Annotated in this window: 885 protein-coding genes, 18 tRNA genes, 9 rRNA genes, 1 other RNA gene and 3 pseudogenes (2 of these 916 only partly in view); 585 read left to right on the top strand and 331 right to left on the bottom strand. The window is 28.0% G+C overall.

Going from position 1 to position 922,746, the window contains the following annotated elements:
• The 3 genes in view from ACKU4C_RS13010 to ACKU4C_RS13000 are tightly spaced (at most 19 nt apart) and all read right to left on the bottom strand, a layout consistent with a single transcriptional unit that may run on beyond the window.
• On the bottom strand, window positions 1-713 hold the beginning of the coding sequence (locus ACKU4C_RS13010) for an HD domain-containing protein (RefSeq protein WP_321312664.1). 1,822 nt of this gene lie to the left of the window's left edge; the window shows 713 of its 2,535 coding nt (coding positions 1-713); the start codon lies at window positions 711-713; its stop codon lies off the left edge, out of view.
• On the bottom strand, window positions 706-1,464 hold the full coding sequence (locus ACKU4C_RS13005; RefSeq protein WP_321312662.1) for a Fis family transcriptional regulator: 759 nt from the start codon (window positions 1,462-1,464) through the stop codon (window positions 706-708). Before ACKU4C_RS13005 ends, ACKU4C_RS13010 begins: the two co-directional genes overlap by 8 nt.
• Window positions 1,465-1,483: 19 nt before the next feature.
• The gene (locus ACKU4C_RS13000) at window positions 1,484-2,359 is read right to left on the bottom strand and encodes a hypothetical protein (RefSeq protein ID WP_321312661.1); all 876 of its coding nucleotides are present in this window, start codon (window positions 2,357-2,359) and stop codon (window positions 1,484-1,486) included.
• Window positions 2,360-2,642: 283 nt separating this feature from the next.
• Here ACKU4C_RS13000 and amt (ACKU4C_RS12995) point away from each other — a divergent pair, with 283 nt between their 5' ends.
• From amt (ACKU4C_RS12995) to pyrC, 5 genes are all read left to right on the top strand, one after another.
• Window positions 2,643-3,857: an ammonium transporter gene (gene amt, locus ACKU4C_RS12995; RefSeq protein ID WP_321312660.1), complete on the top strand. Its 1,215-nt coding sequence runs from the start codon at window positions 2,643-2,645 to the stop codon at window positions 3,855-3,857.
• Window positions 3,858-3,878: 21 nt separating this feature from the next.
• Window positions 3,879-4,217, top strand: a complete 339-nt coding sequence (locus ACKU4C_RS12990) for a P-II family nitrogen regulator (RefSeq protein WP_320035199.1) — start codon at window positions 3,879-3,881, stop codon at window positions 4,215-4,217.
• A gap of 139 nt (window positions 4,218-4,356) precedes the next feature.
• Entirely contained in the window at window positions 4,357-5,544 is a 1,188-nt protein-coding gene (locus ACKU4C_RS12985; RefSeq protein ID WP_321312657.1) for an ammonium transporter, read from the top strand.
• Window positions 5,545-5,616: 72 nt separating this feature from the next.
• Window positions 5,617-5,955, top strand: coding sequence for a P-II family nitrogen regulator (locus tag ACKU4C_RS12980; protein WP_321312656.1), 339 nt, complete (start codon window positions 5,617-5,619; stop codon window positions 5,953-5,955).
• A gap of 1 nt (window position 5,956) precedes the next feature.
• Window positions 5,957-6,973, top strand: coding sequence for a dihydroorotase (gene pyrC, locus ACKU4C_RS12975; RefSeq protein WP_321312655.1), 1,017 nt, complete (start codon window positions 5,957-5,959; stop codon window positions 6,971-6,973).
• A gap of 10 nt (window positions 6,974-6,983) precedes the next feature.
• On the opposite strand, the gene fliM is transcribed toward pyrC, so the two are convergent.
• Together fliM and ACKU4C_RS12965 are read right to left on the bottom strand one after the other, a co-directional pair.
• A complete protein-coding gene (gene fliM, locus ACKU4C_RS12970) occupies window positions 6,984-8,102 on the bottom strand; it encodes a flagellar motor switch protein FliM (RefSeq protein WP_321312654.1) in 1,119 nt (372 codons plus the stop codon).
• Window position 8,103: 1 nt separating this feature from the next.
• Window positions 8,104-9,156: a flagellar basal body P-ring protein FlgI gene (locus tag ACKU4C_RS12965; RefSeq protein ID WP_321312653.1), complete on the bottom strand. Its 1,053-nt coding sequence runs from the start codon at window positions 9,154-9,156 to the stop codon at window positions 8,104-8,106.
• A gap of 90 nt (window positions 9,157-9,246) precedes the next feature.
• On the opposite strand from ACKU4C_RS12965, the gene ACKU4C_RS12960 reads away from it, so the two are divergent.
• From ACKU4C_RS12960 to ACKU4C_RS12920, 9 genes are all read left to right on the top strand, one after another.
• Window positions 9,247-10,254 (top strand): hypothetical protein, encoded by a 1,008-nt coding sequence (locus tag ACKU4C_RS12960; RefSeq protein ID WP_321312651.1) that lies wholly within the window; start codon window positions 9,247-9,249, stop codon window positions 10,252-10,254.
• Window position 10,255: 1 nt separating this feature from the next.
• Complete coding sequence (locus tag ACKU4C_RS12955) at window positions 10,256-10,516, top strand: flagellar biosynthetic protein FliQ (RefSeq protein WP_321312650.1); 261 nt, start codon at window positions 10,256-10,258, stop codon at window positions 10,514-10,516.
• Between the two features lies 1 nt (window position 10,517).
• The gene (locus ACKU4C_RS12950; RefSeq protein WP_321312649.1) at window positions 10,518-10,922 is read left to right on the top strand and encodes a hypothetical protein; all 405 of its coding nucleotides are present in this window, start codon (window positions 10,518-10,520) and stop codon (window positions 10,920-10,922) included.
• A 4-nt stretch (window positions 10,923-10,926) separates the two neighbouring features.
• Window positions 10,927-11,424: a hypothetical protein gene (locus ACKU4C_RS12945; protein WP_321312647.1), complete on the top strand. Its 498-nt coding sequence runs from the start codon at window positions 10,927-10,929 to the stop codon at window positions 11,422-11,424.
• A gap of 5 nt (window positions 11,425-11,429) precedes the next feature.
• On the top strand, window positions 11,430-11,960 hold the full coding sequence (gene fliL / locus ACKU4C_RS12940) for a flagellar basal body-associated FliL family protein (protein ID WP_321312645.1): 531 nt from the start codon (window positions 11,430-11,432) through the stop codon (window positions 11,958-11,960).
• 4 nt (window positions 11,961-11,964) lie between these two features.
• The gene (locus tag ACKU4C_RS12935; RefSeq protein ID WP_321312644.1) at window positions 11,965-12,393 is read left to right on the top strand and encodes a hypothetical protein; all 429 of its coding nucleotides are present in this window, start codon (window positions 11,965-11,967) and stop codon (window positions 12,391-12,393) included.
• A complete protein-coding gene (locus ACKU4C_RS12930; protein ID WP_321312641.1) occupies window positions 12,383-13,081 on the top strand; it encodes a flagellar basal body L-ring protein FlgH in 699 nt (232 codons plus the stop codon). The genes ACKU4C_RS12935 and ACKU4C_RS12930 overlap by 11 nt, the downstream gene beginning before the upstream one ends.
• Window positions 13,082-13,184: 103 nt before the next feature.
• Window positions 13,185-13,541 carry a flagellar export chaperone FliS gene (gene fliS / locus ACKU4C_RS12925; protein ID WP_320035186.1) on the top strand — a complete coding sequence of 119 codons (357 nt, stop codon included), beginning with the start codon at window positions 13,185-13,187 and terminating at the stop codon, window positions 13,539-13,541.
• The gene (locus ACKU4C_RS12920) at window positions 13,517-13,786 is read left to right on the top strand and encodes a hypothetical protein (protein WP_321312639.1); all 270 of its coding nucleotides are present in this window, start codon (window positions 13,517-13,519) and stop codon (window positions 13,784-13,786) included. Before fliS ends, ACKU4C_RS12920 begins: the two co-directional genes overlap by 25 nt.
• Here the strand turns inward: ACKU4C_RS12920 and tilS are convergent.
• The 4 genes from tilS to ACKU4C_RS12900 all read right to left on the bottom strand — a co-directional run bounded on the left by tilS (window position 13,775) and on the right by ACKU4C_RS12900 (window position 18,018).
• Window positions 13,775-14,758: a tRNA lysidine(34) synthetase TilS gene (gene tilS, locus ACKU4C_RS12915; protein WP_321312637.1), complete on the bottom strand. Its 984-nt coding sequence runs from the start codon at window positions 14,756-14,758 to the stop codon at window positions 13,775-13,777. The two genes, ACKU4C_RS12920 and tilS, sit on opposite strands and share 12 nt — an antisense overlap.
• Before the next feature lies 1 nt (window position 14,759).
• Window positions 14,760-16,109, bottom strand: a complete 1,350-nt coding sequence (gene rimO / locus ACKU4C_RS12910) for a 30S ribosomal protein S12 methylthiotransferase RimO (RefSeq protein ID WP_321312635.1) — start codon at window positions 16,107-16,109, stop codon at window positions 14,760-14,762.
• A 61-nt stretch (window positions 16,110-16,170) separates the two neighbouring features.
• Complete coding sequence (gene panC, locus ACKU4C_RS12905) at window positions 16,171-16,989, bottom strand: pantoate--beta-alanine ligase (RefSeq protein ID WP_321312634.1); 819 nt, start codon at window positions 16,987-16,989, stop codon at window positions 16,171-16,173.
• A 69-nt stretch (window positions 16,990-17,058) separates the two neighbouring features.
• Entirely contained in the window at window positions 17,059-18,018 is a 960-nt protein-coding gene (locus tag ACKU4C_RS12900; RefSeq protein ID WP_321312632.1) for an ABC transporter permease, read from the bottom strand.
• Between the two features lie 30 nt (window positions 18,019-18,048).
• Here ACKU4C_RS12900 and acpS point away from each other — a divergent pair, with 30 nt between their 5' ends.
• The gene (gene acpS, locus ACKU4C_RS12895) at window positions 18,049-18,399 is read left to right on the top strand and encodes a holo-ACP synthase (RefSeq protein ID WP_321312630.1); all 351 of its coding nucleotides are present in this window, start codon (window positions 18,049-18,051) and stop codon (window positions 18,397-18,399) included.
• Here acpS and ruvX read toward each other — a convergent pair whose 3' ends face one another.
• Window positions 18,400-18,777 carry a Holliday junction resolvase RuvX gene (gene ruvX / locus ACKU4C_RS12890; protein ID WP_321312628.1) on the bottom strand — a complete coding sequence of 126 codons (378 nt, stop codon included), beginning with the start codon at window positions 18,775-18,777 and terminating at the stop codon, window positions 18,400-18,402.
• A gap of 67 nt (window positions 18,778-18,844) precedes the next feature.
• Here ruvX and serB point away from each other — a divergent pair, with 67 nt between their 5' ends.
• The 3 genes from serB to ACKU4C_RS12875 all read left to right on the top strand — a co-directional run bounded on the left by serB (window position 18,845) and on the right by ACKU4C_RS12875 (window position 21,924).
• A complete protein-coding gene (serB, locus tag ACKU4C_RS12885; RefSeq protein ID WP_321312626.1) occupies window positions 18,845-19,465 on the top strand; it encodes a phosphoserine phosphatase SerB in 621 nt (206 codons plus the stop codon).
• A 10-nt stretch (window positions 19,466-19,475) separates the two neighbouring features.
• Window positions 19,476-20,471, top strand: coding sequence for a transaldolase (locus tag ACKU4C_RS12880; protein WP_321312624.1), 996 nt, complete (start codon window positions 19,476-19,478; stop codon window positions 20,469-20,471).
• Window positions 20,472-20,571: 100 nt separating this feature from the next.
• The gene (locus tag ACKU4C_RS12875; RefSeq protein WP_321312623.1) at window positions 20,572-21,924 is read left to right on the top strand and encodes a class II 3-deoxy-7-phosphoheptulonate synthase; all 1,353 of its coding nucleotides are present in this window, start codon (window positions 20,572-20,574) and stop codon (window positions 21,922-21,924) included.
• A 37-nt stretch (window positions 21,925-21,961) separates the two neighbouring features.
• On the opposite strand, the gene ACKU4C_RS12870 is transcribed toward ACKU4C_RS12875, so the two are convergent.
• The 3 genes from ACKU4C_RS12870 to tgt form a co-directional block, all read right to left on the bottom strand.
• Complete coding sequence (locus ACKU4C_RS12870; RefSeq protein ID WP_321312621.1) at window positions 21,962-22,306, bottom strand: arsenate reductase family protein; 345 nt, start codon at window positions 22,304-22,306, stop codon at window positions 21,962-21,964.
• Between the two features lie 8 nt (window positions 22,307-22,314).
• Window positions 22,315-22,605 (bottom strand): Asp-tRNA(Asn)/Glu-tRNA(Gln) amidotransferase subunit GatC, encoded by a 291-nt coding sequence (gene gatC, locus ACKU4C_RS12865; RefSeq protein ID WP_321312619.1) that lies wholly within the window; start codon window positions 22,603-22,605, stop codon window positions 22,315-22,317.
• Between the two features lie 137 nt (window positions 22,606-22,742).
• Complete coding sequence (gene tgt, locus ACKU4C_RS12860; RefSeq protein WP_321312618.1) at window positions 22,743-23,882, bottom strand: tRNA guanosine(34) transglycosylase Tgt; 1,140 nt, start codon at window positions 23,880-23,882, stop codon at window positions 22,743-22,745.
• Between the two features lie 130 nt (window positions 23,883-24,012).
• Between tgt and ACKU4C_RS12855 the strand changes: the two genes are divergently transcribed.
• The 10 genes from ACKU4C_RS12855 (at window position 24,013) to nhaA (ending at window position 36,695) form a co-directional block, all read left to right on the top strand.
• Entirely contained in the window at window positions 24,013-25,476 is a 1,464-nt protein-coding gene (locus ACKU4C_RS12855; RefSeq protein ID WP_321312616.1) for a TolC family protein, read from the top strand.
• Window positions 25,457-26,353: a PhnD/SsuA/transferrin family substrate-binding protein gene (locus ACKU4C_RS12850; protein ID WP_321312615.1), complete on the top strand. Its 897-nt coding sequence runs from the start codon at window positions 25,457-25,459 to the stop codon at window positions 26,351-26,353. Before ACKU4C_RS12855 ends, ACKU4C_RS12850 begins: the two co-directional genes overlap by 20 nt.
• Window positions 26,353-27,951 carry an ATP-binding protein gene (locus tag ACKU4C_RS12845; RefSeq protein WP_321312613.1) on the top strand — a complete coding sequence of 533 codons (1,599 nt, stop codon included), beginning with the start codon at window positions 26,353-26,355 and terminating at the stop codon, window positions 27,949-27,951. Before ACKU4C_RS12850 ends, ACKU4C_RS12845 begins: the two co-directional genes overlap by 1 nt.
• Before the next feature lie 8 nt (window positions 27,952-27,959).
• The gene (locus tag ACKU4C_RS12840; RefSeq protein ID WP_321312611.1) at window positions 27,960-28,820 is read left to right on the top strand and encodes a hypothetical protein; all 861 of its coding nucleotides are present in this window, start codon (window positions 27,960-27,962) and stop codon (window positions 28,818-28,820) included.
• A 36-nt stretch (window positions 28,821-28,856) separates the two neighbouring features.
• Complete coding sequence (locus tag ACKU4C_RS12835; RefSeq protein ID WP_321312609.1) at window positions 28,857-30,287, top strand: TrkA C-terminal domain-containing protein; 1,431 nt, start codon at window positions 28,857-28,859, stop codon at window positions 30,285-30,287.
• Window positions 30,288-30,295: 8 nt separating this feature from the next.
• Complete coding sequence (locus ACKU4C_RS12830) at window positions 30,296-31,426, top strand: succinyldiaminopimelate transaminase (protein WP_321312607.1); 1,131 nt, start codon at window positions 30,296-30,298, stop codon at window positions 31,424-31,426.
• On the top strand, window positions 31,419-31,997 hold the full coding sequence (locus tag ACKU4C_RS12825) for a hypothetical protein (protein WP_321312605.1): 579 nt from the start codon (window positions 31,419-31,421) through the stop codon (window positions 31,995-31,997). Before ACKU4C_RS12830 ends, ACKU4C_RS12825 begins: the two co-directional genes overlap by 8 nt.
• The gene (murC, locus tag ACKU4C_RS12820; protein WP_321312603.1) at window positions 31,997-33,298 is read left to right on the top strand and encodes a UDP-N-acetylmuramate--L-alanine ligase; all 1,302 of its coding nucleotides are present in this window, start codon (window positions 31,997-31,999) and stop codon (window positions 33,296-33,298) included. The genes ACKU4C_RS12825 and murC overlap by 1 nt, the downstream gene beginning before the upstream one ends.
• Before the next feature lie 141 nt (window positions 33,299-33,439).
• Window positions 33,440-35,413: a methyl-accepting chemotaxis protein gene (locus ACKU4C_RS12815; protein ID WP_321312601.1), complete on the top strand. Its 1,974-nt coding sequence runs from the start codon at window positions 33,440-33,442 to the stop codon at window positions 35,411-35,413.
• 94 nt (window positions 35,414-35,507) lie between these two features.
• The gene (nhaA, locus tag ACKU4C_RS12810) at window positions 35,508-36,695 is read left to right on the top strand and encodes a Na+/H+ antiporter NhaA (protein WP_321312599.1); all 1,188 of its coding nucleotides are present in this window, start codon (window positions 35,508-35,510) and stop codon (window positions 36,693-36,695) included.
• Here nhaA and ACKU4C_RS12805 read toward each other — a convergent pair.
• On the bottom strand, window positions 36,692-37,462 hold the full coding sequence (locus ACKU4C_RS12805; protein WP_321312598.1) for a DNA-processing protein DprA: 771 nt from the start codon (window positions 37,460-37,462) through the stop codon (window positions 36,692-36,694). The two genes, nhaA and ACKU4C_RS12805, sit on opposite strands and share 4 nt — an antisense overlap.
• A 168-nt stretch (window positions 37,463-37,630) precedes the next feature.
• Between ACKU4C_RS12805 and ACKU4C_RS12800 the strand changes: the two genes are divergently transcribed.
• Together ACKU4C_RS12800 and ACKU4C_RS12795 are read left to right on the top strand one after the other, a co-directional pair.
• Window positions 37,631-37,801 (top strand): hypothetical protein, encoded by a 171-nt coding sequence (locus tag ACKU4C_RS12800; protein ID WP_321312596.1) that lies wholly within the window; start codon window positions 37,631-37,633, stop codon window positions 37,799-37,801.
• 129 nt (window positions 37,802-37,930) lie between these two features.
• On the top strand, window positions 37,931-38,143 hold the full coding sequence (locus tag ACKU4C_RS12795; RefSeq protein WP_321312595.1) for a hypothetical protein: 213 nt from the start codon (window positions 37,931-37,933) through the stop codon (window positions 38,141-38,143).
• Window positions 38,144-38,149: 6 nt separating this feature from the next.
• Here the strand turns inward: ACKU4C_RS12795 and ACKU4C_RS12790 are convergent, their stop codons facing one another.
• Genes ACKU4C_RS12790 through ACKU4C_RS12775 form a run of 4 tightly spaced genes read right to left on the bottom strand, consistent with a single transcriptional unit; the run spans window position 38,150 to window position 43,102 of the window.
• A complete protein-coding gene (locus tag ACKU4C_RS12790) occupies window positions 38,150-39,187 on the bottom strand; it encodes a divergent polysaccharide deacetylase family protein (RefSeq protein WP_321312593.1) in 1,038 nt (345 codons plus the stop codon).
• Window positions 39,188-39,238: 51 nt separating this feature from the next.
• The gene (gene ilvC, locus ACKU4C_RS12785) at window positions 39,239-40,261 is read right to left on the bottom strand and encodes a ketol-acid reductoisomerase (RefSeq protein WP_321312591.1); all 1,023 of its coding nucleotides are present in this window, start codon (window positions 40,259-40,261) and stop codon (window positions 39,239-39,241) included.
• Between the two features lie 45 nt (window positions 40,262-40,306).
• Window positions 40,307-42,337, bottom strand: a complete 2,031-nt coding sequence (locus ACKU4C_RS12780) for an ATP-binding protein (protein WP_321312590.1) — start codon at window positions 42,335-42,337, stop codon at window positions 40,307-40,309.
• A 3-nt stretch (window positions 42,338-42,340) separates the two neighbouring features.
• Complete coding sequence (locus ACKU4C_RS12775) at window positions 42,341-43,102, bottom strand: substrate-binding domain-containing protein (protein ID WP_321312589.1); 762 nt, start codon at window positions 43,100-43,102, stop codon at window positions 42,341-42,343.
• 99 nt (window positions 43,103-43,201) lie between these two features.
• On the opposite strand from ACKU4C_RS12775, the gene ACKU4C_RS12770 reads away from it, so the two are divergent.
• Window positions 43,202-45,052: an RNB domain-containing ribonuclease gene (locus tag ACKU4C_RS12770; protein WP_321312587.1), complete on the top strand. Its 1,851-nt coding sequence runs from the start codon at window positions 43,202-43,204 to the stop codon at window positions 45,050-45,052.
• 4 nt (window positions 45,053-45,056) lie between these two features.
• Here the strand turns inward: ACKU4C_RS12770 and ACKU4C_RS12765 are convergent, their stop codons facing one another.
• Both ACKU4C_RS12765 and ACKU4C_RS12760 read right to left on the bottom strand, forming a co-directional pair.
• Window positions 45,057-45,395 (bottom strand): DsrE family protein, encoded by a 339-nt coding sequence (locus ACKU4C_RS12765; protein ID WP_321312586.1) that lies wholly within the window; start codon window positions 45,393-45,395, stop codon window positions 45,057-45,059.
• A gap of 68 nt (window positions 45,396-45,463) precedes the next feature.
• A complete protein-coding gene (locus ACKU4C_RS12760; RefSeq protein WP_321312585.1) occupies window positions 45,464-45,862 on the bottom strand; it encodes a DUF2721 domain-containing protein in 399 nt (132 codons plus the stop codon).
• An 85-nt stretch (window positions 45,863-45,947) separates the two neighbouring features.
• Between ACKU4C_RS12760 and holA the strand changes: the two genes are divergently transcribed.
• The 8 genes from holA (at window position 45,948) to ACKU4C_RS12720 (ending at window position 53,100) form a co-directional block, all read left to right on the top strand.
• On the top strand, window positions 45,948-46,928 hold the full coding sequence (gene holA, locus ACKU4C_RS12755) for a DNA polymerase III subunit delta (RefSeq protein ID WP_321312584.1): 981 nt from the start codon (window positions 45,948-45,950) through the stop codon (window positions 46,926-46,928).
• Between the two features lie 68 nt (window positions 46,929-46,996).
• Window positions 46,997-47,350, top strand: a complete 354-nt coding sequence (gene rpsF / locus ACKU4C_RS12750) for a 30S ribosomal protein S6 (protein WP_321312583.1) — start codon at window positions 46,997-46,999, stop codon at window positions 47,348-47,350.
• Between the two features lie 22 nt (window positions 47,351-47,372).
• A complete protein-coding gene (locus tag ACKU4C_RS12745; RefSeq protein ID WP_321312581.1) occupies window positions 47,373-47,912 on the top strand; it encodes a single-stranded DNA-binding protein in 540 nt (179 codons plus the stop codon).
• Between the two features lie 16 nt (window positions 47,913-47,928).
• Entirely contained in the window at window positions 47,929-48,186 is a 258-nt protein-coding gene (gene rpsR / locus ACKU4C_RS12740; RefSeq protein WP_321312579.1) for a 30S ribosomal protein S18, read from the top strand.
• 146 nt (window positions 48,187-48,332) lie between these two features.
• Window positions 48,333-49,340, top strand: a complete 1,008-nt coding sequence (locus tag ACKU4C_RS12735) for a Fe(3+) ABC transporter substrate-binding protein (RefSeq protein WP_321312578.1) — start codon at window positions 48,333-48,335, stop codon at window positions 49,338-49,340.
• A 160-nt stretch (window positions 49,341-49,500) separates the two neighbouring features.
• Window positions 49,501-50,508: a Fe(3+) ABC transporter substrate-binding protein gene (locus ACKU4C_RS12730; protein ID WP_321312577.1), complete on the top strand. Its 1,008-nt coding sequence runs from the start codon at window positions 49,501-49,503 to the stop codon at window positions 50,506-50,508.
• Between the two features lie 8 nt (window positions 50,509-50,516).
• Complete coding sequence (locus ACKU4C_RS12725; protein WP_321312575.1) at window positions 50,517-52,097, top strand: iron ABC transporter permease; 1,581 nt, start codon at window positions 50,517-50,519, stop codon at window positions 52,095-52,097.
• A 1-nt stretch (window position 52,098) separates the two neighbouring features.
• Entirely contained in the window at window positions 52,099-53,100 is a 1,002-nt protein-coding gene (locus tag ACKU4C_RS12720; RefSeq protein ID WP_321312573.1) for an ABC transporter ATP-binding protein, read from the top strand.
• On the opposite strand, the gene ACKU4C_RS12715 is transcribed toward ACKU4C_RS12720, so the two are convergent.
• From ACKU4C_RS12715 to nusA, 3 genes are all read right to left on the bottom strand, one after another.
• A complete protein-coding gene (locus ACKU4C_RS12715; RefSeq protein WP_321312571.1) occupies window positions 53,097-54,386 on the bottom strand; it encodes an MFS transporter in 1,290 nt (429 codons plus the stop codon). The two genes, ACKU4C_RS12720 and ACKU4C_RS12715, sit on opposite strands and share 4 nt — an antisense overlap.
• 104 nt (window positions 54,387-54,490) lie before the next feature.
• Entirely contained in the window at window positions 54,491-55,894 is a 1,404-nt protein-coding gene (gene cysS, locus ACKU4C_RS12710; protein ID WP_321312570.1) for a cysteine--tRNA ligase, read from the bottom strand.
• Window positions 55,894-57,063 (bottom strand): transcription termination factor NusA, encoded by a 1,170-nt coding sequence (nusA, locus tag ACKU4C_RS12705; protein WP_321312568.1) that lies wholly within the window; start codon window positions 57,061-57,063, stop codon window positions 55,894-55,896. Before nusA ends, cysS begins: the two co-directional genes overlap by 1 nt.
• 150 nt (window positions 57,064-57,213) lie before the next feature.
• On the opposite strand from nusA, the gene ACKU4C_RS12700 reads away from it, so the two are divergent.
• Genes ACKU4C_RS12700 through ACKU4C_RS12685 form a run of 4 tightly spaced genes read left to right on the top strand, consistent with a single transcriptional unit; the run spans window position 57,214 to window position 60,990 of the window.
• Window positions 57,214-57,456 (top strand): HP0268 family nuclease, encoded by a 243-nt coding sequence (locus ACKU4C_RS12700; RefSeq protein ID WP_320035141.1) that lies wholly within the window; start codon window positions 57,214-57,216, stop codon window positions 57,454-57,456.
• Window positions 57,457-57,479: 23 nt separating this feature from the next.
• A complete protein-coding gene (gene miaB, locus ACKU4C_RS12695) occupies window positions 57,480-58,796 on the top strand; it encodes a tRNA (N6-isopentenyl adenosine(37)-C2)-methylthiotransferase MiaB (RefSeq protein ID WP_321312566.1) in 1,317 nt (438 codons plus the stop codon).
• Window positions 58,797-59,411: a lysophospholipid acyltransferase family protein gene (locus tag ACKU4C_RS12690; RefSeq protein WP_321312565.1), complete on the top strand. Its 615-nt coding sequence runs from the start codon at window positions 58,797-58,799 to the stop codon at window positions 59,409-59,411.
• A gap of 13 nt (window positions 59,412-59,424) precedes the next feature.
• Entirely contained in the window at window positions 59,425-60,990 is a 1,566-nt protein-coding gene (locus ACKU4C_RS12685; RefSeq protein WP_321312563.1) for a hypothetical protein, read from the top strand.
• A 226-nt stretch (window positions 60,991-61,216) separates the two neighbouring features.
• Here the strand turns inward: ACKU4C_RS12685 and mqnE are convergent, their stop codons facing one another.
• The 7 genes from mqnE to ACKU4C_RS12650 form a co-directional block, all read right to left on the bottom strand.
• Window positions 61,217-62,278 carry an aminofutalosine synthase MqnE gene (gene mqnE, locus ACKU4C_RS12680; protein ID WP_321312561.1) on the bottom strand — a complete coding sequence of 354 codons (1,062 nt, stop codon included), beginning with the start codon at window positions 62,276-62,278 and terminating at the stop codon, window positions 61,217-61,219.
• A gap of 11 nt (window positions 62,279-62,289) precedes the next feature.
• A complete protein-coding gene (locus ACKU4C_RS12675) occupies window positions 62,290-62,616 on the bottom strand; it encodes a hypothetical protein (RefSeq protein WP_321312559.1) in 327 nt (108 codons plus the stop codon).
• Window positions 62,597-63,256, bottom strand: coding sequence for a carbonic anhydrase (locus tag ACKU4C_RS12670; protein ID WP_321312557.1), 660 nt, complete (start codon window positions 63,254-63,256; stop codon window positions 62,597-62,599). The genes ACKU4C_RS12675 and ACKU4C_RS12670 overlap by 20 nt, the downstream gene beginning before the upstream one ends.
• Before the next feature lies 1 nt (window position 63,257).
• The gene (locus tag ACKU4C_RS12665) at window positions 63,258-63,497 is read right to left on the bottom strand and encodes a hypothetical protein (protein WP_321312556.1); all 240 of its coding nucleotides are present in this window, start codon (window positions 63,495-63,497) and stop codon (window positions 63,258-63,260) included.
• The gene (locus ACKU4C_RS12660; protein WP_321312554.1) at window positions 63,494-64,588 is read right to left on the bottom strand and encodes a pyridoxal phosphate-dependent aminotransferase family protein; all 1,095 of its coding nucleotides are present in this window, start codon (window positions 64,586-64,588) and stop codon (window positions 63,494-63,496) included. The genes ACKU4C_RS12665 and ACKU4C_RS12660 overlap by 4 nt, the downstream gene beginning before the upstream one ends.
• 146 nt (window positions 64,589-64,734) lie before the next feature.
• Complete coding sequence (locus tag ACKU4C_RS12655; protein WP_321312552.1) at window positions 64,735-66,357, bottom strand: cation:proton antiporter; 1,623 nt, start codon at window positions 66,355-66,357, stop codon at window positions 64,735-64,737.
• 57 nt (window positions 66,358-66,414) lie between these two features.
• On the bottom strand, window positions 66,415-66,783 hold the full coding sequence (locus tag ACKU4C_RS12650; protein WP_321312549.1) for a diacylglycerol kinase: 369 nt from the start codon (window positions 66,781-66,783) through the stop codon (window positions 66,415-66,417).
• Window positions 66,784-66,865: 82 nt separating this feature from the next.
• Here ACKU4C_RS12650 and ACKU4C_RS12645 point away from each other — a divergent pair, with 82 nt between their 5' ends.
• Window positions 66,866-67,573, top strand: coding sequence for a DUF502 domain-containing protein (locus tag ACKU4C_RS12645; protein WP_321312547.1), 708 nt, complete (start codon window positions 66,866-66,868; stop codon window positions 67,571-67,573).
• A gap of 99 nt (window positions 67,574-67,672) precedes the next feature.
• Window positions 67,673-69,085 (top strand): chloride channel protein, encoded by a 1,413-nt coding sequence (locus tag ACKU4C_RS12640; RefSeq protein WP_321312545.1) that lies wholly within the window; start codon window positions 67,673-67,675, stop codon window positions 69,083-69,085.
• Here the strand turns inward: ACKU4C_RS12640 and ACKU4C_RS12635 are convergent.
• Genes ACKU4C_RS12635 through thiS form a run of 3 tightly spaced genes read right to left on the bottom strand, consistent with a single transcriptional unit; the run spans window position 69,075 to window position 71,676 of the window.
• On the bottom strand, window positions 69,075-69,407 hold the full coding sequence (locus tag ACKU4C_RS12635) for a YraN family protein (RefSeq protein ID WP_321312544.1): 333 nt from the start codon (window positions 69,405-69,407) through the stop codon (window positions 69,075-69,077). The genes ACKU4C_RS12640 and ACKU4C_RS12635 overlap by 11 nt on opposite strands.
• Complete coding sequence (locus ACKU4C_RS12630) at window positions 69,388-71,472, bottom strand: molybdopterin-dependent oxidoreductase (RefSeq protein ID WP_321312543.1); 2,085 nt, start codon at window positions 71,470-71,472, stop codon at window positions 69,388-69,390. Before ACKU4C_RS12630 ends, ACKU4C_RS12635 begins: the two co-directional genes overlap by 20 nt.
• Window positions 71,473-71,475: 3 nt before the next feature.
• Complete coding sequence (gene thiS, locus ACKU4C_RS12625; protein ID WP_321312541.1) at window positions 71,476-71,676, bottom strand: sulfur carrier protein ThiS; 201 nt, start codon at window positions 71,674-71,676, stop codon at window positions 71,476-71,478.
• A 150-nt stretch (window positions 71,677-71,826) separates the two neighbouring features.
• Here thiS and ACKU4C_RS12620 point away from each other — a divergent pair, with 150 nt between their 5' ends.
• Window positions 71,827-73,782, top strand: a complete 1,956-nt coding sequence (locus tag ACKU4C_RS12620) for a PAS domain S-box protein (RefSeq protein ID WP_321312539.1) — start codon at window positions 71,827-71,829, stop codon at window positions 73,780-73,782.
• 1 nt (window position 73,783) lies between these two features.
• Here ACKU4C_RS12620 and ACKU4C_RS12615 read toward each other — a convergent pair whose 3' ends face one another.
• The gene (locus ACKU4C_RS12615) at window positions 73,784-74,443 is read right to left on the bottom strand and encodes a response regulator transcription factor (RefSeq protein ID WP_321312538.1); all 660 of its coding nucleotides are present in this window, start codon (window positions 74,441-74,443) and stop codon (window positions 73,784-73,786) included.
• On the bottom strand, window positions 74,424-76,343 hold the full coding sequence (locus tag ACKU4C_RS12610; protein WP_321312536.1) for an FIST N-terminal domain-containing protein: 1,920 nt from the start codon (window positions 76,341-76,343) through the stop codon (window positions 74,424-74,426). Before ACKU4C_RS12610 ends, ACKU4C_RS12615 begins: the two co-directional genes overlap by 20 nt.
• Window positions 76,344-76,565: 222 nt before the next feature.
• On the opposite strand from ACKU4C_RS12610, the gene ACKU4C_RS12605 reads away from it, so the two are divergent.
• Together ACKU4C_RS12605 and ACKU4C_RS12600 are read left to right on the top strand one after the other, a co-directional pair.
• The gene (locus tag ACKU4C_RS12605; RefSeq protein ID WP_321312534.1) at window positions 76,566-78,071 is read left to right on the top strand and encodes an aldehyde dehydrogenase family protein; all 1,506 of its coding nucleotides are present in this window, start codon (window positions 76,566-76,568) and stop codon (window positions 78,069-78,071) included.
• Window positions 78,072-78,119: 48 nt separating this feature from the next.
• Window positions 78,120-78,497: a DUF779 domain-containing protein gene (locus ACKU4C_RS12600; protein ID WP_321312532.1), complete on the top strand. Its 378-nt coding sequence runs from the start codon at window positions 78,120-78,122 to the stop codon at window positions 78,495-78,497.
• Window positions 78,498-78,500: 3 nt separating this feature from the next.
• Here the strand turns inward: ACKU4C_RS12600 and ACKU4C_RS12595 are convergent, their stop codons facing one another.
• A complete protein-coding gene (locus ACKU4C_RS12595; RefSeq protein ID WP_321312530.1) occupies window positions 78,501-79,511 on the bottom strand; it encodes an SAM-dependent methyltransferase in 1,011 nt (336 codons plus the stop codon).
• A 237-nt stretch (window positions 79,512-79,748) separates the two neighbouring features.
• On the bottom strand, window positions 79,749-80,477 hold the full coding sequence (locus ACKU4C_RS12590; RefSeq protein WP_321312527.1) for an OmpA family protein: 729 nt from the start codon (window positions 80,475-80,477) through the stop codon (window positions 79,749-79,751).
• A gap of 134 nt (window positions 80,478-80,611) precedes the next feature.
• Between ACKU4C_RS12590 and pyk the strand changes: the two genes are divergently transcribed.
• Complete coding sequence (gene pyk / locus ACKU4C_RS12585) at window positions 80,612-82,063, top strand: pyruvate kinase (RefSeq protein WP_321312525.1); 1,452 nt, start codon at window positions 80,612-80,614, stop codon at window positions 82,061-82,063.
• Between the two features lie 10 nt (window positions 82,064-82,073).
• Here pyk and ACKU4C_RS12580 read toward each other — a convergent pair whose 3' ends face one another.
• Together ACKU4C_RS12580 and ACKU4C_RS12575 are read right to left on the bottom strand one after the other, a co-directional pair.
• Complete coding sequence (locus ACKU4C_RS12580; protein WP_321312523.1) at window positions 82,074-83,267, bottom strand: TolC family protein; 1,194 nt, start codon at window positions 83,265-83,267, stop codon at window positions 82,074-82,076.
• Window positions 83,245-84,429 carry an aspartate aminotransferase family protein gene (locus tag ACKU4C_RS12575; protein ID WP_321312521.1) on the bottom strand — a complete coding sequence of 395 codons (1,185 nt, stop codon included), beginning with the start codon at window positions 84,427-84,429 and terminating at the stop codon, window positions 83,245-83,247. Before ACKU4C_RS12575 ends, ACKU4C_RS12580 begins: the two co-directional genes overlap by 23 nt.
• Before the next feature lie 105 nt (window positions 84,430-84,534).
• Here ACKU4C_RS12575 and ACKU4C_RS12570 point away from each other — a divergent pair, with 105 nt between their 5' ends.
• A complete protein-coding gene (locus tag ACKU4C_RS12570; RefSeq protein WP_321312519.1) occupies window positions 84,535-85,215 on the top strand; it encodes a response regulator in 681 nt (226 codons plus the stop codon).
• Window positions 85,205-86,524 carry a HAMP domain-containing sensor histidine kinase gene (locus ACKU4C_RS12565; protein WP_321312517.1) on the top strand — a complete coding sequence of 440 codons (1,320 nt, stop codon included), beginning with the start codon at window positions 85,205-85,207 and terminating at the stop codon, window positions 86,522-86,524. Before ACKU4C_RS12570 ends, ACKU4C_RS12565 begins: the two co-directional genes overlap by 11 nt.
• On the opposite strand, the gene ccoG is transcribed toward ACKU4C_RS12565, so the two are convergent.
• Entirely contained in the window at window positions 86,517-87,860 is a 1,344-nt protein-coding gene (gene ccoG / locus ACKU4C_RS12560; RefSeq protein WP_321312515.1) for a cytochrome c oxidase accessory protein CcoG, read from the bottom strand. The genes ACKU4C_RS12565 and ccoG overlap by 8 nt on opposite strands.
• 137 nt (window positions 87,861-87,997) lie before the next feature.
• Between ccoG and ACKU4C_RS12555 the strand changes: the two genes are divergently transcribed.
• The 3 genes from ACKU4C_RS12555 (at window position 87,998) to ACKU4C_RS12545 (ending at window position 90,140) form a co-directional block, all read left to right on the top strand.
• Complete coding sequence (locus ACKU4C_RS12555; protein WP_321312514.1) at window positions 87,998-88,201, top strand: hypothetical protein; 204 nt, start codon at window positions 87,998-88,000, stop codon at window positions 88,199-88,201.
• A gap of 101 nt (window positions 88,202-88,302) precedes the next feature.
• Entirely contained in the window at window positions 88,303-89,184 is an 882-nt protein-coding gene (locus ACKU4C_RS12550; RefSeq protein WP_321312512.1) for an aspartate carbamoyltransferase catalytic subunit, read from the top strand.
• A gap of 2 nt (window positions 89,185-89,186) precedes the next feature.
• Window positions 89,187-90,140: an aminodeoxychorismate synthase component I gene (locus ACKU4C_RS12545; protein ID WP_321312510.1), complete on the top strand. Its 954-nt coding sequence runs from the start codon at window positions 89,187-89,189 to the stop codon at window positions 90,138-90,140.
• Between the two features lie 82 nt (window positions 90,141-90,222).
• On the opposite strand, the gene ACKU4C_RS12540 is transcribed toward ACKU4C_RS12545, so the two are convergent.
• Entirely contained in the window at window positions 90,223-90,363 is a 141-nt protein-coding gene (locus tag ACKU4C_RS12540; RefSeq protein WP_321312509.1) for a hypothetical protein, read from the bottom strand.
• Window positions 90,364-90,461: 98 nt separating this feature from the next.
• Here ACKU4C_RS12540 and ptsP point away from each other — a divergent pair, with 98 nt between their 5' ends.
• The 8 genes from ptsP (at window position 90,462) to ACKU4C_RS12500 (ending at window position 99,013) form a co-directional block, all read left to right on the top strand.
• Entirely contained in the window at window positions 90,462-92,906 is a 2,445-nt protein-coding gene (gene ptsP / locus ACKU4C_RS12535) for a phosphoenolpyruvate--protein phosphotransferase (protein ID WP_321312507.1), read from the top strand.
• A gap of 1 nt (window position 92,907) precedes the next feature.
• Window positions 92,908-93,846 (top strand): 1-phosphofructokinase, encoded by a 939-nt coding sequence (pfkB, locus tag ACKU4C_RS12530; RefSeq protein WP_321312505.1) that lies wholly within the window; start codon window positions 92,908-92,910, stop codon window positions 93,844-93,846.
• A 24-nt stretch (window positions 93,847-93,870) separates the two neighbouring features.
• Window positions 93,871-95,268 carry a fructose-specific PTS transporter subunit EIIC gene (locus ACKU4C_RS12525; RefSeq protein ID WP_321312503.1) on the top strand — a complete coding sequence of 466 codons (1,398 nt, stop codon included), beginning with the start codon at window positions 93,871-93,873 and terminating at the stop codon, window positions 95,266-95,268.
• A gap of 134 nt (window positions 95,269-95,402) precedes the next feature.
• Window positions 95,403-96,446, top strand: coding sequence for a Cj0069 family protein (locus ACKU4C_RS12520; protein ID WP_321312501.1), 1,044 nt, complete (start codon window positions 95,403-95,405; stop codon window positions 96,444-96,446).
• Window positions 96,447-96,534: 88 nt separating this feature from the next.
• Entirely contained in the window at window positions 96,535-97,101 is a 567-nt protein-coding gene (locus ACKU4C_RS12515; RefSeq protein WP_321312499.1) for a cysteine hydrolase family protein, read from the top strand.
• On the top strand, window positions 97,098-97,772 hold the full coding sequence (locus ACKU4C_RS12510; RefSeq protein WP_321312498.1) for a winged helix-turn-helix domain-containing protein: 675 nt from the start codon (window positions 97,098-97,100) through the stop codon (window positions 97,770-97,772). The genes ACKU4C_RS12515 and ACKU4C_RS12510 overlap by 4 nt, the downstream gene beginning before the upstream one ends.
• A 294-nt stretch (window positions 97,773-98,066) precedes the next feature.
• Window positions 98,067-98,381 (top strand): hypothetical protein, encoded by a 315-nt coding sequence (locus ACKU4C_RS12505; protein ID WP_321312497.1) that lies wholly within the window; start codon window positions 98,067-98,069, stop codon window positions 98,379-98,381.
• A gap of 59 nt (window positions 98,382-98,440) precedes the next feature.
• A complete protein-coding gene (locus tag ACKU4C_RS12500; RefSeq protein WP_321312495.1) occupies window positions 98,441-99,013 on the top strand; it encodes an aminotransferase class IV family protein in 573 nt (190 codons plus the stop codon).
• On the opposite strand, the gene ACKU4C_RS12495 is transcribed toward ACKU4C_RS12500, so the two are convergent.
• The gene (locus tag ACKU4C_RS12495) at window positions 98,995-99,636 is read right to left on the bottom strand and encodes a transglutaminase-like cysteine peptidase (protein WP_321312493.1); all 642 of its coding nucleotides are present in this window, start codon (window positions 99,634-99,636) and stop codon (window positions 98,995-98,997) included. The genes ACKU4C_RS12500 and ACKU4C_RS12495 overlap by 19 nt on opposite strands.
• Before the next feature lie 40 nt (window positions 99,637-99,676).
• Between ACKU4C_RS12495 and ACKU4C_RS12490 the strand changes: the two genes are divergently transcribed.
• From ACKU4C_RS12490 to ACKU4C_RS12480, 3 genes are read left to right on the top strand one after another with little or no spacing between them, the layout of a single operon-like run.
• Window positions 99,677-100,114, top strand: coding sequence for a hypothetical protein (locus ACKU4C_RS12490; protein WP_321312491.1), 438 nt, complete (start codon window positions 99,677-99,679; stop codon window positions 100,112-100,114).
• Window positions 100,115-100,121: 7 nt separating this feature from the next.
• Window positions 100,122-100,811 carry an AzlC family ABC transporter permease gene (locus ACKU4C_RS12485; protein ID WP_321312490.1) on the top strand — a complete coding sequence of 230 codons (690 nt, stop codon included), beginning with the start codon at window positions 100,122-100,124 and terminating at the stop codon, window positions 100,809-100,811.
• Window positions 100,804-101,124: an AzlD domain-containing protein gene (locus ACKU4C_RS12480; protein ID WP_321312487.1), complete on the top strand. Its 321-nt coding sequence runs from the start codon at window positions 100,804-100,806 to the stop codon at window positions 101,122-101,124. The genes ACKU4C_RS12485 and ACKU4C_RS12480 overlap by 8 nt, the downstream gene beginning before the upstream one ends.
• A 16-nt stretch (window positions 101,125-101,140) precedes the next feature.
• Here ACKU4C_RS12480 and ACKU4C_RS12475 read toward each other — a convergent pair whose 3' ends face one another.
• The 8 genes from ACKU4C_RS12475 to ACKU4C_RS12440 all read right to left on the bottom strand — a co-directional run bounded on the left by ACKU4C_RS12475 (window position 101,141) and on the right by ACKU4C_RS12440 (window position 107,010).
• Window positions 101,141-101,545: a PAS domain-containing protein gene (locus tag ACKU4C_RS12475; RefSeq protein WP_321312484.1), complete on the bottom strand. Its 405-nt coding sequence runs from the start codon at window positions 101,543-101,545 to the stop codon at window positions 101,141-101,143.
• 9 nt (window positions 101,546-101,554) lie between these two features.
• A complete protein-coding gene (locus ACKU4C_RS12470) occupies window positions 101,555-103,462 on the bottom strand; it encodes a methyl-accepting chemotaxis protein (protein ID WP_321312482.1) in 1,908 nt (635 codons plus the stop codon).
• Between the two features lie 183 nt (window positions 103,463-103,645).
• Window positions 103,646-104,644 carry a beta-ketoacyl-ACP synthase III gene (locus ACKU4C_RS12465; protein ID WP_321312480.1) on the bottom strand — a complete coding sequence of 333 codons (999 nt, stop codon included), beginning with the start codon at window positions 104,642-104,644 and terminating at the stop codon, window positions 103,646-103,648.
• A 25-nt stretch (window positions 104,645-104,669) separates the two neighbouring features.
• A complete protein-coding gene (gene plsX, locus ACKU4C_RS12460; RefSeq protein ID WP_321312478.1) occupies window positions 104,670-105,662 on the bottom strand; it encodes a phosphate acyltransferase PlsX in 993 nt (330 codons plus the stop codon).
• The gene (rpmF, locus tag ACKU4C_RS12455; RefSeq protein WP_130234204.1) at window positions 105,662-105,814 is read right to left on the bottom strand and encodes a 50S ribosomal protein L32; all 153 of its coding nucleotides are present in this window, start codon (window positions 105,812-105,814) and stop codon (window positions 105,662-105,664) included. Before rpmF ends, plsX begins: the two co-directional genes overlap by 1 nt.
• A 14-nt stretch (window positions 105,815-105,828) precedes the next feature.
• Window positions 105,829-106,206 carry a hypothetical protein gene (locus tag ACKU4C_RS12450; protein WP_321312475.1) on the bottom strand — a complete coding sequence of 126 codons (378 nt, stop codon included), beginning with the start codon at window positions 106,204-106,206 and terminating at the stop codon, window positions 105,829-105,831.
• A gap of 18 nt (window positions 106,207-106,224) precedes the next feature.
• Window positions 106,225-106,638, bottom strand: a complete 414-nt coding sequence (ndk, locus tag ACKU4C_RS12445; protein ID WP_321312473.1) for a nucleoside-diphosphate kinase — start codon at window positions 106,636-106,638, stop codon at window positions 106,225-106,227.
• 114 nt (window positions 106,639-106,752) lie between these two features.
• Window positions 106,753-107,010, bottom strand: a complete 258-nt coding sequence (locus ACKU4C_RS12440) for a 4Fe-4S dicluster domain-containing protein (RefSeq protein WP_321312471.1) — start codon at window positions 107,008-107,010, stop codon at window positions 106,753-106,755.
• Between the two features lie 272 nt (window positions 107,011-107,282).
• Here ACKU4C_RS12440 and ACKU4C_RS12435 point away from each other — a divergent pair, with 272 nt between their 5' ends.
• The 6 genes from ACKU4C_RS12435 (at window position 107,283) to ACKU4C_RS12410 (ending at window position 113,069) form a co-directional block, all read left to right on the top strand.
• Window positions 107,283-107,879 (top strand): peroxiredoxin, encoded by a 597-nt coding sequence (locus ACKU4C_RS12435; RefSeq protein WP_321312469.1) that lies wholly within the window; start codon window positions 107,283-107,285, stop codon window positions 107,877-107,879.
• A gap of 183 nt (window positions 107,880-108,062) precedes the next feature.
• Window positions 108,063-109,403, top strand: a complete 1,341-nt coding sequence (gene rho / locus ACKU4C_RS12430; RefSeq protein ID WP_321312467.1) for a transcription termination factor Rho — start codon at window positions 108,063-108,065, stop codon at window positions 109,401-109,403.
• A 336-nt stretch (window positions 109,404-109,739) separates the two neighbouring features.
• Complete coding sequence (locus ACKU4C_RS12425; protein ID WP_321312466.1) at window positions 109,740-110,552, top strand: MetQ/NlpA family ABC transporter substrate-binding protein; 813 nt, start codon at window positions 109,740-109,742, stop codon at window positions 110,550-110,552.
• 88 nt (window positions 110,553-110,640) lie between these two features.
• On the top strand, window positions 110,641-111,597 hold the full coding sequence (locus ACKU4C_RS12420; RefSeq protein WP_321312464.1) for a methionine ABC transporter ATP-binding protein: 957 nt from the start codon (window positions 110,641-110,643) through the stop codon (window positions 111,595-111,597).
• Complete coding sequence (locus tag ACKU4C_RS12415; protein WP_321312463.1) at window positions 111,597-112,235, top strand: methionine ABC transporter permease; 639 nt, start codon at window positions 111,597-111,599, stop codon at window positions 112,233-112,235. The genes ACKU4C_RS12420 and ACKU4C_RS12415 overlap by 1 nt, the downstream gene beginning before the upstream one ends.
• 9 nt (window positions 112,236-112,244) lie before the next feature.
• Entirely contained in the window at window positions 112,245-113,069 is an 825-nt protein-coding gene (locus ACKU4C_RS12410) for a MetQ/NlpA family ABC transporter substrate-binding protein (RefSeq protein WP_321312461.1), read from the top strand.
• Window positions 113,070-113,293: 224 nt separating this feature from the next.
• On the opposite strand, the gene ACKU4C_RS12405 is transcribed toward ACKU4C_RS12410, so the two are convergent.
• Entirely contained in the window at window positions 113,294-113,956 is a 663-nt protein-coding gene (locus tag ACKU4C_RS12405; RefSeq protein WP_321312459.1) for a uracil-DNA glycosylase family protein, read from the bottom strand.
• An 87-nt stretch (window positions 113,957-114,043) separates the two neighbouring features.
• On the opposite strand from ACKU4C_RS12405, the gene murI reads away from it, so the two are divergent.
• From murI to ACKU4C_RS12375, 6 genes are all read left to right on the top strand, one after another.
• Window positions 114,044-114,841, top strand: coding sequence for a glutamate racemase (murI, locus tag ACKU4C_RS12400; RefSeq protein WP_321312457.1), 798 nt, complete (start codon window positions 114,044-114,046; stop codon window positions 114,839-114,841).
• Window positions 114,834-116,942 carry a DNA polymerase III subunit gamma/tau gene (locus ACKU4C_RS12395; protein WP_321312455.1) on the top strand — a complete coding sequence of 703 codons (2,109 nt, stop codon included), beginning with the start codon at window positions 114,834-114,836 and terminating at the stop codon, window positions 116,940-116,942. Before murI ends, ACKU4C_RS12395 begins: the two co-directional genes overlap by 8 nt.
• Before the next feature lie 62 nt (window positions 116,943-117,004).
• Window positions 117,005-117,841 carry a thioredoxin domain-containing protein gene (locus ACKU4C_RS12390; RefSeq protein WP_321312453.1) on the top strand — a complete coding sequence of 279 codons (837 nt, stop codon included), beginning with the start codon at window positions 117,005-117,007 and terminating at the stop codon, window positions 117,839-117,841.
• Between the two features lie 3 nt (window positions 117,842-117,844).
• Complete coding sequence (gene hemC, locus ACKU4C_RS12385) at window positions 117,845-118,783, top strand: hydroxymethylbilane synthase (protein WP_321312452.1); 939 nt, start codon at window positions 117,845-117,847, stop codon at window positions 118,781-118,783.
• Between the two features lie 164 nt (window positions 118,784-118,947).
• Entirely contained in the window at window positions 118,948-119,490 is a 543-nt protein-coding gene (locus tag ACKU4C_RS12380; RefSeq protein ID WP_321312450.1) for a hydrolase, read from the top strand.
• Window positions 119,491-119,567: 77 nt separating this feature from the next.
• Window positions 119,568-120,998 carry a GGDEF domain-containing protein gene (locus ACKU4C_RS12375; protein ID WP_321312448.1) on the top strand — a complete coding sequence of 477 codons (1,431 nt, stop codon included), beginning with the start codon at window positions 119,568-119,570 and terminating at the stop codon, window positions 120,996-120,998.
• A 9-nt stretch (window positions 120,999-121,007) separates the two neighbouring features.
• Here ACKU4C_RS12375 and ACKU4C_RS12370 read toward each other — a convergent pair whose 3' ends face one another.
• The 5 genes from ACKU4C_RS12370 to prpB all read right to left on the bottom strand — a co-directional run bounded on the left by ACKU4C_RS12370 (window position 121,008) and on the right by prpB (window position 128,504).
• Complete coding sequence (locus tag ACKU4C_RS12370; RefSeq protein WP_321312446.1) at window positions 121,008-122,174, bottom strand: NnrS family protein; 1,167 nt, start codon at window positions 122,172-122,174, stop codon at window positions 121,008-121,010.
• Window positions 122,175-122,305: 131 nt separating this feature from the next.
• On the bottom strand, window positions 122,306-123,481 hold the full coding sequence (prpF, locus tag ACKU4C_RS12365) for a 2-methylaconitate cis-trans isomerase PrpF (protein ID WP_321312444.1): 1,176 nt from the start codon (window positions 123,479-123,481) through the stop codon (window positions 122,306-122,308).
• A gap of 214 nt (window positions 123,482-123,695) precedes the next feature.
• Window positions 123,696-126,290 carry a Fe/S-dependent 2-methylisocitrate dehydratase AcnD gene (gene acnD / locus ACKU4C_RS12360; protein ID WP_321312442.1) on the bottom strand — a complete coding sequence of 865 codons (2,595 nt, stop codon included), beginning with the start codon at window positions 126,288-126,290 and terminating at the stop codon, window positions 123,696-123,698.
• A 149-nt stretch (window positions 126,291-126,439) separates the two neighbouring features.
• On the bottom strand, window positions 126,440-127,546 hold the full coding sequence (locus ACKU4C_RS12355; protein WP_320035074.1) for a citrate/2-methylcitrate synthase: 1,107 nt from the start codon (window positions 127,544-127,546) through the stop codon (window positions 126,440-126,442).
• A gap of 73 nt (window positions 127,547-127,619) precedes the next feature.
• Window positions 127,620-128,504, bottom strand: a complete 885-nt coding sequence (gene prpB, locus ACKU4C_RS12350) for a methylisocitrate lyase (protein ID WP_321312439.1) — start codon at window positions 128,502-128,504, stop codon at window positions 127,620-127,622.
• A gap of 174 nt (window positions 128,505-128,678) precedes the next feature.
• On the opposite strand from prpB, the gene ACKU4C_RS12345 reads away from it, so the two are divergent.
• From ACKU4C_RS12345 to ACKU4C_RS12335, 3 genes are all read left to right on the top strand, one after another.
• Window positions 128,679-129,656 carry a hypothetical protein gene (locus ACKU4C_RS12345; protein ID WP_321312437.1) on the top strand — a complete coding sequence of 326 codons (978 nt, stop codon included), beginning with the start codon at window positions 128,679-128,681 and terminating at the stop codon, window positions 129,654-129,656.
• A 69-nt stretch (window positions 129,657-129,725) separates the two neighbouring features.
• The gene (locus tag ACKU4C_RS12340) at window positions 129,726-130,112 is read left to right on the top strand and encodes an EF-hand domain-containing protein (RefSeq protein ID WP_321312435.1); all 387 of its coding nucleotides are present in this window, start codon (window positions 129,726-129,728) and stop codon (window positions 130,110-130,112) included.
• Window positions 130,113-130,180: 68 nt separating this feature from the next.
• A complete protein-coding gene (locus ACKU4C_RS12335) occupies window positions 130,181-131,098 on the top strand; it encodes a bile acid:sodium symporter family protein (protein WP_321312433.1) in 918 nt (305 codons plus the stop codon).
• Window positions 131,099-131,105: 7 nt separating this feature from the next.
• Here ACKU4C_RS12335 and ACKU4C_RS12330 read toward each other — a convergent pair whose 3' ends face one another.
• Window positions 131,106-132,326 (bottom strand): APC family permease, encoded by a 1,221-nt coding sequence (locus tag ACKU4C_RS12330; protein ID WP_321312432.1) that lies wholly within the window; start codon window positions 132,324-132,326, stop codon window positions 131,106-131,108.
• Window positions 132,327-132,475: 149 nt separating this feature from the next.
• Here ACKU4C_RS12330 and ACKU4C_RS12325 point away from each other — a divergent pair, with 149 nt between their 5' ends.
• Window positions 132,476-133,303, top strand: a complete 828-nt coding sequence (locus tag ACKU4C_RS12325; RefSeq protein ID WP_321312429.1) for an AraC family transcriptional regulator — start codon at window positions 132,476-132,478, stop codon at window positions 133,301-133,303.
• A 57-nt stretch (window positions 133,304-133,360) separates the two neighbouring features.
• Here the strand turns inward: ACKU4C_RS12325 and ACKU4C_RS12320 are convergent, their stop codons facing one another.
• On the bottom strand, window positions 133,361-133,525 hold the full coding sequence (locus tag ACKU4C_RS12320; protein ID WP_321312427.1) for a hypothetical protein: 165 nt from the start codon (window positions 133,523-133,525) through the stop codon (window positions 133,361-133,363).
• Between the two features lie 168 nt (window positions 133,526-133,693).
• Between ACKU4C_RS12320 and thyA the strand changes: the two genes are divergently transcribed.
• From thyA to ACKU4C_RS12305, 3 genes are read left to right on the top strand one after another with little or no spacing between them, the layout of a single operon-like run.
• Window positions 133,694-134,557: a thymidylate synthase gene (gene thyA, locus ACKU4C_RS12315; RefSeq protein ID WP_321312425.1), complete on the top strand. Its 864-nt coding sequence runs from the start codon at window positions 133,694-133,696 to the stop codon at window positions 134,555-134,557.
• Window positions 134,554-135,057 carry a dihydrofolate reductase gene (locus ACKU4C_RS12310; RefSeq protein ID WP_321312423.1) on the top strand — a complete coding sequence of 168 codons (504 nt, stop codon included), beginning with the start codon at window positions 134,554-134,556 and terminating at the stop codon, window positions 135,055-135,057. Before thyA ends, ACKU4C_RS12310 begins: the two co-directional genes overlap by 4 nt.
• 55 nt (window positions 135,058-135,112) lie before the next feature.
• Window positions 135,113-135,931, top strand: a complete 819-nt coding sequence (locus ACKU4C_RS12305) for a class I SAM-dependent methyltransferase (protein WP_321312422.1) — start codon at window positions 135,113-135,115, stop codon at window positions 135,929-135,931.
• Here ACKU4C_RS12305 and ACKU4C_RS12300 read toward each other — a convergent pair.
• On the bottom strand, window positions 135,918-136,817 hold the full coding sequence (locus tag ACKU4C_RS12300) for a DMT family transporter (RefSeq protein WP_321312420.1): 900 nt from the start codon (window positions 136,815-136,817) through the stop codon (window positions 135,918-135,920). The two genes, ACKU4C_RS12305 and ACKU4C_RS12300, sit on opposite strands and share 14 nt — an antisense overlap.
• Before the next feature lie 155 nt (window positions 136,818-136,972).
• Entirely contained in the window at window positions 136,973-138,085 is a 1,113-nt protein-coding gene (locus ACKU4C_RS12295; RefSeq protein ID WP_321312417.1) for a glycosyltransferase, read from the bottom strand.
• Between the two features lie 170 nt (window positions 138,086-138,255).
• Here ACKU4C_RS12295 and ACKU4C_RS12290 point away from each other — a divergent pair, with 170 nt between their 5' ends.
• Window positions 138,256-139,422 (top strand): iron-containing alcohol dehydrogenase, encoded by a 1,167-nt coding sequence (locus tag ACKU4C_RS12290; protein ID WP_321312415.1) that lies wholly within the window; start codon window positions 138,256-138,258, stop codon window positions 139,420-139,422.
• Between the two features lie 33 nt (window positions 139,423-139,455).
• Here ACKU4C_RS12290 and ACKU4C_RS12285 read toward each other — a convergent pair whose 3' ends face one another.
• Entirely contained in the window at window positions 139,456-140,334 is an 879-nt protein-coding gene (locus ACKU4C_RS12285) for a DMT family transporter (protein WP_321312412.1), read from the bottom strand.
• A 162-nt stretch (window positions 140,335-140,496) separates the two neighbouring features.
• Between ACKU4C_RS12285 and ACKU4C_RS12280 the strand changes: the two genes are divergently transcribed.
• Genes ACKU4C_RS12280 through ACKU4C_RS12245 form a run of 8 tightly spaced genes read left to right on the top strand, consistent with a single transcriptional unit; the run spans window position 140,497 to window position 146,330 of the window.
• Window positions 140,497-141,225, top strand: a complete 729-nt coding sequence (locus ACKU4C_RS12280) for an amino acid ABC transporter ATP-binding protein (RefSeq protein ID WP_407933770.1) — start codon at window positions 140,497-140,499, stop codon at window positions 141,223-141,225.
• Window positions 141,226-141,251: 26 nt separating this feature from the next.
• Window positions 141,252-142,073: a transporter substrate-binding domain-containing protein gene (locus ACKU4C_RS12275; protein ID WP_321312409.1), complete on the top strand. Its 822-nt coding sequence runs from the start codon at window positions 141,252-141,254 to the stop codon at window positions 142,071-142,073.
• Between the two features lie 26 nt (window positions 142,074-142,099).
• Window positions 142,100-142,915 (top strand): transporter substrate-binding domain-containing protein, encoded by an 816-nt coding sequence (locus tag ACKU4C_RS12270; protein WP_321312407.1) that lies wholly within the window; start codon window positions 142,100-142,102, stop codon window positions 142,913-142,915.
• A gap of 3 nt (window positions 142,916-142,918) precedes the next feature.
• On the top strand, window positions 142,919-143,884 hold the full coding sequence (locus ACKU4C_RS12265; RefSeq protein ID WP_321312405.1) for an amino acid ABC transporter permease: 966 nt from the start codon (window positions 142,919-142,921) through the stop codon (window positions 143,882-143,884).
• A 2-nt stretch (window positions 143,885-143,886) separates the two neighbouring features.
• Window positions 143,887-144,510, top strand: coding sequence for a MarC family protein (locus tag ACKU4C_RS12260; RefSeq protein ID WP_321312403.1), 624 nt, complete (start codon window positions 143,887-143,889; stop codon window positions 144,508-144,510).
• Window positions 144,510-145,127, top strand: a complete 618-nt coding sequence (locus ACKU4C_RS12255; RefSeq protein ID WP_321312401.1) for a LysE/ArgO family amino acid transporter — start codon at window positions 144,510-144,512, stop codon at window positions 145,125-145,127. The genes ACKU4C_RS12260 and ACKU4C_RS12255 overlap by 1 nt, the downstream gene beginning before the upstream one ends.
• 10 nt (window positions 145,128-145,137) lie before the next feature.
• Entirely contained in the window at window positions 145,138-145,896 is a 759-nt protein-coding gene (locus ACKU4C_RS12250) for an NUDIX domain-containing protein (RefSeq protein ID WP_321312398.1), read from the top strand.
• 50 nt (window positions 145,897-145,946) lie between these two features.
• Complete coding sequence (locus ACKU4C_RS12245) at window positions 145,947-146,330, top strand: RidA family protein (RefSeq protein ID WP_321312395.1); 384 nt, start codon at window positions 145,947-145,949, stop codon at window positions 146,328-146,330.
• Window positions 146,331-146,352: 22 nt separating this feature from the next.
• Here the strand turns inward: ACKU4C_RS12245 and ACKU4C_RS12240 are convergent, their stop codons facing one another.
• Genes ACKU4C_RS12240 through peaA form a run of 7 tightly spaced genes read right to left on the bottom strand, consistent with a single transcriptional unit; the run spans window position 146,353 to window position 154,392 of the window.
• Window positions 146,353-147,663, bottom strand: coding sequence for a tryptophan 7-halogenase (locus ACKU4C_RS12240; protein WP_321312393.1), 1,311 nt, complete (start codon window positions 147,661-147,663; stop codon window positions 146,353-146,355).
• Entirely contained in the window at window positions 147,650-148,291 is a 642-nt protein-coding gene (locus tag ACKU4C_RS12235) for a S8 family serine peptidase (protein ID WP_321312392.1), read from the bottom strand. Before ACKU4C_RS12235 ends, ACKU4C_RS12240 begins: the two co-directional genes overlap by 14 nt.
• The gene (locus ACKU4C_RS12230) at window positions 148,284-149,936 is read right to left on the bottom strand and encodes an ABC transporter ATP-binding protein (protein WP_321312390.1); all 1,653 of its coding nucleotides are present in this window, start codon (window positions 149,934-149,936) and stop codon (window positions 148,284-148,286) included. The genes ACKU4C_RS12235 and ACKU4C_RS12230 overlap by 8 nt, the downstream gene beginning before the upstream one ends.
• A gap of 1 nt (window position 149,937) precedes the next feature.
• Entirely contained in the window at window positions 149,938-151,074 is a 1,137-nt protein-coding gene (gene peaD / locus ACKU4C_RS12225; protein WP_321312389.1) for a quinohemoprotein amine dehydrogenase subunit beta, read from the bottom strand.
• 16 nt (window positions 151,075-151,090) lie between these two features.
• Window positions 151,091-151,411, bottom strand: a complete 321-nt coding sequence (gene qhpC, locus ACKU4C_RS12220) for a quinohemoprotein amine dehydrogenase subunit gamma (protein ID WP_321312386.1) — start codon at window positions 151,409-151,411, stop codon at window positions 151,091-151,093.
• Window positions 151,398-152,798, bottom strand: coding sequence for a quinohemoprotein amine dehydrogenase maturation protein (gene peaB / locus ACKU4C_RS12215; protein WP_321312384.1), 1,401 nt, complete (start codon window positions 152,796-152,798; stop codon window positions 151,398-151,400). The genes qhpC and peaB overlap by 14 nt, the downstream gene beginning before the upstream one ends.
• 10 nt (window positions 152,799-152,808) lie before the next feature.
• A complete protein-coding gene (gene peaA / locus ACKU4C_RS12210) occupies window positions 152,809-154,392 on the bottom strand; it encodes a quinohemoprotein amine dehydrogenase subunit alpha (protein ID WP_321312382.1) in 1,584 nt (527 codons plus the stop codon).
• 283 nt (window positions 154,393-154,675) lie between these two features.
• Between peaA and ACKU4C_RS12205 the strand changes: the two genes are divergently transcribed.
• Window positions 154,676-155,515 (top strand): AraC family transcriptional regulator, encoded by an 840-nt coding sequence (locus tag ACKU4C_RS12205; RefSeq protein WP_321312381.1) that lies wholly within the window; start codon window positions 154,676-154,678, stop codon window positions 155,513-155,515.
• 70 nt (window positions 155,516-155,585) lie between these two features.
• Here the strand turns inward: ACKU4C_RS12205 and ACKU4C_RS12200 are convergent, their stop codons facing one another.
• Together ACKU4C_RS12200 and ACKU4C_RS12195 are read right to left on the bottom strand one after the other, a co-directional pair.
• Window positions 155,586-157,700 carry a helix-hairpin-helix domain-containing protein gene (locus tag ACKU4C_RS12200; RefSeq protein ID WP_321312378.1) on the bottom strand — a complete coding sequence of 705 codons (2,115 nt, stop codon included), beginning with the start codon at window positions 157,698-157,700 and terminating at the stop codon, window positions 155,586-155,588.
• Window positions 157,690-158,427, bottom strand: coding sequence for a phytanoyl-CoA dioxygenase family protein (locus tag ACKU4C_RS12195; protein ID WP_321312375.1), 738 nt, complete (start codon window positions 158,425-158,427; stop codon window positions 157,690-157,692). The genes ACKU4C_RS12200 and ACKU4C_RS12195 overlap by 11 nt, the downstream gene beginning before the upstream one ends.
• A gap of 187 nt (window positions 158,428-158,614) precedes the next feature.
• Here ACKU4C_RS12195 and ACKU4C_RS12190 point away from each other — a divergent pair, with 187 nt between their 5' ends.
• Both ACKU4C_RS12190 and ACKU4C_RS12185 read left to right on the top strand, forming a co-directional pair.
• On the top strand, window positions 158,615-159,040 hold the full coding sequence (locus ACKU4C_RS12190) for a hypothetical protein (protein ID WP_321312373.1): 426 nt from the start codon (window positions 158,615-158,617) through the stop codon (window positions 159,038-159,040).
• Window positions 159,041-159,178: 138 nt separating this feature from the next.
• Window positions 159,179-159,775, top strand: a complete 597-nt coding sequence (locus tag ACKU4C_RS12185; RefSeq protein ID WP_321312371.1) for a cupin domain-containing protein — start codon at window positions 159,179-159,181, stop codon at window positions 159,773-159,775.
• A 1-nt stretch (window position 159,776) separates the two neighbouring features.
• Here ACKU4C_RS12185 and sucD read toward each other — a convergent pair whose 3' ends face one another.
• The 13 genes from sucD to ACKU4C_RS12120 all read right to left on the bottom strand — a co-directional run bounded on the left by sucD (window position 159,777) and on the right by ACKU4C_RS12120 (window position 175,007).
• Window positions 159,777-160,646, bottom strand: coding sequence for a succinate--CoA ligase subunit alpha (gene sucD, locus ACKU4C_RS12180; protein ID WP_321312369.1), 870 nt, complete (start codon window positions 160,644-160,646; stop codon window positions 159,777-159,779).
• On the bottom strand, window positions 160,646-161,815 hold the full coding sequence (sucC, locus tag ACKU4C_RS12175) for an ADP-forming succinate--CoA ligase subunit beta (RefSeq protein ID WP_321312367.1): 1,170 nt from the start codon (window positions 161,813-161,815) through the stop codon (window positions 160,646-160,648). The genes sucD and sucC overlap by 1 nt, the downstream gene beginning before the upstream one ends.
• A gap of 135 nt (window positions 161,816-161,950) precedes the next feature.
• Window positions 161,951-163,342 carry an aldehyde dehydrogenase family protein gene (locus ACKU4C_RS12170; RefSeq protein WP_321312346.1) on the bottom strand — a complete coding sequence of 464 codons (1,392 nt, stop codon included), beginning with the start codon at window positions 163,340-163,342 and terminating at the stop codon, window positions 161,951-161,953.
• Window positions 163,343-163,384: 42 nt separating this feature from the next.
• Entirely contained in the window at window positions 163,385-163,897 is a 513-nt protein-coding gene (locus tag ACKU4C_RS12165; RefSeq protein WP_321312366.1) for a GNAT family N-acetyltransferase, read from the bottom strand.
• Between the two features lie 203 nt (window positions 163,898-164,100).
• Window positions 164,101-164,541 (bottom strand): universal stress protein, encoded by a 441-nt coding sequence (locus ACKU4C_RS12160; RefSeq protein ID WP_321312365.1) that lies wholly within the window; start codon window positions 164,539-164,541, stop codon window positions 164,101-164,103.
• A 10-nt stretch (window positions 164,542-164,551) separates the two neighbouring features.
• A complete protein-coding gene (locus tag ACKU4C_RS12155; RefSeq protein WP_321312363.1) occupies window positions 164,552-165,685 on the bottom strand; it encodes an iron-containing alcohol dehydrogenase in 1,134 nt (377 codons plus the stop codon).
• An 88-nt stretch (window positions 165,686-165,773) separates the two neighbouring features.
• Window positions 165,774-167,099: a TRAP transporter large permease subunit gene (locus ACKU4C_RS12150; protein WP_321312361.1), complete on the bottom strand. Its 1,326-nt coding sequence runs from the start codon at window positions 167,097-167,099 to the stop codon at window positions 165,774-165,776.
• Window positions 167,089-167,631 (bottom strand): TRAP transporter small permease, encoded by a 543-nt coding sequence (locus ACKU4C_RS12145; protein ID WP_321312358.1) that lies wholly within the window; start codon window positions 167,629-167,631, stop codon window positions 167,089-167,091. The genes ACKU4C_RS12150 and ACKU4C_RS12145 overlap by 11 nt, the downstream gene beginning before the upstream one ends.
• Before the next feature lie 22 nt (window positions 167,632-167,653).
• Window positions 167,654-168,676: a TRAP transporter substrate-binding protein gene (locus tag ACKU4C_RS12140; protein ID WP_321312357.1), complete on the bottom strand. Its 1,023-nt coding sequence runs from the start codon at window positions 168,674-168,676 to the stop codon at window positions 167,654-167,656.
• Between the two features lie 65 nt (window positions 168,677-168,741).
• Window positions 168,742-170,046, bottom strand: a complete 1,305-nt coding sequence (gene gabT, locus ACKU4C_RS12135) for a 4-aminobutyrate--2-oxoglutarate transaminase (RefSeq protein ID WP_321312356.1) — start codon at window positions 170,044-170,046, stop codon at window positions 168,742-168,744.
• A gap of 25 nt (window positions 170,047-170,071) precedes the next feature.
• Window positions 170,072-171,085 (bottom strand): TRAP transporter substrate-binding protein, encoded by a 1,014-nt coding sequence (locus ACKU4C_RS12130; RefSeq protein WP_321312354.1) that lies wholly within the window; start codon window positions 171,083-171,085, stop codon window positions 170,072-170,074.
• A 228-nt stretch (window positions 171,086-171,313) separates the two neighbouring features.
• Window positions 171,314-173,785, bottom strand: a complete 2,472-nt coding sequence (locus tag ACKU4C_RS12125; RefSeq protein WP_321312352.1) for a transporter substrate-binding domain-containing protein — start codon at window positions 173,783-173,785, stop codon at window positions 171,314-171,316.
• Window positions 173,786-173,816: 31 nt separating this feature from the next.
• Window positions 173,817-175,007, bottom strand: a complete 1,191-nt coding sequence (locus tag ACKU4C_RS12120) for a hybrid sensor histidine kinase/response regulator (RefSeq protein ID WP_321312350.1) — start codon at window positions 175,005-175,007, stop codon at window positions 173,817-173,819.
• Between the two features lie 171 nt (window positions 175,008-175,178).
• Between ACKU4C_RS12120 and ACKU4C_RS12115 the strand changes: the two genes are divergently transcribed.
• On the top strand, window positions 175,179-175,913 hold the full coding sequence (locus ACKU4C_RS12115; protein ID WP_321312348.1) for a response regulator transcription factor: 735 nt from the start codon (window positions 175,179-175,181) through the stop codon (window positions 175,911-175,913).
• Between the two features lie 40 nt (window positions 175,914-175,953).
• Here ACKU4C_RS12115 and ACKU4C_RS12110 read toward each other — a convergent pair whose 3' ends face one another.
• The 23 genes from ACKU4C_RS12110 to ACKU4C_RS12000 all read right to left on the bottom strand — a co-directional run bounded on the left by ACKU4C_RS12110 (window position 175,954) and on the right by ACKU4C_RS12000 (window position 204,418).
• On the bottom strand, window positions 175,954-177,345 hold the full coding sequence (locus ACKU4C_RS12110) for an aldehyde dehydrogenase family protein (protein WP_321312346.1): 1,392 nt from the start codon (window positions 177,343-177,345) through the stop codon (window positions 175,954-175,956).
• Window positions 177,346-177,372: 27 nt separating this feature from the next.
• Complete coding sequence (locus ACKU4C_RS12105; RefSeq protein WP_321312345.1) at window positions 177,373-179,019, bottom strand: acetolactate synthase large subunit; 1,647 nt, start codon at window positions 179,017-179,019, stop codon at window positions 177,373-177,375.
• 214 nt (window positions 179,020-179,233) lie between these two features.
• Window positions 179,234-180,259: a hypothetical protein gene (locus ACKU4C_RS12100; RefSeq protein ID WP_321312344.1), complete on the bottom strand. Its 1,026-nt coding sequence runs from the start codon at window positions 180,257-180,259 to the stop codon at window positions 179,234-179,236.
• A gap of 74 nt (window positions 180,260-180,333) precedes the next feature.
• Window positions 180,334-182,349, bottom strand: coding sequence for a dynamin family protein (locus ACKU4C_RS12095; protein ID WP_321312343.1), 2,016 nt, complete (start codon window positions 182,347-182,349; stop codon window positions 180,334-180,336).
• Window positions 182,346-184,688 (bottom strand): dynamin family protein, encoded by a 2,343-nt coding sequence (locus ACKU4C_RS12090; RefSeq protein ID WP_321312341.1) that lies wholly within the window; start codon window positions 184,686-184,688, stop codon window positions 182,346-182,348. The genes ACKU4C_RS12095 and ACKU4C_RS12090 overlap by 4 nt, the downstream gene beginning before the upstream one ends.
• Window positions 184,689-184,911: 223 nt before the next feature.
• On the bottom strand, window positions 184,912-185,643 hold the full coding sequence (locus tag ACKU4C_RS12085; RefSeq protein WP_321312340.1) for a fumarate reductase iron-sulfur subunit: 732 nt from the start codon (window positions 185,641-185,643) through the stop codon (window positions 184,912-184,914).
• Complete coding sequence (locus tag ACKU4C_RS12080; RefSeq protein WP_321312339.1) at window positions 185,643-187,628, bottom strand: fumarate reductase flavoprotein subunit; 1,986 nt, start codon at window positions 187,626-187,628, stop codon at window positions 185,643-185,645. Before ACKU4C_RS12080 ends, ACKU4C_RS12085 begins: the two co-directional genes overlap by 1 nt.
• On the bottom strand, window positions 187,628-188,419 hold the full coding sequence (locus tag ACKU4C_RS12075; RefSeq protein WP_321312338.1) for a fumarate reductase cytochrome b subunit: 792 nt from the start codon (window positions 188,417-188,419) through the stop codon (window positions 187,628-187,630). Before ACKU4C_RS12075 ends, ACKU4C_RS12080 begins: the two co-directional genes overlap by 1 nt.
• A gap of 222 nt (window positions 188,420-188,641) precedes the next feature.
• Window positions 188,642-190,147: an NADH-quinone oxidoreductase subunit N gene (locus ACKU4C_RS12070; RefSeq protein ID WP_321312336.1), complete on the bottom strand. Its 1,506-nt coding sequence runs from the start codon at window positions 190,145-190,147 to the stop codon at window positions 188,642-188,644.
• On the bottom strand, window positions 190,144-191,628 hold the full coding sequence (locus tag ACKU4C_RS12065) for an NADH-quinone oxidoreductase subunit M (RefSeq protein WP_321312333.1): 1,485 nt from the start codon (window positions 191,626-191,628) through the stop codon (window positions 190,144-190,146). Before ACKU4C_RS12065 ends, ACKU4C_RS12070 begins: the two co-directional genes overlap by 4 nt.
• A 1-nt stretch (window position 191,629) precedes the next feature.
• Window positions 191,630-193,519 carry an NADH-quinone oxidoreductase subunit L gene (nuoL, locus tag ACKU4C_RS12060; RefSeq protein WP_321312331.1) on the bottom strand — a complete coding sequence of 630 codons (1,890 nt, stop codon included), beginning with the start codon at window positions 193,517-193,519 and terminating at the stop codon, window positions 191,630-191,632.
• The gene (gene nuoK, locus ACKU4C_RS12055; protein ID WP_320035013.1) at window positions 193,519-193,830 is read right to left on the bottom strand and encodes an NADH-quinone oxidoreductase subunit NuoK; all 312 of its coding nucleotides are present in this window, start codon (window positions 193,828-193,830) and stop codon (window positions 193,519-193,521) included. Before nuoK ends, nuoL begins: the two co-directional genes overlap by 1 nt.
• On the bottom strand, window positions 193,827-194,342 hold the full coding sequence (locus tag ACKU4C_RS12050) for an NADH-quinone oxidoreductase subunit J (protein ID WP_321312329.1): 516 nt from the start codon (window positions 194,340-194,342) through the stop codon (window positions 193,827-193,829). The genes nuoK and ACKU4C_RS12050 overlap by 4 nt, the downstream gene beginning before the upstream one ends.
• A complete protein-coding gene (locus tag ACKU4C_RS12045) occupies window positions 194,335-194,841 on the bottom strand; it encodes an NADH-quinone oxidoreductase subunit I (RefSeq protein ID WP_321312328.1) in 507 nt (168 codons plus the stop codon). Before ACKU4C_RS12045 ends, ACKU4C_RS12050 begins: the two co-directional genes overlap by 8 nt.
• A gap of 1 nt (window position 194,842) precedes the next feature.
• Complete coding sequence (locus tag ACKU4C_RS12040; RefSeq protein WP_321312325.1) at window positions 194,843-196,126, bottom strand: complex I subunit 1 family protein; 1,284 nt, start codon at window positions 196,124-196,126, stop codon at window positions 194,843-194,845.
• Window positions 196,123-197,559, bottom strand: a complete 1,437-nt coding sequence (locus ACKU4C_RS12035; RefSeq protein WP_321312322.1) for a 2Fe-2S iron-sulfur cluster-binding protein — start codon at window positions 197,557-197,559, stop codon at window positions 196,123-196,125. Before ACKU4C_RS12035 ends, ACKU4C_RS12040 begins: the two co-directional genes overlap by 4 nt.
• Window positions 197,560-197,594: 35 nt before the next feature.
• The gene (locus tag ACKU4C_RS12030) at window positions 197,595-198,881 is read right to left on the bottom strand and encodes a citrate synthase (RefSeq protein WP_321312321.1); all 1,287 of its coding nucleotides are present in this window, start codon (window positions 198,879-198,881) and stop codon (window positions 197,595-197,597) included.
• A gap of 18 nt (window positions 198,882-198,899) precedes the next feature.
• A complete protein-coding gene (gene nuoF / locus ACKU4C_RS12025) occupies window positions 198,900-200,159 on the bottom strand; it encodes an NADH-quinone oxidoreductase subunit NuoF (RefSeq protein WP_321312310.1) in 1,260 nt (419 codons plus the stop codon).
• A complete protein-coding gene (locus ACKU4C_RS12020) occupies window positions 200,159-200,635 on the bottom strand; it encodes an NAD(P)H-dependent oxidoreductase subunit E (protein WP_321312304.1) in 477 nt (158 codons plus the stop codon). Before ACKU4C_RS12020 ends, nuoF begins: the two co-directional genes overlap by 1 nt.
• Window positions 200,635-202,269 carry an NADH-quinone oxidoreductase subunit D gene (locus ACKU4C_RS12015; protein WP_321312302.1) on the bottom strand — a complete coding sequence of 545 codons (1,635 nt, stop codon included), beginning with the start codon at window positions 202,267-202,269 and terminating at the stop codon, window positions 200,635-200,637. The genes ACKU4C_RS12020 and ACKU4C_RS12015 overlap by 1 nt, the downstream gene beginning before the upstream one ends.
• On the bottom strand, window positions 202,262-202,777 hold the full coding sequence (locus tag ACKU4C_RS12010) for an NADH-quinone oxidoreductase subunit NuoB (protein ID WP_321312300.1): 516 nt from the start codon (window positions 202,775-202,777) through the stop codon (window positions 202,262-202,264). Before ACKU4C_RS12010 ends, ACKU4C_RS12015 begins: the two co-directional genes overlap by 8 nt.
• Window positions 202,768-203,130, bottom strand: coding sequence for an NADH-quinone oxidoreductase subunit A (locus tag ACKU4C_RS12005; RefSeq protein WP_321312298.1), 363 nt, complete (start codon window positions 203,128-203,130; stop codon window positions 202,768-202,770). Before ACKU4C_RS12005 ends, ACKU4C_RS12010 begins: the two co-directional genes overlap by 10 nt.
• Window positions 203,131-203,260: 130 nt before the next feature.
• Window positions 203,261-204,418, bottom strand: coding sequence for a PatB family C-S lyase (locus ACKU4C_RS12000; protein ID WP_321312296.1), 1,158 nt, complete (start codon window positions 204,416-204,418; stop codon window positions 203,261-203,263).
• Between the two features lie 84 nt (window positions 204,419-204,502).
• Here ACKU4C_RS12000 and ACKU4C_RS11995 point away from each other — a divergent pair, with 84 nt between their 5' ends.
• On the top strand, window positions 204,503-206,317 hold the full coding sequence (locus ACKU4C_RS11995; protein ID WP_321312294.1) for a menaquinone biosynthesis decarboxylase: 1,815 nt from the start codon (window positions 204,503-204,505) through the stop codon (window positions 206,315-206,317).
• Between the two features lie 11 nt (window positions 206,318-206,328).
• On the opposite strand, the gene ACKU4C_RS11990 is transcribed toward ACKU4C_RS11995, so the two are convergent.
• Entirely contained in the window at window positions 206,329-208,608 is a 2,280-nt protein-coding gene (locus tag ACKU4C_RS11990) for an ABC transporter substrate-binding protein (protein WP_321312292.1), read from the bottom strand.
• A 126-nt stretch (window positions 208,609-208,734) separates the two neighbouring features.
• Here ACKU4C_RS11990 and ACKU4C_RS11985 point away from each other — a divergent pair, with 126 nt between their 5' ends.
• The 9 genes from ACKU4C_RS11985 (at window position 208,735) to ACKU4C_RS11945 (ending at window position 221,923) form a co-directional block, all read left to right on the top strand.
• Window positions 208,735-209,304, top strand: coding sequence for an aminodeoxychorismate/anthranilate synthase component II (locus ACKU4C_RS11985; RefSeq protein ID WP_321312290.1), 570 nt, complete (start codon window positions 208,735-208,737; stop codon window positions 209,302-209,304).
• Window positions 209,301-210,497, top strand: coding sequence for a glycosyltransferase family 39 protein (locus ACKU4C_RS11980; RefSeq protein ID WP_321312288.1), 1,197 nt, complete (start codon window positions 209,301-209,303; stop codon window positions 210,495-210,497). The genes ACKU4C_RS11985 and ACKU4C_RS11980 overlap by 4 nt, the downstream gene beginning before the upstream one ends.
• A complete protein-coding gene (locus ACKU4C_RS11975; protein ID WP_321312285.1) occupies window positions 210,497-211,129 on the top strand; it encodes a type II secretion system protein in 633 nt (210 codons plus the stop codon). Before ACKU4C_RS11980 ends, ACKU4C_RS11975 begins: the two co-directional genes overlap by 1 nt.
• A gap of 371 nt (window positions 211,130-211,500) precedes the next feature.
• Window positions 211,501-213,018, top strand: a 16S ribosomal RNA gene (locus ACKU4C_RS11970).
• 104 nt (window positions 213,019-213,122) lie between these two features.
• Window positions 213,123-213,199 (top strand) — tRNA-Ile (locus ACKU4C_RS11965).
• A 22-nt stretch (window positions 213,200-213,221) separates the two neighbouring features.
• Window positions 213,222-213,297 (top strand) — tRNA-Ala (locus ACKU4C_RS11960).
• 350 nt (window positions 213,298-213,647) lie between these two features.
• A 23S ribosomal RNA gene (locus ACKU4C_RS11955) occupies window positions 213,648-216,527 on the top strand.
• Between the two features lie 129 nt (window positions 216,528-216,656).
• A 5S ribosomal RNA gene (gene rrf, locus ACKU4C_RS11950) occupies window positions 216,657-216,772 on the top strand.
• Together the 16S, 23S and 5S rRNA genes with 2 tRNA genes alongside form the textbook arrangement of a ribosomal RNA operon.
• Window positions 216,773-216,958: 186 nt before the next feature.
• On the top strand, window positions 216,959-221,923 hold the full coding sequence (locus ACKU4C_RS11945; RefSeq protein WP_321312283.1) for a diguanylate cyclase: 4,965 nt from the start codon (window positions 216,959-216,961) through the stop codon (window positions 221,921-221,923).
• Between the two features lie 12 nt (window positions 221,924-221,935).
• Here ACKU4C_RS11945 and ACKU4C_RS11940 read toward each other — a convergent pair whose 3' ends face one another.
• On the bottom strand, window positions 221,936-222,448 hold the full coding sequence (locus ACKU4C_RS11940; protein WP_321312281.1) for a peptidylprolyl isomerase: 513 nt from the start codon (window positions 222,446-222,448) through the stop codon (window positions 221,936-221,938).
• A 10-nt stretch (window positions 222,449-222,458) separates the two neighbouring features.
• Window positions 222,459-224,339 carry a penicillin-binding protein 2 gene (locus tag ACKU4C_RS11935; RefSeq protein WP_321312279.1) on the bottom strand — a complete coding sequence of 627 codons (1,881 nt, stop codon included), beginning with the start codon at window positions 224,337-224,339 and terminating at the stop codon, window positions 222,459-222,461.
• A gap of 28 nt (window positions 224,340-224,367) precedes the next feature.
• Between ACKU4C_RS11935 and ACKU4C_RS11930 the strand changes: the two genes are divergently transcribed.
• Both ACKU4C_RS11930 and ACKU4C_RS11925 read left to right on the top strand, forming a co-directional pair.
• Window positions 224,368-225,606, top strand: coding sequence for an FtsW/RodA/SpoVE family cell cycle protein (locus tag ACKU4C_RS11930; protein ID WP_321312277.1), 1,239 nt, complete (start codon window positions 224,368-224,370; stop codon window positions 225,604-225,606).
• Entirely contained in the window at window positions 225,603-226,622 is a 1,020-nt protein-coding gene (locus ACKU4C_RS11925) for a UDP-N-acetylglucosamine--N-acetylmuramyl-(pentapeptide) pyrophosphoryl-undecaprenol N-acetylglucosamine transferase (protein WP_321312275.1), read from the top strand. Before ACKU4C_RS11930 ends, ACKU4C_RS11925 begins: the two co-directional genes overlap by 4 nt.
• Here the strand turns inward: ACKU4C_RS11925 and ACKU4C_RS11920 are convergent.
• Together ACKU4C_RS11920 and ACKU4C_RS11915 are read right to left on the bottom strand one after the other, a co-directional pair.
• Window positions 226,602-227,372: an undecaprenyl-diphosphate phosphatase gene (locus tag ACKU4C_RS11920; RefSeq protein ID WP_321312274.1), complete on the bottom strand. Its 771-nt coding sequence runs from the start codon at window positions 227,370-227,372 to the stop codon at window positions 226,602-226,604. The genes ACKU4C_RS11925 and ACKU4C_RS11920 overlap by 21 nt on opposite strands.
• Window positions 227,369-228,031 (bottom strand): MqnA/MqnD/SBP family protein, encoded by a 663-nt coding sequence (locus ACKU4C_RS11915; protein WP_321312273.1) that lies wholly within the window; start codon window positions 228,029-228,031, stop codon window positions 227,369-227,371. Before ACKU4C_RS11915 ends, ACKU4C_RS11920 begins: the two co-directional genes overlap by 4 nt.
• Window positions 228,032-228,101: 70 nt before the next feature.
• Between ACKU4C_RS11915 and ACKU4C_RS11910 the strand changes: the two genes are divergently transcribed.
• The 5 genes from ACKU4C_RS11910 (at window position 228,102) to glnA (ending at window position 232,407) form a co-directional block, all read left to right on the top strand.
• Window positions 228,102-228,323: a MoaD/ThiS family protein gene (locus ACKU4C_RS11910; protein WP_321312271.1), complete on the top strand. Its 222-nt coding sequence runs from the start codon at window positions 228,102-228,104 to the stop codon at window positions 228,321-228,323.
• Window positions 228,324-228,344: 21 nt separating this feature from the next.
• Window positions 228,345-228,797 (top strand): molybdenum cofactor biosynthesis protein MoaE, encoded by a 453-nt coding sequence (locus ACKU4C_RS11905; RefSeq protein WP_321312269.1) that lies wholly within the window; start codon window positions 228,345-228,347, stop codon window positions 228,795-228,797.
• Window positions 228,797-230,047 carry a diguanylate cyclase gene (locus tag ACKU4C_RS11900; RefSeq protein WP_321312267.1) on the top strand — a complete coding sequence of 417 codons (1,251 nt, stop codon included), beginning with the start codon at window positions 228,797-228,799 and terminating at the stop codon, window positions 230,045-230,047. The genes ACKU4C_RS11905 and ACKU4C_RS11900 overlap by 1 nt, the downstream gene beginning before the upstream one ends.
• Entirely contained in the window at window positions 230,044-230,844 is an 801-nt protein-coding gene (gene hisJ, locus ACKU4C_RS11895; RefSeq protein WP_321312265.1) for a histidinol-phosphatase HisJ, read from the top strand. The genes ACKU4C_RS11900 and hisJ overlap by 4 nt, the downstream gene beginning before the upstream one ends.
• Before the next feature lie 135 nt (window positions 230,845-230,979).
• Window positions 230,980-232,407 carry a type I glutamate--ammonia ligase gene (glnA, locus tag ACKU4C_RS11890; protein ID WP_321312263.1) on the top strand — a complete coding sequence of 476 codons (1,428 nt, stop codon included), beginning with the start codon at window positions 230,980-230,982 and terminating at the stop codon, window positions 232,405-232,407.
• Between the two features lie 134 nt (window positions 232,408-232,541).
• Here glnA and ACKU4C_RS11885 read toward each other — a convergent pair whose 3' ends face one another.
• From ACKU4C_RS11885 to gpmI, 3 genes are read right to left on the bottom strand one after another with little or no spacing between them, the layout of a single operon-like run.
• Entirely contained in the window at window positions 232,542-234,548 is a 2,007-nt protein-coding gene (locus ACKU4C_RS11885; RefSeq protein WP_321312262.1) for a PBP1A family penicillin-binding protein, read from the bottom strand.
• A gap of 1 nt (window position 234,549) precedes the next feature.
• Window positions 234,550-235,248 (bottom strand): ATP-binding cassette domain-containing protein, encoded by a 699-nt coding sequence (locus tag ACKU4C_RS11880; protein ID WP_321312260.1) that lies wholly within the window; start codon window positions 235,246-235,248, stop codon window positions 234,550-234,552.
• Window positions 235,248-236,723, bottom strand: coding sequence for a 2,3-bisphosphoglycerate-independent phosphoglycerate mutase (gene gpmI, locus ACKU4C_RS11875; protein ID WP_321312258.1), 1,476 nt, complete (start codon window positions 236,721-236,723; stop codon window positions 235,248-235,250). The genes ACKU4C_RS11880 and gpmI overlap by 1 nt, the downstream gene beginning before the upstream one ends.
• 158 nt (window positions 236,724-236,881) lie before the next feature.
• On the opposite strand from gpmI, the gene mraY reads away from it, so the two are divergent.
• From mraY to ACKU4C_RS11770, 21 genes are all read left to right on the top strand, one after another.
• On the top strand, window positions 236,882-237,943 hold the full coding sequence (mraY, locus tag ACKU4C_RS11870) for a phospho-N-acetylmuramoyl-pentapeptide-transferase (protein ID WP_321312256.1): 1,062 nt from the start codon (window positions 236,882-236,884) through the stop codon (window positions 237,941-237,943).
• A gap of 39 nt (window positions 237,944-237,982) precedes the next feature.
• Window positions 237,983-239,143 (top strand): UDP-N-acetylmuramoyl-L-alanine--D-glutamate ligase, encoded by a 1,161-nt coding sequence (gene murD / locus ACKU4C_RS11865; protein WP_321312254.1) that lies wholly within the window; start codon window positions 237,983-237,985, stop codon window positions 239,141-239,143.
• A gap of 57 nt (window positions 239,144-239,200) precedes the next feature.
• Window positions 239,201-239,276 (top strand) — tRNA-Phe (locus ACKU4C_RS11860).
• A gap of 15 nt (window positions 239,277-239,291) precedes the next feature.
• Window positions 239,292-239,368 (top strand) — tRNA-Thr (locus ACKU4C_RS11855).
• A gap of 66 nt (window positions 239,369-239,434) precedes the next feature.
• Window positions 239,435-239,519: transfer RNA gene (locus ACKU4C_RS11850), tRNA-Tyr, on the top strand.
• A gap of 9 nt (window positions 239,520-239,528) precedes the next feature.
• Window positions 239,529-239,605, top strand: a tRNA-Gly gene (locus ACKU4C_RS11845).
• Between the two features lie 240 nt (window positions 239,606-239,845).
• Window positions 239,846-241,054 carry an elongation factor Tu gene (gene tuf, locus ACKU4C_RS11840; RefSeq protein WP_321312252.1) on the top strand — a complete coding sequence of 403 codons (1,209 nt, stop codon included), beginning with the start codon at window positions 239,846-239,848 and terminating at the stop codon, window positions 241,052-241,054.
• A gap of 9 nt (window positions 241,055-241,063) precedes the next feature.
• Window positions 241,064-241,234: a 50S ribosomal protein L33 gene (gene rpmG, locus ACKU4C_RS11835; RefSeq protein WP_320034979.1), complete on the top strand. Its 171-nt coding sequence runs from the start codon at window positions 241,064-241,066 to the stop codon at window positions 241,232-241,234.
• A 30-nt stretch (window positions 241,235-241,264) separates the two neighbouring features.
• Window positions 241,265-241,340 (top strand) — tRNA-Trp (locus ACKU4C_RS11830).
• Window positions 241,341-241,410: 70 nt separating this feature from the next.
• Window positions 241,411-241,593: a preprotein translocase subunit SecE gene (secE, locus tag ACKU4C_RS11825; RefSeq protein ID WP_321312249.1), complete on the top strand. Its 183-nt coding sequence runs from the start codon at window positions 241,411-241,413 to the stop codon at window positions 241,591-241,593.
• A 10-nt stretch (window positions 241,594-241,603) separates the two neighbouring features.
• On the top strand, window positions 241,604-242,131 hold the full coding sequence (gene nusG, locus ACKU4C_RS11820; protein ID WP_321312247.1) for a transcription termination/antitermination protein NusG: 528 nt from the start codon (window positions 241,604-241,606) through the stop codon (window positions 242,129-242,131).
• A 105-nt stretch (window positions 242,132-242,236) separates the two neighbouring features.
• The gene (gene rplK, locus ACKU4C_RS11815; RefSeq protein ID WP_321312245.1) at window positions 242,237-242,662 is read left to right on the top strand and encodes a 50S ribosomal protein L11; all 426 of its coding nucleotides are present in this window, start codon (window positions 242,237-242,239) and stop codon (window positions 242,660-242,662) included.
• A gap of 70 nt (window positions 242,663-242,732) precedes the next feature.
• Window positions 242,733-243,431: a 50S ribosomal protein L1 gene (gene rplA, locus ACKU4C_RS11810; RefSeq protein WP_321312243.1), complete on the top strand. Its 699-nt coding sequence runs from the start codon at window positions 242,733-242,735 to the stop codon at window positions 243,429-243,431.
• Between the two features lie 153 nt (window positions 243,432-243,584).
• Complete coding sequence (rplJ, locus tag ACKU4C_RS11805; RefSeq protein WP_321312241.1) at window positions 243,585-244,073, top strand: 50S ribosomal protein L10; 489 nt, start codon at window positions 243,585-243,587, stop codon at window positions 244,071-244,073.
• A gap of 59 nt (window positions 244,074-244,132) precedes the next feature.
• The gene (rplL, locus tag ACKU4C_RS11800; protein ID WP_321312240.1) at window positions 244,133-244,510 is read left to right on the top strand and encodes a 50S ribosomal protein L7/L12; all 378 of its coding nucleotides are present in this window, start codon (window positions 244,133-244,135) and stop codon (window positions 244,508-244,510) included.
• Window positions 244,511-244,687: 177 nt separating this feature from the next.
• Window positions 244,688-248,833, top strand: coding sequence for a DNA-directed RNA polymerase subunit beta (gene rpoB / locus ACKU4C_RS11795; protein ID WP_321312238.1), 4,146 nt, complete (start codon window positions 244,688-244,690; stop codon window positions 248,831-248,833).
• On the top strand, window positions 248,826-253,358 hold the full coding sequence (gene rpoC / locus ACKU4C_RS11790; RefSeq protein WP_321312236.1) for a DNA-directed RNA polymerase subunit beta': 4,533 nt from the start codon (window positions 248,826-248,828) through the stop codon (window positions 253,356-253,358). The genes rpoB and rpoC overlap by 8 nt, the downstream gene beginning before the upstream one ends.
• A gap of 27 nt (window positions 253,359-253,385) precedes the next feature.
• A complete protein-coding gene (locus ACKU4C_RS11785) occupies window positions 253,386-253,775 on the top strand; it encodes a hypothetical protein (protein ID WP_321312235.1) in 390 nt (129 codons plus the stop codon).
• 50 nt (window positions 253,776-253,825) lie between these two features.
• Window positions 253,826-254,539: an EAL domain-containing protein gene (locus tag ACKU4C_RS11780; protein ID WP_321312233.1), complete on the top strand. Its 714-nt coding sequence runs from the start codon at window positions 253,826-253,828 to the stop codon at window positions 254,537-254,539.
• Window positions 254,540-254,604: 65 nt separating this feature from the next.
• Window positions 254,605-254,889, top strand: a complete 285-nt coding sequence (locus tag ACKU4C_RS11775; RefSeq protein ID WP_321312231.1) for a YciI family protein — start codon at window positions 254,605-254,607, stop codon at window positions 254,887-254,889.
• Window positions 254,890-255,113: 224 nt separating this feature from the next.
• Window positions 255,114-255,956: a prephenate dehydratase gene (locus tag ACKU4C_RS11770; protein WP_321312229.1), complete on the top strand. Its 843-nt coding sequence runs from the start codon at window positions 255,114-255,116 to the stop codon at window positions 255,954-255,956.
• A gap of 66 nt (window positions 255,957-256,022) precedes the next feature.
• On the opposite strand, the gene ACKU4C_RS11765 is transcribed toward ACKU4C_RS11770, so the two are convergent.
• From ACKU4C_RS11765 to ACKU4C_RS11755, 3 genes are read right to left on the bottom strand one after another with little or no spacing between them, the layout of a single operon-like run.
• Window positions 256,023-256,820 carry an SDR family oxidoreductase gene (locus ACKU4C_RS11765; protein WP_321312227.1) on the bottom strand — a complete coding sequence of 266 codons (798 nt, stop codon included), beginning with the start codon at window positions 256,818-256,820 and terminating at the stop codon, window positions 256,023-256,025.
• 57 nt (window positions 256,821-256,877) lie between these two features.
• Window positions 256,878-257,636, bottom strand: a complete 759-nt coding sequence (locus tag ACKU4C_RS11760) for a response regulator (protein WP_321312225.1) — start codon at window positions 257,634-257,636, stop codon at window positions 256,878-256,880.
• A complete protein-coding gene (locus tag ACKU4C_RS11755) occupies window positions 257,636-258,937 on the bottom strand; it encodes a histidine kinase dimerization/phosphoacceptor domain -containing protein (protein ID WP_321312223.1) in 1,302 nt (433 codons plus the stop codon). The genes ACKU4C_RS11760 and ACKU4C_RS11755 overlap by 1 nt, the downstream gene beginning before the upstream one ends.
• A 134-nt stretch (window positions 258,938-259,071) precedes the next feature.
• On the opposite strand from ACKU4C_RS11755, the gene ACKU4C_RS11750 reads away from it, so the two are divergent.
• Genes ACKU4C_RS11750 through ACKU4C_RS11720 form a run of 7 tightly spaced genes read left to right on the top strand, consistent with a single transcriptional unit; the run spans window position 259,072 to window position 264,414 of the window.
• Window positions 259,072-259,329 carry a phenol hydroxylase subunit gene (locus tag ACKU4C_RS11750; protein ID WP_321312221.1) on the top strand — a complete coding sequence of 86 codons (258 nt, stop codon included), beginning with the start codon at window positions 259,072-259,074 and terminating at the stop codon, window positions 259,327-259,329.
• A gap of 20 nt (window positions 259,330-259,349) precedes the next feature.
• Window positions 259,350-260,345, top strand: a complete 996-nt coding sequence (locus ACKU4C_RS11745) for an aromatic/alkene monooxygenase hydroxylase subunit beta (RefSeq protein ID WP_321312219.1) — start codon at window positions 259,350-259,352, stop codon at window positions 260,343-260,345.
• Window positions 260,346-260,353: 8 nt separating this feature from the next.
• Window positions 260,354-260,629, top strand: coding sequence for an MmoB/DmpM family protein (locus tag ACKU4C_RS11740; protein WP_321312217.1), 276 nt, complete (start codon window positions 260,354-260,356; stop codon window positions 260,627-260,629).
• A gap of 9 nt (window positions 260,630-260,638) precedes the next feature.
• The gene (locus ACKU4C_RS11735; protein ID WP_321312215.1) at window positions 260,639-262,159 is read left to right on the top strand and encodes an aromatic/alkene/methane monooxygenase hydroxylase/oxygenase subunit alpha; all 1,521 of its coding nucleotides are present in this window, start codon (window positions 260,639-260,641) and stop codon (window positions 262,157-262,159) included.
• Window positions 262,160-262,168: 9 nt separating this feature from the next.
• A complete protein-coding gene (locus ACKU4C_RS11730; RefSeq protein ID WP_321312214.1) occupies window positions 262,169-262,534 on the top strand; it encodes a phenol hydroxylase subunit P4 in 366 nt (121 codons plus the stop codon).
• A gap of 1 nt (window position 262,535) precedes the next feature.
• Entirely contained in the window at window positions 262,536-263,594 is a 1,059-nt protein-coding gene (locus ACKU4C_RS11725) for a 2Fe-2S iron-sulfur cluster binding domain-containing protein (RefSeq protein ID WP_321312211.1), read from the top strand.
• 16 nt (window positions 263,595-263,610) lie between these two features.
• A complete protein-coding gene (locus tag ACKU4C_RS11720; RefSeq protein WP_321312209.1) occupies window positions 263,611-264,414 on the top strand; it encodes a sulfite exporter TauE/SafE family protein in 804 nt (267 codons plus the stop codon).
• 115 nt (window positions 264,415-264,529) lie between these two features.
• Here ACKU4C_RS11720 and ACKU4C_RS11715 read toward each other — a convergent pair whose 3' ends face one another.
• Together ACKU4C_RS11715 and ACKU4C_RS11710 are read right to left on the bottom strand one after the other, a co-directional pair.
• The gene (locus ACKU4C_RS11715; RefSeq protein ID WP_321312207.1) at window positions 264,530-265,291 is read right to left on the bottom strand and encodes a response regulator; all 762 of its coding nucleotides are present in this window, start codon (window positions 265,289-265,291) and stop codon (window positions 264,530-264,532) included.
• Entirely contained in the window at window positions 265,291-266,583 is a 1,293-nt protein-coding gene (locus ACKU4C_RS11710; RefSeq protein WP_321312204.1) for a histidine kinase dimerization/phosphoacceptor domain -containing protein, read from the bottom strand. The genes ACKU4C_RS11715 and ACKU4C_RS11710 overlap by 1 nt, the downstream gene beginning before the upstream one ends.
• Window positions 266,584-266,696: 113 nt before the next feature.
• Between ACKU4C_RS11710 and ACKU4C_RS11705 the strand changes: the two genes are divergently transcribed.
• The 13 genes from ACKU4C_RS11705 (at window position 266,697) to ACKU4C_RS11645 (ending at window position 277,678) form a co-directional block, all read left to right on the top strand.
• Window positions 266,697-267,632: a malate dehydrogenase gene (locus ACKU4C_RS11705; protein ID WP_321312202.1), complete on the top strand. Its 936-nt coding sequence runs from the start codon at window positions 266,697-266,699 to the stop codon at window positions 267,630-267,632.
• Between the two features lie 115 nt (window positions 267,633-267,747).
• Window positions 267,748-268,077, top strand: a complete 330-nt coding sequence (locus tag ACKU4C_RS11700) for a 2Fe-2S iron-sulfur cluster binding domain-containing protein (RefSeq protein WP_321312200.1) — start codon at window positions 267,748-267,750, stop codon at window positions 268,075-268,077.
• 20 nt (window positions 268,078-268,097) lie between these two features.
• Window positions 268,098-269,045, top strand: coding sequence for a catechol 2,3-dioxygenase (locus ACKU4C_RS11695; RefSeq protein WP_321312198.1), 948 nt, complete (start codon window positions 268,098-268,100; stop codon window positions 269,043-269,045).
• Window positions 269,046-269,054: 9 nt separating this feature from the next.
• Complete coding sequence (locus ACKU4C_RS11690; RefSeq protein WP_321312196.1) at window positions 269,055-269,489, top strand: heme-binding protein; 435 nt, start codon at window positions 269,055-269,057, stop codon at window positions 269,487-269,489.
• Window positions 269,482-270,939, top strand: coding sequence for a 2-hydroxymuconic semialdehyde dehydrogenase (locus ACKU4C_RS11685; RefSeq protein ID WP_321312194.1), 1,458 nt, complete (start codon window positions 269,482-269,484; stop codon window positions 270,937-270,939). Before ACKU4C_RS11690 ends, ACKU4C_RS11685 begins: the two co-directional genes overlap by 8 nt.
• Before the next feature lie 20 nt (window positions 270,940-270,959).
• Entirely contained in the window at window positions 270,960-271,754 is a 795-nt protein-coding gene (gene dmpE, locus ACKU4C_RS11680) for a 2-oxopent-4-enoate hydratase (RefSeq protein WP_321312192.1), read from the top strand.
• Between the two features lie 22 nt (window positions 271,755-271,776).
• Window positions 271,777-272,664 carry an acetaldehyde dehydrogenase (acetylating) gene (locus ACKU4C_RS11675; RefSeq protein ID WP_407933735.1) on the top strand — a complete coding sequence of 296 codons (888 nt, stop codon included), beginning with the start codon at window positions 271,777-271,779 and terminating at the stop codon, window positions 272,662-272,664.
• 1 nt (window position 272,665) lies between these two features.
• Window positions 272,666-273,694 (top strand): 4-hydroxy-2-oxovalerate aldolase, encoded by a 1,029-nt coding sequence (gene dmpG / locus ACKU4C_RS11670; protein WP_321312188.1) that lies wholly within the window; start codon window positions 272,666-272,668, stop codon window positions 273,692-273,694.
• Window positions 273,694-274,482 (top strand): 2-oxo-3-hexenedioate decarboxylase, encoded by a 789-nt coding sequence (gene dmpH, locus ACKU4C_RS11665; protein WP_321312186.1) that lies wholly within the window; start codon window positions 273,694-273,696, stop codon window positions 274,480-274,482. Before dmpG ends, dmpH begins: the two co-directional genes overlap by 1 nt.
• Before the next feature lie 129 nt (window positions 274,483-274,611).
• Window positions 274,612-274,803 carry a 2-hydroxymuconate tautomerase gene (locus ACKU4C_RS11660; protein ID WP_321312184.1) on the top strand — a complete coding sequence of 64 codons (192 nt, stop codon included), beginning with the start codon at window positions 274,612-274,614 and terminating at the stop codon, window positions 274,801-274,803.
• A complete protein-coding gene (locus ACKU4C_RS11655; RefSeq protein WP_321312182.1) occupies window positions 274,804-275,823 on the top strand; it encodes an LLM class flavin-dependent oxidoreductase in 1,020 nt (339 codons plus the stop codon).
• Window positions 275,824-276,645, top strand: a complete 822-nt coding sequence (locus tag ACKU4C_RS11650) for an alpha/beta hydrolase (protein WP_321312180.1) — start codon at window positions 275,824-275,826, stop codon at window positions 276,643-276,645.
• 154 nt (window positions 276,646-276,799) lie between these two features.
• A complete protein-coding gene (locus tag ACKU4C_RS11645; protein WP_321312178.1) occupies window positions 276,800-277,678 on the top strand; it encodes an AEC family transporter in 879 nt (292 codons plus the stop codon).
• 442 nt (window positions 277,679-278,120) lie between these two features.
• On the opposite strand, the gene ACKU4C_RS11640 is transcribed toward ACKU4C_RS11645, so the two are convergent.
• A complete protein-coding gene (locus ACKU4C_RS11640; RefSeq protein WP_321312176.1) occupies window positions 278,121-279,344 on the bottom strand; it encodes a hypothetical protein in 1,224 nt (407 codons plus the stop codon).
• 752 nt (window positions 279,345-280,096) lie between these two features.
• Here ACKU4C_RS11640 and nrfH point away from each other — a divergent pair.
• The 12 genes from nrfH to ACKU4C_RS11580 all read left to right on the top strand — a co-directional run bounded on the left by nrfH (window position 280,097) and on the right by ACKU4C_RS11580 (window position 291,494).
• Window positions 280,097-280,633 (top strand): cytochrome c nitrite reductase small subunit, encoded by a 537-nt coding sequence (gene nrfH, locus ACKU4C_RS11635; RefSeq protein ID WP_321312174.1) that lies wholly within the window; start codon window positions 280,097-280,099, stop codon window positions 280,631-280,633.
• A 14-nt stretch (window positions 280,634-280,647) separates the two neighbouring features.
• Window positions 280,648-282,138: an ammonia-forming cytochrome c nitrite reductase gene (nrfA, locus tag ACKU4C_RS11630; RefSeq protein WP_321312172.1), complete on the top strand. Its 1,491-nt coding sequence runs from the start codon at window positions 280,648-280,650 to the stop codon at window positions 282,136-282,138.
• 129 nt (window positions 282,139-282,267) lie between these two features.
• Window positions 282,268-285,399, top strand: coding sequence for a cytochrome c biogenesis protein CcsA (ccsA, locus tag ACKU4C_RS11625; RefSeq protein WP_321312170.1), 3,132 nt, complete (start codon window positions 282,268-282,270; stop codon window positions 285,397-285,399).
• Between the two features lie 79 nt (window positions 285,400-285,478).
• Window positions 285,479-286,702, top strand: a complete 1,224-nt coding sequence (locus tag ACKU4C_RS11620; RefSeq protein ID WP_321312168.1) for an SO_0444 family Cu/Zn efflux transporter — start codon at window positions 285,479-285,481, stop codon at window positions 286,700-286,702.
• Between the two features lie 12 nt (window positions 286,703-286,714).
• Window positions 286,715-287,074 carry a metalloregulator ArsR/SmtB family transcription factor gene (locus tag ACKU4C_RS11615; RefSeq protein ID WP_321312166.1) on the top strand — a complete coding sequence of 120 codons (360 nt, stop codon included), beginning with the start codon at window positions 286,715-286,717 and terminating at the stop codon, window positions 287,072-287,074.
• Between the two features lie 104 nt (window positions 287,075-287,178).
• Complete coding sequence (locus tag ACKU4C_RS11610) at window positions 287,179-287,901, top strand: DUF4198 domain-containing protein (protein ID WP_321312164.1); 723 nt, start codon at window positions 287,179-287,181, stop codon at window positions 287,899-287,901.
• Between the two features lie 3 nt (window positions 287,902-287,904).
• Complete coding sequence (gene cbiM, locus ACKU4C_RS11605; RefSeq protein ID WP_321312162.1) at window positions 287,905-288,507, top strand: cobalt transporter CbiM; 603 nt, start codon at window positions 287,905-287,907, stop codon at window positions 288,505-288,507.
• Complete coding sequence (locus ACKU4C_RS11600; RefSeq protein WP_321312160.1) at window positions 288,504-288,902, top strand: hypothetical protein; 399 nt, start codon at window positions 288,504-288,506, stop codon at window positions 288,900-288,902. Before cbiM ends, ACKU4C_RS11600 begins: the two co-directional genes overlap by 4 nt.
• Window positions 288,899-289,546 carry an energy-coupling factor transporter transmembrane component T gene (locus ACKU4C_RS11595; protein ID WP_321312159.1) on the top strand — a complete coding sequence of 216 codons (648 nt, stop codon included), beginning with the start codon at window positions 288,899-288,901 and terminating at the stop codon, window positions 289,544-289,546. Before ACKU4C_RS11600 ends, ACKU4C_RS11595 begins: the two co-directional genes overlap by 4 nt.
• Entirely contained in the window at window positions 289,543-290,196 is a 654-nt protein-coding gene (locus ACKU4C_RS11590) for an ABC transporter ATP-binding protein (RefSeq protein WP_321312157.1), read from the top strand. The genes ACKU4C_RS11595 and ACKU4C_RS11590 overlap by 4 nt, the downstream gene beginning before the upstream one ends.
• Before the next feature lie 68 nt (window positions 290,197-290,264).
• Entirely contained in the window at window positions 290,265-290,963 is a 699-nt protein-coding gene (locus tag ACKU4C_RS11585; RefSeq protein ID WP_321312155.1) for an aspartate/glutamate racemase family protein, read from the top strand.
• Between the two features lie 9 nt (window positions 290,964-290,972).
• Window positions 290,973-291,494 (top strand): GDSL-type esterase/lipase family protein, encoded by a 522-nt coding sequence (locus ACKU4C_RS11580; protein ID WP_321312153.1) that lies wholly within the window; start codon window positions 290,973-290,975, stop codon window positions 291,492-291,494.
• Window positions 291,495-291,496: 2 nt separating this feature from the next.
• Here the strand turns inward: ACKU4C_RS11580 and ACKU4C_RS11575 are convergent, their stop codons facing one another.
• The 7 genes from ACKU4C_RS11575 to ACKU4C_RS11545 all read right to left on the bottom strand — a co-directional run bounded on the left by ACKU4C_RS11575 (window position 291,497) and on the right by ACKU4C_RS11545 (window position 298,139).
• The gene (locus ACKU4C_RS11575) at window positions 291,497-292,249 is read right to left on the bottom strand and encodes a Rossmann-like domain-containing protein (RefSeq protein WP_321312151.1); all 753 of its coding nucleotides are present in this window, start codon (window positions 292,247-292,249) and stop codon (window positions 291,497-291,499) included.
• On the bottom strand, window positions 292,246-293,058 hold the full coding sequence (locus ACKU4C_RS11570) for an ABC transporter ATP-binding protein (RefSeq protein WP_321312150.1): 813 nt from the start codon (window positions 293,056-293,058) through the stop codon (window positions 292,246-292,248). Before ACKU4C_RS11570 ends, ACKU4C_RS11575 begins: the two co-directional genes overlap by 4 nt.
• Window positions 293,055-294,071 (bottom strand): iron ABC transporter permease, encoded by a 1,017-nt coding sequence (locus ACKU4C_RS11565; RefSeq protein WP_321312148.1) that lies wholly within the window; start codon window positions 294,069-294,071, stop codon window positions 293,055-293,057. The genes ACKU4C_RS11570 and ACKU4C_RS11565 overlap by 4 nt, the downstream gene beginning before the upstream one ends.
• Before the next feature lie 5 nt (window positions 294,072-294,076).
• Entirely contained in the window at window positions 294,077-295,048 is a 972-nt protein-coding gene (locus ACKU4C_RS11560; RefSeq protein ID WP_321312146.1) for an ABC transporter substrate-binding protein, read from the bottom strand.
• A gap of 101 nt (window positions 295,049-295,149) precedes the next feature.
• Window positions 295,150-296,148, bottom strand: coding sequence for an endonuclease/exonuclease/phosphatase family protein (locus ACKU4C_RS11555; protein WP_321312144.1), 999 nt, complete (start codon window positions 296,146-296,148; stop codon window positions 295,150-295,152).
• Window positions 296,148-297,293: an MFS transporter gene (locus ACKU4C_RS11550; protein WP_321312142.1), complete on the bottom strand. Its 1,146-nt coding sequence runs from the start codon at window positions 297,291-297,293 to the stop codon at window positions 296,148-296,150. Before ACKU4C_RS11550 ends, ACKU4C_RS11555 begins: the two co-directional genes overlap by 1 nt.
• A gap of 93 nt (window positions 297,294-297,386) precedes the next feature.
• Window positions 297,387-298,139, bottom strand: a complete 753-nt coding sequence (locus ACKU4C_RS11545; protein ID WP_321312139.1) for an alpha/beta hydrolase — start codon at window positions 298,137-298,139, stop codon at window positions 297,387-297,389.
• Between the two features lie 166 nt (window positions 298,140-298,305).
• Between ACKU4C_RS11545 and ACKU4C_RS11540 the strand changes: the two genes are divergently transcribed.
• The 13 genes from ACKU4C_RS11540 to ACKU4C_RS11480 all read left to right on the top strand — a co-directional run bounded on the left by ACKU4C_RS11540 (window position 298,306) and on the right by ACKU4C_RS11480 (window position 313,998).
• Window positions 298,306-301,056, top strand: coding sequence for a transporter substrate-binding domain-containing protein (locus ACKU4C_RS11540; protein WP_321312137.1), 2,751 nt, complete (start codon window positions 298,306-298,308; stop codon window positions 301,054-301,056).
• A gap of 190 nt (window positions 301,057-301,246) precedes the next feature.
• The gene (locus tag ACKU4C_RS11535; protein ID WP_321312136.1) at window positions 301,247-303,370 is read left to right on the top strand and encodes a methyl-accepting chemotaxis protein; all 2,124 of its coding nucleotides are present in this window, start codon (window positions 301,247-301,249) and stop codon (window positions 303,368-303,370) included.
• 157 nt (window positions 303,371-303,527) lie between these two features.
• Window positions 303,528-304,187: a class I SAM-dependent methyltransferase gene (locus tag ACKU4C_RS11530; protein ID WP_321312135.1), complete on the top strand. Its 660-nt coding sequence runs from the start codon at window positions 303,528-303,530 to the stop codon at window positions 304,185-304,187.
• A gap of 11 nt (window positions 304,188-304,198) precedes the next feature.
• Entirely contained in the window at window positions 304,199-304,684 is a 486-nt protein-coding gene (locus ACKU4C_RS11525) for a hypothetical protein (protein WP_321312133.1), read from the top strand.
• Entirely contained in the window at window positions 304,677-304,865 is a 189-nt protein-coding gene (locus ACKU4C_RS11520) for a YwbE family protein (protein ID WP_321312131.1), read from the top strand. Before ACKU4C_RS11525 ends, ACKU4C_RS11520 begins: the two co-directional genes overlap by 8 nt.
• Window positions 304,865-305,311: a YaiI/YqxD family protein gene (locus tag ACKU4C_RS11515; RefSeq protein ID WP_321312127.1), complete on the top strand. Its 447-nt coding sequence runs from the start codon at window positions 304,865-304,867 to the stop codon at window positions 305,309-305,311. Before ACKU4C_RS11520 ends, ACKU4C_RS11515 begins: the two co-directional genes overlap by 1 nt.
• Window positions 305,312-305,420: 109 nt before the next feature.
• Window positions 305,421-306,236 carry a DUF234 domain-containing protein gene (locus ACKU4C_RS11510; RefSeq protein WP_321312125.1) on the top strand — a complete coding sequence of 272 codons (816 nt, stop codon included), beginning with the start codon at window positions 305,421-305,423 and terminating at the stop codon, window positions 306,234-306,236.
• Between the two features lie 422 nt (window positions 306,237-306,658).
• Window positions 306,659-307,033, top strand: a complete 375-nt coding sequence (gene rpsL, locus ACKU4C_RS11505; RefSeq protein ID WP_138153294.1) for a 30S ribosomal protein S12 — start codon at window positions 306,659-306,661, stop codon at window positions 307,031-307,033.
• A 16-nt stretch (window positions 307,034-307,049) separates the two neighbouring features.
• Window positions 307,050-307,517 (top strand): 30S ribosomal protein S7, encoded by a 468-nt coding sequence (gene rpsG, locus ACKU4C_RS11500; RefSeq protein ID WP_321312121.1) that lies wholly within the window; start codon window positions 307,050-307,052, stop codon window positions 307,515-307,517.
• Between the two features lie 15 nt (window positions 307,518-307,532).
• Window positions 307,533-309,641 carry an elongation factor G gene (gene fusA, locus ACKU4C_RS11495; RefSeq protein WP_321312119.1) on the top strand — a complete coding sequence of 703 codons (2,109 nt, stop codon included), beginning with the start codon at window positions 307,533-307,535 and terminating at the stop codon, window positions 309,639-309,641.
• 126 nt (window positions 309,642-309,767) lie between these two features.
• Window positions 309,768-311,579 (top strand): hypothetical protein, encoded by a 1,812-nt coding sequence (locus ACKU4C_RS11490; protein ID WP_321312118.1) that lies wholly within the window; start codon window positions 309,768-309,770, stop codon window positions 311,577-311,579.
• Window positions 311,580-311,586: 7 nt separating this feature from the next.
• The gene (locus ACKU4C_RS11485; RefSeq protein ID WP_321312116.1) at window positions 311,587-312,456 is read left to right on the top strand and encodes an NAD(+)/NADH kinase; all 870 of its coding nucleotides are present in this window, start codon (window positions 311,587-311,589) and stop codon (window positions 312,454-312,456) included.
• Window positions 312,457-313,998 carry an AAA family ATPase gene (locus ACKU4C_RS11480; RefSeq protein ID WP_321312113.1) on the top strand — a complete coding sequence of 514 codons (1,542 nt, stop codon included), beginning with the start codon at window positions 312,457-312,459 and terminating at the stop codon, window positions 313,996-313,998.
• Here ACKU4C_RS11480 and ACKU4C_RS11475 read toward each other — a convergent pair.
• A complete protein-coding gene (locus ACKU4C_RS11475; RefSeq protein ID WP_321312111.1) occupies window positions 313,995-315,923 on the bottom strand; it encodes an ankyrin repeat domain-containing protein in 1,929 nt (642 codons plus the stop codon). The two genes, ACKU4C_RS11480 and ACKU4C_RS11475, sit on opposite strands and share 4 nt — an antisense overlap.
• 138 nt (window positions 315,924-316,061) lie before the next feature.
• Between ACKU4C_RS11475 and ACKU4C_RS11470 the strand changes: the two genes are divergently transcribed.
• The 14 genes from ACKU4C_RS11470 (at window position 316,062) to rimM (ending at window position 329,319) form a co-directional block, all read left to right on the top strand.
• Window positions 316,062-318,956, top strand: a complete 2,895-nt coding sequence (locus tag ACKU4C_RS11470) for a cache domain-containing protein (RefSeq protein WP_321312110.1) — start codon at window positions 316,062-316,064, stop codon at window positions 318,954-318,956.
• A 107-nt stretch (window positions 318,957-319,063) separates the two neighbouring features.
• Window positions 319,064-320,371, top strand: a complete 1,308-nt coding sequence (locus ACKU4C_RS11465) for a peptidase U32 family protein (RefSeq protein WP_321312108.1) — start codon at window positions 319,064-319,066, stop codon at window positions 320,369-320,371.
• Complete coding sequence (locus ACKU4C_RS11460) at window positions 320,372-321,676, top strand: hypothetical protein (RefSeq protein WP_321312106.1); 1,305 nt, start codon at window positions 320,372-320,374, stop codon at window positions 321,674-321,676. It begins immediately after the preceding gene.
• A gap of 35 nt (window positions 321,677-321,711) precedes the next feature.
• Window positions 321,712-322,206 (top strand): 5-(carboxyamino)imidazole ribonucleotide mutase, encoded by a 495-nt coding sequence (purE, locus tag ACKU4C_RS11455; protein ID WP_321312103.1) that lies wholly within the window; start codon window positions 321,712-321,714, stop codon window positions 322,204-322,206.
• On the top strand, window positions 322,206-322,439 hold the full coding sequence (locus ACKU4C_RS11450; RefSeq protein WP_321312101.1) for a glutaredoxin domain-containing protein: 234 nt from the start codon (window positions 322,206-322,208) through the stop codon (window positions 322,437-322,439). The genes purE and ACKU4C_RS11450 overlap by 1 nt, the downstream gene beginning before the upstream one ends.
• A 1-nt stretch (window position 322,440) precedes the next feature.
• Window positions 322,441-323,325: a glycine--tRNA ligase subunit alpha gene (gene glyQ / locus ACKU4C_RS11445; RefSeq protein ID WP_321312099.1), complete on the top strand. Its 885-nt coding sequence runs from the start codon at window positions 322,441-322,443 to the stop codon at window positions 323,323-323,325.
• A 4-nt stretch (window positions 323,326-323,329) separates the two neighbouring features.
• Window positions 323,330-324,085 (top strand): Nif3-like dinuclear metal center hexameric protein, encoded by a 756-nt coding sequence (locus ACKU4C_RS11440; RefSeq protein WP_321312097.1) that lies wholly within the window; start codon window positions 323,330-323,332, stop codon window positions 324,083-324,085.
• Complete coding sequence (locus tag ACKU4C_RS11435) at window positions 324,078-324,800, top strand: C4-type zinc ribbon domain-containing protein (RefSeq protein WP_321312095.1); 723 nt, start codon at window positions 324,078-324,080, stop codon at window positions 324,798-324,800. The genes ACKU4C_RS11440 and ACKU4C_RS11435 overlap by 8 nt, the downstream gene beginning before the upstream one ends.
• Window positions 324,800-325,945, top strand: coding sequence for a lipid IV(A) 3-deoxy-D-manno-octulosonic acid transferase (gene waaA / locus ACKU4C_RS11430; RefSeq protein ID WP_321315878.1), 1,146 nt, complete (start codon window positions 324,800-324,802; stop codon window positions 325,943-325,945). Before ACKU4C_RS11435 ends, waaA begins: the two co-directional genes overlap by 1 nt.
• Window positions 325,945-326,691, top strand: coding sequence for an RluA family pseudouridine synthase (locus ACKU4C_RS11425; RefSeq protein ID WP_321312094.1), 747 nt, complete (start codon window positions 325,945-325,947; stop codon window positions 326,689-326,691). Before waaA ends, ACKU4C_RS11425 begins: the two co-directional genes overlap by 1 nt.
• Before the next feature lie 150 nt (window positions 326,692-326,841).
• Complete coding sequence (gene ffh, locus ACKU4C_RS11420; protein WP_321312092.1) at window positions 326,842-328,203, top strand: signal recognition particle protein; 1,362 nt, start codon at window positions 326,842-326,844, stop codon at window positions 328,201-328,203.
• A gap of 82 nt (window positions 328,204-328,285) precedes the next feature.
• Complete coding sequence (gene rpsP, locus ACKU4C_RS11415) at window positions 328,286-328,516, top strand: 30S ribosomal protein S16 (protein WP_320034924.1); 231 nt, start codon at window positions 328,286-328,288, stop codon at window positions 328,514-328,516.
• 20 nt (window positions 328,517-328,536) lie between these two features.
• Complete coding sequence (locus ACKU4C_RS11410) at window positions 328,537-328,776, top strand: KH domain-containing protein (protein ID WP_321312089.1); 240 nt, start codon at window positions 328,537-328,539, stop codon at window positions 328,774-328,776.
• 9 nt (window positions 328,777-328,785) lie between these two features.
• Window positions 328,786-329,319, top strand: a complete 534-nt coding sequence (gene rimM / locus ACKU4C_RS11405; RefSeq protein ID WP_321312087.1) for a ribosome maturation factor RimM — start codon at window positions 328,786-328,788, stop codon at window positions 329,317-329,319.
• Window positions 329,320-329,324: 5 nt separating this feature from the next.
• Here the strand turns inward: rimM and ACKU4C_RS11400 are convergent, their stop codons facing one another.
• The 3 genes from ACKU4C_RS11400 to flgG are packed head-to-tail and all read right to left on the bottom strand — an operon-like array spanning window position 329,325 to window position 331,756.
• Window positions 329,325-330,509: a hypothetical protein gene (locus tag ACKU4C_RS11400; protein WP_321312086.1), complete on the bottom strand. Its 1,185-nt coding sequence runs from the start codon at window positions 330,507-330,509 to the stop codon at window positions 329,325-329,327.
• 3 nt (window positions 330,510-330,512) lie between these two features.
• A complete protein-coding gene (locus ACKU4C_RS11395) occupies window positions 330,513-330,947 on the bottom strand; it encodes a hypothetical protein (protein ID WP_321312084.1) in 435 nt (144 codons plus the stop codon).
• 20 nt (window positions 330,948-330,967) lie between these two features.
• A complete protein-coding gene (gene flgG / locus ACKU4C_RS11390; RefSeq protein WP_321312082.1) occupies window positions 330,968-331,756 on the bottom strand; it encodes a flagellar basal-body rod protein FlgG in 789 nt (262 codons plus the stop codon).
• A gap of 157 nt (window positions 331,757-331,913) precedes the next feature.
• On the opposite strand from flgG, the gene ACKU4C_RS11385 reads away from it, so the two are divergent.
• The 33 genes from ACKU4C_RS11385 (at window position 331,914) to ACKU4C_RS11225 (ending at window position 362,610) form a co-directional block, all read left to right on the top strand.
• Window positions 331,914-332,282: a response regulator gene (locus tag ACKU4C_RS11385; protein ID WP_321312080.1), complete on the top strand. Its 369-nt coding sequence runs from the start codon at window positions 331,914-331,916 to the stop codon at window positions 332,280-332,282.
• Between the two features lie 25 nt (window positions 332,283-332,307).
• Window positions 332,308-333,402 (top strand): hypothetical protein, encoded by a 1,095-nt coding sequence (locus ACKU4C_RS11380; RefSeq protein WP_321312078.1) that lies wholly within the window; start codon window positions 332,308-332,310, stop codon window positions 333,400-333,402.
• A 10-nt stretch (window positions 333,403-333,412) separates the two neighbouring features.
• Window positions 333,413-334,138, top strand: coding sequence for a flagellar hook-basal body protein (locus ACKU4C_RS11375; RefSeq protein WP_321312076.1), 726 nt, complete (start codon window positions 333,413-333,415; stop codon window positions 334,136-334,138).
• Entirely contained in the window at window positions 334,138-334,548 is a 411-nt protein-coding gene (gene flgB / locus ACKU4C_RS11370; RefSeq protein ID WP_321312074.1) for a flagellar basal body rod protein FlgB, read from the top strand. Before ACKU4C_RS11375 ends, flgB begins: the two co-directional genes overlap by 1 nt.
• A gap of 16 nt (window positions 334,549-334,564) precedes the next feature.
• Window positions 334,565-336,298 carry a flagellar basal-body MS-ring/collar protein FliF gene (gene fliF / locus ACKU4C_RS11365; protein WP_321312071.1) on the top strand — a complete coding sequence of 578 codons (1,734 nt, stop codon included), beginning with the start codon at window positions 334,565-334,567 and terminating at the stop codon, window positions 336,296-336,298.
• An 11-nt stretch (window positions 336,299-336,309) separates the two neighbouring features.
• Window positions 336,310-337,314, top strand: a complete 1,005-nt coding sequence (gene fliG / locus ACKU4C_RS11360; protein ID WP_321312069.1) for a flagellar motor switch protein FliG — start codon at window positions 336,310-336,312, stop codon at window positions 337,312-337,314.
• Entirely contained in the window at window positions 337,314-337,979 is a 666-nt protein-coding gene (locus ACKU4C_RS11355; protein WP_321312067.1) for a FliH/SctL family protein, read from the top strand. The genes fliG and ACKU4C_RS11355 overlap by 1 nt, the downstream gene beginning before the upstream one ends.
• Window positions 337,980-338,066: 87 nt before the next feature.
• Window positions 338,067-338,354: a FliM/FliN family flagellar motor switch protein gene (locus ACKU4C_RS11350; RefSeq protein WP_321312065.1), complete on the top strand. Its 288-nt coding sequence runs from the start codon at window positions 338,067-338,069 to the stop codon at window positions 338,352-338,354.
• A 47-nt stretch (window positions 338,355-338,401) separates the two neighbouring features.
• The gene (locus ACKU4C_RS11345; protein ID WP_321312062.1) at window positions 338,402-338,731 is read left to right on the top strand and encodes a hypothetical protein; all 330 of its coding nucleotides are present in this window, start codon (window positions 338,402-338,404) and stop codon (window positions 338,729-338,731) included.
• Complete coding sequence (locus ACKU4C_RS11340) at window positions 338,706-340,739, top strand: tetratricopeptide repeat protein (RefSeq protein ID WP_321312060.1); 2,034 nt, start codon at window positions 338,706-338,708, stop codon at window positions 340,737-340,739. Before ACKU4C_RS11345 ends, ACKU4C_RS11340 begins: the two co-directional genes overlap by 26 nt.
• Window positions 340,740-340,838: 99 nt before the next feature.
• Window positions 340,839-341,162, top strand: a complete 324-nt coding sequence (locus ACKU4C_RS11335) for a flagellin (protein WP_321312059.1) — start codon at window positions 340,839-340,841, stop codon at window positions 341,160-341,162.
• A 26-nt stretch (window positions 341,163-341,188) separates the two neighbouring features.
• Window positions 341,189-342,094, top strand: coding sequence for a FliM/FliN family flagellar motor switch protein (locus ACKU4C_RS11330; protein ID WP_321312056.1), 906 nt, complete (start codon window positions 341,189-341,191; stop codon window positions 342,092-342,094).
• 3 nt (window positions 342,095-342,097) lie between these two features.
• Window positions 342,098-342,853 carry a MotA/TolQ/ExbB proton channel family protein gene (locus ACKU4C_RS11325; RefSeq protein ID WP_321312054.1) on the top strand — a complete coding sequence of 252 codons (756 nt, stop codon included), beginning with the start codon at window positions 342,098-342,100 and terminating at the stop codon, window positions 342,851-342,853.
• Window positions 342,854-342,865: 12 nt separating this feature from the next.
• Window positions 342,866-343,639, top strand: coding sequence for a flagellar motor protein MotB (locus ACKU4C_RS11320; RefSeq protein WP_321312052.1), 774 nt, complete (start codon window positions 342,866-342,868; stop codon window positions 343,637-343,639).
• A 2-nt stretch (window positions 343,640-343,641) separates the two neighbouring features.
• A complete protein-coding gene (locus tag ACKU4C_RS11315; RefSeq protein WP_321312050.1) occupies window positions 343,642-343,944 on the top strand; it encodes a hypothetical protein in 303 nt (100 codons plus the stop codon).
• 9 nt (window positions 343,945-343,953) lie between these two features.
• Window positions 343,954-344,331, top strand: coding sequence for a hypothetical protein (locus ACKU4C_RS11310; protein ID WP_321312048.1), 378 nt, complete (start codon window positions 343,954-343,956; stop codon window positions 344,329-344,331).
• On the top strand, window positions 344,318-344,716 hold the full coding sequence (locus tag ACKU4C_RS11305; protein ID WP_321312046.1) for a hypothetical protein: 399 nt from the start codon (window positions 344,318-344,320) through the stop codon (window positions 344,714-344,716). Before ACKU4C_RS11310 ends, ACKU4C_RS11305 begins: the two co-directional genes overlap by 14 nt.
• Complete coding sequence (gene flhF / locus ACKU4C_RS11300) at window positions 344,713-345,483, top strand: flagellar biosynthesis protein FlhF (protein ID WP_321312044.1); 771 nt, start codon at window positions 344,713-344,715, stop codon at window positions 345,481-345,483. The genes ACKU4C_RS11305 and flhF overlap by 4 nt, the downstream gene beginning before the upstream one ends.
• Window positions 345,480-345,863: a hypothetical protein gene (locus ACKU4C_RS11295; protein ID WP_321315876.1), complete on the top strand. Its 384-nt coding sequence runs from the start codon at window positions 345,480-345,482 to the stop codon at window positions 345,861-345,863. Before flhF ends, ACKU4C_RS11295 begins: the two co-directional genes overlap by 4 nt.
• A 2-nt stretch (window positions 345,864-345,865) precedes the next feature.
• Entirely contained in the window at window positions 345,866-346,681 is an 816-nt protein-coding gene (locus tag ACKU4C_RS11290) for an AAA family ATPase (protein WP_321312042.1), read from the top strand.
• 56 nt (window positions 346,682-346,737) lie between these two features.
• Complete coding sequence (locus ACKU4C_RS11285) at window positions 346,738-347,061, top strand: hypothetical protein (RefSeq protein ID WP_321312040.1); 324 nt, start codon at window positions 346,738-346,740, stop codon at window positions 347,059-347,061.
• Between the two features lie 20 nt (window positions 347,062-347,081).
• Window positions 347,082-347,378 carry a flagellar hook-basal body complex protein FliE gene (gene fliE, locus ACKU4C_RS11280; RefSeq protein WP_321312038.1) on the top strand — a complete coding sequence of 99 codons (297 nt, stop codon included), beginning with the start codon at window positions 347,082-347,084 and terminating at the stop codon, window positions 347,376-347,378.
• A gap of 14 nt (window positions 347,379-347,392) precedes the next feature.
• A complete protein-coding gene (gene flgC, locus ACKU4C_RS11275; protein WP_321312036.1) occupies window positions 347,393-347,851 on the top strand; it encodes a flagellar basal body rod protein FlgC in 459 nt (152 codons plus the stop codon).
• A gap of 3 nt (window positions 347,852-347,854) precedes the next feature.
• A complete protein-coding gene (locus ACKU4C_RS11270; RefSeq protein ID WP_321312034.1) occupies window positions 347,855-350,212 on the top strand; it encodes a hypothetical protein in 2,358 nt (785 codons plus the stop codon).
• A 5-nt stretch (window positions 350,213-350,217) separates the two neighbouring features.
• Entirely contained in the window at window positions 350,218-350,967 is a 750-nt protein-coding gene (locus ACKU4C_RS11265; RefSeq protein WP_321312033.1) for a flagellar biosynthetic protein FliR, read from the top strand.
• Between the two features lie 10 nt (window positions 350,968-350,977).
• Window positions 350,978-352,033 carry a flagellar biosynthesis protein FlhB gene (gene flhB, locus ACKU4C_RS11260; protein WP_321312031.1) on the top strand — a complete coding sequence of 352 codons (1,056 nt, stop codon included), beginning with the start codon at window positions 350,978-350,980 and terminating at the stop codon, window positions 352,031-352,033.
• Window positions 352,034-352,036: 3 nt separating this feature from the next.
• Complete coding sequence (locus tag ACKU4C_RS11255) at window positions 352,037-354,031, top strand: hypothetical protein (protein ID WP_321312029.1); 1,995 nt, start codon at window positions 352,037-352,039, stop codon at window positions 354,029-354,031.
• On the top strand, window positions 354,032-355,336 hold the full coding sequence (gene fliI / locus ACKU4C_RS11250; RefSeq protein WP_321312027.1) for a flagellar protein export ATPase FliI: 1,305 nt from the start codon (window positions 354,032-354,034) through the stop codon (window positions 355,334-355,336). It begins immediately after the preceding gene.
• 111 nt (window positions 355,337-355,447) lie between these two features.
• The gene (flhA, locus tag ACKU4C_RS11245; protein ID WP_321312025.1) at window positions 355,448-357,565 is read left to right on the top strand and encodes a flagellar biosynthesis protein FlhA; all 2,118 of its coding nucleotides are present in this window, start codon (window positions 355,448-355,450) and stop codon (window positions 357,563-357,565) included.
• The gene (locus tag ACKU4C_RS11240) at window positions 357,565-359,034 is read left to right on the top strand and encodes a BatD family protein (RefSeq protein ID WP_321312024.1); all 1,470 of its coding nucleotides are present in this window, start codon (window positions 357,565-357,567) and stop codon (window positions 359,032-359,034) included. The genes flhA and ACKU4C_RS11240 overlap by 1 nt, the downstream gene beginning before the upstream one ends.
• A 10-nt stretch (window positions 359,035-359,044) precedes the next feature.
• Window positions 359,045-359,752 carry a hypothetical protein gene (locus ACKU4C_RS11235; RefSeq protein WP_321312022.1) on the top strand — a complete coding sequence of 236 codons (708 nt, stop codon included), beginning with the start codon at window positions 359,045-359,047 and terminating at the stop codon, window positions 359,750-359,752.
• Window positions 359,739-361,442: a molybdopterin-dependent oxidoreductase gene (locus ACKU4C_RS11230; RefSeq protein ID WP_321312020.1), complete on the top strand. Its 1,704-nt coding sequence runs from the start codon at window positions 359,739-359,741 to the stop codon at window positions 361,440-361,442. The genes ACKU4C_RS11235 and ACKU4C_RS11230 overlap by 14 nt, the downstream gene beginning before the upstream one ends.
• Window positions 361,429-362,610, top strand: a complete 1,182-nt coding sequence (locus tag ACKU4C_RS11225) for an MFS transporter (protein ID WP_321312017.1) — start codon at window positions 361,429-361,431, stop codon at window positions 362,608-362,610. Before ACKU4C_RS11230 ends, ACKU4C_RS11225 begins: the two co-directional genes overlap by 14 nt.
• A gap of 9 nt (window positions 362,611-362,619) precedes the next feature.
• Here ACKU4C_RS11225 and bioD read toward each other — a convergent pair whose 3' ends face one another.
• Window positions 362,620-363,228 carry a dethiobiotin synthase gene (gene bioD, locus ACKU4C_RS11220; protein WP_321312015.1) on the bottom strand — a complete coding sequence of 203 codons (609 nt, stop codon included), beginning with the start codon at window positions 363,226-363,228 and terminating at the stop codon, window positions 362,620-362,622.
• Window positions 363,229-363,364: 136 nt separating this feature from the next.
• On the opposite strand from bioD, the gene clpS reads away from it, so the two are divergent.
• The 3 genes from clpS (at window position 363,365) to ACKU4C_RS11205 (ending at window position 366,605) form a co-directional block, all read left to right on the top strand.
• On the top strand, window positions 363,365-363,664 hold the full coding sequence (gene clpS / locus ACKU4C_RS11215; protein WP_321312013.1) for an ATP-dependent Clp protease adapter ClpS: 300 nt from the start codon (window positions 363,365-363,367) through the stop codon (window positions 363,662-363,664).
• Window positions 363,664-365,886 (top strand): ATP-dependent Clp protease ATP-binding subunit ClpA, encoded by a 2,223-nt coding sequence (gene clpA, locus ACKU4C_RS11210; protein ID WP_321312011.1) that lies wholly within the window; start codon window positions 363,664-363,666, stop codon window positions 365,884-365,886. The genes clpS and clpA overlap by 1 nt, the downstream gene beginning before the upstream one ends.
• Before the next feature lie 83 nt (window positions 365,887-365,969).
• On the top strand, window positions 365,970-366,605 hold the full coding sequence (locus tag ACKU4C_RS11205) for a c-type cytochrome (protein ID WP_321312009.1): 636 nt from the start codon (window positions 365,970-365,972) through the stop codon (window positions 366,603-366,605).
• Window positions 366,606-366,616: 11 nt separating this feature from the next.
• Here the strand turns inward: ACKU4C_RS11205 and ACKU4C_RS11200 are convergent, their stop codons facing one another.
• The 3 genes from ACKU4C_RS11200 to ACKU4C_RS11190 are packed head-to-tail and all read right to left on the bottom strand — an operon-like array spanning window position 366,617 to window position 370,431.
• Window positions 366,617-369,238 (bottom strand): MlaD family protein, encoded by a 2,622-nt coding sequence (locus ACKU4C_RS11200; protein WP_321312007.1) that lies wholly within the window; start codon window positions 369,236-369,238, stop codon window positions 366,617-366,619.
• Window positions 369,222-369,827, bottom strand: a complete 606-nt coding sequence (locus ACKU4C_RS11195; RefSeq protein WP_321312005.1) for a paraquat-inducible protein A — start codon at window positions 369,825-369,827, stop codon at window positions 369,222-369,224. The genes ACKU4C_RS11200 and ACKU4C_RS11195 overlap by 17 nt, the downstream gene beginning before the upstream one ends.
• 1 nt (window position 369,828) lies before the next feature.
• A complete protein-coding gene (locus ACKU4C_RS11190) occupies window positions 369,829-370,431 on the bottom strand; it encodes a paraquat-inducible protein A (RefSeq protein ID WP_321312003.1) in 603 nt (200 codons plus the stop codon).
• A 245-nt stretch (window positions 370,432-370,676) separates the two neighbouring features.
• Here ACKU4C_RS11190 and ACKU4C_RS11185 point away from each other — a divergent pair, with 245 nt between their 5' ends.
• Entirely contained in the window at window positions 370,677-371,420 is a 744-nt protein-coding gene (locus ACKU4C_RS11185) for a ferredoxin-thioredoxin reductase catalytic domain-containing protein (protein WP_321312001.1), read from the top strand.
• Window positions 371,421-371,422: 2 nt separating this feature from the next.
• On the opposite strand, the gene ACKU4C_RS11180 is transcribed toward ACKU4C_RS11185, so the two are convergent.
• From ACKU4C_RS11180 to panB, 3 genes are read right to left on the bottom strand one after another with little or no spacing between them, the layout of a single operon-like run.
• Complete coding sequence (locus ACKU4C_RS11180; protein WP_321312000.1) at window positions 371,423-372,487, bottom strand: AI-2E family transporter; 1,065 nt, start codon at window positions 372,485-372,487, stop codon at window positions 371,423-371,425.
• Window positions 372,484-373,512 carry a Holliday junction branch migration DNA helicase RuvB gene (gene ruvB, locus ACKU4C_RS11175; protein WP_321311998.1) on the bottom strand — a complete coding sequence of 343 codons (1,029 nt, stop codon included), beginning with the start codon at window positions 373,510-373,512 and terminating at the stop codon, window positions 372,484-372,486. The genes ACKU4C_RS11180 and ruvB overlap by 4 nt, the downstream gene beginning before the upstream one ends.
• A 2-nt stretch (window positions 373,513-373,514) precedes the next feature.
• Entirely contained in the window at window positions 373,515-374,324 is an 810-nt protein-coding gene (gene panB, locus ACKU4C_RS11170) for a 3-methyl-2-oxobutanoate hydroxymethyltransferase (RefSeq protein WP_321311996.1), read from the bottom strand.
• A gap of 166 nt (window positions 374,325-374,490) precedes the next feature.
• Between panB and trpA the strand changes: the two genes are divergently transcribed.
• The 3 genes from trpA to ACKU4C_RS11155 are packed head-to-tail and all read left to right on the top strand — an operon-like array spanning window position 374,491 to window position 376,326.
• Window positions 374,491-375,231: a tryptophan synthase subunit alpha gene (gene trpA / locus ACKU4C_RS11165; RefSeq protein ID WP_321311994.1), complete on the top strand. Its 741-nt coding sequence runs from the start codon at window positions 374,491-374,493 to the stop codon at window positions 375,229-375,231.
• A gap of 2 nt (window positions 375,232-375,233) precedes the next feature.
• A complete protein-coding gene (locus ACKU4C_RS11160) occupies window positions 375,234-375,980 on the top strand; it encodes an arginyltransferase (protein ID WP_321311992.1) in 747 nt (248 codons plus the stop codon).
• Window positions 375,961-376,326, top strand: coding sequence for a hypothetical protein (locus ACKU4C_RS11155; protein ID WP_321311990.1), 366 nt, complete (start codon window positions 375,961-375,963; stop codon window positions 376,324-376,326). Before ACKU4C_RS11160 ends, ACKU4C_RS11155 begins: the two co-directional genes overlap by 20 nt.
• Before the next feature lie 7 nt (window positions 376,327-376,333).
• Here ACKU4C_RS11155 and feoB read toward each other — a convergent pair whose 3' ends face one another.
• The gene (feoB, locus tag ACKU4C_RS11150) at window positions 376,334-378,460 is read right to left on the bottom strand and encodes a ferrous iron transport protein B (protein WP_321311988.1); all 2,127 of its coding nucleotides are present in this window, start codon (window positions 378,458-378,460) and stop codon (window positions 376,334-376,336) included.
• Window positions 378,454-378,684: a FeoA family protein gene (locus ACKU4C_RS11145; protein ID WP_321311986.1), complete on the bottom strand. Its 231-nt coding sequence runs from the start codon at window positions 378,682-378,684 to the stop codon at window positions 378,454-378,456. The genes feoB and ACKU4C_RS11145 overlap by 7 nt, the downstream gene beginning before the upstream one ends.
• 194 nt (window positions 378,685-378,878) lie before the next feature.
• On the opposite strand from ACKU4C_RS11145, the gene ACKU4C_RS11140 reads away from it, so the two are divergent.
• The 3 genes from ACKU4C_RS11140 (at window position 378,879) to ACKU4C_RS11130 (ending at window position 383,124) form a co-directional block, all read left to right on the top strand.
• Window positions 378,879-379,322, top strand: a complete 444-nt coding sequence (locus ACKU4C_RS11140) for a Fur family transcriptional regulator (RefSeq protein WP_321311984.1) — start codon at window positions 378,879-378,881, stop codon at window positions 379,320-379,322.
• A 53-nt stretch (window positions 379,323-379,375) separates the two neighbouring features.
• The gene (locus ACKU4C_RS11135; protein ID WP_321311982.1) at window positions 379,376-380,278 is read left to right on the top strand and encodes a cytochrome-c peroxidase; all 903 of its coding nucleotides are present in this window, start codon (window positions 379,376-379,378) and stop codon (window positions 380,276-380,278) included.
• Between the two features lie 98 nt (window positions 380,279-380,376).
• On the top strand, window positions 380,377-383,124 hold the full coding sequence (locus ACKU4C_RS11130) for an EAL domain-containing protein (protein ID WP_321311981.1): 2,748 nt from the start codon (window positions 380,377-380,379) through the stop codon (window positions 383,122-383,124).
• Here the strand turns inward: ACKU4C_RS11130 and ACKU4C_RS11125 are convergent, their stop codons facing one another.
• Entirely contained in the window at window positions 383,125-383,427 is a 303-nt protein-coding gene (locus tag ACKU4C_RS11125) for a hypothetical protein (RefSeq protein WP_321311979.1), read from the bottom strand.
• Window positions 383,428-383,571: 144 nt separating this feature from the next.
• Between ACKU4C_RS11125 and ACKU4C_RS11120 the strand changes: the two genes are divergently transcribed.
• The 11 genes from ACKU4C_RS11120 (at window position 383,572) to ACKU4C_RS11070 (ending at window position 395,518) form a co-directional block, all read left to right on the top strand.
• The gene (locus tag ACKU4C_RS11120; RefSeq protein ID WP_321311977.1) at window positions 383,572-384,366 is read left to right on the top strand and encodes an HAD-IIB family hydrolase; all 795 of its coding nucleotides are present in this window, start codon (window positions 383,572-383,574) and stop codon (window positions 384,364-384,366) included.
• Window positions 384,359-385,522: a DUF4147 domain-containing protein gene (locus ACKU4C_RS11115; RefSeq protein WP_321311976.1), complete on the top strand. Its 1,164-nt coding sequence runs from the start codon at window positions 384,359-384,361 to the stop codon at window positions 385,520-385,522. The genes ACKU4C_RS11120 and ACKU4C_RS11115 overlap by 8 nt, the downstream gene beginning before the upstream one ends.
• Window position 385,523: 1 nt before the next feature.
• The gene (locus tag ACKU4C_RS11110) at window positions 385,524-386,735 is read left to right on the top strand and encodes a glycosyl transferase (RefSeq protein ID WP_321311974.1); all 1,212 of its coding nucleotides are present in this window, start codon (window positions 385,524-385,526) and stop codon (window positions 386,733-386,735) included.
• Window positions 386,736-388,475 carry a sugar phosphorylase gene (locus tag ACKU4C_RS11105; protein ID WP_321311972.1) on the top strand — a complete coding sequence of 580 codons (1,740 nt, stop codon included), beginning with the start codon at window positions 386,736-386,738 and terminating at the stop codon, window positions 388,473-388,475.
• Window positions 388,476-388,494: 19 nt separating this feature from the next.
• Window positions 388,495-389,334, top strand: a complete 840-nt coding sequence (gene galU, locus ACKU4C_RS11100; protein ID WP_321311970.1) for a UTP--glucose-1-phosphate uridylyltransferase GalU — start codon at window positions 388,495-388,497, stop codon at window positions 389,332-389,334.
• 53 nt (window positions 389,335-389,387) lie between these two features.
• Complete coding sequence (gene zwf / locus ACKU4C_RS11095; protein WP_321311968.1) at window positions 389,388-390,851, top strand: glucose-6-phosphate dehydrogenase; 1,464 nt, start codon at window positions 389,388-389,390, stop codon at window positions 390,849-390,851.
• Window positions 390,844-391,533, top strand: a complete 690-nt coding sequence (gene pgl / locus ACKU4C_RS11090) for a 6-phosphogluconolactonase (protein ID WP_321311966.1) — start codon at window positions 390,844-390,846, stop codon at window positions 391,531-391,533. Before zwf ends, pgl begins: the two co-directional genes overlap by 8 nt.
• A complete protein-coding gene (gene edd / locus ACKU4C_RS11085; RefSeq protein ID WP_321311964.1) occupies window positions 391,530-393,350 on the top strand; it encodes a phosphogluconate dehydratase in 1,821 nt (606 codons plus the stop codon). The genes pgl and edd overlap by 4 nt, the downstream gene beginning before the upstream one ends.
• Window positions 393,347-393,976 carry a bifunctional 4-hydroxy-2-oxoglutarate aldolase/2-dehydro-3-deoxy-phosphogluconate aldolase gene (eda, locus tag ACKU4C_RS11080; protein ID WP_321311962.1) on the top strand — a complete coding sequence of 210 codons (630 nt, stop codon included), beginning with the start codon at window positions 393,347-393,349 and terminating at the stop codon, window positions 393,974-393,976. Before edd ends, eda begins: the two co-directional genes overlap by 4 nt.
• Before the next feature lie 14 nt (window positions 393,977-393,990).
• Window positions 393,991-395,256, top strand: coding sequence for a glucose-6-phosphate isomerase (locus tag ACKU4C_RS11075; RefSeq protein WP_321311960.1), 1,266 nt, complete (start codon window positions 393,991-393,993; stop codon window positions 395,254-395,256).
• A gap of 115 nt (window positions 395,257-395,371) precedes the next feature.
• The gene (locus tag ACKU4C_RS11070; RefSeq protein WP_321311958.1) at window positions 395,372-395,518 is read left to right on the top strand and encodes a hypothetical protein; all 147 of its coding nucleotides are present in this window, start codon (window positions 395,372-395,374) and stop codon (window positions 395,516-395,518) included.
• Between the two features lie 87 nt (window positions 395,519-395,605).
• Here the strand turns inward: ACKU4C_RS11070 and ACKU4C_RS11065 are convergent, their stop codons facing one another.
• The 3 genes from ACKU4C_RS11065 to ACKU4C_RS11055 are packed head-to-tail and all read right to left on the bottom strand — an operon-like array spanning window position 395,606 to window position 396,441.
• Entirely contained in the window at window positions 395,606-395,965 is a 360-nt protein-coding gene (locus tag ACKU4C_RS11065) for a HepT-like ribonuclease domain-containing protein (protein WP_321311956.1), read from the bottom strand.
• On the bottom strand, window positions 395,958-396,257 hold the full coding sequence (locus tag ACKU4C_RS11060) for a nucleotidyltransferase domain-containing protein (protein WP_321311955.1): 300 nt from the start codon (window positions 396,255-396,257) through the stop codon (window positions 395,958-395,960). Before ACKU4C_RS11060 ends, ACKU4C_RS11065 begins: the two co-directional genes overlap by 8 nt.
• A gap of 13 nt (window positions 396,258-396,270) precedes the next feature.
• Complete coding sequence (locus ACKU4C_RS11055) at window positions 396,271-396,441, bottom strand: AlpA family phage regulatory protein (RefSeq protein ID WP_321311953.1); 171 nt, start codon at window positions 396,439-396,441, stop codon at window positions 396,271-396,273.
• Between the two features lie 264 nt (window positions 396,442-396,705).
• On the opposite strand from ACKU4C_RS11055, the gene ACKU4C_RS11050 reads away from it, so the two are divergent.
• Window positions 396,706-397,284 carry a hypothetical protein gene (locus tag ACKU4C_RS11050; RefSeq protein ID WP_321311950.1) on the top strand — a complete coding sequence of 193 codons (579 nt, stop codon included), beginning with the start codon at window positions 396,706-396,708 and terminating at the stop codon, window positions 397,282-397,284.
• Window positions 397,285-397,438: 154 nt separating this feature from the next.
• On the opposite strand, the gene ssrA is transcribed toward ACKU4C_RS11050, so the two are convergent.
• Window positions 397,439-397,838: a transfer-messenger RNA gene (gene ssrA / locus ACKU4C_RS11045) on the bottom strand.
• Between the two features lie 180 nt (window positions 397,839-398,018).
• Between ssrA and ACKU4C_RS11040 the strand changes: the two genes are divergently transcribed.
• The 6 genes from ACKU4C_RS11040 (at window position 398,019) to ACKU4C_RS11015 (ending at window position 403,745) form a co-directional block, all read left to right on the top strand.
• On the top strand, window positions 398,019-399,215 hold the full coding sequence (locus ACKU4C_RS11040) for a saccharopine dehydrogenase family protein (protein WP_321311948.1): 1,197 nt from the start codon (window positions 398,019-398,021) through the stop codon (window positions 399,213-399,215).
• A 129-nt stretch (window positions 399,216-399,344) separates the two neighbouring features.
• Window positions 399,345-399,512, top strand: coding sequence for a rubredoxin (gene rd / locus ACKU4C_RS11035; protein ID WP_320034845.1), 168 nt, complete (start codon window positions 399,345-399,347; stop codon window positions 399,510-399,512).
• On the top strand, window positions 399,502-400,644 hold the full coding sequence (gene nspC / locus ACKU4C_RS11030; protein ID WP_321311945.1) for a carboxynorspermidine decarboxylase: 1,143 nt from the start codon (window positions 399,502-399,504) through the stop codon (window positions 400,642-400,644). Before rd ends, nspC begins: the two co-directional genes overlap by 11 nt.
• A 12-nt stretch (window positions 400,645-400,656) precedes the next feature.
• Window positions 400,657-401,580 (top strand): polyphosphate kinase 2, encoded by a 924-nt coding sequence (gene ppk2, locus ACKU4C_RS11025; RefSeq protein WP_321315874.1) that lies wholly within the window; start codon window positions 400,657-400,659, stop codon window positions 401,578-401,580.
• A 6-nt stretch (window positions 401,581-401,586) separates the two neighbouring features.
• Window positions 401,587-402,705 (top strand): polyphosphate kinase 2, encoded by a 1,119-nt coding sequence (gene ppk2, locus ACKU4C_RS11020; RefSeq protein ID WP_321311944.1) that lies wholly within the window; start codon window positions 401,587-401,589, stop codon window positions 402,703-402,705.
• A gap of 32 nt (window positions 402,706-402,737) precedes the next feature.
• Window positions 402,738-403,745, top strand: a complete 1,008-nt coding sequence (locus tag ACKU4C_RS11015; RefSeq protein WP_321311942.1) for an alpha/beta fold hydrolase — start codon at window positions 402,738-402,740, stop codon at window positions 403,743-403,745.
• An 8-nt stretch (window positions 403,746-403,753) separates the two neighbouring features.
• Here ACKU4C_RS11015 and ACKU4C_RS11010 read toward each other — a convergent pair whose 3' ends face one another.
• Window positions 403,754-405,505: a VWA domain-containing protein gene (locus tag ACKU4C_RS11010; protein WP_321311940.1), complete on the bottom strand. Its 1,752-nt coding sequence runs from the start codon at window positions 405,503-405,505 to the stop codon at window positions 403,754-403,756.
• A gap of 90 nt (window positions 405,506-405,595) precedes the next feature.
• Between ACKU4C_RS11010 and tig the strand changes: the two genes are divergently transcribed.
• From tig to folE, 18 genes are all read left to right on the top strand, one after another.
• Window positions 405,596-406,897, top strand: a complete 1,302-nt coding sequence (tig, locus tag ACKU4C_RS11005; RefSeq protein WP_321311938.1) for a trigger factor — start codon at window positions 405,596-405,598, stop codon at window positions 406,895-406,897.
• A gap of 15 nt (window positions 406,898-406,912) precedes the next feature.
• Complete coding sequence (clpP, locus tag ACKU4C_RS11000) at window positions 406,913-407,497, top strand: ATP-dependent Clp endopeptidase proteolytic subunit ClpP (RefSeq protein ID WP_321311936.1); 585 nt, start codon at window positions 406,913-406,915, stop codon at window positions 407,495-407,497.
• Between the two features lie 8 nt (window positions 407,498-407,505).
• Window positions 407,506-408,021, top strand: coding sequence for a peptide deformylase (gene def / locus ACKU4C_RS10995; RefSeq protein WP_321311934.1), 516 nt, complete (start codon window positions 407,506-407,508; stop codon window positions 408,019-408,021).
• Window positions 408,022-408,516: 495 nt separating this feature from the next.
• Window positions 408,517-413,595 (top strand): FG-GAP-like repeat-containing protein, encoded by a 5,079-nt coding sequence (locus tag ACKU4C_RS10990; protein WP_321311932.1) that lies wholly within the window; start codon window positions 408,517-408,519, stop codon window positions 413,593-413,595.
• A 1-nt stretch (window position 413,596) separates the two neighbouring features.
• Window positions 413,597-413,743, top strand: coding sequence for a hypothetical protein (locus tag ACKU4C_RS10985; RefSeq protein WP_321311930.1), 147 nt, complete (start codon window positions 413,597-413,599; stop codon window positions 413,741-413,743).
• Window positions 413,730-413,945: a hypothetical protein gene (locus tag ACKU4C_RS10980; protein ID WP_321311928.1), complete on the top strand. Its 216-nt coding sequence runs from the start codon at window positions 413,730-413,732 to the stop codon at window positions 413,943-413,945. Before ACKU4C_RS10985 ends, ACKU4C_RS10980 begins: the two co-directional genes overlap by 14 nt.
• A 344-nt stretch (window positions 413,946-414,289) precedes the next feature.
• Window positions 414,290-415,198, top strand: coding sequence for a hypothetical protein (locus ACKU4C_RS10975; protein ID WP_321311926.1), 909 nt, complete (start codon window positions 414,290-414,292; stop codon window positions 415,196-415,198).
• Window positions 415,191-415,490, top strand: coding sequence for a hypothetical protein (locus tag ACKU4C_RS10970; RefSeq protein WP_321311924.1), 300 nt, complete (start codon window positions 415,191-415,193; stop codon window positions 415,488-415,490). The genes ACKU4C_RS10975 and ACKU4C_RS10970 overlap by 8 nt, the downstream gene beginning before the upstream one ends.
• A gap of 97 nt (window positions 415,491-415,587) precedes the next feature.
• Window positions 415,588-415,899: a hypothetical protein gene (locus ACKU4C_RS10965; protein WP_321311922.1), complete on the top strand. Its 312-nt coding sequence runs from the start codon at window positions 415,588-415,590 to the stop codon at window positions 415,897-415,899.
• A 192-nt stretch (window positions 415,900-416,091) separates the two neighbouring features.
• Complete coding sequence (locus ACKU4C_RS10960; protein WP_321311920.1) at window positions 416,092-416,685, top strand: hypothetical protein; 594 nt, start codon at window positions 416,092-416,094, stop codon at window positions 416,683-416,685.
• A gap of 219 nt (window positions 416,686-416,904) precedes the next feature.
• Window positions 416,905-417,210, top strand: a complete 306-nt coding sequence (locus ACKU4C_RS10955; RefSeq protein WP_321311918.1) for a hypothetical protein — start codon at window positions 416,905-416,907, stop codon at window positions 417,208-417,210.
• Between the two features lie 157 nt (window positions 417,211-417,367).
• Complete coding sequence (locus tag ACKU4C_RS10950; RefSeq protein WP_321311917.1) at window positions 417,368-418,867, top strand: YifB family Mg chelatase-like AAA ATPase; 1,500 nt, start codon at window positions 417,368-417,370, stop codon at window positions 418,865-418,867.
• 50 nt (window positions 418,868-418,917) lie between these two features.
• Complete coding sequence (gene era / locus ACKU4C_RS10945; RefSeq protein WP_321311916.1) at window positions 418,918-419,802, top strand: GTPase Era; 885 nt, start codon at window positions 418,918-418,920, stop codon at window positions 419,800-419,802.
• An 86-nt stretch (window positions 419,803-419,888) separates the two neighbouring features.
• Window positions 419,889-420,677, top strand: a complete 789-nt coding sequence (locus ACKU4C_RS10940) for a hypothetical protein (protein ID WP_321311914.1) — start codon at window positions 419,889-419,891, stop codon at window positions 420,675-420,677.
• On the top strand, window positions 420,649-421,293 hold the full coding sequence (locus tag ACKU4C_RS10935) for a hypothetical protein (protein WP_321311912.1): 645 nt from the start codon (window positions 420,649-420,651) through the stop codon (window positions 421,291-421,293). The genes ACKU4C_RS10940 and ACKU4C_RS10935 overlap by 29 nt, the downstream gene beginning before the upstream one ends.
• The gene (locus ACKU4C_RS10930) at window positions 421,280-422,626 is read left to right on the top strand and encodes a GspE/PulE family protein (RefSeq protein WP_321311910.1); all 1,347 of its coding nucleotides are present in this window, start codon (window positions 421,280-421,282) and stop codon (window positions 422,624-422,626) included. Before ACKU4C_RS10935 ends, ACKU4C_RS10930 begins: the two co-directional genes overlap by 14 nt.
• Window positions 422,619-423,788 (top strand): type II secretion system F family protein, encoded by a 1,170-nt coding sequence (locus tag ACKU4C_RS10925; RefSeq protein WP_321311908.1) that lies wholly within the window; start codon window positions 422,619-422,621, stop codon window positions 423,786-423,788. The genes ACKU4C_RS10930 and ACKU4C_RS10925 overlap by 8 nt, the downstream gene beginning before the upstream one ends.
• Before the next feature lie 12 nt (window positions 423,789-423,800).
• Window positions 423,801-424,373 (top strand): GTP cyclohydrolase I FolE, encoded by a 573-nt coding sequence (gene folE, locus ACKU4C_RS10920; RefSeq protein ID WP_321311906.1) that lies wholly within the window; start codon window positions 423,801-423,803, stop codon window positions 424,371-424,373.
• Between the two features lie 14 nt (window positions 424,374-424,387).
• On the opposite strand, the gene ACKU4C_RS10915 is transcribed toward folE, so the two are convergent.
• Genes ACKU4C_RS10915 through ACKU4C_RS10905 form a run of 3 tightly spaced genes read right to left on the bottom strand, consistent with a single transcriptional unit; the run spans window position 424,388 to window position 428,282 of the window.
• Entirely contained in the window at window positions 424,388-425,692 is a 1,305-nt protein-coding gene (locus ACKU4C_RS10915; protein ID WP_321311904.1) for a PAS domain-containing sensor histidine kinase, read from the bottom strand.
• 44 nt (window positions 425,693-425,736) lie between these two features.
• Entirely contained in the window at window positions 425,737-427,089 is a 1,353-nt protein-coding gene (gene mgtE / locus ACKU4C_RS10910; protein WP_321311902.1) for a magnesium transporter, read from the bottom strand.
• Window positions 427,089-428,282, bottom strand: a complete 1,194-nt coding sequence (locus ACKU4C_RS10905) for a peptidoglycan DD-metalloendopeptidase family protein (RefSeq protein WP_321311900.1) — start codon at window positions 428,280-428,282, stop codon at window positions 427,089-427,091. The genes mgtE and ACKU4C_RS10905 overlap by 1 nt, the downstream gene beginning before the upstream one ends.
• Before the next feature lie 81 nt (window positions 428,283-428,363).
• On the opposite strand from ACKU4C_RS10905, the gene ACKU4C_RS10900 reads away from it, so the two are divergent.
• Entirely contained in the window at window positions 428,364-429,323 is a 960-nt protein-coding gene (locus ACKU4C_RS10900) for a L,D-transpeptidase family protein (RefSeq protein ID WP_321311898.1), read from the top strand.
• 64 nt (window positions 429,324-429,387) lie between these two features.
• Entirely contained in the window at window positions 429,388-431,601 is a 2,214-nt protein-coding gene (gene purL / locus ACKU4C_RS10895) for a phosphoribosylformylglycinamidine synthase subunit PurL (RefSeq protein WP_321311895.1), read from the top strand.
• Window positions 431,602-431,614: 13 nt separating this feature from the next.
• Here purL and ACKU4C_RS10890 read toward each other — a convergent pair whose 3' ends face one another.
• From ACKU4C_RS10890 to ACKU4C_RS10840, 11 genes are all read right to left on the bottom strand, one after another.
• A complete protein-coding gene (locus ACKU4C_RS10890) occupies window positions 431,615-431,824 on the bottom strand; it encodes a hypothetical protein (protein WP_321311893.1) in 210 nt (69 codons plus the stop codon).
• Window positions 431,814-432,059, bottom strand: a complete 246-nt coding sequence (locus ACKU4C_RS10885) for a hypothetical protein (RefSeq protein ID WP_321311892.1) — start codon at window positions 432,057-432,059, stop codon at window positions 431,814-431,816. Before ACKU4C_RS10885 ends, ACKU4C_RS10890 begins: the two co-directional genes overlap by 11 nt.
• 25 nt (window positions 432,060-432,084) lie before the next feature.
• Window positions 432,085-432,312: a hypothetical protein gene (locus ACKU4C_RS10880; RefSeq protein ID WP_321311890.1), complete on the bottom strand. Its 228-nt coding sequence runs from the start codon at window positions 432,310-432,312 to the stop codon at window positions 432,085-432,087.
• A gap of 376 nt (window positions 432,313-432,688) precedes the next feature.
• Window positions 432,689-433,102, bottom strand: a complete 414-nt coding sequence (locus ACKU4C_RS10875; RefSeq protein ID WP_321311888.1) for an ester cyclase — start codon at window positions 433,100-433,102, stop codon at window positions 432,689-432,691.
• The gene (locus tag ACKU4C_RS10870) at window positions 433,089-434,213 is read right to left on the bottom strand and encodes a peptidase M42 (protein WP_321311887.1); all 1,125 of its coding nucleotides are present in this window, start codon (window positions 434,211-434,213) and stop codon (window positions 433,089-433,091) included. The genes ACKU4C_RS10875 and ACKU4C_RS10870 overlap by 14 nt, the downstream gene beginning before the upstream one ends.
• 40 nt (window positions 434,214-434,253) lie before the next feature.
• Window positions 434,254-434,490 (bottom strand): hypothetical protein, encoded by a 237-nt coding sequence (locus ACKU4C_RS10865; protein WP_321311885.1) that lies wholly within the window; start codon window positions 434,488-434,490, stop codon window positions 434,254-434,256.
• A 296-nt stretch (window positions 434,491-434,786) separates the two neighbouring features.
• Window positions 434,787-435,677: a hypothetical protein gene (locus tag ACKU4C_RS10860; RefSeq protein ID WP_321311883.1), complete on the bottom strand. Its 891-nt coding sequence runs from the start codon at window positions 435,675-435,677 to the stop codon at window positions 434,787-434,789.
• A gap of 74 nt (window positions 435,678-435,751) precedes the next feature.
• Entirely contained in the window at window positions 435,752-436,423 is a 672-nt protein-coding gene (locus tag ACKU4C_RS10855) for an ABC transporter ATP-binding protein (protein WP_321311881.1), read from the bottom strand.
• A complete protein-coding gene (locus ACKU4C_RS10850) occupies window positions 436,423-437,610 on the bottom strand; it encodes an FtsX-like permease family protein (protein ID WP_321311879.1) in 1,188 nt (395 codons plus the stop codon). The genes ACKU4C_RS10855 and ACKU4C_RS10850 overlap by 1 nt, the downstream gene beginning before the upstream one ends.
• Window positions 437,600-437,920 carry a hypothetical protein gene (locus ACKU4C_RS10845; protein WP_321311877.1) on the bottom strand — a complete coding sequence of 107 codons (321 nt, stop codon included), beginning with the start codon at window positions 437,918-437,920 and terminating at the stop codon, window positions 437,600-437,602. The genes ACKU4C_RS10850 and ACKU4C_RS10845 overlap by 11 nt, the downstream gene beginning before the upstream one ends.
• A complete protein-coding gene (locus ACKU4C_RS10840) occupies window positions 437,913-439,043 on the bottom strand; it encodes a nitrous oxide reductase accessory protein NosL (protein WP_321311875.1) in 1,131 nt (376 codons plus the stop codon). Before ACKU4C_RS10840 ends, ACKU4C_RS10845 begins: the two co-directional genes overlap by 8 nt.
• A 130-nt stretch (window positions 439,044-439,173) precedes the next feature.
• On the opposite strand from ACKU4C_RS10840, the gene ACKU4C_RS10835 reads away from it, so the two are divergent.
• Complete coding sequence (locus ACKU4C_RS10835; RefSeq protein ID WP_321311873.1) at window positions 439,174-439,866, top strand: nitrous oxide reductase accessory protein NosL; 693 nt, start codon at window positions 439,174-439,176, stop codon at window positions 439,864-439,866.
• A gap of 19 nt (window positions 439,867-439,885) precedes the next feature.
• Here the strand turns inward: ACKU4C_RS10835 and amt (ACKU4C_RS10830) are convergent, their stop codons facing one another.
• Window positions 439,886-441,700 carry an ammonium transporter gene (gene amt, locus ACKU4C_RS10830; protein ID WP_321311871.1) on the bottom strand — a complete coding sequence of 605 codons (1,815 nt, stop codon included), beginning with the start codon at window positions 441,698-441,700 and terminating at the stop codon, window positions 439,886-439,888.
• A 163-nt stretch (window positions 441,701-441,863) separates the two neighbouring features.
• Between amt (ACKU4C_RS10830) and purH the strand changes: the two genes are divergently transcribed.
• Window positions 441,864-443,396 (top strand): bifunctional phosphoribosylaminoimidazolecarboxamide formyltransferase/IMP cyclohydrolase, encoded by a 1,533-nt coding sequence (gene purH, locus ACKU4C_RS10825; protein WP_321311869.1) that lies wholly within the window; start codon window positions 441,864-441,866, stop codon window positions 443,394-443,396.
• Window positions 443,397-443,611: 215 nt separating this feature from the next.
• Window positions 443,612-446,836: a hypothetical protein gene (locus tag ACKU4C_RS10820; protein WP_321311868.1), complete on the top strand. Its 3,225-nt coding sequence runs from the start codon at window positions 443,612-443,614 to the stop codon at window positions 446,834-446,836.
• 252 nt (window positions 446,837-447,088) lie between these two features.
• Here the strand turns inward: ACKU4C_RS10820 and ACKU4C_RS10815 are convergent, their stop codons facing one another.
• Complete coding sequence (locus ACKU4C_RS10815) at window positions 447,089-448,060, bottom strand: IS110 family transposase (RefSeq protein WP_321311867.1); 972 nt, start codon at window positions 448,058-448,060, stop codon at window positions 447,089-447,091.
• A 500-nt stretch (window positions 448,061-448,560) separates the two neighbouring features.
• Here ACKU4C_RS10815 and ACKU4C_RS10810 point away from each other — a divergent pair, with 500 nt between their 5' ends.
• The 3 genes from ACKU4C_RS10810 to ACKU4C_RS10800 all read left to right on the top strand — a co-directional run bounded on the left by ACKU4C_RS10810 (window position 448,561) and on the right by ACKU4C_RS10800 (window position 450,546).
• Window positions 448,561-449,079, top strand: coding sequence for a DnaJ domain-containing protein (locus ACKU4C_RS10810; RefSeq protein WP_321311866.1), 519 nt, complete (start codon window positions 448,561-448,563; stop codon window positions 449,077-449,079).
• Window positions 449,080-449,177: 98 nt separating this feature from the next.
• On the top strand, window positions 449,178-450,098 hold the full coding sequence (locus ACKU4C_RS10805; RefSeq protein WP_321311865.1) for a glyoxylate/hydroxypyruvate reductase A: 921 nt from the start codon (window positions 449,178-449,180) through the stop codon (window positions 450,096-450,098).
• Window positions 450,099-450,129: 31 nt separating this feature from the next.
• Window positions 450,130-450,546, top strand: a complete 417-nt coding sequence (locus ACKU4C_RS10800; RefSeq protein ID WP_321311863.1) for a methylglyoxal synthase — start codon at window positions 450,130-450,132, stop codon at window positions 450,544-450,546.
• Window positions 450,547-450,549: 3 nt separating this feature from the next.
• Here the strand turns inward: ACKU4C_RS10800 and ACKU4C_RS10795 are convergent, their stop codons facing one another.
• A complete protein-coding gene (locus ACKU4C_RS10795; protein WP_321311861.1) occupies window positions 450,550-450,768 on the bottom strand; it encodes a hypothetical protein in 219 nt (72 codons plus the stop codon).
• 167 nt (window positions 450,769-450,935) lie between these two features.
• Here ACKU4C_RS10795 and bioA point away from each other — a divergent pair, with 167 nt between their 5' ends.
• The 5 genes from bioA to ACKU4C_RS10770 all read left to right on the top strand — a co-directional run bounded on the left by bioA (window position 450,936) and on the right by ACKU4C_RS10770 (window position 457,146).
• The gene (bioA, locus tag ACKU4C_RS10790) at window positions 450,936-452,201 is read left to right on the top strand and encodes an adenosylmethionine--8-amino-7-oxononanoate transaminase (protein ID WP_321311860.1); all 1,266 of its coding nucleotides are present in this window, start codon (window positions 450,936-450,938) and stop codon (window positions 452,199-452,201) included.
• A gap of 57 nt (window positions 452,202-452,258) precedes the next feature.
• The gene (locus tag ACKU4C_RS10785) at window positions 452,259-454,850 is read left to right on the top strand and encodes an ABC transporter substrate-binding protein (protein ID WP_321311858.1); all 2,592 of its coding nucleotides are present in this window, start codon (window positions 452,259-452,261) and stop codon (window positions 454,848-454,850) included.
• A 7-nt stretch (window positions 454,851-454,857) separates the two neighbouring features.
• Window positions 454,858-455,511, top strand: a complete 654-nt coding sequence (locus ACKU4C_RS10780; protein ID WP_321311856.1) for a CoA pyrophosphatase — start codon at window positions 454,858-454,860, stop codon at window positions 455,509-455,511.
• Between the two features lie 63 nt (window positions 455,512-455,574).
• Window positions 455,575-456,189, top strand: coding sequence for a fumarylacetoacetate hydrolase family protein (locus ACKU4C_RS10775; protein ID WP_321311854.1), 615 nt, complete (start codon window positions 455,575-455,577; stop codon window positions 456,187-456,189).
• A gap of 102 nt (window positions 456,190-456,291) precedes the next feature.
• Window positions 456,292-457,146, top strand: a complete 855-nt coding sequence (locus ACKU4C_RS10770; protein WP_321311853.1) for a bifunctional methionine sulfoxide reductase B/A protein — start codon at window positions 456,292-456,294, stop codon at window positions 457,144-457,146.
• Window positions 457,147-457,182: 36 nt separating this feature from the next.
• Here the strand turns inward: ACKU4C_RS10770 and ACKU4C_RS10765 are convergent, their stop codons facing one another.
• On the bottom strand, window positions 457,183-457,524 hold the full coding sequence (locus ACKU4C_RS10765; protein ID WP_321311852.1) for a hypothetical protein: 342 nt from the start codon (window positions 457,522-457,524) through the stop codon (window positions 457,183-457,185).
• A 179-nt stretch (window positions 457,525-457,703) separates the two neighbouring features.
• Here ACKU4C_RS10765 and ACKU4C_RS10760 point away from each other — a divergent pair, with 179 nt between their 5' ends.
• Window positions 457,704-458,018: an MTH1187 family thiamine-binding protein gene (locus ACKU4C_RS10760; protein ID WP_321311851.1), complete on the top strand. Its 315-nt coding sequence runs from the start codon at window positions 457,704-457,706 to the stop codon at window positions 458,016-458,018.
• On the opposite strand, the gene ACKU4C_RS10755 is transcribed toward ACKU4C_RS10760, so the two are convergent.
• The gene (locus ACKU4C_RS10755; RefSeq protein ID WP_321315873.1) at window positions 458,019-458,591 is read right to left on the bottom strand and encodes a ribonuclease HII; all 573 of its coding nucleotides are present in this window, start codon (window positions 458,589-458,591) and stop codon (window positions 458,019-458,021) included. It abuts the gene before it with no gap.
• Window positions 458,592-458,659: 68 nt separating this feature from the next.
• Between ACKU4C_RS10755 and ACKU4C_RS10750 the strand changes: the two genes are divergently transcribed.
• From ACKU4C_RS10750 to mnmE, 9 genes are all read left to right on the top strand, one after another.
• Window positions 458,660-459,769 (top strand): ABC transporter substrate-binding protein, encoded by a 1,110-nt coding sequence (locus tag ACKU4C_RS10750; RefSeq protein WP_321311850.1) that lies wholly within the window; start codon window positions 458,660-458,662, stop codon window positions 459,767-459,769.
• A 1-nt stretch (window position 459,770) separates the two neighbouring features.
• On the top strand, window positions 459,771-461,942 hold the full coding sequence (locus ACKU4C_RS10745; RefSeq protein WP_321311849.1) for an ATP-binding protein: 2,172 nt from the start codon (window positions 459,771-459,773) through the stop codon (window positions 461,940-461,942).
• Between the two features lie 65 nt (window positions 461,943-462,007).
• The gene (locus ACKU4C_RS10740; protein ID WP_321311848.1) at window positions 462,008-464,584 is read left to right on the top strand and encodes an AAA family ATPase; all 2,577 of its coding nucleotides are present in this window, start codon (window positions 462,008-462,010) and stop codon (window positions 464,582-464,584) included.
• 87 nt (window positions 464,585-464,671) lie between these two features.
• On the top strand, window positions 464,672-464,806 hold the full coding sequence (gene rpmH, locus ACKU4C_RS10735; RefSeq protein ID WP_044417745.1) for a 50S ribosomal protein L34: 135 nt from the start codon (window positions 464,672-464,674) through the stop codon (window positions 464,804-464,806).
• Window positions 464,794-465,144 carry a ribonuclease P protein component gene (rnpA, locus tag ACKU4C_RS10730; RefSeq protein ID WP_321315872.1) on the top strand — a complete coding sequence of 117 codons (351 nt, stop codon included), beginning with the start codon at window positions 464,794-464,796 and terminating at the stop codon, window positions 465,142-465,144. The genes rpmH and rnpA overlap by 13 nt, the downstream gene beginning before the upstream one ends.
• Window positions 465,128-465,460 (top strand): membrane protein insertion efficiency factor YidD, encoded by a 333-nt coding sequence (gene yidD / locus ACKU4C_RS10725; RefSeq protein ID WP_321311847.1) that lies wholly within the window; start codon window positions 465,128-465,130, stop codon window positions 465,458-465,460. Before rnpA ends, yidD begins: the two co-directional genes overlap by 17 nt.
• The gene (gene yidC / locus ACKU4C_RS10720; RefSeq protein WP_321311846.1) at window positions 465,453-467,069 is read left to right on the top strand and encodes a membrane protein insertase YidC; all 1,617 of its coding nucleotides are present in this window, start codon (window positions 465,453-465,455) and stop codon (window positions 467,067-467,069) included. Before yidD ends, yidC begins: the two co-directional genes overlap by 8 nt.
• Before the next feature lie 12 nt (window positions 467,070-467,081).
• Entirely contained in the window at window positions 467,082-467,972 is an 891-nt protein-coding gene (locus ACKU4C_RS10715) for a Jag N-terminal domain-containing protein (RefSeq protein ID WP_321311845.1), read from the top strand.
• Between the two features lie 3 nt (window positions 467,973-467,975).
• Window positions 467,976-469,316, top strand: coding sequence for a tRNA uridine-5-carboxymethylaminomethyl(34) synthesis GTPase MnmE (mnmE, locus tag ACKU4C_RS10710; protein ID WP_321311844.1), 1,341 nt, complete (start codon window positions 467,976-467,978; stop codon window positions 469,314-469,316).
• 16 nt (window positions 469,317-469,332) lie between these two features.
• Here the strand turns inward: mnmE and ACKU4C_RS10705 are convergent, their stop codons facing one another.
• On the bottom strand, window positions 469,333-470,361 hold the full coding sequence (locus tag ACKU4C_RS10705) for a hypothetical protein (protein WP_321311843.1): 1,029 nt from the start codon (window positions 470,359-470,361) through the stop codon (window positions 469,333-469,335).
• Window positions 470,362-470,463: 102 nt separating this feature from the next.
• On the opposite strand from ACKU4C_RS10705, the gene ACKU4C_RS10700 reads away from it, so the two are divergent.
• Entirely contained in the window at window positions 470,464-471,690 is a 1,227-nt protein-coding gene (locus ACKU4C_RS10700) for an NAD(P)/FAD-dependent oxidoreductase (RefSeq protein ID WP_321311842.1), read from the top strand.
• On the opposite strand, the gene ACKU4C_RS10695 is transcribed toward ACKU4C_RS10700, so the two are convergent.
• Window positions 471,691-472,167 carry a histidine phosphatase family protein gene (locus tag ACKU4C_RS10695; protein WP_321311841.1) on the bottom strand — a complete coding sequence of 159 codons (477 nt, stop codon included), beginning with the start codon at window positions 472,165-472,167 and terminating at the stop codon, window positions 471,691-471,693. It lies immediately after the preceding gene.
• Between the two features lie 92 nt (window positions 472,168-472,259).
• Complete coding sequence (locus tag ACKU4C_RS10690; RefSeq protein ID WP_321311840.1) at window positions 472,260-472,748, bottom strand: histidine phosphatase family protein; 489 nt, start codon at window positions 472,746-472,748, stop codon at window positions 472,260-472,262.
• A 167-nt stretch (window positions 472,749-472,915) separates the two neighbouring features.
• On the opposite strand from ACKU4C_RS10690, the gene htpX reads away from it, so the two are divergent.
• Entirely contained in the window at window positions 472,916-473,767 is an 852-nt protein-coding gene (htpX, locus tag ACKU4C_RS10685; RefSeq protein WP_321311839.1) for a zinc metalloprotease HtpX, read from the top strand.
• A gap of 20 nt (window positions 473,768-473,787) precedes the next feature.
• On the opposite strand, the gene ACKU4C_RS10680 is transcribed toward htpX, so the two are convergent.
• Complete coding sequence (locus ACKU4C_RS10680) at window positions 473,788-474,378, bottom strand: DUF134 domain-containing protein (RefSeq protein WP_321311838.1); 591 nt, start codon at window positions 474,376-474,378, stop codon at window positions 473,788-473,790.
• Between the two features lie 352 nt (window positions 474,379-474,730).
• Here ACKU4C_RS10680 and ACKU4C_RS10675 point away from each other — a divergent pair, with 352 nt between their 5' ends.
• Window positions 474,731-475,069, top strand: coding sequence for a hypothetical protein (locus ACKU4C_RS10675; protein WP_321311837.1), 339 nt, complete (start codon window positions 474,731-474,733; stop codon window positions 475,067-475,069).
• A gap of 47 nt (window positions 475,070-475,116) precedes the next feature.
• Here ACKU4C_RS10675 and ACKU4C_RS10670 read toward each other — a convergent pair whose 3' ends face one another.
• From ACKU4C_RS10670 to ACKU4C_RS10640, 7 genes are all read right to left on the bottom strand, one after another.
• On the bottom strand, window positions 475,117-476,058 hold the full coding sequence (locus ACKU4C_RS10670) for a cation diffusion facilitator family transporter (protein ID WP_321311836.1): 942 nt from the start codon (window positions 476,056-476,058) through the stop codon (window positions 475,117-475,119).
• A gap of 1 nt (window position 476,059) precedes the next feature.
• On the bottom strand, window positions 476,060-476,359 hold the full coding sequence (locus ACKU4C_RS10665; protein ID WP_321311835.1) for a metal/formaldehyde-sensitive transcriptional repressor: 300 nt from the start codon (window positions 476,357-476,359) through the stop codon (window positions 476,060-476,062).
• Window positions 476,360-476,426: 67 nt separating this feature from the next.
• Window positions 476,427-476,756, bottom strand: a complete 330-nt coding sequence (locus ACKU4C_RS10660) for a YnfA family protein (RefSeq protein WP_321311834.1) — start codon at window positions 476,754-476,756, stop codon at window positions 476,427-476,429.
• Between the two features lie 136 nt (window positions 476,757-476,892).
• Window positions 476,893-477,966 carry a chorismate synthase gene (gene aroC, locus ACKU4C_RS10655; protein ID WP_321311833.1) on the bottom strand — a complete coding sequence of 358 codons (1,074 nt, stop codon included), beginning with the start codon at window positions 477,964-477,966 and terminating at the stop codon, window positions 476,893-476,895.
• Between the two features lie 5 nt (window positions 477,967-477,971).
• Complete coding sequence (rnc, locus tag ACKU4C_RS10650; protein ID WP_321311832.1) at window positions 477,972-478,643, bottom strand: ribonuclease III; 672 nt, start codon at window positions 478,641-478,643, stop codon at window positions 477,972-477,974.
• Between the two features lie 3 nt (window positions 478,644-478,646).
• Window positions 478,647-479,087 (bottom strand): ribonuclease HI, encoded by a 441-nt coding sequence (gene rnhA, locus ACKU4C_RS10645; protein WP_321311831.1) that lies wholly within the window; start codon window positions 479,085-479,087, stop codon window positions 478,647-478,649.
• Window positions 479,062-480,111: a tetratricopeptide repeat protein gene (locus tag ACKU4C_RS10640; protein ID WP_321311830.1), complete on the bottom strand. Its 1,050-nt coding sequence runs from the start codon at window positions 480,109-480,111 to the stop codon at window positions 479,062-479,064. The genes rnhA and ACKU4C_RS10640 overlap by 26 nt, the downstream gene beginning before the upstream one ends.
• Before the next feature lie 115 nt (window positions 480,112-480,226).
• On the opposite strand from ACKU4C_RS10640, the gene dnaG reads away from it, so the two are divergent.
• The 45 genes from dnaG (at window position 480,227) to ACKU4C_RS10415 (ending at window position 521,193) form a co-directional block, all read left to right on the top strand.
• The gene (gene dnaG / locus ACKU4C_RS10635; protein ID WP_321315871.1) at window positions 480,227-481,864 is read left to right on the top strand and encodes a DNA primase; all 1,638 of its coding nucleotides are present in this window, start codon (window positions 480,227-480,229) and stop codon (window positions 481,862-481,864) included.
• Between the two features lie 46 nt (window positions 481,865-481,910).
• The gene (locus ACKU4C_RS10630) at window positions 481,911-482,294 is read left to right on the top strand and encodes a Rid family detoxifying hydrolase (RefSeq protein WP_321311829.1); all 384 of its coding nucleotides are present in this window, start codon (window positions 481,911-481,913) and stop codon (window positions 482,292-482,294) included.
• A gap of 109 nt (window positions 482,295-482,403) precedes the next feature.
• Window positions 482,404-482,721 (top strand): 50S ribosomal protein L21, encoded by a 318-nt coding sequence (rplU, locus tag ACKU4C_RS10625; protein ID WP_321311828.1) that lies wholly within the window; start codon window positions 482,404-482,406, stop codon window positions 482,719-482,721.
• 17 nt (window positions 482,722-482,738) lie between these two features.
• The gene (gene rpmA / locus ACKU4C_RS10620) at window positions 482,739-482,993 is read left to right on the top strand and encodes a 50S ribosomal protein L27 (protein WP_320034713.1); all 255 of its coding nucleotides are present in this window, start codon (window positions 482,739-482,741) and stop codon (window positions 482,991-482,993) included.
• Window positions 482,994-483,181: 188 nt separating this feature from the next.
• Window positions 483,182-484,273 (top strand): GTPase ObgE, encoded by a 1,092-nt coding sequence (obgE, locus tag ACKU4C_RS10615; RefSeq protein ID WP_321311827.1) that lies wholly within the window; start codon window positions 483,182-483,184, stop codon window positions 484,271-484,273.
• Between the two features lie 2 nt (window positions 484,274-484,275).
• Window positions 484,276-485,076 (top strand): glutamate 5-kinase, encoded by an 801-nt coding sequence (proB, locus tag ACKU4C_RS10610; RefSeq protein ID WP_321311826.1) that lies wholly within the window; start codon window positions 484,276-484,278, stop codon window positions 485,074-485,076.
• Window positions 485,077-485,096: 20 nt separating this feature from the next.
• Complete coding sequence (gene fmt / locus ACKU4C_RS10605) at window positions 485,097-486,017, top strand: methionyl-tRNA formyltransferase (RefSeq protein WP_321311825.1); 921 nt, start codon at window positions 485,097-485,099, stop codon at window positions 486,015-486,017.
• 65 nt (window positions 486,018-486,082) lie between these two features.
• Window positions 486,083-486,718 (top strand): biotin--[acetyl-CoA-carboxylase] ligase, encoded by a 636-nt coding sequence (locus ACKU4C_RS10600; protein WP_321311824.1) that lies wholly within the window; start codon window positions 486,083-486,085, stop codon window positions 486,716-486,718.
• The gene (locus ACKU4C_RS10595) at window positions 486,715-487,491 is read left to right on the top strand and encodes an AAA family ATPase (RefSeq protein ID WP_321311823.1); all 777 of its coding nucleotides are present in this window, start codon (window positions 486,715-486,717) and stop codon (window positions 487,489-487,491) included. Before ACKU4C_RS10600 ends, ACKU4C_RS10595 begins: the two co-directional genes overlap by 4 nt.
• A gap of 25 nt (window positions 487,492-487,516) precedes the next feature.
• Window positions 487,517-488,392 (top strand): ParB/RepB/Spo0J family partition protein, encoded by an 876-nt coding sequence (locus ACKU4C_RS10590; RefSeq protein WP_321311822.1) that lies wholly within the window; start codon window positions 487,517-487,519, stop codon window positions 488,390-488,392.
• Between the two features lie 104 nt (window positions 488,393-488,496).
• Complete coding sequence (locus ACKU4C_RS10585) at window positions 488,497-488,919, top strand: F0F1 ATP synthase subunit B' (protein WP_320034706.1); 423 nt, start codon at window positions 488,497-488,499, stop codon at window positions 488,917-488,919.
• Window positions 488,920-488,933: 14 nt separating this feature from the next.
• Entirely contained in the window at window positions 488,934-489,449 is a 516-nt protein-coding gene (locus ACKU4C_RS10580) for a F0F1 ATP synthase subunit B (protein ID WP_321311821.1), read from the top strand.
• On the top strand, window positions 489,449-489,979 hold the full coding sequence (locus ACKU4C_RS10575; protein ID WP_321311820.1) for a F0F1 ATP synthase subunit delta: 531 nt from the start codon (window positions 489,449-489,451) through the stop codon (window positions 489,977-489,979). The genes ACKU4C_RS10580 and ACKU4C_RS10575 overlap by 1 nt, the downstream gene beginning before the upstream one ends.
• A gap of 21 nt (window positions 489,980-490,000) precedes the next feature.
• Window positions 490,001-491,518, top strand: coding sequence for a F0F1 ATP synthase subunit alpha (gene atpA / locus ACKU4C_RS10570; RefSeq protein WP_321311819.1), 1,518 nt, complete (start codon window positions 490,001-490,003; stop codon window positions 491,516-491,518).
• Between the two features lie 9 nt (window positions 491,519-491,527).
• Window positions 491,528-492,415, top strand: a complete 888-nt coding sequence (gene atpG / locus ACKU4C_RS10565) for an ATP synthase F1 subunit gamma (protein WP_321311818.1) — start codon at window positions 491,528-491,530, stop codon at window positions 492,413-492,415.
• An 18-nt stretch (window positions 492,416-492,433) separates the two neighbouring features.
• Window positions 492,434-493,828 carry a F0F1 ATP synthase subunit beta gene (gene atpD / locus ACKU4C_RS10560; RefSeq protein ID WP_321311817.1) on the top strand — a complete coding sequence of 465 codons (1,395 nt, stop codon included), beginning with the start codon at window positions 492,434-492,436 and terminating at the stop codon, window positions 493,826-493,828.
• 14 nt (window positions 493,829-493,842) lie between these two features.
• The gene (gene atpC, locus ACKU4C_RS10555) at window positions 493,843-494,220 is read left to right on the top strand and encodes an ATP synthase F1 subunit epsilon (protein WP_320034700.1); all 378 of its coding nucleotides are present in this window, start codon (window positions 493,843-493,845) and stop codon (window positions 494,218-494,220) included.
• A gap of 11 nt (window positions 494,221-494,231) precedes the next feature.
• A complete protein-coding gene (locus ACKU4C_RS10550; protein ID WP_321311816.1) occupies window positions 494,232-494,792 on the top strand; it encodes a MotA/TolQ/ExbB proton channel family protein in 561 nt (186 codons plus the stop codon).
• 2 nt (window positions 494,793-494,794) lie between these two features.
• The gene (locus ACKU4C_RS10545; protein ID WP_321311815.1) at window positions 494,795-495,184 is read left to right on the top strand and encodes a biopolymer transporter ExbD; all 390 of its coding nucleotides are present in this window, start codon (window positions 494,795-494,797) and stop codon (window positions 495,182-495,184) included.
• Window positions 495,185-495,186: 2 nt separating this feature from the next.
• Window positions 495,187-495,912, top strand: coding sequence for a TonB C-terminal domain-containing protein (locus ACKU4C_RS10540; protein WP_321311814.1), 726 nt, complete (start codon window positions 495,187-495,189; stop codon window positions 495,910-495,912).
• Window positions 495,913-495,916: 4 nt separating this feature from the next.
• On the top strand, window positions 495,917-497,185 hold the full coding sequence (gene tolB / locus ACKU4C_RS10535) for a Tol-Pal system protein TolB (protein ID WP_321311813.1): 1,269 nt from the start codon (window positions 495,917-495,919) through the stop codon (window positions 497,183-497,185).
• 69 nt (window positions 497,186-497,254) lie between these two features.
• The gene (locus ACKU4C_RS10530; RefSeq protein WP_321311812.1) at window positions 497,255-498,208 is read left to right on the top strand and encodes a DUF523 and DUF1722 domain-containing protein; all 954 of its coding nucleotides are present in this window, start codon (window positions 497,255-497,257) and stop codon (window positions 498,206-498,208) included.
• A complete protein-coding gene (locus ACKU4C_RS10525; protein ID WP_321311811.1) occupies window positions 498,205-499,545 on the top strand; it encodes a deoxyribodipyrimidine photo-lyase in 1,341 nt (446 codons plus the stop codon). Before ACKU4C_RS10530 ends, ACKU4C_RS10525 begins: the two co-directional genes overlap by 4 nt.
• A complete protein-coding gene (locus ACKU4C_RS10520) occupies window positions 499,532-500,947 on the top strand; it encodes an NAD(P)-binding protein (RefSeq protein WP_321311810.1) in 1,416 nt (471 codons plus the stop codon). Before ACKU4C_RS10525 ends, ACKU4C_RS10520 begins: the two co-directional genes overlap by 14 nt.
• Window positions 500,940-501,932 (top strand): histidine kinase, encoded by a 993-nt coding sequence (locus tag ACKU4C_RS10515; RefSeq protein ID WP_321311809.1) that lies wholly within the window; start codon window positions 500,940-500,942, stop codon window positions 501,930-501,932. Before ACKU4C_RS10520 ends, ACKU4C_RS10515 begins: the two co-directional genes overlap by 8 nt.
• A 1-nt stretch (window position 501,933) precedes the next feature.
• The gene (locus ACKU4C_RS10510) at window positions 501,934-502,644 is read left to right on the top strand and encodes a LytTR family DNA-binding domain-containing protein (RefSeq protein ID WP_321311808.1); all 711 of its coding nucleotides are present in this window, start codon (window positions 501,934-501,936) and stop codon (window positions 502,642-502,644) included.
• 76 nt (window positions 502,645-502,720) lie between these two features.
• Window positions 502,721-503,575, top strand: coding sequence for a TIGR01777 family oxidoreductase (locus tag ACKU4C_RS10505; RefSeq protein WP_321311807.1), 855 nt, complete (start codon window positions 502,721-502,723; stop codon window positions 503,573-503,575).
• A 3-nt stretch (window positions 503,576-503,578) separates the two neighbouring features.
• Window positions 503,579-504,034 carry an SRPBCC family protein gene (locus ACKU4C_RS10500; protein WP_321311806.1) on the top strand — a complete coding sequence of 152 codons (456 nt, stop codon included), beginning with the start codon at window positions 503,579-503,581 and terminating at the stop codon, window positions 504,032-504,034.
• Between the two features lie 65 nt (window positions 504,035-504,099).
• Window positions 504,100-505,041, top strand: a complete 942-nt coding sequence (hemH, locus tag ACKU4C_RS10495) for a ferrochelatase (RefSeq protein WP_321311805.1) — start codon at window positions 504,100-504,102, stop codon at window positions 505,039-505,041.
• A gap of 64 nt (window positions 505,042-505,105) precedes the next feature.
• The gene (locus ACKU4C_RS10490; RefSeq protein WP_321311804.1) at window positions 505,106-505,657 is read left to right on the top strand and encodes an OmpA family protein; all 552 of its coding nucleotides are present in this window, start codon (window positions 505,106-505,108) and stop codon (window positions 505,655-505,657) included.
• A 6-nt stretch (window positions 505,658-505,663) separates the two neighbouring features.
• Complete coding sequence (locus ACKU4C_RS10485; protein WP_321311803.1) at window positions 505,664-506,635, top strand: tetratricopeptide repeat protein; 972 nt, start codon at window positions 505,664-505,666, stop codon at window positions 506,633-506,635.
• A 19-nt stretch (window positions 506,636-506,654) separates the two neighbouring features.
• Complete coding sequence (locus ACKU4C_RS10480; RefSeq protein WP_321311802.1) at window positions 506,655-507,233, top strand: peptidylprolyl isomerase; 579 nt, start codon at window positions 506,655-506,657, stop codon at window positions 507,231-507,233.
• A 123-nt stretch (window positions 507,234-507,356) separates the two neighbouring features.
• Window positions 507,357-508,289: an ACP S-malonyltransferase gene (fabD, locus tag ACKU4C_RS10475; protein WP_321311801.1), complete on the top strand. Its 933-nt coding sequence runs from the start codon at window positions 507,357-507,359 to the stop codon at window positions 508,287-508,289.
• Window position 508,290: 1 nt separating this feature from the next.
• Complete coding sequence (locus ACKU4C_RS10470; RefSeq protein ID WP_321311800.1) at window positions 508,291-508,986, top strand: 5'-methylthioadenosine/adenosylhomocysteine nucleosidase; 696 nt, start codon at window positions 508,291-508,293, stop codon at window positions 508,984-508,986.
• Window positions 508,987-509,438: 452 nt separating this feature from the next.
• Window positions 509,439-510,956 (top strand): 16S ribosomal RNA (locus tag ACKU4C_RS10465).
• Window positions 510,957-511,060: 104 nt separating this feature from the next.
• Window positions 511,061-511,137: transfer RNA gene (locus tag ACKU4C_RS10460), tRNA-Ile, on the top strand.
• Between the two features lie 22 nt (window positions 511,138-511,159).
• Window positions 511,160-511,235 (top strand) — tRNA-Ala (locus tag ACKU4C_RS10455).
• A 350-nt stretch (window positions 511,236-511,585) separates the two neighbouring features.
• A 23S ribosomal RNA gene (locus tag ACKU4C_RS10450) occupies window positions 511,586-514,465 on the top strand.
• A 129-nt stretch (window positions 514,466-514,594) separates the two neighbouring features.
• Window positions 514,595-514,710, top strand: a 5S ribosomal RNA gene (gene rrf, locus ACKU4C_RS10445).
• Between the two features lie 896 nt (window positions 514,711-515,606).
• Window positions 515,607-517,124, top strand: a 16S ribosomal RNA gene (locus ACKU4C_RS10440).
• A gap of 104 nt (window positions 517,125-517,228) precedes the next feature.
• Window positions 517,229-517,305, top strand: a tRNA-Ile gene (locus ACKU4C_RS10435).
• Between the two features lie 22 nt (window positions 517,306-517,327).
• Window positions 517,328-517,403: transfer RNA gene (locus ACKU4C_RS10430), tRNA-Ala, on the top strand.
• A gap of 350 nt (window positions 517,404-517,753) precedes the next feature.
• Window positions 517,754-520,633 (top strand): 23S ribosomal RNA (locus ACKU4C_RS10425).
• 129 nt (window positions 520,634-520,762) lie between these two features.
• Window positions 520,763-520,878: ribosomal RNA gene (gene rrf, locus ACKU4C_RS10420) — 5S ribosomal RNA — on the top strand.
• 239 nt (window positions 520,879-521,117) lie between these two features.
• A tRNA-Thr gene (locus ACKU4C_RS10415) sits at window positions 521,118-521,193 on the top strand.
• A 31-nt stretch (window positions 521,194-521,224) separates the two neighbouring features.
• Here ACKU4C_RS10415 and ACKU4C_RS10410 read toward each other — a convergent pair.
• The 11 genes and pseudogenes from ACKU4C_RS10410 to ACKU4C_RS10360 form a co-directional block, all read right to left on the bottom strand.
• Window positions 521,225-521,668 carry a PAS domain-containing protein gene (locus ACKU4C_RS10410; RefSeq protein WP_321311799.1) on the bottom strand — a complete coding sequence of 148 codons (444 nt, stop codon included), beginning with the start codon at window positions 521,666-521,668 and terminating at the stop codon, window positions 521,225-521,227.
• Window positions 521,669-522,052 (bottom strand): chaperone NapD, encoded by a 384-nt coding sequence (locus ACKU4C_RS10405; protein WP_321311798.1) that lies wholly within the window; start codon window positions 522,050-522,052, stop codon window positions 521,669-521,671.
• Window positions 522,049-523,005, bottom strand: coding sequence for a WD40 repeat domain-containing protein (locus ACKU4C_RS10400; protein WP_321311797.1), 957 nt, complete (start codon window positions 523,003-523,005; stop codon window positions 522,049-522,051). Before ACKU4C_RS10400 ends, ACKU4C_RS10405 begins: the two co-directional genes overlap by 4 nt.
• A 1-nt stretch (window position 523,006) precedes the next feature.
• The gene (locus ACKU4C_RS10395; RefSeq protein WP_321311796.1) at window positions 523,007-523,294 is read right to left on the bottom strand and encodes a hypothetical protein; all 288 of its coding nucleotides are present in this window, start codon (window positions 523,292-523,294) and stop codon (window positions 523,007-523,009) included.
• 1 nt (window position 523,295) lies between these two features.
• Window positions 523,296-523,784 carry a ferredoxin-type protein NapF gene (locus tag ACKU4C_RS10390; protein ID WP_321311795.1) on the bottom strand — a complete coding sequence of 163 codons (489 nt, stop codon included), beginning with the start codon at window positions 523,782-523,784 and terminating at the stop codon, window positions 523,296-523,298.
• Window positions 523,785-523,786: 2 nt separating this feature from the next.
• A complete protein-coding gene (locus tag ACKU4C_RS10385; protein ID WP_321315869.1) occupies window positions 523,787-524,416 on the bottom strand; it encodes a nitrate reductase cytochrome c-type subunit in 630 nt (209 codons plus the stop codon).
• Between the two features lie 21 nt (window positions 524,417-524,437).
• Window positions 524,438-525,232, bottom strand: a pseudogene (napH, locus tag ACKU4C_RS10380) (quinol dehydrogenase ferredoxin subunit NapH); the annotation flags it as partial.
• Window positions 525,225-526,019, bottom strand: a complete 795-nt coding sequence (gene napG, locus ACKU4C_RS10375; RefSeq protein ID WP_321315866.1) for a ferredoxin-type protein NapG — start codon at window positions 526,017-526,019, stop codon at window positions 525,225-525,227. The gene napG and the pseudogene napH, both read right to left, overlap by 8 nt.
• A 51-nt stretch (window positions 526,020-526,070) precedes the next feature.
• Window positions 526,071-528,881, bottom strand: a complete 2,811-nt coding sequence (gene napA / locus ACKU4C_RS10370; protein WP_321311794.1) for a nitrate reductase catalytic subunit NapA — start codon at window positions 528,879-528,881, stop codon at window positions 526,071-526,073.
• Between the two features lie 184 nt (window positions 528,882-529,065).
• On the bottom strand, window positions 529,066-530,043 hold the full coding sequence (gene moaA, locus ACKU4C_RS10365; RefSeq protein WP_321311793.1) for a GTP 3',8-cyclase MoaA: 978 nt from the start codon (window positions 530,041-530,043) through the stop codon (window positions 529,066-529,068).
• 63 nt (window positions 530,044-530,106) lie between these two features.
• Window positions 530,107-530,442, bottom strand: coding sequence for a nitrous oxide-stimulated promoter family protein (locus ACKU4C_RS10360; RefSeq protein WP_321311792.1), 336 nt, complete (start codon window positions 530,440-530,442; stop codon window positions 530,107-530,109).
• 87 nt (window positions 530,443-530,529) lie between these two features.
• Between ACKU4C_RS10360 and ACKU4C_RS10355 the strand changes: the two genes are divergently transcribed.
• Both ACKU4C_RS10355 and ACKU4C_RS10350 read left to right on the top strand, forming a co-directional pair.
• Window positions 530,530-531,192: a Crp/Fnr family transcriptional regulator gene (locus tag ACKU4C_RS10355; RefSeq protein ID WP_321311791.1), complete on the top strand. Its 663-nt coding sequence runs from the start codon at window positions 530,530-530,532 to the stop codon at window positions 531,190-531,192.
• A 1-nt stretch (window position 531,193) separates the two neighbouring features.
• Window positions 531,194-532,177 (top strand): type IV pili methyl-accepting chemotaxis transducer N-terminal domain-containing protein, encoded by a 984-nt coding sequence (locus ACKU4C_RS10350; RefSeq protein ID WP_321311790.1) that lies wholly within the window; start codon window positions 531,194-531,196, stop codon window positions 532,175-532,177.
• On the opposite strand, the gene ACKU4C_RS10345 is transcribed toward ACKU4C_RS10350, so the two are convergent.
• The 7 genes from ACKU4C_RS10345 to ACKU4C_RS10315 form a co-directional block, all read right to left on the bottom strand.
• Window positions 532,174-532,971 (bottom strand): YihY/virulence factor BrkB family protein, encoded by a 798-nt coding sequence (locus ACKU4C_RS10345; RefSeq protein WP_321311789.1) that lies wholly within the window; start codon window positions 532,969-532,971, stop codon window positions 532,174-532,176. The two genes, ACKU4C_RS10350 and ACKU4C_RS10345, sit on opposite strands and share 4 nt — an antisense overlap.
• Before the next feature lie 4 nt (window positions 532,972-532,975).
• Entirely contained in the window at window positions 532,976-534,364 is a 1,389-nt protein-coding gene (locus ACKU4C_RS10340; RefSeq protein WP_321311788.1) for an FAD-linked oxidase C-terminal domain-containing protein, read from the bottom strand.
• Window positions 534,364-535,443, bottom strand: coding sequence for a plasminogen-binding N-terminal domain-containing protein (locus ACKU4C_RS10335; RefSeq protein ID WP_321311787.1), 1,080 nt, complete (start codon window positions 535,441-535,443; stop codon window positions 534,364-534,366). The genes ACKU4C_RS10340 and ACKU4C_RS10335 overlap by 1 nt, the downstream gene beginning before the upstream one ends.
• The gene (gene bcp, locus ACKU4C_RS10330) at window positions 535,443-535,949 is read right to left on the bottom strand and encodes a thioredoxin-dependent thiol peroxidase (protein WP_321311786.1); all 507 of its coding nucleotides are present in this window, start codon (window positions 535,947-535,949) and stop codon (window positions 535,443-535,445) included. The genes ACKU4C_RS10335 and bcp overlap by 1 nt, the downstream gene beginning before the upstream one ends.
• A 10-nt stretch (window positions 535,950-535,959) precedes the next feature.
• Complete coding sequence (gene cmoA / locus ACKU4C_RS10325; RefSeq protein WP_321311785.1) at window positions 535,960-536,670, bottom strand: carboxy-S-adenosyl-L-methionine synthase CmoA; 711 nt, start codon at window positions 536,668-536,670, stop codon at window positions 535,960-535,962.
• A gap of 124 nt (window positions 536,671-536,794) precedes the next feature.
• Complete coding sequence (locus ACKU4C_RS10320; RefSeq protein ID WP_321311784.1) at window positions 536,795-537,631, bottom strand: bifunctional riboflavin kinase/FAD synthetase; 837 nt, start codon at window positions 537,629-537,631, stop codon at window positions 536,795-536,797.
• Window positions 537,600-538,307 (bottom strand): TlyA family RNA methyltransferase, encoded by a 708-nt coding sequence (locus tag ACKU4C_RS10315; protein ID WP_321311783.1) that lies wholly within the window; start codon window positions 538,305-538,307, stop codon window positions 537,600-537,602. Before ACKU4C_RS10315 ends, ACKU4C_RS10320 begins: the two co-directional genes overlap by 32 nt.
• Window positions 538,308-538,364: 57 nt before the next feature.
• On the opposite strand from ACKU4C_RS10315, the pseudogene ACKU4C_RS10310 reads away from it, so the two are divergent.
• Together ACKU4C_RS10310 and ACKU4C_RS10305 are read left to right on the top strand one after the other, a co-directional pair.
• Window positions 538,365-538,933, top strand: a pseudogene (locus tag ACKU4C_RS10310) (YigZ family protein).
• A 51-nt stretch (window positions 538,934-538,984) separates the two neighbouring features.
• Window positions 538,985-540,427, top strand: coding sequence for a secretin N-terminal domain-containing protein (locus tag ACKU4C_RS10305; RefSeq protein ID WP_321311782.1), 1,443 nt, complete (start codon window positions 538,985-538,987; stop codon window positions 540,425-540,427).
• On the opposite strand, the gene ACKU4C_RS10300 is transcribed toward ACKU4C_RS10305, so the two are convergent.
• The 3 genes from ACKU4C_RS10300 to murA all read right to left on the bottom strand — a co-directional run bounded on the left by ACKU4C_RS10300 (window position 540,428) and on the right by murA (window position 543,484).
• Complete coding sequence (locus ACKU4C_RS10300; protein ID WP_321311781.1) at window positions 540,428-541,048, bottom strand: hypothetical protein; 621 nt, start codon at window positions 541,046-541,048, stop codon at window positions 540,428-540,430.
• A 9-nt stretch (window positions 541,049-541,057) separates the two neighbouring features.
• Window positions 541,058-542,155, bottom strand: a complete 1,098-nt coding sequence (locus ACKU4C_RS10295; protein ID WP_321311780.1) for a DUF5644 domain-containing protein — start codon at window positions 542,153-542,155, stop codon at window positions 541,058-541,060.
• Between the two features lie 63 nt (window positions 542,156-542,218).
• Complete coding sequence (gene murA / locus ACKU4C_RS10290; RefSeq protein ID WP_321311779.1) at window positions 542,219-543,484, bottom strand: UDP-N-acetylglucosamine 1-carboxyvinyltransferase; 1,266 nt, start codon at window positions 543,482-543,484, stop codon at window positions 542,219-542,221.
• Window positions 543,485-543,639: 155 nt separating this feature from the next.
• On the opposite strand from murA, the gene ACKU4C_RS10285 reads away from it, so the two are divergent.
• From ACKU4C_RS10285 to pyrF, 7 genes are all read left to right on the top strand, one after another.
• Window positions 543,640-544,524 carry a DMT family transporter gene (locus ACKU4C_RS10285; RefSeq protein WP_321311778.1) on the top strand — a complete coding sequence of 295 codons (885 nt, stop codon included), beginning with the start codon at window positions 543,640-543,642 and terminating at the stop codon, window positions 544,522-544,524.
• A gap of 143 nt (window positions 544,525-544,667) precedes the next feature.
• On the top strand, window positions 544,668-545,045 hold the full coding sequence (locus ACKU4C_RS10280; protein WP_321311777.1) for a DUF6394 family protein: 378 nt from the start codon (window positions 544,668-544,670) through the stop codon (window positions 545,043-545,045).
• 12 nt (window positions 545,046-545,057) lie between these two features.
• Entirely contained in the window at window positions 545,058-546,749 is a 1,692-nt protein-coding gene (locus ACKU4C_RS10275) for an NAD-binding protein (RefSeq protein WP_321311776.1), read from the top strand.
• Entirely contained in the window at window positions 546,746-547,546 is an 801-nt protein-coding gene (gene kdsA / locus ACKU4C_RS10270) for a 3-deoxy-8-phosphooctulonate synthase (RefSeq protein WP_321311775.1), read from the top strand. Before ACKU4C_RS10275 ends, kdsA begins: the two co-directional genes overlap by 4 nt.
• A 30-nt stretch (window positions 547,547-547,576) precedes the next feature.
• A complete protein-coding gene (gene ribH, locus ACKU4C_RS10265; protein WP_321311774.1) occupies window positions 547,577-548,047 on the top strand; it encodes a 6,7-dimethyl-8-ribityllumazine synthase in 471 nt (156 codons plus the stop codon).
• Window positions 548,048-548,049: 2 nt separating this feature from the next.
• Entirely contained in the window at window positions 548,050-548,448 is a 399-nt protein-coding gene (nusB, locus tag ACKU4C_RS10260; protein ID WP_321311773.1) for a transcription antitermination factor NusB, read from the top strand.
• A gap of 2 nt (window positions 548,449-548,450) precedes the next feature.
• A complete protein-coding gene (pyrF, locus tag ACKU4C_RS10255; RefSeq protein ID WP_321311772.1) occupies window positions 548,451-549,137 on the top strand; it encodes an orotidine-5'-phosphate decarboxylase in 687 nt (228 codons plus the stop codon).
• Here the strand turns inward: pyrF and ACKU4C_RS10250 are convergent.
• On the bottom strand, window positions 549,123-550,598 hold the full coding sequence (locus ACKU4C_RS10250) for a diguanylate cyclase (RefSeq protein ID WP_321311771.1): 1,476 nt from the start codon (window positions 550,596-550,598) through the stop codon (window positions 549,123-549,125). The two genes, pyrF and ACKU4C_RS10250, sit on opposite strands and share 15 nt — an antisense overlap.
• A gap of 147 nt (window positions 550,599-550,745) precedes the next feature.
• On the opposite strand from ACKU4C_RS10250, the gene ACKU4C_RS10245 reads away from it, so the two are divergent.
• From ACKU4C_RS10245 to ACKU4C_RS10235, 3 genes are all read left to right on the top strand, one after another.
• Window positions 550,746-550,836: transfer RNA gene (locus ACKU4C_RS10245), tRNA-Ser, on the top strand.
• A 22-nt stretch (window positions 550,837-550,858) separates the two neighbouring features.
• Window positions 550,859-550,935, top strand: a tRNA-Ile gene (locus tag ACKU4C_RS10240).
• A 20-nt stretch (window positions 550,936-550,955) separates the two neighbouring features.
• Window positions 550,956-551,032: transfer RNA gene (locus tag ACKU4C_RS10235), tRNA-Gly, on the top strand.
• Window positions 551,033-551,237: 205 nt separating this feature from the next.
• On the opposite strand, the gene ACKU4C_RS10230 is transcribed toward ACKU4C_RS10235, so the two are convergent.
• Window positions 551,238-551,678 carry a hemerythrin family protein gene (locus ACKU4C_RS10230; RefSeq protein ID WP_321311770.1) on the bottom strand — a complete coding sequence of 147 codons (441 nt, stop codon included), beginning with the start codon at window positions 551,676-551,678 and terminating at the stop codon, window positions 551,238-551,240.
• Between the two features lie 102 nt (window positions 551,679-551,780).
• Between ACKU4C_RS10230 and ACKU4C_RS10225 the strand changes: the two genes are divergently transcribed.
• Window positions 551,781-553,223, top strand: a complete 1,443-nt coding sequence (locus tag ACKU4C_RS10225; protein ID WP_321311769.1) for a sensor domain-containing diguanylate cyclase — start codon at window positions 551,781-551,783, stop codon at window positions 553,221-553,223.
• 71 nt (window positions 553,224-553,294) lie between these two features.
• Entirely contained in the window at window positions 553,295-554,719 is a 1,425-nt protein-coding gene (locus ACKU4C_RS10220; protein WP_321311768.1) for an ATP-binding protein, read from the top strand.
• Here ACKU4C_RS10220 and ACKU4C_RS10215 read toward each other — a convergent pair.
• The 12 genes from ACKU4C_RS10215 to ACKU4C_RS10160 all read right to left on the bottom strand — a co-directional run bounded on the left by ACKU4C_RS10215 (window position 554,710) and on the right by ACKU4C_RS10160 (window position 570,090).
• The gene (locus ACKU4C_RS10215; protein ID WP_321311767.1) at window positions 554,710-557,439 is read right to left on the bottom strand and encodes an EAL domain-containing protein; all 2,730 of its coding nucleotides are present in this window, start codon (window positions 557,437-557,439) and stop codon (window positions 554,710-554,712) included. The two genes, ACKU4C_RS10220 and ACKU4C_RS10215, sit on opposite strands and share 10 nt — an antisense overlap.
• 87 nt (window positions 557,440-557,526) lie before the next feature.
• A complete protein-coding gene (locus tag ACKU4C_RS10210) occupies window positions 557,527-559,251 on the bottom strand; it encodes an FMN-binding glutamate synthase family protein (RefSeq protein WP_321311766.1) in 1,725 nt (574 codons plus the stop codon).
• A gap of 92 nt (window positions 559,252-559,343) precedes the next feature.
• Window positions 559,344-562,916 (bottom strand): bifunctional proline dehydrogenase/L-glutamate gamma-semialdehyde dehydrogenase, encoded by a 3,573-nt coding sequence (locus tag ACKU4C_RS10205; RefSeq protein WP_321311765.1) that lies wholly within the window; start codon window positions 562,914-562,916, stop codon window positions 559,344-559,346.
• A 136-nt stretch (window positions 562,917-563,052) separates the two neighbouring features.
• Entirely contained in the window at window positions 563,053-563,775 is a 723-nt protein-coding gene (locus ACKU4C_RS10200) for an ABC transporter ATP-binding protein (RefSeq protein WP_321311764.1), read from the bottom strand.
• A complete protein-coding gene (locus ACKU4C_RS10195; protein ID WP_321311763.1) occupies window positions 563,775-564,554 on the bottom strand; it encodes an ABC transporter ATP-binding protein in 780 nt (259 codons plus the stop codon). Before ACKU4C_RS10195 ends, ACKU4C_RS10200 begins: the two co-directional genes overlap by 1 nt.
• Complete coding sequence (locus ACKU4C_RS10190; protein ID WP_321311762.1) at window positions 564,554-565,507, bottom strand: branched-chain amino acid ABC transporter permease; 954 nt, start codon at window positions 565,505-565,507, stop codon at window positions 564,554-564,556. Before ACKU4C_RS10190 ends, ACKU4C_RS10195 begins: the two co-directional genes overlap by 1 nt.
• Window positions 565,507-566,409 (bottom strand): branched-chain amino acid ABC transporter permease, encoded by a 903-nt coding sequence (locus ACKU4C_RS10185; protein WP_321311761.1) that lies wholly within the window; start codon window positions 566,407-566,409, stop codon window positions 565,507-565,509. The genes ACKU4C_RS10190 and ACKU4C_RS10185 overlap by 1 nt, the downstream gene beginning before the upstream one ends.
• Before the next feature lie 23 nt (window positions 566,410-566,432).
• Entirely contained in the window at window positions 566,433-567,551 is a 1,119-nt protein-coding gene (locus ACKU4C_RS10180; RefSeq protein WP_321311760.1) for a branched-chain amino acid ABC transporter substrate-binding protein, read from the bottom strand.
• Between the two features lie 43 nt (window positions 567,552-567,594).
• Window positions 567,595-568,254 carry a hypothetical protein gene (locus ACKU4C_RS10175; protein WP_321311759.1) on the bottom strand — a complete coding sequence of 220 codons (660 nt, stop codon included), beginning with the start codon at window positions 568,252-568,254 and terminating at the stop codon, window positions 567,595-567,597.
• A complete protein-coding gene (locus ACKU4C_RS10170; RefSeq protein ID WP_321311758.1) occupies window positions 568,254-568,487 on the bottom strand; it encodes a hypothetical protein in 234 nt (77 codons plus the stop codon). The genes ACKU4C_RS10175 and ACKU4C_RS10170 overlap by 1 nt, the downstream gene beginning before the upstream one ends.
• 253 nt (window positions 568,488-568,740) lie before the next feature.
• Complete coding sequence (locus ACKU4C_RS10165; RefSeq protein ID WP_321311757.1) at window positions 568,741-569,628, bottom strand: DMT family transporter; 888 nt, start codon at window positions 569,626-569,628, stop codon at window positions 568,741-568,743.
• Window positions 569,629-569,673: 45 nt separating this feature from the next.
• Window positions 569,674-570,090, bottom strand: coding sequence for an NUDIX hydrolase (locus ACKU4C_RS10160; protein WP_321311756.1), 417 nt, complete (start codon window positions 570,088-570,090; stop codon window positions 569,674-569,676).
• Window positions 570,091-570,192: 102 nt separating this feature from the next.
• Here ACKU4C_RS10160 and ACKU4C_RS10155 point away from each other — a divergent pair, with 102 nt between their 5' ends.
• The 4 genes from ACKU4C_RS10155 to ACKU4C_RS10140 are packed head-to-tail and all read left to right on the top strand — an operon-like array spanning window position 570,193 to window position 574,024.
• A complete protein-coding gene (locus tag ACKU4C_RS10155) occupies window positions 570,193-571,785 on the top strand; it encodes a PAS domain S-box protein (protein ID WP_321311755.1) in 1,593 nt (530 codons plus the stop codon).
• The gene (locus tag ACKU4C_RS10150) at window positions 571,778-572,317 is read left to right on the top strand and encodes a hypothetical protein (protein ID WP_321311754.1); all 540 of its coding nucleotides are present in this window, start codon (window positions 571,778-571,780) and stop codon (window positions 572,315-572,317) included. The genes ACKU4C_RS10155 and ACKU4C_RS10150 overlap by 8 nt, the downstream gene beginning before the upstream one ends.
• Window positions 572,314-573,198 (top strand): SPASM domain-containing protein, encoded by an 885-nt coding sequence (locus tag ACKU4C_RS10145; RefSeq protein WP_321315863.1) that lies wholly within the window; start codon window positions 572,314-572,316, stop codon window positions 573,196-573,198. The genes ACKU4C_RS10150 and ACKU4C_RS10145 overlap by 4 nt, the downstream gene beginning before the upstream one ends.
• Window positions 573,191-574,024: an EI24 domain-containing protein gene (locus ACKU4C_RS10140; protein WP_321311753.1), complete on the top strand. Its 834-nt coding sequence runs from the start codon at window positions 573,191-573,193 to the stop codon at window positions 574,022-574,024. Before ACKU4C_RS10145 ends, ACKU4C_RS10140 begins: the two co-directional genes overlap by 8 nt.
• Here ACKU4C_RS10140 and ACKU4C_RS10135 read toward each other — a convergent pair.
• Window positions 574,013-574,696, bottom strand: coding sequence for a response regulator transcription factor (locus ACKU4C_RS10135; RefSeq protein ID WP_320034626.1), 684 nt, complete (start codon window positions 574,694-574,696; stop codon window positions 574,013-574,015). The genes ACKU4C_RS10140 and ACKU4C_RS10135 overlap by 12 nt on opposite strands.
• 61 nt (window positions 574,697-574,757) lie before the next feature.
• On the opposite strand from ACKU4C_RS10135, the gene ACKU4C_RS10130 reads away from it, so the two are divergent.
• Window positions 574,758-576,314, top strand: a complete 1,557-nt coding sequence (locus tag ACKU4C_RS10130; protein WP_321311752.1) for a cache domain-containing protein — start codon at window positions 574,758-574,760, stop codon at window positions 576,312-576,314.
• Between the two features lies 1 nt (window position 576,315).
• On the opposite strand, the gene ACKU4C_RS10125 is transcribed toward ACKU4C_RS10130, so the two are convergent.
• The 3 genes from ACKU4C_RS10125 to ACKU4C_RS10115 are packed head-to-tail and all read right to left on the bottom strand — an operon-like array spanning window position 576,316 to window position 579,043.
• Window positions 576,316-577,590, bottom strand: coding sequence for a response regulator (locus ACKU4C_RS10125; RefSeq protein WP_321311751.1), 1,275 nt, complete (start codon window positions 577,588-577,590; stop codon window positions 576,316-576,318).
• Window positions 577,583-578,317, bottom strand: a complete 735-nt coding sequence (locus ACKU4C_RS10120) for a response regulator transcription factor (RefSeq protein WP_321311750.1) — start codon at window positions 578,315-578,317, stop codon at window positions 577,583-577,585. The genes ACKU4C_RS10125 and ACKU4C_RS10120 overlap by 8 nt, the downstream gene beginning before the upstream one ends.
• 45 nt (window positions 578,318-578,362) lie before the next feature.
• On the bottom strand, window positions 578,363-579,043 hold the full coding sequence (locus tag ACKU4C_RS10115) for a winged helix-turn-helix domain-containing protein (protein ID WP_321311749.1): 681 nt from the start codon (window positions 579,041-579,043) through the stop codon (window positions 578,363-578,365).
• 121 nt (window positions 579,044-579,164) lie between these two features.
• Between ACKU4C_RS10115 and ACKU4C_RS10110 the strand changes: the two genes are divergently transcribed.
• Genes ACKU4C_RS10110 through ACKU4C_RS10095 form a run of 4 tightly spaced genes read left to right on the top strand, consistent with a single transcriptional unit; the run spans window position 579,165 to window position 584,638 of the window.
• Window positions 579,165-580,940, top strand: a complete 1,776-nt coding sequence (locus ACKU4C_RS10110) for an HD domain-containing phosphohydrolase (RefSeq protein WP_321311748.1) — start codon at window positions 579,165-579,167, stop codon at window positions 580,938-580,940.
• 13 nt (window positions 580,941-580,953) lie between these two features.
• Window positions 580,954-582,024: an FIST C-terminal domain-containing protein gene (locus ACKU4C_RS10105; RefSeq protein ID WP_321311747.1), complete on the top strand. Its 1,071-nt coding sequence runs from the start codon at window positions 580,954-580,956 to the stop codon at window positions 582,022-582,024.
• Window positions 582,018-583,517 (top strand): HAMP domain-containing sensor histidine kinase, encoded by a 1,500-nt coding sequence (locus ACKU4C_RS10100; protein WP_321311746.1) that lies wholly within the window; start codon window positions 582,018-582,020, stop codon window positions 583,515-583,517. The genes ACKU4C_RS10105 and ACKU4C_RS10100 overlap by 7 nt, the downstream gene beginning before the upstream one ends.
• Before the next feature lie 2 nt (window positions 583,518-583,519).
• Complete coding sequence (locus ACKU4C_RS10095) at window positions 583,520-584,638, top strand: hybrid sensor histidine kinase/response regulator (protein ID WP_321311745.1); 1,119 nt, start codon at window positions 583,520-583,522, stop codon at window positions 584,636-584,638.
• A 43-nt stretch (window positions 584,639-584,681) separates the two neighbouring features.
• Here ACKU4C_RS10095 and ACKU4C_RS10090 read toward each other — a convergent pair whose 3' ends face one another.
• Both ACKU4C_RS10090 and zupT read right to left on the bottom strand, forming a co-directional pair.
• The gene (locus ACKU4C_RS10090) at window positions 584,682-584,870 is read right to left on the bottom strand and encodes a hypothetical protein (protein ID WP_321311744.1); all 189 of its coding nucleotides are present in this window, start codon (window positions 584,868-584,870) and stop codon (window positions 584,682-584,684) included.
• A 73-nt stretch (window positions 584,871-584,943) separates the two neighbouring features.
• Complete coding sequence (zupT, locus tag ACKU4C_RS10085) at window positions 584,944-585,786, bottom strand: zinc transporter ZupT (protein WP_321311743.1); 843 nt, start codon at window positions 585,784-585,786, stop codon at window positions 584,944-584,946.
• Window positions 585,787-585,869: 83 nt separating this feature from the next.
• On the opposite strand from zupT, the gene ACKU4C_RS10080 reads away from it, so the two are divergent.
• Window positions 585,870-586,424 (top strand): manganese efflux pump MntP family protein, encoded by a 555-nt coding sequence (locus tag ACKU4C_RS10080; protein ID WP_321311742.1) that lies wholly within the window; start codon window positions 585,870-585,872, stop codon window positions 586,422-586,424.
• On the opposite strand, the gene ACKU4C_RS10075 is transcribed toward ACKU4C_RS10080, so the two are convergent.
• From ACKU4C_RS10075 to ACKU4C_RS10055, 5 genes are all read right to left on the bottom strand, one after another.
• Complete coding sequence (locus ACKU4C_RS10075; RefSeq protein WP_321311741.1) at window positions 586,416-587,357, bottom strand: L-lactate dehydrogenase; 942 nt, start codon at window positions 587,355-587,357, stop codon at window positions 586,416-586,418. The two genes, ACKU4C_RS10080 and ACKU4C_RS10075, sit on opposite strands and share 9 nt — an antisense overlap.
• A 566-nt stretch (window positions 587,358-587,923) precedes the next feature.
• A complete protein-coding gene (locus ACKU4C_RS10070) occupies window positions 587,924-589,207 on the bottom strand; it encodes a TRAP transporter large permease subunit (RefSeq protein WP_321311740.1) in 1,284 nt (427 codons plus the stop codon).
• Window positions 589,204-589,830: a TRAP transporter small permease gene (locus tag ACKU4C_RS10065; protein WP_321311739.1), complete on the bottom strand. Its 627-nt coding sequence runs from the start codon at window positions 589,828-589,830 to the stop codon at window positions 589,204-589,206. The genes ACKU4C_RS10070 and ACKU4C_RS10065 overlap by 4 nt, the downstream gene beginning before the upstream one ends.
• 3 nt (window positions 589,831-589,833) lie before the next feature.
• Window positions 589,834-590,892: a TRAP transporter substrate-binding protein gene (locus tag ACKU4C_RS10060; RefSeq protein ID WP_321311738.1), complete on the bottom strand. Its 1,059-nt coding sequence runs from the start codon at window positions 590,890-590,892 to the stop codon at window positions 589,834-589,836.
• 187 nt (window positions 590,893-591,079) lie between these two features.
• Window positions 591,080-592,075 carry a TRAP transporter substrate-binding protein gene (locus ACKU4C_RS10055; RefSeq protein WP_321311737.1) on the bottom strand — a complete coding sequence of 332 codons (996 nt, stop codon included), beginning with the start codon at window positions 592,073-592,075 and terminating at the stop codon, window positions 591,080-591,082.
• Window positions 592,076-592,290: 215 nt separating this feature from the next.
• Between ACKU4C_RS10055 and gltB the strand changes: the two genes are divergently transcribed.
• From gltB to ACKU4C_RS09995, 12 genes are all read left to right on the top strand, one after another.
• Window positions 592,291-596,727: a glutamate synthase large subunit gene (gltB, locus tag ACKU4C_RS10050; RefSeq protein ID WP_321311736.1), complete on the top strand. Its 4,437-nt coding sequence runs from the start codon at window positions 592,291-592,293 to the stop codon at window positions 596,725-596,727.
• Window positions 596,728-596,730: 3 nt separating this feature from the next.
• Window positions 596,731-598,104, top strand: coding sequence for a glutamate synthase subunit beta (locus tag ACKU4C_RS10045; protein ID WP_321311735.1), 1,374 nt, complete (start codon window positions 596,731-596,733; stop codon window positions 598,102-598,104).
• Between the two features lie 208 nt (window positions 598,105-598,312).
• Window positions 598,313-598,567, top strand: a complete 255-nt coding sequence (locus ACKU4C_RS10040) for a YfhL family 4Fe-4S dicluster ferredoxin (RefSeq protein ID WP_320034607.1) — start codon at window positions 598,313-598,315, stop codon at window positions 598,565-598,567.
• Window position 598,568: 1 nt separating this feature from the next.
• On the top strand, window positions 598,569-600,056 hold the full coding sequence (locus tag ACKU4C_RS10035) for a Ppx/GppA phosphatase family protein (protein WP_321311734.1): 1,488 nt from the start codon (window positions 598,569-598,571) through the stop codon (window positions 600,054-600,056).
• A complete protein-coding gene (gene waaC, locus ACKU4C_RS10030) occupies window positions 600,037-601,032 on the top strand; it encodes a lipopolysaccharide heptosyltransferase I (protein WP_321311733.1) in 996 nt (331 codons plus the stop codon). The genes ACKU4C_RS10035 and waaC overlap by 20 nt, the downstream gene beginning before the upstream one ends.
• The gene (locus ACKU4C_RS10025) at window positions 601,029-601,916 is read left to right on the top strand and encodes a lipid A biosynthesis lauroyl acyltransferase (RefSeq protein WP_321311732.1); all 888 of its coding nucleotides are present in this window, start codon (window positions 601,029-601,031) and stop codon (window positions 601,914-601,916) included. Before waaC ends, ACKU4C_RS10025 begins: the two co-directional genes overlap by 4 nt.
• Before the next feature lie 76 nt (window positions 601,917-601,992).
• Window positions 601,993-603,450: an MBOAT family protein gene (locus ACKU4C_RS10020; protein WP_321311731.1), complete on the top strand. Its 1,458-nt coding sequence runs from the start codon at window positions 601,993-601,995 to the stop codon at window positions 603,448-603,450.
• An 8-nt stretch (window positions 603,451-603,458) separates the two neighbouring features.
• The gene (locus ACKU4C_RS10015) at window positions 603,459-604,532 is read left to right on the top strand and encodes a hypothetical protein (RefSeq protein ID WP_321311730.1); all 1,074 of its coding nucleotides are present in this window, start codon (window positions 603,459-603,461) and stop codon (window positions 604,530-604,532) included.
• A gap of 397 nt (window positions 604,533-604,929) precedes the next feature.
• Window positions 604,930-605,826 (top strand): O-antigen ligase family protein, encoded by an 897-nt coding sequence (locus ACKU4C_RS10010; protein ID WP_321311729.1) that lies wholly within the window; start codon window positions 604,930-604,932, stop codon window positions 605,824-605,826.
• A gap of 115 nt (window positions 605,827-605,941) precedes the next feature.
• Window positions 605,942-606,940: an alginate O-acetyltransferase AlgX-related protein gene (locus ACKU4C_RS10005; RefSeq protein ID WP_321311728.1), complete on the top strand. Its 999-nt coding sequence runs from the start codon at window positions 605,942-605,944 to the stop codon at window positions 606,938-606,940.
• Entirely contained in the window at window positions 606,933-608,033 is a 1,101-nt protein-coding gene (locus ACKU4C_RS10000) for a hypothetical protein (protein WP_321311727.1), read from the top strand. The genes ACKU4C_RS10005 and ACKU4C_RS10000 overlap by 8 nt, the downstream gene beginning before the upstream one ends.
• Before the next feature lie 8 nt (window positions 608,034-608,041).
• A complete protein-coding gene (locus ACKU4C_RS09995) occupies window positions 608,042-609,121 on the top strand; it encodes a hypothetical protein (protein WP_321311726.1) in 1,080 nt (359 codons plus the stop codon).
• Here the strand turns inward: ACKU4C_RS09995 and ACKU4C_RS09990 are convergent.
• From ACKU4C_RS09990 to ACKU4C_RS09930, 13 genes are all read right to left on the bottom strand, one after another.
• Window positions 609,118-610,686: a hypothetical protein gene (locus ACKU4C_RS09990; protein WP_321311725.1), complete on the bottom strand. Its 1,569-nt coding sequence runs from the start codon at window positions 610,684-610,686 to the stop codon at window positions 609,118-609,120. The two genes, ACKU4C_RS09995 and ACKU4C_RS09990, sit on opposite strands and share 4 nt — an antisense overlap.
• Complete coding sequence (locus tag ACKU4C_RS09985) at window positions 610,679-611,779, bottom strand: DegT/DnrJ/EryC1/StrS family aminotransferase (RefSeq protein ID WP_321311724.1); 1,101 nt, start codon at window positions 611,777-611,779, stop codon at window positions 610,679-610,681. The genes ACKU4C_RS09990 and ACKU4C_RS09985 overlap by 8 nt, the downstream gene beginning before the upstream one ends.
• 1 nt (window position 611,780) lies before the next feature.
• Complete coding sequence (locus ACKU4C_RS09980) at window positions 611,781-612,272, bottom strand: GNAT family N-acetyltransferase (RefSeq protein ID WP_321311723.1); 492 nt, start codon at window positions 612,270-612,272, stop codon at window positions 611,781-611,783.
• Window positions 612,273-612,383: 111 nt separating this feature from the next.
• Complete coding sequence (locus tag ACKU4C_RS09975) at window positions 612,384-612,785, bottom strand: FdtA/QdtA family cupin domain-containing protein (RefSeq protein ID WP_321311722.1); 402 nt, start codon at window positions 612,783-612,785, stop codon at window positions 612,384-612,386.
• A gap of 77 nt (window positions 612,786-612,862) precedes the next feature.
• Window positions 612,863-613,828: a glycosyltransferase family 2 protein gene (locus ACKU4C_RS09970; RefSeq protein ID WP_321311721.1), complete on the bottom strand. Its 966-nt coding sequence runs from the start codon at window positions 613,826-613,828 to the stop codon at window positions 612,863-612,865.
• Window position 613,829: 1 nt separating this feature from the next.
• Window positions 613,830-615,467 (bottom strand): glycosyltransferase, encoded by a 1,638-nt coding sequence (locus ACKU4C_RS09965; RefSeq protein ID WP_321311720.1) that lies wholly within the window; start codon window positions 615,465-615,467, stop codon window positions 613,830-613,832.
• A gap of 71 nt (window positions 615,468-615,538) precedes the next feature.
• Complete coding sequence (locus ACKU4C_RS09960) at window positions 615,539-616,597, bottom strand: hypothetical protein (RefSeq protein ID WP_321311719.1); 1,059 nt, start codon at window positions 616,595-616,597, stop codon at window positions 615,539-615,541.
• Window positions 616,598-616,601: 4 nt separating this feature from the next.
• Complete coding sequence (rfbB, locus tag ACKU4C_RS09955; protein ID WP_321311718.1) at window positions 616,602-617,618, bottom strand: dTDP-glucose 4,6-dehydratase; 1,017 nt, start codon at window positions 617,616-617,618, stop codon at window positions 616,602-616,604.
• The gene (locus ACKU4C_RS09950) at window positions 617,615-618,406 is read right to left on the bottom strand and encodes a hypothetical protein (protein ID WP_321311717.1); all 792 of its coding nucleotides are present in this window, start codon (window positions 618,404-618,406) and stop codon (window positions 617,615-617,617) included. Before ACKU4C_RS09950 ends, rfbB begins: the two co-directional genes overlap by 4 nt.
• Window positions 618,406-619,272, bottom strand: a complete 867-nt coding sequence (rfbD, locus tag ACKU4C_RS09945; protein WP_321311716.1) for a dTDP-4-dehydrorhamnose reductase — start codon at window positions 619,270-619,272, stop codon at window positions 618,406-618,408. Before rfbD ends, ACKU4C_RS09950 begins: the two co-directional genes overlap by 1 nt.
• A gap of 51 nt (window positions 619,273-619,323) precedes the next feature.
• On the bottom strand, window positions 619,324-619,902 hold the full coding sequence (gene rfbC, locus ACKU4C_RS09940; RefSeq protein WP_321311715.1) for a dTDP-4-dehydrorhamnose 3,5-epimerase: 579 nt from the start codon (window positions 619,900-619,902) through the stop codon (window positions 619,324-619,326).
• On the bottom strand, window positions 619,899-620,789 hold the full coding sequence (gene rfbA / locus ACKU4C_RS09935) for a glucose-1-phosphate thymidylyltransferase RfbA (RefSeq protein WP_321311714.1): 891 nt from the start codon (window positions 620,787-620,789) through the stop codon (window positions 619,899-619,901). The genes rfbC and rfbA overlap by 4 nt, the downstream gene beginning before the upstream one ends.
• Window positions 620,786-621,637 carry a glycosyltransferase gene (locus ACKU4C_RS09930; RefSeq protein ID WP_321311713.1) on the bottom strand — a complete coding sequence of 284 codons (852 nt, stop codon included), beginning with the start codon at window positions 621,635-621,637 and terminating at the stop codon, window positions 620,786-620,788. The genes rfbA and ACKU4C_RS09930 overlap by 4 nt, the downstream gene beginning before the upstream one ends.
• 77 nt (window positions 621,638-621,714) lie before the next feature.
• Here ACKU4C_RS09930 and ACKU4C_RS09925 point away from each other — a divergent pair, with 77 nt between their 5' ends.
• The 57 genes from ACKU4C_RS09925 to ACKU4C_RS09645 all read left to right on the top strand — a co-directional run bounded on the left by ACKU4C_RS09925 (window position 621,715) and on the right by ACKU4C_RS09645 (window position 694,198).
• Window positions 621,715-622,623, top strand: a complete 909-nt coding sequence (locus tag ACKU4C_RS09925) for a glycosyltransferase family 2 protein (RefSeq protein WP_321311712.1) — start codon at window positions 621,715-621,717, stop codon at window positions 622,621-622,623.
• Window positions 622,616-623,350, top strand: a complete 735-nt coding sequence (locus ACKU4C_RS09920) for a hypothetical protein (protein ID WP_321311711.1) — start codon at window positions 622,616-622,618, stop codon at window positions 623,348-623,350. Before ACKU4C_RS09925 ends, ACKU4C_RS09920 begins: the two co-directional genes overlap by 8 nt.
• Window positions 623,343-624,023, top strand: a complete 681-nt coding sequence (locus ACKU4C_RS09915) for a GDSL-type esterase/lipase family protein (RefSeq protein WP_321311710.1) — start codon at window positions 623,343-623,345, stop codon at window positions 624,021-624,023. The genes ACKU4C_RS09920 and ACKU4C_RS09915 overlap by 8 nt, the downstream gene beginning before the upstream one ends.
• A 1-nt stretch (window position 624,024) precedes the next feature.
• Window positions 624,025-624,783: a glycosyltransferase family 2 protein gene (locus ACKU4C_RS09910; protein WP_321311709.1), complete on the top strand. Its 759-nt coding sequence runs from the start codon at window positions 624,025-624,027 to the stop codon at window positions 624,781-624,783.
• A complete protein-coding gene (locus ACKU4C_RS09905; RefSeq protein WP_321311708.1) occupies window positions 624,780-625,700 on the top strand; it encodes a glycosyltransferase family 9 protein in 921 nt (306 codons plus the stop codon). Before ACKU4C_RS09910 ends, ACKU4C_RS09905 begins: the two co-directional genes overlap by 4 nt.
• Entirely contained in the window at window positions 625,693-626,754 is a 1,062-nt protein-coding gene (locus ACKU4C_RS09900; RefSeq protein ID WP_321311707.1) for a hypothetical protein, read from the top strand. The genes ACKU4C_RS09905 and ACKU4C_RS09900 overlap by 8 nt, the downstream gene beginning before the upstream one ends.
• Window positions 626,747-627,706, top strand: a complete 960-nt coding sequence (waaF, locus tag ACKU4C_RS09895; protein WP_321311706.1) for a lipopolysaccharide heptosyltransferase II — start codon at window positions 626,747-626,749, stop codon at window positions 627,704-627,706. Before ACKU4C_RS09900 ends, waaF begins: the two co-directional genes overlap by 8 nt.
• Window positions 627,684-628,901: a nucleotide sugar dehydrogenase gene (locus tag ACKU4C_RS09890; protein WP_321311705.1), complete on the top strand. Its 1,218-nt coding sequence runs from the start codon at window positions 627,684-627,686 to the stop codon at window positions 628,899-628,901. The genes waaF and ACKU4C_RS09890 overlap by 23 nt, the downstream gene beginning before the upstream one ends.
• A 25-nt stretch (window positions 628,902-628,926) precedes the next feature.
• The gene (cysQ, locus tag ACKU4C_RS09885; protein WP_321311704.1) at window positions 628,927-629,697 is read left to right on the top strand and encodes a 3'(2'),5'-bisphosphate nucleotidase CysQ; all 771 of its coding nucleotides are present in this window, start codon (window positions 628,927-628,929) and stop codon (window positions 629,695-629,697) included.
• A 109-nt stretch (window positions 629,698-629,806) separates the two neighbouring features.
• Complete coding sequence (locus tag ACKU4C_RS09880; protein ID WP_321311703.1) at window positions 629,807-631,171, top strand: phosphomannomutase/phosphoglucomutase; 1,365 nt, start codon at window positions 629,807-629,809, stop codon at window positions 631,169-631,171.
• 7 nt (window positions 631,172-631,178) lie between these two features.
• Window positions 631,179-632,549: a mannose-1-phosphate guanylyltransferase/mannose-6-phosphate isomerase gene (locus tag ACKU4C_RS09875; protein ID WP_321311702.1), complete on the top strand. Its 1,371-nt coding sequence runs from the start codon at window positions 631,179-631,181 to the stop codon at window positions 632,547-632,549.
• A gap of 5 nt (window positions 632,550-632,554) precedes the next feature.
• The gene (locus ACKU4C_RS09870) at window positions 632,555-633,328 is read left to right on the top strand and encodes an ABC transporter permease (RefSeq protein ID WP_321311701.1); all 774 of its coding nucleotides are present in this window, start codon (window positions 632,555-632,557) and stop codon (window positions 633,326-633,328) included.
• Window positions 633,328-634,554 (top strand): ABC transporter ATP-binding protein, encoded by a 1,227-nt coding sequence (locus ACKU4C_RS09865; RefSeq protein WP_321311700.1) that lies wholly within the window; start codon window positions 633,328-633,330, stop codon window positions 634,552-634,554. Before ACKU4C_RS09870 ends, ACKU4C_RS09865 begins: the two co-directional genes overlap by 1 nt.
• Window positions 634,538-637,009 carry a DUF4214 domain-containing protein gene (locus ACKU4C_RS09860; protein ID WP_321311699.1) on the top strand — a complete coding sequence of 824 codons (2,472 nt, stop codon included), beginning with the start codon at window positions 634,538-634,540 and terminating at the stop codon, window positions 637,007-637,009. Before ACKU4C_RS09865 ends, ACKU4C_RS09860 begins: the two co-directional genes overlap by 17 nt.
• The gene (locus ACKU4C_RS09855) at window positions 637,006-639,567 is read left to right on the top strand and encodes a glycosyltransferase (protein WP_321311698.1); all 2,562 of its coding nucleotides are present in this window, start codon (window positions 637,006-637,008) and stop codon (window positions 639,565-639,567) included. The genes ACKU4C_RS09860 and ACKU4C_RS09855 overlap by 4 nt, the downstream gene beginning before the upstream one ends.
• The gene (locus tag ACKU4C_RS09850; protein WP_321311697.1) at window positions 639,558-641,180 is read left to right on the top strand and encodes a hypothetical protein; all 1,623 of its coding nucleotides are present in this window, start codon (window positions 639,558-639,560) and stop codon (window positions 641,178-641,180) included. The genes ACKU4C_RS09855 and ACKU4C_RS09850 overlap by 10 nt, the downstream gene beginning before the upstream one ends.
• Window positions 641,181-641,244: 64 nt before the next feature.
• On the top strand, window positions 641,245-643,161 hold the full coding sequence (locus ACKU4C_RS09845) for a hypothetical protein (protein ID WP_321311696.1): 1,917 nt from the start codon (window positions 641,245-641,247) through the stop codon (window positions 643,159-643,161).
• A 16-nt stretch (window positions 643,162-643,177) separates the two neighbouring features.
• The gene (locus ACKU4C_RS09840; RefSeq protein ID WP_321311695.1) at window positions 643,178-645,199 is read left to right on the top strand and encodes a hypothetical protein; all 2,022 of its coding nucleotides are present in this window, start codon (window positions 643,178-643,180) and stop codon (window positions 645,197-645,199) included.
• Window positions 645,196-645,876, top strand: coding sequence for an HAD family hydrolase (locus tag ACKU4C_RS09835; RefSeq protein ID WP_321311694.1), 681 nt, complete (start codon window positions 645,196-645,198; stop codon window positions 645,874-645,876). The genes ACKU4C_RS09840 and ACKU4C_RS09835 overlap by 4 nt, the downstream gene beginning before the upstream one ends.
• Window positions 645,873-646,937, top strand: coding sequence for a class II aldolase/adducin family protein (locus ACKU4C_RS09830; RefSeq protein WP_321311693.1), 1,065 nt, complete (start codon window positions 645,873-645,875; stop codon window positions 646,935-646,937). The genes ACKU4C_RS09835 and ACKU4C_RS09830 overlap by 4 nt, the downstream gene beginning before the upstream one ends.
• Before the next feature lie 8 nt (window positions 646,938-646,945).
• Window positions 646,946-648,592, top strand: coding sequence for a sugar phosphate nucleotidyltransferase (locus tag ACKU4C_RS09825; protein WP_321311692.1), 1,647 nt, complete (start codon window positions 646,946-646,948; stop codon window positions 648,590-648,592).
• The gene (locus ACKU4C_RS09820) at window positions 648,589-648,957 is read left to right on the top strand and encodes a GtrA family protein (protein ID WP_321311691.1); all 369 of its coding nucleotides are present in this window, start codon (window positions 648,589-648,591) and stop codon (window positions 648,955-648,957) included. The genes ACKU4C_RS09825 and ACKU4C_RS09820 overlap by 4 nt, the downstream gene beginning before the upstream one ends.
• A gap of 9 nt (window positions 648,958-648,966) precedes the next feature.
• Complete coding sequence (locus ACKU4C_RS09815) at window positions 648,967-649,668, top strand: glycosyltransferase family 2 protein (protein ID WP_321311690.1); 702 nt, start codon at window positions 648,967-648,969, stop codon at window positions 649,666-649,668.
• A gap of 1 nt (window position 649,669) precedes the next feature.
• Entirely contained in the window at window positions 649,670-650,269 is a 600-nt protein-coding gene (locus ACKU4C_RS09810) for a phosphatidylinositol-specific phospholipase C/glycerophosphodiester phosphodiesterase family protein (RefSeq protein ID WP_321311689.1), read from the top strand.
• Between the two features lie 161 nt (window positions 650,270-650,430).
• The gene (locus ACKU4C_RS09805) at window positions 650,431-652,074 is read left to right on the top strand and encodes an AMP-binding protein (RefSeq protein ID WP_321311688.1); all 1,644 of its coding nucleotides are present in this window, start codon (window positions 650,431-650,433) and stop codon (window positions 652,072-652,074) included.
• Window positions 652,065-653,171 (top strand): cytochrome P450, encoded by a 1,107-nt coding sequence (locus ACKU4C_RS09800; protein WP_321311687.1) that lies wholly within the window; start codon window positions 652,065-652,067, stop codon window positions 653,169-653,171. Before ACKU4C_RS09805 ends, ACKU4C_RS09800 begins: the two co-directional genes overlap by 10 nt.
• 9 nt (window positions 653,172-653,180) lie before the next feature.
• On the top strand, window positions 653,181-654,752 hold the full coding sequence (locus tag ACKU4C_RS09795) for a radical SAM protein (protein ID WP_321311686.1): 1,572 nt from the start codon (window positions 653,181-653,183) through the stop codon (window positions 654,750-654,752).
• 1 nt (window position 654,753) lies between these two features.
• A complete protein-coding gene (locus tag ACKU4C_RS09790) occupies window positions 654,754-655,833 on the top strand; it encodes a hypothetical protein (RefSeq protein ID WP_321311685.1) in 1,080 nt (359 codons plus the stop codon).
• Entirely contained in the window at window positions 655,817-656,074 is a 258-nt protein-coding gene (locus ACKU4C_RS09785) for an acyl carrier protein (RefSeq protein WP_321311684.1), read from the top strand. The genes ACKU4C_RS09790 and ACKU4C_RS09785 overlap by 17 nt, the downstream gene beginning before the upstream one ends.
• Window positions 656,075-657,769, top strand: a complete 1,695-nt coding sequence (locus ACKU4C_RS09780; protein ID WP_321311683.1) for a carbamoyltransferase C-terminal domain-containing protein — start codon at window positions 656,075-656,077, stop codon at window positions 657,767-657,769.
• Window positions 657,770-657,792: 23 nt separating this feature from the next.
• The gene (locus ACKU4C_RS09775) at window positions 657,793-659,358 is read left to right on the top strand and encodes an MBOAT family O-acyltransferase (RefSeq protein WP_321311682.1); all 1,566 of its coding nucleotides are present in this window, start codon (window positions 657,793-657,795) and stop codon (window positions 659,356-659,358) included.
• 21 nt (window positions 659,359-659,379) lie between these two features.
• Window positions 659,380-660,264 carry a hypothetical protein gene (locus ACKU4C_RS09770; protein ID WP_321311681.1) on the top strand — a complete coding sequence of 295 codons (885 nt, stop codon included), beginning with the start codon at window positions 659,380-659,382 and terminating at the stop codon, window positions 660,262-660,264.
• 104 nt (window positions 660,265-660,368) lie between these two features.
• Window positions 660,369-661,403, top strand: a complete 1,035-nt coding sequence (gene gmd, locus ACKU4C_RS09765) for a GDP-mannose 4,6-dehydratase (RefSeq protein WP_321311667.1) — start codon at window positions 660,369-660,371, stop codon at window positions 661,401-661,403.
• Complete coding sequence (locus tag ACKU4C_RS09760) at window positions 661,381-662,268, top strand: decaprenyl-phosphate phosphoribosyltransferase (RefSeq protein WP_321311680.1); 888 nt, start codon at window positions 661,381-661,383, stop codon at window positions 662,266-662,268. Before gmd (ACKU4C_RS09765) ends, ACKU4C_RS09760 begins: the two co-directional genes overlap by 23 nt.
• Window positions 662,269-662,661 (top strand): GtrA family protein, encoded by a 393-nt coding sequence (locus tag ACKU4C_RS09755; RefSeq protein WP_321311679.1) that lies wholly within the window; start codon window positions 662,269-662,271, stop codon window positions 662,659-662,661. It begins immediately after the preceding gene.
• Window position 662,662: 1 nt separating this feature from the next.
• Complete coding sequence (locus ACKU4C_RS09750; RefSeq protein ID WP_321311678.1) at window positions 662,663-663,961, top strand: FAD-binding oxidoreductase; 1,299 nt, start codon at window positions 662,663-662,665, stop codon at window positions 663,959-663,961.
• Window position 663,962: 1 nt separating this feature from the next.
• A complete protein-coding gene (locus ACKU4C_RS09745) occupies window positions 663,963-664,694 on the top strand; it encodes an SDR family oxidoreductase (protein WP_321311677.1) in 732 nt (243 codons plus the stop codon).
• Complete coding sequence (locus tag ACKU4C_RS09740; protein WP_321311676.1) at window positions 664,691-665,284, top strand: HAD family hydrolase; 594 nt, start codon at window positions 664,691-664,693, stop codon at window positions 665,282-665,284. Before ACKU4C_RS09745 ends, ACKU4C_RS09740 begins: the two co-directional genes overlap by 4 nt.
• Before the next feature lie 75 nt (window positions 665,285-665,359).
• Window positions 665,360-669,022, top strand: a complete 3,663-nt coding sequence (locus ACKU4C_RS09735) for a DUF4214 domain-containing protein (RefSeq protein ID WP_321311675.1) — start codon at window positions 665,360-665,362, stop codon at window positions 669,020-669,022.
• A complete protein-coding gene (locus tag ACKU4C_RS09730) occupies window positions 669,019-669,960 on the top strand; it encodes a hypothetical protein (protein ID WP_321311674.1) in 942 nt (313 codons plus the stop codon). The genes ACKU4C_RS09735 and ACKU4C_RS09730 overlap by 4 nt, the downstream gene beginning before the upstream one ends.
• Before the next feature lie 32 nt (window positions 669,961-669,992).
• Window positions 669,993-670,703 (top strand): DUF4214 domain-containing protein, encoded by a 711-nt coding sequence (locus ACKU4C_RS09725; protein WP_321311673.1) that lies wholly within the window; start codon window positions 669,993-669,995, stop codon window positions 670,701-670,703.
• Entirely contained in the window at window positions 670,696-672,999 is a 2,304-nt protein-coding gene (locus tag ACKU4C_RS09720; RefSeq protein ID WP_321311672.1) for a glycosyltransferase, read from the top strand. The genes ACKU4C_RS09725 and ACKU4C_RS09720 overlap by 8 nt, the downstream gene beginning before the upstream one ends.
• A 2-nt stretch (window positions 673,000-673,001) precedes the next feature.
• The gene (locus ACKU4C_RS09715) at window positions 673,002-674,165 is read left to right on the top strand and encodes a glycosyltransferase family 4 protein (protein WP_321311671.1); all 1,164 of its coding nucleotides are present in this window, start codon (window positions 673,002-673,004) and stop codon (window positions 674,163-674,165) included.
• Between the two features lie 317 nt (window positions 674,166-674,482).
• The gene (locus ACKU4C_RS09710) at window positions 674,483-677,449 is read left to right on the top strand and encodes a DUF4214 domain-containing protein (RefSeq protein ID WP_321311670.1); all 2,967 of its coding nucleotides are present in this window, start codon (window positions 674,483-674,485) and stop codon (window positions 677,447-677,449) included.
• Window positions 677,450-677,607: 158 nt separating this feature from the next.
• On the top strand, window positions 677,608-679,716 hold the full coding sequence (locus ACKU4C_RS09705; RefSeq protein ID WP_321311669.1) for a DUF4214 domain-containing protein: 2,109 nt from the start codon (window positions 677,608-677,610) through the stop codon (window positions 679,714-679,716).
• Window positions 679,717-679,910: 194 nt separating this feature from the next.
• Window positions 679,911-683,393, top strand: coding sequence for a DUF4214 domain-containing protein (locus ACKU4C_RS09700; RefSeq protein ID WP_321311668.1), 3,483 nt, complete (start codon window positions 679,911-679,913; stop codon window positions 683,391-683,393).
• Between the two features lie 199 nt (window positions 683,394-683,592).
• Window positions 683,593-683,718, top strand: coding sequence for a DUF4214 domain-containing protein (locus tag ACKU4C_RS09695; protein ID WP_407933769.1), 126 nt, complete (start codon window positions 683,593-683,595; stop codon window positions 683,716-683,718).
• A 216-nt stretch (window positions 683,719-683,934) separates the two neighbouring features.
• The gene (gene gmd, locus ACKU4C_RS09690; RefSeq protein ID WP_321311667.1) at window positions 683,935-684,969 is read left to right on the top strand and encodes a GDP-mannose 4,6-dehydratase; all 1,035 of its coding nucleotides are present in this window, start codon (window positions 683,935-683,937) and stop codon (window positions 684,967-684,969) included.
• Window positions 684,970-684,972: 3 nt separating this feature from the next.
• On the top strand, window positions 684,973-685,743 hold the full coding sequence (locus ACKU4C_RS09685) for a D-hexose-6-phosphate mutarotase (RefSeq protein WP_321311666.1): 771 nt from the start codon (window positions 684,973-684,975) through the stop codon (window positions 685,741-685,743).
• A gap of 7 nt (window positions 685,744-685,750) precedes the next feature.
• Window positions 685,751-686,629 (top strand): GDP-mannose 4,6-dehydratase, encoded by an 879-nt coding sequence (locus ACKU4C_RS09680; RefSeq protein WP_321311665.1) that lies wholly within the window; start codon window positions 685,751-685,753, stop codon window positions 686,627-686,629.
• Entirely contained in the window at window positions 686,619-687,740 is a 1,122-nt protein-coding gene (locus ACKU4C_RS09675; protein ID WP_321311664.1) for a glycosyltransferase family 1 protein, read from the top strand. The genes ACKU4C_RS09680 and ACKU4C_RS09675 overlap by 11 nt, the downstream gene beginning before the upstream one ends.
• Window positions 687,737-688,867, top strand: a complete 1,131-nt coding sequence (locus ACKU4C_RS09670; protein WP_321311663.1) for a glycosyltransferase — start codon at window positions 687,737-687,739, stop codon at window positions 688,865-688,867. The genes ACKU4C_RS09675 and ACKU4C_RS09670 overlap by 4 nt, the downstream gene beginning before the upstream one ends.
• A gap of 11 nt (window positions 688,868-688,878) precedes the next feature.
• Entirely contained in the window at window positions 688,879-690,216 is a 1,338-nt protein-coding gene (locus tag ACKU4C_RS09665) for a sugar transferase (protein ID WP_321311662.1), read from the top strand.
• An 89-nt stretch (window positions 690,217-690,305) separates the two neighbouring features.
• Window positions 690,306-691,319: an ADP-glyceromanno-heptose 6-epimerase gene (rfaD, locus tag ACKU4C_RS09660; RefSeq protein ID WP_321311661.1), complete on the top strand. Its 1,014-nt coding sequence runs from the start codon at window positions 690,306-690,308 to the stop codon at window positions 691,317-691,319.
• 66 nt (window positions 691,320-691,385) lie between these two features.
• Window positions 691,386-692,762 carry a D-glycero-beta-D-manno-heptose-7-phosphate kinase gene (gene rfaE1 / locus ACKU4C_RS09655; protein ID WP_321315862.1) on the top strand — a complete coding sequence of 459 codons (1,377 nt, stop codon included), beginning with the start codon at window positions 691,386-691,388 and terminating at the stop codon, window positions 692,760-692,762.
• The gene (gmhA, locus tag ACKU4C_RS09650; RefSeq protein WP_321311660.1) at window positions 692,763-693,329 is read left to right on the top strand and encodes a D-sedoheptulose 7-phosphate isomerase; all 567 of its coding nucleotides are present in this window, start codon (window positions 692,763-692,765) and stop codon (window positions 693,327-693,329) included.
• Window positions 693,330-693,331: 2 nt separating this feature from the next.
• Window positions 693,332-694,198, top strand: a complete 867-nt coding sequence (locus ACKU4C_RS09645) for a glycosyltransferase family 4 protein (RefSeq protein ID WP_321311659.1) — start codon at window positions 693,332-693,334, stop codon at window positions 694,196-694,198.
• Here ACKU4C_RS09645 and ACKU4C_RS09640 read toward each other — a convergent pair.
• A complete protein-coding gene (locus ACKU4C_RS09640) occupies window positions 694,195-694,995 on the bottom strand; it encodes a DNA ligase (RefSeq protein WP_321311658.1) in 801 nt (266 codons plus the stop codon). The two genes, ACKU4C_RS09645 and ACKU4C_RS09640, sit on opposite strands and share 4 nt — an antisense overlap.
• Before the next feature lie 152 nt (window positions 694,996-695,147).
• Between ACKU4C_RS09640 and rpmB the strand changes: the two genes are divergently transcribed.
• The 13 genes from rpmB to ACKU4C_RS09575 all read left to right on the top strand — a co-directional run bounded on the left by rpmB (window position 695,148) and on the right by ACKU4C_RS09575 (window position 706,894).
• Window positions 695,148-695,336 (top strand): 50S ribosomal protein L28, encoded by a 189-nt coding sequence (rpmB, locus tag ACKU4C_RS09635; protein WP_320034550.1) that lies wholly within the window; start codon window positions 695,148-695,150, stop codon window positions 695,334-695,336.
• 27 nt (window positions 695,337-695,363) lie between these two features.
• On the top strand, window positions 695,364-696,485 hold the full coding sequence (locus ACKU4C_RS09630; protein WP_321311657.1) for a TrkA C-terminal domain-containing protein: 1,122 nt from the start codon (window positions 695,364-695,366) through the stop codon (window positions 696,483-696,485).
• 12 nt (window positions 696,486-696,497) lie between these two features.
• Window positions 696,498-697,679 carry a bifunctional glutamate N-acetyltransferase/amino-acid acetyltransferase ArgJ gene (gene argJ, locus ACKU4C_RS09625; protein ID WP_321311656.1) on the top strand — a complete coding sequence of 394 codons (1,182 nt, stop codon included), beginning with the start codon at window positions 696,498-696,500 and terminating at the stop codon, window positions 697,677-697,679.
• Window positions 697,680-697,824: 145 nt separating this feature from the next.
• On the top strand, window positions 697,825-698,046 hold the full coding sequence (locus ACKU4C_RS09620; RefSeq protein ID WP_321311655.1) for a DUF465 domain-containing protein: 222 nt from the start codon (window positions 697,825-697,827) through the stop codon (window positions 698,044-698,046).
• A 138-nt stretch (window positions 698,047-698,184) separates the two neighbouring features.
• Window positions 698,185-700,764, top strand: a complete 2,580-nt coding sequence (gene gyrA / locus ACKU4C_RS09615) for a DNA gyrase subunit A (protein ID WP_321311654.1) — start codon at window positions 698,185-698,187, stop codon at window positions 700,762-700,764.
• The gene (locus ACKU4C_RS09610; protein ID WP_321311653.1) at window positions 700,764-701,795 is read left to right on the top strand and encodes an aspartate-semialdehyde dehydrogenase; all 1,032 of its coding nucleotides are present in this window, start codon (window positions 700,764-700,766) and stop codon (window positions 701,793-701,795) included. Before gyrA ends, ACKU4C_RS09610 begins: the two co-directional genes overlap by 1 nt.
• Window positions 701,796-701,802: 7 nt before the next feature.
• The gene (locus ACKU4C_RS09605; protein WP_321311652.1) at window positions 701,803-702,315 is read left to right on the top strand and encodes a YqhA family protein; all 513 of its coding nucleotides are present in this window, start codon (window positions 701,803-701,805) and stop codon (window positions 702,313-702,315) included.
• A gap of 19 nt (window positions 702,316-702,334) precedes the next feature.
• Window positions 702,335-703,372 carry a uroporphyrinogen decarboxylase gene (gene hemE / locus ACKU4C_RS09600; protein ID WP_321311651.1) on the top strand — a complete coding sequence of 346 codons (1,038 nt, stop codon included), beginning with the start codon at window positions 702,335-702,337 and terminating at the stop codon, window positions 703,370-703,372.
• Window positions 703,373-704,290, top strand: a complete 918-nt coding sequence (locus ACKU4C_RS09595; RefSeq protein WP_321311650.1) for a radical SAM protein — start codon at window positions 703,373-703,375, stop codon at window positions 704,288-704,290.
• A 74-nt stretch (window positions 704,291-704,364) separates the two neighbouring features.
• Window positions 704,365-704,439: transfer RNA gene (locus tag ACKU4C_RS09590), tRNA-Asn, on the top strand.
• A 38-nt stretch (window positions 704,440-704,477) separates the two neighbouring features.
• Window positions 704,478-704,552, top strand: a tRNA-Asn gene (locus tag ACKU4C_RS09585).
• A 35-nt stretch (window positions 704,553-704,587) separates the two neighbouring features.
• Window positions 704,588-704,662: transfer RNA gene (locus ACKU4C_RS09580), tRNA-Asn, on the top strand.
• 267 nt (window positions 704,663-704,929) lie between these two features.
• Window positions 704,930-706,894, top strand: coding sequence for a hypothetical protein (locus ACKU4C_RS09575; RefSeq protein WP_321311649.1), 1,965 nt, complete (start codon window positions 704,930-704,932; stop codon window positions 706,892-706,894).
• A 326-nt stretch (window positions 706,895-707,220) separates the two neighbouring features.
• Here the strand turns inward: ACKU4C_RS09575 and ACKU4C_RS09570 are convergent, their stop codons facing one another.
• A complete protein-coding gene (locus ACKU4C_RS09570; RefSeq protein ID WP_321311648.1) occupies window positions 707,221-707,379 on the bottom strand; it encodes a histidine kinase dimerization/phosphoacceptor domain -containing protein in 159 nt (52 codons plus the stop codon).
• A 140-nt stretch (window positions 707,380-707,519) separates the two neighbouring features.
• Here ACKU4C_RS09570 and ACKU4C_RS09565 point away from each other — a divergent pair, with 140 nt between their 5' ends.
• The 5 genes from ACKU4C_RS09565 to ACKU4C_RS09545 all read left to right on the top strand — a co-directional run bounded on the left by ACKU4C_RS09565 (window position 707,520) and on the right by ACKU4C_RS09545 (window position 712,697).
• Complete coding sequence (locus tag ACKU4C_RS09565; RefSeq protein WP_321311647.1) at window positions 707,520-708,374, top strand: DMT family transporter; 855 nt, start codon at window positions 707,520-707,522, stop codon at window positions 708,372-708,374.
• A complete protein-coding gene (locus ACKU4C_RS09560; RefSeq protein WP_321311646.1) occupies window positions 708,374-709,198 on the top strand; it encodes a methylated-DNA--[protein]-cysteine S-methyltransferase in 825 nt (274 codons plus the stop codon). The genes ACKU4C_RS09565 and ACKU4C_RS09560 overlap by 1 nt, the downstream gene beginning before the upstream one ends.
• Window positions 709,199-709,620: 422 nt before the next feature.
• On the top strand, window positions 709,621-709,842 hold the full coding sequence (locus ACKU4C_RS09555) for an addiction module protein (protein WP_321311645.1): 222 nt from the start codon (window positions 709,621-709,623) through the stop codon (window positions 709,840-709,842).
• A gap of 1 nt (window position 709,843) precedes the next feature.
• Window positions 709,844-710,140 (top strand): type II toxin-antitoxin system RelE/ParE family toxin, encoded by a 297-nt coding sequence (locus tag ACKU4C_RS09550; protein WP_321311644.1) that lies wholly within the window; start codon window positions 709,844-709,846, stop codon window positions 710,138-710,140.
• Window positions 710,141-710,477: 337 nt separating this feature from the next.
• Window positions 710,478-712,697 carry a hypothetical protein gene (locus ACKU4C_RS09545; protein ID WP_321311643.1) on the top strand — a complete coding sequence of 740 codons (2,220 nt, stop codon included), beginning with the start codon at window positions 710,478-710,480 and terminating at the stop codon, window positions 712,695-712,697.
• A gap of 181 nt (window positions 712,698-712,878) precedes the next feature.
• Here ACKU4C_RS09545 and ACKU4C_RS09540 read toward each other — a convergent pair whose 3' ends face one another.
• The 4 genes from ACKU4C_RS09540 to ACKU4C_RS09525 all read right to left on the bottom strand — a co-directional run bounded on the left by ACKU4C_RS09540 (window position 712,879) and on the right by ACKU4C_RS09525 (window position 717,308).
• Window positions 712,879-713,382, bottom strand: coding sequence for a M48 family metallopeptidase (locus ACKU4C_RS09540; RefSeq protein ID WP_321311642.1), 504 nt, complete (start codon window positions 713,380-713,382; stop codon window positions 712,879-712,881).
• A gap of 9 nt (window positions 713,383-713,391) precedes the next feature.
• Complete coding sequence (locus ACKU4C_RS09535) at window positions 713,392-715,113, bottom strand: ABC-F family ATP-binding cassette domain-containing protein (protein WP_321311641.1); 1,722 nt, start codon at window positions 715,111-715,113, stop codon at window positions 713,392-713,394.
• Between the two features lie 208 nt (window positions 715,114-715,321).
• Window positions 715,322-715,528: a hypothetical protein gene (locus ACKU4C_RS09530; protein WP_321311640.1), complete on the bottom strand. Its 207-nt coding sequence runs from the start codon at window positions 715,526-715,528 to the stop codon at window positions 715,322-715,324.
• Window positions 715,529-715,628: 100 nt separating this feature from the next.
• On the bottom strand, window positions 715,629-717,308 hold the full coding sequence (locus ACKU4C_RS09525; protein WP_321311639.1) for a protein adenylyltransferase SelO family protein: 1,680 nt from the start codon (window positions 717,306-717,308) through the stop codon (window positions 715,629-715,631).
• A gap of 431 nt (window positions 717,309-717,739) precedes the next feature.
• Between ACKU4C_RS09525 and ACKU4C_RS09520 the strand changes: the two genes are divergently transcribed.
• Both ACKU4C_RS09520 and ACKU4C_RS09515 read left to right on the top strand, forming a co-directional pair.
• The gene (locus ACKU4C_RS09520) at window positions 717,740-718,018 is read left to right on the top strand and encodes a hypothetical protein (RefSeq protein WP_321311638.1); all 279 of its coding nucleotides are present in this window, start codon (window positions 717,740-717,742) and stop codon (window positions 718,016-718,018) included.
• Window positions 718,019-718,071: 53 nt separating this feature from the next.
• Complete coding sequence (locus tag ACKU4C_RS09515; protein ID WP_321311637.1) at window positions 718,072-718,464, top strand: hypothetical protein; 393 nt, start codon at window positions 718,072-718,074, stop codon at window positions 718,462-718,464.
• Window positions 718,465-718,486: 22 nt separating this feature from the next.
• Here the strand turns inward: ACKU4C_RS09515 and ACKU4C_RS09510 are convergent, their stop codons facing one another.
• Complete coding sequence (locus ACKU4C_RS09510; RefSeq protein ID WP_321311636.1) at window positions 718,487-718,981, bottom strand: redoxin domain-containing protein; 495 nt, start codon at window positions 718,979-718,981, stop codon at window positions 718,487-718,489.
• Window positions 718,982-719,099: 118 nt separating this feature from the next.
• On the opposite strand from ACKU4C_RS09510, the gene ACKU4C_RS09505 reads away from it, so the two are divergent.
• On the top strand, window positions 719,100-719,402 hold the full coding sequence (locus ACKU4C_RS09505) for a hypothetical protein (protein WP_321311635.1): 303 nt from the start codon (window positions 719,100-719,102) through the stop codon (window positions 719,400-719,402).
• A 658-nt stretch (window positions 719,403-720,060) separates the two neighbouring features.
• Entirely contained in the window at window positions 720,061-721,947 is a 1,887-nt protein-coding gene (locus ACKU4C_RS09500) for an NAD(+) synthase (protein ID WP_321311634.1), read from the top strand.
• A 26-nt stretch (window positions 721,948-721,973) separates the two neighbouring features.
• On the opposite strand, the gene ACKU4C_RS09495 is transcribed toward ACKU4C_RS09500, so the two are convergent.
• The 4 genes from ACKU4C_RS09495 to ACKU4C_RS09480 all read right to left on the bottom strand — a co-directional run bounded on the left by ACKU4C_RS09495 (window position 721,974) and on the right by ACKU4C_RS09480 (window position 726,443).
• Window positions 721,974-724,448 (bottom strand): FtsX-like permease family protein, encoded by a 2,475-nt coding sequence (locus ACKU4C_RS09495; protein ID WP_321311633.1) that lies wholly within the window; start codon window positions 724,446-724,448, stop codon window positions 721,974-721,976.
• Window positions 724,442-725,104, bottom strand: coding sequence for an ABC transporter ATP-binding protein (locus ACKU4C_RS09490; protein ID WP_321311632.1), 663 nt, complete (start codon window positions 725,102-725,104; stop codon window positions 724,442-724,444). Before ACKU4C_RS09490 ends, ACKU4C_RS09495 begins: the two co-directional genes overlap by 7 nt.
• Window positions 725,104-725,700: an arylesterase gene (locus ACKU4C_RS09485; RefSeq protein WP_321311631.1), complete on the bottom strand. Its 597-nt coding sequence runs from the start codon at window positions 725,698-725,700 to the stop codon at window positions 725,104-725,106. Before ACKU4C_RS09485 ends, ACKU4C_RS09490 begins: the two co-directional genes overlap by 1 nt.
• A 71-nt stretch (window positions 725,701-725,771) precedes the next feature.
• Window positions 725,772-726,443 (bottom strand): hypothetical protein, encoded by a 672-nt coding sequence (locus ACKU4C_RS09480; protein ID WP_321311630.1) that lies wholly within the window; start codon window positions 726,441-726,443, stop codon window positions 725,772-725,774.
• A 164-nt stretch (window positions 726,444-726,607) separates the two neighbouring features.
• Here ACKU4C_RS09480 and ACKU4C_RS09475 point away from each other — a divergent pair, with 164 nt between their 5' ends.
• The gene (locus ACKU4C_RS09475) at window positions 726,608-727,414 is read left to right on the top strand and encodes a DnaJ domain-containing protein (RefSeq protein WP_321311629.1); all 807 of its coding nucleotides are present in this window, start codon (window positions 726,608-726,610) and stop codon (window positions 727,412-727,414) included.
• A gap of 9 nt (window positions 727,415-727,423) precedes the next feature.
• On the top strand, window positions 727,424-728,026 hold the full coding sequence (locus tag ACKU4C_RS09470; RefSeq protein ID WP_321311628.1) for an RraA family protein: 603 nt from the start codon (window positions 727,424-727,426) through the stop codon (window positions 728,024-728,026).
• A 17-nt stretch (window positions 728,027-728,043) separates the two neighbouring features.
• Here ACKU4C_RS09470 and ACKU4C_RS09465 read toward each other — a convergent pair whose 3' ends face one another.
• The 5 genes from ACKU4C_RS09465 to ACKU4C_RS09445 form a co-directional block, all read right to left on the bottom strand.
• The gene (locus ACKU4C_RS09465; protein WP_321311627.1) at window positions 728,044-730,473 is read right to left on the bottom strand and encodes an ABC transporter substrate binding protein; all 2,430 of its coding nucleotides are present in this window, start codon (window positions 730,471-730,473) and stop codon (window positions 728,044-728,046) included.
• Window positions 730,474-730,633: 160 nt separating this feature from the next.
• Window positions 730,634-731,503 (bottom strand): DMT family transporter, encoded by an 870-nt coding sequence (locus tag ACKU4C_RS09460; RefSeq protein WP_321311626.1) that lies wholly within the window; start codon window positions 731,501-731,503, stop codon window positions 730,634-730,636.
• 15 nt (window positions 731,504-731,518) lie between these two features.
• Window positions 731,519-731,914, bottom strand: coding sequence for a rhodanese-like domain-containing protein (locus ACKU4C_RS09455; RefSeq protein WP_321311625.1), 396 nt, complete (start codon window positions 731,912-731,914; stop codon window positions 731,519-731,521).
• A 62-nt stretch (window positions 731,915-731,976) separates the two neighbouring features.
• Window positions 731,977-732,306: a hypothetical protein gene (locus ACKU4C_RS09450; RefSeq protein ID WP_321311624.1), complete on the bottom strand. Its 330-nt coding sequence runs from the start codon at window positions 732,304-732,306 to the stop codon at window positions 731,977-731,979.
• A gap of 90 nt (window positions 732,307-732,396) precedes the next feature.
• Window positions 732,397-733,590, bottom strand: coding sequence for a GGDEF domain-containing protein (locus ACKU4C_RS09445; RefSeq protein WP_321315861.1), 1,194 nt, complete (start codon window positions 733,588-733,590; stop codon window positions 732,397-732,399).
• A 265-nt stretch (window positions 733,591-733,855) separates the two neighbouring features.
• Here ACKU4C_RS09445 and ACKU4C_RS09440 point away from each other — a divergent pair, with 265 nt between their 5' ends.
• Window positions 733,856-736,708 carry a transporter substrate-binding domain-containing protein gene (locus ACKU4C_RS09440; RefSeq protein ID WP_321311623.1) on the top strand — a complete coding sequence of 951 codons (2,853 nt, stop codon included), beginning with the start codon at window positions 733,856-733,858 and terminating at the stop codon, window positions 736,706-736,708.
• A 25-nt stretch (window positions 736,709-736,733) separates the two neighbouring features.
• Entirely contained in the window at window positions 736,734-737,270 is a 537-nt protein-coding gene (locus ACKU4C_RS09435; protein ID WP_321311622.1) for a hypothetical protein, read from the top strand.
• Window positions 737,271-737,295: 25 nt separating this feature from the next.
• Here the strand turns inward: ACKU4C_RS09435 and ACKU4C_RS09430 are convergent, their stop codons facing one another.
• Together ACKU4C_RS09430 and ACKU4C_RS09425 are read right to left on the bottom strand one after the other, a co-directional pair.
• Window positions 737,296-739,560, bottom strand: coding sequence for a glutamine--tRNA ligase/YqeY domain fusion protein (locus ACKU4C_RS09430; protein ID WP_321311621.1), 2,265 nt, complete (start codon window positions 739,558-739,560; stop codon window positions 737,296-737,298).
• Window positions 739,561-739,685: 125 nt separating this feature from the next.
• Window positions 739,686-739,916, bottom strand: a complete 231-nt coding sequence (locus ACKU4C_RS09425; protein ID WP_321311620.1) for a hypothetical protein — start codon at window positions 739,914-739,916, stop codon at window positions 739,686-739,688.
• A gap of 241 nt (window positions 739,917-740,157) precedes the next feature.
• Between ACKU4C_RS09425 and ACKU4C_RS09420 the strand changes: the two genes are divergently transcribed.
• Complete coding sequence (locus tag ACKU4C_RS09420) at window positions 740,158-740,418, top strand: high-potential iron-sulfur protein (RefSeq protein ID WP_321311619.1); 261 nt, start codon at window positions 740,158-740,160, stop codon at window positions 740,416-740,418.
• Window positions 740,419-740,460: 42 nt separating this feature from the next.
• On the opposite strand, the gene ACKU4C_RS09415 is transcribed toward ACKU4C_RS09420, so the two are convergent.
• Window positions 740,461-741,297, bottom strand: a complete 837-nt coding sequence (locus ACKU4C_RS09415; protein ID WP_321311618.1) for a hypothetical protein — start codon at window positions 741,295-741,297, stop codon at window positions 740,461-740,463.
• A 116-nt stretch (window positions 741,298-741,413) separates the two neighbouring features.
• Here ACKU4C_RS09415 and ACKU4C_RS09410 point away from each other — a divergent pair, with 116 nt between their 5' ends.
• Window positions 741,414-742,034: a LysE family transporter gene (locus ACKU4C_RS09410; protein WP_321311617.1), complete on the top strand. Its 621-nt coding sequence runs from the start codon at window positions 741,414-741,416 to the stop codon at window positions 742,032-742,034.
• A 2-nt stretch (window positions 742,035-742,036) separates the two neighbouring features.
• On the opposite strand, the gene ACKU4C_RS09405 is transcribed toward ACKU4C_RS09410, so the two are convergent.
• From ACKU4C_RS09405 to ACKU4C_RS09395, 3 genes are all read right to left on the bottom strand, one after another.
• A complete protein-coding gene (locus ACKU4C_RS09405) occupies window positions 742,037-743,284 on the bottom strand; it encodes an HD domain-containing phosphohydrolase (RefSeq protein WP_321311616.1) in 1,248 nt (415 codons plus the stop codon).
• A 138-nt stretch (window positions 743,285-743,422) separates the two neighbouring features.
• A complete protein-coding gene (trxA, locus tag ACKU4C_RS09400; protein ID WP_321311615.1) occupies window positions 743,423-743,740 on the bottom strand; it encodes a thioredoxin in 318 nt (105 codons plus the stop codon).
• Window positions 743,741-743,839: 99 nt separating this feature from the next.
• Complete coding sequence (locus ACKU4C_RS09395) at window positions 743,840-744,436, bottom strand: peroxiredoxin (protein WP_321311614.1); 597 nt, start codon at window positions 744,434-744,436, stop codon at window positions 743,840-743,842.
• 301 nt (window positions 744,437-744,737) lie between these two features.
• On the opposite strand from ACKU4C_RS09395, the gene ACKU4C_RS09390 reads away from it, so the two are divergent.
• The 13 genes from ACKU4C_RS09390 (at window position 744,738) to recQ (ending at window position 756,369) form a co-directional block, all read left to right on the top strand.
• Complete coding sequence (locus tag ACKU4C_RS09390) at window positions 744,738-745,760, top strand: LacI family DNA-binding transcriptional regulator (RefSeq protein WP_321311613.1); 1,023 nt, start codon at window positions 744,738-744,740, stop codon at window positions 745,758-745,760.
• Window positions 745,761-745,926: 166 nt separating this feature from the next.
• Window positions 745,927-747,159, top strand: a complete 1,233-nt coding sequence (locus ACKU4C_RS09385) for an ABC transporter substrate-binding protein (protein WP_321311612.1) — start codon at window positions 745,927-745,929, stop codon at window positions 747,157-747,159.
• Between the two features lie 55 nt (window positions 747,160-747,214).
• Window positions 747,215-748,084 carry a sugar ABC transporter permease gene (locus tag ACKU4C_RS09380; protein ID WP_321311611.1) on the top strand — a complete coding sequence of 290 codons (870 nt, stop codon included), beginning with the start codon at window positions 747,215-747,217 and terminating at the stop codon, window positions 748,082-748,084.
• Window positions 748,081-748,914 carry a carbohydrate ABC transporter permease gene (locus ACKU4C_RS09375; RefSeq protein WP_321311610.1) on the top strand — a complete coding sequence of 278 codons (834 nt, stop codon included), beginning with the start codon at window positions 748,081-748,083 and terminating at the stop codon, window positions 748,912-748,914. The genes ACKU4C_RS09380 and ACKU4C_RS09375 overlap by 4 nt, the downstream gene beginning before the upstream one ends.
• A gap of 4 nt (window positions 748,915-748,918) precedes the next feature.
• Entirely contained in the window at window positions 748,919-750,010 is a 1,092-nt protein-coding gene (locus tag ACKU4C_RS09370) for a sn-glycerol-3-phosphate ABC transporter ATP-binding protein UgpC (protein WP_321311609.1), read from the top strand.
• 1 nt (window position 750,011) lies between these two features.
• A complete protein-coding gene (locus ACKU4C_RS09365; RefSeq protein ID WP_321311608.1) occupies window positions 750,012-750,743 on the top strand; it encodes a ribonuclease Z in 732 nt (243 codons plus the stop codon).
• Between the two features lie 91 nt (window positions 750,744-750,834).
• Window positions 750,835-751,611 (top strand): inositol monophosphatase family protein, encoded by a 777-nt coding sequence (locus ACKU4C_RS09360; RefSeq protein ID WP_321311607.1) that lies wholly within the window; start codon window positions 750,835-750,837, stop codon window positions 751,609-751,611.
• On the top strand, window positions 751,608-751,859 hold the full coding sequence (locus tag ACKU4C_RS09355; protein WP_321311606.1) for a SemiSWEET transporter: 252 nt from the start codon (window positions 751,608-751,610) through the stop codon (window positions 751,857-751,859). The genes ACKU4C_RS09360 and ACKU4C_RS09355 overlap by 4 nt, the downstream gene beginning before the upstream one ends.
• A gap of 150 nt (window positions 751,860-752,009) precedes the next feature.
• Complete coding sequence (locus ACKU4C_RS09350) at window positions 752,010-752,561, top strand: CD3072 family TudS-related putative desulfidase (protein WP_321311605.1); 552 nt, start codon at window positions 752,010-752,012, stop codon at window positions 752,559-752,561.
• Entirely contained in the window at window positions 752,558-753,283 is a 726-nt protein-coding gene (locus ACKU4C_RS09345) for a transporter substrate-binding domain-containing protein (RefSeq protein ID WP_321311604.1), read from the top strand. Before ACKU4C_RS09350 ends, ACKU4C_RS09345 begins: the two co-directional genes overlap by 4 nt.
• Window positions 753,284-753,937: an amino acid ABC transporter permease gene (locus tag ACKU4C_RS09340; RefSeq protein ID WP_321311603.1), complete on the top strand. Its 654-nt coding sequence runs from the start codon at window positions 753,284-753,286 to the stop codon at window positions 753,935-753,937.
• 54 nt (window positions 753,938-753,991) lie between these two features.
• On the top strand, window positions 753,992-754,249 hold the full coding sequence (locus ACKU4C_RS09335) for a hypothetical protein (protein WP_321311602.1): 258 nt from the start codon (window positions 753,992-753,994) through the stop codon (window positions 754,247-754,249).
• Window positions 754,250-754,263: 14 nt separating this feature from the next.
• The gene (gene recQ, locus ACKU4C_RS09330; protein ID WP_321311601.1) at window positions 754,264-756,369 is read left to right on the top strand and encodes a DNA helicase RecQ; all 2,106 of its coding nucleotides are present in this window, start codon (window positions 754,264-754,266) and stop codon (window positions 756,367-756,369) included.
• A gap of 8 nt (window positions 756,370-756,377) precedes the next feature.
• Here the strand turns inward: recQ and ACKU4C_RS09325 are convergent, their stop codons facing one another.
• Complete coding sequence (locus ACKU4C_RS09325; protein WP_321311600.1) at window positions 756,378-756,935, bottom strand: hypothetical protein; 558 nt, start codon at window positions 756,933-756,935, stop codon at window positions 756,378-756,380.
• 131 nt (window positions 756,936-757,066) lie between these two features.
• Between ACKU4C_RS09325 and ACKU4C_RS09320 the strand changes: the two genes are divergently transcribed.
• On the top strand, window positions 757,067-758,002 hold the full coding sequence (locus ACKU4C_RS09320) for a 2-dehydropantoate 2-reductase (protein WP_321311599.1): 936 nt from the start codon (window positions 757,067-757,069) through the stop codon (window positions 758,000-758,002).
• 183 nt (window positions 758,003-758,185) lie between these two features.
• A complete protein-coding gene (locus tag ACKU4C_RS09315; protein ID WP_321311598.1) occupies window positions 758,186-760,447 on the top strand; it encodes a methyl-accepting chemotaxis protein in 2,262 nt (753 codons plus the stop codon).
• 33 nt (window positions 760,448-760,480) lie between these two features.
• Here ACKU4C_RS09315 and ACKU4C_RS09310 read toward each other — a convergent pair whose 3' ends face one another.
• The 6 genes from ACKU4C_RS09310 to ACKU4C_RS09285 all read right to left on the bottom strand — a co-directional run bounded on the left by ACKU4C_RS09310 (window position 760,481) and on the right by ACKU4C_RS09285 (window position 767,026).
• Window positions 760,481-761,053 carry a methyltransferase domain-containing protein gene (locus ACKU4C_RS09310; protein ID WP_321311597.1) on the bottom strand — a complete coding sequence of 191 codons (573 nt, stop codon included), beginning with the start codon at window positions 761,051-761,053 and terminating at the stop codon, window positions 760,481-760,483.
• Window positions 761,054-761,148: 95 nt separating this feature from the next.
• Entirely contained in the window at window positions 761,149-762,432 is a 1,284-nt protein-coding gene (locus ACKU4C_RS09305; RefSeq protein ID WP_321311596.1) for an FCSD flavin-binding domain-containing protein, read from the bottom strand.
• 12 nt (window positions 762,433-762,444) lie between these two features.
• Window positions 762,445-762,741, bottom strand: a complete 297-nt coding sequence (locus tag ACKU4C_RS09300) for a c-type cytochrome (RefSeq protein ID WP_321311595.1) — start codon at window positions 762,739-762,741, stop codon at window positions 762,445-762,447.
• 141 nt (window positions 762,742-762,882) lie between these two features.
• Window positions 762,883-763,542, bottom strand: coding sequence for a leucyl/phenylalanyl-tRNA--protein transferase (aat, locus tag ACKU4C_RS09295; RefSeq protein ID WP_321311594.1), 660 nt, complete (start codon window positions 763,540-763,542; stop codon window positions 762,883-762,885).
• Between the two features lie 13 nt (window positions 763,543-763,555).
• Window positions 763,556-765,913 carry a cache domain-containing protein gene (locus ACKU4C_RS09290; protein ID WP_321311593.1) on the bottom strand — a complete coding sequence of 786 codons (2,358 nt, stop codon included), beginning with the start codon at window positions 765,911-765,913 and terminating at the stop codon, window positions 763,556-763,558.
• 255 nt (window positions 765,914-766,168) lie between these two features.
• Window positions 766,169-767,026 (bottom strand): AraC family transcriptional regulator, encoded by an 858-nt coding sequence (locus ACKU4C_RS09285; protein ID WP_321311592.1) that lies wholly within the window; start codon window positions 767,024-767,026, stop codon window positions 766,169-766,171.
• A 110-nt stretch (window positions 767,027-767,136) separates the two neighbouring features.
• Between ACKU4C_RS09285 and ACKU4C_RS09280 the strand changes: the two genes are divergently transcribed.
• A complete protein-coding gene (locus ACKU4C_RS09280; RefSeq protein ID WP_321311591.1) occupies window positions 767,137-768,261 on the top strand; it encodes a PLP-dependent aminotransferase family protein in 1,125 nt (374 codons plus the stop codon).
• A 1-nt stretch (window position 768,262) separates the two neighbouring features.
• Here the strand turns inward: ACKU4C_RS09280 and ACKU4C_RS09275 are convergent, their stop codons facing one another.
• Window positions 768,263-769,120: an ARMT1-like domain-containing protein gene (locus ACKU4C_RS09275; RefSeq protein WP_321311590.1), complete on the bottom strand. Its 858-nt coding sequence runs from the start codon at window positions 769,118-769,120 to the stop codon at window positions 768,263-768,265.
• Between the two features lie 116 nt (window positions 769,121-769,236).
• Between ACKU4C_RS09275 and ACKU4C_RS09270 the strand changes: the two genes are divergently transcribed.
• The 6 genes from ACKU4C_RS09270 to ACKU4C_RS09245 all read left to right on the top strand — a co-directional run bounded on the left by ACKU4C_RS09270 (window position 769,237) and on the right by ACKU4C_RS09245 (window position 773,428).
• Window positions 769,237-770,523, top strand: a complete 1,287-nt coding sequence (locus ACKU4C_RS09270; RefSeq protein WP_407933734.1) for an NCS2 family permease — start codon at window positions 769,237-769,239, stop codon at window positions 770,521-770,523.
• 9 nt (window positions 770,524-770,532) lie between these two features.
• Window positions 770,533-770,979 carry a phosphoribosyltransferase family protein gene (locus ACKU4C_RS09265; RefSeq protein WP_321311588.1) on the top strand — a complete coding sequence of 149 codons (447 nt, stop codon included), beginning with the start codon at window positions 770,533-770,535 and terminating at the stop codon, window positions 770,977-770,979.
• 133 nt (window positions 770,980-771,112) lie between these two features.
• Window positions 771,113-771,379 (top strand): hypothetical protein, encoded by a 267-nt coding sequence (locus tag ACKU4C_RS09260; RefSeq protein ID WP_321311587.1) that lies wholly within the window; start codon window positions 771,113-771,115, stop codon window positions 771,377-771,379.
• 91 nt (window positions 771,380-771,470) lie between these two features.
• Complete coding sequence (locus ACKU4C_RS09255; RefSeq protein WP_321311586.1) at window positions 771,471-771,857, top strand: DUF423 domain-containing protein; 387 nt, start codon at window positions 771,471-771,473, stop codon at window positions 771,855-771,857.
• A gap of 6 nt (window positions 771,858-771,863) precedes the next feature.
• Window positions 771,864-772,667, top strand: coding sequence for an ion transporter (locus tag ACKU4C_RS09250; protein WP_321311585.1), 804 nt, complete (start codon window positions 771,864-771,866; stop codon window positions 772,665-772,667).
• On the top strand, window positions 772,667-773,428 hold the full coding sequence (locus tag ACKU4C_RS09245; RefSeq protein ID WP_321311584.1) for a hypothetical protein: 762 nt from the start codon (window positions 772,667-772,669) through the stop codon (window positions 773,426-773,428). Before ACKU4C_RS09250 ends, ACKU4C_RS09245 begins: the two co-directional genes overlap by 1 nt.
• Here the strand turns inward: ACKU4C_RS09245 and upp are convergent.
• The gene (upp, locus tag ACKU4C_RS09240; RefSeq protein WP_321311583.1) at window positions 773,425-774,045 is read right to left on the bottom strand and encodes a uracil phosphoribosyltransferase; all 621 of its coding nucleotides are present in this window, start codon (window positions 774,043-774,045) and stop codon (window positions 773,425-773,427) included. The two genes, ACKU4C_RS09245 and upp, sit on opposite strands and share 4 nt — an antisense overlap.
• Before the next feature lie 127 nt (window positions 774,046-774,172).
• Here upp and ACKU4C_RS09235 point away from each other — a divergent pair, with 127 nt between their 5' ends.
• The 5 genes from ACKU4C_RS09235 (at window position 774,173) to ACKU4C_RS09215 (ending at window position 778,552) form a co-directional block, all read left to right on the top strand.
• Window positions 774,173-775,423, top strand: coding sequence for a uracil-xanthine permease family protein (locus tag ACKU4C_RS09235; protein WP_321311582.1), 1,251 nt, complete (start codon window positions 774,173-774,175; stop codon window positions 775,421-775,423).
• An 83-nt stretch (window positions 775,424-775,506) separates the two neighbouring features.
• Window positions 775,507-776,007 (top strand): YajQ family cyclic di-GMP-binding protein, encoded by a 501-nt coding sequence (locus ACKU4C_RS09230; RefSeq protein ID WP_321315859.1) that lies wholly within the window; start codon window positions 775,507-775,509, stop codon window positions 776,005-776,007.
• Window positions 776,008-776,068: 61 nt separating this feature from the next.
• Window positions 776,069-776,665 carry a hypothetical protein gene (locus ACKU4C_RS09225; protein ID WP_321311581.1) on the top strand — a complete coding sequence of 199 codons (597 nt, stop codon included), beginning with the start codon at window positions 776,069-776,071 and terminating at the stop codon, window positions 776,663-776,665.
• Between the two features lie 62 nt (window positions 776,666-776,727).
• Window positions 776,728-777,387, top strand: coding sequence for a response regulator transcription factor (locus ACKU4C_RS09220; RefSeq protein WP_321311580.1), 660 nt, complete (start codon window positions 776,728-776,730; stop codon window positions 777,385-777,387).
• Window positions 777,380-778,552: a HAMP domain-containing sensor histidine kinase gene (locus tag ACKU4C_RS09215; protein ID WP_321311579.1), complete on the top strand. Its 1,173-nt coding sequence runs from the start codon at window positions 777,380-777,382 to the stop codon at window positions 778,550-778,552. Before ACKU4C_RS09220 ends, ACKU4C_RS09215 begins: the two co-directional genes overlap by 8 nt.
• On the opposite strand, the gene ACKU4C_RS09210 is transcribed toward ACKU4C_RS09215, so the two are convergent.
• Window positions 778,539-779,147, bottom strand: coding sequence for a hypothetical protein (locus tag ACKU4C_RS09210; protein WP_321311578.1), 609 nt, complete (start codon window positions 779,145-779,147; stop codon window positions 778,539-778,541). The genes ACKU4C_RS09215 and ACKU4C_RS09210 overlap by 14 nt on opposite strands.
• 80 nt (window positions 779,148-779,227) lie before the next feature.
• On the opposite strand from ACKU4C_RS09210, the gene ACKU4C_RS09205 reads away from it, so the two are divergent.
• Complete coding sequence (locus tag ACKU4C_RS09205) at window positions 779,228-779,800, top strand: NUDIX hydrolase (protein WP_321311577.1); 573 nt, start codon at window positions 779,228-779,230, stop codon at window positions 779,798-779,800.
• Window positions 779,801-779,872: 72 nt separating this feature from the next.
• Window positions 779,873-780,472 (top strand): YkgJ family cysteine cluster protein, encoded by a 600-nt coding sequence (locus tag ACKU4C_RS09200; RefSeq protein ID WP_321311576.1) that lies wholly within the window; start codon window positions 779,873-779,875, stop codon window positions 780,470-780,472.
• A 54-nt stretch (window positions 780,473-780,526) separates the two neighbouring features.
• Here ACKU4C_RS09200 and ACKU4C_RS09195 read toward each other — a convergent pair whose 3' ends face one another.
• Window positions 780,527-781,516 (bottom strand): phospholipase A, encoded by a 990-nt coding sequence (locus ACKU4C_RS09195; RefSeq protein WP_321311575.1) that lies wholly within the window; start codon window positions 781,514-781,516, stop codon window positions 780,527-780,529.
• Between the two features lie 131 nt (window positions 781,517-781,647).
• The gene (locus tag ACKU4C_RS09190; RefSeq protein ID WP_321315858.1) at window positions 781,648-783,060 is read right to left on the bottom strand and encodes a methyl-accepting chemotaxis protein; all 1,413 of its coding nucleotides are present in this window, start codon (window positions 783,058-783,060) and stop codon (window positions 781,648-781,650) included.
• A 290-nt stretch (window positions 783,061-783,350) separates the two neighbouring features.
• Between ACKU4C_RS09190 and rpe the strand changes: the two genes are divergently transcribed.
• Genes rpe through ACKU4C_RS09170 form a run of 4 tightly spaced genes read left to right on the top strand, consistent with a single transcriptional unit; the run spans window position 783,351 to window position 785,946 of the window.
• Window positions 783,351-783,992, top strand: coding sequence for a ribulose-phosphate 3-epimerase (rpe, locus tag ACKU4C_RS09185; protein WP_321311574.1), 642 nt, complete (start codon window positions 783,351-783,353; stop codon window positions 783,990-783,992).
• Between the two features lies 1 nt (window position 783,993).
• Window positions 783,994-784,584 carry a phosphoribosylanthranilate isomerase gene (locus ACKU4C_RS09180; protein ID WP_321311573.1) on the top strand — a complete coding sequence of 197 codons (591 nt, stop codon included), beginning with the start codon at window positions 783,994-783,996 and terminating at the stop codon, window positions 784,582-784,584.
• Complete coding sequence (locus tag ACKU4C_RS09175) at window positions 784,574-785,407, top strand: 3'-5' exonuclease (protein ID WP_321311572.1); 834 nt, start codon at window positions 784,574-784,576, stop codon at window positions 785,405-785,407. Before ACKU4C_RS09180 ends, ACKU4C_RS09175 begins: the two co-directional genes overlap by 11 nt.
• Entirely contained in the window at window positions 785,407-785,946 is a 540-nt protein-coding gene (locus ACKU4C_RS09170; RefSeq protein ID WP_321311571.1) for an HD domain-containing protein, read from the top strand. The genes ACKU4C_RS09175 and ACKU4C_RS09170 overlap by 1 nt, the downstream gene beginning before the upstream one ends.
• A 2-nt stretch (window positions 785,947-785,948) precedes the next feature.
• On the opposite strand, the gene ACKU4C_RS09165 is transcribed toward ACKU4C_RS09170, so the two are convergent.
• From ACKU4C_RS09165 to ACKU4C_RS09140, 6 genes are all read right to left on the bottom strand, one after another.
• Window positions 785,949-787,820 (bottom strand): ATP-binding protein, encoded by a 1,872-nt coding sequence (locus ACKU4C_RS09165; protein ID WP_321311570.1) that lies wholly within the window; start codon window positions 787,818-787,820, stop codon window positions 785,949-785,951.
• The gene (locus ACKU4C_RS09160; RefSeq protein WP_321311569.1) at window positions 787,813-789,264 is read right to left on the bottom strand and encodes an extracellular solute-binding protein; all 1,452 of its coding nucleotides are present in this window, start codon (window positions 789,262-789,264) and stop codon (window positions 787,813-787,815) included. The genes ACKU4C_RS09165 and ACKU4C_RS09160 overlap by 8 nt, the downstream gene beginning before the upstream one ends.
• A gap of 123 nt (window positions 789,265-789,387) precedes the next feature.
• Complete coding sequence (locus tag ACKU4C_RS09155; protein ID WP_321311568.1) at window positions 789,388-789,945, bottom strand: 2-oxoacid:acceptor oxidoreductase family protein; 558 nt, start codon at window positions 789,943-789,945, stop codon at window positions 789,388-789,390.
• A gap of 10 nt (window positions 789,946-789,955) precedes the next feature.
• Window positions 789,956-790,789: a 2-oxoglutarate ferredoxin oxidoreductase subunit beta gene (locus tag ACKU4C_RS09150; protein WP_321311567.1), complete on the bottom strand. Its 834-nt coding sequence runs from the start codon at window positions 790,787-790,789 to the stop codon at window positions 789,956-789,958.
• Window position 790,790: 1 nt separating this feature from the next.
• A complete protein-coding gene (locus tag ACKU4C_RS09145) occupies window positions 790,791-791,921 on the bottom strand; it encodes a 2-oxoglutarate synthase subunit alpha (RefSeq protein WP_321311566.1) in 1,131 nt (376 codons plus the stop codon).
• Between the two features lie 9 nt (window positions 791,922-791,930).
• Window positions 791,931-792,248: a 4Fe-4S dicluster domain-containing protein gene (locus tag ACKU4C_RS09140; protein WP_321311565.1), complete on the bottom strand. Its 318-nt coding sequence runs from the start codon at window positions 792,246-792,248 to the stop codon at window positions 791,931-791,933.
• 288 nt (window positions 792,249-792,536) lie between these two features.
• Between ACKU4C_RS09140 and ACKU4C_RS09135 the strand changes: the two genes are divergently transcribed.
• The 4 genes from ACKU4C_RS09135 (at window position 792,537) to trpC (ending at window position 795,689) form a co-directional block, all read left to right on the top strand.
• Window positions 792,537-793,247, top strand: a complete 711-nt coding sequence (locus tag ACKU4C_RS09135) for a methyltransferase (RefSeq protein ID WP_321311564.1) — start codon at window positions 792,537-792,539, stop codon at window positions 793,245-793,247.
• Complete coding sequence (locus tag ACKU4C_RS09130; RefSeq protein ID WP_321311563.1) at window positions 793,244-793,624, top strand: YkgJ family cysteine cluster protein; 381 nt, start codon at window positions 793,244-793,246, stop codon at window positions 793,622-793,624. Before ACKU4C_RS09135 ends, ACKU4C_RS09130 begins: the two co-directional genes overlap by 4 nt.
• A 116-nt stretch (window positions 793,625-793,740) precedes the next feature.
• Window positions 793,741-794,901, top strand: a complete 1,161-nt coding sequence (locus tag ACKU4C_RS09125; RefSeq protein ID WP_321311562.1) for a hypothetical protein — start codon at window positions 793,741-793,743, stop codon at window positions 794,899-794,901.
• A complete protein-coding gene (trpC, locus tag ACKU4C_RS09120) occupies window positions 794,898-795,689 on the top strand; it encodes an indole-3-glycerol phosphate synthase TrpC (RefSeq protein ID WP_321311561.1) in 792 nt (263 codons plus the stop codon). The genes ACKU4C_RS09125 and trpC overlap by 4 nt, the downstream gene beginning before the upstream one ends.
• On the opposite strand, the gene ACKU4C_RS09115 is transcribed toward trpC, so the two are convergent.
• The 14 genes from ACKU4C_RS09115 to ACKU4C_RS09050 form a co-directional block, all read right to left on the bottom strand.
• On the bottom strand, window positions 795,686-795,922 hold the full coding sequence (locus ACKU4C_RS09115) for a hypothetical protein (protein ID WP_321311560.1): 237 nt from the start codon (window positions 795,920-795,922) through the stop codon (window positions 795,686-795,688). The two genes, trpC and ACKU4C_RS09115, sit on opposite strands and share 4 nt — an antisense overlap.
• Window positions 795,923-795,931: 9 nt before the next feature.
• A complete protein-coding gene (locus tag ACKU4C_RS09110; protein WP_321311559.1) occupies window positions 795,932-797,431 on the bottom strand; it encodes a hypothetical protein in 1,500 nt (499 codons plus the stop codon).
• 91 nt (window positions 797,432-797,522) lie between these two features.
• Window positions 797,523-798,200 carry a YggS family pyridoxal phosphate-dependent enzyme gene (locus tag ACKU4C_RS09105; RefSeq protein ID WP_321311558.1) on the bottom strand — a complete coding sequence of 226 codons (678 nt, stop codon included), beginning with the start codon at window positions 798,198-798,200 and terminating at the stop codon, window positions 797,523-797,525.
• A gap of 2 nt (window positions 798,201-798,202) precedes the next feature.
• Window positions 798,203-799,261, bottom strand: a complete 1,059-nt coding sequence (gene rseP, locus ACKU4C_RS09100) for an RIP metalloprotease RseP (protein ID WP_321311557.1) — start codon at window positions 799,259-799,261, stop codon at window positions 798,203-798,205.
• 9 nt (window positions 799,262-799,270) lie between these two features.
• A complete protein-coding gene (gene pgsA / locus ACKU4C_RS09095; RefSeq protein WP_321311556.1) occupies window positions 799,271-799,813 on the bottom strand; it encodes a CDP-diacylglycerol--glycerol-3-phosphate 3-phosphatidyltransferase in 543 nt (180 codons plus the stop codon).
• Window positions 799,813-800,592: an enoyl-ACP reductase gene (locus ACKU4C_RS09090; protein ID WP_321311555.1), complete on the bottom strand. Its 780-nt coding sequence runs from the start codon at window positions 800,590-800,592 to the stop codon at window positions 799,813-799,815. Before ACKU4C_RS09090 ends, pgsA begins: the two co-directional genes overlap by 1 nt.
• Window positions 800,592-801,479: a 4-hydroxy-tetrahydrodipicolinate synthase gene (gene dapA, locus ACKU4C_RS09085; protein WP_321311554.1), complete on the bottom strand. Its 888-nt coding sequence runs from the start codon at window positions 801,477-801,479 to the stop codon at window positions 800,592-800,594. Before dapA ends, ACKU4C_RS09090 begins: the two co-directional genes overlap by 1 nt.
• A 23-nt stretch (window positions 801,480-801,502) precedes the next feature.
• Window positions 801,503-801,967, bottom strand: a complete 465-nt coding sequence (locus ACKU4C_RS09080) for a globin (RefSeq protein WP_321311553.1) — start codon at window positions 801,965-801,967, stop codon at window positions 801,503-801,505.
• A gap of 3 nt (window positions 801,968-801,970) precedes the next feature.
• Complete coding sequence (locus tag ACKU4C_RS09075; protein WP_321311552.1) at window positions 801,971-803,233, bottom strand: pitrilysin family protein; 1,263 nt, start codon at window positions 803,231-803,233, stop codon at window positions 801,971-801,973.
• An 88-nt stretch (window positions 803,234-803,321) separates the two neighbouring features.
• Window positions 803,322-804,380 carry a quinone-dependent dihydroorotate dehydrogenase gene (locus tag ACKU4C_RS09070; RefSeq protein WP_321311551.1) on the bottom strand — a complete coding sequence of 353 codons (1,059 nt, stop codon included), beginning with the start codon at window positions 804,378-804,380 and terminating at the stop codon, window positions 803,322-803,324.
• Between the two features lie 67 nt (window positions 804,381-804,447).
• Window positions 804,448-806,157, bottom strand: a complete 1,710-nt coding sequence (locus tag ACKU4C_RS09065; protein WP_321311550.1) for an ABC transporter ATP-binding protein — start codon at window positions 806,155-806,157, stop codon at window positions 804,448-804,450.
• A gap of 43 nt (window positions 806,158-806,200) precedes the next feature.
• On the bottom strand, window positions 806,201-807,502 hold the full coding sequence (gene murJ, locus ACKU4C_RS09060; RefSeq protein ID WP_321311549.1) for a murein biosynthesis integral membrane protein MurJ: 1,302 nt from the start codon (window positions 807,500-807,502) through the stop codon (window positions 806,201-806,203).
• Window positions 807,492-809,036 carry an endonuclease/exonuclease/phosphatase family protein gene (locus ACKU4C_RS09055; protein ID WP_321311548.1) on the bottom strand — a complete coding sequence of 515 codons (1,545 nt, stop codon included), beginning with the start codon at window positions 809,034-809,036 and terminating at the stop codon, window positions 807,492-807,494. The genes murJ and ACKU4C_RS09055 overlap by 11 nt, the downstream gene beginning before the upstream one ends.
• A gap of 70 nt (window positions 809,037-809,106) precedes the next feature.
• Window positions 809,107-809,760 carry a ferritin family protein gene (locus ACKU4C_RS09050; protein ID WP_321311547.1) on the bottom strand — a complete coding sequence of 218 codons (654 nt, stop codon included), beginning with the start codon at window positions 809,758-809,760 and terminating at the stop codon, window positions 809,107-809,109.
• 225 nt (window positions 809,761-809,985) lie between these two features.
• Between ACKU4C_RS09050 and ACKU4C_RS09045 the strand changes: the two genes are divergently transcribed.
• Window positions 809,986-810,387, top strand: a complete 402-nt coding sequence (locus ACKU4C_RS09045) for a transcriptional repressor (RefSeq protein WP_321311546.1) — start codon at window positions 809,986-809,988, stop codon at window positions 810,385-810,387.
• Window positions 810,388-810,403: 16 nt separating this feature from the next.
• On the opposite strand, the gene ACKU4C_RS09040 is transcribed toward ACKU4C_RS09045, so the two are convergent.
• Both ACKU4C_RS09040 and ybeY read right to left on the bottom strand, forming a co-directional pair.
• Window positions 810,404-811,321 carry a calcium/sodium antiporter gene (locus ACKU4C_RS09040; protein WP_321311545.1) on the bottom strand — a complete coding sequence of 306 codons (918 nt, stop codon included), beginning with the start codon at window positions 811,319-811,321 and terminating at the stop codon, window positions 810,404-810,406.
• On the bottom strand, window positions 811,322-811,741 hold the full coding sequence (gene ybeY / locus ACKU4C_RS09035) for an rRNA maturation RNase YbeY (protein ID WP_321311544.1): 420 nt from the start codon (window positions 811,739-811,741) through the stop codon (window positions 811,322-811,324).
• A gap of 114 nt (window positions 811,742-811,855) precedes the next feature.
• Between ybeY and ACKU4C_RS09030 the strand changes: the two genes are divergently transcribed.
• Window positions 811,856-812,260 carry a thioesterase family protein gene (locus ACKU4C_RS09030; RefSeq protein WP_321311543.1) on the top strand — a complete coding sequence of 135 codons (405 nt, stop codon included), beginning with the start codon at window positions 811,856-811,858 and terminating at the stop codon, window positions 812,258-812,260.
• 4 nt (window positions 812,261-812,264) lie between these two features.
• On the opposite strand, the gene radA is transcribed toward ACKU4C_RS09030, so the two are convergent.
• Window positions 812,265-813,614, bottom strand: coding sequence for a DNA repair protein RadA (radA, locus tag ACKU4C_RS09025; protein WP_321311542.1), 1,350 nt, complete (start codon window positions 813,612-813,614; stop codon window positions 812,265-812,267).
• 184 nt (window positions 813,615-813,798) lie between these two features.
• Here radA and ACKU4C_RS09020 point away from each other — a divergent pair, with 184 nt between their 5' ends.
• From ACKU4C_RS09020 to ACKU4C_RS09005, 4 genes are all read left to right on the top strand, one after another.
• A complete protein-coding gene (locus tag ACKU4C_RS09020; RefSeq protein WP_321311541.1) occupies window positions 813,799-814,386 on the top strand; it encodes a tRNA-uridine aminocarboxypropyltransferase in 588 nt (195 codons plus the stop codon).
• Window positions 814,383-814,865 (top strand): RNase H family protein, encoded by a 483-nt coding sequence (locus ACKU4C_RS09015; protein ID WP_321311540.1) that lies wholly within the window; start codon window positions 814,383-814,385, stop codon window positions 814,863-814,865. The genes ACKU4C_RS09020 and ACKU4C_RS09015 overlap by 4 nt, the downstream gene beginning before the upstream one ends.
• Window positions 814,862-815,413: a YqiA/YcfP family alpha/beta fold hydrolase gene (locus ACKU4C_RS09010; RefSeq protein ID WP_321311539.1), complete on the top strand. Its 552-nt coding sequence runs from the start codon at window positions 814,862-814,864 to the stop codon at window positions 815,411-815,413. The genes ACKU4C_RS09015 and ACKU4C_RS09010 overlap by 4 nt, the downstream gene beginning before the upstream one ends.
• Window positions 815,414-815,488: 75 nt before the next feature.
• Window positions 815,489-816,127, top strand: a complete 639-nt coding sequence (locus tag ACKU4C_RS09005; RefSeq protein WP_321311538.1) for an alanyl-tRNA editing protein — start codon at window positions 815,489-815,491, stop codon at window positions 816,125-816,127.
• A gap of 21 nt (window positions 816,128-816,148) precedes the next feature.
• Here ACKU4C_RS09005 and ACKU4C_RS09000 read toward each other — a convergent pair whose 3' ends face one another.
• The 7 genes from ACKU4C_RS09000 to ACKU4C_RS08970 form a co-directional block, all read right to left on the bottom strand.
• Window positions 816,149-817,084 (bottom strand): c-type cytochrome, encoded by a 936-nt coding sequence (locus ACKU4C_RS09000; protein WP_321311537.1) that lies wholly within the window; start codon window positions 817,082-817,084, stop codon window positions 816,149-816,151.
• Window positions 817,085-817,167: 83 nt separating this feature from the next.
• Window positions 817,168-818,292, bottom strand: coding sequence for a HAMP domain-containing sensor histidine kinase (locus ACKU4C_RS08995; RefSeq protein ID WP_321311536.1), 1,125 nt, complete (start codon window positions 818,290-818,292; stop codon window positions 817,168-817,170).
• The gene (locus ACKU4C_RS08990; protein ID WP_321311535.1) at window positions 818,276-818,941 is read right to left on the bottom strand and encodes a response regulator transcription factor; all 666 of its coding nucleotides are present in this window, start codon (window positions 818,939-818,941) and stop codon (window positions 818,276-818,278) included. Before ACKU4C_RS08990 ends, ACKU4C_RS08995 begins: the two co-directional genes overlap by 17 nt.
• Window positions 818,938-819,834 (bottom strand): cache domain-containing protein, encoded by an 897-nt coding sequence (locus tag ACKU4C_RS08985; protein WP_321311534.1) that lies wholly within the window; start codon window positions 819,832-819,834, stop codon window positions 818,938-818,940. Before ACKU4C_RS08985 ends, ACKU4C_RS08990 begins: the two co-directional genes overlap by 4 nt.
• Before the next feature lie 17 nt (window positions 819,835-819,851).
• Window positions 819,852-820,643: a hypothetical protein gene (locus tag ACKU4C_RS08980; RefSeq protein ID WP_321311533.1), complete on the bottom strand. Its 792-nt coding sequence runs from the start codon at window positions 820,641-820,643 to the stop codon at window positions 819,852-819,854.
• A gap of 5 nt (window positions 820,644-820,648) precedes the next feature.
• Window positions 820,649-821,611, bottom strand: coding sequence for a signal recognition particle-docking protein FtsY (ftsY, locus tag ACKU4C_RS08975; RefSeq protein WP_321311532.1), 963 nt, complete (start codon window positions 821,609-821,611; stop codon window positions 820,649-820,651).
• A gap of 3 nt (window positions 821,612-821,614) precedes the next feature.
• On the bottom strand, window positions 821,615-822,169 hold the full coding sequence (locus ACKU4C_RS08970; RefSeq protein ID WP_321311531.1) for a TlpA disulfide reductase family protein: 555 nt from the start codon (window positions 822,167-822,169) through the stop codon (window positions 821,615-821,617).
• 60 nt (window positions 822,170-822,229) lie between these two features.
• On the opposite strand from ACKU4C_RS08970, the gene ACKU4C_RS08965 reads away from it, so the two are divergent.
• The 3 genes from ACKU4C_RS08965 to ACKU4C_RS08955 all read left to right on the top strand — a co-directional run bounded on the left by ACKU4C_RS08965 (window position 822,230) and on the right by ACKU4C_RS08955 (window position 824,963).
• Window positions 822,230-822,766, top strand: a complete 537-nt coding sequence (locus ACKU4C_RS08965) for a 5-formyltetrahydrofolate cyclo-ligase (protein WP_321311530.1) — start codon at window positions 822,230-822,232, stop codon at window positions 822,764-822,766.
• 10 nt (window positions 822,767-822,776) lie between these two features.
• On the top strand, window positions 822,777-824,321 hold the full coding sequence (gene rny, locus ACKU4C_RS08960; protein ID WP_321311529.1) for a ribonuclease Y: 1,545 nt from the start codon (window positions 822,777-822,779) through the stop codon (window positions 824,319-824,321).
• Window positions 824,322-824,549: 228 nt separating this feature from the next.
• A complete protein-coding gene (locus ACKU4C_RS08955) occupies window positions 824,550-824,963 on the top strand; it encodes a TOBE domain-containing protein (protein WP_321311528.1) in 414 nt (137 codons plus the stop codon).
• A 25-nt stretch (window positions 824,964-824,988) separates the two neighbouring features.
• Here the strand turns inward: ACKU4C_RS08955 and ACKU4C_RS08950 are convergent, their stop codons facing one another.
• Window positions 824,989-825,483 carry a DUF2062 domain-containing protein gene (locus tag ACKU4C_RS08950; RefSeq protein ID WP_321311527.1) on the bottom strand — a complete coding sequence of 165 codons (495 nt, stop codon included), beginning with the start codon at window positions 825,481-825,483 and terminating at the stop codon, window positions 824,989-824,991.
• A 64-nt stretch (window positions 825,484-825,547) separates the two neighbouring features.
• Window positions 825,548-826,033: a DUF4405 domain-containing protein gene (locus ACKU4C_RS08945; RefSeq protein ID WP_321311526.1), complete on the bottom strand. Its 486-nt coding sequence runs from the start codon at window positions 826,031-826,033 to the stop codon at window positions 825,548-825,550.
• 152 nt (window positions 826,034-826,185) lie between these two features.
• On the opposite strand from ACKU4C_RS08945, the gene rsmD reads away from it, so the two are divergent.
• The 3 genes from rsmD (at window position 826,186) to ACKU4C_RS08930 (ending at window position 829,379) form a co-directional block, all read left to right on the top strand.
• Window positions 826,186-826,776: a 16S rRNA (guanine(966)-N(2))-methyltransferase RsmD gene (gene rsmD / locus ACKU4C_RS08940; RefSeq protein ID WP_321311525.1), complete on the top strand. Its 591-nt coding sequence runs from the start codon at window positions 826,186-826,188 to the stop codon at window positions 826,774-826,776.
• Between the two features lie 4 nt (window positions 826,777-826,780).
• Window positions 826,781-827,578: an ABC transporter permease gene (locus ACKU4C_RS08935; protein WP_321311524.1), complete on the top strand. Its 798-nt coding sequence runs from the start codon at window positions 826,781-826,783 to the stop codon at window positions 827,576-827,578.
• Between the two features lie 124 nt (window positions 827,579-827,702).
• A complete protein-coding gene (locus tag ACKU4C_RS08930; protein WP_321315857.1) occupies window positions 827,703-829,379 on the top strand; it encodes a Na+/H+ antiporter NhaC family protein in 1,677 nt (558 codons plus the stop codon).
• 18 nt (window positions 829,380-829,397) lie between these two features.
• Here ACKU4C_RS08930 and ACKU4C_RS08925 read toward each other — a convergent pair whose 3' ends face one another.
• Together ACKU4C_RS08925 and ACKU4C_RS08920 are read right to left on the bottom strand one after the other, a co-directional pair.
• Window positions 829,398-830,219: an SDR family NAD(P)-dependent oxidoreductase gene (locus ACKU4C_RS08925; protein WP_321311523.1), complete on the bottom strand. Its 822-nt coding sequence runs from the start codon at window positions 830,217-830,219 to the stop codon at window positions 829,398-829,400.
• On the bottom strand, window positions 830,219-830,797 hold the full coding sequence (locus ACKU4C_RS08920; RefSeq protein WP_321311522.1) for a nitroreductase family protein: 579 nt from the start codon (window positions 830,795-830,797) through the stop codon (window positions 830,219-830,221). The genes ACKU4C_RS08925 and ACKU4C_RS08920 overlap by 1 nt, the downstream gene beginning before the upstream one ends.
• Window positions 830,798-830,858: 61 nt before the next feature.
• On the opposite strand from ACKU4C_RS08920, the gene ACKU4C_RS08915 reads away from it, so the two are divergent.
• The 7 genes from ACKU4C_RS08915 (at window position 830,859) to ACKU4C_RS08885 (ending at window position 842,939) form a co-directional block, all read left to right on the top strand.
• Window positions 830,859-831,560, top strand: coding sequence for a Sir2 family NAD-dependent protein deacetylase (locus ACKU4C_RS08915; protein ID WP_321311521.1), 702 nt, complete (start codon window positions 830,859-830,861; stop codon window positions 831,558-831,560).
• Complete coding sequence (locus ACKU4C_RS08910) at window positions 831,560-832,339, top strand: TIGR02757 family protein (protein WP_321311520.1); 780 nt, start codon at window positions 831,560-831,562, stop codon at window positions 832,337-832,339. The genes ACKU4C_RS08915 and ACKU4C_RS08910 overlap by 1 nt, the downstream gene beginning before the upstream one ends.
• 106 nt (window positions 832,340-832,445) lie before the next feature.
• Entirely contained in the window at window positions 832,446-836,975 is a 4,530-nt protein-coding gene (locus tag ACKU4C_RS08905) for a DUF4214 domain-containing protein (RefSeq protein WP_321311519.1), read from the top strand.
• Between the two features lie 240 nt (window positions 836,976-837,215).
• Window positions 837,216-840,326 (top strand): DUF4214 domain-containing protein, encoded by a 3,111-nt coding sequence (locus tag ACKU4C_RS08900; RefSeq protein ID WP_321311518.1) that lies wholly within the window; start codon window positions 837,216-837,218, stop codon window positions 840,324-840,326.
• A gap of 129 nt (window positions 840,327-840,455) precedes the next feature.
• Window positions 840,456-841,277 (top strand): PhnD/SsuA/transferrin family substrate-binding protein, encoded by an 822-nt coding sequence (locus ACKU4C_RS08895; protein WP_321311517.1) that lies wholly within the window; start codon window positions 840,456-840,458, stop codon window positions 841,275-841,277.
• 57 nt (window positions 841,278-841,334) lie between these two features.
• The gene (locus ACKU4C_RS08890; protein ID WP_321311516.1) at window positions 841,335-842,771 is read left to right on the top strand and encodes a HAMP domain-containing sensor histidine kinase; all 1,437 of its coding nucleotides are present in this window, start codon (window positions 841,335-841,337) and stop codon (window positions 842,769-842,771) included.
• A gap of 9 nt (window positions 842,772-842,780) precedes the next feature.
• Complete coding sequence (locus ACKU4C_RS08885; RefSeq protein ID WP_321311515.1) at window positions 842,781-842,939, top strand: hypothetical protein; 159 nt, start codon at window positions 842,781-842,783, stop codon at window positions 842,937-842,939.
• Here the strand turns inward: ACKU4C_RS08885 and ACKU4C_RS08880 are convergent.
• From ACKU4C_RS08880 to ACKU4C_RS08855, 6 genes are all read right to left on the bottom strand, one after another.
• Window positions 842,920-844,008 (bottom strand): glycoside hydrolase family 3 N-terminal domain-containing protein, encoded by a 1,089-nt coding sequence (locus ACKU4C_RS08880; RefSeq protein ID WP_321311514.1) that lies wholly within the window; start codon window positions 844,006-844,008, stop codon window positions 842,920-842,922. The two genes, ACKU4C_RS08885 and ACKU4C_RS08880, sit on opposite strands and share 20 nt — an antisense overlap.
• The gene (locus ACKU4C_RS08875) at window positions 843,992-845,251 is read right to left on the bottom strand and encodes a GGDEF domain-containing protein (protein WP_321311513.1); all 1,260 of its coding nucleotides are present in this window, start codon (window positions 845,249-845,251) and stop codon (window positions 843,992-843,994) included. Before ACKU4C_RS08875 ends, ACKU4C_RS08880 begins: the two co-directional genes overlap by 17 nt.
• Window positions 845,252-845,265: 14 nt before the next feature.
• On the bottom strand, window positions 845,266-845,709 hold the full coding sequence (locus ACKU4C_RS08870) for a GatB/YqeY domain-containing protein (protein ID WP_321311512.1): 444 nt from the start codon (window positions 845,707-845,709) through the stop codon (window positions 845,266-845,268).
• A gap of 41 nt (window positions 845,710-845,750) precedes the next feature.
• Window positions 845,751-847,697, bottom strand: a complete 1,947-nt coding sequence (gene abc-f / locus ACKU4C_RS08865; protein ID WP_321311511.1) for a ribosomal protection-like ABC-F family protein — start codon at window positions 847,695-847,697, stop codon at window positions 845,751-845,753.
• A gap of 108 nt (window positions 847,698-847,805) precedes the next feature.
• On the bottom strand, window positions 847,806-848,708 hold the full coding sequence (locus ACKU4C_RS08860) for a cation diffusion facilitator family transporter (RefSeq protein ID WP_321311510.1): 903 nt from the start codon (window positions 848,706-848,708) through the stop codon (window positions 847,806-847,808).
• Window positions 848,709-848,713: 5 nt separating this feature from the next.
• A complete protein-coding gene (locus tag ACKU4C_RS08855) occupies window positions 848,714-849,880 on the bottom strand; it encodes a pyridoxal phosphate-dependent aminotransferase (protein ID WP_321311509.1) in 1,167 nt (388 codons plus the stop codon).
• 89 nt (window positions 849,881-849,969) lie between these two features.
• On the opposite strand from ACKU4C_RS08855, the gene ACKU4C_RS08850 reads away from it, so the two are divergent.
• A complete protein-coding gene (locus ACKU4C_RS08850; RefSeq protein ID WP_321311508.1) occupies window positions 849,970-850,557 on the top strand; it encodes a M48 family metallopeptidase in 588 nt (195 codons plus the stop codon).
• On the opposite strand, the gene ACKU4C_RS08845 is transcribed toward ACKU4C_RS08850, so the two are convergent.
• The gene (locus ACKU4C_RS08845; protein ID WP_321311507.1) at window positions 850,541-850,774 is read right to left on the bottom strand and encodes a hypothetical protein; all 234 of its coding nucleotides are present in this window, start codon (window positions 850,772-850,774) and stop codon (window positions 850,541-850,543) included. The two genes, ACKU4C_RS08850 and ACKU4C_RS08845, sit on opposite strands and share 17 nt — an antisense overlap.
• A gap of 153 nt (window positions 850,775-850,927) precedes the next feature.
• Between ACKU4C_RS08845 and ACKU4C_RS08840 the strand changes: the two genes are divergently transcribed.
• From ACKU4C_RS08840 to guaA, 4 genes are all read left to right on the top strand, one after another.
• The gene (locus tag ACKU4C_RS08840) at window positions 850,928-851,053 is read left to right on the top strand and encodes a lipoprotein (RefSeq protein ID WP_320034379.1); all 126 of its coding nucleotides are present in this window, start codon (window positions 850,928-850,930) and stop codon (window positions 851,051-851,053) included.
• Entirely contained in the window at window positions 851,053-852,504 is a 1,452-nt protein-coding gene (locus ACKU4C_RS08835; RefSeq protein ID WP_321311506.1) for an FAD-binding protein, read from the top strand. Before ACKU4C_RS08840 ends, ACKU4C_RS08835 begins: the two co-directional genes overlap by 1 nt.
• Before the next feature lie 2 nt (window positions 852,505-852,506).
• Window positions 852,507-853,895, top strand: coding sequence for a sodium:proton antiporter NhaD (gene nhaD / locus ACKU4C_RS08830; RefSeq protein ID WP_321311505.1), 1,389 nt, complete (start codon window positions 852,507-852,509; stop codon window positions 853,893-853,895).
• A 157-nt stretch (window positions 853,896-854,052) separates the two neighbouring features.
• Window positions 854,053-855,588 (top strand): glutamine-hydrolyzing GMP synthase, encoded by a 1,536-nt coding sequence (gene guaA, locus ACKU4C_RS08825; RefSeq protein WP_321311504.1) that lies wholly within the window; start codon window positions 854,053-854,055, stop codon window positions 855,586-855,588.
• Between the two features lie 166 nt (window positions 855,589-855,754).
• Here the strand turns inward: guaA and ACKU4C_RS08820 are convergent.
• Window positions 855,755-856,521: pseudogene (locus ACKU4C_RS08820) on the bottom strand (tyrosine-type recombinase/integrase).
• A gap of 324 nt (window positions 856,522-856,845) precedes the next feature.
• On the opposite strand from ACKU4C_RS08820, the gene ACKU4C_RS08815 reads away from it, so the two are divergent.
• From ACKU4C_RS08815 to ACKU4C_RS08755, 13 genes are all read left to right on the top strand, one after another.
• Entirely contained in the window at window positions 856,846-857,553 is a 708-nt protein-coding gene (locus ACKU4C_RS08815; protein WP_321311503.1) for an HNH endonuclease signature motif containing protein, read from the top strand.
• A gap of 74 nt (window positions 857,554-857,627) precedes the next feature.
• Window positions 857,628-857,933: a hypothetical protein gene (locus ACKU4C_RS08810; RefSeq protein WP_321311502.1), complete on the top strand. Its 306-nt coding sequence runs from the start codon at window positions 857,628-857,630 to the stop codon at window positions 857,931-857,933.
• An 82-nt stretch (window positions 857,934-858,015) separates the two neighbouring features.
• Window positions 858,016-858,486, top strand: a complete 471-nt coding sequence (locus ACKU4C_RS08805) for a hypothetical protein (protein WP_321311501.1) — start codon at window positions 858,016-858,018, stop codon at window positions 858,484-858,486.
• A 91-nt stretch (window positions 858,487-858,577) separates the two neighbouring features.
• Window positions 858,578-859,207 carry a PIN domain-containing protein gene (locus ACKU4C_RS08800; protein WP_321311500.1) on the top strand — a complete coding sequence of 210 codons (630 nt, stop codon included), beginning with the start codon at window positions 858,578-858,580 and terminating at the stop codon, window positions 859,205-859,207.
• Between the two features lie 81 nt (window positions 859,208-859,288).
• Complete coding sequence (locus ACKU4C_RS08795; RefSeq protein WP_321311499.1) at window positions 859,289-859,762, top strand: hypothetical protein; 474 nt, start codon at window positions 859,289-859,291, stop codon at window positions 859,760-859,762.
• A gap of 156 nt (window positions 859,763-859,918) precedes the next feature.
• A complete protein-coding gene (locus ACKU4C_RS08790; protein WP_321311498.1) occupies window positions 859,919-860,485 on the top strand; it encodes a GNAT family N-acetyltransferase in 567 nt (188 codons plus the stop codon).
• The gene (locus ACKU4C_RS08785) at window positions 860,466-860,942 is read left to right on the top strand and encodes a hypothetical protein (RefSeq protein WP_321311497.1); all 477 of its coding nucleotides are present in this window, start codon (window positions 860,466-860,468) and stop codon (window positions 860,940-860,942) included. Before ACKU4C_RS08790 ends, ACKU4C_RS08785 begins: the two co-directional genes overlap by 20 nt.
• A gap of 55 nt (window positions 860,943-860,997) precedes the next feature.
• Window positions 860,998-861,429, top strand: a complete 432-nt coding sequence (locus ACKU4C_RS08780; RefSeq protein ID WP_321311496.1) for a hypothetical protein — start codon at window positions 860,998-861,000, stop codon at window positions 861,427-861,429.
• Window positions 861,430-861,570: 141 nt separating this feature from the next.
• Window positions 861,571-862,389, top strand: coding sequence for an alpha/beta hydrolase (locus ACKU4C_RS08775; protein WP_321311495.1), 819 nt, complete (start codon window positions 861,571-861,573; stop codon window positions 862,387-862,389).
• A 189-nt stretch (window positions 862,390-862,578) separates the two neighbouring features.
• Complete coding sequence (locus tag ACKU4C_RS08770; protein WP_321311494.1) at window positions 862,579-863,103, top strand: hypothetical protein; 525 nt, start codon at window positions 862,579-862,581, stop codon at window positions 863,101-863,103.
• Between the two features lie 37 nt (window positions 863,104-863,140).
• Window positions 863,141-864,154, top strand: coding sequence for a virulence RhuM family protein (locus tag ACKU4C_RS08765; RefSeq protein ID WP_321311493.1), 1,014 nt, complete (start codon window positions 863,141-863,143; stop codon window positions 864,152-864,154).
• Between the two features lie 213 nt (window positions 864,155-864,367).
• Window positions 864,368-865,333: a prolyl oligopeptidase family serine peptidase gene (locus tag ACKU4C_RS08760; RefSeq protein WP_321311492.1), complete on the top strand. Its 966-nt coding sequence runs from the start codon at window positions 864,368-864,370 to the stop codon at window positions 865,331-865,333.
• A 120-nt stretch (window positions 865,334-865,453) separates the two neighbouring features.
• Complete coding sequence (locus ACKU4C_RS08755; protein WP_321311491.1) at window positions 865,454-866,269, top strand: DUF1853 family protein; 816 nt, start codon at window positions 865,454-865,456, stop codon at window positions 866,267-866,269.
• Between the two features lie 19 nt (window positions 866,270-866,288).
• On the opposite strand, the gene ACKU4C_RS08750 is transcribed toward ACKU4C_RS08755, so the two are convergent.
• Window positions 866,289-866,759, bottom strand: a complete 471-nt coding sequence (locus ACKU4C_RS08750) for a hypothetical protein (RefSeq protein ID WP_321311490.1) — start codon at window positions 866,757-866,759, stop codon at window positions 866,289-866,291.
• Window positions 866,760-866,912: 153 nt separating this feature from the next.
• On the opposite strand from ACKU4C_RS08750, the gene ACKU4C_RS08745 reads away from it, so the two are divergent.
• From ACKU4C_RS08745 to ACKU4C_RS08730, 4 genes are all read left to right on the top strand, one after another.
• The gene (locus tag ACKU4C_RS08745; RefSeq protein WP_321311489.1) at window positions 866,913-867,230 is read left to right on the top strand and encodes a hypothetical protein; all 318 of its coding nucleotides are present in this window, start codon (window positions 866,913-866,915) and stop codon (window positions 867,228-867,230) included.
• A 205-nt stretch (window positions 867,231-867,435) separates the two neighbouring features.
• Window positions 867,436-867,603, top strand: coding sequence for a hypothetical protein (locus ACKU4C_RS08740; protein ID WP_321311488.1), 168 nt, complete (start codon window positions 867,436-867,438; stop codon window positions 867,601-867,603).
• A 60-nt stretch (window positions 867,604-867,663) separates the two neighbouring features.
• Window positions 867,664-867,957: a YrhK family protein gene (locus ACKU4C_RS08735; RefSeq protein WP_321311487.1), complete on the top strand. Its 294-nt coding sequence runs from the start codon at window positions 867,664-867,666 to the stop codon at window positions 867,955-867,957.
• Between the two features lie 18 nt (window positions 867,958-867,975).
• Entirely contained in the window at window positions 867,976-869,205 is a 1,230-nt protein-coding gene (locus tag ACKU4C_RS08730) for a DEAD/DEAH box helicase (protein WP_321311486.1), read from the top strand.
• A 15-nt stretch (window positions 869,206-869,220) separates the two neighbouring features.
• On the opposite strand, the gene ACKU4C_RS08725 is transcribed toward ACKU4C_RS08730, so the two are convergent.
• Entirely contained in the window at window positions 869,221-869,829 is a 609-nt protein-coding gene (locus ACKU4C_RS08725; RefSeq protein ID WP_321311485.1) for a TetR/AcrR family transcriptional regulator, read from the bottom strand.
• Window positions 869,830-869,926: 97 nt separating this feature from the next.
• Here ACKU4C_RS08725 and ACKU4C_RS08720 point away from each other — a divergent pair, with 97 nt between their 5' ends.
• The 10 genes from ACKU4C_RS08720 to ACKU4C_RS08675 all read left to right on the top strand — a co-directional run bounded on the left by ACKU4C_RS08720 (window position 869,927) and on the right by ACKU4C_RS08675 (window position 879,447).
• Entirely contained in the window at window positions 869,927-871,234 is a 1,308-nt protein-coding gene (locus ACKU4C_RS08720; protein ID WP_321311484.1) for a cytidylate kinase family protein, read from the top strand.
• A 49-nt stretch (window positions 871,235-871,283) separates the two neighbouring features.
• Complete coding sequence (hrpB, locus tag ACKU4C_RS08715; protein WP_321311483.1) at window positions 871,284-873,803, top strand: ATP-dependent helicase HrpB; 2,520 nt, start codon at window positions 871,284-871,286, stop codon at window positions 873,801-873,803.
• A gap of 17 nt (window positions 873,804-873,820) precedes the next feature.
• Complete coding sequence (locus ACKU4C_RS08710) at window positions 873,821-874,780, top strand: C-terminal binding protein (RefSeq protein ID WP_321311482.1); 960 nt, start codon at window positions 873,821-873,823, stop codon at window positions 874,778-874,780.
• A complete protein-coding gene (locus ACKU4C_RS08705) occupies window positions 874,781-875,641 on the top strand; it encodes a DMT family transporter (RefSeq protein WP_321311481.1) in 861 nt (286 codons plus the stop codon).
• A 111-nt stretch (window positions 875,642-875,752) separates the two neighbouring features.
• The gene (locus ACKU4C_RS08700; protein WP_321311480.1) at window positions 875,753-876,568 is read left to right on the top strand and encodes an alpha/beta hydrolase; all 816 of its coding nucleotides are present in this window, start codon (window positions 875,753-875,755) and stop codon (window positions 876,566-876,568) included.
• An 18-nt stretch (window positions 876,569-876,586) separates the two neighbouring features.
• Complete coding sequence (locus ACKU4C_RS08695; protein WP_321311479.1) at window positions 876,587-877,579, top strand: oxidoreductase family protein; 993 nt, start codon at window positions 876,587-876,589, stop codon at window positions 877,577-877,579.
• On the top strand, window positions 877,576-878,043 hold the full coding sequence (locus tag ACKU4C_RS08690; RefSeq protein WP_321311477.1) for an ATPase P: 468 nt from the start codon (window positions 877,576-877,578) through the stop codon (window positions 878,041-878,043). The genes ACKU4C_RS08695 and ACKU4C_RS08690 overlap by 4 nt, the downstream gene beginning before the upstream one ends.
• Before the next feature lie 5 nt (window positions 878,044-878,048).
• Window positions 878,049-878,618 (top strand): pentapeptide repeat-containing protein, encoded by a 570-nt coding sequence (locus tag ACKU4C_RS08685; protein ID WP_321311476.1) that lies wholly within the window; start codon window positions 878,049-878,051, stop codon window positions 878,616-878,618.
• Between the two features lie 92 nt (window positions 878,619-878,710).
• Window positions 878,711-878,950 carry a GlsB/YeaQ/YmgE family stress response membrane protein gene (locus ACKU4C_RS08680; protein ID WP_321311473.1) on the top strand — a complete coding sequence of 80 codons (240 nt, stop codon included), beginning with the start codon at window positions 878,711-878,713 and terminating at the stop codon, window positions 878,948-878,950.
• 8 nt (window positions 878,951-878,958) lie between these two features.
• Window positions 878,959-879,447: an N-acetyltransferase family protein gene (locus ACKU4C_RS08675; protein WP_321311471.1), complete on the top strand. Its 489-nt coding sequence runs from the start codon at window positions 878,959-878,961 to the stop codon at window positions 879,445-879,447.
• A 34-nt stretch (window positions 879,448-879,481) separates the two neighbouring features.
• On the opposite strand, the gene ACKU4C_RS08670 is transcribed toward ACKU4C_RS08675, so the two are convergent.
• On the bottom strand, window positions 879,482-879,700 hold the full coding sequence (locus ACKU4C_RS08670; protein ID WP_321311467.1) for a cold-shock protein: 219 nt from the start codon (window positions 879,698-879,700) through the stop codon (window positions 879,482-879,484).
• Between the two features lie 313 nt (window positions 879,701-880,013).
• On the opposite strand from ACKU4C_RS08670, the gene ACKU4C_RS08665 reads away from it, so the two are divergent.
• Both ACKU4C_RS08665 and ACKU4C_RS08660 read left to right on the top strand, forming a co-directional pair.
• Window positions 880,014-880,445 carry a globin gene (locus ACKU4C_RS08665; RefSeq protein ID WP_321311466.1) on the top strand — a complete coding sequence of 144 codons (432 nt, stop codon included), beginning with the start codon at window positions 880,014-880,016 and terminating at the stop codon, window positions 880,443-880,445.
• Between the two features lie 49 nt (window positions 880,446-880,494).
• Complete coding sequence (locus ACKU4C_RS08660) at window positions 880,495-881,793, top strand: APC family permease (RefSeq protein ID WP_321311464.1); 1,299 nt, start codon at window positions 880,495-880,497, stop codon at window positions 881,791-881,793.
• 1 nt (window position 881,794) lies between these two features.
• On the opposite strand, the gene ACKU4C_RS08655 is transcribed toward ACKU4C_RS08660, so the two are convergent.
• Complete coding sequence (locus tag ACKU4C_RS08655) at window positions 881,795-882,190, bottom strand: hypothetical protein (protein WP_321311462.1); 396 nt, start codon at window positions 882,188-882,190, stop codon at window positions 881,795-881,797.
• Between the two features lie 100 nt (window positions 882,191-882,290).
• On the opposite strand from ACKU4C_RS08655, the gene ACKU4C_RS08650 reads away from it, so the two are divergent.
• The 6 genes from ACKU4C_RS08650 to ACKU4C_RS08625 all read left to right on the top strand — a co-directional run bounded on the left by ACKU4C_RS08650 (window position 882,291) and on the right by ACKU4C_RS08625 (window position 886,945).
• A complete protein-coding gene (locus ACKU4C_RS08650) occupies window positions 882,291-882,818 on the top strand; it encodes a GrpB family protein (RefSeq protein WP_321311460.1) in 528 nt (175 codons plus the stop codon).
• Between the two features lie 62 nt (window positions 882,819-882,880).
• Window positions 882,881-883,576: an alpha/beta fold hydrolase gene (locus ACKU4C_RS08645; protein ID WP_321311458.1), complete on the top strand. Its 696-nt coding sequence runs from the start codon at window positions 882,881-882,883 to the stop codon at window positions 883,574-883,576.
• Window positions 883,577-883,619: 43 nt separating this feature from the next.
• Window positions 883,620-884,327: an alpha/beta fold hydrolase gene (locus ACKU4C_RS08640; protein WP_321311456.1), complete on the top strand. Its 708-nt coding sequence runs from the start codon at window positions 883,620-883,622 to the stop codon at window positions 884,325-884,327.
• A 96-nt stretch (window positions 884,328-884,423) separates the two neighbouring features.
• The gene (locus ACKU4C_RS08635; protein WP_321311454.1) at window positions 884,424-884,984 is read left to right on the top strand and encodes a DJ-1/PfpI family protein; all 561 of its coding nucleotides are present in this window, start codon (window positions 884,424-884,426) and stop codon (window positions 884,982-884,984) included.
• A 44-nt stretch (window positions 884,985-885,028) separates the two neighbouring features.
• Window positions 885,029-885,763: an IclR family transcriptional regulator gene (locus ACKU4C_RS08630; protein ID WP_321311452.1), complete on the top strand. Its 735-nt coding sequence runs from the start codon at window positions 885,029-885,031 to the stop codon at window positions 885,761-885,763.
• Between the two features lie 75 nt (window positions 885,764-885,838).
• Window positions 885,839-886,945 carry a PQQ-dependent sugar dehydrogenase gene (locus ACKU4C_RS08625; protein WP_321311450.1) on the top strand — a complete coding sequence of 369 codons (1,107 nt, stop codon included), beginning with the start codon at window positions 885,839-885,841 and terminating at the stop codon, window positions 886,943-886,945.
• Here the strand turns inward: ACKU4C_RS08625 and ACKU4C_RS08620 are convergent.
• Both ACKU4C_RS08620 and sfsA read right to left on the bottom strand, forming a co-directional pair.
• On the bottom strand, window positions 886,942-887,142 hold the full coding sequence (locus ACKU4C_RS08620; RefSeq protein WP_321311448.1) for a DUF2892 domain-containing protein: 201 nt from the start codon (window positions 887,140-887,142) through the stop codon (window positions 886,942-886,944). The two genes, ACKU4C_RS08625 and ACKU4C_RS08620, sit on opposite strands and share 4 nt — an antisense overlap.
• Window positions 887,143-887,224: 82 nt before the next feature.
• Window positions 887,225-887,917, bottom strand: coding sequence for a DNA/RNA nuclease SfsA (gene sfsA / locus ACKU4C_RS08615; protein WP_321311446.1), 693 nt, complete (start codon window positions 887,915-887,917; stop codon window positions 887,225-887,227).
• A gap of 132 nt (window positions 887,918-888,049) precedes the next feature.
• On the opposite strand from sfsA, the gene ACKU4C_RS08610 reads away from it, so the two are divergent.
• The 4 genes from ACKU4C_RS08610 to ACKU4C_RS08595 are packed head-to-tail and all read left to right on the top strand — an operon-like array spanning window position 888,050 to window position 891,394.
• Window positions 888,050-888,451 carry a hemerythrin family protein gene (locus tag ACKU4C_RS08610; RefSeq protein WP_321311445.1) on the top strand — a complete coding sequence of 134 codons (402 nt, stop codon included), beginning with the start codon at window positions 888,050-888,052 and terminating at the stop codon, window positions 888,449-888,451.
• 49 nt (window positions 888,452-888,500) lie between these two features.
• On the top strand, window positions 888,501-889,511 hold the full coding sequence (locus tag ACKU4C_RS08605; protein WP_321311443.1) for a MoxR family ATPase: 1,011 nt from the start codon (window positions 888,501-888,503) through the stop codon (window positions 889,509-889,511).
• Window positions 889,495-890,721 (top strand): DUF2201 family putative metallopeptidase, encoded by a 1,227-nt coding sequence (locus tag ACKU4C_RS08600; protein WP_321311429.1) that lies wholly within the window; start codon window positions 889,495-889,497, stop codon window positions 890,719-890,721. The genes ACKU4C_RS08605 and ACKU4C_RS08600 overlap by 17 nt, the downstream gene beginning before the upstream one ends.
• Window positions 890,693-891,394, top strand: a complete 702-nt coding sequence (locus tag ACKU4C_RS08595) for a hypothetical protein (protein WP_321311427.1) — start codon at window positions 890,693-890,695, stop codon at window positions 891,392-891,394. Before ACKU4C_RS08600 ends, ACKU4C_RS08595 begins: the two co-directional genes overlap by 29 nt.
• A 61-nt stretch (window positions 891,395-891,455) precedes the next feature.
• Here the strand turns inward: ACKU4C_RS08595 and ACKU4C_RS08590 are convergent, their stop codons facing one another.
• From ACKU4C_RS08590 to ACKU4C_RS08565, 6 genes are all read right to left on the bottom strand, one after another.
• Complete coding sequence (locus ACKU4C_RS08590) at window positions 891,456-892,100, bottom strand: hypothetical protein (protein ID WP_321311426.1); 645 nt, start codon at window positions 892,098-892,100, stop codon at window positions 891,456-891,458.
• A gap of 338 nt (window positions 892,101-892,438) precedes the next feature.
• A complete protein-coding gene (locus tag ACKU4C_RS08585) occupies window positions 892,439-893,578 on the bottom strand; it encodes an MFS transporter (protein ID WP_321311424.1) in 1,140 nt (379 codons plus the stop codon).
• Window positions 893,579-893,610: 32 nt separating this feature from the next.
• On the bottom strand, window positions 893,611-894,234 hold the full coding sequence (locus ACKU4C_RS08580) for a LysE family translocator (protein ID WP_321311423.1): 624 nt from the start codon (window positions 894,232-894,234) through the stop codon (window positions 893,611-893,613).
• A gap of 74 nt (window positions 894,235-894,308) precedes the next feature.
• Window positions 894,309-895,085, bottom strand: a complete 777-nt coding sequence (locus tag ACKU4C_RS08575; RefSeq protein ID WP_321311422.1) for a hypothetical protein — start codon at window positions 895,083-895,085, stop codon at window positions 894,309-894,311.
• A gap of 104 nt (window positions 895,086-895,189) precedes the next feature.
• A complete protein-coding gene (locus tag ACKU4C_RS08570) occupies window positions 895,190-896,929 on the bottom strand; it encodes an anti-phage dCTP deaminase (RefSeq protein ID WP_321311420.1) in 1,740 nt (579 codons plus the stop codon).
• A gap of 300 nt (window positions 896,930-897,229) precedes the next feature.
• Window positions 897,230-898,417, bottom strand: coding sequence for an aldo/keto reductase (locus ACKU4C_RS08565; RefSeq protein ID WP_321311418.1), 1,188 nt, complete (start codon window positions 898,415-898,417; stop codon window positions 897,230-897,232).
• Window positions 898,418-898,505: 88 nt separating this feature from the next.
• Here ACKU4C_RS08565 and ACKU4C_RS08560 point away from each other — a divergent pair, with 88 nt between their 5' ends.
• The 13 genes from ACKU4C_RS08560 to ACKU4C_RS08500 all read left to right on the top strand — a co-directional run bounded on the left by ACKU4C_RS08560 (window position 898,506) and on the right by ACKU4C_RS08500 (window position 912,029).
• Window positions 898,506-899,069, top strand: coding sequence for a hypothetical protein (locus tag ACKU4C_RS08560; RefSeq protein WP_321311416.1), 564 nt, complete (start codon window positions 898,506-898,508; stop codon window positions 899,067-899,069).
• A 9-nt stretch (window positions 899,070-899,078) separates the two neighbouring features.
• Entirely contained in the window at window positions 899,079-899,504 is a 426-nt protein-coding gene (locus ACKU4C_RS08555) for an ArsC/Spx/MgsR family protein (protein ID WP_321311414.1), read from the top strand.
• A gap of 97 nt (window positions 899,505-899,601) precedes the next feature.
• Window positions 899,602-901,161 carry an FMN-binding glutamate synthase family protein gene (locus ACKU4C_RS08550; protein WP_321311413.1) on the top strand — a complete coding sequence of 520 codons (1,560 nt, stop codon included), beginning with the start codon at window positions 899,602-899,604 and terminating at the stop codon, window positions 901,159-901,161.
• 49 nt (window positions 901,162-901,210) lie between these two features.
• Complete coding sequence (locus tag ACKU4C_RS08545; RefSeq protein WP_321311411.1) at window positions 901,211-901,777, top strand: hypothetical protein; 567 nt, start codon at window positions 901,211-901,213, stop codon at window positions 901,775-901,777.
• 46 nt (window positions 901,778-901,823) lie between these two features.
• Window positions 901,824-902,306, top strand: a complete 483-nt coding sequence (gene greA, locus ACKU4C_RS08540; RefSeq protein WP_321311409.1) for a transcription elongation factor GreA — start codon at window positions 901,824-901,826, stop codon at window positions 902,304-902,306.
• Window positions 902,307-902,382: 76 nt separating this feature from the next.
• The gene (locus tag ACKU4C_RS08535) at window positions 902,383-903,060 is read left to right on the top strand and encodes a response regulator transcription factor (RefSeq protein WP_321311407.1); all 678 of its coding nucleotides are present in this window, start codon (window positions 902,383-902,385) and stop codon (window positions 903,058-903,060) included.
• Complete coding sequence (locus ACKU4C_RS08530; RefSeq protein ID WP_321311405.1) at window positions 903,053-904,684, top strand: ABC transporter substrate-binding protein; 1,632 nt, start codon at window positions 903,053-903,055, stop codon at window positions 904,682-904,684. The genes ACKU4C_RS08535 and ACKU4C_RS08530 overlap by 8 nt, the downstream gene beginning before the upstream one ends.
• Window positions 904,677-906,329 carry a HAMP domain-containing sensor histidine kinase gene (locus ACKU4C_RS08525; RefSeq protein ID WP_321311403.1) on the top strand — a complete coding sequence of 551 codons (1,653 nt, stop codon included), beginning with the start codon at window positions 904,677-904,679 and terminating at the stop codon, window positions 906,327-906,329. The genes ACKU4C_RS08530 and ACKU4C_RS08525 overlap by 8 nt, the downstream gene beginning before the upstream one ends.
• Before the next feature lie 91 nt (window positions 906,330-906,420).
• The gene (locus tag ACKU4C_RS08520) at window positions 906,421-907,008 is read left to right on the top strand and encodes a cytochrome C (RefSeq protein ID WP_321311401.1); all 588 of its coding nucleotides are present in this window, start codon (window positions 906,421-906,423) and stop codon (window positions 907,006-907,008) included.
• Window position 907,009: 1 nt separating this feature from the next.
• Window positions 907,010-909,493 carry a molybdopterin guanine dinucleotide-containing S/N-oxide reductase gene (locus tag ACKU4C_RS08515; RefSeq protein WP_321311399.1) on the top strand — a complete coding sequence of 828 codons (2,484 nt, stop codon included), beginning with the start codon at window positions 907,010-907,012 and terminating at the stop codon, window positions 909,491-909,493.
• 87 nt (window positions 909,494-909,580) lie between these two features.
• Window positions 909,581-910,492 (top strand): class I SAM-dependent methyltransferase, encoded by a 912-nt coding sequence (locus ACKU4C_RS08510; protein ID WP_321311397.1) that lies wholly within the window; start codon window positions 909,581-909,583, stop codon window positions 910,490-910,492.
• Complete coding sequence (locus ACKU4C_RS08505; RefSeq protein ID WP_321311395.1) at window positions 910,485-910,706, top strand: cysteine-rich CWC family protein; 222 nt, start codon at window positions 910,485-910,487, stop codon at window positions 910,704-910,706. The genes ACKU4C_RS08510 and ACKU4C_RS08505 overlap by 8 nt, the downstream gene beginning before the upstream one ends.
• Before the next feature lie 84 nt (window positions 910,707-910,790).
• A complete protein-coding gene (locus tag ACKU4C_RS08500; protein ID WP_321311393.1) occupies window positions 910,791-912,029 on the top strand; it encodes an OFA family MFS transporter in 1,239 nt (412 codons plus the stop codon).
• Window positions 912,030-912,040: 11 nt separating this feature from the next.
• Here ACKU4C_RS08500 and ACKU4C_RS08495 read toward each other — a convergent pair whose 3' ends face one another.
• Complete coding sequence (locus tag ACKU4C_RS08495) at window positions 912,041-912,730, bottom strand: SDR family NAD(P)-dependent oxidoreductase (protein ID WP_321311391.1); 690 nt, start codon at window positions 912,728-912,730, stop codon at window positions 912,041-912,043.
• The gene (locus ACKU4C_RS08490) at window positions 912,730-913,251 is read right to left on the bottom strand and encodes a hypothetical protein (protein ID WP_321311389.1); all 522 of its coding nucleotides are present in this window, start codon (window positions 913,249-913,251) and stop codon (window positions 912,730-912,732) included. The genes ACKU4C_RS08495 and ACKU4C_RS08490 overlap by 1 nt, the downstream gene beginning before the upstream one ends.
• 122 nt (window positions 913,252-913,373) lie before the next feature.
• On the opposite strand from ACKU4C_RS08490, the gene ACKU4C_RS08485 reads away from it, so the two are divergent.
• A complete protein-coding gene (locus ACKU4C_RS08485; protein ID WP_321311387.1) occupies window positions 913,374-914,495 on the top strand; it encodes a hypothetical protein in 1,122 nt (373 codons plus the stop codon).
• On the opposite strand, the gene ACKU4C_RS08480 is transcribed toward ACKU4C_RS08485, so the two are convergent.
• Window positions 914,492-916,288: a L,D-transpeptidase family protein gene (locus ACKU4C_RS08480; RefSeq protein ID WP_321311385.1), complete on the bottom strand. Its 1,797-nt coding sequence runs from the start codon at window positions 916,286-916,288 to the stop codon at window positions 914,492-914,494. The two genes, ACKU4C_RS08485 and ACKU4C_RS08480, sit on opposite strands and share 4 nt — an antisense overlap.
• Before the next feature lie 170 nt (window positions 916,289-916,458).
• On the opposite strand from ACKU4C_RS08480, the gene ACKU4C_RS08475 reads away from it, so the two are divergent.
• The 4 genes from ACKU4C_RS08475 to proX all read left to right on the top strand — a co-directional run bounded on the left by ACKU4C_RS08475 (window position 916,459) and on the right by proX (window position 920,502).
• Complete coding sequence (locus ACKU4C_RS08475; protein WP_321311382.1) at window positions 916,459-917,103, top strand: hydrogenase-4 component G; 645 nt, start codon at window positions 916,459-916,461, stop codon at window positions 917,101-917,103.
• Window positions 917,104-917,295: 192 nt separating this feature from the next.
• Window positions 917,296-918,513 carry a glycine betaine/L-proline ABC transporter ATP-binding protein ProV gene (gene proV, locus ACKU4C_RS08470; protein WP_321311380.1) on the top strand — a complete coding sequence of 406 codons (1,218 nt, stop codon included), beginning with the start codon at window positions 917,296-917,298 and terminating at the stop codon, window positions 918,511-918,513.
• Window positions 918,506-919,528, top strand: coding sequence for a glycine betaine/L-proline ABC transporter permease ProW (gene proW / locus ACKU4C_RS08465; protein WP_321311377.1), 1,023 nt, complete (start codon window positions 918,506-918,508; stop codon window positions 919,526-919,528). The genes proV and proW overlap by 8 nt, the downstream gene beginning before the upstream one ends.
• A gap of 2 nt (window positions 919,529-919,530) precedes the next feature.
• Window positions 919,531-920,502, top strand: a complete 972-nt coding sequence (gene proX / locus ACKU4C_RS08460; RefSeq protein ID WP_321311374.1) for a glycine betaine/L-proline ABC transporter substrate-binding protein ProX — start codon at window positions 919,531-919,533, stop codon at window positions 920,500-920,502.
• Window positions 920,503-920,537: 35 nt separating this feature from the next.
• Here the strand turns inward: proX and ACKU4C_RS08455 are convergent, their stop codons facing one another.
• The 5 genes from ACKU4C_RS08455 to ectB form a co-directional block, all read right to left on the bottom strand.
• The gene (locus tag ACKU4C_RS08455) at window positions 920,538-920,909 is read right to left on the bottom strand and encodes an ACT domain-containing protein (protein WP_321311372.1); all 372 of its coding nucleotides are present in this window, start codon (window positions 920,907-920,909) and stop codon (window positions 920,538-920,540) included.
• Window positions 920,906-921,907 (bottom strand): aspartate kinase, encoded by a 1,002-nt coding sequence (locus tag ACKU4C_RS08450; protein ID WP_321311371.1) that lies wholly within the window; start codon window positions 921,905-921,907, stop codon window positions 920,906-920,908. Before ACKU4C_RS08450 ends, ACKU4C_RS08455 begins: the two co-directional genes overlap by 4 nt.
• A gap of 62 nt (window positions 921,908-921,969) precedes the next feature.
• Window positions 921,970-922,272 carry a hypothetical protein gene (locus ACKU4C_RS08445; protein ID WP_321311369.1) on the bottom strand — a complete coding sequence of 101 codons (303 nt, stop codon included), beginning with the start codon at window positions 922,270-922,272 and terminating at the stop codon, window positions 921,970-921,972.
• 3 nt (window positions 922,273-922,275) lie between these two features.
• Window positions 922,276-922,668, bottom strand: a complete 393-nt coding sequence (locus ACKU4C_RS08440; RefSeq protein WP_321311367.1) for an ectoine synthase — start codon at window positions 922,666-922,668, stop codon at window positions 922,276-922,278.
• A gap of 2 nt (window positions 922,669-922,670) precedes the next feature.
• Window positions 922,671-922,746, bottom strand: the 3' end of a protein-coding gene (ectB, locus tag ACKU4C_RS08435) for a diaminobutyrate--2-oxoglutarate transaminase (RefSeq protein WP_321311365.1). It continues 1,205 nt past the right edge of the window; 76 of the gene's 1,281 nt are visible here — the last part of the coding sequence; its start codon lies beyond the right edge, outside the window; the stop codon is at window positions 922,671-922,673.

Here is a 922,746-nt window from a genome sequence, read left to right as displayed (position 1 = left end):
TCATAAACACCAAAAACTACTGTAGCCATCCAGAAAACCATATTTGATTCTCTCATCCCCCCATATCCATCTTTAATATTTGGTTCCATTTTCAGTGGATATTTTAAAAGTCTTTGTTTATGCTCTTCTAGTTTCTCTTGTATAAACTCTTTTTGATCGGTTTTTCTTATTTTTCTTAGTATATTTTCGTAGGCGTACCAAAGGTGTTTTGAACCATAAATAACTCTTGATTCTAAAATAGAAGTTTTAATTGTAATATCTTCTTTAACACCCTCTTCAATCTCATTTATTTCATGAACTCTTGAACCTAGTTTTAATCCACAATCCCAAGCAAGAGTAACTAACTCTTCCATTAAAGGTCTTAGGTTATACCCTTTTATATCTTTATAAAGAATCATTAAATCCACATCAGAATAAATACATAATTGTTCTCTTCCATAACTGCCAAGAGCTATAAGAGTAACTGGTATTGATGAACTCATTGGCTGATAATCACCAAAATGTTTTCTAAGAATATATTTATAAAGTTGTATTAAAAACTTATCAGTATGTTTTGTATGTTTTACAAAAAAATCTTTTCCACCAGTTGTTTCTAAAGTTGTGTCAATTGATGCAACATAATTTTTATAATAAGTTCTAAAAACCTTTGATATCTCAAAGTCTTGTGCGTTTTTTGATATTAATTCTTCAATCTGAATATTTAATTCAGTCATTTAAATATTCCTTATGAATATCTAATTTTTTTCTAAGAGTAATTCTGTTTAATCCAAGATGTTTAGCCATTTGAACTTGTGACTTATATTTTTTATTTGCTGCTTTTAAAATAGGAACTTCTAAAAGGTAAAGGAAATCTTTATAAGAGTTTTCACCTTTCATATTTGCATACATATAGTTTTCCATAAACATTAGTATTTCATCTTCTCCAATTGTTTCAAAAAGATATGAGAAGTAGATTGATTTTCTTAAGCTATGTGCATTGTTAGAGATATTTATCATTAGTTTTGAAGGTATAATTTGATCTAAATCTAATGTAATGCTAGCTTCTTTTGAAAACTTTTGTGTTAGAGCTTTTACATCTTCTTCCCTATCCCTTAGAGGTGGAAGTTCAATTGTGATTGAAAAAAGTTCTGATAGTTTACTATTAAGTTCATCTTTTAGAGTTGTTGCAATAACTCTAATTCCATTTTCATTTGCCCAGTTAATAAATAGATCTACATTTGTAATATTTTCTATTTTATCAATAATAACTGAACAGTTTTGCAGATTTATTATATTGTCACTAATATCTTGTTGTAAATTTTTTGCTTTGAAAATTGGAGCTTTAGGTACAATATATTGAGATAAAGATTTTTTACCCACTCCTGCTTCTCCTGAAATTAAAGCATTAACTTGCACACTTTGTAAAAGGTGTGCTGAATTTAAAATCTCTTTTGAGTTTTTAGATATTGCTATATAATTTTCCATTTTTTACCTTCTTGATTAATTATATTAAATGTTTATTTTTTTTTGTTAAATATATAAATATAGATAAAGCGATTAAGATTAGCGAGATACCTGTTATTAGATATAAAGCATTAATCATTTTATCATAGTCATTAATTGCTATTTTAAATACAACCATTAATGCTTCTATTGACAAGGCAATAATAATTGAGATTAAAAATTTTGTTATCATTTTTGTTTCTACTTTAGAGTTTTTAGAATAACTTTTAAAGTATACTTCTTGTTCTAATATTGTTTTTGCTAAATCAAATATTGTAACACCCAAAGTTAGTGCAATTATTGGCTTAAATATAGTATCAAGATTAAATATTCCTTTTACCATAAATGAATGGATAAAGTCATACATTGAATAACAAACCATAAAAATTGACAATAAAAACATCGAGTAACCAGCAATAGTATAAAATGTTTTTGTTACAGTATGAAAAGGTTTGTTTAATTCAATTAAATTTAACCTTTCAAGTAAGGATTCAATTTTAAAATCGAAAAATAAAATATAATTACCCTCTTTGACTGAAACTGTTACACAACTATTTCTTGTGGCACTACTAACATATGGAGTACTAAATGCAACTGAACTATTCTCTTTAAAATGTAGTTTTGATATTAAATACTCTCTTGATATATTTTGTGCACTTTTATCAATGCTATTATTTTTATAAAAATTAGGAGAAATTTGTAATTTAGTATCTTTGTTTATAATATATACTAATTCTAATGATGGAAACATTGAAAAAATCTCTTTAAAGTTTTGTTCTCTTAAACGTTTTAGTTCTCCAAGTTTCAAGAGACTTTCTTGTAAAAAATTTTCTATTTTTTCTTGATTCTGAAAATACACTTCTAGGTATTCTTTCATCTATTCTCCTTAATTAATCTTATATTATATCACACTGTATATAAAATATATGTATAAATTTTAAACAATTATCTAAAAAATAAAAATCTGTTCAATAATTAAAAAAACTAATAAACTAATCTACAAAAATGTAATATTTTTAGAAATACCATAAATACGCTACTATTGGTAGAATAATCAATATATTTAATATAATACTGTATAAAATATATACACAATAACTGAAAAAATGATTTATATATCTGATACAATTTCAGCATATTTATTTTGGAAAAGGAAAAATATGGAAAATTTTAACGACTTAAAATACATATTAGATGGTTTTCTATTTGTGTTTTCTGGTGTATTAGTAATGTGGATGGCAGCAGGTTTTGCAATGCTAGAATCAGGTTTAACAAGATCAAAGAATAACGCGACAGTATTAACTAAGAATATCGCATTATTTGCAATATCTTGTATTATGTACTATTTTATTGGTTACAATTTAATGTACGGTGATGGTTCGGCTTTCATGGGAAGCTTCTCAACAATTTCAATGGAAAGTGCAGCTGATGCTTCTTATCCAGCAGCAGCTGACTTCTTCTTCCAAGTTATGTTCGTTGCAACTGCAGCTTCTGTAATCTCAGGAACAATTGCTGAAAGAATGAAGTTATGGCCATTCTTAATTTTTGTTGTTGTTTTAAGTGGTGTAATTTATCCAATCCAAGGTCACTGGACATGGGGTGGAACTGAGTTAGGTGGATTAATCGCAGGATTCTCTGACTTCGCTGGTTCTACAATTGTTCACTCTGTTGGTGGATGGGCAGCATTAGCTGGTGTATTAATCTTAGGTGCTAGAAAAGGTAAATATTCTAAAGATGGTAAAGTAAGACCAATTCCTGGTTCAAACTTAACACTTGCTACATTAGGTACATTTATTTTATGGATGGGATGGTTTGGATTTAATGGTGGTTCTCAATTAGCATTAGGTTCAAAAGCTGATATTGATGGAATAGCTTTAGTTGTTGCCGATACAAATATGGCTGCTGCAGCTGGTGCTGTTATGGCTGCTTTATTAACTCAACTTCTATACAAAAAAGTTGATTTAACTATGGTGTTAAATGGTGCTTTAGCTGGTCTTGTATCTTGTACAGCTGGTCCAGACTTAGGTATGTTAGTTGCATTTATTGAAGGTCTTGTTGGTGGTGCTCTTGTAGTATTTGCTGTACCATTCTTCGATAAGTTAAAAATTGATGATCCAGTTGGTGCATTATCAGTTCACTTAGTAGCTGGTATCTGGGGAACAATCGCAGTTGGTATCTTTAATCCAGATGTAACAATCCTTGCTCAAATCAAAGGTGTTGTTGTTATTGGTGCATTTGTATTCATCGTATCATTTATTGTATGGAAGATTTTAGATGTTATCATGGGATTAAGAGTAGATGAAGAGACTGAAATTACTGGACTTGATATCCACGAAACTGGATTAGAGTGTTACCCAGAGTTCAAAAAAGCTTAATAAGATAGGTAGGATTATATAATGAAGAAAATAGAAGCAATTATTAAACCGTTTAAACTTGAAGATGTTAAAGAAGCATTAGTTGAAAATGGAATCGCAGGTATGACTGTATCTGATGTAAAGGGATATGGTAGACAACAAGGTCACTCTGAATTATACAGAGGGGCTGAGTATGTGGTTGATTTCTTAGCTAAAATTAAAATTGAAGTTATCGTTAATGAAGAAGATGTAGATTCTACAATTAATGTAATTGTTGAAGCTGCAAAAACTGGAAAAATTGGTGATGGTAAAATATTCGTTACTTCAGTTGATGAAGTTGTTAGAATTAGAACAGAACAAAGAGGTTCTGAAGCTGTATAACTTTTTTTAGAAGATGGAGATTTTCTCCACTTCTATACACTCTTTATATATCTGTATATAAAATATACAAAAGACTACTTTTTAAATTCTTAAAAAAAATATATAATACTCGCCAATCAGAGAAAGCGAGGATTTAAATATGGACTTACAATCGATAAGTTATGTTATTGATACTTTTTTTGCAATTTTTGCAATGACACTAATTATCTTTATGGTTCCAGGTTTTGCTATGTTAGAAGCTGGACTTGTTAGAACAAAAAATGTTTCAGCTGTACTAATGGTTAACACTATGATTTATGCAATTGCTTCATTAGCATTTTTATTAGTTGGATATTCAATAGCTTTTGGAGATTTTGGTAGTGATGCAATGTCTAAATGGGCAGCATTTTTATTCCAAATGGCATTTGTAGGAAAAGTTATAAATATAATGTCAGGTGGAGTTAGTGAGAGAGCAAAAGTGATTCCTTTAGCATTATTCACAGTTATAATGGGTGGTTTTATTTACCCTACAGTAGTAAATTGGTCATGGGGAAGTGATATGCTTGAAGGTACATTTTTAGATATAAGTATGTATGACTTAGCAGGTTCAACAGTAATCCATTCGACAGGTGGATGGGCTCTTTTAGCTGCAATATTAATTATTGGTTCTAGACATGGAAGATATACAAAAGAGGGTGGAGTAAGAGTAATTCCCGCTTCAAATATTCCTTTAGTAACATTAGGAGCCTTCCTTTTATGGATTGGGTGGTTTGGCTTTAATGGTGGAAGTGTAGGTTCAATTTCTTCAAAAGAAGCAGCAGATGCTGTTGCATTAACTATAATGAACACAAATACAGCAGGGCTTGCTGGTGCTATTGTTGTTGGTATTTTGATGTATATTTTATATAAAAAACTTGATATTACAATGATTTTAAATGGTGCACTTGGTGGTTTAGTTGCAATTACAGCAGGACCAGATTTATATAATATATATACTCCAATTTTAATAGGTGCAATAGGGGGAGTTATTGTTGTAATTGGTGTATCATTATTTGATAAATTAAGACTTGATGACCCAGTAGGAGCCTTATCTGTACATCTTTTAAATGGTATTTGGGGTACTTTAGCTGTAGGAATTTTCGCAAGCAATGGGGATGATATAACCTTTTTAGGGCAATTAAAAGGTGTCGTTGTTGTCGGTGTATTTGCATTTATTGTTTCTTTTGTTGTTTTATATATTATTAATATTATAATTCCATTACGAGCAGATAGAGATGAAGAGATGCAAGGTCTAGATGTAGATGAATGTGGTTTAGAAGCATATCCAGAATTTAAAAGGGCATTCTAAAACTACTTTTGTAATCAAGAGTTATTTTAAATTTTTTTAGTTAAAATATAAAAATATAAAAAAAGGATTATTATGAAAAAAATTGAAGCAGTAATTAAACCATTTAAATTAGAAGATGTAAAAGATGCATTAACACAAGCAGGGATAACAGGTATGACTGTTTCTGATGTGAAAGGGTATGGTAGACAACAAGGTCACTCTGAATTATATAGAGGGGCAGAATATGTAGTTGATTTTTTACCAAAAATTAAAATTGAATTAATTGTTGCAGAAGATGATGTAGATTCAACTATAGATCTTATTATTAATTCTGCAAAAACTGGAAAAATTGGTGATGGTAAAATTTTTGTATCTGCAATTGAAAAAACTGTAAGAATTAGAACAGGTGAAGAAGACGAGGACGCATTATAATATGCAGACTTTTACTGTAAATACAGCTTTAGATATGCATCTTCATCTAAGAGATGAAGAGATGTTAAAGCTTGTTGCTCCTTTAAGTTCAAAAACATTTGCAGGTGCTTTAGTTATGCCAAACTTAGTACCACCTGTAACTACAAAAGAGGCTTTATTAGCATATAAACAAAGAATTATTGAAGCATGTGGTAAAGATGAATTTGAGCCTAAAATGACTCTATTTTTTAAAAATGATTATTCATATGAATTTTTAGAAGAGATGAAAGATGAGATAATTGCAATCAAACTTTATCCTGCGGGTATTACTACAAACTCTGAAACTGGTGTAGCATCAATGGATGTAGAAGTATTAAGACCAACTTTAGAAACAATGAGTAAATTGGGAATTCCTTTATGTATTCATGGGGAAACAAATGGTTTTGTAATGGATAGAGAAAAAGAGTTCATGCCAATTTATGAATCAATTGCTTCTTCCTTTCCAGAATTAAAAATTATTATGGAACATATTACAACAAAAGATGCAGTAAACTTATTAGATAAATATGATAATTTATATGCAACTGTAACTTTACATCATTTACTTATTACTTTGGATGATGTAGCTGGAGGAATGTTGCAACCACATCTTTTTTGTAAACCAATTGCAAAAAGACCAGAAGATAGAAGTGCTTTATTAGAAGCTGCATTAAATGCTCACCCAAAACTAATGTTTGGAAGCGATTCCGCACCCCATCCAAAACATAAAAAAGAGTGTTGTGGCTGTGCTGCAGGAGTTTTCACTTCGCCAATAGCTTTACAAGTTTTAGCGGATCTTTTTGAAACAAATGGAAAATTAGAAAATTTAAATAGTTTTGTAAGTTTAAATGCTCAAAAAATTTATAATTATAAACCAAAAGAGAAATTAATAAAATTAATAAAAAAAGATTTTTTTGTTCCTGATGCTTATAGATATAACAATGAATTAGTTGTACCTATGTTTGCAGGAGAGAAACTATCTTGGAGTATAGAAGAGTAGTTTTTATCTACTAATTTGAAGGGGATTTAGAAGTTTCTAAATTTCTTTCTCTTAAAAGCCTTTTTATATTTGCATTTGATTCTTCGGCTTTTTTAATTCTTTCTTCTCTCATATTTCTTAGTATCTCTAATGTTTCTTGTTTCTCATGGTCAATATTAGCTTTCATTTGAATAGCTTTTCTGTTACTTGATACTCCAGAAACTCCTAAGAATTTTTCTGTACTATTAATATATATTTTGGAAGAGGATGAAGTTGCATTTTTATTAAAAACAATTATATCGTTAGTTTTTAGTTTTAATAATTCACCTACAGTTAGTTCTGTTTCAGCCATTATTGCTTCAACATTCATCTTAGCACCAGAGATTAAAGTTGTAATATCTGGTTTTCTACTAGCTTTTTTATTTTTACCCTCATTAAACATTTTTTCAACAATTTTATTTAATAACGGCTCAATATATGCGATAGGGTAACAAATAGATAAGAAGCCTGATTCCTCATCAATTGTAATCTCAAGTACAACTAAAAGTACAATTTCATGGTCTGAGATAATTTGGATAGCATTGGCATTTGTATCCCTTGATTCAATTTTAAAATTTAGTGTAGTAATCTCTTGCCAAGCTTTATACATGTGTTTTACAAACATTTTATAAAAGTGTTCAAATATATTAACTTCAATTTCTGTTAATTCTCTATCCAAATTATCGCTTGCAGCAACTGCACCACTACCTAATAGTTCAGCAATAATCTTGTGAGAAATTCCAGGGTTACACTCAACAACAATTCTTCCATCAAGAGGTTTAATTGATAAAGTATTAAGAGAAGTTAATTGAGGAATAGAAAGTATAAACTCTCCGTATGTCATTTGTTCAATAGAGTATAATTTAATATCAACAACTTTTCTAAGCATGGCTGAAAGGTCTGTAATCAAATCTCTTAGCATTTTATCATGTAGGGTTGAAAATGCTTTAAATTGCTCATTTGAGATTCTATTTGGTTTTTTAAAATCATAAATTGAGTAATTTTTTTCTTTAGATATAATTTGCTCATCAGCATTAGTATCAATCTCTTCACCAGCTTCAGCAATATCTAAAAGTGCATCAATCTCATCTTGACTTAAAAATTCAGCCATTTTATCCTCTTATTTCCAATTCAACGTTTAATGCACCTAATTCTTTTATCATTTTAATAGTATCAATAATATCTGTCATAGGAAGTTGCATAACTTTCATTGCTCTAACTAAATCAGATACTGTTGGAGTGCTTTTACTATTTAAAAGAGTATTGTCAATATTAACAGCAACTGGCTTATTATCAAGTTTTACATCATCACCAATATCTCTACCTGGGTTTTGTTGTGGATCATCCCATTCTTTTTCATTTAATGCAGATTTTTTTATTCTAATAGTAAAATTTTCTCTTGCAACAGTTACTGGATCAATCTGAATATCAGCTCCAGCAATTATTGTTTCTCTTTGCATATCTATAATAATTTTCTTTTTAAAATCAGAATCTAATTGGATACTTTGAACATCAGATATAAATTTTACAGTTGAAATATTTCGAGGTTTTTTAACTTCCACAGTTCTTGTATCTGTAGCCATAGCTAGTCTTGCACCAAAAGTTTCATTTATCCTTTTTTCAATCTCATAGGCTTGTTTAGCATCATTTTTTAAGAGACTTAAAGTTATAGAGTTTTCATTTTGTAAAGAGTAATCTACTTCATTTTCTATAGTAGCTCCATCATAAATAAAACCTGTAGTATTGTTTTTTGCATCGGCAACGATAGTTCCCTGAGCTAAAGCATAGACTTGACCATCAACAGCTTTTAATTGAGTTAAAAGTAACTCTCCATGGTCTATTGATTTTGCATCACCAATTGCTGAAACTTTAATTTTTATTTTATCACCTTGTCTTGAAAAAGGAGGTAATTCAGCAGTGACCATAACTGCTGCTATATTTTTTGATTTAATCGATGATGTAGGAATTTTAATATATGAATTTCTAAGTAAATTTTGTAAACTTTGCATTGTAAACTGTGATTTATCACCAGTTCCTGCAAGTCCAACTACAAGTCCATAACCAATAAGTTGGTTATCTCTTATTCCTACAATATTTGATATATCTTTTATTGTTACAGCAAAAACTGAATTAACAATGAAAATTAACGTTATAAGAAATCTCAATTTTGCACCTCAGACATAGTTGTTTAAATTTTATCTAAAATTATATAAAATATAGGTATAATCAAGCAAAAAATAATATTAGGATATCTTTTGATTATTTATATTTACGGTAGTGATGATTTTAAAAAAGATATACATGAACTGTTAGAACATTCTAATATAAAATTTAGATTGGGTGATAATGGGGAAGTAATAGATCTTGATACTCTAGAAGACTTAAAAAATGCAATCGAAGATAATCCAAATAATATTTATTTGATTGATGATTCTAAAATTATTAAGAAAAACTCATTAAATAATAAAATCAAGCTTTTTAAACCTAAGGATGGTATTGAACAAGAATATTTACTAGATCATGGAATTGGTGATATATCAGTAGATTCTTTGGAAGAACTTTCAAACCATATAAAAAATAAATTAGATGCATCAATAGATAATAATGAATCTGAAAGAATTCAAGAATCAATTGTAGAGATTGTTGAAGATGCTTATGATAATGAAGATTCTAATGATTATATTCAATTAGATGATGAACTTAAAGAGTTATTGAGTCCAAGTGAAGAAGAAGCAAAGATTGAACAAATAGATGATATATCTTCTATGATTGAAGAGGATGATATGGGATCATTAATAGAAGATGAAAAAGAAAATCCTTTATTAAATGACCCTTTATTAAACGATTCCTTACTTGATGAGCTAGATGATTTAGTTGAAGAAGATGATAGTTTAGAAGAAGATGAAGCAGCTTTAAAAGATTTGAGTTTTGAAGAAGATTTTGGTAATATAGAAGTTGATAAAAATGAAAATATAAATGATAATAATTTCGAAGAAGAGAATATAAATCAAGGAGTTGAAATGGCAGATGAGTTTTCAGAATTTGATTCATTAAATGAAGCAGATTTATTAGCAGCGTTAGATGGAGTGGATACTGAACCAATGCCAGTAAAAAACACAAGTATTAATACCCCTATAGAAAAAAAAGAAAATGATTCACAGAGTTTAAATTTAGGTAGTTCTAGTGCTGATGATATTGCAAAACTAATTTCTCAACTTCTTAATAATAAAACACTGGAGATAACTATTAAAGTAAAAGATTAGTATGGATTTAATAGGAATTGCAGAAAGCACAGTTAAAATCATTCTAATTTTAGGATTACCTTCATTAATTGTTAGTATGGTAATTGGATTAGTGATTTCAATATTTCAAGCTGTTACACAAGTTTCAGATGCATCTTTATCTTTTGTTCCTAAAATTATATTTGTATCAGTATTTGTTCTTATATCTTTACCTTGGATTGGAGATAACATTGAGACATATACAAAAGATTTATGGGATTTGATTTTGGTTTTTGGACAATAAAATGATAGAAAAACTTTATGAATTAAAAAAAATGCAAACAGACCAAAAAATGATGGAAAAAGGTCAAATTCTTTCTAAAATAAGTCACATCAATGATGAAATTATGTTTACCGAAAATAAAATCAATACTACAAGTGTAGAAAAATATGGGGCAGTTTCAGATTTTGCAATTTTACAAATTCATAAAAATACTATGAAGTTACATATTAAAAAACTTGAAGAAGAGAAAGTTATTTTAAATAAAGAAATGGATATATTAAATAAAGAGATTATTGAGCTTCAAAAAGAGAGTGAACAGTTTAAATATATTTTAGAAGAGCAACAACAAGAACAATTGAGGCAAATCTTAGTTGCAGAAGAGGAAGCATCAAATGAATATATACAGAGTAAATATATTACAGGTTGAGAAAATGAGATTATTTAAAGTTTTACTTTTGTTATTTTTTGTTATTATAAGTGTTAATGCTCAAGAGGTTAGTAGTGCAAGTTTAATTAAACAAAAAATTGAAATAAAAGAACTAAAAAAAGATTTGAATACTTTTTATAATAAAAAAGAAAAAGAGTATCAAGTAAGAAAAAAAGAGTTAGAAACTCTGTTAGCAAAAGTTGAAAAAGAGAAAAAAGATATTCAAGCTTTAAGAGATGAAAATAAAGAATTATTACAAAATATTAAAGGTGAAGTTGATAGTAAAACAGCAAATATTTATAATAAAATGAAACCAAAAATTGCTGCAGAAATTTTTAATCAAATGATTATTGAGGGAAAAATTGAAGATGTTTTTGATATAATCTTAAGATTAAAAGATAAAAATATAACATCTTTGATGAAATATATAAGTCCTAAAAATGCTTCAATATTAACACAAATGTTAAAGGACTATAAAGTAAATAATAATGAAGAAGGATAAATAATATGGCTGATGAAAATGAAGAAGTAAAACAATCTGGTGGAGGAAAAGGTTTAATTATTGTACTTGTTGTATTAGTTGTAATACTTTTAGCAGCAGTTGGTATTGGAGGGTATTTATTAGTTTCTAGTGGTGTGTTAAATGGTCAAAATCAAAATGGTCAAGAACAAGTACAAAAGCAAGAAAGTACTAATTCAAATGAAACTTATAAAACAAGTATAAATGATTTAGTTTTAAATATTACAAACGCAAAAGGTAGAGAAAAATTGATGAAATTATCATTCTCTATAAAAAGTACAGAACCTACAATTGAAGCAATTGTTGAGGAGTATAAACCAGAAATTGTTGATTCAGTTATAGCACAAATTAGTTCTAGAAGTTCAGAAGAACTTTTAACTGTAGGTGGAAAAGCACTTTTAAAAGAAGAATTACTAGATGATATTAATTCAATTATAAATGAAGTTACTTCAAATAATGATGATATCCAAAAGAATAATGTTAAACAAATATTGTTTACTTCATTTGTAATAAAATAGAAAAATGATAGTAGCTGTTAAAACAAATAGTAAGAAAAGAGCTTTAATAAAGCTCCTTTCAATAGGTGCACTAGTTGTAATGCTTATTGCATACTATTTTCACATGAGTGAAGAATACACAAAACGTGAACAGTTAGAAAGTGAAAAAAAATTAAAACAAATAGAGATTAATGAAAAAAATGAAAGTGCTAAAAAATTAGAGCGAGTAATTTATAGAGAGATTGAGACAGCAGTAGACTTGATTGGTCAAAGAAAGGTTATTGATGTAAAGATTGTATCAAATAGGGCATTGATTGTTGTAGACCCAGATACTAACTTAGATGCATTAACTGTAAGATATGGAAGTGCTGCTTTAATCAAAAAAGATTTAAAAGATATAAAAATTGCGATTGATTTAAAATATGTAATTGAAAGTAAATATAATGCAAATTAAATATATATTTTTATCTCTTATCCCTTTTCTTCTAGTTGGGTGTGTATCACAAAACCCAGAAATAGAATTTTCTAAACCCAAAGAACAAGTACCTAAAGCACAACCAGTTGTTAGAAAAAATAAAGGTTCCTTATATTCTATAAAAGGACCATCTTTATTTGCAGATAAAAAAGATTTACAAATTGGAGATATTTTACAAGTTAAGATTGATGAATCTTTATCTTCTAATACAAATAACAAAAGAGAAACTAGTTCAGATAGAAGTAATTCATTTGGTGGAGGAGTTGCTACCGCAGGTACAGAAGGTGGTTTCGCTGAGAGGTTAGCAAACAAAATAAATCCTTTTACTGATTTAGGTTTTGAAACAAATTCTGCAATAGACAATAAAGGTGAAGTAAAAACTAAGCTGAGTGAAGATTTTGCAACGACAGTTTCTGCTATTATTCAAGAAGTATATCAAAATGGAAACTATTTTATTAAAGCTACAAAAGAGATGTTAATAGATGGACAAAAACAATCTTTAATTCTAACAGGAGTAATCAGACCATATGATATTACAGCTGATAATTCTGTTTCATCTTCTCAGATAGCAAATTTAAAAATTCTTTATTCAAAAGATGGACAAGAACAAAATGTTATGCAAATACCTTGGGGATTAAGTATTATTCAAATGTTTTGGCCATTTTAGAAAAATAATTTTTCTAATATAGGATATATTTTTCTAAATATAACTTTTTTTAAGTATTTATATAATATACTTTTTGTTCAATATAAATTTATGGAGTTATCTTATGGGAATTGAAGCATATCAACAGCAAAATGCAGTGTCTGATGATCCATATTTATTAATATTAAAGCTATATGAAGGCTTACTAAAATATCTTTCTTTTGTAAAATCTTCAATGGAAAGTGGCGATATTGAAACAAAGTTTAAATATATAAATAAATCAGTAGCAATTTTTGATGAACTTAGAAATGTACTAGATTTTGAAGGTGGAGATGTATCTTACTATTTAGATGGTTTATATCTTTATCAAATTGAAACTTTATTCGGTGCTGGAATTGACGATAATATTAATTCAGTAAATCAAGTAATGAAAGTTGTACAAGGTTTAATCGACGCATGGAAAGAGGAAACTGGTCTATAAAGGCTCTTGAAGAATTAATATATATTGATTCTTTAGATTCCTACGAGAAGGCTAGTGGTCTTGTTCGATGGAATGAAAAATATCTTACAGAAACAAAAATTACAGATTTTGAACTAAGTAATGAAGACTTTAAAATATTGTATGAACTTTTCTATAAAAATATAAATTTCTTGAAAGAACACAAAGAAAAAACAAGAAAAGATATGGTTGAAAATAGAAAACTAAGAAAATTTTTAAATAATTAACTCAAATACTTCTAATATATTTTCTTTAAAAATATAAGCTCTAATATTTTTTGGTATCTTTGCCAATCTACATTTTTCTTTAAAATTTTTATCCATAGTACAAAGTTCATAAGGTGATATAAAAATATATTTTGGAGTTATACTTATTGAAATTTTGTGGGAAATAACTAATTTTTTTTGTTTTAATATCTCATCTCTTTGAGCTTTACTTAAAAGAATACCTCTTTTTTTTAAACTTAAATCTACAAGCCTTATATTTAGGTTATTGTCATTTAGGTTCTCAAATACTTCTAAGTCTTTTTCTTTATATACAGGAATCTCTTTAATACTTAAAGATTCTATATCATTTTTCAGATATTCAAAACTTCTTTTTATTCCCTCTTGAAATTCATCTAAGAACTTATTTGAAAAGTTTTTTCTAAAATAGTTTCTTTTATATTTTTCATCAAAGTTTGTAATATCTATAAAGTATTGTATATTTTTTTTATCTAGATATTCTTGCAGTTGTATTTTTGTAATATCTAAAAGAGGTCTATATATTTTGTATGAATCTTTTTGTGTTATTTTATCAAAAGCTATAAGTTCAAGAAGTCCTGCTCCACGACTTAACTGCATTAGAAACCATTCAAGTTTATCATTTAATTGATGGGCAGTTATAAGAGTTTCATAATTGTTTTCTTTTATTAATTGTTCAAAAAAATCATATCTAATATCTCTAGCTTTTTTTTCAAAATTTGAAATATTGTTTAGTTTTACATCTTTTATATAAATCTTTTTTTCATATCTATTTGCTAATTCTTTCGCATATTCAACTTCAGCTTTTGATTGCTCTCTTTGATTGTAATTTACAATTGCTATATCAAAAGGGATCTTTTTTTCTAAAAGCAGGAAGAATAGTGCAGTTGAATCAACACCAGCAGAAAATGCTAATAGATTTCTTTTGGTATCGATTTTTTTGAAATTTAGATTCATATTATTTTATAACAGTAGCTAAAAGTTTATCTCCAGCAAGTTCTGTTATTTTTACTCTATAAATTTTTCCAAATTCTAATTGTTTTGGATTTTTTTCATCATACAATTCATTATCATTAATGTAGATTTCTCCATCAATATCTGGTGCCCAAGTTGTTTTTCTTGCACTTAATAGATATTCATGTTCATCACTTTCTCCATCAATGTAAACTTCAAACTCTTTTCCAATTTCATTTTCTAAAGAGTTATTTGTAGTTTCAGAGATAATTTCACCTAATATCTCTGCTCTTGAATCTATAAGTTCTTGTGGAATCTTATCAATTCTATCATAAGCACTAGTCCCCTCTTCATCAGAATAAGAAAATACATTTGCTCTATCAAATTTATACTCTTTTACATATTTACAAAGTTCTTCAAAATCTTCTTGTGTTTCCCCCGGGTGACCAACTATAAAAGTAGTTCTAACAAAACTATTTGGAACTTTTCTCATAGCATCCATTAATTCTTTTAGCTTCTCAACACCTTTACCTCTTTTCATAATTTTAAGAAGATTGGCTGAAATATGTTGTAAAGGCATATCAAAATAGTTTTCAAATATATCTGAATTTTTTATTTTTTCAATCAAACTTAAAGTTGTAGTTGAGGGGTATAAATAAAGTATTCTAGCCGTTTTTACCCCTTCAATTTTTTCAACCTCTTCTATTAGTTTTTCAAGTCCATCTTTTATGTTTAAATCTCTTAAATAAGATGAAGAATCTTGCGAAACAAAAGAAAAATCTGTATAACCATTTTTAACTAGATTTTTAACCTCTTTAACTAAAGATTCAAGTGTTCTTGAATGAAGCTTCCCTTTGAAGCTTGGAATAGCACAAAATGAACAACTTTGATTACACCCTTCGCTTAGTTTTATGTATGCATGATATGAAGATCCTGTAATAACTCTATCATTCTCTTCATTTAATAAAAAAACTTCATCGGTAAAAAAACTTCTTTTTTCTTCTACAAGTTTATCAATTTTGTCATAATCTCCAACACCTGTAAAGATATCAATTTCTGGAAGTTCTTTTTGCAACTCCTCTTTGTATCTCTCACTTAAGCATCCAGCCATAACTAAAACAGATTCTTCTTTTCTTTCATCATGAAGTGTTAAAATTGTATTTATGCTCTCTTCTTTTGCACTATCTATAAATCCACAGGTATTTACAATAATTACATCAGCATTTTCTGGTTCATTAGTAATTTTATACTCTTTTAATTTTCCTAACATTATCTCAGAATCTACAAGATTTTTTGTACAACCAAGACTTACTAAGTGTAGTGATTTTGAAGGTTTATTTTCACTAAATTTCATATATTTTTATCTTTCATTTAAATTTTGCGAATTTTAACATATTCTAAAAGAATTGTAAAATTTATAACCAAATATTGTCAAGAAGTCTAGTATTACCAAATCTTGCCACAACTAAAATGATTGTATTTCCTATCTCTATACTTTTTAACTTATCAAACTCTCTACTTACAATCTCTATATATTCTACATCTAAAGGTTCCATAACTTCATACATTCTATTTTTTATAGTTTCAATATTGGTTTCTTTTTTACCTATTAAGTTTGCTGCTGAGTATAGAGATTTTGAGATAAGTAAAGCATCTTTTCTTTGTTCAGGTGTAAGATAAACATTTCTTGAACTTTTTGCTAAGCCATCACTCTCTCTTACAATAGCACAAGGTACAATATTAATTGGTAAAAATAGATTTTTTACCATTTGTTGAATTAATGAAAGTTGTTGTGCATCTTTTTTCCCAAAGTAGGCATTTGTTGGTTGTACTAATCCAAAGAGTTTAAGAACAACTTGTAAAACACCATCAAAGTGTCCTGGTCTTGCTTTTCCTTCCAACATATAGCTTTTATTTGGAGCCTTAATTAATACCTCTTCTTCTGTATACATAGAGTTGATTTCTGGCATAAAAAGATAATCAACTTTACACATTTCACATATTTTTTTATCTGCTTCTTCACGTCTTGGATAAGCATCTAAATCCTCACCTGGTAAAAACTGAGTGGGATTTACAAAAATAGATACAAATACTGTGTCATTTTCATTTCTAGCTTGTTTTATTAATGAGATATGTCCATCATGTAGAGCTCCCATTGTAGGAACAAAACCAACAGTTCCTAAAATATTTTTTCGAACCTCTTGTAGTTCTTCAATAGTTTTTAAAATCTTCAAAAAAATTCCTTATAATCTTTTTTAACTTCTTTTATACATGGAAATAAATTCCATTTAAAAAAGTAAAGTCTAGTTTTCATCATAATTAGGGTTTAGTTTTAGCAGAATTAAATCTGCTAACATATTTCCTAAAAGTGTTAAAAAAGCACCAATTATTAATATTCCCATAATAACTGGATAATCATGACTTAAAGCACTTTGATAAAATAATAAACCCATTCCATCAATAGAAAAGATAGTTTCTAAAATTACACTACCACCAATAATTCCCGGTAAAGAAAGTCCCAAAAGAGTGATTACCGGTGGATATAAATTTGGCAAAATATAATATCTTAATATTGTTTTTTTACTTAAACCTCTCGATTTTGCAAAAAATATGTAATCAGATTTAAGTATCTCTATAGTTAAAGACCTAATATATAAAATTAAACTTCCAATTCCACCAAATGTTATTATAAAAATAGGTAAAATTAAATGCCAAGCAAAATCTAAATAGTAAGTTAAACTTCCATCATTTGGTACAGAATGTAATCCTGCTATTGGTAAAATTTCAAAATAGATTGAAAATATCATAACTAATAATAGAGCAAGGTAAAAAGATGGCATTGAAAAACTTAAAAGTGATAATTGTCCTACAAACTTATCAAGTTTTGAATCCTTCTTAAGTGCAGCTTGTATTCCTAAATATAGTGATATAACAAAAATTAAAAACATAGAGATAATATTTATGGTAAGTGTAATTGGAATTCTATCTAATATCTCCTCTTTTACCATTTTCCCACTTGCAAAAGATATACCAAAATCTAAATGTAATAAAGCAGTTAGCCATGAAAAAAATTGTATATATAATGGTTTATCAAGTCCATATACTGCTTTTAATTGTTCAATTGATTCAGGCGTAATATTTGGATTCAACTCTCCACTAGCAAAAAAAGAATTAGGTGCTAGATTGATAGCTAAAAATGATATTAAGCTTATTATAAAAAGCATGATAATAAGATATAATAATTTGTTCATAAATAGTTTCATGAGCGTATTATACAAGTAGATAGGTTAAAAATGATAGGTATAGATATAGCTTCAATTCAAAGAATTGAAAAGATGTATGAAAAATTTGGCCAAAAGGCATATGCAAGGTTCTTAGATGAAGAAGAGATTGCACTTGTGAAGTCATCAAGTACTGCTGCTGGATTTTGGGCAGCAAAAGAGGCTGCTAGTAAAGCAATAGGTACAGGTATTGGAAGAGAGTGCTCTTTTCGTGATATTAAAATTAAAAAGAATAAATTAGGTGCTCCAAAACTAAAGTATTCAAAGCAGATTAGAAAAAAGTTTAAAATCAAAAAGTCCCATCTATCTATTACTCATGATGAGGGTATAGCTGTAGCAGTGGTATATAATATTAAAAAATAGCTATTTAGATAAGTATCTTTCAAGAATAATTTTAGCAGCAAGAGAATCAACTCTCCCATCTCTTTTATATTTTATATCGCCTTTAATAAGCTCTTCTGCTTCGATAGAACTCATATTCTCTTCTTGGAACTCATAGGGGATATTTAGTTCTAATAGTTTAGTAAAGTGTTTAACTCTTTTTTGCATATCTTCACTTGCACTTGGAAAGCCGACAATTAGTTTTTCAATTTCCCATTCTTTTAAAACTTTTAAAACATCATTTGAAGCTTGATTTCTATTTTTTCTTAAAACAGCAGGAATAGGGGTTACTATATCATTGTGTAGGGATATTGCCATACCTATTCTTTTAAGTCCAATATCAATAGATGCAAGTTTCAATCAGCTACCTTTAGTTAAATTTAGATAATATTATAGCCTTAAAAAAATAAAACTAGGAAAAATAGGCATGAAATTAGCAGTTTTTGATTTTGATTCAACACTTATGGATGGTGAAACTATTGACTTTTTAGCAAAACCTTTAGGTTTAGAAGAAAAAGTTGCAGCTATTACAGAACAAGCAATGGCTGGAGAGTTAGATTTTTTTGAATCATTAGTTGAAAGAGTATCTTTACTAAAAGGTTTAGAGTATTCAAAGGCTGTAGATATATGTAAAGATTTACCACTTATGCCAGGAGCTTTTGAAACAATTGCGAAATTAAAAGAGAATGGTTATAAAGTAGTTTGTTTTTCAGGTGGTTTTAGAATTGGTACAACACCAGCAAAAGAAAAATTAAAGCTTGATGCAGATTTTTCTAATATTTTACATGAAAAAGATGGAATATTAACAGGTCTTGTTGGTGGAGATATGATGTTTGGATTTTCAAAAGGGGATATGATTCAAAGAGTTCAATCTTTACTAGGAGTATCAAAAGAGAATACACTTGTTGCGGGGGATGGAGCAAATGATGTCTCTATGTTTCCATATGCAGATAAAAGAGTTGCATTTTGTGGAAGAGAGATTTTGAAAAAAGAAGCTAATATTATTGTTGATGAAAAGGATTTGACTAAAATATTAGAATATATTTAAGGATATAAGTATGAGTTTAAAAGAAGATATAAATTTTTCACTTTGGTGTGATTTTATAGAAAGAGATTTTTTAGAGAATAGATTTAAAAAACTAATTGAAGAGAAGATTATTTATGGGGCGACTTCAAACCCTGCAATTTTTGAATCTTCAATCTCTAATTCAGTAGCATATGGTCAGCAACTTCAAATGTTACAAGCTAATGAAGCAAAAACAATTTATGAAGAGTTGGCAATTACAGATATAAAAAGAGCAGCAGAACTTTTAAATGATTTATATATAGAAAATCAAGATGATGGATTTATATCAATAGAAGTTGATCCAGAGCTTTGCGATGATACACAAGGTACTATTGAAGAAGGGATTAGACTTAATTCTTTAATTAGTTCAGAAAATGTTATGATAAAAGTTCCTGCAACTAATGCAGGATATGAAGCAATGAAAGAATTAACTTCTCAAGGAATTAATGTAAATGCTACATTGATTTTTTCTCCTGAACAAGCAATTTCTTGTGCAAAGGCTTTAGATGAAGGGATAAAACTTTCAAATAAAGATACAAAAGCTGTAATCTCTATTTTTGTTTCAAGATTAGATAGACTATGTGATTCAGAACTTTTTGCAAAAGGATTAAAAAAGGGTCAATTAGGTGTTATGAATGCAACTAAGTGTTACCACGAAATAGAAAAGTTTGAAAACACAAATATCAGAACACTATTCGCTAGTACGGGAGTAAAAGGTGATGATTTAGAAGGTAGTTATTATATTGATAAACTTCTTTATCCAAATTCTGTAAATACAGCTCCACTAGCCACTATTGATGAGTGGTTAGAAAATGGACAAACTGAACCAAGTGAAATCCCATCTGAAGAGGTTTGTGATAAATATTTTAAAACTTTAGCTGATAATAAAATTGATATGAAAAGTAATTATGCAAAACTTTTAGAAGATGGATTAGCAGCTTTTAAAGACTCTTTTAAAGACTTACTTAACAAACTACAAAAAGATTAAATTTAAGTGTAACTTGGAAGTAACCTTTCTTGTTACACTTTTAATACTTAAGATAATTTTAGATAAAATCTACAACTATTTAAAAAATAAGGCTTAAAATATGAATAATTGGAATCCAGATAGTTGGAGAAACTTTCCAATAAAACAACAACCAATATATGATGATTTAGAAAAATTAACAAAAGTTGAGAAAGAGTTAGCAACTTATCCTCCATTAATTTTTGCAGAAGAAGCAAGAAGATTAAAAAGTCAATTAGCTGATGTTTCTAGAGGAAAAGCTTTTTTACTTCAAGGTGGAGATTGTGCTGAATCTTTTAATGCTTTTGATGCAAATAATATAAAAGATTTATTTAAAGTTATGATGCAAATGGCAGTTGTATTGACTTTTTCAGGTGGATGTCCTGTCGTAAAAGTTGGAAGGATAGCAGGTCAATTTGCAAAACCTAGAAGTTCAGACTATGAAGAGGTAAATGGAATTGCACTACCATCTTACAGAGGAGATATAATTAATGATGTAGGTTTTTCTCAAAAAGATAGAACTCCAAAGCCAAAAAGACTTCTAAAAGCTTATAATCAAAGTGCTGCTACACTAAATCTTTTAAGGGCTTTTGCAAGAGGTGGTATGGCAGATCTACATAAAGTTCATGCATGGAACTTGGACTTCGTTAAAGATAATGCTTTAGGTGAAAAATATGATCAGTTAGCAAATAAAATCTCTGAGACATTAAAATTTATGGAATCTTGTGGAATAACAAGTGAAAATACAAACCAATTAAGAGAAACAGTACTTTATACTTCACACGAAGCTTTATTACTAAATTATGAAGAAGCATTAACAAGAAAAGATTCATTAACAGATGATTGGTATGATTGTAGTGCACATATGTTATGGATAGGTGATAGAACTAGAGAATTAGATGGTGCCCATCTTGAATATTTCAGAGGTATTAAAAATCCGATAGGTTGTAAAGTTGGTCCATCTATGAAAGAGGATGAACTAATTAAACTTATAGATGCTCTTAATCCTGAAAATGAAGCAGGAAGATTAAATCTTATTGTTAGAATGGGACACGATAAGGTAGCTGATATTTTTCCTAATCTTCTTAAAAAAGTTGAGAGTGAAGGTAAAAATATTGTTTGGTCATGTGACCCAATGCATGGAAATGTTGAAAAAACGGATAATGGTTATAAAACAAGAGATTTTGCTAATATTTTAAGTGAAGTTAAACAGTTCTTCCAAATCCATAAAGCACAAGGAAGTGTAGCAGGTGGTATTCATTTAGAGATGACAGGACAAAATGTAACTGAGTGTACAGGAAGTTCAAGTTCAGCTATTACTGCTGAAGGTCTTTCTAGTAGATATCATACACAGTGTGATCCAAGATTAAATGCTGATCAATCTTTAGAATTGGCATTTATGATAGCTGAGACTTTAAAAGAAGCTAGAGCTTAGATTATATCACTGGATTTTTCCAGTGATATTTTTATTTTTATTTGAAAGTTTCTTTGTAGATATCTTCTTTGAAACCAACTAGTACATTGTTATCAAAAACTACTACAGGTCTTTTTACAAGCATTGGTTCTTTACATAACCATTCAAATTTACCATTATCATCAAGATTTAACTCTTTTAGTTTTAGGTCTCTATATTTTGCACCTTTATTATTAAAAACAGTGTCTATCCCTGCTTTATCAACCCAAAATTTTACTTCTTCAGATGAAGGTGGTTCTTTTCTTAAATCACAAAACTCAACTTCTATATTGTTGTCTTTGAAAAACTTTAGTGCACTTCTTACTGAGTTACAAGTTTTTATTCCATAAATTTTATATGACATTTTATTCCTTACTCAATAATTTTTGGAACTATAAAATACCCATCTTCAGATTGTGGTGCATGTTTTAAAATATGATTTGATAACTCTAAATCTTGTTTAGCTTCATCTTCTCTTAATGGTGTACCACCCTCAACAGTATTAAATGTTGCTTCAATATTTGAAACATCGATCTCATTTAGATTTTCAACAAAGTTGATAATATCTGCAAGTTCAGATTTAAGGTTTTCTTTTTTTGATTCTTCAATCTCTAGGCTTGATAGCTTAGCTAACTTATCTATTAGTTTGTCATCAACAGTCATTTATAATTCCTTTTAAAAGTATCCATATCAAAGATACTTGAAGTTTAATAACTACTTTTTGTTAATAAAAAGTATAAAATTGTAAAAAGAGCAATGAACAGCTCTTATAAATTGTTCGGATTATACCTAAAAAGAGGTTAAGCTTGCTCTTGCGAAACACCTCTTTTAGCATAAAACTCTTTTTTAAATTCTATCCAATTATCAGCTAAAATTGCTTCTCTAGCTTGTTTCATTAGGGTTAAATAGTAGTGGATATTGTGTAATGATGCTAATCTAAAATATGTAATTTCCCCAGCTCTAAAAAGATGGTTCATATATGCTCTTGTAAAGTTTTTACAAGTATAACAATCACATTCGGGGTCAATTGGTGCTTCATCTTCTTTGAAAGTTGCTTTTTTGATATTTACTCTACCAAAACTTGTAAAAAGTGTTCCATTTCTTGCATTTCTTGTTGGCATAACACAATCAAACATATCAACACCTCTTTCGATGTTTTCAATTAAATCTTCAGGTGTACCAACGCCCATAAGATATCTTGGTTTATCTTCTGGCATGAAATTTGTAGTCCACTCAACAGTTTCATACATATCTTGATTTGGTTCTCCAACACTTAATCCACCAATTGCATAACCATCAAAATCTGTAAGTGCACAAAGTTGCTCGGCACTTAATTGCCTAAACTCTTTATCTGTACCACCTTGGATAATTGCAAAAATATTTTGGTTTACACCTATACCACGTGATTGTTGTTCTTTATGGTAAGTTATTGCTTCTTTTGCCCATTTTGTTGTTCTTTCAATAGATTTTTTGATTCTTTCTTTTGTATTTGGTAATGCAACTAAATCATCTAAAATCATCATAATATCACTGCCTAAATCGTATTGTGTATCTAAAACACTTTGTGGAGTAAAGTAGTGTTTACTTCCATCAATATGAGATTTAAAAGTAATTCCATTTTCATCTGGCTTTGAGTTATCACTTAAAGAGAAAGCTTGAAACCCACCACTATCAGTTAAAAAGGAGTTTGGAAACTTTGAAAAACCATGCAGTCCTCCAAACTTTTTAACTAGTTTGCTACCTGGTCTTAAGTATAAATGGTAGGTGTTGCCTAAAATTATTTTTGCACCTAAACTTAACATATCATTTGCATCAAGTGCCTTCACAGTTCCTTGTGTACCAACAGGCATAAAAACAGGAGTTTGAATAGTACTATGTGCTGTTTCAATAGTACAAGCTCTTGCTTTGTGATATGACTTTCCGTCAATTTTAAATTTCATAAAATATCTTCCTTCTGTAAAAAGGAAATTATATCCAATATGTAATTTAAATCTATTTACATAAATTTGCATTATTAAATTTAAAAGGCTTAATGTTATAATTTAATTAATATTAAAAAAAGGTATTAGTTTGAAGAAGATAATTATTTCATCATTGTTATTAATAAATTCACTTATCTCAAAAGAAGTGGAAGTAGATTTAAATAAGGCTATTGATTTAGCTATACAAAATAATGCAATGAATAGAATCTCTAAGTTAAATTTACAAATGGCAGATGCCCAATATCAACAGGCATTAAGTGCAAATTATCCCAGTCTTGATGCAATTTTTTATGCAAATAGAGATAAAAATGACACTATATTTCAACAAAGAGGATATTTTACTTTATCTTCAGAATATTCAAAAATATTTGCATTAGCTAATACTTTAAATATTCCAGCAGGTGCTGCAAGAGATGCTGCACAAGCAACTATATCTGCTATGCCAGCAAATGCTTTTCCTCAAGGTCAAATTAATGCAGACATAGATAGTATTGCAAAAGGTAGAGATACTGTTGTTGGTCAACTTGAAGTAAATTACCCCTTGTACACAGGTGGAAAAATATCTTCTATTATTGAACAAGCTAGGTTAAATAAAGATATTAAAAGAGAAGCAATAAATAGAGATGAAAATAGTGTTGTTTATGATGTAAAAAAATATTTTTATGGATATGTTCTTACTAATGAATTATATAATCTAGTTGATGGTATATACTCAAATATGAAATTTAGTAGAGATTTAACAAAAGATTTTTTAGAAAATGGTACATCTTTAGAGATTAAGAAAACAGATTATTTAAATATTAAGTTACTTACCTCTTTGATTGAATCAACAAGGGCAAAAATTGATTTAAACAGGAAAATGTTAGAGGGTGCAATTGCTAATGTAATGGGACTTAAATATAATGATACTATAAAAATTGTATATGAAGAACAAAAAATACTTAAACAAAACATTGCTTTACAAGAGCTTGTAAAAGAAGCTATGAGGTTAAATCCTGATGTAAAAACTATAAATTTAGCATTAAAAATTAAAGATGAGCAAATAAAAGAAAAAAAAGCAGATTATTATCCTATGGTAAATGTTTTTGGAAATATAAGTCATACTTACAACTCATATGAATATGGTTATTTAAATGAAGATGATGAAAATAGATGGAGTATAGGGCTAGCTGTAAAAATGAATCTATTTAATGGGTTTAAAACAAAAAATGAAGTTATTGAAAAAAGAGTTGATAAAAGTATAATAAATGAAAAGAAGTTGTTTTTAGAAGATGCTGTTGCATTACAACTTAAAAATGAGTTTATAAAAAGTTCAATTGGGTTTAATCAAGTGCAAATACTCAAAGATGCAGTTAAAACTGCAAAAGAGAATAGTAAAATGAATTTTAAAGGTTATCAATATGAAATGGTTGAGGCTAGAGATTTAGTTCAATCTCAACTAATGGAAGTATATGTAAAATCTGATTATTTAAAAAATGTTCATGATTATTTACTATCTTTAGCAACAATAGATAAATTAGTGGGTAGAGAAATTGAAAACCAGACTTATTAGTCTTTTTATTTTATTATCTCTAGTAGCAAACTTTTTAAAAGCTAATGATTATTTAGATAATAATTATAGCTTTGGTGTAATAATAAGTAAATATGATAAAATACGACAAAATAAAATAAAAAGTGTTGTGACGAGAATTTCAAAACAATTTCAAACTCTAAATGAGGATAATTATTTTGTAGATGTTACTTTTTTAGATAATAATAAAAAACTCTTTGATAGTTATATTAATTACTCAAAATATAATTCAATTATTACTTATGCAAGTTTCTATTTAAGAGATAGAAAAAGGCTAAAAGAATCTTCTCAGTATTATTTTACTTTTGATTATAATAAAGAGTTTCAACAATATGTTTTACTTGTAAATAATAAATCTAATATTAAATCTATAAGAGATTTAAAAGGTAAAAACTTTTCTACCTTTGTAGCAAATGATAATTATTCGGATTGGCTTGATTATATAACCCTTAAAGAGTTACATAAACCATACAAGCAGATTGTAAAAAATATTAAAGAAGTGCAAAGTGATTCTACATTAGTTTTGGATCTTTATTTTAATAAATCAGATTTTTCTGTTATAAGAAAAAGTGCTTATAATGATATTGTAGCATTAAATCCTGCAATTAAAAAAAGAGTATCAATTCTAAAAGAATCTAAACCAATATTTCTTTTTGGATTAGGATTAATGCACAAAAATGTAAGTAAAAAGATAATTAATGGATTTGATAAAATAGTAAAAGATGGAACATTTGATAAAGACTATCAATCTTTATTAGAATTATTAGGAAATGTAAAAATTAAAAGAATATATCCAGAAGATTTATTTGAATTAGAAAAATTTTATGATGAATATATAGAACTGAAAAGAAAGTATTAATGGTAAGTATAAATAGAATATCTTTAAAAATTTTTATATCAATGTTTTTATCAATACTATTTTTTTCTGTAATATTTTCAATATATTATGTAAAAAATCAAAAAAAAGAGATTATTGATTCTATGCAATTAGAAGCAAAAAGTATTGCAAAAATGATTGTATATGTTACTTCAGATGCGATTGTTTTAAATGATGGAGCTTATATAGTAGAGTTTAATCATGAATTCCTTTCTCAACATGAATTGTTGAAATCTATTATAATCTCTAAAAATTCTAATGAATACTTTATAATAAAAAAAGATAAATGGTTATTTGAAAAGAGTATTGACAGTAGTTTTACGAAACTTGAGGGTGATACTGCAAGAGCTAAGATTATGAAAAGTAAGGTTTTAGATGAGATGGTCTTTCATTATACTTATCCAATTGTATTCTCTGCAACAAACTGGGGACATATCCATTTAAGTTTTTCATTAGAGCAATATAACAAAAGAATAACAAGTATGTATGTAAGTTTTTCTCTTTTCTTTATTGTCTTATTATTTATTACCTCTTTAGTTTCTTACTTTATAGCAAAAAGTTTTTCAAAACCAATAATTAAATTAAATGAGATTGCAAATGAGATTTCCCATGGCAATTTACAAGTAAGAAGTGACTATAAAAGTAAAGATGAATTTGGACAATTATCAAATAGTTTTAATAAAATGATTTCTAAAATACAAAGTTCTCAAGAACAGTTAAAAGAATCCCATGAAGAGCTTGAAAATAGAGTAGAGATTAGAACATTAGAGTTAAATGAAACAAATAAAAAACTTGAAGAAAAAACAATTGAATTAGAATATTTAAATAAACAATTAGACAAAAAAGTAAAAGATGAAGTGGAAAAAAGAACAGATCAAGAGAGACTACTTATCCAACAATCAAGATTAGCTGCAATGGGTGAGATGATAGGAAATATTGCTCATCAATGGAGACAGCCTTTATCTATTATAACAACAGCTGCATCAGGTATAAAAGTTGAAAAAGAGTTTGGTATCTCTTCAGAAAAAGAAGAGTTAAATAAAGTTGAAACTATTATGAAAACCTCTATATATCTTTCAAATACAATTGAAGATTTTAGTAATTTTTTTAAACCAAATAAAGAAAAAGAGAATTTTAATATTGAGACAATGTTAAAACAATCTTTAGAATTAGTTGGGGCAAGTTTTAAATATTATCATATAAGTGTAAATATAGATGTTGAAAAAGAGATAATTGTAAATGGTTTTGCAAATGAATATGCTCAAGCAATTATGAATATATTAAATAATGCAAAAGATATTTTAGTAGATAGAAGTATCCAAAACCCCACTATAGATTTAAAAATCTATGAAAAAAATGGTTTAGGTGTACTTGCAATAAAAGATAATGCAGGTGGAATTGATAATAATATTATAGATAAAATATTTGAACCATATTTTACAACAAAACATAAGTCTCAAGGTACAGGAATTGGACTTTATATGTCAAAAATGATTATTGAAGAGAATATGCAAGGAGAATTAAAAGTAGAAAATAGTAAGGATGGGGCAGTGTTTACAATATCTGTGCCAAATATATAAGGGGTATTATGAAGTTTTTTAAATTTCTTATTTTAACTTTTTTACTTACTTTAAATTTAAATGCAAAAATGACTATTAATATAGGTATGTATTATGATAGACTTTTTATAAATGATAAAAACATATCTGAAGTTGGTGCAAGACTTTGGGAAAAGTACATAAATAAAGAATATCCAGATATAAAATTAAGTATAAAGTTTTATAAAGATGAAAGAGCTCTTTTAAAAGATTATAAAGATAAAAAACTCTCTGCAATCTTATCAAATGATCTGTTTTATTTAGAAAATAAAAAATATATAAATGATTATTCTGATAAAAAATGGATTGTAAGCAGATCAAGTGAAAAATTTGAAGAGTTATATTTAATCAAAAATCAAAAATCAAAATTTACATTAAATAATCTTGAAACTCAAGAGGTTTTATATATAGATAAATATGCAAAGATATGGTTTGAGTCTTTAATTGATTTAGAATCTATAAATAATATATCTTCAAAAATAAAAAAAGTAAATAAACCCAAAAAACTATTTTATGAACCTTTTTTTAAAGAAAATAGTATTTCGATAATGTCTAAATCTATGTATGATACTATGATAGAATTAAATCCTCAAATAAAAGAAAAAGTCGAGATCATAACTAAATCAGAAAAAATCTTTTTTTTAGGAATGGGTTTTAAAAGAAAAAATATGGATAAAAAAATATCTGAAATAGCTAATAAACTTATTTCAAATATAAATAAAACGGGAGATAATTCCGAAACTACAAACTATATACAAATCCAAAATGTAAGTGAAGTAGAAGAGCATGATTTAGATAAATTAGAACTATTCTATAAAAATTTTTTAGATAAAAATATCAAAAACAAATAAGCATCTAAAATTTAGTACTTTTTGATATAATACCGTATGAAAAAAATATTAATTATTCTTGATGGTATTGTTGCAAAAAAATTAATGCAAAGAATTATAGAAACAAATACAACTGAAAACAGTTATGATGTTGTTTATATGAATGATGCAATAGTCCCGGAGCAAAAAGCATCTAATTTTACTTTTTATAAATTTGATCCAACATCAGAATCTAAGCTAGCTATGGTATTAGATAAAGATGTACACACACAAGTTTTAGTAGCATTAAACTCAAAAGATGAGATGTTAAATGTTATAAAAAATATAAAAGCTAGAAAGAAAAACCTTCCTATGGCTATACTTGATTATTGGGGAATAAATATAAAAGACCCATATGTAAATGTATACAAAGGAATAGAGGTTTTAGCTAATGGAATGGTAGAAAGACTTCCAAATATTCCTGTAATGGCACAAAATATTGGATTAAAACAGGGTGAAATCATGGAGATTAAAATCCCTTTTGGAAGTTCATATGCTTATAGATATATAGGTTCAATAGAACAAAAAGAGTGGAAAATATTTGGCCTATATAGGGGTGAAAAGCTTATAAATATAAAACCATCATTGATTTTGAAACCCAATGATGTAATATTAGTTATTGGTAAACCAGCTGTTTTAATGCAAGTTTATAATGCAATAGGAAAATCACAAGGTCAATTTCCTATGCCTTTTGGACACAACTTATATCTATATTTAGATATGTATTTACAAACAGATGAAAGAATTTTAAATGTAATTGATGAGGTTCAATTTTTACATCAAAGATTAAAAAATGGTAAATTGATTATTAGAATTACAAGGCCAACTACAGTAAGTGTACTAGAAGAGATTAAAAAAACTTTTGCTAATAATGATTCAGTTGAGTTAAAAATGGATTATCATAATTTAGGTATGGAAAAATTATTAAAAAGTGATACTAGGGCTTATGATATTGGAATGTTGATTTTAACTAATGAGATGTTTAATAATAGGAAAAAAAGTAAACATGTATTAGATTTAAAACTTCCAGTATTTAAAATCGGTGAAAACGTTGATGGAACAGGTGTAAAAAGATCAGTTGTTTTAATTAATGATGTAAACTCTTATGAGCAAATCTCACCAGTTGTATTTGATGTATCAAGTCAATTAAAAACAAAAACAAAAATTTTCAATATGGATCCTTTAGGGGAAAATAAAGATAAATCAAATCTATTAGACCATTTTGAAAATTTAGCAAAAATATTTAATGAAAAAATTGAGATTGTTTCAAATGATAAGAATCCAATTAGAGAATTAAAAAAACATACAAATATATTACAAATATTGCCATTAAAACAAAGTATGTTAAAAACAAGGCTTTCATGGCAATTTTTATATACAAACCCAGATTTAATATCTTTTGATATGGGTAATTATAATCAACTGTTAATACCAGTTATTGAAGAGTAAGGAAAAAAATGAATTTTGAGAAATATCCATTTGAAAAATTAAATGAATTATTAGAGGGTATAAAACCAAGTGATAAATATGAGTTAAGTGCCTTAACAATAGGGGAACCAAAATTTGAAACCCCAAGTTTTATTCAAGAAGAGTTAGCAAGAACCACTACTTTGTTACAAAAATATCCAGCAAGTGCAGGCTTACCTGAGTTAAAAGATGCAATGAGAAACTTTGTTAAAAATAGATTTAATGTAGATTTGGAAAATGAACAAATTATTCCTACTTTTGGTACAAGAGAGGTACTTTTCAACTTCCCACAATTTGCACTATTTGATAAAAAAGACCCAACTATAGCATTTACAAACCCTTTTTATCAAATATATGAGGGTGCTGCAATTGCAAGTAGAGCTAAAGTGATACATATTGATTTAACTTTAGAAAATGACTTTAAAGCTCAATTAAGTGATGATGAGTTAAAAAAATGTGATTTGGTAATCTTAAACTATCCAAATAATCCAACTTCTGCTGAGATGACAAAAGATGAATTAGCCCTTTGGGTTAAAAAAGCTTTAGAGTTTAATTTTATATTGGTAAATGATGAGTGTTATTCTGAGATATATTTTGATGAAAGTGATAAACCTGCTTCATTATTAGAAGCTAGTTTAGCAGTTGGAAACACTGAATTTAAAAATGTATTAGTTATGAATTCAATTTCAAAAAGAAGCTCAGCTCCTGGTTTAAGAAGTGGATTTATAGCAGGAGATGCAAAAATATTAAAAGAGTATATGAAGTATAGGACTTATGTAGGGTGTGCTTCACCTGTGCCTTTACAAAAAGCAGCAACTGTAGCTTGGAATGAATCATCACATGTTGATGCATTTAGAAAAATTTATAAGAAAAATTTCCAATTAGCAAAAGAGATTTTAGGAGTTAATCCTCCAAAAGCTACTTTTTATATTTGGTTAAAAGTTGATGATGAGTTGGAGTTTACAAAAAAACTTTTTGAAGAGAAACATATAAAAGTTTTACCAGGAAGTTTTTTAGGAAGAAATGGTATTGGAAAAGGGTATGTAAGAATTGCTCTTGTTGAAAATGAAAATAAAACTAAAGAGGTATTAGAAAGATTGAAGGATTTTATAGATGGATAAAAAGCAACTTCAAGAAGCAAGAACAAATCCAGATTTTCTAAAATATTTAGAAAAAACAAGAGTGGACGCAATAAATACAAAAAATATTTCAGCTTTGTATGAGGTTTTAGATTCATTTTTAATTTTAGATTTAGATGAAGAAAAAATAAATGAGATATATCAAAATATTTTACAAATATCTTTTGAAAATGTAGAAGAGATTATCAAAAAAAGAAAATTAAACCTTGAAGATGATGATTTATATTTTACAAGAGCATTTTATGAGCATGCAATTGAAAGATGGAGCTATGAAAATTTACAAGGTGCAAAGGAATTACTTTTTGTTTTATCAAATATTGTTGATGATGAAAAACTATGTAAAGGGTTACAATCACATATAATTGCACTGTCAAAAGGGATTGATTTAGATACTTTTTATGAAAAAGAAGTTGATTTAAGTAATACAAATGATGAGGAAAAGTATGGGTATTTTATTACAAATTTTATATATAATTTAAACGAACATATAAATAATAATACAGATATTTTAGAAAAAGAATATAAAGAATTAAAACATTTATTAGGAAATTAATGAAAGTACATTTTATAGGAATAGGTGGAATAGGCCTTTCTGCATTAGCTAGATTTTTAAATTATGATGGTCATGAAGTAAGTGGCTCAGATATGAAAAGTTCCCCAATCACTTTAGAATTGGAAAAAGAAGGAATAAAAGTATCATCTCCTCAAGATGCAAAAAATATTTCAGAAGATTTTGATTTAGTTATATATTCAGCAGCAGTTACAGATGAAAATCCAGAATTAATTGAAGCAAGATTAAAACAAATAAGAACTTTGTCAAGAAAAGAGGCTTTACCGATTGTATTAGGTGATAAAAAGAATTTTTGCGTAGCAGGAGCTCATGGAAAATCAACAACAACTGCAATATTAGCTTCAATAATGCAAAGTTCAACTTTAATAGGTGCTATCTCAAAAGATTTTGGTTCAAATTTTAGATATGTAAATGATTTAGTTTGTTTTGAAGCAGATGAGTCGGATGCTTCTTTTCTTTTGTCAAATCCATATTGTTCTATTGTTACTAATGCAGAACCAGAACACATGGAGTATTACCATTATGATTATGAAAAATTTTATGAAGCTTATAGAAAATTTATAGAGTTGGGAACTAAAAGAGTTTTAAACGGTGAAGATGAACATATTCAAAAATTAGATATCAAAGATGCAGATTTTTTATATCCAAGTTGTGATATTAAAAATTTATCATATCTTTTAAAAGATGGAGAGCCTTGTACTAAATTTGATTTAAAAGATTTAGGTTCTTTTGAAGTGTGGGGCTTTGGTTATCATATTGCAGTTGATGCTTCATTGGCAATATTAGCAGCTTTAAATGAACTTGATATTGAAACTATTAGAAAAAATATAACTTACTACAAAGGGATTAAAAAAAGGTTTGATTTAGTTCAAAAAAATGAAAATTTTGCATTAATTGATGATTATGCACATCATCCAACTGAAATTGAGGCTACTATGAAGTCAGTTGAGTTATACGATAACCTTACAAATATAAATAAAAGAGTAGTTATTTGGCAACCACATAAATATTCTAGAACAAATGATAACTTAGAGGGTTTTAAAAGATGTTTTAGAAGATGTGATGAATTGATTATTTTGCCAATTTGGACAATTCCCGGAGAGCAAGTAATAGAGATAGATTTCGAAAAAGAATTTGCTCAATATAAGCCTATATTTGCAGATAAGCTTAAAACTTCAAAAGGAAAAGTTGAATTAATTAAAGATGAAAAAATAATTAAAACAATTGATTCTGGAATAATTTTAGGAGTTGGTGCTGGGGATATAACTTATCAACTTAGATAAGAAATAACATTTTTATGTTATTTCTTATTACTTTTGTTACTTTTTTGTTTAAAATATAATTTTTTTATAATTTTTCGTTAATTAATTTAATATCTAATATGCTATTATTGATATAATAGTCAATGAACCTAGGGGGGACGTATGTTAAAAAATTTTAGTACAAAGATAAAATTAATGCTTGTACCAATTGTTTATGTTTTAATTGTGACAATAGTTACAATCATCTTTACATATTATAATAATCTTGTAAAGTTTAGAATAGAATCAGCAGTACAAACAGAAGTTTTTATTCAACAAGTGTTGAAGGGTAGAATAGCTGTTTATCAGTTTTTGCGTGCACCATCTGATGCAAACGCACAAAATGTTGTTGTAAGTTTTAAAGAACTTGATAAAAATGTATCTGATTTAAGAGAAAATGTTAGTCAAGAATCAAATAAAAAGCTATGTGACAATATCTTAAAAGAGTCGTCAAATTATATAAAATACTTTAATCAATTTTCAAAACAGAGAATAATAGATTATGAAAATGGTATTTTAAAAGAATCTGAAGAGTTAAAACCAATAATTAGTAAGATGGTTAATTCAGGTTTAAAGCTTGAAGAGGAACTAAAAAAGATAAATAATAGTGCTCAAGAGTTAAGAGATGATGCAGAATCTACTATGAATAGTATTCTAATCGGTATTGTTATTGTTTCAGTTCTTATATTTGTTATCTTCTCGATAATGTTATCAAATATTATTATTGGTTCAATTGAAAAATTTAAAGATGGTTTAGCTTCATTTTTTGCATTTATAAATAGAGAGAGTGAAGATAGTAAATTATTAGAGATTGATGGTAAAGATGAATTTGCTTTAATGGCACAATCTGTGAATGAAAGTATAGAAAAAACAAAAAAAGGTTTATTAAAAGATAATGAAACTGTAAAAGAGGTTTTATCTATAGTAGAAAAAGCAAATCAAGGATATTTGAATAATCTTGTTAAAAGTGAGCCAAATAATCCACAATTGGTTCAATTATGTAGTGCTTTAAATACAATGTTAAGTGGTATAAAAGATAAAATTGATTCAATAAATGTTGTTTTATCAGAATTTAGTAATTATAATTTTACAAGAAAAATTGATGCTAAAAATGTTGAAGGTGATATTAAAAAACTTTTAGAGAGTCTAAATTTCTTAACAGATGAGATATCTAATCTGTTAAAACAATCATATACTATAGGGTTAACTCTTGATAATTCATCAGATAAATTAATAGTAAATGTAGATACATTAAATAAAAGTTCAACTGAGGCAGCAGCTTCATTAGAAGAAACAGCAGCAGCTCTTGAAGAGATTACAAGTACAATTGTAAATAATGCTGAAAATGTACAACTTATGAGTGATTATGCAGATAATCTAAGTAACTCTGCACAAACAGGACAAACTTTAGCCCAAAATACTACTAAAGCTATGGAAGATATTACTGATCAAGTAAATTCGATTAATGAAGCAATATCAGTAATTGATCAAATTGCATTCCAAACAAATATTCTTTCATTAAATGCTGCTGTTGAAGCTGCTACAGCTGGTGAAGCTGGAAAAGGTTTTGCTGTTGTTGCTCAAGAGGTTAGAAATTTAGCTTCTAGATCTGCTGAAGCTGCTAAAGAGATTAAAGATTTAGTTGAAAATGCTACAACTAAAGCTTCTCAAGGAAAAGAGATTAGTAATCAAATGATTTCTGGATATGAAGAATTATTAGTAGATATTAGTAAATCAACTGAAAAAATATCAGAGATTGCAAATGCTAGTAAAGAACAAGAACAAGGTATTACTCAAATTAATGATGCTGTTAATCAGTTAGACCAACAAACTCAGCAAAATGCACAAATTGCAACAGAAACGCATGACATTGCAGTTGAAGCTGATACTATAGCAAAAGAGATAGTAGCAGATGCACAATCAAAAGAGTTCTTAGGGAAAAATGAAGTAAAAGCAAGAACTAATACTTCACAAACTAAAAAAGAGTTTACATCATTTGATAAAAAAGTTACACCTAGAAAAGAGGAAACAAAAAAAGTTTCAAATAATGAGATAAAAAGCAATACAAAAGATGATGATGAATGGGAAAGTTTTTAAGATTAAATAAAAAATAATTTCTCATAATTAATACTTCTCTTAGAAATAAAATTGTATTTTGTATTTATAAAATACAATTTTATTAGGAGAAGTTGTGAAAATCTTAGTAAAAAAATATATTAAAAAAGAATCTACTTCAGGTATTATTTTAATTTTTGCAACAATTGCGGCACTTATTTTAAATAATTCTTCTTTTTCTGAATACTATACTTCTATACTTGAAACTCAAATTACATTTAAAGTTGGACATATACTTGATATTGATAAACCACTGATTTTGTGGATAAATGATGGACTTATGGCAGTATTTTTTCTTCTAATTGGTTTAGAAATAAAAAGAGAAGTTATTGCTGGACATTTATCAACTCCAAGTAAAATAGCTCTTCCTGCTATTGCAGCTTTAGGGGGAATGATTGTTCCCGCATTTATATATTTTATTTTTAATTATGGGGATGATTACTCTTTACAAGGATGGGCAATTCCTACTGCAACAGATATTGCATTTGCTTTAGGAATTTTATCTCTTTTAGGTAGAAGAATTCCTGTATCTTTAAAAATATTTTTGATGGCATTGGCAATATTTGATGATTTAGGTGCAATTTTGATTATTGCATTTTTTTATACAAATGATTTATCTTTTCATGCAATCTCTTTAGCTGGAATATGTATATTGATGCTATTTGTTTTAAATAGATTTAAAGTTACAAGATTGGGATTTTATTGGATTTTTGGAATATTACTATGGATATTTGTATTAAAATCAGGTGTACACGCGACACTTGCAGGGATTATAGTTGCATTTTGTATCCCTTTACATGCAGTAAATGAAAAAAGAAAATTGGTATCTCCTGCTAAATCTTTACAGCACCATATACATTATTGGGTTGCATTTTATATTTTACCTTTATTTGCATTTGTTAATGCAGGTGTAGATTTAAGTAATGTATCAATAGATAAAATGTCAAATCCCACTGCATTAGGGATTATTTTTGGTCTATTTATAGGTAAACAGCTTGGAGTTTTTGTTTTTTCTTATTTGGCAATTAAATACAATCTCGCAAAACTTCCTAAGTGTTCAACATTGGCGCAGTTATATGGTGTATCAGTATTAACTGGGATAGGTTTTACTATGAGTTTATTTATTGACAGCCTTGCTTTTGAAAATAGTCATCAGTTTTTTTATACAGATAAATTAGGAATTTTAATAGGTTCTTTTCTTTCTGGAGTTTTAGGATATTTTATCTTACGATTTATAAAGGGAAAAAGAAGATGTTCTATTTAAATAGGTTTAACTAAACCATTTTCTATAACTATTTTACCTTCTAATTCAAGTTGAAATATTTTGTCTTTATATAATCTAAGTGCATCTTGATATGATGGAAAAGTATTTAAAAAACTACTAAGTTTTTCATCTTCACTTTTTTTTATTTTACCAAAGTTATTTACAAAATCTTCTAGATTATATATGGGCTTGATTAGATTTTTTTCAAGCAACTTTTGTGTACCTAGACTATCATCTATCTGGTGAGGTATAGTATAAACCTCTTTCCCCATTTTTAATGCATAATTTATTGATGATAAAGTTCCACTATTTAAATCTGCTTGAGTGACAATTAATATTTCACCTAAGGCAACCACAAGTTCATTTCTTTGTACAAATGTATAATTTCTAGGTTTTTGTGTATCTTGATACATACTTAAAACTAAACCTTCATTTTCAATTGAAGAGATTAGTTTACTGTTAACAGCTGGGTATTTTATATCTAAACCATTTGCCATAACAGCTATTGTGTTATTTGGGGATGCTGCTTTATGGGAAATCGCATCTACGCCTAATGCTGCACCACTTACAATAATTATGTCTCTTTTTGCAAGTTCATTTGCAAGTTTAAAGGTAGTTTTATTTGTGTATGATAAGGGTTTTCTGCTCCCTACTATAGATACTTTTCTTTTTTTTAATAAATTTAGATTTCCTCTATAATAGATATTTTCTGGATATCTACTCATATGTTCTAATTCTTCAATTCTATCATTATATTCTTTTGTCATAATAAACCTTATAATTATAAAAATTATATTTTAAATATCCTTATATATATAATAAATTAAAATGAAAACATAAATTTAATAGTATATTTAATAATTATTATAGATATTATATTGGTTTAAGTTTTATATTGTTATTATTTTGATAATTAATATCAAAAAGGAGAGGGTATGTCTGATTTAATGATTAAAAGGGAAGTAAGAAGATACTTGAAAACTTCAGTATGCGGGGTAGATCCAAAAATGGTTTGCTCAATTGTAAAACTATTTAGAATGAAATATGGTAATGTTGATCAAAAACATATTGCTTCAATTGCAACAAAACTGATTAATGAGTATTAATAATATAATCCATAAAAAGGATAAATATGGAATCTGAAAAAAAGCTAGATATTAAACTTTTACAAAAAAGATTTGATAATCTTAAAAAAGAGATTTTAAAAGATGAGATAAAAAAGGATAAAAATAAAAATGGTATTTGAGAATGATTATAATGCTTTTATGAGATCAATTTATTTAAATGATGCGATTGGTGGTGAAAAAATTATTTCAGCTAGTGATACAAAAAACAATTTTATAGTAGATGCTATAAATGATTTTGGTGAGTTAAGGGTAAAAACATTTATGAGAGATTTTAAAAGTAGTGGACTTAAAATAAGTCTTTCTAAGTATTTAGATATTTAAAATAAATTAGTTCAATAAAGAAGGCAATTGATTTAGATGTATCATATCTAATCCATCTAATAAAAATTTAGATTCTTTTAAAGTTTTTATTGTGATTGAATGGGGATGGCAAATTGCAATTGCAGAACCATTTTTCTTGGCAATATTGATTGCTTTCTTTAATTGTCCTTGAATATACTTAAAATCTTGTTCATTGTCTAAAAAAACATTTCTTGAGATATATGGCATATTATATTTTTTAGCCATTTTTTTAGCCACACTTTTACTGGTTGTACGACTATCTACAAAAATAAAATCATATTTTTTTAAAGCTTTAAATAGATAATCCATAGCTTGTTCATTTGCTGTAAATTTACTTCCTGTATGATTGTTAGTGTATTTTGCATTTGGATACAATTTTCTTATTTGGGCAATTCTTTTTTCTACCTTTTCGTAAGAATCATTTACATGTAGAGTACTAGTTTCTTCATTTTTAAATACTCTAGCTTCAAGAGGAAGGTGAATCATATAAAATGGTAAATCTTTTGTAATTTTTGCAGAATTAGGATGTCTTTTTGTTGGAGGCATTACAGATAAAGTAGTAGTATATCCTATATCCTTGATTTTATTTATTTGATATTCTGTTGTAACATCATCAAAAATAATTGCAAGCTTAGGTTTGTTTGTAGTTATTACTTTAGGTTTTTCTTCAGTTCTTTTGTTGTCTTCTTTTTTCTTTATTGTTTTTATTTCTTCTGTGTCAGAATACTCTTTATAAAAATCTTTTGTATATTCTTCAAATTTATCTTTTTTGATTTTTTCTATTTGTTCAAAATATTTATCAAATTCATCATTTGTTTCTTTTACTTTTTTTTCAATATTTTTTACTACTTTAGGGATCTCTTTTTTAGTCTCTTTTAATTTATTTGTATCAATTGTATATATTAAAAAACCAATTGCTATAAGCAGTAATATAATTATGAATAAAAGAAAGTTTATTAACTTAATATTACTCTTATTAGTTTTTGTATTTTTTCTTCTAGTAGTTTTTTTTCTTTTTGTCATGAAAATTTAGTAGATTTAAAGTAAGGTTTAAACCTTACTTTAAATAAATTTTTAGTTTTTGTCTTGGTCTACAATTTTATTTGAAGCAATCCAAGGCATCATAGCTCTTAGTTTTTCACCAGTTTGCTCAATTCTTGAAGCTCTTGAATTTTTTCTTTCAGCATTCATTCTTGGGTATCCAGCTTGACCTTCTAAGATAAAGTCTTTAGCAAATACACCATTTTGAATCTCTTTTAAGATTTGTTTCATAGCCGCTTTAGACTCATCATTGATAACTCTAGGTCCAGAAACATAATCTCCATATTCAGCAGTATTTGAAATAGAATATCTCATATCTGCAATACCACCTTCATACATTAAGTCAACGATTAATTTTAATTCGTGTAAACACTCAAAGTATGCCATTTCTGGAGCGTATCCAGCGTCAACTAAAGTTTCGAAACCAGCTTCAACTAATGCAGTAGCTCCACCACATAATACAGCTTGCTCTCCAAAAAGGTCAGTCTCTGTTTCGTCTTTGAATGTAGTTTCAATGATACCAGTTCTACCACCACCGATTGCAGAAGCGTAAGCTAAAGCAACATCTTTAGTATCTCCTGATGGATCTTGGTGAATAGCAATAAGGTCAGGAATCCCTCCACCTTTAGTAAACTCAGATCTTACTGTGTGACCTGGAGCTTTAGGCGCAACCATCATTACGTTAATATTTGCTGCTGGAGCAATTCTTCCATAGTGAATATTAAAACCATGTCCAAATGATACATAAGCACCATCTTTTAAATTAGCTTTAATCTCATTTTCATAGATATCAGCTTGATTTTCATCTGGTAATAAAATCACAACAACATCAGCAGCTGCAGTAGCTTCAGCTACAGTTTTAACTTCAAAACCTTTTGCTTCTGCTTTTGCCCATGATGAACCACCTTTTCTAAGACCAACAACAACTTCAACACCTGAATCTCTTAAGTTTTCAGCGTGTGCATGCCCTTGTGATCCGAATCCGATCATAGCAACTTTTTTTGATTTTATTAATTCGATATTACAATCTTTATCGTAGTAAACATTTAATGCCATTTATAGTTCCTCTAGTAAATTTTGTTGGATTATATCTAAATAAAGTTAAATCTTAGGTAATTCTATTTTAAAACAAGCACCATTATAAATTTTATTTTCATATTCAAAACTCTGATTGCTTGCACTTAATAAGCCTTTTACATTTTTTTCAATGATATATTTACTCATATAAAGACCTATTCCTGTTCCTTGAGATTTATGTTTTGTAGTAAAATATGGGTCAAATATTTTTAATAAAACATTATCGTCTATTCCACCTGCACTATCAGTTATCTCAATATTTATATTTTTATCATTTTCATCAATTTTAATTTTTACAATTTTTTCTTTGATTGTTCTTTCTATTAAAATATCTTTTGCATTTGTTAAGATATTTAATAAAGCTTGTGATAATTCATTTGGATAGCCAGTTATCTCATATTTATCTTTTTTTGATTCAAAAACAATATTTATTGAATGGTTTTTGTATACGGCACTTGTTATAGAGGTTGCATTATTTATTACATCAATAATATTGTATTTAACTAATTTTTTATCTTGGTTAAAAAAGCCTCTAAAATCTTCAATTGTTTGATTAAGAAATTTTACATATTTTACAATAGAGTTATGACAATTATCAATATCTTTTTCACTTGCAATTTTAAGTTCCCTTTGCAGTTGTATTGATGTAACAGTTGTTAATATTGCAGATAAAGGTTGTCTCCATTGGTGGGCAATATTTGCAATCATCTCACCTAATGCTGCAAATCTTGATTGTTGGATTAAGGCTCTTTCTTTGTCTCTGTTTTTTTTAACTTCCTCTTCAACTCTCTGTTCAAGATTTTCATTAAGTATTTGTAGTTCTTTTGTTTTTTCATCTACAATCTCTTCAAGATTTTCATTAAGTTTTTTTAACTCTTTTTGTATTCTCATCTCTTCAGTTATGTCATTTAAGGTAACAATAACAATACTATTATCTTTGTCTAATTGTTTCATTGTTGCAGTTATTGAAAAGTAGTGTATTTTATCTTTTTTAGAAATTGCCACTTTATGTAAAATATTTGGATTTTCAATTATATTTTCATACCAAATCATATTTTTGTAAATTCTATCAGTAATAAATTCATCACCTAAGTTTTCATGTTCTTCAAAAAAATCACATATACATAAATGGTTTCTTTTAAAGTCATCAAAGTTATCATAGTTGTCAAAGAAATTGATTAATGCTTCATTTGCATCAATCATCTTTTCTCCATCACTAACAATTACAATACTCTCTTGTGAATCTAGTGTTCCCCTTGTAAACTGTTCTTGTCTTTGTAAAAGATTAGTATTTTTGTTGATTTGAATTGCTATAATTGTTCCTAGAAGAATTGCAAATAATATAAAGTTTATTATTAAGAAAAACTCTAAATTTGTATATTGATTTTTTTGTTCTATAAGTTTTTTTTCTATTTTTTCTAATTCAAGATTTCCTTCAAAAAGTAGTCTATTGGCATTTTCAGTTATTCTTATAAAAAAAGCAGGAGTTCTTTTGTAAAATCTCTTTATTGTTCTGTTTTGAAGCATAAAATTTTCAATGTCATTTGATTCGCTATTATCTATTTGTTCAATTATCAATAAATTAATCTCTTTTATTATTTTTTTTAATTCTTGAATTTTGGGTGCTAATTCTATAACTTCTAAAGATGGAGTGTTATCTATTTTTTTATAAATCACTAGTTTTGTAGAGTTATAGTGCCCTTCAATATTTAATTTGATAACTCTTTCTAGCTTTCCCCCTTTATCTAATACATTTAAACATTTTTCAATAAATTTTATTTTTTCATCTAGTCTTTTATTTACTCCTTCAAGACTTTTTTTGCTAGTTACAGTTGTAGCTAATTCATAAAAATCAGATCTTATTTTATATATATCATTTATAATAAATTCACCAATCTCTATTTTTGCTTTTAAATTTTCAGTTTTTTTATCTAAATCATCTATTAAATGAAGAAAAAAACTATGTAAAGAAACTAAAACAACCATTCCCATCACAAAAATAGCTATTAATAAAATAAGATGCTTTAATGTTTTATTTATTTTTGCTTTAATCAATGTCTACCTAACAAAACCATATTTTTTCATAATTTTTTGACCTTTTTTTGAACTTGCGAAATCAATAAATGCCCTTGCAATTTTTTTATTCTTTGAAAATTTTAAAAGTGAAATAATCAACTTTTTCTTAGATGCTAGCTTTTCAGGTAAAGGAACAATATCTATATATTTTGAATTTTCATTCCAAAATGCTGTAGCTCTCCAATTGATAGTTAAATTAGCTTCATTTTCAATTAGAGCACGATTTAAATTTCTAGAATCAGTCCCTATAAATATAGAGTTATCATAGGCTTTATTTAAAAATGATTTATCTTTATATTTTAAAAATATCTTCTTTGTCTCTCGACCAATACTTCCTGCTTCCGGATTACAAAGAATTGTTTTAATATTTTTATTAACAAAACTATCTAAACTTTTTATATTTAAGGGGTTTCCTTTTCTCACAAAAATTGCAGCTTGATTAAAACCTATCTCTACACCTTCTAGTAGGTATCCATCTTTTAAATTATTTATTCTATAAGATGCACTTCCTGGCAGATATAAATCACCTTTTTGGGAATATTTTAAAGATTCGTACAGGTCTTTTGAACTTCCTTGTGAAACTTTTATTATGCAGTTGTATTTTTCTTCAATTATTTTTGCAATCTCTTTCATTGGTTTAACCATCGTTACACCTGAATATAAAATAAGAATTGGCTTATTTGCATAAAGATTAATAGAAAATATAAATGTTAAGAGTAATGAGAGTATGATTTTATTGAACAAAATACTCCTCCTTCTGTTAGGGTATATTTTGTGATATATAACTATATAATATTAGCAAAAGTTATATTAAAATATATAAATAGTTTAAAGGTTTAAGATTTGTTTAATGAATTATTTCAAAAGATACAACAACATATAAAAGATTTTGATGAACAAGAGATAGAGATATTGAAAGGTTTTATGAAAGATGGTTTTATTATAAAAAATGAAACATATGAAATAAACTCTAAATATAGAGTTGGAATAGTAAAAATAGAAAAGAATAAAGCTATTCTTTGTGATTTACTTAATGAACATAAAAATATAAATTTAGATTTCGAACATTTAAATGGTGCATATGATGGGGATTTAGTCCTTGCAAAAAGGGTCTTTAATCCAAGAAGTAAAATAAAAGCAAAAGTGGAAAAAGTTTTTTCAAATAGTAAAAAAAGTGAAATATTAGTTTATATAAAAGATAGAAATTATTTTACAATAAAAGAGTCAATAAAACTTCAAGCAAAAGTTGATAAAAACTTAGCTGAAGGAGATATTTTATTAATAGATAGTAAAAGTTTTGAAGTATTAAAAAACTTTGGAAATATAAGTGACAATAGAGTTGATGAGATAATATCTCTACATTTGTATTCAGAAGATTATAGGGTTAATACAAAAATTGAAGTTGAAGCTAAGATGGATGATATAAAACAAAGAGTAGATTTAAGAGATTTACCTTTTTGTACAATTGACCCTAATACTGCCAAAGACCATGATGATGCGATATATTTTGATTGGGAAAATGCAGTTTTATATGTAGCGATAGCCGATGTTTCATATTTTGTAAAAGAGGGAAGTGCATTAGATGAATTAGCATATAAAAAATCTATGTCTGCATATTTGCCTTCAAAAGTTTTACCAATGTTGCCAAATGAGTTAAGTGAAGATTTATGCTCTTTAAAAGAGGGTGTTGATAGATACTCATATGTATTTAAAATATATTTAGATTTAGAGAAATCTGAAGTGAAAAAATCAGAACTTTTTGAAGCACTTATAAACTCACACAAGAAATTTTCATATGGTAGAATTGATAGAGTATTAGAAGAGAAGTTTGATACTTTTACTCAAACTGAGAAAAATATCTTTGATTATATTTTACCACTATATGAGGTTACAAAAGCATTTAGAAAAAAAAGGCTTGTAAAGGGATATGATTTTAGAAGTAGTGAGCATAGACTAAAATTAAAAAATGGAGATATTCAAAGTGTAGAGATAGAGAGATCATCTGCTTCACATCAACTAATAGAAGAGTGTATGCTTTTAGCAAATATTGAAGCTAGTAAAAAAGTTAATAGTGTAGGAATTTTTAGAATACACGAAGAGCCACCATTTAAAGCCATATCAAAACTTGTAGATGAAGTAAATGCTTTAGGTGTAAAAGTAAAATTGCAAAACGATGTTCATACTACAATCACACATATACAAGAAAAAGCAAATAAAACGACTTTGCGTGAGGAGATTGATGAACTCATTATTCATTCGCAAACTCAAGCAAAATATAGTTCTAAAAACTTAGGACACTTTGGACTAGGGTTTGCTTCATATTCTCATTTTACAAGTCCAATTAGAAGATACTCTGATTTAGTTTTACATAGAATTTTAAAAACAAAACAAACTCCAAAAGATATAGATGTTATATGTGAATATATCTCTACGCAAGAGAGAAAAATAGATCAAATGGTTTGGGACTATGAAGATAGAAAATATGCAAGATGGGCTTTAAAAAATATAGGAAAAGAAGTAAAAGCAAAAATCACTGATACAGAAAGGGGAATAGCAGTTACTTATTCAGAAATTAGTGGAGCTAAAATATATCTAGATAATTACAAAGGGCAAGTACTTTTTAGTAAAATAAGAGTAATTCTTAAATCAAGTGATTTAATCTCTAAAAAGATAATAGGAAGTGTGAGGTACTAGTGTCTTAGACACTAATTATTGTATCTCCACTTTTTATCCAATCACTTAAAAGCTCACCAGTATAATAGATATCAATATTACAAGCTTCTAAGCCTTCTGCAATCTGCATATTTTCAGCACATTTGAGACAAGCTGTAACTTTTACTCCATCATCAATCATAGCTTTAACTTTTTCTTGAATCTCTTTATCTTCAGCTATTAGTTTTTGACTAGCTCCCCAAACTAAAACAGAAACCTCTTCCATCCAACCTTTAATTTTTGCATTGTGTGCATATAAAAGTACCATATGTAAAGCTGTTTCTTTATTGTCTGTAGTCCATAAAATTTTTACCTCTTTTTGCATAACTAAACCTTTTATGTAATTTAAAAAATTATAACATTGATTGCTTTTACTTTTATAAATATTTAAATTTAATTACATTTGTCTGTTAAATCTTTTAACTCCAAATCAAGAGCATTTGATGAGATATATACTTCCCAAAGAGAAATTCCTAGTGAGATACACATTGTAATAAGACTTAAGCCAAAGATTTTTTTTCCAATATCATAAAAACCTAGAAAAAGACAAAACATAGAAATAGTACATAAAAGTATAGATACCACACCAAAAAACTGCATCCATTTTGTAAGTTCAAGTCTTTTTTTCAAATTTGCAATTTGACCTTTAAACTCTCTAATCCCATCTTTCCTTGCTTGACTACTAAGAGCCCTGATTAATTGTCCTGTTGTTAAAAATCTATTCGTATATGCTAAAAGAAGTAGTGAAATCGCCGGGAAAAGTAGTGCAGGTGTTGATATCTCAATGTCCATTTAAAAAACCTTTTTATTTTTAGGCAATTGTATAAAATTATAAATTAAAAAGTAAAAAAAAGTAAATTTTAGTTAATATTTCATTATGTATAAAAACGAATTCGATAACTTATTAAATCAGAACAAAACTTTTAGTGCTTATATGTTTTATGGGCAATCAACTTTTTTAATTGATTATTATACTAATCTTGTTGCAAACAGATTAGGTAGTCCCGATGAGATAGAAAAGATGTATTTTGATGATTTTGATTTTAAATACGCTAAAGATAAACTTCTTCAATCCTCACTTTTTGCTTCAAACAATATTTTAATTATAAAATTAGAAAAAAAGTTAAATAAAAAAGAGGTTACAACTTTAATAGAAGCTTGTAATACAAACCCTGATTCAAAAGTTATTTTTGCTTGTATGGATGATAGTGAGTTTAAAACTATGGGTGGATATTTTACACAAAAATTAAATGCAGTAAGTGTACGAATGTTTTCACCATTTCCAAATGAGGCGATTAGACTTATTGAAAATCATGCAAAACAGTTAAATATGAAATATGAAATGTCAGCATTAAATAATCTATATTTTATGCATAGACAAGACTTGTCTTTATGTATGAATGATTTAAAAAAACTTGCAATTTTAGATGAAACTATTACTCCTGATTTAGTTTATAAACATTGTTTTGGTATTGGTGCAGTTAATTTTGAAGATTTTTTACATAATCTTATCTCTTCACAAGATATAAGTTTAGATTTGGAAACACTTTTAGAAGAGGGGATAAATGAGATTTATCTTCTAAATCAAGTTACATCTTTTGTGCAACAACTATTTATGATAAGCTCGTATATTAGAGTTTATGGAAGTGCAAATGCAAAAGAGATTTTAGGTTTTGTTCCTCCAAAAAATGTTTGGGAAAAGAAAAGCAGACTAGCTATGAATATAAAGCCTGAAAAGTTTTCAGAGATAATAGATTATCTTTTAGGGATAGAATTAGAACTAAAATCCTCTAAAATATCAAATCAAAATCTTTATTTACAAGCTTGTCTTAGGAAAATTTCAGTTTTAATTAGATAAAATCACAGACTTTACAAAAACCTTGCTGATATTTGTAAAGATACCGGCACAATCTATAAGGAGAATTAATGTCAAGAATCAAACATTATGAAACAATGTTTATTTTAAAGCCAACTCTTACTGAAGAGGAAACTAAGGCTCAAATCGATTTAGTTAAAGCTACAATCGAAAAAAATGGTGGTGAAATTTCATCTTGTGACGACATGGGAACAAGACAACTAGCTTATGAAATTGAAAAAAACAAAAGAGGTTACTATTTCGTAATTTACTTCAAGGGTTCAACTGAAGGAATCTTAGAAATAGAAAGAAACTACAGAATCAACGAAAATATTATGAGATTTATTTTCATTAAATATGAAAGTAAAAAAGAGATCGCTGCATGGACAAAAATGAGCGATGAGGCAGCTAAAAAAGCTAACTAATTAAAATTTTATAGGACATCTTATGTATAATAAAGTAGTAATGGTAGGAAACTTAACAAGAGATATTGAGCTTAGATATATGCCAAATGGATCAGCTTTAGCTAAGTCAGCAATAGCTACAAGTCATAGATATAAGACAAATACTGGAGAGCAAAAAGAAGAAGTTTGTTTTTTAGATTTTAATATTTTTGGAAGAAGTGCTGAAGTTGCTAACCAATACTTAAGAAAAGGTTCGAAAGTTTTATTAGAAGGAAGATTAGTATTTGAACAATGGACTGCTCAAGATGGTTCTAACAGAAGTAAACATGCTCTTAGAGTCGATACTATGAAGATGTTAGATACAAAAGCAGATTCACAAAACATGTCGGATAGCCAAGGTTCTTACAACCAACAAAATAGTTATAACCCTCAAGGTTCACAATACAATAATCAACAACAAGCTCCTCAACAAAATAATATGGGTCAAAATAATTATGGTGGTATGAATAACTCAGGTTCACAACAAATGCCTGAGCAAAGAATACCTGAAATCAATATTGATGATGATGAAATACCTTTCTAGAATATAAGGATTAAAAATGGCAGAAAGAAGAAAATACGGAAAAAAATATTGTAAATATACTGAGATGAAAATTGATTTCATCGATTACAAAAATGTAGATTTACTAAAAATATCTATGAGTGAAAGAGGTAAAATTATGCCTAGAAGACTTACAGGTAACTCTAAAAACTCACAAGAGATGGTAGAAAAAGCAATTAAAAGAGCAAGACATATGGCACTAGTTCCATATATCGTTAATACTCAAAATGTAACTGACGCAGCATACATTAAATAATTTAGTTTTTTTAAAATAGGAAAAAGGGAGATAGTTATCTATCTCCCTTTTTTTATGTAAAATAAAATATATTTAATGATAATCATTATTAAGATTAATTTAATAAATTTAAATTATAATTTCCCCACTTAAAAAAAAGGATATGTATGTTTAAAAAATTAGTTTTATCTAGTTTAGTTTTAACAAGTTCGTTAATAGGTGCAAGTGAGGTTAATATTTATTCTACAAGACATTATGATACTGACAAAAAATTGTTTAAAATGTTTGAAGAGAAAACAGGAATAAAAGTAAATGTTGTTAAAGCAAAAGCTTCTGCTTTAATTAATAGAATAAAAAATGAGGGTGAAAAGTCTCCTGCTGATATATTAATTACGGCAGATGCAGCAAGATTATACAAAGCAAAAAGTGAAGGTCTTTTTCAAACTATTAATTCAGATGTCTTAATGAATAATATTCCAAGTGAATTAAGAGATGAGGATAAGCAATGGTTTGGATTAACAAAAAGATCAAGAGTAACAGTATATAAAATTGGAACGGGCATAGAAAATGAGTTATCAACTTATGAGGATTTAGCAAATCCAAAATTTAATGGTATGATTATGGTTAGATCGTCTAATAATGCTTATAATCAATCTTTATTAGCTGCAATTATTGCTCATCATGGGGAAGAGTATGCATTGAAATGGGCAAAAGGTGTAGTTGCAAATATGGCAATGCAACCAAAAGGTAATGATAGATACCAAGTAAAAGCAATTGCAAATGGAGTAGGGAAAATTGCTATTGCAAACACTTATTATATTGGTAAAATGGTTGATAATAAAGATAAATCAGAAGCTCAAGCTGTAAAGAAAGTAAAAATATTCTTTCCAAAGTTTGAAAATGGTGGTACACATATAAATATTTCTGGTGCTGGTGTTATTAAAACTGCTCCAAATAAAGAAAATGCAATTAAATTTTTAGAATATATGGCATCAGAAGAAGCACAAAAACTTTTTGCAGAAGGAAACTTTGAATATCCAGTATTAAAAGGTGTGAAAACATCTGAATTAGTTTCTTCATGGGGAGATTTCCAAGAAGATAATATCTCAATAAACACATTGGGTAAAAATAATGCAAAAGCAGTAAAAATATTTGATTTAGCAGGATGGAAATAGAAGCATTCTAATTATGAAATTTAGAACTTAAAAGGGAATAGTTTTTCTATTCCCTTTTTTTATATTTATTAATTATTATGATAATCGTTCTTATTATAAGAGGCAATTAAGCTATATTTAATTACAATTTCAATAATTATTATTGATAAAAAGGATATTTATGATAAAGAAGATTTTATTAGCTACAATATTATTATCAACTTCAGTATTACTATCATCAGAAGTTAATGTATATTCCCACAGACATTATGATACAGATAAACAATTATTTAAAATGTTTGAAGAAAAAACTGGGATAGAAGTAAATGTAGTAAAAGCAGATGCAAATGCATTAATTAAAAGATTATCAAGTGAGGGTGAAAAATCTCCAGCAGATGTACTTATTACTGTAGATGCAGGAAGATTATATCAGGCAAAATCAAAAGGATTATTGCAAGCAATTGATTCAAAATATTTAATAGAAAATATTCCAGCAAAACTTAGAGATGAAGATAATCAATGGTTTGCACTTACAAAAAGAGTTAGAGCTTTTGTTATTCCAAAAGATAGCAATTTAGATGAAAATTTAAAAACTTATGAAGATTTAATAAAATCAGAATATAAAAAAATGATTATGGTAAGATCATCAAATCATATATATAACCAATCGATGTTAGCTGCAGTTATAGCACATCATGGGGAAGAGTATGCTTTAAAATGGGCAAAGGGCGTGGTTGAAAATCTAGCTAGAAGACCTAAAGGTAATGATAGATATCAAGTAAAAGCGGTTGCAAATGGTATTGGAAAAATAGGAATTGCAAATACATATTATGTAGGTAAAATGATAGGAAATAAAGATTTGTCAGAATCTGAAGCTGTAAAAAATGTAAAAATCATATTTCCTAAATTTGAAAATGGTGGTACTCACATAAATGTAAGTGGTGCTGGGGTTGCTAAATATGCTCCAAATAAAGAGAATGCAATTAAATTTATAGAGTTTTTAGCAAGCCCTGAAGCCCAAGAGATTTTTGCAAATGGCAATTTTGAATATCCAGTTGTAAAAGGTATGAAAAAGAATCCTGTAGTTGCTTCATGGGGAGAGTTTAAAGATGATACAATCTCTATAAATACACTTGGAAAATATAACGCTAAAGCAGTTAGAATTTTTGATGAAGCAGGGTGGAGATAAAATAAATCTTGAATATATTTAATAAACTAACCATAAGTAGTGTATTGCTTACACTACTTATCTCTATTCCTGGATTAATCTTAATTGCAAATGTTTTCGCACCAAGTGAAAATTGGCAACATCTAGTCGATACAGTACTTTTTGATTATATATTTAACTCTTTATATATAATGCTTGGTGTGGCATTTCTAACTTCAATTTTAGGATTTACAACAGCATATATAACAACTTTTTTTCAATTTACAGGTTCAAAGTTTTTCCATTATGGTTTAATTTTACCTTTTGCTATTCCAACTTATATAATGTCTTATATATATGGGGGAATGTTTGATATTACAGGTACTGTAACAACTTTTATACTTAACCTTTTAGGAAAAACTTTAAATGAGGTTTATTTCTTTGATATTATGTCCATTGAAGGGGCAATACTTGTTATGTCATTAGTTTTATACCCTTATGTATATCTTATCTCAAAAACATATTTAAAATCTGAGTCCTCTTCTATAATTGATGCTTCAAAAACAATGGGCTTAACAAATTTTCAAATTTTTTATAAGGTAATAATTCCTATTTCAAGACCTGCTATTGTGGCTGGAGTTATATTAGCTGTCATGGAAGCAGTTGCCGATTATGGTGTGATGGATTATTATGGAGTTTCAACTTTTGTAACGGGTATTTTTAGAACTTGGCTTGGGATGGGAAGTGTTGAAGATGCTTCAAAATTAGCCTCAATGTTAATGATTTTTATTTTTGTATTGATTTTTTGTGAGCGATTTCAAAGAAGAAATAAAAGATATAAAAGTAGTGGTAAAGATTTTAAACCAATTATAAAAGAGAAACTTACAGGGACAAAAGCTTTTTTAGCTTTTATTGCCTGTTTTATCCCTTTTTTCTTTGGATTCTTATTACCTTTTTCACAGATGAGTTTTTGGTTTTATATCTCATATGAGGAGATAATAGATGAAGATTTTTTAAGAATACTTTTACAAACTTTATCTTTAGGTGTTTTTAGTTCAATTCTTATTACTCTTTTAGCTTTTGTAATTACATATAATGTAAGATTGCATAAAAATAAAATAGCAGAAAACCTACTTCAAATCTCTAAATTGGGTTATTCTATACCAGGTGCTGTTGTTGCAGTTGGGGTATTAAGTTTTTTTAGTATTATAGATAAAAGCTTTGATATTTTAATTAGTGGAAGTGTAATTGCAATTGTATTTGGATATGTAGTAAGATTTATTGCTGTTTCTATTAATAACTATGAATCTGGATTTTCAAAAATTCCACAAACCTATGATGATGCTTGTAAAACAATGCAAATAGGTTCATTTCAAACTTTTTTTAAAGTGATTTTACCCCTTGTAAAAGGTTCAATGATGGCAAGCTTTATTATAGTTTTTATAGAAACAATGAAAGAGTTACCCTTAACAATGATATTAAGACCTTTTAATTTTGATACGTTGCCTGTTTTATCCCATGAACTTGTAACTCAAGCACAAATAATAGAATCAAGTGTACCGGCAATGTTTATTGTTTTATTAGGTATTGTTTCAGTTTTAGTTTTAGCAAAAAAAATGGTCAAGGATTAAGATGATTGGTATAAGTGTAAAGGATTTTTCTATCTCTTTTGGAGATACAAAGATTTTAGAAAATATCTCTTTTGATGTAGTTCAAGGGGAGATAGTTACAATTTTAGGTCCTAGTGGTTGTGGGAAAAGTACAATTTTAAGAAGTATAGCATCTTTACAAGATGAATATAAGGGAGATATTTTTATAAATAATCACTGTCTTATAAAAGATGGGAAAAAACATTGTCACAAAGATATTGGGTATATTTTCCAAGATTATGCATTATTCCCCCATTTAAATGTAAAAGATAATATAGAGTTTGCACTTTATAAACTAGATAATATTGAAAAACAAAAAAGAGTAGATAAACTTTTAAAACAGTTTGATTTGGTTGAGCATAGAAATAAACAAATTCATGAATTAAGTGGGGGACAACAACAAAGGGTATCTATAGCAAGAGTATTAGCTTATGAACCTAAAGTAATCCTACTTGATGAACCCTTTTCAAATCTTGACTCAATTCTTAGAAATAAAACAAAAACATGGTTAAAAAAACTTATTAAAGATATGGGGCTTAGTGCGATTTTAGTTACACACGATCAAAAAGAAGCCTTAAGTATGTCAGATAGAATTGCTATTATTAATGATAAAAAAATAGAACAATTTGGTACTCCTCAAGAGCTTTTTAATAGTCCTAGTTCATTGTATGTTGCTAACTTTTTAAATAAGATTAACAAACTTCCAGAAAGTTTGGTTAAATCATATGGAATAGAAATTGATAAGGAAAATGTTGCAATTATTTCAGTTGATAAAATTGAAGTAAGTTCAAGCCCTTCTAAAATAAAAGCTACTATTCAAGATATATCTTTTTGTGGAGATTATTATGAGATAGAAGTTGTTTTAGAGGAGTTTGAAAATGTAGAACTTTTAGTAAAAACAACTCAAGGAGATTTTGATAATAATCAAAAAGAGTGTTATTTAAATATAAATAAAGAGAATATCAAAGTAGTAAGAAAAAACTAATTCTTACTACTCTCTTCGGTTTTATTCTCTTCCTCTTTTACTTCTTCTTCCCCTATCTCTTCTTCATCAATTCTTGGGTCTAGCATTGTTAACTCAGGACCAGATGTAACAGGAAAATTAACGAATGTACTTCTTTCATCATCTGCAATTCTTTTCTTAGATAAAGCATAAAATGTCAGATAAATACCAATTGCAAAATATAGTACAAACATAGAGTATTCATAATATTTTAGTAGTATACCAATTACAAGAGGTCCTATAAAAGAACCAATACCATAAGTAAATAGTAGTGTTCTGCTGATTTCAAGTAAATCACTATCTTCATCTAAAACGTCATTGGCCCTAGCAACGCTTAAAGGATATATTGTAAAGATTGTTAGACCTAATAAAAATGCACAAATATAGATATATGTGATGTTATCTTGGGTAAATAGAAATAGAATCGAAGTTATTGCAGTTATTGCTGCTACCCATGATATAAGTTTTCTTCTTCCCCATTTATCAGATAATATTCCTACTGGCCATTGAGATATTAATCCACCAAGAATTGCAATTGACATAAAATATGAAACAATCTCAATTGAATTAAATTTTGTAAGGATATAAACTGGTGCCATTGTAAAAAAAGAACCAACTATAAATCCTCCTAGAAAACTAGAAGTTGTAGCAAGAGGTACAACTGAATACACTTTAGGGATTGAGATTCTTTCAAATGGTTTTAGGTCTGGTTCTTTAATTTTTGTTAAGGAAATAAAAAGAATAGAAAAAAGTATAAGTACAGAACCTATTGTAAAAATAGATTGTTTAAAGTTTTCATCAACATTTAAAAATAGTTGTCCTAATGCTGTTGAGAGATAAAAAATAATTGTATAAATAGCTAATACTTTACCTCTTGAATCTTGTGTACTTTTTTCATTTAACCAACTTTCTAAGATAATTAATAAACTATAAAAAGAGAAACCAGAAATTGCCCTTAGTATTGCCCATAAATATTCATTAAAAAAAACAGAATGTAATAAAAATGAGATAACCATAATTGCTGCAAATGTAGCAAAACTTCTGATATGCCCAACACTTGAAATAATACTTTGACTAAATATTGAAGAGCCTACAGCACCTAAAAAGAATGAAGCATTAATTATAGCAATAGCTATATCATTTACTCCCATCTCTTTTAAATATACACCAATAAATGTTAAAATCATACCATAACCAATTGCTAAAAAAGTTATTGCAAAAAATAGGGAAGATATTGTCATAATAGAGAATTTGTTTTGTTCAAACATCTTCTTCTCCTTTAAAAAATTAATAGAATTAAAAAGCCCAATAGTATATGATTTTTGTTGAAATAAAAGTAAAAGTAAGTACTATAAAAAGAAATTCTTTCTTTTTATAGTTTTTCCCAAACAACACCGTTTGGAGTATCCATAATAGATACATCTAAAGATGATATTTCATCTCTAATTTTATCAGCAGTTTCAAAGTCTTTATTTTTTTTAGCTAGAGTTCTTTTTTCTATAAGAGACTCAATTTTTTCAATATCTTCTTTTGAGATACCAAACTGGAAATATTTATAAGCATCATTAAATCCAATACCAATAATCTCATCGATAAACTCAAAGGTAGCTACAAGTTCTTTTTTAAAATTTTTGTTTTTTGGTTCTTTATCTAAAGTCTCATTTGCTTTATTTATATATTCATCAATAATTGATATAGCTTTTGCAGTATTTAAATCATCATTTAAAGCTGTTAAAATATTTTCTTTAAACTCTTTATTTACAGCAGACTTTCCTAAGCCATAAACTCTTTTTTTAACTCTATATAATTTGTCTAATCTTTTTTTAGAAGAGATTAAATCCTCTTCATTAAAGTTAAAGTTTGCTCTATATTGGGCAGTTAGTAGATAAAATCTAACAACCTCTCCACTATATGATTTTAAAATATCTTTTAAGAAAAATGAATTCCCTAAAGATTTACTCATTTTTTCTCCATCAATGGTTACAAAACCATTATGCATCCAATATTTTGCTAAGTGTGCTTTTGTTGAGCATCTTGTTTGTGCAGCTTCATTTTCATGATGAGGGAAAAGTAAGTCTGCTCCACCCCCATGAATATCTATTTGATAAGCTTCATCTTTATATGCTAGATGTTCATTTATCATAGCACTACACTCAATATGCCAACCTGGCCTTCCTTTTCCAAAAGGTGAATTGTAAGCTACATCATTTTGTTTTTCAAATTTCCAAAGTGCAAAATCACTTGGGTTTCTTTTCTCACTATTTGATTCAACTCTAGCAATAGAGTTTTCATCACTTGCTCTATGTGAGATTGAACCATAATTCTCATCTTTTGAAACATCAAAATAAACACCATCTGAGATTTTATAAGCAATATCTTTTTTCATTAAATCTTCAATCATATCAATCATAACTTGAAGATTTTCAGTTGCTTTTGGTTCAAAGCTATTTGGTAAGATATTTAAAGCCTCCATATCACTTTTATATTTAAGTATATATTCACTTGTAATATCTTCTAAACTTCTATTTGATTCATTCATTTTTTTGATGATTTTATCATCTATATCTGTAAAGTTTTTTGTCATAGTTACATTATAACCATTAGCTTTCAAAACTCTATGTAAAAGATCGAAAGCTATAGCGCTTCTTGCATGACCTAAATGGGAATCATCATAAACAGTTGGTCCACAAACATATACTTTTACATCATTGTTTTTTATAGGTTCAAAAAGAACTTTTTCTTTTTTTACCGAATCAAATATTGTTAATTTTGCCATTATTTAAATAGTGCCTCTAAACTTGCTGTATCTGTTGTTTTTTCTTGCTCTTTAGATTCTGAACTTCCTCCAACAGAAGCTCCACCAATCTCTTTTAACTCAATTTCATATTTTGTAAGCATTGAAGCTAGTCTAATATTAAGTCCAGATTTCCCTATTGCTTTTGATTTTTGATCACCAGGAATTGTAACAATAGCTTTACCTTTTTCATTACCTTCTGCATGTTTTTCAATTTTTACACTAGAGATAATTGCTGGGCTTAAAGCTCTTGCTATGAACATCTCTGGTACATTTGAGTATTCAACACAATCAATATTTTCACCGCTTAATTGTCTTGAAACAGCACCAATTCTAACACCTTTTACACCTACAATTGAACCGATAGGATCAACTGTTGCATCAGTTGTTGATAATGCAATTTTAGCTCTACTTCCAGGAATTCTAGCACTAGCTTCTATGGCAATGATTTCATCTTTTAATTCAGGTACTTCAGATTTTAAAAGTGATTCTAAAAATTTAGGACTAGTTCTTGAAATCTCAACAACTAAACCGTTAGTTTTATCAATATTTACACCTCTAACAACTGCTTTTACTGTATCTCCAACTTTAAAAGATTCACCTTTAATTCTACTTTTTCTTGGAAGCATACCTTTTACTTCACCAATCTCAACAAAAGTATTTTCTTGTCTATCAACTCTTGTTACACTTCCACTAATAGTTTTTCCCACTTTATTTTTATATTTACTTAAAAGTGATTCTTCTAAAAATCTTTGTACTCTATATTCGAAATTGTTATGTAAGATAGTAGCTGCATTTCTTCCCATATTTTCAAATTCTAAATCATAATTAACAAAATCTCCAATCTCTAGAGATTCATCAATTTTTTTAGCTTCATCTATTGAGATATAGTTTTCTTTACTTATAATATTTTCATATTGATCTAAACCATCTTCAGTTAATCTTTCATCATCATTTGGAACAACTTCAATTTTTTGAAATAATTCTAGTTTTTTATTTGGTCTATCAATCTCTGCATCGAATCTTAGAGTAGAATCTACCATTTTTTCAGCAGTTTTAATTAATGCTTCTTTTAATGCATTTTCAACATCTTCAATTTTTAAGCCTTTTTCATAGGCGATAGAATCTAAAATATCTATAATTTTGTCCATTGGTTACCTTCTTAATTTTTGACATTGAAATGTAAAGTTTTGATTTTCAATGTAGAGTAGAACAATATTTTAGCTTAAAAGAGCTTTTATTCAAATTAAAGCAATTTTAAGATAAACTATCTAGCTAATTTAATAAAAAGGTTTAATGAGATGGAATTATTATTCGCAAGAAACGAACTAACTGAAAAACCGAAAAAAGTTCAACTTGATAAGATAAAAGAAGAGTTACAAAAAGATGGAGAAAAAATATTTTATTTTGATAGAGATAACTCTCATAAAGATATGATGTCTTTAGTTGACTCATTAGAAGATGAAGGGTACAACGTATACTTTAGAGAAGTAAAATATGGTCTTGCAGATGATGAATATATGTATGAGGTTCATGCGCTGTAATTTTACAAAAGCGAAAAGTATTAATGAGTAAACAAGAAGATAAAAAACTATTTATACAGACTCTTGGCTGTCAGATGAATGATACTGACAGTCAACATATGATTGCTGAACTAAAAGAGCATAAAAACTATAGCACAACAGATAATATCGAAGATGCAGATTTAATTATTATTAACACATGTTCAGTAAGGGAAAAGCCTGTTTCTAAACTTTTTTCAGAAATAGGGCAATTTAATATTAAGAAAAAAGATGGGGCTAAAATTGGAGTATGTGGATGTACTGCAAGTCATTTAGGAAAAGATATTATGAAAAGAGCTCCTTATGTTGACTTTGTTTTAGGGGCTAGAAATATTTCAAAAATCAAAGATGTAGTTGATAAAAAAGGTGCAGTTGAGATTGATATAGATTATGATGATTCTACATATCAATTTGCACAAAATTCACATAATTTATATAAAACTTCAGTAAATATCTCAATTGGATGTGATAAAGAGTGCACCTATTGTATCGTTCCTGCAACAAGAGGTGATGAGATTTCTATTCCACCTGAAATGATTGTTGAACAGATAAAAAAAGATATTGAAAAAGGTGCAAAAGAGGTAACTCTTTTAGGACAAAATGTAAACTCTTATGGTAGAAGGTTTAGTGATAAAAGAGAAAAAACAACTTTTACGAAACTTCTTCAAGAGGTTTCAAAAATTGATGGTTTAGAAAGAATTAGATTTACTTCTCCACATCCTTTACATATGGATGATGAATTTATTGAAGAGTTTGCAAAAAATCCAAAAATATCAAAATGTATCCATATGCCTTTACAAAGTGGTTCAACAACTATTTTAAAAGCTATGAAAAGGGGATATACAAAAAAGTGGTTTTTAAACAGAGCTAAAAAGATTAGAGATTTAGTTCCAAATGTAAGAATCACTACAGATATAATTGTAGCTTTTCCTGGGGAAACTCAAGGGGATTTTGAAGATACAATTGATGTGATAAATCAAGTTAAATTTGATCAAATATTTAATTTCAAATATTCACCTAGACCAAATACACAAGCTTTAAATCTAAAAGATATTGAAGTTGCTGATGAGATTGGGAGTGCAAGACTTATTGAGGTGATTGAACTTCATAAAAAACATCAAAGTGAACTTATGAATAAAAACATAGGTAAAACAGTAAGTGTTTTATTTGAGAGTTTAAAACCAAATGGTGAAGTATCAGGATTTACTGATAATTATTGTCAGGTTTTTGTAAAAGGTAGTGATGAACTTCTTGGAGAAATAGTTGATGTAAAAGTTACAGATGCTACAAGAACAGCATTGAAAGGTGAAGTGGTAAAATAGATGAAGCTTTTTTTAATCACAAGAGTTGTTCCTTTTGTATTACAACTTTTTGTAAGATTTATCTATTTAACAAGTAAAAAAGTTTTTCATCATCCAGAAATTGATCTCAATGAGCCTTTTATTGTTACTTTTTGGCATGGTGAACTTTTGATGCAACCATTTAATTATAAAAAAATTAAGCCTAAAGGCAAAGTTAGTGCTATGATAAGTGAGCACAAAGATGGGGAAGCTATTACAAGAACCGTTGAGTACTTAGGAATTGATTCAATTAGAGGTTCAAGTACTAGAGGGGGAGCAAAAGCTTTAATAGGAGCAATTAAAGAGTTAAAAGCAGGTGATGATATAGCAATTACACCAGATGGACCAAGGGGTCCTAGGCATTCAGTTGCAGATGGAATTGTAGCTATTTCACAGAAAACAAATGCTAGAATACTCATATTTAATTGTAAACCAACTAAATATTGGCAGTTTAATTCTTGGGATAAGTTTATCGTTCCTAAGCCTTTTGGAAAATTAGAGTTTTTTATTCAAGAACCATTTGATTTAAACTCTTTAGAAATAGATGAGGCAAAAGAGTTGATAAAAAAGAAGTTGCTTTTAAATTCAATGGAATAAGGTTTAGTTTAAGATGTTTTCAAAAGAGTATTTATACATAAATGCCATAAAATACAAAACACAGCTTAAAATAAATTATAAAAAATTAAATAATAATGATATTGTAGAGACTAATGCCTCTACATTTTTAGCCTATGATGAAATCATGGGTAGAGATATTGCCACAAAACTTGTATCCAATCAAAGTGAAATAGATAATACATATATCTCTACTCTTTTACTTCAAGATGAAACAAAACTAATTCAAAAAAAATTGCCTACACCTAAAGATTATGCAATAACATCATTAACTGAACAATTCAATATAGCAGTTTCTAAAAATACTTTATTTGAAACAAGAAACTACTTTGATAAATGTGGAATAGATTATATCTTCTCAGCATATCATATTTTAAATCTACATATAGAGAAAAATCCTTGCAATAATAATCTTGTAATTCTACTTTTTAATAATCAAGCCTTTTGTGTAATTTTAAACTCAAACTCTGAAATTGTTTTTAATAAAAAAATAGATTTAACCCCTTTTGAAGAGATTAAAAAAAGTGAATTTTATGAAAATGAACTTTTAGGTCAAAAATTGTTTGATGAGGTTTATGCATTAGAACTTTATGAGACAATTAAAAATACAATTGAAGAGTTTTATTCAATAACAAAAAATATGTTTATAGAGAAAGTTTCTTTACTTTACAACTTAAAACTTGTTTCAGATAGTCAAATAAGTAAGATGTCAGAGGATTTTATGCTTGATATAACTTATCATCCAATCTCTGTTGATGAAGAGTTATTTGAGCTTTCACGAGATTCACATAAAGTAAAGAGTTTTATAAAGCCGAGAAAAAAACCAAATAATAAGTTTAAAAACTTCACATTAATTTCTATTATTTTTATTCTTCTTGTAGCAATTGGATATCTTTTTTATCCTCAAATTAATGAGTTAATAAATAAAAAAGATGAAAATATTGTAGCTAAAAAACCTATAGAGAAAAAAGTAGAATTACCAAACCATATAGAAAAAAATAATCAAATTGAATCAAGTGTTTTAAAAGCTTTAGAGGTGATTCCTTATGATGTAGTTTTAAAAGAGTTAGACTTAGATAAAAACTCACTTTCTATGGAGATTAATCTTTTAAATAAAGACACCTTTATAAAAGTATTACAGCCTGAATTATTAAAATACTATGATATGGCAAATATAGTATTTAAAGAGAGTAAGACACCAGTTTTAGAAGCCCAGCTGAAAGCAGAAGGTGCAAAACAAAAACAGATTGTAAATTTCAAAGACTATAAAGAAGCATATATTGAAAATGAATTTATGCCAATTATTAGAGTTACAGAGCAGATGAAAATACTTTTCCCTGAAGGCTCTAATGTAACTTTTAAAAATAGTTTTAAATCACAAGTTACAACTTTTAACTATTTAGTAACAATTGTTATTCAAAAGCCTTTAGAGTTTTTTACTTTAATTGATAAAATGAATAATGAATTGTATTCAATAAATATAACTTATCCAATAAGTTTTGTTAAAACAGAAGCTGGAATTGAAGTTGAATTTATAGTTCAATTCCATCAACCAAAATAGTTTTAAGACAAAAAAACCTTGACCGTAAGTTATTCCTATTTTTGTTAACTCTTCTACATTCTGAGCAACTGTTTATTGACCTATATTTAATAACTGCTTTATCAACAAGATCTTTATGAATATCTTTTTTTCATTTTTTATCTTTTGCTGATTATAAAAAGTCTAGCATTCTATATAAGAATTGTAAATACTTTATGTAGTAAAAAATAGGAAAATAAAGGTTTGTTTACCAAACCTTTATTTCATTATAAACAGAGTCCCGCTCAACTGGGATAAAACCAGAATTTTTGATTAAATCAACAAAGTTTTCTAAAGCAATTCCATTTGCACTTTTTGCTCCAGCTGCACTTTGAATAGATTCTTTTTCAATTGTTCCATCTAAATCATTTGCACCAAACTCTTGTGCAAGAAGTGCAAGTTTAGTAGTTGAAGTAACCCAATATGCTTTTATATTAGGAATATTATCAAGTAAGATTCTAGCAATTGCCATTGTTTTTAAAATCTCTTGACCTGTTAAAAAATCTTTAACTTTTAAATAGTTATTTTCTTTTTGATAAACAAGTGGTATAAAAGCATTAAATCCACCAGTTTTTTCTTGAAGTTTTCTAAGTCTTAACATATGATCAATTCTATGCTCTCTATTTTCAACATGACCAAAAAGCATTGTTGCATTGCTTTGATGACCTGATTTATGCCATAACTCGTGGATTTTTAACCATTGGTCAGATTTTACTTTCCCACCACAGATTTTTTTTCGCACCTTTTCATCAAAAATTTCAGCTCCACCACCAGGCATCGAATCAACACCACTTTCAATCATTTTTTCAATAACCTCTTCATAACTTAGATTATACTCTTCAGATAAAAAGTGAATCTCTGCTGCTGTTAATGCTTTTACATGAATCTCTGGGTGTTTGTTTTTTATTTTCCTAAATATATCTAAATACCACTCCAAGCCTGTATTTGGATTATGGGCAGAAACAATATGTACCTCTTTTATACCATTTTTAACAGAATTATCAACTGTATTTAAAATCTCTTCATGTGATAGGGTATATTGATTAGGATTTTTTCTTGTTGCACTATAGGCACAGAATTGACATACATCTTTACATACATTTGTTGGATTAATATGTCTATTTATATTAAAATACGTTTTTTTACCATGTTTCTCTTCTCTAATTTTGTTTGCAAGAGTAGCTAATTCAAACAGTTCTAAATCGTATAACTTTAATGCTTCTTCAAATGTATAATCTTCTTTTTTCTCAAATTTTTCTAAAATACTCATATAATATCTCTTTATTTACAATCAATATCTTTACTATATTTCCCGTTGTTACTTCTATGAACGAAACCTATACACTCTTTTTGCAAGTCTTTATCAAAAAAAGTAAGTTTATATACAGTACTTTTAATTCTTGTTTCTTTATCTTCTACGCTCATTTTATTAACAACTTTTATATCAGATATATTTTTATGTCCCATTTTTGCTAATTCTTCTTCCATTTTTAAGTTAATAGTAAAAACTTCAAACATAAAACCAATTATAATTAATATTGCCATTACGGCAATAGTTATAATACTCTTCTTAGGTAATTTTCTTACTTCAATCTCTTCTTGGCTCATAAGTCATCTCGTTTAGTGGTTTAAATTTATCATCTTCTTTATCATAATAATCAATTTGTGCAGTCTCAATATCATAATACCAACCATGCACTTTTAAGTCTCCATCTTCATGTAGCTTTGCTACAACTGGATAAGTTAATAGATTATCTAATTGATGTCGAATAGAGTTTCGCTCAGTTGCTCTATACATCTCCTCTTCTGTGGTAAATTTTTTATTTCTTAGTGTTGTTTCTTTTGCCTTCGCACCCAAAGTTAACCATGTTTTTATATGAATAAAAGAACCATCATCCGGAATATCTTCATATAAACTTTTACATGCGCCACAATGTGAGTGTCCACAAATGATAATATGCTTAACTTTTAAAACAGCAATTGCATATTCAATAGCAGCTGCACTACCATGGAAATCTTCATCATGTTTATATGGAGGAACAAAGTTACCAACATTTCTTAAAATAAACATATCCCCAGGTTTTGTTCCTAGCATCAAATCAGGAGTAACTCTACTATCAGAGCAACCAATAAACATAACTTCAGGCTTTTGTCCGTGTTGAACTAAATTTTTTATCTCTTCTTCAAGATTTAAAAAACCACTTTTTCTAAAGTTTTCGTTACCTTTAATTAACTCAGTTAAAATCATTTTAATTACCCATTGTTTTAATAATTTTTTGATCGTTTACAGTTATTGCTGTAATTTTTTTAATATTGTCTTTCTCTTCATCATCTTGGTATTTATATTCTATTAAATAGTCTACATTATGACAAGATACTAAAGTTGTAAATTTTGAAAGTTTTAGTGATTCACAACTTTTCATATTTATAAATTTATCATTTGCAAAACAAAGAAGAGAGAACATCATTAAAATCAACAGTTTTTTCATTTAAACTCCTTTATTCTTTTACACACCTTTTCTAAAACAAAAGGTTCTATATCTATTTTTGCAATAAGCCTAATTATAGCATTACTTACAGTTGGTTGCCTTATTGCTCCAACTAAAAAGCCTTCATTTTTTAATCTATTTTGTATATCAATGACTTTTTTATTATCACCAATTACAATTGGAATGATTAAACTATTTGAAGTTATACCTAAAATATCATTTATAACTTGTAAATTGGTTGATATTTTGTTTTTAATAGTCTCTTTATTTTTTTGGATATATTTTAAAGACTCTAAACCCAAAGCGGTATCAAAAAGTGATGGTGCAGTTGTGTATATAACAGCTTTTGCTCTATTTAATAAAAACTCAATAATATTAGAGCTAGCTAGGATATAAGCGCCATAACTTCCATAAGCTTTTCCAAGTGTTCCCATTTTTATATGATTCTCTTTTGGATTTATTGAATAAAAATCAAATATACCTGTAAGTTTATCCCCTAAAACACCTGAAGAATGAGCTTCATCAACTATTAGTAAAGCATTTGTTTCATCTGCTATATCAAACATCTCTTTAGGTGCTAAATCTCCACCCATAGAGTAGACTCCTTCTATAGCTATGATTTTTCTGCCTTTTGTATCTGTTTGGTTTATTTTGTTTTTTAAATCAATGCAGTTATTATGTTTAAATATAACAACCTGATTTTTATTTAAAAGTCTTGTTGCGACCATACCACTTGCATGGTATTCTTCATCTATAAATAAAGTATCACCTTTTCTAACTAAAGCTTCAATCATTGATAGGTTTGCTAAAAAACCACTCCCTACAATAAGCGCATCTTCAAAGTTATTTGCTTTTTTTAGTTCATCTTCAAACTCTTGATGAATTTTAGAGTAGCCATTTACCAACATAGACGCTTTTGGACCATGGTATTGTTCTTTTAGTACTCTTTCATAAGCTTTATTAAATATATCTTTATTGGTAGTAAGACCAAGATAGTCGTTTGAAGCTAGGTCAATAAGAGATTTATCAAAAACTTCTCTTTTACGTAGTCTGTTGGATTTTTTTATAGAATTTAGTTCTTTTGAATACAAAAGTGCTCCTAATAATTTAGGTATTTTATATAAAAATCTATTAAAAATTGTTAAATTTCTTTTTAATGCTATTGTTTTGCTACAAACACTTATTATAATTCTTTTACCTACTAATTAAACGTCCTTCATAGTAGAGAAAAGAGCAATTAGTTTTGCTCTTTTTTTTCTTGAAAACTTAAACTCTTTTCAATCATTAAATTAGCAGTTTCTAGTTGTGAGTGTACAAAGTATTTGATATTTAATTCTTTTAATTCTTTTTTTTCATCCAAAGAATCAATTTTAACTATTAAGTTTGCATCACTTTTAAAGTTTAATACAGCTTCACAAATTAGTTTTTTTTCATTTACACTACTTAATGTGATTATTATATCTGAGGCTTCATCAACTTTTAGAGATTCTAAAACAGGCAGTTTTTCTAAATGTCCAAAATATGCTAAATAGCCATTTCTTCTAGCTAAAACAACATGTTTTAGATTATCTGAGATTATTACAAAACTTCTTTTTTTTCTTTTTAGTTGGTGTGCAATTATTCTTCCAAGTATTGAATATCCACAAATAATAGTATGGTTCTTTTTATTAATAGGGGTAATTTTATCTGATTCATAAAATTCAATTACAAAATAAGAAGCTAATTTATAGATATTGTTTATTATAAATGGAGTAATTATCATAGAGATAACAGTTACTAAGATTAAGAAGTTAGATAACTCTTTATCTAGAAGATTATCATTTGAAGCAAGAGCAAATACTGCAAATGAAAATTCTCCAATCTGACAAAGTGCAAGAGCGGATTTTATTGCATCACTCTTATTTGATTTTCTTCTTATTAAAATATAAACAACAAAAGCTTTTATTATAAGTACCATTATAAAAACTAAAAAAACATAATGGATATTTGAAAGAAGAAAAGGTAGATCTATTTTTGTACCAACTGAAAAGAAAAATGCTCCAAGAAGCAAATCTTTATATGAGGCAATATCTGATTCAACTTTTATATGGTATTTGGTCTCAGCAATAATCATACCAGCAATAAATGCTCCTAACGAGTAAGTAAAACCTAAATAATGAGCAAAAATTGAAGTTCCTATAACTATTGATAGGACTGAAGCTAGAAACAACTCTTCTAGTCTTGTTTGTGATGCAAACTTTAAAAGCCATTCAAGAAGTTTTTTACCTATAGTAAACATAAAAAGGATAACTAATAGAGCCGATAAAAAAGTATTAATTAATATTTCGCTTAAGCTTAGGGTATCGTTTGCTAAAAATGAGATTAATAAAAGAATTGGAATTACTGCTAAATCTTGAAAAACTAATATTGCTGTAGATCTTTCTCCATAAGGGGTATGTATATCCTTTGATTGTTTTAAATATGTTAATACAATAGCTGTTGAAGATAAAGAGAAAGCAAGTGCAATTATAATTGAAGAGACAGTATCAATAGAAAAAATAAATCGTGAAGCTAAAAAGATAATAAGAGCACTTACCCCAACTTGAAATACTCCATTTACAAAAAGTATCTCTTTCATTCTTTTTAGTTTGTTAAAGGGCATCTCAAGACCAATAGTAAACATAAGAAAAACTATTCCAAACTCTCCAATCAATTCTAAGATATGAAGATCAGAACTATTTGATAAATCAAAAATAAAAGTTATCAATGTTCCTGTAATTATATATCCAATAATGTGTGACATAGATAGCTTTTTTAAAATTATATTTAGCACTGTAGATATTGCTAATGATAAAAATATTATTAATAGTATTGTTTCCATTTTCGTATTTTATCCAATAAATTTGGATTTTATATTAAGATTTTGTATACAAATAGATCAAATTATATTGAAACTGTTTAATACTATTAAAATCCATGTAGTAAGAGCAATTATTATGGAGATAAAAACTGCTGCACTTCCTGCATCTTTTGCCATTCCTGCCATTTTTTGATGCTCTAGGGTAACTAAGTCTACTGCTCTTTCAATTGCAGAATTCATTGCTTCAGTTAAAAGAACAAGACCTAAAGTGGCAAAAAGTAAAATTTTATTAGTTAATGTTGTATCTAGAAAAAATAATATTGGTATAGAGATAAAAAATAGAGATAATTCTATTTTAAAAGAGTTTTCAGTTTTTATAATATCTTTTAGTCCTTTAAGGGCATATATTGTATTCTTTATGAAGTGATATTTTGGTTGGTTTCTCATTTAATCCCTTTAATTATTATATTTTAGATATATTAATAAAAAAGAGTTACCAATAGGTTATATTCAAAATTTAGGAGCAATAATGCTAGATAAAATAAAAGATTTTTTTGGACATGGTAAAGATCATATTATTACAGTTATATTAAAAGGTCTTTTTTGGTTGGCTCCCATAGCTGCAATTACTATAATAATACTTTGGGTTTATGAAAAATTTAATAGTTTAACAGGGTATCTTTTTACTTTAATAGGATTTGAACCAGATAATTATCCTATCCTTTGGACCTTTATAGGAGTAGGGTTAATAGCTTTTTTTGCTTATATATTAGGAATATTTGTAGAAACAGGTATGATTAATTTTATTCAAAAGTTATACTCAAAAGTACCAGGATATTCCACAATTAAAGAATTAGTAAATATTTTTAATACTTCAAAATCTGGAGAGAAAAAAGTATTGGTTGTACTAATAAGAGGATTTTCAAAAGAGGATTATAATGTTGGGTTAATGTATTCAACAAAAGAATCTGTTATTAAAGATCATTATACAGTTGTTTTATCTATGACTCCTATCCCAAATGGTGGATATATGTTTGAAGTACATAAAGATAAGATTAGAGTTATTAAAGAAGCTACATTTGATAGTAATTTACAATATCTTTTATCAATGGGTGTAAAATCTTTAGCAGAGATTGTAAAAATAGATCCTAAGCCTATAGAAGAGTTTGAAACATTAGAGCAATATTTAAAGCAGTTTGAAGAAAATAAAGAGGAAAAATTTGATATTGTAAAATAAATTTTTAATATTATTAAAATTTAGTCATTTTTACACCATTTTTTATTAATTTTTATGTTACTCTTCTACTATAAAAACTAAATTAGTGCAAGTGGTAAAATGGAAAATAATAATAAAAAAATGGGTAAGCATATTGCTGAGCAAACAGTTATGTTTGCAACAATTACAAAATGGATATTAATCTCCTCTTCAATTGGAGCTTTAATTGGCTTAATAGTTGCTTTTTTTCTAAAGTTTTTGGAGTATTGTGAAAATTCTAGAAGTACTTTACCCTTTGACTATTATTATTTATTACCTTTCGCCTTAGTTGTTACTGTTATTATTGTAAAAAAGTTTGCACCAACAGCAGAGGGACATGGAACTGAAAAAGTTATTGAAGCTGTACATAAAAACTCTGGGGAGATGAAATTATCTGTTATCCCTGTTAAATTAGTTGCTACAGTAATTACAATATTTGCAGGTGGTTCTGTTGGTAAAGAGGGACCGGGTGCTCAAATTGGTGCAGCAGCAGCTTCGTCTATAGCAACTCTTTTTAAATTCTCAAAAAGAGATAGAAAAAAAATGGTAATATGTGGTATTAGTGCCGGTTTTGCCTCAGTATTTGGAACACCTTTAGCTGGAGCTATCTTTGGAGTAGAGATACTTATTGTTGGTGCTTTAATGTATGATATTTTATTACCATCAATTGTAGCTGGATTTTCTGCATTTTTTGTTGCAAAAATGGTTGGGATAAGTTATACATACTTTGATATCGCATATTATGTAACTTTTGATTTTAACTATGTACTTATAGCAAAAGTAATTTTAGCTGGTATCTTCTTTGGATTAGTTGCTGATTTTATTATTACTATTTTAAAAGCTATTCATAATTACGCAAGTTCATTGAAAATGCATTATATTTTAAAAGCATTTTTAGGTGGGGTTGTTATTGTTATTTTAACTTTGATTGTTGGAGATCAATATCTAGGTTTAGGATTTGAAACAATAAAAGAATCTTTATCATCAAGTACTTTAGATCATGAAAATGTTCCTTGGTATTCATTTATACTAAAAACGATTTTTACCTCTTTAACTTTAGGTTTTGGTGGAAGTGGAGGGGTTATTACTCCTGTATTTTACATTGGGGCAACAAGTGGTAACTTTTTTGGTGGTTTAGTTGATGGATATATTCCACTTTTTGCTGCTTTAGGCTTTGTTAGTGTTTTAGCAGGGGCAACAAGTGCACCAATTGCTGCAATGATTATGGCAGTTGAGCTATTTGGAGTAAACGTAGCTCACTATGCCGCTTTATCAATTATAATTGCATTTTTGATGACTGGGCATAGAAGTGTATTCCCTTCACAGGTTTTATCAATGAAAAAATCAGATGCCATAAATGTAAAACTTGGAGAAGAGATTGAGAATGCAGAGGCTACGTATACAACTAGATTTTTTAAGAATATAAGAAGAGTTATAAGAATTATATATGTTAAATCAAGAAGAAGAATTAGAAATAAAAAAGCTAAAAAGTAATGTTTTCTAAAAACTCTATATCTTCATCTACTACAATAATCGCATCTATACAAAAACTAGAGTTAATCTCTTTTTTTTGTAAGTAATACTCAACACTTCTTTTTAGTTTAGAGAGTTTACTTGTTGTAATATTGTTTATGGCACTTTCATATGAGTTTGAGGATTTTACTTCAATAAAATGATAAATATTATCTTTAGTTGCAATAATATCTATCTCTCCTAATTTTTTTGCATAGAAGTTTTTTTCTACTATTTTAAAAGCTTGAGAGTTTAAATACTCACAAGCTTTCTCTTCAGCAATATCACCCTTTAATCGGCTCAATTTCTACTCTAATTGATTTGAATCTTGCAGTTAAAATTAGTTCATCTGCTTCATCTCCAAAGATAAAATTAACTTTTGATTGGGGATGATGAAAAGTTGTATATAAAGTTCCAGGTCTTATATTTTTAGTATATTTAATTGGCATAATTGCAGTTTCACCATATTGGGTTTTCATTATAATATGATTGGCACCAATTTTTTCTTCATCCTCTTTAGAGGCTAAAATAATATCTTTGTCATATCTAGAATTTAGTGCTTCACTTCTTATGGTTTGGGCAGCATTATTATAGTGAACAATAGTTCTTCCAGTAGTTAAATAAAACTCATTATTCTCAAAAACTTCATTATTTACAAGTTTTTTAATCTGTTCTCTTAATTTATATTGGTGGTATTGAAAATATCCTTTTCCATCTTCGGTTCTAAATTGTTCAAGGTGTAAAATAGGAGTATCCTCTTTTTCAATAGGCCATTGCATACCTCTATTTCTATTTTTTGAAAGTTTATGATATGTTGCACCACTAAATCTAGATTTTACTTTTTCTTTAGTTTCATTCCATACATCTTCACTAGTTTCATAAATAAAATTCCCTTTTATTTTGTTTTCTATATCTCTTAATACTTCCCAATCATCTGGCATATCTGCTTCCACAAGAGGTTGAGAAAGGTGAAGTCTTCTCATGGCATTTACATAAACACCAGTTTTTTCATAAGCAGATCTAACACCAAAAATAATATCTGCTTTTTTTGTAATCTCATTCATAAAAAGTTCATTTGAGATAATTAATTCAAGGTTTTCTAAAGCTTTGTGTACTTTGTTTTGATTTGGATGAATATGGGCAATATCTTCTCCCATCACATACATAGCTTTGATTTTACCCTTTAACATCTCATCTATAAGTTGAGGTGTCATAAGTCCAATCTCTTTTGGTTTTGCATAATCAGGATCAAAATATGGAAGACATCCTGTATCACAGGCTCCTTGTACATTATTTTGTCCCCTTAAAGGCATAAGACCAGTTCCTGTTTTACCAATATTTCCTGTTAATAAAGCAAGGTGTACTATTGCCATTACAGCATATGAACCATCTAAATGTTCAGTTATTCCCAAACCCCAAAAAAACATTGATTGTTTTGAGGCATACTCTCTAGCTACTTCAGGAATAGAATCTGCTAAATCTTCATAACCTTTAATTTTTCTCATATATTCAGGATTTGCATAAGGGTCATTTAGAATTGATTTTTTATACTCTTCAAAACCTACACATCTTGAATCTATAAAGTTATTGTCATAAAGTTTTTCAGAAAGAATTACATATGCCATCATGTTAAGTACTAAAAGATTTGCTTCATATGGAATTACTAACTCTTTTCCATATTTACCTATTTGAATATTTCTAACATCAATTACTGTTACATTGGCTGTTTTAGCTTTTGCTGCTTTTATTATTCTATTTGCAACAATAGGATGTGCCTCTGTAGTATTTGAACCCATAATAATTATATTTTCAGTTTTGTAAATATCGTCAAATGGGTTTGTTGCTGCACCTTCTCCAATAAGAGGTTTCATCCCTTTTAAACTAGGACTATGACAAACTCTCGCACAACAATCTACATGGGGAGAATCCATCCCTTCTCTAATGAATTTTTGGAACATATAAGAACTCTCACATGAAGTTCTAGCTCCTCCCATTCCACAAAAACTATGTCTGCCATAGGTGTCTTTTATCTCCATAAGTTTCCAAGCTGCAAGAGATGTTGTAAACTCATATGGGGTTTCAAAATACTTTTCATCAAACTCTTTTAATGTTTTTGCTCTTGCTTTTAACTCTCTTGGTAACTCTTCTAAGTTTTTCTCAATAAAACTTTTTTTAACTCTACTATTTCTTATCCTATCATCAGAATCAACAAAACCGAAACCTTTTGCTCCTTTAATACAAAGCTTACCTTGACTAACATAACCATCATTTTGTGCATAGATTTTTAATATTTTATTATCTTTTACTTGTCCTGTAATATCACAACCAACACCACAGTATGTGCAAACTGAATTTATATCTGCAATCATTTATCAACCACCACCTACAAATTGTAATAATTCTAATTTATCATTCTCATTAAGAACAAAACTATTCCATTCATCTTTTTTAACAATCTCCATATTTACAGCTGCTGCCATAACTTTATCTTCAATTTTAAGTATAGAGATAATTTCTTGTAGTGTAGAGTTTTCATTAAAGTTTTTCTCTTCACCGTTTACTATTAGATTCATAACAAATACCCTTTCTATTTTATAGATTTTAACAAAAATATCATTATATTAAACAATAAATCTTAATATATAAAAAACATTATATTTATAATAGTATTTTTAGTAAATTTTTATATAATGAAAATATTAATAAGATAGCATGGAATTTTTATGATTAAAAAAGAAAGAATTATTTCTCTAATAGTAACTATCATACTAATTTATATAAGCCATAAGCTAATAGAAAGTAATAATTACAATATTGAAAGTAGTATTGATAATTTATCTACAGAAGTTCTTAATTCTCAAGCAAATGTTTTAGAAAGAACTATTTTTCGAAATACAAAAAGTGCAACAATTTTAGGTGAACATATAAAGATAGTAAATGGCAATATGAGTAGTTTTGATACTTTTGCTAAAATGCTTTTATCTGAATTAAAAGGTGTTAGTAATCTACAATTAGCTCCTGATGCAGTAGTTAAAAAAATCTATCCATTAGAAGGAAATGAAAAAGCTATTGGACATGATTTATTTAAAGATGATGCAAGAAAAAAAGAAGCTTTTCTAACAAGAAAAAGTCATAAATTAACTTTAGCTGGCCCTTTTACATTAATACAAGGTGGAGTAGGGATTATTGCAAGAAAGCCTATTTATATCAATGATAAATTTTGGGGTTTTGCGTCAGCTTTGATTATTTTGGATGATTTGATTAAAAATACAAACATCAATGAATTAAAAGAAAAAAATTATATTTTTAGACTAAAAAGAGTTCATCCTGACACAGAAAAAATGGATATTTTTTATGGAAATAAGAATTTTTCTTCTGAGCAAAAAGTTTATACTAAGAGTTTAAAAGTTCCAAATGGTACTTGGTATTTAGATATACAATATACTGGAATCTATTTATCTAACAGTTTAGTTTTTATTTTATATTTTGTTAGTATATTAATCTCATTTTTACTTGGATATCTTTTATTTATTATTTTAAATAGACCAAGAGAATTAGAAAAATTAAATGATTTATTAGAAAAAAAAGTTCAAGAACAAACAAAAAAAATACAAAATAATCTTGATTTAATAGGTACTTATGTTCTTTATTCTAGAACAGATAGTGAAGGGATTATTACTGAAGTTAGTGAAGCATTTTGTAAATTAACAGGTTATTCAAAAGATGAATTGATAGGAAAAACTCATAGTATTTTAAAAGAAACAAACTATTCAAATCAATTTTATGAAAATATGTGGAATACTATCAAATCTGGGAAAACTTGGGCAGGAGAACTTAAAAATAAAGCAAAATCTGGACATAGTTTTTGGGTTTACTCTATGATTTCACCAGAATATGATGAAAATAACTCTTTAGTTGGATTTATAGCTATTAGACAAGATATAACAGCGAAAAAAACTTTTGAAGAGAATCAAGTAGACTATTTTCAAAATGCAAAAATGGTAGCAATGGGAGAGATGATAGGTAATATTGCTCATCAATGGAGACAACCTTTAAGTGCTATTAGTACCTTAGCAAGTGGTTTAATATTTGAGAAAAAAGCAAATATTATTGATGATGAAAATTTATATAAAAAATTAGGCAACATAGTTGAGTATACACTTCATTTGTCAAAAACAATTGATACTTTTAGAGATTTTCTAAGAGTTAGAAAAAGTGTTGAAAAAACAAATTTAGAAGATAGAATTATTGCTGCTAAAATGATTATTGATGCTACATTAAAGGAAAAGAGTATTGATTTGATTGATAATATTGATTATGAAAAAACAACAAAAGTTAATTTAATTATTGGTCAATTAGAGCAAGTTTTATTAAATATTTTTAATAATGCAAAAGATGCTTTGTTGGAAAAGGAAACGATAAATCCATGGATAAAGCTAGAACTATATTCGATTGATGATAGAATTATCATTGCTGTTGAAGATAATGCAGGGGGAATTCCTGAAAAAAATATGCCACATATTTTCGAACCATATTTTACAACAAAACATCAAACATTAGGAACAGGTTTAGGATTAAATATGAGTTATAGAATTATTAATGAAAGTCTAAAAGGTAATATTTATGCTAAAAATACAAAAAATGGAGCTAAATTTTTTATTGAGTTACCTATGATGTAATTTAATTTGGTCTTTCAACCATATATCCAATTCCTCTGATATTTATTATAAAGTCCTCTTTTAATACTTTTTTTACTCTATTAACTTCAGCTCTTATAGTTGCGGTATCTATATCATCTCCATCATAAGCATATTCTCTAAACATATCATAATTTACAACTAAACTTCTATTTTTAGACAATAAAGAGATTATCATAAGTTGTCTTTTGGGTAAAATATGGGGTTCATTATTAAAATAAAGTGTCATATTATCGTGATCAAAACTATATAATTTTGATAATCTTTTATGATTTTGAGGAACAACTGAAGATTTTAAAATCTTATTTATTCGAAGATTTAATTCTTTTAGATGAAAGGGTTTTTTTAAATAATCATGGCAACCAATATCAAAAGCTCTTGATATCTCTTCAATATCTAAAAGTGCAGAGATAAATATAGTAGGAATTGTTCTTTTTTGTTTATGAAGTTCTTCTAAAATAGTAAAACCATCAATATCTGGAAGATTAATATCTAGTATTAACATATCAAACTTTTCATTTTCTAATATTTCAAGGCAAGTTTTTCCATCTTTTGATGATACAATTTGATGTCCTACAGATGTTAAATATTGAGTTATTGCATCATTTAACATCAAATCATCTTCAAGTAATAGAATTTTCATCTTTATCTTCCTTTTTAAAGTAATATGAAAAAGTTGTAAAATAGTTGTTTGATTCTACTTTTATTTTTACATCTTCCTCATCACATATTTTTTTTACTAAATTTAAACCTAAGCCAAAACCCTCTTTTAATTTCTCTTCTCTATAATACTCTTCAAAAATTTTTTGAGGTTCTTGAATTACACTTGAATGGCTTGTAAACTGAAGTTTAAAAAAATCATTTTCTTCATAAAGTACAATATGTATATCTTCGTTTTCAAAAGTATATTTTATCGCATTTGTTAAATTATTGTCTATGATTCTTTGAAGTTTTGTTTCATTAAAATTTATAAAACGAGATTTATTTGAGCTATCAAATATTAATTTAGATTTTGCTTTTAATGCAACTTGAAAGAAAAAATCAATTCTACTTCTAAGGTAATCTGTTAAATCAATTCTTTGAGTAGAATAATTTATTTGATCTCTTTTTACTAGATAACTTAAATCATCATAGATTGAAAAAAGATTTTTCATAGCAACTTCAATGTTTGATAAGTATCTACTTTTTCCTAATTCCATTTCATGTAGTTCAACATTCCACATAATAGAAGATAAAGGTGTGTTTGTTTCATGAATTGTATGTCTTAAAAACTGTTTTTGTGCAGCTAATAGATTATGGGTATATAATTTTTCTTCATTTAATTTTGCAGTTTGTTTATCATAATCTTTTGTTGATTGTTGTATAAGATGAGTTAAAGCTCTTATTGTTCTCGCATGTTCATTCTTTTCTTTTGGTTCTAGATTTAACTCTTTAAAGTCACTTTCAGAAGAATCTTCTGTAAGTGCAACTATTGTCAATGTTTGATTTAAAAGAAGATTATTAGTTCCATTGTGATAAAACTCTGCATAGGTAAAAAAACCAGAAGTGGGTGCAATTTTTGCAAAGGGTTCCACCTCTACTTGGATAAAGCTTGGCATATATCTTCTTCTTGCCATACATGAAAATAGAAAAAAACTTTCAGGTTTCATTGAACTTAAGTTATTTAGGCTTTCTATAGGATTTTGCATAATCATCTCAGCATTTCCAAAACCTAATTTTACCTTATCTCCCTCTTCCAAATTTCCTGCAAAACTTACACTTCCATCGCTATGCTTAGCAATTACTGCTCTTGCCGTAGGAATACCATCTTTCTCAACTATAAGTGGAAATTCTATCCCTGTTGCAGGCAGTGCCATTGCAACATCTTCTCCTAAATATTTTGCATAAAACTCAACAGGGGACATCCCATTTATACTATAAACTCTATTATCTTCAATTTTATCAATTGTATGTTCAATACCAATTGGGGACCAATTAAATCTATAATCGTTATGAACTTTTAATTTATCAGAATTTAAAGAAACACCAACTGCACCACTTTTTAAAATTTTATCTTGGCATGAAATAAATGTTTGTGTAAACTTTCCATTATCTCCTGCCATTCCCCCACATATTGGAGTTGTATTACTAAAAGACTCTACACCTTTTAAAAAGTTTTCTCCATTTGTTGTTGTTCCATCTGTAAATAGTATTAGAAGTTTTGTATTACTAGTAACTAAATTTTTTGCCAGATTAAAACCATTATTAAAAGAGTTTTTATCATCTGCATAAGAGGCTAAAATTTTAGTTTCTTTAAATATTGAGATTGAAATGATGGTATTAGATGTTGTAATAGAGGTATTTTTAATCTCTCCATCAGTTGTTGTACCAATAATAATTGATTGGGGGAGTTCTTTTTTTAGTTTTTCTATAATATCTTTTAAATTACTATATCCTTGACCACAAAAAATTTGTATTAATATATTTTCTTCATTTTTTAATAGTTCTAGATTAATATTGCTATTTTCAATACCATTTTTAATATTATAGTTAAAAGTTTTCATACAAAATTGTATCATAAATATTTTTTTTAAAAAAAATATAATAGATATTTTTATTAAAAAATGGCTAAAAATGGGCTATTTGGAAACAAAAAAATTAACGCTATATTCAGGCTATATTCAGGCTAAATTCAAGCTATATTTATACAGTAAGATTTCATCAAGAAAAGATTAATACACTTTACGTATATGATTTTTTCATTTTAATATATAAAAGGAAATGATATGTCTGCTAAAATTTATGAAAAACCAACTTTTAAGCCTCAATATGAGAATTTTATTGGTGGAGAATGGGTAGCTCCAAAAAGTGGCGAGTATTTTGATAATATTTCACCTGTTGATGGTGATGTTTTAACAAGAATTCCAAGATCAAATGAAGAGGATGTTGAATTAGCTGTACAAGCTGCAAAAACAGCTTTTGAATCTTATAAACACACTTCAGTAATCGAAAGAAGTACAATGTTAAATAGAGTTGCAGATGCAATTGAAGCAAATCTTGAAGCTCTTGCAGTTGTTGAAACTTTAGATAATGGTAAAACTGTTAGAGAAACACTAAATGCTGACTTACCTTTAGTTGTTGATCATTTTAGATATTTTGCATCAGTTATTAGAGCTGAATCAGGTACAGTTGCTGATCTTGATGAAGATACAATTTCACAAGAGGTTTTTGAACCATATGGAGTTGTAGCACAAATTATTCCATGGAATTTTCCATTATTAATGGCAGCATGGAAATTAGCTCCTGCATTAGCAGCTGGAAATTGTGTTGTTATGAAACCAGCATCAGCTACACCAAAATCAATTTTATTATTAATGGAAACAATTCAAAATGTTTTACCAAAAGGTGTTATAAATATTATTAATGGTTCAGGTGGTAAAATAGGTAAATATTTAGCAACTCACCCAGATATTAAAAAAGTAGGATTTACAGGGGAAACTACAACTGGTCAGTTAATTATGCAATATGCAACTGAAAATATTATTCCTTCAACACTGGAACTTGGTGGAAAATCTCCAAATATATTCTTTGAATCAATTATGGATGCAGATGATGAGTTCTTTGACAAAGCTATTGAAGGATTAGTATTATTTGCATTTAACTCAGGTGAGGTTTGTACTTGTCCATCAAGAGCACTTATTCAAGAGTCAATTTATGAGCCATTTATGAAAAGAGTATTAGAAAGAGTGAAAGCTATTAAATTAGGTGATCCTCTTGATGTTGAAAATATGATGGGAGCTCAATGCTCTCTTAACCAAAAAGAGAAAATCTTAGATTATATTAAAATCGGTAAAGAAGAGGGTGCTGAGTGTTTAATTGGTGGTGAAGCTTATGAGTCTGAAAAACATCCAAATGGATTCTATATTAAACCAACAATCTTTAAAGGTCACAATAAAATGAGAATTTTCCAAGAAGAGATTTTTGGACCAGTATTAGCTGTTACTACTTTTAAAGATGAAGAGGAAGCAATTGAAATTGCAAATGATACTGTATATGGATTAGGTTCTGGTGTATGGTCAAGAGATGCACATCAATTACACAAAATGTCAAGAGCAATTCAAGCAGGTAGAGTTTGGGTAAACTGCTACCATATGTATCCTTCTCATGCTTCATTTGGTGGATATAAAAAATCAGGTATAGGTAGAGAAACTCATATGATGATGTTAAATTCATACAGACATACAAAAAATATCTTAACTTCTTACAGCAAAAATGCCTTAGGATTCTTTTAATAGATATTAATAAATATAGGGATTATTCCCTATATTAAAGGATAAATTATGGATACAAGAAGAGTTATCGTAAGTGACGATGCAAAAGAAGTTGTTGAAATGTTAAAAAAAGAGCATGGGGATTTGGTCTTTAATCAAAGTGGTGGATGTTGTGATGGTACAGCTCCTATGTGTTATGAAAAAGGCGATTTTTATGTACCTAGTAGAAATGTAAAATTAGGTGAAATTTGTGGCTGTGAATTTTTTATAGACAAAGATCAATTTGAGTATTTTAGACACTCACAGATAATAATTGATGTAAAAGAGGAAAAAGCAGCTTTTGGAAACTCTTTTTCAATTGAAATCGACCATGGATATCAGTTTATAACTCGTTCAAGAATATTTTCAGATGAAGAGTATGAAGAGATTAAAAAATTAGAATCATAAATGCTACTTTTCAATAAGTAGCATTTTAAATCTATCCCCCATTCCTGTTGGTTCAATTAATGTTTTTATTTTTTGTGATTCTCTTAAATATGAGTTTTCATCTACATTTTTTTTGTAAAGTTCTAAAAGTTCAGTAATCCCAAAATCAATCAAGGCTTGAACTTGTGTTTTAAAAGTTATATTTTTTACATTTAGCTTCTCAAAACAATCACTTAAGTGTTTAAAATATACATCGTAAGTTATATCAGCTTTTAAATAGTAATTTTCAAGTTTTAATTTTTCTTCAAAAATTGGGAAAACTTCATGTTTAAAGTAGATTCTTGTAGAAAAATCATTTCTAGGGATTCTATCTCCATAATCAAAAGTTAAAAAAGAAAAGTTTTTTATGTTTTTGCATATAGTTTGGGCAAAATCTTCATAACCAATTGCAATCTCCCCCTTTTCAATCTTATATTTTTTACAATGATTTATAATCTTTTCATCATTGCAGGGTTCAAAAAATATCTTGTGGTTCTTTACAAATGCCATATTTAATTGTTCATTTTTTGTATATACTAATTCACATGCAAAGGCATCAAATATCTCATTTGCAACTATAAAAGCGTGGGGTAAAACAACTTCACTTATATCTTTATAATGAGTTAATTTTATGGCATCACCAAAAGACTTTTCTAAATAGTTTTTTTGTTGTATTTGTAAGTTTTCAAATCTTTCTACAATGGCAAAATTAAGTGTATCAAGAAGTTTTGGTTCAAGGGTATAGATAAATTGAATAATATCAGCAAGCAAATAACCATGATGCGCACCCACTTCTAAAATAGTTGTATTTTGGGGTAAGGTACCTTTTTTTATAGTATCAACAATTTTTTTACCTATTGAACCACCAAAAAAAGATGAGGTTGAAACAGAAGTGAAAAAATCCCCTTCTTTACCAATTGTTTTATAGTTTGAATAGTATCCGTTGTTACTGTATAGCCACTTGTTGAAGTAATCACTAAATTTTTCTTTTTTCATGATAGAAGTTTATCTAAAAAAGCTATAAAGGTGGCTAACCCTTTATAGCTTAATGATTTAAATTTTTTTAATATTTTTGTTTTATCGTTCAATTAATATCTACTAGATAAACCTCGGGCTTAAAATCTAAAGGATTTAACCTTTAGATAAAAGTAGATTTTGTTAGGGTACAAATCCAAAAGAATTCTAAATAAAAATAGTGTGAAAAAAGTGAAATTATTAAAAATTTTAAAATTTTTAATAATTTTTACAAGGGTCGACTATTTTATTAACATCTTGATATAGATATATTTCTACTCTTCTATTTAAAGCCATATTCTCCAAAGAATCATTTGGAACTATAGGTTTTTCGTAAGAACATCCTTTTGAAAACACTTCATTTGTAATTCCACTTTCATATAATACTTGTCCTACGTTTAAAGCTCTTTTTTTTGATAGTTTAAGATTATATAAATAGCTTCCTCTATTATCTGTAAATCCTACAACTTGCACAGTAGTGTTAGGATAATTTCTTAAAACCTTAGAGATTTTATTAATTCTTTGTGATGCTTCATTAGTAGGATAAGCTGAATCTGTTGCAAATACCATACTCTCTTTTAGTGTGATTTTTACATATTTATCTGTATTTGAAACAATTAAGTCTTTGTTTTCATTTTTAATTGCATCAGAACTATTATCAACTTTTGTATCAAGTTCTTTTGCTACATCTTCTGCTTGCTTCTCAATAGAATAACCAATTGCTCCCCCAACTGATGCTCCAATTACTCCACCAATAAGAGCTCTTTTTGCTTTACTATTGCCTTTTGTGCTTGCACCAATCAATGCTCCTAATATACCTCCAATAATAGCTCCTGTTTGAGTATTTGAACCTGTATATTCATAATCTCGTTTTTGAGCACATCCACTAAGAAGTATAGTTATGATAAAGAATATTAGAAATTGTTTATAAACTGACAAAAATTTCATAGTAAAGACTCCTATTTTTTAGTATTATATAGTAACATTTTCAAGTGGATTTATTGTGTATTTTATACAAAAGAGTGTAACTTGAATGTAAATTAGATTTGATATAATGTCAAAACAAAAACTAGGAGAAGCCCATGTATAAAAAAACAAAAATTTTAGCAACTTTAGGACCAGCAAGTAATAGTGTAGATATGATTGAAGGGCTAATCAAAGCTGGTGCAAATATGTTTAGACTTAACTTTTCTCATGGTGATCATGAGTATCATAGTGAAACATTGAAAAATATTAGAACTGCAATGAATAATTTAAATACAACTATATCAGTACTTCAAGATATTTCTGGACCAAAGGTTAGAATTGGTGAATTAAAAGAACAATTTGAACTTTTTAGAGGTGATGAAATAACATTTTTAAAAGATGAAATAGTTGGCTATAAGCAAGCAGATAAAAAATATATAATGTCAACAAATTATCCTGAACTTCTTGATAAAGTAAAAGTGGATGAGTATATTTATTTGTATGATGGAACAATTAGAGCAAAAGTTATTGAAACAGGTAAAGAAGTAAAAGCAATAGTTGAAAACCAAGGAATATTAAGTTCTAAAAAGGGTATAAATTTTCCAAATACTGTAATTGATATTAATGTAATTACTGAAAAAGATAAAAAAGATATTGCTTGGGGTGTCAAAAATAAGGTTGACTATTTTGCAATCTCATTTGTACAAAATGCAAATGATATGAAGAATGCAAGAAAGCTTTTAGGGGATTATAAAGGTAAATTAGTTGCAAAAATTGAAAAATTTGATGCAGTTGAAAATATAGATGAAATAATTGATCAAAGTGATGGAATCATGGTTGCAAGGGGTGATTTAGGAATTGAAGTACCTTATTATGAGGTTCCAACAATTCAAAAGAGACTTATTAAAAAAGCAAATGAAGCTTGCATCCCTGTAATTACAGCAACACAAATGCTTTTATCAATGACACATAATGAAAGAGCTACTAGAGCAGAAATTTCTGATGTTGCAAATGCTGTTTTAGATGGTACTGATGCTGTTATGCTTAGTGAAGAGAGTGCTGTTGGTATTGACCCAATCAATACAGTTGAAACTATGGCAAATATTATCGCTAAGACTGAAGAGATATATCCATATGATAAACATGATAAATTATCTTACCATGATCAATTTGATGTTATTCAAGCAACAGCTACAAAGCTTGCTGATGATATGGGTGCAAAAGGTATCATAGCACTTACAAGTTCAGGTTTATCTGGTATGAAAATCTCTAGATATAGACCAAGAACAAACATTTATATGTTTACACATAAAAGAAGAGTTTTAAATCCAATGTGTGCTTTATGGGGTGTTGAACCTATTGCAAAAATAAAAGAAGCTGGTGCTTCAAGAATGATACAAGTGATGTTAAAACATCTTGATGAAAAGGGTATGTTAGATAAAAGGTCAACATATATAGCAACATTTGGTTATCCTGTTGGACAACCAGGAAGTACAAATACTATAAAGATTTTAACTCCATCTGAGATGAAATATTATCTTGAACTTCCAGAAGGAAAGAAGAAGTAAAACTTCTTCTCTAACTTATTTTAGAGTATAAATCTAAAAGTTCAATTTGTTTTTCAAGTTCATAGATTTTTAATTCTATGGACTTGATTTTTTGAGAGTTTTGAAGAGTGTCAACATCACTTTGAGTTTTTAACTCGGCATTTTTTTCCTCAATAATAACTTCTAATAAAGAATCATAAAGTTTATAATCATCTTGAGCAATTTTCTTTTTACTCTCTAGCATTTTTAATTTAGATAGTTTTGTTTTATAAAAATTTCTCTCTTCAAGTTCTATATTCTTTAGGTTTAGTTTACTTGTTAAATAGTTGATTCTTTCAGTTTCAATATCATTAAAAGTTCTTACATCAAGTGGCATTGATACAGATAATCCATAACTGTATATATTTTCATTTGAGATGTCATCATCTTTATCCTCATGATATTGTGTATGACTCGCTTCAACGCTTACTGTTGGAAGATATTTTGCAACAATCATATCACTGTAATAATCTTTTTGTTCAACATCAGCTTTTGCTTTTGATAGTTCTAAATTTCTTTTTAAAAATATATCCTCATCTACTAAACTTAAAACTGGTAAATCAAAGCTTGTATACTTACCACTTGCTATATTTGAAAAGTTTAAGATAAGTTCATCTTTTTGGTAATATAAATCTGCTAAGGTATTTTTGATTGAGTTTGCATCTAAAATTGCATTATCTAATGTTGAAGTATCTAAAAATCCATTTAATACTTGCTCTTTTTTCCTATCAACATCAATATTTGCATTTTTTAGAAGAAGTTCATTTTTTTTGATATTTAAATCTAAAATATTAAGATTAAAAAGCATTGTTGTTGCTTCTTTAATTAACTCTTTTTTCTGTAAATCTATATCATAATCTGTATATTTGTAAGTGGCACTTGCATATTTTATTGCACTGTAAATCCCTCCACTTTTAAAAATCGGTTGGTTTATATTTATGGCACTTTTTAGAGTATTTGAAGTATCTGACTTGCTTTTTGTTAGGGATAAATTGATTGGATTAATCCAATCTTTTTTTAACTTGCTACTGCTTTCTTCATTTTTGTCTTTATTGTATTTAAACAAGTTTAGTCTGTCTTCTGAAAGGATTTTTTCATCTACGCTGTTTTTTTCTTGTGCACTTAAAAATAGTGGCACAAGAACTAATGGTATAAAAGAAAATTTAAGCAATTTTTGCAAGTGCATTATCTAACCTTTTAAAACCTTCGTTTACCTCTTCTTTTGAAATGGTAAGAGGTGGTAAAAGTCTTAAAGTATTTCTTCCTGCTTTTAATACTAATACCCCTTCATCAAAAGCATTAGAAATAACAGTTTTTAACATATCAGAATCTTTAACTCTTAATCCTCTCATTAAACCTAAACCAACTTCATCAGTAAAAATATTTTGATATTTCTCATAAATTTCATTTAATTTTGTTCCAAAATATATTATTGTTTCATCAAGCGTTCCTGCATCTTTATATTTTTCTAAAATATCTAAAACTTTATTTGCACTAGCACAACTTAAGTAGTTCCCTCCAAAAGTTGAACCATGGTCTCCTGGTTCAAATATATCTTTGTGTGTAGTTACAACTGCTCCAATTGGAACTCCTCCACCAAGACCTTTTGCAAGTGTTATTACATCTGGTTGTATCTCATAAAGATTTGTAGCTAAAAACTCCCCAGTTCTATAAACACCTGTTTGAACTTCATCAATGATTAAAAGAATATCTCTTTGTTTTAAAAACTTTGCTAACTCTTGAACAGCCTCTTTTTCAAAAGGTTGTACCCCACCTTCACCTTGAACCAATTCAATCATAACTGCAACTGTCTCATCATCAATTGAATTAAAAATATCATCAATAGCAGAATTGAAAGAGAAACCTTCTGGATATGGTGCAAAATTTGGACTATGAAATGAACTTTGTCCAGTTGCTTTAACTGTTGTAATCGTTCTTCCATGGAAAGAGTGTTCTAAAGTTATAACTTTATATCTTTTCCCATCATATTTAGTTTTTCCATATTTTCTTGCAATTTTAATTGCTCCTTCATTTGCTTCTGCTCCACTATTTGCAAAAAAAGTTGCTACATCCATTCCTGAAAGTTTTGCTATCTTTTCACCTAATATCGCTTGTGGTTCAATAGCATAAAGATTTGAGATATGTGTAATATTTTGAACTTGTTTATAAATTGCATCTGCTACTTCTTTATTCCCATGTCCTGCTGATACAACACCTATACCTGAAGTAAAGTCAATATAATCTTTATCTTTTTCATCAAATAAAGTTGCATTTATCCCTTTTTTAAAATTTACATAATTTCTTGCATAAGTGTGTAATACATACTCTTTATCTAATTGTTCTAACATATTTTTGTCCTAATTTTAAGTGATAAAATTATAGCTAATTTATTTAAACCAAATATTAATAATTATTGAAATAACACTATAAAATTATATAAGATATAATATCCTATGAAAAAAAGAATAGATGATAATATAAAAGTATTAATAGTTGAGGATGATGAGATTGCAAGGGAGAATGCAGTTGAATATTTAGAAGAGTATTTTTCAAATATTTATGAATCTTCAAATGCTTTAGATGCTTTGAAAATCTATGAACTAAAAAAACCAGATATTATTATAACTGATATACAAATGCCCAAACTAAATGGCTTAGAGTTTGTAGAAAGAATACGTCAAAAAGATAAAAAGGTACAAGTGATTGTTTTAACTGCTTTTTGTGATAAAGAGTATCTTTTAAAAGCTGTTGAGTTACAACTTGTAAAATATTTGATAAAACCAATAAATGAATATGAATTAGACGCAGCAATAAAAACCTCTATTGAAACTTTGAAAAGTGATGAATCAAATATTGTGAAACTTCCAAATGGTATGGTTTTTGATTTATATAATTTGGTTTTATTAGATGGCAAAGAGATTATAAAATTACGAACAAAAGAGTTAGAGTTTTTAAAACTTCTTATAAAAAATAAAAATAGATATGTAACATATCAGGAGATTGAAAATTTTGTTTGGGATGAACAAGTTATGAGTAAAGATGCTTTAAAAACCTTAGTTAAAAATTTAAAAAATAAATTATCAAAGGATTTGATTTTGAACCTATCTGGTACAGGATATAAAATTGTACTTTGATTATATTATACTTTTTTATGGTATTACTTTTGGAATAGTTTTGATGACTATTGTTTATACTCTTATTAGATATATCTATTCAAAAGAGATATTTTATATAAGTTACTGTTTTATGCAAATCTTTTCTTTAATTTATATTGCTCAATATAGTGGATTTTGGAACATATTAAATACTTGGAAGGATTTGTCTTTAACTTTTGCAAGTCTTAGTGCACTTGTTTTTGCAATTAACTATTTTCAAGGTAAATTTATACCTGTTATGAAAAATTATAAAGAATTATTATTTAATACACTTTTGATAAATATAGTATTATTAAGCTCTTTTTACCATTATATGCTTTTTGAATACCTTCCTTATACAATTATTTATGGGATACTTTTTATCTCTATTGTATTTAATTTTAAAAATAGTTTTAAACCTACACTTATTTATGTATTTGGTTGGTCATTATTTTGTTTTATCCTTTTTATTTTTGATTTTAAAAACTATTATGAACAAAAAGGTTTTATGGATTTAGTTTTATTGGCATTTGCTATTGAAGCTATACTTTTTACAATATCTGTTTCATATAAATATAATGATTTAAAACAAGAAAAAAAAGAGTATGAAAATATGCTTTTGCAACAATCAAAATTAGCAAAATCTGGGGAGATGATAGCTAATATAACTCATCAATTTAGGCAACCCCTTAATAATCTTTCATATATTTTGATAAATCTAAAAAAGAAGTTTATAAAAAATGAGTTGGAAAAAGAGTATTTTGAAAAGAAGATTACTCAAGCAAATCAGCAAATAGAGTTTTTATCTAAAACAATTAATGATTTTAAAGAGTTTTATATCCCTTCAAAAAAAAGGGAACAGTTTCTAGTAAAAGAGGTTATCTCAAATGTACAAACAATTTTTGAAGAGGATTTAAAAAAACATAATATTCTATTAAATATAGATTTTAAAACTAATGATGATATAAAAATATTTGGAATTAAAAATGAATTAGCACAAGTTTTTTTAGCCATTTTATCAAATAGCAGAGATGTTTTAAAAAATATAGAAAAGCCAGAGATTTTAATAGAAGTATCAGCTTCTAGTGCTGAAGTTACAATCTCAATTTTGAATAATGGACCAAAAATAAATCAAAAAGATATAACAAAACTTTTTGATCCATATTTTTCTACAAAAAAAGAGGGAAGTGGTTTGGGCTTGTTTTTAAGTAAGCAGATTATTGAAGAAAGCTTTAATGGTAAAATTGAAGTTTCAAACAATAATGAGAGAGTGTGTTTCTCTCTCATTATAGAAAAAGATATTAATTAAATAAGTCATTTCTTGGATAGATAAAAGATAAATCCCAAGTTTGTTTTTTATTTATATTATTATTTGCAGAAATATCAATTTTTATATCTAAAGGGGTATCTTTTTTATCAGATAAAAATAGTCTTTTTTTAGTTTTTATTATTACAACTTTTTTTACCCTTTGTTTAGGTTTTAGAATAAAAGGTTTAAATCTTTTTATCTCAAAATCTTTTTGATTGTGTAGTGTTAAATCCATAACGACTTTTTTATCTTGCATATTAGAAAAAGTAAAAACATAGTTGTTTGAAACAGTTTTATCTTCATTTATTTTATAAAGTTGTGTTGTTTTATTTATATTTACAATAAAATCTTTTTTCTCTACTATCATAGCTGTTGCAAAGAAAATACAAATAACAATACTTGCTATGTATGCTAAATTTCTTTTTGAGAAAAGATTTGTTTTTATTTTATTGATTACACGATTAGTGCTTCCCCACTCAATTAAAGATTTTTTCCCAAGTTTACCCATTACGGTAGTACAAGCATCTGAACACTCTAGACAATTTATACATTCAACTTGTAAACCCTTTCTTATATCTATATGTGTAGGGCAAACTTTTACGCAAGCTTCACAAGTTGTGCACTCTTCATTTGAACTAAATTGTTTTACATTAAAAATAGATTTTTCTGAATTTTTATAAATATCTCCACCTCTATTTGTATTATAAACAACTTGGACAGTATTGTCATCATATAAAACAGATTGGATTCTTGAATATGGACAGGTATATGTACAAAAGTCTTCTTTCCAAAATACAATATCATAAAAAAGAAATCCCGCAAGAGTAATTATAAATAAAATCATAAAATTATGCTCATCAGGGTTTTGAATATAGTTAAAGAAATCCTCTGGTGGAATAAAATACCACATAAAATTTGATGCAGCAATTAGCGTTAATACTGCCCAAATAAGAAGGGCTATATATTTTTTGATTTGATTAGATTTTTTACTATAATCAATATCTTTTTGTTTATTTTTTAATCTTCTTAATCCTAATAGTTTAGTTTCAATTAAATCTCTAAAAACAACCCTAAAAATTGTTTGAGGACAGGCCCATCCACACCAAACTCTACCAAATATTGTAGTAATAGCAAAAATACCTATAAAAAGTATCATTAATAAAAATGGCATAACATATAGTTCATTTACATCAAATGAAAATCCTAAAAAATGAAACTTTGAGTATTCAAATGATAATAATAACATATGGTTTCCATTTATTTTTATAAATGGTAAAACAAAAATAAACAGCGTAAAAATGGCATAAGTTAGATACCTTTTTTTAGTGTAATTCATATAATCTCCTTTTTCTTTGTAAAAATATATTTTTAAAAAGTGGCACAAAAGTGTCACTCTTAAATTTTTTTATTAGTTTTTATTTATTGATTTTCTTTTACATTTTAGTTGTAAAATTAAATAATAAAGGATTTTTCATGGATGTGTCTATAATTAATTCAAATGATATTGCAGGCTTAGATAAATATATTGGTGATAATATACAAATTATCAATATAAAATTCAGGGATAATTTACACTTTATACAAATGTCTTCTGAAGATGAGGTGTTTAGAGGGTTTTCTAATAGTAGAAAGGGTGCTATTATAAATACTCTTAAAGCTATTAAAAGAGTACATTAATACTCTTTTTTTCTTTCAAAATTTAGATTTTTTTATACTCTTATGTAAATATTTATTAAACACTATTTAGCTAAAATCAAAATCAAAATTAAAGGACAAAAATGCAGCATTTGATTACCACAAGTGACTTTACAAAAGAAGAGATTCTTAAGATTTATGATGATGCTAAAATATTTTTAGATATGGAATCTAGTGAGGTTCTAAAAGGTAAAATTATTGTAAATTTATTTTTTGAAAACTCTACAAGAACAAGAGGTGCCTTTGAAATGGCTGCTAAAAGACTTGGCGCTCAAGTAATCTCTTTAGATGTTGGAACAAGTTCAACAAATAAGGGTGAGACTGTATTTGATACAGTAATGAATATTAAAGCAATGGGTCCAGATGCAATTGTAATAAGACACTCAGATTGTAATTTTCATAGAACACTAGTTGATTATGTAGATTGTCCAATTATAAATGCAGGTGCTGGAAAAACTGCCCATCCTACACAAGCATTATTGGATTTATTTACTATTAGCGAACACTTTGATGGAGAGATTGAAGGTAAGAAGGTTGCTATTGTTGGTGATGTGAAATCTTCAAGGGTTGCTGGTTCAAACAAAGAATTACTTCCAAGATTTGGTATTGATGTATGTTTTGTTGCACCAGATTGTTTTAAATATGAAGATGAAAGTTTAAAACAATACAATTTAATTGACGAAATTATTGATGAAGTTGATGTTGTTATGAGTTTAAGAACTCAACTTGAAAGACATAATGAAGTTTATTTTCAATCATTAAATGAATATGCAAAAGATTATTGTATCACAAAAGAGACTTTTGGAGAAAGAGATATTTTATTACTTCATCCAGGTCCAGTAAATAGAAATGTTGATATCTCTGATGAGATGTTAGTTGATTCTAGAAACAAAGTATTAGAACAAGTGAAAAATGGTGTTGCAGTGAGAATGGCAGTGCTTAAAAAGCTTGTATTAAAACAATAAGTTTGAATAAAAAATTAAAAGAAAAATTAAATAAATATGGCTCTTTAAAGGAGCCATTTTTTTTTGTAGTATCTTATGATTTAGGTAAGTACTATATAAACTCCTTAAAAAATTTACCCTCTACAATTAAGTTTAAAATAGATGAAGATAGTGAAGCTAATATTGATGAAAAAATAGCTTTAAAAAAACACCCAATACTTTTCAGTGAATATGAAAAAAAGTTTAATATCTTACAAGAACATATTAAAGCAGGAAACTCTTATCTTTTAAATTTAACAGCAAAAACAAAAGTTGAAACAAAATATACACTAGATGAGATATATGAAAAAGCTAAATCTAAATACAAATTAAAATTTTTTGATGAATTTGTATGCTTTTCACCAGAAAAGTTTATAGAAATAAATAAAAATAAAATTTTTACTCATCCAATGAAAGGTACTATTGATAGTAGTATTGAAAATGCAAAAGATAAGATTCTATGTGATATTAAAGAGATGGCTGAACATACTATGGTAGTAGACCTTCTAAGGAATGATCTAGGAATAGTTGCAAATAAAATTAGAGTTGATGAGTTTAGATATATAGATAAAATAAATGCAGGAGATAAAGAGTTATTACAAGTAAGTTCAAAAATTAGTGGAGAACTAAAAGATAATTGGAATGAAAATCTTGGAGATATTTTATGTTCTCTTCTTCCTGCTGGTTCTATTACAGGAACACCCAAAAAGAAAACTGTAGAGATTTTAAAAAATATTGAAGGTTATGACAGAGGTTTTTATACTGGGATATTTGGTGTTTATGATGGCGAAAATTTTAATAGTGCTGTTATGATTAGATTTATAGAAAAAGATAAAAACTCAGATTTATATTATAAAAGTGGTGGTGGGATAACTTGTGATTCAAAAGTAAATTTAGAATATGAAGAATTACTTGATAAAGTTTATTTACCTTTTTAGAAGTTTTAAATGGCACATTTTATTTGATTATTTACTAATTCTTTAATTAGTTTTTTTTGCTTTAGAGATAACTCTTTTACTGCTAGTTTTTATGTATGTTACTATTTACTGGAATAAAAGTTTCAAGTTGTCCAATTATTGAGATGGTGTTTATAACTATTCTTTCATCTTCATATGTTTTCTTTAAATCTATATTTTGATAAAAAGCATGAGAATAATTCAAATATTTTTTAAGTTGCTATTAAATATATAGGTGCCATAATTTCTTTAAGAGACTGATAGCAAAATAACAACATTTCTAGGTAGTTAAGGGAGACAATTATGCTTGAACTTGAAGAAAGTGCAGTAAAGCTAGGTTCTAATGTATCAACTAAAGAAGAAGCTATTTTTGAAGTAGGAAAGATTTTAGTTGATGGTGGTTACATACAAGAAAAATATATAGAAAGTATTTTGGGTAGAGAAGAGGTAGCCAATACTTATTTGGGAAATGGAATTTGTATTCCTCATGGATTACAAGAAAATAGAAACTTGATTTTAAAAACTGGAATTGCAGTTTTACAAGTACCTGCTGGAGTAGAGTGGAAAGAAAATGAAAAAGCTACTTTAATTGTTGCAATTGCTGCTAAAACTGATGAACATATCCAAATTTTAGCCCAACTTACAAATCTTTTATCTGATGAAAAAGAAGCAAAAAAACTATCAAAAACAAAAAATATAAATGATATTTTAAAAGCTTTAAATAGTGAAAAAAAAGAAGTAAATGAAAAAAAAGAAGAGTTTGAAACAAAAGAAACATTAACTTTCCCAGGTTATGCAGGTTTTCATGCAAGACCTGCAAGTGCTTTTGTTGATGTGGCAAATGGATATAAAAGTGAAGTTAGATTAAATTTTGAAGAAAAAAGTGCAAATGGTAAATCTATAGCTTCTATTTTAAAACTTGGACTTACAGGTGGAAGTAGTTTTTCAATTTCCACAAAAGGGGAAGATGAAAAACAAGCTTTAAAAGCTTTATGTAAAGCAGTTAGAGATGGATTAAAAGAAGGTGCAGATGAAAATATACAAAAAGCAGTTTCAAAAAGAAATTATTTAGGGAATAAACTAGAAGGGGTGCCAGCTGCTCCTGGAATGGCAATTGGTCCTGTTGTTATATTAAATGAAGATGAAATCCAGTTAAAAAAAGAGGGTCAAGATGCCCATAGTGAAAGGGAAAAACTAAGAAAAGCCTTAGAAAAAGCAATTTTTGAATTAAATCAATGGCTTCATCAAAAACATGAAAAAGTTGATAAAAAAAGGATGGATATTTTTATTGCACATTTAGGACTTTTAAAGGATCCTGAACTTCAAAATAAAGCTTTAAAGGCTATTGAAGATAATATTTCAGCTTCTTATACTTGGTGGCAAATAATCTCTAAAGAAATAGAAGAATTAAGTAGTTTAAGTGATACAAGACTTTCTCAAAGAGCAAATGATATGAAAGATATAGGGAAAAGAGTATTAAAACATCTTGATCCCCAAGCTATAAAATCTACAAAAATTCAATTAAAAATACCTTCTATTTTAGTTTCCCTTGATATGACACCTTCAGAAACTTCTCAGTTAGATAAATCAAAAGTTTTAGCTCTTGTTACAGCAAAAGGGGGAAGTACTTCACATACTGCTATTTTAGCAAGATCTATGGGAATTCCTTCAATTGCAGGAGTTGGAGAAGAAGTTTTAAATATTTCTTCAAAACAAGCTATAGCTGATGGAGATTCAGGAATATTAGTTTATGAACCACAAACAAAAGATTTAGATTTAGCTGAACAACTTCAAAAAGAAGCCCAAGGCCAAAAAGAAGCAGAATATAAAGCAAGATTTAAACCTGCTGTAACATTAGATAAACACAGAGTAGAGGTGGTTGCAAATATAGCAAATGCTGATGCTGCTTTAGAGGCTATTAATGAAGGAGCAGAAGGAGTAGGGCTAGTTAGAACTGAATTTTTGTTTTTAGAAAGAAATTCAGCTCCAAATGAAAATGAACAATTTCAAGCTTATAAGAAAATGGTTCAACATATGAATGGCTTACCTTTGATTATAAGAACTTTGGATATAGGTGGAGATAAAGAGGTACCTTATTTGAACCTGCCAAAAGAAGACAATCCTTTTTTAGGTATAAGAGGTATTAGACTTTGTTTACAAAATATAGAATTATTTAAAGAACAATTAAGAGCTATTTATCAAGCTAGTAAATATGGACCAATTAAAATAATGTTTCCTATGGTTGGTTTGCTTGAAGAGTTTAGGCAAGGAGCTAAGATAGCCGAAGAAGTAAGATTAGAGCTTGGAGTAGAACCTATTGATATAGGGATGATGATAGAAGTTCCTTCTGCTGTAATTATGGCTGAACATTTTGCAAAAGAGGTTGATTTCTTTTCCATAGGAACAAATGATTTAACTCAATATGTTTTATCTATGGATAGGGGCCATCAAGGTTTAGCAAAACAAGCAGATGCTTTACATCCTGCTGTTTTAAATATGATTAAAATGACTTGTGATGTTGCAAAAAAACATGGGAAAATGGTTGGTGTTTGTGGAAATTTAGCTGCAAATCCTTTAGCTGCAAAAATTTTAACAGGTTTAGGTGTTGATGAGTTATCTGTTACAGCAACAGCCGTTGCAAATATAAAAGAAACAATTAGAACATCAAGTTTTAAACAGTGCCAAGAATTAGCAGAAAAAGCTTTAGTTCAAGAAACAGCAGCTGCTGTTAGAGCTTTGGGAGAATAAAATGTTAGATGTTTTAACAATCACTTTAAACCCTGCAATTGACCAAACAGCAAACATTGATAATTTTCAAATTGATAAGGTTAATAGGGTTTCAAATTTTCAAAATGATCCTGGTGGAAAAGGTATAAATGTAGCTGCTTATCTTGCTGTTTCAAAACTAAAAGTTGGAGCAACAGGATTTTTAGGAGTTGATAATCCAAGTTTATTTAAAAAACTTTTTAGGGATTTAGAAATTGAAGACAAGTTTATATATGTTTCAGGTTCAACTAGAACTAATGTAAAAGTTGTTGATGAAAGTAATCAAACTGTTACAGATATAAATCAAAGTGGTTTTGAAATTGATATAAATCGTTTAGAAAAATTAGAAAAAGTATTATTTACTTCGAAACAAGCTTCTTGGTATGTTTTTTCAGGAAGTTTACCTTCTGGTTTAGGTTCAGATATTTATAAAAGATGGATAGAAAAAGCACATGAATTAGGGATAAAAGTAGCTTTAGACGCAAGTTTTGAGGCTTTAAAAGAAGCTATAAGTACTAAACCTGACTTAATAAAACCAAATCATCATGAATTAATGGAATTAGTAAATAAAGAATTATCCTCAATTGAAGAATATATTTTTGAGGCAAAAGAATTAGTAAAAAAAGGTATAGAATTGGTTTGTATCTCTTTGGGTAAAGATGGAGCTTTATTGATAAATAAAGATGAGGTTTATTATTCAAAAGGGAAAAATGTAAAAGTAAAAACTACTGTTGGTGCAGGTGATGCAATGCTTTCAGGTTTAGTTTTAGGACAAATAAAAGAGCTTAGCTTAGAAGAAAGCTTAAAAAAAGGAACAGCATTTTCTATGAATGCAGTAGAAACAGTTGGGCCTTATCTTTCAAATAAGGAGAAGATTAAGAGTTACTATGACGATATAAAGGTAAAAAAAATCACTAATTAAAATATAAAACAAAAGGGGTGAATTATGGCAAAGTTAGTAGCAATTACAGCTTGTCCGACAGGAATAGCACACACTTTCATGGCAGCATCTGCTTTAGAAAAGTTTGCACAAGATAATGGACATGAGATAAAAGTAGAAACGCAAGGTTCAGTGGGTGCAAAAAATAAATTAACACAAAGTGAAATAGAAAATGCAGATGTGGTAATTATAGCAGCTGATACACACGTGGAAATGGAAAGATTTGATGGTAAAAGATTTTTTGAAACTTCAACAGCAGAAGCTATAAAAAATACAACAGAAGTTTTACAAAATGCTTTAAGATCTACAAAAATACATTCAAATAGTGGAAAAAATCATGATGCTTCACTAAAACAAAAAGTTACTGAAATAAAAGAAGATAGAAAAACACAAACAACAGGAGCTTATAAACATCTTTTAACAGGTGTTTCTTATATGTTACCAATTGTTGTTGCTGGTGGTTTATTAATAGCACTTTCTTTTGTTTTTGGTATTGAAGCATTTAAAGAAGAAGGAACTTTAGCAGCAGCATTAATGAATATTGGTGGTGGAGCAGCTTTTCATATAATGGTAGCAGTTCTTTCTGGATATATTGCATTTTCAATTGCAGATAGACCGGGACTTGCTCCAGGTTTAATCGGAGGGATGTTAGCTTCAAATATTGAAGCAGGATTTTTAGGTGGTATTATTTCAGGGTTTTTAGCTGGATATGTGGCAAAATTAATAGTTGAAAATATAAAATTACCTGAAAATTTTGAAGGTTTAATGCCTGTATTAGTTGTTCCTTTACTTGCTACACTTGTAGTTGGTTTGGTTATGATTTATATTGTAGGGGAGCCTGTTTCTTATATTAATGAAGCTTTAAAAAACTTCTTAGAAGGGATGAGTGGTTCAAATGCAATTTTAATAGGACTCATTTTAGGTCTAATGATGGCCTTTGATATGGGGGGACCTGTTAATAAAGCAGCCTATACTGTATCTGTTGGACTTCTTGCAAACGGAGTGACTGCACCAATGGCAGCAGCAATGGCTGCAGGAATGACACCTCCATTAGGAATTTTTATTGCTACAATGATTGCTAAAAATAAATTTGATGCCGCAGAACATCAAGCAGGAAAAGCAGCTGGAGTTTTAGGTATTTGTTTTATTACAGAAGGTGCAATACCTTTTGCTGTAAAAGATCCTTTAAGAGTTATTCCATCTTTAATGTTAGGTTCGGGTTTAACGGGTGCTATGAGTATGGGATTTGGTTGTACTTTAGCCGCTCCACATGGTGGAATCTTTGTATTAGCTATTCCAAATGCAGTTACTAATTTAGGAATGTACGCTTTTTCTATTTTAGCTGGAGCTCTTGTTACAGCTATTGCTTTATCTGTATTAAAAAAACCAATCACTTCAAAATAAAGTTTTGTAGGGATAAAATCCTTACAGAACTTATTAAACTATTTTAAAATTACAAATTAATTACACCTAGGTTTTTGTAACCAAAAAGTACTTTTTATTTTTATAAAATCCTTGAAATTTTTTCAGGAGAAGATATGAAAAACAAGATTTTTATCATTGAGTATCAAAAAGGTAGTGACAAAGGCTTTGATGGCTTTAGGGCAGATACAAAACCAATATTAGATGCTATAGAAAAAGAGACTAATTATAAAACAGAGATAGTGTTTTATAAACCAAATAGAAAGTATGAACTTTTGGATTACTTAAAGGAAAGAGCAAGGGCTGTTATTTCTAGAATAAACCCTGGTAACTTAAAAGAGGTTGATGAATATTTTCAGTTTTTAAAAGCTTTGGGTAATAGTGGGGTTGAAGTTCATACCCATCCTGATGTAATGATAAACTTGGATTTCAAAGATATTCTTGCAAAACTAAAAGGAACAAGATTAGGGGATGATGAAACTTATTTTTATCATACATATACAGATTTTGTAAGAAAATTCCCAGAACACTTGAATAAACATGGAATTAGAGTATTAAAAACTAATTATGGTTCAACAGGTGAGGGTGTTTATTTAGTATCTAAGAAAGATGATGGTTCAGTTTTTTCTGTTGAAGCTGTAAACAATGAAAAATTCTATTATGACAATATTAATGAATTTTTAGAAAAGTTTGAATCAAAGTTTGAAGAAGAATCAGAAAATGCTGCTTATTTTAAAGGTAAAACAGGTTTTGTTGGGTGTAGATATTTACAAAGAATTAGTGAAGGGGAGATTAGAATTTTACTTGTAAATAATAAAGCCATATCAGTTGTTCATAAAAAGCCACAAGAAGGGGAGTTCTCTGCAACACTTTTTAGCGGAGCAAAATATAATTATGAATCTCCTAATGAGGAAAAATGGAAAGATGTGGTAGAACTAACAATGGAAGGTTTAAAAGATATAAAACCTTTTTTAAATGGACAAAACTATCCTCTTCTTTGGACTATGGATTATATTTTAGATTATGATGAGAAGGGAAAAGATAAATATATATTATCTGAGATTAATTGTTCTTGTGTAGGAATAACAACAGAACTTCAATATGCAAAAGATGTTGCAAATGTTTTTGCAAAAAAAGAGAAAAAATTAAAGAAAAAGTAGTCTAATCCTACTTTTCTCCTACTATATCTTTTTATAATTTTTTTAAGAACAAAATAAAAGTCTTTATAGGACTATAAAAAGGATAGATATGGAAAATACAGCACTAATCTTAGTAGACTTTCAAAATGATTATTTCTCAAGTTTTGAAGGTTCAAAATTCCCATTAGTAAATAGTGAAGAAGCTTCTTTAAATGCTTTAAAAATTTTAGAAAAGTTTAGAGATAAATCTATAGATATAATTCATATAAAACATGAAAACCCAAAAGTTGATGCACCTTTTTTCCAAATAGGTTCAAATGGAGCAAATATTCATAAAAATGTAGAACCTCTAGAAAGTGAACTTGTGATAACAAAAAATTATCCAAATTCATTTTTACAAACCAATTTAAAAAATTATTTGGATGAAAAAAATATTGATTCTGTAGTTATTGTGGGAGCAATGACTCATATGTGTGTAGATGCAACCCTAAGAGCTGCAAAAGATTTTGGATATAATTGTACAGTTATAAGTGATGCTTGTGCAACAAAAGATTTAGAGTTTGATGGGAAAATAGTTTCCTCTTTTGATGTTCACAAAAGTTTTATGGCTGCTTTTGAATTTGCTTATGCAAAAGTAGAAAGCACTAATGATTTTTTAAAAGGTTTTGATACTTGAAATTAAATAATTTACTTGTTTTATATGTTTTTGATAAACAATCTTCAAAAAATGAAGTTTTACCTCTTTTAGAAGAAAAGTTAAAAAAAGTATTTACAGCAAATAGTTTAAAACAAGCCCAAAGTTGTTATAGAAAATATTCTCCATGTATTATCCTTGTAGATGACTCTTTTTTGGATAATACAATGGTGAGATTTCTTCAAGAGATAAGACAAAGTGATATAAAAACAGCATTCTTAGTTTTAAGTAATAATAAAGCAAATGAATATCTTTATGAATTAATGGAACTTTATATTACAAAATATATTTTGAAACCATTTAAAATCGAACACTTACTTTTAGGTTTAAACAAGTGTCTTGAAGTTATTGAAAGTAGAATTTACAGTAATGTTGATTTAGGAAATGGTATTTTATTTAATTTTCAAACCCAAAGCCTTACAAAAGATGGGAAAGTTTTTGTATTAAATAAAAAAGAATCTATTTTAGTAAATCTTTTTATACAAAACCCAAATAGAGTAATAACTTATGAGGAGTTGGAATATCATATTTGGGATAATGAGTGTACAAATGCTGCATTGAAATCTTTAATTAGAGATTTTAGAAAAAAAACCTACAAAACAATTTTAGAAAATTTTTCGGGTATTGGATATAAATTAAATATTGAAAATTAGATCTCTTTTATATAAGAGATAAAATTAAAACTTAATAGTAAAAATAATATATAAACTCATAAAGTAAAATAATATTTACATAAATATTTTTAAATTTTAAAACTAATTCTTTATTTAATATAATTTTTATATATAAAAATATAAAATCCTAATTCTTATAATCATATTTAGTTATAAATTAGTTATTTAATTAATATTATTACTAAAGTATGGGAATATCAAAATTATTTTATAATTAATATAAAAATTAAAAGATTATAAAAATTTTATAAAAATTAATTTTGGGAGATAAAAATGGTTTTTTTAAAAACAAAAACTATAGAAGAGAAAATAAGGCTTGCTAAAACTTCAAGTGATAAAAAAATTCAAACTCAATTATCTAGGTCATATCAAATAAATGTAAGAAGAGCTCTTGCTAAAAATCAATCTTTATGTCCAGAACTAGCTAATTCATTATTATATGATCCAAGTACAAATGTTGCATTTCATGCATCAAACAATCCAAACTGTACTAAAAAAAGAGCTTTTTTAGCTGAAGACTTAGCTCATAAATGTGTAAAATGTGATGTAGATGAATTAATAATTGATTGTGATAATTGCCATCTTTAATCTATTGATGCTTTTTTAAAATATTTTTTTGTTATCATTAATAAAAATTTAGGATAATGATGGAAAAAAATATTTTTTTTGAAACTATTAAATGTGAAGATTTTGAAGTTTTTAATTTATCTTTGCATGAAAAACGTATAGCTAGAACAATTGGTTTAAATCTAAACCTTCAAGATTATATCTATCCACCTTCAAATAAACTCCTTAGATGTAAACTTATATATGACGAGAGTGGAGTTTTAAGTGTCGAATTTTTTCCTTATAAAAAAAGAGAAATTAAAACTTTTAAAATAGTAAAAGATGATAATATATCTTATTCAAAAAAATATTTAGATAGAGAAAATTTAGATAAGTTATTTAACAAAAGAGAAGGCGCTGATGAGATTATAATTGTAAAAGAGAATTTTATTACAGATACTTCAATAGCAAATATAGCAATTTTTGATGGGACAAATTGGATAACTTCTAAAAATCCTCTTCTTTTGGGTACAACTAGAGATAGGTTGATACAAGAGAATTTATTGATTGAAAAAGATATTGATATTAATATGTTAAAAGAAGCAAAAAAGATTGCACTAATGAATGCTATGATTGATTTTGATATTTTAGAAGATTATTCATTTTTATTATAAACTCTATCAAGTAATAAGTCCCATTTATTAACCTCTCCCCAATCAATTTTAACTTTTTTGAATATCTTTTTGTTCTTTAATACAAAAGAACCATTTTCATTGAAAATAACTTTTGGCTCAAGTTTTTTTCTTTTGTCAAAAGGAAGAATTTTGAAGCTTAGATTATCAAGTACTAAAGGGATAGTTTTTTTGTTTTCAAAATATAGCAATACCATATGATAATTTGTTTCTGCTTTAACTTTTACAACTGCAAGATAGAGTTTATCTTTTGGAATACCAACTTCTAAGAGTGTAAAATATTTAGCAATTGCATAATCCTCACAATCCCCTTTACCATTAATTAAAAACTCTTTTGGTGTTGCCCAATGGTCATCTACGCTATATTTTTTAGAATCGTCAATAGGAAGAATTCTATTATAAAAGCTGTTTACATAGTTTAGTTTTTTTTCTAATTCAAAATCTTTTACTTTTCTTTTTAGTTTTATATAGCTTTGAAGTCTTAAATAGATTGCTTTTTTATAATAACTATTATCTATATTTTTTATATCGTTTTTAGTTAAGATAATACTTTTTGAATTTAGTAGTAAAGTGGATATTAAAATAAGAAAAATAAACCGTTTCATAAGGTATAATACAAAAACCATAATGAACTTAGGATTAAAAATGATAAATAATATAATTGAAAATAGTGAATATAAAGATTTAGTTAGTAAACAAGTAAAAGAAACAATGGAGTTTCTAATCGAACAAGGTCAAGAATTTGCAATAACTGCAAATATTGATGCAGTAAAATTTGACCCTGAACTACCATCTTTAGTATTTGACCAATTATCTAAATTTTCACTTTTTGTATTAAGTAATTATACTTATTCTACTATAAATATTGATGACAATTATATAACTTTTGAAGCAGGTTTTGGAAGTGAAAACTTTGGTTCAATTGTAAAAGTGCCTTTATTTTCTATTTTTCAAATAATTATAGATGAATCAATTTTATATATAAATTCTGTTGCAACTGTAGATAAATTTAATAAAGATGCAAAAGAGAAATCATTTAATATATTTAAAAACAACCCTAATAACAAAAATCTGATAAAGTAGTTTTATATTGAAATACGAAAGAGAGATAAAAACAGCATTTAAAATATCTATTCCTGTTATGATGGGATACAGTGTTTTAGGTTTTGCCTTTGGTTTACTTTTAGTATCTTTTAATTACCCTTGGTTTTATGCACCAATTATGTCTTTATTTATTTATGCTGGTGCATTACAGTTTGTTGCTATCAATTTTTTTAATGTAAAAGCAGGGCTTATAGATATTGCTATTGCCTCGTGGTTTGTAAATCTAAGACAATCATTTTATGGCTTATCTTTATTAAAAAGATTTAAAAAAGCAGGTAAGTTAAAGCCGTATTTGATATTTGCATTAACTGATGAGACATACGCGTTATTAACTACTATAAAAGATGATGAGCAGTTAAAAAAGAGATGGTATTACTTCTTTTTATGTGCTTTTAATCAAAGTTATTGGTTTATTGGTTCAACACTTGGTGCAATAGTTGGTACAAATATAGATTTTGATACTGCAGGATTAGAGTTTTCTTTGACAGCTTTATTTGTAGTTTTATGTATTGAACAATATAAGAATTTAAAAAATAAAATACCATTTTTAATTGGAGCATTCACATCTATCATCGCTTTTATTTTAGTTCCAACGGATAAGATGCTTATCACCTCTATTATTTTATCTTTAATAGTATTATTTTTATTTAGGGCTAGGTTAGAAAATAATGAGTAATATTGAAATATTTTTAGCAATTGGTGTAATGACAGCAGTTAATATATTTACAAGAGCTTTCCCATTTATATTTTTTAAAAAAGCAGAATTGCCTGCATCTTTAGAGTTTATTGGAAAATATTTCCCTGCAATAATACTTACAATACTAATTTTTTATACTTTAAAAGATATTGATTTTTCTTTATACCCTTATGGAATAAAAGAGTTAGGAGCTATATTTTTTACTATAGTTTTACATCTAATTATGAAAAACTATTTAGTATCAATATTTTTAGGAACAATATTTTATATGGGATTAGTTCAATATTTATAAATAAAACTAGAAGAGCTTATTTCCCCTCTTCTAAATTCCATTGTTTGTAAACTTCCTTAATCGCGTCAATTTCTTCTCTAGAAGGTTTTCTTCTACAAGAAAGATAACCTTTAGAACCATCACAACTTTCAAATGGATATACTGTAGCATATACCCAATAATATCCTCCTGATTTTGTTGCATTTTTTACGTATCCTGTCCAAATCTCACCTTTTTGTACTGTATCCCATAAAGATTTAAAAGCCTTCTTTGGCATCTCAGGATCCCTTACTTTATTATGAGGCTCTCCTATTAACTCTTCTAGGCTATATTCTGCTATTTTACAAAAATCATCATTGGCAAATCTTATTATACCTTTTTCATCTGTCTCACTAACTAAGAATGCATATTCATCTAAAACTGTCTCTTGTCCTGCTGCCATTACTTCTCCTTAGTTAAATCTCTTATTTTTGGCATCTTGCACTAATTCATTTGCCATTGCTGATACTTCTTTTGCTATCTCTTTTACTTGATTAGCTTCATTTGCATTCTCTTGTGTTACTCTATCTAGCATTGTTATTGTATCATTGATTTGTTCTATACCTGTCATCTGTTCTTTTGATGCTACACTTACATCTTCTATGATATGGATTGTTTCACTTATATGTGTATTTAACTCTTTATATCCTTCTATCATATTATCTGATATTACTTTCCCTTCATTTGCTTTTAGGTTTGCATCTTCTACTAATTCTTTTATCTCTTTTGCTGCTTGGGCACTTCTACTTGCTAGGTTTCTTACTTCTTGTGCTACTACTGCAAAACCTTTCCCTGCTTCTCCTGCTGTTGCTGCTTCTACTGCTGCATTTAAAGAAAGTATATTTGTTTGGAAGGCTATTTGATCTATTACATTAATCGCTTCATTTATTGCTGTTACTTTTTCATTTATCTCATCCATTGATAAGGCTGTTTTTGTGGCTAAGTCTTCACCTGTTGTTACTGAATCTCTTACTGTTTTTCCTAGTGTTGCCATTTTTGTAGCATTCTCTGCGTTTCCTCTTGTTATTGAGGTGATCTCTTCTACTGCTGCTGCTGTCTCTTCTAGGCTTGCTGCTTGTTCATTCGCTTTTACTGCTAGGTTTTCCATTGAGTTTGTCATTGTTGTTGAGTTATCCTCTAACGTCTCTCCATTATGCAGGTTACTTTTTGCGTTCTCTCCTAAGGTCTCTCCTAGCTTATTTATTGAGTTCATTACTGCTAGCATGGTATCTTTATATTTTTTATCTATAGGAACTCGTGTTGTATAGTTGTGGCTTTCATAATCTTCTAGTGCCCCTTTAATCCTTTCCATATTTCCATTTAAAACATGAAGCATTTTATTTAAAGATTTTTTTAGGGTCATAATCATTGGATTTTTACTCTCTGAGTGAATATTACATCTAAAAATACCTTGTTCGATTCTATCCGCTGTTAAAACAACTTCTCCCATAACTTTCATATCATCTTTTAATTTCTTATCAAATTCATTTGCTGTATTATTAATCATTATCATCAATTCACCAATTTCATCTTTATTATGAACTTCTGATGGAGTGTATTTATTTGTTTCAAGGGTTATAAACTTCAAAAAGTTATTAAAATAATATTTAAATTCTACTATAGGTTTTTTAATCACATAGTTGAATACAAATATAATAACAAAATAAGAAAACATAATTAAAGCAATGGTTAATAAAGAGATTTTTAGAATAATACTTTTTGTTTGACTAATACTTTCTTTTTGCATTTTACTAACACTCTGCTCTACATCATCAACATATGCTCCTGTACCTATAACCCATCCAAGAGGTTTAAATAAAAAAACATGTGAAAATTTTGCTTTTTGTTTCTCTTCATTTGGTTTTGGAGCATAATATTTTATAATACCATCACCTTTTGATAAAGCAATTTTATTCATTTCTTTAAATATAAATTTTCCATTTTCATCTTTATATTTAGAAATATCCTTCCCTTCTAATTCAGGGTTTAGAGGGTGCATTATCATTTTTAAATCTAAACTGTGTATCCAGAAATAACCATTTTCCCCAAATCTTATACTTCTAATTTGTTCAAGTAGATTGTCTTTTCCCTCTTTGCCATACTTGTTGTAGTCTTTTTTTAGTATATTACTTACTATTTCAATATAACTATTTAGCTCTTTTTCTTTTTGAGAATAAGCTTTATCTTCAAATTGTTTAATTTGAATATTTGTTAAAGCCTTTGTTTCATAAAAAGAGATTAGTAAAACTAATATAGACATTGTAATAATAATACTAATGATTAAAGTAAGAATTTTAAATTTGATAGAGACTGATTTCATGCAAAATCCTATGAGTAGTTTATATATTGTATTGTAAGAAACTTAAATACTTTTTTAATAAAAATTATAAATATAAAGTTTATATATGCAAATATAATTCCCATAAGGATCTATATTTATAAAATAGTATAAAAATTATGAAAGTTAAGCAATATTATAAAAAAGCAAAAGCTTTTCTATAATTTATTTTTTAGGTGAAAATGGGAAAATTGCACTTCCCCATGTAAGTCCAGCTCCAAAAGCGTCAAAAAGGATATTGTCTCCTGCTTTTATTTTCCCCTCTTCAAAGGCATCATTCATTGCCATAGGGATAGAAGCTGCAGATGTATTACCATATTTATGTACAGTTAATACAATTTGTTCTTCTGTTAGATTTAATGAATCTCCAACAGCTTTTATTATTCTATAATTTGCTTGATGTGGTATAAAATGTTTAATATCTTCATTTGTTAAACTATTTTTTTCAAGTAATTCTTTTACATCAGAAGATAGTGTCTTAACTGCAAGTTTGAATGTTTCATTACCTTTCATTCTTATACAAGCCATTTTATTATCTAAAACTTCTTGAGAACAAGGATTTTTACTTCCCCCACCAGGAGTTTTTATAAGGTCATCATAATTACCATCACTAGAACAATTAACATCAATAATAGCTTCCTCTTTATTTTCAGTAGCTGATATTATTGCTGCACCTGCACCATCACCAAATATAAAACAAGTTGCTCTATCTGTATAATCTAAAATAGAACTATATTTTTCAGCTCCAATAATTAGAACATTTTTTTTCATTCCAGATTCAATAAAAGCTTTTGCTATTGATGTTGCGTAAACAAAACCTGTACACGCAGCACTTACATCAAATGCTTGTACCGGTGGTAGTTCAAGTTTTGAAGCTATTAAACATGCTGTTGAAGGCATACATAGGTAATCAGGAGTAACTGTAGCACAGATTACTAAATCTATATCTTCTTTAGCAATACCCGCTCTTTCTATCGCTTGTTTTGCTGCTCTTGCTCCTAAATCTGATGAAGCTTCATTATCTTCAGCTAGTCTTCTTTCTTTTATACCAGTTCTTTTAGTAATCCATTCATCTGAGGTATCAATAATTTTTTCAAAATCAAAGTTTGTCATAATTTTAGGAGGAATGTAAGCTCCAATTGATCTAAATGCTGCATATGCCATTAAAATTCCTTAAAAAACAAAAGTTTTATGAACTATATTTTTCTAATCTCTCTTCAATATCATTATTTAAATTTGAGCTTGCACTATTTATTGCTTGAAAAATAGCGTTTTGAATAGCTTTTGGATTAGATTTTCCATGTGCTATAATTACAGGAGCTTTTACACCTAAAAGTGGTGCTCCGCCATATTCAGCATAGTCAACTCTAACTTTTAAGTTTTTAAATACTTTTCTCATTAATACTGCACCAGTAATTGAGATAAGAGATCTTTTTAAATTTTTCTTAATAATTTTACCAATTGTATCTGCTACACCTTCAGCAGTTTTTAGTAAAATATTACCAATAAATCCATCACAAACAACAACATCAACTGTTCCTTTGAATACGTCACTTCCTTCAACATTTCCTGCGAAGTTTGGTACTTTTGATATTAGTTTAAATGCTTCTTTTGTAACTTCATTTCCTTTACTCTCTTCTTCACCATTACTTAATAGACCAATAAGTGGATCATCAAGTTGTAATACATCTTCTGCATAAACTTGTCCCATTACTGCAAATTCATAAAGATTTTTTGCTTCACAATCTACATTAGCACCAACATCTAATACAAGTGTATTTTGATTTTCACTAGTTGGCATAAGAGTTGCAATTGCAGGTCTACTAACACCTTTGATTCTTCCTATTCTTAATGTTGCTAAAGACATAGAAGCTCCAGAATGACCAGCTGATACTACTGCATCTGCTTCTTCATTTTTTACTAGCTCAATTGCTTTATAAATTGTTGATTCTTTTCTTTTAAGTGCATCTGTTGCAGTGTCTGACATACTAATTACATCTTCTGTATGAAGTATTTCAATTCTATTTGCAAGATAGTTTGGAATTAAAGGTTTTATTTGCTTTTCATCTCCTACTGCAATTGCAGTAAAAGTATTATTATTTCTAAGGGCTAAAACTAAACCCTCTATAATAGGTTCGGGACCAAAGTCCCCACCCATTGCGTCAATAGCTATTTTTAGCATTAGCTTTTATATTCACCAGTATTTGGGTTAACCATATGAGGCATTTTCCAACTACCATCACTATCTTTTACCGGTCTTTTTAAAGTAATTTTATAGTGAGTTCTTCTTTTAGCTGCTCTAGTATGAGATACTCTTCTCTTAGGTACTGCCATTTTTCTCTCCTTATTTAGTATTCTTTTTCAACAAAGTCTGAATTCTCACATTCAGAACAAATGTAATAATCGCTTTGGATAGATGAAATTTCACTTTCGATAATTTCATCAAAATTTATCAGGCTATCTTCTATCTCTATTATTAAGTCATCTTCTTCAGAACTTGACTTATATATACCATCACTTAAAATAAAATTTATATCTTCATCTAAAGTTACAGTTTCATCTTGTCCACATCTTGCACAAGTAATAGAAGTTATTCCTGTTAGTTTACCATCAATTTTAACTAAAGATGGCGACATTTTACAAAAAGTACCTTCAATTTTTACTGAATTGAATTCAGCGCTAAACTCTTTTGGAGTCTGAGGGACTTTTCTAAACTCGATTTTCATTGGGTAATTTAGAAGTTCTTAGCAGATTTCTCTATCTGAAAAGAAAAACTTAATTTCGATTGCTGCATTCTCTAAAGAGTCAGAACCATGAACTGCATTAGCGTCAATAGATTCAGCAAAATCAGCTCTGATTGTACCAGCAGCTGCTTCTTTAGGGTTAGTTGCACCCATTAATTCTCTATTTTTAGCCATTGCATTTTCACCTTCAAGTACTGAAACTACAACTGGTCCAGAAATCATGAAATCAACTAATTCACCGAAGAAAGGTCTTTCTGCATGTACTGCATAAAAAGCTTCTGCATCAGCTTTAGATAATTGAATTTTTTTAGTAGCTGCTATTCTTAATCCATTTGACTCAAATCTGTCTAAGATTTTACCTACAACATTCTTTGCAACTGCATCAGGTTTGATGATTGATAATGTTTGTTCCATATGATCATTTCCTCATTTAATTTTTAAGCCGCGGATTATACCTAAAAAAATAAAAAAAGGCAAGTAGTTTGAAAAATACTACTTGCCTTTTGTAAATATTTAATTTATTTATTATTAGTCTTCTACTACAGGTTGCCCGTCAACTGCACCTTCAGTTGTTGGATTATCCCATACAATACAACCCTCAGTAGGACATGCATCTGCACATGCTGGTGCATCATTGTCTCCAACACACTCTGTACATGTTTCTGCATTTACATAATAAATATCTTCACCTGTTGGGTTTTCATCATTATCAACGATTGACTCAGTTGGACATTCATCTAAACATGCGTCACAGTTGATACAAATATCAGTAATCTTTACTGCCATTTTGACTCCTTGTAAAATTTAATAAACTTTAGCACATTAAAAATTAATTAAACTTTAAATTCTATGATTATAAGTTAAGTTAATATTTATCTTTATCAAAAATTAACATTTTTAGTATTATTAAAGTTTACACTACTCTATTATTGGATAATTTTTTTCCAAAAATAAAACATATCTTAAATTTTAAAACTTAATATTAAATGGTCTTTTTTATTTAAAAATTTTATACTATAATTGCATTTACAAAATTAATTTTAATAAAAGGAAATTACATGTTAGTAACAAAAAAAGCTCCAGATTTTACAGCAACAGCTGTACTTGCAGATGGTCAAATCGTTGAAGATTTTAATTTATATGATAATATTGGTGAAAAAGGTGCGGTATTATTTTTCTATCCACTAGACTTTACTTTCGTTTGTCCATCAGAAATCATTGCATTCTCAAAAAGAATTGAAGAGTTTGAATCAAGAGGAATTTCTGTAATTGGTTGTTCAGTAGATTCTCAATTCTCTCACTTTGCGTGGAGAGAAACTGCAGTTGAAAATGGTGGAATTGGAAGAGTTAAATTCCCATTAGTTGCAGACCTTTCTAAACAAATTTCTAGAGACTATGATGTATTATTTGGTGATTCTGTAGCTTTAAGAGGTTCTTTCCTAATTGATAAAGATGGTACAATAAGACATGCAGTAATCAATGATTTACCACTTGGAAGAAATATTGATGAAATGATTAGAATGGTAGATACTATGTTATTTACTAATGAGCATGGTGAAGTTTGTCCTGCAGGATGGAACAAAGGTGATGAAGGTATGAAAGATACAACTGAAGGTGTAGCTGAATACTTAAGCAAACATGAGGGTGATTTATAATAATTACTTATTATTAAACAATATAAAGGTGTCTATTTTTTAGGCACCTTTTTTATTCTCTATTCATTTTATTGACAAATTTAAAAATAAAGACTAAAATTACACCACTTAAAAAATACTAAACGAAACTACAAAATTTAAACCACAATTAGTATATAAAATCTATAAAGGCAAAACAATCTTATGGAAGAGTCAAAAACTCAAACTAAAAAAACTACAAGAGCCTCTAACGGCAATGGGAAAAAAACTAGAACTCATGTACCTGTAGAAGGTTATAAAATTGAACAATTAAGACAATTACCACTTGAAGAACTTTTAAAAATAGCGAAAGATTTGGAAGTTGAAAATCCACAAGAGCTAAAAAGACAAGACTTAATGTTTAATATCTTAAAGTCACAAATTGACCAAGGCGGATTTATTCTTTTCACTGGAATATTAGAGATAAAAGATGGTGGATTTGGTTTCTTAAGAGCAATAGATGGAAACTTTTCTGATACTTCAAATGATTCTTATGTATCTGCAACACAAATTAGAAAGTTCGCTTTAAGAACTGGGGATATTGTTACTGGACAAGTAAGACCACCAAATAAAGATAGTGAAAAATATAATGCTTTACTTAAAATTGAAGCTATTAATTATCTACCTATAAATGAATCAAAAAACAGACCTCTATTTGACAACTTAACACCTCTTTATTCAACTGAAAGATTCTCATTTGAATATGATCAAACTAGAATGACAGGTAGAATGTTAGATCTATTTGCTCCAATGGGTAAAGGACAAAGGGGTTTAATAGTGGCACCTCCAAAAACAGGTAAAACTGAACTTTTAAAAGAGTTAGCTCATGGTATTACTAGAAATCATCCTGAAACACATTTAATGGTTTTATTAATTGATGAAAGACCTGAAGAGGTTACAGATATGCAAAGAAGTGTTAAGGGTGAAGTTTATTCATCTACATTTGACCTTCCTGCACATAACCATGTTAGAGTTGCAGAGATTGTTATTGAAAAAGCAAAAAGACTTGTTGAGATGAAAAAAGATGTAGTAATTTTACTTGATTCAATAACAAGATTAGCTAGAGCATATAATACAGTAACACCAAGTTCTGGAAAAGTACTTTCAGGTGGGGTTGATGCAAATGCATTACACAAGCCAAAAAGATTTTTTGGTGCTGCAAGAAATATAGAAGAGGGTGGTTCTTTAACTATTATCTCAACTGCACTTATAGAAACTGGTTCAAAAATGGATGAAGTTATTTTTGAAGAGTTTAAAGGTACAGGTAACTCAGAAGTTGTATTATCTAGAAATGCAGCAAATAGAAGAGTTTATCCTGCACTTGATATTATTAAATCTGGTACTAGAAAAGAGGAATTATTACTTACTCCTGAAATATTACAAAAAACTTGGATACTTAGAAATGCAATTGGTTCAATGGATGAAGTTGAAGCACTTAAATTTTTATATTCAAAAATGCAAAAGACAAAAAACAACGAAGAGTTTTTTGCAGGAATGAATGAGTAAAAAAGTTATTCTTTTTTACTCATTATTAAAATTAATCTCTTACAAAAGCACTTACTATTCCACTTACAATCGTAAAAGCAATAAGACCACATACAACAAAAATAGCTATTTCTGTAATAAACATGACATATCCTTATAATAATTTGTTTAGCATATAAAGTATAAGAAACTATTTCTAAATCTATTTTTAAGTAAATTAGTTAATTAATTGCCCATTTAAGATAAATTGTATATTTTTAATACTAATGATTAAGCTTGTTTTATTAAGTTTTTTATATTATAGGTTTAAATATTGTGACTTATGTCATTATTTATATGATATTTAAAAGGAAGCCTGTGCTAAAAACAATTTCAAGTATTTTTTTTATAACTATATTGTCATTGTTTTTTATATCTTGTACTGATAATCAAAAAAATAAGAAATTTGAATTAGAAAAAAATGTTATTAAGGTTGGTGCAACACCCATACCACATGGGGAGATTTTAGAGTTTATTCGACCCTTGTTAAAAGAAAAAGGTTATGATTTAGAGATTAAAAATGTAACAGATTATGTTACTGCTAATATTGCTGTAGATGAAGGTGAATTAGATGCAAACTTCTTTCAGCATGCTCCATATCTATATGAGTTTAATAAAAATAGAAAAACACATTTAGTAAAAACAGTAAGTGTTCATTTAGAACCAATGGGACTTTATTCAAGAAAAATTCATAATATCAAAAATTTAGAAAATGAATCTATAATTGCAATACCTAATGATACTACAAATAAAAGTAGAGCTTTAGATTTACTTGAAAGTATAGGATTATTAACTTTTAAAACTGTTTCTTTTAAAACTGTTTTAGATATAGAAAAAAATCCTAAAAATTTATTTATAAAAGAGCTTGATGCCGCACAACTACCAAGAATATTAAGTGAGATTGATGCAGCTGTTATAAATACAAATTATGCCTTATCTGCAAATTTGAATCCTTTAAAGGATGCAATTGCAATTGAATCAAAAGATTCTAAGTATGCAAATATAATTGCAGTAAAAAGGGGTAATGAAAAAAAGGATTATATAAAAGTATTAAATAATTTATTAAATTCTAAAGAGGTTAAAGAGTTTATTCGAAATAAATATAAAGGCTCAATAGTAGAGGCTTTTTAATTATACATATATTTTATACAATTGTATAACTACTTAACATTTTTTTTATAAAACTTTTAATACTATTCGCGTCTAATAAGGATATTTTATGATTAGTATTAAAAATCTGAATAAGTATTATGGAGATGTAAAAGTATTAAATGACATCTCTATTAGTATTAAAGCAGGTGAAATTTTTGCAATAGTTGGACATAGTGGTGCAGGTAAATCGACACTTCTTAGATGTATAAATGGTCTTGAGGACTATAGTACGGGTTCTTTATTGGTTGATAATAAAGAGATTAAAGATTTAAATAAAGAGCAATTGCGAAGTTTTAGAAAAAAAATCGGAATGATTTTTCAACATTTTTCATTGGTTCAAAGAAAAACTGTATATGAGAATGTTGCTTTACCAATGCAACTTTGGGGTTACACTAAAGAGAATATTAATAAAAAAGTAATTGAACTTTTAACACTTGTTGGATTAGAAAATAAAGCAGATTCTTATCCTAGTCAATTAAGTGGTGGACAAAAACAGCGTGTTGCTATTGCAAGAGCTTTGACTTTAGAGCCTGAGGTTTTGCTTTCAGATGAAGCAACATCAGCCCTTGACCCAAATACAACAACTTCAATTTTAAATCTTTTAAAAGAGATTAATGAAAAATTGAATATTACAATTATTTTGGTTACTCATGAGATGGAAGTTGTAAAACAAATTGCACAAAAAGCACTTTTGTTAGAGCATGGTAACATTATAGGTTTTGATGACACTGAAGAGTTGTTTTTAAAACCAGATGAAAAAATGAAAGAGTTTTTAGGTGAAGTTGAAGTTGTGCCAAATGATGGTGTAAATATTAAACTATATTTTCCAAAAGACAACGCTTATCAATCTTTTATAACTACTATGGCAAGAAAACTTGATATGGATTTTAATATAGTATGGGGAAAACTTGAAGAGGTTAATACTCATATTGTAGGAAATATGGTAATTAATATAAAAGATGATGAAAAACACAGAGTTCTTGAATATATAAAACAACACGATATTGTTTGGGAAATATTATAATGATTAATATTTTATTACCTGCTTTGGGGGAAACAGTTTATATGTCTTTTGTATCTACATTTTTTGCAGTTGTAATTGGATTTTTTTTAGCAATTATTTTGATATTAACTTCAAAAGGTGGTTTAAGAGAAAACTTAAAAATCTACTCTGTATTAGATGTAATTATAAATACTTTAAGGTCTTTCCCTTTTATTATTCTTATGATTGTACTTTTTCCTCTTACAAAGTTTTTAATTGGGAAAAGTATTGGTACAACAGCAGCAATTATTCCACTTACAATTGGAGCTGCTCCTTTTATTGCAAGACTTATAGAAAGTGCTTTAAAAGAGGTTGATTCAGGGGTGATTGAAGCAGCAAAATCGTTTGGAGCAAGTGATTGGCAAATTATCTTTAAAGTGATGTTAGTTGAAGCATTGCCAAGTATTGTTTCAGCAATTACTCTAACACTTATTACTGTAATAGGTTTTTCTGCTATGGCAGGTGCTGTTGGTGGTGGAGGTTTAGGTGATGTAGCTATTAAATATGGGTACTACAGATTTCAAACTGATACTATGTTATATACAGTTGTTATTCTTATTGCACTTGTACAAGTTTGTCAAAGTGCAGGGGATTATATTTACAAGATTACAAAAAAATAAAGGAGATTTATGTTTAAAAATATTTTAAAATTTACAGTTGCAGCTGGACTTGCATTAGGTTTAACTGCTTGTACTAGTGACGAGAAAAAAGAGGATACAACTGCAAAAGTTGAGCCTAAAAAAACAGTTATTAAAGTTGGAGCAACACCAGTTCCACACGCAGAGATTTTAGAAGTTATAAAACCACTTTTAAAAGAAAAAGGTTATGATTTAGAGATTGTTGAATTTACAGATTATGTAACTCCAAATATTGCAGTTGATGAGGGTGAATTAGATGCAAACTTCTTTCAACACACTCCATATTTAACTGAATTTAATGCAAATAAAAATACTGATTTAGTTAAAACTGTTGGTGTTCATTTAGAGCCAATGGGATTATATTCTAAAAAAATTACTTCATTAGATGAGTTAGAAGATGGTGCAACAATTGCAGTTCCAAATGATCCCACAAATGAGAGTAGAGCATTAGATATTTTAGTAAAACAAGGTCTTTTAAAGTTCAAAGATGTAGCACTTAAAACTGCACTTGATGTAACTGAAAATCCAAAAAATATTCAATTAAGAGAGCTTGATGCTCCACAATTACCAAGAGTTTTAGATGAAGTTGATGCAGCAATAATTAATACTAACTATGCTTTAGCAGCTGATTTAAATCCTACAAAAGATGCAATTGTAATTGAATCAAAAGATTCACCTTATGTAAATATTGTTGCAGTAAAAAAAGGTAATGAAAATAAAGATTATATCAAAGCTTTAGATGCAGCTTTAAATTCTGAAGAAGTAAAACAATTTATTAAAGAAAAATACAAAGGTTCTATAGTAGAAGCTTTCTAATTTTTTACTCTACTCAATTTAGGATTGAGTAGAGTATTTCTAACTAATCCTCTTTTACAAAAAAAGTAATAAACCAAGAAGCCAAAGTAAAAAGTGTCAACCCAGCAACTACAAACATCATAATTTCAGTAATATACATAACTAACTCCTACATATCTATAAATGAATACTCATTCAGAATTCTAATAAAAAAATATTAAAAATATTCTTAAGTAAATATTCAGCTATATGCTTTTGAACACTTTTTTATACTGTTCAAGCCTAAAATCAAAGGTAGTATAATTGGGATTTATTTTCTTTTTTTCTTTAAATATTTTTGTAGAGCCAATATATCTATTAGCTGCATTTGAAGGTGAGGTTAGACTAAAGGTTTGAAAAATTCTATTGTCATAGATAAACTGGTGTTTTTTTGGAGTTTGCTCATCAATCTGTTTTAATAAGATATTTTTTTCTTTTAATACTTTTCTAAAGAAATATTCTGGTGAGTTTTTAGATAAACTACCTGTGAAAATTATAGTATTTATGTTCTTGTATTTTTTAATAAATCCAAGTATATCTCTTAAGTTTATATTTTGCATCCCTAAATCACTTGCATCTATTTTTTCTCGTTTGCAAGATTCAACAATATCACAAATTCCTATTCTTTTCTTAAGCAAAAAATCTTTTCTCATTTGTACTGCATTATCTGAGTTATCATATAAAAAGTTTTCTTCAAATATCTCTTCAAAAGCTTTCCATAGTAGATTATCTTTTGAACCATAACAAAATAGTACATCTTCTTTTTTATAATCTTTTGTACAAAATCTAGGAGGAGGTAGTGTACCAACTATAATTGCTTTTGTATCTTCATGTAAAAAAGGTTTGAAGGGATGGTAATGAAAAAACAAAAAAATCCTTTTTTTTAATAATTCAATTTTAACATATTAGTTATAACTTTTTAGATATAATCTTTCCAATTAAAATAAAGGTTTTTATTGAAAGTTGGAGTTTTTGATTCTGGTCTTGGTGGATTAACTATAGTGCAAGCAATTACTAAATCTTTTAAAGGTGCAGAGATTTATTATGTTGCTGATACTTTATTTGCACCTTATGGTGAAAAAACAAAAGATGAAATTTTAGATAGAAGTATCAAAATTACAAAACATCTTTTACAAACTCATAATATAGATGTACTTATAGTAGCTTGTAATACAGCTACTTCAGCTGCTATAACTGAATTAAGAGAGATGTTTTCTAATCTAATTGTAATAGGTACAGAACCTGGATTAAAACCTGCTATTTTAAAAACGCAAAGTAATAATATAGCAGTATTAGCAACACCTGCAACGTTAGATGGTCAAAAATATAAACAATTACTTTCTAGTTTATCAAATGAACATGAAGTAAATATTCATGAAGTTGCTTGTGCTGGTTTAGTAGAGCAAATAGAAAATGGAAATGTAGCCCACCCAGATACACACAAGATGTTGAGCTCTTGGTTAACTCCTATGAAAGAAAAAGAGGTTGATACTATTGTTTTAGGCTGTACTCATTATCCTTTGATATCTGATATTATAAAAGATATAATGGGTGCAAAGATTGAGTTAATTGAAACAGGACAAGCAATTGCTAGAAGACTTGATGATTTATGTTCAAAAAAAGGTCATATAGATAAAAGTGAATTGAAAATTGAAGTATTTTATACAGGTGAGATTAAAAAAGAGATGATAAATATGATTTTAAATAATTGGTATGATAGTGGCAAGATAGTTATAAAGGATGAAAATGAGTGAAAATCAGATTGAAAAAAAAGTTTTAGCTCTTAAATATAGACCAAGAAGATTTGAAGATTTAGTTGGACAAACTACAATCTCTCAAACATTGTCTTTGGCGTTGGATTCAAATAGGTTATCCCATGCATACCTTTTTTCAGGACTTAGAGGTTCAGGGAAAACAAGTACAGCAAGAATTATGGCAAAAGCTTTATTATGTTCTAATGGTCCTACCTCAAAACCTTGTGAAGTTTGTGAAAACTGTAAAAGTGCAAATACAAACAGACACTTAGATATTATAGAAATGGATGCTGCTTCAAACAGAGGTATTGATGATATTAAAGATTTGATTGAACACACAAAATACAAACCAAGTTCTGCTAGATTTAAAGTGTTTATAATCGATGAGGTTCATATGCTTACAACTCAAGCATTTAATGCACTTCTTAAAACTTTAGAAGAACCTCCAGGGTTTGTTAAGTTTATCCTTGCAACAACTGACCCTTTAAAACTTCCTGCAACTATTCTTAGTAGAACACAACATTTTAGATTTAATAAAATTGCACCAAATGATGTATTACATCATCTTTCTCATATATTAAATGAAGAGAATATAGATTTTGAAACTTCTGCTTTAGAGATTTTAACAAGAAGTGGGCAAGGAAGTTTACGGGATACTTTAACTTTACTTGACCAAGCTATAATCTTCTCAAAAGGAAAAGTTACAACTACAGCTGTTGTAGATATGTTAGGTTTAATTGAACCAAAAGTCATGGATAAGCTTTTTGATATTATTCTTAAAAAAGGTGAAATTACAGAGATAGTAAAAGAGTTAGAAAACTACGAGATTTCACAAGTGTGTGATGAGATGACAATCTATTTAAAACAAAAAATGTTAGAAAAAGATGCAAAATTTGATTTACTTTTATTTGATAGGTTTTTTAGAATATTAAGTGATGCTAAACATCTTTTAGCAATAAATTCAGATGGTGGATTTGTACTTATATTAACTTTATCAAAAATGATAGAAGCAACAAATTTAAAAACTATAGATGAGATTATAAGTCAAGTTGAACAAGTAGAGGTTAAACCAATGGTTAAAGAAGCTATCTCTACAGAAAAAGTTATTGAACATTCGCATAATGATATAAATCACGTATATGATGATGAAAATGTTACACTTGATAAACAGTTTTTTGAAAATAAAAAAAATATGGATAATCAAGAGCAAGAAGAAGTTATTTTAACAGAAAATGAAACAACAGTTTCAATTGATACAGTTAATGCTATTCCAACAGTTGAACCTATAGAAGAGATTGAAATAAAAGAGGAACAAGTTATTAATGATTTTGCTACACCTTTTGATGAAGACTTTGATATTGAGCTTACATCTGCATCTTTAAATACAAAAATTGAAGAAGAAAAACCACAAGAGATACAAGAAGTTCAAACACCAACACCCGAAATAGAAGTGCTAGATTCAAAGACTCAAGCACAAACACCAGAAGTTGAGCCTGAATCTCAAGAGATAAGTGAAGAAGATGATGGAATAGAAGATGTTGTTTATGAACCAATCCCAGAGATACCTATAGTTGATGAACCTAAAAAATTAGATAAAAATCAGATGTTATATGAAAATCTTATTGAAAAAGTTTATGAAAGGGATGATGAGTTAGGTGAATTATTTGAAAAGAATTTTGTTTATAAAAATTTTGCAGATAAAAAACTTCAAATAAGTTCATATGCCCAAGGGGAAGAGAGAAAATTTCTTTTAAAACATTATGGAGTTTTAAAAATATTTATTTATGATATTTTTGGAAATGATATAGAAATAGAGTTTATTAAAGAAGAAGCTAAACAGGAGAGTGTTGAAAAAAAGGATGAATTCCAAAGTGAACTAAAAAATAGTGAGCCTGAAACTTTGGAAGATAACAACGAATCGGGCTCAATGATTGAAGATATCGAAATTGGCTCAGGTTGTGTAGCTGATATGCAAAAAACTGCAAATCCTACCCCTTCACAAAAAGAGTTACAGTTAAATGATATTTTAAATTCACCTCAAATGAATGCTGCAAAAGAGCTTTTGAGAGTAAAAAAAATTACAGTAAAAACAAAAACTTAATATTTAAGTCTTTAAACATTATAATAATACCCTATTTTGATATGCGAATTAGAAGGATACTTATGAAATTGATTAGTGTTTTTACCCTTAGTGTTTTATTTATTGGAAGTTTATTAGCAAATGATAGTGTTGATAGTAAAGTATTAGATTTTGAAAAAAATAGATTTTCAAAAAATAAAAGAGTAGAGATAAAAGATATTAGTGTAAATCTAAAAAAACAGATGCCACAAGCTGGTTGGTTTGGATATATTATAGATTTAGATGTTGATTTTGCAGGAAAAAATGTAAAAGCAAAAGATGTAGTGTTCTCAAATGGAGAATTAATAGCACCTGAATTATTTGATATTAAAACAGGTTTAGCTTTAAAAGACTTGATGACACCTAAACTTACAAAAGAGTATTATAAAGATAAAAATTTAATTGCAGGAAATTCTAATGCAAAAGATAAGATTGTAGTATTCTCAGATCCTTTATGCCCTTTTTGTATGGATTACGTACCTGATGTAATCAATTATGTTAAAAAACATGACAAATCTATAGCTTTATATTATTATCATTTTCCACTTCTTAGAATTCATCCTGCTTCAAATGCTTTAACAAAATTAATGGCATTGGGAAAAACTAAGAATATTGAGGATATTGAATTAAAAGTTTATAACATTGATTGGGATAAATACTTTAATTCTAGAGAAACAAATGCTGAAAAAATCTTAAAAGCATTTAATAGTGAATTTAAAACAAATTTTTCACTAGATGATTTGAATAGTAAAGAGATTACAAACGAAGTTGCTGAAGATATAAAAATGGGTGAAGAGGTTTTAGTTCAAGGGACACCTACTATTTTTATTAATGGTGAACAAGATAAATCAAAATTAAAATATGAAAAATTAGGAAAGTAAGAGATGAAGAAAATAGTAATAGCTACAAGAAGAAGTAAATTAGCACTTTGGCAAAGTGAATATATTAAAGCCCAATTACAGAAGCATTATCCAGATTTAGAGGTTGAATTACAAGAATTCTCTACAAAAGCAGATAAAATTCTTGATGTACCTTTAGCTAAAATTGGAGGAAAAGGACTTTTCACAAAAGAGTTAGAGATTGCATTAGAAAATAAAGAAGCGGATATTGCAGTACACTCTTTAAAAGATGTGCCTGTTGAATTTGAAGAGGGATTTGTTCTTGCTGCACTTACTAAAAGGTTTGATCCAAGAGATGCTTTTTTAAGTGAAAAATATGCAAATATAAGTGAACTTCCACAAGGTGCTGTTATTGGTACAACAAGCTTAAGAAGAAGAATGGAATTAAAACTTTTAAGACCTGATATTGAATTAAAAGATTTAAGAGGTAATATAAATACTAGAATTGCTAAGTTAAAAGCAGGAGAGTATGATGCTATCATATTAGCTGCTACAGGAGTTCAAAAACTTCAGATTGAAGATGAAGTTAAACATTTTTTCCCAATCTCAATAGATGATATGATACCTTCAATGGGTCAAGCAACTTTGGGTATTGAGACTTTAGATAATCCTGAACTAGTTGAGATGTTATCAGTATTACACGACAAAGATGCTTTAATTGAATCAACAATTGAAAGAGATTTTGTAAGAACATTAGAGGGTGGTTGTCAAGTTCCAATTGGTGTAAAAGCTACAATTATTGATGAAAATACAATTGATGTTAGAGCAATTGTTGGAATGCCAGATGGTAGTGAATATATCCAAGAAGATCTAGTGGCAAATATTGATGAATATGAAACTATAGGAAAAACTTTAGCTCAAACTTTTATAGACCAAGGAGCTAAAGAGTTATTAGCTCGTGCTGAAAGTGTTGCTTTTAAATAAAACTTTCAATCAAATTGAACTTGGTATTTTGCTAAGTTCAATTTAACCTTACTGTATCTACACAAATTTTTATAATCTTTTTTATTTTTATTCAAATGCTAGACTTATGTTACGAACTTTAAGTATTATATTAAGTCAAATTAACAATATTTTAAGGAGTAATGATGAGAATTAATGCAAAAGATTGTGTTTTTGTTCAAGTTGATGTACAAGAAAGACTTTTCCCTCATATAGCTGATAATGAAGAATTAGAAAAAAATCTTCTTATTTTGGTAAAGGGTTTAAAACTTCATGAAATACCAATTATAGTAAATGAACAGTATAAAAAAGGTATAGGGGAGACAATCCCAAGTTTAAAAGAACTAACAGATGATTATCCACATTTTGAAAAAACAACATTCTCTTGTTGTGGAAATAATGATAGCTTAGCTGCAATAAAAGCTACAGGTAAAAATATCGTTATTTTAGCAGGAATTGAAACTCATGTTTGTGTATTACAAACAGCACTTGATTTATTATCTGAAGGTTTACAACCAGTTCTTGTTACTGATTGTGTAAATTCAAGAAAAGCAAAAGATAAAGATATTGCTATTCAAAGACTTATTCAAGCAGGAGTAATCCCAACTACTTACGAATCACTACTTTTTGAACTAACTGAAAATGCAAAGCATCCAGTATTTAAAGAGATATCTAAATTAGTAAAATAGAGATTCTATTTTACTAATTAAATCTATAAATAAATTATTAAATTTTTAAATATATCATAAATATTGTATAATATTTTATGAAAAAAATATTATTAGTTACTTTTCTTTTACTTTTTCCTAGCTTTCTCTTATCTTATAACGAGAAAGTTTACAAAGTAGTAATAAGAAAAGATTGGAAACCTTATTATTTTATAAACAAGAATGGTAAGCCTGATGGGTTTGCAATTGAACTATTTGAGAAAGTGGCAAAAAAAGCTAAAATAAAATATAAATATATAATTATTGATGATTTAAAAGAAATAATGAGTTTCTTCAAAGATGAAAAAGTAGATATATTACCAAGTATAGGAATAAGTTCAAATAGAAAAGATTTATTTCTATTTACTCAGCCTACAGATAGTTTTTTAGTAAATATCTATAAAAACAAATCTTCTAAAAATATTTCTGATTTAAAAGATATAAAAGGGAAAAGTATTGGTTTAGTTGTTGATAATATTTGTGGGCAATTGATTGATAAAAATTTATATAATAGATATTTTTATCATAATTATAATGATTTAATTACTGCTTTGAATAATGGTCAAATAGATGCTTTTTGTTATCCAAAACCCTTGATAGAAAGAAAATTAGATTTAAATGAAAATATTGTATCTTTAAATAAGTCATTAAAAGAGATAAAAAGAGCAATAGGAATTTCAAAACAAAATTTTCACCTTTTGCCTATATTTAATGATGCTTTAACCGAATTAAAATTAACTGGTGAATTAGATAATCTGACTGAAAAATGGTTTGATAAACACAATTATATAGAGTTGACAAAAAATGAAACAATTTTTTTAATACTTAGTTTTATAGGTATTAGTTTTACAATTTTAGTAGTTATATTTTATATATTAAGTAAAAAAAGATGGTTAGTAACTAAAGATATGTTAGAAGAAGAGATTAGAAAAAAAACTAATGCACTTATGATTCAAAATAAAAGATTAAAAAATATCCATAGAAAATTGAAAGAACAATCAAATATAGATCCTTTAACAAAAGTATACAATAGAAAATTTTATAATGAAAAAATTAAAGAGTTATTATCTTTATATAATAGATATGAAAATACTTTTACATATTTGATGTTTGATATTGATGATTTTAAAAAGATAAATGATATTTATGGTCATATAATTGGTGATGAAGTATTAATTAAGTTATCTAATATAGTAAGTGAAAAGATTAGAATAAACGATTATTTTTTTAGAATTGGTGGTGAAGAATTTGTTATTTTATTGTCCGATACTAGCTTGGAAGAGAGTAAAACTGTAGCTTGTAAAATAAAAGATTCTATTTCAGAAGAGATAAAAATTTTAGACTCTTTAAAAGTTACAATTAGTGTTGGTTTAACTGAAGTAAAAAAAGATGATGTAGAAGAGAGTATTTATAAAAGAGCAGATAAAAATATGTATAAAGCTAAAAATAGTGGGAAAAATAGGGTTATATGTGAAGATGATAGTTTATAACTATCATCTCTAACTTTTTATTCTAATTAATGTTTTTCCATATCTGATAGTCCAAATAATAAACATAACTATCCAAAGTGTTGAACTTAAGTGTAAAAAGATAGTAAAAATATCTAAATGGGCAATAAAACTTATAGAAACTATAACTCTTGAGATTAAAACTATCTGTGTTAAAAAAAACAACGATATAGTAATCTTATCCGCAACCATTGCTTGTGGTGGTACAGCATGTCCCATAACAACTCTACTTCCAAATCCAATTAGCAAGGTTGTAACAAACCCAATTGCAAATATATGAAATGAAAGTTTGAAACTGTAGGCTGTAACAATAGATTCAATAAATAAAGAGATATAAGCAATCTCAAACCAAATTAAACTCACAACTAATACACTGATTAAAGGTGGTGTTTTTTTTAAAAGATTTAATTTATATATTACAAAACCAAAGAATAAAAGAGAGGTAAATGATATGATTTTAAGAATAAAATCAAATTGAAATTGCATTGATATTCCAGTTATACTTAATAATATAAAAGAGATAGGTCTAATATATTCAGGTCTTTGCCAAGGAGTGATTTTTGTATATGCAAAATAAAATGCTGGAATCATTCTAAGAGCGATAATAAATACCATTGATAAAAGATAAGTAAAAAATATTAAAGTTGATAAATTGTAGAAAGTAATAGCTTCAATAAACAACAAAGATGCCCCAATAAATAGTATAAGGTTTATATATTTACTATCTGTTTTAACAAGGGCTTTCCCCTCTTTTATGCTATTGTGAAAAAGTTTCACAAAATAAAACATTACTAGAGAAACTAAAATTTTACCAATTACTATACTTAAAAATAAACTACAGAATATACCTACTTGATATATAATCCATGCTTGTAAATATTTATCTCTTTTTATGACTATAGATGAGTTGTATTTTGGCATTACTGTTATTAAAAAGCCCAAAAATGCATTTGTAAACAATCCATAGTTTAGTCCAAAACCATGAATAAGTGCAAAATCTAAATTTATTTTTCCTAAAAGTGAGAATAGAGTTAATACCATAATAAATATTGCAAAAAATATAGCTGAAGTAAAAAAAAGTTGATGTGGTTGAGAAGTGAATCTTTCCCACCATGTTTGTTTTGAAGTGTTGTCTTGAATAGATGTTGAAAACTGCATATGTCATCCTGATTTTTTTAGAAGTATGACATACTTGATAACTATTATCATTGATTTAAGTCAATAAAAAAGGGGAAGAGTTTTTCTCTTCCCCTTTTTTCTAATAATAGTTATAATAGTTATATTTTAATTTAGTCCATAGTTCCAGCTGGAACATGTACATTTCCATCCATAATAATTCTTGCACTTCTACTCATGCTAGCTTTTTCAACAATATATTTATCACCATTTTTAGATAAAGTTGCTCCAACTTTAATAGCTCCACTTGGATGACCAAAAGTAACAGAATCTTTTTCACCACCACCAGCAGCAATATTTACTAAAGTTCCAGGAATACAAGCTGCAACTCCAATAGCAACTGAAGCTGTACCCATCATAGCATGATGTAATTGTTGCATAGATAATGCTCTTACATGTAAATCCATCTCTGACGCTTTTACCTCTTTACCAGATGATGTAGTAAAATCTTGAGCAGGAGATACAAATGCGATTTTTGGAGTATGTTGTTGTGTTATTGCATCGGAAGCATCCTTCATAACACCCATTTTAAGAGCTCCTGCAATTCTTATTTTTTCAAATCTTTCTAATGCAGCTGTATCAGAATTTATATCACCTTGAAGTTCAGTACCTTTGTATCCAATCTCATCTGCATTTACAAATACAGTTGGAATACCAGCAGTAATCATAGTAGCTTTAAAAGTACCAACACCTTCAACTTCTAAGTCATCTACTAAATTACCAGTTGGAAATAACTCTTCTGATGGATCAACTGGCTCAACAAATTCTAATACAATCTCTTCAGCAGGAAAGGCAACACCATCAATTTCATAATCACCCATCTCTTTAACCATTCCATCTTCCATAGTTACATAACATAGAATAGTTTTTTTAATATTTGCTTGCCAAATTCTTACACAACAAACCCCATTTTCAGGAACATTATCAACTAAACCTTCTTTGATTGCAAAAGGACCAACTGCTGAAGATAGGTTTCCACAGTTTCCACTCATATCAACAAAGTCTTTATCAATTGCAACTTGGCAGAAATAGTAATCTACATCGTGACCTTCAACCTCAGATTTCCCAACTAGGATAGCTTTTGAAGTAGATGAAGTAGCTCCACCCATACCATCGATTTGTTTTTTATATAAATCTGGAGATCCTACGATTCTTTGAAGTAATCTATCTCTTTTTTTTGGATCTTGTTTTGCTTCTTCAGGTAAATCAGCTATATTAAAAAATGTTCCTTTAGAAGTACCACCTCTCATATATGTAGCTTTTACTTTAAATTGTGGTTTATAACCCATATTTATTCCTTAAAAAATGTTCCATTTTTGAAGGGACCTTTAGTGTTTGTCTTCTTTTTATCGATGGGAATAAATCCTATCTAAAAGAAGCAAAATTCTAAAGAGGCTAACGAGTTAGCCTTATGTCTCTCAAGTCTGAATGGTTATTAAAAAAGTTTATTTAACTTCTTTAAAAAACATTCTAGGGCTTAAAGCCCTAAAATTAAAGATATTATTAACCTTCAGCCACAACATCTTTAGCGAATTTTTGTAAAATACCACCGTTTTTATAAACTTCAACTTCAGCAGAAGTATCAAGTCTACATAAAACTGGGAATTTAACAACTTCACCATTTTCTCTAGTCATTACTACAGTTAAATCACATCTTGGAGTGATTTCACCTTCTATATCAAAAGTTTCAGTACCATTGATATTGTAAGTAAATCTAGTATCACCCTCTTTGAATTGTAATGGTAATACACCCATACCAACAAGGTTAGTTCTATGGATTCTTTCAATAGATTCAGCAATAAGTACTTCAACACCAGCAAGTCTAACACCTTTTGCAGCCCAGTCTCTTGATGACCCTTGACCATAGTTAGTACCAGCAATGATAATAAGTGGTTGCTTTCTATTGTTATACTCTTCAATAGCTTCCCACATTCTTGATTCTTTACCTTCTGGCATAATTTTAGTTAAAGAACCTTGTTTAACATCTCCATTTTCATCTTTAACCATTTCGTTAAATAGTTTTGGATTTGCTAAAGTTGCCCTTGAAGCTGTATTGTGATCCCCTCTATGTGTTGCATAAGAGTTTAAATCTTCTATTGGAAGACCTTTTGAGATACAATATTCACCAGAAGCAGACTCAGGTAAAATTGCATTTGACGGAGATAAGTGATCTGTTGTGATATTATCTGGGAATACACCAAGTGGTCTTAAACCTTTTAGTGCTGGCATTTGCATATATTCATCTTCCCAATACGGTGGTTTTTGAATATATGTAGAGTTTGGATTCCATTTATAAAATGGCTCAGCTTTAACTGCTGTTAATCCATCTCTATTGAACATTGGCTCATAGATAGCATTATACATCTCTGGTTTGATGTAGTTTTTCTCAATCTCATCAATTTCTTCATCCGATGGCCATAAATCAGCTAATTTGATATCATTTCCATCTTTATCTTTTCCTAAAGAGTCATTTTCAATATCAAATCTAACAGTTCCTGCTAGGGCATATGCAACAACAAGTGCTGGAGATGCTAAGAATGCCTCTTTTACATATGGATGGATTCTACCATCAAAGTTTCTATTTCCTGAAAGAACAGCTGTTGAGTAGATATCTCTATCAATAACCTCTTGTTGGATTTTTGGATCAAGTGCTCCAGACATACCATTACAAGTAGTACAAGCAAAACCAACTACACCAAATCCTAGTTTTTCCATTTCTGGTAATAATCCTGATTCTTTTAAGTAAACTTCTATCACTTTAGACCCAGGTGCTAAAGATGATTTAACCCATGGTTTTCTTTGCAATCCTAATTCATTTGCTTTTTTAGCAAGTAAACCAGCCGCGATTACGTTTCTTGGGTTTGAAGTGTTTGTACATGAAGTAATAGCAGCAATTAAAATACCACCATCTGGAATAAAGTCTCCCTCTTGAGTCCACTCTTTTACAATACCTTCTTCTCTAAGTGTTGAAGTTGGAACTAATTTATGTGGTTTAGAAGGACCTGCTAAAGATCTTGTAACAGATGATAAATCAAATTTTAAAGTTCTAGCATATGTAGCTTTGTCAAATTGATCTGCCCATAAACCATTTGCTTTAGCGTAAGCTTCTACAAGTTCAACTTGCTTTTGCTCTCTACCTGTTACTTTTAAGTATTTGATTGTTTGTTCATCAATGGCAAACATACCAGCACTTGCTCCATATTCAGGAGTCATATTTGCAATAGTAGCTCTATCACCTAAGTTAAGGTATTTGATACCTGATCCAAAGAACTCTAAGTATGCAGAGATAACATTGTTTTCTCTTAGGAAAGATGTAATTGATAGTGCAATATCCGTTGCAGTGATTCCAGGAGCTCTATCTCCCACTATCTCTACACCAACGATTTCAGGAACTCTCATATAAGATGGATTTCCAAGCATTACATTTTCAGCTTCTAATCCACCAACACCAACAGCAATAACACCAAGTGCATCAACATGTGGAGTATGAGAATCTGTACCAACTAGTGTATCAGGACTAGCAATTCCATCATTTAAATGTACTACTGGAGACATTTTCTCTAGGTTAATTTGGTGCATAATACCATTACCTGGAGGGATAACATCTACGTTGTTAAATGCTTCTTTTGTCCAGTTAATAAAGTGGAATCTATCTGCATTTCTTCTATCTTCAATATCTCTATTTTTTTGGAATGCATCTGGATCATATCCACCACATTCAACTGCTAATGAGTGGTCAACGATTAATTGAGTTGGAACAACTGGATTAACTTTATCAGGGTTCCCACCTTTTGAAGCTACTGCTTCTCTAAGACCAGCTAGGTCAACAAATGCAGTTAGACCTAAGATATCATGACAGATAACTCTACTTGGGTACCAAGGGAAATCTTTATCTGTTCTTTTTTCAATTAATTGAATAAGTGAATCTTTTAAGTCCTCACTTGGACATTTTCTAATTAAGTTCTCTGCTAAAACTCTTGAAGTATAGTTAAGTTTTTCGAATGAACCAGGAGTAATATCTTCTACCGCTGATTTAACATCATAATACTTAACACCATCTATACCATCAAGGTCTTTAAGATATTTTTCGTTTGTCATTATTGTATCCCATATTATCGAATTATTTGATTTATTTTTTGCTATGGCTCTGAAGCTTTTAGCACTAACACCTTTTTCAGCTACCCCACTTTTGAGGCAATTGAAAAGTGTATTGTTTTTAAGTATGTGAAAGAGAAAGAGTTAAACTCTTATCTCTCTTCCATAGGAACGAAATCTCTTGGCTCAACACCAGTATATTCAGAACCTGGTCTGATAATTCTATTATTTGCTCTTTGTTCAAATGCGTGAGCAGCCCATCCAGCAGCTCTTGACATGATGAATAATGGAGTATAATATAATCTTTCAATTTGCATATAGTGATAGATAAGACCACCGAAGAAATCGATATTATCAGGTAAACCTTTATCTGCTTTTACTTTATCTCTTACTGCTGCTGCAATATCATAAAGTTTTGGATCACTTGTTGGAAGCTCTTTAAGTTCTGCTGCTAATTGGTGTCCAATTGGAGATCTTGGGTCAACATTTCTATAAACTCTATGTCCAAATCCCATGATTTTTTCTTTTTTTGCAAATAATTCATCTACAGATTTTAGTGCATCATCAACATCACTAAATCCAAGTACAAATTTAATTGCAACTTCATTTGCTCCACCATGTAATGGACCTTTTAATGTACCAATACCAGTAGTCATACAAGAATAAATATCTGACAATGTAGAAGCTGTGATTCTGTTTGCAAATGTTGATGCATTAAACTCATGCTCAGCATATAAAGTTAACATAGCATCCATTGCTCTTACTTCAACATCAAGTGGTTTTTTCTCTTTTAGTCTTTCTAAAATATATCCAGCAATTGTTGGTTCATCAGATTTTAATTCAATCTCTTTACCATTTACATGCCAGTGATGCCAATATACTAAAAATGATGGAAATGCTCCAAGAAGTCTTAATATTTTGTCCATTTGGTCAGAAAAATCTGTTTGCTCAGGTTCAACACAACCTAATGCTGATGTTGCAGTCTTCATTACATCCATTGGATGAGATGAAGCTGGTAATGCTTTTAAAACATCTTTTACATTTTGAGGTAAATCTCTACCTGCAACAATTTTTGCTGTAAACTCTTCTAATTGAGCTTTGTTTGGTAGTTCTCCCTCTAATAAAAGGTATGCAACCTCTTCAAAATCACATTTTAATGCTAAGTCTGCAATATCATAACCTCTATAGTTAAGACCGTTTCCTAAACCACATGTACAAATTGCTGATTCTCCAGCTATAACACCTGCTAATCCACTCATATTTTCTCCTTTTGTAAATTTTCCCTAGTTTTTACTTTTTTTCTTTTATAAATTATAGTTTGTGTTGGTTAAACTATTTTGCTTTTCCCTTAGAAAATAGTTCATCCATTTTTTGCTCATAATCATGGTACCCTAACATATCGTATAGTTCCATTCTTGTTTGCATAGTATCAAGAACACCTTCTTGTGTACCTTTGTCTTTTAATTCTTGGTATACATTTAATGCAGCTTTGTTCATTGCTCTAAATGCTGATAATGGGTAAAGAACCATATCAATACCAACTTCTGCCAACTCTTCAGTTGTGAACATTGGAGTTGCTCCAAATTCTGTAATATTTGCTAATACAGGTACTGACATTTTTTCTGTAAATTCTTTATACTCTTTTAATGTATGAATTGCTTCAGCGAAAATTGCATCTGCTCCAGCCTCAACATATGCTAATGCTCTAGAAACTGCTGCTTCTTGTCCTTCTGATGCATGTGCATCTGTTCTTGCAATGATATAAAAATCAGGATCTAATTCCATTTTTGCATCAACTGCAGCTCTAATTCTGTCACACATCTCTTCAGTTGAAACTAATTCTTTGTTTGGTCTGTGTCCACATCTTTTTGCAGCAACTTGGTCTTCAATATGTAATCCAGCAGCTCCAGATCTAATGAACTCTTTAACAGTTCTTGCAACATTAAATGCATGTCCCCAACCTGTATCAGCATCTACGATTAATGGAGTATCACAAATAGAAGTAATTCTTCTAATATCAATACATACATCTTCAATCATTGTCATACCTAAATCTGGTAAACCATATGATGCGTTTGCGATACCTCCACCTGAAAGGTAAATTGCTTTGTGTCCTACTTTTGTAGCTTGTAATGCTTGGTAAGCATTAATAGTACCTACAATTTGTAAAGGTTTTTCTTCTGCAAGTGCTTCTCTAAATTTTTTTCCTGCGCTCATATAAATCCTTCTGTAATTATTTCGTTTTTTATTATACATGAGTTTGAATAAAGTGTGATGTATAGTTTCTGCTTTAGAAAAAGCAACTTTTTTTACTTTCTGTATGTTTTGTACAAAATCTGTTCTTATGTATATTAATGGTACAATTATAAAAATCAAATAAGGTTTATTAAAATGACGTTTAAAAATGGAATAGAAAAATTTATAGAAATCTTTAAAAGATCTAACTTAAGTATATCCAAATTTGCATCTCTAATACAAAAAGATAGAAGAACTGTTACATCGTGGATTGATAATATTTCTGACATAGAACCAAACAATGATGTAAAAAATAAAATTTGCCAAGTTTTTAGATATCCTGATTTTATTTGGGATGATGGTTGTACGGGTGAAGAGTTTATTAAATCAATTACTCAAATACCACAAAAAGAGGTAAGGATTATTGATGAAGATTATACAGGTCGACTAAAATATATTATAGATTTAGAAAAAAATAGAAGATTTGTTATCCAAGCACAATTCCCTGGACCTATGTATAGAGATAGTGCTGTTCAAAGGGTTTATAAAACTAAAACAAATTCGGAAATTGAAGAATTAAAACAAAAAAGAATCGATCAGATGTTGAGATATGATTATGATACAACAGAATGGTACTCAATAAAATCTATATTAAGTTTCTGTTTTGCTTCGATTGGTAACTTTTATACAAAAGAGGAAAAATTAAGAGTTTTAGAACTTATGTATGAACTTTTTAACAATAACTATAATAAAAAACTATTTTTATTTGATTCTTATTCAAGAAAGATATATGGAACAGAAACCACATATATATCTATAAATGTAAAACAAAAAGTATTGTTTTTTAAATCACCAATTGAATCGGTTTTTATTGAGATTAGAAATAAAAGTTTAGTTGAGAGAATGCATAAATATTATTCTTCTCCAATTGAAGCGCCAAGTCATGTAAACTTTTTGGAATCAGTAAAGATATTGAAAATTTTACAAGATGCTTTGAAATATAATAATTCAATTGCACAAGCTTATGAAACTATAAACAGAACAACAGATTATGGGGAACTTTTTTATAACAATCTAAGTATTGATTTACAAAAACAAGTAAGTCAACCAAAGCAAGGTCAGAAAAGAAATTAAAAAAATATTTAATTATTTGTTTTAATATTGTTAAGAGTATAATTGTATAACCAAAAGAAGGAGTCTATAATGAAAACTTTAATTAAAGTTAGTGCACTTTTCAGCACGATTTTATGTTCGTTATTGATTTTTTCAAGTTTAAGTATAGCGCAAGATTTACCACAAAGAGGTCCTATACCTTTTGCTACATATGATGTAAATTCAGATGGATTTGTTTCCCAAGAAGAATTTTATAATTTAAGAGCAAAACGTATTCAACAAAAAGTTGACCAAGGAATGCCTATGAGAAATGTAGGGAATTCTCCTGACTTTGAACTTTTTGATACAAATGGTGATGGAAAGTTAACTGAACTTGAACTAATTAAAGGTCAAAATGCTATGATGCAAAATAGAAAACAAAACAAAGGTAATAAATCTAAAGGTTTTGGTGGCAAAGGCATGATGCAACAACAATAGGCTATGAGGTAATATCCTCGTAGCTTCCTTCTATAATATCAAATTTAATATTTTTAATTTGGAGAATCATGATTAATAAAATTTCATCTTTATTTCCCCTTTGGGCAATACTATTTTCAATCTTTACATATTTAAATCCCGAATTGGTAATTGGCTTTAAAAGTTGGATTATCCCACTTTTGATATTGATAATGTTTTGTATGGGTGTGACTTTAAAAATATCAGATTTTAAAAGGGTGTTAAAAAAACCAAAAATTATAACTTTAACAGTTTTATTACAATTTTCAATTATGCCTTTAGTTGCTTTTGTTATTTCGAAGTTTTTTAATTTGTCTGATGAATTATTAGTAGGAATGGTTTTAGTTGGAGCAGTTTCAGGTGGGACAGCATCAAATGTAATAGCCTATTTAGCTAAAGCTGATGTGGCTTTATCTATAACTATGACTGTAGTTTCAACTTTATTATCTATATTAGTTACTCCATATATTACACTTTTATATGTTGGTCAAACGGTTCCTGTCCCTGCATTAGATATGTTATTTAGCATATTTAAACTAGTATTTATGCCTGTTCTTATAGGTTTAATTATAAATCAAATTTTTGATAAATATATTAAAGAAAAACATGATTTCTTTGCCTTATTATCTATAATCTCTATAGTTTTTATAATAGGTATTATAATAGGGATAAATCAAGAAAAAGTCTCAAGTCTTGCACTATCTTTGATGTTAGCTATTGCACTACATAATATTATAGGTTTATTAGGTGGTTTTTATATAACCAAACTATTAGGTTTTGATAAAAAAGAGTGTAAAACAGTGGCAATAGAAGTTGGTATGCAAAACTCTGGTTTAGCTGTTGTCTTAGCTATGAAATATTTTTCTGCTTTGAGCGCGCTTCCAGGAGCCATATTTAGTATTTGGCATAATATTTCAGGGGCAATTCTTGCAGGTATTTGGTCAAAGCAAGAGGAAAATAAAAGTTAATTTCAATCTATATTAAAGAGATAAATTGAATAACTAACATAGAGATATTAATCACTATTCCTATAATGGGAACATAGATAGGATATGAGATAATATTTTCTGGTGTTTTTCTTTGTATTTTGATTTTAATAAGTGCAATATTCATCAAAGTAAATATTACAAAGATTAAAAAGCTTGTTAGATTTGCCAATGTTAAAATAGGTAGCCAAAGTGTGAAAACAAGTATGCTAACAGAAGCAAATATTGTAGAAAAAATTGGTGTTCTTGTTTTTTCATTGACTTTAGAAAATATACTAGGAATCCATTTATTCATACTCATTCCATAAAATATCCTAGATACCATAATAGTTTGTATCAAAGCTCCATTTATAACTGCAAACATTCCAATAAAACTTAATAATATGGGATCTTTTTGTGTTAGTTTTGCATAAACATCTGCAAGGGGAGAAGTACTATTTGCTAAAGTACTGGGTTCTATTGCTAAAATTGATACTAAAGCAACTAAAATATAAATAGATGTAGCAACAAATAAAGTAATTATTATAGCTTTTGGCATAGTTTTTGTAGGTGTTTTGACCTCTTCAGCGATATTTACCATATCTTCAAAACCTATAAAAGCATAAAAAGCTAAAAAAGCTCCTAAAGATATGCTATACCAAATTGAGATTTCGAAAGGTGGAATTAGTTTAGAAAATTCTATTGTCTCAAAAGGAAGTTTATCTACACCTACAAAGATAATATACAAAAGTCCAAATATCTCAACAATAGTTAGGATTGAAGCAACTTTAACTGAGTGACCAATACCTAATATACAAATAATACAAAGAACAGTCATAACAAGAGTTGAAGTGATATAAGGTGGTAGATTTATAAAATGTGAAATATAACCATTAAATCCATTTAAAATAGTTGCACTAGAGAGTATTCCACTTAGTGAAATAATCAATCCAACAGCTATAGATAAAGTTTTAGAATCAAAAGCTTCTTTTGCATATAGAGCTTCCCCCGCACTATACGGAAAACGAGATGAAAGTTCAGCATAACTCAAGGCTGTAAAAAGTACAACAATACAAGCAATTATAAAAGAAAATGGAATATAAATACCTGAAATACCAGCAATCTTTCCAATGAGTACATAAATACCAGCACCTAATATATTTCCAAGTCCATAAAAAACTAAAAGCGTTAAAGAAACATCTCTTTTAAGATCAAACTTTTTTTGCAACATGTGAACCCCTTAAGGTATATCTATAGTATACCATAGTTTATTAAACATATATTTTTAGTTATACTTTCAATTAAAAATAGCAATCTAGGAGTAGTTTTAATTTTCAAATAACATTACAATTTCCAGATAAAGAGTTTGAAAGAGAGCAGATGGGTAAGACCACAAAAGATGATTATATACAAAGTATATGTAGAGTGATTTTGTACATTGAACAAAATTATAATAATGAGCTAAGCCTTGATGAATTATCAAAAATTGCCAGCTTTTCTAAGTATCATTTTCACCGTATCTTTAAATCAATTGTTGGTGAGAGTATGGGTGAATATATTAGAAGAGTAAGGCTTCAAAGCACAACTTTACAGTTTAAAACAAATCAAAAAATTACTCAAATAGCCATGAATAGTGGATATGAAACAAATGCTTCTTTTTCAAAAGCTTTTAAAAAGCATTTTGGAATAACTCCTAAAGAGTTTGCAAAAAATGCAAAATTAAAAAGAGGAAATAAGATGTTAGAGCCAAAAATAGTAGAGCTTGAGGATATGGATATTTTGTATGTAAGAAGAACAGGTGAGTATCAAAAATGTAGTATAGAAGCATGGGAGACTCTTATAAACTATGTAGGGAAAGAGTACTTTATCAAAGAGGATGTAATGATGTTTGGAATAGGGCATGATAATCCTCGTATTACGCAGACAGATAAACTTAGATATGATGCTTGTGTTTCATGGGTGGATAAAAATATTAAACCAGAGGGTGAGATTCAAAGTAAAATAATCGATGGTGGAAAATATGCCATGTTTTTACACAAAGGTTCTTATACAGAACTAATCAATACTTATGATGGAGTATCTGATTGGATTGTAGAAAGTGGAGCCCAGTTGAGAGATTTGCCTATAGTTGAAAAGTATTTGAATAAAAATCCAATTACTTGTAAGCCAGAGGATTTAAGAACAGAGATTTATATTCCTTTGGTGTAGCAAATTAAAAAAGTTTAACTTTTAAATCCCTTGAAGAGGTAAATCTTCAAGGGATTATTATAATAAATCTAACTCTTCACTGATATCTTTTATTAGTTTTGAAAGTGGACGTTTGTGTAGGTCTTCATCTTTTTTATACTCGTACTCAAACCTAGGAGAAAAATTAAATCCCTGTTTCTTTATATTCTTATAATCCTCAACCCACAAATAAACCAATTCCATAAAAACTCTTTAAACATAATATTTTCAAATATATTACAAGAATATTATTTAAAAGTTTACATAAACATCAATGACTTATTAAGAGGTTTTTTATTTGATTCAAGATAAAAACTAGAAAAAAGTATGAATCTGCTAAAATAACAAACTATAAAAAAAGAAGGAATATCATTGAAACAATACTTAGACTTACTGCAACATATTTTAGATAATGGTATTAAAAAAGAGGATAGAACAGGTACTGGTACTACTTCTGTTTTTGGTTATCAAATGAGATTTGATTTAAGTGAAGGTTTCCCTTTAGTTACTACTAAAAAAACCCATCTAAAAGCTATTATCTCTGAGCTTTTATGGTTTATTGAGGGAAGCACAGATGAAAGAAGACTTGCTGAAATACACTTTGGAGACAAAGCAGAAAACCTAATTGATAAAAAAACTGTTTGGACTGCAAATGCAGATGCACAAGGTAAAGACTTAGGTTATACAAATACAGATACTGTAAAACAACTAGGACCTGTATATGGAGCTCAATGGAGGTCTTGGGAAGGTGCAAATGGAAAAAGAGTTGACCAATTAGCTGATATTATAAACCAAATCAAAACAAATCCAGATAGTAGAAGAATTATTCTAAACGCTTGGAATGCAGCTGAGATAGACAATATGGCACTTCCACCTTGTCATACTTTTTTCCAGTTTTATGTAGCAAATGGAAAACTATCTTGTCAACTATACCAAAGAAGTGCAGATGTATTTTTAGGAGTTCCTTTTAACATAGCTTCTTATGCTTTATTAACTATGATGATTGCACAAGTTTGTGATTTAGAGTTAGGGGATTTTGTTCATACTTTTGGAGATGCACATATCTACTCAAACCACATGGAACAAGTAAATTTACAATTAACAAGAACACCATTTAAAAAACCAACAATGAAAATCAATCCAGAGATTAAAGATATAAATGATTTCAAAATGGAAGACTTTGAACTTGTTGATTATGAGTGTCACGAACCAATAAAAGGAGTAATGGCAGTATGATAATATCTATGATTGTAGCATATGGAAAAAATTGGGAGATTGGTTTAAATAACCAAATGTTATGGCATATATCTGAGGATTTTAAAAACTTTAAACAAATAACTTCAGGTCATCATCTTTTAATGGGAAGAAAAACCTTTGAGTCTATAGGAAAACCCCTTCCAAATAGAACTTCACTTGTTTTAAGTAATAGTGGTTTTGAACATGAAGGTGTTCACACTTTTAATGATGTTCAAGAAGCTTTTAATTTTGCAAGAAAAAATGCAGAAGAGGAACTATTTATCATAGGTGGAGCAAATATCTATAATACACTTTTCCCTTATGTTGACAAAATGTATTTAACTGAAGTTGATTTTGAAGGGGAAGCGGATGCTTTTTTAGAAGAGATCGATTTTACAAACTGGGATTTAGTTGAGCAAAAAGATTATGCTGAGGTAAAAGAGGGTGAGAGTGTAAAAAGTCCAGCTTGGAAGTTTAAAGTTTGGGTAAAAAAAGATTAGTAAAAACTTTAAAAGTAAATTTTTGACATTTGCAATTAAATAGAAAAGGTAAAAATTGAGTATAGAATTGACTAATCTTGATAAGATAAATTTTAATCAACTATATATCGAGCAAAAAGAGCAGACAATTTTTAAACCAAAAAGTTCAAGTGATTGGGATAAAAAATCTGTATTTATGAATGAAAAAGTACACAATTCTATTTATAATGAAGAGTTTTTAGAACTTTTAGATCTAAAAGATATAGAAACTTTACTTGATGTAGGATGTGGAGTTGGAAACTTAAGTTTAAAACTTGCACCCAAACTAGAAAAAGTTTATGCTTTAGATTATTCTTCAAAAATGTTAGAGTTATTAGAATCTAATGCAAAGCAAAAAGGTATTGAAAATATTGATTTAGTAAATAAATCTTGGGATGATTCTTGGGATGAGATACCTTCTTGTGATTTAGTAATTGCTTCAAGGTCTTTAGAGGTTGCAGATATGAAAAAAGCTTTAACAAAATTAAACTCTAAAGCAAAGAAAAAAGTTGTTTTATCTTATAAAGTTGGTGGTTCTTTTGTTTCAGAAGAGATATTAGCTGTTCTTAACAAAGATATTATAAAAAAGCCTGATTATATCTACTTAGTTAATATTCTTTATCAAATGGGAATTAATGCAAAAGTTGATTTTATTAGAAGTGAAAACAAACAGAAAAAAATAGATTCTTTTGGAGATTTTGTAGATTCTATAACTTGGAGTATTGGAAGTTTAAATGCAGATGATATTCAAAATTTATGCACTTATTACAATGAGGTTCTTATAAAAAAAGAACCTCAAGAAGAGTATGTTTATTGGGCTATCATCTCTTGGGATAAAAGAGTTAAACACTCTTAGTTTTTTTTATTTTAAATTTTGAAGGTGAAAACTCACTAATAAATACACCTAGAAGAATAATAGCTGAGGCTAGTATCTCTACAAAAGAGATAACTTCATTTAAAATTATATTAGCTAAAATCAAAGTAAAAATAGGAATAAGATAGATAAACACAGCAGCCTTAGAAGCCTCTATTTTTGTCAAAGCATAATTATATAAACCATATCCACCTAGAGTAACTATAATACCTAAATAAAATAAAGAAGCAACAGAATTAAAAGTAAAATTCAACTCTAAATGTGTTAATTCAAAAATGAAAAATGGTAAAAAGAAAATAGCTCCTATAAAAACTTGAAAAGCAGTAATAAACAGTGCTGAAAACTCTTTTGTTAGATATCTAGCAACTATTGTATATCCTGCCCCACAAACCATAGCAAGAAATTCATAGATATTCCCTAATATTGGATTAGGTGCACTGTGTGAAGCTGTTGCTTGTGAGCTTAAAACAATAGCTCCTGTTAGAGCAATAATAGAACCTAGTATTAGTCTTTTTGTGATTTTCTCTTTTAAAAAATATCCAGCTGCTACACCTGCTATTATTGGTAAAAGTGAAGTTATCATACCCGCTTGGGAAACAGTTGTATTTTGTAAAGCTTTGGCCTCAAAAATAAAATAAAGACAAGGCTCAAAAAAAGCTAAAAGTAAAAGCAGTTGAATATTTTTTTTAGTGAAATTAAATTTCATAAAATCTTTTATAAAATATAAAAAACACATAGATGCAATAAGCATTCTAAAAAATATAACAGTAAGTGGTCCTAAATCTACCATTGCAATTTTTAAAGCAATAAAAGAACTACCCCATATAAACATTGCAATTGTAAGTAAAAACATTCCAAAATAATTCATTTTTTTCTCTTGAGTATTAAAATATAAGATTTGATTTTTTAATAAACTTTAAAACTTGTGAGAAAATGTTTTATAATGGTCTATTAAAATGGAATTATATATCTGCTTTACTAAAAATAAGCAAAAATGTAGTTTTTTATAAGAGAAAAATTCTCTTATAAAATATTTAATTGGTGAGCTAAGTCTGCTGCAATTCTTTTGTAGTTCCTAACTGCTAACAGTCTTTCTTGTCCATTTAAACCAACTTGAGCTACTTCATCTTTTGGTAAATCTAAAATATATTCAAGTTTTTCTTTTATAGCTTTTTTTGAAAATTCACAAAACCAAGCATCTTTATCTTCTTCAAAAATCTCACTGTTATTTGCATTATTTGTCATAATACAAGGTACTGCTGAAGCATAATAATCCATTATTTTAACTGGTGTTGAGGTATTAAATAGTGGAATATCAGGTAAAATTGAAACTCCTATATCTGCTTTAGCAATTAGGTTTAGTAATTCCTCTTTTGTTTTTGCATTTTGGATTTTAACTCTTTCTTTTAGATTATCAAAACTATCTATTACCTCTTTTGTATATTTAGGGTCTTTTGTAGAAATAGTTAAAGTCCAATCTTTAGTGTTAAGAGAGTCAAAAGCTTCTAAAACTGTTTCAAATTCTCTAAGCTTGTCAAGTGTCCCTGCATAAAAAAATCTTTTTTCACTCCCTTCATGTTGAATATTATCATGTAATATCTCAGGGTCAAGAGCAGGAGGACAGATATAAGTTTTTATATTTACATCTTTAAAATATTCTTCATGCATTTGTCTTGAAGTTGGAAGAAATAAATCACATTGATTTATAAGTTTTGTTTCTGAATAAGTAGCTAAAGTATTGTTTAAATCTTTAAAAAAGTTTGATTTGTTATTAGCTTTATCAGCTTGTATTTTTGCTCTTCTTTTTGGAAAAGATAGTCTATATCCAACTTTATAATCATAAGCTCTACTATTTGATAACACATCTTTTAATATCTCTGAACTATTTCTAACTACAATGTATGAATATGAACCAATATCAATATTTGCATTTTTTAGTTCTTTGATAACTTTTGTTTTAGCTGCAATAGGAAGAATAAATCTTTTTTCATCTTTTTTTTCAAATTCTGCTTTAAATTCACTAAAATACACTATGTTTACTTCGAAATGATCTTGTAAGTATTTTTCAAATAGAGGCCCAATAAAACTGTGGTCTGTATATTCATCTTGATCTGTAATATATAAAAACTTTTTCATGCATATCTCTCCTAAATTGGAATAATCAAATTATATATCTATAGCGTTGCAATAAAAAAGCATTTTATCTTTTTTTTAATATTTGACTACAAATAAGATAGCTTTTTAAAAAGTTTATTTAAGTTAGATTGGATTAATATAGAAATATTAAATAAATAAAGGAATATATTATGGCTCGTTTTACATTACCAAGAGATATTTATCATGGCGCAGGTTCATTAGAAGAATTAAAAAATTTAAAAGGTAAAAAAGCAATTTTGATTGTTGGTGGAAACTCAATGAAAAAATTTGGTTTTTTAGATAAAGCAATTTCATATTTAAAAGAAGCAGATTTAGAAGTTCAAACTATTGAAGGTATTGAACCAGATCCTGGTGTTGATACTGTTATGGATGGTGCAAAAAAAATGCTTGAGTTTGAACCAGATATTATAATCTCAATGGGTGGAGGTTCAGCAATAGATGCAGCAAAAGCGATGTGGATTTTTTATGAATATCCAGATTTTACTTTTAAAGAAGCAGTTATCCCTTTTAATCTACCTACATTAAGACAAAAAGCTATTTTTGTAGCTATCCCCTCTACAAGTGGTACAGCTACAGAAGTTACGGCTTTTTCAGTTATTACAGATTATAAAGAAAAAATCAAATACCCTATGGCAGATTTTAATATCACTCCAGACATCGCAATTGTAGATCCAAATATTGCAAAAACAATGCCACAAAAATTAGTAGCACATACAGGAATGGATGCTTTAACACATGCAACTGAAGCATATGTAGCTGCACTTCATAGCAACTTTTCAGATCCTTTAGCTTTAAAATCTCTTGAGATGATAAAAGAATCATTGATAGATTCATATAATGGAGACGAAAAAGCAAAAGAGTTGATGCATGAAGCACAATGTTTAGCAGGAATGGCTTTTTCAAATGCATTACTGGGGATTACCCACTCAATGGCTCATAAAGTTGGTGCAGTTTTTGGAATACCTCATGGTTGTGCAAATGCAATATTTTTACCTTATGTTATCTCTTATAATAGAAAAGCTTGTGAGGATAGATATGCTGATATTGCAAAATATTTGAAACTAGAAGGTGAAACTTCAAAACAGTTAGTTGATTCTTATATTGATTTTATTGATGAATTAAATAATAAATTAAATATCCCTCACTCAATGGAAGAGTATGGTATAAATAAAAATGAGTTTGAAGAGCATTTAGATTTTATTTCACATAATGCTGTACTTGATGCTTGTACAGGAGCAAATCCAAGAACTATAGATGATAAAACTATGAAAGAGTTGTTTATATGCACTTTTGAAGGTAAAAAAGTAGACTTTTAAATATTAAACTAAAATAGATTTTTCTATTTTAGTTTATTTCTCTCTTTTTAGTTTTAGTTCTGCTAAAAGTACTGCAAATATAATAAATACTGCACCTAAAATTTGTATTGATGTTAATAATTCATTTCCTACAAAATAACCATAAACACCTGCACTTACAGGTTCCATAGTAAATATAATTGCAGTTTTTGTTGGTGTTGTAAATTGTTGCATATAGGTTTGGATTAAAAAAGCATAAACAGTAGCAAAAACTGAAGTAACTATTACAGCTTTTAAAAATGCACCATCCATACTAACGTTAAATGTTACTTCATCTAATGTAAGTGAAAAAATTAGTGAATAGATTGTAACGGTTAAAAATTGAAATAAAACCAGCATAAATACATTTACTTTTTTTGAATATTTATCGGTAAAAAGAATTTGTAGTGCAAATAATGCAGAGCAAATAAGGGTTAATAATTCTCCAAAACCAAGTGTTAATTCTCCACTCATAGTTAGAAGATATAATCCTATTACAGCTACAATTGAACCAATAAAAACCATCTTTCTAACATGGTCTTTAAATATAACATAAGCAAAAAATGGAACTAAGATTACATTTAAACCAGTGATAAAAGCTACAATTGAACTTTTTGTATAGGCTAATCCAAAAGTTTGTGTAGCAAATGCAGAAAAGAGAAAAGTTCCTAAAACAAATCCATAAAATATTGTTTGTTTATTTATTTTATCGTAAAATTTATAAGCGATTATTGCCATAAGTATTGTTGCAATTAAAAATCTATAAAATAAAAAAGAATACACAGGCACAGTTTCTATAGCTTCTTGAACCATCAAGAAAGTAACTCCCCATGCAATTGCAACTGTTAAAAGTAGAAAATCTGCTCTTAACTCTAAAAGTTTTTTTCTATTCAAATTAATTCTCCTAAAAATAAAGATGAGAATTATACATTTAAGTTTATTAAATTATTAGTTTTTTAAAAATTGTATAATTGTTACACATTTATATTTTAGTTTAAATCTATTTATTATATTATAATCGTTTAGACTAAAAAAAGAGAGAGCATGGCTAGTAATATTATAAGTATGGATAAAATTGATAAGTATTTTGATGATTTTCACGTTTTAAAAGGTATCAATTTTTATGTTAAAAAAGGTGAAATCGTAGTTGTTTGTGGACCATCAGGTTCTGGTAAATCTACGCTTATTAGGTGTATTAATGGTTTAGAAGAGATTGATAGTGGAACAATAATTGTTGATAATATTGATATCAATGAGAGTAGAAAAAATCTACAAGCAATTAGAGGTGAAGTTGGAATGGTATTTCAACACTTTAATCTTTTCCCACACTTAACAATATTAGAAAATATTACATTAGCTCCAGGTTTAGTTAAAAATGTAAAAAAGGATGAAGCTAAAAAAATTGCTATGGAATTACTTGCAAAAGTAAAATTAGAGCATAAAGCTGATTCTTACCCAGGGGATTTAAGTGGGGGACAAAAACAAAGAGTTGCAATAGCTAGATCTTTGGCTATGAAACCAAAAGTTATACTTTTTGATGAACCTACATCAGCATTAGACCCAGAAACAATTGGTGATGTTCTTTCTGTTATGAAAGATTTAGCACTTGAAAATTTTACAATTGTTTGTGTAACTCATGAAATGGGGTTTGCAAAAGAGGTTGGTGATAGAATTGTTTTTATGGATCATGGAGTAATTGTGGAAGAAAACACTCCAAAAGAGTTCTTTGAAAATCCAAAAAGTCAAAGAGCAAAAGATTTTCTAAAAGAGATTTTAACACATTAATTCACATTATATAAGGAATATTTTAAATGCTTAAAAAAATTTTACTTGGATTATTAACTTTTTTTGCAATAAATAGTTTATATGCAGAAGATATAAATTTATGGAAAAAATCAACACTAAATAAAATTTTAGATAAAGGTGTTTTAAAAGTTGGTTTAGAACCAGGTTATATGCCTTTTGAAATGAAAGATAGAAAAGGTAGAATTATTGGTTATGATGTTGACATTGCAAAAGCAATGGCAAAAGCGATGGGAGTTAAACTAGAAATTGTTCCAACAGCATTTGATGGGATAATTGCTGGGTTATTAACTGGGAAATTTGATATTATCATTGCAGGAATGACAATCACACAACAAAGAAATCTTAAAATTAATTTTTCTGATCCATACCTTGTTGTTGGACAAACAGTTTTACTAAATAAAGAATTTGAACAAAAGATTAAATCTGCAAAAGATTTAGATGATAAAAAATATGTTATTACAGCAAAGCTTGGGCAAACAGGTGAAATTGTTGCTAAAAAATTCTTTAAAAATGCGAAAATAAATACTTTTGATACAGAAGCTGAAGCTGTTGCAGAGGTTTTAAATGGTAAAGCTACTGCATTTATAAATGATCAACCTTATAATGCAATTTTTGCAGATGATAAAGGTAAAGGCAAATTAGTACATTTAGATAAACCTTTAACGTATGAGCCACTTGCTTTTGCAATTAGAAAAGGCGACCCAGATTTTCTTAATTGGTTAAATAACTTTTTAAGACAAATAAAAGAAGATAAAGTTGTAAATTTACATGAAATACTTTATCAAAAATGGTTTGTTGATACTAAATGGTTAGACAAACTACAATAATTCAATCTTAAAATATAGGAGTAAAGATGAAAAAAATTATGTTGGCATTAGTTGCCTTTTTAAGTTTATCTGTTTTTGCAGATGATATCAATTTATGGAAAAAGTCTACATTAAATCAGATTTTAGAAAGAGGGGAGTTACAAGTTTGTATGGAACCTGGTTATATGCCTTTTGAAATGAAAGATAAAAAAGGTAGAATTATTGGTTATGATGTGGATTTTGCTAAAAAAATGTCAAAAGAGATGGGAGTTAAACTAAAACTTCTTCCAACAGCATGGGATGGGATTATTGCTGCATTAGTTACTGGTAAATGTGATATTATTATGTCTGGCATGACTATTACTCAACAAAGAAATTTAAAAATTAATTTTGCTAATCCTTATGTTGTTGTTGGTCAAACAATTTTAATGAAAAAAGAATTAAAAGGTAAAGTTAATACTGCAAAAGATTTAGATAAACCTGAATATACTATTGTTACTAAACTTGGTGTTACAGGTGAAGTTGCAACAAGAAAATTTTTCAAAAAAGCTAAAATTGTGACTTTTGAAACTGAAGCAGATGCAGCTGCTGAAGTATTAAATGGTAAAGCAGATGCTTTTGTTTATGACCAACCTTATAACGTATTATTTATGTCAGATAAAGGTAAAGGTAAACTTATTCACTTAGATAAGCCACTTACTTATGAACCACTTGCATGGGCAATTAGAAAAGGTGATCCAGACTTTATTAACTGGTTAAATAACTTTTTAAGACAAATGCAAGAAGATAAAGTTGTTGGATTCTCTGATGAATTATATCAAAAATGGCTAGTTGAAACAGACTGGTTAAAAAGAGTTCAATAGTTTATGGCTAGAAAAGAATCATGGACACAAAATAAAAACCTAGGGCATATTATTGCCGTAGGTTTTTACCTACTTATAGGGTATTTCTTTTATATGGCAGCTTCAAACATGAATTATGTTTGGAAGTGGAATTCTGTTCCTAAATATTTTGCTTATGAAGAGACTATTACAATAGAGGCTCCTGTAGATGGAAAACTACTGTTTGAGAATAATAAGTATATTATTGATGGTGATGAAAGAGTAGAATTAAAAAAATTAGATAGTAGTTTTTCATTTGATTATAAAGTTGGAGAACAAGTTTATGAAGGTGATTATTTAGCTACTAAAACAGAGATGAGAACAGGGCCTATATTAAATGGACTTTGGATAACTTTAAAAATCTCATTTTTTGCAGCAATTTTAACTTTTATAATTGGAGTAGTTGTCGCTTTTATGAAGCTTTCCTCGTATCAGTTTTTAAAAGATATAGCTACTGTGTATATTACAATAGTTAGAGGTACGCCTCTTCTTGTTCAGATATTCTTATTTTATTTTATTGTTGCAAATATTTTTGAATTGGATAGATTTGTAGCTGGGGTATTATCTCTTGGAATTTTCTTTGGTGCTTACATGGCAGAGATTTTAAGAGGTGCAATTCAATCAATTGATAAAGGTCAACAAGAAGCTGCAAGTTCTTTAGGAATTACAAAATTCCAAGCTATGAGATATATTATTCTGCCTCAGGCTTTTAAAAGAGCTTTACCAACTTTAGTTGGAGAGATGATTGCATTAGTAAAAGATTCATCTTTAGTTTCAGTTATTTCAATTACAGATTTAACAAAAGTTGGTAAAGAGATTGTTGCAAACACTTTTTCACCCTTTGAAACATGGATAGTAGTTGCACTTTTATATCTTACTATAACATCTACACTTAGTTTCATTGGACATAGAATAGAAAAAAGAATGGCAGAAAAAGGTGGGATGAGTTAATCTTGGAACTTTTTCAAAATTTTTTACAGCAAACTATTACTTTCTTTGCTATTATGGATCCTATAGGAGTTAGTGCAATAGCACTATCTCTTTTAAGTACTAATATTACAAAAACTCAAATTGCAATTATTGCAAAAAAAACAACTAAAACTATTTTAATAGCATTTTTTGTTGTTTTAACCACTGGAGATTTAGTTTTAAAGCTTTTTGGTATACATGAAGATTCACTAAAAGTTATGGGTGGTATTATACTTCTACTTATGGCAATTACTATGGTTAGAGGAAGTAAAACAGAGAGTAAAAAACAAGATAGTGATAAAAATGATGAAGAATTGGCAATTATTCCAATAGGTATTCCTATTGCGTTTGGTACAGGACTTTTTACTACAATAATCATTTTTAAAAATCAAGTTGAAAATAGTGTTGAACTTTTTTCTTTGGTTGTAGCTTTTTGTATAAATGCTTTGATTTTTTATTTAGTCTTAAAAAATTCTATTTATATAAAAAAATATTTAGGATTAACTGGACAAAATATTATTACTAAATTAATGGGACTTATAGTTGGTGCATTAGCAGTACAGTTTATAATCTCAGGTGTTGTACATCTTTCGCAAAGCTATTTATAATGGAATTTGATACTCTTTTAAGAGGTTTTATTATTACAATCACTTTGATTGTAGCAATAGGAGCTCAAAATGCTTATATTTTAAAACTTGGACTTTTAAGACAACATGTATTAAAAGCTGTATTGTTTTGTATTTTTTCAGATATTCTTCTAATAAGTGCAGGTGTTTTAGGTCTTGGTTTTCTTATAAAAGGGGAACAACTTTTTATAAATGGTATTGCCATATTTGGAATAGCCTTTTTGTGTTTTTATGCTTTTACTTCTTTTAAATCAGCTTTAAAAAATGAGTCTTTAAAAATTGATGATCAAATAAAGACAAATCCATTAAGACAAGTAATAACTTTACTTTTTGTGTTTACTTATCTAAATCCTCATACTTATTTGGATACAGTTCTTTTAATAGGCGGAATCGGTGCGAATATTGATGAAAATATGAAAATCTATTTTATAGTAGGTTGTTCTTTAGCTTCATCTGTTTGGTTTTTATCTTTGGGATTTGGAGCTAGACTTTTAATCCCTTTATTTAAAAAACCAATTACATGGAAAGTTTTGGATATATCAATTGGTTTTTTAATGCTTTATATAGCATATTCATTAAAAGATTTAATAATTTTATAAAAGAGTAAAAATGGTAGAAGATATAGCAGGTTTTAAAACTGTATTAGATCCATATAATGGAATAACAATAGATCACAAAGACTTACCTGATAATTTTAATTTATTTGATAAAAATTTAGATACTTTAATTGAAAAAACAAAAGATATTAGAAATCTTATTTGGATTTATATAAATATAGAAAAATCAGATTTTATATCATGTGCAACAAAAAAAGGGTTCTTTTTTCATTCTTGCGGTGAAGATTATATTTTAGTAGTAAAGAGACAAAAAAAGAATGCGATTATTCCAACAGCTGCAAATCATACTTTGGGAGTAGGTGTCGTTACAATAAATGATAAAAATGAAGTTTTAGTTATTAAAGAAAGAATCTCAAGAGTTGGCTATAAAATACCAGGTGGTCATATAGATGATAAAGAGATGATAACTACAGCAGCTTGTAGAGAGGTTTTTGAAGAAACAGGAATAAAAGTTGAATTTAAATCTGTAATCTCTTTAGGACATTTTTATCCCCATCAATTTCATAAATCAAATCTATATGTCTTATGTTTGGCTAAACCTTTAACTTATGAGATAAATATAAAAGATACTCAAGAGATAGAAGATGCTAAGTGGGTAGGTGTAGAAGAATACTTAAATGATGAGAATGTACTTGATTATTCAAAAGCTATTGTAAAAGCTGCATTAAAAGAAGAGGGCTTTATAAGAGCAAATCAAGAAACATTAACTCACATAAAAAGAGATTTTGAGCTGTTTTTTCCAAGAGATTAAAAGTAAGAAGGCAGTATAATAAATTTTTATAAAATATATAAAGGATTAATATGAAAGAAATAATATCAACACCAAAAGCTCCAGCAGCAATTGGACCATACAACCAAGGAACATCATTTGAAAAATTAGTATTTTTATCAGGACAAATTCCATTAAACCCAGAAACAATGGAAATAGTTGAGGGTGGAATCAAAGAACAAACTGCAAAAGTTATGGAAAACCTTGCTGAAGTACTAAAAGAAGCAAACTCATCTTTTGACAATGTTCTTAAAACAACTTGTTATCTATCTGATATGGATAACTTTGTAGCTTTTAATGAAGTATATGCCCAATATTTTAAAGCCGAAACAGCACCCGCAAGAGCAACTGTAGCAGTTAAAACATTACCAAAAAATGTTTTAGTTGAAGTAGATGTAATTGCATATAAAAACTAGAAGGATTCTTCTAGTTTTTAATTTATATTATACTTTGATTCAGTAACCATTTTTTCAAAAATATCCTACTATCTAAAGATAAACTTTTTTTCTCACAAAAATTATCAAAAAAGTTTAAGGCTTTTTCTACACTATTATTTAAACAATATTTAACCAATTCAACTATTTCAATATTTCCTAAAAAATAAATACCAAGGGGGTTATCTTTTGTTATAACTACCTCTTTAGGTTCTATAAATCCATCTCTTACAATGGCATAATTTTCAATCTTTATACTCTCATCTTGTATTGTATTTAAAGGATAAGTTTGTCTTTTTATCCAAAAATTTGTTTTAAATCTTTTTTCTAAAGAATAAAAATCTTTACCAACCTTTGAAAACTTTTCAAAAATATAATTTACTCTTTTTTTATAAAACTCTATTGCAATCTCTTTATTTTCTTCTCTATTTAAAATAGTATTTATCACATACGGAGCAATACTTGACATACTCAATGATTGAAAAACTCCATTCCCTGAAAGTGGGTCAATACTTGAAGCACTATCTCCAACTAATATCATTTTATCTGTAACAATTGTTTTATGTACTTTACAATAGGAATCTCTTTTTACTAAAGAGCCTTTTAATTTATGATTTTTTAAACTCCATAAATCGATACCTTGATTCTCTAAAAATGGCTTTACATCTTCAAAACTCTCTATTTTTTTTGCAAGTTCTTCATCGCAGGTAAATTGAATATATCCTCTATTTTCTCCCACATAAGCTTGCCAAACCCAACCGTTTTCTACGGTATCAATTGAAGTTTTGCTTTGACTCATACTATCTAATTCTAACTCTTGTAAAATAGAAAAACTTTTAGGTCCATGCTTATATTCACTTTTATATGGAGTAAATCTTCCTCTAGCATCTACAACAAAGTCTGCTATAAAGGTATTTTTAATATTTTCACTTTTATATTTCACACTTACTTTATCTTGAAAATCTATTTTTCCAAGAATATTTCCCCTTATAAGTGAAATATTATGTTCCTTTGCATCTTGTAACAAAGCCATATCAAAGTCATCTCTACAAACTACATATTCATAATTTACTTTACTATTCATCTCTGCCCAATTTGAGTTTCTTACAGATTGGGTATTTAATTGTGAAAAGCAGTTTTTACAATCAAGTAAAGAGAAGCCATCTTTTGTTTTTTGACTAAGTCCCTCATATGCCCTAAAGGGACGGTTTTTATATATAATTGTTACATCAAATCCTAATTTTTTTAATCCAATTGCAGTGGTAACTCCTGCTACGCCAGCACCTAATACCACGATTTTTTTAGTAGGGTTCATTTACTCTCCTTTTTTCAAACTCTTTTAAAATCTGCTCTTTTGTAAATCCTTTTTGTAAGTAAGCACAATACTCACTTGTAAACTTTGCAACTGCTACACTAGAACCTGCAACCTCTTTTTTATTTGAAAAAGGATTGGCTCCAAAAAAGAGTTTTGAAGCCTCTAAAGAAACAACTTTATCATCTTTACACATCCCTTCAGAAGTTACTTTTATAACTTTCTCATAAGAAGCTGGATATGTATGCACTTTTGAACGTCTAGGATATGAAGCAACTATTGTTACTCCTTTTTTAAGAAGTTCATTACAAACTTCTTCTATTTCTTTATAGTTTGTATTAAATCCCAGACTTAAACTTATTACATCTATTTTTTTATCAAGGAGATATTTTAAAGCATAATAAATATGCAAAGGTGTTGTCAAAAGTTTTTCATTAAATATCTGTATATCGTAGATATTTACACCCTTTTGTTTTATAATATTTGCAATAACATCCCCATGCAAAAAATTAATATTTTTTTGCTCTTTAAAAACAGGTTTTTGTTTTTCATCAAAGGAAAGAGAGAACTTTTCATAAGTTTTAAAACTACAACCGCTGTCAAGGATTGCCACATAGACTTCTTTATTCATCTTTTAACTCAACTATTTTTTTATCTTTAATTTTTAGATACTTTGCATTCTTATAACAAAAATGGTGAGAAATAATAATCTTTGTAGACTCTTTAAAGTTTTCATCAATTAAACCATCCATAACTTTTATAAAATCCTTATCCAATGAAGATGTAGGTTCATCCATAATTACTATTGAAGGTTTTTTAAGTATAACTCTTGCAATTGCCAAGCGCTGTTTTTGCCCTCCTGAAAGATTTTGCCCATCCTCACTTAAAACTGTTTGAAACCCTCTTTCTAAACTTTTAAACCAAAATAAAAGCCCTACTTTTTCCAATACATTTAAAAGCTCATCTTCATTGGCATTTTTATTGGCTATAAGTAGATTCTCTTTTAATGTTGTTGATAAAATCACGGGATTTTGCTCTACTAAAGCAATATGATTTTGTAAAGTCTCATTTTTTATCTCTTGTATATTTGTGTTATTTAATAAAATTTCACCTTGCTTTAATAAGTGTTCATTTAAAAGCAGCTCTATTAATGTAGTTTTTCCTATACCGTTTGAACCCATTAAAACAATTTTATCTTTAAAAGCGATTTTCAGGTTTAAATTTCTAAAAATATCGTAATAGTTTTCATAAGCAAAATTTACATTTTTAAACTCTATATCAATACTTTTTGGTAGTTTATCAATTATTGCTAAACTTCTATTTTGAGGTAAAATCTCATCTAATCTATTTATACTAACTTTTAATTTTGGAATATTATTTAAAATTCCCAAAACCGTATGCACAGGAGCTAAAACCATAGAAAAATAACTTAAAAAAGCTATTAACTGCCCTATTGTTATCTCACCGTTTATAACTTTTAATCCACCCAAAAATATCAAAACAACTCTTGCAGTTAAACTTATAAGCAGAGGTATTTGAGTAAAAACTATTTGAAGTTTTTGTTGAAGAAGAATTTTATTTTTATTCTCTTTTTGAAGAGAACTTAAAATATTTTTTCTATCTTTTACTGCATTGAATTTTTTTAGAAAACTTACATATCTTAAAGACTCTATTATAAAACTTCCCATTATGGAACTGCTTTGTCTAACATCTTTTGTTATATTATGCATTTTTGAATACATAGGTTTTAATAAAAAAAATTCAAGGGGAAATAAAATCAAAGCAAATATTGCCAAAGACAAATCATAAAATAGCATAATAACAACAGCACCTATTAATCCTAATAGTGCAGAAAACAGAGCAAACAAAGAATCAATTCCAAATCTTTGAAGTTCACTAATATCCCCTTCAAGTCTTGAAAGCAAATCCCCAACACGATTTTTTTGAAAAAAAAGTTTATTATTAAAAAATATCTTTTCAAAAACATCAAGTCTTAAACTATACAAAACCTTTATAGAGAGTTTTGTATAGTTATATTGTAAAAAAACAGAAAGAGCTACTCCTAAAATAGAAACAAACACAATAAGAAGAACAAAATAATAAAAGCTGTCTATATCTTTTAATATCAATGCGTTATCAATAAAATTTTGCATTAATAAAGGTTGAACAACAGCAATACCGCTTGATATCATAGAGATACCAAGAAGTATAGAAATAGCTCTTTTTTCTTTAGAAAGGTAATATTTTAAACTATCTAAAGCTCTGTTTTTTTTCATCTTATTTAACCCTAAATACCTGCATTGTACCTAAAGCGACATCTCCTTTTGGAAGTTGAATATTATTTAATTTTTTCAATGTTTTTGGATCATATACAGCAATATCATTATATGTACCGCCTAAATATATTTTGGAACCGTCAGTTGAAAAATTTATTTGATAATATGTATGATCTAACCAAACTCTTTTTAATACTTTTTGATTTTTTCTATCAAATTTTGTTAAATCAGTTAAGACACCAAATAAAATATTTGAATCATTAGGATCTGTCATACCTGTAAACATTAAATTTTCTAATGGTGCAAAATCACCTTGTTCTATTTTTCCTGTATTTAAATTAACTCTTGTAGCACCCCACACTTGTTTAGCAGTATCTTCTTTTTGTGTACTATCATCATATTTTGATGCTACATATAGTAATAACATCTCATTTGATATTTGACCAGATGGCCATAAAGCTAAGATATCGGGTACAGAATAATTAGGTCTATCCCAAAATCTTAATTTTGAAGCTATTTCAACCTTGTGTAATGCAGGGTCAATTTTATATAGATTTGGACCTGCCGCATACACTGAGCCATCTTTTGCAGTCATCATTATTGTTATTTGTCTTGGAACTTTAAAACTATCCATTGCCTCTGCATCTAATCCATCATTTGTATTAAAAGTTTTAAAGACTGAATCCATAACTTGATATCTATCTTTTAATATTTTTGTAGGATTTGAAATTGAATATAACTTTTTACCATCATTACTTAATGCTAAAGAAAAAATAGATGGAGCCCTTACTCCATCAGAAGATAATTTTGCACTAAAAAAGTTTTCACAACTATTTAAATCATAACCATAAATTGCTTGCCAAGCATCTTGTAATGCATAAACTTTTGTTCCATCAGGAGAAACAACCATAGCAGCAGTACTAAAAGTTCCCTTTAACTTACAAGTTTTATATAATTTTTCAGTTTTTCCATCTACGATATGAAGTTCATTCTTTTTACTTATAGAGACAATATAATCTCTATCTTTTTTTAATTGTTTATTGTTAACCTTATTATCTGCTATATTAGGTTCATTTATACTGCACCCACTAACTAATAATCCTAACAATACTGTTGTTATCAAATAAATTTTTTTCATATTAAAACCTCCTCTCTTATTTTTCTAATGGATATACAGAAGATAATTTTCTCCAGTCTCTACCTGCCGAAGGAGATTTTGCACTCCACTCTGGATTACTTATAATATCAGGTACTTGCGTAGGCCACCAGCATGGTTCAGAACACCCATAAAGGTCAGCTTCCATTGGTTGGCATAGACCTCCAACCCCGCCAAAGGCATCAACTTCCCATCCAGGATCAAAGGTTGATGAACAACCGACAATGCTCTGCATTGCAACAACTTCTTTTTGTTTTCCCTCTTTTATAGATTTATTTAATAAATCTGCTTTTGGATTTAAAGGTTTAAATAAGCCCATTTGTATCTCCTTTTTCTTCTTTTAAATATTTGTCAAAAAATTCTGGATTGCCGTTTCTTATTTTTGAATAAGATAATAAAGCAAAATCAATCCAGTCTCTCATAATATCGCAGTAGTGAAGTACCGCTTTTGTAGGATCGTTATATCTTATATAACTCTCATGGTAACACCCGCCTGCACACAAGTTTCTAATATGACAAGTTGAACAATCTCCGTCATTTGTATTTAATCTTTTTTCAATAAAGTTTGAAAGTTTCGGTTTATCAAGACCTGTTTGAACATCTCCAAACTGCATAAAATCACTTCCTGTAAATCTGTGGCATAAATCAAACTTTCCTTCATAACTAACCGATAAAAGTCCTACTCCTGCACCACATGGAAGCTTTTTCTTTCTTCCTGCATGAATATCTCCTATTACTCTATGTAGGTTTGAAAAACCGTTATAGTCACCTTTTAATGCTGCCTCAACATATTTCTCACCAAGTTTTTTAAACCCTTTAAAAACTTCTAAAAGCTCTTTTTCACTTAAGTTAAACACAGCATTATCACTTGCAGTTGCAGGTGCGAAGCCTACTTCACTAAAATGTAATTCATTAAATAGATGATTCCAAATTTCATCAACTTGAGTAATACCTCTTGTTAAAGTAACCCTTGCTCCAATTTGTCTCTCTTTGTACATACTTAAAAGCAATTCTACTTTTTTTCTAACCATTTCATAACTACCTGCTCCACTGTTTGTAAGTCTGGTCTTATCATGTATTGCTTTAGGACCATCTATACTAATAGTTATTCCAAACTGATATTTTTTTAAAAAAGAGATTATCTCTTTTGTTAAAAGAGTTGCATTTGTTGTAATTGTGAAATCCACATTTGCACCCCTTTGTTTAAAAAATTGTGTTGCATACATAGTTACGTCTTTTATTAGTTCAAAATTACTTAAAGGCTCACCTCCAAAAAAAGTTACATTATAAAGTTTCTGATTTGGTGCTCCTTCATAAAGATGTTTTATAGCTTGAAGTGCTGTATCAAAGCTCATATTACCACTGTTTTTCAAAGTCTCTAAATCTGCTTTATAACAGTATGTACAACTTAAGTTACAACCAGATGCTATATTTAAAATCAATGTAGTTGCAGGAAAATTTTTAACCTCTATATACTCTGTTGGCTCCTCATCTCCTATAACATTCAATTTTTCCAGCATTTGCAAGTCTTCACTATAAAAATCTTTTTTAGATAAGTTTCTATTTTCAACTTTTTTTAGTAAACTTTGTGCTTCTTTATCTAACTCATAAAGAGCACTTGAAGGTACATGAAAAAGTAGATTTTCTCCTTCATTTTTTATTATTTTATAGTTATGATTATTTACTTTAAACTCATTATCACTCATATTAATCTCCTTAATTAATTGGAGAGTTCACCCATTTTTGAACTGTTACCATTAGATGAGAATCTGCTTTTAGAGTCTCGTTTTCATCTTTATATGTTGCTATAACTTTTAGATTTCCTGCGTTATTTGTTCCAAATCTTCTTAATGGATTCGGTCCTGCAAAAGAGGGAGTAAATCTTCCGCTAAAAGAGTCCATTGTTCCTGCAAATTTAATATCTTGATCCTCTTTAGCTCTTTTATCAAAAGGAGCAACACTCCATTTTGCATCGACTTTTCCTAATGAAATATCATCATTTGTTCCTAGTTTTCCATCGTTTCCTACTAAATATCCAATTGCTTCAAAAATAGCATGCTGCTTTGGCATAACTCCGCCACCGTCACCTACTCTTGCAATAGCATAAGATGGGAATACTTTTAAAGCATCAATTTTTTTATAAACTGTTAATTCTTTATCTAATTTAATTGAACCAACCGATAAATCAACTTGTTTTGAATCATATTTAGAACTTGCCGTTACATCTAATACAATTTTGGAAGCTGTTTTTTCCAAAATTTTATTTATTTTAAGCCCTGAAGAGAGTTTTACTTTTCCGTCAAGATTATTTCCACTTATGGTAATAACTTCACTCTCACCTGCTTTAATTGATTTTGGATAAACTCCTAAAACTACACTTTTGGTATTACTGCTTTTTACCCCTTTGATATAAGAATACTCTTCTGAGTGCAGAGTTTCAAACATACTACCTTTTAACTCTTGGCTTTTAGGATTCATTTTAAATACTTGATTAAAAGCAATCCCATCTAAGTCAAGTTTTGCTCTCCATTCATAACCTGAATATACAACAGCTTCACCTGTAGCATTAAACTCTCTACCATCTAAATAATTACCTTTTAAAGTCAGTTTATAAACATCATTTGAAACTTTTTTAGCACTCATTGTTGCACTGAAATCTCCGTCACCTAATTTATGACCGTATAAACTCCATGTACCTTCATAATTTGCATCAATTTTTTCAAAATTTGTATCATTTCCAAAGCTTTTACTTAAGAGTGGAACAATTTCATCTTTTGCAATACTAAACCAATCTCTGTCTCTAGACAGAGCTTGAAACTCTAATGTAGGAAACTGACCTACATGAAAATCTACTAAGTGACTCCATTCACTAGATGTTCTTCTTTGAACACTAAACCTTGCTTCACTATGACATCTAGCACAAACTTCAGTTAACAGAGAATTTTTATGTGTTTCCTGATAATTAGGTGTCTGTTCTAAAATATATCTATATGGTTCACTCTCATTAGGATTTAAACCTTGTGTATCAGATAAATATTTTACAACTGATTTTATCTCTTCTTCAGAAAGTGATAGTCCATGATTTTTCATTCTATGGACTGTCATATACCACCCTTCAGGTGTTTTTCTCTGATCTGAAATACGACTTAATCCGATATCTGTATTTCCAACATGACATGCTATACATTTAGTGTCAATAATATTTTTGCCTGCATTAAAGTCTGTTCCATAAAGACTTGCAGAAGATATTAAGAACCCAACACTAAATTTCAACATTGAACTTAAATAAGTAGTTTTCAAACTTCTCTCCTTTTTATTTAACTAATCAAATGATTGATAAAATTATAAGAATAAAGAAAAAATATGTATAGAAAAAAAACGACATTTCTGTATATTTTTTATACAATAAACATCTCATCTTAATTTTTTCTTTTCAAAAGAATATTTTTGTAAAAAAACGACATATTTAAATATTTTTTGTTAATTAATTCATTTTATTGATTTTTTTTTACACATTAATCTCTTAAGAAATTGATTTTTAAAAGTTATACTTATAATTTCAATTATTTATTTAGGAGATAAAATGTATTCGTCAAAAATGTTCCTTCCAGATTTAAAATTAAAAGAATGGATAAAAGTATATTGGTTCCTAGAAGGGAATGGGAAAGGAAAGAATCATTTTCATAAAATTTTTATACCTGATGGATGTGCTACCATTTTTATGGTCTTTAATGGAACTATAAATTTTAGTGAAGGTAATGAATATATAGATAGTAGATTAAATAAGGGCATATATATTGTTCCTCCAATTTGTAGCTCATATAAAGTAGCAATGTCTGATGATATAAAAGTCATTGATATACAGTTAAAACCTAGTATTTTTTTTAAGTTATTTAAATTCCCTGTAATTAATTTTTCAAATAAACTATATACGTTCAATGACCTTTCTCTAAAGTTTGATAAATCAATATTGGAAAAGCTTTATGAAAAAAAAGATAATAATATAAAGCTTTATAATGAGTTAAACAATTTTTTTATTGACCTCTTTAATAAAAAAAATTTTTATGCAGATGAGATAATTTATAATATAAGTCAACTTTATAAAGTTGGTAATTTAGATAATTTTTTTTCAGAACAAAATTTATCTATTAGACAATTAGAAAGAAAAGTAAAAAATTATACAGGATTGACCCCAAAAAATATAAGTAGAATAGCTAGATTTTACTCAATTTTAGAGCAAATGAAATTCAGACAGTTTAATATTGAGTTTAGTGAATTGGCTTTTGAATATAATTTTTCAGATCAATCCCATTTTATAAGAGAGTTTAGACACTTTACTAATGATACACCAAATAGATTTGTAAAAGGTTCAAATAATTTCCCACAATTTAAAGGTTTATGTAACCTTACTAAAATAACATGATACTCTTTTTCAATTCAAACTAAACTATACTCAAAAAAAAGTATAAAAAATTAAAATATATATTAAAATTCTAATTTTTTAAACTCAATCCTACCCTTTGTTTCTCCAAATCAATACTAACAACTTTTATATTTTCAAGGTTTTGATTTATACTTAAAACTTCACTTGGATGAGAGATTCTTTTATGGCTTATTTGTGAGATATGAAGTAGGGCATCGTTTTTAAGTCCTATATCTACAAAGGCTCCAAAATCTGTTATATTTCTAACTATTCCTGAAAGGGTAAAGCCTTCTTTTAAATCCTCTATTTTAGTTATATCACTTGCAAATTTTACTTGATTGAAGTTTTCTCTTATATCAAAGCCTGGTTTTTGAAGCTCATTTATTATGTCTTCTATTTTAATTAGTGAAGTGTTTAAACTATTTGCTAACATTTGGTATTGTTGCTTTTCTACAGTTTTTATATCACAAGTTTTCTCTAATCTTTTTACTAAATCATAATCTTCAGGGTGAATAGCTGTGTTATCTAAGATAGAATCACCTTTTTTGATTCTAAGGAACCCAACACTTTGCTCATACGCTTTTGCTCCAACACCTTTCACATCAAGAAGTTGTTTTTTAGATGTAAATATTCCTAGCTTTTTTCTATGTTCAACAATATTTTTTGCTAAAGTTTCCGTAATACCAGAAACAAAAGATAAAAGTTTAAATGAAGCGGAATTTAAATCAACTCCAACTTTATTTACTAAATCTACTGTTATATTTTCAAGTTTTAAACTTAACTCTTTTTGGTTTACATCGTGTTGATATTGTCCTATTCCAAGTGATTTTGGGTCTATTTTAACTAAGGCTGCCATAGGGTCTCTTAATCTACTTGCAATTGAAATAGCACCTCTAATTGTAACATCAAGATTTGGATACTCTTGGGTTGCTATTTTTGAAGCAGAATATACACTTGCTCCTATTTCACTAACTATTGCATAGTTTATAGTAAGGTTGTTTTCTTTTATAAGATTTGAGATGAAGCTTGCAGTTTCCCTAGAAGCTGTACCATTTCCTATTGCTATTGAAGTTATCTTGTGTTTTTTAATAAGCTCCAAAACTATTTTTGATGAGGTTTTTATATCCTCTTTTGGTTTTGTTGGATAGATAACACTTGAATCCAAATACTCCCCATTTTCGTCAATCACTGCAAGCTTACAACCAGTTTTATATCCTGGGTCCATTCCTAAGATTATGTGATTAACTAGTGGTGCTGTTAAAAGTAACTCTTTTAGGTTTTTACCAAAAAGTTCAATGGCTTCTTTTGAGGCTTTCTCTTTTAGGTTTGCTATTGCTTCCCTTTTTAAGCTGGGAAGAAGTAATCTTTTTAACCCATCTTTATAGGCTTCAAAAACAAAAGTGCTAGAGGATTTTGCCCAAGTTGGGATTTTGTATTTTTTTATATTTTCTAAAATATGTTTTTCATCGATATCAACTTTTATTGATAACTCTTTTTCATTTACTGCTCTTAATATGGCTAAAACTCTGTGGGGTTTTATATATTTTATTTTCTCATTTTGCTCTACAAAACTTGTATAAACACCATCTTTTTTAAACTCTTTTGCCTCTTTTATCTCTATTATTCCCCAATTGGAAATAAGGTTTCTTAAAACCTCTTTTGATTTGAAATCATCAGCATATCTTTGGGCAATAATATCTTTTGCCCCCTGTATAGCTTCATCTATAGATTTAACATCTTTATTTGTAAAGTTTTTTGCTTTTTGTAAAACTTCATTTTCATCATATTTCATTGATTGAATAATATTTGCCAAAGGCTCTAATCCATTTTCAATCGCTTGTGAAGTTCTTGAAGATTTTTTATCTTTAAAAGGTGTGTATATATCTTCTAGGGCTTGTAAAGTTGTAGCTTCATTTAAACTTTTTTCAACTCTTTCATTTAAAAAGTTTTTCTCTTTTAGTAGTTCTAAAATCTCATTTTTTCTTTGAAGTAGTTTTTTTGAGTATGAATAAACCTCTTCAAAAACTCTTAAATCTTCATCTGTTGCACTATTTGTAAACTCTTTTCTATATCTAGCGATAAAAGGGATAGTACACCCCTCATCAAGAAGTTTGATTATGTTTTCAATAACTTTTTTTGATAGGGATGTTTTTTGTACTAATAGATTTGTAATATTAGCACTCAAGTATAATTTCCTTGAAATCACTTCTTGTATTTTCTAAAGGTTTATTACTTTTTGCTCTTACTGTGTATACAAAAGAGATTTTAGCTTTATCTGTACTGTTTTTATTTGCGTGGTGAAGTGTTTTACAATGAAATAAAACAATATCACCTTTTTCTAGATTTTGGTGAACTCTATTTTTTATAATCTCTTGATTGTATTCGTTCTCATCAACAAAGTTTGAATCCTCATCAAATGAGCTTTTTTCAAAATTGATTTTATGGGTTCCTGGAATAAACTCTAATAAACCATTGTCTAAAAACTCCTCATCTAAAGCTAACCAAACAGATACTAAATCATCATTTTGAAAATTCCAATATCTTCTATCTTGGTGCCAAAATGTTCTAGTACTTTCATGGGGTAGTTTAGTCATAATAGAGTTGTGATGGGCTAAAGTTAATACAGGAGTATCATTTAAAACTTGTTTTAACATAGGTCTTATCTCAAGATTTGTCATCCATTCTTTAAATATCTCTTCTCTATCATATACTTGTCTTAATCTTCTTACTGTTATTTTGTCCTCATTTAGACTCATATACTCTTGTTCACTCTCTATTGGAGCTTGTTTTTTCTCCAAATGGATTTTTGCTTTTTCTAAAATTTTATCACATAAATCTTTTTGGGCAAAGTTTTTTATGATTAAAAATCCATCTTCATTAAATTTGTTTACTTGTTCTTTTGTAAGTTCCATTTTTATCTCAATACCTATTAAATTTAGATCGGTATTTTACTTTAATTTTGATGTTAGGAAGGTTAAATTTAATATAGTTTTATTCAGATGAAAATATAGATTAAAAATTAAATTTTTATCTAAGTTTTTATTACATATAATCCCTTCATGCATGTAATTGATTAAAACAAATCAAAAAGGAAACTTAATGAAAAAGTTTTTATCAGTTGTAACTTTAGGTTTATTTCTATTCTCTTCAAATGCTTTTGCAGAAGATAATAAGGGATTAAATGTTGTATTAACAGCAAATGACGCACAAACTCAAATGATGGCTATGGTTTTATCTATGATGACGATAAAACAAAAAAAAGCTGTGAATATTACTTTATGTTCAAGTGCAGGTGATTTAGCTGTAAAAGGTAAAGAGAGTCCACTTCTTAAACCTAAAAATAAATCTCCAAAAATGTTGCTACAAGGTCTTATTAAAAGTGGAGCAAAAGTTGAAGTTTGTCCATTATATTTACCAAATGCTAATTTAGATAAATCTGTTTTATTAGATGGTATTACTGTTGCTAACCCACAAAATGTTGCAAAACAATTATTAAATAGTGATTTTACTACTTTAAGTTACTAAAAAATTTAAGAGGAATTTTTCCTCTTAAATTAGATTTTATAATTTTAAGCTTATTAAAATATATAATGATTTTAAAGTCTAAATTTATAATTTCAATTATTTTTAGGTATACTAAAAGAAACATCAAGGTAAATAGAAGTGTTAGAAGAAGAGTTTGAAGTAGGTAAAAAAATTAAGAGTTTAAGAGTAGCAAAAAATATGGCTGCAAAACAACTTGCAGGGGAAGCAGGTATCTCTTTTGGAATGTTATCTCAGCTTGAAAAAGGCTCAACTCAAGGTTCAGTTGAAACACTAAGAAAAATAGCAAAAGTACTAGATGTTACTTTAGCCCATCTATTTACTAATAATACTGATGAACCTACAATAAATACTTTAGAAAATATTGAAAATGAAAAATTCTATGTAGTAAGAAAAGATGAAAGAAAGAAAATCTCTTTTCCTGATCCTTTATATACTTGTGAACTTTTAGTTCCTGATTTGCAAGGAGAAATAGAGTTATTACAAGTAAATATGGAACCAAATAGAATTACGGATGATTTAATACCACATACAAAAGGTGGTGAAGAGTGTGATTATGTTCTTGAAGGAGAGATTGTAGTTACCTTAAATAACAAAGAGTTTGAACTTAAAAAAGGGGACTCAATTAGATTTAATCCTGAAATCCCCCATAAAATTGAAAACAGAAGTTCAAAAAAAGCTTCTTATCTTTCTATTATCACTCCTGTTTCTTTTTAGTTTATGGATGTACCTCTTTTAGTGCATTTGCAATTGAAGTAATAGTTCTAACTGTACATACCCCAGCATTTTCTAAAGCTGAATATTTTTCTTGTGCAGTTCCTTTTCCCCCATCAATAATTGCGCCTGCATGTCCCATTCTTTTTCCTTTTGGTGCAGTAACACCAGCTATATAAGAAACAACAGGTTTTGTAACATGGTGTTTGATAAATTCAGCAGCAGCTTCCTCTTTTGCCCCACCAATTTCACCAATCATAACGATTGCTTTTGTATCTTCATCCTCTTCAAACATTTTTAAAATATCAATAAAGTCTGAACCTGGAACAGGGTCTCCACCAATTCCCACACAAGTACTTTGTCCAAATCCTGCTAAAGTTGATTGGTTTACAGCTTCATAAGTTAAAGTACCCGATCTTGATACAATCCCAACACTTCCTGGCATATGGATTGATTCGGGCATAATACCCATTTTACATTGACCTGGAGTGATTATCCCTGGACAATTAGGTCCTATTAGTCTTGAACCATTTAAATCAACTGCTGCTTTTACATCAAGCATATCAATTGTTGGAATACCTTCTGTTATACAAACAATGGTTTCAATACCATTTTCACTAGCTTCAATAATAGCATCTTTACAAAATGGAGCTGGAACATAGATAATTGAAGCATTTGCTCCTGTTAATCTTTTTGCACATTCAACTGTGTTGTAAATTGGTAAATCTAAGTGTCTTTGACCTCGTTTACCTGGAACTACACCACTTACTACATTTGTTCCGTATGCAATTGCTCTTTTTGTATGGAAACTTGCTTGTGAACCTGTTAAACCTTGAACTAACACTTTAGTATTTTTATCAATTAAAATAGCCATTAGTTAGCTCCTTGTGTTAATTCAATAATTTTTTGTGCTGCTTTGTCTAAGTCAGCTTCTTCATAAACAGATACATCTGATTGTCTAATCAATTCTAATCCCTCTTTTGCATTTGTACCTTCAAGTCTTACTACAATTGGAATAGATAGATTCATTTTTCTTGCTGCTTCAATAATACCTGAAGCTATGATATCACATCTTACAATACCACCAAAAATATTAACTAATATTCCGTTTACCTTTTCATCTGATAAAATTATCTCAAAAGCTTCAATAACTCTTTTTTCATTTACACTCCCACCTACATCTAAAAAGTTAGCTGGCTCTCCACCATGAGTTTTGATTAAATCCATAGTTGCCATTGCTAAACCTGCACCATTTACCATACAAGCGATATTTCCATCTAAAGTAACATAGTTTAAGTCTAGTTTTTCAGCTTTTAACTCTTTTGCATCCTCTTGGGTTTCATCTCTGATTTCATTTATTTTTGCTTGTCTGTAAAGTGCTGAGTTATCTACCACAACTTTTCCATCAAGACATAAAATTGTTCCTTGTTTTGTAACAACAAGTGGGTTTACTTCTATTAATGAAAGGTCATTTTTTACAAACATTTTATAAACTTTTTGCATCAAATCAATCATTTGTGCACTTAAAGTTTTATCTAATCCTAAATCATCACAGATTTGTCTACATTGTGCAGGCATAATACCAACAACAGGATTGATAGGGTTTCTTAATATCTTTTCAGGAGTTTTTGCTGCAACCTCTTCAATCTCTACCCCACCTTCACTTGAAGTGATTATCATAATTCTTTGGGTTGTTCTATCTACAACAAATGCTAAATATATCTCATCAATAATATCGCAAGGTTGTTCAATATATATAGAGTTTACAGGTTGACCCTCTTTAGTTGTTTGGTAAGTTACAAGGTTACTTCCTAAAAGTCTTCTAACCTCTTCATTTGCTTCAGTTTTTGAATCTACTAATACAACTCCTCCAGCTTTTCCTCTTCCTCCAGCGTGAACTTGGGCTTTTATAACCCATCTGTCTCCACCAAGTTTTCTTAATATGTCATCAAGTTGTGAAGGGTGAGTTAGCAGTTTACCTTTAGTAGTTGGTATATCATATTTTCTAAATAAATTTTTTGCTTGATACTCATGTAAGTTCATAGTTTTCCTAAATTATTTAATTGTTAAGTTTTGAATAGATGCTTATACCAAAATAATAATATAAGTGGGCTTAAGTTAAGTATAAGTATTACTAATAGAAGGTAGTAAAAGAGGGGATACCTCTTTTACAAAATATTATAAAACAGGAGACTTGATAACAAGAAGTTTTTCGTTAGTCATTTCTTCCATAGAGTCGTGAATACCACCAACACCAAGACCAGAAGCCTTAGCACCACCAAATGGCATCCAGTCAACTCTAAATGCAGTGTGGTCGTTAACCATTACAGTAGTACCGTTGATTCTCTTAACAGCTCTTAAAGCTTTGTCAAGATTCTTAGTAAATACAGCAGCTTGGAAAGAAACCTCTAAAGAGTTAGCTCTGTCAATAGCCTCTTCCATGTCAGAATATGAATAAACACAAACAACAGGACCAAATACCTCTTTAGTAGAAACTAAAGCATCATCAGCAGGATTTAGTAAAACAGTAGGCTCATAACAAGAATTAGAGATTCTCTTACCACCAGTTAATACCTTAGCACCTTTTTCAACAGCTTCATTAACCCACTCTTCAACTCTGTTAACTTCATTGTTGTTAATAAGTGGACCAACTTCAGTTTTAGGATCAAGTTGATTACCAACAACTAACTTAGAAGCATAATCAGAAAGTTTAGAAGCTACTTCATCAACAATAGATTCGTGTACGTAAACTCTTTGAACAGAAACACAAACTTGACCAGCATGATAGAAACCACCTTTACCTAAATCAGGAATCATAGCATCAATGTCAGCATCAGGCTCAACAATAACAGGAGCAACCCCACCATGCTCTAATGCTACACGTGTACCATTGTTAACTTTAGAATTTAAATACCAACCAACAGCACCAGAACCAATAAAAGTTAAGAAACTAACTTTAGGAGATGTAGCTAATAATTCCCCACCAGTTCTGTCACAAACAACAGCTTGAGCCCAACCTTTAGGAAGACCAGCTTCTTCTAAGATTTCAACAAGTCTAATAGCAGACATAGGAGTTTGAGTTGCAGGTTTAATAACAACAGGACACCCAACAGCAATTGCAGGGATAACTTGGTGAATAGCTAAGTTAAAAGGGTGGTTAAAAGCAGAAATTGCAGCAACAACCCCAATAGGTTCTTTAAATGTATAAGCCATTCTATTAGCAGATGAAGCAGTATGCCCCATAGCAACCTCTTTACCTTCTAAAGAACCTAAAGCTTCAATTGCAAGCTTAACACCATTGATAGCTCTGTAAACTTCAACTTCAGAATCCATCCAAGGTTTACCACCTTCAGAAGCACAAAGTTTAGTTAATTCTTCAACTTGTGAAGACATAATTTCAGCAACTTTTTCTAAGATAGCAACTCTTTTATATTTTGGTAGATGATTTTCATGATCTAAAAAAGTTTCATGTGCTAAATCTATTGCTGCTTGTACTTCTTCATTTGTACTAAATGGAACTGTTCCTACTACGCTGTCATCATATGGTGATGTTACTTCTATTGTACTCATTTGTTTTTTTCCTTATTTAAAAATTTAATTTATATTTATTAATTAGTTTTGTGCAAAATTTTTTGCATTAAAAGATAAATCATCTGGAGATAATCTATATAGTTTCAAGTTATCTATACAATAAGCACCTTGTTTTTCATAAAATTTCATTGCTGATTTATTCCAATCTAAACATGCCCATTCTAAATATTCACACTTTTTATCAATAGAATATTTTGCAAGATATTGAAACATAATTTTCCCTAAACCTTTACCTCTTACATTATCATCTATAAAAAATGCATCAATATATAGTCCTTTTCGACCAGAAAAAGCAGAACTTTTTTGATGAAAATATGCAAAAGAGCATATCTCATTTTTATAAATACCAAAAACTGCTTCTCCCAATCCCTCTTCTAACAATCTTTTTATACGTTTTGGTGTTGCTGTTATAGCATCTTCCATTTTTTGATAACTTCCAAGTTTTTTCATGAAAGTTACAATTAATTGTGAATCTTCAGTTGTTGCCATTCTTAAACTATAATCTGTATTTTTTGTAGATATTAAATTTTCCATTTTGAATATCCTTATATTGTATTAATTTCAATATATTTATAACTTTGTTTTAAAAGAATAAAGTTTTCTTTTTAGCTATTTTGAAATGATAAAAAATAAAGATAATCCATAAAGGAAAACTATTTATATCAAATCGTATCTTAAAAATTTTTATAAAAAGTAAAGGAAAACTCCTTCACTTTTTTAGATATAATATTGGTTATTTATTGATAATCAGTTAATCTTATTACAAATACTGAACATGCAGCATGTCTCATAACACGTTCTGAAGTACTACTTATAAAGTAACTTCCAAGTCCCGGTTTTGTTGCCATCATAACAATAGCATCTGCTTTAATTCTTCTAGCCTCTTCTAGAATCTCCCTATGTGCTGAACCATCTCTAATATTAAAAGTAACTTTATCTTCAGGCAAAGAGTGTTTCTTAGCGATTTTTTTCAACTCAATAAATGCATCATGATTATAATGTTTTTCATTTTCATCATCAAGAATCGGGTAAACAGAGCCATGGGTTCTATTTTCATTAACATATAATAAAGATAATTTTCCATCTTCATTATTTAGTACTTCTAATGCACCTGCAAAAAGTTTTTCGTGATTATCTATATAATCTAAATGCAATGGTACTAAAATATTTTTAAACATTATTTATCCTTTAGATTGATTTATCAAGTATTTTTTCTACAATAGCAGAATTAACTATATTGTTTTCACCAAATTCACTAAAACCATGTTTTTTCAATAAAGGGATAACTTTTTCTTTAATCTCTTTATCATCAGTATATTTTGAGATTTTTAATTCAACACCTAATGATTTATAAAGATTTTCAATTTTATTTATCACTTCATCAGGATTTTGAGTATCCATATTAAATACATTTTTACCCATTTGAAGAAGTTTATCTCTTTTATGCTCTTTTAACACTCTTAATAGGTTAGGTTGAATAATGGCAAGTGTTCTAGCATGGTCAATTCCATAAAGTCCACTAAGTTCATGTCCAATATAGTGTGTTGCCCAATCTTGAGGTACACCTAAACAAATAAGACCATTTAAAGCTTGATTTGCCAACCACATTAAGTTTGCGTACCAAAGGTCATCTTTGTTTTCTATTGTTGAAGCTAATTTAAGTAAAGCTTTTAAAATCCCTTCACTATAATTATCTTGTGCCAACATACCATGTTTATAAGTAAGATATTGTTCACAAGTATGAATAAAAGAATCAATAAGTCCATTTACTATTTGTCTTTCATCTAAACTTTTTAATACATCAGGGTCTAAAATTGCAAACTTTGGAAAAGAGTGTTCAGATCTAAAAAATCTTTTCTCTTTTGTTTCACTTTTAGTGATAACTGAACCTGTATTTGATTCACTTCCTGTTGCAGCCAAAGTTAAAATAGCTCCGATTGGTAAAGCTTGTGTTGAAATGTGTTTACCTTCAAGTATATCCCAACCATCTCCATCATAATAATAAGAATTAGCTACATATTTTGCGCCATCAATTACAGAACCTCCACCTACAGCTAATATATAATCAACATTTTTTTCTTTTGCTAATTTTATTGCATTATCAAGATTTTCTTTTGTAGGGTTTGGTTCTACTCCACTAAATTCATACCAAGTGTATCCTTCTAAAGAGTCTACAACTTGTTGGTAAACACCATTTCTTTTTATACTTCCCCCACCATATATAAATAATACTTTGTAGTTTTTTGGAATAAATGAAGATATAGTGCTAATTTTACCTTGACCAAACTCGATTCGAGTAGGATTTAAATATGAAAATTCCATTTTTTTCCTTCTTTAGAAATTTTTAATTTAATAATTTTTCAGAAAGATTTTATACCTTTCTGAAAGGAATTTAATATATTAAATCCCTTTATCCCATAACTTTATCTGGTAACCAAAGAACAATCTCTGGAAAAAGCATACAAATAATTAGAACTGTTAAATTTACTAAAATAAAAGGTGTAACTGATTTATAAATTTCACCCATACCAACTTCTGGTGGTGCAATACCTTTAAGGTAAAATAATGCAAATCCATAAGGTGGAGTTTGTACCGCAATTAAAATATTAATAATCATTAAAACACCAAACCAAATTGGATCATACCCTAAACTTACAGCAATTGGTGTAAATAGTGGTGCACACATCAATACAATAATAAACTCATCTATAATAAATCCAAGGAAAAGCATAATAAGTTGAAACATAATAATAATCATAATTGGAGGTAAATCTAATCCATGAGTAAAATCTGCAATCATCCCTTGAATCCCCATTAGTAAATGGAAGTTACTAAATACAGAAGCACCTAAAATAATCCACATTGCAACACTTACTAAGATACCTGTTTGTAAACCAACAGTTCTCATCATCTCCAATTTAAATCTTTTAAAGAATATGGCAAGTAAAATTGCTCCTACTACACCTAATGCTCCAGATTCAGTTGGAGTTGCAACACCACTAATAATACTTCCTAGTACAACAAAAATTAATCCAATAGAAAGAAAACCATCTCTAAATACTCTTAATTTCTCTTTACCTTTTAGTTTTGGTAAACCAGGATTGTTTTCACTAAGTAGTGGAGCATTTTCAGGTTTGATTCTTGAACTAATTATAATATATGTAATTAATAAAATAATTGTTACAAGCGCTGGAACCATTGCACCTAAGAACATTCTACCTACTGAGTTTTGAGTTGAAGCTGCAAACATAATCATTGGAATACTTGGTGGAATTAAAATACCTAAAGCTCCACCTGCCATAATTGTACCTAATGCAAGTCTTTTATTATATCCAGCATCAAGCATTGGTTTTAAAGCAATACTTCCTGAACTCATAATCCCTGCACCAATAATTCCAACCATAGCTCCAATCATTGAACAAATAAAAACAACACTTATTGCTAAAGAACCTCTGATTTTTCCAATTAGTAATTGGCTTGCTTTAAACATAGCATCACCTATACCAGATTGGGTTAAGAGTTGTCCCATATAGATATAAAGCGGAATAGCTAATAAAATAAAACTAAAAAATGTTGATTCAACTGTAGTTGGGATTACATTAAAAATTCCATCTCCCCAAGTGAAATATCCTATTAACATAGCAATTCCACCTAAAGCTAAACCAACAGGAGCACCTAATGCAAAGAATATTAAAATACAAAATAATAATACCACTGTTAATAATTCAATACTCATCCTTAGACTCCTTTTCAATTAAAGGTAAACCAGTAAATAAATGGTAAGCCTCTTCAATAATATCTCTAAGTAATTGGATAGCAAAAACTACACTTGCCACACCTAACATTACCCAAAAATGCCACATTACTGGTGCCCATTCACTTTGACGTCTATAATCAAACTCTATAGCTTCATTAAATTTTGTTATGGCCATATAACATACAATTATTAGGAAAAATATCCCCAATGAATAAGAGATTAAATTAAAGATATTTTTAACTTTAGGCGAAACTGATAAATAAAGAATATCAACATTAATATGAGATTTTTTTTGTTGAGCATAAGCTCCCCCTAAAGCAGCAATATATCCAAATAGAAACAGTGATAAATCGTATGCCCAAATTGTTGGTGCATCAAATACATATCTTGCAACTACTTCAAAAGCAACAATAAACGCAAGGACGGGCATCAATAAAGATGTCCCTTTCCCTAACCACATGACAATTGTATCAATTGTCTTGCAAAAAATTTGTAAGAATTTTTTAAACATGGTAATACCTGTCAAATTCTAACTATTTAGCTTGATTTCTTAATACATCAATTAACTGTTTGCTGTATTTATCTTTAGAAGAGTACTCGTCCCATAGACCAGCACCTGCATCATGCCAAGCTTTTTTATCCGCTTCAGAAGGTTCTGGAGACCATTTTAAACCTTTAGCTTCCATTTGAGCAACAGCTTCTTTTTCCCATTTTCTAGACATAGTTAATTGGTTTTTAGCGTGAGCAACTGTAGCATCATAAACACCTTTTTTCTGAGCATCAGTTAATTTATTCCATGCATTTCTATTTACAACGATTGGTAAAACTTGAGCACCAGCTAAAGGAAGTCTATACATATATTTTGCAACTTCAACATGGTTTCCATCTCTGTGGTCAATCATATTAGAACCAATAGAACCATCAATAACACCAGTAGCTAAACTAGTATAAATTTCACTCCAAGCTAATGAAACAGGAGAAGCACCTAAGTTTCTTAAGAATTTACCATATGCACCAGGAGCTCTAATTTTAAGACCTTGGAAATCAGCAACAGATTTAATAGGTTTTTTAGTGATGATATAAACTGGTGGTTGAATGTAAGGCTCTAACCATACTAAACCTTGAGAACCATAAGCTTTTTTAAGAATTTTATCCCAACCATCTTCATGGAAAAGTTTGTATAATTTATCAGTATCAGCAGTACCACCTGGTAAACCAATTTCAACTACACCAGCAGGTAATTCACCAGCATGCATAGATTGAAAAGGAGCAGCCATAGTAATAAGCCCAGATTTAGTAGCACCTAAAAGACCAGAAGTACCTACACCTTCACCTGAAAATAATACTTGAACTTTAATTTCACCATTTGTATTTTTTTCAATATCTTTTGCTAATTGTTGATATAAATCACCAAATGCAGTTCCTCTACCGTATAGATTTGAAAATCTCCAATTTTGAGCAGCTGCTGCTGTTTGCGCAACTGACATTACACCTAATAGTACAACTAATGTAGTCATTACTATATTTCTTTTCATGTTAGTAAATAAATTTAACATAAGTATCCCTTTCTTTTGTTTTATTTCTTTCTCTAGCATTTGTCTTTTTTAGTAAATTCTATATATTAGTTTTTCACTACGTCTTTAAATAATTCTTGGAATTTATCTAGTCCTTCATTTACAATTTCATCACTAATTGTTAAAGCAGGTAAAAATCTAATTACATTGCTGTTAAAACCACAAGATAATAGAATTAATCCATATTCAGTAGCTTTTGCAGTAAGTGCTTTAGTTAACTCTGCATTTGGTTTTTCAAAATCACCATCTTTCATTAATTCTAAAGCAATCATTGCACCTTTATTTCTTACATCACAAATTAAATCTGGGAATTGAGCTTTCAATTCATTTAATCTTTTATTGAAGATATCACCAATTTGATTTGCTCTGTTAATTAAGTCTTCTTCCTCAATTATTTCTAAAACAGCTAATCCTGCTGCACAACCAACAGGTGAACCACCATAAGTTCCACCAAGTCCACCAGGAATAGCAGAATCCATAATTTCAGCTTTTCCAACAACTCCAGATAGTGGGTAACCACCAGCAATACCTTTAGCCATTGTCATTAAATCTGGTTCAATACCAGCATATTCAATATTGAACATTTTACCTGTTCTAGCAAATCCAGTTTGAATCTCATCTATGATTAATACAATTCCATTATCATCACAAATTTTTCTTAGTTCTTGTAATAGTTCTACTGGAGTTTGGTAAAAACCACCTTCACCTTGAATTGGTTCAATGATAATTGCCGCAACATCTTCAGCTAGAATATCTACTTTAAATAGATTTTTTAATGCAGTTAAAGTATCTTTAACGCTAGTTCCATTAAAGCTTGTTGGATATGGTAAGTGATAAATTTCAGCAGGAAATGGACCAAACCCTTTTTTATAAGGCATAGTTTTTCCAGTAAGAGCCATAGTCATATTAGTTCTTCCGTGGAAACCACCATTAAATGCAATAATACCTCTTCTTCCTGTGTGAGCTCTTGCAATTTTTACACAGTTTTCAACAGCTTCAGCACCTGTTGTTACAAACATAGCTTTTTTCTCAGTTTCACCTGGAGCTACTTTAGTTAATTTTTCAGCTAATTCAACACCTACTTCATATGGAGTAACTGTAAAACATGTGTGACTGAAATTTTCAATTTGTGCTTTAACTGCTTCAATAATTTTTGGATGGCTGTGTCCAGTATTACATACAGCAATACCTGTTCCAAAGTCAATTAATCTATTACCTTCAACATCCCAAACTTCAGAGTTTTTAGCCTCTTTAATATATACAGGGTAAGCATTACCTTGACCTCTAGCGAAAACTTTATTTTTTCTTTCTTGAAGGTCATTATTGTTTGTTACTTTTACCTCTTTATTCATTGATTGAATCCTTATATAAATTTAATTATTTAGCTTGATTTCTTAATACATCAATTAACTGTTTGCTGTATTTATCTTTAGAAGAGTACTCGTCCCATAGACCAGCACCTGCATCATGCCAAGCTTTTTTATCCGCTTCAGAAGGTTCTGGAGACCATTTTAAACCTTTAGCTTCCATTTGAGCAACAGCTTCTTTTTCCCATTTTCTAGACATAGTTAATTGGTTTTTAGCGTGAGCAACTGTAGCATCATAAACACCTTTTTTCTGAGCATCAGTTAATTTATTCCATGCATTTCTATTTACAACGATTGGTAAAACTTGAGCACCAGCTAAAGGAAGTCTATACATATATTTTGCAACTTCAACATGGTTTCCATCTCTGTGGTCAATCATATTAGAACCAATAGAACCATCAATAACACCAGTAGCTAAACTAGTATAAATTTCACTCCAAGCTAATGAAACAGGAGAAGCACCTAAGTTTCTTAAGAATTTACCATATGCACCAGGAGCTCTAATTTTAAGACCTTGGAAATCAGCAACAGATTTAATAGGTTTTTTAGTGATGATATAAACTGGTGGTTGAATGTAAGGCTCTAACCATACTAAACCTTGAGAACCATAAGCTTTTTTAAGAATTTTATCCCAACCATCTTCATGGAAAAGTTTGTATAATTTATCAGTATCAGCAGTACCACCTGGTAAACCAATTTCAACTACACCAGCAGGTAATTCACCAGCATGCATAGATTGAAAAGGAGCAGCCATAGTAATAAGCCCAGATTTAGTAGCACCTAAAAGACCAGAAGTACCTACACCTTCACCTGAAAATAATACTTGAACTTTAATTTCACCATTTGTATTTTTTTCAATATCTTTTGCTAATTGTTGATATAAATCACCAAATGCAGTTCCTCTACCGTATAGATTTGAAAATCTCCAATTTTGAGCAGCTGCTGCTGTTTGCGCAACTGACATTACACCTAATAGTACAACTAATGTAGTCATTACTATATTTCTTTTCATGTTAGTAAACATCTTGTTCCCTTCCCTTGTTTTATTTTTTACCATTTGTAAATAGTTTTATCGAAAGTATTCATACCGTACTTATTTGGGAGTTAAAGATTATAATCAAACAAGTAAAATATGAATATTTCAGATAATTTAATTATTGCTGAAAAGAGTAGTGAAAAAGTAACCATTAAAACGTTTTTTTTAGATAACTAAGTATAAAGAATTATTAGGTTTTATAAAGTAACATTTATATTAATTGATAGGAATATAAATAGAAAATTCTACTCCTTGATTAATATTTTTAACACTTAATTGTCCTTTCATATTTTGTTCTATAATTATTTTACTCATATATAAACCAAGACCTGTTCCATTGTAGCTATCTTTTGTTGTAAAATAAGGTTCAAAAACTTTGTTTATAATTGATTCACTAATGCCTCCAGCATTATCTGAAATCATAATTTTAATATGTGTATGGATTCGTTTAGTTCTTATTAAAATGTGGGGATTATCAATGTTTTTTTCTAAAAAAGAATCCTTAGAGTTTGTAATTATATTTAATAAAACTTGAGAAAGTTCACTTTCAAAGCCATAAATTAAAACATCATCAGATATTTTATTTTCAATTTTAATACTGTTACTTTTAAAGCTATCATCTATTAGAAAAATTGTTTGTTGAATAGCATCTTTTACAGAAAAAGATTTTTTTTCTTTATTTGGTTTAAAGAAGTTTCTAAAGTCATCAATAGTTTTTGACATCTTTTCTGTTAAGGCATTACTTAATACTATTTGTTTATCTAAATATTCTTTATTAAGTTTATTTAGTGAGTAACGAAGATGTATATTTTGTATGATTGTGCTTAGGGCACTAAGTGGTTGTCTCCATTGGTGGGCAATCATACTTATCATCTCACCCATTTCTGCTAACTTTGATTGTTGAATTAAAAATTGCTCTTGTTTTTTTCTATTATTAATTTCTTCTTTTATTCTTACATCCAAAGTATTGTTTAGATGTTCTAATTCACGAGTTTTTAATTTCAGTTTTCTATTTGAAAGTTCTAACTCTTGAGTTCTAATTTGTACTTTTTTCTCTAAAGTACTATTTAACATCTCAATCTCTTCTTTCACTTTTGTTAATTTTCTAATATATCTTCGTTGAAGTATATATGTGTATAAAATTAGCAAGAGAATAAAAAATAAAAAAGTTATAATACTCCAAAACAGTTTATAATCGATGCTTTTTTCATATTTAATAGTAACCCATTTATTAATGATTTTTTGTTTTGTTTCATCACTTATTGAGTCTATTATTTTTTCAAAAATACTTAGAAGTATTGGGTCATCATTTCTTACCCCTACAGATAGTTTCCATTGCTCATCAAATTTTCCTGAAATTTGTAAACTTCCATAATACTCCTCTTGAAATGCATAAGCTACATTTAGGTGAGTTGTAACTTGACCAAATATCTCTCCCCTTTCAACTCTTTTTAACCCATCTCTTAAATGGTTTACATCTACAATCTCTAAGTCGGGGTATTTTCGTCTTATTATTTCATTGTATGCAAAGTTTTTTTGAATACCAATTTTTTTATTTTTTAGAGCACTTAAATCACTAATAAAACTCACATTTCTTTTTGTAACTAAAACAAGGGGTGCTTTTACATAAGGTTTTGTGAAATTCATATAACCTTGTCTTGATTTAATATCCATAACAAAAGATAAAATATCACATCTTCTATTTTTCATATATTCTAAAGACTGAGTCCAATCTTTTGTTTCTATTAGTTTTAGTGGGATTCCAATTTTTTTCTCAAAATCTTTCATATAATCAGCAACTATACCAATATGTTTATGGTTTTCTATTTTTTCATATGGCATCCAATCGGGATCTACACATAGATTTATATGGGATTTTTTATCTAAATAATCTATCTCATCTTTTGTGAAAATTATAGGTAAATTTGCTAAATCTTTTAAAAACCATTTATCAAAAAGCTCTTTTTCCTCTTTTATAGAAATTGAATTTAATCCTTTTTCTAAAATTGATTGAAGATATATTTTATTTTTGCTTGTAAAAATAAATAGTTTTGATGGTTGAAAACTTATAGATGGGATAGCTTTTAGATCAATGATTAAATTGTTTTCTAAATATTCTTGAATAATAATTGGTGAAGCAATAAGTGCATCAACTTCTCCTGCTAAAAGTTTTTGAACAGACTCTTTCATATTATTAGTTCTTTCAACTTTTATATTGGATAATTTCTCTTTTAAATTAGGAATTGTACCTAATTGATTTACTACTGCAACTTTTTTATTTATTAAATCACTAAAAGAGTTGATTTTATTATCTTCTTTTCTAACAAATAAAATTCTTTTGATTTGTAAAATTTCTGAAGAATATACTCCTAAATCATTTTCAATACTATCATTATTAATCATTGGTGCTAAATCAATTGTTTCCTCTTTTATTGCTAAAGGAATTTGTTCTTGTTTAACTTTTATAGGTTTTATTTTTATATTATATTTTTTTATTATATTTTTTAGTATATCACTTACAAATCCATCAATTTTATTATCTTTATTTATATAAGTTAAAGGATAAAGTTCAGATACACCTATTTTTATTTCATTATTCTCTAGCCATAGCTTTTCATCTTCAGTAAGTGCAGAAGAATCTGCATATAAAATATTTAAAAAAATAAAAATAAAAAAAACAAACCTCAAATAACGACTCCAAAATATTTTAATAATTATATCACACGCATTCCAAGATTATAGAAAAAGTAACTCCATCTTTGGTATTAGTTACATAGATTTGCCCATGATGATTCTTTTCTATAATTATTTTTGACATATAAAGACCAATACCTGTGCCATTTTTTTCTTTTTTTGTTGAGAAATATGGTTCAAAAATAAAATCGATATTTTTTTCCTCTATTCCTCCACCATTATCATAAATTTCTATTTTAATACCATTATCTATATCTTCAGTTTTCACTTCAATTTTTGAATTTTTTATCTCTTTTTCTAAAAATTTATCTTGTGCATTTTTTAGTAAATTGATGATTACATGAATTATTTCATTCTCATAAATATTGATTTTCTTTTCACTTTTAAAATCAAGGATAACTTCTATATTATTTGTTTGTAAATCTTTTTGAATGATTTTTAAAGCATTTTTTATAGGTTTTTCTATGTTTTCTAAAACTAAAATTTTATCTGTTTTATAAAAGTTTCTAAAATCATCAATTGTTGTAGTTAAATTTTGTACATAAAACTCTATCTCATCAAGTTTGTTAGTAAAAAATTCAGATTGTTCATCTCTTCCTTGTTTTGTTTCTAAATCAAATTTTCCTGATAAGAGTTTATATTTTAGATTAAATGAAGCTGTACCAATAGAAGCTAAAGGTTGTCTCCATTGGTGGGCAATCATACTTATCATTTCACCCATTGCTGCAAATCTTGATTGAGCTTCCATAACTTTTTGTTTTTCTTCATTTTTTTTAATCTCAATCTCAAGTTTTTTATTTTTCTCTATTAATTCTTCTCTTAATACTTTAGGTTCTATAGCTTTTATTAAACACTCTTCTAGTTTGTAAATATCAATAGGTTTTAGTACATAAGAGCTAATGTTTAACTCTATAGATTGCATTAAATATGTAGTTTCTTGATGGGCAGTTGTAACAATTACTGGAATATCTTTATCTATTTCTCTAATCTTTTTAATCATCTCAAGACCATCAAGCTTTGGCATTTTTATATCAGTTAAAATTAGGTCAATTTTTTTTTCACCTGATTTAAAAATAGACAAACCCTCTTGTCCATCTTTCGCACATATTACATCTATTTCAAATAGATTTAGAGTTTCAGTAATACCTTTTTGGATAATTGACTCATCTTCGGCATAAAGTACTGTTATATTTTCTAAAATTTTGTTATTTATCATAATATCTCTTTTGGCGTTTTGAATAGTATATCACTAAATAGTAGTCAAATAATATTACCCATTAGTATATAATAGTATATATGATTATAATATTAATATGCTTTTATTGCATATTTAAAGTCTTAAAATGATAATATAATATTCTCTAAACACCCATGTAAAAGGAACTTAATGGACTATGGTTTATTAAAGAAATATACAAGAGATTTAAATGTACTTTTTGTAGAAGATGATATTGATTTTAGAAAAGAGTTTTCTGAATTACTTCAAGATATTTTTCCTAAAGTTACCACGGCAGTTGATGGGATAGATGCACTTAATAAATATAAAGATTATAATAATAGTACTGGCAAATACTATGATTTAATAATTTCTGATATAAAAATGCCAAATTTTGATGGAGTACAATTAGTAGATTCTGTATATAAAATCAATGATAAACAATTAATAATAATCCTTTCTGCAAGAAATGAATTTGAATATTTATTGCCTTTGGTTAATTTAGGGATACATCAATTCTTTACAAAACCAATTGATTACAATTATTTTTTAAATGATATTTTTAAATTGTGTAATCAAATTTATCATACTAATTTAAATAAAGATGATGGTATTCTAAGAATTAATGAGTCTTTAATTTGGGATAAAAATAAAAAGAAATTGATACAAAATGATAAAGCTATAGACTTAACTAAAAATGAGATACGTTTTGTAGATACAATTTTAAATAATAATGGAAAAATATGTACTGTTGATGAACTTATAAATATTATTTGGTATGAAGAATTTGATTTAAATCCAGATATCTCTCACTTGAAAAGTCTTATTTATAGACTACGAAAAAAAGTTCCAGGTTTACATATTAAAAATATATATGGTATGGGATATACTCACGAAATAAAATAGAATAAAAAATTAGTGAAGAGAAGAACTCTTCACTAAAATATTATAAAACAGGAGACTTGATAACAAGAAGTTTTTCGTTAGTCATTTCTTCCATAGAGTCGTGAATACCACCAACACCAAGACCAGAAGCCTTAGCACCACCAAATGGCATCCAGTCAACTCTAAATGCAGTGTGGTCGTTAACCATCACAGTAGTACCGTTGATTCTCTTAACAGCTCTTAAAGCTTTGTCAAGATTCTTAGTAAATACAGCAGCTTGGAAAGAAACCTCTAAAGAGTTAGCTCTGTCAATAGCCTCTTCCATGTCAGAATATGAATAAACACAAACAACAGGACCAAATACCTCTTTAGTAGAAACTAAAGCATCATCAGCAGGATTTAGTAAAACAGTAGGCTCATAACAAGAATTAGAGATTCTCTTACCACCAGTTAATACCTTAGCACCTTTTTCAACAGCTTCATTAACCCACTCTTCAACTCTGTTAACTTCATTGTTGTTAATAAGTGGACCAACTTCAGTTTTAGGATCAAGTTGATTACCAACAACTAACTTAGAAGCATAATCAGAAAGTTTAGAAGCTACTTCATCAACAATAGATTCGTGTACGTAAACTCTTTGAACAGAAACACAAACTTGACCAGCATGATAGAAACCACCTTTACCTAAATCAGGAATCATAGCATCAATGTCAGCATCAGGCTCAACAATAACAGGAGCAACCCCACCATGCTCTAATGCTACACGTGTACCATTGTTAACTTTAGAATTTAAATACCAACCAACAGCACCAGAACCAATAAAAGTTAAGAAACTAACTTTAGGAGATGTAGCTAATAATTCCCCACCAGTTCTGTCACAAACAACAGCTTGAGCCCAACCTTTAGGAAGACCAGCTTCTTCTAAGATTTCAACAAGTCTAATAGCAGACATAGGAGTTTGAGTTGCAGGTTTAATAACAACAGGACACCCAACAGCAATTGCAGGGATAACTTGGTGAATAGCTAAGTTAAAAGGGTGGTTAAAAGCAGAAATTGCAGCAACAACCCCAATAGGTTCTTTAAATGTATAAGCCATTCTATTAGCAGATGAAGCAGTATGCCCCATAGCAACCTCTTTACCTTCTAAAGAACCTAAAGCTTCAATTGCAAGCTTAACACCATTGATAGCTCTGTAAACTTCAACTTCAGAATCCATCCAAGGTTTACCACCTTCAGAAGCACAAAGTTTAGTTAATTCTTCAACTTGTGAAGACATAATTTCAGCAACTTTTTCTAAGATAGCAACTCTTTTATATTTTGGTAGATGATTTTCATGATCTAAAAAAGTTTCATGTGCTAAATCTATTGCTGCTTGTACTTCTTCATTTGTACTAAATGGAACTGTCCCTACTACGCTGTCATCATATGGTGATGTTACTTCTATTGTACTCATTTGTTTTTTTCTCCTTTTAAATTCTAATTATAATAAACACTCTTTTTTAGCTAGTAACTCATTTAAAATCGAATGATTTAATGAGTAATCTACTGCAAGGTCAATTAAGTGAACACCTTTTCCGTTAACACATTTTTCTAATGTTTCTTCAAACTCTTCACAAGACTGTGGTCTGTGTCCAGTTGCTCCATAAGATTCTGCATATTTAACGAAATCTGGATTATCAAGGTCAAGACCATATGTATCAAATCCCATACCTGTTTGTTTCCATTTAATCATTCCATATGCATTATCATTTAGGATAATTACTGTTAAGTCTAATCCTAATCTAACTGCAGTTTCCATCTCTTGAGAGTTCATCATAAATCCACCATCACCGCAAACGGCAACAACTTTTGAATCTGGATTAACCATTTTTGCTGCCATACCAGATGGTAAACCAGCTCCCATGGTTGCAAGAGCATTATCTAATAATAAAGTATTTGGTTGTGCACATCTATAATTTCTTGCAAACCAGATTTTATATACTCCATTATCAAGTGTTACAATATCTTTATCATCTAACGTTTGTCTAATAGTTCTAACTGCTTTTTGAGGTAAAATTGGGAATCTTGTATCACCAAAGTATTTAGAAAGTCTAGTTCTAATCTCATCTGCTAATCTTATATAATAATCAAAGTCCCAATGTTCTTGTTTAGATATTGCATTAGTCATTTGTTCAACATTTTTAGCAATATCACCAATTAAGTCTAATTGTGGAAAGTATGTATCATCAACTTCAGATGGGAAAAAGTTTACATGTAAAACTTTTGTAGAACCCTCTTCATTTTCCATAAAGAATGGTGGTTTTTCAATTACATCATGTCCTACATTGATAATTAAATCTGCTCTTTCAATTGCGCAGTGGATAAAATCGTCAGCTGATAATGCTGCAGTTGATAAACAAAGTTTGTGATTTTCATCAATTACCCCTTTACCCATTTGAGTAGAGAAGAATGGAATACCAGTTTCGTTTACAAAGTTAGTTAATGCATCACCAATTCTTGTTCTATTTGCACCTGCTGCAATTAAAAGTAGAGGTCTTTCTGCTTTTTCAATCATTTTAACTGCATCTAAAATAGCAGTTTTATCTGCATATGGTCTTTTATAAGGTCTAACTGGATAGATATTTTCTTCAACTTCTTCTTCAGCAATATCTTCAGGAAGTTCAATATGAACTGCACCTGGTCTTTCAGTTGTTGCAATTTTAAATGCTTCTCTAACCATAGATGGAATATTATTTCCATTTACAACTTGTTTTGCATATTTAGTCATTGGTTTCATCATACCAACAATATCAACAATTTGGAATCTTCCTTGTTTAGATTTTTTAATTGGTTTTTGACCAGTAATCATCATCATTGGCATACCACCAAGTTGTGCATATGCTGCAGCTGTCGCAAAGTTTGTTGCACCAGGTCCTAAAGTTGAAATACAAACACCAACTTTTCCTGTTAATCTTCCATAAGTTGCAGCCATAAAACCTGCACCTTGTTCATGTCTTGTTAAAATTAGTTTAATATTTGATTTTCTTAATGATTCTAAAAAGTCTAAGTTTTCTTCACCGGGAATACCAAAAATATATTCAACACCTTCGTTTTCTAACGCTTTTACAAATAAGTCAGATGCTTTCATCTTATCTCCATTTTATTTTATATTAAATTATATGTTTGGATTTTCACACATTTTGTTTTAAATTGATGTTAAGTATCACAATTATGTTACCACTTTATATCTTTTTTGTAACAAATGCGAATATTCGACACAGTCGCTCTTATAATATTATATTTTGTTTAAATTATTTATTTAAAATCAATTTATAATATTAAAAAAATATAAGTAAAATTTACTATTTTTTGAGGATATTTATTCTTGGTATACTACAGTTTTTAGCGATGATTGTATAGATATTTTTGTCATATCTCAATGATAGATAAGACTCTTCATCTTCAGGATTTTTAATTATCCATGCGTTACGTCTATCAAACACAATTTCACAAAAATTAATTTTTTTACATTGTGAATATAATTCATTTTTTAAAGATTCAAATGAAATATTCTTAAAATTTTTTATTTCAATTTTTTGAAAATTTTTATCAGAAGATTCAATAATCTCATTTACTTCTTCATCTTTTTCTTTTTTTATATTATTTAAAGGTATATTATTTATATATTTATAAACACTTGATATAACACTAATTGTAAATATCATAATAAATATATTTAACAAAGAGTAGAAAATTGAAAAGTATTCACTTACAACTTTTACTAAAAAACCTATAGCTAAATTATAGACAAAACTTACACTAAGTGAAAAGATAATAGGAAAAATAATTATCATAACAAAAGTTAGTAGTTTATATTTTTTAGTTATGTTCCAACTTTGTTTAAAACTCATATTGTAATCACATGCAATAGCTGGAAATACAAGTGACAATCGACTACTTAGGATAACTGCAACACCTATAGCAATAAAAATACCTACAGTTGGTATTAGTGAAAGTAAAATAGTTGGTATTGCTATTATGAAACATAATTGTATAGATTTTAATAAAAATTTAAATTCTCTTTTCCCTAATATTGGTGAACCATAATTTGATACAGCATTATTTCCTAATATAGAAACTCTGTGTGTTGTGATTGCTATTGAAATATTAAGCATCATTAGTAGAAAACTTATTAAAAAAATTGTAATAAGTTGATTAAAATTAAAATTCCCCTCTTTTAGAGCAGAAATACTACTTGTATTTAAAGAGTTAATGAAAAAATAATCAATTATAATTATTAATAAAATAGGTATTAAAAGTTTTTGAAATAAGTTGTTAAAATTTTTGAAAATAGAATCAAAAGTTGAAACAAATATTTTTTCATACATAATTTAATCCTTAACCTATAATTCATAAAATTATATAAGATAAAAAATTAAATTTTATTTAAGTAAAGGATATATTAAATATCGTTTTTGATAATTTTTATATCCTCTATTTTTTTAATATATTCAAGTTTTTTTGATTCAACAAATTCAATTCGGTCTTTATTGATATCTAGATATTGTTTTTTCGAATATTGAATGATTTTAAATAAGTAATTTCTTTTTGATGTTAAGAAGTCTTCAATTTTCTCAAAACCAAAATTTGCTTTTAATTTTGTCAATATCTCATCTTCTCTTGGGTGGTATATTGTGAATTTTGTTGGTTCTTTTTCGTATAATGATACTGATTCAGCAATTTGTTGTTCAAAGTGTGCAATTGTTGCTTGTGTTGTTTGTATATATGAATAAGATAAGGCACCATTAAAATAAGCAAACTTTTTTCTTAATGCAGATATATTTTCTAAAATTGCTCGGTGGAAACTTCTTAACACATTTTCATAAACTTTTGCTGCAAAGTGTCTAGTTGATGAAAATTCCATGTCTGATGCAATCTCTCTGTGTTTTTTTATTTGTTCATATGGTTCTTGCCATCTATGAATTCTATGTTTTATATCTCGGTATACATTTCTATACGCTTCATTACTGTCTAATTCAACCTGTTTCAATTCTTTTATTGCTCTTTTAAACATTTTATCAATAGTTTGATCGTCATAAAAAAGATTTTTATATACATTATCTGAATCAATCCAATATGTTTCATATTCAATTTTTTCATAGCTATCTTTATGTAAAAAACCACTTTTTTCTTCATATCTAGAAGCTTTTTGTTTTTTTATACTTTTGTATGTTTCATGAGCCATTTTTTCCATAATCGATTCTAAAGAATTATAAACTGAGAATAGCTCTTTTGAATATGTTTTGTGAATATTTTCAAAAGCCTCTAATATATCATTTTCTGCATTTTTTAATATCTCAATTAAAGAATCATATACTGCAATAATTGTTTCATATTCTTTTACTAAAATATCACAAATACTTTTTAGGTCTTTTTTAATTGCATACTCTTTTGACTCAGCAGCTTGGGGTCTTATTGTATTATCTATAAAATCTAGTACATTTTGTATATTTGATTCTTCTAAAAGTTTTGTATTCCCAGAAGAATCTGTTTCTTTTATTTGTTGAATTTTATTTTTATAATCTTCAAAATCTTTTTCAAAAAAGTTCAAAGAATTAACATCATTTATTTTCAGGTCTTCTTTAAATTTTTTAATAAACTTTTCGTATTCATCATGGATTAAAATATCACTATGTGCTGACCTTGATTCAAGAGCCATTTTAGCCGAAATAGGAACAACTTTAGCAAAATATTTACCAAATTTATCTTTGATATATTTTGTTGTTGTTTCAATTTGCTCTTGGGTAAACTTATCTTTTTGATTTAATACACAAAGTGATTTGTTTTTAAAGTGTTGCATATATTCTTCTAAAACTTGTGCTTCACTTAGTTTTCCTGCATTATCAATAAGAGTTAACCAAATTATTCCTCCAACATCCCTTAAGACTCTTCTTGTAGTATCTGTATCACTTTGTGATTGTGAGTTTAGACCTGGAGTGTCAACAAAAGAGATATCTTTTAAAATATCCATTGGTGCATATAAAGTTAGATATTTTATATCTCTCATATCATGTTTTCTTTGATCTGTAAAATCTGCAATCGCCTCAATTGGTGCATATTCTTGCGCACCAGAATAGTATGTGATTTTAAGTTTATACTCTTCACCATAATTTATAAAATTTACTTTTGAAGTAACAGGAGTAATACCTGTTGGCAAGATATTTTTTGATAGTAGAGCATTTAAAAATGTTGATTTACCTGAAGAAAATTGACCAGTAATTGCAACTTCCATAGGGTATCTTGCCCTTCTAATTTGCTTATCAAGAATATTTTTTAATTGTATAGAGGGTAAAAATTTTTCATCTAATAGTTTTGCTTTTATTCTTTTTATATCTCCAGCTAAACCCTTTTCAAACTCTTCCTCTTTTTTTACAAACTTTTCATTGTATTCTTTTATAAATCCATTTAAGATACTCATGATTTAAGTCCTTTGTTGATTGCTTCTAGTCTTTTTATTTTTTTATGAATCTCTATGGTTACAGTTTCTTTATTAGACTCTTTTTCTTCAAAGTTTTGGATTCTATCTTGTAATATTTTTTCATCTTTTTTTAGTTTGTGTTCAAACACTTTTAGTGGTTCAGCAATCTCTTTAAAGAAGTTATCAATTAAAATTTTTGATACAGCTTTTGCTTTTTCTTTGATTGTTTTTTCAATATAAGAAAACTCTTCTTTTATATAGTTTTCTATTGTCCTATCAAATTCTAGTAGCTTACTCTCTTTAGTTTTACTAACTTCATTAATAATTCTATTTATTAAAACTTCATTTGAAGAGGTTAAGAATCCCGATTTAAAATCATCTTGAAAAAAACCTCTTGCATCAAAGTTGTCATTTTTGTGACCAATAACAAAACCTAAATCTTGATATTTTTGTTCACAAATTTCACCAATACTTTGAGATTTTTTAATAAATTTATATCTATAATCTCTAATAATATCGATAATCCCATCTTTTATAGCTGTTTCTATAATAGTTCTAATCCTTGAACTTTCAGGTCGCTTTTTTGTTTTTTCAAAAGAATACTTTACATCACTAAATACTCTTTGTTTAATAATATTTTGTAAATCAATTAATTCAGTTGAAAGAAAAGTTTCAAGTGTATCAACATATGCTTTAGCATCATTTTTATAAAGATTTATATCTTCATTTAATGAAGCAAAAATTCTTTTGTTTGTGTCTTTCTTTTTGGTGAAATTTTCCAAATCAACAAGTAATTCATCTTTTGTTTTTGATAATAATACAAGCTCATAATTAAAAGATTTTAATTCTTTTATTATTGTTTTTTGGATTTGATTTTGAGCACCTTTTATTATTAATTCTGATTTAGAAGAGTTTACTCCAAATAGTGTTTCATCTAGATATTCTTCAATTTCTAAAATTCCTGTATCTTCTAGTTTATAACCAGCATTTATTGCATCTTCACTTCTGCCTGTTCTATGGTATAGTGCCATTTTACCTGAGATAGGAATAAATTTTATATGTTCTAGTATGTAGTTTAATTTGCTATCTTTATTTTGTAGTTTTAGTTGTTGTTCAATTGATGATTTTGTATAGTTTATTACCTCTTCTAATTGTTCTTTTGAAACAGTATCAGCTCTTGTAATAACTATTAAAAGTTTTGTTATATTTTGATAAAGTAGAGCATCAATAATAAACTCTACATCTTTTAATGTTGCACTTTGGCTTACATTCATTAGATGTATCATTAAATCACAAGCAGATAAATACTCTTTTGTAATCTCTTCTCTTTGTATAACTGGGTCATCTAGTCCGGGAGTATCTACAATTTCTATACCATCACTTAAAAAGTTTAAATCAGATTTTAATTCTACATATTTAACTAAATTACATTTTTTTCCACTAGCTTCAGCTGATGTATATGCAGCTAAATTATTTATATCAACTTTTTCACTTACTGAATCATCTTTTATTAGATTATCTAGTTCATTGCCAAAGATTTTTTTAGTTTCATCTACAAACTCTTTAATAGATTCTATTTGATTTGAACTTTGTTCAATCTTTTTCCATTCTTCTTTATTCCAGTAGAAAACTTTTGCTTCAGGTTTACCGTGTTTTACAATTGTTAAATTAGCTGTCTCCGGTACAACTGCACTTCCCAATATCTCTTGTCCCATTAGGGCATTAAGCATTGTAGATTTACCTGCATTCATTACACCAGTTATACCAATAGAAAATTTTTGATTTTCAAGATAATTTTTAGTATTAGTTAATTCTTCTTTAAAATCTTCAGTTATAAATATTTCTTGTAATTCCGTTATAAGTTCTTCTAGATAAGCTTTTGCTTCTCTAAATGGTCGTTTTTCATCAACTTGAAGTTCATCTTCAACTGCAATTTCATCATCACAAGAAGCTAACTCTTCTGGATCAAAAAGTGAGATTAATTTGTTATATTCAAAATGTCCAATTATATGTTCATTTTTTAAATACTCAAAACTTTCATGCATTTTTTCTATATTACAATTTCTTGTATCATTTTCAATTGAATCTATCAAACAAAATTGGAGTTGATAAAGCTCATCTAAATTATTTACAGTTTTATTAGTGATTTGAGATGTTAAATTTTTAAAACTTTCGAGAGTAATAAACTTTTCATAATCTTTTCTTGTTGCACAAAGTATTAATGATGCTATATCAAAAAATTCATCTTTCTCTTTGTTTTCATTTGTACCATAAGTTGTGGTTTGTTCTATATCACTTATACCATGATATAATAAAAAATAATCACTTGCTAAACTCAAATTATTAACCTCTCTTTCTTATCTTTTTTAATAAAGATGTAATAATATCTTAGTTAAATGACTTTAATTGGGCATTCTTATAAAAGTATAAAAATGATTTTTTAAAGTAAAATTAAGTTTTAAAACTAATTTTTTTTCCTCTTAAATAGAAAAAGCCAATTACTCCTAAGAGTAATTGACTTTTTCTACTTGTATTTTATATGAGAGGAATCCTCTCATATAATTATCTAAGTGAAACTAGTTTTCTTCTTAGATAAGCTATTTTGTTTTGTAATGGTAAGTGTTTTGGACAATGGTCTTCACAAGCCATTAATGACATACAACCAAAAATACCATCATCATCACCGATTAATTCATAGAAATCATCAGCTGTTCTTTTATCATGTGGGTCAATTTCAAATCTTGCTACTCTGTTCATTCCTACTGGACCAACGAAATTTGGTCTCATAAGCATAGTACCACAAGAAGCTACACAAATACCACATTCTATACATCTATCTAATTCAAATGTATCATTTGCAACTTCAGGATCAATTCTCTCTTCAAGTTTAGTAATATCAGTTTCTTCATTTGTTACAACCCATGATTCAACTCTTTTTGACATTGCATCCATCCATTTACCAGTATTTACAGATAAATCTTTGATTAATTCAAATGCTGGCATTGGAAGTAATGTAATAACTCCATCAGGGTAGTTTGCAATCAGTGTTCTACAAGCTAATGCAGGTTTACCATTTACAACCATACCACAAGAACCACAAATACCTGCTCTACAAACAAAGTCAAATGATAAATCTGGGTCTAAATGTTCTCTTATATATGTTAATGCTATAAAAAGAGTCATCCCTGGAGTTTCTTCTAATTTATAGTCTACATAGTGAGGTTTAGAAACCGCACTTCTTGGATTAAATTTAAGTACTTTAATTGTAATTTCTCTACCTTTTTGTGTACTCATTACTTGTCTCCTGCTCTTTCATTTTTCTCTTTATAGTTCATTGGTAATTCAAATGGCATAAGTGCATCTTGGATCTCATGTCTATCTTTACCTTCAGCTTCCATTTTTTCTCTAATTGAATCAACTTCTTCTTGTCTTTTTATAGATAATTCATTTTCTATAATCATTCCCTTAGCACCATAACCTCTAAATGCTGGAGGCATTTCCATTTTCATGATGTCTAAATCTGCATATTCAATTGTTGGTTCTAAATCATCTTTATTTGGCCAAGTACAAAGTGTTCTTTTTAGCCAGTTTGCATCATCTCTTTTTAGGTAATCTTCTCTATAGTGTGCACCTCTTGATTCAGTTCTATCTCTAGCACCTTTAGCTACACATAATGCAACTTTTAACATCTTAGGAACTCTATATGCTTCTTCAAGTTCTGGGTTACCAGCTCTCTCTTTAGATTTAACAGTGATTTGTTTAGTTTTTTGTAATAACTCTTTTAATTCTTCAACTGCTTCAGCTAGAGGTTGCCCAGATCTAAAGATACCAACTTTTTCATCCATAAGTTCTTTCATTCTGTTTTTGATTCTGAAGATATCTTCACTTCCATTGTAAGATAATAATTCATCAAGATAAGCATCTTGTTCATCAACAAATTTTTGTACTGTAGCAGTAGGGATTGTAACATCATTTTCTAAACAGAAATCAGCAAAATAGTTACCAATAATCATACCAGCAACAACTGTTTCAGAAACTGAGTTTCCTCCAAGTCTGTTAAATCCATGCATATCCCAACAAGAAGCTTCACCACAAGCAAATAAACCAGATAATCTAGTTGACTCACCAGTTGGTTTTGTTCTAATACCACCCATAGAGTAGTGTTGCATTGGAAGTACTGGAGCCCAACCTTTTGGACCTTCGTCAGCTGGATCAATACCATTAAAGATTTGACAAATCTCTTGTACATCTCTTAAGTTTCTTTCAATATGCTCTCTACCTAAAATAGAAATATCTAACCATACGTGGAAACCATATGGAGAAGGTACACCTTTACCATTTCTAATATGCTCAATCATTCTTCTTGAAACAACGTCTCTAGATGCAAGTTCTTTTTTCTCTGGTTCGTAATCTGGCATAAATCTATGTCCATCAACATCTCTTAGAACTCCACCATCACCTCTACAACCTTCTGTTAAAAGAATACCTGATGGTACGATTGGAGTAGGGTGGAATTGTACAGCTTCCATATTTGAAAGTGTTGCAACACCAGTCTCAAGAGCAATTGCTGCACCTGTACCTTCACAGATAACTGCATTTGTTGTTTGTTTAAATACTCTACCATATCCACCAGTTGCAATACAAGTTCCTTTAGAAACATAAGCTTCTAATTCACCAGTAATTAAATCTCTTACAACTGCACCATAACATCTACCATCTTCATGGATGATTGAAAGTGCTTCTTTTCTATCTCTAATATCAACATCATGTTTTAAAGCTTCATTTGCAACACCAAATAACATTGTATGACCTGTTGCATCTGCTGTATAACATGTTCTCCATTTTTTAGTACCACCAAAGTCTCTTGAAGTAATAAGACCATGTCTATCTTCTTCTTCAGTAATAGTTGTTTTTTTAGCATTGATAACTGCGTCATGTGGACCAGCTTTAACTCTAGACCAAGGCACACCCCAGCTAGCTAATTCTCTAATTGCTTTAGGTGCAGTAGTAACGAACATTCTAGCTACATCTTGATCACATCCCCAGTCTGAACCTTTTACTGTATCTGCAAAGTGTAAATCTTCATTATCACCATCAGCCATCTTTGCATTACCTAAAGATGCTTGCATACCACCTTGTGCAGCAGCACTGTGAGATCTTTTAACAGGAACTAATGATAAAACAATTGTACTTAATCCTTTTTTCTGTGCAGCAACAGCAGCTCTAAGTCCTGCTAGTCCTCCACCAATAACTAATGCATCACAATAATTAATTTTCATTATGCAACTCTCCCATCATTAATTTTATATTCCATAATTTGAGCAGTTGGAACATATCTTTCACCAACTTTTCCTGCTTGTTTATTTTCATATCCTATTTTCATATAAGCTGCCAATGTAGCAAAACCTAAGATTAAGAAGAACCAAGTTAAGGCTTTTTTATATGTTTTAAGTTTTTTTCTAGTTGCTTTAGGGTCTTTCCCGTCAAACCATCCCCATTTAATAGCAAGTCTATATAGTCCAATTGTACCATGGAATTCTACTGCTAGTAATAATAGAATATATAAAGGCCACATCCAGTTAGACCAAACTCTATCTGAACTTGCATATGGTCCAATTGCATCTGCTTGAGTCATAATGATATATATATGTACTGAACCTAAGAAGAACATAGCAAAACCTGTAAAAGCTTGAATAAACCACAATTTCGTGTCTTCATGTCCCATATTATCTGCATGAGCCTTCATAACTTGATATTGTTTAAAGTTAGCAGGAAGTTTTCTCATCCCCATAGCAGCATGTGTAATAAATATAACAAATACAACGAAGGCAAGTATTGATACTAATAAAGGATTACCTCCATCAAAAATAAAACTTGCTTCAAAGAATTTTGTAACAGCGTACATAAAATCTTTACTAACTAAAATAGAAGACACCATAAACATATGTCCCCACATAAAAAGACCTAGAAATAAACCAGTTGCACTTTGAATATAATCAAGTTTTGCTGGAACTCTACTCTTTTTTCTCTCTACAGTCTTACCTAAATAACCTTCTATTAGGTCACTCATTTGACATCCTTTCTTAATGAATTTTTTCGTCTGTTTAATAGCATTATAATAGCGAAATTCCCCTTATATTGGGGTGCAAAATTATGTAAAACCTATGTACAATTATTGTACGAAGTGTACATTTATAAAATAGATTGTCCCATTTTATGGGGTTTGTTAAAGGTTAAGCATATATGCATAATTTTAAAATATTATGCATATATGTTACCTATCAACACATCACTATTTGATAAATAGTGATTGAATTGAGATTTGAGTTAAATTGATTAATGAATCGATATTAAGTGCTGGTATAAAGAATACTATTACACTACCAATACCACCTACAACAGTTGCAATCGCTAAGAATGCAATTGCATAAGTTGAGATTCTTTTATCATTGAAGTCATTTGATACACATTCCTCTTTTGTAGGGTAGAAGTACATCATTGCAATAAGTTTAAAATAGTAGTAAACAGATACAAATGTAGCAACAATTGCTAAGATAGCTAAAGCAGTGAATCCTGCATTAATTGCTTCAGTGAATACATAAAATTTACCAATAAAACCTATTGTTGAAGGGATACCTGCAAGAGAGAACATAAATACTGTCATCATAGCTGCTAAAAATGGTCTTTCATGAGCTAAACCTTTAAAATCATCATAAGTAACTCTTACTTTTGTTTCTGAAATAATATGAGAAACAAGTCCAAAAGAACCAAGCGCTGATAAAAGATAAGCAATTAGATAAAATACAATAGCATAAGCTGCATCAATATTTTGTCCTATAGCAATAAAAGCTAATAGCATATATCCTGTATGTACAATAGATGAAGCTGCAAGCATTCTTTTTACAATTTTTTGTGTTACTGCTAACCAAGTACCAAATACTAAAGTAAATACAATAATTACATAAATAATAGAATCCCAGAAGTTAATTAATGGTTCAATATCTTGTAAAATAGCTCTTAAGAAGAAAGAGAAAATTGCAATTTTAAAAGTAGATGCCATAAATGCAGTAATAATCATAGGTGCACCTCTATAAACATCTAATACCCATTGTTGGAATGGGAAGGCAGATATTTTAAATAGAAATGTAAATAAGATTAGTGTTAAACCAATATATAATAATGGCATATCGGCAACATTGTTTGTAGTAATAAATGTAGCTATCTCAGTTAAGTTTGTTGTTTGTGTTACACCATAAACTAAAACTACACCTAATAAATAAAATGCTCCAATAAATGAACCAAGTACTAAATATTTGAAAATTGCTTCAACTCTTCTACTATCTTCTGAGTTATATCCAACCATAATATATACAGCAAATGATGCGATTTCTAATGCAATATATGCAGTAACTAATTCATTTGCATTTGCTAATAACATCATTCCAAATAGAGCAAATAATAAAATAGAGAAAAATTCTCCTTTAAAATATGATCTATGTTGGAAATAGTGTTCACCAATTAATAATGTTAAAAGAGTACCACCAATCAATAATACATGGAAGAAGTTTGAAAATGTATCAAAAATAAGTACATCATTAAAAATTGATTCATATGGTCTAATTGAATATGATTCACCAAATGGAATAAATGCCATGATAAGTGTAGCAACTAAAACTACAGATGAAACTGTAATAAAAGTTTTTATTGAAAATTTATTTTCATACATACTCATAAACATTAAAGCAACAGCCGCTATTAGTACAGTTAATACTGGTAATATGTGAATAAGTTGACTCATTTTGCTGCTCCAATATGTAAAATATCATTTAAATAGTGTGTTACTGTTGGCTCAAATTTATCCATAAAAATATCTGGATAAATACCCATTAGGAATACCAATATAACCCAAGGCGTTAAACCAATAATCTCTTTAATTTTTAAATCTCTAAATTTTAAATCTTCACCAGATTCTCTTTTTACCAAGATTGCTCTTTGGAACATCCACAACATATATGAAGCTCCAATAATAACTGTTAATGCTGAGATATAACCTAGTGTATGGTTAAATTCATATATACCAAATATAATTAAAAGTTCTGAAACGAATCCATTTGTTCCAGGAAGTCCAATATTTGCAAAAAGCATAATTGCAAATATTGTTGTAAAGATTGGAGATTGTTTTGCCAGTCCGCCTAAATCTTTAATAGTTTTAAATCCTGTCTCATCATGAATAATTCCAACTAATAAGAATAATGCACCTGTTGCAATAGCATGTGCAATGATTAAATATAAGGCTCCATTGATACCAAACTCATTTAGTGAGAAGATACCAGCAGCAATAAAACTTAAGTGAGATGCAGAAGAGTAAGCGAACATTCTTTTAACATCATCTTGCATAAGCGCTGCTATACCAAAATAAACTAAACCAAATAATCCAATAAATACAAACCAAGTTGAAAACTCAACATAAATATCAGGAAAAATTGGAATCATAAATCTAACAATTGCATAAACCCCAAGTTTAGCCATAATTGAAGATAATAAGAAAACTGCACCAGTTGGAGCATTTTTATACGTTTCCATAATCCATGTATGTAATGGAAAGATTGGAATTTTAATAGCAAATGCTGAAAGGAATGCTAAAAATAACCAAATTTTTTCATTATAGCTTAGTGTAGTAATTTGAGTTAATGAATCATATTGGAAAGACCAGTTCCCAAACTCATTGAAATAACTAACACCTAAGTAAAGAATAGCTACAAACATTAATAAAGAACCAAGCATTGTATAAACTGTAACTTTAATAGTTGTAAATACTTTGTCTCCAAATCCATAAATACCAATCATTAAGAAAACTGGTAATAGCATAACTTCCCAGAAAAAATAAAATAGAATTACATCTAAAGATAATAATGCCCCTGTAACACCTGTTTGTACAAGTAGCATATTTATCCAGTAACCTTTTGTTCTACCTTCCCATAAAAGAAGATATGCTGTAGGGATTAAAATAGCAATCATCATAAGAATTGTTAATGAAAAACCATCAACACCAATGTAATAATTAATACCATAAGATTCAATCCATGGTACATTTGTTACAAACTGCATACCCGCACTTGGTTCAAAATCAACATAAATTTTTAATACAAGTGCTAAAATAACTGTAGTAGTTAAAAATGCAATATTTCTAACTGTATCCACATGTTTTGTTGTAATCATTAAACCAAAGGCAACTACTGCTGGTAAAAAGATAATAAACGATAATATATCTGCACTCATATTATAATCCTAAAGAAAAATATAGATAGATAAATACACAACTCATACCCACTAGCATAAATACTGCATAAAATCTTACATTTGCATTTTGTAATTCTGCAACTTTTTTACCAAAATTGATAAATTGGTTACATCCATTCATAATTAGAGCATCTATGATACTCATGTCAAGCACTTTATCTATAAATGTAGAGATAACTTTTGCAGTTTTAACAAATACTGCATCATAAATCTCATCAACATAGAATTTATTAGCTATTAATCCCTCTTCACTCTCTGGTTTATAAACATCAAAGTTAGCATATTTTTTATATGCTACAAAGATACCAGAAGCTGCAACAAGGACTGAAATAACCATTAAGATATATTCCGTTGTATGTGACATATGAACTTCAATTGAGTTAGTTTGTGCTAACCAAGTATCAACCATATGTTCTCCACCTAATGCTGCTGGTAAATTTAAGAAACCAGCTCCAACTGCACCGATAGCTAATATTAGTAGTGGTAAAGTTATTGTTTTTGATGTATAAACATAATGTTTCGTATGTTTATTAGGTGCAACAAAAAGAATGAAGTACATTCTAAACATATAAAATGCTGTTAAAAATGCTGTAAACATTCCAATTGCCCAAATTCCATATTGTCCCTCTTGGAAAGCTGCTGCAAGGATAGCATCTTTAGAGAAAAAACCTGAAAATGGTGGAATACCTGAAATTGCAATTACACCTATTAAGAATGTAATTCCAATTATTGGAAGTTGCACTCTATGTTGTGCCATTTTAAATATATTTTGTTCGTGGTGTAAAGCTATAATCATACCTCCAGCACCCATGAATAACATAGCCTTAAAGAAAGCATGTGTTAATACATGAAATAATCCTGAACTATAAAAACCAAGACCAACTGCAATAAACATATATCCTAATTGAGACATAGTTGAATAAGCTAGAATCTTTTTAACATCTTGTTGTTTTGTGGCAATAATTGCTGCAAATAAAGCTGAAAATGCACCAATATAAGCTATAAATGTACCAATCTCTTCAATCCCACTATATAAGAAATGGAATCTTGCAACCATATAAACCCCAGCTGTTACCATTGTAGCTGCGTGAATAAGTGCTGAAATTGGAGTTGGTCCTGCCATCGCATCAGGAAGCCATACATATAATGGAATCTGTGCTGATTTACCCATCGCACCAACAAATAGTAAGAAACCTGAAAGTACTAATAACTCAGTTGATGCATTAGAGATATTTGCTTCTAACGAACCAAAACTTAAATTTACTCCACCTAAAGCAAAGAATAAAGTAACTATACCTAAAATAAATCCAAAGTCACCAACTCTATTTGCAATAAATGCTTTGTTACCTGCAAGAACATTTTCTGTGTCTGAATAGTAAAATGCAATAAGTAAATAAGAACAAAGTCCTACCCCTTCCCATCCGATAAATAAAATTACTGGGTTGTCTGCAAGTACAAGAATTAACATTGATGCTAAGAAAAGGTTAAAGTATGCGAAAAACTTACCAAAGCCTTCATCTTTTGTCATATAACCAATTGCATAAATATGAATTAACCAACCAACAAATGTAACAAACATAGACATAAATATAGCTAGTTTATCACCTAAAAATGCCATTGAAATATTTAAAGTGTCAATATTAATCCAAGTAAATAACTCTTGTCTATATGTAATATCGCTATCTACCATATTTAAAAATAGTGATAGTGTAATTAAAAAAGCAATTAAAGGTGTAATTGTACCAATTAATGAAAACACTAATTCAGGGATAGGTTTTCTTTTTATATGATAAAAATAAAAACCTGTATTTAAAATAGCACCAATTAATGGAGCTAAGATAATCCATACAAGAAGCGAAGTATCCATCATTATTTCTCTCCTTGTGTTAGTGTAGTAAAGATATCTGTATCAAGTGATTTTTTCGATCTGTAAAGAAGTATAATAACAGAAAGAAAAATTGCTGCTTCTGCTGCTGCAATTGATATAACCATAATTGTAATAATTTGTGGATCCATATTAAAGTGATATCTAGCAAATGTAATAAGGAATAGATTTACTCCATTTAGCATCAACTCAATAGACATATAGATTACAAATATATTTCTTCTAGCAATTACACCTATAACTCCTATAGAGAAAAGAATCATAGAAACAAATGCATATGATGTTAAACTAATCATGCGTTTTCCTTATTTGTTTTTTTTCTTTTTGCTAAAACAATTGAACCTACTAGTGCAATTAAAAGTAGAATTGAAATCAATTCAAATGCTAAAATCCAATCATCATATAATAAACCACCAATAGGTTTAATATCTCCAAATGAACCCTCTACAATATTCATATTTGCATCAGGCAAGTTTGAAACTGCTTTTAATATAACAACATTAAAAGGGATCATTATAACTGCACCTAAACCAATTAGAAAATATTTTTTAGGCTCTTTAGGAAGATTCTCTTCTTTAATATTAAGAAACATTAATAAAAATAGAATCAGAGTCATAATAGCACCTGCATAAACAATTATTTGAACCATAAAAAGGAAAGTTGCATTTAAAAGTGCAAACATACCTGCAACAGCCATAATTGAAACAAGTAAACCCAATGCAGAATACATAGGATTCTTATAAACTAACATCGCAATTCCACCTGTTATTGCAAAAAAACTAAGTCCTATAAAAATAATATCACTCATCATCAAAATCCTTTGAACGCTCATAAGACATAAGTTGTTTTTTATCTACTACAAAGTCTTCTCTTTTACTTGCAGTGAAACTAAAAATTCCCGTATCCATTCTAATTGCATCACAAGGGCAAGCTTCTACACAATATCCACAGAATACACACTCTAAAAGGTCAATTTTAAACTCTTTTGGTCTCTTCTCAGCTACACCATCAAATCTCTCTTCAGCATCAATAAAGATACATTGAGCAGGACAAGCTGTTGCACACATATAACATGCAACACATTTTTCACTCTCATCTTCCCACTTTGTAAGTCTATGTACCCCTCTGTATCTTTCAGTGATATCAGTAGGTTGTACTTCAGGGTATTGCATCGTTTTTAAGTTAGATACATCACCAAGATTTTTCTTAAAGTGAGTAAAAGTAGTTTTCATACCTGCAGCAATTGCAGGTATATATAATTTATCTTTTAAAGACTTTCCATGTCTTTCTACTATTTTAATTCCCATCTTAACTTCCTGTTGCTACTACAATTATTGCTGTTATAACAATATTTAGTATTGATAATGGAATAAGTACTTTCCATCCTAACATTTGTAGTTGATCATATCTAAATCTAAGAAGTGTCCATCTAATCCAGATAAATACAAAATTCATAAATAAAAATTTAGCTACAAATGTTCCTATTTGAATAACTGCTGTTGCAATGTTTACACCATTCTCACCTAGTCCTGTTGCAATTAGAGCTATTAAAATAGCAGAAATAATAATTGCAATTCCCCAGAATCCTTTTATAAGAATATTTTTTTCTTTTTGTCTTTTATCGTTTTTATCAAGCCAATCATAGTTTTTATTCATCCACTTAGCAAAGAAAAATGCTTTTAATGGAAGTAAAATAATGATTGCAATCATTACATAATTGATATTACTTTGAATAGTTTGTGTATCCATCCAAGGGATTTGATATCCACCTAAAAATAGAGTAACAATGATTGCTGATGAAGCTGACATTGCTGCATATTCACCAACTTGGAATAAACCAAATCTCATCGCAGAATATTCAGTGTGATAACCTGCAACAATTTCAGATTCACCCTCTGCAATATCAAAAGGTGTTCTATTTGTCTCAGCAAAAGCTGTAACTATAAAAATTAGTGCAGCTAATGGTTGCATAAAGATACCCCATGCTGGAATTATTCCCCAGAATGTTCCACCTTGAGCTTGAACCATGTCGTTTAAGTTAATTGAACCATAAGTTAAAAGAATAGAGATAACAGATAATGACATAGCTGCCTCATAAGAGATAACTTGTGCAGAAGCTCTAATCCCACCTAAAAGTCCATATTTATTTTGAGATGAATAACCACCAAGTATAATACCAAATACTGATAAACCAGCAAATGCCAAGAACCACATGATCCCAAGTTGAGTTGGAATAGCTTGCATCATAAAGTTTTCACCATCAACAACTAAGTTATCAGCAAATGGAATAACTGCCATTGTTAAAAATGAACAAATAAATACAATTGCAGGAGCTATTGTATATAAAAATTTATATTTAATATGTGCAGGAGTAAAATCCTCTTTAAATACAAGTTTTAACATATCTGCAATTGCTTGAATAAGACCACCAAGTCTTATTCCCCCAATATCTGCTCTGTTTGGACCAGTTCTATCTTGCATAAAACCAGCAACTCTTCTTTCCCACCATACCATAATTGGAGTTGTTCCAACTGATAGTATTTTAGCAAGAAGTATATTTATTATAATAATAACTATTGCAGCTGTACTCATAGGCTACCTTTATCTATCATAGTTTTAATATATTCTATTATTGAAGTGATAGTCTCTTTTGGATTATCTTTCTTCATTTTTGAAATCACTCTTTGTTTTATTCCCTCAAAGTTAATATATGTACCACTTTTTTCATAGAATGATGCTACAGGTATAGCAATTCCTGATTTCGATACAGTTTCAACTTTATGTGAGAAAAAGCTAATCACTTTTTTATTTGATAATAGATCTAAATGTTTATCAAAATAAGTATTTCCTAAGATAACAATAGTATCTGATTCTTTTACTAATTTATTAAAGTTATCTTCACTTTCATCAATATCTAATTCTTTAAATGAGGCTCTATTTGCTGATTTATCATTTTTCTTTAAATAATCGTCACCAAAAGTTTCATCAATATATTGAGGTGAATAACCAGAAATATTTCCATTTAATGCTTCTGCTAATTTTTTAGTATTTTGCATCTCTTCTAATGAAAGACTTGGATCTAGTAAAAATAAAGTTTTATTTTTTTGTGTTAAGATTTTAAAAGCTTTTGTAATTGCATTGTCAAAAATAGTCTCTTCTCCATCTATTAATGCAGTTTCAAATCTATTTTCAGATTCATTTTTGTATGAAAGTCTTCCTTCATCACACATAAACCAACCATTAACTGCTTTATTAACTCTTGGTTTGAATCTAAATATTTGATCATCTTTATATTTCTCTTTTCTATGATCAACTGTAATATTACATCCTCTAGAACATCCATTACAAATTGCATCAAAAGTCTCTAAAAACCAAACTCTTTGTTTAAATCTAAAATCTTGTGAAGTTAAAGCCCCAACAGGACATAAATCTACCACATTTATTGCATATGGATTAGATAATGGTTTCCCTGGGAAAGTTCCAATAACAGAGTGATCTGCTCTACTAATAACACCAAGTTCATTTGTTCCTGTGATATCTGAACAAAATCTTACACATCTAGTACAAAGAACACATCTTTCTTGGTCAAGCATTACATTGCTTCCAAGTTCAACTCTTTTTCTAGCTGTAACTTTTTGGTTAACATCAACTCTTGAATGATAAAAACCAGACTCCATATAGTAGTCTTGTAGTTTACATTCACCAGCTTGGTCACATGTAGGACAGTCTATAGGGTGATTGATAAGTTCAAGTTCAAGTATATCACGTCTTACTTTTTCAATATTTTCACCTTTAGTTCTTACAATCATCCCCTCTTTTACTGGAGTATCACACGCAATTTGTGGTCTTTTTTGACCCTCGATTTCAACCATACACATCCTACAGTTTCCATCTTTTCCTAAAGCTTGGTGATAACAAAAGTGAGGAATATGGATATCTCTATCTAAAAGGCTGTCTATTAAAAGACTGCCTTTATCTGCTTCTATCTCTTCCCCATCCACCGTAAATTTGACAAGTTCACTCATATTGTGTAATCTCCTTTTAATCGTCCGCTTTTATTTTATTTACCAGTGTATAATTGTCTTGGTCTAGCAATTTTTGCTGCTGGGTCTTGTTTTAATTCTGACCATTGAGAAATCCATCCTGGGATTCTCCCAATAACAAATATTGGAGTAAACATCTCTACTGGAATTTTAAGAGCTGTTAAAATTACTCCTGAATAGAAGTCAATATTTGGATATAAACCTCTTTGGATGAAATAATCATCATTTAATGCTGCTTCTTCAACTGCTGCAGCTACATCTAATAATCTTGAGTCAAGATTTAATTCAATTCTCAATTTATCTTGTAATTTTTTAAGTTCTTGTGCTCTTGGATCTCTATTTTTATAAACTCTATGTCCGAATCCCATAAGTCTAAATGGATCATTTTTGTCTTTTGCTTTTGCAATATAAGTTGGTACATTTTTAACATCACCAATCATTTTTAACTGATCCATAACTCTTTCATTCGCACCACCATGAGCAGAACCCCATAATGCAGCGATACCTGATGCAATTGAAACATAAGGGTGAGCTTCTGTTGAACCAACATTTCTTACTGTTGTTGTAGAAGCATTTTGCTCATGATCAGCATGTAAAGTTAAGATTGCATCAAGAGCATCAACTTCAACTTGTTTAATCTCTTCATTCTTCCCGTCACCAAGGTATTTTAATTTTCCACCTGGATATGCTCTTAACATATATAAGAAGTTTTCAGTGAAGTATCTATTTACATCTGGATAAATCATAGGAACACCAATTGAGTTTCTATAAGCCATTGCTGCAATTGTAGGCATTTTTGCTAAAATTCTTCTTCTCATAACTTTAAATTCTTCATCAGATTTAAGATTTAAATGATCTTTATAAATAGTCGCAAGAGCCATAGTTGCTGCACCCATTGTTGCCATTGGATGTGCATGATCAGGTAATGCATCAAATAATCTTAAGATTCCTTCATCAAGAAAAGATCTATGTCTAATCTCTAAATCAAAGTTTTTAGATGCTTCAGCAGTTGGTAAGTTACCTCTCATTAACAAATAACAAACATCTAGATATGATCTTTTACCTGCTAATTCTTCAATAGGAATACCTCTATATCTTAATTCAGAATTTTCACCATCAATAAATGTAATTTTTGATTCACAAGATGCTGTAGAAGTATATCCAGGATCATAAGTAAACATCCCTGAATCTTTATAAAAAGATCTAATATCTACAACGTCAGGTCCTCTTGTACCACTAATAATATCATACTCAAAAGACCTACCATCTCTATTATCTGTTAATGTAAAAGTATTTTTTCCCATTTTTTCTCCTTATAGTTTTTATTTATTAAAATGTTCTTCAAATTCATGTCTATATTTTTGCACAATACTTTTGATAATATCTTTCACAGCTGGTGCAAAAACACAAATCGTTTTACCATTCATAGTCTCACAAACATCAAGAATTGTCTGGATGTCATCTTGTGAACCAACCCCATCAAGAATCTTTTTGATCGTTTTATCAATCCAACCAGTCCCCTCTCTACAAGGAGTACATTGACCACAAGATTCATGATGATAAAATTCAATTAAATTTTTAGCAACATCTACCATAGATACACCCTCAGGAATAATCATCATCCCCCCTGTACCTAAAGTAGAACCTATATCCCACATTGATTCATAATCTAAGTAAGCTTTTTCAACTTCTTCGGCAGTTAAAATAGGGCAAGATGCCCCACCAGGAATAACAGCTTTAAGTTTTAAGCCATCTTTCATTCCACCACCAATCTCATTAATTACATCAATCATCTTTTCACCATATTGTAACTCATAAACACCTGGATTTTTAACTGGTCCACTCATGGCAAAAAGCATAGTTCCTGGAGCTTTTTCAGTTCCCCATTTAGTATAAGATTCATATCCATTTAATACTATATTTGGAACTGATGAAATTGTTTCAACATTGTTAACTGTTGCTGGCTGTCCATAGAACCACTCACACTCTTTCCCGTGAGGCTTAAGTCTTGGATGTCCTCTTTTCCCCTCAATAGATTCAATTAAAGCAGATTTTTCACCACAAATATAAGCTCCACCACCTCTATGAACTGTTACATTTACTCTAAAGTCATATTTATTCATAACTTTATCCCCAATGATTCCGGCTTCATAAGCTTCATCAATAGCAGCATTTAATCTGTCAATAAACCATTTATATTCACCTCTTATATAAATGTATGCATCATTTGCTTGTAGTGCCCAACAAGAAACAATAATACCTTCAATAAGTAAGTGAGGATCGTATTGGAAAATTTGTCTATCTTTAAAAGTTCCTGGTTCTGATTCATCCCCATTTACAATTAAATATCTAGGTCTATCATCAACTGGTGGCATAAGTTTCCATTTAGGTCCACATGCAGCACCACCACCACCTTTTCCTCTTAGTCCTGATTTTACTACCTCTTCAGTAATATCTTCAGGTTTCATTGAAAATGCTTTATCGACAGATTCATATCTTCCATTTTTTAAAGCAACTTCAAGTTTATGAGAATCTGGAATGTCAAAGTTTTTACTTACAATTTTTACTAATTCAACTGCCATTACTTACACTCCTCTAAGATAGTTTTTAACTTGTCAACAGTTAAATTTTCATGGTATGTATGATTAAGTGCAATCATTGGAGCTCCACCACAAGCACCTTGACATTCAACTTCACTTAAGTGAAATTTACCATCTTCACTAGTTTGTCCTGGTTCAATTCCAATTGTTTCTTTAATAAATTTTTTAAGTTCTGGTGCACCCATTAACATACAAGATAAAGTTTTACATAATTCAATATGGTAAGTTCCAATTGGTTTTAGATTGAACATTGTATAAAATGTTGCAAATTCATAAACTTCAATTGGAGTTTTACCTAATTTATCTGCAACATAAATCATTGCATCAGGACTAACCCAACCCTCTTGTTCTTGAACTAACCAAAGTGCTGGAAGCATCATAGCATCAATTTTTGGATATTTTTTTGCTATTCTTTGGAACTCTTGTTCTTTTTCTTCTGTGTATTTAAATTTACTCATTATCTATCAAACTCCCCAGCAATAAAGTTCATACTTGCCATTGTAACAACAGCATCAGCTAACATACTACCTTCAACAATTCTTGCATATCCTCCAAGAGAATAAAAACAAGGTGGTCTACATTTAACTTTATATGGTATACCTGAGCCATCACTTACAGTGTAAAAACCAAGTTCTCCATTGGCACCTTCAGTTGAACCATAATATTCACCTTTAGGAACTTTAATCCCTTCAAAAGTAAGTTTAAATTGGTTCATTAAACCTTCAATATTTCCATAAACATCTTTTTTAAGTGGTAATAAAACAGCAGGATGGTCTGAGTTTATAGGTCCATCTGGTAACTCTTTCATAGCTTGTTTAATGATTCTAATTGATTGTCTCATCTCTTCAAATCTACACATAATTCTGTCATATACATCTCCATGTGAGCCAACAACAACATCAAAATCAAAATTTTCATAACCATAATAAGGTACATCTTTTCTTAAATCAAAAGGAACACCAGCAGCTCTTAAATTTGGACCTGTAATACCAGCATCAAGGGCAAATTGTGCATCGATTACCCCAACATCTTGTGTTCTATCGTGGAAAATTTTATTGTGTTCAATTAATGATAAAGAATCTTCTATAGCTTTTTCAACATCTTTGATTACATCATCTAAATCTTCTGCAAAGCCATCATATAAGTCAAATTCTAATCCACCAATTCTAGTGTAAGAGTTAGTTAATCTTGCTCCCGTAAGTTTTGAGAATAGATCATATGCTTTATCTCTTGGTGCAAAGATATACCAGAAGTTTGTAAGTCCACCTAAGTCAACCATGTTTGCTGCATTACATACTATATGGTCTGTTAATCTACTAAGCTCTCCAATAATTACTCTAATCATTTTAGCTCTAGGAGTGATCTCAACACCTAACATCTCTTCAATTGCTTTTGCATACCCAATATTATTTAACATTGCTGAACAATAATTAAGTCTATCTGTATAAGGGATAACTTGTGAATAATTGTGTGTTTCACAAGCTTTTTCAAATCCTCTGTGAAGATAACCAATTTCAGTTACGCAAGCTTGTATAGTTTCACCTTCCATTGCAACGAAATTTCTAATTGTACCGTGTGAAGCAGGGTGAGAAGGTCCAACGTTTAACATCATTAGATCTTCCATATCAGATTCACTGTAACCTTTTCTTTTTAATAATGGAAGCATTTCATCCATTAGGTCTTCAGTTTCAGTACAAATTTGACCTTTAGTAATTTCATAATCTTTTCTTAGCGGGTGTCCAACAAATTGATGGTGGTTAAGAACTCTTTTTAAGTTTGGATGCCCTTTAAATCTTACCCCATATTGATCAAAAACTTCTCTTTCTGCCCAATCAGCAGAAAAATAAAGATCTGTAATTGAATCAACTTCTAAAGTGTTATCATCCACATATGCTTTTACAGTTAGTTGTTTTTTAAAGTTACTTGTTCTTAGAATATAAATTACAGCAAATCTTGAAGGTGTTACGTCCGGATATTGCATATAATCTACAGCAGTAACATCTAAAAGAATAGTATAATCTTCTTCATTTTTAAGTCTTGTAATTGTTGATTTGATATCTTTTGCATCAATAAGCATATCTGGTTTAAGCATCTAGAATCCCTTTAAAGTTTCTTTCTCTATCTTTAATAATAGATTCATCATATGATCTTTCTTGTATTCGCATAATTGCATCAAGTACAGCTTCAGGTCTTGGGGGACAACCAGCTACATATTCATCTACAGGAATAACTTCATCTATACCTTGTAAAGTTGTATAGTTGTCATAAAAACCACCAGAACATGCGCATGCACCCATTGATATAACCCATTTAGGTTCACACATTTGGTCCCAAATCTTTTTTAGAACAGGTGCTTGTTTATAAGTAATTGTTCCGGCAACAATAAGTAAGTCTGCTTGTCTTGGAGAAAATCTTACAACCTCTGCACCAAATCTAGATACATCATATTTTGCAGCTGCAACTGACATAAACTCAATACCACAACATGCTGTACCAAATGCCATTGGCCACATTGAGTATGATCTTGCCCAGTTAATAGCTGAGTCTAATTTTGTAGTGATTATTGAATCACCTAAGTTAGCTTCTGCTCCTAATCCCATGATAACGCCTTTTTCTTATACATATATATTAACCCTGCAAATAATAATCCTATAAAGATAAACATCTTAATAATACCTGCATAACCTAGTTCCATTATATTTACTGCCCATGGAAACATAAAGATGATTTCTACATCAAATAGTAGAAAACCAATTGCAACTAAATAGAATTTTACTGAGAATCTTATATTAGTATTCCCAACAGGATTTGTAACTCCACTTTCATATACAGTGTTTTTTAGTTTGTCATCAGTATTGTTTGGTCCAAGATACTTAGTTAGTAGGAATACTCCTACTAATATAAAAGCAATTGCAACAAATATTACTGACGAAAGAATTAAATGTGTTGACATAATCTATCCCATATATTTATATTGTTTAGGAAATTGTACAATATTTTAAGTAACTATTTGGTCATATGGCAAAAATTAGTTACACTTAATTATTTAGTGAGAAGAATGGTAATACTAGGAAAAAAATTACTTAAAATTTTGTAACTATTTTACACAGTGCTTTTTCTAAGCTCTCTTTAGGCAATGCACAATTGAGTCTAAAATAGCCCTTTCCTTCGAGTCCAAAGCTGCTTCCTTCATTTAATGCAACTTTTGATTCTTCAAGTAGCTTTTGTTTCACTTTGTTATAGTCACTAATAGTATTTTTAAAGCTTAACCAAAGTAAATAAGTTGATTCAGGTTCAATTAAATCTATTTTTGAATTATTTTTTTCTAAATAATTTTTAGTAAATAAAATATTATTTTTAAGATAAACTAATAATTCTTCTAACCAGTCTTCGCTATACTCGTATGCAGCTTCTAAAGCTACAAATCCAAAAACATTAACTGAACTTATACCTCTTTTTTCTACTACATTTTTAAATCTATTCATCAGATTCTCATTTTTGCATATTGCATATGCGCAATTTAGCCCAGCTGTGTTGAAAGTTTTACCTGGAGAATTTAACGTAAGTGTATTATTCGCTATCTCTTCTGATATTGATGCTAGTGGTATAAATTTTTTAAACACAATGTCAGCATGGATCTCATCACTAATCATTAATATATTATTTTCAATACATATTTTTGCTAACTCTTCTAACTCTTCTTTATCCCATACTCTGCCAACAGGATTGTGTGGAGAACATAATACAAAAATTTTTGTTTTAGAACTTATTTTAGATTTTAAATCTTCTAAATCCATACGATAATAACCATTTTCTTCTATTAAAGGATTTTTTACAAGTTTTCTATTATTTGATTTTATGTGTTTAAAAAGTGGAAAATAGACTGGCGTTTGGACAATAATTTCATCACCTTCTTCACTAAAAGCTTCAACAGTAGCACTATAAGCTGGTACTACTCCGTTAACAAAATTTATCCAAGATGTATCAATATCCCAGTTATGTCTTTTTTTCATCCAACTTTTAACTAAGTTATATGTTTTTTCTGTTGCAATTGGATATCCAAACAATCCAGCTTCTGCTTTTTCCTTCATCGCATTAATAATTACATCAGGAGTTTTGAAATCCATATCTGCTACCCAAAGTGGTTGTAAATCTTCATATCCAAAATATTTTTTTAGTGCATCATATTTAACACAAGAGGTGTTTTTTCTATCAATTAGTTCATCAAAATTATAAATCATACAAAATATCCCTATTATAAACAATTTTTTATTGATAAAATGATATAAGAATTATTCTAATTATTAGGTTATTTTGAGGATATAATGAAAGAAGCTATAGAAATTTTAAAAAAGAATGACTTGTTAAAAGTTATTGATGAAGAACTGGATATCTATTTAGAGATACCTCATGTTGCATATGTTGAAGTAAAAAAAGAGGATTCAAAAGCAATTTTATTTACTAATGTTGTAGATAAAAAAAACAATAAAAAATTTGATATGCCTGTTCTTATGAATGTATTTTGTAATGAAAAAGCCGTAAAACTTTTTATTGGAGATGGAGATAAAATTGGTTCTGAGATTGAATCTTTACTTAAAATGAAGCCACCAACAACTTTTTCTGAAAAACTATCAACGTTTGGAAAACTGTTTGCATTAAAAAACACTATTCCTAAGAAAAATAAAGGAAAAGGTGAGTGTCAGCAAGTAATCAAGTTGGTAGAAGATGCAAAACTATCTGATTTACCAGTATTAACAACATGGGAACAAGATGGTGGTCCTTTTATTACTATGGGACAAGTTTATACAACTTCTTTAAATGGTGAAATGAAAAATTTAGGTATGTATAGGCTTCAAGTGTATGATGATCATACTCTTGGAATGCATTGGCAAATCCATAAAGATTCAAACCATTTTTTTCATGAATACAAAAAAGCTGGCAAAAAAATGCCAGTATCAATTGGTATTGGTGGAGATCCGATGTATATTTGGTGTGGACAAGCACCTCTTCCAATTGGTGTATTTGAACTAATGCTTTATGGTTTTGTAAAAAATAAAAATGCACAACTTGTTAAATCAATTACAAACGATATTTGGGTACCTAAAGATAATGATTTTATAATTGAGGGATTTGTTGATACTTCAAAAATGAAAATTGAAGGTCCTTTTGGAGATCATACAGGATATTATACTTTAGAAGAAGAGTATCCATTTTTAGAAGTTAGTGCTATAACTTCAAAAAAAGAACCTACATATTTAGCTACAGTTGTTGGAAAACCACCTTTAGAAGATAAATATATGGGACATGCAACTGAAAGAATATTTTTACCTTTATTAAAAACTACAGCACCTGATTTAATTGATTATTATATGCCTGAAAATGGGGTGTTTCATAATCTAATATTAGCAAAAATTAAAACTTTATACCCTGGTCATGCAAGTCAGATGATGCATGCATTTTGGGGAGTAGGGCAGATGAGTTTTGTTAAACATGCTGTATTTGTAGGGGAGGATGCACCTGCATTAACTGATCATGAAGCTATTACAGAATATATCTTAAATAGAATTGATATAGATGATATTCTTATTTCAAAAGGTGTAGTTGATGCACTTGATCATTCAAGTCCTAAATTTGCTGTAGGTGGAAAATTAGGTTTAGATTGTACAGGTGAAGAGATAAAAGAGTTAGGGATAACTATATTATCTGATAAAGAACTTTTAACTAAAATAAATAGTATTACAGATGAAGTTAAAGATTTGAAACAATATTTTACAAATACAAAAAATCCTGTAACGATTATAACCGTAGATAAACAAAGAAATCAAAAACATCTCTTTGAAGATTTGAAACCTTTATATTCAAATATAAAAATATTAGTTATTGTTGATGCAGCTAATCAAAATGATGTAAATAATCCATATATGTTAATATGGAGAGTAGTTAATAATATTGATTCTAACAGAGATATTTATATAGATTCAAATATAATTTGTGTTGATGGTACAAATAAAAACTCACATGATAATTTTAATAGAAGATGGCCAGATGATGTTGATTGTAGCAAGGATGTAATTGATTCATTAAGAGAAAGAGGAATTTTAGATATAAGTGATGAGTTTATAAAAAAATATCAGCTTTAATATAAAAGTGGTTAAACCACTTTTATATCATTTTTACCATGTTTCTTTACATAATACATGGCATGGTCAACCCTTGTTAGTACAGAGTCTTTATTGTCAGTTTCATTAAAACTTGTTATACCGAAACTACAAGTCACAGATCTATTAATATCAAAATCAAATTTAGAAATCTTCTCTTTGAGTAAATTTGCAATAACTCCTGCTTTTTCTTTATCTGTTTCTGGTAATATGATTATAAACTCTTCTCCACCCCATCTACCAAAAAAATCTGTTTTTCTAATAGAGTTTTTTATTAAAGTTGATATACTCTTTAAAACTTTGTCCCCGTGACTATGACTTAGATCATCATTTATCAATTTAAAGTTATCTATATCAAAAAATATAATTGACAATTCTCTTTTATACCTTTTTGATCTATTAATTTCGTTGTCAAAAATTGATGTCATTTTTCTTCTATTGTAAATATTTGTTAAAGAGTCTATATTTGCGACTTTATTTAATTGTAATTCAACCTCTTCTCTTCTTTTTATCTCTTTATTCATTACTCTATTACTTCTAAAGATAAATAGCAAAAGTATTATTAAAGGTATTAATATCTTATAAAGTTCCTTATAGTCTTGATTTTTTTGATAAACAATAGAATAATACTTTGAGGAAATTGACTCTCTATCTTTTTCTGAAATGGTTGCAATAGCTTTATTTAAAAGATTTATTAACATCTTATTTTCCGCATTAACTACAAGTTTCAAATCGTACTTCTCATCAAAAGAACCTATAATCTTTATGTCGTTTAATCCTTTATTTGAAATTGTATAGTTTAAAGCGGGAATTTTATTTACTATAGCATAAACTTTTTTTTCTTTTAAAAGTAATATTCCCTCTTCTGCATTTTTTACTTCTACAAAATTAATTTTTGGATAGTTCTTTTTAATCATTTTATAGTAAGAAGTGTATTTAATAATTGCTATTTTTTTACCATTTAATTCATTTATATCTGAAATATAAGGTGTATCCATAAATGAAGCGAGACCTATTTTTATTTCTGCTATTGAGTCAGTTAACGCAGTTATTTCAGTTTTGTCTCTTTTACTAAAAGCATATTTAACTAGATTAGGATTTTTTTTGATTTTTTCTAATGATTTTTTTGAATTATTTACAATCTCTATTTCACTATTTTTCAAGTTTAGTCTTTTTGCAATAAGTTTCCAATAATCTATCTCTATACCTTGTACCTTATTATCTACCATCATTGTAAAAGGTGGAAAATTGTTATCACTTAAAAGTTTAATTTTTGTTTGTTTTATATATTTTTTCTGATTTAAAGAATATAAAATATTTAAACTATCGTAGACAAAATCTTCAACTTTTGGTATTTTAATATTTTTGTCTCCAAAACCTAAAAGTATATATAATCGTTGCATCTCTTTAATTTTATTTTTATCAAGTTTACCTAATAATCCATCTTCAATTTTGGATAATTTTTTTAAAACTTGACCTTCATAGATTAATGATTCTAAACTTTTATTTTGAGTGTTATATTTCTCATAAATTATTTTTGCTGTTTCTTCAATATTATTAAAGGCATATTCCCAACCTCTCATTGTAGCTCTATATATTTTTCTGACTCTTTTTGAATGATTCATTAATTCATCTTCTGATGTAAAAAATATACCACCATAAAAATCAAAGCCATAATCACTAGGGTTTAAAACATTATACTTAATACCTTTTTTCTCTAATAAATAAGGTTCATTAGAAAGATAACAACCCATAGCGTCAGTTTTGCCATTGATTAAATCATCTAGATTAAAAGAGTGTTTTTGAAAGTTTATATCTTCTAACTTTAAACCTTGAGACATTATCATTGAGTTTATGCTAGCTGCTGACCTTGCATCTGAAGTTAACATAACTTTTTTATTTTTTAGCTCACTAGGTTTTGTAATATTTAAATCTTTTTTAGTAATCAACACCATAGGAGAAGTTTGATAAATAGCATTAAGCAATACTACTTTTTTATTTTCTAATCTATCAATTATCAAAGAAGACTTTCCAACACCATAATCACTTTTTTTCTTTAAAACATCTTCAACTACATTTATATCAGAATTATATTCTTTTATTGAAACATCAAAACCTTGGTTCTTGTAATAACCTTTTTCTTTTGCAATATAGAACCCAGCAAATTGAAATTGATGTAACCAATCTAATTGAATAGATACTTTTTCTAATTTTTGTGCACTAAGTATTGATGAGAATAGGGTAAGAGAGATTATTATTTTAATTAAATTCATGATTAAATTATATATTATTTTTTATTAATTTTATGTTTAAATAGGGTTAATTATAAAATCAAAATATAATTTAAATATAAAACCTGATATAATCAATTCTTTAAATATTATTGAGGAAATATATATATGATTTTAATGATAGATAATTATGACTCTTTTACTTACAATATTGTTCAATATTGTCTAGAATTAGGAGCAGATTTAAAAGTTATTAGAAATGATGAAATGTCAGTACAAGAGATAGAAAAATTAAATCCTGAAAAAATTATTATATCTCCAGGACCAGCTACACCAAATGAAGCAGGTGTTTGTTTAGAAGCAATAGAATATTTTGCAGATAAAAAGCCAATTCTAGGAATTTGTTTAGGTCATCAAAGTATAGCCCAGGTTTTTGGCGGAGAGGTTATTCGTGCAGAAAATATGATGCATGGTAAAACTTCAAAGATGAAAAAAGTTAAAGATACTAAAATTTTTGATGGATTACCAAATGAATTTACACAAACAAGATATCACTCATTAACAGTAAATAAAAATAATCTACCAAAATGTATTATTCCAACTTCATACAGTATGGATGATAATGAAATAATGTCTTTAGAAATTGAAGGTAAAGATATATATGGTGTTCAATTTCACCCAGAATCAATAATGAGTGAACATGGATTTACAATATTAAATAACTTTCTAAAATTATGAGTTTAACAGATAATATTTACAAATACATATTTTATTTAGCACTTTTTGTAGTATTATCAGTTCTTTTTTTTACAGTAGATGGTTTAAGTATCTCTTATAAAGAGGCTTTAAATGTCTATGTAAATAACTCTTTACTATCTATAATAACTAATGGTTCAATTTATATTTTTGGTGAAAACGATTATGCATTAAGGACACCTTTTATAATTACATATTTTTTTAGTGTAATTTTGATGTATAAATTAACAGAGAATCTTTTTAAAAAAAATATAGATAGATTAATCTCTATTCTAATATTTATGTTATTACCTGGTTTGCTTAGTGCAGCATTATTAGTTAATAGTGCAATTATTGTTACTTTTTTAACTATTGTTTATCTATATTATTTAAAGACTACTCAAAAACATTCATATATATTGCTTTTACTCTTCCTTTTTATAGATAACTCTTTTGCAATATTTTTTCTAGCTTTATTTTTTTTCTCATTAAAAGAGGATGATAAAAAACTTTTATTTGTCTCTTTAATACTTTTTGCAGTTTCTATGGCTTTATATGGTTTTGATACAGGTGGAAAGCCAAGAGGATTTCTTGTTGATACTTTTGGTATATATGCTTCAATATTTTCCCCTTTATTGTTTATCTATTTTTTCTATACAATATATAGAGAAGGTGTTAAAGGTGATAGACATATTGTATGGTACATATCTGCAACTTCATTAGCTTTTTCTTTATTATTTTCTTTTAGACAAAGAATATATATTGAGGATTATGCTCCTTTTGTTGTTATTTTTCTGCCTTATATGGTAAAAAACTTTGTACATAGTTTTAGAGTAAGACTTCCACAGTTTAGAACAAAACATATTTATATTACAATTCTTACTTTATTGGTACTTGTCCTTAATGCAACAATAACAATTTTCAATAAACCTTTATATTTGATATTAGATAATCCTAAAAAACATTTTGCTTATAAATATAATATTGCAAAAGAATTAGCATTAAAATTAAAAGAAAACAATATTGACGAAATTGAAAGTGATGAAAAAGAGTTGATTTTAAGATTAAAATTTTACGGAATTAAAGAGGGGCGAAAATATTTTGTATCAACTAGAAAACAATACTATTTTGATAATGAAATACCTATTAATTATTTAGGTAAAACTGTAGCCAATGCTTATATCATAAAAAACTGATGAAAAAGAAGAGTTATTCGTTACTTGAATTAATACTCATAATCTTCATAATCTCTATTATATATTATTCTATATCTTTAAATAAACATGACAATAAATTAGATGAACTAACAAATAGAATAGTTTTGTATCTAAAGCAAACAAGATATCAAGCTCTTATAGATAATAAAAAAGAAAAAAATCAAGAGCTTTGGTATAAAAAAAGATGGACTTTAAAATTTTTTAACTGTAAAGAGAGTGTAGGCGGAATCTACTATGTTATATATAGTGATAACAATATGACAGGTCATCCCAATTTGGATGAATCACTAAAAGATCCATTAACGAAAAAAAGAATATATTCTTCAAATAATTGTGAAATTAGTAAAAACACAAGTAAATATGTTTTGGTAACAAAAGAGTTTGATGTAGAAAATATAAAACTATCATGCAATAGTACTTCAACAATAGGGCAGATATCATATGGAGGAGAAGGGAGAGTATATTCAAGATTAAGTAGTAAAGAAAATGAAGCAAATAGATATGAGATAGAAGAAAGATGTAAAATAGAGATAATAACAAAGAGTAAAGAGAAGAGAGAAATAATAATAGAAGGGAAGAGTGGATATGTATATAAAGGTAAAAGACCTTAAAATGTGGGCTAAAAGAGTAAAAAAAAATAACAAAGAAAAAAAGAGAAGATAAAAAGAGCAAAAACTTTCAAAATTTAAGCCAGGAATAAGAAAAAACCCTTGACAAGCGTTAAAAAATCTATTATAATTCCCGTCCAATTTCAGAGGAACGACACAAAGTTTTGAAGAGATGGATGATCTTTAACAACGAAGGTTTGTAAGAAGAAGTAATTTTTATAAACCGAATATGATAACACAAAAATATAACAACAAGAATATAAGTAAATTATATCCTTGTCTATTTAAGAAACATAAAGCTAAGCTTTACAAATGAGATTTAGTTTTGTTACAAAAGTAATAAAACATAAGTCAGAGAATTAAACATTCATAATATTATGGAGAGTTTGATCCTGGCTCAGAGTGAACGCTGGCGGCGTGCCTAACACATGCAAGTCGAACGAGAACGGACTTAAGCTTGCTTAAGTTGTCAGCTAAGTGGCGCACGGGTGAGTAATGTATAGTTAACCTGCCCTCTAGAAAGGAATAACAGATGGAAACGTCTGCTAATGCCCTATATGCCTTTAATTCATAAGAATGCAAGGGAAACGCTTTAGTGCTAGAGGATGGGACTGTATGGTATCAGATAGTTGGTGAGGTAATGGCTCACCAAGTCAATGACGCCTAACTGGTTTGAGAGGATGATCAGTCACACTGGAACTGAGACACGGTCCAGACTCCTACGGGAGGCAGCAGTGGGGAATATTGCACAATGGAGGAAACTCTGATGCAGCAACGCCGCGTGGAGGATGACACTTTTCGGAGCGTAAACTCCTTTTATATAGGAAGATAATGACGGTACTATATGAATAAGCACCGGCTAACTCCGTGCCAGCAGCCGCGGTAATACGGAGGGTGCAAGCGTTACTCGGAATCACTGGGCGTAAAGAGCGTGTAGGCGGATAGATAAGTCAGAAGTGAAATCCAATAGCTCAACTATTGAACTGCTTTTGAAACTGTCTATCTAGAATATGGGAGAGGTAGATGGAATTTCTGGTGTAGGGGTAAAATCCGTAGAGATCAGAAGGAATACCGATTGCGAAGGCGATCTACTGGAACATTATTGACGCTGAGACGCGAAAGCGTGGGGAGCAAACAGGATTAGATACCCTGGTAGTCCACGCCCTAAACGATGTACACTAGTTGTTGCGATGCTAGACATTGCAGTAATGCAGTTAACACATTAAGTGTACCGCCTGGGGAGTACGGTCGCAAGATTAAAACTCAAAGGAATAGACGGGGACCCGCACAAGCGGTGGAGCATGTGGTTTAATTCGACGATACGCGAAGAACCTTACCTGGACTTGACATTTACAGAATGATTTAGAGATAGATTAGTGTCTGCTTGCAGAAACTGTAGGACAGGTGCTGCACGGCTGTCGTCAGCTCGTGTCGTGAGATGTTGGGTTAAGTCCCGCAACGAGCGCAACCCACGTCGTTAGTTGCTAACAGTTCGGCTGAGAACTCTAACGAGACTGCCTGGGCAACCAGGAGGAAGGTGTGGACGACGTCAAGTCATCATGGCCCTTACGTCCAGGGCTACACACGTGCTACAATGGGGCATACAAAGAGCAGCGATACCGCGAGGTGGAGCAAATCTCAAAAATGCCTCCCAGTTCGGATAGTAGTCTGCAACTCGACTACTTGAAGTTGGAATCGCTAGTAATCGTAGATCAGCAATGCTACGGTGAATACGTTCCCGGGTCTTGTACTCACCGCCCGTCACACCATGGGAGTTGAACTCATTCGAAGCGGGGATGCTAAAGTAGCTACCCTCCACAGTGGATTCAGCGACTGGGGTGAAGTCGTAACAAGGTAACCGTAGGAGAACCTGCGGTTGGATCACCTCCTTTCAGAGAAGAGAAGTTAGATTCGTTTCTAACTTCCAAAGCAATCAAAGAGATTGCAGTTATCATGTTCGGTTTATAAAGATTATTTCAAAGAATAGGTGAAGAATGGGCCTATAGCTCAGCTGGCTAGAGCGCTCGACTGATAATCGTGAGGTCCCAGGTTCAAGTCCTGGTAGGCCCACCATATAATAATCTGATTAGTATGTGGGGATATAGCTCAGCTGGGAGAGCGCCTGCCTTGCACGCAGGAGGTCAGCGGTTCGATCCCGCTTATCTCCACCATCTATTTAAGCAAATCAAGTTAAAAGAGTTAGCTAAATTTTAATATAAATTCTAAAGAGAATAGAATTTATATTAGGATTTATCCTAAACTGTTATGCAAATAACAATGATATTTAAAAACATAATGTTAAAGTCTTTAATTTTTTCGTTTAATGATCTTTCGTATGAAGATTATTAAAAAAAACAAAAAAATTTCATATCTAAAAATGATTATGTTAATAATTAAGATTATTAATATAAAAAGTATAGATAGACACAACTGTTTTATTGAGTTTTAGATTCAATAAGATAGTAGCCAAGGAATAATTATTCAAAAAGGTTAAAGTAAGAAATTACTTTATTCTCAAATAAAATAAGCTATAAAGGGCTAATGGTGGATGCCTAGACTGTAAGAGGCGATGAAGGACGTACTAGACTGCGATAAGCATTGGGGAGCCGTCAAGAGGCTTTGATCCAGTGATTTCCGAATGGGACAACCCAGCATGTTATGCATGTTATCCTTTCGAGGAGGCGAACCTGGTGAAGTGAAACATCTCAGTAACCAGAGGAAAAGAAATCAATTGAGATTCCCAAAGTAGCGGCGAGCGAAATGGGATTAGGGCATTAAGTGATAGCATTTTAAATAGGTGAACAAACTGGAAAGTTTGAGCATAGAAGGTGAAACTCCTGTAACCGAAATTTTTAATGTGGTACTAGGCTTAAGAACGAGTAGGACGGAACACGTGATATTTTGTCTGAATATGGGAGGACCACCTTCCAACCCTAAATACTACTTACAGATCGATAGTGAACAAGTACCGTGAGGGAAAGGTGAAAAGTACCCCAGTGAGGGGAGTGAAATAGAACCTGAAACCATTAGCTTACAATCATTCGGAGCCCTATGATTTATCAGGGTGACGGACTGCCTTTTGCATAATGAGCCTGCGAGTTGTGGTATCTGGCAAGGTTAAGCCAAGTGTGAAGCCGTAGCGAAAGCGAGTCTTAATAGGGCGAATTAGTCAGATGCTGCAGACCCGAAACGAAGTGATCTATCCATGAGCAGGTTGAAGCTGGTGTAAGAGCTAGTGGAGGACCGAACCGGTAGGCGTTGAAAAGTCTTCGGATGACTTGTGGATAGGGGTGAAAGGCCAATCAAACTTCGTGATAGCTGGTTCTCTCCGAAATATATTTAGGTATAGCCTTATGTAGTAACATATAGGGGTAGAGCACTGAATGGGCTAGGGCTGCTTACCGCGGTACCAAACCCTATCAAACTTCGAATACTATATGCGTAATCATAGGAGTCAGGCGTAGGGTGATAAAATCCTATGTCGAGAGGGGAACAACCCAGACTAACAGCTAAGGTCCCTAAGTTACATCTAAGTGGAAAACGATGTGGAGTTACTGTGACAACCAGGAGGTTGGCTTAGAAGCAGCCACCCTTTAAAGAAAGCGTAACAGCTCACTGGTCTAGTGATTCTGCGCGGAAAATATAACGGGGCTAAGATGTACACCGAAGCTTTAGACTTGATTTATCAAGTGGTAGGAGAGCGTTCTATTCAGCGTAGAAGATGTACCGGTAAGGAGCGTTGGAGCGGATAGAAGTGAGCATGCAGGCATGAGTAGCGAGAATTAAGGTGAGAATCCTTAACGCCGAAAACCCAAGGTTTCCTACGCGATGCTCGTCATCGTAGGGTTAGTCGGGTCCTAAGTCGAGTCCGAAAGGGGTAGACGATGGCAAATTGGTTAATATTCCAATACCAACAAATAAGCGCGATGTGGGGACGCATAGAGTTAATCGAGCTCACTGATGGAATAGTGGGTCGAAGGACGTAGGTTGATACTTAGGCAAATCCGGGTATCGTTAGACCGAGATCTTACAGGCTCTTGACACTCTTCGGAGGAGATAGAGAATCGATGATACTGTCGTGCCAAGAAAAGCCACTAAGTATATTATTTGTTGCCCGTACCGTAAACCGACACAGGTGGGTGGGATGAGTATTCTAAGGCGCGTGGAAGAACCCTGGTTAAGGAACTCTGCAAACTAGCACCGTATCTTCGGTATAAGGTGTGCCTACTCCGGTATAGAGACTTGCTCTCGAAAGCTGGAAAGGTTGCAACAAAGAGTCCCTCCCGACTGTTTACCAAAAACACAGCACTTTGCTAACACGTAAGTGGATGTATAAGGTGTGACGCCTGCCCGGTGCTCGAAGGTTAACTGATGATGTTAGCGCAAGCGAAGCATTTGATTGAAGCCCGAGTAAACGGCGGCCGTAACTATAACGGTCCTAAGGTAGCGAAATTCCTTGTCGGTTAAATACCGACCTGCATGAATGGCGTAACGAGATGGGAGCTGTCTCAACCAGGGATCCAGTGAAATTGTAGTGGAGGTGAAAATTCCTCCTACCCGCGGAAAGACGGAAAGACCCCGTGCACCTTTACTACAGCTTGACACTGTAGCTTGGATATTCATGTGCAGGATAGGTGGGAGGCTTTGAAACTTGGACGCTAGTACAAGTGGAGCCAACCTTGAGATACCACCCTTGAATATTTGAGTTACTAACTGCGAGAAGTTATCCTTCTTCAGGACAATGTCTGGTGGGTAGTTTGACTGGGGCGGTCGCCTCCTAAAAAGTAACGGAGGCTTACAAAGGTTAGTTCATGGCGGATGGAAATCGCCAGTTGAGTATAATGGCAAAAACTAGCTTGACTGTGAGACATACAAGTCGAACAGAGACGAAAGTCGGTCATAGTGATCCGGTGGTTCTGTGTGGAAGGGCCATCGCTCAAAGGATAAAAGGTACGCCGGGGATAACAGGCTGATCTCCCCCAAGAGCTCACATCGACGGGGAGGTTTGGCACCTCGATGTCGGCTCATCGCATCCTGGGGCTGGAGCAGGTCCCAAGGGTATGGCTGTTCGCCATTTAAAGCGGTACGCGAGCTGGGTTCAGAACGTCGTGAGACAGTTCGGTCCCTATCTTCCGTGGGCGTAGGAAAGTTGAAGAGATTTGTCCCTAGTACGAGAGGACCGGGATGAACGTACCACTAGTGTACCAATTGTTCTGCCAAGGGCATCGTTGGGTAGCTACGTACGGATGTGATAAGAGCTGAAAGCATCTAAGCTCGAAGCCAACTCTAAGATGAACTTTCCCTGAAGATCCCAGCAAGACTAGCTGGTTGATAGGCTAGATGTGTAAGCGTTGAAAGACGTTTAGCTGACTAGTACTAATAGATCGTTTGGCTTTTTTTAAACTATTTCTTGGTTTACTATCTTATTGAGTTTAACTCAGTATTGTGTCAAAGACTTAACATTATAATTTTTATAACTCATAAATGTGAGTACAGAGCAAACTTTTAAAGTTTGTTTGATACTCATATTGCTGGTGGTTATAGCGAGGTGGAAATACCCGGCTCCATTCCGAACCCGGAAGTCAAGCACCTCTGCGCTGATAATACTGCAGGTTTCACTTGTGGAAACGTAGGCCGCTGCCAGCTCTTGAGTGTTTTTTAAGCTTTTAGTTTATTCATCTCTATTTGATGTTTAAGCTAAGAGCTTTTTTTTTGCTCTTTTTTTTACCCCTTTGCTTTTTATTTTTATATACTAATTATTTTATTTTACTTATTTATAACGTAGATTTAAATATTATATTAAACAAATTTATAAATTAAATTAGGTTAATATTGTTTAGAGATATAAAATTAGAATACTTGGATTTTTCATATAAAAACTTTAATATTTATAGTGCATCTTCTCTTGATGAAGAATCTAAATACATAGTTAAAACTACAAAAGATTTAGATTCAAATTATGAAGCTGAAGTTTTATTAGAAAATGAATACAATATATTAAAAGATTTGTCCCATGAAAATTTATTGAAGCCAATAAAATCAAATAAAATTGGTAATAGATTTTATATATATTATGAATATTTTGATGGCTTTAGTTTAAAACATTTTTTTAATGATTTAAATAAGAATAAACTAGAGAAATTTTTATCTATTGTATTAAAAATACTTGATACACTGAATTATCTTCATAAAAATAGCATAGTACATAATTCTCTTAATCTAGATTCAATTTTAGTAAGTAAAGACTTAAACGATTTGAAAATAGTTAATTTTGAAAATAGTTTTCATTTAAATAAAATAAAGAAAAAAATTGAATTAAATAATTCGTATTATACTGCCCCTGAACAAACTTCAAGAATTAATCAAAATTTAAATGAAAAGGTAGATATATATTCTTTAGGAATAATTTTTTATGAATTATTATCAGGTAATAAACCATATGAAATAGATAATTTAAACACTTATGATATTGTAGCTAGAGAACTACCTAGTATTAATGAATTAAAAAAAGAGATACCTAATATATTATCTAAAGTCATCTCTAAAATGATTAATAAAAATCCGGAAGATAGGTATGATAATATATTATCATTATATTTAGATATAGAAAAAATTAAAAGAGAATTATCAAACAAAAATGATATTGATTTTGAAATAGATACTTTTAAAAAAAATTTCTTAATAAAAAACGAAAATTTATTTTTTGGAAGGGATAAAGAATTTTCCCTTTTTATGAAAAACTTTTTAACTACAAATGACAATAATCAATTACATATAGTTGCCGGCAAGTCTGGAGTAGGTAAAACAACATTTGTTAAAAAAATAATTAATAAATATAAAGAAGACTTTAATTTTATTGATGTGAAATTTGATAATTATAAACAATATATTCCTCATAAGGTTTTAATTAATAGCTTTAGAAAATTTTGTAAAGAGATTTTAGTAAAAGATGAGAGTGAATTGTCATTTTGGAAAACCAAATTTTTAGTAAGTTTAGGTAATGATATTCAAGTACTATATAATTTTATTCCTGAACTAAAAACACTTATTGGTGAAGTGAATGCTATTTCTGAATTAGATTTAGTTGATTCAAAAATAAGATTTAATAACACACTAACTAAGTTCTTGCAATTGTTTTCTTCAAAAAAAGAACCTCTTATTATATTTTTAGATGATATGCAATGGGCAGATAATATAACTTTAGAATGGTTAAGTATTTTTTTACAAAGAGTATCTTTTACAAAAGTAATAATAAGCTATAGAGATAATGAAGTAGATAAAGAATCTATTTTATTAAGAAAAATCTCATTCTTTTCCTATTGCAAAGATTTAGATGTTTTTGAATATAAATTAAATCTACTTACACAAAAAGATATTGAACTTTTAATTAATTCTAATATAACTTTAAAAGATAGTGAAAAATTAGCTAGTGTAGTTTTTAATAAGACAGAAGGTAATGCATTTTTCATAATACAATTTTTAAAAGATATTTTAGATAAAAAAATACTTTTTTATGATGAATCTGAATTTATCTGGAATTATAATTATGATATATTAAAAAAATTGAACGTAAAAAGTGATATTGTAGAATTTTTAGAAAAAAGAATTAATTCTTTAAATAATGATCAAATACGATTATTACAAATTGCATCATGTATAGGAAATACTTTTTCCCATGAGATATTAAAAGAGATATATAATTTAGATCAAATTTTTGACAGCTGTTTAGAGTATTGTATTAATCATGAATGGATATTAGAAACAGGGTTATTAGACTATAAAATATATCAATTTTCTCATGACAAGATACAGCAGGTATTTTATTCATTATTAACTGAACAGAGAATGACAAATTTTCATAAATTAATTGGAGATTATTATTTTAAAAGATTTAATAATAAAAATGATGAATATCTTTTATTATGTGTAAACCATTATAATAAAGCAAAAAAATATTTTGATAAAGAATCTAATATTATAGAGTTAGCAAAACTTAATTACAAAGCATCATTAGTTGCAAGAGATAATGGAGATTTTCAATTGTCAAATGAATATATAGATAATTTATTTGATTTTTATATTGAAATTAAAAAAGATGAAGAGTATTGTGAATATTTAAAAGACTACGCTATTTGCAAACACTTAGCATATAATAAAACAAAAGCAATTAAATCTTATAAAATGGCATTAGTATATTGTAAAGATGATATAAAAAAAGCATATATTTATGAGCAATTAATTAAATTATATAGCGATTTCTCAGACTTTAATGATGCATATCTTACAGGTAAAGAAGCTTTATCCTTATTTAATATTTTTATTCCAAATGGATTTAATCCCATTATTTTTATAAAAGATTTTATTGAGTTAAAAATAAGACTAAAAAATAAAAATATTCATACTTTACTAAATCTAAAAGAATCTACTGATGAAAAAATTATTATTAGTATAAAACTTCTATCTTCTGTTTTAAAAGCGGCATATCAAATTAAACCAGAATTATGTGCTCTTATATCAATGAAACTTGTAAAAATATGTTTAAGATATGGAGATACAAAAGATGCAGTTATTGGTTTTATGGTTTTTGGTGTTATATTTCAAGGAGCAATCTTAGGAAATCATAAAATAGGTTATGACTATGCTCAATTATCTTTAAATATGATAAAGAAATATAAAAATTCAGTTTTAGAACCTGAAGTTAAATTTGTAACTGGATATTTTGGTTTATCTTGGATAGAATCAAGTATATATACTGAACAAAATTGGTTTGAATCTTATAATAATGGAATTTTGAATGGTGATTTATTTCATAGTGCATGTGCAGCTGCTGGAATAATTCAGAGTATGTATATGAGAGGTGAGAAATTTGATAAGATAGATAATCAAATTACAATATTCGTAAAAGAGTTGTCTAAAAGAGGTGAAAGTGAACAATTAGATACTATATTAGGTATTAGACAAGCATTAAAGAATTTAAAAGGTGAGACTTTAAATGTTACTACTTTTGATGATGATACTTTTAATGAAAAACAATATGTAGAAAAACTATCAAAATTTAATTCAAAGCACTTTGCGCATATGTATTATATTAATAAAATGATAAGTTTATATTTTTATGAAAACTATGATTTAGCTTTAGAGTATTTAAATACTAGTAAAAAATATTTAAGTGATTCAAAGGGTACATTACATTATGTAGAGCACTTCTTTTACGAATCACTGATTTTAGAAAAATCTGTTTATAAAGCAGATTTAAGAAGAAAATTTCTATTGATTAAAAAAATAAAAAATAATTTAAAAATATTTGAAAAATTTGCGAAAAATTGTCCTGAAAATTTTATATCAAAAAAAAATATATTAAGCGCAATAGTTGCAAAACTAGATAAAAATTATATTTTATCTCAAAAATATTTTTTAAAGGCAATAGAAGTTTCAAAAGTATATTCTCAACTTAATGTACAATCAATATCAACAAAAGAGTTATATACGTTATTTATATTCTTAGAACAAGAAAAATTAGCAAATTTATATAAAGATGAATATACTAAAGCTTTTGATGAATGGAAATGTGAAGAAAAAAATGAATTTGAATATAAATCTTTAGATATAAGCACTTTAATTAAATCAACAGAGATAATTTTCAAAGAACAGAAGTTATCAAATCTTTTGAAAAGTTTGATGAAAATATTATTAGAAAACTCAGGTGCCCAAAATGCATTTATTATACTAGAAGAGGATTTTGTTTATAAAGTTGAAGCAGCTGCTTTTAATAGTGATAAAAATTCAATAAACGTACTTATAAATAAAAATTACAAAGAGTTTGATAATATTGTCCAAGATATTGTTAAATATGTGATTAGGACAAAAGAATCTATTGTAATAAATGATTATGAAAAAGATCCACTTTTCTTTGGACATAAAAAAGGAAAAAGAGAAGTTTTAAAATCTATTATTTCAATACCTTTAGTTTTACAAAATAGTTTAAAAGGCATTATTTATTTAGAAAATAATCTTTTACCAGGAATATTTACAGATGAAAAAATTGATTTTTTAAAACACCTAAGTTCTCAAATAACTATTTCCGTTGAGAATGCAAAAATATATAAAAGTTTAGAACAAAAGGTACAAAAAAGAACAAAAGATATAGATGAAAAAAATGAAATTTTATTAGAACAAAATACTTTATTACAAAAACAAAATAATCAAATTTCAGAGTTAAATAGAAATTTAACGAAAGAGAATCAAAAAAGAAAATTAGTAGAAGAAAAACTTCAAAATGCTATTAAAGAGTTGGATCTATTAGCTACTACAGATTCCTTAACAAAATTGAAAAATAGAAGAGTTTTTGATCAGGTTTTAGAAAAAGAGTGTTCTAGAGTATCAAGAAACAAAGAATCGTTTTCTCTTATTATGTGTGATATAGATTATTTTAAAGATTATAATGATTTTTATGGCCATCTACAAGGTGATGAATGTTTAAAATTAGTTGCTAAAACTTTAGAAAGAAATATAAAAAGAAATATTGATTTAATAGCAAGATATGGTGGAGAAGAATTTGCAATTATAATGCCAAATACAAAAAAAGAAGAAGCATATATTTTGGCTAATAATATTAAAAAGTCACTTGAAAAAGAGAAAGAACCTCATGAAAAATCGAAAATCTCATCTTTTATAACTTTAAGTATGGGAGTTGCCAGTTCAGATGAAATAGAGTTTTTAACTCCTAAAAATGTAGTTAGATTTGCTGATAATAAACTTTATGAAGCAAAGGGAAATGGTAGAAATCAAGTAAGGTAAGAGAAAAGAGAATTAATCTCTTTGCTCTTTTATTTCAATTGATTCTATAATATCACCTTGTCTGATACTATCAAGTACTTCAAAACTATTTTCATCATCTTGTTCAATTCCACCAAATACAGTATGATGACCATCTAAATGAGGACAATCAACAAAACAAATAAAGAATTGGCTTCCACCTGTGTCTGGTCCTGCATGAGCCATCGATAAACTACCTCTATTGTGTACTTGTTTATCTGCATTTGTTTCACAAGCAATAGCCCATTCTGGACCACCAGCTCCTGTTCCATCTGGACAACCACCTTGTGCCATAAATCCAGCTATAACTCTGTGGAAGTTAAGTCCATCATAAAATTTATCATTTGCTAATGTAGCAAAATTTGCAACAGTATTAGGTGTTTCTTCATTAAATAGTTTTAACCAAATTACACCTTTTGTTGTAGAAACTTTTGCATATTTAAATTTTGATAATTCTTCTTTTGAATATTCATATTGTTTTAATTCTTTTTTTCCAAAACCAAACATTTTTATCCTTTTACTTTTTATTTGAAATTATATCGTTTTTTGGTGTTAGATAGTTTAATCTAACTAGATTATTAATAATCTCTTTAAATACAGGTACAGCAGACCATGAAGCATAATGGTAATACCAATGTTTACCTGTTGAGACTGGATCAATAACTGTAACACCAATAGTGTATGAGTTTTCTCCATCATTTACAAAACCAAAAAAAGATGAAATATACTCTTTTAAATATTTCCCACCTCTTGCTATTTGTGCTGTACCAGTTTTGCCACCAATCTCAAGACCAGGTATTTGAGCCTCTCTACCAGTTCCTTTATCAACTGTTTTTATAAGTAATCTTTTTATCTCTTTTGCAGTTTTTTCTGTAATTATTCTTTCATCTTTTATTTTATCTTCTTTATATTTGTTTCCATCGATTTCAAAGTATGAAACTATTCTTGGAGTTACAGCAATACCATTATTATTAAATGTTGAATATGCTTTTAAAACTTGCATAAAAGTTGCAGTCATACCTTGTCCATACGATACTGTTGCCTTATAAACATTATCTTCATTTTTTTTGTCATTTGCTGCAAATTGCCAAACTTTAGGCATGTCTCCCTTTTTTTCATAAGGAAGGTCTATTCCTGTTTCTCTGGTAAAACCAAATCTTTTCATCCCTTCAAAAAACTCTGGACCACTTAGTCTTTGAGCAAATTGTAGGGTTCCTATATTTGATGAAAAAATAAGTATGTCATCTAGAGTAAGATAGTGTTTTGTAAATCGGTGGTCATCTTTTATTGTGAATCTTCCTAATTTATACCTTCCTCTAGGAAACTCACCTTTTTTATTTGCTTTGCCTTTTGTATTATAAGCAAATAAAAGTTCATTTTTTTTGATTCTTTTTTTATCTAAAACTAGTGCGATTGCAATAGGTTTTATTACAGAACCAGGTTCAAATTGATATTCAATTGCATTCACATTTAATGATGGGATATCTTTTTGATATATTTTTTCTGGATTAAATCTATTTGAGGATGCTAAAGATAAGATTTTACCTGTTTTACTCTCCATTACAGAAACAATAATCTCTTTTGCTTCTAGTTTCTTTTTATATATATCAAGAATCATTTCATTGTTTTTTTGAAGTTTTAAAGGGATATTTAGAACTATATTAGCTCCATCAATTCTTTGTTTAATTGTAGAATTTCTATTAAATGATATATAAGATAAAACATCTCTATTACCACTTAATATTCCATCTTTGCTATTATTTAGGAGTTTATCATATTTTTTTTCTAATCCTTTAATCCCTTTTACTCTTGTTTTATCATTTTTGGTTTCATACTTTCTAATATATCCAACAACAGGAGTTAAAGTAGTATCATAAGAATAAACTCTTTTTTCCCCACTTTCACTAATACTTAATCCTCTTAAAATTTTTCCACCAGGTACTTTTCTTGATTTAAATACATTAAGTCGTCTTAATTTAAATCCTAATTCTTTTAAATTTTTTGCTGTCTTTGAATCAATATTATATGAAAGGACAAGATTCCCAGGGCTGTTTTTTAGTGCATCTTCTAATTTTTTTTCTATTTTTTTGTAAGGAATATTACTATAAATAGAAAATAATCTTATAAAAAGTTCTTTTTTATTTTCATCAAGGTGTCTAGTATCAATTGATGCTTTATATATTTTTTTTGAAGTTGATATTTTAAAGTTATCAGAACTTACAATATCTCCACGCACTGCTAATTCTTTTTTTGACGTCTCTAATGAGGGTAACCTTCGGTAATCTTTCATAGTGTCAAATATAGAGATTAATAAAATAATTAATAAAAAAAGTATAAAGAAAAACAAAAACATAATTTTCTTGATTTTGTTATCTTTTTCCTTAAAGTTTGAAGACATATTTATCCATAATATAATATAATAAAAAATGAATTCTAACAAAAATACAATTAAAAGAAACAATTCCAACAAGAGAATTTACGAAGCTGATTATGTACTATTTCTATTGGTTAGTTCTTTAATTATAATAAGTATTATTTTCTCATACTCTTTATCAATTTATACAGTTGAATATTATGGATATAATCAATTTCATTTTTTTATTAGACAAATGTTTGTTGGAGTTATGGCAATATTAATTATGTGGGGATTTTCATTAATTGATCCAGATAAAATAGTTAATAGGGTTGGTATGGGTTTTTTTATTATATTTTTTATACTTATGGCTCTTATGCCCTTTTTACCTTCATCTATGGTAACTGCTTCTGGTGGAGCAAATAGATGGATTAGACTTCCAGGATTTTCTTTATCTCCTGTAGAATTTTTTAAAATAGGATTTATATATTTTTTATCATGGTCTTTTCATAGAAGGCTTATTGAGGTTCCTAGAAAAATTGGATTAAAGCAAGAGATGCTTCTTTTAGCTCCATATTTTGTTGCTTTTCTTGTTGTTGTGTTTATTATTGCATTCTTACAAAAAGATTTAGGACAAGTTGTACTTTTAGGAGGAATATTATTTATACTTTTAATTTTTGCAAATAGAAGTTATAAAGTTTTTGTCTCTTTAGGAGTTGTGGGGATTATTGCTTTTATAGGATTAATTATAGCAGCACCACATAGGATACAAAGAATTTTTTCGTGGTGGGCAATGGTACAAGATAAGATACTTTCAATTTTACCTTCATGGGCAGATGCTTATTTACGTATTGATGAACTTCCTGAACCCTATCAAGTATCACACTCTTTAAATGCTATGCACAATGGTGGGATATTTGGTGAAGGTATTGGTTTAGGAGATATAAAATTAGGTTTCTTAAGTGAGGTTCACACCGACTTTGTATTGGCTGGTATTACGGAAGAACTAGGCTTATTAGGTTTAACATTTATAACATTGATTATGTTTTTAATTGTGTTTAGAATATTTAGGATAAGTGGAAGGGTAGAAAACAAAATATATCATCTATTTACAATTGGCGTAGCACTTATGATAATAATTGCATTTTTAATAAATTCATATGGTATCTCGGGAATGATTCCAATTAAAGGTATTGCTGTACCACTTTTAAGTTATGGAGGTTCTTCCATGTTGGCAATGTCAATTGCAATAGGTTTAGTTTTATCAATTAGTAAATCTGTAGATTTAAGTAAAAAGGTTAATCAACAATGAGAGTAGTAATAACAGGTGGAGGAACAGGTGGACATCTAAAAGTTGCAGATGCACTTATTGAAGAGTATTCAAAAAGGGGTATAAAACCAATATTTATTGGATCTATAAATGGACAAGATAAAGATTGGTTTGATAAAGATAAAAGATTATATAAATCATATTTCTTAGAAACAAAGGGTGTTGTAAATAAAAAAGGTTTAGGAAAATTAAGTTCATTGTTTCAAATAATTAAAGCTATGAATAAATGTTTTGATATCTTTGATGATAATGAAGTTAAAACAGTGATTTCTGTTGGTGGTTTTTCTGCTGCACCTGCTACATTTGCCGCAATTTTATCTTGGGGATGTAAACTATACATACATGAACAAAACTCTGTAATGGGTAAATTAAATGAATTAACATCTAGATTTGCTACTGAAGTTTTTAGTTCCTTTGATAGTAGATCCCCTATAAAAGATTATCCTGTTTCAGAAGAGTTCTTTGATAATGCAAGAATAAGAGATGAGATTCAAACTATAATATTCTTAGGTGGTTCTCAAGGGGCGACTGCAATAAATAATTTTGCTTTAAAAGTTGCACCTAAATTAGATAGCTTAGGTTTAAAGATTATTCATCAAACTGGGAAAAACGATTTTGGACGTGTTTCTAAAGAGTATGAAAAAATGAAAATTAATGTTGATGTTTTCCCTTTTTCAAGAGAGATAGCAAAAAAAATGAGCATAGCAGATTTTGCTGTAAGTAGGGCAGGGGCTTCAACTCTTTGGGAACTTTGTGCAAACTCTTTACCCACTTTATTTGTACCTTATCCTTACGCAGCAAGAGACCATCAATATACAAATGCTAAATTTTTGGAAGAAAAAGGTTTATGTTATATCTCTAGAGAAAAAGACCTAAGTGAAGAGTTATTAATAGAAACATTGAAAAAAGATAACTTTACTGTAAGTAAAAAACTGGTTGATTCAATCAGCTGTGATGCTGTTGAATCAATTGTTGATTTAATAAGTGATCAGAAGTAAAATTATTCCAAAAAGAATTCTATATATACCAAATGCAACAAAGGTAAACTTCTCTAAGAATTTTAAAAATAGTTTTATTGTTAAAAAAGCAACTATAAATGAGATAATAAATCCAATTAGAAGATTAGTGAAGTTTGTACCTACTAATAGTTCATCATGATGTTTTAATAAATCATACCCTGTTGTTGCACACATCACTGGAAAAGCTAAAAGAAATGAAAATTCAGCACTAGCTTTTCTGTTTAATCCTACTAACATTGCTCCAATAATTGATGAACCTGCTCTTGATGTTCCAGGGATTAAAGCAAAGATTTGTGCAAGACCGATATATAGTGATTGTTTATAAGAGACATCCTCTACATCACTTGTTATATGGTTGGATTCATCATAATATCTCTCTACAATTAAAAATACAACTCCCCCAACTATAAACATAATTGCAACTATTTCAAGTGAAAATAATGCTTTAACTTGTTTTGAAAATAAAAATCCGATAGTTGCAATTGGTAAAAATGCTATAAAAATTTTTGTCCATAAATCTATATGTTTAAAGGTAAATTTACTTGGATAGTTTAATATAACTGCAAGTATAGCTGCAAACTGTATAATAACTTCATAAGCTTTATTAACATTTGTTTGATCTATCCCTAGATATTCACTTGCTACAATTAGGTGTCCAGTTGATGAGATTGGAAGAAATTCAGTAATCCCTTCTATTATGCCAAGAAAAATAGAATCAAGTGCTGTCATTTAAACCCTTTTTGTTTGGTAAGTGTTAAAAATTTCTTTAATGCAATTTTCTCTTTTTTTGTAATATCGTAATCTATTCTTTTTAGATATTCAATTATGTTTTTATTTGATACTTTAGTTCTTTGAGAATATTCATTTAAAATATATTGAGGAATTTTTACTTTTCTTTTATCAAAATTTTTCATTATATTTTTTAGTATTTTTCCATTTTTTCTGTAACAAAGTGTTGCAAAAACAAAAGGCAGATTAAATTTCTTTTTCCATTCCAATGCTAAATCAATAACTTCTACATCTGGGTTTTCATGGAAAAATTTTAGAGCTTTATCTCCAATAAGAACTTCACCATTTAGATTTAAAATTTTTGCTAAAGCATTTGAGGTTTCACTTTGATAATCAGCTTTCTCTTCACCTGGAATTAAAATCACTGATTGAACATCTTTTCTAGCAATAATCCCAAAATTTAGTCTTTTTTCTCCTCTTGAAGCAATAGAAGATATAAAAGCAGAATCAACTTTACTTTTTTTAAATTTTTTATTTATTTTGGCTGGATATGATTTCTTATAATGTATTATTGATTTTATTTGATTTGATTGTATTCTTTTCTTTAGATATACATGAACAGGCAATAAATTAATAAAATCTATTTTTGCAAATATCATTTTATTGTTCCTTCTTTTTATTAAAATTAATTGGATATAATATCTAAAATGAAGTAAATAAGGAGTTAATATGGTGAAAATTGAATTTTTAGGACCTATTAATAAAGAAGCAATAAATCTTGATATAAAAAATTTAAATGAATTAAGTAATATATTGAAAAATGATACAGAAATATCTAATTGGCTTCAAAATTGTGCAGTTGCAATTAATGATACACTTGTAAGTTCAAAAGATGTAGATTTAAAAGATGGAGATAGAGTCTCTTTATTACCTCCCGTTTGTGGTGGGTGATATCTAAATTAAGAGTAGATTATGAGTATAGATAATAGATTACAACTTTTTGATGGTTCTTTACCTGTTGAACAAATAACAAATGAATGGTACAGTGAGTTTAAAGATTCAAATTATGGTGCAGTTATAACATTTATTGGAGTTGTACGAGATGAAAATAAAATTGATGGATTAAGTTTTGATATATATGAGCCAATTTTAAAAAAATGGTTTGAGTCTTGGCAAGAAAAAGCAAAAGAAAAAAATGCAGTAGTTCTAATGGCACATAGTCGTGGTGATGTATTAAATCATGAGAGTTCATATATTGCAGGGGTATGTAGTCCTAAAAGAAGAGTTGCATTAGAGATGATAGATGAATTTGTAGAAGATTTTAAAGCTTCAGCTCCTATCTGGAAATATGATATTTTGAATGGGAAAAGAGTATATGCAGAAGATAGAAGTACTCCAATACAAGGTGCAGGTATATTAAAATAATGTCAAAAAGAGTATTAATAATTGAGGATAGTAAATCGGTTGCAAATACTTTAAGTTTGATGATAAAAGAGGAACTGGGATATCATACAACAATTGGTGTATCAGTTAAAGAGTGCGCAAAACTTTTATTGGAATTTAAAGGTAGATTTGATGTAGCTTTATTAGATTTGGGATTACCTGATTCTAAAGATGGTGAAATTGTAGATTTTGTGACAAAATTTAATATTCCAATTGTAATTTTGACTGGATCAACTTTAGTAGAAGATGAGATTAAAAACAAAAGTAAAAATATTGTTGATTATGTTGTTAAAGATGGAATATATTCTTTTAAATATACAATCTCTGTAATAAGAAGAATAATCAATAATCAAAAAGTAAAAGTTCTTTTAGTTGATGACTCAAGAACTTTTTTAGAAAATACAAAAGAATTAATAGAAAGATATAGATTAACTGTTTTTACTGCAACAAATGGCAAAGAAGCTTTAAATATATTAAAAAATAATAAAGATATTAAGCTAATTTTGACTGATTATTATATGCCATATATGGATGGACTTGAATTAATAAGAAAAGTAAGAAAAGAGTACACAAAAGATGAATTATCTATAATTGTAACTTCAGGTATTAAAAATAAAAATACAGCTTCAAAATTTTTAAAATATGGTGCAAATGATTTTTTATATAAAGGGTTTACTTCTGAAGAATTATTTGCTAGGATAAATGCAAATATAGAAATACTAGAGTTATTTGATGAGTTAAAAAATAGAGCCAATAGAGATTTTTTAAGTAACTTATTTAATAGAAGGTATCTTTTTGAATATGGGAATACTCTTATTAAAGAAGCGATATATAAAAATCAAAAAGTTTTCTTAGCCTTAATAGATATTGATAAGTTTAAATCTATAAATGACAAATATGGACATGATGTAGGAGATGTTGTAATAAAAGAGGTCTCTCAAATCTTACAAAATCAATTTAATCGTGGTGAATTAGTAGTAAGGTTAGGTGGAGAAGAGTTTTGTATACTTTTTATTAATGAAGATGAAAACTCAGTAGTAGATAGATTAGAGATATTAAGAGAAGAGTTTCAAAATAATCAATTTGAAATAGAAAAGAAAAAAATAAACTTTACTATATCTATTGGTTGTTCTTTTAAAGATGATAAAGATTTAGATTTAATGATACAAAACTCTGATAAGCTTCTTTATAAAGCAAAAGAAGATGGAAGAAATAAGGTAGTATATAAATGAGAGTAGATTTACACAATCACACACCTTTGTGCAATCATGCGAATGGAACCATGGAAGAGTTTGTGAAAAAGGCAATTGACTTAAATATTGATGTATTTGGTTTTTCAGATCATGCACCAATGCCCTTTGATCCAAAATATAGAATGGATATTAGTCAAAAAGATGAATATGAAAACAACATAGATCTTTTAAAAGAAAAATATAAAAATAAAATTGAAATTTTAAAAGCTTATGAAGTTGATTTTATGCAAAATAGTTCTCTAATGCTTGATGAGGTATTAAATTCTAAAGTTGATTATCTAATAGGTTCTGTACATTTTATTCAAGAATCAAACAATAATCTATGGGGGTTTGATAATCCTGAATTTATAGGAAAATATAAAGAAAAAAATATTGATGAAATTTGGATTGATTATTTTGAAGCTATAAAACAACTAGCAAAAAGTAAACATTTTGATATAGTAGGACATTTAGATTTGATTAAAGTGTTCAAATATTTACCTAATAAAGATATTAAAGTTTTGGCAAAAGATGCACTAATTGAAATAAAAAAATCAGAAATGGTTATAGAGATAAATGCAGCAGGTTTTAGAAAGCCTATTTGTGAAGCTTATCCATCTAAAGAATTATTAGAATTAGCATTTGAACTTGATATTCCTATTACATTCTCTTCTGACGCACATGAAATTGAGCAAATTGGATTTATGTATGATAAAGTTACAGAAATTGCAAGGAAAATTGGATATAATTATTGCGCAATATTTAAAGAAAGAGATAGGAAACTAGTTAAATTTTAAACAGCTGAATACTACTAATATTTAAGCTATAGTTAATAAAAAATATTTCATTGTATATTTTTTAAACAGAAACTTTATTTATATTTTTCTTTATTTAGATACAATTATGCATAATTATTTTAAGGAGTTAAAAACATGGGAAAATTTGTTAATAATATTGAAGAGTTTTTCAAATATTGTGAAGAGAACGAAGTAAAATTTGTTGATCTTAGATTTTCAGATATGAAAGGTATGTGGCATCATCTAACTTATATGTTAAGTGCGGTAAATGAAGATAACTTAACTAACGGTATGCCATTTGATGGTTCATCAGTTGACGCATGGCAGCCAATTAATAAATCAGATATGATTTTAAAACCAGATGTTGAAACTGCATTTTTAGATCCATTTACAGCTGATTCAACAATTATTTTATTTTGTGATGTATATGATATTTATAAAAATGAATTATATGAAAAATGTCCAAGATCTATTGCAAAAAAAGCATTATCACACTTATCAGAATCAGGATTAGGTGACGTAGCTTATTTTGGACCAGAAAATGAGTTCTTTATTTTTGATGATGTAAAAATTATTGATGATATTAATGAATCTTACTATAAAGTTGATTCTGAAGAGGGTTGTTGGTCTGATGCAACTGATTATGAAATGGGGAATATGGGGCATAGACCTAGAACTAAAGGTGGATACTTCCCAGTACAACCAACAGATTCTATGGTAGATTTAAGAGCAGAAATGATGCAAATTTTAGAGCAAGTAGGTCTAGAAGTTACACTTGGTCACCATGAAGTTGCACAAGCTCAAGGTGAGATTGGTGTTGTATTTGGAGATTTAATTGAAGCTGCTGATAATGTACAAAAATATAAATATGTTTGTAAAATGGTTGCACACTTAAATGGTAAATCTTGTACATTTATGCCAAAACCACTATTTGGTGATAATGGTAATGGTATGCACGTTCACCAATCTATTTGGAAAGAGGGTAAAAACTTATTCTATTCTGAAGGTGAATATGGTAATTTAAGTGAAACTGCTAGACATTATATTGGTGGTATCTTTAAACACGCTCGTGCAGTTGCTGCATTTACTAATGCATCAACTAACTCTTATAAAAGATTAATCCCAGGATTTGAAGCTCCTTCAATCTTAACTTACTCTTCACAAAACAGATCTGCATCTTGTAGAATTCCTTATGGTGCAGGTGAAAAAGCGACTAGAATCGAAATGAGATTCCCAGATTCAACTTCTTGTCCTTATTTAGCATTTGCTGCAATGTTAATGGCTGGTCTTGATGGTATCGCAAATAAATACGAGCCTGTAGGTCCAATGGATGATGACTTATTTGAATTAGAATTAGATGAAATTAGAGAAAGAAAAATTCCTCAAATGCCTCATACTTTAAGAGGATCTTTAGAAGCATTAATTAGAGATAATGATTTCTTAAAACCTGTATTCTCTCAAGAAATGATTGATACATATCAACACTATAAATTTGAAACTCAAGTTTGGCCTGACGAAGCTAGACCAACTGCATTCGAATTTAAATCAACTTATTCTTGTTAGTATCTTGATACAAAAGAAAAAAAGGCTAGTCCAATTTGGGCTAGCCTTTTTTTATGTCTAAAATAATTTGAAAATATGATTATTGGATTTAGATAAAAATAAAAAGTGATTAAATAAAAAATAGAGTTCTTGTATTAGAACTCTATTACCTCTCCTGAAGAAGATTTATTAATAACAGGCATTTGTACTTTAGGTAAAGGAGATGTTTCTGTATAGTATTCTTTGTGACCATTTACATAAGATGTTTTAACATTATCAGGCATTTCAAACTCTCTTTGTATTTCAGGATGTATCTCCAAGTATTTTTTATAAAAATAAGAGAATGAAGGAGCTGCTGTAGTCCCTCCACCTTCGCTTCTTCTCATAGGAGCATTATTGTCTTTCCCAAACCAGACAACTGTTTGGATAGTTGGAGAAAAACCACAAAACCATGCATCAACATTACTATTTGTTGTTCCTGTTTTTCCTGCAAGTTCTAATCCTTTTACTTTTGCACGTCTTCCTGTTCCTCTTTGAACTACATCTTTTAAGATTGTTTTCATAAGATAAATTTGTTCAGGAGAATCTACATATTTAGTTTGAGGTTCAAAACTTATTGTGTCACCTTTACTATTCGTAATAGAGTTAATCATATAAGGTGTAACTTGAATACCATCATTGGAAAATGAACTATAAGCTTTACTTAAATCAAGTGGAGATATAGAAAAAGAACCTAGTGTGATTGATAAATCTCTAGGCATACCTGTAATACCAAAGTTTTCAAGACCTTTATACATCTCCCCGATACCTACATCAGTAACTAAGTTAATTGTAGCTAGATTTCTTGAGTGTATTAGGGATTCTCTTAATGTTATTATCCCTTTAAATTTTCCACCATAATTTTTTGGTTGCCATATTTTTTCTTCCCCATCAATTTCATATTCATAAGTTCTACCAATATCTACAAGCTGAGAAGCTGGTGAATATCCTAAATCTAAAGCTGTTTGATAAAGAAAAGGTTTAGCAGCAGATCCTGGTTGTCTTTTGCTTTGTACGGCTCTATTAAATGATGATTCTGTATAATCAACCCCACCAACTAATGCTAAAATTTTACCTGTATTATTTTCTATTGATACTAATGCACCATTAAGTGAATCTACAAAATATCCTTCTTCGACAGGAATTTTTTCTTCACCTCTTTTTATTACATTGTTAATTGGATTTTTTTGTAATTTGTTATCTCTATCAATAATTCTATTATATCCATATGTCAATGCTTCTCTTGCTATTTTTTGTGCATCTAAATCGATTGTAAGGTTAATTCTATAACCACCTGATCTAATATCATCAATATCGTTGTGCAATAGTTTTATTGCATAATCTACAATATAAGGAGCCTGATTTTTAGTTAAAGTATCATTATAAACTTGAGGGATATAGTTTATTGAATTTTTATATTCTTCCTCATTTATCCAACCTAGTGTATGCATTCTATTTATAACTTGATTTGCTCTTGTTAGGGCAAATTTTAAATTCTTGGTTGGATCATAAAAACTTGGAGCTTTTGGAAGTCCTACTAATATAGCAATCTCTTTTAAATTTAATTCAAATAAATCTTTTCTAAAATAACCTTGTGCTGCAGTACGAATACCATAATAACTATGTCCAAAATATACTTGATTTAAATATCTTTCAAGAATCTCTTCTTTTGTTAATATTGTTTCAAGTCTTATTGCAAGTAAAGCTTCTTTGATTTTTCTCATCAATTTTTTTTCTCTACTTAACACAACACTTTTTATTAATTGTTGTGTTAAAGTACTAGCTCCCTCAACATAACCCATAGCTTTAATATTTTTAATCATTGCTCTACTAATAGCATCTGGATTTACTCCATGGTGTTCGAAAAAATGTGTATCTTCTATTGCTACAAGTGCTTCTACTACTCTAGCTGGAATATCATCATAGTTTACATATAGTCTATGTTCTTTTTTAAATATATTAGCAATTAAATTTCCATCTTTATCAAAAAACTGCGTTGTTTTTGGAGGATTGTAATTAACAACTTTATCTATATCACCTCTAATATCATTATATAAACTTAATAGCCACCCTGTGATTGCAATACCAACTAATAGTATAAATGTAAAAATATATTTAATCATATTATTCCCTAAAATCTTTGTTTTCGAAAGTTGAGTTTATAAGCTCTTTTGTGTAAAAAGATTGTGGATTATTAAGTACTTCATTTGTAGCACCCTCTTCAATAATCACTCCATCTTTTATAATCATGATATTCTCGCAAATATTTTTTATTGAATTTATATCATGAGTTACAAAAAGAGTTAGTATATTTAACTCTTTTTGTAACTTATATATTAATTCTAAAATTGTTTTTTTTGAATTTTCATCTAAAGCTGTTGTTGGTTCATCTAAAAGTAAAAATTTTATTTCATTGCTAAGTGCAATTGCTATAACTACCCGTTGAAGTTGTCCCCCACTAAGTTCACTTGGAAATCTATTTAAAAATTTTGTATCAAGTCCTACAAGTTTAAATAGTTCCTCTTTTTTCTCTTTTTCACAAAAAAATTGATTTTTAATTTTTGTCATAGGAGAAAGTGAAGTAAAAGGGTTTTGTGGAATAAATCCTATATTTTTACTATTTAACTCAAAAGATGAATTATAATCGAATTTCAAATTTAAATTTGATGGAAGAAGGTTTAGTATTGATTTTAAGGTCAAAGACTTTCCACTTCCACTTTGACCTATAAGTGCTGTAGAGTTTTCTATTTTAAAACTTATATCAACTAAATCTTTCTCTTGAGTTGAAATTTTAAGATGTTTTATCTCTACAGTTTCTTGCATTAAACTAAAGCCTCATCCATTTGGGCAGGTTTCTCTACATCCATTAGTTTTAATACTGTTGGTGCAATATTATTTAAGCTTCCCTCTTTAACTTTAGATACATTTTCAGCCATTACAAAACAAAATACATCTCCTACTGTATGATTAGTTAGAGTTTTACCTTCATTGTCTTTCATCATTTCACAGTTTCCATGATCACTTGTTAATATTAAACTATAATCTTTCTCTTTTGCTTTTTCAATAATTAAACCAATCTCTTTATCAACTGCTTCAACTGCTTTTATACCAGCTTCATAAACACCAGTATGTCCTACCATATCTCCATTTGCAAAGTTTACAACAATAAAATCAGTATTTTCATCCATAGCTTTTAAAACTTCAACACCTACTTCAGGCGCACTCATTTCTGGTTTTAAATCATATGTTGCTACTTTGGGAGAAGGGATTAAAACTCTACTTTCATTTAATACAGGTTCTTCAACTCCCCCATTAAAGAAGAATGTTACATGGGCATATTTTTCTGTTTCAGCTGTATGAAGTTGAGTTAGACCTGCATTAGATATCACTTCTGCTAAAGTATTTTTTGGTGTTTCTTTTGGAAAGATTACTGGTAAAGGAAGGTTTTTATCATATTGTGTCATAGTTGCAATATTTAACTTATCTTCAAATCTTTTAAATTCAGTAAAATTGCTATTTGCCATTGCAGTTGATATCTCTCTCATTCTGTCACTTCTAAAGTTACAAAAAATTATTCCATCATTTTCAGATAAGCCTTCATACCCTTCAAAAGCACTTGGTATTAAAAATTCATCAAAAATCTCCTCTTTATATGAATTTTCTATGAAATCTAATGGACTTGTAGAAATTTTGGGTTGTGCAAAAGCTATAGCATCATAACCTTTTTGAACTCTTTCCCATCTTGAATCCCTATCCATAGAATAATATCTTCCAGCAATTGTTGCTAATTTTATATCTTCATCACAAATATCTAAAATTTGTTTAATATATTTTCCTGCACAATTAGGTGCTACATCTCTACCATCAGTTATTGCATGAATAAAAACTTTTTTATTATTTGATTTTGCAATTTTTGCAAGGGCTATTATATGTTCTATATGTGAATGAACTCCACCATCACTTAAAAGTCCAATTAAATGAATATTATTAGAAGTTTTTATTGTTGATTTTATAATTTCATTATCTTTTAATGTATTATTCTCAATAGCCATATTAATTTTCACTAAGTCTTGGTACAATACTCTACCACTACCAATTGTCATATGTCCAACTTCAGAGTTTCCCATTTGTCCATCTGGTAAACCAACATATTTACCATATGTGTGGATTAATGAATAAGGTACATTTTTAAATAGATAATCGTATGTAGGAGTTTCTGCATTTACAAAAGCATTATAACTTTCTGATTCATTAAACCCTATACCATCGGTAATTACTAAGATTGCTTTTTTGCTCATTGTTTAAACCTTTTAAAAAGTATATTGTATTATAATCTTCGCGGATTATACCAAAACTAACTCCTATATTTGCTGAAAATATATATCTTTGTCTAAAGGCAGAGATTGGGGTTTTTTAAAACTCAGGAGTATCCTTTCCTGAAATTGAAGGCTTAAATTTGTTTTATTGGTTTTATAGACATCTAGATATAAATATATTTCAATATATTTCTGTGCGTGCGGGAATTGCATTTTTTATTTCATTTTTTTTAACAATGTATTTACTTCCTAAGTTTGTTAAATGGGCAAGGTCAAAAAAGGCTTCACAACCTATTTATGAATATGCACCTGAATCTCATCAAGAAAAAGCAGGAACTCCAACAATGGGTGGAGTTGTTTTTACCTTTTCTACAATAATTGCAACTTTATTAACAGTAAAATTAAACAATTTTTATGTGGTGGGAGCACTTTTGATTTTGGGTGGATTCTCTTTTATTGGATTTAAAGATGACATCTCTAAGATTTTAAAAAATAGCAATTCTGCTGGATTAACCCCAAAAGGAAAACTAATTTTACAATTTTTAGCTGCTTGCATTGTTTCTATTGTTTTAGTCGTTTATCATCATACAACTACTTTATATACACCATTTTATAAATATCCACTTTTTGACATGAGTTATTTTGCTATTGCATTTTGGATGCTGGTTATTGTGTCAGCTTCAAATGCAGTTAATCTTACAGATGGATTAGATGGTTTAGCTACAGTACCTTCTATAATTGCATTTGTAACTCTTTCTGGTTTAGTGTATGTAAGTGGACATGCTATATTTTCATCATATTTGTTATTACCTAGTATTCAAACCTCAGGGGAGTTAGCAATAATAGGCTCAGCTCTTATAGGCTCTTTGATAGCATTTCTTTGGTATAACTGTCACCCTGCACAAGTATTCATGGGTGACAGTGGTTCTTTACCTTTAGGAGCATTTATGGGTTATATGGCAATTGTAGCAAAATCTGAAATACTACTTGTACTAATAGGACTTGTATTTGTTATAGAGACAGTATCTGTAATATTACAAGTTGGTTCATATAAACTTAGACAAAAAAGGATATTTTTAATGGCTCCAATTCATCACCATTTTGAACAGAAGGGTTGGAAAGAAAATAAAATTATAGTTAGATTTTGGATTGTTTCTTTTATGGCAAATTTAGTTGCTTTATTGAGTCTAAAAATTAGATAATGGTTATATAATAAAAAAGCTGAAAAGCTAGGAGATATTATGATAAGAGTACTTGGTAAGGGATTAACCGCACAAGCTATTAAAAATAAATATGATGATGTTATGTTATATGATGATAGTGATTTTGATAAATATGATTTAGAATCAGATGATATAACTATTGTAAGTCCAGGTATTCCACCTTTTAATGAAATGGTTAAAAAAGCAAAAAATATTCAAAGTGATTATGATTTACTTTTTAACGATATGCCTTTTTCTATTTGGATTAGTGGAACTAATGGAAAAACTACAACTACACAAATGATTCAACATCTATTAGAATCTAAAGGTAGTGTTTGTGGAGGTAATATTGGCACACCAATTACCAGCTTAGATAAAAATGCACCTATATGGATTCTTGAAACCTCTTCTTTCACCTTTCATTATACAAACATAGCAAAACCCAACTTATATGTATTGTTACCCATATCTGAAGATCATATCTCTTGGCATGGAAGTTTTAAAGAATATGAAGAAGCAAAATTAAAACCCTTGTCAATGATGGTTGAGGGTGAAATCGTAATAATACCTGAAGAGTATAAAGATTATCCTACAAGTGCAATGAAGATTACATATAAAGATAGTAATGATTTATGTTCATATTTTAATATAGAAAAAGAAAAAATTGATTTTAAAGAACCTTTTTTATTAGATGCCTTATTAGCTTTAGCTACAAAAAAAATAGTTTTTGATGAAATTGATTATGAAAAGATAAATACTTATAAAGTAGATAAACATAAAGTAGAAGAGTTTTATGATAAACAAAATAGATTGTGGGTGGATGATAGTAAAGCTACAAATATAGATGCGACAATTAATGCACTTCCATCATATAAAGATAAAAAGATATATTTAATTTTAGGTGGAGATGACAAAGGCGCAAATTTAAAACCCCTTTTTGAGTTTTTAAAAGATTATAAAATTGAAATTTATTCAATAGGAACTAATAGTGAAAGAATTTCTAAATATTGTAATGAATATAAATTAAAAAATTTCCAATGTAATCTTCTAGAAAAAGCAGTAGAAGAAATATCAAAAAAACACGACAAAAACGCAGTTTCTATCCTTTCACCAGCTGCTGCATCCCTTGATCAATTTAGTTCTTATAAACAAAGAGGAAAAGAATTTAAAAAATTTGTTTCCAGTTTAAGCTTAAATTAATGTATTACTGTATATAATTTCACTCCAATTTAAGAAGGACGCATTCAAAAAGCGTATGGCTCGGTAGCTCAGTCGGTAGAGCAAAGGACTGAAAATCCTTGTGTCGGCAGTTCGATTCTGCCCCGCGCCACCACTTAAATTATTGGACGCTGGTGTAGCTCAGTTGGCTAGAGCAGCTGATTTGTAATCAGCAGGTCGGGGGTTCGACTCCCTTCACCAGCTCCATTTTTATTAATGTCGTGCGTAATCTTAAAAAGATCAGCGCTTGACCAGAACAATAATTTTTTCAACGGTGAGGTTGGAGAGTGGTCAAATCCAGGAGACTGTAAATCTCCCGCCTATGGCTTCGAAGGTTCAAATCCTTCTCTCACCACCACGTAATGTTGCGGGAATAGCTCAGTTGGCTAGAGCCTCTGCCTTCCAAGCAGATTGTCGCGAGTTCGAGTCTCGTTTCCCGCTCCATTAATTTATTTATTGATTACTGGGAGCTGAGTTATAACGCATTTTTATAACTCCCTTTTTTTATAAAAAATCTCCCATTAAAGTTTTTTTTAGTATTTTTTAAGTAAAATACCAGTCCACAAAAAAAATATTGCTTTTTTTGTAGGCATTTTAATAGTAAACATCCCCTCTGAATAGAGAAGTTATTGGACTTATCTACTCAGAGGGCAATAACAACCAAAATTTTTTAAGGGGAATTTTATGGCAAAAGAAAAATTCGAGCGAAGTAAACCGCACGTAAATATTGGTACTATTGGTCACGTTGACCACGGTAAAACTACATTAACAGCTGCAATCACTATGTGTTTAGGGCTTAAAAATGGTCAAGCAACTATGGATTATGATCAAATTGATAATGCTCCAGAAGAAAGAGAAAGAGGAATTACTATTGCTACTTCTCACGTTGAGTATGAAACTGAAACTAGACACTACGCACACGTAGATTGTCCAGGTCACGCCGATTATGTTAAAAACATGATTACTGGTGCTGCACAAATGGATGGTGCTATCTTAGTTATTGCTTCAACTGATGGACCTATGGCTCAAACTAGAGAGCACATTCTATTATCTAAACAAGTTGGTGTACCATACATCGTTGTATTCTTAAACAAAGAAGATCAACTTGATGATGAAGATAAAGAAGAGATGTTAGAATTAGTTGAAATGGAAGTTAGAGAATTATTATCTGAGTATGATTTCCCAGGTGACGATACTCCAATCGTAGCTGGATCTGCATTCCAAGCTTTAGAAGAAGCTAAATCTGGTACTGCTGGTGAGTGGTCAGAAAAAATCTATGCATTAATGGATGAAGTTGATGCTTATATCCCAACTCCAGAAAGAGATGCTGATCAAGATTTCTTAATGCCTGTAGAAGATGTATTTACTATTCAAGGTAGAGGTACAGTTGTAACTGGTAGAATTGAAAAAGGTACAATCAAACTAAACGAAGAGATTGAAATCGTTGGTATGAGAGATACACAAAAAACTACTGTAACTGGTATTGAAATGTTCAGAAAAGAGATGGACGAAGGTGTTGCTGGTGATAACGCTGGTATTCTTTTAAGAGGTATTAAAAAAGAAGATGTTCAAAGAGGACAAGTTCTTGTTAAGCCAGGTTCAATTACTCCACACACTGAATTTAAAGGTGAGGTATATATCCTTTCTAAAGAGGAAGGTGGTAGACATACTCCATTCTTCTCAGGATACAGACCACAATTTTATGTAAGAACAACAGACGTTACTGGTTCTTGTACTTTACCAGAAGGTACAGAAATGGTTATGCCAGGTGATAACGTTGAGATGACTGTTTCATTAGTTGCTCCAGTTGCTCTAGAAAAAGGTACTAAATTTGCTATTAGAGAAGGTGGTAGAACTGTTGGTGCTGGAGTTGTTGCTGAAATCATCAAGTAAGGATAAAGTATGGCAAACGGAGTAAGTATTAAGATTGGACTAAAATGTGAAGAGTGTGGTGATATCAACTACACTACTTATAAAAATCCAAAAACATACACAGAAAAAATGGCTATTAAAAAATATAGCCCAAGATTAAAAAAACACACAATTCATAAAGAAGTTAAGTTAAAGTCGTAAGACTTTACTTAGCCTTTGTGGTTTGTAACCAGGTCAGTAGCTCCAATGGTAGAGCGCCGGATTCCAAATCCGATGGTTACGGGTTCGAGTCCTGTCTGGCCTGCCACTAAATTTTTTTAAAAGCAGTATTGACTTCTTTTAAAAGAATTTATCAAGCTTAGAAACTGGAGTCAATTGTGAATAAATTAAAAACTTATTATAAAAATGCTAAAGATGAACTTTTAAAAGTTATTTTCCCTATCAAAGAGCAAATTAGATCTGCTTACCTTTCTGTATTTGTAGTTGTAACAGTGATTTCTCTATTTTTAGCATTAATTGATGCAATTATGTCTCTAAGCTTATCTGCTGTAATGAACTAAGGAATATTTGATGGCACAACAATGGTATGCAATACAAACTCACTCAGGTAGTGAATTAACTGTAAAAAGAGCATTAGAAAGATTAGCAGAAGAGATGGCTGATGGTAAAATCTCTGAAGTATTAGTTCCTACAGAAGATTTAATCGAGGTTAAAAAAGGTAATAAAACAATTGTAGAAAGACCTTTATATCCAGCATATGCTTTTGCTAAAATTGATTTAGATACAGCATTATGGCATCGAATCCAATCAATGCCAAAAGTTGGAAGATTTATTGGTGAATCTAAAAAACCAACTCCTTTATCAAAAAAAGATATTGATTCAATTTTAGACAAAGTTCAAAATAGAGCTGCTGCTAAACCAAAAATCTCATTTGATGAGGGTGAAATGGTTAGAATCAATGAAGGTCCATTTGCAAACTTCAATGGTGTAGTTGAAGATTTCGATATGGCTTCAGGACTATTAAAACTAAATGTTTCAATTTTCGGAAGAAATACTCCAGTTGAAATAAATTACACTCAAGTAGAAAGAGTAGTATAAAAACATTTTTAGGCATTAGGCAAAAAAACTTCAGCTTCCTTTGAGTTTTCTTGCCTAATGCCTAAATCATTAAAAACAATAAAAAAAATTTAAAAAGGAAATACGATGGCTAAAAAAGTTGACGGAATATTAAAACTTCAAATTCCAGCTGGTGCTGCTAATCCATCACCACCTGTTGGTCCTGCTCTAGGTCAAAGAGGGATTAACATCATGGAATTTTGTAAAGCATTTAATGAAAAAACAAAAGATAAAGGTGGTTTTACTATTCCAGTTGAAATCACTGTTTACAATGATAAAAGCTTTACTTTTACATTAAAACAACCACCAATGACTGACTTAATTAAAAAAGTTTCTGGTGTTAAAAAAGGTTCTGATAATCCACTTAAAAACAAAGTTGGTAAATTAAATAAAGACCAAATCATGGAAATCGTTGATATGAAAATCGCAGATTTAAATACTGATGATAAAGAACAAGCTGCAAAAATTGTTGCTGGTTCAGCTAGATCAATGGGAATTGATATAGAGTTATAATATAACAAGCCCGACCACTAGGCTTTAAACAGCGGTAGCAAAAAAAAATAAAAAAATTGCGGAGAATAAAATGGCAAAAGTTTCAAAAAGATATAAAGCGTTATTAGAAAAAATTGAAGATAAAGATTATGCATTTGCAGAAGCTTGTGCAAAAATCAAAGAATTAAAATCAGCAAAATTTGATGAGTCAGTTGAAGTTGCATTAAACTTAAACGTTGACCCAAGACATGCTGACCAAATGATTAGAGGTGCTGTTGTACTTCCAAATGGTACTGGTAAGACTGTTAGAGTAGCTGTTTTTGCTAAAGGTGCAAAAATGGATGAAGCTAAAGCTGCTGGTGCTGATATTGTTGGTAATGATGATTTAGTAGAAAGTGTACAAGCTGGGAACATTGATTTTGATGTATTAATTGCAACTCCAGATTGTATGGGACTAGTTGGTAAATTAGGTAGAATCTTAGGACCAAAAGGTTTAATGCCTAATCCTAAAACTGGTACAGTAACTATGGATGTTACTAAAGCAGTTAATGATGCTAAAGGTGGTCAAGTTGCATATAGAGTTGATAAAAAAGGTAATATGCATGCTGCTGTTGGTAAAGTATCATTTTCAGAAGAAGCAATTAAAGAAAATATTGAAGCATTCGTTAGTGCAATTAACAAAGCAAAACCTGCATCTGCAAAAGGTAGATACATTACTAATGCTGCAATTTCATTAACAATGTCACCATCAATCAATCTTGATGTATTAGAATTAATGGATATTAAATAATTAAATTATTTAACATTCAATAGTGGGGATATTATCCCCACGTTTGAGTGTTAATCAAAGCACTACATTAAAAACTGAAGATAGTGGGTTAAATACTACTCCTGTATTTTGTAAAACCTGCCGAAGTTGGATGTTTTGAAAGGAGAAATATAAATGACTAAACAACAAAAAGCTGAAGTAATTGATTTCTTGTCTTCTGAGTTTAAAGAGTCTCAAGCTATCGTAGTTTGTGATTATAACGCAATCTCTCACAAAGAGTTAGAAGGTTTAAGAAAAGACGCTAGAGAAGCTGGTGTTAAAGTTCAAGTTGCTAAAAACACATTAGTTACAGTTGCTGTAAAAAATGCTGAATTAGGTGATATTGAATTATCTGGAAACAACATTTTCTTATGGTCTGAAGATCAAATTTCTGCTTGTAAAGTTGCTGATAAATTTGCTTTAGCAAATAAAGACAAATTTGCAATTAAATCTGGTATCATTGAAGGTGAAATTGCAGATGTTGCTAGAGTTAATGCATTTGCTAAATTACCATCTAGAGAAGAACTTCTTGGTATGCTTGCTGCTACATGGATGGCTCCAGTTACTAACTTTACAATTGGGCTTGATGCTCTTAGAAAGAAAAAAGAAGAAGAGGCTGCGTAATTTAAATACGCATTTATAAAATTAAAAATAAATAAAAAAATAAAACAAGGAAAAATGAAATGGCAATTTCTAAAGAAGACGTATTAGAATACATCTCTGGTTTATCTGTATTAGAATTATCAGAATTAGTTAAAGAATTTGAAGAAAAATTTGGTGTATCTGCACAACCTGTTGCAGTTGCTGGTGGAGCAGTTGCTGGTGGAGCTGCTGAAGCTGCAGAAGAAAAAACTGAATTCAACGTTGTGTTAAAAGACGCTGGAGCTAAGAAAATTAACGTTATTAAAGTAATTAGAGCGTTAACTGGTCTTGGATTAAAAGAAGCAAAAGCTATGGCTGAAGAAGCTGGTGCTGTTGTAAAAGAAGGTGTTTCTAAAGAAGACGCTGAAGCTGCTAAAACTGAATTAGAAGGTGCAGGAGCTACTGTAGAATTAGCATAATTCTTAAGTAAGTATCTTGTATCCTGTTATACAAGGCTTTTTGCCTTGTATAAAGATTAGCATCTTTGAGGGCTAAGGTTAGAATTTCTAAGGAAATTTTAACCCTATCCTTTAAGGATGCTTTTGCGCTTTATATAGAAAGCTAAAAAGTAAACCACATTTTTAATAAGGTCGACAATGTTAAACTCTTTAAAATCTGGTAATAGACTTAGAGTTGATTTTGCAAAAAATCCTCAACAAATCGAAATTCCAAATTTATTACAATTACAACAAAGTTCATACGATAACTTCCTAATGATAGGAAAAGATGAAAGAACTGAAGCAGGTATCGAAAAAGTATTCAAATCAGTTTTTCCAATCCATGATGCTCAAAATAGAATCACTTTAGAGTATATAGGAAGTGAAGTTGGTAAACCAAAATATGATGTAAGAGAATCAATGGTTAGAGGGCTTACATACTCAATCCCTTTAAAAATCAATATTAGACTTACTTTATGGGACCTAGACGAAAAAACTGGTGAGAAAATCGGTGTTAAAGATATGAAAGAACAATCTTTATTCATCAGAGAAATCCCACTAATGACTGATAGAACATCATTTATTGTAAATGGTGTTGAAAGAGTTGTTGTTAATCAATTACATAGATCTCCTGGTGTTATCTTTAAAGAAGAAGAATCAAACACTGCTGGAAATAAATTAATCTATACAGGTCAAATTATTCCAGATAGAGGTTCATGGCTATATTTTGAATATGATGCAAAAGATGTATTATATGTAAGAATTAACAAAAGAAGAAAAGTTCCAGTTACAATTCTTTTTAGAGCATTAGGTTACTCTAAAGAAGATATTATCAAATTATTTTATCCAATTTTAAATATCAAAATTAAAAATAATAAATTTTTAACTGAATTCAATCCTCAAGATTTTACAGGTAGAGTTGAGTTTGATATTAAAGATGATAAAGGTAATTTAGTTATTGCAGCAGGGAAAAGACTTACAGAAAGAAAAGCGAAAGCTCTAGTTGATGGCGGTCTTAAACTTGTTGAGTACCCAGTTGATTTATTAATGGATAGATCTACAGCAAATACAATTTATGATCCAGAATCTGGAGAAGTATTATTTGATGCTTTAACTGCACTTGATGAATTAAAATTAAAAAAACTTCTTGATTTAGGTTTTGATAACTTTGATATTGCAAATGATTTAGCTTCAGGTGTTGATAACTCAATTATCAATGCATTTAAACAAGATGCTGAATCTTTAAAATTATTAAAACAAACTGAGCAAATAGATGATGAAAATGATTTATCAGCTATTAGAATCTATAAAGTTATGAGACCAGGTGAGCCTGTAACTAAAGAAGCTGCTAAAGAATTCGTTAGAAAACTATTCTTTGATCCAGAAAGATATGACTTAACTAAAGTTGGTAGAATGAAAATGAACCACAAGTTAGGTGTAAATGTTCCTGAATATGTAACTGTATTAACTTATGAAGATATTATTAAAACAGTTCAATATCTTGTAAAAGTTAAAGCAGGGCATGGTCATATTGATGATAGAGACCACTTAGGAAATAGAAGAATTAGAGCTATTGGTGAATTACTTGCAAATGAATTACACTCTGGTTTAATTAAAATGCAAAAAGCTATTAGAGATAAAATGACTACTTTATCTGGTACATTAGAAGATATTATGCCACATGATTTAGTTAACTCTAAAATGATTACATCAACTATTACTGAGTTTTTTACATCGGGTCAATTATCACAATTCATGGACCAAACTAATCCATTATCAGAAGTTACTCATAAAAGAAGACTTTCTGCACTTGGTGAAGGGGGTCTTGTAAAAGAGAGAGCTGGATTTGAAGTTAGGGATGTTCACCCAACTCACTACGGTAGAATCTGTCCAGTTGAAACTCCAGAGGGACAAAATATTGGTCTTATTAATACTTTATCAACTTTCTCTAAAGTTAACGATTTAGGATTTATTGAAGCTCCATATAAAAAAGTTGTTGATGGTGTTGTAACTGATGAAATCGAATACTATACTGCAACTCAAGAAGAGGGAAAAATTATTGCTCCAGGTTCAACAAAAGTTGATGACCATGGAAAAATTATTGAGCCTTTAATAGAAGCTAGACAAGATGGTGAAATCTTGCTTGTTGAAAGAAGCAAAGTTACTTTAATCGATATCTCTTCACAAATGGTTATGGGTGTTGCTGCATCTTTAATTCCATTCTTAGAGCACGATGATGCCAACAGAGCACTTATGGGATCGAACATGATGAGACAAGCTGTTCCATTATTAAGACCAAATGCACCTGTTGTTGGTACTGGATTAGAAAAAATTGTAGCAAGAGATGCTTGGGAAGCAATTAAAGCCAAAAGAGGTGGTGTTGTAGAAAAAGCGGATGCTAAAAATGTATATATTAGTGGAGAAGATGAAAGCGGTGCTTTTATTGACCATTATGAAATTAATAAAAATGTAAGAACTAATAACAATACATCATTTGGGCAAAGAACTGCAACAAAAGAGGGTGATGTTGTTGAAGCTGGACAAGTTATTGCTGATGGTCCTTCAATGGATAACGGTGAATTAGCTGTTGGTGTTAATGCAATGGTTGCATTTATGCCTTGGAATGGTTATAACTATGAGGATGCTATTGTTCTTTCACAAAGACTTATTAAAGAGGATGCATTTACTTCTGTACATATTTATGAAAAAGAGGTTGAGTGTAGAGAGCTTAAACATGGTAACGAAGAGATTACTAGAGATTTACCAGGTGTTAAAGAGGAATCTATTACACATCTTGATAACTCAGGTATTATCAAAGTTGGTACATATGTAAAATCAGGAATGATTTTAGTTGGTAAAGTTACTCCAAAAGGTGAAATTAAACCAACTCCAGAAGAAAGATTATTAAGAGCAATTTTCGGTGAAAAAGCAGGTCACGTTATAAATAAATCTTTATACTGTCCAACTTCTATGGAAGGTACAGTTGTTGATGTAAAAGTATTTACTAAAAAAGGTTATGAAAAAGACGAAAGAGCAATTGCTGAGATTGAGGCAGAAAAAGCTGAACTTGACTTAAAACATCACGATAAACTTTTAATGCTAGATAGAGAAGAGATTTTAAAAATTAATGATTTATTATCTAAGTCTCCATTAGTAAAAGATGTTGAAGTTGAAGGTACAACATATAAAGCAGGAGATAATATTCCTGTTGATATTTTAGCTTCTGTTAACAGATTTGCAATGAAAAAAGTTGTATCTTCTTATTCTAAAGATGTTGAAAAAGAATACAATGAAATTAAAGATTACTTTATTAAGCAAAAATCAACTTTAAGAGAAGAGCATGAAGAGAAACTTCAAGTTCTTGAGCATGATGATATTCTACCTAGTGGTGTAATTAAACAAGTAAAAGTTTATGTTGCTACTAAGAGAAAAATCAAAGTTGGGGATAAAATGGCAGGTAGACACGGTAACAAAGGTATCGTTTCTAACATTGTACCTCAAGTTGATATGCCATACTTAGAAGATGGAACTACAGTTGATGTAATTCTTAATCCACTAGGGGTACCTTCAAGGATGAATATTGGTCAGATTCTAGAAGTTCACTTAGGTCTTGCTGGTAAAAAATTAGGTAATCAAATCCAAGAGATGTTTGATGCTAAAAAAGCCGACTTTATTAGTGAACTTAGAGCTAAAATGGCAGAGATTGCTGATGTTGCTAAGTTAATGAATGGTAAAAAATTTATGGAAGAACTTTCAGATGAAGAGCTAATCAAATATGGTCAAGATTGGGCAAAAGGTGTTAGATTTGCTACTCAAGTATTTGATGGTGTAAAAGAAGAAGAGTTTGTTAGATTATTTGAATTAGCAAAAATTGATACAGATGGTAAGTCTACATTATATGATGGTAAGACTGGTGATAAAATGAAAGAAAGAGTAAACGTAGGTTATATGTATATGCTTAAACTTCATCACTTAGTTGATGAAAAAGTTCATGCAAGATCTACTGGTCCTTACTCTTTAGTAACTCAACAACCAGTTGGTGGTAAAGCACTATTTGGTGGACAAAGATTTGGGGAAATGGAAGTTTGGGCACTTGAAGCTTATGGTGCGACAAATGTTCTTAAAGAGATGTTAACAACTAAATCGGATGACGTTGAGGGTAGAACAAGAGCTTATAGAGCTATTGCAAATGGTGAAAATGTTCCAAGTTCTGGTGTTCCAGAAACATTCTTCGTATTAACTAAAGAGCTTAAAGCTTTAGGGTTAGATGTAGAGATTTTCGAAGAGGTAGAAGATAATGAGTAAAACTGAAAAAGTATTAGAACCAATTGAAATAAAAGAATTAGAAAGACCACAAGATTTTGCTGCATTTCAGTTAAGACTTGCAAGCCCTGAAAAGATTTTATCATGGTCTTCAGGTGAGGTTAAAAAACCTGAAACTATTAACTATAGAACATTAAAACCTGAAAGAGATGGTTTATTTTGTGCTAAAATTTTTGGACCAGTAAAAGATTATGAGTGTCTTTGTGGTAAATACAAAAAAATGAGATACAAAGGTGTTGTATGTGAAAAATGTGGTGTTGAAGTAACTTCTTCAAAAGTTAGAAGACACAGAATGGGACACATTGATTTAGTATCTCCTGTAGCACACATCTGGATGGTATCTTCTCTTCCTACAAGAATTGGTACACTTTTAGGTGTAAAACTTAAAGATTTAGAAAGAGTATTATATTATGAAGCATATATTGTAAGTGAGCCAGGTGAAGCTTATTATGATAATGAAAAAACAAAAAAAGTTAATAAATACGATATCTTAAACGAAGAACAATTTAGAACTATTTCTGATTTATTTGATCACACAGGTTTCGAAGCAAACATGGGTGGAGATGTAATTAGAGATTTATTAGAAACTTTAGATTTAATTGAATTATTACATATGCTAAAAGAGGATATGGCTGGAACTAAATCAGAAGCAAAAAGAAAAACAATTGTAAAAAGATTGAAAGTTGTTGAAAACTTTATTAATTCTGGAAATAGACCAGAATGGATGATGTTAACACAACTTCCAGTTCTTCCACCTGATTTAAGACCACTTGTTGCACTTGATGGTGGTAAATTCGCAGTTTCTGATGTAAATGACCTATATAGAAGAGTTATTAACAGAAATAACAGACTTAAGAGATTAACAGAACTTGATGCTCCTGAAATCATTATTAGAAATGAAAAAAGAATGCTTCAAGAAGCTGTTGATGCATTATTTGATAATGGTAAAACTGCAAATGCAGTTAAGGGTGCAAATAAAAGACCACTTAAATCATTATCAGAAATCATTAAAGGTAAACAAGGAAGATTTAGACAAAACTTACTTGGTAAAAGGGTTGACTTTTCAGGTAGATCAGTAATTGTTGTTGGTCCATCTTTAAATATGGATCAGTGTGGTATTCCTAAAAAAATGGCTCTTGAGTTATTTAAACCACACTTAATGGCTAAATTAGAAGAGAAAGGTTATGCAACAACTTTAAAATCTGCTAAGAGATTAATTGAGTCAGAGACAAATGAAGTTTGGGAATGTTTATCAGAGATTGTTGATGAATATCCAATTTTATTAAATAGAGCACCAACTCTTCATAAATTGTCAATTCAAGCTTTCCACCCAGTATTAATTGATGGGAAAGCTATTCAACTTCACCCATTAGTTTGTGCGGCATTCAACGCCGACTTCGATGGTGACCAGATGGCAGTTCACGTACCATTATCACAAGAAGCAGTTGCTGAAGCAAAAATTTTAATGATGTCTTCAATGAATATTCTTTTACCAGCTTCAGGTAGAGCTATTGCTGTACCTTCTCAAGATATGATTTTAGGTATCTACTATCTATCATTAGAAAAAGAGGGTGTAAAAGGACAACATAAACTATTTGCAGATGTTAATGAAGCAAAAATAGCATTAGAGATGGGAAGAGTTGATCTTCATGCAAAAATTAGAACAAAAATTAATGATAAAGTAATTCACTCTACAATTGGTAGATTAATTATTCATGAAATTTTACCTGATTTTGTTCCTGTTGAATTATGGAATAAAATCTTAAAGAAAAAAGATATTGGTGCATTAGTTGATTATATCTACAAACATGGTGGATATGAAGTAACTCCAAGATTCTTAGATAACCTTAAAAATTTAGGTTTTAGATATGCAACAGATGCTGGTATTTCTGTATCGATTGATGATATTAGAGTTCCAGAAACAAAAGCTGATCATATAACTAAATCTAAAAAAGAGGTTATTGAAGTTCAAAAACAATTCTCTCAAGGTTTATTAACTGAGCAAGAAAGATATAATAAAATTATTGATATCTGGACAGAGGTTAACAACACTCTTGGAACTGAGATGATGGAATTAGTTAAAACAGATAAAGATGGATTTAACTCAATTTATATGATGGCCGATTCAGGGGCTAGGGGTTCTGCTGCACAGATTAGACAGTTATCTGGTATGAGGGGACTTATGGCAAAACCTGATGGTTCTATTATTGAAACACCAATTATTTCAAACTTCCGTGAAGGTCTAAACGTACTTGAGTACTTTATTTCTACTCACGGTGCTAGAAAAGGTCTTGCGGATACAGCTCTTAAAACAGCAAATGCGGGATACTTAACAAGAAAACTTATTGACGTATCTCAAAACGTTAGAATCACAGTCGAAGATTGTGGTACTCACGAAGGTATTGAGATTACTGATATTACTTCTGGTAATGAATTAATTGAGTCATTAGAAGAAAGAATTACTGGTAGAGTTATAGCTGAAGATATTATTGACCCAATCTCAAATGAGATTTTATTTACTGAGGGTACTTTAATCACTGAAGAGGATGCAAAAGTTGTTGCAGAAGCTGAAGTTAAATCAGTTGTAATTAGAACTCCATTAACTTGTAAAGTTGAACATGGTTTATGTTCTAAATGTTACGGACTTAACCTTGGTGAACAAAGAAAAGCAACTCCTGGTGAAGCTGTTGGGGTTGTTGCAGCACAATCTATTGGTGAGCCAGGAACACAGCTTACACTTAGAACTTTCCACGTTGGGGGAACTGCATCTGCAACTCAAACTGAAAGAGAGCTAAGAGCTGATAAAGAAGGTTTCATTAGATATTACAATATTAAAACTCATACTGATAAAAATGGGAAAATAGTTGTAGCAAACAGAAGAAATGCTGGTATTCTTTTAGTTGAACCTAAAATTAATGCACCATTTAAAGGTAATGTAACAGTTGAAACAATTCACGAAGAAGTTATTTTAACTATTACAAATGGTAAAGAAGAGAAAAAATACTATCTTAGAAAAAATGATGTTGCAAAAGCAAATGAACTTGCTGGTGTATCAGGAAAAGTTGAAGGTAAATTGTATTTACCATATAAAGATGGTATGGAAGTTGACGTAAATGAATCTATTGTTGAGATGATTAAAGATGGATGGAATGTACCAAACAGAATTCCTTATGCATCTGAACTTAAAGTAAAAGATGGGGCACCTATTACTTCTACTATTGTTTCAGGAGCACAAGGTATTGTTAAATACTATAAACTTCATGGTGATTATTTAGAAAGAAGAGATGATATCAACAAAGGTGAAAAAGTAGATGAAAAAGGTTTATTTGCTGTTATCGTTGATACTGAAGGTAGAGAAGCATTAAGACACTATGTTTCAAGAGGTTCAGTTGTTCAATTAGATAATGACACTGCAGTTGAAAAAGATAGTATAATTGCATTACCAGCATCTTCTGAGCAAGTAGTTATTGCTGAGTGGGATCCATATTCAAATCCTACTATTGCAGAAAGAAAAGGTAAAATCGCATTTGAAGATATTATTCCAGGTGTAACAGTTGCTGAACAATTTGATGAGTTAACTGGTACATCTAAACTTGTTGTAAATGAGTATGTACCTGCTGGTTATAAACCTGCAATTGTTGTTGCTACTGATGATAAAGATTTAATTAGATATACACTTGATCCTAAAACTTCATTATTTGTTGCAGAAGGTCAAGAAGTTCAAATAGCTGATATCTTAGGTAAAACACCAAAAGCAACACAAAAATCAAAAGATATTACTGGAGGTCTTCCAAGAGTATCTGAATTATTTGAAGCAAGAAGACCAAAAAGTATTGCTGTTCTATCATCTTTTGATGGTATGGTTGCATTTGGTAAGCCATTAAGAAATAAACAAAGAATTATAGTAACAGATGAAAATGGTAATAAAGCAGAGTATTTAGTAGAAAAATCTAAACAAATTCTTGTAAGAGAAGGTGAGTTTGTTCACGCAGGTGAAGCATTAACTGATGGTCAAATCTCTCCTCATGATGTATTAAGAATTTTAGGTGAAAAAGCATTACACTACTTTATTGTATCTGAAGTACAACAAGTATATAGATCTCAAGGGGTAAATATTGCTGATAAACATATTGAGGTAATTACATCTCAAATGTTAAGACAAGTTTCTATTATTGATGGTGGAGATACTAAATTTATCATTGGTGATATGATTTCTAAGAAAAGATTTATGCAAGAGAATGAAAAAATTATCAAACTTGGTGGAAAACCAGCAATTGCTGAGCCATTATTACTTGGTATTACAAGAGCGGCTGTAACATCTGACTCTATTATCTCTGCAGCATCATTCCAAGAAACAACAAAAGTTTTAACTGAAGCAGCAATTTCAGCTAAAATGGATATGTTAGAAGACTTAAAAGAAAATGTTGTAATTGGTAGAACAATTCCTGTAGGAACTGGACTATACAAAAACAAAAAAATTAAATTCGAAGATCACGACGAAGAATAAAATTAGGGCTTTGCCCTAATTGATATAATGGATATTATCTCACTATTTCTAATCTTTATTGCCATCGAAATATTTGAATCAAATTGGCAAAAATCTGATACTTTACATGGGGTTATTTATAATAACTACACTATTTATAAAAAAAGTATTTTACTTTTTTTCTTACTAAATTTAAGTTTTATTTATTCTATTTTTTTAGTTATCTATTTACAAAACAATAGCTTTTTGATGTTAAGTATTGTTGGTGTTAAATTTTTAGATATCTCCTTAAAACTTACTATTATGAAAAAAATAGAAGATGAGATAAATATAGAAGATATACTTCCAAATGTAAAAATGACTTTTCTTTCTAGATATATTAATGCACTTATATATCCTCTTACTTTTATTTTGTCAGTAAATTATTTCAATTTATAAAATTGATAATTGTTATCAAATATTAATATTTTTTTTGTTATTATTCATTTATGAATAAAGAAGAATTTAAAAGTATTATAAAAAGAGCTGATTATAAAACAAAATATGAACCAATAATAGATGTTAATAACAACAATGAAGTCTTTGCATATGAGGCATTGTCAAAATTTGCCATAGATGAAAGAATTATATCAACTGAAGAGATATTTAGAAAGTTACACTACCACAATAATCTATTTTTTGAACTTGAAAAAAGAAATAAAATTCATCAGGTAAATAAGTTTGATAAAAATAAAAAGTTGTTTTTGAATTTTGATGCAGATATTGTTAAGACAGAAGAACAAAAAGCGTATTGGGAAAGTTTTTTAAAACAATACAAAAGCAATATTGTTGTTGAAATAACTGAAAATGGAAGTGATGATGAAGTTTCCTCTTCAATTATGAGAAGTTTTGCAAATTGGCTAAAAGACAAAGGTATTAATTCTGCATTAGATGATTTTGCACAAGATGGTTCAATGTTTTCATTTTTTATTATGAATAGATGTAATTATATAAAAATAGATAAATCTTTTTTAAAACAAATTAAATCAAATAAAAACTATATATCATATCTATGTGGATTGTTAGAAACAATAAGAAAAAATGGACAAAAATCAATTATAGAAGGTGTAGAAACAAAAGAGGATTTTGATTTAATAAAAAATGAATTTAGATGTGATTATGTTCAAGGATACTATTTTTCAAATTTAACTTTATTAAGATAAAGATATTAATTTACTTGTAATTATTTAATGATAAAATTAAGTCAACTAAATATAGGAGTTAACCAATGCAATACCTTGTAATAGCTTATGACAATGAAGGTGCTTTAGAAAAAAGACTAGAAGTTAGAGATGCTCATGTTGAGAGTGCTAAAAAAATGATGGCAGAAGGAAAAATTATAAATGCTGGTGCTCTTATTGAAGAAGACCAAATGGTAGGTTCTACACTTTTTGTAGATTTTGAAAATGATGATGAGATTAATGAATGGTTGGAAAATGAACCATATGTACAAAATGGTGTATGGAATATGGAAGAGTTCCAAATCGTACCTGTAAAAATGCTTCCTAGATAGTTTATATCTATTTCCTAGACACTTAAAAAGCCCAATTATTGGGCTTTTAGATTTAAAGCTTCTATTTTTTTTATTTAATTGAAGCGAGTGAGTATTATAAAAATCAGCAATCCAACTTATAATCTCTCAAGATAAAAGATTATAAAAAACTCTCAAAAAAATCGCACTATTTGTTTTTCTAAATATTCAAAAGATATAATTACAAAATTTTAATAAGGTAATAAATGAATAAAACTATAATATACCAAGGTGTCGATGGTGCGTATTCACACTTAGCGTGCCAAAAGTTATTTCCAAATTCTAAACTAATTAGCTCTAATTCTTTTTTTGATTCAATGCAAGCTGTTGAAAAAGGTGAAGCAACATACGCTGTAATACCTATTGAAAACTCTTCTGCAGGTAGAGTTGAAGAGATTTATAGATTAATTCCTAAAATGCAACTAAATATTATTCAAGAACATTTTGAACCTATAAATCATTCTTTAATGGCATTAAAAGGTGTAAAAATTGATGAGTTAGAAACTGTAGCTTCTCATCCACAAGCATTGGCTCAATGTGCTAGAAATATTAAAAAATTAAATTTAAAGCCTGTAGAGAAATTTGATACGGCAGGTTCAGCGAAAGAACTTTTAGAATCGCAAGATAAAACCCAAGGTGCAATAGCGTCAACTTTAGCTGCTAATATTTATAATTTAGATATTTTAGATGAAAACTTCTCAGATTTTAATGGAAATGTAACTAGATTTATAATCCTTTCAAGAGAACAATTTATACCTAAATTTGAAGTTGATAAATTATATATTACATCTTTGGTTTTTAGTGTAAAAAATATTCCAGCTGCATTATATAAAGCTTTAGGTGGTTTTGCGACTAATGGTATAGATTTAATTAAAATTGAAAGCTATTCTGATATTGGAAGTGTTTATTCTACACAGTTTCATATAGACTTATATGGACATATTGAAGAAAAAAGATTGAAATTAGCTCTTGAAGAATTAAAATTTTTCTCAGAAGAATTAAAGATTATTGGAGTATATGAAAGAAATTCACATAGAGATATAATGTAAAAGAGATTTAACTCTCTTTTACATTTGATAATAGGTATATGTTGTTTTTCAATTTATTTATTCTTTTTAACTAAACGCCGAATTTATTATTCCACCATCTGCTCTTAGCATTGCTCCATTTGTCATACTTGATAAAGAACTAGCTATATAAACAATCATATTTGCAGACTCTTCAATCTCTGCAAACTTTTTTACAAGTGAAGTTGGTCTATGTACTTCAAAAAATTCTTTTTCAATCTCTTCAAAAGTTTTGTTTTCTTGTTTTGCTAATTCATTTAAAAAAGTCATTACCCCTTCAGATTTAGTTGGTCCAACTATAATTGAATTTGAAGTCACACTAGTTCCCTCTGTTAATTGAGCAATTCCTCTAGCAATTGAGACTTGAGCAGATTTAGTCATCCCATAATGTATCATCTCTTTTGGAATGTTTAAAGCTGATTCACTTGATATAAAAATTATTCTACCCCAATTATTTTTTAACATTTTTGGCAAGTAATATTGAGAAAGTCTAGCCCCACTCATAACATTTACATTAAACATATGAAGCCATTCATCATTTGTAATATCTTCAAAGTTTCTTGGCTCAAAAATACCTAAATTGTTAATTAAAATATCTACATGAGGTACATCAGAAGTGAGTTTATCACAACCAGCCACATCTTTTAAGTTGGCTTCAACAGCTTTTATATTTGCATTTGGAATTTCACTTTTAATATCTAAAATAGCTTTTTGAAGTTTTTCTTCATCTCTTCCATTTATTATTACGTGAGCACCTTCTTCGCAAAGTTTTTTTGCAGTCATCAATCCTATACCTTGAGCTGCACCTGTAATTAGAACTATTTTATTTTCAATTTTTAAATCCATATCTACTCCTTAAAAGGCTAGATTATATAGAAAAAAAATCGTTAAAAAATCGCACTTTTAAATAGTTTCAATTTTATAGCCAGTGTTATTTTGTGTAGAGATTAAATCTTTATGCAGTTTTGATCTTAATCTAAAAAGAATTGATCTAAAAGCTGCATAACCTGCTGGTTCATCTTGCCAAATTGCATATTCAATTTGTTCTTGAGAAACATAAAAACCGGCACTACGGCAAAGTATCTTGATGATTTCAGTTTCTTTTTTTGTTAATTTAATTGGCTTGTCACCATAATATAATATCTCTTTTTCTTTATCATAAAGATATCCATGCCTTAATCTTACAGTTCTCGATTTTTGTTCTTTCACAATATTTAGTTGATGACTTAATGTTCTGTTGATATTTTCAGCTGCATTTAGTTTTTCATCTTTTTTTGTATCATTTTTAGCTTTTTCCAATGCAACTTCAATAGCGGCGTGAAGATGACTTTTTTTATAAGGTTTTAGTATATATCCATAAGCAAGGGTTTCTGAAGCTTTTTTTATTGTCGATATTTCAGAGTTTGCTGTTAAAAAAACAACTGGTATATTAGGAAGTGTTGTTTTTAGTTCTTTTGCTAACTCAATTCCTGTTGTAGGTCCTTTTAAATAGATATCCATTAAAATTAAATCTGGTTCGATTCCTTTTTCTAGGATTTTTAATGTTTTACATTTATTTGGAGCTATGCCACAAGGTTCGTATCCTAATTCAATTAATGTTTCTTTTAAGTTCATAGCAATAATTGATTCATCTTCAACTATTAAAATTTTTATTTTATTCATTAATCCTCCTTGATTGGAAAGAATATATTACATTCTAACCCTCTATTATTTTTGAACTCAATTGTACCATCTAATTGGTTTTCTACTATTGTATGAACTAATTGCATCCCAATAGAGTCTGTTTTATACAACGAATCAATATTTTCTAAACCATCTCCATTATCTCGTATTTTTAGATGTATTTTATCATTTGATTTTTTTATATGAATACAAAGAAGATTGTCTCTATCCTCTTTAAATGCATATTTTAAAGCATTTACTGATAATTCATGTAAAACCATACCAACTTGAATACATCTATTTGTTGAAAAAATAAGTTGGTCTATATTTAAATCAAAATTTAGATAAGTATTATTTGAAATATATAACTCTTTTATATCCTCAATCAACCTTTTTATATAGTCTTCTAAATTTATATAAGCTAAGTTTTCACCTAAATATAAAAACTCATGAACCAAAGCCATTGTGTTTATTCTACTTCTACTTTGTTTTAATATATATTTAACTTCATTATCCTGAACTCTTCTATATTGCATGGCTAAAAGAGATGAAATAATTTCCATATTATTCTTAACTCTATGATGTATCTCTTTTAATAATATCTCTTTTTCATCAACAGATTTTTGTAGTTCTTGATTCATATTTGTTATTTCGTTTCTATATACTAATCTAGATGTAATATCCCTACCAAAGGCACAAATATAGTCTTTACCACCAAAAATAAAACCATGACCAGAAACTTCGATATTAATAATACTTCCATCTTTTTTCTTTTGGGTAGTTTCAAGTGTCCAGTTTTTTGTATTTTTTATTTCAATCATACATTCTTGGGCACTATTTCTATCAAAATTTGGATCCATCTCTTCTAAAAACATATCTAACATTTCTTCTTTTGTATAGCCTAACATATTACATGCAGCATTATTCGCATATACAACTCTTGCATCAAGGGTAAACCAGTAGATAGCATCTACAGAATTATTTAAAGCAAACTCATAGGGTGCAAGTCTCGCTTTATCTTTTCTTTTTAGGTCTTTATATGATTTGTCAATATTTTTGATTACCTTTTGCATATGATTAACCATAAGGATAAAAATTATAAAGGTAAAAAGAATAAAAATGATATTAAAAGTAAATGTATCATCTGAGGTTAAATTATTATCTTCTGAATAATGCTGTAGAAACTTATTAAATGAAACTACACCTATAATACTAAACAATATATATGTTAAAGAGAATCTTTTTGCAAGTTTATTTTGATTTAAAAATTTTGATTTATATTTTGTAATTTTATTTTCCATTTTTTCACCTTAAAAGAATTATATCAAAAAATTTGATACAAAATTAAAAGTGCGATATTTTTGCGATATTGTTTATTTAAAGTGTCAATAGTCAAAGATGAATCACTCATCTAAACACTAACAAAAGGTTATATATGAAAACAAATAGTTTGAATATTGAAATGGAAAAGTTTGTTCATATCACTAATCAAAACCATAATGATTTGATAGAGTTTGATTTTTCTATTGGTAATCCAATAATGTATGTGGAGTTAGCTTTGCCAATAAAACAGTTTGAGGAGTTTTGTAAAATTAATAAAGTCAAATTTCTTACAAAACAACAATTAATTGATGTAGAAAATGACAAATACAAATGGAAGTATGGTGTTATTGGTACATCAAAAGAGCTTTAATTTAAATAAGGAGAAAAAGTATGAATTTAGACATTAAAAGTGTTGAGATAAAGCCTATTAGGCAAACTTATGCTCATGTAGCTAGAAGAATAGGGGAAAATAAAGCAGCAACAAGATATGAAGAGGCTACTTATGATTTACAAGCAACAACAAATTTTCATTATTTGCCAACATATAATTCTAAGTATGAGATATATGATGAAAATAAAACAGCAATAAAAATGTCTGATTGGTATAAATTTTTAGATCCAAGACAGTATTACTATTCAAACTATGTTATTACAAGGGCAAAACAACAAGAAGTTGCAGAACAAAACTTTTCGTTTATCGAAAGAAGAGACCTTTTAATTACAATGCCACAAGATATAAAAGAACAGATTTTAAAATATGTAGTACCTTTAAGACACTATGAGTGGGGTGCAAACATGAATAATCTACAGATTGTATCTGAATGTTATGGTGCGGCAATGGCTAATGCAGCTACATTTCATTCTGAAGATAGATTAGGTATGGCTCAATATATAACAAAAATTGGTCTATTGTTAGGAGAAAATGAAGCAAAATTTTTAGATGAAGCAAAAGATTTATGGGTAAATGAAACTTCTTGGCAAGGACTAAGAAAAGTTGTTGAAGATTCTTTTGTTGTTGAAGATTGGTTTGAACTTTTTATTTTCCAAAACGTTGTAATGGATGGATTTATTCATCCTTTATTTTTTGATTACTATGAAAGAGAGATTGCTACTAAAGGTGGAAATATTCAAAGTATGATGACAGAATTTATGACTGTTTGGTTTGATGAATCAAATAAATGGGTAGATAAAACTATCAATGTTGCCGTAAGTGAATCAGATGAAAATAAAAAAATTATTACTAAGTGGTGTGAAAAGTACATTAGTGAGTTGGAAAAAGCAACTATATTATTGGCAAAAAATTTAGTAAATGACCCAGAAAATATTGTTAGTGAAATAAAAGAAAATTTAATAAAACGTTTGAATAAAAACGGTTTAGAATTATAGGAGAGAATATGGCAGAGAATAATGTACTTTTAGTTCTTCAAGATGTAGAAGAGGCAAGACCAATAGTTCAAGCAGTGCAAAAAGATAATATAAATGCGATAGTTGAAAACCAACCTGCAATGATTAGAATTACTTGTCCTGACAGATTAGTAATAAATGCTGAAACTATGGAAGAGATTATAGGAAGAGAATGGGATCCTCAAGAGTTACAACTTTGTTTAATCACTCTTGCTGGAAATGTTGATGAAGATTATGATCATTTTATAATTTATTGGGATAATTAGGAGCTTATTATGACTATGGATATTAAAAAAAGAAAAAAAAGATTAAGTATGAAGGATAAGTACAAGCATATGACAAGGCTTGGATGGGAAACTACTTATCAAGATATGGACAAGGTTTTTCCTTATGATAAATATGAGGGTATTAAGATTCATGATTGGGAAGCTTGGGAAGATCCATTTAGAATGACAATGGATGCATATTGGAAATATCAAGGGGAAAAAGATAAAAAACTATATGCAATTATAGATGCATTTGCACAAAACCATGGACAAAAAAATATTTCTGATGCAAGATATGTATCAGCATTGAAACTATTTTTACAAGGTGTAACGCCACTTGAATATCAAGCAAATAGAGGTTTTGCACATGTTGCAAGAAACTTTAGAGGTGATGGTCCAAGAGTTGCTTGTCAAATGCAATCAATTGATGAATTAAGACATGCTCAAACTCAAATACATACATTAAGTCATTATAATAAGTATTTTAATGGATTCTCTGAATTTTCACATTGGCATGATAGAGTATGGTATTTATCTGTTCCTAAATCATTTTTTGATGATGCAAGGTCAGCTGGACCATTTGAATTTATGATTGCTATTGGTTTTTCATTTGAATATGTATTAACTAACCTTCTATTTGTACCATTTATGAGTGGTGCAGCATATAATGGAGATATGGCAACTGTAACCTTTGGTTTTTCAGCACAAAGTGATGAAGCAAGACATATGACTTTAGGTCTTCAAGCTATTAAATTTATGTTAGAACAAGACCCAGATAATGTTCCTATTGTTCAAAAATGGATTGATAAATGGACTTGGAGAGGTTATAGAGTTTTAGCATTAGTTGCAGCTATGATGGATTATATGTTACCTGAATCTCCACAATCATGGAAAGAAGCATGGGAATTATATTTTGAAGAAAATACTGTTGGATTATTTAAAGATTTAGAAAGATACGGTATCAAAGTTCCAGAATGTACAGGTACTGTTGCAGCCGAAAAAGAGCATTTGTCTCATCAAGTGTGGTTAACATTATATACTCATGCTGCACCAGCAGCTATGCATACATGGATTCCTAGTGAGGAAAAAATGGACTGGTTAAGCCAAAAGTATCCAAATACTTTTGATAAATACTATAGACCAATTTATGAACATTGGAAAAAAAGAGAAGAAGAGGGAAATAGATATTATTCTGAGATGCTACCTCAACTTTGTCAAGTATGTCAAGTACCAATGTTATTTACAGAAGTTGAAAAAGATGATCCAATGCAATATGTTCATAAGCAGGGTAAATATAAAGGTGAAAGATATCATTTCTGTTCAGACCACTGTAAAGAAATTTTTGAAAATGAGCCAGAAAAGTATGTATATTCTTGGTTACCAGTACATCAAATTTTCCAAGGAAATTGTGGTGGGGCAACATTACCTGAAGTTTTAGACTGGTATAAAGTTAAATTTGGACAAGACAACTGTGACTTTGTTGGTTCACAAGATGAAGCAGCATTTAAATCTTGGCATGGTCAATCATAAGGAGTAAAAATGGCAACAAAACATATTGGAGATTATAACCCAAAGACAAGGGATGTAGTAGAAAATTTTCATGGTAATATTGTAGTTTATGTAGGATGGGATAAACATAGAATGATAAATTCAGCTATGGCTTTTCCTTTACCACCTGCAATGCCTTTTAATGCATTGTTAAATGATGTACTTCCAAGTTGTTTCAAAGATCACCCAGATTTTGAAAAACTTGATTGGGATACTACGCAGATAAATTGGCAGTTAAATGGTGAACCATTTAACCCACAAAAAGAAAAGTCTTTAGAAGAGAATGGCATTGACCATAAATCATTAATACAGTTTGAAACGCCAACTCTAAAGGGATTAAACGGTTTAGGAATGTAAGATGAGTTATACATTAGAGATTGAACCAACTGGAGATGTTGTTGAGGTGGAAGAGGGACAAACAATCCTTGATGCTGCATTAAGGCAAGGGGTATATCTACCCCATGCATGTAACCATGGTTTATGTGGAACGTGCAAGATTGAACTTTTAGAAGGTGAAATTGACCATGGGGAAGCTTCACCTTTTGCACTAATGGATATGGAAAGAGATGAAGGAAAATGTTTAGCTTGTACTTCAACTTTGAAAGAAGATTGTGCAATTGAAGCTGATATAGATGAAGATGAAGATGCTAGAACAATTCCAGTTAAAGATTTTAAGGGGAAAGTTATTGAAATAAAAGATTTAACCCCTAGAATAAAAGGGATAGTTTTAGAGTTAAATGAAGAGATTGATTTTCAAGCTGGTCAGTATGTGCAATTTTATATGCCAGGATTTGAAGAACCAAGAGCTTTTTCAATAGCTACATCACCAAAAGATACTAAAACAATAGAGTTAAATATCTCTTTAGTTAATGATGGTGAAGTAACACCTTTAATTCACCAAAATTGTAAAATTGGAGATGAATTTAAAATTACAGGTCCATTTGGAAGATTTTTTGTAAAAGAATCAGCTCAAAAACCTATGATGTTTTTCGCTGGTGGTTCAGGACTTTCAAGTCCCAAATCTATGATTGAAGATTTATTGCAAAGGGGATGTGATTTACCAATTACTTTATTTCATGGAGCAAGAAATGAAGATGAATTATATTATTCTTCACTTTTTAAAAAATTAGAAAAAGAGCATGAAAACTTTAGATATATTCCAGTCCTCTCAGGTGATAATTTAGAAAATTGGAGTGGTGAAACTGGTTATTTAAATGATGTAGCAATTAAAACCTATGATAATGACTTTTCTAATCATAAGGCATATTTATGTGGGCCACCTGCTATGCTTGATTCTTGTATTACAGTATTAATGAGAGGGAGATTATATGAAAGAGATATTCATATAGAAAAGTTTTTTTCGAAAGCAGATTTAAGTGGAGATAACCAAAGAAGTCCATTATTTAGATCATTATAATAATAAGGTATAGATTATGTTTGAGATTGAAACTTTGATTTACTTTTTACTTTTAGGCGGTTTCGTAGGTATAATATCAGGACTTTTTGGAATAGGTGGAGGAGGTATTATTGTACCAGTCCTTTCATCTATTTTTTTAAGTAAAGGAATTGATTCAACTATTGTTGTGCATCTAGCACTTGGAACATCTATGTCTATTATAATCATAACTTCTCTTTCTAGTGTGCGAGCTCAACAAAAGAAAAAAGCAATAGAGTGGAGTATTGTAAAACTTATGGTTCCAGGTATATTAATAGGTACTTTTTTAGCTACTTTTATAGCTTCACAATTAGACTCCTTTTATCTATCTATAATCTTTGGGATATTTATGTTTTATTCTGCAATCCAGATGTTTATTGGTAAAAAACCAAAAGCTGAATATAAAATTTTCTCTAAAAAAACACAAGTTTTGTCAGGTAGTATAATAGGTGCTTTGTCTTCACTTGTTTCTATTGGTGGAGGGATTTTAAGTGTTCCTTATTTAGTTATGCAAAATATTGATATAAGAAAAGCTATTGCAACCTCATCAGCTATTGGTGTACCAATTGCTATATCTGGGACATTAGGATATATTGTAAATGGATATGGTACAAGCTCTTTTGATACTTATTCAATAGGGTATGTAAATTTAGTTGCATTTGTTTGTGTATCTGTTGCTAGTTTTTTAACTGCACCAATTGGTGTTTCATTGGTACATAAGATTAATATTGATTTGATGAAAAAGCTGTTTGCAGTTCTACCTTTAATTTTAAGTATTAAGATGATTTATTCTTTAATGTAGAGAATAATGATTTTTCAAATATCAAAATAAGGCTAAAATATTTTATTGTTTTGTAGTTTCTTTTTCTACATTAATATCTAAACATTGACTTTGATTTGACTATCTTTTACTGTATTTAAAGTAACTCTATTTTGTATCCTGTATTGTTTTGATTTATTATTAAATCTTTGTGAATTTTATTTCTAAGTCTAAATAGAAGTGATCTAAAAGCAGCATATCCAGCTGGTTCATCTTGCCAAATCGCATATTCTAATTGCTCTTGAGAAACATTTTGTCCTGGTGTTTGGCATAGAACTTTTATGATTTTTATCTCTTTTGAAGTTAGTTTTACAGGCTCATCCCCGAAATATAAAACCTCTTTCTCTTTATCAAAAAGATAACCATATTTTAGTTTTATAGTTCTAGATTTAGTTTCAATATCAAGGGACAATTTGTGTTCCAAAGTTCTATTTACATTTTTAACTGCATTTAAATCAAACTTATTTTTATTATCCTCTTCTGCCTTTTTTAAGGCAACCTCTATTGCTGCTTGCAGATGACTTTTTTTATATGGTTTAATTAAATATCCATATGCAAAAGATTCAGAGGCTTCTTTAATTGTAGCAAGTTCTGAATTAGCAGTTAAAAAAATTACAGGTACATCTGGAAGTTGATTTTTTCTTAATTCTTTTGCTAATTCTATTCCTGTAGTTGGACCTTGCAAATAGATATCCATAAGAACCAAGTCAGGTTTGATTTTTTCTTCTAAAAGTTTTATTGTATTGCATCTATTATTTGAAATGCCACAAGGTTCATACCCAAGTTCAGTCAATACTTGTTTTAGGTTTAAGGCAATTATTGGTTCATCTTCTATTATTAAAATTTTTGTTTTACTCATTACTTAACCTCCTTTTGTGGAAAGATAATATCACATTCAAGACCATTATTGTTTTTAAAGTTAATTGTTCCATGTAATTGAAAATCAACAATAGAATGGATAAGTTGCATACCAATTGAATCTGCTTTATCTAACTTTGTTAAATCTTTTAATCCTTCTCCATTATCTCTGATTTTCATATGAATTTCATCTTCAACAAGTTTCATATGTACACATAAGAGATTTCTTTTTTCTTCACTAAAAGCGTATTTAAATGCATTTACACAAAGTTCATGTAAAAGCATTCCAACTTGTATACATCTATTTATAGAAAACTCTAATTTGTCAATATTTAAGTCATAATCTATTTGTGTATTACTAAATTCATATAATTCAGTAATATCATCAATCAATCTTTCGATATATTCATTTACATTTATATAAGCTAGATTTTCACCAAGATATAAAAATTCATGAACAAGCGCCATTGCATGAATTTTACTTCTACTCTCTTTCATTGCTTCTTTAAATTTCAAATCATCAGATTTGTTTGCTTGCATATTAAGAAGTGATGAAATTATTTCCATATTGTTTTTAACCCTATGGTGAATCTCTTTTAATAAAATCTCTTTTTCTTTTACAGATTTTTGTAACTCTTCATTCATATTTGTGATTTTTTTTCTACTTTCAATTCTTTTTGTCATATCTCTAGCAAAAGCACAAATATATTTTTTGCCATTGTAAGTAAAAGCATGACCTGAAACCTCCACAGGATAGGTTGACCCATCTTTTCTTTTATGGATTGATTCTAACCTCCAATTTGGCGTTTTTTCTATATCTTTCATACAAGTAATTGCAGTTTCTCTTGTAAAATTTGGGTCAATATCCTCTAAATATAATTCTTCAAATTCTTCTTTTGAATAACCATCCATTTTACATGTAGCCTCATTTACATAAATATATTTTCCATCTAAAGTAAACCAGTGAATAGCATCAACAGAATGATCAAGAGCAAATTCGTAAGGGGCTAATCTATCTTTCTCTTTTTTCTTTAGTTCCTTATATGCTTTATCAATATTTTTTATAACATTTTGCATGTGACTTATCATTAAATAAAGTATTATTCCAGTAAATACTATAAAGAAAACACCATAAATAAATGGGCTTTGAACTTCTAAATTTTTGTTAATAGAGTATGCACTAACTAAACTATCTAAAGAGATTAATCCAACTACTCCAATAACCACATAAATTAAAGAAAATTTACTTGCTATTCTTTTTAAATCAAAAATCTTTTTTCTTACATCTATCATTTCCCCACCTCAATAAAAATTATAACATATAAAAAATTTTTAATTAAATGAAGCGATTATTTCGCGAATATTTTCTTATATACTTAAAAGAATTTAGATTGAAGGAATTTAGATTGAAGAAAAAAAAAGTAGGTATAGTTGGTGTTGGAAATGTTGGTTCAACTTTAGCATTTACACTTGTTATGAAAAACTTGTGTGATTGTATTTTATTAAAAGATATTAGAGATAACTTTACGCAAGCTATGGCATTAGATATCTCTCAAGCAGTAAGTTGTATTAATTCAAAAACAATAGTAAAAGCTATTTCAAATGATGAAGATTTTTGTGATTGCGATATCGTTGTGATCACTGCAGGTATTCCTAGAAAACCTAACATGAGTAGAGATGATTTACTATTTACAAATGCAAAAATCATGACTTCTATTGTAAAAAATGTTATTAAATACAATGAAAATGCAATTATCATAATTGTATCTAACCCTCTTGATGCAATGGTTTACTGGGCATTAAAAGCTTCGAAATGGAAAAGAAATAAAATTCTTGGAATGGCTGGAGTCCTTGATACTTCAAGGCTGTGTCATTTTATAAAAGAAAAAGTAGGCCCTAAAAATATAAAAACATTGGTTTTAGGTGGTCATGGAGATGAAATGATTCCACTTATAAATTCAACTACTGTAGATGACAAACCACTAAAAGATTTTTTAAATGATAAAGAGATATCTGAGATTGTAGAAAAAACAAAGAATGGTGGTATAGAGATAGTTAAACTATTGCAGACAGGTTCTGCTTATTATGCTCCTGCCAATTCTACAGCATTAATGGTGGAGGCTATTTTGAAAGATAAAAAAGAAATTTTTCCATGTGCTATGAAGTTAGATGGAGAGTATGGTCATAAAGATGTTGTGATTGGTGTTCCTGTTGTTTTAGGTAAAAATGGTGCTGAAACAATTATTGAAAAAGAGTTAAATGATATTGAAAAAAGTGAGTTTTCTAAATCAGTTAGTTCAGTTAAAACATTAATTGAAAAGTTAGAAGAAAGTTCTAAGTAAATAATTTTCAATAATTTTCAAATTTTCAAATTTTGCGATTATTCTGCGAATTTTTTAAAGTAAAGTTTTAAAAGTTAAAAAGTGGAAGCTTTTTAAATCAAAAAAAGGATTGTTTTTGAAACACGAAATTCTTGTTAAAAATAAAAACCAAGTTCAAAAATGTTTTGATAACAAAAATTTGATGGATGGTTTGTACGTTTGTGAAGATTTGGTCCCAAAAGCTTGCCATAATGGTGCGTGTGGGTTGTGTAGAATCAAAGTACACAAAGGAGAATTTAGAACTGCAAAGATGAATAGAAAACATATATCTATAAAAGATGAATGGGATAATATTTTCTTAGCATGTCGGGTTTATTCTCTAAGTGATATGGAGATTGAATTTTTACCAAAAGTTATGACAAGTAAGTCAGGTAAACAAGCCTATTTTCTTGGGCAAAAAAACTAATTTTATTAAAAGGGGAAAAAATGAGCAAAATTATGAGAATTGGGCACGTTGATATCAACGTTTTAGATATTAATAAATCTAGAAAATACTATGTTGAAATCATGGGAATGGAAGTTACAAGAGAAGATGCCGATGGAACTTTATATCTAAAATGTTGGGATGAGTGGGATAAATATAGTCTAATTCTTAGACCTAGTGAAGAGGCTACATATAATAAGGTTGGTTATAAAGTTGAAAGTGAAGAAGCTTTAGATGAATTACAAGGAAAAATTGAAGCTTATGGAATTTCAACAGAGATGTTACCTGCTGGTGAAGTAGCTGAGTGTGGAAGAGTATTAAAGTTTTTTACTCCAAGCGGACATGAATTTAATTTATATGCTGAAAAAACTTTTGTTGGTAAAAAAGTTGGACATATTAATCCTGTGCCTTGGCCAATTCATGAAAATGGAATTAAAGCTCATTGGATTGACCATATTTTATTAATGTGTGAAGGTCCAGAAAAAGTAATGGAATCTACTAAATTTATAGAAGAGGTTTTTGATTTTAAATTAGCTGAACAAGTATGCGTTGGACCTGAAGGTTCATTACAAGCTGCAACTTGGTTGAGTGCGGGAAATACACCACATGATTTAGCATTTGTTGCTGGTCCTGAAACTGGAATGCATCATTTTGCATTTTTCTTAGATGGATGGAATGATATTTTAAGAGCTGCTGATGTAATGGCAATGTATAACGTTAAACTTGATATTACTCCACAAAGACATGGTATCACAAGAGGTGAGACTATTTATTTCTTTGACCCATCTGGGCATAGACTTGAGACTTTTGCTGGACTTGGATATATGGTTTGTAAAGATATGCCAACAGTTACTTGGACAGAAGATGAATTATGGAGAGGTATTTTCTATCATACTGGTCAAGAAAATGGTGCATTTACAACTGCATATACCTTGTCCGCGTATAAGTAGGATTATTAAATGAGTTCAGTAACAATAACTGAAAAAACTATTTCTAGACAAGCATCAATGGATGCTTGTCTTTTTGCAATAAAAAAAGCTGAAGAATTAAATATCTCTATTAATGTTTCAGTAGTAGATAATAAAGGTTTAGAAATGGCTTTTTTAAGAATGGAGAATTCATTTATTCATTCAATTGATATTGCAAAGGATAAAGCTTATACAAGTGCTAGTTTTGGTTTTACAACTGACACTTGGACTACAATTTTCAAAAGTATGCCTCATTTGGAACAAGGTTTTTCAAATAGGGATAGATTAATTCCTTTTGGAGGAGGGATGCCGATTTTTGAAAATGGTATTAAAGTAGGAGCAATTGGTGTTTCAGGTGGAACAGAAGAAGAAGATATTATTTGTGCAAAATATGCAATTAATGAAATAGGATTAAGATATGAATAAAGTACAACACTATATTAATGGAAAATTTATTGACTCTGCTTGTGGAGAGTTCTTTGATAATATTAACCCAATGGATGGAAAACTTTTATCAAAAGTTGCCCTTGGTAGAGAAGAAGAAGTAAATGCTGCAGTTGCTGCTGCAAAGGCATCACTTACAGGTGAATGGGGTCAAATGAAATTAAATGACAGAATTGCAATGATGTACGAAATTGCAAATGAAATTGATAGAAGATTTGACGATTTCTTAGAGGCAGAATGTTTAGATACGGGGAAACCTTATAAAATTGCTAGACATATAGATATTCCAAGGGGTGCCGCAAATTTCAAAGTATTTGCTGATACTATGAAATCTCATGCAGAAGAGGCATACAGAGCTGATACTCCAGATGGTAAAAAAATGTTTAACTACAGTGTAAGAAAACCTAAAGGTGTAATTGCAGTTATTTCTCCTTGGAATCTACCATTGTTATTGATGACTTGGAAAGTTGGTCCTGCTTTAGCTTGTGGTAACTCTGTTATTGTTAAACCATCACAAGTTACTCCTACAACTACATCATTACTTGGTGAAGTAATGTCAAAAGTTGGTGTTCCAGCAGGAGCATATAACGTTGTTCAAGGTAAAGGTTCTATTACGGGAAATCTTTTAACAGCTCATAAAGATGTTGATGCAATAACATTTACAGGTGAAACTAAAACTGGTGAGATGATTATGAATGCTTGTTCTAAAGGTGTTAGAGATGTATCTTTAGAACTTGGTGGTAAAAACCCAGCAATTATTTTTGCTGATTGTGATATGGATAAAGCTATTAATGAGACAGCAAGATCGGTATTTGCAAACTCTGGACAAGTATGTTTGGGTACAGAAAGAGTTTATGTTGAAAGATCAATTTTTGATGAGTTTGTCTCAAGACTTAAAGAAGCTGGTTCAAAATTAAAACTTGGTATTCACAATGATGAATCTGTGGATATGGGACCTGTTGTAAGTGCTGCTCATAGAGATAAAGTATTAAAGTATTATGAAATCGCGAAAAAAGAGGGTGCGAATGTGATTCTTGGTGGAGGTGCTCCTAAAATGGAAGGTGATTTAGCAAATGGTTTCTTTGTTGAACCAACTATTTGGACAGGATTACCTGAAACGGCAACAGTAATTAAAGAGGAAGTATTTGGACCTTGTTGTCATGTTACTCCTTTTGATAGTGAAGATGAAGCTATTAGATTAGCAAACGATACAGATTATGGATTGGCATCAACAATATTTACTGAGAACCTTGATAAAGCTCATAGAGTTGCAGCTCAAATTGATTCAGGGATAGTTTGGATTAATTCATGGTTTTTAAGGGATTTAAGAACACCATTTGGTGGAATGAAAGGTTCTGGTATAGGAAGAGAAGGTGGTCATTACTCACTAGAGTTCTATACTGAATTAAAAAATGTTTGTATAAAAATGTAAATAGAAAGAGAGATTATTTTATGGCAATGACTCAAGAAAAAATTGAAAAATACGGAAATGAATTATATGAGGCTTTAAAGGGTAACTACTCAATTGAACCAATCTCAAATAGAGAACCTGATTCTACAATTGAAGATGCATATACAATTCAACATCACTTTTTAAAAAGAAGAATGAATGATGACGAAAGTAAGATTATTGGTAAAAAAATTGGTGTTACTTCAAAAGTTGTAATGGATATGTTAGGTGTTCATCAACCAGATTTTGGATACCTTTTATCTGATATGATTTATTCTGATGGTGATGAAATTGATGTAACAAATGGAATGATTCAACCAAAAGCTGAGGGTGAAATTGCCTTTGTTTTAAAAGAGGATTTACAAGGTCCAGGAGTAACTACTGCTGATGTATTAAAAGCAACAAAATTTGTAATGCCTTGCTTTGAAATTGTAGATTCAAGAATTAAAGATTGGAAAATAAAAATTCAAGATACAGTTGCAGATAATGCTTCTTGTGGATATATAGTATTTGGTGGCAAAGGAGTTGATCCAAGAGAAGTGGATTTAACAACTTGTGGAATTACTCTAGAAAGAAATGGGGAGTTATTACATACAGGAGCAGGAGCTGCAGCTCTTGGAAGTCCAGTAAATGCTGTAGCATGGTTAGCTAATACTTTAGGTGAATTTGGTGTAGGCCTTAAAGCTGGTGAAGTGATTTTATCAGGAGCACTTTGTGCTATGGTAACAATAGAACCAGGGGATAATATGACTATTAATATTGGTGGAATTGGATCTGCTTCTTGTAGATTCGTATAAATATGGACATTTTTTAAGGATAATGATGAAAAAAATTAATTGTGCATTAATTGGTCCAGGTAATATTGGACTTGATTTAATGATTAAAATGAAAAGAAGTGAAATATTAAATCCAATGTGGATGGTTGGAATTAATGAAGGTTCTAGGGGTCTTAAAATGGCCAGAGAAAATGGTTTGAAAACTACATATGAGGGTGTTGATGGATTATTAGAACATATTGAAAAAGATGAAATTAAAATTGCATTTGATGCAACTTCAGCTTATGTTCATGGTGAAAATAATAGAAAACTTGCTGAAAAAGGTGTATTAGTTATTGACTTAACACCTGCTGCTATTGGGCCATTTTGTGTGCCTTCTGTAAATTTGCAAGAGCTATTAGCTAAAAATACACAGAATGTTAACACAGTAACTTGTGGTGGGCAAGCTACTATTCCTATGGTTGCAGCTGTTTCAGGTGTTCAAGAGGTTGAATATGCAGAGATTATTGCAACAGCTGCTTCAAAATCTGCAGGTCCTGGTACTAGAGCAAATATTGATGAGTTTACTGAAACAACTAAACTTGGAATTGAAGTTGTTGGAAAGGCAAAAAAAGGAAAGGCAATTATCATTTTAAATCCTGCTGAGCCACCTTTAATGATGAGAGATACAATTCATTGTTTGACTACAGAGGAACCAGATGTAGAAGCAATTACAAAATCTATTCATGATATGGTTGCAAAAATGCAAAAGATTATACCTGGATATACACTTAAAAATGGTCCAGTTTTTGATGGTAAAAAAATCTCTATTTGGTTAGAGATTGAAGGTTTAGGGGATTATTTACCAAAATATGCTGGTAACTTAGACATTATTACAGCAGCAGCTGTTAATATTGCTGAACAAATGGCAGATAAGATAAAAGGAGAATAAGATGGATTTAAAAGGTAAAAAAATCAAAATTCATGATATGTCATTAAGAGATGGGATGCACTCTATTAGACATCAGTTCTCACTTGAAGAGATGACAAATATGTCAACTGCTATGGATAATGCAGGAGTTCCATTTATTGAGGTTACTCATGGAGATGGTTTAGGTGGTAGTTCTTTAAATTATGGTTTTGGAAGACATACAAATGAAGAGTGGTTAGACGCAGTTGTACCACATATGAAAAATGCAAAGATTTCAGTTTTAATGCTTCCAGGAATTGGGATAGTAAAAGATTTAGAAAGTGCTGTAGAACATGGTGCTTCAATGGTTAGAGTAGCAACTCATTGTACAGAAGCAGATTGTTCAGCTCAACATATAAAAGCAGCAAAATCTATGGGAATTGACACAGTTGGATTTTTGATGATGGCTCATATGGTAAATCCTGAAAGAATTGTTGAAGAAGCAGCTAAGATGGTTTCATATGGAGCTACAACAATTTATGCAACAGATTCAGCTGGACATATGTTACCTGATGATGTTAGTGCAAGAATAGGTGCACTTAAAAAAGAGTTTGGAAATGATATTGAACTAGGATTTCATGGTCATAATAATATGTCTATGGGGGTAGCAAATTCACTTGCTGCTATTGAAGCAGGTGCAACTAGAATTGATGCAAGTTTAGCTGGTTTTGGAGCAGGTTCTGGAAATACTGCAACAGAGGTTTTAGTAGCAGTCTGTCAAAGAATGGGTATTGAAACTGGAATTGATTTAAATAAAATTGAAGATGCAGCTGAAGATATTGCATTGCCAATTATGGGGAAACCAACTAGAATCTCTAGAGATTCTTTGACTTTAGGTTATGCTGGTGTTTACTCTTCATTTTTACTTTTTGCACAAAGAGCAGAAGCAAAATATGGTATTGATGCTAGAACTATTTTAGTTGAGTTAGGGAAAAGAGGAATGATCGGTGGTCAAGAAGATATGATTGATGACTGTGCAATGGAATTAGCAAAAGCAAAAGGATTATTATAATGGCATTAGATAAAGCAACAATTGAAAAATTAGCAAAACATTGTGAAGATGCAGAGTTAAATGCACAAGAGATTACAAAAATTACTGATGATTATCCTGAGATGACTTATGAGGATGCTTATGATATTCAGTGGACGGCAAGAGCTGCTAAAGAAGCAAGAGGTACAAAAATAGTTGGTATGAAAATGGGATTAACTTCTCAAACAAAAATGAAGCAAATGGGTGTTCCAAATCCTTGTTATGGATATTTAGCTGATTATTTTAGCTTTGGAGATGGTGCAGAGATTAAAATTGATGAATTAATTCATCCAAAAGTTGAAGCTGAGATTGCTTTTGTTTTAAAGGATGATTTAAATGGTCCTGGTTGTCATATTGGTGATGTATTAGCTGCAACTGATTTTGTAATGCCTGCTGTGGAAATTATTGATTCAAGATATAAAGATTTTAAATTTGATTTAAAATCAGTAATTGCAGATAACTCTTCATCTTCTAGATATGTAACAGGCGGAAGAATGAGAGATGTTAAAGATTTAGATTTAAAAACTCTTGGTGTAGTAATGGAAATCAATGGTGAGATTGTACAATTAGGAGCAGGTGCTGCTGTTTTAGGACATCCAGCAACTGCAATTGCGATGCTTGCCAATATGATGAGTGAAAGAGGCGAGACCTTAAAAGCTGGATCATATATTCTTTCAGGAGCAATTACAGCAGCAATGAGTGTCAAAAAAGGGGATAATGTTACAGTTAAGTTTCAAGACTTAGGAACATTATCAATGAAGTTTGTATAAGGCTAAATTTATTTAGCCCTTTAGAGTTTTCTCAAAGAGAGTGTAACCACAAACTACTTTTTATCACTAAAAAGTAGTTATAAAAAGTATAGTCCCTTTTATAAGGGGACATTTTAAAAGGATTATTTTATGCCAATTGCAACAATAAATATTATTGAGGGTAGAAGTGATGAGAAAAAAGAGAAACTTATTGAAAGTGTAAGTCAAGCAATTTCTCAATCACTTGATGCTCCAATTGAAAGTGTTAGAATTATCATAAATGAGATGCCAAAACAACATTATGGTATAGCTGGAAATAGTGTTAAAAAACTTGGGAAATAGATGAGTTTAAAATTAAGTGTATTAGATCAATCTCCAGTTCATGATAATAAAGAGCCTAAAACTGGACTTCATGATACGATAGAACTTGCAAGACTTAGTGAAAAATTGGGGTACTATAGATACTGGTGTGCAGAACATCATGATACTCCTGGTTATGCAAGTGCAACTCCTGAAATAATGGTTGGTGCAGTTGCAAGTTCAACATCTAAAATTAGAGTTGGAAGTGGTGGTGTTATGCTCAACCATTATAGTCCTTATAAAGTTGCAGAGCAATTTAATACATTAAATGCACTTTATGAAAATAGGATTGATTTAGGTATTGGAAGAGCAAGTGGTGCTAACTTTTTAAGTGCAAGAGCTTTACATAATCAAAGTAATGATTCTTATGCAAATAAAGCATATGATTTAACTAACTTTTTAAATGATTCTTTTAAAGAGGATGACTATTTTTATGGAGTTGGAGTAAGTCCAAAAGGAGTTGAATCAACTCCTGTGTATCTTTTAGGTTCAAGTGAAGGAAGTTCCATTTTAGCAGGACAACTTGGAGCTGGTTTTTGTTTGGCTTTATTTATTGGAACACACGATAGACCAACAATTATTATGGATAATTATAGAAAAAGTTTTAAAGCTTCAAAAACATTCTCTAAACCTAAACCTATGATTGCTGTTGCTTGTATTTGTGCTGAAACGAAAGAAAAAGCACAAAGCATAGCAAGTAGTCATACATATTGGAAAGTTCAAGCTTTTACAGGGAAGCAAAGAGAAGCACTGCATAGTCCCCAAAAAGTAAAAAAGTTATACGAAGAGCTTTCATATGAAGATAAAATCTATTTCCATGAAACTATGGATACAATGGTTTTAGGAACACCTAAAGAGTGTAAAGAAAAAATTGAAAAATTAGCAGATGAGTATAAAGTTGAAGAAGTAATGGTTGTAAATGTAACTTATTCTTTTGAAGATAGAAAAAATTCTTATGAGTTACTTGCAAATGAATTTAATTTAAATAAAAAGGATAAATAGATGAGTAATCCAGAAATTGCAAATAGTATAAAAACAGGAAATTATAATACAAACTACCATGATGAAGGTCAAGGGGAAGTTATAATTTTTATTCATGGTTCTGGACCGGGAGTTTCTGCATATGCAAATTGGAGATTATGTATTCCAGAATTAGCAAAAAAATTTAGAGTAATAGCTCCTGACATGGTTGGTTTTGGGTTTTCGGATAGACCTGAAGGTATCAAATATGGTATGGATGTATGGGTTCAACAAATTGTTGATTTAATGGATGCATTAAATTTAGAAAAAGTTAACCTTGTAGGTAACTCTTTTGGTGGAGCATTGGCATTATCTTTGGCTATTAAGTATCCAGAAAAATTTAATAAAATAGTTCTTATGGGGGCTATGGGTGTTGAGTTTCCTATTACTGATGGACTTGACCAAGCATGGGGATATACTCCTAGTTTAGAAAATATGAAAGCTTTACTAGATACTTTTGCTTATAGTAGAGTTTTAGTTACTGATGAACTTGCAAAATTACGATATGAAGCAAGTATTAGACCAGGATTCCAAGAATCATTTGGTTCAATGTTCCCATTTCCTAGACAAACATCTGTTGTAGCAATGGCAAGTGATGAAAAGGATATAGCAAATATTGATAAAGATGTGTTAATTATTCATGGTAGAGATGATAAAGTTATTCCTTTTGAAAACTCTGTTAGATTACATCACTTAATTAAAAAATCACAAATTCATAGTTTTGGAGAGTGTGGACATTGGAGTCAAATAGAACATAAAGATAGATTTAATAAGCTTTTATTAGATTTTTTTAGTGAAGAGTAATATAATTAACTAATTATATAAAGGCTAAAAAATTAAAAGTTGCCCTTTTATATGAAGATTATAAAAGGGCATAAAAAATGAGGATCCTTTGCCATTATTTTCATCTATAGTAGATGATGGTTTTTTAAAAGAAAAATGTAATCAAAGAAGATAGATGATATATCAAATATTAAATATACTTATGCCAGTAATATTAGCTAGCTCAATTGGTTATGCATATGCAAAATATAAAAAAATTAGTATGGATATTCCAAATAAAATCAATCTTGATATTTTTATTCCCATCTTGATATTTTATGCTATTAGTGAAAAACTTCCCTCAATAAAAGTTTTAGGATATTTTTCTATAGGTGCAGTTATAGTAGTATTAGGTTCAGGTTTAATTTTATATCCATTTTTAAAATATTTAAATGTAAATATTAAAGCTTTTCTTCCTACAATGATGTTTAACAACTCTATAAATCTAGGACTTCCTTTATCACTTTTTGCTTTTGGTCAAGAGGCTATGGCTATGTTTATAGCTTTATCTTTAGTTCAAGTAATAGGGCAGTTTACAATTGCTGTTTATATGTATGGAGGTAATATAAAGGTTTTAGAACTTTTTAAAAACCCTGTTATAATTGCAACAATATTTGGTCTTTGTTTTAATTATTTTGATTTACATTTACCTACACTTTTTTTACCATCCGTTGAGATAATTTCACAAGTGGCTATTCCTTTAATACTATTTTCACTTGGTGTTAGATTATCAACTGTAAGTTTTAAAAATTTAAAAGTAGGGTTAATTGGAGCAGTTTTATGTCCTCTTTCTGGGCTTATAATGGCATTTTTTGCAATGACTATTTTTGAGTATACGCCCTTACAGATTAATTTATTAATACTTTTTTCTATTTTGCCACCTGCTGTTTTAAATGCAATTTTAGCTGAAAAATATAATCATGATTCTAGTATGGTTGCATCAGTAGTTGCAGTTGGGACTTTAGCTAGTATTATTTATATTCCAGTAGTTTTATATTTTCTTTTACAAAATTGAGAATTTTTATGCAGCAATATATTTTGATTAGTTATAAAAATATATAGATTCAATTTTCTAATTTCTCAAACTCTTTTTGTTTTTGTTATATAGTAAAATTCTAAATAGTATTTTAAATATTAATTCGCGATAAATATACAACTTTATTTTTATAATATCTTTTTATCCAAATATAAAATTAAGGTATTTTATGAAAGATTATTTAGGGTTACATTTTTTTCTTATAAATATAAGTATAATTTTTATAATTCTTTTTCATCTTATCTTTCAAAATTAATTCAAGCTTGTTTATAAACTTTTTCAAATTGTACATTAATTTATTTTAATCATAAAAAAATCTATATTAATTAGTATTGCAAGGTTAGAGTTTTTTGAAAATATCTAATTGTTTAATTTATAAGGTGTGCCCTTCCCTGGAGGAGGGTTGAAAGGGCACGAAAATTTAGAATTTATATGATAAATAGATTCTTGCTGTATCGGTAGTGTCGTTTACAACTCCTGCAGGTGCTAGAGTATTTTCTGTATCTACATGTGCATAATTTGCTTTTAAAACTAAATCTTTAGTAATTGGATATATAAATATTGCTCCCATTCCTGTAACATCGCCTAAAACATGAGTATTTGACATTGATTTTCCAGCATATGTGATTATGGTTGTAGGACCAATTGGTGCTACTATAGCTCCAACAATTGTATCTGTATCTGCTCTTGCAGGAACTTCACCATCATGAACGGGTAATGCTGTAAACACTGAATCTGTTGCACCAGCACCAGCACCTGTATAAACGGCATTAATATCATCCATACTTGAAGAATAACCTACTAGATAACCTAATTTGCCTAATCCAAGTGGCCCAGTAGCTTTCAATCCATACATTTTTCCAACTTGCTTGTTTACTGAAGATCTATAATATTGTGCACTTAAAGTATGAGGTCCCGCTTGGTAGTCAGCTTGTAAATAAAATAAATCAGTATCAGCAGCAGTTGTATTTCCATCTATATCTAAATATTGTGCTTGTAAAGTTAAGTTTTCAATAGAATTATTTTTAATATATAAGGTATAAGCACCATCTTCTAAATCTGCAAAATCGTTAAATTCACTATTCCCATTATTCTGAGCTTGAAATTTATCAATATAACCAGCTACAAGTGTTGTATCTGGTATATCAGTATTTGTTAATAGATATGCTTCAAAAGAGTCTTTAACAATCGCTTCTGAAGATTTACCTTCTATTGCATTATTAACAATGGGTGTATGAATATATTGTCTACCAGCTTTAAATGTTGTATTAACTATTGTGTATTCTAAATATGATTCAGAAAGAGATACTCCATCTGTATCAAAGAAAGATGTTCTATAACTTGTATTGTTTACAGAAAATATATTAGTTGGATTATTTTTTGTATCATCACTTAAAATTGTAGCTGCTTGAAAAGTTACTCCAGCTTTTAATCCATAGAAAGAACCTGTTACTGCAGATAAACTTCCACCTATTGCTGTTACTTTATCAGTTTTAGCAGCTCCTAAAAAGTCAGAACTTACGAAACCTAACTTAATTTCTCCATTAACTTCAAGATTATCAAATGCCTCTGAAATACTATCTGCATACGTTGATGTTGATAGAACGAAAGAAGTAATCATACTCAGTCCTAAGATTTTTTTCATTTTATTCCCTTATGTCAATTTTAATTAATACACTAAATACTTGTTTATATAAAATTCGCAAAATTATAAACTTGTATTTAGTGTGAATCTTGGCATTAAATATAATTAAATAAAATCGCAGTTTAATCGCAATTTTAAATTTTGGAAATAAAAAATACTTGTATTATAAAGAGAGTATTGGAGAAACTAACTCTTAGTTCATTAACTAAACATTAATTTAGTATTAGATTATGATTAATACTTATAGATTATAATTTTCTTATAACTTAAGAATGAATTGCGAACACATTCTTAAGATAATGAAAAAAGCGAATTTTTCATAATCTCTTAAATATAAAAGAAGGCTCCTTAGGGAGCTTTTTTTATGCATTTTTTATTTCAAAATAGTTTGTTGTGTAAAATTTTGGGATTTATATTTCATTTTTCAAAATAAGCTTTTCAATAATTTAACAAATTCAAAAATTAGTATAATTTTTTATAAATTAACTTACTATTTTATAAAGAAAAAAATATATATAATTAAAGCTTATAAATAAAACTATATAACTACCTTAAAAACTTTATTTTAAATAAAGTAAAATAAAATTTACTATTAACAATACATAATTAAAATAAATGATATTTTAAGTAAATAACTAAAATCAACTACAAAGTACCATCTTATAGTATGACTAAATATTCATTCTTGACATAGGTCAAGGATTTAAGTTGAAATTTAACTTATACTTCTAATGCAATTTAAAGGATTAAGAATGGAAAGAGAAAAAATTGTAGTCTATGGATCAATTTTAGCTTTTCTTATTGCCGTTGGTTTATTTGCTTATACAGTGCATGCATCAAAAATGTTGTCATACCTGTCAAGTGATCCCAAAGCCTGTATCAATTGTCATACGATGAATTCTGCATATGCAACATGGTCAAAAAGTTCTCATAAGAATGTTGCAACATGTGTGGATTGTCACTTGCCTGTTGGTGATGTGGTTGCTAAATACAAATCAAAAGCAATCGATGGTTGGAATCACTCAGTTGCCTTTACCTTAAACACTTATGAAAATAATATTGACATAAGTGAAGATGGGGCAAACAGAGTACAAGCAAATTGTATTAGATGTCATGGAGATTTAACATCTCAAATGGGACTTAATGCAGATAATTACCATGGTTCAGAAGAGGATAGTTTAAAAGCTGATCGAAAATGTTGGGAATGCCATAAGTTTACACCTCATGGCAAAGTTAGAAGTTTAACATCAACTCCATATAGTATTGGTGTAAAAGAAAGAATGAAATAAGAAGGAAAAGAAAGATGAAAAAGTTTAAAGTCTTACTTGTAGCTTCATTAATAGCAATTGGCTGTTTAAGTGCATTAGTTGCATCTATTAATGAGAAAAAAGAGGAACAAAAAATTATAAACTCTGTTCCAAAAATTGACAAATGGGAAACTAAAAACGAAGAGTTTAAAAAGTTTTACCCAAGAGAATATGATTCTTGGAAACAAACAAAACAAAGTGATAAAATTGAGGATATGTTAGAAAAATATCCTGAGTTAGTTGTTTTATGGGCTGGTTATGGTTTTGCAAAAGATTATAATGCTCCAAGAGGACACTTCTATGCAATAGAAGATAATAGAAATACTCTTAGAACAGGTGCACCAGTAGATAGTAAAACTGGACCAATGCCAACGGCATGTTGGACATGTAAATCACCTGATGTTCCTAGAATCATGAATGAGCAAGGTGACTTAGAGTACTTTACTGGAAAATGGGCAAAATATGGTTCAGATATTATTAATCCAATTGGTTGTGTAGATTGTCATAATCCTGAAACTATGGAGCTTCAAGTAAATAGAAAATACTTAGATACTGCTTTACAAGCAAATGGTGAAACTTCGTTAGCTGATGCAACTCACCAAGAGATGAGAACAATGGTTTGTGCACAATGTCATGTTGAGTATTATTTCAAAAAAACTGATACACCTAATGGTAAAAAAGCGGCTGTTGTTACTTTACCATGGGCAGAAGGAACTTCAGTTGATGATATGGAAAAATATTATGACAATATTAATTTCACAGATTGGACACATAAAATTTCTAAAACACCTATGTTAAAAGCTCAACATCCAGGTTATGAGATGTGGAAAACAGGAGCACATGGTAAAAATAATGTATCTTGTGCAGATTGTCATATGCCATATAAAAGAGAAGGTGGAGTTAAATATACAGACCATAAAATTGGAAATCCATTAGATAATATGGAAAATACTTGTATGACTTGCCATAGAGTTTCTGAAGACTCATTACTTAAAACAATTAATGAGAAAAAAGAAAGAAAAAATGAGTTACATGAAAAAGCTATGAAACAACTTGCTGCTGCTCACTTAGAAGCTGGAAAAGCTTGGGAAGTTGGTGCAACTAAAGAGGAGATGGCTCCTGTATTAAAAGATATTAGACACGCTCAATGGAGATGGGATTATGCAGTAGCATCACATCCAGCATTTTTCCATGCTCCTGAAGAGACTTTAAGAGTTTTAGCAACTGCATTAGAAAAAGCAGGAAATGCTAGAATTAAATTGGCTAAAATCTTAGCAAAACATGGTGCAGCTGATTATAAAGCACCACAAGCAACTTCGAAAGAGAAAGCTCAAGAGATTGTTGGATTACCATTTAAAAAACTTGTGGATGACAAGGAAAAATTTAAAAGTGGTCTTCTAATTGAGTGGAAAAAAGAAGCAGAGAAAAAAGGTATCTACAATCCTAAATCAACAGAGGGTATTGAAGATAAAACTTCTTATAACTAGACTTTAAATTACATATTTAGAAAAGAGGTTTTCCTCTTTTCTTTATACTTTTACTAAATAACACCTTTAGTTACTTCTCTCCTACTAATTTAGGTGTTATTTATTAATTGTATAATTTTTAGGGAAGAGATGAAAAAACTATTAAAAAATATTTTATCAATTGAGACAGCAACAGTTTTGATGTTACTTTTTGCTTTTTCATGTGCCGTTGCCACATTTATTGAAAATGATTATGATACTCTTGGTGCAAAATCATTTGTATATAATAAAACATGGTTTGAACTTATCATGTTAATACTTGTATTATCATCACTAGCAAATATTATCTGGTTTAAAATGTACAAAATTAAAAAGTTTTTTATTTTCTTTATTCATATCTCATTTGCTTTTATTTTATTAGGTGCTGGATTAACTAGATATTTAGGATATGAAGGAATCATGACAATTCCCGAATCTACAATCCAAAATAAAATGGTGTCAAATGATGAATATATTCAAGCTGTTTTATTGACTAAAGATAAAAAAGAGATAGTAAAAAAAGATAAAAAAGTATTGATGACTCAACTTTCTCAAACAGATTTTGATTTAAAAATAGATGAAGATTTAAGTTTAGAGTTTGAGAGATTTGTACCAAATGCAGCTGAAAAAATAATTACAGTTAATGGTGGAAAACCTATGGTTAACCTAATAATAACTGATTTAACAGGGGCTAGAAGTATTGATTTAAAAAATAAAAAAATATACTCTGATAAATATACGAATTTTTCACTAAATAAAAATATAGAAGATAACTCAAAACCAAAAGTAAATTTTTTTACAAAAGATAGGCAAATATATATAAAATCAAATGTATCAATAACTTACAATTTTATGGATGGTGTGGGACAAGGAAGTACAAAAGCAAATGAGGCTATCCCTTTACGAAATGATATTATTTATATGGTTGCACAAACTAGATTTGTTACACCAGATTTTTCTGTATCAGGAAAGGTAGAAGTTATAAGTATTGATAAAACTTTAGTAAAAAAAGATAAACAATTAAATGCAGTCATTGCAAAGTTAAATTATAAAGGAAAGATAAGTGAAGTTTCACTTTTTGGAAAAGGTGGTTCAAATCAAGGTTATAAAAAAACAATAAAATTAGATGATAAAACTCTAAAACTATCTTGGGGAGCAAAGATAATTGAACTTCCTTTTTCTTTATACCTAAATGATTTTAAATTGGAAAGATATCCTGGTTCAAAATCACCATCAACATATTCTAGTTATGTAAAAGTTTATGATATGAAAGATGATATAACATTTGAACAATTAATCTCAATGAACAATCCCTTAAGTTATAAGGGGTTTAAGTTTTTTCAAAGTTCATACACTATGAATGAAACAGCAACAATACTTTCAGTAAATAAAGACCCAGGAGTCATCCCCACATATATAGGATATTTTTTACTTTTTACAGGACTTATTTTTAGTCTTTTTATGAAAAATGGAAGATTCCAAAAATTGGCTAAAACAAGATATGAATTAAAAAATGTATTAAGTGCTTTATTTTTATGCTTTTTATTTGTCTTTAATGCAAATGTCAATGCAAAGGATATTGATTTAGAACTTTTAAAAAATATAGATATAAATCATGCCAATAAATTGGGTTCTGTTTTGATACAAGATTATCAAGGAAGAATTAAACCTTTAAACTCTTTAGCAATTGAGATTATGAATAAGGTTATGAGAAAAGAGAGTTTATATGGATTAGATGCCAATCAATTATTTATAAGTATGCTTATTAATCCAAGACAGTGGCAAAAGATACCAATTATTAGAGTAAATAATATTAAATTAAAAAGGGTCTTAAGTGTGCCTAATGGTAAGAAGTATTTTAGATTTGATGATATTTATGGCAATTTAGGAAAATATAAATTAGAAGATGATTTAGAGATTATCAATAAAAAGAAGCCCTCTGAGAGAACAACATATGATAAAGAAGTTATAAAAGTTGATGAGCGATTAAATATTATTTATAACCTATTTTCTGGTGCTTTTTTAAAGCTTTTCCCTAAAATTGATGACAAAAATAACAAATGGCTTGACCCAACTTTAGCAATTTCAGTTATTAATGACAAAGTTGGAGCCTTAAATGAACAAGAAGCAAGAAATATAGCAAAACTAATGGATAACTATTTTATAGCTTTAAAAAATGCAAATGAGAATAAGAGTTCTTGGACAGAAGCTAATATAGCCCTTGATGAGATTATTAATTATCAGAAAAAATATGCAAGTGATATTTTTCCTAATCAGTGGAAAATTGATGCTGAACTTTTATTTAATAAATATAATATATTTAAAAACCTTACACCTATTTATTTAATTTTAGGTTTGATTTTATTGATTTTTGTATTTGTAAAGATATTTAAACCAACACTTACTTTAGACAAAGTATCAAAAGCTTTTTTAATAGTATTTATTATAAGTTTTATTATTCTTACTTTTGGATTAGCTCTTAGATGGTATGTTTCAGGTCATGCTCCTTGGTCAAATGGTTATGAATCTATGATTTATATAGCTTGGGCAATTGTATTAGCAGGAATAATTTTCTCAAAACAATCAATTTTAGCTTTAGCAACCACTTCACTTTTAAGTGGAATTACTCTATTTGTAGCCCACTTATCTTGGTTAGAACCTCAAATAACAACTTTAACCCCTGTATTAAAATCATATTGGCTTACTATTCATGTAAGTGTGATTACAGCTAGCTATGGGTTTTTGGGATTAAGTGCTATCTTAGGTTTTTTGACATTGGTATTTTTTATTTTTGCAAATAGAAATAAAAGCAATTTAAAACAAGAATCAATAAAAATCTCTATTAAAGAAGCTAGAAGAATAAATGAAATGGCAATGATAATTGGTTTGGTTTTACTTGTAATAGGAAATTTTTTAGGTGGAATTTGGGCAAATGAGTCATGGGGAAGATATTGGGGATGGGATCCAAAAGAGACTTGGACTTTAGTATCTATTTTGATTTATGCAGTAATTTTACATCTTCATTATATTAAAGGTTTAGCATCAAATTTTATTTTTTCTTCTTTATCTTTAATATCTTACTCTTCTATTATTATGACCTATTTTGGTGTAAACTATTATTTGGCTGGATTACACTCTTATGCAGCAGGTGATCCTATACATATACCACCATTTGTTCCCATTACTCTATTAGTTATTTTTATTACAATTGTTTTAGCATATAGAAATAGGAAAATTGTTTAAATTTAATTTGAAAAAAAAGAAAAATATAAGAATTTATTTAGTATATTAGTATATTCTAATATACTATAAAGGTTTTTATATGCAATTATTAATAAATTTTTTAGATAATTTCCTTGATTTGTTAAATGCCATGTCACTTTACATAATCATAGGACTATTTTTTGCAGGTATTTTAAAACAATTAATACCTGATAATTTTGTTTCATCTCATTTAGGAAAAAATTCAACTAGTTCAGTTGTTAAAGCTACACTTTTTGGGATACCTCTTCCTGTGTGTTCTTGTTCTGTGATACCTTTGGCACAAGGTTTGAAAAAAGAGGGCGCAAGTAAAGGTGCAGTCCAAAGTTTTTTAATCTCCACTCCAATTACTGGAGTAGATTCTATTTTAGCAACATACTCACTATTTGGATTTGTATTTACTTTATATAGAGTTGTTTCTTCTGTAATTATAGCTATTACAGTTGGATTAGTTCAAAACTTATTTGAAAAAAAGGATACTAATACTACTTATAAAAATATAGAAGAAACAGAAAGTTGTTGTAGTTTAAACTCTAGTTCTACATCTAGCTGTTGCAGTTCTAGTTCAAATACAACTTCAAGTTGTTGTAGTAGTTCAAGTACAAAAAAAGGTTTTTCTTTTATAGCTGTATTAAAATATGGATATGGAACACTTTTTAATGATATGGCTAAAGCTTTGATTGTAGGTCTATTTTTAGGAGCACTTTTTATGACAGTAGTTCCCAAAGAGTATACACAAATCCTTTTTGAAAACCAATTTTTAACATATCTAGTTGTTATGCTTTTTGCAATGCCTTTATATACTTGCGCAACAGCATCACTACCATTTGCAGCTGCATTTATGATACAAGGGATGTCACCTGGAGCTGTATTTATATTTTTAACAGCAGGACCTGCAACAAGTGCAGTTACCATGAGTGTGGTTTATAAAATGTTAGGAAGAACAGCATTAATTGTGTATTTGTTAGTTATTGCTGTATTGGGATTATTATTTGGTTATATATATGATACTTTTTTTAAAGAGTTAAGTCTTTTTACTATAGCTATAAATCATGAAGATGTATCTATTTTTAGTATTTTTGCTTCTATTTTTATGATAGCTTTAATTATATACCATATTTTTAAAGATAAGTTTACTAAAAAAACATCTTGTTGTTCTAGTGATGAAACTATTAGGTCGGAGTTAAAAAATACTAATAATTTAAAGCCCAATAGTGTACAAAATAACTTGACTTTAAAAGGAAGTTTTAGTCAAAATAAAAATAACAATTTTAAAGTAAAATAAAAGGAATATCTATTGAAAGATGAAACAACTTGTCTAAGGCTAGAAGTAAATGAAGCTTTAATTAACAAGGAAAGAACAATAATATCAAAACTTGATGAGGTTTTTTCAAAAGAGGCTAAATTATACTCATTATTAGGAAGTGAAGTAAGACTAAAAATAGTTTATTTACTTTTAAAATATGAAAAAATGTGTGTATGTGATATTAGTGATATTTTGAAAATGAAACAATCACCAGTATCTCAACATCTTAGAAAACTAAAAGATGCAAACATATTAATATCAAAAAGAGAAGGACTTCTTATAAACTATTATATTGCTAAAGAGTATAAAGAAGAGTTACAAAATATTGGGAATGTTTTTAATATAAACTAATAAAATATTTGCTAAAAGTTCCAAAAATACATAAGAAAAAAAATAATTTATTTCCTTTGAATTTTATATATTTATAATTTTTCAATTAATTCAAGGAGCAAATAATGAAAAAACTGATTTTAGCTGGAGTATTTGCAGTATTTGCAAATGCTCACTTTCTAACTTTTATCCCATCTACTGATAATGTTACTTCAAAAGAGGAATCAAAAATAACTTTGGATGCAATGTTTATTCATCCTTTTGAACAAACTGGTATGACAATGGTAAAACCAAAGGGTATTTTTTATGGAAAAAATAAACAATCTTTACCTTTGACAGAGACAAAAGTTTTTGATCATAAAGCTTGGAAAAGTAGTTATGAGATAAAAAGACCAGGTGTTTACAAGTTTTATACTATTCCAGAACCATATTTTGAACCAGCTGAAGGAAAATATATCTCACATGTACCTAAAGTGATTGTATCTTCATATGGATTAGAAGATGGATGGGATGAACCAATTGGGTTAACTTATGAGATTATCCCATTAACAAAGCCTTTTGGATTATATTCAGGGAATATTTTTCAAGGAAAAGTTGTATATAATGGTGAACCAGTTTCAAATGTAGAGGTTGAAGTTGAATTATATAATCAATTTAATTTAAAAGCACCAACTGATGCTCACATAACACAAGTTGTTAAAACAGATGATAATGGAGTATTTTCTTTTGTAATGAACCATAAAGGTTGGTGGGGATTTGCAGCACTAATTGAAGAGGGTGAAAAAGAATACAAAGGAAAAAAATATCCTATTGAAAATGGTGCTTTAATTTGGGTAAAGGCTTATTAGAATATGCATATTTCAGATGGTATCTTATCTAGTGAAGTTGCTATTACTACAGCAGTAATAGGAGCAGGGTTAGTATTATATTCACTTAAAAATTTAAAAAATAAAAATATTGCACTTGTATCTGCTATGAGTGCAATATTTTTTATTGCTTCATTTATACATATCCCCTTAGGTCCGGTGCAAATACATTTGGTATTAATTGGAGTAATTGGTATATTGATAGGTCCATGTGTTTTTTTAAGCATTTTAATAGCACTTTTATTTCAAGCTACACTTCTGGGTTATGGAGGTATAACCTCACTTGGTGCAAACCTTGTCATTATGTCTTTACCAGCTTACATCACATATATATTTGTAAAAAAAGGTTTTTTTAATCTTTTAGAAGAAAAAATAAAATACTTTGTGATTGGTTTTTTCCCTGTATTGTTAGCTACTCTTTTTCTTGCAATTGTTTTAGCTTTATCTAAAGAGGAGTATCTTTATGCTTCTTTAACAATATTCTTAGCAAATGTTCCAGCTATGGCTATTGAAGGTCTAATTACAATTTTCTTGATTAATTATTTAAAAAAATCTACACCAGAACTTCTTGAAGAGGTAAACTTATGAAAATCATATCATTAATTTTTCTATTAACAATCTGCGCTTTTGCTCATCAATTAAATCTATTTGTATATGAAGAGAATTCAAAAGTAATAGCCTCTGCATATTTTGCATCAGGAGCATATTGTAATGAATGTAAAGTTGAAGTATATGATAAAAGTGGTAAATTACTTGAAAATGGTTTAACAAATAAAGCTGGTGAATATATAGTTAAAGAGTTAAGACCAAAATTACTAATAAAAGTGGAAGCATTGGGTGGACATGGGGCACAAAGTGAATTTGAAGTAAAAAATTTAAAAGAGGAAAAACCAGAAGTAAAAGATTATAATCTTATTGAAGCTATCGTATCTATTGTTTTATTAGCTTTAATTTTTATAGGTTTAAAAAAAGTTAAAAAATGAGTAAATTTAACTCTTCAATTATATTAATCTGTGCCTTTTTATATTCTATATTTATAAGTTTTAATAAAATTGAAACCCTTTTTTTACTTCCAATTCTATTTGCAATAGTTTGTGAATATAAAGACTTTTTTAAAATACTTAAAAAACTATTATTTTTAAATCTATTTATTGTTATGATATTTATTATCTTACTACTACAAGATGATGTTCAAAATGCTTTAAATATATATATTAGAACAAATATGATTATCTTGTTTAACTTACTTTTATTTTCAAAGTCTAGTGGATACGATATAGTTAGAGCTTTAAATGAATTAAGGTTTCCTACAAAGTTTGTAAGTTCAGTTTATTTTTCTTTGAAGATGATACAAGTTTTAACTGACGAATTTAAAAAAATAAAACTAACTCTAAAAGCTAGAGGTTTTAGAGCCAACTCTTCACTATTTGCTTATGAAACTTATGGTAATCTTTTTGGTCATATTTTTGTGAAGTCAATAAGAAAAGCAAACGCTTTACAAGATTCTTTTGAATTAAGAGGATTTCATGGAAAAATTTATTTGATAAATAATTCTAAGCTATCATTTTATGATATTGCTTTGATATTTTTTGTTTCTATGTTATATGTAAAAGAGGTAATAGTTTGAGTTGTTCAATAAATTTGAAAGAGTTAGCTTATAAAAACACCAGTAAAGAAGTATTTAATAATCTTACACTAAATGTTTCCCATGAGGAAAAAGTAGCAATTATTGGTGCAAATGGAAGTGGGAAAAGCTCTTTGCTTAAAATTATTGTAGGTCTTATAAAACCAAGTTCTGGATTAGTTTTTTTATTTCATGATGAGATGAAGAGTTTAAAAGACTTTAGAAAGTATAGGAGTGATATTGGATATCTTCCTCAAGATGTTAGTGATCATTTTCTTTGTCCAACGGTTATAGAAGATGTTATGTTTGCCCTAAGAGCCAAAGGTGAAAACAAAGAAGAAGCCTATGCCAAATCTTGTGAAATTCTTAAAGATTTAGGAATCTTTCATTTAGAAAATAGAAATATTTATGATTTAAGTGGAGGGGAGCAAAAAATCGTAGCACTTGCTGGAATACTAATTACAAAACCAAAAATTTTACTTCTTGATGAACCAACAAATGCCCTTGATGAATCTGCTGAAGAAAAAATCATTGCTATTTTAAACTCAATAAAAAAATCTATGATTATTGTCTCTCATCATAAGACTTTTATAGAAAAACTTGCTCCAAGTGTGTATAAACTAAATAAAGATGGATTAGAAAAGCTTTCTTAGAGAAAAACTAAACTCTACTACAATTTAAATTTGTTACAATATTTATACTTTATAATTTTGGGGAAAGTATGAAAAAAATAGGAATGCTTGGTGGAATGTCTTGGGAAAGTACAGCTACTTATTATAAACTTTTAAATGAAGAGATAAAAAATAGACTTGGTGGTCTTCATAGTGCCAAGATTATTCTTTCAAGTGTAGATTTTGAAGAGATTGAAAAGTTTCAACACAGCTCACTTTGGGATGAAACAGCAGTAATTTTATCCCAAGAAGCAAAAGCTATACAAGAGGCAAAAGCTGACTTTCTTATTATTTGCACAAATACCATGCATAAAGTTGTTCCCCAAATAGAAAAAAATATCTCTATTCCAATTTTACATATTGCAGATGCAACAGGGAAGGAATTAGTTAAAAAAAATATTAAAAAAGTTGCTCTTTTAGGTACTAAGTTTACTATGACAGAGGCTTTTTATAAAGATAGGATTCAAGATAACTTTGGGATTGAAGTTATAATTCCAAATGAAAAAGAGCAAAATATTATCCATGATGTAATCTATAAAGAGTTATGTTTAGGCATATGTAATAAAAAATCAAGAGATGAATATATCAAAATAATAAAAAGATTAGAAAAAGAGCAAGAGTGTGAAGGTGTTATTTTAGGGTGTACTGAAATATCTATGCTTATAAAACAAGGATACGTAGATATACCCATCTTTGATACTACAAAACTGCATGTTTTAAATGCAGTAGATTATGCCTTGAAAAAATAAAGATTTTATATGAAAAAAACTATTGAAGTTGTAATGTTAGGTGATTCTCTTACTGCAAGAGGTGATTGGAAAAAGCTTTTAGAAAATAATTTTGTAATAAATCTTGGAATTGATGGGGATAATACTCTTGGGGTATTAAATAAAGTAAATCAAGCAATAGAATTGGAACCTAAAATAATTTGTTTAATGATTGGTATAAATGACTTATGCCTTTCTGTTCCACTTGAAAAAATATTTGATAACTATAAAAAAATAGTTGATAGAATAGTAAAAAAAAATATAAAGATAATAGTTCAAGCAGTACTATTAACTCAAATGCCTGCAGTAAATAAAAAAGTTCATAAGTTAAATAATATGATAAAAGAGTATTGTGAATCAAACAATATAAAAATGATAGATTTTAATTATGCTTTTTCAAATGAAAAAGGTCTTTTAAAAGAGGATTTAACAACAGATGGTCTTCATTTAGGACAAAAAGCTTATAAAGTTTGGGGCTATAAATTAAAAAACTCTATTTTACAGACGAATTAGAACTAATCTTTTTTTATACAATAACAAGGATTATCAAAAATCTTTTCAAGTGTGATATTTAAAATATCTTCTTTTTTTGTTTCCTTTAAACTTGTACTTGCCACATGAGTTATATTGTATCCTTCAAGCCATAAAGGGTTTATTCCAGCTGAAAACCCAGATAATATAACAGTTTTTGCATTTGTAGCAAATTTTAAAATTGCATCAATAGTAGAACCAATAAGTGCTGCACCTGTTATTACAACAATATTAGCTTTTGAAACTGCTTCATACTCAAAAATATCATTGTATACACCATTTTTTTCATCAGTCATACTTCTACAAAAAACAGTGACATTTTTTCTATACGAACTAAGTTTTTTTACAACTGGTTTTAAATTTCCTATAAAGACAATATTATCATTCTCACTACTTTCATTAATAATTGTTTCATAAAGGGCAATTCTTAGATTTGCTTTTAAAGGAATATCAACTTTGCCTAATTCATATTGGCCAATTGCGTTAATAAGTGCTAATGTTACAGCTCTTTGAGCTAAATTATAATTAGTTGTTGTTAAAATCTCTTCTATAGAATTTGATTTAAAAGTGTTTAATTCACCTTCATTTTTAGGAGTTAAAGTTAATCCGACAAAATCTTTTTTTCCATTACTTATTATACAAAATGTAAAAGTTTTATCCAACATATACTCTTTTAAAAATAGATTATTTCTTTTTGCACTTTTTAGTGCTTTGGTTTTTAATGTATCAAGTATCAATTTGTATCCTTAATGTTATGGTGATGATTATGATGTTTATTCCCATGATTATGAGTGTGTCCAAAAAAAGTAAAAGGATGCCCATTTTGCCAAAATATTTCGCAGGGTATATTATATAAATTTGAAATCATTTTAGCATGAACATCTTGTGAGTCTTGGAAATCAATAATTTTTTTATCTTTAAGCATAATAATTTTATTTGCATAGTGTAGGGCATTTTGTAAATCATGGATTACCATTATTGTTATAAGTTTTTTCTCTTTTGTAACCTTCTTTATAATCTCAAGCATTTCTATTTGATTTTTTGGGTCTAGAAAAGAGGTTGGTTCATCTAAAAGCAAAATCTTTGGTTCTTGAATAAGTGAAGAAGCTAAAAATATTTTTTGTTTTTCTCCTCCACTTAAAAAATCAATATTTTTATGTAAAAATTTTTCAATGTTAAATTCATTAATTATCTTTTCAATAATCTCATGGTCCTTTTTATTCAAAGAAAAACCACTATATTTTCTTCTTGAAAGTTCTAAAATATCTATTACATTTAGATTAGAATTATTTTGAAATTGACCCATATATGAAATATCTTTTGATACCTCTTGTATATCTTTTTTTATAATATCTTCATTATTTAATAAAATTTCCCCATCTACATTATCAATAATTTTACAAATAGATTTTAAAAGAGTACTTTTACCAGCTCCATTTGGACCTATTATAATATTTAGTTCACTATTTTTTAAATTTAAATCTATATTTTCAAGAAGTTTATTTTTCTTTATTTTTACACATAATTGTTTTATATTTAAACTCATGTTCTTCTCACATATAAAAAGTATAAAAATAAAGGAGCCCCAATCATTGAAGTTATTATCCCAACTGGAATTATAACTGGAAGCAAAACTGTTCTTGAAACTATATCAGCAAGTAATAATAAAATTCCACCAGATAATGCTGATAGTGGTAAAATAAATTTGTGGGAATTTCCAATTAAAAGTCTTACAATATGTGGAGCAATTAATCCTATAAATCCAATGATTCCAAAAAAACAAACAGAAACTGCACTCAAAAGTGATGCAATAATCATAGATGAAAATCTAAGTTTACTAGTATTTATACCTAATGATTTCGCACTGTCCTCACCAAGCATTAATGCATCAAATTTCCAAAATATTTTAAAATAAAATAAAAGTGAAAGAATTAAAACAGTTGATATTAAAAAGATAGAGGAATTATTTGCCTTTGATAAATCTCCAAATGTCCAAAATAGAGTTGCAGCTGCATCTGTATCTTCTGCAAAATATTGAAGTAACATTGTAAATGCTGAAAAAAATGCTCCTATAGCAACTCCAAATAAAATCAAAGACTCAGGACTCATATTCCCTTTTTTACCTAAAGAGATTATTAAAAGTGTACTTATCATACTAGTTAGAAAAGCAAAAAGTGCAGTTATAAAACCTGCTTCATAGGATGTTGTACTTGAATAAGCTTGTAAAACAATAATTGCAAAACTAGCCCCGAAAGCACTTGCTTGTGAAATACCTAAGGTGAATGGAGATGCTAAAGGGTTTTTTAAAACTGCTTGCATCATTGCTCCTGATAGGCCAAGGGCTGCTCCCACAAAAAAAGCAGCTAAAGTTCTAGGTACTCTTATTTTTTGAAAAATTATTGAAAAAGTTCCTTCTTGATTAAAGATTTTAAAGGTATCTTCAAAGGCAATCCCATTATTCCCACTAATTAAAGATATCCAAATTAAAACTAAAGTTATAAAAACAAAAAAACTGATAATTAAAAGCTTTTCTTTTGAGTAAAGTTTTTTACTGTACATCTATTTTATTCTTTTGTAAAAAAAGCTTTGTGTACTCTTGTTTTAATGTTTTCCATATTATTATCATAGCCAAATTTAGATGCTATAAGATATGAGTTTATATAGATGTTTTCAACATTTATATTATAAAAATTACTTGGATTTAGCCAATAAACTTTTTTGTTTTTAAAAGCATTGATGTTATTGAATATTACTTTGTTTTTTTCTATCTCTTCATTTATGATTTTTTTACTTAATTTATCAAAAAATATAATCTCTGGATTATAAGTTAAAAGTGTTTCAATATTTATAAACGCATGTCCTTTATGGTTCTTTAAAACATGGTTTTTTATATTTAATAGTTCAAATGCTGGATAGTCGCTATCTGTACTTGTAATTCCTTGAATTCCTTTAAAAGCTACTCCTCCAACATACATAAGTTTATCATCTACTTTTAATTTTGAAATATTTTTTTCTTCCTTTTGCATAAATGTTTCTAACTCTTGAAATCTCTTTTCTTTTTTCATAATCTTTGATATTAAGTTTAAAGAGTTTTTTATAAAGTCAAGCTTTTTTTCATTTTTTAAAGTTTGTCCATAGCTAAGGGCAACTACTGGTATTTTTGTTTTTGATTCTATTAAGTTTATTTGCTCTTTTGATAAAAAAGTTGCAAAGATTATATCAGGTTTTAAAGTAATAAGAGCTTCTAAGTTTGGCATTTTGCCAGGACCACCTTGTCCAATTATTGGTAAACTTTTTATGAATTCTTTATCTAGGTATTGCGTATAAGTTGAGTTTTTATTAAATTTTAATTCTCTTTTTTCTATACCCACTAGATTTTTTTCTAAATTTAAATAAGTGATGAATCTTAAAGTCCCAGGACCAATACAAACTATTTTTTTATTTTGCTTTATATTTACATCTCTATTATATAAGTCTTTGAAAGAGTGTGCATTTATTGATGTCAAAATAAATAGAATTAATAATATAAATCTCATAAATATCCTTGAACTTAAGTTTTAAAGGATAGTTTAATTAAGAATAGATAAATTGATAATAAAGTTTTGATTTACTTATGTATTTTTAGAACAATTTCTCTTTATTTTTGAAAAAACTCTATTTCGCAAACAATTTGAGCATGGTCACTTTGTAATAAAGAGCCATTTTTATTGTCTTTTAAATGCTTATCAAAAACCTCATAAGAAGAGATTTTAGCAAAGTAACTTTTTGATCTTTTGTTAAACTCTTTTGAAACAAAGATATAATCAATCACATTTCCTATTGATTGAAAATAACTTGTAGGAGTTCTTTCAATTTTTTTTTCTGGATGAGGATTATAAGGTTTTTTATCACATAAATAAAAGGCGTCAAAAAGAAGATTGTAATCTTTATCTAAATCTTGATGGTAGGCATTGTTTGTTAAAACATCTATTGATAAAGAATACTCTTTATCATTTAAATCACACATACAAATAATAGGTGTTTTTGTTTTTCTAAAATCATAATACAAAGATGAAGTCTCACATAATCTTTGTTTTAGTGCAGGAGAATATTTATTTTTTAAAGCTTCTAAAACTTTTTGTTTTTTCTCTTTTAGTGTTGTATTTTTATTAAATATATATTCAAACTCATTTAATCTATTTGATTTAAAATGATTTACATAAATTGTTACTTCTTTTTTATTAGGTAGTTCGATTAAAGCTTTTATTGGGAGTCTTGAAAAACGAAAATGACCTTCAAATTTATATTTTAAAATACTTTGACCATGAGGTTTGACTTTTTGTATCTCTTTTATTGGATACTTTGAAGCCAAAGCTAGAGTAGTTGAAATAAATACTTTTTTATTGTTTTGGATTTTTGGTTTGTCAACTGTAATAAAATGATTAAATCCTACCTCTTTAACTAGACTTTCAAGCTCTTCTTGGGAAAAAACTTCTTGAAAACCTACAATATCACAATTCATCTCAAGTAAAGTATTTTTAATCCATTCTTTTTTCTTTTTCCACTCATTTTCATTGAATTTATCTTTTTTTATATACCATGAATATGGTGGTGCACAAAATTGAAAAAGATTAAATGTTCCTACTCTTAACTTCATTAAATTTTATATTTCCTAAAAAACAAAATACAAAGTACAACACCAAAAGTTGCCATTCCTGCTCCTACTAGTGAAGGAGAGCTATAACTAAATCCTAAAACTAAAGGTATCCCACCAAAAAAAGCACCTAAAGTATTTGACACATTAAAAGCAGCTTGTAAAAATGCAGATCCAAGCATCTTTGAGTGTTTTGCACTTTTTAACATAATCATATTTATAGGTGAACTCATAGACATAGCTAAAGCTCCACATATAAATGTTAAGATTATTGATATTATTTTACTATCTGAAAGCAAAAATACTAATATCAAAGATGTTACCATCATAGAAAGTAATATAATACAAGCTATAATCGGATTTCTTTTATCCGCTAAATATCCTCCAAAAATATTTCCCACTACCATACCTGCACCAGCAACTATCATAAGGTAAGAAACACTTGATTCATCGAAATTTGATACATGAATTAATAGTGGTGCAATATAACTAAACCAAGCAAAAAGACCACCAAAACCAATTGAAACTATAGTTAAAATATGCCAAGCTTTTATTGTTTTGAAAAACTCTAATTCCTCTTTAAATGTAACTGTCCTTAAAGGTTTTTGTTTTGGAAGCCATTTATATATAAAAATTATTGTAATAATACCAATAAGTGAAACAATACCAAAAGCATATCTCCAATGGAGATGATGTCCTATAAAAGTAACTATTGGAACCATTACTAAATTTGCTAATGTAAGTCCTGTAAACATGGATGCTATAGCTTGTGCAGATTTCCCCTCTTTAGCAAGTTTAGAAGCAACTACAGTTCCCACTCCAAAAAATGCACCATGGGGTAAACCACTTAAAAATCTAGATATCATTAATGTGTAATAGTCTGGGGCAATAGTAGATAAAAAATTAAATATTGTAAAAAGTATCATAAGTGCAATTAAAATATTTTTTGGTGGGAATTTTGCACTTAAAGCCACAAGAACTGGTGCACCAATAACTACTCCAAAAGCATAAGAGGAGATAAGATGCCCTGCTGAAGGGATAGTAATATCAAGGTTATTTGCAATATCGGGTAGTAAGCCCATAATAACAAACTCGGTTGTACCTATCCCTAAACCACCTAAGGCTAAGGGAAAAAGTTGTTTTGTCATAAAGTCTCTTTGTTTTTAAATTAATAGCATATACAACTATTTTGGAATTTTAGTAAAAAAAGTTTACCTTTTACTTAAAAAAAGATTGATAATTTATTTACAAAATTTTTCTATTTGAGTTGCATAGAATATAGGGCATTCTATCATAGGATAGTGTCCAGCTTCTTGACATTCAATAATACTTACATTTTTATATTTAGAAAAGTTCTTTTTTGTTTCATTTTTTGCAAAAACTGCAGAATCATTTTTCCCAATTATTATATTAACTTCTATTTCCTCATTTATATCATTTTCAAAATCTGTAGTGTTTAGATACATATTCATATATGATACTCTTGCTTCAGGTAGTGATGAACTATATCCCATATCAATTCTATAGTTAATCCAAGTTTGATTATATCTTCTACTTGAACTTCTAACTATTTGTTCAATTGCTCTTTTATTTTCAACCATTTTTCTAATTAAACTTTTTTTCTGTATCTCAGGAACTTTTATACCTGAAGCAGATATTGGAGTGGTTAAAATCAGTTTTCTTACTTTTGCTTCAATAAGTGCTACTCTTTGAGCTATCATAGTTGACATAGAGTGTGCTACAAGTATTACTTCATCAAAACTCAATTTTGATATTAAATTTTTAATATCAGTTGAAGCCTCTTCTAAGTTATAATCACCTTTTATCTCCTTTGATAAACCATAACCTCTAAGGTCTACAAAAATATATGTAAAATTTTCTTTATCTAAAAAAGGAAATATTGGTTCATAATTTCTACAATCTCCCATTAATTCATGTAAAAATAAAACTTTTTTTTCACCTTTACCCAATAGTTTATAATTTAGATTTATCATATTTAGCCTTTGTTTGGGAATTTTATATAAAAACTACTTCTATTTTTATAAGAGAGAGTATATCAATTAGTTTTTTTGCTTAATTGTTAGATAAGTATTGTATTGTAAAATTATAATTAAAGCCATTATAAAAGTTATTTTTTATAATTAAAATTGAGGATATGTCATGAATAAAATTATATTAATTTTATCACTTTGCACTACATTGCTTTTCTCAAATGATATATATACTAAAATAGATCCTAATGTAAAAAAATTTTTAACTAATAGTGAAATAAATTATATAAAAAATAAAAAAACAATTATTGCTTCTAATGAATTTAATTATGAGCCTATGGATTTTGTAGTATCAGGAGTTCCTGCAGGATACTCTATAGATTTATTGAATATTTTAGCCAAAAGTTTAGGTTTAAAAGTTGAATACAAAACTATGTCATGGACAAAGCTTATAGAAAGTTTGCATAGTGGAGAAATTGATTTAATGCATACAATATATAAAAATAAAAAAAGAGAAAAATTTTTTGATTTTTCTTATGCTTATTTAGTTGGAGAAAATGCATATATAATTAGAAAAAATAGTGAACATATAAAAAAAGTAGAGGATCTATTTGGCAAAAAAGTAGCTGTATCTAAAGGTTGGTTGGAAGAGTTATTTTTAAATAAATATCCAAAAATAAAAAAAGTATATTTTAAAGATTTAAAACAAAAGCTTAATGCTCTTTCTATGGGGGAGGTTGACGTAGTATTAAATGATAGAAATATTGCAAATTACTATATGAAGAAATATGGGTATTCTAATTTAAAAATCTCAAATCAGATAATACAAAATGATGAAAAAGAATTAGATAAGTACTATTTCGCAGCATTAAAAGAAGAATCAATATTAATCTCTATATTAAATAAAGCATATATAAATTTAGATATTAAAACATTGGAAAAAATACAAGAAAAATGGTTTGGTACAAAAAAAGATTCACAATTGATTTTTACAATTAATGAACAAAACTATTTAGATACAAGAGAAAAAATAAAAATGTGTATACTCCCTGGGTTAACAACTTTTAGTGATATTAAAGATGGTAAAGCTACAGGTATAGTTTCAGATATTTTAAAGGAGATAAAAAATAATACAAATTTAAGTTTTGAAATTGTTGAAAGTAAAAATTTCAAAGAGACTTTTAATAATTTGAAAGAAAAAAGATGTGATTTTCTCCCTTCTGTTGAGTATTCAGAAAAAAATAGTGAAGATTTTAAATTGACTCAACCTTTTTTAGAAATACCATATGTTGCTGTAGGTAAATCAGATAAAAAGTTTTTTTCAGATTTATCTGAACTAGAAGGTAAAAAAATATCAGTGGTAGCTTATACTTCTTTGATAAAAGAGTTAAAAGAAAAATATCCCTCTATAGAAATTATTCCAGTAGATAGTGTAGAAGAGGGTTTGGATTTGGTAAAAAATGGAAAAGTTTATATCTATTTGACTTTATATCCTATAGCTAAATTTCAAATTGCAAAACAATCTTATGATGGTTTAAAGATAATTGGAAGATTAGTTAAACCATTGCAAATAAGTATAGCCTCACAAAAAGGTGATGAAGTTTTAGCTTCAATATTACAAAAAACTATAAAAATGGTTTCTCCTACAAAATTGAATTCTATAGTTAATAGTTGGACAGCAGTAAAAGTTGAAAAAGTTTTTAATTATAATTTTGTATTTAAGATTTTAGCAGCAATGTTATTATTAATAGCCTTAGGAGTTTGGAGATATTTAGTTTTAAAAAGGACAAATAAAGAGATAAAAAGTATCAATTTTTTATTATCAAAATCACGAAAACAATTAAGAAAACAAAAAGAGGAGTTTGAGGCTATATTTAGATATAGCAAAGATGGTATTGCTATTTTAGATTTAGACTTAAATATTTTAGATTTAAATTTGGCATATTTAAATATTTTAGCTTATCCCAAAAATGAATTATTACAAAAAAACTTTTTAGACTTTGTTATTGATAATCAAAAAGATAATATGAGAAGAATATTTAAAAAAGTTTTAAAAAAGGGTCATTTTGATAATTTCGAAAAAACATTTATAGGAAAAGATAATAAGAAAATTTCTATCAATCTTTCTCTAACTTTATTATCAGATAAAAATAGGATATTAATTACTGCAAAAGATGTTACTTCAATCAAGTTATTGGAGTCTCAATCTAAATTAGCATCTATGGGGGAAATGATAGGGAATATTGCTCACCAATGGAGACAACCTTTAAGTATAATAACTACTAGTGCCAGTGGAATGGCATTAAAAATTGATTTAGAACAAGAGATAAAAAATGAAGAGATTCAAAATTTTTCTGAACAAATTATAGAACAAGCAGAATACTTATCTAAAACTATTGATGATTTTAGAAATTTTATAAAAGTGGATATTCATAAGCAACCAGTAAGTGTAAAAGATGCATTAAATAGTGCATTAGTTTTAACATTAGCTGCAGTAAAAGGAAACTATATTGAGGTTATAAAAGAGTTTGAAGATGATTTGATTATAAAAGGAAATAAAAATGAATTAAGTCAAGCCTTTATAAATATTATTAATAATGCAAAAGACAAGTTAAAAGAGTTAAATCAAAATGATTCAAAAAGATATCTTTTTTTATCTACTAAAAGGACAAATGGAAATATTTTAGAGATTAAAATTTTAGATAATGGTGGTGGTATAAATAAAAATATAATAAATAGAGTATTTGAACCTTATTTTACTACAAAACATCAATCGGTTGGAACGGGACTTGGATTATCGATGAGTGATAAGATTATTAGGGAAAGACATCACGGAATAATTGAAGTTAAAAATGAAGAGTTTATATATGAAGGAGAAAAATATTGTGGAGCTGCATTTATAGTTAGATTTAAAAGTTGATTAGAGTAAATTATTTAAAAGCCAAGTAACTTTAATTTAGCAACTTTAAATATAAAAGGTGTCACTTTTATTATCACTTTTTTTGAAAATATAATTAACAAGCAATAACTTTACATATTTTTAAGTTTTGACATATTTCTGACATTTTAATAATATATCATTAATTATGAATATTTAAAAAGGGGAACTGATGAAACTGTCTAGTATAAAATCAAAACTTTTAATACTTTTATTTATAAGTATTTCATGTTCATTCCTAATATTGGGATTTTATAATACATCAAATAAATTTGATGCAGAATATGCTTTAGTTGAACACGATCAACTTTCAGTTGCAAAAGAAACATCAAAGTTTATAAATGATTATTTAGAATCAAAAATGCAAGTGGTATCTTCAGTTGTTGAGATGATAAAAAATGAAAATTTAACAATTGATAATAAAGTTTTAGTAGATCAATTGATGCTTGGAAAAAAATCAGGAAATTTCGCAAGTATGTATCTTGGATTAGAAGATAGTGGAGATTTAATTAAATTTAATGGTACCTTAAAAAGTATTGCAACAATGAATTATGATGCTAGACTTAGACCTTGGTATAAAAAATCAAAAAAAATAAAAGGAAAAGGGGTAACTGAACCTTTTGTTGATAATACAACAAAAAAACTAGTTATAACAGTTTTTGCTCCTTATAAGGTTGATGGAAAATTAATAGGTGTTGTTGGAGCAAATATTTTCTTAGATACGGTTGTAAATGAGATATTAAATTTAGATGTGGGTGAAACAGGATTAGCTTATCTTTTATCAAATGATGGGACAGTTTTAATTCATAAAGATAAAAAATTGTTAAAAAAACCAAGTAAACTTTTTAAACAAATAAAAACTACAGAAAATGATAAGTTTGCAGAAACAGAAGAGAATGGAGTTTCAAAACTTGTATCATATAGTAAAGTTCCTTTTTCCTCTTGGTATTTAGTAGTAGAAATTGAAAAAGATATTATCTTTAAAGAGATAAAAAAAGATATTTATAAAGAGATTGTACTTTATGTAGCTCTTTTGATTATCATTTTAGTAATGATCTATTTTTTACTAAGAAAACTTCTAAATCCTTTAAAAACACTTGAAGATGGTCTTAATGGTTTTTTTGTTTATTTAAAAGGTGATACAAACCATGTTTCGAAACTTAATATTAATACAGATGATGAGTTTGGAAATATGGCAAAAAAAATTGATACAGAGATTGAAAGTGTAAAAACAAATATTGACAAAGATAGAGTTTTAATAGAAGATGTAAAAAATGTAGTAAATAAGATTCAAGCTGGTAGATTAGATGTAAAAGTGGAAAAACAATCTTCTAATAAATCTTTAAATGAATTAAAAGATATATTAAATGATATGATTGAAACAATTAGCAATAATGTTAATAGTGATATCAATACAATATTAAGTTCATTGGAAGAGTATTCAAAATTTAATTTTGTAGAAAATGTTCCTAATGCAAATGGTAAAGTATCTCAAGGCTTAAATAGTTTATGTGATATTATTAATAAAATGTTACAAGAAAATTATAATTTAGGACAAGTTTTAGAAAAAAATGCAAAACAACTTTCAGAGAATGTAAATATCTTAAATAAATCATCAAATGAAACTGCAGCTTCACTTGAAGAAACATCTGCTTCACTTGAAGAGATAACATCAACCATAATTGAGACTACTCAAAATATATCTAAAATGGTAAATTATTCAAATAGTTTACTCTCTTCAATCAATGATGGTCAAAAATTAGCAAAAATTACAGTTGAATCTATGAATGAAATAAATGAACAAACAACAGCTATTGCAGAATCAATTACTGTAATTGACCAAATCGCATTCCAAACAAATATACTTTCTTTAAATGCAGCAGTAGAAGCAGCTACAGCAGGAGAAGCAGGGAAAGGTTTTGCAGTTGTTGCACAAGAGGTTAGAAATCTAGCTTCAAGATCTGCTGAAGCTGCAAAAGAGATTAAAGAGTTAGTTGAAAATGCAACAGTAAAAACAAATACAGGTAAGAAAAATGCAGACCAGATGATTAATGGTTATAGTTTATTAAATGAAAATATCAATAAAACAACTGAACTTATTTCTCAAATTGAAAGTGCTTCAAATGAACAAAAACAAGGTATTGAACAGATAAATGATGCAGTTGCAAAACTTGATTCTAGAACTCAAGAAAATGCAAATGTTGCAAATCATACACATCAAATATCAATAGATACTTCAAATATTGCACAAAATATAATTGATAATGTAAGTACTAAAAAGTTTAGAAAAGAGTAAAGAAGAGCTTCCCCTCTTCTTTATTTAAAAAAAGTCAAGGAACTTTAAGTTAGTAAGTATATAATGAAAAAAACTTTAATTAATATCTTCTGCTTTCTTTAATCTTCAAAGACTAATTTGACTTTATTTATTGATTAGATAAATAAAGGAATTAAAAATGTCAACAGTTCGTGTAAAGTATAAAACTTATGAATTTGATAAAATGGATATACATCTAAAAACACTTAGGGATAAACAAGAGTATGATAGTGATAATGAACAAGAGTTAAATGAATATGGAATATCTTCTGCTACTTGGTCTTTGTTTGGTGTTGTTTGGCCCGCATCAAGTGTCTTGGCTCATTATATGAAAGATTATGATATAAAAAGTAAAAGAATCTTAGAGGTTGGTTGTGGAATAGGGCTTTCAAGTCACCTATTAAATAAAAGAAAAGCAGATATAACAGCTACAGATTATCATCCTGAAGTAGAAACTTTTTTAAATGATAATACAAATCTTAATAATTTAGATAAAATACCATTTGAAAGAACCAGTTGGAGTGATGAAGATGACTCTTTAGGGAAATTTGATTTAATTATTGGAAGTGATATTTTATATGAAAGATGGCATATAGAAGAGTTATCATCTTTTATAAATAAACACGCAAATAAGTTATGTGAAATTATAATTTCTGATCCAGGTAGAGGTAATCATTCAAAGTTTAGTAAGAGTATGGAAACTTTAGGATTTGACTTTGTTCAGTTTAAGCCTAAAAAAACTGAAGAGTATTTGAAAAAAGCTTTCAAAGGTCAATTGATAAAATATACAAGAAAATAAAATGGAGATTTATGGATTTTAATAAACTAGATGTATCAATAAAAGAAGAGATTAGTTCTTGTTTTGATAATTATAGCAATGTTTTAGGTGGGAAAAACCCTTTTTTAAAAATGATTGAAGATATTAGAGAGATTAAGCCTAATCCTTTATTAAATAAAACTGGAACTTTTCATACATCAAATGTAAAAGTGACACTAAATAAAGTTATGTACAAAGATACATATACAGCACTTTTTGAAGCAATTAGAAGAGAAGAAAAGAATGGTGATATGCTAAATGGCACAAGTCCAAAAGAGTATAAAACTACAATGAATATGATGAGAACTTTAAAATCAGTAACAATCACTTTTGAATCAAAAGAGAATGAAAATGAAACTTTTTCATTTCCTATTTTAGATACTAGCGAAGAGAAAAAAACTAAAACAACTTTTGTTTTTAAAGCAATCTTTTTTTATAACCTAAATGAAGCAAAAAAGGCATTAAACTATAATGCATAGGAAAAGATTCAATATAAAACAAGGGATGAAAGTTAATATTGTCTTAAAACAAGACCAACGTACGGGTAAACTAACTCAAGGAATAGTTAAAAATATATTAACAAATTCCCCTACACATCCCCATGGGATAAAAGTTAGACTTCAAGATGGTCAAGTTGGGCGAGTTCAAGAGATATTATAATGACACTTTATATAGATGGTGATGCATTTCCAAATCTTCTAAAGCCTGTAGTTTTGAGAGCGATTGAAAGAACTTTTCTTACAACACAAGTTATCTCAAATAAAAAAATCAATATAGGAAAAAGCTCTTTTATAAACTATGATATAGTTGAGCAAGGGGCAGATGAAGCAGATAATAAAATTGTTGAACTCTTAGAAGAGGGTGATTTAGTTATAACTGCTGATATACCATTAGCAAATAGAGTTATTGAAAAAAAAGCTCACGCAATAGACCATAGAGGTGAGCTTTATACAGAAGATAATATAAAACAATACTTAGCAATAAGAAATTTAATGCAAGAGATAAGAGATAGTGGAGAGATAACAAAAGGTCCGAAACCTTTTTCTCAAAATGATGTTCAAAGTTTTGCTAACTGCTTTAATGCTTTTTTACAAAAATATCTATAGAATTTTATGTTATACTTTAAAAAAATAAAAAGGTTTTCCCATCATACAAAATGACAAAACACTAAAAGAACAGTTTCAAATATTTTGTGAAACTAATAAACCAAAAGATATGCAAACAGCTTTAAACTATTTTGCTGTATTTGGTGGTCTTGATGTAAAAATAGATATAACAAAACCATTAAGAACACTAATAATAAGACATATTTTAGATGAATATTATGAGATTCAAGATAGCATCTCTAAGCTTACAAAAAATAGTGCCCCATATCATAAGATATTAACAGGGATAGCTTTAGGTGATAGAAGAGTAAATTCAGCTTTTAAAAGAGCAGATATTGAATATGATGAGGGGATAAAAAGTCTTTATGAGTTGGAAGAGTTAAATATAATTCAAACAGAAACCTCAATGGACTTTTTAACAAATCAATTTGAAGAAAATGAAGTTGCAGATAAACTACTTTTTACCGCACCATTTTTAAGATTTTGGTTCGCTTTTGTTTCACCTTTATATAGAGGGATAGCAAGAGAAGATTATGATGAATGTTTTGATAGATTTAATAATTATCAAAATGAGTTTATGAATTTGGTTTTTGAACAACTTTGTCATGAATATGTAAAAACAATCTTTAGTGAAGATGAGCTAGAAGATATAGGAAGATATTGGGATGAAGATGATAATCAAATAGACCTATTGGCTCAAACTCAAAGTGGAAAAATCATAATAGGTTCATGTAGATATACAAACTCAAAGATGAAAAAAACAGAACTTACAAGATTAAAAGAGTTGTGTGAGAGTTTAGATATTGTACCTGATGAGGTAATGTTATTTTCAAAATCAGGGTTTACAAATGAAGTAAAAGAGCAAAAAGGTCAAGGTCTTAGACTTTTTACAGTTAAAAGTTTAAAAGGACTTTTGATAGTTTAAATTATAAAAAATAAAAATTACTAGCCAAAATAAAACATGAGTTGACTTTTTGTAACTCAAGCGAAACCCAATAAAACTATAATTTTATACGCTCTAAGAAGCGTATGAGATTTTTTAATTTCTAAAACTATGTTTTGTCCTCAAATTTAGCCTTATATAATAAATAGTATTCTCATTTGCTAAATATTAATATAAGGCATATTTAAGACTAAATTAAGTATAATCCAAAACTTTTTTAGAAAACTACTCAACGTTTCTCTAGAATGGTAGTATCGTTTTGATTATGACTCTTGTCATATGTCATGGCGTCATTGGGACGTAACGAGAAGCATGAGCCGCTTTAAAGCTCAAACCACGTAGTAGAGAATCTATATTGATTCAAATTTATATTAGACTCTCTATAAAATAAATAAAGGGAAAGAATGCCTACAATCAATCAGCTTGTAAGAAAAGAGCGAAAAAAGGTGATTAAAAAATCTAAATCACCAGCATTAGAAAAATGTCCACAAAGAAGAGGTGTATGTACAAGAGTATATACAACAACTCCTAAAAAACCTAACTCGGCTTTAAGAAAAGTTGCAAAAGTTAGATTAACTACAGGTTTTGAAGTTATTTCATATATCGGTGGTGAGGGTCATAACCTTCAAGAACACTCTATCGTGTTAGTTAGAGGGGGAAGAGTTAAGGATTTACCTGGGGTTAAGTATCACATCGTTAGAGGTGCATTAGATACAGCTGGTGTTGCAAACAGAACTGTTGCAAGATCTAAATATGGTACTAAAAGACCTAAGAAATAAGTAGAAGGATAAGAGAATGAGAAGAAGAAAAGCTCCTGTTAGAGAAGTAATGGCAGATCCTATCTACAATAGTAAAGTGATCACAAAATTTATTAATACTGTAATGTTAGATGGTAAAAAATCTGCAGCACAAAAAATTATGTATGGTGCAATTGCAAACTTAGACGGTAGAGGTGAAGAAGCTGGTATCGATTTATTTGAAAAAGCAATTGAAAATGTTAAACCACTTTTAGAAGTAAAATCTAGAAGAGTTGGTGGTGCTACATACCAAGTTCCAGTTGAAGTAAGAGCTGTAAGAAGACAAACTTTAGCACTTAGATGGTTAGTAGATGCTGCTAGAAAAAGAAACGAAAGAACTATGGTAGAGAGATTAGCAAACGAGTTATTCGAAGCTGCTAACGACAGAGGTGCTGCATTCAAGAAAAAAGAAGATATGCACAGAATGGCTGAAGCAAATAAAGCATTTGCTCACTACAGATGGTAATAGGAAACTAATAAAATGGCAAGAAAAACACCACTTAATAGAGTTAGAAATATTGGTATTGCTGCACACATTGATGCTGGTAAAACAACAACTACAGAAAGAATTTTATTCTATACTGGTGTATCTCACAAAATTGGTGAGGTTCACGACGGTGCAGCTACAATGGACTGGATGGAGCAAGAGCAAGAAAGAGGTATTACAATTACTTCTGCTGCTACTACTTGTCACTGGCCACACCCAAAAACAAAAGAAGATTTACAAATTAACATAATCGACACTCCAGGACACGTTGACTTCACTATTGAAGTTGAAAGATCTATGAGAGTTCTTGATGGTGCTGTTGCAGTATTCTGTTCAGTTGGTGGGGTTCAACCACAATCTGAAACAGTTTGGAGACAAGCAAACAAATATAGAGTACCAAGAATGATTTTTGTTAACAAAATGGACAGAACTGGTGCAGATTTCTATATGGTTGAAAAACAAGTTTCTGAAAGATTAAAAGCTAATCCAGTTCCAATTCAATTACCAATTGGTGCTGAAGAAAACTTCCAAGGTGTAGTTGATTTAGTTCAAATGAAAGCTATCGTTTGGGATGAAGATGCTGCAATGGGTTCTCATTACCATGTAGAAGATATTCCAGCTGACATGATGGATAAAGCAGAAGAGTATAGAGAAAAAATGATTGAGGCTGCTGCTGAGTCTTCAGAAGAGTTAATGGAAAAATACTTCGAAGAGGGTGAATTATCTGAAGAAGAAATCGTTGCTGGATTAAAAGCTGGTTGTTTAGCTATGTCTATTACTCCAATGACTTGTGGTACTGCATTTAAAAACAAAGGTGTTCAAACTTTACTTGACGCTGTTGCAATGTATTTACCAGCTCCAACTGAGGTTGCAGATATTAGAGGTGAAACTCAAGATGGTGAAGCTGTAATTGTACCTTCTTCTGATGATGGTGAAGTTGCTGCATTAGCATTTAAAATTATGACTGACCCATTTGTTGGTCAATTAACATTTACAAGAGTTTATAGAGGACAGTTACAATCTGGTACTTATGTAATGAACTCTACAAAAATGAAAAAAGAAAGAATCGGTAGATTACTTAAAATGCACTCTAACAATAGAGAAGAAGTAAGTGAGTTATATGCTGGTGAAATCGGTGCAGTTGTTGGTCTTAAATCAACTATCACAGGTGATACTTTAGCATCTGAAAAAGATCCAGTTATCTTAGAAAGAATGGAATTCCCAGAACCAGTTATCTCAGTTGCAGTTGAGCCAAAAACAAAAGCTGATCAAGAGAAAATGGGTATTGCATTAGGTAAACTTGCTGAAGAAGATCCATCATTTAGAGTTGCTACAGATGAAGAATCTGGTCAAACTATTATCTCAGGAATGGGTGAGTTACACCTTGAAATTCTTGTAGACAGAATGAAAAGAGAATTCAAAGTTGAAGCAGAAGTTGGTGCTCCTCAAGTTGCATACAGAGAAACAATTAAAAATGCAGTTAACCAAGAGTACAAATATGCTAAACAATCTGGTGGTAAAGGTCAATACGGTCACGTATACTTAAAAATTGAGCCATTAGAATCTGGTAGCGAAGATAACTTTATTTTCAACAATGAAATTAAAGGTGGGGTTGTACCAAAAGAGTATATTCCTGCAGTTCAAAAAGGTTGTGAAGAAGCTATGGCTGGTGGTATCCTTGCTGGATATCCAATGGTTGATATTGCTGTTACACTTTATGATGGTTCTTACCATGATGTGGATTCATCTGAGATGGCATTTAAACTTGCTGCTTCTATGGGATTCAAACAAGGTTGTAGAAGTGATGCTGCACAAGCAGTTATCCTTGAGCCAATCATGAAAGTTGAAATTGAAACTCCTGAAGATTATATGGGAGATGTTATCGGTGACGTTAACAAAAGAAGAGGACAAGTTCAATCTATGGATGACAGAGCTGGTGTTAAACTAGTTACTGCAATGATTCCATTATCTGAAATGTTCGGTTACTCTACAGACTTAAGATCTATGTCTCAAGGTAGAGCAACTTATTCTATGCTTTTTGATTCATATTTAGAAGTTCCTAAAAATGTTTCTGAAGAGATTATCAAAAAGAGAAATGGTTAATATTTACTAATAAATATTAACTTTTTTAAAAAGCCTCACTAGAAATAGTGGGGCTTTTTTATTTTAAATCCTTTTTTAAATTATTATTTGCTAAAATCTTCAAATATCAATTGATAAGAGAGCTTAATGCAAATCGTAAAAATTCTACTAATATCTTTTCTTTTTTCTATTATTTTATTAGCATCAACAAAAGACAATATTATATATGTAGAAAATTTAGATAGTAGTGAGTTGAGTTTAAAAGATGAATTCTCAAATAAGAATTCAAATAAATATACTATTGTTTTAGCTACAATAGATACAAACAATATTGACCCAATTGATTTTTTTAAAAAAAACAATATTAGAAATGCATTATCTTATAATAATTCAGAGACTAGCACTTATTCAAAAATATTTTTAGGGGTATATGATAGTTTTGAAGCTGCAAAAATAGCAATCAATAATCTTAATGAAAATCTTAAAAGAAATAAACCTTATGCTGTAAAAATCTCAACTTTACAAAAAAAATACCAAAAAAATAGTTCTAAAAAAGTACAAGTAGATAAAAAAATTGAAGAGACAAAAGAATCTATTTTCATCTCAAATTCTGATGAATCTAAAAAATTAAAAAAAGAGTTTTTTGACAAAGATTCTGATTATTACTCTATTGCTGTAGCTTCAATTGCCTTGAAAAAGGATGCAGTTAAAAACTTTTTTGAAAACAACAATATTGAAGATAAAGCATTAGCACATGTATATGGAAAAAATAAAGATAAAGTAAGAATTATATATGGTTTGTATAAAACTAGAGCTGAGGCTATTGAAGCTATAAAAGAGTTTAATGATAATTTAAAACTTAATAAACCTTTTTCTATGAAAATGGAAAAGTTTCAAAGTTTTTATAATAAAAATGTTTCTAAAAATAAAGATAAATCAATTGTTGAATTAAAAGTTAATGATACAAATAAAAAAGAGGTTGCAAGTAAACCTAAACTTAGTGATGATATTAAAATTGTAAAAAATGAAAAGATAGTGAAACCAAGGATAATTAAAGAGCTTAAAAAAGAGATAAAGAAAGCAAAAAAAGAAAATAAACAAAAAGATAAAATAAAAAATAGTGTAAAAAAGATTAAGAAAAAAAAGATAGAACCAAAAATCGAAAAGAAAGAGAATAAATTTTTAAAAGTTACAAGATTAGATGATGTATATTTTATTGAAAGTGATGGAAACTTTAATATTTTAAGTGAAGTATTTTTAAATGAAAATAGTTCTTTTTATACAATTGATTTAGGTGAATTAGATTTATTAAATTCATCAATTGAACAATATTATTTAAGTATTGGCTTAAAAGATAACTCTTTAGCATATAAATATGGGGATAAAAAAGAGTTCGCAAGGATAATTTATGGAGCATACGAATCAAAAGATGAAGCAAATAATGCTATAACAAAATTAAATATTCCAAAAAAAGATTTAAGAGTTAGTAATATTAAAAATCATCAAAAACTTTATAAGACATTTCATAAGGATATTAAAAAAGAACAAATTCTTCCTGTCAAAAAAAACATTTCAAAAGATATTTTATATATTGAAAATGGCAAAGAAAATTTTTTAAAAGATGAGTTCTTTAACAGAGATTCTCAAAAATACACAATAACATTGATAACTTTTGAAAAAAAAGATATAGATTTAGTAACATATTTAGAAGAAAATCAACTTAAGAATAATATTCTTATTTATTCAATAGGTTCTAATAATGATTATTATAGACTCTTTTACAAAGTTTTTGATAGTTTTAATGAGGCTAAGATGGAAATAGAGAATTTAGATTATAATTTAAAGAAAAATCAACCTTATATCTCTAGAATCACAACTAATCAAAACAAGTTTGAAAGTTATAACAACAGAAAAATAGAAGATTATAAAGATAATATAGAAAAAATAGATATTAGATAGGAATTTAGTGAAACTTACAACTAGTAATGAAAAACTTAACTCTATAAAAAAAGCAGGAATTATATTAAAGCCTGAATCTCCTGAAATAAAAGATGAATATTTAAAAATCAAAAATTGTTTCAATAAATATGGTATTGAATTAATTCTAGAAAAAAATAGTGCAAAAATGATAGGTCTAGATGAGGGACTTATCCTAAAAGATTTATGTAAAGATGTGGATTTTCTAATCTCAATTGGAGGTGATGGTACTTTATTGTCTGTAGTTCGAAACTCTTTTGAATTTAACCTTCCAATTCTTGGAATACATATGGGTACATTAGGTTTTTTAACTGATGTATTAGTTGAAGAGTTGGATCTATTTTTAAATGATTTCAATAAAGGTAATTATAAAATCGATAATAGAATGATGGTAGAGTGCCATGTAGACAACAAATGTTTTGTAGCTTTTAATGATATAGTAATATCAAGAAAAACTGTATCTTCTATGATAAAAATAAAATCAAAAATTAATGGTATCTCTTTTAACTCTTATCATGGTGATGGAGTAATTATCTCAACTCCAACAGGTTCAACCGCATATAATCTTTCAGTTGGAGGTCCTATTGTTTATCCTCTTACTGAAGCTTTTATTATCACACCAGTTGCATCTCATTCTTTAACACAAAGGCCTTTAGTTATGCCTGCTGATATTGAGATAGAATTTAAAATAAAAGATGCTCAAGGGGCTGTATTGTTAATTGATGGTCAAGATAGTTATGAGGTTGATGATGGAACAGTAATAAAATTTACAATTGCAAATAAAAAAGCTAAATTAATACATAAAACAAAAAGAAACTTTTTTGAAGTATTAAATGATAAATTAGGTTGGGGAAATTAATTGATAAATAGAATATATTTAAAAGATTTTTTATCTTTTCAAGAGGTTGATTTAGAGTTAGATAAAGGACTTGTTGTTTTTACAGGACCATCAGGGGCTGGTAAATCAGTTTTAATGCAATCAATACTTTCATTATTTGCAATAACAGAACCAAAAGCCTCTTTAGGTGAAGTTACACTTTTGGATTTAGATATTGAAGATGAAGCTTTTGATATTCAAAAGGGTGATGAAATAGTTATCAAAGAGATAAAAAAAGATAAAGCTAGATATTTTTTAAATGCTCAAACAATTTCGAAAAAAAATTTAAACAATTTTTCAAAGCGTTTAATAAAACATTTGCATCTAAAAGATACAAGTGATTTTGAATCATCAAAATTGATTAATTTTCTTGATACTGTTTGCATAAAAGAAAAAAAAGATTTTAAAGAGTTAAAGTTTAATTTTGATGAAAATATTCAAAAACTTTTTACTATAGAAAAAGAGCTTGAAAAAATAAAAGAGGATGAAAAAAACCTTGAAGACTTAAAAGAGTTTGCTAAATTTGAAATAGAAAAAATAGAAAATATAAATCCACAAGTTGATGAATATGAAGAGCTTAATGAACTTAAAAAAAGATTATCAAAAAAAGAAAAAATACAAGAAGTTATAGAGCAAGCAAATCCTATTTTTAATTATACCTCTTCTGTAAATTCAGCATTAAATCTATTAGATGAAGACTCGACTTTTTTTGATGAAGCTATAAATGAACTTAATAATATTTTTGAAAAATTTAATGACTCTTTATATGAATTGGAAGAGTTAGATATTGAAAATGTTTTAGATAGAATAGAAAAACTTTCATCTTTGCAAAAAAGATTTGGCTCTATAAAAGAGGCATTAGAATATAAAGAAGAAAAGAAAAAAGAGTTAGAATCTTATGAAAATATCTCATTTGAAAAATCTATTTTAGAAAAAAATTTAAAAAAGCTTTCTATAGAAGTAATAGAACAAGCAAAAAAGATTAGTTCTTTTAGAAAAGAGTATAGTAAAACTTTAGAAAAAAGAATCAATCATTATTTAGAGTATTTATATCTTTCAAATGCAAAAATACATTTTGTTGATAAAAAGTTAGATAAAACAGGTATCGATGAGATTATATTTGAACTAAATGGAGTAAATCTTGATACCATAAGTTCAGGGGAATTTAACAGACTAAGACTAGCTTTGTTAACTTCAATTAGTGAGTTTGATATAATAGGAAATGGAATTTTATTTTTAGATGAAATCGATGCCAATTTAAGTGGTAAAGAAAGCTCTGCAATAGCAAAAGTTTTAAATAAATTATCTCAAAACTATCAGATTTTTGCTATCTCTCATCAACCACAACTAACTTCAACAGCTGATATTCACTTTTTGGTGGATAAAAAAGATGGAAAATCTACAGTAAAAAAACTTGATGAAAATTCAAGAATTGATGAAATAGCAAGAATGATAAGTGGTGAGGATATTACAGATGATGCTTACAGTTTTGCAAAAAATTTATTAGAAGAAAAGAGAGTTTAACTCTCTACTTCAAACTCTTTTTTCATATTGTTAATTAAAACTTTTATTTTTTCTTTTTGATTTTTTGTTCTTGCATTATCAATTAAAGGTTTTAAATTCTTATGAAACTTCTTTAAAAAATTAATGATATATTTAGTCTTTTTGTATGGATTATTTATATGGGCATTTAGTTCAATAAGTTCTAACACCATATCAGTGTATCCTAAAAAAGCAGCATAATTTATAGGTAAAACTCCAAATTTATCAGGTTCATTTATTAAATTTTTATTGTATGCATGAATAAGTTTAAATAGTTTGATATTGTTTTTCCACACTGTGTTGTGTAAAATATGTCTTCCTCTATTGTCAATTGCATTGATATCTGCACCTGAGTGTAAAATCATCTTTACAACAGTTGGATCAGCTTTTAAAATTGCTTTATGTAGTGTAATTCCACCAAAAGAATCTTTAGCATTTACATTTGCTCCCATCATAATTATAGAATGTAAAATATTATAGTATATCTTTAACTCACTCTCTTTTTTCACATTTTCTTTTTCTGACATATATTTATATATTATATTATTGCCGTTTATATCAGGTTGATTAATATCTGCTCCATATTTTATTAGAAGTTTTACAATATCTAATGCACCATATCTTACTGCATCAAAGAAATATGGTTCATCTTTAGAGTTTAAAGCAGTTAAGTTTGTATCTGTATTAACTAATAAGCTTTCAAGCATAGCTAAATAATCATTCTCATAGTTAAGTGATCTTTTTTCTATAGTTTTTACTTTTTTAAAGTCTCTTGTAATCAAACTAGCATCAATAAAAGTTTCAATAATTGTTTTATTGTCTTTATTTTTTATATTAGGATTTATTCCATAATCAAAAAACAAATATATAGTCTCTAAATAATCGGGTCCTTTGGTAATTATAGAAGAAAGTGCATTTTCATTGTCGTTATTTAAAATATTGATATCTACATCATTATCTAAAAGAGTTTTTAAAACGTCAAGATTTTTATGCTTAGCTGCATAGGATAAAATTGTTTCATTTTTATTATTACATTGAGTTGTTTTAATCCCTTTATATAAAATAATAGGTATTAGTTCAATTAAGTCATTTATTCTATTCTTTTCAATTTCGTTCTCTTTTTCATCTGAGTTATTATGGGAATTTTCTAATTGTGTAATATATTCAATTAAATGCAAAAGTATATTGTCTCCATTATTATCCACACAATTAATATCTAATCCTTTTTCTAAAAGTTCTAAAAAAATATTTTCACAATTGATCCCATTTTCAATTACATAAAATAAGATGTTTCTATTTTTTTCATCATAAATATCAAGTGATTGAAATCTTTTAATTGTTTTTTCTAATACGTTGATGTTTGTATATGTAGATTTATAAAAAAGTATATCTTGGGGAATATTGAATTTAGAATCTACAAAAAGATCATCCATTACATTTAAATTTTCTGCTTTAATAGCTGTATGCAGTAAAGTATAGTTTTTTTTATTTCTTCTATTTATATCTTTTACAAGTGGTTTTAAAATTTTGTAGATAGAAAAGTAGTTGTTGTATACTGCAAATTCTATGGCTGTATTTCCACTATAACTTTCACAATCAACATCAGCTCCAGCTTTTATTAGTTCTTCAACAGCATCTAAATAACCATATTTACAAGCAAGCATTAAAGGAGTAATCCCTTTGATATCTTGTTCATTAAGATTTAGCTTTTGTTTTATTAACCATTTGACTGATTCAATTTTATTTTCTATAATAATTTTATGTAAAAAATTTTCTTGATTTTGATTTATATGATGAATATTTACATCTTTTAACATTGAGTCAACAACACTCTCTTTTAAACTGTCATTTTTTAATTCTTCTAGTAAGTCATCAATTGTATTTTTTTTAAATAATTTACTAATCATACAAATCCTTTGGGAATAGGTCATATTTTAACATAAAAATAAGAAAGAGAAAATAATAGTAAATAATCACTATATAATATTGACTTTAGCATTTATACAGTATATAATATATACAAAATAATCAACTGGAGTTATTTAATGTTCAAAAATCTATCAATAAAAGCTAAGGTTTTATTAATATCACTATTAGCTATAGTTATTGTTTCAATTTCGATATCTTTTGAATCAATATATTCGATAAATAAACTTTCGAAAGAGAAAATTGAGAAATTCAAAGAGGAATCTTATTTAAATAAAGAAAAAGAGTTAAAAAACTATGTTTCATTAGCTTTAGAAACTGTTAAATCTTATTATGACAGAACAGCTATAGATAAGATAAAAATTGAAGTTCAAGAAGATTTAAAAGCACAAGCAAAATTCTTATTTTCAATTCTAGAACATGAATATAAAGAGAATAAAAATATATTAAGTGATGCAGATTTAAAAAAGAGGCTTATTGGTATTATTAATGGGACAAGATATGGTAATAATGGATATTTTTGGGTAAATGATTTAGATGCAAATATTGTTGTTCATCCAATTAAACCACAGTTAAATGGAAAAGATTTATCAAATTTCAAAGACAAAGGTGGGAAAAAAATATTTGTTGAATTTGCTAATGTTGCAAAAAAAGACAAAGAGGGGTTTGTTGATTATGTATGGCCAAAACCTGGCTTTGAAGATCCTCAACCAAAAGTTTCATTTGTTAAATTATTTGAACCTTACGGTTGGGTAATTGGAACAGGTGAATATGTATCAGATGTTTCAGCTAGTTTAAAAGCAGAAGCACTAAAATCAATCTCAGCTATGAGATATGGAAAAAGTGGTTATTTTTGGATAAATGATTCTCATCCAAAAATGATTATGCACCCTATAAAGCCAGCTTTAGATGGAAAAGATATATCAAAAGTAAAAGATCCTACAGGAAAATTCTTATTTAATGAAATGGTTGAGATTTCAAAAACAGATAAAAAAGGTGGTTTAGTTGAGTATATGTGGGAAAAACCTGGGAAAGATGAACCTCAGAAAAAATTCTCTTATGTAACAAAATTTGAGCCATGGGATTGGATTATAGGTACAGGTGCTTATGTTGATGATATAGAAGAAAATATTCTTAAAATGCAAGAACAAACAAATCAAGAGATTAGAGAAGTAGTAATTTTTGTATTAGTTTATACACTTATCTCTGGTTTAGTTGTATTAGGGATTTTTTCATTTTTAGTAAAAAGAACTATTATTAGACCGTTAGAAGATTTAAATGAAGCTATTGAAACTGTAGCATCTGGTTCTTCAAACAATAATCAAATAGATAAAAAATCAGATGATGAGATAGGAAAAGTTGTAGATAGCTTTAATGCTTATATTAAAAAGCTTCAAGATGGTTTTGAGGAAGATGCAAAGGTTATAGAAGAAGTAGAAGATGTAATTCGAAAAGTAAATAATGGTTTTTATGTGTATAAAGTAGAAAAAACTTCTTCAAATCCACTTGTAATGCAATTAAAAGATTCAATAAATACAATGATTAGTGGAACAAATCAAAAATTAGAAGAGATTAATAAAATACTTCTTGAATATGGTAATTCTAATTTTGATTATAAAGCAGAAGGGGTAGATCATAGTAGTTCAAATGGTATTGTTGGTTCTATTTATACAAGTACAAGACTTCTTGGGGGAACTATTTCTGAATTTTTAGCAATGATTACTAGTACAGGAGAGAAATTAGATGGTGATACAGGTGTTTTATCATCTTCATCTACAAAACTTTCTACATCTGCAAATGAACAAGCAGCATCATTAGAAGAAACTGCTGCAGCAGTTGAAGAGATTACTTCTATTATTAAATCAAGTAATGAAAAAGTGAATAGAATGTCAGTACTTGCAAATGACTTAAGTAAATCTGCTACCGATGGAGAAAGTTTAGCTTCTAAAACTACTCAAGCTATGGAAGATATAGATCAACAGGTAAATGCAATTAATGAAGCTATTACAGTAATAGACCAAATAGCATTCCAAACAAATATTTTATCACTTAATGCAGCAGTAGAAGCAGCAACAGCAGGTGAAGCTGGAAAAGGTTTTGCTGTTGTTGCACAAGAGGTAAGAAACCTTGCAGCTAGATCTGCCGAGGCAGCTAAAGAGATTAAAGATTTAGTTGAAAGTGCTACAACAAAAGCAAATGAAGGTAAGGTCATTGCTGATAATATGATATCTGGATATGGAGATTTAAATAATAAAGTTGGTGAAACAATTAGTCTTATTACTGATGTTACAACTGCTAGTAAAGAGCAAGAAAGTGGTATTATTCAAATTAATGATGCTGTTAATTCACTTGATAGAGCAACTCAAGTTAATGCTTTTTCTGCAACACAAATTAGTAATCTAGCTAATGAAGTATCTAAATTATCTACAAATCTTTTAGATATTGCTGATAGGGCAAAATTTAATAAAAATAAAAAATCAGAAATTTGTGATATTGATTTAGTTTTTAAAATCACTGAATTAAAAAATGATCATGTAGTGTTTAAAAACAATAACTTTTCTAAAGTAGGAACTTATGAATCTTGGAGTGTTACTTCTGCTAAAGAGTGTAATTTTGGTAAATGGATTTTAGAACAAGAGAGTAAAGGAGTTGATTTTACAAAATCTTCAACTTGGGCAAATATGAAAGAATATCATGAAAAAATTCATGAATCTGTAGCTTTATATATTGAATTAAATGCAAAAAGAGCAGCTAATTCAGAACTTGAAAAGGTTTCAAGAGACTTAGAGATTTTTACAAGTAAATTATTTAGTATTATGGATAATATAAAAGTGGAAAGATGTAAATTGTTTAAAGAAGAAGAAACAATAAGTGAACATAAACAAAAACAAGAACAAGAACTTCCAGATAAAATAACTCCTGTAAAAAAAGAGATTACAAAAAAACCTGCAGTAAAAAATGAGTCTAAAGCTATTGTTCAACAAGATAGCGATGATGAATGGGAAAGCTTTTAAGAAGCTTTTCTATTCAAACTAAACTTTTCTTAATAAAATTTAATTAACTTTTAACAAAATCTTTTTTATAAAAAAATTTGATATAATTGCGATTTTAAAGGAATAAAATGGATAATAAAAAAGTAGAACTACTTTCACCTGCCGGAAACTTAGAAAAATTAAAAATTGCTTTTAAATTCGGTGCTGATGCTGTATATGGTGGAGTTAGTCATTTTAGCTTAAGAATCAGAAGTGGAAAAGAATTTACCTATGAAACGTTTAAAGAGGGTATTGATTATGCACACTCTAAAGGTAAAAAAGTTTATGCAACAATAAATGGATTTCCCTTTAACTCTCAAATTGATTTATTAAAAAAACATATTATACAGATGGCTAAATTAGAGCCTGATGCTTTAATTGTTGCAGCACCTGGTGTTGTTAGACTTTGTAGAGAGTTAGCTCCAAATATACCAATACATCTTTCAACACAAGCCAATGTAATGAATTATTTAGATGCACAAGTTTATTACGATATGGGTGTTAGAAGAATTATTGCTGCAAGGGAAATTTCATTAAAAGATGTAAAAGAGATAAAAAAACATCTTCCTGATATGGAGATTGAAATATTTGTACATGGTTCAATGTGTTTTGCTTATAGTGGTAGATGTTTAGTTAGTGCTGTTCAAATGGGAAGAGTTCCAAATAGAGGTTCTTGTGCAAATGATTGTAGGTTTGAATACACTTTATATGCTGCAAATGAGGATCATAGTACTTTATTTAGACTTGAAGAGGAACCAGGTGTGGGAACATATATTTTCAATGCAAAAGATATGAATCTTGCATCACATTTAGATGAGATATTAGAGTCAGGTGCAGTTGATTCTGTAAAAATTGAAGGTAGAACTAAGTCTCCATATTATGCTGCTGTTACAGCATATGCATATAGATCTGCAATTGATGATTTTTACGCAAATAAATTTGAATCAGAAAAATATCAAACTGAGTTAGCAACTACAAAAAATAGAGGTTTTACTGATGCTTATTTAGTTCATAGACCTTTTGAAAAAAATGACACACAAAACCATGAATACGCTTTAAGCAAAGGTAGTTTTGAAGTAAGTGGATTAGTTACAGAAGATGAAGAACATTTTATGTGTAAATATAAAACTTATCCAAATGAAGAAACAGAAATTTTTGCCCCATTGGATTCTACTATTGAAGAAGTTGATAATGAGATAGGGAAAATTTATAAAAAAGAAGATGGTAAATATTATATTAGTTTCAAGAAAATTCTTACAGAAACAAATAAAGAATTAGAATCAGTTCATAGTGGGAATACTAATAAAATTAAACTTCCAGGGAAACTTCCTTATTTAACTATGTTAAGAATTGAAAATATTGAAGAAAATTGTTCTACAGGTGGTTGTGGCAATTAAATGGTAATATTTAGGTCGACAGAAAATATAAATATTAAAACAACTGATGGAACTTTAATAAGTTATTCTAAGTTAAAGAATCCATCAAATCTATTTAATGAAAATATTTATATTACTTCTTTAGAGGATTTTGAAGATTTAAAAAGAGTTTTTACTAATGTAGGAAAAAAATACAAAGCAAAAACAATTGAAGAATCAAAAATAAGATATTTAAGCCAGTTTCCAAAAGAGTTAGGTATCTCAAATCTAAATGAATTTGCAATAACGCAAAGTCTAGATTTTAAATATAAAAAATTTAATCTTTTAGAATCTAGTAACGATATTCAATCTTTATATTTAAATGAAAATAAAACCAATATAGATAAACAAATAGAAGGCATATTAAAAGAGGAGATTTCAATAGTAATTTTAGGAAACCCAGGTCTTACTATTTCTGAGATGATATGTGCATCTACTGCCCTTAGACTTTTATATGAAAAATTGAAAAAAAGATTTAGAAGTGTTAAAATCGATATATATTTAAATGCTTCAGAAAACAAATATTTTTCGAGAGATAAAGCAATATTTTCTAATCAATCTTTTATTCATAGAGTAACAGCTTTATCAATAAATGTAAAAAAAATTTGTGAATATGATTTTTTTATAGATGTAAGTTCTGTATCTAAAAGAAGTTATTATGCACAGTTACCTCATATTGATGCATGGCTATACAAATTTGGAATGGACTATAACTCAATCCCTAATGAGAAAAAATACAATAATATTAGTTTAGAATATTATAAACCAAAAAATGAATTGAAAGAAAAATTCCAAACGCTAAAATCAAAAGGAAAACTACTACTTTTTCATCCCTTTTCTGCTAATATTTCTAAGTCTATTCCAAAAGAGATTGCAGCTTCATTATTAAAAGAACTTATGGTAAAACTTCCAGATTATACAATTGTTTCTGTATTAAAAATAGATACAAAAATAGATGAAGATAGGTTTGTTGATTTATCAATGTATTCAAATGGATTTTTAGATTTTGCATATATTATCTCAAATATGTCAAATGTACTTACAGTCAATACTTCAACTTATCATATAGCAGAAGCATTTTTTATACCTACTATTGTTATCTTTACTGACTCAAATAAAAAAGAAACTCCACACAATTATGATTGTGCAAAAGCGATATATGTAAAAGATAAGTCAAAAAATTTTAGTCAATTTATATTTAAAAATGATTCACTGATTTTACATAAGTTTGAAGGCTGGAATAGGCTGAATTCTTCGAAGATTATTAAATTGTTAGAAAATTTTTGATATAATATCTACCATTTTTAAAATAAGGATGATGTATGAATTTTGTATCTATTATAATGGGAAGTAAATCAGACTATGAAATTATGAAAAACTGTGCTGATACTTTTGAAAAGTTTGATGTTAAATATGAGATGATAATCTCTTCTGCACATAGAAGTCCAGAGAGAACTAAAAGTTATGTAAAAGAATCTGAAGAGAAAGGCGCAGTTGCATTTATTGCTGCTGCTGGTATGGCTGCACACTTAGCTGGTGCATTAGCTGCAACTACAACTAAACCTGTTATTGGAGTTCCAATGAAAGGTGGAGCTATGGATGGTATGGATGCAATGCTTTCAACTGTTCAGATGCCTTCAGGTATGCCTGTTGCAACAGTAGCACTTGGGAAAGCAGGGGCAGTTAATGCTGCATACTTAGCTATGCAAATTTTAGCTATTTCTGATAAAGAGTTAGCTGCTAAACTAAAAGAAGACAGAATGGTTAAATCAAAAGCTGTTGAGACTGATTCTGCTTCAATTGAAGTTAGATTATAATGAAGCAAGTTGCACTATTTACACTACCAAAATGTAAATGGTGCAATGAAGCTAAAGCTTATTTAAAAGCAAAAAAGATCAAATATAATCAAATTGATCTTTCCACAAATAAAAAAGCTTTAAACGATTGTAAAAAGCATGGCTGCAGTGGAGCGCCTGTAGTTTTAATAGAGAATCAGTGGATTTGTGGTTTTGACAAAAATAAAATTAATAAAGCATTAGGAATAAGATAAGATGGTAACATTCTCAGAAATTCTATTAAAATTACAACAATTTTGGGCAGAGCAAGGGTGTAATATAGTACAACCTTATGATATCCCAGCAGGTGCAGGGACTTTTCACCCTGCAACACTTTTAAGAAGTTTAGATTCAACTCCTTGGTCTACAGCATATGTAGCACCAAGTAGAAGACCAACAGATGGACGATATGGGGAAAATCCAAACAGACTAGGTGCATACTATCAATTTCAAGTTTTAATTAAACCTAGTCCAGATAATATTCAAGATTTATATTTAAAGTCGTTGGAGTTTTTAGGACTTGATTTAAGCAAACATGATGTTAGATTTGTAGAAGACAACTGGGAATCTCCAACTCTTGGAGCATGGGGACTTGGTTGGGAAGTTTGGCTAGATGGTATGGAAGTAACACAATTTACTTATTTTCAACAAGTAGGTGGTTTGGCTTGTGACCCTGTGGCAGTTGAGATTACTTATGGTACAGAAAGACTAGCAATGTATCTTCAAGGTGTTGATTCTGTTTATGATATTGTTTGGAATGAAAACCAATATGGTAAAACAACTTATGGAGATGTTCACAAAGAGAGTGAATATGAATTCTCAACATACAACTTTGAAGTAGCAAATACTGATATACTTTTTAGACATTTTGATGATGCTTTTAATGAGTGTAAAGTGTGTTTAGAAAAAGAGTTGCCACTTCCTGCCTATGATCAATGTATGATAGCTTCACACGCTTTTAATACACTTGATGCAAGAAAAGCTATTTCAGTAACTGAAAGACAAAATTATATTTTGAAAGTTAGAGAACTAGCACAAGGTTGTGCAGTTTTATATAAGAATCAAGAAGAAGATAGATTAAAAAGAATTGGTAGAAAGTAGTTTTATGAAACTAAAAGAGATTTATCAATTTTTAGATGAGTTATCACCTTTTGAATTACAAGAAAAGTGGGATAACTCAGGGCTTCTAGTTGGAAGCTTAGAAGATGAGATAAAACAAGTTTATATATCAATAGATTTAGATGAAGAAAACCTAGAGCAAGTTGAAGAAAACTCTTTGATTATTACTCATCATCCTTTAATATTTTCTGCTTTAAAAAAAGTAAATTATGATACATATAGTACAAAATTATTAAAAGTATTAATCAAAAAAAATATCGCATTAATTTCAATGCATACAAATATTGATAAAACACATTTAAATAAATATGTTGCAAAAGAGGTTTTAGGATTAGAAGTTGTTAATAGTGAAGAGTTTATTTGCTATGCAGATGTAAATGAAGATTTTTCAACATTTGCAAATAAAATTTCTAAAAAGCTAGGATTAGAATATATAAAATATGTAAAATGTAATGATAAGGTTAAAAGAGTTGCTTTAGTGACTGGTGCAGGAATGTCTTTAATAAACGAAGTTAATGCAGATTGCTTTTTAACTGGTGATATTAAATATCATGATGCAATGGATGCAAAAGTGCGAGGTATATCTTTAATAGATATAAGACACTACGAAAGTGAAAAGTACTTCTCTGTCCTATTAATGGGGCTTATAGAAGAATATTTGAAAAAAAATGAATTAAAAGCTATAATAACAGCTTCAAAAAATCCATTTAAGTTTTGTACACAAGGAGAAACGGTTGAATAAATATTTACAAGATTTGATAAAACTATCTAAGTATGATAGTGTTATTAGTATGTTTGAACCAAAAATTGAGAATGAAAAAGCAAAATTATCAACTTTTGTTGAGGTTGCAGAATCAATTAAGTCACAAATTAATGATACGTATGCGCAAATTGATGATGTTAAATCTAAAAGAACTAAAAACAATATCCACTTAGCAGAATTAAAAACTAAGTTAGAAGATATTGCTAAAAAGAATAATGAAATTACAAATGAAAAAGAGTTAAAAGCTTTACAACTTGAAGAAGAGATTGCAAAAGAGCAAATTTCATTTGCAAATGAAGAGATTATAAGATTAGATGAAATTGCAGTTGCAAAAGAGGAAGAGTTAAAAGAGCTTCAAGGAAAACTTACAGAAGAGGAAGAATCTATTAAAGAGATTCAAATTGCTGTAGATAATGCCATTGAAGAGATTAACCAAGAAAGAAATAAAGTGTCTCAAGAAAGAGGAGAGCTTTTAGAAAAGTTTGATAAGAAAATTTTAACATTTTATCAAAAAATTAGAAGATGGGCAAAAGATTCAGCTGTTGTACCTGTAAGAGATCAAGCATGTTATGGATGCTATATGAAAATTAACGACAAAACTTATTCGGAAGTTCTAAAATCTGAAGAGATTATTAACTGTCCTCATTGTGGAAGAATTTTATATAAAGAAGAAGAAACAACTGAAGAGGCTTAATATTGAGCCTCTTTAGTATAATTTATTATCTATTCGCTTTAATAATCTATATTTTAGCTTTACCCTTTTTATTAGTTAAATTAAAAAATCCAAAATATAAAGTTGCAATTCCTTCAAAATTTTTTTTAAAAGATAATTGTTCTTTTGAAAAAGAGGCAATATGGTTTCATACTTGTTCTATGGGAGAGACAAAAGCAATTAAGCCTTTAGTAGATGAGTTAGAAGAGGTAAATATTTCTGTAATAACAAATACAGGTTTTGAAGAGGCTAAGAAACTAACTTCAAATGTAAGATATTTACCTTTTGAAATATTTTTGCCTTTTTGGATAAATAAACAAAAAGCACTAGTGGTAATGGAAGCCGAACTTTGGTATATGCTTTTTTTGATTGCTAAAAATAAAGGTACTAAAACATATTTAATAAATGCAAGAATATCAGATAAGTCTTATGCATCATATAAGAAGTTTGCATTTTTTTATAAAAAAGTTTTTAAAAATATAGATAAAGTTTTTGCACAAACTAATATAGATAAAGAAAGACTTTTAGAACTAGGTGCAAATAATGTTGAAGTTATTGGAAATATAAAATTGGCTCAATTGCCAAAAGTTACTAAAGAGTTTAGGAAAGTAGATGATATCTTAATTACTGCTGGAAGTACTCATGAAAATGAGGAAAAATTAATATTAGATTCTTATTCAAGAAAATATGGGAAACTAGTAATTGTTCCAAGGCATCCTGAAAGATTTGATAAAGTAGATTTACTTATTAAAGATTATATAAAAAACAATAACTTAACTTATCATAGATTTTCTAATCAAGAAGATTTTAATTCTGATATAATTCTAGTAGATAAATTAGGTGAACTAAATAATATATATGCAGTATCTGATGTAGTTATATTAGGTGGAGCATTTGAAAAAATTGGTGGTCATAATCCTGTTGAACCAGCATTCTTCGGATGTAAACTAATTAGTGGAGAAAATATATTTAATCAAAAATCACTTTTTGAGTGTGTAAATGATTACAAAATAGTAAAAAATGATGAATTAAAAGAGTGTTTAGAAAGTTTAAAAGATTTAAAAAACTCTTCTTTAGTTCAAGAGGGCGATATAAAGCCAATAATTGATGAATTAAAAGGTATATAATGCAGTACGATAAAGCTTATAAGGTTTTAGCAAAACAAGAGGGTATCTCTAACTCAAAAGCAAAAGAATTAATAGATAAAGGCTTAGTTAGAGCACAAGGTAAAAAAGTGATGATTGCAAGAGGTGAGATTCCTACTGATACTAAATTTAGTGTAAAAGAGATGGCTAGTATAAAAGTTATATTTCAAGATGATGATATCTTGGCTTTAGATAAACCATGCTTTATGACAAGTGATGAAGTAGCACGTAAATATCCTAAATATATAATGTTAAATAGACTAGATAAAGAAACAAGCGGTGTAATGCTTTTTGCAAAAAATGAAGAGTTTCAGAAAAAAGCAATTAAAGAGTTTAAAGATAACAATGTATATAAAGAGTATGTAGCAATAGTTGATGGGAAAGTTATTGAAACAATTGAAATTGATAAACCAATTTTAACTACAAAAGATAGAGGAATGGCAAAATCTAAAGTTGATAAAAAGGGTAAATCTGCAAAATCAACAATTTATCCAATGTTAGTTGAGGGGAACAAATCAAAAGTAAAAGTTGTTATTGATACAGGAAGAACACATCAAATTAGAGTACATCTAAATTATGCTGGTTTTCCAATTATAGGTGATGCAATATATGGGAAACCTGCATCTAATATAAATAGAGTTTTACTACATTCTAAAAAAACTAAAATTTTTGATTATAGCTTTGAAGCTGCAGAGCCAAGAGAATTCAAAGTGTATGATTTTAATTAATATTTAAGCTTTTTTAAAAATAGAAAGTCCGAAAAATGGGCTTTCTAAAAAACACAAAAATTAAATCTAACTTAACCATATGCCTTTTTAAACTACATTAAAGGATTTAATAGATAAAATCCACAAAATTTAAAAATTATGGAGATAGTTTTGTTTGATTCAATAACCGGTTCGATAAAAAATGCAGTAAATAAAATTAGACACAAAGATGATATTGCTTCATTAAAAAAAGCAATTACAGAATTAAAAAAATCACTTTTAAAAGCTGATGTACATCATAAAACTACAAAAGAACTTGTAACTGCAATTGAACTAGAAACAAAAAAGAATGGTATTGGACAAAATTCATTTTTAAATGCTTTAAAAGATGAATTAACAAACGTATTAACAACAAGCGGAAATCAAGGTTTTGTTTTCTCAAATACTCCTCCAACAGTAATATTAATGACTGGACTTCAAGGTTCAGGTAAAACAACTACAACAGGTAAATTAGCAAATTATTTAAAACTTAGAAAGAAAAAAGTTTTAGTTGCTGCTGCCGATTTACAAAGATTAGCAGCAGTTGAACAGTTAAAACAGATTGCAACACAAATTGAAGTAGATATATATTTTGATGATAATGAAAAAGATCCTGTGAAAATTGCAACTGCAGCAAAAGAAAAAGCAAGAAAAGAACTTTATGATGTACTTTTAATAGATACAGCTGGACGTTTAGCAATTGATGAAGAATTAATGGCTCAATTACATGAAGTAAAAGAAGCAGTAAATCCAAATGAAATTTTTTATGTAGCAGATTCATTAACAGGGCATGACGCAACTAAAACTGCTACATCTTTTAAAGAACAGATTGGAATTGATGGTGTTATTTTATCAAAATATGATGGTGATACTAAAGGTGGAGTTGCTATCTCTATTGCACATCAAGTTGGTGTTCCATTAAGATTTATTGGTATTGGTGAAAAGATGCCAGATCTTGAAGTGTTTATCCCTGATAGAATTGTTTCTAGGCTTATGGGAGCAGGGGATATAGAAGGTCTTGCTGAAAAAACTGCAGCAGTTATTGATGAGAAAAAAGCAAAAGAAGTAACTAAAAAGATAAAAAAAGGTGAATTTAACTTTAATGACTTTTTAGAACAATTAGCAATGATGAGTAAGTTAGGGTCAATGAAATCTATTATTGGTATGATTCCAGGTTTATCACAAATGGCTGGCCCATTAAAAGATATGGACTTTGAAAACTCTGATGAGATAAAAAGAATTAAAGCGTTAATTGGTTCAATGACTCCAAAAGAGAGAGAAACACCAAGTTTAATGAATCCTTCAAGAAAGAAAAGAATTGCAAAAGGTTCTGGACTTTCAGAAGCTCAAATTAATAAAATCTTGAAACAATTTAAAAATGCATCAAAGATGGCTAAAAAACTTTCATCAAAAGGTGGAATGAAAGGCCTTCAGAATATGATGAGTCAAATGCAAGGTCAAGGTGGTCCTGGAGGGCTTAATTTACCTAAATAGGTAACAATTTAATTAGTATTGAGTTGTAAACTTTTTAGAGTTTAGAATTCAATACTAAAAGATAAAATAAAAGGAAAAGAAAATGACAGTAATTAGATTAACAAGAATGGGAAGAAACAAAAAACCATTTTATAGAATAGTTGTAACAGACTCAAGAAAAAGAAGAGATTCAGGTTGGATTGAATCAATTGGTTACTTTAATCCAGTATCTGAGCCAAAAGTATTAAAGCTTGATGAAGAAAGATATAACTATTGGTTAAGTGTTGGTGCAAAACCATCAGAAAAAGTTAAAAAATTAGCATCACAAAAGTAATTATATAATACAATAACAACATGATTACAAATTTTATAGAAAGTTACGCAAAACTTATTGTTAGTAAGCCTGATGAGGTATCATTATCAACGAATAAAGTAGATGAAACATTTACAGAGATTACAATCAAAGCTAATAGTGCTGATATTGGTAAACTTATTGGTAAGAATGGTAATATGATTAATGCCTTAAAAACCATGGCTAATGGTTGTAAGGCTAAAGATGGTGTTTCTTACAAAATACAAGTACTTGCTAACTAACTTTCGCTAATGAATAACAAAATATATGTTGCTAAGCTAGGAAAAGCAGTAGGATTAAAAGGTCACTTAAGACTTTTTATTGATTCTGACTTTCCTGAGCAATTTAAAAAAAACACTATTTTTACTACAAATAGAAAATTGCAATTAAAAGTACAAGAATACAACTCTTCAAGAGAACTAATCAAATTTGAGGGTTACGATGATGTAGATATTGCAAAAAAACTTACAAATCAAGAATTATATGTTACTGCTGAACAAACTAAAGAGTCTTGTAAATTAGAAAAAGATGAATATTTTTGGTTTGATATTATAGATTGTAAAATAATTGAAGCAGATAAAACTCTTGGAATTGTAAAAGATATTCATAGATTTCCATTAGATGATTATTTGGAAATTGCTACTGATAAAAATTTAGTTGAAGAATTAAAACTTTCTAAAACTTTTTTAATACCTTACAATGTTGAACATTATATTATTGATGTTAATATCGATAAAAAAGTTATTGAAACTAAAAATTGTTTTGAAATATTAGAAAACTCATAAGTCTTCTAATAATCACATCTCTTTTTATACTCTTCTTCAGTAAAATCAACTAAATAAGCTTGTTTAAACCCATTTTCAATAAGTGAGTTAAAGACCTTTTCACGCTCAGTTTCTGATTGGTAAGGTCCAAAATATATCTCAATTCTATTTTTCATATCTCTACACAAAGAAAGTTTTTTATCATATTTCTCAACTTTATCAAGATAAGATTTATATAAGTTTCCTTTTATTGTAGCCACATTAATAAAAGATAAAAATGTTTTATATTGTTCATTATTATCTATAACATTATTAGTTGTATCTTCAGTTATTTCTGTTTGATTTGAAGAAGGAAGCTCATCTTTTGATAAATCTCTTTGAGGTACATTTACAATCTTTCCTGAACTGATATTTTGCATTTTTTCTTCAAGTTCTTTTTTTGCTTGTTCTTGAAGTTTTATAAATTCATCTTGTTGCTTTTTTATCTCTTCTTGATGTTTAAGAAGTTCATCTTTTTCAGCTTGTATTTTTGCTAATTGATTTGCTAATTTTAACTCTTCTTGTTTTTTCTTCTCTTCTAAAGCTTTCTTTTGTTCTTCTTCTTTTCTTTTTTTCTCTTCAGCAATTCTTTTTTCTTCTGCTTCAAGCTCATCTTTGCTCATTATCTCTTTTTTTGTAAGCATAGTAAGTTTTTTATTTAATTCATTTTTATCAATCTCTTTTTCATTAAAAACTATGTCTGGAACAACTTTTTTAGTTTCTACTTTTGTTGCAGGTTTAACTTCTTCTGGGTCAAAATATCCTATGAAATAAAGTATTAGTCCAATTATAAGTACAGAAAAAAGTAATACAGCTATTGCCATAAGAATCTTAAAAATTTTTGGTTGTTTTTTCTGAATAGTTAATTCTTCTTCCTCTTTTTCTTTTGAACCATCATTTTCTAGTTCTTTTTCATAATCTTTGTCTTCATTCTCAATTATATTTTGTTTTTTATTTTCAATATTTTCTTCTTTTTTTTCTGAGGCATTATCTGTATTGTTTTCGTTTTCTTTTTTCTCTTCTTCTTTTGGTTCATTATCAACAGGTTTAAGTGTATCACTATTTGATGATTCATTATCTAATGAAAGGTGAGCTAGTACCTCTTCATCACTTATTTTTGATTCTAAGCCTTCTTCTTCTTTTACTATTTCTTCATCACTTTTATCAGCCATTTTTTACTCTTCTTTTTGATTATTTCTTCTTAATTTTTGTTTTTCTAATATCTTTTCTCTATTCTTTTTATAATACTCTTTTCTATAGTTTTTTAATTCTTCTTTTTTCTTTTCTCTATATACTTTGTCGTATTCTAATCTTTTTTCTCTATTTTTTTGATAGTAAGACTGTTTTTTTTCTTTATATTCCTCTATTTTTAATAGGATTTGTTCTTTTCTATCATCAACATGAGCTTTTTGTTTTTTTGCAATTAATTTTATATTTTTTGCAAAATTTTCACTATTTAGTTCTTGAGAATAATCAATTTCTTTATAGTTTTTATATTTTGTTGGTGTATCTTTATCTTTACTTTTTAAGTAATATTCTCTTTTTTTCTTTTTATGCTTAGCAAAGTTTGCTTCACGAAGCTTTTTTAACTCTTCTAGTTTAACAGACATGAGTCATTAATTTAGATTAATTATCTTTTTAATTGATTAACAATACTTAGCATATCATCAGAAGTAGTTATCGCTTTTGAGTTAGCTTCATATGCTCTTTGTGCTGTAATTAAATCAACCATTTCATTAACTAGTTTAACATTTGACAATTCAACCATTCCTTGTTTTAATGAACCAAATTGTTCTTCAGATGGTACACCTTCAATTGGATCCCCTGATGCTTCACTAGCAAGATATAAAGATTCACCTAAAGGTGTTAATCCTGCAGGATTGATAAAATCAACAGTAGTAATCTGTCCTAAGTTTGTTACATCTCCAGTTGCAGGGTCTTCAGCAGTAACAGTTCCATCATTTGCTATTGTTAATTCTACTAAATTTTCTGGAACTGTTATTTGTGGTTCAAGCATGTAACCATTACCATTTACAATATTTCCTTCATTGTCAAGTTTAAAGGCGCCACCACGTGAGTATGCTATCTCTCCATTAGGCATTGTTATTTGGAAAAAACCTTTCCCTTCAATTGCTATATCAAGAGTATTAGAGGTGTTTTTTAAATCACCTTCTAAGAAGTTTTTTTGGATACCAGATATTCTAACTCCCAATCCTACATCAATTCCAGTTGGATTTGTTGTGATTTCAGAAGTTTGACCTGCTGTATAGTTTAAACTTTCATACATTAAGTCTTGAAATTCAGCTCTGTCTTGTTTAAATCCCATAGTGTTTACATTCGAAATGTTGTTAGAAGTTACGTCTATTTGATTTTGCATTGCATTCATACCAGTTGCTGCTGTATATAAACCTCTTATCATGGTAATCCTTATTTTTGTAATCTAAAATAATTATATTTAAAGAATTTTTAAAGTTAGATAAATTGGTTACTCTAAATTATTATTTATTAAGTATAAATTTAAAACAAATCATATATAATATAAGGATTTTGAATACAGATTTAAAAAAGGTAATAATATGAAGATTTTAATAGTTGACGATAGCTCTACTATGAGAAGAATTATTGGTAACGTTGTCATGCAACTTGGTTATGCTAAAGATGATTTTGATGAAGCTGAAGATGGTGTAAAAGCATGGAAATTATTAAGTGAATCTCAATACGATATAATATTAACAGATTGGAATATGCCAAATATGAATGGTTTAGAGTTAGTTAAAAAAGTTAGGTCTGAGGGTAACCATCAAAAAGTTCCTATCATTATGATTACAACTGAAGGTGGTAAAAATGAGGTTATTACAGCACTTAAAGCTGGTGTAAATAACTATATTGTTAAACCTTTTAATGCTGAAGTGTTAAAAGAGAAACTTGATGGGGTTCTGAAATAGTTAAAATATCTAAAAGGTGTAGATTATGAGTATGAGTCAAGAAGAGATTGAGTCTTTGATGAATGGTTTAGATTTTGAAGGTGATAGTTCATCTACAGAATCAGAAGAGGAAAAGACTGAACCTCAAGGCAATATGTCAGAAGATGATATTAATGAGTTAATAGCACAAACTGAAGATATTGTTAGTAATGAAAGTAATGATGAAAAAGATGAATCTGTTGAAGATATTTTAAATAATATTGAAAACATTGATACTCCTGAAGATAATACTTCAGAAGAAACAAATATTGATGATATAATAAAAGAACTTGAAACTAATGAAGCAGTTGAAGAGACTGAAGATGTAATTAGTGAAAGTCAAGTTGCTCAAGTAGAAAAAAGTTCTGATACTTATAATACAACTGAAGAGAATGCCGATGAACCAACTATAGAAGAAACTATTGCAGCTTCAAATGAAAATATAAATTCAGATAATATTGATGATCTTCTATCATCTATTGATGGAATTGTCGATGATGATATTCCTTCTGCTGAAGAGTTAACTAAAGATGAGAAAGATGATATAGATACGAAAATCAATTCGGGAGTTTTTCCTCTACCTGTAGATGAAGATACAAAAGTCGTAAATCAATTAAGTGCTGTTGCTAATGATTCTGAAGAAAAAGCTACAAAAATATTTGATGTTTTAAGTAATATATTAGATTATAATAATGCAATTCAAAATGATGTTAAAGCATTAAATGAATTTAATGAAAAACAAGTTTTAATGTTAAATTCATTAAGTTTTAAATTTCCAAATATTGAAATTTTTAAACAAAATTTAGAACATGCAAATCAAATGAGTGAATATATTAATGATGTTAATTCTAAATTAAATGATGGAAATACAGAGATTTTTCAAGCTATGGAATTGATGCAATATCATGATATTAATAGACAAAAAATCGAAAGAGTTATGTCTGTAATAAGAAAATTAACTGTATATTTAAATAATTTATTTGAAGATCAAGGTAATCATCAAGAAGTTGCTGTAGCAAAACATATTTCAGGAGATAAAAATACTGAAGATTTAATGGCAAATGATGATTTAGAGGCATTAATTTCAGAGTTTAATAAATAAAGGAGAAAAAATGAATCAAGGTACTTATCCACTAGCTGCTTCAATGATAAATCAAATCAATAGAATTGATATGATATCTAACAATTTAGCTAATACTAATACTCACGGTTTTAAACAAGAAGATAGTACTGAGGGTTCATTTAATTATTATTTACAAAGAGCTCAAATGGAAGGTTTTACTCCTACTAAAATAAATGAAGTTACTAATACAGTTCCTAAAATGGATTCGAAATTTATTAATAGTGAACAAGGTGTAATTATGCCTACTGGTAATGCTTTAGATTTTGCATTAAGCGATTCTAATACTTTTTTTAAAATACAAGATAGTAGTGGGGATATTGTTTACACAAGAGATGGGGCATTTAAAAATTTAAATGGTTTTTTAGTTGATTCAAATGGACAATTTGTATTAAGCAATGACAATGAACCTATTGAACTTGGAGAAGATGGTTTTGAAAATCAAATCTCTGTTACAAGAATTGATTTTGAAGAACTTGAAAAATATAAAGATAATAATTTTAAATTAAAAGAGAATGGACAAATAACTGAACAATTAGAGAATAATGATGGTCAATTAGTACAAGGTGCAATTGAAAAATCAAATGTTAATTCAGTATCTACAATGGTTGCTTTAATTGATGCTCATAGAAGATTTGAACAAGCACAAAAAGCAGTAAAAACTATTGATGAATTGAATGGAAACTTAATAGAAAAAATAGGGAATAATACTAAATAATGAAGGCAAGTGGCGTAACAGACTTATTATTTGAACAATTAAGTTTTAGAGGTGATAGACAAAAGGTTATTTCAAGCAATATTGCAAATATTAATACTCCTAATTATAAAACAAAAGAGTTAGTGTTTCAAGATGAACTTAAAAAAGTTGATGATAGTAAAAATTTAGCTTTGAAAACAACAAATTCTATGCATATCAGTGCAACTTCAACAAATCAATCAACAAATGATAAATCAAGACTAATTGAAGTAAAAGGTTTAGAAGAACAAAATGATGGAAATAATGTAAATTTAGATAAACAGATGAGTGAAATGTCAAAAAATAAAGTAATTTTTGATGCATTGCAATCCTCTATAAAAAAAGATTCAGCTTTATTTAAATCTGTAATCCAAGCATCACAAAAAAATTAATTAGGATATTTATTATATGGATCAACTCTTAAAGTTTATAAACAATTTAAATTCTGCACAAAGAGCTGTAATTATCGGTGGTTTTTCAATACTTTTTATATTATTAATTGCTTTATTAGTTTATTCAAATATAAAAGCACAAGATAAAAAATTAAATTATACTATTGCATCTAATTTAACAAAAAACCAAGTAATGTTAGCTTCAAATGAGTTAGAGGCTTCAGGTATAGAGTTTGCAGTAATTGGAAGTGGAGATAATTTAACACTTAAAACTTCAAAAGATTTTATTAATATTGCAAAAATTAAATTAGTTACAAGTGAAGCTTCAACTAGTAATCATGTTGGGTGGGAAATATTTGAAAAATCATCACTTGGAACAACAAATTTTGAAAATAAAGTTAAATATTTAAGAGCCTTAGAAGGGGAATTATCAAGGTCTCTTGAATCTTTATCAGGAGTTTTACGAGCAAGTGTTAAAATTGCTATTCCTAAAGAGACAATTTTTACAGAAAGAAAAATAGATCCAACTGCATCTGCTGTGATTTCAATGAAACCAGGAGTTTTTTTAACACAAAAACAAATAGATGGAATTAAGAACTTTATTGCATCAGCCGTTTCAAACCTAAAAGTTGAAAACATTCAATTAATTGATCAAGATGGTGCACTACTTCAAATGTCTTCAGATGATTTAGATAATCAAAAATCACTTGCACAAAATAAATATAAATTAAAGCTTGAAGAGGATTATGAAGATAAAATTGTGGCACTTTTAGAGCCATTTGTTGGAGTGGGAAGAGTTGTTGCAAGAGTTTCTCTTGATTTAGATTTTAAAAAAAGACATATTCAACAAGAGATATATGACCCTGAAGGGACAATTAGAAGTCAACAAACTGATGAACTTGAAAGTAGTTCAATTGGTGGAAATAATGGTACAGGTGGAACTGCTGGAGTTGATAATAATATACAAGAACCAGATTCTGCAAATGGTAATGGAAATGGTCAATCAAATACTGTTTCAACAAAAAATATTACAAATTATGAAATTTCAAAAAAAGTAATTGATGAAAAAAATAATAATTATTCATCTATAAAGAGAGTTACTGCTGCTGTTACATTTGACTCAACTGTTTTAGCCGATGTAGAAAATAGAGATGAATTTTTAGCTTCAATTGAATCAGTAGTACAAGATACTATTGGTTATGATGAAAAGCGTGGCGATAAAATAACAGTTAGGGATTTTAAATTTATTGGATTAAAATCTGTAAATGCTTCAGGTACTCAAGTTGATGAAAATGGAAATCCTATTGTAGCTAGTGGAGATAATGGTGTAGATACTTTCTCTATGATAAGATCAATTCTAAAAGACTTTTCAGAATATATTCAATATTTAATTGCAGCAATTTTATTATATGTATTTTATAAAAAATTTATTGTTAATCATGAAGTTGTTATCATTGGAGATAATAAAGGTAAAAAACTTGATAAAGATGGAAAGCCTATAGATGAAGAATTAGTCAATGATTTTATGTCTAATTATGAAGATGAATTTGATTCTTCAACAGCACAAGGAAGATTAAAAGCAAAAGTAAAAAGTCAAATCTTAAATAATATAGAAGGTTTAGATGAAGAGAGTGCAGCTAAGTATGAGGTTTTAATTGAAACTTTAGATAAAGAGATAAATAATAGTCCAGCTGATATAGCAAAAATGATTGAATTGCTATTGACAGAGGGAAGTGGTAAATTTAAATAAGGATTTAGTGTATGGCTGAAATAAAAGATATATTAAAAGGAATGGGGATGCTTGAAAAAGTTGCCCATTTCTGTGTATTAATAGGCGAAGAAGCTACAGTTAAAATATTTCAACATCTACCTAAACACTTAGTTGAAGAAATTTCTACTGCTATTACTATGATTAATTCTATAGATAAAGAGACCTCTTTAGCTATTTTAGAAGAGTTTCATCTATTTACAAAATCAAAAGCATTTATTAGCTCAGGTGGTTATGATTATGCAAAAGATATTTTATATAAATCTATGGGAAAAGCAGAGGCTGATGAAGTTTTAGCAAAACTTTCAAGAATGAAGTTAGCTTCTCAATCTTTTGCTTATTTGGATGCTATTAATCCAAAGCAATTATCAGATTTTATTAAGGATGAATCACCTCAAACTATTGCAGTAATATTGTCACATATGGAAGCGCATAAAGCTGCAGATGTTTTGGTACAACTTGATGAAGATGTAAAAGTAAAAGTGACTATGCAAATGGCTACTATTAAAGATGTTTCTCCTGATGTTGTAAGAACAATTTCAGTAGTTCTTGAAAGAAAATTAGAATCACTATTATCATCTATTGTAGATGTTGGTGGAGTTAAAGTTGTCGCTGATATGTTAAATAGATTAGGACCTAGATCTCAAGATATACTAAAAAATATCAATGGGGTTGATACTTCTCTTGCTACAAAAATCAAAGAAAATATGTTTGTATTTGAAGATTTATTAAATTTAGATCCAGAATATATTATGAAAATCTTACAAAATGTAGATACTGCTGATGTAGCAGTAGCTATGAAAAATGCAACTGAAGAAGATATGTTAAAAGTTACAAATTCAATGTCACAAAGAGCAAGTGATAGATTTAAAGAAGAGTTTGAAATGCTTACAAAAGTTAAGATTAAAGATATTGAAGCTGCACAAAGAAAAATGTTAGATGTTGCCCAAAAGATGATAGAAGAGGGTGTAATTGATAGAGATATGGATGAACAATAATGGAAAAAAATAATGTCTACTCAACAGCAAAAATAGTAAATGGTAATGATACTGTTGAAAATTATCAATTAGGAACATTTATTCAAAATAGTACTAATGACGATAATCTATCTACACCTGGCCAAGCGGTGTTGAATGATAGAGAAATAAATGGAAATATTGATCCTTTATTAAATGAAGTTAGGGCTTTATCTTCTCAAATAAATCAAATGAATCAAAAAATAACAAATATAGAAAATGGTGGGCTTACATCAAAAGAGCTTGATGCACAAGTTGTACAAGCTATTAAAGATTTAAAACATTATGCAAACTTTTTTGAGCAAGCTACTTTTCAAATGGAATCAAAACTTCTTAAAACTTCTATCTCTATTGCCCAAAAAATTATTTCAATTGAGATAGGAGAAAATTCTACAAAGATTGCTAAAGAAACAATTATACATCTTTTAGACAAGATTAAAAATGCATCAAAAGTTAAGATACATTTAAATCCAAAAGATTATGAGATTTTAAAAAATGAGTTAAATTTAGAAAATTTTATTCAATTAGTTGAAGATGTAAACGTAACAGCAGGTGGAGTTGTAATAGCTAGTGATTTAGGAAATTTTGATGGAAACATTGAGGCAAAAGTAAGTTCAATGTTAGAATCATTGGATTTAGTTTTATAATAAGTTATTATTATTTCAATTATAAAAATAATTTTAAATAACGTTTTGTTATGATATAATGAAAAAATTTAGGATAAAGTGTTTAATATGGAAATTACTGAACGAGATTACGATTTATTAGTTGATACTCAAATTGTAGTTGATGTAATGTTAGGAAGTACAAATATCACAATTAAAGAGTTTCTTGATTTAAGTGCTGGAGATATTATATCACTAAATAAACCTGCTGGAACTGGTGGAGATATTTATGTAAATAAAAGAATCATAGGAACTGGTGACATAATAGTTATGGATGAAAAACTAGCTGTTAGAGTACAAGAGGCAATGGATTCTGATAACGTTGTTAGATATTTCTTCGAAGAAAATATGTTATAAAACAAAAAATTATTGAAATATTTATTTAAAATTAGAAAAGGAAAAGTTTGGATAATTTTTTACTTATAGTTATTATTGGTGTATTACTTTTATATTTCTTTTCAAGTGCAAATGTTTATAAATCTTTATATAGAAAAGTGAATGAAGAAAAAGATATTATTGATGAAGAGAATAAAAAACTTCAAACAATTATTGATAGGTATGAAAAACAAGTACAAGTTAGTGCTGGTACACTTAAAAATAATCAAGATAATTTAAGAGTAGCAAGAGATGATTTACAAAAGTTAAGACTTGAAAATACTGAATTAAAGCATCAGTTAGAATCTTTAGAAAAAAGAGCAGAAGAACTTTATGCGCAAGTTAATACAATGGTTTAATAATAAATTGAAACTATTAGTATTATTACTACTTAGTGTTTCTTTTTTTTCTATAAATATTCAAGCCAATCAAGATGCAATTGATTCTCAGCCTGAAATTCTTTTTAAATATGATAAATTAAAAGAATCACAGGAAAAATTCAAACTACAAGTCGATTTCAATAAAGCAATTTTACTTTTAGAAAGAGAAGAGTATTTAAAAGCAATAAAAATATTTAAAAAAACTTCCCAAATTTTAAAGATTCCTTCGTTTTTAAATATAGGAATTGCTTATTTTAAAATGAACCAAATAGAAAATGCAAGTTTATATTTAAACAATATATATGAATATAAAGAGGCTGCTTCAACTAATACTTATTCATATATCTCAGCATGTTTTTATCTTTATCAAATAAACAAAGAGAGAAAATATTTAGAAACCATTGTAGATGTTACAAAAAAATATAGAGATTTAACTGAACACTCAAAAAGATTATTGTCAGATACTTTAATTATATTAAAAGATTATGAAAAAGCACTAGATATTCTTAATTCTATGGAGTTTCCAATGGAATTAAAAAAAGCTATGTTATATATGAAAATGCAAGATTTTGAAAGTGCTGAGAGACATCTAGAAAAAGAAAAAAATACTACATTAAATCAAGAAAAGAAAAATTTAATACTTTGGCTTATGGTTTTTAGAGATTTAAAATCAAATGAATTAACAAAACTAAAAGAGCATTTAGATGAGATAAAAGAGATAAAAGATTATTTTAAAGTTAATCTTGAATACCCTTTAGAAATATTTTTTAATAAACATAAATATACAACAAAAGAGTATTTAAATTCAATTACAAAATTCAGTGAAGAGAGAAAAATAGATTTTATTTTTTATTTTGCACCATTTATTTTCTCTGATTATGAAGAGATTATGTATGATATATCAAAAGGTTTTATTTTTAAAAATAAACAAAATGTACAAAGCCTAGAAGATATGGTTAAATATAATGCAAAATTTATTGATATAATAAAAGAAGACCCAATAATTAGAGTTACTAAATTAAAAAATCTTATTAATGATGATTCTAATTCTTATGTTTACTACAATTTAGCTTTATGTTATGCACAAATAAATGATTTTCACAATGCATATAAGAATTTTTCTAAAGCTTACAAACTAAACCCTGGTAATAAGTTATATGCAGTTATGACAATAATTTCAGCTAATAAAATCAACGAAAAAATAAAAGATTTGGCTTACATGGAACAAAATATAAAATCAAAAGATGGAATGTACAAATATTTTGGTCAAATATTATATAAAAATTTTGTAGATGAAAAATTCAATGTAGAATTTGAACCTTTAACTTTTAGAGATACTATTTTTTATAGAAGTATTAATTTTTTGGTTGATATGGAAAATGATAGATTAAGTTTAGATAACCAATTATTTATAGAAAACTATAAAGATCCTTTAGTTTATTTAATGAAATTATCTATGCGAAGAGAAGGTGAAAATGATTATATGTATTTTTCTAGATTGCAAGATAATACACCTTTGAAAATCAATAATAATTTCTTAGAAGGGCCTCTTGTAATAACTAAATATTATATTGATTTACTAAAAGCTATAGGCTTATTTTATAAAGCTGATTTAACTGTTGGTAGTAAACAAAAAAGTCCTTCATATTTAAGAACAAAAGCTTTAAGAGAATTACATGAACATAATCCTAAAGCGACATTAAAAATATTAGAATCACTTCAAAAAAAATATAAATTGGAAGATAAATATACAATGTATTTGATTGTTGCTGCTTTATTAGAGGCTGGAAGGTATAATGATGCTTCCTTACAAATCTCACTTATAAAAGCAGTTTTAAATGATCCAAGTGCAGATTTTTTAACTGGTGTACAGTTAATTCAAGAATTAAAACTTTCAAGTCTTAGCCAATATTTTTACCAACCATATTTAGATGATCTAATTGATTTTAGGTTAAATAATTTTGATTTATTATTAGAATCCTTATAATTAAGAATTATTATTTTTCTTATTTTTTTATATTTCTATTCATATTTAATTTTTTTTTGCTATAATAAGTAAACTCTATACTTTCATAAGGAGGGTATCATGGAATTAGGTAAAGTTGCAGAAATTGATAATGCAAAAGTTAATCATATTGAAAAAGTAAAATCTGTTCAAGAAGTTGACGATAAAGAAAAGATTGTTGATAATGAACAACACAAGAAAATTATTGGTTCTACTCAAGAAAATGAAATAAATGAAGTTATTCTGGACAATGTAAAATTTGGTTATAACAAAAATTCTAAAGATCTTTTCGTAAAAGTTACTAGAGGTGATACTGAGTACAAATATCCTACAGAAGATATGATGAGAGTTAAAGCTCAGTTATTAAGTGAAATGGAAAAAGCACAAAGAGAACAAAATAATTAATAAAATATATTTCAAAGGGTTAGTTTTTGGCATCTGATTTATCAAGTTTTTTAAAAGATGAATTAGCTAATACATTAGAACAACTTCTTTCAAAAAGTGTCTCAATTGATTCTGTAAGTAAGTTGGATGTAGATAGTTTAGATGATTCACAATGTATAGATATAGCTGTAAAATTTGATTTTGCAGATATTTCATCAAGCTGGAGTTTTTTTATTCCTACAATAACAGCAACAAAGTTTGAATTCTTTATGTTAGGTGGGATGGGTGATTTAAAAGAACATATTGATGATGAAATTATTGATGCAGTAAATGAAATTATCTCAAATGTATGTGGTAGCTTATGTACAACAGTAAATGCACAAGGTTTTCCTGATATAAACTCTATAAAATCTGAAGTTGTTAATTCCTCAATAAAAGATTGTAAAAGTTTAGATTCTATTCCTCATGGTTATTTTTTTGATTTGACTATGGATGGAGAAAAACTTCCTATTTTTATCTCTTTTGATGATTTAGCTTTACCTTACTTTAATGAAATTACAGGTGGAGAAGGACAAAATACTGCTACAATTCAACCAGCTTCAACTCCCCCTCCTATAAACAATACTCAAGCTTCTAGTGTAAGTTCAAGCTCTCAGATGGGCATTAGTTCTTTATTATCAGAAGATGCAGCACAAAATTTACAACTTTTATTTGATATTAAATTAAAACTTAGTGTTAGACTAGGAACTAAGAATTTTCTTTTAAAAGATATTTTAAGATGGGATATTGGTGAGATTATTGAATTAGAACAAATGGTAAATGAACCTTTAGATATTTTAGTAAATGGTGTAAAAATAGGTGAAGGTGAAGCTGTAATTGTAGAAGGAAAATTTGGTCTTAAAATTAAAAATATTGGAAATGACTCTGCCAAACTTAGTCATATAGGATTGTGATAAATGGATAAAAGTACAGTAGGTGGTTTAGCCAGTGGTTGGGCACTTATAGCCCTTGCAATTATGTTAGGTGGGGTTGGGTTTGGACCTTATATTGATGTCCCTTCAGTTGTTATTGTATTTGGTGGTACAATTGCCGTAACAGCTGGACAATTTGAAGCTAGTGATCTAAAAAGACTTTCTCCAGCTATGAAAGTTGCTTTAAATGAATCAAAAATTGAACCTTTGCCTGAATTAGTTGAAAAAATTACATTTTATGCAACTGAGATTAAAAAACATGGTGTTATGCACATTGAACAAAAAGTATTAGAAGAAAAAAATGCTTTTTTTAAAGAGGCTTTTCAGCTTTTAGTTGATGGTACTAAAGCAGAGACATTAAAACCTTTATTAGAAACAAAATTAGAGTATATTGATAAAAGACATAGTACAATGATAGGTATGTTTGGAAATATGGGAGGTACTGCTGGTTCTATGGGTATGATTGGTACACTTGTAGGATTAGTTGCGATGCTTGCAAACTTATCTGACCCAGCATCAGTTGGTCCAGCTATGGCTGTTGCATTACTTACGACAATGTATGGTGCATTATTAGGTACTTTATTTGCAGGTTTGATTGAAAGTAAATTAACACAAAAACATAAAAAAGAAGTAGATGCATATGAGGTTATTATACTTGGTACATCTATGATTGCAGCTGAAGAATCAATTGGTAATATAAAAATGCAATTAAATTCTATTTTAGTTGAAGTGGAAGGGTAGTATAAAAGTTTTATGGCAAAAGATAAATGTCCAGAATGCCCAAAATGTTTGCCAGGATGGTTAGTACAATTTGGTGATTTAATGTCTCTTTTATTAACTTTCTTTATTCTTCTTCTGTCTATGGCAGTAATGGATAAAAAGAAAGTTGAAGAGTATTTTGATATTATGCGTAAAGCTATGGGATTTATTGATGCTTCTACTGATGTTCAAACACAATCAGATAAATATTCAACAATGACAAGCACCTCTAAAGATGATAGTATTGATTCTACAGATGATGCAATGGATGAAGCTGTCCAAGAGGTTAATGAAGTAGTAAATCAAATGAATGATAATATTTCAGAAGAGGAAAAACAAATACAAATAGAAAAAGGGAAAAATGAGTTTACATTAGATATTCCCTCTACTATAATGTTTGAAGAGGGACAATACCTTTTATCTAATCCAAATGCAAAAAGATTTATTGCAAAAGTTGCAAGAGTAATTAGAACTTTACCTCAAAGTTATAATATTGAGATTGTAGGACATACATCGGCTAGTATGTATAAAAATGATACAATACCAAGAGACAATTGGGATCTTTCTGCATTAAGATCAATTGAAGTTGTAAAAGAACTTATAAAAAATAGAATAGATCCTGCTGTATTAAAGGTATCTGCTTATGCATCTTTCCATCCAAAAAGTGAAGTTGCTGCAGATAATAGAAGAGTAGAAATGAGGTTTTTTACTGATAATAATCAAAGTGATATATTAGCAGAAGAGAGCTTTTTTGATAGATTGGAGTAAAGATGGAATTAAATACAAACTTTGTTGATGTAAATACTATAAAATCAAATCCAGTTAAGTCATATGAAAATATAAACACAAGTAGTCTTGAAGATGATCAATTAAGAAAAGTTACAGATGATTTTGAAGCTTTTTTTCTTCAACAACTTTTGGATATTTCATTAAAAGACACTAATCTAGCTGGAGAGGGTAGTGGTTCAGATATAGTAAAAGGGATGTATACTGAAGCTATATCAAGTCAAAGTACAGGTACAGTAGGAATTAGTGATTTATTATATAACTTTTTAACAGAAAGAAATAAGTAAGAGTTTATTATGGTAGAAAATATTGTCAATGAAATGTTAGACCTTATACAAAAAATGCAAGAGTTTATAAATCAAGATATTGAAGATATAAAAAAAGCAAAACATGAAGAGCTTTTAAATAGAAATGATGATAAACAATATATGATTGAAAAAATAGCTTCTTATAAGCAAAAACTAAATGAAGAGATTATTAAAGAGATGCAAAATGGAGTAGATGTAAATATCTACAGAGAAAAGGTAGATAATCTAGAAGATGAATTAAAAAGATTATATGAATTAAATAGAAAACTATCATTAATTGTACAACCTATACAGAAGATGTATAAAGATATTGTTGATGATATTAGTGATTCAAATGGAGGAACAGTTTTTAATGTTAAAGCTTAAAATTTTAGTTTTAATGTTTCTTTTGTCAAATCAATTGTTTGGAATAGATGTTTTAGTAACAAAAGTAGATATAAATTATAAAGAGTTAGTTAACCTTGAAGATTTATATAAATCAAATGTAACTAGTGTAAAAAAATTTTGTGAACCAGTAGATGAAAATGATTTTAAAACTACAAAATATCGCGCTTCAAGATATTTGAAAAAGGGTACTATCCTTTGCAAAAAAGATTTAGATAAAGATAAAAATAATTCAGTACTTTTTAATTTTGGTTCAATTCAGATAGAAAGACCAGGCAAAATCATTTTTGAAAATGATGAATATATTAGAATAAAAAGAGAAGATGGTCAAGTTGAAAAAATTTATAAAGATGGAAGAATAGAATGAATATGCTCTCTTTTTTAGGAGAAACACCAACTATTGCCCTACGAAATGCACAAGAGGAATGTGGTGAAGATGCAATTGTAGTTTCAACAAAAAAAATTTCAAGTGCTAATGATGGTAATAAAGATATGTATGAGGTTGTAGTTGCTTTAGAAGATGAACAACAACCTTTAAAACATACAAAGAAAATCAGCACTAATAGTAATCCTTCTAGAGTAGAACCAACTAAAGATGTAAAGTTCTATGATTTTAAAGAAGAGATTTTGAAAATGCAAGATGCTATAATGCAGGTTCAAAAATCTTTATGGGATCCTAAGAGTCAGCTTTATGATTTAACAATTCCTCCAGAATTTGTCGAAATATATAATCTTTTTGAGCAAAATGAGTTTGATCAAGAGATGACCTATACAATTATGAAAAAAACTATTAAGCAGTTACCTATTGCCCTAAAAGCAAATCCTAAAAAAGTTAATGATTTTTTTAAATTGATTCTTAGAAGAATAATCCCAATTAAGCAAGAGATTCCTTTACGAAAGCATCAAAGAAAAATTGTAATGATGGTTGGACCTACAGGTGTTGGGAAAACAACAACTATTGCAAAACTTGCAGCTAGATATGCTTATAAATTAGGACAAAACTATAAAGTTGGAATTGTAACTTTAGACTCTTTTAGAGTAGGTGCAATTGAACAATTACAAGCATATACAAATATTATGAGACTCCCTTTAGAAGTAGTTAAAAAACCAGAAGAATTGGCTGAAGCCTTATAAGATTAAAAGATTGTAATTATATTTTTATTGATACTGCTGGTTCTTCTCAGCACGATATTGACAAGATTGAGATGATTAATGAATATCAAGAAAGAGTACATGAATTACCAATCGAAAAAGTTTTAGTTTTACCTGCAAATGTTAAACATAGTGATTTAATTGATATCTATACAAACTACTCGAGATTAAACATAAATTACCTTACTTTTACAAAACTTGATGAAACAAAAAGTTTTGGAAATTTAATCTCTTTTGCCCATAAAACAAAAAAATCAATTACCTATTTCTCTATTGGGCAAAATGTGCCTGATGATTTAATTGTTTCTGATTCATCATTTCTGATAAACTGTTTTATGAATAATTCTTGCTCAGGGAGATAATATTGTTTAATACAATATCGAATCAAGCTACTAAACTCTTAAATTTAACTAAAAGTAAAAATAATGATTCTAAAACTAGAATTATTACTATTACCTCAGGAAAAGGTGGAGTAGGGAAATCTACATTTACAGCAAATATTGCATACTTATTATCTAGACGTGGCTTTAAAATTGCAGTAATAGATGCAGATATAGGTTTGGCAAATATGCAAGTATTATTTGATTTAAAGCCTAAGTTTACCCTTTTTGATTATATTGAGGGTAGAAATACTATCGATGAAATCATAACACAAACAAATTATGAAAATATATCTTTAATAGCTGGAAAAAGTGGCTATCGGTATGCTAATTTAAAAAATTCTTTAGTTTTGACAAGAGTTGTAAATGATTTAAAAAATTTAAATAACTATGATATAATATTAATAGACACAGGTGCTGGACTTAATGAGTATGTTCAAGAGTTTTTATCAATATCAGACAATATTTTAGCTTTAACGACTACTGATCCTTCCGCCTTAACTGATGTATATGCTTTAATGAAAATGCTTTCAATAAATAAAGATAAACTGTTAATTTGCTTTAATCACACAAAAAATTATAAAATTGGTGAAACAATTGCAAATTCTTTAGTAAATTTAGCTAAAAAGAATAGATTAAATAAAAATTTTATGGTAAAATATATAGGTAATGTTTCATCATCATCAAATATTTCTACAACTTCAAGATTAAGAAAACTATTTGTTCACGAATTTATTAATGATGATATAACAAAACAATTTCACAAGGTGATTGATTCATTACTAAAACATATTAAGTAAGGTCCTATAGTGTCTGCAAGAGCATTTAATACTTTTTTTTCTAACATAGGAATATAATGATAGTAGAAAAATTTTCACAAAGTGTGATAAATAGTGGTATATTTAGATTATATATAGCTACTGGTTTCTTCGCTACACTAATATTCTTTGTGGTAAATGCAGATTTATATACGCCTCTTGAAATGATTTTTGGAATTATTGGTGTAACTATTGTATTAAAAGGTGTTTCAAATATGATGCTCTCTCTAATAATACTACTATTTAATTTAGATAATAAGAGAGAAGAGTTAGATTATAAATATAATGAAGAAAAAATTAATGCTATGATGGCTGAGTTAGGTGTACAAGATGCACAATCTTCAGGCTCTAAAGCTACTTAAAAAATTGAAAGGAAAATAATATGGATGTTTCATCAATTTCAAATTCAATAAGTCCTCTTTTAGATTCACAAAATGTATCAAAAGGGAAAGAACAAGATAATACATTTTCAAATATGTTAAGTGATGCTATGAAAGAAGTAAATAATTCGCAAGTTGAAGGTTATAATGCAATGGAAGGTATTGCAACTGGAAAAGTTAAGAATCTTCAAGAAGCTGTTCAAAAGATTGAAGAAGCAGACCTTTCATTAAAATTAGCATTAGAAGTAAAAAATAAAGCACTTGCCGCATACAAAGAAATTAATAGTATGCAAGTGTAACATAGGAGTTAGAAATGGCTTTTTTTGATGGATATGATGTTGCAGTTTCAGGGATGTCAGCTCAAAGAACTCGTATAAATGTTGTGAGTGCAAATATTGCAAATGCAAAAACAACTCACACAGAAGATGGTGGTCCTTATAAAAAACAAAATGTTGTTTTTGAAGAGATTCTACTTCAAGAAAATCAAAAGCAATCAAATACTATGGATAAAAAACTAAATGAATCTTCTGATATTTCTTTAAGGGGAGTAGGAGTAAAATCAATAGTAGAGGATGATGCTAATCCAGTTATGAGATATGAGCCTTCACATCCAGATGCGAATGCAGAGGGTTATGTTGCATACCCAGATATTAATCCTGTTGTAGAAATGGTTGATTTAATTGAAGCTATGCGTTCATATGAAGCTAATGTTGCAACTTTTAATACACATAAAAATATTGATAGTAAGACATTAGATATAATTAAAGTATAGGTTATGACTAAACAAGTAGATATTTTAAATCTTACTAAAACTGAATCTAGTAAGAAAACAACAACTACAAATAATAAAAAAGAGGGGATGTCTCTTTTTGATTCTTTACTAATGAAAGGTAAAGAAGAGATTAGTAGTAATGAAAATAAATCTACAATAACTAATCAAACATTAGTAAAAAATGACAATACAAAAAATGAACTTACAAACAATAAAACTTCTTTAAATAATACAAATAATAAAACGAATGATGAAACAAAAACTGTAAAAAACTTAGAAGAAAATTCATCTAAAGAAAATTTAGAAAACAATAAATCTCAAAAAACTACACAAAAAGAAACTCAAAATTCTGAAACTGACAAAAAAGCAAATGAAAATAAAGATTTGTCTGAAAAAGATACTACAGTAAAAAAAGAAAATCGTTCAATATCATTATTAGACAAAATGATAATGGATGCAAAAAAAGAGATTGGAAAAGAAAACAATCAAAATAATCCTTCAAAAGAGGAAAATAAATCAACTAATATACCAAATATTGAAGAGAATAAAAAAGAAGAGAGTAAAAATTTAAAAGTTTCTGTAGATACTAAAGAAAATTCAAAAATTTTAGATAGTAATGAAGATACTCAAAAAAATATTGATGTTGAAGATAAAAGTGAAGTAGAAACAGAAGATAAAAAAATAACTGAAAATAAAGAAGAGATAAAAACTAAACAAAATAATGATGTTGAAAATGTGAAATCAAGAAATATAAATCTTGATGAAACAGTAGAAAAAAAAGATATTAATTTAGAAAAAAATGAAAATCCTGATAATCAAGAAGATACTGATAAATTAAAAAATATAAATATACAAAAAGAAAATTCACTTGATACTAAAAATAGTACTTCAAAAGATATTAAAGCTGAAAATCCTGAACAAATAAAAAAAGAAGAAAACTCTAATTTAGATAAATTAAAAAATAACAAAGTAGATGGTTCTTTGGAAAATGATAAAAAAGTTGAGTCAGAAACTAATAAAATTACTAAATCAGTAGATATTGAACAAAAAACTAATCAAAATAAAAATGATAATATTGAAGTTGATGAAGGTTTAGATAAATTAGCTAAACAAGAAAAAGAAGAAAAACAAAATGTAAATAATGAAAAGAAAAATGAACATCAACAAAATCGGAATATAGAACAAGAAGCGAAAAAGCCTCAAGAAAACTCTGAAAATACTACAAAACAAAAAACAGAAAATACTACAAAAGAAAAAACAGAAAATACTCAAAATAATAATATTGAACAAACAAAAAATACAAAAACATTAAATAATTTAGAAGATGAAGCAATAGTAGATGAGGAAAAAACAGTTAAATTGGATAAAAAAATTTTAACCGAAGTTGATACTCAAAATAAGAAAGAAAAAACTTCATCATCTATTGAAAAAATTGTTGAAAATAAAAAAGAAGAAATTACTATAAGCAAAAATCTAGACTTAGAACAAGATACTCAAAAACAAACTGCATTACAAAAGTCAAATGATTTTATGACAAATATCTATTTAAGTTCTCAAAAAGCTACAATGCTTTCTCAAATGACAATGAATAAAAGTGAAGGACTTAAATTAGTAAAAGAAGGAACATCTTTAGATAATATCAAAGATGGTGCAAATATGTTGGATTTAGGTCTTGATAATATGGATGTAAATGTTGAAGAAAGTACGAACGAAACGACTTTTACACAACAAATGAAAAGAAGATCTGATAGTAATTTATCAATTTTAAATAAATTAGCTTTAAACTCAAACAATAATGAAACTATAGAAGATGAAACTAGTTTAAAAACAGAGAGTACTTCTCCATCAACTCAAACTAATATAACTACAAATGAAAATAGTGTAAATATAACTGTGAATTCAAATTTAGCTTTATCGATTCAAAATAGAATAGTTGGTGCTAGACAAGCAATGTCTTCTATGATGTCAGATATTGCAAGAAATATGTATGAAAACTATAAGCCTCCTGTTACTGCATTTAGGATTAATTTAATCCCAGCACAACTTGGTCATATTGCAATTTTAATGAAGAATGAAAGAGATAATTCATTATCTATTAATTTGACTATGTCTAAATCAACTACTCATGATGCAATGGTAGAAAATCAAACTTCATTAAGAGATGCTTTAAATAGAACATTTAATAATAACAACGACACTTTATTTAACTTAAATTTTAATATGGAAGATAGTGAATCAAGTTCTAACAGTTTTTCACAACAACAAAATGAAAATCAAAATAATCAAACACACTCTTCAGATGAAATAGTAGAATCAATAATTCAAAATCAGGATGTTGCTGAAGATATGAATTATATGTAGTTTAAATGCAAGAACTCATATCTTTACTTAATGAAGAAACTCTTTATTCTTTTTTATTACTTTTTGCAAGAATTCTAGCTTTTGTTGCCTTTATTCCAATATTTAATCATACTTCAATTAGTTCAAATATCAGAGTTGCATCAGCATTTTATATAACAATTTTTCTATATCCTTTAGTGGATATATCTGGAAATTTTACAGAAGATAGTTTTATTTTGGCTTTGATAAGTGAAATTACATTAGGATTAATTGCTTCATTATTCTTAAATATTGCTTTTAGTGCAGTTAGAATTATTGGAGATTTTATTGGTTATTCTACTGCATTATCAATGGCTAGTATGTTTGATCCTACAACAGGTTCAAATGAGGGATTAATCAGTAGGCTTTTATATTGGATTGCATTAATGGTTTTTTTTGAAACAGGAATGTATGAGATGACTATTATAATTTTATCAAAAAGTTTTTCAATGGTACATTTAGGAACTTTTAATATTTTTTCTTATGATGGTGTACAGATTGCAATTGATGAAATAAATAGAATGTTTGGTTTTGCTTTTGCTTTTGCTCTACCTTTATTTTTTATAGGTTTTATTATGGATTTATATTATGGGTATGGTACAAAATCAATGCCTGCATTTTCTCCTTTTGTAATAACATTTCAGCTAAAATTTGCATTGATATTTATATTTTTAATATTAGGAATGGAAGTGTTTACTGAAAGTTTTTCAAATTATTTAATTACAAAATTCCAATAAGTAGAGTAATATGGCTGGAGATGAAGAAGAAAAAACCGAAGAACCCACATCCAAAAAAATAGAGGATGCTAAAAAAGAGGGAAATGTACCTAAATCTATGGAAGTAACTGGGGCAACTATCTTATTTTTTGGTTCATTATATTTACTATTTTTTTCAGGTTCTGCTGTCAATGAAATAAAAAAATTAATGCTATTTGTTTATGGGTTTATTGGTCAAGATGTAAGTGGAAATACCTTTTATTCAATAGGATATACTACAGTTATTACTTTAGTTGTTACATTATTACCTCTTTTTATTTTAGTACTTTTACTAACTTTTATAACAAATTGGAGCCAATTTGGATTTTTAATCACTCCTATGAAAATTGATTTACAGAAATTAGACCCTATTAAAGGTATAAAGGGTGTATTTGGATTAAAAAAATTATTAGAAGCTATAAAATTAACTTTAAAATTAATTATAATAGTAACAGTAATGTTTTTACTTTTTACGTTCACTTATAAATCTTTTTTAGCAATGATGAATAAAGAATTTAATGCAACTTTACATACTATAATTGAGCTAACCGGGTATTTTTTAGCTGCTATACTTTTAATTATAATAATTTTTGCTATAATTGATTTTTATTTTACAAGATATTATTTCTTTAAATCTCTTCGAATGAGTAAACAAGAAGTAAAAGATGAATATAAGAATATGGAAGGGGATCCTCAGGTAAAGGGTCGAATTCGTAAGATTCAAATGCAAATGTCAATGAAAAGGATGATGTCAGATGTTCCTGAAGCTGACGTTGTAATTACAAATCCAACTCATTATGCAATTGCCTTGAAATATGATAATCAGGTTGATAATGCACCTAAAGTTGTAGCAAAAGGTATAGATTTTATTGCATTAAAGATAAAAGATATTGCTAGAGATAATAGTATTCCTATAATTGAAAATCCATCTCTTGCTAGATCAATATATTCACAAATCGAGATTGATCAAGAGATACCAAATGAGTTTTATAAAGCTATGGCAGAAATATTCTCATATGTATATGAATTAAAAAAGAAGAAAAGGTAAGTATTGAAACTACTAATAATATTATTTTTATTAAGTTCATTTTTAGAAGCAAGAAAAGATTTTTATTATGGTTTTATAAATTCTTCTGGAAATCAAATCTCTGAAAAAAGGAAACAAGAGATTGCGGATGGGTTTGAGATTATTAATCATGCAAGAAAGATTTCAAAAGAGGGAAAAATTGATGAAGCTTTTTCTCAAATAGAAGCATTTAAAAGAATAAATAAAATAAATGTTTTAGAATCAGATTTAATTATAGTTTATGGAGAACTTGCACTAAAGAAAAAATCAAAAAGAATAATTTTACAAGCATCAAAAGAGTTGGAAGCAGCTATAAATGATTCAAAGATTCATGAAGATGATTTAGCAAAAGCTTATATGGTATTAATTGAATTAAAACTTGATACAAATAAGGCAAATGATGCTTTATATTTTGCAAATATTATTATTAATAATTTTGATAATCCATTAATTAAAGCATATGGAAAAATCTATTTAGCAAAAATACATAAATATCAAAGAGATTATGATAAAGCAATAACTGTATTATATAAAATTTTAACGGAAACAACTGATATTCAAATTGCAACTATTGTAGCTGATGAATTATTTGATGTATATATTGCAAATGGTGAAAGAGAAAAAGCTTATGAACTTATCTCAAAAGTTTTAAAAAGAAATATAGATTATTATGCGCAAGACTCTTTTTTAGCTTTGGAAAAAGTTGATAAACTTACAAAAGTAGGAATGCCAGAGTTTGCAGTAGAGATTTTAACTGAACTTCTTGGTAAAACTAAAAAAGCAGCTTCTATTGAGGATTTTAAATATAAATTGGCAAATACATATATGAGTATGTATGATAGAACAGATAAATATTTATCAAAAGCAAAAGAGTTATATAAAGATATTATAAATGATTTTCCAAATGGAATATTTTTTGAAAAATCAAAAATGTATTTAGATGAGATTCTTATGCGTCAAGGTTATATTGAACCTGCAATTTTAGCTACTAAATACCAGTCTTCAGAATCAATGCAACAAAAAGTATTATTGCAAGAATTATTAAATAATAAAATCAAAAAAAATTATGAAATCATCTTAAAATCAAAAAGGGTTTATAGAAAGATATCAAATAGTATTGCTAAAAGGTTTGGATATGAATCTATTGACGCTATATTTGATGAGGTAAATATTGAACTTATTCAAAATTATTTGAAAACTGGAAAATGTTTTTTATTAAATGAAGCTTTAGAAACTGCAAGAGAACAGACATTTGAACTACTGATAAAAGATGAAAAAACAAAATACGATTTTTTCGAATGTTTAATAGAAGTACCTACACAAAAATCTTATAATCAACTTCTTAAAACCTTTAATAATGATAGAGACCCAAATATATATTTATATTTGGAAAGAATGGCTTTAGCTTTAAAAGATTATGAAGAGGCAGAAAGTTTATCTGCTAAAGTTGAAATGGTTGATAATAAAGATGTTTTATCAAAAGAGTTTTTATATAGGTTTTTAATACTTTATGAAAAAAATGATAATGTGGCACTTGATAGATATTTTGATTATGCTTATAAAAATCCACAATATATAAAAGATAATAATTCTAACCCTGTGATTATAGATTTTTATTACAATTATTATTTGTATTTAGTAAAAAAAGGTTTAACTAATGAATCAAAAGATATTCTTAGAAAACTTTATAATAAACAAAAAGAGTTGAATGCTTATGTTTATTCACCTTTTGTTGAATTAGAATTGGCAAAAATTGAGCAAACAAACAATAATAATAAAAAAGCTTTAGATCTTTTATTAAGTGCTTTAGATTATTCAAGAAGAATAAAACCAAACGATTTAGCGCAAACTTATTATGAGATAATAAAACTTTATGAAGCTTTTGATAACCCAATAAAAAAAGATGAATTTGTAAATAAATGTAAAGAGATAAAAAATACTAAAGATAGTCTTTATAAAAAAATGTGTGATGAGATGTAGATGGATATAGATTCTATAATAAACAGCATTGATTCGGCTAACTTGTCAATCCCTTTTGGAAGAATTGTAAATATCTCTTCTACAACTATAAAGGCAAAAGGTATAGAGGTTGCTGTTGGAGATATTGTAAAGATTGAGTCTCAATCACATTTGTATACTGTATTAGGAATGGTTGCTTCTATTGAATCAGGATATTTTACTATTGTTCCTTTTTCTTTTATTGATGGTTTTAGAATTCAAGACAAAGTTTATTTACAAAAAGAGGGCTTATCGGTTAAAGCTGGATATGGTCTATTAGGAAGAGTTGTAAATGCTTTGGGAGAACCAATTGATGAAAAAGGAAAAGTTAAAGACTTAGAAGAGAGTTCAGCTATAAATAAAATCTCAATGCCTGCCCTTGAAAGAGGAATTATTAACGAGAGATTTTCAACAGGTGTAAAAGCAATTGATTCTATGTTAACTTCAGGAAAAGGTCAAAAAGTTGGTATTTTTGCTGGTTCTGGTGTGGGAAAATCAACTCTTATGGGAATGATTGTTAAAGGTTGTGAAGCTCAAATAAAAGTTGTTGCATTGATTGGTGAGAGAGGACGTGAGATACCGGAGTTTATCCATTACAATCTTAATGATAACCTTGAAAATACAATTATAGTTGCAGCTACTTCTGATGAATCAGCTTTAATGAGAAAATATGGAGCTTTTACTGCAATGGCTATAGCAGAGTTTTTTAGAGATAAAGGTCATGATGTTCTTTTGATGATGGATTCTGTTACAAGATTTGCTATGGCACAAAGAGAGATTGGTTTAAGTACAGGAGAACCTCCTGTTAGTAGAGGATATCCCCCTTCTGTTTTTGCACTTTTACCTCAATTAATGGAAAGAGCTGGTAATAATGCAAAGGGTTCGATTACTGCTTTTTTTACAGTGTTAGTTGATGGAGATGATATGAATGACCCAATTGCTGACCAAAGTAGGTCAATTCTTGATGGACATATAGTCTTAACAAGAGACTTAACAGAGCAAGGATTTTATCCTCCTATAAATCTTTTGAAATCAGCCTCAAGGGTAATGGATAAAGTGGTGAGTGATGATCATTATAATGATTTTTTAAAGCTAAAAAGGATATTATCTCTCATTAAAGAAAATGAAGTATTAGTAAGAGTTGGTGCATATAAACCAGGTATGGATGCTGAATTAGATGATGCTCTTGCACGAAAAGAAAAAATAAGAGAATTCTTAACTCAAAGTATGAAAGAACAATATAACTTCAATGAAATAGTTGCGAAGTTCAAGGAGGTATTTAAGTGATATATATAACTTTATTAAATATCCCATCTTTGTACAAAAAAGAAAAACTGTCTCTTATATCAATAGATAATTCATCTTTAAAAAATTTTATTAGATAGAATAAAGTAATAAATGAATTTTAAAAAATTTTTCTCAAAAGACTTATTTGTAGTTGCACTTTTTGTATCTATTTTAACAATTATTATAATACCTCTGCCAAAGGGGGCATTAGATTTTTTCTTAGTTATATCTTTGTCTTTGTCTTTGCTTATTTTATTAATCTCATTATATATTCAAAAGCCAGCAGATTTAACTACATTTCCAACAATAATACTGATATTAGCTCTTTTTAGGCTTTCCCTTAATATTGCAACAACAAGGTCTATTTTAAGTGAAGGGCATAATGGTCCAGAAGCAGTAAGTTCAATAATCTCTGCCTTTGGTGATTTTGTTGTTGGTGGAAATATGGTAATTGGTATTATTGTATTTATTATTCTAGTATTAATTAACTTTATGGTTGTAACTAAAGGTGCAACAAGAGTTGCTGAGGTTACTGCTAGATTTACACTTGATTCAATGCCTGGTAAACAAATGGCAATTGATGCAGATTTAAATGCTGGATTTATTGATGATAAACAAGCTCAAATAAGAAGAAAAGAACTAATTACTGAAGCAAATTTCTATGGAGCTATGGATGGGTCATCAAAGTTTGTAAAGGGTGATGCTGTTGCTGGTATTATTATCACTTTAGTAAACCTTGTTGGGGGACTTTTAATTGGATTATTCCAACATGATATGACTGTATCTCAAAGTGGTGAGATATATACAATTTTGACAATTGGTGATGGTTTAGTAGCTCAAATTCCTGCACTTATTTTATCAACTGCAACAGCAATTATAATTACTAGATCTAATATGGATGAAGATAAATTTGCTAACCAATCAGTTTCTCAATTAGTAAAAGATTCGAAGTCATTAGTATTAGTTGGTATAGGAATGGTACTTTTTGGTTTTGTTCCTGGTTTCCCAACAGGTATCTTAGTGATTATGGGACTTCTAATGGTATTTATTGGATATACAATTAGTATGATTGAGAGTGAAAAAGATAATGTCATTACCAGATTGTTTAGTTCTAAAAAAGATGGTAAAGATAAAATTGAGCCATCAGCTGATTTAAAAGACTTTAAAGATAAAAAGAAAAGATCTGCTCCAGATGAAAAGAAAGTTATGGAAGGGATTATGAAGCTAGAGGTTTTAGAATTAAAACTTGGAATTAGATTGTTACAACTAGTTCAAGGAGACTCTGAACTTTTAGACAAAATTAGAGGTATTAGAAAAACAATTGCAAGTGAATTGGGTTTTGTAATCCCACAAATAAGAATTTCAGATGATACAACACTTGCGCCAAATGAGTATCAACTTTATCTAAAAAGAATCCCTATTGCAAAAGGAAGAGTAGAAACAAATAAACTTCTTGCAATGGGTGGTGTACCAAATGAAAAAATAAAAGGTTTAAGAGTAAAAGAACCAGTATTTAATCTTGATGCAACATGGATTGAAGAGAAACAAAAAGAGGAAGCTTTAATGAAAGGCTTTACAGTTGTTGATGCTCCTACAATAATCTCAACCCATCTATCAGAATTAATTAAAAAACATTCTGAAGATATTATTACTAGACAAGATATTGTAGATATTGTTGAAGGATTAAAAAAAGATTTCCCTATTGTTGTTGAAGAAGCGATGAAAGTTACCTCTTATGGATCATTACTAAAAGTGTGTAAAGATCTATTACATGAAAAAATCCCTATTGTTGATATGTTAACAATAGTTGAGGCAATTGCAGATATTGCTGAGTTTACAAAAGCACCAGATATTCTCCTTGAACATGTAAGAAGTAAATTATACAGACTTATTACAGAAAGGTTTAAAGATAACGATGGAACTTTACATATAATTACAATTAAGCCTGATATTGAACAACAGTTTATAGGAAAACTTCAAGAACAACATGGAGTATCTCAACTTATGCTTTCAATTGCAGAGATTAATAATTTAGTTACTAAAACTAAAGAACTTATGGAAGAGATTGAATCTAAAGGGTTTAGTAAAGTTGCTATGGTTGTAGATCCACTTTTAAGAAAAAGAATTTCGGAAATCTATGAAAAATTTGGGTTGCAAATAGCAGTATTATCCCATGCAGAACTCGACTCTAAAGCAAATTTTGCCATAGAAGGAACATTAGCATTTTGATGAAACCAATTAAGTATATTTTATTTTTTTTAATTTTAAGTATAAATGTATTTGCAAGTGTTAATTTAAAAGCCCCAGATAGCTTTATAAAAGGTGAGCCTTATTATTTTGATATAGAAGTTTCTGGAAGCTCTATTAAATTTCCTAAGATAGAAAAAATAGATAATTATATTGTAGAGAGTCAAGGTACCTCAAAATCTTTACAAATTATAAACGGTGATTACAACGAAAAGTTAACAAAAAGATTTAAAATAGTTCCATCAGATGATTTTACAATTCCAAAATTTAAATTTATTATTGATGATAAAGAGGTTTATACTGAAGAAAAAACAGTTAGCTTAAGAACTGTGAATAAAACAAATTCAACTAATTTTGATTTAACATTAATACCTTCTAAAGATGAATTATATGTAGGTGAAGATTTAGTTGTAAAATTAATATTTAAATATAAAAGAGATTTGCAAATTACAAATTTAGGTTTTGAAAAACCTCATTTTGAGAACTTTTGGTATAAAAGAATAGAAAATAAAAATGATAGATATGAACAAAATGGTTATATAGTTCAAGAGTTAGATTTTTTACTTTTCCCTCAAAAAAATGGAGAGTTAACTGTTGGGCCACTAAGAGTTGATGCACAAATGATGCAATCAAACAGCTCAACTCCTTTTGGATTTTTTTCTAGTGTCCCAAAAGTGGAAAAGATATATTCAAATAAATTAAGTTTTAATGTAAAAAAGCTTCCTGAAAATACCTCTTTGATTGGAGATTTTAATATATCTGCTAGTGTAAATAAAATAGATATAAAACAAGGGGAATCTGTATCTTTAAAATTAGAGATTAGCGGGGTTGGAAATTTTGATGATATAGAAGATATAAAACTTGATATCCCTAATGCAACTGTTTATGATAATAAGCCTGATGTGAAAACTAAATATTCAGATTTGGGATATGAAGGTACTTATACAAAAGTTTTTTCTATTATTCCTGAAAGTTCAATAACTATTCCAAATATAAAATTAAAATATTTTGATAAAAAAAATAAAAAAATTGTTGAAAAAAGTACTCAAGAGTTTAATATAAAAGTTGAAAAAGCTGAAAAAAAACAAAAAGTTATATTGGAAAAACCAAAAGAAACTAAAGAGCTTACAAAAGAAAAGGTAGTGATAAAAGAAAATATATCTACTGAAGAGAAAATTAAATATTTTATCTTTGGTATAATAGCTACTTTATTAATTTTGGGTTTATATAAACTTGTTACACTTCAAGGCAAGGAAAAGGTATCAAAAGAGACTCCTTTAAATAAACTAATAAAAAGCTCAAAAGATAAAAATGAGTTAATAAAAGTTTTAATTCCATATTTGAAAATTGATTCTACATTAGATAGATTGATTTTTGAGTGTGAAAGTGAAAAAGAGTTTAAGATACTTAAAAAAGAGATTCTTACAAGAATCAAAGAGATTAAATTATAAGAGGTAATATATGAGATATTTGTTAATTGTTATAGCCATTGTTTCTTTTTCATTTGCAAATGAATTTTATGCAAAATTAGAACCTATTGAGAGTTATGAGATTAAATCATCTGTTAGTGGGAAAATTATATTCTCAAATAAAAATATTGAGGGTAAAAAAGCAAATAATTCAAAAATTATAGAGATTGATTCATATGTAGATAGAATTGATTTAGAACAATCATTGAAAAAATTAGAAGCTATGAATGAGATGATTGAATTACAAAATACAAACTATCAAAGATTGATGCAAATAAAATCTAAATCAGGTTATGAAAAAGATAATCAGAAGATTAATGTAGTAAATTTAGAGATTAATAAAGCTGATATTTTAATTAATATAGCTAACTTAAGAGATAGTATAAAAAATAAAAAACTTATAGAAAAAAACTATTATATCTATAATATTGCGGTTAATGAAGGAGATTATGTTACTCCTGGAACTTTACTTTATGAAGCAAAAGATTTAAGTAAAGGAAAACTTGAGATTTTTATTCCTATTTTAGATATTGATACAATCAAAGATAAAGATATTTATTTAGATGGTAAAAAAACAGATTTAAAGATTAATAAGATATATAATGTAGCAGATTCAAAACATATATCATCTTATAAAGTTAAGATAATTGTAAATAATCCAAAACAATTTTCTAGGTTAATAAAGATTGAATTCAAATAACAAAATAGCCTGTCCACTTGACTGCTTTGACACTTGTGAAGCAGTCTTAATTGATGGAAAAATAAAAGGAAATAAAGAACATCCTACTACAAAATCCAAACTTTGTGTTAATTTTGCAAATCTATTAAGAGAGGATTTTTTAGAAGATGCTTATATTGGCAAAAAAAAAGTATCTTTAGATGAAGCTTTGCAAGAGTTTACTTCAAAATTAAAAGATATAAAGCCTGAAGATACTTTATACTATAAAGGTGCTGGAAATTTAGGAGTTATGCAAAACTCTCCTAAAATATTTTTTAACAATTTTGGCTCAATACTTACTAAAGGTAGTCTTTGTGAGGGTGCAGGGGAAGAGGGTATAACTCTTGGAAGAGGGAAAAATGTCAACCCTCCAATTGAAAAATTGATAAACTCTGATGTAATTATAGCATGGGGACGAAACTATACAATTACAAGTCCACATATGTATGAACTTACAAAAGATAAGATATTTATAACTATTGACCCTGTAGCAACGCCAATTGCAAAAAAATCCGAACTACATTTACAAATAAATCCAAAAACTGACCATGAACTAGCTTTATTGCTAACAAGATTTGCATATATGGAAGATATGGAAGATAAAGAGTTTATAGAACAATCAAATGGTGCTGATTGGTTTTTTGATTTAGCCAAAAGTAGACCCTTAGTTTCATATGAACAAACAACAGGAGTATCTCTTCAGGATATTACAAAATTTTTTGAAATTATTAAAGGTAAATCTGTATCAATTATGCTAGGTATAGGTATTCAAAAATATTATGAGGGTACAAATATAACAAGAGCCATTGACTCTTTTGCAGGATATATTGGATTACATAATAAAACTGCTGGTGGAGTTTGGTATTTAAGTGATTCTGCATATTCCTATGAATCAAAATTTAGTGTAAAAGGAAAAAAATATATTCCCTTACCTGAAGTTGATTTTTCAAAATATAAATTGGTGTTTATCCAAGGAGCAAATCCAGTTGTAAGTGCACCAAATACAAAAAGAGTAATAGAGGGATTAAAAAATACTTTTGTAGTCTTTTTTGGCACAACTTTTAATGATACTTGTGAATATGCAGATATTATAATACCTTCTACTAATTTTAAAGCAAAAAAAGATGTAAGACTTTCATATGGGCATGAATATAAAGCTATATCTTATGATTTAGAAAAGAAACAAAATAATAGTATAAGTGAATATGAGTTTACAGCGTATATGAATAAACAATTTGGTTTTGATGGTTTAGTTGATCTTAATGAAACTTTTGAATATTACAAAAATAAAGAGTTTGTTGATGATTCAAAAATAGAAAACTTTGAGTTTTTAGAAGAGCTTGAAGTGGAAAATCTTTATGAAAGAAAAGAAGAAGATGAATACTATCTACTTTTTAGAAAAAGAAAGAATAATCTAAACTCACAATTTAAAGAGGATAATTTTTTATATATAAATCCAGATTGTGAATTTGAAGAGAATCAAAATGTAATTGCAAAATCTTCTTATGGTGAATCCTCTTTTATTATAAAATTTGATGAAGATATAAAAAAAGGTTCTATTGTACTTTTTGCAGGAAATAAAAAAGCAAACTATTTAACCAATCATAAAAGTGATGAATTAGCTTCCTCTGCCATGTTTCAAGAGGTATTAATAAAACTTGAATTATCGTGAATTATTAACTAAATATCCTGTTATTAGAAAACTATCATTATTGCAACTTATAGCATATTTTGGTGCATGGTTTTCTAATGTAGCAATTTATACAATGGCGGTAAACTTTGGTTCTACAGCCTTTGCTATATCTTTAATTACAGCAATGCATCTAATACCTGCTATTTTAATTGCACCCTTGTCTGGTTCAATAATTGATAGGTTCAAAATAAAGTCCTTGATGTTGACACTTCTTTGTATAGAACTTCTTATGACACTTCTTTTTTTGACAATTGATAGTAAAGATGACTTATGGATTTTAATGATTTTAATATTTATAAGAATGGGAAGCTCCTCTATGTTCTTTTCAACAGAGATGTCTTTATTGCCCAAACTTATTAGTGGTAAAGCTTTACAAAAAGCAAATGAGATACATTCTATAATCTGGTCTTTTACCTATTCAGCAGGAATGGCTGTTAGTGGAGTTGTAGTAAATTATTTAGGAATTAAAACTGCAATAATTATTGATGCTTTCTTTTTTGTTGCAGCAATTATTTTATTTTTAAATATTGAGTTTAAAGTTGAAATAATTCATACAAATGAAAAAATACGCACAATGATAAAAGATGGTTTTTTATATTTGAAAAATAATAAAATTGTTTTACATCTTTTATTTTTACATTCAAGTGTAGGATTAACCTCTTTTGATACACTAGTTACCCTTCTAGCTAAAAATGAATATAAATATGTAATAGCAGTACCATTGTCAATTGGTATAACAAATGCTGTACGTGCTTTTGCTTTAATGATTGGTCCTTTTTTTATCACAAATAGAATAAATAAAGATAGTTTAACTTATATATTTGTATTTCAAGGGTTTGCAATTATTCTTTGGAGTTTTCTTCAGTTTAATTTTTATCTTGCCTTAATCTCTTTATTTTTTACAGGATTTGTTACTACAACAATATGGTCATATACATATGCTTTAATTCAAGAAAAAGTTGAACATAAATATTTAGGAAGGGTAATATCTTATAATGACATGATATTTATGATTTCTAATGTCTCTACAACCTTCTTTATAGGTGTGGCAGCAGGATTCTTTTCTTTACAATTAATTACATTTATTTTAGGTTTGGGATTTTTCGCTTTTGCTATTTATTATAAGTGGTTAAAAACCTATTTATAAGAGTTGGATTTAATCCAACTCATGAAGATAGTTAAGTTTTCCAAAATAATCTTCTAAAAAAGGTTTTGAAACTTCCTTATAGCTATCTTTATCTTGAAAAAGATTTATATACCAATCAAAATCAATATTTTTCCCTTTTAAACACTCAATTGATAATAAAATATCATTTATACATCCAAGTTTAGAAGGAGCTATTAATATAGCTTTTGCTTCAAAAATATTTATTAAATCTACCATAAATAAATCTTTTTTAATAGGTACTTTTAAACCTCCCGCCCCTTCAATAACTAAAAAATCACACATGGTCTCTAAATAGTTTATTTTATCTTTTAAAAATTCCAAATCAATATTTTGATCCTCTTTTGCAACATATGGTGCAGCAGGTAATTTAAATTGATAAGGAACAACATCTTCAATTGTTGCTTTAAATTTAGGATTAAGTTTTTTTACAAGATTTAACATTTTTGAACCATCAAGTGGCTCTTTTATTACACCTGTTTCACACGGTTTAAAGTATCCAACTTTTAAACCTTTGTTTGCATAATACTTTAATATTTGTTCACTGGCATAGGTTTTTCCCACATCCGTGTTAGTTGCAGTAATAAATACTCTGTTCATTTATAATTCCTTTCTAAAATGTAAGTTTATCAAAATATTAAATAAACTTTAAAATATTTTATAAACAATTTGTTTTACTAAGATTAGTTGTTTTTTGTTATAATATATACAACACTGAATTAAAAAGAGGTATATTGTGGCAAACGAATTAGAAATTGAACTTGATAATGATTTGGAAGTGGAAGAACCAAAGAAATATAAAGTATTTTTGTTAAATGATGATTATTCAACAATGGATTTTGTAATAGATGTTTTAACTAGAGTTTTTAGAAAAAATATTGACCAAGCAACAAAGATCATGTTAAATATTCACAATAATGGAAAAGATGTTTGTGGAATATATACTCATGAGATTGCATCAACAAAAGTTGCTCAAGTGAAAACTTTGGCTAGAGAAAAGGGTTTCCCTTTAAAAGCGATAATGGAAGAAGAGTAATGATTAGTAAAGAGTTAAGAAATATATTTGCGCAAGCTGTAAGCTATGCAAAGAAAAGTAGGCATGAATATTTAACAATTGAACATATTTTTTTAATGCTTATTCATGATGAAGTTATTGATAATCTTTTAAATGACTTAGGTTTAGATAAGAGTAAAATCTTTAATGAGATAAAAAAACATATTGAAGAGAATACTCCTGTTTTCCCTGAAAATATAGAAGATGAACCTATTGAAACAATTACACTAACATCTACTATTGAAAATATGGTAGCACATACCCAAAGTAGTGGAAAAAGAAATGCTGGTGTAGAAGATATGTTTGTAGCTATCTTAAAAGATGAAAAATCTTATGCTACCTTCGTTTTAAAATCAGCAGGGGTGGAGAGAGTTGATATCTTAGAAGAGATTTCTCATAATGAAGATTCTGAAGAGTTTGATGAAAATGGATTAAAAGATGATTCAAAAGATAATAAAGTCTTAGACAAAAACTCAATAGAACTAGTGGCTCTTGCACAAAAAGGTGAAATTGATCCTGTAATTGGCAGAACATTAGAAGTTAGTAGAGTTGTACAGATTTTAAGTAGAAGAAAGAAAAACAATCCAATATTAGTTGGGGAACCAGGGGTAGGAAAAACAGCAATAGCAGAAGGTTTGGCTTTAGAGATTGCAAATAAAAGAGTTCCTGAGTTTTTAGAAAATGCAAAAGTATACTCACTAGATATGGGTTCAATGCTTGCTGGAACTAAATATAGAGGTGATTTTGAGAAAAAATTAAAAGCACTTCTAAAAGAGATTGTAAAAATTCCTAATGCAATTTTATTTATTGATGAGATTCATACAATAGTTGGAGCTGGAAGTGTAAGTGGAAGCTCTATGGATGCTTCTAATATCTTAAAACCAATGTTAGCAAATGGAAAATTAAGATGTATAGGTGCTACTACTTTTAGTGAGTTTAGAAACGATTTTTCAAAAGACAAAGCCTTAAGCAGAAGATTTGCAAAAGTTGATATTAATGAACCATCATTGGAAGATACTGTAACTATATTAGAGGGGATAAAATCTAAATACGAAGATTTTCACAATGTAAAATATAGTAAAAGTGCAATTGAAATGGCAGTTGAACTTAGTAAAAAATATATTAATGATAGATTTTTACCTGATAGTGCTATTGATGTTATTGATGAGGTTGGAGCTAGTAAAAAGATTGAATACTCAACAGTAAATAAAAAGAATATCTCAATTACTCAAAAAGATATTGAAGATACTGTTGCAAAAATGGCACATATCCCATCTAAAGCAACTACTAGATCAGATATTAGTTTATTAAAAAATCTTGAAAAAAGAATGCAAAAAAGAGTATTTGGACAAGATAGTGCTATCTCAACTATTGTTCAATCAATTAAAAGAAATAAAGCTGGACTTAATATTGATAAAAAACCAATTGGAAGTTTCCTTTTTACTGGACCAACTGGTGTAGGTAAAACAGAAGTTGCAAAAGAGCTATCTACTCAATTGGGTATCCATTTTGAGAGATTTGATATGAGTGAATATATGGAACCCCATACAATATCAAGACTTATTGGCGCACCTGCTGGATATGTTGGTTTTGAAAATGGTGGATTATTAACTGAAGCTATTAGAAAACATCCACATTGTGTTTTACTTCTTGATGAGGTAGAAAAAGCACATCCGGATTTAATGTCGATTCTTTTACAAGTTATGGATAATGCAGAATTAACAGATAATAGTGGTAATAAAGCTGATTTTCAAAATGTCATTTTAATTATGACATCAAATTTAGGTGCAGCGGAAGCAAATGTTATGGGGTTTGCAAAAGATGATTCATTAAATGAAAATAAAGCAGTAAATAAATTCTTTGCGCCAGAGTTTAGAAATAGACTAGATGCAATGGTAAGCTTTACTTCACTATCTATGGATATTGTTGCAAAAGTTGCTGGTAAGTTTGTAGAAGACTTAGAAAAACAACTTGAAAATAAAAAAATAAAAATTACAATATCTGCTAAAGCTAAAAAAGAGCTTGCAGAACTTGGTTACGACAAGGCAATGGGTGCAAGACCTCTATCTAGGGTTATTTCTGATAAAATTAAAAATGTATTAACAGATGAAATTTTATTTGGAAAACTTAAAAAAGGTGGGAATGTTAAGATTGATTTTGTTAAAGATGAGTTTAAATTTACTTATACACCGTTAGATAAGTAAAATTTATATACTAAAATAAATCATAAACTCTTTTTTAACTAAAAAAAAGTAAAATTTTAACTTATTTTACTCAAGGGATTAGTATGAAAAAAATTTTGTTAAGTTCAGTCGTTGCTGTTATGATTTTCACAGGATGTGGAGAAGAAAAAACTAATGAGCCAAAAGCAGAAGTTACACCTGCTGTTACTACTGAAAACAAAACTGCTGAAGAGAAGTTTGTAGATCAAGTTAAAAAATCAACTTCAGAGGTTGCTTCAAAAATATCTGAAGAATCAAAAAAAGTGGTTGATGCTAGTAAAGATGCCGTTGAAAGTGTAAAAGATAAAGTTGCAAAAACTACTGAAGATGTAGTTGAAAAGACACAAGAAGTAACTAAAGAAGTAGTTGACAGTGCAAGTGAAACAAAAGATAAAATTGAAGAGAGTATTAATACAATTGTTGCTGCTAAAACTAATACAAATGATTCTACTAACTTATTAGAAAAAGGTAAAGGTATTTATCTTAAATGTGCTGGTTGTCATGGATCAAGTGCAGAGAAACCTGCTTTAGGTAAATCTCAAGTTATAAAAGGTTGGGATAAAGATAAAATTGTTTCATCTTTAAATGGGTATAAAGATGGCACTTATGGTGGTGTTATGAAAGGTGTAATGAAAAGTCAAGTAGCTAACATGACTCAAGAGGATATTGAGGCTGTTTCAGAATATATTGCTACCTTCTAATATCCTATCTTTTATTTGATGATTGGGCTTATCTTTTCCCAATCATCCATTAACTCTTCTTTTAGTATAAACTTATCATTTCCATTTGCCTTTTTATCATACTCTTTAGGAGTTACAACCATTAGGCCACCTTTTAAAAAACTTGTAAAAGTATTTGTTTCAATTTTTGTTCCTGAGAAAATTGAAAATTTTAGTTTAAATCCACTAATATCATAAAAGTTAGAGTTTTTTCTTATAATATTAGTATATTTATTATAGATTAGACAATCTAATACCACTTTTGAGGCATCACTACTTAGGTCTATTTTGTTTATTTTTCCTATTTGTACATTTTTATAATAGATTGGAGAATCAACTCCTGCACTAGTTGCATGTAAAGATTCTACTTTAAATATTTTACCTTTTGTAGAATCTGCAATATCAGAAATTGAATCATACCCATTAAATAAAACTTGAGTTTTCTTTCCCTTACCTTTTACTACACCAATATTAACAGCAAAAATTGTAGATGAAAGGTTTTTTACCTCTTGTAAAGAGATTTTAGATTTTTTCAAATAGTATTTATTTCCCTGTTTTGCAAATTCATCATAATTTTTATCAATTTGTACTTTTAAAACTATTTTTTGGTTTTTACTTAAAGAGATATCTATAACTTTTCCTATATTTATCCCTTTGTAAACTAATTTAGAAGATTGTTCTATTATTCCATCTATATTATCAAAAACAATATTTATTGTATTTGTAGAGTTTTTCATCGTATCAAATGAGTCATATATTTGATATCCATTTATCTCTTTTTTTGAGCTATTATCAAGTGATATTGAACCATAAAGCAAAGAAGATATATCACCTATCTCAAATAAAATACCATTTAAACTTGCATCAACTTTTACTGGACTTTTTTTGTAAAACTTTGAGTGTTTAGTTATATATTTTTTGTATTTATTATAAATAAATAATTCAGCTTTTGAATAGTGCTCTTCAAAATCTACTTTATTGATAAATCCAATCTCATAGTTTTGGTAGTATATTGGCATATCCTCTTCTAATCTAAAATTATTTTCAAATGCTGTTTTTAAAGTAAAGCCTTTATTTCTCATTTTCTTTATTTTATATGCTTCTTGATGACTTTTTAAAATCTTAAATGTTTTTTTAGTTAATTTTGATTGTTTATCATCTTTTATAACTGCAATTGCTCCTTTTAATAGAGGATTTATCCCTGAATAGTTTATATTTAAATCTAAATTTTTTATATCAATAAGTTTTGAACTCATATCATAAAATAAGCTGTTATTACTAATAATATTTTTGTATTTTCCATAAATTTGGATTTTGATAATCACTTGATTGAAATTTTTAGATAAAGAGATATTGCTTATTTTCCCTATCTCAATATCTTTATAATATATTTTAGATTTATTAGTAATTGAACCTAAACTGTCAGCTTTTAAAGTAAGTTCAAGGTCATCAGCATTTATTTGGCTATTTAAAAGTTTTTTATCCTTGAAATATGTTTTAAATTCACCCTTTTTGTAGTTTAAAGTAATATATTTACCTGTAAATACTGTTCCTATATTTTTTATACCATCAAGAGAAATTTCTGCTGAGTTTATTTCAAATCTACTATTGTTTGTTAATAAATATTTATATTTTTTATAAATAAATGCTTGGGCATTTACACTATTTGTATTTAGAGAAATATTTGTAACTTTTCCTATTGTTATCCCTTTATACATAATAGAGGTATCTTCCCCTATATCTTCAGCATCAAGAAACTCTATATTGATTATTACTTTTTCTTCTAAATTATCATCGCTAGTATATAAAAGATATTGTTTATCATCAGTAATTTTTTTTGCATTTAAATCAGAAGTTTTTACCTTTATCCCTCCAACTAATGCCGAGTATAAAGAGCTAACTTTTAGATTAAATCCTCCTGCCCCGAAATTAACTTTTACTGCATCATTTAATATAAAAGAAGAACTTTCATTTACTAAATTTTCATACTTTTTGTAGATATGAGCTTTTATATAAACATTATTTTCATATAACTCTTTAGATACAATTTCTCCAACTTGCATACTATTATAAAATAAAGGCATACCTATATTAACTGAATTTCCATCCCTTAATAGGAGGGTTACATAGTATCCATCTTTTATATATTCAAAATTTGGTTGGGAGTCTAAACCTGTAAATTTTGTTTGGGATTTTAAATCTTTATCTTTATTGTATTTTGGCATAACTTCAATTTCATATCCAGAGATTAAAGTATCTAAACCTGAAATTTTTGTAAGAGTTACTGTTGGTTTTTTTATCCAAAATTTTGAGCCTTCTACTGCAACATAATCTGCTGCATCTTTTTTAACTAATATATTTACTTCAACTCTTTCTAAATCTTTTATTACAATTTTTGTAACTTTTCCTAGTTCTAAACCTCTATATTTGAGTGGAGTTATTCCCTCTTTTAAACCTTCGGCACTATTAAAAATAATTTGAACATTTGTTCCCTTCTTACTATAACTTTCATAAAGTGTCCAAATCAATACAGATAATATAATTAAAGGTAAAATCCATATAAATGATATTGACTTTTTTTCTTCTATTAAGGGTTCATTAATTTCTGTTTGCATTATTTTCCTTTTCATCCCAAATAATTCTTGTATCAAAACTATTTGCAGCAATCATTGTTAGTACTACTACTAAAGTAAAAGATGTTGCTGCTAATCCACCTTTTATATTAAATATCTCACCCACTTGAACTAGTGAAGATAGAAGGGCTACAACATATATATCTACCATTGACCACTTTCCTATAAACTCGATTGTATTAAAAATATTTAATTTTAATTTATTATCCATATTATTTGATATAAGTAAAGATAAGAAAATTAAAAATAGTCCAATAAGTTTTATTAGAGGAATAATTACACTAGCTACTAAAATAACTATTGCAATAAAATAATCCTTATAATCTAAAAAACTAATGATCCCTTCTATTATAGTACTTTCATTATCTACTCCTAATTGAGTAATATTCATAATAGGATAAACCATTGCAGGAATATAAAGTAACATCGCTGATATAACTAAGGCAAAAGAGACTTGAAGTGAGTATTTCTTTCTTTTAGTTATTTTGTGATGACACCGATCACAAATAAATTCATTAGAGTTTTCTTTCTTAAATACTTTATGACAGTTTTTACAAGATATTAAAATCATATTAATCTTTAAATACTGTTTTTATTTCAAAATTTTTATTTGCCATAAAAAATAAAAAAATATAAAATAATATAAGATAAAATCCTATATCAAATCTAGCAGTTGATACCATACCTATAAGTTTGATATATGTTACAATAATACTTAAAATAAATACATCTATAAAACCCCAGTTTTTAAAAAACTGAAAAAGATTATAAACATAACGATTTGGGAATATTTTAAATTTTGTATGATTATGTAAAAAAGAATAAATTATAATTATAAGACTAACAATAGGTGATAAAATTATTGTAAAAAAAACCATAATAGAAACGAAATAAAAATTTTGTTGAAAAAGTACAATTACAGTATCAAATAAGGTTGTCTGTAGATCTCTTTCATTTATTGAAAGTGAAATTAATGGATATATATTTAAAAGAATAAAAACTAAAAATGCTGAGATTGAGTAGTATAAAGCATTAAAATTGTGTTTTTTATATTGTGAAATTTTCATTTTACATCTAGGGCATTTATATTTGTAGTCTTTTTTATTCTCTTCTAATTTTATAAAAAGCCCGCAATATTCACACTCTATAATATTTTTTATATCAATATCTTTCATTTACCAACCATGAGAATAATAATAGTTATTATAGAGTATATAGTATAAATAGTAAAATTCATGTAAAAAATACTCTAAAATCTAGTATATAAAGAAATCTGAGTAGAAATATTAGAAACTATAAAAAGACATATAAAAAAATATTATAATAATACTATTTTTTAATAAAACTAAAAGAATAGAGCTAAATTATAAGAAAATATAAAGTTAATAGTTGTAAAATTCCCCAAAAACTAGGAATAGCTATGATAAAGAAAATTGATATTGAAAGTGATGAGTTCCAAACAGAACTTGAACTTACTAAACAGTTTACTAATAAAGTTTGCGAGGAATATAACTTTTTTTATAATCCAGAAGATGATGTAAATGAATCAATCCAAATGGGACTAACTAGAAACAAAATGATATATGGGAAAAGATATTGTCCCTGTTTTATGGTTGTAGGCCAAACGCAAGAAGAAAGAGATAAAGAAGATAATAGATTATGCCCTTGTACTCCTGCTTTAGAAAAAGAGATACCCTCAATGGGACATTGTCATTGTGCAATCTTTTGTACAGAAGATTATGTGAAATCAACTGAAAATGTAACTGCAAAGTTTGAAGAAAATAACCATTCTCAAGGCTTGACAAAAGAGCAGTGTGAAGAGCTTTTAAAACAACAAGAAGTAAATGCAAGTGAAGTTGAAGCCTTAATTGAAGCAAGAGAACTTGGTTTCGTAGATTTTCTTTTAGTTGATACAAGAGAGTGGATGGAATGGGTTGGAGGAAGAATCAAAGGTACTGATTATCTAGTTCCTACAACCTCTTTTTATCAATCATTAGAACAAATTGAAGATAAAAAAGATATACCAATTATACTTTATTGTCACAGTGGAAGTAGAAGTGCTTATTGTCAAAGAATACTTTTAAGTTCTGGATATAAACAAGTATTAAATTATGATTATGGAATTATGACATATCAAGGGGATATTATCTCAGGAGAAGAATAGGATTATCTCCTATTCTCAATTGTCCTTTCAAGACTATAAAAATCATCACTAAATTTTTTTAGAAGTTGAAGTAATGATATAAAAAATGTAACCATTGCTGGTCCTATAATCATCCCCCAAAACCCAAAGGTAGAAAGTCCAGCTACAATAGCAAAGAATATTAATAGTTCATTTACTTTAGTTGGAGTTTTAACAACACGTTGATTTATATATTTAATTATAATAGGTTTTATAAATGTATCGGCAATAATAGAAATCACTACAATAGAATAAACAGCAATTGCAATTGCATTTGTGGTACTTCCTGCAAAAATTTCATAAATTGCAACAGGAAGCCACATAATCAAACCTCCAACAACTGGAACTAATGAAGCAAATCCATAAAGTACCCCTAATAATATTCCATCATAATTAAAAAATGAAACAAATATTCCAAAAAGAAAACCCTCTAAAATAGCTGTTGCTAAAATAGAATAAAGAACTACACTCATAACATTTGATGATTCATAAAATAAAGCATTTGAATCTTCACTTTTAAGAGGTAAAGCTTCTTTAAAATAGTGTGCCAAGTTATTACTATAAAAAGTGAAGAAAAAGAAAAATATTAAAATCATAATCATATCAATAATAAATTTTGCAGAGTTCTTTCCTAAAAAAGCACCTACTGAAAAAAGATTTTGAATAAATTCAGGAATATCAACTTTTTCTAATATTTTTATTAATTGTTCTTTAAAGAAAATAAAATCATTAGGTATATTCTCTACCCAGTGTTTTGCAACTTCAAACATCTCTATTAAAGCTTTTTGGTCAATTTTATTTATCAATGTTGCAAAAGAAAAAATACAATATAAAAGTGGAACAAAAAATATGGCAGTTAAAAGTATTGTCATAATTGTAGTTGACAAAAAAGTATTTGAGATATGATGTTTAAAATAAACATTTAAAGAATTTGTTGCCACTGCTAAAAGTAGGGCAACTATTAAAGGTTTTAAAAATGGTTCAAATAGTTGTAACATAAAAAATATTGTCACAACAGTAAGGGCTATTAGAAAATAGTGTGGTTTCAAAAAAGAGTTCCTTCATCATCTAATTTTACACTTCCAGGATATGAGAGTTTAAAAAGTTCATAAGTTTTAACTGAAGCAACTCTTCCTCTGGCAGTTCTTTCAATAAATCCATTTGCAAGTAAATATGGCTCTATGGCATCTTCAATTGTACCTTCATCTTCACTAAGTGCTGCAGCAATAGTAGAAAGTCCCATTGGTTTACCTTTATTGGATACTAATAGTTCTAAAAGATTAATATCCATCTCGTCAAATCCAGAATCATTTACTCCTAATTCATCTAGTGCATATTGACATCTTTTTAAATGAATAGTATTTTCATTTTCAACTTCAGAAAAGTCTCTAACTCTTCTTAAAAGTCTAAGTGCAACCCTTGGAGTACCTCTACTTCTTTTTGATATTTCTAATGAAGCATCATCTTCACAATGTTTATTAAGTTTTATTGAAGCGATTTGGATAATCTTAGCTAACTCTTCATGGGTATAAAATTGCATTCTAAAATGCATACCAAATCTTTCTCTTAAAGGGTTAGAAAGCATTCCAGCCCTTGTTGTTGCACCAATTAAAGTAAATCTTGGAAGGTCAATTTTTACAGTTTGTGCAGCAGGACCTGAACCAATTATAATATCTAATCTATAATCTTCCATTGCTGGATATAAAATCTCTTCAACAGCAGGACTTAATCTATGAATTTCATCTATAAATAGAATATCTCCTTCTTCAAGATTAGTTAAAATTGCAGCTAAGTCTCCACTTTTTTCTATCATTGGACCTGCTGTTACTTTGATGTTTGAGTTCATCTCACTAGAAATAAGATATGAAAGAGTTGTTTTACCAAGTCCTGGAGGTCCATAAAATAAAATATGATCTAAAGCTTCATTTCTTTTTTTAGAAGCTTCAATAAATACTCTTAAATTTTTTTTGATTTTTTCTTGCCCTATATAATCATCCCAAGATGAAGGACGTAGATTAACCTCTGAATTCTCTTCTTCAAAAGAGATTTGTTCTACTTCAACAACTCTTTCCATTTTTAATACTCTTCATTTTTTGAAGGGAAAGTTCCATTTTGAACTTCACTTCTATATTTTTCTACAGAACCTTTTACTAGTTCTGCGCCATTTAAATAATGTTTTACAAATTTTGGTTTAAACTCTTCAAAGAAACCTAACATATCAGACCAAACTAATACTTGACCATCTGTATCTTTCCCCGCTCCAATTCCAATAGTAGGGATATTTATCTCTTGTGATATTCTTTTTGCAGCGTCTGACATAACACCTTCAATTACAATAGAAAAAGCCCCAGCTTTTTCTATAGCTTTTGCGTCTTTTATTAATTGTTCTATATCTTCTTGGGTTTTACCTCTTACTTTATATCCACCTTCACTTCTTACATATTGTGGCATTAATCCAATATGCCCCATAACTGCAATAGAGTTTTTTGTAAGATGCTCTACAATAGGGGCTCTATCTTCACCCCCTTCAATTTTTACAGCGGCCGCATTTGTTTGGGCATAAACTTTTGTTGCATTTTCTAAGGCTTGGTTCTTATTTGTGTAGGTTCCAAAAGGCATATCTGTGATAACAAAGGCATTTTTAGCTCCATTACAAACGGCATTAGTATGATAAATCATTTGCTCCAAAGTTGCAGATAAAGTATCATTTTTACCCGCAAAGCTCATATTTAAACTATCACCAACTAAAATCATATCTGCAATCTCACTAAATAGTTTTGCAAATAGTGCATCATAAGCTGTAATAACTGTTAATTTTTTTGTATTTTTAGCTTTTTTTATTTTAGAAATACTCATTTTTTCAAAATCATTTTTTATAATACTCATTAAAAAATTCCCTAATATTTTATAATTTTAGTAAATATTGTATCAAATTTATCCTTGTTATTGGAAAATTTTATATTAGATTAATATATTATATTTTCATACTCATATCTATTCAAGATAAAATTGGATAAAATGAGCAATAATTAAAAAATATTAGGATTTTATTTTGAAAAAATTAGTAGGTTATATAACTTCTTCAATCCCAGATAATAATTTTACAATAGATTTAGCACTTAGTATGAAAGAAGCTGGAGTTGATACTTTAGAACTAGGAGTTCCTTTTTCTGATCCAGTTGCAGACGGTCCTGTTATTGAAAAAGCAAATCATATAGCATTAGAAAGTGGATTTGGTTTAAATGATTTATTTGAAGTAAGTTCTCAGATAGGTTCTAACATGGATATGTTATGGATGGGGTATATGAATCCATTTTTTCATTATGGTTTAGAAAACTTTTTAAAAAAAGCACAAGAGTATAATGTTGAGGGGATGATTATTCCTGATTTACCTTTTGAAGAATCACAATTAGTTAATTCTTTATTTGATAAATATAATAAAGCTAATATCTCTTTTGTTGCACCAACCCATAGTGAAGATAGAATTAAAAAAGTTGTTGAAAATTCAAAAAAATTCATATACATGGTAGCATATGCAGGGATAACAGGAAGTGGAAAAGCTGAAGATTTAACTAATATAATATCAATGGTTAAAAAATATTCTAACACTCCTTTATATATTGGATTTGGAGTTGATGAAAAAACTTGTAAAGAAAAATCAGTTGGTGTTGATGGAGTTATTGTAGGTAGTGCATTTGTAAAACATCTAATAGATGATTCCTTGTCAAATAATGAAAAAATTGCTAAGATTAGCTCTATAGCAAAAGAGATTAAAGAAAAAATAAACGAATAGTTATGCATATTTTAGAACATGATGTAGAGTTTGTAGAAGAAAACAGAGAATGCTCATATTTTGATGATGAAATATCTGATATAAGGTATAGATATATTCATAAATGTACAAAAGACGATTATCAAAATATGCTAGAGCATGGATGGAGGCGTTTTGGTAAAATGCACTTTGTTCCTGAATGTAAAAATTGTACAAAATGTGTTTCTATGAGAATTGATGTTGCAAATTATAAATTTTCAAAATCAGAGAAAAGAGTTTTTAAAAAAAATCTCGACACTAAACTTTATATTCAACCACCTTCGTTAACTTTGGATCATTTAAGATTATATGATAAGTATCATAATCATATGAATAAAAAGAAAAATTGGGTTTATAATCCTATTGAACCATCAGAATATGATAGATCTTATGTACAAGGTAAAGATGAATATACAAAAGAGTTTTTGTATGTAAGAGATAATAAACTAATAGGCGTTGCCTTGGTAGATATTCTTTCAAAATCTATTTCATCTATATATTGTTATTATGACCATGATTATGAAAATTTATCAATTGGAAAGTTCTCAATTTTAGCGCAAATTAAAATAGCAAAAGAGTTAAATATCCCATATATATATTTAGGTTATTGGATAAAAGACCATTTTTCAATGGGCTATAAAGAAGCGTATAATCCTTTTGAAGTACTTGTAAATAGATCAAGTCTAAAAGAAGAAGCTATTTGGGAAAAATATGATGAAAATAAAAAGTGAGTTAAAAATGAAAAAACTATTATGTTCCTTGTTGTTTATTTCAACAATTGGATTTAGTGAAACTTTTGATGAAAGCCCTAAATATAGCGCAGATTGTTTAATTTTGCAAGATGAGAATTCTATCATTTGTAAATATGAACATGAAAGATTGGAAACTGATATTGAAATAAAAGTTCAGTGGATAAATCCACAAGGTGAAATCTCAAGAGAGCGAGTTATTTTAATACCTGCCGGACATGGTTCTGTATATGATTTTAGATATATAGAAGGAAGAATGAAAGGTGATTGGCAATTTAAAGTAATAGAGGGCGAAAGAGAAACTGTTACAAACTTTAGTGTAGAATAGTTTTATTCTACACTAAAAAATATTTTGCTACTTGGTATGTTATAAAAGATAGTACCCAAGCTGTTGATGTTGTAAATACAAATAGATAAAATAGATATCTCCACCCACCAGCTTCTTTAGCAAATACCATCGATGCAGCTAAACAAGGTAAATAAATCATCACAAATACTATAAAAGCTAAAGCAGAAGCTATAGGTATATTGTTTCTAATTTTCTCTAACAGACCTTGATTATTCTCATCTAACTCTTCTCCTAATCCATATAAAATTCCTAAAGTAGAAACTACAATCTCTTTAGCTGCAAGACCTGTTTCTAGTGCAACTGTCATTTTCCAATCAAATCCTAAAGGATTAAATAGTGGTTCTGAAAATTTACCAATTTTCCCTAAATAAGAGTTCTCAAGGTTATATAGCGAAAGTTTATTTTGCAGTTCATATCTCTCTTCTTCTGAGCTTGCTAACTCAATTTTTTGATTAATCATCTCTTCATATTCTGGATATTTTGGATAGTTTGATGCAAACCAAATTAATATTGAAGCAGCCAAAATATACGTACCAGCCTTTTTCATATACATTAAAGCTTGGTTTGAAACTGTATGCCAAATTAGTTTAAATGAAGGTAATCTATATTTTGGCATCTCCATAACAAAAGGTTCATCTTCACTTTTAAAAACTAATATTTTTAAAACTTTTGCTGCAATTAGCCCTAATAAAGCTCCTGATATATATATTAAGAATAATATATTACCTGCATTTTTTTCTGAGAAAAAAGCACCAGTAAAAAGTACATAAATAGGTAATCTAGCTCCACAAGACATAAAACCTATAATAAATAGTGTTAAAAGTCTATCTCTTGGATTTTTAAGAGTTCTTGCTGCCATATAAGCAGGAACTGAACATCCAAAACCAGTAACAAGTGGTATAAACGATTTTCCATGGAGACCAAATTTATGGAAAAAACCGTCTAAAAGAAAAGCAACTCTACTCATATAACCTGTAGTTTCAAGTAGTGCAATACCTAAAAATAGAATAACAATATTTGGTAAAAATAGTATAACTGCACCAACACCTGCAATTGCACCATCGGCAATAACTGATGAGAGTTGAGTGTCTCCTAATATATATTTTGTTTTTTCAATTAATGAAGCAAAAAAAGCATCAATTAAATCCATAGGAATATTACCCACTTCAAAAGTTAGTTGAAAAAGTCCCCACATAAGAAAAAGAAATATTGGAAGACCTAAAAATTTATTTATAAGTATTGAATCTATTTTGTCAGTAATTGAATGGTGTTGTTCGTCAACTTTTTTTGTTTTAACTGTTTCTGTTACAGCACCTTTTGCAAATGCAAACTTTTCATCTTCAAAGATTTCATTTAAATCTTTAGTTCCATAGTGTAAATATATATGCTCAAAGGATTCATTTAACAAAGGTTGAAGTTCTATCCAAATTGGTTCATCATGAAATTTTAAAAAAGTTTTTTTATCCTCTTTTAAAAGTTTTATAGCAATCTCTCTATAGTGTATATCACTTCTATATTTTTTTTCAAAAAATAATGATTTTATATTTGCTATCTCTTCTTCAATTACATCTGAAAATATAAGTTTAGATTCAAATTTTGAGGATTCAAATTTAGTTACTAAGGCTTCAATTAATTCCTCAATCCCTAATTTTGTTTTTGCAGAAGTTTTTATACAAGGTTTACCAATAATTTTACTTAATTGTTTTTCATCAATTAATATTCCCTCTTTTTCTGCTTCATCTGTCATATTTAAAGCAAGTACCATTTTTTTATCAAGAGCTAAAAGTTCATTTGTTAAGTATAGATTTCTTTCTAGATTTGTTGAATCTAAAACGTTTAAAATAATATCATAATCATTTTTTTCTAAATAGTTTTTTGTAACTTTTTCTTCTATTGTATATTCGGTTAGAGAATAAGAACCAGGTAAATCTGTAATCTCAAATATATAATCTTTATAGTCAAAAATAATTTGAGTTTTTTCTACAGTTACTCCTGAAAAATTCCCAACTTTTAATCTAGAATTCGAAATAGAGTTAATAAGCATTGACTTACCAACATTTGGTTGTCCTACCAATGCAATTTTTATTGTTTTTTTTTCACTAAAATTTAACATTCTATTTTTTCCACTTTTATTGATTGAGCTTCAGATACTCGTATAGCAATTTTACTGTTTTGAATTTTGATTTCTATTGTATTTTTTGAAAGAGTTTGTTCTATAATTGTAATTGTTGAACCTTTTACAATCCCAAAAGAACTAAATCTTGATTTTAATTGTGGATTAGACTCAATAGCTACTATTTTACCACATTCTCCTCTTTTTAATTCGCTTAATAACATAAACAACCTTCTCTTATAGTGATAATAATTATCGTTAGTATGCTATTAGAATTTAGCTTAAAGTTCAAAATTAATATAAGTAATAGTTATTAAACTTAAAAATGATAATAAAAATAGCTAAAATATCATCATTTTAAGTAATTTTGATGATAATTTCGCAATAATATTATCATAGTTTATATTAAGGTATATATATGATAAATAGCGAAGAAGTAATAGATGAACTAAAAAGAATAGTAAAACAAAAAGGGCTTAAATATACAGAACAAAGAGAAATTGTTTTAAATATATTATTAGAAGCTAATGAACATTTAACTGCAGAAGAAGTATATAATTTAATAAAAGAAAAAAGACCAGAATCTAATATAGGTATTGCTACTGTGTATCGGGCTTTAGGTTTTCTTGAAGATGTTAATTTAATTACTTCAATAACTTTTGGAACTGATGGTAAAAAATATGAAAGTAATTTTAAAGACCATCATGACCATTTAATTTGTACACAATGTGGGAAAATTGTTGAGTTTATGGATGATGAAATAGAAAAAAGACAAGATAAAATAGCTAAAAAAAATAAATTTAGAGTAACTAGTCATTCTATGCAACTTTATGGAATATGTTCATCTTGTCAAAAAAAGTAAAACCTTAGGTTTTACTTCCTCTTAAAATTAGTACTCTGCATTGAAGGTCTTTTATGAAACATATTTTAATATTAATATCATTTGCTTTTTTTTTAAATGCTACAAATATTACTCCTATTCCTAACAAAATAGATTTTGATTATAAAAAAGCATTATTAGGTAAAAAACTTTTTTTTGAAACAAAACTATCAATTGATAATACTATTTCATGTGCTACATGTCACGATTTAAACAATGGTGGAGATGATGGATTAAAAACATCATTTGGTGTTGAAGGGAAAATAGGTGATGTAAATGCACCTACAGTTCTAAATTCAGTATTTAACTTTTCTCAATTTTGGGATGGTAGAGCAAAAGATTTAAAAGAACAAGCTGCAGGTCCAATAGAAAACCCTGTAGAGATGGCACATAATTTTTATAATTTAGTTAAAAATTTGAATAATACAGAATATAAAAAAGATTTTGAAATAATTTATGATGATGGAATAACAAAAGAAAATATAGTTGATGCTATTGCAGAATTTGAAAAAACATTAATAACTCCAGATTCAAGATTTGATAAATTTCTAAAAGGTGATGAAACAGCACTTACTGAATATGAAAAAGAGGGTTATGAAATATTTAAAAACAAGGGTTGTATTGCGTGTCACCATGGGATAAATGTAGGGGGAAATCATTACAATAAATTTGGAGCACTTTCTCATATTGAAAGTACAAATTTAGGAAGATATAATATTACTAAAGATGAAGAAGATAAATATTATTTTAAAGTTCCAACTTTAAGAAATGTAGAATTAACTTCTCCATATTTTCATGATGGAAGAGAAGATAGTTTAAAAGATGCTGTTGAAACCATGGCTTTAGTACAATTAGGCAGACCTATAACTAATGAAGAGATTAATAAAATAGTAGCTTTTTTAAAAACATTAACTGGTAAGTTAGAGATTATAAAGTGATATAAATGAACAAAATCAAAGACAATTTTCGTTTTAAATTGCTATTTTTTGCATTTATTTTAAGTTTTATATTTATATATCTATTAAAAATAGAAAATATGAAAGAATCATACAATAAATATAAAAATCAAATAGATGTGATGATAATCACAAATTTAAAACTTGATAACTTTTTTTCTCAAAGGGAAAAGTTTTTTAATTTTGACATCATTGTAAAAGAAATAAGTATTTTTAAAAACTCTTTAGAAAGTATTAATAGAAATAATATTAAAAATGAATTTGGAATAGATACTTATAATGAATTAAATGAAATAGAAGACTTATTTCATAAAAAAGAAAATTTTTTAGAAAAATTTAAATCATTTCATGCTTCAAGTTTAAATTCTGCACATTTTATATATGATTTAAATCAATATTTGCTTGATGATGATTCTTTAGATAAAGAGTTGAAATTAGTTATAAATAGTACACTTTTTATGATAATGCAAGAATTTATAAATATCAATCATAATGAAAAAGCTATTTTAAATAATTTATCAAAAATAGAGATTTATACAAAAGATATTGACAAATCCCAGTTAAAACTTATGGTCAAACATGTTAGAAATATTTTAACTAACGTAAAAAAGATAATTAAAATAAAAAATAGTACAGAGGAATTAAACCTTGATAATAAGTTAAAACAGTTAAATGATAATCTAATTTATAAATATAATGAAAAGCTATATTATCAGTTAATTATCTCTATTTTCTTTTTTATAATAATACTTTTATCATTTATAATGATTTTTTTAGAACATAAAAAATCTCAAAAAGTTAAAAAAGAATTAGCAGCTTTTAAATATGCAGTTGAAAATAGTGATAATTCAATTATCTTAACAGATAAAGAAAAAAATATTTTATATGTTAATGATATTTTTGAAAAAACAACTGGTTATAAAAAGAGTGAAGCTTTTGGTCATAAGCCAGAGATCCTAAGTTCAGGTGAAACTCCTGAAGAAACATATAAAAAACTAAATAAAAGTTTAGAATTAGGCCAAAGATGGGAAGGTGAATTTGTAAATAAGAAAAAAGATGGAACACTATTTTATGAAAAAGCTTCAATTGTTCCAGTATTTTTAGATAATGAAGTAGCAAATTTTCTTGCAATTAAACTTGATATTACAGAATATATATTACAAAATGAGAGTTTAAAACTTTCTGCCGCTGTATTTGACAATATTCAAGAGGGAATTTTGGTATTTAATACAAATAAAGAGATTATAACAATAAATAAAGCATTTGAAACAATGACAGGATTTAAAAAAGGTGAGATTATTGGGCAGACATCTGATTTTATGAAGTCAGAATATCATGATACACTTTTCTTTAAAAAAATAGAAGATGAGGTTCGTGAAAAAGGTTCATGGAAAGGTAAAATAACTTTTAAAAGAAGAGATGAAACTATAATACCTTTTTGGACAAATGTGTCAACAGTAAAAGATAAAAATGGAGATGTAAGTAAATTTATTGCAGTTTGTACTAGTTTAAAAGATATTATTGAAACTCAAAAAAAGGCTGATTTTTTAGCTTATCATGATAGTTTAACAAAATTACCAAATAGAGTTAAATTAGAAAATGATTTAAATTTTTCAATAAAACTAGCAAAACGAAAAGAACAACATCTATATGTTTTATTTATTGATTTAGATAGATTTAAAATGATTAATGATTCTTTAGGACATTCAATTGGAGATGAATTATTAAAAATAATTGCATCTAGAATTAAAAAAGTATTAAGAGATTCTGATATTATCTCAAGAATGGGGGGAGATGAGTTTATAGTTGTATTAGATTCATCAAGAGACAAAAAATCTGCAAGTTATGTTTGTCAAAGAATTTTAAATGTAGTAAAAGAATCAATTACAATAGATAATAATATTTTAAATACTAGTGCAAGTATTGGTATTGCTATATATCCTGATGATGGGAAAGATTTTACCACACTTATAAAAAATGCAGATACTGCAATGTATCATGCTAAAAGTATGGGAAAAAACAATTTTCAGTATTACAATAAACAACTTTCATTAAATGTTAGTGAATTATTGAAAATTGAACAAGCATTAAAAGATGCTATTAGAAATAATGAATTGTATTTAAATTATCAACCTCAATATGATTTAATTTCTAAACAAATCATTGCATTTGAAGCCTTAGTTCGATGGGAAAATAAAGAATTAGGATCTATATCTCCTTCTAAATTTATACCAATTGCTGAAGATACAGGTTTGATAATAGAGATAGGGAAATTTGTATTTGAAACAGCTTGTAAAGATTATGTAGAGTTAAAAAATGTAAATCAAAATTTAAAACATATAGCTATTAATATCTCATCTATTCAATTTAAAGATGAAAATTTTGTAAATGATATATTAGAGATAGTAAATAGATATAATATTGAACCTTCAGAAATTGAACTTGAAGTTACTGAAAGATATGTTATGGATTATTCAGGAGATAATATAAACTCAATTCAAAAATTTAGGGATTCAGGTTTTAGATTCTCTATAGATGATTTTGGTACAGGGTATTCTTCTATGAGTTATTTAACAAAATTCCCAATTGATGTTATAAAAGTAGATAAAGCATTTATCGATGGCACTCCTGAAGATAATAATAATGTTCTGATTTCAAAAGCAATTGTTGCACTTTCTAAAAGTTTAAATTATAAAGTAGTTGCTGAAGGAATTGAATATTCAAGTCAAGAGGATTTCTTATCTTCTATTAGCTGCGATTATGGACAAGGATATTTATTCTCAAAACCTTTAAGCATAGAAAATGCTTTAAAGATTTTAAAAAGTTAACTATTTTTTCTTATTATCTGGGATATATTTAAAAAATAGATAAAGTATTGCAAGCATTATAAATACAGTTGCTATTGAAAGAAAATTTAGTTCCACTTCTGCTGTTACACCTCTTTGGTAGTTTTTTGGCATAAATAAAAACATACTTGATAATAACATGAATGATGCAGTGATAATTGCAATTAAATGTGCAAATATAGAATGGAATTTAGTTATATAAAAATCTTTTACCATTTTCCAAGTTAAGAATGAAGCTAACAAAACTATTATTAATACAATTATTTTTTCATATTCTGGTCCCATAAGTCTCCTTTAAAGTAGTACTATATTGTAATAAAATTATCTTAAAATAGAGCAATACAATTTTTTTTAATAAAAAATTTGCTAATGTATATTCATTATACATATAAAATTTATACTAGTGATTATAAAATGATACAATAAATTATGAAAACAGTAATATTTACAGATTTGGATGGAACTTTTTTAAATCATGATGATTATTCTTTTGCTGATGCAAAAGAATCCCTTGAGCTTTTAAAAAGTAAAAAAATTCCTATCGTTTTTACAACAAGTAAAACAAGAGTAGAAGTTGAAAAACTTCAAGAAAAAGTCGAAATTAACGAGCCTTTTATTATAGAAAATGGTGCAGCAATATTTTTTCCAAAAAACTATCAAAATTTTAATTTATCTTTTTTAGATGAACTAGATAATTATTATCTATATCAGTTAGGATTAAGTTATAACAAAATTTTAGAGTTTTATAATAAATATAAAAAAGAATTTGGAATGTTTGGCTTTAGTGATATGAGTGTAGAAGAGGTTATAAATTATACAGGATTGGATAGGCAGAGTGCAATTTTGTCTAAAAAAAGAGATTTTACAGAACCTTTTTTAATAAAAGATGATTTTTCAATAGAAAAATTACAAAATTTAGCTTCAAATTATGATATTAAAATAACTAAAGGTGGACGTTTTTATCATCTAATTGGAAAATATCAAGATAAAGGTTTAGCTGTAAAAAAAGCAATAGAAATTTTTGAAAACTTATATAATGTAAAAATTGATTCAATTGGATTAGGTGATGGGCCTAATGATATTGCAATGTTTGAAAATGTAAAAAAAGCAGTTATAATAAAAAATCATAAAAATGATTATGTAGAATATTTTGGGAATAATCAGCAAAAATCAAGCTATCAAGGTTCGAAAGGCTGGAATGAGATGGTACTAAAAAATGTATAAAAAAGAATTAGAAAAAATATATTATAAAGCTTTAAAAAAAGTGCAGGCAGATTCTATTATTAAAGATAATCTCTCTTTAAAAAAAGATTTATTAAAGATAGTAGATGAAAGTATTGATTTAAATAAAATAGATAATTTATATATCTTTGGCGTTGGAAAAGCTGCATATGCTATGGCTAAAGAGTGTGAAAAAATTATTGGAGAAAAAATTAAAGATGGTGTAGTTATCTCTACAACTAAAGGTAAATTAAAATATCTAAAACATTTTACTTCAACACACCCTGAAGTAACAAAAAAAAGTGAAAAAGCAGCTAAACTTTTATTTGAAAAAAGTTCTAAACTAAAGAAAAATGATTATTTTATATTTTTATTATCTGGTGGTGCATCAGCTATGATTGAAAAACCAATTGATGGGCTATCTTTAGGTGATTTTATAAAAGCATCTTCTGCTTTATTAACCTCAGGTATTGATATTAAAGCATTAAATACTATAAGAAAATCAATCTCTCAAATAAAAGGTGGAAAGTTAGCAAATAACTTTAAAGCAAAAGGGAAAGTATTAGTTTTAAGTGATGTAATTGGGGATGATTTAAATATTATAGGTTCTGCACCCATGAATAATGGAAAATTTAAACATCATTTAGTAGGAAACAATAAAATAGCTCTGAATGAAGCAAAAAAATATTGCAAAAAATCATTTGAAAAAGTTGATATTGTTACTACAACTTTGGCAAAAGATTCAGAAGAAGCATGCTTATATATAAGTAAACAAATTGAAGTGTATGATAAAAAATACAAAAGTTTTGTACTTTTATTTGGGGGAGAAACTACAACTACTGTAAAATCAAAAAGTGGTTATGGGGGAAGAAATCAAGAGCTTGCATTAAGACTTTTGATAAATGAAAGTATAAATAAAAATATTTCCATCTTAAGTGCTGGGAGTGATGGTGTTGATGGACGTTCTGATGCAACTGGAGCATTTATAGATTTCGAACTTTATAAAAAAGTTAAAAAATTGAATTTAAATCCAAAAGAGTTCTTAGACAATAGTGATAGTAATACTTTTTTTAAAAAGGTAGGATATGATTTTGTTACGGGGATAACAGGAACAAATGTAATGGATTTTATTATAGTATTAAAAAAAGGAGAAGAGTAAAATGTCAGATTTTTTTCAGAATGGAGTTATAACAACACTTCAAAATGTTGGTAATAGAAGCTTAGAGGATATGGAAAGAGAACTTGAAGAGTTTAGCGAAAGAAGAAAAATGGTACTTCTTTTACCTGCGTTATATTCAGAATTTGAAACTCCTGCAATGCATAAAATAATAGAAGAATTAAAAGAGGTAAAGTATCTTTATAAAATTATTTTGGGATTAGATAAAGCTACAAAAGAACAATTTGAAGAGGTTAAAGGGCTTATGTCTGTGCTTTCATGCAAAGTTGATGTTTTGTGGAATGATGGTCCAAGGATAAAAGAACTTTATAAAGATATGACAATTGAAGGGTTCCCTGGACTTGATACTCCAGGAAAAGGAAGAAATGTATGGACAATGATGGGGTATGGTTTAGCAGATAAAGATGCTTATGCTTTTGCCTTACACGATTGTGATATTGTAAATTACAGTAGAGAGATACCTGCAAGATTATTTTATCCAATTGTTCACCCTGCATTAGATTTTGAATTTAATAAAGGTTATTATTCAAGAGTAACCAATAAGCTTCATGGTAGAGCAACTAGATTACTTTATACACCTCTTATTAACTCTTTAGTAAAAGTGTATGGTGCAAATAGATACTTAGAATATATGGAAAGTTTCAGATATGCCTTATCTGGAGAGTTTTCTTTTATAAGATCTCTTGGTAGAGGTATTGGTATCTCTCCAACTTGGGGACTTGAAGTATCAACTTTAAGTGAAGTTTATAAAAATACTTCAAATAGAAGAATTTGTCAAACTCAAATTTTAGAATCTTATGAGCATAAACATCAAGAGTTGGGAAGTCAAGAAACAGGTGGTGGAATATATAAAATGGCAAATGATATTGCAAAAACTTTATTTAGAGTTTTAGCCCAAGAGGGTGTTGTATTTTCTCAAAGCTCTTTTAAAACTTTACTTGCCACTTATTTCCAAGAATCAAGATTTGAAATATCAAAATATAATGCACTTAGTAAACTAAATGGATTAGAGTATAACAGGGAAAAAGAGATAAAAGCAGTTGAAGCTTTCCAAGTTGCTATAAAGGAAGCTGCACAAGAGTTTTATGACGACCCAATGGGAATTCCTTCATTATCATCTTGGACAACTGTTAGATCTGTTATGTCTGATTTTTCATATAAGTTTAATGAGTATGTTAGAAAGGATAATGAATAAATGAAACATATATCGGATCCAGATCATACTATAAATAAGAGGATTCATAGATTATATCCTCCAGAAATTGCAGAAAGAGCAGTTAATAGTATTATTGATTTAATTTTTAAATATAAACAAAGAATTATTTCCAAAGAGTATCACTTAAGTGAAAAAGATATTATTCTTATAACTTATGGGGATCAAGTTAATAGGCACCATGAAGCCTCAATTCAAACGCTAAAAGAGTTTATGGATAAACATTTAAAAGGTGTTATTAACTCAATTCATATCTTGCCTTTTTATCCATCTTCTTCAGATGATGGATTTTCAGTTGTAAGTTATAATGCCGTTGATCCACATATGGGTTCTTGGAGAGAAATAGAGAGTATTTCTAGTGATTATAGACTTATGGTTGATGGAGTTATTAACCATGTATCACAATTTTCTGATTGGTTTAAAGCTTATTTGTCAGGAGATAAATATTTTCAAGATTATTTTATTGAAGTTGATCCTTCTCTTGATTTAAGTGAGGTTACAAGACCTAGAGCAACACCACTATTAAGTGAATTTACTGATGATGAGGGTAGGATTAGACATATCTGGACTACTTTTAGTAAAGACCAAGTTGATTTAAATTATAAGAGTCATAGAGTACTAAGAAATGTACTTGATTGTCTTTTTTATTATATTGAAAAAGGTGCTACACTAATCAGACTTGATGCCATTGCATTTATTTGGAAAGAGTTAGGTACACCATGTGTACATCTTCCTCAAACCCACGAACTTATTCAACTAATGAGAGAGGTTTTACACGAAGTTGCCCCTGAAGTAATTATTATTACTGAAACTAATGTTCCTCATCATGAAAATGTTTCATATTTTGGTAGTGGATCTGATGAAGCTCAAATGGTTTATAACTTTGCTTTACCTCCATTATTAGTTCATTCTATATTAAATGGAAATACAAAAACATTAACTTCATGGGCACAAACTTTAACTCTTCCTAGTGATAAGGTGTGTTTCTTTAATTTTACAGCAAGTCATGATGGAATTGGATTGCGACCAATAAAAGGGATTTTAGAAGATGAAGAACTTGAATATTTAGTTGGAAGAGTAAAAGAGCATGGGGGATTGGTTTCATATCGAACTGAACCTGATGGAAGTGAATCACCATATGAATTAAATTGTAGCTATATTGATGCTTTAACCCATCCAGATGAAGATGATAATATTAGATTTAAACGAATGTTAGTTTCTCAAGCAACTGTATTGGTTATGCCTGGTGTTCCAGGAATATATTTTCATTCTCTTGTTGGTTCAAGAAATTACCATGAGGGGGTAAAACACTCAGGTATTAATAGAGCAATAAATAGAGAAAAATACAATATGGATTGGTTAGAAAATGAGGTAACAACTCAAGGAACACTAGCAAAAAGAATGTTAGATTCTTACAAAAGATTAATATCTATAAGAATAAATGAAAAAGCATTTAATCCTTTTGGTAAATTTAAGTTTTTAGATTTAGATGAAAGAGTTTTTGCTGTTGACCAACATTGTAAAGATGATGTTGAAAGAATTTTAGCAATACATAATTTCTCAAATGAAACAGTTACTTGCATAATACCTGATAATATTGAAGGGACATTATGTGATATATTAACTTCAAACTGTACTATTTCAAATAGTAAAGAATATAAAGAAACAAAAGAGATTACACTTGAGCCATATCAAATAATGTGGCTTAAAGGTAGAATTTAAAAAATTAAGGAGAAGAAAAATGATAAAAAAATGTTTATTCCCAGCAGCAGGTTATGGTACAAGATTTTTACCAGCAACGAAAGCAATGCCAAAAGAGATGTTACCAATTTTAACTAAACCATTAATTCAATATGGTGTTGAAGAAGCTATGGAAGCAGGTTGTGATATTATGTCAGTTATTACAGGACGTGGAAAAAGAGCAATTACTGACCATTTTGACATATCATATGAGCTTGAACATCAGATTCAAGGTTCTTCAAAAGAAAAAATGTTAGCTGATATTAGAAATATCATTGATAAATGTACCTTTACTTATACTAGACAAAATGAGATGAAAGGTCTAGGTGATGCAATTTATAAAGGTAAAGTATTGGTTGGGGATAATAATCCTTTTGCTGTAATCTTGGCAGATGACTTGTGTGTAAATCCAAAGGGTGATGGTATTTTAGCCCAAATGGTAAAACTATATGAAAAATATAAATGTTGTATAGTTGCTTGTATGGAAGTTCCAAAAGAGGATGTTCATAAATATGGTGTAATTGAGGGAAAACCTATGGAGGATGGTGTTTATATGGTTTCAAATATGGTTGAAAAACCAGATAATGATAAAGCACCTTCAAACCTAGCTGTAATAGGAAGATATATTTTAACACCAGATATTTTTGAAGTGATAGAAAAAACTAAGCCAGGTAAAAACGGAGAGTTACAAATCACTGATTCTTTATGTGATCAAGCAAAAAAAGGTATGGTTTTAGCATATAAATTCAAAGGTCAAAGATTTGACTGTGGTTCAGTTGAAGGATTTGTTGAAGCTACAAACTATTTTTATAATTTAGAGAAAAAAGTAGAAAAAAAATAATCAAACTGTAACTTTTCTTTTCTATAATTAGTTAAATAAAAAAGTGAAAAATTATGAGTACAAGAAACAATTTATGCGATTTCGTTCTGTTTGGTGGTCATGGAGACTTGGCATTTAGGAAACTAATGCCTGCTCTTTATCACTTATGTAAAGATGGTTATTTAGCTGAAAAAAGTAGAATAATAACAGTTTCAAGAGCAAGTTTATCAAATGATGAACATATCTCTTTAGTAAAAGAAAAATTGATTGAATTTTTACCTTCTAATAGTTTTACCCAAGAAGATTTTTCTAGATTTGAAAAAAAACTTTTTTATGTTAGTGTTGATTTTTCAACTAATGAAGGGTATAAAAAATTACAAATATTATTAGATGAATATGATGAAAGAGATAGAGTAAATTATCTTTCAACATCTCCTAAATATTTTGCAGGAATTTGTCAATCTTTATCAAAGTGTAATCTTATTAAAGAAAATTCAAGAGTTGTACTTGAAAAGCCTTTAGGTAAAGATTTAAAATCTTCACAAGAGATTAATCAAAAAGTTCTAGAGTATTTTAATGAAGACCAAATATATAGAATCGATCACTATCTAGGAAAAGATACAGTTCAAAATATTATGGCACTTAGATTTTCAAATAGATTATTTGTGCATCTTTGGAGTTCAAACCATATTGATCATGTTCAAATTACTGTTGCTGAAAGTGTAGGAGCAGAGGGAAGATGGGGATATTATAATGAATATGGTGCAATGAGAGATATGATTCAAAATCACCTTCTTCAACTTCTTTGTCTTATGGCTATGGAGCCACCTTGTTCTTTAGATGCAAATGATATTAGAGATGAAAAAGTAAAAGTTTTAAAAACATTAAGACCAATTTTACCTGCACAGATAGCTTCAAGAACAGTAAGAGGTCAATATACAGCAGGTTCTTCTATGGGTGAATCAGTACCTGGATACAATGATGCACAAGAGATGCAAAGTAATACAGAAACATTTGCTGCAATTAGAGTAGATATTGATAATTGGCGATGGAATGGGGTTCCTTTTTATATAAGAAGTGGTAAAAGGATGCAAAGAAGAAATTCTGAGGTTGTAATTCAGTTTAAAACTATGCCTCACTCAATTTTTGCAGAAGACAATGCAAATTCAATTGTTGATAATAAATTAGTTATAAAATTACAACCAGAAGAGAGTATTGAACTTAGACTTATGAATAAAATTCCAGGTTTAAGTGAAACAATGAAGCTACAAGAAGTAAATTTAGAATTAAATGCTCCCCATACAGATAAAAGAAAACCTGATGCCTATGAAAGATTAATTTTAGATGTTATAAGAGCAAATCCGACACTTTTTATGAGATTAGATGAGGTTGAAGCTGCATGGAGATGGGCAGACCCTATAATTGAGAGTTGGGAGAATAATCTTGTACCAATGAAAAAATATACTGCTGGAACTGATGGACCAACAGCTTCTGTTCAGCTTATTGCTCAAGATGGAAGAAGTTGGAACGATGAATAGTCTTAAATTCTTTTCTTCAAAAGAGCAATTATTAGAAGAACTATGTTTTCATATAAGTCAAATATTAGAAGAGGGTATAAATCAAAATGGTAGTGCATCTCTGTTAGTTTCAGGAGGAAGTACTCCTAAGCCTTTATTTGAAAAATTATCAATAATAGATATTTCTTGGGAAAAAGTTACAATAGCTTTAGTTGATGAGAGATGGGTTCCAAATACAAATAAAGATAGTAATGAGCTTTTAGTAAAAGAAAATCTTTTACAAAATAAAGCTTCAAAAGCTAAATTTGTTGGAATGTATATAGAAAATAAAGATGTAGATAAAGCCCAAAGTGAAGTTTCAAAAAAATATAAAACTATTTACCCTTTTGATATAGTAGTTTTAGGAATGGGAAATGATTCTCACACAGCATCACTTTTTCCTAATAATAAAAAATTAAAAGAAGCATATGATTTAGAAAATGAAAACTTGTGTATATCAATTACACCAGATACAGCACCTTATAAACGAATGAGTTTAACTTTAGGTGGAATTTTGAGTGCGAAAAATATTATTCTTCATATTGAGGGGGAAGAGAAACTAAAAGTATATGAAGAGGCTTTAAAGTCAAATGATATTTTTAAAACACCAATTAGTGCTGTGTTAAACAATAAAAAAACCGATGTGGAGGTTTATCACACATGAATAATATAATTGAAAATGTAACAAATAATATAATTGAACGTTCTAAAAAAAGTAGAGAAATATATTTAAATAGAATTAAGCTGGCAAAAGAGAATGGAGTAAATAGAAAAAGTGTAAGTTGTAGTAATCTTGCCCATGCAATTGCACCTTTAAGTAAAGATGAAAAAAACTCTATGACTTCAACACAAAATCCCAATATGGCAATAATTACAGCTTATAACGATATGTTATCCGCACATGAGCCTTTTAGTGTTTATCCCTCACTTTTAAAAAGAACTCTTCTTGATAATGGTGCAACTGCACAAGTAGCAGGTGGAGTTCCAGCTATGTGTGATGGAATTACTCAGTCTCAACCAGGGATGGAGTTATCGCTATTTAGTAGAGATAATATTGCAATGGGTACAGCTATTGGTCTTTCACATAATGTTTATGATGGTGCATTTTATTTAGGAGTATGTGATAAGATTGTGCCAGGACTTTTAATAGGAGCTTTAACTTATGGTCATTTACCTTCAATTTTTGTTCCAGCTGGACCAATGCCATCAGGAATATCAAATTCACAAAAAGCGAAAATAAGACAAGAGTATGCTTTAGGAAAAGTTGGGAAAGATAAACTTCTAGAAGCTGAGTCTTCTTCTTATCATAGTAGTGGAACTTGTACCTTTTATGGTACTGCAAATTCAAATCAAATGTTATTAGAGATGATGGGATTACAGTTGCCAAATAGTTCTTTTGTAAATACAAATACACCTTTAAGAGATGCTTTAACGCAAGAATCGGCAAACAGACTTTTAAAACTTACAAAAAATAAAATTTGTATTGGTGAAATGGTTACAGAAAAAAGTTTTGTAAATGCAATAATAGGACTTATGGCTACAGGTGGCTCTAGTAATCATACTATTCATTTAATAGCTATGGCAAAAGCAGCAGGTATTGTACTTACATGGGATGATTTTAATGAAATTTCAAAAGTAATACCACTATTATGTAAAATGTATCCAAATGGAAGTGCAGATGTAAATCACTTTAGAGATGCCGGTGGGATGAGTGTTGTAATATCTGAATTGTTAAATGAAGGATTAGTACACAATGATATAAACACTGTATTTGGATTTGGATTAGAAAACTTTATTGTAGAACCAACTTTAAAAGATAAAAAACTAGTATTTAAAGAGGGGGCAAAAAAATCAAGAAATATAGATGTTATTTCTAGTGTTGAAAATCCTTTTTCAAGTGAAGGTGGACTTAAACTTCTAAAAGGGAATATTGGAAGAAGTGTTATTAAAACTTCTGCACTAAAAGAAGAACAGATGTTTATAGAAGCACCAGCAATTGTTTTTGATTCTCAAGAGGAACTTCAAAGTGAATTTAAAGCGGGAAATTTAGATAAAGATTTTATTGCAGTTGTTAGATATCAAGGACCAAGTGCAAATGGGATGCCAGAACTTCATGGATTAATGCCACCTTTAGGTGCTTTACAAGATAAAGGATATAAAGTAGCTATCTTAACAGATGGACGAATGTCAGGTGCTTCTGGAAAAGTTCCATCAGCAATACATTTAACTCCCGAAGCAAAAAAAAGTGGAGCTATATCAAAAATACAGACAGGTGATAAAATAAAATTTGATATAAACAATGGAGAAGTTTCTCTTTTGATTTCTGATGAAGAGTTAGCAAACAGAGAAATAATTATTCCTAATCTATTGGGAAATAGACATGGTATAGGAAGAGAACTATTTAGTACTATTAGGGATAATGTAAACAGTGCAGAAGAGGGTGGTACAATATTTGATTTAGTAGGAGAGGAGAGGTCATGAATGCAAAAGATGTAATGGGTATATCTCCAATTGTTCCAGTTATAGCAATAGATGATGAAAAAGATGCTTTACCTTTAGCAAAAGCACTACAAAAAGGTGGTGTAAATGTTATGGAGATTACTTTAAGAACAAATGCAGGATTAAAAGCAATTAAACTTATATCTGAACAATTACCTAGTATGAATGTTGGTGCAGGTACAGTTTGCAATGAAGATGAATTAATTCAAGCAAAGCAAGCAGGTTCAAAATTTGTATTTTCCCCTGGTATTTCAAAAGAGTTAATAGATGCTTCATTTAAGCATGATATTACACTTATTCCAGGAGTTGCAACTGCAAGTGAAGTTATGCTTGCACAAAATAATAATATATTTTATTGTAAATTATTTCCTGCAACATTAAGTGGAGGAGTTGATATTTTAAAAGCATTTTCAGGTCCCTTTGCAAAAATGCATTTTTGTCCTACAGGTGGAGTAAATTTAAATAATTTAAATGATTTTTTAATATTAAAAAATGTACTATGTGTAGGTGGAACATGGTTTGTTCCTAAAGATGCAATAGCAAATAATGATTTTGATAAAATTACACAGCTTTGTAAAGAAGCAATATCTAGTATTAATATAGATTAAAAGAAGGGGAAAAGATGTTATTTTTTGAACATAAGTTTGATGCAAAGATTGGAAAAAAAGCTAAGCAGAAAATTGATGAAGTTTTTAAAGCAATGAAAAAAGAGAGAAGCTCTGGAAAAATTGGATATTACAATCTACCAGAAAATGGATTTGATTTAGTAGATAAAGTTGAAGAATACAAAAAAAAGAATTCACTATTAAATGATGGTTCAATAAGAGATGTAGTAGTTATAGGAATAGGTGGTTCATCTTTAGGTACAAAAGCAGTATATGATTTATTAAAAGATCAAGTTAAAACAAAAAAAAGATTATACTTTTTAGAAAATGTAGACCCTCTTGATATTACTAGAACATTAAAAAAAATTGATAAAAACAAAGCTATATTTATAGTTATCTCTAAATCAGGTTCAACTATTGAAACAACATCGATTTTTAAATATATTATAGAAAGATATAAATTATCATTTAAAAATAAAGAAGACAAAAAAAGATTTATCGCAATTACAGATAAAGGTTCATCATTATCAATGTTAGCAGATAAAAATGAAATCAAACAGTTCAATATCCCGTTAAATGTGGGAGGAAGATTTTCTGTATTATCGGCTGTTGGAATTGTACCTTTATGTTTAGTAGATTTTGATGTAAAAAGTTTATTAAAAGGTGCAAAAGACTATGTAGATTCATTTTTTGATAAAAAAGAGAATATGTTATTAGAAAAAGCATTTTTTTATTCAAAATCAGCAAAAAACTTTCCTATAAATGTTATGTTCACATACTCGACACTATTTACATACTTTAATCAATGGTATGTTCAATTGTGGGCAGAATCTTTAGGAAAAATTGATAAACTTGGAAATAGTGTAGGACTTACTCCAATTCATTTAGTTGGTTCAGTTGACCAGCACTCATTTTTACAGCTAATTATTCAAGGTCCAAAAAATAAGACTGTTACAATTATAAAAATAGATGACTTTAAAAAGCCAATAAAAATACCAAAAATCAGTTTAGATTATTTGGACAAAGTAGATTATATAAATGGACATAAGTTTAACAAACTTATAAATGAAGAATGTAATGCAACATATGAAACAATAATAGATGAAAATATTCCAGCAGATTCTATAGTATTAGATAAAATTACACCTAATAATATTGGGGCACTAATACTTTATTATGAATTATTAACTTCAGCAGTTGGACAGTTTTTAGAGATAAATACTTATGATCAACCAGGTGTAGAGTTTGGTAAAATCAAATTAGTTAAAAAGTTTACTAAATAAAAGAAGAAATCGTAAGATTTTTTCTTTTTTACTTATATAAATTTGAACCTAATTAATTAAGTTTATTCTAATAAATAATATATAATCATTATAAAACAATTTTTTAAGGATATTAATGGATAGAATACTAGTTACACTCTTAATTGTATTAGTTTCAGTAGTAGCATTATTTGGCGTAATTCAATGGTCGTCAACACAAGAGGATAATTTAAAAGCTGATGCCTCAACTAGTGTTTCATCTACATTAAACAAAATTAAATAGTTCTAAGTTCTTATATAGTGGTGTCCTCTCTCGAAGTTGAATCTATATCGGGGCTTGAGAACTCATTTTTGGAAAAGACCCCTAAAATTAATTTTCAAAATTTTTTTTGATATCTTGAATAATAGTTTTAAATATTGGTAGATTGTATCTTATTACATCTTCTATAATATTTTCATCTGTACTATCATAGTCATGTGCAATATAATTTCTTACTGAACTAATACCTTTTAAATCTTCATTTGTAAAGTTTTCTAGTATTTTAAATTCATTATCATCTTTAAGTTTTGCAAATTGTTCAGCTATTCTAATTATGTTCATTCTAATAGCAGGTTTTATAATTCTATCTTCAATTGTATGAGTAATTTTAAGATTATTGTCATTGATTATAAAATCAATATTTTCAATACATTCTAAAATTTTATCTAGTCGATTAATCGCTTTAGACATAAACTATGTCCTTCATGATTTCTTTATTTGTATCAGGTACAAAATCAACTGGTTGTTTGAAAATAGATTGTAGTTCATCTTTTATTGAATCAATTCTAAGAAGTTTAGAAAAACCACCAATATATTTTTTAGAAAATTTTTCATAATCTAGCTTATAAGCAATATCAATATCACTATAGTCTGTGTTAGAATCTTTAGCATAACTACCAAATACTCCAACTATTTCTAAGCCTTCTTTTTGATATATTGGTTTTAGTTCTTTTAATTTATTTATTATTTCTTCTTTTCTCATAGTTTTAATTATATCATAATTTTGTTTTTATCCATAGCTCAATTTTTTCCTCTTCCCAAACAGTAACTCTAGGACTTAATTTAATAGGTTTAGGAAATTTACCTTCCTTAACCCATAACCAAATGGTACTTTTAGCAAGTCCAGTTTTTTTAATTACATCAGGAATTCTTATAAATCTAGTCATTTCGCTACCTTTCTGTTTAAGGGAGGAATTCCTTCGTCATCCTCGTTTCTGTTTATACTTTTCAAAAAAGTATCAAAATCTATGTGTTTAGTTCTTATATCAAAATTACTACTTCTTAGATATAAAAGTTCTTCTCCGTCAAATACTTCCATTATTTTTTGAGTATCATCTACTAAAGTATGTATTTGTAAGATATTTTTATCTACTAATTTAATGTAAACTAAGAAGATATCATTTATAATGAATTAAATTATAAGGAGAATGATGCAAATAGGAAATACTGAAGTAAAGAAAAAAGACATTATACCAATTATTCTTTCTATCATATTTACAATTGTTTTTCTTTGGGCAACATTAATAGCTAATGTAATTGTAAATGAAGAAATTTATAAAAACTCTTGGAATAACTATTTTGCAGCTACTTTAAGTATAGGTCTATTAGTATTTATGGAGTATAAACTTCGAACAAGTAAAAGGTATATAGAAAATTTTAAAAAAGCAAATCAAAGTAAAATAAAAATATATCTATCTATATTAATTGTTATCCCATTTATAAGTAAAATGATAACAGATAAAGCATTAATAGTTGTTCTACATACTATTGCAGATAAACAATATGTAGATAAAACTGTATATATAAAAGATTTTAAAAAAGGTGGAGGATATAAAGATACTTGCGGGAATAGAATTGATTTAGTAGGATATCAAATGTATTTTAATGGTAAAGTTTGTAGAGTTCCCGAAAAAGCCCTAAATAACCTCAATAAAGGTCAAAAAATTGTTCTTCATGAAGAAGAGTCTTATTTTGCTTTTACTCCAAAAAGTTTTTCATATGATGAGTAAGAGGAAGAATATTAGAGGTCATGTGATAATGATAACCTAGAAAAAAGATGAGAGGTACTTTTTTGTACATAAAAATTTACTGTGATACTTTTTGAAAATTAAATGATTAAAATGATATGAGGACTATTGGAGTTTTATTTAAGTAATAAAGTCATGGTGGAGGTGTCCGGGATTGAACCGGAGTCTTAAAACACCTACTACCAGCGTCTACATGTTTAGAAAGGTTGAAAAATTTCACTTTATTGCAACTCAACCTGCAAGGCAACAAAAAAACTAAGATTTAAAATGTCTCTAAAAAGGGCAATCAATTCTTTAAAGATAATCTATCTAGTGTGAACCCACGAACTCTACATAGATAGAATCTGTAGTGTGAGTCTCCAAGGTCTCAACCCAATATGGGGAGTCCTTTATAAGTTGTTAAACTTACGCAGCTTTTGCGTAAGCTGGAGCGTAATTTGTATTATTTGCGTCTAAAAAAAATGAGCCGCGTAACGGCATGCTCAGGCCGACATGCAACTGATCCTCAGTGCTCTAATCGATACCAAGTCACCCCCAAGTGAACTAGGAAACGAATTATATCAAAACACTTATTTATTTGCAAGTTTTTTGATATTTTCTAACAATAATTACATAAATAATTATAAAAAATAAATATAATAATAGTAGTATCTAAATTTTAACATTTCTTTACAAAAGTAATCATATAATTGTGAATATTTTTAATGGAGAATTTAATGGATAAAAAAGGTATTTTAATCATAGGTGCGGGTGGAGTAAGTAGAGTTGCTACGGTTAAGTGTGCTATGAATATTGATACATTTGAAAAAATTACTTTAGCATCAAGAACATTATCAAAATGTGAAGCTATGGCAGAAGATATTAAAAAGAATCAAAATGTTCAAATAGATGTAGCTCAAGTTGATGCTGATAGTGTTGAAGAGCTTGTAGCATTAATAGAAAAAGTTAATCCAAAAGTTGTTTTAAATGTAGCCTTACCTTATCAAGATTTAACAATAATGGATGCGTGTACTAAAACAGGTGTTGATTATGTAGATACTGCAAATTACGAACATCCTGATGAAGCGAAATTTGAGTATAAAGAACAATGGGCTAGAGATGGGCAGTTTAAAGATGCTGGGATAATGGGACTTTTAGGTTCAGGATTTGATCCAGGTGTTACAGGTGTATTTTGTGCTTATGCGCAACAAAACCTATTTGATGAAATTCATTATATAGATATTATGGATTGTAATGCAGGTGATCATGGTTATGCTTTTGCAACAAACTTTAACCCAGAAATTAATTTAAGAGAAGTGTCTGCAAATGGTAGGTATTGGGAAGATGGTAAATGGATTGAAACAAAACCTTTAGAGATAAAAGTTGAACATGATTATCCAGAAGTTGGAGTAAAACCTTCATATTTACTTTATCATGAAGAGTTAGAATCTCTATCTAAAAATATCAAAGGTTTAAAAAGAATTAGATTCTTTATGACTTTTGGTGATTCATATATTCAACATATGAATTGTTTACAAAATGTTGGTATGTTAGGTATTGAACCTGTAATGCACAAAGGTGTAGAGATTATTCCAATTGAATTTTTAACAACACTTTTGCCAGATCCAGCAAGCTTAGGACCAAGAACTGTTGGTAAAACAAACATTGGTTGTATTATAGATGGAATTAAAGATGGTAAAAAGAAAAAAATCTATATCTATAATGTATGTGACCATCAAGAGTGTTTCAAAGAAACAGGTGCACAAGCTGTAAGTTATACTACAGGGGTTCCTGCGATGATAGGAACAAAAATGCTTTATAAAGGTATATGGAAAGCAAAAGGTGTATTCAACATAGAAGAGTTTGATGCAAAACCATTTATGGATGAGTTAATGACTCAAGGTTTACCTTGGAAAATTCTTGAATTAGAATAAAATATTTAAAAGTAACTTGTTGCTTTCTTTAGGGTTTGCTTCTTTACAGAGAATTTAATTCTCTCGCTAAAAGAAGTAAAAATAGAAAGGTTCCTTAAAAGATGGGAACCATTTTTTAAGGAGATTATTATGCAAAAATATATTTGTACAGTATGTGATTATATTTATGACCCAGCTTTAGGAGATGAAGATACTGGTATTGAGCCAGGAACTGCATTTGAAGATTTACCAGAAGATTGGGAGTGTCCTGACTGTGGAGTAGGGAAAGAGGATTTTGAACCATATAATGAAGACTAATATTGTAACTAATATAAATGAACTTCCTAGCCCAGCCTTTGTATGTGAGGAGGAACTTCTTATAAAAAATCTTGAGCTTTTAAAAAGAGTTCAAGATGAGGCAAATGTAAATATTCTTTTAGCTTTAAAAGGCTTTGCGCTTTGGTCAACCTTTGATTTATGTAAAAAATATTTAAAAGGGTGTTGTGCAAGTGGTTTACATGAAGCAATCTTGGCTAAAGAAGAGTTTGGAAGAGAAGTTCATACTTTTTCCCCTGCTTTTAAAGATGAAGAGATTGATGAAATTATTGATATCTCTAATCATTTAGTATTTAATTCATTTTCACAATTTGATAGATACAAAGAGAGAGCAAGAGGTAAAACCTCTATTGGCCTTAGAGTAAATCCTGAATATTCATCTGTTGAAGTTGATTTATATAATCCTTGTGGAACTTTTTCTAGATTAGGAATTACTAGAAAAAACTTTCAAGAAGATAATCTTGAAGGTGTAGATGGATTACATTTTCATGCTTTATGTGAGCAGAATGTAGATGCTTTAGAGGGTGCTTTAAAAAACTTTGAAGAGAGATTTTCAGAGTTTTTTCCTCAAATGAAATGGGTAAACTTTGGTGGAGGACATCATATTACAAGAGAAGACTATGATGTTGAAGCACTAATAAAACTTTTAAAAGATTTTAAAAATAGATATCCCCATTTAGAAGTATATTTAGAACCAGGTGAAGCAGTAGGTTGGCAGACCGGTTACCTTATGGCAACTGTGTTAGATATTGTTGAGAATGGAATGCAAATAGCCATTTTAGATACTTCGGCAGAAGCACATATGCCTGATACTTTAGCTATGCCATATAGAGCAGATATAAGAAATTCTGATTTACCAAATGTAAAAAAATATACATATAGACTTGGTGGTAATACTTGCTTAGCTGGGGATATTATTGGTGACTACTCTTTTGATAAACCTATAAGCGTAGGTGATAAAATTATACTTGAAGATATGATACACTATACTATGGTTAAAACAACTACTTTTAATGGAATTAAGTTACCATCAATTGTATTAAAAAAGAGCGATACGTGTTACCAAATTGTAAATAATTTTGGATATAATGAGTATAAATCTAGACTTTCATAAAGGTGAATGATGATGGGTGAAGATAGACAAATAATCAATGAAGAGTTTAAAGACGAAGAAGAAATTGATACGGAAGAGAATTTAAAACACAAATCTAAGAATTATCAAAGAGAGAGAAAGATTCTCCAAGAAAAGGGTAAAAAAGTTCAGATTTGGGTTAAAAAAGAGACTCTAGAATATGAAAAAGAGTTAACTAGACTTCAAATTGAATTATTAAAATTTCAAAACCATGTCAAAGAAAAAGGATTAAAAGTTTTAATGCTTTTTGAAGGTAGAGATGCCGCAGGAAAAGGTGGTACAATAAAAAGAATCACTGAACACCTAAATCCAAGGGGAGCAAGAGTAGTAGCTTTAGAAAAACCAAGTGATGTTGAAAAATCACAATGGTATTTCCAAAGATATACAAAGCATTTACCTAGTTCTGGAGAGATTGTTCTTTTTGACAGATCTTGGTATAACAGAGCTGGAGTTGAACCAGTAATGGGATTTTGTACTCCTGAAGAACACCATGAATTTTTAAGAGAAGTACCAGAGTTTGAAAATATGCTTGTAAAATCTGGAATCATTCTTTTAAAATATTATTTTTCTGTATCAAAAAAAGAGCAGGCAAGAAGATTCAAAAAAAGAGAAGTTGATCCTTTAAAACAATATAAACTATCTCCTGTAGACAAAGAATCTCAAAAACTCTGGGATAAATATACTATAGCAAAGTTTTCAATGTTAATGTCATCAAATACTGATTTGTCACCATGGACAGTAATAAAAAGTGATAATAAAAGAAAAGCTAGAATAAATTGTATAAAACATATTTTATCGCAAGTTGATTATCCAAGTAAAGTAGATAAAAAAGATATTGAAATTGATAGTGATATTCTTATTAGCGGTAAAGAAGAATTAGAAGTTATGGAACAAGAAAATAAATTTGCAAAGGCCTAATAAAAAATGAATTTAAGTGATTTCGAAAAGACAAACTATAGTGGTTTATATATATCTAAAGCTGCTCATCCAGCTTTTGGAAAAAAATATATAGCTAGATTTCAATATGATAAAAAAAGATATGTAAAGGTTTTAGGATATACAAAAAAAGATAATCTTACTAAAAAAGCTGCACTTACATTAATGCAAAAATTTAAAGATTCTATTGTAAATCAAAAAGAGGAAAAAATATTATCAAAAGCAAAAAATTTAGATAAAGCTTCTTTTGATAAGTATCAAGAATTGATTGAAGAAAATAAAGCATTAAAAACAATACTTGGAGATTTTAAAGATTTAGACCCTCAAATTTTAAGAGATGGTATTCAAAAAATTTATGACTTAGAAGAGTTAAAACAGTATCAAATTGAGTTAATTAAACTACAAAACTATTTAGAAGCAGAAAATAAAAGAATGATTATTCTTTTTGAAGGAAGAGATGCTTCTGGAAAAGGTGGTGCAATTAGACGAATTACAAGATATATGAACAACAAACACTATAGAGTTGTTGCTTTAGGTAAACCAACAGACACTCAAAAAAACCAATGGTTTTTCCAAAGATATATTCAACATTTCCCAACTGGTGGAGAGATGGTACTATTTGATAGATCTTGGTATAACAGAGCGATGGTTGAACCAATATTTGGATTTTGTACTAAAGAAGAGTATGAAATTTTTATGGAAGATGTAGTTAATTTTGAACAAGATTTAGTAAGACAAGGGATGATTCTTATTAAACTTTATTTTTCTGTATCAAAAGATGAACAAAAAAGAAGATTTGATAGAAGAATCAATGATCCATTAAGACAGTGGAAGTTTTCAGAAGTTGATATGCAAGCTCAAGATTTATGGTCAGAGTTTTCTGAAAAAAAATATGAGATGCTTAGACGAACATCATCAAGAGCAGCACCATGGCATGTGGTAAGAAGTGATGATAAACATTTAGCTAGGCTTGAAGCAATGAAAATAATTTTAAATTCTGTTGATTATGATGGAAGAAACTATGCTTTAGATTTTGAAGCAAATGAAAATATTAATATTTCAGTTCAAAAAGAATTAATGCAAATGAGAAAATCTGCAAACTATTAAAATATATATAGTTTGCAGTTTATAATATTTAGATGAATTTAGTGAAAAAATCTATTTTAATTTTTTTTATTTTAATATCTATTTCTAATCTTTATGCTGGCGTAGGATTGGATAATTTTGAGTTTTTAAATAAAAATAACAATAGACTTTTAAAAGGTATTATACTATATCCATCAGATGAAAAAAGTGATAAAACCTTTGCAGAAAATATCGCTTTTAAAGGTTTTGAAGCTAAAAAAAATGCCTTAATAAAAAAAGAGAAATCACCACTGATTGTATTTACGCATGGCACTTCAGGTAATTGGAAAAATCAATCTTGGTTAGCCGCAAAATTGGCTTCAATTGGTTATATTGTAATTGCTGCAAATCATCCTGGCTATACAACTGGGGATTCTTCTGCTTCTACTGTATTAAAAATGTGGAATCAACCAAAAGATGTAAGCTTTATGCTTGATTCTATTTTAAAATCTAAATATAAAAACTTTATTGATACAGATAAAATATATACTTTAGGTTTGTCTTTGGGTGGTTATACTTCAATGGCACTAACTGGTGCAAAGCTAGATATGAAATCTTTAAAATCTTTTTGTTCTAAACATGATGATATATCTTGTAGATATTTTAAAAAAGCATACTCTATATTAGACAATGATTTTTATAAAGAATCTTCAAAAGATTATAAAGACGAAAGAGTAAAAGCAAGTATAGCTATTGCCCCTGGTCTTGTACCTTTTATGACAAATGATTCATTAAAAAAAATAGATAAGCCAGTTCTTGTTTTAGGAGCAGAGTTTGATAAAAATGTTCCAGTTAAAACTCAAATTTTACCAAAAGTAGATAGTTTTTCAAAAAGCATTATTTATGGAGATATAAAAGATTCTTCCCATTTTAGTTTTTTGCAAATATGTAAAAAAGGTGCTAAAAAAATCCTAGAGGAAGAAGATGCATCATTTGTTTGTAATGATGGAAATAAAAAAACTAGACAAACTATTCATAAAGAAGTTTATAATAAAGTTGTAAATTTTTTAAATAATTTATAAAAAATTTACTACCAAGGAGTTGAAGATGTATCTTCATTTTTGGTTTTAACTTTTTTCAATAAAACGGGAGTTTTATCTTTTTGTAATTGTTCTAACCATTTTTTTTCTTCTAAATCTGAAATTTCATTTTGTTTTATCTTTTTATTTTGATTTTTTAGTTTTTTGTTTTCTTGTTCTTTGTTTTGCTGATTATTTTTTTCATCTTTAGAGTTTTTATTTTCTTGTTTCTTTTCCTTACTTTTACTATCTTGTTGTTTATTTTTATCTTGTTTTTGTTTTTTATTCTCTTGTTTATTTTCTTCTTGTTTATTTTTATCGTTGTTTTTATTTTCTTGTTGATCTTTATCGTTGTTTTTATTTTCTTGTTGATTTTTGTTTTTATCCTTTAAGAGCTTTTCAACAATTTCTAGATTTTCCCTCGTTTCTTTATCCTCTTTTATTTTCAAAGCATTTTCATACATTTTTTTGGCATTTTCTAGGTCTTTGAGTTTAACATAGGTATTCCCAAGATTGTGCAGTTTTTTGAATTCTAAATCTTTATTTGCACTTACTACATTTTTATAAGCTTCTTGAGCTTTTTTAAATTCTTTATTTTTGTAATATGAGTTTGCTAAATTGTAGTTTGCTTCAGGTGTTTTAGCTACTTTTTTATATTCTAAAGAGGCTTCTTTGTATTTTCCTTCATCATAATACTCATCAGCTTTTTCAATAGTTTTAAAATCAAATTCAAAAGCTTGTAAATTGTTTGTATTAAATACAAATATTAGTCCAAGTATGATTAAATGAGTAGATTTTCTTTTCAGATTAGGTAGTGAAGAAAAAGCAATTAATAATAAAAAAATACTAGTTGCTAATGGATAATAAAATAGTTCAGTATAAGTTTTGAATTTTTTTGATTCTAACTCTTTTTTAGAAGATTTTTTGTCAATATCATTTAATATTTGTTTAATATCTTCATTTGAGTTAGAATACTTAATATAACCACCATTTGTATTAAAACTTAGATTTTTTATGTTTTCATTTAACGAAACAGTTACAATACTGCCATCTTTTTTAGTCATAAAATCTCCATTATCAAGTTTTATTGGTGCTGCTTTATTTGTAGCAGTTGCGATTGTATAAATATTGATTTTATTTTTATTTGCATATTCAATCTCTTTTTCATAAGAATCATTATTTCCACCATCTGTTAAGATAATCAAATTTTTATTTTCATAACCTTTTAAAAGTTTATTTGTTGTTTCAAGTGTAGAAAATATATTTGAACCATTGTTAAAATTTATTCCAGGATTTAAATTTTCAACTAAAATTTTTAGTGAGTTAAAATCTTGCGTCACAGGTGAAAGTATAAAAGATGATTTTGCAAAAAGTATAACTGCTATGGCATTTTTCTTTGATAAATCTATTAGATTGAGAAGTTTTTGTTTTGCAAATACTAATCTATTTGGATAAAGGTCAGTTGCTAACATAGATTTTGATACATCTATTGCTACAACGATACTTGCAACCTCTTGTTTAAAGCTTTGTTCTTTTTCATTTGCAACTGGCCTAGCAAGAGATATAATCATCAAAATCAATGAAATAAACAAAAGAATATTTCTTGTTGTTTTATTCATATATGTATTTTTTATAGATAATTTTTCAATCACTTCTTTAGAAAAATACTTTTGAAAGGTGTCTTTATTTGTAATAATTAAAAACATCAACAAAAAAACTGGAATCAACATTAAAAATAGTACATTATGGTATAGAAATTGCAAAGTTATTTACTCTCTTATTTTGTATAATGGGTATTTTATTAAAATTAAGATAAAATCACGACTAAAATTAAAAAAATCGGAGTAAAGTTAATGGAATTTAACGCAAAAAGAGTTGATGAGGCAAATGCCGTTATTACTTCAACAGTATCTGCAGATACAGTAGAAAAAAACATAGAAAAAATTGCAAAACAAGCTGCAAAAACACTTGATGTTCAAGGTTTTAGAAAAGGTAAAGTGCCTGTAGCTGTAGTTAAGCAAAGATATGGAAGCAAACTAAGAGAAGATGCAGAGAGTGATGCTTTAAGAGCAGTTTTAAATGATGGTTTAAAAGAGCTTGATATTAAAAATGAAGATTTAGTTGGTGAGCCAGGTATTTCTAAATTTGATAAAAAAGATGATGGTTCTATTGAAGTAGAAATTAAAGTTGCTTGTAAACCAGCTGTTGAGTTAGGTGACTATAAAGCATTATTACCAGAAGTTGAAGAGAAAAAAGCTGAAGCTAAAGATATTGATGAAAGAATCGAAAGCATGGCTAAACAAATGTCTCCATTAGAAAAAATCAAAAGAAAAAGAATGGTTAGAGATGGTGACTTTGCTGTAATCGATTTTGAAGGTTTTGTTGATGGTGTTGCTTTTGAAGGTGGAAAAGCTGAAAAGTATTCATTAGAGATCGGTTCTGGTTCTTTTATTCCAGGATTTGAAGAGCAAGTAATTGGTATGAAATATGAAGAAGAGAAAGATATAGTTGTAACTTTCCCAGAAGAATATCAATCAAAAGATCTTGCAGGTAAAGAAGCTACTTTCAAAGTAAAACTTCACGAAATTCAAGAAAAAGTTGCTCCTGAAATCAATGATGACTTAGCTAAAAAAATGTTACCAGGTGAAGCAGAAGCTACTCTTGATATGTTAAAAGAAAAAATCGAAGAGCAAATTACTGCTGAATCAAAAGGTATTTACTATAGAGATGAGTTAAAACCAGCTTATTTAGATAAACTAGTAAATGAATTAAACTTTGCGTTACCAGCAGCTGTAGTTGACCAAGAGATTAACTATGCTTTAAATAACAAAGTAAGATCTATGACAGAAGATGAAATCAAAGAATTACAAGAAGATGCATCAAAAGTTGAAGCTATCAGAGATGAATTAAAAGATGATGCTGAAAAATCTGTAAAAGCTACGTTTATTGTAGATGCTTTAGCAAAAGCAGAAGGTGTAGAGGTAAATGATCAAGAAGTTACTCAAGTAATATACTATGAGGCAATGCAAACTGGTCAAAATCCACAAGAGATATTAAAAAAATATCAAGAAGCTGGATACTTACCTGCTATTAAAATGTCAATGATTGAAGATAAAGTAATTACTAAATTATTAGACGAAAAATTAGGAAAATAAATCTTAGGATAAAAAATGAGTTATATACCATATGTAGTTGAAAAAAGCGGAAGAGGGGAAAGAAGTTACGACATCTATTCTAGACTTCTAAAAGATAGAATTATTATGTTAAGTGGAGAAGTAAATGATGCAGTTGCATCATCTATAGTTGCTCAGTTATTGTTTTTAGAGGCTGAGGATCCAGATAAAGACATCTATTTATATATCAACTCTCCAGGTGGAGTAATTACAAGTGGTATGTCAATTTATGATACAATGAATTATATTAAACCAGATGTTTGTACTATTTGTATTGGTCAAGCAGCTTCTATGGGTGCATTTTTATTATCTTCTGGAGTAAAAGGTAAAAGATACTCTTTACCACACTCTAGAATTATGATTCACCAACCATTAGGTGGAGCACAAGGACAAGCTACTGATATTCAAATTCAGGCAAAAGAGATTCAAAGAATGAAAGATACTTTAAATCATATTTTATCTGAACAAACAGGACAACCTTTAGAAGTGATTGAAAAAGATACTGATAGAGATAACTTTATGAGTGCAGATCAAGCTTGCTCTTATGGTTTAATTGATGAAGTAATAACAAGCCATAAATAAAGAAAAAAATGATTAGAGAAGTAATAACATATCCAAATAAAATACTTAGAACAAAATCTAAGGATGTAGAGAAGTTTGATGAAGAACTTCATACACTGTTAGATGATATGTACGAAACTATGATAGACCAAAATGGAGTTGGACTTGCTGCAATTCAAGTTGCAATACCTTTAAACGTATTAGTTATTAACCTTCCAAATGAAGAGGATGTGCAGGATAAAGCTGATTTAATAGAAGCGATTAATCCTGTAATCACTCATAAAGATGGAGTTCAAGTTTTTGTTGAAGGGTGCCTTAGTGTACCAGGTTTTAACGAAGAGGTAAAAAGAGCACAACATATTATAGTTGAGTATTATGATAGATTTGGAGAAAAACAAACTATGGAGTGTGAAGATTTCCTAGCTGTTGCATGGCAACATGAGATGGAACATCTTGAAGGACATCTATTTATAGAAAATCTATCTATCATAAAAAGAAAAAAATTTGAAAAAGAGTGGAAGAAAAAGTTAAAAAATAAAAATTAACTTTCCCTCTTTACTTTCCCTATTTTACTATTAAACAATCTTAATACTTTGATAATTTATATACTATATAGATAAATAATTATAGTATTTACTTGTAATTATTTATATGCAGATTTAGTAGGTGTTTCAAAAGGTGATTTTAGTGTAAAAAATGGAAGTGCAAATTATAATCTTAATATAAAGTTACCTAAAGGGATAAATGGTCTTAAGCCTAGTCTAAATATTAATTATAACTCTTCAAATAAAACAAATGGCAATCTTGGAGTAGGTTTTTCATTATTAGGATTATCTCAAATAACAAAGGCTAAACAAAAGCTAATAAATGAAAAATTAGATAGTTCAAGAAATTATAATTATTATTTAAATGGACAAAAACTTCTTTTAGAAAATAAAAATAATTCTTATGGATCTAATACAAATTATAAAACTGAGATTGATTTTTATTCAAAAATTGTAAAAGATAGTTCAGGTTGGACAGTATATAAAAATAATGATTTGATTTATGAATTGGGAAAAACTAATGATTCAAAAGATTTAGATGTATTATATCGATTAAATAGGATAAAAGATAGATATAACAATGAAATAAATTATAAATATGATACAACTACCAAAGCTTTATTACAAATCTCATATTCAAATAATATAATTGATTTTATATATGAAAATAGATCTGACAAAAGAAAATTTTATAATCAAGGTATTGAAATAAATTTATCTAAAAGGTTAAAGAAAATTTCTATTAAAACAAATAATATAGAGATATCTTCTTATACTTTAGCTTATAATACAATTAATGAACAATCTTTTTTAAAATCCATTACTGAAACTAGAAAATATAAAACATTAAAGCCAATTTTATTTAACTGGAATTATAAGTTATCAACAGGGCGTGAAAGTGCAAAGAATTATTACTCTGTAGCAGGTGATTTTTATAATGATTGGAAAGTTATTACAAGAGATATGAATGGTGATGGTTTAATTGATATAGTTAGAACGTATAGTGGAACTTTAGGACATAGAATATTGGTTTCTTTAAATACTGGTAATGGCTTTGAAGCCGAGAAAAGTTGGTATTCTAATGCTTTTTATTTTTTATCTCTTTGGAAAATAAGTATAAAAGATATGAATGGCGATGGCTTACCAGATTATGTTTTAACTTACGATCAAGTAGGTTATAAAATAAATGTTGCATTAAATAAAGGTAATGGTTTTGATACTTCAAAACTTTGGTACAATCAGGCAAATTCATTAGCTGAAGGTGAGAATATTTATACTCAAGATATGAATGGGGATGGTTTAGTTGATGTTGTAAAAACTTATAAAGGTACTTTAGGTCATAAATTAGATGTTGCTTTAAATACCTCAAATATAGGTAATAAATTTGAAAATTTTAAATCTTGGTATAAAAATACATCATCAAGCTTATCTCAATGGGATATTTATGTAAAAGACGTAAACAATGACGGTTTAGCAGATTTAGTAACAAAATATAAAGGTAATAATATAAATATTGGACTAAATACAGGTACTAAATTTTCCCCTTTAAAAAGTTGGTATCAAAATGCAAACCTATTATATTCATATTATAATATTGATTTAAAAGATATAAATGGTGATGGTTTAATGGATCTTGTACAATCTTACAGTGGATTTAATGGACAGGTAATTAATGTTGGAATAAATAAAGGAAATTTTTTTTCAAATCCGAAAGTATGGTTAAGTGCTTCAAATCTATTAGTGTATAAACTTTATCCAGAGGATATGGATGGAGATGGTTTAGCAGATCTTGTTCAAGTTTTAGAAAATAAAATAAGTGGCTATAAGTTAAATGTTGCAAAAAATAATGGAATTCTTCCTACTCTAAATCATATCACTAATAATAAAAATGAAGATATAAATATTTCATATTCAAAATTATTGAATAATGCAATATATTCATCTACAAACAGTTTAACATATCCAAATCTTTCTATAAAAAAAGCAGGACTTAAAGTTGTAAAAAACTATACAATACTAGATGGAATTGGAGGGCTTAATAAAACAAGTTTCACATATAAGAATCTAGGCTTAAATATAGAGAGAAGTTCCTTGGGATTTGAAGAAATAATTAAATTAGATGAAACAAAAAATATGAAAGTTATAGAAAAATATAGCCAAGCTTTTCCTTATATTGGTGCATTAAATTCTAGTAAGACTTATATAAATAATAAAATGGTTTCAGAAAATGAATTTACTTTTAATAAAAAAATAAATTCTAATATTTATCAAATATATTTATCGAAAGCAAAAAAAGTTATATTTGATTATGCTACAAGTAATCGACTAACCACAAAGACTATTACAAATTCAAATATTGATAAATATGGTAATATAGGAGTTAAAACAACTGTTATAGATGGGAATAACAGTGAAATTATTAAAAGAATAGAAACAAAATCATACTCAAATAATGAATCAAAATGGCTGATTTCAAAATTAACTAATTTATCTACAAGATATGAAGCTACAGGGCGTGCATCTATAACAAAGACATTAAGCTATTTGTATGATCCTTATACTGGAAAGTTGTTAAAAGAAACAGAAGAACCAAATAATCAAAAATCAATAAGTACAGTTTATGCATATGATACAAAAGGCAATATAATATCAAAGACCATTACAGATAATAATATTGATATAACAACATCCTTTAAATATGATTCATTGGGAAAAAATCTAACAAAAGTGATCAATGTTTTAGATCATAGTGAAAGTTATACTTATAATAATAGAAATCAAATAATTTCAACAACAAATGTAAATGGACTTTCAACGTTATTTGAATATGACGTAATGAATAGAAAAATAAAAGAAACAAGTCCTGATGGTAATTATATTACATGGGACTATCAATGGACAAGTAGTGGTTATAAAGTTACAAAGAAATTAAATGATAGATTTCCAGAAGTTAAATATTATGACAAATTAGGAAGAATTATAAGAGAAGATTATGTAGGTTTTGATGGTAGAACAATTATAAAAGAAATAGAGTATGATAAAAGAGGGAATAAAAAAAGAATTACTACTCCATATTTTGATAATGAAACTCCTAAATATATATATTATAGTTATGATGCTTTAGATAGATTGATAAAAACTAACTCTCCTGCTCCTCATAATACAAGAGTTATTGATACTATTCAATATCTTGGGTTTAAAAAAATTGAAACCAATGATAAAGGACAAGTTAAAACAACAAGAATGAATTCTTTAGGAGATATAAACTATGTAAATGATAATGATACAAGTTCAATATCTTATGAATATGATGCAGTAGGAAATTTATTAAAAACAATTGATTCAAATAACAACATAATATCTATAGAATATGATATTTTTGGAAACAAAATAAAACAAAATGATCCAGACTTAGGCGTTTGGACTTATGATTACAATGCATTTAAACAAGTAGTTTCACAAACTGATGCAAAAGGTCAAACTACAACATTTGTTTATGATAAATTAGGGAGAGTTTTAACTAAAACAACTCCAGAAGGAAAAATAAGCTTTGGATATGATACGGGGAATAATGCTATTGGTAAAATTGTAGAGGAAAGAAGTTCAGGTTCTTTGAAAATTTATACTTATGATAACTTGGAGAGACTTTCTTCCATAACAACTAAAGTAGACTTAGATAATATTTATACACAAAAATATTCTTATGATTCTTTAGGAAGGTTAGAAAAAACAGTTGAACCTAATAATGTAGAAATAAATAACCATTATAATGTAAATGGTTACTTAGAATCAGTAACAACTCCAAAAGAGAATATAGAATTGTCAGAACATGTAGAAATATATAATTCCAATGAGGTATATTTTTATAAAGTTTTAGAACAAAATAGTTTGGGGATAACAACTTCATATCTATCAGGTAATGGACTTATAACAACAGCACAATATGATGAAAGTGGAATAGTTTATAATATGAAAACTATAGATGCACAAAATCAAAATATAAGAAATCTATCCTTTGAATATGATAGTTTAAATAATGTTACAAGAAGAGTAGATAGTAAGTTAAATGTTGAGCATAATTATATTTATGATTCATTAAATAGATTAAACTATGTAAGTATAGATAAAAAAGATAGTTCTTCTATAATCTCATATCAATATGATAGTTTAGGAAATATGACTTATAAATCAGATTTAGGAACATATGAGTATAGCTCTTCAAAACCCCATGCAGTAACAAAAATAGGAGGTAAGAGTTTTACTTATGATGCAAATGGTAATATGATAAATAGCAATGGAAAGACTATTACATATAATTCATTTAATAAGCCAACAAAAATACAAACTTCAAATAAAGCAGTGATGTTTTTCTATGATGGAAGTGAAAATAGATATAAAAAAGTATCATCAGATGAGATAGTACACTACTTAGGTAAAACATATGAAAAGAATATTTATTCAAATGGTATAACAGTAGATAAATATTTTATATATGCAGAAGGTAAACTAGTATCAATATTTACAAAAAGAGATAATCAATATGATATAAATTTTTTATATTATGATAATTTAGGTTCAATAGATACTATAACAAACTCAATAGGAGAGGTTTTAGAAAGAAGAGCATATAAACCCTTTGGAGAACAATTAAGTTTAGATAAATTTGGTAATGAAATAGAATCAAACTTCAATATAACAAATAGAGGCTTTATAGGACATGAGTTAATACAAGAAGTTAACCTTGTACATATGAATGGAAGAATATATGATCCAACAATTGCTAGATTTATTTCAGCAGACCCAACTATTCCTTATGTTTTTGATAGTCAAAGTTTTAATAGATATTCTTATACAATGAATAATCCATTAAAATATATTGATTTGAATGGATTTCATCCTGATAGTATAAATAGTCCAGAAAATACTTATGGAGATAAAGGACATGGAAAAGAGAATATAGGCTCGGGAAATAATGGAGATGGTGGAGATGATAATTGGCAAAAAGCATCTTATTATGATTCAAATAATAATATAATAGGTGAAATTTCATATAATTCAACTACTGCAGATTATTCTGTAAAACTTAATAATGGCGCTACTTTTGGAGATGTTGGTGGTACTGTTTTTGCAGGAGATGGGAAAGGAAATTTTGTAGGTAATTATAATAATGGGGAAAGTACATTTGGAGTAAAAGCAAACGGTGATTTTGATGTAATAGAAAAAGGTATATTGCATAGAAAAAGAACAGGAACAATTTTTGGGATTGATTATAAAATAGAGTTTAAAGCTGATTTAGCAGCACAAGCAAATGCCTTAAGATATGGTGCAAAAACTCTAGATTTATTAGGTACTTTTATGTTATCAAACCCAGCAACTAGCTTATACGGTACAGCAACTTTGGGATTAGGTTTATTAGCAAATGGTATTGCTGAATATTTTGATCCGACATCACTATCAAAGTCAGTAAGAAACTCTTTACTTGATATTATGTCACATAATATACCAGGAGGAATAGGAGCTACTTTTGCAGTAGAGACATATAATGTAACATTAGATTATTATGCAGGAGATTAATATGGTAGAATATGTAATAGGAATTGTTTTAGTTTGTATAGGATTTATTATCCCTCCTTTAGATGGGGTTGAATATATTCTTATATTTATAGGTGGATATCTTTTTTTTAAAAAGTTTAATAAGGATAATGGTTTTGGAAGAAAATGAAAATAAAAAATTTAATACAACTAAAATAAAAGGTATTATAGGTTTAATTATATTTATAGGAACATTGCTGTACATGAAAATAGATAAAATATATGGTTCAGATCCCTTTGACAATTACACAACAGGTTTTTTAATTCTATTGCCAATAGGAGTTTTTTCACTATGGTTAATGAACGATTGGGCAAAAACTTGGTTTAGATAAAAATTAAAAAATTCGGGACAACTGATAACCATAACCTTTGTTCTCGTTCCCAGCTTTAAGTTGGGAACGCATACTTAAATAAAAACAAACGATGTGCAATAAATCTAGCACTTCATATGAAACCCAATATTTACATTATGACAATTTAGGAGTAGTCACAAAGATTAGCTTTAGACAAATTTGGAGATGATTTTGAAGAAGATTTAGCTATTAATAGAGGATTTACAGGACATGAGCATATAGATGACTTTGATTTAATGCATAGAAGAAAAAAATACTAAATGTCTCTTTTTTAACTTCGCGTGGTAGGGGTTTAGGATCCTAATATTGGTAGATTTGTTTCTATGGAACCGAATATACCTCATGTTTTTGATAGTCAAAGTTTTAATAGATATTCTTATACAATGAATAATCCATTAAAATATATTGATTTGAATGGATTTCATCCTGATAGTATAAATAGTCCAGAAAATACTTATGGAGATAAAGGACATGGAAAAGAGAATATAGGCTCGGGGAATAATGGAGATGGTGGAGGGGATTGGTACTCAAAATCAGTAGCTGTAGCAAAAAAGAAATATTTTGAAAGTATAGGAAAATATTTTGGTTCTGTGGCTGAAATGAATGCAAGAATAGCTGCAGGAGCATTTGAATCTGGAATGTCCTATGCTGATTATTCAAATTTGTTGTGGAATATTTCTATAAATGAAAATTTCTCAAAGGATATGTCGATTCTTATGAGTGTTTATAATAATATTGATGAAAATTTAAAAGCATTTTCTTTATCTGAAATACTTGGTGATGCTGAGAATAGGTTGGCTTTTGCACCTATTGCAATGCTAGTAGGAGCTTCAATAAATGTAGCTATTGAAGTTTATAGAAATGGATGGCAATGGGATAGAGTTGGTATTGCAGCACTTACTGGGGCATTACCTGGTGCATCAGTAACGCGATTAGGTGGAATTATGCTTGGAGGTATATCTAATGGAATTTATAACACATATGACCAACTTGATAAGAAAGGTACTGTTAATGAAAAAAAAGTATTAGGAGCTATTGCATTTGGTACAGGTGGGGCTATAACTGGTGGTACAATAGGTAAAAGTTTTGGAAATATATTAAAAAATCCAACTGAGAGGTATCTAAATAATACTGTTTTTAAAGGATTAGCATATAAGAATTCTAGAAAATTCACTAGAGAAGGATCTATTCTAGGAGCTATAACTGCGGGAGGTATCTCTAATTATGAATAAAATAATAATATTTTCAAGTAATGCTGAACTACTAACTTATTCATTGTTTTTTTGGATATTTTTTTTAGTAGCCATATTTTATTGTCCTTACATGATGTTCAGAAGTTATAAGTATGCTAAAAAATATGGATGGAAAAATAAAAATATTGAAAGTAAAGATTTTATGGATGGGAATCCATTATCAGAATTTATTTCAAGTACTCTAGCTTTTGTATGTGGATTAATATATTTTATATATTTTGATGAATTATTCATATATTTTGATTCAGTCATAGAATTTTTAAATAAATAAAAAATTTAGCTCGTTTGTCTTAAATTAGTTAGTTTGTATCATTATATCAACATTCAAAAAAGTAGTTTAGTTAAAGGTATTCATTCCCAAGTAAAACTTGTGTATAGCCAAGAGAGATAGTTTATATTCTGGAGACCCATATGAGAGTGGGGATGATGGTTTAAACAATAATTATAATTTAAATTCTATGGCTTCTCAATATCCAGGAATAGAATCTGGGTTGTTAGGTCCTATCGATTTTGTAATTGGTGCTGCAATTGCTATTCCTGCTAAATATTTAGGGTTAGTTACTAAAACTAGTCCTAAAATTGTAAAATCATTTCAATCAAGAAGAGCTGCTTTAAGAGCAGCTAAAAGAGATAGAGGACTACCAACTAGTCAAACGCATATTTCTCATAAAAAAATATAGCATCAACAAAAAACAAAGAAGCTTTAAATGCTGATAAAACAGAAATTGGTTATTCTTTTAAAAATAAAGGGCAACATGAAATTCAAGAACATACTAAAGGACATAAGTATAATGATGGTTCAGTGTATAATAAATCACATTTTCACAACGGTACAAAAGAAAAAATAGGGAAAAAAAGTTATGGAACACATTATGAATACTAAATTTAATTTAGAAGAGATACCTAGTTTAAAAAATAATTATAAGTATAATATACAGGGTTTAGAAGTAAATGATTTAAATGATGATTATTCTGTTAATATGCTTTCAAATTTTGAAAGATTACAAATTCAAGATTTATTTGAATTCATTAAGTACAAAGATATTTATTGTTTTTTGCACCTACCATATTGGCAAGAATCCAATAGAATAGTTAAATTTTATAAACTTAAAAAATATATACAGAAAAAAGAAGATAAAGAATTTGATTTTATATTAGAAAGTGAAATTGAAAATTCAAACTCTTTGTTATACTCTGGAATATTAAAAGTTACAAATGAAAACATTAGTGAATTACTAGATTTAATTGAAATTTGGAAAAGTGGTATTTTATTTTCTTCAAATGCAAGTGATTTTACAGATTTAATTTCATCATTAAACAATGTTTTAAAAAGGAATATGGAGTATAATAAAAGTAATAAAGCAGATATTATTAATTGTCTAATTTCTTATGATAATAATATTTCAATTATTTATCCTGAATGGTGGGATGAATATTATATAAATATATTAAATTTGAATAAATAAAATTAAGAAAATTAGAAAAATTAGGGTCAATAAATAACGATAACCTAGAAATTCTGATATAAAGAAAAAGTAAAAAACTATTTGATAATGTTTGCTGATTATTTATTTAATAGATATTTAAATAATACTATATTTAGAGGAAGGGCATTTAAAAATTCTAAAACATATAAGAAAGTGGGAGAAGTTTTATAACGTATTGTTGGGGGAGTAATTTAAACAATGAGTAATTTATTAGAGTTTACAAATATAGAATTTATATTATATTCTTTCTTTTATTTGATATTTTTTTTATCATTTTTATTCTATTTTCCATATTTAATTTATAAAAGTTATGTCTTTGCTAAAAAGTATGGTTGGAGAAATAAAAATATAAAAGAAAAAGATTTTCTTGATGAAACTCCATTAACAGAATTTATTGCAAGTGTTATAGCAATGATATGTGGGTTTTATATTTTTATTTGGGAAAATGGCTTTCTTAAATTTATTGATTCAGCAATACAATTTCTAGATATTGGGAGCAGGTGATAAAATAAAGGGGCAGGCAACTTTATTGAATTTCTTAAGTAATTTAAATCTACCTTTTTTCATTATCCTTAATAAAACTATGCCAATTATTATGTAGGAAAATCAATATATTAATACAACTTAATATATAATATAAAAAATTATATTAAGTGATGATATGAAAATTATAAAATCTGCAACTTTAAATGAGTTAGAAGTTAGTGAAGTTTTTGTTGAAGCAACATTTACTAAAGGTTTACCGAGTTTTACAATTGTTGGTATGGTTTCTACGGCTATAAATGAGTCAAAAGATAGAGTGAAGTCTGCGTTACTTACAAATGAATATAAGTTTCCACCAAAAAAAGTGACTGTTAATTTAGCTCCAAGTGAGATTAAAAAAACAGGTACTCACTTTGATTTATCTATTGCTTTATTAATCTCACTTTATGAAGAGAAAATAAAAGGCTTAGAGCAGTTTCATGTATTTGGAGAGTTGTCATTAAATGGGATTATAAAAGATAGTATCTCAATTTTTCCCATAATACTTTCCTTGGCTAAAAAAAGTATGATACAAAAGGTTTTAGTTTGTGAGGATAGTGCAAAAAAGATATCAAAAATACCAAATATAAAAATCTATTGTGTAAAAAATCTATTAGAAGCAATTGAGTTCTTTAAAAGTGAAGATAAGAGTAGATTTTTATATAAAAAACAATCTCTTGAATATAATAAATTAAAAATCAGAGACAAAGACTACTATTTTACAACAGAATATGAACAAGATTTTTTAGATATAAAAGGTCAAGAATATGCAAAAAGAGCTGCACTGATCTGCGCAGCAGGTAATCATAATATCATTTTAGAAGGAAGTCCTGGCTGTGGTAAAACTATGATAGCCAGACGTTTACCGTTTATTATGCCACCTATGAGTTTAGAGGAGATATTAGAGGTTGCCAAGCTTGAGGCCTTGAATCTAAAAGAGCCATCTTTTAAACCCCTTCGAATACAGCGAGCTCCCCACTGTACAAGTACAAAAGCATCGATACTAGGAGGAAATAGTTTAGGGGAGGTTGCCCTAGCAAACAATGGTTCGCTTTTCTTTGATGAATTACCACACTTTAGTCAATCTATCTTAGAAGCATTAAGAGAGCCTTTACAAGATCATAAGCTACTTGTCAGTCGTTCAAATTCAAAAATTATATATGACACAAAGTTTTTATTTATAGCTGCTATGAATCCTTGTCCTTGTGGTAATCTATTATTAAAAGAGAATAACTGTAGATGCAACGAATTAGAGATAAAAAGATACAAATCAAAACTTTCAGAGCCTTTCTTAGACAGGATTGATTTATATGTAATTATGAATGAATCAAATATAAATGATAAAAGCTCAATCAATTCAAGAAAAATGCACAATGATGTAATCGAAGCTTTTAAGATACAAAAGCTAAGGGGACAAAAAGAGTTAAATGGGAAGTTATCAGATGAAGATATAAAAAAGTATTGTGTTTTGGATGATCACTCAAAAGAGGTTTTAGAAAAAGCATCAATAAATTTTAATTTATCTTTTAGAAGTATAAATAAGATACTAAAAGTATCAAGAACAATTGCTGATTTAGATGGTTCAGAAAATATAAAATATAGACATTTGCTTGAGGCTTTGAGTTATAGAAGAAGATAAGTAGCTAGATTTTGATATAATAGTTTCTCAAAATAATTAGAAGGAAATTGATGAGTAAATGTGGATATGTTTCAGTTGTAGGTAGACCAAATGCAGGTAAGAGTTCATTATTAAATTGGTTAGTAGGTGAAAAGATTGCTATGGTTTCACATAAAGCTAATGCAACAAGAAAAAGATCAAATATCATTGTTATGCACAATGATGACCAAATTGTATTTGTAGATACTCCAGGACTACATGAAACAGAAAAACTTTTAAATCAGTTTATGTTAGACGAGGCTTTAAAAGCTATTGGTGATTGTGATTTGATTTTATTTTTAGCACCAGTAACAGATAAACTTACACATTATGAAAGTTTTTTAGAAAAAAATAAAAAAAATACAAAACATATTTTACTTTTAACAAAAATAGATAATGTTACAAACAATGAAGTTTTAGAAAAGATAAATGAATATGAAAAATATTCACAAAATTACGAAGCAATAATTCCTATATCAATTAAAAAACAAACTACCCATGCAGATATATTAGATGATGTTGTAAAGTATTTACCAGAACATCCATATCTTTTTGACCCAGAGATTATGACAACTGAGCATTTAAGAGATATCTTTAAAGAGTTTATTAGAGAATCTATTTTTGAAAATATTAGTGATGAAATCCCTTATGAAACTGATGTATTAATTAATAAAGTTGAAGAGAAAAAAGATATTGATGTAATAAAAGCAACTATTATTGTTCAAAAAGGTACACAAAAAGGGATGATAATAGGTAAAGGTGCAACAGCTATTAAAAGAATTGGAAAAGATGCAAGGCTAAAAATAGAAAAATTAACAGGAAGAAAGTGTTATTTAGAGCTGTTTGTATCTATTAAAAAAGGGTGGACTAAAAACAAACAAGGACTAAAAGAGTTAGGTTACGACGTAACTTTTTAATAAATAATAAAAAAATACACTTACTTAAACTATTTAAAATATAATTAATAATAAAATACCTTATTAGTAAAAATAAGGTGTTTATTATGGAATTATTAGAGATAAACTCCACCGAAAAAATTTTAGAAAATCAGGTAAAAAACTTTTTGCATACAAACTTAAAGTTAAAAGGTATAAAATTTTCTAGAAAAACTAGATATATCTACTCTTATGTTGAATCTTTATGTTTATATCAAATTATACTTTTTGAAGATGAGATTCCAGAATTTTTGTTTTTTAAAACTTCAAAAAAAAATGAAATATATCTATATAAAGATTATGCCGTCGTTTATAAGAATATGCAATTTTACTATTGTCAAAAGTTAGAAAATGCAATATCTATAAATGAAGTTATTAATTTTTTGCAAAAAAGTTTAAACTTAAATAATGTATATGTTATTGAAGATATTAGAATTGATAAAAACAAAAACTTAACTATACATAAGCCAATAAAATCAAATATATTAAAATACTTTTTAGGTTACTTTATTATTCTTATCTCTATTTTTTATTTTTATGAATTTAATACTTATAATAAAAATTCTGATTTAAAAGATATAATCACAAATACAAAAAATATTAAAGATGAGATTAAGTTTACTAGTATAAGTAAACTTGTTGAAGAACTGTTTGACCTTGCAAATAAAAATAAAGTAAACATCATGTCAGTTATTTTAAAAAATGCAAAACTAGATTTAAAATTGGAATCAAAAAGAAAAGATGCTATTTATAGTTTTTTTAATAGTATAAAAAAAGAGAGCTTAGAGGATATTACTTTTGATACAGAGAGTAAAAGGTTTATAGGTAATGTCACTATTAAAATTGATAGAAGATAAGTTTGAATCTTTATCTTTAAGATTAAAAATAGAGATATTTCTTTTTCCTTTAATTATAATTTTACTAATAAGCTATCTATTTTATGAAAATAAAAATGAATCTAAAAATATAGTTAAACTAGATAGAAATATAATAAATGTTAAGATGAAAGCTTCTTATTTAACTCTTTTAAAACAAATAGAAAAATTCTCATCACAAAACAATATCACAATTAATTTTATAAAAAGAGATAATAGTAATATAAAATTAGTACTTAGTTCAAGTCCCAAAAATTTATTTGTATTTTTAGATTTTGTTGAAAGATTTAATAACTTCTCAAAAATTGAAACTATGGATCTATCTCAAAACAAATTGTCTTTAGATATAAGTTTCAAAAAGTTTTACCAAAAAACTCCTTATAAAGCATCTAAAAATACAGATTTAAAAGTAAAAAAACAAAGTAGATTTATTCTAAATGCTATTGTAGATAATGAAGTTTTAATAAACAATGTTTGGATAAAAAAAGATGATTTTTTGGATGGATATAAGTTAGTTGAAATATTTGAAAACAAAGTGTTTCTAAAAAAGGATGATAAGAAAATTTTTCTAAAGTTACATAAAGATGAAAAAATTTGATTTTATAATTGATTATAGTTTTTTAAATAATTATGATATAAATACATTAAAAGAGAATCTTATCATTCCTTTGAAAAAAGAGGGTATATATTTTGATTGTTTGTATTGTGATAAATCAAATTTGGAGTTTTTAAAAGATACTAGTATTATAAGAAAAAAGTTAATTTTAAAAGAAGATATCTTATTTTTCTTAAGTGACATAGAAACAAGAAAGAAATTATTTAGTTTGTCTTTAAACTCAATATCAAAAGAGAATAGTAAAAGTGATTCTATAAAAGACTTTTTAATAATTTTATTAAAAAGTGCAATAGAATCTAGGTCAAGTGATATACATATTGAAAGTTTGGAAAAAACAACTAACATTAGGTTTAGAATAGATGGAAATCTAAAAATATTTTATACCTTTCATAAAAGTTTTTTAAGAGTTATTAGTTCATACATTAAAATGGTTTCAAAGCTTGATATCACACAAAACAGACTACCTTTAGATGGTTCATTTTCTATGAATTTTGAAAATAAAAAAATAGATTTTCGTGTTTCAACTATGCCTACAATATATGGTGAATCAATTGTAATAAGAGTTTTAAATAATACTTCAATGGCAAAAGATATCAAAAACTTAGGTTTTTCAGAATATATTTATAAAAAAATAAAAGAATCACTTTGTTTAACAAGTGGGTTAATATTAGTTGCAGGACCAACAGGGAGTGGTAAAAGTACAACACTATATTCAATATTAAATGAATTAAATCAAGAAAACAAAAAAATTATTACAGTGGAAGATCCAGTTGAATACAAAATAAAATATATACAACAAGTTGAGATTAATGAACCATTGGGAATAGATTTTAAAACTATTCTTAGAAATATTTTAAGACAAGACCCAGACATAATACTTATAGGTGAGATTAGAGATAAAACCTCTTTAGATTTAGCTTTACAAGCATCTTTAACTGGTCATTTAGTTTTTGCATCTATTCACGCAAATGATACTTTGGAAACTATTACTAGATTAAAAGATTTAGAAGCAAATGAATATCTACTTTGTTCTTCATTAAAGTATATATATTCACAAAGGTTGGTATTAAAAGTATGTAAAGAGTGCAATAAGAAAGGTTGTAGTAAATGCAACTATACCGGTTTTTATGGAAGATGTACAATTGCTGAGATATTAAAAGTAGAAAAAGAGATATTTTCATATATCTTAGATAATAAAAATATTGAGAACTATTTAGAAAAAATAGATTTTAAATCGATGATAAAAGATGGTGAAGATAAAGTAAAAGAAAATATAACTACATTAGATGAAGTCTATAAGGTTATAAATGTTTGAGCACAAATATATAATTACCTATCAAGAAGAGGGGGAAATAAAAGCAAAAAAAGTATTAGAAAATGTATTGCATAGTGACTCTTTACCAAATAATATAATCTCAATTAAGAAGTTGAATTTTAGTTTTGATTTAACTCCTACAATTAGTGAAAAAGATATAAAAAATAGATTGTATGAGTTAGACTTGATGTTATCTTCAAATATACTTTTAGATGAAGCTTTGAATATTTTGATTAAAAATGAAAAAAAGCAAGTAATAAAAAACTTTTTGAAAGATTTAAAAGAGGTTTTTTGCAGTTACGGTGATCTAAACTTGTATCTAAAAAAGTATAAGATTAATCCTTTAGTTAAATCCTTGTTTACTATAATTCAAGAGAGTGGAAACTCTATTTCAAATATAAAATTTTTAAGTCATACAATAAAAGAAAATTATGAGATAAAAAAAGAGTTTCTTAAAACTATGCTTTATCCTATAATATTGTTAATAACTTTTGTTTTATCTCTTATTGGGATATTTAATTTTGTTGTCCCAAATTTTGAATCTATTTTATTAAATTCGAATATCCAATTATCGTTTGCAACAAAAACTCTTTTTTTGTTAAGAGATGTTTTTTTTAAAAATATTTTAGAGTTTTTACTTTTTATAGTTTTATCTATATATTTGGTTTTTAAAGTTTATTCTAAAAATAAATCTTTGAGAAAAGTACTTGATAAAATTTTACTTTTTAATAAGTTATATGAAGTGAAACAATTGCATCTATTTTTCGTAGTTTTTGAAATTTTATTAAAAAACAATTTTGACTTAATTTATTCCATAAATAAAGCAAAAATTTTAATAAAAAATCAAATTCTTTTAGATAGAATTACTCAAATAGAATATCTATTGAAAAAAGGGAAAAGTGTTAGGTTTTCTTTCGAGTCATCAAATTTATTTGATGATGTTATATTAAGTTTAATTGAAACTGGTGAAGTTACTAATACTTTACCTAAAGTGATTAGTGAAATAAAAAATATTTACAAAAAAAGATTTGATGATAATTTAAAGATTTTTTCACTTTTAATAGAACCTCTATTTTTTATAATCATAATGGCACTAATCTTATGGCTTGTTTTTGCTATATTTGTTCCATTGTGGGATATGAATGATATGATTAAGGTTTAAAGAGGATAATAAATGAGTACTGAGATGGATTTTGAAAATTCTGTAAAAAATATATTAGAGTATATTGGTGAAGACGTTGATAGAGAAGGTCTTATAAAAACTCCAAGTAGAGTTAGAAAAGCTTTTGAGTTTATGTGTGGTGGTTATAAGCAAGACCCAAAAGAGATAATTAACTCAGCACTTTTTACAAGTTCAAATGATGAAATGGTTGTTATAAAAGATATTGAATTTTATTCAATGTGTGAGCATCATATGTTGCCAATAATAGGAAAAGCACATATTGCATATATTCCTGATGGAAAAGTGGTTGGATTATCAAAAATCCCTAGAGTTGTTGATGTATTTGCAAGAAGATTACAAATTCAAGAGCAGATGACAGAGCAGATTTGTGATGCACTTCATGAAGCTTTAAATCCCAAAGGTGTTGCAGTAATGATTGATGCAAGACATATGTGTATGGAGATGAGAGGTGTTGAAAAAATTTGTTCGACAACTGTAACTTCTGCACTTAGAGGATTATTTAAAAAAGAGAAAAAAACAAAAGATGAGTTTCTTTCAATTGTAGCTCAATCTTTGCATAAATAAATATAAAATGTTTACTAAATAGTAGAAAGAGGTAAGCTTATAGTAAAAACAGCTCCTGTATAGGTTTTATTATTATAAGTAAACATTTTATTATCTACCCAAATTTTGCCACCCATATGTTTTGTAATCATCTCTTGAGACATATAAAGTCCCATACCTGTTCCTACACTTTGATGTTTTGTAGTAAAATATGGTTCAAATACTTTATTTAAAATTTTTGTAGGAATGCCACCTGCTGTATCTTTTATTTGTATTATTAGATTATATTCATTATTGTAAGTTTCAATAAATATAATTTTATCAGTTGTTTGATTTTTATTAAAACTATCTTTTGAATTATTGAAAATATTAATCATAACTTGCAAAAGAGCATTGCTGTAATTATAGATTTTAAACTCTTTTATATCAGTGATGAAATTAATAGAATCTTTTTCAAAACTATTTCCTATCACTTGTAAACTTTTGTTGTAGATATCATTTATATAAAAATGAGTCTTTTTTTGATCAGGTTTAAAAAAACCTCTAAAATCTTCAATTGTTTTAGATAAGTATTGAGCCGAATTATTAATAATTTCCATCGTATTATCAATATCTTTATATGAAGTTTGTCCTAAGTCATTTTGTAGTCTCAAAGCAGTTGAAACAGTAGATATTGAAGATAAGGGCTGTCTCCATTGGTGAGAAATATTTTGTAAGATTTCATCCATTGCTGACATTTTTAATTCTTGCATTAAAAGTTTGTTTTCTTTCTCTTTTTTTGTTACATCTGTAACTGTTGTTATAATTGTTTTTTTATTATTAATATTTCTAAATGGAGATGTTTTAAAGTTTAGAGTTATTCTTTCGCCATTTTTTTTATTAATTTCAAACTCTCCACTTTCATGTGTTTTATTTTTTGAATAAAGTGATTTAATAGCTTTTTGTACTATTTTAGTGTTTTCTCCAAATATTTTTGTTGCAATTTTTTCAATTGTATTTATATCTTCTAAACTAAATCCAGTTAGCTTTTTAAAACTTTTATTTATCAGTAATACTTTTCCCTCTTCATTAAATACAATAATAGCTATTGGTGTTTTATCAAGTAAGTCTTCTAAGTTTTCAAGATTTTCTCTATAGTTTTTTAAAATATATAGTGTAAAAAAATATATAAGAGGAGTAACTAAAATTAAATATAACCATTCATCATTTTTTAATAGGAAATCTTGATACTCTTTATTCCTAACTAAGAATTCTATAGTAGCATCAAAAAAAATAAAAAAAAGAAAAGTAAATATGAAATATATTAATGATAAAAAAAATGCAAATTTTTTGTCTTTCAAATTCTAACCTTTAGTTAGAATAATTATATCATTTATTAAATAAATTACAAAAGAATTATTTTTGCAAGCATAAGAAAACTGAAAAAACCAACAATATCTGTAACTGTAGTTAGAAGTACTGTACTCCCTATTGCTGGGTCTATCTCCATTTTTTTTAGTAGTAGTGGTATTGAAGCTCCAAAAAAACCTGCACTAAAAAGATTTATTATCATGGAAAGGGCAATTACTAATCCTAATAAAGCTGTACTAAACCAAAGCCAAGCTATAAGACCAATTACAATTGCAAAAATAAACCCATTTGCCAAGGATATAAAAACTTCTTTTTTTATTGCATCTTTACTATTATCAAAATCAATCTCACCAAGAGCTAACTGTCTTACCATAACGGCTAATGTCTGAGTTCCTGCATTTCCACCCATAGATGCAACTATTGGCATTAAAATAGCCAATGCAACATAAGCTTCAATTGTTTTATCAAAAAGTCCAATAACAAGTGAGGCTAAAATAGCAGTTGCCAGATTTAGAAAAAGCCAAAATGCTCTTTTTTTAGCTGTTGTTAGAAGATTGTCTTCATGCTCAAAATCATCATCAACCCCTGCTAATTGGTACATTTGTTCAGTTGCATTTTCTTCAATTACATCTAAGATATCATCACTTGTAATTCTACCTACTAAAACCTCATGATAACCCACAACAGGCACAACATTTAGGTCATATTTTTCAACAAGTTTTGCAACTTCATCAATATGGTCTTTATCATGAACAACAAAAGGTTTAAATTTTATCTCATCATGTTCTTCTAATAACTCTTCGTATGTTTTATTAAAATCAAAAATTATCAAATCTTCTAAAAGAATTGAAGCAATAAGTTTTTTATCTTCATTTATTACATAAACTTGATGAATATTTTCAAGTTCATCTGTCTCTTTCCCTTGACGTAATCTATTAATTGAATCTTGTATTGTTTCATTTAATTTTGCAGAAAAAAGCTCAGTTTGCATATATGAACCAGCTTCATCCTCATGGTATCTTTTTAGCCAGTTAATCTCATGCTTATCTTCTTCTTCAAGACTTTCTATAATCTCATTGGCTTTTTCTTCATTAAATTCTTCAATCTCTTGAATAATATCTGTAGCATCATCGGAATCAAGTTCATCAACTACATCAGATAGTCTTTGTGAAGTTAGATGTTCATATACATCATCCCTTAAGTTATCGGGAAGTTCAAGAATAACTTCCCCAAGAATTTCATCTGGAATCTCTTTTAGAACATAAAAGAAATCATCTTCAGATTCATTTTCTATTTTTTTTAAAGAGTATGCTATATCACTTGGATGAAGCTCATTTAGATTCTCTAAAAGCTCATGTGGATTTTTTATAGCATTCTCAATTGGCATCAAATCTCCTTAGGAATCAAACTACTTGTTGAAGCCATTCTATCTAATTTTGTAGCTTCTCTTCTATTTTCATCAGCTACAACTGCATTTAGTTTTTCAATAGTAATTTTTGCATTAGCAATAAATGTACGTTTTGCTTTCCCTTTTAATACAATTTTTTCTGGTTTCTTAATTATTTTTAGTGGGTTTAGAGCTCTACCGTTTCTATAAACACCAAGGTGTAAATGTGGACCAGAACTTAATCCTGTACTTCCAACATAACCAATTAATTCACCCCTTTTTACCCATCTTCCTCTTTTTATACCACTTCTAAATCTACTTTGATGGGCATACAATGTTTTATATCCATTTGGGTGTCTTATGATAATAGTATTTCCATATCCACCTCTTCTTCCTACAAACTCAACTCTTCCTTCTCCAGCAGCATAAATTTTTCTACCTCTTGGTGCTGCAAAGTCTGTACCAAGGTGAGCTCTATATCTTTTTAAAACAGGATGCCATCTTTTTTTAGTAAAAACACTTGATATTCTTGAATAAGAAAGAGGTATTTTGAAAAAATAGATTTTTGTAAAAGCTTTTCCAGTTTGATCATAGTATTTGTCGTTGTCATCATTTTTAAATCTATAATATTTTTTCCCTGCAACTTCAATCATTGCTGCTTTTATTTCTGGTTGTCCAAAAGGTTTTCCTAATAACTCTTTTTGTGTATATTCAATAGCGACAAAATCACCTTTTTGCATCCTTCTAAAGTTAACAGAAGCTTTAAATATTGATTTTAAATGAGCAGCTAGTGCAGCATTTCCAGTTGCTTGTTGCAATTCATTTGATACAGATGTCATAATTGGTATAGCTATTGTTTCTGTATATTCTCTATAACTAATAGGTAGAGTTTCAAATTTATATGTATCATCTACGTCTTTATATACATGAAGTTGTATCTCTTCCGATATAGGGATTAATACTTGATTAAGAGTACCATCTTCATTTTCCATTAAATAGAAATATCTATCGGCAGTTATCTCTGAACATAACTCTTTATCCTCTTTTTCTAAATCAAAATATAAACTTTGAGGAATTGAATATTTATCTAAAAAAGTTAAAAATGTTTCACCCATTGGCCATTTAGCCTCTTTAACTTCAGTAGAAAACAGTGATGTGATTATTAAAAAAAATGCGAGAATTATTTTAAACATAGACCTTCTTTATTAAAAAATTAGAAGCATTATTATACAATTGCCCAACTAAATAAAATATAAATTTTTAAGGGTTTTTTTGTGAAAAAAACATTACTGTTTCTAATATTAATTATAAATGTGCTAGCAGCTGATTTAGTAGATGTGTATAGAAGTGAAGGCTTAGAAGCCGTTAAAGAAGAGCTTGAAAAAGAGCTAATGAAAAAAGAGTATTGGCAAAAGTATTTAGCAGATAAAAGAGTCGACTATGGTTATTATGAGTCAAAGAAATATTTAATATTAACTCAAAAAAGAAGAAAAGAGATTACACTTTTTGAGGTAAATAAAAATAGTTATAATATACTTTTTAAAGATAGTGTTATAGTTGGTGAAAAAGACGGAGATAAACAGGATGAAGGGGATTTGAGAACTCCAATTGGTGTTTATGATTTAACAAATAAGCTAACAAAGCTTGATGATTTTTATGGTCCATTAGCATTAGTTACTTCTTATCCAAATACCTTTGATAAGATACGAAATAAAAAGGGTTCAGGTATTTGGATTCATGGTATGCCTTTAAATGAAGAAAGGGAAAGTTTTACAAAAGGGTGTATAGCTTTAGATAATCCAAAATTAGAAGAGTTAGATAAAAGTATCGATTATGATAAGTCTATTTTATTGATTAGTGAAACGGTACCTAGAAAAGCATCTAGAAATGAGATAAGTGTTATTTTGTCTTCGATATATAAATGGAGAGATGCTTGGAAAAAATCTGACTTGGAAGAGTATTTAAGATTTTATTCTGATTCATTTAAAAGACATGATGGAATGGATTTAGAAAGATTTAGAAATTATAAAGAACGTATTTTTTCAAAAAAAGAGAAAAAAACAATTTTGTTTTCTAATATAAATATTGTACCTTATCCAAACGCTTTAAATAAGAACATGTTTAAAGTTATTATGGATGAAGATTATAAAACAAAATATTATACTTTTGTAGGAAAAAAAGAGCTATATATTGAAGTAAAAGATAATCAAATAAAAATCTTAGCTGAGGGTTAAAATTAAGCTTAAGAGCTTTTTGGATATAATCGCAAAACTTTAACAACCATATTTAAGGCGAAAAATGCAAAAAGAAGAGATGAATCTTGAAGAGATAGCATTAGCTCACTCTTTAACACTTGAAGAATTAGAGAATATCAAAGAAATTTTAGGAAGAGATCCAAATTATGTAGAGATTGGGATTTTTTCAGCAATGTGGTCTGAACATTGTTCTTACAAATCAAGTAAAAAGTATTTAAACGGTTTCCCAACAAAAGCAGAATGGGTAATTCAAGGTCCAGGTGAAAATGCAGGAGTTATCGACATTGGCGATGGTTATGCAGCTGTATTTAAAATGGAATCACACAATCACCCATCTTTTATTGAACCTTATCAAGGTGCAGCAACAGGTGTTGGTGGAATTATGAGAGATGTATTTACAATGGGTGCAAGACCTGTTGCATCAATGAACTTGATTCAATTTGCAGGAATTGAAGGTGATAGTGAAACTGCCCAAAAACATAGATTTCTTTTAAGAGGTGTTGTTGCTGGTATCGGTGGTTATGGAAACTGCATGGGTGTTCCAACTATTGGTGGACAAACTAACTTTGAAGAGTGTTATGCAGGAAACAATCTTGTAAATGCATTTAACTTAGGGATTGCAAAAGCTGATGAGATTTTCTTAGGAATTGCTGAAGGTGTTGGAAATCCAGTTATGTATGTTGGTTCAAAAACAGGTAGAGATGGACTTGGTGGTGCTGTTATGAGTTCTGCTTCTTTTGATGAGGATTCAGAATCAAAAAGACCAACTGTACAAGTTGGGGATCCATTTACTGAAAAACTACTTTTAGAAGCTTGTTTAGAACTATTTAAAGAAGATTTAATCATTGGTATTCAAGATATGGGTGCTGCTGGACTTACTTCATCATCTTTTGAGATGGCAGGAAGAAGTGATTCGGGTATGATTATGCACTTAGATAAAATCCCAGCAAGAGAAGAGGGGATGACTCCATATGACTTTATGCTTTCAGAATCTCAAGAAAGAATGCTTATTTGTGCTAAAAAAGGTAGCGAACAAAAGATTATTGATATCTTTGAAAAATGGGAATTAGATGTAGCAGTTGTAGGTGAAGTAACTGATACTGGAAATATGGAACTTTTCTGGCATGGGGATAAAGTAGCTGATATTCCAGTTCAACCAGTTTCTGAAGAAGCACCTATTTTAGATAGACCAGTTGCAAAACCAGCTTATTTAGAAGATATTGAAACTGTTGATATGAGTAAAGAGGTTTCAAATCAAGAAGCATTTGATGCACTTTTTTCTGATATGGAAGTTGTTGATAAATCTTGGGTTTATGACCAATATGATTCAATGGTACAAACAAATACAGTTAAAGGACCAGGGAAGCTTGATGGTTCAGTAATTAGAATCAAAGAGACTGGAAAAGCTTTAGCTATGAGTGCTGATTGTAATACTAGACAATGTTATATTAATCCTGAACTTGGAGCTGCTGCAGCAGTTATGGAAGCAGGAAGAAATGTTGCTATGACAGGAGCAGTTCCTAAAGCAATTACTGATTGTCTTAACTTTGGTAATCCTCAAAATCCAGAAGTTATGTGGCAATTTGCCCAAGCTTGCGAAGGTATTAAATCTGCTTGTAAAGAGTTAAATACACCTGTAATTGGTGGAAATGTATCTTTATATAATGAAACAAATGGTGTTGGTGTTTTCCCAACTCCTGCTATTGCTATGGTTGGTGTTAATGATGATGCTAACAAAGTCTTACCTTCATCTTTCCAAGAAGAGGGAAATTATGTTTATATTTTAGGTGATACTAAATCTGAATTTGGTGGGTCTTTATATCTTAAAAAACTATATGGAAAAGTAGCAGGAGTTCACCCTGAAGTTAATTTTGAAAAAGAATTAAACCTTTGGAATAGCGTAATTGAGGCAAATAAACAAGGTTTATTAAAAGCTGCTAAAGATGTTAATGTTGGTGGATTAGCTATAGCATTAGCAAAAATGGCAGTAGTTGGGAATAAAGGCGTTGAAGCTACTATCTCTTTAGATTCTGAAAAAGATATTTTTTCAGAAACATTAAGTAGAGCATTAGTTGAAGTAACTCCTGAAAATTGTGAAGCATTTGAAAGACTTTGTGATAATAGAAAAATAGCCTTTACAAAACTTGGGTTAATTGGTGGAGGAAAAATCTCTGTTAATGAAGTATATGTTGAGTTAGATAAAGCAAAAGATATCTATTTTAACAAATTTAAACAAGTTATTGAACAAGATTTATAAGAAGAGTTGAGGTTTAACCTCTACTCTCTATAATCGAATCTGCAAGTTTTGCAAACTCCAGTTGTGTAATCTTTAAAGTTTTACTTTTTAACGTCTCTATTGATAAACTATTTTCTACCATAATTCTAGCAGCATTACTATAATCATTTCTATTTTTTATTAGATAAATTATTTGATGAATTTGTTCATTTAAATTTAGCTCTTCAGCACTATTATAACTCATCATCGTAACCTTGTTTGTATCCGTGAGAATTGTTGTAATCTTCATCATAAACATCATCATATTCACTATAATCATAATCATCATAATCTACAGTGAAAATCTTTGGATAACCTAACTTTTGAAGCTCTGAATCAATATTTTCTTCAGAAATTCTATTTTTAACTCTTTTCATGATATAGTCGATATCTTCTTCTTTTATATCGTTTGCTCTTAATTCGTAAATAATAGATTCCATTTTCCCTTTTCCTAATTTACAAAATCTATTTTTTTAAAATTAGCAAATCTGCTAATTTAACAACATCGTCTAATGTAAGTCTTGCTGTTCTAGAAACAACATCTTGTAATTTTAAGTTATTACTCAAAATTAAATTTATAGCCCCATTGAAATCACGTCTGTTTTTTATAAAACTTGTAATCTCATAAACAAGTTTGTTAATAGGCTCTTCGACTTTATATCTATTTAACATCTCATCATAATAAGATGCCATAGCTTACTCCTATAAATAAGACAATAAACATTAGTAGTTTAGTGGAAAGTTTTGATGTTAAAAAGTTTTAACATTTATACTTCTTTTAACTCTGTACTAAGTTTAATCTGTTAGTATAAATGTACTCTTCAAATGAGTACAACATACTCCTGAAAACTTTATATTATGCACGGCCAAATGCTTACAAGTTTTCAGGAAACCTAATTTTGTATTAAAATTATAAAACAAAATAAAAATATTTTTCCTAAAACAAATCTTAAAATTTTTTTAGCTACTTACATCAACCTATTTAAGGGCTATTTAGCCATATATAAAAAAATATTTTTCAATATTTTGAAAAAGTTTTTTATAAAAAAATCTAAAAAATTTAAATTTTTTAGATTTTTGGTCTTAATTGGTCTTTTAAAGTAGCTAAATCCCCTAACACCCACACGTCAGTGATTTTATCTTCATTAAATCTAAAAAATGAAGCACCATTGTATTTTATTCTTTTATTTGTTGCTTCAAAGTCAAATAGTTTACCTCTATGGGTACCATTATATACTGCTCTTACTGCTACTATTCCATTTTCCTCAATAATTGTTTCAATACCATGGTATAGATTTGGAATACCATTTAAAATATTAGTCATATAATTTTCAAACTCTTTTTTCCCTTTTGTTTCAATATTTAGTGAACCTCTAAATGTAATATTATCATCAAAAAGTACATCAATTAACTCTTTGTTTTGTTTATTCCATAACTCTTCATAATATTTTTTAACTAAATCTTTATTATTAATTTTTTTCATCACTTCTTTCTTCTATATATAAACTTTTTAACATATACAACATTGATTTAACAGATTTAATAGAGGCTGTTTCCTCTACAGTATGATAACCTGTAGTTGGTATTTGCAATGTTGTACCTTGAATCTTACCTTTTGATTCTTTTATAATTCTTCCAAGCTCTGTACTACCTAATGATAATAAAGGCTTTTGATTTTCATATAATATTTTATTCTTTTCTTGGATATAAGAATCTTTACAAGAGAAATTAATATTATTTTTATGACAAAAATTCTTTAAAATCTTTAATAATGGTGACCTAAATCTCGCATTTGCATCTCTATTTCTTAATACAATCTCTTGTAAAGAAGCCTCTTCTCTACTATTATATGGACTTGTATCTAATACTAATAATTCAGATGTTGTAATATCATTTTTTCTAAACCAATCTAATACGAATCTCCAACTTCTTCCTGCTTCTTCTTGTGCAGTAAAGAATGCTGTACCTTGAAATCCATGTTGATAAAGATATATAATAATTGCTGCTGATAAAACGTTATCTAGTTGTGCTGAAATAAGTTCATCACTAATCTCTAATTTGTCAACAAATGCTATTGGTGTACCTGGTAAAAGGTGTTCAAGATTATCAATTTTAAACATTAAGTTATTGATTTTCTCATTCATATAAACTTTACTAATCTTACCAATTCCTAAGTAACTTCCTGACCAAGGTTCATAAGCTTGCACAGGTTGATTTAGAAATCTTGATGAGATTTGTTGGTATGTTTGTTCTGAGACAGAGTTACCTTTTAAGTCAATTCTATTTTTTGTTTGAAATGCTGCAAATTGAAACTCACTAGGACCTGTACAAACTAAACCATGTCTATCTATATGGGCACTTAGTATGCCATTGTTTGGTTGATTACCTTGTGCAACTAAAAGTCCATCATAATAATATGTATCAATACCTAATTCATCTAATTCTCTTTTTAAATATAGAAAAAAGGAGTGTTCATATCCTATTACGGATGGAACTCTTATAAGTTGTTTTAGTGTGTCTAAAAAGTCTGTAAATCCATCAATATTTTCAATTAATTCAGAAGATTTTTTAACAGACAATTTTCTAAATTTCATCTTGTCCCTCGAAAAATAATATGTAGAATAAGGTATTAACTTATTCTACTGGTTGTTGTTTACTTTCTTCTTCTTCAACTTTTGAGTTGCAGTTATAAAGTTTTTCATCACAAGTTGCTACACATTCATCTACATTTGATGTAGTCTCTTCACAAATAACTAGACATTCATCGTATGCTCTTTCGCATGCTGCATATTTATCTTCAATTGTTTGACTCTCTTGTGCTTGCATTAAAGAACAAACAAAAAATAATGGAAGAATTAATTTTTTTAACATTTAAATACTCTCCTAAAAAAAGTATAATCTAAAGTACAAATGTACAACATAATTGAAAACATTTTAATGCACGGCCAAATGCTTATTTAGGTTTTCTCTGAAACATATTAAGGTATATTCCTTATTCTACTTCGGAATTATAAATCAAAAAAAAAGAAATAAACTAAAAATAAACTTAAGCTGTTTTTCCTCAATTAAAAAGTGGCTTTTTTAGGACATAAATTTAAGAAAAAGAATTAACTTTTTTGAATTTTATTTTTTGAAAAGTGGGTGTTTTTTATAAAAAAGTTGAAATTTTATAAAAAAACACCATTTTTGAGATAATAAATTGCAGGATATGCACTAACAATTATTAAATATAAAGTAAGAAAAATTATTGAGTATTTGTAATATTTTTTAGTATCAATTTGTATTTTTAAAACTAAATTTACAATACCAATAATAAATCCAAAAAAGGTTCCTAAAAATAATAAAGCATAAAGTATATAACCTACATAATGATACTCTTTTTGTAACATACAAAAAGGACAATGGTGTGTGGGAAGTTCATATATATAAGTTCCAAAAAACAGTATCAAACTAATAATTGCTAATATTAAGAAAACCAAATTAAAGATGAGATAAAAGTAATCGTTTTTTAGCTTGTAAAAGATTAATAAAAGTGCAAAACATAGATAAAAACCTATAAGGATATGGTCTCCGTATTCAAAAAAGACAGAAGATAAATACGAGCCTTCACTATTTGAATATAAAGTTCCACAACAACTAACTAATTTATCTACATCAATTGAACTAAACATTGTGATCTCTAAAATAATTTCAAATAAGAGTAAAAAATATATGAAAAGATAAAACCCAAATTTCAACTTTGTATATTTTAAATTTTCAGTTTTCAAATCAAAGTTATGAATTACAAGCCAAAATCCAAAGAAGTAGATATTTATTAGTTTAAACAAAAGAAGATATATACCATAACTTGTTGCATCTACAACTCCTGCCGCACACATGGCACCTGTAAGTACATTTGATATTTTATCAAGGGTAAAAATAAAAAATATAAAAAGTAGTATTTTTACAAATAGTATATATTTGATAATAGTAGCAGTTAAAAAACTTTGTGTTTCTAATTGATATTGTTTTTTTGATGTTGAGTTTATATCCCAATTAAAAAATATCTTTATACTCAAAAGAAAACTTACACTTCCAAATAATAGAAATATAGAGTTTAAAATGATTATTGTTAAAACTTCAGGAGATAATATCACTTTACAATCTCTCCATTTGAAAGTTCTATAACTCTATCAACAAAATCCAATTTAAAAAAAAGTGGGTCGTGAGTAGCTACGATTATGGTCTTGTCATCACTTTTTAATTCTTTTAAAATAGAGATAAAGTGTTCAGATAACTCCTTATCTAAGTTTGCTGTTGGCTCATCAGCTATTACTATTTTTGGATTATTTATTTGACTTCTTGCAATAGCAACTCTTTGTTGTTCCCCACCAGATAGATTTTTTACAATTGCATCACTTTTATGTTCAATTTTAAATTTTTTCATAACATTATTCAAAAGTTTTGATGCCTCTTTTTCACTAGGATTTTGTGGGATTAGAGGAAGTAAAATATTCTCTTTTACGCTTAAGGTTGGGATTAAATTATATTTTTGAAAAATAAAACCAATATCTTCTCTTCTATACATTGAAGCAAAATTATCAGGTAGTTTTGAAACTCTTTTATCATCAACTATTACTTCACCTGTAGTTGGTTTTGATAATGAAGCAATAAGTGAAAGAATTGTACTTTTCCCACTTCCACTTGCACCTTTTAAAACTATTAACTCTCCTTGTTTTATTAAGAGATTTATATTATTTACTGCACGAACTATATTATTTTTGTTTATTTCATAGTTTTTTGTTATATTTTTTAATTCTATCATTATCTTATCACTTTATCTGTTTCAATAGTTGCACTTCTCCATGAAGGAACAATTGTTGCTGCAATATATATTGGGACACTTAGAAAAAACACTAAAAATAGGGTATTAAAGTCTAATACAAAAGGTAGTTCAAAAGAGGTTTTTAATTGTGAATAACCTGTAAAAATCTCTTTTAATAAAGGGGCATTTAATATATATACAAATCCAAAAGCGAAAAATATACCTAAGATATATGCCGTGAATGAGATAATAAAACTTTCATAGAATTTTTCTTTTAATACATCTTCTACTTTCCATCCAATTGCTTTTAAGACACCAATCTCTTTTTTCTCTTCAGATGTTAATCCACTAGCTTTGTCATAAATGATTATAAAAAAAGTAAAAATCGAAATGATAAAAAGAGCTAAAAATAATCCACCTTTATAGTCAAAAATATTTTGATAACTTATCTCCAACTCTTTATTTGTAATCACTCTTGTATCTGGAAAAAGCAGTTTTATTTTGGATGCAATTGTAAATATCTCTTCAGGGTTGGCAACTTTTACTACTATATCAGTAGCTTTATTTTGATCCATTCCAAATATTTCTAAAGCTAACTCTTTTGGTAAAACAATTGTATCATTTGATTCTAATTCTAAATTATCTTGGAAAACACCTGCAATATTTACTTTTTTAAATTTTCCATCAGGTTTTATAAAATTAAAATACTCTTTATAATAGTTTTCATGTAGTATTTTTTCTACACCTTTACCTATAATCATAGATGAATTTTCTTCAAGTTCTGAAAAATCTACATCTTTAACAAGTTTGTTTAGTGAGTTTTTGTATTGATTTTCAAATTCGTCTATTCCTATTACAGAAAAATTAACACCTGCATTTTCAAAATAATAATATCCCCAAACTCTAGCAACAGCATCTGAAACCCCTGCAATATTTAAAATCTCATCTATGGCATCAACATTTATATCATAATGTCTCCCTGCTTTTACCTTTTGTACAGTTATTTGGGGAAGTGACTTCAATGTTGTATTTAGTTCATATTTAATTGAATTTGAGATAAAAAAAACTGAACATAATAAAGCAGTTAAAAATGTAAAAACAAAAAGTATAAAGAGGTTTTTAAACTTTTGTCTAAGAATAGAGTTAATGGCATATTCAATAAGATAGATATTAATTTTATTTTTCATTTAGAATCTTTGAAGGGGTATTTTTTAAGATATGGGAATAAGAATAAACAAATGTTGTGGGAAAATACTCTTTTAATTGAGGGTCTTCTTTTAATATATTAAAAGTATCACTTAGTGTTCTATGTCTTATATACATAGCTTCAGTAGATATTGCTAAATCAGGAAGTTCTAGAACTGATACTAAACTATTTTTATCAATTATATCTTTAGTCTTAAGTGATTTATTTATAAATAAATAAGTCACTTCAACAAATGTAAAAAGAATTAAAAAACAAAGAATAGAAAATAGATAAAAAGTTTTTTTATTCATCTAATTTATATATTTCCTCTTCTTTTAATTTATCAAATTCAATTATCAATTTTCCACTATGGTCAGCTTTAAAAGTTTCAGCATCTTCAAGTCTTTCAAAAGGTATTAACTCATGCCCCATGGGACCATAAACATCTGAACCTATCACATAATAAGCTTTTGCACCATCTATTGCTTCTTGTGAATAATAATCTGTAACAAGTATTTGTTTAATATTATCATTATTTACCATATGATTGTTTGAACTAATCCATCTTTTAGGATCAAAATAAAATTTCATTAAATCTTTTACCCCATCAAAAGAGAATTTGTGTTCATGATTTCCATGTGAATAGATAATTTGTGCTGCCCATCTTGGATATTTAGCTACAAACATCCCACATACTGGACATTTCTCATCTTCTTCTACTACAACTCTATTTTTTATAGAATCTAAATCTCCAAATCTTTTTACATCCCATATATACATAGCTACAGTTTGTAGTTGAGACTCTTTTAATTTTTTGCATAGATTATTATTTATAATATCAGCTTTTAATTCATTTATCTCCAAATAATCAGTAGGGTCTATATCTTGTGAACATCTTTTTTCAAATATTTTTTTACCCTTAGGATATATTTTTTTCATATTTATTGTTTTTTGTTTTTTATAATCAGCTTTTAAAGTTTTTTGACTTAATTTTATTGCATCTTCAAAACTAATAATTTTTCCATTATATTTTTTTATAAAATCTTTAGCATCTTTTTCTTTTTTAAAAGCAATCTTACTCTCATTGGCTAACAAAGGTTTAACTTTACTTCCTACTACATAATAAGCTTTTGCTGCATCAATATATTTTTCAGAACTCCAATCTATAACTTGTACATTGTTTAAATCAATTCCATACTCTTCATTATCTTTTACAAGAAAAGTTATTGAAGCATATTGTCTTTTTCTTCCATTATTTAAAGTTGAGACAAATGAGGTTTTATAGTTTTCTTTTAAATTAAAACCTGAAATAGGGCACCAAAATCTTTCATCTCCACTTTGAAAATAATCTACATCATTTGTTGCTTTAACTGAAAGTGGATTAGCATATATAGATAAAGATAAATATAGTAAGATTAAGAGTGTTTTTTTCATTTATGTCCTTTATTTTAAAAGTTAAATAGTATCAAATAAGTGTTAATTTTTAGTTAATCAAATATTAGAAATTAACATTAATTTAACTCTTTAATTATATTATTTTAAGAAATCAATACAAGGGAAGAATATGAAAAAAATGGCTATGTTTTTACTTTCTATACTTGCTATTTCAATTACATTAAATGCAAGTGATATGAAAAAACCAAAGATGGCATACCAAGCTGTACCTGCACAAAAAGCAACATTAGTTCAAAAAGGTGAAGAGAAAAATTATTGTCCAATATGTGGTATGACTTTACCAATGTTTTATAAAACAAATCATGCTGCAAAAGCTGGTGATACGCATAAACAATATTGCTCAATACATTGTATGGTTGAGGATATTGAGTTAAACGGAGCAAAATTAACTGATATGAGTGTTGTTGATAATAAATCATTAAAATTTATTAGTGTTAAAGATGCTTTTTATGTTGTTGGAAGTTCTAAACCTGGTACGATGACAATGACTAGTAAATATGCATTTAAAGATAAAGCAGATGCACTAGCTTTTCAAAAAGAAAATGGTGGTGAGATTAAATCATTTGACGAAATATATGCAATAGTAGCAAAAGGTTTAGAAAAAGAGAAAGCTATGATTGCAGCAAAGCAAGCTAAAATGCAAAAAATGGGTGAAAAAGTTTATAATAAAATGTGTAAAAAAACTGATATGACTTTTGATTCAACTGCACAAGCAAAAGCTTATGTTGCTAAAAATCAATTATGTGGAAATATGAAAGGTAAAAAACTACAAGCTGTAGGAATATATTTATCTAGAAGATAAAAGAGGTTTTTTACCTCTTTTAAAATACATGAACTCTATTTCTACCTGATTCTTTTGCTTCATATAAAGCTTTATCTGCATTTTTTAAAACATCATCAAATTCTTGTTCATTGTTTCTAAAACTACTAACTCCCATAGATACAGTAACATTTTTTACTTTTGTGAAATGGAAGCTTTCCACCTCTTTTCTTATTTTTTCAGAAATAGATTGAGCTATTGCTAAATTATTTGTATCTAAAATCAATACAAACTCTTCTCCACCCCATCTAGCAAATAAGTCATCAGTTCTGACTTTACTTGAGATTAGTGATGATAACTCTTTTAATACTGAATCTCCAATATCATGACCAAAGGTGTCATTTATTGATTTAAACTTATCAATATCTATTATAGCAACACAATACTCTTTAGATAAAAAGTTTTTATTTATCCTTTCAAATAAACCAGCTCTGTTTAATACTTTTGTCAAGGTATCAAAAAAAGCTTTTTTATGTAGGTTTTTATTGCTAGTACTTAATTTACTATTTTGTTCTCTCAAGTTTTCCAATAAGATATTAAAAAATCTTGCAACAATTCCAACTTCAGTATCTCTTTCTTCATAAACCTTTTTTTGAACATTCCCAGTTTTCATAATACCTATAATACTCTCAATAGTCTCAACCCAAGGAAGTCTTGCATTGTGTTCACTTGTGTTTAAACCTAATACTTCATGTTTCTTTCTAACTCTTAAAAGATTTAATTTGTATAAAAATAGAAATAGTATAAGTCCTAAAATGAAAGAAAAAATAAAAGCACTCAATACACCAATTGTTTGAATTGTAATAAAGTCTAATCTTGACATACCATCTGTTGGCATAGCAAAAATACCAACAGCAATAGTTCCCCACGCACCTGCAAATCCATGGATGCTTATTGCACTTAATGGGTCGTCTATTTTTAGTTTTTTTGTCAAAAATTGGTCTGAAAAGTGCATCACAAAAGTTGATATAAATCCAACAAAAGCTGACTCATAAAGATTTAATGAATTACAACCTGCTGTAATACCAACTAACCCAGCGATAATACCAAAGCTTAAAATCTCAACTTCAAGTTTTTCTTTAAAAACTAAAGATATAAACCAAGCACCAATACCACCCATAACAGCTGAGATTAATGTATTCATTAAGATAGAAGTAACTTGAAATTCAAAAGCTAAGAGACTTCCTGCGTTGAAACCAAACCAAGCAAAAAATAACATAAATACACCAAATACTATAAAGTTATGATTTGAAGGTGCAAAATATTTCACTTTTCCATTTCTAAATTTACCTAATCTTGGACCTAAAACAATAGTTCCAGCAAGACCAACCCAAGCTCCAAGTGAGTGAACAACAGTTGAACCTGCAAAATCCACAAAACCTAATTGTGCTAACCAGCCATTTTCATTCCATGCCCAATGACCAACAATAGGGTAGATAAAAGCAGTGACTAAAACAGCTACAACAATATATCCATTGAATTTGATTCTTTCTGCTACTGCTCCTGAGATAATAGTTATGGCAGTTGCCGCAAACATAGCTTGGAAAAAGAAGATTGCATTTAGTTCTAAATCACTTCCATCAATCAGAAATTTATCAGTTCCAATTAGACCAAAGGAATCAGTACCAAACATAAGACCGAATCCGATTAACCAGAAAACTACAATACTAAAAATAGTATCGATTAAGTTTTTCATGGCAACATTGATGGTATTTTTAGTTCTTACAGTTCCAGTTTCAATTAGAGAAAACCCAAACTGCATAAGAAAAACTAAAAATGAACTGATTAATATCCATAATAGATTAATGTCACTCATTCTGTAATTCCAAAAAAAATAATTTTATTTTAAATGGTAACATATAAATTGTACAGAAATAATAGTTTAGTTATATATAAAATAGACAGTTTTTTAAACAAGAGAATACTAATCAAGTTTTTAGTATAATCCCAAAAAAATAAAAGATTGTAGAGGATTTAGTTTGAGAGCATTAATTAGTGTAAGTGATAAAAGCGGTGTAGAAAATTTTGCAAAAGAGCTTGTTGCATTAGGTTATGAAATAATTTCAACTGGTGGAACTTATAATAAATTAAAAGATGCAGGAATAGCTGTAATAGAAGCAAATGAAGTTACAAAATTCCCTGAGTGTTTTGAAGGTAGAGTTAAAACTTTAAACCCATATATTCATGGTGGTATTTTACATAGACGTGATAAACAATCTCACCTTGACCAAGCAAAAGAATTAGGTGTAGAAGGTATTGATTTAGTATGTGTTAACCTATACCCATTTAAAGCAACTATTGAAAAAACAGATGATTTTGAAGAGATTATTGAAAACATAGATATCGGTGGTCCAGCTATGGTTAGATCTGCTGCTAAAAATCATGATTCTGTAATCATTGTAACTGACGTAGCTGATTATGATGTTGTATTAAACAATCTTAAAAATGGAACAAACACACAAGAGTTCAGAAGAGACTTGATGATAAAAGCTTACGAGCACACAGCATCTTATGACTCGATGATTGCAAACTATATGAACAAAAGATTCAATGGTGGAATGGGACAAAAACAATTTATCGTTGGTGAGAAAGTATTTGATACAAGATATGGGGAAAATCCACACCAAAAAGGTGCATTGTATGAGTTTGATAAACATTTATCAAATAAATTTATCACACTAAAAGGTGAAGCAAGTTTCAATAATATGGGTGATATTTCTGGAGCTGCTAAAATCGCATCTGCTTTTGGTGATGACAATGCAGTTTGTATCGTAAAACATGGGAATCCATGTGGATTTGCTATCAAAGATACATTACTAGAAGCTTATACAGAAGCTCTTAAATGCGACCCAATCTCAGCATTTGGTGGAGTTGTAGCAGTAAATGGTGTAGTTGATTTGGACTTAGCAGTTAAGATGAATGAAATCTTTTTAGAAGTTGTATTTGCAGCAGATTTCACAGCAGAAGCCCAAGAAGAGTTAAATAAAAAGAAAAGAATCAAACTATTTAAACAAGGTACAGCAAAACTTGAAATGGCAAATGATGCATTTAACTTTAAAATAGTTGATGGTGGATTTGTTTACCAAGATGCAGATAAAGTTGAAGAAGATGAGGTAAGAAACTCAGAACTAAAATCAAAAAGAGAAGCAAGCGAACAAGAAATAAAAGATATGGAGATCGCATACAAAGTAGCTTCTTTAACAAAATCAAACTGTGTTGTATATGTTAAAAACTCAGCAATGGTAGCAGTTGGTATGGGTATGACAAGTAGAGTAGATGCCGCAAAAGCAGCTCTTAGAAAAGCAGAAGATTTAGGACTAGATGTAACAGGTTCAGTACTAGCTTCTGAAGCATTCTTCCCATTTAGAGATAGTATCGATGCAGCGCAAGAAGCTGGTGTTAAGTGTGTGATTGAGCCTGGTGGTTCTATTAGAGATGATGAGATTATAGAAGCGGCGAATGAGTTTGGTATGGCTTTATACTTCTCTGGTAAAAGACACTTTTTACACTAAAGATTGATTTTCTAAGCAATCTTCCTTCATAACTCTGCGTTAGCAGAGAGTCTAAGATTCTATTCACTTACTTCAAGTAAGATCCCACGAATCTTAGACTCTCTGCCTTAATTTATTTTGAAATCTTACTCATAAAATCAATCTTTTTAATTACTAAACTTTAAAATAAATATTTAAAAGATATAATATTTGGATAAATATTATAAGGATTTATTTTGATTGAAAAAACTATATTACTTATAAAAAAACTTTTAGGTTCGTTATATTATCAAATAGAAAAAGAGTTAACAGAATCAGTTTATAAAAATGAAACATATTTAAAAAATAAATGGAATACATTTGAAAGTTTAATAATTTATTGGACTAAAAAACCTTTTTCTTTGATATTTATCTTTTTTGTAGAGTTTTGTTCAATAAGTTTATTAATATATTTATTAAATCCATTTATTAAAAAGACTTCATTTACATGGAATCAATCTTGGGAACAAATTATTGATTGGCAATCAAATTTTTTATCTACACAAGTAACAATCGTTGCATTAATTTTTCCATTAGTAATAGGATTTATAGGTTTTTTTATACAAAATATATCATCTCAAAGAGCTTTGTGGCAAATATATATGAATTATTCAGGAGTTAAATTAGTAGGATATAGTAGTATAGTATTATGTATCATAATTGTTACACTACAGTTAATTCACCCTTTTATATCTTATCAATTAGAAGTTAGTTTTAGTATTGGTATAGTATTTTGGTTAGTAATTAATTTGTTATTACTTATATGGTTTATTCATGCAACTTTTAATTTTATATCTACAAAAGATAGAAGTAAAATTATTTTAAAATACTGTATTAATGAAATGTTCATAAATGAGATTAAATATAGACTAGCAAAATTATTACCACAGAGGATTTTTGAGAATGAAAAAGATGAAGATAAAAATCCAATAATATATCCTGCTTATCCTTTCTCAGAAAAACATCAGGATACTTATCAAATAAATTTTAAAGAAGATAAATATGTACATGATATATATTTTAAGGTTTTAAAACTTATTGGATATATTTGGAAACTTAGAAATGATAACTATAAAGGTGAACAACCTATATTATATTTACCTATTAGTGGAGTAGTAAAAGGTAAAGTATATAGTCTTGCATATAGCGATAATACAAATATAAATTTTTTAGAAAAGTTTTTAATTAGAATATCATATTCATTTAGTAAAAATTCAAGATTTGAACAATCAGAATTTGATTCAATAATACATGCACTAATAAGTAATGTTGAAGATTCCTTAAAAGAGCAAGATGAAAGACTTTTTGAAATAGCTATTAAAGAATTAGCTTATTTAGTAGTGCAGATATTTAAAACTGCATCTTTCCCAAGTACTGACAATGAACTTAATAATTGGATATTGTTATCTGATGGTAATTTTTTTGGACGTACTATAATTCAAAATCTTTCTAGTGAATTTTATAAAATTAATAAAAAATCAATTGATTTATTATCATATTCAGATATATACTTTAGAAAAATGTGTTATTTTAATTTAAAAGTCTTTGGTTTCAAGAATGATGTCTTAGCTTCAAAAGTAATTGAAGAGTTACTACAAAATCATTACTATTCATGGTCATTATTAATGAAAAAAATTAATAATTTAGAGAATAATGAAGAATATTTAAAAACTTATATAGGTAGTTGGGAATTTTGGATAGCAAGTAGTAAGTTTAATTTAAAAAAAGAAAAAAATATTGATTATCTTACTGATGTATATTTAAGTCATTTGCAAGTTTCATCAAAACATATAATAGATGCGTTAAATGTAAACAATGAAAAAGCAATCTTACTATCAGTAGATATGTTAATATATTGGAGTTATCAAGCTTTTCATATGTTTAATAAATCAAGAAATGAATATAAATGGCAATCTAAAATTTTAGTGCCATCAGTTTTAAAAAATAATTTTAATTCAGAATATATTAATAAAGAAAAGTTGTATGAATATATATTTCCTAATAATTCAAAAGATGATAAAACTGCTTTAGTTGTATCTTTTGAGAATTTATGGAAACAAACTTGTATTATAACAGGTATATATATATTTTATAAATATAAAGAAATCTTTTCTGATAATATTAAAAAAGTTGTCTTATCACTTTTAAAACAAGAAAGAATATATGATAATAATATGACTATCTTGCTACAGTCAAATAAGCAAATTGACGTAAGTTCAATTTTCGAATGCTATTTATTTAATGTATATCCATTGAGAGATATATTAAAAAGTGGTAATCCAGCTTATTTAATTGAATTGTTTGAATGTTTAAGTAAAGAAAGTATGATTTCAAATAGGGTTCATACAGATAGAAGTATTGAATTATCAAGTTTATTACAAACTATCAAATGCTTTATGATAGGAAATTCAACAAGAATTTGGAACTTATCAAAAGAGTTAAATGATTTTATAAAATCACCATTATTTGAATACGAGGCAAGAGAATCTTTTATAAGAGAAATTAATAGTTTTAAGTATCTAGAAAATATTGATGATAAATTATTTGATGATGTTAACCTTCTATTTAGCGATGAAAATATTGAACAAAAAGTTGAAAATTATAAGACTTCAATAGATGCTATCATAAAAGATATAACTGACTATCATAATGAGGTACTTGTAAATACATCAATTGATAATCAAAAAGTAGATGAAATGAATAGATATTTTTCAAATGAAATATTCAATGACTTAGATTATATGCCTTATAGTTTATTTAATAATATTAAATTTGATAGTTTAGAACAGAAGTTTTTTAAAAAAATAAAAATAAATATTGATAAAAAGTTTTTAGTAAAAGATATTAATTTTATAGATATAAATAAATATTTTGAACATGAAAATAAATATATTATTTCAGATATAAGACAGGAAATAGTAAGTTCCATTTTTGATAAGTTTTTGACTGAAATAAATATAAAAGAAGAACAAAGTTTTGATAATATTGAAAATTTATTGAATAAAACTATTGATGATGCCCAAAAATTAATAAAAAAAGATTTTGTTCCTATTGTTTTTGTTTGTAGTAATGAAATTAAGTGGATGTTAGAAAATGAAACCTATGATAAACAATTTAAAGATATTTTAATAGAAAAACTTGATAATAAAGAGGAAAATTATATTTGTCATATAGATAATATTGAAGCATATGAATTAAGTGTTAATGATGGAGATTATTTAATATTAACATCACTTGAGATGTTTGATGAGGTGATATTTAATGAATATGAAAAGAATATTTACTCTAAAATTGAGATTCTGAATAGTGAACGAGAATTTGAAAAAATCGTTTCTTTTAATTATAGAATGAAAATAAATTTTAAAAAAGTGAATTCTTATAAATATAATTTTAAAGATAAAACAAATACTCAGGTTTTCTAGTTTTTGGAATAAAAGGTGTATAAGGACATTTCCATTTTTGATTTGTTTAGATTTCTAATTTCTATTTAGTAAATTTACAAATGATAATTTGAACTTTTTTTTTCCAGACTTTGTTGAAGCCGGAAGTTTGATAATTATTTCCGAAAAAGACCGAGGACTGTCTGAGATATAAAAGGTGATTGAATATCACGTTTTATATCGAGTTGCCACCTTAAAAGAATATAAAAATTCCATATAAAATTTATAATAAAATTAAATTTTTTCTGAATCATATGGTACATTATTTTTATATACGGCATGAGCAATAACTAATAGTTTTCTCATAATTGCTACTTGTATAACTGTAGTATGTTTTCCATTTTCTTTTAGTCTATCATAAAACTTTTTTAATCTTTCGTTATTTCTTATTGATGTCATTGCTGGCATAAACAAAGTACCTCTACATATTTTTGAACCTGCTTTTGATATTTTTGTTTTTCCATTAACTGATATACCTGAACTTTTTTCTATTGGATCTAATCCTGCTAAAGATACTATCTGTTTTTGATTAGCATTTTTATATTGAATAAAATGTATAAGTAATACAATTGAAGATATTTCTCCTATACCATCAATTGTTTGCAAATTATTAAATGATTGTTGAAGTTTCTCATCTTTTTTTATGATTGATTTTATTTTTTTGATAATTTTTTGTTCTTGTTTTTTTAAAAATTGATATTGTAATTCAAACTCTTTTATCAAATAGCTTTTATCTTTTTTTGCTTTTAAAGCAGCTATATGGTTTTTAGTTATAACTTGTTGTTTAATAATTAATTTATATCCAGAAATAAGCTCTTTTAATTCTTCTTCTATGGTATCTACAATAGGTATTTTAATATCTTTATCTTTAGCTGTAACAATCATTTTAGATAAAAGCTGTGCATCTTTTATATCATTTTTATTTCTATATCCCATTACTTTTGCAAAGCTAGCACTTTTTTTAGGATTTACTATAAAACTTTTTATATTTTTGTTTGAACAAAACTGTTTTAAAAGAAATGAATAATTAGCTGTTGGTTCATAAACAAATACTAATTTATCTATCTCTTTTTTATAAAGCTTTTTTAGTTTAGAGTACAAACTTTTTATTCCATTTAAACTATTATCAATAATTAAATCTAAATCATTTATTGGAATATAAACATTAATTGTTGACTTACTTACATCTAATCCGATAGAATACATTTCTAGAACCTTTATTTTAGGATAAAGAGTTCGTTAGGGTAGGATTTCTCCTACCTGATAATTGTTATACAAACTTTAGACTTATAAAATACGAACTAGTTATAAAACTGTTCTTGTTGCCACTCAAATTTAAAGTATAACTATCAAACTCGCCATCAAGCTAATTATAAATTATTTTTTATAATTGCTTTAGTTCCGCAACGATATATTATCTTTCAAACTCTTTGGAAATATATTAACTATATTCCCTTAAATGTATTATATAAGTTCCGCAGGTCAGGAAATCATTAGCAAACTGTAGGGAAGCTTCGCCTTCAACAACCGTCTGGTTGCTTTTTCTCAAAGAGAGTGCAAGCACAGGCCATACTTTTACAACTAAAAAGTATGAAAGCGTACTCACGTCGTGAGTACAAGAGACCAAGAGGAGTGTCCAACTCCTAAAATCTATAAGTACACTTCTTGCATATAAAAAATAAAAACAAAAAAGAAAGTACTCTAATATGGAAGAAGAAAACTATTTATACGAAAGTTTCATCATCTACAACAGCGAATTAAATCTAAAAGATTTCGTAACCATCGGTGAAGTAGACAAAGAAAATAAAATAGCATATTTAGATACACCATATGAAATGGTAGGACCCTTTTGTTTAAACGAACTTTACAATAAAGGAAAAATATATTTCGAAGCTTGCATGGTTATGACTCAGAACTTTTGGCATAAGGAGAGGATAAATCTTCAAAAGGAATCTTTCATAAAACAACAACGAACCCAAAATAGATTTTATGATGAAATCAACAAATACAATAGAAACAAACAAACTTTACAAATAGACATTGATATAAAATATCGTAATCTTTTACTGCTACCCTTAGATCAAGAACTTAGTGAAGCTCAAATCAAAGAGGCCTTTAGAAAACTTGCCAAAACTACGCATCCTGACGTTGGTGGAAGCCATGAAGAGTTTATTAAAATAACAATTGCACGAGATGAATTACTTACAAATATATCTTTAAAATAATCTTTAATAAATACAAAAAATCATTTATATTTTTTATTCATCTAATCTAACTTTAATCTCACCTTCATATAATCTAAAAAAACAAAAGGTATTTAATTATGGGATTATTAATTGTCACAAAAGAAAAAGGAATTGAGACTTGGGTAGACAATCTAAAACAACTTGATTCTAATATTGAAATTGAAGTATATCCTAATGTAAAAAATAAAGATAAAATCACTTTTGCTCTTGTTTGGTCAAAGCTTGATATAGACTTTGCTGAATTTAAAAACTTAAAATGTATTGCATCTATGGGAGCAGGGGTTGACCATATTTTAAGTAATGATACAATCTCTAAAGATGTGTATATAACAAAAGTTGTTGATGAAAAGTTAGTTTCTTCTATGTGGGAGTATTTATTGTGTACAGTTTTAAATATAGTTACAAATCATTATAAATATATTTCTTTACAAAAAGAATCAAAATGGGAACAACTAACTTTAAACTCAATTGAAGATTATACAATAGGTTTTATGGGATTAGGACAACTTGGAGGTGAAATCTCTAATAGATTTAATAAGTTTGGATTCTCTGTAAAAGGTTTTTCAAATTCAAAAAAACAGATACAAGATATGGAAACATTTACAAATCTTGATGAATTTTTAGATGGAGTTGATATTCTAATAAACCTGCTTCCTCTTACAAAAGATACAAAAGGGATTTTAAATAAAAACCTGTTTTATAAACTAAATAAAAATGCTTATATTATAAATGTAGGAAGAGGTTCACATCTAGTTGAAGATGATTTATTAGAAGTTTTAGATTCAAAACATTTAAATGGAGCTATTTTAGATGTATTTGAAAAAGAACCATTACCCAAAGAGAGTTTACTATGGACTCATCCAAATATTATTGTTACTCCACATAGTGCATCATTGACTGATCCAAACTCAGTTTCTATGCAAATTATTGAAAATTTTAAAAGAGTAAGCAAAAATTTAATCCCTTATAATATAATAGATAGAAATAAAGGGTATTAAAATATCAAATAAAAAAGAAAAAGGTTAGAAAATGAATATTGCATTAGTAGCTCATGATAATCTAAAACATGATTTAATAGAGTGGTCACTATTTAACAAAGGAACTCTCCATAAACATGTGATATATGCTACAGGAACAACAGGAAGACTTTTACAAGAAAAAGGTTTTGGTGTTCATTGTTTAAAATCAGGTCCCTTAGGTGGAGATCAACAAATTGGAGCTATGATTGCTGAAGCTAAACTAGATATTCTATTTTTCTTTGTTGATCCCATGGCACAACAACCCCATGAACCAGATATTACAGCTCTTAGACGTATATGTGATACTTATAGAATACCAATAGCTACAAACAGACAAACAGCTGATTTTATTATTTCATCACCTCTATTTGAAGGGTATATTCATGAGATGCCTGATTGGTCAAAATATCAAAATAGAAAAGTATAATCTTTAATCTTCAATATTTAATAACAATTTAATATTTGTAACTAAACCTTTACTTCTAAATTGAGGTAAAAGGTTTATTAAAAAATCTTTACCATAATATGATATATGTTCAGTTATTAACTCTCTTCTTGAATCTGAATTTAAAATTAATTCTTTAACTTCAATTGCATTATTTGATTTTATTGCATTTAAAAGTTGTACAGATACAGGAATAAATGACATTTGTACTCTCCAAAAATAAATTTATGGAATAATGGCAAATTATCACTTTGCTTAACTTGATTTATCTGTATCCAATTTGTAACCATTAAAATGTGATATAAATAGTATATAAGTGATAAAATATCACTTTTTAGTTAGAATATTATTAATATATACTAAGGATTTATATGAATTGGCAAGAGATTGATAAAAAACATGTTTGGCATCCATATAACTCTTTACCTTCAAAAACTTCTATTTTACCTGTAGTAAAAACTGATAAAACTAAGATATTTTTAGATGATGGAAGTGAATTGATTGATGGTATGAGTTCATGGTGGAGTGCAATTCATGGATATAATAATGAAAAATTAAATGATGCTTTAAAAAAACAAGTTGATATTATGCCACATATTATGTTTGGTGGTTTAAGCCATGAAAAAGCGGCAATACTTTCTAAGCAATTATGTGAACTTACTGGATTAAATAGTGTCTTTTTATGTGATTCAGGTTCTGTATCTGTTGAGGTTGCACTTAAAACAGCAATTCAATATCAAGAAGCTCAAGGAAAAAAAAGATATAAATTTATATCTTTAGAACATGCTTATCATGGAGATACTTTAGCTGCAATGAGTGTTTGTGACCCACAAAATTCTATGCACTCTATTTATGGTTCTTATTTACCAAAACATATATTTACAAAAGCACCTGAAATTGGTTTTGATAGTGATTGCAGTGAATCTATTAAAGCTTTAGAAGAGTGTGTTGAAAAACATCAAAAAGAGTGTGCTGGGATTATTATAGAACCAATTGTTCAAGGTGCAGGTGGTATGAGAATATACAATCCTTCATATGTAAAAAAAGTTAGAGAACTTTGTGATAAATATGAACTTATAATGATAGCTGATGAGATAGCAACCGGATTTGGTCATACAGGAAAAATGTTTGCATGCCAGTGGGCAGATGTCAAACCAGATATTATGACAGTAGGAAAAGCTTTAACTGGTGGTTATATGACTATGGCTGCTATGATTACTTCAAAAAATATTAGTGATACAATTTCAAACTCTAAATTGGGTGCACTAATGCATGGCCCAACATTTATGGGAAATCCACTTGCTTGTAGTGTAGCTATTGAAAGTATTAATTTATTGACTCAAATGGATTGGAAATCAAAAGTAAATAATATAGAAAAAATATTTAGTGAAGAGTTAGAAAAAGCAAAAGGTTTAAAGCTTGTAAAAAGTGTAAGAAATATTGGAGTAATAGGTGTAATAGAATTAAAAGATAATTCTCATGCTCAATATATTCAAGATTATTGTGTTCAAAAAGGGGTTTGGATTAGACCTTTTGGGAAACTTATTTATTCAATAGTTGCATATATAATAAGTGAAGATGAACTTAGAAAAGTAGTAAAAACAATGGTTGAAGCGATTAGTAATATTAAAAGCTAAATTTTATTTTATAAACCTTTAGCTAATATAAAGAAGATTTTAAGATTAAAGATAAATATGCATAAAATTAAATATAGTATAGTTTTTATTTTATTGTTAATAACTAGTTTAAATGCAAACCAGTTAAAAAAAGTTACACTACAACTTTCATGGTTTAATCAATTTCAATTTGCAGGTTATTATATAGCAAAAGAAAAAGGTTTTTTTGAAGATTATGGACTAGATGTAACAATTAAACCCTTTAATTTTGGAATAAACGCAGTAGATGAAGTAGACTCAAAAAAAGCTGATTTTGCAGTTGCAAGAGAGACTTTGATATTAGATAGAGTTGCAGGTAAAAAAATTGTAGCATTATATGCACTATTTCAAGAATCACCTTTGGTTTTATTATCTTTAAAAAATTCTGCTATTAATCATATAGAAGATTTTGCAAATAAAAGAATTATGACTACAATAGATGATGCAAGTGAAGTATCGATTAAAGCAATGCTTCTATCTAAAAATTTAGATTTTAAAAAATTGAACTTTTTAGAGCATAGCCATGATATTATGGATTTAGTCAATGGAAATACAGATGTAATCTCAGCATATTTATCAAAAACTCCATTTGATTTAAACAATATGAATATAGCTTACAATGTTTTTGCACCAAGTGATTATGGTTTTAATATGTATAGTGATTTTTTAATTACAAGTGAAGATTTAATAAATAATGATTTAAAAACAGCAATGGCTTTTAAAGAAGCAGCTTTAAAAGGCTGGAATTATGCATTTTCAAATATAAAAGAAGCCTCTCAATTAATTTATAATAAATATAATGAACAAAAGTTATCAATCAAAGCTTTAGAATATGAAGGTGATGTTCTAAAATCAATGGCGTTTTCAAATGTAAATAAATTGGGTGAAATAAGATTAGAAAAAATTCAAAGAATATATGATCTTTACAATGTAATGGGGCTAATTGATAATCAAATAGATATTAAAAAATTAGTTTTAAAACCTGGTTCTGAAATCTTTTTAAGTAAAGAAGAAAATAAATATATTGATAAAAATAAATCAATAGATATGTGTATTGTACCTAATATCAAGCCTTATAGTTTTTTACAAAACAATGAATTTTCAGGTTTTTTTGCAGATTATATGAAAATAATTGAAGAAAAAACCACATTAAATTTTAATTTAGTTGAAACAAAGAATTTTAAACAATCTTTGGATTATTTTAAAAGTGGAAGATGTAATATCTTAGCTTCTGCCCAAAATATATCTCAAAGAAGAAGTTTTGCAAATTTTACTAAACCTATCATTGATATATCTTTAGTTTTAGTTACTAAAGATAATAGAAATTTTATTGATGATATCTCTGTTTTAAAAGATAAAAAAATTGGAATTCATAAATATTACTCTTTTAATAAAACATTAAAACAAAAATATCCTGATAATAATTTTGTTGATGTTAATAATATAGATGAAAGTATAAAAAAGATTGAGAGTGATGAACTTTATGGTCATATAGATTTGATTTTAACTTCATGGGATAAGATTCAAGAAAATGAGTTTAACAAGTTAAAAATATCTGCTAAGTTAAATCTATCTGTACCTTTATCAATTGCTGTTAGAAAAAACGATTTATTAATGTACAAGATTTTAAATAAAGCAGTTGAGTCTATATCTGAAGAGGAAAAAGATAAAATACTTCAAAAGTGGTTAACTATTGAATATAAAAAAGAGTTTGATTATGATTTACTTTGGAAAGTATTAATAGGGTTCATCTTTATTTTGGCTTTTTTCCTTTATAAACAGATACTTTTACGAAAAATGAATAATACATTAAAAGAAAAAGTAGATGAAAAAACAAAAGAGTTACAAAAAATAAATCTTGAATTAGAAGAAAGAGTAAAAAAAGAGGTAAATGAAAATCTAAAAAAAGATACTCTTTTAACAAAACAATCAAAATTTGCAGCTATGGGTGAGATGATACAAAATATTGCACATCAGTGGAGACAACCTTTATCAGTAATCTCTACAGGAGCTAGTGGATTAAAAGTAAAAAAAGAGATTGATGGAAAAATTGATGAAAAACTTTTAGATGAAACCTTAGAAAAAATCATTGATACTACAAACCATTTATCTACAACAATAGATGATTTTATGCATTTTTTCAAACCAAATAAGAAAAAACAAGTGTTTAAAATAAAGGATGCAATTGATAAAACACTTAATATATTTAATTACAATATAAACAATAAAAAAATTGAGGTTATTAAAAATATTGAAGATGTTAGTTTGGATAGTTTCCAAGGAGAGTTTATTCAAATTATAATCAATATAGTAAATAATTCAAAAGATGCATTTAAAGAAGATAATACTTCTGATATGTACATTTTTATAGATGTTAAAAATAAAAAAAATGAGATAATAATTGAGATAAAAGATAGTGCTGGTGGTATAGATGAAGAGATTATTGATAAGATTTTTGAGCCATACTTTACTACAAAACATCAATATCAAGGTACAGGTATAGGATTATATATGTGTAAACAAATTATTGATAAACATATGCATGGTTCAATAGAAGTTAAAAACAAAGAATATATATACAAAAATAAATCCTATAAAGGTGCATCTTTTTTAATAAAGCTAAGAAAATAGAGTTAAAATGAAAAAAAAAGAGTTTAAAAAATTAATAAACAATTTGCCTAAAAATCCTAGTGTTATGGCACGAGATAAATATTTTAATTCTGCTGTAATTATTCCTATAATTAAAATAGACAAAGAGTATTATATTTTATTTCAAAAAAGAGCTAAACATATTAGACAAGGTGGAGATATTTGTTTCCCTGGAGGTGGTTATGAGGAGATTGATAAATCTTTTAAACATACAGCACTTAGAGAGATAAAAGAGGAATTGGGTATTGATAAAAAAGATATAAAAATCTTTGGTCAACTTGATACATATGTTGCACCAATTGGTGCTGTAGTTGAGCCTTTTGTAGCAAGAGTTAAGAAAAAAGCTTTAAAGAAAATGACAATTGATAAAAATGAAGTTGAAAAAACACTTTTAATTCCAATTAAATTCTTTAGAAAAAATCCAGCTGTTGAATACACTTTAAAATATGAGGTTCATCCATATACTTTTGATGAAAATGGAGATAAAGTTATCCATTTCCCTGTTGAAGAGTTAGGACTTCCTAAGACCTATCATAAACCGTGGGGACATAGAAAACACAAAGTATGGGTATATGATTATAATGGCGATATAATTTGGGGTTTAACAGCAGTAATAATTAATGACTTATTGAAAAAATTTTAACTATATTACAATTTAAAATCCTTTAGTTATAATAATTGGTAAATTTTATAATAAAGGTTTTAGATGCAACACATAACTATAGATAATAAACTTATATACCCTTCAAAAGTAGTCTGCATAGGAAGAAATTATACTGAACATATAAAAGAATTAAATAATGAAACTCCTGATGAAATGGTTTTTTTTATAAAACCAAACTCTTCTATTTCAGATAAACTCATATTCCCAAAAGGGCATAATAGTTGTCATTATGAAGCAGAGATCTCTTTTTTGATTGAAGAAAATAAAATAAGCGCTGTTGGATTTGGTTTAGATTTAACTTTAAGAGAGATTCAATCAAAACTTAAAAAGAAAGGCTTACCTTGGGAAAGAGCAAAAGCCTTTAACAACTCAGCAGTTTTTTCAAAATTTGTCCCTTTTAATAAAGATATTACAAAACTATCTATTGAATTATATATAAATTCCCAATTAAGACAAAAAGGTGATTACTCTTTAATGATAAATAAACCAGAAGATATTATTAAAGAAGCTAATAGTTTCTTATCTTTTGAAGATGGTGATATTTTGATGAGTGGTACTCCAAGTGGTGTAGGAGCGTTTAAAATTGGGGATGTTTTTACAGGAAAAATTCTTTATGCAGATGAAGTAATTGTTGAGCAAACCTTTAAAGTTGTATAGAAAGTTTTAAAAATAATTAAAACAAAAAATTATATATTAAATTAATTCTTAAATTGTTTTGTTTTGATAGAATTTGCAAAAATAAACAATTTTGAGGAAAATATGAAATATAATGAATTATCTCCTGAAGAATCTTACGTAATAGATAATAAAGGTACTGAAAGACCTTTTTCTGGAAAATATAATGATTTTTATGAAGAGGGAACTTATCTTTGTAAGAAATGTAACTCAGCGTTATATGAATCAGAAGATAAGTTTAGCTCAGGATGTGGTTGGCCTAGTTTTGATGATGAAATAAAAGGTGCAGTAAAAAGAATTCCAGATAAAGATGGAAGAAGAGTTGAGATAGTATGTGCAAATTGTGGAGCGCATCTAGGTCATGTTTTTGAAGGTGAAGGCTTTACTCCTAAAAATACGAGACATTGCGTAAACTCTATCTCTTTAAAGTTTGAAGATAAAGAAAAATGTTGTGAAGAACACGCTTTTGCTTATTTTGCAGCAGGTTGTTTTTGGGGTGTAGAACATCATTTCGAGAATTTTAGAGGAGTACATTCTGCTGTTTCTGGATATATGGGTGGACATTTTGAAAACCCAACTTATCAGGCAGTTTGTACAGGTATGACAGGTCACTTAGAAGCAGTAAGAATTGAATTTGATGAATGTGTAGTTTCTTTCAAAGAATTGGCACAACATTTTTTTGAAATACATGATTTTACACAAACAAATGGACAAGGTCCAGATATAGGAAATCAATATTTATCTGCAATATTTTATTTAGATGAAAAACAAAAACAAGCTGCTTTAGAGTTAGTTGATCAATTGGAAGACAAAGGGTATAAAGTTGCGACTTCTTTATATGAAGTTGTTAAATTTTATGAAGCTGAAGAGTATCACCAAGATTATTATAAAAAAACTGGAAAAGTACCATATTGTCATACTTATAGAAAGATTTTTTAAGAGAGAGTTGTTTGAATAAGTTACTTAAAAAGTAACTTATTCTTTTGTTCCTAAGATATAATAAACTTCTTTTTTGTCAAGTTTTTGTAAGTTTACATTATATTTTTCTGCCCAATGATTTACTTCATTGTGAAATTCTTCTAAAATCTCATCTGCATCATTTTCATCACATTTGATTTTTAAATATTCAGATGAATTAGATAATCCAACATATGCGTTCATCTTTTTTAAATTGTCATTTAAACTAATTACATGTTTTGAAAATTTTTCAAAATCCTTAGTTTGTTTAATCATTGTTTCCGCTTGTTTTAAAGATGATTCACTTTTTGTATAGCCTAATTGTGAAAGTAAAACTTCAGGTGAAACTTCTAAATGCATACTGCTCCTTTTTTTATTTATAGTTTTAAATATTAACGTAAATTCTATGAATATGACTTGAAATATAAACAAAGTATATTTTTTATAGACTAAAATTTTGATAAAAAATTAAATTTAAAAATTTTAATAAATTGTAATCATAAATTTAGTAGTATTTTTAAAAATTTAAAGGTTACAAAATGAGTGTATTATTACAGATGGCAATGTTCCCTACAGATCATGGTGAAAGTAAAAGTGAATATGTTGCTGAGGTTATAAAAGTTATTAGAGAATCTGGGTTTCCTTATCAACTAACACCCATGGCTACTATTATAGAAACAGAAAAATTATCAGATGCCTTAAATATAATCCAAAAGTGTTATGATACTTTAGATAGATTGGATTGTAATAGAGTATATGCCCCAATTACTTTTGATATTAGAAAGGGGCATAAAAATAGATTAAAAGGGAAAGTTAAATCTATAGAAAATAAGATAGGAAAAGTATCTAAATAGTTAAAATAAACTTTTTTGTACTCCCATATTTTCTTCCCCTAAAGCTTTTAGTTTAAAAGATTTTCGGTGCTCAATAGAACGTCCATGTAGTTTTATTTTTTCTACATGGGCTTTAGTACCATAACCTTTATGTTTATCAAAGTTATATTCTTTAAAATTATCTGCTATTTCATACATATATCTATCTCTACTAACTTTTGCTAAAATTGAAGCAGCACTAACTTCTTTTATTGTGGCATCGGCTTTTATTTTATGTTCTAAATTAGCAATCCCAAAAGAGGTGTTCCCATCCATTAGATATTGTGTTGCTTTAAGATTTTCCATAATCTCTTGAATGGAACTTTTTAAACAACTACTAATACCTTTTTCATCAATCTCTTTTGCACTTTTAAATACGATATGGTATTTTGTATTTTTAATTATTTTGGGATATAACTCTTCTCTTTTTTTTTCACTAAGCTTTTTAGAATCATCTAATTCATCAATTTTATTTAAGATTACTACACCTGCAACAACTAAAGGACCAGCCAAGGGTCCCCGTCCTGCTTCATCAATACCACATAACATATTTATTCCTATTAATTATTGTAGTAAAATTATAGCTTATTAATTGTATAATAGTGTTTTAATCTGGAGAAGAGATGATAAAAAGATTTTTTTTTATTATTGTGATTATTATCACATTAATTTTTGCATTAATATATTTTATAAAAAAAGATAAAACCATTGAGATAGGTTTTGTAGGTGGCTTAAGTGGAAAATATTCAAATTTAGGACATACAACTTTAAATGGACTTATTTTAGCATTTGAAGATATCGATTATACAATTAATGGTAAAAAAATTAGAATAGATATAAAAGATGATATGCAAAACAAAAAGCTTGCAAAAAATATAATCAATTCTTTTATAGAAAAAAAACTTAATCTTATTGTTGGTAATACAACAAGTACAATGACAAAAATCTCATTATTGGAAATACCAAAAAATAGTAATATATTTTTATTCTCACCTACTGCAAGTAGTGGAGAGTTTTCAAAAAAAGATGATAACTTTTTTAGAACACAAGTTGCTTTATCAAAGGAAAATTTTGATAAATTATCAAATTATTTTTTGAAAAACAAAATTTTAAATTTATATGCCATTTATGATGAAAAAAATAGTAATTATGCAAATAACTATATGAATGATTTTGAAAAATCATTTTTATCAAAAGGTGGTAAAACTTTTGTAAAAAGAATAAAAATAAAAAAAGATTTTAGATTGATAGCAGATGAGATTAAATCAGATGATTCAATTGATGGTTTATTTATAGTTGCAAACTCTTTAGATTCATCTAGGTTGATACAATATTTAAAAATAAAAGATATTGAAAAAACTATTTTTGTCTCTGCTTGGGCTAAAGGGGCAGAGTTTTTAGAAGATGGAGGAAAAGCTGTTAATAATACAATTTTTTTAGATTCTTTTGATGAAAACTCAAAAAATCCAAGATATTTAAAGTTTGTAAATGATTATAAGCAAAAATTTAAAATTGAACCAACAATATTCTCAGCACAAGGTTATGAGACTGGAAAAATCATTATTGAAATATTAAAAAAAGATGACAATTTGGAAAATTTTAAAAAGACTTTGTTAGAGATAAAAAAATTTAAAAGTTTACAAGGGTTTATTACTTTTGATCAATTTGGGGATATTCATCGCGAACAAAATCTAACAATAGTAAAAGACAATAGGTTTGTAAAAATAAAATAATATGAGAAAAATAAAAAATACTAGTTTAAAAAAACAAATTATACGTAGTTTAACACTATTTCTTATTTCAGTTATTGTAGTTATTGGTGTTTTGTCTATTTCAAACATCTACAATGCAAAAATTGATTCAATTAAATTTAATCAAAATCTTGTTTTAAAACAAGTAAATGATAGAGTTGATTCTTTAATAAATAATATAGAGTATTTATCAACTTATATTGAAAATAAAATTGAATTAAAAAATAGGAATATTGCTTTTAATAATATTTTAGAAACAAACAAAGATATCTCTTCAATCTTGATACTTAATAATAATGGGATTTTAGAAGAAATATATGTAAAGAACAAAGAAAAACAAAATATATATAAAGGTTTTGATTACTCAAATAAAGAGTATTATAAAAAATTAAAAGATAAAAAAAATTATTGGTCTAATGTATTTTTATCATCTTTAGATGAAACACCAACTATCTCATACAGTTTTAAGATCAAAAATAAAATAGGTGTAATTCTTATAGACCTTACTGAAATCTCAAATTTTATCTTAAAATTTAAAAATCAAGATGATAGCTACATGGTTAGAATATTTGATAGAAATGGGGTCTTAATTATGGATCCAACTAATATTCAGCTTGTTCTACAACGCTTTAATGCTAGTTCCTCAGAAATATTTACAAAACTGATAGATATAAAAGAAGTAAATGAAGAGGCAATTTATTATTCAATACTTGATAATGAAGAACAGTATGGGGCTTATTTGAAAAATGAAAAAACAAATTGGAATATTGTTGTAAGAGAAAATTACAATAATATTTTAAAATCATTAAATAATATTATATTTTTATATATGGGTTCAATGTTTTTATTTATGATTTTAGGAATCTATCTTGCTTTTAAAATTTCTAAAAATATATTTAGTTCTTTTGATAAAATTCATGCTGTAACATCTAAAATTGCTTATGGTGATTATGAAACAAAAATTGAAGGTAGTGATTTTCAAGAATTTAATAAACTATTGGATAGTTTTTATAAAATGCAAATTGAAATTGATAAAAGAGAAGAAAGTTTAGAAAAATCATTAAACAGCTTTAAATCACTTTTTAATTCAACTATGGAGTGTGTAGTTTTATCTAAAGGACATGAAATAGTTGATGTAAATGATGTGACAGTAAAACTTTTTGGATTTAAATCAAAAAATGATGCAATTGGAAAAAATGTTTTAGATTACATAGTTGATGATTATAAAGAATTAGTATCAGAGAATTTTAAAAAAAATGTTAATGTTCCATATGAAGTAGAATTTATCAAAGAAGAGGGAGAGATATTCCATGCTTTGGTACAAGGTAAATTTTTAGAACTTGATAATGAAAAAATAAGAGTTTCTGCTTTAATTGATATTACAGAATTAAAAAACAAAGATAGACTACTTTATCAACAAACAAAAATGGCATCTATGGGAGAGATGATTGGAAATATTGCTCATCAATGGAGACAACCTTTAAATGTGATTAGTACAAGTGCAAGTAGTGTAAAGCTTGAAAAAGAGTTTGGAATTTTAGATGATAAGCAATTAGGTGAATCAATGGATATGATTGTACAAAATGCTTTATATCTTTCAAAAACTATAGATGATTTTAGAAACTTTTTTCAAACAGATAAAAGTTTAGAAATTTTTGAAGTAAGAACTGTAGTTGAAAAGGCTTTAAAACTTATTCAATCAAGTATAAAAAATCACAATATAATAATAAAAAAGAGTTTTTTAGATGAAATGTTTAGTGTTGAAGGCTATCCAAATGAGTTTATACAAGTTCTTATTAATATGTTTAATAATTCAAAGGATGCTTTTATCTCAAATCAAATACAGCATAGAGTTATTGAAATAAAAGAAGAGCTTTATGATGATTGTTATAAACTAAGAATAGTTGATAATGCAGGAGGTATTCCTGACAATATTTTATACAAAATATTTGATCCTTATTTTACTACAAAACATAAGTCTCAAGGTACTGGGATTGGATTATATATGTCACATCAAATTATTACAGATCATATGAAAGGTAATTTATATGTAAAAAATATTAATTATAAATATGAAAATACAAACTACAGAGGGTGTTCTTTTACAATAAAACTACCAAGAGAAAGTGCTCATAACTACATATATGAAATATGACTTGACAAAATAGAACTCAAGTTGCTATAATGCTATTAGCAATTAAAGTATAGGAGTGCTAAATTATGAACAAATTATTCGAAAAATTAACAAATCAAATGCATGAAACTATTGATTCATCAGTAGCTTTGGCATTACATAATAAAAACCAAGAAGTTGAAATAATTCACTTATTATGGGCATTATTAACAAACACAAATTCAGTATTAAATCAACTATTAAATAAAATGAATATTGATAAGGCTGCAATTGAATTGGAAGCAAAATCGTACGCAAGCAAACTTCCAGCAGTATCTAATCTTACAAAAGAAAATATTAAATTATCAAGAAACTTTGTTGATAGTTTGCAAAAAGCAGAAGGTCTTATGGCTAAAAACGGAGATAAGTTTATAGCAGTAGACACTTGGCTTATTTCAAATTTTGATTCTAATGTAATAAAAGATGTATTAGGAAAATATATAAATCTTCATGATGCAAAAAAAGAGCTTGAAGCTATGAGAGCTGGTGCAACTGTTGATAGTGCTAGCGCAGATGAAAATCTTGAAGCTTTAAGTAAATATGGAATTGATTTAAATAAAAAAGCTATTGATGGAGAGCTTGACCCAGTTATAGGTAGAGATGAACAAATCAATAGAATGATGCAAATTCTTATTAGGAAAACAAAAAATAATCCAATCTTACTTGGGGAACCTGGTACGGGTAAAACTGCAATAGCAGAAGGACTTGCTCAAAGAATTGTAAACAAAGATGTTCCAACTTCTCTTTTAAATAAAAAAGTTGTAACTCTAGATATGAGTTCTATGATTGCAGGTGCAAAATATAGAGGTGAATTTGAAGATAGATTAAAATCGGTTATTGATGAAGTAAAAAAAGCAGGGAATATTATTTTATTTATTGATGAGATTCATACAATAATTGGAGCAGGAGCTAGTGAAGGTTCTATGGATGCAGCAAATATTCTTAAACCAAGTCTTGCTAGAGGTGAACTTCATACTATAGGAGCAACAACATTAAAAGAGTATAGAAAGTATTTTGAAAAAGATGCTGCTATGCAAAGAAGATTTCAACCAGTTAATGTTGATGAACCAAGTGTAAATGAAGCTTTACAAATATTAAGAGGTATTAAAGAGAGATTAGAAACACACCATAATGTAACTATTAATGATTCAGCATTAGTTGCTGCAGCGAAATTAAGTGATAGATATATAAGTGATAGATTTTTACCAGATAAAGCAATTGACCTTATAGATGAAGCATCAGCAGAACTTAAAATGCAAATAGAATCAGAACCAACTGCTTTATCAAATATTAAAAGAGAGATTCAAACTATTAATGTAGAAAAAGAAGCTCTAAAAATGGAAAAATCTAAAAAGAATGAGGATAGATTAAAAGAGATTGAAAAAGAACTTGCAAATCTAAATGAAGAAAAACAAAATCTTGAAGTTAGATTCCAGACAGAAAAAGAAACATTTAATGCAGAGAGTTCTCTAAAAGCAAAAATTGATGAGCTTAGAACAAAAGCGCAAAGAGCAAAAAGGGAATCAAATTTTGAAGAAGCAGCATCAATTGAATATGGTGAAATACCAGCACTTGAAGCAAAAATTAAAGAGAATCAAGAAAAATGGGACAGAATGCAAAAAGAGGGAACTTTACTTAGAAACTCTGTTGATGAAGAAGCGATTGCCAGTATAGTAAGTCGTTGGACAGGAATTCCGGTAAATAAAATGATGGATTCAGAAAAACAAAGAGTTTTAAAAGTTGAAGATGAACTAAAAAAAGATGTTGTAGGGCAAGATGAAGCTTTAAAAGCTATTAGTAGAGCTATTAAAAGAAATAAAGCAGGGCTTTCTGACGAGAGTCGTCCTATTGGTTCATTTATGTTTTTAGGACCAACAGGGGTTGGTAAAACTGAGAGTGCTAAAACTTTAGCTAGATTTTTGTTTGATGATGAAAAAGCTCTTATTAGATTTGATATGAGTGAATATATGGAAAAACATGCAGTAAGTAGGCTTGTAGGTGCTGCTCCAGGATATGTTGGATATGAAGAGGGTGGTCAATTAACTGAAGCTGTAAGAAGAAAACCATATAGTGTAATACTATTTGATGAGATAGAAAAAGCACATCCAGATGTATTTAATATCTTACTACAAGTATTAGATGATGGAAGATTAACAGATAATAAAGGTGTAACAATTGATTTTAAAAATACTATTATTATCTTAACTTCAAATATAGGAAGTGCAAAAATTATAGAAATATCAGATAAAGAGGAAAGAAGAAAAGAGGTTTTAAATGATTTAAAAGCACATTTTAGACCAGAATTTTTAAATAGACTTGATGATATTGTTATATTTGAACAATTAGGATTGGATGCTATTACAAATATTGTAGATATTTTATTTGCGAATATTAAAAAAAGAGTTGATCAAAAAGATATAAATATTTCATTGACTCAAAAAGCAAAAGAGTATATTGCAAAAGTTGGATTTGATCCAGTATATGGTGCAAGACCTCTTAAAAGAGCAATTTATGAAGTAGTTGAAGATAAATTAGCAGATTTGATTTTAGAGGATAAAATTGCTGAAGGTTCAAGTGTTGAATTTGATATTCAAGATGATGAGGTTATAACAAATATAAGTTAATCATTATAAAATCCTTAAACTAAAGAAAGTTTAAGGATGGTTTAAATATAATACGCGACTTAATTTGTGAATAGAGGAACGAAGATTATGAAAAGAACATATCAACCACATAACACGCCAAGAAAAAGAACACATGGGTTTAGAATTAGAATGAAAACTAAGAACGGTAGAAAAGTTATCAAAGCTAGAAGAGCTAAAGGTAGAAAAAGATTAGCTGTTTAAGCAAGACTCACCGTCTAAACAATTCTAAAGATTTCAATCAACTTTATAAAAGCGGCAAAAAGTGGCATACCCACTCATTTGTCGCTTTTTTTTCGTCTAACGAAAATCTTAATATAGCATTTGTTGCTTCTAAAAAAGTAGGAAATGCAGTAAAAAGGGCAAAAGCAAAGAGAATTCTAAGAGCTTTGTGCCTATCTAATCAAAATAGAATAAAAAAAGGTAAATACATTTTTGTTGCAAAACAAGCCCTTTTTAATAAATCACACAAAGAGTTAGAAAGAGACTTTATCTATGCAATGAAAAAGTTACAATTACTTAAAAATGAAAACTCTATTTAAATATTTAATTAAATTTTATCAGAAATATTTGTCTGTAATATCATTTGGAAGTTGCAGGTATTATCCTTCATGTTCAAATTATGCCATTTGGCAATTGGAGAACAATACTTTCTTTAAGGCAATTTATTTTACAATAGCACGCGTATTAAAATGCAATCAACTTTTTGAGGGTGGATTTGATTATCCAATAGTAAAAGTTGTAAAGCATAATAATATAAATTTTAAAAAAATAAAAGTTAAATACTGGCTAGTACCAGTAGATAACAATAGATACCTCATAGTAAAAAATCGGGAGTGGAAGAGTAGTAATGAATAATATGAATCAAGATAATGGTATGCAAAAAAGAATGTTAATTATGACTTTAGTCGTGTTTGTGTTTTTTATTGCTTATGAATTTTTGGTATTAAAGCCTCAACAAGAGGAAAAATTAAAACAACAAGAAATAGCAAAACAGCAAAATCAAAATGCTGCTCCTGATGTGGCTTCAACAACAGATGCAATGGTACAAAGTGCACCAAACGAAGCAAATATGGATAAATCAATCAATGCTTTATCAAGTAAAGCAGTAGGTAAAGCTGATATTATCACAACAATTAAAACAGCAAAAAGTATTATAGAGATTGATAAACTAGGAAGAGTTGCACAAGTAACTTTAACTGATCGTATTTATAAAGATGGTGAAGGTCATGAAATTAAGCTTTTTGATGTTGATCAATTAAGACCATTAGAGGTTAGATTTGCTAATGCAGATATTAACAACAAAGCCTTCCAAGCAAACTATACATCAACTGTTTCAACTGTAGATGCAAGTAAAAGTGCACAAAAATTTGTTTTAACACAAAATATTGATGACTTAGTATTAACAAAAGAGTTTACAGTTTATCCTGATGGACATTATGATTTAGATGTAAAATCATCTAAAAAAGAGCAGTTTTTTATCACTAATGGTTTTAGACCAAATGTATTAGCTGATATGTATGCTGATCATGGTGTATATGTAAAACTTAATGATGGAACAATGGAATTAACTTCAGATGAAGATTTAGATAAAGTAAAATCATATACTGGTATTAAATTTGTTTCAAACTTTGATAGATATTATGCAACAGTTATTTATAACTTTGAAAAATCACTTCAAATTTCATTAATGCCTGATAATTCAAAAAATCCACAAGCTTTTGCTCATGCATTAGGAGAGATTAGTTTTTCAGGATATATGGGACCAAAAAACTTTAATGATTTAAAAGCATTAAATCCAGAATTAACAGATGTTATTGAATATGGTTGGTTTACATTTATTGCTAAGCCTATGTTTACATTCTTACAATTCCTTCACAGTTACATTGGAAACTGGGGTTGGACAATTGTATTTTTAACTATTATTATTAAACTTGTTTTATATCCTTTATCATATAAAGGTATGGTTTCTATGCAAAAGCTTAAAGACCTTGCACCAAAAATGAAAGAGATTCAAACAAAATATAAAGATGATAAACAAAAACAATCTATGCATATGATGGAGTTATATAAGAAACATGGTGCAAATCCAATGGGTGGATGTTTACCATTGATTTTACAAATTCCAGTATTCTTTGCTATCTATAGAGTTTTATTAAATTCAATTGAGTTAAAAGGTGCAGAATGGATTTTATGGATTCACGACTTAGCTGAAATGGACCCATATTATGTATTACCAATTTTAATGGGTGTATCAATGTTTGTACAACAAAAAATTACGCCAAATACAATGCAAGATGAGACTCAAAAGAAGATATTCCAAATGTTACCAATTATATTTACATTCTTCTTCTTATGGTTCCCTGCAGGGTTAACTCTTTACTGGTTTACAAATAACCTATTTACAATTGCACAACAATATAGTATTAATAAAATATTTGAAAGACAAAGAGCTGCTAAAAAGTAGTAGGAGACTATTATGAAACAATTTGAGGGAAAAAATTTAGAAGAGGTTTATGAGTTAGCGTCAAACGAGTTTTGTTGTTCAATCACAGAATTAGATATTGAGATTGTTCAACAAGCTTCAAAAGGTTTTTTAGGAATAGGTAAAAAAAATGCGATTATTACAGCTATTCCTAAAAAAAGAAGAAGAGATAACAGAAGAGCTAAAGAGCATAGATTTAAGAAAAAAGATATAAAAATTGAAGAGTTCTCAAAAAGAATGGAAGATTCTCATAAAAGAGATGAGAGAGCAGAGCAAAAAAGAAGAAAAGAAGAAAAAAGAAGAGAACCTAAATTAAATAAAGTACCAAAGGTTGAAGGTAAAGAAAGAATTTTTGATAATTTTTACAATGAATCTGATAGTAAAAATGAAGTTGCAAAAATTATTGTAAAAAAAGATAAACAAGATGTTTTAGAAGAAGTAAATGCTGGGCTTATATCTTTGTTTAAAGATACCTGTTATGGTATTGATAATATTAAAGTTGAATTTTATGATGAAGATACTTTATATATTGAATTTACAGGTGAAGATTCAGCTTTATTAATAGGTAAAGAGGGTTACAGGTATAAAGCACTTTCTTATATTCTTTTTAACTGGATAAATGAAAAATATGGTCTTATGCTAAGACTTGAAGTTGCAGAATTCTTAAAAAATCAAGAAGCTTCAATCCATACATATTTAGAGCCTGTAATTGAAATTATTAAAGAAAAAGGTTCATTTAAAACAAAACCTTTAGATGGAATTTTAGTACATATTGCACTTAAAAAATTAAGAGAAGAATTCCCTGAAAAATATGTTGCTGTTAAAACAAATGTTAGGGGAGACAAATATGTACTTGTAAATGAGTACAGAAGTAAAGAGCAATAAAAATTGATTTTAGATGATACTATTGTAGCCATTGCTACAGCAAACGGAGTAGGGTCTATCTCTATTGTTAGAATCAGTGGAGATAAAGCTCTTGAAATTGCAAAAATACTTTCAAAAAAACAAGAATTAAAGCCAAGACTTGCAACACTTAGTTCAATTTATAATTCAAATGATGAGATTATAGATGAAGCTTTAATTCTTTATTTTAAAAATCCATTCTCTTTTACAGGTGAAGATGTTGTTGAGTTTCAATGTCATGGTGGAATTGCAATCTCAAATATTATTATGAGCGAAGCTATAAAATGTGGTGCAAGATTAGCTCAACCTGGTGAGTTTTCTAAAAGAGCCTTTATAAATGGTAAAATTGACCTTACAAAAGCAGAAGCAATAGCAAAAATAATTGAAGCAAGAAGTGAAGATGCTGTTAAACTTTTAGCTAAACAATTAAAAGGTGAATTAACTACTTTTGTAAATGATATTAGAGAAGATTTACTTTTCATGTTAGCTTACACAGAGGTAAATATAGATTATGCGGAAGAGGATTTACCTGCTGATATCTTTGAACAAATCAAAAATAAGTTAGATAAAATTGAAATAAAACTTGAAAATACTTTAGAAGCTAGTAAAAGAAGAGAAGGTCTTATAGAAGGTTTCAAAGTAGCAATTATAGGAAAACCTAATGTTGGAAAATCTTCACTTTTAAATAAACTTTTAAATTTTGACAGAGCTATCATCTCAGATATAGCAGGGACTACTAGAGATACTATTGAAGAATCAGTAAAAATTGGAACACATATAATCAAAATAGTTGATACAGCAGGAATTAGAGAAGCTGACGATGTAATTGAGCAAATAGGAATAGAAAAATCAATTAAAGCTGTAGAAGAAGCGGATATTGTTATCTCTTTATTTGATAATAGTAAAGTTTGTGATAAAGAGGATGAAAAAATATTATCTTTAATCAATGAATATTCAAATAAAGAGATTATAAAAGTTTTAAATAAATCAGATTTAGAAAATAGCTTTGATAAAACAAAACTTGAGGATTATATTGAATTAAGTACAAAAGAAACAATTAATCCCTTAATATATAAACTTGAGTCTATTTTAGATTCAAATACACATAGTGATGATATGACTTTAATCTCAAAAAGGCAAGTTGATTCTGTTGAAAATACTTTAGAACATATAAAAAGCTCAAGCATGCCTTTAGAAACTGGTGAATTAGAGTTTTTTGCATATCATATAAAAGAGGCTTTAGAGCATATCTCTAATATCACAAGGCCATATGAAAATGATGAGATGTTAGATGTTATGTTTGGAGCATTTTGTTTAGGGAAATAGTTTTTTATAAACTATTTCACACTACTAAATCTACACTTGTTATAAGACCAGCTTCCCCATTTTCTTTTAAAAATATACTTGATTCTTTTAAATTTGCTGTTTGTTCTCCATAAGCTTTTGAATAATTAAATCCACTTCCAATACTTGATAAATAAATAGCCCCAATTCCTGCTTGTGAAAGAGTTATTAAATTGTTTTCTCCCTCTTCATTTATTTCCCATATTTTTAGATTATTGAAAATTGAATCAGCTTCATCTATCCAATTATTTCCATCTTTATCATATTTTGCTAGTTCTTCAAATCCATCACCAGTTTTTGGTCCAAAAAGTTCACTTCCATTATCAATTGTTCCATTATTGTTTTTGTCTAATGCCAGAAAACCGCTTCCATCTTTTAATAAAGGGATATTCTCTTTTGTTCCATCATTATCTAAATCGAATTCTAAACTAATCTCTTTACTGATATTATCAAATGAGTTGCCAGATTCCTCTTTGAAATTTATAATTAATGGATCTTCAAATGTAATTCCTGCTACCTCAATTTTTGTTTTATGTTGTTCATAAAACTCTTGAGTAAATGACAGATTTAAATCTATATTAAAAGAGCCAGAACTTGTATTAATTTGTGCATTACTTGAAAAATGTACTGAACTTTTTTGGTAATAAGTTTCTACACTCTCATAACTAGCTGCAAAAGCATTTATATTTATGTTTTGATTATTGAAATGGGGATTAAATTCATAATTTTTGTTTTTTTCTTCATTATTAAAAGGATAAATATCAAATTTTTTATGTTTTCCATCTAATTTACCTAATAATAACTCAATTAAAAGTTTTTTAATTTTATCTTCAATGGACATGTTTTCTTCTGAATTAAATACTATTGATTTTGTATTATTAACAGAATTATTTGATAATCTAATATTATCACCATTAGCTGAACCCTCGAGTTTTTGTGTTATTAGTGTACTATTGATTGAAGATTCATGTTGTTGAACAAAACTACTTGCTGATTCCATCTCTACATTGTAAGAGTTAATTAACATGATGTGTCCTTTAAACTATATTTAAGAATTGTATAATAAATAAGATAAAATATTTTTTAAGTAATAAAACTACATGTTAAAGATATTTAGATAATATACCACATGGAAAAAAATGAATATGATTTAATAGTTGTTGGTTCTGGTGCAGCAGGGATGATTGCAGCAATAGTAGCTGCACGAAATGGTAAAAAAGTATTACTGTGTGAACAACAAGCAAAATTGGGACCAAAATTAAAAGCCACTGGTGGTGGTAAATGTAATCTTACAAACACTCTCTCAAATGAAGATTTTATGAATAGATTTGGCAAAAATGGAAGATTTATGCAAGATGCATTAAATGAGTTTGATTACCAAGATTTAATCTCTTTTTTAAAAGATATTGGTGTAGAAACACATATACCTGATGGTTTTAGAGTTTTCCCGATAAGTCATAATTCAGGAACTATTATTAAAGCTTTAGAAGAAGAACTTTACAATGTAAATGTTGAAGTAAAAAATAATACAAAAGTAGAAGATTTAATTTGTGAAAAGGAAACAATTAAAGGTGTAAAAACTTCTACTAATAATATTTATGCACCAAAGGTGATAGTTGCAACTGGTGGTTTAGGTTTTTCTATGCTAGGTGCAAATGGTGATGGTTTTGATTTTGCAAAATCATTGGGACATAAAATTACAGAACTTTATCCTGCAATGCTACCACTTATTACAAAAGAAAAATGGGTAGCAAATTGTAAAGCAGATACAATAGCAAAAGCTATTGTAAAAATTGATTTAAAAAAGGCAAAAAATCTAAAAGCAGTTGGAGATTTAATTTTTACACCAAAAGGTGTTAGGGGTCCAGTTATATTAGATTTTTCTAGAGAGATTACCCCTTTTTTAGAAAAATATGGTGAAGTTCCATTATTAATCAATATGATAAAAGGGATGAATGAGGAAGATGTATTTAAACATATAAAATCATATCCAGAAAAAACTGTTGAAGAGACTTTAAATTTTTTATTGCCTAATTCAGTTGTAAAAGAGTTATGTTTAATAGCCCAAGCAAACAACACAAAGAAGTTTAAAGATTTGGATGGACAAGTAAGAGAAAAACTTGTAAAGATATTAGTAAATACACCTTTAACAGTTATAGACCATGTGGGTTTTGAAAAAGCAATGATAACAAGAGGTGGAGTAAGTTTAAAAGAGATAAATCCTAAAACAATGCAAAGTAAAATAATTGATGGATTATATTTTTGCGGTGAAGTTATGGATTTAGATGGACCATGTGGAGGTTATAACCTTCAATGGTCCTTCGCAAGTGGGAATTTAGCTGGTAAATTATTATAGTTAAAATTTTATTAGTTCAATAAAATTTGCATTTGATTTATCTATTGATATCCAAGAGTCACAATTAAATTCAATCTTTATTGCATGTCCCATTTGAAGTTCCTCTTTAAATTCTCCAAATGTTATAGCTAATGCAGTTAGTGCTGGGTTATGTCCTATTATCATTAAAGTATTTACAGTATCAAAAGTATATGTAATAGATTCAATTAATTCATTTAAAAATGCTTCATAGATAACTTCATTGAACATTATACTTTTATCAAAACCAATCTCTTTGGCTATTATGTCTGCTGTATCTCGTGCTCTGATAGCTGGGCTTGAGACTATTAAATCTGGCATAACATTTTTCTTTTTTAATTTAATACCAAGATTTTTTGCATCCTCTTTACCTTTTTTAGTTAATGTAACATCATAATCATAACTAAAATTAGTCATTGATTCTTTTTGGGCATGTCTTACAATATATAATTCTTTCATCTTTTTTACTCATTATAAAATAAACTTATATTAAATTCTAAAACATTTAAGTTAAAGAAAGATTGAAAAACTGAAAATTTTGATGATTTTTTTTAATAAATTTTTTTTGGGTATTCATAAGATACAAGTTGTGCATTCTTTTTTGTAATCTCTCTCCATGAATCACAATCAAATGTTATTTCTAAAATACCACAAGTTGGAAGGTTATCATTAAAGTCAATAAGATAAAAAGCCAGAAGATTAAGAGAAGGATTATGTCCAACTAAAAATACATCATCATATTCATCTTCAATAAAAGTTACAACATCTAAAATAGTTTTTAGTGATGCTCCATAAAGATACTCATTATAGATAATATCTTCATGATAACCAACTTTTTTTGCTATTTTTTTTGCTGTATCTCTTGCCCTATATGCAGGTGAAGAGATTATTACATCAGGATAGATATTTTTTTTATATAAAATCTCCCCCATAAATGGAGCATTTTTTTTTCCTCTTGCATTTAAAGGTCTATCAAAATCTTCTAGATTTTCATTTGACCAATCAGATTTCCCATGTCTTATTAAAAAGAGTTTTTTCATATTGCCTCATTTTTTCAAGTTTGATTATTATAGCAATTTTTATTTAACTTAAGGATTTAAGTAAAAAAAAATTTACATATTTATACAATAAATCAATAATTTATTTTATTAAATTTTTATTAATCCAAAGATGATAAAATACTGAAAATTGTCAATAAAGGAGATTTATGGAACAAGTTAAAACAATATTTTTATTAACTCTTTTGACTGTGCTATTTGTATCTATAGGGTTTTATTTTGGAGGTACAAATGGTATGCTAATAGCGTTCTTATTAGCAGGAGGAATGAACTTTTATGCATATTATTATTCTGATAAACAAGTTCTAAAACATTATAATGCTACACCTATTGAGGATGTACATCATCCTGTTTATAGAATTACACAAAAATTAGTTCAAAAAGCTAATTTACCTATGCCTAAAGTGTATTTAATCCCTGATCATACACCAAATGCCTTTGCAACAGGAAGAAATTATGAAAATGCAGCAGTTGCAGTTACTATGGGATTATATGAGATGCTAAATGAAAAAGAGCTAGAAGGTGTTATTGCCCATGAGTTATCTCATATAAAACATTATGATATGCTAATAGGAACTATTGCAGCAGTATTTGCAGGTGCCATTGCTATGATTGCTAATATGATGCAATTTTCAGCAATGTTTGGAGGAAGTAATAATAGACAAGGTGGAAATCCTATTATTATGATTCTTATGGCTATATTATTACCTTTAGCAGCATCAATTATTCAAATGACAGTTAGTAGAAGTCGTGAATTTATGGCAGATGAAGGTGCCGCTAGAATGACAGGAAATGTAGAAGGTTTACAAAGTGCTTTAGCAAAACTTGATAATTATGCAAGAGGAGGGCACCCAATACATAATGCTACAGAACAAACAGCACATATGTTTATAATCAATCCTTTTTCTGGTATGAAAGATAGTTTTGGTTCATTATTTAGAACTCATCCTTCAACTGAGGATAGAATAGCTAGATTAGAAGAATTAAAATACGATTTATAAAATAGAAGCTTTTATAGCTTCTATTGAAAAATCCCTACAAGGCCATCTTGTGTAACTTCTTCTTGTAAGATAGGATAAATACCTTTTGCAATTAAAGAGATTTTTAAATCGTAATCGATATCTTCTATTAAAAAATAATTTACTGTAAAATCATATAAAATGTCAGGTAAGACATTACATGGAGCATCATCTTCATTGTTGTATGCAGGGTTTGCTATACAATTTGCAGACTTTAGCTTATAATCTTTAATAAAAAATATCCAAACATATTTTGCTTCTGGACCAGCATATTCAAGTTCAGTATTACTATTTGAACATACCGCAACATGAAATTCATTTTTAATCTCATGAACTTTAATGTTACTTCCTGTAATTAGAGCTAGAGATATTTTTTTTCTAGCACTTTTTATAATTCTTGCAAATGTAGCTCTAGAAACATTCATTTTTTTTGCAGCATCTTCTTGATACATACAAAAAGAATCCATTAAATGTATTGCTTCTAACTCTTCATGTAACAGTATTACATCTTGTTTTGCCTTTATATCTTTAGGGCCAAAATATTTTGATACAGGCTTTAATTCTAACTTTCTTTGTAGTTTTTCTCTTGCCATATAAATACCTTATTTAATAATTTCAATTTTACCATAGATTAATTGAATAATACTTGACATATGTTCAAAAAAGTGATACAATTCTGTCATATGTTCACTAAGCAGTATTTAGTTTGACTTAATATATTTAGTACAATATAAAATTTGTGATCTTCTCTCATGGTAACCTTTTTGGTTTCCGTTATTGTACAAATAGTATATAAATATAAGCTTTAATGGAATATATTTTTAAACATCAGTTTTGTTAGGATAACACATAATTGTCTTTTCCCTAGTCATTACTTTTTTTCACTCATCCTGATAAAAACTTGATGTTTTAAACTCCTTTTTTTAATTCCTACAAGGAGAGAATATGACTAAAGTTGTATTTCCTACACAAGAAAAATTAAGCTATATTTCAAAAGTTGAAAATAGTTTTTATCATGCTAATTATCTTACAGTATTACACTGTAAAGGTCAGAATATCGATGGTATAGATATTATTAAAAATCCATTTTATGATAATTTAGAAGGTTTTTGCAAATATTGTAAAACAAAACATTTTGATGTATTAGTATCTCATGATGAAAAAAGATTGCCACTCGAAGAGTTATCAAAATGTGGTGTATCTGTTTATAATGTAAAAAAAGATGAGATAATATTAAGTGTTTTTAGTGATTTTATACAAGATAAATTAGTAAAAGTAGCATAATAAATATTAGTTTTCTTTATAAAGAGAGAACTTCTCTCTTTATATATTTACCATTCAAATTGAAAAGTTGTATGTACTATTTTAAATTTTTCTTTTAAATCATGGTTTATTTCATGTAATATCTTTTCATATTTATCAAAAGAGTTTTTATCAATTTTTACGTGAGCAGTCATATTATACATATCTTGCGTTATTTCCCAAATATGTATATCATGTAATTCTATAACCTCTTCATGTTTTTCAATAAAACTTTTTATTTCCTTTAAATCAACAGGTGAACCTTCCATTAAAGTATTAATAGAATTTTTTAAAATATCTTTTGCCCATTTACCAATTACTAGCGCAACTAAAATTGCTAAAATAACATCTATAAAATACCATGAAGTAAAATGTATCACAATATATCCAATAATAATTGCAACAGATGATAAAGCATCACTAAGCATATGTACAAATGCTGATTTTAGATTTATATTTTCTTTATCCCCTTGCATTAAAATTACACCAGTGATAATATTAACAATTAATCCTATAGTTGCAACTATCATTGCCATTTTTATATCTATTGTTTGTGGATTAAAAAATCTTTCAACAGCTTCATATAAAATCCAAAATATTGATAATATAATTGTAATTCCATTTATAAATGCAGCTAAAACTTCAATTCTATAGTATCCAAATGTTTTTTCAATAGGTGCTTTTTTATTTGCAATTATAATAGCTACTAAAGAGATAATTAAAGCAAAAGAATGGGTAAACATATGAATTGCATCGGAAATCAAAGCTAAAGAATTTGATAAAAAACCATAAAAAAATTCAGTAAACATAGTAATTAATGTTATTGATAACGCCCATTTCAAAACTTTTTTATCAGCTTTTCTATGGTCATGGGAATGCCCATTGTCATGATGATGTTCATCGTGATCGTGATGATGAGTATCACCTAGATAAGGTTTATGTTCATTTAATCCAAATTTGCAAGTTTCCATATTATTTTCCATATACTTTTATTATCTCTAATAGATTATCTATTTGAGCTTCTGCTTCAATATCACTTCCATTTCTAACTTTGTTAATCATATGACCTTTTGCATAGTGTTCAATATATGAAGTAATCATTCCATTAACAGCACCTTTTATGGCAGTAAGTTGCCTAATTGTCTCATAAGGGTCACTATCTAAATGAAAGGATTCATCATTAAATTTATTCTTTAAAGAATTTACTTGACCCGATATTCGGTTAATCCTATTTTGAAGTTTTTTTCGTTCTACATCACAACAATATGCCATTTTTATTCCTTTATAGTATACCCCTATATAGTATATAAAATTGAATAAAAATAAAATAAATAAGATTTTAAGTTTTTTGATTTCCCAATAAGATAATAGAAATGCCAAGAAAGATTATTAATGAACCTAAAATATCCCATTTATTAAAACTTTGTTTTTCAATAAAATACAACCAAAGTAAAGAAGATATTATATAAACTCCACCATATATAGCATATGCTCTTCCTGCAAATTCTAAATTAACTTTCGTTAATAAATATGCAAATAAAAATAGTGAGATGAATCCAGGAAGTAAAAAATATAAAGATTTTTGAAGTTTAAAAATAGCCCAAAAGCTAAAACATCCTATTATTTCGAAAATAGAAGCTAGAAAAAAGATTAACAAATCTAAATACAATATATTTACCTTATTAATTTTATGGTAGAAATAAAAAAAGCGAAGCAAAAGCCTCGCTTGTTCCCTTTCAACTTGACCAAAGTAAAGGAAAGTTGATTATTACAAAAAAACTCTTTAATCTGAGTAAAATATTATTTTAGTTGTAAACTTTTTTTATATTTTCAACTTTGCTACTCATATTAAGAAGTAACATATCTGCAAGTACTAGTGCCATCATAGATTCAGCAACTACACTTCCTCTAATTGCAACACAAGGGTCGTGTCTACCTTTTAGTTCACAATCAACTTCATTATTGTTTATATCAATTGTTTCTTGTTTTAAAAATATTGATGGTGTTGGTTTAAAATAGATTTTTACATTAATATCTTCTCCATTACTAATACCACCAAGTATTCCACCACTATGGTTTGTTTTAAATCCATTAGCTCTTATTTCGTCATTATTTTCAAGACCTTTTTTATTTGAGCTTTCAAAACCATCACCAATCTCTACACCTTTTACAGCATTAATACCCATCATTGCATTTGCAATTTGAGAATCAAGTTTAAAATAAAGTGGTTCTCCAAGCCCAACAGGACAGTTTTGTACATTTACTAGTGCAACACCACCTACAGAGTTGTGTTCTTTTTTTGCATTTAAAATAGCCTCTTTTTGGAAATCCTCTTTATCTTTATCTAGAGAAAAAATTTCAGAGTTTTTTGCAAAATCAAAATCTGTTTTACTTGCCTTTATTCCATCAACTTCACAAATACCACTTTGAACTTTGATATCTAATTCTTTTAATAAAAGTTTGGCAATAGCTCCAGCTGCAACTCTTGCTGCTGTTTCTCTAGCACTACTTCTTCCTCCACCTCTATAGTCTCTAATTCCATATTTATGAAAATATGTAAAGTCAGCATGACCTGGTCTAAATAAGTCTTTTACATTTGTATAATCTTTACTTTTTTGATTTTCATTAAATATAACCATAGATATAGGTGTTCCTGTTGTTTGTCCTTCAAAAATACCACTTAAGATTTCAACTCTATCGCCTTCACTTCTAGCTGTGGCATAAGCATTTTTCCCTGGCTTTCTTCTGTCCATCTCTTCTTGGATAAATGATTCATCTATTTTTATTCCTGCTGGTACGCCATCAACAATACAACCTAATGCTTTTCCATGGCTTTCCCCAAAGGTAGTAAATCTAAATTTTTCTCCAAAGCTATTCATTAATCTTATCCTTTCAACTTATCAATAGCGATTTTTGCAACTGCTTGTTGCGCAAGTTTTTTACTTTTGCCTATAGCTTTACCATATGTTTTTCCATCAATCCAAATTGATACTTCAAACTCTTTTTTATGGTCAGGTCCATATGAACCCTCAATTTTATACTCAGGTATTGTTCCAAACTCAGCTTGTGTAATCTCTTGTAAAGCAGTTTTATAATCACTAAATAATACATCTAAATTGATTTTATCATATGAGTTTTCTAAAAGTTTTAAAATAATTGGCTTTAAAACCTCTAAACCTGATTCTAAATATATAGCACCCATTATAGCTTCAAAAGCATCTGAAAGAATAGAAGCCTTACTTCTTCCTTTGTTTCTTTCTTCAGCATTTGAAATAAAGATATATTCACCCAATTTTATATCATTTGCAAGTTTTGTAAATCCTGTTTCATTTACTAAACTAGCTCTGATTTTAGATAAATCTCCTTCATTTGAGTTTGGAAATTTTTTGAAAAGATACTCTCCCACAATTAAATTAAGTACAGCATCACCTAAAAACTCTAACCTCTCATTGTTATAAGGTTTCTTATAACTTTTATGGGTAAGTGCTTCGATTATCAGATCTTTGTTTTTAAACTGATAAGCCAAACACTTTTCTAATTTTGAATAGTCTGTCATTTTTTATTCCTCTTTTAATTTTTCTGCAAATGTACGCGCAAGTATATCACATCTTTCATTATGTTCATGCCCAGCATGACCTTTAACCCACTTTGCATATACTTTATGTGGTTTTGAAACCTCTAAATACTCTTGCCAAAGTTCAACATTTTTTACAGGTTTTTTTGAAGCATTTCTCCAATTGTTTCTAACCCAACCCTCTAACCATTCGTTTATTCCTTTTACAACATAACTTGAATCAGAAACAATAAATACTTCGCAGGGTTCTTTTAAAGCTTTTAATCCTTCTATAACACCTTTTAATTCCATTTGATTATTAGTAGTATCTAGTTGACCACCACTAAGCTCTTTTTCTTTGCCATTATATTCTAATATTGTTCCCCAACCACCAGGGCCTGGATTCCCTAAAGATGAACCATCACTGTAGAGATTGATTTGTTTCATTTAAACTCTTTACTAAATTGTGTTTTACATTTAATGTTAAAATAGAATGGCAATGTGGACATCTTGAATCAAAAATAGGATGTATTTGTTTACATGAACTACACATAAACTCAAAATCTATAGTTGCAGGGATTTTATGTTCATGGTTATTTAACGCAATTAAAATATCAAATACAAAATCATTACTATGTTTAATTGTTTTTAAATAACCTTTTGCATTGTATAGTTCATTTAAAATTTTATTTTGTGATATTTTATCAAAATCAAGGTCATCAAAGTTTAAATACCACATCAAATCAATAAGTTTTTTAAAATCAAATTCATTTAAATGTTCCCAAAAGAACTTTTTATTGTATTGTAAGTAAAATTGGACAATCAATCTTTGTATTTCTGGATTTTCTTTAAAAATTTCGTAAAGCTTTTCACTTTTCTTTTCAAAAGACTCTATAGGGTCGTTTATAATAGTTAAAGTATCAATATAAATTTTATCTTTTTTAATATCTACCCCAACTTCTTCTAAACATTCAATAGTCTCTTGTGCACTTTGATAATCTTTTAGTTTTTCATTTATAATTAAAAGATAGTTTAACGCATTTATATTTCTTGGAGAAAATTTTAAAATTCTCAAAAATATCTCTTTAGCTCTTTGCATAAATCCACTTTTAAAATAGGTACTACCTAAAAGTTCAAGAAGTTCCTCTTTTTTAACTCTATCTGTTACATGCTCTAAAAGTGTTAGGTAAACAGATATTGCTTTAGTGTAATTTCCCTTGTGAACAAAAGTTGAAGCTAAGAGAATAATTGAGTCAAAAGGTAGATTATATGTTTTATATAGATGCACATAGTCTTCTTCTTTTAATTTACCTATTTCAAATCTTCTTAAGAGTTTCCTATAATCTTTTCTTGCTTTTTTCTCTTTATATAAAGAGAATGAATAAGTAAGAAATGAAATAATAAAAATAAGAGTAAAAAAAACAATAATACCGAATAATGGATCTCTATACTCTAAGACTAAACTGTCCAATTAAAACCTTATCTATTTTATTTTAAGAAGATAATATAACATAAATTAAATAGATACTAAATAAAAATTTTGGATTTAAGTGATAGTTTCTGTATATATTTGGTATAATCCCCAAATGATAACAAAAGACTCTATTGAAAATCTTAAAAACCACCTTGACATAGTTGATGTCATTTCTCAATCTCTTGAACTAAAAAAAAGTGGTGCAAATTTTAAAGCGTGTTGCCCTTTCCATGGAGAAGATACTCCTTCATTTGTGGTAAGCCCACAAAAACAAATCTATCATTGCTTTGGATGTGGTGCAGGTGGAGATTCAATTAAGTTTGTAATGGAGTATGAAAAACTCTCTTACCCAGAAGCTATAGAAAAACTAGCTTCTATGTATAATGTTACTCTTCAATATGATAATAATAACAATCAAAAAAAACAAGATTTTAAAGTTATAGAAGAGGTTAATAAGTTTTATCAAAAACTTTTCGTAAACAATAAAGTTGCAAAAGATTATATGATTAGTAGAGGGATTTCAGAATTTTCTATTGAAAAATTTGAGATTGGATATGCCCCTTCATCTCATGACACGATTAATTTTTTAAAAAACAATTATTTTAATTTGGCAGATGCAAAAGAGTTAGGTTTAATAGATACAGGACATAATGGTTTATATTCTAGGTTTATAGAAAGAATCACTTTCCCTATATATTCAATTAGTGGAAAAATAGTTGGATTTGGTGGTAGAACCATAACAGGGCATAATGCAAAATATGTAAATTCACCACAAACAAAAGTTTTTAATAAATCAAAACTTTTATATGGTTATAACATTGCTAAAGAGAGTATCTATAAAAGAAATAGAATTATTGTAACAGAAGGATATCTTGATGTTATTATGTTACATCAAGCTGGATTTACTACTGCTGTGGCCACACTTGGAACAGCACTTACTAAGGATCATTTACCCTTACTTAGACGTGGAGAACCACAAGTTATAGTTGCATATGATGGTGATAAAGCAGGATTAAATGCAGCTTTTAAAGCTTCAGTTATGTTAAGTCAAAGTGAATTTGAAGGTGGAGTTGTGATCTTTGGAGAGGGAAAAGATCCTGCAGATATGGTAAAAGATGGGAAAGTTGAAGAACTTAATAGAATTTTTGCAAATCCAACATCTTTTATCCCTTTTGCAATTGATTATATAATTGGAAAATATGATATTAATAATCCTAGCCAAAAACAAAAGGCATTATATGAAGCCAATGATTATTTAAAATCATTAGGAGAGATATATCAAGATGAGTATAAAAGATATATTGCACAAAAACTAAATATTAGAGAGAGCCTTATAAAAGTATCATCAGATAATGTAAGAAAACAAGAGGCTAATTTAACAAAAATAGATATTGGAGAACTTTGTATTATAAAATCGATATTGGAAAAGCCTGATAGGTTAGATTCTGTTTTAGATATTATTGATGCTTCAATGTTTGAGTTTCACAGAGATGAGTTTGAAATTTTATTATCTGATAATAAAGATAACAGATTAATGGGTATATTATTAAATGAAAAATTAGAAATATATGATGATTCAAGATTAAAAGATGAGTTATTAGTTTTACTTTTAAAATTTTATACAAATGAATTAAGAACTATTCAATATAATCAAACTTTAGCTTTTAGAGAAAAAGCAAATCTTCTTAGAAAAATTAAAGATAACATATATCAATTAAAACAAGGTAAATTAGTAAGTTATAATTTATAATAATTTTTGTAAAATTTTTGTTTATGTAATGAACAAAAGGGAAAAAATGGAATTATTAGAAAGTAAAAACTTACCAGAGGCAATTGGACCATACTCTCAAGCAATTAGAGCAAATGGTTTTATTTATACATCGGCGCAAATACCATTAACAGCAGATGGTGAACTTGTAGAAAGAGATATCAAAAAACAAACAAGACAAGTTTTAGAAAATTTAAAAATTTTGTTAGAAGATTCTCAAAGTGCAATGGATAAAGTTATAAAAGTTAATGTACATTTAGAAAATATGGATGATTTTGGTGTTGTAAATGTACTTTTTGCTGAAGCATTTGGTGAACATAAACCTGCTAGAACAACTGTTGCAGCAAAGGAATTACCGATGAATTCTATGGTTGTTATGGATGCAGTTGCCTTACCAATAGATTTTAGATAAAAGTAAAAATATAGTTTCGCTTAAAGAAAGTTTAAACTAATATTGGCTATTATTCCGTCCCGTTAAATGTAATAGTTATTAAAAGATTGATAAATTAGAGGATTGGAATATGTACGCAATTATTAAGTGTGGTGGTAAACAGTATAAGGTTTCTGAGGGTGATATCTTAGATCTTGACTATACTGGAAAAGCTGCTAAAGAAACATTAGAAATTACTGACGTTTTAGCTATCAATGATGGTGAGCTAAAAACTGGTGATGCTGTTTCTACTGCTAAAGTTGAAGCTGAAGTAGTATTAGATGGAACTGGTGTAAATAGAGATAAAAAAGTTATCATTTACAAAAAAAGAAGAAGAAAAGATTCTAAATTAAAAAGAGGTTTCAGAAGAAGCTTCACTAAAGTTAGAATTACTAAAATCGCTGCATAAGTTTAAGGAGATAAAGTATGGCTCACAAGAAAGGTCAAGGATCTACTCAAAATAATAGAGATTCAGCTGGTAAAAGACTAGGTGTTAAAAAATATGGTGGTGAAGTTGTAAGAGCTGGAAACATCATTGTTAGACAAAGAGGAACAAAAGTACACTGTGGTGAAAATGTAGGTATCGGTAAAGATCATACAATTTACGCATTAATTGATGGTGTAGTTAAATTCGAAGTAAAAGATAAAGATAGAAAAAAAGTATCTGTTTACGCTTCTTAATAAGCTAAAAGGTAATTGTTTTTAAAGGGTGTAGTGCTTTTGCCTACACCCTTTTTTTGTTTAATAAACTATAATTTTGTTTTAAGTAGTATTATTTTAGTTATTATAGTAATTAGTAGAAATAGTGTTTAAAAAAGAGTTATAATATACTGTAGAAGTATAAACGTTTAATATATAATGGAGTAGTCGTGTTTGTAGATAGTGTAAAATTTACTGTATCATCAGGAAAAGGTGGACAAGGTTGTGCCTCTTTTAGAAGAGAAAAATTTGTTGTAAAAGGTGGACCTGATGGTGGAGATGGTGGAAAAGGTGGAGATGTCTATTTTCAAGTAGACAACAATACTGATACACTATCTTGGTTTAAAGGTAGGACAGTATTAAAAGCAAATAATGGTAAACCTGGAGAAGGAAGAAATAAAACTGGAAAGTCTGCAGAGTCTTTAGTTTTAGTTGTACCTCCAGGAACACAAATTATTGATAATAATACAGGAGAGGTTCTTCTTGATATGTTAGAAGAGGGACAAAAAGAGTTGCTTCTTGAAGGTGGAAAAGGTGGATTAGGTAATACTCACTTTAAAAATTCAAGAAATCAAAGACCTACATATGCCCAACCGGGACTACCCGGTCAGAGTTTAGAATTAAGGCTTGAGCTAAAGCTTATTGCAGATGTAGGGTTAGTTGGATATCCAAATGTTGGTAAATCAACTTTAATCTCTACAACTTCAAATGCTAGTCCAGAGATTGCAAATTATGAGTTTACTACTTTAACACCAAAATTAGGTGTGGTTGAAGTAGGAGAATATAGCTCTTTTGTTATGGCTGATATTCCAGGAATAATTGATGGTGCAAGCGATGGAAGAGGTTTGGGAATAGAGTTTTTGAAACATATTGAAAGAACAAAAACTTTATTATTTATGATTGATGTTGCAAACTATAGAACAATTATTGACCAATACAAAGTATTAAAAGAAGAGGTTAAGAAGTTTTCAGAAGAATTAAGTGGAAGAAATTTTGCTATAGCATTAACAAAAATTGATGCTTATTATGGTGAAGATCTTGAAGGTGATATAAAAGCTTTTATAAATGAATTAGGTTTAGAAGTTGCCCAGTCAAATGATTATGGATTTGATAAGACTCTACCTTATTATGTTCAAGATTTAACATTTAATAAATTTGATGAAAGTAAACCATTTTTTGTTTTACCTTTATCTTCTGTAACACATTTAAATACAAACTCTATTAAGTTTGCACTATATGATTTAATAGGACAAAATAAATAATTATGGAACAAAAAAATAAAAGAATAGTAATTAAAGTTGGTAGTGCAGTTTTAAGAGAAGATGATGTATTAGCTGTTACTAGACTTAATAATTTAGTTGATTTAATTGCTAAATTAAAAAAAGAAAAAAATAATGAGGTTATACTTGTTAGTTCAGGTGCTGTAGCAGCTGGTAATACAAAACTTAACCTTGATAGAAAACTTATATTAAATAGACAAGCTTTGGCAGCAATTGGTCAACCTTTATTGATGAAATTTTATAAAAAAAGATTTAGAGAACATGACTTAAAATGTGCACAAATGCTTTTAGTTGAAGAGGATTTTGATTCAAGAAGACGTTCTAAAAATGCAAGAGGCGTTATGGAGATTCTTCTTGAAAATGATATTATCCCAATTTTAAATGAAAATGATGTAATTGCAAATCAAGAATTATTAATTGGAGACAATGACCAACTAGCAGCAAGGGCTGCATATTTCTTTGGTGCAGATTTATTAGTTATTTTATCTGATGTGGATGGTTTATATGATTCAAATCCACATGAAAATAAAGATGCAAAGATGCGAAAAATAGTTGATAAGATTGAAGAGTATGAATTAGAGATGAAACACACTCCAAATTCAGAATTTGCTACAGGTGGAATTGTTACAAAATTAAAAGCAGCAGATTATGTTATGAAAAAAGGAATTCCTATGTATTTAAGTTCAGGATTTGATTTAACTAATGCATGGGATTTTTTAGTAGATGATAACCATAATAGTGGGTCATTATTCAGAGCTAATATTGTAGATAACTATTTTCTTTAGAAAAAATTGAAAGGATTATAATGAGTAAAAAAGTTCTATTTATGGGAACCCCAGATTATGCAACTGAGATTTTTAAGGAGTTACTTAATAGTCAATATGAAGTGATAGGACTTTTTACACAACCTGATAAACCTGTAGGAAGAAAACAAGTTATTACTGCTCCGCATATAAAACAATATTGTATAGATAACTCTATTGATTTACCAATTTTTCAACCAGAAAAACTAAGAGGAAATGAAGAAGCGAGAAATCAAATTGAAAATTTAAAACCAGATTTTATAATTGTAGCTGCATATGGGCAGATTTTGCCTAAAGAGATTTTAAATATAGCTCCATGTATAAATCTTCATGCTTCATTACTACCAAAATATAGAGGTGCAAGTCCAATACAAGAATCTCTACTAAATGATGACGAATTTACAGGTGTAACTTCAATGTTTATGGAAGAGGGACTTGATAGTGGTGATATTTTAGCATTACAATATCTAAAAATAACTCCTACAATGGAAGTAAAAGAGGCTTTTGATAAGTTATCATCAATAGCTGCAAAATTAACTATAACTACATTAGATAATTTTGAGTTAATAAATCCAAAAAAACAAAATGAGTCTGAAGTTAGTTTCTGTAGAAAAATAAAAAAAGAGTATGGATTAGTTAATTTTAAAAGTGCTAAGAAGCTTTTTTTAAAATATAAAGCATATTCTTATTGGCCAGGTGTATTTTTAGAATCAGGCTTAAAATTAAAAGATATAGAATTAATTGATATAGATAGTAAAAATACTGAAGGTAAAATTATATCTTTTGATGAAAAGGGTGTTATTATTGGATGCAAAAAAGGAAAAATTCTTATTTCAACTATACAAGCTCCATCAAAAAAAGCCAATAGTGCTTTAGATTTTATTAGGGGTAAAAGATTATCTCAAGGTGATATATTAAATTAATACTAAGCTGTTTTAAAATTATTATATTTTATTATATATTGAAAAAATATAAGTTATAATGTTTTATGAAAATTATTTTTTTAGATGAAATCGATTCAACACATACATATTTAAAAGAACTTATAAATAAAGAGGGATATTCTTATCCAATTTGTATAAGTACTGAAATGCAAACAAATGGACAGGGAAGTAGAGGAAACTCTTGGACTGGGAAAAAAGGAAATTTATTTTTTTCTTTTGTTTTAAAAAAAGATGAATTGCCAAAAGATTTGGAAATTCAAAGTGCTTCAATATATTTTTCTTTTCTTTTAAAAAATATACTTTCTTCTAAAGGTTCGAATTTATGGTTGAAGTGGCCAAATGATTTTTATATAGATAATAAAAAAATTGGTGGGACTATTACAACTGTAACTAAAGATTTGATATATTGTGGAATAGGCTTAAATCTTTTAGATGTATCTGATGAATTTGGTAAACTTGATATAAAAATTGATAAAAAAGAGTGTTTAGAAATTTATTTCGATTCTTTGGAAAAAAGAATCTCTTGGAAGGATATTTTTAGTCAATTTAAGATAGAATTTCAAAAAAGCAGAAAATTTAAAGCTACAATAAATAATAAAAAAATTTCTTTGGAAAATGCCATTTTGTTTAGTGATGGTTCTATAGAAATCAATAACACAAGGGTTTTTAGTTTAAGATGACAGAAGTAATTGCAATTGCAAATCAAAAAGGTGGTGTAGGTAAGACTACTACTGCGGTTAATTTGAGTGCAGCCTTAGCCTTAGAGGGTAAAAAAGTATTATTAATTGATGCTGACCCACAAGCTAATGCAACAACATCTTTAGGTTTTCACAGAGATACTTATGAATATAACATTTACCATGTTATGCTAGGTACAAAAGAGCTAAATGAGATTATTTTAGACTCAGAAATTGAAAATTTAAAAGTTGCGCCCTCAAATATAGGTTTAGTTGGAATAGAAAAAGAGTTCTATAAAAATTTAAAAGATAGAGAATTGGTATTAAAAAGAAAAATTGATCCAATTAGAAAAGATTATGATTATATTATAATTGATTCGCCACCAGCATTAGGACCAATTACTATTAATACACTTAGTGCATCTAATTCTGTATTAATTCCTATTCAATGTGAATTCTTTGCATTGGAAGGTTTAGCACAATTATTAAATACAATTAAATTAGTTAAGCAAACTATTAATAGGCAACTGCAGATAAGAGGATTTTTACCAACTATGTATAGTTCTCAAAATAACTTATCAAAACAAGTTTTTGCAGACCTTGCACAACATTTTGAGAATAAACTATTTAAGATTGATCAATCATCATATGTAGTTATTCCAAGAAATATTAAGCTTGCAGAATCTCCAAGTTTTGGAAAACCAATTATGCTTTATGATTCATCAGCAATTGGTACAAAAGCATATACAAACCTTGCACGTGCAATTGCAGGTTAAATAAATTTAAATTAGGATTTGTCAAATGGCGTTAGGTAGAGGATTAGGTGAATTATTAGGTGAAGTTGAGACAGCATATACTAACTCAAATAGTAATAATACAAATCATTACAATAATTCTATTATGGAATTAAGTGTAGATTTAATTAAACCAAACCCTAACCAACCAAGAAAAATATTTGATGAAGATAAATTAAGAGAGTTAAGCGATTCAATTGTTGAACATGGACTATTACAACCTGTTACTGTTAGAGAAGATGGTAAAGGTGGTTATATTCTTGTTGCAGGGGAAAGAAGACTAAGAGCCCATAAATTAGCAAATTTGGATACAATAAAAGCAACAATTATCGATATTGAAGAGTTCAAATTAAGAGAACTTGCACTTATTGAAAATATTCAAAGAGATGATTTAAATATTATTGAATTAGCTTACTCTTATGCACAACTTATTAACGAACACGCTATTACTCACGAAGAGTTAGCAAAAAGAGTATTCAAAAGTAGAACATCTATAACAAACACTTTAAGATTATTACAATTATCGTCTTATGTACAACAAATGTTAGCAAACAATAAAATCTCTGCTGGACATGGTAAAATTATGTTAGGACTTGATGAAGATTTACAAAAGAAAGTTGCTGATTCAATTTATGGACAAAAGCTTTCTGTTAGAGAAACTGAAAATCTTGTTAGAGAATTAAAATCAAATAAAGATAGTGAAGATAAAAAACCTTCTAAAAAACAGAAAAAAGTTTATGACTTTAAACCTTTAGAAAAAGCTATTGAAAATCTACAAAAATCTGATTTAAAAGTTAAAGCTGAAAAAAACTATTTTAAGATAGAAATTAGGTCTCAAGAGGACATTGAGAAAATTTCTAACTACTTTGGTAACACTTTTTAAATTTCTTTTACGAAAACCTACATTTTAATAAAATTTTATAATTCTTTTCGATAATATATAGTCAGTTTTAGTCAAACTAAACTGTAAAAAATATGGAGGAATGAATGTTAGACATAAGTCCTGTATTGTTGCTTGGTTCAGCAATCATCTTTCTTCTAGTTGTTGCTAGACTAAACAGTTGTTTATTCGTACCACTATTAAAGCATATGGACGATAGAGCAGAATCTATTAAAAAAGATTTAAAAGATGCTCAATCGAACTCTGCAAATGTAGATGGTATTTTAGAGGAAGCAAGTCATATTCTTGCTGAGGCTAAAAAAGAAGCGGCTGCTGTTAGAGAACAAGCATATACTGAAGCAAAAGAAGTAGCTGATGCAAAACTTGCAAGTGCTAAAGAAGAGCTTGAAGCTAAATCAGTTAATTTTTCTAAAGAATTAGAAGAAGAGGCGAAAGCTTTAAAAGAGTCGTTAGTAGCTGCAATGCCTCAATTTAATGAGAGCCTAAAAGCTAAGATTAGCTCAATTTAAAAGGGAGGTTGAAGTTGAAAAAATTATTATTGATTGGATTAGCAGCTTTAGCTCCTGTGGCGTTATTTGCTAATAGTGAAGGTGCGGAAACAGATATAATTCAAAGAACCGTTAACTTTATTATCTTTGCTGGAATTTTATGGTATTTACTTGCTGATAAGATTAAAGCATATTTTGCTGGAAGAACTGCTTCTATTCAAGCTGAGCTTGATAAAGTACAAGATTCTTTAAAAGCATCTCAAGATAAAGTTGAAGAAGCTAACAAAAAACTTGAAGAAGCTAAAGCCTTAGCAACAGAGATTGTTGATGGTGCAAAAGCTGATGTAGATTCAGTTAAGAAAAGAGTTTCAGATGCAGTAGATGCTGAAATCGCTAATTTAGAGAAAACTTTTGATGAAAGAATCAAAGTTGAAACATCGAAAACAAAGAGACAAATTGTTTCTGAAGTGCTTGATGAGCTATTAAGTTCAGAAAATGTTTCTTTAACTCAAGATGAGTTAGCAAACATTGTTCTTAAGAAGGTAGCGTAATGAATGATTTAATAGCAAAAAGATATGTAAAAGCATTATTGGATGGTAGAGATGTAGAGTCTGCAACTGCTATTTGTAATGATTTAAAAACTATCTCAGCAGCATTTTGTGATGAGAAGTTTAATTCAATACTTGCTTCATCTGAAGTTAAAAGTACTGAAAAAGTAGAATTGGTTATTTCATTTTTAGAAAAAAGTAGTGATGAGTTAAGTAACTTTATCAAACTACTTGGAACAAATAAAAGATTAGATCTAATTCCAGCAATTGTAACTGAATTAGAAACAAAAATCGCTAAAATGAATAATACATATACAGGTGTAGTTTACACTAACAAAGAATTAACTACTGACTATGTTTCTTCAATTGAGAAACAATTTAGTAAAAAATTTGATGTTAAGTTAACACTATCACAAAATGTTTGTGATTATGATGGTATCAAAGTAGATATTGATTCTCTTGGTGTTGAGATTTCGTTCTCTAAAGAGAGACTTAAATCACAAATGATTGATCATATTTTAAAAGCAGTTTAGAATTTATAAAGGAGAAATTGAATGGGTGCAAAAATTCAAGCAGACGAAATCAGTTCTATCATAAAAGAGAGAATTGATAACTTTGAATTAAATGTAGATGTAAATGAAACAGGTAAAATCATCTCTTTTGCAGATGGTATTGCTCAAGTTTATGGTCTTAAAAATGTTATGGCTGGGGAGCTTGTAGAGTTTGAAAATGGTGAGAGAGGTCTTGCTTCAAACTTAGAAGAGTCTTCAGTTGGTGTTGTTGTACTTGGATCTGGAGATGGTCTTAGAGAAGGTTCTTCTTGTAAAAGATTAGGTAAACTTCTAGAGACTCCAGTTGGTGAAGCTATGGTAGGTAGAGTTGTAAATGCTCTAGGTGACCCAATTGATGGTAAAGGTGCTATTGAATCTTCTGAATCAAGATTTGTTGAAGAAAAAGCTCCTGGAATCATGGCTAGAAAATCAGTACATGAACCACTACAAACTGGTATTAAAGCAATTGATGCACTAGTTCCAATAGGAAGAGGTCAAAGAGAGCTTATTATTGGTGATAGACAAACTGGTAAATCTACAGTTGCTATTGATACAATTCTTAACCAAAAAGGTGAAGATGTTGTTTGTATTTATGTTGCAATTGGTCAAAAAGCTTCTTCTGTTGCTTCTGTTGTTAGAACTTTAGAAGACTCTGGTGCTATGGACTATACAATTGTTGTAAATGCAGGTGCTTCTGAATCTTCAGCATTACAATTCTTAGCTCCTTATACAGGTGTTACTATTGGTGAGTATTTTAGAGATAACGGTAAACATGCGTTAATCGTTTATGATGATTTATCAAAACATGCGGTTGCATATAGAGAGATGTCTTTATTATTAAGAAGACCTCCAGGTAGAGAGGCATTCCCAGGGGATGTATTCTATCTACACTCAAGATTATTAGAAAGAGCTGCTAAAATGTCTGATGAAAATGGTGCTGGGTCTATGACTGCATTACCAATTATTGAGACACAAGCAGGAGACGTTGCGGCATATATTCCAACAAACGTTATTTCTATTACAGATGGTCAAATTTTCCTTGAAACAAACCTATTTAACTCAGGTATTAGACCTGCAATTAACGTTGGTTTATCAGTATCAAGGGTTGGTGGTGCTGCACAAATTAAAGCTACTAAACAAGTTGCTGGTACATTAAAATTATCACTTGCTCAGTTTAGAGAGTTAGAAGCATTTGCACAGTTCGCATCAGATCTTGATGAGTCTACTAGAAAAGAGTTAGAACTTGGTCAAAGAATGGTTGAAGTACTTAAACAAGGTGTTAATAAACCATTAGTTATTGAAAAACAAATTGTAATTATTTATGCTGGTACTAAAGGTTACTTAAATGATGTAGCTGTTGGTGATGTTGTTAAATATGAAGATGAGTTACACACTTTCATTGAGCAAAAATATGCAAATATTTTAGATGACATTAAATCTAAGAAAAAATTAGATGATGAAACAGAAACAGCATTAAAAGCTGCATTAGAAGAGTTTAAAACTGTTTTTAATGCTAAATAAGGATAGTCTATGGCTAACTTAAAAGAGATAAAATTAAAAATTGGAAGTGTTAAAAACACTCAGAAGACTACAAAAGCTATGAAGCTTGTATCTTCTGCAAAACTTACTAGAACTAGACAATTGTCTGAACAATCTAGAAGTTATGCAAAGAAGATTAATGCAGTACTTTCTGAGATCGCAAACAGAGTTAGCAATGTTCAAGATGGGGGAAATACTAATAAAGCATTTATCCCAGTTGAGAACCCAAAAACTGTTGATTTAGTTTTTGTAACTGCTGACAAAGGTCTTTGTGGTGGTTTTAACATGGCAACAATTAAAACAGTTAGTAAACTTGCAGCTGAGTATAAAGCAAAAGGTGCAAATGTAAGATATAGAGTAGCTGGAAGAAAAGGTGTTGATTATTTTACTTTCCAAGGTGAAGAATTAGCTCAAAAAGTTTCAGACTTATCTTCTGCTCCTGATTATGATAGAGCTGCTGAGTTTATTGGTGAAGTAGTTAAAGATTTCCAAAATGGTGAAACTGATAAAGTAATATTAGTTTACAATGGATTCTTGAATATGCTTACTCAAGAGATTAGAGTAACAGAGCTATTACCAATTAGCTTAGATAATGTTGAAGTTTCTGAAAATGAAACATCTATGTTAGAGATAGAACCAGATGATGATGAAGAAGTGTTAGAAGAATTAACAGGTAAATATATTGATTTCAATATGTATTACTCATTAATCGATTCTTTAGCAGCAGAGCACTCTGCTAGAATGCAAGCTATGGAAGCTGCAACTAATAATGCAAAAGATAGAGTTAACTCTTTAACAGTTGAATATAATAAAGCTAGACAAGCTGCAATTACAACAGAGCTGATAGAGATTATCAGTGGTGTTGAAGCATTAAAATAATACAAAGGAGCTGCCCGTATGAAAGGTAATATTATTCAGGTAATGGGTCCAGTAGTTGACGTAGAGTTCGACGGATACTTACCAGAAATTAATGAAGCAATCGAAGTTACATTAGCAGATGCTAATAAAGACAGATTAGTTCTTGAGGTTGCTGCACACATTGGAGATAGCAGAGTTAGAACTATTGCTATGGATATGACTGAAGGTTTACAAAGAGGTCAAGAGTGTACTGCACAAGGTGGACCAATTCAAGTTCCAGTTGGAGAAGCTGTACTTGGAAGAATTTTTAACGTAATTGGTGATCCAGTTGATGAAGGTGAAGCAATTCCTGAAGATACAACTAGATGGTCAATCCACAGAGCTGCTCCAACATTTGAAGAGCAATCTACAAAAACAGAAATGTTTGAAACAGGTATCAAAGTAGTTGATTTACTTGCACCATATTCAAAAGGTGGTAAAGTTGGACTATTCGGTGGTGCTGGTGTTGGTAAAACAGTTATTATTATGGAGCTTATCCATAATGTTGCGTTCAAACACTCTGGGTACTCAGTATTTGCTGGTGTTGGTGAAAGAACAAGAGAAGGTAATGACCTTTACTACGAAATGAAAGACTCTAATGTACTTGATAAAGTTGCATTATGTTATGGTCAAATGAGTGAGCCTCCAGGTGCAAGAAATAGAATTGCATTAACTGGTCTTACTATGGCTGAGTACTTCAGAGATGAAAAAGGTCTTGATGTACTTATGTTCGTTGATAACATCTTTAGATTTGCACAATCAGGTTCTGAGATGTCAGCATTATTAGGAAGAATTCCTTCAGCGGTTGGTTATCAACCAACACTTGCTTCAGAAATGGGTAAATTACAAGAAAGAATTACTTCAACTAATAAAGGTTCAATTACTTCTGTTCAAGCTGTTTATGTACCAGCAGATGACTTAACTGACCCGGCTCCTGCTTCAGTTTTTGCTCACTTAGATGCTACAACAGTACTTAACAGAAAAATTGCAGAAAAAGGTATCTACCCAGCGGTTGATCCACTAGATTCAACTTCAAGAATCTTAAGTGCAGATATCTTAGGTGAAGAGCACTATGCAGTAGCAAGAGGTGTTCAATCAGTACTTCAAAAATATAAAGATTTACAAGATATTATTGCAATTCTTGGTATGGATGAGTTATCTGAAGAAGATAAATTAGTTGTTGCTAGAGCTAGAAAAATTGAAAGATTCTTATCTCAACCATTCTTCGTTGCAGAAGTATTTACAGGTTCTCCTGGTAAATATGTTGAGTTAAAAGACACTATTGAAGGATTCAAAGGAATCTTAGATGGTAAATATGACGATATTCCAGAAATGGCATTCTATATGGTTGGTGGAATTGACGAGGTTTTAGCAAAAGCTGAAGGAATGAAATAATTAAAGGCGGCTTTATGGATACATTAAAATTATCGATAGTTGCACCAAATGGTCTAATTTTTAGTGATGATGTAAAAAGCGTTACTCTACCTGGAAAAGAGGGTGAGTTTGGTGTCCTTCCAGGACACGCGTCTTTAGTATCATCATTAACAGTTGGCGTAATTATTATTGAAAAAGCAGGTTCAACAGATGCAGTGGCTATTAACTGGGGACACGTAAAAGTTTCTGAAAGCTCTGTAGATGTTTTAGTTGATGGAGCAGTAGCACTTACTTCAGGTGCTGACTCTGAAATCGCTAAAAATATTGAAGCTGCAAAAGACTTAGTAAACTCTGTTAAAGATGCAAATGTATCATTAGCAGCAGTAGAAGCTAAAATTAATTCATTTGCATAGAATTAGTGTAGATGATTGATACAGCTTTAAATTATTTAAATAATGGCAGTGCAATAACACTTTTAGTGTTATTGACACTATCATTTTACTTCATTATATGTTTCTGGCTTTTTATTTATAGATTTTTATCTTTAAAATCTTTAATATTTAACGAAAGAAAATCTTTGGATGATTTAACATCTAGAAGTGCAACACTTAGTCCAATGTCTTCTTTAAATAAATGTTCAAACTCTGTACATACGAAAGAGATATTACATGCTTGTGAGATTAATATTATAAAAGATGCTAGTAGTGGTATTACTTGGTTATCTATTATTGCATCAACTTCACCATTTGTTGGTCTTTTTGGAACAGTAGTTGGTATATTAGAATCTTTCGCAAAGTTTTCAAATGAATCGAAAGTTGGATTTTCTGTTATTGCTCCTGCAATAAGTGAAGCATTAGTTGCAACAGCAGCTGGTATTTTTGTAGCTATATTTGCTTATACTTTTCATCAAATATTAGTAAGAAAAGTTTATGAGTTAAATACTTATTTAAAGGCACAATCTCAAATTTTAATTGCTAAAGGTTAAGAGTGTACGATTACAATCAAAAACCTGATTTAAATATTACACCATTAGTTGATATTATGCTAGTACTTTTAGCAATATTAATGGTAACTGCCCCTGTGATTGAGTTTGAAGAACCAATTAATCTTCCTAAAGGAAGTGCCTCAAAACAAATTCAAGCTGTAAAAAAAATTGATATAGTAGTAACTAAAAATAGGAAAGTATTGATAAATAAAAAAAGATACGATTTAGAAAATTTTTCTGATAACTTTTTACTTTTTGCAAAGGGTAAAGACAGAAAAACTCCTATCCATATTCGAGCAGAAAAAAGTTTAATTTATGATGATATAATGCATGTTTTAAAATCAGTAAAAGAGGCTGGTTTTTATAAAGTTGCATTAATAACTGATGGATAATCATGCAAGAAAAAGGTTATTTTTATCTAGCAGGTGTAATATCAGCTAGTTTATATTTACTAATCTGTTTATCTTTTTTAATTTATATAAATGCTCCAAAACCTAAAAAATATGATTCAAGCAAAACTACAGTTTTAGAATTAGATTTGATTTCTACAAAAGCAGATAAAAAAAGTGCTGCTCAAAAAACACCTCAAAAAGCTGAAAAGGTAGTTAAAAAATCAACTTCACGTTCATCTAAACAAAAAGCAGATTTTAAATCATTATTTGCAAATGTAAAAACTACTGCAAAAAAAGTTGAAGAAAAAGATGTAAATGCTGTAAAAGAATCTTTAGATCCAAGTAGATTTAAATCAAAGTTTCAAAAACAAAAGAAAACGGATAATAATACGGTTTCTAAACTTTTAAAAGATGTTAAAACAACAACTAATCTTCCATCAAATAGTTCTACTTCAAATGGTGAAGAGGATGAATATTTTTCAAAAATAAAAGAGATATTATGGCAAAGATGGAATCCAAAACTATTAGAATCAGGTCTTGTTGTAAAAGTTCTTGTAATGATTTCAAGTAGTGGACAGTTTGATTATAGAATAATGAAATATTCAAATGACCAACGTTTCGATGAATCATTAAAAGAGTTTTTGGAATCTCAAATTAATGAGCAATTCCCTAGACCAAAAATTAATTCAAAAGTTGATATTATTGTGAACTTTAAATCAGAAGGATAAATAAATGAATAGATTTTTATTTTTAATTATAGCTTTTACTACTTTTTTATTTGCTGCCGATGCAGAACTTGATATTGTTAAGAAAAGTACAAATTTACCAAAAATTGAAATTTCAGTTGCACCAGGTGCTATGAATAAAGAGTTAACAAACAAAGTTAAGAGATTAATTGAAAAAGACTTAAAAATTAGTGGACATTTTGATGTTATAGACTCAAATGAAGTTGTAGAGTTTAACAAATTGCCAAATATGTTAGCTTTATCAAATAAAGGAACAGATTTATTTTTAAATATAAGTTCAAGTGTTAGCGGTTTTGGAGGATATTCTGTTGACTTTAAATTATTTGATATTAATTCAAAACAACAAGTTTTATCTAAAACTTTATCAACTTCAAAAGAGGATAGATATCCTTTTTTAGCTCATAGAATTGCAATTGCCGTTAATAAACAATTAAATGCTCCATCAATTGATTGGATGGATAAATTTGTTATATTCTCTTTATATAAAGAAGCTAAAAAAGCTGATATTATTATTGCAGATTATACACTTAGCTTTCAACAACCAGTTATAAAAGGTGGTTTAAATATTTTCCCTAAATGGGCAGATAAGAAAAAAGGCGATTTTTATTACACTACATATGATAAAGGTATCCCTACACTTATAAAAACTAATCTTTATAATAGAAAAAAAGAAGTTATTATGAAAAGTGAGGGTATGGTTGTAGCATCTGATATAAGTAGTAATGGAAGAAAACTTTTAATTACTGCAAGTCCAGATTATCAACCAGACATTTATCTTTATGATACTCAAAGAAAAACAAAAACAAGATTAACAACATATAAAGGTATTGATGTTGGTGCACATTTTGTTGAAAATGATTCAAAAATTGTTTTTGTATCTGATAGATTAGGATATCCTAATATTTTTGCAAAAAAAATAGGTAATAGAGGTGTTGAAAGACTTGTATATCATGGTAGAAATAACTCTTCTGCAACAACATATAAAGATTATGTAGTTTATACAAGTAGAGAAAGAGATAATGAGTTTGGTAGTTATACATTTAATCTTTTCCTTATGTCAACTAAAAGTGATTTCTTAGAAAGATTAACTGCTAGTGGAAGTAATCAATTTCCTAAATTTTCTAAAGATGGAGAATCTATTATATTCTTAAAAAATATGAAAGGTAGAAGTTCTATTGGTATTATTAGATTAAATCAAGGTAAATCATTTCTTTCTCCTCTTAAGAATGGAAAAATTCAATCAATTGATTGGTAATTTTATAAACTAACAAAAAAAACTTACAAAAATATCCTAGTTTTAATATAATTTCACAAAGGAGTTATTATGAAACTAGGAATATCATCATGCCTATTAGGTACTATGTGTCGATATGATGGCGGTCATTCAAGAGATAGATTTATTGTTAATGAACTTTCAAATTATTTTGAATTTGAAGCATATTGTCCTGAAAAATTAGTTTTTCCAACTCCCAGACCTGCAATAAGACTAGTTAGAAGTAATGGTGAAGTTACTGTAAGAACTACAAATGAGAATGAAGATGTAACTAATACTATTACTGATATTTCAAAAGAATTAGTAAAGAAAATTGAAGATAATCAATTATGTGGATTTATACTTAAATCAAAATCTCCTACATGTGGAATGGAAAGAGTTAAAATATATCCAGATAAAAAAAATGGACAAAGTGAAAATGTTGGTGTAGGTGTATTTGCTAATGAATTAAAAAATAAGTTTCCTTATTTACCTATTGAAGAAGAGGGAAGGTTAGGTGACCCTTGGCTAAGGGAAAACTTTTTAATGCAAGTATTTGCGTATAAATCTTTACATATTTTTTTAGATTCAAAACCCTCTTTTAATGATTTAGTTAAATTTCACACCTCATATAAATACATGATATATTCTAAATCTCATAATTATTATAAAGAGTTAGGTAATATTGTGGCTAATCATGAAAAAGAATCAATTGAAATTGTTTTAGAAAAGTATAAAAAACTTTTTTTAGAAGCAATAGGTCAAAAAGGTACAATAAAAAATACCTATAATGTTTTACTTCATATATATGGATATTTTAAAAAAGTGATATCTAAAGAGGAAAAAGATGAGATTTTAGAATCTATTGAAGATTTTAAAAATGGGATAATTCCTTTAATTGCAGTAATTAAAATTATCAAACTTTATACAAATAAATTTGATATAGAATATTTAAAAACACAAATTTTCTTAAATCCATATCCCAAAGATTTAGCACTTAGATCAAAGGTAGAGGCATATAAATGAAACAAATACTTTGGTTTAGAAGAGATTTAAGGATTGAAGACTCAGCTTTATTAGAAAATGCACAAGGTGAAGTATTCCCTATATTTATTTTCGATATTGATATATTAGATAGTTTACCTTTTGATGATAAAAGGGTAAATTTTATTTATCAGTCAGTAATAGATTTAAAACAAAAATTATTGAAGATGAATTTAGATCTAGCAATCTTTTATGGAAAACCAAAAGAGATATTTAAAAATTTAAAAAAATTTGGCTTTGATGAAGTTTTATGTTCAGTTGATTTTGATTTTTATTCAAAAAAGCGAGATGATGAGATAGATAAAATAATACCTCTAAGACAATTTATTGATTCATTTATTTTAAATCCAGCAAATCATTTAAAAAATGATGGTACACCTTACAAAGTATTTACTCCCTTTTATAAATCTTTAGATTTATTAACTAATTCAAATAATATAGAACAAAGAAGCATATCAAAAAACATGGTTTTATTTCATTATGATTATACTGATGTCCCAACACTAGAAAGTATGGGATTTAAATTAGTAAATCTACCTAAAATATTAACAAATGGTGTTAAGGAACTCTTAGAAAAAATTCCTATGAAATTAAGTACTTACAAAGAAAATAGAGATTATTTTTATAAAGATGCCACTTCAAATCTTTCGGTGTTTTTAAGGTTTGGTATTATTTCTCCAGTTATGGTATTTAATTATGTTAGAAATTTAAAAGATAGTGATTTTTTTATTAGAGAATTATTTTGGAGAGAGTTTTATAATTATATTTTATTTCATTTTCCAAATTCAGAGTTTAATAATTTTAATAATATTGATATTAGTTGGAATGAAAACGAAGATGATTTTATAAGATGGTGTGAAGGTAATACTGGTGTTCCAATTATTGATGCAGCAATGAGACATTTAAATAGAACAGGATTTATGCATAATAGATTAAGAATGATAGTTGCATCTTTTTTAACAAAAAATCTATTTATAGATTGGAAAAAAGGTGAAAAATATTTTGCTTTGAAACTGTTAGATTATGAGGCAAGTTCAAATATAGGTTCATGGCAGTGGGGTGCTAGTACAGGAGCTGATGCTGCACCATATTTTAGAGTATTTAATCCATACACACAATCAAAAAAATTTGATGAAAAAGGGATTTTTATTAAATCTGTAATAAAAGAACTTAAAGATGTAGATTCAAGACTTTTCCATATAGAAAATGGTGTACAATCAAATCTTTTTATCTCTTATCCTAAAGCTATGGTTGATATATCTATATCTAGAAAAAGAGCAATAGAAAAGTTCAAAGAGGCAAAAAATGAAACTGTATGATTTGGCTGTTGTTGGCTCAGGTATAGGAGGAAGTATGATCGCCTCTTTAAATAAAGATAAAAATACAATAATATTTGAAAAAGATAAAAACCTTGGTGGTTGTGCTAGTACATTTAAGAGATACGGTTCATACTTTAACGCAGGAGCAACTACTTTTGTAGGTTATGAAGAAAATCATCCTATAAAAGAGATATTTGATAAAGCGAATTATAAACCAGATATTACCAAAAGTGATATAGCAATTAGAATAATACAAAATAAAAAAGTAATTGATAGAATTAAAGATTTTGATAAATTTATTGAAGATATAAATAAAGCTTACCCAAATAAAAATAACAAAATATTTTGGCAAAAGATTAAAGATATAGATGAAAAGTTTTGGCAATTAAAAAAGCTATATTATTCAAAATACTCACTAAATGCATATATCAAAACAATAAATTCTTTTATAGAGCTTTTTTTCAACTTTAATACTTATACATTTAAAAGTGCAAAAAGTTTTATAAAAGAGATTTTAGGGGATATCTCAAAAGAGTATCAAGATTTTATAGATGCTCAATTATTAATAACTTTGCAAACTACTTCAAAAGAGATAACGGTATTGTCTTTAGCTTTAGGACTAGCTTATCCTTTCCACGATGTTTTTTATGTAAATGGTGGAATGGGAAGTTTATTTGAAGGTTTATTAAATGATATTGACTTAAAACGAAAAGAGCAAATTGTAAAAATAATAAAAGAAAAAGACAAATTTAGACTTATTTCAAAAAAAGATGAGTATTTAACTTCAAATATAGTTTTAAACTCTACTATATATGATTGTGCAAATTTATTTGAAGATAAAGAGATTCAAAAATATTATCAAAGATTCTCTTTTAATAATCAAAGTGCTTTTGTTGTAAATTTTAATTTAGATACAAATGAAGATCTATTACACCATTATCAAATAATTTTAGATAAAAAAATTCCAAATACAATTTCAAACTCATTTTTTATCTCATTTAGTTCTAAAGATGATAAAAAAATGAGTAAGAATGGTTATAGTGTAACAATTTCAACACATACAAATGCTTCTTATTGGGAGAATATAAATAAAGATGAATATATAAAACAAAAAGCACTTTGTGAAAACTTTATTATCGATTCTTTTGTAGAACATTTTGAGAATATTAATAAAAAAGATATAATTAATATTTCAAGTGCCACTTCAAAAACTTTTAGAAGATATATAAATAGAGCTAATTGTGGTGGAAATGCAATAACACTTAAAAACATACTTCAACTACCAAGTTGTACAACTCCTTTTAAAGGTTTATATAATGTAGGTGATACAATTTTTGCTGGACAAGGTTGGCCTGGAATAGCAATTGGAGTGAAAGTATTAAATGAGGAATTAAATGGATAGTGTAAAGTTAAAAATTTCTTATAAAGATTGGCTTTATATTATTTTGATTGGTGCACTTTTTGGATTTTTAATATCTTTTTTATTTTTATTTTTAGATAAAAGTTTACTTGCAATAGGTACCGTATTTTTTAGTACTTGTAGTGCAATTAGTATATCTTTTTTTGCATTTATTTTTATTACTCTTTCAAATGAACTAATTTTACCTAAAGTCAAAGAAAAATTTTGGATACTTATCAGTTTTGTTTTTTCTTTTCTTTCTGGTTTTTTAGGGTTTTGTTTCAATTATTATATATTTAGTCAAACTAGTTTTCAAATCATTGAATTTATTTCAGAGTTTTGGTTATATATAAGTATTATAAGTGGTTTTTTAACTTTTTTAATAGGTTTAATCCTTCATCAATTTATTGCAACGAAATATAAAAATGAAAGTATAAATAGTGAGATATTAGAGAGTAAAATAAAAGCATTAGAGAGTGAATTAAATCCCCATTTTCTTTTTAATGCACTTAATTCTATATCAGAGTTAATATATCTTGATAAACAAAAAGCAGAAAAAGCAACATTAGATTTATCCAAATTTCTAAGAAATGCTATAAATAGAGATAGTTTAATACCTTTAAAGACTGAACTTGATATGGTAAAAACATATGTTGGTATTGAAAATATTAGATTTGATAATAATATTGAGCTTATAATTATTTCAAATATAAAAGATAAAGAGATAATAGTACCTAAATTTTCTATACAACTTTTGGTTGAAAATGCTATAAAGCATGGATATGACTCAAAAAAGTTAAATATTGAGATAAAAATTGATAATGATACTATTATAGTACTAAATAACGGTAAAATAAGTGAAAAGCTTATATTTGGTACGGGACTTACTAATCTAGAAAGAAGATTAGCTTTATTAAAAGTTGGTACTTTAAGTTATAGCACAGAAAATAATAAAATGAATTTTATTATTAACTTGGGGGAGAAATAATTTGAAAGTTTTAATAGTAGATGATGAAAAATTAGCTTTAAGTAGATTAAAAAGACTTTTAACTGAACAAGGCATAGAAGATATAATAGAGTGTGACTCTCCTATAAAAGCTATTACTGAAGTTGCAAAACAAAAAATTGATATAGCTTTTTTAGATATATCTATGCCTTCAATGAGTGGTTTAGAGTTAGCAAATAATCTTTTAGAAATAGATTCTAGTATTTTTATTGTGTTTCAAACAGCTTATGAAGAGTATGCTTTAGAAGCTTTTGAATCAGGTGGCATGGATTATATATTAAAACCAATTTCTAGTGAATCTATTAAAAAAAGTCTTGATAAAATATATAAATATACAGATAAAGTACTCGATGAAACAAAAAAAATTGTGGCAAAAAGAGGGAATAAAATCTATCTAATAGATATTAATGATATATATTATATAAAAGCCGACTTAGATGAAGTTATAATAAAAATAAAAAATGCAGATGCTTATTTAAGAAAAAAAATTGGTGATATGGAAAATATATTAAAAGGTAAAAATTTTTTTAGAGTACATAGATCGTATATAGTAAATGTGGATAAAATAAAGTCAATGCAAAGTGTTGAACAATCAAAACTAGAGATTAGTTTTAATGATATAGATGATATTGTGACAAGTTCAAAAGATGGAGCAAAAGAATTTAGAGAATACATAGAAAGTAGAACACTTTAACTATTAACTTACAAAAAAAATATACTAAATTGTTTGAATAGATATATAATGAAATAAACCTAAAAAGGAGTCTATAATGAAAACAATAGCAATTACAGGTTCAAGTGGATTTGTAGGTACAAGTCTAAAAAGTTTTTTTTCAAATATAGGTTTTAATGTAAGAGGAATAAAGCGAGAAGAGTTAAAAGATTCACAAAAACTTATTGATATAGTAGAAAACTCACAATTTATTATTAATTTAGCAGGTGCAAATATTATAAATAGATGGACAGACTCATATAAAAAACTTCTTTATACAAGTAGAATAGATACAACAAAAGCAATAGTTGAAGCTATGAAAAATGCAAAAGTAAAACCAGAATTATTTATTTCAACTTCTGCTGTGGGAATATATAATAATAAATCTTGTTATAAAGAAGATGAAGTTGAGTATTCAGATGATTTTTTAGCTAATGTTTGTAAAGAATGGGAAACAGAAGCCTTAAAAGCAAACGAATTTGGCATAAGAACAGCGATTTTTAGATTTGGAATTGTTTTAGGAAATGGTGGTGCTTTAAGTAAAATGTTACCTGCTTTTAAATTTGGTTTAGGTGGAAATATTGGTGATGGAAAACAATATTTCTCTTTTATTCATATAGAAGATTTACTAAGAGCATATAATCATGTTTATGAAAATAAAGAGTTAGATGGTGTATTCAATCTTGCAGCACCAATCTCAACTACAAATGAGGGTTTAACTAAAGCATTAGGAAAAGTTCTTCATAGACCAACTTTTTTTACAGTGCCACAATTTATGTTAAATCTTATATTTAGTGAAGGTGCAAAAGTTTTAACAGATGGACAATGTGCAATACCTCAAAGGCTTTTAGATAATGGATTTAAATTTAAATATGCTTCTATAGAAAATAGTTTAAAAAATTTGGTAGTATAAATTATGAAAAGATTTGAAAAAAGTATAATTTTAAACTGCACTTTACAAGAGGTGTTTGATTTCCATTTAGATGTAAATAATCTAAAAAGAATAACACCTCCAGATATGAAAGTTATACTTTTAAACGAAGTAATTAAAGTTGAGCAAGGAACAGTTTTAAAAATAAAAAGTATAAAAAATTTTATTCCTACTTATTGGGAAGTTGAAATTAAAAAAATCGATTCTCCCAATTTATTAGTTGATTATGCAATAAAATCTCCATTTAAATATTGGGAACATTCTCATATATTCACAAAAAGAGGAAATCAAGTTGAATTAAAAGATGTTGTTATCTATAAATTACCTTTTGGAAAACTTGGTAAACTATTTGATTTTTTTATAAAGAAAGAATTAAATAATATGTTTGAATTTAGACATCAAATAACAAAAAAAATACTATCTTCCAAAAAATTAGATTAATTAACATTTTATTTCTACGAAAAATTTAAATTTTTACATATTATCTTTTTTAAAAAAGGTAATATATGAAAAAAGCTGTTGTACTTATGAATATGGGAGGACCAAACAATTTAGATGAGGTAGAAGTATTTTTAAAAAATATGTTTAATGATAAATATATTATAGGTGCCCCTCAACCAATTAGAGCATTAATAGCATTTTTAATAATTAGTATGAGAAAAAATGAAGCAAAAAACAACTATAAATTATTAGGTGGAATCTCTCCTATAGTTGGACATACTAAGAGATTAGTTAGAAGGCTAGAAAAAAGATTAGAAAATATAGATGTATTTTATGAGATGAGATATACTCCCCCTTTTGCAAAAGAGATTGTAACAAATTTAAAAGATTATGATAGAGTATTTGCAATACCCATGTATCCACATTACTCTTCTACTACAACAAAATCGTCTATTGAAGATTTTAGAAAGTATGCAAAAAAGGCTAATCTAAAAGCTGAAATTAGAACAGTAGATTATTACTATTATAATACTAGTTATAATAAAGCAATTGTTGAACGTATAAAAGAAGCCTTAAAAGATGATAATTCAGAAGATTTTGAATTGATATTTTCTGCTCATGGTTTAACTCAAAGAACTATAGATAAAGGAGATCCTTATCAAGAACATATTCTAAAAAATGTAGAGTGTGCAAAAAAAGAATTAAAAAGTCAAAATATAAATTTCAAAAATATACATGTTGCATACCAATCAAGAGTTGGACCAATGGAATGGTTAAGACCATATTTAGAAGATAAATTAGAAGAAATTAAAAAATCAAAAAAAGTTTTAATATATCCAATATCGTTTACAGTAGATAATTCAGAAACAGAGTTTGAATTAGATATAGAATATAAGGAAGTGGCAGAAAATCATGGTTTTATAGATTATAGAGTAGCAAAAGTTGCAAATCATAACAGTTACTTTTTGGATACATTAGAAGAAATTATAACAAGTCTTGATATTTGAGTAATTGTTGATTAAGTTTAACTTTTGTAAAATCAAAGCAAAATTTATTAAAGGAAAGCAAATTATGAAAAAGTTAAGTATTTACGCTTTTTTAGTTGCAGCTGTACTTTTTACTGGTTGTAGCCAAAAAGAAGTTGAAGTTACTAATGAACCGGCACCACAAAACTCTGAGAGCGCGTTAAATAATGTTGAAGAAACTAATGTACAACAAGAAGTTGTTAATGATGAATTGTTAGAAAAAGCAGACAATGGATATTATTATATGATAAATGGTGAAAAAGTTTTCATTGAAAATATCTATTTTGCTTTTGATAAATATGATTTATCAGGTGATATGAAAGATGTTGCAAAATCAAATGCTGCAAAATTGGCAGCTGTTCAAGCTGGTACAACTATCAAAGTTGAAGGTAACTGTGATGAGTGGGGAACTGACGAATATAATTATGCTTTAGGTTTAAAAAGAGCAAAAGTTGTTAAAGACTTTTTAGTTATGGATGGTATTTCAGAATCTGCAGTAACAGTAGTAAGTTTTGGTGAGTCAAATCCAGCTTGTACTGAGAAAAATTCTGCTTGTTGGCAAAAAAACAGAAGATCTGAACACAAACTAGTTAAATAATAATTAATGTATAAAATTTTATTTATTACTCTTTTTATCGCTAGCACTTTTTTAAAAGCTGATGAGATTTCAGCTTTTGGTGCTGGAGATTTAAATTCGAAAAATCCATATGGATTAACATCTACTGAAAAAAATATTTTAAATAATAAAAAAACACTTGGAACAATAGATTCAAAAGTAAAAGATGTAAAATTGTCATTAGAATCTATAAGTGAAAGAATTGATGGATTAGAATCAATCTATGAAGGTGATTCTCAAAAGTTAAATGGTTCAGTATTAAAAATTAATGAAATAATTAAGAAAGTTGAAGAGAATTCAACATTAACAGAAAAACACACAAACGATATTGCAGACTTAAAAAATGTGTTGGCACAAATTTTAACAATGCAAGAAGATTATTCAAAAAGTCTTGAAACTCTTAAAAAAGCTGTTACAAGATTATCAACAAATGTTAATAAAATAAATAATAGTTATATCTCTGAAAAAGAGTTTAAATCAAATATGAATCAATTTATTACTAGAGCTGAATTTGAAGCTTTAAAAAAATCTTTAGGAATTCAAACTAGTGGTAAAAGTACAGCTAAGAGTAAATCTAAAAAGGTACTATCTCAAAAAGATAATGGTGAAATCTTAGATGAAGCTATTGCATTGTTTAAAAAGGATTATTTTACAAAAGCTATACCAATGTTTGAACATTTAGTAGCTGAAAATTATAAGCCTGCAACATGTAATTTTTATTTAGGTGAAATGTGGTATTACAGAAAAAAATATGATGATGCAATCTCATATTTTAAAACTTCGGCAATGTTATATGATAAAGCTTCATACATGCCAAAGCTTTTACTACATAGTGCTATATCTTTTGAAAAAATAAAAGATTTTAGTAATGCAGCTAATTTTTACAACTCTTTAATTGATATCTATCCAGATTCTAAAGAAGCTAAAGTAGCTGTTAAAAACTTATCAAATATAAAATAAAATTAATAAAAGGAAAAATATGTCAAAAGTAATTGGTTTTGAATATAGTTTAAAAGACGCAAATTCAGGTGAGCAACTTGATTCAAATGTTGGTGCTGCACCATTAGAATTTGTTTCTGGAAAAGGTCAAATTATTGCAGGTTTAGAAACTAAACTTGTAGAGATGTCAGAAAATGAATCAGCAGATGTTATGGTTCAACCTGCTGATGCTTATGGTGAATACAATGAAGAAGCAATGCAAACTCTTCCAAAAGAGCAGTTTGCTGGTATTGAATTAGCAGAAGGTATGACTCTATATGGTCAAGGTGAGCAAGGTGAAACTGTTCAAGTTACAGTTAAATCTTTCACAGACTCTGATGTTACTATTGATTATAATCATCCAATGGCTGGTAAAACTTTAATGTTCTCAGTTACTATTAAATCTTTAAGAGATGCAACTGAAGAAGAGATTCAAACTGGTGTTGTTGGTGGTATGGCAGCAATGGGTGGTTGTTGTGGTGGCGGTAGCCACGGAGAAAGTGAAGGTAGTTGTTGTTCAAGTGAAGGTGGACATGACCATGGACATTCTCACGGTGGTGGAGGATGTGGTTGTCACTAATCACAAATTAAATCTTAAAAAAAGCCCAAAAGTGATACTTTTGGGCTTTTTTATTTTATAGAGTATAAAAAAATAGTATAATACTGCTCATTTTTAAACAATCAAATTATAAAGGGTAATAATATGAAGAAAGTTGCATTTATTTTTCCAGGTCAAGGAAGTCAATCTATAGGTATGGGAAAAGACTTTTTTGAAAATAATGATATTGCAAAAGAGATGATTAAAAAAGCTAGTGACAGATTAAATATAGATTTTGAAAAACTACTTTTTGAAGAAAATGATAAATTAGGATTAACAGAATATACACAACCTGCTATTTTATTAGTAAGTTCAATTGCAAATAAGATATTTAAAGATAAATGTGATATTCAACCTGAATTTGTTTTAGGACATTCACTTGGAGAATTTTCAGCATTAGTTGCAGCGGGTGCAATTGATTATTTAGATGCAATAGAATTAGTACATAAAAGAGGGCAATTTATGACTGAGGCTTGTTCAGATGGTGGAGCAGGGATGATGGCATTAGTTGGTATAGATGATAAAGTTGCAGAAGATATTTGTGAAGCTCAAAGAAAAGAGGGTAAACAAGTTTGGCCAGCAAACTATAATCAAGATGGGCAATTAGTACTAGCAGGAATTAAAGCTGATTTAGAAAGTCTAGTAGACACATTTAAAGAAGCTGGAGCAAAAAGAGCTATTGTATTAGATATGTCAGTTGCAAGCCATTGTGAATTACTTACAAGTGCAGTTGAAAATTTAAGACCATATTTAGATGAATATTTAAAAGATGAATTTTTGCCAGTAATTTCAAATGTTACGGCACAAGAATATACAACTAAAGATGAAGCGATTGAGTTATTATCTTCTCAATTAACAAGTCCAGTAAAGTATAAACAAAGTGTTGCTTCAAATGCTCAAAAAGTAGATGCATTTATTGAGTTTGGTAATGGAGTAGTTTTAAAAGGACTAAACAGAAAAATTTGTAAAGGAACACCAACACTAAATGTAAGTGATATGGCATCTTTAGAAAAAGTGATTGAAGAGGTAAATGCATAAGATGAAAAAATTAGCAATTATGGGAGCTATGGAAGAGGAAATTGAACCTTTATTATCTCACTTTAACAATGTAAAAATTACAGAGTTTGCAAAAAATAAATATTATGAAGTATCTTATAATGGTTTAGATATTGTTATTGCATACTCTAAGATAGGAAAAGTATTTGCAAGTTTAACAGCTAGTACACTAATTGAAAAATTTGGATGTGATACACTTTTATTTTCAGGAGTTGCAGGTGCAATAAATCCTAAACTTAAAATTGGTGACTTGATAATTGCAGATAAGTTATGTCAACATGATCTAGATATTACTGCCTTTGGTCATCCTCATGGCTTTGTTCCTGGTGGCGATGTATTTATTGAAACTTCTAAAGAATTAAGAGAAGTAGCAAAAGAGGTTGCTTTAGAAAATTCATTAAATGTTTTAGAAGGAACAATAGCTACTGGAGATCAATTTGTACATTCATCAGAGAGAAAAAATTTTATAGAAAATACATTTAAAGCAGATGCTTTAGAGATGGAAGGTGCAAGTGTTGCGGTTATATGTGATTCTTTAGATGTACCATTTTTCATATTAAGAGCAATTTCGGATGCTGCAGATGGTGGAGCTGATATAGATTTTGATGAATTTTTAAAATCTAGTGCAAAAGAATCAGCAGATTATCTTCTTAAAATTGTTGATAAATTAAATAAATAGGTTTAAACCTATTTATTTAAAATTAATTTTACTTTATACAAAAACAATCCTAATCAATTAAAAAATATAAACACTCCCCAATATATAGGCTTTTTATAAAAATAAGAAAATACTTAAAGAGAGCAAAAAAGTAAAAAAGCAGATTTTTTTCAAAATTTAAGCCAGGAATAAGAAAAAACCCTTGACAAGCGTTAAAAAATCTATTATAATTCCCGTCCAATTTCAGAGGAACGACACAAAGTTTTGAAGAGATGGATGATCTTTAACAACGAAGGTTTGTAAGAAGAAGTAATTTTTATAAACCGAATATGATAACACAAAATATAACAACAAGAATATAAGTAAATTATATCCTTGTCTATTTAAGAAACATAAAGCTAAGCTTTACAAATGAGATTTAGTTTTGTTACAAAAGTAATAAAACATAAGTCAGAGAATTAAACATTCATAATATTATGGAGAGTTTGATCCTGGCTCAGAGTGAACGCTGGCGGCGTGCCTAACACATGCAAGTCGAACGAGAACGGACTTAAGCTTGCTTAAGTTGTCAGCTAAGTGGCGCACGGGTGAGTAATGTATAGTTAACCTGCCCTCTAGAAAGGAATAACAGATGGAAACGTCTGCTAATGCCCTATATGCCTTTAATTCATAAGAATGCAAGGGAAACGCTTTAGTGCTAGAGGATGGGACTGTATGGTATCAGATAGTTGGTGAGGTAATGGCTCACCAAGTCAATGACGCCTAACTGGTTTGAGAGGATGATCAGTCACACTGGAACTGAGACACGGTCCAGACTCCTACGGGAGGCAGCAGTGGGGAATATTGCACAATGGAGGAAACTCTGATGCAGCAACGCCGCGTGGAGGATGACACTTTTCGGAGCGTAAACTCCTTTTATATAGGAAGATAATGACGGTACTATATGAATAAGCACCGGCTAACTCCGTGCCAGCAGCCGCGGTAATACGGAGGGTGCAAGCGTTACTCGGAATCACTGGGCGTAAAGAGCGTGTAGGCGGATAGATAAGTCAGAAGTGAAATCCAATAGCTCAACTATTGAACTGCTTTTGAAACTGTCTATCTAGAATATGGGAGAGGTAGATGGAATTTCTGGTGTAGGGGTAAAATCCGTAGAGATCAGAAGGAATACCGATTGCGAAGGCGATCTACTGGAACATTATTGACGCTGAGACGCGAAAGCGTGGGGAGCAAACAGGATTAGATACCCTGGTAGTCCACGCCCTAAACGATGTACACTAGTTGTTGCGATGCTAGACATTGCAGTAATGCAGTTAACACATTAAGTGTACCGCCTGGGGAGTACGGTCGCAAGATTAAAACTCAAAGGAATAGACGGGGACCCGCACAAGCGGTGGAGCATGTGGTTTAATTCGACGATACGCGAAGAACCTTACCTGGACTTGACATTTACAGAATGATTTAGAGATAGATTAGTGTCTGCTTGCAGAAACTGTAGGACAGGTGCTGCACGGCTGTCGTCAGCTCGTGTCGTGAGATGTTGGGTTAAGTCCCGCAACGAGCGCAACCCACGTCGTTAGTTGCTAACAGTTCGGCTGAGAACTCTAACGAGACTGCCTGGGCAACCAGGAGGAAGGTGTGGACGACGTCAAGTCATCATGGCCCTTACGTCCAGGGCTACACACGTGCTACAATGGGGCATACAAAGAGCAGCGATACCGCGAGGTGGAGCAAATCTCAAAAATGCCTCCCAGTTCGGATAGTAGTCTGCAACTCGACTACTTGAAGTTGGAATCGCTAGTAATCGTAGATCAGCAATGCTACGGTGAATACGTTCCCGGGTCTTGTACTCACCGCCCGTCACACCATGGGAGTTGAACTCATTCGAAGCGGGGATGCTAAAGTAGCTACCCTCCACAGTGGATTCAGCGACTGGGGTGAAGTCGTAACAAGGTAACCGTAGGAGAACCTGCGGTTGGATCACCTCCTTTCAGAGAAGAGAAGTTAGATTCGTTTCTAACTTCCAAAGCAATCAAAGAGATTGCAGTTATCATGTTCGGTTTATAAAGATTATTTCAAAGAATAGGTGAAGAATGGGCCTATAGCTCAGCTGGCTAGAGCGCTCGACTGATAATCGTGAGGTCCCAGGTTCAAGTCCTGGTAGGCCCACCATATAATAATCTGATTAGTATGTGGGGATATAGCTCAGCTGGGAGAGCGCCTGCCTTGCACGCAGGAGGTCAGCGGTTCGATCCCGCTTATCTCCACCATCTATTTAAGCAAATCAAGTTAAAAGAGTTAGCTAAATTTTAATATAAATTCTAAAGAGAATAGAATTTATATTAGGATTTATCCTAAACTGTTATGCAAATAACAATGATATTTAAAAACATAATGTTAAAGTCTTTAATTTTTTCGTTTAATGATCTTTCGTATGAAGATTATTAAAAAAAACAAAAAAATTTCATATCTAAAAATGATTATGTTAATAATTAAGATTATTAATATAAAAAGTATAGATAGACACAACTGTTTTATTGAGTTTTAGATTCAATAAGATAGTAGCCAAGGAATAATTATTCAAAAAGGTTAAAGTAAGAAATTACTTTATTCTCAAATAAAATAAGCTATAAAGGGCTAATGGTGGATGCCTAGACTGTAAGAGGCGATGAAGGACGTACTAGACTGCGATAAGCATTGGGGAGCCGTCAAGAGGCTTTGATCCAGTGATTTCCGAATGGGACAACCCAGCATGTTATGCATGTTATCCTTTCGAGGAGGCGAACCTGGTGAAGTGAAACATCTCAGTAACCAGAGGAAAAGAAATCAATTGAGATTCCCAAAGTAGCGGCGAGCGAAATGGGATTAGGGCATTAAGTGATAGCATTTTAAATAGGTGAACAAACTGGAAAGTTTGAGCATAGAAGGTGAAACTCCTGTAACCGAAATTTTTAATGTGGTACTAGGCTTAAGAACGAGTAGGACGGAACACGTGATATTTTGTCTGAATATGGGAGGACCACCTTCCAACCCTAAATACTACTTACAGATCGATAGTGAACAAGTACCGTGAGGGAAAGGTGAAAAGTACCCCAGTGAGGGGAGTGAAATAGAACCTGAAACCATTAGCTTACAATCATTCGGAGCCCTATGATTTATCAGGGTGACGGACTGCCTTTTGCATAATGAGCCTGCGAGTTGTGGTATCTGGCAAGGTTAAGCCAAGTGTGAAGCCGTAGCGAAAGCGAGTCTTAATAGGGCGAATTAGTCAGATGCTGCAGACCCGAAACGAAGTGATCTATCCATGAGCAGGTTGAAGCTGGTGTAAGAGCTAGTGGAGGACCGAACCGGTAGGCGTTGAAAAGTCTTCGGATGACTTGTGGATAGGGGTGAAAGGCCAATCAAACTTCGTGATAGCTGGTTCTCTCCGAAATATATTTAGGTATAGCCTTATGTAGTAACATATAGGGGTAGAGCACTGAATGGGCTAGGGCTGCTTACCGCGGTACCAAACCCTATCAAACTTCGAATACTATATGCGTAATCATAGGAGTCAGGCGTAGGGTGATAAAATCCTATGTCGAGAGGGGAACAACCCAGACTAACAGCTAAGGTCCCTAAGTTACATCTAAGTGGAAAACGATGTGGAGTTACTGTGACAACCAGGAGGTTGGCTTAGAAGCAGCCACCCTTTAAAGAAAGCGTAACAGCTCACTGGTCTAGTGATTCTGCGCGGAAAATATAACGGGGCTAAGATGTACACCGAAGCTTTAGACTTGATTTATCAAGTGGTAGGAGAGCGTTCTATTCAGCGTAGAAGATGTACCGGTAAGGAGCGTTGGAGCGGATAGAAGTGAGCATGCAGGCATGAGTAGCGAGAATTAAGGTGAGAATCCTTAACGCCGAAAACCCAAGGTTTCCTACGCGATGCTCGTCATCGTAGGGTTAGTCGGGTCCTAAGTCGAGTCCGAAAGGGGTAGACGATGGCAAATTGGTTAATATTCCAATACCAACAAATAAGCGCGATGTGGGGACGCATAGAGTTAATCGAGCTCACTGATGGAATAGTGGGTCGAAGGACGTAGGTTGATACTTAGGCAAATCCGGGTATCGTTAGACCGAGATCTTACAGGCTCTTGACACTCTTCGGAGGAGATAGAGAATCGATGATACTGTCGTGCCAAGAAAAGCCACTAAGTATATTATTTGTTGCCCGTACCGTAAACCGACACAGGTGGGTGGGATGAGTATTCTAAGGCGCGTGGAAGAACCCTGGTTAAGGAACTCTGCAAACTAGCACCGTATCTTCGGTATAAGGTGTGCCTACTCCGGTATAGAGACTTGCTCTCGAAAGCTGGAAAGGTTGCAACAAAGAGTCCCTCCCGACTGTTTACCAAAAACACAGCACTTTGCTAACACGTAAGTGGATGTATAAGGTGTGACGCCTGCCCGGTGCTCGAAGGTTAACTGATGATGTTAGCGCAAGCGAAGCATTTGATTGAAGCCCGAGTAAACGGCGGCCGTAACTATAACGGTCCTAAGGTAGCGAAATTCCTTGTCGGTTAAATACCGACCTGCATGAATGGCGTAACGAGATGGGAGCTGTCTCAACCAGGGATCCAGTGAAATTGTAGTGGAGGTGAAAATTCCTCCTACCCGCGGAAAGACGGAAAGACCCCGTGCACCTTTACTACAGCTTGACACTGTAGCTTGGATATTCATGTGCAGGATAGGTGGGAGGCTTTGAAACTTGGACGCTAGTACAAGTGGAGCCAACCTTGAGATACCACCCTTGAATATTTGAGTTACTAACTGCGAGAAGTTATCCTTCTTCAGGACAATGTCTGGTGGGTAGTTTGACTGGGGCGGTCGCCTCCTAAAAAGTAACGGAGGCTTACAAAGGTTAGTTCATGGCGGATGGAAATCGCCAGTTGAGTATAATGGCAAAAACTAGCTTGACTGTGAGACATACAAGTCGAACAGAGACGAAAGTCGGTCATAGTGATCCGGTGGTTCTGTGTGGAAGGGCCATCGCTCAAAGGATAAAAGGTACGCCGGGGATAACAGGCTGATCTCCCCCAAGAGCTCACATCGACGGGGAGGTTTGGCACCTCGATGTCGGCTCATCGCATCCTGGGGCTGGAGCAGGTCCCAAGGGTATGGCTGTTCGCCATTTAAAGCGGTACGCGAGCTGGGTTCAGAACGTCGTGAGACAGTTCGGTCCCTATCTTCCGTGGGCGTAGGAAAGTTGAAGAGATTTGTCCCTAGTACGAGAGGACCGGGATGAACGTACCACTAGTGTACCAATTGTTCTGCCAAGGGCATCGTTGGGTAGCTACGTACGGATGTGATAAGAGCTGAAAGCATCTAAGCTCGAAGCCAACTCTAAGATGAACTTTCCCTGAAGATCCCAGCAAGACTAGCTGGTTGATAGGCTAGATGTGTAAGCGTTGAAAGACGTTTAGCTGACTAGTACTAATAGATCGTTTGGCTTTTTTTAAACTATTTCTTGGTTTACTATCTTATTGAGTTTAACTCAGTATTGTGTCAAAGACTTAACATTATAATTTTTATAACTCATAAATGTGAGTACAGAGCAAACTTTTAAAGTTTGTTTGATACTCATATTGCTGGTGGTTATAGCGAGGTGGAAATACCCGGCTCCATTCCGAACCCGGAAGTCAAGCACCTCTGCGCTGATAATACTGCAGGTTTCACTTGTGGAAACGTAGGCCGCTGCCAGCTCTTGAGTGTTTTTTAAGCTTTTAGTTTATTCATCTCTATTTGATGTTTAAGCTATGAGCTTTTTTTTTGCTCTTTTTTTCTTCACTTTTTTTTCTTCTACTTACTATGGTTTTACTTTCCTCCTTTTTTTACCCTTTGCTTTTTATTTATCTTTATTTCCATTCCCTATACTCTTTATTAGTTCTTTTTATTTCTTTATGAATCGAGATAATAAATTTTTTATATATTTTCAAGTTTTTATCAATGGTTACCACTTGATTCACTTTTATAAATTAGTATTATTAATTGATACTTAAATTTCTTAATTGAATAAAAATTAATACTAAAAACAATAAATAATTAGGGCAGATATCATATGGAGGAGAAGGGAGAGTATATTCAAGATTAAGTAGTAAAGAAAATGAAGCAAATAGATATGAGATAGAAGAAAGATGTAAAATAGAGATAATAACAAAGAGTAAAGAGAAGAGAGAAATAATAATAGAAGGGAAGAGTGGATATGTATATAAAGGTAAAAGACCTTAAAATGTGGGCTAAAAGAGTAAAAAAAAATAACAAAGAAAAAAAGAGAAGATAAAAAGAGCAAAAACTTTCAAAATTTAAGCCAGGAATAAGAAAAAACCCTTGACAAGCGTTAAAAAATCTATTATAATTCCCGTCCAATTTCAGAGGAACGACACAAAGTTTTGAAGAGATGGATGATCTTTAACAACGAAGGTTTGTAAGAAGAAGTAATTTTTATAAACCGAATATGATAACACAAAAATATAACAACAAGAATATAAGTAAATTATATCCTTGTCTATTTAAGAAACATAAAGCTAAGCTTTACAAATGAGATTTAGTTTTGTTACAAAAGTAATAAAACATAAGTCAGAGAATTAAACATTCATAATATTATGGAGAGTTTGATCCTGGCTCAGAGTGAACGCTGGCGGCGTGCCTAACACATGCAAGTCGAACGAGAACGGACTTAAGCTTGCTTAAGTTGTCAGCTAAGTGGCGCACGGGTGAGTAATGTATAGTTAACCTGCCCTCTAGAAAGGAATAACAGATGGAAACGTCTGCTAATGCCCTATATGCCTTTAATTCATAAGAATGCAAGGGAAACGCTTTAGTGCTAGAGGATGGGACTGTATGGTATCAGATAGTTGGTGAGGTAATGGCTCACCAAGTCAATGACGCCTAACTGGTTTGAGAGGATGATCAGTCACACTGGAACTGAGACACGGTCCAGACTCCTACGGGAGGCAGCAGTGGGGAATATTGCACAATGGAGGAAACTCTGATGCAGCAACGCCGCGTGGAGGATGACACTTTTCGGAGCGTAAACTCCTTTTATATAGGAAGATAATGACGGTACTATATGAATAAGCACCGGCTAACTCCGTGCCAGCAGCCGCGGTAATACGGAGGGTGCAAGCGTTACTCGGAATCACTGGGCGTAAAGAGCGTGTAGGCGGATAGATAAGTCAGAAGTGAAATCCAATAGCTCAACTATTGAACTGCTTTTGAAACTGTCTATCTAGAATATGGGAGAGGTAGATGGAATTTCTGGTGTAGGGGTAAAATCCGTAGAGATCAGAAGGAATACCGATTGCGAAGGCGATCTACTGGAACATTATTGACGCTGAGACGCGAAAGCGTGGGGAGCAAACAGGATTAGATACCCTGGTAGTCCACGCCCTAAACGATGTACACTAGTTGTTGCGATGCTAGACATTGCAGTAATGCAGTTAACACATTAAGTGTACCGCCTGGGGAGTACGGTCGCAAGATTAAAACTCAAAGGAATAGACGGGGACCCGCACAAGCGGTGGAGCATGTGGTTTAATTCGACGATACGCGAAGAACCTTACCTGGACTTGACATTTACAGAATGATTTAGAGATAGATTAGTGTCTGCTTGCAGAAACTGTAGGACAGGTGCTGCACGGCTGTCGTCAGCTCGTGTCGTGAGATGTTGGGTTAAGTCCCGCAACGAGCGCAACCCACGTCGTTAGTTGCTAACAGTTCGGCTGAGAACTCTAACGAGACTGCCTGGGCAACCAGGAGGAAGGTGTGGACGACGTCAAGTCATCATGGCCCTTACGTCCAGGGCTACACACGTGCTACAATGGGGCATACAAAGAGCAGCGATACCGCGAGGTGGAGCAAATCTCAAAAATGCCTCCCAGTTCGGATAGTAGTCTGCAACTCGACTACTTGAAGTTGGAATCGCTAGTAATCGTAGATCAGCAATGCTACGGTGAATACGTTCCCGGGTCTTGTACTCACCGCCCGTCACACCATGGGAGTTGAACTCATTCGAAGCGGGGATGCTAAAGTAGCTACCCTCCACAGTGGATTCAGCGACTGGGGTGAAGTCGTAACAAGGTAACCGTAGGAGAACCTGCGGTTGGATCACCTCCTTTCAGAGAAGAGAAGTTAGATTCGTTTCTAACTTCCAAAGCAATCAAAGAGATTGCAGTTATCATGTTCGGTTTATAAAGATTATTTCAAAGAATAGGTGAAGAATGGGCCTATAGCTCAGCTGGCTAGAGCGCTCGACTGATAATCGTGAGGTCCCAGGTTCAAGTCCTGGTAGGCCCACCATATAATAATCTGATTAGTATGTGGGGATATAGCTCAGCTGGGAGAGCGCCTGCCTTGCACGCAGGAGGTCAGCGGTTCGATCCCGCTTATCTCCACCATCTATTTAAGCAAATCAAGTTAAAAGAGTTAGCTAAATTTTAATATAAATTCTAAAGAGAATAGAATTTATATTAGGATTTATCCTAAACTGTTATGCAAATAACAATGATATTTAAAAACATAATGTTAAAGTCTTTAATTTTTTCGTTTAATGATCTTTCGTATGAAGATTATTAAAAAAAACAAAAAAATTTCATATCTAAAAATGATTATGTTAATAATTAAGATTATTAATATAAAAAGTATAGATAGACACAACTGTTTTATTGAGTTTTAGATTCAATAAGATAGTAGCCAAGGAATAATTATTCAAAAAGGTTAAAGTAAGAAATTACTTTATTCTCAAATAAAATAAGCTATAAAGGGCTAATGGTGGATGCCTAGACTGTAAGAGGCGATGAAGGACGTACTAGACTGCGATAAGCATTGGGGAGCCGTCAAGAGGCTTTGATCCAGTGATTTCCGAATGGGACAACCCAGCATGTTATGCATGTTATCCTTTCGAGGAGGCGAACCTGGTGAAGTGAAACATCTCAGTAACCAGAGGAAAAGAAATCAATTGAGATTCCCAAAGTAGCGGCGAGCGAAATGGGATTAGGGCATTAAGTGATAGCATTTTAAATAGGTGAACAAACTGGAAAGTTTGAGCATAGAAGGTGAAACTCCTGTAACCGAAATTTTTAATGTGGTACTAGGCTTAAGAACGAGTAGGACGGAACACGTGATATTTTGTCTGAATATGGGAGGACCACCTTCCAACCCTAAATACTACTTACAGATCGATAGTGAACAAGTACCGTGAGGGAAAGGTGAAAAGTACCCCAGTGAGGGGAGTGAAATAGAACCTGAAACCATTAGCTTACAATCATTCGGAGCCCTATGATTTATCAGGGTGACGGACTGCCTTTTGCATAATGAGCCTGCGAGTTGTGGTATCTGGCAAGGTTAAGCCAAGTGTGAAGCCGTAGCGAAAGCGAGTCTTAATAGGGCGAATTAGTCAGATGCTGCAGACCCGAAACGAAGTGATCTATCCATGAGCAGGTTGAAGCTGGTGTAAGAGCTAGTGGAGGACCGAACCGGTAGGCGTTGAAAAGTCTTCGGATGACTTGTGGATAGGGGTGAAAGGCCAATCAAACTTCGTGATAGCTGGTTCTCTCCGAAATATATTTAGGTATAGCCTTATGTAGTAACATATAGGGGTAGAGCACTGAATGGGCTAGGGCTGCTTACCGCGGTACCAAACCCTATCAAACTTCGAATACTATATGCGTAATCATAGGAGTCAGGCGTAGGGTGATAAAATCCTATGTCGAGAGGGGAACAACCCAGACTAACAGCTAAGGTCCCTAAGTTACATCTAAGTGGAAAACGATGTGGAGTTACTGTGACAACCAGGAGGTTGGCTTAGAAGCAGCCACCCTTTAAAGAAAGCGTAACAGCTCACTGGTCTAGTGATTCTGCGCGGAAAATATAACGGGGCTAAGATGTACACCGAAGCTTTAGACTTGATTTATCAAGTGGTAGGAGAGCGTTCTATTCAGCGTAGAAGATGTACCGGTAAGGAGCGTTGGAGCGGATAGAAGTGAGCATGCAGGCATGAGTAGCGAGAATTAAGGTGAGAATCCTTAACGCCGAAAACCCAAGGTTTCCTACGCGATGCTCGTCATCGTAGGGTTAGTCGGGTCCTAAGTCGAGTCCGAAAGGGGTAGACGATGGCAAATTGGTTAATATTCCAATACCAACAAATAAGCGCGATGTGGGGACGCATAGAGTTAATCGAGCTCACTGATGGAATAGTGGGTCGAAGGACGTAGGTTGATACTTAGGCAAATCCGGGTATCGTTAGACCGAGATCTTACAGGCTCTTGACACTCTTCGGAGGAGATAGAGAATCGATGATACTGTCGTGCCAAGAAAAGCCACTAAGTATATTATTTGTTGCCCGTACCGTAAACCGACACAGGTGGGTGGGATGAGTATTCTAAGGCGCGTGGAAGAACCCTGGTTAAGGAACTCTGCAAACTAGCACCGTATCTTCGGTATAAGGTGTGCCTACTCCGGTATAGAGACTTGCTCTCGAAAGCTGGAAAGGTTGCAACAAAGAGTCCCTCCCGACTGTTTACCAAAAACACAGCACTTTGCTAACACGTAAGTGGATGTATAAGGTGTGACGCCTGCCCGGTGCTCGAAGGTTAACTGATGATGTTAGCGCAAGCGAAGCATTTGATTGAAGCCCGAGTAAACGGCGGCCGTAACTATAACGGTCCTAAGGTAGCGAAATTCCTTGTCGGTTAAATACCGACCTGCATGAATGGCGTAACGAGATGGGAGCTGTCTCAACCAGGGATCCAGTGAAATTGTAGTGGAGGTGAAAATTCCTCCTACCCGCGGAAAGACGGAAAGACCCCGTGCACCTTTACTACAGCTTGACACTGTAGCTTGGATATTCATGTGCAGGATAGGTGGGAGGCTTTGAAACTTGGACGCTAGTACAAGTGGAGCCAACCTTGAGATACCACCCTTGAATATTTGAGTTACTAACTGCGAGAAGTTATCCTTCTTCAGGACAATGTCTGGTGGGTAGTTTGACTGGGGCGGTCGCCTCCTAAAAAGTAACGGAGGCTTACAAAGGTTAGTTCATGGCGGATGGAAATCGCCAGTTGAGTATAATGGCAAAAACTAGCTTGACTGTGAGACATACAAGTCGAACAGAGACGAAAGTCGGTCATAGTGATCCGGTGGTTCTGTGTGGAAGGGCCATCGCTCAAAGGATAAAAGGTACGCCGGGGATAACAGGCTGATCTCCCCCAAGAGCTCACATCGACGGGGAGGTTTGGCACCTCGATGTCGGCTCATCGCATCCTGGGGCTGGAGCAGGTCCCAAGGGTATGGCTGTTCGCCATTTAAAGCGGTACGCGAGCTGGGTTCAGAACGTCGTGAGACAGTTCGGTCCCTATCTTCCGTGGGCGTAGGAAAGTTGAAGAGATTTGTCCCTAGTACGAGAGGACCGGGATGAACGTACCACTAGTGTACCAATTGTTCTGCCAAGGGCATCGTTGGGTAGCTACGTACGGATGTGATAAGAGCTGAAAGCATCTAAGCTCGAAGCCAACTCTAAGATGAACTTTCCCTGAAGATCCCAGCAAGACTAGCTGGTTGATAGGCTAGATGTGTAAGCGTTGAAAGACGTTTAGCTGACTAGTACTAATAGATCGTTTGGCTTTTTTTAAACTATTTCTTGGTTTACTATCTTATTGAGTTTAACTCAGTATTGTGTCAAAGACTTAACATTATAATTTTTATAACTCATAAATGTGAGTACAGAGCAAACTTTTAAAGTTTGTTTGATACTCATATTGCTGGTGGTTATAGCGAGGTGGAAATACCCGGCTCCATTCCGAACCCGGAAGTCAAGCACCTCTGCGCTGATAATACTGCAGGTTTCACTTGTGGAAACGTAGGCCGCTGCCAGCTCTTGAGTGTTTTTTAAGCTTTTAGTTTATTCATCTCTATTTGATGTTTAAGCTATGAGCTTTTTTTTTGCCCTCTTTTTTCTCCTTCTTTACTTTTTTTATTACTTTTTAGTCTCTAGTCTTTTTTTTCTTCTGCTTACTATGGTTTTACTTACCCTTTTTTATTTTCACTTTTTATCTTGGTTATATTAAGTATAAACTAAGTCAGTCAAGGCTAAAATTTTCAACTTAATTTATTGTGCCCGCATAGCTCCAACGGTAGAGCAATTGCATGGTAAGCAAGAGGTTGCAGGTTCGATTCCCGCTGTGGGCACCAGATTTAATTCTTTTAATTAGAAAAGGGGATTTTATGTATACACTACTTTTCTAATATTATCTTTATCACGATTTCTATATTCATCATATAGTTTTTGATATTTTAGTTTATCATTGTAGGTAATGGGTGTCCTGATTGATTTATATTCAATAAGTTTTTCATTTTTATATACACCACTGATTGTTGCAAAAACCCAATAGTACCCAGAGTCTTTTCTTAGGTTTTTTATAACACCTTCCCATCTTTGGTTTCTTTTAAGTTTTTTCCATATTTGTTTAAAAACTCTTTTTGGCATATCTGGATGTCTTACTATATTATGTGGTTTTCCTATTAATTCTTCAATCTTATATCCACTTATATATGCAAATGTTTCATTTGCATATGTAATATTACCTTTTAAATCTGTCCTTGAGATAATTAATTCATTTTTTGGTACCAATGTTTCAATTAGAAATTCACTATTATTATATTCCATCTAATCAACCTTATCAAATTCTTGTGCAAAGCCTTCTAAATCTTTTCTTTTTAAATCACCTCTGTAGATGATTTTATCTGGGTCAACATTTTCATCATTCAACATTTTGGGAACAGCATCTGAGTTTTCTAAAACTTCAATGTGCTCATCTAATTCATCCTCACTATAGGCCATTTGCATATCTGCTGATACTACATGAGGTATTGCTTCAATAACTCTCAATTTTTCAAGTTCTTCTTTAACTCCGTTTCCTTCAATAGTTATTATGATTCTACCTTTTTCATCATGTAGATGATAATCACAAAATTTACAGTTTTTTAACTCTTCTACTACTTGTTCTAAATATTTTGGTGTAGTTTGAACTACAATACTTGAGATGTTCATTTTTTAACTCCTTTAAAATAAAAATGATTGATTTTATTACTATCACTACTGATAAATATTTCTTTATTTGTTTTAAATAAAATTTTAGTAACAGTTGCATCTTGACCTGTTAAATTATATAAATATTCTTTTGTATATGTATTAAATATAAGCACATCATTTTTTTCATTAAAAGCAATTGCACCCAACTTTGCATCTGAACTTAAAGCACAACTATATAATAAAAAATCAAAATCTAATTTGTAACTAGATTGAGGTGTATAGATACTTGCTTTTCTATCTTGTCCAGCAGTTATAATAGTATTGTTTTTATAATCTAATTGATAAACTTTATCTAAATTAAGTGCCTTAAATTGTTTTATTACTTTTCCATTTTTGATATTTAATTTTCTTACAATACCACTTTCATCTGTAGTTGCAAGTTCATTTTTATCCTCACTTATTATAAAATCTGAAAAAGATGAAGCACTAATTTGAATTAAATATTTTAGTTTTTTTGTATTTATATTATATAAGGCTATTTGGTTACTTAGTAGGGCGAATATTATCTTATCATTGTCAACAAAATAAGCTTTTTGTACATAAAATTTTTTATTTATATCTATTATCTTTTTTAAATTATTATTTTCATAAATATATATATTTCTATAACCTTTCATCCCTTGAGCAACTATTAGTATTTTATTTTTAATTAAATCAATAGAATATATTTTAGAAGCTATTAAATCTCCCATAAAATCTTTTATATTAGGTATTTTGATTGTTTTTTCTTTTTCTTTTGTATTGATATTATATATTTCAACTGTACCATTGCTTGTTGCTGCATATAATAAATTGTTTTTGATTTTAATATCTTGTACATCACCTGTTGTAATAAATGTATTCTTAGGCTCTAATTTTTCTATTGCATTTAGGTTAATGATAAAAGTAAATAGTAATAATAATTTTAACATATTAATTTTCCGAAGTATTATTTAATTGATTTATTTCTGCTTCATACTCTTTTTGTAAAATAGCCATTTTATTATTTAAATCTTTATAATTTTTAGGAGATAACCCTTTTGCTTTTGTCCATACTACTTCTATATCAAAGCCATATTCACTTGAACACTTTTCAAGTTTTATTTTGTATTCATCTAAATCTTTACAAATTATACTTTCATCATTTAGGGTATCAGTTAGTTTTATAAACCATTCACCTTTTGTATTCTCATCTACATGTGAAATAAATTTTACTGACATCTTACATCTCCTTAATAATTTTAATTGCTTCACTTGGACATATCGATATACAAAATCCACAATTTGTACAAGTATTATCATCAATTGAAGGTCTAAACATTCCTAAAAATTTAATTGCATCATCTAAACAAGGATCTTTACAAGAAAAACACATTGTATTATGCCAACTCATGCATTTAAGTATATCAATTTCAATTTTAGAATCAATCTTTTTTTTAAATTCTAATGTTAATACATCATTAGGGCAATTTATTGCACATTGGTCGCAATAAGTGCATCCTCCAAGATTAAAATCTATTATTGGTGTATTATCATCTTGAATAACTATTATATTTTCTTCACAAAAAGTGGCGCATTCATTATTACAGTTAATACACTCTTTGTGAAAAGAATCTAATTCTTTATAGTATGGTGGTCTGATTTGACTCTCTTGCACTTCTTTTTTAGAAAAAGAGTTGGCAAGAGAGCTAAAAAGCTCTCTTCTTTTCATAATTATTCCATTAAAGTATCTAAACCTTCAGTAAGTTTAGAACCTGTCCAACTAGATTTTTTCATACCATCTTTATTTGTGAAATCAGGTTGAAATGTATTTCCTACTAATTCACCTTCACTTTGTGGTGCATGGCATTGTGAACAATTAAATCTTGCACCACTTAGTTTATTTATATTTTTGATTGTAACATATTCAAGTTTTTCGCTTGAAGTATTATCAATCTCTTTTCCATTTTTTACTATTTTCCCATCTTTAGCTAAATGTGTATCTGGTCTAAAGTTAATCATGTGTGATTTAGGATATGGTAAAGCTCCAAGTGATGGAGCAACTTCAGGTGCATGACAACTAACACATTGATTGTTGTTTACTGTAATAGGCAACATACCTTCAGTATCATGTGGAATCATTGGTGGTGCATCTTGAAAAGCTCTAGCTATTGTTTTAGAGCTACTAGGTGATGCTTTATTGTATTTAGTTTCTTCAGGCATAACTGTATTTTCAGTATAAAGGTCAACCTTTCTTAATCCTAAAGATTCTTCAGAATATGTTGGTTGAGCTTGACTACAACCTATAAATACAATAAATGAAGTTACTGCTAAACCAAGCCCAAGTTTAGTAACAAGTTTCATATCAATTCTCCTTCTTTTTTTATCTATTAGATTTCTCAGTGAGAAATTTAGTGCATTATCATCACAAACTTCTACACATCTTGCACAGTTTGTACATTCTCCTGAAAGTATTTGTTCTGATGATTTTCCAATCATAAATAGTACTTGACTTTCAGGACAAACTTCTTTACATTTCATACAAAGTGTACATTTTTCTTCTTCGTGCTCTACTCGTATAAGACTAAATTTTCCTACTATTGAATAGAACCCTCCTAGGGGACAAATATGTCCACACCAACCATTTTTTAAAACGAAAAGATCAAACAAAAATATAATTAAAATAGCTGACCAGCCAAAGCCTAAACCAAAAATTATTCCTCTGTGAACCATAGATATGGGAGAAATAAATTCAAAAGCAGCTACTCCAAAAATAAAAGAGATTATTAAACTAACTGCTATTGTCCAGTAACGGATATTTCTTGTTGCTGGTTGTCTTTTTTGAATTTTATTAAATCCAAGTTTTCTTCTAATATAATTTGCAAAATCAGTTATTATATTTATAGGACAAATCCAAGAACAAAATGATCTTCCACCAATTATTGAATAGAAGATAATAACAATTAGTGCTCCAATAAAAACATTAGATGATATAACTGCTCCTGAAACAAACATTTGCAATACAGCATAAGGATCACTCATAGGAATTAAATCTATAATTTTTGATGAACTTAGATTTCCAATTAAAATATTCCAACCCCAAGCGTTTGCTCCAAAATATAGAACTATTATTGATATTTGAGTTAATCTTCTAAGGATTAAAAATCTATTCTTAATCATCTAAAAGTCCTCCCATATCATTTAATGAATCTATAGCTTTTTCTTTACTAATCTCTGTGGTGGTTGTTTTACTAGTTGCATTTTCAAGTCTTTTTTCATCATTTTTATCCCAACCTTTTATATAATAATCTCCAGCACGTCCTAGAGCTACCTCTTTTGGTAGGATAAATATTGATGCATTCTCTGTTACACAAGCCCTTTCACAAAGACCACAACCTGTACAAAAATCACTATCAACAATTGGTTTTAAAAAAGCATGTTTTCCAGTTCTTTCATTTTTTGTATATTCTAGTTTTATAGCAACATCTAATAAGGGACAGGCTCTATAACATGCATCACATTGAATACCCCAAAAGGCTATACAATTTTTTGTATCTACTACAGCAACTCCCATTTGTGCTTGATTGATATCTAGTTTTCCATTTGTACTAACTTTATTTAAATCTAAAGCATCTGTTGGACAAACAGGAACACATGGTATATCTGTACACATATAACATGGAGTCTCTCTTGGTTCAAAAAAAGGAGTCCCTAATGGTTTATTATCTCCTGGTTTTGCCAATTTTAGTGTGTCATATGGACATGCTTCTACACACATTCCACATTTGATGCATGTTTTTAGAAAATCTTCTTCATCTAATGCTCCAGGTGGTCTTAGAGTAAGTTCTGATGCTGTTACTTCATCAATATATGCACTCCAAATTAAACCACCAAGAGCAGCAATTCCAGCTGCTCTTGCCACGGTTAGAAAGAATTTTCTTCTGTCACTTATCTCTTCACTTTTCATTTTGTTTACTTTCAAAGGATTATTACTGTTCAAAGCAGTACTCCTTTTTAATTACGCTTTATATATCTTAACTGCACATTTTTTAAAGTCTGTTTGTTTTGATTGTGGACAAGTTGCATCTAAACAAACTTTATTTATAAATACTTTCTCATCGAACCATGGTACAAATACTAAACCTCTTGAAGGTCTATTTCTACCCCTTGTTTCAACTCTAGCTTTTACCTTACCACGTCTTGATTCAACCCAACAAAGTCCACCTTGTTTTAAGTCATGTTTTTTTGCATCTTCTGGATGCATATAACATAATGCTTCAGGAACTGCTCTATATAGTTCAGGAACTCTCATTGTCATAGTTCCACTATGCCAGTGTTCTAAAACTCTACCTGTACTTAACCATAATGGATACTCTTCATTTGGAACTTCTGGTGGATCCATATAGGGTCTAGCAAATATTTTTGCTTTATTTTTTAATGCTGTTTTAGTTTTATTTTTAACACCAAGCAGATCTCCACTAGGAAGAGCTTTAGCAAGTTTTCCATAGAAAGCAAAATCTGTATGTCCTGTTTCTTTTCCATATTTTTTTGCATAAGGATCATATTTAGTATTAAATCTCCATTGAGTCTCTTTACCATCTACTACTGGCCATTTAAGTCCTCTAACCCTATGATATGTATCAAAGTCTGCTAAGTCATGAGCGTGCCCTCTACCAAACCAAGCATACTCTTCAAATAGATATTTTTGAATAAAGAAACCATAACCTTTCCAAATCTCTCCATCACTACCTACTACATTTCTACTATCACCAAACCCTTCAGAGTTATCATAACCTTTTTGGATAGGGTCTTCTGGATTTAATTTATAGCTTTTAGCTTCTTTGTTTGCAAAAAGAATATCATACATAGTAGTGTTTTCATCGTATCCCATCTCTTTTGCTTTAGCAATAACATTAGGAAGTTTTTTACCATTTCTTAGCGTATATTCACCCCATAAATCTTTTATGGTAAATCTTTTTGCTAATTCAACCCATTGCCATGTATCAGACATAGAATCACCAATTGGTAATACTTGTTGTCTCCAATGTTGAGTTCTTCTTTCTGCATTACCATATGCTCCCCATTTTTCATAAATCATAGCACTTGGTAAAATAAGATCAGATACTTTTGCTGAGATACCAGGGTATCCATCTGAACAAACAATAAAGTTATCCATTTGTCTAGCTGCTTTAATCCAGTGACTTGCACTTGCTGTATCTTGGTATGGATTACAAACATTTACCCAGGCAAATTTTATTACACCATCTTCAATATCTCTATGGATTTTCATAATGTGCTGATTTCCAACTGGATTTAATGTTCCTTCAGGGATTTTCCATCTATTTTCAGTGATTTTTCTATGAGCTGGATTTTTAACCATCATATCAGCAGGTAATCTGTGGCAGAAAGTTCCAACTTCTCTTGCTGTACCGCAAGCACTAGGTTGTCCAGTAAGTGAAAATGCACCTGAACCAGGTTTTGCTTGTTTATTAAGCAAGAAGTGAACATTGTATGCTAAAGTATTAACCCACGTACCTCTTGTATGTTGGTTCATACCCATTGTCCAGAATGATACAACTCTTCTATTTTTTTCAATATATAGTGCTGCTAAATCTTTAAGTTTTTTCTTGAAAACTTCTATATCCTCATCGGGATTACCTTTAGAGATTTTTGCTACATAATCTAAAGTATATGGCTCTAAGAATTTTTTATATTCTTCAAAAGAGATTTCCCAATGTTTTAATCCAGCAGGATTATTCTCCATAGTATCACCAGCTTTATAACCATAAGGAGCAAGTGCAGGTGCTTCTGTTTGAGAAACTTTCTTTTTCATCTCTTTAGAAATTGTTTCCATCTCTTTATTAGAATATTTACCTTCTTTTAAAGATTTTTCACCAGCTCTTCTCATACCATAACCCATATTAACTGGACTTGCAGCAAAAACAATATGTTTTTTTACAAAATCCCAATCAATCTCTTCTGGATGATTAAATACAATTTCATGAGCAATATAGTTCCATAATGCCAAATCTGTATTTGGTGTAAATATGATTTCCATATCTGCTAAATCTGATGTTCTATGTCTATATGTTGATATATTTACAACTTTTACTTTATCAGGATTAGATAGTTTTCTATCTGTAACCCTTGACCATAAAATAGGGTGCATCTCTGCCATATTTGAACCCCAAGATACAACTGTATCAGTAAGTTCAATATCATCATAACATCCACTTGGTTCATCAATACCAAAAGTTTGGTAGAAACCAACAACAGCTGAAGCCATACAATGTCTAGCATTTGGATCAATGGCATTAGATCTAAATCCAGCTTTCATCATTTTTTGAGCTGCATAACCTTCCATAATTGTATATTGTCCTGAAGCAAATACACCAACACCTTCTGGACCTGAAGCTTTTAAAGCTTTTTTGATATGAACTTCCATCTCATCAAAAGCTCTTTGCCAAGATACAGGAGCAAATTTACCATTTTTATCAAACTCACCTTTGGCATTTACTCTTAAAAGTGGAGTTTTTAATCTATCTGCTCCATACATAATTTTTGCATTAAAGTACCCTTTAATACAGTTTAATCCTCTATTTACTGGCGCTGCAGGATCACCTTTTACTGCAACAATTTTTCCATTTTTTGTTGCCATCATTATTCCACATCCTGTACCACAGAATCTACATGCTGCCTTATCCCATCGCCAACCAGCCTCGGCTGTTTGGGTAGCTGCACTTAAATTACTTGGTACGCTCATGCCAACTGCTGCTGCGGCAGAAGCTGCGGCAGAGCTTTTTAGAAAATCTCTTCTTGAAAGTGACATCTTTCTCTTCTCCTTCTAAAATTTCTTTACTGACAAAAGAAGTTTAACACTAAAAAAAAATTAAAGCTTTGACTTAAGTCAATTTATTAAACGAAGATTTATTTTTAAAAAAAGCAGGTAGTTTATAATACTTTGATAGATTATGTATTGTGTTTTAATTGATTTATATCAAGAGAGAGCTTAGTTATCCCCCTGTAAAATAGAATGCTCTACTTGATATTTGTTTTGATGAGGTATCTATTTTTGTTGGATGTGACCATTTATTTTTTTCAGGTCTTTTTTCAATTACTTCATTTAATACCTTTTCAATTTTTTGATTATTGTATAAACTTTTTTTGATATTCAATGAATCCTCATAATAAAGACAAGGAATTAAATCTCCATTTGCACTTAATCTTATTCTATTGCAAGTTTTGCAAAAAGAATCATCATAGGGTTCAATTATTCCAAAAGTGTAATTATCTTTATCTTTAAAAAGTTTTGCTGCTGAGTTTTCTTTTTTATCAATCTCTTCTATAGGTGAATTTTGTTTTATTCTTTTTATAATATCTTTGCTACAAAGAGTTTTTAGATTTGAATATGCATTTTCATTTTCCATATACTCTATAAATCTAATTTGAATATCTCTTTTTTTTGCGAAATTATATAATTTTATAATCTCATTTTCATTTATATTTTTTATTATTACACTATTAAGTTTTACTATTAAACCTGAACGTATAGCTAAATCTATACCTTCTAAAACATTTTCTAAAACATTTTTTTTAGTTAAGTACCAAAAGGTTTCTTTCTCTAAAGAGTCAATTGAAATATTTATTCTTTTTAAACCTGCATTTTTCAATTTTTCAATTTGTTGTTTTAGTAAATAGCCATTTGTTGTTAAGGCTAAATCTATATCTGGTTTGTAAGATGATATCATTTTTATTAGTTTATATAAATCATCTCTAACTAAAGGTTCTCCACCTGTGATTCGTATCTTTTTTATCCCTTTATCTATTGCTACTTTAATAAATTTAAACATCTGTTCATAAGATAGTAAATCCTCTTTTGGTGTCCATTCAAAAGGTTTCTCAGGCATGCAATATTGGCATCTAAAATTACATCGTTGTGTAACAGAAACTCTTAAATAATCAATTTTTCTATTAAATTTATCAATAAGCATAACTTTTCCTTTTTAAAATCATACATAAAAAGTCAACTTTATAAATTGATTTAAATCAATTGCTTATAAAAATATTTTTTTGATTTTAATTAGTCCTAGTTTTAGTCCACTACTTCTCATAACTTTTGATAAGGCTTTCCATTCTTTTTTATCATAACAAGGATTTGGACATTTTCTACATCTGGGTTTTTCTTCGTGTGGGCAGTTTTGTAATTTATTGATGCTATAGTAAAATAGAGTTTGACATTCATCACATAGGTTTACATTTATATTGAAATTTTTTTCTTTATATTTAATTGTATTTTTGATCTCAAATTGCTTATTATGATTACAATTACAATAAGTCTCAAAAAATTTACTTAATGTTTTTATTTCTGTATTAAATTTTTCTTTTGTCATTTTTTCTGTTTATTATATAAAAATAAAATATTTATTAACTTGATTTGAGTCAATAAATTATTCAGTTTTATTTTATATAATGTTAAAATGATTAAAACAAAAGAAGCAATAAAATCGATAAGTTTATTTTCACATTTATCAGATGAAGAATTAGATTTAGTAGCATCGATGTCAGATATTTCGTCATATAATGCAAATACGGTTCTTTTTTATGAAACAGAATCTACTGATAGATTGTTATTTTTGATTGATGGACTTTTAAAAGTTTATAAGATTGATAAGTATGATAATGAGATTTTTTTATATTATGTATATCCAAATTCTATGATATCTGAATTATCAAATCTTCAAGACAATAAAATAAACTGTTTTTCAAATAGTGAATTTTTAAGAGATAGTACACTTTTATCAATTGATTTTAATAGATTCAAAAAAGAGTTTTTAGCTGAAAATGAGTTAATCTTAAATTTTATAAATGAGTTGATTTATAAAAATCAACAATTACAATGTATAATAAATAGAGAATTGGTTTTTGATGCTACTTCAAAAGTTGCTTTTATGTTAATAAATGATTTAGATATGTTTAATCAGTTAAAAAGAACAGAAGTTGCATTACTTCTTCACATTCAACCTGAAACTTTATCAAGAGTATTAAAAAGATTAGTTAGAAATGAAACAATTACAGTTGAAAAAGGTAATGTATTAATTTTAAAAGAAGAAGAATTAAAAAGTATATATTTAGGAATATAATATGAAAAAAATAGGGGTTAGTCAAAAGATAAAAATTTTGGGTGCATTACTTCTTACATCAATATTTTGTGTAATAGTAATCACAATATATTTAAATCAAAATAATATAAAAGATGCTACTATTGTAAATATTGCTGGAAAGCAAAGAATGCTTACTCAAAGAATTACAAAAAATATTTTTTATCTTTATCAAACTAGAGCAAATAATTTTGTTGAAATAGATAATGCAATTGATGAGTTTAAATATGGTTTAGAAACACTAAGAGATGGAAATGCATTGTTAAAAATATCAGAGGCACCAACTGAAAAAATAGCAAACCAAATCTCAAAAGTGAGTGTAATGTGGGCTACATTTGAGAAAAATACAGTTGAGTTCAAAAAAGCAATTTTAAATAATGATATTGAAAAATTAAATTCTATATTAGAGTATATTTATCAAACAAATAATAAGTTACTTGAAGAGGTTGATGAAATTGTAACTTTATATACAGAACATATAGAAGAAAAAACTGCGTTTATTAAAAACTTTCAATATCTTTCATTTTTATTTATTTTTTCTTTATATTCCTTAGTTCAGTTAAGACAAATCGAAAGTCATGCAAATGAATTTCTTGAAAAGTATAAAAAAATAAGTTCTTCTGATATAACAGAAATAAAGCCAATTGAGATTGAAACAGAAAAAGAGTTTATCGAAATGGCAGATAATATAAACTTTTTTATTAATAAAGTTAATTCGGCAATGAATTATTCAGAAGTTGCTTTAGAACAATCAAGATTAGCTTCAGAAAAATTACAAGATTTAACAGATGAATTTGAAGATATTATTGGTGAGTTGGAAAATAAATCAGAGATTGTAAAAAGTATTGATAGAAGTGAAGATATAGCTATAGAGTCTTCAGATAATTTAATTAAAACAACAAAAAAATTAAATGATTTAAAAAAGCAACTTGATAGTATTTTAAAAGTAGTTGAGAATAAAAGTTAAGTTTTTAATCTTTTATTTTCTTCTATGATATTCAGTTTATGACACATTTTAATACCATAAAGATATATTACCCATGAGATATAAATCCAAAAAAATGAGAATAATAAAATAGCTAGAGAACCATAAATAGTTGAGTATGTTTTATTGTAAATAACATAATATACAAAAAGATTTTTTGTAATTGATAATACTATTAAAGTAAAGAGTGAAGATATTGCGGCAGCTTTCGATGAGATATATTTATTTACACTTAATTTAAATAAACCAAAAAATATAAACCATGCAAACATAAAAGTTATAAACCAATTAAATATTGTATTATCATAAAATGATAGGGCAATATTAAGAACTGCTAACATAAGTGGAAGGGTAACTAAAAAAATCAGATAAAAGAAAAATGATTGCAGTAAGGGTTTCCTTTTTGCTTTATGTATTTTATTTACTATATATTCATAATCTTTAAAAAACATAATAAATACAAATAACATATAAAGTATACCTATAATACCAAGTTTGTTTGAATTTGAAATATAGTTTTTAAAAGCTTCTAAAAACTCTTTAGAGTGTGTAGGATTTAATATATCAAATACATAATTGATAAATACATCTAAGTAACCTTGAACTAATTCTAAACTTGAGATTATATAAATAAGTAGAGCAATTATTGGAAGTAAAGAGAATATTGTAAAAAAACTTAGACTTGCAGCATAATATGTAGTGTCATCATTAAAAAAAGAGTCTAATATTTTTAATAGACTCTTTATAGGCTTTTTTACAAAATCATTCTCATTCATCTCTTTATAGACCCATTTTAAATGGATTTAAAATGTTATTTGGATCAAATGCTTTTTTAATATTTTTAAATAATTGTATTTCTGCTTCATTGAATGCAATATTCATAAATGGTGCTTTTGATAAACCTATTCCATGTTCACCAGATAATGTTCCACCCATATCAACAACTAATTGGAAAATCTCTTCAATTGCTTTATGTCCATCTTCCATCTCTTTAGGATTGTTTTTATCTTTAACCATTACATTTACGTGAATGTTCCCATCACCTGCATGACCAAAACAAGGTACATTAAATCCGTATTTATCACCTATAGCATATATTGAGTCAAGAGCTTCTGGAAGTTTTGATCTTGGAACAGAAATATCTTCATTTAATTTTTTAGTTCCATAAATAGCTGTAGCTGGACTTGCATTTCTTCTTGCAAACCATAAAGATTTTCCATGCTCTTCATCTTTTGCAATTATAAAGTCAATTGATCCATTATTTGCAAATGATTCTTTTAATGTTTCAAGTTGAGCTTTGATTTCAGCTTCTGAAGAACCATCAACATCTCCAACTAAAACTCCACCTGCATTTTCAGGAAGTTCAACTTGTGGAAACTTTTGTTTTAAAGCTTTAATAACTAAGGTATCTAAAAACTCCATTGCAACAGGATTTGCTCCACTTGCAAGTGATTTGAATACGGCATTCATAGCTTTATTAACATCAGGAAAAACTCCCATATATGTTTGTTTAAATTTTGGCTTTGGTATAAGCTTTAAAGTGATTTCAGTAATAACTGCTAATGTACCTTCACTTGCAATTAAAATACCTGCTGTATTGTATCCTGCAACATCTTTAATTGTTTTTTTCCCTGCTGTGATTATCTCTCCATTTGGTAAAACAGCTCTTAATGCAACTACATAGTCTTTTGTTATACCATATTTTGCAGCTCTCATTCCTCCTGCATTTTCAGATACATTTCCACCTAAAGTTGAGTATTCTTCACTTGCTGGATCTGGTGGATAAAATAATCCTACTTCTTCAACTGCTTTTTGAAATTGCATATTTATAAGTCCTGGTTGAACAACACCAACCATATTTTCCATATCGATTTCAAGAAGTTTATTCATATGTCTTTCTAAAGATAAAATAATTCCACCATTTGATGGAAGGGCACCACCTGTAAAACCACTCCCTGCTCCTCTTGGAACAATTACTATTTTGTGTTCATTACAATATTTTAATATTTTTGAAATATCTTGTTCATTTCTTGGAAAAACAACAGCATCTGGTTCAAATCTCTCTTTTGTTGCGTCATAGCAATAAGCTATCTTATGTGCTTTATCACTATATACATTTTCTTTTTCAACAATATCTACAAAGTAGTCAATATGTTTTTGTTCTATCATTATTTTATACCTAATATTGTTTTATAATAATTTGCATAGATTTCAGCATCTATTTTTAATTCACCTGAAGCAATTTGATCTTCTAATAAAATCTCTTCTTCACTTCTTTTATCATCACCTAGAAACTCTTCAATAAATGCAATCCAACCTTTATAATCTAAAACAGAATCTATTAAATTCTTTTGAATCTTTTCAATTCTTGTATAAAATGGCATTCTTTTATTTTCTACAAAATTATATGCAATATTGTCTTTTTGTAAAATTGCAAAAGTTTTTGAATCAACAATATAAACTGTACTATCAATTATAAAAAATATTGTTCCTAAGTTTTGAGAGATTGCATAATCTTGAATAACTTTTTTAGAAGGTAAAGGGATCCCTTCGTTTTTTAAGTATGAAGCAAATAAATCTGAATGAATAAAATTGTTATCTCTAAATTTTTCCCTTATTGCTGTAAATGCATCTTGAGAAGGTGCAATAATTAAAGATGCGTTATAAAGATAATTTATTATAGCCACATCGCCATTTTTAGGTTTTCTATTAGATGTTGGTAACGCATTTTGCTTTATATCTAAAAATGGAATAAATTTGATTGTTGAACTAGTTTCATTTGATTCTGTTACATATGCATTTGAAACAATTAGAGACTGGTTATTTTTATAAAAATGTTGAATAATAGCACTTTGTCCAATTCTCAAATTTCCAATATCAATTTTTGCTGTTTCTTCATTTACATCACTTATTCTTGAAGCGATTGCTCTATAATCTAGCTTTTGATATTTGTTATCTAAGAAATTTTTATTATTAATATTCACAATCTCTTTATCAGAAAATACATAAATATAATTAAGTCCTTTTGTTCCTTTTTCAATTTTAATATCTTTTAGAAACCAACCTTGACTTAACATATCTTTATATGATAATTCATTTTTGCACTCTCCACCATCTAATTTTTCTGATTCAATTGTAGCAGGAGATTTCCAGTCTTTTTTATAACAAATTGTTGTTTTTGCAGATAATCCTTGAGAAAGGATAGATGTAGCAAATAATGCAAATAGTGTTTTTGTTAAAAGTTTCATTATTTTCCTTGTAACTCTTCTAATTTTTCTTTAACCTCATTTGCATGAAGTATCTCTATTTTTTCACCTTTTACAGTTTTTTTCTTTCTTACACTTACTTTATCCCAAATTGCAGCAATTTTACCTTCAGGGTTTATAATAAATGTTGTTCTAACAACACCCATAAACTCTTTGCCCATAAATTTTTTAAGTTGCCAAACTTGATATGCTTCACACATTTTTTTATCAACATCAGCTAAAAGTGTAATTGATAATTCTTTTTTCTCAATAAAGTTTCTGTGTTTTTTAGTATCATCAGGACTTACACCCAAGATAATAGCATCTAGTTTATCAAATTCTGGTTCTGCCGCTGTAAAATCACAAGCTTCATTAATACAACCAGGAGTCATATCTTTTGGATAAAAGTATAATACAATCCATTTTCCTAAAAGATCTCTAGAACATATTTCAATATCATCTTGATTTAAAGCACAAAATTCTGGTGCAGACTGTCCAACTTCTAACATATATATCCTTTTATTTTTTTATTGCAATAAAGGTACTGAAATTTACCCATTTAAATAGTGTTTCACAATGGGTAAAGCCAGCATCCAAAATCATTTTTTTATTTTCTTCTTCAGTGTAAGGTATTAAAACATTCTCTAAAGCTTCTCTTTTTTGTGCAATTTCAAATTCACTATAACCTTGAGTTTTTTTAAATTCATAATATTCATCTATATACTGTTTTCCAAGTATTTTATCAGAAGAGATAACTTTCTCACAAAATATAAAAACACCATTTTTTTCAAGACTATCATAAATTTTTTTTACGAGTTTTTCTCTTTGTAAAGGTCTAATAAACTGAAGTGTATAGTTAGAGATAATTAACTTTGCATTATCGTAAGAGATATTATGTAAATCTTCATTTATAAGTTTAATATCTACGCCAAATGCTTTAGATTTTTTTTTCGCACGTGAAAGCATAGCTTCAGAATTATCAATTCCTATTAATTCAAGAGGAAAGGGTGAGTGTTTTGCTAATTCAATTAATGTTGAAGCAGTAGAACAACCTAAATCATAAACTTTGTCATCTTTTTCTAGAAATTTTAGACCAAAATTTATTGTTAGTCTTTGCATCTCTTTGTAAAAAGGAACTGAACGATTTAGCATATCATCAAATACTGATGCTACTTCTTCATCAAATTCAAATTGCTTGTTAATTGTTTTTTCAAATACCTTATCTGTCATAAGAGATATTTTATCTAAATGAATATTAATAATGATTTACAATAATTTAATAAAATAAAAAAGAGTTTGATTATTGTTTAAATATAAATCAAATGGTAGAAATAGAATAGAGTATTAATTAACTCTACTTTAAATATTTTCTTGCTGTTTTTAAATCAAGTTCAATCTGTTTTTTTAATTCATCAAAAGAATTAAATTTTTTATTATCTCTTATTTTATCAATAAATTTTATTTGGACTAAAGAGAATCTATTTTTAATATTTTTATCTATTACGTGTGTTTCGACTGCAAAACTACCATCTGTTGTAACTCTGTGTCCCAAAAAAGTAACTGATGGAAACTCCTCTTCATTTATAATTGTTTTGGTAATATAAACACCTTCCGTTGGAAGAATAAAGTTTTCTACATTTAAATTGATTGTTGGAACAAAGCTTTTTGAACCTAAGCCTTGACCTTTTATTTGATTTCCAAATATTTTGTATTCTTTTCCTAAAAGTTTGTTAGCTTGTTTTATATCTCCATCTTTTATATAATCACGTATAATTCTAGAGTGAACTGGTATTCCGTCAAATTTTATTTCTTCAACGACAGTAACTTCCCCTTTAAATAGATTTTTTAACTCAGATATACAGTTTTTTCTATTTTTCCCAAAACAAAAGTCAAAACCTACAACAATTTTTTGAAGGTTTGGAAACTCCTCTTTTAATAAAGAGATAAACTCTTCACCTGATAGATGTTTTATATTATCTAAAACATAATAGTAAATTGGATACTTACAATATTCTTGTCTATATGTTTTAGGAGTTAGATTTGCATAACCTGATTCTATTGAGACAACAGCACCATTTTCTCCTAAATGTTTAAATAATTCTTGATGAGCTATATGCATCCCATCAAATCCACCAAGCGCTATGGCTGTAATATTTTTTTTATTTATTAAAATAGAAGAGCTCTTCTTCATTCCCATCTTTTCCTTCAAGTCTACTAGGTGCAAAATAGTTTAATTTCCAACCTAATAGTTTACATTGGTCTAAAAATTTTTCTCTTGCTTTAACTATAGCTTTTTTATCTTTTACAACCCCTTTTTTATCTCTTTTAACATTAGAGCCTACTTCAAATTGGGGTTTAAAGAGGATTATTATTTTATCTTTTGCTAATCTGTTAATATCATCTATAATATTTAAAATTGATATAAATGAAACATCACAAGTAATAACATCAAATTTGTTTTCTGAAGTAAAAGTTCTAATATCTTGATTTTCAAAAAATATTATTCTTTTGTCATTTTTTATTTTTTCATGCAGTTGATTTGAACCCACATCAACACAAGTTACATTCTTAATATTTGATTCAAGTAGTATTTGTGTAAAACCACCAGTACTACTTCCTATATCAAGTCCTTTTAAACTAGATAGGTTAATTTTAATTTCATTTAAAAAATATTTTAACTTATAAGCTGCTCGACTTACATAAAAATCCTCTTCTAATAGTTCAATTTTTGAATCTTCATTTACAATAAAAGAGGGTTTGGTTATAGTGATTCCATCAACTTTTACTTTTTTAGATTTTATTATTTCGTGTGCTTTATTTCTACTTTGTATATCAAAGTTTTTTGTTAGATATATGTCTAATCTCATACTTGTAATTATAATAAAAAAAAGCTCTAAATCAGATTATTTAAGTAAAATAAAAAAATGTATTTTATTAATAAAGATTATATTCAAGTTTTAGAAGAAAAAAAATCAAAGTTTATTGCTTATTTAACTCCTTATGATAATTTTGATTTATTGATGGAAAAAATTAAAAATGAACATCCTAAAGCAAGACACTATGTATATGCCTATAGATATTTAAATGAATTTGATCAAATTGTAGAGAATTCTAGCGATGATGGGGAACCCAAAGGAACTAGTGGAAAACCCTCACTAAATGTATTAGCTGGAAATGAACTTATAATTGTGGGGTAATTATTGTTAGGTATTTTGGTGGTATAAAATTAGGAACAGGTGGCTTGGTTCGAGCATATAGTGATACTGTTAATTTAGTTATAAATTCTTCAAAATTAATAAAATATGAAAAATTAGAAAGTATAAATTTAGAATTTGATTATAGTATTTTATCTTTGGTAGAATATATAATTAACAATCTAGAAATTTCAATAACTAATAAAGATTTTAGTGATAAAGTAAAATTAACTTTAGATGTAACAGATGAACAATATGAAGAATTAAAAAAACAACTTCCAAGGGAGATTAATATTTAACTTTAAGATACTTTAAAATATAATTTTATAAATTATTTAAAAAGTGCTCTTATGAAATTTATTCTCATATTATTGATTTTTATCTGCCAATGTTATTCTTCCAAGTTAATTAATATAAATTTTAAAGACTTAAGTATTGAAGAGTTAATCACCATTACTTCCAAAAAAATAGGTAAAAATATACTCCTAACTGAAAAAATTGAAGGTAGTGTGGATTTTATATCCAATTCTCCTATAGATGAAAATAGCCTTTTAGATATCTTAGAATACAGCTTAAAATCTAAAGGTTATGCATTAGTTGAAAATAAAAATATAATTAGAGTAGTAAAAAAAGATAAGTTAAAAAATAGAACTGTAAATAAAAAAAATAAAGTATTTATATCAAGTAAAGTGAAAGATAAAACTTTTAATGAATTATTTTACTTAGAAAATAATGATGCAAATAGTGTGGCAAAAACTCTTAATAGTATTATTTCTAAAAGAGAATATAAAAACAAAATTAAACCTGTAATAGGAATTGATGAGATTACAAATTCAATTATTATAAATGCAACTTTAGCTCAAATTGAAAATTTAGAAGATTTAATAAAGAAACTAGATAAACCTAAAAAACAAGTATATATAAAAGCTTTAATTATAGAGTTAGATAATGATTTAATTGAAGAGATAGGGATTAGTTATGGAATACTAGGTGGTAAAACTTATTCGGGAGGTTTATATACTTTTGCTTCTAATTTAAATGGAGGAAATGCAATTGCAATTGATACTTCAGTGATTGGATTAGATATTCCAAATGTTAGTGAAACTATCGCTTTAGGAGCTTCTTTAAATCTTTTAAACAAAACTTATGGTCTAGATATAATATCTGAACCTTCTATTCTTTGTGTTAATAACAGTGAAAGTTCAATTTATGTTGGAGAAACAATATCAATTCAAACAGGAAGAACTGTTACAGATGGAGGTAATACTAGTATTACTTATGAAAGAGAAGATGTTGGGCTTAGTTTAAAAGTTAAACCCCGAATCTCAAAAGAACAAAAAGTTTTTTTAGATGTTGTTACTTTAGTTGAAAATATAAAAAATAGAAATAGTTTTAATGTTAACCCTGATACTTCCAAAAAAGAGATTAACACAAAAGCTATATTAAATAATGGAGAGAGTGTAATAATAGGTGGACTTATAGAAAAGAAAAAAGAGAATACTATACAAAAAATTCCTGTAGCGGGAGATATACCTTTGATTGGTGAGCTATTTAAAAATAGACAAAATAATTCTCAAAATAAAAATCTTGTAATAGTTATAACCCCATATATAATCCCTAAAAATAAAGATTTGACATATATTAGAAATGAGTTATCTAAATTGAAAAGTCTAGAAGATGAGTTTTTAGAAAAAGTATTAATAAAACTAAGAGAAAAAAATAGTAAATTAGAAGAAAATATAGATAGAAAAAATGTGCATCAAGAAATAGTTAATAAATATTTTAAAATTTGATTAAAAATGTATTTTTTTTATAAGTTTATCTAAAATATTTAGATCTTTTCTTGTTTTTTCTAAATTAGAAGATTTTATAATTCTGCTACAGTCGTGGCATAAAATAACAATATTTTCTAGATTGAATCCACCACCATCTTTCATCTGTTTTACTAAAAGAGCATTTGTATTTGTTAAATTTATTTTTAGGCCACATCTGTTACATCTACCATCATCTCTCATCCAGGCTGTTTTTTTTCTTTGTGCCCAATCTGTTGGCAATTTATTGTCTTTTAGTAGTTTTGAATTTTGATCATAGTTACTCCATAGTTTCTCATGAGGTACGCTATTTTGAGTATTAAGTTCATACTCAAAATAAGTAAATTGTTTGACAAACTCTTCAGCTATAAGTGTTTCTTTGATTTTAATATCTTTTTCATCTTCAAATTTTTTTAAAATATCAAAATTAAATGGAATTTTTGGATAATTACTAATTAAATAGTTTTTTGTATCGTTAAAAAAAGTTTTAATATCACCTTTTCTATTAAATTTTTTGTATATCTCTTTTCTATAAATATAAAGCGGTATTATTGATACAATTATTAAACATCCAAAAATGATGAAAGTTATATCTAATATCATCTTATCTCATTATATTATTTCTGGATCAACTATATGTTTTTTCAGTTGTTCTTTAATTATGTCATGTTCACCTGAAACAAGTTTTTGTAGTTCATTTTTATGTATAACTGGAGTTAAAATTGCTCTACCTGAAACTTTTTCCATAGCTTTTCTATTTGAATCAAAAAGATAAAATATTTCATCATTGTCTACGATTAATAAATCTGCATTATTATCAAAGGCTTCTAACATCACTGTTGAAGAAAGCTTCATAGAAAAATCAGAATTAATATAAAAAGTTTCTAATGCTAAGTCTGTATTCATAGCTGGAGTGTTTATTATTTTTGCACTTAATTTTCCCAGCAAAGCAGTTACTTGAGAGTCTTCTTCTAAACCTTTATAATAAGCAAGATTAAAATCTTCAAAATTGTATTTAACACTGAAGTTTTCATTAAAAGTTCCAAAATCTATACTATTTTTTTTATCTAAAAATAGATTTTGTTCTTTACTAGGTTTAATAATTTTTAATTTTTCTTTTATTGAATTGATTTTTTCTACTATTTTAGAATCTAAATTATAAACTCTATTTTTTAAACTAGTATTGTATTCAATAGAAGTATCGTAGTCTTTTATAGCTTCTAAAATATCATTTTCTAAATTTGGATTTTTTTCAATTAAATCATAAGCTAATAATAATATAGAATCTCCAATATAGTCATATTCATAGTTAATTGTGTTTGATGCATAAAAGTAAATTTTGTAACTTTCATAAGTTTTTTTATCTTCTTCTGTAATAAATTCAGATAATACTTTTAATCTTTCATGAAAGTCTGCATCATTTATCATTAAGTCAGTGTGAGCTCTTCTTATAGATATTGGTTCAATCACTAAGTCTGTTCCAAAATTACTTACTAGTTCATCAATACTTATTGAAGCATATGTATAGATACCATTTATTACTAAAGGAAAATGTGCTGCACTTCTAAACTCAAATGGGTATTCAATATTGATATTATTTAATATATCAAGAAGTGACTTTTCATTTTTAATCTTCACAAAATTTTTTGTGTAATATGGTAAATAATCTGACTTGTAATCAAATCTAAACAATGAGATTTCTAATTTCATATAATAACCTTTAATCTTCTTTAAATCTATTTTATTAAATTATTTCTTAAATAAGATAATAATCTATTCTTTATATCTTGCTACTTTTGCTCCGATTTTATTTAACTTCCCTTCTAAATCTTCATATCCTCTATCTAAATGATAAATTCTATGAATAGAAGTTTCTCCCTTTGCAACAAGTGCAGATAAAACTAATGCTGATGATGCTCTTAAGTCTGTTGCCATAACATCAGTACCATTTAATGTATCTTTAGCTCCATTGATTGTAGCAATATTTCCATTTAAATGGATATCAGCTCCTAATCTTAATAATTCACTAACATGCATAAATCTATTTTCAAATAATCTCTCATCAATAGTACTAGTACCATTTGCTTGTGTTGCTAATGCCATAAATTGAGCTTGCATATCTGTTGGAAAACCTGGATATTCACTTGTAATAATATTTACAGGTTTTATCTCATCAGTTGGTAAAATAGTTACAGAATCATCATCTTGAATAACTTCAAAGTTCATCTCTTCTAGTTTTGCTATTACAGCTTCTAAATGGATGGGTTTCACTTTTGTAATCTTAAGTTTCGAATTTGTAATTGCTGCTGCACACATATATGTCCCAGCTTCAATTCTATCTGGAATTACATCAAAGTTTTTCATATCTAATAGTTGCTTATTTGATCCATGTATTACAAGTTTTGATGTACCAATACCTTCAATTTCTATTCCTGAATCCCTTATGATTTCACAAAGTTGTTGTACTTCTGGTTCTTTTGCTGCATTAATGATTGTAGTAGTACCTTCAGCTAAAGCTGCAGCCATAACTATGTTTTCAGTTCCTCCTACTGTAACTTTATCAAATACAATTTTTGTTCCTTTCAGCCCATTTGGTGCAGTAGCTTCAATATATCCATGATTAATATTAATTTTTGCACCCATTGCCTCTAAAGCTTTTAAGTGTAAGTCAACAGGTCTTTGTCCTATTGCACAACCTCCTGGTAATGAAACTTCGCAGTGACCAAATCTTGCTAAGATAGGACCTAAAACTAAAATTGAAGCTCTCATTGTTTTTACAATATCATATGTAGCTGTAGTTTTATTTAGTTTTGAAGTATCAATTTTAATACAATCATCATATTTTGTGAATTTTCCACCAAGTTTATCTATCAATTTTAAAAGTGTGTTAATATCAACAACATCTGGTAAGTTACATATAGAAAGTTCATTTTTTGCTAAGATTGTTGCTGCAATTAGAGGTAAAGCCGCATTTTTTGCTCCAGAGACTTCCACTTCACCATTTAATTTTAATTCGCCATTAATTTTTAAATATTCCATTCTTTTCCTAATAGAGCAATGCTCATTGTTTATAGTAATTGTCAGAATTTTATCTAAAAATAGCTAAAAATATTAATTTTGTAATTTAAGTTTATTAATAATCTTTATTTAAAAAGAAAAGCTATAAAATGCCATCTTTATTTTAAGGAATTTTAATGACCAATAATGTAACTTTGGGTATTAAATATATGCTTTTTGCTTCTTTTTGCTTCGCTTGTATGGGAGCCTTTGCAAAACAACTTAGCGGCTCTATGAGTTCAATTGAAGTTGTTTTTTTTAGAAATGTTTTTGGCGTACTATTAATACTTATTTCAATTTATAAATCACCTTTGACCCAAAAAGGTGGAAAGCCAATGCTTCTTGTCTTTAGAGGATTAGCTGGATTTGTTGCACTTTTATTTTTTTTCTATAATATTGCAAACATACCTTTAGGTGAAGCTATGACTTTTTCTAAAACTTCTACAATTTTTAGTGCAATATTTGCTTATATCTTTGTGAAAGAAAAACTTGGCTTTAAAGGTTGGCTTGGAGTTTTTATAGGCTTTATAGGGATCTTATTTATTACAAAATTTGATGGTAGTACTTTAGATAAAACTGATTGGCTAGGTATATTATGTGGTGTAGGTGCAGGTTTAGCATATACCTCAATACGAGAACTTAGAAAATATTATGATGGAAGAACTATAGTATTATCTTTTATGGGAATAGGTACTTTAGGTCCACTTCTTTTAATGTTGATATCAGAATTTTATATAAATGAGAAATATGATTTTATTTTTGCAAAATTTGTAATGCCTCAGCCAGGAGACTGGATCTACATATTTTGTTTAGGTGGTGTTGCTACATTAGCTCAGGTTTATATGACAAAAGCCTATTCTGTAGCAAAAGCAGGTATTATAGGAACAATATCTTATGCAAATATTGCTTTTTCTATTATGATAGGGCTTATTTTAGGTGATGCCTTTCCTGATTTATGGATTGTTTTAGGTATTTCACTTATTGTTGTAAGTGGATTTTTTGTTTCTTCAAAAAAAGATTAAATTTGTAAAACCTAGTTTCTTATACTAGTAATCTATTTTATTTGAAGGCTTGTGTTTTTAAATAAAGTTTCCAGAGTACATGATAAAATGATAAACTATTTGGTAGAATACTAGATATAGGAAATATATGGAGGATGAAACTTATGAATCTAGATAAGGTTATTTCAGGTTTTTTTATTATTTTGGCTATGACACTTAATTTTGGTTTTTTTTACGGAGATATGAGTTCTTTAGAACATCATAGCAAATATGAACTTCTTGCAGCAATAGTTGTAAATATTATAGCTACTACATTAAAGCTTGGAGATAAAACTCAAATGGGCTCAGTTTTATTAGCTACCTCTTTGGTTGCAGATATACAACTTATAGCATCAGCATTAATTTGGGCAGTTGCTTTTTATGCTTATAGTATAGACCAAGAAGTTATTGGCTTAATTATTTCATTGTCTGGTGGTGCATTATTAGCAAATATTGTATCAGTAGCATTATATGTTGGAGATACTCTTAAATCAAAGAGATAAAAGGTTTTTTAAGTGAAAAATAGCTCTTTATTTATTATCCTTCAGAGGATGAGAAAACCTTTTTTAGTTATTGTTATAACTTATACTATTGCGATAATTGGATTACTTGTAATAGAAGGTGTAAATGATAAGGGAGAAACTTATCATATGAGTATTTTTGATGCCTTTTATTTTGTAACTTACACAGCAACTACTATTGGATTTGGTGAATCCCCTTATGATTTTACATATCCTCAAAAATTGTGGGTAACATTTTCTATTTATTTAACAGTTTTAGGTTGGTTTTATGGGATTGGTTCATTAGTCTCTTTATTACAAGATAAACTGTTTTTAAGGGAGATGGAAAAAGCAAGATTTAGAAGACAAGTAAAAGGAATAAAACAAAAATATATAATTATACTTGGATATAATCAGATTACAAATGAGATAATAAATAGAGCTTTAGAGCAAGAGATAAGAACTGTTGTAATTGAAAAAAATGAAAATAGGGCAAATGAGTTAGTTTTAGAAAACTTTACACCTACAGTTCCTGTACTTGTGGCAGATGCATATACTCCTAATGCTTTAATTGAAGCAGGGATCAAAAGTCATAATTGTAAAGGCTTAGTTTCAATTTTTGATGATGATTCTTTAAATCTTAGAATAGCTTTGACTTCAAAATTATTAAATCCTCATGTAAGACTTGCAGTAAAATCAACAACTATAAATCATAGTGAAAATTTGAAAGATTTAGATGTAGAGATAATAGCAAATCCATTTTCTATAATTTCAAATGAGATTGCAATGGCATTAAATGCGCCAAATCTTTTAAAGTTAGAAAAATGGATTTATAAAATTGATAATTTAAATGCCAGACTTCCCCTTTTCCCAAAAGGAAAGTATATTGTTTGTGGATATGGAAGAATGGGACAACATATTTATGAAAATTTGAAACTAAGTAGTGTAGAGGCTGAATTTGTTGAATTAGACCAATTAAAAGTTGATAAGTTTCATAAAAGTGATTCTCTTAAAATTACATTTGGAAATGCAGATGACAAAGATATATTGTTGAATGTTGGAATATTAGATGCGGTTGCAATAATATCTGCAACAAATGATGATACAACAAATCTATCTATACTTGCAACAGCAAGAAAGCTAAATCCAAAAATTATGACAATAGCAAGAGAAAATGAGATGGATGATTTTTCAATTTTTAAAAGTGCAAAAATTGACCATATCTTTATGCCTTCAAGGATACTTATAAATAAAACAACAAATGCTTTAATAAGCCCTTTGTCGGATAAATTTATAAGGCTTTTATTTGGACAAGATGATGAATGGGGTTCGAAAGTTGTTAAAAATTTACTTCAAATTATAGATGAAGAACCTCTTTTATATGAATTAAAAATTGATAATAAGCGTGCCTTACAAGTTTATAATGCCTTAAAAGAAGAAAAAGATATACTTCTAGAGATTTTTAATCGTTCTTTATACAATAGAGAACAAAAAAACAATATAATACCACTTTTAATTCAAAGAGAAGAAGAATCTATTCTTGTACCAAGTTTAGATATATCTCTAAAAATTGGTGATGAAATACTTTTTGCTTGTGATGAAAATGCAAGAGATGATATAGAATATATTGCTCAAAATTTTTATGAGTTTTATTACGCATATACAGGTGAAGAGAGAAAAACAATATTTTTAAGGAATAAACAATGATTATATTAACTGGACCATGTGTTTTAGAAGATAGAGATACAGTTATGAAAATTGCAGAGATGCTAAAACCTTTAAGCGAAGATAAGAGAGTAGATTTTTATTTTAAAGCATCTTTTGATAAAGCAAATAGAACAAGTTTAAGCTCTTTTAGAGGACCAGGTCTTGATGAAGGACTAAAAATGTTCCAAGAGGTAAAAGAGCAATTTGGATATAGACTTATTACTGATATACATGAATCATATCAAGCAGCTCCTGCTTCTGAAGTTGTAGATGTATTACAAATTCCAGCTTTTCTTTGTAGACAAACAGATCTTTTAGTAGCAGCAGCACAAACTTCTTGTAAAGTAAATATAAAAAAAGGGCAATTTTTAGCACCAAACAGTATGAAACATCCAGTTGAGAAAGTTTTAAAAACTAGAGGTGTAGATGAGGTAAGTTTCCAAGCTTCAAAAGAAAATGGAGTTTGGCTTTGTGAAAGAGGAAACACTTTTGGATATGGGGCATTAGTTGTAGATATGAAAAATCTTATAGCTATGAGAGAATACGCACCAGTGATTTTTGATGCAACACACTCAGCACAAGTTCCAAGTACAGGTGAAACTACAGGTGGAAATAGTGCAATAGTTCCAAGTTTAGCAAAAGCAGCAGCAGCCGTTGGTGTAGATGGATTTTTCTTTGAAACACATTTTGATCCATCTGTTGCTTTAAGTGATGGACCAAATATGCTTCAAATAGATAAGTTGTATAAGACGGTAGATGACATTTTTGCTATTAAAGATGCATTAGGGTATAATTAATACCTTACAATAATTTTTGGAGAAAATTAAATGAATATTTTAGAAGGTAAATTAAGATTAAAAGGTGATGAAAAAGTTGCCGTAATCAATGGAAGATTTAACCATATTATAACTGATAGATTAGTTGAAGGTGCAAAAGATGCATTTATTAGACATGGGGGAAATGAAGAAAATTTAGATCTTATTTTAGTGCCTGGTGCATTTGAAATCCCTTTTGCTTTAGAAAAAGCACTTGCAACTGGAAAATATGATGCAGTATGTTGCGTTGGTGCAGTTATTAGAGGAGCTACTCCTCACTTTGATTATATCTCAGCAGAAGCTACAAAAGGTATAGCAACAGTTACTCTTAAATATGGAAAACCTGTATCAAATGGTGTTCTAACTACAGATACTATTGAACAAGCAATCGAAAGAGCTGGAAGTAAAGTTGGAAACAAAGGTGCTGAAGCTATGGTTACTATTATTGAGATGTTAGATTTATATAGTGAAATGGAGAAATAAATTTGGCAACTAGAACACAAGCAAGAGAGTCTGTAATTGGATTACTTTATGCCTATGATTTAGGAAATGAAGGGATAGTAAAATTTGTTGATGAGATTTTAGAAGATAAAAAAATCAGAAACAAACAAAAAGAGTTTGCGCTTGACCTTTTCAATGGAGTTGTTGAACATATTGAAGCTATTGATGAAGAGATTGTAAGTCATTTAACACAAGGTGGGATTAAAGACATTGGAAGTGTAGAAAAATCGATTTTAAGACTTGCAATATTTGAAATTATGTTTAAAGGTCTTGAAAAAGCTATCGTAATTAATGAAGCAATTGAATTATCAAAAAAATTAGCTTCAGATGGTGCTCCAAAATTTATTAATGGTCTTTTAGACAAAGTTAATAAAAAGGCTTAATAGTGAAGCTTTGTGTATCTTTAGATTTACCAAGTGCAAAAGAGAATCTTGCTTTAGTAAAACAAATCAAAGATTTTGATGTCTGGTTAAAAGTTGGATTAAGAAGTTATATTAGAGATGGTAAAAAGTTTTTAGAAGATTTAAAAGCTATTAATCCAGACTTTAAACTATTTTTAGATTTAAAACTTTATGATATTCCAAATACAATGGCTGATGCAGCAGAAGAGATTGCAAAATTTGGATTTGTTGATATGTTTAATGTGCATGCAAGTTCAGGTCAAAGAGCTATGAAAACAGTAATGGATAGAATAAAAGATATTCCAAACAAACCTTTAGTATTAGCAGTAACTGCATTAACTTCTTTTGATAATGATGAGTTCAAAGCTGTTTATAACGAAGATATTGAAACAAAAGCAACTGTGCTTGCTGTTGATACTTTTAAATCAGGTATTGATGGTGTTGTTTGTTCTGCTTTTGAAAGTGCAGATATAAAAACAAATACTTCAAGTGAATTTATAACTTTATGTCCAGGAATTAGACCTTTTGGAGAAGATTCAGGGGATCAAAAAAGAGTTGCAGATATTACTTTTGCAAAAAAGAATAAAGTTGACTTTATAGTAGTAGGCAGACCTATTTATAAAGCAACAAATCCTAAAGAGGTTGTTGAGAAGATTTTAGAGAATATCTAAATCTTCTTTTACTGTTCTATTTCTTCCTTCATTTTTGGCTTTATATAAAAGTTTATCAACATTTCTTAATATACAATCATAGTCGTCTTCATCTTTTAAAGAATAGCAACCTATACTAACAGTTAAGTTTATATCTATTTTCTTTATTTTTATTTGATTACTTAGCTTTCTTAATCTTTCAGCCATAATAAAAGCTTCATTTATATCTGTGTTTGCTAGAGTGATTAGAAACTCTTCTCCTCCAAAACGACCTGCAATATCACAATCTCTAATTATTTGTTTAAAGAGTTTTGATAGCTTTATTAAAACTATATCTCCCATATGATGACCATATTTATCATTTACTTTTTTAAAATAGTCAATATCAATAAGTAAAAAAGATAAAGGTTGCTTATACCTTCTACTTATCTTTATCTGATTATCTATTGCTTCTTTCATAGCTCTTCTATTTAGAAGATTAGTCAAAGAATCAGTATTGGCAAGATTTTGAACTTTTATTAAAAGATTTTTTAGATAGATAAGTATTATACTAATAATAAAAATTAAAAATAAAATAAAAATCTTTCCTAGACTTTTATAAAAGGCTTCTTCTCGTATTTTTTTTTCATTAAGAGGATGAGCGATATATAGTTGGTTTTCTACTATCTCTTTTTTTATTAAAGATGATTTGTCAAATATAATCTTTTTATTTAACTGTTTATCAAATTTTGATGTGATAGAGTTATCATTTTTATCAATAATATATATATTCCCTCTTAAAGGGATTTTATTTATATAAGTTACTAAAGTGTTTAGTTTTATATCTATGGCTACTATCCCTAAAAACTCTTTATCTTTATATATAGGAAGGGAAAGTGTAATTAATTTCTCATTTGAAATATTATCTATATATGCTTTTGTGATTATAAACTGTTTGTAGGAGTCAATTTTATTTATAGAATCTATCCATGATATACAAGTATATTGTAAAGCTAATTGTTTTTCATTTTTTATATTTAAATCTGGTGATACAAAAATAAATTTATTTTTTGATTTATAATATATTTTTTTTAAATCAGGTAATATTTTTTGTGCTGCCAAAAAAATTGGTTTTAAATAAAGAGTACCATTTATCTCATTTTTGAATAAATTTATTGAATTTTTCTTAGTACCAATTAAAATTGAGTCTTTATTTTCCAAAGAAAAAAGATTTGAATCAAAATTTATATCTTTATATTTTGGATGACTACAAGGACAATGATTATTTAATTTATCTTCAATAGTATATTTCATCGCAAATAAAAAAGATTCTGATATAGAAAAATATTCTTTCAAATGATAAATACTATGATTTATTCGACTATAAGAGCGTTCTTTTATATTTTCAACTTCATTCTTATATAAAAAATATGAACCTAATATAAAAGTTATTGTTAAAAGAATTGTTAAAAATGGAACTATTTTTTTGAATTTATTGTCCATAACATATCCTTCTTTCAAAAATTATACACCCTAGTAACTTAAAGTAATTAATGAAATTTCTATAATGAATATAATTATTCATAAAAAAAGTTATAAAATTAAGAGATATTTAAGTACAAAGGAAGTAAAATTACAACCCTAAAACGAGGACAAGTGGGTGAGTTGGCTGAAACCACATCCCTGCTAAGGATGCGTACTGGCAACGGTACCGAGGGTTCGAATCCCTCCTTGTCCGCCATTTTGAGTTTGTTTATACAGTTGGGTCATTAGCTCAGCTGGTTAGAGCACTCGGCTCATAACCGAGTGGTCGAAGGTTCGAGTCCTTCATGACCCACCATCTTATAAATAAACTCTATTGCGGGAATAGCTCAGTTGGCTAGAGCCTCTGCCTTCCAAGCAGATTGTCGCGAGTTCGAGTCTCGTTTCCCGCTCCACTTATATTTAACCAATCATATTTCTAAAATAGATTAATTTTATCAATAAAAATCACATTTGATTTTGAATAGTTTTTAAAAAGTATATTTTTTGTACAGAAAAAAGAAAAAGAAAAATTAATTCTAAGCTATAATTATTTTAAGCATACATGTCAAAGTAAATTCTAAAAAGGAAGATTAACCGCTTTCTCTAATCTTCCTTTTTTTAGTGTGCACTACAAGGACTTAATCCAGTTTTTAAAAACATTGCTGTTACTGTATCCATAGTTTGAATATGATTTATTAACCATTTAGGCAAATCTTCTGTTAAATATTGTTTTAATATTTTGATATCTTTTGTTTCTTCCCATTTTTTGAAAATCTGATTCATAAGATTTAATGCATTTTCATGTTCAGCTTTATGCATATGATAAGGTGGAAAACCTTTTTCAATCATTTGTATCTCTTCTCTTTCAAAGTGTTTTACTGTATGGTTATACCATTGCATGTATTTTGTGTTTACTTTTTCTTCATTATTGATATTTACATTTTCCTCGTATTGTATAATTAATTCATACAATTCATTGATAATAGCTATATCTTCAAAATGTACTTCATTCATAAATTCCATTGATACTAAAGGTAAGTTATTTTTGTCAAGTAGCATTAGATTCCTTAAATTTTCTTTTATTGTAGCAAAAAACAAAATTATTAATATTGATTGTAATCAAGAAAAAGCTACAATAATAAAAATATAAAAAGAGAGATTATGATAATAAAATCAAAATATAAAATTGTTTTTATAATTACCACTTTACTTATAATTTTGTCAGTATCAATTTCAGTTATAAATTATGTTGTATCTTTAAATAATGCTCAAAGTCAACTGAAAAATCAATCATTACCCTTATCTTTGGATAATATCTATACTGATATTCAAAAAAGTATTATTCAACCATATCTAGTTTCTTCTTTAATGGCTAATGACACCTTTGTTCAAGATTGGTTAATAAATGAAGAGAAAAATAGTGATAAAATTGTAAGATATCTAGAGGCTATAAAAAATAAATATAATATGTTTAATACCTTTTTAGTGTCAGATAAAACAAAAAGGTATTATACCCAAAATGGTTTTATTGAAAAAATTGATAAAACTAATAAAAACAATAAGTGGTATTTTGATTTTAAAAATATAGAAGAAAAACATGAGATAAACTTAGATTTTAATGAGCATCTATCTAATAATTTAATAATGTTTATAAATTATAAAATATTTGATCATAATTATCATTTTTTAGGTGCTACTGGTGTTGCATTAAAAATTTCATATATAGATGATTTACTAAAATCTTTTAGATTTAAACATAAATTTATTGTTACATTTTTTAATGAAAATGGAAAGATTGTTTTATCAGAAAGAAATATAAATAAGCATAAAAATATTGGTGAATATGAAGTATTAAAAAATTATAAAGAGCTAATTTTATCAAAAAAGCCAAATACAATCGAATATGAAAGAGATGGTCATAAATATATTTTGAATACTAAATATATATCAGAATTAAATTTATATTTAACAGTAGAAGCAAACTTAGATGATTTTACACAGGATGTGCAAAAGGTATTTTATTTTAATCTTTTTGGTTCAATATCTATTACTTTTATTATCTCTTTATTTATCTTTTTTTTAATAAAAAATTATAGTAAAAAACTTGAATATCTTTCAACTTATGATTCATTAACAAAAATACATAACAGACGTACTTTTGAAGAGAAGTTAAGTGCTCAAATATTGCTTCAAAAAAGAAGGGAAAATGATATAGGATTGGTGTTTTTAGATATCGATAATTTTAAAAATATAAATGATAAATTAGGTCATCAAAAAGGTGATGTGGTATTAAAACGAATAGCAACTATATTAAATGAAAATATTAGACAAACAGATTTAATAGCAAGATGGGGTGGAGAAGAATTTATTATAGCTTTAATAGATTCATCTTTAGAAGATAGTAAAATTATATGTGAAAAGCTTAGAAAATCAATTGAAGAGGATTTAGAATTAACAAATCTTTGCTCTTATAATGTTACTGCAAGTTTTGGTTTAACTATGGTAAATAGTACTGATACTAAAGAAAATTTACTATTAAGAGTAGATAATGCTATGTATAAATCAAAAAATGAGGGGAAAAATAGAATTACAGTAGTTAGTTAAATAGTTTAATTCGTATAAAAATATAATCAAGATAATTGTTTTTTTATTATATAATAAACTCAGGATATATTATGAAAACAATATTAAATATTAAAATAACATATGCAATTTTAATTTTTTCATTAATATTTTGGGCTTTTTTTGCCTTTTTTACAATGAATCAATTAATAAACACTCAAGAGATATATGCGAAATTGATTAATGTCAGTGGTAAGCAAAGAATGTTATCTCAAAAAACAACTCTTATGGTAAAAAGAGTTTATGAAACTAAAGACAAAAATCTATTAAATCATTTAAAAGAGTTAATAACTACAATGAAGTCTGATCATGGATTTTTGTTATATAATACAAGAAGTAAAGAGCTAAAAAAGATTTATTTAGAAAAAGAACATAATTTAGATATTAGAGTAAAAAATTACATTTCACTTTTAGAAACTTTCCTTGATAATTTAGATAATAAATATATTGTTGAAGCAATACAAAAATATTCATTTGAATTATTACCAACTTTAGATTTAGTTGTAAATAGATTTGAAAATGAGAGTGAAGAGTATACAAATAAATTAAAAGATAGAGAGTTATTGATTTTATTTGGAACTTTGTTAACAATATTTCTTGAAGCTTTACTTATTGTTATACCATCTGTAAATAGAATGATTCAAACTGAGGATGAGCTAAAAGATTTAAACAATAATCTTGCGAAAAAAATAGAAGAACAAAAAAATATAATATTAGAAGAACAAAATGAGATAAAAAAGAGAGATAAACTTTCCTATGAACAATCAAAATTAGTTTCTATGGGTGAAATGATTGGAAATATAGCACATCAGTGGAGACAACCTTTGAGTGTTATAACAACAATTGTTAGTGGAATAAGCTTAAAACTTGAATATGATGAAAAAATAGAAAAAAAGGAGTTAAATGCCTCTTTAGAAAAAATTTTAGTTCAAGCTGATTATTTATCCAAAACTATAGATGATTTTAGAAGTTTTATTAAAGTTGATAAAAAACCTACTAAAATTAAAATATCTGAATCAATAAATAAATCTTTAGTACTCCTAGAATCTTCATTAAAAGTAAACCACATAAAAGTTGATGTAAGCATAGATGAAGATTTAAGTATGTTAGGAAATGTTAATGAATTATCTCAAGTTATAATTAATATATTAAAAAATGCTAAAGATGTACTTATTAATTTAGATGAAGAGGATTCACAACGGTTAATTTTTATAAAAACTGAAAAAACAAAAGATAATAAGTTTATAATCTCTATTTTGGATAATGGTGGAGGTATTAAAGAAGAAATAATAAATAGAATATTTGAACCATATTTTACTACTAAGCATTCAACAATTGGTACAGGTATAGGATTATCTATGTGTGATAAAATTATAAGAGAAAGATATAGAGGAAATATTACAGTTGAAAATAAAACATTTTATTATGAAAAAGAAAAATATATAGGAGCACTTTTTAAAATTATATTTTATAGATGACTAACTAAATCCTTTGAAGGTTTCCCATAATAAAAACCTTGTGCATAATCTACATTTAACTCTTTTAATAAACTATCAATCTCTTTTGAACTAACAAATTCAGCAATAACTTTTATATCAGATTTTTTTGCGAAACTAACTATTGATTTAACTAAATTTTGAGTTTTAGTATCATCTAATATATGTTTGATTATTGAACCATCAATTTTTATATAATCAACTTGAAGTTTAATTAGATAGTCATAATTTGAATATCCACTTCCAAAATCATCAATTGCGATTTGACAACCTTTATCTTTAAATCTTTTTAGAAGTTTAGTAATGTGTTCACTATCTTCAATCTCCTCAGATTCAACTATTTCTAAAACCATTTTTTTTAATACTTTTTTTTGTTGGGCAAAATCAAAAATAAATGACATTAATTCATCATTCATTAAGTCTTCAACACATAAATTTAAAGAAAACTCTTGATTAATAGTTGAGAATTTACTTATTACTTTTTCAACCATTTTATATGTTAGTTCAGGATATAATCTTGTTTTTTTTGCAATATTTAGGTATTCATTTGGATATATTATTTTGTCATCTTCAACTAATCTCATCAAGGCTTCATATTTTTCTATTTTCTTTGTTTTATAGTTATATATAGGTTGATAGTGGGCAATTATTCTATCTTCACTTAGTGCTTTGTGCAATTTCTCAACCCATAAAATATTATTTTTAAACTCTTCAACACTTTTCATTGAACTATTATATTCAGCAATTCTAATTTTTTTATTTTTTGCTTCACTTAGGGCTATATCTGCAAAAGTTAGTAGATTTTCTTTATTTGTTGCTAAACCACAAGTATATGTAACTAGAAATTTATTTTTATCTACATAATAAGCTTCTTTACCTTTTTCATTCATAAATACTTCTACAAGTTCTTTTAATACTTTAATATCTTGGTAAGGATAATATATAGCAAAAATGTCAGCTTGTACTCTATACAAAATGCAATTTTTGTCACTAAAAAAATCAAATAACCTATTTGCAAAAGATTTAATTACTTCATCTCCTACTTCATGACTATAACTGTCATTTATCTCTTTAAATCTATCTATATTGATTAAAGCAAGTACACCTTCATCGACTTTTGTAAGTTTATTTATAAGACTTACTCTATTTCCTAATCCAGTTAGTGGATCATTTTTAAATAGATCATTTAGTTTAGTTCTATTTTCTATTAATTCTGTTACATCAGTAGAAGATGATATAAATTCTACTATTTTCCCATAAGAATCTTTTATTGGGAATATTGTTGTTTTATTATAATAGCTCTCCCCATTTTTTCTTCGGTTTTTAATTAATCCTTTCCATATTTTTCCACTTCTTATAGTTTTCCATAACTCTTTATATTGTGTTTTATTATTGTCAGGATGCTTAAGAATACTGTAACTGTTATTTATTAGTACATCTTTTTTAAATCCACTTATTTTTTCAAAATTGTCATTAACATAATGAATTTTTCCATTAATATCTGCTCTTGATACAACTGATGTATGGTCTAATATCATTTTATATTGCTCTAGAAGATTATAATTTTCATTTTTTTCATCTTCAATCTTTTCAATTTTAGAAGAGATAAATTTTCCTATTAGAATAGAGATAATTGTTAAAATAATTAGTATGGATAATACTTTTTCAGAATACTCAACTAATGAGTTTTTTAATCTTAATTTCTCTTCAGATAAAAACTCTTTTAATTCTGTTATATAAAACCCTGAGTTTATTATTATGTTCCAATCTTCGATATAATGGAAATATGTAGTTTTCTCATCTACTTTTAGGCTATCAGGTCTATTCCAATGGTAAGATATATACCCAGAAGTTTCTTTTTGAGCTCTATTAATTATTTCTTGAATAAACATTTTATTGTCATAGCTTTTTAGATTTGTTAAATCTCTTTTTTCTAGGCTAGTGTCTATTGGATGCATAAGAATTGTGGCTTTTGTATTAAGAACCCAAAAATATCCATAATCATTCTCTCCAAATCTATTAACTTCTAATTCATTTATAAAAGTATTTATTGTCTTTTTATCTATTTCATCTTTATATACACCAGCTGCAATATAGATGTTAAGATTTTCATTGTATTTTATATAAACATATTTTTCAAATAATTCATTTTTATCTGTGAGAGGTTTATTCCAATAATAGCTACCATAATTTTCATCTTTAGAAAGAGTTTGTTTTACGAAGGATACAAACTCTTTATTATCTTTTGCTATGTTTAAAATATTTTTTGAGATTAAATTATTGTTATTTCCATGATAAAGAATTTTGCCTTTTTTATCAAAAATATAGATATATCCTGTATTGTTATCCCACTTATAATAATCAAGTGTAGGCTTTGTATTATTTATTATTTTTTCAATATTTTGTTTTGAAGAGTATTTCTTATTTAGTACTCTTTGTATATAGTCAATTTTCTCTTTTAATATTAATTCATTATTTTTGTATTGAAGTGTTTTTAGTGTTTCAACTCTTTTTACAACTTTTTCAATTTCATTTTTTATTAAGTCTTTATTTGAGTTTATATAGTCATTTTCATAGCTATTTACTCTATTTTTATAAAAGTCATCAGCAAACTTATATACAAAAATACCTGTTATAATAGAAAATAATAAAGTACTGATGACTAAGTTTAAAAAGTTAAATTTTGACAGAGAAAAACGCATTTTTGACCTTAAATTTTATAATAATAAATTATTATAGTATTATTATTTCTTAAAATCAATAGTCTTTTCTCCTTTTATAACTTATTATTATGATATATCTTTTAAATCAGTATTTTCTCCATTATTAAACACTCTTCTTTCAAATACACTCTCTACATTGTCATAAATAATCGAATCTTTATCTAAAAATATTAATTTGCTTTTATCTAATTCATTAACATTTTTTAATCCCATAACTGCAAGTAAACTTTTCATACTTTTTAAAATATTATTATGATAGTTTTTAATATAGTCTGAATGTTTTTTTACAAAATAATGTTTTCTCTTTTTGATATCTTGTGTTGCTAAACCTACAGGGCATTGATGCTTGCCTGCTCCTGAGCAGTATCTAGCTCTAATACATCCTGCACTCATCATAAATCCTCTTGCTATTTGTATAAAATCTGCACCAATACATAATGTAATAATAACGTCATCAGGAGTTAAAACTTTCCCACTTGCTGAAATCTTAACTTTGTCTCTTATTTTATATTTTTTAAGTACTTTATCTACTAAATAGATAGCATCTCTTATATCCATTCCTATTCTTTCCATCATATCAAGTGGTGCTGTGGCACTTCCTCCACTTCCCCCATCAATAGAAATATAATCAGGATAAGATAAACCTAAGTCAACTCTTCTTTTTATCTCTTTTGCTATTGGTTCAATATTTTCATTATCTGAAATTACAATTTTTATTCCAACAGGTTTTCCTGAAGCTTCTTGAAGTTTTGCTATAAAATCAAATAGTTCTTCATTTGTTTTTGCATATGGGAATCTATTTGGAGAAAAAGCATCTTTATATGGTTCAATATTTCTATAGTGAGCAATAGCTGGGGTTACTTTTTTTGCAATTAGTTTTCCACCTGTTTGTTTTGCACCTTGTGCAATTTTTATTTCAGTCATACGACAAAAACGCATCTGTTTTTTGTACCTTTCCATATCAAACTTACCATCTTTTGTTCTAACCCCATATAAACCTGAACTAATTTGTAAAATTATATCTGGCATATCTTCTGGAACATCTTCTGGAAAATTTTCTATTGGCACATTCCAGTCTGGTCTATAAAAACACTCTTTTTCTTTATTAAATACGTAAGTATCTGCTTCAGGGTTTTTATAAAAAATCATTTTTCTATAAAAATCAATAGCTACTGGTTTATTAAATAGAAATTTAAATAGTTTAAATGTATTTTCTTGAAAAGAGTTTCCTTTAACCTCTTTCATATATTTTGTGCTATAGTTGTTGTGTGTAACAAAAAAGTTTGAAGTTAATCCACCTTCCCCTGAATTAATAGGAAAGTTTCCTTCTTTTGCTCCATATACAAAAGCACGTGTTCCTTCTGGTGATATTGAACCATCACTCATAGGACCTCTTCCTATAATAGAATTTGAAATAAAAGGTTTTTTTCTTGTTTCACCAAAGGTTACAATAAAGTCATTTTCAACTTCATCATCATTTAATACTATATTTGTATGTTTTAACATTAATTTTGGTTTTTGTAAAGGTTGGGAAGGGGAAAAGGATGCAAAATTTATTTTGTCTCTTGAAGCACTATAAACCCAATCAAGTTTATCCATAGATTCATAAAACTTTTCATCACCAAAGTATTGTCTAAAGGGTTCCCTAAACTCTTGAAAAACAAATCTTAATCTACCTATAATTGGATAGTTTACCAAAATTTGATGTTTTCTTTGAACATACTTATCATGTACATACCAAGCAAAAATAAATATTGCTACCCAAACTAATATTAAAAGCCAAGTTTCCATTAAATTTCCTGTAAAAAATTATATAATTGAAATATATCGTATGAAAGTAACTGAATAGTAGTGATTAGTATAAATAAGAAGGAAAATCCTTCTTATTTTATACCTCTTGCACCAATATTCCCATATCTGTGAAATGAGTGAGAGATTGATTGTTCTATGAAATAGTTTAGAAGTTCAAGTCTTCCTTCCATCATAGGTTTTTGTCTAACAATATAAGTTAAAGATTCAGAGGCTTTTTCAAATACACAAGCAGGTACTTTTGAAATATTTGAATAGATTACTCTATCATAGTTAGGAATCGATTGCATAAATTTATTATCATCTTCCTCAACTAAAGTATCTCTTCCACTAAATAAATCAGCTTTATTTGTTTCAAGGAAAGTTTTTATTTCACTATTATTATCAATAGAAACTCTAAAATGAACACCAGAGATTTTTGCTGCTAAGATTCTTGAAACTGCTTCAAAAATTGTATCATCAGTAGAAACTCTAATTAAAACATTTTTAAGTGGTAAATATCTAAAGTGATTATCTTCACCTCTTACTTCACAATAATCTTTTGCTTTAGAAAACTCATTTTCATAATTTTCTAAATAAGATTGAACTGCAACTTCTAGCATCTCAAATTGCTCTTTATTTGAACTATCTTGTTTTGCTTTTTGGATAAATCTTGTTAAGTCAGTATTGAATTTTTTTGTAGTTTTTGGTGTTGATACCTCTTCAAACTCAACAAATTGAGTTATATAGTTGAAAATACCAACTTTTCTACCTGCTCCAATTGCAGATTTACCCATGCCACCAAATGGTTGTCGCAGAACGATTGCACCAGTTGTTCCTCTATTTACATAAAGGTTTCCAGCTTTTAAGTTTGCTTTCCAGTATTCAACTTCCCTTTCATCAAGTGATTCAATCCCTGAAGTTAATCCATATCCAGTTGAGTTTACAATATCAACTGCATGTTTTAAGTCTTTTGCTTTCATTACAGCTAAAACTGGACCAAAAAGCTCATTCTTATGAATAAAATTTCCTTCCTCTACACCCCATTTAATTGCAGGTTTTAACATATAAGGATTCTCTTGGGCATACTCAGGTGCAACTAACCATTTTTCATTTTTTTCTAAACTATTAATAGCTTTTTCAAGATTTCCTGAAACTGGATTAGCTAAAGTACCAATTCTATTTTTAAAATCCCAAACAGAACCAACACTCATAGATTTTGCAGTATCAATTAAAGCTTTTTTAAATGATTCATCATTATAAACTTCCTCTTCTAAAACTAAAAGAGAAGTTGCTGAACATTTTTGACCTGAGTTGTTAAATGCACTTAAACATACATTTTTAACTGCTTGTTCTCTATCTGCCATACTAGTTACTATAGTTGCATCTTTTCCACCTGTTTCAGCTGTTAGTAATAAATCAGGTCTTGTTTTTAACATAGATGCAGCTGTATCTTCTCCCCCAGTTAGGATTACAAAATCTACATCTTTGTTTGCAATTAAATGTTCACCAGCTAGTGCACCTGGACAAGGAACAAATTGTAATACATTTTTTGAAATACCAGCATCCCAAAAACATTTACACATCTCATAAGCTGTAAGAGCAGCAACTGAAGCTGGTTTGATAATAGCAGTGTTTCCAGCAGCTAATGTTGCAGCAACTCCACCTAATGGAATAGCAACAGGGAAGTTCCAAGGTGGAACAACAACTCCTACACCTTTTCCTTTAAAGTTTAAGTTTTCATATTTTTCAAAGTAATGAGCTGAATAAGGATAAAACTCTAAAAAGTCAACTGCTTCAGAAACTTCAACATCAGTTTCAGTAAATACTTTTCCAACTTCAGCAGCAGCAACACCTATTAAATCATCTCTTCTTTCTCTAACTTTGATAGCAACTTGTTTTAATACTGCATGTCTTTGTTCATGAGTTAAATCTCTCCACCCATCCACATCAGCTTTTGCAGTTTCTATTGCTTTTTTAAGGTCATCAGCATTCGCAGTTGCAAATTTACCAGCTAGTACATTCTCTTTTAACTGAGATTTATCAATAGCTTCCATTATTTTTCTATCTTCTACAATCTCTTCACCTGCAACAACAATTGGTTTAATGTCATGATTTGTATCTTTTGAAAACTTCCATTTTTTAACAATAGTTTTAGCCCACTCTTGATTTGCTGGAAGGACAAAATCTGTATCTGCTTCAGCATGGTACTCTTTTGTATCATAAGAAGTAATTGCGTAATCTTCCCATTTTTCAGTAAGTCTATTTTGTTTTCTTTTAGCACCAACAAAAGATGTTTTTTCATGTTCAAATGATTTTAGGAATAAATCTTTTTGCATATTCCAATCAGCACTTCCAACTTTTAGTCCAAATGAATATCTAATAAAGTTATCATCACCTGTATTCTCATCAAGTCTTCTAACTAGATATGCAATTGCATTTGTAAATTGCTCTTTTGCAGCTGTTGGCGCATAAAGAATCACATTTTTAGAGATCTCTCTAATTGCAAGTCTTGCAGCTTCACTCATACCCTCAAGCATCTCTAAAGTATGATAATCACTTGTACCATTCTCTTTTGCTAATTGTGTAGCAAAAGCCAATTCAAATAGGTTGTGTGAAGCTGTTCCTATATGCATAAAAGGAGCATTTTCAGGAAGTAGGGCATATCTTGCCATTCTTTTGTAGTTTGAGTCAGTATCACTTTTATCTGTATAAGTAACCATCCCCCAGTGTTTTTGAGATGCTTCTGTTTCTTCCATCTCCATATTTGCACCTTTTACAAGTCTAAACTTAATAGGGCTTCCACCATTTTCTACTCTTTTTTTAGCCCATTCACATAGGTCTTTTTGCCAATTAAATGAATCTGGAAGATATGCTTGAAGAACTATACCTGCATAGAAATCTTGAAATTCTTCCTTTTCAAGTGTTTTCTTGAATACAGCAACTGTAATAGCTAGATCCCTATACTCTTCCATATCAAGGTTAATAAATTTGTTTGATTTTGTCCCATCTGGAGCTATATATGGATATTTTTTTGCTTGTTTGTAAATTCTTGTTAATTTTTTTACTAACACATCTACTGTGTTATTAAAATTCAGTGCATTTATTTGAGAATAGATAGTTGAAATTTTGATTGAGATATAATCAATATTTGGGTTCTTTAAAGCTTCAAGATATTTTTCAATTCTCTCTTCTGCCTCCTCTTCACCTAGAACAACTTCCCCAATAAGGTTGATATTTATTCTTGTTCCCTCTTTTTTTCTCATCTCAAGATGTTTATTAAAAGGCTCTTTTTCACCTTTTAAAACAACTGTCTTTGTATCCTCTCTAATTTGGTCAATAAACATAGGAACTGATAAACCAGGTAGGTGTTTACCTATATTTTGGAATAACCATAAAAGCATTCTATCTTTAGTTGTAAAGAAATGTGCCATTCCATGTTTTTCTAATAAAAAGCAGATTTGGTCTGCAACCCTTGCATAAGAATCACATCTAAATGATTGGTCCATAAGCTCTATTAAAAGAGCTTTATCTTTTGGGTGTTCTAGCATTTTGTTCATTTTTACATAGAACTCTCTGTCAAAGTCACTTACAAGTTGTGTTGCTCTATTTTGCCATTTTTCTGCTAATTCAATTGCCGATTGAATAATAGTTTCTTCATTTTTCATATGCTTTCCTCTTAAAATTTATCAAAATTTAATTAAATTTTAAGTAGCTTTAAGCGCACGCTTTTAAATGTGCTTTAGGAGGGGTGTACCGCCAAGTAAAACCCCTCTTGCTACTTGATATTTTTCTTCTTTTTAATTAATGTTTTTTCCCCAGATAAGCTTCTTGAATTGTTTTTGAATTTAATAACTCTTCAGCTGTACCCTCATGGGTAATTTTTCCTACTTCTAAAACATATGCTCTATCAGCTAACTTTAGGGCTGCTTTAGCATTTTGTTCAACTAATAACACTGTCACGCCACTTAATGCAATCTCTTTTACTGCTTTAAAAATTGCCTTAATTAAAATTGGAGCAAGGCCTAATGAAGGTTCATCCAAAATCAATAGTTTTGGTTTACTCATTATTGCTCTACCAATTGCAAGCATTTGTTGCTCACCACCTGATAATGTTCCTGCTAACTGTTTTCTTCTCTCCTTTAATCTTGGTAATATGTCATAAATCCATTCTAAAGTCTCTTTATCATGGTCTTTAAGTGTATAAGCTCCCATCATAAGATTTTCTTCAACTGTTAATGTTCCAAAAACTCTTCTTCCTTCTGGAGAATGTGACATACCTAAAGATACAATATCGTGTGCTTCTGTTTTGGTGATATCATTTTTATCAAAAACAATATGACCTGATTTTGATTTTAAAAGCCCAGATATAGTTCTAAGGGTAGTAGTTTTACCTGCACCATTTGCACCTAATATTGTTACAACTTCACCTTTTTTTACATAAAGAGAGATTCCCTTAATTGCAGCAATAGCTCCGTAACTTACTTCTAGATCTTTTACTTCTAATAGAATTTCATTATTTACCATTACTGCTCCTCATCTTCATCATCTGAACCAATATAAGCTTCAATAACCCTTGGGTCATCTTGGACAAAATTTGGTTCACCTTGAGAAATCTCTTTACCAAAGTTAATTACGGTGATATAGTCAGTTAAGTTCATAACCATCTCCATATCGTGTTCAATCATCATAATACCAATATCCATTTTACTGATATCTCTAATAATCTCAGTTAACTCTTTTGTTTCATTTTCATTGAGTCCAGCTGCAGGTTCATCTAGGATTAGAAGTTCAGGATTAGCTGCAAGTGCTCTTGCCATCTCAACTTTTCTTTGATTACCATAAGATAAATCTCCAGTTGGATGAGTAGCTAAATGACTTAAGTTAAAAAATTTCATTAACTCTTCAACTTTTTTCCAAGCGGCAGTTTCATCTTTTTTATATGCTGGCGTATGAATAATTGCGTGATACCATTTTTGTTTTGATTTTGTATGATATCCAGCCATAATATTTTCAGCTACACTCATCTCTTTGAATAATCTAATATTTTGAAATGTTCTTAAAACACCCCTTTGTGCAATCAAATGTGGTTGCATACCTGTGATATCTTCACCTTTATATTTGATTTTCCCCTCTTCAGGAGTATAAATACCAGTTACACAGTTAAATAGTGTAGTTTTACCTGCACCATTTGGACCAATAATTCCATAAATTTGACCAGGTTTAACTTTTATAGTTAAATCATCAATTGCAACTAAACCATGAAAAAATTTAGATACATTTTCTATTTCTAAAACATATTTCATTATTTAGCTCCTTCTTTTGGTCTTAAAAACTTTGGAATATTTCCAAAAGTTGCTGGCCATACACCATTTGGTCTAAGAACCATTGTAAGAACCATTGCTGCACCAAAAATTAGGTATCTAGATTCTTTAAACTCTGTAAATAATTCAGGTAATACAAACATCACAAACGTTCCTATAATTACACCAGGAAGTGATGCTGAACCACCAACTAGTACAATTGCAAAGAACATAACTGATTGCATAAAGTTAAATGACTCAGGTGAAACAGCTGAATACTGAACTGCAAAGATTGAACCAGCAGCTCCAGCAATAGCAGCACCTAAAGCAAAGGCAAACAGTTTGTAATAAGGGATATTAATACCCATAGATTTCGCTGCAATCTCATCTTTATTTATATAATATAAAGCTCTACCATATCTTGAGTTATCAAGATTTCTTATAATCAATAAAGTGATAATTAAAAGACCATAAGCCATGTAGTAGATTGCTGTATCAGACCATAACTCATATCCAAAGATTCTAACTACATCAATTCCAAAAATACCATTTGGTCCACCTGTTAAGTCGAAAATATTGTTTTTTAATACTTGTTCAAAAATAATATTAAATCCAATCGTAGCAACTAATAAATAGTCACCTCTTAAGTGGATGATTGGACCCGCTAATAAAATAGCAATAATCACAGGAAAAATGATTGCAAAAGGTAAGGTTTCAATTATTTCAAATCCAAATTGAACATTTAAAATTGCAGTTGTATATGCTCCAATACCAAAGAAAATTGCATGTCCCATATTAAATACACCAGCACGTCCTAAGATAATATCTTGTGAAAATGCTACAGTTGCAAATACTAAGAATGTAATTCCAATAGATAACCAAGCAGAATCAACTAAAAACGGAAAGATTGCCATTACTGCAATAAAAATAGCAGCTATTATTGTAGTTTTATTCATTATACTTTCTCCGCTGTTTTTTCACCAAGTAATCCAGTTGGTCTTACTATTAGAATAATGATTAACAAGATAAATGTAAATGTTTCAGCCCACTCAGTTGAGATATATCCTGCAATTAGGGCATTAAATAATCCTAATAAAAGCCCACCTAGCATTGCTCCTGGAATTGAACCAATTCCACCAATGATTGCTGCAATAAAGGCATTTAAACCATAAAGCCATCCCATATCAAATGTTAATGCTCTATAATATAGTCCAATAAATAAACCACCAATTGCTCCAAGCATTGAACCAATAATGAAAATTATCATTACAACTTTATTTACATTGATTCCCATAAGTTTTGCTGCGTCTTGGTCTATTGCAGTTGCTCTAATTGCTGTACCCATTTTTGTTTTATTAATAAAAAGAAATAATCCAATCATTAAAACTGCAGAAAGTATTAAGATACAAACTTGAGTAAAGGTAATAATAACTCCACCAATATTCCAAGTAGTATTTGGCAATAAATCAGCAGGGAAAATTAACATATTTGGTCCCCAAATTAGCATTATCCCATTTTGAATAACCAAAGCTGCACCTAATGCTGAAACCACAGCACTTAATCTTGGTGCCGTTCTTAAAGGTCTATATGCTAGGCGCTCAAGAAGGACACCAACAAAAGCTACTATTATAGATGTAAGTAAAAATATAATAATAATATTAATGAAAGAAGACGCACTACTTCCAAAGAATTGAGTAAATATCGTAAGTCCTACATAAGCTGAAAAGGCAACAAGGTCTCCATGGGCGAAGTTGATTAACTTCATTACCCCATAGACCATCGTATAACCCAAAGCAACTAATGCATATAGACTTCCTATTGTTAATCCATTTATTAACTGTTGAAGAAAAATATCCATATTACCTCTTTGTGTTGTTTTATTTATTGACCAACAACGTCTTTAGTACCGTTATTATTTAATTTGTATACTACAAATTTAGCACCAACTCTTTCACCATCTTCTCTAATGTTAAATGGCCCAGTAATACCTGGAAAATCTTTCATATCATTTCTAATATAATCTGAAATTGTTTTAGTATCCAATGATTTTGTTTCTTCCACTGCATTAAAAATAGCTCTTAGACCATCTGCATTTGTAACAGGCCAAATTGAAGGAGGGTTAATTCCAAATTCTCTTTTATAAGCTGCAAGATATTTTTTTGCTTCTTTATAAGGTAAAATTTCTGGAGTAGGGAAGTTTATAATAACTGTTCCAGCAGATGCCTTACCAGCTAATTTATAGAAATCAGGGTTGTCATTTGAATCCCCACCAACAAAATCTGCATCAATACCTAATTGAATTTGTTGTGCTCTTAAAAGACCACCATCTGTATAATAACCTGAGTAATAGATTACATCTGGATTCATAGCTTTAATTTTTGTTAAAACTGCTGTAAAGTTTTGAGTTCCTGATTTAATTTTACCTCTAAAAATTACATTTCCACCAATTTTTTTAATTGATTCTTCAGTTGCTGTACCTAATCCATCTGAGTATGAAGAGTAATCAGATAAAACAACAATTCTCTCATATTTTTTTTGATTTACAAAATAATCAGCTGTAAAGTCACTTTGTGAAGAGTTTGGAAAAGAATTTCTAAAGAAAGTCCAATATTTTTTAGCAATTAAAGAATCACTAGTACCATCACTTGTTTGTAATACTTTATTTCTATAATATGTTGTTTGAGCAGCTTCTGTTGCACCAGAAGTATATGAACCAATTACAGCTATAACACCAGCATTTACTAATTTTTTAGCACAAACTGCTGCTTTTTGAGCTTTTGCTTCATCATCACAAGTTACAACTTCGATTTTTTTACCTAAAAGCCCACCTTGAGCATTTTTTTCATTTGCTAATAATTTAACAAAGTTATCGATACTTTGACCTTCATTTGCATATTTACCAGTAATAGGTGCTTGTACACCAATTTTAACAACATCACTTGCTAATAATGAACAAGTAACAATACCACTTAAAGCTAATGCTTTTACAATTTTTTTCATATTTTAACTCCTTAAATTTTGTCCTACTTTTTTGTCCTCAAAGTTATAACGATGGTTCAATGATGTAACATCCTATACACCATTCTCCAACTTTTTCAATTTTTTTTATTTGGCCTCCTTTAAAAGTTGATTTAAGATTTTTAAATTTTGATACTATTTTATCAAAAGATTCTATTAATGCATCAAGTCTTACTTGCGCTTTTTTCCTTGCACTACTAGATATATCTAGATAAAATCCAAATATTGCATAATCTAAAGTTGTATCATTTTGATTCTCTTTTTGAAGCATTTTGCACATAAGTTCAATATCATCTAAATATTCTTGTTGAACATTTCTAACACCATTTTTTAAAGACATGATTACTTTAGAAATTGAGTCATTATCACTTTTATGTTCAAATCTTTCATCTAAAGTAATGCTTAGATTTCTATCCATAATATAGTTTTCTCTCATAAATTCTCTAAAAGCACTTCTATTTGGTAATGAACATCTTAATATATCAGAAACAGTTGCATCAATAAATATTTCAGGAGCATTGTCCAATTTGGCAATCTCTTGTGCTACATGAATTGATAAAAATTTTGGTGGGGCATAAGATAGATATAGTTCATCACAAGTCCAAAAAGAGTAGTTTCTTTTTGCATTTTCAATACCTAATAAAACTGCATTAATTACTGCTTCTTTTTTTGGAAAAATATTCATTAATCTATCTCCACATAATTTTCATCAACTTCTTCTAAAATACCACTTTCAAAAAGTATATCTTCAATTAGTCTATTTTTAGAAATGTTTAGATCTTTGCTTAGAATAATTAAAGCCTTATCTAACCTGCTATCAATCTTAATAGTAAGTTGAGAGATCTCTTTTTTCTTACCTTTAACATGTTTATTAATAACTTTCTGTATCACAGATCTTTTATTTTTTAGTTTAGCCAATGATTTAATCCCTATAAAACTTTTTTAGTACTACTTTTAGTACTACCATTTTAAACTTAGAAAATTATTTCATATAAAAACTTTGTTGAAACTTAATTTTTTACTCTTGTTTTGTATAATTTTTATGCAATAATTAAAAAAAACTGTATAAATGCACAATTATGCTAGATATAAAAAAAGGAACTGAAAAAAAATAAATTCTAAAATTCTTTTTATAAATGGTATTTATGTTTCATAAAGTAACAAAAAACCTTTAAGAAAACTTATTTTTTAACTGTTGAATTATGAGTCCTAGTATTATAGTTATAAGTCCAAATAGGGTTGAATAATATATCTCTTCACCTAAAAGAAAGTGAATAAATATTAAAGATAAAAAAGGTGATATAAAAATTAAATTTGCAATTTTTGAGGTAGATTCAGCATGTTTCATGGCATTTAGCCAAAAAAGAAAAGTTACTCCCATCTCAAAAAAACCAACATAAATTGCTGCAAAAATACCTTTTATTTCAGTTACTTCTTGTAATGTGCCAGTGAAATATCCATATAATCCAATAATAGGAACTGAAATTATAAAGTTAGAAAATACACCAATTATAGGTTCAACTTTATTTTTTGTATTTATTATCCAGTACATAGACCATAAAACAGTAGAAAGTAAAGCTAGAAATACACCATTTAAATTTGAGAAATTTAATGTAAAAGGTTCCCCTTTTGTCGCAATAATTAATACTCCAAAATAACAAATTATTCCAGCAACAATATCATTTATAGTTAATTTTTGTTTTAAGAAAATTACAGAAAGAAAAGTTAACATTAAAGCCCAGGTGTAGTTTATCACTTGGGCTTCTTGGGCAGGTAGGGCATCATATGCTTCAAATAATACTAAATAGTAAAGAAAAGGGTTAATTAAAGCTAAAAGTAATACTGTTTTCCAATTATTTTTAATATATAAAAGTACATCATTTATTTGTTTTCTTAAAATAATTATAATCAATAATATAAGCATTGAAGATACAGATGCATAAAAAAGTAGAGTTATAGGATTTAAAGTTAAAAGTGCAATTTTAAATACAGCTGCAACTGTAGACCAGAAAAAAACTGCAATAAGTGCATATTTATATGCTTTATTTTGAGATTTCATAAAGTACCTTTTAAAAGGTGAATTTTAATCAATAATCTTTAATATTTATTTAATCTGATTATTTTTTATATAATCTTCAATAATTTTTCTATGGTCAAATACTAGTTTCTCAAGTGGTATTTCATCTAATTTATAAATAAAAACCTCTTTTGCATCATCACATGCTCTTGGTATTCCTTCTGCTTTACATACATATACTGCTGATACCGTATGAAATCTAGGGTCTCTACTTGGTTCTGAATAGATATTTTGTAATCTAGAGATTTTTACATCTAAAGAGGTTTCCTCTTTCATCTCTCTAATTAGTGCATTTTCTACACTTTCTCCAATATCAACAAACCCTCCAGGAAGTGCTAGACCATGAGGTTCATTAAGTCTTTCTATTAAAACAATGCCTAAAAACTTATCTTCATTATAAAGTTCAATAATTCCATCTGTTGTTAAATAAGGGGTCTCAATCATAAAAATGCCTTCTTTTAGATGTTTAATAATAGCAGTATTTAACTATTTTTAATTTTAAGTTATATAAAATCATTTTCAAATTAGAGAAAAGATATTTTTATAATGACCAATTTTTTAGAAAAAAATCGTAATGAAATTTTAAAATCATCATTTGCTTTGTCAAATCAAGCAATATATTGGATAGATAAAGAGGGTAGTTTTGTATTCGCAAATGATAATGCCTTAGACTGTTTAGGTTATAGTTTAGAAGAGTTATTAGAATTAAAGCTTTGGGATATTGATGTAAATTTCAATAGCAAAGAGAAGTATATAAATGCTTTAAATAGTTTTAAGAATAATGAATTTATAGAAAACTCAAATATAATTGAGACTTCTCATAGAAAAAAAACAGGAGAAGTTTTCCCTGTTGAGGTTGTATCAAAATTTAAAATAATTGATTCCAAAGAATATGTTATTTCGTATGTAAAAGATATTACCAATAGATTAGAAAGAACACAAAAAATAAATTTATATTTTGAACTAATTAACTCTTCAAGTGATATGATTTTTTTGATTAATAAAGAAAATGAGATGATAGAGTTTGCAAATGAAAAAGTTTGTAAAAGTTTAGGTTATAGTTTAGCAGAATTAAAAAGTAAAAAGATTAGTGAAATAAGAAAACCCTTTGAAGGAAGTCAAAAAATAGATATACCTGAGGTTTTTAGAAGGCTAGAAGAGAAAAAAAATTTAATTACTTTTGGTATATATAAAAGTAAAAATGGAACTGAAATACCAGTTGAAAGCTCTTTACATTTAAAAAACTATTTGGATGCAAATTTTGTTACTGCAATTTCAAGAGATATTAGAGAAAGAATAGAGATAGAAAAAGAGAAAGAAGAATTAAATATAAAATTAAAAGAGTATAACAGAACACTTCAGCAAGAGATATCCAAAGCCAAAAAAGAGTTGATTGAATACGAAACAATGATGAAAAAACAATCAAAAATGGCTGCTATGGGTGAAATGATAGAAAACATTGCTCATCAGTGGAGACAACCTTTATCTGCAGTTTCTGTACTTTCTAGTGGTATGATTTTACAAAATGAACAAGGTGTTTTAGATAAAGAGTTGTTAAGTTCAGGATTAAATACAATACATGAACAAGTACAATACTTATCAAAAACTATCGATGATTTTAGGAATTTTTTTAAACCAGATAAAGAGAAAAATCTTTTTGAGATTAGAGATTTAGTTCAAAGTGCTATAAAACTTATAAAATCTCGTTTCAATCAGCTTTCTATAATTTTTACTTTAGATATAGAAGATATGAAACTGTTTACGTATGAAAATGAGTTTCTTCAAGTGCTTTTAAATATTATAAGTAATGCTGTGGATGAGTTGATAAAAAAGAAAAATAAGAAGATAATTGCTATTAGATTTTATACAGATGAAACTTTTATAATCTTAGAAATAAAAGATAGTGGTGGTGGAATTAGTGAAAAAATAATAGATAGAATATTTGAGCCATATTTTACAACTAAACATAGATATCACGGTACAGGAATAGGTCTTTATATGTCAAACAATATTGTAAAACATCTACATGGACAAATCGATGTAAGAAATGAACTATTAGAGTATGAAAATAAAGTTTATAAAGGTGCATGCTTTAGTATAAAGTTGCCTTTAGATACAAAAAAGGAAATTGATGGATGATAGATTACATGAAATATTAGCACAAGTTAGTATGATACATAAATCTTTATTAGAAGATGAAAAAATAGATGATGTTGATTATGTTTTAGAGTATATAGAAAATTTTGATGATGATGTTAAAGATCATTATTTAAAACTTCTTTTACAATATTATTTTCAAAAAAATAGTATATCAAATTTTAAAGAACTACTTTTATTAGGCTATAAATTTGATTTACGAATGGATGATATTAAACAAGCCTTTTTAAATATAAAATCAAATGATGAAAATGTAATTGAATTTTTAGAAGACAATGTTGTATTTTTTAAAGACACAAATTATGAAGAACCTTTGAACGCTATATATGAATATTATAAAAATAGTGATGATGATATTAAAGTTGCTTTAGAAGAAAGTTTAGAACTACTTAGAAGAAATAGATATATTTGTGCATTTGCTTACAAAAATAAAACTGAAGAGTATGCTAGATTCTTTATAAATGAAGATCTACTAGAGTCTTTAAAAAGAGACTTACCATATTTACTTAAATAGGAATTATTATAAAAAAATTTAGAAAAGTATATATTGAAATAACAAATATATGTAATCTTAAATGTAGTTTTTGTCCACCAAAAATATTACCTAATAAAACAATGTCTTTAGATGTTTTCAAAAATATTAATACACAATTAAAAAATATTACTAAAGAGTTAGCATATCATATAGTAGGAGATCCTTTAGTAATAAGTAATCTTGAAAAATATTTAGATATAAGTTTTGAGTCAGATTTAAAAGTTAATATAACAACTACTGCTAATAACTTAGAAGAAGGTCATTTTGATACTTTGATGCATCAAGCTATAAAGCAGATTAATTTTTCTATAAATTCATATAATGCAAACTCTCATAAAAAAAGTTTAGATGAGTATTTAAAACCTATTTTAGATTTTCTAGATTATGCTATTAATAAAAAACAACATTTTTTTATTAATTTAAGAATTTGGAATTTAGATGATTCTATGAGTGCAAAAGAGTTTAATAGAAGTGTTTTTGAAAAAATAAATAAAAAGTTTTCTTTAAATCTTGATATTGAAGAGATATATAAAAATAGACCTAAAAATATAAAAATAGCAAGAATGGTGTTTTTTAATTTTGATGATTATTTTGAATGGCCAGATTTAAGTAATGATTTTATCTCAAATACTGGAAAGTGTTATGGATTAGATTCTCACTTTGGGATTTTAAGTAGTGGAGATGTTGTCCCTTGTTGTTTAGATAAGGATGGTATAATCAATTTAGGTAATATAAATAATGATAAAATATCTGATATTTTAAATACTAAAAGAGTTAAAGATATTCAAAATGGATTTAAAAATGGTAAGGTTATTGAAGAACTTTGTCAGAAATGTGATTATAGGAGAAGATTTGATTAATAAAGATAAAAATTTGTTAGAGGGTGAGATTATTGCTTTAAGTATAAAAGATTTTTTTACAAAACCAATGCTTAAAATTGCTATTTTACCTTTGTTTTTTACATTAATTATTATGTTAATAATGTTTTACACAGCTGCAGGTTATGGTTTTGATTCTTTAGAGATTTATATTCAACAAACACAAAATGGTCAAGATGTAATGATTGATGAAAATGCCCCTTTTTATTTTATTTGGATAACTTCATTAATGGCATTTTTATTTAAATACTCTATTACTTCTTGGTTAGTTGGATTTCTACTTTATACAGTAGGGACAATTTTTATTATGATGTTTTCAGTTTTTCTTACTGTAATGATTATTGGATTTTTAACACCAATGATTTTAAATGTGATTCATAAAAGGCATTATGCACATTTAGAGATTAATGGTTTTGGTTCCCTTCTAAGTCCAATCTTTATTGCTATTAAAAGTTTGATTATAATGCTGTTTCTTTTTATTCTTTTTATACCCTTATATTTTATACCTTTAGTAAATATTGTGGCTATTAATTTACCTTTTTACTATTTTTTTCATAAAATGTTAAATTATGATGTTGCTTCAACAATCTTAACAGAAGAACAGTATAAATATATACATTATAAAAAAGCTAATAGTTTTAGATTTAGAACACTTTTATTATATTTCTTATCTATGATTCCATCTTTAATGCTTTTTTCTGCTGTATTTTTTATAATATATTTAGGACATGGATATTTTCAAGAACTAAATAAAATAAGAGATATTAAAAATGATAAGGATTTAATCGAACAAGGATTACAGAACTAATCTGTATCCTGTTCCTTGTACATTTCTAAGTACATCATTTGGTAGTTTTTTTCTAAAGTTTTTAATAAAAAGTCTCATTGCATTTGGAGTCATTATATTATCTTCATTCCAAATAACATTTTCCATCTCTTCATAAGTTATAATTCTATTTTTCTTAATTAGAAGTTTTAAAAATTGATTCTCTTTTTTTGTTAGTTTAAATTCTGTATTTTCATTTTGTATAATAGACTTACTTGCATCAAAAAGCCAACCCTCTTTTAGGTTAAAGATTTTTGAATCATCATAACTTTTAATAAATGCTTCAAATGCCGCATCAAGTTTGTCTTCTGTAATAGGTTTAATAATATATTTAACAAGATGAAGTTCGGTTGCATCTAACATATAGTTTAAATCTGTGTGAGCTGAAGTTATTATTACTCTAACTTTACTATCTCTTTTTCTAATTCTTTTTATTAAATCGATCCCTGTTTCATTTGGCATTTTTATATCTGTAATGATTAAATCAGGTTTATTGGATTCGTACATATTAAATGCTTCTTTTGCATTTTTAGCAAGAAATGTTTTTTTAAAAAGGTGTCTTAAGATTTCATAAATATTATTTCTGATCCCCTCTTCATCTTCTACATACAGAACAGAAAAGCTACTAAGTTTTGATATTATTGTTTTATCCATAAAAAGCCTTATTAATAAAGATATTGGTATCATAACAAAAAACCATTTTACGGAAGTTGAAGTGAAGTTTATTACAGAAAAAAATATCTCAAAAATGATAATTTATATTTTCATTATTATTATGAGTACAATGATATTTTTAATCTCATATTTTTATGTTAAAAATACTTATGAAGATTTTGAAAGACAAATGGAAAAGTCAGTACAAGATCAATATAGAAGTCAAAAAAGTATTTTGAAAAAAGAGATAAATACTATTATTGATATTATAAATTATAATGCAACAAAAAGTGATGAGGATGAAACTGAATTAAAAGCAGATACAGTAAGACTTTTAAACAATATTACTTTTGATAGAGATAAAAGTAATTATATCTTTGTTTATGAAATTTTGAATATGAATGGTGGAGATAATTTTGCAAAACTTTTAGTAAATCCAAATCGTCCAGATCTTTTAGGAAAACCGATCTCTACAAACTATGAAGATACTAATGGCAAAAGATTTAGAGAAGAGTTTATGAATGAAATAAGAATTTTTGGTGAATCATACACAGAATATTCATATAATAAAGTTTATACAAATGAAGCAAGACAAAAACTTTCATATTTTAAATATTTCCCAAGATGGAATTGGGTTATAGCAGTTGGTGTTTATGTTGATGATATAGAAAAAGAGATTGCAAAAAACAAAGAGCATTTAACTAAAAGAGTTCAAAATCAAGTTTTTCAAAATATTTTACTATTTTTACTATTTTTATCAATGGCAATAGTTATTTCTATTATAGTCTCACAAAAGATAGATGAGGTATTAAAGCGTTATAAAAAAAGTGTACAATCAAAATCTAAAGCTTTAAAAGAGTTAAATGAAACTTTAGAAAAAAGAGTTGAGGAAGAGATAGATAAAAATAGAGAACATGAACAACTTTTAGTACAAAAATCAAAGTTTATAGCACTTGGTGAAATGATTTCAAATATAGCTCATCAATGGAGACAACCTTTATCTGAGTTATCAACAATATTTATGTTTATAAAGTTTAAATACAATTTAGGTCAATTAGATGAAGAGTTAATGAAAAAGAAATCTAAAGAGGCTGATGCTGTTTTAGAATATATGTCTCATACTATTGATGATTTTAGAAATTTCTTTATGCCCAAAAAAGAGAAAGAAAAATTTAGTTTAAAAATTGCTATGGATTCTATTATGACTATTATCTCTAGCTCTTTATCAAATAACAATATAAATATTACAATTTGTATAGACAATGAGGTGGTTTTAAATACTTATTTAAATGAGTTTCAACAAGTTATTTTAAATATAATTAGCAATGCAAAAGACGTATTAATTGAGAATAATGTTGAGAATCCTTGGATAAAAATAGATGCAATTATTGATCAGGAGGATAGGGTAATAATTTATATTGAAGATAATGGTGGAGGAATAAAAATTGAACCAAAATCAAAAATCTTTGAACCTTACTTTACAACAAAAGATGATAGTGATGGAACAGGAATAGGGCTATATATGTCAAAAATAATTGTTGAAAAAAGTATGCATGGTAAATTAAAAGTTAGAGAAGCTGAATTTGGGGCAAGATTTGAGATAATCTTGCCAAAATGATTTAAAAAGGTAGAATCTTTTTGTTTTTTATTACTTGAGTATTCTCTTTTTGAAGATTAGTAACTAAATCTTTTAAGTCAGAAATTCTTTTTGTAAGTTTTATCTCTTTTGATAATAAATCATCGATTTGTTCAACTTTGCTTTGATATAGTTTATCTTTCTCTTTTATCTCTTTTTCTGCTCTATTTAATTTACCTTTTAACTGATTATATGATTTGTATATCTCTTCAAATTGTTTTGTTTTATCTTTTTTAGTCATTAAATCCATTTTATTGTATTCTAATTTGTTTTTTTCATAGGCTTCAAGTTGACTGTGTAACTCTTTTCTTTTTGCTTCACTAACTCTATACTTCTCATCAAAGCCTGAAATTCTAAACTCTAAGTCTCTAACAGTTTTTTGTAAAGTTTCTTTCTCTTTGGTAAGAGAGTTTATAAGTTTCTTTAAATTTGTCAATTGACTTAAAAAATTTTTATGGCTTTCTCTTTTTTGTTCCTCTAAATTAGTTACTAAAAATCTAACTGCCATATATTCTTTAATAGTAGTTTTATCAAGTTCAAAAATTGGAAATATTTTTGAGTTTACAAAATAAGTTGTTCCATCTTTTGCTAAGTTTTTATGAATCCCATTCCAAACATTACCATTTTTTATAGTTTCCCACATCTCTTCAAAAAAATTTTTTGGAATATCTGGGTGTCTTACAATATTATGAGCATTTCCTATAAGTTCTTCTCTTGTATATCCAGAAACTTCACAAAAACCATCATTTACAAAAGTTATTTTACCTTTTGAATCTGTTTTTGAAACTAAAGCTTCTTGATCAATAATCTCTAGATATGTTTCCATCTCTTGGTTTTGTTTTTCAAACATTTTTTTATAATAAATATCTTTAGATACTTTGTCTAAAGTCATATTTACTACATCAAAATCAATAGGTTTTAAAATATAACTTTCTACATGTAGATTTATAGCTTTTAACATTTGTTCAGATTCTGAACGCGCAGTAATTAATATTACAGGTACTTCTGTATCGTATTGTCTTATCCCATCTAAAACTTCTAATCCATCCATTTTTGGCATATTTATATCACTAATAATCAAATCAAATTTAGAATCTTTTGTGAAGTATTCTTGGAATTTCATAAACCCCTCAACCCCATTTGCACATAAAACAACTTCACCAAACCTTCTATTTAAAAACTTACCAAATTTCTCCCTTGCCAAGTCTTCATCTTCTATATATAAAACTTTAAATGTTGAAGTATCAATCTCATTCATGCTGCATCCTTAATTTATATCCCAGTCCATAGACATTTTCTATGTTTAAATTTGGAATCTTAATTCTTATTCTTGAAATAAGGTTTTTTAGATTTGATATAGAAGAATCAATTTCAAGCGAATCTTCCCATAATGTGTAGATAATATCATCTGTACTTACTACTTGATTTATTCTACTACATAACATATCTAAAAACATTATCTCTTTTTTTGTTAGTTTTATTTGTTCTTCTTTTTTATAAATAGATTTTTCAACTGGATCCCAATATAGTTCTTTATTTAGATAAAGCTTCTCTTTATCTGTTGCAAAAAACCTTCTTTTAAAACTTTTTTTAATTGTTTTATCAATACTTTGTAATAAAGTATTTACATCAATAGGTTTTAAAATATAATTATCAATATCTAGTTTAACTACTTTTAATAGTGTATCTACATCTAATTGTGCAGTTACAAATATAAAAGGTAGAAGTTCATCTATTTGTCTTACATTTTCTAGAAGATTAATCCCATCCATTATAGGCATATTTATATCACTAATAACCAAATCAAAAGATTTGTTTTGTAAGTGATACGCTCTAAAAATGGTTAAAGCTTCATCTCCATTTTTTGCAACAACAATATCATCATACACTCTATTTAAGATTTTCACTAACTTAATTTGTGTATGATAATCATCTTCAACTAACAAAATCCTAATGTTTTTTTCATAATCTTTAAAATTTTCCATGGCTCTATTCTATTTAATAAGGTATTATAATAATACCATATTTCACTAAATATAGATATAATCATTATTTATTGTATAACCTTGTTTTGAAAAATTATTAATTATTTCGTAATATGACTTCTCTCTAATTTTGTTTATTACGTTTCTTACACTATAAATAGTACAAGAATTATTATCCCACACTTTTTCTCTTATCTCTTCATAACTAATAATTCTATTGATATTTTTCACTAAAAATTCAAATAGTTTAAGTTCAAGTTTTGTTAATGCGACTTCTCTATTTTGATAATAGAATCTATTATCTTTTAAAGAGTATAAATAACCATTTTTAAATATCAATTTATCTTTTTTTTGAAGAATAATATAACTGTAGATAAAAATGTTATTCAATGTTTCATCTTTTTGTAATATATTTTTTACAGATATATTATATAGTGCATTAAAATCTACACTATTTACATCAGAGGTTAAAAAGATAATTGGAGTATTATAAAAGTCATTAGAAAAAGTGTGAACCAAATCTTTGTTATCATAATATTCTATATCTATTATTACTAAGTCATATCTAGATAGATTAAGATAAGCTGGAATATCTGCTAAAGTATCAATATTTAATATATGATTTTTTAAAGACTTTTTTACTGTATTATTTACAGTGTTATCTTTTCCTATCAGAAGAACTGATTTATCTTCTACAAATTGATAAGTAGTTGATTTCATTGTCATAATAAGCTCCTTATTTTTCAAAATTATAACAATAAAAAATATTTCAAAAGTATTTTTTTTTCAATATAATATGATACTTTTGAAATACTATTTATAGTTATAATTTTTCAAAGGATTTATAATGGTAAATAAAGGTTTTTTGAAACGTTTAAATGTTCTATATGTTGAAGATGAATTGGAAGCAGCAAATAAACTTTCAAAGTTTTTAGATAGATTATTTAATATTGTATTTTATTCTTCTAATGGAAAAGAAGCATTAGAAGTATTTTCAAAGAAAAGAATTGATTTAGTTATTAGTGATTTAAATATGCCTATAATAGATGGTTTAGAGATGTCTGAGAAAATCAAAGAGATAAATCCAAACATACCAATAATCTTAACAACAGCAAGAACAGAAACACCTTGCTTAATAAAAGCAATAGAATTAAATATTGATAGTTACCTTTTAAAGCCAATAGAATTGGATACTTTAATTGATAAGATATATACTATAGCAGATAAAATTGAAGCAAATCAATCTAGAAAATTGCTAGAACAATATAAAGATGCGATAGATGAAAGCTCAATAGTAATAAAATTTGATACAGAAGGTAAAATAAATTTTGTAAATAATCAATATGAAAAAATTACTGGTTATAAATTTGAAGAGGTTAAAGATAGATTTTTTAATTTTAATACTTTAAATGATACCTCTTCTTCTACATTCTCTAAGCTTTGGGAAAAATTGGATAATGTTGAAATATGGGAAGGTAAAATATTTGGAAGAACATCTGAAGATAAAAAGTATGTTTTTAATTCAACAACTATACCAATAGTAGATAATAATAAAAAAATATTAGAGTACTTATGTATTTCAAATAATATTACAGAAGAAGAGGGGTTAAGTGAAGTCTTAAAAGCTGAACTTGAAGAATCAAAAGATGATTTAACAAGTAAAAGTTATCTTTTGAATGAATATAAAAGATGTTTAGATATCTCTTCTATATTAATCAATTTTGATAAGAATTTTAAGATAACTAATTTAAATAGTAAATTTTTAGAACTTGCTAAAAAATCAATTGAGAGTTTTAAAGATAAAACATTAAAAGATATATTAAAAGATGAGCAACTTTATGCTGAAATAGTAGAAGACTTAATAGAAAGTAAGAGTAAACATAAAGTAATAAAAATAGATTTTAATGAAGATAAAAAGAAATATATAGATTTCACTTTTTCACCAGTATTTAATGAAAATAAACAGGTTATTGAATATTTAGCTGTTGGACATGATGTAAGCGAGATTATTGAATTACAGCATGAAATAGAAAAAACACAAAAAGATTTGATTTTAACTTTAGGTTCAGTTGGTGAATCAAGAAGTAAAGAAACAGCAAACCATGTAACTCGTGTTGCTTTATTTTCTTATATGTTAGCAAAAGAGTATGGACTTAGTGAAGAGGAAGCAACTTTACTTAAGTTGGCCTCTCCTATGCATGATATTGGAAAAATTGGAATACCTGATTCTATATTAAAAAAAGCTGGTAAATTAACTTCTGAAGAGTATGAGATTATGAAAACTCATACAACTATAGGTTTTAATATGTTTAAAAATTCACATAGAAAGATTTTAAAAAGTTCTTCAATAGTAGCACATGAACATCATGAAAAGTGGGATGGAACAGGCTATCCTAGAGGATTAAAAGGTGAGCAGATACATATCTTTGGAAGAATAACCGCTGTTGCAGATGTTTTTGATGCTTTAAGTTCAACAAGATGTTATAAACAAGGTTGGTCTCTTGACGAGATTAAAAACTATATGTATAAGAAATCTGGAATTGAGTTTGAACCAAAATTAGTTGAACTATTTTTTAGAAATATAGATAAAGTTCTTAAAATAAAAGAGAGTTTAAAAGATTAAAAAAGGAAAAATTATGAAAAGTATTAAATATTATGAAAAATTAGAAGTTTTTATTGATACAAACAAAAATAGTAAAAGTAAATTTTTTCTTTTAGTTGCTGAAAATTTTAATTTTAATTTTGATTTATTAAACTACTCAGGTTTAGATTTTAAAGGAGCAATTGTCCCTCAAATTGTTTATGAAGATTTTAATACTGATAGAGGGATGGTTGCTTGTGAACTAGATGATAGTATTGGAGCTTTTATCTTAGAAGATATGACTACAATAGATATAGATAAAGAACAATTACAAGAGTTTGATTCTATTATGCTTATTGTAGATGGTCTTAGCAAACATATTACCACTTTTTTGGAAGCAGTGTTCCAAACACTACCAATGAAAAGTGAAATTATTGGTGGTGGAGCAGGTAAATTAACATTCAAACAAGAACCTGTAATTTTTTCTAAAAATGGAATGTTTCAAGACGCAGCTATAATTTTAGCAGGAAAATCAACTTTAAGTGTTGGGGTTGAAAATGGTTGGGAGTATTTAGAGGGACCATTTATCGTAACTTCAGCTGAAAAAAATATCTTAAAATCACTTAATTTTAAAAATGCTTTTGATGTTTATAAAGAGTTTGTTGAAGAAAATAGTGGTTTAAAATTTGATGAGATGGATTTTTTTGATATTGCAAAAGCATACCCTTTAGGAATTGTAAAATTTAATAATGAAATTGTTGTAAGAGATCCAATTGGTTTAGACGAAAATGGGAATATGATACTTGTAGGAGATATTGAACAAAATTCAACGGTTAATATTTTAAAAGGTGAAAAAGAAAAATTGATTAAATCTTCATCCGTTGCTATAAATAATGCAATAAAAAAAGTAGATGATTTAAATACAATAAAACATATAGTACTTTTTGATTGTATTTCACGAACAATATTTTTAGAAAAATATTTTAAAAAAGAATTGGCAAGTATTAAAGAACCTGTACCTAATAGAAGAGTTTTTGGTGCTTTAACATTAGGTGAAATTGCAAATAATGGAAATGAATATATTAATTTTTATAATAAAACTTGCGTGGTGGGTGCATTATGCTAGTAAATAATTTAGCAATAACATACAAATGTTATAGTTCCATAGGGAACTCTTTAGACCTTCCTTTGATGATGAAAGAAGTTTTAAGAACATTTGTAAGTGAAACTTATGCTGTTTATGGTCTATATTCAATAGAAGAGGATGATGATATTAAAGAGCTTGCATCATTTGGAAAAATTGATAATTTTGATCCTTTTTTATATGATGATTATAAAGAGGTAATAAATAAGATTTATGAAGAGGATAAAATTATTCTTATATTAAGATTAGAATATGGTTCTATGTATTTAGTTATAAAACAATTAAATTTAGATGTAGAGTTTTTTATCTCTATGTTTGAAAGTTTTATAAATAAATTAAATCTTAGTATAAAGTCATGTCTAAATGTACATAAAATGAAAAAGAATAATGAACTTTTAAGGGAACAAAAAAAGGAGTTAGAAGCTGCAAATAAATCAAAAGATGATTTTTTGGCAAATATGAGTCATGAGTTAAAAACACCACTAAATTCAATAAATGTAATCTCTTCTGTAATGAAAGAAAATAAAAATGGAAATCTTTCTGCTAGAGATATTAAAAATCTTGAAATCATACAAAGTTCTGGTAATTATTTATTAGATTTGATAAATGATGTTTTAGACCTTTCAAAATTGGAATCGGGGAGAATAGTAGTTGATTATTCAGAAATAAATCTACTAACACTTTTAGATGAAATTTATAATATGTTTCTTCCTCAGACAAAAGAAAAAGGTATTAATTTGTATTTTGAATTTGATAAAGAGATAGAACCAAATATATATAGTGATGAGAAAAAAATAAAACAGATAGTTAAAAATCTATTAAGTAATGCTATAAAATTTGTAGAAAAAGGTAAATCTATCTATCTGCGTGTAAAAGATGAAGATGAACAAATAAATATCTCAGTAAAAGATGAGGGGATAGGAATTCCTCAAAATAGATTAAGTGATATATTTGACAGGTTTAAACAAGCTGATAGTAGTACTACAAGAAAATTTGGGGGTACAGGTTTAGGTTTAGCTATTACAAAAGAGTTATTAGAACTTTTAAAGGGTTCTATTTTTGTTAAAAGTAAAGTTGGAATAGGTACAACATTTTATGTAACTATACCTAAAAATAGTGATGCTATTAAATGTTTAGATATTTTAACTTTAGATGATGAATATAATAAAAAGAAAAAAATAGTTGAGATAGAAAAACAAGCAATTAGTAAAAATATACTTATTTATAATACCGATGCAGTTAAGTTTATAAATATAGTTATAACATTACAAAAAGATCATAAACTAACACAAGTTAGAGATATGGAGGAACTTTTAGAAAAAATAGATAATAATTTTGATGTTTTAATTGTTGATAGTAATGGTATATCAAAACATGAATTAAATATCCTAAAAGAAACTTATAAAAAAGATATTTATGTAATAAAAGACAATATTGTAGATATACCAGATATAATAGATTTTATAGGGAGATAATAATGAAAAATAAATTCTCAATTTTAATTTTAGATGATGTTGAAGAGAATATTTACTCTTTACAGTTGTTAATTGAAGAGTTTGATGTTGATATATATACAGCACTTAATGCAACAGATGCAATTCAAATTTTGATGGATAATGATATTGATTTAATTTTAAGTGATATTCAAATGCCAGATATTGATGGATTTCAGTTTGTTGAATATATAAAAGGGATTGATAAGTTAAAAGATATACCTATTATATTTATTACAGGTATTTATGATAAAGATGCTTATCAACAAAAAGGTTATGATTTAGGTGTTATTGAGTATATCTCTAAACCAATTGATGTTAATCTTTTAAGTTCAAAGCTAAAAGTATATATTGATTTATTTCATAAAAATAAAGAAACAAAAGAGTCATTACAAGAGGCAAATAAACTAGTTGTTCATAATACAAAAATGGCTTCAATTGGAGAAATGATTGGCGTAATCTCACATCAATTAAAACAACCTTTAAATATCTTGTCTTTATATTGTGATGATATTAAATATTCGTATGATTATGGAGAATTAGATAAAGAAGCAATAGATGATTTTTCAGAAAATACAAAACTTCAAATTCATCATATGAGAGATACAATTGATGGTTTCTTAGAATTTTTTAAAGCAGATAAAGATAAAAAAAGTTTTTCAATTAGAAAAACATTAGATGGAAGTTTTGAATTAGTTGATTCTATTATTAAGAAAAACAATGTTGAACTGAATATTGATTTTCAAAATGACTTTACATTAAAAGGTGTAGAGATGGAATTAACCCAAGTTTTAATGAATATAGTAACGAACTCAATTCAAGCTTTTCAAGACAGAAATGTAGATGATAGAAAAATAACTCTAGAAGTTTATTCAAAAGATGATAAAAACTATTTAACAATCAGTGATAATGCTGGAGGGATAGATGAACAAGATTTAGAAAAAGTTTTTGACCCTTATTATACAACTAAATCAGAAGGTACAGGTATTGGGTTATATATGGTAAAACTTGTTGTAAAAAACTCTTTTGAGGGGAATTTAACTTTAGAAAATTCAAATGTTGGTGTTAAGTTTATTATGGAGTTTGATAAAATTCAAGAATAGTTTTAAAATAAATAGTTTAGTAGTTTAATATAATAATAAACTACTAACTATTTAGTTGTAGAAGAAGTATATTATCGATTTTTTTAATTTTATAGTTTTCTGAGTTTTCTGCTTTTTTCACTACATCATCAGATAATAATATATAACCCACATTTTGTAACATCTGTATCTCTTTTTTTGTTAAGATATTTTGAATATCTAAGATTTTATTTTTATTTACACCTTGTACCATAATTAATCCTTTCCTCTTTATATATTATTACTATACTAAGGAAGTGTATCAAAAGTGTATCAATATAAATTTATTAAATAAAATTGAAAGTTAAAAGACTTAAAGCCATAATAAACATACCTAAAACAAGTCCTAAAATTGTTGTATGTGCATTGCCATAAACTCTTGCAGCTGGTAATAACTCATCAAAAGATATATATATCATTATCCCTGCAACGATACCAAAAGTTACACCTAATGTAGCTTCTCCCATTATTGGGTAAAGTAGAAAAAATCCTACAATCGCTCCAATTGGTTCAGCAAAACCAGAAAGTGTAGAATACCAAAAAGCTTTTTTCTTATTATTTGTTGCATGGTATATGGGTAGTGATATAGCCATACCCTCTGGTATATTATGAATAGCTATTGCTAAAGCAATTGTAATTCCAATTGATATATCATTTAAAGAGGATATAAAAGTTGCAAAGCCTTCAGGAAAATTATGAATTCCTATTGCCAAAGCTGTAAAAACACCTGTTCTATGTAGTGTTTGTTTGTTTTTTATATTATGGTTTGGTTTTAATTCTTCTAATTCATTATAGGATTTTGGTTCATGGGGATTTACATCTTCAGGTATTAACTTATCTATAATAGCACTAAAAAGAATTCCACCAAAAAAACAGATTAATACAAATGTTTCTGAAACAATTTCATTTGAAGTGATCTCTATAAAGGAATCTTTTGCTTTTTGTAGTATCTCCATAAATGAAACGTAAATCATTACCCCAGCTGAAAAACCAAGTCCAAGTGAAAGTAAAATATCACTTTTTGCTTTTGAATAAAAAGCTATTATTGCTCCAAAAGAAGTAGATAAACCAGCAAATAAAGTTAATAAAAAGGCATATAGATAATCTTCTATTCCATATAATTCAAACATCTATTCTCTTTGTTTTTTTATATTCTATCATAATAGATATTTTTTATTGTTTTGGTATAATTCCATTTTTATAGGAGTTAATTTTGTTTGAAGTATTATTATTGTCATTTGCTTTGGCTATGGATGCTTTTGCCGTTTCTATTGGTTTAGGAGTAAAAAACAAAACATTTGATAAATTTTTAGCGCTAAAAATTGCTTTATTTTTTGGTTTTTTTCAAGGTTTTATGCCCTTAATTGGTTTTCTTGCAAGTGTTGGTTTAGGTGATTTTATTGAATCAATTGATCATTGGGTTGCATTTTTCCTTTTAAGTTTAATAGGTGGAAAGATGTTATATGAAAGTTTTGGTGAAAGTACGGAAGAAGAGATTAGTGTTATTTCCAACAAAGTTTTATTAATACTTGCAATTGCAACAAGTATTGATGCTATGGCAGCGGGATTTACCTTAAATCTATTAAATTTAAATCCTTATTTATCAATGTTAATTATTGCTTTTGTAACTTTTATATTCTCTTTTCTTGGAAATTTTTTAGGAACAAGAGGTGGAGAGTTTTTAGAAGATAAAGCAGAAAAAATTGGTGGAATAGTTCTAATAGGTATAGGTCTTAAAATACTAATAGAACATACTCTTTTATCTTAAATTTTTATAGGCATTATTTAAACTATTAGAGGCTTCTAATAGTTTTTCTTTCTCTTTCTTTGATAAAGTTAAAATAAGTCTATTTTCCACGCCACTTCTACCAATTACGCAAGGTAGACTAAGAACTGTATTTTTATGAAGTAAGTATTCTTTATTTGCTTTAATTGATACTGAAAATATTTTTTTCTCATCTCTAATAACACATTGAATTAGTTTTGCAACTGCAACTGCAACTCCAAAATTAGTATAACCTTTTCTTTGGATTATTTCATAAGCTCTTTTTTTAGTAATTGACATCACTTTGTCTTTTAACTTTTTAAGAGTTATAGAATCTTTTAGTGGAAAATCTTCAAGTTTTATTGAACCAATAATTGCATTAGACCAAACTGCAAATTCACTATCACCATGCTCCCCAATTACATGAACATGAATATTTTTTCTATTTACTTCTAACTCTTTTCCAAGTTGATATCTTAGTCTGGAAGTATCTAAAACCGTTCCTGAACCAAAGATTTTATTGTGAGCTCTTGCAGAAGTCTCTTGGGCAACTCTTGTTAATATATCAACTGGATTTGAAACTATAAGTAATATAGCATCAGATGCATATTTATCAAGATTTGAAACTACATCTTGCATAATTTTGGCATTTCTTCCTAAAAGTTCTAATCTTGTTTCATCTTCTTTTTGTCTAGCCCCAACTGTAATGGCTATAATAGAACAATCTTCTAAGTCTTTGTAATCATTGGTAGCTTTGATTTGCATTTCAGATAATAAAGGGATAGTATCATCTATATCCATTACCTCTGCTAGAGCTTTTTCTTTATCTCTATTAAATAGAATTAACTCTTTTCCAATATTTCTCAAAACTAGTGCATTTATTATAGCTGCACCAACATTTCCTGCTCCAATAACACCAATTTTTGATTTTGACATAATATAATCTTTTATTTTTATTTTGGAAAATTTTATCTATTAAAGTGTTAAATTGAAATAAGTAACATAACTAAGTTTTTAAATTTATATTATATGGTGAAAGATTTAAATTATAGAACATTATTAAATTAATAAAAAACAAAGTCTTAATAAAATATAATATTGATATTTATTATTAAAATTAAAAGATATCTCCATTTGTAAGTGTAGTTTAGATATCAAAAGGATTAAAATGTTAATTTATATATTAGTTTTTTATCTCTTGATTCTTGTGTTATTTGAAGATTTAATTAGTAAAAATTCATCAAATTATCTAATTGTATTCTTTATTACTTTAATCATAAGCTTTATATTTTATAAATTATTAGGAAATCCTGTAAAAAAATTTGAAAATTATTTGAAAATCAAGTATAAAAAACTTTACGGATTTTCGTTTTATTTTATTCCAGAAATTGTAGTTACTGTGATTTTAATATCAATAGTTTTTATTTTTAGATAGAGGAAATACTATTTAAAAACTTTGATTCTATGGGGAATGCCCCATAAAATCGGATAGTTTAATTTAATTAATGTCCATACATTAAATTTGGTAAGAACAATGAAATATCTGGAATATATGTGATTAATATAAGTCCAACTAAAATAGTCATTGTCCAAGGGAATGCGGCGACGATTACATCTTTGATACTCATTCCTGTAAGACCTGAGGTTACAAAAAGATTCAGTCCAACAGGTGGGGATACCATTCCTAGCTCCATATTTACTGTGATTAAGATACCAAAATGAATAGGATCAATTCCAAGTGCAACGGCAACAGGAAGTAATAATGGAACCATAATCATAATAATAGCACTTGGCTCCATAAATGAACCAGCTAAAATTAGAAGTAAGTTAACCATAAGTAAGAACATATATTTATTTACATTTGCTTCAACTAAAGCTTCTGTAATCATATGGGGAATATTCTCAATAGTTAAGAAGTGAGCAAATAACATAGCATTTGCAATAATAAACATAATCATTGCAGTTGTTTTTGCTGATTCTAAAGCAGTAATATATATTTTAGATAATTTAATATCTTTATAAATAAATACAGAAACAATAAATGCCCAAACACAAGCAACTGCAGCAGCTTCAGTTGGAGTAAAGATACCACCATAGATACCACCAATTACAAGTACAATTGTAAATAATCCCCATGATGCATCTTTCATTTTCGCTAATCTAATTTTCATAGGTTGCGGTTCAGTTTTTTCAAAACCAAGTCTTCTTGCACCAATATAAGTTACAGTCATTAACATAATACCAAGCATAAGTCCTGGAACAACACCTGCCATAAATAGTTTACCAATAGAAACCTCTGCTGTAACACCATAAACGATTAATACAATTGATGGTGGAATAAGAATACCTAACGACCCAGATGTTGCAATCGTACCAATTGCATATTTCTTAGGATAACCAGCTTGCATAATTGCACCAAACATAATTGAACCAATAGCAACAACAGTTGCAGGAGATGAACCAGAAACAGCAGCAAAAATAATAGATGCAAAAATAGCTGATATAGGAAGACCACCTGGTAAGTGTCCAACACAAGATTTTGCAAACTCAATAATTCTTTGTGCTGCACTACCTTTACTCAGTAAGTTACCTGCAAAAATAAACATTGGAATAGCCATTAATGAATAATGGTGAACTTTTTCGAATATCATAGCTGAGATTTCAATAGGTGAAATATCAGTAAAAAACATAAGTGTTACAAAAGTTGAAGCACCTAAGCAGATTGAAATAGGTGTTCCTAAAATAACAAGGAAGAAAAATATTGCAAATAATACAGCTAAACTCATAGCATCCCTCCTGTTTTCTTTTCTACTTCTTTAACCATTTCGTTTAATTCCTTAACATTTTCATTTTCTTGGTTTCTTCTAGCCCCAATACCCATTTCAGCCAATACGTGTTCAGCTTCGCTCTCTTTTAAGATTTTATCATGGGGTGTAGATAAAATTGCATGTATCCTTTCTGCAACTCTATATGATGCAAATGCAAATGAAACCGGAATTACCAAATATGGAATCCACATAGGCATATCCCACATATCTATTGATCTTTCATCTAAATCTATAACTAAAAGCAGATATTCATAACCATAATATGCAACTGCTATTAAAAATACAATTGTAATAATATGAGACAATAATAACATCGCTTTTGCTAATCTTGATGGCATTGCATCAAGTACAATTGTTACTGCAATATGTGCATCTTTTTTAAAGCAATAAGCTGCTCCAAAAAATACACTCCATAAGAACAAGTATACACTTAACTCTGATGCCCAAACTAATGAGGCATCAAATACATATCTTGCCACTACATTTGTAAATGCAACTGCAACACCAGCAGAAATACCAATGGCTGCAATTGATTGGTTTATAAAACCAATAGTTTTACTTATCATTTTAAATATAATCATCTTTTACTCCGTTGCTAAAGAGCCCTTAATTAAATCTTCACCAATTTTATCTTTATCATAAAAATCAGGATAGATTTTACTAACAGCTGTTCTCCAAGCATCTTTTTGCTCTTTTGTTAGGTTTATTATTTCTAACTTACCTGTCTGTTTTGCATACTCTTTTATTAAGTTAAATTGCTTGGTATTTAACTCTTCTGCATATTCCCTCTCTTTTACCGTTGCTTCATTCATAGCTTGAATAACATCATTTTGTAACTCTTTAGGTAATGAGTTCCAAAACTTTTCAGACATAACAACTAAATATCCTAAATATCCATGATTGGTTACAGTTAAGTACTTTTGAACCTCATGGAATTTTTTTGTGTAGATATTTGAATTAGTATTTTCTTGTCCATCTATAACCCCTTGTTGTAATCCAGAATAGACTTCTGAAAAAGGCATCATTTGAGGATTAGCGCCAACTGCTTTAAATTGTTCTTCTAATACTTTAGATGACATAATTCTAAACTTTTGTCCTTTTGCATCTTCTGGAAGAATTAAAGGTTTTTTAGAAGAGGACAATTGTTTGAAATGATTATCCCAAAAGTTAAGAGCAATATACCCTTTTGAATTAACCATATCTTTTAGTTTTTGACCCACTGCACCATCTTGAACTCTGTGTAAATGTGCCATATCTTTAAATAGAAAAGGTAAATCAAAAAGTGCTAATTGAGGTACAATTTTCCCAAACTTAGAAAAACTTGGAGCTGCCATTTGAACAGAATCAAGTTTTAATGCTTTTAATACAGCATTATCTTTATAAAGTTGAGATGATGGATAAACTTGTACATCAATTCTACCTTTTGTAAGCTCTTCAAGTCTTTTTTCAAAATAACTTGCAGCTTTACCTTTAGGAGTATTAGGACTTACTACATGTGAAAATTTAAGGATATATTCACCCTTTATTAAAGCTTTTTGAACTTCTGAAATTTTCTGTTCTTTTTTCTTTTCCCCACAACCAGTAAATAATAGTATTGGCACAATAACAATACTAGACACTACTGATTTTAATGTTGTTGTCATTTTTTCTCCTTATTCTATTATAGATAAATTATAATTAAAATTTATGTATCTATTGTGTACATAAGAAGAAATTTTGAAATTTGTATAATAGGTCTTAAACATAATAAAATAGGGGTGTGTGGGAATTTTTTAGGATATTTTTTTTAGGATTTAAACTATCGGAAAACCGATAGTTTAAAATTTGAAATTACTTAGTATTTAAAGCACCTTCAATTAAGTCTTTTCCAATTTTTCTATCACTGTAAAAATCAGGATAAATTGTACTAACTTTTTTTCTCCAAGCTTCTTTTTGTTCAGGAGTTAACTCTATAATTTCTAATTTTCCAGTCTCTTTTGCATACTTTTTAATTTGTTCAAATTGAGAATCATTTAATTGTTGTGCATATTCTCTCTCTTTTGCAGTTGCTTCTTTCATAGCTTGTTTTACATTTGCTTGTAAGTCAGCAGGTAAAGAGTTCCAGAATTTTTTAGACATAACAACTAAATATCCTAAGTATCCGTGGTTAGAAATTGAAAGATATTTTTGTACTTCATGGAATTTTTTTGTATAGATATTAGAGATTGGATTTTCTGCTGCATCAATAACACCTTGTTGTAATCCTGAATAAACTTCAGAGAAAGGCATCATTTGAGGATTTCCTCCAACCGCTTTAATTTGTTCTTCAAGAACTTTTGAAGACATAATTCTAAATTTTTGACCTTCTGCATCTTCTGGCATAATTAATGCTTTTTTAGATGAAGAGAATTGTTTAAATCCATTGTCCCAGAAATCTAAAGCAACAATACCTTTAGCTGTTACCATATCTTTAAGTTTTTGTCCCACTTCACCATCTTGAACTCTATGTAAGTGGTCAATATCTTTAAAAAGAAAAGGTAAATCAAATAAAGCTAAGTTTGGTACAATCTTACCAAATTTAGAAAAAGATGGCGCTGCCATTTGAACTGAATTTAATCTTAATGCTTTTACTACTGCATTGTCATTATATAATTGAGATGATGGGTAAACCTGAACATCAATTTTTCCCCCAGAAAGTTCCTCTAATCTTTTTTCAAAAAAATCAGCTGCTTTCCCTTTTGGTGTGTTAGCACTAACAACATGAGAGAACTTAAGTGTATACTCTGCTGCTAATCCAGATGTAGCTAAAAGTGTAGCTGCAACTGTTCCCATTAATAGTTTTTTCATTTTCACTCCTTGTTTTCGTATCAAAAAAAGTATAATCAAATCTTGTGTAAGATTTATGTAGAAAAGTGTAAATTTAAAAAAAAGAGCTTCTTTTCGTAGCATTAAAATAGCAATTGCATAAAAAGTAACACATTCCCACCTTAACCATGTTTTAAACAAAATAAGAGTATAATCGTCCACTTTTTTGGAATATAAAGATACTATAAAGGATAATGATGGGATGTAATTTAGATTTACTTACTTCTTTTAAAGATAACTGTGGTTTTGGTCTTGTTGCAGATTTAAAAAACAGACCTAGTCACAAGAATTTAGAAGATGCTATAACATCGCTAGAGCGAATGATGCACAGAGGTGCAGTGGCTGCTGATGGTAAAACGGGGGATGGATCGGGTTTACTATTATCTATGCCAGATAAATTTATGAGAAAGATTGCTTCTGAAAGTGGTATTGATTTACCAGAAAGATATGCAGTTGCAATGATATTTACTAGAGATTTAGATGATATTGAAACATTTAAATTACAATGTGAAGAGAATGATTTAAAGGTACTACTAACTAGAGAAGTACCTGTTGATAAGGATGCTTTAGGAAAACAAGCTTTAGAATCTTTACCTCATATTATACAAGTGTTTGTAAGTGCAAATGCTTTAATGAGTTTAAAAAGATTTGATGCAATGCTTTACTTAACAAGAAAAGAGTGTGAGCACAAATTAGTAGAAAAAAGTGATTTTTATATTCCAACGTTTTCATCTAAAGTAATAGCCTATAAAGGGCTTATTATGCCTACGCATATCAAACATTTTTATATCGATTTAAGGGATGAAGATTTTCAAATCTCTTTTTCTCTTTTTCACCAGAGATTTTCTACAAATACTCTGCCACAATGGAGATTAGCTCAACCATTTAGATCAATAGCACATAATGGTGAGATCAATTCAGTTGAAGCAAATAGAGTAAATGTACAAATCAAATCAGAACAAATTGAATCTGAAGTATTTACTGATGAAGAGATTAAAAGAATATTACCTATTTTACAAGATGGTGGATCAGATTCAGCATCATTAGATAATATGTTTGAATTTTTAATTGTAAATGGTGTTGATTTCTTCAAAGCTGCAAGAAGTATGATTCCTGCACCTTGGCAAAATGCACCACATATGGACTCTGAATTAAGAGCATTTTATGAATACACATCAACTGCAATGGAAGCTTGGGATGGACCAGCTGCTGTATCTTTAACTGATGGTAGACATATTGGATGTTTAATTGATAGAAATGGTTTAAGACCATCAAAATATATTATTACAAAAGATCATAAAATCTATATCACTTCTGAGTATGGAACTGTATTTTTAGAAGAAGATAATATTCTTGAAAGGGGAAGACTTCAATCTGGACAAATGATTGGACTTGACCTTAAACATGGTAAGGTTTTAAAAGAGGAAGATATTAATACTTATTTAAAATCTTCACAAAACTATAGCAAATGGTTAAATGGAGATATGGAGTATCTTCAAGAGTATATTGATGAATCATTTGTTGATGTTGATGATTATAAGTTTGAAGATTTAGAAAAAAGACAAAAATATTTTAATATTACTTATGAAGTACTGGATCAAATGATTGATCCAATGGCAAAAGATGGTAAAGAACCAGTTGGTTCTATGGGAGATGATACTCCTTTAGCATGTTTTTCAAATGTAAATAGAAATTTTACTGACTTTTTTAGACAAAAATTTGCACAGGTAACAAACCCACCAATTGACCCATATAGAGAAAAAATTGTAATGTCTTTAGAGACGGGTTTTGGTCATATTCATAATGTTTTAGATGAAAAACCTGAATACGCAAGAAGATTAAAAGTTGCTAGTCCAATTTTAATGAAAGAAAAATATGATGTGTTAGTTTCATTTGGTGATTCAAAGTCTCCTAGATATGATGATTACTATAAAAATAGAACTTTTACTACTACATTTAAAAGTGATTTAAAAGCATCGTTAGAACAATTAGCTTCTTTTGTTGTAAAAGCTGTAAGAGATGACAAAGTTTCAGTTATTATTTTAGATGATAGAGATATTAATGAAGATACAAAGCTTATCCCTATGGCAATGGCAGTTGGATATGTAAATGAAAAATTAATTGCTGAAGGTATTAGACACAGTGTATCTTTAGTTGCTGTATCAGGAGAAGTATATGATCCACATATGGCAGCTGTAATGATAGCATATGGTGCAACAGCAATTTATCCATATATGATGTATGCTTCAACAGTTGCATTATATGAAAGAAAAGATATATCAAAATATAAGATGCAAAGACTTCTTAAAAATACCCAAAAAGCAGTAAATGCTGGACTTCTTAAAATTATGTCTAAAATGGGTATTTGTACTATCGCTTCGTATAGAAATTCAAGATTATTTGATATTATCGGATTAAGTGATGAAATTATTGCAAATTGTTTTGAAGGTAGTCACTCTGACTTATCTGGTCTTGGATATGAAGATATTGAAAAAAGAATTGAAAAATCACATTTTGATGCTTTTTTTGATGATAAACATATGTTCCCATTAAATCTTGGTGGATTTTATAAATATTTAGATGGCGGTGAATACCATGATTATGGTCCAGCTACTACTAATGCAATGCATAATAAACAAGCAAAAAACAAAGAAGATATTTCTGATTTTGATAAACTAAGAGAACTAGTAGAAACTAGAGATAAAAAGTTTATTAGAGATTTCTTTGAGTTTAATTCAGATAAAGAAGCTATTGATATAAGTGAAGTTGAATCAAAAGATGAAATATTTAAAAGATTTGCAACTGCAGCTATGTCATGTGGTTCTATTTCACCAGAAGCTCACGAAGCTATGGCAATAGCTATGAATACTATTGGTGGAATGAGTAACTCAGGTGAAGGTGGAGAAGATCCAGCTAGATTTGGAACTATTAAAAACTCTAAAATTAAACAAGTTGCTTCAGGTAGATTTGGTGTTACTCCAGGATATTTAAGAAGTGCCCAAGAGATTCAAATTAAAGTAGCTCAAGGTGCAAAACCAGGTGAGGGTGGACAATTACCAGGTCACAAAGTTACAGCACTTATTGCATCTTTAAGACATACAGTTGAAGGTGTTACACTTATTTCACCTCCACCACACCATGATATTTATTCTATTGAGGATTTAGCTCAATTGATTTTTGATTTAAAACAAATCAATCAAGAAGCTAAAATAACTGTAAAATTAGTATCAACAATTGGTGTTGGGACAATTGCAGCTGGTGTTGCAAAAGCATATGCTGATAGAATTGTAATTTCTGGTGCTGATGGTGGTACAGGAGCTGCTCCTTTAACATCTATTAAACACACTGGTAATCCTTGGGAATTGGGATTATCTGAAGCACATAATGCTTTAAAAGCTAACCATTTAAGAGAATCAGTACATGTACAAACAGATGGTGGTTTAAAAACAGGTCTTGATGTAGTAAAAGCTGCAATGCTTGGAGCTGAATCTTATGCTTTTGGTACAGCTTCTTTAACACTTCTTGGATGTAAAATTTTAAGAATTTGTCATACAAACAAATGTTCTGTTGGTGTTGCAACTCAAGATGAAGATTTAAGAGAGCATTTTAATGGTACAGTTGAAAGACTTATCTCATACTTTACTTTTATTGCAGAAGATGTAAGAGCAATTCTTGCTAAACTTGGTTATAAATCATTAGAAGAGATAGTAGGTAGAAGTGATTTATTAAAAGTTATTGATGATGAATTTGCACAAAAATTTGATTTCCAAAATGTTTTAAGAAAAATTGATGGTGTAGATACATGTCAAAAAGATAAAAATGAACCATTTGATAAAAATAAATTTGAAAGAGAATTACTTAAAAAAGTTCATAGAACAATTGAGCAACCAACAACACCTATCAAAGTTAAAGAGACTATCTCTAACTTAAATAGATCATTTGGTACACTGATTTCTGGTGAGATTGCTAAATATTATGGCGATGCAGGATTACCTGATGGTTCAATTAATATTTTCCTAAAAGGTATTGCTGGTCAATCATTTGGAGCATTGTTATCTAAAGGGATGAACCTTTATTTAGATGGAGCTGCAAATGATTATGTTGGTAAAGGTATGCATGGTGGTAAAATCATTATAAATACTCCTCATCAAGGTCCGGAATTTGCTGGTGCTGGTAATACTTGTTTATATGGTGCGACTGGCGGGAAACTTTATGTAAGAGCTGCAGTTGGTGAAAGATTTGCTGTTAGAAACTCTGGATGTACTGCTGTTGTAGAAGGAACAGGTGATAATGCTTGTGAATATATGACAGGTGGTATTGTTGTTATTTTAGGTGACACTGGTATTAACTTTGGTGCTGGTATGACAGGTGGTTTATCATTTGTTTATGACCCTGAAAAACATTTTGTTGATAAAATGAACCAAGAGCTAATTGAAGCAGTTAGAATTGATACAGATGATACTGAAAGAGAAAGACTGTATCTAAAAAGATTGCTTATGGATTATTTAAATGAAACAGAATCTCAAAGAGCTGAAGATATTTTAGAAAACTTTAGAGCAGAGATTAGAAACTTCTGGCTGGTAAAACCAAAAAATATGACAGTTTTACCACTTAATCCAGAGGAGGGAGATTAAGAGATGTTAAATTTTACAAAATTTGAAAGAATAAACCCTGAAAAAAGAGATGTTTTACAAAGATTAAAAGATTATAATGAAGTGTATCAAGTATTTGGAAAACATAGAGCTAGAGAGCAATCAGATAGATGTATGCAATGTGGAGATCCATATTGTCATACAGGTTGTCCATTACATAATTTTATTCCAGCATGGTTAAAACAAACTGCTGAAAAAAATATGGAATTAGCTTTTGCTTTATCAAATGAAACATCTCCTTTCCCTGAAATTTTAGGAAGAATTTGTCCTCAAGATGTACTTTGTGAAGGTGCATGTTCTTTAAATACAGGACATGGTGCAATATCAATTGGTGCAATTGAAACCCATCTAAATGAAAGAGCTTTTGAGAATGGATTAAAACCAAAATTTACTCAATCAAAAGCTGGTAAAAAAGTAGCAATTATTGGTTCTGGACCTTCTGGGATATCTGCTGCAACTTTCCTTTTACGAAAAGGTATAGATGTAGAGATGTTTGAACGAGATGATAGAGCTGGTGGTCTTTTAATGTATGGAATTCCTGGTTTTAAACTTGATAAAACAACAGTTGATAGAAGAATTAATTGGTTACTTGAAGCTGGTATGAAATTACATTTAAATTGTGAAATTGGAAAAGATAAATCAATTAAAGAGCTTGAAGAAGAGTTTGATGCAATCTATTTAGGTATTGGTGCAAAACAAGGTAGATTTCCAAAGATTGATGGTGAAGATGCATCTAATACATATTTAGCAATGCAATTTTTAACAGGTATTCAAAAAAGAAACCTTGGAAAGAAAGATAGCGAATTTATTGATGTAAAAGATAAAAGAGTTGTTGTTATTGGTGGTGGAGATACAGCAATGGACTGTGTAAGATCATCAGTTAGAGAAGGTGCTGCAACAGTAAAATGTCTTTACAGAAGAGATGAAGCAAATATGCCAGGATCTAAAAAAGAGGTTGTTAACTCAAAAGAAGAGGGTGTAGAGTTTATTTTTAATGTTAGCCCTAATAAAGTGATAAAAGATGGTGACTTAGCAACAGGTATTGAATTACTTGAAACTGCTTTAAGTGAGCCTGATGAATCTGGAAGACAAAGAGTTACTATTGTAGAAGGAAGTGAATTTGTAGAAGAAGCAGATATCATTATCTTTGCACTAGGTTTCTCTCCTGAAGCTCCAAAATTTTTAAATGAGTTAAATGTAGAAATAAATTCATGGGGTGGTGTAGTTACACAAAACTATCAAACTTCAAATAAAAAAGTTTATGCTGGTGGTGACTGTCAAAGAGGTGCACACTTAGCAGTAACTGCCGCTGCTGATGGTAGAGAGGCAGCAAAAGAGATTGCAAAAGCAATATTATAATTACTAATATTACACAAGATGAGAAAAATTCTCATTTTGTGTTTTCTTCTCCCCTTTTTTTTCTTGATTTTTAGTAACCTTTTGTACCTTAATTCACTTAAATCTTAATTGTTACTAAAAATCTATACATTTGTACACCACTTAAAGAAATTATTAAAGGTTTTTAGGTTATAACTCCAACATAATATTTTAGTTAGGGAAAAGGTTAATGTCTTTAATAATTACAGATGAATGCATAGCATGTGATGCTTGTAGGGAAGAATGCCCAAATTACGCGATAGAAGAGGGTGATCCAATATATATTATTGATCCAGATAGGTGTACAGAATGTGTAGGTCATTATGAAGAACCAGCATGTGTAGAAGTTTGTCCTGTTGACTGTATTGTTGTAGATCCAGACAATCAAGAGACAATGGAAGAGTTACAATTTAAATACGAGCAACTTCAAGAAGAAGAAGTATAAAATGGCTAAAATAACAACTATTATAGACATTGGGTCTAACTCAATGCGTATGGTTGTTTTAGAAAAGAGTAGTAGATTTGCTTTTAACTTGATTAATGAAACACGTAGTCGTGTTAAAATTTCTGAAGGTTGTTATGATAACTTTGGTAACCTTCAAGATGCTGCTTTGCAAAGAGCATTTAATTCTTTGCAATCTTTTTTAAATATCTCCAAAGCATTAAAATCCAGAAAAATTATATGTGTTGCCACTTCAGCATTAAGAGATGCTCCAAATGCAAAAGTTTTTATTAATAAAGTAAAAAATGAATTAGGCTTAAATATAAAAGTTATTGATGGAGTAAAAGAGGCTTATTATGGTGGTATGGCTGCTTTAAATTTGATTCATGGAGATGAATTCGTTACTGTTGATATCGGTGGTGGTTCTACAGAGTTTGCTTTTATTAAAAATAGAAAAATAGAAAAATGTATTTCTTTAAATATAGGTACTGTTAGGCTTAATGAATTGTTTTTTAGAAAAGATGATTTTGATGGTGCAAGAGAGTATGTATTAGAAAAGTTAAAAGAGGTTATATCTTGTGGTCATGAGATTCCTAGTACAGTTGTAGGAATAGGTGGGACAATAAGAGCCTTAAGTAGGGTAATAATGTCTAAAAACAATTATCCTCTTGATATTTTACATGGCTACAGTTATAGTGTAGATTTAAATAAATATATTTATGATGCAATATTAGGTGCAAAAGATAATGATGCTTTAAAATATTTAGGTGTAAAAAAAGATAGATATGACACAATAAAAGAGGGAACTTTTATTTTTAAAACTATTTTAGATGAATTACAAACAAAAAGGGTAATCACATCTGGAGCTGGTGTTAGAGAAGGGGTTTATTTAAGTGATTTATTAAGAAATAATAACAATGTTTTTCCAGCAAATTTTAATATTAGTGTAAAAAGTTTATTAGATAGATTTCAAATTGATGAAAAACAAAGTGCTTATTTAGGAAGAAATGCAGGGGCTATTTTTGATGTATTACAACCCATGCACAATTTACCAGAAAAATATAGATTACTTTTAGTAATAGCTTCAAAGGTTCATTCTATAGGAAACTCTTTAAACTTTTATAAGTCAAATGATAATACTTTTGATTTTATAATCAATGGTTTAAATTATGACTTTTTACATTCATCAAGAGTTGTTGTCGCACATACTATAAAATTTTCGAAAAAGTCTTTACCTAAAAGAAAAGATTTAAAAGAGTATGAACAATTACTTCCTGATATTGAAGTGATGCAATGGCTATCTTTTATGATATCTTTGAACCTTTTAATAAATCAAGATTTATCTTGTCCTAAAGTAGAGTATACTTTAAAAGAAAATAAACTAAAAATATCTTTAGAACAAACTATATTTATGATTGAAAATGAAATAGAAAAGATAGAAACACCTAAAAACTTAAAGGTTAAAATTTGTTATGAAGATTGCAATAGTTAAACTTTCTGCAATGGGAGACATAGTTCATGCTATGGTTGCCTTGCAGTTTATTAAAAAACATAATCCTAATATTCAAATAGATTGGTTTGTTGAAAAAGCTTTTTTTCAAGTTTTAGAAAATAATCCTGATATAGATAATATATATTCTTTAAATCTTAAAGCAATTAAAAAAGATAAAAAACAACTTTTTTCACAGATTAAGCAAGTAAAAACATATTCTAAAAAAACTTATGACTTAGTAATAGATGCTCAAGGCTTAATCAAATCAGCAATAGTATCTAAACTTTTAGGAAAAAGGGTTGCGGGATTTAGTAAAGACTCAATTAGAGAAAAAGCAGCATCTTATTTTTATAAAAACAAAGTTTCAATTGCTTATGATGAAAATACAATAGACAGAAATGCAAAAGTCTTATCAAAACCTTTAGGATTTGAAATATTAGAATCAGATATTTTAGATATGAAACCATTTTTATATTATAAAGATGAAGATAAAATTATCTATGAGTATTTAAAAGATGATAAAAAAAATATAATATTTGTTATTGGTTCTACTTGGGAGAGTAGAAACTATCCTAAAGAGAAATTTTTAAATATAGCAAATAGTTTAAAAGCTAATTGTTTAGTTGTCTGGGGAAATGAAGAAGAGAAAGAAAAAGCAACTTGGCTTGAAGAAAACAGTAAATATATAAAAGCATTGCCAAAAATAAATTTAAATACTTTAAAGGCACTTATCTCCAAATGTGATCTTTTAATAGGAAATGATACTGGTCCTACACATATGGCTTGGGCTTTATGTAAACCTTCAATTACTATTTTTGGACCAACCCCAATAAATAGAGTTTATCAAACATCAATAAATAAAGTGGTAAAATCATCATCTAAGGTAAATCACTATAAATTAAACAAAAATGATTTCTCTATTAAAGATATAGATGAAAATATCATTATTGAGATTGCAAGGAAACTTTTAAATTGAAAGACTACTTAATTTATATTTTATATAAGTTGTTTAGAGGGTTTGTATTATTTTTACCAAAAGGTTTTATGAAAATTGTTTTAAACCTTTTAGCTAAACTAGCTTATTTATTAGATAAAAAACATAGAAAATATGCAAAAATAAATTTAGATTTAGTATATGAAAATAAAATTTCAGAAGAAAGAAAAGAAGAAATTATAAAAAACTCTTATTATAATTTAGTTTTTAATCTTTATGAACAAATAGAAAACAATAATTTAGATTTAGAAGAATTAGAAAAGAAAATCACACTTGAAAATGAAGATATAATTACTGATGCATTAAAAGAGAATAAAAATATTATCCTTATCTCTGCACATTATGGTAATTGGGAATATATAACCTCTTATATTTCACTAAAATATGCACCAACTACAATGGTTGGAAGACCGTTAAATAACAAATATCTAAATGATGATTTAAGGCAATCAAGAGAGAGTCATAATAGTGAAATGCTTGATAAAAAAGGTTCTGCAAAGGGATTGATAAAAGCTTTAAAAAATGGAAGAATAATTGGTTTAGCAATAGACCAACATGTACCTGTAAATAAAGGTGAAAAAATCAAATTTTTAGGACATGATGCTGTTCAAACAGATTCTTCAACTAGAATTGCAATAAAAACTGGTGCTTTAATTATTCCAGTATTTTTTATAAAAGATGATTTCAGAAAATATACTATTAAGTTTTGTGAAGCAATTGATCCTTTAAAATATGACAATGATGTTAATAAAATCACCCAATTACAAGCTGATGCTATGTCAAATCAAATTTTAGAAAAACCAGACGATTGGTTTTGGCAACATAGACGTTGGAAAGATATTTATTTGGGGATTTATTCAAAATAATAAATTTGTGATTTTTATGTGATTTAAATATTTTTTTTAATATAATAATGTCCTAATTTTTATAAGGACATTTTAGATGTTATTCAACAGTTACGAGTTTATATTTGTATTTTTACCAATCACGTTTTTTGTATATTACTTTTTGCTAAGTAAAAGATTAGTTGTAGGAGCAAAAGGTTTTTTAGTATTTGCAAGTTTGTTTTTCTATAGCTGGTGGAATCCAATATACTTACCCTTAATATTAAGCTCAATGTTGTTTAATTATATAGTGGGGAACTCTTTAAATGATAACTTTAAAAAAGTAAAAATATCAAAAAAAACTTTATTAACTGTAGGTGTAATAGCAAACTTGTCTTTGCTAGGATATTTTAAATATGCAGACTTTTTTATAAATAACCTAAATATGGTAACTAATGGAGATATAGAACTTCTTCATCTAGCTTTACCTTTAGCAATCTCTTTTTTTACTTTCCAACAAATAGCATATTTAGTAGATAGTTATAGAGGTGAAACTAGCGAATATGATTTCCTAAACTACGCATTGTTCGTAACCTTTTTCCCTCAATTAATAGCAGGACCTATTGTGCACCATAAAGAGATGATGCCACAATTTGCAAGTAGATGGAATCTTGTAAAAAACTATAAACATATAGCAATGGGCTTGTTTATTTTTTCAATAGGATTGTTTAAAAAAGTTATAATAGCAGATCAGTTTGCAATCTGGGCAACAGCAGGATTTGATAATGCTTTAACCTTAGAATTATTTGAAGCTTGGTCAACTTCACTTTCATATACTTTTCAACTATATTTTGACTTTAGTGGATACTGTGATATGGCAGTTGGGGCTGCATTACTTTTTAATATCAAACTTCCAATAAACTTTAATTCACCATATAAGTCTTTAGATATTCAAGATTTCTGGAGAAGATGGCATATCACTTTAGGAAGATTTTTAAGAGATTATATTTATATTCCTTTAGGTGGGAATAGAAAAGGAAATTTTCAAACATATAATAACCTGATGATAACATTCGTATTAGGTGGACTTTGGCATGGAGCAGGATGGACTTTTATTTTTTGGGGATTCCTTCATGGAGCAGCCTTAGGTATACATAGATTCTGGAAAAGTTTAGGATTTAATATGCCAAAAGTATTGGCATGGTTCATTACTTTTAACTTTGTAAATGTTACATGGGTATTTTTTAGAGCAAAAGAATGGGAAGATGCAATAAAAGTTTTAAAAGGTATGGTTGGATTAAATGGAATTGTGATGTCTCAAAAATATGCTGAAAAGCTAGACTTTTTAAAAGAGCATGGAGTAGACTTTGGGCAATGGCTAATTCACATAAATGGAAATAAAAGTTTTACTTGGATCGCTGTTGCACTTATTATTACTGTATTTATGAAAAATGCAATGCAATTAAAAGATACATTTAAACCAAATATCTGGTATTTAATTTACAGTGTTATTTTAATTTGTTATACAGTTTCAAATATGAATAAACTATCTGAATTTTTATACTTTAACTTCTAGGATATAGTTTGTTTAATTATAAAAGATTTGTATATGGATTTATTTTAGTCTTAATACTTCTAATTTCTTTTCACTTAGTTACATGGAATATGTATACAAAATATGTATTTCCTGAAAACTATAATGTTGGAGATTTGGGAAGAATGTCTTATTTAAAAGATAGTCTTTTCCCTAGAAATGCAGAAATAACTTTACCAAAACAACATATTGAATCTGATGAGTGGGATGGTAAAGATGTAGATGTTATAACTTTAGGAGATTCTTTCTCTAATGGCGGAGGGGGAGGTAAAAATACATTTTATCAAGACTATCTTGCCTCATATAATGATTTTAGAGTTTTAAATATAAAACAATTAGCAAAAAATGATAATTATTTAAATAGTATTATTATTCTTTATAACAGTGGTTTTTTTGATAAAGTAAATGTAAAATATATTTTAATAGAATCGGTTGAAAGAGAAGCTGTAAGAAGATTTACTATGAAAACTGATTTAAGTTTAACCTTACCTATTGATGAAATAGATAAAAAACTTGCTGATAGTTTTAATATGTTTCATGGTAAGCCTAAAGATGATGATAATCGTACATTTATTAGTAATTTAAATTTTAATGCTATTAAATATAATATTCTTTATAACTTTAAAGATAATGCATATTCTTCAAATGTTTATAAACATGAATTAACTAAAGAACTTTTTACTTCAAAAAAATCAAATACACTTTTGACATATAAAGATGATATTAAAAGATTGCATATGGCAACTAAAGAAAATATGATTATTCTTAATGATAATATTAACAAAGTTGCAAATCTTTTAAAAAAGAAAAATATTAAACTTTATTTTATGCCTGCAGTTGATAAGTATGATTTGTATTCAAGTTTTATAAAAAATAACAAGTATCCTCAAAGTACTTTTTTTAAATATTTAAGAGAACTTCCAAAAGATTATATTTTTATTGATACAAAAAAGATTTTATTTGAAGAGTTAAAGAAAGGTGAAAAAGATATATTTTATTCTGATGATACCCATTGGTCTTATAAAGCAAGTAAAGCTATATTTGAGAAGGTAAAATTTGATTAATATCAGACAAAATATTTTAACACTTCGTGAGAATATCAACTTATTACTTAATTTTATAATTATAATATATGCTTTCATTATTCCTTTTGAATATACTATTACAAAAGAACTTATTAAGATTATGATTATTTTATGGATAATCTCTTTTGACTATAATAGAATTAAAATTATTATAAGATCAATAAAAAAAAATAAAATTTTTCAATTAGTTTTGAGTATTAGTTTTTTGATCTTATTATCATATTTATGGAGTAAAAATTATCCTAATACCGTTTATGGTGATTTTAATTTCTTTTTTAAGGCATTTGGATACTTTTATCTTTTTCCTATTATTATTATTGTCTCATCTCTAAAAGCAAAATATATTGTATTTGTAGTAAGTAGTTTTCTCTTATCAATGTTTGTTAATGAGATTATATCTTATGGGATTTTTTTTGATTTATGGAGTACAGGGATTCCTAAAAGTAATTCTTTTAATCCTGTACCATTTCAGTTAAGTGGGATTCATATTAGTTATAGTGTTTTTATAGCTTTTACAATTTTATTATCCTTATATAAGTTTAAACATATTTCTAATAAATATATTAAATTAGTTTTTTTGATTTTTTTAATTACAATGAGTATGAATTTATTTATTTCTATTGGACGTACTGGACAGTTTTCACTTCTTTTGACATTAATTATTTTAATTTTTATTTATTATTATAAAAATATTAAAAAAGTTGTATTCTTAATTATATCTTTGTTTTCACTATTTATATTTGCTTATTACAATATTAATACTTTTAATATAAGAATTAATCAAGGTATTGATGATATTAAAAATGTTATTTATAATCATGATATTAAACACTCAAGTGTAGGTGATAGATTGTTAGCATATCACGCAATTATTTATATTTTTGAGCCAAAAAATATATTATTTGGTGTGGGTATTGGAGATAAAGAAGAATATGTTAAAAAAAGACTTCATGAGAATAAATATCCCTATAAACAAATAAAAAGTTTTTGGGAATATGGGAGGCTACATAATATGTATTTAGAAATATTGATTTCAAATGGAATAATAGGATTATTTTTGTTACTTTTTCTTTTTTATTCACTTTTTAAAATTAAAATTAAAAATACATTTATTAAGTATATATCTTATATTACAAGTTTAGTTTTTTTATTTGTTGCTTTTTCTTGTGATATTTTTTTCTTTTATGAATTAATGTTACTTTTTGGTTTATTTATTTCAATAGTAATTGTTCAGTATAATCACGAACAAAAAATTTATAATAAAAATATATAAAATGAAAATATATAAAAATTTCAGCAAACTCTTTTTTTTAATAATAATATTATTCTTAAGTTTTCATTTTTTAACTTGGAATATATATACTAAACACGTTCGTCAAGATAATAAGATGATATATAAAGGTGATTTAACAAGAAAAGTTTATAAAGTTGATAGCGTTTTTCCTAGGCCATCTTATTTTAATCCAGATAATAATAATTTAAAAAATAGGCATATTCCTTTAATTGATTGGGATGGTAATGAGGTCGATTTTATTACAATAGGCGATTCTTTTTCAAATGGTGATACGCAAGGGTTAAATCCTTTTTATCAAGATTATATAGCTACTTATAATAATTTAAAAGTCTTAAATATACCTAGACTATTTAAGATTAAAGGATTTTTTATTGATGCATTTAATTATATTGAAGAAATTCAGATATTAAATAATATGGGCTATTTAGATAAAATGAAGCCTAAATATATATTAATTGAATCTGTAGAGCGATATAGTATTCAGAGATTTTCAAAAAAATTAGATTTTACTAAAACAGATAATAAATTTTTTGAATCTTTGAAATTAACAAAAAATATTAAAACTGAAAAAGTAATTGATGATAATATTTTTTCCTTTTTAAATCTTAATAATTTTAAAGCTATACGAAATCAGATATTATTTAACTTTACTGATGAAAAATTATTTTCTCATGTATATATTGAAAAACTTAAAAAAGATTTTTTTTCTTCAAATGATTCTAATACATTATTGTTTTTAAAAGAAGATGTGGATAATACTAATTTAGTTACAAAAGAAAAAATAAAAATATTAAATAATAATTTTAATAAATTATCAGAAATTTTAGAAAAAAAAGGAATAAAACTTTATTTCATGCCTGTTGTTGATAAATACAATTTATATTCAAATTATTTAGTTAATGGTAAAAGTTATCCCAAAAGTCAATTTTTTGAATATTTAAGAGAGTTACCTAAAAAGTATAAATTTATTGACACAAAAAAGATTTTATCAAGAGCATTAAATCGAGGTGAAATAGATATTTTTTACTCAGATGATACTCATTGGTCATATAAAGCAAGTGAGTTAATTTTTAAAGAGGTTAATTTTGATTAATAAATATAAAAAATTTGTTTTAGCATTCGCTATATCCTTGCCATTATTAGTTTCTATTCACTATATTGCTTGGATTAAATATACAAGTCATGTTCTTTTAGTTCAAGATAATATATATACTGGAGATTTAGGAAGAATGTCTCTTTATCCAGATTCTGCATTTCCTAGACAAGCATATCCATCAAAAAATAGTATAACTTTACCTAAACAGCATTTTGACTTTAATTATTGGTTCAATAATGGTAAAAAAGAAAAAATTGATATGCTTACAATAGGAGATTCTTTTTCAAATGCAGCTACACAGGGAAAAAATCCTTTTTATCAAGATTATATTGCATCTTACAATAATTTTAATATTTTAAATATAACTTTATTACCTAGAACATTAAATTACATTGAGAGTGTTATGCTTTTATTGAATAGTGGAGTTCTTGACGAAATAAATCCTAAGTATATTTTAATTGAATCAGTTGAAAGATTTAGTATCGATAGGTTTGCTATAGATACTAATTTTAAAATCAATGGAGAAAAAGAGATTTTAATCTCTGAACTAATAAAACAAAGAAGCCCATATTTAGGGAAAGATGAAGATATAAAATTTATAAATGATAAAAATTTTACAGCACTAAAAAACAATTTATTGTACAATTTTGTTGAAAGGCCTTTTGGTTCAAAGTGTTATAAAACTGAATTAGTTGATGATTTTTTTACTTCAAAAGATAAAAATAGTCTATTGTACTATAAAGGAGATATTGATTCTTTATACAAAGCTACTGAAGACAATATAAAAAAATTAAATAGTAATTTTAACAAACTTGGAAAGATATTAGAAAAGAAAGGAATAAAGTTAATATTTATGCCGGCAGTTGATAAATATACATTATACTCAAAGTTTATTATTGATAAAAAACATCCTGATAGTGTATTTTTTGAATCTTTAAGAAAACTTGATAAAAATTATATTTTTATAGATACAAAAAAGATATTACTTAATACTTTAATTAATAATAGAGTAAAGGATTTGTATTATCCTGACGATACACATTGGTCTTTTAAAGCACCTGAAATTATTTTTAGAATACAAAAGTTTTAAGGTATATAATGATTAAAAAATATAGATATTGGGTAAATTTATTTGTAATTATCTTTTTTGGAGGATTGGGATTAATTGTTATTTTTAATTTTATAGTTGATCCTTTTCAACAATATAGAAAAGCATTTTTTTATACATTTGATACTGAAAAACCCAGATATCTAAATGCTGGACTTGCAAAAAATTATGATTATGATTCAGTTCTTATTGGTTCATCTATGGTAGAAAATTTTTATGCAAAAGATATTGAAAAATATTTAGGATTTAAAAAAGTAATTAAACTTGCTACTCGTGGAGGAACTATTTATGAAGAGATGAAAACTTTAGAAACGGCAATTAATAATCAAAATGTTAAAAATGTTCTTTTTGGGTTAGATATATATGCATTTAGTTTAATTGCACAACCTGTCGAATTAAATGAAAAGTTTCCTGAATATTTGTATGATGATGATATATCTAACGATATTATATATCTTTTAAATTTTAGCGTTTTAAAAAACTCAATCGAATCTCTTTTTAAACCTTATAATAAAGAAAAAATTAACGAAAATTTGAATTCATTATATTCTTGGCAACGTGAATATAGTTCAAGTTTTACTTTGGAAAATTATAAACTACAACTGCAGTCATTATATTTAATTAGTAAAAATCCTATATCAGGCAAATTATTTGATTTAAATTCATTAAAAGAAAAGTTTGATAATGTTTTATTACCAATTATTAAAAAAAATAAGGATAAAAATTTCTATATTTTTTATCCGCCTTATTCAGTAGGACAGTATAAAATTATGGAATTATCTAACTACTTTGAAAATCATTTAAAATTTAAAAAATATATTTTTAATAAATTAAAAAAATATAAAAATATAAAAATTTATGATTTCCAATGTGTTGATAAAATAACACATGATCTTAAAAATTATAAAGATTTAGCTCATTATTCAGAAGATATAAATTTATGGATGTTAAAACAAATTTCAAATAATAATTATTTAGTTACTTCAAAAAATGTTGATATTTTTATAAAAAAGTTAAATGAACAAACTAAAAAGTATGATATAAGTGGACTTTTACAGAATAAAAATTAATTTTTTATTCTGTAAATAAGCTGGTTAATCTTATTTTTTATTTTATACCTAATATATCTAGTTTTTTTTCTAAAACATTTTTCTTTGAAAATATTAGTGCAATTATCATCATATCCCATGATTTTATATTTTAATAATTTATCTTCAATTTTTAATTGAAGTCCATATGGAAGTTTTTTTACAAAAATCATAAGAGATAAATTACTTCCGATAGCTTTTATTATATAATTAAGATATTTTGAATCTCCTTCTTTGGATATGAATTCATAAATTTGATGGTCGTTTTCTATATCATTTTTTAGTATATTAATTAAATTCTTACCCCATTTATCTTCTAAATGGTTACTTAAATCTAAAATATCATTATTTTTTACATCACTATTTAAAAATTTAATAGCATTACTTTCTAATTCTTCAATTGATTTATATGATATATTATTTTCTTTTACCACGTCTAAAGTAAATATTGGTGTATCAAGATTCATCATTTTTATCCCAAACAAAGCTGTATCTAAAAAGGCTGTATAAGATGCAAATGGAAAACTTTCTATATAAAGATCTGAAGAAAGAATATAATATTCCAATAGTTCTCTGTCTTTTGGTCCCAATGGGACTACTTTTCCTTTTGTTTTAGAAAAGACTTCATTCCAGTGAGAGTTTTCTTTGCTTGGACCAATTAATAAAAATTGACTATTCTGAACATTTTTTGTAATATTCATTGCCATATTGGCAAAGTTTAATATTTCTTTTTTTGTTTTCCCGTATTTATATTCGCTAGCAATAGATAATATAATTTTTTTATTATGGTCTATATTTAAATAATTTCTTGCATCTTCTTTTGTCAAATTACTTTTCTTTTCGATTATTGGTATATTAATAATTTTTGATTTTTTAATTCCTCTTATATTTTTAGAAAAGTAACTTCCCTCTTCAGTTAAGTCCAATACAAGGTCTGATATTGATACTCCACACCAAAATATATGATCTGCATGATTTAAATATATTATAGGTCTCTTAAATTTTGTATTTCCAAAAGCTAGATTTGCAGTTATATCATGTGGATGAATATGTAAAACAATTAATTCATAATTTGAAGCAATGTTAGCTAGTTGTTTTGATTTGTCAATAGGTGATTTATTTACATCAATAATAATCAATTCTCCTAAATTATCTATTGTATCTTTTAATGAATTTGCTAGTTCAACTTTTTGATCAGTTATAACTAAACTTTGATAAGGGTAATTAAGTTTAGAATTTTCAATGAACAATTCAACAAGCTTAGTGTGACCACCAATTGAATATGATTCAGTCATTACGTGAAGTATTGATTTCTTTTTGTATTCTTTTGACAAGTTAAATTCTAAACTTTTACTAATTTTATTTAATTCTTCTTCTAGAAATTGATCACTGAATTTTGTAGTTACATTAGAAGTTAAAAAGTATACTAGCGAATTTAAGTAATTTATTTTATCCTTTATTGTAAAACTATCACAATATAATTTTTTTAAATCTTTTACAAAACTTGTGTTAGATAAGATTTTTTGATTTATATTTTTATTAATCATATGTATTAACTACTTCTACAATTTTTTTTGTATCTTCAAGTGTTTGTACTCCACTGATAGGTAAGCTTAATACTTGATTATGGATTTTTTCACTTATAGGATAAATTTCTTTTGTCCATTCTTTATATGCTTCTTGTTTATGTGGAGCAAGTGGATAGTGTATGAGTGTTTGAATTTTATAATTTGATAAATAGTTTTGCAACTTTATTCTATTTTCTGTTCTTATTACAAATAAATGCCAAACATGATTATCTTTTTGTCTTATTTTTGGTAAAATTATATTTTTATTTGTTATATTCTCTATATAATAATCAGCAATTTGATTTCTTTTTTTTATTTCTATATCTAGGTATTTTAATTTAATTCTTAACATAGCCGCTTGAATTTCATCAAGTCTACTATTTATTCCTTTATATAAATTTTTATATTTTTCATTACTTCCATAATTTCCTATAGCTTTTATAGTTCTAGCTAATTCTTTATCATTTGTTGTGACAGCTCCTCCATCACCTAAAGCTCCTAAATTCTTACCTGGATAAAAACTAAATCCACTAGCATCTCCTAAATTACCTGCTTTTTTTTCTTTAAAATAAGAACCATGTGCTTGTGCTGAATCTTCTATAATTTTAAGATTATATTTTTTTGCAATAAGATTTATTTTTTCCATTTCACAAGTTTGACCATAAAGATGAACAGGCATTATAGCCTTTGTTTTTGAAGTTATTTTTTCTTCGATTTTATTAGGATCTATCAAATATGTATATATATCAGGTTCAACTAATATAGGGGTTAAATTGTTTTCAGTTATTGCTAGTATTGATGCAATATAAGTATTAGAAGGAACAATAATCTCATCACCGTCTTTCATGATAGATAATTCCTTATATGCTCTTATTATTAGTGTTAAAGCATCCAATCCATTTGCTACACCAATTGCATATTTAGTGCCACAATAGTCTGCAAACTCTTCCTCGAATTTATTACATTCGTTGCCTTGGATATACCAACCACTATCTATTACTTGAGTACAAGCATTAATTAATTCTTCTTTATATTGAGCATTTATCTTTTTTAAATCTAAGAATGGAATCATCTTATAAATACCTTTTATATTTTTCTTTTATTACTTCATACTGATTTTTATCAAAATTAAAAAAATAATCTAGTTCATTTTCATCTATAATTTGTGCACCAAATCTTTTATGAAATGATATTACTTTTTTATTTTCTTTTCTTACATCAAAATGAGATTTTTTAAATCCTAATTTATAAAATCCAAATTCATATATTTGAAGTGCTGATTCTATAGCCGTAGTTTTTGGGGCATTTTCTTTTATAAGCCAACTTCCCCAACAAAATGAATCATATTGGAAATCATACATTCTTACAAGGCCCAGTCTTTCATCATTTTTTGATTCTATCACAAAATAAAATTCTTTTTCTATTTTTTCTCTTTCTTTATAACTTTTTATCCATTCTTTTTGAGATTGAACTGTTCCTGTAATTTTTGAAAGATATTTCGTTTTATTTTGATTTTGCCTTATGTTATAAATAAATTCTGCATCTTCTAACATAACTGTTCTCATATTTATATTTTTCCCACAAATAATCATGATACTTTTAGGTAATTACAATTATTTACCTTCTCCATTTTATGCTTTTTAATGATATTTATTATTTGTAAATATACTGCTGTATTAATCATTATTTATTTCTTCTAAGAATTTAGAATAATCTCTAATATAATCATTTTCATCATAATATTCATTAGTTAATACAAGTAGTACACAATCTTCACTAAAGTCAAACATTTCTCTCCAAACTAATCCGTCAAGGAGGAGACCTTGATTTGGTGAATTTAATTCTATGTATTCTTTATCTTTTCCATTATCTAATAGAAATTTACAGCTTCCAGATACACTTATTGCTAGTTGTTTAAGGTTTTTGTGAGCGTGAAATCCTCGTCTTACATCTTTTTTAGTATCAAATATATAGTAGACTCTTTTTATATCAAATGGAACATTATGATTATTTTCTATTGCAATTAATGATCCTCTATTATCCCCATTTATTTTAAAATCTATTAATTTCCCTATCAATTACAATAACCTTATTTTTTAATTTAAGTGTAGATTATACTGAAAAAATCATTAAAAATTTGTAATGGAAGTAATTGTTATATTGCAAAAAAAGTTAATTTATGCATTTTCAATCCATAACTCAATCTTCTTACATATTTTATACGTTTTTTATCTTTTTTAATTTCAAATACTTCATCTTTATATTTTTTTAGAACTCTATATAAGTTATTTGAAAAGTAGCTATTTGAAAAATTCTTTAAATGTTTTAATGATATATCAATTATTAATTTAGTTTCATTATCTAAAATACTAATTTTTTTAAATATAGTAAGATTATTGATTGCATCTTTAGCAGATTTAATATTTGAAGCTTTTTTAGTATTAAATCTATCTCTTAAACTTTTATAGTTTTTTTCTCTTGTACTTGTTATTTGTTCAGAATATCGTCTATAATAAGTCATTGCTTCTTCTGTAAAAGTAATTGTCCCATAAGTAGAGGCAACAAAAGCAATCCAAATATCATGATAAGTAATAGTCTCAGGGATTGGTAAAATATTTTCTAATAGTTCTTTTTTAAACATTAGAGTATTGCCTGATACACAGTTTGTAAAAAGAAAAGCTTTGTTACATTTTCCTTTTACTAAATTTCCTTTTGGTCTAATTAATTCTTTATTTGAAATAGTTCCATCTCCATCCATGATTATTGCATCAGAATAGATAAGAAGATTTTCTTTTATTTCATTGATAAAAAGTTCAAGTTTTTTTTCTTTCCAAATATCATCTTGATCAGCAAGGGCTATATAGTCTCCACTGCATAAAGATATAGATTTTTCAAAATTTTTAACAAAGCCAAGATTTTTTTCATTTTGAAAAAATTTTATGAAACTATATTTTTTTGAATATTCTTTAATTATTTCAATTGTATTATCAGAAGAACCATCATCACATATTATGATTTCAATATTTTTATATGTTTGATTTATAATAGAATTTAATTGTTCTTTTAAGTATTTACCCCCATTATATGTACACATTGCAACTGAAATCAATTTTTTATCCATTTTATTTAGACCCTTTTATAAATTTTTTAATTTTTTCTCTAATTGGTTTAGAGTATATTCTTATTTTTTTTAATATATTTTTATTTTTTATATCATGAATTTCTAATTGCATTTGATTAAATATATTATCAGTAATATATAAATCTTCTTTTTCTAATATATCTTTATTTTTATCTTTTAAAATAGTTTGCTCTTTTAGAAGTCTTTTGAGTTTTTCTCCATTTCTATCTGAGCCTCTTGAAATTGATTCATAATGATATGCTTTACAATAAGGAGTAAAAATATTTACCTTTCCTTTTTTTATAGCTTTTAAGCATAAATCAACATCATTATAAGCAACAGTAAGATTCTCATCAAAATAATCAATCTCTTCTAAAAGAGATTTTTTTATCATCATACAAGCAGCGGTAACAGCAGTAACATTTTGAACTAAAGATTCTCTATATTCATAACCGTTATTTTCAATTTTTAGGTGAGCTAAAAAATGTTGAGCTACGTTGTCTCCTCCAACTTTTATCCCACAATGTTGAATTGTATTGTTTGGATATAAAAGTTTTGCTCCAACACATCCTATTTCTTCTTGTTGTGAATACTCAAGTAAAGATTCAATCCAGTCATTTGAAATTATTTCAATATCATTATTTAAAAAAATGATATGTTTACCTTTTGAATGGTTTTTAACAGCATAATTATTAATATGTGAGTAGTTAAAAGGTACATTATATTCTACAAATTTTATTCTTGAATCTTTATTTTCAAATATTTCCATTTGTTTAAAAGTTTCTTTTTCTTTACTATTATTTGAAATACCAATTATCTCAAAATTATCATATGTTGATAGGTTAATAATAGAATTAAGGCAATTTTGAAGTAGTTTTGGCTGATCCTTAAATGGTATAATAATTGATACTAAAGGTTTATTCTCTAAATTGAATTTTATTCTATAAGAATTATGAAATAAACCTTTTTCAATATTTGCATTAAGATTATTTCTTATTCTCATATTTTCTAAAACTTGTAAATTTTCATTTGAACTAAATTCTTTTTCTAATGTTAAATCATTATAGAATAATTCTTGGTCCAAAAAATATATATTTTTCGTTTTTTCAATTATTCTTAGAGTCAAATCATAAAAAATACTTTCTACACTTTTATAATTATCAAATCCTTTTATATCTTTTAAAAAAGTTCTTTTAAAAATGGTAGACTTCCCTATATAGTTGTAACTATATAAAAGATTTTTAGAAATATTTGATTTGTATTTGATAATTGATTTATTATTTTTTAGTAAGAAATTATTTGAATATATAAAATTATAGTTGTTTTTTTTCAAAATATCATTTAATATATTTAAACTATTTGGAATAAGTTTTTCATTTCCTTCTAAAAAAATCAGATAGTCACTTTTAGCAGAAAAAATTATATCATTATAAATTTCAGATAGTTCTTTTTCTTTTTTTTCAATAGTTTTAAAGTTTTGATGGTTTTTTAAATCATTTAAAGAATTAACAATAAAACAAGTAGAACAGTTTTTATAATTTAATTTTTCTAAATTAGTAATTATATCAATGAATTTAAAACTATCAAGCCGAGTTAAATCTATTATAATATCAAAATTGATATCTGTATTTGAAGTCAATTAGTTTCCTGTTGATTAATATATATTTTTAAGATTATTATTGTACAAACAATTTAATTAAATTATACAATTTATAGTTTTTCATTTATTTTATATTTAAGTATTTTCTCTTCAAAGGTTTTTAAATAGTTATCTATGTTATTTTTATTTAATATAATCCCAAAATTTTCAGGTGTTTTTAGATCTTTATTTGTAATTTTATTTGCAAGTATTTTACCAATATATGGATAATAGTGATCATCGTCAGGATAATTATTTAAATCTGTTGTAATTTCATTTATCGTCATAAAATGATTTACCTCTCCAAATACATTAACTAATTCTTTTAACCATCTTTTATATTCTTTTAACCTCTTTGATTTTTGTATTATTGAAGCAAGTAGATTACTACTTATTGGAGATGTGAAAATTATAAATTTAGTATTTTTATTTTTATCTTTGATTTTTTCTAGTATAGTTTTATAGTTTTCATTATAAATATAATTTCTACTATCTAGTTCTTCTAAATGATGATTTAAACTAATTTTATATCTGAGCCGTCTTTCATTTTCTGAAACTTTTTTTTGATATTTTATATTATTTCTATCATAATATATTTTATTATCTATTTTAGTATTTTTATAATTTCTTTTACTATATTTTAGTGTATCTTTTGATAAAAGCATTTTATATCTATAAAATGGTTTTGTGGTATTTCTTATATAAAATTCGGGTTTTTCAAATTTTATGTTCTTGGGAATAGCTGTATTATAGAAATCAGCTCCAATTATTATGTATTTTAAGTTTTTTTTCTTTATTCTCTTGACAAAATCAATGTATTTTTCATACTCATATGGATATATACTATTTAGCGCGAAGTTAAATATATTCATATCTGTAAAATGATTTTGATTTATAAAGGTACTTCTACTACTACCTAAAAGAATACCATCATATTTTTCAAATCCTTGGAAATAGACAAGGTTTGTTTTTTGTTGTCTTTCATTAAAATCAGATTGTTTACTATTATACTTATTTGAATGTGAGAAAGTCCAAAGAGGGTCAATTATATAATTTATACTTGTTAGTATCCCTAAACATATAAATACTAATCCTATAAAAATAATTACCCAATTTCTACTTTTATTCATAATTTTAATAATTATATTTATTTAAATACCATTGAATAGTTTTAACAATACCTGTATCAAAATTTTCATCTGCTTTCCATCCTAACTCTTCTTCTAACTTTGTTGCATCTATTGCATATCTTCTATCATGCCCAGCTCTATCTTCTACAAAAGTTATTAACTCTTTATACGATGAATCTTTAGGAACCTCTTTATCCAGAATTTCACATATTTTATTTACTATTTGAAGATTTGTTCTCTCATTTCTTCCACCAATATTATAAGTTTCACCTTTTTCCCCATTATGGTAAACTAAATCGATACCTTTACAATGATCAAGTACATATAACCAATCTCTAATGTTTTTACCATCCCCATAGATTGGAATAGGGTTCCCTTTTAGGGCATTTCTAATAATAGTTGGTATTAGTTTCTCATCATGTTGTTTTGGTCCATAATTATTTGAACAATTTGTAATAACGCAATTCATTCCAAAAGTTTCCACATAAGCTCTTATAATCATATCTGATGAGGCTTTTGAAGCTGAATATGGTGAATTTGGAGCATAAGGCGTGTTTTCAGTAAATAGATCTTCAGGATCAGAAGAAAGTGTTCCATAAACTTCATCTGTTGAGATATGATGAAATCTACAATCTTTATATTCCTCTTTGTAAGTAAATGGTTTATCCATCCAATATTTATATGCTACATCAACTAAAGTATATGTACCATTTACATTTGTTTCAATAAAAACTCCTGGATTTTTAATAGAGTTATCTACATGTGATTCTGCTGCAAAGTGAATAACTCCCCTTATGTCGTATTCTTTAAAAATAAACTCTATTAGTTCTCTATTACAAATATCACCTTTAACAAATTTATATCTTGAATCATTTTCACACTCTTTTAGATTTTCTAAATCTCCTGCATAAGTAAGCAGGTCAATATTTATAATTTGATATTCTTCAAATTTGTCTAGAAAATATGGTACAAAATTGCTTCCTATGAATCCTGCACAACCTGTAACTAATATTGATTTCATTTTTTTCCTTTTATTTTATCAATTCTTTTTTTTATACTATAAATAAATTTTTTATTCATGATTTTATTTAAAAACCCATTGTTTGAGATGTAGATTATGGTACAAGGGGTTCTTACAAATCTACTTTTAAAAGCATTTGTATATTGTTTGATTAATCTTTTTTTTGTATCATAAAAGCTTTTATTTGGGAAACCTCCACTTTTATGTCTTAGATGAAAATCTATAACATAAGTTGAATATCCTTGGTTTTGTGCTTGAATGCAAAGATCCGTACCATAAAGGTGATAGTGTCCAATATTTTTAGATAAAGATAGATTAGCATCATTTTTTACAACTAAAAAGTTTTCATCTAAACTTCCTACTTTTGCTGGAAGTGGCCCTTCAAATAGATTATCAACTCCAGGGTCGGTAATTCTTGAATATCTTTTATTTATATTCTCTTTTGAAAATCCAAAATTACCTAATATTGCCCATGTTGGGTCAAGTTTATTCATCTGCTCAATTCTTTGCTTTAAAACATCAATATTATCAAAATCAAGAAGTAAGTCTTGATGAGCTAATATAATATATTCACCTTTGGCTAGATTTAAAAATTTATTATAACCATCATATGCATCGTATTTATTTTTTGAAATATTATCTATATATAAATATTCACTATTTTCATCTGTAAAGCCTGCTTTTTCAAAAGATTCAGTTACTGATTCAAGTTCATCTTGTCTTGCAGTTAAGATACAAATAGAAAATAGTTTTTCATATTTTAAACTATCTATCTCTTTTAATACCATTATTTTCTAACCTCTAATCTTATAAGACAATCATCAAGACTATCTTTCCAATAAGGAATATTTATTTTAAAATCTTTTTTTATTTTTGCTTTATTTAAAAGGGAATAGTGTGGTCTTTTTGCAGGTGTTGGATAATCTTTTGTTTCTAAAGGATTGATTTTACAATTTAATTTTGCCATTTTCATAATCTCTTTTGCAAAATCATACCATGATAAAACACCCTCATTTGAATAATTATATATTTCTACTTTTTCATTTTTTATTGTTGGTAGAATATCTAAAATTGCTTTTGCTAAGTCTTTTGCATAAGTTGGAGTACCTACTTGATCAAAAATAACACCAAGAGAATCTTTTTGTTCACCTAGTCTAAGCATTGTTTTTACAAAGTTGTTCCCAAAAAAAGAGTAAACCCAAGAGGTTCTTATTATAATTGAATTTAGTGGATTTATATTAACCATAGTTTTCTCACCAGCTAGCTTAGTTTCTCCATAAACACCTTTTGGGTTAGTCTCATCATCTTCAACATATGGTCTAAAATTTTCACCATCAAAAACATAATCAGTGGAAATATGGATAAGCTTAATATCTTTTTCTTTTGAAATTTGGGCCAAATTTTTTACTGCATCATTATTAATTTTATTTGCATTATCATAATCATCTTCTGCTTTATCTACTGCTGTGTATGCTGCACAATTTATTATTACATTAAAATTGTTTTTATCAAGTAATTCTTCTAATTCTTCTTTTTGGGAAATATCAAGTTTATCTTTAGAAGCAAAAAAGAAATTATAACTATAATCTTTTGAAAGAGCTTTTATCTCACTTCCTAATTGTCCATTAGAACCTGTAACTAAAATATTTATCATTTTTGTAAACCTTTTGTAAAATTATAACTATTGAAAATCAATGAAAATAAATTATTTTTTATAATAGTCTACACTATATTCGAATAAATCATTAGTTTCATTAAATTTTGGTTGTTTAGTATCTTTCTCTGAAAGACTTAATTTATCATGTGGAATTTGCCAATCAATATTAATGTCTTTATCATCAAAAGCTATACCTCTGTCACATTCTGGACTATAATAGCTATCAACTTTATATGCAAAAGTAGCTTCTTGGCTTAATACTACAAAACCATGGGCAAATCCTCTTGGTACTAGTAGTTGTCTTTTATTTTCACTGCTTAATTCAACTGCAACATATTTACCAAAGCTTGGACTACCTTTTCTTATATCAACAGCTACATCCAATACTTTTCCTGTAATAACTCTAACTAATTTAGTTTGTGCATGGGGTGCTAATTGATAATGTAAACCTCTTAATACACCATATGAAGATTTGCTCTCATTATCTTGACAAAAATTTATTTTAAATCCTAAAAATTCTTCAAGTTTATCTTCCCTAAAAGTTTCAACAAAATAACCTCTATGGTCTCCAAATACTTTTGGTTCACATATTACAACATCTGGAATTTCTGTTCTTATAAAATTCATTTTGTCATTTTTCCTTCATTTGCTCTTTTTATCATATATTGACCATACTGATTCTTTTTTAATGGTTGAGCTAATTCTATTAGTTTTTCTTTAGAAATATACCCCATCTCAAAAGCAATCTCTTCTAAGCAAGCTACTTTCAAACCTTGTCTTTTTTCAATGGTTTGAATAAAAGTTGAAGCTTCTAACATACTCTCATGTGTACCTGTATCAAGCCAAGCATATCCTCTTCCCATAAGTTCAACTTTTAATCTTCCTTCATCTAAAAAATCTTGGTTTAAAGTTGTGATTTCAAGTTCTCCTCTTGCTGAAGGTTTTACTTGTTTCGCTTTTTGAACTACATCTTTAGGATAAAAATATAATCCAATTACAGCATAGTTTGATTTTGGAATTTTTGGTTTTTCTTCAATAGAAGTTACATTTCCATTTTCATCAAATTCAGCAACGCCGTATCTTTCGGGGTCATTAACTCTATATCCAAATACAGTGGCATTGTTATCATCTTTTGCATTTTTTATTGAGTTAGCAAGAAGTTGATCCATTCCATGTCCATAAAAAATATTATCACCAAGTATTAAACAAGCATCTTCTCCATCTAAAAATTCTTCACCTAAAATAAAAGCTTGTGCTAGTCCATCTGGACTTGGTTGTTCTATATATGAAAACTCTATTCCTAAATCTGAACCATCACCTAAAAGGTCTTTAAATCTTGGTAAATCATGTGGTGTTGAGATTATTAAAATCTCTTTTATTCCTGCTAACATTAAAACTGAAAGGGGATAATAAATCATTGGTTTGTCATATATTGGGGTTAATTGTTTACTTACCCCTTTTGTAATTGGATATAGTCTTGTTCCACTACCTCCAGCTAATATTATCCCTTTCATTCAGTTTTCTCCTTTTGCTTTTTTATTAGTCCATTGTAACAAATAAACTCTTCATTATCCCATTTTTGTTTCATGATTTTATTATTGTTATCAACTGTTTGTTTATTCCAAGTTCTTGGATGATATAGGTGAAATGTATTTGCAAGATATCTAACTGATTTTGAATCAATTCCAAAGTGTTGAAATCTCCAAGTTAAATCTATATCTTCCCCTACAGATGGTGTAGTATAGTCTTCATCAAATCCATTTATAAATTCTAAATCTTTTTTAAAACATGAAAAATTACATCCTATAATCATAGGTCTTTTTTTATTTAATTTTTTTTCAAGGGAAGAGTCTTTTTTTAACTTCAATCCCTCTTCAATATGTCTTGCCTTATCAAGAGCAAGAAATGGAAGAAATAGCCAATATAGCTTTTCGATTATGTAAGTGCCTAAATAGCCCTTTCTTATAAGTTTACTAAAAAAACTTCCTAACTCAACTCTTTTACCACAAAGAATTCTGCTATGGGTTATATTTTGTTTATGTTTTTCTACAAAATCCCTATAAGGTATTATATCACCATCAATAAAAATAAGATAATCACCTTTTGCGTGTCTAACAGCTTTATTAAGTGCAATATTCTTTTTCCAACCATCGTCTTTCTGCGAAAGATGAGTTATTCTTTTATTATCTTTATATTTTTTTAAATAAGTTTGCATCTCCGATGATTCACAATCTTCTGAAATAATAATTTCAAAATCATCAATTGTTTGATTTAACAAACTATTTAAGATTAAATCTAACGCTTCAGTATCTTTATATACAGAAACTATAACTGAAATCGTTATGTTATCGTAGTCATTCATATGTGTAAGAAAGTTACCTTTTTATTTATATTTTATCATTTTGTAGTTAAAATATAACTTTAAATATGGAGAAGTATATGTATGATGTGTCAATAATAACTGTTAATTATAATAGCTCAGATGACACCTTGAACATGATAGAAAGTGTTGAAAATAAAACAACACTAAGTTATGAAATAATAGTTGTTGATAATAATTCTTCTATTGAAGAATATAAAAAATTAGAAATATTAAAAACAAAAGAAAATATAAAACTTATAAGAAGTAGGTTAAATTTAGGTTTTGCCGGTGGTAATATGCTTGGATTTAAAGAAGCCAATTCTAAATACCTATTTTTTTTAAATAATGACACTTTACTTATAAATAATGTTATAGATATCTTATATAAAGATTGTGAAAATGATAATAATATAGGTTTAATCTCTCCTCAACTTTTTGATGAAAATATTAATAAAACTACAACTTTTAGATATTTTCCAACAGTATCAGAAAAATATCTAGGAAAAGGTTTTTCAAACTTTATTTCTACAAAAAAAAGATATAACAATAAAAAAGAGTATGAAAATATCATAGATGTAGAGGTAGTAAGTGGAGCTTCCATGTTTTTTAATAAAGAGTGTTTTGAAAATATAAATGGGTTTGATACTGATTTCTTTCTTTATTGTGAAGAGGAAGATTTATCAAAAAGAGTAATAGATTATGGTTTAAAAGTTTGTTTTGAACCAAATGCACATTTGATTCACTTATGTGGGAAAAGCACAGGTAGAAACTTTAAAATAGAAAGAGAGTTTATAATCTCATATTTTAAATTATTAGATAAACATTTTGGATTTATTAGAAGAGGTTTACTTAAATTACATATATTTTTAAAATATCTATTTAAAGCAAATAAAAATGAAACAAATAAAAAACTATTTAATTTTATATTTCAAAAAAATAAACAAAAATATAGTTTAAGAAATGAACAAAAGATGAGTGATGAGTAAAAGCGTAATTGATAATAGATATTCAAAGTTTCTAGAAAATATCAAAGAGTATTTCAAAAACTCAGAAACCTCTATACATAAAGCAAGAAATGAAATAAAAATAATTGATTTTGAAGATGAAAAATTAGTTGTAAAATCTTTTAAAATACCACATTTTTTAAATAAAATTGTATATGGTTTTTTTAGAGATAGTAAAGCAAAAAAATCTTATGAAAACTCTTTAAAAATTGGAGAATTTGCACCTAAAGCAATTGGCTATATAGAGTTTAAAAAATGCTTCTTGCTTGAAAGAAGTTTTTTTGTAAGTGAAAACTTTAAATATGATTTAACCATAAGAGAACCTTTGTTAGAAAAGAACTATCCAGATAAAAATAAAATTTTTGATGCTTTTGCTAGGTTTACTTTTCATTTACACAATAATGGTATCTTTCATCAAGATTATTCCCCTGGGAATATATTGATTAAAAAAGAAGAAGATAGATATATTTTTAAAATAGTTGATATAAATAGGATGAAATTCAAAAATCTTAGTCTTGATGAAAAGATTAAAAATTTTTCTAAACTTTGGGCGAAAAATGAAGATTTGATTATTATATTAAAAGCATATTCAAAATATGGAAATCTTGATGAAGATAAAATTATAAAAAAGGGTTTGTTTTTTAGTCAAAAACACAAAGACAAGAAGAATTTCAAAAAAAAATTACGTGGAGAGAAAGTAAATGATTGATTTCAAAAATATTTTAATACTTTTTTTCATAATAAATTATTTTAATTTTATAAGTGCAAATAATATTTTTGACTCTTACTTGAAAGAATATGAAAATAAATACAATTTATTAAATAATTTACCAGAAAATCATAATTATAAAATTGCAATGCTCGGTGATTCAATAACAGCTGGTGCTTATTGGAATGAACTTTTAGACAATCAAAAAGTCTTAAATCTAGGAGTTAGTGCAGATCAAACTAATTTAATTATTAATAATAAAAAATATGGGTTGATTTCGAGAATTGATAATTTAGATAATGGTTTTAATAAAGCATTTATAATGATAGGTATTAATGATTTTGGTTTTAATAAAAGTGTTAGTAGTGTTTTTAATTCATATATTAAAATAATAAGAAAAATTGAAAAAAATAATATCGAACCCGTTATTCAATCGACACTTTATATGACAAAAAATGAGTTTAAATTGGATTATAAAGAGATAAATAAAAAAGTGGAAAAATTAAATAAACTACTATATGATTATTGTATTAAAAATGATTTAATATATATAAGTGTTAATACAAAATTATCTAACAATAACCTTCTTATGGATAAATATACAGTAGATGGCATTCATTTGAATGATAAAGGTTATGAAATTTGGTCAGAAATTATAAAAAAGAAAATGTAGAATGATAAGTATTGAAAATATATCTGTAGTAATTATTGCAAAAAATGCACAATTAACAATAAAAAATACTTTAAAAAGTTTAAAAACTTTTTCTGATGTTGTTCTTTTTTTGAATGATACGACAGATAATACAGTAGAAATCGCAAAAGAATTTGATAATATAAATATTATTGAGGGTGATTTCACTGGATTTGGTCCTACGAAAAATCAAGCAGCTTTACATGCAAAAAATGATTGGATTCTATCATTGGATTCTGATGAAGTATTAGCGGAAGAGTTTATTTTAAATTTATCAAAACTATCTTTAGATGAGAGTTGTGTATATAAGATTTTAAGAAGTAATTATTACAAAAAAACTGAAGTTAGACATTGTTGGGGGAAAGATGAGATTGTTAGAGTTTATAACAGAAAATTAACTTCTTTTAATGATAATAAAGTACACGAATATGTATTAGAAAAGGATTTGAAAGTTGAACTTTTAAATGGAGAAGTAAAACATTACCCTTATTCAAACATTACGGATTTTATAATAAAACTTGATAGATATTCAACTCTTTTTGCCCAAGATAAGAAAGGCAAAAAGAACTCTTCTCCAACAAAAGCTTTTTTTAATGGTTGGTTCTCTTTTTTTAAAACATATTTTATAAAAAGAGGTTTTTTAGATGGTTATGCAGGACTTGTAATTGCATTTTCACATATGGCAACAAATTTTTATAAATATATAAAACTTTATGAAGCCAATAAAGAGTTAAAAAAATGAATCTATTAATAACACGACATGATAAAATAGGGGATTTTGTAGTTACTTTACCTTTGTTTAAAGCAATAAAAGAACAATATCCAAATACAAATATAACAGCACTAGTTTCAAAAGTAAATTTTGATTTTGCAAAAGAGATTGATTTTATTGATGATGTAATATTATTTGATAGGGAAGATTTACTTGAAACTAAAAAAGAGATAAAAAAACGAAAATTTGATGCAAGTATTAGTGCTTATATTGATACAGATTTAGGAAAACTTCTATTTCTATCTAAAATAAAAAAAAGAGTTGCACCAGCTACAAAAATTGCACAATTGTTTTTTAATAAAAGGGTAACTCAAAGAAGAAGTAAAGTTGAAAAAACAGAATGGCAATATAATCTTGATTTAGCTTTAACACTTTTTCCTGATATAAAATTAGAGTTTTCAAAGCCTTTATTAAATATAGAAAGCAAAAAAGAAAAAAGAGTTGTTTTTCATCCAGGTTTTGGTGGAAGTAGTGATGGAAATTTGATTTTAGATGACTATTTAAGACTTGCAAAAAGTATAAAAGATAGTGCTTATGAAATAGTTTTCACCTTTGGTCCAGATGATGGTGAAACTAAAGAATATATCTCAAAAAATATAGATTTTGAAGCAAAACTTTTAGACTCAAAAATGTCTTTGATTGAGTTTACAAAATATCTAAGTGCGACAAATATTTTTGTTAGTACTTCAACAGGACCTATGCATTTAGCAGGTGCAGTTAATACAAAAACTATTTCATTTTTTGGAAATACTAAGTTTGCTAGTTTTGAGAGATGGGCAACTATTAGTGAGATAGAAAATCAAAACAATTTTATTGTTCCAAAAGATTACATTAGTGAGGTTTATTTTAAAATAGAAAAAAAGCTAAAAGAGTTAGTGAATGAATAAAACTCCATTTTTTTGGGACGTATACTCTGATCAACCTCATATTATAAAAGATAAAGAATATAAAAAAAGAATTCGAAAGAAGTATCTAAAAGATTATATTAAGATGCTTTTATCTTCATTATTTATTTTGCCTATTGCAATTTTGATTATGAAACTATTTAAAGGGGAAAAAACTTTTGATAGTAATGATATTTATGGAATAGGAGTTAATCTTGATAAAGGTGATGCTCAGCAAGAATTAGTTGAGGAATTGGGTGTCAAAAATCTTATTATTAGAGTTCCTTTATGGGAGATTGAAAAAATCGATGAATATGTGGATTTTGTAAAAAGTTTTAATAAAAAATCTTCAAAAAATATTTTAATAAATATTATGCAAGATAGGGAAAATATTGAAGATTTAACACTTTTAAAAAACAATTTAGAAATAGTTTTTTCAAAATTTAAAAACATAGTTTTTGAATACCAAATTGCATCTACAATAAATAGAGCAAAATGGGGATTTTTTAGTGTCTCAGAATATCTAACTTTTTATAAATGTGCTCAAGATTTAAGAGATGAAAATTATCCGACACTGAAACTTTTAGGACCTAGTGTTATAGATTTTGAATATTATTACAATGTGAGTGCAATGTTTAATTTTAAAAATATTAAATATGATATTGTAAGCTCTTTACTATATGTTGATAGAAGAGGCGCTCCTTCAAACACTCAGTATGGTTTATTTGATACAAAAAACAAAATTGATTTACTTTATAGTTTAGTTAAGCTTTCTTCAAAATGTAGTGATGAAATATATATTACAGAAACAAACTGGCCAATCTCAAATACAGCACCATATGCTCCAACAAGCGAAAAAGAGTGTGTAAGTAATGAGACCTATACAAAATATATGTTAGAGTATTTTAATATTGCAAAGAAAAGTAGAAAGATTAAGAGAGTTTATTGGCATCAATTAATCGCTCCAGGATACGGACTTGTTGATAATAGAGATGGTAAAATAATCAAATACCCACAATTTTATGCATATAAAGAGATGATTAAAAACAATGGTTAAAAAAATTTTTATTGAGATCCCCACATGGTTAGGAGATGCTATTATGACAACTCCTGCTATTGAAAATATTATAAAAAGTTTTCCCGAAGCAAAGATTACGCTTTTGGGCTCTTATGTATCAATAGAAGCTTTAAAAAATTTTGAAAATATTGAAAAAGTAATAATTGATGATAGTAAAAAGGGTGGAAGTAGATATTTAAATCTAATAAAACTGGCTAAAAAAGTTGGAAAAGTAGATATTGCCATCTCTTTTAGAAGAAGCTTTTCTTCAAAACTTATGATGTTTTTTATTAATAGTAAAAAAACGATTTCCTATAAAAGATATACAAAAAAAGATATTCATCAAGTACTTAGATACAACGATTTTATAAATAGAAAACTAAATTTAAAAAATAAAGCAGGAAACTTAAAACTTAACTTTACTCCATTTTCATATAAAAAGCCAACTTTAGGACTGAACCCTGGTGCAACATATGGAAGTGCAAAACGTTGGTATCCTGAAGAGTTTGCTAAGCTTGCAACCAAATTGTCTAACAAATATGATATTGTAATATTTGGTGGATCAAATGAGACAGCTATTGCTTCTGATATTGAAAAAATATTAGTTAAAAATAAAATAACAAATTTTCAGAATATTGCAGGAAAAACTTCTGTATCTGAATTAATAGAAAAGATAGCAGGACTTGATTTGTTTATTACAAATGATAGTGGACCAATGCATATTGCAGCAGCTTTTAAAATAGAAACTGTAGCAATATTTGGACCAACAAAATTTACAGAAACAAATCAATGGAATAATCCAAATGAAACAATAATAACTAAAAATTTGGATTGTGCTCCTTGTATGAAAAGAAAATGTCCTTTAGGTCACCATGATTGTATGAAACTTATTAAAGCAGAAGATGTTTTAAAGACTTTGGGAGAAGAAAATGGTGGAAAAGAAAAGCTATAAAATAGCAATTGCAGGGACAGGATATGTTGGCTTATCAAATGGATTATTGTTAGCTCAAAACAATGAAGTGATAGCTTTAGATATAATCCCTGAAAAAGTGGAGTTGATAAATAAAAAGATCTCACCAATTGAAGACAAAGAGATACAAGAATATTTAGAAAAAGAAAATATAAATTTTAAAGCAACATTGAATAAAAAAGAAGCATATAAAGATGCTGATTTTGTAATAATTTCAACTCCAACAGATTATGACCCTCAAACAAACTATTTTAATACAAAATCTATTGAATATGTTATAAAAGATGTTTTAGATATTAATCCAAATACAGTTATGGTAATAAAATCAACAATCCCCGTAGGATATGTTGAAAAAGTAAAAGAAAAATTTAATTGCCCAAATATAATGTTTTCTCCAGAATTTTTAAGAGAAGGAAAAGCCTTATATGATAACTTATATCCTAGTAGAATTATTGTAGGGGAAAAATCAAAAAGAGCAGAAATATTTGCGAATCTTTTAGCTCAAGGTGCAATAAAAAAAGATATATCTATTTTATATACAAACTCAACAGAAGCAGAAGCTATAAAGCTTTTTGCAAATACCTATTTAGCAATGAGAGTTGCATATTTTAATGAGTTAGATTCTTACGCACAAACCCATAATCTAAATACTAAAGATATAATTGAAGGTGTTGGTTTAGATCCAAGAATTGGGAACCATTATAATAACCCAAGTTTTGGTTATGGTGGGTATTGTTTACCAAAAGATACCAAGCAATTATTGGCAAACTATAAAAATGTTCCATCAAATATGATTGAAGCAATCGTAAATGCAAATACTACAAGAAAAGATTTTATTGCAAAATCTATTATTGAAAAGTTAAATTTGACAATGCACGAAGAGATTAATAGTGATAAAACAGTTGGTATCTATAGACTTGTTATGAAAACAGATAGTGATAACTTTAGAAGCTCTGCAATTCAAGGGATAATGAAAAGATTAAAAGCAAAAGGGATAAATGTAATAATCTATGAACCTGCGTTAAAAGAAGATCTTTTTTTTAATTCTGAAGTTATAGATTCCTTAGAAAAGTTCAAAAGAAAATCAGATATAATAGTTGCTAATAGATTATCTGAAGATATCATAGATGTAAGAAAAAAAGTATATACAAGGGATATATTTAATAGTGATAGCTAGATAAAATATAAATATAAAGGTATTTATGAATTTAAAAAATATAGATATTGAAGAGATAAAAGAAATTGCTGTAAAAGCAGGTAATGCTATTATGAGAATTTATAAAAAAGATTTTGAAATAGAATATAAAGATGATAATTCTCCTTTAACAGAAGCTGACTTAAAAGCAAACGAGATTATATGTACTAGTCTTAATAAATATTATCCTCAAATCCCTATTATGTCAGAAGAAAATAAACAAGTAGATTATGATATAAGAAAAAATTGGGAATTTTATTTTTGTATAGATCCAATTGATGGGACAAAAGAGTTCATAAAAAGAAATGGTGATTTTACTGTTAATATAGCATTGATTCATAAAAATAAACCTGTATTAGGAGTTGTTTATGCTCCAGCCTTTAATGAAATATATTGGGCTAAAGAGGGCATAGGAGCATTTAAAAATGGGAAAAAATTACCATTTAAAAAAAATAATACTCCTAATGAAAAACTTTTTGTAGTAACTTCAAAATCACATCTTTCAGAAGAGACTCTAAGATTTATAGATAGCCTGGAAACTAAAGAAATAAAACAATTGTCAAGAGGAAGTTCTCTAAAACTTTGCATGGTAGCAGAAGGAGTTGCTGATATATATCCAAGAATGTCACCAACTATGGAATGGGATACAGCAGCAGCAGATGCAATAGTAAGAGTTTCGGGTAAAATGACATATCAATATAATGATAATATTATAAATAATAAGCCAATTTATTATAATAAAAATAATTTATTAAACCCATGGTTTATTGTAAAATAATTAATATTAGTACGTAATAATAAAATATAGAATTTAAATACTTAATAATATTTTTTAAAGATAGAATTTGTTAATATATATATTAATAAATTAAAATAGGAAACTAATAGTGGCAAAATCAATTTTCAGAGAATACGATATTAGAGGGATTTATTCAGTTGAATTAAATGAACAAACAGTAAAAAAAATAGGTTTTTACTTTGCAGAAGAAGTAAAAAATAAGATTTTTAATGCAAAATATATTTCCGTTGGTTTTGATGCAAGAACTCATTCCCCTGAACTTGCAAATTGGTTAATTAGTGGGATAAATCAAGCAGGTTTAGAAGTTTTATTTATGGGATTAGTCCCAACCCCAGTTAATTATTTTTCAAATTTTACAGATTTCAATGGGAAAACTACATCTGCTTCAATTATGATAACAGGAAGTCATAATCCTCCAGAATATAATGGATTCAAAATAACTATTGATAAACAACCTTTTTTTGGCGATGATATTTATGCTTTGGGTGAAAAAGTATTGAATAGTAATTTAGAAATTGATGACAACAATATTTCTATTAATATTAATGCAAAAGAACAATATATAGATTATTTAGTGAATGAATTTAAAAATTTAAATCTAGTAGGGAAATCTTTTGTTTTTGATTGCGGAAATGGAGCAGCAGGTGCTGTATTAGGTGATATTCTTAAAGCTTTAAATATTGATTCAAACATAATGTATGAAAAACCTGATGGAACTTTTCCAAATCATCATCCTGATCCAAGTGAAGAAGAAACTTTAATTGATATAAAAAAAGAGTTAAAAACAGAAAAGTATGATTTAGGTTTTGCTTATGATGGAGATGCTGATAGAATAGCAGTATTATCCTCAAAATATGGATTCAAAGGAGATGTTCTAGCAATATTTTTCTCAAGATTTATAGATAATCCAACAGTTATAGGTGAAGTAAAATGTTCTCAAATAATGTATGATATTATAAATAACTATGGAAAAGCTATTATGTATAAAACAGGACATAGTAACCTTAAAGTTAAAATTAAAGAAACAAATGCATCTTTTGCAGCTGAAGTAAGTGGGCATATATTTTTTAATGATAGATATTTTGGATATGATGATGCTATTTATTCAACACTCAGAGCATTAGAATTAGTCTCGAATGGTTTTGATTTTGATACAGAATATGAAAAGTTACCAAAAATATTTGCCACTGATGAAATCAACATAAATACAACAGAAGATAAAAAGTTTGAGATAATTGATGATTTGAAAGAAAAATTATCGAATCCACCTTCAAATTTTCCAAAAATAAAAAAAATAATTGATGTAGATGGTGTAAGAGTTGTTTTTGAAAATGGTTGGGGACTTATTAGAGCAAGTAATACAACACCTAAACTTGTTACTAGATTTGAAGCAAAAGATAAGGATACAGCAATTATGTATCAAGAAAAATTATTAGAATTGATGAAGGATTAATAGTATTATGACAAATATGATTTTATGTGGTGGAAGTGGAACTAGACTTTGGCCAATAAGTAGAACACTTATGCCAAAACAGTTTGTGAAATTGTTTGATGAAAAATCTTTATTTCAACTAACAATAAATCGAAATAGAGATTTTTGTTCAAAAAGTTTTATTGTATCAAATAGTGAACAGTATTTTTTGGCCTTAGACCAAATCGATCAATTAGAAAATTCTTTTGAATCTGAATATTTACTTGAGCCAGTTGGAAGAAATACTGCTCCAGCAATAGCATTAGCTTGTTTTGCTTTAGATTGTGAAGAAATGGTTCTTATAACTCCTTCAGATCATCTAATTAAAAATAAAGCTGAATACAAAAATGTTGTTAAAAAAGCGGAATCTTTAGCAAAAGAGGATTATCTTGTTACTTTTGGTATAACTCCAACTTATCCTGAAACAGGATATGGATATATAGAGGCTAATGACTTTGATGTAAAAGCATTTCATGAAAAGCCAGATGAAACTACCGCAGAAAAATATGTAAATGATGGAAACTATTATTGGAATAGTGGTATGTTTTGTTTTAAAGCAGGGGTTTTTTTAGATGAATTAAAAAAATATTCACCTGAAATTTATGAGGCTTCATTAAAAGCTTTTAAAAATGCAAATTCAAGTAATATGATAAGAATTAAATGTGATGATATGTTAGCTATTCCTGAAGATAGTATAGATTATGCTGTTATGGAAAAAAGTTCTAAGGTAAAAGTAGTTCCTTCTAATATTGATTGGTCTGACTTAGGAAGTTTTGATTCTTTGTATGAAGAATTACCAAAAGATCAAAATGGAAATACTATAAATCAAAACTTTATTAGTATTGATAGTAAAAATAATTTAATTTATGGAAAAGAAAGAAAAATAACTGCAGTTGATATTGAAGATCTAATCATAGTTGATACAGGAGATGCTTTACTTATAAGTAAAAAAGGTTCTTCTCAAAAAGTAAAAAAAGTAGTTCAAGAAGTTAGAAAAAATACTGAACTTCATAATATCCACTTAACTGCACACAGACCATGGGGAACATATACTGTTTTAGAAGATACTCCTGGATATAAAATAAAAAGAATCGAAGTAAAACCTGGAAAGAGACTTAGTTTACAAAAACACTTCCATAGAAACGAACACTGGATAGTTGTATCAGGGACTGCAACAGTAACAGTTGGAGAAGAAACTAAACTTGTAAGACCAAATGAATCAACATATATAAAAATGGGTGAAGTTCATAGGCTATCTAATGAAGGCGTGATTCCTGTTGTTTTAATAGAGGCTCAAGTTGGAGAGTATACTGGTGAAGATGATATTATTAGACTTAATGATGATTTTAATAGAGAATAATTAAATTGAAAGAAAATATTTTATTAGCATTTAGTTTTGCTAGAAGAGATTTTAATGAAAGATATGTAGGTACTGGACTTGGTCAGTTTTGGTATCTTATTTCTCCTTTGGTAATGATATTTATTTATACAGTTATTTTTTCAGATTTTATGAAAATGAAATTAGATATAGTAGATAATAGTTATGCTTACAGTATATATCTTGTACCTGGATTGTTAGCATGGACTGCATTTAGTACTATTATTATGCGATTAAATACATCATTTTTTGAGAAATCACATCTTATTAAAAAAATTAATGTACCTATGTATAGTTTTCAATTAAGTATAGTGATTACTGAAGCTTTTTTATTTTTAATATCAATTTTATTTGCATTGGGTTTTTTAATTATTGTTAAACAACCAATTACTTTAACCTTTTTTTGGTTAATCCCAGTCATGGGATTGCAGGTGCTATTTTCATTTGGTATAGGTGTAACATTATCTTTATTTACAGCATTTTTTAAAGATTTAAAAGAGGTCGTCCCAATTATTGTACAACTGTGGTTTTGGATGACACCTATTATTTATCTTTCAAGTATGATAGAAAATAAATATCCTTTTCTTCTAAAATATAATCCATTTTATTATTTTGTTAAAATATATCAAGATATTTTTCTTTACTCTAGAGCACCTTCTTTTGAAACAATAGGACTATTATCTTTAATGACATTTCTTAGTGTTTTAATTGCAGGATATTTATATAAAAAGATGATTGGTACAATTAAGGATATTATTTAATGAAAAAAATTCTAGAAATAAAAAATGTTTCTAAGATATATAAAATATATAATAACAACTTTAATAGATTTAAAGAAATATTTACAAAGAAGAAATATCATAAAGAATTTATAGCAAATAAAGATATTAGTTTTGATTTATATGAAGGAGAAACACTTGGTATCATAGGTGTAAATGGTGCAGGTAAATCAACAATTCTTAAACAAATAGCAGGTGTTGTTGAGCCTACAAATGGTGAAATAATAAGATATGGTAGAGTTACTGCATTATTAGAACTAGGTACTGGATTTAACCCAGAACTTACTGGATATGAGAATATTTTTATGAATGGTACTCTTATTGGAATGACTCATAATGAATGTAAAGAAAAAGCAAGAGATATTATAGAGTTTAGTGAATTAGGGGATTATATAAATGAACCAATAAAAACATATTCATCAGGTATGAATATGAGACTTGCTTTTTCTATAGCAATATATTCTGAACCACAAGTATTAATTGTAGATGAAGCTTTAAGTGTAGGTGATGCACATTTTGGAGCTAAATGTACAAGAGCTTTGAGAGAAAGAAAAGAAAAAAATATGAGTATAATTTATGTTTCTCATGATTTAAATTCATTAAAACTACTTTGTGATAGGGTTATTCTTTTAAATCATGGAGAGTTAGCAAAAGAAGGTTCACCTGATGATGTTATAAATAGTTATAATTTTTTAATAGCTAAATTGAATGATAAACAAGAAAAAATGACTATAAAAAATTTAGAAAATAATTCTTTTGGAACATTTGATGTAGAAATAAAAGAAGTAATCATAAAGGGTGAAATATCAAACTCTGATATAGTTAGTTCTGGAGAGTCTGTAAATATTAAAGTAAAAATATATTCAAAAATTGATATTGATGATATGACTGTTGGTATTGTTATAAGAGATAAGTTTGGTCAAGATATTTTCGGAACAAACACTTATCATCATGATTTAAAAGTAAATTTTGAAAAAGATAAAAACTTTACATATACATTCTCAATGCCTTTAAATATTGGTGTAGGAAAATATAGTATTAGTGCAGCTGTGCATTCAAAAGATACACATTTAGAAAATTGTTCTCATTGGTTAGATCATGCTACAGATTTTGAAGTTGTAGGAATATGTGGAAAATTTTATGTAGGAATTTGTCGATTAGAACCAACAATAATATGTATAAAAGAAGAGAGTGAAAAAAGTGAATAAGTTAGAGTTATCTACTGAGCAAATTATTCAAAAGATAAAAGTTGAAATTTTAAAAAAGAAATATCCTAATTATGAAAAAAAATTATTTCATATAAGTCAAATTGAAGATAAAGAACAAGAAGAAAGTATAAAAAAAGCATTTGCATATTTGTTAAAGAGAATGGTTGATGATAAAACTTTAGAGAGTAATCTTAATTTATTAAATAATGGTTCTTTAGATACTTATGAAATGGTTAATCGGATATTAAATTCTGAAGAAAAAAAGAAATTAAATAATGAAGTAAATATCATTGGTTTAAAAAGAAAAGAAGAATTTTTATCAAAACTAAATTTTTCATTTGAATATCTAAAAAAAAATCATGAAATGCAAAATCATGAAATGCAAAATCATGAAATGCAAAATCATGAAATGCAAAATGAAAGTTTTTCTATTAAAGAAATATATGAGGTTAATGATTTTAATAAATATCATGATATTCAATTTATAAAAAATGTTTATATTGGTTTATTAAAAAGAGATGCTGATGAAAATGGATTAAACTATTATTTAGATAAATTAAGGCGAGGTATTAATTCAAAAACAGAAATATTGTGTGATATTAGATATTCTGATGAAGGAAGAAAAAATAATGTAAAAGTATTAGGACTTAAAAAAAGACAATTTTATAATTTTTTAACAAAAATCCCTATTTTGAATTATCCAATTAAATTTTTAAAAATATTAATATTTTTACCTAAACTAGAAAGAAAAATATACAATATTGAAGCAGATATTAATAGAAGAATAATAGAGACTAATAATAAAATAGTAGAGACTAATAATAAAATAGTAGAGACTAATAATAAAATAGTAGAGACTAACAATAATATTTTTAATAATATAGAAAATATTGAAAATATATTTTTAAATCATTTCAATAATATTTTTGATATACTCAAAGAAATTACTATTAAATATAATTATTCAGTTGATGTAATCAATAATAAATCATCAGATGATGATATAAAAATATTATTTCAATTTATTAATAATTTAGTAGATAAATCAGAAGTTGAAAGAAAAGAAGAAGGTTTATTATCAAAGATAGATCAAAAAGTAGATAAATCAGAATTTGAAAGAAAAGAAGAAGGTTTATTATCAAAGATAGATCAAAAAGTAGATAAATCAGAAGTTGAAAGAAAAGAAGAAGGTTTATTATCTAAGATAGATCAAAAAGTAGATAAATCAGAAGTTGAAAGAAAAGAAGAAGATTTATTATCAAAGATAAATCAAAAAGTAGATAAATCAGAAGTTGAAAGAAAAGAAGAAGGTTTATTATCAAAGATAGATCAAAAAGTAGATAAATCAGAATTTGAAAGAAAAGAAGAAGGTTTATTATCAAAGATAGATCAAAAAGTAGATAAATCAGAATTTGAAAGAAAAGAAGAAGGTTTATTATCAAAGATAGATCAAAAAGTAGATAAATCAGAAGTTGAAAGAAAAGAAGAAGGTTTATTATCAAAGATAGATCAAAAAGTAGATAAATCAGAAGTTGAAAGAAAAGAAGAAGGTTTATTATCTAAGATAGATCAAAAAGTAGATAAATCAGAAGTTGAAAGAAAAGAAGAAGATTTATTATCAAAGATAAATCAAAAAATAGATAAAAATCATTTAGATGTATTTGTTCATGAAAATACATTAAAAGAAATACAAAGTGATTTAGATTTAAAACTTCAAAAAAAAGTAGATATAAATTCAATAGATTTAAAAAAACACTTTGAAGTTGAATCAGAAAAATATTTAGAAGAGGCAATTTCAAAGCTCAATGTTCCTATTCAAGAATTTAGTTCTATGAATCAAGATGAATTATATTATTCATTATTTGAGAATGTTTTTTATAATTCCAAGGTTGTAAAAGAAAAACAAAAAGTATATATTGAATATATTCCAAAATTAAATACTAAAGAAATACCACATTTAGATATTGGTTGTGGAAGAGGTGAATTTTTATATAACTTGAGGGAAAATAATTTCTATGCAAAAGGTATTGATATTAACTCTCTTGAAATAGAAAAATTAAAAAAAGAAAAATTTGATGTTAAGACAATTGATTTAATTAAATACTTATCAAATACTGAAAAAGTATTTTCGAGTATAAGCGCACTACAAGTTATTGAACATTTAGATTATGATATTTTAAAAAGCTTTATAGAATTAAGCTATAGTAAAATTGCTAAAGGTGGTGTAATTATTTTAGAAACTATAAATCCTCATAATAAGTTAGCTTTTAATAGTTTTTATATGGATGAAACACATAAAAGACCCTTACCCCCTGAAATGATAGCGTTTATGCTTCAATGGTTAGGTTTTAAAGATATAAAATATATTTATACATCACCTTTACCTGTAGAGTTTAGAACTAGTGATATTAAACATAATTACCATGATTATGCTGTTATAGGATATAAAAAATGAATATTTTAATGGATTTATTGGCTATCCAGTCTGAAGGATCAAGGGGTAGAGGAATAGGTAGATATTCTGAAGAATTATCTAAGAATATTTTAAAATTACATTCCGCTGACGTAACTTTATTGTTAAATTCGCTTTTCCCTGAGCATAAAGAGGATATTCTTAATACATTTAGTTCTTTAATTGATGAAAAAAATATTCAAGAATACAGACTTTTAGATTCAAGTGATAAAGATTTTAAAAATAAATCACTTTTTAACAATATCAATAGTTTTTTAATAGAAAAGCAATTTTCTAAATATAATAATGCAGATATTATACATTTTCATAGTATATTTGAGGGGTTAGAGGGGAAAGCAGATACTTTAAAAACATTTCTTAATATTACAAATTTAAAAACAGTAATAACTTTATATGACTTAATTCCTTTAATTTTTAAAGATACGTACTTAGTTAATGAAGATGTACGTAAATGGTATTTTAATAAATTAAGATTAATTTATGAAGCAGATTTGTTGTTTGCCATATCTGATGCAACAAGAGAGGATGCAATTAATATTTTAGGAATACCTGAAGAAAAAGTTATAAATATTAGTGGAGCTATAGATTCTTCAAATTTCTTTAAGTTAAAAACTAAAAATGATAATGAAAAAACTTTAATAAAGTATGGTATAAATCAACCTTATTTGATGTATACAGGTGGAATCGACTTTAGAAAAAATTTAGAAGTAAGTATAGAAGCATTCTCTAAAATCAAACAAAAAAACTTTGAAAACTTTCAGTATGTAATAGTTTGTAAAATAAATGATGACCAAAGAAAATCTTTTCAAGAACTTATAAAAAAATTAGATATACCTGATAACAAAGTAATATTTACAGGTTTTGTATCAGATGAAGAATTAAATTATTTATATAATAAAGCATATTTGTTTATTTTTCCTTCAATCTATGAAGGTTTTGGTTTACCAGTTTTAGAAGCTATGAGTTGTGGTACACCTGTAATAGGAAGTAATGCCTCAAGTATTCCAGAAATTATAGGTAGAGACGATTGTATGTTTGACCCTACTTCTATTGAAGACATTTCTAATAAAATTGATTACGTACTTGATGATAAGAACTTAGTTGAAACATTAAAAGATTATTTTTACGATAGATCAAAACTTTTTTCATGGGAAAAATCTGCTCAGATTGCAATAGCTGGATATAAAAAATTAGAAAAAAAAGAAAAAGTTCCAATAAAAAATACAAAAGTTGCTTTTTTTACGCCATTGCCTCCTAAAAGATCTGGAATATCAGATTATTGTTTAGAGTTAATTCCTTTTCTATCAAAATATATGAATATTGATATTTATGTAGATGATTATGATGTAAAAGATGATTATATAAAATATAATTTTAATATTTTTAGTTATAAAGAATTTGAATCTAAAAAAAATGAATATGAAAATATAATATATCAGTTTGGTAATTCTGAATTTCATCAGTATATGTACAATATTGCACTTAATAATCCAGGTATTATAGTTTTACATGATTTCTTTTTAAGTGGACTTGTTAATTATATTGCAGATAAGACGCAAAATCCATCTTTCTTCTTTAATGAATTAGTATATTCACATGGAAAGATTGGTGAAGAATATTCAAATAAAATTCTTTCAAATGAAATTGAGGTTGTGAATGCAATTATTGATTTACCTATGAATAAAAGTATCGTTAATAGTGCAAAAGCAATTATAGTACATTCAAATTATTCAAAAGATTTATTTAAAAAATATTACAAAGATGAAGTGTATAATATTTTTAAAATAGAACAATTGATAAAAGCTCCTTCAAAAAAAATTGTTGATTCAAAGAGTTTATATAGAAAAAAATTAAAATTTGATGATGACGATGTAGTTTTATCAGCATTTGGACATATAACTGATACTAAGCAATATGATTTTATCTTAGAAAGTATAATAAAAGAAAATATTTTGAAAAATAAAAATATTAAGTTATGTTTTGTTGGAGATTTTATTTGTGAAGAGTATAAAAAGAAAATATTTTCTTTAATAGAATCTAACAATATAGATGAACAAGTATTTATCACAGGTTTTGTTAATGATAGCTTATATCGTGAGTATTTATTAGCATCAGATATTGGAATAAATTTAAGAATAAATTCCAGAGGTGAAACTTCAAGAGCATTGTTAATGAATATGGCCTATGGATTACCAACAATAATTAATGATTATGCTTCATTTAGCGAAATAACTGATACTGCAACTCATAAAGTTAAAATGAATGATGGTCAAAGCTTTACTGATGCAATTTCTTTATTAGTTAAAGATAAAGAGTATAGAAATAGATTATCAATAAATGCTTTTAAACATATTCAGAAATATCACAATCCAGATGCTATTGCATTTGAAATATACAACATTTTATTAGATCAGATTGCTTCTATCCAAGATAAAAAAGAGGTAATACCTAATTTGGCAAAGATAATAGTAGACAATAATTTGGATTTAAATGAATCAGAATATGTTAACTTGGCTGAAGTGATAAAAAAATGCAAATAAATATAAAATTAATTACATTTTTCTATTTTTTATTAGTATCCACTCTTGTCGTTTATTATGTTGAAGTATATTTATGTGGTAATTATTTTTGGACATTCTGGCCAGCAGATTTCTGGAAAATTCCTAATCTTTATAAATATTTAAATTTTACTCCAATTTTAGGTGGAGAACAAAAAGGATGGGATGGGCAATTTTATTATTATATCTCTAATGACTTATTAGGATTAAATGATACCTATAATCATATTGATAGCCCATCATATAGATGGCAAAGAATAGGCTTACCTATAGCTGCAAAAATTGTTTCAATTTTAATGTTTAGTGATATTGTTTTGTCTATACATTTTATATTAGCTAATATTTTAATTGTCACATTTGGTTTGTATTTTTTAATGAAATATTATAAAGAAATAGGTATCAACCCTCTATTCGCATTATTTTGGGGGCTTTCATTAGGTGTATTAATTACTTTAACTAATGGTTTACCTGATGCTGCTGCTGATGCACTTTTTTTAATAGCTTTTATCTCTTATCTTAGAAATAAAAGTTATATGTATATACTTTTTATGAGTTTTGCAATCTTAACTAGAGAAGGTTATGTTGTAGCAGCTTTTTTCATATTTTGTCTTGAAGTATTCTATTTATTAAAAAATAAAAATCTTAAAAAAGATTTTTCTTATATCTTAAAATATGTTATTTTATATTCAATCCCTGGAGTTATTTTTTTATTATGGCAAATTTATTTAACTATACATTTTAATATCTTACCTTCAGCACAAGCAAATAAAATAACAGATTATCCTTTTGTACAGATATTTAATACCTTGATTAGATTATATAACTCAAATGATTATATAGCACTATTTGGATTATTTATTTTTGTTTCAATTATACTTTTAACTTTAGTGTTAAGTTTCATAAAAATAAAAGAAAATAAGAAATATATCCCAATATTTTTTTTAACAGTACTTATATTATCTTTAGGTGAAATAGTAATGTATTATTATAGAGACTTTTTAAAAGCAATTACAGTTTTTATTGCTATTTTACCTCTTTTGGTTTCAACATTTAATATAAAAGTAAAGTTTCTTGTTTATATTGTATTGTTGTTATCATTAATTTTTAGTATTAAACAGTATCCAGAAGTTAGAAGCTATGGATTTGAACCAACTGGATTTAAAGTAGAAAAATCAAATTCATTTAAAGCAAAGAAATTAGATAGTTTTGAAAGTCAAATAGAAATATTTAGTTCAACTTCGAATCAATTTTATAAAAGTTTATTTAATATTGATAGAGAAATTTTTTATTTAAAAGTAAAAAATAATTCAAATGATATCTGGTTTTCAAAATCGAATAAAGATGGCAATTATGCAACAATGTTAACATATCATTTTTTTGATCCTAAGGATTTATCAAAACCTATAGGAGGAGATTACAGAAGTAAACTTTCTAAAGATATATATCCTGGTGAAGAATCTATGGAAAAAATGATTGTGTATTATCCAAAAAAAAGTGGAGAGTATATATTAAGAGTAACTTTACTACAACATCCAGTTGCTTTTTTTTACAATGTAGGGGGGGCATATAAAGATTATGAAATTGAAGTTAAATAAAATGTATTATATAAAATTATTAAATATATCTTTTATATTTTTATCTTTTTTTATTGGAATTTCGTTGTCAATTCAAACAATTATATTAAATTCTGATACTTTGTTTGTAACAGATTTTATAAGTAGTAGCCTCGAAGTAAAAAGTTTATTTGAATACTGGAAATTTACACCAGCTCCTGCATATTTTCCTGATGTAATATTATATTTTTTTACAGAACCTTTATTTCATAATGCAATAGCAAATTTGTTTATTGTATCTTTAGTCCAATTGCTATTATTAGTTTTTTTTACGCATAAAATAATTTTGTTACTTTTAGGTACTGATAAAAATGGAAATACAATAAAGTACACATTATTTTTCTATGCAGTATTATCTATTATATTTACTAATAATGCAACTTGGTTTTTACATCAAAATAATAATGTCCATGCAAGTGCTTATATCTTTTCTTTAATTAATTTATATATTATTATGAAATTTGTTTCATTAAAAGAAATAAATAATATTTCTTATTTATTTGTATTTTATTTGATAAATGTTTTAGCTTTAATATCTACTAAACTTTTTATGTTAGTTTTCTTTCTTCCTGTATTATTAACTCTTATTTTTTTTATATTTAAAAAGTTTAATAAAAAATTATTTATAGTATTAATAATATTAATACTATCTTTTATTACATACTATTTGGTTAAAGATTTGATTATATTACATAATCCTTTGAATGAGAGAACAAAATTATCTTTAGATAGAATTTTAATTACATCAAACTATATATTTAAGATTTTTGTTTCTATTTATGAGAAATTTAATATGTATTATGCAACTTTGATAATAGGATACTTAATCTCTTTTATATATTTAATTATTAATAGACAAATTTTATTTAAATATTTAAATAAAAAGAAATATATTTTTAGTGTAAATAAGATATCATTTATTTTAATATTTTTTATTTTCCTAATATGTATAAATATTTTGGGTGTTATCATTTCAGGTGGATTATCAGATTTATATGGTTTTAGATATTTTATATTACTTCCTATTCTTTTATATATTATTTCGATTACAATATATTTAAAATATACATCAAAAAATAGAAATTCTATTTTTTTTATTTTTGCATTTTTATTAATATTTGTTTATTCAATAATAGAATGGAAACAATTTATTACTAATGGTTCTTTTAATGAAAGAATAAAAAGTTCATATGAATTCAAAGCTGCTTCATGTATCAATAAATATAAAGAAAAGATTAATTTAAGAACAGGTTTATCTGATTATTGGTCATCACGAGGTGTAAAGTACTTTTTAGAATCTGATATAAATATGATAGAATCTACTTCAAATTTAGATTTTCAATTTTGGATGAATTCAATTGAACCTATTATTGATAAAAAGAAGTTTAATACATTAATAAATTTTATTTTTTTAAATAATCATTTAGATAAAAAAAATATATTAAAATTAGTGCCAAAAGGATTTAAATATTATCAATGTGAAAATTTGAAGGATAGTGGTATTTTATTTTATGACAATAATATATTTGATGATTGGATATATACGAATATTTATTATCCATACCTCTTGAATAATAATTTTATAAATTCTTTTGAATTAAAAGGAAAAATTTTTTTTAGAGAAGTAGGTAGAAATGTTAATGATAATAGAGTTGCTAACCATTTAGATGGATCAGGTTATGCAATGTTTGGTCCATATCAAACTTTAAACCCTGGTAAATATTTATTTAGATTAAATTATATTTTCAACGATAAAAATAATAATAAACCTTCCTTTGATATAATTTTACATAAAGGAAATACTGAAAATATTTTATTTAAAGGTAGTTTATCAAAAAATACACAAGTTGAAGAAGAGATTATAACTATAGATGAGTCTAATCCTTTTGAATTTAGAATATTTTATAATGGTAGTGGTGAGTTAACAATTAAAAGTTTATCTATTACAAAAATTAAAAACTAAATAAGAAAGATAACATATGAATATAGAAAAAAATTTAATATTAAATAGATATTTATTTATTGTTATTATTTGTAAACTAATACTTTTAATAACTTTTTCATCTGAATTAAGTGATCAGTTATTTATCCCTTTTATTAATACTTTTATTGAGAAAGGTGGTAATCCTTGGCAATATTATTTTGATAATGGATTACATTTAGATTCTTTTCCTTATCATGCTTTACTTTTATATATATTATCTTCCTTTACGTTTTTATCAAATATTACAGGTTTGGATTTATTTTTTAAATTACCTCTTTTAATTGCTGATGTGAGTATTTTATTAATTTTATATAAAATTTTTCCTAACAAAAAACAAAATATTTTCATCTATTATTTTTTAAATCCAATAATTATTTATTCTATATATATACATGGGCAATTAGATATTATTCCTACGGCATTATTTATGTTAGCCGTTTATTATCTTATTAAAAATAAATATCTTTTTTCTTCTGTGTTTTTGGCTTGTGCATTAGCAACAAAATTTCATCTAATAGTTGCATTGCCATTTATAATATTTTATCTATACAAAACAAATAATATAAAAAAGATTTTTAGTTATTTACTTCTTGCGATTGGTATATTTTTTTTATTAGATTTGCCTTTTTTATTTTCAAAAGGTTTTATAGAACTTGTTTTATTTAATCAAAAACAATCTTTATTATTTGATTCATTTTATAATATTGGAGAACTTAAATTATTGTTACCAATTTCTGCAATATTAACTGTTTATTTCCATTTTTTTAATCAAAATAAAGTAAATGATGATTTATTATTTTTTTATTTTGGTATTTTGTTTGTAAGTGTATTGTTTTTTGTTTATCCATCTCCAGCATGGTATGTATGGATTGTTCCTTTTATGTCAATTTATTTCATACAAAATCAAAATCAAAATAAAACTAAGATATTACATTTTGTATTTTCATTTTCATATTTAGTGTTTTTCATATTTTTTTATAGAAGTGAATATAAAGATATTTTATTTCTTGGACAAGAAATTGATTTAAAAATAGAAAATGAAAAGTTAAGAAATATTTCTTTTACTTTTTTAGAAGTAATGCTTTTAGCAATTATGTATGCCTTTTATAAATATGGAATAAAAAGTAATTCTATTTATAAAAAACAAACAAACTTAACAATTGGTATAGGTGGAGATAGTGGTGTAGGAAAGACTACATTATTAAATAACCTTGAATCTTTAGTGGGAGAAGATAAATTTTTGCAAATTGAGGGCGATGGTGAACACAAATGGGAAAGAGGTGATACCAACTGGCAAAAATATACTCATCTTGATCCAAAAGCTAATTTTATTCATAAACAAGCTGATGCAATTTTTAATTTAAAACATAATAATAGTATTTATAGAAGTGAATATGACCATAATACTGGAAAATTTACAAAACCACTTAAAGTAAATCCAAAAGAATTTATTGTTATTGCTGGACTACATCCTTTTTATTTGCCTAAACTGAGAAAAAATATAGATTTAAAAATATATATAGATACTGATGAAAAGTTAAGACGACACTGGAAAATTATAAGAGATACTAAAAAAAGAGGTTATTCTATTGAAAAAATATTAGAACAAATAGAAGGTAGAATGAGTGATGCTACTAAATATATTTATCCTCAAAAAGAGTTTTCAGATATCCAAATACGATATTTTTCTGTGAACGATTTTGATTTAGGTAATGAGCTTGAATCTATTCACTTAGGATTAAAAGTTACTTTTGATGCAAATGTTCATATAGAAGATATCTTAAAAAGTTTAGATGATTATAACTATAAATGGGATTATAATGATGATTTAAAATCTCAATATATTGAATTTAAAACAGTGCCTCAAATTGATGTAGAGGATATTGCTATTAATACAATAGCAAATATTAATGAAATAATCTCTTCTGAGGCTCAGTTTAAATCAGGATATGATGGTTTTATTCAATTAGTGTGTTTAAAAATGATAAGTGAAAAATTAAAAGAGGAAGATAAATGAAATATAAAGGTATACTTTTAGATATAGATAATACCCTTTATAACTATAAGAAAACTCATACTCTTGCAAAGAGTGCAGTCATAAATTATTGTGTAGAGAAGTTTTCTATTAAAGAAGAGTTTATTGAAGATGCCTATAATAAAGCTAGATCAACTGTTCATCTTGAGTTAGCAGAGACAGCATCTTCTCATAATAGACTGTTGTATTTTCAAAAAATGCTAGAGATATTGGAGATAAATGCATTATTGTATGCATTAGATATCTATAATACGTATTGGGATACTTTTTTAGAAAATCTAATGCCTTTTGAAAATATATATTTATTACTTGAAAAATATAAAGGTAGAATATGTTTAGTAACAGACCTTACTGCACATATACAATATAGAAAAATAAAAAAACTAAAACTAGATAAATATTGTAATTGTATTGTTACTAGTGAGGAAGCAGGACGAGAAAAACCTCACCCATATATGTTTATGTTAGGATTAAAAAAACTAAATTTAACGCCAAAAGATGTATGCATGATTGGAGATAGTTATAAAAAAGATATTTTAGGAGCTTCTAATTTAGGGATAAACACAATTTGGTTAAATCATGAAAATAAAGAAGAAAATATAAAAATAAATTCTATTAAAGAAGTAAAATCTTTTGAAGAAATATTGGAGTTGGTATGAATGAAGTAGAAGCATTAGTAAGAATATCAAAGTTTGCAGGTGAAAGGTTTGATCTTGTTCAAGCTGGTGGGGGGAATAGCTCTGTTAAATTAGATGATGATAGAATGTTAATAAAAGCATCAGGATTTTCTTTAAGTGAGGTAGAACAAGATAGTGGATATTCTAAAGTATCTACAAGCATGATTGCAAAAATTGTAGAAAATAATGAAGTGTTAGATGCAAATGATAAAAGAACTAGAGAATCTATCACAGCGAATCTTGTAAAAGAAGGAACGATAGATAAAGAAAATAGACCTTCTATTGAAACTCTTCTTCATTCTTTGGTTTATAAATATACCTTACATACACATCCTGTAGTAGTAAATATGGTTTTAAACAAGCCCAATTATAAAGAGATTCTTAGTTCATTATTCGATTCAGATATTGTTTTAGTTGAGTACAAAACCCCAGGTATTGAACTAGCCCTTGAACTTTATGAAGAGATAAATAAGTTTGAAGTATTACCAAAGCTTATTTTTTTACAAAATCATGGTCTAATTGTAACTTCAAATGAGTTAGAAGATATAGAAAATTTAACTAATGAAGTAGTAGATAAAATATCAAAATATCTCCAAATGGATATGACAAAGTATAAAAAAACGAATAAAATATCAAAATTATTAAAACAATTAGATGAAAATGAAAATATCACATATTTATCTAATGATTTAGAACTTAATAGTCTACTAAAAACTGATAAAAGTTTGTTTTTTAAAAAACCATTTTGTCCTGACTCTTTAGTGTATTGTGGAATTAGTGGTATTGAGATAAAAAGCTTTGATGATATTGAGAGTATTAACGAGTATCAGAAAAACTATTATGAATTGCCAAAAGTTATAATTCATGATAATGATATATTTTTATCCGCAAAAAATATTAAAAAAGCAAAAGATATGGAAGATGTTTTAAAATTTCATATTTTGGTTTTAGCCCAAGATATAAAAGATGTGAATTATTTAGAATTAGATGAACTGGCTTACCTTTCAAATTGGGAAGCTGAAAAATACAGACAAAAGTTATAGGAGAGAATATGCATATTGTAGTACCAATGTCAGGAGTAGGAAATAGATTTGTAGAAGCAGGATATAAAGATCCTAAACCTTTAATTGTGATAGATGGAAAACCTATTATCGCACACGTATGTGATTTATTCCCAGGAGAAACAAAATTTACATTTATATGTAATTCAAAACATCTTGCTGAAACAAATATGAGAGATATACTTTTATCTTTAAAGCCAAATGCAAATGTAGTAGAAATACCAAACCATAAGAAAGGTCCAGTTTATGCTGTATCTTTGATAGAAGATTTAATTGATGATGATGAAGAGATAATAGTAAACTATTGTGATTTTGGTACATATTGGGATTATGAAGATTTTTTAAAACATACAAGAGATAGAGATGCCGATGGAGCAATACCTGCTTATAAAAGATTTCATCCTCATATGTTAGGTACAACAAACTATGCATTTATGAGAGATGATAAACAATGGATGTTAGAGATAAAAGAGAAAGAACCTTTTACAGATAATAGAATGGAAGAATATGCTTCAAATGGTACATATTATTTTAAAAAAGGAAGCTATGTTAAAAAATATTTCCAAGAGATAATGGATAAAGACATTAATCTAAAAGGTGAATATTATGTCTCTTTAATCTATAATTTATTGGTAAAAGATGGATTAAAAGTATCTATTTATGATGTTCAACATATGTTACAATGGGGAACACCAGCTGATGTTGAAGAGTATAATACTTGGTCTAAATACTTTAAAGATGCAATCTTAGAAAAAGAAAAGCCAGCTGCGAAAGATAATAGTTTAACCCTAATACCTTTAGCAGGTAGAGGAAGTAGATTTGCAAAAGTAGGATATAAAAACCCTAAGCCACTAATTGATGTAAGTGGAAAACCAATGATTATCCAAGCAGCAAACTCTTTACCTAACTCAAAAGAGCATATATACGTAACGTTGCAAGAACATTTAGACAACTATCCTTTAGAAAAAGCATTAAAAAAAGAATATCCAAAGTCAAAAATTATTCCTATTAATGAAGTGACTGAGGGGCAAGCTATCACTTGTAGTTTAGGACTAAAAGATGTTGATGAATCAAAATCTTTATTGATAGCAGCAACTGATAATGGAATGATTTATAATAAAGAGAAATATCAAAAACTTATTGATAGTGATGATGTAGACGCTATTATCTTTACCTTTAGACACCATATTAGCAGTAAAAATAATCCTCAAATGTATGGTTGGGTAAAAATTGATGATAATGACAATGCCACAGGAGTATCTGTAAAAGTTCCAATATCTGATAACCCATATGAGGATCATGCTGTAGTTGGCACATTTTGGTTTAAAAAAGTTGAATATTATAATAAAGCTCTAAAAAATTTATTAGATAAAGATATAAGAGTAAATGGTGAATACTATGTTGATTCACTAATGGATGAGTTAATTGAAATGGGATTAAAAGTTAAAGTGTTTGAAGTTGATGATTATATTTGTTGGGGAACACCTGATGATTATGAGACTTTTGTATATTGGCAAAGCTTTTTCCATAAAATACCATGGCATCCATACTCTTTAGAAAAAGATATAACAGTAAATAAAAATAAAATAGAAGAGTTAGATAAAAAATATAAAACTTTTGAGCAAGAATATAGATGAGTAAACTAAAAAAAGAAGTTAAAAGATTTTTAGTAGCTGGATTTAGTGCAGTTGGTACAGATTTAGCTACTTATTACTTATTATTAAACTTTTTTGAACATGATATTGCTAAAACAATCTCTTTTCTTTTAGGAACGATAGTTGCTTTTGTTATAAACAAATATTGGACTTTTGAAAAACATGGAAAATCATATAAAGAGATTGTTCAGTTTGCAATTTTATATACAGTAACACTTGGAGCAAATGTTTTAACTAATAAACTTGTTTTAGAACAAACACAAATAGTTTTGTTGGCATTTTTAATAGCAACAGGTGTAAGTACAGTTTTAAATTTTTTAGGTCAAAAATTTTGGGTTTTTAAATAAAGGAAAAAAATGAAATTATCAATAATAGTGCCATGTTATAATGAATCAAAAAATATACCTCTTATATTGGAGAAGTTTTCAAGTGTAATTGATAGGAATGATGTTGAAGTTATTTTGGTAAATAATGGGTCAACAGATAATAGTGAAGAGGTAATAAATAGCCTATTACCTAAATTTAATTTTGCCAGATGTGTAAAAGTTGAAGTAAATCAAGGTTATGGATTTGGTATTACATCTGGTTTAAATGAAGCAAAAGGTGAATTTATTGGATATACCCATGCAGATATGCAAACTGACCCAGCTGATTCCTTAAAAGCTTTAGACATTATAGAAAAACAAGCAACTCCTCAAAATACTTATGTGAAAGGTGATAGGAAAGGAAGACCCTTGTTTGATCAGTTTTTTACTATAGGAATGAGTTTTTTTGAAACTGTATATTTAGGTACAAAACTTTGGGATATAAATGCTCAACCAAATATTTTTCATAGAAGTTTTTTTGAAAATATAAAGAAAAGTTGTCCTAAAGATTTTTCTTTAGATTTATATTTTTTGTATATGGCGAATAAAAAAGGACTTAATCTAATTAGGTTTGATGTGGTATTTCCTCCTAGAATACATGGTGAATCAAGTTGGAATACAGGTTTTTCTTCAAAATGGAAATTTATAAAAAGAACATTAGAATTTAGTTTTAAGTTAAAAAAGGAACTTTAAAATGGAATATATTGCACATAGAATAAATACAATTGAAGAATTAAAGCAAGTTCCAAAAGAGTTTGGAGTTGAGTTAGACTTAAGAGATTTTGGGGATAAATTAGTTTTACAACATGATCCTTTTAAGTCAGGTGAAGATTTTGAAGAATATTTAAAACATTATAACCATGGGACAATGATTCTTAATATTAAAAGTGAAAGAATTGAACATAAAGTATTAGAGTTGATTCAAAAATATGGAATAGAAAAATACTTTTTTTTAGACAGTTCTTTTCCTATGATTTACTTACTTTCTAAAAATGGTGAAAAAAATATTGCATTACGTTTTTCAGAATTTGAAGGAATAGATACTATACTAACAATGAAAGGTAAAGTAGAATGGATATGGGTAGATTGTTTTTCAAAATTGCCTATTACAAAGGAAAATTATAAGTTATTAAAAGATAATGGTTTTAAATTATGTTTAGTTTCTCCTGAGCTACAAAGCCAACCTGAAAAGTTAGAAGAATATAAAAATTATTTAGAATATAATCAAATTTTATTTGACTCTATATGTACAAAAATTTACTGTATTGATAGTTGGAAGAAGAGTTTTAAATAATAGAGTATAAATATTATGCATTTTATGATTTAACCTAAGTATTAATAATTTAAAATTATGTATTAGACTTAGTTAAACTTTTTTTACTTTATAATACTTTTAAGGAATAATTTAATAATATACTTTAAAAATTAATGATATTTATTATCTTAAGGATGATTTTGAATAAATGTTTAGCATTAAAGATTGAGAAAGTATTATCTTCATCCAATCATGAATGGCAATATTGCTTTTTAGAAAGAGGTGGGGATAGAGGTGAAGTTTATTTATCACCTAAAGAAATTCTTGCTTTATCAAAAGAGTTCGCTTATAGTCTTATTCAATACATACCTGCAAATAGTAAATTGATTTTATTGCTAGAACATGGTCCAAATTTTTTGATCACGTTAATAGCTTGTATTTTTGCAGGTATAACTGTAATTCCCACTACAATTTCTCGCTTTGGGCTAAATTCATTAAGATTAGGTAAAATTATTAAAATATGTGATGGCTCATTTATTTTAACCCATGATAATAAAATTGAGTCAATTAAATCATTATTTAAAAGTGATGATTTATTTAATATAAATAATGTATTAACAATAGAATCTTTGTCAAATACTACTAAAGTGAATAAATCTTTAAAATTACCAGGTTTTGAAATATCCCAAAATCAACCAGTTATAATTCAATTTACTTCAGGTACTACTAGTGAGCCTAAAGGGGTTTTGATTTCATCTGAGAATATTTTAGCAAATTATTATAAAGTTGCATCAAAATGGAACTTTAGAAAAGAAAAAACCTTATTAACTTGGTTGCCTCATTTTCATGATATGGGTTTGTTCGGGGGACTTTTTTATCCATTATTAAGTGGACAGAAAATAGTTCAGATGGACCCTTTGCATTTTATACAAAAACCACAACGTTGGCTTTATGCAATAAGTAAATTTAAAGTAAACTTTACTGGAGGCCCAGCTTTTTCTTTTGAACTTTGTAATGAACTTGATATAGAAAAGTTTAATAATAAATTAGATTTGTCAAGTTTAGAAGTTGCTTTTTGTGGTGCAGATTATGTTCCATCAAAAACATTGAATTCTTTTAGAAAAATATTTTCACAATTTCATTTAAATCCATTATCTGTAACTCCTGTATATGGACTTGCAGAAGCAACATTATTTGTTTCAGGGGAACCAAATTTTAGATTTTCAAAACCTCAAATCTATAAAGGAAATTATACAGAGGGATGTTATCTCGGAGAAGAAAAAAATTTAGAAATAAAAATAGTCGATTTATATAATGATAATGTTTTATCAAATGGAGAAATAGGTGAAATAATTATTAGTGGTAATTCTATTACTCAAGGATATTATGAAAAAGAATCTTTTTATCCTTCAAAAAGATTTAGAACAGGTGATTTAGGTTTTATTTCAAATAATCATCTTTTTATTACAGGGCGAAAAAAAGATATTATTGTAAAAAATGGAAAAAATATTTCACCCTCTGAACTAGAACAAATAGCAGCAAGAAATAGTGATCTATTAAATGCACATTCAGCTGCAGCAATTCAAATTGAAGGTTCTATTGATGGTGATATTATTCTATTTATTGAAGTAAGAGAAAAAGAAAAATATAAATTAAACAATAAAGAAGAATTGATTAAAAATATCAATCAAGATATTCAAAAAAATTTTGGAGTAACATTATCTAAAATATTTTTTCTAAAAAGAGGTGAACTTATGAAAACTTCAAGTGGAAAAATTCAGAGGAAAATTGTTGCAAATAATTATCAAAAAGGCTATAAATTTAAGGAGTATGAGTGCAGGTAATTAAAGACTTTAAGACAGCAAAACGAATTCTTTCTTCAAAAGAAGAATTTGGACCTCCAAATATGTATAATTACATTGAATTAATTGAAAAGGAATCTGGAATTGATTTTACAGAGTTAAAAAGACATTTAAAAATGTTTCTTCCTTTCATGCATGGAAAAGAACATCTTGATATTAGAAAGCCAGTTAATAAGATTTTTACACATTTAGCAATTGAAAGATTTAATTCAAATATTATTGAAGCAATAGAATATAGATTAAATGAAATAGAAAAGATTAAAAATGATAGTATTGATTTAATAGTAGATATTTGTGATAATTTTTATATTGATATGACTGAGATTTTGTTTGGAGTAAAAATATCTGATAGAAAAGAATTTATTAAACAAATTGAAATAGCTACAAAGTCTGTTGAAAGAATGGCATCAGTTTCACAGTTTATAAAATTACAAAATGTTTTAATTGATCTTAATAATTTGATTATTAAACAATATGATAATTTCCCTGCAAATAGTTTATTTAAAGTTATTTCTGAGCATACAAAAAATATTATGACAAAAGAAGAAATTGTATCACTACTTATTGTATTATTAATTGCTCCTAGAGCAACAACTGAAACAATTTCACATATTATGGTAGCTTACAGTGAAATGGAAGATGAAAAAATAAGAAAATATTCATCTTTTGAATGGGTTAATAATCATGTTGATGATTTAATTCGTCTCTATGCATCAACTAATTTGTTATCAAAAGAAACAAAAAAAGATGTTAAAATTAATGGAAAAATAATTCCAAAAGGGACTCAAGTTTTAATTGATATTCCTTCAATAAATCGGGATAATAAACAGTATGGTGAACAAGTAGAGTTGGAAAAAATAGATGATTATAGTCCATCAATTTCTCATCTTACATTTGGTTCAGGAAGTCATAAATGTTTAGGTGCTGAACTTTCAAAAAACATAATAAAAGAGTTTATCCCTAGGTTTTTTGAGAAATTTCCTATAATTAAATGTGATTTAAGTAAACAAATATTTTATAAAGCAGAAATAGCAACTAGAATAAAAAATCTACCTGCTAAATTTATAGAATCTAATTAGGAATATTTTTTGAAAAAATTAATTTATTTAATAAATCCTAAATCTGATTTTCCTACTTATTATGGAGCAGAAGTTTTAGAATCAATGGGTTATAAACCAGGTGTACAAATAGCTAATTTAGCTCTACCTACTATTGCATCATTTATTCCTAAAGATTTTGAAGTAAAACTGTGTGATGAACAGGTTTCAGAGGTTGATTTTGATATTGAAGCAGATTATATTGGAATAACTGGTTATATTTCCCAAAAAAATAGAATGATTGAAATTTCAAAAGAGTTTAGAAATAGAGGTAAAATCATTATTATGGGAGGGCCTTTTGTTTCTTTATCTCCTAATGTTATGCGAGAATATTGTGATATTCTTGTTGAAGGTGAGATAGAGAATATTGCAGATGAGTTATTTAGTGATCTAACAAATAATTCTTTTAAAAATAGATATATAGGAACAAAACCTGATTTAACCAATTTACCTTTACCAAGATGGGATTTGTATCCAAACCATAGAGCAGCTGTTGGTGCTATTCAGACTTCAAAGGGATGTCCATATTCTTGTGAATTTTGTGATGTAATTGTTTATTTAGGTCAAAAACAGCGTTATAAACCAATAAAAAATGTTATAAAAGAGCTTGAACAGTTGTATTCTTTAGGATATAGAATAGTATTTCTATCTGATGATAATTTTACAATTAATAGAATGCAAGCTAAGAAACTTTTAAATGAATTAAAAAACTGGAATATTTTACATAAATCAGATCCTGTTTTTTTTAGAACACAAGTTTCCACAGACATAGTAAAAGATGATGAATTATTAAAGCTATGTGCAGAAGCAGGATTAAACCAAGTTTTTATAGGAATTGAATCTCCAAATTCAAATAGTATGAAAGAAGTAAAAAAATTTCAAAATGTTAAGTGTGAAATGGAAGAAGTTATAAAAAAACTTTTAAAATTTGGTATTCTGCCTCAATGTGGGATGATGGTAGGTTTTGATGCAGATGATAAAGATATATTCAATAAACAATTTGAATTAGCTATGAATTCATTTAATCCTTATTTTACTTTGACTCTAGTGGTTGCACCTGATTCTACGCCACTAATTAAAAGATTAAAAAAGGAAAAAAGAATTTTAGATGAAAGTGAGTATTCAAATAGAATGTTATGGGAATCCAATATCATTCATAAAACAATTTCTAAAAAAGATATGAAAAAAGGTATGCAGTGGTTAAGTTCTAATTTATATGCTCCTGAAAATTTTGCAAATAGGTTTTTAAATATGTTAGATATTTTAGATTGTAGTTTTATTCCAAAAGGTTTGAAAAAAAATTCATTATCAAATAAAGATCATATTGATCGAGATATTCTTAATATTTCAATGAAAGTAAAAAATATGGGTAAATCTGAAAAGAAGATGTTTAACTTAATATTAGAAAAGATTGTTGAAAAGAATTTAGGTCAAGATTTATTTGTGACAGTAATGTTTTTTTATGCACAACTTAGATACATGTATTCAGAAAGGAATTTGTGGGAACCTAAATTTATAGGACTAGAATCTCCTTGGAGTGAATGTAAAGGATTAGATAAATAATATGTATATAATAGATGATTATGATTTAGCAACAAAGATATTAGGAAGTAATTCTGTTGAGGTAATGCCATTAAGAGATTATATATCAAAGCTTCAAAATAATGTAAATATTGATTTAACTCTTTTAACAAAATTTTTATCTCATTCTCCTTTTTTTTTAGAAGGAAATGAACATAAAATTCATAAAAGAATATTTAAAGAGACATTTGGGAAAAAAAATCTTTCATATTTTTTACCTTTTTTTGAAGATAAAATTGAGTCAGTTACTAAATCTTTAGATTTTTCAATAGATATAGATTTAATAGATTATTGTTTTGAAATTGCAAAAAAAATAATTAGACCAATAATAATGGGTGAAAATTTAGTTTTAATGGATGATTTTGAGAAAAGATTATATTATGCACAAAAAGTTGCTGAACCATTATTATCCATTAGAGAATTAGTGAAATTAGAAGGTGAAGTCCAATATTTATTAGATACTCTAAAAAAATCTTTTGAAATAAATAATACAGATTCTAAGAACACTATGCTTTCATATATAAATTCAGAAAATGAAATTAATTTATCATATGATAATAAGTTAATATTATTATTAGTTGCTTATGGTTCAATGTCTCCATTTATTCAAACATTGGGTAATGTATTTTTTGAAATTTTAAGTAATAAAGAAAAGTATTTTGTGAGAGAAAAATTTAGTGAAGAAATATTTTTTGAAAATTTAGAAAATATAATATATAACTCTGCATCTTTACTTAATATATATAGAATTGTAAAAAAAGATTTCATTATTGATGAAAAGTTTTTTAAAGAAGGAACTTATATTTTAATTAAAATTACTAACGAAAATAATATATCAGAACAAAATAATTGTAATTTAGCTAAGCCTAGTTTAGAATTTGGACATGGTGCTCACTCATGCCCTGGAGCAATGATTTCTAAAAGTATAATTGCTATGGTAATCCCAATATTTTTTGCAATTCATAAAAATATATCAATCAAAGATTGGACTTTTGAACAATCAATTAAAACAGCAAAATCATTAAAAAATTTAAAGGTAGAAAAAAATGAAAAATATAAATAATAAGCATCAAGAAGTAGTAGAATTTTTATTAGAAAAAGTATCGAAAAGAACTAAGGTCTCACTTGATAAATTAACTGCAGATACAAATTTAGCAGATGTTGGTATAGATTCTCTTAATGCAGTACTTCTTTGTGGGTACTTAGAAGAAGAATATGATTTAGAAATAGAACCAGTAATAATGTTTGAATATAAAACTGCAAATGAAGTTGCAGATGCAATATGTAAAATGATGGAAGAGTAGATGGGGAAATATTTTATTGGTTTATCAACTTCTGGTCATGATCCAGCATTTGCAATTGTAAATGAAAAAGGAAAAGTTGTTTTTGCAGAAGCTAGTGAGCGTTTTTTACAATGTAAAAGAGCATGGGGAATAGCTCCTGATCACATAGATCATGTAGCTCCTCATATTAAAAAAATAATTAAAGATGATCCTTATAGTAATTTTTTTATTTCTACAAGTTGGAAAAAAGAGAAACAAAGTATATCTGCTGATAATAGTACTAAACAATTAAAACCTTCTTCTTTGTTAGTAGATTCAAATATTGGTGAATGGATGCTTGGTATTCAATCTCAAATACATAAAAATAGTGGACATAATATTAAAACTATTTTTGAATCTAATATAAATGATAAAATAATGAATTTTGATCATCATTTATGTCATGCTACAAATGCTGTATATTCATCACCATATGATAATGCACTTGTCTTAGTTTCTGATGGAGAAGGAGAAGTTGGCGCACTTAGTTTATTTCATCTAAAAAATCGTAAATTAAAGCGATTATGGCGATCTTGGGGACCTGGGAGTTTAGGAACTTATTATTGTTGGTTAACTTCTCTTTGTGGTTTTGATTGGATAGCTGGTGAAGAGTGGAAAGTAATGGGGTTAGCAGCATTTGGTGAACCTGATTTATCTTTACTTGAAGTACTTGAAACCATAATAATCTTTGAGGATGGAAGACCAATTTTTGCAGATAAAGCAACAATTCTAAATGTAGAAAAGAAATTATCTAAATATGTGCGAAAAGCTAATGAACCTGTTGAAAAAGCTTCAGTTTTAGCAGCTACTGGACAGTTAGCATATGAAAAATTTATGAATAAAATTTTAAATAATTTAAAAAAATATGGAGAAGATAATTTAATACTTTCAGGGGGAACAGCTTTAAATTCTTCTTATAATGGAAAGATTGTTAAAAATACTTTTTTTAATAATGTACATATTCCATCTGCTCCTGCAGATGATGGAAATGCAATAGGTTCAGCACTTCTTGGATGGATGGAGATAACAGAAAATAAAGAAATTCCTTTTTTTAGTGAAACTTGTTATCTGGGTACTCTACCAGATTTAAATGTAATTAATAATACAGTTTTAAAGTCAAAATGGAATACACATTCCTTATCTAATAACTCTTATAAAATAATAGCAGAAGAGTTAGCTAAGGGGAAAATAATTGGCATTTTCAGAGGGGCAGCAGAATTTGGACCTAGAGCATTAGGACATAGATCTATTTTAGCTGACCCTAGATCTAAAAAAATGAAAGATTTAATAAATAAAGAAGTTAAAGGAAGAGAATCATATCGTCCTTTTGCACCTATTGTTTTAGAAGAATATCAAAATGAATGGTTTGAAGACTCTATAGATTCACCATTTATGTCTTTTACTTTTCAGTATAAAACTGATAAAGTAAATTTAGTTCCAGCAGTTGTCCATGAAGATAACACAGGGAGAGTACAAACGATAAATAAAAATAGAGATCCTTGGTTATATTCTTTAATTAAAGAATTTAATCGTATAACTGGTGTACCAATAATATTAAATACAAGTTTTAATATCATGGGAAAACCTATTGTTCATTCAGTTCAAGATGCTGTTGCAGTATTTGGAACAACAGGCTTAGATGGCTTACTAATGGAAGATATTTATTTTGAAAAATAAAATTATAAGAATAATATTTTAATATGTTTTATTCAGTAGAGTTTTTAATATTTTATTTACCTTTAATTTTTTTAGGTTTTTTAATTATAAAAAAGATTTTCCCTTCTTTAATACCTTATTATTTTCTTGGATTACTTTATGTTTCATTATATTTAATAGATTTAGTTTCGTTTGTTTTAGTATTTATTACTTCTACGATAAACTATTTAATAGTAAGAAAAATTCATAAAACTAAGAATAGTAAAATATTAATTTTTATTGGCATTGTTTTTTCTTTATTACCTTTAATAATATTTAAGTTTGGTCATGGCTTTTTTGATAGAGAATCATTAGAAACAAGTGTTTTATTTACATATGGAATACCAATAGGATTATCTTTTTATTCATTACAACAAATCACTGCAATCATTGATAGTAGAAATGCTTCTCTATCAATATTATCTTATTCTAGGCATCTACTATATTTAGGTTTTTTCCCAAACTTTATTGCCGGACCTATTTTTACTTATCGCAATGCTGTAGAACAAATATCAAGTTTAGGATTTAAAAAAATTCCAAATTATTGGATTGCTACAGGAATATTATTGTTTTTAACTGGTTTATTAAAAAAACTTTGGATTGCAAATCCTTTAGGTGGTATAATTAATCAAATGGTATTTAATATTAAGAATTTGGATAGCAGTATAACTATATTCGATGGATGGTTTATTATTTGGGGTTTTTTAGTTCAATTATATTTTGATTTTTCAGCTTATTCAGATATCGCAATTGGATTAGCTTTATGTTTTGGAATTTTACTTCCAGTAAATTTTGATTCGCCACTAAAATCTTATAGTACTCAAGAATATATATCAAGATGGCATATTAGTTTTACTAGCTTTGTAAGAGAGTATTTTTTTATTCCTACTCTTAGTTTACTAAAAAAGCTTCCCATCAAAGATATGGAAAAAAAAATGATTTTATCTTGGGCCATAGGTTTATTTTTATCTTATATAATAATAGGAATATGGCATGCTCCAAATTTAATAATAATGGGAACGACAACCTTAGTAATAATAATATTGTTTTTACTTAAACTGCCGACGTTTCTTTTTACTGATAATATATCTAAAGATAAAAATAGTAAAAATTATTTGAATAGAATTGTAATTCTTATGTTTAGTATGCTTATGGCCATTAGTTTAAAGGTGCAAGATATTGATTCTTTATTTAAAATTTATTTATCTATAATTGATTTTAAAAGTATAAGTCTTCCTTTAAGTTTACAAGAAATATTGCCAAATTTTATAAAAGAAGAATTTAGTTTCAATGGTTTTTTGCCATTACTAAATGGATATAAATATGGAAACTATATATTTTCAAATACTTCTTCTTATATATTTATTTTAATTGTGGCAACTTTTATAATATTTTTATCTCCAAATACAATGGATATTTTTGGAATAAAAAACTTTAAAAAAAGAAAAAAAGTTTTTTTTATGAAAGGTTTTTTATTTTATTTATTGTGTACTCTATTTCTTTTTAACATTTTATTTTTACTTTTATTAGAAAGTAGTTATGCACAGACTTTTATATATGAAAGATATTGATGAATAGGGAATTGAGTACTAATGGTTAAATTATTATTTTATATTATACTTTCATTGTTAATTGCGTCTATTTTATTTTTATTACCTAAAATTGTAGATTATACTATAGAAAATAATATAGTAAGAGATTATATTCCTAAAAGTATTAGAACATTATTTTTAGATAGATATATATCTGAAAAAGTTTTTAAAAAAGTTTTTACAGAAAAAATTGACACGGTAATAGTTGGTACATCTCACGTAGGTAGGGGATTCTCTGATAATTACAATAAAGTTGTCAAAGTTGCGAGTCCTGGGATTGTTCAAAAAGATATAATTAACATATCAAATATAATTCTTTCTGAGTCTAATATAAAAAATTTAATAATTGAGTTATCACCTAATGTTTTTCTTATGAATAGAAATAATGGTTTTTTAAATGTTAAAGATGAGATCTCTTATATATTAAAAAATTTATTTGAAAATATATTTAGAATAAATAAAGTAGATTATTTCTCAATAGGTAGTAATATTCATGATTTAAATCAATTAGGATTTCCTAAAGAGTATTTAACCTTGATAGATATTGAGAAAATGAATCATCACTTTCAAGAAACTGAAACTCTTTTAAATAGTTTAATTTATAATTGTTCCAAATCTAATAAAGGAATTAATATAACACTTGTCTCTCTTCCTTTACATTCAAAGCTTCTTAAAAAAGAAAAAATTAATCCATTGTTTGAAAGTTTTGAAATCAATGTGCAAAGATATTTAAAAAAAGTTAATAATAGATGTGAAATAAAATATTTAAATTTGATAAATATAGGTCTAGAATTTCCAAATGATTTAGATTGGAGAGATGCATCCCATTTTTATCCTAATATAGGTAATAGGGTATTGAAAGAAATATTTAGTTCAAAAAATTAATTTTATTTGAAATTTATAAATAATAATTAATAACAGAATAATTAAATTATTAATAGTAAGAGAGATTATGATAAAATAGACTTTATTATAAAATGGAGATATAGATGAAGAAAGCGATAGTTACAGGAATAACAGGACAAGATGGAGCATATTTAGCACAATTATTATTAGAGAAGGGATATGAAGTATATGGGACATATAGAAGAACAGCTTCAGTAAACTTTTGGAGAATAGAAGAATTAGGGATAGAGAAGAATCCAAATTTACATCTTGTAGAATATGACTTAACTGATCAAGCGAATAGTATACATATGGTACAAAAGATTCAACCAGATGAAATTTATAACCTAGCTGCTCAAAGTTTTGTTGGTGTATCTTTTGACCAACCATTAGCAACAGCTCATATTACAGGATTAGGATGTGTGCATTTATTAGAAGCAATAAGAATAGTAAATCCAAAAATCAAATTCTATCAAGCAAGTACATCAGAGATGTTTGGATTAGTACAAGAGATACCACAAACAGAGAAGACACCACTTTATCCAAGAAGTCCATATGGAGTAGCAAAATTATACGCACACTGGATGGTAATAAACTATAGAGAGTCATATGATATATTTGGATGTAGTGGGATATTATTTAATCATGAATCACCATTAAGAGGAAGAGAATTTGTAACAAGAAAGATTACAGATTCAGTAGCAAAAATAAAACTAGGGAAATTAGATTGTTTAGAACTAGGGAATATGGATGCAAAAAGAGATTGGGGATTTGCAAAAGACTATGTAGAAGGGATGTATTTAATGCTACAAGCAGATAAACCAGATACATATGTATTAGCAACAAATAGAACAGAGACAGTTAGAGATTTTGTAACAATGGCATTTAAAGCAGCAGGAATAGAGTTAGAATTTCTAGGTAAAGATGAACAAGAGATTGCAATAAATAAAGCAACAGGAGAGACAGTAGTAAAAGTAAATCCAAAGTTTTATAGACCAGCAGAAGTAGATTTACTAATAGGGAACCCAGCAAAAGCGAAAGAAGTTTTAGGATGGGAGCCAAAATGTACATTAGAAGAGTTATGTGCAATGATGGTAAAAGAAGATTTAAGAAGAAATGAAATTGGGTTCTCTTTTTAGACTAATGAATCAAATATTAAAACTTTTAAGACCACATCAATATATAAAAAATTTATTTGTATTTGCACCATTATTATTTTCATTTCATTTTACAACAAATGATTCATTTTATACAATATTTGCATTTGTATTATTTTCATTAACAGCTAGTAGTATTTATGTATTAAATGATTATATGGATATAGAAGAGGACAAACAACATCCTAAAAAAAAGTTTAGACCTCTTGCTAGTGGAAAAGTTACTAAAAGTACTGCAAAATTATTGATACTTTTTTTATCAGGAATATCACTTATAAGTGCATATTTATTAAATATTAATTTGTTTATTGTTTTAAGTCTTTATTTTATTTTAAATATAGCATATTCATTAAAACTCAAACATATTACTATTGTTGATATTTTTATAATTGCTACGGGATTTGTTTTAAGACTTTTTGCAGGAGCAAGTGTAATTCAAGGTCAATTATCAATGTGGATAATTATTATGACATTTTTATTAGCTTTATTCTTAGCTGTTGCAAAAAGAAGAGATGATGTACTTCTATCATCACAAGGAAAAGAGACCAGAAAAAATATTGATGGTTATAATTTAGAGTTCGTAAATGCTGTGATGGTATTTATGTCTGGTGTTATAGTTGTAGCATATATTTTATACACAGTTTCAGAAGAAGTAATAAAAAGATTGAATACAGAATATCTTTACTTAACATCTTTTTTTGTAATCCTTGGCATTATGAGATATATGCAAATAACATTTGTAGAAGAAAATAGTGGAAGTCCAACAAAAATTGTTATAAAAGATAGATTCTTGCAGTTAACTATTTTGTTTTGGTTATTAAGTTTTTATATAGTGGTAAAATTATAGATGAATATTGCTATAAGATATGTATTATTTGCTTTTTTCTCTACATTAGTAAATTTATTATTCCAATATATAAGTTTTTATTTTTATGATGGTGCTTTTTCATTATATATTGCAATGTTTGTAGGAACATTGTCTGGACTAATTTTAAAATATATTTTAGATAAGAAGTTTATTTTTTATCATAAACCAAAAAATAAAAAAGATGATGGTAAAAAATTTTTGCTTTATTCTCTTATGGGAGTTTTTACAACATTCATATTTTGGGGTTTTGAAATATTGTTTGATTTCTTTTTTGAAGATGAAAATGCAAAATATATTGGTGCTATTATAGGACTTAGTATTGGTTATGTAGTTAAATATTTTTTAGATAAAAAATTTGTATTTAAGGATTGAAATGCAGTTAAATAGTTGGGGAATGTATCCTATTATAAAAAACAATAGTTTTATATTAAAAAGCAAAAATAAACTTGTTGAAAAATTAGATGATAAAAAAGAGTTAATACCTTTTGGTAATGGAAGAAGTTATGGTGATAGTGCATTAAATGAAGAGCTAATATATTGTAAACCTTATAACTACTTTTTAGAATTCGATGAAAATAGTGGTGTTCTTCACTGTCAAAGTGGAGTGTTGCTAAGTGAGATCATAGAATCTTTTGTTCCAAAGGGATGGTTTTTAAAAGTCACTCCTGGAACAAAGCTTATAACTGTAGGTGGAGCAATTGCTAGTGATGTGCATGGGAAAAACCATCATGTAGAAGGTTGTTTTTCAAATTGTGTAATTGAATTTAATCTAATGTTGCCTAATGGAGAAATAAAAAAATGTTCTAATAAAGAAAACAAAGAGTTGTTTCTTGCAACATGTGGAGGTATGGGATTAACTGGAATTATCTTAGATGCAAAAATATCACTAAAAAAAATAAATTCAAAATATATTAATCAAACTACAATAAAAACTAAAAATTTAAAAGAAACATTTGAAGCATTTGAAGAATATTCACATCTGCCATATTCTGTTGCTTGGATTGATTGCCTTGCAAAAGGAAGTGACATAGGAAAATGTCTTCTTATGGTTGGAGATTTTGCAGATGATGGCAAACTAGATTTTAAAGAAAAAAAGAAATTGAACATACCTTTTAATTTTCCTTCATTTGCGTTGAATTCATTAAGTGTAAAGGCTTTTAATTGGTTATATTATAAAAAAGCTCCTAGTGGTAAATCTAAACAAAAAGTTGATATTGATACATTCTTTTATCCTCTTGATGCAATAAATAATTGGAATAGAATTTATGGAAAAGGTGGGTTTACCCAGTATCAATTTATTTTGCCAAAAGAGGTTAGTTTTGAAGGACTTCAAGAGATTTTAACTGAAATTTCAAACAGTGGTAAAGGCTCTTTTTTAGCAGTACTTAAACTTTATGGTAAAGAAAATCAAAATTATCTTTCTTTCCCAATTGAAGGTTATAGTTTAGCACTTGATTTTAAAATAGAAAAAGGATTATTTGACTTACTTGATAAACTTGACAAAATAGTTTTGAAATATGGTGGTAGGATATATCTTACAAAAGATGTAAGAGTTTCAAAAGAGACTTTTGAAAAAGGCTATCCTTACATTGATAAATTTAGAGAGTTAAGAAAAGAGTATAATATGGATAAAAAATTTCAATCATTACAATCAAAAAGAGTAGGAATCTAACATGAGTTATATATTAATAATCGGTGCAAAAAGTGACATAGCAAAAGAGTTGGCAAGGGTATATGCTAAAAATGGATATAGTCTTTATTTAGCTGCAAGAAATTGTGATAGCTTAGCAGAATTAGCTGATGATATAAAAATTCGTTCAAATGTAGATGTACAGTTAAAAGAATTGGATGTATCAAAATATGATACCCATGAAGAATTTTATAATAACTTAGAAGTAAAACCTTTAGGTGTTATAGTTGTGGCAGGATATATGGCAGATCAAAAAGAGTGTGAGAAGGATTTTACTAAAACTATTAATACTATCAATGTCAATTATACAGGTGTAGTGAGTTTATTAAATATTATTGCAAATGATATGGAAAGCAACAAAAATGGATTTATAGTTGGCGTAAGTTCTGTTGCAGGAGATAGAGGACGAAAAGCAAACTATATTTATGGTTCTTCTAAAGCAGCATTTAGTGCTTACTTAAGTGGTCTTAGAAATAGATTATACGAAAGTAAAGTATCTGTTTTAACGGTAAAACCAGGTTTTGTTAATACAAAAATGACAGAAGGTTTAGATCTTCCTGAGAAATTAACTTCTCAGCCAGAAGAGATTGCTTTGGATATATTCAAAGCACAACAAAAACAAAAAGATGTCCTTTATACAAAAGGTATTTGGAAACTTATTATGCTTATAATTAAACATATACCAGAATTTATATTCAAAAAGTTAAGTATATGAGTAACAAAATAGCATTTTTTGATTTTGATGGAACTATTACAACAGATGATAGTTTATTAAAATTTATTAAATTTGCAGTAGGAAATAAAAAGTTTCTATTTGGATTAATTATTCTTTCTCCAATGTTAATATTATATAAATTAAAAATTATTCCAAATTATAAAGCTAAACAATATTTTATTTCCTGGTACTTCAAAGGAATGAAAAAAGATAAATTTTATGAAATCTCATATGAGTATTCTTTAAATCATTTAAATCAGATTATAAGACCAAAAGCAATAGAAAGAATTGATTGGCACAAAAAAAATAACGATAAAATTGTAATTGTATCAGCTTCTATTGATTGTTGGATACAACCTTGGTGTGAAAAAAATAATTTAGAACTAATCTCCACAAAGTTGGACTTTAAAGGGGATAAAGTAACCGGTAAATTTCTTACTAAAAATTGTTATGGGCAAGAAAAAGTTAATCGTATTAAAGAAATATATAACTTAACTGAGTTTGATTTTATTTATGCTTATGGTGATAGTAGTGGAGATAAAGAAATGCTAGACATTGCCAATGAAAAATTTTATAAACCCTTTAGATAAATAAAAAATTAATTCAAACTTAAATAAATTATTATATAATATCACTAATTACAATTTAGTGCATGGAGAATCAGTATGAAAAGGGTTATAAAGATTATACTGTTTAGTATAATTATTAGTTTTAGATCATTTGCAAGTGACATTTACGAACCAAATGACAATATGGCAGCAGCTACTGTTATAAGTTATGGAACATACACTTCTTTAGAAATGGAAGATTCTAGTAGTGAAGATTGGTTTAGATTAGATGTTACAGAACCAGGGTTATTATATATTAAAATGACCCCAAAAGTAAATCCTTCATTTTCTAGAACTACAGATATAAATGTAGTTATAAAAAATTCAAGTGATCAATTATTAGCAGCTAATTTAGCTTCTGGTACTGAAGAAATACTTTATTTTTCAGAAGTAGGAACTTATTATATAGTTGTTGATACAGATGATGCTGGTGGACCATATGATTTAGAAATATCAAACAGTTTTTCTGCTTTAGGAGATGATGCGAGCGAACAAAATGATAATAAATCTTCTGCTACTGTTCTTAGTTCGACAAATAACTTATCCTTGGTAAATAAAGATGAAGATTGGTTTAAAATAAATGTTTCTTCAGGAAATGTATTAGCTACAGATATTACTTTTAACTCTTTGACTGGAACTAATTATTTTATTTTATATGGTCCTTCTAATACCCCAATTTATGGTCCACAATTAATTACAGGTGATATTTCATTAAGTTACAATATTGGAGTAGGGCATCCTGCTGGTGATTATTATTACAGAATTTATGGAACAAGTAATGATACTTATAACTTACAAGTTAGTAACAATACTGTTTGGCAAAATACTGATTCTTATGAACCAAATGATGATTTCGCTTCTGCAAAAGAGATTAATTATGGTGAATACTCATTAGAAGCTAATAATGCAGATGATGATTGGTTTAAAATAAATGTTACAGAACCAGGTTTATTATATTTAGAAATGACTCCAACTTCAGGTAAAGACATAAATATGGTTTTATATAGTAGTAGCAATACCCCTATATTGCAAAGACCTTCAGGGGCAGGTGTAAAAGAATCAATCCAATATCATGTCCATACACCAGGCTTATATTATATTAAAGTTGGAACAGATGATTTTGATGGTTCATATAGTTTAAAAATATCTAATAATTTTAATTATGAAAATGATGATGCAAATGATAACAACTCTGGAGATGATACTTTTAGTAATGCCACAACTGTGAATAGCGCAAATTTTAGTATTTCAAATCAAGTTTCAGCTGATGAAGATTGGTATAAAGTATATATTCCATATGGAAGACATACAATTACATTAAATTTTGATTATGTAGACTTATCTGATAATACAACAATGTTTTTATATAACGATACAGGAAGTTTAATAAATGCATCTAATACAGAAGATTTAAGTAATGGAAAAAGAGAAATTGCTACAGATATAGGAAATGGAACTTACAACCCGGGATATTATTACTTAAGAATAGTAGGTGAAGGTCAAAACAATTATTCTTTAAACTTTCATACAGATACTATCTGGGCTACTGAATTAAACTATGGACCAATTGGTGCAAAAAATTCAATTGCACTTTTCGATATAGATAATGATGGAGTTGATGAAATTTTTGTAGGTACTGGGAAAAGCTTTGATTCAAACTATAATGAAGTTTTACCTGCAGGTTTAATTTGTTTAGAAAAAGATGGTACAGTTAAATGGGAAAAAACTTTTCCAGCTATGTCTGATCCAGATCCAACTACGGGCAAATATTACAATACAACATCAATAAGTTCTCCTCCAACATTTGGAGATATCGATAATGATGGAGAAATAGAAATTGTAATAGGAGTAGGAGCAAATTCAATTATAGAAAATGGTGTAGAGGCTTCAGTTGGTCAATGGGGAGATTTAGGTGGGGTTTATGCTCTTGAAAAAGATGGTACTACAAAATGGTTTCATGAAGGTTTTCATGCTGTTGGTGATGCTAAAAAAGAAGGTGTTTTTGGCTCTCCTATAATATTTGATATTGATTCAAATGGTACAAAAGAAGTAATTTTTGGAAGTTGGGATCAAAGAGCATGGGTACTTGATGGTGTAACAGGACAACCTAAAGAGGGTTGGCCTGTTCCTTTACTTGATACAATCTGGTCAACATTTAAAGTAACTGATATAAATAAAGATGGAAAATATGAAATATTAGCATCTGCTGATATTACAGAAAATCCAGATCCAGGTACTACTACTGGAGGTATTTTTCATGTTATTTCTGCAAATGGAAAACAAAATATTCCTGGCTTTGATCAATTTGTAGGTACAGGTCAAGAATTAGGTTATGAAACACTTAAAGGAAAATGGGAAGAGCAAACATTATGGAGTACTCCACAAGTTGCAGATATTGATGGAGATGATTATTTAGAAATTATTTATGGTACAGGAAGATATCATGAAGATCCATTAGGTAACTATGTAAAAGTTTTTGAACATGACGGTAATTTAAAATATAAATTAGATACTAATGGAAGAACAAGTGCTGATCCCATTGTTTGCGATTTGGATAATGATGGTGATTTAGAAATAGTTGCTGCTACTGCTAATGGATACATTTATGCTTGGGATCATCTTGGAAATAGATTATTTGAAACAAAAACAACACCGATATTTAGAACAGGTGATGTAGATATTGATGTTCCATTATTAGCTGTAGATTTAACAAATAATGGAAACCTTGAAATTATTTATACTCAAGGTCCACAAATTATGATTGTAGATAAAGATGGTAATCAATTAACAGATACAAGTTTTTTTAATTTTGTAACTCAATTCTTCCCTGCTTCACCTGCAATTACTGATTTTGATATTGATGGTATTCAAGATATAATTAGTGGTGGAATGAATACTGCAAATAATAAAACTATCGTATATAGATGGGCATATTCAAGTGTAAAAAATAATTTTAACCCTAGAAGTGCAAGATATCAATTTAATCAAACAACATATAAAATAGAAGAATTTATCAAAAGAATGTATTCTAAAGTATTAGGTAGAACTGCTGATCCAGTTGGTTTAAATAATTGGCTTGATAATTTAACTACAAAACTTAGTGTGGGTGCTGACGTAGCAAAAGGTTTTGTTTTAAGTCAAGAATTTATAAATAAAAATGTTACTGATGATCAATTTATTGAAATATTATACGAATCATTTTTTAATAGAAGTTCAGATCCAGGTGGTTTTTCATATTGGAAAGACAAATTAGATGCTTGGACATTGAGGCAAGAAGTGTTAAATGGATTTATATATTCAACAGAATTTTCTAACTTAAGTAATAGTTACGGTATTTTGCCATTTAATGTAGAAAATACAAATTTAACTGATGTCGAAAAATTTGTTAGTAGATTTTATAGTTATTGTTTAGGTAGAGATGCTGACTCAGGTGGTTTAAATGACTGGACATATAGATTATTGAATAATATTTCTAGCGGTTCTGATATTGCAAAAGGGTTTATCTTTAGTCAAGAGTTTACAAATAAGAATTACAGTAATAAAGAATATTTAATAGTTTTATATAAAGCATTCTTTGATAGAGAACCTGACCAAGGTGGTTACGATATTTGGTTTAATGATCTTGAAAATAATCTTAAAACTAGAGAAGAAGTATTAGATGGATTTTTAGGGTCTCAAGAATTTATCAGTTTAGCTGCTAGATATGGCATTAATCCATGATAGAAAGATTGAAATTAGAAAAAAATGAGTTGTTACTATTAGTGATTTTTTCACTAATAGTTTCACTTATATCTGAAATAGAATATATAAAAGTAGCAAATATAATTTTTGATAGATTTGAGTCTTGGCATATTACTCATATAACTTCAGCAGCTCCTGCCCCTCTTCAGTTTAGATGGTTGTCGTTTACTATTCCTGAAGTATTTATAAATTTATTTGGTATGAAAACACATGTAGCTTATTTATTTGAAAGATTTATCTTTTTATTTTTAATCTCTTTTTCTTATTATATCTTTTTGAAAAACTATTTCTCAAAAGAGATATCTTTTTTTATTATATTGATCTTTTTTTATTTATATAATTTAAGTGCTATGGCTCATATCCAGCCATCAGAAGAGATTAATATATTTATTTTTTTACTTGCATATTTTGCAATTGTTAAAGATAAGTTTTTTCTTCTTTCTTTAATTTTAATAATTGGTGCACTAAATAAAACAACAGTTATTTTTCTTGTTCCATTGTTTTTTGTTTATCAATTGTTAAAAGAAGAAAAAAATTATAAAATTATATTTCTAAAAACGTTTATATTAGGAATTATTACAGTAGCAGTTTTAATGTCTATAAAGATGTACTATGGTATGGATAGAGATTATTTAGGTGGAGTTTGGCAATATAGATATAATATAGCAAATATGTTAGATTTAAATTTAATGTTTTACCCATATTTATTAGTATCTTTATTACCATTTATTTTTATACTATTTACTTGGAAAAATCAACCAAAAATAATTAAAGCTATTGCCTTTGTTATAGTTCCATTCTTAATCGGTCATTTCTTAATTTCACGTGTTGAAGAATTTAGAACTTATATGCCTTTAGCATTATTAACCATACCATCTTTCTTTTTTAAATATATTAAAAATAACCATGATAACTAAATCAATAAAAATCTTTAAAGGATTGTCCTGTAATGTTGACATTAAAAATACAAAGTATAGATAAAAATGAACTTTATGAAAAATTAGAGAATGAAAAACAAAAACTTGAAAAAATTGCTTATGAACGAGAATTAAGAAAACAATTATTAAATGAATACTCTATTAGATTTAATCATTTAAAAGAATCTATTAGTAGTAATTATTTAAAACAAGACTATAGAATATTACATAAAAATACTTATACTCTTGGTGAGCTTTTATATTTTACTGATGTAGATTTTATAAAAAACTGTTATAGAGCTATACTTCATAGAGAAGCAGATGAAAATGGCTTGAATTATTATCTTAATAAATTAAGAACAGGTAAATTACACAAAATTGATATTATAGGTAGAATATATTTATCTAAAGAATCAAGATTAAAAAATATTAAAATTGTTGGTTTATGGCCAAAGTTCATATTAAGATCATTTTATAAAATTCCAATTATTGGTTATATTTCTGAATTATTAATTACAATTATCCGTTTACCTAAAATTGTAAAACGAAATGATATTTTAGAAAACCATATTTCTCAATTAATTAAATATGAGTCTGATCAAATTTATTTTTTATTGAACTCATTGAACAATGAAAATATAAAAACTAGAAGTAATATTAATGAAAATATTGCTGTACTTGAAAATGGATTAGGAAAAATAATAGAAAAAATTAAAATTCTTGAGGAAGAAAGAAATGATTAAAGTTGCAGTTATTATTCCTTGGTTTGGAAAAGATTTAAAAGGCGGAGCAGAGCAACTAGCTTGGCAAGTTTCTTCGAGATTAAATATTCAAAAAGATATAGATTTAACGGTACTTACAACTTGTAGTAAAAGTTTTTTAGATGATTGGTATAATGATTTCTATAAAGAAGATGAATATATTGTAGATGGACTCAAAGTAAAAAGATTTTCAGTTGATAATATAACTCCTCTAAAGTTTGGAGATTCTAATGGTAAAATTATATCTCATAAAGAAAAAGGTAATTATTTTCCAGTTGCTAAAGAAGATGAAGACTTTTTTATAAATGAAAATATAAATTCTAAAAATCTTGAAAATTATATAGAAAAAAATAAAAATGAATATGACATATTTTTATTTCTTCCATATCTATATGGTCCAATTATAAAAAATATAAATAAAGTTAAAAACAAAGCTGTTTTACAACCTTGTTTACATGATGAAGGTTATGCTTATTTAAAAGCTGTAAGAGAAAATTTTATTGATGGAAAAGCAATACTATTTAATTCTACAGGAGAGCTTGAAATAGCTACAAAACTTTATGGACCTTCTATGATTTTAAAATCATATATGGTGGGTAGTGGAATAGAAGTTTCTTCAAAATTGCTTCAAAGTGAAAAAGGCGAACCTATAGTAAAAGGTGATTATATTTTATTTATAGGTAGAAGAGATGCTACAAAAAATACAACTTATCTAATTGAAGTTTTTGAAGAATATGTTAAAAAAATAAAAAAAGATGTAAAGTTAGTTTTAGCTGGTGTTGGTACACTTCCTGAAAACATAGATAAGTCTTGTATTATTGATTTAGGTTTAGTTAGTGAAGATGATAAGTATAATTTAATACAACACTGTAAAGCAATGATAAATCCAAGTGAAAATGAAAGTTTCTCAAGAATCATTTATGAAGCTTGGTATGGTTTAAAGCCAGTAATTGTTAATAAAAAATGTAGAGCAACATATATCTCTCTTTTAGAGTCAAGTAATGCAGGTTGGGCTTTTGAATGTACAGAAAGTTTATTTAATATTTTTGATGAATTATTTTCTTTAAATGAAGATAAATTAAAAACTATTGCAGGGTCTGGGTTTAAATATGCAAATGAAATTGCTAATTGGGATAATATCATTCAAAAATATATTGAAATATTTAAATCAATAATAAGTGATAATAAAAAGATAGATGATATTAATAAAGCAGAAAAAAAAGTTTTTCAAGTTGGAGCAGGCTTTGATGGTGGAGATGCAATATCTGAACAAATGCTTTACATTGATAAAATGGCAAAAAAACAAGGTTTTAATTCTGAAATATATTGTGAGTTTGTTAGTCCTGAATCTCAAAAAAAATATGGGATAAAATCAATAGATGAATTTAAAGATGATGAAAATATGGTATTGATTTATCATCACTCTATAGGTAGTAAGGCTACTGATTATACTTTAGATTCGAAAGCAAATAAAAAATGCATGATTTATCATAACATAACACCTTCAGATTTTTTTATAAATTATGACGAATCTTTCGCTCAAATATTAAAAGAAGGTAGGGAAAAATTACCTGCTTTAAAAAATAAGTTTGATAAGGTATTTGGGGATTCAAAATTTAATTGTGATGAATTAGAGTATATTGGATACAAAAATACAAAAGTATTACCTCTTGTGATTGAACCAAATAAATGGTCGATGAATATAGATAATAATTTTATGAAAAGATTTGCAGACGGTAAAAAAAATATTTTATTTGTAGGTAGAGTTTCTCCTAATAAGTGTCAACATGACTTAATAGAACTTTTTGATGAGTATATGGAATTATATGGAAATGCAAGACTTATTATTGCTGGAAGATATCTTCCTAATAGTTTATACACACATAAAATTCAAAACAAAATAAATGAATCAAAATATAAAGATGATATAGTATTAACAGGACATATCTCATATCAAGAACTTTTTTCTTGTTATATGTCAGCAGATCTTTTTCTTTCAATGAGTGAGCACGAAGGCTTTGGTGTTCCTTTTGTAGAATCAATGTGGTTTGATCTACCAATATTAGCTTATAAAAGTACTGCAATTCCTGAAACACTTGATAGTGCAGCTATGATGTTTGATCAAAAAAGAAATTATAATTTATTATCTAGATTAATTTATATAATGTTACATGATGATGATATTAGAGAAAAAATAATTTTAGAACAAAAAAAGATTAGAGAAAAATATGAATTTTTTAGCCTTATTAAAAACTATGAAGAAATATTAAAGAGTTAATTATGATGAAAAAACAAAAAGTAGCTTTTATAGTTCAACGAAGTGGAAAAGAAGTTAATGGTGGAGCAGAATCATATTGTTTTACAATAGCTGAAAAAATGAAAAAATATTGGGATATAGAAATATTAACTACATGTGCTTTAGATTATATGACTTGGGAAAATTATTATGATGAAGGAATAGAAGTTGTAAATGATATACCTATAAGAAGATTTAAAGTTGATGAAGTTAGAGATATTGAAAAATTTAATAATTTTTACAAAAATGGAATGCCAGAAGCTGAAACAACAACAATAGAAAAAGCTGAAACGTGGATGAAACTTCAAGGTCCTAATAGTGAAAATTTAACAGCTTTTATTAAAAATAATTCAGATAAATATGATGCTTTTATTTTCTTTACTTATATATATGCTACAACATATTTTAATTTACCTTTTGTAAAAGAAAAAGCATATCTTGCATCATTTGCTCATGATGAAAGACCAATATACTTACCTATATGGAAAGACTTTTTCAAAAAACCTAAAAAAATGATATTTAGTACAGTTGAAGAAAAAAATTTTTTACAAAAACAATTTCCTGATGTTAAGTTTGATGGAGATATTTTTGGAATAGGTATAGATAAACCCAATGATATTTCTAATATAAGATTTAGACAAAAATATGATATATATTCACCTTATATCCTTTATATAGGAAGAATTGATGAAAGTAAAGGGGTTCATGATTTAATACAATATTTTTTAAAATTTATTGATAAATATAAGATTAATATAAAGTTAGTTTTAGCAGGAAAAAGTGTTATTGATATTCCTAAAAATGAATTTATTAAATACATAGGTTTTATAGATGAGCAGACTAAATTTGATGCAATTGAAGATTGTGAACTTTTAGTAAATTCATCTCCTTTTGAAAGTTTATCAATGGTACTTTTAGAAGCTTGGAGTATGAATAGACCAGTACTAGTAAATAGGATTTCTGATGTAATGGTTGGACAATGTAAAAGAAGTGGTGGAGGAAAAAGTTATTTAGGTTATGATAGTTTTGAAAATGAATTAAAATCAATGCTTGATGAAAATAAATACTATGATACCCTTAGCTCTTTTATTGAAAGTGAATATTCTTGGAAAGTTATTGAAAATAAATTTTTAAAATTATTAGATTAAGTTTTTTCAATACATATATCAAAAGATTCATACCTCTTCATGAACAATATTACAATAATATAAAATTAGATGACTATAAAGCATATGCTTTTGAGCATCTTTTTTATAATACTTTATAACTCTCCCTTTTTTTAATATTAAATAATTATTTTTAATTTAATAATATAATAAATTCTTATATATTAGTCTTTAGTATAATAAATAATAATTATAAATAATAATAAATTAAAATTATAAAAATAAGCTTGTATTATTTTAAAATAATGTTATAATTTTAATATTAGTTTTTAAGTTAATGTTAAAAATAGGGGGACATTATGAAAAAGTTAATGAGTTTAGTGTTTATAAGTTTAATATACTTAGGTGTACTTCAAACTAATACTATTGCGTCAAGTATGACTCAACAAGAAGCTTTTATTGAAAGGTTTTATCAAAACATATTAGGGCGAAGTGCAGATATTGGAGGTATGAATACTTGGCTAGAAGTAATTCAAAGTCAAAGTGCAGCAAAAGTAGCTTTAGGTTTTTTTCAATCACAAGAATTTGTTAATTTAGGATTATCAAATGAACAATATGTTGATATTCTTTATCAAACTCTTTTTAATAGACAAGCAGATAGTGGAGGAAGAGAGATTTGGTTAAATCAATTAATTTCAGGAGTAGGTAAATTAGAAGTTCTTTATGGATTTTTAAATGCTCAAGAGTTCCAAAACTTAGCTGATTCTTTTGGTGTTATATCTATAAGACCCGAAGATCAATTAAATTATAGTCCATACGGTACAACAGGAGTAGAGGGGTATGTAAACAGATTTTATACTCTGGTTTTAAATAGAACACCTGACCAAGTAGGATTTTATGATTGGGTAAGTCAATTAAATTCAGGAACAAAAGCGGGAGGAGATATAGCAAAAGGATTTTTTGGAAGTCAAGAATATTTACAAAGAGGATTAGATAACTCAACTTTTTTAGATATTTGTTATAGAGCTTTTTTTAACAGAGAAGCGGATGATGGAGGAAAAAATGATTGGTTATCACAAATTGATAGTGGTGCTACTGTAGATGATATTTTAAATGGTTTCATTGGATCTCAAGAATTTTATAATTTAATGGAAAGCTTTGGATTAAATAATATTGTTGCTCCTTTGTCCGTTTATGTGAAAGATAGTATGAATAATTTAGGATTTTATGAATCAGATGGTACTCCACATAGTGTTGTTATTTCAAATGATAATACAAAAGCATTTATTCCTAATGGAAGCAAAGGCTTTTTGATTTTAGATATAACTACACCAAATAATCCAACAAAAATTGTTGAATATGATACAGAAGGTTTTGTTATGACAATGATCTTGTCACCTGACAATACTAAGGCATATGTTCTTGATACTATGAAGGGTGTCATGGTTTTTGATGTTTCAAATCCATCTAGTCCAAGTTTACTTGGTAGATATTATGAAGAAAATTTTAATTCTTATGCTTTTGTAGTTTCAAATGATGATTCAAAACTTTATCTTGTTGGTGGAAACTATGGTTTAGCAGTCATTGATGTTAGTAATTCTACAAATCCATCTTTAATAGGTAAATACAATGTAGTAAATTATGCTGAAGGGATAAAAATTTCTAATAATGATAGTAAATTATATATTACAGATACTTCAGGCTTTAATATTGTTGATTTATCGACACCAACACCAACTTTATTGAGTAATTATGCTAATGCAGGAGGACATCTTTTTGATATATCTTCTGATGAAACAAAAGCTTTTGTAAAAGGGACAAATGGTTTATGGATATTAGATATCTCAAACTCAAATTCTCCAAGTTTATTTAGTAGTTATCAGATAGATAATAGTTATGGAATAAATAATATCAAACTTTCAAATGATGAAACAATGTTATATTATACAGATAGTGGTTTAGTTTATCTAGATATAAGTAACTTAAATTTACCTACTTATGTAGGAAAATACAGTCAGATGGGTGGAGTTTTTGCTTTTGAAATTTCAGATGATAAGACAAAAGCTTATGCTATTGTAAATGGTGATAATTTTGCTATTTTAGATATATATAATCAAAGTTTTGAGAATGAAATAGGTAGTTATTCTCTTGATGGGCAAGCAAGAGATATTATCTTATCTCAAGATAAAACAAAAGTTTATATCAGTAATCATTTTGCTGGATATAATATATTAGATGTTTCGAATATAAATTCTATATCAGAAGTTTTTAGTCAAGATACGGATGGATATGCTACCAAAATTCTTATTTCAAATGACAATTCAAAAATGTATATAGCAGACTCAACAAATGGATTATTAATATTTGATATAACTAATCTTTCAAGCCCCACTCTTATTAATAAATATAATACTGGTGGTGATGTAGCTTCAATTAAATTATCTAAAGATAACACAAAAATATTTATTGCAAATAGTAATTATAGTTTAGGAGAATCAGATTTCTTAATTGTAAATATAGAAGATACCTATAACCCATCTATCATTGGAAGTTATGCTACGCAAGGTAGAACTTTAGATTTAGTTCTATCAATTGATGAATCAAAAGTTATTTTAGCTGATAATGATAATGGGATTATTTCTCTTGATATTACAAATCCTGCATCTCCACAATTGTTAGGTTCTTATGATACAGAAGGAAATGCAACAAAAATTGTACTTTCAAAAAATGGTTCAAAAGCATATGTTGTTGATAGAAATTCTTTATTGGTTTTTGATGTTAGCAATCTTGAAAATATGACTTTATTAGGAGAATATAAAGCTACTGGTTATGGAGTGATTAATTCTGTAAGTTTATCTTTTGATGAGAAAAAAGCATATATTTCTGATACATCTAATGGATTAATTGTTTTAGATATTGCAGACTCATCAAACATAAAATTAATAAAAACTTATATTCCTTATTCAGGTTATGACCATTTAATTTTTGATGATGAACAAAAAGCATTTGTATTAAATTATAATAAATTAAGTGTATTAGATATGACACTAGATAGCTTTTTCAAATTGAAAGATTTTGGAGTTTATAATATCAATTTAGATATTGATACAAGAGATAATACTCCATTGACAATTGATGTACAGCTTGATAGAAATGATATTATATCTTTAGGAAACTATTCTCAAAACATAAATTATATAGGTCAAGATATTACTATTCCTATTAGTTCAATTTTGGGACAAGTAGGTCAAACAAAAATTACAATTAATGTAAGTACTCCTGAAAAAACAAAAACAAAAACAGTTTACTTTAATGTAGCACCATAAACTTAAGAGAAGAAGGTTTTCCTCTTCTCTTTCTTGTATAATAAATATACATTTTTATTTTTATATAATAATCAATATCATTATAAGTAAATTAATGGTATTATTATTTTAATTTTTTAAATAGGAGAAAATAGGACATGTTGGTTATTAGTAGTTTAATGAAAAAATCTTTTTTTATGATAACATTAATAGTATCTATTAATTATTTGTATGCTGAAGAGATTTTTGAAAAAATAGGGAAAAATTCAGGTGGATATTTTAATAATTTAGCTTTTTCAGCAATAAAAAGTGATGGCTCTGTTGTTGCTTGGGGAGATTCAAGATATGGTGGAGATATAAGTAGTGTTGCATCAGATTTAAGTAGTGGAGTAACTAAGTTATATTCTTCATCTTCTGCTTTTGCTGCCTTGAAAAATGATGGTTCACTTATTACTTGGGGTTATCCTGAATTTGGAGGTGATAGTAGTAGTGTTTCATCAAGTCTTAGCAGTGGAGTAAAAAAAGTTTATTCTAATCCGCTTGGATTTGTAGCATTAAAAGAAGATGGTTCAGTTTTAACTTGGGGCAATCAAGATATTAATATTCCTTCTAGTTTAAGTAGTGGTGTTGTTGAAATATATTCAGCATATACTGGCTATGCAGCATTAAAAGAAGATGGTTCAGTTATACCTTTTGATAATTTAACTATGGCTCCTCCTGGTACTATAAGTGGAGATACTGTCTTATCGAGTTTAAGTAGTGGAGTAGTGAAAATCTATTCAATTGCAACGGCATTTGCAGCATTGAAAGATGATGGATCGGTTGTATCTTGGGGATTTATAGAAAACTTTGATAATGTTAAATCTAGTTTAACTAGTAACATAAATAAAATCTATTCAAATGCTTCATTCTTTTCAGCAATTAAAAATGATGGTTCAATAATAATGTGGGGATATGATATGCTCCCACCAGATTTGGGCTATTCTATTATAAATCCTCCCTCTTCAATAGATGGAATATCAAAAATCTATTCATCAGGGTCTGCTTTTGCAGGCTTAAAAGAAGATGGTTCCGTTGTAACTTGGGGAAGTTCAATGGGTGGAGGAGATAGCAGTAGTGTATCAAATGAACTTAGTAGTGGTATTAATAAAATTTATGCAAATGCTTATGCCTTTGCAGCATTAAAAGATGATGGCTCAGTTGTAACTTGGGGAAGTTCAATGTCAGGAGGAGACAGTAGCTCAGTTTCTTCAAAAATAAGTAGTGGTGTAGTAAAGATATATCCCACTGAAGGTGCTTTTACTGCAATTAAAGAAGATGGTTCTATTGTATCTTGGGGTGGACAAGAAGGTAGTGAAATAGATACAAGTAATTTGCCATCAAATCTAAGTGAAAGTATAGCAGGAATTTATTCAAATATGGAAGCTATTGTAGCTTTAAAAACTGATGGTTCTGTTATTGCTTGGGGAAAATCTAGTTATGGAGGCGATATTTCAACTGTTGCAGATAAACTAAATAGCGGTGTAGTATGTATACAAAGTATTTATGAAGATTGTACTGTAAATATAGCTACATATCAACAACAAACCTTCATCGAAAGGTTTTACCAAAATATCCTAAATAGAAGCGCAGATACAGGAGGATTAAATACCTGGCTAGATATAATCCAAAATCAAAGTGCCGCAAAAGTAGCCCTAGGATTTTTCCAATCACAAGAATTTATAAATCTTGGACTCTCAAATGAACAATTCGTAGATATACTGTACCAAACACTGTTTGATAGAGTAGCAGATAGTGGAGGAAGAGATATTTGGTTAAATCAATTAAATAATGGTACTAGTAGAATAGAAGTAATATACGGATTTCTAAATGCTCAAGAATTTAAAAACCTAGCAGATAGTTTTGGAGTAACACAAATAAGAGATATAGATCAAATAACAGAAGTACCAGGATATGTAAATAGATTCTATAACTTAGTGTTAAATAGAAGCGCAGATGAAGTAGGATTTAATGATTGGGTAAGTCAATTAAGAGCAGGGACAAAAGCAGGAGGAGATATAGCAAAAGGGTTTTTTAATTCCCAAGAGTATATGCAAAGAGGATTAGATGATTCAACATTCTTAGATATATGCTATAGAGCATTTTTTAATAGAGAGGCAGATGCAGGAGGTAAAAATAGTTGGTTGTCACAAATAGCACAAGGTGCAACAACTGATGATATTTTAAATGGCTTTATTGGTTCTCAAGAGTTTATTCAACTTGCTGCTTCTTATGGAATTAATCCATAATTTAATTAAATCTTAAAAGAAAGTAGAGTTTTCTACTTTCTTTTTCTAAAAAATCAAAATTATTTTTACTTATAATTCTTATACTTAAGTATTTTACTAAATTATTAATATAAACTTAAAAAAATATACTAATTTGAATCCATTTAGAAACTTTTTTTTATTATAATTGTTGTTATTTATTTAAAAGGTAAAAAATGGATTCACTATCTTCTTCTATAAAAGCAATTATAGTAATTGTTCTATTAAGTTTAATGTGCATAACAAATGCAAATGCTAATACAAGTCAACAAGAAGCATTTATAGAAAGATTTTATCAGAATATACTAGGAAGAACAGCAGATAGTGGTGGAATGTCAACCTGGTTAGATGTAATACAAAATCAAAGTGCAGCTCAAGTTGCAATGGGATTTTTAAATTCTCAAGAATTTATAAACTTAAATCTGACAAATGAAGAGTTTCTTGATGTTATGTATCAAACAATGTTTAATAGAGTAGCTGATGATGGTGGGAAAAATGATTGGTTAAATAAAATGAATAATGGAAGAACAAAACAAAGTGTAATGTTTGGATTCTTTCAATCACAAGAGTTTAAAAACTTAACTGATAGTTTTGGAGTAACACAAATATTAGATAGTGATAGACCAAGTTTATCAGGAGTAGAAGCTTATGTAGATAGATTTTATTCATTAGTATTAAAAAGAAACTATGATGAGAGTGGATTTAATGATTGGGTAGAACAATTAACAAATCAAATAAAAGATCCAACAGAGATAGCATCAGGGTTTTTGTTTTCTTCAGAATATATAAATCAGAATGAAGATAATAATACATTTTTAGAGACATGTTATCAAGCATTTTTTGGAAGAGCATCAGATGCGGGAGGGAAAGCTGATTGGTTAGATAAGATAAACAATCAAGGCTATACAAGACAGCAAGTATTTGAAGGTTTTATTGGTTCTCAGGAGTTTGTTAATTTGGTTAAATCCTTTAATCTAAATGATTCGGAAGAAAATTTTAATAAAGTAGTAATTCAAAATAATTTTATAGAAAGTACTTCTGATAATAATGGAATTTCAGTAAAAACTAATTTAGAAAAAAGAGATTCTGGAAACTTTATTGGTTCAACAATTGTAAATACTGATATGGATAAAAAAGTAAATATTACTTTTCCTATAAATAATCAAAATCTATTTTCAGATAATGAAACAGAAGAAACATTAAAAAGTAAGATAGATATAAAAGTTGAGCAACAAGCTGATGGCAGATATGTAGCAACAATTCCAAAAGATTTAATTTCTAGTTGGATTCAAAGTAATTCTACTATTGTGATTGATGGTGAAAAAGTAGATGTTGAAATAATTGATGATGATCCTGTAATAGGTTGGCCAGCTCCTTCTTATGAGGAACCAAAAGGTTATTACAGTAGTGATTTTGTACGACCTTTTAATGTTTCTAATTTAAGAGAACAATTATTAGATTATTTAGGAGGAATAAGAATCCCTGCTACTTACCCTTTTGTAGATATTAAATCTAAAGCAAATGCTAAAAAATCGTTGATAAGTAATAGTGATACATGGAATGAACTTACAGATTCATTAACTTTAAAATATCAAATATTATATTATGCAAATTATGATCAAAGTCACGATTCAATAAGAAATATAAATATTGAAACAAATGTAAAAGAACTTGATCTATTTTATGATGATTCGAATACAAATAAGCAGAGAAACTTTTCGTTTAATTTAAAACAAGAATATGGGAATGGCAGTGTCTATTATATAATTGGTTCTGAACATTATATTGCAGTTGATGTTGAATCAAATAAAATAATTGGAAGCAGTCTAAATGACTTAATAAATAAAGATTTTTCAGTATCTATATATGAAAATAATTGTAATGAAGATACTTTTGGAAAATTATCAGGTTGTAATAAAACAGAAGTAGAGGAAAATTATTTTAATAGATTAGGATATTTTACAAGGAGTGCATCTGATTTTAATAATATTACAACACTCTTTAAACAAGATTTTGAATTTATGCCTTATATTCATGTTGATGATAATGGTTTCACTGAAACATATGGTGGAGCTTATGAAACTATCAGGAGTTATTTTGGGCAATATAAAGAGATAAAATATTCAGCCCCTATTTTGACACTTACAAGTGATTTAGAAAATAAAACTTTTATTGATGGAGTTGATTCTATAAATATAAAATGGACAGCAGGTTCTGAATGGGCAAATGATGATGTTTATATATCTATTCAATGTAAAGGAAATGTTGAAGATAAATGGTATTTTATAGACAAGGTAGCACATATACCAAATCAAGAAAATACATATACTTGGAATATTGGAAACTTTGGAACTAATTCAGTTTATTGGGATGATATAATACATGATCAATGTAGAATTGAAATAGCTAAAAATATAATACACACAAGTAGTGACAGAAGTGGATATTTTAATATTAGTTCTCAATTCTCATTAACATACTCTTGGGTAGAAGGAGATTGGTCTTCTTGTCAAGGAGAATGTGGTACTAATAATGGAACACAAACAAGAACAGTTCAATGTAAAGCTTCTGATGGAAGTTTAGTTAATGATTCATATTGTAGTGGAACTAAGCCAAGTACTTCACAATCTTGTACTGCAAGTGAGTGTACAGATGGAAAATATACAAGAGAAAATGATATTGTTACAGATAATAATACAGGACTTCAATGGCAAGATGATATTGATGCAAAAACAGTTACTAAAACTTTAGCTGGTGCTTTAACATATTGTGAAAATAAAATATTAGGAGGCTATATTGATTGGAGGTTACCAACAATGCAGGAACTTCAAACCATTGTCGTTAGTGATAATTTTCCAACTATAGACTCTATTTTTGAAAATGTTAGCACTAACGACTATTATTATTGGTCGTCTACGGCTTATTCGGCTATTAACTATGGTTGGATTGTGGACTTTTACAGTGGTGACTCGTATAATGCTTATGCAGGTGCAAGCACGTCTGTACGTTGTGTAAAAGATTATAATTCAAGTACCCCAACAACATTACAAAACATAACAATAAATGGATCTTCAAGTTTAAATGAAAATACAACATCAAATTATACAGTAACGGCATATTACAGTGATGGTTCTTTTGAAGTAGTAATTCCATCATGGAGTGAAAACTCTTCATATTCAAGTATTAATTCGAGTGGTATTTTGTCTGCATCTTCAGTAAGTCAAGATTCAACAGTAACAATTACTGCTTCATATAATGGTAAAATTGCAACAAAACAAGTACTTATCAAAGATATACCTTATGATTACACTGGTAAATGGAGTGGAACATCATATGTATATTTAACACAAGACCCAAGTGTAAATTGTACTTGGAATTTATCAATTACAGTATATGAAAATGATACTGTATTTATCTCTTCAATGTTAGCATCTCAGAATAATGCAGTTGGAGAGTGTTCCTCTTCTCATTCAGATGGGATTATAACAAATACAACAGACAATAGTTTAGAATTTGATATAACTTATACATCAGCAGGAGAAATATTTGGAGGGAATAATTACATCCTATCTCGAGATGGTACACAAGTAAGTGAAACAAAAGACTTTACACTTTTTGGTTATTCAGCTAAAAGAGAAATTACTGTAAATAAAGAATGATTTTTTAAAGGGATATATAATTTATCCCTTTAATATTTTAAATTCTAGTAGCTTTCATAAATCAGACTTTTCAGTGGAATTTTATACTATAACTCTAACTGTTACTAATAATGATGGATTCACTTCATTTAATAGTAAAAAATTTTTTTACTATAATGATAGTTTATCAAATAACACAAATATTTAACAAAAAACCTTCATAGAAAGGTTCTACCAAAATATCCTAAGTAGAACAGCAAATAGCGGAGAGAAAAATAGTTTGTTGTCACAAATAGCACAAGGTGCAACAACTGATGATATCTTAAATGGATTTATTGTCTCTTAAGAGTTTATTTAACTTGTTGCTTCTTATAGTATTCAGTCGTAATTTATTCAAACTTGAAAAGAAAGTAGAGTTTTCTACTTTCTTTTTGTATTTAAATCTAAGTTACTTCTAAAATCATAAAATTATATCAAAAAACTATATTTATAATATAAAAGTAAATAATTACTCTAAGAAAAATTATGATAAAATAGACTTTATTATAAAATGGAGAAATAGATGAAGAAAGCGATAGTTACAGGAATAACAGGACAAGATGGAGCATATTTAGCACAATTATTATTAGAGAAGGGATATGAAGTATATGGGACATATAGAAGAACAGCTTCAGTAAACTTTTGGAGAATAGAAGAATTAGGGATAGAGAAGAATCCAAATTTACATCTTGTAGAATATGACTTAACTGATCAAGCGAATAGTATACATATGGTACAAAAGATTCAACCAGATGAAATTTATAACCTAGCTGCTCAAAGTTTTGTTGGTGTATCTTTTGACCAACCATTAGCAACAGCTCATATTACAGGATTAGGATGTGTGCATTTATTAGAAGCAATAAGAATAGTAAATCCAAAAATCAAATTCTATCAAGCAAGTACATCAGAGATGTTTGGATTAGTACAAGAGATACCACAAACAGAGAAGACACCACTTTATCCAAGAAGTCCATATGGAGTAGCAAAATTATACGCACACTGGATGGTAATAAACTATAGAGAGTCATATGATATATTTGGATGTAGTGGGATATTATTTAATCATGAATCACCATTAAGAGGAAGAGAATTTGTAACAAGAAAGATTACAGATTCAGTAGCAAAAATAAAACTAGGGAAATTAGATTGTTTAGAACTAGGGAATATGGATGCAAAAAGAGATTGGGGATTTGCAAAAGACTATGTAGAAGGGATGTATTTAATGCTACAAGCAGATAAACCAGATACATATGTATTAGCAACAAATAGAACAGAGACAGTTAGAGATTTTGTAACAATGGCATTTAAAGCAGCAGGAATAGAGTTAGAATTTCTAGGTAAAGATGAACAAGAGATTGCAATAAATAAAGCAACAGGAGAGACAGTAGTAAAAGTAAATCCAAAGTTTTATAGACCAGCAGAAGTAGATTTACTAATAGGGAACCCAGCAAAAGCGAAAGAAGTTTTAGGATGGGAGCCAAAATGTACATTAGAAGAGTTATGTGCAATGATGGTAAAAGAAGATTTAAGAAGAAATGAAATTGGGTTCTCTTTTTAATATATGAGTGACATTTTAGAGATAGAACATGAACTTTTTGATGCAAAAATATTACTTCAGGGTGCACAAATTGTTCATTTTCAGCTAAAAGATAAACAAAAATTATTTTGGCATACTGATTTTTCTTTTTTTAAAGAGGAAGAACCCTTTAGAGGGGGAATCCCAATCTGTTGGCCATGGTTTGGTAAAAAAAAATCACCTTCCCATGGTTTTGCTCGTATTAGTAAATGGAAACTAATAAGCCGAATTGATACCCCAACTAATGTAGCTTTAGAATTTATTTTAAATTCAGATATGGTAAATATAGAGTATTGGCCTTATTCTTTTGAACTTAAATTAAAGATGAATTTAGGGAAAAATTTTTCAATTTCATTAGAAATTGATTCAGAAGTTGAAACTACAGCTGCCTTACATACTTATTTTTATGTTAATAATATTTTAGATGTTCAAGTAGATAATTTAAATTTAAATTATTTTGATAGTTTAGAAAATAGATTAGTTAAAAGCGATAAAGAAAATCTTAAAATAGACAAGCAAATTGACAGAATTTATAAAATGACAAATTATAATATTATAAATAGTATTCATAATCAAATAAAAATTTTTCATAAAAATGCAAGTGATGTAGTTGTTTGGAATCCTTGGGAAGATGGAAGTTCTAATATAAGTGATATGAAAAAGAATGATTATATTAACATGCTTTGTGTAGAAACAGCAAGAATATCAAAAACAATCAAAAATGATTATTTGACAGTTGATATAGAGAAAAGGTAAGGAATAGATGAATAAAGTATTAATTACAGGTATAGATAGTTTTACAGGAAAATATCTTTCAATTTTTTTAGAAGATAAAGGATATGAAATTTATGGTACATCATTATCAAAAAGTGGTGATAAAAAATTTATTTGTGATATTACATCAAAAAATGATGTTTTAAATGTATTAAAAGAAGTTGAACCAAATTTTATTATACATCTATCTGGAATATCTTTTGCAGCTCATGGTAAAAATGAAGATTTTTATAAAGTTAATACTATAGGTACTACTAATATATTAGATTCAATTTTAGAATTAAACCAAAATCCATCTAAACTTATATTAGCTAGTAGTGCAACCATATACGGAAATCAAGGTAAAGAAGTTCTTGATGAATCATTATGTCCAATTCCTGCAAATCATTATGGTGCTAGTAAATATTCAATGGAGTGTTTATCTAAAGGATATTTTTCAAAATTACCTATAATTATAACAAGACCATTTAACTACACTGGTTCAGGACAAGCTGAACAATTTTTAATACCTAAAATTGTAAAACATTTTAAAGAAAAAAAAGATTCTATTGAATTGGGAAATATAGATGTTAGTAGGGAATTCAATGACATCGGATATGTTTGTGAAGTTTATAAAAGACTTTTAGAATGCGATAAAAAAAGTGAAATAGTAAATATTTGTTCTGGAAGAGGAATAAAACTTCTTGATGTAATTAGTAGTATGAATAAAATTTCAGGATATGAAATAAATGTTAAAGTAAATCCTGCTTTCGTTAGAAAAGATGAAATAAAATCTTTAACGGGTTCAAATGAAAAACTTTATAGTCTTATTGGTAATGTAGAGCAAAAAGAATTTGAATTAACATTGAGAGATATGCTTGAAGCTTAAAATATTAGTTGATGCTATATCTTTAATGTCTTCATTAACTGGTATAGGAAGGTATACTTACGAAATATCTAAAAATATAGAGAAATATGATGATTTTGAAGTAAATTATTTTTATGGTTATTTTAGTAAGAAATTAATTCATCCTTCAAATGGAAAAGATATAAAAGTATTAAAAAATATAATTTCAAAAAATATAATTTTAAAAAAGATTATAAGAAAACTATTGATTCTTTCAAGTAGAATTTTTTCTAAAAAATATGATATTTATTGGCAACCTAACTTTATTCCTAATGATAAAATTAGAGCAAAAAAAATAGTTTCTTCAGTTCATGATTTTTCATTTATTTTATATAAAGAATATCATCCAAAAGAAAGAATAGAATATTTTGAAAAATATTTTTTTAAAAATATAGAAAAAGCAGATGAAATAATTACAGGATCAAATTTTTCAAAACAAGAGATTAAAGAGAGATTAAATTTTCCAGAGAAAAATATACATGTTATTTATCATGGAATAAATCATAATTTATTTAAAATATATGATAATTTAGAGATTAATCAAACTTTACCTGAAAATTTTATTTTTTCTGTAGGAAGTATTGAACCTAGAAAAAATTTATTGGGACTTTTAAAGGCTTATAATAATTTGGATGATACTTTTAAAGATAAATATAAGTTAGTTTTGGCTGGCTTTAAAGGTTGGGAAAATAATCAAATAATGGAGTTAATAAACAAGGATAAAGAAAATATTCATTATTTAGGATATATTTCAGATATAGAACTTGCTAAAGTTTATAACAAAGCATCTTTATTTTTATTTCCTTCTTTTTATGAAGGTTTTGGTTTACCTGTTTTAGAATCTATGGCATGTGGCACACCTGTTATTTGTAGTAATAGTAGCTCATTGCCTGAAGTAGGTTCAGATGCAGTAGTTTATTGTAATCCTGATGATATAAATGATATAAATGAAAAACTTAAATTTGTTTTAAATGATGAATCACTTCAAAAACAAATGATAAAAAAGGGATTAAAAAGAGCTAAACAATTTAGTTGGGAAAAATCTGCAAAAGAGCATATTGAAATTTTCAAAAGGTTATCTAAGAATTTATGAATAAAAAAAATATAGATATATCCAATTATAAAATAGCAATAGTACACGATTGGCTTGTTACAAATGCTGGAGCAGAAAAAGTTTTAAAGTCTATATTAGATATATTTCCTGAAGCAGATATTTTTTCATTAGTTGATTTTTTAAATGATAAAGATAGAAAAAATATTTTAAAAGGTAAATATTCAAAAACTTCATTTATCCAAAAATTACCTTTTTCAAAAAATAAATTTAGGAACTATTTACCTTTATTCCCTCTTGCCATTGAAAGCTTAAATTTAAAAGAATATGATTTAATAATTAGTTCTTCTTGGGCAGTTGCAAAGGGAATAAAAAAAGATAAAAATCAACTTCATATTTGTTATTGTTACACGCCAATTCGATATGCATGGGATTTGTATGATGAATATACTAAAAATCTAAAACAGCCTAAAAAAGCTTTAGTACAATTTACTTTAAAATATATAAGAAATTGGGATATTAAGACATTAGATAGAGTTGACTATTTTATAGCAGATTCCATATTTGTACAGGAGAGAATTAAAAGAATTTATAAAAAAGAATCTAAAGTTATATATCCCCCTGTTAATATTGATAAGTTTTTAATAAAAGAAAAAAAAGATAATTTTTATCTTACTGCATCAAGGTTAGTTTCTTATAAAAAAACTAAATTGATTGTGGAAGCATTTAATAAAATGCCTGATAAAAAACTTGTAGTTATAGGTGATGGTGAAGAGTATGATAATATTAAATTAATAGCAAAAGAAAATATCCAGCTTTTGGGTTATCAAAGTGATACTACATTAATTAAATATATGCAAAATGCATGTGCTTTTGTGTATGCTGCAGTTGAAGATTTTGGTATAGTACCTATTGAAGCTATGTGTTGTGGTACTCCTGTAATTGCTTTAAATAAAGGTGGCACAGCTGAGACAGTTATAGATAAAGAAACTGGTATTCACTTTAGTAAACAAAGAGAAAATAGTATTATTGATGCAATAAAAAAATTTGAAGAAATAACTTTTAATCATAAAAATATTTCAAATCAAATGAAAAAATATAGTGACAATAGATTTAAAAAAGAATTTTTAAATTTTATAATTTCAAAACTAGATAAAGAAATAACATAGTATAATTAAGCATGATAAAAAGATTAAATCTCTCAAATATTTTATATATTATTATTTTAGTCACTGCTGATATATTTTTTTTATTAGTCTCTTTAAAAATTGCTTTATATATAAGGGCAAGTTTTCTATCTGAATTTTTTCCATTTTTAGATACTTCAACTTTTCATAGATATTATTGGATTGTTTTATTATCTTTTGTAATTTTCTTATTTGAAAAAATATATTTTATACGTTATGATTTTTGGAGTGATACAAAAAGAGTATTAAAAAGCTTGTTATTATCTTTTGTAATAGTATTTACAGTTATTACATTAACAAAAATGTCAAGTGAATACTCGAGAGCATTTATCTTAATATTTTTTATTACAGCTTCTTTTCTTATACCTATTTCAAAAAGATTTTTAAAAAAACTTTTATTTAAATTTAATTTTTTTAAAGTTAATGTAAGAGTTGTGGGAAAGTCATTTTTAGTTGATGAAATGAAAGAAGAACTAAAAAAGAATTGGTACTTTGGTTATAACGTATCAAAAAAGAGATTCAATGTTGTGATTTTAATATCAAAAAACTTTACAACTGAACAATCAAAAAGACTGATAAGAGTTTATTCTAAAAAAACAAAAAATATTTATGTAATACCTTATATGCATCACATTGATTTTACACATGCAAATATTGTAGATTATTTTAATGTAAGACTATCTGCTATTTGTATTGAAAATAGACTTTTAAATTATAGAAATTTGCTTACTAAATATTTTTTTGAAAAAATATTAGTTTTGTGTATTTTACCTTTTGGTATTCTTCTTCATATTTTTATGATAATACTAATTAAAATTGATTCAAATGGAAAAGTTCTTTTTAAACAAAAAAGATTAGGCATAAAAGGTTCTAGTTTTAGTTGTTATAAATATAGAACAATGTATGAAAATGGTGATGAGATATTAAAAAAATATTTAATCAATAACCCTGATGAAGTAGAGCATTATTCAATTTATCATAAATATAAAAATGATCCTAGGATCACAAAGATAGGAAAAGTATTAAGGGCAACTTCTTTAGATGAATTTCCTCAGTTTTTTAATGTTTTAAGAGGAGATATGAACTTAATTGGTCCAAGACCATATATAATTAATGAAAAAGAAAAGATTGGAAAATATAATAAGGATATTATATTAGAAGTAAAACCAGGGATAACTGGATTATGGCAAGTTAGTGGTAGGAATAACTTGACTTTTTCAGAGAGAGTTGAACTTGATAAATGGTATATTCAAAATTGGTCTTTGTGGATGGATTTTGTGATATTTATGAAAACAATTAAAGTTGTTTTTTCTAAAATAGGTGCTCAATAATTTAATATATGAAAATTCGTTTTATAATCACTTAGAATCTAATCAAAATTTTGTTAAAATATTATCCTTTAAATAAATAGGAATTTTTTATGAAATATACAGATATAGACTTTAATAACAAAAATATTTTAATCACAGGTGCTGCAGGATTTATTGGTTCTAACCTTTGTTTTTACTTTCAAGAAAACTATCCGGAAGCAAATATAATTGCTCTTGATTGTTTTAGAAGTGGAGAGACTTTTTCAAATGGAAATCTAAAAAGTTTTGGTCATTTTAAAAATTTAATTGGTTTTAATGGTCAAGTGATAAGTGGTGATATCAATGATAGTACACTTCTAGAGCACTTAGAAAACTCATACAAATTTGATTATATTTTTCATCAAGCAGCTATTTCTGATACCACAGCTTTAGAACAAGATATTATGATAAAAACAAATGTTAATGCCTATGAAGACTTACTTAAGATTGCTATAAAGCATAATGCAAATATGATTTATGCAAGTTCTGGTGCAACTTATGGGGATAGCAATAGATTTGAAGTTGGATATGAATCTCCAAACAATGTATATGGATTCTCAAAAGTTATGATGGATAATATTACATATAAGTATTTAAAACAAGGTGTTGATATCTCTATTGTAGGACTTAAATACTTTAATGTGTATGGTCCAAGGGAGTTTTATAAAAATAAAACAGCTTCTATGGTAGTTCAATTTGGACATCAAATTTTAAATGGTTCTACTCCTAAACTTTTTGAAGGTAGTGATAAAATTTTAAGAGACTTTATCTATATTGAAGATGTAGTTCAAGCAAATATAAAAGCTTGTAGTCCTAAAAAGAGTGGTGTTTACAATGTAGGTACAGGAAAAGCTAGAAGTTTTGAGGATATTGTAAATATTTTACAAAAAGAACTGAATATTGACAATGGAAAAGAGTATATCCCAAATCCATTTATAGGCTCTTATCAGTTTTTTACCCAAGCAAATATTGATTCTACAAAAGAAAATTTAGAGTATGAACCAAGGTTTTCTATGGAAGAGGGGATTAAAGCATATATCCCTCAAATAAAAGAACTATTTGAAACAGAAGTTAAAAAAGGATAAAGATTGCAAACTGTTCAAAATTTAGCTTTAAAAAATCAGCCAAAGATATTAGTGATTGGTGATTTAATGATAGATGAATACCTTTGGGGAAATTGTGAAAGAATCTCACCTGAAGCACCTGTTCAAATAGTTGATATAAAAAAAGAGACTACAGTCTTAGGTGGAGCAGGCAATGTTATAAGTAATCTTATAGCTCTTGGTTCAAATGTTGAGGTTTTATCTGTAATTGGCGATGATGAGGTTGGTTTATTAGTAAAAGCCATGTTAACTAAGCAAGGAGCAAAAGCTTCACTAGTTGAGCAAAAGGGAAGAAAAACTTCAAGAAAAACAAGACTTATGGCTTCTCACTCACAAGTTGTTAGATATGATAAAGAGAGTAAAAATAATATTTCTGTCCAAAGTGTAAAATTACTTTATGAAAAGTTTCAAGAGAAAATAAACAGTTATGATATTGTTCTTTTATCAGATTACAACAAAGGTGTTTTGACAAGTGAACTTCTTGAAAAAGTTATCACTTACGCAAATAAAAAAGGTAAAAAGGTATTAGTTGATCCAAAAGGTAGTGATTTTACAAAATACAAAGGTGCTTATCTTTTAACTCCAAATAAAAAAGAAGCAGAATTTGCTTCAGGTATAAAAATCGAAAATGAAACAGATTTAAAAGATGCCTTAACAAAACTAAAAAATGAAGTATCTTTAGCTGTTTCAGTTATAACATTAAGTGAAAATGGAATAGCGATTTTAGAAGATGACAAGGTGAATGTTAAACCAACAGTTGCAAGAGAAGTTTATGATGTAACTGGTGCAGGGGATACTGTACTTGCTTCATTGGGGTTTGCTTTATCTTTAGGTTGTGATATTAGTACTTCAGTTGAGTTTGCTAATCTTGCAGCTGGTGTAGTAGTTGGGAAAATAGGAAGTGCAACTGCTTCTTTAGATGAGATAGAAGAGTATCAAGCTTCTTTACATAAAAGTTCAATTGAACTGCACATAAAATCTTTTGAACAAATAGAAAAAATATCAACTAGACTTAAAAAGCAAAATAAAAAAGTTGTTTTTACAAATGGCTGTTTTGATATCTTACATAAAGGTCATGTAAGTTATTTAAACACTGCAAAATCTTTTGGTGATGTTTTAATTCTAGGATTAAATTCAGATGCCAGTGTAAAAAGATTAAAAGGTGAAAATAGACCAATAAATACTCAAGATGACAGGGCATATATCCTTTCTGCTTTAGAGTGTGTTGATTATGTAGTTATTTTTGATGAAGATACCCCCTATGAACTTATAAAATTAGTACAGCCTGATATTTTGGTAAAAGGTGCTGATTACGAAGGTAAAGAAGTAGTTGGTTCAGATATAGCAAAACAAACAAAGTTAGTTACTTTTGTAGATGGTAAAAGTACAACAAAGACAATTGAAAAGATCCAAAAGGTTAATTAGATGAATTTAGTTATAGAAAAAGAGTTCTTAGGACATTTAGATACTATACATAAAGTTATAGAAACAATGGGAGAGCCTTTACAGCAAGCAGCAGCAATAGCCGTAGAAACATTAAAAAATGGAAATAAAATTCTTCTTTTTGGAAATGGCGGAAGTGCAGCAGATGCACAACATATTGCAGCAGAACTTACAGGAAGATATAAAACTGAAAGAAGAGGTTTACCAGGTATTGCACTTACAACGGATACTTCAGCCTTAACTGCTATTGGAAATGATTATGGATATGATAGAGTTTTCGATAGACAAGTTGAGTCTTTGGCTGTTAAAGGAGATTTACTTATAGGTATTTCAACTTCTGGAAACTCGAAAAATGTTATAAATGCTTTTAAAGTAGGGCAAGAAATAGGGTGTAAAATTGTAGGTTTAAGTGGTAGAGATGGTGGAGCTATGAATGATTTATGTGATATAAATCTTGTAGTACCTTCAGATGATACTCCAAGAATACAAGAGATGCACATACTTTTTGGTCATACAATTTGCCAAATCATAGATAATGAGTTAAGTTAAATATGAGCCATACAATAAGTTTCAAAGCAAAAAATAGACTTATAGAAGAGTTACTAAAACAAGATAATATCTCTTTACTTTCAAAAAACTCTTTTATGGATAAATTATTATTCAAGAAAAAAGAGTATGCAAAAGTATATTTTCATACAGGAACAATTGATAATATTGCAAGTGAAAATATAAAAAATGCAAAGAAAATTATTGTTAACTCTAAAACTTTAAAAGAAGAGATTCTACAAAAGTTTAATATAGATGAAAACTTTGTTGAAGTTGTTTATCCAGCTGTTGATATTGAGTATAAAAAACCTAAAGAGATTAAATTACAGTTTTGTGAAAAATTTAATATTGATCCAAAAAAGAAAATCATCTTTTTTACAGGAAGAAATCTAAAAGCTTCAGGTGTTATTGAGTTTATAAATATTGTAATGCAGTTAGCAAACAATAATTTCTTTGCTCTTGTAGCAGGAGATAAGAAACAGATTACTAATTTGAAGTTTCAGTTATCTAAATTTAATTTAGAAGATAAACTTTTACTTCTTGAAGATTATAAAGATATAGATGAACTATTTTTAGCTTCAGATATATTTCTTCTTCCAACACATACAAAAAGTTTTGCACTAAATGTTCTAAAAGCTATGTTTTGTAAAACAGTAGTTTTTACTACTGTAAACAATGCTTCTAAAGAATTAATTGATGTGTTCTCAACGATGGATTCACCAAATGACAGAAGTATGCAATTTAAACTTGAAGCAATTTTACAAAATAAAGAAGATATGAAACTTATAAAAAAACAAAATAGAAAAATTGCAAAAAACTATACTTTGGAAAAACAGTTAGAAAAGATAAACTCCATATTAGAAACAATTTAATCTTTTCTAATATGTAAAAAAGATGCAAACTTTGGTTTACCATTTTTTGTAAAACTATAATATTTAAAAGTTACTATCTCACCTATTTTAGGTGGAGTTATTCTTTGTTCCTTTGTAAATCCTGTTCCTAGATTAAATATTATCCCATTTTCAAGTTCCAATTTCAAACTTTTTAGAACCTTTGTTTTATCAGATATATTTACACCTATAACTTTACCTTCCATATCTTTGGCTTTTTTTACTTTTAAAATATAAGGTGATCTTCCTGTATGATAAGGTTTATTTGGATCTTTTATAATTATACCTTCCCCTTTTTTCTTTATAATATCTTCTAGGTAGCTATTTAGGTGCTCTTTATTTATAACTTTTTTTTGCTTTATTATATGAACATGTTTATTTTTATTTTTAAAAAACCACATTTTTGCTTTTTCTAATCTTTTTATAAAATTACCATTTGTATTTGGTACTTCAAAAATATTATAAGTTATCTCATTCCATTTTGAACTTGGTGTTTTATCCATTACAATACTTTGGATATTTTCAAAATCATCTCTTTTTGTCCAAAGTTCCCCATCAAGTTCAAAATTAGGAAAGTTTTTTATAAACCAATTTGGTGCATAAATCTTTTTGCCTTTTCTTGTAAGTAGCTCTTTACCATTCCAATATCCTCTTATCCCATCAAGTTTTTCGCTCATAAGCCAAGAGTTTATATTTTCATCTCCTTGGTAGCTTTGGGGTTTTTGAATTTGCATTGCAAAAGTAAAAATAGATAATAAACATAGTATAATAATTCTCATAATTTGCCTTTGTAATAAATAATGTAAAATATTATCATATTAAAGATAAAAAGATTTATTTTAAAAAACATCTTAAATTTAACTTTAACTTAAGAATTGCAAGGTATAATACGCGAATATTTTTCACTATAAAAAATTTGAAGGAAACTAAAATGTCAAGAAGATGTGCAATTTCAGGAAAAGGACCTATGGTTGGTAACAACGTAAGTCACGCAAAAAACAGAACTAAGAGAAGATTTGTGCCAAATTTAAGAACTGTTAGAGTTACTTTAGAAGACGGTACTACACAAAAAATCAGAATCTCAGCTAAAGAGTTAAGAACTCTTAAAAAACACTCATAAGAGAGCACTTTAGAGTAAAGTGCTTTCATGAGCATCTTTAGAAAAATAAAAAAATCCCTTGGGTGGGAATTTCGTTCAGCTAAGCCTGAATATGATCTAAATCCATTAATTTACTCACAATTAAAACCTTTTAGAGTACCATTAGTTCTAGTTCAAGTTGTAATGATTATAGGAACAATGGGATATATCCTAATTGATGATTTTCCAATTTTAGATGCGATTTACCAAACTGGTATTACATTTACAACTGTAGGTTTTGGAGAAGTTGCTCCAATCTCTCCTGCTGGAAGATTTTTTACTATTACACTTATTATTTTTGGATTTGCTTTGTTTACACTTTCAACTGCAATTTTGATTGATGCAGTTATTAAGGGTAGATTATTTGATCTTTATAAGGAAAGAAATATGCTTTATAAAATAGCTAGACTTAGAAAACATTTTGTATTATTCTATCACAATGAATATACTGCCCAATTAGCAAAGCAGTTTAACCAAAATCATGTACCATTTGTAGTTGTTGATCCTAGTGACGATATTGAACAAATTGCTAAAGAGTGTAACTATCCATATTATGTAAAAGAGGAACCTTTTAAAGAGACTGCTTTTTTAAAATCTCATCTAAGTTCAGCAAAGGGTGCAATATCACTTTCTAAAAATATTTCAAACAATATTACACTTATTGCATCAGTTAGATTATATGAAAAAGAGTTAGGAAGATCTCCTTTCTTAATAATTGCAAATGCAGAAACACAAAATGAAAAACTAAGACTTGTAAAACTTGGTGCAGATAAAGTTGTGGCAACTCCATCACTTATGGCAAAAAGAGTTTCTGCCATGGCTATTAGACCTGATATGGAAAATGTACTTGAAGAGTTTTTATATAAACCTGATACTCCAATTGATATGGAAGAGGCTTTTGTAAATGAAGAATCATGGGCTGTAAATAAAGAGATAAGAGATTTAAAACTTAGGGATAAATTTAAAGTATCTATTATTGGGATTACTGAGAAAAAAGGCAGGTTTATTCAAATGCCAAAAGGTAATGTAGTGATTACCCCAGGATGTAAGCTTCTTTTAGTTGGTAACCAAAGAGGTATTACAAAAGCTAGAAGAATAGTTGCTTTAAGAAATAAACCAAAAGATTTATAAGGAATTAAAAAAATGTTTACAATTTTACCTATAAAAGGTTTTATAGACCAAATAGATGGTTTTTTTTGTGATGGAATACATGCAGGATTAAAACCAAATGGAAATTTTGATTTAGGATTTATATATAGTGATACTCCTTGTGATGTAGAAGCAGTATTTACTTTAAACAAATTTCAAGCAGCACCATTAAAACATTATCAAAGATATGAAAAAGATTTTAAAACAAATTTTGTATTAATAAACTCTAAAAATGCAAATGCATTAACGGGAGAAAAAGGTATTGAAGATATTAATACTATATTTTCTTCTTTAGATTTTGATTTACTTAATCCTATTATGAGTAGTACAGGGGTTATTGGAAATCCTCTTCCTATTGATAAAATAGTAAAAGGTGCAAATAGTTTTGATTTGAGTTCAAAAGGTGCAGAAAATTTAAGCAAAGCTATTATGACAACTGATGCTTATCCTAAAACTTCTATGTATGAAGTGAAACTTGAAGATGGAAGCACTTTTAAAATAGGTTCAGTTGCAAAAGGTGCAGGGATGATAAATCCAAACCTTGCAACAATGCTTTGTTTTATATGTACAGATGCTAATATCCCAAAAGATGATATGAAAGAGTTACTTGAAGTAAACTCTCATACTACATTTAATGCTATTTCAGTAGATGGAGATACTTCTACAAATGATACTGTTTTACTTTTAACAAATAGAAAATCAAATGCATATGATAAAGAGGCTTTTAAAGAAGCCCTTAGACTTGTAATGCATGATATGGCTATGTTGATGGTAGCTGATGGTGAAGGTGCAAAAAAAGCTGTTGCATTTGAAGTTATAAATGCAGCAAATGATGAAGAGGCTGAAACTGCTGCAAAAGCACTATCAAATTCTCTTTTAGTTAAAACAGCACTTTATGGTGAAGACCCAAACTTTGGAAGAATTGCTTCAACTATTGGAGCTAGTCGTGTAACTTGTGATGATACTAAACTTGTAATCTCTTATAATGATGTAGTTGTATTCAACAAAGGTGAGTTTTGTTTTGATGCAGCTAGAGAAGAGAAAGCTGGTGAAGTTCTTAAAAATGACAAATACAAAGTTATCTGTGATTTAGGAGTAGGTGAGGGTAAATTTACAGCCTATGGTTGTGACCTTGGTTATAAATATATTGAAATAAACGCAGACTACAGAACTTAAAACAACAAATAAAAGTGGTTTTATGCCACTTTTATATCTCAATACCTTAAATCTAAAACAAATACTTTAAATCCTTTTCAACACTTTTTATTAAGTCTCAAATTGTTATAATCAATTAACTTTTTAAATAAGAGAGGTATAAAAAATGTTTCATGAACATAGAGAAGTTATCGCTGAATTAAAACAGAGTGATGGTCATTTTGTAAAAGTTTTTGAAAAACATAATGGTTTGGATGAAGAGATTGCTCAAATGGAAAAAGACCTTGCTGACCAATTTGAAATTGAAAAGAAGAAAAAAGAGAAGTTAAAACTAAAAGATGAAGTATATAATATGATTATTAAATACAAAAATGAGGCTGTGGTTTAAAAAAAACCTCTATTATAAAAAGGGATAAAAGTTTTTTTACTTTTATCCCTTTTTTTTTCCTTAAAATCTCTATAATAAGCCTTATACTAAGCCCTTTTTAGATAAAATATCTAAATTTTACAATAAAGGCATTTTTTAATGGAGAACCTTTTCGAAAATCAAGATATTATTAACATAAATATAGAAGATAGTATTAAAGCTTCATATTTGGATTATTCTATGAGTGTTATCATAGGTAGAGCACTTCCTGATGCAAAAGATGGATTAAAACCAGTGCACAGAAGAATTCTTTATGCTATGCATGATTTAAACATGAGTGCGAGAGCACCATATAAGAAATCTGCAAGGATAGTTGGAGATGTTATTGGTAAGTATCACCCACATGGAGATAGTTCTGTTTACGATGCACTTGTTAGGATGGCACAAGATTTCTCAATGAGAGCACCACTAGTTGACGGTCAAGGAAACTTCGGTTCAATTGATGGAGATAGTGCTGCTGCTATGAGGTATACAGAAGCTAGAATGACAAAAATCTCTGAAGATGTATTAAGGGATTTAGATAAAGATACAGTTAACTTTGTACCAAACTATGATGATACTTTAAAAGAACCAGATGTATTACCTACTAGAGTTCCAACTCTACTTTTAAATGGTAGTGAAGGTATTGCTGTTGGTATGGCTACAAAAATTCCTCCTCATAACTTAGGGGAATTATTAGATGCTGTATTACATACTATTGATAATCCAAACACAACTGCTGATGAGTTAATGGAATTTATCCAAGGACCAGATTTCCCAACAGGTGGTACAATATTTGGTAGACGTGGTATTATTGATGCATATAATACTGGTCGTGGTAGAGTTAAAATAAGAGCTAAACATCATATTGAATCAAAAGGTAAGAAAGAGGTTATTGTTTTAGATGAATTACCATACCAAGTAAATAAAGCTAGACTTATCGAACAAATTGCAAACCTTGCAAAAGATAAGCAAATTGAAGGTATTTCTGAAGTTAGAGATGAATCAGATAGAGAAGGTATTAGAGTTGTAATTGAGCTTAAAAAAGATGCAATGAGTGAGATTGTATTAAACAATCTTTATAAATCAACTCCAATGGAAACTACATTTGGTATTATTCTTTTAGCTGTATATAATAAAGAGCCTAAAGTATTTAATTTACCTGAGTTATTAAAAGTATTTTTATCTCATAGAAAAACAGTAATTATTAGAAGAACAATATTTGATTTAGAAAAGGCAAAAGCAAGAGCCCATATTTTAGAAGGTTTAAAAATTGCTGTTGATAATATTGACGAAGTTGTTAAGATTATCAGAGCTAGTGAAAATGATGCAGATGCAAAAGATAGACTTCAAGAAAGATTCTCTTTATCTCCAATCCAATCACAAGCAATTTTAGATATGAGATTAGGAAGACTAACTGGTCTTCAAAGAGATAAATTAGAAGCTGAATATCAAGAGTTATTATTACTTATTGCAGAACTTGAATCTATCTTAAAATCTGAAGAAAAATTAAATGAAATTATTAGAGAAGAGTTAGTAGAGATTAGAGATAAATATTCAGATGAAAGAAGAACTGAAATTGAAGATTCATATGATGAAATTGATATTGAAGACTTAATTCCAAATGAACCAATGGTAGTTACTATTACCCATAATGGATATGTAAAAAGAGTTCCAATTAAATCTTATGAAAAACAAAGAAGGGGTGGTAAAGGAAAAGTTGCCGTAACTACTCATGATGATGATTTTATTGAGAAGTTCTTTGTATCTAATACCCATGATACCTTGATGTTTATTACAAATATGGGACAATTATATTGGTTGAAAGTTTATAGAATTCCTGAAGGAAGTAGGTCTGCAAAAGGTAAAGCAGTTGTTAACTTAATCAACTTAAGACCTGATGAAAAGATTATGGCTATTTTACCAACAAGTGATTTTGATGAGTCTAAATCTTTAGCATTCTTTACTAGAAATGGTATCGTAAAAAGAACATCATTAACTGATTTTGCAAATATTAGAAGCAATGGTGTAAGAGCAATTGTTCTTGATGATGCAGATGAAGTTGTTACAGCAAAAATTACAACTCCTGATACTCAATTCTTGATGATATTTACAAGTCTTGGTCAATGTATCAGATTTGATATAGAAAAAACAAGAGAACAAGGAAGAACAACAAGAGGTGTAAGAGGTATTAAGTTTAAACACGATACTGACTTTGTTGTTGATGCAGAGATTATTGAAGATGATCAACATGAGTTATTAACAGTATCTGAAAAAGGTATTGGAAAAAGAACAACAGTTGATGAATATAGATTAACAAACAGAGCAGGTTCTGGTGTTATCTCTATGAAACTTCACCAAAAAACTGGAAATGTTGTTGGTGCAGTATTAGTTGATGAAACACAAGATTTAATGGCATTAACTTCGATTGGTAAAATGATCCGTGTTGATATGCAAACAATTAGAAAAGCTGGAAGAAACACTTCTGGTGTAATTATTGTAAATGTAGATGCAAAAGATAAAGTTGTATCTATTGCAAGATGTCCAAAAGAAGAAGATGAAGAGTTAAGTATAGAAAGTGCTGATACTATGGATGGTATCGATTTAAATGAATTTAATCTTTTAGATAAAGAAAAAACTACTGAAGAGAATAACTCTTTAGATGTAGAAGAAAACAATGATGATAAAGGAAATGAATAATGAGAAAATTTAATGTAGCAGTAGTCGGTGCTACAGGTGCTGTTGGTGAAGAACTTTTTAGAGTATTAAAAGATTATAACTTCCCAATCAACAATCTAGTTCCACTAGCAAGTGCAAGAAGTGCAGGAAGCAAAGTAGAATACGATGGAAAAGAGATTACTGTTTTAGAACTTACTGAAACTTGTTTTGAAGAAAATGAAGTAGATATTGCATTTTTTAGTGCAGGTGGTTCAGTATCTGAAAAATTTGCAAAATTTGCAGTTGAAGCTGGTGCAGTTGTTATTGATAATACAAGTCATTTTAGAATGGAACCAAATGTTCCTTTAGTTGTGCCAGAAGTAAATCCAGAAGATATAGCAAACTGGAAAGAAACAGGGATTATTGCAAATCCTAATTGTTCAACTATTCAAATGGTACTTGCTTTAAAACCATTAGATGATCTTTATGGTATCAAAAGAGTAGATGTTTCAACTTATCAAGCTGTTTCAGGTGCAGGAAAAACTGGTATGGAGGAGCTTGTTAAACAGATGCAAGCATTTTTCGCTTTTCAATTAGATGATGCAGAAAAAAATGCATTTGCACACCAAATTGCTTTAAATGTAATTCCTCAAATTGACGTAGCTCAACCAAATGGATTTACTAAAGAAGAGATGAAAATGGTAAAAGAGACTCAAAAAATCTTACATAAAGATGTACAAGTTGCAGCAACTTGTGTTAGAGTTCCAGTACTTAGATCTCACTCTGAATCTATTACAGTTACATTTGAAGATGATGTAGATGTAGATGTAGCAGAAATAAAAGATGCTTTAGAAAAATTTGAAAATGTAGAGGTTATTGATGATTTAGAAAATAATGCATACCCAATGCCAATTATTTCAACTGATACAGATATAACATATTGTGGAAGAATTAGAAAAGATGTTTATGCACACAATGTTGTACACTTTTTTAATGTTGCAGACCAAGTAAGAGTAGGGGCTGCTACTAATTCTGTTAGAATTGCATTAAAATGGATAGAGTTAGGAGAATAATTTTTCTATGTTAGAAAGATTTTTTGAAAGTACCATGTGGAAAGCAAGACTTTTTGTCTTGCTTGCTGTTATATTTGGTCTTATAGGTTCTACTATTCTTTTTATTGTTGCTTCTGTTGATATTTATGAAGTATTAACTTATGCTTTTGAAGTATATACAAAAGGATTACATCCTGAAGATTTCCATGAAGTAATTGTTAGTAAGATAATTGGAGCAGTCGATTTATATTTGATTGCTGTTGTTATGCTAATATTTGCATTTGGGCTTTATGAACTGTTTATTTCAAAAATAGATGTGGCAGAAGAATCAAACAATGGGACTAATATTTTAAATATCTCATCTCTTGACCAATTAAAAGATAAAATTGCAAAAGTTATTGTGATGGTTTTAGTTGTAAGTTTTTTCCAGAAAGTCTTACACACTAGCTATAATGGAGCTTTGGAGATGTTATATTTTGCACTTTCTATAGGATTATTAGCTGTTGGGCTATTTTTCCTTGGGAAAGTTGGAAAACACTAAATTACAAAAGGTTATATGTATGTCAAAAATTTTTGTTGATGCTTGTCTTAGAAAAGAGACTCCATACACACCTGTATGGATGATGAGACAAGCAGGAAGATATCTTCCAGAGTATATGGAAGTTAGAAAAAAAGCTGGGGATTTTTTATCTTTATGTCATAATCCAGAGATGGCTTGTGAAGTTACAATTCAACCACTTGATATAGTTGGGGTTGATGCGGCGATTTTATTTTCAGATATTTTAGTTATTCCAAATGAGATGGGAATGAAATTAGAGTTTATTAAAGGTGAAGGTCCTAAGTTTGATACACCAGTTAAAACACAAGAAGATGTTGATGCATTACTTGGTGGTGAAGAAGCAGCTGATAAACTAACTTATGTATATGAAACTATCAAATTATTAAAACAAAGATTACCAGAAGATAAAGCACTTATTGGATTTACAGGTGCTCCTTGGACACTTGCTACATATATGATTGAAGGGCAAGGTACAAAAACATATAATATTTGCAAAAAGATGATGTATTTAAACCCTGAACTTCTACATAATATTCTTAGAAAAGTTACAGAAGTAGTTAAATACTATATGATAAAACAAATTGAAGCAGGTGCTGATGTTGTTCAAATCTTTGATTCATGGGCTGCTGCAATTGAACCATCAAAATATGATGAGTTCTCTTGGTCATATATGGTTGAGATTGCTGAATATATAAAAGAGAAGTATCCAAATATCCCAGTTATTATGTTCCCTAAAGGTGTTGCGGCATTTATTGAAAGGGGATTAGTTTATGGTAACTTTGATGTATTTGGTGTAGACTGGGGAACTCCAATGGCATTAGCTAAAGAGAAACTTGGGAGTCAATATGTACTTCAAGGAAATATGGAACCAACTAGATTATACTCAAAAGAGAAAACTACAGAGTGTGTAGAGGGTATTCAAAAGATTATGCAAGGTGAAGGTCATATCTTTAACTTAGGTCATGGTATCTTACCTGATGTTCCAGTTGAAAATGCAATCCACTTTGTAAAAGAGTGTCAAAGAGTGTCAAAAAAATAAATGTCATATTCAAACTCAATTATCTTTGGTCCAGTTCCTTCAAGGAGATTTGGAATCTCTTTGGGAGTGGACCTATCTCCTTCTTCAAAACAATGTAACTTTGACTGTCTTTACTGTGAACTTGAAAAAGCAAAAACAGTAGATACTATGACTACATATCCAAGTGTATTAGAAGTGATAACAGCCATAAAAGAATCAATGCAAAAGCATCCTAAGATTGATGTTATAACTATCACAGCAAATGGTGAGCCAACTTTATATCCAAAACTATCAGAACTAATAGATGAGATAAACAAAATCAAAGGTGATACAAAAACCATGATACTTTCAAATGGAAGTACAATTTATCAAAAAGAGGTTTTTGATGCTTTATTAAAACTTGATACAGTAAAACTATCACTAGATTGTGTAAGTGAAAAGTGTTTTAAAAAACTTGATAGAATCCATGATGGTATTGATATTGAAAAGATGATTGAGAGTATGGTTGAGTTTAGAAAACAAACAACAAATAAGTTTGTTTTAGAAATACTATTTGTTAAAACTTTAAATGACAAAGATGAAGAGATAAATCTTTTATATAATACTGTTAAAAAGATAAATCCACATAGAGTAGATATAGGTACAATAGACAGACCACCTGCATATGAGGTAAAACCTGTAAGCTTTGAAACACTAGAAAAAGTTGCAAATACTTTTGAGGGTGTGAATGTAAATATTGCATATAAAAATAGACCAAAACAAACAAATAGTTTTAGTGAAGAGGAGATAAAATCTCTACTAATAAGAAGACCTTTAACGCAAGAAGATATAGATAATATGTTTGATGAAAATGCAAAAATAAGCTTATCAAACTTACTAAAAAATGGTGAAGTTAAAGTAGTTGATAGTACTGGAATTAAATTTTATAGAAAATTATAAAAACTATAGAAAATCTCTTGACAAATCAAGCTTTTTTTACTATAATTCCAACCCATTTAAGAGGAAGTATAGATTCCGGCATAGCTCAGTGGTAGAGTAGATGACTGTTAATCATTTGGTCCCTGGTTCGAATCCAGGTGCCGGAGCCACTTAACAACCTTTTAAATAATTATAATTTTACATAGATTCCGGCATAGCTCAGTGGTAGAGTAGATGACTGTTAATCATTTGGTCCCTGGTTCGAATCCAGGTGCCGGAGCCACTATTTAAAATTTTATTCAAACTTAATAATCAAAATCCGGCATAGCTCAGTGGTAGAGTAGATGACTGTTAATCATTTGGTCCCTGGTTCGAATCCAGGTGCCGGAGCCACTTTAAAAATTTTATTTTAAATCAATTTACTAAACAATCTTTTCTCACAGAGAGTGTAAACACAAGAAAATATTTCTGCGTTAAATCAATTTTTTAATATAGTCATTAACAGACGTTAACTCCTATACTAAAAAATCAATTTGCCTTGAACTCTTTCAAAATCTTATTCATTAAATTGATTTGTAAAAATAAGCTTTAAATAATAAATTAGTATAATAATTATTACTATGCTATTAACAGTATATTTAATTAGTTGGAGTTAATTTAATGGAACAAAAGTCTAATATTACATATAGAGCAGAAAAATTATATAAGCATTCTAGAGAAAAATTTAGTTATCTAATTAGAGAAGTTGTTTCAAATGCAATTCATTCAACAATCATACGAACAAATGCTGAAACAGATGTAATCCCAAGAGTGGAATTTTCTATAGAGTTAAATGATAATGAGATAATTATTATAATTAAAGATAATGGAGATGGGTTTACAGAACATAATAGTATTTATTTTACACATTTAGATGAGCCAAATCCACAAAAAAAAGATCTAATGTTTAATCCAATGGGGCAAGGGCGATTAGCAATTGTTTTTTATTCAGATGATGCTGAATATAAATCTGTCTTTAAAGAAAAAGATGGGACATATAAAGAAAAAATATTTAAATACCCAAATGAAGGACAATCATCATTATTTGATATAGAAGAGAAAGAAGGCTATAACACGAATAAGAGAATTAATGAAACTATATTAACTCTTATTATAAACAAACAACAAACATTTAAACGTGCAAATACTTTTTTTAAACAATATTCGACAGCAGATAAATTACGAAATTGGTTTATAGATAATTTCTTTCCATTTTTTATAGATATAAAAAATCTTGAGTTACATATAACTTTCAATGGTGAATCAAAACTATTAGATAATTCTTATATAGAAAATAATGTCAAAAGTATTGATTTTACTGTAGACTTTGAAGATAAAGATTTAGGTACAAAAGATTTTAATTTATGGTTGTTGAAAAAAGATAATAGTTCACCTAAAATTAAGAATAAAATTAAGTGTTACGCACGGCAATTAAAAGCTGAAATAGATATAGCAAAAATTGAATATGAAATAAACTTGAATGAATCTTATGACTTTTTATTACTTTCATCATATTTTGATGAAAGTGTAGACCAAAAAGGTGATAAGATTGAAATCGAAGAGGAAAATATTGAAAAAATACAGACTATATTAAATGAAAAATTAAGTAGCTTTTTTTATAAAGAAATTGAAAAAAATAAAAAATTAAGTATGAAAAATTTTAAGAGTGTTAAAAATAAATACCCTTCTTTATCAACATTTACTGATGAATTTAAAGTAAAACAAACAAAAAAAATTTTAACTGAAAGTGATATCTTGTCAACTGCATTAGAAAATAAAGGAAAAGCGGAAAAAAATTATTGGACAAAAGATAAAACAGATAGTTCAGAAAATGAGAAGTTATTAAATTCAAGTCTTTATATTTATATTGAACATAGAAGAAGAATATTAGAGAAATTAAAAGAATTAATTAAAAAATTTGATAATGAAGGTAATAAAAAATCAGAATTAGAAGATGAAATTCATGACTTAATATTTAGAAGAGGAGAAAAAATCACAGAATCTGATAATATTAATCATTTACATAATTTGTGGATTTTAGATGATAAGTTTACAGTTTTTTCAGAGGCTAGAAATGGGCAAAGTACAAATAAGGGTCAAGAAGCAACAGATATTTATTTATGGATGAATGACAAAGAAAGACCCAAAGAACTATTGATTTTAGAATTAAAGTCTACTACTCATTCTCATAATACTGGTGATAAGTATGAGAGTATGTTAGCCCAAGTAAAAAGATATGCAACGAAATTTTATGATAATCCTGAAAAAATAATTAATTGGAGTGTTGATACAGGCAGTATACTTTATAGTGGTATAATACTTGCTAGAAAAAGTGATATTTTAAAAGAATTAAACTCAAATAATATTGCTGGAAAACCAAACAAAATACCTTTTCTTGAATGCTCATATTTTTTTAATGAAGAATTCTCAATATCAAAAAACTGTTACAATGAGCCTGAATATAAAAAAATTAGAATTGAAATGTATGCATATGAAGATATTCTTCATTTATCTCAAGATAGAAATGAAATCTTTTTTAAATTACTAAATAGTGAATTAGAAATAGATTATAATAATTTAGAATAATTATATAATCTTCGAGAATGATATATCTCAATTTTTTTAATACTTGGTATAAATGTACAAGACTTCTATGTTACCATTCTAATAAAGTTTAAACCTATCACATATGCAAGATAAACTCTCAAATCAAACTCATACTGATGATAGTTTGTATATAGTTTAAAAGGCCTTGTTGTGTTGTTTCTTTTTTATGTGGCTAGTTCATGTACTACAATCATTTGTAAAAATCTTGGGATACATTTTTAAAAATCGAGGCTATTCTTATTTCATTTTTACTTTTTCACCTTGAACTCTTGAGATAAAAGTGTGTAAATCTAAGGTATCATTTATTATTTTGACTTTTTCATTATTTGAATAACTGTTTTGAAGTTAATTTGTAAGTTCAGATATATATATCTATTTAATGAGATTGAACTAAAATCTTGTGATTCATATAATTTTCTATATAAAAGTTCCATTGCATGAACTTTTTCTTGAATATTTGTCAAAGAGTTTTTGTGTTTTTGTTCTGGATTTTTGATTTTCTAATTTTATTAAGCTAATAGTGATTGCAAGATATAAAAAAGCAAGATTCGGATTGTTAATATTCATGTTAAAGATATATACTTTTAATAAAAAAGGAATATTTATGAGTTTAAAAAACTGGACACTTTTAATTATTTTATCAATAGTTTGGGGAGGGTCATTTTATTTTATTGAGAAGTCATTAGTTTATTTTACCTTTGAACAAACAGTGTTCTTTAGGGTTTTTTTTGCTTCAATATTTATTCTACTAGTTTTACTTATAAAAAGAATAAAAATTATTTTAGATTTAAAACTTTTTGGTATGTTTTTTGTAATGGGTAGTTTAAATAATGTGATCCCATTTTTAAGTATAACATATGCACAAGAAACAATAACAGCTTCATTGGCATCTTTATTGAATGCGACAACTCCAATTTTTACGGCAGTTCTCGCACACTTTCTAACAAAAGATGAAAAAATATCCTTTCTTAAACTTATAGGAATTTTGATAGGATTTGTTGGAATAATTATCTTATTATTGCCTCATAGCTTTGGTGATTTTGAAATAGCAGGTACATTTGCTATATTAGCAGCTATCTCCTATGCTTTTGCAGGGGTTTTTGGAAAAAAATTAAAAGATTATAATCCTATATTTAATGTATTTGGGATGTTAAGTGCAAGCTCTATAATAATGTATTGCTTATTTTTCTCATCAATAAACAATATGGAAGTCAAATCCTTGTATCAATTTAAAGATTTAATTCTTCTTGCAATTGTATCAACATCAATAGCATATATTATCTATTTTAGATTACTTTTTAGTGTTGGTGCTGTAAAATTGTTATTGGTTACATATTTAATCCCTATTAGTGCATCTTTATTAGGTATATTTCTTTTAAATGAAGAATTCACTATAAATATGTTATTTGGTGCAGGAATTATTTTTGTATCTCTATGGTTAATTAATAAGAAGCAATGATGAATAAATTAGAAGAAAAAAGTAAATACTACGAAGATATAAAAAAGGCAATTGAGTATTTTGATAAGAATTATACTTACCAACCAAAACTTGAAGATGTGTCTTTACACATAGGCATGAGTAAACATCATTTTGCAAGAATATTTAAGGAATATGTTGGTGTAACTCCTATGCAATTCTTACAAGCAACTACATTAGCTCATGCAAAAGAGAAACTTAAGAGTTCAACTTCAATATTAGATACTTCAATAGACTTAGGTTTATCAAGTTCAAGTAGACTACACGAATTATTTGTAAACTTTATTGGGGTAACTCCAAATGAATACAAAAAAATGGGAGAAAATCTTAATATTATATATGGTTTTGGATTTTCACCTTTTGGTAAAACAATGATTGCAATTACTAAAAAGGGTATTTGTTCATTGGAATTTTATGAAGAGTCTTATGAGGAAATATTAAATAGATTAAAAACAAATTGGAATAAAGCTAAGTTTATTCGAGATGATAAAAAAGCTCAAGAATTATTGGACAAAATCTTTATAAAAAAAGAAAAAATGAATCTTTTTGTAAAAGGGACAAATTTTCAAATCAATGTATGGAAAGCAATTTTAAATATTAAAAGTGGAGATATCTCAACTTATTCAGATGTAGCTGAATTTATAGGAAAACCAAAAGCAGTCAGAGCAGTTGCAACTGCAATAGGTTCAAATCATATTGGCTTTTTAATCCCTTGTCATAGAGTAATATCAAAAAGTGCTGCTATAGGTGGATATAGATGGGGAATTGATAGAAAAAAAGTTGTTTTAGCCTATGAAGAAAGTTAAATATAAAGAAAATAATTTTATATTTTTCACTAATTGACTGCCAAAATTTGAGATATAATACAAAGTGAAAATCTCATAGAAAGTCTGTATTTGTGATGATATAGGCTATCTGTGATTTTTTTGGTTAGTATCTAGGTGCCGGAGCCACTTTTTGTTTTCAAAGAAAACAAATCAAATCACTAAGCATACTTTTTCTCAAAGAGAGTGCAAGTACAAAAAGATTACTGCTTCAAATCAAAAAAATATTATAGTCATTAACGGACGTTAACTCCCATAACATTTTTTACTTTTCATTGAACTATTCAAAAATTATATTCATTGATTTGATTTAAAATATTTCTATAGAATTAAATTAATTTGGGCTATTTTAAGAATTGAATTTAAATATGTTATAATTAAAAAAAGCTTTTCAAGGATTACAAATGACTAAAATTATGGAACGAGTTATTGAAGATGTTCAATCATTATCAACAAACGAAAAAAATAATTTAATGAAATACTTGATAGCTTCTTTAGATGAAACCCATGATAACGATTCTGAGCAACAATGGGCAAATCTAGCTAAACAAAGATATGAAGAGATTGAAACAGGAAAAGTTCAAACTGTAAGTTGGGATAGTATAAAACAACAAGTAATATCTTAATATGAAACAAATATCATTTCATCCAGATATTGCAAATGAAATCAAAGGTTCTTATACTTGGTATGAAGAAAAACTACAAGGTCTAGGAGATAAGTTTTTATCTGAATTAGAAGAAGGATTCTTAGCCATACAAAACTTTCCAGATACTTGGGCGACATTCCAATTTGGCTTTAAAAGATATATCTTAAATAAATTCCCTTTTTCTATAATTTATAAAACAAACAATGAAGAGATTTTTATAATTGCTGTTATGCATAATAGTAGAAAACCTGCTTATTGGTTAGATAGAAGTAAATAGATATCTTATTTTACTTTTAAAGATGAAGTTATTTTGATTTTATTTATTGCTCATTAATATAAGAAACCAGAGTATTGATTTTATGAAAGTGGAGATTCAACCTCAGGGGTGTAATTTCAAAATATTATTCATTAAACTGATTTAGTAATTTTAATATACTAACTTATGTTAATTATCAACATAAGAAATTTATTTGAAATTTTTTATAAATGTAAAAAGTTGACCTTTATACATAATTTTTTTTATTAGGTTTATTTGTAGCCAAATTATAATTTTAAACTATTGCATAGTATAATAAATAAATAGTATTATTTATTACAATAAGGATTAGAATAGAATGTTATTTACAGAACGTGACTTACTTGAAAAGACAAAATTTATATCCTCTAAGGCAATCAATGTTATTAAATATCAAGAAATTTTTGATAAATATAATTATCACAACTTATTTAATGTAATTAATAATATAGATTTAATTGTAGAATTAAAGAAGATTGATAAACAAAGAATACAAAAACATATTGAAAAAATATTTTTAAAAATAGAAAAAGATTTTTATTTATTTTTAGGAAAAAATAAAATGAAAAATCTTTATTTATATTGTAATAATTTTACTGAAAAAGAATTATATACATTAATTGAATTAATAATAAGAGTAAAATATAAAAGTAATTCTGATAGAAATTTAGACATTATGCTTAAACGTTATGGTTTAAATAATTCATCTTTAGAAACACTTGAAGATATTGGACTATATTATGGTATTACACGAGAAAGAGTCAGACAAATTTCAAATGATATTATAATTAGACTTTCTGAAATATTATTATCCACAAGATTTAAAATATCTAAATACTTACATGAAAAATTATTTAAATTGAAATCTTTTTTAGATTCAAATGACTATCTCATTACAGAGACTTGTTTGTTTGATTTTATTAATAAAGAGTATATTGATGTAGACAAAAATTTTATATATTTTTTAATAAATATTCTAAATTATGAAAATGTAGTAAATCTTGTTGAGTACAGTGGAGAAAAAGAAAAAGGCTTATGGATTAAACGTAACACAAATATTCATCATGAGAGAATTAAAATAATAACTTCTTCTTTCAACAAAATACTTAAAAAAGAAGATAAAATAGATAAGTTTAAATTTATTGGAGATGTAAAAAGGGAGATAAATAATAGAAAAGAAGATAATGAACTAATTTTATCTTTACTTAAAGTATGTACTGATTATGAAATATATGATTCACATATTGAAAGAAAAATTGAATATTTACCTAAAAAAGAACAAATATTTAAAATTATAGAAAAAAGTAAAGAACCATTACATATTAAGGATATTTGTAAAACTCTGATGAATTATGATAATAGTGTAACTCAAAGGTATGTATCTTCAATATTATCAAATGATAATAGGTTTTGTAATATAAGTAAGTCAGGAAGATGGTTTTTGACAGAAGATAATCACCAGAATATTACAATTAAAGATGCAATAAAAAAAGTATTAGAAAATGGAAAGATATTGAGTATTGATGATATCTATAGTGAGGTATCAAAAATAAGATATAAAACAAAAAAAAGAAGTTTAATAACAAATTTATATAATTATGAATTATTTGAAAATATAAAAGAAAATCATTTTGCATTATTTGATGGTAAAAATTCTAAAAGTATTGAAAAACGGAAAAAGAAAATTGAGGAATCAAAATTTGACATATTAAATTATATAAAAAAAGAATTAACTGAAGAAATCACTTTTCCTAAATTAATTTTAAAAATAAAATCAGAATTTGACTATAGTGAACAAGCTATTAGAAATTTTGTACTAAGGCAAGATAATCTTATAAAAAGAAAACACTTTGGTAGAATATATATAATGTATTCTGATGAAAATAAAATTATTGAAAAAATTACATTACGAGAAAGAATTCAAGATGATGTAAGGAGCATACTTTACTCTAATCCAAATACTCCTTATCGAAAAAAATATTTGTATGATGAAATTTCAAAGAACTTTAATTGCAATAAAATTACATTTTATAACTATTTGAGAGAAATGACAGATATTAAGCATTGGAGAGAAGATATAAAGAATTACTATGTAATGTATGAGTATTCTAAAGATTCAAATTCAATTGATATTTTAGATAAAAATATAGATGGAATAAAAGACAAAGTCACAAAAGAAAATCTTTATGATGTAAAAAATTATTTAACAGTTGAAAAAATTGATATAGGCATATATAAACTTTCTATTCAATTTGAAAAGACAATAAAAAAATTTCTTGAGCTTTGTAAGGAAAAAAAACTGTATGACATTACAAATAAAGATTTGAAATCTTTAGTAAATATGATAAATTATATTGAAAAAGAAGGAATTGTTAGAAAAGGTTTTTATCTTAATATCTTAAGGGAAGAAAGAAACAACATAATGCATGATGGAATTACAACTTCAAAAGAACAATTATTTTTTAAGGCTCATTATTTTGTTCCTTTATATTTTGATAATATTTTATTTTTTGAGAGGAAAATAGAAGATATAACTTAAAAAAGTTTTTTTGAATTTTTTACAATGAATAACTTATGTGAGATGCAATTACTATAGTAAGGTTTATGGCATAATTCTTTTTCTAATTCATTGATTATTTAGTATGTGTATTTGTAATTATCTTTTGCTGTTAATTTACAAGATAATACATTTCTTATCATTATTTATTTAGATTATCATCCTAATACAACTTCCCAAACCTATCAACATAAGTAAGATAAACTCTCAAATCAAACTCATACTGATGATAGTTTGGTTCCATAAAAGTACATAGTTTATAAAAGGCTTTGTCGTGTTGTTTCTCTTTTATGTGGGCTAATTCATGCACTACAATCATTTGTAGAAACTCTTGGGGTACGTTTTTGAAGATTGAGGCTATTCTTATTTCGTTTTTGCTTTTTAGTTTTCCACCTTGAACTCTTGAGATGAATGTGTGTAAACCTAAGGCATCATTTATTACATTTATTTTTCCATCATAAACTACTTTGCTAAGTGGTAAAGATTTTTTTAGGAATTGATTTTTTAAATCTATTGTATATTCATACAAAGCCTTGTCACTTTTGTATTCATGACAAGTTTTGTATTTGCTTAGTAGATATTTGTCTAGCTTTTTTTCATCTAGTAGTTTTTGTATTTGCGAAACATACTCTTTTGGGTAGTGGGCTAGATATTTTAGTTTACTCATTTTTAGATTTTAAATCTCATCTAGCTTTTTTTGAAACTCATCATTTAACTTTTCAAGTTGTTTTAGTAACTCTCTTAGTTCTTGCTCACATTTTGCTTTTTCTGCACCATTTAAAGCTTCAATCTCTTCTATTCTTGTTCTAATAGGTTTTGTTGCTTGACTTTTTTGGGTTACGATTGCTGCTCTTAGTTTTTTTATCTCTTTTTTATTTCTTTTTGGTTTTTCTACTTTTTTTTCTTCAACTGCATCATCTTCCCAACCAATTTTTTCTAAGAACTCATCATAAGTTCCGTTAAAATAGTCAGCTGAATCATTTGTAAATACAATCAATCTATCACATACAGCTCTTAATAACTCTTCCGAGTGAGTAACTATCATACAAGAACCAGGAAATGCTTTTATTGCATTTGTAAGGGCATCTATAGAGTCTATATCTAAGTGGTTTGTTGGCTCATCTAGGAAAAGTAGGTTTACATCTTGGGCTATGATTTTACCAAGCATTACCCTTGATTTTTCTCCCCCTGAGAGAAGTGAGATTTTTTTCTTTGCATTATCTCCACTAAACATCATAAGACCACAAATGCTTCTAATAACTGCTTCTGGTAGTTTGTGATTTACACTATAAATCTCATCCATGATTGTATTTTCTTGGTTTAGATGTGAGATATTTGTTTGACCAAAGTGACCAAATACACAAGATGAGTGAAAATCTACACTACCACTTAAAGCCTCAAGCTCTCCTGCTATAGTATTAAGTAAAGTTGATTTACCTTTACCATTTTTTCCTATGATTCCTATAGTTTCACCTCTTGATAAAGCAAAAGTGATATCTTTGAAAAGAATTTTATCAGGTGTATAACCAAAAGATAAATCTTTTACTTCCACCAAAAATTTAGCTGCAGAATCTTTATAGTTAAAATCAAACTTTAAATTTGCATCATAATCCAAATCTTCTAAAATATCCATTTTCTCCAAGATTTTAACTTTTGATTGAGCTAGTGTAGCTGTTGCTGCCCTTGCTTTGTTTTTAGCAATAAACTCTTCTAAATCTTTTATCTTTTTCTCTTGGGCAATTTTTTGTTTTTCATGGTGCTCTTCATTTGCTAAAATTTGTTCATAAAATTTTCTTGTTCCACCTTGAATCATAAAAGCACTTTTTCTTACTATTCCTAAAGTATGTGTACAAACACTATCCATAAAATCTCTATCATGAGTGATTAGGATAACTTCCCCTTGGAAGTTTTTTAAAAAATCTTTTAGCCATCTAATAGACAAAATATCCAAATAGTTTGTTGGCTCATCCAGTAAAAGCATATTTGGTTCAGTTAAAAGTAATTTAGCTAGGTTAATTCTAATTTGATAACCACCTGAAAAAGATTTAGGATCTTTGTCTAAATCCTCCATAGTAAAACCTAAACCAAAAAGTATCTTTTCAGCTTTATAAATTTCATATTTATCCTCTTCACTTAAGGCAAGAGCTGTTTCATTTATCAAAGTTTTTTCAGTGAAGTCAAAATACTGTTTTAAAGCACCTATTTTATAGGCTTTAGGCAGTTTTATCTCTCCACTATCTTGATGTTCCTCACCCAGTATAAGTTTAAAAAGTGTAGATTTACCTGTACCATTTCGCCCCACAAGACCAACTTTGTCTTTGGCATTTAATCTAAGATTTAAATCTTTATATAAATCATTTGTTGGATAACTTTTTGAGATGTTAACTAATTCAATCATGGATTCTTCTTTGTATGTTTTTTGAGTTTGGGATTATACGGTATGATGGGTTATAGGTTTATAAAGTGAGGATAGTTTTAAATTTGAAGTTATTTAACAAGTTTTTTTAGTCGTCGATATATTGTTTAATTTATAGAAAAAGAGTTTGTAAGATAAAGACATAGTTGTTATACTATATCTTTATGTTTATTAAAATTTTTATTAACGCTTACGCGATTTGTTTTTTATATTGATTTATTGATTCAAAAATTGTATCCCAAATCTCTGATATTTCTAGTACACATTGTCTATTAAATAGGTTTGAAACACCTTGTGCCATTTCATTACTATCAACTTCATATTTGATTACTTTATCACTGAACTTAACTACTACATTGTTATCTTGAAATGTAGCTTTATATTTGCTTCCAATCATTTTAATCCCCATATTTTTTATAATACAAATAATAATAAAATGATATAACAAGATAGTCACCAGAAAGTAACAAAAAAGTTTAAAATTTAAACATTTTTGTTTATGAAGAGCAACTCACGTGAGATATCCCAGCTATTCCAAAAAAGTCTGTTGGTTTTTTTCTATAATATTTTTCTTCTATCTCTTTTGTTTGTTCGTCATATGGATTAGTCATGATTTCTTGTAACTCTTGAATTAAATCATAGTTTCCATTTTCGGCATTTTGATATGCTGTTACTAGATGCCATTCTCTTAATGTATATTTTGGATTTGTTTGTTTCATATTTATTGAAACAGTTTTTAAATCTTCATCTAATTTTTCTTTCCAATTTTTTAACCATTTATTCCATGCTGATTTTATATTTTCCTTTTCAAAACTATTATCATAAAAAGATTTTGATATACCATTTATATCTTCAGGGATATTTGATAACTCTCTAAAAAATATAGTATAGTCAATAGGATTTTCCATTAAAAGATTGATTAACTCATTAAATATTTCAAAATCAAATTTATCAAGTCCTAGTTTTGAAGCCCACATCTTTTCTATCTTTGATTGCATTATATTTGCGAAATCGTTTTCAATACTTTCCAATTGTTTTAAACTATCAGGTGTAGATTTAAGTAAAGGTTTTAAGGCACTGCAAAATGATTTAAAGTTTTTTTGAGCTGCTTGGGGTTGATTGAAAAATGAAAAATGCATCCCTCCACCAGTCCATGGTTGATAGTTTGGATCAAACATATCAATAAATCCAAAAGGTCCATAATCTAAAGTAAATCCACCTGCCGCACAGTTATCACTGTTGAAATTACCTTGACAATATCCTACTCTTATCCAGTTTGCCACAAGTGAAGTTAGTCTATCTTGATAGTTTTTTGCTAAAAGTAATACTTTCTCTTTTAGGCTTAATTCTTGATTGATTATTTCACTATATTCTCTATCAATTAGATGTAACACAAGCATCTCCAACTCTTTTAAAGCATCTGGATGTTCATCTTTTCTAGCTCTTCTTCCAAAAAGTTCAAGTTGTCCAACACGTATAAAAGATGGGGCAACTCTTGTTGTAATTGCCACATCTTCTTCTATCATAAGCTCAGGGTCTTTTGAGTAAGAATTATCTCTAAACCAAGGTCTACTTACTTGCTCTTTTTTAGAAGTGAAAAGAGTCAAAGACCTAGATGTAGGGATTCTTAGTTTATACATATGCTCTTGGGCTAAAAACTCCCTAACACTTGATCTTAAAACTGCACGTCCATCTGCACCTCTACAATAAGGGGTTCGACCTGCTCCTTTTAGTTGAAACTCCCATCTTTTGCCATTTAAAACTGCTTCTAAAACTGAGATTGCTCGTCCATCTCCATAGCCATTTCCTGTTTGAAAAGGGCATTGGGCATAATATTCTGTACCATAAATAGAAAGTGCATATCCCGTTGCCCAACCTGTATCTCTTATTTGTTCAGGTAGATTTGAAATATCACCAGAAAACATCTTTGTAAAATCTTCAGATTTAATTAAAGTTTCATCAAAACTCAATTCTTCAAAAAAAATTTTACTATGTGAAATATATATTGGTTCTTTTAAAGCAGTTGGCTTCACATTTACATAGTGTCCAGAAAACACCTCTCTAGGAAATTTATTGTCTGAATTATTTTTTTCATCAGGGTCTCTATTAAGCTTTTCTATAAAAGAATAGTTAGTATATTTTGTAAGTTCTTCAAATGTTTGTATTTTTTCTTTCATTTTTTATAATCCATTAATTTTTATATATTTAGACTTTTAACATAAGTACTTGAAAGGTATAGAAAAAATATGATTTAAAAATATTTATTAAGTAAAAAATAATCATAAATAAAAGTGTTACTTAAACTATTATCTATATTAAATTTTTAACTTATTATTAAATACAACTAAGATAAATTTTGAAAGGATGTTTTTTTATTGGGTGAATTGGAGGGATTATAATGGTTTCTTTGCTTCATTTACATGTCATTACATTAGTCGTGATTTACATAAATGTATTGATTTTTAAAAAAAATATTTTAAATAACTTAGGTTCCAAGTATTTTTTTATAAATTATATTTACCATAATCACAAGAAAATCAGTTGCTTCCTAATAACTTATCCTTTTTTTATTATTTTAATTTATTATTTGCAAGAGAATATATTTTTAGTGAGCTCATTTTTTATATCTATTCTTCATGTTTATTTTTTATATGAGATAATTTCTAAGAAAAATATAAATAAAAGAGAAGCCTATATAGCTTGGTATAAACAAAATGTCACCCATAGTCTTTCTATGCATTCTTATGATATTTCAAAAAAAGATTTCACTTTTTTAAATGAAAGATTAAATCTTGCTATTTTATTTAAATTTGAAATTATTTTATACCTATGCATAGTAATAGAAAGTGAAGTTATGTATGAGCTTATATCTTATTTTCGTCCATGAAATAAAATTTATGCTAAAATTAACCCTTAATTAATATATTTGAAGGTGTTTTAGTGTCAATTTATGCTTTACAATCATTAGCAGGTGGATTTCTAGATGAGGATTTAGAACATTTTAACAAACATTTTGATGACTGGTGTATTCAGTTTGAGAGTTATGAAGAAGCTATGGATATAGTACAAACTCTTGAAAATCAAGAAACAATAGATGTAGTTGAAATAACGCCCTTAAGTTATCCAAAGTATTTTTTTAATTCTTTACAAGGTACAGTTTACACAACAAGACAGGTTGAAGATAAAATCATCTGTGTTATAGAGCCCTTTATTGGTTCTAGTTTTAGAATTGCAATATGTGATTTAAAAACAAAAAATGTGAGATTTACAAAAACAACATACAAGAGTATTCCAAGTATTGAAAATGCTTTTGCAAATTTTGATGAGATATAAAATTTATTAATAAAAAAATATCTTACTTGCTCCACCACAATTTAAGTTTTAGATTAAAACTTGAAGTATATCCAACATCAGTAAATTTAAGATTTTTATTTTTATCATAAATTAGTGTTGTTGGGTAGGCTTTTACATTGAATCTATATGCAAAGTCATTGTAAGTATCATCTACAACTTTAAAGTTTAGATTGTTTTCTTTTAGATATTTTAGTATCTGTTCTTTTGTTCCTGATTGACTTGCTATTGTAATAACTTGATAATTCTTTGATAATTCATCTATTGTTGGGGATTGTAATTTACAAATAGGGCACCATGTAGCCCAAAAGTAAACTAATGTAGGTTTTTCTTTATCTAAAGTATAACTTTTGTCATCAATTAGTTTAAAGGCGTCATAGGGAAGATTTTCTTTATTTAAATCTTGCGATTTATAGTAACTAACTATATTTAGGGCTATTATTATAAAAATTGAGTATTTAACTATCTCTTTAATATATTTTTTTATTTTTTCATTCATAATGCAATTTTAGCTTGTGGTTTTTTTAATATTACTTAGGAAAAAGTTTTATTTAAAATTTATATATTACAATATGCAATCTATTTACATTATGTAATATTAATGGTATAATTCTTTTATGAAAAAATCTATACCCAAATTAGAAGTGTTAAGTGATTCGCTTAACTCACATATGACTTATTATAAATTTAATAAAATAGATATTCATCTATCTAATAACTATCGTAAGGGTAGGATAAATGCTGCAAAATGGCTCAATGATTTAGTTTTTTATTATATACAAAAGGAAGCAAATCTTATTGAAGAGTTTAAAGAACATATTCAAAAACAGAAAAAAGAGTTATCTTCTTTGGATGAAACAGAATTTAAACAAGGTTTGTTTGATGAACTTAATATTGTTGAAGAGATTATAAGTAAGTAGATAAAAAAGGAAAAAGATGTTAGATATAGTTTTTTATTTTGTTTTTTTTATCTTTTTAATTTTTACATATAGTTATATTAAAGAGAAAAAGACACAAAAAAATAAAATCCCTTTTCATAAAGAGAGACTAAAATAGGTGTCATAAAAAAATGGTATAATAAATTAAGGATTAAAATTGAGTATAAATAAATATATAAATAAACTTTCAAATATCAAACTTGAAAAAAATCATAGAATTATTTTAATGCTTATATATGCCATCATCATGTTTATTTCTATACAAACTCAAATGGGTTTAATCACGTTTATACTCCTATTTGTAGTGGCTCCTATAAGTATATACTTTTATGTAAAAAAGTTATTTCCTAAAAAAGATTGACTCTCTTGTTAATTATTCATTAATATATTATTGCACTTTTATTAACTTAGGTAGATTATAATTTTAATATAACAAGTAAAGGAAACGCGAATCCTTTTTGTAAAGTTAAATATGCGAAGTTTAACATTTAGTCTCCGAAATTTTAAAAGGCTCTAAAGGAGCCTTTTTTTATGCCTTATTATTTCAATTTATACAACAAAATCCATATTTTTTAAGTTAATTAAAATAACAAAGGATATAATCTATCTTATAAAACTAAAAATGAGGAAAATCTAAAAGATGTATGGTTTTTATAGGGTAGCTTCAAGTGTTCCAAAAGTACAGATTGCAAATACAGATAAAAATATCCAAGAGATAATCAAAATATTTGAACAAGAAAACAAAAATGAAAGTTCAATTGTACTTTTCCCTGAACTTTGTATCACTGGATATACAGTGGGCGATCTTTTTTTAAATCAAAACTTATTAGATTCTCAATATAAAGCACTAGATAAATTGTTAGAAAAAAGTAAAGGGATATCAACTATAGCAATTGTTGGAATAGTAGTTTCTTTTGAACATAGACTTTATAATTGTGCAGCAGTAATACAAGATGGAACTATTTTAGGGATAGTTCCCAAAAGCTATCTTCCAAATAAAAATGAATTTTATGAAAAAAGATATTTTCAATCAGGGCTTAGAATTAAATCAAAAACATTAAAACTTCTAAATCAAGAGATCCCTTTTGGAGTTGATTTATTATTTTCAGATGAAAATAATATAACTTTTGGAATAGAGATTTGTGAGGATTTATGGTCAATTTTACCTCCAAGTAATCAAATGGCGATAAATGGTGCAAATATGATTTTTAATCTTTCAGCAAGTAATGAACTTGTTGGAAAATCTTCATATAGGCAAGAGTTAGTAAAAACACAAAGTGCAAGATTGGTTTGTGCTTATGTTTATAGTTCTTGTGGAGTAGGGGAGTCAAGTTCTGATACTATATTTGGTGGAGATGCTTTGATTTGTGAGTATGGTTCTACAATTGCAAAAAGTGACAGATTTGCTTTAGAAAATCAAACAATAAGGGCAGATATAGACCTTGAAAAACTTATTTGGCTAAGAAATCACGAATCATATTTTGGAGATAGTATTCCAAGTGAAGTTAGAATCATAAAAATTAACTCAACACCAAAGATATCAAAATTGGATAGATATATAGACAAACACCCTTTTATACCATCAAATGAGAAGATGAAACAAGAGGTTTGTGAAGAGATTACAAATATTCAAGCCCATGGATTAATCAAAAGATTAACTCATATAAACTTAAAAAAAGTAGTTCTTGGTATCTCAGGAGGTTTAGATTCTACCTTAGCTTTATTAGCTACTTATAAAGCCTTTGAGATTTTAAACTTAGATGTAAAAGGGATTATTGCTATTACTATGCCAGGTTTTGGAACCACAAGTAGAACAAAATCAAATGCAATAAAACTATGTGAAGCTTTAGGGGTAACTATAAAAGAGATACCAATTTCTGAAATATCTTTAAAAGAGTTTGAGGCTTTAGGGCATGATAAAGATATTCATGATGTAACCTATGAAAATGTTCAAGCAAGGGCAAGAACATCTATTCTTATGAATTTAGCCAATAAAGAGGGTGCAATAGTTATAGGAACAGGGGATTTAAGTGAGATAGCACTTGGTTGGTGCACTTACAATGGAGACCATATGAGTATGTACTCTTTAAACAGTGGGATTCCAAAAACTCTTATCTCATATCTTGTTGAGTATTTTACTTATAAGAGTGATATTAAAGAGGTTTTAATAGATATTTTAAATACACCTATCTCACCTGAACTTCTTCCCCCTGATAGTGATAAAATTTCACAAGAAACACAGAGTATAATTGGACCATATGAACTACATGACTTTTTCTTATATCATTTTATAAGATATGGTGCAAAACCATCAAAAATACTATTTTTAGCCGATATTGCTTTTGAAGAGTATTCAAAAGATGAGATTAAAAAATGGCTTGATATTTTTATAAAAAGATTTTTTACTCAACAGTTCAAAAGAAATGCTATGCCAGATGGTGTGAAAGTTGGAACTATTAGTCTAAGCCCAAGGGCAGATTGGCGAATGCCAAGTGATGCCAGTTTTGAAGAGTGGTTAAAGTATTAATAGAAGCAGATTTATGTGTTTTACTCCTATTCACCAAAAAGGATATTCTCTTTTTGGTGAATAATTTTAGAAGTAAATATATTTACAACCAATAAAGTCAATATTGGAATAAATAGAAAGTAAAGTACTAAAATATCTGCTCTAAAATCCCAATATGATTCAAATAACATATCACTTACAAAATATGAACCCACACTTCCTAAAATTATTCCTAAACTACTTGCGCTAAAAGAGATAAGACCAAACTCTAGTAGAAATGAGTTTTTTATAGTTTTGTTTTTTATCCCTATCATTTTTAGTCTTAGTATATTGTTTTTTTGTAAATTCATTTGGTATTGAATAATTATAAAACTCATTAATAAACCAATAGTAATAGAGTACAGACTCATCTTATCAGTTATAGATGTTACATCTTTAACAATATTTGAAAAAGATTCAAAAAGACTCTTTACATCTATTACTGTTAGACTAGGAAAAGTATCTGTTAGTTTCAAAAGCATTTTTGAAGCATCATAATCTCCTTGTGAGATTGTAGCCAAGATAGTATTTGGAGCATCATCTATAGCACCTTTTTGAACTATTAAAAAGAAGTTAGGTGTAAACTCTATCCAATTTACAGATCTTATGTTTACAACTTTTGCTTTAAGCTCTAAACCTAATACATCAAAGATGACACTATCTCCTAATTTTATCCCTCTTCTTGAAGCATACCTCTCTTCTACACTCAACTCTATTGGTTTAGAAAAATCATTAGAATCATAGTCTCCACTAAAATCTCTTCCCTCAAGTAGTTTTTCACTTTTTTTTAGGGAACTTCTATATGATAGATTTACAGCAGCATCTCTTGAATTATTTTCTTCTAAGTCTTTTTTTGGTTCTTTACCATTTATTTTGATTATTCGTGCTCTTATCATAGGTGCTGTATTTTGAAGTTTTCCACCTAAACTTTGCACTTGTTTTTCTATATCTTTCAGTTGTTCCTCTTTTGCATCAATTACAAAAAATCTTGGTCTGTCATTTACACTTTTTGTTAAAGCATTTGATAGTGAAGAGCCAACTTGTGGAATAAGACTAAAAAATGTAGTACAAAGTAAAATGGCAGAAAAAAGTGTTAATGAAGTTCTTTTTTGTCTTGTTATATTTTTAATAGCAAGTGATAAAGCAAGGTTTTCTATATGCCCTGAAAAGTCAAATTTTTTAAGTATATATGAACCAATAACAAAAAATAAAGTTATCAATAAAAGTACTGTTAATGCAAAGAAAAATCCTATATATTTTGCTGGAGTTACAAAATGTGATAATATAAGTAAAAACACAATAAATGGAATAAAACTTATAATAGTTTTTGAAAATTTTCTTTTCTCTCTTTGAACTAAAGGGAGTATCAAAGGTAATCCAATACTAAGACTAAGTATAAAAAGTATCAGTGCAGATTTTAGGAAAAACATATAATCAAGTGAAAAATCAAAATTAAAGTCAATATATTTTTGTATAAATGGAGCAATAAATTGTGAACTTAAAGTTATAAATGAAAATACTATAACACTTGAAATTGCTATTAAAACAAACAGATGAAGAAGATAAGTATAAATAAGATTTTTTTTACTAACTCCTATATCACTTAAAATAATAATATCGTTTTGATGTTTTCTTAAAAATCCAGAATATAAATATATAAGTCCAACTAAACCTAAAAAGAAAGAGATTAATGAAACAAGTGACAAAAAGTTTGTTAAAAAGTTTAAAACTCTAAGGAGTCTATCTCTTCCATCGTTTGGAGATAAAACCCTAAGTGTTCTATCAAATTGTTTTTCTAAACTCTCTTCAAGAAGTTCAAGTTCATCATTTGTAAAGTTTTTTTCAAATAAAAAGTTTAGTTTATATCTGGCAGTTGAACCAAATTTTAATAGTTCACTTCGTTTTAGAGCTTCACTACTTAAATATACCTTTGGCATAAAACCACTAAAACTAATAGTTTTTAAAGAGTCTTCATCTATAATTTTTTTAATAATATAATTTTGACTTCCGATTTTTAAACTATCACCTTTTTTTAATCCAAGTAAATCAAGTACTTCTTGATAAACCCAAACTTCATTCTCTTTAGGTAAAGCTTGCTTTTGTGGATAAGTTGATTTATCTTTAAATACTAAACCACCATAAAAAGGGAATTGCTCATTTATCTGGACAACTTCCATTAATCTTGCTCTATTTTTAGAAGCAACCATACTAACAGTAGAAATTCCTTCATCATAGTTTTTTATATTTGGAAGTTTATTTTTTATATTCTCTTTTTGTTTATCACTTATTGGAAATCTTGAAGATATTACAATATCTGCTCCAAGCAAGGTTTTTGCTTTTGCATCTAGTGAGTTATCAATACTTCCTTTAAAAAATTGTAAATAAGATAATGAAGCAATAGCCAAACAAAAGTTCAGTATAAATATCAAACTAAAAGATTTTGAGCGTTCTAGTGCTTTTTGAACTAGTTCTACTATTAACATCTTGTTAAATTTCCTGATACTAGCTTATATGTCTCTTCACACCTTGCAGCCACATCTTTTGAGTGAGTTACTAATACTAAAGTAGTATTGTTCTTTTTAATTAGTTCAAAAAGTTTATCCATAACGGCAATGCCAGTTTCCTCATCCAAATTTCCACTAGGCTCATCAGCTAAAATTATCTTTGGGTTATGAATAAGTGCTCTAGCTATAGCAACTCTTTGTTTCTCCCCTCCACTTAATTGTGAGGGTAGGTGGTCAATTCTATGTTCTAAACCTACACTTTTTAAAAGTTCAATTGCTTTTTCTTTTGGATTTTCTATACCACAAACTTTTGCAGGGAGCATTACATTTTCTAAAGCATTTAGATATGAAACTAAATGAAAATTTTGAAATACAAAACCAATATTTGTTGCTCTAAAATCGTTTATTTGACTTTCATTCATATCTTTATATGAAATATTATTAAGAACTATATCCCCAGAGTTTGGTTTAATAATTCCAGAGATAAGTGAAAGTAATGTTGACTTTCCACTTCCTGATTTTCCCATTATTGCAACTCTTTTGGCTTCTTTTACCTGGAAATTTAAATCTTCAAATATCTCAACAGTATGTGAACCTTGAATATAAGATTTTTTTAGCGATTTTATTTTTAACATTATAATTCATCCTTCAAGAATTCAAATACTTCATTTGCAATTATTTTATAACCTTGGCTGGTTGGATGTATTCCATCTGCTTGATTTAACTTTTGTATCCCAGCTACATCTTTTAGTAAAAAAGGCATAAATTTTAAATTGTATTTATCTTTTACCTCAATAAACATATTTTTAAAATCTTTTCTATATTCTACTCCATAATTTGGTGGTAGTAACATCCCTGCTAATAATACTTTTGCCCCAGATTTTAAAGCTTCATCTATGATTTTTTCAAGGTTTTTTTGACTCTCTCTTAGGTTTAAACCCCTTAAACCATCATTTGCTCCAAGGGCAATAAAAATAATATCAGGCTGTGTTTTTAAATACCACTTTAATCTTGATAAACCATCACTTATAGTTGAACCACTTACTCCGCCATTTATTGCATTTATATTTTTATTTAATCTTTTTTTTACTAATTCTTCCACTAAGTGTGGATAGGCTTCAGTTTTAGACACTCCAAGTCCTTCTGTTAGAGAATCACCTAAAAATAGTATTGATTTTGCATATATAAATTGAGTAGCAAGTATGCATAAGATAAAAATTATTTTTTTCATATTTTATCTTATCTAAAGAAAAATAGGATGTCAATTTGATTTTGCTTATTTATTATGATTGATAATTAATTTTAGTATTGTTTAATTATATTTTTTTCATAAGTTTTTAAATTATCATATTTATAAAGAAGTTCTTGGTATTTTAGATAATTATCATTGTACAAAAATGAATACTTATCATCTTTGTCTTTGTATCTGTCATATTGGTCTTTTGAGCTACTAGACAAGGCAGATAAAAAATTTATAGAATTAATTTCAAGTAAAATTTCATCCAAGTAGTCTTGAGGTATTTTTTCTGCTCCTTTAGTTGTTATTACAGAGTTTACCTTGTATGAAATATAGTTATGCAAAATGTCACTTAATGAATTTTTGCTATTTAAAGAACTAAAATATGAGTGTTTGTCATTGTAAGTATCGTATAGAAAACTATAGCCTAATTCAAAGGGTTTTCCTAATACAGTATTAAATAATACCTCTCCTAGATATCTATCATCTGTAAACATTGTAGCAAGTTTTAGATTTTTTGCTTTTTGTTTATCTTCTTCATTAGTATATAAAGTTTCTATTTCTTCTAAGCTCAGACTTTTTATATTTTCATATGTAAAATCAGTACTTTTTTGTGAATTTTCTTCTTGTTTTGAAGTGAGTAAAGAATCAATAAAAGAGTTACTGTTTGTAGGAGTCTCATCTTTTGTATTATATTTATTTTTTAATAATATTTCATTTATATTAGATGTTATCATATTTATAACCTTTTGGCTCTTATTCTTTATATTTTATCACAATTTATAAAATATAAAAAGTTTGTTCATAAGAATATATATTGCATATATATTTTTATGAGTATAGAATCTTTATTAAGTTTAAGAAGATATAATTTACAATATTAATGATTTATGGATAAAAAATGAAACTAAAAAAATGGATATTTATAGCAGTATTCTTGGTGATATTTTATTATATCTTTATAGTAAATATATTTCTTACTCTTTCAATAATATTTGCTCTTATAGTTGCATATAAACTATATAAGTTTTATGCCAAAATGAAACTAAATAAATTAGTAACTTCAAAAGAAAAATTCAGAGAAAGTGAGTTAGGTCACTTTATAGCTTTAACTGCAAAAGTTGCAAAGGCTGATGGTAGAGTACATGAGCTTGAAGCTCAGCTTATAGGAATGATGTTTGATGATATTTCTAAAGTTTTTAATGAAAAAACAAAAGCTAGAGATATTATGAAAGCAATTTTCAATGAAGAGAAACAAACTATTGATGACACAAAAGATATAGCTAAATCTTTAAATGAATTACTTGGAAAAAGTATAATAAAACGTAGACAATATGTAAGTTTTTTAATTCAGTTAGCATATATTGATAGTGGTATAAGTAGTGATGAAGAAAAACTTTTAAGAGAAATAGTACAAGAGTTGAATATCCCAGCTGATGTTTATGATACGATTGTAAATAGCTTCGAAAATAAGATGAAAAATAGAAATCAAACTATGGATGCTTCAGAAGCTTATAAAATCTTAGGTGTAAAAGAAACTGATGATATGAATACTATCAAAAAAGCTTATCGTAAATTGATACGTCAATATCATCCTGATATTATAAGTTCACAAGAAAAAGATGAATCGTATATGGAAGAAGCAACTGCTAAAACCCAAGAGATAAATCAAGCCTATCAAGTTATTAAAGATATAAAGAAAGTATAAGGAATATAAATGGATTATAAAAAGTTTGCAGAGCTTAGTCCTTGTGATTATGCAGGACCTTTACAAAGAGAAAGTTTTATGGATGCAGGTATAAAAGAGTTATGGACTGATATTCCAAGAATTGCTGGGCCAGCTTTTACTGTAGAGATGGTTGCAGGTGATAATTTAGCATTACACAGAGCAATTTATGAAGCACCTAAAGGTTCAGTTATTGTAGCTCAAACAAACTCTATGGATTATGCTGTATCAGGTGGAAATGTATGTGCAATAGCACAAAAGCTTGGAATTGCTGGGTTTATTATAGATGGTGTTGTAAGAGATATAGGTGAAGTTAAACAAATAAAATTTCCAATTTTTGGTAGAGGTGTTATTCCAATGCCAGGAATTAAAAAAGCAGTACTTCCTTTAAATACTCCAATAGTTGCAGGTGGTATAAATGTATATCCTGGAGATATAATAGTTGCAGATGAAGAGGGTGTTGCTGTAATACCTAAAGAAAAAGCTGAAGATATTTATTCTGATGCAAAACAAAGAGTTGAAGAAGAAGCTGCAATGGGCTTAGAAAAATGGGCAGAAAATCATCGTAAGAAAATAGATTCTTTTTATGAATAAAAGGGAATTATCTCCTTTTATTCATCTTTAAATTTCTCTCTAATTACTAAGAACTCATCTAAATGTTCAAAAAATATATTTATTAGTTTAGGATCAAAATGTTTACCTTTTTGTTCTTTAAATAGTGCAAATATTTTTTCATCTTCCCAAGCTTTTTTATAACATCTATCACTACCTAAAGCATCAAATACATCAGCTAAAGCAGAGATTCTTCCATAAATATGAATATTATCACCTTTTAAACCTCTAGGATAACCACTTCCATCATATTTTTCTTGATGTTCAAAAGCTACAATTGCTGCTGTTTTTAGTATTGGTCTATCTGAACCTCTTAACATCTCATAACCAATTGTTGTATGAGTTTTCATAATCTCAAACTCTTCGTCTGTCAATTTACCAGGTTTTTTTAGAATATTATCTGGAATCGCAACTTTTCCTATATCATGCATAGGGCTAGCTTGTTTTAGTATTTCAGCTTCTTCCTCTTCAAGTCCGTAGTGAAGTGCCAAAAGCTTAGAGTATTCAGCAACTCTTTTTACATGTTGTCCTGTTTCTTTTGACCTAGCTTCTGCTATTGCACCCATTCTAAATACAACCTCTTTTTGAGTATCTTTTATCTCTATATTTAATTTTTCAATCTCATTTTTTGCTTGTTCCATTTGTTTTTTTGCTGTTATATCTTGGCTAATTGCTGTATAATTTATGAAATCTCCATTTTTATCGTATTCAGGAGTGATAATAGTATATAGAGTAAATAACTCTCCATTTTTATTTTTATTTAGAAGTTCACCACTCCAGATTTGTTTATTTGAAATTGTTTGTATTATGTCTTCAAGGGTTTTATTTGATATTAAATTTGTTGTTAAGAATGTGTGTGTTTTACCAATAAGCTCACTTTCATTATATCCTGAAATTTCACAAAATGCTTTACTCACATATATAACTCTGCCTTTGATATCTGTTTTAGAGATAATTACATTTTTATCAACTGTTTGTAGTGTTCTATTAAGTTCATAAGTTAAGGCTTTTGATTCTGTTATATCAAATATCACACCTACAATTCCTGCCATTTCTTCATCATGGTAGAATAAGTTTTTATAAAATTTTAAATCTTTTATCCCTTTCCCATCTATATTTGAACTTGATTCATATACTTGTACTTTTTTTGTATGTAATAATATATCATCTTGTTCATGGAAATATTTAGCAGTTTCTAAATCAGTTAAATCATAGGCTGTTTTATTTAAAATTTCATCTTTAGGGGTATTAATTAGTTTTTCAAAGGCTTTATTACAACCAATATACTCTTTTTTTAGATTCTTATAGTAAATAGGAGTATTGACATTATCTATTAAATCTTGTTGAAAGCTTAATTGTTTTCGTATAAAAACTTCAGCTTTTTTTCTTTTATTTATATTTATTAATAAGGTAATTATATAAACTATTAATAATACAAAAATAACGATTGTTGTAATTATCTCTTTGATATATAACTCTAGAGGGGATAATTTTTTATTTATAAAAATGCTATCATTTGGAAGATTATTTATATTAATATTAAATTTTTTTAATTGGGAAAAATCAAAAATATAAGTATTTGGACTTTCAACTAAAGGGTGTAAGTTTTTAATATCTACACCATTTAGAATCTTTTTAGCCATTTTTGCCGCTTCTTTACCTTGGGAATAACCATTTACAATATATCCACCTATAATACCTTTTCCTAATAAACCTCTTGCTGTAGTATAAACTGGAACATTTATGTAGTCTTTTATAAAATTTTTTAAATTAGAATGGTCTAAAAATTTATCATCTTTTGTTTTGTAAAAAGCATTGTGAAACACTACACTGTTTTTTGGTAAAACTTTTAGCTTAGAAATTAATTCTTTCATTGTTAGTTGGTCTAAAAATTCAAAAGTAATATTTTTATTATATTTATTAATTACTTGTTGCATCTGTTTTTTTACACTTTTCCCAGTAGGTGTAGAATCTACTAGATTATAAATAGTTTTTGTTTTTGGGTGAAGTTTAATTATAAGATCATAGTTTCTTTTTATATCATTTTTTTCAGGAACTCCTGTAAAGTTTTCATAATCTTTTATTTGTTCTTTTTTAAAATTATTTACTCCTGAAAAAACTACTGGTGTGTTTCTAAATAAAGATTGGTTGTATTTTTTTAAAAAATTGAAGGCATTATTGTCTGAAGAAAGAATAACATCAAATTTAAGATTTTTGTATTTTTCTTGATATACATTTTTTAAGTTATTAAAGTGAATCTCTGAATTATATCTTTTTGTATCCATATATTCTATGTAAATATTGTATTGGTTTGGGTCATTAAAAACTGATTTTATACCACTGTTTATCTCATGTGTCCAAACAGATGAAGGATGGTAGGAGTGCAATAATAATACATTTGGTTTGGCTTCTAAAAAAGAACTGCTCAAGCAGATAAAAAATAAATTCAGGACGAATACTCTTAATAATGAAAAAACTCTCATGGCATCCCCTTTATAAGAATTTTTTATAGTATAACATTAATTTAGCTGAATTAATGTTATGTTAATAAATTCGTTTCTTATTATTAATTATAGCTTAAATCTTAGATTATTTTTTCTTCATTTTGATTATATTTGGTAGAGCATTTATAAATATGGCACAAACTACTAAAGTTCCACCAATTATTGTCATTTTGGGTGGAATTTCATTTAGAAAAATCCATAACCAAATAGGTGCCATAGTAGTTTCAATTGTAGTAAAGAGGCTAACTTCTGCTGAGGTTATATATTTTGTTGAGATAAAAATAAAGTACATAGCAAATGGAATTTGAATAAACCCCATAATACTAAGCCAAAACAGAGTTTCTAAAGAGATATCAAATATCTTATCATTAAAAGCAAACATAACAGCAGCTACAAGAAATCCACTAAGAGAAATTATAAGCATTGTAGGAAAATGAGCATATTTTCTTAACATTGTTAATTCTAACCCCATAGTTACAGCTAAAGCTACTCCAAACATATCTCCTAGGATATTGCCAGTTATGGTAAAAGAGTTTCCAAATACTATAAAAACTCCTATAAAAGATACTACAATAGCTAGTAATGTACGCTTTTGAATCTTCTCTTTTAGTAAAAAGTAGCTAAATATTGCAGCAAAAAAAGATGAAGTTGCTAAAAGTACAACTGTATTAGCAGCAGCTGTATATTTTACAGAAAATACAAACAAACAAGTACCTAAAGCTGAAAGCTGGATAACAAAAGCAAAATTCATAAACTCTCTTTTATTTACAGGAAGCCATGATTTATTACTACTTCTTTTAAAAAGAATTAGCATGCTTATTCCCATAAAAAGACCTCTATAAAAAGAGATAACAGAGGCATCAACATTTGCAAGTCTTACAAGTAGCGCATCGAAGCTTATTATAAAAACTCCCAATGCAGCAAGGAGCATCCCTTGAATTCTAATATCTTTCAAAATAATCTTTCTGTACTATTTTTGAGTGTTTTTATTATTTTTTAACCATGATTTAATACCATGTTCTAGATGAAAAACTTTTTTATATCCTAATTTATTTGATAAAAAGTTACCAACAACACCTGTTCTATTCCCAGATCTGCAAACTAATACAAAAGGTTGATTTTTATTCTTTACATATTTTGAAAATTCTAAAAGCCATTTTTCTACATCATATTTTCCAGCTTGATCAAAAAACATAATTTTTTTACTTGTTGGAACTACTCCTACCTCTTGCCATTCTGGTGGAGTTCTTATATCAATTACAACTATATTTTCATCTATTTTATCTTGAAGTGTTTTAGGTGAAATACCTATAAAATCACTAAAAGCTATGTTAATTAAAAAACTAAATAGCAAAATTAATCTCATAATAAATCCTAATAATTATTAATTTTGAAATAATATCTTTATATAGTTTAAAAGATATAGAATTAATCTATAGTTTCAATATTTACAAGTTCAATCTGTGCACAATCTTTTTTCGTAAGTTTTCTTGTTTTTGCATCTTCTTCTGCAAGGGTAATTAGATCTGCAAAATCATTTTTATCTACTTCTAATTGATATAATTCTTTTTGTGTTTCTATTTTTATTTTTGAAGCAAGCTCCTTTGTAAAAATATCAATATTTCTGATTCCTTTTGCAAACTCACTTTTTATAACCTTAGAAACTTTCTCATTTTCTAGAAGTTTTTGAAGAGTCAATTCTAAGTTAAAATCGTTTTTACATAATATTTTGTAAGTTACTATCATTTTACCATCCATCTATTTTCCTTTATTTATATAATAAACAAATTTTAACATCAAAAAAAGATTAATAAATAAAATATTACAAGTTGTAAGATTTACTAATAATTAGTCAATAACTACAGTTTGGTTTCTTCCTAAATCTTTGGCTTTGTAAAGAGCTTCATCAACTTTTTTTACAAACTCATTTAAAGAGATCTCTTTTTTAGGAATACCTAACCCTATACTAACAGTAAGTTGATATTTTTGCATCATCTTTGAATATTTTAAATTTGTATGTAGTTTTTGTGCAAGTTGAAGACCACTATTTAAATCACTATTTGGATAGATTATTATAAACTCTTCTCCTCCCCATCTTCCCACAATATCCGTTAGTCTTGTAGAATCTTTTAATATTTGTGAAAACTGTTTTAATACTTCATCACCTTCTTGATGTCCATATTTGTCATTAATCTTTTTAAAATGGTCCAAATCTAACATTAATAGGGCAAAAGATATGTTGTTATTTTGAAAACTATTATAATGAACTTCTAATTCCTTATCAATTTTGTATCTATTGTAAAGTTTTGTAAGTGGATCAGTAATAGATTTCTTTGAAACCTCTTGATACTCTTTATGCTTATCTTTTAAAACATTTTTATATGCAATCAGAATAGGTACAATAGAGATTAAAAAAAGTAAAAATGATAAAAAGGTTTGGATTGTATTTTGTTTTAATAACTTATTTACATATGAGATATCCATATCAACACCTACAACATATAGATTTCCATTGCTTGTTTGTATTGGAAGTACAATTGATCGATAAGTTCCCCATCTATCACTAAATATAGGAACATAAAACGGTTTATATATTTTATTTGGGGCAGTATAATCTGTACTTAAGTGTTCAAAACTATTTTTTAAAGTTTCACTTGCATCTGGGTAAGGGGTGAAATAACGAACTTCTGTATGAGTTTTTACCTCTTTATCTAAAGCACTTGAACTTGTAAGGTAGTGAATACCATTTTTTGCTTTTATTACTGTATAAAGGAATTTTGTTCCTAGTTGGTTGTTTAATTTGGTTAGATTTCTAATATTTCGATTATCTTCTTTTTCACTTATTGAATTATCATTTGTTGCTCTGTCATGGAAATCATCTTCTAAGACAAAAGGCACAGCAACTGCAGCTGAGTATAGTTGTTTATCTATTTGGGCAATTAAACGCTCTTTTTCATAAGAATAATTCCAAATTGAATAAAGTGTTAAAATAGTAATGGTAAAGCTTACAGCAGCTGCCATTTTTATAGTTTCACGTTTCATTTGCAATAAAATATCAACCTTTCAAATTATTTATATAATGATTATATACTTATTATCATTATATAACTATGATGTATATTAATAAGCTAAAACATTTTATTGATTATTTATAAATTAAAGCTTTAAAAAAAATAATAATGTAAAATAAAAGTCAAAAAAAATTAAATATCGATTGTAGTTATAATAAATTTTATTTTTTACTTAATATTTATTTGCATTAAAATAGAGTATTATAGATGTAAACTATAAAAAAGGCTTTTTTTTGTTGAAGTATATTATTCTATTTTTTATAACTATACATTCACTTTTTGCAAGTAGTTATTTAACTGATGAAGAAAAAGATTTTCTAAAAAAACATCCAGTTATAAAAGTACACAATGAACAAAATTGGAAACCTTATAATTTTAATAGAGATGAAAAACCTGCAGGATATACTATAGATGTTCTTAATATGCTAGTTAAAAAATTAGGAATAGAAATAAAATATGTTTCTGGTGATAAATGGTTTAACTATTTAACTATGTTAAAAAATAAAGAGATTGACTTAATCGGAAATATAACTAAAACAAAAGATAGAGAGAATTATTTACTTTTTACAAATAATACAATAATAAATGAAAAACCATTAATTTTTGCGAAAAAAGATAGAAGTTTATTTTTTGATTTATCAAGTTTAAATGGATATACAGTAGCTGTGGTAAAAGGTTTTTGGTATGAAGAACTTTTAAAAAAAGAATTCCCTAATATTAAAATATTATTAGTTGATGAACCACACCAAACAATAAATGCAGTGATAAATAATGAAGCAGATGCGATAATTGATATTAAACCAGTAATTGATAGTTTATTAGCTGAAAAAAATATTAATGAAATAATTGCAGTGGGTGAAGCTAAATTTAAACAACAAGAAGACATAAGTATTAAAATTGGCGTACGTAATGATTATCCATTGTTAGTTTCAGCTTTAGATAAAGCATTTGACAGGTCTTATGTTGAGATACAAAAAATTAAATCAAAATGGTTTGATAATAAAACTGAATTAGATTTACAAAAAAATTACGCTATCAAATTAAATAAAGAAGAAAAAAGTTGGATAGAAAATAATATTATCAATGTAGGTGTTGAAAGTTGGAGTCCAGTTGTATTTTTTAATAAAGAAACTAATTCTATAGATGGTTTTAGTGGAGAGATATTTAAAGAGATAGTCAAAAGATTTAATTTGAAAGTAAAATATCATGATAAACTTTTTCATGAGTTACTTAATGACTTTAAAGAAAGAAAAATTGATATATTACCAGATACTTATTTTACAAAGGAAAGAGATAAATTTGGACTTTTTACAAAACCATATTTTTATATAAAAGAGTTTTTATATGTAAATAGTCAAAAGAATAATATAAAAACACTAGATGACTTAAAAAATAAAAAACTAGCTATCATAAAAGAATATGGCACAATTTCTAAAGTAAAACAAAAATATCCACAAGTTAATATTGTTGAAACTAAAGACATAGAAGATTCAATAAATAAACTTCTTACAAATGAAGTAGATGCTTATTTAGATACTCAGATTGTTGTAGAAAATTATTTAGCAAATAATTTTATTGTTGGTATAAAAGGTATACCCCAAAATAGTTTTCCCTCTTCAAGCCTTCATTTTTTTGTAAATAAAGATAAACCAATTTTATTTTCTATAATAAAAAAAGGTCTTGAAACAATCGATATATTTGAGAAGAATAAAATAATTGCAAAATGGGTAACAAAAGTTAATGAGAAGAGTAATACACAAACAGTACTTAATCCTGAAAATATATCATATTTGAAAAAATATAAAACTTTAAAAATGTGTGTTGCTCCAAATTGGATGCCTTTTGAAGCTATAAATTCAAAAGGTGAGCATGATGGTATAGGCTCTGACTTTAAATCTATTCTTGAAAAAAAATTAAATAAATCAATAAAAATAGTTAAAACAGAAAATTGGAGTGAATCTTTAGCGAAAGCAAAAACAAAAGAGTGTGATATACTATCATTATCAAAAAAAACTCCAATAAGAAGTAAATATTTATTTTTTACTAAACCAATTATATCAATACAATATGTGATTGCAACAAAAAATAATCAGTTTTTTATTGATGATATTAATAATTTTAAAAATAAAAAATTTGCAGTTGTTAGAGATTATGCAGTTGAAGAGGATTTAAGAAGTAAATATCCTAAGATAAAACTTGAATTAGTCTCAAGTGTAAAAGAGGGACTTGAAAAGGTAAATGAAGGTAAAGTATTTGCTTATATTGATTCTGCACCATCTATAGCTTACGCAATGGAAGAAAATGGATTGGTTGATATAAAAATAGCAGGACAACTTCCTATTAGTTACGACTTATCTTACGGAATAAGAAATGATGATATCAAATTATATAATATTTTTGAAAAAGTTATACAAAGTATTAATGAGAAAGATATTAATAGAATATTTAAAAAGTGGGTTACAATAAAATACCAGCAAATTGTAGATTATTCTTTAATATGGCAAATAGTAATTGCAGCTGTATTTGTATTGTCTTTATTATATTATTGGAATAGAAAAATTGTAATAGCAAAAGATATAATTGAAAAACAAAATAAAGAGTTAGAAATATTAGCTACAACTGATAAATTAACAGGTGTATTTAATAGGTCTAAATTAGATGAATTATTGTTAAATGAAATTAATAGAAATCTACGGTATAGTCATGCTTTTGGTTGTGCTATTATTGATATTGACCATTTTAAACATACAAATGATACTTTTGGACATCTAATAGGAGATAAGGTTTTAAAAGAGATTACAAAAGTTGTAAAAGAAAATATTAGAAATACAGATTATTTTGGTAGATGGGGTGGAGAGGAATTTTTACTTATCTTACCAGAAATAGATAAAGATGGATTAGAACAATTAATTGAAAAAATCAGAAATTCAATTAGTAAATATCATATTGATAAAGTGGGTATAAAAACAGTTAGTATTGGAGCAACAATATATCAAAAAAATGATACACCAGATGTCATTATAAAAAGAGCTGATGATGCTTTATATAAAGCTAAAGATACCGGTAGAAATAAAACAATTATATATTAAATTTATAAATTTTATGGAGTAAAGAATGGAAGAAAAAGAGTTTTTAGATGAATTAGGATTAAAAGAATTGAAAAATTTTGTAAAAGAGAATTCCCATCTAATATATGAGTTTATTAATACTGAAATATTAAAAGATGTAGGTATTATGAACTCTAACTATTATATTAAACTTATTGATGATATATTTATTAAGCAAGATAATTTAAAGATAAGTAGAATAAATGTTGATTCAAATCTTTTCCCTTATTATATTTTTACACAAATATTTGGAAAAGGTAAGATGGATTACACCTCTTTAAGAACAGAAACTATAAATTTACATAAGTTAAATAAGCAAATATCAGTTTATTATAATTATGCAAGATTTTCTTTAGATGATGAGTTTTTATATATTGATTTAATGCAAACAAAAATAGGTGGTATGCCAATTGATGAAGATATTGTCAAATTTACAAAGAAAATACCTCTAAAAACTTTAGGTTTAAAAGAGTTTATTGATAAAAATATAGAATTAAATAATACTTTGATAAAAGTAAAAGAAAATATTGAAAAGATTCTTTAAAAAAGGCTAATTAATAGCCTTTTTATTAGTTTAGTTTTTTTGTAACTAACTCATTTACAACTTTTGGATTTGCTTTTCCCCCAGTTGCTTTTAATACTTGTCCTACAAAAAAACCAAATAGTTTTTGGTTCCCATCTTTGTATTTTTTTACATTATCTGGATTTTTTTCAATTACTTCATCAATAATTGGTAAAATTATTGAAGGGTCACTAATTTGAACTAAACCTTTATCTTCAACAATTTTTGATGGATTTTCACCTGTTTTATTCATCTGTTCAAATACTTGTTTAGCAATTTTACTTGAGATAATTTCTTCATCAATCATTTTTACAAGTTGAGCAATCTCTTTTGCTGTAAATTTTAGTTCACTAATCTCTTTTTCTTTCAGTTCTTTTGCTACATCATTTGCAATTATATTTGCTAATGAAGTAGGGCTGTTTAATTTAGTTAAAGCTTCTTCATAAAAAGATGATAGTTTTTCATCTCTTGCTAATATGTTTGATACTTCATTATTTAGATTAAGTTCATTTGTATATCTATTGAAAAGTTCTTTTTGTTTCTCTGTTAAAGGTTCAGCTTCCCCATGAACTATCTCTTTTTTTTCTTGTTTTGAAGTAGTTTTGTTTTTTTGTTTTTCTTCAGTGTTTTTTGATTTTTTTGCCCATGAGTCTTTTAAGCCAACAATTTTATTAAATACTGGGTTTTCATCAGTATAATTTATTGGGTCAGCATAAAAATATCCTTGTCTTTCAAACTGAAATCTTTCATCAGGTTTTTCAGTAATTACTGCTGGTTCTATTAATGCATCTTTTATAATGGATAAAGAGTTTGGATTTAAATCTTCAAGTCCTTCTGGAGCTTCATTCTTATATAATCTATCATAAAGTCTAACTTCTATTTTTTTAGCTTTTTTTGCATCAACCCATTGAATTGCACTTTTTACTTTTATTCCACTTTTATCTTGACCACTTTTTGAATCAGGATTGTAAATTGCTTTTATCTCTACTATATTTCCTTCATCATCTTTAATTATCTCTTTACAAGTAATAATATAGGCGTGTCTTAATCTTACTGCTTGATTTGGAGTTAATCTATTATAACCTTTTACTGGATTCTCACTAAAATCTTCTCTTTCTATATAAACTTCATTCGAAAAAGGTATCTTTCTTGAGCCTTCTTTAGGTACATCATAAGGATAGTATGAAGCTTCAATCTCTTCACTTCCTTCATAATTCTCAATTGAAACCTTGATTGGGTCAAGTACACACATAACTCTTGGTGCTTTTTGGTTTAAATCATCTCTAATACAAAATTCAAGTTGAGAAACATCAACCATAGAGTTTGCTTTTGCAATACCAATTTGGTCACAAAAATTCAAAATAGATTCTTTTGTATATCCTCTTCTTTTTAAACCTGCAATAGTTGGCATTCTAGGGTCGTCCCAACCATTTACATAGTTCTCATTTACGAGTTCTAAAAGTTTTCTTTTACTCATAACTGTATAATTAATACCAAGTCTTGCAAATTCATGTTGATATGGTCTTGGTGGAGTTAAATTTAGTTCATCTAAAACCCAGTCATAAATATCTCTATTATTTTCAAATTCTAAAGTGCAAATTGAGTGAGAAACACCTTCAATATAATCAGATAAACAATGAGCGAAATCATACATTGGATAGATACACCAGTCATCATTTGTTCTAAAGTGATGTGCATGTCTAATTCTATATAAAAGAGGGTCTCTCATTTTCATATTAGCTGCACTCATATCAATTTTTGCTCTTAATACGTGCTCCCCATCTTTAAATTCACCATTTTTCATTTTTTCAAAAAGGTCTAGGTTCTCTTCTATTGTACGATTGGCATATTTACTTCTTTTCCCAGCTTCTGTAACAGTACCTCTATATTCTTTTATCTCTTCTTCATTGATACTATCAACATACGCTTTACCCATTTTTATAAGTTCTACTGCATAGTTGTATATTTTAGGAAAATAATCAGATGTATATTTAACTTCACCAATCCAATCATAGCCCAGCCATTCAACTGCATCTTTTAAAGCCTCTACATATTTTGTATCTTCTGTTGTAGGGTTTGTATCATCCATTCTTAGATTACAATAACCATTATAATCACGTGCTATACCAAAATTTATAAATATAGACTTTGCATGTCCAATGTGTGGAAAGCCATTAGGCTCAGGAGGAAATCTAGTAACAATTTTTTCGTATTTATTAGATTTTAAATCCTCTTCAACTATTGTTCGTAAAAAATCTTTGTTTTCACTCATTCTTATTAAACCTTTTGATTTTAAAACTATTATAAGAGGTATATTTTATCTAATTGGAGCTTATATCTTAGGAGTTTGTTTTAGTATATAGTTTAATAAATAGTTAAAGAATAGTTTTAATGATATTATTCTTCTATATATAATTTGATACTGTAGTCATTTAATAAATCATAATCTATATCATTTGATATTAAATACATTGTTATTTTTGTAATCAATCCACAATCATTTTGACAACTACTTATTGTATCTATATTTTTTGAAATTATTGTCTTATTTTCAATATCTAATATAAAGTTATCATTTTTACATTTGCATTCATCAAGTAAATCTTTTATATCAACATAAATGCTCATATCATCTCCTTTTTAAGTTAAAAACTTATAAATGAATTATAGTAATAAAGTGTATTTAAATAGTATCTTTTAGTTGAAATATCTAATATTATTTAAATTTTCAAAAAATAGATTATATTAAATTCCTAAATACTTTATATAATTATTAATTAAGAGTGCTTTTGTAGTATATATATGTTTGAAAGAGTAGGTCTCAGTATTATAATCTGAAGAATCAATGTAACAATACAAAGGATATTTAATGGTACATGAATCTAAAGAGAATATGAATAGAAGAGATTTTTTTAGAAATCTGGCTTTTCTTAGTTTTGTAACTTTCTCTACAAAATCACTTTATGCAAAAGGCTCAAAAAAAAGATTTGAATATCAAGATAGTCCAAAAAATGGTAAAGTTTGTAAAGATTGTATGCACTTTGAACCAGAAACAAATACCTGTAAGATTATTGAAGGATCAATTAATCCACAAGGTTGGTGTAATCTTTATAGAGAGCCTCCCCAATAAAATCATACTAGGCACAGACTATATATTTAAATAGCCTGTGTCTTATTTATTAGTAGCTATAGGAATAATAATAGGTTCAATAACACTATATAAAAATCTATTATCATTAAAAACTGTTTTAGATATTATACCTACAAGTTTCCCCTCTTGGAATACTCCTCCACCACTATTTGATGGTATTGCTAAACAATTACTTCGAATCTCTTCTTTTTTCTTTAAATCTGTCAAATCTAAAGAGCTATTTACTCCTGTTGGGATATTTTTTGCTTTGTAAAATTTACAATTTTTTTCTTGTAATAATACGTTGTAAAACATCCCTTCTTTAGACATTGAATAATATTTAAATGTTCCTTTTTTAGAGGTGTCTAGTTTTTCAATTTTTAGTTTTGAAGTAGTATTGGTCTCTATGTAGTTTAAATCATAATGTTTATTTTTTGATTCTTTTATTTTGCAATGTCTTGCTGTATATATTTTATTGTTTGCATGTACACCATTACATCCATCAAATTTTATAAAATATTTATATTCATTGTTTTTGATTGGTTCTTTTGAATCCATATTTAAATATTTTGGTATTTGCTCAAGGTTGTTTTGATTGTAGTTATAATTTGGTAATAACTGATTTAGGTAATTGTTAAGCATAGTTATATTTTCGTTCATTGATTTTACACTAAAATCAGGATTTGGATTTTGTATTAAAAAATTTTTAAATTTAATTATACAATTTCTTGTAGACTTTAAATATATATACGATAATCTTGTATAATCATTAAATTGCTTTGCCCTTTCATATTTTTTAACACATTCATTCCATGTAAAAGCATAAATCTGAGTAATACTTGCAAATAAAATCAAGAATATTACAATTAACTTTTTCATAATATAGAATTTTACTATATTTTATAGATAAAGTAAAGTTTTTATTGGTATAAAAGGTAAACTATTTACGAATTTATCATTAAAATTAGTATATAATCTTTTTTTAAAGGTTAAAAATGGGTGAATATTCTTTTATTTTTGCAATTGCTGTAGTTTTTATATTTGGTACTATTAGTCCCGGTCCAAGTTTTATACTTGTAGCAAAAACAGCAGTATCTAAACCAATCTCTGAAGGGATAGGGGTATCTATAGGTTTAGGTTTAGGCGCAATGTTTTTTACTTTTTTAGCTATCTTGGGTTTGTATACTTTATTTGAGATGGTTCCTTTTCTATATGAGAGTTTTAAAATCATTGGTGCTTTATATCTATTATATTTGGCTTATGTTATTTGGAAATATTCTGATGAATCTTTAGATATGAATATGAAATTGGAAAAAAAATCAAAAAGTTTTTTTAAAGCAGTAGTTTTTGGATTTATAACTCAAATAAGTAATCCCAAAACAGCAATAATTTTAGGTTCAATTTTTGCAGCACTTTTACCTCAATCTTTGCCAGAATTTGGTGCAATTTTATTATGTATAACTGCTTTTGTAATAGATGCTACATGGTATTGTTTTGTGACAATATTATTATCTACAAAAAAATCACAAAAAGTTTATTTAAAATTTAAAAAATATATTGATAGAGTAGCTGGTACTTTATTGGGAGCCTTAGGAATAAAATTAGCAATTGATTAAAATCAATTGCCTTCTGCACATAATTTTGTTTTATTTTTAGCTTGACATTCTAAAACTAATGTATTTATTTCATCTTTATGCTGTTTTATTACTTCAAACATTTCGGAAGAAATATCTTCAGAAAGTTTTTCCTCTATTATTTTAAAACTTTCATCAATTGATAAACTGTCTCTATAGGGTCTTTTTTCCATTAATGCTGTAATAATATCTGAAAAGGCTAAAATTCTAACTCCGTCATCAAGTTCTGATAAATCTAGTGCATATGGATATCCAGTTTTATTTCTTTTCTCATGATGTCTTTCTGCCCAATGTATTATCTCTTCAAACCATTTAGATGAACTTAATTCACTTAAAATTTGTCCTGTAAAGTAAGGATGAAGTTTTACTAAATTGAATTCTTCAGAAGTTAGGTATCCTTTTTTTTCTATTAATCCTGGATCAATTCCAATTTTACCAATATCATGCAAGTATCCTGCTATCATTAATTTTTTACATCTTTCATCAGAAAAATCGAAATATTTTCCTAATAGTGCTGCAAGATGTGCTACAGTTGTAGAGTGAGTAGCTGTAAATTTACTTCTATAATCAATAATATGTGAAATAGTTAATGCAAAATTTAAAACATTGTCAATAGTAAGTTCAAAGTCCATTGAAAAATTCAGTTTTTTAAATAGTTGTTCTATTTTCATATTTGGAATTTCTATCCAAAATATGTCTGCTTTTGAAACTTTTTCAAAGGCATCAAAAACTTTTGGATGAAATAAGGTACCAACTTTTTTTCTAATTGTTTCTGTCACTCTTTCTTTTTGATTTAAAATAAACTCATCAGGGGAGACTATTACATCAATTCTATCTGCTAAATGTATAATATGGCTTGCAAAAAAAACTTTTTCATCTTTCATATTTAAAGAGTCTTCATATTTTATATGATGGTGTTTTATTATTTGTGCTATATTATTGAAAGCTTCAAAGGAAGATAACATACAATGACCAACAATACAATGAGGTCCTGGATTTATAACATCCTCTTGCACCAACATATCTCGTTCTTGAACTGATAAGGCTCCAATATCATGTAAAGATGCTGCTATAACTAACTCTAAAATCTCTTCATCTTTTAAATTTAGTTCTTTAGCTATATTATATGAGATTACTGCAACTTTTCTATGGTGGGATTTTAGTAAATAATTAAAACTATCTATAGCTTTAATCATTGGTATAGCTAGTTCTTTTAGTGTAAGTTTTTCCATAATTTAAGCAATCCTTTTAATAACTTTAGAAATTACTAAAATGTTATTTATTTTTCATTATATCATATTGCTTGAATTATGTTAAATTTATTTAATTATAATAGCTTAGTAAAGGTAAGTATTTCACTTACCTTGACTTTATAAAAGTGAGTTTAATTTATCTTCTAAGGCTGCTTTACTTGTAGCACCAATTAGTTGATCTACAATCTCTCCATTTTTGAAAAATAAAATTGTAGGAATTGATCTAATTCCATATTTTACTGTTAAATCTTGTTCCTCTTCAGTATTTACTTTACATATTTTTGCTTTACCTTCAAAATCTTGTGCTAATTGTTCAATTACTGGAGCAATCATTCTACAAGGTCCACACCAAGGTGCCCAAAAATCAACTAATGCAACACCTTCTTTAACTGTTTCATCTATTGTATCTTGTGTTAATTCAATATATTTTGACATAATTTATTCCTTTTAAAATGTCCCCTTTGAAAAGGGACTTATTATTTTTTGTTTTTATAACTTTATTTAATAAAATTCTAAAGAGAGTAATAAATTACTCTATAGTTTGTCAGAGTTTTTACTTAAGTATTCAGCTACTCCCTCAGTTGTATCTTTCATACCCTCATCACCTTTATTCCATCCTGCTGGACAAACTTCACCATGCTCATTTGTAAATATCATTGTATCAACCATTCTAACCATCTCATCAATGTTTCTTCCAAGTGGTAAGTCATTTATTACGGCATGTCTAATTGTTCCATCTTTATCAATTAAAAATGATCCTCTTAAAGCTACTGCTTCCCCAAACAATACATCATAATCTCTAGCAATTTGTTTTGTAATATCTGCAACCATTGGGAATTTTACTCTTCCAATTCCACCTTCTTCTACTTTTGTTTCTCTCCAAGCAAAGTGAGCAAATTCTGAATCAATTGAACAACCAATTACTTGAATACCTCTTGCTTCAAACTCTTCTACTCTTTTTGAAAAAGCAATAATCTCTGATGGACAAACAAAAGTAAAGTCTAAAGGCCAGAAAAATAATACTGCACCTTTTTCACCAATATTTTTATATAAATTAAAATCCTCTACGATTTGACCATCTGCTGTTACAGCTGTTGCTGTGAAGTCTGGAGCTTTTTTTGTTACTAACATTTTTTTTCCTTTGATAATTTTTATAGTGAAAGTATACATATTTAAAATTAAAGTAATATTAATAAATTTTACTAAAGGATAAAAATTATCATTTGTAAAAGGTATAGATTTTTGAATAGTTTTATTGTATCTTTTAAATTAAAAACAATAACTACTAAGATTTTAAGTAGAATAATTAATTGCTTTAGGTGAAATTAGAACTGTATTAAAATATTTTCATTGTTGTAATCTTATTTAAGTACATCTTTAATATAATTTGTAGATTTAGACTTGTTATAAAACAATTAAGGATATATTTTCAATGGAGCATAAAAAGGCAGTTACCTCTTCAGATGTAGCAAAAAGAGCAGGGGTATCAAGATCTACAGTTTCAAGAGCATTAAATGATTTAGATTGTGTTAATGAAGAAACAAGAAAAAAGATTTTAGAAGCTGCTGATGAGTTAGGCTATCAAATAAATATGTTAGGGCGGAGCCTTAATCAACAAAAAACTAATCTTATTGGGGTAGTTGTAAGAAATTTGTCGGATCCTTTTCATGTGTTATTATTGGAAACACTTTTAAAAGTTATAGATGAAAATAAATTTCTTGCAATTGTAAGTGAAATTACATCTGATGATGATATTGAATCAACAATAAAAAAGTTTGCACAATTTAGAGTATCTGGAGTAATGATAACTTCAGGTTCCCCTCCTATTGGCATATCAACTGAGTGCAAAAAACTAAATATTCCAGTAATACTTATAAATAGACTTGTAAAAGATGAAAAAATAGATATAGTTTGTTCAGATAATTATAAGGGCACTAAATTAGCTATTGAACATCTTTTGGAAGCTAAATGTAAGACTTTTCATTTTTTAAATATTGAAAACTCTACATATAGTGGAAAGACTAGGGGAGAAGCTTTTCATAATATTTTAAAAGAGTATCAAGATAAATCTGATATAAAATATGATTTTCTAAGCACATCTTCAAATACTTACAAAGGTGGATATGATTGTGCAAAATATGTGTATGAAAATTCAATAAAAATTGAAGGTATATTTTGTGCAAATGATGCTTTGGCAATTGGTTTTATTGATGGATTACGAAAATACAAGAAATTTGAACCAGGAATAGACTATTCAATCATTGGCTTTGATGATATTAAAGAAGCTTCATGGGACTCTTATAAACTTACAACTATAAAACAAAATGTTAGAGAAATTTCAAATTCTGTAATAGAAAGATTAAAACTGCAAATTGATGAACAAAAGATAAATAATTCTTTTGAACTAATACCTGTAAGTCTTATAAAAAGAGAGAGTGTTAAGATAAATAAATAACTATATTTTATAGTAAAAAGATTTATCTTATAGGTTTTCTCTGTAACCAATATGTAATAATACAACTTTTATCTTGACACTTAAAAAATATTTCTGTTAAAATGCACACGTGTTCATAAGAACTGTGTTACTACTTAAAAAAGAAAAATAATTAGGAGAAATCTTCATGTTTGGTGATTATATTAAAAAGATGGCATTACCTGTTCTTGCCGCTTCTGTATTGTTTTCAGCTATTTCAGCTTCTGCTGCTGATCTTGTTATTGCTGGAAGAGATGGTGTATATGGAAAAGCTTTAGCTTATTCTGTTGAAAAATTTAAAAAACAAAATCCTAGTATGGATATTGAACTTTTAAAACTTCCATATGGAAATCTGTATGAAAAACTTGTAGTTAGTTTTAAAGGTGGAGAAAGTGCATATGATGTTGTAATGATTGACGATACTTGGGATACAGAATTTATGAGAAATAAATGGCTTGCAAAACTTGATAAAGCTGATTCTGATTTTGTAGAAAAAACTATAAATGTATCAAAATATCCAGTTGCAACAGGGCAACTTTATTCTATCCCTTTTGTTGGAAATGTTGAAATGTTTGCATATAGAGAAGATTTATTTAAAAAATATGATCTATCATCAAAAACTTGGACAGATATTTTAGCTGCTACTAAAACTATCAATGAAAAAGAAGAGGGCGTTAAGGGAGTTGTATTTAGAGGAACAAAAGGAAATCCAATTGTTACTGGGTTTTTACCAATTCTTTGGGCTTATGGTGGAAAAATTATAGATGAAAATGGCAAAGCAGTGATTGATTCTTCTGCTGCAAAAAATGCATTAAAACTATTTTTACAATTAAAATCTTATGCACCAAAAGGAGTTGAATTATATAACTCAACTGAAGTTAGAGATGCATTACAACAAAGTAAAGCAGCAGTAGCGATTGAAGTTTGGCCTTCATGGGTTCCATCTATGGATGATCCAGCTAAATCTAAAGTTGTTGGTAAAATGGCAATTAAAGCAGCACCTGGTGAAGTTGTAGGGTCATCTCCAATGTTAGGAATATGGCAATTAGCAATCTCTTCAAACTCTAAAAAAGCTAAAACTGCTAGAGCATTTATCGATTTTGTTACTTCACAAGAAAATCAAAAAAATCTTGCACTTGAGTTAGGTCTGCCTCCAACTAGAGCTTCAGTTTATACAGACAAAGATATTGTAAATAAATATAGATGGTATCCAGATCAACTTGAAGCACTTAAAAATTCTCATGAAAGACCAAGAATCAAAGAGTGGAAAAAAGTTGAATCTATTTTAGGTGATTATCTTCAACTTGCCCTTGTTGGACAAATGCCAGCAAATAAAAGTTTAGAGATGGCTGCTAAAGATATAAATAGAGCACTTAAGTAATTAAAAACTAAAGAAGAGTTTCTCTTCTTTGGTTAGTTTAAAATAAGAGGAATATATGTATAAAAATAAAAGACAATTATCTTTTTTAATTTTGCCAGCATTTTTAGTGATTTTAGTGTTTGCAATTTTCCCTGTGGTTTGGGTTGTAATTAATGCTTTTTTTGAAACAGATTTTAATTCAGGGGAGAGTCGTTTTGTAGGTTTATATAATTTTCACACCTTAAGTGAGGATTGGTTTTTTACTTCAAGTATAAATACAACAATACATTTTTCAATAATCACATCTTTATTACAAGTTTTTTTAGGTCTTTTATTGGCATTGCTTTTTTTTAAAAAGTTTCCAGCTAGACAAATAGCATTACCTATAATTATATATCCTATGATGATTTCAACTTTAGTTGCTTCTTCTATATGGAGGTCATGGTTTCATTACGATTTTGGTATGTTGAATCATTGGTTGGGATTTATTGGAGTTGAACCAATTCAATGGCTGTTTGACCCCTCTTTGGCTCTTTATTCAATTATGCTAGTGGATCTTTGGCAATGGACTCCAGTAACCTTTCTTATAATTCTTGCTGGATTACAATCTATTCCAAAAGATGTTTTAGATGCTGCGAAAAGTGATGGGGCATCTTATTTTCAGAGTTTACTTTTTATTATTTTACCTATGATAAAAGCACATCTGTTTTTAGCTCTTTTAATTAGGTCTATAGATACTTTTAGATTGTTTGATAAAGTTTATGCTTTAACAGGTGGTGGACCTGGCAATGCAACAGAAACGCTATCTATGTATGTATATAAAAATGGATTCAAATTTTTCGATATAGGAATTGCTTCAGCAGCTTCCTTGGTTATGCTCTTCATTGCTTGTGCTTTGAGTTTAATTTATGCAGCTAATATTTTAAAAGGACAACAACAAAAATGATATCTTTTAGAAATAAACTTAATAGTGTTTTGTTTTGGTTTTTAATAATTATAACAATATCATTTTTTTTACTACCTATACTTTGGATGTTTGTAACTGCATTTAAATTACCAGCTGATTATATCTGTGAAACTCCAAATTTTTTCCCTACAGTTTGGAGTATGGAACATATTACAAATATTGTAAAAGCTGGATTTTTTGAGAAGTTTTTAAATACAGCTATTGTTTCAGTAAGTGCTACTTTTATCTCTTTAATTTTAGCTTTTATGGCTGCATATGCTTTAGTTAGATATAGATTTCCAGCAAAACTTGATTTATTGTTTTTGATTTTAGTATTGATTGTAAAATTAATGCCTCCAATAGTTGTTGCTTTACCTTTATATGAACTTTTAAAAACAATAGGATTATTAAATACTTTGGCTGGACTTGTGTTAACTTATCAAATCTATACACTTCCTTTTGCTATATGGATGTTATTGGGATTTGTTAGAGATGTACCAAAAGAGATAGAAGAGGCAGCAATACTGGATAAAACAAATTTAATGCAAAGATTAATCTTAATTGTACTTCCTTTATGTGGTGCAGGTATTGCTGCAACTGCAATATTTACAATGATTTTATGTTGGAATGAGTTTTTATTTGCACTACTTTATTTACAACAACCAGATAATTTTACATTACCTCTTTATATAGCAAACTTTATTACAGAAAATGAAACATTTTGGGGTGATTTGATGGGAATAGGATTATTATCTTCAATTCCTGTATTAATAATAGCAGTATTTGCACAAAAATATTTATTACGTGGTTTTTCAATGGGAGTTAAATAGATAAATGAATAGTTTAAAATTTAAAAATATATATAAAAAATATAATGATGAGACAACAGTTGTTGATGATTTTAATTTAGAGATAAATGATGGTGAATTTTTAGTTTTTGTTGGTCCTTCAGGTTGTGGAAAATCTACAATATTAAGAATGATTGCAGGATTGGAATCTGTTACATCAGGGGATATTTTTCTTGATGATAAAAATATTACTTTTGAAAATCCTGGGAAAAGAGAGATTGCTATGGTATTTCAATCTTATGCTTTATATCCACATATGAGTGTTGAAAAAAATATGGGATTTAGTTTAAAAATGAGTGGGATGCCTAAAAATGAAATAAAAAAGAAAATTAGTTTGGCTGCAAAGATTTTACAATTGGAAAACCTTTTAGATAGAAAACCAGCAGAACTTTCAGGCGGTCAAAGGCAAAGAGTTGCTATTGGTAGAGCAATAGTTAGAAACCCAAAACTTTTTTTATTTGATGAACCTTTATCAAATCTTGATGCAAAATTAAGAGTTGAAATGAGATTACAAATAACTCAGTTGCATAAACAATTAAAAAATACAATGATATATGTAACTCATGATCAAGTTGAAGCTATGACTATGGCGGATAGAATTGTAGTTTTAAGAGATGGTAAGATTGAGCAAGTGGGAACTCCTCTTGAATTATATCATTCTCCTGCAAATATTTTTGTAGCAGGATTTATTGGCTCACCTAAAATGAATTTTATAAAAGTTAAGTTAATAGCTTCAACTAATCAAAATACAACAATCTCTTTGCCTTGTAAAAAAGAGTTTACCTTACCACATGTTTTACCTGAAAACTCAGAAAAGTCAGATGAGGTAACTTTAGGTATAAGACCTGAAGATATTGAATTGTCAAATGATGATGCAAATATGTATGTAGATATTGAAACAATTGAGCATTTGGGTAGTTCAACTTTGATTTATTCAAAGTATCAATCACAATCTATAGTTTTAAATATTCAAGGTACTTATTTTAATGAGGATTCATCAACAGTTGGAATAAAGATAAAAGAGGATAAGTGTCATCTTTTTACAAATGAAGAAATAGCTTTTGAAAAAAGGATTTAAAATGAAAATAAAAGTACTTGGAGTAGGAGATGCCTATTCAAAAGAAAATATTAACTCTTCTGTATTGGTTGAATCATCAGATTATAAAATATTAATTGATTGTGGACCAACTGTACCTTTTTCTTTGTGGAAGAGTATTGAAGATTGGGCAGATATTGATGCAATATATTTAACGCATACTCATCCTGACCATGTTTTAGGGCTTAGTATGTTGATAAATAGAATGGATACTTTAAATCGAAAAAAAAGCTTGAAGATTTTAAGTCATAAAGATAATCACAAAGTATTAAAAGATTTAATAGATTTTGGATTTTGGCCAAAAAAACAAACAAAAAATAGTTTTGTTGAATTAATTGAAGCCCAAGATGAAGGCTCTTTAGATCTATTTACTTATAAAATGGTTAAAACGGTACATTCTGTACCCAATAGAGGTATATATTTATCTGATGGAATAAATAGTTTTTTTATGACAGGAGATGGTGTCTTAAAAGGAGATAATACTAAGATGTTATCTAATACTACTTGTGCTTTACTAGAGTGTCAAAATTTAGATATTCCTGCACAAAAAGGACATAGTAATTTTGAGATATCAAAAGAGATATCTTTAAATAATAAAAATACTTTGTTTTATCTTTACCATATCCAAGATGATGCAAGGGAAGAGATAAAAAGAAAATGTTTAGAGGTTCCTAATCTTAGTGTTTTAGAACCTTCTCAATTGATTTTGTTATAGAAAATTAAATAGGTTTATATATAAATTATAAAACTTCATACTATGAGTAGAATTAAAATATCACATAGATTATAGCTACCAAGGAGTTATTTTGTTAGAAATATTAAAAAATATTGTTTTAGAAGCAGGTGAGCTTTTTAAAGAAGGCTATTATAATAATAAAAAAATAGAGTTTAAAGGTGCAAAAGATTTAGTAACAAACTATGATGTTGCAGTAGAAAATCTATTAATAGAGAAATTAACACAAAGTTTTGAAGGGTTTGATGTTATTGCAGAGGAATCAAAAAATAATTATGAGACATTTTATAATTCAATTATTATTGACCCTATTGATGGAACAACAAACTTTGTAAATAAAGTTCCCCATTGTGCAATTAGTGTCGGAATTTATAAAAATAAAAAACCATACTTAGCTGTTGTTTATAATCCAATTTTAGATGAACTATACAGTGCCCAAGTAGATAAAGGTGCATATTGTAATGGAAAGAGAATAAAAGTTAGTCAAGAGGAAGATTTACAGTTATCTTTAATAGCCACGGGTTTTCCTTATACAAGTGTAGAGAATAAAGAAGATTTAGATTTTGTTTTAAAAGCTTTAGAAAAAATTTTACCTAAGTGTCAAGATATTAGGAGATTAGGTAGTGCTTCTTTAGATATTTGTATGGTAGCAAAAGGAGTATTTGATGCTTATTATGAAATAAACACAAACCCTTGGGATGTGGCAGCTGGTATTATTATATTAAAAGAAGCTGGTGGATGTATATTTAACTCTTTAGGGGAAGAATATAATATGTTTGAAGACAAATGTATAGTTGCGACCAATGGTAAAATAGATAGTTTATTATATAAAGAGTTAAAAGATATATGACAGAGATTTTAGGTTTTATTGCTGCAATACTTACTACAACTGCTTTTATCCCACAAGTTATAAAAGTGTATAAGACAAATCATACTTCTGATTTGTCTTTATTAACATTTCTTATGTTTACAATTGGTGTATTTTGTTGGATTATTTATGGTTTGATTTTAAATAGTTATCCTTTAATAATTGCAAATATAATTACATTTTTATTAGCTTGTTATATACTTGTTAAAATATTTAAGAATATAAAATAGTAAATAAATTTTTACCATTTTATAAAATATTAAGAAAAAAATAACTAAAATTTTACATTCTAAAATTAAGCAAGTTCCAAGGTTTGGAACGACAAAATAGCCTTTCTTGTCATTTATTGCTTTTTAGGAAAACTTATATTTGAGGTTTTCATGAATCGAAGCAAAAAAATTATACTTTTAAGTCATTGTATACTTAATTCTAATGCAAAAGTTTATGCTTTAGCAAACTACAAAGGGTGTTTTGCAGAACTTATTACTCCATTATGTGACAAAGGTTACGGAATTTTGCAATTGCCTTGTCCTGAGATGTTAACTTGTGGAGTTAACCGATGGGGAATGGTAAAAGAACAATATGAAGCACCAATCTACAAAGAACAATACAAAAAAATGCTACTTCCTATTATAAATCAGATAATTGATTATAAAAATAATGGTTATGAGATAAAAGCTTGTATTGGTATAGATGGAAGCCCAAATTGTGGTATTAAAAAAACTTGTAGAGCAAATTGGAAAGGGGAGATTGATAAATCTTTTGATTTAGAAAAAAATTTAAACTCTTTACAAATGGTTAATGAAGCAGGTGTTTTTATGGAAGTATTTTTTGAATTACTTAAAAAGAATAATTTAGAGATATCATTTTTTGCTCTTAATGAAGAAAATCCAACAGCTTCAGTAGAGGCTATACTAAAGGAACTTTTATGAAAAAATTTTTTGCAGGATTATTGTTGACATTTGGTATTTTTGCAAATGCACAACAAGATGTTATTACTGTTGGTTTATGTGCAGCATATCCACCATTTGAATCAAGGGATGAAAAAAGTGGAGATATTGTTGGGTTTGATATTGATTTAGCAAATGAAATTGGTAAAATCATTGGTAAAAAAGTTGAGATAAAAGATGCAGAATGGCAAGCGCTACTTGGTGGATTGAAAAACAACAACTATGATATGATTTTAAGTGCTATGAGTAGACAAGAAGCTGGTCAAAACAATGTTAACCTATCTGATACTTATTATTTACTAAATGATGTTTTAGTTGTAAAAAAAGAGAATAATAAAATTAATTCACAAAAAGATCTAGCTAATAAAACTGTTGGTGTTCAACTTGGAAGTGGTAGTGAACAAGTTGTTGATAAACTTACAGGACTTGGAAAAGTTGCACGATACAACTATAATCCAGAAGCATTTTTAGATTTAAAACACAATCGTATTGATGCTGTTGTTGTTGGATATGCATATGCTTTAAATCAAAAAGAGTTTAATAAAGAGTATAAAATTGTTGATAAACTTGCCCCTGCCCAATTAGTAGTTGTTATGAAAAAAGGGAAAGATGATTTAACAAAACAAGTTAATGAAGCTTTAAAAACTTTAAAAGATAACGGTACTTACGATAAATTAATTAACAAATGGCTGGCAGTAAAATAAGTGAATTTTAGTGCTGTATTTGATAACTTGGGGTTTCTTTTAGAAGCCTCATGGCTTACTATTTATCTATCTTTTATATCATTTCTTATTGCACTATTTATTGGTGTAATAATTGGTACATTTAGAAGTTTAAAAAATAGTTGGTTTATAAATTCTCTAATAGGAACATATATTGAGATTTTTAGAGGTACACCACTTCTTATTCAACTTTTTTTTATATATTATGGTTTGCCACAAATAGGTATTGTAATGTCAAGTCATCAAGCTGCAATAATAGGCTTGTCTTTAAATTTTGGTGCATATATGGCAGAGATTGTAAGAGCTGGAATTCAAGCAATACCAAAAGGACAATACGAAGCTGCTGATTCTTTAGGATTAAATAAAATACAAATGTTTATCCATATTATTTATCCCCAAGCTTTTAAAATAGTTTTACCTCCACTTACAAATACTTATGCTTCAATTTTAAAAGATAGTTCTTTAGTTTCTGTTCTATCAATAACTGAATTAACAAGGGCAGGGCAACTTATATATGTGCGAACTTATGAACCTTTTGAAATATATTTAACTCTTGGAGTTTTTTATTTTGTTATGACTTATACTATTGCAATTTTTTCTAAATATTTAGAAAAGAAAGTTTCTAGACAAGACTAAAATTAATTTTTCTTCTAAATATACTATGTTAAAATAAATCATTAAAGGATTTATATGAAAAAAACTATTGTTGTTGGTGGGTTTTCTAAAGAACAAAGAGAAAAAGATTTAGAAAAAGTAAAAGCAAAATATGAAAAAAAAGGTTATAAGTTTTTAGAGTTTATAGAAAATGGTGCTTTAAAATCTGTAGCAGTTTTTGAAGTAGAAAAAGCTATTGTAAGAAAAGAACAATCTAAAAATTTAATTTTACTTGGAGTTCTATTTCTTGGCTTTGCAGCAATTTTATATATAAAAGCTACTTTAGCACAATAATGATATTATCTTAAATGAATAATAAATATAAAATATTAAAAGAGGTTTTTGGACATGATAACTTTAGAAGTTTCCAAGAATCAGTTGTAGACGCAATTTTAGATAAAAAAGATGTATTAACTATCCTTCCAACTGGTGGTGGGAAATCTTTATGTTATCAGTTGCCATCACTACTTTTAGATGGATTAACAGTTGTAATCTCTCCACTTATTGCACTAATGCAAGATCAAGTAAAAGCTTTAAATGACTTAAATATTAGTGCAGGAATGATTAGCTCTTTATCTTCCCAAGATGAAAACAACTTTACACTACAAAAGATTTTAAATAAACAATTAAAGTTTTTGTATGTAGCCCCTGAAAGGTTTACTTCAAATGAGTTTGTTGGAGTTTTACAAAGAATAGATATAAATTATTTTGTAATTGATGAAGCCCATTGTGTTAGTGGTTGGGGACATGAGTTTAGAGCAGAATATAGAAATCTTGATAGATTAAAAAGATTTTTCCCGAATACACCAATTGCTGCATTTACGGCAACTGCCACAAAAAAAGTTGAAGATGATATTGCTCAAAGTTTACATCTTAATAATCCCATGCATTTTAGGGCAAAAACAGTAAGAGATAATCTTGATATAAAAGTAGAACCAAGAATCTCAAATGGTAAAAATCAAATATTAAACTTCTTAAAATCACATAAAGGATTATGTGGAATAATTTATACCTTTACTAGAAAAGAAGCAGAATCCACAGCACAATTTTTATCACAAAATGGTTTTAGCGCAAAACCTTATCATGCAGGATTAAGTAATGAAATAAAAAATAGTGTTTTTAATGATTTTGTATATGAAAAAATTGATATTGTAGTTGCAACTATTGCATTTGGTATGGGAATTGATAAATCAAATATAAGATTCGTAATACACACTTCTTTACCTAAAACTTTAGAAAACTATTATCAAGAAATAGGAAGAGCAGGGCGAGATGGAGAGATGTCTTATGTATATCTTTTATATTCAAAAGCTGATGAGGTAAAAAGAAAAATTCAAATTGAGGATTCAATAGATAATTCATATAAGCAAGTTGGACTTGAAAAACTTGAGAAGATGTATCGATATTGTGTTAGTAATAATTGTAGGCATAAGCTTATTGCTGCTTATTTTGAAGATGAGATTGAAGATTGTAAAACTTTGTGTGATAATTGTACAAAAGGTGAAGTTGAACAAGTTGATGTAAGTGTTGATGCCCAAAAACTTTTATCAAGTATTTATAGAAGTGAACAAAGGTTTGGCTTAAATCATATAATTGATATTTTAAGGGGTTCAAAAAACAAAAAGCTTTTAGAATTTGGTCATGATAAACTTAGTGTTTATGGTTTAGGTGTTGAAAAAAGTAAAAATGAGTGGGTAGCTATTGCTGATAAACTTATAGATATACAAGCTTTAGTTTTAGGTGATTTCAGGGCTTTAAAGATAACAAATCTTGGGTTTAAAATCTTAAAAGGTCAAGAAAAACTGCTTATTGATTCTGATAAATTAGGTATTGCACAAAAAATTGAAGAGCAAGTAGAAGAGTTGAGTTTTGATGAACAATTATATGAAAAATTTAGAACTCTTAGAAAAGAGATGGCTTTAGAGTATGAAGTTCCCGCTTATGTTATATTTGGAGATAAAACATTAAAAGAGTTTACCATTAAACTACCAGTTACAAAAGAGCAAATGTTGGATATAAATGGAGTAGGGCTTGTAAAGTATGAAAAATATGGAGAGGCTTTTTTAGAACTTTCAAAGAGTATAAAAGAGGAGTTTGAAGAAGAGCTAGAGAATAGAACTCCACTTAAAAAGCTTACAAAAACATATCTAGAAACTTACGATTTAATCTGTAAAAATAAAAGTATAGAAGAGGTTTCACATATTAGAAATTTAAATATTTCTTCTGTTTTATCACATATTTCACTTTTAAGTGAACATAAAAAAATATCATATGAAAAAAAGAAAGAGTTATTAAAACCATATGCTCTTCCTGATAATATTAGATTTTGGATTGAAGATGGTTTGAGATTAGATTCTATAAAACAACTTAGACAATATTTATATTTATATGAGTATCTTGAAAAAGAGTTATAAAGAAGTTATTAAATAACTTCTTTATTTGTATGATTATTGATAAGATTAGTAATGTTTTCTATAAATTTATCATTTATTACCAAATTATAATGTTCGTATGTTCTTTGATAATTACTTTCGAAGTTATATTGCATCACTTTATTAAAAAAGTTATCTTTTAAAATATTTTCTTTTTTCATTTTTGCATAATATTTTGCTCCAAGTAAATCTTTGTCATTTTTAATAAAATCATCTAAAGCTAACAAAGAAGCATCAATTTTTATTAAATATTCTAATTGTTTATCAAGTTCTTTATTTGTTAAGTTTTCTTCAATAATTTTATATATATTAAACATTGCAATCTCTGGATTAACATACAATTTTAACTCTTCTAGTTTTTTAACAGTTTCTTCATTATCTAGTAAAGTTTCAAAAACAAAATTTCCTAACGATATTTGATAATATAATTCATACTTTGTAATTAAATCAATGATATTTTTTCTTTGAAAAAATTTTTCGTAAATAGAATCTTTTTTATAATAGTTTATAAAAGATTCATTATTTTTTGGATTGTTAAAATCTTTCATAAGCTTCCTTTCTTTTATAAATATTATAAATTATATCAAATAAAATTAGCAGTTGTCAATAGTGAGTGCTAAAACATTTCATTTTTTTCTAAGTTTACAATCTTATAATTTAATTTTTAAAAGGTTGAATAATGAAAATAATAATTTTAGGAACAGGTGGAATAGGCGCATTTTATGGTGCAAAATTAATTTTATCAGGTAATAGTGTAAAGTTTATTGCAAGAGGTGAGCACTTAAAAGTTCTAAAAGAAAGAGGTTTGAACTTAACACACAGTACATTTGCTTTTAATGAAAAGATTGATGTTTATAGTTTAGATGAAATTGATTCTAAGATAATTCAAGAAAGTGATGCAATTATATTTTCTACAAAATCAACTTCTACAAAAGAACTTGCTAAAAAGTTAAGTAATATTATTGATAAAAATATATCTTATCCATATTTAATCTCTTTGCAAAATGGTGTTGAAAATGAAGATATATTATGTGAATATTTTCAAAAAGAAAAAGTTATTGGAGGAATATCAAGAAAAATTGGTGCACATATTATTGAACCAGGAGTAATTGAATCAACAGGAGATGTTGAAACTATAATTGGTGCTATTAAAGAAAATGATCTAAATAGAACTTTTATGGAGAGTTTTAAAAATAGTTTAGTTAATGCTGACACAAAATGTGAAATTGTATCAGATATTAAAGTTGAATTATGGAAAAAACTTATTATAAATAATGGTGTTAATGCTATATGTGCTTTATTAAGAGTAAAAACTGGTATTGTTATGACAAATGAAAAATTATCTCAAATTGTTTATGGTTTGATGAAAGAGACTGCAATTGCAGCAAAAATTGATAATGTTGAAATATCAGAAAAAGATGTAGAACAAATGTTTGAATTAATTAAACATTTCGATTCAATAAAACCATCAATGCTTGTTGATGTTGAAAACGGCAGAACCATAGAGATTGATGAGATTTGTAATGTTGTAATTAAAAAATGTGAACAGCTTGATTATGATGCCTCATATACAAAAACAATATCTTATTTACTTGACTTTATCTATTACAATTAATAGATAATTTTATAAAATTTACTAACATTACTTATGATTTACTAAATTTATATTAGTAAAAAATTAACAAATTTTAATTAGATTGTGTGTTTGATATACTTCCTCATATAAAAGAAGTAAAAGTTATTATATCTATTTTTGCTATTTCTATATAATTTTGTAAACAAAAAAAAGGCTTTAATAATGCTAAATAAAATCTCAATAAAAGTAAAACTTTATATATTGGCAATTATGTCAATTTTTGGTTTAGGAGTACTAAGTGTACTTTTGTTTCAATCAATTTCTAATGTTCATACTCTAGGAAATGCAAAAGCATTAGTTGAAACTTTGAATTCTGATATGTTGATGTTAAGAAGAAATGAGAAAGATTTTCTGGCAAGAAAAGATTTAAAATATAAAGCTAGTTTCACAAAAAATACAGAGACATTAAAATCAAATATTAGAGAATTAGATCTATTATTAAAAGAATTAGATGTTGATAATTCAGATTTAATTAAATTTGATGAAATAATTGAAAAATATAAAAATGTATTTTTTTCACTTGTTTCTAAACAACAAGAGATTGGATTAAATCCAAAAGATGGTTTATATGGAAGTTTAAGAGAAGCTGTACATAAAGTACAAGATAGTGCAAAAAAATCCCATAATAATAAACTTTTAGCAATAGTATATGATTTAAGAAAACAAGAAAAAGATTTTATGTTAAGAAGAGATTTAAAATATGTAGATAAATTTTCAAAGATAATCAATGACCTATTAGCAATGGACAGTTTAGTTGCAGGAGATAGAAAGGACTTTTTAATAAGTTATAAAAATGATTTCTTGACATTGGTTGAGGCAGAGAAAGTTTTAGGTTTAGATAGTAAATCTGGAATTCAAGGTGAAATGAGAAAAACTATTCATCAAACTGAAATGTTATTAAAAAAGATGACAAAAGATGCATCACAATTTATAGAAGCTTCAATTAAACAAATTGAAACTACAGTTATCATTATTTCTATAGTAATTATTTTTATAATTTTAATTTTTTCTTTAGTTATAGCAAAAAATATTGCACAAAGATTAAAAGAGTTTCAAGGTGGTTTACTAAACTTTTTTAAATATTTAAATAGAGAAGTTAATGAAGTAAAATTACTTGATGCGGATTCTCATGATGAAGTTGGGATAATGGCAATAACTGTAAATGAAAACATTGATAAAATTAAACATATGATAGATGAAGATAGAAATACAATTGATAATACAATTGAAGTTTTATCAGAGTTTGAAAAAGGTGCATTTACAAAAAAAGTAACTGCTCACTGTACAAATCCATCTTTAAATGAGTTAACAAGTCTTATTAATCAAATGGGTACAAACCTTGAAAAAAACATTACTACTGTACTAGATATTTTAGAGCAATATTCAAATAGTAACTTTATGAACAAAGTTCCAACAGAAGGACTAAAAGAACATATTTTAGAACTTGCAGGTGGAGTTAACTCTTTAGGTAGTGCGATTACAAATATCTTAGTGGAAAATAAGAAAAGTGGTGTAACAATAAATGACTCAGCACATTCTTTACTAGAAAATATTAAAACTTTAAATACAAACTCAAATAAAGCAGCAGCAGCATTAGAAGAAACAGCAGCAGCATTAGAAGAGGTTACAAGTAATGTAACAGGAAATACTGATATGATTATTCAAATGTCAGGTTATGCAAATGAGTTAAATCATGCAGCAACACAAGGTAGTAATTTAGCAAATGAAACTACAAAAGCTATGGATGAGATTAATAATGAAGTAACAGCTATTAATGAAGCAATTACTGTAATTGACCAAATAGCATTTCAAACAAATATTTTATCACTAAATGCAGCAGTAGAAGCAGCAACAGCAGGTGAAGCTGGAAAAGGTTTTGCTGTAGTTGCTCAAGAGGTAAGAAACCTTGCAGCTAGGTCTGCTGAAGCAGCAAAAGAGATTAAAGATATAGTCACTGAAGCAACACAAAAAGCAAATAGCGGTAAAAATATTGCAGATACAATGATAACAGGATATGAGAGTTTAAATATTAATGTTTCAAAAACTTTAGAGTTAATTTCAAGTGTAGAAACAGCTAGTAAGGAGCAATTAACAGGAATAAAACAAATAAATGATGCAATTAACTCTTTAGACCAACAAACACAAGAAAATGCAGGAATTGCAAACGAAACACAAGAGATAGCAAATACTACTTCAACTATAGCAGATAAAATTATTGAAGAAGCAAATGAAAAAGAATTTGTAGGAAAAAATGATATAAAAGAGACTAAAAGAGTTTCAGATAAAAAATCTACAACAATTCATTTAAGTAAAAAAACAGAAGTACAAAGTAAATCACCAATAAAAAATGAAAATATAAAAAAAGATAATAATGTTGAAATTAAACCGATAAATGTTGATGATGATGAGTGGGAGAGTTTTTAGTTTTATTTAGATTAATATAAACTTTATATTAATCTAAAGTTTTTTTACAACAATTGATTGTTTTTTCATCCTATATAGTTCATTAGTTTCGTTAAAAAATTCATCATAATCTAAAATTTCAAAACCATCTGTAAAAAAACTTTTTAATTCATCTTTTTTTAGTAGATAATCAGGGTTTGAATCTTTTTTTTCATTATTTTCATCTTCCATATATGTTTCAATAATTATGATTCCATCTTTTTTTAAAGCTTTTTTGATTTTTTCAATTATATCTCTATCTAAAAAATTTGTTTTTGTAATTAGATTATAAAAATTTTCTTGAAAAGTATATTCATCTAAATCAACAAGTAAAGTGTTGATATTAGGATTTTCAAGTTTTGACAAATTTTCAAGAGCTACACTTGAAATATCTAAAGCATCAACTTTAAAGCCATTTCCTGCCATATAAATTGTATTTCTTCCTGATCCACATGCTACATCTAAAGCTTTCCCTTTTGATACTTTGTTTATATATTTTACAAGCTTTTCACATGGGTCTCTTTTTTCTAATAGTTTTGGTAACTCTTTATATTTGTTATCCCATTTTATTTTATCTTTTTGTGCCATGAATATCCATTTTGTTTTTTAGATTGTATCAAATTTATTTATATATTTTCTAAAGTTAGTTAGATGGGATATAAATCTATCCCATCTTATTTAAATTATTGAAAGATATCAGCAGTTTGATTTTTGTACCATCCTACAGCATATTCTGCTTCCGTTGCTCTAACTCCTTCATCAGCATTCATTGGACTTAGTCCTCCTGAACCAGCTACTTTTTCAATTATATCTTCTTTTGCTTCGTAAACTGCTGCTACAGAAATACCATAATTTGGAGCAACTAAACTGTAACAAGTGTTTGCTAATTTTGGAGGATTTACAACAGGTTTGTTTTTTAACATTCTACTTATTTGAAGTACTGCAATTTTTGCTTGTGAATTAGCAGAGAAACCAGACTTTGGCATACTAGTTGCTATTGCAGCATCACCAATAACATGTACATCTTTTACTATTTTTGATTCAAATGTTTTTTTGTTTACTGGACACCAGTCACCTTCAGTTAGACCTGAATCAAAGGCTAATTTTCCAGCTTTTTGTGATGGAATATAATTTAAAACATCAGCTTTTATAACTCCATCTTCTGTTGTTAATTCTTTTTTTATAGGATCAACGAAACTAACTGCTCCTCCAAACTCTGCACTTCTCCATTCAATCATATCTCCATAAAGCTTTTCCCATCCCTCTTGGAATAATCCTTGTTTAGAGAATTTGTTTTTTTGATCTAAAATTATGATTTTAGAGTTTGGCTTATTATTTTTAAGATAGTATGCAACTAAAGAGATTCTTTCATATGGTCCAGGGGGACATCTAAATGGATTGGCTGGTGCAACCATAACATATGTTCCACCATCTTTCATCCCTTCTAGTTGTTCTCTAAGTAGTTGAGTTTGTGCTCCTGCTTTATATGCATGTGGAGAATAGATCTCTGAACCTTCAACATAACCTTTTTCATATTTAAAATCAATTCCTGGAGAAACTATAGCTTTATGATATGGTATTATATCGCCATTTTCTAATATAACAGTATGATTTTCTCCATCAACTTTTGCAACTTTTTCATGGATTACAGTTATGTTATATTTTTTTTCTAAGGTTTTATAATCATGTTTAATATAGTCTAAATCATTTAATCCTGCAATAACAGTATTACCAAATGGACAAGTGTAATACTCTTTATTTTGTTCGATTAAAATAACTTCTGTTTCAGGTGAGTATCTTTTCATATATTTAGCAGCTGTTGCTCCACCAAATCCCCCACCAACTATAACAACTCTTTTTTTATCTTTTGGTAAAGTTGAAGTCATACTTGTAACACTTGAACATGCTGCAAATGACAATGCGAATGAGCTAGCAAGTAGTTTATTAAAATTTCTTCTATTCATCATAACATTATCCTTTTATCTTTTGATTTTTGAAAAATAGTAACTGATTTGTTCTAATTCAGCATCAGTGAAACCTTTTGCATGTTTTGGCATCATCGTACCTGGTCTTCTATCGTATTTGTAGTCTAGAAGAATATTATACATTGTGGTTTTTCCAAGTCCAGCAATTAGTGGTGTAATAGCAACTGATTTTCCATCTGTCCCATGACATGAGGCACATGAAAGGGACAACATACTTCCTTTAACAGGATCGTAGTCTATGGCATATGATAAGCTAATTGCACAAGCTAGTGCGATAAGTGTTTTCTTCATCTCTTTTCTCCTTGATTTTATCTATGCAATTGTGATAATGCAATAATAGATATTATTGAGTAATCTCTTAATTAAATATAAAAAATAATTATTAATATAATAGGAAAAATTGTTTTTTAAATGAAGATTTTAATAAAAGTATTACAGTAGTTTAAAGTATTCTTCTCTTGATATTTCTTTAGCCCCTAGACTTGCTAAGTGGTCATTATAGACTTGGCAGTCTATCATTTTTATTCCATTTTCTTTTGCTTGTTTACAAAGATGATAAAAAGCAACTTTTGATGCATCTTTTTCTTTTGCAAACATGCTTTCCCCACAAAAAATATCATTAATTAAAACTCCATATAAACCGCCCACTAATACATCATTTAAATAACACTCAATAGAGTAAGCATAACCTAGTTTAAAAAGATTTATATAGGCAAGTATGAAGTTTTCATCAATCCAAGTATCATCTTCATGTTTTCTTTTTATAGTTGAACAATTTCTTATAACCTCTTCAAAGTTTTCATTAGTTTTAACAATAAAACCTTTGTTGTTTATAGTTCTTCTTAGGCTTTTAGAAACTTTAAATTGATCTGGGAATAAGACCATTCTTTCTTGAGGACTAAACCAATGAATATGGTTATATTCATCAATAAACCAAGGAAAGATTCCATTTTTGTAAGCATTTATAAGTCTTTGAGGATGAAAGTCTCCACCAACTGCAACCAAATCATTATCCATCATTTCTAATGTAGGAAAAATAAAATTATTGTTGTCTAAGAGGTATATTTTATGAGTTGGGTCAAGTAGTTCCATGAAGGAAAGTTTACTAAACTTTTCCTTCAAATTTGTTCATATTTACATTTTCAACTATATCATTAGAAATTTGATTAGTTTCTTGTGATATATCATTTGTTTTATCTGCAACTGAAGCATTCTCTTGTGTAAATTTATCTAATTGGTTAATAGCATCACTAATTTGTGACATTGCAAGACTTTGTTCACTAGCTGCATTTGTAACATCATCAATTAGATCACTTGTATCTTGAATTTTTCCTTCAAGTTCAGTAAAGCCTTCGATCATTGAAGAACTTACATTTTTACCTTCATTAGCTTTAATTGTTGCATTTTCAACTAAATCTTTAATCTCTTTTGCTGCTTCAGCAGATCTAGCTGCAAGGTTTCTTACCTCTTGAGCAACTACAGCAAAACCTTTTCCAGCTTCACCTGCTGTTGCTGCTTCTACTGCTGCATTTAATGAAAGAATATTTGTTTGAAAAGCTATTTGGTCAATTACAGTAATGGCTTCATTTATATTCATAACTGTCTCATTTATCTCATCCATAGATTTTGCAGTACCGGAAGCTAACTCTTTACCTTTATTTGCAGAAGCCTTTGTATCTTTTGAAATTTTTAACATCTCTTGGGCTTTTCCATTTGTTTGTTGAATATTTCCAGTTATCTCTTCTATTGAAGCTGCAGTTTCCTCTAATGATGCTGCTTGTGAAGTTGCATTATCACTTAATGTTTTTACATTAGAGCTTAATTCCTGTGATTTATCTCTTAGAAGTAAACCATCTTCTTGATTATCTTGAAGAATTTTTGTAATCATTTTATGCATATTAATAATACTATTACCAATTTTGCCACTTGAGTTTGAATCTAATTTTTTCGTAAAGTCTCTATTTGCATACTCTTCTAAAACTTCAGTTAATGCATTGATATTATTTCCTACAAGTGATTGAAGGTTTTGTAACATATCATTAAGAAGAGTTTTTAACTCTTCTAATGATTCATTATTTGTAGAACCAGCAATTTTTTTATCTAAATAACCTTCTCCTACATTTGTCACTATACCTTTTACTTCATGAATTAGCATATTATCTTGTTCAATAATATCTTTAGACTTTTGAATATTTTGGTTGATAAGTGCTGACATTTTTCCAATCTCATCATTTGCTTCTATTTTAATTTCATTAATATCATTTTGCTCTTTATTTACATATTTAAAGAAATTTAGAAGGCCATCTTGAAAGTTTAATAGTGGTGTAAAAAGAATTTTTTTCATGAAGAATATTATTCCTAAAGATATTAATATAAGTAAAACTAAAATCATTATTATATTGGTAACTATAACACTTTCCATATTTTCATGAGTTCTTGCATCCATCTCTGCTATTGAATCTTGTATGTCAGTAACATATGCTCCAGTACCAATAATCATATCCCAAGGTTCAAATTTTTTAACATATGAGAACTTTTCAAAATCTCCTTTTTTACCAGGAATTGTCCAGTAATATTTAACTATACCACCTTCTTTTTTTTCATTTGCAGTTTTAACAATTTCTCTATATAAATATTTACCTTTTGAGTCTTTTAAATCATATAAATGTTCTCCTACAAGGGAATCTTTTGCACCATGTGCTAGAACAACATGTTTTGAATCATTTATCCAAAAATATCCAGTTTTCCCATATTTCATATTCGCAACTGCTTTTAATGCTTCATTTTTCATTTTTTCTGAAATATCATCAATATATGCACCTGTACCTATAATCCAGTTATATGGTTTAAAAACTTTTAGAATAGATGTTTTAAATACAGTTTTTTTAGAACTCGGATTATAGAAAGAATACTCAATATAACCTACATCTTTACCTGTTTTCTTTAATTCATCTACTCCTAATTGAATAAAGGGTACCTTTGGAGTATTTTTAAAATATTTACCTGTTAATTCTCTTTTTATTGGATGCATAACCATCTTATAATTAAAATCATTAATCCAAAAATAACCAGACTTCCCATACCTAGTTGATGCAATTATAGATTCTATTCTATTTTTTAGTTCATTCTCAGATAAAACATTTTTGTTTTTTTCATATTCAGCATTTATAATTGAAAATAGAAAATTAGACTGCTCTTCTATATAATTCTTAACTTCAATTTTGATTTTTTCTTTTGAAGTTCTTTCATAATATGACTCTACAGTTTTAAAAGCTAAGGATACATAATTCTCTAGTTCTTTCTCTTTTGCTTTATATGCAGTTTTCTCACTATCATCTAAAATTAAATCAACTTCACTATTTATAGTTGAAGTCATTTCAACTAACATAGTCAGTCCAATTAGAACAATTAGTCCTATAACAGTTGACAATAATTTTGCCTTTATAGATAAATTTTTAAACATGGTGACCCCTTTTTTGTAACATTTGTCACAATATATAAGTGTATTTTATAATAAGTAAATTAAATCCAACATAAAATAAAAAAATTATTTTTAATAAAAATTTTATAAATAATAAAAAAACTTATCTTTATTTAAATGATTATAAAGCCCAATAATAAGGCTATTTAAATGCTAATGATAATAGTTATTGATATGATATAGTGGTTATTATTATATATAAAAATAATCTTTTTATAATGTTATATATTATAAAGTTTAATAAGCAGTACGTATTGGTATAAAAAAATCTAATTCAAAATTTTTTTGTTCAGTTGTAAAATAGTTTTTATAATAAATAGCATAAGCAGGTATAGTTTTGGCTTCATATCCAGAGTTCGGTAACCAGTAATGATATACATATCTAAGTAGGTTTAATACATCTCCATAAACTCCTTTTAAATAAAACACTGCACATAAAGATTCAGGAATATCAAAAGTGCTAATTTTATTAAAATTCTTTTCAACACTAATACAAGCAACATAAGAACAATTCTCTAAGGGGGTTATAACTGGGTTATCATGAAACAATGCAATCTCTTGGTATTCTTTTAGATGATTTTCATAGGCAATAGCTTCTAATTTTTCCCAACTCTTTTTAATTGATTTGTTATATCCTTTGTGTCTTATATATGCACAATGTATTTGTTTACATACCTTTATTTCAGGTTCAATATATACAAAATCTTTTTTTGAAGTAAATTCTTGTAGCAATTTTTTTGAATATTTTTTATAACTACCATTTCTCCATTGAGTTGGGGTATAAATATATCTGGATTTAAAAGCTTTTATAAAAGAAGAGTGTGAAATATATCCACATTGGTTCGCAATTTCACTAATAGTAGAATGGGTATTTGTAATTAAAAGATTAGCAGCTTTTTTTAATCTTTCATCAGCAATTATTTCAAATAATGTTTTTCCTGTTTCCTCTTTTATAATACGATGATAGTGGTATTTACTTAAATGATTTATTTTTGCTAATTCATCTAGTGTAACTTTATATTCCAAGTTTTTATATATATAATAAAAAGTTCTATTAACTACATCATTTCTAAAATGTTTTGTTCCCTTTTTCATAAGTAGATTATATCAAAAATAGCAATATAAGACAAATATTTTGAAATTTGAGATAAAGATTTAATTTTTTTATTTCAATATAATATTAAAATTTTTTAAGGGACAGTACAATGAAAAAAGTTGAGAGATCTTATATAAGACAGATATTAGATGCAATAAATGAAAAAACAATCTCTTTTGCAGGTGGTTTGCCAAATGAAAATCTATTTCCTATTGAGAATTTAAAAGTAGCTACAAATAAAGTATTAGAAAATAGATTATGTTTACAATACTCAAAATCTCAAGGAGTCGAAGATTTAAGAGAAAAAATTGCACAAATTTATACTGAAAAGTTTGAGTTTCCAACAAATAAAGATGAAATATTGATAACAACAGGTAGTCAACAAGCCTTTGATATTATTGCTAAATCATTTTTAAATAAAGAATTGTATGTTCAACGACCTACATATATTGGAGCTTTAAGTGCTTATAAGGTATTAGATTTGGAAATTAAATCATTTGAGGATTTGGATGATTTAGAAAATAGATTAAATCCTTCAAATGGACTTTATGCAATGACTGATTTTACAAATCCAACAGGAAGAGTTGTTGATAATAAAAGAAGAGAAGAAGTAGCAAAAATCTTGAATAAAAAACAATGCTACTTTATAGAAGATGGTGCTTATTCATTAATTGATTTTAATGGTGAAATTAGAAAACCAATTAGTGCTTTATATGAAAAGAGTTTCCATTTAGGTTCTTTTTCTAAAATAGTTGCACCTGGATTTAGAGTAGGTTGGATTAGAGCAAAAAAAGAGATGATTGAACAAATGATGGTATGTAAAGAAGCAATAGATTTACACACTTCTACATTTAATCAAATGATATTAAATGAATATATGCAACAGTTTGATGTATTTGAACATATCAAACTTGTAAGAGCAGAATATGAATCAAAAATGAATTATATGGCTGATTGTTTTGAGAAATATATTCCTAGTTTTAAATTTGAAAGACCAAAAGGTGGTATGTTTATTTACGGTTCATTTGAGGAAGATTCTTTTGAATTAGCTAAAAAAGCATTAGAACAAGATGTAGCTTTTGTACCTGCAAAAGTTTTCTTTCATGATAATAGAGACTCAAATGAAGCAAGATTTAATTTTACTAATTCAACTTTTGAACAAATAGAAAAAGGGGTTCAAAAATTAGCTAAATTACTTTCTCCAAATGATAATTTAGATAAGAAGATAGCGTAAGCTATCCTCTTTTGAGTACTATCTCTCCAAGATTTCTTGAAATAGTATTTGCTACAACCTCACATTTTACTTTAAATAAAAAGAATATTTTTTTGTCATGATAATTTTCTAAACATTCAAAGTTTCCCATCCCTTTGGACAATACAAGGGGTGTTTTATCAAACAATTCTAAAAAATCTCTTGAAGCTTGTTTTTTCTCTAAACCAGGAGTATCAACACCTGTGCTTATTACATTGCAGTATTTATCAATACCTATTTGTAATGCTTCTTTTGTAGTTATATCATTTATTATTGGTTTTTCCCTTGTTGCATAATAAATTGTAAGTTTTGGATAAATATTTTTTATAGTTTTGATTAAAATTTTATCAAATACATTTTCACCAGCATTATCTGAAAGTATTATTAGTGAATTTGTTTCTTCAAGTTCTTTTTTGAAAACTTCATAATCATTTATAGCAAATTCTGTTTCAAAGATAGAGTTTATCTCATCATCCAAACTAAACTCTTCCTTTGTAGAAAAATCTATAACATTACCTGCAACGGCAGCTTTGATTGCAGTAAAAAGTTTATCTTCACTATTTTTTATTTTCTCTTCAATAAAGGGAACATAACTTATAGCTTTTTGTATAGATTTTTGTTTAATCTTTTCAAGAGGGTCATCTAAATTTGTTCTTTTTGCTAAATACTGATACACATCTTTAGCAACAAATGGTGGAGTATCTTCAAAAGAGAAGTTTTCAGCTCTTTTTTTAACTTCTTTCATAATTGATTTTGAAAGCTCTTCATCTAGATTTAAAACCTTTGTTGCTTTTTCTATTTGGTATATTATGCACTTGACACATTCATTTGTAATATTCATAAGTAAGTTGCTCTTTTTGTTTATATAAGTTATATATTTTATACACTTTTTTAGTATAAATAAACCTTAGATTAAGTACAATTATCTCTTAATATCGAAAAATGAAGGACAAGATTATGTTTAAACTAAAAGAACATAACACAAGTGTAGGTACCGAGCTTAGTGCAGGGTTTACTACCTTTTTAACAATGATGTATATTGTTCCTGTAAATGGATTTATTCTTGCAGATGCAGGATTACCAATGGATGCAGTTGTTACAGCAACTGCTTTAATCACTATTCTTGCAACACTATTTAGTGGTTTATGGGCAAATACTCCAATTGCAATGTCAGTAGGTATGGGACTAAATGCATATTTCTCATATGGATTAGTACTTGGTATGAAAATACCTTGGCAAACTGCATTAGGTATAGTATTCTTATCTGGTATATTGTTTATGATTTTATCTTTTACCAACTTTAGGGTTTGGATTATGACTTCAATTCCTATGAATTTAAGAAGAGCTATTAGTGCTGGTATTGGTTCATTTATTGCATTTATTGGTTTAAAGCAAATGGGTATGATTGTTGATAATCCAGCTACTCTTGTTTCACTTGGAGATTTTTCAAATCCAACTGTTCTTTTAGGTGTTTTAGGACTTGTTCTTTCATTCACTTTATATGCATATAGAGTTAGAGGGGCATTTATTTTAGCTATAGCTATTACTTCGATTGTTGGTTGGAGTTTTGGATTAGGTAAACTTCCTGAAGGTGTAGTTTCTGCTCCTGCATCAATTAGCCCAATTATTTTTGAACTTGATATTGCAAGTGCATTGACACTATCTTTATTGCCTGTTATTATTACATTTTTAATTACAGATATGTTTGATACCTTAGGAACATTAACTGGTGTTGGAACAAGAGCAAATCTATTTCAAGAGAATAATAAAGATGATAAGTCTTTACAAAGAACTTTAGAAGCAGATGCTATTGCAACAACAGCAGGTTCTTTACTTGGAGTATCAACAACAACAGCATTTATTGAGAGTGCAAGTGGTGTAGAAGAGGGTGGAAGAACAGGTTTAACAGCAGTATTTACTGCAATGTTTTTCGTAACAACATTATTTTTATTGCCATTATTTAAAGCAATACCTGGAAATGCAATCTATCCAGTATTAGTGGTAGTTGGAGTATTGATGTTTACAGAATTAGGTAAAATAAACTTTGAAGATTCAGATTTAGCAACAAGTGCAGGTGCTTTTTTAATTGTAATTTTAATGCCTTTGACTTTTTCTATTACAAATGGTATAGCAGCAGGGTTTCTTATCTTTACTATTATCAAGTTCGCTAAAAAACAAACTTCAGATTTAAATCTTGGAATTTTTGTTATTACATTTATAAGTGCATTAGCATTTATTTTATAAGGAAGTTAATTGGAAAAATATTATTATGGTTACGACGAGTTTGCAAAAGATACTCAAGTTTTAGTTGATAAGTGTAGGGATTATGAACCAGATATTTTATTAGCAATAGCAAGGGGAGGATTAACTCTTGCTCATTTGATGTCTCAGGCTTTGGATATGAGAAACTTATATTCATTAAATTCTATTCATTATGAGGGAGAATTAAAACTAAATAGTTTTAATATTTTTAATATACCTGATGTTTCCCATGCAAAAAGAGTTTTATTAATTGATGATATTGTTGACTCTGGAGAAACTATGGAAGAGATTTTAAAAATCTTAGCAGAAAAATTTCCTAATGTAGAATTTAAACTTGCTACAATATTTTATAAAAAGACTGCATGTTTACAACCTGATTTTGCAGTGAAAGAAGCTAAAGGTTGGATCGATTTCTTCTGGGAAGTTGATGTAAAATAGAAAATAGGTTTAACCTATTTTCTACTAATTATCTATAAAATATGTATTTTATACATATTTGCTACTGTTTTTTTAAAAATCCAAGTAAATATATTGTATAATATTCCAATCTTAATTATATATGGACAAAAATATGACATTTATAGAATTTAAAAAATTATTACTTGATGCTGAATTAACAATTCCTAAATTTACTGCTTTAATAAAAGTTAGTGAAAAAAATATCCAAGCATATAAGAAAAAAGAAGAGGTTCCTAATGCTATCGCAGCTGTTGCAGCCTGTTTTGCTAAGATGAATCAAGAGGGTATGGATTTTAGAGAATTAATGGATGAGTTAGATTTAAAGAAGAAAGAAAAAAAAGGTGCAGGTTTTTCTTCTAAGAAGAAAGAAAAAAAATAACAATAGCTTTTATAAAAAATTTTATAAAAGAACTTAAATAAATTTTCAACAAATTTTTTGATATACTTCCAAAAAAATTTAGGAAGTATAAATGACAAATAATAAAAAAGTAAATCAATTTTTAACAATAGCTTCAATAATGATGGCTTTGGCAATAGCTATAGGTGCTTTTGGAGCGCATGGTTTAAAATCAATTGTAAGCTCTCAAATGCTTGTTGTATATCATACAGGTGTAGAATATCAATTTTATAATACATTAGGACTTTTTGCAGTCTCTTTTGTAATCTATTTAAAGCCTGAGTCAAAGAAAGCTATAGTTGCAGCTTGGTTGATTTTAATTGGTATGATAATCTTCTCATTTTCATTATATCTTTTAGTTATTTTAAATATTCCTGTATTAGGTGCTATTACTCCAATAGGTGGAACTTTAATGATTATTGGATGGCTTACTTTGACTTATTCAATTTTAAAAGGATAACTTAAAATGGGTATTGTTCAAAAGATTGAAGAGATTAGAGATGCGAGATGGTTTTCTAATTTAACAACTTTTATTATCTTAGCCTATGCTTCAGTATTAGGTTTTAAAACAATTGGTGAAGTTGAAGAACATTATGCTTTATTTTTAACATTTGCTGACTCTTTTGTAACTATATATTTTGTATTTGAAATAGCTATAAAAATGGTTGCAGAAAAAAAGTTTATTAATTTTTTTAAATCAGGCTGGAATGTTTTTGATTTTGTTATCGTAGTAATTACTCTTTTACCTTTAGAACAATCAGGCTTTGCTGCTGTTGCAAGGGTACTTAGAGTATTTAGAGTTCTAAGACTCTTTACCGCACGACCAGAATTAAAAGCAATAATAGATATGTTAATAAGAGCTATCCCTTCAATTATTGATATCGTAATATTAATGTTTATAATCTTTTATATTTATGCGATTGTAGGTAATTTTTATTTTAGTGATTTACCATCAGGTCTTTGGAAAGACTTTTTAGTATCAATGTTAACACTATTTAGAGTTTTAACATTTGAAGATTGGACTGATGTAATGTATGAAGCTATGGAGGTTTATCCTTGGGCATGGATATATTTCGTTTCTTTTGTTATTATAGCAGCTTTTGTATTTTTCAATCTTTTTGTTGCAGTTATTATTGGAGAGATGCAAAAAATACAAGAATCTGATTTTCATGATGAGATGCATGAAGATAGTAAAAAATTAGATATTTTACTTTCTGAAATAAAAGTTTTAAGGGAAGAGGTTCAAGAATTAAGAGGTAAAAAAGAGTAATGAAAACTTTTTCTATTTTAGGTACTGGATGGTTAGGGCTAGCTTTAGCAAAAGAGTTAAAAAATGATTATAATGTAAAAGTATCTATTAGAGATTTAGAAAAAGAAAAATCTATGATAAGTGAGGGGGTATCCCCTTACTTATTAGATGAAGACAACTTGGAAAATATAGATACTCTATTAGAATCAGATTTTATTTTTATAAACTTTCCTCCAAGAAAATCAAAAAATTATATTGGCTTTTTGGATAAAATTTACTCAAATATTAAATCAAAAAATAAAAAAGTGATATTTATTAGTTCAACTTCAATATATTCTAATAAAGAGGGAATATATAATGAAAATTCAACATTAAATGAGTTAAATTCATCTTTAGTATATAAAGCAGAAGAATTAGTTAAATCAAAAACAGATGTAATCTTCAGATGTAGTGGTCTTATGGGATATAATAGAGTTGCTGGGAGATATTTTGCAGGGAAAACTTTAGACTGTGAAGATTCAAAAATTAATTATGTTCATAGAGATGATGTAATTGAGGCAGTAAAATTTGTAATTGAAAATAATATAAATGGTATTTTTAATTTATGTTCAAAAAACCATCCAACAAAAAAAGAGATTTATACTCATAATGCTAAAAAATTTGGTTTTAAAGAGATTATTTTTAAAGATAAAAAAGATTATGGAAATAGAATTATAGATGGAAGTAAAATTGAAAGATTAGGATTTAGGTATAAATACCCAAATCCACTAGATTATCCTTAGTTTGTATTAAATGCTCTATCTCCTGCATCACCAAGACCAGGTCTAATATATTTATTTTCATCTAATCTATCATCTATTTGAGCAATATAGATATCAACATCAGGGTGTGCTTCAACTACTGCATTTACCCCTTCAGGAGCACCTAAAATATTTAAAGAGATAATCTTTTTAGCTCCTTTAGATTTTAAATAAGAGATACCATCAATTAACGATCCTCCAGTTGCTACCATTGGATCAAGAAGTAAAACAGTTTTATCTTCTAATGGTGGTACATTTTCATAAAAAAGTTTACTCTCTGCTGTTTCTTCATCCCTTTTCATAGCTAAAAATCCACTTCTAGCATATGGTAATGTTCTTAAAATACCTGTTAACATTGGTTCTCCAGCTCTTAAAATAGGTATTAAAACAAGTTTTTGCACTTCTATCATCTCAACATCTAAAGGTCCTTGCCATGTTTCAATATTAGTTGTAATTGTTTTAAAATCATTTAATGCTTCAGATGCAACAATTCTTGAAATCTCTTCAATTGTTAATCTAAATTCATTTGATGCAGTTCTAACATCTCTTAATCTATTTACAAGATGTTTAACTACAATATTTGTACTCTCTTTATACATATTATCTCACTTTTAGAATTTTTTTTATGTTATCGAAAAATTGCTTATAAATTACACATTTATTTACCTTATCTCTTATGTTAGTTTAGATATTATTTAAGTCTAAATTTCTACACGAAGAGGACGTATGAAACCTACAGATTACAATTTTAGAGTCAAAGACTCAATCATCGGTATTCAATTCTTATTTGTTGCTTTTGGTGCATTAGTATTAGTTCCTATTTTAACAGGACTTGATCCTAATGTAGCATTATTCACAGCTGGTATTGGTACTTTAGTTTTTCAATTAGTAAATAGAGGTGCAGTTCCACCAATATTCTTAGCTTCATCATTTGCATTTATTGCGCCAATTTCATATGGTGTTAAAACTTGGGGTATTGCTGCAACTATGTCAGGACTTATTGCCGCTGGTTTATTATATGTTGTACTAAGTTTTTTAATTAGAGCAAAAGGTGACCAATTTATTCATAAACTATTACCAGCAACTGTTGTAGGACCAGTAGTAATATCTATTGGACTAATCTTATCTCCTGTTGCAGTGAATATGGCAATGGGAAAATCAGGTGATGGTTCAATTGTTATTGTACCTTTTGAAAATGCAATTATAATTTCAATGGTTGCTTTATTCTCAATGATGTTTATTTCCTTGTTAGCTAAAGGTATTTTTAGATTAGTACCAATTTTAGGAGCTATTATTATAAGTTATATTGTTGCAATTTTCATGGGAGTAGTTGATTTCTCTCCTGTATCAAATGCTGCATGGTTCGCAATTCCTAGTTTTACAGCACCAGAATTTAATTGGCAAGCAATTTTATTTATTCTTCCAATTGCAATTGCACCAGCTATTGAGCATATTGGTGATATGTTAGCTATCTCAAATGTAACAAAAAATGATTATCTAAAAAAACCAGGTCTTAAAAATACATTATTAGGTGATGGATTAGCAACTTCAGTTGCAGCACTATTTGGTGGTCCACCAAATACTACATATTCTGAAGTAACAGGTGCTGTTACTGTTACAAAAGCATATAATCCAGCAATTATGACTTGGGCAGCTATTGCAGCTGTTGTACTTGCATTTGTAGGTAAATTAGGTGGGATTTTAGCTACTATTCCTGTTCCTGTTATGGGTGGAATTATGTTACTTTTATTTGGAATTATAGCAAGTGTTGGTATCTCAACTTTAGTTAGAGCAAATATAGATTTCAATTGTCCTAGAAATCTTATTATTATTTCAATAATTTTAGTATTTTCTATTGGTGGAATGACATTTAATTTTGGTGGTGTTCCTTTTTCTGGTATTGGGCTTGGTGCTATTACAGGTATAGTTTTAAATTTAATCTTACCACAACCTAGAAAAGACGATCATATAATTTAAAAAAAAAGGGGATTTCCCCCTTTTTAACTCTTTTAAAACTTACATTTTCTTATAATAAAAATAAATATTAAAAAACAGGATTTATAATGGCAAAAGAACACAGCTTTGATATTTCTGCTAAGCTTGATCTTCAAGAGATGAAAAATGCAGTTGTACAGACTCAAAAAGAGATTGAAAATAGATATGACTTTAAAGGTATAGCAAAAGAGATTGATTTTAATCAAGGAGCTAAAACTTTAACTTTAAACTCTTCAAGTGACAATAAAGTCGAAGCAATGTATGATATTTTAATATCTAAAATGAATAAAAGAGGTATCTCTATAAACTCTTTAGAAGAGTTAAAAAAAGAGGATAGTTCAGGTGGAAATAGAAAATTTACTTATTCAATTGTAGATTCTATTAAAGCTGATGAAGCTAAACAGATACAAGTTGAAATTAAAAAATTAAAACTAAAAGTAAAAGCAGTAAATCAAGGTGATGAAATAAGAGTCACTGGAAAAAATATTGATGATTTACAAACAATTATGAAACACCTAAAAAGCCTAGAATTCAAATCTCCATTGGTTTTTGACAACTTTAGATAGATTTTGAAATCAAAATGATACCTTAAGTTGATATTATTACTTCAACTTAAGGATTAAAATAATGAAAGACTTTGATTATTCAATTAAATATACAAAAACAGAAGAGATTGCTTTAAAAGAGTGTAATAAAATTGAAAAGATAAGGTCTAGACTTTTTTGTTTAGGTCTTATTGGTTCTCACTCAAATTGTTCTAGCTTTGGTAGTGCTTCAATAAGATATAATAAAAATAAAAATTCATTTGTTATTACTGGAAAAGATACAGGTGAATTTCCTAAACTTAATGCAAACTATTATTCTTTTGTAAAAAAAGTTGACTTCACTAAACAAAAGATGTTTTGTGTTGGTCCTAATAAACCTTCAAGGGAATGGTTAATTCATTCATATTTATATAATCTAAATATTCAAATTAAAGCAGTAATTGTAGTAAACAATGAAAAAATTTGGGATGTGATGTATAGTAATGAATCTTTAAAAGTTGATTATGATAATTTAGATAAGAAAGAGATATTTGATGAATTATATGAAAATATAGATCCCTTTTTGAATAATTCATTTATTATTGATGGAAATGATTTTTCTTTGGTTACTTTTGGAAAAACATTAAGTGAAGCAGAAAAAGCACTTTATAATATAATAAAAAAAGTCTTAAAGCATTAATACACACTTGATAAACAAATTTTTTGTATAATATTTTAATTATCTAATTAAAGGATTATATATTGAAAGTTTTACTATTAGAAGATGACCCTGCATTAAACGATTTGTTAAATGAACACCTTGAGGATAAAGGCTATGATGTAACACTTTGTACTAATGGTCAAGAAGCTTTAGAGTACTTAATTGACAATATATATGATTTAGCTCTTTTAGATATAAATACTCCAATAATGACTGGTCTTGAGGTTTTAAAAACATTAAGAGATGATTATAAGAATAGAACGCCAATTATAATATTAACAGCCTATCAAGATACTAAACGTCTAAAAGAATCTTTTGAAAATGGTGTTGATGATTATATAAAAAAGCCTTTTGATTTAGAAGAATTGGATCAAAGAATAATAAAGTTATGTAAACAATTTTTTATAGAGCAATCAAATGAAGTAAAGATAAATGATACAACAAATTTTTTACCAGAGACTTGTCAGATTAGAATTGGAACTATTACAAAAAATATTGCTCAAAAAGAAAGAGATATTTTAAAATATTTTATTAAACATAAAAATAGAGTTATCTCAAGTGAGGAATTATTACAAAATATTTGGGTTTATGAAGAGATGCCAACAGATGCAACTATTAGAGTATATATAAAAAATCTTAGAGAAATACTTGGAAAAGATAGTATTCAAACAATAAGAGGCATAGGATATAAATTTGAATAATGATGAGAGAAAAGCTTTAATTAGTTTTTTATCAATATATATGGGTTCAGCTATTTTTTTAATAGGAATCTTACTTTACATATATTATCAAGATGAAGTTGAATCTTTACAAAAAACATGTAGCATGGAGTTAAATAATGCTTCTATGAATATTAAAGCAGATATATTAAACTCTTTTATGCATAATAAAAAATTTGTACCTAAAAAACTTAAAGAGGATGATATAAAATATGCACTTTTTGATGGAGATAAAAAAGTAATTTATTCCTATTTAGAGGGAAAAGATTTTATAAAATTTAAAAATAATTTTTATGAGAATGGAAGTTTTCATTATTTTGTATCTAAAATAGATGAAATTGGAATACCAATAAAATACATTGTAATGGAGACTTGCAGGGGAGTACAAAGTAGGGATAAACTTAGGATTTATACTGTGTTAGCTTTTATTTTTAGTTCTATATTTGTAGGATTGATAGCTATTTTCCTTGCAAGAATTTTATTAAAACCAGTTAGAGATAAGGTTGTTCATCTAGATAATTTTATAAAAGATTCTGCCCATGAGTTAAATACTCCTGTTTCTGTATTAATGACTTCTGTTTCAATGTTGAAAAAAGGTAAGAATCCTGAAAAAATGATGAAATATATTTTAAGTAGTTCAAAACAGATTTCACAAATATACAATGATATACATTTTTCAGCTTTTAATGATTTTCAAGAAAATATTGATGAAAGAATTAGTTTAGATGAACTAATAAACGAAAGTGTAGAGTTCTTTAATGATATTTCTATTACTAAAAATATTAAAATTGAAACCGAATTAGAAAAATTTGAAATATTGATGGATAAAACAAAAACACAAAAATTAATAAATAATCTTATATCCAATGCTGTTAAATATAGTAAAAATGGTTCGATTATAAGTATAAAATTAAAAAATGGAATATTCTCTGTTCAAGATTTTGGTATAGGTATTTCAAAAGAGGAACAAGAAGAGATTTTTAAGAGGTACAAAAGAGGCATAAATAGTGAAGGGGGATTTGGTATAGGCTTAGATATTGTAAAAAGAGTTTGTAACGATTATAGATTAAAACTCTCTTTACAATCTAAAATAGATGAAGGTTCTACTTTTTATATCGATTTTAATAAAATTGCTATTTCCCAATAGAATTAATATTTAATCTTATTTTGATATCTTTATCATCATGAATTGTATCAATAGTTGAACCTATTGATCTATGATTATGGTTTGATAGTTCACCTTGAAGAGATTGAAATACATGCCAAAATCTTTCGTTGAATACAGAATTGATAACTTTTATTTTATTTTTAAAAATATCATCAACTATGATTTTTATTAATTCATAATAGATAATTTTGTTTGTTTCCCTTTGAATTCTATAGTTTTTCATAATTATTAGATTATTCCTGTAGATTCTTTTTTCCTCTTCAGTGTATTCTTTATGCTCTTTAGTCTTTTCTATTTCTGCATCTAAATATTCAACTAACTTGTCTATTTCTACTCTACAAATCTCTTTTAAATCGGGTCTTATTTTTAAAATTTCGTTTAATAAATCTTCATCATTTAATCTTTTCCCTTCAATATTATGAGAATAAACATGCCCTTTTTCATAATCGTGATGTAAGGCCTTATATATTTGAAAAGCAGGGTAAATATATGTATATTTATCATCTTTACCACTTTTGAAACTTATTCCATGTGCTGAAATCATCTCTTTAGGACCTGTATATTTAAGTATCATTTAGAAAACCTTTGTATGTATAAAAATTTAATTTACTATTATTTTATACAAATAAAATTAAAATACACGAAAGGTTTTTAATGAATAACAAAATTGAAGAGTTTAAAACAAGTGATTTAGAGGATACAAAGTATGTACATCCTGTAAAAATATCATATATACAAAATGGTATTCCAAAAAACTGGGAAGCAGTAAAAAGTTTTGATTCAGTTGCTGTATTACTTTTTCATAAAGAAAAAAATGCATTTTTATTAGTTAAACAATTTAGACCACCTGTTTATTTAAATGATACCTCAAAAGTGTGTACATATGAATTATGTGCAGGGATTGTCGATAAAAATAAACCATTGGACAAAATTGTACAAGAAGAGATTGATGAAGAATGCGGCTATGACGTACCTTTAAATGATATTGAGAAGATAACTTCTTTTTATACAAATGTTGGTGTAAGTGGTGGCTGTCAAACTTTATATTATGCACAAATAGATGAAAGTATGAAAAAACATAGAGGAGGTGGAATAAATGATGAAGAGATTGAACTTTTATACCTACCTTTAGAGGATTATAAAGAGTTTATGTTTGATGAAAGTAAAGCAAAAACGCCAGGTTTATTATTCTCTTTTCTTTGGTTTTTAGAAAATAAAAAACTTTAATAGATTTAAATATTTAAATTTCTACAAATTTTAAATATTTTAAGATAAATACTCTATCAATAAAGGTGACTATTGAAATATATTTATGAAGAGATGACTAAAAAAGTGTTTGTAAACATAAAAGATGTTGGAAAAACATATTTTAGTTCTTGCGATAATTGTGAAAATAATTGTTGCAGTGCCCCAATGGTAGTTTTTGCTCCATTAGTTTTGGATGATTTTCAATATGTGTATAAAAATTTTCCTATTCAGTTTGCATATATTAATAAAGAACTAAAAGCTTTAATGCTTATTAATAAAGGTGAAGGTAGTTGTAAATATTATAAAGATAATAAATGTCAGATTTATGAAGAACGACCACCTGCTTGTAAAATGTTCCCTATATCACCTTTTTTAAATGATTTTTATATTAGTAGTAAATGTCAAGCTTTATCATCAGATGCCTCAAAAGGAAAATTGATTTGTGATGAGAAATCTGTTAATGATGATTTTTTACATCCAAGAGTTAATAATTTCGTAGAAAAACTAGAAAATACAACAAAATTTTTAGACACTATAAAAGATGATTTAGTAAAAAGTATAAAAGTTTCTGGTACCCAATTATATAATTATGATGGTCAAAGTGATAATTTATATATTGATATGTATAAAAACTCTTTAGTACATCTTTAAATAGAGTTTTGTTAAATGTAATAAGAATTAAAAACTTATATGTTAATTTAGCTCTTATCTAGATAAAGATATACCAAATCCAATCCTATTTATCTCTTTATCGTAATCTATTAAACTATCACCATAACCTGTTGATGCTTGTATATATCCAAAGGTATTATTAGACCCAAAAAATGGAAATGTCCAATCAAGTTGTGCAAAACCTTTATTGTCATCATTAAATCTTAAATTATTTCGAAGTAAAAGTTTAAAAGTATGACTTTTGTAGGCATAAGCAAAAGTTAAATCCCCATAACCTAAATATTTATCAATATCTGGATTATCATCATCATTCTTACTTTCAGGGATTCTATACCATACTCTTGGAGAAATAAACAGATTTCCTGCTTGAAAATATGTTGTAAGATAGATTCTGTTCCATGATCTTGAATCACCTTCTGACTGCCCATTTGATTCATGTAAAAAACCAAATTTAAAACCTTTTAAGGCTGTTTCATCCCTTTTCCCATAAGGTATAGTCATAAATATTTCTGGCTTATAGTTTGTCTCTCTAAAGGGAGCTGAATCTTTATATAATTGCCACCATGAAGTTTGTGTATAACCAAAGTTTATACTTTCATTCATATTAAAAAAGTTAGTTAAGATAGGCTTTTTAACACTTAATTGAAATTTTGCTTCTATTTTTTTTCTATCTACTCTTTTTTTCATATCATAAGAAAAAGGTATAATATAGTTTTCCTCATATGGATAAAGATTAAAAGCACCTGCTAAGATTTGTTGAATAGTTTGTTCTGTTTCTTTATCTTCAATTTTATCTAGAGTTTTAGTTGTAATCTCTTTTGCAATTACTTTTTCTTCATCAAAGTAAGTTTTATTTATATTTTTCTCTTTTAGAGCAATTTCTTTATAAACTTCTAGTGCATTTTTATATTCTTTATTTTTTTCAAATTCTGAAGCTTTTTTATATAAATAATTTAATTGGCTATCAGCAAATAAAAAATTAATAAAAAGTATAAAAAATATTAAAATTTTAATAACTTTCATATTTTATCCTAAAATAGTTTATTGAAATAGTATCAAAAAAATAAAGATAAAACTATAAATTATATAAAATTTATTTTTTAATAAATATTTCTTTAATAAAACAGAGTAATTAATTACTCTATTTTATCAATTTATGATATTTTCCTTTCTCCTACATTTTTTGCTCTTACTTCATCTTTACCTATAAAGTTTTTTTCATTTGCATCACTTAAAATAAGTTTTGCAATTTGATCTGTTTGCGTTGCTACATCATGAGTTTGTGTTGCAATTGAAGCATTTTGCTGAGTTTGTTGATCAAGACTATTAACTGCATCATTGATTTGTTCAATACCTAATTTTTGTTCTTTTGAAGCCGATTCAATATTTTCAATTAGCTCAATTGTTTTTGATATATTTTCAGTTAATTCACTATACCCTACAATCATTTTATTTGATATTGCTTTTCCATTATTTGCTTTTGAAGTAGCATTTTCGACCAAACTTTTTATATCTTTTGCTGCTTCTGCACTTCTACTTGCAAGGTTTCTTACCTCTTGGGCTACAACTGCAAAACCTTTTCCTGCTTCACCAGCAGTTGCTGCTTCAACTGCTGCATTTAATGATAAAATATTTGTTTGAAATGCAATTTGATCTATTATAGTAATAGCTTCATTGATTGCATTTACTTCATTATCTATTTCATTCATTGCAGTTGTAGTTTGTTGTGCTAAATCTTTGCCTTCATTTGCAGAATTAGTTACCTGATTTGCAAATTCTACCATTTTTATTACATTTTGTGTATTTAATGATATATTACTTGTAATCTCTTCTAATGCAGCAGCAGTCTCTTCTAATGATGCAGCAGCTTCATTTGAATTTTGATTTAGAACATTTACATTATGCAGTAAAATATTTGAACTATTATCAAGTGTTAACCCATTTGATTTATTTTCTACCAACATATCATTTACAACATCTGCAAGACTATTTAGTCCAACAGCTGTTTCACCTTCATCATTTATTCTATGAGTAAAATCTAATTCTTGAAAAGATTTTAGTCCTTTTGAAATATTATTTAAATCCCCTGATACTTTTGTAGAAACAATATAAAATAACTCATTTATTCCATTTTTTAGTTCTTCAATTGCTTCATTTGTTGTTGTCTCTTTTATCTCTTGCTTCATAATTCCAGTTTTTGCAATATCAATAGATTTTTTTACTGAATTTATAACTCTTTTTGAATCAGTAATATCTTGTGCAAATTTTACAACTCTTGTGACTTTTCCATTTTTGTCTTTGACAGGAGTGTAAGAAGCTTGAATCCAAATAGAACTTCCATCTTTCTTAAATCTCTCAAACTCATCAATCTGTGATGCACCTTGTGCTAGATTCTTCCAAAAGTTTGAATATTCATTTGATGTTATATAAGCCTTATCACAAAACATTTTGTGATGTTGACCAACAATCTCTTCTAATCTATAACCTAAAGCATTTAAAAAATTTTTATTTGCATGTAGAATAGTTCCATCAGGTTTAAATGAGATTATTGCAAAATTTTCTTCCATTGCAGATAATCTTCCTGCTTGTTCTTCTGTTTTCCCAAAACCAAACATGATGACACTCCTTATAATATTTATTTTCATCTTTGTATTAATTTTGTAAGAATAACAAATAATGGTATTCCAATAGTAATAATTTGGTTAAATTTAATAGAAAAAAATGATACCTTTTAAAAAAAAATAATCATTTTATAAGCATTAGATATTTTTATTTTCCTGATATATTTAAGTTATAAAAAGAAAAATAAAACAATAAAATAGTATAATCGCGACAACTTAATAAAAAAAGGTTTTTAATGCTAGTAGCACCCTCAATATTATCAGCAGATTTTGGAAAATTAAATGAAGAGATAACAGCTATTTGTGATGGTGGTTGTGATCTAATTCATGTTGATGTTATGGATGGACATTTTGTTCCTAATATGACTTTAGGACCAGTTGTTGTAAATCCTGTTGCAAAAATTGCAACAAAACCTCTTGATGTACATTTAATGGTTGAAAATAATACATTTTTTGTTGAGCTTTTTGCTCCTTTAAAGCCTGAGTATATCTCATTTCATATTGAAAGTGAAAAACACCCTCACAGATTAATCCAAAAAATTAGAAGTTATGGAATTAAACCTGCAATTGTTTTAAACCCACACTCTACACCAGAAAGCATTGAATATTTGCTTGAGGATTTAGATATGGTTTTATTAATGTCAGTAAATCCAGGATTTGGTGGACAAAAATTTATTTCTACTGTGGTTGAAAAAACAAGAAAATTAAAAGAGTTAATTAAAAAGAGAAATCCAGCATGTCTAATTGAAGTAGATGGTGGAGTAAATGATAAAAATATACATGAACTTAAAGAAGCTGGAGTTGATGTAGTTGTTGCAGGTTCTTATGTATTTGGAAATGAAGATTATAATAAAGCAATAAAATCTCTACAGGTATAATATGAGAACAAAAATTTGTGGAATAACAAATATAAATGATGCTTTAGATGCTATAGCAGCAGGAGTAGATGCATTAGGTTTTGTCTTTTATGAAAAAAGTGCTAGATATATTAAACCTTTAGAAGCAAAAAAAATAGTTGATGCTTTACCCCCTTTTGTTCAAACTGTTGGACTTTTTGTAAATGAAGATTTTAAAACTATTAATAATATTTGTTTCGAATCAAAAATGCAATTGGCTCAAATAATTGATGATAATAATTACACAGATTTTTCAAAACTTGCTTATAAATATATAAAAGTTGTAAGAGCAAAGTCTAAAGAAGATATTATAAATAATGAAAACTCATATGTTTTAATTGATGCTTTTGTTGAAAGTTTTGGTGGTTCAGGTAAACGTGTTGCTTTAGAATGGTTTGAAAATGTAGATTGTTCTACTTTTATTTTAGCTGGTGGTTTAAGTGAAGAGAATCTAAAAGAGTTAAAACCTTATAATTTTTATGGCGTGGATGTAAGTTCAGCTGTAGAGATAAAAAAAGGGAAAAAAGATAGACAAAAAATGTTTAATTTTGTAAAAGTTGCCAATGAATTATAAAAAGACAAATCATTTTTCAGCAAAACTAGTAGAAAAGTTAAAAAAACACTCTATACCTTTTGATGACTTTCTTATAGAGTTAACAAAAAATAAAGAGAGGTTTTTTGATTCTGCAGAATTAGAATTTGAACTACTTTTAACAAATGGTTTACCTCTTGAAATTGAAAATGATAAAGTTATTTTAAAAACTGCAAAAAACTTAATATCTGAACAAACTTTTTGTATTGTTGATATCGAAACAAATGGTTCACATGTTAGTAAAGGACATCAAATAATTGAAATAGGAGCAGTTAAATATAAAGGTGGTCAAATCATTGACAAGTTTGAATCTTTAGTTTATGCGAAAGATATTCCAGTATATATTCAAGAAGTTACAAATATAACACCTGAAATGTTAGAATCTGCACCTGATTTAAAAAGAGTTTTAAAAGAGTTTAAACTATTTTTAGAGGATGATGTTTTTGTTGCACATGATATTAAGTTTGATTATAATTTCATCTCAAACTCTTTTAATAAATATGATTTAGGAGTGCTTGAAAATAGAAAGCTTTGTACAATAGACTTGGCAAGAAGAACAATTAAAGCCCAAAGGTATGGTCTTAGTTTTTTAAAAGAACTTTTACAAATCAATATAGATAATCATCATAGAGCTTACAGTGATGCTTTAAGTACAACATATATTTTAGAAGAATCTATTAAGCATTTAAATGAAAATGTTAAAACAGTAGAAAATTTAATAGATTTTTCTAAAAATGCAATTCCTTTAGTACCTAAAGTTCAAATAAAACCTAAAAAAGAGATAGAAGAAAAGGAAGAAAAATAATGTTTACTCAAGACAAATATCAAAAAGCATTAAACTTTGCAGCAAAAGCTCATGGTGAGCAGAAAACTACAAATGAATTACCTTATATTACTCATTTAACATCAGTGGCAATGGAAGTAATGCATGCATGCGAGGAATCAAAACTTGAAGTTAAAAAGAGTGACATAGCTATTAGTGTAGCATTACTTCACGATACTATTGAAGATACAGAGATTACTTATGATGATTTATATACAGAGTTTTCTGCCGAGATTGCAGAAGGTGTAGAAGCTTTAACAAAAGATTCTACTCTTTCAAAAAAAGATCAAATGGCAGAGAGTATTAATAGATTGTTAACTCAACCATATGAGATTCAAATGGTAAAACTTGCAGATAGAATAGTAAATTTACAAAAGCCACCAAAATCATGGGATAGTTTAAAAATTCTTAATTATCATAAAGAATCAAAGTTTATATTATCGTGTTTAAAAAATTGTAATTTGTTTTTATCTAAAAGATTAGAAGATAAAATAAACAATTATATAGTTTATATAAAATAGGATTAATCATATTTTTGTGAGGGGATAGTTATTGTGAAAGTAGCTCCATTATAAATTTTACCTTTGTAATTTATCTTTTCATTTGATACTTTTATTGAACCATTCATATGCTCTTCGATCATCTCTTTTGACATATATAAACCTATCCCCGTTCCCTTTTCCCCTTTTGTTGTAAAGTATATGTTAAATATATCATTTATTATATCTTGAGCTATACCTCCAGCATTGTCAGAAATTTTTATTTGGGCACACTTATATTTACAAACATCATCACTTACAAGTGTCTCACATTTTTCTAATTCTTTTGTTTCTATTCTAATAATTTTATCTTTAATATCTTTTTTTTCTAGTTCATCAATTGAATTATTAATAATATTCATTAATACTTGAACAAATTCATTTTTATAACCATAAGCATCTATGCAACCCATATTTTTATCTATTTCAAGTAAGTTATTTTTTATTCTTGATTGTAAGAGAATTAAAGCTTTATCAATAACTTTTTCAATATTAAAATATCTTTGTTTTTTATCAGGTTTCAAATAATCTCTAAAATCATTGATTGTTTGATTTAGATGTTCAACAGAGTGTATTATATTTTCAATAGAGACTGTTAAGAATTCATCATTTAGTTGGTTATACTCTTTTTTTATTTTTATACCTGTTGAGGTACTTAGGATTAAAGATAAAGGTTGTCTCCATTGGTGAGCTATGTTTTCTAACATCTCACCTAATGAGGCCATTTTTGATTGTTGTGTAAGTAGTTTATCTTTTCTATTTAATGAATCTTCTAAATTTATTTTTTCTGTTATATCCATAAATATTCCAAGTACACCAATAACTTCATTTTTACTATTTCTTAGTGGTACTTTTGAAGTAATTACATTAATTGTATTTCCATCTTTTTGTGTAAGTTTTTCTTCAATTTGTAATTTTTCTTTTCCTTCTTTCATAATTTTATTATCATCATCTATAAAATTTTTTGCTTGTTCTTTTTCCCAAGGCATTTCATAATCAGTTTTACCTATCATATCTGATGGAGTATTTAACCCTGCATTATTTAGAATATATTTATTAACTCCTAAGTATCTATTTTTTGTATCTTTCCAAAATATAGCTGCTGGAACAGAATCTATAATTTTTTGCAATAATAATTTTGACTCTTTTATCTCTAATATATTTTTTTCTAAATTATTTTGGGATTTTAGTAGTTCTATCTCAATTCTATTTATCTTTTTATTTAATATTCCTATAACTCCTAAAATACTAAGTATTGTAAATATTATAAAAAACAAACTATAGTACAAAGTTGATTTAATTTGTTCATCAATATATTTTTTTTCATTTTTTTCAACTCTTTTAAATTCTTTAAAGATAAGATTTTCATATTGTGTCAAAAATATAATTTTTTTAATTAACTGATTTATAATATTAAATTTTTCAGTTTCATTTTCTGAAATAAAAAGTTCACCTTTTAGAGTTAAGATAGGTTTCCCTTGTAAGTTATATGTTGATAATAGTTGGTTTGATAATATATCTTTAATCTCATTTATCTCTTTAATTGTTGGGTACCATAGTCTTTCAATTTTATGTTTATTTAAAAAACTGTATCTTTTTAAGTCATTATTGAAATTATATACTGATTCTAACCAGATTTGTTTATTATTTGTAATATCAGTAGTTATAAGTAAATTTTCACTATTGACTTTCATTTTAAGAAAACTATTTTGTAATAATGTTAATTTTGATAATTGTTCATTTAAATTTCTTATTTTTGTTAGTGAAAAATATAAAATGACACTAGTGATTAATAAACCAATTATTAAATATAAGAAACTATAAAAGGTTATCTCTTTAATCTTAAAATCACTCATTAATTGTTTCCTTATAAAATCTTTTTTGTTTCTCCAACCCATAAGTATTGGTTATTTGGTTCCATCTTTTTGCAATTGAGTTTAAAGCCTCTTTAGGAGTTAGCTCTCCTTTGACAACTAAGTTTAAATAGTTTTCAAATACTTTATAATATTCAGAACTTTGGGGTATTTTTAAGTCACTAATCACATTTTTATTCTCAAGTGATTCTAAAATTACATCTAAATAAGCTTTTGCTTCATTTTTTGAAAAGCCATCATTTATCCAATCTTCTAAATTGTCCTTATTAAGATGTGAATATCTTGAAGGATTAATTCCTGATTCACCTTTTGTCACATATTTTTTTGTAATATCTTTTGATGTCATATGTGCAGCAAAATCAAAAGCTTTTTTTAGATTCTCTGAATTTTTATTTACTACAATAACCCAGTTTCCATTTATTGAAGAGGGTGCATTATAGAAATATTCCCATTTATTAGTTTTATTATTAAAAGTTTTATTACTACCAGGAAGTTTCGCATAAGCAATTTTACCTTTTACTATTGATTCTTTTGCATTATTAGCCATTGTTCCTATATCTGCCCAGTCTAATGCCATAGCCACTTCACCTGTTATAAAACTCATTCTAACTTCTGCTGGAGAGTAGTTTTTTATATTAGGTGGAGCAAATTTCATTATCTCTACAAAGTCTTCTAATGCATTTATAAAACCTTCATTATTTATTAAAGGTTTCATATTTTCATCAAAGTAGAAGTAATTGTTATCTGGATATTTGGTGTATGCAGCTGCTTTAGTTAAAAATTGAAAAGTTGTACCATATCCTTTAATTCTACTTTCAGCAAAACCATATTCAATTTTACCATCGTTATCCCAATCCCAACCATTGAAAAACTCAGCAATATCTTTATATTGTTTCCAGGTTTTTGGAGGAGACAGTTCATATTTATATCTTGTTTTAAACTCTTTTTGATATTTAGGATTTTCAAATATATCTTTTCTATAATATAGTATTATACAATCACCATCATAGGGTAAAAAAAAGTATTTTTTATTCCATTTTAAAATATTATTTTTATAAATAGGTAAAATATCATCCCAATCAATTTTTTCTTTAATTTCATCTGGAATTTCAGCAGCATCATTTTTTGATAGTAAGGAACCAGCCCAAGAAGAAAATAATACAAAAATATCATAATTTATGTTTTCATCGTTTAGTGATTCAGATATTTTTTTTGGCATATCTTCCCAACTAGGAGAAACAATATTTATAAATAAATTATGATTTTTCTGGTATTCTAATGCTTCTTTCTTTATAGGTGAAGTTATTTGTTTATCAAAGTTTGGAGTTAATATTATTATTTCATCATAGGTATAGTTGTCTTTTTCTTTACACCCAATAATAGTAAGTATTATTAAAATTGAAAATATAAGTTTTAAGTTTTTCATAAAAAATCCTTATATTATAGAAGTACATTTTATTAGTATTAAACTTAAAGTTTCTAAAGTTTCTAAAGTTATTTTATATAAAAAAGAAATAAGCCCTTTAATTAAAAAAGGACTTATTATAATTTAAGCAGTTGCTTGTTTAGCGTATTTTATACCTAAATCGAAAGCTTTATTGTTTATATCATGTACCTTTTCAGGTACTTTTGAAAGCATTGCTTCTCTTAGTATTTCATCATCAACTGTATGACCGGTCATATAGTTGGCAATTGATAATGCAAGAACTGATTGAGTAATAACATTTCCTACTTCTTCTTTTGCGATTGTAATAATTGGAATTTCATAAATATTCCAAGTTTCTTTATCCTCTTGGGTTGGAGTTACAAGATTTGGTTCAATAACAATTGTACCTCCTGGTTTAACTCCTGATTTAAACTGGTCATAAGATACTTGTGCAACTGAAAGCATAAAGTCAATCTCTCCATCATTTGCATAAGGATATAAAATAGGATCATCTTCTAATGTAATATCAACAACAGTTGCTCCACCTCTTACTTGTGAAGTATATGTTGCAGTTTTTAATCCATATCCACCAGCTTTAATTTTTGCTGCTGCAAAGATTGCACCTGCAAGAAGTACACCTTGTCCACCAACACCTGTAAATCTCATTAATGTTCTAGCCATTGTGTTCTCCTTATAGTTCTACCGCAGTTTTATTTTGGTGTGCTTCTTTAACTTTAGCATACATATCTGTATACTCTTTCGCTTCAGTGTTTTGTTTAAGAATACCAGTTGGAAATATTCCATTTTTCTCAGCATCATCTAATTTATCAAATTTAGTTTTTGCCATACTAATTGAATCGATCCATTCTAAATTTGCCATTGCAGAATTCATTTTATTTTTTCTTCCAAGATTAACGTGACAGTTTGAGAAAATATCAAAGAAAGAGTATCCATTGTGTTCTAAACCTTTTACAAAAACTCTCTCTAGTTTTTTAGGATCAAGCATAGTTTCTCTTGCTACAAAAGATGCACCAGCTCCAATTGCCAAATTACATGCATCAAATGTTGGATCAATATTTCCTCTTTTCATAGTAACGGTCCACATCCCTTGAGGAGTTGTAGGTGAAGTTTGTGAGTTTGTTAATCCATAAATAAAATTATCAATAACAATATGATTAATATCAATATTTCTTCTACAACCATGAATTGTATGATTTCCACCAATTGCTAATCCATCCCCATCTCCTGTTACACAAATAACATGTTTATCAGGATTTGCTAACTTTACACCCGTAGCATATGCAACAGCTCTACCATGAGTTGTATGAATAGTGTTACAGTTAATGTAAGATGAAAATCTTCCAGAACAACCAATTCCAGATACAACACAAACATCATCCATGTTCCATCCTAATTTATCAATTGCTCTAATTAATGCTTTTAAGATAACTCCATCACCACATCCCCAACACCATAGTGTTGGCATTTTATTTGTTCTTAAATATTCATCATAATTAAATGCCATCTTACATTCCTTTCACTTTTTCAATGATTTCTAATGGAGCTATAGGTCTACCGTTCGCTTTAAATAGTTTCTCAAAATCTCTTCTTCCACTAGCTCTTTCTATCTCATCAATATATTGTCCCATATTAAGCTCAATAACTAATGTTTTATCAATTTTATCACATAGCTCTTTTATTTTATTTTCTGGACTTGGCCATAAAGTTATTGGTCTAAACATCCCAACTTTAGTACCTTCTTCCCTTAATCTATTGATCGCTTCTCTTGCTGATAGTGCAACTGAACCATAAGCAATAATCATAATTTCTGCATCATCTAATTTATACTCTTCATAAGAATCAATCTCATCAACATGTGCTTCAACTTTATTGAATAATCTATCAATTAAATTTTGACACATAGTTGCATCTTCTGTTGGGTGTCCATTAAAGTCATGATGAAGTCCTGTATAGTGATATCTATAACCTTTAAACATTGGATTTAATATTGCTGCTTCATCTTTTGGAACATCATAAGGTCTGTAATCTTTTGGATCCCCTTCAAATACTCTTCTTGGTTTTATATTAGCTTTAACTTCTTCTAAAGTAGGTAATACAGCTTTCCCTGACATGTGACCTATTGTTTCGTCTAAAAGTACAAATACAGGTTGCATAAATCTATCTGCAAGGTTAAATGCTCTTACAGTTTCTGTATAACACTCTTCTAAAGTAGAAGCACATACTGTGATTGATTTATAGTCACCATGTGTAGGAGCTTTAGCTTGGTTTACATCACCTTGTTGAACTCTAGTTGGAAGTCCTGTTGAAGGTCCACCTCTCATTACATTTATAATTACTAAAGGAACTTCTGCAATATATCCTAGACCAATATTTTCTGCTTTTAATGAAATCCCTGGCCCTGATGTAGCAGTAAGTGATCTTTTCCCTGACATAGCTGCACCTAATGCAGCACAAATTCCTGCAATCTCATCTTCCATTTGAATTGCTGCACCGCCTGACTTTGGAAGTAAATCAGAGATTGTATGCATAACTTCTGATGATGGAGTAATTGGATACCCGCCAAAAAACTCACATCCAGCATCTACTGCTGCCATTGCAGCTAAATCATTACCCGTTGATATTATCTCTCTTGCCATTACTTCTCCTTATGCACTTAGCACTCTATAATTGTTTTTTTTGATTGCTTCGCCTCTTTGTTTAGCTTCATCAGTTAGCTTAGCAAATTTAAACTCTTTTTTATCTGCAACATATATTGCAAAATCAGGACATGATAGTTCACAGTCATTACAGCCAATACATGATTCCGGAGCTATTATTTGTACCATTGCACCAAGTGTAGAAGTAGGTTCTGGTCTCATAGCCAAAACACCAGCTGGACATACTGATACACAAACATCACATGCTTTACATCTATTTTCATCTACCCAAACAGGTGTGTTTGCAGGAGCATCCATAATTGCCATATTTTCCCCTTAAAAAATTTGATTGATAGTTGAGCAGAAATTCTCAAGTATACTTGAAGAATGATAACTAATTCTGTAATTAAAGTTAATTTAAATATACAATTATAGCGTTTCAATTTCGTTTTTGTTACTTTATGCTACATAAAAAAATATAAATAAAAGTTATATTATACGCTTTGATAGTTTATATAATTTAAAATAATTTTAGATAAAAATATTCATTTTACAACTCACTTTAATTAAATGAATTATTAGATATAATCACAAAAAATTAAGAAAAGGTATTTTTTGGTTTTATATCAACCTAGTAATGGATATTGTTATAATAGTGACACCCATTTTTTATATAATTTTACAATTGAATGTTTAATAAAATTTAAAAATGTAAAAGGTGAAATTTTAGACATAGGAAGTGGAAGTGGGATTTTAGGACTTCTCATTACTAGAGACAATAAAAAACTAAATTTAAATCAATGTGAGATTCAAAAAACTTTTCAGGAGTTATCTACTATAAATGCTAAATGTAATAATATAGATTCTCAAATGTACAAAGGCTCTTTTTTAGAGTTAGAGTTTGACAAACAATTTGATATATGTGTATCAAATCCGCCTTTTTATCATAGTAATGTAATAAAAAGTGAAAATGAAAATCTTAAAATCGCACGATATAATGATAGTATGCCGTTGAATCTTTTTATTAAAAAAGTTTCAAAAGTTTTAAAAAATGATGGAAAATTCTTTTTTTGTTATGATGTAAAACAATTAAAAGAGATTGTAAAACTTTTAGAAGATTGTAAGCTTAATATTGAAGCTATGCAGTTTGTTTATCCTAAAGAGGGTAAAGATGCAACTTTAGTTTTGATTTATGCAAGAAAAAATTCAAAATCTTTATTAAGAGTTTTAGATTCAATATATGTTTTTGAAGATAATGAATTTACACCAAAAGTTAAAAAAATATATGAAATGTGTTCAACACATAGTATAAAAGTAGAGATATGAATATTATAAAAAAAGAAGGTTTTAATTTTGCATTTAATCCAATAGGTTGTGAATCATGTGAAGGTAATTGTTGTATTGGAGAAAGTGGAAATATTTGGATTAAAAAAGAGGAGATGAAAAAATTAAGTAAATTTTTAAATATCTCTTTAGAAGAACTAAAAACCAATTTTTTAGAAAAAAGAGGTTATAGATACAGTATAAAAGAGATTAAGCTATCAGAAAACAATTATGCTTGTAACTTTTTTGATTTAGATAAAAAACAGTGTTCCATATATGATGCAAGACCAATACAGTGTAAAACATTTCCTTTTTGGGAATATTTTAAAACAAGAAAAAATGAGGTGAAAGAAGAGTGTCCAGCTATTATAGATATATAATTTTTATTTTTCTTATTTTTCTTTCAGGTTGTAGTTTAAATAATCAATCTATTGACAATAACTTAATAAAAAAAGACTATAAGTACAAAACTTTTGCTTTGGAAGATAGATACATTATGTTTGCCCTTGAGTATTTAAGACAAGGAAATAAGGAAGAAGCAAGTGATTTGTTTTTAAAACTTTTTGAAAATACATTAAAAGAACAATATTTATTAGAATATACAAAATTAGCATTTAGTTTAAAAAGATATGATGAATTAATTACATATGTAAAAAATAATAAAAATATTCTTGATATAAATAAAAATAGAATTCTAAAAATTTATGTACTGGCACTTATACAAAAAAGTGAATTGGATTTAGCAGAAAAAGAGACAAAAGATCTATTAAAAATAGAAGATGATGAATCAATAAATGAATTATTAGGTAATATTTATATTAAAAAAGAAGAATATAAAAAAGCAGAAGAACTTTATAATAAGCTTTATAAAAATAGTGCTTCAGTAAGTTCATTGTTGAATCTTTCAAATGTAATGTATAACTTTACTAATGAAAAAAATAAAGCAATAAATCTTCTTGAATCTTATGTAAATTTAAGAGGTTGTGGAAATATTGTTTGCTCTAAACTTTTAGAGTTTTATCAAAAAGAAAAAAATATTGAAGGTGTTATATCTATTTTAAAACGTACATATATCACTTTTAAAGATGAAAATAATATAAAAACGCTAGATAGAATCTATAAATTGTTAATGTTTTATTTAGAAAAAAAAGATATAAATGAAGCTATCTCTTTTCTAGAAGATAGTGGGGCAAATGATAACAAACTATTATCTTTATATCGTGCAACAAATAATTATGATAAAGCATATTCATTAGTGAATAAACTTTATAAAGATACTGGAAATATTGATTATTTAGCACAAATTGCAATTGTTGAGTTTGAAATGGCAAAAGATAAGAAAAAAGTTTTAAAAAGTGTAATTAAAAAATTTGAAAATGTTTTAACTGTTCTTGATAATCATGTTTATCAAAACTATTTAGGGTATATTTTAATTGATTTTGATATTGATGTTAAAAAGGGTATTTCTTATGTAAGAAAAGCATTACAGAAAGCACCAAATAATTTAGCATATTTAGATTCGTTAGCTTGGGGTTTATATAAACAAAAAGATTGTAAAAATGCATATATAAATATGAAAAAAGTTGTTGAAGCTGCAGGAACAAATGATAAAGAGATTAAATTACATTGGGAAAAAATTAAGGAGTGTAATAAGTGATTTTAGATGAGATTAATAGAAGAACAAGAGAAGATGTAGAAAAAAGAAAAAAAGATTATTCTCTTGATTGGTTAGGAAGAAGTTTAAGTATAAACCCTTTTCCTCCTAGAGATGTAAAACCATACTTAACATCAACAAAAGAAGAGCCTGTAAGGATTATTGCAGAGGTTAAAAAAGCAAGTCCTAGTAAGGGTGTAATAAAAGAGGATTTTGACCCTTTATTTATTGCACAAGAGTATTCTAAAAATGGAGCAAATGCAATATCTGTATTAACTGAACCACATTACTTTCAAGGTAATTTAGAATATTTAACGCAAATCAGAAGATATGTTCCTACTCCTTTACTTAGAAAAGATTTTATTTTAGATAAATATCAAATAGTTGAAGCTTTAGTATATGGTGCAGATTTTATTTTACTTATTGCAAAAAGCTTAAGTACAAAAGAGTTAAAAGAGCTTTATGATTACGCTTTACACTTAGGTTTAGAAGTTTTAGTTGAGATTCATGATAAAGAGGATTTGAAAAAAGCTATGAAGTGTGGAGCAACTATAATTGGTATAAATCATAGAAACCTTGAAACTTTTGAGATGGATATGACTCTTTGTGAGCAATTGATTCCAATGATTCCAAATGGGAAAATAATTGTTGCAGAATCTGGAGTTTCAAATACTGAAACAATAAAAAGATTAAGTTCAATTGGAGCTGATGCTTTTCTTATAGGGGAACACTTTATGAGAGTACCATCAATCGAGGAAGAGTTGAAAAAGTTTAAAAACTCTTGTGACTAGGGCTTAAATATTAAGTTTAAATTTTCACTGTATTGAAGAACATCTTCATTGTAGACAGGGAAATTTATGCTTTGGTCACTAAATTCTTCACTAGCCATTGCTCTTTGGCTAAGTTCAACTTTAAAAGCTTCTGTAAATTGTTTAATACTACTTTTGGGATTTACTTGAATATTTTGTGGAGAATTAGCTTGTATTGTTGAGTCATATCTATTAAGATTATTAGAAATTTCCATTTTCTACCTTTAAATCTCTTGGTCAAATACTGATTGTAAAATCTCTTCTTCTGATAACTCTTTCTTTTCTCTTTCTTTAGGAGGATTTTTAATAATAAGTACCATCTCTTTTAAATCATGTAAATTGTATTTAGTTAAGTTTTTAAGAAGAGTATCATTAATCATCTCTTTTTTAAGAGTATCATTGTTTATCATTTTATTAATAGCATTTTGAATATTTCTTCTAGTCATTTCAAATACTTGTTCTTCTTCTGTTAATACTTTACACTCTTTTTCAATATATTTTAATATAGCATCACCATCATATTTATATGTTTTAACTGAGTTGTATGTAAATTCTTGATATTTTAGATTTTCAATAAAAAGATTTGTAAAAATATTTCCACCTACATCAACAACACCAACTAAACTTTTTAGTGGATTATGAGAACAAATATAATCCTCTTTTACTTTTACAGGTGAGTATTCTAATGAGGTGATATTATTTCTTAATATAATAAAGTTTTTCCCAACTTCTATTGGTCCACCTTTTAGTGATGTTAATTCATTCTTATATGCTAAAAAACTTCCTCCAACTCTTTTAGGAGAACCTTCAAGTGTTATTAAAACATTGTCACTAATATCAAAATCACCTGTTACTTCATGAAATCTAAGAGGAAGTTTTGAAAGGTTTTCTAACTTTTTAGAAAAATTAACATCTCCTTGTACTTTTACAGAATTATCTTTTAAAATATGAAAATCTTTAACTCCATGTTTTAGAAGCCATCTTCTAATATCATCTTTATCTGTAAGGTCTAGTAATGGTTTATAAATATGACCAATTACCTCTTCACCTTTATAAGTCCAAACTTTTTTCTCTTCATCGAAACTTTTTGTAATATGATTTAAAGAGATATCAGTAATTAGATTCCAAGAGATTTCATCTGCTACATCATTTAAATTTTTTAATTGATTCCAATAACAAATATAATCTTGTCCAACTGTAATTGGTCCACCTTTTAATGTTTCTAGTCTATTTTGAGAACAATCAAAAAAGCCATCAACATATTTAGGACCACCTTTTAAACTAGTAAGTAGGTTGTTTGAACAATTAAAATACTCTACAATACTTCTAGGAGCTCCATCTATAGTTGAAAGTCTATTATTTGAACAGTTATAATATCCATAAACCTCTTTAGGACCATAAGATAAATTATTTTTTAATTCATTATTTGAACAATCAAAGTCTCCAACAATTTGTGGACCACCAAAAAGACTTGTTATTTTATTATTTGAGCAGTTGAAATCTCTTGCTACTTTCTTAGGACATCCTTCTAGAGTTTCTAAATTATTATTTGCAATATTAAAGTATCCATCAACAACTTCAAACTTAACTGGAAGCTCTCTTTCAACTACTTTACCATCTAAGTCTACATTGCCATGAACTGTGATATATAAATCTTCAGAGATTGTATAGTTTTCTATATTTTTACTTTTTAACCATTTTCGTATATCACTTAAATTTTTCATTTGGCACCTTTAATTAGGAAAATATAATTTTGAAGCATAAAAAAATTATTTTTGAATTATATCATAAAATATTTTAGAATAGAGTTTAGTTTTACTTAAATAAAGTAGAACCAACTCTAATCATATTTGATCCACAAGCTATCGCTAAATCAAAATCTGAGCTCATGCCCATAGAACAATATTTTGCACCAAAAGGTTTAAGTTCATCAAAAATATTTTTGGTAGTAATGAATGATTTTTTTACCACTTCTCTTTCATCTGTATGAGCACCTATACTCATTACACCTTTTAAACGGATATTTTTATAGTTTTCATTTATGTATTTATATATTGAAACTGCTTCATCAGGTTTTACACCTGCTTTACTATCTTCATATGCAGAATTTATTTGCAGTAAGCAAGACATCTTTTTATTTTTTGCTTCAAGTTTTTTATTTAATTCTTCTGCTAATTCAATAGAATCTAAAGAGTGCATTAATGTGGGATTTAAATCAATTAAATTGTTTATTTTATTTTTTTGAAGTCTTCCAACAAAATGCCACTCTATAGGCAAATCATTTAGAATATCTTTTTTTGTTTTTAAATCTTGAACTTTATTTTCACCAAAAGCTCTTTGTCCAACTTCATAAAGTGTTTTTATATCTTCCGCAGTAGAATATTTAGAGATACCAATAATTTTTACTATATGATGTTCTGATACTCTAAGTCTTGAAGCTTCGACTTTTGTAATAACTTTATCTAAATTTTTAACAGCAAGTTCTTTTTCCATTATTAACCTTTTAAAAATATTCTATTTATATCGTTGTATATACCAAGTAACATCAAAGAGGCTAAAATTACCCAACCAGCAAGTGTTAAAAACATAAATACTTGGTCACTTGGTTTTCTTCTTGTTATGATTTCATATAAATTAAACATTATATGTCCTCCATCTAATGCAGGAATTGGTAGAAGATTTAAAACTCCTAGGTTAACAGAAATTAATGCAGTAATAGCAAGTAGGGCGATTATAGATGATTCACTTGCATCAGAAATTACTTTTCCTATTGATATAACTCCTCCAACTTCTGAACTAGGAATTATCCCTTGAATAAGTTTTTGAACGCCAAGAAAAATCATCTTTGAAGATTCAATTGTTTTATCCCAAGCATAAGATAGTGCTGAAATTGGATCATGATAAATTGTTACTATTTTAGGTGCAGGGGAGATACCTATCATCCTTTTTTTGATGTTTTCTTTAAAAATATTTTGGGCATCAGAGATATATGGATTTATTGTTTTTGCTATAACTTTACCATCTCTTTCTATAATAAACTTTAATGAACCTTGAGAGTTTTTAATATAATTTCCTAAGTCTTCCCAAGTTTTTATATTTTTATCATTTATTTTTAATATTATATCACCAGCTTCAATTCCAGCTTTTTGAGCTGGTGAGTTTGGCTGAATTTGTCCAACAGTTGGACTTAAAGAATTAGCTCCTGCAAGTGCTATTACAAAATATAAAATAGCTGCAAGAATAAAATTTGCAAAAGGACCTGCAAATAATATTACTATTCTTTGCCAAGGAGTTTTGTTATTGTATGAGTCATTTCCCTCTTCAACAAGTCCTGGTTTAGTGTCATCTTGACCTTTCATCTTTACATAACCGCCAAGTGGTACTAAGGCAAATTGCCAAACTGTACCTTTCCACTCTTTTGCATAAATTTTTTTCCCAAAACCAATTGAGAAAACTTGCACTTTAACTCCAAAAAATTTTGCTGCTAAAAAATGTCCTAATTCATGGAAAAATACTAAAAATGAAAGTACTAATAAAAAAGTAATTGTACCCAAAAAAAATCCTTATATTTTAAAATAATCTCTAGTATATTCATATCCAGAATATATAGTTAAAACTACAGCTACCCATAAAAGTGCAGTTGCAAATGGCCAGTTCATAATTAAAAAACCTATTGCAATCATTTGAAATACAGTTTTAACTTTTCCAGCCATTGTTGAAGCTACACTTTTACCTTCGGCAACAGCAACAACTCTTAATCCTGTTATAAAAAATTCTCTTGAAAGAATTAAAAAAACAGCCCATCCAGAAGCTCTATCTATTACCATTAATCCTAGAAAACCTGCTAACATTAACATCTTATCTGCAAGAGGATCAAGAATGGCTCCAAGTTTAGTCATTTGATCCCAACTTCTGGCTATGTATCCATCAAAAAAATCAGTAACTGAAGCTATTACAAAAATCAAACCAGCAAAATAGTCAAGCCAACTTGGATGCCAGTTTTCAAAAATAAGTAAATCTCTTTCTATTAAAAATAGTAGCATTAGCGGTGCTAATGCTATTCTGAAAAGTGCGAGTGTATTTGGAAGATTTAGAGTTTTCTTCATTATTTAAATGTTGTCCCACCATCAACAATCAATGTATGACCTGTAATCCAAGATGCATCTTGAGTACATAAAAAGAAACATGATTGTGCTAAGTCTTGAGGTTGTCCAATTCTATTTAATGGAGAATATTCAGCAGTTTTAGCTTTTACTTCTTCATAATTTGTAAATGCTTTAAGTGCATCTGTATCAATAGGTCCACCAGAAACAGCATTAACTCTAATATTCATTTCTCCAAGTTCAGTTGCTGCATATCTAACCATTGCTTCAACTGCAGCTTTATTTGTTCCATGACCTGAGTAGTTTTCTATATAAACTAAATTTCCTGTACTACTTAAAGAGACAATTGAACCACCACCAATTTTTTCCATTCTTTTAGCTGCTTGTTGTGCTCCACAAACAAAAGCATTAACAGTTGCAGTATAAATATTGTTTAATCCTCTTGGTTTTAGTTTCATAAACTTACCATATCCACCAACTACAGCTCTTCCATAAATCATAGCATTTGAAATAAAGAAATCAACTCTATCAAAATCTTTATCAATTTCCAAAAATAATTCTTTATATTTTTCTGGCTCTAAAATATTAAATGGATAACACTTACATTTTACACCAAATTTATTTTCAATATCTTTACAAATATCTTCTGCAATTTGTGCATTCGAATTATATGTAAATGCAACATTTACACCATTACTTGCAAATTTATAAACACACTCTTTACCAATTCCTTTAGTCCCTCCACTAATAACTAAAGTCTTCCCCTTCATATTTTCATTCATTATTTTATCACCTCATAATTTTTTAATACTTCTTCTAATTTTTTCATTGTTTCTGCACTTGGTGCCGTTAATGGCAATCTATATTCCAATGTATCTAATAATCCTGCTAAATACATCGCAGCTTTAACTGGAATAGGATTTGGTTCAACAAAAAGTACTTTATTTAATTGATATAATTCATTATTTAATCTTCTTGCTGTATCATAATCTCCTTCAAAAACAGAATGAACAATTTTTGATTTTACATTTGGAAGTAAATTTGCTGTTACAGAAATAATACCTTTCCCACCATTTGCCAACATTGGGAAATCTATTGCATCGTCCCCTGAAATAATACAAAAATCAGGTCTTTGAGAATTTATTTCAATTGCTCTTTCTAGTGAACCTGTAGCTTCTTTTATTGCATAAATATTTTCTACATCATCATATAATCTTATAGCTGTATCAGCAGAGATATCAGAACCAGTTCTTCCTGGTACATTATATAACATAAATGGAATTTCTACAGATTGAGCAATAGCTTTATAGTGTTGATATAGTCCCTCTTGTGATGGTTTATTATAATATGGCGCAACAGATAAAAGACCATCTGCTCCTACTGACTGAGCATGTTTTGCAATATTACAAGCTTCATGTGTAGCATTTGAACCAGCACCAGCAATCACTTTAACATTAGTTCCTTTACAAGTAGCAACTGCAATCTCTATACACTCTTTATCTTCTTCAACAGAAAGTGTCGCACTTTCTCCTGTTGTACCAACAGGAACAACTACATCTATACCTTGTGCTATTTGTCTTTTTATTAATTCTTCATATTTTTGCGTATCTAATTTTCCATTTTTAAATGGGGTAATAAGTGCAGTCATTGCACCTGTAATAATCTCCATATTATCTTTTCCTTTTCTTATAATTAAACTTTTACAATATCTTCTGGCAGTTTTAAACCAGTATTTACATTAACCGTATGCTTTGAAAATGTTTCTAAATATTCCCAAAAACTTATCTTTGCTTCATCCGATATATCAAACTCTTTTAATATCTCTTCCATACATCCGAGCCATTCAGTTCTAGCTTTTTCAGTAATTGAAAAAGGTTCATGAGCTTTTATCATATCAAAGTGTCCAACTGTTTTTGAATAGTGTTTTTCTCCACCACAAGCTTCTATAAAAAACTTTACATTATGAGCTTTAACTTTTTCAAGTTCCTCTTCGTCTTGTGGAAAAAAGTTTCCTATATCACTATCTGATACTAAATCATAAAATTTATCAAAAAGCTTAATTAGTCCTTCTTCTTTCATCTCTTCTAGAAAAATAGGTTTTGGAAGCTTATATTCTGGTTTTTCTCCAAAAACTGTTTTTGTAATTTTATAATCCATTAATCATTTTTCCTCTTTTTTTAATATAACAGTAGTCGAATTCTCTTTTGTAAGATATTTTTTTGTAACTTTAATAATATCTTCTTTTTTTAATTTTTCAACTCTTTGTTCATATTCAAATAAAGGTTTAGTATTTCCTCTAACAAAGTAGCTTCCATACAACGATGCTACTGAACTAGAGTTTTCAAGTGAAAAAATAAAATCAGCTTTTGTATTTATTTTAATCTTTTCTATCTCTTTTTTTGTGATATTTCCATTTTTTATATCTTTTATTATTTTGTTTATCTCTTTTTTTACATCTTCAGCTTTTACACCTTCGTTGCAAACAGCCATAAAAAGGAAAACACCTGGGTCTGTTAATTCCATATTATATGCATACACTGAATTTACTAATCTTTTTTTATCTACTAAGATTTTTTGTAAATAAGAACTTTTTCCAGAACTTAAAAGTTCACTAAGAGCAGAAAGAGCAACTTGATCTTTATGTTCATAATTTGGAATATGGTATGAAACAGCTAACATCTCTACTTGAGTCTCTTTGTGAACTATTATATTTTTTTCACCATCTTGTTTAGGTTCAACCATATGAACTACAGATGGGATCTCTTTTTTGTTTTTTATATTTTTAAAATATTTTTCAGTTGAAGAGAATACTTCCTCTTTTGTTATATCACCAGCAATTACAACCGTAGCGTTTGCAGGTTGATAATAAGTAGAATGAAAATCTCTAATATCATCAATTGTCCAATTTTTAATATCATTTGTAAATCCAATTGGAGTCCAGTGATAAGGATGGTAAATATATGTGTTATTAAAAAGTCTATATTGTAAATATCCCATAGGATTATTGTCTGTTCTCCATCTTCTTTCTTCTGCAACCACATCTCTCTCAGGTTGGAACTCTTCATCTTTTAATGTCAAGTTTTCCATTAACTCTGCAAATAACTTTAATGATTCATCCATATTTTTAGAACTTGATTTAATAAAGTATTTTGTATAGTCAAAAGAAGTTGAAGCATTATTAACTCCTCCAAAACCTTTTACAATCTCATCAAATTCGCCAGCTTTTAAATTCTTTGTAGATTTAAAGTTTAGGTGTTCTAACATATGAGCAATTCCTGATTTACCCATAATCTCATTTCTACTACCTACATTATAAAATATATTTGTAGAAACAACATTTGAGCCGTTATCCATAGGAATAGCAACAATTTTTAATCCGTTTTCTAAAGTTTTTGTATAATAGTTTGGTAAACTTTGACTCATTAAATCTCCCATAAATATAATTAATAATGAAAAATGAAAAATAAATAATTTAGATTTTTTAATAGAAATCATTTTTCAATAACCTTTCTTATCTTAAATCTGAACCAATAACTTCAGATATATTATTAAATCCATCTTCTTTCATAAGTTCTAAGATACCTTCATTTATTTTTCTGACCATTGATGGTCCTTCAAAAATCATTCCAGTATAAGATTGAACTAAAGATGCACCAGCTTTCAATCTTTTATAAGCTTCTTTTGCATCAGAGATACCACCAACTGATATTAACACAGTTTTACCATATAACTCTTTTGAAATCTCTTTAAATAGATTATAAGATTTTTCAGTTAAGCAAGCACCACTTAATCCACCAAAGTCTTGTGCTCCTTCTACTAAAGAATACTCAATTGTAGTATTTGTTGCAATAATTCCAGATGCACCAGCATTTACTGCAGTTTTACAAAGTTCAATTGCTGTTTCAACTTCCATATCTGGCGCAATTTTTAAGAATATTGGTTTATCTGTTAATTCTTTTGCCATAGAAAAAAGCTCAGTAATAAACTTTTCATTTTGTAAATCTCTTAAGTTTGGTGTATTTGGACTCGAAATATTTATAACTAAATAGTCACTATTGTCTTCAAATTTTCTAATCAAGATTTTATAATCTTGAAGTGCAAACTCTTCAGGCGTTACTTTGTTTTTTCCAATATTTGCACCAATTGGTATCGAATATGGATAAACTTTTTTTAAGTTCATTAAAACTTTTGCTGAACCTTCGTTATTAAATCCCATTGCATTTTGAACAGAGTTTAATGCTGGGTATCTAAACATTCTTGGCTTAGGATTCCCATCTTGAGGTCTTGGTGTCATTGTTCCAATTTCAGTATAACCAAACCCTAATGCCATCATTGATTTTATCATTGTTGCATTTTTATCAAATCCAGCAGCTAATCCAACAGGATTTTGAAATTGTATTCCACATATCTCTTGATTTAGTCTTTTATCCATAATAAAATTTTTATTTATCATGTAATTATTGATTAGTTTTATATTTGGAAGTAATCTTAATCCAAACTCAGCTAAATTATGGGCTGTCTCAGGTTGAAATAAAAAAAGTAATTTTTTTAATGTTTGGTAACTAAACAAAGAGGTCCTTTATAAAAAATTTTAATATTTTATCTAAAATCTATTGAAAAAAAGTTAATAAAGCTTTTTATAAATTTGCTAAGTTATAAAGTCTTTGATATTCTTTACAATCTTTAACTAGACTTTCTTCATTTCCTATGCAAACAATTTTCCCTTTTTTAAACACTGCTATTTTATCTGCATTTTTAATTGTACTTAATCTATGTGCAATTACAAATGTAATTCTATCTTTACTTACTTCATCTATTACTTCAGAAATAATAGATTCACTTTCATTATCAAGTGCAGATGTTGCTTCATCTAAAATAAGTACTTGAGGGTTTTTATATAAAGCTCTTGCTATTGCTATTCTTTGTCTTTGTCCACCACTTAAATTAGTTCCAAATTCATCTAACTTAGTATAAATTCCATTTTCCATTGATGACACGAACTCAAGTGCATGAGCTTGTTTTAAGGCACTTTTTACTCTTTCTTCATCAATTTCATACCCATATGCAACATTTGAGGCTACAGTATCATTAAAGATATAAACTCTTTGGGTAACTACTGAGATGTTTTCTCTTAAAGATTTTATATTTATATCTTTAAGTTTTAAATTATTGAACAATATTTCACCTGATTCTGTATCATAAAATCTAATTAATAAATTTATTAAAGAAGATTTACCTCCTCCACTATCACCTACAAGAGCAACTTTTTCACCTTTTTGTGCTGTTAGATTAATATCTATTAATGCTTTTAAGTCTCCATAATTTAAAGATACATCTTTAATATTTATTGATTCAATATTCTTTGGAAAATCTAAATTTCCTGTTAATATTTCTGATTTTATATCATATAATGATATAACTCTTTCATGTGCTGCAACTGCATCTTGTAATTTACTATATATACCTGAAATTCTTTTTAAAGGAGTATATAACATAAATAATGCAGCAATAAATGACATAAATGAACCAGCTGTTAATTCACCATTTATTACTTCTGTTCCACCATAAATAATAACTATTGCAGCAGCAACTGCACCTATAAACTCCATTATAGGTGATAAAAGTTCAGCAGTTTTAACTGATTTAACATTTATATTAAAAAAGTTTTTATTATGAATTATAAATTTATCAATTTCAAGTTTTTCTGTACCATTTGCTTTTATTATTTCAAGGTTATTAAAAGTTTCACTTAGATGAGAAGTTATATCAGAAGCACTTTCTTGAGATCTAAATGAAAGTTTCTTCATTTTTTTCGCTAATTTTAAAATTGGATATACAGCAAGTGGCATGACTATTAATCCATAAAATGCCAATTCTGCACTTTGGTATATTACTACTCCAATTAAGCCTACAATTGTTAGAATTTCTCTAATAAATCCAGCAATTTGATCAGAGACTGCTGATTGAATTCTACCTATATCATTTGTAATTCTAGAAATTAACTCTCCTCCATGTTTCTTTTGAAAAAATGCAATATCAAGAGTTAATATGTGTCCTAAAAGTTTGTCTCTAGTTATTCTTATAATGTCTTGTCCTATGTAAGAAACATAATAAACTTGTATGTATTTTCCTACACCTTGAGCTGTTTGTACTAAAATTAATAATACAGGTACTATATATAACATTTCTGTATCTTTTGCAATAAAAACTTTATCAAGTAAAGGTTTTATAATATATGCTAATCCAGCACTTCCTGAAGCTACTAGAATAATACCAATTAAAGCATAAAATATTTTCAATTTGTAATTTTTATAATAAGGTAAGTAATATAAAAAGAATTTTTTCATTTTTTTCCTAAAATTTTAATTTAAACATTTATTTTATCTAAAATTACATAAAATAGAGTGTTTTTAATCTTTTAAAACCAAAAGCTTTTAATGTTAAAAAGAAGAGTATAAATCCACTTAGAGTACTAGCAAAGGCTAATCCAGCTGCTTCATATGGTCCAATTAATATAAGTGAAAAAACAATGTTTGCACCAAGTGATTTAACTGAAATTTTTGCTGCTAAAAATTGTTCTTCTTTTGCATATAACCATAAGGAAAATATTTTTGCTAGTCCATATGGCAAAAGTCCAATTAAATACATAGTTAATATCAAAGCAGTATTTGAAGTATCAATACTTGAAAAAGCTCCTCTTTCAAAGAGTAACCAGATTATTTCATCATTTAAAATAATACCAATTAGTGTTGCAATTAATAAAAGGGAGAATAAAATCAAAGAAGACTTTTTCATAAGTTGTAAAGCCTTATTTTCATCTTTATTTTTTATTGCACGGGCTATCATTGGAAACAGGGCAACAGAAGTTGCAATTGCAAAAAGAGCTAGGGGAAGTTGAAATACTCTATTTGCATAATATAAATATGAGATAGAACCAGTAACTAAAAAAGAAGCTAGCCAAGTATCTAAAAAGGCAGAAAGATGTGCGGTTGAGCTTCCCATCGTTGCAGCAAAAAAGTTTTTATAAAATCTATTTTCTTCTTTTTTTTCATGTCTTTTAAAAGTAAATATTTTACATAAATTATATTTTTTTATTGCAAGCAAATGAACAGCTATTTGTAGTATCCCTCCAATAAGTACTCCGTAAGATAAATAAAATGTAATCTCATATTTATCATAGTTTTTTGAGATAATTAGTGCTGCAATTAAACTCAAATTTAATAAAGAAGTTGAAAATGCTGTTGTTGCAAAATGATTTTTATATTGTAATAATGCCGCCATAAAAGTAACTATGAAAATTAAAGGTAGATAATAAAAATTTATTGCAACTAAAGGTGATGCTAAATCGATAGTTTTATCATCAAATCCAAAGGCAACAGCTTTTGTAATTAAACTTGAAAATAGGGTAACTATAAGTGATAATAGTATTAAAAATGCAATTAGTTGAAGAAATATAACAGATGAAAATCTAATTTTGTATTTTGATTTTGCATATGATGGAATAAAAGCTTGAGTAAATGCCCCTTCTGCAAATATTCTTCTAAAAAGATTTGGTATCTTAAAAGCAACAAAAAATATATCAGAATATATATTTGCGCCCAATATTGATGCAGTTAAAAGGTCTCTAATAAAACCTAAAATTCTTGAGAGTAAAATACCACTACTATTTGTAAAAATTGATTTAATTAACATCGAAGTCACTTTTTTTATGAATAACTAATTGAGTTTTATTTTTATAATAGCCAATTTGAGCACGTTTTATTTTAATATTCATTATATCTTTTGGTTTATCCTCTTTATTTTTAAAATATATATTTATAGCTTTTTCTTTATAGTAAAGCTTTCCATCTTTATATAAACCTTCTATATTTTCTACCATTTCATTTTGATAGTTTAAATTTTCTAGATTAAGTTTACTAAAATCTAAATATAAATCTTTATAATCTAAAAACTTTCCATTGTTTTTTAAAATTTTAAAATCTTTAATCTCTTTTAGACCAAAGTAGTTTTTTATTTGAAATATTCTTATATCATAAGAATAACCTTCTTGTAAATCTTTTGCATTGTTATAAAGGTAAATTGCTCTATCATTTTTTTGTTTTATAATTGCATTTTCTGAATCTTTATAAATAACTATTATATCTTTTAAATCTATAGATTCAGTTAATTTAACTTTTTTGTATAGTTCTGAAATATGTTTTATATTTTCATCTTTTTTTTCTTTTTTGAGAATTTTATTAGTAGTAAAGCTTGCAATTATAGGTAGATGGTCTGAAAAACCATATCCTTTATGACTTTTATTTACTATCTTCCATCTATTTATTTTTTTATTTTTATATAAATATGAGGGCTTAAAAACTTTGAAACTATTTTTTTTATAAGATATATTTTTATTGTCAAATAAGGAAGCTGGGACAATTATATTATCAGGTGTCTGATTCTCACCTCTGTATTTACTAGAAAATCTATCTTCGAAAGGTACTTCTAACCATAAGTTATAATGTACTTTTTTTTCATATTTTAAAATATCTTCTTTTGTAATATAGTTTTTGTTTATTGTTGTATTTAATACTTGATTTATCCCTGTTAAACTTTGTGTGTTATTTAGGTCTTTGTTAAAATAGATCGTTTCAAATTCATTATAGTTTGAATTAAAATCACCAAGTAAAATATAATCATAATCAAAAGGAAGTTTGTTAATTCTATCAAAAAGTTTTTTTGCAAATTTTATTCTATAACTTTCTGGTGATCTTTTTGATGGCCAATGATTATTAAAAATTTTAAATTCAAAATTATCAAATTTAAATGTAGTTTCTAAAATAGGTCTAAACGTTTTATTAGAAAATTTCACTTCAATTGTTTTATCTTTTAAAATTTTAATTTTACTTAAAAATCCAACTCCAACACTAGAATTTGGATATTTTGAAAAAGAATAATATTTATAATCTGGAAGTTTTTTTAATAGAAGTTTTATTAGTTCTTTATTTTCAACCTCTTGTAAAGCAATAATATCACTATCTAAATCTTTTAATACTTTAATTGTGTTTGAAAGTTTTATATCAAAAGTTTTTTTATTCCAATTTGAATTAGAGTTTGGTTTATACTCTTTATAGTCAGTTTTGTTAGATTTTAAATCAAAGAGATTTTCCACGTTATATGAACTAATTGTAAAATCTTTTGCATATAAACAGATGCTTAGAAAAAGTAATAAAAAAAGTCTTACCAAAACATCTCCATAATCTTAATAAATGAATTGGTATTTTATCTAAGAGTAGAAAAATCTACTCTTAATATATCTATTTTTTACTATTAAGTCTTGATTGATACTCTTGAGGGTGTTTACAAACAGGGCACATTTTTAGTGCTTTTTTACCTCTGTGAACATGTCCACAAACTTCACAAATCCATTCTTCATCATCATTGTCACTTTCAAATTCTTTTCCAGATTCAAGTCTTTCTAGTAACATTTTATACATATTTTCATGTTCAATTTCAATTTTACCAATTAAATCTAACATTTTAGATATTTGGTTTTTACCTTCCTCTTTTGCAATTTTTGCAAAGTCTGGATACATTGTTACATTTTCATAACTTTCACCTGCAATTGCATCTTTTAAGTTTTCTATCGTGTCACCTAACTCTTTACCTTTTAACATCTCGTTACAGGCTCTTAATTCTAAGTTAGCATGCTTTTTCTCATTGTTCGCTGCTCTTTGGAAGTGTTCTGCAATATCTCTATAACCTTCTTTTTGTGCTACTTTTGCATAATACTCATATTTGTTTCTTGCCATTGATTCACCAGCAAATGCTTTCATCAAGTTTACTGCTGTAAGGTTTTGTGTAATCATCTCCATTGCTTCGCCACAGCAATGTAGTTCTCCTCCACCAACATTTTGTACTTCAACTATATTTCCACATTTGTTACATTTGTACGATTCGTATTGTCTCATGACTTCTCCTTATTATTTTTATAGATTTAGTTAATCATAACATACTATATTAAAATTTAAACATACTTACAGTTAATATAATCTTAAAAGAAAATTATTTTCTTTTACTAATATTAATCAGTAAATAAAAAAACAAGTTTAATATATTAGAATTACATTATGAATTAGTCCGTATAGCTAAAATTAAATAAATTTTATGTAAAATAATACGGGAAAGGAAATAATATGTTCAATAGCTCAGTTTTGTTAAAAGAGTACGATCTTAAAGTTACTCCACAAAGAGTTGCAATTGTTGATGAATTATATAAAAATGGACATATGAATATTGATGAGTTATATCAAAATTTATTAAAAAAATTCCCTTCAATATCTCTTGCAACTATATATAAAAATGTAAATGCAATGGTTGAAAAGATTTTTTTAAATGAAGTAAAAATTCCTGAAGCTAAATCAGTTTATGAATTAGCAAAAGAGGAACACTCTCATCTTGTTTGTTCATCTTGTGGATATATAGAAGATATCCATGTTGATACATCTATTTTAAATGAATCAATAGCAAAAATTTCTAACTTTAAAGTAGAAGATACAAAAGTTGTATTTTCAGGAATTTGCTCTAAGTGTCAATAAAATTCAATATAGCCTTTTATAGGCTATTTTGAATAACTAATCCTAACACTACCATTAAAACTATACCTGCACTTTTATTATAAAGTTTATTAGCTGTTATAAATACTAACATCAGTGATAAGATAAATGCAGCTGCAATATCAAAAAAGTTTGCACTTAAGTCTACATTTAATGGATTTACCATTGAACTTATACCTAGTACCATTGTGAAGTTTGCAACATTTGAACCAATAATATTACCAATTGCTAAATCTGCATTATTATTTAAAGCTGATTTAATAGAGATTGTCAATTCTGGTAAAGAGGTACCAAAAGCAACTAAAAACAGACCAATAACCCATTCACTAATTCCAAAACTTCTAGCTATATTTCCTGCACTATCAATTGCAAAGTCTGCTCCAGCAATAGTTAAGACAAAACCTATTAGTAACATTATAGAGCTTTTACCCCAAGCGAATTTTTCTTTTTTTAAATCTTCATTAAGTTCTTCAACTTGATTTGAAGTGACAAGAAACATTAAATACCCAATCATTAAAATTACAAATAACAAACCATCAACAAAATTTAATTTTCCATCTATACCCATTAGAATGAAAACTAAAATAGGAAATAAAGCCCATGCTGAGTCTTTAGCAAAAAGATCTCTATCTGGTTTGATTTTTTTAGAGATTAAAAATACTGCACCTAATACCAAAGCTATATTAAATATTGTACTTCCTATTACATTTGCAACAGCAATATCTCCACTACCTTTACTTGAAGCTGAAATTGATACTGCCATTTCAGGAAGTGATGTTCCAAGCGCAATTAAGGTTGCACCAATTACAAAAGGTGAAATATTATAGTGAAGAGCAATTCTTTCACTTTGTTCAATAATAAAATCTGCTCCATAAATCAAAGCAGTCATTGCAACTACAAAAATTAGTATATCCATTTATGAATTCCTTACTATTAAACTTTTTGGTAAGTTATATTTATTTATCAATTCTTCCTCTTTTTTTCTATGTTCACCATCATCTACTTCATGGTCGAAACCTACTAGATGAAGTAAACCATGAATAAAAAGAAGTTTAAATTCATCTTCTAGACTATGATTATATTCTTTTGCTTTTTCTTCTACAAAATCAATTGAAATCACTATAGAACCTAATGGCATATCAGGCATTTCAAATTCAAGAGGAAAACTTAAAACATCAGTTGCTTTATCAATATTTCTATGTTCTTTATTTAACTCTTTTATTGCATTATTATCAACTATAATTAGTTCAATATCTTTTTTTGTTAAATCATTAGCTATATTTTCTATAGAAGTAATATTAACATTATATTCTGTCTGATTATCTAAATCAATCATTTTTTATCCATTATTATTTTGGCGGATTATATCTAAAGTTTACAAATGAGTAGCTAAAAATAGATTTTTATTTAAGTATATACAATATAGAATATAAAAAACATAGGAGTGGGTATGCAACTAGAAAATGGAACTAGTGATTTTATTGAATTTAAAGTTGATAGAAAAGATTTAGCCAAAAACTTGGGTATCTCAAAGGAAGATAACTTTCCAGAAGTTTTCGCAACAGCAAGAATGATTGCCTTAATGGAAGCTAGTGCGGCAAAAATTTTAACCCCATTATTAAATGATGGGGAATTATCTGTTGGTGTTGAAGTAAATGTTAAACATCTAGCTCCAACTTTATGTGGTGATATTGTTAAATCAACAGCAACTTTTGTTGGGATGGAGGGAAAACTTTATAAATTTTCTATTGAAGTTGAGGATTCTGGTGGAAAAATAGGTGAGGGTACTCATACAAGAGCAATTGTTACAAAAGATAGACTGATGGCAGGAGCAAATAAAAGAGTAGGGGAATAGAGCTTTAAAAAAGCTCTATCATTTTAGATACTTCATCAACTGCAAAGGTTTTTAAATCAAGCTTTAAATTTGTTTTCTGAGCAATTACAGCTTTTCTTATCCCCTGAGCTTGCGCTTCTTTTAATCTCAAATCAATAGAATAAACATCTTTTATCTCACCAGTTAGTGATACTTCACCTATAAATGTTGATTCTTTTGAAATTGGTCTATCTCTAAATGAACTAATAATTGCAGCTATTACAGCTAAGTCTGCGGAGCTTTCTTTTATTTTTATTCCACCACTAATATTTACAAAAACATCATAATGGTTTAGTGGTAAATCAATTTTCTTTTCAAGTAAAGCTAATAGCATATTTAATCTATTTCCATCAAATCCTGTTGCTGTTCTTTTGGGATTTGGATAAGTTGATTCTGTTACTAAAGCTTGAACTTCAATTATAAGTGCACGGCTTCCTTCCATAACTACAGTTAAAGCTGAACCACTTTGAGCTTTACTTTTATCAAAAAATTTTGAGGCAATATCTTTTGCAGAGATTAATCCCTCTTGTGTCATCTCAAAAATTCCTATTTCTGAAGTTGAACCAAATCTGTTTTTAAAACCTCTTAACATTCTAAGTTCCCTGCTAGCTTCCCCTTCAAAATATAAAACAGTATCAACCATATGTTCTAAAACTCTTGGTCCTGCAATACTTCCATCTTTTGTGATATGTCCAATAATAAACATAGCTATATCACTCTCTTTTGCTTTTCTCATTAGCTCAAAAGTTATCTCTCTTACTTGTGAAACTGAACCAGGCGCTGAGGTGATTGCACTTGAATAAATTGTTTGAATTGAGTCAATAATACAAACTTCATACTCATCTCTTAATAGTTCATCAAGTATCTCTTCAAGTTTGATTTCACTTAAAAGATATAATTTATCATTGTTTGCTTCAAGCCTATTTGCTCTAAGCTTTATTTGTCCAGAGCTTTCTTCTCCTGATACATATAATACTTTTTTGCCAGATTTTGCAATACTTCCAGCAACTTTTAAAAGAAGAGTTGATTTCCCAACACCTGGACTTCCTCCTATTAGAGTAAGGCTTCCTGGAACAACTCCTCCACCTAAAACTAAATCAAATTCATCATTGTATGAAGAAAATCTTGTTACATCATCTTGTTGTATTTGTGTAATTGGAGTTGCTTTAGATGTAGAGTTTACAACTTTAGCAGCTTGTTTTAAAACCTCTTGTTGCTCTTGGTTTAATTCAATAAAAGAATCCCAAGAGCCACAATTTGGACATTTACCTAACCATTTTGAACTTTGTTCTCCACAGTGTTGACACTCAAATAATGATATTTTTTTCTTAGCCATATAGTCTCTTTTTCTTTTTTTATTTTGGAATTATAATCAAATATATTTAAGAAGATTAAAAATATGACATATTGTAATAAAAGTTTTAAGCATTAAAGCAATAGAATTCTAAAAATAAATTATAGGATATGTATTGATACAAAGAGATATTTGTTTTAAGTGTTATCGACCAAAAACTAGTTGTATGTGTAAACACATAAATATTATAGATACAAATACAAGATTTATAATATTAATGCATCCAAAAGAGTATAGAAAAACAAAAAATGGGACGGGACACTTTACAAATCTTTCTTTAAAAAATTCAAATATATATATAGGTATTGATTTTTCCAATCACGAAAAGATAAATGAGATAATAAAGAATCCAAATATAAATTCATATGTTCTTTATCCTGGGAAAAATAGTATTGAATTAAATTCCCAAAAATTAGTTAACGATGGAAAAGAGAATGTGATTTTTATTATCGATTCAACTTGGCCTTGTTCTAAAAAAATGATTAGATTAAGTAAAAATATAGCTTCATTGCCAAAGCTTAGTTTTAAATATACACAAGAATCAAATTTTAAAATTAAAACCCAACCTAATCTTTATTGCTTATCAACTATAGAATCTGTTTTTTGTGTTTTAAAATTATTAGATAAACAAGGTTTAGAATCAATAAATAAATCTGAATTTGAAAAATTTTTAGAGCCATTTGAAAAGATGGTTGAGTACCAATTAACTTGTGCTAGAAAGTCTCAAATAAGAAATAAAGCTGTGGTTTTATGAGTATAAAAACTATAAAATTATTTTGTGATGGAAGTGTAAATCCAAAAACAAAAATTGGTTATGGAGCATATTTTATTTATAATGAAAAAATACAGAAACAAGATATAAAAATAAAAAAATTTCTTGATACTTCTTCTACAAAATTAGAATTGGAAGTTTTACTTTGGGCTTTAGAAAAAAATGAATTAAAGAGTTTAAAAGTTAATATATATACAGATTGTCAAAATATTTTAAAGCTTTTAGATAGAAGAGAAAAGTTAGAAAAAAATGGTTATTTAACTAGTACTGGCAAGATAGTTAATAATACTATTTTATATAAAAAGTTTTATGAAAAATATGATAATTTAAATTTAGAATTTATAAAAGTCAAAGGGCATAAAAAATCGGTTTTGAAAGATGAAATTGATAGTTTATTTAACCTTGTAGATAAAGCTTCAAGAAGAGCATTAAGAGAATTTAACAAAAAAGAGGAAATATGATTTTATATATACATGGATTTGGAAGTAGTGGCTTTGGTGGAAAGGCTTCACTTTTTAGGGAATATTTTGAGGACGAGGTTATTACTCCTTCTTTATCTTATGTGCCTAAATTGGCAATTGATACGTTGGAACAAATAATTGAAGTTTTTTTAAACAAAGATGAGAATATAGGTTTAGTAGGTTCCTCTTTAGGAGGATTTTATGCAATCTATTTGGCTAATAAATATAATTTAAAAGCTGTTTTAATCAATCCTTCTGTATATCCATATAAAACACTTGATAAAATTGGAATGGCAATGAATTATTATGATGGAACATCTTTTGAAGTAACTAAAGATCATATTGATTATTTAAAAGCTATTGAAGTTAATCAAATAGAAAGCCAAGAAAATTTTTTAACACTTCTTCAAACAGAAGATGAAGTTTTAGATTATACAGAAGCAGCTGATAAATTAAGTGATAGTGAACTTATAATAGAAGAGGGCGGAAATCATTCTTTTGAAAATATAGAGAGCTATTTTAGAAAAATATCTATTTTTTTAGAGTAGGAGTAATAAAACTTACTATAATCTCTTTTTGGCATAAAATTTTAAAAAGAAAAAATTATTTAATATAGGATTAAAATGAGTGAAAAAATATTTTGGTTAGAACCTTATAGAACAGAACTAGATTCAATAGTGTTGGCTATAGAAGAGAATACGGTAGAACTATCACAAACAATTTTTTATGCACAATCAGGTGGACAAGAAAGTGATACGGGAACTATAAATAATATACCTGTTCTAAAAGCTGAAAAAAAAGATGACACAATAATTTATACATTAGCTTATAAACCAACTTTTAAAGTGGGTGATCAGGTTCATACAACTATTGATTGGAAACGAAGATATCGACTTATGAAGCTCCATTTTGCCGCAGAATTAGTTTTGGAACTGTTTTACAAGGAATACAAAGAGATAGAAAAAATTGGGGCACATATTTCTGAAGATAAAAGTCGTCTTGATTTTAAATGGGAAGAGAATATTTCATCTTTGTTAATAAATATTCAAAATAAAGCACAAGAGTTAATAGATAAAGATTTACCAATACAAAGTAATTTTTCAGATAAGAGCAAAGGTAAGAGATTTTGGAAAATAGATGGTTTTGCAGAGGTTCCTTGTGGTGGTACACACCTAAAAAGGAGTTCTGAAATAGGTAAAATAAGTTTGAAACGTAAGAATATTGGAAAAGGTAAAGAGAGAGTTGAAATTTTTATTGACTAATAAATAGTAAGCTTTTGCTTACTATTTACCGTTTTTGATTGTTTTTAAATCTAATCCTAATGCTTTAAAGTTAGATTCTACGCTATGTTTTTCTTCTAAAACTTTTGAGTTATAATGACCCATCTCTTCTCTTGGTAATAAACCTTTTTTCAAATCAAAGTCTGCTCTTTCTTGTGCATTCATATATAAAACAACATCTGCAACTTCTTGGTCACTTAAACTTCCACCTTGACCTAAAGGCATATTTGATTTAACCCATGCAGCAGCTTTATCTAGTTTACTCATACCAGCACCTGTGTTATATGATAACCATTTTCCATTTGAATCTTTTCCCCATAAAGGAGGGAATGCACCAGGAATACCAGCCCCATTTATACCATGACATGAAGCACATTTTTTAGCATATACATCTTTCCCTGCTAAATAGTTCTCATGTGTAGCTTTTTTCTGGATAGCTTTAAAATGTTTTACAGCTTTAGGATATAGTTTTGTATTATGAACACTCCAAGGACCTTTTTCATTCATTTTAATAGTTGTGCCCTCTGAAAGCCAAGTTATATATGCGGCTATTGCCATACTAGCTTCACTATCTACAATTAGTCTTTTCCCATTCATACTTCTCATAAAACAGTTATTTGATCTATCTTGTAAAGATTGAACTGTTTTTTCCCTTTTTGACCATGCAGGGAAAGCAGCAGCTGTTCCTATCCAACTAGAGATCCCTTTTCCTGTTCCTACTTTGCCATCGGCACCTTTTAAGTGACAACTTTTACATTGTAATTTATTACCTACAAAATCCTTTGTTAATGGATGTGTATCTGTGTTATTTACAATATCCTCACCAAGTTTTACCAGTTTTCCAACTTCTCCTGCAGGATAAGCTTTTGGAGCTGAAGTTGGGATTGATGAAGCACATGCCAAAGATGCAAATATTAGTACTGAAAGTAAAGTTTTCATACTATCTCCTTTTTAATTTTTTATATTTTAGCAATTGAATATAAATTAAAAGTTGGTTTTTAAATATATAGATTAAGTTTTAATTAAGATGTTATATAAATAAACTTTGAACCTTTGTTTTTTTTAGATTCAACTTTAATATTTATAGAATTTTTTTCACATATATTTTTTACAATATTTAAACCTACACCAAAACCACCTTTGATACTCTCTTCTCTATGATATCGATTAAATATTTTTTCTGTGTTAGTAATACCAATACCAAAATCTTCAACACTAAAAAAGATATTTATCTTTTTATAAAGTTTTATAATAATTTTTGAATTTTCATTTGAATACTTAATTGCATTTGATATTGTGTTATCTATAATTCTTTGAAGTTCTATTCTGTTTATTTCGATATTTATATAATCTTGTATATTTTGTTCAATTTGAATTTTTTTTGAGTAAGCTAAACTTTCAAACATATCTATTCTATGTTTTAAAAATACACTAAAATTTATAATTTCTTTTGAATAAGATACTCTTTTTTGTTTTATTAAGTATTCTATATCTTCATAAGTTAGTAAAAGTGATTTTACAGCATTAAGGGATCTTTTCACTTCATTTGAATTTTTATCTTTCTCTTCAAGTAATTCCAAGTTTAATTGTAAAACACCCAAAGGGGTTTTTATCTCATGCATTGCATCATTAAAAAATCTATCTAAATATTTATTTGCCTTTTTGTATGGGGTTATTGTCTGTTTTAATATAATGTAGGCACTAATAAATATAAAAATACCAATTGAGATTGTAAGTATAGAAATTTTTAAATATATTTCATTTAAATTTAACTCTTTTATTAAAATTAATGATTGGGCATTTAATCTATTTGTATTTAATATATATTTTTTTGAAATTGTATTTTTATTATCTAAATTTTTATTTGTTGTTGAATAGATTAAATTATTGTTTTTATCGTATAAATAGGCGTCATAATTAAAAGATTTAGGAAAATAGAATATGTCATTTTTAGAGTTATTAAAATCATAAATTGCTCTTTGGATATTTAGTCCCTGATATTCTAATTGGTATTTTTGATTATATTTATAACTTTGAATTTCACTTTGCATATAAAAATAAGCGGGTATAAAAATTAGTATAATGATTAATAAAGTATAAGCTAATGAGAGTTTTGTTAAATGATTTTTACTAATTAACTCTTGCAATTTTGTATCCTACGCCACGTTTCGTTTCTATTAAGTCTTTTGAAGTTTTATCCCTAATATTTTTAATAAAAACTCTGATGTCTGCTTCATTCATATATTTTTCATTCCAAACTTCACATCTAAGTTGTTCTATACTTACATAGCAGTTTTTGTTTGTAATCAATAAAAATACAATCTCCAATTCTTTTTTTGTTAAATTTACTAACTCATCGTTTTTATATAATTGCATAGTAGAGATATCATATGAAAAATATTCATTTATTTTTAATCTATTTTCATTTAGTGTGAAATAAAAAGATTTTATTAGTTGTTCAACTCTGTATTTTAATTCTTTAGGTGAAAAAGGTTTTTTTATATAATCATTACAGCCTAATTCATATCCCATACTTAGATTATTTATATCAGTAAGAGAGGTTATAAATATAACAGGAATATTGTTTTTATCTTCCCTTAGTTTTTTTACTATTTCATAACCATTAAGACCTGGTACTCTTATATCTAAAATAAGAAGATGATAGTTTTTTTCATATATTGCATCAAATGCTTCAGTTCCGTTATCAAAATCATCAACTATATAATTTAGTGTTTCCAAATATTCTTTGATACTATTTTTATAATCATAATCATCTTCTAACAAAAGTATATTCATTCTATTATAATCCCACTTTTATCTATTACTCTTTGTTTTTCATAAGAGTTGTCTATTATTACATTATCATCATTTGATAAGGCAATTACTATATAGCCTAATTTTTCTCTTGTTAATGAATAGATAGAAAAATAACTAAATGCTTTTTTTTCACTTGTGAAATAACCATAATCTTTTAATTTTTTTAAATCAAATTTTTTTAGTAAATTAGTATTTTTATTATTATCGTTTACTAAAGTATAGTTTTGAATTTTTTCATTTTCTATTAAAGTGTCTGCTATTTTTAAATATTTATTTTCTAAAAGAATAAAAGTTTCGTATCCTTTTTGTTTTAATTCATTTTCTAAATAATCAAATCCTATAATCACTTCAATAGAACCAATTTGTTCATTATCTTTAAAAATAGGAGAGATTGCTTTTATATTTAAACGTTTACCTAATTCAATTGACACTAAAGGTTTTTTTTCTTTAGATACTTTTACTACACCTTGCCTAAAAGATTCTAGAGGAATATCTTTTTTTGTAAAATCCCAACTTCTAATATAAGTAGTCAAATCTTTATTATGTATCTGTACATCAAAATTACTATCTTGAAGTTTTTTAAGTAGGCTAATCTTTTTATTTACTATTTTAAAACTTTCTTTTCTATCTTTTTTAAGAAAACTGTTTTTTAATTCTTGATCTTGGGATAATAATATTGATAAAGATAAAGCATAACGCTTCTGTTCTTCAAATAGATATCTAGTTGTAGTTAAACCATTTTCCAATTGAGATAATAGATTGTCATCTTTATCTATTTGGGTTAGTTTATAGAAAAAAAATGAGAGAGTAATAGCTGCAAAATTTAATAATATAAAAATATAACGATTTATATGTGAATCAAATATTTTCAAAGGAAATCCAGATATATTTATAGTTCTTGAAGTGTTCTAATAAGTTTATAATTATTTATAACATCTCTACTAACTTTATTATAAATAAACTTAGTTTCAATTATATTTGCTAAAAAGTTAAATTTATTTGCTAAAATTTTTAACTCTTTATCAATTGTTTCATTTTTTGTTAATTTTTTATATATATCAATAATCTCTTTGTAATCTAACTCTTTTTTTAAATCACTTAATGAAACTAAAAAAAGGAAAAAGTCTCTGAATTGAATATCGTGTAAGCTAATATCATTTGAAAACTTATCTTCAAAATCAATAGCTGAGATTAAATCATCTTTTAATGTATAATTTTTAATTTGTGAGCCTGCATGGTATTCACCTACATTATGTATTTGGGCTAATACATTTACAGTTTTCTTAATAAGTTCCTCTGTTTCTGAAGTATCTAATACTGTGTGTCTTATATATTTTCTTAAATTTACACCTTTATCTTCCAAAACTAAAAAGTCTTTTTGACAGGCTACAACTTCAGGAACATTTATATTTTTCTCTTTTAGTCTTTGAAGTTTTGTTACTTCATGGTATAAAACACTCTCTTTTTCACTAGGAATAACAGGCATTAAACCTTTTGCTTTTGTAGTTTTATATATCAATTTATGAATAAAACTTGAATCACTTTTGCTTGAACGTTTTAACCAATAAAATTTATTATCATGCTCTATATGTAATATAAACTCTTTATTATTTTTAACAATATCTAAAATTTTTTCTTCAAGTTCTTTTGTCTTGAAAAAATATATATCTTTATTAAACATTAAATCTATTTTTCTTCTGTGTAGATTTCATCTAATAATGAGTCAACAAAATCATCAGGACTAAATTCTATTAAATCTTCAGCACTTTCACCAATACCAACATAAAAGATTGGTAGTTCTAGTTGATTTGAGATAGAAAAAAGTGCTCCACCTTTTGCTGTTCCATCAAGTTTTGTAACTATAATACCATCAACTCCAACCATTTCATTAAATGCTTTTGCTTGGGCAATTGCAGTATTACCTTGTGTTCCATCTAAAATCATTAGTTTTTGATGAGGTGCGTTTTCCATAGCTTTAGAACAAACTTTAACAATTTTTTTTAATTCATTACTTAAATTTGTTTGTGTTTGTAAACGTCCTGCTGTATCAATAATAACATTATCAATATTTTTAGCCATGGCTGATGAAATAGTATCATATGCCACGGCACTTGCATCATGACCCTGTTTAGTTTTAATAATTGGAACTTCAAGTTTTTGTGCCCATGTAGCTAATTGTTCAATTGCAGCAGCTCTAAATGTATCACCTGCACCTAAAATTACCGATTCTCCAGCTTTTTTAGATCTATTTGCAAGTTTTGCGATTGTTGTTGTTTTTCCTGCACCATTTACCCCAATTATAAGTCTTACAAAAGGTCTTGGTAAGTTTGATAAATCCACATCAGGTGCATGTTCAAAAAGCATTACAAGTCTGTGTCTTAATTGTTTTCTTGTAATCATATCAGGAAGTCCATCCATAGCTTTTTCTATGATTTCATATTCCATATCTGCTTCAATTAACAACTCTTCAATATCATCAAAAGATATTTTCTCTTTTTTATGAGGAACAACAGTTTTTATATTCTCAAAAGTTTTTGATAAAGCTTTCCCAAAAAAACTTTTAGATTCATTTTTATTATTTTCTTCTTCTAGAATTTTATTCTCTTCTAACTCTTGTTCTTCTTCTTTTTTCTTAAAAAAACTAAACATGTATTATTCCCTAAATGCTCTTTTTATATCTGTTTCCATCATTTCTTCAGGAACAACTCCTACATATTTTTGTACAGTTTTACCTGTTGTGTCAAAAAGAAACATTGTAGGAATTATCTCAACTTTACCCATCATATCAGCAATTTTAAAATTATTATTGTGATTTGAAACATTATAATTTATATTATATTCTTTTATAAAATCTTGAATCTTTTTATCTTCTGATAAAACACCATTCTTTTCACCCATATTAACTGCAATAATCTCAAAGTTATCTTTATATTTGTTCTTTAAGTTGATTAAATGGGGGATTTCGGCTTTACATGGAGGACACCAAGTTGCAAAAAAGTTTAATAGTACAACTTTACCTTTTAACTCTTTAAAATCAATCCCATCTGCTGTTTTTTCTAAAGTGATTTTTGGCATCAATTGTGAAGTTATTTCGAACTTAACTTCTTTTTTTTCTATAGTTTCTTGTTTCTCATCTTTTTTTGAATCACATCCAGTAACCACTAAGATAACTGAAATTATAAAAAATGCGATTTTTTTAAACTGCATTTTAATTCCTTGTTGGTAAAATAATTTAAGGTAAGAATTTTACCGAAGTAAGGCTTAAATATGGAAAGAAATCACAAAAGTGATTTTAGAAAATCGTGTATAAAAAGATTAGAGTTTACAAGCCGTTTTTTAAAGTTTAGCAAAGAGAAAAAAACAGTAGAAAAATTAAAAAGAATTATAAACAAATATGATGCAAAAAATATTTTGTTGTATATTCCAATGGATATGGAAGTTGATGTACTTCCTTTGATAAATTATTTACGTAAGGAACAGAAAAATGTTTATGTTCCTTTTATGGTTGGGGATAGTTTTAAATTAGTAAAGTATAGGTTACCACTTGAAACCAAAAAATTTGGTATAAAAGAGCCAAAAAACTCTTTTTGCATAAATAAAAAAATCGACTTAGCTGTAGTGCCTGTGGTGGGCATAGATAAAGAGTGCAAAAGAATTGGTTTTGGTCGTGGAATGTATGATAGATTTTTTTATAGGTTGAAATACAAACCAATTACTGTTTTTACCCAATTGACACTTTGTAAAACAAATGAAACTCTAACAGATAAATACGATATTCGGGCTGATTATATAATTACAAGTTAAGGTTTTGAATATGGAATTAGTAGGAGTTGGGGTAATTGTTGCAATCTTAAGTGTTGCAATTACTGTTTTTGTTCTAAAGAAAATCAATAAAGCAAAAATTGATATATATGTTGAACAAGCAAAAGCGAAAGCAAAGGTTATTGAGCATGAAGCTGAAGTAGTTTTAAAAGATGCTCAAATAAAAGCAAAAAGAGATTATGACAGAGAATTTAAAACTGCAAAAAGAGAATATGATGAACTACTTTCTCAAATTGAGAAAAAAGAGAAAGAGCTAAACCATCATCTTGAGTCAGAATTAAAAGCTATCAAAGAGGAAAAAGCTCAAATTGTTGAAAAAAATGAGAAAATTACAACAATTAAAGAGGGGCTAAAAAGACAACAAAAAACTTATGAAGAAAAGATTGCAAAAGCTATAAAAGTGCTTGAAAATGCATCTGGACTTACAGAAGATGAAGCAAAAGATTTAATGCTTGAAAAAGTAAAAGAAGATAGTAGAGCAACAATCGCTTCAATATTTAGAAAGAAATATAAACTAGCAGAACAAAAGTGTAAAGATGAAGTAAACAATATGCTTTCACATGCAGTTACTAGATATGCTGGTGAATTTGCTGCTGAAAGACTTATTAATAATCTTCCTTTAAGTGATGAAGAGACTAAAGGTAAAATTATTGGTAAAGAGGGAAGAAATATTAAAGCTCTTGAGATGTTATTAGGTGTAGATATTATTATTGATGATACACCAAATACTATTACAATTTCATCTTTTAATCTTTATAGAAGAGCAATAGCAACTAGAACTATTCAAGAGCTTTTGGAGGATGGAAGAATTCAACCTGCTAGAATAGAAGAGATATATTTAAAAGTTAAAAGTGACTTTGATAAAAATATCTTAAAAGAGGGTGAAGATGTAATTATGGAGCTTGGAATTAAATCTATGCATCCAGAATTAGTTAAACTTGTTGGAAGATTAAGATATAGAGCCTCTTATGGACAAAATGCATTAGCCCATACTCTTGAAGTTGCTAATTTAGCTGGATTATTAGCAGCACAAATGGGTGGAGATGCAATTTTAGCTAGACGTGCAGGGATTTTACACGATATTGGAAAATCTTTAACTCATGACATGCCAGGTTCACATGTTGACTTAGGCGCTGAAATCTGTAAAAGATATGATGAACCTGATACAGTTATAAATGCAATTTATGCTCATCATGGACACGAAGAACCTATAAATGTAGAAAGTGCTGCTGTATGTGCAGCTGATGCTTTAAGTGCTGCTAGACCTGGTGCTAGAAGAGAAGTTCTTGAAAGCTTCTTAAAAAGAGTAGAAGAGGTTGAAAATATTTCAACTTCAAAAACAGGTGTACTTAATGCTTATGCAATAAATGCAGGAAGAGAAGTAAGAGTAATAGTAAAAGCTGATTTAGTAAATGATGATGAAGCTATCTTACTTGCAACTGAAATAGCACAAGAGATTGAAGAAAAAGTTCAATATCCTGGTGAAATAAAAGTAAATGTAATTAGAGAGTTAAGAGCTTCTTCTTACGCAAGATAATACTACAAGTATATATGATTTAATCAAATCATATATACTTTTTCTTTTTTATAATAATTCAAACAATCAATTCATTATTTTTTATACATTTATTTTTTAATAATACTTTATATATTATCACATAATATTCGTAATATAGGTCTTTCTATATCGACTTTTATATATAACGAATATAGTTATTTTTAAGTTTTTTAGGAATATAATTCTTTTTTAATTAAAGGATAAAAAATGAAAACAAGCGCAAGAAATGAATTAAGTGGAAAAATCATTGACATAAAATCTGGTGAAGTGATGTCAGAAGTTAAAGTTGAAGTGGCACCTAGTGTTATAGTTTCAGCAACAATTACAAAAGAAGCTACTAACTCTTTAGGTCTAGTTATTGGAAGTGAAGTATCAGCATTAGTTAAATCATCTTCTGTAATTATTTCAAAAGAACAATTAAAAGCTACAGCTAGAAATATAATTAAAGCAGAAGTTGTTGAGATTAAATCAGGACAAGTTAATTCTGAAGTAAAATTAAAAGTTGGTGAAAATATGATTTGTGCAGTTGTAACAAATGAAGCAGTTGAAGATTTAAGTCTTACTGTAGGTTCAACTGCTTACGGAATTTTTAAAGCATCAAGTGTTATTTTAGTAGCATAAGTATAAGAGGGTGAGATTTTCTCACTTATCTTATTTTTCGTCTATCTTTCTTTACTGAATATATCCAAAAAAAGTTTACTAAAACATAACAAAGTACAGCACTAAAAAGTCCAACAACTATTGCTCCACTCCAAAGACAAAGGGCAATCTCTTCAAAATTATCATACATAGAGTGAAAATTAAACTCAATCGGATTTTCAGGTTTTATAAGAAGTTTTCCAATTTGATATTCAAAGTAAAATAGTGCAGGCATTGTAAGTGGATTACTAATAAATATCAGTGCAAAACTTATTGGTAGATTCATATTAAAAAATATTGCTAAAATTGAAGCTAAGACCATCTGTAGAGGCATAGGTAAACAAGCTACAAATATACCTATGAAAACTCCTCCAATAACTTTTTTTCTATTTAGGCTCCAAATCTCTCTTTTGTTTAAAAAATTACCAAATATTTTTAATAGTTTTTGTTCTTTTATTTTTTCATGGCTTGGTAAAATCTTTTGCAATCTTTTTCTTGGCAAATATACCCTTTTTTTGATTTTTTGGAATTTTATCTAAGAAAGGGTATTTTTTTAATTACAAAATTTATTTACTTGTAATTATTGCAATAATTTTAAAGGGACTGTCTCCATTTGCTTTGGCAATCTCTCCTAAAGATTTTTTATTTAAATTTTTAATATTTGCATTTTCTAATCTCATCATAGCCTCATCATAATCAACAGCTAATACTTTTAGTGAGGCATCAAGTGGTGCATTGATTATACTTCGCAAGGCAGTACCTTTAGGATCTGCTCCTTTATCTAAGTTTTGTGAAATAAATAATCCACTTATTACAACAACTACTAAAGCTGCACTAATAAATATTTTTTTTGTAAAATAATTCTTCATCGCTTTCCAGTTTGCTGTTACGTGTAAAACTGCAGCTGCAACAAAAGCTAATCCTAATATCTCATGTAACTCTTTTACTTGACTATTAAATATTTTGAAATACAACATTAGACCACTAACTGCTACAACCAAAAATACTACAGTTGCCATAGAAGTTGCAACATCTTTAAATTTAAATTTCATTTTTTCTCCTTAAACTTTTATAGTGAAATTATAAGGGAAAGTAATTACTAAAAATAAACTCTAAATTAATAGAATATTAACAAAGTGTGTTTAAAATCAAATCCTCAACAATTTTTCAATATAATACGGCAAATTAAATAGTGAAATGAGTTATGAAAAATAATAAACCAACAACAAAAATTATTGCAGGAAAACATAAAGGGAAATTAATCGAATTACCCTCTTTAGATGTTACAAGAAGTTCAAAAGCTAGACTTAAAGAGTCTTTATTTAATGTTCTTCAATTTGATATTATAGATAAAATTTTTATTGAAAGTTTTGCAGGTAGTGGGAGTATTGGGCTTGAAGCAATAAGTCGTGATGCAAAAAGAGCTTATTTTGTAGAACTTGATAAAAATTCATACAAAATATTGACAAAAAATTGTAAAAATATTGAGCCAGATAAATGTCAAACTATGATGGGTGATACTTTTATTCAAACACCATCAATATTAAATAGTTTAAAAAACTCTTCAGATGAGTTAATCTTATACGTGGATCCACCTTTTGATTATAGAGATGGTATGGAAGATATTTATGATAAATCATTTAAAATGATTGAAAATATTGAAAATGATAATATTTTTATTGTAATCCTTGAACATGTATCAACATTAGAGATGCCAGAAGAGTTAGGTAAATTTGTTTTAAATAAAACAAAGAAATTTGGAAAGAGTTCTCTTTCTTATTATATTTACAAGTAGCAAGATGTTAAAAACGGCAAGTTATACTTTAATAATATTAATCTTATTAGTGTTTTTATTGCCTTTTATTTATACAGTTTCGCCATATGAATTAAACCCTGAAAAAATACTAGAAGCTCCTTCTTTAAACCATTTATTGGGTACTGACCGATTGGGAAGAGATATGTTAGCAAGAGTTTTAAATGGTGGGCAAACTTCACTTATAATTGGCTTTTTAAGTGCAGCAATAGCTTCATTGATTGGTTTATTTGTTGGTATAAATGCAGGATATTTTAAAGGTAAGATTGATAAAAGTATTACAATTTTGATTGATTTATTTTTAACATTTCCAACATTTTTTCTTTTATTAGCACTTGTTTCATATATACAAGCTTCCTCTTTTGTTTTGATTATTGTGATTTCTATAACAGGTTGGATGGGGATGGCAAGGTTAATTAGAAGTGAAAGTTTTGCTATAGGAAATAGACCTTACATAAAAGTATTAAAACTTGCAAATGTATCAAAAACAAAAATCATATTTAAATATTTTGCACCACTTTTAGCCCCAATATTTTTAATCTCTTTCACCTTTGGAGTTGGTGGAGCAATATTAGCTGAATCTGGATTATCATTTTTAGGTTTAGGTGTAAACCCTCCTCAAATGTCATGGGGAAGTTTGTTAAGTGATGGGAAAGCTGTTATAGATATTGCTTGGTGGGTTAGTTTCTTTCCAGGACTTATGATATTTATAGTAACTTTTTGTTTAATGCAAATTTCTGATTACTTGCAAAGTAAGACAAATCAAAAAGAGATTCAACAATAATTAAAACTTATTTAAAATAAATATATAATTTAATCAAAATTTTTAAATGCTTTTATGGTACAATTCTCGCTATTTTTTTTAAAGGAATATTGTGAAAGGTATTAAAAAAATTTCTTATTTATTTATGCTTTTGCCTATTATTGCATTAGCAAGTGATACAAAAGATAACTCAACATTGTTTGGTGTATTTACACTAATTCCACCTCTTGTAGCTATAGTTTTAGCATTTATTACTAGAAATGTAATCTTCTCTTTATTTATAGGAATTTTCTCTGGAACTTATATGATAAGTGTAAGTGAGAAAAATGTATTTATATCTATATATTATGCATTTGTTGACATGTCTTCAAAGATGGTAGGTTCCTTGGCTGATTCTTGGAATGCTGGTATTGTTTTACAGGTTCTAACAATTGGTGGTATGATCGCAGTTATAACAAAGATGGGTGGTCCAAGAGCTATTGCAGAAAAACTTGCAAAAAAGGCTAAGACACCAGCTTCAGCACAACTTTATACTTGGATTATGGGATTTTTTATTTTCTTTGATGATTATGCAAATTCATTAGTTATTGGTCCAATTATGAAGCCTGTAACCGATAAACTAAAAATTGCAAGGGAAAAATTAGCTTTTATTATTGATGCTACTGCTGCTCCAATTGCCGGTCTTGCTTTAATCTCAACTTGGGTAGGGTATGAATTATCTTTAATCAAAGATGCATATGATTCAATAGGACAACCAGATATAAATGCATTTGGAATTTTTGTAGAGACACTTCCTTATAGATTTTATAATATTTTAATGCTTGCATTTGTATTTTTTTCAGCTTTTACTTTAAGAGAATTTGGACCAATGTATAAAGCAGCACACAGAGCCCATACAAAAGGTCATGTAACAAATCCAAAAACTGATAGTACATTAATGAATCAAGAAAACTCTTTTATGCTTCCAAAAGAAGGAGTTACTTATTCTATTTATAATGCAATTGTTCCAATTTTTGTTTTAATTGTTGTTGCGATAGTTGGATTTTATCTAAATGGTGTTTCTGCATTAGAAGGAGAAATTTTAAAAGCAGTGGAATCGAATCCTTTTAGTTTTTATGCAGTAAGGGAAGCTTTTGGAGCTGCAGATGCTTCAGTGGTTATTTTCGAAGCAGCACTATTTTCATCTTTAGTAGCTATTATTATGGGATTAAAGCAAAAGATATTTTCATTGCATGAGGCTTTAGAAACTTGGGTATATGGAGTTAAAGCTTTAGTTATTACAGCTGTTATTTTGATTTTAGCTTGGTCTTTAAGTGCAGTTATGAAAGAGGTTGGTACAGCAAATTATTTAGTAACTTTATTATCAGAATCTACACCACAGTTTATTCTTCCTACAGTAATATTTATTTTAGGTTCTATAATCTCTTTTTCTACAGGTACTTCATATGGTACAATGGGGATTTTAATGCCTCTTACAATACCTTTAGCAAATGCAGTTGGTATTCAAACAGGTTTAGAAGATGTTGCTTTACATAATTATATTGTTTTAAATGTTGGAGCAGTATTAACAGGGGCAATATTTGGAGATCATTGTTCTCCAATCTCTGATACATCAATTTTATCATCAATGGCTTCATCTTGTAATCATATGGATCATATTTCAACACAGTTATATTATGCAATATTTGTTGGAACAGTATCTATTTTATGTGGATATCTACCTGCAGCATTTTCAGTTCCTGTAACTATTTTATTGCCTTTAGGATTGTTAGTGATATTTTTGGTTATAAGATTTTATGGTAAACCATATTTAGAAAAGTAAGAAAGGATTTTTCCTTTCTTATATTTTATTAAGTATTTTATCTAATAGTGATGTTGATAAAATACGTTTTAAAAAGCCTAAGATATATGTAGCTTTTGTAACATAATATCTAGGTTTTGGTTTATTACTTTCAAGTATTTTTAAAACTACATTTGCAACAGAACTAGCTGGCAGATTAAAAGGTGTATCATCTTTGTCATTTTCTAATCTTTCTTTTAACTCTTTTTTATAAATATCACTAAAAGCACTATTTTCTATATCTACATTTTTTCTAAAATTTTTTAGGGCATTTTCTCTAAATTTACTTGTAACTGGACCTGTATTTATTGTACTTACACTAATATTTGTATCACTTAACTCAAGTCTTAAGGTATCAGCAAGTCCTTCAATAGCATATTTTGAACAGTTGTATGCTCCTCTAAATTTTAAAGATATTATTCCTAAAACAGACGAGTGCTGAATAATCTTACCAAAGCCTTGTTTTCTCATATATGGAAGAGTTTGTCTAGTAACTTCGTGCATACCAAAAACATTTGTTTCAAATTGTTCTCTTATTACAGGAAGCGTTATATCTTCTACTGCTCCTGGTTGACCAAAACCAGCATTATTGAAAACTGCATCAATTTTTCCATCTATTGAAAAGATTTGTTCAAGTATTGTTTTTATATGTTTTTCATTTGTAACATCAAGTAAAAAAGCTTTTAATCCAAGCTCTTTTAATTTTTCAACATCTTCTTGTTTTCTAGCTGTTGCATAAACTTTTATTCCTGAAGCATCTAAAAGTTTTGCTGTTTCCAGTCCTATACCACTAGAACAACCTGTTATTAGAATATTTTTCATTAGTATTTACCTATTAAAACATCATTTAAATCTCTTTTTGGCACGCAATGAATATCTATCTCATCTCTATAATAGTTTGTATCAAGTTTTACATCAACAACTTTTATTGTTTCATCTTCTATGCCAATAGCTATACCAATCATGGGTTCTATTTTTTCATCAAGTGAAAAAAGTTCTTTGCATAATTCTTTATCTATTGAAGCTAAAGGGCAAGATGAGTAACCTTTTATTTTTAAACCTAGCATTATGTTATTTAAAGCAATACCACAATCTAACATTGCAAACCCATCGATTTTAGTATCATTTAATACTATTATAAAAGCACTTGGTTGCTCCTCTTCTTTTTGATTCCAGTTTTCAAGGTGTGTTGCCCATTGGCATGTTTGGGCTAATTTTTTTACTAGATTTTTATCTGTAACTGTTATATATTTTAATGGTTGCATATTTTTAGCACTTGAAACAACCCTTGCAGCATCTAATACATCTTCTAATTCTATATTTTCAATTGTAATATCTTTTTTAAATCTTCTTGTTGTTCTTGTATTGCAAACTAATTTTTTAAAGTCTTTAAAGTTCATTATCTAATCCTTTTTAAATAGTTGGTATAATACCAAAATTAACAATAAACTTGGATTTCAAATGGGTGAAAAAATAGTCATTTTCAGTGGGGCAGGGCTTAGTGCAAGCAGTGGAATCTCAACTTTTAGAGATAAAGATGGCTTGTGGGAAGAGCATGATATAAATGAGATATGCAGTGCAGGGTGCTTAGACTGGAATTATGAAAATACAATCAATTTTTATAATAAAAGAAGAGAAGATATAAAAGATAAACTTCCTAATAATGCACATAAAATGATTTCAAGATTAAAAGCAAAATATCCTAATAAAATAGAAGTAATTACTCAAAATGTAGATGATTTATTAGAAAAAGCAGATTGTAAAGATGTACTACATCTTCATGGTTTTCTTCAAGAATTAAGATGTATGAGTTGTAATGATATAATAAATATAAAATATGAAGTACAAGATAAAGGTAATTCAATCTGTACAATATGTGGCTCAAAAATGAGACCAAATATAGTTTTTTTTGGTGAAGCTGCACCAAAATATGAAACTATGTATAATATTTTAAATAACTGTGATTTGTTAGTAGTAATTGGTACAAGTGGAAATGTAATTGATGTTAATCATTTATCTCAATATGCAAACAAAGCTATACTAAACAATCTTGAACCAAGTTTTGCAATATATGAAGAGTGCTTTGATAAAATATATTATGAAGATGCAAATACAGCATATAAAAAAATTGAAGAAGATATTGAGGAATATATAAATAGCTAATGAATAAAAATGATAAAAAAATAAAAGAATTACTTGATAAAGAGATAGAGTGTAGAAATAATGACTGTGAATTAAGTTATGAAAAGCCAGACCCACTTTTAGTTGCAAGTAGGTTCAAAGATGAATATGCCATCTTGCTTTGTGCTCTTTTTGGATATGGAAAAGCAAGTTTAATTGTAAAATTTTTGGATAGTTTAGACTTTTCTCTTTTAGAAAGTAGTGAAGAAAAAATCGAAAAAGAGTTAGATAAGTTTTACTATAGGTTTCAAAACAGTGAGGATGTAAAAACTATCTTTAAAACCTTTAGAAGAATGAAACAAGAAAACTCTTTAAATGATATTTTTCTAAAAGGATATAAAAAAGAAAATTCAGTTTTAGAGGGCTTAGATTTTCTAATCAATACAATAAATAAACATGCTTCATACAGCTCTCAAGGTTTTACTTTTTTAGTATCAAGCCCACTAAAAAGAGATAAATGTGGAATAATAAAAGAGATAGGAAATGCTCCATATAAAAGATGGAATATGTTTTTTAGATGGATGGTAAGAGAAGATAATTTGGATTTAGGACTTTGGGACGGAATTGATAAAAAGGATTTGATTTTACCTCTTGATACTCACACTTTCAAAGTTTCTCAAAAACTAGAATTATTAGATAGAAAAACCTATGATTTAAAATCAGCTTTATTAGTAACTGAAAAATTAAAAGAGTTTGATGAACTTGATCCAATTAAATATGATTTTGCTTTGTATAGAATTGGACAGGAAAAATTATTATGAATAGAGTTTTTATTAAAAATAACTTAAAGTTAGTTTTTAGTTTAATATAAATAAAGTAATTATTTATTATAATAGTTTGATTAATAAAAATGATTAGGAATAAATAATGAAAAAAATCAGACTATTTATTATTGGAACAATAATATTAAGCTTTAGTTACTTATTTGCAGAAAATGAACTAATGTTCCCAGGTCATACTTTAGGTGAATATGCTAACGCAGGTGCTTTTGCAGCCTTAAAATCTGATGGTTCAGTCATAACTTGGGGAAATTCAAATTCTGGAGGAGATAATAGTTATGTTGCTTCATCATTAAGCAGTGGTGTAACGAAGATTTTTTCAACTGAAAATGCCTTTGCAGCCTTAAAGTCTGATGGTTCAGTCGTAACTTGGGGAAATTCAAATTCTGGAGGGTATAGTAGTTATGTTGCTTCATCACTAAGCAATGGAGTAACAAAGGTTTTTTCAACTATCACTGCTTTTGCAGCCTTAAAATCTGATGGTTCAGTCATAACTTGGGGAGATTCAAGTTATGGAGGGGATAGTAGTGCAGTTGCTTCATCATTAAGCAGTGGAGTAACGAAAGTTTTTTCAACTATCTTTGCTTTTGCAGCCTTAAAGTCTGATGGTTCAGTCGTAACTTGGGGAAATTCAATTTTTGGAGGGGATAGTAGTGCAGTTGCTTCATCATTAAGCAGTGGAGTAACAAAGGTTTTTTCAACTATCAGTGACTTTGCTGCTTTAAAATCTGATGGTTCAGTCATAACTTGGGGTGCTTCAAGTAATGGAGGGGATAGTAGTGCAGTTGCTTCATCATTAAGCAGTGGAGTAACGAAAATTTTTTCAACTAACAGTGCCTTTGCTGCTTTAAAATCTGATGGTTCAGTCGTAACTTGGGGAAATTCAAGTAATGGAGGGGATAGTAGTTCTGTTTCTTCTTCATTAAGCAGTGGAGTAACGAAGGTTTTTTCAAACAGATATGCCTTTGCAGCCTTAAATTCTGATGGTTCAGTCATAACTTGGGGAGAATCAAGTTATGGAGGGGATAGTAGTGCAGTTGCTTCATCATTAAGTAGTGGAGTAACGAAAGTTTTTTCAACTATCTTTGCTTTTGCAGCCTTAAAGTCTGATGGTTCAGTGGTGACTTGGGGAGAATCAAGTTATGGAGGGGATAGTAGTGCAGTTGCTTCATTATTAAGCAGTGGAGTAACGAAAATTTTTTCAACTGGAAATGCCTTTGCAGCCTTAAAGTCTGATGGTTCAGTCATAACTTGGGGAGAATCAAGTAATGGAGGGGATAGTAGTGCAGTTGCTTCCTCATTAAGCAGTGGAGTAACGAAAATTTTTTCAACTAACAGTGCCTTTGCTGCTTTAAAATCTGATGGTTCAGTCATAACTTGGGGTGCTTCAAGTAGTGGAGGGGATAGTAGTTCTGTTGCAAATGAATTATCAAGTGATGTTGTTTGCATTCAAAATATTTATGACAATTGTAGTATTGTCAATGATCTTTTAGCAAATGCAGGTAATGACCAATTTGTGGGTGAAAATATAATTGTAACTTTAGATGCTACATTATCATCTTCTAGCAATAGTTCTATAGTGTCATATGAATGGAAAGAGGGAAACACTGTTTTATCAAATAGTGCTGTTTTTAGAAAATCTGATTTTAGTGTAGGTACACACACAATAAACTTAACTGTAACAAATGAAACTGGTAACCAAGCCAGTGATGAAGTTATAATTACAGTAAATGCAAGGGAAAATTTACTAAATAATGTACCAAAATCTTCATCAATAAGTGAGAGCAATAAAAAGGCATTTTACAACTTCACAGTAACAGAACCCTCTATTGTAAAAATTAGTTTCAGTGATGATACTTCATTTAATACGTCAGGTTGGGTTTACAACTCTAATGGAAATTTGGTAAGTACAATTTCAAATTGGAATGATGGTAAAAATAATCAATTTTATTTTGAAGGGTTATTGCCTGCAGGAACATATATGTTTGATTTGTACAGTGAAGATAATAGTTTTGGCAACTATACAGTATCTTTAGATATAGAAGCTATTCAATTAGTACTCAATCAACCTTGGGAAATAGAGTATAAAAACTCATACAGTGTGGATTTAAGTGAACCTTTTTCTATAGACTTACCTGTAACAAAAAAATCTGAATTAACAAATATTGGGAACTTAACATTAACTTCCAGTGATAATAGTATAACAATTGAAAAAAGTGATAATGGCTATTTTAAACTAAAAGGTAATATAAGTAGTAGTAAAGAGATAGAGTTTATTTTAACTGATACAACACAATCTTTTGAAAAAAGATTTAAAGTCAGTTTTGTAATCAATGAATTTAGTATCAAAACCCTTGCTAGAGATAACTATATTTTTGTCAATCAATTAGATGATAATAGTTATGAAATAACAAATCGACTTGCAGTTCCATTTGATGCTATTGTACCATCAAATAGTACGCTAAAATGTAAGGTTGTTTCTAACAATCAAGTGGATGTTCGTGTTGACCTGTATGTAGAAAAATTATCAGGTAATCGATATGTATGCAAAAATACTGCAGGTAGACCCTCTTTTGGACTAGAAGAAATAGATAACTTAAGCATAAAGTTATATGTTGAAGGAAATGAAGATATATTTGCTTATGATACAGTAAAAGTTTATAATAGAAATGAACAAACTGCACTTGCTATTATTGAAAATATGAGTGGTGATTCAAGTTATTCTACAAGGTATCAACCTGAATATCTGATTGTAAATAATACTGTATACGATTCAAATTCAATACCTCAAAGAGTTTATATAGATGGTACAAAAGGAAGAAGAGATTCCGTAATCATGGTAGGAGGTCTTTGGAAAATAACAACTCAAGGACACGAGTTACTAATTGGACTCAATGATGCCTTTTCGCAACCTAAAACAGCCTTTTATAGTGTAGATAAAACTCACTCAAGTGCAGAAGATGGTTTAGTAAGTGGGGATGATTATGATGATTTTGAGAGTATTATTACTGTTGCTAAAAATGATAATTATGATATTTTATTGACACAAACAAATAGATTTCTTGAAGGAGGAAGCATTTGGACAAGTCCTTCTGATTTAGATGAAGATTCATATTTTGATGGTATAACAAATAGGGCGGCGGCTCCAAATTGGCTTATAAATGAGTGTGATTTTGATTCACCACTTAGTATGGCTGATGCGGGGTATCTATCAAGTCATCCTTGTGCAGGTATTAATAGTGATTTTCCTACAGGAAATGCAGTTTCAGGAGCTGTGAGGGGTACTACAGTTAAGATAAAAAAAGATGCAAATAGTTATTTTGAACTTAGTGTTTTAGAAGGAGGTCTTGATATCAAAGATGGTGATATTTTAAAGACTATTAATACTAATGAAAAATACAGCACATCAAACTCTAAAGTTTCAACTGTTACTCAACTTCCTTTAGAGTCTTTTGAAAAAGTAGCCTTGAAAAATGTAGCTACGTATAGTATAGAAAGCGAAAGTTTGCTTCATAAGCTTACTATAAATACAAATGAGGTAAATTCACAATATAGTTTAATTGGAGAATATGTTCAAACAGGTGAAGGAACTTTCTCTACAATGAAAAACATTACAAATGGGAACTATACTTTACATTTTTATCCAGTTTCTGGTAAATATACACCAAACTCTATTGAATTAACTTTTGATGATTCTGTATTAAACAAAGAATTAAATATCACATATTCACCTTTATTAAATACAAGTGATATTGATGGAGATGGAATTAATGATTTAGAGGAAGGCAGTGAAGACTTTGATGGAGATGGTATTGTCAATTATTTAGATTTAGATAGTGATAATGATGGCATAAGTGATAAAAATGAGAAGTTGTATGGATTAAATCCTTTAGATACTAGTGATGGACAACAATCAACCTTCATCGAAAGGTTCTACCAAAATATTCTAAGTAGAACAGCAGATAGTGGAGGTATGAATACCTGGTTAGATGTAATCCAAAATCAAAGTGCCGCAAAAGTAGCCCTAGGATTTTTCCAATCACAAGAATTTATAAACCTAGGACTCTCAAATGAAGAATTCGTAGATATACTGTACCAAACACTTTTTGATAGAGTAGCAGATAGTGGAGGAAGAGATATTTGGTTAAATCAATTAAATAATGGTACTAGTAGAATAGAAGTAATATACGGATTTCTAAATGCTCAAGAATTTAAAAACCTAGCAGATAGTTTTGGAGTAACACAAATAAGAGATATAGATCAAATAACAGAAGTACCAGGATATGTAAATAGATTCTATAACTTAGTGTTAAATAGAAGCGCAGATGAAGTAGGATTTAATGATTGGGTAAGTCAATTAAGAGCAAGGACAAAAGCAGGAGGAGATATAGCAAAAGGGTTTTTTAATTCCCAAGAGTATATCCAAAGAGGATTAGATGATTCAACATTCTTAGATATATGTTATAGAGCCTTTTTTAATAGAGAAGCAGATTCAGGAGGTAAAAATAGTTGGTTGTCACAAATAGCACAAGGTGCAACAACTGATGATATTTTAAATGGATTTATTGGTTCTCAAGAGTTTATTCAACTTGCTGCTTCTTATGGAATTAATCCATAATTAAATTAAAAAAGGAGGGGAAATGTCTTTAATATATTCTATTATGCAATCGCTAATAGTAACTTTATTATATTTACTTTGCATAACAAATGTAGATATAACTTTTATTCTTGGAGGTAATATATTATGAATATACAAAAAATATTATATTTCTTGATTATTTTTTTGTGCCTTAACATAGAGGCCTCTTCTATAAAACAAACTCTTATTGATTCTTCAGGTAATGGAGTCTTTGATAAGATGATAAATTATAATTATTCTTCTACAGGTAAACTTCTTAAAAGGTCTGAAAATATAATAGGATTTGATCCATATTATATTGAAAATTACATTTATGGCAATGGAAATTTACTAAAAAAAACTATAAACTATAATGGAGTAAATTATGATTTAGAAGTTTATACTTATGATTCTAATAATAAACTTATAAAAGAGGTAATTGACTATAGAAACAAAAAATATTCAGTGCAAAAACTTTTTAACTGTACATATTATAATAGAGATATAATATATTATGCTGGAATGAAAATAAAAGAAGATTTTAATTTAAGTCAGTGCCCTTCATCTAATGCAATATTTACATTTTTTGATAATAGTTATTTAAAAGAAATAACTAAAGGTGATATTTCTGTTAAGTTTAATAATTTTGGAAAAGATGATCATATAGTATATGACAGTTATCCCACTAAACTTTCTCTAAATTCTAGTATTTTACAACAAAATTATGATGTTGGATTATTAAAATCTTATGAAGATACTGAATATTTATATGAGTATTTATATAATTCTTTAAATCAAATAACTAATAGAAAAGTGACTATTAAGAGTTCTTCTGATGTTTATGAGGAAGTATATACTTATAATAATATATCAGGAGAAAGTAAATTATCAAAAATTGAAGCTTTCAAGACAATAAGTAGTGTAAAAAGCAAATATTTTCAAAAAGAGTATTTTTATATTAATGGAGAATATTTAAAAATAGTTAAAACAGATTTTGAAAACCCAACAAATAACAGTAGAATTGAATATACTCGTGATGGGAACAATGTTTTACTTCAAAGACTTTCTTATAGATATGATGATAGTATTTATTACAAAGTAGTATATAATGAAGGAAAACCTGTTTTAGATATATATTATAATTCTAATGGTGAAATTAATAGAAAAATAAGAATGGCATATAATAGTTTTGGTCAAATGATAAAAAAAGAAATTTCATCTGGTGATACTATAACATCCTTAGAAAAGTGGTATTATGATAATAATCAAAATTTAATTGAACATTATTTTGATGATAATAACACTGATAGATTATATATATATAAATATTTGTATGATGATAATGGTAATAAAATATTTACGTATTATGATGATAAAGCTGATGGGTCTTTTGACAATGTATATAGCTATAATTATAATAATCAAGTTTCATATGCTCTAAAAAATAATAATAATAGTGAGATATATCCTACTTATATAATATCAATTGATCAAAATACTCAAAAGCCTGTATTAATTCAAACAATGTTTTATGATGAACAAAATAGATTAGTGTTAACAAATAGTTATAACTCTGATTATAGGTTTACAGGCTATGTAAAGCTAGCATATGATAATTTAAATAGAGTAATATATAAAGAAACAGGAAATGAAAAATATTATACTACTTATTTTGATAATAATAGAATAAAAGAAGAGAAAGTGATTTCTTCATCTTCAAGTAGTAAAAAATCAATTTATAATTATTCAAATGATTGGCTAACAGTAGTAATTGATGTTGATGAAAATATTGATGGCACAGTTGATTATGTAGTTGAAAAAAAGTTAAATGCAAATGGAGATGAAATAGAAGAGTTGATTTTTACACAACAAATATATACAAGTATTAATAAGACTTTTATGATAAATGAGTATGATAGTAATTATAATTTGGTAAAAAAATCTTATTTGTCTAGAGTGTATAATGAAAACGATCTTACTACACCAATAACTACACATGAATTTATTTTGGAAAGATATGTGTATTCAAACAATAGAATCTCTGAAGTATATTATGCAGGTGATTCGGATATTTATACAGGAGAACAATTTTTTGATAAAACATCATATATTTATGATTCTTTACCTAGAACAATTAGACAAGAGGTTGATGAAGAGGATGATGGTTCAATTGAAAAAATAACTTATATTTATTATAATAGTGATAATAAATATATTAATGATTATAATATTAATTTTTATTTAAATAAAGATATTAATAATGATGGATTAATAACATGGGATGACATTCCCTCTGTGGAGTTAATGCCTGAATTGTCTTTATCTGCAACTAGTTTGAAGTTTATAAATACTCAACAAGTGAATACAGAATCGGATAAATTATCAATTGATATATCTAATACAGGAGATTTTTTATTAAGTGGTATGAAAATTTCATTAGATAATAACCAATTTAGAATAGTTAATGGATGTTATTCAAATATTGAAGTTAATGAAAATTGTTCTTTGGATGTTTATTTTAAACCTTCTTCTGAAGGAAATAAGTTTGGTACTATAACTATTTCTTTTGATAATTTTCCAAATAAGATTATTACAATTGAAGGTAATGCAATAGTAAATACAACATCTAATACATCAACAAAAAAACAAACCTTCATCGAAAGATTTTACCAAAATATCCTAAATAGAAGCGCAGATACAGGAGGTATGAATACCTGGTTAGATGTAATCCAAAATCAATCTGCCGCAAAAGTAGCCCTAGGATTTTTCCAATCACAAGAATTTATAAACCTAGGACTCTCAAATGAAGAATTCGTAGATATACTGTACCAAACACTTTTTGATAGAGTAGCAGATAGTGGAGGAAGAGATATTTGGTTAAATCAATTAAATAATGGTACTAGTAGAATAGAAGTAATATACGGATTTCTAAATGCTCAAGAATTTAAAAACCTAGCAGATAGTTTTGGAGTAACACAAATAAGAGATATAGATCAAATAACAGAAGTACCAGGATATGTAAATAGATTCTATAACTTAGTGTTAAATAGAAGCGCAGATGAAGTAGGATTTAATGATTGGGTAAGTCAATTAAGAGCAGGGACAAAAGCAGGAGGAGATATAGCAAAAGGGTTTTTTAATTCCCAAGAGTATATGCAAAGAGGATTAGATGATTCAACATTCTTAGATATATGCTATAGAGCATTTTTTAATAGAGAGGCAGATGCAGGAGGTAAAAATAGTTGGTTGTCACAAATAGCACAAGGTGCAACAACTGATGATATTTTAAATGGCTTTATTGGTTCTCAAGAGTTTATTCAACTTGCTGCTTCTTATGGAATTAATCCATAATTTAATTAAATTCTAAAGGAAAGTAGGATTTCCTACTTTCTCTTCTTAATATAAAATCATTTAATTTTAATTTAAAATAACCTTATTATCGATATAATTAATTAGAATTTATAAGAAGGATTTAATATTATGAATTTAAAAGTAATTTTACTATCATTTTTTACTTTATTTACATTTATATATGCTCAAAAAAATGATATAACTATAGGGATTGCTCCCCATTCTTCTACTAGAGTTATTTTAGAATCACACCAAGATTTGAGATTATTTATTGAAAAATATTTTGATAGGCCAGTTAGAATTGTAACTGCAAAAAACTTTAGTGAGTTTTCTAAACGTTCAAATGAGGGTACTTTTTATGATTTGGTTTTAACTTCTCCAAATCTTGCAGTGCTTGCTCAAAGAATGGGTTCATATACTCCAATTATGACTTATAAAAAAGGCTTATCAACGATAATATTATCAAAAGATAAAAATATATTAAAAAAAGGAAAATATCCTTTAGATGTTATTGGTTTAGATCCTGTGTCTTTTCCTACACTTGATGCACAAGAGTGGTTAGATAAACAAGGATTTAATGAAGATGAAAAGATAAGATATACATATACTAGTGCTACAGATAGTTCAATAGCTATTCTTTTAAATAATCACGCAGATATGATTATTATGTCTTTACCAAATTATTTAAAACTTTTAGATAATAAAATGAAAGACAAAGTTCATGTAATTTACCAAAGTGAACCTAAACCAAGTAGAGTATATTTGGCAAAAGATAAAGATGGCATAACTCTAGATGAATGGAAAAAGGCATTAGAAGCCTTTACTAAGTCAAAAGATGGACAAAATCATCTAAAAAAAACAAAACTGGAAGGTTTTAAAAAAATAGAATCAAAGGATTTAAATAGTCTTGAACCAATTGTTAAAAAAACTATGAAACGGTTATACAAGTAAATGAGAGTTTCATTATCCTACAAGTGGGTAATAGCTAGTTTATTAATAGAAAGTTTAATGCTCACTTTAATGGTAATAAAGAATGTTGACCAACTTAAAGACAATCTATCAGTACAAACTCATATTCGACTTGATGAGCAAAAGATTCTTTTAAAAAGTGCATTGGTTGCTCCTATTGTTCAAATGGATTATGCAACAATAGATGCAATACTCAAAGAAACAAAGAAGATTTCCACTATTAATTATCTTGCAGTTGTTGATAGTAGAAATAATTGTATAGCATCTATTGGATGGAAAGATTGTAAAAATTTGCCAATCCCTGAAAAAGAACCTTTTTCTGATGAATCTTTAGAAGATGAAAGGTTTGATACAAATATACCTATTACATTGTCTTCTCAAAATCTTGGAAAAGCATATTTAGGATTATCTACAAAATTTTATGTTCAAGCAAAAGAAGAGATGATTACAAGAAGTATAATAATAGCCATGATTGAATTAATACTTTCTGCTTTTCTTCTTATAACTGTTAGTAAATGGATAATTAAAAATTTAGTAAAATTAACACATACTGCAGATGCTATAGCTCATGGTGACTATACTCAAAGGATAGATTTAGGAGATAGTAAAGAGACTTTCGATTTACAAAATTCATTTAATCTTATGGCAAAAAATATTGAAAAAAATATTGATAATTTAAAGCTTTCAAATAAAAAGGAGAAAAAACTTTTTGAAAAATTAAAATCTCAACTTGAAAAAAATAATGAACAAGCCCAATTAATAAAACATCAAACAAGGATGGCCGTTATTGGAGAGATGTTAAATAATATAGCACATCAATGGAGACAACCTCTAAATGCAATTACAGTTCAATTAAGTAGTTTAAAATTAAAAAATGAACTAAATATTATGGAAGAGAATGATATAAGTGATACGGCTGATAGTGTTATGAAATATGCAAAATATTTAAGTAATACTATTGATGATTTTAGAAATTTTATGAAAAGTAATCCTGGGAAAGAAAATTTTAGTGTAAGAGAAACTTTTCAAAAAGCAGTTGATATTGTAAATGCTTCTTTAAAAAATAATTATATAAATTTAAGTATAGAAGATGACAAGAAAGATTTTTTTATAGATGGAATAAAAAATGAATTAACACAAGTGTTTATTAATATACTTAATAATTCAAAAGATGTTTTATTGGAAAATAAAGTTAAACAAAGAGTTATTGAAGTAAAGTTTTATGAAGACAACGAAGATATTATAATTACAATCCAAGATAATGCTGGGGGTGTTGATGAATCAATTATAGATAAAATATTTGATCCGTATTTTACAACAAAGCATAAGAGTCAAGGTACAGGAATAGGCTTATATATGAGCTCAAAAATTATAAATGAACATTTCAATGGTGAGATTATTGTAAAAAATGAAGATATTGAGTTTGAAGGCAATAGCTATAAAGGTGCTAAATTTTATATAGTTTTACCTAGTTAATATTTTTATTTGATTTTATCAAAAAAAGATTGTAAAATTATTGCTAGAGGTATTGTTATGAATTTCTGGCAAAAATTTAATAGATATTTTGATGAAAATACAAGTAAAATAATTTGGATTCTTTTAGGTTTACAAACTTTAATTGTGGCTATTGTTTCTTATCAATGATATTTTTTATTAGTTTATTAGATTCTATAATTTTAGATAAATTTATCTCTTTTTTTTCTATTAAATCATAAATTGTATCAATAATTGTTTTTAAATCATTTTTTTCTAATTGATTTCCAAAAAGCAATATATTAACTCCTGAATTAATTGCTAACTTTAATCTTTCCCTTAATGAATAATGCTTTGTTATAGCTTTCATTTGTAAATCATCACTTATGATTATGCCTTTAAACTTTAATTTCTTTCTTAAAAGATTTGTATTTATCTTAGAAGAAAGAGTTGCTGGATATTTATTATCAAGTTTTTTATTAAATACATGTGCAGTCATAATAAAATCTACTTTATTATCTTTTATTAATTGTTTGTATGGAATCAATTCTTTTTCATCCCAAGTATTAGTTATGTCTACAAAACCCTTATGAGAATCTGTATTTGATGAACCATGTCCTGGAAAATGTTTAATTACAGATTTTATGCCATATCTATTTTGTTCTTCAATAAATACTGAAGCATATTTTACTACTTCAGTAGGGTTTTTAGAATATGAACGTTCAAGCTGCACTATAACTCTATTATTAGGATTAATAGCTAAATCTACAACTGGAGCAAAGTTTAAATTTATACCCTCTTGTTTTAGATTTCTTGCAAGTTTTTTGTATTCTTTTTTTGCCTCATGTATATTTTTTGTAGATATATCTTTAGCACTAGGAATTCGAGAAAAACCATTTTTAGGGTTCAATCTACTAACTTTTCCGCCCTCTTGGTCGATAGAAATAAGCATTTTGTATTTTGAGTAGCTTTGAATATCAAATGTTAGCTTTTTTAGTTGTTGGGGATTTTTTATATTTTTTATATTTTTTGTTTTATAATCTTTATTAAATAAGATTACACCACCTAAATTATATTTATCTATATTCTTTTTTAAGTTTGAAGTTAAAGTTAGACCATCAAAACCTATAATTATACTTCTACCAATGAGTTTTTTAATCTCTTGTTCCTTTAATTCATTTGCATTTAAACAAGAGATTAAAAGTAGTATTAAAGTGATAGTTTTAAATAACTGTACCATCTTCTAAAATGATTCTATCTCTTCCAGCTTCTTTTGCTTCATACAATAACATATCTGCTTTTTGTATAGTACTATCATAGCTACTGTGATTATTTCTAATAGATACACCAGCTGAAAAGGTTAAATGTATTTTTTGATTTTTATATACAAAGTTATTTTCTTGTATTATTGATTTAATTCTTTTTAAATATTTTAGTAATTCTCTTTTTAAATTAAAGTGAACAACTGCAACAAACTCTTCTCCACCATATCTTGAAACTACATCTAGGTCTCTTGTATTTTTACCTAGAATTTTTGCAAATGTAGAAAGTATTACATCTCCTGCTTCATGCCCATAGTTATCGTTTATTTTCTTGAAGTGGTCAATATCAAAAAATACAATTGCATATTGAGTATTGTTGCGTATAAAAGTATTTTCAATCTTTTTAATTGCTTCCTCATAAGCCCTTCTAGTAAGAAGTCCTGTTAAATGATCTTTTATACTCTCTTCTTTTGTTTTTTCTAATTCTTCTTGTAATCTTTTTACTTGATGTTCTAAGGTTTCAACTTCAGATTTTCCCGATGTTAACTTTTCACCTACGTGATTCATCTCATCTTCAATTGATTTTGCAGCATCAATAAGTTTTGTTTGAAGTGATGTCAATGTTTCTATATTAGGAGTTTGCATATCAATTGATTGAATCTCTGATTTTATATTTGATACATTTTCAGAACCGCTTCCACTACTTTGAATTGCATCATTAAAATATTGTCCCATAAGAGTTAACATTTTAGCTATTTCAGCAGTTTTTTGTTTAACAACTTTTTTATCTGCTTCAAATCTTTTTGTTATATAATTTTGCATCTCTTTTTGGATGTCTTCTTCAAACATTAATGCTGGAGAATCACCAATTTTTATTGAGAATTTATTTCTTTCTTCATTTATATCAATACTGATTGAAGGTATGATTGATTGCTGAAATATTTTAGCTAAAGAGTTTAAATTGTCTTTTGAAACTCTATTAAGTAAGATTGGTATCAAATCTTCAAAGGTAGTTATAGATTTCTTTTCTATCTCTATTTGTTCATTTTTACTCAATTTGCTAACTAATTTTTTAAAAAGCTCACATTCTTGAACTGTCAAATTGTGAATTTTTGAAAACTTACAAAACTCTTTATGGTACTCATTTGGAGTTGCAGGGATACCTTTTTCATGAAGACTTAATATTGTTTCTTTAACTACTTTTTGAACTTTAGATTCCATTTTCTAAGCCTATGTTATCCTAATAATTTTTTTGTCATTTCATTGATTCTTTTTCCATCAGCAACACCAGCAAATTTTTTAGTTGCTTGTCCCATAACTTTACCAATATCTTTCATAGTCTGTGCATCTACAGCTGCTATAATCTCTTTTAATCCTGCTTCAAGTTCTTCATCACTAACTTGTGCTGGTAAGTATACTTTAAATACATCAATTTGTTCTTGTTCTTTTTGAACTAGGTCATCTCTTCCTGCATCTTTATATTGGATTACAGCTTCCTCTCTTTGCTTGATACCCTTTTGAATAAGTTTTACTACATCTTCATCTGATAATTCTTTTCTCTCATCAACTTCGATTTGTTTAATCAAAGTATTTATTGCTCTAATTGAGTCTCTTTTTACAATATTTTTTTCTCTCATTGCAAGTTTTAAATCATCTTTTAGTCGTTGTTTTAAACTCATTCTATATCCTTCTTGTAATTTATTAATATTATATCTTATTACTAGTTAAAGCTTTCAACCATCTCTTCTAGTTCTAAAAATCTTTCTACTTTTTCTTCATAGACTTTTTCTGTCTCTTCTAACTCTTTTGAAACAGCAACTATTCCTTTTTCTTCATAACAAGATGGAGTAGATAAGCAGATATTTATTTGCTCAATTTTCTCTTCTAATTCTTCAATCTCTTTTGGTAAAGAATCATATTCTCTTTGGTCTTTATATGATAATTTATTTTGTTTTTTAGGTTTATTTTCTTCTTTTGTTTGAGTTTTTTCTTTTTGAACTTCAAGTTCAAAAGAGCTTAACTCTTTTATCTCTTTTTCTATTTCTAAGTATTCAGTATAAGGCTGAAAACTCTCTTCAACTGTTCCTTCACCTTTAAATATAAAAAGTTTTTTAGCAATTTTATCTACAAAATATCTATCGTGAGATACAAAAATCAATGCACCTTGAAAATTTTGTAAATACTCTTCTAAAATATTGATTGTAGGAATATCTAGGTCATTTGTAGGTTCATCAAGAATTAAACAATCAACTTTTTTAGTAAAAAGTAGTGCTAAGGCAACTCTATTTTTTTCTCCACCACTTAAAACACCAATTTTTTTCTCTAAATATTCTCTAGGGAAAAGGAAGTTTTTCAAATATCCAAATACATGCATATTTCTTCCATCATCTAATATTACTCTATCTCCACCATTTGGACAGAATGTTTCCATAATATTTTTATTATCATCTAGCATATCTCTTTGTTGGTCAAAATAACCAATATTGAAATCACCTTTTTTAAACTCACCACTATCAACTTTCATCTTTTCCATAAAGATTTTTAAAAGAGTAGATTTTCCACTTCCATTTGGTCCAACAATTGCTATAGTATCTTTTTGTAAAATTCTTGAAGTAAAGTCTTTAATAAGAAGTTTATCACCTAGAGATTTAGATATTTTATCTAATTCATAAAGCATCTTTTTTTTGTTTTGTTGTTTCTCTTCACTATTAAAAGATTTTTGTTCCCTTTGAAGTTCAACAGACATTTTTTTGATTAGAGCAGGGTTTGATTTTGCTTTCTTTTTTAAATCAAAGTATTCAGCTTTTCTTCTTTCATTTCTTTTTCTTCTAGCTGTTACACCTCTTTGCATCCAATGAGCTTCTCTTTTTACAAGTCTTAACAGGTTCTCATGCTCTTTTTGCATATTTTCAAGCATTTGCTCTTTTTGTTCTAAATATGAAGAGTACCCACCATTAAATTTTCTTAAGGTTCCACCTTCTACCTCTACAACTGATGTTGCTATATTATCTATAAAATATCTATCATGAGAGATAAAAAGTAGGGTAAAATTGTTTTTTAAAAGTAGTGATTCTAAAAACTCAACCATATATACATCAAGGTGGTTTGTAGGCTCATCAAGAAGTAATATATCAGGTTTTTTAAGAAGTAATCCTGCAAGGCTAACTCTTCTTTGCTCACCACCACTTAGAAGATTTACATCTTTATGCTCATATTGCTTTAATTGAAACTCTTCTAAAACTCTTTCAATCATATTATCCAAATCCCAAGCATTGTGAAACTCAATAAAAGTTGCAAGTTCACTTTGTCTTTTTAAAAGCTCTTGGTTTTCATAGTCTGTAATGATTTGATTTGTGATATTTTCATATTCAGTTTTTGCAGATTTTAATTCTATAAGTTGAGCCTCTATCGCTTCTCTTACATTTATACCTGACTTAAATTTTGGTTGTTGGTCTAACATCTCTATTTTTACAGATTTATCAATAGAAATCTCTCCATAGTCAGGTTCAACTTGATTCATAATAATTTTAAATAAAGTTGATTTTCCTTGACCATTTTGACCAATTACAGCTATTCTTTGACCTTCAGTTAAAGTAAAATTAACATCTTTTAAAATAACTTTTATATCGTATTGTTTGCTTATGTTTTGTAAGTCTATTAGTGCCATTTATTTTAGTAAGTCCCTTAACGTAATATTTTATAAGTATTTTGTTTAGACTTATCTATTTGAGATATTCTATTTTTAATATCATCCATAATAAGTCTAAATAATAAATTATACAATTGAACAGGTTTTAGTGCTTTCGTTTATTTCAAAATCATCATATGGATCCATATGAATATTTATAACCCAATCTTTATTTGAGTTAAGCATTTTAATTTTTTCTTCTATTCTATCAGTAATTCGATGAGCTTCCATTAAAGTTATTAAACAATCAAATACTAAATGAACATCTACAAATGTTTGGTTTCCAGCTTCTCTTGTCTTTAGTAAGTGATGAGTGTTTACTCTCTCTTCATTTTCTATTATTTTAACTATATTTTCAACAATCTCTTCATCTACAGCTCTATCTAGTAAAACTAAAATACCTTCTTGAATTAGTTCATAGGCTGAGTAGATAATAAATATTGAAATTCCACCACCAACAACTACATCAATAAGTTCAATACCAGTGAAATTAACTAATACTAAAGATACTAAAACAGCAAGATTTGTATATACATCAGTTTTGTAGTGTAATGCGTCCGCTTTTATCACCATACTCTCTGTTTGTTTAGCAATTTTGTTTAAATATAAAACTAAAGCAATAGTAATAACTAGTGAAATAATCATAACTGTAAGGGATATACCTAAGTATTGTGATACTTCACCTTTAATAGCTTTTTCAATAGCTTGATAGAGTAAAAATAATCCAGACAGTGTAATTATAGTACCTTCTATAACTGAAGCAAGTGCTTCAATTTTCCCTCTACCATAATTAAATGTTTCGTCTGCTGGTTTTTCAGAATTATTAATTGCAAAATAATTAAACACTGAGACAAACATATCTAGTACTGAATCAATTGCAGAAGCCAAAACTGCAACTGATCCACTAGCAATACCAACTACTAATTTAATTAGAGTTAATAATGCTGCAACACTACTTGAGACTATTGTGGCTTTTTTTTGTGCTGTCATATTAGTTATTTTTCTATAAAGTCTTTAATTCTTCTAATTCCCTCTTGGATACTTGCTAAGTCTGTAGCAAAAGAGAATCTGAAATAACCTTCCATACCAAATGCAAGTCCTGGAACGACTGCTACACCTTTGTCTTCTAAAAGGTCAGCTGCAAATTTCATTGAGTCAGGAGTTATCTCTTTTATATTTACAAAAAGATAAAATGCACCTTGTGGTTTAAAACAACTTACCCCTTTTATTGCATTGAATGATTCAACTGCAATATTTCTTCTCTCTTCAAATGCTTTTCTCATCATCTCAATATCTGCATCAGCATCACCTTCTAAAGCTGGTATTGCTGCATGTTGAGTGATAGAGTTTACATTTGATGTTACTTGACCTTGTAATTTAGTCATTGCTTTTACAATCTCAACTTTTGGAGTTGCAATATAACCAAATCTCCAACCAGTCATTGCTACAGCTTTACTTAAACCGTTTATTGTAATAGTTCTTTGGTACATATCTTCACTTACACTAGCAGCTGCTGTGAACTCTTTACCATCATACATGATTTTTTCGTACATTTCATCTGACCAAACAAGGATGTCAGTTCCCTCTAATACTTTCCCAATAGCAATTAATTCTTCTTTTGAATATACTGCTCCTGTTGGGTTAGAAGGAGTATTTAGCATAATAGCTTTTGTTTTAGGTGTGATAGCTGCTTTTAATTGTTTTGCAGTCATTTTAAATTCTGTTGATTCATCTGTATCAATAAATACTGGAACACCATCAGAAAATTTTACTTGCTCTGGATATGTAACCCAGTATGGAGCAGGAATTATAACTTCATCACCTTTTTCAATTAATAATTGACATAAGTTAAATAAAGAGTGTTTAGCTCCATTGCTAATCACTATTTGGTTTAATTCATAAGTTAATCCATGGTCTTTTTTTAATTTATTAATAATTGCTTGTTTTGTTTCAGTGATACCCTCTACAGCGGTATATTTTGTAAAACCATCTTTAATAGCTTTAATCGCAGCATTTTTAACGATTTCAGGAGTATCAAAATCTGGCTCACCAGCACTAAAACTTAAAATGTCTTTACCTTGAGCTTTAAGTTCTCTACCTAAAGCAGTAATAGCCATTGTTACCGACGGAGATAAATTCTCCATTCTTTGCGCAATTTTCATTAGTTTTTTCCTCTAATAATTTTCAATATGTTAATATTATGAGACATAATATTTTTAGGATTTTATCTAAAATATACTTAAGGATTAGTTTGAATTTTTTAACAAAAATTAATAATAAAGAGGTTACCGTAGAATTAAATAAAAAAAGAGGTATGAAACACACCTATATGAGACTTCTATCTAGTAATTTGATACGAATTAACTCAAATATTTATTTTACAGAAACAGATGCAAAAATTCTAATTGAAAAAAAGAGAAAATGGTTAGAAAAAAATTTACTTCAGTTAGAAAAAAACACTTTAGAGAATAATGAATTTCTTTTTTTAGGAATTAAGCATAAAAATTTTGATAATAGAGATTTGGATAAGTTTTATAAATTAGAAGCGCAAAAATTAATTCCAAAAATTGTGACTGAATATTCTGAACTTATGCAACTTTTTCCAACAGCTATAAAGTTTAGAAAAAACAAAAGAACATGGGGAAGTTGTAATTATAGAAATGAATTAAATTTTAACACTCTTCTTATGAAGTTTCCTATACCTTTAATAGAATATGTTGTTATACATGAATTGGCACATATAAAACATAAAAATCATTCAAAAAGATTTTGGGCTTGTGTAGAACAGTATTGTCCTAATTATAAAGAAAAAATTAAAGAGTTTAAGAGTTTTTTATAATATCTCTAATCTCTTCAAATTTTTTATGTAGATTTTCATCTTTTATATTATTTGCAAAAATACCATATGAACGTTCGGTATAATTATCCTTTTTTATATAAGGTTTTTGTTTTTTTTCTATTTTATTTGTTACAAAAAACCTTACATCATCGATATTTGCAATGTTTGACTTTTTTAATAAGTCATTTATTAAACTCTTGTTATACTCAAATTCCATTTTATAAACAGGATGAGTTAACACAAAAAAGAAGATTTGTTTCCTAATATAGGCGAATTTAACGCCTTTTTTCAATTTAGGCGGTAATATTTCAATTATCTTTTGAATCGTTTCTTGTGTATTAATTCTTCTGAATTCAGGATTATTTTTAAGATGACAAAGTATTTCACTCAATTTTTTCATGTTGTTATTATAGCAGGAATTTTATTATCTTTAAGTGGATGTGGCTATAAAGCCCCTCCAACATATGTGCCAGATACGCAAGAAGTATCAAAATAATGGTTGTTTATGATTATATAATTATAGGTTCAGGGGTTGCAGGATTAAATGCTGCAAGGTTGATACCCGATACAAAAAATGTATTAATTTTATGTAAAAAAGAACCATGGGAATGCAATACCTTTTGGGCACAAGGTGGTATTGCAACAGCTGTTGATAAGAAAGATATACCAGACCATATCAAAGATACCTTAGTTGCAGGAGTTTATCATAATAATAAAAATGCTGTTTCAGTATTAAGTGAAAACTCTAGAAAAGCAATTGATAATCTAATAGAAGATGGAATGAATTTTGACCTAAATGATAAAGGTGAATTAGCCTTTACAAAAGAAGCAGCCCATAGCAGAAGTAGAATTCTTCATGCTGATGGAGATGCAACTGGTAGAATGATTCATCTATTTTTAATGGGAAAATTTCCCCATAAATTAGAAACTAACTGTGTAGTAAATGACCTTCTTATTCAAGACGATATTTGTTATGGAGTTAAATATTTCATAAATGAAACAGAAGAGAAAGTAGCTTTTGCACATAATACTATTATTGCTAGTGGTGGAGTTGGCTCAATATACAAATATCATACTAATTCAACTGCTGTTGCGGGAGAAGTTCAAGGTATATGTGTTGAAAAAGGTTTAGTTTTAAAAGATATGGAGATGATGCAGTTTCATCCTACAGTATTTAAAGGAACCTCTTTTGCTAGAAAAACTTTACTTAGTGAAGCTTTAAGAGGTGAGGGTGCTTATATTGTAGATGACAATGACCGCAGATTTTTATTTGATTATCACAAAGATGGAGAGTTAGCACCTAGAGATGTAGTAAGTAGGTCAATTTTTGATTATCATAAAAAAACAGGTTCAAACATCTATTTATCTTTTGATAAATTTGAAAAAAAATGGTTTAGAAAAAGATTCCCAAATATCTATGCAAACTTTGAAGACTTAGGTTATGATTTACCTTTTGAAAAAGTTCCAATCTCACCAGCATTTCACTATGCTATGGGTGGTATTGCAACCGATATTAATGCAAAAGTATTAAATACTAAAAATCTATATGCTGTAGGTGAAGCAGCTTGTACAGGAGTACATGGTGCAAATAGATTAGCTTCAAACTCTTTACTTGAAGGATTGGTTTTTTCTAAACTTGCAGTAGAAAACTCTTTAAAAGAAGAATTTAAAATTGATAAAAACAAATATATAAAAGAGATAAAAAAGTGCATTAGAAATAAGAGTATTGATAAACCAATAAAAGATAGAGTAAGAAAACTAATGTGGGAAAATGCAGCAATTGTACGAGATTTTGATTCTTTAAAAGAGGCTTTATCTGAGATTGATGAGTTTTTAAAAGAAGATGTGGGAAGACTACTATATTTAAGGTTGCTTACGGCAAAATCTATTTTAAAAGCTGCAATTGACAGAAAAAAGTCTCTTGGAGCACACTTTATTAAGGAGTAAGAATGTTAAAGATTCTGATGATATTATCATTATCATCTCTAGCTTTATTTGCAAGTGGCGGTGGCGCTACTTCTGGGGAGGTTGCACCAGATTTAACTATGACTTGGGTTGGATTTGCGTGTTTATTTATATTTGTAGTAGGTTACTACTTTGTGGCTGCAGAAGAGAAATATGAGATAGATAAGGCTAAGCCAGCTTTATTTATTGGTACATTTATGTTTATCTTGGTTGCACTATACTATTCGTTAAATAATTTAAATATGGGATTAGTTCATACTCAAGCCCAACATTTGATTTTGGAAATTGCTGAGATTTTCTTCTTCTTATTTGTTGCTATGACGTATATAGAATCATTAATTCATATGAATGTATTTGACAAGCTTAAGTATAATCTAATCTCAAAAGGGTTTACTTATAGAAAACTTTTCTGGGTAACTGGTATTTTAGCATTCTTTATATCTCCAATTGCAGATAACTTAACTACAGCATTGATTCTTTCTACTGTATTAATTACAATTGAAAAAGAAAGAAGAGACTTCTTGGTTCCTGGTGCAATTAATATCGTTGTTGCAGCAAATGCTGGTGGTGCTTGGTCACCATTTGGAGATATTACTACACTTATGGCATGGACAGCTGGTAAAGGTGCATTTGGAGATTTCTTATTTTTATTCCCTTCATCTATTTTAGGGTATCTTATAACAGCACTATTATTATCTAAAGTTGTTCCAAATGAAAAACCTGCTTTTGATGCTTCAAAAGAAGAAATACCAGTAATGGCTGAAGGTTCAAAAGTTGTAATGGGACTTGGTGTATTTACAATCTTCTGTGCAGTTATGTCTCATCAAGTATTGCATTTACCTGCAATGTGGGGTATGATGTTTGGTCTTTCTTTATTAAAGGTTTATTCTTATGGGCTTAAAAGAAGACATGGAAAAGATCACTTTAATATTTTCCATTCAATGGCAAAAATTGAAAATAATACCTTAATGTTCTTCTTTGGTATTTTAGCAGCAGTTGGTGCATTGTACTTTATTGGATGGTTAGCATTAGCAGCAATTGTTTATGAACCATCAGTATTAGGTCCAACTTGGTCAAATATTGGAGTTGGTTTCTTATCTGCAATCGTTGATAATGTTCCTGTTATGTCAGCGGTGCTTAAAGCAAATCCATCTATGGAGCATGCTCAATGGATGCTTGTAACACTTACAGCAGGGGTTGGTGGTTCACTAATCTCATTTGGTTCTGCTGCCGGTGTTGGAGTTATGGGTAAACTTCATGGTATTTATACTTTTGGTTCACATATGAAATATGCTTGGACTATTTTAATTGGATATATTGTTTCTTGTGCGATTTGGTATGTTCAATTTGAAGTATTTGGTATTGGTGCATAACCTTATTTTTACAATATTAAAAGCCATTCAGTCTTAAGGCTGAATGGCTTTTTTTTTGCCCCATTTTCTTTTTAAAAGAATAAGCCTAATTAATCATCTTCAAATTCCTTTTTCGTTATAATCGCGATACTTTTAAAAAATCAAAGGAATCATTTTAATGAAACATGTACCAATAGTTGTATTAGATTTTGGTAGTCAATATACACAAATCATTGCAAGAAAACTTAGAGAAGCTGGTGTTTATTCTGAGATTGTACCGTTTAGTGAGAGCATAGAAGATATTAAAGCTAGAACTCCAAAAGGTATTATTCTTTCTGGTGGACCAGCATCAGTATATGCAAAAGATGCTTATCATCCTGATAAAGAAGTATTTAATTTAGGACTTCCTGTTTTAGGTATTTGTTATGGTATGCAACTTATTTCTCAATATTTTGGTGGGTCAGTTATTCCTGCTGATCATCACGAATATGGAAAAGCAAAACTTACATTTGAAAAGACAAGCGATATTTTCAAAGACACTACAGATGGTCAAACTGTTTGGATGTCACATGGAGATAAAGTTGATAAATTAGCTGATGGTTTTGAAGTTATTGGAACAAGTGAAAACTCTCCTTTTGCAGCAATTGCAAATATGGATAAAAGAATTTATGCTTTCCAATTTCACCCAGAAGTTTACCATTCTGAGCAAGGGAGCAAAATCCTTAAAAACTTTGCAAAATATATTTGTGGTTGTGAATCAACTTGGAATATGGGTTCTTTTGCAAAAGAACAAATCAAAAAAATCCAAGATCAAGTTGGAGATAAAAAAGTTCTTTGTGGTGTATCAGGAGGAGTTGATTCTTCTGTAGTTGCTACACTTTTAGCAGAAGCTATTGGTGACCAACTAATTCCAGTATTTGTTGACAATGGATTACTTAGAGCAAATGAAAGAGAACAAGTAGAAGCTATGTTCGCTTCAAGAGGTGTTAAGCTTATCACTTGTAATGCGAGTGAAACTTTCTTAGAAAGACTTGCAGGTGTAACCGATCCAGAAAAGAAAAGAAAAATCATCGGTGAAACATTTATCGAAGTATTTGATGAAGAAGCAAAAAAACATGATGGGATAGAGTTCTTAGCTCAAGGTACACTTTATACAGATGTTATTGAATCTGTATCTGTAAAAGGACCGTCAAAAACAATTAAATCACACCATAACGTTGGTGGACTACCTGATTGGATGACATTTGAATTAATCGAGCCTTTAAGAGAAATCTTTAAAGATGAAGTTAGACTTTTAGGACTAGAATTAGGACTTCCAAAAGATATGATTGGAAGACATCCTTTCCCTGGACCAGGACTTGCTATTAGAGTTATGGGAGATGTTAATAAGCCTGATTTAGAACTTTTACGAAAAGCAGATGTTATTATGCTAGATGTTCTTAGATCAACTGGATACTATGATAAAACATGGCAAGCATTTACAGTATTATTAAATGTAAAATCAGTAGGTGTAATGGGTGATAACAGAACTTATGATAACACAGTTTGTGTTAGAATAGTTGAAGCAACAGATGGTATGACAGCAACATTTGCACATATCCCACATGATATCTTAGAAACTATCTCTAGAAGAATTATCAACGAAGTTGATGGGATCAATAGAGTTGTGTATGATATCTCATCTAAGCCACCAGCAACAATAGAATGGGAATAAAAGCGATAGCTTTTATTCATCTTGCACTAGATTTAGGTTCGAAGTACTTTTAGTACATCTTCACCTAAATCTAGCACAATCTAAACAAAATCTATCACTTTTAAAATTTTACTGCTTTATTCGAGGTTAGAACAATTTTCTAACGAAAACTTTTCCCAATTTTATTTTAAAAATCCAATGGACTTTTTATTTCATTTTTATTTAACTCTTTTACCACATGTGTATATATCATTGTTGTTTCTATTGATTTATGTCCTAAAAGTTCTTGAATACTTCGTATATCTGTGCCACTTTGCAAAAGATGAGTGGCATAAGAGTGTCTAAAAATATGAGATGTTACTCTTTTATCTATATTGGATTTTTCAACTGCATTTTTTATATTTCTACTTAAAGTTACATCTAAAATATGATGTCGTCTTTGTTCACCACTTCTTTTACTTTTTCTACTTGAATTTTAAGTTCATCCTTTATTTTTAATGGAAGTGGCAAGGTTCTATCTTTTAAGGATTTACTATCCCAAATATAAATTTTATTGAATCCAAAGTCAATATCTTTTATACATATATTTTGTGCTTCTTTCATTCTTAATCCACAACCATACATAAGTTTAACTGTAAGTTGATAAATACCACTCATATTTAATATAATACTTTTGACTTCATCTATAGTTAAAACTACAGGAATATGCTTTCTCTCTTTAGCTCTTAACGCTTCAATATTTTCATCTTTTAATGATATATTTAGAATTTGTTCATATAAAAATAATAGTGCATTAAAGGCTTGATTCTGAGTTGTAGGAGAGACATTAAACTCAGTGGCAAGATGGGTTAGGAATTGTTCAATTTCAACTTTACCCATATCTTTAGGATGTTTTTTGTTATGGTATAGTATATATTTTTTAGCCCAATAGATATAGACTCTTTCTGTGCTCATACTATAATGTTTAAACCTTATCTTATCCCTCATTATATCAAGTAATTTTTTAGCCATATATGTCTCCTAAAATGTAGTATTATTATGTTTTTTTCTAATTAACATACATAATGTATTGTTATTACCGTTATCTAGACAAAAAATATATATTTAAATTATAATTAAAAATAAAAAATCAATTCAAAAATATTACATTTTGTAATAATTTTTCATTGAATACCTATTTTAAGGATATTCTATGTGAATGTCTAGTTATTTAGATAATTAAGTAATAAATATATATAATGTATTGTTATTAAATAGTTATGAGATAAGTGGAGATAAATGAGAGTAACTAAAAAAATTAAAGAACAACTTTTAAAACAAGCGGAGGGAAAATGTGAGTACTGCGGTATTGAACTAGATGAGCGTACAGCGATGGTTGATCACAAAATTCCTTTGAGTCAAGGTGGAAGCTCTGATATAGAAAATTTAGCCATTTCTTGTCCGAAATGTAATATTTTGAAGGCAGACAAAATACTTGGAAGCATATCTAATCCTGTAGTAGAGTCAGCAGCTAAACTATGGATTCATGCATTTTTAAAATCACCAAAAATCACTTCCATAAGTTCTATAGTCAGTGTTATTGCAGTTGTGCTTACAATTTACCAAACTGAAATTATCAGAAAAGAAAAATTAGAAGCTAAATTATCAGAAAACTTAGATTTTAAATCTCAAATTAAAGAACTAAGTGAAACCGAGAAAAGCTTAAAAACACTCCTTACATTTGTTAGCTCTCAAAAACAAAAAGTCATTATATATGAACAGAATATACAACAGCTAGAAAATGAAAAACAAAAATTAGAACCATTGGTAAATGCTGATAAAGCAACCGTTGAAGCTCTCTTTAAAGTGCAAGAGGAACGAGCAAAAGAAAACGCCAACAAAGAAAGATGGATTGGATTTGGTCTTGGAATACTAGCTTCTATAATTGCTTCGTTTGTAATGGTCATAGGCAGGTATTTTTTTGTTTCAAGACAAGAAAACTCATAACAAATCAGTGGAGCCAATAAATTACCCTGCGGGCAAATTACTGGCTCATTTTAAACGTTAGATGGAAGAATAAAATGAATGAAAAAAAATTAAGTTATAGATGGTGGAAAATATATAGTTATATATTTACAGTTTTAAATATAATTTGGTATCCATTTTTTTGGATGGGATTCTTTGCAACAAAAGAATATGGATATTCGTTGGGGTTTTTTATTGCTGTTGGATTAACAATAGGAATTTTACTAACATTATTAGTTAATTCACTATCATTAGGGAAAAAATCTTTTCTTACAATAACAATATTAAGTTTCAATCCAATTATATGGATAATAAACGGAATTTATCTAAAAAATAGATGGTCAGATATTAGCAACATCTAACAAAACCTTGGAGAGAAATATTTGATCCTAGCGGCTCAAATATTTCTCAACTCAAACGTTATATACAAGAAAGGAAAATATTATGAATAAGTTGATTTTTATTACAGGATTAGCTAGTGGTGGTAAAACTACAACAATTAAAGCTTTTTTAAAATTATTTGGAAAAAATAGAACAGGTTCTAATATAAAAGTAAATAATAAATCATACCAAGTAAGAGATTATTCTAACTGTGATGTTGGGTGGGATAATTTTATGACTAGAGTTAAAAAGTATTGTAAAGATAAAAATTTAATTTATCCATTGTGTATAGATATTAATAATAAAGAGAGTAATTATGCTGATTTTAATCAAATAATTGAGTTTTTAAATTCATTAAATACAAATCATGATTTGTATTTTTTTATAATTAAAAATGGAAGTAAAAATCGACATTTAGAAGAGCAACATATCAATGTTATAAAACAACAATATGGTTTAGGAAAAATAAAAATTATTGACAATACAAGTGCAGATAATTCAAATAATTTAAAAAACTTTATAGAAAGTATATAGCAAATCAGAGGAGCCAATAAATTACCCTGCGGGCAATTTATTGGCTCATTTTAAACGTTATCTTACATAAAAATATTTAGAAGGAAAAGAATTGAGTAATACAAAAAAAATGAGAAATAATTATATTTTTATAGATTTTGAAAATGTTCAACCTACATCTTTTGAGTTTCCAGAAGATTATCCTTTTAAAGTCATTGTCTTTGTTGGAGCAAATCAAACAAAGATACCTATTGAACTTGCTACATCAATGCAAGGTTTAGGAGATAAAGCTGAATATGTAGTAATAAGTGGTAATGGCAAAAATGCTTTAGACTTTCACATTACGTTTTACCTTGGTAAACTATATGAAAAAGACCCTAAAGGATATTTTCATATAATCACTAAAGATACTGGTTTTGATGTACTAATTAAACATCTTAGAGAAAAAAAGACTTTAATAAATCGCTATGATGATATTAGTGAAATTCCAGCTTTGAAACAATCAAACTGTGAAACATTATCTATTGATGAAAAAATAAAATTAATTGTTAACTACTTGATTAAAAGAGGGAATGCAAAACCTAGAAAAGTTGAAACTCTCTCAAACACAATAAATTCAATATGTGCAAGAAGTTTAAATAGTAATCAACTTGATGCTATCATTAAGGCGATGGTTAAAGAAAAGCTTATTGTCATTGATGGTGCTAAGATAACATATACACTAAAAGATAACAAGTACTAGGAGAGAAATAAGTTACCCTGTGGGCAAACTAATTTCTCAAGATAACCGTTATCTTAATATTTTTGTAAACAAAAGGGAACAATGAAAAAATTTAAACTTGATATGGATCACCAAAAATTATCTCTTATTTTTGAAATTCAGAAAACATCTTATATTGCAATTGTTTCTTGGATTCTTATACAATATATAACTATAGTCTTAGTATTCTCTTATTTAGATAATATTCCCATTAATACTACAATTATTATTATATGTATCGCTACCATTATAAATATATTTGCAATATTATACTTTACTTGGGAAATACTTTCAAGAAAAAAACTTGAATTAGATAAGAATGGTGTCATATATTCAAAAACACTTTTTGGAAAAATAAAAAGCTACACATACAAATGGTTTGAGATTAAAAAATTCACGAATACAAATTATAAAGGTAAGTATATTTTAACAATAAAAAAATCAGATGATAAGGACATACAACTTTTCTATGGAATTAATGAATCAGAGTCAAAAGATATTTTACATCAATTAAATAAATTTAGAAGTGATATTTAAAAAGATATAGAAGTGAACAAGGGTATACTTGCGATAACTTAAGCTTTAAAGCCTAAATTAGTTAACATAAAAGTTCAAATAATCAAGTGTTCAAATACTTGTCCACTTAAATCAAACGTTATATGCACAGAATATAGTTTCAGGAGATGTAAGTTAGTGGAGAATGAAAAAAAAATAAGATTTGAAAAATGTCATCTTGAAAAGCTTGATGATATAATAGAAATTGGAAAAGACACTTATTTTGATACATTTAGTAAGTATTGTTCAGAAGAGGTAATGAAAGATTACCTTGAAAAAGCATTTGATGTCGATAAAATACGTGAAGAAATAATGAATAAAGATAGTAGTTTCTTTTTTATTTATTTAAATGAAGAGCTTTCTGGTTATTTGAAATTGAATATTAATGAAGCTCAATGTGATTTAAGAGATGAAAACGGGTTGGAAATTGAAAGAATATATGTGAAAGAAGGATATAAAGGTAAAGGTTTAGGATCTCGTTTAATAAATTTTGGAATAGAAAAAGCAAAAGAATATGAGAAAGAATTTGTATGGGTGGGTGTTTGGGAAAAAAACAAAGCAGGTATAGAATTTTATAATAAAAATGGATTCTATGAAATAGGAATGCATAGTTTTAGAATGGGAGATGAGATTCAAAATGATTATATCATGAAAAAAGATATCAAGAAAGAAAATAGGATATATAATGGCAATTTTCCAATATAATATTGAAATCATTCCTAAAGAGTTTGTAAAAAAGCATAAAAGTGATTTTCAAAGTGCCATAGATGATTATTTTGCTTGGGAAGAGTTTTCAAACCCATCAACAAATTTCATAAATTCAATACGTTCTTTATTGCCAATTAATAATAGTTGGAGTGATGTTGAAGAATTTAGATCAGATGATAACTGGGGTTCTCAAATACAGATTTATAAAACAGATGGAAAATTTGAAGCTGTTGTTCTTAAATTTTCTCCTGCACAAGACAATATAAAAATTTTGGAAAATTTCATTAGAATAGCAGATGAAGAAAAGTGTTTGTTATATGCTGAAGAGTCTACTAAAGTTCTAGAACCAAACTTATCTGAGATAATTGAAGATTTAAAAGTTTCAAAAGCCTATAAATTTATGGAAGACCCTATAAAGACGATAGAAGAATCAGCGACTCAACTAAATGAGTAACAAAATGCAGGAACCAAAGAATGAGTCAAATTAACGTTAGACAAAGGAAAAGATGATGAAGTGGAAAATATTTAAAGAGCTAAATGTTCCATGTGCTGATATATCTTATCAATGGATTTCAGAGGAAAATAGCCGTTTAATTATTATAATGCATTTTTCAAGGGTTGTTGAAGGTTTCGAAAAAGATTTAGAATTGATTTTTTTTAATCCAATTGCTTTACAATGGGAAGACGAGTGTTATCCAATATTCGATTTACCAGAGAAATTACCAAAGTGCACTAAAAAAGGTTTTGAAGACTGGACATATCCCACATTAATTATTCCTAATTCACAATGGGCAGATAGATATGATAAAAGTTTTGCTATTAATGAAAGACATGATAATCAACAATTAAAACATTTTGTATTGATATCTATGAATGATATTTTAAGTATATTATCTTGTGAAATGCCAAATGTAAAGTTAATTGATTCACAAGATATTTAACAAAACCTTGAAAGAAAAACAAAGCTATACTGCAGTTAATTCAAACTTTTTAGAACAAAAAAGCTAAAATGATAACTGAAATAATCAAGTGGTATTGTACCCTTGTTTCTGAACTCAAACGTTATATTCAAGGAGTAAAAATTGAGCAATTGGAATCTGCCTCATACATTTGAGTTTGAAGGACGGTACGTAAAATACAGTATTAAAGGCCAAGGAGAACCCTTGGTTCTGGTGCATGGTACACCATGGTCTTCATTTAACCTTAGGCATTTGATTCGAGAACTATCTTGTCACTATAAAGTTTACTATTTTGATTTGCTTGGATATGGTGACTCTGACAAGAGCAACGCGGACGTTTCCTTAGGAATACAAAATAAGCTATTAGATGCTTTAGTTGAATATTGGCAACTCGAATCGCCTTATATTGTTGGTCACGATTTTGGTGGCACTACGGTATTGAGGAACCATCTCCTAGATAACCGAGATTATAGAAAAATTGTCGTGATTGACCCTGTTGCACTATCGCCTTGGGGGTCGCCTTTTTTCAAGCATATTGAAAAATACGAAAGCGCTTTTTCAGGAGTGCCAGACTATATTCATGCCGCAATTGTCGAAGCGTATATAAAAACCGCTGCTTATCAAAAGTTGGAGCAGGAAACAATTGATGGGATATTAGCGCCATGGATTGGTGATCAGGGAAAGTCAGCGTTTTACAGACAAATTGCGCAAGCAGACTCAAAATTCACTGATGAATTTCAAGACAAGTTTGCTGATGTAAACGCGCCAGTTCTCATCTTGTGGGGAGAGGAGGATCAGTGGATACCTTGTGAGCAAGCTTATTTACTTCAAAGTAAAATTGAAGGTTCTAAGCTAGTTACAGTGCCTAGTACAGGTCATTTGGTTATTGAAGAAAATCCCGTGATGCTAGCAAAAGAGATTCGAGATTTCTTTGAGAATTGAATATAACAAACTGCTTAATGGGACAAAAAAGCGCGCTACTTTTGCTTCGGTTTAGTTTAGGTTCCGGCTGGTTCGGTTGGGTGCAATAGTACGTTTTTGCTTATTAGCAGAGTGTTGTATAAATAAAATTAGTACTAAATCAATCTTTAGGTAAAATTATATTATTAAGTTTTCAAGGAAAGTTACTCAATGAGAGAAATAAAAGATATAAAAAGTGAAATCTATGATATTTTAACAGATCATGGTGCCATATCGGATTTTGAACTATCTGAAAAAAATGGACGAGAGATTTATAATTATTGTGAAAATAAAAATATTAATATATCAATACTTCATAATTATAATACTAGATATTCATACGAGCATTTTTTTGATGAAAATAAAAAACTTATAGACAATCTAACAACACATGAAAAATTTATAACTAAAGTTTGTGCACTGGATTCTTCTTATTCTTGTTGTGATTGTATAGAGAAACAAGAGTGGGCTATATCATACGATACAAATCCTATATATAGGATGGAGCTTCTTAATATTATATCTCTAAGCTCAGTTAATTTTGTAATTCCAAATAAACTAGAAATATTTGATTTTGAATATAAACTAATAGAAATTATTAATGAAAAATTATCTGCATTATTTAGAGGTCAAGCACTTAACATAATGGAAAATGAATTAACTATAAATAAATCTACATTTGAAGATTTTTCATAGATAACTAGAAATAATATTTTCAAAAAATGGGAATAAAATGAATAACAACCTAACAATAAAAGATGAACTAACCGACTTCCTACTATATACAACACCAAACAGTGATATAAAAGTAGAAACATATCTACACAATGAAACTCTATGGCTACCGCAAAAAAGAATAGCTGAACTTTTTGGAGTAGATAGAACAGTAATAACAAAACATTTAAAAAATATATTTGAGAGTGGAGAATTAGAAGAAAATTCAGTTAGTGCAAAAATTGCACATACTGCCGAAGATGGGAAAAAGTACAATACAAAGTTTTATAACCTTGATGCTATTTTATCAGTTGGTTACCGTGTAAACTCTTTACAAGCTACACAGTTTAGAATATGGGCTACTAAAATACTAAAAGAGTTTATCATTAAAGGCTTTGCTATGGATGACGACAGAATGAAAAACGGTCGTTATTTTGGTAAAGACTATTTTAGAGAACTACTTGAGAGAGTTCGTTCAATACGAACAAGTGAGAGAAGAATATATCAACAAATAACAGATATATTTGCAGAGTGTAGTATAGATTACGATAAAAATTCTCAAATTACAAAAGATTTTTACGCAACAGTTCAAAATAAATTTCATTTTGCAATTACAGGGCAAACTTCCGCAGAAATAATTTATAAAAAAGTTGATAAAACAAAACCATTTATGGGACTCCAAACTTGGAAAAATTCACCCGATGGAAGAGTGTTAAAATCTGATTCAGTTATTGCAAAGAATTATTTGACAGAAGAAGAGATAAAAGATTTAGAAAGTGCCATAAGTGGCTACTTTGATTATATTGAAAGAATCATAAAAAATCATACAACTTTTACTATGCAGAGTCTAGCAAATTCAGTTAATAAATTTCTTGAATTTAACGAATACAAAATACTTGAAGATAAAGGAAGTATCTCAAGAAGTCAAGCAGAACAAAAAGCATTTAGTGAATATGAAGAGTTTAATAAAATACAAAAAATAGAATCTGATTTTGATAAAGAGATGAAAAAAGTTTTAAAGGAAAATAAGTAGTCATGGATAGATATTTTGCTGTTCATACAACAAAATCTAGCACCGAACAGCTAATGCCGTCGGTGAACTCAACCGTTATTTATAAAAGAAAAATTATTATACATCTATATCTTAGAAAAGAAATCAACATGTTAAAGATTTCGAAATGAAATTATCAAAAATTTTTCTAACTGATTATTTTAAACATTGTAGATAAAATTAGAGTAAAATGATATGAAAATACAAATTTCAAAATTATTAATTAGTATATTTAGTTGTTGTTTTATTTTTTGTGGATTACTAGTTTTTACATCAGATGCAAAAGCTGAATTACTAAAATACAATACTGAACAAATACACTTTAAAAGTGATAAATTAGAGCTAGAAGGAACTTTATTCCTTCCCAAAAGTAAAACAAAAGTCCCGGGAATTGTCATGGTGTGTGGATCTGGTCCAATAAACAGAGATGGTAAAATAACAACAATCAAATCAAAAGATCAAATTCCTTTTTATAGACTGTGGGCAGATTATTTGTCTTCTCATCATATTGCTACTTTACGTTTTGATAAAAGATATATAACACACAAATCGTTAAATTCTTTAGAACTTACTCAAACTGATCAAATAAGAGATATTATATCTGCTGTAAAATATCTTAAAACTAGAAATGAAATAGATCAAAATAAAATATTTATTTTAGGACACAGCGAAGGTGGTTCTATCGTACCTGTAGCTGCAAATCAATTGATTGACATTGCTGGTATTATAATAATGGCATCACCTTCAGTTCCTATTGATAATTTATTTATTGAACAATTAAAGATGCAGCATAGTCCTTATGTTGATGTTACAAAAGATGCATTTGTCCTTTTAAAAGAAAATAAATTTCCAAAAGGTGGTCAGATATGGGGTGCTGGTGAGTTTTACTGGAAAGAATGGATTGAATATACCGAAAATATTAATAAAATAGTATTAAAATCCAACAAGCCTACTTTAGTTTTACAGGGATTAGAAGATGAAAACTATCCTCCAAAAATATTACAAGAAAATAATGCAAATTGGGAAGAGTTAGCATTAAGTTCAAAAATAATTACATTTAAAAAATATCCTAATACATCACATAGTTTTTTAATTGGAAATACAGATTCAATAAATAAATCTGCTTTCGAGTATATCGTTCATTGGATAGATAATCTATAATTTGTTGTGTCCAATTAGAACTTTCATATTCATGGTTTAGAAATGTATTTGGTATATACAAATAACTGAAAGTCAATAGATTTTTTATCCTAATTTATAAACTTTTTTGTATCATACAAAATGAATAATTTAAAAAACCAATTTTTAGGTTTCCTCAATACACCTTTATTATTTGAAAGACTTCATAATTTAAGTCAAATTAAACTAGATATAAATGAGATAGAAAATTTTGATTTTACTAAATTAAATATTACAGATAATCTTCCTTTAGGAAAAAGAATAGAGCGTTTTTTTCAATTTTATATAGAACAATCATCAAACTATGAGTTGATAAAAAGCAATATCCAAATCATCCATGATAAAGAAACTCTCGGAGAATTAGATTTTTTGCTTTATGACAAAATGGCTAAAAAGTATTTGCATATAGAACATATTTACAAATTTTATTTATATGATGAATCTTTTTCAGATGAAATTGAAAGATTTATTGGTCCAAATCAAAATGACTCATTTTCAAAAAAGTTAGAAAAGTTAAAAAACAAACAACTTCCTTTATTATTTAAAAAGGAGACTCAAAACTACTTAGAAAATATAGATATAAGTGCAATTGAGCAAAAAGTTTGTTTCAAAGGGAATATTTATGTTCCTATAGACTTAATAGATAAAGAGATCCCCATACTTAATAACTCTTGCATAAGAGGTTTTTATATAAATCGTGAAGAGTTCTTTAAACAAAAGAAGTTTAGAGAGTTTCAATATTTTTTACCATCAAGAGATGATTGGATTATTGATTGCAATACAAATAAAATATGGAAAACTTTTGATAAAGTAATAGATGAAATAGAACTATTTTTAAATCACAAGAAATCTCCTCTTGTTTGGTTGAAAAATAGAAAAGAAAATAGATGTGAAAGTCTATTTGTTACTTGGTGGTAAAATCTATTAAGTGCTCTATTTAGTTTAGTTCTTCTTTTTTTTCTTCCATTTGATTCATAAGTTCACTAGTTAGTTCCATAGTTAAATAGTGATCCATCATGCTAGAGTCTGCACCTGTAAGTGTTGGGTTCGCTTCTAATATTTTAAGTACTGCATATGATGCAAATGGGTCATGCTCTTTTTTGATTAAAAGTTTTTCTAACAATAAATCCATTTCTAATACTTCCAAATGCATAGACATAGTTTTGTATATCCATGCCAAAACTATAATCTCCATAAAGTTAGTTGTAGGTTTAAATACTCTTATATCTTTAACGATTGTATGAAGTTTTATTTTTCCTAACATCTCTAAGATATCTGCATCTTTAGTAGCGTTAAGTTTATACTCTTTTTCTGTAACTTTTATATCACCTTCACTTAATGATTTATCTAACTTTACATCTTTATCAATCTTGTATGATTCTTTATACATATCTATAAAATCTTGCATAATTACTCCCATAGTTTAATACTTTTTAATATGCAATTATAATACCACAAATGAAAAATAGTTTTATCAAGCTTTATGTTATAATTTAAACAATTAATTGAGTTAAGAAATTTAGAGGTTAATTTGAAAATATCATATCATCGTAGACGAAAAATGAAAACAAGAAGAATAGCTATAAGAGAGTTAATCTCAAATGGTATTGATGACCCAAAAGATTTGGCAAAAGAACTTAAAGTTACTGTTCCTACTATTAAAAGAGATTTGCAAGCTATGGAAACTATGACTGAAGAGGATTTTAGTTTTCAAAAAAGACAAACTTCCCAAGAGATACTTGATAAAAAAGATGAAATCTTAAGAATGTTAGATGATGAAGATTATTACACTGAAAATGGTGATATAAATATATTAAAAATTACAAAAGAACTAAAAACAAGCAGGGCTACAGTTATATCTGTTTTAAATGGGGAGTAAAAGCTATTGATATTTATTTGTATATATCAAGAGATCTTTTTAGTTAGAAAATCTATTAGAAACTTATAATTAAGATAAAATATCAAAAACTTTGTTATACTCTATAATATTAGAGATAACTTGGATTTTAGGGCTTTTAGTATATTTGTTAATAGTTGATTGTTCTATTGTTTATTTTATATAAAAATTAAAAAGGATACAAATAATGGCTAAAACAAATTATAATTATGAAAAAAGAGCTAGAGAGATAGAAAAACAAAAGAAAAAAGAGGAAAAACGTTTAAAAAAACTAGCTAAAAAAGAGGGTGAATCTGAAGAAAATACATCAGAGATATCGGAAACTCAAAGTTCTAATACAGAAAACCAATCTTAAAATTTTTTTTTATAACTTTTTGTTATTTTATATTATTATAAAAATTGAAAAGGAATTTAAATGACTTTTTATGAAAAAGAAAATGAACTAGATGTAGATATAGGGAATAGACATATTGTTATACAGCGTCGATATGAATTTATTGGTGCTTTCAATGATTTACTTATAGCAGTTTGGTTTTTGGTGGGAAGTATTTTTTTTCTAAATGATTCCTTGATGCAAAGTGGAACTTGGCTATTTATAGTTGGAAGTGCGCAGTTTTTGATAAAACCTCTAATCAAAGTAGCAAGTTTAATCCATGTGGCAAATATTTATAATACTCAGTTTCCAGAAGATTCTGAAAAGTCTATATAATTAATCAAAAGGAAATACTTGTCATTTGATATATTTAATCTATCTTTAGAACTTTCAAAAGCATTAGAAAAAAATAACTATAAAACTCCAACTCCTGTTCAAAAAGAAGTAATCCCTCTTGTAAAAACAAAACAAGATATTATGGTACAAGCAAAAACTGGAAGTGGAAAAACTGCAAGTTTTGTAATCCCAATACTTGAAACACTAAAAGAAAATAAAGATAACAAAAAAGCAAAAATAAAAGTTTTGGTTTTAGCTCCAACAAGGGAACTTACTCTTCAAATAGCAGAATCATTTTCAACTTTAAGTAGATTTTTCCCAAAAGTACTCTCTATAGTTTCAGTTATAGGTGGAGAAAAGATAGGGGAACAACTTTTAAAGATACAAAAAGGTTGTGATATAGTAGTTGCAACTCCGGGAAGACTTCTTGATATTATAGGAAAAAAGCAAATTGATTTATCAACTATTGAATATTTTGTTTTAGATGAAGCTGACAAAATGCTTGATTTAGGTTTTGTTCAAGAACTTGATGAGATTTTAAAAATCATTCCAAAGAATAGACAAAATCTTTTATTTTCAGCAACATACTCACAAAAAGTGATAGATATAGCTTCAAAAATAACTTCTAATGCTGTAAAAGTGGAGATAAAAGATTCTACTACTCATGTGGAAGAGATAACTCAAAGGGCAATATTTGTAAAAAAAGAGGATAGAAGTGCACTCTTAAGACATCTGATAAAAGAAAATAAATTTAAGTCAGTATTGGTTTTTATGGCAAACAAAAGAGCAACTGATAATATAGCAAATAAATTTATTAAAAAAGGATATGAGGCTGAATCTTTCCATGGAGATTTAACTCAAGAAGAAAGAAACCTCACTCTAAATGATTTTAAAGATAAAAAGATAGATATTCTTTTTTCAACTGATATAGCATCAAGGGGTTTGCATATTGATGATATTGATTGTGTTGTAAATTTTGATTTGCCAAGAGGTACAGAGGATTATATTCATAGAATAGGAAGAACAGCAAGAGCAGGAAAAAGTGGAACAGCTATTTCTTTTTTAGATAATGAAAACCTAAGTCATTTCAAACTAATTGAAAAAAGATATAACTTAGATATAAAAAAAGAGCAAATTGAAGGTTTTGATTTTACACTTTTAAAAAACACAAAACAAAAAGGAACTGCACCTGTAAAAGGGAAAAGAAAAAGTAAAAAAGATAAGTTAAGGGAGCAGGGGTTATTATAATAGTTATATGAAGTCTTAGACGCCATATGCTAATATAAAAATATCAATTGCCCTTACAGCCATCTCATCCATATGTTTTTTTGAAAAATTTGTATCAACTTGAAAAAGAAATGGATACATCAACTCCGATTCTAAAAGTCCAAAAAAATGTATTGCTGCTATATTTGTATCTGTTTTTTTTATTTTATTAAATTTTATTGCTTTTTCTAAATATTTAGAAAGTATTTCTCGACTTTTTAATACTCGGTTTTTATATGTAATTCTACCTAGGTTTGTTATCTCTGATTGACTTATGGTAAGTCTTCTTATTTCAACCATTTTTTGAGAATATACAAAATTTAGAAACCTTTTCCCAAATTTGTATAGTTGGGTATGAATATCGAGGGTTTCATTTTTAGTATCTATAATTTGATGTACAAAATCACTTTCTTGGGCATTTGCAATAGAAATAACTTCAAAAAAAAGTTCCTCTTTTGAGGAAAAGTAGTTATACAGTGTTGCTTTAGATCCGCCAAGCTTTGAACTTATTTTAGACATTGAGGCTTTTTCAAAACCAAACTCTTTAAAAACCTCTTTAGCAGCTTTTATTATCTCTTCTTTTTTTTCTTCTGTTTTCTTTCTCATTAAACTATTCCTATTTATTAAAGTAATATTAACATTTAAATGGATAATATCCCTTTAACTAAACCGTACTGTACAGTTATTTTAACAAAAGAGAAAGATGAAAAAAGAAAATATTATTAATATAAATTTAATTAAAAGGCTTTTTGTATTTGTTGTGGGACTTATTATTATGTCATTTGGAGTTTCATTTTCCGTTAAAGCAGATATAGGAGTGTCGCCAATATCATGTGTACCATATATTTATAGTGTATATTTTCCCTTAACTATTGGAGAGTTTACAATACTATTAAATGTTTTATTTATGGGGATTCAAATAGCAATACTTCGTAAAAAATATAATCCTTTTCAATTGGTACAACTTCCTGCAATTATAGTATTTGGATATTGTATTGATGGTACAATGTTTTTAGTAGAGAGTTTAATACCTTCAAACTATATAGAACAGTTAATCTTATGTTTAATCTCTTGTGCTGCCTTAGCATTTGGTATTTTACTTGTAGTTAAATCAAGACTTACATATCTTCCTTTGGAAGGCTTAGTAGTAGTTATATCTAAAACCTTTAAAAAAGAGTTTGGAAAAGTAAAAATATCTATGGATACTTTGATGGTGATCTTAGGAGTTATCAGTTCTTTTGTTTTTTTAAATCATTTAGTTGGAATTAGAGAAGGTAGTATTATTGCTGCTTTATCTATTGGAGCAATGATAAAATATTTTAGTACAAATCTACCTTTTATTGAAAATTGGCTTGCTGATGAAGTTACAAAAGAATCAGATGTTGAAGATATTAGTGATAAATATAATAATACTTTTGTGATTACTATCTCAAGAGAATATGGTAGTGGTGGACATGAAATAGGTAAATATATAGCAAAAGAGCTAGGGGTTGCTTTTTATGATAAAGAGTTAATTGATTTAACTTCACAGAAAACAGGTTATACCCATGAATATATTCAAGAAAATGAACAAAAACTTACAAACTCTTTATTATATGATTTATATGAACAGAACTTTAATTATGTAAATGATGAGTTACCACCTAAAGATGTACTTTTTTTAATTCAAAGTAAGATTATAAGAGATATTTGTGAAAAAGAGTCTTGTGTTATTGTAGGACGTTGTGCTAATTTTATTTTAAAAGATCATCCAAATTGCATAAATGTTTTTATCCATGCTAATAATGAATACAGAAAAGATAAAATAAATAAAATCTATAAAGTAAAATCACCTTTTGGGGATAATGATTTAAAAGACTCTGATGAAAAAAGAGCAAATTATTGTATGCATTTTGCAAAAAAGGATTGGAGAGATGCTACTAACTATCATATAACACTTGATAGCTCTTTATATGGTTCAAAAGTAAGTGCAAAAAAAGTTATTGAATTTATAAAAGAAAGAAAAATCTAAACTTACATATTCAGAAAAATATGAGAGTTTTCTAAGTATAATATTTCATATGACAAGTTTACCTATATATAGTGTTTTAGATGAAATAAAACAAACATTAAATCAAAATTTAAATCTTATACTTCAAGCTCCTCCAGGAGCTGGAAAAAGTACAGTTGTTCCCATATCTTTATTAAAAGAATCTTGGCTTCATTCTGATGATAAATCTAAAATGATTATAATGCTAGAACCCAGACGTGTAGCAGCTAGAATGGTAGCTCAACAAATGGCAAAACTACTTGGAGAAGAGTTAGGTCAAAGTGTTGGTTATCAAGTTAAGATGGAAAGTTGTTATTCAAAACAAACAAAACTTCTTGTTGTTACTGAGGCTATATTAGTTAGAAAACTACAAGCAGACCAAGCTTTACAAAATGTTGCTATGATTATCTTTGATGAGTTTCATGAAAGAAGTATTCATACTGATTTATCTTTGGCTTTATCTTTACAAGTACAAGAGTTGCTAAGGGATGATTTAAAACTTTTGATTATGTCTGCAACTCTTAACTCAAATGCTTTACAAAAACTTATAGGTGATGTTCCAGTTATAACTTCTCAAGGTAGAACTTTTGAGGTAGAAAACATATTTTTAGAACCAAATATAAAACAGCCTGATTATAAATCTATAAATACTATCCTTTTAAATACAGTTTTAAAATCTATAAAAGAGGATGAGGGTGATATTTTAGTTTTTTTAGCAGGTGCAAGAGAGATAAAAAAATTGCAAGAGTCCTTAGCTGAAACCTTAAAAGGTGAAGATATAGAACTTTTACCTTTATATTCAGCTTTGAGTAAAGAGCAACAAGATAAAGCAATAAATGGCTCAAACAAAAGAAAAGTAATCCTTTCAACAAATATAGCTCAAACCTCTTTAACCATAGAAGGAGTAAAAGTTGTAATTGATTCAGGACTTGAGAAACAATCTTCATATAACTATTCAAATGCAATGAATCATCTAAATCTTACTTTTATCTCCAAAGATAGTGCTGTGCAAAGGGCAGGGCGTGCAGGAAGATTAAGCAAAGGAAAATGTTATAAACTGTGGCATAAAGGAAAGATTTTACAAGAATCAACAAAACCAGAAATATTAAGAACAGATTTAAGTTCATTTTTCCTTGATTTAGCACTTTGGGGTGTAGAAGATATCAAGGAGTTGAAGTTTTTAGACTATCCTTTAAAAGAGGTAGAAAATAGTACAAAAGTTATGTTGCAAGAACTAAAAATGTTAGATGAAAAATATGAGATTACAGTTCTTGGAAAAAAAGCTTTAACTTTAGGTGTTCATCCAAGATTTGCTTATATGATATTAAAAGCAAATGAGTTAGGATTTGCATATGAAGCTTCACTTTTGGCTACACTTTTAAGTGAGAAAGATATATTTAAAAACTCATATTCAAATTGTGATATATATTCAAGATTTTTACATCTTTATGAAAAAGATTTAGATACTTCTTTTATAAACAAATATACAGCAACAACTGTTTTAAAACAAGCACAATTTTTCTATTCAAAACTAAAGAGTATAGAAAAAATAAATAAAGCCAAAAATAATATTGATGAAGAGATTTTAGCAGTATTACTTCTTTTTGCCTATCCAGATAGACTTGCTAAGCAAAGAGGGGTAAATGACAATAGGTACAAACTAAGCAATGGCAAAGGTGCTATTTTAAACAGTGAAGATACACTATTTAATGAAAGGTTTTTAGTAAGTGCTGTTTTAAATACCCACACAAAAGACTCATATATAAATCTTGCAATTAAAATATCACTAGATAGATTAGAAAAAGAGTTTAAAGATGATATTAAGATAAAAGAATCAATCACTTATAATAAAGAGAATAAAAAATTTGATATAAGGGAACATCATCGTTTTTATGAGCTTGAGTTGTATTCAAAACCAATTTCAAATGATGGAAAACATGATTTTAGTACACTATTTTTAGATCTAATAAAACAAGAAGGATTAGAGCTTTTAACTTGGAGTAAAAAAGCAATTGATTTACAAAATAGGGTTAATTTTATAAACCAAAATACAAATATCAATTTACCAGATTTTAGTTCAAAGGGTTTATTAAATAATATAGATAAATGGCTTAGTCCTTATCTAAATGATGTTAAAACTATAAAAGAGTTAGAAAATTTAGATATTTATACTATACTTATAAGTTATATTCCTTGGGATATGAGTCAAAAAATAGATACTCTTGCCCCAACACATATAAAAGTTCCAAGTGGTTCAAATATAAAGATTGATTATTCAAATACTCAAACACCTATATTGGCTGTAAAGATTCAAGAGATGTTTGGTTTAAGTGAAACGCCAAAGATTTTAAATAACAGTATAGCTTTACAAATACATCTTTTAAGTCCAGCCTTAAGACCAATACAAATTACATATGATTTAAAAAGCTTTTGGAAAAACTCATATGATGAGGTGAAAAAAGAGCTTTTTTCTAAATATAAAAAACACTATTGGCCAGATAATCCTTTTGAAGCACTAGCTACAAATAAAACTAAAAAAAATATGAAATAGATAATTTAGGAGAAATTATGAATAGAGTTTACATTACAGATAAGATAACTAATCCAGATATAGAAAAAGAGGTTTTAGGAGATGAGATTTCACCTGAACTTCATGAATATATTGAAGTATTATTGGTTTGGCATAAAAAGATTACAAATGAATTTATAGATTCTTTACCAAATCTAAAAGCCTTGGTAAGATATGGAGTAGGTTATGATGTTTTCCAAGATTTGGAATATATAAAAGAAAAAGGGATTTTCGCTTCAAATACACCTGATTATGGTACAGAAGAGGTTAGTGATACAGCTATTGCAATGATTATGAACATTGCAAGGGGGATTACTAGATATGATTATCAATGTAGAGAGTATGAAGATGGCACTTGGCAAACTAATACTTTAAAATATATAAAAAGAAATAGTGACTATAAAGTGGGTGTTATAGGAGCGGGAAGAATAGGGGGAAGTGTAGTCTTAAAAGCAAATGCACTTAGATTTCAGACATACTTTTATGACCCATACCTTTCAAGTGGTACAGAAAAGATGCTTGGAGCAAAAAGAGTTGATAGTTTAGATGAGCTTCTAAAAACTTGCGATATCATCTCTATAAACTGCCCTTTAAACTCAGATACAAATGGTATGGTAAATGAAGAGTTTATCTCAAAGATGAAAAAAGGTGCTTCTATAGTAAACACTGCCAGAGGTGCTATAGTAAAAGATTTAGACGTATTTTATGAGCCTTTAAAAAGTGGTCATTTAAATTGTGTAAATCTTGATGTACTTCCAAGTGAGCCTCCAAAAGATGGGCAAATGATAGATGCTTGGAGAGCAAAAGAAAAATGGCTTGATGGAAGATTTCTTATAAATCCACACTCAGCTTTTTATAGTGATAAAGCATACTTTGAGATGAGACAAAAAGCGGCATTAAATGCAAAAAGAGTTTTAGATGGGTTAAAACCTATAAATATTGTAAATGGCTTAAAATAAGTGTCAGAAAAATTAAAATCTATAGATAGAGGTGTTTTATTTATGCTTATAAGTGCTATGTTTGGAGCACTTAATGGAGCAGTTGCAAAGTTATTATCACAAACTATGGATCCTATTGAGATAGTTTTTTATAGAAATCTTATTGGAGTAATAATAATACTTTTTAGTTTAAAAAAGTTTTCTGTTTCAGTTGATTTCTCAAAACTTCATTTACTCTTCTTAAGGGGATTGTTTGGGGCTTTAGCTATGGTTCTGTTTTTTTATACTATTGCAACTATACCTTTAGGAGAAGCTGTTATTTTAAATAAAACTTCACCTTTTTTTGTAACAATATTAGCATATTATCTTATGAAAGAAACTATTAATCTAAAAACATTTTTTGCGCTACTTGTAGGGTTTATTGGAATTTTATTTATTATGAAACCTTTTGGAGTAGAGATTTCACTTGAACACTTTTTAGGGGTTTTAGGTGGTTTTTTTGCAGCAGCAGCTTATGCAACTATAAAAAAGATAAAAGATATTTATGATGCTAGATTAATTATGCTTTCTTTTATGGGAGTTGGTATGCTTATACCTTTAATATTGTGTTTATTTACACCATATGCAAGTTTTCAAATACATACACAAGTTTGGGTTTGGGCTTTAGTTGTCTTGATGGCTGTTATTTCAACATCATCTCAATGGTTTTTAACAAGGGCTTATAGTATAAGTCGTGCAAGTATAATTGGAGTTGTTAGTTATACAAATATACCTTTTGCAATAGGTTTTGGTGTTATGTTAGGTGATATGATACCAGATATTTATACTTTGCTTGGTATTGTTTTAATAGTCTTTGGTGGAATTTTAGTTGGGAAAAAATAGGTGTTAAACAAGTAGATTTTAAAATTTAACTTAACAAATTTTAAAAATTATTTTTATTGATATTTTAAATCAAAAGGAATATAATCAATTATATATACCAAAGGATTTAAGATGAAAAATCTAACAATGAAAACTTCAGACAGTGTAAATATTAATTATATAATAGAGGGTAGTGGAAAACCTTTGTTATTAGTACCTGGATGGAGTTGTAGTTTACATTTTTTTGATAAAAATATTTCAGAATTATCTAAAAAATTTAAAGTAATAGCCGTTGACTTAAGAGGTCATGGAGAGTCTGATAAACCTGATCATGGATATAGAATTGCTAGGTTTGCAATGGATATTAAAGAGCTTCTTGATTATCTTGATGTAAAAGATGTGACAATAGCTGGATGGTCTATGGGGGCTTCAATACTTTGGAGTTATCTTGAGCTATTTGGAAATCATAGAGTTAGTAAACATATAAGTATTGACCAATCTCCTGCACAATATTTCGCTCCTGATTGGAAGTGGGGACAACTTGGTTGTTATGATGTTGAATCGTATTTACGTCTTTGTGCTTCTTTACAGTATGAAGAGAGAGCAAATGCAGAGGGGACAGTATATGGTTGCTTGCACAAAGAGCCAACTAAAGAAGAGGTAGAGTTTTTATCAAATGAGATTATGAAGTGTCCTGCAAGGGTTAAAATAGATATTATGAGAGATCATACCAATCTTGATTGGAGAGATTTTATTCCACATATCTCTGTACCTACACTAGTTTGTGTTGCAAAACAAAGTCAAGTATTCCCTTGGCAAGGTAGTGCTTGGGTGGGAGAAAATATACCAAATGCAAAAATAGAATATTTTGAAAACTGTGGACATATGCTATTTTGGGATGATCCTGAGAAATTTAATAAAGTGGTTTCAGAGTTTGTATTATCTTAAAGTAGAAGTTAACTTTTTATGAATAGTGAATTATATCAGAATATTGGAGATGAATTCAATTTAGGTAGACTAGTAGCAATAGAGACTATCCAAGTCTTGTGGAGTGGTTATGGTGAGCTAGTCCGCCTAAAATTTCCTAAAAAAAGTATTATAATAAAACATATACAACTTCCTAAGTCTTTAAGTCATCCTCGTGGTTGGAATACAGATTTATCCCACCAAAGAAAACTTCACTCATATGAGGTTGAGGTTAATTGGTATAAAAACTTTTCCAAGCAGATTGACAAGAGATGTAGAATGCCACTAGGGATAAAGTGTTTTCAAAATGAAAATGAATGGTTACTTGTCATGGAAGATTTGGCAAGTGTAGGTTATGTATCTAATGTAACTTATGCTTATAAGACTCACCTTAAAGCATCTCTTGAGTGGTTGGCAAATTTTCATGCTAAGTATATAAATACAAAAAGTGATATAGTTTGGAGTATTGGAACATATTGGCATTTGGATACTAGACCTGATGAGTTTGAATTACTAGAAGATAAAGAGTTAAAAAAGTTTGCAAAACTCATTGATATTGAGTTAACTAGTTGCAAATATCAAACAATAGTACATGGGGATGCAAAGTTAGCAAACTTTTGTTTTAGTAGTGGGGGAGATTCTTGTGCAGCTGTTGATTTTCAATATGTAGGTCATGGTTGTGGGATGAAAGATATTGTATATTTTATGAGTAGTGCAGTTGAACCTGAAGTTTGTGAACAAAATGAAGAGTGGATTTTAGACACATATTTTGATGCTTTAGAAAATGCAATAGAATATTATCAAAAGAATATTGATATTGAGGACTTAGAAGAGGAGTGGAGACCTTTGTTTTCTGTTGCATGGGCTGATTTTCAAAGATTTTTAAAAGGTTGGAGTCCAAATCATTTTAAAATCAATGAGTATTCAGAAGAACTTACATCAAAAGCATTAGCTTATTTAAAAAATAAAAATTTACAAAAAGAGAAAATATGAAAATAGATATTCCAGGAAGAGATGATTTTGAGTTAAAAAATATTGTATTTGATTACAATGGTACAATAGCAATAGATGGAAAACTAATCTCAGGTGTTAGTGAAAGCATAAATTCATTATCTCAAGATTTTGATTTCTATGTTATTACAGCAGATACATATGGTACTGTAGAAAAAGAACTTGAGAATACAAATTGTAAAGTTATAACTATTGGTAAAGATTCACAAGATATTTGTAAATTAGATTTTATAAAGCAGTTAGGTTCAAATACTACTTTAAGTGTTGGAAATGGAAGAAATGATATGTTGATGTTAAAGGAATCTATCCTTGGAATAGCAATATTACAAGATGAAGGTTTATGTACTCAAACTATGTTAAATTCAGATATTTTAGTAAAATCTATAAAAGATGTTTTTTCATTTTTAGGAGATAAAAATAGACTAATTGCAACAATGAGAAATTAGATAAAATGAACTTTACTACAAATGATTACTGGGAAGAGGAGTTTGAAAATTATAGTGATAAAAAATTAGATAAGATATATTTTGACAATTGTACTTTTATAAAGTGTGATTTTTCAAAAAGTATTATTGACAATTGTAAGTTTACAGAGTGTGAATTTATCAATTGTGATTTATCACTTAGTGTTTTAAAGGCTTCAACATTTAATGATATAAAATTTGATAATTCAAAACTAATAGGTATTTCTTGGAGTTCTTGTGATGAGCCTTTTAATGTGCAGTTTAAAACTTGCAATTTATCTCAAAACTCTTTTCATTTAATGGACTTAAGAAGGATAAAATTTCTTGATTCTTTGATAAAAGATACTGGATTTGAAGAGTGTAATTTAGAAAATGCAGTTTTTGATGGGTGTGATTTAGAGCAAACTGTGTTTATAAATAATAATTTAAAAAAATCAAACTTTGAAAATTCTAAAAACTATCTAATAGACCCAAAGTACAATGATATAGAAAAAGCACAATTCTCACTACCCGAAGCTTTGAGTTTTCTAAGTTTACTTCCAATAAAAATAAAATAAATATTCAAAGTCTAATACAGCTTTTAATTATTTAATATTATTTGGGATATGATTAAAATTATGATTAAATAACTTATTATAAAGGACTATAAATGAATATTTTAATATTTTTATTAATTGGAGCAATTGCAGGCTGGCTAGCAGGAAAAATCATGACAGGTGGTGGTTTTGGAATAATAGGTAATATTGCTGTAGGTATAGTTGGTGCAATAGTTGGTGGTTTTGTATTTGGTTTAGTAGGAATAAAAAGTGCTGGATTTATAGGTTCAATTATAACTTCTACAGTTGGAGCAGTTTTATTACTTTATATTGTTAAAATTGTAAAAAAATAAGGAATATAATGTTAGTTAGAGATGCGAATATTTCTGATTTTGATGAAATTACAAACATATATAATTATTATATTAAAAATACTGTTATAACATTTGAAGAAGAATTAGTTTCAAAAGAAGAGATGATAAAAAGGTTTGAAAAGCTAAAAAATACAAAACTTCCTTGGATAGTAGCTCAAGTTGATGGAAAGATTGTAGGGTATGCATATGCTCATTTTTGGCACGATAGAAGTGCTTATAGGTTTACAGTTGAGCCTTCAGTTTATTTAAACCACGAATTTATAGGTAAAGGTGCAGGAAAAATATTATACAAACAATTAATTGAACAATTAAAAAGTTTAGGTATTAAAAATTTACTTAGTTTAATTACTGTACCAAATGAAGCAAGTATTGGCTTACATAAAAAATTTGGTTTTGAAAAAGTTGGACATTTGCCTGATGTAGGGTTTAAGTTTGATAAGTGGTTATGTGTTGAATTTTGGCAGTTGAAGTTATGATTCGTAAGCAGCAAAATGCTGCTTATGGGTAAGATTATATAGCAGTAACGTTTTCTGCTTGTAGACCTTTGTCACTTTCTGCAATTTCGAAAGTTACTTTTTGTCCATCTTCTAGTGAAACTCTACCGTATCCTGATTTATTAATTTGTCTATAGTGTACAAATACATCTTTCCCACCATTTTCTTGTTCGATAAAACCGAAACCTTTTTCACTATTGAACCATTTTACAGTTCCATTTACTAATGTTGCCATTATTTTCCTTGTTTTGTTAATTGTGCCAAATTTCTAAGGCGGGTTAAAAATATAATATTAAGTGTTCTTTTAAGATCTATTTTTATCGAAACGAGTAGTTATCAAAATAAAGCAGACTAAAGATGCAACTTTTATCATCTTTTTGTATTAACAGTTTATCTAAATAAAATATAAAAAGCAAGTATATGTAATCAATATGTTAATAATAATAAAAGAAAAGCAAAAAAGTTTATTAATATTTTAATTTACTATTTTTTTTTGCTTTTTATAAAATCTTAATATTGTAAAGTCTCAAAAAAAAATAAGGAATACTATGCAATATAATATTACTGAGGCAGTTTTTGGTCAAAGACCAAATGTAGAACTTCCAAATCCTAAGATTTTAGAGTTTTTAGGTGAAGATGGAATGAGAAATATGGTAGCAAGACATTATGATTTGTTAGCACAAAGTGAGATAAAAGAACTTTTTCCTTCAACAGTTGAGGGTTTAGAAATGGCAAAAAAACATGCAGCTGACTTTTTCATACAAATTTGTGGAGGACCTAAATATTTCAATGAAAGTAGAGGAGCTCCAAAAATGGTAGCAAGACATATGCCTTTTGAAATTGATAGTAATGCAAGAATTGTTTGGTTAGAAAAATATGCACAGGCGATGGAAGAAACAAATTTAAGTGATGAGCTTAAAAATTCATTTTGGAATTATATTAATATTTTTTCAATCTGGATGATAAATAAAGCTAGTTAAAATAATATATTATATAAACTAATTAAAATAATATATTTTATTAGAAGGTATGATTTTGGATGATAAAAGATCTATTGGATTATTAGGTGCTATATCTATAGGTGTTGGAGGTATGGTTGGTGGTGGTATCTTTGCCGTATTAGGTGAAGCAGTATCCTTAGCTCATGGAGCTACAGTTGTTGCTTTTTTAATGGCTGGAATTGTTGCTCTTTTTACTTCATATTCATATGCAAAGCTTTCTGTGAAATTTCAGACTAAAGGTGGGACTGTAAGTTTTATAGATGAAGCCTTTGGACATAACTATTTATCAGGAAGTGTTAATTTTATGCTGTGGCTAAGTTATTTAGTTACCATATCATTATATGCTGTGGCTTTTTCCTCTTATACACAAGCTTTAATTGGTACTTCTAGTAATATTTTAAATCATCTATTTATAACAATAGCTATACTTTTACCTTTGCTTATTAATCTTATTAGTGCTTCTTTTGTAAGTAAATCAGAAACTATTATAGTTGTTATAAAAGTGTTATTGTTAATATTGATAATTGTGGCAAGTTTTACATATTTGGATTTTGAAAGATTATCCCCATCAAAATGGGAAGGTAGTTTTTCTATTTTAGTTGCTGGTATGATAATTTTTGTTGCTTATGAAGGCTTTGAGCTTATAGCAAATTCAGCAGAAGATATTAAAAATCCTAAATCAAATCTTCCTAAAGCATTTTATAGTTCAGTCTTATTAGTAATTGTTTTATATATTTTAATTGCTGCTACTACAATTGGCGCAGTGAGTGAAGATAAACTTTTAGAAGCAAAAGATTATGCTTTAGCTATTGCTGCGAAACCAGCATTGGGTCAAATAGGTTTTACTATAGTTGCAATAGCAGCTTTATTAGCCACATTTTCTGCTATAAATGCAACAATTTATGGAAATGGAAGATTGGGTTATATCTTAGCTATTGAAGGAGAATTACCAACTTTTTTTAATAAAGAAAGAGATGCTATTCCGTCTTTGAGTATTATTGTTACTGCTTTATTTAGTATTGTTTTAGCAAATAGTATAAACCTTTCACAAATTGCTATTATTGGGAGTGCAAGTTTTCTACTTATTTTTTTTATAGTGAACATTGCCGCTTTAAAATTGCATAAAGAGATAAAAGCTAATAAGTATCTTTCTCTAATCTCTTGTATCATAAGTTTTATTGCCCTTATAACTTTACTTATACATACATATATGCAAAATAGACAATCAATTATTATCTTTCTTGTATTTATTTTTATATCAATTTTATTTGAGGTATTGTATGGAAAATTTGTAAGAAAACAAATTTTTAATAGAAAATATAAATAGATTAGTTTTTTATTTTTTTTACTAGTTTGTAGTTTTTATAATAGTTTATCGTTTCCATTAAAAATAGAGCAATGAGTCCCATTATCCAGTATAAAAACCATTGCTTTATCATACCAATAAATCCATCTTCACTAAAGTAATCAATTATTTCAAAAAATAGGAAAAACAAAATTACAGATTTGAGTGAATTATTGTTTGCTGGTAAATACTCAATTATCTCATAATCTTTTAGTTTAATTTTAAAATATATAAGTGCAGTAATAATTGCAAATAAAGCTAAAATAGAAAGGTATTCATTTGTTATAATCTCAAGAGTTTCTTTTTGTCCGAAAATAAAAAGATAAGTTGAAATAATCACAATAAAAGTAACAAAAAATAATAATAAAGGGTTTTTCAATCTTTTTCCTTGTAATAAAGATAAATTTTATCGAAAAATTTATTTACTATTTATAATTTATTATATAATATGTATATGAAAATTATTTTAGGAAAATATTATGCAAATATTAAAATATGAAAAAGTTGATGCAAGTTTTAAGCCATGGAATGAAGAGTATTTTAATGTAGCTAATAGTTTAATAGAATTTATACAAAATGAAAGATTTAAAGTAATACATATAGGGTCAACTTCTGCTAAGGTTTCAGGGAAAGGTATTATAGATTTATCTTTATTATATGAGATGGATCAACTTAAAGAAGCAGTCAACTATGTTAAATCACTTGGTTTTCAGGATCAAACAGGGAAAAAACTTTTTCCAAGAGAAAGACCAAGAAAAGATGGAATGGTTATATTTAATGAAAAAAAATACAATATCCATATACATCTTATTTTAAATGGAAGTATTGAACATAGAAAACAAATAAAGTTTAGAGAGTTTATGCTTGAAAACCCTTGGGCTAGAAAAAAATATGAAGAATCAAAATTAGAAATTTTAGAAAAAGGTATTATAGAGCAGGAAGAATATGGGAAAGAAAAATCTGTTTTTGTAAAATCTGTGATAGAAGAACTTGAAAATATAGAATAAAATTATTAGTTACAAATAAAAATTTATAAGCTTTTTAACAAAAAATTGCTAAAACTTTATCCATGAAAGAGATAATATATTTAATACCAGGTCTAATGACCGATAAAAGATTGTGGAGTAGATTAATTCCACACTTAGAAGATGAATACGAATTAATACATTTCCAAATCCCTTTAAGTGAAGATTTTGATGAGATTATTGAAGACTTAGATAGAGAAATTGGAAATAAAAAAGTTAATATTTTGGGATTTTCTTTAGGTGGCTATATAGCTAGTTATTATACTTTGAAAAATCCAGAGAAAATTAAAAGGTTGTTTTTAGTCAGTTCAACACCTAGTTCAACTGAAGAAAAAGATATTGCTAGAAGAGAAAAAAAACTTCAAGAAGCAAGAGAAGATAATTTTACTCCATTAAATTTAGAAAAAGCAAAAGAATTATTAGAGATAAAAGATGATGAAGAGTTAATTCATATAGTATCTTCGATGTTTAATGACTTAGGAAATAAAGCTTTTGTTCCTCAACTTGCAACAACTTTAAAAAGAGAAGATTTATTTGATGATTTAGTTAAGTTAAATATTCCTATTGGTTTATACTACAGTACTGAAGATAGGCTTTTAAATCATACTTCTATTAATGAAATTTTGCAAAAAGAAAACAGATTAAAAGTGGTAGCAAGAGAGGGGACAAGTCATAATATACCTTTAGAGTTTTCAAAGGAATTGAGTCTTCATATTAAAAACTGGATGACTCATGAGTAATTTTTTTTTATAAAAATTCATTTACTATAGAAAATAATAATAGATGAAAAAAGAAAAAATATATTTACTTCCAGGTCTTATGAATAATAAACTATTATGGGAAAGAATAAATCCAATACTAGAAGATAAATATGAGTTAATATATTTGCCTATTCCTTTAACTAAAGATTTTGATGATGCAGTTAAATATTTAGATAATCTTATAAAAGATGAAAAAATAAATTTATTAGGGTTTTCATTGGGTGCATATCTCGCTTCATATTATACTATTAAAAGAAGTGAAAATATTAATAGAGTTTTTTTAGTTGCAGGAACACCTAGTTCTTTAAGTGAAATAGAAATAAAAAAAAGGGAAATATTTTTAAAACAGATGGATAATTTTGGTTCAATTAATTTATCAACTAAAAAAATAAAACTATTACTTGAGGATGAAAATCAAGAAGATAAATATTTAATTAAACTTATTAAAAATATGTTTGATAGTTTTTCTCTTGAAGAGTATAAACTTCAATTAAGTACAACTTTCCAAAGAAAAGATATATATGAAGAGTTATTATCAATAAATATTCCAATAAATTTTATTTATAGTAAAAAAGATAGGTTATTAAATCTTAAATCGATGGAAAAAATTGATAATAGATTTAAAAATGTAGTATTAAAACCTTTAGAAGGTAGTAGCCATATGATACCTTTAGAAAAGGCTGAGACTCTCTCAAAAGAGATAATCTGTTGGATGAATCGTAAAGCTTAGTTTCATATAGTGAAACAATAACTAATTAGTAGTTCTGATATATTCTTTATTAAAAGCTATTGATATAATATTTTTATAAATAATCAAGGAGTGAAAATGTCAAAAAGAATATTAATTATAGCTGGTGATTTTGTAGAAGATTATGAACTTATGGTTCCTTTTCAATGTTTAAAGATGTTAGGATATGAAGTAGATGTTGTTTGTCCTGATAAAAAAGCTGGAGAGCAAATTAAAACTGCGATTCATGATTTTGAAGGTGATCAAACATATACAGAGAAGCCAGGTCATAATTTTACTTTAAATGCTACATTTGATGAGATTGATGAAACAATTTATGCGGCACTTGTAGTTCCTGGTGGTAGAGCTCCTGAATATATAAGATTAAATCAAAGAGTTTTAGATATTGTAAAAGATTTCAATGACAAAAATAAGCCAATTGCTTCTATTTGTCATGGTATTCAGGTTTTAGTTGCAGCAGACATAGTTAAAGATAAAACTTGTTCTTGTTATCCTGCATGTGCTCCTGATGTAGATAAAAATGGTGGTACATGGGTTGATATTGGGTTTGAATCAGCATATGTTGATGGAAACTTAGTTACTGCAGCTGCTTGGCCAGCACATCCACAATGGCTTGCAAAATTTAATGAACTTTTATAAAACTTGTGCAAAACTAAATATTTAGTTTTGCATCAAGGATTTTTATGTCTCAACAATTGAAATCACTCTCAAAGGGTTTACAAGTTTACAAAGAGATTGTAAATTATGGTAAACCAATTTCTGCTACTTTATTATGTGACAGATTATCTATAAATAAAAGTACAATGTCAAGAATTCTTCAGACTTTAAAAGATGAAGGATATATCCTTTATTTGGATAATAGTAATGAAATATTTCCTAGAAGTTTAGAAAATATTGAATCAAAAAAAACTAGAATAGAATTACTTATTCAAAAAACAAAACCTTTATTGGAAGAGATACATAAAAAAACAAAAGAGTGCTCATATTTAGGAATAATTGATAACAATAAACTTTTATATCTAAATCAAATTGATTATTCAAATAGAAAAATTAAAACAAGAAATAGTATAGGTTTACAAGCTCCTTTACACACAAATGCTTTAGGAAAATCTATTTTAGCTTTTGGAAACTATAGTTTAGAAAATATAAAATTAGAACCCTATACTAGTAATACAATTACAGATATTAAATCTTTCAAAAAAACTTTAGATGAAGTTTTAATAAATGGATACTCTTTAGATAACAGTGAATATCAAGATAATATGCGTTGTGTTGGTGTACCAATTTTTAATCATGAAAATATCTTAGTAGGGGCTGTGGGGATATCAGGTACAAAAGATAGATTATCTTTTGAAAAATTAAATCAATTAGGTAAAGATATAATAGATATAGTAGATAGATACAATATCAAATGTTAAAAAATTAATCCTTTTTTTTATAATAAATATAAGTCTATTAAAATATAATAGAATAATAATAAAAAGGAGTATTTTATGAAAAAATATTTTTTAATTATTTTATTTCCTATGTTTTTGTTTTCTCAAACAATTTTAAGATTTTCTAGTGAAAATATGAATCTTGAACTTCAAAGAATTATTAGTGTTAATGATATAGTTTGGTCATTGGATTTTCTTTCAAATGAAGAGATTATATTTGCTATGAAAAATGGTAATATTGCAACTTATAATTTAAAAAGTAAAGTGACTAAATATATTAAAAATACTCCTTTTGTAGTAAATAGAGGACAAGGTGGTCTTCTTGATGTGGCAGTATCTCCTAACTTTAAAAATGACAGAACAATTTTTTTCACCTATGTAAAAGAGTATGGTACGCAGATTGTAACGGCACTAGCAAAGGCTAAATATAGATATAATGATTTATATGAATGGAAAGATATATTAGTAACAAAATCTAATTCAGGGACTTCAAGACATTTTGGAAGTAGAATAACTTTTGATGAAGAGGGACATATCTTTTTTAGTGTTGGAGAAAGAGGCGTTAGAGTAAATGCACAAGATCTGAATAATCATGCAGGAACAATTATAAGATTAAATATAGATGGTACTATCCCAAAAGATAATCCTTTTATAAATCAATATGAAAAATTACCTGAAATTTATTCTTATGGACATAGAAATCCACAAGGTTTATTTTATGATAAATATAGAAAAACTATTTTTAGTAGTGAGCATGGACCAAGAGGTGGAGATGAAATAAATGTTATATATAAAGGTCAAAATTATGGATGGCCTACTATCTCTTATGGAAAAGAGTATTGGAACCCCTTATCAGTAGGAGAGGGGACACATAAAGAGGGAATGATGCAACCAATAAAGTATTATGATCCATCAATAGCTCCTAGCTCTTTATTAGTTTACAATGGAAATAGATTTTCGGCATTTAAAGGAAATATTTTTATTGGTGCTTTAAAGTTAACACATTTAAATAGAATAGTTTTAGATAATAATTTTAGAGTAGTAAAAGAGGAAAGATTATTAAATGATTTAAATGAAAGAATAAGAGATGTAGTTGAATCTCCTGATGGACTAATATATATCTCCACAGATAGTGGAAATATATATAGAATAGTTCCTAATTAACCATTTTGAAGGTTTTTAGGAGTACATTTTTTAGTAATCATACAAGTAGGACAGAAGTCAGTAAGTCCTGCAACTAAAGGAATAATTCCTAAGTAGAACCAATATATTCCTGTATAAACCCCAATTGCAATTAACACAATCCCTAAAATAATTCTAAACTTTCTACAAAAGTTTCTAAACTTGTCAAATTTATTCATAATATAATTTGCCTTTATAATTTTTAGCCAATTATATATTAATAAAACTTATTATAGTTTTAAAAAATAAGTTAAGTAAAACTTATAATTCTATTTTGCATTGTTTATTTATATTAATCTCTTCCAAAGATATAGTAGATTGATATACTAAAACTTCAACACCTTTTGATAAAACTTCTTTAAAAGTTTGTGCATATTTTTTATCAATTTCACTTGCTAATCTAAAAGGTAAATCATCTGTTCTTTGAATTATATATAACATTACAGCTCTATGTCCTTGATTTACCATCTCACAAAGTTCATTTAGATGTTTTTCTCCTCTACTAGTAATAGCATCAGGAAATGCTAACATATCATCAATTTTTAACGTTACACTTTTAATTTCGACAAAACATTTTTTATCTTCATTTTCAAGGAGAATATCTATTCTACTGTTTTGGCCATATTTTTGTTCAGGTTTTAAAGAACTATATCCTTGTAACTCTTTTATTGTTCCATTTTCAATTGCTTCAATTCCTAATTTATTTGCAACACCTGTATTTGTACAAATGAGATTTTTACCCATTTTAGTTAACTCTAAAGTATATTTTAACTTTCTTTTTGGATTATCATGAAAAGTAACCCATACCTCACAGTCTGGCTCAATACAACTTGTCATTGCTCCACTGTTTGGTACATGGGCAGTTATCTCTTCACCACTTTCAAGAACTATATCTGCAAGAAATCTTTTATATCTTTTTATTAATTTTCCTTTGAATAATTTATCAAATTTCAAAATATCCCTTTTTAATTTTATTAATATTGATTATATTGGGATTTTATTTATATTACAATTGTTGGTAAAGCTTATTAGTTTACATAATCATGGAATAAAAATTGCATAGTAGTGCCTATTAAGGAGAGTTGTATGAAACCATTTGAACAGGAAAAACATCTACTGAACCATAAGGAGATAGATTGTTTGCATAAAGAGTTTTTAGATATTTATAACAGTGTAGATAAAACAGATACAAACAGTTATATACAAAAACTAATTTCGCTTTTAGAACATAGTAAAATCCATTTTAAAACTGAAGAAGACTTAATGGATAAATACAATTATCCAAGAAGTAAAGAACATAAAGATGAGCATAGAAAAGTTCTTGCAGAGATGGATTACTTTATTAAAAATGCAAATTCAATTTTTGGAAAAAAGATGTTAAAAGCATATTACACACAAAAGATTGGAGATTGGTTTGATTTACATCTTTTAAGTATGGATAGTGATCTAACAGCATATTTAAAAAAGGCAAATAAGTGGGCTTCTTAGAAGATAAAATCAAACAAGACTTAATGCAAAACTTCTATAGGAAATATTTATGATTACTCCAGCAATTGGAACTTCCCAATTATATAAACAATTGGAAGCTTTGTTGGAAGCTGATATCCCTTGTTTTATCCATGGAAGCCCAGGTATTGGTAAGTCTTATATTGTAAATGATATTGCAAAAAAAAATGATTTACAACTAATAGATGTAAGACTTTCACAACTTGATGCAGTTGATTTAAGGGGAATCCCTACTATTAGTAAGGAACAAACAAAATGGATGCCGCCAGTTTTTTTACCTAGTGATGATGACTCACAGGGGATTTTATTTTTAGATGAGTTAAATTCAGCTCCTTTATCAGTACAAGCAGCTATTTACCAACTTGTACTTGATAGAAAAATAGGGGAATATACACTTCCAAAAGGGTGGAGAATAATCTGTGCCGGTAATAAAATAGATGATAAGGGGATTGTTTTTAAACTACCTAGTCCACTTATAAATAGAATGGTTCATATTGTTCTTGAAGCAAAATATGATGATTTTAAGGTTTGGGCTATTAAAAATGAGATCCATCCTTTTGTTATTGGATTTTTAGGTTTTAGACCAGACTTATTAAGTTCGGAAGTTCCTTCTTCTACTGAAACAAATCCAGCTTTTTGTACCCCAAGAGCTTGGAATATGCTTTCAAATATAATTCAAAAAAATGAAGAGATAAATACACTTCATCCTATAATATATGGTACAGTAGGGTATGCCGCTGGAATTGAGTTTATCTCCTTTGTAAAAGTTTATAAGACTTTGCCAAATATTGATGCAATCCTTGAAGGAGAAAGTGAAGTTGTACCCAAAGAGCCAAGTGCTTTATATGCTTTATGTGCAGCTATTATAGAAAAATATAAACAAAGCAGCGAGCAGGCAGTAAATCTATTTGAGTATGTAAAACACTTACCAGTTGAATTTAATGTAATGCTTATAAAAGACCTTATTGTAAAAGATGAAGATATAGCTGAACTTGAAGCTTTTGATGCTTGGATGGAGGAGTATGGTGAGTACATCATATGATGAAGTTTTTCAAAAAATTAGAATTAATTTTTTGTTTAATCATCCTTTTCTTTCTGTATTAGCCCTATCAATACCTACTATATACAAAGAGAATAAAAACTCTGCTTTTCAAACAAATGGTAGTGAGATTTTTATTGATTTAAAAAAGCTTGAAAGATATTCAAGTGAAGAGATAACCTACCTTTATGCTCACACTTTATTGCATATAGTTTTAAAACATACCTATAGACAAAAAACTAGAGAACAAAAGCTTTGGAACCAAGCTTGTGATTTAGTTGTGAATCTTATCATGTCAAGCTTTTCAAATGTAGGAAATATGCCTGTGGATGAAGTATTAGATTTAGACTTAAAAGATAAGTGTGTGGAAGAGGTTTATGAGATCTTGTATAAAGAGAATAAAGAAGATGAAAATGAAGACTCAAGTAGCCAAGAGAAAAAAGAGCAGGAGATAAAAACAACTCCAAATGAAAAAGGGGATTTAAAAGCACATATCTATGATGAATTAAAGATGGATTTAGAAGAGGTAAATGATGATAAGACAAATGAGGGGGAAAGGGAAAAACTTGATGGTATTATAATTCAAGCTTTATCTATTGCTAAAAAGAGTTCAAAGGAGTATGTTGGGATGCAAATTGAAATAGATACTCTAATAAAACCTGAAATATCACTGCAAGATATGTTAAAAGAGTATCTAATCTCCTCTTTATTTGAAAAAACAACTACTTACGAAAGACCAAATAAAAGATTTATTCATACCGGACTTTATCTTCCTGGAAGTAAAAAAAGTGATGAACTAATAGAAGTTTATATAGCCCTTGATAGTAGTTCAAGTGTGACTTTGGATGAGTATAAAAAGTTTCTAGGTGTAGTAAAAGATGTGTGTGATGGTTTTTATGAATATAAAGTTACTGTACTTCCTTTTGATTTAAAGGTTAAAGAGGAACATATTATAAACTTTGATTCTTTTAATCCTTTGGTTGAAGATGATTTATTTATCCCTAAAAGTGATGGAGGAACAGATTTTGATGAAGTTCTTAGGTTTTTAAAAAAATCTAGTGATATAAAAAGTAATAATCTACTTATGGTTTTAAGTGATGGTGAGTTTGAAATAAGTCAATCTTTGGTTTGTACAACACTTTTTGTTATAAGTGAAAAGAAAAATATTACGAGGTTTGAAAGATTTGGAAGAGTTATTCAATTTGACCTATAAAGATGAGGTTGAAGAGTTAAAAGATAAAGAAGATTTTGAAACCTTAGGTGATGAAAAGTATTTAAACCATGAAGATATGGAAGCTAGACTCTATTGGGCATTTTGTAGACCAAATGGCTCAATAGAGGAACAAATAGCAGATAAAGAACCTCTTGTATCTATTATGGCTTTCAACCACTCAAAACTACCAGCCCTTAAAAGATTTCAACTATTACATAAAGATGTTATTGCAAAAGAAAACTTGCGAGTAAAAATCAGAAACAGAACAAGAATGCTTTTTAGAAGTTTAGTTGATGATGATTTCAAAGAATTAAATCAAGTATTAGATTTAGTAGCTGTATTTTTACCAGTAGCTGTAGACCAGCTAAAAAATGGAAGAAAGTGGAACGACATAAAAGCTTGTGAAATAGAAGCTACAAAATTTTTAAATCGTGCTTGTGAGTTTATAGATGAAGATTTAAAAACAGCATTGTATATAAAGTTAGCAGATTTTGAAGAGATGGATAATAGTGAATTAAAAGAGTATTTAGAAGAGATTATTGAAAAAAAAGAATCTATTCATAGGATTATTTTAGATTATTACAAAGAAAAAAGCATGGACTGGATAGAAAATAGTGATTTACATATTTTGCAGAAAAAAGGTTTACAGAAGTTGGCAAATAAGCTAGATTAGTCAATTTTAAAAAGTTTAGCTTAAGATGATATTCATAATGGTTGAGTTGAGAAATAATTTGTTATAAATTTTGCATTTCTGTATATTTTTGATTAGCTTTAAAAAAAAGTATATCTTCTTGATTTTTAGCTTTGGCTAATTCCTGTAGTTTGTTTTGTTGTTCAAAAAATTGTTGTGCTAAAAACTGTTGTTCTTCTAAACGTTTGAAATATGCCTCTTTATTGAGTTTTCTATCATCATTATTTTTATCATCTGTTTTCATAAAAAAACTATTTTTTGATCGTCCCCAAAATTCAGAATCATTGCTCGTTGGCCATGAATCTCCTCTGTATTGAGACAATGATTCCCCTACTGTTAAGAGTACCGAAGTATCTCTTGGTGCATATGATGAGCTCAAATCTCTCTGTAAAAGAGAAAGTATTTTTTCTTTATATTCTGGGTCTTTTTGCATTTTTTCAAATGCCTTATCTGAAATATTAATGGCAGCATTTTTTACACTACCATGACGTTGTATCTTTTCTAAATCCTGATAAAATTCTTTTTTAAATAGTATCATATTTTCTTCTGAAGTTAATTTTGTCGTTTGTGATACCTGCTCATTTTTAGACACATTAGTTGCGTTTACAGAGGTCGTATTTTCTTTTTTATTATTTGAATAAGTGTTTAGATTACTTACAGTAGCTTTTTCTTGAACGGATAGTGACATTGTTAATCCTTTTAATTAACAGAAGTATTTTTAATATATACTTTTTTTCTTTTAACAACTAAAATATTGATATATAATTAAAGAAATATTCTGTATTTCAAACTATTAATCATTCTTAACTTAAATTATATATGAAATAGTTTAGAAAGTCAAAAATTAACTTTCTAGAAGTTCATCTATGAATTTGAGATCTAGATTTAAACTTTTTTTCTATGGTTTTATTTTTTTATAAATGAAACGGAAAATGGCTGATGGTTTATCCTTGTACCAATGGAATCAAGTGCAGATTTAACTTTTGAAGTTTAATGTATAAAAAAATACTCAACTTGGTAAGTTTCTTACAAAATCTCTTCTTTCTCTCCTTTTAAAATCAGCATTAAGGTTACAGATACCATCCCTGTAATACTAAATATCAAAACGTTTTCTAGCCCAAAATGGTGCCAGATATAACCTATTACCAAAGCTCCAAGAGAGCTAAATAGTGCAACTCCCCCGTAAAAAATACCGAATACGAACCCTTTTGAGGTTGCATTTGCTGAGATATAACTCCTTAAGGCATTAAGGCTTAGAACAGTGAACAGCCCCAAAAAGCCAAATGATAGCCAAAGATTGAATTTAACGCTAAGGATAGATAATATCCCGAACACAAAAGCCAAAAGCATTATTTTATAGCTTCCGATTCTGTCGCTTAATAAGCCACCGTAATAGCTAGTAAGGGTCTGAACGAAGGTAAAAAGCATAATAAAAAGTGGGATAATGGACAAATCAAACCCTTCCTGTTTTGCATAAACTATAAAAAACTGCTCACTTACAATAAAAAATAGAAAAGAAAAATAGATAAAAAGAAAAGGGAAAAGCTTGTAGTCCTTTTTGTTTACTACACTGTCTCTCTTTTTGAGCTTGGGTGCATCGCTGACAAAAAATATCATGATAACAACAGCAAATAGTCCAGGAATTGCAGTAAATTGGAATATTGCCCGTATGGTACTCTCATCTTTTGTAAAATAGAAAAATATAAAGAATAGAATCACGGCACCGCAAAGTTCCCCTGATATATCCATCATCTTATGAAAACCAAAGGTTCTTCCATGCATCTTTTCTTTTGCAAAACTGCTTATAAGAGAATCTTTTGAGGCACTTCTTACAGCTTTTCCCATTCGCTCCACTCCCCTTAAAAAGGCGACGCTTACAAAACTTTCGCTAAAAGAAAAAAGTGGTTTAATAAGAGCGGAGATGAGATACCCACTTAGCACAAAAGGTTTGACTATTTCATATTTGTCGCTCAAATACCCAAAAACTATTCTGAATATATAAGACACAAAGGTGGCTATTGCAATAATAATCCCAAGCTTGTCAACCCCCTCGTTCAATATATACACCACAAATATAGGAAGTAGGACAGTGATCATTGAAGAGGCCATATCGGTAAAAAAACTTACCCATCCAAGTGCAAAAATGTTTTTATCTATATTTTTCATATCAACCTCTTTTATAAATAATATTAAATTTATTAGTTTCTTTCTTCTAGTGCAAGTTTAAAACCTAATCCGATTAAAATAATACCGCTAGTTCTATAGATATTTTTTAAAATAATAGGTCTCGTTTTTATCCAAAAAGATAATAATCCAGATATAAATCCTATTGGTGCTTTAATAAAAAAAGTTAGAATAGCAAATGTAAACCCTAATATAAAAAGTTGCATTGTTTCATTTCCATTATTTGGTATTACAAATTGGGGTAAATAGGAAAAATAAAATATAGCAATTTTTGGATTCATTATATTTGATAATACTCCTTGTATAAACATTTTTTTGTAAGATACCTTTGGTAAATCTTTTATATTCATAGTATGATCTTTACTTCTAAAAAGTTGATATCCAATATAAATTAAATATCCTGCACCAATTAGTTTTACAATATTAAATAAAAATTCTGATGCTAATAGTAAAGCACCTAAACCTAATGTAGCTAATAATGTATGTCCTAATAATTCAACACTTACTCCAAAGGCAGTCATTATTCCAGCTTTTTGTCCTTGAGCAATTGAACGAGACATAACTATAATCATATCTTGCCCTGGTGTTAAGATAATAACTGTTGATGTTAGTAGAAAAACTAATGTAACTGTTTCCATTTTAAAACTCCTTTTGTATAATGGTTGAGTTGAGAAATATTTGAACCGCAGGGTCAAATATTTCTTGTTAGGAGTTAGTTAAACTCATATGTTGTGTTATCTTCTTTAACGATGACTTTCATTCCATTATCTATTAACTTATTCATTAAATACATTCCCCCAGGAAGTTCAAAATCACTTTTAGCAAATACTGCATATACTTCAATTCTACCATAAAAACATAGCTTTAAAGTCAACAGTCCGTATTCATCTTCATCTAGAAACTGATAATAAAATACATCTTTATTTTCGCCAAATTTTTCTTTATCTTTAGATTCAAAATTAACCTTATCTCTTATAATATCTTTATAATTTTGGTGATTCTTCTTTGAATAATATATAAAATCCATAAATATTTTAACTATCCCATCAAATCGCTTATTAAAATGGTAATAATAAATTCCATAAGCAATATGTTCAAATGATTTTTTTAATCTTAATACATCAGGTGTACCTATAATAATATCTACAAATTTATTATCTTTAATTTCTAATTTTACATTTTTACTATTTAAAAATACTTTTTTAAGAAGTTTATATGAGCTTCTACGAATTGCTCTCAGTACTTTTCCTTGAGAGTGTATATAGCCTATTGAATTGTTACCTAAAATTCCAGCTAAACTAACCATCAAAAACTCGTCATCATCTGACTTTGTATTATTATGTTCTTCACATGAAGGTACAGTCATTAGATGTAATCTATATTTGTCATTTCCTATATCTTTTTTTTCAGGGAAAAGGCATTTTGGTGGTACATGTTCTTTTGTTGTTGCAATACTATCACACATATAGCAAGTTAATACTTCTTTCATTTACAAAACCTTTGAATAAGAAGAAAAAAACATTTGTACTCCTAACAGTTGAGGAGAGCAATATTTGACGCAGCCTTAGGGCAAATATTGGTTCTTGCATTTTGTTATGAGTTTTTTAAGTAATTTAGTTCATCTTTATACGATATTATTGGTTCATATAATTGATGATATCCTCTACCAACAGCCCCTCTAAACTGCGTTAAGATTGGTTTATTATTTCCAATTGTTAAAATGTGGTCTATTGCTATACCTGGATATGGATCAATAAAAACAATTTGTTTAATACCAAGTTGATATGCTTTTTTTGCACACAATTCACATGGGCTTGCTGTAGTAAATAATTTTCCACCTTCAATTCCTGAACTACCGTATTTTGCTAATTGTAAGAAAGCATTTTCTTCGGCATGTAAAGACCTTGTGTGAACTTGATTACCTTTGTCATCTAGTTTATTTTTAATATCTTTAAAACAATAGGCTAAGTTTTTACCTTTGGTACCTTCTTGATTATTTATTTTAGAAAATTCAAGTTTAGCTTGCGTCCTAAAAGCTTTATTATTTTGTTCATATAAGCTATATGATACAGCATCAAAGCTATGTTCTAAACCATTTAATGATCTTAAATTACAAGGTATTTGACCTCTTGCTACATCATTCCATCCCACTGATTTTATAGAAAAATTTACATCAGTAACTACAGCGCCAACTTGCCGAGAAATACAACCTGAATTACTTTTTGCTGTATAAGCTATTTGCATAACTCGTTCTAATTTAGTTGGGGTAATTAACCCTGGATGTAAAATTAATGCAAAATACCAAGCTAATTGAGCTTTTAATACATTATTGTTATCTAATTCATTTCTAGGGTTAAAAATGTGAATATCTGACATTTCTATACATCTTTGAACATTTTGACTAATAAAGTCTGAATCATTAATATCTGATTTACCAGATTCCTTTTGTTCTAATTCATCAAACTTATCTACGGTAAACTTATGTATATTTTGTAAATAATTTTTTCTATCTTCATTTGGGGCATTAATGGACATTAAATAGAAAGCAGCATATCTTTCTTTAAAAAACATGGCCTCGTAAGGGTTTCTAATAGCATCAATTACAATTAATGCATTATGTCTTTTAACTTGTCTTATTATTTTAATTGAACGATTAATAGTTTCTGGTAAATGAAATACAGATTTAGGTATAAACTCTTCTATCTCATAATTAGTTTGAATTTTACCAGTACGTCTTATAGAATTACCTGCTGCTTGATACACATTAATATATAATTCATTTTCAAGTTCTTGTAATTCACGTTTAAACTCTTTAGTGAATTTTCTTATTAATTTCATGAAAGTAAAAAACTTGTCACGTTCTGTAGGAGTTAGTTCAAAAGGAGTATCATGATCAAGTATTTTTTTAGAAATATTTTTTAATTTTTCTGTTTTTAAAAATCTATTTGAAAATGAGCCTGTTTTAATAAGTGTTTCAATTTTTGATTTGCTAATAGATTCTGTTTGTGCACAAATAAAATCTATCATATTAGGTGCTTTAATTGATAAAATATAGGCAGAAATCAAATCGCTAACTTTTATTGAGACAAACTGAGAATAATTTTCCTTTGTATAGTCTGAAACTATATTGTAACGTTTAGCATCAAGTTTATTAAAAAATGGTTTTGATTGATAATTTACATCCTTGATATTAGGAAAATTTGGATTTTCTTGCTCAAGAATTGTTGCTGCTGTTGTACATCCAGAACCAGTTCGTCCAGTAAGTCCAACTATTACAAACTTGCTTCTTTCTTCAAAAAGACTTGATATCATTTGACTATTTTTTGTATTCAATTAAATCTCCATTCATTTTATCTCATAACTATTTATTGAATATAAATTATATAAATAAAGTACTTAAATCTACTTATTTATTATATATTCTAAAAGAAGCTTATTTAAGGCATTTTTATTAAAAAAGATTATAAAATAAAATATTTTTAAATAGAAAAAGTTATTTTCATGTATCTTTTATATCGATATTTAGAACTTTAATATACATAATGTATATAAAAAGTCAGAATCTAACTTTAAAGTACATTTTTTATAATTTAGAAGGAAGTACATATAAAAGCTAACAAGCAAGTTTAAAACCTACTTGTTTTTCAGCTCTACACCATTGTAGCCCAATACTTTTTGCACATATCTTTTATCTCTCATCCCAACTAGGATTCTAGTTACAAACTCTTGCTCTTCTAAAAATTTAAGTGCAGCAAAATCTATTGGTTCTTTTATCCCTAAATCCTCGCTAACTTTTTTTGAGATTTTAGATTTTACATTGTTTTTATAGGCATCTAAAAAGTTATCAACTAGTTTGAAATATATTGGATCCAATTGGATTGTATTTACTATATAAGGGATAACTTGATACTCAATTATATCATCTACATCTCCAGCCCATCTATATTCATTTTCTATACCTAAAAGTTGTTCTAAAGCTTCTTGGAAAGCATCATTTGGTATCTCTCTTACTTGACTTAAAAGGGTGTCATAATTGATACACTCATTATAACTTGCAAGTCTTAGCATATTGTCTTTGTAAATTGCGTTTAATGGTCTATTTACATGAACTTCTAAACCATTTTCATGTGCCCATTTAGCTGCATTGATTCCATCATGTTCAAACATATTCATAGGTAGCTGTATCACTTTAAAGTTGTGATTTTCTCCCGCTAGTTCTTTTGCATAAGCAACTAAATGTTTATATTCTAAAAAGTGTATATCACTTCTTTTTTTAGAAAAAGAGTTTGAGCTGATACCATAAGCTTTTATTTTCCCATCTTTTACCTTTTGTTCAAGTAGGGCAAAGGCTTTTTTGATTCTTACTTGCATTATCTCGTGATGATGTAAGATTTGTTCTTCTGACATACCAGCTTTAATCTCTTTCATTAAGTAGTATTCTGGGTTATGGAGTAAATAAACATCTATGTAGTCTGTATTTAACCTTTTTAAGCTATTATGAATCTCTTGGTCTATAAAAGACTGTGAGATTGAGTGATAACAATCTTGGTCATATTTAACCAGTTCATCAATCTCATATCCATTTTGAGCTTGTTTTAAAAGCTCACCTTGTATATAACCACCTTTAGTTACAATTGTAAAATCTTCTCTTTTTCTATTTTCTAAAACCTGAGCTATTAAAATCTCTGCTTCACCATGCATATAGTTTGATGATGTATCTATATGTGTGATACCATTATCTAGTGCAAAAGCAAGAGCTTCTTTATGTAGGGGATTTTGATATGTTGTTCTGTAAGTTCCAAATGAATATTTTGATAGCATTATTAACCTTTTTATAATTCGAAACGATATTATATACAATTTCCATACCACTATCAATAAGAGGTATGATTATTGCATATACAATTTCATGGAAGAAAATTATGATTTAAAGGTTTATGATAGGTTTCTTGGTGATTTTAAAGAGGATGGAAACCATTGGGATAAAATAGAGAAAAGAACTGCTACACTATTTCAAGTATTGATTGATGGAGATTTAAAGGAGTTGATTTTTGTTTTAAAACATTACCCTAAATATATAAATTTAGTTTGTGACCACTTTAGGTATCTATATAATTACTCTGCCCAAGATGCAGATTTGTATGCAGCCTCTAAATTATTGCAGATGAGTGAAGGTTACCAGCCAAAACAATTTGTTAGAAACTTAGTGAGAAAACTAAAAAAAATTGATGAATATGATATATCTAAATTAAAACTATTTTTAGATGAATTAGTATCTAATCAAGAAAAAATACACCCAATAATTTTAGGGTATTATAAAATAGAAATACAGAATAATATCTCAAATAACAATTATCATAAGTTACAAATAAAAGTAATAGAAAAATCTCTAGCAAAAATTATAGTTGAAACAAGTTTTGATTTCACAGCAAGGGATAGAGATGCAAATTTAGATATTCCCTATATGGATTAAGGAGTGAAAGTGTTTTATGTAAAAAAGAGTGTAATATTTTATGAGAAACCTGGATGTGCAGGGAATAAAAAACAAAAAGAACTTTTAATAGCAAATGGTGTTGAATTTGAAGTAAAATCGATGCTATCAACAAAATGGGATAGGGCTACTTTAAATAGTTTTTTTGATGGTTTAGAAAAAAATCAAATAGTAAATCAATTTGCACCACAAGTTAAAAGTGGTGAGATAGATATTGATAAGTATTCAAAAGATGAGTTGGTTGAACTTATGATAAAAGAACCAATTTTAATAAAAAGACCTCTTATCCAAGTTGATGATATAAAAATATGTGGTTTTGATATTCCTAAATTAAACAGTGCTTTAAATCTTCACTTAGATGCAAAAAAAGAGGTAGGCACTTGTCAAAGTAGCGATTCATGCACAAGTGTTGAGTGACTTTTACAATTTTGTTAGATTAATACACAAATACAAAAGGATTTAACTTCCAAAAAAGGTATAAATTATATAATAAAATAAAAAAGTGAGATGATTTATGCCTAAATTCTTTAAAGACTTTATAATCATAGGAGCAATTATTGTTTCTGTTTTATCAATACTAAATTCATATTTTTTATGGTTAGCTTTAATCTTTTTATTCTTAGTTTTATTAGGATTTTACGATTTAAAACAAACTAAACACTCTTTATGGAGAAACTTCCTAGTCCTTGGTCGTATGCGTTGGATTTTAGAGGAGTTAAGACCTCCTATAAGACAATATTTTATTGAATCAGACATTGACGGGGTTCCTATAAATAGACAACAAAGAGGTGTAGTTTATAGAAGGTCAAAGCGTGTACAAAGTACTATTCCTTTTGGTACAAAACTTGATGTATATGAACCAGGATATGAATGGATTGGGCACTCTTTAAAAGCAATAAAAGGTTCATCTTTAGAACAAAATCCAAGGGTAATAATAGGTTCACAAGATTGTAAAAAACCTTACGCTTCTTCAATCTTAAATATCTCTGCAATGAGTTTTGGTGCTTTAAGTGCCAATGCAATATTAGCTTTAGGACATGGGGCTAGAATTGGAAATTTTGCATTAAATACAGGTGAAGGTGGATTAAGTAGATACCATCTTGCAACAAATTGTGATTTAATATGGCAAATAGGAACTGGTTATTTCGGGTGTAGAGATGAAAATGGAAATTTCCATGAAGAGAAATTTAGTGAAAAAGCAAAAAATGAAAATGTAAAAATGATTGAATTAAAACTTTCACAAGGAGCTAAACCTGGCCATGGAGGAATACTTCCTGCCAATAAAAACACTCCTGAAATAGCAGAAGACAGAGATGTGAAACCTCATACTAGAGTTGATTCTCCTCCTACACATACAAGTTTTTCTACACCAGAGGGCTTAATTAAATTTATCAAAAAATTAAGGGACTTAAGTGAAGGAAAACCTGTTGGTTTCAAACTAAGTGTAGGAAGAAAAGAGGAGTTTATTGATATTTGTAAGGCAATGGTAAAATTAGAAATAAAACCAGATTTTATCACTGTAGATGGGGGAGAAGGTGGTACAGGAGCAGCTCCTTTAGAATATACAAATTCTGTTGGTATGCCTTTAAGAGAAGCTTTAGTTTTTGTAATTGATTGTTTAGTTGGATTTGGTTTAAAAGATGATATTAAAGTTGTTGCTTCTGGAAAAGTATTAAATGGTATGGATATAACAAAAGCTTTAGCTATTGGAGCAGATCTATGTGCAAGTGCTAGGGGAATGATGTTATCTTTAGGTTGTATACAAGCTTTACAATGCAACAAAAATACTTGTCCAACAGGTGTTGCTACTCAGGACAAAAGATTAACTAGAGGACTTGTTGTAGAAGATAAAAAACAAAGGGTTGCAAACTTCCATGAATTAACAGTAGAGAGTTTTATTGAGATATTAGCATCTGCTGGTTTAGATAAACCATCTAAACTAAATAGAACACATATATTTAGAAGATTAGATGAAACAAAATATAAAAGATATGATGAAATTTTTGCACCTATGAAAAATGGAGATTTACTAACAGAGCCATATCCTAAAGAGTATGAAAGGTTTATGAATTAAGGAACAGTTCTTGCATTCTCAAAAGTAATATTATTTACAAGGAAATAAAATGGCAACTCCTATTGAGTTTATTAAAGAGAATGAATTAGCATGGCAACCATCTTTTCAAGGTGATTTAAGTGATGGCACTTATGGATATAGAGGGGCTTTAATTATTGAAGCGGGTAAACAAATCTCACCAGATAGAAAATTACCTCCAAAAATTCAAGCTAAGCAAGTTATTATGATTAGTGAAGGTGAAACAATCAAATTCTTTGCTGCTGAATTAGAAAGTTTTCATGACTTAGCACCAATGATGGAAAAATATAAAGGTTTCTTTGTATCTGGAGGATTATATTTATTATATGTTACTGATTTAGAAAAAGCAGGTACTTTTGAATATGAAGGTGTTAAATTTACTGCGATTCCACTTGATGAGAGTTCAGTATGGAATGAACTTTTAGAGTTAGCTGATTTAGAAAAAAGTGATATGAAAGCACTTAAAAAACAAGAAGAGAAAATAGAAACATTATTTGATGAATTATCAGATAGTGATGTAGAAGAAGAGTCAAAAACATATGAAGAGATGTTAACTTTTGTAGGAGAAAGTTCAAAACAACTTATGGGAGCAGTTTAATAACTGCTTTCACTACATATTCAAACTTTTTAAACTATAATAGTTTATGCAAAAAGAGTTAATTACAGAGTTTGGATATAAAAATATAGTAAAAGAGTTTAAAAACCTTCTTGAAGTTGAAAAGCCACATTGGGTAAAAGAGAAAGAGGTAGCTGCTCAGCATGGTGATAGAAGTGAAAATGCTGAATATATTTCTGCAAAAGAGATGATACGAAATATCGATAAAAGACTTCGTTTTTTAGAAAAAATAGTAAATAATTCAACGGTAATTGATACTACAAAAATCCCTCACATAAAAGTAAATTTTGGTTCACAAGTTACATTATTAGATTTAAATACAGATGAAAAAAAAGTTTATATTATTGTAGGAACCTTTGAAACCAACCCAAATGAGAATAAAATATCAAATAAATCTCCTTTAGGAATTGCACTTTTAGGGAAAGAATTAAATGAGGAGTTTGAATTTTCTATAAATAACCAATCTTTTGAATATGAAGTTATTGATGTACAAATGTATAGGTTTTACTAATTGTTAATAATTTTAAATATAAAATAGATGTTTTATAAAAAGATCTCTTTTTGATTATTTTTAAGGAAATATAGATATGCATAATAAAATATTAAATCAAATAAAAGTTTTATTTGTTGAAGATGAAGAGTTAATTAGGAAAAAAACAGTCTCTTCTTTAGAGTATATTGTAGCTGAAGTTGAAGAAGCCGGAAATGGTGTAGAAGCATTAGAAAAATTAAAAAATTTCACTCCAGATTTAATTATTACTGATTTGGAAATGCCAGATATGGATGGTATAGAGTTTATAAAAGAACTTAGACAAAAAAATAATGATATATGTATTATTGTTGTAACTGCACATACTAGTGAAAAATATTTGTTAGAACTAATTGATATGCATATAGAAAAATATATTGTTAAACCAATAAATTTAGAAAAACTTATTAATGCCTTAGAGGGATGCCAAAAATTATTTTCTGAATCAAAATTTTATTTAAAAGAGCTTCCGTATGGTTATAAATATGACTGGAATCAAAAAATATTGTTACATAATGAAGAGTTAATCTCCTTAACAAAAAAGGAAATACTTTTTTTAGAGTTATTATTTAAAAATACAAACAATATAGTTTATTACGAACAATTACAAGATGAAGTATGGCAAAATAGTGTAATGACTGATAATGCCTTAAGATCATTAGTGAAAAATTTGAGAAAAAAATTGCCAAAGGATTTTATTTCAAATCTTTCAGGAGTAGGGTACAAATTTGTTTAGAATCTTTATTTTATTCTATTTAACAAGTAATTTTTTATTTGCCCTTGAACCAATAAGTTATAAACATGATGATTCAAAAAGTATTGCTATAAACCATAGAGTTAAAAATTCCCATCTAAAAGTATATATGCCAACACTTCCTTATTTTAATATACTAAGTTTGATAAATGGAACTTTAGTACGCTTGAGTGATTCTAATAAAGGATGGGAATATTATTTAGCTTATAAACACAAAAAAATTGATGATTTGACATATGATTTTTGGTTGAGAAATAATGTAAAATATCAAGATGGTTCAAAATTTGATGCAGATTCTGTAGTTGAGAATTTTAAACACTTTATAGAAGGGCCTTTTTTATACAGTAATATACACAATGCTTTAAATTATGTTGAGAAAATAGATGATTATAAAATAAGAATCCATCTAAATGAACCTTATGGTATGTTATTAAATGACTTGTGTGTAATAAATTTTTATACAAAAGCCTATTATAAAAAATATAATTGGAGACCAAGTTATACTGCACAAAATACTAAAGGGGCAGGTTTGTATGGGGCAGGACCTTATATCTTAGAAGAAGGATACGCAACAGGATTAGAACAAAGTGAAAAAATAGTTCTAAGAGCAAACCCTTACTATTTTGAAAAAGATAAACCCTATATAGAAAAAATAACAATATATACTCAATTAACTAATGAAGAGGTTATTAATAAAATATCAAAAAAAGAGGGTGAGTTAGATATCGCTTATATCCCTTTTAATAAAAAAACAGAAATAGTTAACTCAAAATATGCAAAACTATTAATCTTGCCATCAAATGGAAATCTTTTAGTACATTTTAATTTATTAAAAAAAGACTCAAAGCTAAAGGATGTAAAAGTTAGAAGGGCATTAAATGATGCAATTGATCAAGAGCGATTAATAAAATTCATTTTTAAAAATGAGGCAAAAAAAGCTGCTTTTTTATTATCTAGTAATGCTTATTATTCGAAAGAAATATCCAAAAAGTATATAAATAGAAAGTCAAGATTTTCCCAAAAAGAGTTAAAAACTATATTAAATGGTTTAGTTTTAAATGTTGTTACACAAGATAGGTTTATGTTTATGTGGAAAGGGATTGAGTATCAATTATCAAAATATGGTGTTAGATTAAAATATTATGTCACAAATGATGAAAAAGTAGTACTAAATAGGCTCTTTGAAAATAAACATAAAAAATATGATTGGGATCTGCTTATTTGGGGAGATGAGGATTGGAATGGACATCCTTGGACGGGATTTTTTACCTTGTACCCTGATTCAGGTTGGAGCTCTATTTTAAAAGACAAATATTTAGACAAGGAGTTTCATAAACTTTTTAAGTTAGATGTTTCATCTAAAGCATTTCAAAAAGAGGTTGATAAACTTTTATTATACTCTTACGATAAGGCATATACTTTAGTTCTTCCTTCTGTAAATACAGTAATTGCACTAAATAAAGAGGTGATTTACAAACCATCTAAAATGGCACTTTTCCCCTTGTGGAATGCAAAAATTACACCTTATCATTGGTCAATTAGAAAAGAAAAACTTCCAAAAGAAAGATTAAAATATCTATATCCTATAAGGTTAAAAAATGATTAACTTGAAAATTAGACAAAAGTTTTTAATATTGGGTTTTATAGCACTAGTATCTTTACTTTTTATAGGATGGTTGTCTTTAAAAATAAATAATGAAAGTTTTAAAAACTCTAATAGTGTAGTTGTAAATTTTCAAGATACACAGAAAATTCAAACTTTATATATAGAAGATTTATATATGTTACGTGAAATAATTTTATCTTTAGTTATTTCACCTAATGATGGTTTCAAAAAAGAAATAGATAAAAAGATTTCACCTATAATAAAAAAATTAGATGAAAATTTTGATAAAAATCTTAAAATGGATAAAACTTATTGGAACGAATATAAGAAAATAGCCCTTACTACAAGAGAATATTCTTTAAATGGTTTTGATGAAGGTGCTTTTATGAATACTTCTACTGTAGAAAGAGATAGTTTTTATAGATTAATCAATCAATTAAAGCTTTTACAAAAACAGAAACTAAAAAGTTCTGAATCAAAATTGATTCAATTAAAAAATAATGTTGATAAGAATAACCTTTTTATAATTATTGGAATATTATTTATAGGAGCAATAGGATTAGTTCTTGATATGACAGTAATTCTTAAAATTATAAAAGGTATTGAAGCAATACAAGGAGGATTAAGAAAATTTTTTAATTATTTAAATAATCCTATGGCTTACAATAATGAGTTACATATTGATATAGATAGTAAAGATGAATTAGGATTAATGTCAGAGGCAATAAATAGAAGAGTAAAACTAATAAAAGAGAATCTAAATGATGATTATAAATTAATTCAAGAAGCAACATTAACCTTAGATAATTTAAAAGAGGGTGTATTTGGTAAAAGACTTAAAGAGGAAGGAAAATCAAAAGAATTAAATGTATTAAAAAATGTAATGAACCAAATGATTGATAGTTTGGAAAATAAAATACAAGAAGAGATAAACCAAAGAACAAATCAAGAAAAACTTATGATGCAACAATCAAAACTAGCTGCAATGGGAGAGATGATTGGTAATATTGCTCACCAATGGAGACAACCTATAAGTGAAATCAATGCTGTTTTAATGGAGTTAGAGACAATCACAAGATATGATAAGTTAGAAAAAGAACACCTTTTAGAAAACATTAGAATCTGTAACGAAATAACAGAACATATGTCAACAACAATTAGTGATTTTCAAAACTTTTTTAAACCAACAAAGAAAAAAGAGGATTTTTCTGTATTAACAGCTTGTAAAAAAGCTTTAGCAATTATAAATGCTTCATTAACAAATAATAAAATCAATTTGACATTTGATATTCAAGAAGACAATATAATAAATGGGTATTCAAGTGAATTTTCACATGCTGTATTAAATATAATCTCAAATGCAAAAGATGCCCTTGTATTAAGAAAAATCAAAAACCCTGAAATAAAAATCAGTATAAAAATTGGTAAAATTTACACGGTAATTAAAATATTGGATAATGCAGGAGGAATTAAACTCGAAGATATTGATACAATATTTGAACCTTACTTCACAACAAAGTATGCAAAACAAGGTACAGGAATTGGTTTGTATATGACTAAAATGATTATTGAAAATAATATGGAAGGCTTTGTTTATGCTAAAAATGTCAAAAATGGAGCTTTATTTACAATAAAAGTAAAATAAATACAAAATTACATTTTTTTCCCACTTTTTTACAATTATTTAAACTCATATTTCCTTTATACTATAAATATAGAAAAACTAAAGGAGCAATATGAAAACGAGTTTAATTCTTGGAATGACTTTATTGACAGTTTCATTATATGCAAGTGAAACAATGTACAGTAGCAGTGTAAAAAACCTATATGAAGCTTCAGATAGCAATGCTGTTAAAGGTAGACTTTTACCCACATCAGAAGTTAAAGTGGTAGAAAAAAATTCAGATAAATCTAAAATAGAAATTGAAGGGTTTATGAAAGCTGGAGTATCTAATGCCATTTACTTTACAAAGGGGAAAAGAATTTTAGTTGCTGGACTTAGTAAAAAAGGAAAGTTTGATATAAAAAAACTTTCATCAAGTAAAGATGAAAATGGTGTAGAGTGGGATAAAGTAGTTTTAACTGCATATACAAAAAATGAAAATCTAACTAAAGATTTAAAACCCCTATATGATAAAGCAGAAGATTTATTTAAAAATAACTGTTCTATCTGTCATCCTATTCATCCTGTAAGTGAGTTTACAGCTAACCAATGGCCAAGTATGTTTAAAGCGATGGTGAATAGAACTGCTATTCCAAAAAAAGAAAGATATTTAGTAACACAATATTTGCAAAAACATGCAAAAGATATGAAAGGTGAATAATATGAAAAATATTGATCAAAAAAGAAGAGGGTTTTTAAAAGTTGCTGCATTATTTAGTACGGTTCCATTTATTGATGCAATTACAAAAAGAGGTGAATTACTTGCAGGTACAATTGCAAAATTTTCTTCAAAACTAGTTGTAAATGGTGAAGTATTAACAGCCGCTCACTGGGGTATGTTAAAGTTAACTATAAAAAATGGGAAAGTGGTAAAATCTGAACCTTATCAAAAAACTTCAGATATTAAAAATTCATTACAATATTATACTCAAGATTTAGTATATGCAGATGATAGAATAAAATATCCAATGGTAAGAAAATCTTATTTAGAAAATCCAGATAGTCCTAAACCTGAATTAAGAGGTAATGATGAATGGGTTAGAGTTCCATATGAAAAAGCAATAAAATTAATAGCAAAAGAGCTTAAAAAAACAAGAAAAGAGAAAGGTGCCCAGGGGGTTTTTGCCGGAAGTTATGGTTGGAAAAGTAGTGGTAGTATCCACAACTGTAGAGTTTTATTACATAGATTTATGACTGCAACAGGTGGATTTACTGGTACTGTTGGTGATTATTCAACTGGTGCATCGCAAGTAATTATGCCACATGTATTGGGTACACTTGAAGTGTATGAACAACAAACTTCATGGCCTGTGGTATTAGAAAGTTCAAAAGTTATAGTAATTTGGGGTGCAAATCCACTTGCAACTTTAAAAATTGCATGGACTTCAACTGATGAAAATGGATTTAAATATTTTGAAGAGTTAAAAAAATCTGGTAAAAAAATCATTTGTATTGATCCATATAAAACAGAAACTTGTGAATACCTAGATGCACAATGGGTTGCACCAAATCCAAATACAGACGTTGCAATGATGATGGGTATGGTACATACACTATTAGAAGCAAAAAAATATGATGCAGACTTTTTAGCTGATTATACTGAAGGTTTTGATAAATTCAAAGAGTATTTATACGGAAAAGAAGATGGTATTGTAAAAAGTGCTAAATGGGCATCTAAAATTTGTGGAGTTGATGAAAAAACTATTAATTCATTGGCTAATCTATTCTATGATAATAGAACTATGTTTATGTCTGGATGGGGAATGCAAAGAGCTCATCATGGGGAACAACCTCACTGGATGTTAGTAACTCTTGCTTCTGTTATTGGACAAATCGGACTTCCTGGTGGTGGATTTGGATTATCTTACCATTATTCAAATGGTGGAGTTCCTACTGCAAAAAGTGCAATTATTGGTGGTATCACAGCAAACGTAACTCCTACAAAAGATGAAGGTGGTGCAGCATGGCTAAGAAATGCAGCTAAATACTCTTTTCCTGTTGCAAGAATTGCTGATGCACTTTTAAATCCAGGGAAAACAATTGATTTTAATGGTAAAAAAGTTACTTATCCAGAGATTGATTTTATCTATTGGGTAGGTGGAAATCCATTAGTTCATCATCAAGATACAAATACCTTATTAAAAGCTTGGAGAGTACCAAGAACTGTTGTTGTTAATGAAGCATTCTGGACACCAACTGCAAGAATGGCAGATATTGTAATGCCAACAACTACTTCATATGAAAGAAATGATATTACTGCAACAGGTGATTACTCAAACTTAAATATTGTTCCTATGAAACAAGCAGTTAAGAAACAATTTGAATCAAGAGATGATTATCAAATCTTTAGTGACTTATCAAAAGAGTTTGGTGTATTTGAAAAATATACTCAAAATAAAACTGAAATGCAATGGATAGAAGAGTTTTATACAAAAGCTTATAATCAAGCACAAAAAATGAAATTACCAATGCCAACATTTAGAGAGTTTTGGAGTAAAAATCAACCAATAACTTTTGATGTTCCATATGAAAATACACAATTTGTAAGATATGCTGACTTTAGAGAAGATCCAATTTTAAATCCACTTGGAACACCATCTGGAAGAATAGAGATCTATTCTAAAACAATAGAAAAAATGAATTATGAACATTGTAAAGCACACCCAACTTGGTTAGAACCAGCTGAATGGGTAGGTATGGAAGAAAAACCTGCAGAGTTTGCATTAATCTCTCCACACCCTAGTCATAGACTGCACTCTCAGCTTAATAATACAAGTTTAAGAGAAAAATATGCAGTTGCAGACAGAGAGCCAATTTGGATTAATACTCAAGATGCAAAAGCAAAAGGTATCAAATCTGGTGATGTGGTAAGAGTATTTAATGATAGAGGTGAAATCTTAACAGGTGCAGTTGTAACTGATGGATTAAAACCTGGAATTGTAAGAGTTCAAGAGGGTGCTTGGTATGATCCTTTAGAAAAAGGTAAAATTGGAACACTTTGTAAAAATGGTTCTGCAAACCTTTTAACTAAAGATATTCCAACATCGGAACTTGCTATGGGAAATAGTTCTAATACAGCTTTAGTAAATATTGAAAAATATACAAAAAAAGCCCCTGCCTTAACCATCTTTAAACAACCAAGTTAAAAAAAGAAAGGAGATTTTATCTCCTTTCCTTCCTTAAAGCTTAGGTTACTTTTGATAAAATCTGAAAAAACCTAAGGAAGTTAAAAATTGCTAGAAACTCTTGAGTCTTGTATAAACAAAAATATTGAAACAAAAACAGATGAGTTTAAAAGACTTTTTCATGGTAGAGGTGATTTCTATAAAGATTTAAACTTTTTGACGGTTGATTCTATAAATAACATTTTTTTTGCTTCTTTTTATAAAGAAAATAAAGATGAAAATCAAATAATCGAGTTATTAAAAAATATAGCCATATTAAATGGTTACTCTACTTTTATTGTTCAAAGAAGATATGATAAAAACTGTTTTTTTAAAGTTGTTTTTGGAGAAGTGAAAGAGAAAAAATTTCTTGTTGAAAACTCACTAAAGTATTTAATAAATTTCAAAAATCAAAATATTGGTATTTTCCCCGATATGAAAATAGGTAGAGAATATATAAAAGATATTTCAAAAAATAAAAATGTATTAAATCTTTTTTCTTATACTTGTGCATTTTCTGTATGTGCAGTTACAGGTGGTGCTAAGCAAGTAGTTAATGTTGATATGTCAAAAGGTGCTTTATCAATTGGAAGAGAAAATCATCATATCAATAGTTTAGATACAAAAAAGGTTAAATTTTTACCTTTAAATATTTTAAAATCATGGAGCAGGATAAAAAAGTTTGCACCTTATGATGTGATAGTTATTGACCCACCATCTTTTCAAAAGGGAAGCTTTGCAGCAACTAAAGATTATGAGAAGATAATTAGAAGATTATATGAATTAGCAAGTGATGATTGTATTGTATTGTCTTGTTTAAATGCACCAGAATTAAATTGTGATTTTATAAAAGATCTATTTATAAAAAATGCACCAGAATTTAAATATATAAAAAGACTTGATAATTTAGATACTTTTTTAAGCAGTGATGAAAATAAGAGTTTAAAAAATATGATATTTAAAAGAGAGATTAATGGTTGATCCAAAAATTTGTCCCTTTTGTAAAAAAGAGAATGGTTGTGAAGCTGATATCCCAAATAACGATTGTTGGTGTAATCATATTAAAGTGCCGCTTGAATTAAGAGAATTGATACCTCATAAACTTAAGATGAAGGCATGTATTTGTAGAAATTGTGTAATACTTTTTAAAAAAGATAAAGAATTATTTTTAAAAAAATACTCTAAGTTAACTTGAATAAAGTTTTTAAATTTTCTTTTTTAGCTAATTATTATTAAAACTTAATAAAATCGCGAATTATTTTATATTGTAGGATGGTAAATGATTGAGAAAAATCGTTGGTTGATGGCACTAGCTGCAGTTGGTGTTCACATTTGTATTGGTTCTGTTTATGCTTGGAGTGTATATGTTAAACCTATCCAAGAACAGCTTTCTTGGAGTTTAACTGATGTAACTATCTCTTTTAGTATTGCAATATTTTTTTTAGGATTATCTGCTGCATTAATGGGAAAATTTGTGGAAAAAAATGGTCCAAGAGTATCTGCTTTAATAGCTGCATCACTTTTTGGTTTGGGAACAATTGGTTCAGGCCTTGCAATAATGATGGAATCAAAACTTCTTTTATACTTTTTTTACGGAGTATTAGGTGGTTGTGGATTAGGAATAGGGTATATCTCTCCTGTTTCTACTTTAGTTAGATGGTTTCCTGATAAAAGAGGTATGGCTACTGGATTGGCTATCATGGGATTTGGTTTTGCATCTGCTATATGGGGACCTACAATCAAAATCTTAATTGAAAAAGTTGGAATTGCAAGCACCTTTTTCATATTAGGTATCATCTATTTTGTGGTTATGTTTTTATCTGCTTTATATCTTCAAAAACCAGAAGAGGGATATATGCCTAAAAAGTTTAAGAAGAAAGTAGAAGAGGGTAAAAAGAAGATTAAAAAAGATTTATCAAATTTAACTCTTAAAGAAGCTATGAAAACACCTAGGTTTTATGGACTTTGGATTATGTTATTTATAAATATCACTTGTGGTATTGCAATTATTGGTGTTGCTTCACCTTTATTACAAGAGGTTGTAGGAATTTCAGCAATAGCAGCCGCAGCAGCTGTTGGATTGATGGGAGTATTTAATGGAGCAGGAAGAATTCTTTGGGCTTCAATCTCTGATATTATTACAAGACCAGCAGTATATGTAATCTTTTTTGCAACACAAATTATTGCATTTTATATGTTACCCTCAATCACAGAAATTGTAGTTTTTCAATTTGTTTTATATTTTATAATGACTTGTTATGGAGGAGGTTTTGCTTCAATTCCAGCATATATTGGTGATATATTTGGTACTAAAGAGTTAGGTGCTATTCATGGATATATTTTAACAGCTTGGGCTGCTGCAGGATTAGTTGGACCTTTAATCATCTCAATTGTGAAAGATATGACAGGAAGTTATGCTCAAACACTATATGTTTTTGCAGGATTTTTTATAATAGCTTTAATTGTATCAATTTTAATGATTTTTAATATTAGAAAAATAAAGAAAGAAAATATATAAAAGCTTGGCTTTTATATATTTCTAACATCAATAAAAGAACCACTTTCAAACTCATTGGCTCTGTTAATTACTTCATCTAATCTCATAGCTGCATCAAGAGGTTGTTGTATTTCCCCACTTTTTAATATTTTTGCAGATGTAAAAATTGAATCATCAACATCAAATCTTATAACATCAGTCATAGGCGTTTCTATAACTCCAGGAGCAACTGCCAGGATTTTTGTTTCTAACATCTCTTTGGAATATAAATTTATTAACATATTTAAAGTGGCTTTTGATAAAGAGTATGCTCCCCAGCCTTTTGAACCATTTTTAGAAGCACCAGACGATATGGCAATAATATTATTTACTTTTTGTTGTGATAATATATCAAGAATCTCTTTATTTGCAAACACATTTATATCTAAAGCTTTTTTTATATCATTTATAGATTGATATTTCATCTCTTTAATATCACCTAATATTCCAGCATTAAGATATACTATCTCTATTTCAGAGATAGTATCTATAAAAGGTGTAAGCTCAGTACTAATAGAATCTATTTTTGATAAATCAAACTCTTTGAAAATAAAGTTTTTATCATCTATATTTGGTTTATTTCTACTTATCCCATAAACTTTAAAGCCATTATCAAGATAGTATTGGGTTAGGGCTAAACCTAGACCAGAACTACATCCTGTAATAAGAACATTTTTTTTCATTATCGAATCTCCCAATTATATTTTTTATCATCTTTTATTTTTGAAAAGTAAAGTTTCCCAGAATCTCTCCAAGCATCTAAAATAATACTTTCATTAAATTTATTTCTATGTGTTGTAACAGCTATACTTGTATGTTCAAAGTATTGACCTGGACTAGAAACTATTTTTATAAGTTTAAATGTTTTATATTTTTTTTTATTTAAATATTTTAATAAATCATTAGCATAATGGTAACACAAACCTCTGTCTCTTATATCTAAGTTAATAAGTAAGTTATGAAAAAGTGCAGGTTTTACAACTTCATATTTTTGTGCTAAATATTTTGAATATGTTACAGCATTATAAGCTAAGCTATAGGCTTCTTCTTCATCAATATAATCATTTAAAGAGTTTATTTGTGTAGTAAGTTTTTCTATATTGGTTTTAGTTGTTTTATTAGCAACTATATTTGATGGAGTATTCTTTACACTACAACCTAAAAAAAATGTTAGAGTTATTATTAATATAATATAATGTTTCATTTATGACTATACTTTCCTTTAATATACATTATATTTTTATTTGTTTAAATTATACTTTACAAATAGCAATACTTTAGCTATAATCAGTAAACTAGGGATGTAAAGAAGAAAGTTTTAATAAATTGCAACATTTAAAAATAACAGAAGAAATAAAAAATTTAGACATATCAAATATTGAAGAAAATCTCTTTTTCTATAAATATTCATCAAAAAATATAAAACCACTTTTAAAATCAGGAACACATGATATATCAGTAGAAAATATCGCTGCATATAATAGTTTCAAAGGTGAAGTTTATGAAAATATAATTTATGAATTTTTATTAGATTATGCTTTAAAAAATGACTCAATTACACAATTTGTACTAAAAGGACCACATCAAAATAAAATTGACAAGTTTTATAAAACTGGTTTAATGATTGATAGAAGTTTACAAATTGTTTATAAATCAAATTATAAAGATATTAGTGAGTTTGATGCTTTATTTTTTACAGAAGATGCTTTATATTTTGTAGAGATGAGTACATCTAAAAAAACCGTAAGTTTAAATAAAAGATTAGATAAAAAATATGCACTCTTAAAAGTACTTTTTCCAAATATACATATAAGAGCATTGATTGTATTAACTGAAGGTACGGTAGGATTAAAAAGATTTCCCTCTTTTTGTACAATATGGATTACAAAAGATTTAGAAGATGATGAATTATTAAAAAAGTTAGTTTTTAATAGAAAAAAGAATGGTTTTGTAACAAAATATCAAGATAAAAAATTTATTGAAGCTTATACAATTGAGCATTCAAAGTTTATCTATTTTCAAACATTAGAATGGATATTAAAAAGGTGTAGAGTTAAAAATCAAAACCTTATTAATATAAACTTTTTTAAAAACAAAAAACTGTCTTTGTATTTTGATATTTATACAAAATTGTATATTGGATTTATGGATATTGATGAATTTTTATCATTAGTACCTTCTTATAATGATAATATAGAAAATATATTTATCACAATAGAGAAAATAAATTCAAAAGAGTTTGATATAGTTTATTATGTAAAAAATCAAAATGGAAAACTAAGACGAGTTAGATTTACTAAAAAAGAACTATCTGTAAAAGAAAAAGAACTTGATGGATTTACAAATGCTGAAGTTAGATTTATGAAATATTTAAAAGAGGAGAAATACTATTTAAATAAAAATCAAATTACAGCAATAAAAGAAAAAATAAAACTTTTAAAACCTTAATAGCTTTCTTGATTGTATAAAATTTTTTCTTGTATTTTATCTAAATTATAAATGTCATCTCTAAATTGTATTATCCCATTTTCATCAACCCACGAAGTTAAATATACAACATGAACAGGTATTTTAGTATCCAATTCAATATCAACTCTATTTTTTTCTTTTAATATCTCTTCTGATTTATCTAAGTCTATTTTTGTTTCTTCTTGAGCTATAACTTTTAGTAACTCTTTTGGTTTAGATAGTCTGATACAACCATGAGAAAATGCTCTATTGGTTTCACTAAATAGATATTTATATGGAGTATCATGCAGATATACAGAATATTTATTTGGGAACAAAAACTTAATTCTACCAAGAGGATTTTTATCTCCTGGAATTTGTATAAATCTCATAGGTGCATACTCATCATCTGCCATAATATCATTATCTAAAAATATACTCCAATCTATACCATTCATGTCATAAATTGTAGAATCATGATCCCAATTTTCATGAATATTTATATCCTCTTCTTGTAGATAATTAGGATTTTGAACCAAATTAGGGATAATCTCTTTTTGTACTATACTTTGTGGTATTCTCCAATAAGGGTTTAATATTATTTCTGACATTTTATGACTAAATATAGGAGTAGGATGTTTTTTATCTCCAACAACAACTTCCATCTCTAAAATTTTTTCATTGTTAGAATACATTTTCATAGTAAAATCTGCAATATTTACAATGATATATTTCTTTCCTAAATCTCTTGGCATCCATCTCATTCTTTCAAGATTAATTCTCATAGTATTAATTTGTTTTTGAATAGGTTTGTTTAGTACACTAATAGTATTTTTACCTACAATTCCATCTGCAACTAAACCATTATGCTTTTGAAATTTTTTTATATTTAAATATAGTGCTTCATCAAATAGCTCTTCACAGTCATTTTCTGGATTAGGATTTAATATTGTAGTAGAAGTGTTTTTATCTATTTTTATAACTTCTAGGTTTTCATCATTTTTACAATCAAAATTAATATTTATATAGTTGTCTTCTTGTAGCCTTTTTTTAAGAAGAGTAATCTCTGGATAATAGTTTCCTTTTTTTAATGTTCTTTTCAAGTTTGGGACTTTTGTATAACCTCCATTTTCTAATAATTCTTCAAGTTGAATGATTCTATTTGCTAAAACCTTTGCTTGAGGGAAGGTGTAATTTACTTTTGAAATTGCAATATTGATATCATCAAATTTTACAGCTTCATATAAAAGTCTTCTGATATTTTTTCTTGCAAAATATTTTTCCCAATAATATATTATCTCTTCTTCTTGTTTTATTTTTTCAAGTTCTTCTTGAAATCTCTCCCAATCTATAGCACCTCTTGATAATAATAACATATATTTGTGATATATGGATATTAGTTTATTATCTAATTTTATTAGATTTTCACTTGATGGATTTGACTCTGTTTCATTTAACTGTTTATCTATATTTTTTATATCAAAATACAATTCTAATTGAGGTTTTAAAACTTGGTCGTTTTTTATTTCATTTATTAATGTATATGCCATTGGTTTTATACTAAATTGACTTATAAAAAATGGTTTATAATTGTGATTTTTGTAATATTTTTTTAGAAGATAATTACTAAGAAATAATTGATTTTTTTGTTTTAGTAATTTTTTTAGTGTAACTTTTTGAATATTTTCAGTTTTTATTCTTTCTTCAAAATCAACTTTTACTAGATTTGTATCTACAATCTCATCTGCATTAATAAGAACAAATGTAAAAAATAAAATAAAAACTTTATGCATATACCAATAATCCTAATTTTTTATGATTATATAAAAAAATGGTAACAATTAGATAAAAAATATCTATTAAATGTAAAAAATATGTAAAAAGCTTAAACAAAGATTAAAATTAAGCAAAAATTAAGAAATGTATTAATACAATTAGTTAATAAAATTAGAAAGGAATTACTATGAGTACGGTAAATACAGAAAATTATTACAATGCCTACCAAGCTAGTGATTTGATTAACAAAGAATCTTCTGATGATAATTCTAAAAATAAAAGTATTTTAGATGAAAATAAAGAAGTTGCAGAAAATAAAATACATAGTTCTGCAGTTCAAGTTTCAATATCAATGGAAAGTTTAAAAATGTATCTAAACATAAAAAGTGCAGAGTTTAACCAAACAAATACTAATGCACAAAATTCACTGTTAAATATTATTAATAACAGTGATATATATGACTTTTTATCTGGTAAAGATTTAGAAAATGGTTTTAGTCTATCTTCTATTGGATATGAAGGAAAACCAATTACTGAACTGAATCCAGAAGAAGCAAAAAAACTAGTTGAAGATGATGGTTTTTTTAGTGTTAATGAAACATCTGATAGGGTAAGTTCATTTGTAATTGGCTTAGCTGGAAATGATATTGAAGCATTAAAAGAAGCTAGATCTGGAGTTGTAAAAGGTTTCGAAGAAGCAGAAAAAATGTGGGGAGGACAACTTCCTGATATATCATACAAAACACAAGAACGTACTTTAAGTTTAATTGATGAAAAAATTGCTGAATTATCACAAACAGACTTAGAGAAAAAAGTAGAAGAAGATAAGTAAATCTTCTCTACTTTCTTATATTTATCTTTATTTTAACTTAATCTATCATAATAAATAGTATATATTTATACATAACTATACATTTTATATACAGCTCATATCCATATATACAGTTTTACTTTATATTCTATTAAGTAAAGATTGTACATAATAGATGGTGTAAAATTACATATTAAGTGTAAAAAAATTTAAATGGAGTTGCAAATTAATTCTAAAAAAAATAAAAAATTAATTGTTAAAAATGTTTTTAAAGTTTTTGGAGATGAACCTAAAAAAGCTTTAAAAATGTTAGATAGTGGAAAAAGCAAAGATGAAATCTTTAAAAAAACTGGTATGACTATAGGTGTTCAAGATGCCAGTTTTGAAATATATGAAGGTGAAATCTTTGTAATTATGGGACTTTCTGGTTCAGGAAAGTCAACATTAGTTAGGTTACTGAACCGTCTTATTGAACCAACTTCTGGTAAAATCTACATTGATGAAACAGATGTTACAAATCTAAGTGATAAAGAACTTATTGATATAAGAAGAAAAAAAATATCAATGGTTTTTCAATCCTTTGCTTTAATGCCCCATATGAACATTTTAGATAATGTTTCATTTGGCTTAGAATTAAGTGGGGTAGATAAAAATACTAGATATGAAGCTGCTCAAGCTGCGTTAGAGCAAGTTGGACTAAAACATCATGGCTTATCTTATCCAGATGAATTAAGTGGTGGTATGCAACAAAGAGTTGGTCTTGCAAGAGCGCTTGCAAATAATCCTGATATTATGCTTATGGATGAAGCTTTTTCAGCTTTAGATCCACTTATTAGAACAGAGATGCAAGATGAACTTTTAGAGTTACAAAGTAATTCAAAAAGGACAATTGTATTTATTTCCCATGATTTAGACGAAGCAATTAGAATAGGCGATAGAATAGCTATTATGCAAAATGGAGAGATATCTCAAATAGGAACACCAGAAGATATTATTAATAATCCTGCTAACGATTATATTAGGTCTTTCTTTAAAGGTGTTGATGTGACATCTGTTCTAAATGCTTCACATATTGCAAAAAAAGTTCGTTCTACAATTATAAATAAAGAGGGAACTGGTGTGAAAACTGCACTTCAATATATCTCAGATTTTGATGATGATTATGCATATTTTGTTGAAAAAAGTGGTAAATATATTGGATTGTTAACTTTAGATTCTTTAAAAGAACAAAAAAAGTTAGGTGGATCAATTCATGATGCAATTATTGATGAAAAACCTATAAATGAGAATTTACAAATTTCTGAATTTATTACAGATATTGCAGAACATCTATATCCTACTGCAGTTGTTGACGATAAAGGTAAGTATAAAGGTACTATTTCTAAAAGTAGATTGTTAAAAGTTTTTGATGAAGGAGTAGAATATGAGTAGTGATCCATGGGGAAATGCTTCCACTGCACAAGAGAATAAAGAATCATCTGTAGATTGGACAACTACTCCTACAGATAATGTAACTGATACAAGTAGTTTTGATATTTTACATCCTTTTGATGAATCAATAATACCTTTCGATGATTGGACAAACAATGGAATTGATTGGCTTGTGGCTAATTTTAGGGATTTTTTTCTTTTTACAAAAACACCTATTGATATAGTTTTAAAATCTATAGAGAGTTTTTTACAATATCTATCACCTTATGTTGTTATTGCTTTTTTTGTTTTATTAGCTTTACAGTTTTCAACTAAAAAACTAGCCTTAGGTACATTTGTATCTTTTCTTATAATTGGGTTTATTGGAGCTTGGGAAGAGGCTATGATTACCCTTGCTTTAGTTGTAACTGCTGTTTTATTCTCCATTATAATTGGCTTGCCTTTGGGAATTTGGAGTGCAAAAAGTGATAGAGTTGATAAAGTTATAAGACCAATACTTGATGCTATGCAAACTACACCAGCTTTTGTGTATCTTATTCCTATAGTTATGTTGTTTGGTATTGGTAATGTTCCAGGTGTAATTGTAACAATTATATTTGCTTTACCCCCTTTAATTAGACTAACTAATCTTGGTATTAGACAAGTTCCTGAGGATTTGATTGAAGCTTCGAGATCATTTGGTGCTAGTTCAAAACAGATGTTATGGAGAGTTCAAATCCCTGTAGCTATGCCAACAATTATGGCAGGTATAAATCAAACTTTAATGTTAGCTCTTTCAATGGTAGTTATTGCCTCAATGATTGCTGTTGGTGGTTTAGGTCAGATGGTATTAAGGGGGATTGGAAGATTAGATATTGGTCTTGCAGCTGTTGGTGGATTAGGTATTGTTCTTTTAGCTGTAATTTTAGATAGATTAACTCAATCTATGGGACAAAAAGATAAATCACAAAAAATCAAATGGTATGAAAAAGGACCAGTTGGATTAATCTATAAAACATTTAAAAAGGAGAAATAATAATGTTAAATAAAAAAATTATTGTTGGTGCATTGGCATCATTAGTTGTATCGACGTCACTTTTTGCTACAAAAGTTACTGCAATTAAAACTTCAATTGCAGAAGAATCATTTCAAATGAAAATAGTGGTTAATATACTTGAAAAAATGGGGTATGAAGTAGAAACTACAAATGATGTATCTTATGATATTGCTTATCAAACAATTGCTAATAATGTAAAAAGCGATGATGTGTATTTTATGGCAGCAAATTGGGATCCCTTACATGATGGAAAAATTACTGCTTTAGGAAAAGAAAAATTTGCAAAATTTTCACCTTATATTTCAGGGTGTGCCCAAGGTTATCTAATAGATAAAAAAACAGCTGATAAGTATAATATTAAATATATTAATGACCTAAAAGACCCAAAAATTGCAAAACTGTTTGATTTAAATGATGATGGAAAAGCAGATTTAGCAGGTTGTACTGCTGGTTGGGGATGTGAAAAAGTTATTGAGTATCAATTAGATGCTTTTGATTTAAGAGATACAATTGAACATAATCAAGGTGAATATTCAGCTTTAATTGCAGATACAATTGCTAATTATAAAACAGGGAAACCAATTTTATATTATACTTGGACTCCATATTGGGTAAGTGGGAAATTAGTTCCTGGTAAAGATGTAGTATTTTTACAAGTTACACATTCAGCTAACCCAAATCAAGCCTCTACAAAATTATCAAATGGAGCAGATTATGGATTTGCAGTAAACTCACAACAAATAGTTTCAAATCCTAGTGTAAGGAAATATAAAGATATTTCAAAACTTTTTGATATTGTAAAACTAGATGTAAATGATGTAAGTGGTCAAAATATGCTTATGGCAAATGGTCAGAAAAAAGAAAAAGATATTGATAGACATGTTAAGATGTGGATTGAAAAAAATAAAGCAAAAGTTGATGCTTGGATAAAAGAAGCAAAAGCTGCTAAATAGATTTAAGAAGAGATACTCTCTTCTTAAATTTAAACTTATTTACCTTTAATAAGTTTATTATGGAGTGTTTTTAAAGCAGCATCAGCAATATTTTGTGATACTCCAATGTGAAACGATATTTTTGAAGGACTCATATCAAACATCTCAAATGTGATATTATTGTCTTTAAGAGCTGTTATGGCATCTACTAGGGCAAAAGCATTCTCTTTTAAACCAATACCTACTAGAGTAATTATAGATAGGTTATATGTAACTGTGATTCTATTTGTTTTTAATCTTTTTTCAATTTGTCTTCTTAAATTGTTGATATTTCCTTTTAAGTCTTCTTGATCAACTAATATAGCAATATCATCTTTATCTGTTGGATAATGGTAAGTATTTACATGGTATTCTTCAAAAATTCTCAATAATTCAGCAGTAAAACCAATCTCATCCCTAACATATTTTTTTGTATATGAATAGAAGCCATATTATCAAGTTTAGCAATTCCAACTAAATCTTCCATTGGAACTCTTTCATTTAAAATCATTGTACCTTTATTTGAAGGATTATTTGTATTTCTGATATTAATTGGTATTTTGCTTTTTTTACAATTTAACATTGCATTAAAATGAAATACATTGAAACCTTTTGAACTTAATAATCTAATCTCTTTAAAAGTAAGTCTAGGTATAACATTTGCATCATTTATAATACGTGGATCAACTTCATATACACCATTTGTGTCGGTCCAATTTTCATATAAATCAGCATCAAGTGCATAAGCTATCTCTCCACCTGTTAAGTCCGAACCACCTCGACTCATCACTGCAATTTCATTGTTTTTTGTTACTCCATAAAAACCAGGGATTATATACACTTCATCATCTTTAAATGAAAAATTAGTTTCTATATTTTTATATGTTTCATTTTCAATTTGTCCATCACAAAAATTTTCATTTAGTATAAATTTAAAATCTTCTGGAAGTTTTAATTTAGTGTTTAATCCACTTATTTTAAAATATTCGTTAATAATTTTTGCATTATAGTGTTCACCTCTTGATAATAAAAAGGCTTCTTTTTTAACTCCTGATAAATTTTTTTTATCTAAATCAGCTTTTAAATCTTTCAATATACCAGTTTTTTCTATTTTTAAATCATCACAAAGTTTTTTAAATTTATTAATAATAACATCATAACTTTGTTTTGGAGTAATTTGAATCTTTTGTTCAAAAAAATGGATTCCATTCGTTGCTAGATTTAAAAGGTGATCTGTAATCTTTTCATCATAAGTTTCATCTCTTCCTGGAGCTGATACTACTATAACCCTTCTTTTTTTATCTTCTTTTACAATATTAAAAACTTTTTTAATCTGGGACGAGTCTTTAACTGAACTACCTCCAAATTTACAAACTTTAATATCCATTATTTTTCCTTTTATTTTTTTTGAATGCTTTTGATTTTTAATTGATTTATAACTCTTAAGTTTTATATGTAGATTTTTTTAAAAAGTTTGTCATTCTTATATATATACATCTCTTTACTGTTTATTGCAATTTTATCTATAACATGTACATCTATTTTTTTTCTATTTTTAAAAAAAAGTTCAGATGTTTTTTTTGCAATTTTAGTTGAAGAGTCATCACTTAATTCTAAAATAAGTGAATTATCATTTAAAACAACCTTTTGATTAATAATTTTGAATCTTCTAAAAGAGTGGATATATTTGATAAACTCAAATTTATCCTCTCTAGTAGTTAATAAATAATTAGCTATATAAATATACTTCATATTCTAATCTTCTAAAGGATATACTCCATTTTCATCATGGTTCTCTGTTCCTTTAATAGGAGGATTAAATACACAAATAAGTCTCATGTCTTCAGTTCCCCCATATAAATTGTGATCATCATGTTCATTTAGTGCATACATTACACCATCATAAATCTCGTGAACTTCTCCAGTTTTTAGATCCTCTATTTTCCCATTACCTGCTACGCAATATACTGCTTCTAGATGGTTTTGGTAGTGAATGTGTGTTTTTGTATTTGCTTTAATAATTGTTTCATGGAATGAAAATCCCATATTGTCATCTTTTAAAAGCATTCTTCTACTTACCCATTGACCTTCATGTGCATGAACCTCTTTTTCACTATTTATAATATTTTTTATATCTCGTACTATCATTTTTAAAATTCCTCTGTTAGTTTTTCTTTTTTATCTTTTAATAATTTTTCAATAGCTTTTTCAAATCTATTTAACCCT

The sequence above is a fragment of the Halarcobacter sp. genome, assembly GCF_963676935.1.
Taxonomy (GTDB): Bacteria; Campylobacterota; Campylobacteria; order Campylobacterales; family Arcobacteraceae; genus Halarcobacter.
The sequence above is the reverse complement of the archived record's forward strand: the minus strand, read 5'-3'. Positions and strand labels throughout refer to the sequence as shown.

Coding starts and splice junctions, on each gene's coding strand:
- nhaD (WP_321311505.1), top strand. CDS start 852,507: ATGTTAAAGATTCTGATGATATTATCATTATCATCTCTAGCTTTATTT.
- ACKU4C_RS09395 (WP_321311614.1), bottom strand. CDS start 744,436: ATGTTAGTAACAAAAAAAGCTCCAGACTTCACAGCAACAGCTGTAACA.
- tuf (WP_321312252.1), top strand. CDS start 239,846: ATGGCAAAAGAAAAATTCGAGCGAAGTAAACCGCACGTAAATATTGGT.
- ACKU4C_RS11475 (WP_321312111.1), bottom strand. CDS start 315,923: ATGATTAGTAAATTATTTAAAAAAAATACAATTGATGACTTACTAGAA.
- ACKU4C_RS10505 (WP_321311807.1), top strand. CDS start 502,721: ATGAAAACAATAGCAATTACAGGTTCAAGTGGATTTGTAGGTACAAGT.
- fusA (WP_321312119.1), top strand. CDS start 307,533: ATGGCAAGAAAAACACCACTTAATAGAGTTAGAAATATTGGTATTGCT.
- ACKU4C_RS09370 (WP_321311609.1), top strand. CDS start 748,919: ATGAATAGTTTAAAATTTAAAAATATATATAAAAAATATAATGATGAG.
- ACKU4C_RS08690 (WP_321311477.1), top strand. CDS start 877,576: ATGAAAATAGATATTCCAGGAAGAGATGATTTTGAGTTAAAAAATATT.
- ACKU4C_RS11285 (WP_321312040.1), top strand. CDS start 346,738: ATGATAGTAGAAAAATTTTCACAAAGTGTGATAAATAGTGGTATATTT.
- ACKU4C_RS11450 (WP_321312101.1), top strand. CDS start 322,206: ATGAAGCAAGTTGCACTATTTACACTACCAAAATGTAAATGGTGCAAT.
- ACKU4C_RS11380 (WP_321312078.1), top strand. CDS start 332,308: ATGAGTATGAGTCAAGAAGAGATTGAGTCTTTGATGAATGGTTTAGAT.
- ACKU4C_RS10395 (WP_321311796.1), bottom strand. CDS start 523,294: ATGTCAGTAAAATTTATTTCACATGTAGATGAGAATACAAAAGGTGAA.
- ACKU4C_RS09435 (WP_321311622.1), top strand. CDS start 736,734: ATGGAAGAAAAAGAGTTTTTAGATGAATTAGGATTAAAAGAATTGAAA.
- glyQ (WP_321312099.1), top strand. CDS start 322,441: ATGGTAACATTCTCAGAAATTCTATTAAAATTACAACAATTTTGGGCA.
- ACKU4C_RS11620 (WP_321312168.1), top strand. CDS start 285,479: ATGCAATTATTAATAAATTTTTTAGATAATTTCCTTGATTTGTTAAAT.
- ACKU4C_RS08685 (WP_321311476.1), top strand. CDS start 878,049: ATGAACTTTACTACAAATGATTACTGGGAAGAGGAGTTTGAAAATTAT.
- ACKU4C_RS09900 (WP_321311707.1), top strand. CDS start 625,693: ATGAATAAAACTCCATTTTTTTGGGACGTATACTCTGATCAACCTCAT.
- ppk2 (WP_321311944.1), top strand. CDS start 401,587: ATGAATTTAAGTGATTTCGAAAAGACAAACTATAGTGGTTTATATATA.
- ACKU4C_RS09475 (WP_321311629.1), top strand. CDS start 726,608: ATGAAACTAAAAAAATGGATATTTATAGCAGTATTCTTGGTGATATTT.
- ACKU4C_RS12605 (WP_321312534.1), top strand. CDS start 76,566: ATGTCTGCTAAAATTTATGAAAAACCAACTTTTAAGCCTCAATATGAG.
- ACKU4C_RS08805 (WP_321311501.1), top strand. CDS start 858,016: ATGAATAAGTTGATTTTTATTACAGGATTAGCTAGTGGTGGTAAAACT.
- ACKU4C_RS11675 (WP_407933735.1), top strand. CDS start 271,777: ATGATGAAAAAAATTAATTGTGCATTAATTGGTCCAGGTAATATTGGA.
- ACKU4C_RS11055 (WP_321311953.1), bottom strand. CDS start 396,441: ATGACTAGATTTATAAGAATTCCTGATGTAATTAAAAAAACTGGACTT.
- ACKU4C_RS08520 (WP_321311401.1), top strand. CDS start 906,421: ATGAAAACGAGTTTAATTCTTGGAATGACTTTATTGACAGTTTCATTA.
- ccsA (WP_321312170.1), top strand. CDS start 282,268: ATGAAAAAACTATTAAAAAATATTTTATCAATTGAGACAGCAACAGTT.
- ACKU4C_RS08840 (WP_320034379.1), top strand. CDS start 850,928: ATGACAAAGTATTTCACTCAATTTTTTCATGTTGTTATTATAGCAGGA.
- ACKU4C_RS11490 (WP_321312118.1), top strand. CDS start 309,768: ATGCAAATCGTAAAAATTCTACTAATATCTTTTCTTTTTTCTATTATT.
- ACKU4C_RS11610 (WP_321312164.1), top strand. CDS start 287,179: ATGAAAAAACTGATTTTAGCTGGAGTATTTGCAGTATTTGCAAATGCT.
- hemE (WP_321311651.1), top strand. CDS start 702,335: ATGTCAAAAATTTTTGTTGATGCTTGTCTTAGAAAAGAGACTCCATAC.
- flhA (WP_321312025.1), top strand. CDS start 355,448: ATGAATTTTAAAAAATTTTTCTCAAAAGACTTATTTGTAGTTGCACTT.
- ACKU4C_RS12490 (WP_321312491.1), top strand. CDS start 99,677: ATGATAAATAATATAATTGAAAATAGTGAATATAAAGATTTAGTTAGT.
- moaA (WP_321311793.1), bottom strand. CDS start 530,043: ATGCTTATTGATAAATTTAATAGAAAAATTGATTATTTAAGAGTTTCT.
- proV (WP_321311380.1), top strand. CDS start 917,296: ATGGAGTTGCAAATTAATTCTAAAAAAAATAAAAAATTAATTGTTAAA.
- ACKU4C_RS08605 (WP_321311443.1), top strand. CDS start 888,501: ATGATTACTCCAGCAATTGGAACTTCCCAATTATATAAACAATTGGAA.
- ACKU4C_RS09725 (WP_321311673.1), top strand. CDS start 669,993: ATGTTGACATTAAAAATACAAAGTATAGATAAAAATGAACTTTATGAA.
- ACKU4C_RS09380 (WP_321311611.1), top strand. CDS start 747,215: ATGTATAAAAATAAAAGACAATTATCTTTTTTAATTTTGCCAGCATTT.
- ACKU4C_RS09495 (WP_321311633.1), bottom strand. CDS start 724,448: ATGTTAATAGTAGAACTAGTTCAAAAAGCACTAGAACGCTCAAAATCT.
- ACKU4C_RS08670 (WP_321311467.1), bottom strand. CDS start 879,700: ATGGCAACATTAGTAAATGGAACTGTAAAATGGTTCAATAGTGAAAAA.
- ACKU4C_RS09125 (WP_321311562.1), top strand. CDS start 793,741: ATGTTTGCCCTTGAGTATTTAAGACAAGGAAATAAGGAAGAAGCAAGT.
- ACKU4C_RS10805 (WP_321311865.1), top strand. CDS start 449,178: ATGGGATTATTAATTGTCACAAAAGAAAAAGGAATTGAGACTTGGGTA.
- ACKU4C_RS10700 (WP_321311842.1), top strand. CDS start 470,464: ATGGAAAAAAATGAATATGATTTAATAGTTGTTGGTTCTGGTGCAGCA.
- rpmF (WP_130234204.1), bottom strand. CDS start 105,814: ATGGCAGTACCTAAGAGAAGAGTATCTCATACTAGAGCAGCTAAAAGA.
- ACKU4C_RS10120 (WP_321311750.1), bottom strand. CDS start 578,317: ATGGAAAATTTTAAAGATTATGAAAAAAACATTAGGATTTTGTTAGTT.
- ACKU4C_RS12930 (WP_321312641.1), top strand. CDS start 12,383: ATGCAAATTAAATATATATTTTTATCTCTTATCCCTTTTCTTCTAGTT.
- purL (WP_321311895.1), top strand. CDS start 429,388: ATGCAAAAAGAAGAGATGAATCTTGAAGAGATAGCATTAGCTCACTCT.
- ACKU4C_RS09525 (WP_321311639.1), bottom strand. CDS start 717,308: ATGAAAGAAAAAATACAAACATTTGAAGAACTTACAAAATATACTAAC.
- ACKU4C_RS12620 (WP_321312539.1), top strand. CDS start 71,827: ATGATTAAAAAAGAAAGAATTATTTCTCTAATAGTAACTATCATACTA.
- edd (WP_321311964.1), top strand. CDS start 391,530: ATGAATAATATAATTGAAAATGTAACAAATAATATAATTGAACGTTCT.
- ACKU4C_RS09530 (WP_321311640.1), bottom strand. CDS start 715,528: ATGATTGGAAGCAAATATAAAGCTACATTTCAAGATAACAATGTAGTA.
- nspC (WP_321311945.1), top strand. CDS start 399,502: ATGAAGACTAATATTGTAACTAATATAAATGAACTTCCTAGCCCAGCC.
- rpmB (WP_320034550.1), top strand. CDS start 695,148: ATGTCAAGAAGATGTGCAATTTCAGGAAAAGGACCTATGGTTGGTAAC.
- ACKU4C_RS10815 (WP_321311867.1), bottom strand. CDS start 448,060: ATGTATTCTATCGGATTAGATGTAAGTAAGTCAACAATTAATGTTTAT.
- ACKU4C_RS09470 (WP_321311628.1), top strand. CDS start 727,424: ATGGATTATAAAAAGTTTGCAGAGCTTAGTCCTTGTGATTATGCAGGA.
- ACKU4C_RS12440 (WP_321312471.1), bottom strand. CDS start 107,010: ATGGCAGTAAAGATTACTGATATTTGTATCAACTGTGACGCATGTTTA.
- peaB (WP_321312384.1), bottom strand. CDS start 152,798: ATGAGTGATAATGAGTTTAAAGTAAATAATCATAACTATAAAATAATA.
- ppk2 (WP_321315874.1), top strand. CDS start 400,657: ATGGGTGAAGATAGACAAATAATCAATGAAGAGTTTAAAGACGAAGAA.
- ACKU4C_RS12270 (WP_321312407.1), top strand. CDS start 142,100: ATGAAAAAAATTATGTTGGCATTAGTTGCCTTTTTAAGTTTATCTGTT.
- recQ (WP_321311601.1), top strand. CDS start 754,264: ATGAATAATAAATATAAAATATTAAAAGAGGTTTTTGGACATGATAAC.
- ACKU4C_RS12685 (WP_321312563.1), top strand. CDS start 59,425: ATGTTTTCAAAAGAGTATTTATACATAAATGCCATAAAATACAAAACA.
- napG (WP_321315866.1), bottom strand. CDS start 526,019: ATGAAAAGTGAAGAGATAAGTGACAGAAGAAAATTCTTTCTAACCGTG.
- ACKU4C_RS11990 (WP_321312292.1), bottom strand. CDS start 208,608: ATGAATTTAATTAAAATAATAATCTCTCTTACCCTATTCTCATCAATA.
- ACKU4C_RS12555 (WP_321312514.1), top strand. CDS start 87,998: ATGGATGTGTCTATAATTAATTCAAATGATATTGCAGGCTTAGATAAA.
- ACKU4C_RS12515 (WP_321312499.1), top strand. CDS start 96,535: ATGGAAAATACAGCACTAATCTTAGTAGACTTTCAAAATGATTATTTC.
- ACKU4C_RS09910 (WP_321311709.1), top strand. CDS start 624,025: ATGATAAGTATTGAAAATATATCTGTAGTAATTATTGCAAAAAATGCA.
- rplJ (WP_321312241.1), top strand. CDS start 243,585: ATGACTAAACAACAAAAAGCTGAAGTAATTGATTTCTTGTCTTCTGAG.
- rpe (WP_321311574.1), top strand. CDS start 783,351: ATGCTAGTAGCACCCTCAATATTATCAGCAGATTTTGGAAAATTAAAT.
- ACKU4C_RS10100 (WP_321311746.1), top strand. CDS start 582,018: ATGCTAGTAAATAATTTAGCAATAACATACAAATGTTATAGTTCCATA.
- ACKU4C_RS12675 (WP_321312559.1), bottom strand. CDS start 62,616: ATGAGCCAAGAAGAGATTGAAGTAAGAAAATTACCTAAGAAGAGTATT.
- ACKU4C_RS10890 (WP_321311893.1), bottom strand. CDS start 431,824: ATGAGTTATAATAGTGCTGAAGAGCTAAATTTAAATGAACAAATTCAT.
- ACKU4C_RS09275 (WP_321311590.1), bottom strand. CDS start 769,120: ATGAATATTACAAATGAATGTGTCAAGTGCATAATATACCAAATAGAA.
- ACKU4C_RS09115 (WP_321311560.1), bottom strand. CDS start 795,922: ATGGAAATTTCTAATAATCTTAATAGATATGACTCAACAATACAAGCT.
- ACKU4C_RS12325 (WP_321312429.1), top strand. CDS start 132,476: ATGGGTAAGACCACAAAAGATGATTATATACAAAGTATATGTAGAGTG.
- ACKU4C_RS08535 (WP_321311407.1), top strand. CDS start 902,383: ATGCATAATAAAATATTAAATCAAATAAAAGTTTTATTTGTTGAAGAT.
- rimM (WP_321312087.1), top strand. CDS start 328,786: ATGAATAACAAAATATATGTTGCTAAGCTAGGAAAAGCAGTAGGATTA.
- ACKU4C_RS08835 (WP_321311506.1), top strand. CDS start 851,053: ATGGTTGTTTATGATTATATAATTATAGGTTCAGGGGTTGCAGGATTA.
- ACKU4C_RS09875 (WP_321311702.1), top strand. CDS start 631,179: ATGACAAATATGATTTTATGTGGTGGAAGTGGAACTAGACTTTGGCCA.
- aroC (WP_321311833.1), bottom strand. CDS start 477,966: ATGAATAGCTTTGGAGAAAAATTTAGATTTACTACCTTTGGGGAAAGC.
- ACKU4C_RS11975 (WP_321312285.1), top strand. CDS start 210,497: ATGAAAAAGAAGAGTTATTCGTTACTTGAATTAATACTCATAATCTTC.
- ACKU4C_RS09235 (WP_321311582.1), top strand. CDS start 774,173: ATGAAACCTACAGATTACAATTTTAGAGTCAAAGACTCAATCATCGGT.
- ACKU4C_RS11595 (WP_321312159.1), top strand. CDS start 288,899: ATGAGTAAATTTAACTCTTCAATTATATTAATCTGTGCCTTTTTATAT.
- ACKU4C_RS09680 (WP_321311665.1), top strand. CDS start 685,751: ATGAATAAAGTATTAATTACAGGTATAGATAGTTTTACAGGAAAATAT.
- ACKU4C_RS12005 (WP_321312298.1), bottom strand. CDS start 203,130: ATGTCAACACATTTAATTCTTTCGTCAGTAATATTTGTTGCAATTGCT.
- ACKU4C_RS09540 (WP_321311642.1), bottom strand. CDS start 713,382: ATGAGTAAACTAAAATATCTAGCCCACTACCCAAAAGAGTATGTTTCG.
- ACKU4C_RS12155 (WP_321312363.1), bottom strand. CDS start 165,685: ATGGAATTTTCATATTTAAATCCTACTCGAATCGAGTTTGGTCAAGGT.
- ACKU4C_RS10745 (WP_321311849.1), top strand. CDS start 459,771: ATGAGAAAAATAAAAAATACTAGTTTAAAAAAACAAATTATACGTAGT.
- ACKU4C_RS10125 (WP_321311751.1), bottom strand. CDS start 577,590: ATGAATGAGATTGATACTTCAACATTTAAAGTTTTATATATAGAAGAT.
- bcp (WP_321311786.1), bottom strand. CDS start 535,949: ATGTTAGAAGTTGGACAGTCTGCACCAGAATTTTGTGCTTTAAATCAA.
- ACKU4C_RS12105 (WP_321312345.1), bottom strand. CDS start 179,019: ATGAAAGCATCTGACTTATTTGTAAAAGCGTTAGAAAACGAAGGTGTT.
- ACKU4C_RS08750 (WP_321311490.1), bottom strand. CDS start 866,759: ATGCAAGATTTTATAGATATGTATAAAGAATCATACAAGATTGATAAA.
- fliM (WP_321312654.1), bottom strand. CDS start 8,102: ATGGCTGAATTTTTAAGTCAAGATGAGATTGATGCACTTTTAGATATT.
- ACKU4C_RS09260 (WP_321311587.1), top strand. CDS start 771,113: ATGACATTTATAGAATTTAAAAAATTATTACTTGATGCTGAATTAACA.
- ACKU4C_RS10195 (WP_321311763.1), bottom strand. CDS start 564,554: ATGAAATATGTTTTAGAAATAGAAAATGTATCTAAATTTTTTCATGGT.
- ACKU4C_RS11510 (WP_321312125.1), top strand. CDS start 305,421: ATGCAAACAGCTTTAAACTATTTTGCTGTATTTGGTGGTCTTGATGTA.
- ACKU4C_RS12480 (WP_321312487.1), top strand. CDS start 100,804: ATGAGTAATATTGAAATATTTTTAGCAATTGGTGTAATGACAGCAGTT.
- ACKU4C_RS09280 (WP_321311591.1), top strand. CDS start 767,137: ATGAAAAAAGTTGAGAGATCTTATATAAGACAGATATTAGATGCAATA.
- fliG (WP_321312069.1), top strand. CDS start 336,310: ATGGCTGAAATAAAAGATATATTAAAAGGAATGGGGATGCTTGAAAAA.
- ACKU4C_RS12880 (WP_321312624.1), top strand. CDS start 19,476: ATGAGTTTAAAAGAAGATATAAATTTTTCACTTTGGTGTGATTTTATA.
- flhF (WP_321312044.1), top strand. CDS start 344,713: ATGAATATGCTCTCTTTTTTAGGAGAAACACCAACTATTGCCCTACGA.
- ACKU4C_RS12235 (WP_321312392.1), bottom strand. CDS start 148,291: ATGAATAAAGAAGTCTATGTGGCAATCCTTGACAGCGGTTGTAGTTTT.
- ACKU4C_RS09815 (WP_321311690.1), top strand. CDS start 648,967: ATGAAATTATCAATAATAGTGCCATGTTATAATGAATCAAAAAATATA.
- ACKU4C_RS09420 (WP_321311619.1), top strand. CDS start 740,158: ATGGTACATGAATCTAAAGAGAATATGAATAGAAGAGATTTTTTTAGA.
- thiS (WP_321312541.1), bottom strand. CDS start 71,676: ATGAATCTAATAGTAAACGGTGAAGAGAAAAACTTTAATGAAAACTCT.
- ACKU4C_RS09605 (WP_321311652.1), top strand. CDS start 701,803: ATGTTAGAAAGATTTTTTGAAAGTACCATGTGGAAAGCAAGACTTTTT.
- ACKU4C_RS12600 (WP_321312532.1), top strand. CDS start 78,120: ATGGATACAAGAAGAGTTATCGTAAGTGACGATGCAAAAGAAGTTGTT.
- rfaE1 (WP_321315862.1), top strand. CDS start 691,386: ATGATAGATGAATACCTTTGGGGAAATTGTGAAAGAATCTCACCTGAA.
- ACKU4C_RS10480 (WP_321311802.1), top strand. CDS start 506,655: ATGTCAAAAGTAATTGGTTTTGAATATAGTTTAAAAGACGCAAATTCA.
- ACKU4C_RS12870 (WP_321312621.1), bottom strand. CDS start 22,306: ATGTCATATAAAATTTATGGAATAAAAACTTGTAACTCAGTAAGAAGT.
- ACKU4C_RS13005 (WP_321312662.1), bottom strand. CDS start 1,464: ATGGAAAATTATATAGCAATATCTAAAAACTCAAAAGAGATTTTAAAT.
- ACKU4C_RS11690 (WP_321312196.1), top strand. CDS start 269,055: ATGAGTTCAGTAACAATAACTGAAAAAACTATTTCTAGACAAGCATCA.
- ACKU4C_RS11940 (WP_321312281.1), bottom strand. CDS start 222,448: ATGTTTGGTTTTGGAAAAAAAGAATTAAAACAATATGAATATTCAAAA.
- ACKU4C_RS11880 (WP_321312260.1), bottom strand. CDS start 235,248: ATGCAAGAAACTGTAGAGATAAAACATCTTAAAATTTCAACTCAAGAG.
- ACKU4C_RS09825 (WP_321311692.1), top strand. CDS start 646,946: ATGCATATTGTAGTACCAATGTCAGGAGTAGGAAATAGATTTGTAGAA.
- gltB (WP_321311736.1), top strand. CDS start 592,291: ATGGGATGTAATTTAGATTTACTTACTTCTTTTAAAGATAACTGTGGT.
- trxA (WP_321311615.1), bottom strand. CDS start 743,740: ATGTCAAAATATATTGAATTAACACAAGATACAATAGATGAAACAGTT.
- ACKU4C_RS12075 (WP_321312338.1), bottom strand. CDS start 188,419: ATGAGTGACCTAATAGAAGGTTATTTAGGTAAGACTGTAGAGAGAAAA.
- ACKU4C_RS10470 (WP_321311800.1), top strand. CDS start 508,291: ATGAAAAAATTAGCAATTATGGGAGCTATGGAAGAGGAAATTGAACCT.
- qhpC (WP_321312386.1), bottom strand. CDS start 151,411: ATGGGCTTATTTAAACCTTTAAATCCAAAAGCAGATTTATTAAATAAA.
- rpmG (WP_320034979.1), top strand. CDS start 241,064: ATGGCAAACGGAGTAAGTATTAAGATTGGACTAAAATGTGAAGAGTGT.
- ACKU4C_RS12110 (WP_321312346.1), bottom strand. CDS start 177,345: ATGAGTACAATAGAAGTAACATCACCATATGATGACAGCGTAGTAGGG.
- ACKU4C_RS09700 (WP_321311668.1), top strand. CDS start 679,911: ATGGATTCACTATCTTCTTCTATAAAAGCAATTATAGTAATTGTTCTA.
- ACKU4C_RS08755 (WP_321311491.1), top strand. CDS start 865,454: ATGAATAATTTAAAAAACCAATTTTTAGGTTTCCTCAATACACCTTTA.
- acpS (WP_321312630.1), top strand. CDS start 18,049: ATGATAGGTATAGATATAGCTTCAATTCAAAGAATTGAAAAGATGTAT.
- rpsR (WP_321312579.1), top strand. CDS start 47,929: ATGGCAGAAAGAAGAAAATACGGAAAAAAATATTGTAAATATACTGAG.
- ACKU4C_RS12195 (WP_321312375.1), bottom strand. CDS start 158,427: ATGGAACTTACAAAAGAACAAGTAAACAAATTTAATGAAGATGGATTT.
- ACKU4C_RS10775 (WP_321311854.1), top strand. CDS start 455,575: ATGCAACACATAACTATAGATAATAAACTTATATACCCTTCAAAAGTA.
- rpoB (WP_321312238.1), top strand. CDS start 244,688: ATGTTAAACTCTTTAAAATCTGGTAATAGACTTAGAGTTGATTTTGCA.
- ACKU4C_RS12520 (WP_321312501.1), top strand. CDS start 95,403: ATGAAAAACAAGATTTTTATCATTGAGTATCAAAAAGGTAGTGACAAA.
- ACKU4C_RS09670 (WP_321311663.1), top strand. CDS start 687,737: ATGAATAAAAAAAATATAGATATATCCAATTATAAAATAGCAATAGTA.
- ACKU4C_RS09640 (WP_321311658.1), bottom strand. CDS start 694,995: ATGAGAATTATTATACTATGTTTATTATCTATTTTTACTTTTGCAATG.
- fabD (WP_321311801.1), top strand. CDS start 507,357: ATGAAGAAAGTTGCATTTATTTTTCCAGGTCAAGGAAGTCAATCTATA.
- ACKU4C_RS09545 (WP_321311643.1), top strand. CDS start 710,478: ATGTTATTTACAGAACGTGACTTACTTGAAAAGACAAAATTTATATCC.
- ACKU4C_RS12240 (WP_321312393.1), bottom strand. CDS start 147,663: ATGAACCCTACTAAAAAAATCGTGGTATTAGGTGCTGGCGTAGCAGGA.
- ACKU4C_RS09810 (WP_321311689.1), top strand. CDS start 649,670: ATGGAATATATTGCACATAGAATAAATACAATTGAAGAATTAAAGCAA.
- ACKU4C_RS11525 (WP_321312133.1), top strand. CDS start 304,199: ATGGATTTTAATAAACTAGATGTATCAATAAAAGAAGAGATTAGTTCT.
- ACKU4C_RS09840 (WP_321311695.1), top strand. CDS start 643,178: ATGAATATAGAAAAAAATTTAATATTAAATAGATATTTATTTATTGTT.
- rpsL (WP_138153294.1), top strand. CDS start 306,659: ATGCCTACAATCAATCAGCTTGTAAGAAAAGAGCGAAAAAAGGTGATT.
- ACKU4C_RS10175 (WP_321311759.1), bottom strand. CDS start 568,254: ATGAATATTTTTCCAAAAAAAGAAGCAGTAATTAATGCAGTTTTATTA.
- ACKU4C_RS09425 (WP_321311620.1), bottom strand. CDS start 739,916: ATGAGCATTTATGTTGATATAAAAGATTTACTTGATGAATGCAAATGT.
- ACKU4C_RS12765 (WP_321312586.1), bottom strand. CDS start 45,395: ATGCAAAAAGAGGTAAAAATTTTATGGACTACAGACAATAAAGAAACA.
- ACKU4C_RS10180 (WP_321311760.1), bottom strand. CDS start 567,551: ATGAAAAAAATTGTAAAAGCATTAGCTTTAAGTGGTATTGTTACTTGT.
- hisJ (WP_321312265.1), top strand. CDS start 230,044: ATGAGAGTAGATTTACACAATCACACACCTTTGTGCAATCATGCGAAT.
- dapA (WP_321311554.1), bottom strand. CDS start 801,479: ATGGAGATTATTACAGGTGCAATGACTGCACTTATTACCCCATTTAAA.
- ACKU4C_RS12115 (WP_321312348.1), top strand. CDS start 175,179: ATGGACTATGGTTTATTAAAGAAATATACAAGAGATTTAAATGTACTT.
- ACKU4C_RS08760 (WP_321311492.1), top strand. CDS start 864,368: ATGAAAATACAAATTTCAAAATTATTAATTAGTATATTTAGTTGTTGT.
- ACKU4C_RS08735 (WP_321311487.1), top strand. CDS start 867,664: ATGACTTTTTATGAAAAAGAAAATGAACTAGATGTAGATATAGGGAAT.
- ACKU4C_RS09505 (WP_321311635.1), top strand. CDS start 719,100: ATGAAAAAATCTATACCCAAATTAGAAGTGTTAAGTGATTCGCTTAAC.
- ACKU4C_RS11190 (WP_321312003.1), bottom strand. CDS start 370,431: ATGAAAGATATTGATATAAAAAATATTATAGAGTGTGAATATTGCGGG.
- rd (WP_320034845.1), top strand. CDS start 399,345: ATGCAAAAATATATTTGTACAGTATGTGATTATATTTATGACCCAGCT.
- ACKU4C_RS09990 (WP_321311725.1), bottom strand. CDS start 610,686: ATGATTAATAAAAATATAAATCAAAAAATCTTATCTAACACAAGTTTT.
- rpmA (WP_320034713.1), top strand. CDS start 482,739: ATGGCTCACAAGAAAGGTCAAGGATCTACTCAAAATAATAGAGATTCA.
- ACKU4C_RS09375 (WP_321311610.1), top strand. CDS start 748,081: ATGATATCTTTTAGAAATAAACTTAATAGTGTTTTGTTTTGGTTTTTA.
- ACKU4C_RS10065 (WP_321311739.1), bottom strand. CDS start 589,830: ATGATTATATTTAAAATGATAAGTAAAACTATTGGTTTTATAAACCAA.
- ACKU4C_RS09140 (WP_321311565.1), bottom strand. CDS start 792,248: ATGGCAATTATGGATGCTCCTGCAAACACACCTGTTTGGGTAGATGAA.
- ACKU4C_RS11930 (WP_321312277.1), top strand. CDS start 224,368: ATGAATTCTAACAAAAATACAATTAAAAGAAACAATTCCAACAAGAGA.
- cysS (WP_321312570.1), bottom strand. CDS start 55,894: ATGGCAAAATTAACAATATTTGATTCGGTAAAAAAAGAAAAAGTTCTT.
- ACKU4C_RS09820 (WP_321311691.1), top strand. CDS start 648,589: ATGAGTAAACTAAAAAAAGAAGTTAAAAGATTTTTAGTAGCTGGATTT.
- ACKU4C_RS09190 (WP_321315858.1), bottom strand. CDS start 783,060: ATGGAAGAAAATTTTGCAATAATCTCATTTAAACCTGATGGAACTATT.
- ACKU4C_RS12835 (WP_321312609.1), top strand. CDS start 28,857: ATGAAAAAAATATTAATTATTCTTGATGGTATTGTTGCAAAAAAATTA.
- ilvC (WP_321312591.1), bottom strand. CDS start 40,261: ATGGCATTAAATGTTTACTACGATAAAGATTGTAATATCGAATTAATA.
- ACKU4C_RS10670 (WP_321311836.1), bottom strand. CDS start 476,058: ATGGAAACTTGCAAATTTGGATTAAATGAACATAAACCTTATCTAGGT.
- sucD (WP_321312369.1), bottom strand. CDS start 160,646: ATGGCTATTTTAATTGATAAAAATACTAAAGTGTTAGTTCAAGGTTTA.
- ACKU4C_RS12190 (WP_321312373.1), top strand. CDS start 158,615: ATGAAAAAGTTTTTATCAGTTGTAACTTTAGGTTTATTTCTATTCTCT.
- ACKU4C_RS09040 (WP_321311545.1), bottom strand. CDS start 811,321: ATGGATATACTAATTTTTGTAGTTGCAATGACTGCTTTGATTTATGGA.
- ACKU4C_RS12735 (WP_321312578.1), top strand. CDS start 48,333: ATGTTTAAAAAATTAGTTTTATCTAGTTTAGTTTTAACAAGTTCGTTA.
- ACKU4C_RS12655 (WP_321312552.1), bottom strand. CDS start 66,357: ATGGAAACAATACTATTAATAATATTTTTATCATTAGCAATATCTACA.
- ACKU4C_RS11125 (WP_321311979.1), bottom strand. CDS start 383,427: ATGGGACCAGAATATGAAAAAATAATTGTATTAATAATAGTTTTGTTA.
- ACKU4C_RS12230 (WP_321312390.1), bottom strand. CDS start 149,936: ATGAAAAAAAACAGAGCTTTAGATAGTTTAAAATATTACCTTTCTAAA.
- ACKU4C_RS12130 (WP_321312354.1), bottom strand. CDS start 171,085: ATGTTTACTAACATGAAAAGAAATATAGTAATGACTACATTAGTTGTA.
- ACKU4C_RS08740 (WP_321311488.1), top strand. CDS start 867,436: ATGGCTAAAACAAATTATAATTATGAAAAAAGAGCTAGAGAGATAGAA.
- ACKU4C_RS10970 (WP_321311924.1), top strand. CDS start 415,191: ATGAATAAAATAATAATATTTTCAAGTAATGCTGAACTACTAACTTAT.
- ACKU4C_RS09595 (WP_321311650.1), top strand. CDS start 703,373: ATGTCATATTCAAACTCAATTATCTTTGGTCCAGTTCCTTCAAGGAGA.
- ACKU4C_RS12080 (WP_321312339.1), bottom strand. CDS start 187,628: ATGAAAATTAATTATTGTGATGCATTAGTTATTGGTGGAGGACTAGCA.
- murD (WP_321312254.1), top strand. CDS start 237,983: ATGATAAGAGTACTTGGTAAGGGATTAACCGCACAAGCTATTAAAAAT.
- ACKU4C_RS08810 (WP_321311502.1), top strand. CDS start 857,628: ATGAATGAAAAAAAATTAAGTTATAGATGGTGGAAAATATATAGTTAT.
- ACKU4C_RS11115 (WP_321311976.1), top strand. CDS start 384,359: ATGTATAAAAAAGAATTAGAAAAAATATATTATAAAGCTTTAAAAAAA.
- ACKU4C_RS11995 (WP_321312294.1), top strand. CDS start 204,503: ATGAAAGAAGCTATAGAAATTTTAAAAAAGAATGACTTGTTAAAAGTT.
- ACKU4C_RS09270 (WP_407933734.1), top strand. CDS start 769,237: ATGTTTAAACTAAAAGAACATAACACAAGTGTAGGTACCGAGCTTAGT.
- gyrA (WP_321311654.1), top strand. CDS start 698,185: ATGGAGAACCTTTTCGAAAATCAAGATATTATTAACATAAATATAGAA.
- ACKU4C_RS09850 (WP_321311697.1), top strand. CDS start 639,558: ATGCAAATAAATATAAAATTAATTACATTTTTCTATTTTTTATTAGTA.
- ACKU4C_RS09355 (WP_321311606.1), top strand. CDS start 751,608: ATGACAGAGATTTTAGGTTTTATTGCTGCAATACTTACTACAACTGCT.
- ftsY (WP_321311532.1), bottom strand. CDS start 821,611: ATGTTTAGTTTTTTTAAGAAAAAAGAAGAAGAACAAGAGTTAGAAGAG.
- ACKU4C_RS08875 (WP_321311513.1), bottom strand. CDS start 845,251: ATGGAATCTAAAGTTCAAAAAGTAGTTAAAGAAACAATATTAAGTCTT.
- rpoC (WP_321312236.1), top strand. CDS start 248,826: ATGAGTAAAACTGAAAAAGTATTAGAACCAATTGAAATAAAAGAATTA.
- ACKU4C_RS11980 (WP_321312288.1), top strand. CDS start 209,301: ATGAGTTTAACAGATAATATTTACAAATACATATTTTATTTAGCACTT.
- pgl (WP_321311966.1), top strand. CDS start 390,844: ATGAATAGTCTTAAATTCTTTTCTTCAAAAGAGCAATTATTAGAAGAA.
- ACKU4C_RS11140 (WP_321311984.1), top strand. CDS start 378,879: ATGATAAATAGCGAAGAAGTAATAGATGAACTAAAAAGAATAGTAAAA.
- tolB (WP_321311813.1), top strand. CDS start 495,917: ATGAATAGATTTTTATTTTTAATTATAGCTTTTACTACTTTTTTATTT.
- ACKU4C_RS08545 (WP_321311411.1), top strand. CDS start 901,211: ATGGCAACTCCTATTGAGTTTATTAAAGAGAATGAATTAGCATGGCAA.
- rplA (WP_321312243.1), top strand. CDS start 242,733: ATGGCAAAAGTTTCAAAAAGATATAAAGCGTTATTAGAAAAAATTGAA.
- ACKU4C_RS10855 (WP_321311881.1), bottom strand. CDS start 436,423: ATGATAGAATTAAAAAATATAACAAAAAACTATGAAATAAACAAAAAT.
- ACKU4C_RS12030 (WP_321312321.1), bottom strand. CDS start 198,881: ATGGGAAAAAATACTTTTACATTAACAGATAATAGAGATGGTAGGTCT.
- ACKU4C_RS09205 (WP_321311577.1), top strand. CDS start 779,228: ATGAATAACAAAATTGAAGAGTTTAAAACAAGTGATTTAGAGGATACA.
- ACKU4C_RS11915 (WP_321312273.1), bottom strand. CDS start 228,031: ATGATATTTGCAAAAATAGATTTTATTAATTTATTGCCTGTTCATGTA.
- ACKU4C_RS10165 (WP_321311757.1), bottom strand. CDS start 569,628: ATGAAATCTCAAAATAAAGCATATAAATATGCACTTATTGCAGTTTTT.
- ACKU4C_RS08765 (WP_321311493.1), top strand. CDS start 863,141: ATGAATAACAACCTAACAATAAAAGATGAACTAACCGACTTCCTACTA.
- ACKU4C_RS10305 (WP_321311782.1), top strand. CDS start 538,985: ATGAAATTTATTCTCATATTATTGATTTTTATCTGCCAATGTTATTCT.
- def (WP_321311934.1), top strand. CDS start 407,506: ATGATTAGAGAAGTAATAACATATCCAAATAAAATACTTAGAACAAAA.
- ACKU4C_RS10695 (WP_321311841.1), bottom strand. CDS start 472,167: ATGAAAGAATTATATATTGTAAGACATGCCCAAAAAGAATCAATGACT.
- ACKU4C_RS09305 (WP_321311596.1), bottom strand. CDS start 762,432: ATGATGAATAGAAGAAATTTTAATAAACTACTTGCTAGCTCATTCGCA.
- ACKU4C_RS11470 (WP_321312110.1), top strand. CDS start 316,062: ATGTTCAAAAATCTATCAATAAAAGCTAAGGTTTTATTAATATCACTA.
- ACKU4C_RS10940 (WP_321311914.1), top strand. CDS start 419,889: ATGGAATTATTAGAGATAAACTCCACCGAAAAAATTTTAGAAAATCAG.
- serB (WP_321312626.1), top strand. CDS start 18,845: ATGAAATTAGCAGTTTTTGATTTTGATTCAACACTTATGGATGGTGAA.
- zupT (WP_321311743.1), bottom strand. CDS start 585,786: ATGTTTGAATTATATGGAATAGAAGATTATCTATATGCCTTTTTATTA.
- ACKU4C_RS11905 (WP_321312269.1), top strand. CDS start 228,345: ATGAGTATAGATAATAGATTACAACTTTTTGATGGTTCTTTACCTGTT.
- rho (WP_321312467.1), top strand. CDS start 108,063: ATGGAAGAGTCAAAAACTCAAACTAAAAAAACTACAAGAGCCTCTAAC.
- ACKU4C_RS12955 (WP_321312650.1), top strand. CDS start 10,256: ATGGATTTAATAGGAATTGCAGAAAGCACAGTTAAAATCATTCTAATT.
- ACKU4C_RS09455 (WP_321311625.1), bottom strand. CDS start 731,914: ATGAGATTAATTTTGCTATTTAGTTTTTTAATTAACATAGCTTTTAGT.
- ACKU4C_RS10810 (WP_321311866.1), top strand. CDS start 448,561: ATGGAAGAAGAAAACTATTTATACGAAAGTTTCATCATCTACAACAGC.
- atpA (WP_321311819.1), top strand. CDS start 490,001: ATGGGTGCAAAAATTCAAGCAGACGAAATCAGTTCTATCATAAAAGAG.
- ACKU4C_RS10750 (WP_321311850.1), top strand. CDS start 458,660: ATGATAAAAAGATTTTTTTTTATTATTGTGATTATTATCACATTAATT.
- ACKU4C_RS11580 (WP_321312153.1), top strand. CDS start 290,973: ATGAAAAAAACTATTGAAGTTGTAATGTTAGGTGATTCTCTTACTGCA.
- nrfH (WP_321312174.1), top strand. CDS start 280,097: ATGGAAAGAGAAAAAATTGTAGTCTATGGATCAATTTTAGCTTTTCTT.
- ACKU4C_RS10230 (WP_321311770.1), bottom strand. CDS start 551,678: ATGCTACTTGACAAAAATAACTTACCTTTAGTATCAATGGAATTTATG.
- ACKU4C_RS11760 (WP_321312225.1), bottom strand. CDS start 257,636: ATGAATAAAATAAAAATTTTAATAGTTGAAGATGAATCAATTATTGCT.
- ACKU4C_RS08490 (WP_321311389.1), bottom strand. CDS start 913,251: ATGAAACATTATATTATATTAATAATAACTCTAACATTTTTTTTAGGT.
- htpX (WP_321311839.1), top strand. CDS start 472,916: ATGGAACAAGTTAAAACAATATTTTTATTAACTCTTTTGACTGTGCTA.
- ACKU4C_RS09705 (WP_321311669.1), top strand. CDS start 677,608: ATGAAAAAATCTTTTTTTATGATAACATTAATAGTATCTATTAATTAT.
- ACKU4C_RS11205 (WP_321312009.1), top strand. CDS start 365,970: ATGAAAAAAATTTTGTTAAGTTCAGTCGTTGCTGTTATGATTTTCACA.
- ACKU4C_RS11775 (WP_321312231.1), top strand. CDS start 254,605: ATGCAATACCTTGTAATAGCTTATGACAATGAAGGTGCTTTAGAAAAA.
- ACKU4C_RS11075 (WP_321311960.1), top strand. CDS start 393,991: ATGTTATTTTTTGAACATAAGTTTGATGCAAAGATTGGAAAAAAAGCT.
- ACKU4C_RS08785 (WP_321311497.1), top strand. CDS start 860,466: ATGGCAATTTTCCAATATAATATTGAAATCATTCCTAAAGAGTTTGTA.
- ACKU4C_RS12015 (WP_321312302.1), bottom strand. CDS start 202,269: ATGCTTAAACCAGATATGCTTATTGATGCAAAAGATATCAAATCAACA.
- ACKU4C_RS09365 (WP_321311608.1), top strand. CDS start 750,012: ATGAAAATAAAAGTACTTGGAGTAGGAGATGCCTATTCAAAAGAAAAT.
- ACKU4C_RS09740 (WP_321311676.1), top strand. CDS start 664,691: ATGAGTAACAAAATAGCATTTTTTGATTTTGATGGAACTATTACAACA.
- ACKU4C_RS11060 (WP_321311955.1), bottom strand. CDS start 396,257: ATGAGAAAAGAAGAAATAATAAATAAATTAAAAGAACTAAAACCAATA.
- ACKU4C_RS10575 (WP_321311820.1), top strand. CDS start 489,449: ATGAATGATTTAATAGCAAAAAGATATGTAAAAGCATTATTGGATGGT.
- eda (WP_321311962.1), top strand. CDS start 393,347: ATGAATGCAAAAGATGTAATGGGTATATCTCCAATTGTTCCAGTTATA.
- ACKU4C_RS09490 (WP_321311632.1), bottom strand. CDS start 725,104: ATGTTAAAAATAAAATCGCTAAAAAAATCTTATATTCAAGGTTCACAT.
- ACKU4C_RS09950 (WP_321311717.1), bottom strand. CDS start 618,406: ATGGTATTAAAAGAGATAGATAGTTTAAAATATGAAAAACTATTTTCT.
- ACKU4C_RS11640 (WP_321312176.1), bottom strand. CDS start 279,344: ATGAAAAAAATCTTAGGACTGAGTATGATTACTTCTTTCGTTCTATCA.
- ribH (WP_321311774.1), top strand. CDS start 547,577: ATGAATATTTTAGAAGGTAAATTAAGATTAAAAGGTGATGAAAAAGTT.
- ACKU4C_RS12990 (WP_320035199.1), top strand. CDS start 3,879: ATGAAGAAAATAGAAGCAATTATTAAACCGTTTAAACTTGAAGATGTT.
- dnaG (WP_321315871.1), top strand. CDS start 480,227: ATGATAACAAAAGACTCTATTGAAAATCTTAAAAACCACCTTGACATA.
- ACKU4C_RS08780 (WP_321311496.1), top strand. CDS start 860,998: ATGAAGTGGAAAATATTTAAAGAGCTAAATGTTCCATGTGCTGATATA.
- ACKU4C_RS12070 (WP_321312336.1), bottom strand. CDS start 190,147: ATGAGTCAACTTATTCACATATTACCAGTATTAACTGTACTAATAGCG.
- ACKU4C_RS10870 (WP_321311887.1), bottom strand. CDS start 434,213: ATGAAATTTAGAAAATTGTCTGTTAAAAAATCTTCTGAATTAATTGAA.
- ACKU4C_RS10315 (WP_321311783.1), bottom strand. CDS start 538,307: ATGAGATTAGACATATATCTAACAAAAAACTTTGATATACAAAGTAGA.
- ACKU4C_RS09790 (WP_321311685.1), top strand. CDS start 654,754: ATGTATATAATAGATGATTATGATTTAGCAACAAAGATATTAGGAAGT.
- ACKU4C_RS09720 (WP_321311672.1), top strand. CDS start 670,696: ATGATTAAAGTTGCAGTTATTATTCCTTGGTTTGGAAAAGATTTAAAA.
- ACKU4C_RS09575 (WP_321311649.1), top strand. CDS start 704,930: ATGGAACAAAAGTCTAATATTACATATAGAGCAGAAAAATTATATAAG.
- ACKU4C_RS10320 (WP_321311784.1), bottom strand. CDS start 537,631: ATGAAGAAGAGCTCTTCTATTTTAATAAATAAAAAAAATATTACAGCC.
- ACKU4C_RS10950 (WP_321311917.1), top strand. CDS start 417,368: ATGAAAATTATAAAATCTGCAACTTTAAATGAGTTAGAAGTTAGTGAA.
- ACKU4C_RS09250 (WP_321311585.1), top strand. CDS start 771,864: ATGGGTATTGTTCAAAAGATTGAAGAGATTAGAGATGCGAGATGGTTT.
- glnA (WP_321312263.1), top strand. CDS start 230,980: ATGGGAAAATTTGTTAATAATATTGAAGAGTTTTTCAAATATTGTGAA.
- ACKU4C_RS12100 (WP_321312344.1), bottom strand. CDS start 180,259: ATGTATGAAAAAATATTTGTTTCAACTTTTGATTCTATTTTCAAAAAT.
- ACKU4C_RS09745 (WP_321311677.1), top strand. CDS start 663,963: ATGAGTTATATATTAATAATCGGTGCAAAAAGTGACATAGCAAAAGAG.
- ACKU4C_RS08440 (WP_321311367.1), bottom strand. CDS start 922,668: ATGATAGTACGAGATATAAAAAATATTATAAATAGTGAAAAAGAGGTT.
- ACKU4C_RS10185 (WP_321311761.1), bottom strand. CDS start 566,409: ATGGATATTTTTCTTCAACAGTTAATAAATGGATTAACAATAGGAAGT.
- ACKU4C_RS11730 (WP_321312214.1), top strand. CDS start 262,169: ATGGCAACAAAACATATTGGAGATTATAACCCAAAGACAAGGGATGTA.
- cbiM (WP_321312162.1), top strand. CDS start 287,905: ATGCATATTTCAGATGGTATCTTATCTAGTGAAGTTGCTATTACTACA.
- argJ (WP_321311656.1), top strand. CDS start 696,498: ATGTTTACAATTTTACCTATAAAAGGTTTTATAGACCAAATAGATGGT.
- ACKU4C_RS09165 (WP_321311570.1), bottom strand. CDS start 787,820: ATGAGTGATTTTAAGATTAAAGAGATAACCTTTTATAGTTTCTTATAT.
- ACKU4C_RS08450 (WP_321311371.1), bottom strand. CDS start 921,907: ATGGATATTAAAGTTTGTAAATTTGGAGGTAGTTCAGTTAAAGACTCG.
- rpsF (WP_321312583.1), top strand. CDS start 46,997: ATGTCAAGAATCAAACATTATGAAACAATGTTTATTTTAAAGCCAACT.
- ACKU4C_RS11720 (WP_321312209.1), top strand. CDS start 263,611: ATGTTTGAGATTGAAACTTTGATTTACTTTTTACTTTTAGGCGGTTTC.
- ACKU4C_RS09760 (WP_321311680.1), top strand. CDS start 661,381: ATGAAATTGGGTTCTCTTTTTAGACTAATGAATCAAATATTAAAACTT.
- ACKU4C_RS12505 (WP_321312497.1), top strand. CDS start 98,067: ATGGTTTTTTTAAAAACAAAAACTATAGAAGAGAAAATAAGGCTTGCT.
- ACKU4C_RS09710 (WP_321311670.1), top strand. CDS start 674,483: ATGAAAAAGTTAATGAGTTTAGTGTTTATAAGTTTAATATACTTAGGT.
- ACKU4C_RS09415 (WP_321311618.1), bottom strand. CDS start 741,297: ATGAAAAAGTTAATTGTAATATTCTTGATTTTATTTGCAAGTATTACT.
- ACKU4C_RS09385 (WP_321311612.1), top strand. CDS start 745,927: ATGTTTGGTGATTATATTAAAAAGATGGCATTACCTGTTCTTGCCGCT.
- ACKU4C_RS08795 (WP_321311499.1), top strand. CDS start 859,289: ATGAAAAAATTTAAACTTGATATGGATCACCAAAAATTATCTCTTATT.
- ACKU4C_RS12630 (WP_321312543.1), bottom strand. CDS start 71,472: ATGATTGCAGATATAAATTCAGTTTGCACATACTGTGGTGTTGGTTGT.
- ACKU4C_RS08500 (WP_321311393.1), top strand. CDS start 910,791: ATGATTGAGAAAAATCGTTGGTTGATGGCACTAGCTGCAGTTGGTGTT.
- ACKU4C_RS09500 (WP_321311634.1), top strand. CDS start 720,061: ATGTATGGTTTTTATAGGGTAGCTTCAAGTGTTCCAAAAGTACAGATT.
- ACKU4C_RS10335 (WP_321311787.1), bottom strand. CDS start 535,443: ATGAAACTTTTAACAAAAACACTATTTGCATTATTTGCTACATCTATC.
- ACKU4C_RS10760 (WP_321311851.1), top strand. CDS start 457,704: ATGAGTGTATTATTACAGATGGCAATGTTCCCTACAGATCATGGTGAA.
- ACKU4C_RS11935 (WP_321312279.1), bottom strand. CDS start 224,339: ATGTCTTCAAACTTTAAGGAAAAAGATAACAAAATCAAGAAAATTATG.
- ACKU4C_RS08445 (WP_321311369.1), bottom strand. CDS start 922,272: ATGAAGTATATTTATATAGCTAATTATTTATTAACTACTAGAGAGGAT.
- ACKU4C_RS10520 (WP_321311810.1), top strand. CDS start 499,532: ATGAAACTGTATGATTTGGCTGTTGTTGGCTCAGGTATAGGAGGAAGT.
- ACKU4C_RS09325 (WP_321311600.1), bottom strand. CDS start 756,935: ATGAAAGATTTTAACAATCCAAAAAATAATGAATCTTTTATAAACTAT.
- ACKU4C_RS09150 (WP_321311567.1), bottom strand. CDS start 790,789: ATGGCATTTAATTATGATGAATATTTAAGAACAAATAAAATGCCAACA.
- ACKU4C_RS08645 (WP_321311458.1), top strand. CDS start 882,881: ATGAAAGAGATAATATATTTAATACCAGGTCTAATGACCGATAAAAGA.
- gmhA (WP_321311660.1), top strand. CDS start 692,763: ATGAATTTAGTTATAGAAAAAGAGTTCTTAGGACATTTAGATACTATA.
- ACKU4C_RS11110 (WP_321311974.1), top strand. CDS start 385,524: ATGTCAGATTTTTTTCAGAATGGAGTTATAACAACACTTCAAAATGTT.
- ACKU4C_RS10550 (WP_321311816.1), top strand. CDS start 494,232: ATGATTGATACAGCTTTAAATTATTTAAATAATGGCAGTGCAATAACA.
- ACKU4C_RS09195 (WP_321311575.1), bottom strand. CDS start 781,516: ATGAAAGTTATTAAAATTTTAATATTTTTTATACTTTTTATTAATTTT.
- ACKU4C_RS10840 (WP_321311875.1), bottom strand. CDS start 439,043: ATGAAAAAAACACTCTTAATCTTACTATATTTATCTTTATCTATATAT.
- ACKU4C_RS12410 (WP_321312461.1), top strand. CDS start 112,245: ATGTTTAAAAATATTTTAAAATTTACAGTTGCAGCTGGACTTGCATTA.
- ACKU4C_RS12095 (WP_321312343.1), bottom strand. CDS start 182,349: ATGAGTATCTTAAATGGATTTATAAAAGAATACAATGAAAAGTTTGTA.
- aat (WP_321311594.1), bottom strand. CDS start 763,542: ATGGAACTACTTGACCCAACTCATAAAATATACCTCTTAGACAACAAT.
- ACKU4C_RS09985 (WP_321311724.1), bottom strand. CDS start 611,779: ATGATTCCATTCTTAGATTTAAAAAAGATAAATGCTCAATATAAAGAA.
- ACKU4C_RS10500 (WP_321311806.1), top strand. CDS start 503,579: ATGAAAAGATTTGAAAAAAGTATAATTTTAAACTGCACTTTACAAGAG.
- ACKU4C_RS08630 (WP_321311452.1), top strand. CDS start 885,029: ATGTCTCAACAATTGAAATCACTCTCAAAGGGTTTACAAGTTTACAAA.
- ACKU4C_RS11885 (WP_321312262.1), bottom strand. CDS start 234,548: ATGATTAAATATATTTTTACATTTATACTATTAGTTGGTATTGCAATC.
- ACKU4C_RS10205 (WP_321311765.1), bottom strand. CDS start 562,916: ATGAAAAATGAAGAAACTATTATTCAATCGGCAATTGAATTAGCAGAA.
- guaA (WP_321311504.1), top strand. CDS start 854,053: ATGAAACATGTACCAATAGTTGTATTAGATTTTGGTAGTCAATATACA.
- ACKU4C_RS09550 (WP_321311644.1), top strand. CDS start 709,844: ATGAAACAAATATCATTTCATCCAGATATTGCAAATGAAATCAAAGGT.
- ACKU4C_RS09535 (WP_321311641.1), bottom strand. CDS start 715,113: ATGATTGAATTAGTTAACATCTCAAAAAGTTATCCAACAAATGATTTA.
- ACKU4C_RS10740 (WP_321311848.1), top strand. CDS start 462,008: ATGAACAAATTATTCGAAAAATTAACAAATCAAATGCATGAAACTATT.
- ACKU4C_RS08965 (WP_321311530.1), top strand. CDS start 822,230: ATGGAAAGAAATCACAAAAGTGATTTTAGAAAATCGTGTATAAAAAGA.
- ACKU4C_RS10875 (WP_321311888.1), bottom strand. CDS start 433,102: ATGAAAAAAATTAATAATAAAGATTTAGTTAAAAAATATTATGAAGAG.
- ACKU4C_RS12840 (WP_321312611.1), top strand. CDS start 27,960: ATGAAGTTTTTTAAATTTCTTATTTTAACTTTTTTACTTACTTTAAAT.
- ACKU4C_RS12355 (WP_320035074.1), bottom strand. CDS start 127,546: ATGAGTGGATTAGCAGGTGTTATAGCTGGAGAATCAGCAATTTGTACA.
- ACKU4C_RS08480 (WP_321311385.1), bottom strand. CDS start 916,288: ATGCATAAAGTTTTTATTTTATTTTTTACATTTGTTCTTATTAATGCA.
- ACKU4C_RS10350 (WP_321311790.1), top strand. CDS start 531,194: ATGAAAAAAATAGGGGTTAGTCAAAAGATAAAAATTTTGGGTGCATTA.
- ACKU4C_RS12255 (WP_321312401.1), top strand. CDS start 144,510: ATGGAATTTGATACTCTTTTAAGAGGTTTTATTATTACAATCACTTTG.
- ccoG (WP_321312515.1), bottom strand. CDS start 87,860: ATGAATTACACTAAAAAAAGGTATCTAACTTATGCCATTTTTACGCTG.
- ACKU4C_RS11335 (WP_321312059.1), top strand. CDS start 340,839: ATGGAATTAGGTAAAGTTGCAGAAATTGATAATGCAAAAGTTAATCAT.
- yidC (WP_321311846.1), top strand. CDS start 465,453: ATGAATAATATGAATCAAGATAATGGTATGCAAAAAAGAATGTTAATT.
- ACKU4C_RS09715 (WP_321311671.1), top strand. CDS start 673,002: ATGATGAAAAAACAAAAAGTAGCTTTTATAGTTCAACGAAGTGGAAAA.
- ACKU4C_RS08980 (WP_321311533.1), bottom strand. CDS start 820,643: ATGTTTAATAAAGATATATATTTTTTCAAGACAAAAGAACTTGAAGAA.
- rfbC (WP_321311715.1), bottom strand. CDS start 619,902: ATGAATTTTATAAGAACAGAAATTCCAGATGTTGTAATATGTGAACCA.
- ACKU4C_RS08815 (WP_321311503.1), top strand. CDS start 856,846: ATGAGAGTAACTAAAAAAATTAAAGAACAACTTTTAAAACAAGCGGAG.
- ACKU4C_RS10955 (WP_321311918.1), top strand. CDS start 416,905: ATGAGTAATTTATTAGAGTTTACAAATATAGAATTTATATTATATTCT.
- ACKU4C_RS09075 (WP_321311552.1), bottom strand. CDS start 803,233: ATGAGTCAAAGTTTACCAAACTATTATACAAAAACTTTAGAAAACGGA.
- ACKU4C_RS09890 (WP_321311705.1), top strand. CDS start 627,684: ATGGTGGAAAAGAAAAGCTATAAAATAGCAATTGCAGGGACAGGATAT.
- ACKU4C_RS09770 (WP_321311681.1), top strand. CDS start 659,380: ATGGTTAAATTATTATTTTATATTATACTTTCATTGTTAATTGCGTCT.
- ACKU4C_RS12435 (WP_321312469.1), top strand. CDS start 107,283: ATGTTAGTAACAAAAAAAGCTCCAGATTTTACAGCAACAGCTGTACTT.
- ACKU4C_RS09730 (WP_321311674.1), top strand. CDS start 669,019: ATGATAGAAAGATTGAAATTAGAAAAAAATGAGTTGTTACTATTAGTG.
- dmpG (WP_321312188.1), top strand. CDS start 272,666: ATGGATTTAAAAGGTAAAAAAATCAAAATTCATGATATGTCATTAAGA.
- rpsG (WP_321312121.1), top strand. CDS start 307,050: ATGAGAAGAAGAAAAGCTCCTGTTAGAGAAGTAATGGCAGATCCTATC.
- ACKU4C_RS12020 (WP_321312304.1), bottom strand. CDS start 200,635: ATGAGTAAATTTAAATACACAGAAGAAAAAGAACAAGAGTTCCAAAGA.
- ACKU4C_RS11985 (WP_321312290.1), top strand. CDS start 208,735: ATGATTTTAATGATAGATAATTATGACTCTTTTACTTACAATATTGTT.
- ACKU4C_RS12935 (WP_321312644.1), top strand. CDS start 11,965: ATGATAGTAGCTGTTAAAACAAATAGTAAGAAAAGAGCTTTAATAAAG.
- ACKU4C_RS12420 (WP_321312464.1), top strand. CDS start 110,641: ATGATTAGTATTAAAAATCTGAATAAGTATTATGGAGATGTAAAAGTA.
- ACKU4C_RS11685 (WP_321312194.1), top strand. CDS start 269,482: ATGAATAAAGTACAACACTATATTAATGGAAAATTTATTGACTCTGCT.
- ACKU4C_RS10835 (WP_321311873.1), top strand. CDS start 439,174: ATGAAAAAAATGGCTATGTTTTTACTTTCTATACTTGCTATTTCAATT.
- ACKU4C_RS11240 (WP_321312024.1), top strand. CDS start 357,565: ATGAAACCAATTAAGTATATTTTATTTTTTTTAATTTTAAGTATAAAT.
- greA (WP_321311409.1), top strand. CDS start 901,824: ATGCAAAAAGAGTTAATTACAGAGTTTGGATATAAAAATATAGTAAAA.
- ACKU4C_RS10530 (WP_321311812.1), top strand. CDS start 497,255: ATGAAACTAGGAATATCATCATGCCTATTAGGTACTATGTGTCGATAT.
- ACKU4C_RS08610 (WP_321311445.1), top strand. CDS start 888,050: ATGAAACCATTTGAACAGGAAAAACATCTACTGAACCATAAGGAGATA.
- ACKU4C_RS10190 (WP_321311762.1), bottom strand. CDS start 565,507: ATGAATAAAACTACAATAATAGCTGCTATTTTTATTGCAGTAATGGCA.
- ACKU4C_RS08890 (WP_321311516.1), top strand. CDS start 841,335: ATGCTCACTTTAATGGTAATAAAGAATGTTGACCAACTTAAAGACAAT.
- ACKU4C_RS09835 (WP_321311694.1), top strand. CDS start 645,196: ATGAAATATAAAGGTATACTTTTAGATATAGATAATACCCTTTATAAC.
- ACKU4C_RS11440 (WP_321312097.1), top strand. CDS start 323,330: ATGAAACTAAAAGAGATTTATCAATTTTTAGATGAGTTATCACCTTTT.
- nuoF (WP_321312310.1), bottom strand. CDS start 200,159: ATGGCAGTTGAATTAGTAAAAATTGTAAGTAAAAACTTTGACATTCCA.
- ACKU4C_RS11900 (WP_321312267.1), top strand. CDS start 228,797: ATGTCAAAAAGAGTATTAATAATTGAGGATAGTAAATCGGTTGCAAAT.
- ACKU4C_RS12310 (WP_321312423.1), top strand. CDS start 134,554: ATGATAATATCTATGATTGTAGCATATGGAAAAAATTGGGAGATTGGT.
- ACKU4C_RS12340 (WP_321312435.1), top strand. CDS start 129,726: ATGAAAACTTTAATTAAAGTTAGTGCACTTTTCAGCACGATTTTATGT.
- ACKU4C_RS11710 (WP_321312204.1), bottom strand. CDS start 266,583: ATGATAGATGTAAGAAAAAAGATTTTTGATTTAAAAAGAATAGCAAGT.
- ACKU4C_RS10665 (WP_321311835.1), bottom strand. CDS start 476,359: ATGGCATATTGTTGTGATGTAGAACGAAAAAAACTTCAAAATAGGATT.
- ACKU4C_RS12265 (WP_321312405.1), top strand. CDS start 142,919: ATGGCTAGAAAAGAATCATGGACACAAAATAAAAACCTAGGGCATATT.
- ACKU4C_RS09485 (WP_321311631.1), bottom strand. CDS start 725,700: ATGAAAAAAATAATTTTTATCTTATGCATACTTGCTACTCAATTTATA.
- ACKU4C_RS09445 (WP_321315861.1), bottom strand. CDS start 733,590: ATGAAACGTGAAACTATAAAAATGGCAGCTGCTGTAAGCTTTACCATT.
- ACKU4C_RS10885 (WP_321311892.1), bottom strand. CDS start 432,059: ATGGAATCTATTATTTACGAATTAAGAGCAAACGATATAAAAGAAGAA.
- murJ (WP_321311549.1), bottom strand. CDS start 807,502: ATGTTAATTAAATCAATTTTTACAAATAGTAGTGGTATTTTACTCTCA.
- ACKU4C_RS10705 (WP_321311843.1), bottom strand. CDS start 470,361: ATGTTAATTAACTCTTACAATGTAGAGATGGAATCAGCAAGTAGTTTT.
- ACKU4C_RS12920 (WP_321312639.1), top strand. CDS start 13,517: ATGGAAAGAGGAAACTGGTCTATAAAGGCTCTTGAAGAATTAATATAT.
- ACKU4C_RS11565 (WP_321312148.1), bottom strand. CDS start 294,071: ATGTACAGTAAAAAACTTTACTCAAAAGAAAAGCTTTTAATTATCAGT.
- ACKU4C_RS12670 (WP_321312557.1), bottom strand. CDS start 63,256: ATGATTTTAACTGAGTTAATTAAAGGTAACGAAAACTTTAGAAAAAGT.
- galU (WP_321311970.1), top strand. CDS start 388,495: ATGATAAAAAAATGTTTATTCCCAGCAGCAGGTTATGGTACAAGATTT.
- ACKU4C_RS12980 (WP_321312656.1), top strand. CDS start 5,617: ATGAAAAAAATTGAAGCAGTAATTAAACCATTTAAATTAGAAGATGTA.
- ACKU4C_RS10340 (WP_321311788.1), bottom strand. CDS start 534,364: ATGATAGAACAAAAACATATTGACTACTTTGTAGATATTGTTGAAAAA.
- rimO (WP_321312635.1), bottom strand. CDS start 16,109: ATGAAATTTAGTGAAAATAAACCTTCAAAATCACTACACTTAGTAAGT.
- ACKU4C_RS10010 (WP_321311729.1), top strand. CDS start 604,930: ATGTTTGTTAATGAGATTATATCTTATGGGATTTTTTTTGATTTATGG.
- ACKU4C_RS09920 (WP_321311711.1), top strand. CDS start 622,616: ATGAGTAAAAGCGTAATTGATAATAGATATTCAAAGTTTCTAGAAAAT.
- ACKU4C_RS12475 (WP_321312484.1), bottom strand. CDS start 101,545: ATGGCAGCAGGACAAGAGACAGTTTTAGATGAATATGCATTCTTAGTT.
- waaF (WP_321311706.1), top strand. CDS start 626,747: ATGGTTAAAAAAATTTTTATTGAGATCCCCACATGGTTAGGAGATGCT.
- prpF (WP_321312444.1), bottom strand. CDS start 123,481: ATGGGTTATAAACCACAATTTAAAGTAAAAGCTACATATATGAGAGGT.
- ACKU4C_RS08720 (WP_321311484.1), top strand. CDS start 869,927: ATGAAAAAAGAAAATATTATTAATATAAATTTAATTAAAAGGCTTTTT.
- ACKU4C_RS11645 (WP_321312178.1), top strand. CDS start 276,800: ATGATATATCAAATATTAAATATACTTATGCCAGTAATATTAGCTAGC.
- ACKU4C_RS11715 (WP_321312207.1), bottom strand. CDS start 265,291: ATGAGTAAAACAAAAATTTTAATAATAGAAGATGAACCAATAATTGCC.
- ACKU4C_RS08660 (WP_321311464.1), top strand. CDS start 880,495: ATGATTTTGGATGATAAAAGATCTATTGGATTATTAGGTGCTATATCT.
- ACKU4C_RS11135 (WP_321311982.1), top strand. CDS start 379,376: ATGAAACATATTTTAATATTAATATCATTTGCTTTTTTTTTAAATGCT.
- rny (WP_321311529.1), top strand. CDS start 822,777: ATGGAATTAGTAGGAGTTGGGGTAATTGTTGCAATCTTAAGTGTTGCA.
- ACKU4C_RS12395 (WP_321312455.1), top strand. CDS start 114,834: ATGAGTGAAAATCAGATTGAAAAAAAAGTTTTAGCTCTTAAATATAGA.
- ACKU4C_RS11040 (WP_321311948.1), top strand. CDS start 398,019: ATGGATAAAAAAGGTATTTTAATCATAGGTGCGGGTGGAGTAAGTAGA.
- ACKU4C_RS10355 (WP_321311791.1), top strand. CDS start 530,530: ATGATTAAAACAAAAGAAGCAATAAAATCGATAAGTTTATTTTCACAT.
- ACKU4C_RS10800 (WP_321311863.1), top strand. CDS start 450,130: ATGAATATTGCATTAGTAGCTCATGATAATCTAAAACATGATTTAATA.
- ACKU4C_RS08860 (WP_321311510.1), bottom strand. CDS start 848,708: ATGACAGCACAAAAAAAAGCCACAATAGTCTCAAGTAGTGTTGCAGCA.
- ACKU4C_RS09560 (WP_321311646.1), top strand. CDS start 708,374: ATGAATAAATTAGAAGAAAAAAGTAAATACTACGAAGATATAAAAAAG.
- ACKU4C_RS11785 (WP_321312235.1), top strand. CDS start 253,386: ATGGATATTATCTCACTATTTCTAATCTTTATTGCCATCGAAATATTT.
- ACKU4C_RS12845 (WP_321312613.1), top strand. CDS start 26,353: ATGGTAAGTATAAATAGAATATCTTTAAAAATTTTTATATCAATGTTT.
- ACKU4C_RS11355 (WP_321312067.1), top strand. CDS start 337,314: ATGGAAAAAAATAATGTCTACTCAACAGCAAAAATAGTAAATGGTAAT.
- pgsA (WP_321311556.1), bottom strand. CDS start 799,813: ATGAAGAAAACTCTAAATCTTCCAAATACACTCGCACTTTTCAGAATA.
- tig (WP_321311938.1), top strand. CDS start 405,596: ATGGAATTTAACGCAAAAAGAGTTGATGAGGCAAATGCCGTTATTACT.
- ACKU4C_RS08515 (WP_321311399.1), top strand. CDS start 907,010: ATGAAAAATATTGATCAAAAAAGAAGAGGGTTTTTAAAAGTTGCTGCA.
- ACKU4C_RS10390 (WP_321311795.1), bottom strand. CDS start 523,784: ATGAAAAGAAGAGAGCTTTTTAGCTCTCTTGCCAACTCTTTTTCTAAA.
- ACKU4C_RS12745 (WP_321312581.1), top strand. CDS start 47,373: ATGTATAATAAAGTAGTAATGGTAGGAAACTTAACAAGAGATATTGAG.
- ACKU4C_RS08560 (WP_321311416.1), top strand. CDS start 898,506: ATGGAAGAAAATTATGATTTAAAGGTTTATGATAGGTTTCTTGGTGAT.
- nuoK (WP_320035013.1), bottom strand. CDS start 193,830: ATGATTAGTTTAACATCATATGCATTTGTTTCTATGATTCTTTTCTCT.
- miaB (WP_321312566.1), top strand. CDS start 57,480: ATGAGTAAACAAGAAGATAAAAAACTATTTATACAGACTCTTGGCTGT.
- hemC (WP_321312452.1), top strand. CDS start 117,845: ATGAAGAAAATAGTAATAGCTACAAGAAGAAGTAAATTAGCACTTTGG.
- ACKU4C_RS08680 (WP_321311473.1), top strand. CDS start 878,711: ATGAATATTTTAATATTTTTATTAATTGGAGCAATTGCAGGCTGGCTA.
- ACKU4C_RS12570 (WP_321312519.1), top strand. CDS start 84,535: ATGAAAAAAAGAATAGATGATAATATAAAAGTATTAATAGTTGAGGAT.
- ACKU4C_RS10690 (WP_321311840.1), bottom strand. CDS start 472,748: ATGAAAAAACTCTTTTTAATAAGACATGGGAAATCTGATTGGTCAAAT.
- ACKU4C_RS11320 (WP_321312052.1), top strand. CDS start 342,866: ATGGCAAAAGATAAATGTCCAGAATGCCCAAAATGTTTGCCAGGATGG.
- nrfA (WP_321312172.1), top strand. CDS start 280,648: ATGAAAAAGTTTAAAGTCTTACTTGTAGCTTCATTAATAGCAATTGGC.
- ACKU4C_RS12985 (WP_321312657.1), top strand. CDS start 4,357: ATGGACTTACAATCGATAAGTTATGTTATTGATACTTTTTTTGCAATT.
- ruvB (WP_321311998.1), bottom strand. CDS start 373,512: ATGGAAAGAGTTGTTGAAGTAGAACAAATCTCTTTTGAAGAAGAGAAT.
- ACKU4C_RS11770 (WP_321312229.1), top strand. CDS start 255,114: ATGAATAAAACTATAATATACCAAGGTGTCGATGGTGCGTATTCACAC.
- ACKU4C_RS11185 (WP_321312001.1), top strand. CDS start 370,677: ATGATAAAGAAAATTGATATTGAAAGTGATGAGTTCCAAACAGAACTT.
- ACKU4C_RS11105 (WP_321311972.1), top strand. CDS start 386,736: ATGAAACATATATCGGATCCAGATCATACTATAAATAAGAGGATTCAT.
- ACKU4C_RS09970 (WP_321311721.1), bottom strand. CDS start 613,828: ATGGATAAAAAATTGATTTCAGTTGCAATGTGTACATATAATGGGGGT.
- ACKU4C_RS12160 (WP_321312365.1), bottom strand. CDS start 164,541: ATGTTTAAAAATATTTTAGTACCATTGCATTTAGATTATATAGATAAT.
- ACKU4C_RS11765 (WP_321312227.1), bottom strand. CDS start 256,820: ATGGATTTAAAAATTGAAAATAAAATAGTTCTAATTACAGGTGCAGCT.
- ACKU4C_RS12140 (WP_321312357.1), bottom strand. CDS start 168,676: ATGTTAAATTTATTTACTAACATGAAAAGAAATATAGTAATGACTACA.
- ACKU4C_RS09390 (WP_321311613.1), top strand. CDS start 744,738: ATGGAGCATAAAAAGGCAGTTACCTCTTCAGATGTAGCAAAAAGAGCA.
- peaD (WP_321312389.1), bottom strand. CDS start 151,074: ATGAAAAAAATTTATTTGATAACAACAGTATTGTTAGGATTATTAGTT.
- ACKU4C_RS10295 (WP_321311780.1), bottom strand. CDS start 542,155: ATGAAATTAGAAATCTCATTGTTTAGATTTGATTACAAGTCAGATTAT.
- ACKU4C_RS08505 (WP_321311395.1), top strand. CDS start 910,485: ATGGTTGATCCAAAAATTTGTCCCTTTTGTAAAAAAGAGAATGGTTGT.
- tgt (WP_321312618.1), bottom strand. CDS start 23,882: ATGAAATTTAAAATTGACGGAAAGTCATATCACAAAGCAAGAGCTTGT.
- ACKU4C_RS11910 (WP_321312271.1), top strand. CDS start 228,102: ATGGTGAAAATTGAATTTTTAGGACCTATTAATAAAGAAGCAATAAAT.
- ACKU4C_RS12945 (WP_321312647.1), top strand. CDS start 10,927: ATGAGATTATTTAAAGTTTTACTTTTGTTATTTTTTGTTATTATAAGT.
- ACKU4C_RS09480 (WP_321311630.1), bottom strand. CDS start 726,443: ATGATAACATCTAATATAAATGAAATATTATTAAAAAATAAATATAAT.
- murC (WP_321312603.1), top strand. CDS start 31,997: ATGAAAGTACATTTTATAGGAATAGGTGGAATAGGCCTTTCTGCATTA.
- rplK (WP_321312245.1), top strand. CDS start 242,237: ATGGCTAAAAAAGTTGACGGAATATTAAAACTTCAAATTCCAGCTGGT.
- dmpE (WP_321312192.1), top strand. CDS start 270,960: ATGGCAATGACTCAAGAAAAAATTGAAAAATACGGAAATGAATTATAT.
- ACKU4C_RS10525 (WP_321311811.1), top strand. CDS start 498,205: ATGAAACAAATACTTTGGTTTAGAAGAGATTTAAGGATTGAAGACTCA.
- ACKU4C_RS10045 (WP_321311735.1), top strand. CDS start 596,731: ATGTTAAATTTTACAAAATTTGAAAGAATAAACCCTGAAAAAAGAGAT.
- ACKU4C_RS09175 (WP_321311572.1), top strand. CDS start 784,574: ATGAATTATAAAAAGACAAATCATTTTTCAGCAAAACTAGTAGAAAAG.
- ACKU4C_RS12450 (WP_321312475.1), bottom strand. CDS start 106,206: ATGAAAATCGAGTTTAGAAAAGTCCCTCAGACTCCAAAAGAGTTTAGC.
- ACKU4C_RS10135 (WP_320034626.1), bottom strand. CDS start 574,696: ATGGATAAAACAATAATATCAAAACTTAGTAGCTTTTCTGTTCTGTAT.
- ACKU4C_RS08920 (WP_321311522.1), bottom strand. CDS start 830,797: ATGAACTTTAAAGACTTTAAAAAATTAGTTTGCAATACAAGAACAACA.
- ACKU4C_RS11395 (WP_321312084.1), bottom strand. CDS start 330,947: ATGTCTGTTAAACTAGAAGAGTTAAAAAAGCTTCGTGAAGCAAACTTT.
- ACKU4C_RS10110 (WP_321311748.1), top strand. CDS start 579,165: ATGGTAAATAAAGGTTTTTTGAAACGTTTAAATGTTCTATATGTTGAA.
- ACKU4C_RS10770 (WP_321311853.1), top strand. CDS start 456,292: ATGAAATATAATGAATTATCTCCTGAAGAATCTTACGTAATAGATAAT.
- ACKU4C_RS12165 (WP_321312366.1), bottom strand. CDS start 163,897: ATGGAAAATTTAATATCTACAAAAAATACAGATTATAGTTTAAGAATG.
- ACKU4C_RS08620 (WP_321311448.1), bottom strand. CDS start 887,142: ATGAATAAATTTGACAAGTTTAGAAACTTTTGTAGAAAGTTTAGAATT.
- ACKU4C_RS10880 (WP_321311890.1), bottom strand. CDS start 432,312: ATGGCATCTTATTATGATGAGATGTTAAATAGATATAAAGTCGAAGAG.
- ACKU4C_RS08525 (WP_321311403.1), top strand. CDS start 904,677: ATGATTAACTTGAAAATTAGACAAAAGTTTTTAATATTGGGTTTTATA.
- ACKU4C_RS10115 (WP_321311749.1), bottom strand. CDS start 579,043: ATGACAATGAAATCAACTACTTATCAATTTGTAGAAGATAAATCAGTT.
- ACKU4C_RS10785 (WP_321311858.1), top strand. CDS start 452,259: ATGCATAAAATTAAATATAGTATAGTTTTTATTTTATTGTTAATAACT.
- ACKU4C_RS11340 (WP_321312060.1), top strand. CDS start 338,706: ATGCGCAAGTTAATACAATGGTTTAATAATAAATTGAAACTATTAGTA.
- rplU (WP_321311828.1), top strand. CDS start 482,404: ATGTACGCAATTATTAAGTGTGGTGGTAAACAGTATAAGGTTTCTGAG.
- ACKU4C_RS08845 (WP_321311507.1), bottom strand. CDS start 850,774: ATGGAATTTGAGTATAACAAGAGTTTAATAAATGACTTATTAAAAAAG.
- ACKU4C_RS12950 (WP_321312649.1), top strand. CDS start 10,518: ATGATAGAAAAACTTTATGAATTAAAAAAAATGCAAACAGACCAAAAA.
- ACKU4C_RS11570 (WP_321312150.1), bottom strand. CDS start 293,058: ATGAGTTTAAATATAAAACAATTATGTGTAAAAATAAAGAAAAATAAA.
- ACKU4C_RS12590 (WP_321312527.1), bottom strand. CDS start 80,477: ATGAAATTTTTGTCAGTTTATAAACAATTTCTAATATTCTTTATCATA.
- ACKU4C_RS10160 (WP_321311756.1), bottom strand. CDS start 570,090: ATGATTGAGACCCCTTATTTAACAACAGATGGAATTATTGAACTTTAT.
- ACKU4C_RS10595 (WP_321311823.1), top strand. CDS start 486,715: ATGACAGAAGTAATTGCAATTGCAAATCAAAAAGGTGGTGTAGGTAAG.
- ACKU4C_RS12525 (WP_321312503.1), top strand. CDS start 93,871: ATGGCAAAGTTAGTAGCAATTACAGCTTGTCCGACAGGAATAGCACAC.
- ACKU4C_RS12815 (WP_321312601.1), top strand. CDS start 33,440: ATGTTAAAAAATTTTAGTACAAAGATAAAATTAATGCTTGTACCAATT.
- ACKU4C_RS10975 (WP_321311926.1), top strand. CDS start 414,290: ATGGAACCGAATATACCTCATGTTTTTGATAGTCAAAGTTTTAATAGA.
- ACKU4C_RS11155 (WP_321311990.1), top strand. CDS start 375,961: ATGATGAAAATAAAAAGTGAGTTAAAAATGAAAAAACTATTATGTTCC.
- ACKU4C_RS10795 (WP_321311861.1), bottom strand. CDS start 450,768: ATGTCATTTATTCCTGTATCTGTACAACTTTTAAATGCAATAAAATCA.
- napA (WP_321311794.1), bottom strand. CDS start 528,881: ATGTCACTTTCAAGAAGAGATTTTCTAAAAAGCTCTGCCGCAGCTTCT.
- ACKU4C_RS10200 (WP_321311764.1), bottom strand. CDS start 563,775: ATGGTAAATAATGAAATTCTATTAGAAGTAAAAGATCTAGAAGTAAGT.
- ACKU4C_RS12245 (WP_321312395.1), top strand. CDS start 145,947: ATGAAAGAAATAATATCAACACCAAAAGCTCCAGCAGCAATTGGACCA.
- fmt (WP_321311825.1), top strand. CDS start 485,097: ATGAGTAAAAAAGTTCTATTTATGGGAACCCCAGATTATGCAACTGAG.
- ACKU4C_RS08725 (WP_321311485.1), bottom strand. CDS start 869,829: ATGAGAAAGAAAACAGAAGAAAAAAAAGAAGAGATAATAAAAGCTGCT.
- ACKU4C_RS09780 (WP_321311683.1), top strand. CDS start 656,075: ATGGGGAAATATTTTATTGGTTTATCAACTTCTGGTCATGATCCAGCA.
- prpB (WP_321312439.1), bottom strand. CDS start 128,504: ATGAGCGCAGGAAAAAAATTTAGAGAAGCACTTGCAGAAGAAAAACCT.
- proB (WP_321311826.1), top strand. CDS start 484,276: ATGGAACAAAAAAATAAAAGAATAGTAATTAAAGTTGGTAGTGCAGTT.
- ACKU4C_RS09210 (WP_321311578.1), bottom strand. CDS start 779,147: ATGATACTTAAATATACAGGTCCTAAAGAGATGATTTCAGCACATGGA.
- ACKU4C_RS09755 (WP_321311679.1), top strand. CDS start 662,269: ATGAATATTGCTATAAGATATGTATTATTTGCTTTTTTCTCTACATTA.
- ACKU4C_RS09285 (WP_321311592.1), bottom strand. CDS start 767,026: ATGAAAAAGGGAACAAAACATTTTAGAAATGATGTAGTTAATAGAACT.
- ACKU4C_RS09050 (WP_321311547.1), bottom strand. CDS start 809,760: ATGAGACAATACGAATCGTACAAATGTAACAAATGTGGAAATATAGTT.
- ACKU4C_RS11550 (WP_321312142.1), bottom strand. CDS start 297,293: ATGACAAAACAACTTTTTCCCTTAGCCTTAGGTGGTTTAGGGATAGGT.
- ACKU4C_RS08900 (WP_321311518.1), top strand. CDS start 837,216: ATGATAAATTATAATTATTCTTCTACAGGTAAACTTCTTAAAAGGTCT.
- ACKU4C_RS09180 (WP_321311573.1), top strand. CDS start 783,994: ATGAGAACAAAAATTTGTGGAATAACAAATATAAATGATGCTTTAGAT.
- ACKU4C_RS09915 (WP_321311710.1), top strand. CDS start 623,343: ATGATTGATTTCAAAAATATTTTAATACTTTTTTTCATAATAAATTAT.
- ACKU4C_RS09300 (WP_321311595.1), bottom strand. CDS start 762,741: ATGAAGAAAACACTTATCGCACTAGCTTGTGCAATTAGCTTATCATAT.
- ACKU4C_RS11145 (WP_321311986.1), bottom strand. CDS start 378,684: ATGTTATTAAGCGAATTAAAAAGAGGAGAATGTGGTAAAATAGTAGCT.
- ACKU4C_RS12045 (WP_321312328.1), bottom strand. CDS start 194,841: ATGGGAATTAAAATAGTAGAAAGACATGGAAAGTCTTTAAAAGATAAA.
- ACKU4C_RS09105 (WP_321311558.1), bottom strand. CDS start 798,200: ATGGAAAAAGAACTTGCTGTTAAAAATTTAGATAAAGTTATTACAAAA.
- ACKU4C_RS12595 (WP_321312530.1), bottom strand. CDS start 79,511: ATGAAAAAAGAAAAATTTAGTGATTACTTCAACAAGTGGCTATACAGT.
- ACKU4C_RS10060 (WP_321311738.1), bottom strand. CDS start 590,892: ATGACAACAACATTAAAATCAGTAGTGTCTAGTATTGTTATTGTGCCA.
- ACKU4C_RS11660 (WP_321312184.1), top strand. CDS start 274,612: ATGCCAATTGCAACAATAAATATTATTGAGGGTAGAAGTGATGAGAAA.
- ACKU4C_RS10600 (WP_321311824.1), top strand. CDS start 486,083: ATGAAAATTATTTTTTTAGATGAAATCGATTCAACACATACATATTTA.
- ACKU4C_RS12730 (WP_321312577.1), top strand. CDS start 49,501: ATGATAAAGAAGATTTTATTAGCTACAATATTATTATCAACTTCAGTA.
- ACKU4C_RS08580 (WP_321311423.1), bottom strand. CDS start 894,234: ATGGAAACAGTTACATTAGTTTTTCTACTAACATCAACAGTTATTATC.
- ACKU4C_RS12615 (WP_321312538.1), bottom strand. CDS start 74,443: ATGAAAATTCTATTACTTGAAGATGATTTGATGTTAAATGATGCAATA.
- abc-f (WP_321311511.1), bottom strand. CDS start 847,697: ATGGCACTAATAGACTTACAAAACATAAGCAAACAATACGATATAAAA.
- ACKU4C_RS11385 (WP_321312080.1), top strand. CDS start 331,914: ATGAAGATTTTAATAGTTGACGATAGCTCTACTATGAGAAGAATTATT.
- cmoA (WP_321311785.1), bottom strand. CDS start 536,670: ATGACAGATAAGGTATTTGAAAAAACAATTAACAAGCAATTTGAATTT.
- pyrC (WP_321312655.1), top strand. CDS start 5,957: ATGCAGACTTTTACTGTAAATACAGCTTTAGATATGCATCTTCATCTA.
- ACKU4C_RS12580 (WP_321312523.1), bottom strand. CDS start 83,267: ATGCACTTGCAAAAATTGCTTAAATTTTCTTTTATACCATTAGTTCTT.
- ACKU4C_RS10345 (WP_321311789.1), bottom strand. CDS start 532,971: ATGAATGAGAATGATTTTGTAAAAAAGCCTATAAAGAGTCTATTAAAA.
- ACKU4C_RS12380 (WP_321312450.1), top strand. CDS start 118,948: ATGAGAATTAATGCAAAAGATTGTGTTTTTGTTCAAGTTGATGTACAA.
- ACKU4C_RS09960 (WP_321311719.1), bottom strand. CDS start 616,597: ATGAATAAAAGTAGAAATTGGGTAATTATTTTTATAGGATTAGTATTT.
- ACKU4C_RS12825 (WP_321312605.1), top strand. CDS start 31,419: ATGGATAAAAAGCAACTTCAAGAAGCAAGAACAAATCCAGATTTTCTA.
- ACKU4C_RS08710 (WP_321311482.1), top strand. CDS start 873,821: ATGAATAGAGTTTACATTACAGATAAGATAACTAATCCAGATATAGAA.
- waaC (WP_321311733.1), top strand. CDS start 600,037: ATGAAGATTGCAATAGTTAAACTTTCTGCAATGGGAGACATAGTTCAT.
- ACKU4C_RS09405 (WP_321311616.1), bottom strand. CDS start 743,284: ATGGAAAAACTTACACTAAAAGAACTAGCTATACCAATGATTAAAGCT.
- ACKU4C_RS09020 (WP_321311541.1), top strand. CDS start 813,799: ATGTGTAAACACATAAATATTATAGATACAAATACAAGATTTATAATA.
- ACKU4C_RS11735 (WP_321312215.1), top strand. CDS start 260,639: ATGACTATGGATATTAAAAAAAGAAAAAAAAGATTAAGTATGAAGGAT.
- rnhA (WP_321311831.1), bottom strand. CDS start 479,087: ATGAAACAAATCAATCTCTACAGTGATGGTTCATCTTTAGGGAATCCA.
- ACKU4C_RS12150 (WP_321312361.1), bottom strand. CDS start 167,099: ATGAGTATTGAATTATTAACAGTGGTATTATTATTTTGTATTTTAATA.
- ACKU4C_RS12550 (WP_321312512.1), top strand. CDS start 88,303: ATGCAGCATTTGATTACCACAAGTGACTTTACAAAAGAAGAGATTCTT.
- ACKU4C_RS09785 (WP_321311684.1), top strand. CDS start 655,817: ATGAAAAATATAAATAATAAGCATCAAGAAGTAGTAGAATTTTTATTA.
- ACKU4C_RS10280 (WP_321311777.1), top strand. CDS start 544,668: ATGAATCTAGATAAGGTTATTTCAGGTTTTTTTATTATTTTGGCTATG.
- ACKU4C_RS12640 (WP_321312545.1), top strand. CDS start 67,673: ATGGAAAATAATAATAAAAAAATGGGTAAGCATATTGCTGAGCAAACA.
- amt (WP_321311871.1), bottom strand. CDS start 441,700: ATGAGTGACATTAATCTATTATGGATATTAATCAGTTCATTTTTAGTT.
- ACKU4C_RS11540 (WP_321312137.1), top strand. CDS start 298,306: ATGAATAAAATTATATTAATTTTATCACTTTGCACTACATTGCTTTTC.
- ACKU4C_RS08915 (WP_321311521.1), top strand. CDS start 830,859: ATGGGTGAAAAAATAGTCATTTTCAGTGGGGCAGGGCTTAGTGCAAGC.
- bioD (WP_321312015.1), bottom strand. CDS start 363,228: ATGAACAGAGTATTTATTACTGCAACTAACACGGATGTGGGAAAAACC.
- flgG (WP_321312082.1), bottom strand. CDS start 331,756: ATGATAAGAGGTTTATATACAGCAGCAACTGGTATGAATGCAATGCAA.
- ACKU4C_RS09130 (WP_321311563.1), top strand. CDS start 793,244: ATGAATATTATAAAAAAAGAAGGTTTTAATTTTGCATTTAATCCAATA.
- ACKU4C_RS11120 (WP_321311977.1), top strand. CDS start 383,572: ATGAAAACAGTAATATTTACAGATTTGGATGGAACTTTTTTAAATCAT.
- ACKU4C_RS09555 (WP_321311645.1), top strand. CDS start 709,621: ATGACTAAAATTATGGAACGAGTTATTGAAGATGTTCAATCATTATCA.
- ACKU4C_RS11745 (WP_321312219.1), top strand. CDS start 259,350: ATGAATTTAGACATTAAAAGTGTTGAGATAAAGCCTATTAGGCAAACT.
- ACKU4C_RS09855 (WP_321311698.1), top strand. CDS start 637,006: ATGAATATTTTAATGGATTTATTGGCTATCCAGTCTGAAGGATCAAGG.
- ACKU4C_RS12645 (WP_321312547.1), top strand. CDS start 66,866: ATGCTAGATAAAATAAAAGATTTTTTTGGACATGGTAAAGATCATATT.
- ACKU4C_RS12320 (WP_321312427.1), bottom strand. CDS start 133,525: ATGGAATTGGTTTATTTGTGGGTTGAGGATTATAAGAATATAAAGAAA.
- ACKU4C_RS11130 (WP_321311981.1), top strand. CDS start 380,377: ATGAAAGAATCATACAATAAATATAAAAATCAAATAGATGTGATGATA.
- mgtE (WP_321311902.1), bottom strand. CDS start 427,089: ATGCCAATTGAGAATGCTATAAAAAATCCACATGAGCTTTTAGAGAAT.
- rfbA (WP_321311714.1), bottom strand. CDS start 620,789: ATGAAAGGGATAATATTAGCTGGAGGTAGTGGAACAAGACTATATCCA.
- nuoL (WP_321312331.1), bottom strand. CDS start 193,519: ATGATGGATACTTCGCTTCTTGTATGGATTATCTTAGCTCCATTAATT.
- ACKU4C_RS09005 (WP_321311538.1), top strand. CDS start 815,489: ATGAGTGAAAAAATATTTTGGTTAGAACCTTATAGAACAGAACTAGAT.
- ACKU4C_RS11535 (WP_321312136.1), top strand. CDS start 301,247: ATGAAACTGTCTAGTATAAAATCAAAACTTTTAATACTTTTATTTATA.
- ybeY (WP_321311544.1), bottom strand. CDS start 811,741: ATGATTGATTTAGATAATCAGACAGAATATAATGTTAATATTACTTCT.
- ACKU4C_RS13000 (WP_321312661.1), bottom strand. CDS start 2,359: ATGAAAGAATACCTAGAAGTGTATTTTCAGAATCAAGAAAAAATAGAA.
- ACKU4C_RS10405 (WP_321311798.1), bottom strand. CDS start 522,052: ATGAACATCTCAAGTATTGTAGTTCAAACTACACCAAAATATTTAGAA.
- proW (WP_321311377.1), top strand. CDS start 918,506: ATGAGTAGTGATCCATGGGGAAATGCTTCCACTGCACAAGAGAATAAA.
- fliE (WP_321312038.1), top strand. CDS start 347,082: ATGGATGTTTCATCAATTTCAAATTCAATAAGTCCTCTTTTAGATTCA.
- ACKU4C_RS12795 (WP_321312595.1), top strand. CDS start 37,931: ATGGTATTTGAGAATGATTATAATGCTTTTATGAGATCAATTTATTTA.
- ACKU4C_RS11755 (WP_321312223.1), bottom strand. CDS start 258,937: ATGGAAAATAAAATTACAAAATATAAATCAAAATTTTTAAATCAAAAT.
- ACKU4C_RS11650 (WP_321312180.1), top strand. CDS start 275,824: ATGAGTAATCCAGAAATTGCAAATAGTATAAAAACAGGAAATTATAAT.
- ACKU4C_RS10630 (WP_321311829.1), top strand. CDS start 481,911: ATGGAATTATTAGAAAGTAAAAACTTACCAGAGGCAATTGGACCATAC.
- rfbD (WP_321311716.1), bottom strand. CDS start 619,272: ATGATAAATATTTTAGTTACAGGTTCTAATGGACAATTAGGAAGTGAG.
- ACKU4C_RS09315 (WP_321311598.1), top strand. CDS start 758,186: ATGCTAAATAAAATCTCAATAAAAGTAAAACTTTATATATTGGCAATT.
- flgC (WP_321312036.1), top strand. CDS start 347,393: ATGGCTTTTTTTGATGGATATGATGTTGCAGTTTCAGGGATGTCAGCT.
- ACKU4C_RS10515 (WP_321311809.1), top strand. CDS start 500,940: ATGGATAGTGTAAAGTTAAAAATTTCTTATAAAGATTGGCTTTATATT.
- ACKU4C_RS09510 (WP_321311636.1), bottom strand. CDS start 718,981: ATGAATGAAAAAATAAAAAAATATATTAAAGAGATAGTTAAATACTCA.
- rfaD (WP_321311661.1), top strand. CDS start 690,306: ATGAAATATACAGATATAGACTTTAATAACAAAAATATTTTAATCACA.
- ACKU4C_RS12390 (WP_321312453.1), top strand. CDS start 117,005: ATGAAATTGATTAGTGTTTTTACCCTTAGTGTTTTATTTATTGGAAGT.
- ACKU4C_RS09245 (WP_321311584.1), top strand. CDS start 772,667: ATGAAAACTTTTTCTATTTTAGGTACTGGATGGTTAGGGCTAGCTTTA.
- ACKU4C_RS09010 (WP_321311539.1), top strand. CDS start 814,862: ATGATTTTATATATACATGGATTTGGAAGTAGTGGCTTTGGTGGAAAG.
- pyk (WP_321312525.1), top strand. CDS start 80,612: ATGTATAAAAAAACAAAAATTTTAGCAACTTTAGGACCAGCAAGTAAT.
- ACKU4C_RS12465 (WP_321312480.1), bottom strand. CDS start 104,644: ATGGCATATGCAGCATTTAGATCAATTGGAGCTTACATTCCTCCTAAA.
- ACKU4C_RS10540 (WP_321311814.1), top strand. CDS start 495,187: ATGCAAGAAAAAGGTTATTTTTATCTAGCAGGTGTAATATCAGCTAGT.
- ACKU4C_RS12500 (WP_321312495.1), top strand. CDS start 98,441: ATGGAAAAAAATATTTTTTTTGAAACTATTAAATGTGAAGATTTTGAA.
- ACKU4C_RS11725 (WP_321312211.1), top strand. CDS start 262,536: ATGAGTTATACATTAGAGATTGAACCAACTGGAGATGTTGTTGAGGTG.
- fliS (WP_320035186.1), top strand. CDS start 13,185: ATGGGAATTGAAGCATATCAACAGCAAAATGCAGTGTCTGATGATCCA.
- ACKU4C_RS10150 (WP_321311754.1), top strand. CDS start 571,778: ATGGATGATAGATTACATGAAATATTAGCACAAGTTAGTATGATACAT.
- ACKU4C_RS11270 (WP_321312034.1), top strand. CDS start 347,855: ATGACTAAACAAGTAGATATTTTAAATCTTACTAAAACTGAATCTAGT.
- ACKU4C_RS12720 (WP_321312573.1), top strand. CDS start 52,099: ATGATTGGTATAAGTGTAAAGGATTTTTCTATCTCTTTTGGAGATACA.
- bioA (WP_321311860.1), top strand. CDS start 450,936: ATGAATTGGCAAGAGATTGATAAAAAACATGTTTGGCATCCATATAAC.
- ACKU4C_RS11425 (WP_321312094.1), top strand. CDS start 325,945: ATGCAGTACGATAAAGCTTATAAGGTTTTAGCAAAACAAGAGGGTATC.
- ACKU4C_RS10780 (WP_321311856.1), top strand. CDS start 454,858: ATGAAAAAAAAAGAGTTTAAAAAATTAATAAACAATTTGCCTAAAAAT.
- ACKU4C_RS08855 (WP_321311509.1), bottom strand. CDS start 849,880: ATGAAAATTGCGCAAAGAATGGAGAATTTATCTCCGTCGGTAACAATG.
- ACKU4C_RS09045 (WP_321311546.1), top strand. CDS start 809,986: ATGTTCAATAGCTCAGTTTTGTTAAAAGAGTACGATCTTAAAGTTACT.
- ACKU4C_RS10005 (WP_321311728.1), top strand. CDS start 605,942: ATGATATATAAAGGTGATTTAACAAGAAAAGTTTATAAAGTTGATAGC.
- ACKU4C_RS12010 (WP_321312300.1), bottom strand. CDS start 202,777: ATGGGATTAGGAGCAGAAGCTAACTTAGGTGATTCAATAATCACTACA.
- nusA (WP_321312568.1), bottom strand. CDS start 57,063: ATGGACAAAATTATAGATATTTTAGATTCTATCGCCTATGAAAAAGGC.
- ACKU4C_RS12250 (WP_321312398.1), top strand. CDS start 145,138: ATGGTAGAAGATATAGCAGGTTTTAAAACTGTATTAGATCCATATAAT.
- ACKU4C_RS10845 (WP_321311877.1), bottom strand. CDS start 437,920: ATGAATAAAAAAACTTTTTATCTATTTTCTATTCTTTGTTTTTTAATT.
- ACKU4C_RS08695 (WP_321311479.1), top strand. CDS start 876,587: ATGAATAGTGAATTATATCAGAATATTGGAGATGAATTCAATTTAGGT.
- ACKU4C_RS09065 (WP_321311550.1), bottom strand. CDS start 806,157: ATGAAAAAATTCTTTTTATATTACTTACCTTATTATAAAAATTACAAA.
- ACKU4C_RS09225 (WP_321311581.1), top strand. CDS start 776,069: ATGAAAGACTTTGATTATTCAATTAAATATACAAAAACAGAAGAGATT.
- ACKU4C_RS08565 (WP_321311418.1), bottom strand. CDS start 898,417: ATGCTATCAAAATATTCATTTGGAACTTACAGAACAACATATCAAAAT.
- ACKU4C_RS10585 (WP_320034706.1), top strand. CDS start 488,497: ATGTTAGACATAAGTCCTGTATTGTTGCTTGGTTCAGCAATCATCTTT.
- ACKU4C_RS08745 (WP_321311489.1), top strand. CDS start 866,913: ATGAAAACAAGAAGAATAGCTATAAGAGAGTTAATCTCAAATGGTATT.
- fliL (WP_321312645.1), top strand. CDS start 11,430: ATGGCTGATGAAAATGAAGAAGTAAAACAATCTGGTGGAGGAAAAGGT.
- ACKU4C_RS12375 (WP_321312448.1), top strand. CDS start 119,568: ATGAAAAAAATATTATTAGTTACTTTTCTTTTACTTTTTCCTAGCTTT.
- ACKU4C_RS12085 (WP_321312340.1), bottom strand. CDS start 185,643: ATGAGTACACAAAAAGGTAGAGAAATTACAATTAAAGTACTTAAATTT.
- ACKU4C_RS11520 (WP_321312131.1), top strand. CDS start 304,677: ATGCATAGGAAAAGATTCAATATAAAACAAGGGATGAAAGTTAATATT.
- ACKU4C_RS08625 (WP_321311450.1), top strand. CDS start 885,839: ATGAAAAAATATTTTTTAATTATTTTATTTCCTATGTTTTTGTTTTCT.
- ACKU4C_RS08665 (WP_321311466.1), top strand. CDS start 880,014: ATGCAATATAATATTACTGAGGCAGTTTTTGGTCAAAGACCAAATGTA.
- ACKU4C_RS09665 (WP_321311662.1), top strand. CDS start 688,879: ATGATAAAAAGATTAAATCTCTCAAATATTTTATATATTATTATTTTA.
- ACKU4C_RS11555 (WP_321312144.1), bottom strand. CDS start 296,148: ATGAAGTTAAGAGTAGGAACATTTAATCTTTTTCAATTTTGTGCACCA.
- ACKU4C_RS09000 (WP_321311537.1), bottom strand. CDS start 817,084: ATGAAAACTTTACTTTCAGTACTAATATTTGCATCTTTGGCATGTGCT.
- ACKU4C_RS10035 (WP_321311734.1), top strand. CDS start 598,569: ATGGCTAAAATAACAACTATTATAGACATTGGGTCTAACTCAATGCGT.
- ACKU4C_RS09750 (WP_321311678.1), top strand. CDS start 662,663: ATGCAGTTAAATAGTTGGGGAATGTATCCTATTATAAAAAACAATAGT.
- ACKU4C_RS11515 (WP_321312127.1), top strand. CDS start 304,865: ATGACACTTTATATAGATGGTGATGCATTTCCAAATCTTCTAAAGCCT.
- rsmD (WP_321311525.1), top strand. CDS start 826,186: ATGAAAAATAATAAACCAACAACAAAAATTATTGCAGGAAAACATAAA.
- ACKU4C_RS11350 (WP_321312065.1), top strand. CDS start 338,067: ATGGAAATTACTGAACGAGATTACGATTTATTAGTTGATACTCAAATT.
- ACKU4C_RS10360 (WP_321311792.1), bottom strand. CDS start 530,442: ATGACAAAAGAAAAATTTAATACAGAAATAAAAACATTAAGTAAATTT.
- ACKU4C_RS09775 (WP_321311682.1), top strand. CDS start 657,793: ATGTTTTATTCAGTAGAGTTTTTAATATTTTATTTACCTTTAATTTTT.
- ACKU4C_RS08935 (WP_321311524.1), top strand. CDS start 826,781: ATGTTAAAAACGGCAAGTTATACTTTAATAATATTAATCTTATTAGTG.
- amt (WP_321312660.1), top strand. CDS start 2,643: ATGGAAAATTTTAACGACTTAAAATACATATTAGATGGTTTTCTATTT.
- ACKU4C_RS10040 (WP_320034607.1), top strand. CDS start 598,313: ATGTCTTTAATAATTACAGATGAATGCATAGCATGTGATGCTTGTAGG.
- ACKU4C_RS10865 (WP_321311885.1), bottom strand. CDS start 434,490: ATGTTAAAAAAATTAATTCTTCCATTATTTTTTGTTTGTTCTTTAATG.
- zwf (WP_321311968.1), top strand. CDS start 389,388: ATGAGTACAAGAAACAATTTATGCGATTTCGTTCTGTTTGGTGGTCAT.
- ACKU4C_RS09015 (WP_321311540.1), top strand. CDS start 814,383: ATGAGTATAAAAACTATAAAATTATTTTGTGATGGAAGTGTAAATCCA.
- rfbB (WP_321311718.1), bottom strand. CDS start 617,618: ATGAAATCAATATTAGTTACAGGTTGTGCAGGATTCATAGGAAGCAAT.
- ACKU4C_RS10490 (WP_321311804.1), top strand. CDS start 505,106: ATGAAAAAGTTAAGTATTTACGCTTTTTTAGTTGCAGCTGTACTTTTT.
- ACKU4C_RS10675 (WP_321311837.1), top strand. CDS start 474,731: ATGACTAAAGTTGTATTTCCTACACAAGAAAAATTAAGCTATATTTCA.
- ACKU4C_RS08990 (WP_321311535.1), bottom strand. CDS start 818,941: ATGAATATACTTTTGTTAGAAGATGATTATGATTATAAAAATAGTATC.
- ACKU4C_RS09110 (WP_321311559.1), bottom strand. CDS start 797,431: ATGAAAAATTTAAGTGATATACGAAAATGGTTAAAAAGTAAAAATATA.
- ACKU4C_RS12170 (WP_321312346.1), bottom strand. CDS start 163,342: ATGAGTACAATAGAAGTAACATCACCATATGATGACAGCGTAGTAGGA.
- ACKU4C_RS09320 (WP_321311599.1), top strand. CDS start 757,067: ATGAAAATAATAATTTTAGGAACAGGTGGAATAGGCGCATTTTATGGT.
- ACKU4C_RS11695 (WP_321312198.1), top strand. CDS start 268,098: ATGAGCAAAATTATGAGAATTGGGCACGTTGATATCAACGTTTTAGAT.
- ACKU4C_RS09145 (WP_321311566.1), bottom strand. CDS start 791,921: ATGGCAAGAGAGATAATATCAACGGGTAATGATTTAGCTGCAATGGCA.
- panB (WP_321311996.1), bottom strand. CDS start 374,324: ATGAGTATTATAAAAAATGATTTTGAAAAAATGAGTATTTCTAAAATA.
- ACKU4C_RS09630 (WP_321311657.1), top strand. CDS start 695,364: ATGAGCATCTTTAGAAAAATAAAAAAATCCCTTGGGTGGGAATTTCGT.
- atpG (WP_321311818.1), top strand. CDS start 491,528: ATGGCTAACTTAAAAGAGATAAAATTAAAAATTGGAAGTGTTAAAAAC.
- ACKU4C_RS10215 (WP_321311767.1), bottom strand. CDS start 557,439: ATGCGTTTTTCTCTGTCAAAATTTAACTTTTTAAACTTAGTCATCAGT.
- ACKU4C_RS11315 (WP_321312050.1), top strand. CDS start 343,642: ATGGAATTAAATACAAACTTTGTTGATGTAAATACTATAAAATCAAAT.
- atpC (WP_320034700.1), top strand. CDS start 493,843: ATGGATACATTAAAATTATCGATAGTTGCACCAAATGGTCTAATTTTT.
- ACKU4C_RS12610 (WP_321312536.1), bottom strand. CDS start 76,343: ATGAAAACTTTTAACTATAATATTAAAAATGGTATTGAAAATAGCAAT.
- ACKU4C_RS12495 (WP_321312493.1), bottom strand. CDS start 99,636: ATGAAACGGTTTATTTTTCTTATTTTAATATCCACTTTACTACTAAAT.
- ACKU4C_RS09090 (WP_321311555.1), bottom strand. CDS start 800,592: ATGAATGAAAATATGAAGGGGAAGACTTTAGTTATTAGTGGAGGGACT.
- fliI (WP_321312027.1), top strand. CDS start 354,032: ATGGATATAGATTCTATAATAAACAGCATTGATTCGGCTAACTTGTCA.
- nusG (WP_321312247.1), top strand. CDS start 241,604: ATGGCACAACAATGGTATGCAATACAAACTCACTCAGGTAGTGAATTA.
- ACKU4C_RS12120 (WP_321312350.1), bottom strand. CDS start 175,007: ATGATAAATAACAAAATTTTAGAAAATATAACAGTACTTTATGCCGAA.
- ACKU4C_RS09925 (WP_321311712.1), top strand. CDS start 621,715: ATGTATGATGTGTCAATAATAACTGTTAATTATAATAGCTCAGATGAC.
- ACKU4C_RS12050 (WP_321312329.1), bottom strand. CDS start 194,342: ATGAGTGATATTATTTTTATAGGACTTAGTTTTTTTGCAATAACAGGT.
- ACKU4C_RS09830 (WP_321311693.1), top strand. CDS start 645,873: ATGAATGAAGTAGAAGCATTAGTAAGAATATCAAAGTTTGCAGGTGAA.
- ACKU4C_RS10960 (WP_321311920.1), top strand. CDS start 416,092: ATGAATACTAAATTTAATTTAGAAGAGATACCTAGTTTAAAAAATAAT.
- era (WP_321311916.1), top strand. CDS start 418,918: ATGAGTAAATGTGGATATGTTTCAGTTGTAGGTAGACCAAATGCAGGT.
- purE (WP_321312103.1), top strand. CDS start 321,712: ATGAATTTTGTATCTATTATAATGGGAAGTAAATCAGACTATGAAATT.
- ACKU4C_RS08910 (WP_321311520.1), top strand. CDS start 831,560: ATGAATAAAAATGATAAAAAAATAAAAGAATTACTTGATAAAGAGATA.
- gatC (WP_321312619.1), bottom strand. CDS start 22,605: ATGACTGTTGATGACAAACTAATAGATAAGTTAGCTAAGCTATCAAGC.
- ACKU4C_RS09290 (WP_321311593.1), bottom strand. CDS start 765,913: ATGTTTAAAAATTTATCTATAAAGGCAAAATTATTGTCAACTGTTATA.
- feoB (WP_321311988.1), bottom strand. CDS start 378,460: ATGTTAAATTTTAGTGAAAAAAAAACAATAAAAATTGCATTGGTAGGA.
- ACKU4C_RS12275 (WP_321312409.1), top strand. CDS start 141,252: ATGCTTAAAAAAATTTTACTTGGATTATTAACTTTTTTTGCAATAAAT.
- yidD (WP_321311847.1), top strand. CDS start 465,128: ATGAAAACTCTATTTAAATATTTAATTAAATTTTATCAGAAATATTTG.
- gmd (WP_321311667.1), top strand. CDS start 660,369: ATGAAGAAAGCGATAGTTACAGGAATAACAGGACAAGATGGAGCATAT.
- ACKU4C_RS09155 (WP_321311568.1), bottom strand. CDS start 789,945: ATGGCTAGAACATTAATGAGATTTACAGGTGTTGGTGGACAAGGTGTA.
- ACKU4C_RS08870 (WP_321311512.1), bottom strand. CDS start 845,709: ATGAGTTTAAAACAACGACTAAAAGATGATTTAAAACTTGCAATGAGA.
- ACKU4C_RS09310 (WP_321311597.1), bottom strand. CDS start 761,053: ATGGCACAAAAAGATAAAATAAAATGGGATAACAAATATAAAGAGTTA.
- ACKU4C_RS11600 (WP_321312160.1), top strand. CDS start 288,504: ATGAAAATCATATCATTAATTTTTCTATTAACAATCTGCGCTTTTGCT.
- ACKU4C_RS11195 (WP_321312005.1), bottom strand. CDS start 369,827: ATGATTTTAATATCTTGTAAAAACTGTCATAAAGTATTTAAGAAAGAA.
- ACKU4C_RS08945 (WP_321311526.1), bottom strand. CDS start 826,033: ATGAAATTTAAATTTAAAGATGTTGCAACTTCTATGGCAACTGTAGTA.
- ACKU4C_RS09905 (WP_321311708.1), top strand. CDS start 624,780: ATGAATCTATTAATAACACGACATGATAAAATAGGGGATTTTGTAGTT.
- ACKU4C_RS12415 (WP_321312463.1), top strand. CDS start 111,597: ATGATTAATATTTTATTACCTGCTTTGGGGGAAACAGTTTATATGTCT.
- ACKU4C_RS08770 (WP_321311494.1), top strand. CDS start 862,579: ATGAGAGAAATAAAAGATATAAAAAGTGAAATCTATGATATTTTAACA.
- ACKU4C_RS09335 (WP_321311602.1), top strand. CDS start 753,992: ATGAAAAAAACTATTGTTGTTGGTGGGTTTTCTAAAGAACAAAGAGAA.
- ACKU4C_RS10385 (WP_321315869.1), bottom strand. CDS start 524,416: ATGAAACTTGTTACTAAACTTGGGCTTGGTTTAGCAGTAACTTCATTT.
- ACKU4C_RS11530 (WP_321312135.1), top strand. CDS start 303,528: ATGTCAACAGTTCGTGTAAAGTATAAAACTTATGAATTTGATAAAATG.
- ACKU4C_RS09565 (WP_321311647.1), top strand. CDS start 707,520: ATGAGTTTAAAAAACTGGACACTTTTAATTATTTTATCAATAGTTTGG.
- ACKU4C_RS11400 (WP_321312086.1), bottom strand. CDS start 330,509: ATGGCTGATAAAAGTGATGAAGAAATAGTAAAAGAAGAAGAAGGCTTA.
- ACKU4C_RS10400 (WP_321311797.1), bottom strand. CDS start 523,005: ATGTTAAAATTATTATTACTATTTACTTTTATCATTAACCTAAATGCA.
- ACKU4C_RS12760 (WP_321312585.1), bottom strand. CDS start 45,862: ATGGACATTGAGATATCAACACCTGCACTACTTTTCCCGGCGATTTCA.
- radA (WP_321311542.1), bottom strand. CDS start 813,614: ATGGCTAAGAAAAAAATATCATTATTTGAGTGTCAACACTGTGGAGAA.
- hemH (WP_321311805.1), top strand. CDS start 504,100: ATGAAAAAAGCTGTTGTACTTATGAATATGGGAGGACCAAACAATTTA.
- ACKU4C_RS08585 (WP_321311424.1), bottom strand. CDS start 893,578: ATGAAAAATATAGATAAAAACATTTTTGCACTTGGATGGGTAAGTTTT.
- ACKU4C_RS11460 (WP_321312106.1), top strand. CDS start 320,372: ATGGTAATATTTAGGTCGACAGAAAATATAAATATTAAAACAACTGAT.
- ACKU4C_RS12700 (WP_320035141.1), top strand. CDS start 57,214: ATGGAATTATTATTCGCAAGAAACGAACTAACTGAAAAACCGAAAAAA.
- ACKU4C_RS12345 (WP_321312437.1), top strand. CDS start 128,679: ATGACGTTTAAAAATGGAATAGAAAAATTTATAGAAATCTTTAAAAGA.
- dmpH (WP_321312186.1), top strand. CDS start 273,694: ATGGCATTAGATAAAGCAACAATTGAAAAATTAGCAAAACATTGTGAA.
- ACKU4C_RS10300 (WP_321311781.1), bottom strand. CDS start 541,048: ATGATATTAGATATAACTTTCATCATTTTTGGATGTTTAATAATTGTA.
- flhB (WP_321312031.1), top strand. CDS start 350,978: ATGGCTGGAGATGAAGAAGAAAAAACCGAAGAACCCACATCCAAAAAA.
- pfkB (WP_321312505.1), top strand. CDS start 92,908: ATGTTAGATGTTTTAACAATCACTTTAAACCCTGCAATTGACCAAACA.
- ACKU4C_RS09430 (WP_321311621.1), bottom strand. CDS start 739,560: ATGAGTGAAAACAAAGATTTTTTACGAACAATAGTTGAAGAGGATTTA.
- rpmH (WP_044417745.1), top strand. CDS start 464,672: ATGAAAAGAACATATCAACCACATAACACGCCAAGAAAAAGAACACAT.
- acnD (WP_321312442.1), bottom strand. CDS start 126,290: ATGACAAACGAAAAATATCTTAAAGACCTTGATGGTATAGATGGTGTT.
- ACKU4C_RS10680 (WP_321311838.1), bottom strand. CDS start 474,378: ATGGCAAGAGAAAAACTACAAAGAAAGTTAGAATTAAAGCCTGTATCA.
- ACKU4C_RS08475 (WP_321311382.1), top strand. CDS start 916,459: ATGAGTACGGTAAATACAGAAAATTATTACAATGCCTACCAAGCTAGT.
- ACKU4C_RS09610 (WP_321311653.1), top strand. CDS start 700,764: ATGAGAAAATTTAATGTAGCAGTAGTCGGTGCTACAGGTGCTGTTGGT.
- kdsA (WP_321311775.1), top strand. CDS start 546,746: ATGATTATATTAACTGGACCATGTGTTTTAGAAGATAGAGATACAGTT.
- ACKU4C_RS12370 (WP_321312446.1), bottom strand. CDS start 122,174: ATGCAGTTTTCAACATCTATTCAAGACAACACTTCAAAACAAACATGG.
- ACKU4C_RS09160 (WP_321311569.1), bottom strand. CDS start 789,264: ATGAAAAACTTAAAACTTATATTTTCAATTTTAATAATACTTACTATT.
- folE (WP_321311906.1), top strand. CDS start 423,801: ATGAGTACTGAGATGGATTTTGAAAATTCTGTAAAAAATATATTAGAG.
- ACKU4C_RS11780 (WP_321312233.1), top strand. CDS start 253,826: ATGAATAAAGAAGAATTTAAAAGTATTATAAAAAGAGCTGATTATAAA.
- ACKU4C_RS08925 (WP_321311523.1), bottom strand. CDS start 830,219: ATGAAAAATATTCTAATAACAGGTTGTTCTAGTGGTATAGGACTGGAA.
- ACKU4C_RS11200 (WP_321312007.1), bottom strand. CDS start 369,238: ATGCAAACAGAAATTAATGAACCCTTAATAGAAGAAAAAAAGTCAATA.
- flgB (WP_321312074.1), top strand. CDS start 334,138: ATGAAGGCAAGTGGCGTAACAGACTTATTATTTGAACAATTAAGTTTT.
- ACKU4C_RS11750 (WP_321312221.1), top strand. CDS start 259,072: ATGAAAACAAATAGTTTGAATATTGAAATGGAAAAGTTTGTTCATATC.
- ACKU4C_RS10985 (WP_321311930.1), top strand. CDS start 413,597: ATGGTAGAATATGTAATAGGAATTGTTTTAGTTTGTATAGGATTTATT.
- ACKU4C_RS09995 (WP_321311726.1), top strand. CDS start 608,042: ATGATTAAAAAATATAGATATTGGGTAAATTTATTTGTAATTATCTTT.
- ACKU4C_RS11265 (WP_321312033.1), top strand. CDS start 350,218: ATGCAAGAACTCATATCTTTACTTAATGAAGAAACTCTTTATTCTTTT.
- fliF (WP_321312071.1), top strand. CDS start 334,565: ATGGATCAACTCTTAAAGTTTATAAACAATTTAAATTCTGCACAAAGA.
- ACKU4C_RS10070 (WP_321311740.1), bottom strand. CDS start 589,207: ATGAGTTTAGCTGTATTATTTGCAATATTTTTCTTCCTTGTTATTTTA.
- rpsP (WP_320034924.1), top strand. CDS start 328,286: ATGACAGTAATTAGATTAACAAGAATGGGAAGAAACAAAAAACCATTT.
- ACKU4C_RS12145 (WP_321312358.1), bottom strand. CDS start 167,631: ATGTTTAAAAAATTCTTACAAATTTTTTGCAAGACAATTGATACAATT.
- ACKU4C_RS11920 (WP_321312274.1), bottom strand. CDS start 227,372: ATGACAGCACTTGATTCTATTTTTCTTGGCATAATAGAAGGGATTACT.
- ACKU4C_RS11740 (WP_321312217.1), top strand. CDS start 260,354: ATGGCAGAGAATAATGTACTTTTAGTTCTTCAAGATGTAGAAGAGGCA.
- ACKU4C_RS08970 (WP_321311531.1), bottom strand. CDS start 822,169: ATGCAGTTTAAAAAAATCGCATTTTTTATAATTTCAGTTATCTTAGTG.
- ACKU4C_RS08905 (WP_321311519.1), top strand. CDS start 832,446: ATGAAAAAAATCAGACTATTTATTATTGGAACAATAATATTAAGCTTT.
- mqnE (WP_321312561.1), bottom strand. CDS start 62,278: ATGAGTATTTTAGAAAAATTTGAGAAAAAAGAAGATTATACATTTGAA.
- ptsP (WP_321312507.1), top strand. CDS start 90,462: ATGCTTGAACTTGAAGAAAGTGCAGTAAAGCTAGGTTCTAATGTATCA.
- cysQ (WP_321311704.1), top strand. CDS start 628,927: ATGAATTTAAAAAATATAGATATTGAAGAGATAAAAGAAATTGCTGTA.
- ACKU4C_RS10055 (WP_321311737.1), bottom strand. CDS start 592,075: ATGAAAAAACTATTAATGGGAACAGTTGCAGCTACACTTTTAGCTACA.
- atpD (WP_321311817.1), top strand. CDS start 492,434: ATGAAAGGTAATATTATTCAGGTAATGGGTCCAGTAGTTGACGTAGAG.
- ACKU4C_RS11065 (WP_321311956.1), bottom strand. CDS start 395,965: ATGTCTAAAGCGATTAATCGACTAGATAAAATTTTAGAATGTATTGAA.
- ACKU4C_RS11410 (WP_321312089.1), top strand. CDS start 328,537: ATGATTACAAATTTTATAGAAAGTTACGCAAAACTTATTGTTAGTAAG.
- ACKU4C_RS12295 (WP_321312417.1), bottom strand. CDS start 138,085: ATGAAAAAGTTTTTATATATTACAGATCAAGATGAATATACAGACCAC.
- ACKU4C_RS10850 (WP_321311879.1), bottom strand. CDS start 437,610: ATGAAAAATAAAATTAATATCTATCTTATTGAATATGCCATTAACTCT.
- ACKU4C_RS10155 (WP_321311755.1), top strand. CDS start 570,193: ATGACCAATTTTTTAGAAAAAAATCGTAATGAAATTTTAAAATCATCA.
- ACKU4C_RS12665 (WP_321312556.1), bottom strand. CDS start 63,497: ATGAAAAAACTGTTGATTTTAATGATGTTCTCTCTTCTTTGTTTTGCA.
- ndk (WP_321312473.1), bottom strand. CDS start 106,638: ATGGAACAAACATTATCAATCATCAAACCTGATGCAGTTGCAAAGAAT.
- ACKU4C_RS11325 (WP_321312054.1), top strand. CDS start 342,098: ATGGATAAAAGTACAGTAGGTGGTTTAGCCAGTGGTTGGGCACTTATA.
- ACKU4C_RS11070 (WP_321311958.1), top strand. CDS start 395,372: ATGGATAGAATACTAGTTACACTCTTAATTGTATTAGTTTCAGTAGTA.
- ACKU4C_RS09255 (WP_321311586.1), top strand. CDS start 771,471: ATGACAAATAATAAAAAAGTAAATCAATTTTTAACAATAGCTTCAATA.
- ACKU4C_RS10765 (WP_321311852.1), bottom strand. CDS start 457,524: ATGCATTTAGAAGTTTCACCTGAAGTTTTACTTTCACAATTAGGCTAT.
- ACKU4C_RS08895 (WP_321311517.1), top strand. CDS start 840,456: ATGAATTTAAAAGTAATTTTACTATCATTTTTTACTTTATTTACATTT.
- ACKU4C_RS08495 (WP_321311391.1), bottom strand. CDS start 912,730: ATGAAAAAAAATGTTCTTATTACAGGATGTAGTTCTGGTCTAGGTTTA.
- rnc (WP_321311832.1), bottom strand. CDS start 478,643: ATGACAGACTATTCAAAATTAGAAAAGTGTTTGGCTTATCAGTTTAAA.
- ACKU4C_RS08640 (WP_321311456.1), top strand. CDS start 883,620: ATGAAAAAAGAAAAAATATATTTACTTCCAGGTCTTATGAATAATAAA.
- ACKU4C_RS11545 (WP_321312139.1), bottom strand. CDS start 298,139: ATGATAAATCTAAATTATAAACTATTGGGTAAAGGTGAAAAAAAAGTT.
- ACKU4C_RS12470 (WP_321312482.1), bottom strand. CDS start 103,462: ATGAAATCAGTCTCTATCAAATTTAAAATTCTTACTTTAATCATTAGT.
- tilS (WP_321312637.1), bottom strand. CDS start 14,758: ATGAATCTAAATTTCAAAAAAATCGATACCAAAAGAAATCTATTAGCA.
- ACKU4C_RS12830 (WP_321312607.1), top strand. CDS start 30,296: ATGAATTTTGAGAAATATCCATTTGAAAAATTAAATGAATTATTAGAG.
- ACKU4C_RS09030 (WP_321311543.1), top strand. CDS start 811,856: ATGCAACTAGAAAATGGAACTAGTGATTTTATTGAATTTAAAGTTGAT.
- ACKU4C_RS12690 (WP_321312565.1), top strand. CDS start 58,797: ATGAAGCTTTTTTTAATCACAAGAGTTGTTCCTTTTGTATTACAACTT.
- ACKU4C_RS08650 (WP_321311460.1), top strand. CDS start 882,291: ATGCAAATATTAAAATATGAAAAAGTTGATGCAAGTTTTAAGCCATGG.
- ACKU4C_RS10905 (WP_321311900.1), bottom strand. CDS start 428,282: ATGTTTAAAATAATTCTCGCATTTTTTTTAATAATCACATCACTGTTT.
- ACKU4C_RS10090 (WP_321311744.1), bottom strand. CDS start 584,870: ATGGTACAAGGTGTAAATAAAAATAAAATCTTAGATATTCAAAATATC.
- ACKU4C_RS08590 (WP_321311426.1), bottom strand. CDS start 892,100: ATGTCACTATCCGTTCAAGAAAAAGCTACTGTAAGTAATCTAAACACT.
- ACKU4C_RS08955 (WP_321311528.1), top strand. CDS start 824,550: ATGAAAACAAGCGCAAGAAATGAATTAAGTGGAAAAATCATTGACATA.
- ACKU4C_RS08635 (WP_321311454.1), top strand. CDS start 884,424: ATGTCAAAAAGAATATTAATTATAGCTGGTGATTTTGTAGAAGATTAT.
- ACKU4C_RS09735 (WP_321311675.1), top strand. CDS start 665,360: ATGAAAAGGGTTATAAAGATTATACTGTTTAGTATAATTATTAGTTTT.
- ACKU4C_RS11015 (WP_321311942.1), top strand. CDS start 402,738: ATGAATTTAGTGAAAAAATCTATTTTAATTTTTTTTATTTTAATATCT.
- ACKU4C_RS10095 (WP_321311745.1), top strand. CDS start 583,520: ATGAAAAATAAATTCTCAATTTTAATTTTAGATGATGTTGAAGAGAAT.
- gabT (WP_321312356.1), bottom strand. CDS start 170,046: ATGAATAAAGAGGTAAAAGTAACAAACAATAATGACCTTCAAGAAAGA.
- clpP (WP_321311936.1), top strand. CDS start 406,913: ATGAGTTATATACCATATGTAGTTGAAAAAAGCGGAAGAGGGGAAAGA.
- ACKU4C_RS12205 (WP_321312381.1), top strand. CDS start 154,676: ATGTATTCGTCAAAAATGTTCCTTCCAGATTTAAAATTAAAAGAATGG.
- ACKU4C_RS11465 (WP_321312108.1), top strand. CDS start 319,064: ATGGATAATAAAAAAGTAGAACTACTTTCACCTGCCGGAAACTTAGAA.
- ACKU4C_RS10590 (WP_321311822.1), top strand. CDS start 487,517: ATGGCGTTAGGTAGAGGATTAGGTGAATTATTAGGTGAAGTTGAGACA.
- ACKU4C_RS09345 (WP_321311604.1), top strand. CDS start 752,558: ATGAAAAAATTTTTTGCAGGATTATTGTTGACATTTGGTATTTTTGCA.
- ACKU4C_RS08550 (WP_321311413.1), top strand. CDS start 899,602: ATGCCTAAATTCTTTAAAGACTTTATAATCATAGGAGCAATTATTGTT.
- ACKU4C_RS11050 (WP_321311950.1), top strand. CDS start 396,706: ATGCAAATAGGAAATACTGAAGTAAAGAAAAAAGACATTATACCAATT.
- ACKU4C_RS10935 (WP_321311912.1), top strand. CDS start 420,649: ATGTCACTATTAAAATTGATAGAAGATAAGTTTGAATCTTTATCTTTA.
- murA (WP_321311779.1), bottom strand. CDS start 543,484: ATGGAATATTTAAAAATTAATGGCGAATTAAAATTAAATGGTGAAGTG.
- sucC (WP_321312367.1), bottom strand. CDS start 161,815: ATGAACTTACATGAGTATCAAGCAAAAAATTTATTTAGAAAATATGAT.
- ACKU4C_RS09620 (WP_321311655.1), top strand. CDS start 697,825: ATGTTTCATGAACATAGAGAAGTTATCGCTGAATTAAAACAGAGTGAT.
- ACKU4C_RS11305 (WP_321312046.1), top strand. CDS start 344,318: ATGTTAAAGCTTAAAATTTTAGTTTTAATGTTTCTTTTGTCAAATCAA.
- ACKU4C_RS11655 (WP_321312182.1), top strand. CDS start 274,804: ATGAGTTTAAAATTAAGTGTATTAGATCAATCTCCAGTTCATGATAAT.
- ACKU4C_RS09930 (WP_321311713.1), bottom strand. CDS start 621,637: ATGAATGACTACGATAACATAACGATTTCAGTTATAGTTTCTGTATAT.
- ACKU4C_RS12290 (WP_321312415.1), top strand. CDS start 138,256: ATGGCTCGTTTTACATTACCAAGAGATATTTATCATGGCGCAGGTTCA.
- clpA (WP_321312011.1), top strand. CDS start 363,664: ATGATTAGTAAAGAGTTAAGAAATATATTTGCGCAAGCTGTAAGCTAT.
- ACKU4C_RS08675 (WP_321311471.1), top strand. CDS start 878,959: ATGTTAGTTAGAGATGCGAATATTTCTGATTTTGATGAAATTACAAAC.
- ACKU4C_RS08575 (WP_321311422.1), bottom strand. CDS start 895,085: ATGAAAGAAGTATTAACTTGCTATATGTGTGATAGTATTGCAACAACA.
- ACKU4C_RS12790 (WP_321312593.1), bottom strand. CDS start 39,187: ATGACAAAAAGAAAAAAAACTACTAGAAGAAAAAATACAAAAACTAAT.
- ACKU4C_RS10105 (WP_321311747.1), top strand. CDS start 580,954: ATGAAAAGTATTAAATATTATGAAAAATTAGAAGTTTTTATTGATACA.
- ACKU4C_RS10485 (WP_321311803.1), top strand. CDS start 505,664: ATGTATAAAATTTTATTTATTACTCTTTTTATCGCTAGCACTTTTTTA.
- ACKU4C_RS10225 (WP_321311769.1), top strand. CDS start 551,781: ATGATAATAAAATCAAAATATAAAATTGTTTTTATAATTACCACTTTA.
- ACKU4C_RS09080 (WP_321311553.1), bottom strand. CDS start 801,967: ATGGATTATAAAATTACAAAAACAGTTTTTGGAGAAAAACCAGAATAT.
- ACKU4C_RS08700 (WP_321311480.1), top strand. CDS start 875,753: ATGAAAAATCTAACAATGAAAACTTCAGACAGTGTAAATATTAATTAT.
- ACKU4C_RS11235 (WP_321312022.1), top strand. CDS start 359,045: ATGAGATATTTGTTAATTGTTATAGCCATTGTTTCTTTTTCATTTGCA.
- ACKU4C_RS12065 (WP_321312333.1), bottom strand. CDS start 191,628: ATGAGTGCAGATATATTATCGTTTATTATCTTTTTACCAGCAGTAGTT.
- gpmI (WP_321312258.1), bottom strand. CDS start 236,723: ATGAGCAAAAAAGCAATCTTAGTAATTACCGATGGTATAGGGTTTAAT.
- ACKU4C_RS11560 (WP_321312146.1), bottom strand. CDS start 295,048: ATGAGATTTATATTATTAATTCTATTTATTTTGACATCAATAAATGCA.
- ACKU4C_RS11925 (WP_321312275.1), top strand. CDS start 225,603: ATGAGAGTAGTAATAACAGGTGGAGGAACAGGTGGACATCTAAAAGTT.
- plsX (WP_321312478.1), bottom strand. CDS start 105,662: ATGCTAAAAATAGCTATTGACGCAATGGGTGGGGACTTTGGTCCCGAA.
- ACKU4C_RS10285 (WP_321311778.1), top strand. CDS start 543,640: ATGACCAATAATGTAACTTTGGGTATTAAATATATGCTTTTTGCTTCT.
- ACKU4C_RS12000 (WP_321312296.1), bottom strand. CDS start 204,418: ATGATTTATAATTTTGATGAACTAATTGATAGAAAAAACACCTCTTGT.
- ACKU4C_RS09980 (WP_321311723.1), bottom strand. CDS start 612,272: ATGAGAACAGTTATGTTAGAAGATGCAGAATTTATTTATAACATAAGG.
- ACKU4C_RS10715 (WP_321311845.1), top strand. CDS start 467,082: ATGAAACAATTTGAGGGAAAAAATTTAGAAGAGGTTTATGAGTTAGCG.
- ACKU4C_RS12900 (WP_321312632.1), bottom strand. CDS start 18,018: ATGAAACTATTTATGAACAAATTATTATATCTTATTATCATGCTTTTT.
- ACKU4C_RS12300 (WP_321312420.1), bottom strand. CDS start 136,817: ATGAATTATTTTGGAATGTTTTTACTTACAATTGCAATGTTTATATGG.
- ACKU4C_RS11585 (WP_321312155.1), top strand. CDS start 290,265: ATGAAAAAAATAGGAATGCTTGGTGGAATGTCTTGGGAAAGTACAGCT.
- ACKU4C_RS10020 (WP_321311731.1), top strand. CDS start 601,993: ATGTTATTCAACAGTTACGAGTTTATATTTGTATTTTTACCAATCACG.
- ACKU4C_RS10075 (WP_321311741.1), bottom strand. CDS start 587,357: ATGTCAAAATCAAAAATTGGTGTTATTGGAGCAGGAAATGTTGGTGCA.
- ACKU4C_RS09350 (WP_321311605.1), top strand. CDS start 752,010: ATGAATCGAAGCAAAAAAATTATACTTTTAAGTCATTGTATACTTAAT.
- ACKU4C_RS12330 (WP_321312432.1), bottom strand. CDS start 132,326: ATGTTGCAAAAAAAGTTTGATCTTAAAAGAGATGTTTCTTTAACGCTT.
- ACKU4C_RS11375 (WP_321312076.1), top strand. CDS start 333,413: ATGAATCAAGGTACTTATCCACTAGCTGCTTCAATGATAAATCAAATC.
- ACKU4C_RS10930 (WP_321311910.1), top strand. CDS start 421,280: ATGAAAAAATTTGATTTTATAATTGATTATAGTTTTTTAAATAATTAT.
- ACKU4C_RS12800 (WP_321312596.1), top strand. CDS start 37,631: ATGTCTGATTTAATGATTAAAAGGGAAGTAAGAAGATACTTGAAAACT.
- ACKU4C_RS11310 (WP_321312048.1), top strand. CDS start 343,954: ATGGTAGAAAATATTGTCAATGAAATGTTAGACCTTATACAAAAAATG.
- holA (WP_321312584.1), top strand. CDS start 45,948: ATGTATAAAAACGAATTCGATAACTTATTAAATCAGAACAAAACTTTT.
- ACKU4C_RS08880 (WP_321311514.1), bottom strand. CDS start 844,008: ATGGTACAGTTATTTAAAACTATCACTTTAATACTACTTTTAATCTCT.
- ACKU4C_RS10210 (WP_321311766.1), bottom strand. CDS start 559,251: ATGGAAACTTGGCTTTTAATATTAGTTTGGGTAGCAATATTTATTTTT.
- ACKU4C_RS10220 (WP_321311768.1), top strand. CDS start 553,295: ATGAAAACAATATTAAATATTAAAATAACATATGCAATTTTAATTTTT.
- hrpB (WP_321311483.1), top strand. CDS start 871,284: ATGACAAGTTTACCTATATATAGTGTTTTAGATGAAATAAAACAAACA.
- ACKU4C_RS12650 (WP_321312549.1), bottom strand. CDS start 66,783: ATGAGAAACCAACCAAAATATCACTTCATAAAGAATACAATATATGCC.
- proX (WP_321311374.1), top strand. CDS start 919,531: ATGTTAAATAAAAAAATTATTGTTGGTGCATTGGCATCATTAGTTGTA.
- ACKU4C_RS11160 (WP_321311992.1), top strand. CDS start 375,234: ATGCATATTTTAGAACATGATGTAGAGTTTGTAGAAGAAAACAGAGAA.
- ACKU4C_RS12805 (WP_321312598.1), bottom strand. CDS start 37,462: ATGACAAAAGAATATAATGATAGAATTGAAGAATTAGAACATATGAGT.
- ACKU4C_RS12875 (WP_321312623.1), top strand. CDS start 20,572: ATGAATAATTGGAATCCAGATAGTTGGAGAAACTTTCCAATAAAACAA.
- ACKU4C_RS12035 (WP_321312322.1), bottom strand. CDS start 197,559: ATGAGTGAACTTGTCAAATTTACGGTGGATGGGGAAGAGATAGAAGCA.
- gmd (WP_321311667.1), top strand. CDS start 683,935: ATGAAGAAAGCGATAGTTACAGGAATAACAGGACAAGATGGAGCATAT.
- ACKU4C_RS10250 (WP_321311771.1), bottom strand. CDS start 550,598: ATGGACAATAAATTCAAAAAAATAGTTCCATTTTTAACAATTCTTTTA.
- ACKU4C_RS12575 (WP_321312521.1), bottom strand. CDS start 84,429: ATGTTAGAACAATTAGATAAAGAGTATGTATTACACACTTATGCAAGA.
- ACKU4C_RS12715 (WP_321312571.1), bottom strand. CDS start 54,386: ATGTTTGAACAAAACAAATTCTCTATTATGACAATATCTTCCCTATTT.
- ACKU4C_RS10410 (WP_321311799.1), bottom strand. CDS start 521,668: ATGGAATATAATAATAGTGAATTTCTAATTGAAACATTGGTACCAAAA.
- ACKU4C_RS09865 (WP_321311700.1), top strand. CDS start 633,328: ATGAAAAAAATTCTAGAAATAAAAAATGTTTCTAAGATATATAAAATA.
- ACKU4C_RS10925 (WP_321311908.1), top strand. CDS start 422,619: ATGTTTGAGCACAAATATATAATTACCTATCAAGAAGAGGGGGAAATA.
- ACKU4C_RS08930 (WP_321315857.1), top strand. CDS start 827,703: ATGCTTTTGCCTATTATTGCATTAGCAAGTGATACAAAAGATAACTCA.
- ACKU4C_RS09450 (WP_321311624.1), bottom strand. CDS start 732,306: ATGGATGGTAAAATGATAGTAACTTACAAAATATTATGTAAAAACGAT.
- ACKU4C_RS09685 (WP_321311666.1), top strand. CDS start 684,973: ATGAGTGACATTTTAGAGATAGAACATGAACTTTTTGATGCAAAAATA.
- ACKU4C_RS12335 (WP_321312433.1), top strand. CDS start 130,181: ATGATTAATAAAATTTCATCTTTATTTCCCCTTTGGGCAATACTATTT.
- ACKU4C_RS12040 (WP_321312325.1), bottom strand. CDS start 196,126: ATGAGTACAGCTGCAATAGTTATTATTATAATAAATATACTTCTTGCT.
- rplL (WP_321312240.1), top strand. CDS start 244,133: ATGGCAATTTCTAAAGAAGACGTATTAGAATACATCTCTGGTTTATCT.
- ACKU4C_RS09170 (WP_321311571.1), top strand. CDS start 785,407: ATGTTTACTCAAGACAAATATCAAAAAGCATTAAACTTTGCAGCAAAA.
- upp (WP_321311583.1), bottom strand. CDS start 774,045: ATGTATAAAGAGAGTACAAATATTGTAGTTAAACATCTTGTAAATAGA.
- ACKU4C_RS09410 (WP_321311617.1), top strand. CDS start 741,414: ATGGGTGAATATTCTTTTATTTTTGCAATTGCTGTAGTTTTTATATTT.
- ACKU4C_RS09645 (WP_321311659.1), top strand. CDS start 693,332: ATGAGCCATACAATAAGTTTCAAAGCAAAAAATAGACTTATAGAAGAG.